Raw genomic sequence first — 728,160 nt, 5'->3', positions numbered from 1 at the left:
ATCGACCCCACAATACGAGTAGATTAAAAATAAAGGAGAGTAATTTTACCCCCAGATTATCAAGATCGCTAGCAAATGATCGAAGATCCAGTGTATAAGATCAAAGTTATTCACAATTAATCATGAGAATTACCCAAGATCGAGCTGATTACCCACAGAATTACTCTTATATAGAGCTCTTAGCTGACTAAAGCCTAGGTTATCCCCAATGTTTTTCACAATTTTTTGCCGCACGATAATGCTAAAACCAAGGGTTATTGTTAATAACTTTTAAGTATTAGATTAAGTTTCACTTAACTGTAATATTCGTTGCATAAACACGTGGAGTAGTAGTATGAAAAACTGGATAAAAGGCTTAATTTACGCAGTTGCACTAGTAGCAACTTTAGGACAAGCAGCATATGCTGCCACGGAAGTGAAAGTGGGCATGTCAGGTCGCTATTACCCGTTTACTTTTGTAGAGAAAGATAAACTGCAAGGGTTTGAAGTCGACATGTGGGATGAAATTGCACGTCGCAATGACTACGATGTGAAATACGTAACCTCTAGTTTCTCAGGCCTATTTGGCATGCTAGAAACAGGACATATCGATACCATTTCTAACCAAATTACTCCAACAGATGCACGTAAAGCTAAATACCTTTTCTCTGACGCTTATGTAGTGAATGGCGTGCAAATTACTGTACGTAAAGGTAATGACAGCATTAAAACCATCGATGACCTATCTGGTAAAACGGTTGCTGTTAACTTAGGTTCTAACTTTGAACAAATTTTACGTGAACACAATAAAGACAACTCAATCAATATCAAAACCTACGACACTGGTATTGAGCATGATGTAGCTCTAGGCCGTGCTGATGCATTTGTTATGGACCGTCTATCTGCTCTAGCACTGATCAAGAAAACAGGCTTACCACTACAACTTGCTGGTAAACCTTTTGAAACTATCGATAGTGCACTGCCATTCGCGAAAAACGAGAAAGGCACTAAATTGCAAAAAGAAGTAAATGAAGCTCTTACAGCAATGCGCAAAGACGGTACACTGGCTAAAATTTCAAACAAATGGTTCGATGCTGATATCACTAAATAATAGTGTAGCTATATAGATTCAGCTGAGCCGAATTTGGCTTATAGCCCACTATTTCATTAGAAATAGTGGGCTTTGCTTTTTACACAACAAGATGTAAAAACCGAGGTTTTAATAGCTATTTTTTTTAATAACTATGGGTTTAATAACTGAGGTTTAAGCATAGATTCTAAACATGGATTATAAACATGGGTTTTGATTTCAACTACATGCTGGAGTTATTGCCGATACTGTTTAAGTATTTGCACATAACACTAGAGATGGCGGTATTAGGTGGCATTTTTGCCCTGATTTTTGCGCTTATTCTGGCCAATATTCGAGTGTTTAAGATCCCAGTATTGGATCAGCTTAGTCAGCTCTATATTAGCTTTTTCCGTGGTACACCCCTTCTAGTACAACTATTTCTGCTGTATTACGGATTGCCACAAATATTCCCTATATTAGTGGGCATAGATGCTTTTACCGCCACTATCATCGGCTTAACTTTGCACTTTGCTGCCTATATGACGGAAAGTATCCGCGCCGCCATCATAGGTATTGATCGCAGCCAAATGGAAGCCTGTCGCTCTATCGGCATGACCACACGCCAAGCAATGCAACGCGTAATCTTGCCGCAAGCAACCCGAGTTGCATTGCCTTCTTTGATGAACTATTTCATCGATATGATCAAATCAACGTCACTGGCTTTCACACTTGGTGTGGCCGAAATAATGGCGAAGGCCCAAATGGAAGCTTCTTCAAGTTTCCGATTCTTTGAAGCATTCCTAGCGGTGGCTCTTATCTATTGGCTAGTGGTTATCATCCTAACTCGAGTGCAAATCTGGGCAGAACATAGATTGAATAAGGCGTATCAAAGATGATTAAGCTAAAGAACATACACAAACGCTTTGGCGACAGCGAAATTCTGAAAGGCATTGATATAGAGATCGAAAAAGGCGAGATTATCGTCGTGATTGGCTCTAGTGGTACAGGTAAATCTACCCTACTACGTTGTGTTAACTTCCTGGAATCTGCAGAGCAAGGCGAAATTAGCATAGATGATACCTATGTAAACTGCGCTAAGCACAGCAAAGCTGAAGAGCTCGCCTTGCGCCGTAAAACTGGCTTTGTATTCCAAAATTATGCGCTATTTGCTCATATGACTGCTCGTCAAAACATTGCTGAAGGGCTAATTACTGTCCGTGGCTGGAAAAAATCCCAAGCCTTACAGCGAGCGCAAGAGATTTTGGACGATATTGGTTTGGGTGACAAAGGCGATAGCTATCCGGCATCCCTTTCCGGTGGTCAACAGCAACGTGTGGGGATTGGTCGCGCAATGGCGTTTGAACCAGAACTGCTGCTGTTTGATGAACCTACCTCAGCACTCGATCCTGAATGGGTTGGCGAAGTGCTTAGCCTAATGAAAAAATTAGCGGCTCAACACCAAACAATGCTGGTGGTGACCCATGAAATGCAATTTGCTCGTGAAGTTGCAGATAGAGTGATCTTCATGGCCGATGGGCATATTATAGAGCAAGGAAAACCTGGGGATATCTTTGGTAACCCACAAGATCCTCGCTTAATAAAGTTCCTAAATAAAGTTGGGATCAAATAAGATCCTTGTGCTTTGATTTTTTACACGTATAATCCGTCGACCGGAATTTCTAGTCAGCTAGCTTTATTGACTGTCTATTTATAGATGTAAGATAAAGATAACTTGTCTTGGGGTTAAACCAATCATTGACTATTTTGAATACAGTGATTACAATTCCGCCTCTTTGTTGAGAGACGTCGGTATCCCTCTTATATATAAGAGAGATATATAGCCCACGTCGGGTTTAACAAGAACCTAAAAACTACTGATCAGTAAAGGTAATAACCATGTCTAAACGCACTTTTCAACCTTCAGTTCTAAAGCGTAAACGTACTCACGGTTTCCGTGCTCGTATGGCTACTAAGAACGGTCGTAAAGTAATTAATGCACGTCGTGCAAAAGGCCGTGCGCGCCTTTCAAAATAATTCGCGATTATTTTGACTACGTACGCGTTCAATCGGGAGTTACGTCTGTTAACTCCCGAGCATTATCAAAAAGTCTTCGAAAAAGCTCATAGAGCTGGTTCCCCTCATTTTACTATTATCGCTCGTAACAATTCTCTTTCTCATCCAAGACTCGGATTAGCTGTACCTAAAAAGCAAATAAAAACTGCTGTAGGTCGCAATCGATTTAAAAGGATAGCAAGGGAAAGTTTCCGTCTTAATCAACACAAACTTGCTAACAAAGATTTCGTTGTTATCGCAAAGAAAAGTGCCCAAGAATTAAGCAATGATGATATGTTTAAACTCTTCGATAAGTTATGGCAAAGACTTTCTCGCCCCTCGCGTGGATAGCGATAGGTCTAGTTAACCTATATCGATTTGGTATTAGTCCGTTTATCGGGCCACGCTGTCGTTTTACCCCAACCTGCTCCGAGTACGCAATATTGGCATTAAAAAGCCACGGATTTGTAAAAGGGTGTTGGTTATCGGGCAAACGTCTATTAAAATGCCACCCTTTAAATGATGGCGGATACGATCCTGTACCACCTAAAAACACAACAAACAGAGATAAATAACGATGGGTTCTCAACGTAATATTCTGTTTATCGCATTAGCTATGGTTTCATTTTTGCTATTTAAACAATGGCAAACACATACAACCCCTGTAGCTCCTGTGACTAATCAGGCACAATCTAGTACTGATAGTACTTTGCCAGCACCTTCATTCACGGATGAAATGGCAGATCCTGCTCCAGAAGCACACCACACGGCAAGCATTGTATCCGTTAAAACTGACGTACTTAATCTATCTATCGATTCTGTCGGTGGTGATGTAGTGTCCGCTAAGCTCAATGACTATGCTAAAGATTTCGGTTCAGAAGAACGTTTCGTTCTTTTGCACAAAGAAGGCAATAAACAATATATTGCACAGAGTGGTCTAATTGGTCCTCAAGGTATCGATTTAAGCAGCCAATCTCGCCCTCACTACAAAGTGAGCTCAGACAGCTTTACGCTAGCTGATGGCCAAGATGAATTGCGCATCCCAATGACTTTCTCTGCTAATGGCATTAACTACACCAAAACCTTCATCCTAAAACGCGGTAGCTATGCTATCGATGTTGTTTACGATGTAGAGAACAATTCTGGTGCTAATGCAACTGTAGGTATGTACGCACACCTTCGTCAAAACCTACAAGACGCTGGTGGCAGCTTAACAATGCCTACTTACCGTGGCGGCGCATACTCAACAGAGTCTACTCGCTACAAAAAGTACAGCTTCAAGAATATGGAAGAGCGTAACCTTCAACAAAACCTAAGCGAAGGCCAAGGTTGGGTTGCAATGCTTGAGCACTACTTCGCTTCAGCTTGGGTACCTCGTGATGCACAAGGTGCAACCCTATACACTCGTGTAGTGGGTAACCTAGGCGATATCGGTGTTCGTCTTCCAAACAAAACTATCGCAACAGGTCAAACTGGTGAAATAAAGTCAACTCTTTGGGTTGGTCCTAAACTTCAAAACCAAATGGCGGCTGTAGCACCACATCTTGAGCTAGTAGTTGACTACGGTTGGTTATGGTTCATCGCGAAACCACTACACTGGTTACTATCTATGATTCAAGGCGTAGTAGTTAACTGGGGTCTAGCAATCATGGTTCTGACTTTCATCGTTCGTGGTGCTATGTACCCACTAACAAAAGCTCAGTACACCTCTATGGCTAAAATGCGTATGCTACAGCCTAAGCTAGCGGCTATGCGTGAGCGTATTGGTGATGACCGTCAACGTATGAGCCAAGAAATGATGGCGCTGTACAAGAAAGAGAAAGTAAACCCACTGGGTGGCTGTCTACCTCTTGTTCTGCAAATGCCTATTTTCATCTCTCTATACTGGGCACTAATGGAGTCGGTTGAACTACGTCACTCTCCATTCTTTGGTTGGATTACTGACCTTTCGGCTCAAGACCCGTACTACATCCTGCCTCTATTGATGGGTGCAAGTATGTTTATGATTCAGAGAATGAGCCCAACAACAGTAACGGATCCACTACAGCAGAAGATCATGACCTTTATGCCGGTTATGTTTACTTTCTTCTTCCTATGGTTCCCATCTGGTCTAGTTCTATACTGGTTGGTATCTAACGTTGTTACGCTAATTCAGCAAACGTTGATCTACAAAGGTCTAGAGAAAAAAGGCTTACACTCTAAATAGAGCTTAAGCTAGCCAATATGAATAAGAGAAGGCGACCTTAGGGTCGCCTTTTTATTTTTTACTTGTTGTCGTTTAAGTATACAATTTACCTAATTATTTCAATTGAGACGAACATGACTAACGATACAATTGTGGCTCAAGCTACAGCGCCCGGACGTGGCGGAGTCGGCATTATTCGAGTTTCAGGCCCACAAGCTAAGCAAGTCGCTAAACTAGTTGCTGGCCGTGAGCTTCAGCCAAGAAGAGCAGAATACCTCCCTTTCGTCGACGATGAAGGCCGCCAACTGGATCAGGGCATCGCACTGTATTTCCCCAATCCTCACTCTTTTACTGGAGAAGATGTTTTAGAACTGCAAGGCCATGGTGGCCCAGTCGTTATGGATATGCTGATAAAACGCATCCTAAGCATTGCCAATATCCGCCCTGCTCGACCTGGTGAGTTCTCAGAGCGCGCTTTCCTCAACGATAAGATGGATTTAACGCAAGCTGAAGCCATTGCTGACCTTATTGATGCCAGTTCTGAAGAAGCGGCTAAATCTGCGCTACAGTCGCTACAGGGCGAATTTTCAAAACGAATTACCACCTTAGTAGAGTCATTGATTCATCTGCGTATTTATGTCGAAGCTGCCATTGATTTTCCAGAAGAAGAAATTGATTTTCTAGCCGATGGCAAAGTCAGCAATGACTTGCAAACTATCATCAATAACCTCGAAGCCGTGCGCGCCGAAGCTAACCAAGGCGCCATTATGCGTGAAGGCATGAAGGTAGTGATTGCCGGTCGTCCGAATGCGGGTAAATCTAGCCTACTGAATGCCTTGTCAGGCAAAGAGTCAGCCATTGTGACCGATATTGCCGGTACCACGCGAGATGTGCTTCGTGAGCATATCCACATCGATGGTATGCCACTGCATATCATAGATACCGCAGGTTTACGTGAAGCTTCTGACGAAGTTGAAAAAATCGGTATTGAGCGTGCTTGGGAAGAAATTCAACAAGCCGACCGCGTGCTGTTTATGGTGGATGGCACGACAACAGATGCGACAAATCCGTTGGATATCTGGCCTGATTTCGTGGATCGATTGCCGGATAACATGGGCATGACAGTGATCCGTAATAAAGTCGATCAAACCCAAGAAAACTTAGGCATCTGCCATGTTAACGATCCAACACTGATTCGCCTTAGCGCCAAGACAGGTGAAGGGGTTGATGCGCTGCGTACTCACCTAAAAGAGTGCATGGGCTTCTCTGGTAACACAGAGGGAGGCTTTATGGCACGTCGCAGACACTTAGATTCACTGGATAAGGCCGCAGAACACCTGTCGATTGGTCAACAGCAGTTAGAAGGCTATATGGCGGGTGAGATCTTGGCAGAAGAGCTAAGAATCACTCAGCAACATCTAAATGAGATCACTGGCGAGTTTAGCTCAGATGATCTTCTAGGTAGAATTTTCTCATCATTCTGTATAGGTAAATAACAATGTCGACAATTCATTTAATCACAGGTAGCACCTTAGGTGGCGCAGAATATGTTGCCGATCATCTTAGCGATTTACTGCAAGAATTGGGCAAAGATACCGAAATTCATAACCACCCAAACCTTAATGACATCGATCCTCAAGGCACTTGGTTAGTCGTCACTTCTACCCATGGAGCAGGCGACTACCCTGAAAACATTCAGCCTTTTATTGCGCAACTTCAAGATACACCACCCAATACTCAAGCGCTAAACTACAGCGTGATTGCCATTGGTGATTCAAGCTACGACACCTTTTGTGGTGCGGGATTACATTGCCATGAGCTACTAGAAGATATTGGCGCTACAGCATTAGCGGAGTGTCTAACCATAGATGTTCTGCGTCATCCGGTCCCAGAAGAAGCCGTTGAAGATTGGTTTGAAGACCATAAACACCTGTTCTAACCTTCTATTTCGTCTCAATATCTAAACAATAGCCAAGCCGCTGGTGCCCTAAAAAGCTCCGCGGCTTTTCTTTTTACCTTTCATTTGTTCATAAAAACAGCAGTTAAAAAATTATTTTCTGTGGATAACTACATAGGTATTCAGTGTTTAACCTATAGTTATCCCAATAACAACTTATAGTGATCCACTACCCTGTGAATAAGTAGCTATTTTGATCCCAGTTAATACAGAGTTAGATCCACTCAAGATCACAGAAAGTGATCCTCTTAAAGTTGTTGATCTTATTGATCAAATTCTACTTATCCACACTAGATCGCTTGCTTAATAATAGATCTAATAAAAGATCTATATAAAGATCTTATATATATTTAAGAGACTGTAAATTGTGTAAAACATTAAAAGCAATTTTCTAATGATCAGAAAGAAGGTAGAATACGCCTCCTTTTTGTTCACTCATTTCACGATAGCAATATTCGAGGTCAACTCATGTTTTATCACGAAAAATTTGATGTCATCATCGTTGGTGGTGGTCATGCTGGTACTGAAGCAGCCTTATCTGCAGCAAGAACAGGCCAAAAGACACTGTTGTTGACTCACAATATTGACACTTTAGGTCAGATGTCTTGCAATCCGGCCATTGGCGGTATTGGTAAAGGTCACCTTGTGAAAGAGGTTGATGCTATGGGTGGATTAATGGCACGCGCCATTGATCATGCAGGTATTCAATTTAGAACTCTAAACGCTTCCAAAGGTCCAGCTGTTCGCGCGACGAGAGCGCAGGCTGATCGTGCATTGTACAAAGCGTTTGTTCGTACAGAATTAGAAAACACTCCTAACTTAACTTTGTTTCAACAGTCGGTCGATGATCTGATCGTTGAGAATGATCAGGTCAGGGGTGTTATTACACAAATGGGGCTTAAATTCGAAGCCAAAGCAGTTGTGTTGACCGTTGGTACCTTCCTAGGCGGAAAGATCCATATCGGAATGGAAAGCGCGTCAGGTGGCCGTACAGGTGATCCTTCATCGATCGCTTTAGCGCACAGATTACGTGATCTTCCATTTAGAGTGGATCGACTAAAAACAGGGACTCCACCAAGAATTGACGCTCGCAGCGTTGATTTTAGTCAACTTGAAGTGCAACACGGTGATAATCCAACTCCGGTTTTCTCCTTCATTGGCAACCGTAATCAGCAACCACCTCAAGTGCCTTGTTATATCACCCATACCAATGAATCCACTCATGAAGTGATTCGTAATAACCTTGATCGAAGCCCTATGTACGCTGGGGTTATCGAAGGTATTGGTCCTAGATATTGTCCATCAATTGAAGACAAGGTGATGCGTTTTGCCGATAAAAACAGCCACCAAATCTTTATTGAACCTGAAGGACTGAGCACTCACGAACTGTATCCAAATGGCATTTCAACTAGCCTTCCTTTTGACGTTCAAGTACAGATTGTTCGCTCAATGAAAGGTTTTGAAAATGCACATATCGTGCGCCCAGGTTACGCCATTGAGTATGATTTCTTTGATCCTAGAGATTTAAAACACACTTACGAGACCAAGTTCATTAAAGGGCTTTTCCTAGCCGGTCAGATCAACGGTACTACTGGTTACGAAGAAGCGGCAGCACAAGGCTTGATGGCGGGTTTGAACGCCAGTTTGTTCTCTCAAGAAAAAGAAGGTTGGTCACCGCGTCGCGATCAAGCTTACATGGGCGTATTGATTGATGATTTATCAACCATGGGCACTAAAGAACCGTATCGTATGTTTACTTCGCGCGCAGAATATCGATTGCTACTACGCGAAGACAATGCCGATATCCGTTTGACCGAAAAAGCACACGAGCTGGGCTTAATTTCTGAACAACGTTGGGCACGCTTTAATCAAAAAATGGAAGGTATGGCCACGGAACGTCAACGACTAGCAGGTATATGGGTTAATCCAAAATCTGAAGGTGTGACTGAGCTTAACAAGCTACTAAAAACGCCGTTAACCAGAGAAGCAAGCGGTGAAGATCTTCTACGTAGACCTGAGCTAAATTATCAACAGCTGACTGAGCTAGATACCTTTGCTCCTGCTCTTGAGGATCAACAAGCCTCTGAGCAAGTGGAAATTCAGGTGAAATACGAAGGTTATATTCAGCGTCAGCAAGACGAAATAGCCAAATCTATGCGTCATGAAAATACTCTAATCCCTTATGAATTTGACTACGCTCAAGTTTCTGGACTGTCGAATGAAGTGGTTGCCAAGCTATCTGATATGAAACCAGAGACTATTGGTATCGCATCTCGCATCTCAGGAATCACACCTGCAGCCATATCTATTTTGCTAGTTTGTCTTAAAAAACAAGGGCTTTTGAAAAAAGGCGAGGAAATTGCAAAATGAGTTTACACCAACAATTAGAATTACTTGTTGCAAAAACAGAATTGTCAGTTTCACCAAAACAGATTGATCAGTTGGTCGGCTATGTGGAACTATTGAACAAATGGAACAAAGCCTACAACTTAACGTCAGTACGCAATCCTAGCGATATGTTAATTAAGCATATTATGGATAGTATTGTGGTGTCGCCCCATTTAGAGGGACAGCGATTTATTGATGTAGGTACAGGCCCAGGTTTACCTGGTGTTCCTTTGGCGATAATGAACCCCGATTGTGAGTTTTTCCTTCTAGATAGTCTTGGAAAGCGCATTCGCTTTATCAAGCAAGTGTTGCATGAACTTAAAATTGAGAACGTCACTCCTGTTCTTAGCCGAGTTGAAGAATTTCAACCTGAACAGAAGTTTGATGCTGTTTTAAGTAGAGCATTTGCTTCAATGACCGACATGGTGAATTGGTGTCGTCATTTGACCAAAGATGATTCTGGTGTGTTCGTGGCTCTAAAAGGCCAAGTCTCACAAGAAGAGGTAGCGCAACTTCCTGATTGGTGCAACGTGATCAGCGTCAAACCTTTGATAGTACCTGAGCTCGATGGTGAGCGACATCTTGTAATCTTACAAGACCAAGATTAGGGAAGAGTTTGAGCGTGGGAAAAATTATATCAATTGCCAATCAGAAAGGTGGTGTAGGCAAAACCACAACCTGCGTTAACTTAGCCGCTTCGATGGCAGCGACTAAGCGCAGTATTTTAGTGATCGATCTCGATCCTCAAGGCAACGCCACTATGGCAAGTGGTGTGGATAAGTACCAAGTAGAAACAACAGCTTATGATCTACTTGTGGAAGAAACTCCGTTTGCAGAGGTCGTGACTCACTCAAAAACAGGTGGATACGACCTGATTGCAGCCAACGGCGACGTAACGGCAGCAGAAATTAAATTGATGGAAGTGTTTGCTCGAGAAGTTAGGCTAAAAAATGCCCTCGCAAACGTACGTGATCAATATGACTTTATTTTTATTGATTGCCCACCATCACTTAACTTGCTGACAATCAACGCCATGGCAGCTTCTGATTCCGTATTAGTGCCAATGCAGTGTGAGTATTTTGCACTAGAAGGCTTGACCGCTTTGATGGATACCATCAGTAAGCTAGCGGCTGTAGTAAATGAAAATTTAAAAATAGAAGGCTTGTTGCGAACAATGTTTGACCCAAGAAACCGTCTTTCTAATGAGGTTTCGGATCAATTGAAGCAACACTTTGGCACTAAAGTTTATCGTACGGTGATTCCTAGAAATGTACGCTTAGCTGAAGCTCCAAGTCATGGCAAACCAGCAATGTATTATGATAAACATTCAGCTGGAGCTAAAGCTTATCTTGCCCTTGCGGGGGAGATATTGCGCCGTGAAGAAGTTACAGTATAAAAAATTTCTAAGGAACAAGATAAATGTCAAAGCGCGGTCTAGGTAAAGGATTGGATGCACTGTTATCGACAAGTGCGATAGCAAGAGAGAAAAACACTCCAACTCATGAGTCTGATGTAGTGAGTACATCGACGAGTGGAGACATGCAAGATATTGCTGTAGAGCGTTTACAGCCGGGTGTTTATCAGCCTCGAACAGAGATGAATGAAGACGCCCTAGATGAGTTGAGCGCATCAATTCGCTCTCAAGGCATCATTCAACCGATTGTTGTTCGCCAAGTCGACAACAATAAGTATGAAATTATCGCAGGTGAAAGACGTTGGCGTGCAGCCAAACAAGCGGGGCTAACTCAGGTTCCTTGTGTTGTTAAGCGTGTACAAGACAAAGCCGCTATTGCGATGGCCTTGATTGAAAACATTCAACGTGAAAATTTAAATGCCGTTGAAGAAGCGCATGCGTTAGAGAGTTTAAGAACTAAATTCGAGTTATCGCATCAACAAATAGCTGAAGTAATAGGAAAATCGCGAACAGCGGTAAGTAACCTGTTACGTTTGAATCAGTTAGAAGTAGAAGTTAAAAAGTTGGTTTCTGATGGATTATTGGATATGGGGCATGCCAGAGCTCTTTTAGCAATTGATGGGAAGCAACAAGTTGAGTTGGCGCAAAGCGCAGTTAAAAAACAACTTACAGTTAGACAAACGGAACAGCTGGTAAAAAAAATCCTTCAGCCGCCAACCAAAGAAGATAAAAAAGTCATCGATCAAGAGGCGGTTTCTTTGTCAGAAAAATTGTCAAAAACACTAGGAAATGAAGTTTCTTTGATTAGAAACAAAAGTGGTACAGCAAAATTGACGATTAGTATTGACGAGCCTCACAAATTAGAACTGTTAATCGCGAAGCTTGAACGCATCGTGTGATAATCGGTTCAGTTCAAATAGATCCATATTGTATGTATTTTTCGTGAATTTTCACATGCAATACATGAAGTTGGATACATAATTCGAAATTTTTGCTTGACTAATTTTGAGCAAAAGTTGTTTTTCGAGGAAATGAATACATGGTAACTGCGTTAGCTAGACCTGGGCGAGAGCTTGCAAAGCGTTTGCTTATGATCGAGTTTAGCGCGGTTATGTTAGTGGCAATCGGGATAAGCATAACTGTTAATCCTAGTTGGGGACTATCGGCACTTATTGGTGGTGGCATTTTTGTTGTTGCCAATGCGGTGTTTTCATTATTTGCGTTCCTGTATGCAGGCGCTAGAGCGGTCAAATTTGTCGCTTTTTCGTTTTATACAGGTGAAGCGCTTAAGATACTCCTAACTATAGTTTTGTTTACCCTTGCCTACGTGTATATGGAGTTGGAACTTGTTCCTCTCAAGCTAACCTATTTGCTGGTCTTACTTATAAATATGTTTGCGCCAGTGTTTTTTATTAACAAAAGAAAATAGGAAAAGTTATGGCTACGCCTGGTGAAGCGTTGACATCTTCCAGTTATATCGACCACCACTTACAACATCTATCTTTAGCTAAGTTAGGCGTTGTAGCTGAGGGTAGTTTCTGGAATGTGCATATCGATAGCCTGTTCTTTTCTGTGTTAACTGGTGTGTTATTCCTTTGGGTATTTCGCTCAGTAGCTAAGAAAGCAACAACTGGTGTACCAAGCCGATTGCAATGTGCTGTAGAAATGGTAGTGGAATTCGTTGGTGAGAACGTAAAAGACACTTTCCATGGACGCAACCCGTTGATTGCACCGTTGGCATTAACAATATTCGTGTGGATTATTTTAATGAACTTGATGGACCTTGTGCCTATCGACTTCTTACCTTATCCAGCACAGCTAGCCGGCATCCCTTATCTTAAAGTGGTTCCGACAGCTGACGTGAGTATTACGATGTCTATGGCACTCGGTGTTTTTGCTCTGATGATTTACTACAGCATCAAAGTTAAAGGCATCGGTGGCTTTGCTAAAGAATTAGCACTGCATCCTTTTAACCATCCACTCATGATTCCGTTCAACTTATTGTTGGAAACGGTATCCCTACTGGCAAAACCTATCTCTTTAGGTATGCGCTTGTTCGGTAACATGTTTGCAGGTGAGGTTGTGTTTATTCTTTGTGCTGCAATGCTCCCTTGGTACTTACAATGGGTAGGTTCTCTACCTTGGGCTATCTTCCATATTTTGGTTATTTTGATTCAAGCCTTTGTATTTATGATGCTAACGATCGTATATCTATCGATGGCTCATGAAGATAGTGATCACTAATTTTATAAACGTAAACTCTAAAATTTTTATTGGAGAATTTTCAAATGGAAACTGTTCTAAGTTTTTCTGCTGTTGCTGTAGCGATCATCGTTGGTCTGTGTTCAGTAGGTACTGCTATTGGCTTCGCTATCCTAGGTGGTAAATTCCTAGAAGGCGCTGCACGCCAACCAGAAATGGCCCCAATGCTGCAAGTTAAGATGTTCATCATCGCGGGTCTTCTAGATGCGATCCCAATGATCGGTATCGTAATCGCACTGCTATTCACATTTGCAAACCCATTTGTTGGTCAACTAGCAGGTTAATCAGTAGATCGTAGATCATTCATCTGAAACTTTGTTGATTAATTAAAAGGGGTAGCTGTTGTGGAAATGAACGCAACTCTGCTAGGTCAAGCAATCTCGTTTGCAATGTTTGTATGGTTCTGCATGAAGTATGTATGGCCACCAATCATTGAAGCGATCGAAGAACGTCAGAAGAAAATTGCTGACGGTCTATCTGCCGCTGAACGCGCAGAAAAGAACTTGAACCTGGCACAAGCCAACGCTTCTGAACAATTAAAAGAAGCGAAGCGCACAGCAACTGAGATCATCGATTCAGCGAACAAACGTAAAGCTCAAATTATTGATGAAGCACGCGAAGATGCACAGGCGGAACGCCAAAAAATCTTAGCGCAAGCTGAAGCAGAAGTTGAAGCTGACCGTAGCCGCGCTCGCGATGAACTGCGCAAACAAGTTGCTACTCTGGCTATTGCTGGTGCCGAGAAAATCTTGGAGCGCTCAATCGATAAAGATGCGCAACAAGATATTCTTGAAAACATTACTGCAAAACTTTAATACAAGGGGCGCTTATGTCGGATTTGGTAACAATCGCACGCCCCTATGCTAAAGCAGCATTCGATTTTGCGGTAGAAAAAGACACGTTAGACCAATGGGGTCAAATGTTGGCTTTTGCTGCCGAAGTAACGAAGCACAAAGAAATTTCTGATGTATTAGATGGCTCATTAACAGCCAACAAATTATCAGAACTGCTCATTGTGGTTTGTGGCGAACAACTTGATGAACATGGTCAAAACCTGCTTAAGGTGATGGCAAGTAACGGTCGATTAAAGGCGTTACCTTCTGTTCTAGCTGAGTTTTTAGCTCTTAGACGAGAGCACGACAAGCTTATTGATGTGGATGTTATTTCTGCTTCTGAGCTGTCGAAACAACAGCAAGACAACATGATTAGCAAGTTAGAGCAACGCTTTGACCGCAAAGTGAAGCTGAATTGCAGTATAGATGAGACCCTACTTGGTGGGGTTATTATTCGAGCCGGAGACCTAGTCATTGATAACTCAGCGCGAGGTCGTTTGAACCGCCTGAGCGATGCATTGCAGTCTTAATGGGGATTGGAGCATGCAACTTAATTCCACGGAAATTAGCGATCTAATTAAACAACGTATTGAATCTTTCAACGTTGTAAATGAAGCTCGCAACGAAGGTACTATCGTTTCGGTAAGCGATGGCATCATTCGTATCCACGGCCTTGCAGACGTTATGCAAGGTGAAATGATTGAATTACCGGGTGGCAAATACGCACTCGCACTTAACCTTGAGCGTGACTCGGTTGGTGCAGTAGTAATGGGCCCATATGCTGACCTACAGGAAGGCATGAAAGTTACAGGTACTGGTCGTATCCTTGAGGTTCCAGTAGGCCCTGAATTACTAGGTCGTGTTGTAAACACACTGGGTGAGCCTATTGATGGTAAAGGACCGATCAACGCTGCACTAACTTCTCCTGTAGAAGTTATCGCACCTGGCGTTATCGACCGTAAGTCGGTAGACCAACCTGTACAAACTGGTTATAAGTCAGTTGATTCCATGATCCCTATCGGTCGTGGTCAGCGTGAACTTATCATCGGTGACCGTCAGACTGGTAAAACAGCGTTGGCAATTGATGCCATCATTAACCAGAAAGATTCTGGTATTTTCTCAATTTATGTAGCAATCGGCCAGAAAGCTTCAACCATCGCAAACGTGGTTCGTAAGCTTGAAGAGCACGGTGCACTAGCCAACACAGTAGTTGTTGTTGCTTCTGCATCTGAATCTGCTGCACTGCAATACCTAGCGCCTTACGCGGGTTGTGCAATGGGTGAATACTTCCGCGACCGTGGCGAAGACGCATTGATCATCTACGATGATCTGTCTAAGCAAGCGGTAGCGTACCGTCAAATCTCTCTACTACTGAAACGTCCACCGGGCCGTGAAGCATTCCCTGGTGACGTATTCTATCTTCACTCTCGTCTACTAGAGCGTGCTGCTCGTGTAAACGAAGAGTATGTAGAGCGTTTCACCAAGGGTGAAGTAAAAGGTAAGACAGGTTCTTTGACCGCTCTTCCTATTATCGAAACCCAAGCAGGTGACGTATCAGCATTCGTACCTACAAACGTAATCTCGATTACTGATGGCCAGATCTTCCTTCAAACTGAACTATTCAACGCCGGCGTACGTCCAGCGGTTGACCCAGGTATCTCGGTATCTCGTGTAGGTGGTTCAGCGCAGACTAAGATCATCAAGAAATTGTCTGGTGGTATTCGTACAGCACTAGCTCAATACCGTGAACTAGCAGCATTTGCTCAGTTCTCTTCAGACCTTGATGACACGACTAAGAAGCAACTTGATCACGGTGCAAAAGTGACAGAACTGATGAAACAGAAGCAATACGCTCCTATGTCAGTGTTCTCACAAGCCCTTGTTATCTTTGCTGCTGAGCGTGGTTTCCTAGAAGATATTGAACTTAATAAGATTCTAGATTTTGAAGCCGCTCTACTGTCGTATGCTCATGGTCAGTTCGCTGATCTAGCGGAAGAGATCAACCAAACGGGTGCTTACAACGACGACATTGAAGCTCAGCTTCAAAAAATCGTCACTGATTTTAAAGCAACCCAAACCTGGTAATTGGTTGGTGACTTGAAAGAGTCACCTACTAACGGAGAGTAACGATGGCCGGCGCAAAAGAAATACGTAATAAAATCGGTAGTGTTAAAAGCACACAGAAGATTACGAAAGCAATGGAAATGGTAGCCGCTTCAAAAATGCGTCGCTCGCAAGATGCGATGGAAGCGTCCCGTCCATATGCAGAAACAATGCGTAAGGTGATCGGTCATTTGGCTAGCGGTAGCCTAGAGTACAAACATCCGTACCTAGAGGAACGCGAAGCCAAGCGTGTTGGTTACATCATAGTTTCTACTGACCGTGGTTTGTGTGGTGGCTTGAACATTAACTTGTTCAAAAAAGCCATTCTAGATATGCAAACTTGGCAGGAAAGTGGTGCTGAAATTGACTTAGCCGTTATCGGCTCAAAGGCAACAGCATTCTTTAACAACAGCGGCGCGAAAGTAGCAGCTCAAACTTCTGGTCTGGGTGATAACCCAAGTCTGGAAGATTTGATCGGTTCAGTACGCGTTATGTTGAAGAAATATGATGAAGGTGAGTTGGATCGCCTCTTCATAGTGTTCAATAAGTTTGTGAACACTATGGTTCAAGAACCAACGATCGATCAATTACTGCCTTTACCTAAATCAGACAGCGAAGAAATGCAGCGTGACCATCAGTGGGACTACATTTACGAGCCAGAGCCGAAACCTTTGCTAGATGCATTGCTGATTCGTTATATCGAATCTAGTGTGTATCAAGGCGTGGTTGAGAACCTAGCTTGTGAGCAGGCCGCTCGAATGGTGGCAATGAAAGCTGCAACGGATAACGCAAACAACCTGATCGAAGATTTACAGCTTGTGTATAACAAAGCTCGTCAGGCTGCGATTACCCAAGAGCTATCAGAAATTTGTTCTGGTGCCGCTGCGGTTTAGTTTTAGGACAACGAATTAGTTTAGAGGATTAACAATGGCTACAGGTAAGATCGTAGAGATCATCGGTGCGGTAGTCGACGTAGAGTTCCCACAAGGCGAAGTACCACGTGTATACGACGCACTTAACGTAGTTGACGCTCCAGAACGTTTAGTTCTTGAAGTTCAACAACAGTTAGGCGGTGGCGTAGTTCGTACTATCGTAATGGGTAGCTCAGACGGTTTACGTCGTGGACTAGATGTTATAAATACTGGTGCTCCAATTACAGTTCCAGTAGGTACTAAAACTCTTGGTCGTATCATGAACGTTCTTGGTGACGCGATTGATGAGTGTGGAGATATCGGTGCTGAAGAGCATTACGAAATTCACCGACCAGCACCTAGTTATGAAGACCAGTCAAACGCGACTGAACTTCTAGAAACTGGTGTTAAAGTTATCGACTTGGTTTGCCCATTCGCTAAGGGTGGTAAAATCGGTCTATTTGGTGGTGCAGGTGTAGGTAAGACCGTTAACATGATGGAACTTATCAACAACATCGCACTACAGCACTCTGGCCTATCCGTATTTGCGGGTGTAGGTGAGCGTACTCGTGAAGGTAACGATTTCTACTTTGAAATGCAGGAAGCGGGTGTTGTAAACATCGAAAAACCTGAAGAATCAAAAGTAGCAATGGTTTACGGTCAGATGAACGAGCCACCGGGTAACCGTCTGCGCGTTGCACTGACAGGTCTTACTATGGCGGAGCGTTTCCGTGATGAAGGCCGTGACGTACTGTTCTTCGTAGATAACATCTATCGTTATACCCTTGCGGGTACAGAGGTATCAGCACTTCTAGGTCGTATGCCATCTGCGGTAGGTTACCAGCCAACTCTTGCAGAAGAGATGGGTGTACTACAGGAGCGCATCACGTCTACGAAGACGGGTTCTATCACATCTGTACAGGCGGTATACGTACCTGCGGATGACTTGACGGATCCATCTCCAGCAACCACGTTTGCTCACTTGGATGCAACGGTTGTACTTAGCCGTAACATCGCTGCTATGGGTCTATACCCTGCGATTGACCCATTGGATTCTACATCTCGTATGCTTGATCCATTGGTTGTTGGTCAAGAGCACTACGATGTGGCTTCAGGCGTTCAAACTACGCTACAGCGCTATAAAGAGCTAAAAGATATCATCGCAATCCTAGGTATGGATGAGCTTTCTGAAGAAGATAAGCAAGTGGTATCTCGTGCGCGTAAGATTGAGAAGTTCCTTACTCAGCCTTACCACGTAGCGGAAGTATTTACGGGCGACCCAGGCGTTTACGTACCTCTTAAAGAGACTCTACGTGGATTTAAAGGCCTACTAGCTGGTGATTACGACGACATTCCAGAGCAAGCATTCATGTACTGCGGTAGCATTGATCAAGCTCTAGAGAACGCTAAGAAGCTATAAGTCTGATTAGGAGGCAATATGGCAGCAATAACCTTTCACCTTGACGTAGTTAGCGCAGAGAAAAAACTGTTTTCTGGGCGCGTAGAAACGTTCCAGGTGACCGGTAGCGAAGGTGAGCTTGGTATTTTCCACGGCCACACTCCGCTGTTGACCGCTATTACTCCTGGTATGGTTCGCATCGTGAAGCAACACGGCCACGAAGAGTTTATTTATGTCTCTGGTGGTATTGTTGAAGTTCAGCCTGGTACAGCAACTGTACTGGCTGATACAGCAATTCGTGGTGAAGATATCGATGCTTCTAAAGCAGAAGAAGCCAAACGCAAAGCTGAAGAGAGCATTCTTAATCAGCACGGCGACATGGACTTTGCTCAGGCAGCCAGTGAATTGGCTAAAGCGATTGCTCAAGTTAGAGTTGCAGAACTTACTAGAAAGCGTCGCTAATTTATTAGCCATAGCGTATCGAAAAAAGGTGGCCCTAGGGTCACCTTTTTGTTTTGTGCCAAATCTAGGATGTTTAGGTTAATATATAGCTAGGCGACTTATATCGCTAAGTGACTTCAGGATGCGACGATAGAATGCGTGTCATCCTGAGGTCACTTAGTGATGTAAACATGTAATACCAATCGTACTAAATAACTGGTCATTCTAGCTTGTTAAAATACTCGATAACGGCGTTAGAATTTTTGATTGTAGAATAACTACTTATCAAAAAATCCTGCCTTGTTCTCGAGCATTTTTCCTGCGCTATTTCTGACCACTTACTTAGTGTGATTGGTATAACTCAACGTTTAAAACAATAATAATTCACGATCAGTTTCAAGGAATAGGTGATGAACAATTTTAGTGCTGTGATTCTGGCTGCGGGCAAAGGCACTCGCATGTACTCTAAAAAGCCAAAAGTACTGCATACATTGGCCGGCAAACCAATGGCAAAGCATGTTATTGATACGTGTGTGGGTCTAGAAGCTAACAACATCCATTTGGTGTTTGGTCACGGCAGTGAGCAAATGAAAGCAACGCTAGCAAACGAGCCAGTAAACTGGGTTGAGCAGCGCGAGCAATTGGGTACAGGGCACGCAGTTGATCAAGCATCACCTCACTTTTCTGATGATGAAAAAGTATTGGTTCTTTACGGTGACGTACCTCTGATCACCAGTGAAACTGTATCGGCACTACTTGATGGTCAACCAGAAGGTGGCGTAGGGCTGCTAACGGTTGTTTTGGATAATCCTATGGGTTACGGCCGCATTGTGCGTGACAACGGCTCTGTAGTGGCTATCGTGGAACAAAAAGATGCCACAGAAGAGCAAAAAGCCATTTGTGAAATCAACACAGGTGTATTGGTTGCAGACGGTAAAGATTTAAAACGTTGGTTGTCTAACCTCAGCAATGATAATGCTCAAGGCGAATACTACTTAACGGATATTATTGCTGCTGCGCATAACGACGGTAAAAAAATTGAAGCAGTACATCCTGCTAGCGCCGTTGAAGTGGAAGGCGTAAATGATCGTCGTCAACTGGCTCGTCTAGAGCGTGCTTACCAGCAAATGCAGGCCGACAAACTGTTAGAGCAAGGCGTAATGCTTCGCGATCCTAGCCGTTTTGATCTACGCGGCTCTTTGCAATGCGGTATGGATGTTGAAATCGATGCTAACGTCATCATTGAAGGTAGTGTGACTATCGGTGATAACGTGACTATCGGTGCAGGCTGTGTGCTTAAAGATTGTGAAATTGATGACAATACCATCATCCGTCCATATTCAGTGATTGAAGATGCGACCGTTGGTGAAGAGTGTACTGTTGGGCCATTTACTCGTCTGCGCCCAGGTGCTGAACTGTGTAATGATGCTCACGTAGGTAACTTTGTGGAAGTGAAAAACGCCCGCATTGGTCAAGGTTCTAAAGCCAATCACTTAACTTATTTAGGTGATGCTGAAATTGGTGAGCGCACTAACATTGGCGCAGGTACCATTACTTGTAACTACGATGGTGCGAACAAATTTAAAACCAACATAGGTAATGATGTATTCGTGGGCTCTGACAGCCAGCTTATTGCTCCAGTGACTATTGCTGATGGTGCCACCATAGGTGCAGGCTCTACTGTAACTAAAAATGTCGGCGAAAATGAGCTGATCATTTCTCGCGCTAAAGAGCGTCGCATCGCTAACTGGCAGCGTCCGGTAAAGAAGAAAAAATAGACTGAGCGCCATCTAGATATAGACTCAAAAATAACCCCGCTAATTGCGGGGTTATTTTTTAATGGTTGGGTATCGCGTAGCGCCTTTCAAGCCAACGAACGCCTTGTGAGACCGCGAGTATCAACACCAAATACTCTAAAACTAGGAAGGTATAAATTTCTAGAGGTAAGTACTCATTAACCACCAGCTCATTGGCACGTCTAGTCAGGTCGCTTAAACCGATAACACTGACCAAAGAAGACATCTTCAATATGTAGACAAATTGATTGCCTAAAGGTGGCAGTATTTGACGTAGAGCTTGCGGAAATATCACCAAGCGCATGGTCTTCCAATAACTTAATCCTAATGAGTGCGCCGCTTCATGTTGCCCGCGATGAATCGCCTGAATCCCCCCTCTAAATACCTCTGCCATAAAGGCACTTTCAGCAATAGATAACGCAATCACTCCCGCCCAATAATGATCGAGAGAAATGTCCATTAAGGTGGGGAGACCATAGTAGACCCAAAGCAATAGCACCAGTACAGGAATAGAGCGTATGGACTCGACGTAGACTCTGTTAACGCCGCGTATATAGGGGTTTTCTGACAGCGCCGGAAGGGCAACAAAAAAGCCAATTAACATGGCAAAACACATACTAAGCAGCGAAACGCTAATGGTGGCACTAAAACCATCAATCAGAAATTTTACATTGGTTAGGCCTTGCTCCGTGGACGGATCAAGCACATACCATCCCCACTCATAGTCAGAACAACCAGTGAGAAAAACACAACAAAGTGACACAGTGAGAAGATTAAATTTCAAAATATGCCCATCCTTAAGCATACTGTTGAGTATAAACTGGTATGGTATCAGTACCACAAAGTAAACGTTACTGATTTTTAAAAGGATTTATGATGAAAAAGTTACTTTTAGCATTGGGGCTATCTCTTGTAACACTCTCTTCTGCCGTGGCAGAAACCAGTCGACTGCAAGAGATTTTAAGCAGTGGGGTATTAAGGGTCGGCACGACCGGTGACTGGAACCCTATGACCATGAAAAACCCAGCTGACAACAGCTACCGAGGTTTTGATATTGATGTCACCACCGAGCTTGCTAAAGATCTTGGGGTGAAAGTGGAATATGTAGCCACGGATTGGAAAACATTGGTCAACGGCATTACCGCTAACAAATACGATATAACAGGTAGTGCATCTCTTAATATGTCTCGCGCGAAAGTCGCCGGTTATAGCCAACCTTATTTTTACTTAGCCTTTGTGCCTGTAGTGCCGAAAAAAGATCTCGATAAATACTCTGATTGGGCTGACTTTAATCAGCCGGATATTAAAGTGGCCGCCACTCTTGGCACTGTGCAAGAAAAAATGGTGAAAGACTTCTTCCCACAAGCACAGCACATAGTGATTGAAGCGCCGGCAAGAGACTTTCAAGAGTTATTGGCGCGCAGAGCGAACGTATCGGTAACCTCAAACGTAGAAGCGGCAACGCTGGTGGAGAAGTTTAAACAACTTGCGATAGTGCCCGTTAAAGAGCCGAAAAATCCAACGCCAATCTCCATGTTACTGCCGCAAAAAGACCAAGTATGGATCAACTATGTGAATCATTGGGTTGAGCTAAAAACCACTCAAGGCTTCTTTGATAAAACAGCTAAGAAGTGGGGATTAACGAGCTTATAGAGCTTTTTACTTACTGTGTTCTAAAAGGTAAAACCTTACTTTAGGACGATAAGATCTCAAGCAAAAGGGAGCGAATATCGCTCCCTTTTCATTTTTAATATGACCTTTTAATACGGCTAAGCCGTCACTTCAATCTCTTTTGCTCTATCAACCACAGCGCCTTTATTTCTAGCTAGCCATAAGCCACCAGCAAGACCAAGTAAGCAAATCAGCATAGTCCAACCTGTCGCAATCAGTGCTTGTTGAGCAAACAGTGCCACCAGCATACTGGCAATACTGCTGATACAAATTTGAATGCTGTTTTGCAGCCCGGCAGCAGTTGCTGGGCTATGTTGAGCACTGGATAGGGCACGATTCACGACGATTGGATAAAGTGCGCCGTTGGCAATAGCCACAAAACAAAACGGCACTAGAACTGGCCATATTGAAGTTAAAGTGCTTTGACTGGCAATAAATACTGTCACTACCGCAAAGGTAAATAGCGTCAAAATAATGGAAAGCACTTTCCCATCACCATAACGTTCCACACTCTTTTTACCCACGTATCCACCCACCATAAAGGCGATAGTTTGTGGGATAAAACTCATGCCAATATCTTTTGCCGAATACCCCAGTTGCGCCATGATTTCTGGCATACCAGTTAAATAAGCAAAAAACACCGCTGACGTGACAGAGAAGATCAGCACATTACCGATAAAAATACGGTTTTTTACTAAACTGCCGAGATCGGCGCGCAAAGAAACGGTTTTGCTTGGCTTTGCTTCTGCTGGTTGCTTTACGGTGACAAAAAATAACATCGCACCAATAACCGCGAGCGTAGCAAAAATGCTTTCCCAGCCTAAAGTGGTGTTGAGCAGCACACCTAGTTGCGGTGCTAGCGCAGGGGATAAGGCAACTAAAGGCATGATAGAGGCAAAGATGCGCTGGCGTTGCTCTGCGTGGTAGCGCTGAATCACTATGGCTTGCCAGATTACGGTTGGGGCACAGACCCCGATGGCTTGAATAAATCGAAATGCCAGTAATTGCGATATGTTACTGCTCAAGGCAATCCCGACAGAGGCGAGGGTAAAAATAGCCAAGCCCAATGCCAGTGAACGTTTAAGACCAAATCGGTCTGATAGTATTCCCCATGCCAATTGACCCGTCGCAAGGCCGACCAGAAAGATACTTAATGACAAAGCGATAGGTTCAGGGCCAGTCGAAAAATCGGCTTGCAAGGTTTGAAATGCCGGTAGGTACATATCGGTTGCGATAAAGCCAAGCATTGAGAGTAGGGCGAGATACCCTAATTGTAATTTACTGATAGACATGAAAAGTTGCTTCAAAAATATGGATTGCGGGTATTCTAAATTGGCTTAACCAACAAATTAAACGCTAATATATGTAGTTATCTATCAAAAAATTTGAAAGCTAGAGTTTTAGGTTATGTTATCTCAGAAAAATTTTGAACTGCTGGATGTGGTGGCGAGATTAGGCAGTTTTTCCGCCGCCGCCGAACACTTACACAAAGTGCCGTCAGCAATTAGTTATTCAGTACGCCAGATAGAGCAAGAGTTAGATGTGATCCTATTTAGGCGCTTACCCAGAAGAGTTGAACTTACTCCTGCAGGAGAGATCTTTATTGAGCAGGTGCGATCTATGCTTCGTCAGATTGAAGAAGCGAAAGCACAAGCAAAACGTACTGCGCAAGGGTGGCAACAAACCTTAAGGATCACTTTAGATAACATCGTAAGGCTAGATAATTTACAGCACTTAATTGATGACTTTTACCGTCAGTTCGATTTTGCGGAGCTGCAAATCAATATGGAGGTTTTTAATGGTGCTTGGGAAGCCATAGCTCAAGAGCGTGCCGATATCGTGTTGGGAGCCACCTCTGCCATCCCTGTTAGCGGTGATTTTGGTATTAAAGACATGGGCAAGATGGAGTGGGTATTTGTGTGTGCCTCCGATCACCCGTTAGCAAGCAAAAGCCAATTACAGGTAGAAGATATCGCTTTATACCCAAGTGTCAGTCTTGATGATACGTCTAGGGTGCTTCCTAAGCGTCACCAGACGTTATTTACTAATCAAAGGCGTCTTCTTACTCCACATTGGCATACGGCGATACGTTGCATTAAAGGCGGTGTAGGCGTGGGGTTTGTTCCCGAGCATATTGCACACTCTTTGGTGAACGAAAAAACATTGGTGACTAGAGACATTGAGTTTCAGGCTCCGCCGAGTGAGTGTTGTATGGTATGGCGAAAAGACAGTAGCAATAAGCTTATTGAATGGATGCTAAATTATCTTGGTGACGAAGATAAACTGCATCGAGATTGGGTGAGCAGTGAATAAAAAGGCAGCCATTAGGCTGCCTTAGTGGATATTACTTTACGCTGTTAGCTAAGAAAGAAACGATAAGATGGGTTTTCAGACTCATCTTTATAGCCATAACCTAGCTCATCTAAGTGACGAGAAAAACGTTCAATATCACCTTCAGTTAATTCAAATCCACACAACACACGGCCGTAATCTGCGCCATGGTTACGGTAGTTGAATAGGCTGATATTCCAATGCGTACCTAGGGTGCTGAGGAAGTTAACCAAGGCTCCCGGATATTCAGGGAATTCAAAGCTGTACAAACGCTCTTTGATTGGTGTTTTTGGTTTTCCACCCACCATATAACGTATGTGCAGCTTAGCCATTTCATCATCAGAAAGATCAACCACAGGGTAGCCACCTTGTTGTAGATCGTTAATGATGCTGTCCAGTTCCGCTTGCCCTTCGTGCAAACGTACCCCGACAAAGATATTGGCTTGCTCATCATCGTTGTAGCGATAGTTAAACTCAGTCACCGCTCGACCGCCGATGATATTGCAAAATTCAAAGAAAGCGCCCGGACGCTCAGGGATAGTAACCGCTAGTAAACCTTCACGTTTTTCACCTAGCTCGCATCGTTCAGAGACGTAGCGTAGGCCGTGGAAGTTAGTGTTGGCTCCTGACAATATAGTGGATAGCTTCTTATCTTTTAGCTCATTTTGCTCAGCAAATTTTTTCAAACCCGCTAGCGCAAGTGCCCCCGATGGTTCAGCAATAGCGCGAGTATCTTCGAAGATATCTTTAACCGCTGCGCAGATTTCATCGCTAGACACTGTGATGTGCCCATCAATGTTTTCATTACATAGGCGGAAAGTTTCACTGCCAATCTGCTTCACCGCAACGCCATCAGCAAACATGCTCACTTGGTCAAGGGTGACAGGATGGCCCGCATCTAATGCCGCTTTCAAACAGGCTGAATCTTCAGGTTCTACCGCAATCACTTTAATGTTTGGCATCAGTTGTTTTACTAACACTGAAACACCTGCAGCTAAACCGCCGCCGCCCACAGGGACGAAAATATAGTCGAGATTGCCGTTTTGCTGAATCATCTCCATACCGATTGTGCCTTGTCCTGCGATCACTAATGGGTGATCGAAAGGAGGGACAAAGGTATAGCCATGCAGTTCAGAAAGTCGCTCAGCTTCTGCTTTCGCTTCGTCAAAATTGTTGCCGTGCAACACTACAGTACCGCCAAAGGCTCGCACAGCATCTACTTTGATGTCTGGGGTTGTCTTTGGCATTACTATGGTGGTACTAATGTCTAATTTTGTGCCAGAGAATGCCATGCCTTGGGCGTGGTTTCCTGCGGAGGCAGCAATCACGCCCGCTTGTTTTTGCTCTTCGGTTAGGTTGGCGACCATGTTGTAGGCGCCGCGCAATTTAAAAGAGTGTACAGGCTGACGATCTTCACGCTTAATTTGCACCTGATTATTCAGACGTTCAGACAAACGAGGCATAGTTTGCAACGGTGTTAGGGTGGCAACTTCGTATATCGGTGCGCGCAAGATTTGGCGCAGATACTCTGCGCCAGATTTGAGATTAGTAAGACTCATAGCCTTACTCCTCAAACTTAGATTTGTCTCTTACCGCTCCTTTGTCTGCACTGGTTGCCATACTTGCGTAGGCTTTTAGAGCAAACGAAACAGCACGCTCACGAGAAACTGGTTTCCAACCTAGTTGGTCTTGTTTAGCGCGACGCTCAGCAAGTTCAGCTTCAGATACCTGTAGTTCAATAGTACGGTTTGGAATGTCGATCGCAATTTGATCGCCAGAGTTTACCAAACCTATGATGCCGCCCGCTGCCGCTTCAGGAGAAGCGTGGCCGATAGACAAACCGGCTGTACCGCCAGAGAAGCGACCATCAGTCAGTAGCGCACACTCTTTGCCTAGTCCCATAGATTTTAGGTAAGTGGTCGGGTAAAGCATCTCTTGCATACCTGGGCCACCTTTAGGGCCTTCGTAGCGGATGATAACCACATCGCCCGATTTCACTTTGCCACCTAAGATGCCATCAACAGCGTCTTCTTGGCTTTCAAATACCACTGCAGGGCCAGTAAATTTAAGAATGCTTTCGTCTACGCCTGCCGTTTTAACGATACAGCCATCGAGCGCAATGTTACCTTTCAGAACGGCTAGACCGCCATCTTGGCTATAGGCATTTTCTTTACTGCGAATACAGCCTTCTTTACGATCGTCATCCAGTGTTTCCCAACGACAATCTTGTGAGAATGCTTTGGTAGTACGGATGCCAGCAGGGCCTGCGCGGAAGAAGTCTTTTACTTCTTGTGATTCAGTTTGCATCACATCGTAGTGCGCCAGTTGCTCTTCCATAGAAAGACCTAGCACAGTGCGAGATTGGTTGTTGAGCAAACCTGCGCGGTTAAGCTCACCTAAGATAGCCATTACACCACCAGCGCGGTGAACGTCTTCCATATGATATTTAGGTGTAGAAGGCGCTACTTTACATAGGTTAGGAACACGACGAGACATTTCGTCGATATCTTGCATCGTAAAGTCGACATCACCTTCTTGAGCCGCAGCGATAAGGTGAAGAACGGTGTTGGTTGAACCGCCCATCGCAATATCAAGTGCAATCGCATTTTCAAAGGCTTTTTTGGTGGCGATGTTACGTGGCAGAGCCGATTCGTCATCTTGCTCGTAGTAACGTTTAGTCAGTTCAACAATGCGTTTACCGGCATTGATAAACAGCGCTTCACGGTCTGCGTGAGTGGCAAGCATTGAACCGTTACCCGGCTGAGAAAGACCTAGAGCTTCGGTTAGACAGTTCATTGAGTTCGCGGTGAACATACCAGAACAAGAACCACATGTAGGACATGCGCTACGTTCTACTTGCTCGCTTTGCTCATCAGATACTGTTGGATCGGCACTTTGCATCATGGCATCAACAAGATCGAGTTTGATCAGTTGATCAGAAAGCTTAGTCTTACCCGCTTCCATTGGGCCACCAGAAACAAAGATCACTGGGATATTTAGGCGCATAGAGGCCATTAGCATTCCCGGAGTGATTTTGTCACAGTTTGAGATACAAACCATAGCGTCAGCACAGTGAGCGTTAACCATGTATTCTACCGAATCTGCGATAAGCTCACGCGATGGTAGAGAGTACAGCATGCCGCCGTGACCCATGGCAATACCATCATCAACTGCGATGGTGTTGAATTCTTTGGCGATACCGCCTGCTTTTTCGATTTCGCCAGCAACAAGTTGACCCATATCTTTCAGGTGAACGTGTCCTGGTACAAATTGAGTAAATGAGTTTACGACAGCGATAATAGGCTTACCGAAATCTTCGTCTTTTACTCCAGTTGCGCGCCATAGTGCGCGTGCGCCAGCCATGTTGCGGCCGTGAGTTGTAGTTGCACTGCGATAGATTGGCATAATGATTCCTTATTTCTCTGCGTCAGCTGGGTAAACGTAGTCTAACCAACCCCATTTATCTTCTGTTGTACCGTTGAATAGACCAAAATAGGTCTCTTGTAAGTCTTTAGTCACAGGACCGCGCTTACCTTCGCCTACTTGAATCTGATCAACCGAGCGTACTGGAACGATTTCTGCTGCAGTACCTGTCATGAATACTTCGTCAGCAAGGTATAGCGCTTCACGCGCAATGTTTGCTTCAACAATTTCGTAGCCTTTTTCGCGAGCCAATACCATGATTGAATCACGAGTGATGCCTGGCAAAATAGCCGCGGTTGCTGGTGGTGTAATGATTACGCCGTCTTTTACGACAAAAATGTTTTCACCCGCACCTTCTGATAGATAACCATCAACACTTAGCGCAATACCTTCATCATAGCCGTGACGACGTGCTTCACCGCCAACCAGTAATGAAGATAGGTAGTTACCGCCCGCTTTAGCTGCGGTAGGGATGGTATTTGGTGCTGCTCGGTTCCAGCTAGAAATCATCGCATCTACGCCATTTTCTAGCGCTTCTTCGCCCAAGTAAGAACCCCAAGGGAAAGCGGCAATGATAAGTTCCATTTCACTGTCAACTGGAGGGCAAACACCCAAACCTACGTTACCCACAAAACCTAGTGGACGAATGTAAGCGCTGTCCAGTTTGTTTACACGGATAGTTTCACGGGTTGCTTCCATAATTTCTTCCACAGAGTATGGAATTGGGAAACGGTAGATTTTTGCTGAATTTTTTAGACGTTTTGCATGCTCTGGATGGCGGAAAACAACAGGCCCTTTAGGGGTGTTATAACAACGCACACCTTCGAATACTGATGTGCCATAGTGCATTGCATGAGTGAGCACGTGTACGTTGGCGTCTGCCCACGGAACCATTTCACCGTTAAACCAAATATAATCTGCTGTCTTTGTAGCCATTGCTTGCTTTCCTTATGCGCTCACTTTGTGCTGTAAATTATTGTTAGGGAGTTCGTTGTTATCAATCTTGATGACGTCTACGCTAATTACATCCCACAATTTTTCAATTTGATTTGTTAAAAATGTGATAGGGCGTTCACTGTCAACGATGATTTCGACACTGGCGATTTTACTTTGATGGTTTTGTGTACCAGCTACCTGACGAACGATAAATCCACGATGACGAACCACACGTAAAACGCGCTCCATAAGCACTGGTTTATCATCGGCTTTAATATCTAATAAGTATCTTTCCATGGGTGCCTCTATTAGGTGTTCTCTAACATTTCTTCATTTGAGGCACCTGGTGGTACCAATGGCCATACGTTCTCTTCTTCATCGATGATAACGTGTAATAGATAAGCGGTTTTGCTCTCTAGCATCTCTTTTAATGCTGGCTCAACTTCTTCTTTCTTGGTGATGGTTTTACCCGGAATATCAAATGCTTTCGCTAGCATGATGAAATCAGGGTTATCATCGAGAATAGTTTCACTGTGGCGGCCATCGAAAAAGAGCGATTGCCATTGGCGCACCATACCTAAACGTTGGTTATTGATAAGCACCATTTTCACTGGGATTTGACGACGTTTAAGCGTTCCTAGCTCTTGTACGTTCATCATAAATGAGCCGTCACCCGAGATTAAGATAGATTGGTCGTCGGGTCTTGCGACTGCCGCACCCATAGCCGCAGGTAAGCCAAAGCCCATAGTGCCAAGACCTGCAGAAGAGATGAAGTTTTGAGGATCGCGAGGCTGTATGTGCTGCGCCGCCCACATTTGGTGCTGACCTACGTCAGTAGAAACAATAGAGCTGTCTGGCATCATATCGGACAACTGTTTCAACAGTAGTGGTGCGTAGATTAATTCACCTGGGTGGTTGTATTGCCATTTGAAGCCATTACGCAGGCTTTCACAGTGGTGAACCCAAGGTGTGATGTCATTTTCAATGTGCAGTTGTGGCAAAATCTCGTTGATGTCGCCACGTAGCGCTGAGTGCGCATGACGCAACTTATTAAATTCGGCTTTATCGATATCGATATGGATGATTTTGGCGTTTGGAGCAAAAGTATCTAGCTTGCCTGTTACTCGGTCATCAAAGCGAGCGCCCACAACGATAAGTAGGTCAGACTCTTGCACAATCAGGTTAGCCGCTTTAGTGCCGTGCATACCTAGCATGCCTAAGTAGTGCGGATCATGGCGTTCAATAGTGCCTAGACCTTTTAAGGTACTAACCGATGGCATTGGATTTTTCGCTAGAAACTCACGCGCCGTCGCTGTGGCTTTAGCAAGCTGAACACCACCACCCACATACAATACAGGTCGACGACTTTCACGTAATAGCGCTTGTGCTAATCGGTAGTCTTCTGGCTGAGGTACCGGCATCATTGGTTGTTGAAATGCAGGGATATCTAATTCTGGAGCGTCAGCAAGCTGAACATCTTTGGCAATATCAACGAGTACAGGACCGGGGCGACCTGCTTTCGCCACTTCAAAGGCTTCCGCTAGAGTTGGCGCGAGATCTTCGATATCGGTTACTAGGTAGCTGTGCTTGGTACAAGACAAAGACATGCCAATAACATCCATTTCTTGGAATGCGTCAGTACCGATATGAGAGCTTGCTACCTGTCCAGTAATTGCCACAACAGGCACAGAATCTAAGAACGCGTCAGCAAGACCAGTTACTAGGTTTGTAGCGCCGGGGCCAGAGGTTGCCATGCATACCGCAACGTCTTGAGTTGAACGAGACATGCCAATAGCAGCCATTGCGGCTCCTTGTTCATGTCGGCAAAGAATATGTTCAACGCCACCATCATATAATGCGTCATAGATAGGCATTATTGCTCCACCGGGATAGCCAAAAATGGTCTTAATTCCTTGTTGGCGAAGTGCTTCTACCACTAATTGTGCGCCCGTCATTGGTTATCTCCCTTTGATGAGGCAAGCTGCTGCTTGGTTGTGTTCTTAGTCTTACTGCACATCTTGTGCTCCATGTCCTGATTAGAATCTCTATGAGACCTATAAAACTAAAAAGCCCCCGAACTTTTCAGTGCGAGGGCTTGTGAATCTTGCTGTACTAGTTTGCGCCTACTCGCCCTCGCGCGGTGTGAATAATCACCACGATAATCAGGTTGACCAGAGTTAGTAGTCGAATGGTAGGTTGCATAATTCTCAAATAAAGTTGCACAGTCTTAATACTATTAGTGGTATCACAATTTCTTGCGATCTGACAAGGAAAAACTCATTCTTTTTTCATTTTCCTTCTTTTCGCTGGTTGCCTAAACCCTATATAGGGTTGTGTAACTGGGTGAAGTATGGGGTTAGCGATAGTACATAGTCGGGCAAGTTTAGGGGTGTTAGCTCCGCAAGTGACGGTTGAAGTTCACATTGGCCCAGGTATGCCGGGCTTTCATTTGGTGGGGTTAGCCGAAACCAGTGTTAAGGAGTCCAAAGACCGAGTAAGAAGTGCGATTATGAATTCACGCTTTTCTTTTCCGAGACACAAGATCACCGTTAACTTAGCCCCTGCCGATCTCCCCAAAGACGGTGGACGTTTTGATTTACCGATTGCTATAGGTATTTTGGTAGCCAGTGAGCAGATCCCTGTAGATAAAATTAATGACGTAGAGCTGGTGGGTGAATTAGCTCTCTCGGGTGAATTGCGCCCGGTCAGAGGCGTTATTTCTGCCGCTATTGCCAGCAAAAGAGAAAAGCGCATCTTGATTAGCCCTGCGCAAAACGCCAGTCAGGTACGTTTGGTTGATGAGCATAGTAATTTGTCGGCCAGCAGTTTATTACAGGTGAGTGGATTTTTAGCCTCGCAACTGGAATTAGATTTAGAGCTTGCTCCTGCGGTTGATACTCCGCCGACACCAACCAAAAATATGCAAGATGTCATCGGACAACAGCAAGGCAAAAGAGCGTTAGAAATTGCCGCTGCCGGACAACATAATTTAATTTTCATAGGCCCTCCCGGAACGGGGAAAACAATGTTGGCGGCTCGCTTACCCGATTTAATTCCGCCAATGAGTAAGCAAGAGGCTTTAGAGGTTGCAGCTGTCTCTTCATTGGTGGATCAGGATTTAGATGAAAATTCATGGCGTAAACGTCCCTTTCGCGCACCTCATCATTCTAGTTCTATGGCGGCCTTGGTTGGCGGTGGTTCATCGCCTAAGCCGGGCGAGATTTCATTGGCACATAATGGCGTGCTCTTTTTAGATGAATTGCCTGAATTTGAACGGCGCGTATTAGATGCACTGCGCGAACCTTTAGAAGCGGGTGAGATTGCCATTTCGCGAGCATCGGGCAAAACGTGTTTTCCTGCTCGTTTTCAGTTGATTGCCGCTTTAAATCCAAGCCCGTCTGGGCAGTATAAAGAAGGGCAGTTAGGGGCATCACCGCAGGTGATATTGAAATACCTAAGTCGAATCTCAGGCCCGTTTCTTGATCGCTTTGATATGTCGGTGGAAACCCCCTTGCTACCTTTGGGGACTTTAAGTGAAGGAGGTGATAGAGGTGACAGCACCGAGGTGTGCCTTGCAAGAGTCAGTCAAGCCAGAGAGATCATGTTGGCAAGAGCGGGTAAGCCCAACGCACGATTATCGAATCGAGAAATGGATCAATACTGTGTTTTGCTAAAGGAGGACGCAGAATTTTTAGAGTTTGCGATTACTCGCTTAGGGTTGTCGATACGTGCTTATCATCGAATTATCAGAGTGGCGCGCACCATTGCCGATTTAGCCTTGTCTGAAACAATAACCAGAGAGCATTTGAGCGAAGCATTAGGCTATCGAGCGATGGATCGTCTGCTGTTGTCTATTCATCGGCAAGTGGCAGGGTAAACCAGAAATAAGAAGGGGAGCTTTAAGCTCCCCTCTAATATTATTTAAGCGTTAATTATTTGAGAGTTAATAGATAATTAACTAGGTCAGACAGATCTTTGGTTGATTTTACTGAACCCATATCAACAAGGTACTTGTTGTTAACCACAATAGATGGCACACCTTTTAGGTTGCTATCTTTAAATTGTTTGTCAAAACGACGCGCCATTGAATCCACAGCGAACCCTTTAAATGCTGCATCAAATTTCTTCGCATCTACGCCTTCATCTAGGAAGATTTGACGCAATTCAGCTTCATCACGAGGCGCTGCATTGAGCTTGTGGATGCGGTTGAACATCACTGGAATCATTTTGTCTTCAACTTCTAGCACTAACATAGTGGCGTAAGCTTTGCTCATTGATAGACCCATGCTACCGCCCATAAAAGAAACATGAGATTTTTGGAATTTAGCATTGGTAGGCAGAGATGATTTTAGGTTTTTAATGATTGGCTCAAACTGGTAGCAGTGTGGGCAGTAGAAAGAGAAAAACTCATTAACTGTTGGAGAAGATGACGCTGGCAGATCAAGCACTGTATAGTTTTGACCTTCGGTGAACTGAGCTGCGTGAACAGACAATGTTAAAAACATGGTTGCCACTAAGGCAATCAACTTTTTCATTTGTAACTCCTTCAAAAATATTCTTCTGGATACTACCAGTTAGGTGTTAGAGACAATGCTGGCTCTTGTAGCGCAGACAGTTGCTCTTTTATTGCTAATACTTGACCTTCCCAGTATTTTGCATCATTAAACCATGGAAATGCTACAGGGAAAGCGGGATCTTGCCATCTTTTTGCAAGCCAAGACATATAGTGTATTAAACGTAGACCGCGCAAAGGCTCGATCAGTTTCAATTGATTGCTATCAAAATCACAAAATTCTTGATATCCCTCTAAGACAATATCAAGTTGCAGCAGTTTTTCCTGACGATCGCCACTGAGTAGCATCCATAAGTCTTGTACAGCAGGGCCATTTCTTGCGTCATCCAAATCCACAAACATGGGGCCATCGCGCCATAAGATATTGCCTGGGTGACAATCGCCGTGCAATCGGATAGGTGTGTAGTCTACTTGCCACTGCTGTTCAATGGCACTAATTAGCAGCTGCATATCGTGGAAAAAAGCCTTTTCAATATGCGCGGGAATAAACTCACTTTTCTGCAGTAGATCCCTAGATTGATAGAGGTACTCATCAAGTCCCATGGTTGGCCTATGCTGAAAAGCGGGTTGCCCTTGGCTAACTTTATGAATACGTCCTAAAAATCGTCCCACCATCTCCAGTTGATTATAGTTATCGACTTCAAACTGTCGACCACCGACACTTTCAAATAGAGTGAATAGATAACCTTTGTGCTGATGTAAGGTTTTGCCATTGATAATGACCGGAGGCGCAATAGGGATTTCATGGTCGAGTAAAGAGAGCGTGAAATCATGCTCTTCTTGGATTTGTAATTCGTTCCAACGTTGTGGTCGATAAAACTTCACCACGTAGCGTTTCTTTTCTTCGTCGACGAATTGATAAACTCGGTTTTCATAGCTATTTAATGCTAAAAAACCAGATTCGGCACGTATTCCAATACTCTCTAATGCATACCACATAAGGTCAGGCGTTAGAGAATCAAAGTTGAATAAAGAGTTCATTGTTAAATTGCCAGTGACGAAAAAGAGGGTTATCACGCAGTATAACCCTCTGATTGCATTAATTCTTGCTAAAGCTGTTTGATAAAGCGACTTTCCACATCGATAGTGAAACCCTCTTCGGCTTCTAGCGTAAATTCAATCTTAGTCACCGCAGAGCTTAATTGCTGAGGATCCATCCCCAGACTCATAGGTAAATTGAACACTTCTCCCGGAGAGACGTTGATTGTTTGTCTGCCATACCATTTAGCATCAGTTAACCCTGAAACCGTTAAGCGATAAGTTTGTGGTTGCTGGGTTTTATTGATGATTTTAAGGGTATAGGTGTTCTCTATCAGACCATTACTATTGGTTCTATAGAGTTGAGCGCGGTCTCGGATAATGGTGAGACCGGCGGGATCAACCGTCGATACTTGCTGCGAGAAGAAGCCCAGCATTAAAATCATCACTAGGCCATAACCGATGAGTTTCGGCCTCATGATCTTGGTGTGGGTGCCTTCCAGTTTGTGCTCTGTGGTGTAACTGATCAGCCCTTTGTCATAATTCATGCGTGCCATTGTATTGTCGCAAGCATCAATACAAGCGCCACAGTTGATGCATTCATATTGCAGACCGTCACGTATATCAATGCCTGTCGGGCATACTTGCACACATAAATTACAGTCTATGCAGTCACCTAAACCTAGTTCGCTAGGGTTTGCTTTACGTGCTCTAGGGCCTCGGTTTTCACCTCGTTTTTTGTCATAGCCGACGATAAAGGTGTCTTTATCAAACATGGCGGATTGGAAGCGAGCATAAGGACACATGTGAATGCAGACAATAGAGCGCATCCATCCTGCATTGGCATAGGTACAGACTGCAAAGAAAAGAACCCAGAAATAAGTCCAAGACGAAGCGTTTAAAGTAAAGAAGTTATACCAAAGCGCATGTACTGGAACAAAGTAGGCAACAAAAGTCATGCCTGTTAGTAGCGCGATACTCCACCAAGCCATGTGTTTAGCAGTTTTGCGCATCATTAGCGAGCGGGTAAGTGGCTGAGAATCCTGTTTTTTACGTTTGTTTGCAGCGCCTTCTAGCTTCTCTTCAAACCAGATATACATGAAGGTCCACACGGTTTGTGGGCACAAATAGCCACACCAAACTCGACCTAAAAAGGTGGTAATAAAAAACAGCCCAAACGCCGCAATCATAAATAGCAAAGCTAAAAGCGTGAGATCTTGCGGGTAAAGGGTAGTACCAAAAAAGTTGAATTGCTGCTGTCCTATATCCAATAGGATGGCTTGACGTTCGCCATAGGGAATCCAAGGGATAACGGCAAACAGTAACAACAAAACCCAAGCACCATAGCGACGTAATTTTTGAAATACGCCAGAGCTTGCTCTTACATAGATGCGATTACTTGGGTTAAACCTATCTCCTTGGCTTTTGTGCGCTTTTGGGTTGAACTCTTTGGGGGTAACGTCTTTGACGTTGATGCGATCCTTGCTCATTTCATATTCTCAACCAAAATCCTAGGCTCAGTATATCGGACAATATGAAAATGATTTGTTATATAAGTTACAGAATAAGCAGGATGTTTATTATTTGCGGTGAGGCTTAGGCAAGAGAGAAAAAAGAAGGGCCAGCAATATATTGCTGGCCCTTAATTGTTATGATGGGTATCAAGCTAGTCAATGATGCCACGAGCACGTAGAAGCGCTGTTTTAAAATCGTCTTCTTTGTCTTTCGCTAAACCAGGGATCTCTTCTTGTTGATCGCTATTACGCATCTTTAGATGGTAAATAAGAACATCATCACTTAGATCTTCTAGTTTGCCTTTGTAACCTGCTTCTTCTGCAAGCTTAAGTAGAAACTCGATCAAATTAAGATTTGGATCATTCTTCCACTCAGGGTGTAGTAGTTCAATTACTTCATTAACGCGATGGCATTTCATTGTCTTCTCCATAGAACTCGAGATGTGCGCTTAACTTAACAAAAAGAGTATCAAAAAGATAAGAAAAAAGCGTATTTGAATAGTTCAAATACGCTTTTAATATAGAGAATAAGATTGCAAAAAGTCAGTTTCATCAAAAATGAATGGAACTTAACTCTTTTTACTTTCTTCAGCTCTTTGTTTGTTTGATGGTACTGGCGCAAAATAATTTCTGCGATGTACCGCTCGACTGCTAGGTCGAGAAAACCTGACGGCTGTTGGAAACATACTTCACCAATGAGTCAGGCACATCCTTTGCCGTTAAAACAGATACTCAACGAGTATCATGTATATATCGTACCAGATAACTTTAGGTATAGAATCCGAAAACTTCTAATTTTCAATGCATAAAAGACTCATTATTGTTTTATTAAGCTCAAATTTTTAAAAAATGCCTTTGGTTAATCGGTGCTTTTTGAGCCAGTATAGGTAAAGTGGTTTCATATGAGGGATCAAAGCATGTCTTTTTTTAAGAAAACATTGGCCAGTTTAGGGATTGGCTCCGCAAAAGTTGATGCCGTTCTGCAACAAGAAACAATTGTTCCCGGAGATAAAGTCAGTGTCGTGATTCATGTTTATGGGGGAGCAACAGAGCAGCATATTGATCATATCGATATCAAACTGTGCTGTAGCTACATCTCTGAACAAGAACAGCGTCAGCCTCACACCGAGGGGCCAATTAAGCGTAAAGTGTCGCAAAACTATGTGTTGGATAAATGGGATTTACCCTATTCATTTACCATCCATCCAGCAGAAGAGCGTACTTTTGAAATAGAGCTTACCGCGCCATTAAATACCCCGCTCACCATAGGGGATTCAAAGGTATGGTTGGAAACCTCATTAGATATCGATCTGGCCATTGACCCAACGGATAAAGACATATTAACTGTCCGTCCCGATCCCGTTTTAGACGCTATCTTTTCTGAGTTGGAAGAGTTAGGACTGCGTATTCGCCAAGCGGAGTGCGAAGAAGCCAAAGGCTTTGAATTGCCTTTCGTACAAGAATTTGAGTTTGTACCTACCACTGGGCTATTTCACGGTACGTGGCGTGAAATTGAGATTATTGCGTATCGCGATCAGCAGCAGCTACAACTGTGGTTTGAAATTGACCGACGCAAGAAAGGTGTTAGCGGGCTTTTATCTAGCCTATTAGGTTCCTCTGATCTCAACTGCTATCTGTCTCTACCTAGCGATTTAACCCATCAGCAATGCGCTGAAAAAGTCACTCAATATCTGACTGATTTGTTTGAGGCCAAACGAGGTTAGCGTTTCCAGAAAGCCGGCAAGAACAATACAAAAATGGTCAGTATTTCAAGGCGACCTAATAACATACCAAAGCTAAGTAACCATTTGGCACCATCAGGTAACGGGGCAAAGTTGCCTGTTGGACCAATAATTGGCCCCATTCCCGGCCCAACATTGGCCACTGCTGTTATTGACCCAGTAAGACTGGTTACTGGGTCTAAATCCATCGCCGATAAGCCTGCTGCCACTAACAACACGGTCGCAAAGAAGGTGAGGGTAAAGGCGACAATCGAGCGAATGATATCGTCGTTGACGCGGCGGTTGTTGTATCGCTGAACAAACACCCCAGACGGATGAATCAGCTTCATCATCTGTATCTTTAATAGAGTAAAGGCAATTTGGAAGCGGAAGGTTTTGATTCCACCAGCCGTTGAGCCTGAGCATGCTCCCATCATCAGCAGGAAGGTAAAGAGTACGGTCGTTAAGGTGCCCCAAGAGGTAAAGTCATCCAGACCAAAGCCTGTTGTAGTCAATACCGAGACCACGTTAAACATCGAGACTCGCAGCGCATCATCCATTTGATAGCTATCATGAAAAACCAGCCAAGCAGCAATCATTAGGCTAGAAATCATAAACAGTTTAAAGAAACCGATAACCTGAGCATCTTTAGTTAAAGCGTATAAAGATTGCTTTCTATAGGCGGCAACAAACAACAGAAATGGTAGCCCGCCAAGAAACATAAAGAGGGTAGAAAACCATTGTGTCTCATGAGAGAAGTGATTCATTGAGCCGTCAGAAGTGGAATAGCCGCCAGTCGAAATGGTAGTAAAGGCGTGGTTGATGGCTTCAAATGGTGTCATACCGGTTGCCACATAACTGGCAAAACAGGCAAATGTCAGTCCTAGATAAACGACAACAATACTTTTGGCGACACTTTTGACTCGTGGTGAGCTTTTATCAGACCAGTCGGAAGATTCGGTCTGGAACAGACGCATCCCACCGACATTGAGCATAGGTAAGATAGCTACACCCATAACAATAAAGCCAACGCCACCTAACCATTGCAATAATGAACGCCATAGCAAAATGCTAGGGGACATAGTATCTAGCCCACTGAGCACGGTTGAGCCAGTGGTGGTTATTCCCGACATGGTCTCAAAGTAAGCGTCAGTAAAGCTAATGTGATTGATAAAGACAAACGGCAAGGCCGCAAAAACAGTACTCACAACCCATACTAAGGTGGTGACCAAGAACACATCTCGAACGTTGAGTTTAAACTGCTTCGTACGACCTAAAGTTAGGCAAATAAACGATACTACGTGGGTGATGGCGACTGCTTTAGCAAATTCAACAAAACCACTTCCAGGATTAAAAATCGCTAAAATTGTTGGCGGGTACATAAACAGTGCTAGCTTAGACAGCACTAACCCTAAAACAAATAGTATTGGACGTACATTTACCATATTCGGTGGACCTACAAGAAGAACGGGCTTGGTTGAAATAAGCTTTCAACATCAGGAACGTACTTTTTGTCGACCAAGAACATCACTACGTGATCGTCTTGTTCAATCATAGTTCTATCGTGCGCAATTAAGACCTCTTCGCCACGCACAATAGCGCCAATGGTGGTGCCCGGTGGTAACTTGAGATCGCCAATCGCACGTCCCACAACTTTTGAGGTGTTTTCATCACCGTGGGCGATAGCTTCGATAGCTTCGGCTGCGCCACGGCGTAATGAAGAAACGTTAACGATATCGGCACGACGCACATGAGTCAGTAGCGCAGAAATAGTGGCTTGCTGAGGAGAGATAGCTACATCAATATCGCCACCTTGCACCAACTCAACATAAGCGCCGCGCTGGATTAGCACCATCACCTTTCTAGCGTTAAGGCTCTTCGCCAGCATTGCAGACATGATGTTGGTTTCATCTTCGTTCGTTAGCGCGATGAACACATCCATCTCTTCGATGTTTTCTTCGTATAACAGTTCTTTATCAGCAGCATCACCACATAACACAATGGTGTTTTCTAGCACTTCAGAGAGCATTTCGGCGCGTTCAAGGTCGCGTTCAATCAGCTTGATGGAGTAGTTACGCTCCAAGCGTTTTGCTAGACCTGCACCAATATTACCGCCACCGACAATCATGATTTTGCGGTACTGCTTTTCAAGACGTTGTAATTCACTCATTACAGAGCGGATGTCATTACTGGCCGCCACAAAGAACACTTCATCATCGGCTTCGATAACTGTGGTGCCTTGCGGTCTGATAGCACGTCCCTGACGGAAAATAGCCGCTACACGAGTATCAATGTGAGGCATATGTTCACGCAGAGCAGAAATCGCATTGCCGACCAATGGGCCGCCATAAAATGCTTTTACTGCCACTAAGCTAACTTTCTCTTCTGCAAAACTAACCACTTGCAGTGCGCCAGGGTATTGAACTAAGCGTTCGATGTAGCCAGTGACTAACTCTTCTGGTGCAATAAGGTGATCAACAGGAATAGCTCCTGACTTAAATAGAGAGTCTTTTTCTTTTAAGTATTCAGGAGAGCGGATTCGAGCAATGCGGTTTGGGGTATTAAATAGGGTGAATGCAACTTGGCAAGCGGCCATGTTGATCTCATCAGAATTGGTTACCGCCACCAGCATATCGGCATCTTGAGCTCCGGCATCGCGTAACGTGTCAGGGTGACTTGCAGCACCATTGATTACACGAAGGTCATACTTATCTTGTAATTCGCGCAGACGACGATTATCGGTATCCACAATAGTGATATCGTTATTTTCGCCAACAAGATTTTCAGCAAGAGTACCTCCGACTTGTCCGGCACCCAAGATTATGATTTTCATCGATTATTTTCCTATACAGCAGGGCTTAGTTTAATTTAGCTCTTTTTTTGCAGAACCGCATAATAGAAGCCATCCATATTGTGCTCCCCAGGTAATATTTGTCTTCCTGGATTGCTTGGATCACTATCGATGAGTTCAACATCGTCTGTGCGAGCTAAGAATGCCTGTACTTGCTCTGTATTTTCAACCGGAGAAATTGAGCATGTAGCGTAAACTAAGGTTCCGCCTTTCTTCAGTTGTTGCCACATAGCATCTAAAATTTCGCTTTGTAGCTGAGCTAGCGCGGGAAGATCATCTGCGCGACGTAACCATTTGATGTCTGGGTGACGACGGATAACACCAATAGCAGAACAAGGTGCATCGAGCAAAATGCGGTCGAACTGCTCACCTGTCCACCATTGGTCAGGGTTACGTGCATCGGCACACATTACCTTGGCAGTGAGGTTTAAGCGTTCTAAGTTTTGATGCACTCGCTCTAGGCGTTGTGGGTCAGCATCAATGGCAACCACTTCACTATTGGTGGTGTTTTCTAGGATATGCGCGGTTTTACCACCGGGAGCGGCACAACAGTCTAAGATAAGCTCGCCATCTTGCGGTTGTAAGTATTCAAGAGCCAATTGCGCGGCAGCATCTTGCACCGATACCCAACCTTGCGCAAAACCCGGAAGCTGATTGACATCACAAGCTCGATGTAGACGTAGCGCATGACGTGCTTGAGGGTGAATGTCGGCTTCAATATCTTCTGCTTCAAGTAATTTCAAATACTCATCGCGAGTATGATGCTGAGCGTTTACACGTAGCCACATAGGTGCTTTGGTGTTGTTGGCTTCAACAATGGATTCCCAGTCATTTGGGTAAGAGGCTTTCAGCAACTTAAGTAGCCAGCTTGGGTGACCATATTTGCCTGCATCGTGCTTAACCGAGATTTCATCCAATCGTTGTTGGTTGCGCTGATAGTTACGTAATACCGCATTAACCAAACCTTTTAGCTTATGCCCTTTAAGTGATTGGCATGCTTCAACGGTTTCGGCAACGGCTGCATGGTCGGCAGTACGCATAAAACTAAGTTGGTAAATACCCACTAACATTAAGTGATGGAACACGCGTTGTTTGCCTTTCAGGGGCTTTTCCATCAGTTCATTGACTATGGTTTCTAATCTTGGCAAGTAGCGAAGACAGCCATAGCAAATCTCTTGTAGCAGAGCGTGGTCACGAGGTTTTAATTGGGATTGTGCGTTGGGTAAAGCGCTAGAGAGTGAATAGCCTTTGTCTACAACTTGAAACAGCACGGTTGCCGCAGCGGCGCGTACATTCATAGGTATTTCCTAACAAGAGTAAGGCTTGAAAAATTCAAGCCTTAGAAATAAGTGATTATGCTAATTGGGTTCCAACAGGGAACCAATCTGCTCGAGAATTGAGTACGTCGCCTACCGACATAGCTTTTTTCCCGGGCACTTGGATTTGTTCTAGGATTAAGCGGCCGTTTCCAGTTGCGATTTGAATACCGTTTTTATCAGCGCTGATGATGGTACCGACGGCTTCTGTACAGGCTTCAGAGTTCACGCGTGCTTGCCATACCTTGATGTTCTTATCCGCAATGCTGAAATAACTCATTGGCCAAGGATTAAATGCACGAATTTCACGCTCAAGCGCCACAGCATCTTTGCTCCAGTTCAGTAGCGCTTCTTCTTTGCTGAGTTTCTTGGCGTAATTCGACAGGTCATCATCTTGCTTCACCGCAACGGCTGTGCCTTGCGCTATGTTTGCTAAGCAATCAATGAGAGCAACAGGGCCAAGTTTTGCCAGTTTGTGGTACAAGGCGGCGCTAGTGTCTTCAGGTTCGATAGGTAAAGTCGCAATGTGCAGCATATCGCCCGTATCTAAACCGACATCCATTTGCATGATGGTCACGCCAGTTTCCGCATCGCCCGCCCAAATTGAACGTTGAATTGGGGCTGCGCCGCGCCAGCGAGGCAAAATAGAGCCGTGCACGTTGATGCAACCCAGTTTAGGTGTATCAAGTACTTGCTTAGGCAATAGTAGGCCATAAGCGACCACAACCATGATATCGGCGTTTAAGTCAGCCAATTGTTGTTTGGCTTCGTCTGACTTGAAGTTCTCTGGCTGAAAAACAGGAATATTGTGTTCAATAGCGAGGTTTTTAACTGGACTTGCAGTCAGTTTTTTACCACGGCCCGCAGGTTTGTCTGGGGTCGAGTAAACCGCAATAACCTCATGCTCCGAAGATAACAACGCCGCCAAATGGTCGGCGGCGAAATCTGGAGTCCCTGCAAATACGATCTTTAGTGCTTTGCTCAATGCAAACTCCTGAATAATTAGTTTCTTTCGTTGAAGCGCTTAATTTTTTCTAGCTTGTCTTTGATGCGTTTACGTTTCAGTGGAGAAAGGTAATCAACAAAGAGTTTACCGGCTAAGTGGTCCAACTCATGTTGTACACAGATGGCAAGTAAATCGTCTGCTTCAAAGGTAAATTCGTCGCCGTTACGGTCTTGTGCTTTTACCGATACTTCCGCGGCTCTAGGTACAAGAGCACGCGCACCGGGCACAGATAGACAGCCTTCTTCAATACCGTCTTCACCGCGCTTCTCGGTGATTTCTGGGTTGATCAATACCAAAGGCTCATCGCGATTCTCAGAAAGATCGATTACCACGATACGTTTATGAACATTAACTTGGGTAGAAGCTAAGCCAATACCTTCTTCTTCGTACATGGTTTCAATCATGTCGTCGATGTGTTTTTGGAGTTCAGGCGTAAAATCTTCGACTGGTTTTGCAACCGTACGAAGGCGATCATCAGGAAAGGTTAATACTTGTAATAAAGACATAATCACTCAAAAAAGTTGAACTGCGCCGAAAGAATCTCAGCTACTTGTGACAATTTTAGTCATTTTGGTCTTCAAATAACAGCACCAATATAAATCGATGAGAATAACGATGACAGAACAACAGATAATAGCTTGGTTAACCTTGTCGATGACGCCTCGTTTAAGTGGGGTTAAGCTGCAAAAAATCATTGAGTTTACCTCTCCGTTAGAGCTCATCAATTTATCTAAAAAAGAGTTATTCGACTTAAAATTTACCGATTTACAAGTTCGCCATTTAACAGACAAAGCCAACGCCAATGTTGAACGTTGCTTAAACTGGCTGAGCAAAGACGGTAACCACTTGCTGATCTGTGAAGATGACAGCGCTTATCCTCAGTTATTAAAAGAGATCCCATGTTATCCGCCATTGTTGTTTGTGCAGGGTGAGGTATCGGCTTTAAGTTCCAATCAGATTGGCGTTGTAGGCAGTCGCAATAGTAGCCAAGACGGTTTGTACATTACGCGTCAGTTTTCTGCGGAGTTAACGCAACTTGGGGTGACGATAACCAGTGGGCTTGCTTTAGGTGTCGATGGGCATGCTCATCAAGCGTGTCTTGATCATAAGGGGACGACAGTTGCGGTGTTAGGTAGTGGTTTTGACTACCTCTACCCAAAACAGCATCAGCGTTTAGCTGAACGCATTAAAGCGAGTGGCGCATTGGTGTCTGAGTTTCCTCCTTTTTATCCCCTTAGAGCGTATAACTTCCCTAGACGAAACCGAATTATTAGTGGTTTATCGGTAGGAGTGTTGGTCGTTGAAGCGGCGGCGAAAAGTGGTTCTCTGATTACGGCTCGATTTGCTTTAGAGCAAGGCAGGGATGTGTATGCCGTCCCAGGCTCTGTGCTCAATCCTAATGCGATGGGCTGTAATAACCTGATTCGAGATGGAGCGGTGCTAGTACGCAGTGCACAAGATATTATCCAAGAGATGAATGGCTTGATTGATTGGTCTCAGACCGAGCAACAAGGTTTGGGTTTTCATGCTCAATTGCCAGCAAAAAACAGCGAAAGATGCGCGTCAGAATCAGATTTAAATCAAGGTTTACTTAATCTATTGGGAGATAAGCCAACAGCGGTTGATTTTTTGGCACAAAGCACCCATTTACCCATTAATCAGGTTATGATGCAGTTATTAGAACTGGAGCTCAAAGGACTCGTGGCTTCAGTAGGTGGTGGTTATATTAGATTAAGGGGGAGCTGACTATGATGGATATTCTTATGTATCTATTTGAGACGTATATTCATAGCGAGAGCGATTTGAACGTCGACCAAGATGAGCTTGAGCAAGAACTCCTTCGCGCAGGTTTCCATCAAAATGAGATCTATAAAGCGTTAAACTGGCTTGAAGACCTTGCAGCTTTGCAAAGTGACGATTCAAGTCAAAATATAGCGACTAGCTCAGCGACTTCAATCCGAATTTATTCTGAGAAAGAGCAACAAAGAATAGACACTCGTTGCCGAGGATTCATTTTGTTCTTAGAACAAATTGAAGTGCTAAACCCAGAGCTTCGTGAAATGGTGATTGATCGCGTCATGGGGCTTGAAACTCGAGACTTACAGCTAGATGACCTGAAATGGATCATCTTAATGGTGCTGTTTAATGTTCCGGGCAATGAAAGTGCCTACAACACAATGGAAGAGTTACTTTACTCGACCGATCACGGCATTTTGCACTAAGTCATGCTAGATAAACGCTATGAGTAAAATTAATCATCAACTTTTTTCTGCGGAAGGGCATGCTTTAGAGCAATCATGTCCTAATTGCGGTCATCCTCTACAAATGCGTCATGGTAAGCATGGAGCGTTTTTGGGATGTAGCAATTATCCTAGTTGTGATTACATAAAATCATCACATCAGGCTTCAGGGCAGATTATTAAGCCATTGGGTGTACCTTGCCCTAATTGTGGTGATGAATTGGTACTTAGACAGGGCCGTTATGGCATGTTTATTGGTTGCTCTGCTTATCCCGATTGCCACTATATTGGCAGTTTAGATGAGCCAGAAGATCACAGTGTCGAATCCTTTGTTTGCCCAGAATGCCATAAAGGGCATTTGATTGAGCGTAAATCTCGATATGGGAAAGCATTTTATGCCTGTGATCAGTACCCGAAATGTCAGTTCTCGATCAACAGTGAGCCTAAGCAAGGTAAGTGCCAAGAGTGTGGTTTTGAATTGTTGATGGTGAAGAAAAGCGGAGATAAAAGCAGTGTGATATGCGCCAGTCGTAAGTGTCAGGCAAAACAGTGATTTAAGACTAAATAATAAAAAAGGAGGCGATTGCCTCCTTTTTGCCGTTTATAGGCTGTGTTTTCTATAGCCGGTTATTTTTGATGCAGTGCAGGGAAGGCACTTGCATCTAACCACTGTGCGATATCTTGTAATTGTTGTTGCAGATCCGCAGGGCTATTGCCACAAACATTAATGTGCCCCATCTTACGTCCAGGACGTTTATCCTTGCCGTACCAATGGATATGAGCTTGTTTCATGCTCAAAATCTCTTGTGCAAGAGTATCTTCACCCAGAATGTTAATCATAGCAGTAGGACGCAGTGCTTCAGTGCTACCTAGCGGTAGTCCACAAACGGCGCGCATATGATTTTCAAACTGACAGGTTTCAGCACCTTGCTGTGTCCAGTGACCAGAGTTGTGAACGCGAGGAGCAATTTCATTGACCATCAATTGCCCTTTAACATCGAAGAACTCCAATGCTAAAACACCCACATAATCTAAACACTCAGCAACGGCAGTAAACATTTGCTTCGCTTGAGCTTGCAGTTGTGGCTCGTCAATTGCGGTTGATAGGCTCAACACACCATCGGTATGCACGTTTTCTGCTAATGGGTAGACAGCGATTTCACCGTGTTGATTGCGAGCGCCAATTAAAGACACCTCACGATCAAAGGCAACAAATTCTTCAGCAATAATTGCCTGCGCTGCCGAAGAGGCAATGCACTGTTCCATTTCTGCCCAGATAGCATCAACTTGTGAGGCTTCTTTTAAACGCCATTGACCTTTGCCATCGTAACCGCCTAGAGTGCTTTTTAACACCATAGGTAAACCTACGTATTCAATGGCTTGTTCGAAATCTTGGCGAGTACGAATAAGCGCATATTTCGCGTTGGCAACGTTTGCTTTATCGAGCAGTGCTTTTTCAATGCGGCGATCGCCACCGGTTTTGATTGCAGTCGCACTTGGCAAGAGTTTGCCGCTCGCCTGACAAGCATCCAAAACAGGATGAGGAACATGCTCAAATTCAGCCGTAATCACATCAGCTTGCTCAATCGCAGCTGCCAGTCCACTACCTAGTTTGGTTTGAGTGATGGGCTCAACAATAGACTCACTGTTGACATCAAAAGCGATAGTTTTGATGTTCAGTGGAGCGGCGGCTAGAGCCATCATGCGCGCTAGTTGTCCAGCACCTAAAACTAAAACTTGCACAGTATTAATCCTCCGCTGGGTTCGGATTAGCCAGTACAGTGTCAGTTTGTTCTTTACGGAAAGCTTCTACTTTTTCCATTACTTCAGGAACGTGAGTACCGATAATTTGCGCCGCTAAGATACCAGAGTTTGCTGCACCTGCTTCACCAATTGCCAGAGTGCCTACCGCAATCCCTTTTGGCATTTGTACAATAGAAAGCAGTGAATCCATACCTTTTAAAGCGCGAGACTGAACAGGAACGCCAAGCACTGGAAGGCTAGTAAATGCCGCACACATACCAGGAAGGTGCGCCGCGCCGCCAGCGCCAGCAATAATAACTTTAATACCACGTTCTTTTGCACTAGAAGCATAGTCTGCTAGTAGTTGTGGAGTACGGTGAGCTGATACAACTTTAGTTTCGTAGCTAACACCGAATTGGTCGAGCATTTCAGCAGCTAACTTCATCGTTGGCCAATCTGATTTAGAACCCATAATAATACCGACTTGCATGTAACGACTCCTAATTTAACTAGTAGAGATTTAGATACTGATTTTGCGCGCATTATACGGTTATTTTTTGAATAGGAAAACGTTTGCGTCGCTTTGTTTTGCTGATTTAAAGGAAATGCTTACCAGTCACGAATAGAATTTGTAAACTAAGGCAAAAGATAGTGTAGAGAGGATACTCAAGGAATGATGCTAATTGAGCAAGCTGTCGGGGCGCTTCACCAAGGAAAGGTTATCGCTTACCCCACAGAAGCCGTGTTTGGTGTTGGGTGCGATCCCGATAATGAACAAGCCTTACAGGCGTTAATTGAACTAAAACAAAGAGACCCAGCAAAAGGGTTGATTTTAATTGCGGCTAGCTTTGAACAGCTACTGCCGTATGTAGATATAAGTGAACTTTCAACTGAACAGCTTGAAGTGGTATTCCAAAGTTGGCCGGGCCCTGTGACATGGGTTATGCCAGTGAGTAAGAAAGTACATCAGTTAGTGCATGGGCAGTTTGATAGTGTTGCGGTAAGGGTGACAGATCATCCTTTAGTGCAACAGTTATGCATTGAATTTGCCAAGCCAATTACCTCGACCAGTGCCAATTTATCGGGATTACCTCCCTGTTTAAGTGCCGAAGAGGTCGAGAGTCAACTTGGTAATGAAGATGTGTTTATTGTTAAAGGTGCGGTCGGTGACAGAAGTAAACCGTCAGAAATTAAAGACGCCAAAACATTACAAATATTAAGACAAGGGTAAACAATGACACAGGTTGATAAAGAAGCCGTAAAACGCTTTTTATTGCAATTGCAGGACAATATTTGTTCTGAATTGGAAAAAGCGGATGGGGATGCAACCTTTGTTGAAGATGCATGGCTACGAGAGCAGGGCGGTGGTGGCCGAACTCGAGTCTTGAAAAATGGCGCTGTTATCGAACAGGGTGGAGTAAACTTCTCACATGTATTCGGTGACAAAATGCCAGCCTCTGCGACGGCTAATCGTCCAGAGCTAGCGGGCAGAAAGTTTGAAGCTATGGGTGTTTCTTTGGTTATTCATCCAAAGAACCCTTATGTACCGACTTCTCACGCCAATGTACGTTTCTTTATTGCTGAGAAAGAAGGCTGTGAACCTATTTGGTGGTTTGGTGGTGGTTTTGACTTAACACCATTCTATCCATTTGCAGAAGATTGCCAGCACTGGCACAACACCGCCAAGCAATTGTGCGCACCATTTGGTGACACAGTGTATGCAGAACATAAAAAATGGTGTGATGAGTATTTCTATTTACCACATCGAAATGAAACTCGCGGTATTGGTGGCTTATTTTTTGATGACCTAAACGAATGGGGCTTTGAAAAATGCTTTGCCTACATCCAAGCGGTTGGAGAAGGGTACACCAAGGCTTACGTACCTATTATTGAAAAGCGTAAGAATACCCCGTTTACCGAACAACAGCGTCAATTCCAACTTTATCGACGCGGTCGCTATGTAGAGTTCAATCTAGTTTATGATCGAGGCACCTTATTTGGTTTGCAAAGTAATGGACGAACCGAATCCATATTAATGTCTATGCCACCTTTAGCGCGCTGGGAGTACAACTACCAAGTAGCAGAAGGTTCCCATGAAGATCGCCTATATAAAGAGTACTTAGTGCCTAGAGAGTGGTAACACTTTTTCTTCACGCTGTTCAGTGGTAGGTTCTTAGAAGGTCGTTTTATGATTAGTTTTTCAGTCAGGTAGGAAGATGAAGCAGTTAATTGATAAGTATGTCGTATTTGGAAACCCAATAAAGCAGAGTAAATCACCGTTTATTCATACTTTATTTGCCCGTCAGACTAACCAGAGTCTTACCTATTCAGCGCAACACGCTGAAGTGGGCGAGTTTACCCAAGCGGCCACAGAATTTTTTGCTCAAGGCGGTAAAGGTTGCAATATTACCGCTCCCTTCAAGCATGATGCCTACCAACTGGCAGATAGGCTGACCGAAAGAGCACAGCTTGCTGGCGCGGTGAATACACTGAAAAAGCTCGATGATGGCGAGATTATTGGTGATAACACTGATGGTGAAGGGCTAGTTCAAGATCTACTGCAATACCAAGTATTACTTAAAGGTGCCAAGATTCTGGTTATTGGTGCTGGTGGTGCAGTGCGCGGTGTCTTAAAGCCATTGCTTGACCAACAGCCTCTAGAGCTTGTGATAGCCAATAGAACATTGAGTAAGGCGCAGGCTCTAGCGGAGCAATTTAAGCCGTATGGTCCAATCAAGGCGCTGCCTATCGATGAAGTAGCAGAAAGCTTTGATGTTGTGATTAACTCAACGTCCGCAGGGCTAACGAAACAGCTACCTAAAATATCAGCCAAGATATTTTCCTCACAAACCGTCAGCTATGACATGGTTTACGGTGCAGGAACGACGGTTTTTAATCAGTGGGCAAAAGAACAAGGTGCGGCGAAAGCTTACGATGGTTTAGGCATGTTAGTTGGACAGGCCGCTGAGAGCTTTATGTTGTGGAGAGGGATTCGACCTGGGGCAAAACAAATCCTCAGAGAATTACGTAAAAACCTAGAGGGCTCGTAAATGAACCAATCTATTATCTTTACCGATCAACAAAGTTGGAATGCCAATAATAAGACAGTGACCTTTATTGGTCAGCAAGCGGGTAATCTTATTGAATGCATCGTCTCGGTTTCCTATTTGCAAAACCTATCACAACTGCCTATTGAAGATGAAAACGTGGCATTGCAGGTTTTTTCTGAATACCGCTTTGATTTGGAAGATCTGGCAGAAGAGCTGATTGAAGCAGAAGAGTTCAACCAGCTAGGACAAATCGAAATTAATTAATGTCGTGTACTTCGTTCAAGTAGTCGTTTTTATTTTGAACATAGTTATCGGCAGACTTCACTAAAAAAGCGGTTTCTTCTTCAGTTAAAGGTCGTATCTGTTTTACAGGGCGGCCTACATAGAGATAACCGCTTTCTAATACTTTATTCGGTGGAACTAAGCTTCCCGCGCCAATAAACACATCGTCCTCTATAACAGCACCATCTAAAATTGTGCTGCTCATTCCCACAAGCACTCTGTTTTTAATGGTGCATCCATGCAGCATCACCAAGTGACCTACAGTTACATCATCGCCAATCAATAGCGGATAGCCGTTTGGATTGCTTGGACTCTTGTGAGTAACATGCAATACAGAACCATCTTGAACATTGGTTCGTTCGCCAATATGGATATGATTAACATCACCACGAGCGGCAACATGTGGCCAAATGCTAGAATCCGCACCTATTTTTACATCACCGACAATAACGGAAGAGTCATCTATATAAGCATTGGGCTCAATTGACGGCTTAATGCCCTTGAAACTGCGTAAAGAACTCATAGTTAAACCTCACTAAAACTGTATCAATATTGTTATGAAACTATCAAAAAAAGACCTTTGTGGCTAATTGATGAGCATACGGCAATAAAAGGCGAAAATCTTCGAAAAAATGCTTGCCAACTTGATCTGTATCTCTATAATGCGCCCCACTGACACGGCAACAGCGACAACGCTTCGCAGTGATTCAGTCGGCAAATTAGCTGAACCATTTGAGTTTAACTTCTCTTAGAAAATAAATTCAAAAAAGTGTTTGACACTGTGGTTCAAAACGCTAGAATGGCCGTCCACTTGAGAGGTAAGCCTCGATAGTGTGCTCTTTAACAATTTAAACCTATCAATCTGTGTGGGCACTCGTTGATGATAATCGAAAAGATTTATCAATGAACTGAGTGACCAATACAATGATTTTTAATCATTGGCACAGTCAATTCATTATCGTTCTGTTGGAACGATAATAGCTTTAAAATTACATTAGTAGTTTTGAAGTCAGTATTCATTGAGCCGGTCGCCTTTACTTTAAGAGCGGCCAAAAAAACTTTAATTGAAGAGTTTGATCATGGCTCAGATTGAACGCTGGCGGCAGGCCTAACACATGCAAGTCGAGCGGAAACGACAACATTGACCCTTCGGGTGATTTGTTGGGCGTCGAGCGGCGGACGGGTGAGTAATGCCTGGGAAATTGCCCTGATGTGGGGGATAACTATTGGAAACGATAGCTAATACCGCATAACGTCTACGGACCAAAGAGGGGGACCTTCGGGCCTCTCGCTTCAGGATATGCCCAGGTGGGATTAGCTAGTTGGTGAGGTAATGGCTCACCAAGGCGACGATCCCTAGCTGGTCTGAGAGGATGATCAGCCACACTGGAACTGAGACACGGTCCAGACTCCTACGGGAGGCAGCAGTGGGGAATATTGCACAATGGGCGCAAGCCTGATGCAGCCATGCCGCGTGTATGAAGAAGGCCTTCGGGTTGTAAAGTACTTTCAGTCGTGAGGAAGGCAATATAGTTAATAGCTATATTGTTTGACGTTAGCGACAGAAGAAGCACCGGCTAACTCCGTGCCAGCAGCCGCGGTAATACGGAGGGTGCGAGCGTTAATCGGAATTACTGGGCGTAAAGCGCATGCAGGTGGTTTGTTAAGTCAGATGTGAAAGCCCGGGGCTCAACCTCGGAACCGCATTTGAAACTGGCAGGCTAGAGTACTGTAGAGGGGGGTAGAATTTCAGGTGTAGCGGTGAAATGCGTAGAGATCTGAAGGAATACCAGTGGCGAAGGCGGCCCCCTGGACAGATACTGACACTCAGATGCGAAAGCGTGGGGAGCAAACAGGATTAGATACCCTGGTAGTCCACGCCGTAAACGATGTCTACTTGGAGGTTGTGGCCTTGAGCCGTGGCTTTCGGAGCTAACGCGTTAAGTAGACCGCCTGGGGAGTACGGTCGCAAGATTAAAACTCAAATGAATTGACGGGGGCCCGCACAAGCGGTGGAGCATGTGGTTTAATTCGATGCAACGCGAAGAACCTTACCTACTCTTGACATCCAGAGAACTTTTCAGAGATGAATTGGTGCCTTCGGGAACTCTGAGACAGGTGCTGCATGGCTGTCGTCAGCTCGTGTTGTGAAATGTTGGGTTAAGTCCCGCAACGAGCGCAACCCTTATCCTTGTTTGCCAGCACGTAATGGTGGGAACTCCAGGGAGACTGCCGGTGATAAACCGGAGGAAGGTGGGGACGACGTCAAGTCATCATGGCCCTTACGAGTAGGGCTACACACGTGCTACAATGGCGCATACAGAGGGCGGCCAACCAGCGATGGTGAGCGAATCCCAAAAAGTGCGTCGTAGTCCGGATTGGAGTCTGCAACTCGACTCCATGAAGTCGGAATCGCTAGTAATCGTAGATCAGAATGCTACGGTGAATACGTTCCCGGGCCTTGTACACACCGCCCGTCACACCATGGGAGTGGGCTGCAAAAGAAGTGGGTAGTTTAACCTTCGGGAGGACGCTCACCACTTTGTGGTTCATGACTGGGGTGAAGTCGTAACAAGGTAGCCCTAGGGGAACCTGGGGCTGGATCACCTCCTTATACGATGATTACTCACGATGAGTGTCCACACAGATTGATATGGTTTAGAAAGTAAAGAGAGTATTTTACGAAATAGCTTTTAGCTGTTTTGTGAAAAATTGGGTCTGTAGCTCAGCTGGTTAGAGCGCTCGCCTGATAAGCGGGAGGTCGGTGGTTCAAGTCCACTCAGACCCACCAATTTTTCCTTATACTGCGTTAGATTCTTCGTTGTGTACTGATGTACACGGCCTCACAATCTGCCTTGTCTAAGAAAAAATACCAAGATGGGGCTATAGCTCAGCTGGGAGAGCGCCTGCCTTGCACGCAGGAGGTCTGCGGTTCGATCCCGCATAGCTCCACCATCTTTAAGTGTTCTTATTTCTTTTAAATAGAAAGTAGAATCTTTAAAAATGGTTTCGAAAGAAATTCATGCTCTTTAACAATTTGGAAAGCTGACGATAAGTAATGTGATTTCATTACTTATCAAATTTAAAAGTTCTCAAATCCTATATCTTTATGATGTAGGTACCAACACACATTCAAGTGTTCTTGGGAATAACATCATTGCCTGATGTTATTCAAATTTGAGTCCGGCAAAATCGATGTTTGCTTCTGCTTTTTAAAGCGGAAATAAACAATAGTTATCTCGCTCATAATAAAGAGATAACGCACCTTGGAAACGTCATACTACGTTGTAGCAAACGTATTGCGTTAAGCAAGACCCTTTGGGGTTGTATGGTTAAGTGACTAAGCGTACACGGTGGATGCCTTGGCAGTCAGAGGCGATGAAAGACGTAATAACTTGCGATAAGCCCAGATTAGGTAGTAATAACCATTTGAGTCTGGGATTTCTGAATGGGGAAACCCACGTGCATAAGCACGTATCATTAACTGAATACATAGGTTAATGAGGCAAACCCGGGGAACTGAAACATCTAAGTACCCGGAGGAAGAGAAATCAACCGAGATTCCGAAAGTAGCGGCGAGCGAAATTGGATTAGCCCTTAAGCTTTTAATGACACAGACGAAGGCTCTGGAAAGTGCCGCAATAAAGGGTGATAGCCCCGTAGTCGACATGTCGTTTTAAGTGAAATCGAGTAAGGCGGGACACGTGATATCCTGTTTGAACATGGGGGGACCATCCTCCAAGGCTAAATACTACTGACTGACCGATAGTGAACCAGTACCGTGAGGGAAAGGCGAAAAGAACCCCTGTGAGGGGAGTGAAATAGAACCTGAAACCGTGTACGTACAAGCAGTAGGAGCTCTTCGAGAGTGACTGCGTACCTTTTGTATAATGGGTCAGCGACTTAATTTTAGTAGCAAGGTTAACCGAATAGGGGAGCCGTAGGGAAACCGAGTCTTAACTGGGCGTCGAGTTGCTAGAATTAGACCCGAAACCAGGTGATCTAGCCATGGGCAGGTTGAAGGTTGAGTAACATCAACTGGAGGACCGAACCGACTAATGTTGAAAAATTAGCGGATGACTTGTGGCTAGGGGTGAAAGGCCAATCAAACCTGGAGATAGCTGGTTCTCCCCGAAAGCTATTTAGGTAGCGCCTCGGACGAATACCAATGGGGGTAGAGCACTGTTAAGGCTAGGGGGTCATCCCGACTTACCAACCCTTTGCAAACTCCGAATACCATTGAGTACTATCCGGGAGACACACGGCGGGTGCTAACGTCCGTCGTGGAGAGGGAAACAACCCAGACCGCCAGCTAAGGTCCCAAAGTATAGCTAAGTGGGAAACGATGTGGGAAGGCTTAGACAGCCAGGATGTTGGCTTAGAAGCAGCCATCATTTAAAGAAAGCGTAATAGCTCACTGGTCGAGTCGGCCTGCGCGGAAGATGTAACGGGGCTAAGCTATACACCGAAGCTGCGGCTGCATGCAATGCATGCGGGGTAGGGGAGCGTTCTGTAAGCCGTTGAAGGTGGTCTGTAAGGGCTGCTGGAGGTATCAGAAGTGCGAATGCTGACATGAGTAACGATAATGGGGGTGAAAAACCCCCACGCCGGAAGACCAAGGGTTCCTGTCCAACGTTAATCGGGGCAGGGTAAGTCGACCCCTAAGGCGAGGCCGAAAGGCGTAGTCGATGGGAAACGGGTTAATATTCCCGTACTTCTTATAATTGCGATGGGGGGACGGAGAAGGCTAGGTGGGCCTGGCGATGGTTGTCCAGGTTCAAGTATGTAGGCGGAAAGTTTAGGTAAATCCGGACTTTCTTAACGCTGAGATACGATGTCGAGCTGCTACGTGCAGTGAAGTCATTGATGCCATGCTTCCAGGAAAAGCCTCTAAGCTTCAGATTATAAGGAATCGTACTCCAAACCGACACAGGTGGTCGGGTAGAGAATACCAAGGCGCTTGAGAGAACTCGGGTGAAGGAACTAGGCAAAATGGTACCGTAACTTCGGGAGAAGGTACGCTCTTGGCGGTGAAGTCCCTTGCGGATGGAGCTACTAGGAGTCGCAGATACCAGGTGGCTGCAACTGTTTATTAAAAACACAGCACTGTGCAAAATCGTAAGATGACGTATACGGTGTGACGCCTGCCCGGTGCCGGAAGGTTAATTGATGGGGTTAGACTTAGGTCGAAGCTCTTGATCGAAGCCCCGGTAAACGGCGGCCGTAACTATAACGGTCCTAAGGTAGCGAAATTCCTTGTCGGGTAAGTTCCGACCTGCACGAATGGCGTAATGATGGCCACGCTGTCTCCACCCGAGACTCAGTGAAATTGAAATCGCTGTGAAGATGCAGTGTACCCGCGGCTAGACGGAAAGACCCCGTGAACCTTTACTACAGCTTGGCACTGAACATTGACCCTACATGTGTAGGATAGGTGGGAGCCTTTGAAACAAGCACGCCAGTGTTTGTGGAGGCAATCTTGAAATACCACCCTTGTATGCTTGATGTTCTAACGTAGGTCCCTAATCGGGATTGCGGACAGTGCCTGGTGGGTAGTTTGACTGGGGCGGTCTCCTCCCAAAGAGTAACGGAGGAGCACGAAGGTGGGCTAAACACGGTTGGACATCGTGTGGTTAGTGCAATGGCATAAGCCCGCTTGACTGCGAGAATGACAATTCGAGCAGGTGCGAAAGCAGGTCATAGTGATCCGGTGGTTCTGAATGGAAGGGCCATCGCTCAACGGATAAAAGGTACTCCGGGGATAACAGGCTGATACCGCCCAAGAGTTCATATCGACGGCGGTGTTTGGCACCTCGATGTCGGCTCATCACATCCTGGGGCTGAAGTCGGTCCCAAGGGTATGGCTGTTCGCCATTTAAAGTGGTACGCGAGCTGGGTTTAGAACGTCGTGAGACAGTTCGGTCCCTATCTGCCGTGGGCGTTGGAAGATTGAAGGGGGCTGCTCCTAGTACGAGAGGACCGGAGTGGACGAACCTCTGGTGTTCGGGTTGTCATGCCAATGGCATTGCCCGGTAGTTAAGTTCGGAATCGATAAGCGCTGAAAGCATCTAAGCGCGAAGCGAGCCCTGAGATGAGTCTTCCCTGGCACTTTAAGTGTCCTAAAGGGTTGTTCGAGACTAGAACGTTGATAGGCAGGGTGTGTAAGTGCTGTGAGGCATTGAGCTAACCTGTACTAATTGCCCGTGAGGCTTAACCATACAACACCCAAGGGGTTTTGTGGACTCAAAGTAAGAACTTTGAATGTGTGACATAACTTTTAAATAACAGTTTTCCGAATTATTTACCTCTAGCTTTTTAAAAGCTGGAAGTAAAAAAGAATTTGCTTGGCGACCATAGCATTGTGGACCCACCTGATTCCATGCCGAACTCAGAAGTGAAACACAATAGCGCCGATGGTAGTGTGGGGCTTCCCCATGTGAGAGTAGGACATCGCCAGGCTTTAATTAAGTTTTTAGATTTTATATCTAGAGACAAAAACTGGATAAGGCATTTATAAGACCTTGTTTAGTAACAAATTGGTGCGGAGTGGTAGTTCAGTTGGTTAGAATACCGGCCTGTCACGCCGGGGGTCGCGGGTTCGAGTCCCGTCCACTCCGCCACTTATTCTGATAACCTTGCTTTAGCAAGGTTTTTTCAGATTAAGAAACTGAAGAATTTAGGGGTGTAGCTCCAATTGGCAGAGCAGCGGATTCCAAATCCGCGTGTTGGGAGTTCGAATCTCTCCACCCCTGCCATAATTAAGGCCTTAGTCGAGAGACTGAGGCCTTTTTTCGTATCTGCATTTTGTTCACTTCTTTCTGTTGTAGGCACTCTTTCTGCCTATATACGAAAGCGAGGTTTTTTCAGATTGAGAAACTAAAGAATTCTAACGGTGTAGCTCCAATTGGCAGAGCAGCGGATTCCCCTAATCCCTGAAGACGGCGCGTGTTGGGAGTTCGAATCTCTCCACCCCTGCCATAATTAAGGCCTTAGTCGAGAGACTGAGGCCTTTTTTTGTATCTGGATTTTTGTCTCTCTCTTTTGAAGCAGCATGTTCTTTCCATTTATAGGACTGTCATACCAATTCCGTTAATTAACTTATCAAGTTTAACCAATCTCTAAAGCAGAGGGAGATGACTCTGCTTTTATCTTCACAAAACCGATTCCACGCTCTACATATTGTCTCTACAATATCGTCATAATTTTCGAAGCACCTATTTGCTACTTCATTTTGACGCAGCCAACTCCATACCTGTTCTATAGGGTTAAGTTCGGGAGAATAAGGTGGGATATGAATGATGGTAAGGTTCTCAAATTCATCTGCAAGATAGCTCTGGTGCCAACTCGCTTGATCCATGATCACAACAGCATGCTTGCCAGCTGGTGTGGCTTGAGAAATTAATCTGAGTTGCTCTTTCATTGCTTCCATATTGCTCAGGGGAACCACTATCGCTTCAGCTTCTCCTGTCGTGACACATACTGCTCCGAAAAGGTATGCATACTCAAACTGCTGTTGTTGTACTACTCTAGGACGCGTACCTTTCTCTGCCCATATTCGCGTTGTTGTATTGCGTTGACCAAATCTAGCCTCATCTTGAAACCATATTTGAACATCTTTTAAGGCGACATGGCCAGGGATCTTAAGGATCGTTTCGATTGGGAATTTTTTTAAAAGCTTCTTGAGCTTCAACTGACTGCTTAGGATGTTTGGAACGAGTAGTAATCCAACTCAAGCCTATGTCATGTAATAACTGATAGAGCGCCGACTTTTTATATGATGTACTGAAATTGCTTTCTATATAGAGCCCAATGTCTTTTGCTTGAAGGCGACCGCCACTCTCATTTACGGCATATTCGATAACATACTCTTTGAGTTGTGATTTTTGCTCGTCTGTTAGGCGATGAGGTCTACCAGTGTGTGGTTTCTCTTGAAGTCCTTCAAGACCATTGTCGAGATATGCTTTGACCCATTTATTGACGCTTACTCTGCTAACTTTAAGGTACTTAGCTATTTGAGTGCGACTTTTACCGTCAACAAAATGAGAAACGGCTAAATAACGCATTCTAAGTCGAGCGTTGGATGTGGAATTAATCAGACTCGGAAAATCATGCTTCATAAGGACTCCTTTAAGAGTCCATTATTAGATCATAAAATTAACGGAATTGGTATCACTATCTTGCCTCAAATGGAATTTAAGGATGTCTTTCCTTTAGTTACTATATTGATGCCTATTTATCTTTATGCCACTTCAGAGCCTCTTCTAGAGACTCTATATCCGTATTTGATCGTGTGTATGAACAATATTTTTCAAGATGCGAATTTCTCTTTCTTATTACGATTATTGACCTAATTGCTACTATTTTCTGCAATCTAAACTTTTACATTATATCGAGTGCATATGTTTGCTATGCTAATGATCTAGATCACATTAACGTCATATAAAGTGACGCATGTAACTTTTTAAATCTAACTAGTTTTCTTGGGAGATAAGTGGCAATGGGACAGTTTGCAACCCTAGGTTTTATCGCAATAGGTGGCGCTTTTGGTGCTTGTTCACGTTATTTAATATCTGAACTTTGCGTACTTCTTTTAGGCCGAGGTTTTCCTTATGGTACGTTAACCGTAAATATTGTTGGCTCATTTATAATGGGTACGCTTATTGCGTTATTTGAAAACGAAGTGATTGCTGTAGACCCATGGCGTCAAATCGTTGGGCTTGGCTTCCTTGGTGCCTTAACTACCTTCTCAACATTCTCTATGGATAATGTTCTTATGTTCCAACAAGGTGACTATTGGAAAGCGGGTCTAAATATTCTACTCAATGTTGTGTTTAGTATCTCTGCTGCAATGATCGGTTTTCATCTTGTGTTCAAAAACTGAGTAAGTTTGCTTTGTTCTTTTGATAGTTTCTATATAATGAATCTGCTTGTCGGAGTGCTGAAGTGTTAATCACAAGAAGCTGAGACCGTGAATACGGAATCCGTAGAACCTGATACAGGATAATACCTGCGAAGGAAACAAGGTGGTCAATTCTATTTAGGTATTAAGATTTTTAACTTAGTACCACCTGCCATCAATCTATCCGACAAGCTGTGTTTATTACAGAAGGATAGGGCGATGGAATCCCCACTTACTAGCTTTATACAATCCCCCAATGCTACTCCAGCTTTTCACGCAGCGGTTGACTCTGTTATTGAGTGCGCACGTGATGCTGGTTTTACAAACCTAATTACTGAATACAAGCAAGGCGATAACTTTGCTATTAGTCTAGCTGCCCCAGAGCAATCCTATAATTTAGTTGTAGATGACAGTGAATCATCACAACAATCTATTGCCATTTACGATCAAAATAACCAACACATCGCTTCTATCACAACTTTGTTTACACAAGGCAAAGACATTGTCCGCTTAGGCAATGGCACTCAGTTTGAATGGGACTATGTGTTAGCTGAGTACTCGACAACACGCGATAGTTACATTGCTTGGTTACTGGTTTCACTTTCTCTTGGATTTACGATTGAAGATTCTGCGCTAACTTCTCGTAGTGCACAGCATGTTTCATGTGAAACATGGCCATCGGATATCCGCTATTTTCCCCGCTTAAGAAACAATAATCTCGCGACAACAGTTCGTAAACAGACGCGATGCTTTGGTCTATATCCAGTAGTAGACAGCATAGAATTAGTGGAAGAGTTAGCTACTTGTGGTGTGGAAATTTTACAGCTCAGAATAAAAGACAAAGCAGCCAGTGACGTTTCTGATGATGTAAAACGTGCTATTCAAATAGGCAAAGAACGTGGTGTTGATATCGTTATCAATGATTACTGGGGACTTGCTTTAGAGCATGGAGCATCCTGTATTCATCTAGGCCAAGAGGACTTAGCTGAGCTAGAAGATAGCAGTCTATTGGATAGCGATATCGGTTTAGGTATCTCAACTCATGGCTATTTCGAGATTATTAATGCCTTGCAGTACAAACCTTCATACCTTGCATTGGGGCATATATTCCCAACCACCACCAAAGACATGCCTTCATCTCCGCAAGGACTAATCAAACTCAAACTATACCAAGCCCTTATTTCATCTATTGGTAAGCAAAGAGGATCACTCCTACCTAGTGTTGCGATTGGTGGTATTGATTTAGCGCGTGCGCCTAAGGTGATCGATACTGGTGTTTCGAGTGTGGCAGTGGTTAGGGCTGTAACATTAGCGGATGATAAGAAGAAAGCAGTCGATCAATTTCAAGTGTTGTTTAACTCTGAACACTCAGTGGATGGAGTGACCAATGCTCACTGATAAGGAATTTGTACGTTATCAACGGCAAATAATGTTGCCTGAGATCGGAGAGCAAGGACAGCAGTCACTACTAAACGCCAAGGCGCTCATTGTTGGTTGTGGTGGTTTAGGCAGTGCTGTGGCACTGCAACTGGCAGGTGCTGGGGTAGGTAAGCTAGTTCTTTGTGATGATGACAGCGTAGAAATTAGTAACTTGCACCGACAATTAAGCTATCGCGAATCCGACCTTGGTAGCTCAAAAGCTATCTCTCTAGCTAATCAAGTTCGCCAGCTAAATTCCTCAACCAATGTACGCAGTGTTAATCGACGTATGAGCTTAGACTCCTTGCTGTTAGAAGTTAGCATGGCTGATCTGGTTGTTGACTGCAGTGACAACTTTCCTACCCGACAAGATATCAATAAGGCCTGCTTTTCTAATACCACGCCGTTAGTTTCTGGTGCTGCTATAGGTTGGGATGGTCAGCTTGCGTATTTTGATTATCAAGGGGAGAAAGCACCTTGCTATCACTGCCTATATCCATTTACCGAATCTAACCAAGCAACCAAATGTAGTGAATCAGGTGTGATGGGACCAAACGTAAATATGATTGCGAGCTTGCAATCGATGCTTGCGATACGTGCGCTTATTGAACCTGAAACACTGAACGCGGCAGAGTTAATCGTCTTTCAAGGACGCACTATGACTCAACAGAAATTTGAAATTGCTAAAGATGACACCTGTGCCGTCTGCAATAAGGAAGTAATTGATGACTGATATTTCAATAACCATCAACGATAAGTCGATAACACTGGGTGCTGATAGTACCTTAGTCGACGTATTGGAAAACCAAGGATTGCCAACCCAAGGCTGTGCAATTGCTCTAAACAATAAAGTTGTTCCACAATCAAAATGGGACAGCATCAAGCTACAGAAGGGCGACACTCTTTCTGTATTTCGCGCGATAGCTGGAGGCTAATTATGTTGAAAATAGCAGATAAGACATTTAATTCACGACTGTTTACCGGCACGGGTAAGTACGCAAACAACCAATTAATGGCATCATCAATTACAGCTTCTGAATCCGAACTGGTGACTATGGCATTGAAGCGTGTAGACGTGTTCGACAAGCAAGATGATATTCTAGGTTCATTAAACAATATTGGCGTGAATTTATTACCCAATACTTCAGGCGCTAAGAATGCGCAAGATGCGATATTTGCCGCGCATTTAGCAAGAGAAGCCTTGCAAACGAACTGGCTTAAACTAGAGATTCATCCTGACCCTAAGTACTTGATGCCTGATCCAATCGAAACACTAAAAGCGGCAGAGCAGTTGGTGAAAGATGGCTTTGTAGTATTACCTTACTGTCATGCTGACCCTGTGTTATGCAAGCGCCTAGAAGAAGTAGGTTGCGCTGCTGTGATGCCACTTGGTGCTCCTATTGGCACCAATAAAGGATTGGCCTCAATTGATTTCTTAAAGATCATTATCGAACAAGCAAATGTTCCGGTGATTGTTGACGCAGGAATTGGCGCTCCATCTCATGCGGCGCAAGCAATGGAAATGGGCGCAGATGCCGTTTTGGTCAATACCGCGATGGCAACTGCTGGCGATCCGATTGCAATTGGTCGTGCTTTTAAGTTAGCGGTAGAAGCGGGTAGGATTGCTTACGAGTCTGGCTTAGGTGCACAACAAGTTAAAGCAATGGCATCGAGCCCTATGACTGCATTTCTTGATTCCTCATACGAGGCGAAACTATGAGTTTTGTCGACGTATTCAAATCGATAGATTGGAGTGAAAGCTACCTGTCTATTATGTCCAAAACCTCTACTGATGTAGAAAGAGCTTTGGCTAAAACGAAGTTAGATCTTGAAGACTTTAAAGCGCTCATTTCGCCTGCGGCAGAACCATACTTAGAAAACATGGCTCAGCTTTCTTACCAAAAAACGAGACAGCGTTTTGGCTCTACCATTGGTTTATATGTGCCTCTGTATCTTTCAAATCTTTGTTCTAATGATTGTACGTACTGCGGGTTCTCAATGAACAATCGCATTAAGCGTAAAACGCTGACTAAAGAAGAGATTGATTTAGAAGTTAATGTACTAAAAGCAATGAAATTCGACAGCGTACTTTTAGTCACTGGTGAGCATCAGAAAAAAGTCGGTATGGAATATTTCCGCCAAGCCGTGCCTCAGATAAAAGAACAATTTAATTATCTGGCCATGGAAGTGCAGCCTCTTGAACAAGGGCAATATGCTGAACTGAAAGGTCTTGGCTTGGATGCGGTCATGGTTTACCAAGAGACGTACAATCCATCCACGTATGCAGAGCATCACCTAAAAGGCTCAAAGACAGACTTTTACTATCGACTAGAAACTCCTGATAGATTGGCTAAAGCTGGAATAGATAAGATAGGTATTGGTGCATTAATTGGCTTAGATAACTGGCGAGTGGATAGCATGTTTGTTGCTTGTCATCTTGATTATCTAGAGAAGACATATTGGAAAACTCGCTATAGCATTTCACTGCCAAGGCTAAGACCTTGCGAGGGGGGTGTACAACCTAAGTCGATATTGAATGACAAACAGATGGTGCAATTGATTTGTGCTTATCGTCTATTCAACCAACATGTGGATATCTCTTTATCTACTCGTGAATCAGCTTCATTTAGAGACAACATCTTACCGCTAGGTGTTACTACTGTCTCGGCGGCATCTAAGACTCAGCCAGGTGGTTATGCAGTTGATATCGATGATCAAGAACTGGAGCAATTTGAAATATCAGATGAGCGAACAGCGTTAGAAGTTGAATCTGCAATTCGCAGTCGCGGTTTTGAACCGGTATGGAGAGATTGGACGTCGATTTATTCTGGTTAGTGTTTCACGTGAAACAGCAGATAAATAAAATAGCCCCTCAATAATTGGATAACCAACTATTGAGGGGCTTTGCTATTAGAGCTAGAGAGCTAGAGAGCTAGAGTTGCTTGTTGCAACCATTGCTTCACATCGCCATCAACTAGTGGTGATAAGTCATTCCACACTTTTTGATGATACTCATTAAGCCATTCAATCTCATGCGCGGTTAGAAGTGACTGGTCGATATTACGTTTATCGATCGGTGCACGAGTTAGGGATTCAAATCCAAGCACAGAGAAGTCGCCTTGAGTTTCGATTTCCACCACGATCTCTAGGTTTTCAATACGGATACCAAACTCATCAGTTCGGTAATATCCTGGTTCATTTGAAAGAACCATACCAACTTCTAATGGGATGTTATTGTAGTTTTTAGAGATGCCTTGCGGGCCTTCATGCACACTTAAAAAGTGTCCTACACCATGACCAGTACCATGGTCGTAATCAAAACCCTGCGCCCATAAATGTTGACGAGCAAGAATATCCAATTGATGACCACAAGTGCCTTTCGGGAATCGAGCTTCGGCTAAAGCAATGTGACCTTTAAGTACCAAGGTAAATTGTTTCTTCATTTCCGAAGTCGGTTGACCAATTGCAATAGTACGAGTGATGTCTGTGGTGCCGTCTGGGTATTGACCGCCTGAATCCACAAGATACATAGAGTTATCGTACACGACACTTGGAGCCGGTTCGTTGTTGTGGTTGTAGTGGCACATAGCAGCATTATTTGAAGCCGCTGAAATAGTATCAAAGCTAAGATCTGCTAGAGACTCATCTTCACGTCTAAAGGCTTCAAGTTGGTCTGCAATCTGTGCTTCATCGTGATATTGGCCTTTGGCATTTTCTGAATCAAACCAAGATAAGAACTTAACCATCGCCACACCATCGCGAACATGACAGTTTTTCATACCTAATGCTTCGACACTGTTTTTGGTCGCTTTAGGTAGTCGACAAGGATCTGCGATAGGCAGAACTTCTGCACCTACTTCATTCAGAACAATGCCAAACCATGCGTTGCTTGTTGCAGGATCTAGGATAACTTTTTTGCTATTCAAATTAGCCAAGCGTTCTTTTAGTTGGCTTGGTGAGAATAGAGTGACGCCTTCTCCAACATGCTGATTAAACTCAGCAGGCACACGCTCTTGATCAATGAAGAATTCAAGCTGGCCGTCGTTATGAATAATGGCGTGTGATAGCGCTGCTGGTAATCTTGATATGTCACTACCACGAATGTTGAGCAACCAACAGATTGAATCTAATGCTGTCAGTACGGCACTGTCAGCTTTGTTCTCTTTTAATAAAGCCGCAATGTTGGCGCGTTTTTCTTGGCTACCAACTCCGACCCATTCGTTACCCATTAGACGAAGAGCGGATAGGGCAACAGCAGGTCGGTCGCTCCAAAGCTCATCAACAGGATTGTTCTCAAAATAGATAAGGTCGTAATCTTCAGCTAATGCTTGTTTGGCTGCATTTAACCAACGGGCAGAATGCATTTTAGGGTCAATGCCTACTTTGCTACCCGCTTTTAAATTAGCTTGAATCCAAGCGATAGGAGGGGTTTGAATTAGGTGCTGATATGAAAATACGTCAGATGGAGTTTGCTTAGTTACCTGAACGGTGTAGCGTCCGTCAACAAAGATAGCGGCATCTTCAGTTGTAACAACAGCGGCCCCAGCAGAGCCCGTGAAACCTGTTAGCCAATGTAAACGTTCGTTGTGCTCTGGAATGTATTCACCTAAGAACTCATCTTCGTGGGGAACAATAAAAGCATCAAGCTTATTTGTGTTTAACCAGTTGCGGAAATCCGTAACACGGCTATTAATCTGAGATGGCATAATCTCTCCTCATCATTACTACCTAATATGCGCATGGCAATTAAGCTACCCTTTTTGATGCCGGTGTGCAATTTTATAGTGCACAACAAGCCTTTATGTAAGTAATGGCAAACGGTCTACATTTTTGGGGTTGTAGAGTCACTACGGATAGAATAATTGTGCTCTTGTTCTCAAGTCTTTTACCTATACTATTACTGTTCACCTAATTACTGTGATTGGGGTAACTGAAAACAGTTCTAGTTTCGGATAAAAAAGTATATTCTATGTACAGGAAAGTTTTTCGTCCTACCGTGAGTTTTGATTTCTTCAAAACCCGATAAACTCTTATTTAAGTGAAGTAATATGGCACTAACGACTTACGAAATGGCTCGCAGATTAGAGCAACTTGAAGAGTCTCCAGAAAAAGTAATGTATGGTAAATTACTGGTAGAGCTCGGCAATCAAAGTGAAGAAAGAATTAGAAGTGCAGCTAAGCAACTCCCATTAACCACTCTTAAAGATATCGTATATCAGTTTCAAAAAGTGATTGAATCAAGAAAGGGTGAGCAAGTGGAATTAATGGCTCAGCAATTATCTAAAGATGGAATCACTATTGAAGATCTGAAAGCTTTTTTAAATAAATAGTCTCCTCTAGGAAATGGCTACTTATTACTATTTAGCTTATTGCGATTAAAAAATGTTTTGCTAAGTATATGGTCTGCGGAGAATAATCCTGCTCCCCATATTACATTGATGAGAATCATTAGGCCCCAAAGCTGATGGTCATAAAAACCATTTGCCCAAAGGGCTGGGTAAGACACTACCGCCATGATATTAAATACAAATAAAATGGCAGCAAATAGTCGAGTGAATAATCCTAAAGCAAGAAGTACAGGGATAATAAGCTCAGTAGCCGTTCCTATATATGCTGCTATTTCCCATGGCAGTAATGGCACTTGATATTCGTATTCAAATAAAAATAAAGTGCTGTCCCAGGTGCTTATTTTAACTAAGCCTGAATTGAAAAATACCCACGCCACCCAAAGTCTACAGAACAATAGTAGTAACGGAACCGCTATGCGTTGTAAGTTGGATACTATATTTTGATAGGCTTGATATTGAGTTTGAATGCTACTGTTCATATCCATTCCTTGTATTGATTTTAGCGCTTGTAGGCATTAAAAACCCTGCAATGATACCTTCTTCCACCAAAGACGAAATATAAGGCAATAACGGCTCATCAATTTGTGAGAGTGGGCGTTGCGCTTCTATGGCTAAAAGAAGTTGATAGTTATCGGCGTTTAGAGCTTTGTAGTGGATCTGCCCATTGGGCTTAATAGAGATAAAACCAGATTGAGCTTGTTGTATCTCTAAACCATCAAATGAACGACGTTCAATGCCTGCCATGAGATCAAAGACAGCGATACTAGAATCAAAGCTAGCAACCCCAATATTGCTGGTTAGGCGAATATGCGGCTGTTGATCCTCTGCTAGGTTAGTAAGGGCAGATAAAGGCAAACAGTCGATGTGTTGTTGATTATCGACTCTGTTTTGTAGTTCATCACATAAGGCTTCAAAACGCGCCAGTTCAGTTAAGTAGGGTGCAATTTCTAACACTTTGGGAAATTGGCAAATGGTTTTATAAAACCCTTGTCCGTAATGAGACACATTTCCGCTCGTTGAGGGTGTGGTTAACACATGTTGTCTTGCCATCTGCTCAAAGCATTCCTCTCCAACCATGGCGAGTGTATTTGGGTAAACAGCTTTAAGTACATCGCTCAAACTGAGAATAACGTTGTTTCTATACACTTGCATACGTTGCTCTGCCGAGAAGTGGTCACTATGTATATCGCAATGTTCCGCAGCACCTTGGTAAATCAGTGACTGAGCGAAGTTGGCTTGTAGCGTGGCAAGAGAGATCATCACGCCACCTGCACATTGCTAATTTCATTTATGATGATGGACGCTTTTTGTGCCTCGGCGAGCAAAACCTGCGGCTCAGGGATATCTGTATCCCATTCAATTAAAGTAGGTATTGTTGGGTTGGTTTGATTCCAAGTACGGTATAAATCCCACACTTCTTTGCATACGTGCGTGCTGTGCGTATCAATCCATATTTTTTGATTTTGAATTTCTTTTACGGTGAACCCCGCAAGGTGTATCTCTTTTACTGCACTGTGTGTGATGGCGTTTAGGTAATGTTGTGCGTCAAAACCATGATTCAGTGACGAGACATAAATATTGTTTAGATCGAGCAGTAAATGGCAATCAGTACGGCGCTGAACTTCATTTAAAAACTCCCATTCCGAAATTGTTGAATGATTAAATCTTAGGTAACTGCTTGGGTTTTCGATTAGCAGGGGGCGTTGTAGGGCGTCTTGCACTTGCATCACATTACGTACAAAAACCTGCAAAGCTTCTTCGGTGTAAGGAAGCGGAAGTAAATCATTGAAATGCACACCGCCGTTTTCGCTCCAACTTAAATGATCGGACACCATTGTTGGTTGCAGTTCATCGACTAGGTCGACTAATGCTTGTAGGTGTGAAGAATCTGGTGTTTGTACTGAGCCTAGAGAGAGCCCAACACCATGGCATGAAATATCGTGTTGCTGACGTATGCTTCTTAGTTGTTTGCGCGCTAAAGAATTTACTTCAAAAAAATTTTCACTGTGCACTTCTAGCCAAGAGAGATGTCCTGGGTTCTGTTCAAAGAAATCCAAATGTGGATGACGTAACCCAACTCCGACAGCGCCATGAATATTATTATGCATCTCAGTAAACTCTATATCTGGGCGGGGGAAGAAGGGGTACGATACAGCGGTACCCCAGGAAACGAACGAGGATAGATTACGATGACGACATACTTCCGCCAGCTAACTTGTCACATAGTCCTTTTGGTACCACAACAAAGGCATCTTTTTGATGATCTTCTTTTGATGTTCCTGCACAAGAACTGGTTTTCGTTGCGCAGTCATTTTTCCCTGCTTTTGCCACTCCATAGCATTTCTCTTTTTCTGCTGCTACGGCGTGGGTTGCGGTAAGCATAGTGCCACCTAGAGCCAGTAAACCAGTAACTGCCGCTGTAACTGCAAGATTAGACTTTTTCATAATATCTTCCTCAATATGATCCTTAGTTGTGTAGGCAATCGGAGACAACTTGTTAATGGTATGTTGCGATTGCTGTTAAATAAGATGCGATGAATTAGGAATTTATTTCAAAAAAATTCAAGAAAGACCATTTTTTGTTCTAATGGATTGAAATATAAGAATAAGTTTTTTAGGTAAAAAGTGATGAAATTGCAGTGTACGGAAGTTAGAGATTGTGTCGCTTACGCTGTATACTGAGCATTAATGTATAAATAAACAGTAATAGATTGGAAAGGTACGATGGACGCATCATTATTACTCGATGGGCTAAACGACAAACAACGAGAGGCGGTAGCTGCCCCTTTAGGTAATCTATTGATCCTTGCTGGCGCAGGCAGTGGTAAAACTCGGGTATTGGTTCATCGTATTGCTTGGCTTATGTCGGTAGAGCAAGCCTCGCCATTTTCTGTTATGTCGGTAACTTTTACCAATAAAGCGGCGGCAGAAATGCGCGGTCGTATTGAAGAGTTAATGAGAGGCACAGCCTCTGGCATGTGGAATGGTACTTTCCATGGTATTTGCCATCGTATTCTTCGTGCTCATTATTTGGATGCGAGACTGCCAGAAGATTTCCAAATTTTAGATTCAGAAGATCAGCAACGTTTATTACGTCGTTTGATCAAAGCGCAAAACTTGGACGAAAAGCAGTGGCCAGCGAAGCAAGCGGCATGGTGGATCAACGGCAAAAAAGACGAAGGTTTAAGACCTTCGCATATTGATAGCTACCACGATCCAGTGACTAAAACTTGGTTACGTATCTATTCGGTTTATCAAGAAGCGTGTGACCGTGCTGGTTTGGTTGATTTTGCTGAGATTTTACTACGCTGCCACGAGTTACTGCGCGATAAACAACACATTCGCGAACATTATCAAGCTCGTTTTAAACATATTCTTGTGGACGAGTTTCAAGATACCAACAACATTCAATACGCTTGGCTTCGAATGATGGCAAGCCCTGAATGTAATGTCATGATCGTAGGTGATGATGACCAATCTATTTATGGCTGGCGCGGAGCGAAAATCGAAAATATTCAACGCTTCCTTAATGAATTTAAACAAGCGTCTACCGTTCGTCTTGAGCAAAATTATCGCTCGACCAAAAACATTCTAACGGCGGCAAACCACCTGATTGCCAATAACGTTGAACGTATGGGTAAAGAGCTGTGGACCGATGGCAGTGATGGCGAACTTATCTCGGTTTACTCCGCTTACAATGAATTAGATGAAGCGCGTTTTGCGGTCAATAAAATCAAAGAATGGCAAAGCACCGGCGGAATGTTAAAAGATTCAGCCATTTTGTACCGTAATAACGCCCAATCTCGTGTTATGGAAGAAGCCTTAATTCAAGCCGGTATGCCATATCGCATCTACGGCGGAATGCGCTTCTTCGAACGTCAAGAGATCAAGGATGCACTGGGTTATTTGCGTTTGATGTCCAATCGTAATGACGATGCTGCTTTTGAGCGTATCGTGAATACGCCAACGCGTGGCCTTGGTGAGAAAACCTTAGAGACCATTCGTTATGCCGCCAGAGATCGCGGCGCAACATTGTGGCAAGCCAGTACTCAGTTATTGGAAGAAAAGGTGTTTGCGGGCCGCGCAGCAGGGGCTTTAGGGCGCTTTGTTGAGCTAGTAAATGCGCTTGAAGACGACACGGCACCTATGGAGCTACACAAAAAGACAGACCACGTTATTAAAGCATCCGGTTTGTTTACTATGTATCAGCAAGAAAAAGGCGAAAAGGCACAAGCGCGCATAGAAAACTTGGAAGAATTGGTCACGGCAACGCGTCAATATGAGAAGCCTGAAGAAGCAGATGAGATGAGCGATCTTACTGCATTCTTGACTCACGCTGCTTTAGAGGCAGGTGAAGGGCAAGCCGATGAGTTTGACGATGCCGTACAGCTTATGACTTTACACAGTGCTAAAGGCTTGGAGTTTCCTCTGGTCTTTATGGTTGGCGTTGAAGAGGGAATGTTCCCGAGCCAAATGTCAGCAGAAGAAGCAGGGCGACTAGAAGAAGAGCGCAGGCTTTGTTATGTGGGAATGACCCGTGCAATGCAGAAACTTTATCTGACCTATGCTGAGATGCGTCGTCTATACGGACAAGATAAATACCATAAACCGTCTCGATTTATCAAAGAGTTGCCAGAAGCTTGTACCCAAGAAGTGCGCATGAAAGCTCAAGTAAGCCGACCAACCAATACCGGTCGATTTAGCCAAACCGTTAAGCAAGAAAGCTTCAATGAAACAGGCTTTGGTTTAGGACAAAGAGTCAAACACCCTAAGTTTGGGGAAGGCACCATTATCAACTTTGAAGGCAGTGGCGCGCAAAGTCGCGTTCAGGTTGCCTTTAATGGCGAAGGGATAAAGTGGCTGATTACTCAATACGCCAAATTAGAACAGCTGTAAAATTATTAAGCCCCAGCAACTTGCTGGGGCTTTTGCTATTAGGTGATGGCAAAATTTTTGATGACTTGCGACTGGTTCTTCACTTATAAAATTAGGTTTAAATAGGGCCTAGGAGTGAGCGATAAGTTGGATTTTTGGTCCGCTGAGGCCCTGTAAATATATCCTTGTAGTCTAAAAGTAATACCGTTTACTTAGATACATACACTGCAACACCTCTTAATCTAGTGTATGCATCTCCACGCTCTACGCTGATAGTATTGCCACTGGAATATAAACTCCCATCAGTACTTGTTGTAATTGCAGAACCATATGATGTTGTTGTATGCGGTGTATCGCGTTCATCTATAGCTGTTAGAATTATTCCGTTAGCTCCAATTTTTGCCGCTTCCTCTTTTAATCTTTGGATCGCTTCATTCATTAACGTGCTGCTTTTTTTAAAATCATGACCTGCGCTAGAGGATAAAATTCCAATTTCTTCGAAGTTTTTTGGTGCGACTCTATACAAATGAACTTTACTTGCCGGGATCGCGGGGCGTATATTACCTGTGACAATGGCGTTGCCATCCATGATGGTACAACCAGACATTATTGAAACGAAAAATAGTGTCACAAACGCTAATATAATTTTCATACTTTCCCCTAAAATTAAAATGCCACTTAATATTTTTATGATGCATGTATGTGCATATCCATGAGACCGTATATCAACAGTTTCTAGATACTCTATCAGATAAACGAGCATGGCAAGGCGCTGAACTAGGAGCTTTACGTCTCAGCTATCTAAGTGTTGGCAATAGTAATTTATTTATTAAAAGTTAGGTAGTTAGTTTGGCGTTGTTCTATCTTGCCTATCAATAACAATTAGTAAATGAGCAAGTAGTAAGTAAAGAAAATCAGCCAATCAGTTATGCTTTCAGATAGGTAGCAGGTAGCTTGCGGGGTAACAAATAGCACATAAAGAAAAACCCCGAGAGCTTGCGCTCTTCGGGGTCGTTGTCTTACTTGCAGCAATCCGGCTACTAAGTGTGCTCCCTGCATCAAATCCTTGATAGTGTGCTGTGATCCGTCAGCATATTCCTTTTCTCGCCATCCTAGCGGTGTCCATGTGACCCTATCCTGGTCTACTAACAATCCTCGTTAGTACTTCTCACTAAATCCTTTAGTGGTGTCCTTTACATCATCCTGATGTTCAGTCCTTTCCTCATCCAGAGGTGTCCATTGTCTTTCCTTAGTAGCAACCATCCTAGTTACTATTGCGTCCATTCAATGTTCAATTTGCTTTCCATGCCGACTATTCATCCTGAATAACCGAATCTTCATCCTGAAGAACACCTAATCCTTGGTGGTTTCCTTTTCCGTGTCAGCTTCCTTCCGACCCTTTTAATATTAAGCTTTTCTCTGATTTGCTCAATAGGGTCAAAGGCAATTAATTTCAGTCATAGATGCGCCTATAAATTAATTTCCTTTAAAATCAAAGTCTTGTGATTCTTGGTGTCTATTCCTGACAGATATTTGCTGTGATCACGTACATTCTTGTAAGAGATCTCGCACAAAAATATGGCGGATGTCGTTATTGTCTGACTAAAACAAATGCATAATTGTTCTATTTTCAATCACTTACTTAGCTTGATAGGGTGTGAATAACGGCTTCACCTATGATGGTACAGCCCAAAATAGTGAACAAAAGACAGCAAAGTAGATCTATATATTTTGCATATCGAGTTAGGGCTTGTTGTAAGCGCTGTGTTGATAAAGCCCAAGCAAGCAGTGCAAACCAGAAAAATGCCAAACTCCATAAGATAAACAGGGCGGCAAACTTACCTTGTAGCGACATGCTTTGTGGTACAAGTGTCGACATCAAACTGACAAAAAACACTAACGCTTTTGGATTGAGTAGGTTAGTCGTAAACCCGCGCGTAAATGCCTGTCTTCTGCTAGTGAGGGTAAAGTCTTTGTTTTTCTTTGAGCTAGTCGAGGTCGCTTTGCGTTGATTAAACAAGCTTTTTAAGCCACTTAAACCAAGATATGCGAGATAGCTTCCTCCTAACAACTGCACGATAAAAAACAGCTGTGGATGAGCATGTACGAGGTAGCTGATTCCAGTTAGGCTGAGAATCGAGTGAGTGAGAATCCCCATCGAAAGCCCAAACGCAATTAGCACTCCAGTTTGACGTCCATAACGAGTTGAGTTTTGCACAACCAGAGCAAAATCAGGGCCTGGACTCATAAGGGCAAGAAAGTGTATTCCTGCCAATGTCATAAGGACGTGTAGTTCATTCATTTTTTGCGTGCCATTGAATTTTTAATACCATCAAAACTAAAGATAACCAGTGCAATCCAAATGAACATGAAAGTAATAATTTTATTTATGCTTAAATGCTCATCATAAATAGTGATGGCTAAAATAAACATCAAGCTTGGTCCTATGTATTGGAAAAAGCCGAGCGTAGATAACTTGATTCGGGTCGCCGCGCCAGTAAAGCAAAGCAATGGGGCGGTAGTGACTAAGCCTGCCAGTATCAGCAAGGTGTTTAGACTCAAACTATTGTTTAGCAGGTTTGAGGTTTCGCTATTGGCAAAGAATACCCAATAGATAATGGTTAAGGGCACCAAGAACAAGGTTTCAATGAATAACCCAGTCTGAGCATCCAGATTTACTTTTTTTCTCAATAAACCATAAGCGCCAAAACTGCTGGCTAAAGCAAATGAGATATAAGGTATTGAACCAAAAGCAACCAACTCAATAGCGACACCTAAAAATGCCAGAGCGACTGCAATCCACTGTATCGCTCGTAAGCGTTCTTGTAAGAAGATCATACCAAGTAGGATATTGACCAGTGGGTTGATGTAATAGCCCAAGCTTGCTTCTAGCATATGGTTGCTATTGATAGCCCAAATAAATATCAGCCAATTCAAACCAATAAGAACAGAAGATGAGACTAAATAAATCAGTTTCTTTTTATTTTTTAATGCTTCACGGACGCAGTGCCAGCCTTGACCAAAGTGAATCAGTCCAGCAAGTAAAAAGAATGACCATATAATACGGTGCATCAGTATCTCAGAAGCAGGAACAACGGCTAATGCTTTGAAGTAAATGGGAGATATTCCCCACATGGTGTAAGCCATAATGGCAAATATCACACCTTGTCGAGTGCGTTGTTGAGCTTGGGGATCCATAAATTTCTCGGGATACTGACTGGAAAAGAGGGAAGTATAGAGAGCCTATAGACTCAGAGCCAGTAAAATGCGGTTTCCATCCTAGATCATCCCCATTACAATGAGCGCTCATTTCGACTAATCACCAACAGGTAATACATTCTACATGTCCACCCATCTACCTATGATTGAGGAATCTGATACTCAAGCAACACCTCAGCGCGTGCTAGAGGATGTATTTGGCTATCAAGAATTTCGTGATGGTCAACAAGAGGTAGTGGAGGCTGCACTGTCAGGTCGAGACTCGATGGTGATTATGCCAACCGGTGGTGGTAAGTCATTGTGTTACCAAGTGCCTATGCTGGTGGCTCCGGGAATGGGGCTGGTTATCTCTCCTCTTATCTCTTTGATGAAAGACCAAGTGGATCAGTTAAAAGCCAATGGTGTCGCGGCTGAGTGTATTAACTCTAGTATGAGTCGAGAAGACTTGCTGTCGGTGTATAACCGAATGCATCAAGGCAAAATTAAGCTGATTTACGTTTCGCCTGAGCGTGTGTTGATGCGTGATTTCATGGAGCGAATCCAGTATTTAGAAATCAATTTAATTGCCATTGATGAAGCACACTGTATCTCTCAATGGGGACATGACTTTAGACCTGAGTATGCCTCGTTGGGGCAGTTGAGACAGCAATTTAGCCATGTACCTTTTATGGCCCTCACGGCAACGGCTGACGATACTACTCGTCTCGATATTGATGCGCGATTACAACTCAATGACCCTTTGTTTTACTTGGGCAGTTTTGATAGACCCAATATTCGCTATACCTTGGTGGAAAAAGCAAAACCTGTTGCGCAGATCATTCGCTATTTGGCCACGCAAAAAGGGCAGTGCGGCATTATTTATTGCGGCAGTCGTAAAAAAGTAGAAATGCTCACCGAGAAGCTGTGCAATAACGGCATTCGCGCTATGGGATACCATGCCGGAATGGAGTCTGATGAACGTGCTTATGTTCAAGAAGCCTTTCAAAAAGACGATATTCAAATTGTAGTGGCAACAGTGGCGTTTGGTATGGGGATCAATAAACCCAATGTACGCTTTGTGGTGCATTTTGATATCCCAAGAAATATAGAGTCCTATTACCAAGAAACCGGCCGTGCAGGTCGTGATGGTTTGCCTGCTGAGGCAATGACGCTCTATGATCCATCTGATATTAACTGGCTACGCCGTATGCTGGATGAGAAAGAAGATGAGCAGCAAAAAAAAGTGGAGATGCACAAGCTAAATGCCATGAGTGCATTTGCTGAAGCACAAACCTGCCGTCGCCAAGTATTGCTGCATTATTTTGGTGAATATCGCGAAAAAGCGTGCGGTAACTGTGATATTTGTATCGACCCCCCTAAAACCTTTGATGGAACAGAAGCGGCGCAAAAAGCACTGTCTTGTGTATATCGAGTGAAACAATCTTTTGGCATGGGTTATGTCACTGAAGTATTGCGTGGCATGCAAAATATTCGCATTCGAGAAAATGGTCATGACAAAATCTCGACTTATGGTATCGGGCGTGAAAACAGCCATGATTACTGGGTGAGTATCATGCGTCAGTTAGTCCACAAAGGATTACTGACACAGAATATTGCTCGCAACTCTACCTTACAATTGACCGAAGAAGCGCGCCCATTACTGCGTGGCGAGATGACCTTAGAGTTGGCCGTACCAAGATTGGATCTCACCTTATCCTCTAAGTCAGATAAGGCGCCAACTAAGCACTATGATAAAAAGCTGTTTGCCAAATTGCGTAATCTTCGTAAGCGAGTGGCAGACGAAGAAGGATTACCACCTTATGTAGTGTTTAACGATGCTACCTTGATTGATATGGCGGATATTCTGCCAACTTCATACGGCGAAATGCTGGCGGTGAATGGTGTAGGGCAACGTAAACTTGATAAATACGCCGATAAATTTTTAGATTTGATTCAGGAGCATATTACAGGTGTCTAGTTTTTTCCTTCGTCATTTAGACCTAGAAAATGGACGACTATCACTGGTTGCTCCTTCTTTTGATCACGATGACTTTGCCGTTATAGGGCAAAAATTTGTCGACTTGATTGATGCTAGCGTTATCGAGAAACAGCAAGATGCGGATTTACATTCATGGTTGATCGACTTTGAAGGTTGTCAATTGATGCTTCGTGCCGAGCACTATAGTGAAGCTATGTGGCTAGAGAGCTTATCAGCGACAGAATCACAGCCAGAACTGCAGTTTTTGGCTAGCCTAGTGGCTAAAGGCATTTAATAGCACGTACTTAATAGCGGGTACTTAATAAAAATAGGGGCCTAGGTTTCACATGAAACCTGAACATTTATCAATCCGCTCTTTTATAAACTTAAGCCTCGTAAGCCAATAGCTGATAAGTCTTAGTATTGTTCATCTATTGCACAATTTTATTCGTTATGTATAATGCCGAGCCCGCCATTTGGCTGGGCATTAAAATTTGAGATGAAGCACATTGCTTCGAATGGGTTCCCTCGCCCCCATCTACTAAAAAGGTACAATATGAACCGTTTTGATCCGTCCCAACTGCGTAAAGCGCTATTCCTTTTAGCGTCCTTTCACTTAATTATCATTGCTTCTAGCAACTACCTTGTACAGCTGCCATTTACCGTATTTGGTTTCCATACCACTTGGGGTGCATTTACTTTTCCGTTTGTGTTTTTGGCTACTGATTTGACCGTGCGTATTTTTGGCGCACCAATGGCACGCAAGATCATTTTCTTAGTCATGCTTCCTTCGTTGTTAGTGTCGTATTTGTTGTCTGTTATCTTTTTTGAAGGGCAATTTCAAGGCGTGGCGCCGCTCGCTGAATTTAACTTGTTCGTTGCGCGAATCGCGATTGCTTCATTTATGGCTTACTTGCTAGGGCAAATACTAGATGTGCACGTATTTAATCGTCTACGTCAAATGAAGCAGTGGTGGATAGCGCCAACGTGCTCCACGCTATTTGGTAATGCATTGGATACATTGGCATTCTTTGGTATTGCGTTTTACAACAGCCCTGATGCGTTTATGGCGCAACATTGGCAGGAAATTGCGCTGGTCGATTACACCTTTAAGCTGATCATTAGCTTAGGCTTATTTGTTCCTATGTACGGCGTATTGTTGAATTATCTTATTCGCAAGCTTACCACTCGTTCAGAGCAGGGGCTTCCTGCTCAGGCATAAAGATACACTTAGAGCTACGTATTGATACAGAAAGCCCCAATAGTTGAGCAGTCAATTATTGGGGCTTTTAAGTATGTGCTGACTATCTAAATGGTTGTTATTAATGGGTTGAGCAGTAGTGTTGCCAAAGCTTATTCGCTTCCTGATCGGCCAGTTGTTTGTCTTTTAGTTTGTTAAATAGTAAGGCCGTTAACGAAGAAACCACATGATTGGCCATTTGTACTTTGTCGTTTTCTACTGTGCCCAGCGGGCAGTGGGTAGGCGTACTAATTGCTTCGTTATAAATCTCATTCCAATAGTGAGCATGTAAGCCCTCACTATCACTTGACCAAACAGTTTGACTTACCTTTGGGTTGTACTCAGATTCACCAGATACCCCTTTAAAAGACACTACAGAGCAATTTGAGTGACCAATATTGGTTTCGATTTCAGCGTGCAGTTCTTGAAATCCTGGGTGAAAACTTCCGCGAACACCGTATTTCGCACTACCAGGGTTAAGCCCCCTTACTACGGTATTCATCGGAGTGCGCAGACCGTAGCGCTTTTTCCAGTCCAGCATTTTTTCTGCTATCGGCGCAAAGTGAGCTAAGGGTAGGTAAGCAATATTGGATGATTCGATGAACGAGGCAGCCTGTGCCATATCTTGTGCTTGTTGAATATTAAGCTTCGCTAAATAGTATTGGCTATGGATACGGTCTGAGCCGATATCCAAATGTCCGTGAATAAGCACTTTATAGCCGGCTTCTGCCAAGATAGAAGCAGCAATTAGGTTCCATGGCAGTGCTTGCTGCTGTCCATTTGCATCCAGCTTGCTTTTTTTGCCTGCGTAACAAGGCCAGTCAATATCCACTTCTATTTTAGGTAGTCGCTGGTGGAAGGCTTTGGTGAATCCCGCAATTTCAGCGGCAGTTTCATTATTGACTCGAATGAGCATCATCAACATTGCCATTTGATCATCATCGATCTTACCGTCGAGGTATTGATCCATCACGGCGTAGGCCTGATCAAAAGAAAGCGGTTTACGACCTCTTTCTCCACGGCCAACACAACGGATACATTCTAAAATTATGCTCATTAACTAAGCTCTCCTTGCTTAAGTTTCTATAGAAAAGTTTAGCTCCTGTCCTATAGAAGTTGTCATGTAAAAAAGCCCAACTTATTGAGCTGGGCTGATTGAATTAAATTTGTTTGATTTGCAGGGGCCAGTTTTGGTCACTTTGCCGATGCGCTTCAATTTCGAGTTCTGCAACGGTCAATGGATTAAGCAAACACCAACTTGCCTCTATGCTTAAATCGAGGCTTTTCCCTTGTGCTTGCAGGCTAACATGAGGTTGCAGGTCAACGTTGCGTCTATGGGTTAGCAATACAGACAGTCTTAAAATTCGCAGGATGTTTTCAGCACTTTGTCGGCTGACCGCGTGTTGCTCAGGTAAAGATGACAGGGCATCCTTATAGCGAGCGGTAATTTCTGCTAATAGAGATTTTTGTGCTTGTGTATAGCCCGGTAGGTCAAGGTACTGCAACAGGTAGGCATTGTGTTTGCCGGCCTTTTTAAAATCGATAGTCAGACCGATTTCGTGTAATTGAGCTGCGGCTTTTAATAGGTCGATAGCGACAGGTTCAGCTAAGAAATTTGGCCCACACTGTTCAACCAGCTTTAGTGCGGTGTGTGAGACTTGCTGAGCGTAGTCTTGATCCAGTTGGAAGCGTTGCTGGACGCTCGCTAAGGTGCGCTGACGAATATCGTCTTGATGCAGCTCCTTAATCATTTCATACACCATACCTTCGCGTAATGCTCCGCCCGCGAGGGTCATGTCTTCTATTTCTAGTAGTTCAAAGATGGCTAACAAAATGGACAGTCCGCTAGGGAACACCAGTGCTCGCTCTAAGGTTAAACCTTCAATCTCAAGCTCTTCTAATGCGTTAGAACGCATGGCTTGTTTTTGCAAACGCTTGAGTTTGGAGTGAGTAATCACTTCGTCCATCCCTTGCGCTAGCATTATCTCTTGCAGTGCTTGAACTGTACCACTTGCTCCGACACACATATCCCAACCTAGTTGAGTATATTCATGTAATACCGGTGCTAAGGTTTGCTTCGCGGCCTCAATGGCACTGCGAAAGTTCTCAGCAGTAAGTTGTCTATCACTAAAGTGTTGCTCTAACCAAGTAACACAGCCCATTTGCAGGCTATGTAGCACTTTGGCATCAAAGCCTTCTCCGATAATAAGCTCGGTACTTGCGCCGCCAATATCGACAACAAGACGCTTTCCTTTACCACCGGAGGTATGAGCAACACCTTTATAGATAGTCGCCGCTTCTTCGTCTCCAGAGATGACTTGAATATTCTTACCTAGAATATGGTTCGCCTTCTCTAAAAACACATCAATATTCGTGGCAACACGTAATGTTGCTGTACCCACAATACGGATGTTCTGTTCAGGTATATCTTGTAAGCGTTCAGCAAACAGAGACAAACAGTCCCAACCTCTTTGCATTGCTTCTTGGCTTAATGCGTTATTGCTGTCTAATCCAGCAGCTAAACGAACTTTGCGTTTGATTTTTGCCATAGTTCGAACGCTTCCATGAACGTGTTTAACCACAAGCATGTGGAAGCTGTTCGAGCCAAGGTCAATGGCGGCATAAAGAGGAGATGAGTCTGTCATAACCAGATTAGCTATTCCCTGATGGTTTGTTGTAAGGTCGAGATGGTCGGTTACGTCGCTGATTGTTATTGCGACCTTGTGGTTTGCCACCTGGACGACGATTGCTTGACGAGTGACGTAAACGAATAGGTTTTGGTAACTCTTGAATTAGCGCTTCCGGATCATAGTCTGATGTCGGAATTGAATGACCAATGTATTCTTCAATCGCAGGTAGATTGATAGCGTATTCTTCACAAGCAAAGCTGATTGAATATCCGCTTTCTCCAGCACGACCTGTACGACCGATACGGTGAACATAATCTTCACTATCATCGGGTAGATCATAGTTGAATACGTGCGTCACAAGAGGAATATGCAGACCACGAGCTGCAACATCGGTTGCCACTAAGAAGTCTAATTCGCCAGCAGAGAACTGCTCTAAAATGCGCTCACGTTTTTTCTGAGGAATATCCCCAGTTAAAAGACCTACGCGATGCTCATCAGCAGCTAAATAACCCCATACTTGCTCACACTTATATTTAGTGTTGGCAAAAATGATGGCTTTTTCTGGCCAATCTTGCTCAATCAATGTCATTAGTAGAGCCATTTTATCTTCGTTAGAAGGTTGGAATAGCTCTTCTTCAATTCGCACGTTTGTTCGGCGCTCAGGCTCAACTTCTACATGCTCAGGATTATTCATGTGTTCAAACGCTAATTCTTGTACGCGATAAGACAGCGTGGCAGAGAAAAGCATGTTTAGACGATCTTTAGGCTCAGGCATACGACGGAACAAAAAGCGAATGTCCTTAATAAAGCCTAAATCAAACATTCGGTCAGCTTCGTCTAATACAACAGCTTGAATGTGATTTAGATTAAACGCCTTCTGTTTAAAGAAATCGATAATACGACCTGTAGTACCAATTAAGATATCAACACCCTGTTGAATCTCATGCAGCTGTTTATCGTAGCTTTCACCACCATAAGCAAGGGCCGCTTTCACACCTGTACTTGCAATCAAAGATTCAGCATCTCGATGGATCTGAATCGCCAATTCACGTGTTGGCGCCATAATAATGGCACGCGGTTGGTTCACTGCTCGAGACTCATCGGCAGGGTTTTTTAGTAGGTAATCAAAAGTAGCGGTTAGAAAGGCTAATGTTTTACCAGTACCCGTCTGAGCTTGTCCCGCAATGTCTTGGCCAGTGAGCAGTACTGGCAGCGCTAACGCTTGAATCGGAGTACAATACTCAAATCCTTTTGTTTGCAATCCAGCTATAATACTAGGGTGCAAATCGAAGTCGGCGAATTTTTGCTCTGTGATGTGTGTCTTTTTCATGAACATAGAATATCAGCTTACGCTTGCATTAAGAAAGGAAATCCATTCCAATAGGCAATCTAATTGCTGATGATCATCTAATCGGCAACAGAAAATTGATTTGGAGCTAAAGATGAGCGATAAGATTTTGCAGCTTTCTGACGATGGTTTTGAAAGTGATGTAATTAAAGCTGCAGGCCCTGTGCTGGTAGATTTTTGGGCAGAATGGTGTGGTCCTTGTAAAATGATTGCCCCTATTTTGAATGAAATATCTGAAGAGTACGCTGGTAAGCTTACCATTGGTAAACTGAATATCGATCACAACCCAGCAACGCCACCAAAATATGGTATCCGTGGTATTCCAACACTATTGTTGTTTAAAGACGGCAATGTGGCAGCTACCAAGGTAGGCGCGCTATCAAAAACTCAATTAAAAGAGTTCTTGGACGCAAATATCTAAAATAAAAACCTAAATTAACCGTGTATTTCTCAGTACACGGTTTTGTTTTTTCCATAAGCTAGACTACGCTTGTTTTTAGTGCTAGTTTATTGCACGTAAATCATACGATTTTTCATTTCTTGGTCGATCCTGAGACCAAATCTCTCTTAACTAACACATACAGATCTTATTTTGACTACTAAATCTAATACAAAGACCGTTACCAAATCGAATTCAAAATCGACCACTATGAACTTGACTGAGTTGAAGAAAAGACCTGTCTCGGATTTAGTGAAACTTGGTGAAAGCCTTGGTCTTGAAGACCTTGCTAGGTTGAGAAAACAGGACATCATTTTCGCTACGCTAAAAGCTCACGCTAAAAGCGGTGAAGATATCTTTGGCGATGGCGTCCTTGAAATTCTACAAGATGGATTTGGTTTTCTGCGTAGCTCAGATAGTTCATATCTAGCCGGCCCAGATGACATCTATGTATCCCCAAGTCAGATTCGACGTTTTAATTTACGTACAGGCGACAGCATCGCAGGAAAGATTCGTCCACCAAAAGATGGTGAACGTTACTTTGCACTGTTAAAAGTTAACTCTGTTAACCACGATAAGCCTGATAACGCACGTAATAAAATCTTATTTGAAAACCTGACTCCACTGCATGCTAATGAACGTATGACAATGGAAGTAGGTAACGGTGCGACAGAAGATATTACTGCTCGTATCTTAGACTTAGCCTCGCCAATCGGTAAAGGCCAACGTGGCTTAATCGTTGCTCCGCCAAAAGCGGGTAAGACAATGTTGCTACAAAACATTGCACAAAGCATTGCTCGCAACCACCCTGAGTGTGAGTTGATGGTTCTGCTAATTGATGAGCGTCCTGAAGAAGTAACTGAAATGCAACGCCTAGTTCAAGGTGAAGTAGTGGCTTCAACATTTGATGAACCAGAATCAAGACACGTACAAGTGGCTGAGATGATCATCGAAAAAGCAAAACGTCTTGTAGAGCACAAAAAAGACGTGGTTATCTTGCTTGATTCAATCACTCGTCTTGCTCGTGCATACAACACCGTGATTCCATCATCAGGTAAAGTACTGACTGGTGGTGTAGATGCCAATGCTCTACATCGTCCGAAGCGTTTCTTCGGTGCTGCTCGTAACGTTGAGGAAGGTGGAAGCCTGACTATCATCGCTACTGCACTTGTAGATACTGGTTCTAAAATGGATGAAGTTATTTACGAAGAATTTAAGGGTACCGGTAATATGGAGCTACACTTAAATCGTAAGATTGCAGAGAAGCGTGTTTTCCCAGCAATTGACTTCAATCGTTCAGGTACTCGTCGTGAAGAATTACTGACGAAACCAGATGAGTTACAGAAGATGTGGATTCTGCGTAAGATTGTTCATCCAATGGGTGAAATCGACGCAATGGAATTCTTAATTGATAAGTTAGCAATGACTAAAACAAACAATGAATTTTTTGATGCAATGAGACGCCAGTAACAAGGCATCTTAAAAACTGCATCTCAGTAATTCATAGTTTATTGAACTTATTGTTAAAAACGTCACCTAATTAGGTGACGTTTTTTTAATAATGGGCTTCTATGATTAAGGGTATAAAGCCAGGAAGGCGAATATAGATACAGGGAGTGAGAGTATGCATAAAAGGCTATTAGTAATATTGCTATCCGTCATGTTGAGTGCGTTAAGCATGGCGCAGGCAGTTGAGTTAACTCAACAACAAAAACAGCAAATGCTTGCCGATACTCAATCTCATCATGATGCTCAGCGTATTGTCGCGCTGGTACTTTCCGACCAATCAGACAAAGCCAATTTTGATCTGCTACGCATCAAACAACCCCAACAAGAAGTGGTGAGGTTTCTCTCCATCAAAACCATTGCCGAAACCCATCCGCAATATACTTCCGATCTTGCCGTTTTCGTCGATTCTCAGCGTAAAGTCCCATCCTCATTAACCTTAGTCGAACAAGGTGATGGATTCCGTTTTAGCACTCCAGCCTTTGCCTATCAGCAGCTAGCTCAACGTCTAATGGATGATTGGGATTTAAACGAACAAGAGATGAATTTCTACATCGCCGTTGAGAATGGAAAGCTGGATTTACGTGCATGGCTAACGGAAAATCCAGACCTGACGCCTCCCAGAGAAAGGCTACTAATTGAGAATGTAGTGAAGCTATCAGAAGATGGAATGAGTTTTCTGGCACAGCAAGTCACTACCAATAATGTGGTGTCTTGGTTACCGAGTACCGAAGTGATGGTGGCAATGGCCTCTGCCTCTCACAGCCCGGAGTTATACAATATCCTTTGGAAGATGAAGACCAATAGCGCCGTGAATCGCGAGTTAGAAAGACTTGGCGTGGATGGCAGTGAATTTTCGATACAGCAGTTAATTTTGGCCAGTAACAATCCTTCTCTGAATACTCGCAGTCTGCAATTGCTTGCGAAGTATGCGCCAACCTCACAACCGGCAGAAGATTTCTTAGTCTCTAAGATGAATAATCGAAATGATGCCAAAGTGATATCGACAAGTATCCAAGAATACGGATATAGCAGTTGGTTTAAGCAGTGGGTGATCGAGCACCCAGAACTCTTTAATCATTAAATTTGTTAGCTGAAGCCCGCGCGCTTTTTGTTATACTGCGGCAATCTTTCTAGGCTAAATGGACTGCTATGAGCTGCAAAGACTTGCGAGATTTTCTTGCTCTTTTGGAAAAAGAGGGGCAATTGAAACGCATTTCCCACCCTGTTGATCCCAACTATGAAATGACGGAAATTAGCGATCGCACCTTGCGAGCTGGTGGCCCTGCACTTCTATTTGAAAATCCCATTGGTTATGACATGCCAGTATTGACCAACCTATTTGGTACTTCCAAACGGGTGGCTTTGGGTATGGGGCGTCAAAAGGTCAGTGATCTGCGAGAAGTGGGAAAGCTATTAGCTTACCTTAAAGAGCCAGAGCCACCGAAAGGCTTCAAAGACGCTCTAGATAAACTGCCTGTTTTCAAACAAGTGCTCAATATGCCAGTCAAACGACTGCGTAAAGCTCGATGCCAAGAGATAGTGTGGCAGGGTGAAGACGTTGATTTGGATAAAATTCCAGTCATGAGTTGTTGGCCTGATGATGTCGCGCCTCTATTAACTTGGGGTTTAACCATTACTAAAGGCCCGAATCAGAAACGTCAAAACTTAGGCATTTATCGTCAGCAGAAATTGAGCAAAAACAAAGTCATCATGCGTTGGCTAGCTCATCGAGGCGGCGCACTCGATTTAAGAGATTGGGTTGAGGCCAACCCAGGAAAACCGTTTCCTGTCTCTGTGGCCTTTGGTGCCGATCCCGCCACGATTTTAGGTGCAGTGACGCCCGTGCCAGACTCATTATCTGAGTATGCTTTTGCCGGATTACTGCGTGGCAGTAAAACCGAAGTGACTAAGTCGATTAGCAATGATTTAGATGTTCCCGCAGGCGCTGAAATTGTTTTAGAAGGGTATATCGACCCGAATGAATTTGCTGATGAAGGCCCTTATGGTGACCATACCGGTTATTACAATGAGGTAGAAAGCCACAACGTATTTACTATTACGCATATCACTATGCGTAAAGATCCAATTTACCATAGTACCTATACTGGTCGTCCGCCGGATGAGCCTGCGGTATTAGGGGTGGCACTGAACGAAGTGTTTGTACCTATTCTGCAAAAGCAATTCCCTGAAATCGAAGATTTCTATCTGCCGCCAGAAGGCTGTTCTTATCGAATGGCGGTAGTGACCATGAAGAAGCAATATCCTGGGCACGCTAAGCGAGTCATGATGGGGGTTTGGTCTTTTCTGCGCCAGTTTATGTACACAAAATATGTATTAGTCTGCGATGCGAATGTAAATGCGAGAGATTGGGATCAAGTTATTGCGGCTATGACCGAGCATTTGCAACCCAAGCGTGACATAGTAATGATCGAGAATACGCCAATTGACTCCCTAGATTTTGCGTCGCCCGTCGTCGGATTAGGTTCAAAAATGGGATTGGATGCCACAATAAAATGGCCTGCTGAGCTAGTCATGTCTAATGACGAACCTTCAACATTTCCAGCATTGGAACCAGCCAAAGCGCAAGAGCTTTGCGAGCAATTTAAGGGTAAACATTCCTATGTTCTGGATTGCTACCTGCCGGCAGAAGCAGGCAATGGTGGAATGGCGATAATCTCCATAGACAAGAAAGAGCAAGGTCAAGGTGTGCAAGTGATTGAAGCTGCCTTAGCTGAGTTTTCCCAATATGCAGCAATCAAATTTGTCATTGTCTGTGATGACGATGTCAATATTCGTGATTGGAATGATGTGATTTGGGCGATAACAACTCGTATGGACCCTGCTCGTGATAGTCAGTTTATCGATGGCACTCAATCTCAGCTTGGCATTGACGCGACTAACAAGCTAGAAGGTGAAGCCAGCCGTGAGTGGGGGAGACCAATACACAAAGATAAGCAGTTGGTTGAGCGTATTGATAAGATTTGGGAAAAGCTCGATATATTATGACCTATAAGGTAGAGCTCTTACCGAGCGGAACCGTTTTTGAGGTGAATGAGCAGCAGACAATATTGGATGCCGCTCTTGCACAAAACATCGCATTTCCAAATCGTTGCCAAGTAGGTGCGTGTGGAATGTGCTTATGTCGTTTAAAGGCTGGTACTGTCGAGTACCAATTACAGCCCGTATTAACAGAGAAAGAGCAAGCCCTAGGTTGGGTATTTGCTTGTCAGGCGTTTGCCACTACAGATTTAGTACTTACTTTTGAAGAGTAAGAAATAGAGGGATATATGACCATTCGTTGTAAAGTAAAGTCGATTGAGGCGCTAGCCAGTAATACCTTTCGCGTATTGCTTCATCCAGAAACTCCAGTAGCGTTTAAAGCAGGCCAATACTTAATGGTCGTAATGGGAGAGAAAGATAAACGTCCTTTCTCTATTGCCAGTAGTCCGTGTCGCCATGAGGGAGAGTTAGAACTTCATATTGGTGCTGCAGAAGAAAACGCCTATGCCCTAGAAGTCGTTAAGAGAATGCAAGAAGCGCAAAGCCATGATGGCGATATTATTATCGATGCGCCACACGGTGATGCTTTCCTTCATCAAAGTGACAGAGCAATGCTATTGATAGCGGGTGGAACGGGCTTTAGTTATGTTCGTTCTATTCTTGATCACTGTATTAGCCAAGGGCTAGAAAACTCCATTCATCTATATTGGGGCGCAAGAGCAAAATCTCAGCTGTATGCTTTTGAAGAGCTAAGTGCCATTGACAGTGAATACGCCAATATTCACTTTGTGCCAGTGGTCGAAAATGATGAAGGGCTGTGGACTGGAAAAACCGGAAACGTACTGCAAGCTGTGATGGGCGACTTTTCTGATCTATCTCAACACGATATTTATATTGCAGGCCGTTTTGAAATGGCGGGTAGTGCAAGAGAGCAATTTATTTTTAATAAGAAAGCTAAGATAGAGCAAATCTACTCAGATGCGTTTGCCTTCATTTAAGTGCTCATAAAACGGGATTTACTTCCTATATAGTAAGAAACACCCACAAACAGCCTGCTTTTCGAGCAGGCTGTTTGTTTGTTGAGCATAAAAGAAAATGTATGAAAATAAATGAAGAAAAGCCTTGCCAATAAGCTGAGCATCTCTATAATGCGCCTCACTGACACGGTAGAGCGCACAACGCTTCGCAGTGAATCAGTAGGCTAACTAGCCGAACCCAATTGAATTTATCTTCTCTTTGAAAATTAAATTCAAAAAGTGTTTGACACTGAGGTTCAAATCGCTAGAATGGCCGTCCGCTTTGAGAGCTTCCTCACAAAAGGAAACATCGCAAAGCACGCTCTTTAACAATTTAAACCTATCAATCTGTGTGGGCACTCGTTGATGATAATCGAAAAGATTTATCAATGAACTGAGTGACCAATACAATGATTTTTAATCATTGGCACAGTCAATTCATTATCGTTCTGTTGGAACGATAATAGCTTTAAAATTACTTCTTTATTTATAAAGAAAGAGTTTTGAAGTCAGTATTCATTGAGCCGTTCTTAGGAACAAAAAAACTTTAATTGAAGAGTTTGATCATGGCTCAGATTGAACGCTGGCGGCAGGCCTAACACATGCAAGTCGAGCGGAAACGAGTTATCTGAACCTTCGGGGAACGATAACGGCGTCGAGCGGCGGACGGGTGAGTAATGCCTGGGAAATTGCCCTGATGTGGGGGATAACTATTGGAAACGATAGCTAATACCGCATAATGTCTACGGACCAAAGAGGGGGACCTTCGGGCCTCTCGCTTCAGGATATGCCCAGGTGGGATTAGCTAGTTGGTGAGGTAATGGCTCACCAAGGCGACGATCCCTAGCTGGTCTGAGAGGATGATCAGCCACACTGGAACTGAGACACGGTCCAGACTCCTACGGGAGGCAGCAGTGGGGAATATTGCACAATGGGCGCAAGCCTGATGCAGCCATGCCGCGTGTATGAAGAAGGCCTTCGGGTTGTAAAGTACTTTCAGTCGTGAGGAAGGCGTTGGAGTTAATAGCTTTATCGTTTGACGTTAGCGACAGAAGAAGCACCGGCTAACTCCGTGCCAGCAGCCGCGGTAATACGGAGGGTGCGAGCGTTAATCGGAATTACTGGGCGTAAAGCGCATGCAGGTGGTTTGTTAAGTCAGATGTGAAAGCCCGGGGCTCAACCTCGGAACCGCATTTGAAACTGGCAGGCTAGAGTACTGTAGAGGGGGGTAGAATTTCAGGTGTAGCGGTGAAATGCGTAGAGATCTGAAGGAATACCAGTGGCGAAGGCGGCCCCCTGGACAGATACTGACACTCAGATGCGAAAGCGTGGGGAGCAAACAGGATTAGATACCCTGGTAGTCCACGCCGTAAACGATGTCTACTTGGAGGTTGTGGCCTTGAGCCGTGGCTTTCGGAGCTAACGCGTTAAGTAGACCGCCTGGGGAGTACGGTCGCAAGATTAAAACTCAAATGAATTGACGGGGGCCCGCACAAGCGGTGGAGCATGTGGTTTAATTCGATGCAACGCGAAGAACCTTACCTACTCTTGACATCCAGAGAACTTTTCAGAGATGAATTGGTGCCTTCGGGAACTCTGAGACAGGTGCTGCATGGCTGTCGTCAGCTCGTGTTGTGAAATGTTGGGTTAAGTCCCGCAACGAGCGCAACCCTTATCCTTGTTTGCCAGCACGTAATGGTGGGAACTCCAGGGAGACTGCCGGTGATAAACCGGAGGAAGGTGGGGACGACGTCAAGTCATCATGGCCCTTACGAGTAGGGCTACACACGTGCTACAATGGCGCATACAGAGGGCGGCCAACCAGCGATGGTGAGCGAATCCCAAAAAGTGCGTCGTAGTCCGGATTGGAGTCTGCAACTCGACTCCATGAAGTCGGAATCGCTAGTAATCGTAGATCAGAATGCTACGGTGAATACGTTCCCGGGCCTTGTACACACCGCCCGTCACACCATGGGAGTGGGCTGCAAAAGAAGTGGGTAGTTTAACCTTCGGGAGGACGCTCACCACTTTGTGGTTCATGACTGGGGTGAAGTCGTAACAAGGTAGCCCTAGGGGAACCTGGGGCTGGATCACCTCCTTATACGATGATTATTCACGATGAGTGTCCACACAGATTGATATGGTTTAGAAAGTTAGAGCAGGAAACTTCCAGATGGGGCTATAGCTCAGCTGGGAGAGCGCCTCGCTGGCAGCGAGGAGGTCTGCGGTTCGATCCCGCATAGCTCCACCATCTTTAAGTATTTTTGTTCTCTTCTCTAGAAAGAATAGAGAATATTTAAAAATGGTTATTTTCCTTTTAGGAAATAAACATGCTCTTTAACAATTTGGAAAGCTGACGATAAGTGATTGATTTATTACTTATCAAATTTAAAAGTTCTCAAATCCTAGTGATTCTTTTTTATAAAAGAATGATTAGGTACCAACACACATTCAAGTGTTCTTGGGAATAACATCATTGCCTGATGTTATTCAAATTTGAGTCCGGCAAAATCGAATGTTATCTCGCTCATAATAAAGAGATAACGCACCTTGGAAACGTCATACTACGTTGTAGCAAACGTATTGCGTTAAGCAAGACCCTTTGGGGTTGTATGGTTAAGTGACTAAGCGTACACGGTGGATGCCTTGGCAGTCAGAGGCGATGAAAGACGTAATAACTTGCGATAAGCCCAGATTAGGTAGTAATAACCATTTGAGTCTGGGATTTCTGAATGGGGAAACCCACGTGCATAAGCACGTATCATTAACTGAATACATAGGTTAATGAGGCAAACCCGGGGAACTGAAACATCTAAGTACCCGGAGGAAGAGAAATCAACCGAGATTCCGAAAGTAGCGGCGAGCGAAATTGGATTAGCCCTTAAGCTTTTAATGACACAGACGAAGGCTCTGGAAAGTGCCGCAATAAAGGGTGATAGCCCCGTAGTCGACATGTCGTTTTGAGTGAAATCGAGTAAGGCGGGACACGTGATATCCTGTTTGAACATGGGGGGACCATCCTCCAAGGCTAAATACTACTGACTGACCGATAGTGAACCAGTACCGTGAGGGAAAGGCGAAAAGAACCCCTGTGAGGGGAGTGAAATAGAACCTGAAACCGTGTACGTACAAGCAGTAGGAGCTCTTCGAGAGTGACTGCGTACCTTTTGTATAATGGGTCAGCGACTTAATTTTAGTAGCAAGGTTAACCGAATAGGGGAGCCGTAGGGAAACCGAGTCTTAACTGGGCGTCGAGTTGCTAGAATTAGACCCGAAACCAGGTGATCTAGCCATGGGCAGGTTGAAGGTTGAGTAACATCAACTGGAGGACCGAACCGACTAATGTTGAAAAATTAGCGGATGACTTGTGGCTAGGGGTGAAAGGCCAATCAAACCTGGAGATAGCTGGTTCTCCCCGAAAGCTATTTAGGTAGCGCCTCGGACGAATACCAATGGGGGTAGAGCACTGTTAAGGCTAGGGGGTCATCCCGACTTACCAACCCTTTGCAAACTCCGAATACCATTGAGTACTATCCGGGAGACACACGGCGGGTGCTAACGTCCGTCGTGGAGAGGGAAACAACCCAGACCGCCAGCTAAGGTCCCAAAGTATAGCTAAGTGGGAAACGATGTGGGAAGGCTTAGACAGCCAGGATGTTGGCTTAGAAGCAGCCATCATTTAAAGAAAGCGTAATAGCTCACTGGTCGAGTCGGCCTGCGCGGAAGATGTAACGGGGCTAAGCTATACACCGAAGCTGCGGCTGCATACTTTTGTATGCGGGGTAGGGGAGCGTTCTGTAAGCGGTTGAAGGTGGTCTGTAAGGGCTGCTGGACGTATCAGAAGTGCGAATGCTGACATGAGTAACGATAATGGGGGTGAAAAACCCCCACGCCGGAAGACCAAGGGTTCCTGTCCAACGTTAATCGGAGCAGGGTAAGTCGACCCCTAAGGCGAGGCCGAAAGGCGTAGTCGATGGGAAACGGGTTAATATTCCCGTACTTCTTATAATTGCGATGGGGGGACGGAGAAGGCTAGGTGGGCCTGGCGATGGTTGTCCAGGTTCAAGTATGTAGGCGGAAAGTTTAGGTAAATCCGGACTTTCTCAACGCTGAGATACGATGTCGAGCTGCTACGTGCAGTGAAGTCATTGATGCCATGCTTCCAGGAAAAGCCTCTAAGCTTCAGATTATAAGGAATCGTACTCCAAACCGACACAGGTGGTCGGGTAGAGAATACCAAGGCGCTTGAGAGAACTCGGGTGAAGGAACTAGGCAAAATGGTACCGTAACTTCGGGAGAAGGTACGCTCTTGGCGGTGAAGTCCCTTGCGGATGGAGCTACTAGGAGTCGCAGATACCAGGTGGCTGCAACTGTTTATTAAAAACACAGCACTGTGCAAAATCGTAAGATGACGTATACGGTGTGACGCCTGCCCGGTGCCGGAAGGTTAATTGATGGGGTTAGACTTAGGTCGAAGCTCTTGATCGAAGCCCCGGTAAACGGCGGCCGTAACTATAACGGTCCTAAGGTAGCGAAATTCCTTGTCGGGTAAGTTCCGACCTGCACGAATGGCGTAATGATGGCCACGCTGTCTCCACCCGAGACTCAGTGAAATTGAAATCGCTGTGAAGATGCAGTGTACCCGCGGCTAGACGGAAAGACCCCGTGAACCTTTACTACAGCTTGGCACTGAACATTGACCCTACATGTGTAGGATAGGTGGGAGCCTTTGAAACAAGCACGCCAGTGTTTGTGGAGGCAATCTTGAAATACCACCCTTGTATGCTTGATGTTCTAACGTAGGTCCCTAATCGGGATTGCGGACAGTGCCTGGTGGGTAGTTTGACTGGGGCGGTCTCCTCCCAAAGAGTAACGGAGGAGCACGAAGGTGGGCTAAACACGGTTGGACATCGTGTGGTTAGTGCAATGGCATAAGCCCGCTTGACTGCGAGAATGACAATTCGAGCAGGTGCGAAAGCAGGTCATAGTGATCCGGTGGTTCTGAATGGAAGGGCCATCGCTCAACGGATAAAAGGTACTCCGGGGATAACAGGCTGATACCGCCCAAGAGTTCATATCGACGGCGGTGTTTGGCACCTCGATGTCGGCTCATCACATCCTGGGGCTGAAGTCGGTCCCAAGGGTATGGCTGTTCGCCATTTAAAGTGGTACGCGAGCTGGGTTTAGAACGTCGTGAGACAGTTCGGTCCCTATCTGCCGTGGGCGTTGGAAGATTGAAGGGGGCTGCTCCTAGTACGAGAGGACCGGAGTGGACGAACCTCTGGTGTTCGGGTTGTCATGCCAATGGCATTGCCCGGTAGCTAAGTTCGGAATCGATAAGCGCTGAAAGCATCTAAGCGCGAAGCGAGCCCTGAGATGAGTCTTCCCTGGCACTTTAAGTGTCCTAAAGGGTTGTTCGAGACTAGAACGTTGATAGGCAGGGTGTGTAAGTGCTGTGAGGCATTGAGCTAACCTGTACTAATTGCCCGTGAGGCTTAACCATACAACACCCAAGGGGTTTTGTGGACTCAAAGTAAGAACTTTGAATGTGTGACATAACTTTTAAGACAGCTTTCCGAATTTTAAAATTTTGCTTGGCGACCATAGCATTGTGGACCCACCTGATTCCATGCCGAACTCAGAAGTGAAACACAATAGCGCCGATGGTAGTGTGGGGCTTCCCCATGTGAGAGTAGGACATCGCCAGGCTTTAAATTTGAAGAACCCGCTTAATTAGCGGGTTTTTTCGTCTAATTTAGACGTTAAATTGCTGGTATGGCTCAGTTGGTAGAGCGCACCCTTGGTAAGGGTGAGGTCCCCAGTTCGACTCTGGGTACTAGCACCATTTTCTTTGTTTCACTTTTTTATAAAAGTGAAATCAAAAACCAAATTTGCTTGGCGACCATAGCATTGTGGACCCACCTGATTCCATGCCGAACTCAGAAGTGAAACACAATAGCGCCGATGGTAGTGTGGGGCTTCCCCATGTGAGAGTAGGACATCGCCAGGTTTGCATTCAAAAGCCTCGTCATTCGACGGGGCTTTGTCGTATCTGGCGTTTACAAAATAGCGTCTTGGTTTCAGCGTTTTCCTTTTGTTGTTTCCGGCTTCCTATTTGTTGTGATTGGTATTGCCACTATCGGTATGCTTCCTTTTCAATATTGACATTACCTACCCGAATATCAGGTATGTTTTGCTTTCATTAGGATTTGAAAGTCGCTTCAGATAAATTTGCTTCTCTTCTGATTAATACCAATCACACTAAGTAAGTGATCAGAGCTAGCGCAGGAAAAATGCTCGAGAACAAGGCAGAATTTTTTGATAAGTAGTTATTCTACAATCAAAAATTCTAACGCCGTTATCGAGTATTTTAACAAGCTAGAATGATCAGTTATTTAGTACGATTGGTATAAGAGAGGCTTTATGAATCGTTTTTGGCTATTTTGTTTGTACCTTGTTCCAACTATTGGTTTTGCTCAATCTGACTCGAATCAGTCTAAAGCGGTTGATATGGCCGATCCAACGGCTGTTTACTCAAGTGTTGGTGCGCATTTATATACTAATGGGGATTTAGATCTTTCGGCAGGGTTTGCATGGGGCAAGAACATGCTCGCCGTTGAGTCTAAGCAAGGGATGGATGCGCTTAACGTACGTTACGCTCATATGAACTTGTGGCAAGGTATTGGAGTTTACGCAGAATCGACACTACAACTTGAAAATGATTTTGGCACTTCTGCTAGCATTGGCGCGGTATCGACGCTACAAGTGGGTGACTCTTGGACTATTTATCCTATTGCAACGCTAGGGTCTATGGAGATCATTGAAGATAAGTGGATTGCGACCGGAACTGTTGGTGTGTATAACCGATTTAAGCTTGGCTCGGGTTTTTCTCTGGGTGTTGACCCGTTTTATACGCTTGGTGAGTCAGGTTATGAAAGCATGTATGTGGATACTTTCATTAGTTACCAATATAAAAACCATCAAATTCGATTGGGCTACAATGCATCAGAAAGCCAAGACAATAGAGTAAACAGCAATACAGGTTTCGTAGGCGAAGGTTATCTAGAGTACAAAATGGCTTTTTGATAGCAGTTTTAATTGGAAATATAGTTAGCTTCTGCCACGTTCCATAAAGCCTTGATTAGGGGGTTGTTAAGTTGAGACCGTTTACAGCAAACTCCTAATTTAAATGGTTTTACCGGTTCGACATCCAGTTTTTGAATACGATCTTTAACTGGACTGTTGTTAATCACCACATCAGGGGCAATACCAATACCGCAACCCAGTGCAACCATACTGACAATAGCCTCATGCCCTGATACCTGTGCGTAAATATTGGGTTTGATTTTGCTGCGTTTAAACCAAGAGTTGCATCTATCTCTAGCGGTACCTTCTGACGGTATGATGAAAGGGATTTTGTTCCAGTCTATAGGTTCGCTGAGCATACTCTCTACATTAGCAACTCCTTTAGGTGCGATAACCGAAAGAGATATTTCGCTGATATTTTCAAATATGACCCGTGACGATAGTTGATCACTTTCTGCAGAGATAGCGATATCGGCTTCATCGTTTAACACTTTTTCTATGGCTTGCGCGGGGTCGCCAGTACTGAGTTTGTATTCGATGAGTGGGTGCAGCAGTCTAAATTCCGATAACAGACGTGGCAGGTGACTATAGCTGGCGGTAACAGAACAAAATAAGCGTATCTCTCCTTTTAGCACATCCTTATTATCCAAATAATTGAGCGTAAAAGTCTGCCATTGATTCACGATATTGTGCGCAATAGGGAGCAGATCTTTGCCTGCCGTAGTCAGTTCAACACTGCGATTATCACGAATAAAAAGGATTTGTTGCACTTCTTGTTCGAGACGTTTTATCTGTCGACTTAATGTGGATGGACTCATGTGCATTGCCGAAGCTGTCTTGCTGAAGTTCTTACTTTCGGAAAGATGTAAAAAAATCTGTAGGCTTTTAACGTTCATTTAAGTAATCTTCTTGTTGCACAATTTGCAATGATTAGATGTAAATATATCACTTTGCGCAACTTTAATCCTGAATTAGTATGAACTTAATCGGCGCATAAAGCAGCCGGACTATGGATAGAATTTTTAAGGAGAGCCCTTCATGGCTAACTATTTCAACACGCTAAATCTACGTGAGCAATTGGACCAACTAGGCCGTTGCCGTTTTATGGATCGTTCTGAATTTGCTACAGAAGCTGATTACCTAAAAGGTAAGAAAGTGGTTATCGTAGGTTGTGGTGCTCAAGGTTTAAACCAAGGTTTAAACATGCGCGACTCTGGCCTAAATGTTTCTTACGCATTGCGTCAAGCTGCGATTGATGAGCAACGTCAATCGTTCAAAAATGCAAAAGAAAATGGTTTTGAAGTAGGTAGTTATGAAACGCTTATCCCACAAGCTGATCTTGTTGTTAACTTGACTCCAGACAAGCAACACAGCAACGTAGTTGAAACGGTAATGCCTCTAATGAAAGAAGGTGCTGCACTGGGTTACTCGCACGGCTTTAACGTTGTTGAAGAAGGCATGCAAATTCGTGAAGATATCACTGTAGTTATGGTTGCACCTAAGTGCCCAGGTACAGAAGTTCGTGAAGAATATAAGCGTGGCTTTGGTGTTCCGACACTGCTTGCTGTTCACCCAGAAAACGATCCTAAGGGTGAAGGCTGGGATATCGCTAAAGCTTGGGCTGCTGGTACTGGTGGTCACCGTGCAGGTTGTCTAGAGTCTTCTTTTGTTGCTGAAGTTAAATCTGACCTTATGGGCGAGCAAACTATCCTTTGTGGTATGTTGCAAGCAGGTTCTATCGTATGTTACGAGAAAATGATCGCTGACGGTATCGATGCAGGCTACGCAGGTAAGCTTCTTCAATACGGTTGGGAAACCATCACTGAAGCACTGAAGTTTGGTGGCATCACTCACATGATGGATCGCCTATCAAACCCAGCTAAGATCAAAGCTTTTGACCTTTCTGAAGAACTAAAAGACCTAATGCGTCCGCTATACAACAAGCATATGGATGACATTATCCAAGGTGAGTTCTCAGGCACTATGATGGCAGATTGGGCTAACGACGACGTTAACCTATTCAAATGGCGTGAAGAAACAGGTCAAACAGCGTTTGAAAACTACCCTGATTCTGACGTAGAAATCTCAGAGCAAGAATACTTCGACAACGGCATCCTTATGATTGCTATGGTTCGTGCTGGGGTTGAGCTTGCATTTGAAGCAATGACTGCATCAGGCATCATTGATGAGTCTGCTTACTACGAGTCTCTACATGAGCTTCCGTTGATTGCAAACACAGTGGCACGTAAGCGTCTATACGAAATGAACGTTGTTATCTCTGATACAGCTGAATACGGTAACTACCTATTTGCTAACGTAGCGACTCCGCTATTGCGCGAGAAGTTCATGCCTTCAGTAGCAACTGACGTAATTGGTAAAGGTCTAGGCGAAACGTCTAACTTCGCTGATAACCAACGTCTAATCGAAGTGAATGAAGCCATTCGTAACCACCCAGTTGAGTACGTAGGTGAAGAACTACGTGGCTACATGACAGACATGAAGCGTATCGCTGTTGGCGGTTAATCGCTCTTTATAAAAAACTGCGACAACGCAGTGGCTAGAAATTGAAAAGGCTTGGTATTTACATACCAAGCCTTTTTTATGTCCGTTAGAAACATTATACCAATCGTACTAAATAACTGGTCATTCTAGCTTGTTAAAATGCTCGATAACGGCGTTAGAATTTTTGATTGTAGAATAACTACTTATCGAAAAATTCTGCCTTGTTCTCGAGCATTTTTCCTACGCTAGTTCTGATCACTTACTTAGTGTGATTGGTATTATTTATCAGATAGCTTCTCTTCTAGCTCAGCCATTTTTTGTTCCATGGCATTAAGCTTTTGTCGGGTACGCAGTAGGACTTGAGTTTGAACTTCAAATTCTTCTCGGCTGATGACATCAAGTTTATTAAGCTGCGCTTGAATCACTTGGCGAACTTTTTGGTCAACATCAGTGCCTAGGTCTTTTACAGGCTGAGGCATAGACTCATGAATTTGCTTCGCTATTAACTCTAGCTTTTTTGGGTCAAACATGTGGGCATCTCTCTATAATCTTTTGCTATATTCTAAGCAATTCATAACCACTTGTCGCAAGCAAAATAGAGACCAACCTTTGCTTTTGGTATAAAAAAGGGCCCTTTACAGAGCCCCAGTCAGTGAGTTTACCAAGATTACTTTGATGGAATGCTTTCTGCTTCATCAAATTCTGGTAACGGTTTGTGCTGTGAAGCAATAAAGCTGTAAATCACAGGCAGCACAAATAGGGTAAACACGGTACCAATGGTTAAGCCCGCTACAATAACAATACCGATACTAAAGCGCTGTTGTGCACCTGCACCAGAGGCGTACATGAGGGGAGTTAAACCCGCAATCATTGCCGCTGTTGTCATTAGGATTGGTCTTAGTCGCACCTTAGCCGCCGCCATTACCGCATCGATACGGTTAAGTTGATTATGCAGTTGCTCTTCTTTAGCCACTTCACAAATCAATATACCGTGCTTGGTGATTAACCCGACTAAAGTAATGAGCCCCACCTGTGAGTAGATGTTCATTGTCGATAACCCCCAAGCCAATGCAATCAAAGCACCACTGATAGCCAAAGGTACGGATACCATAATCACTAGTGGATCGCGCAATGACTCAAACTGGATAGCCAATACTAAGAATATAATCGCAATCGCCAGTAAGAAGGTGGTGTATAGCGCACTACCTTCAGTGACAAACTGTCGTGCCTGACCCATATAGTCATGGTTATACCCGCTTGGGAGCTTCTCTGCTGCTGTCGCTTCAAACCAAGAGATTGCCTGACCCATAGTGACACCTGGCGCAGGAACAACCCCAACTGTTGCTGAGTTTAACTGGTTAAAGTGAGGCAGTGATCTTGGCTGAGGAATGACATCAATAGAGATTAAACTTCCTAGAGGAATAGAGTCTCCATTGGATGAACGAACATAGTAGTTATTCATTGATTCAGGGTTGAGACGGAATTTACGCTCTACCTGAGGAATCACTTCGTATGAACGGCCATATAGGTCAATTCGGTTCACATAGCCATCAGCCATCATGGTACTCAGCGTAACACCAATATCTTGCATAGTGACGCCATATGCTCCGGCTTTGTCTTTATCTATGTTGATCTTCATGGTGGCTGAGTCGTAGTTCAGATCCAGATCTGAGTAGACAAATTGTGGGTTCGCACTCACTTCAGCAAGGGTATTGGTCGCTATTTGGAATAGGCTCTCAAAACTATTTGGCGTAGTGATTACAAATTGAATCGGTAGACCAGAACCTGCGCCAGGCAGTTCTGGCATCTGGAAGGCAGTTACTGCCATTCCAGGGATGTTAGAGACTAAGCCTGATACTCGGTTAGTGATCTCAGCTTGGCTTGCCTCACGCTGGCTCCAAGGCTTCAATGATGCGATACCAAAAGCTTGGTTAGCATTCGGAATACCTGTAAAGATCTGCGCATACGCCACTTCAGGCTGCTCATCTAAGATCTTATTGACATCATTCATCGTGTTTTGCAGATAGTCGAGGTTCGAGTTAGAAGGACCTGTACCCATCATCATAACCACACCTTTATCTTCTGAAGGTGCAAGTTCACTAGGAATGAATTTGAAGAGCAGCGGCAAACTGGCCATGACAATTAATGCAAACACGATAACCACAGCGCGATGCTGCATAATGGAGCCTAGCGCTGAAGAGTAGCGTTCGCTTAGCGCGTCTAGTTTTTTGTGTACGTATGCCTCAAAGCGATTCGGTTGCTCATTTTGCTTTAAGATGGTCGAACACATCATAGGGCTAAGCGTTAGTGCGATGATCCCTGAAATGAATACCGCGCCGGCAAGGGTTAATGCAAACTCTTTAAATAGCGAGCCTGTAATGCCCCCCATTAAGGCGATAGGTGCGTATACCGCGCCCAGTGTCAGTGTCATTGCAATGACCGGTACAGCGATTTCTCGCGTTCCTATGATGGCTGCCCTAAAGGGCGTTTCTCCCAGCTTAATATGCCGATCCACGTTTTCGAGCACCACGATCGCATCATCGACCACCAACCCGATGGCAAGCACCATGGCGAGCAAGGTCATCAAGTTCCAAGAGAAGCCCAGCATCTGCATGAACATAGCTACACCCACTAAAGACAGTGGAATGGTGACGATAGGGATCAGTACAGCGCGATAAGAACCTAAGAACAAGGTAATGACCACTAGTACAATTAACGCCGCTTCAATGATGGTTTTAGCTACCTCATGAATGGATTCGTTAATCGCAACGGTTGAGTCATACATCACCTGCATGTTGATGTTCGATGGTAGGTTCTTTTGTAGCTGTGGTAATAGCTCTGATACGTCAGCAGCAATATTGATTGGGTTAGCGCTTGGTGCTCCGTTAATCGCGGTAACTACCGCTTCACGACCATTGGCGCTAGCGCGATAGATATCGTGGCTTTTTTCTCTGGTGACTTTCGCAATATCACTGAGTCGTACTACTTGACCATTGTCTTGCTTAACCACTAAGTTCTGCAGATCTTTAACATTGGATACTTGAGTATTGGCACTGCCATTGTATAAAACCAATGTGCCTGTTGCTTGACCGGCCGCCGATTGGAAGTTATTTGCATTTAAGACGTTCATTACGTCAGTGGCAGTCAGTTGTAAGCCGGCCATTTTCTCTGGATCTAACCATACTCGAAGCGCGTATTTAACCCCGCCGTACAGATCGATCTTAGAAACACCATTGACTGTGAACAGCTGTGGATTCACAACACGTTCTAAGTAGTCGGTGATCTGGCTTGAAGAGAGCTCATCACTGGTAAAGCCGATGTACATTACCGCAGTTGTCGAACCGGTCGACATAGTTACGGTTGGGTCTTCAGACTCTTTAGGTAGCTGAGAACGAACCGAGTTGGTCTTGGCCAGTATGTCGGCTAGGGCTGCATTGGGGTCGGTATTGAGCTTCATGGTGACAGTGATAGTGGAACTACCTAGCACTGATTGAGACGTCATAAAGTCAATATTGTCTGCTTGGGCAATGGCTTGCTCAAGGGGTTGGGTAATGAAGCCCTGAATAAGATCAGCACTGGCACCGTAATATCCAGTAGTGACAGTCACCACAGTGTTGGTCATTTCTGGATATTCGCGTACCTGCATCTTAAAGATGGCCTGTAACCCAAGCAAGGCTATCAAAAAGCTGATAGAGATGGCGAGGACTGGTCGCTTAATAAATATATCTGTAAATCGCATTGTTTATCCCTTACAACATCGGTAGTTCAGCTGGAGGATTTGTCGCGTCGCTTTCTACAATTTTCACTTTAGAATCATTGCTTAATCGAACTTGGCCTGAAGTTACAATCATTTCGCCAGGTTTCACACCGTCTAAAATGCGTACCTTATCTTGCGTACGTTCGCCCGCTTTAATCACTCGCTGGCTTACGCGGTGTGTTTCTTCATCAAGAACGAACACACTGTCTCCGTATAACGTGTAAGAGATTGCCACTTGCGGGATAACCACTTGTTCGGTCATTGTTGGCAGAACAATTTGTGCGCGTGCAAACATGCCCGATCGTAACATGCCCTGTGTGTTAGGGATTTCCGCTTGTACTTGTAGAAGACCGCTTTGGTAGTTAATAGCAGGCTCGATGGCAGAGATAGTGCCGTCAAAAATACGACCTGGGTATGAGTCCGCCTCAATACGAATAGATTGACCAATGTTGATACGTGAGATGTCATTTTGTGAAACGGTGAATCGCAGGCGCATTACGCTGATGTCTTCAAGTCGTGCAATTCGGCTGCCGGCTTGCATGTATTCGCCTAGATTAACCCCACGAATACCAATAACCCCAGAGAAGGGTGCATCCACATCACGACGGTTGATGGTCGCTTTGAGACCTGTGATATCGGCTTTTAAAGAAAGGTAAGATGCTTCTGCTTCATCATAATCCTCTTGAGAGATAGCCCCTTTCTTATATAGACCTTTGTAGCGCTTATATTTAGCAGCAGAGGCAGGCAGGCGCGCTTCAGCACTCTGTAAATTGGCTTTTTCTACATCAGAGTCAAGCAATACCAGAGAATCACCTTTGGAGACCTTCTGACCTGATACAAAGTTAATTTTAGTGACGATACCACTGGCTTCCGCCGTTAATGTAACGCCCTGCAAAGGTTCAATGAAGCCAATTACATCAATGCTTGGTGTCCAGTCATCAGCCGCTACTTTAATTACAGTCACTGGATATTCTGGTTCTGGGCGATTAGCCAAGTACTCCGCTATCTTCTGTTGCTTGAAGATGTTAAAGCCAATTACGCTACCAAATAAAACGATAGCAATAAGAAGCATGATTAGTGTCCACTTTTTCATGGGACGGTTCTCCAGTTATTTTGTTGTAATGGCTTCCCAGCTCGCGCGGATGGCCTGTTGATAGATGGTGTTGTCGATAGATTCAATACCTTGGAAGTGTTTGCGAGTTAAGCTCACGCAACTTTCCAAGCTAAGGGTATATAAAATAGGGTCGGGGAGATCTTTCAGCTCGCCAGATTCTCTTCCTTCATTAAAAACACTCAGTAGAGGATCAAAGAATTTCTTTTCTAAACTTCGAATTTCATTATTTAAAGTAGCAGGTAATGATTCGTACAAAACATGCGTTTGCAATAGTCGTAGATGAGACTCGCCTATACTCCATACGTTGCTACACATTGTTTTATATCTTTGTTCCAGTGTCTGATTTGGATCTACATTGTTTTGAATGATGTCAGCCACTTGTTTAGTGAGCCAAAGCCTTGCTTCGGTAATGATGTGGTTTTTATCCTTAAAATAGAGATAAACCGTACCGGTTGCGACATTGGCTTCGCTGGCTAATTTTTGTATGGAAAGGCCTTTGAAACCGTCTTGACCGAGTATAGCTACTGCTGCCTCTAAGATATCTTGACGCTTGGTTTTTGATGCCATTTTGTAGTAACCCTACCAGAAATGAATGAACGTTCATTCATTTTAATGGCCAAATATTGAAAAGCAACCATTTGTAAGCATAGGTAAGCATTTCAAAAAGGAAAATTCGATTGGAAATGAACATGCTGAGAAGTATCATTAGAGCCCTTTTTTGTATCTCGGTGACGTTATGAGGCTAAATCCACAGCAGGACCAAGCGGTAAAATTTGTGTCTGGGCCTTGCCTGGTATTAGCAGGAGCAGGTTCAGGTAAGACGCGCGTAATTACCAATAAGATTGCTTATCTTGTTCAGCAGTGCGGCTATAAGGCGCGTAATATCGCGGCGGTAACTTTTACCAATAAAGCTGCTCGCGAAATGAAAGAGCGAGTTGGGCAAACTTTAGGTAAAAATGAATCTAAAGGGCTGATGGTGTCTACTTTCCACACCCTAGGCCTGAACATCATTCGTCGAGAGTACAAAGCGCTAGGTCTAAAAGCAGGTTTTTCGTTATTTGACGATCAAGACCAACTTTCCATGCTTAAAGAGTTAACCGAAGATCTTTTGGAAGGAGATAAAGACTTACTGCGTCAGTTAGTGAGTACTATCTCCAACTGGAAAAACGACATGTTAACTCCTGCCCAAGCTAGAGCTTCAGCGCAAGGTGAGTTACACACATTATTTGCTGACTGTTTTGAGATGTATCAACGTCAAATGGTGGCTTACAACGCGCTAGATTTTGATGATCTAATTTTGATGCCTGTATTGCTATTAAAGCAAAATGAAGAGGTGCGAGAACGCTGGCGCGCGCGTATTCGTTATTTATTAGTCGATGAGTATCAAGATACCAACACCAGTCAATATGAACTGGTTAAATTGCTGGTGGGTGAACGCGGTCGCTTAACAGTGGTAGGTGATGATGATCAGTCTATTTATTCTTGGCGTGGGGCTAAACCGCAAAACTTAGTCTTACTTGGCGAAGATTACCCAAATCTAAAATTGGTTAAGCTTGAACAAAACTATCGTTCAACCAGCCGAATTTTGCGCTCAGCCAATATTTTGATTGCCAATAACCCTCACGTATATGAGAAAAAGCTTTTCTCAGAAATTCCTGATGGTGAAAAGCTTAAAGTGTTAATGGCAAAAAATGAAGACCATGAAGCCGAGCGTATCACGGGTGAGATCATTGCACATAAGTTTGTTAATCGAACTCACTATCGAGATTACGCCATCTTGTATCGTGGTAATCACCAATCACGATTAATCGAAAAGTCTTTAATGCAAAACCGTATTCCTTACCGAATTTCCGGAGGAACCTCTTTCTTTTCTAGAGCGGAAATTAAAGATGTGATGGCGTATTTACGAGTGTTAGTGAACCCTGACGACGACAATGCGTTTTTGCGTATTGTGAATACCCCACGCCGTGAGATTGGCCCGGTGACTTTAGAGAAGCTAGGCAGTTACGCCAATATGCGTGGTAAAAGCTTATTTGAAGCTTCCTTTGAACTTGGTTTAGAGCAAACCTTGTCCGGTAAAGGCTTAGAAAGCCTAAGACGTTTTACTGAGTGGTTGGTGCGAGTGGGTGATAACGCTGAGCGTGGCAATACCGTGGAAGCGGTACGCAGTTTAGTGCGTGATATTAACTACGAAGATTGGTTGTATGAAACCTCAGCCAGCCCAAAAGCGGCTGAAATGCGCATGAAAAACGTGTCCGATCTGTATAGTTGGATTGTGGCGGATCTGGAGGGGGACAACTATGACAAAGAAGAGAAAACCCTCAAAGAAGTGGTACAACGCTTAACACTGCGTGACATGATGGAACGTGGGGAAGACGATGCCGAAGCGGACCAAGTGCAACTAATGACCTTACATGCCTCTAAGGGCCTTGAGTTTCCGTACGTATACTTAATGGGAGCAGAAGAAGGCATATTGCCGCACCAAACCAGTATCGACGAAGAAAACGTAGATGAAGAGCGTCGCTTAATGTACGTGGGTATTACGCGAGCGCAAAAAGAGCTGAGTTTTACGGTATGTAAAGAGCGTCGTCAGTACGGAGAGTTAATCAAGCCAACTCAAAGCCGTTTCTTGGATGAATTGCCTTTTGATGATCTTGAGTGGGAAGTGAAAAAGAAAGAACAAACCAAAGAAGAGCGCATGCAAAAAGGGCAAGCACATATCGCAAACCTTAGAGCAATGTTTAAAAAATAAAAAAAGATGGCGCAAGCCATCTTTTTAACAAACTTCGCAACCTTATGTTAATCGCGTATATGATCAGTGATTAAAGGTTGGCAATCATATGGTCAATAGCGGCAACGATTTCTTCATCAGTACAATCCATACATGCCCCTCTTGCTGGCATCGCATTGAAACCATTGATCGCATGCTCAACCATAGTTTCTTTACCTTGCGCTATACGAGGACTCCAATCGGCAGCATCATTTATTTTAGGTGCACCGCCCACCCCAGAGCTATGACACGCTAGGCAGAAAGTGCCATAAACGGTAGCGCCATCACGAGGACCTGCCGCCACAACTTCAGCTTCTGGCTCGCTTCCAGCGATATAAACATTGCCGACAGGCTTAATACGCTCAGCAATTGCGTCATAATCAGCTTGATCCGATGAAGCAAAGCTAGCACCAGAAAAAACCAGCGCAACGGTAAATAAAGTAACAAGTTTACGAGACATATCCATTCATTCTCTTTTAATTCTTAGGTAAGCGCTAACCGGTTGACCATTCGTGTGCAGATCGCACAAAATGAAATCACCAACTGTTAAAGTGTTGTAAATGTTGGGTGATTATATATCTTATGAATGTTGCATTAAACTATATCTTTACGAGGGCGAGGGTTAAATCACATCTAAAAATAGCGACATAATGATCGTTTTCGTTGAAAAAAAGCACAAACACAAAAAAAACTGTAAAAAGTACTAGACGGCAAACTGTGATATCCGTATTATTCCACTCCGCCGATAGGGCATGCGCCCGTAGCTCAGCTGGATAGAGCGTTGGCCTCCGGAGCCAAAGGTCGAAGGTTCGAATCCTTTCGGGCGTACCATCCGGAAGCCTGTTTTTAGCAAACAGCGTATTGGCAAAAAAATAGTGGTGGCTATAGCTCAGTTGGTAGAGCCCTGGATTGTGATTCCGGTGGTCGCGAGTTCGAATCTCGTTAGCCACCCCATTATTCTGGTAACTTCGGTTTCCTATTTCGATGTTAAATCGGGATGAAATTAAGTCGGTGATAACATTACTTGATAGTGCATCCTGTCTTTGAGAATAGCGGGACTAGAGGTAAGCCTCTGGTAAACGAAATTTTCTAAAATTTGTCGGTGAATAGCGCAGCTTGGTAGCGCATCTGGTTTGGGACCAGAGGGTCGGGGGTTCGAATCCCTCTTCACCGACCACTACAAAGAATCATGGCGAAAGCGGTGATGATAAAAAATTGATGGTGGCTATAGCTCAGTTGGTAGAGCCCTGGATTGTGATTCCGGTGGTCGCGAGTTCGAATCTCGTTAGCCACCCCATCATTTGGTAACTTCGGTTCCCTATTTCAATTTAGATTGAAATGAAACTTGTCGGTGAATAGCGCAGCTTGGTAGCGCATCTGGTTTGGGACCAGAGGGTCGGGGGTTCGAATCCCTCTTCACCGACCACTATAACGAAGCCTCACTCGAAAGAGTGGGGCTTTTTTACGTCTGTAATTTGTGAAAAGCGACCTACTTCGGCTATTTCAAACAAAAAAACGCACTAAAAAGTGCGTTTTTGTATTCATGCTAAGTAGCGAGACTAGTCCATCATATGTTTGCGTCGAATATCCAATAACGCAAAAATACCAAAGATCAAAATTGACCATTTTTCCCACGAGCTGAGTTTCACTTTATCGCCAAATGCACCAAGGAAGATTGCAGACTGTAGACCGTGCATCATGAATAGGAAGGCGGTCATGATATAAAGCGCAATGGCCGCTTTGCCGGGAAACGGCTGAAAAAGATTATAGATAAGCACAAACCATACAAAGGCGATGGCCGCCTTTGCAAGTATCAAAAGGTATTTCATTCTTACTCTCTTATAAATAGTTGGAATCTAACCTGTCCCGCCACTTTTTCTCTGTGCATTGTCCAATTATCGGGTAATGCAGGCATTGCCAGTTCTTTTTCAGTTTCAATGTAAATTAAAGCCTGATCACTCAGCCAGCCATTGTTTTCTAGTTGTTCGATGGCTTCTAGCAGAAGGCCCTGACGAAAGGGAGGATCGATAAACACAATATCGTATGGCTTCCCTGGTTGTTTCAAGAAGTTTAATGAATTTTGATTTAATAGGGTGATGTTGGTCGCTTTCACCGCTTGCATGTTCTGTTGTAACTGCTGAAATGCTTTTACATTTAACTCAATAAGAGTCACTTCTTCGGCTTGTCTTGATGCGGCTTCAAAACCCAAGCCACCTGACCCTGCAAATAGGTCTAAGCAACGTGCATTGGGGATGTCACTGGCAATCCAATTGAATAAGGTTTCTTTCACTCTATCTGTGGTTGGGCGTAAACCTTCGGCGTCATGAACCGGTAATTTTCGGCCTCGCCAAAGCCCGCTAATGATGCGGATTGACCCTGAACCCTTATTATTTTGTGAAGAAGAGGAGCGTTGATGTTTTCTCATGCTATTTTTGGCCATGGAATAAGTGGTATCATACCCAATTAATTATTTTAAAATTGTACTCGTAAATACGAGATTAATCATCGCTAATTAAACGTACACTGCGCAATTGCATTGTATATACGCACGAATCATGAGTAATTGGGAAAGTCTTCGATGACGGATAAGAAAAAACGCGGCTTATTGTCTTGGCTTGGTTTTGGTGAAGAAGATCAAACAAAATCAGAGCAAAAAGAAACGGACGTTAACGAACAGCAGGAGCTGGATACTGAAGTTACTGAACAAGCAGTAACGCCGGTAGATGAGTCTGATAGTGAGGTTGTCGCACAAGAGGCGACCGAAGTAGAAGATACACCCGAGCAAGCCGAGACAGAAATCGAAGCGCAAGATGCAATTGAACCTGCACAAGAGCCAGAACCTACTGAGCTCGTAGCCGACGATGTGATTCAGCCAGAGGTGCAAGAGAAGCCGACAGAGAGCTTCTTTGCTCGTTTAAAACGTAGCCTTGCACGAACCAAAGCGAATATTGGTGCGGGTTTCTTTGGCCTGTTTAAAGGCAAGCAAATTGATGATGACCTATTTGAAGAATTAGAAGAGCAACTTCTGATTGCGGATGTTGGCATGGAAACGACCATGAAAATCATCGACAGCCTGACAGAGAAAGCCTCTAAGCAGCAGCTAAAAGATGGTGAAGCTTTATATGATCTTTTAAAAGAAGAGCTTGCTGAGATTTTGGCAAAAGTAGAGCAGCCTTTACATATTGATGAACAAAAAACACCGTATGTTATTTTAATGGTAGGCGTGAACGGCGTTGGTAAAACAACCACTATCGGTAAGCTTGCCAAGCAGTTCCAAGGGCAAGGCAAAAAAGTCATGCTGGCTGCAGGGGATACTTTCCGTGCGGCGGCGGTGGAGCAGTTGCAAGTATGGGGTCAACGCAATGACGTACCTGTTATTGCACAACATACTGGCGCAGACAGTGCTTCTGTTATCTACGATGCAATTGAAGCGGCTAAAGCTCGCGGCTATGACGTGGTGATTGCAGATACAGCAGGGCGTCTACAGAACAAAAGTAATCTTATGGAAGAACTGCGTAAGATTGTTCGCGTGATGAAGAAAATTGATGACAGTGCCCCGCATGAGATCATGCTGACTTTAGATGCGGGTACCGGTCAAAATGCGATGAGCCAAGCTAAACTGTTTAGTGATGTAGAACCGGTTACGGGTATTACGTTAACGAAACTGGATGGAACCGCGAAAGGTGGCGTTATCTTTGCGATTGCAGACAAGTTTAATATCCCAATTCGTTATATTGGTGTGGGTGAAGGTATTGAAGACTTGCGTCCATTTGAAACGCAAGATTTTATCGATGCATTGTTTAGTAGAGAAGATTAGAAGCCAAGCGCAAGGATGATTTTGTGATTAATTTTCAACAGGTGAGTAAGGCTTACCGTGGTGGCCATCAGGCATTGCAAAAAGTCGATTTTCACTTAAAAAAAGGCGAACTGGCTTTTCTTGGCGGTCACTCTGGCGCAGGTAAAAGTACTTTACTGAAACTTATTTGCGCGATGGAGCGACCTACCGACGGTAAGATTGCATTCAATGGGCATGACATTACCCGTATTGGGGATAAAGAGATCCCGCTATTAAGACGTAATATCGGAATTGTTTTCCAAGACCACCGCTTGTTAATGAACCGAACCGTTTATGACAACGTGGCATTGCCGATGCGCATAGAGTCTATTGCTGAAAATGAGATTAAACGTCGAGTCAGTGCCGCTCTTGATAAAACCGGTTTGCTTGAAAAAGCCCGCTGTTTACCTTCGCAACTTTCTGGTGGTGAGCAACAAAGGGTGGGGATTGCGCGTGCTGTAGTGAATAGACCCACTTTATTGCTTGCCGATGAGCCTACCGGGAACTTAGATCCTGAGCTATCTAATCGTATCTTCCGTTTATTTGAAGAGTTTAACCGTGCGGGTGTTTCTATTCTGATTGCGACGCATGATGTGGGCATGATGGAAATGCGCAAGCAATATCGCCGTTTTGAATTGAACCAAGGATTTTTGAGTGAGGCAGCAGGTTATGGCCAGTAAAGGTTCTGTAGAGAAAATAGGGTATTTTCGTTCACACTACATAGTGGCTAAAGATTCTTTACGCGAGATAATGGATCGTCCACTAGGTAACTTGTTTACTTTAGCGGTGATTGCGATTGTATTAGCTCTGCCTTCTAGCTTATATGTTGTGGCTAAGAATATTTTAGATGCCGCTCAAGAAGTTAGCCAACCAGCGGCGGTAAGTGCTTACTTACAAGAAGGGACATCCGAAGCTCGAATTATGCTTATCAAGGATAAGCTAGAGAGCGATGAGTCCGTTTCAGCGGTCGAGTACATTTCGTCTCAACAAGGCTTACAAGATTTAAGTTCACATGCAGGGTTTAATGACGCCATCAGTCTTTTGAATGACTACGCATTGCCAGCATTACTGGTTATTCATCCTGCGCAAGCGTCCAAGGCAACTCAACAACATATTCTGGAACTGGCGAAGTCGGTTGATGTGTTTACTGATGTACGTGTTGATCAAGATTGGTTGAAGCGTTTTGATGCTGTGAAAACACTAAGCAGTTCGTTGGCTATTGCTTTGGCGTGCATGATGTTAGTAGCGGTGATTTTAATTATCGGTAATACCATGCGTTTCAATGTATTGGCGAGAAAAGAAGAAATCCAAGTGATGAAGTTTCTTGGGGCAACCAATAGCTTTATCTTACGTCCATACCTCTATACCGGAATGTGGTTTGGTTTATTGGGCGCACTATTAGCTTGGTTAATTACTCTATCTTTATCACTGTTTTTGGGAAGTACGGTGCAGTCGGTGGCATCACTTTATGATAGTAGCTTTATTCTTAGCCCATTGGGTTTAGATGAATCCGTTATCCTTTTGTTAGTAGGAAGCTTTTTAGGTCTCTTTGCCGCTCAAGCTTCTGCGCGCCGTCATCTTTCTGAAATTGAACCTGTGTAGAATTTGCTGGTCATAATAGATAGAGGGGGGATAATGTGTATGTCTCAACTCACAGACTAAGACTTGCTCTAGTTTGAATTCTGTGCATAATGTTCAGTCCGTTATTCTTTTAGGCATGCCTAATTTAATAATGTTAAGTAGTAAAGTTCAATGAATGAGGAATTGAATGGCTAGTAAAGCGTTTTCAATGGCGTTGGTATCTCAAGATAGCCTAGATAGCTACATCCGCTCAGCAAACGGTTACCCTATGTTAACCGCAGAGCGAGAAAGAGAGCTTGCCGAACGTTTACATTACAATGGCGAAATTGAGGCAGCGAAAGAGCTGATTCTATCTCACTTGCGCTTTGTTGTTTATGTTGCCCGTGGTTACTCTGGTTATGGTCTTCCGCTTGCTGATTTAGTTCAGGAAGGGAATATCGGACTAATGAAAGCCGTTAAGCGATTCAATCCTGAAGTGGGCGTTCGTCTAGTTTCATTTGCAGTTCATTGGATTAAAGCTGAGATTCACGAGTACGTATTGCGTAACTGGCGTATTGTTAAAATCGCCACTACTAAAGCTCAACGTAAACTGTTCTTCAACCTGCGTAAAAATAAAAAACGTTTAGGTTGGTTTAACAATGGTGAAGTTGAGACAGTAGCGAATGAGTTAGGTGTGTCACCTTCCGAAGTTCGTGAAATGGAATCTCGCTTGGCTGCTCAAGATGCTACATTTGAGTTTTCAGCTGATGACGATACGGCGACGAACTTCAATCCAGTCGCACCTGCGTTGTATCTTGAAGATCAAGATTCAGACATTGCAGATTCTATTGAAGCGGATAACTGGGAAAGCCACACTAATGCACGTCTAGCGAGTGCTTTAGCCACTCTTGATGAGCGTAGTCAGCATATTGTGCGTGCTCGTTGGTTAGATGACCAAAAGCTCACCTTACAAGATCTGGCAGATACCTACAGTGTTTCGGCAGAACGTATTCGTCAGTTAGAAAAGAATGCGATGAAAAAGCTTAAATTGGCAGTTGGCGATTTGTAAGCAATATAAAATTTCTTTAAAGGCCAAGATCGAGAGATCTTGGCCTTTTTTATTAGGATCGGTTTTACCCTGTTATTTAGGCGGTTTTTCTGTGGATAACTCTGTGGGATAAATTTCGATAGCATGTCTTTAACTCAGTTAAAGCAAGGGTTATCATCGATATCTCTGGTGGGGATAGATAATTTTAAATCAACACATTATTAAGGATCAATACTAGATATTGTGGATCATCTTTGCTAAAAACACTTTATCAACGTAATCCACAGGTTTACCCACAGCTGGTGGTAAATTGATCATTATGCTCTTTGTATTAGGGATAAAATTCCTTATTGGCTTTGGATAGGATTTTTTAAGAGAAAACAAATAATGGAAGAAATACAACGAATCAGTGTTCATCAAGCACACCAGATGTTATCAGCACAGCAAGCAAAACTGGTTGATACTCGTGATATTCAAGCGTTTACTGTGGCGCATGCAGTAGATGCTTTTCATTTGACCAATCAGAGCATTGCTGAATTCATGAATTCGGTGGAGTTTGACGATCCTATCCTAGTGATGTGCTATCACGGTATTAGCAGTGTGGGGGTTGCTCAGTACTTACTTAACCAAGGTTTTGAGCAAGTATTTAGTATTGATGGTGGCTTTGAGGCTTGGCAGCGTCAACAACTGCCAATCGAGGTCCATGAATGATTCGTTTAATACAGATTAACAACCCGCGTATCGCTCAAGCCTTTATTGACTACATGGCCTCACAGCAGGTGACTCTTTCTCAAGTGGGAGAAGGGGATGGTCAGTTTGCGATTTGGCTGCATGATGAAGATGCGTTGCCAGAAGTGCAGCAAGAACTAGAACTGTTTTTAAAAGATCCTAACCATAAAAAATACCAAGCCGCATCTTGGCACATGGCTGAAACTCGCACCCAAAAGTTCAGTTATTCCACTCCTAGCTTTTTGCAGATGATTAAAGCCAAAGCTGGGCCAATGACTTTGCTGATTATGGCGATATCTATCCTAATTTATGGACTTCGTATTCTAGGGATGCAACAGCAAGTATTCTCTTGGCTACATTTCCCCGCGGTTAGCGAACAACAATGGCAGGTATGGCGTTATTTCTCGCATGCGCTACTGCATTTCTCTGTACTGCATATCACCTTTAACCTACTTTGGTGGTGGCAACTCGGTGGTGATATCGAGCAAAAATTAGGGCGAGCTCGTCTGACGAAAATTTTCTTATTCTCCGCACTCATCTCAGGTTGTGCTCAATACTGGATTGATGGTGCCAACTTTGGTGGCCTTAGTGGGGTTGTGTACGCCTTAGTCGGATATATTTGGGTTGTTTCGGTGCGCGCACCACAACTTGGGTTAGGCATACCTAAACCTATTCTTGGTTTTATGTTGGTATGGTTAGTGCTGGGTTTTGTGCAACCATTTATGGCTATAGCCAATACCGCACACCTCGCAGGTTTGGTTGCTGGCTGCGTATTAGGTGGCTTAGATAGCATAAATCGTACTAAGAGCACTTAAATGGTGATCTCTATTACCTTATTGGTATTGCGATTGGTACAATTGGCGCATTACATTAAGAGTGCGTCATTAGTTGGTAAAGAGTTACGAAGTTAGTATGACAAGCCCCATTAGCACATTTCAGCAGGCTTTGCGTGATATCAATTGGCAAAGCCCAAGCCAATTCCAATTTCCGGATACAAACGCTAAGCATTGGTTGTTAGAGGAAGACTCTCTTTCTCATCGCCTATCTCAATCTTGTGTTGATTTTAGTGTTGAGTTATTTACCAACAATAAAGTTCAAGCGCAGATGCTGTCAGCAAAAGAAGCGGAGATTTTAACTCGAGAAGTTTGCCTCCTTAGAGAAGTGATTTTGCGAGGTGATCGTCACGATTGGGTGTATGGGCGCACTTTGATACCAGAAAGCTCGCTGCTTTCTCACTCACACGATTTTGAAAAACAAGGTGAATTGCCTTTGGGCGTCACCGTCTTTGGTTCGCAAGGTGCGTATCGTGATGCTCTGCAAGTGGGAGAGATAGAGGTGGATGGGCAAGTATTGCTCGCGCGCCGTTCTCGGTTATGGATGAATGAAACACCGATGCTGGTAGCGGAACTCTTTTTACCAGAATCCCCAATTTATTTAAAAAGGAACACAGTTAATGCTCTCTAAAATAAGAGCCTATTATTTGCTTATGAGGATGGATCGACCTATAGGTAGCCTATTGCTTCTATGGCCAACATTATGGGCCTTGGCAATGGCTTCAGAGGGGAGACCTCAATGGGGGGTTCTTATTGTATTTTGTCTGGGTGTATTTTTAATGCGTTCAGCAGGGTGCGTGATTAATGATTTTGCCGATCGTGATTTTGATGGGCATGTGGAGCGTACTCAGTTTCGCCCGATACCGAGTGGGTTAGTGTCGGCAAAAGAAGCATTAGCGTTATTTGGCGTCTTGAGCATTATTTCATTTTCTCTGGTGCTGACCATGAATACACTCACCATCCAATTGTCATTTATTGGTGTCGCCTTAGCGGCGCTTTATCCGTTTATGAAGCGATTTACCCATTTGCCTCAGTTAGTGTTAGGGATTGCATTTAGTTGGGCGATTCCAATGGCGTGGGCGGCAGAGTCTGGACATATAGCGCCATTGGCGTGGTTATTGTTTGCGATTAACGTATTGTGGACCGTTGCCTACGATACTCAATATGCGATGGTTGATAGAGAAGACGACCTTAAAATAGGCATCAAATCGACCGCTATTTTGTTTGGCCGCTTTGATAAGCTAATTATCGGATTATTGCAGGCCACCACTATCGTTTTACTGCTGGTGGTAGGTGAGAGTGCGGGTCTAAGTGGAGCGTTTTATTGGGGCGTTCTCGTTGCTGCTAGTTTGTTTGTGTATCAGCAATGGCTGATTAAAACGCGCAGTCGTACGCAATGTTTCCAAGCTTTTCTTAATAATAACTACGTGGGCATAGCCGTTACGGCTGGCTTATTTATCTCTTATCTATAAAAAATCCCAGCTATTGATTCTGTGACTTGCAGAATCGATAGCTGGGATTGATATTTTGATGGGTTTTGGTTACTCCGCCTGAGCAATACCTTCTTTAATGGTCAGTTTTACTTCTGGCGAAAGTATCTCAAGTAAGCCTTGCGCTAGTTTCTTAGTTCGCTCAATGTCACACACCCCATCTTCATTAAGATAGTTCTGTTCTTTTAAGGTATTAAACAGCGCCGCAAACACGCCTTTATCAAAAAACTCTGGTGCATTAATGCCATGCAAGCGACCTAAACGCTGTGCAATATCTTGGCAACGTACTTCCAAGTCTTCTTGAGTTACTTCAGGTCTTGAGGCCAAAAGATTCAGCGCAATGCTGTAGCGTTGCAGAGTTTCTGAAATCGTTCTGGATAGCAGTTGTATAGTATGGATGTTGGACTGATTAAGATTAATCACATCGTCATCAATTTGAATAAGCTGCTGAGCCAACAACTCTTGCACCATTTGCTCAACTTTCTCTTCAAGCTGTTCGTTATCATAAGAAAGGAAGAATTCCTTTTTCAAGAACGGGTATAGAACCGAAATATTGTGCTGTAGTTTTGCCAGTGTGCAGTCAGGGAGTTGGATAATAAGCTGCGCAATCAATGAAGGAAGTGCCAGCATATGTATGATGTTGTTGCGATAGTAAGTCATCAATACAGACTGATGGCGATCTAAAGATACGATATCACCCATACTGTCTGAGTCGACAACAAACTTATCTAAAGAGATAGCGTGCGCGGCTAATTCTTCTGCTGTGCTATTTGGCACAGTCGAGTAGTCCGTGTATGGCGTGTTACGCAGGATATGTAAATAACAATCGATTTGATTGATTAAGCTTTCTTTGGTCAGTGCTCTTTGTCTTGACGCGAGTAGGGCTGTCGCGGATAAGCTCAAGGCGTTAGCTGCTGCGGCATCATTAATGTGCGTCATCATTTTTTCTGCAATGGCATTAACGGTTGGCGCCATCCAATCCGGTCTGATAGAGCTTGGTGCACCAATACTGTCTCGCCATTGTGGCACGTTTTCGTTGAGATAGTTATTGAGTGAGATAGGCTCACCAAAGTTGACATAGCCTTGGCCAAAGTTACGCAGTTTTCTAATCGTACGCAGCACCTGTCCGGCATTTTCTTTTTCTTTACGCTTACCGCGCAGTTCTTTTGCGTAAGTCGACACTTCCATTACATGTTCGTAGCCGATATACACAGGCACTAAAGTGACGGGACGATTTAGTCCTCGTAACATGGTTTGTACTGTCATCGCTAACATGCCGGTTTTGGCTTGCAGTAGACGACCTGTACGAGAGCGTCCGCCTTCACTAAAGTATTCAACCGAATACCCTTTCGCAAATAACTCGGCTAAGTATTCTCTAAAGATGGTCGAATAAAGCTTGTCGCCTTTGAAACTACGGCGAATGAAGAATGCGCCACCTCTTCTAAAGATAGGCCCAGCAGGGAAGAAATTTAGGTTTACACCGGCAGCAATATGCGGTGGTACCATGCCTTCGTAATAAAGGATGTAAGAGAGCAGCAGATAATCCATATGGCTTCGATGACACGGCACATAAACAATCTCGTGCCCATCTTGCGCTAATTTACGTACAGTCGAAGCATTATTAACATTGATGCCTTGATAGAGGCGGTTCCATAACCAAGTTAAAACGAAGTTACCTTGCTTGATCAGCGAGTAAGAGAACTTTGCTGCAATTTCATCTATTATTTTTAGTGCTTGTTGCTCTGCTTTTTCTACACTAATATTTTTTTCTGCGGCTTCGTCGGCAATGGCTTTATTTATCGCCTCAGATTTGATCAGACGCTTAAAGAGAACTTCTCTATTCGGTAGGTTTGGACCTGAAGCGGCTAATTTTTGACGAGAGAAGTGAATACGCGCTACACGAGCCAGTTTTTGCGCTATGGTTTCGTCGGAGCCATGTGAGTCAGCCATATAACGCATAGAGACCAATGGGCTAAAACGAATCATACAGTCTCGACCAGAAAACAATACCGCGAACATCTTCTTCCAAGAGGGAAGATTTTCTAAGTAGGGTTTTTCTTGGCCTTCTTTGCCTGGCTTGCGCCCCCACATAACTGTGGTCGGGATGAGTTGTACATCGAGTTCAGGTTGTTCTCTATGTAGTTTTAGCAGCTGAGTAAACAGGCTTTGCGAACCGAGTGAGTCGTGGGCATCTTGGCCTTGATCGTCCTCATCTAGAGAACTAAATACATAGCGTCGAAAACTTTGACCATGTAGCTCAAGTGGTCGCAGTGGATCGGGTAGCCCTAGTTGAATCGCGCGTCTGCGAATAGTCAGCAGATCGACATTAGATTCAAATGGCAAAACGTAGACAATAGGTTTGTCTATGTCTATGTTGAGATTATTAATAGGCGAAGGGGGTACGACGCTCCCTTTAACCAGTACTTTCAATGGAAAGCGCAAAGCTGATTGTGTCAGTGTATGACCAGAAGACATATTATTGATTGTCCCAATTTGTATTTGGCGTCCAAGACTCTTCAAGGCTCGGTTGTAACATAAGCGTCGCAAGAATAGCAGAACTGGTCGAACCTTTTAACCAGAATTGCGTCAATGTTAGGTTTATAACTGAAAAAGCACAAAGAGATAAAAGAATAGGTGAATAATGAAAGGTAATACAGGATTCAAACGCATTATTAAAGCGACGGGGTATTCGATACAGGGATTGCAGGCTGCTTTCAAACATGAGGCTGCTTTTCGTCAAGAAGTTATTCTCGCTATTCTACTGATCCCGGTGGCTTTTTTGGTGGATGTTGGTCACGTTGAGCGCATGTTGATGGTGTCGTCTCTATTTATTGTGTTGATTGCTGAGCTTATGAATTCGGCCATAGAAGCCGTAGTGGATCGTATTGGATCTGATTTTCATGAGTTAGCAGGACGTGCCAAGGATATTGGATCAGCAGCGGTATTTATTGCTTTAGGTCTAGTGTTATATATCTGGGTAGAGGCATTATTCTTTTAACTTAAATTTCAAGTTATTAGGGCTAGTTGGTTGATTATTTAACCATGCTGTATATACTCACAGTTAACTGTATAAAATAACAGGTGCCCTATGAGACCCTTAACCCAAAGACAGCAACAGGTATTCGATCTAATTAAAGCTAAGATTGAGGATACTGGTATGCCACCAACAAGAGCGGAAATCGCCCGCGCGCTGGGTTTTCGTTCAGCTAATGCTGCGGAAGAGCATCTTAAAGCACTGGCTAAGAAACAGGTGATTGAAATCATCCCTGGCGCTTCAAGAGGCATCCGTATTTTATTGCAAGATACCGCCAATGATGACGGTCTACCGCTGATCGGTAATGTCGCTGCTGGTGAGCCTATTTTAGCTCAAGAGCATATAGAATCTCATTACCAAGTTGATCCGCAAATGTTTAAGCCCAAAGCGGACTTTTTACTGCGCGTACACGGTGAAAGTATGAAAGACATCGGTATTATGGATGGCGATCTACTTGCAGTACATAAAACTCAAGATGTTCGCGATGGACAAGTTGTGGTGGCACGAGTAGACGAAGACGTCACCGTGAAAAGATTGGAGCGTAAAGGCGCGACCGTTTTACTGCACCCAGAAAATGAAGAGCTATCTCCAATTAAAGTGGATTTAACTCAGCAACATTTAGTGATTGAAGGTATTGCTGTCGGTATTATTCGTAATAGCACTTGGATGTAATCGCTACACTCCAATAGATGACAGTTCACTAAATATGCAGCGCCCCTGAATAGGAGCGCTGTTTTTTTTGCCCTAAGATTTACCAAGGAAGCCGTATGCAAAATCCAGTTATCCGTTCACTCATGGACTTAAGTCTGCACAAGAGGATTCTTGCGTTAGCCATTCCTATGGTGCTGTCCAACATTACGGTACCGTTATTGGGTTTAGTTGATACCGCTATTGTGGGGCATTTAGAACATTCATGGTATTTAGGTGGTGTGGCACTAGGCGGCACCATGATCAGTATGGTGTTTTGGTTATTTGGCTTTTTACGTATGTCGACGACAGGCTTATCGGCGCAAGCTAAAGGAGCGCAAGATCCTAGAAAATTAGCCCTTATCTTACTGCAAGGCATTTTCATGGCATTGTCATTTGCGGTGCTTTTTTTAATCTTACATCGTGGGATTATTGCCTTAGCTTTGGGCTTTAGTGATGCCAGTGAACAAGTACAGTTATACGCTTCGCAGTATTTTGCCATAAGGGCGTGGAGTGCTCCGGCGGCGATGGTGAATTTTGTATTGCTAGGTTGGCTATTGGGCAATCAAGATGCAAAGGCTCCAATGTGGATGGTAATTGCGACTAATGTGACCAACATAGTGCTGGATGTATTGTTTGTGGTGGTTTTAGATTTTGGTGTGTCCGGCGTGGCTTCTGCATCAGTGATTGCCGACTTTACAGGGACATTCGTCGGGCTTTATTTCTGCCGTAAAGCGTGGCAAAAGTCCGTGCAACTGAATCTACATCAGATATTGTCTTTGGGTGCTAGCAAACTATTTACTGGGATACTGCGTTTTATACGTTTAAATAGAGATATCTTTTTACGTTCACTGTTCTTGCAGGCAGTATTGGCGTTTATGACCTTCCAAGGGGCAAGTTTTGGTGATGATATAGTGGCTGCCAATGCGGTACTGATGAGCTTAGTATTGATGGTCTCTTACGCCATGGATGGTTTTGCCTATGCAATAGAAGCTATGGTCGGTAAAGCCATTGGCGCGAAAGATAAAGCCGAGCTGGCGCTTTCTATCTGGGGTTCCTTTATTTGGGGCTTTATTGTGTGTTGTGGCTTTGCACTATTATTTGGAGCTGGTGGCAGTCTTGTGGTGGCGTTAATCAGTGATATCGACAGTGTCAGAATCACCGCAGACGAATATTTACCATGGCTTGCTATTATGCCGTTGGTTTCAATGTGGTGTTATCTGTTTGATGGCATTTTTATTGGCGCAACTCGAGGTAAAGAGATGCGTAATAGCATGTTCTTGGCCGCGGTGACGTTCTTCATTCTCTACTTTAGTTTTGTGTCTTTGCAAAATCACAGCTTGTGGATTGCCATGCTCGGCTTTATGGCAATGAGGGGAGGAGTGCTTGGCTGGATATTTATCAAATTATGGAAAAAGGGGCAGTTTTTAACTTCTGCCCACACTTAATCTTGGATTACTGACTGATGTAACTCAATCAGAATAGGCGGTTTAAGCCATTTAATGCTGCGACTCGATATGCCTCGGCCATTGTCGGGTAGTTAAAGGTAGTATTGACGAAGTAGTCAATGCTATTGGCTTTACCGGGTTGCTCCATAATGGCTTGCCCAATGTGGATAATTTCGGCCGCTCTTTCTCCAAAACAATGGATGCCTAAGATCTCTCTACTTTCTCGATGGAATAGGATTTTTAAGCTACCAATGTCCTTGCCTGATATCTGTGCGCGAGCCAAGTGTTTAAATGAAGCTCGCCCTACTTCATAAGGGACTTTAGCTGCGGTTAGCTCTTGCTCTGTTTTACCTACAGAGCTGATTTCAGGAATGGTATAAATCCCCGTTGGGATATCTTCAATTAATCGCTGGGTCGATTGACCCTCTGCAATAGCCTGTGCTAAAAAACGCCCTTGATCATAGGCAGCACTTGCTAGGCTAGGGTAGCCAATCACATCACCTACCGCATAAATATGCTCGACTTCGGTTTGGTAGTTGCTGTTGATCTTTAGCTGACCTCGAGAGTCAGCGGCTAAGCCAGTAATTTCTAAATTAAGTGTATCGGTATTACCGGTTCGACCATTGGCATACAACAGGCAGTCGGCACGCATTTTTTTCCCTGACTCTAGATGAACGATGACCCCATCATCGGTTCCTTCTACTTTTTCAAAGGACTCACCGTTGCGAATAACAATGCCACTGTTACCAAAGTGATAAGACAGCGCATCAGAGATTTCTTTATCTAGGAAAGAGAGTAGTTGGTCACGCGTATTGATTAGATCGGTTTTTACACCTAAGCCACGGAATATAGAAGCATATTCACAACCAATTACGCCTGCACCATAGATAATAATATGTCTTGGCTGGTGGTGGAGTGACAGTATTGAGTCACTGTCATAAATTCGCTGGTGGCTAAAGTCAACGCTATCTGGATGATACGGACGTGAGCCAGTGGCTATGACAAAACGATTTGCGGAGTAATGTTCAGTTCGTCCATCTTCTAGCGTTACTTTTACCGTATTGGCATCAGAAAATTGCGCCGCACCAAAGATCAGGGTGCAGTGGTTACGGTCATAAAAGCCTTGTCGCAATGTTGTTTGCTTATCAACAACGGTTTTTGCGTGGCTGAGAATATCATCGAAACTGGCATCGAAACTGCGATTGTTCTTGCTAAATAGAGGGTTGTTATTGAATTCAGTAAAACGGCTTACAGCATGTCTGAGTGCTTTGGATGGAATTGTACCCCAGTGAGTGCATCCGCCTCCGACACTTTTTTCCTTTTCAATGATGGCAACATTAAACCCAGCTTTGGTCAGGCCCATCGCGGCACCTTCCCCTCCTGGACCACTACCGATCACGATTACATCAAAATGCGATAAAGAACTCACAGAAACCTCCTTGTTTTGTTAGTAGCATTCTAGACTCTTGTCGTTATAGGTAAATTAGTTAGTGGTGACTAAGTGGGCGGTCTCACAATAAAGATCACTTTGTGAGCGAGCAGAGTTTGCAAACTAAGAAGCAGTTATGCTTTATTGTGGTTAGGCTAAAATAGTTATGAATAAAGTATGGGCGTCAGAGCAGAGCAAAAACAAAAAACAAGACGAGCAATCATCGACTCAGCATTAGGACAATTATCCGCTGGGCGAAGCTTTTCTAGTATGAGTCTTCGAGAAGTATCAAGAGAAGCTGGGATTGCCCCAACGTCTTTTTATCGCCACTTTGATGATATGAACCAGCTAGGTTTAGTGATGGTTGATGAAGCAGGGCTGTTGTTACGCCAATTAATGCGTCGAGCCCGTGAGCGAATTCAAGCTGACTGTAGTGTGATTCAAACCTCCATCGAAACTTTTGTGGAGTTTATCGATACTAATCCAGATATTTTTAGATTGTTACTGCGAGAGCGTTCTGGAACTTCAGAGGAGTTTCGTTGTGCAGTGGCAAGAGAGATACAATTTTTTAGCACTGAGTTAGCGGATTACCTGAGTGCTCAACAATTGCCAAGAGAAATTGCGACATTACAAGCGGATGCCATTGTCACCTTAGTCTTTAACTCAGGGGCTGAGTTCTTGGATATAGTGGAAAAGAGCCAGCGAATGGCTCACCAGAAGAGGCTAGTTGAACAGGTTCGTATGATCTCACTTGGGGGGCATGCAATGAACCAGTTTCAGAATAATAAGAAAGAGAGGGATTCATGACTGATCAAAAAGTAAATACAACGTCGGATAAGAAGTCGCTTTTATTAGCTTTAGTGTGTGGAATGAGTGTCAGTTCATTATTCTCATCACTGTCTATAGAAGGTTATGCATTTTCGATTTTCTCACTAATTTGCTTAGTGTTAGCCACTCAATCTATCTATCAAAATTACCTTAATAACCCATTAAACGAAGATTTTCCTCTATTGGGTGTAGGCAGTTTTTTCGTCGGCTTCTTTGGCCATTCGGCATTTATTAAAGCCCAATATCCAGAGGCGGGTACTAACTTTTTCTCTATCGTAGTGACACTAGTGTTGTTGGTACTGATTGGTAGGAAGTTAGGTTACTTAGGCAAATAAACAAAAAAGAGCGGCGAGCCGCTCTTTTATCTACTTAGCCTTACTACTTAATCTATTAGGCTTTGCGCTCTAAAAATATGCCCATTTCCATATGATGAGTATATGGGAACTGATCAAATAACGCATAACGAGTGATGTTATGTGTCTCACCTAAGATTTCTAAATTATCTTTTAGCGTTTCAGGGTTACAAGAGATATAGAGGATACGCTCATAACCTTGAACCATTCTGCAAGTGCCTTCGTCCATACCTGAGCGTGGCGGATCAACAAAAATTGTGTTGCAGTCATAACTCTTGAGATCAACATTGGCTTGTTTTAGACGGCGGAATTCACGTTTGCCTTCCATTGCATCGGTAAAGTCTTCAGCTGACATGCGAATAATCTGTACATTATCAATCTCATTTGCGCGAATATTGAATTGTGCAGAATCAACTGATGGTTTAGCCAGTTCAGTCGCAAGTACGCGATTGAAGTTCTGCGCCAGCGCTAATGAGAAATTACCGTTGCCACAGTAAAGCTCTAATAAGTCACCGCTCGAATCTTTAGTACAGTCTACCGCCCATTCCAGCATTTTCTCTGCCACATGACCGTTTGGCTGGGTGAAACTATTTTCTACTTGCTGGTAGGTATAAGTTTTACCAAATACATTCAGCTTCTCGATAACATAGTCTCTGTCTAAGACAATCTTCATCTTTCTGGCGCGACCAATAAGATTTAAATTAAAGCCTTCATCATTAAGTCGCTGTTTCAGTGCTTTGGCATGTTGTTGCCATTCTTCATCAAGTTGCTTGTGGTAAAGCAAAGACACTAAAATCTCGCCACTTAGAGTAGAAAGAAAATCCACTTGGAAAAGCTTGTGGCGGAGTATGTCGTGTTCTTTGACGGCTTCTATTAATAGAGGCATCAAATCATTTATTAAGCGACTCGCGACAGGAAATTGGTCAACACGATATTTCTCACGTGTCTCTTGATTAAACATCACGTAGTACAGGTCTTCACCTTCGTGCCACACGCGGAACTCTGCACGCATTCGATAATGATCCTCATCAGAAGTAAATACTTCTAATGCGGGCATCGTATATTCGCTAAACATCTCTTGTAGACGTACTGTTTTATCATCGAGTTGTAGCTGATAAGACTCAGAGTTTACATTTGGGTTGGCCATTCACTTTTCCTGAATTGAAACAAGAGGCGCAGATTCTATACTCATCGGCATTGAGAGTATAGATTGTGTGCATGAGTTATTTTGATGTATATAACAGCTTACGTATAAAACTACGCTTATATTTTATTTTAATACAATGATTGATGGCTTAACTATGCGGTGTATTTTGCTAAAGTAGCTAACCACAACATTTGTTCAAACCTTATTAAGAGTGCCAATGTCTGAAACTAGAATCTTGATGTTTGACTCAGGGGTAGGTGGCATTTCGGTATTTAAAGATATCAAGGCTAGACTACCTTGGGTCAGCTGTACTTACGCATTTGATAATGAAGCCTATCCGTATGGGGAATTAGAGCCCAATCAATTGATACGACGTGTCGAATCCTATGTGAAGCACTTTGTAGAAACCCAAAACATTGCTTTGGTTGTGATTGCGTGCAATACCGCAAGCACCATAGTTTTAACCAAGTTAAGAGAAAAAATCACTATTCCTATTGTTGGAGTGGTTCCTGCAATCAAACCCGCATCTCAAAGATCAAGCAAAGGTGTGGGTCTTATTGCAACGCCAGCAACAGTGACCCGAGAGTATACGCATGAACTGATTCGACATTTTGCTTATGGTAAAGATGTCGTCATGTTAGGCACAACAAAATTAGTCGATATGGCTGAGCAAAAGCTGCGTGGTGTGCCGGTAGATCTCGATAGTTTAGAAAAAGTGCTACGACCCTTAAAAGGCTCAGTCGATGTTGCTGTACTTGGCTGTACACATTTCCCTCTATTAAGAGATGAGATATACCAAGTATTGGGAGAGGGGGTAGTACTTATCGATTCTGGAGATGCAATATCAAGAAGAGTTGAATTTCTACTACAAGATCGTTGCCTTTCCGGTAGTAGAAATGAAGTAAGCTATGATGTGTATTGCAGCACCGAACCTCATCACAAGTCGGCGCTACAATTATCATTTACTGAGTTAGGGTTTTCAGAGATTAAGATTCAGCCTCTGAAGGATGCTTAGGTTCATTGGCAATACGAACTTTGATCGTTCTTTGCATGTACTCATATTCATTGAGCTTAGCGATCATTGAGTCGGCATCATCATGCCCAACTTCAACAAAACCAAATCCACGGCGCTTTCCTGTTCGTTTGTCTTTCATCAAACGAACACTATAAACAGTGCCGTATTCCTCAAAAAGCTCCTTTACGTGAGATTCGCTCGCTTTATAAGAAAGGTTGCCAACGTATAAAGTAGTATTTTCAGTATTAGTCGTCGTTGTTACCTGCGCAGAAGAGGTAGGTTTAGAAGTGGTACTTGAAGCAGGCTTCTGCCACAAGATTAACGCAGTTACTACGACACCTATACCGAAAGCAATACTAGAGTCGATAGATAGGAAGGACACAAGTGCTGAGCCAGCTATTGCAAGGATGAAGACAATCAATAAAGATTTGTTTGAGTTCATAATTCTTTTATCACTATATATGGGTGAATTGATGGGTGTGAAATTCATTAACAAAACAGACACATAGATATTACGCATGCCACAATAATTTTTCCAATTTTATCCTCTAATAGTGTCTAATTTCGTCAAGTTGTGGCGGATTGTTTATTTTATAGTCATTTGAAATAAATCTTTAAAAAACCTCTTGCCAACGTGACGCAGATCTCTATAATGCGCCCCACTGACACGGCAACAGCGACAACGCTTCGCAGTGTTTCAGTAGGCTAAATTGCTGAATCATTTGAGTTTAACTTCTCTTAGAAAATAAATTCAAAAAAGTGTTTGACACTGAGATTCAAAAAGCTAGAATAGCCGTCCACTTGAGAGGCAAGCCTCAATAGTGTGCTCTTTAACAATTTAAACCTATCAATCTGTGTGGGCACTCGTTGATGATAATCGAAAAGATTTATCAATGAACTGAGTGACCAATTTGATACTTCGGTATCGAGCACAGTCAATTCATTATCGTTCTGTTGGAACGATAATAGCTTTAAAATTACTTCTTACTTTCGAGTAAGGAACAGTTTTGAAGTCAGTATTCATTGAGCCGTTCTTAGGAACAAAAAAACTTTAATTGAAGAGTTTGATCATGGCTCAGATTGAACGCTGGCGGCAGGCCTAACACATGCAAGTCGAGCGGAAACGACAACATTGACCCTTCGGGTGATTTGTTGGGCGTCGAGCGGCGGACGGGTGAGTAATGCCTGGGAAATTGCCCTGATGTGGGGGATAACTATTGGAAACGATAGCTAATACCGCATAACGTCTACGGACCAAAGAGGGGGACCTTCGGGCCTCTCGCTTCAGGATATGCCCAGGTGGGATTAGCTAGTTGGTGAGGTAATGGCTCACCAAGGCGACGATCCCTAGCTGGTCTGAGAGGATGATCAGCCACACTGGAACTGAGACACGGTCCAGACTCCTACGGGAGGCAGCAGTGGGGAATATTGCACAATGGGCGCAAGCCTGATGCAGCCATGCCGCGTGTATGAAGAAGGCCTTCGGGTTGTAAAGTACTTTCAGTCGTGAGGAAGGCAATATAGTTAATAGCTGTATTGTTTGACGTTAGCGACAGAAGAAGCACCGGCTAACTCCGTGCCAGCAGCCGCGGTAATACGGAGGGTGCGAGCGTTAATCGGAATTACTGGGCGTAAAGCGCATGCAGGTGGTTTGTTAAGTCAGATGTGAAAGCCCGGGGCTCAACCTCGGAACCGCATTTGAAACTGGCAGGCTAGAGTACTGTAGAGGGGGGTAGAATTTCAGGTGTAGCGGTGAAATGCGTAGAGATCTGAAGGAATACCAGTGGCGAAGGCGGCCCCCTGGACAGATACTGACACTCAGATGCGAAAGCGTGGGGAGCAAACAGGATTAGATACCCTGGTAGTCCACGCCGTAAACGATGTCTACTTGGAGGTTGTGGCCTTGAGCCGTGGCTTTCGGAGCTAACGCGTTAAGTAGACCGCCTGGGGAGTACGGTCGCAAGATTAAAACTCAAATGAATTGACGGGGGCCCGCACAAGCGGTGGAGCATGTGGTTTAATTCGATGCAACGCGAAGAACCTTACCTACTCTTGACATCCAGAGAACTTTTCAGAGATGAATTGGTGCCTTCGGGAACTCTGAGACAGGTGCTGCATGGCTGTCGTCAGCTCGTGTTGTGAAATGTTGGGTTAAGTCCCGCAACGAGCGCAACCCTTATCCTTGTTTGCCAGCACGTAATGGTGGGAACTCCAGGGAGACTGCCGGTGATAAACCGGAGGAAGGTGGGGACGACGTCAAGTCATCATGGCCCTTACGAGTAGGGCTACACACGTGCTACAATGGCGCATACAGAGGGCGGCCAACCAGCGATGGTGAGCGAATCCCAAAAAGTGCGTCGTAGTCCGGATTGGAGTCTGCAACTCGACTCCATGAAGTCGGAATCGCTAGTAATCGTAGATCAGAATGCTACGGTGAATACGTTCCCGGGCCTTGTACACACCGCCCGTCACACCATGGGAGTGGGCTGCAAAAGAAGTGGGTAGTTTAACCTTCGGGAGGACGCTCACCACTTTGTGGTTCATGACTGGGGTGAAGTCGTAACAAGGTAGCCCTAGGGGAACCTGGGGCTGGATCACCTCCTTATACGATGATTATTCACGATGAGTGTCCACACAGATTGATATGGTTTAGAAAGTAAAGAGATTCGAGATGTCCCCCAAGACATCTCAACAGTTTGTTTTCACTTTTTAAAAGTGAAAGTAAACCTAGTGTCCCGTTCGTCTAGAGGCCTAGGACACCGCCCTTTCACGGCGGTAACAGGGGTTCGACTCCCCTACGGGATACCATTGGGTCGTTAGCTCAGCTGGTAGAGCAGTTGACTTTTAATCAATTGGTCGCAGGTTCGAATCCTGCACGACCCACCATTTCCTTCCACAGGGAAGCTGTTTGATTTCACTTTTTAAAGTGAAAGTAAGTGGCAAATAATGTGGGCGATTAGCTCAGTTGGGAGAGCACCTCCCTTACAAGGAGGGGGTCACTGGTTCGAGCCCAGTATCGCCCACCATCTTTAAGCATACTTCTCTTAGAAATAGAGAGGTGAGTGTGTTTAAAAATGGTTCAATTATTTGAATCTCGTTCTTTAACAATTTGGAAAGCTGACGATAAGTAATTGATTTATTACTTATCAAATTTAAAAGTTCTCAAATCCTAGTGATTCTTTTTAAATAAAGAGTTGTTAGGTACCAACACACATTCAAGTGTTCTTGGGAATGTATTCTTGCCAGAATGCATTCAAATTTGAGTCCGGCAAAATCGAATGTTATCTCGCTCATAATAAAGAGATAACGCACCTTGGAAACGTCATACTACGTTGTAGCAAACGTATTGCGTTAAGCAAGACCCTTTGGGGTTGTATGGTTAAGTGACTAAGCGTACACGGTGGATGCCTTGGCAGTCAGAGGCGATGAAAGACGTAATAACTTGCGATAAGCCCAGATTAGGTAGTAATAACCATTTGAGTCTGGGATTTCTGAATGGGGAAACCCACGTACATAAGTACGTATCATTAACTGAATACATAGGTTAATGAGGCAAACCCGGGGAACTGAAACATCTAAGTACCCGGAGGAAGAGAAATCAACCGAGATTCCGAAAGTAGCGGCGAGCGAAATTGGATTAGCCCTTAAGCTTTTAATAACACAGACGAAGGCTCTGGAAAGTGCCGCAATAAAGGGTGATAGCCCCGTAGTCGACATGTCGTTTTAAGTGAAATCGAGTAAGGCGGGACACGTGATATCCTGTTTGAACATGGGGGGACCATCCTCCAAGGCTAAATACTACTGACTGACCGATAGTGAACCAGTACCGTGAGGGAAAGGCGAAAAGAACCCCTGTGAGGGGAGTGAAATAGAACCTGAAACCGTGTACGTACAAGCAGTAGGAGCTCTTCGAGAGTGACTGCGTACCTTTTGTATAATGGGTCAGCGACTTAATTTTAGTAGCAAGGTTAACCGAATAGGGGAGCCGTAGGGAAACCGAGTCTTAACTGGGCGTCGAGTTGCTAGAATTAGACCCGAAACCAGGTGATCTAGCCATGGGCAGGTTGAAGGTTGAGTAACATCAACTGGAGGACCGAACCGACTAATGTTGAAAAATTAGCGGATGACTTGTGGCTAGGGGTGAAAGGCCAATCAAACCTGGAGATAGCTGGTTCTCCCCGAAAGCTATTTAGGTAGCGCCTCGGACGAATACCAATGGGGGTAGAGCACTGTTAAGGCTAGGGGGTCATCCCGACTTACCAACCCTTTGCAAACTCCGAATACCATTGAGTACTATCCGGGAGACACACGGCGGGTGCTAACGTCCGTCGTGGAGAGGGAAACAACCCAGACCGCCAGCTAAGGTCCCAAAGTATAGCTAAGTGGGAAACGATGTGGGAAGGCTTAGACAGCCAGGATGTTGGCTTAGAAGCAGCCATCATTTAAAGAAAGCGTAATAGCTCACTGGTCGAGTCGGCCTGCGCGGAAGATGTAACGGGGCTAAGCTATACACCGAAGCTGCGGCTGCACACTTTGTGTGCGGGGTAGGGGAGCGTTCTGTAAGCCGTTGAAGGTGGTCTGTAAGGGCTGCTGGAGGTATCAGAAGTGCGAATGCTGACATGAGTAACGATAATGGGGGTGAAAAACCCCCACGCCGGAAGACCAAGGGTTCCTGTCCAACGTTAATCGGGGCAGGGTAAGTCGACCCCTAAGGCGAGGCCGAAAGGCGTAGTCGATGGGAAACGGGTTAATATTCCCGTACTTCTTATAATTGCGATGGGGGGACGGAGAAGGCTAGGTGGGCCTGGCGATGGTTGTCCAGGTTCAAGTATGTAGGCGGAAAGTTTAGGTAAATCCGGACTTTCTTAACGCTGAGATACGATGTCGAGCTGCTACGTGCAGTGAAGTCATTGATGCCATGCTTCCAGGAAAAGCCTCTAAGCTTCAGATTATAAGGAATCGTACTCCAAACCGACACAGGTGGTCGGGTAGAGAATACCAAGGCGCTTGAGAGAACTCGGGTGAAGGAACTAGGCAAAATGGTACCGTAACTTCGGGAGAAGGTACGCTCTTGGCGGTGAAGTCCCTTGCGGATGGAGCTACTAGGAGTCGCAGATACCAGGTGGCTGCAACTGTTTATTAAAAACACAGCACTGTGCAAAATCGTAAGATGACGTATACGGTGTGACGCCTGCCCGGTGCCGGAAGGTTAATTGATGGGGTTAGACTTAGGTCGAAGCTCTTGATCGAAGCCCCGGTAAACGGCGGCCGTAACTATAACGGTCCTAAGGTAGCGAAATTCCTTGTCGGGTAAGTTCCGACCTGCACGAATGGCGTAATGATGGCCACGCTGTCTCCACCCGAGACTCAGTGAAATTGAAATCGCTGTGAAGATGCAGTGTACCCGCGGCTAGACGGAAAGACCCCGTGAACCTTTACTACAGCTTGGCACTGAACATTGACCCTACATGTGTAGGATAGGTGGGAGCCTTTGAAACAAGCACGCCAGTGTTTGTGGAGGCAATCTTGAAATACCACCCTTGTATGCTTGATGTTCTAACGTAGGTCCCTAATCGGGATTGCGGACAGTGCCTGGTGGGTAGTTTGACTGGGGCGGTCTCCTCCCAAAGAGTAACGGAGGAGCACGAAGGTGGGCTAAACACGGTTGGACATCGTGTGGTTAGTGCAATGGCATAAGCCCGCTTGACTGCGAGAATGACAATTCGAGCAGGTGCGAAAGCAGGTCATAGTGATCCGGTGGTTCTGAATGGAAGGGCCATCGCTCAACGGATAAAAGGTACTCCGGGGATAACAGGCTGATACCGCCCAAGAGTTCATATCGACGGCGGTGTTTGGCACCTCGATGTCGGCTCATCACATCCTGGGGCTGAAGTCGGTCCCAAGGGTATGGCTGTTCGCCATTTAAAGTGGTACGCGAGCTGGGTTTAGAACGTCGTGAGACAGTTCGGTCCCTATCTGCCGTGGGCGTTGGAAGATTGAAGGGGGCTGCTCCTAGTACGAGAGGACCGGAGTGGACGAACCTCTGGTGTTCGGGTTGTCATGCCAATGGCATTGCCCGGTAGCTAAGTTCGGAATCGATAAGCGCTGAAAGCATCTAAGCGCGAAGCGAGCCCTGAGATGAGTCTTCCCTGGCACTTTAAGTGTCCTAAAGGGTTGTTCGAGACTAGAACGTTGATAGGCAGGGTGTGTAAGTGCTGTGAGGCATTGAGCTAACCTGTACTAATTGCCCGTGAGGCTTAACCATACAACACCCAAGGGGTTTTGTGGACTCGAAGTAAGAACTTTGAATGTGTGACAGAGACTTTTAAATACAGTTTTCCGAATTATTTACCTCTAGCTTGTTAAAAGCTGGAAGTAAAAAAGAATTTGCTTGGCGACCATAGCATTGTGGACCCACCTGATTCCATGCCGAACTCAGAAGTGAAACACAATAGCGCCGATGGTAGTGTGGGGCTTCCCCATGTGAGAGTAGGACATCGCCAGGCTTTAATTTCTACTTCTTTCTGATTGAAAGAAGTTACCATAAGGTTTTGAATTTAATTCAGAATTTTATGTTGACTTTCAAAGTAGAAAGCGTAATATACGCCTCCTGCTCACGTGTTACGACACGGAAAGCAACGCTCTTTAACAATTTAAACCTATCAATCTGTGTGGGCACTCGTTGATGATAATCGAAAAGATTTATCAATGAACTGAGTGACCAATACAATGATTTTTAATCATTGGCACAGTCAATTCATTATCGTTCTGTTGGAACGATAATAGCTTTAAAATTACATTAGTAGTTTTGAAGTCAGTATTCATTGAGCCGGTCGCCTTTACTTTAAGAGCGGCCAAAAAAACTTTAATTGAAGAGTTTGATCATGGCTCAGATTGAACGCTGGCGGCAGGCCTAACACATGCAAGTCGAGCGGAAACGAGTTATCTGAACCTTCGGGGAACGATAACGGCGTCGAGCGGCGGACGGGTGAGTAATGCCTGGGAAATTGCCCTGATGTGGGGGATAACTATTGGAAACGATAGCTAATACCGCATAACGTCTACGGACCAAAGAGGGGGACCTTCGGGCCTCTCGCTTCAGGATATGCCCAGGTGGGATTAGCTAGTTGGTGAGGTAATGGCTCACCAAGGCGACGATCCCTAGCTGGTCTGAGAGGATGATCAGCCACACTGGAACTGAGACACGGTCCAGACTCCTACGGGAGGCAGCAGTGGGGAATATTGCACAATGGGCGCAAGCCTGATGCAGCCATGCCGCGTGTATGAAGAAGGCCTTCGGGTTGTAAAGTACTTTCAGTCGTGAGGAAGGCAGTATAGTTAATAGCTGTATTGTTTGACGTTAGCGACAGAAGAAGCACCGGCTAACTCCGTGCCAGCAGCCGCGGTAATACGGAGGGTGCGAGCGTTAATCGGAATTACTGGGCGTAAAGCGCATGCAGGTGGTTTGTTAAGTCAGATGTGAAAGCCCGGGGCTCAACCTCGGAACCGCATTTGAAACTGGCAGGCTAGAGTACTGTAGAGGGGGGTAGAATTTCAGGTGTAGCGGTGAAATGCGTAGAGATCTGAAGGAATACCAGTGGCGAAGGCGGCCCCCTGGACAGATACTGACACTCAGATGCGAAAGCGTGGGGAGCAAACAGGATTAGATACCCTGGTAGTCCACGCCGTAAACGATGTCTACTTGGAGGTTGTGGCCTTGAGCCGTGGCTTTCGGAGCTAACGCGTTAAGTAGACCGCCTGGGGAGTACGGTCGCAAGATTAAAACTCAAATGAATTGACGGGGGCCCGCACAAGCGGTGGAGCATGTGGTTTAATTCGATGCAACGCGAAGAACCTTACCTACTCTTGACATCCAGAGAACTTTTCAGAGATGAATTGGTGCCTTCGGGAACTCTGAGACAGGTGCTGCATGGCTGTCGTCAGCTCGTGTTGTGAAATGTTGGGTTAAGTCCCGCAACGAGCGCAACCCTTATCCTTGTTTGCCAGCACGTAATGGTGGGAACTCCAGGGAGACTGCCGGTGATAAACCGGAGGAAGGTGGGGACGACGTCAAGTCATCATGGCCCTTACGAGTAGGGCTACACACGTGCTACAATGGCGCATACAGAGGGCGGCCAACCAGCGATGGTGAGCGAATCCCAAAAAGTGCGTCGTAGTCCGGATTGGAGTCTGCAACTCGACTCCATGAAGTCGGAATCGCTAGTAATCGTAGATCAGAATGCTACGGTGAATACGTTCCCGGGCCTTGTACACACCGCCCGTCACACCATGGGAGTGGGCTGCAAAAGAAGTGGGTAGTTTAACCTTCGGGAGGACGCTCACCACTTTGTGGTTCATGACTGGGGTGAAGTCGTAACAAGGTAGCCCTAGGGGAACCTGGGGCTGGATCACCTCCTTATACGATGATTATTCACGATGAGTGTCCACACAGATTGATATGGTTTAGAAAGTAAGAGAGTATTTTACGAAACAACTTTTAGTTGTTTTGTGAAAAATTGGGTCTGTAGCTCAGCTGGTTAGAGCGCTCGCCTGATAAGCGGGAGGTCGGTGGTTCAAGTCCACTCAGACCCACCAATTTTTCCTTATACTGCGTTAGATTCTTCGTTGTGTACTGATGTACACGGCCTCACAATCTGCCTTGTCTAAGAAAAAATACCAAGATGGGGCTATAGCTCAGCTGGGAGAGCGCCTGCCTTGCACGCAGGAGGTCTGCGGTTCGATCCCGCATAGCTCCACCATCTTTAAGCGTATTTGCTTAAGTACTCTTAAAAATGGTTATATTCCTTTTAGGAAATAAACATGCTCTTTAACAATTTGGAAAGCTGACGATAAGTAATGTCCAGTTTTATACTGAGAAAGCATTATTTATCAAATTTAAAAGTTCTCAAATCCTAATAATTTATTGTTAGGTACCAACACACATTCAAGTGTTCTTGGGAATGTATTCTTGCCAGAATGCATTCAAATTTGAGTCCGGCAAAATCGAATGTTATCTCGCTCATAATAAAGAGATAACGCACCTTGGAAACGTCATACTACGTTGTAGCAAACGTATTGCGTTAAGCAAGACCCTTTGGGGTTGTATGGTTAAGTGACTAAGCGTACACGGTGGATGCCTTGGCAGTCAGAGGCGATGAAAGACGTAATAACTTGCGATAAGCCCAGATTAGGTAGTAATAACCATTTGAGTCTGGGATTTCTGAATGGGGAAACCCACGTACATAAGTACGTATCATTAACTGAATACATAGGTTAATGAGGCAAACCCGGGGAACTGAAACATCTAAGTACCCGGAGGAAGAGAAATCAACCGAGATTCCGAAAGTAGCGGCGAGCGAAATTGGATTAGCCCTTAAGCTTTTAATAACACAGACGAAGGCTCTGGAAAGTGCCGCAATAAAGGGTGATAGCCCCGTAGTCGACATGTCGTTTTAAGTGAAATCGAGTAAGGCGGGACACGTGATATCCTGTTTGAACATGGGGGGACCATCCTCCAAGGCTAAATACTACTGACTGACCGATAGTGAACCAGTACCGTGAGGGAAAGGCGAAAAGAACCCCTGTGAGGGGAGTGAAATAGAACCTGAAACCGTGTACGTACAAGCAGTAGGAGCTCTTCGAGAGTGACTGCGTACCTTTTGTATAATGGGTCAGCGACTTAATTTTAGTAGCAAGGTTAACCGAATAGGGGAGCCGTAGGGAAACCGAGTCTTAACTGGGCGTCGAGTTGCTAGAATTAGACCCGAAACCAGGTGATCTAGCCATGGGCAGGTTGAAGGTTGAGTAACATCAACTGGAGGACCGAACCGACTAATGTTGAAAAATTAGCGGATGACTTGTGGCTAGGGGTGAAAGGCCAATCAAACCTGGAGATAGCTGGTTCTCCCCGAAAGCTATTTAGGTAGCGCCTCGGACGAATACCAATGGGGGTAGAGCACTGTTAAGGCTAGGGGGTCATCCCGACTTACCAACCCTTTGCAAACTCCGAATACCATTGAGTACTATCCGGGAGACACACGGCGGGTGCTAACGTCCGTCGTGGAGAGGGAAACAACCCAGACCGCCAGCTAAGGTCCCAAAGTATAGCTAAGTGGGAAACGATGTGGGAAGGCTTAGACAGCCAGGATGTTGGCTTAGAAGCAGCCATCATTTAAAGAAAGCGTAATAGCTCACTGGTCGAGTCGGCCTGCGCGGAAGATGTAACGGGGCTAAGCTATACACCGAAGCTGCGGCTGCACACTTTGTGTGCGGGGTAGGGGAGCGTTCTGTAAGCCGTTGAAGGTGGTCTGTAAGGGCTGCTGGAGGTATCAGAAGTGCGAATGCTGACATGAGTAACGATAATGGGGGTGAAAAACCCCCACGCCGGAAGACCAAGGGTTCCTGTCCAACGTTAATCGGGGCAGGGTAAGTCGACCCCTAAGGCGAGGCCGAAAGGCGTAGTCGATGGGAAACGGGTTAATATTCCCGTACTTCTTATAATTGCGATGGGGGGACGGAGAAGGCTAGGTGGGCCTGGCGATGGTTGTCCAGGTTCAAGTATGTAGGCGGAAAGTTTAGGTAAATCCGGACTTTCTTAACGCTGAGATACGATGTCGAGCTGCTACGTGCAGTGAAGTCATTGATGCCATGCTTCCAGGAAAAGCCTCTAAGCTTCAGATTATAAGGAATCGTACTCCAAACCGACACAGGTGGTCGGGTAGAGAATACCAAGGCGCTTGAGAGAACTCGGGTGAAGGAACTAGGCAAAATGGTACCGTAACTTCGGGAGAAGGTACGCTCTTGGCGGTGAAGTCCCTTGCGGATGGAGCTACTAGGAGTCGCAGATACCAGGTGGCTGCAACTGTTTATTAAAAACACAGCACTGTGCAAAATCGTAAGATGACGTATACGGTGTGACGCCTGCCCGGTGCCGGAAGGTTAATTGATGGGGTTAGACTTAGGTCGAAGCTCTTGATCGAAGCCCCGGTAAACGGCGGCCGTAACTATAACGGTCCTAAGGTAGCGAAATTCCTTGTCGGGTAAGTTCCGACCTGCACGAATGGCGTAATGATGGCCACGCTGTCTCCACCCGAGACTCAGTGAAATTGAAATCGCTGTGAAGATGCAGTGTACCCGCGGCTAGACGGAAAGACCCCGTGAACCTTTACTACAGCTTGGCACTGAACATTGACCCTACATGTGTAGGATAGGTGGGAGCCTTTGAAACAAGCACGCCAGTGTTTGTGGAGGCAATCTTGAAATACCACCCTTGTATGCTTGATGTTCTAACGTAGGTCCCTAATCGGGATTGCGGACAGTGCCTGGTGGGTAGTTTGACTGGGGCGGTCTCCTCCCAAAGAGTAACGGAGGAGCACGAAGGTGGGCTAAACACGGTTGGACATCGTGTGGTTAGTGCAATGGCATAAGCCCGCTTGACTGCGAGAATGACAATTCGAGCAGGTGCGAAAGCAGGTCATAGTGATCCGGTGGTTCTGAATGGAAGGGCCATCGCTCAACGGATAAAAGGTACTCCGGGGATAACAGGCTGATACCGCCCAAGAGTTCATATCGACGGCGGTGTTTGGCACCTCGATGTCGGCTCATCACATCCTGGGGCTGAAGTCGGTCCCAAGGGTATGGCTGTTCGCCATTTAAAGTGGTACGCGAGCTGGGTTTAGAACGTCGTGAGACAGTTCGGTCCCTATCTGCCGTGGGCGTTGGAAGATTGAAGGGGGCTGCTCCTAGTACGAGAGGACCGGAGTGGACGAACCTCTGGTGTTCGGGTTGTCATGCCAATGGCATTGCCCGGTAGCTAAGTTCGGAATCGATAAGCGCTGAAAGCATCTAAGCGCGAAGCGAGCCCTGAGATGAGTCTTCCCTGGCACTTTAAGTGTCCTAAAGGGTTGTTCGAGACTAGAACGTTGATAGGCAGGGTGTGTAAGTGCTGCGAGGCATTGAGCTAACCTGTACTAATTGCCCGTGAGGCTTAACCATACAACACCCAAGGGGTTTTGTGGACTCGAAGAAAGAACTTTGAATGTGTGACATAACTTTTAAATAACAGTTTTCCGAATTATTTACCTCTAGCTTTTTAAAGCTGGAAGTAAAAAAGAATTTGCTTGGCGACCATAGCATTGTGGACCCACCTGATTCCATGCCGAACTCAGAAGTGAAACACAATAGCGCCGATGGTAGTGTGGGGCTTCCCCATGTGAGAGTAGGACATCGCCAGGCTTTAAATTACATCGAATTGAAGCATCCAGATAAGACTTCAATGAGATAACAAATTGGTGCGGAGTGGTAGTTCAGTTGGTTAGAATACCGGCCTGTCACGCCGGGGGTCGCGGGTTCGAGTCCCGTCCACTCCGCCACTTATTTTAGAGAACCTCGCTTTGCGGGGTTTTTCTGAATCTGAACCTTAATAAAAATTAGGTTTAGATCACAGTTTTAGGGGTGTAGCTCCAATTGGCAGAGCAGCGGATTCCAAATCCGCGTGTTGGGAGTTCGAATCTCTCCACCCCTGCCATAATTAAGGCCTTAGTCGAAAGACTGAGGCCTTTTTTTGTACCTATCAATTTGGTTTGAAAGCAATATATTCTGGCCAATAATACCAATTCCGTTAATTTTATGATCTAATAATGGACTCTTAAAGGAGTCCTTATGAAGCATGATTTTCCGAGTCTGATTAATTCCACATCCAACGCTCGACTTAGAATGCGTTATTTAGCCGTTTCTCATTTTGTTGACGGTAAAAGTCGCACTCAAATAGCTAAGTACCTTAAAGTTAGCAGAGTAAGCGTCAATAAATGGGTCAAAGCATATCTCGACAATGGTCTTGAAGGACTTCAAGAGAAACCACACACTGGTAGACCTCATCGCCTAACAGACGAGCAAAAATCACAACTCAAAGAGTATGTTATCGAATATGCCGTAAATGAGAGTGGCGGTCGCCTTCAAGCAAAAGACATTGGGCTCTATATAGAAAGCAATTTCAGTACATCATATAAAAAGTCGGCGCTCTATCAGTTATTACATGACATAGGCTTGAGTTGGATTACTACTCGTTCCAAACATCCTAAGCAGTCAGTTGAAGCTCAAGAAGCTTTTAAAAAAATTCCCAATCGAAACGATCCTTAAGATCCCTGGCCATGTCGCCTTAAAAGATGTTCAAATATGGTTTCAAGATGAGGCTAGATTTGGTCAACGCAATACAACAACGCGAATATGGGCAGAGAAAGGTACGCGTCCTAGAGTAGTACAACAACAGCAGTTTGAGTATGCATACCTTTTCGGAGCAGTATGTGTCACGACAGGAGAAGCTGAAGCGATAGTGGTTCCCCTGAGCAATATGGAAGCAATGAAAGAGCAACTCAGATTAATTTCTCAAGCCACACCAGATGGCAAGCATGCTGTTGTGATCATGGATCAAGCGAGTTGGCACCAGAGCTATCTTGCAGATGAATTTGAGAACCTTACCATCATTCATATCCCACCTTATTCTCCCGAACTTAACCCTATAGAACAGGTATGGAGTTGGCTGCGTCAAAATGAAGTAGCAAATAGGTGCTTCGAAAATTATGACGATATTGTAGAGACAATATGTAGAGCGTGGAATCGGTTTTGTGAAGATAAAAGCAGAGTCATCTCCCTCTGCTTTAGAGATTGGTTAAACTTGATAAGTTAATTAACGGAATTGGTATAAAAAGCCCTCATACAAAGATGAGGGCTGATAAATGAAAAGGTTGGTAGTAGAGACTACAGAAGCTGTTTAAGCACTCTGTCAGCCTTTATACGGGTGACTTTTCGTAATAGCTTTTGCACAGGTTCAGGATAGTGTTCAATCTTCTCTATGTGCTTATAGCTACCGATACGTTGGGTATCTTTAAGAATGTTCTCAAACTCTTGTTCAAACTGAGTAGTTAGATAACCATTAGGATCTCTAACCAATAGAGCGTTCTCTAAGTCCAGTTTCCAAGCTCTTGGGTTTAAGTTACTCCCAGTAATCAACATGTTCTTCTTATCGACCCACATGCCTTTCAGGTGGTAGCTGTTTGCTTGGTCTTTCCATAATAGGATGTCTAGCTTACGACATGCGATATTGGCTTCATTCGCTTTTAAGAAGCGACGCAGGTTCATCTCATATAGATAGGGTAGACCCCCTACAGTTTTAAATTCTTCTTCTGGATCGATAAAGAAATCATTGGCTGTTTTATCGCCGACGATAATCGAAATCTTAACACCGCGTCGCAATGCTTTTTTAAGCTCTCTAGCAACACTTTTTGGGAAGTTGAAGTAAGGTGTGCAAATTTGAATTTCTTCTTTGGCATCTTTGACCAGTTGTATGATCGCCATATTAAGAAGGTTTCTGCGTTTGCCTACACCAACAATCGGCGTAATGGCGATTTTATCTGCATCGATCTCCGCGCTTTCAAATTGATAGTTTGTTACCGCCAAACTTGCTCTAAGTTGGCGAATAGCTCCTTTCAATGACTTAGTCGACGGTCGTTGCTGCTGTGTTAAAGAGTTCACCGCAGGATTTTTAACGAGAGCATCAGTAATGTATGTAGCCATAGCATCGGCAATTGCTGGACTATAAATCTGATGGTATCGGTCGAAGCGGTATCGGTCTTGATGATGAAGGTAGATATTATTGATACTGGCGCCACTGTACAAAATGGTATCGTCGAAGATGAAGCCTTTTAGGTGGAGAACACCAAACACTTCTTTTCCTCGAACAGGTACACCATATACAGGTACAACATGTGAATGTGACTCAGCCATTCTGGTGTACATAGCGGCATTACCATCTGATGATTCTGCACCAATTAAACCGCGCTGGGCTCGATGCCAATCAACGCAGATTTGGATATCTAAACCAGGATTAGCTTGCTTTGCTTTGTAGATCTCACCAAAGACCTCTCGCCCAGCTTCATCGTCCTCAAGATATAAGGCTGCGATGTAGATACGCTTTTTGGCTGTTTTAATAAGCTTTAGTAGCTGTGCTTTGAACTCTTTTGCCGAATAAAGTGTTCTAAAGTCTTTTGGATCAACGGGAACTGCTTTTAGTCCATCGATGACATTCTTAGCTAAAACCATTATGAGTATTAGGTCCTATAAAGGGCTGATCTAGCCAACCATTTTATCAAATTTGAAGCTTGACTGCCTAGATGAATTGATAAAACAATTACCGATAAAGCACTTATCCGCAATATTGCATGATAATTAGTGGTTTTCCTGCCTGAGTGTAGCGCAAATATAGCTTTTGTAGGGTCGAAGGAAGCACTTCGAGATCTATGCATCTAAAACCGTGTGCACTATACATTGCTTGCAAATGTTGATAAGCAAAACAGTATACGCTGTCATTTAGGATATCCGTTTTACAGTGTTGCAATAGACGCGATGCAATGCCTTGCTGCCTTGCTTCAGGTATGACCATCATTCCAGTGAGCAACTGCCACTTATCGATAGTTCTAAATCTCACCACTCCAACAATACTAGAGTTGCTTTCAGCCACGAGAATTTGCTCTCCACCTTTGATTTTCGCGGACGGGTAATGAGACTTATAGAGCTTCTTTAAGATAGGGAGTCGAATAGGCTCCAAATATTTGATGGTTAGACTGTTCATTAATTAACTGCGCAAAGGACCTTGTTCCAGTATTATAAAGGCAAGCTGTCAATATTACCCTTTAGAAACCCTAATTGGGAATGGAACAATTAACACTATGATGCACGTTACCCCTCAAGCTGAACTGTCTTCCTACCATACCTTTTCAATTAAAGCCCACTGTGACTTTCTTGTAGAAGCAAACTCGCTAGACGATCTTATCCAAATATACACTCACGCCGAATGGAAAGATCTGCCTAAGTTACCTCTTGGTACGGGCAGTAATATGTTATTTACCGAACATTTCTCTGGTGTGGCTATTTTGAACCGTCTAAAGGGGAGAGAAGTAAAGGAAGATGAGCAACACTTCCTACTTGAAGTCGCTGCGGGAGAAGATTGGCCAAGCTTGGTTGAATGGGCTGTGGATAAAGGCATGTTTGGTTTAGAGAACTTAGCATTGATTCCCGGATGTGTAGGAACGGCTCCTATCCAAAATATTGGCGCTTATGGTATTGAGTTTAAAGATGTTTGTGATTTTGTCGAATATCTTGATTTAGAGTCATTAACCCTAAAACGCCTATCTGGTAGCGAGTGCCACTTTGCTTATAGAGACTCTATCTTTAAGCAGCAATTATCCGGCAAAGCCTTGATTACTAAGGTAGGGCTTAAACTCTCTAAAGTATGGACGCCGAAAACTGCCTATGGGGCTCTACAACAACTTATAGAAGGTGAGCCTTCTGCAAGAAAGATCTTTGATGCAGTTTGCCAAGTTCGTCGCTCTAAGCTTCCTGACCCTAAGGTGATGGGAAATGCGGGGAGCTTTTTCAAAAACCCCATCATTCCGACTGCGCAATTTACTGAGCTGAAGAAGCACTACCCTAATATCGTAGGTTATCCAGCAGGAGAGCAAATGAAGGTCGCTGCAGGTTGGCTCATCGATAATGCTGGATTGAAGGGTTATACCCATGGCGGGGCGCGCGTGCATGCTCAGCAAGCTTTAGTCATCGTTAATTTTAACCAAGCGGTCGCGGCGGATGTACTGGCGGTAGCATGGCATGTAAGAGAAACCATTCTTCAGAAATACCAAATTGAGTTAGAGCACGAAGTACGCTTTATGGGAAGTAAGCAAGAAACCAACTTAGTCAGCATATTTCAAGGTACAAGCAATGAAAGACTTTAGCTTTAAACTCAAGCTAATTGATGCGCTGAGCTCTGGAGTATTTCTCTCGGGTGAGCAATTGGGTGAGAAGTTTGGTGTATCGAGAGCGGCAATAGCTCGACATATAAAAACCATCCAAGATTTAGGTATTGATGTATATAGCGTGAAAGGCAAAGGCTATCGATTAGAGCAGCCTTTAGATTTACTTGATCAACAAGCATTACAACATCGTTTGAGTACACCAATTGAGGTGGTTCCCGTAATTGATTCGACGAATCAACATATGTTAGGTCAAGCTGATTTGCCGTCAGGCAGTGTATGTGTGGCGGAATATCAAACACAGGGTCGTGGACGTAGAGGGCGCGAGTGGGTTTCTCCGTTTGGCTCTAATATCTACTATTCAATGTACTGGCGCTTGGAAGCAGGTTTGCCTGCCGCTATGGGTATTAGTCTAGTGATTGGACTGGCTTTAGTGGATGCTCTTGAGCAATTGGGTGTCGAAGGTCTAAAGCTGAAATGGCCGAATGATGTGTACCACAATAACAAAAAGTTAGCTGGAATCTTAGTTGAGCTGTCAGGGCAGGCTGGAGATGCAGCAAACTTAGTGATTGGCATTGGTTTGAATGTGTCGATGCCTGAGCATGTCCAAGGCATCGATCAACCTTGGACTAGCGTCAAAGAAATTTCTACCGCTCAGCCGATTGCGCGTAATGACATAGTAGTCACTATGACAGAGACTCTGCGCAATGCGATTACCATCTATGAGCAAAAAGGATTGAAGCCTTTTTTGAGTCAGTGGAATCACTATGACAACTTCCTAGACCAACCTATTAAACTACTTATGGGTAATAGGCAGGTCGTTGGAGTATGTAAAGGAATCAACGAGCAAGGCGCTTTGTTACTCGATACAGGTACTGATATCGAATCCTTTATTGGTGGTGAAATATCAGTAAGATCAGCTTCTTAGAAGAATTTGATTCACTTTATGATCGAGCGCTTTTTTCAGAATAAGGTTCGCTCTCATTTTGGTTGGCAAAATGTTTGCAATGAGGTTTTTCCCATTAATCTCACACCAAATAGAATGAGCCTTAGCTACCGCTTCTTCTTTGGTAAGTTTGGTGTAATGACCAAAGTAAGAGTTAGTCTCTTTAAACGCGCCATAGCGGAACTTGAGAAAGCGATTAATATACCACTCTTCAATTAATGAACTGTCGGCATCTACATAGATAGAAAAGTCGAGAAAGTCTGATACAAACACTCGATGTGATTGATCAGGATAATCCATTCCCGATTGCAGAACATTAAGGCCTTCTAAAATTAGAATGTCAGGTCTATCTACCACCTCAACTTCATCGGTAATGTCGTAAGTAAGGTGAGAGTAAATCGGTGCTTTGACCTTTTCTTTACCCGCTTTTACGTCAGAGACAAAATCAACCAGCCTTTGAATATCATAGGATTCAGGAAAGCCTTTGCGATCCATGATGCCTTTATCTTGCAGCACCTTATTTGGATAGAGAAAACCGTCAGTAGTAATCAGTGCAACTTTCGGATGATCACCCCAACGAGAGAGTAGGGCTTGCATCACACGTGCTGTGGTGCTTTTACCCACAGCAACACTACCGGCAATTCCTACAATAAATGGGCTATGGCTATCTTCTCGATGCAGAAAAGTATCCAGTACTCTCTGGCGTCGTTGTTGCGAGCCTGCATGTAGGTTAATTAATCGAGACAAAGGAAGGTAGATCTCTTCCACTTCAGTGGTATCAAGGTTCTCATTGATACCACGTAGCTCTTCGATATCAGAATCATTTAACACCATAGGTACAGAAGCTTTTAGCTTAGACCATTGTTGTCGATTGAATTTCATATGTGGAGTCATCGGGATACTTCCTTTTGTGCGTCGCATCAACATACATGAAGAGATAAATATTTCAATTGTGACAAGGAAAAGGAGTGATGATTTAGCGGAAACATGATGAAAAATCAGCCTTGGCTCAATGTAAAAGCAAAAAGTATCATATTTTTGCATTTTCTTATTGCAAGGTTCGAAATCATCCCATAGAATGCGCTCCACTTATGTGCCGACTTAGCTCAGTAGGTAGAGCAACTGACTTGTAATCAGTAGGTCACCAGTTCGATTCCGGTAGTCGGCACCACTTTCTTTATGAAAGCAAAATTTGGTGGGGTTCCCGAGTGGCCAAAGGGATCAGACTGTAAATCTGACGGCACTGCCTTCGATGGTTCGAATCCATCTCCCACCACCATTTTCTTAAGGAAATAGCTCACAGAGTTACGTGTTGCGGGCATCGTATAATGGCTATTACCTCAGCCTTCCAAGCTGATGATGCGGGTTCGATTCCCGCTGCCCGCTCCAACCTATTCGTGTGCTGATATAGCTCAGTTGGTAGAGCGCACCCTTGGTAAGGGTGAGGTCGGCGGTTCAAATCCGCCTATCAGCACCAGCTCTCAAGCAATTATTTCCTTTTGATATATACTTTACATCCAATTTATTTGGTTGCGTGGTCTACAAAGCCACTTTATAAACCGTACCTAGAGGAACACGCTCGTGTCTAAAGAAAAATTTGAACGTACGAAACCGCACGTAAACGTTGGTACTATCGGCCACGTTGACCACGGTAAAACAACTCTAACAGCTGCTATCTGTACTACTTTGTCAAAAGTATACGGTGGTGAAGCTAAAGATTTCGCATCTATCGATAACGCTCCTGAAGAGCGTGAGCGCGGTATCACAATCGCTACTTCTCACGTAGAGTACGATACTCCTGAACGTCACTACGCACACGTAGACTGTCCTGGACACGCCGATTATGTTAAAAACATGATCACTGGTGCTGCTCAAATGGACGGCGGTATCCTAGTTGTTGCTGCTACAGATGGCCCTATGCCACAAACTCGTGAGCACATCCTACTTGGTCGTCAGGTTGGTATCCCTTACATCATCGTATTCATGAACAAATGTGACATGGTTGATGACGAAGAGCTACTTGAACTAGTAGAAATGGAAGTTCGTGAACTTCTTTCTGAGTACGAATACCCAGGAGATGATCTTCCAGTAATCCAAGGTTCTGCACTTGGCGCACTAAACGGCGAGAAGCAGTGGGAAGACAAGATCGTTGAGCTTGCAGAAGCACTAGATTCTTACATTCCACTTCCAGAGCGTGCTGTTGACCAACCGTTCCTACTACCAATTGAAGATGTATTCTCAATTCAAGGTCGTGGTACTGTTGTTACTGGTCGTATCGAGCGCGGTATCCTACGCGTAGGTGACGAAGTAGAAATCGTTGGTATCAAAGAAACTACTCTTACTACTTGTACTGGTGTTGAAATGTTCCGTAAACTGCTTGACGAAGGTCGTGCTGGTGAGAACGTTGGTGCACTACTACGTGGTACTAAGCGTGATGACGTTGAACGTGGCCAAGTACTTGCTGCTAAAGGTTCAATCAACCCACACACTAAATTTGAGTCAGAAGTATACGTTCTTTCAAAAGATGAAGGCGGCCGTCATACTCCTTTCTTCAAAGGTTACCGTCCACAGTTCTACTTCCGTACAACTGACGTAACAGGCGATATCACTCTACCTGAAGGCGTAGAAATGGTAATGCCAGGTGACAACGTTCAAATGACTGTTGAGCTAATCGCTCCAATCGCAATGGACGAAGGTCTACGCTTCGCAATCCGTGAAGGTGGCCGTACCGTTGGTGCTGGTGTTGTTGCTAAGATTTTCGATTAATAATTGACGAAATCTAAACAAAAGGGCATCATTTGATGCCCTTTTTCTGCGCTATTGTTTATGATGGGAAGGTAAATTGTTTTTTTTGTCATTGAACAAGCAAAGAATTTTAAGAATTTTCTTTTCTATTGTGGGTTTTGTAGCCTGTATTAGAAAGATAGTTCTAAAGGAATATGCTGATTTACAGCATAAATGAATAGGCCCTGCAACAGCGGGGTTATTGTCGTCTATAGTAAGACTTGTCACAGGTTAGTTTATGAAAGCAAATGCAGAAACTCCTGATAGCTCAAGTGCAGCAGACATCTTCAAGTGGATTGTCGTTTTTGCTCTGCTAGCCGCTGCTGTTGTAGGTAATCATCTATATGGTGAAATGTCTGTAGTGATTCGCGCTGCGAGTGTTGTTGCATTAATTGCAGGCGCTCTTGGTGTGGCAGCTACAACCACCAAAGGTAAAACAGCGATCGTCTTTGCTCGCGAATCTCGTATGGAGATCCGCAAAGTTGTTTGGCCAACTCGCCAAGAAACTATGCAAACGACTTTGATCGTATTGGCTGTAAGTATTGTTACGGCTCTAGCGCTTTGGGGCATCGACGGAATTATGGTTCGTCTTGTTTCTCTAGCGACTGGAGTGTGAGGGTTTAATTCATGAGTGAAGCACCAAAGAAACGTTGGTATGTAGTTCAGGCTTTTTCTGGTTTTGAAGGTCGCGTAGCTACTTCCCTTCGTGAACATATCCGAATGCATGATATGGAAGACTTGTTTGGCGATGTACTAGTTCCAACTGAAGAAGTTGTTGAAATGCGTGCAGGTCAGCGTCGTAAAAGCGAACGTAAATTCTTCCCAGGCTATGTGCTTGTTCAAATGATCATGAACGATGAATCATGGCACCTTGTGCGTAGCGTTCCACGCGTTATGGGCTTTATTGGTGGAACTTCAGATAAACCTGCACCTATCACTGACAAAGAAGCTGACGCTATCTTGAATCGTCTTGAGCAAGCTAGTGAAGCTCCTCGTCCTCGTACTATGTACGAAGCGGGTGAGGTTGTTCGTGTTAATGACGGTCCTTTTGCTGACTTCAACGGTACTGTTGAAGAAGTGGATTATGAGAAGAGTCGCCTAAAAGTGTCAGTATCGATTTTCGGTCGTGCGACACCAGTAGAACTCGAATTTGGTCAAGTTGAAAAAGTTGACTAAAAAATAGGCTTTAGGGCTTGTTTGAGGCGTGAATTGTATCTATAATTCGCGCCTCTTTACTTCTTTATGTGAAGTAAAGCGTTTTAATACAACGGGGAGCTGGCCGAATGGCAGCGTTACTACCCAAAATTAGGAAATATCATGGCTAAGAAAGTTGAAGCTTATATCAAACTGCAAGTTGCAGCAGGTATGGCAAACCCGTCGCCACCGGTTGGTCCTGCTCTAGGTCAACACGGTGTGAACATCATGGAATTCTGTAAAGCGTTTAACGCAAAAACAGAATCTGTTGAGAAAGGTCTACCAATCCCAGTTGTTATCTCTGTATACAACGACCGTTCTTTCACGTTCGAAACTAAGACTCCACCTGCAGCAGTTCTTCTGCTTAAAGCAGCTGGCATCAAGTCTGGTTCTGGTCGTCCGAACACTGAGAAAGTTGGTACTGTAACTGACGCTCAAGTTCAAGAGATTGCAGAAACTAAAGCTGCAGACATGACTGGCGCTGACATCGAAGCGATGAAGCGTTCTATCGCGGGTACTGCTCGTTCAATGGGCCTAGTGGTAGAGGGTTAAGACAATGGCAAAACTTACTAAGCGTATGCGCGTTATTCGCGAAAAAGTTGACGTTACTAAAGAGTACGAAATCAACGAAGCAGTTGCTCTTCTTAAAGAACTAGCAACAGCTAAATTCAATGAAAGTGTTGACGTTGCTGTTAACCTTGGCATTGACGCTCGTAAATCTGATCAGAACGTACGTGGTGCAACTGTACTACCTCACGGTACTGGTCGTGAAATCCGCGTTGCTGTGTTCACTCAAGGTGCAAACGCAGAAGCTGCTAAAGAAGCTGGTGCTGACATCGTTGGTATGGAAGACCTAGCTGAGCAAGTTAAAAAGGGCGAAATGAACTTTGACGTTGTTGTTGCTTCTCCAGATGCAATGCGCGTTGTTGGTCAACTAGGTACTATCCTAGGTCCACGCGGTCTAATGCCAAACCCTAAAGTTGGTACTGTAACTCCTAACGTTGCTCAAGCGGTTAAGAACGCTAAAGCAGGTCAGGTTCGTTACCGTAACGACAAAAACGGCATCATCCACACTACTATCGGTAAAGCATCTTTCGAAGCATCTGAGCTTCAAGAGAACTTAGAAGCACTTCTAATTGCTCTTAAGAAAGCTAAGCCGTCTTCAGCGAAGGGTGCCTTCCTGAAGAAAATTAGCATCTCTACTACAATGGGTGCTGGTGTTGCTGTTGATCAGGCTAGCCTGAACACTCAAGCAAGCTAATCTTGCTTAGGCGCGAAATTAGTGTATAATCTCGCGCCTAATATTTGTGGTTGGGGCTAACTCAAACATTTCGATGTAAGAGTAAGTCTCCGTCCAAGACCGTAGGCGTCACGGGCTTTTTTTAGCGATGTGACTTAATAGTAAACCTACGTAGATGGTGCCCGATCTGACAGAAAGCAAACTTGCAAAAGATTGCCTTTCTTCTGGGACTGCACCGTTTTTACTCTCACCAATTTTGGTGAGTGGTGTAACGACAACCAGGAGTAAATCCAAAATGGCTTTAAACCTTCAAGACAAAAAAGCAATTGTTGCTGAAGTCAACGAAGCTGCCAGTGGTGCACTTTCTGCAGTTGTAGCTGATTCTCGTGGCGTTACTGTTGGCGCGATGACTTCTCTACGTAAACAAGCTCGTGAAGCTGGTGTTTACATGAGAGTTGTTCGTAACACTCTAGCACGCCGTGCAGTAGAAGGTACTGATTACGAGTGTCTATCTGACACTTTTACCGGTCCTACTCTAGTTGCATTCTCTAATGAGCACCCAGGTGCTGCAGCGCGTCTTTTCAAAGACTTCGCTAAAGAGAACAAAGATTTCGAGATCAAAGCTGCTGCATTTGAAGGCGCGGTTACTGACGCAGATGTACTAGCGACTCTACCAACTTACGACGAAGCTATCGCACGCCTAATGATGTGCATGAAAGAAGCTTCTGCAGGCAAGCTGGTACGTACTATCGCTGCACTACGCGATCAAAAAGAAGAAGCAGCGGCTTAAGCCTTGCTTTTTACTGGTTGCAAAATAAACTTATTGTTGACTTAAAAGAGAATTGTTATGTCTATTACTAACGAGCAAATCCTAGACGCAGTTGCAGAAATGTCTGTAATGCAAGTTGTTGAGCTTATCGAAGCTATGGAAGAAAAATTCGGCGTATCTGCTGCAGCTGCAGTAGTTGCTGGTGGCGCAGCTGGCGGCGACGCTGCTGAAGAGCAAACTGAATTTGACGTAATCCTAACTGCAGTTGGCGGAAACAAAGTTTCTGTAATCAAAGCAGTACGTGGCGCGACAGGTCTTGGCCTGAAAGAAGCTAAAGGTCTAGTTGATGGTGCTCCTGCACCGCTTAAAGAAGCTGTTTCTAAAGAAGAAGCAGAAGCTCTTAAAGCTACTCTAGAAGAAGCTGGTGCTTCTGTTGAAGTTAAGTAATTATTACTTGATTTCTTAGCCGAATGGCTAATGGCTGGTGGTTTATTAACCACCGGCCTTTTTGCGCTGTAGGGTTCTGGCGTTTTTTCACTGTTTCGTCGCCTTAATCCGAGCAAAACCAATACTCTATTTCCTTTGAGTATTGTTACTTTAAACAGTCGTTAGTCTCTGTCTTTTATTTTGTGCAAATAATCGACAGTTGGGTCACTTATCAGCGAGCTGAGGAACCCCATGGTTTACTCTTATACCGAGAAAAAGCGCATCCGTAAGGATTTTGGTACTCGTCCACAAGTATTGGACGTTCCATACCTGCTATCGATCCAGCTTGATTCTTTCGATAAATTCATCGAACAGGATCCTGAAGGACAATACGGTCTAGAAGCTGCTTTTCGTTCTGTTTTTCCAATTCAGAGCTACAACGGCAATTCTGAGCTGCAATACGTTAGCTACCGTCTTGGTGAACCAGTATTTGATGTTAAAGAATGTCAAATCCGAGGTGTCACTTATTCAAAACCGCTGCGCGTTAAGCTGCGTCTAGTTGTCTTCGACAAAGACGCACCAGCTGGTACTGTAAAAGATATTAAAGAACAAGAAGTCTACATGGGTGAGATTCCACTCATGACTGACAATGGTACCTTCGTGATCAATGGTACCGAGAGGGTTATCGTATCCCAGCTTCACAGAAGCCCTGGTGTATTCTTCGACAGCGATAAGGGTAAGACTCACTCTTCTGGTAAAGTTCTATATAACGCACGCGTTATTCCTTACCGTGGTTCATGGTTAGACTTTGAATTCGATCCAAAAGATAACCTGTTTGTCCGTATTGACCGTCGTCGTAAACTTCCTGCGTCTATTATCCTACGTGCGTTGGGTAAATCGACTGAAGAGATCCTAGATCTGTTCTTCGAAAAAGTACGTTTTGAAGTTCAAAACCAAACTCTAATGATGGAGTTGGTACCAGAGCGTCTACGTGGCGAAACTGCTTCTTTTGATATTGAAGCAAATGGTAAAACTTACATTGAAGCTGGCCGTCGTGTTACAGCTCGTCATATCCGCAATCTTGAAAAAGATGGCGTTGAGTACATCGAAGTACCTGTTGAGTACATCGTTGGTAAAGTAGCTTCTAAAGACTACATTGACGAGAACACTGGCGAAATCGTTGTAGGCGCGAACCAAGAGTTCAGCCTAGAAAGCCTAGCGAACCTAGCGCAAGCGGGTCACTCTAAACTTGAAGTTCTGTTCACGAACGACCTAGATCACGGTCCATTCATGTCAGATACACTTCGTAGTGATAGTACAACTGACCGTCTATCTGCATTGGTAGAAATCTACCGCATGATGCGCCCTGGCGAGCCACCAACGAAAGAAGCAGCTGAATCTTTATTCGCAAGCTTGTTCTTCTCTGAAGAACGTTACGACCTATCAACGGTAGGCCGTATGAAGTTCAACAGCTCTATCATGCGTGAAGACGCAGGTGAGCAAGGTATCCTTGACGAAACCGATATCATTGAAGTGATGAAGAAACTCATCTCTATCCGTAATGGTAAAGGCGAAGTTGATGATATTGACCACCTTGGTAACCGTCGTATTCGCTCTGTAGGCGAAATGGCAGAAAACCAATTCCGTGTTGGTCTTGTTCGTGTTGAGCGTGCTGTTAAAGAACGTTTAAGCCTTGGTGACCTTGATGCAATCATGCCTCAAGACCTAATCAACGCTAAGCCAATTTCTGCGGCAGTGAAAGAGTTCTTTGGCTCTTCACAGTTGTCTCAGTTTATGGATCACAACCCGCTTTCAGAAGTTACTCATAAACGTCGTATCTCAGCGTTAGGTCCTGGTGGTCTAACTCGTGAGCGTGCTGGCTTTGAGGTTCGTGACGTTCACGTTACGCACTACGGTCGCCTATGTCCGATCGAAACTCCTGAAGGTCCAAACATCGGTCTAATTAACTCACTATCTGCTTACGCACGTTGTAATGAGTTTGGTTTCCTAGAAACCCCTTACCGTCGCGTTGTTGACGGTGTAGTAACCGAAGATGTTGATTACCTATCTGCTATCGAAGAAGGTCAATACGTTATCGCTCAGGCGAACACCGTACTGACTGAAGACAACCTATTTGCTGACGAACTGATCACAGCCCGCTTGAAGGGTGAATCAGGTCTGCACCCACGTGAAAACGTGAGTTACATGGATGTCGCGACGAACCAGGTAGTATCTATCGCTGCATCTCTAATCCCATTCCTAGAGCACGATGATGCAAACCGTGCATTGATGGGTGCGAACATGCAACGTCAGGCAGTTCCTACACTTAAGGCTGATAAGCCTCTAGTAGGTACTGGTGTTGAACGCAACATTGCGGTTGACTCTGGTGTTACAGCGGTAGCGAAACGTGGCGGTATGGTTCAGTCCGTAGACGCATCACGTATCGTTGTTAAGGTTAATGAAAATGAATTGGTTCCTGGCGAAGCCGGCATCGATATCTATAACCTAACTAAATACACGCGTTCTAACCAAAACACTTGTATTAACCAACGTCCAACCGTGCTACCTGGCGAACCAGTAGCGAAAGGTGACGTTCTAGCAGATGGTCCTTCTACCGACCTTGGCGAATTGGCTCTTGGCCAAAACATGCGTATCGCATTCATGCCTTGGAATGGTTATAACTTTGAGGATTCAATCCTAGTTTCTGAGCGTGTAGTACAAGAAGATCGCTTTACTACTATCCACATCCAAGAACTTTCTTGTGTGGCGCGTGATACTAAGCTTGGTTCTGAAGAAATCACTGCTGATATTCCAAACGTAGGTGAAGCTGCTCTATCTAAACTAGATGAGTCAGGTATCGTTTACATTGGTGCTGAAGTTAAGGGTGGCGACATCCTAGTTGGTAAAGTGACGCCTAAGGGTGAAACGCAGCTAACTCCAGAAGAGAAACTACTACGTGCAATCTTCGGTGAAAAAGCATCTGACGTTAAAGATACTTCACTGCGTGTACCTAACTCTGTTTCAGGTACCATCATTGACGTTCAAGTCTTCACTCGCGATGGCGTAGAGAAAGACAAGCGTGCTCTAGAAATTGAGCAAATGCAGCTTAAAGAAGCGAAGAAAGACCTTACTGAAGAATTCCAGATTCTTGAGGGTGGCCTTCTAAACCGTGTTCGTGCTGTATTGATTGCTGGTGGTTACTCAGAAGCGAAACTGGACACTATTAACCGCAAACAGTGGTTAGAACTAAATCTTGAAGATGACGCACTGCAATCTCAACTTGAGCAACTTGCAGAGCAATACGACGAGCTAAAAGCAGATTTCGATAAGAAATTTGAAACTAAGCGTCGTAAGATCACTCAAGGTGATGATCTAGCACCTGGCGTTCTTAAGATCGTTAAAGTTTACCTAGCGGTTAGACGTCGTATCCAGCCTGGTGACAAGATGGCGGGTCGTCACGGTAACAAGGGTGTAATCTCTAAGATCAACCCTGTTGAAGACATGCCTTACGATGAGAAAGGTCAACCGGTCGATATCGTTCTGAACCCACTGGGTGTACCATCACGTATGAACATCGGTCAGATCCTTGAAGTTCACTTGGGTCTAGCGGCTAAAGGTATCGGTGACAAGATCAACCAAATGGTTAAAGAGCAGCAGGAACTGGCTAAGTTCCGTGAGTTCTTACAGAAGGTTTATGATCTTGGTGATACTCGTCAAAACGTAGATATTGCTGAACTATCGGACGATCAAGTTCGTACGCTAGTGAAGAACCTACGTGGCGGTCTACCAATTGCGACTCCAGTATTCGACGGTGCTTCTGAGAAGAACATCAAGAAACTACTGAAACTAGGCGATCTACCAGAATCTGGTCAGCTTACCTTGTTTGATGGTCGTACTGGTGATGCGTTTGAGCGTCCTGTAACTGTCGGTTACATGTACATGCTGAAACTGAACCACTTGGTTGATGACAAGATGCACGCACGTTCTACTGGCTCTTACAGCCTTGTAACTCAGCAACCACTTGGTGGTAAAGCTCAGTTCGGTGGTCAGCGTTTCGGTGAGATGGAAGTATGGGCACTAGAAGCATACGGTGCTGCTTACACTCTACAAGAAATGCTAACCGTTAAGTCGGATGACGTGAATGGCCGTACTAAGATGTATAAAAACATCGTAGATGGTAACCACTCGATGGAACCAGGCATGCCGGAATCATTCAACGTATTGTTGAAAGAAATCCGCTCGCTAGGTATTAACATCGAGCTAGAAGACGAAGAGTAATTCTTTTCTTATAAAGAAAAGTGATTACTTGGTAAGAGGGCGCTCCTCGAGCGCCTTTTAACTCCTTGCAGGAGCTGACAGTGAAAGATTTACTAAACTTTCTTAAAGCACAACACAAGACTGAAGAATTTGATGCTATCAAAATCGGTCTTTCTTCACCGGACATGATTCGTTCATGGTCTTTTGGTGAAGTTAAAAAGCCAGAGACGATCAACTATCGTACGTTCAAACCTGAACGTGATGGTTTGTTCTGTGCGCGTATTTTTGGCCCAGTCAAAGATTACGAATGTCTATGTGGCAAATACAAGCGTCTGAAGCACCGCGGTGTTATCTGTGAGAAGTGTGGCGTAGAAGTTACACAAACTAAAGTTCGTCGTGACCGCATGGGCCACATCGAGCTGGCGTCGCCTGTAGCTCATATTTGGTTCCTAAAATCACTACCGTCTCGTATCGGTCTACTAATGGATATCCCACTGCGTGATATCGAGCGTGTTCTTTACTTCGAAATGTACGTAGTAACAGAACCGGGTATGACAGATCTAGAAAAAGGTCAGATGCTTACTGAAGAAGAGTATCTAGACAAGCTAGAAGAGTGGGGTGATGAGTTCACTGCTAAGATGGGTGCAGAAGCGATCAAAGATCTGCTTTCTACCATGGATCTTGTGCAAGAAGCTGAACTAATGCGCGAAGAGCTAGAAACGACTAACTCTGAAACTAAGCGTAAAAAAGTTACGAAGCGCTTGAAGCTAGTTGAAGCATTTGTTTCTTCGGGTAACAACCCAGAATGGATGATTCTAACTGTACTTCCAGTACTTCCACCAGATCTACGTCCACTAGTTCCACTAGATGGCGGTCGTTTTGCGACTTCAGATCTGAACGACCTATACCGTCGTGTTATCAACCGTAACAACCGTTTGAAGCGTCTACTAGAGCTATCAGCTCCGGACATCATCGTACGTAACGAAAAACGTATGCTGCAAGAGTCTGTTGATGCCCTTCTAGATAACGGTCGTCGCGGTCGTGCTATCACAGGTTCTAACAAACGTCCTCTTAAATCTCTTGCTGATATGATCAAGGGTAAACAAGGTCGTTTCCGTCAGAACTTGCTTGGTAAGCGTGTAGACTACTCTGGCCGTTCTGTAATCACAGTAGGTCCATACCTTCGTCTGCACCAATGTGGTCTTCCTAAGAAGATGGCACTTGAGCTATTCAAACCATTCATCTACAGCAAGCTTGAGCTTCGTGGTCTAGCGACAACGATCAAAGCGGCTAAGAAAATGGTAGAGCGCGAAGAAGCAGTTGTTTGGGATATCCTAGACGAAGTTATTCGTGAACACCCAGTACTATTGAACCGTGCACCTACACTTCACCGTCTAGGTATCCAAGCGTTCGAACCTGTACTAATCGAAGGTAAAGCGATTCAGCTTCACCCACTAGTGTGTGCGGCATATAACGCCGACTTCGATGGTGACCAGATGGCGGTACACGTACCTCTAACTCTGGAAGCTCAGCTAGAAGCACGTACACTGATGATGTCGACAAACAACATTCTGTCGCCAGCGTCAGGTGATCCTATCATCGTACCTTCTCAGGACGTTGTATTGGGTCTTTACTACATGACACGTGACAAGATCAACGTGAAAGGTGAAGGCATGTACCTTGCTGGCCCTGAAGAGGCTGAAAAGGCATACCGCACTAAGACCGCTGAATTGCACGCACGTGTTAAAGTTCGTCTTACTGAAACCATCAAAGATGATGAAGGTAATCTGACTACCGAAACTAAGCTATTTGATACGACAGTTGGTCGTGCAATGCTTTGGCAGATCGTTCCAGCGGGCCTACCGTTTGAACTAGTAAACCAAAAACTAGGTAAGAAACAGATTTCTAAACTTCTTGATGAGGCTTACCGTAACCTTGGCCTGAAAGACACTGTAGTCTTCGCTGACCAAATCATGTACACAGGTTTTGCATACGCTGCACTATCTGGCGTATCTGTTGGTATCGATGACATGGTGGTTCCTCAAGCTAAGTACGATGAGATTGAGTCAGCTGAAGAAGAAGTACGCGAAATCCAAGAGCAATACCAATCTGGTTTGGTAACTGCGGGTGAGCGTTACAACAAAGTTATCGATATCTGGGCGTCTACCAACGACCGTGTTGCGAAAGCAATGATGGATAACCTATCTTCAGAAACTGTGATTAACCGTGATGGTGAAGAAGAACAACAAGAGTCTTTCAACAGCATCTACATGATGGCCGACTCCGGTGCTCGTGGTTCTGCAGCGCAGATTCGTCAGCTAGCCGGTATGCGTGGTCTGATGGCTCGTCCAGATGGTTCAATCATCGAGACGCCAATCACAGCGAACTTTAAAGAAGGTCTAAACGTACTTCAGTACTTTATCTCAACGCACGGTGCTCGTAAGGGTCTTGCGGATACAGCACTGAAAACAGCGAACTCCGGTTACCTAACGCGTCGTCTAGTAGACGTTGCACAGGACGTGGTAGTTCACGAACACGATTGTGGCACCCATGAAGGTGTTGAAATGATGCCTCATATCGAGGGTGGTGACGTTAAAGTTCCACTTTCTGAATTGGCTCTAGGTCGTGTTGTTGCTGAAGACGTTCTAAAACCAGGTACTGAAGAAGTACTGATCCCACGTAATACTCTAATTGATGAGAAGTGGTGTCAGGTAATGGACGAGAACTCTGTAGACCGAATGAAAGTTCGCTCAGTAGTTACTTGTGACGCTGACTTTGGTTGTTGTGCATTGTGTTACGGTCGTGACCTAGCACGTGGTCACCTAGTGAACCAAGGTGAAGCAGTTGGTGTTATCGCTGCTCAGTCTATCGGTGAACCTGGTACACAGCTTACAATGCGTACGTTCCACATCGGTGGTGCTGCTTCGACAGCGGCTGCTGAGAACAGCATTCAAACTAAGAACGACGGTACTCCTTTCCTTCATAACGTTAAGTTCGTTGTGAACAAAGAAGGCAAACTAGTTGTGACTTCTCGTGCGTCTGAACTAACCATCGTTGATGCGTTAGGTCGTACGAAAGAGAAACACAAACTGCCTTACGGTACAGTTCTTAACATCAAAGAAAGCGATATCGAGTCTGCTACATTAGAGTCTGGATACGTAGTTGCTAACTGGGAAGCGCATACACTGCCAATCATCACTGAAGTGGCAGGTCGCATCCAGTACGTTGACATGATTGATGGCGTAACAGTTGCTCGTCACACTGATGACCTTACCGGTCTATCTTCAAGTGAAGTAACTGATGCTGCAGCACGTCCTGCTGCAGGTAAAGACATGCGTCCAGCTATCAAACTTGTTGATGACAAAGGTAACGATGTAATGATCCCTGGTACTGATATGCCAGCTCAATACTTCCTACCGGGTAAAGCGATTGTAAACATCGAAGATGGCGCTGAAGTTGGCGTTGGTGACACTCTTGCACGTATCCCTCAGAAATCTGGCGGAAACAAAGATATCACCGGTGGTCTACCACGCGTAGCCGACCTATTCGAAGCACGTAAGCCGAAAGAGCCTGCGATTCTTGCTGAGCACACAGGTACTGTGTCATTTGGTAAAGAAACGAAAGGCAAACGTCGCCTAGTAATCACTCGTGAAGGTGGAGACACTTACGAAGAGATGATTCCTAAGCATCGTCAGCTTAACGTATTCGAAGGTGAGAAGGTTGAACGTGGTGACGTAATCGCTGATGGTCCTGAGACTCCACATGACATCCTACGTTTACGTGGTATTCATGCTATGACTCAGTACATCGCTAACGAAGTACAAGAAGTTTACCGTCTACAAGGCGTTAAGATTAACGATAAGCACATTGAGACTATCGTTCGTCAAATGCTACGTAAGTGTACTATTACGCACACTGGTGACTCTGAGTTCCTACCTGGCGAGCAAGTGGAATACTCACAAGTTAAGATTGCTAACCGTGCCCTAGAAGCAGAAGGCAAAGAGCCAGCTGGCTTTGAGCGTGAGCTACTAGGTATCACTAAAGCATCTCTAGCAACTGAGTCGTTCATCTCTGCGGCATCGTTCCAGGAGACAACTCGCGTACTAACAGAAGCTGCGGTTTCTGGTAAGCGTGATGAGCTACGTGGTCTGAAAGAAAACGTAATCGTGGGTCGTCTGATCCCAGCGGGTACGGGTTTTGCTTACCACCAAGATCGTCAAGCTAAGCGTGAAGAGCAAGCGGGTCCATCTGCTGAACAAGCAACGGATAACCTAGCTGCACTATTGAACGCAGGTTTCTCTGACGAGTAATCAGGCTTTCTAGTGAATAGCAAAAAGGCACCTTAGGGTGCCTTTTTTAATGCCTGAAATTCAGAAGCTATAGTAGTAAACGAGAAATATAAAAATGCCACGCTAACAAGAAGAGTGAGCAAGTATGTATGATAGGGTATTAAGCTCGTAGGAAACCTAGGAGGCCACGAGCATCCTAGGCTTTATAAAGGCAATGCTTTAAGTGCTAAGCGCCGGGTGGGATCGCCAGGCTATCTGCAATTAATTTGATTAACAGGTCTTCTACTTCAAACCTAAGTTCTAGCACTTCACCAACCTTAGACATGTCACTTTCAAAGTCATGTAGGTTGTCATCACTAATTTCGGCGTATTTATCCGTGAAGCTCAGCAAAGGTTCGGTAGTGAGTACAATCTTAGCGTAGGTGTGGCTAATTTCCTCAGTGGACTGAAAGCCCGTTGAGCTCCACTTATCCATTACCATGTCATAGATCTTAAAGTGACCTTCTGATATGTAATCGACGAGATGTTGAGAAAACTCGTGAAGTTCTTCTTTAGATGGCAGAGTGACGACATTGGACGCAACTGAAGCCGGCTGTAATGCGGCCAGTTTTACGTATCTTACTAGTAACGCTTGTCGTGTTTCTAGCCAATGGTCAATGACCTCACTTGAGCCACCCCATTCTTCTTGTACTTGTCTGAATTTCTTTAGCATGACCATGTCCTCATGATCCTTTACCGGTCAGGTAAAGCTCTCGAATACAACGAGAGGGTTCCATATTAATAGCGAAATTATGTTTTACACCAATAGCTTTCAATCAATTCATTGTGCGACTGGTATAGATTTAGATTGCCAGTAAAATGGTAGAACTGCAAGTAAAGAGATGATGAGATGTTAAAAAAAAGTAAACATCAAATGACAGCTTATTGGCTGGTGGTCAATGGTAGTGATGTCTGGATACAAGATGCGCAGGTGCCTTTTGGCAGTGCGCAGTCACTGGGTCATGGCCTAGAACAAGCCATTGATGGTGCAATAAATATAGGCACTTATGCAGGGCATCCTGTCTATTGGCTAAATGATTGTGATATCGAAACTGAATTGCCAATGGTATCACTGCGTGCGCTACTAGACCTACCAGAGCCCTTGTTCCTATTGGTGAGTAAAGCGGTGCAATATGGGCATATGACACAAACCAAACGTTTTTGTGGATGCTGTGGCGGTAGAAATAGTCTCAATCACAACCAACTGGCTATGCAGTGTCAGCAATGCCGTACTCTTCATTATCCACGTATTTTCCCATGCATTATCGTTGCAGTGCGTAAAGATCAACAAATCCTGTTGGCACAACATCCAAGACACAAAGGCAACATGTATACCGTGATTGCAGGCTTTCTGGAAGTTGGCGAAACGTTAGAGCAATGCGTGGCGCGTGAAGTGAAAGAAGAAACCGGTATTGATGTACAAAATATTCAATATTTTGGCAGTCAGCCGTGGGCGTTTCCAAGCAGTATGATGATGGGCTTTATCGCCGACTATCAAAGTGGTGAAATTAAGCCGGATTACAATGAGCTCAGTGATGCTAAGTGGTGTGATTACGATAACTTACCTGAGGTGGCGCCGAGTGGCACAATTGCCCGAGCACTTATCGAAGCAACCGTAAATGCGATAGCGCATGACAATGGCTAACCTTCAGATTTTAGTACGTATAACTTGATCAACAGCGCAATCCTTAATTACTGCTCATAAGTTAAAAGTGGTAACATAACGCTTTCGTAGTTAGGGACTAAGTAAGGCCTAGAAATGACTGAACTAAAAAATGATCGTTACCTGCGAGCTTTATTGAAGCAGCCGGTTGATTACACGCCAGTATGGATGATGCGTCAAGCAGGTCGTTACCTGCCAGAATATCGAGCAACAAGATCAGTTGCTGGTGATTTCATGTCCCTGTGCAAGAATGCCGAGTTGGCTTCAGAAGTAACATTACAACCTCTACGTCGATTTCCTTTGGATGCGGCGATTCTGTTTTCAGATATTTTGACCATTCCTGATGCAATGGGCTTGGGTTTGTATTTTGAAACAGGGGAAGGCCCGAAGTTTGAGCGTCCAATTACTTGTAAGGCTGATGTCGACAAGATTGGTCTGCCTGATCCTGAGGGTGAACTGCAATACGTAATGAATGCAGTTCGACAAATTCGCAAAGATCTACAAGGTGAAGTGCCGCTTATCGGTTTCTCTGGTAGCCCTTGGACTCTGGCGACTTATATGGTTGAAGGTGGAAGCTCAAAAGCGTTCACTAAGATCAAGAAAATGATGTATGCAGAGCCTGCGACACTGCACCTATTGCTAGATAAGTTAGCGGATAGTGTCATTGAGTATCTAAACGCACAAATCAAAGCGGGTGCACAATCAGTGATGGTGTTTGATACGTGGGGCGGTGTTCTAACTCCTCGTGATTACAATGAGTTCTCACTGCGTTACATGCATAAAATTGTCGATGGTCTTATTCGTGAGAATGAAGGTCGCCGTGTTCCAGTGACGTTATTTACTAAAAATGGCGGAATGTGGTTAGAGTCAATTGCCGCGACAGGTTGTGACGCGGTTGGGCTAGATTGGACGATTAATATTGCGGATGCGAAGAAACGTATCGGTGATAAAGTTGCCCTGCAAGGCAATATGGACCCATCTATCTTATACGCTCAGCCAGAGCGAATTCGTCAGGAAGTGGGTACTATTCTTGAAGGATTTGGTGAAGGCACTGGTCATGTATTTAACCTTGGCCACGGTATTCACTTAGATGTGCCACCTGAAAATGCGGGTGTCTTTGTTGAAGCGGTACACGATTTATCTAAGCCGTATCACAAATAAAAATCACTAGAATAAAATAAGGGTCGGAACGTGCAAAAGCAGGTTCCGACCCTTTTTGTTTCTATCGCTTGTGAATAACGAATGATTTTTCAAGCAATGGCTAGCGACAACAATAGCCACAACCCACAACAAGGCTTATTTGTATAAAAGCCCTCTTGCTTGGCTTTCATCTTTAGGCGTCTTAAAGCGTTTATGCAGCCACATCCATTGTTCTAGTTTGCGTAAAATGGTCACTTCTATCGCTTTGTTCATGTAGGCTGCACCAGCTTCTACATCGTCCATAGGGAAGTTTTCGTGGATAGGGTCATCAAAGTACAACTCCCACTTCCCATCGCTGTCACGATAGCCTGTCATGGGAATTATCGCGCAATCTGTAGCTCTGGCAAGGATATTGGCACCGGTTACTGTACAAGCCTCTTTTACCGCAAAGAAGGGCACAAATACTGCCTTTTTACGGCCATAGTCATGATCGCCTAAGTAAAAAAGACGTTCGCCGGTTTTTAAGGTACGAATCATCTCTTTTAAATTCTTACGATCAATCACCTTGTTGCCGTTATGAGTGCGTCCCCAATACTGGATTAAGTTATAAGCAGGATTAGAATGAGGACGATATACGCCATGACCGGGGTAGCCCAAAACAGCAAAAGCACGCGCACTGACTTCTAAGTTAAGAGCGTGGGGGTGACAAACCAACACTCCTTTTTTCTGTTTTGCGTACTCGATAATCGCTTCGGCATTATGCACTTTAATGTGTCGTTTCAGTCGCCAAGTGGGCCAAAACCAGGTAATGCCTGTTTCAAATAGAGCAAAGCCAGTGTTTTTGAAGTTTTCGATAACAATGCGGTCAATTTCACTTTGAGGCATATCAGGAAAGGCTAACTGCAGGTTTCGTTTAGCGACTTTTACGCGGCTTTTAGCAAATGGCATTGCCATTCGACCTAAAGTTCGTCCTAGAGGAAGCAACAGAGCAAATGGCAGTACATTCACCACTAAGGCCAATAACCCAAAACCGAACCAAACTCCCCAGTACATTGGATGTAGCAATTTCATGCTAAACGTGGGGCTATCGTATTTACTCATAGGATCCTAAATAGAGGTGAGATGCAAGCTGATTAGACTAGCGAGTAGGTCACGAAATGACCGAGAATATAAGAGGCTCTTTCTTAAGAGCCTCTTATATCGTGATAGTAAAATCTAGCTTAACACTTTTAGGATATGTAACCGTATAAGTATTGTGGAATATATTACCTAAATGCCACTATTTGTAGCGAATACCTCTAGGTACGCTTTCATCTTGCATGGTTTTGTAACGCTTATGCACCCACATCCACTGATCAACTTTGCGCAATATAACTTCTTCATAAGCCTTATTCATCAAAATTGCTCCCGCTTTTGCATCACCTTTTGGAAATTGCTGGTGGATGGAGTCAGCAAGATTTAGCTCATATTGCCCCTTTTCATAGCGGAAACCTGTCACTGGAATCATGGCACAATCAGTGGCATTAAACAGCAGGTTAGCTCCAGTAGTCGTACAAGCATCTTGCACCGCAAAGAAAGGCACAAACACGGACTTGTTGCGACCGTAATCATGGTCTCCTAAGTAAAATAGGCGTTCGCCACGTTTGAGGGTGCGAATCATCTCTTTTACATTTTTACGATCGATCAGCTTGTTGCCATTATGGGTTCGACCCCAGTACTGCACCAAATCATAAGCCGGATTATTATTCGGGCGATAAACACCACTGCCGGGATAACCGAGTGCGGCAAAAGCTCTAGCGCTAATTTCTAGATTAAGAGTATGAGGGTGGCAGAGCAGAACGCCTTTACCTTCATTTTCAAAATCAATTGCTTGCTGCAAGTTTACGGTACGGATATGACGTTTTAGACGCCACGTAGGCCAAAACCAAGTCATGCCCATTTCCATAAAGGCAAGACCAGTATTTTTTATGTTTTCTTCTACTAAAGGGGTGATCTCTTCAGCGGATTTTTCTGGAAAGGCGAGCTCTAAATTGCGTTTAGCCACTTTCACTCGGCTCTTTGCCAGTTTCATGCCTAATTTACCTAACCCGTGGCCTGTCTTGAGCAAGACAAAATAAGGCATTAGGTTTACAAATAAAGCAAGAACACCAAAACTAAACCAAACTACCCAATATCTTGGATGCAGCAGTTTGATTGAAAACTTAGGTGGGGCATATTTATCCATATTCTTTCCAACAGATTAAGCAAGTTGCTGATTTAGCATGCTCCAATATTCATCAAAATCAGCGGATGGTTTGATAACAAAGTCACTACGAACAAAACGGTTTAAGCGACCCTCTACATAGCTTAGTACAATTGATGCCAGTACTTTCTCATCAGTGGCAAAACCTTTACCTTCGCGAAGCACTCGCTCACGTAAAATCTGCTTTATCTGACTTTCAATTTTGCTAAATAGTTGATTGATACGATCTCTAAGTCGCTCATTCTCAAACATTAGTGCATGACCTGAAAGGATGCGAGAAAGCCCTTTGTTATGCTCTGTAAATAACAAAATAAAGCGAAGCACTTCATGCAAACGAACCATGGTATCTTTTTCTTGATCCATAATTTGGTTGATGCGAGAGAGAACGGATTGCTCAATAAACTCAATCAAGCCTTCAAACATGCGGGCTTTACTAGGGAAGTGGCGATAAAGAGCGGCCTCTGAGACACCCACTTGTTGAGCTAATTTAGCCGTAGTAATTCTGGACGTTCCATCACTGGATTCCAGCATCAAAGCAAGAGCTTGCAAAATCTCGTCACGACGATTTGAACTACGTTTGCCTGTCATTTATTACGTCCTTTTTTTGTTTGTTCTTTGGCTGTAGAAATTGGTTTCAGTTAGTTTTTACCGGAGTGACCAAAACCACCTTCACCTCGTTCTGAGGCATTAAAATCATCCACAAGGTTGAACTTAGCTTGTACTACAGGCACAAACACTAATTGTGCAATACGGTCGCCCGGCTCAATAGTGAAGGTATCTTGTCCACGATTCCACACAGAAACCATCAACTGTCCTTGGTAGTCAGAGTCAATAAGACCGACTAGGTTACCCAATACAATACCGTGCTTATGTCCAAGACCTGAGCGAGGAAGAATCGTAGCGGCTAAGCCAGTATCTCCAATGTGGATCGCAAGACCGGTTGGTACTAAGTGGGTTTGTCCTGGGGTGACAATTAATGCTTCATCTAGGCAAGCTCGAAGATCTAAGCCAGCAGAGCCTTCTGTCGCATACTGAGGTAATGGGAATTGCTTACCAATACGTGAATCTAGGATTTTTAAATCAATTTCTTTCATGACGTTATGCTTATTGGGTGAGTTCATTAATTTGTTCTAAGATGCCTTTAGCCAGTATTTGCTTACTGGCTAGAGAGAAGTGTTGCTGTCCGTTCGCCCAGTAAAGGCTGAGGACATTATCGTTAGAATTAAAGCCAATACCAGTTTGCGAAACATCGTTTGCACAGATTAGATCTAGATTTTTTCTCGCAAGCTTATCCATCGCGTACTTTTCTACATCTTGTGTTTCGGCAGCAAAACCAACAGTAAAAGGTCTGTTTTCAGGCAAGCTTGCTACGGTGGCAATAATATCTGGGTTTTTTACCATGCGGATCATCAACTCATCTGTGCCGGCGACTTTTTTCATTTTCTGTTCAGCTACTTCTGCCGCGCGGTAATCAGCAACGGCTGCGCAACCGATAAAAATATCGTGCTCAGTAGCGTGTTGAACCGCGGCTTGATGCATTTGCTGAGCACTTAACACATCAATGCGTTTGACATTGCTTGGCGTAGGTAAGTTAACAGGGCCACTAATTAGTGTGACTTCAGCGCCTAGCTTTGCCGCTTGTTCAGCTAAAGCAAAGCCCATTTTCCCAGAGCTATGGTTTGAGATGAATCGAACTGGGTCAATAGCTTCTTGGGTTGGGCCTGCGGTGATGGCAATTTTTTTACCTTGCAGAATTTTTGGTTGAAAATGAGTAATGCATAAATCAACTAACTGCATGGGTTCTAACATTCGGCCTGCGCCGACATCGCCACACGCTTGCTCACCAGAGGCTGGGCCCCAAATTAACATTCCACGACGGCGTAAAGTGGCGATATTCTCTTGAGTCGCAAGGTTGCTGTACATTTGCTGATTCATTGCCGGAGACACAGCAACAGGCGCGTCAGTGGCAAGCACAAAGGTACTTAAAAGGTCGTTACCCATACCCGCTGCCATACGTGCGATAAGGTCGGCAGTTGCGGGAGCAAGTAGCACCAGATCGGCCCATTTGGCGATTTCGATATGCCCCATAGAGGCTTCTGCTGCGGGGTCTAATAAGCTTTCAGCTACAGGATGTCCTGATACTGCTTGCATGGTTAGTGGGGTAATAAATTCCTTAGCTGCTTTCGTCATTACAACTTTGACTTGAGCGCCTCGTTCAGATAAGCGTCGAGTCAATTCAGCACATTTATACGCCGCGATACCACCACTGATACCGAGAACTATTTTTTTACCTTCAAGAGGTTGCATGCTCATTTTCTCAATTAAATTAATAAGGTAACCATACCATATATTGTACTGGAGTTAGAGTTTGACAAGTAGACGGATGGGCTGCGACTTAGATGCCAAATTTGTACTTTATATAGGTCAGTATGTTCATTCTGCGTCAATACTACATTTTTGCAGATGATCAGCAAGGAGTAGGGATGACATTAAAAGATTTGCCTAAGGAATCTCTTCCCCGAGAAAAACTCATAAATCAAGGGCCGGACTCGTTAACCGATGCCGAATTGTTGGCAATTTTTTTGCGTACCGGTTGCCAAGGAATGAATGTTTTAGAGTTGGCTGACTACCTATTGAAATCGTTTGGTTCATTGCGCCATTTGTTAACCGCGCCGGAAGAGCTATTTTGTCAGCATAAGGGATTAGGGCAGGCAAAATACGTGCAATTGCAAGCGTTTATAGAGATGACGCAACGCTATTTAGCCGAGACTTTAGAGAAAGGCGATGCCTTAACCAGCCCTCAGCAGACCAAGTTATTTTTATTGAGTCTATTACGAGATAAACAAAGGGAAGTGTTTTACGTGCTGTTTTTAGATAATCAGCATCGGGTTATTGACCATGAGTCGCTGTTTGAAGGGACTATCGATGCCGCTAATGTCTACCCTAGAGAAGTAGTGAAACGTTCATTACAGCACAATGCTTGCGCGATTATTTTAGCTCACAATCACCCCTCTGGAGTGGCAGAACCTAGCCAAGCTGACCGGCGCATTACTCGACGCCTTATCGATGCATTAGCGCTGGTGGATATTCGAATATTAGATCACTTTGTGGTTGGCGATGGTGAAGTGGTGTCGTTTGCTGAACGAGGCTGGATGTAAGTAGTTACTATGCTTGGTGCAGTAGAGTGGATGTAAGCAATTACTTACGTTGCATCTCTGCCCACCAACTAGCGTCAGCAATAATTTGCCCGGCATCATCTAAGGGTGGATATGGTAAGTTTTTACGTTTAGCCACTTTTGCCAATACCGGATGACCGCGCTCAAAAAGTGTTTTGTGAATCACTTGCTCTGGCAGTTTTAGTGGTGGGTTGTTGTACATATCTTTGTTGTGACGCTGACGCTGCGCTTCAAACAAAATTAAAGCACTAGCCACAGAAACGTTTAGAGATTGCACCATTCCTACCATAGGAATGACAATATCTTGGTCGGCCATTTCTATCGCAATATCACTGGTGCCGTGTTTCTCACCACCTAATACAATGGCTGTGGGCTTGGTGTAATCCACTTCTCGAAAATCGACCGCGCTATCAGAGAGGTTAGTGACCAGTATTTGCATACCTTGCGCTTTTAAACTCTGATAAGCCTCTTCAGTGCTACGGTGAGTTTCAACTTCCACCCAGTTTCTTGCACCTGCTGAGGTATGACCTAAGGTTTGCATTTTTTCATCCGGCCATACCGCATGAATTTTGTGCAAACCTGCCGCATCTGCAGTGCGAACCACTGCAGATACGTTATTAGGCTTGTGGACTTGCTCTAAACAAAGAGTCAGATCAACCTGACGTGAATTTAGAACAGCAACGATTTTTTGATAACGCTCTGGACTCATTTTTACCTGCGGCGACGACGGACTCTTAATACCTGTGGCATTACACGAATCTTCTTCATGATGCCCGCAAGGTCAACCCTGTTCTTGGTTGTTAAAGAGAGAGTGACCATATATAAACGGCCGTCTTTTTCTTCTGTTGAGATGCCGTGGATATTTGACCCAGTGCGAGAAATAACATTGGTTAATCCTGCTAGTGCACCTTGGGTGTTTTGCATATCAATTTGCAGAGCGGTGATAAACTCTTGCTCGTGGCTGTCAGCCCATTCAACCGCCATGTATTTATCAGGTTCTTTCTGATAACCACGGATGTTTGGACAAGCTTCTCTATGAATAACTAGACCTCTACCTGGAGAGACGTGCGCTAAAATGTGATCCCCAGGAATTGGGTGACAACAGTTTGCGTAAGTCAGAAGAATACCGTCAGCACCTTTGATTGAGAGTTTTTTCTCTGAACGAGGCTCTACAGAACTGGTCTCTGTGAGAGAGTCTGCATCACCAAGCAATCGACGTGCCGCGATAATACTCATTAGCTCACCAAGGCCAATAGCCGCTAACATATCGTCAACGCTATCTAGTTTAAGATCGCTAAGGACTTGAGTGACGTTTTCTGGGTAAATGGTTTCAATCGAGTGACGACCCAAAGCGTGATTAAGCAGTCTGCGCCCCAAGGCGACAGAGTCTTCTCGGCGCATGGTTTTAAGAACTTGACGGATCTTAGTGCGCGCGCGTGAAGTGACCACATAGTTCAACCAAGCGGCGTTAGGTCTGGCACCCGGCGCACTAATGATTTCTATGGTTTGCCCACTCTTCAGAGCTTTACTTAAAGGATATGGATTTCTGTCAACACGAGTACCGACACAGGTATTACCGACATCAGTATGTACCGCGTAGGCAAAATCGACCGCAGTTGCGCCAACAGGAAGCTCTACGATACGACCTTTTGGTGTAAATACGTAGATTTCGTCAGGGAACAGATCGGATTTAACGTTTTCGATAAATTCGAATGAGTTACCTGCGCTTTGTTGTAGCTCAAGTAAACTTTGCATCCAGCGCTGTGCTTTGACTTGCGCTGTTGTACCAGAGCGTTGACCGTTGCTCTTATAAGACCAATGTGCCGCGACACCCTTGTCAGCCATTTGATCCATATCTTCAGTACGAATTTGTACTTCAACAGGAACACCATGTGGGCCAACCATAGAGGTGTGCAGTGACTGATAGCCATTGGCTTTTGGTACCGCAATATAGTCTTTCATCTTGCCCGGGCGTGGTTTGTACAAGCTGTGTGCTTGTCCTAATACGCGATAGCAAGTATCTACATCATCAACGATGACTCGGAACGCGTAAATATCCATAATGGTATGGAAACGCTGTTCTTTGGTCTTCATTTTGTTGTAGATGGAATAGAGGTTTTTCTCGCGACCTAGAACCCTAAACTTGATTCCGCACTCTTCCATACGTCCCTCAATTTCTGAGTGGATACGTTGGATCATCTCTTTACGGTTACCACGAGCGGTTTTCACCACTTCTTTCAATACGCGATAACGGTTTGGATAGAGGGCTTCAAAGCCAAGCTCTTCGAGCTCAGTTTTAATGTTGTGGATACCCAGACGGTGAGCAAGAGGTGAGTAGATCTCTAGAGTTTCTCGAGCAATGCGACGACGTTTATCAGGACGAAGTGCTCCCAGAGTGCGCATGTTGTGCGTACGGTCAGAGAGTTTAATCAAGATAACGCGAATATCCTGAACCATAGCCAGCACCATTTTACGGAAGTTTTCCGCTTGGGCTTCTTTACGGTCTCGGAATTTCAGCTTGTCGAGTTTAGAAACGCCATCCACTAACTCAGCAACAGCAGTGCCAAAGAGGTTTTCAAGTTCTTCTTTGGTGACTTCTGTATCTTCAATGACATCATGAAGTAGAGCAGCTTGTAGGGTTTCAAGATCAAGGCGCATTTCAGCGAGGATTCTTGCAACAGCCACTGGGTGGATGATGTAAGGTTCACCGCTAGAGCGAGTCTGCCCTTCGTGGGCATCTTTTGCTACCGAGTAAGAATGTCGTAGAGCCTCAATTTGAGGCTCTGATAGATATTCTTTGGCAACATCTTTAAGGCTATCAAATAGATACAAATTACGGGCCTAAAAGGTTACGAAATGTTGTGCAGATTAGCGAGTGTGAGCGATGCTGCTTACGGCTGCTAGTTCTGCTGCTTCCTGCTCTTGTTGTTCTTGACGATCTTTAGCGTCCAAGATTTCCTTAGTAATCAAACCTTCTTCGATTTCACGAAGAGCGATTACTGTTTGCTTATCGTTCTCTTCTGGCACTAGGGCATCTTTGCCGCCAGTTTGCATTTGACGTGCGCGACGAGCAGAAATTAGAACAAGGTCGAAACGGTTACCAACTTTTTCAACAGCATCTTGTACAGTTACGCGTGCCATGAGGACTCCAATTACTAAATTACATTTTAAATGACGGGAAATTATACAGCTTTCTAGATTACTCTGCTAGTAAAGCTGATAGCATTCCACTGTATTTTGCTGTTTGTTTGTCTTGTTTAAGGCGTTCTGCTCGCAGAATAGCCCTAAAATCCATCAAAGCAGCGTCAAAATCATCATTAACTATGATGTAGTCATATTCATCATAGTGTGACATTTCTGATTTCGCCTCACTCATTCGTTTGGCGATAATTTCTGAGCTATCTTGACCACGCACATTTAGGCGACGCTCCAACTCACCATTTGATGGTGGCAGGATGAAAACGCTCTTCGCGTGTGGCATTTGCTTGCGAATCTGACGCGCACCTTGCCAATCAATATCTAAGAATACATCAATGCCGCGTTTTAGATTTTCTTCAATCCAAATGCGAGATGTACCATAGTAATTGCCAAAGACTTCAGCGTGTTCTAAGAAAACACCATCTTCGATTAAGGTTTCAAATTCATTTCGCTCTACAAAATGATAATGAATGCCATCTTCCTCACCCGGGCGCATAGTACGCGTAGTATGAGACACAGAAACCTTCATTGCGTATACCGGATTTTTTTCCAGCATAGCTGATATCAGGCTAGATTTTCCCGCTCCGCTAGGTGCAGAAACGATATAAAGGGTGCCTTTTCCCATTCGTAGAGCTCCGAGATAGTGATTAACAATGTTATTGCGCATGATAGCACTAGGATTGATGTAGACATAACCCTAGAAAAATGGTTGCGAAGGATAGCATGGAAATTCGTTAGGATATAGGGGGTCAGGTCTTGAAATTTGCAGGCTAGATAAAATCTAGCCTGCAAATTTCAAGACCTGACCCCGCAACTGCGATTAGATGTTGCGGACAGCTCGAACGTAGTTTTTGATGCGGATGACGTCGCCTTGCGGGCCAAAACCGTTTGGATAATCTTTAGCATCGCCTTGTTTGGGTTCAGCTCGTTGGGCACCTGCGCCATGCACATCGAGCAATTTTCTTTGGCTAGATTTTGGTCGCTTCATGTACCCAAGACACTCACCAAAGCAAAAGTACGCCGCTTGTGATTGAGCTTTACGACCGGTTTTTTGGTGAGTGGTGCTACTCCAAAAAGCAGGATAATTGTCATTTCCTTGTTCATCTTTGATGGTGGAGATAGCGAATACTGGGTCAATGGCGGCTGAGCCCGTTGCTTTAGGGGATCGGCTATAATCTACAATGGTTTGTAGCTCTTTAATATTAGGTAGACGCCAATCGTTATGACCTAAATATTGGTCTTTATTTAGCTTCGCGACCCATTGTTTAGCATCATCCCAATCCAATCCCATTTGGCTGTCTTGTTTCGACCACATCAACTGAGTGGCTGAATCGCTAATGGTGCCGTTATTGTTATCTGTAAAATGATTTTTGCTGTAATCAGTGTTGCCTCGCACTAAGCGCACAGTAAATTGGTTGTCTTTTTTAGTGCGCGGTTGCACTAATGGGTATCCTTTAATACGCCCATCAGCAAAGTTAACCCCAAATACGGCTTTGTCTTTACCCATCACTTTACCCGAGTAAATAGAGGTCGACAGGTATTGTGAATCAATCACGCGCTTGCCATTGGTGCCGTAGGCAAAATCAAATACGTCAGTATCAATGAAAGGTTTTGAACCATTAGGAACCTTATACATATCGCGATTGCTGGCATCAACGCCGGTAAATAAAATTAATGAATACAGCTCTTTGATATTCGGCACGCGCCAGTCGTTATGCCCGCCGATCTTCGCTGATTTAGCGTATTTTATCGCTTCGTCAAAGCTCATCACTTGATAGTCTTTTTGCCACATTAAACCAGTGGTTTTATCGGTGATGGTATTGTCATTATTATTCTGATATTGCCCTTGTTCTATCGATACTACGGGATAGTTAGATGTGCTAGCGTTGGCAACAGATAGCATTGCAGAACAACAGGTTATGGTAACGGCGATATTTCGAAGTAGGTAAGACATAAGAATCCTTATTGCTTAAATTTTTATTATGAGCTTCTATTTCTTTTGCGCTGTATTGGCGCAATCTAAAGGCATAAGGTCAGTGCTAAAAATGACTTCACCTTGGTATTTCCTATTGATGATCTCTAAGCTGGCTTTTTCATTTATCTCACCACGTTTAAAGTGGGTATATACAAGTTTATCGACATTGGCTTGAGCGGCGATTTGGCTCGACTCTCTGATGTTTAAATGCGCGTGAGTTTTTGATTTACCCGATGTTCTTTTCGGGGCTTTTTTATTCTTACCGTTGTTCATGATCATGCCGCCAGAATCCATAATTAGGCAGTTTGCATCTTTGGCAAATTCTGCAAACCCAGGGCCTGAGCTTAGGTCGCCACTGATCACGACTGACTGGTCTTTATAGTCAAAGCGAAAGGCTAGGGTTTCTATGGTATGAGGTACCGAAAGGGTGGATATTTTTATGCCATTAAACGTAAAAGAATCACTGCCTTTTAGTTCATTGACCGTAAGGTGTTTTTCTCGTTGTTTTAATGTGCGATTGGTTTTACCAAGGCGATAGTTTAGGTCTTCCGCATATAGGCTTAGATTGCTATCGACATAAGCTTTGGTCTGCTTTGGACCTGCAATCAGAGTTTCCCCTCGCCCGAGTAATACTCGGCTAAGCAATACCGAAAAATCCGCATTGTGGTCTAAATGATGATGAGTAAAAAGCAATGCATCTAGCTTACGAGTATTAACGCCAAGCTTATTGAGATTACGGTTAACACCATCTCCCATATCCACCAAAATTTTAGTGTCACCTTGAGTGATGAGCACCCCGGCACTGACCCGCTCTGGATTGTAGTCAGGAGACCCCGAACCAATAATGGTAGTGTTCATTGTCGATGCTTGCACATAAGGTACGCTGGCAAAACAGCATGTCGCTACAAGCATTAATTGTTTGTAAGAAAAGGGCATTAACACCTCTAAATCAATCGGTTAAATTCACTGCGTTAGAGTGACAATAGCAATCGATCTCATTTAACGATATTAGCTTTACCTGAATTTACAGAACACTGGGGGTCAGGTCTTGAAATTTGCATATCGGTTTTTAGAGGTAAGTAAATCGAAGTGGATCAACTGCAAATTTCAAGACCTGACCCCAGGATATGTTTGCTTACATTTGGCTTCGATATAGCCGAAATAAAAACATCAAGGCCAAGGTCTCATTGAGCGAAGGTTGTAAGACTCACTCACTCTAGCTCTTTATATTATTGAGCAAATTAAACAGGTATCTCAATGGACCAAAAACTGCAAAGCAAGCTATCCATTAGCTTATTATCGCTACGAATTACTGTCTTTATTGTATTTTTCTTTTGGGGTTTAGATAAGATTATTGTGCCCGAACACGCCGTTAGGGTGATGTCAGGCTTTTATGGTTTGCATGTCTCTATCAATACAATGATTGTGATAGGCATTGCACAAATGTTGTTTTTAGCGGCATTCTTACTTGGAAAGTGGAAAACAGTCACCTACGGAGCGGTTTTTGTCCTGCATGGCGCTTCTACTTTGTCATCATTAACTAAGTATTTTGACCCATTCAATAACTTATTATTCTTCACCGCATGGCCAATGCTAGCCGCTTGTTTTGTGCTTTTCCTACTACGCGACTACGACACTTACAGCATAGATAAAAAATAAATCCTAGGGGGCAGCATAAGGGGTCAGGTCTTGAAATTTGCACGCAAGAGGACTTGCGTGCAAATTTCAAGACCTGACCCCCAAATAGCCAAAAGTTGGAATCCAGATCTAACAATATCAAACCTGCAATTATTCCTCGCTTCATACACTGACTAGCAAATCATTGGATTGTGTTGGGTAGGGTATGAGAAAACTGTTTGGATTATTGGTTGTTTTTTTCCTATTAGAGTATTCAGACAAGCGTGCATATGCTGTTGAAATATCAGTATTAACTGAATGTCAGGGCGCGCTGTCTTGTAACGGCCCTAATGAGCCTAATATTCCAGACAACGATGATGATGACAGCAATAATAATGGAGGCGACCTTGATGATGACTTTGCCCCTGATCCTGTTGATGTAGATAGAGCGGCCATTGAATCCGCAATTTCTGGCATTACCAGCACTACTATTGACGTTGCAGGTGCTGCTGGATTGGAGGCAGACAGAAATGCGGATGCAGCCGATACTCAAACTGCAGATACACAAAGCGATAATGAACAACAGCAACAACAAGCCAGTGAAGCGAGCGCAGAAGGGGATGAAAGTGATTGTCCTGTTGAATTGTACTCTGGGTGCAAAATAACGCGTGAGATTGACTATGCCCATCCGGTATTTTCTTTAGTTAGACAGCATCGTATCAGCCAAGGGTCTGCATGGTCGCTAGGTGCGGGTTGGCATTCCTCCTTAGATAGCCGAATTATTTGGGGTGTGGATGTTGATATACAGCCCTTAATTGAATTAAACCAAGCTTCAGTCAATCAGTATCAAACGATTATCGATGGCATTGACCAAGGCATTGATAAATTAAGCAACTCTTTCACAGGTCGCCTTGCTTACAATGAAGAGCAAGTACAGCAGCGATTATCAGCGGCCATTTCTGAACTACAGGCGCAGCGAGCAATTTATATTGCGAGTAGAGATCAGATTCAAACAAAGATTAATGAGTTAACAAGCCAGCATCAACAATCAAATTATTATCGAGAACGTAACCGCTACGTAGTGGATACAGCTTATCCAATTGAGTATGAGATTGGGCTACATAAGTTAAAATGGGTCGCTCCCAATGGCAGTAGAAAGCTGTTTAGTGTTGAGCCTTCCACGTCAAACATTACGCCAATTATGGGACACAATACCCACTTAGAAATTGATGAAAACGGGTTTTTTATTGTCTCTACTCCCAAGGGTGTAACCTATCAATACAACTACCAAGGCTTCTTAGTCAAAGTAAATCAAAATGATGGGCGTAGCGTGACTATTTATCGAGATAGTCAGCAACAGCCAATACGTATGGTTGATGGGTTGGGGCGAGCTCTTTCTTTTACTTATACCGATGGTCGCTTAACGGAAATTACCGATCAAGAAGAGCGAACGCATAGCTATACGTATCTATCTGGGAAACTGAGTGATGTTGTGCAATTTAATGGCGCTAAACATCATTACCAATACGCTTATCAAGACAATCCCTTAGCCCTAACTCTGAAATCCGATGGTGAAGGTAATAGCGCATTTTATCTTTATCGCCAGCAAGATAACAAAACGGTAGTTGATACTCAGATAGATCCTTCCGGTAACCAGTTTAGCTATGAATATGATTTCCCAAATCGAACCACCACAGTGTTAAACCGAAACAATACCCGAACCCGTTATCAGTACAACGCACACAATCAGATTTTATCTAAGGTGTATGAATCTGACGGAAGTGAAATTCACAAGGTTTACGATGATAAAGGTAACCTGATAGTTGAATATGATGAATTGGGGCACACCACTCTCTACAGTTATGACTTGCACGGCCGCGTGATATCGACAACCGACCCAATGGGACGTAGTACAGATATAGAGAGGGATGCAGCGGGCAGAATACTGTCAACGATTAATAATATTGGCGATGAAACGCAGTTTGTTTATGACAACACTGGCCGAGTAGAAAGCATTGAATTAGCGGATGGCTCGGTGGTGGAAGAGCATTGGCTTGATAACGTGTTGATTCGACGCATCGATGAAGTGGGTAATTACACTGAATATCAGTATGACGATTTAGGATACCCAATTCGCATTGAGCAATTTGCTCCTCAAACGCCGCTAGAGCAAAGATACATTCGAGAAACACAATTTGACAAAATAGGCCGAATAATAAAAGTTGCTGAAGGATCTCGCGCTCTTCCCCAACAGCAGTGGCGCGTTACACATTATGAATACCACAGTGACGATGGGCGAGATTTAGACTCACCGACACGCATCATTGACCCGTTAGGCCGCGAGTCAATCATGCAGTACGACTCCAACGGTTTGCTCACTTACCAACAAGACTTTTCCGGTGTTAAAACCTACCTGACTTACACGCCAAGAAATAAAATTTCCACCAAGAAAGTGCTCATGCCTTCCTTAACTGGCGAGACCGAATACGTTACTCAGTACCACTATGATTCAGAAAATAACTTAGTGTCGGTGACGCTCCCGCATGGCGCAGTATGGCAATATCAATATGATTCACGCAATAGGTTAATTCACTCTTCTATTAATGGAACAGAGGTCAGTAAATCATATACCTATGACGCATCAGGTAATCGCATTGCGGAAACCGATAGCTTAGGAAGCACCACTCACTTCCAGTATTACCCTGACAGCCAATTGCAATCCACAACTAACCCAATTGGGAATGTAGTTGAGCATTACTATGATGATGCGGGGAGACAATATGCCACTTACGATCATGAGCGAGCGGCGTATGTAAAGCAATATGGATATAACGAACTCGGGCACATCATTGAAAGTAGTGATGGCAATGGAAATGCTACATATTTTACGCCAAATGCGTTAGGGCTTGCTCTATCAGTATCAATGCCGAATAGCACTCAAGAGCGCATTCGACATGATTATAATTGGCAAGGTCTCTCAACTTCGTATAGCGACGCCAGTGGTGGCGAATATCTGTTTGAATACAACGTGTTCGGTCAGGTTGTTTTAATTACCGACTCTGAGGGAGGTGTTGAGCGATTTCAATATGATGGGTTAGGGCGTAAAACCTTACACATCAATAAATCAGGGCTGCAAACTCAGTGGCAATACGATCAGCAAGCGAGTCAGCTGGTGGTCACACAAATTCAATCCGACACAGACAAAAGCATTATGTTGCTTGGTAACCATCGCCAAAGTAACAAAGTCTACGATTTGCTTGGACGCTTAATTGAATACAAGGATGCGGCTGAGCAACGTTGGCAGTTTGAATACAATCAGCAGGGGTTACTGTCATCCATTATCTATCCAGATAGCAGTCAGATATTGAGGCATTACAATCTTGCAGGATTGATGACCGCTGAAATAGTCACAACCCAAGGACAGCAATCTAGAGAAAGTTACTTTACCTACGATGGTGAAGGACGATTGTCGACTGAGCAACTGCCTTATTATCGCCTTGGTAGCGCTAATACATACCGTTATAACGACTTAGGATTATTAAGTTCAATGACGATGCCTGACGGCGCTTCTTATCAGTTTTATTATGATATGGCAGGCAGGAAAGTATCCGAAGTGAATCCCCTTGGACATCAACAGTCTTGGGAGTATGACGCCAATGATAATGTAGTGAGTTATACCGATGGTGACGACTATCGTTGGCATTACACCTATAACGCTGATAACCAAATTGTTCAAGTTATTGACCCCGAAAACGGGCATCACGCATCAACTGAATATGCATACGATGCAATGGGGCGACTCACATCGAGTAGTAATCAACTCGGCCATACTCAGCATAGGTTATTAGATTCATTAGGTCGCTTGATTGGCGCCAAAGATGCGGCTGGCAATATGACTCATATTCGCTTAGATAATGCCGGTAGGCCAATGATTATCTCCAACCGTCTAGGTGAAGAAACTCAGCAACAATATGATGCTTTTGATCAATTGATCTCTCAAACTAATCCGTTAGGTCACACAACCCATTTTGAATACGATGTACTTGGGCGGAAATCCCATCAAACAAACGCACTCAATGCCGGTGAGCGCTGGGGATACAATTTCCGTAATCAGGTGACGGATTATTCCAACCAACTCAATCAGACAACCCGTTATCAATATGATGGGTTCGGCAATATCTCTGAGATCAAACAGGCAAATAATAGTGTCACTCGATATGCGTTCAATGCCGCAAATAAGTTAGCAAGCATCACTTCGGCAGCAGGGACTCAGCAGTCATTTAGCTATGACGATATGGCAAGGCTAACCACCTTTACCAATGAACTGGGTGAGCAGTGGCGTTATGACTATGATTTAGCTGGCCAAGTAACACATGCTTATCAACCGGAACAAAATACCGATATCCAGTTTCAATATGATCAGCGAGGTCATGTTACTGAACGTCAATACGCCCATCAAGGGCAGTGGCATAGTGAGGTATTGAACTACGATGGACTAGGACGTCTTGCCAATATTGATGGCCCTGAGTTAGCAGAAAATTATCACTATGATCCTGCGGGGAGATTAATTCAGGTTGATAATCGCAAGCTAGGGCAAAGTTTTAACTATGAATACAATGTACTTGGAGAAAGAACCTATAGCCAAGTTAGTGATGATGAAGGTGTTTATTATCATCGTGATGCAGAGGGGAAAATAGTAAAGCTTGAACGCAATACGGCTGACGGCAATCTTGCTTTTGAGCTTAGTTACGATGCAAGCGGTCAACTTCAACAGATCGATTACCCAAACCGAAGTCGCCGAAGCTTAGAATATGATGCAGTCGGTCGAATTGTCAGTATTGTTATCGAACAGCAAGAATATAAAGGTAATCGCTGGCGAGACACTTGGAACACCATCGAGGTACTTAATTATCAATACGACGGCGCGGGTAATGTCACTGCACAAAATAGGAAGACTGAACATGGTGATAGCGATCAATGGGCTTATTTTGAATACGACCAAGTCAATCGAATCGTCAGTGCCGATTATCCTAATCAAGACGACATCGAATTTAGCTGGGATGATGTAGGGAATCTTACGCAAAAACAAACCAAAACAACCACGTATACATACAGTTATAACCAAGCCAATCAGCTAGTCGAGATGCAAGGGCATAGACTACCGGGTTTCTCTTGTGACGATAATAGCTGTGAAAATGATGACTCAAGCGACTCTCATAACTTTGTTTATCAATACGATGCCAATGGCAACCTAGCGAGTGTTAGTAATGGCAATGAAGTGCAGAGCTATCAGCATGATCCGCTAAACCGAATGACTGAAGTGATAAACCCCGATGGTTCAAGTGTTCAGTATGGATATGATGTGAGATCTCGTCGAGTGAAGACGGTGCGCACGGCCCAAACTGCCATCAAACAAAATGGTAACTCTAATCAGTCAGCTCAACTCAATCAAACCACTTTATATAGTCATTATGATGGCCGCCAAGAGCAAGGCCAGTGGCAAGATAACGATGCAGGGTTTACGCCATTTAGGTCTCTGACTTTATTACCTGATTCAAGTCTCCCCTATGGCAAAGTGCTGCATCAATCCCTATATGATTCAACATCAAGCCTAGTGCAAGCGAGTGGCACTAAGGGGGCAGATCCCCGTCACCTTTACAATCATCATGATCGCTTAGGTAGCACTATTCACGTGTTAGACAGCACTGGCACTTCCGCTATGCGACTAGGCTACAGTCCATTTGGTCAAACCTATCGTAAGCACAATGATAAAACCTTTTGGAAAGCCAATGCGGGTGTTAATGCGAACAAGCAGTTAGGTCAACTAATGCCATATCAATACACAGGCAAGTACACCGAAAGCAGCACAGGACTAGTCAACCTAGACGCCCGCTGGTACAACCCGCACAGCAGTCGTTTTATTCAGCCAGACTACTGGAGCTTAAAGGACACATATCTCCCCACCGAAATTCAACATGAGCTAATAAAGGCAACCAGCCTTAATACCGACATGCTGCTACGTGATCCTAACCAACAAATGTCCTATGGTTATGGGAGTGGTAATCCTTTTTTCTGGGTGGATCCGTTTGGGTTGGCGGTATTAGTTCTATCAGGGGAATCTTCGCTTGGAGCTGGTACTTTGGTTTCACATAGCACTGGGTTAGCCGTAGGGATAGTTGATGGTGATCTTAAGGTAGTTTCTTATCATAAAGTTAATATTGAAATAGCATCATCGTTAGAAGCAACAACAGGCCTTTCTATTGAGTTAGTTACTGGTACGAATGAACCTGCCGATTTATCAGGGATATCAATTGATGGGAGTATTAATGTGGGTGTAAAAACAGTTCTTGGTGGTGTAGGAAGTAGTGTGGATATAGATGCATTTGGAGACTTAACGTTTGGCATTGGGATTAAATTTGGTCCTGGTTTGTCTGGACCAGCGAATGTATCGTCCTCCTATTCGAAAACAATAATTGGTCAAGACTTAACCGAAGTTGATTTTTTTGATAGAGCAGTGGCGTCATTTAATAAAGCATTCGAAAAGACATTTATTAGGAGTGAACTATGTTACTAAAAAAAAGCACCATTTTGTTTTATGTCTTATTTTCACCATTTGTATTTGCCTCTAATTCAGTAAAAGAGGTCGTGAATGATAGAGTGAGTTACTACTTCACTCATTCAGCCGAAAAGACAGCGGAGTATTGGGCTCCATTCAGTGATGCTCCAGCTCCTGTTGTTGATGCTCTGAAGCGGTATGAGTCTCGATATGGAAAACCAATCTCTTACGATACTATAGCAATAGAGGAGGTAACCCCTAGAGTTTCTATTGCCTTTGTGGCGGTTAATTATGAGAAAGGAGTAACTTTTCTTCGACTGCAAGTATATTTGGATAGCAACAATAAGTGGTCTTTGATGTTTGTTAGTCTTAATCCTGAACCATTTGGATTAGTTCCAAATATAATTACTTTTAGTAAGAGATTTAGTGAGACTAAGCCTATTAATTAGATTCATACTTGCTTTTTTATTCTCTGGGTTGTGTAAACTGATGACTCAATACATAAAAGGTCTCATATCGCTCATATGATATTAGTGATATGAGTCTTAAGTAGATATGATTAACTTTAATAAAGGATAGTTTTATAAAAATGAAGTTCACTGTAATTTATTTAAGTTCTAATAAGTTGCTATTGGTAAGGCTTACCCTCTTATTTGGTCTTTTATTCTTTAGTTATCAATTATATTGCTCAATAGTTACGGGGATTACACCTAATATAGATAAGTATGAAGCATGGAGTTTAGGTTATATAGGGTTTGTATTTAAATACTCTTCGTTTGTTTTTGTGTCTTGTTATTTTCTAATATTTGGATTTAGGCATAAATAACTATTTACTTTTTTAAGGGTATTTATTTGAAGATAAAGAAGCTTTATTTAACGCCTAAAGTTGCTTTTATGCAGAGAGCATTTTTTATTGTGCTTGTAGTCTGGTGTTCATACGCCTCTATAGATCTTTGGATAAATGACTTTGAACAACCTCAAATTGTTAGAGGTAGAATTGAGATTGATTTCTACAGCTATATTTCGAGGTACATATGTTTAGCTGTAGTTGGTGTTTATATGCTCTTGTTTGTTATTCGTGTCAAGAAGTAACATATAATTTATTTGTAGTGTTTAGTAAATCTGTAGGATCTTCAGTATGTTGTTAAACAGGTTTTTATTTATGCTCTTGTTATTTGGATTTTCAGGGAACGGACAAGCTGATGACTCAATAGAAAATTATATCAATAGACAAATGGATAACTTCGTTGGAGTTTCTCTACTCCAAGCAAGTGAAAAGGTTTTTGGAAGTGCACCTCCTGAATTTAATCAATATATAAAAGGTCTAGAGGATACTTTTGGCAGGTATGAAGAACACAGCATTTTATTGATTAAAAAGATCTCTAATCGCTCAAACTACATATACGTTGAGATGAACTTAGAGAAAGGCGCTGCGTATTTAAAGCTACTAGTTTATAAGGAGAAGAATGCACAATGGAGGATTAACTTAGCAACAGTAGATAAAGTTCCTGAAAATGTAATTAATGATCTTGATTTGTTGAATTGTAAATGATTTTTCTATTACTACTAAAGGTTATTTTGACGATATGAAACTTACTGTAATTTATGTATCAGCTAATAAATTGGTGTTAATTAGCATATTGTTAGTTTTAACAATATGCTTTATTGCTTCTCAGTTATATGAATTAATTGTTACTGGTGAAACCTTGGATCGAAGTAAATATAAGGCTTGGGGAATGCCATATATAGCTTCTTTTATTCAATATATAGTCTTTATTATCATGAGTTGTTATTTCTTGTTTTATGGTTATAAATGTAAGTGATAATGCTTCTATTTTTTGTCTTACACAGATGAAATTTATTAATATGGGTATGTGAATGAAGTCATAAGTGTATAGGTTTATAATCGACTGGTTATTGAAAGGGTATAGTGTTTTATTCTTCGCTTTGTAGATACTATTTTTAATAAGAAAAAGTAAATATTACTTCGTTAGGTTAAATATAGGATTAATATGTCATTAAGAGTAATTACATTATTGTTCATCATAAATTTTTCGCCTTTCACCCTCGCTTCTGATTCTGTAAAAGAATTAGTGAATGATAAAGTGAGTTATTACTTCACTCATTCAGCTGAAAAGACAGCTAAGTATTGGTCTCCATTCAGCGATGCACCTGCACCTGTTATTGATGCTCTGAAACGCTATGAATCACGATACGGAAAGCCAACCTCTTACGATACGATAGCAATAGAGGAGGTAACCCCTAGAATTTCTATTGCCTTTGTAGCGGTTAATTATGAGAAAGGAGCAACCTTTCTTCGGCTACAACTATATTTAGATAACAATAATAAGTGGTCTTTGATGTTTGTCAGTCTAAACCCTGAACCGTTTGGATTAATTCCAAACGTGATTACTTTTAGTAAGAGATTTAGTCACTAGGGGTCAGGTCTTGAAATTTGCACGCAAGTTCCCTTGCGTGCAAATTTCAAGACCTGACCCCGCTTTAGCAATTACTCAATATTCTGAATCTGCTCACGCATCTGCTCAATCAACACCTTGAGTTCAACACCAGAAGCGGTGATATCTGTGCTAATCGATTTAGATGCTAGCGTGTTCGACTCACGGTTGAATTCTTGCATCATGAAGTCTAGACGGCGGCCTACTGCACCACCTTTTTTCATAATGCTGGTGGTTTCTTTTACGTGAGAGTCTAGGCGGTCTAGTTCTTCTGCAACGTCAGATTTTTGTGCTAGAACGATAAGTTCTTGCTCAACGCGAGATGAGTCTAGTTCGATAGAGGCTTCTTCAAATTTGTTTAGTAGACGGTCACGTTGCCATTGTAGGATTTCTGGCATGCGAGCGCGCACTTTAACCACTTCGTCGGTGATGGCGGTTAAGCGTTGGTCGATTAACGCTTTCATGTTTTCGCCTTCACTTGCGCGAGCGTCAAGGAAGTCAGCGATGGCACCTTCAAAGCCCGCTAACAAATCTTTGTTTACGCTGTCCATGTCTTGCTCTGGTGTTTCCATCACGCCTTGCCATTGCATAACTTGGAATGGGTTGATGCGGTTGTCTTCACCGGTCATTTCCATTACTTGTTTAGCGGCATTGATGACTTGTTGTGCTAGGTCTTCATTGATGCTTAGCTCACCTTTAGCGCTTGGGTTTGCTTCGAAGCGTAGGTGACATTCCACCTTACCGCGAGCTAAACGCTTACGAAAGCGGTCGCGAAGGATAGGCTCAAGGCCACGGAACTGCTCAGGTAAACGGAAATAGGTTTCTAAATAACGTTGGTTCACAGAACGGATTTCCCATACTGCGTTACCCCAATCGCCTTTCACTTCTTTACGCGCGTAAGCGGTCATGCTGTAGATCATTGAATTACCTTTATTCATCACATCGGTGTGCGTCTATATTGCGGGCAATCTTAGCACAAAACCTAGCGACTCCCTAAAGTCGCATCCTGTTTCATGATGCTATATAATCTCGATCAATTTCATACCCAATAATTTAGGTGACTTTCAATGCGTCCAAACGATCGTGCAGTAGATCAGGTTCGTCCTATTAAAATGACTCGCAACTACACCGCTTATGCAGAAGGTTCTGTATTGGTGGAGTTTGGCAATACCAAGGTATTGTGTAATGCCTCTGTTGAAGAGAATGTACCTCGTTGGTTGAAAGGCAAAGGTAAAGGTTGGGTAACTGCGGAATACGGCATGTTACCTCGCGCAACTCACACTCGTAACCGTCGTGAAGCAGCCAGTGGCAAGCAAGGCGGCCGCACTATGGAAATCCAACGTCTGATTGCTCGCAGCCTACGTGCTGTGGTTGATCTAGAAGCGATGGGCGAAATCATGGTCACAGTAGATTGTGATGTAATCCAAGCTGACGGCGGTACACGTACTGCATCAATTTCTGGTGCTAGCGTGGCTATGGCAGATGCGTTCCAAAAATTGGTTGCAGCAGGCAAGCTAAAAGCGAACCCTATGAAAGGCCATGTATCAGCGGTATCTGTGGGTATTGTTGAAGGTGAGGGTCGTTGTGACCTTGAGTATGTTGAAGATTCAGCAGCTGACACTGACATGAACGTCGTTATGACCGAAGAAGGTAAAATGATTGAAGTTCAAGGCACAGCCGAAGGCGAACCGTTCTCGCATGAAGAATTGATGGAATTATTGGCTCTGGCTCAAAAGGGCATTGCAGATATCATCGAAGTGCAAAAAGCGGCACTGGCAGAATAGTTTTTGAAATAGCTCCTAGCGGGGCTATTTTTTTATCTCCATTTGGAGATGTGTTCATTAATACCAATCACACTAAGTAAGTGATCATTTTAACAAGCTATAATGACCAGTTATTTAGTACGATTGGTAGAAGTATAGAAATATTTAGACCCTAATAAGAGAGAAAAGAATGAAAGCATACCAGCGTGAATTTATTGAGTTTGCACTTGAGAAACAAGTTCTTAAGTTTGGAGAGTTTACTCTAAAATCGGGTCGCACTAGCCCATATTTCTTTAACGCTGGCCTGTTTAACACTGGCCGTGATTTGGCGCGTTTAGGCCGTTTTTACGCCGCTGCATTAGCTGATTCTGGCATTGACTACGATGTGCTATTTGGCCCTGCGTACAAAGGCATCCCAATTGCTACTACCACTGCGGTAGCACTAGCGGATCATCACGATACAGATAAGCCATATTGCTTTAACCGTAAAGAAGCTAAAGATCACGGCGAAGGTGGCAACCTTGTCGGTAGCCCACTAGAAGGTCGCATTATGCTGGTGGACGATGTGATCACCGCAGGTACTGCTATCCGTGAATCTATGGAAATCATCCAAGCCAACGGCGCTGATCTGGCTGGTGTATTAGTTGCCATTGATCGTCAAGAAAAAGGCAAAGGCGAGCTTTCAGCTATCCAAGAAGTTGAGCGTGATTTTAACTGTTCAATCATCTCTATCGTTAGCCTAACTGACCTTATTACCTTCCTAGAAGAGAAGGGTGATAATGCTGAGCAACTTGAATCAGTAAAAGCTTACCGTGCTCAATACGGTGTATAAGTCTTTGCTTAAAAGCGCACAGTAATAAAGCAATAAGATATAATGAAAAACGCCACAATCGTGGCGTTTTTTCGTTTTAGTAACCCTTATTAAAATCAACCATAGCCAGCAAAGGTTTACCTTCGAGCCAACGCTGATAATTGTCTTTAAACAGCCCCATTACCTGGGATGGAAAACTGTGCGCCGCGTTGTGCGGAGTCACGGTAACTTTTGGGTTTTGCCAATAAGGGCATTGCTGAGAAATAGGTTCGTTTACAAACACATCTAAAAAGGCATGTTCTAGATGGCCTTCCTCTAAAGCGCTGAGTAACCCTTGCGCGTCAATGACATCTCCACGGCCAACGTTAAATAGCAAAGCTTGTTTGCAGTGGCTTAAACTCTCTTTGTTGAGCACTTGTTTGGTTTGCGCTGTTTTTGGCAATACTGATACCACGATATCCGCCAAGCTCAAGGCGTGATGCAATTCTGCAATTGGCAGTATTTGATCAAACTGTCCCTCGCTTGGTGTTCTCCCGCTAGAGTTCACCCCAATAGTGGTTAAGCCAAAGGCTTTGGCGGCTACTGAAAGATGCGTACCGATAGAGCCTGTACCTAATATCACCAATGTTTTCTCGTTTAAGCACACATAAGGGTGAGGTTGCCACAACTGCTGTTTTTGTTGTTGTTGGTAAATATCAAAGTGGCGAAAATGGGCGATAGAGTAACCCAGTACGTATTCACTAATCGGTTGGCCGAATATGCCTTTCACGTTAGTTAACAGGTAGTCGTCACGTGGCGGTTGCTGAGTGAGGGGGTCGACACCGGCGTAGATGGATTGCACCCATTCTAGCTTGGGACACTGGTCAATGACCTTAGCCGCCATAGGTGGGGAGGCCAATAGAATGCTGGCTAATGAAAGATCTTCGGTGATTTCCAATTGTGGTAAATCAGCATTTTTGAGTAATTCTAGATACTCAGACTTGTTCTTAGACAAGACATAAAGGTATTGAGTAGCAGTTTTCATCGAAAGCCAGTCCCTGTTTCTTTGTTATTTGGGTGTTATCAAGTACACTTTTGCTGTTTTCCCACAATTGTGAGTCGTTATGTTACAGAATCCTCTTCAGGTTCGTATTGAGAAACTAGAACCTTGGCAACAAATCACTTTTATGGTCAGTTTGTGTGAACGTATGTACCCAAACTATGCCATGTTTTGTCAAACAACGGAATTTGCCGAGGCACGAATCTACCGAGATATTCTCGATAGCATTTGGGAATTGCTTACCGTAAAGAGTGCCAAAGTAAACTTTGAGCGCCAATTAGAGAAGCTTGAAGAACTGGTCCCTAACGCGGATGAGTTTGAGTTTTACGGTGTTTATCCTGCTATCGATGCTTGTATGGGGCTTGCTGAGCTCATTCATGCGCTATTAGATCGTGACTTGCTACCCGAAGCGGTACAAAACATCAGTCAGCAGTCTGTGATGACAGTGGCCGATCTTGAAGTGGCGCAAGGCAGTGACGAAATTACTAACGACAATCAAAAACAAAATGAAGCCGTTTGTGAAGAGTGGGATGTGCAGTGGGCCATTGCGCGTCCATTGCGTGAATGCACGGAACGCAATATTGAATTGATCAAAGATTTACGCGCTGAACTGCGTGATGATGGCATCAGTAATATCGGTGTACAGCTTTAAGCTGACTGTTCAAAAGTATCCAACAAAAACGGGAGCCTAATCAGGCTCCCGTTTTTATTATTGGGTTTATTATTTATCGGTCGAATCAGAGTGTGCTGAGTTGGGCTGCTCTTTGTTTTGATCTGGATTTGGTTCTTCGTCATCATTGTTGATGATCACGCCATGTTTTTTGGTCCATTGCTCCCAGCGGTCGTGAGCCGCTTGCTGCATGTCGCGGTTTTTATCGGCCTCATCGACAATTTCTTGTCCCAATAAAAACTCAAAGATATCTTCCAAGGTCACAATACCTTGCACTGTGCCGTACTCATCAACCACTAGCGCAATGTGCAGCCTTTGCGCCAACATATTGGCGAAGACTTTAGGTAAGGTGCTGTTATTCAAAAACACATGAATAGGGCGCATTACATTACCCAAAAGTTCAGTGCCTTTATTTTGCTGTTGTAGTTTGAATAACTCTAAGCGATGCACAAAGCCACAAATGTTGTCCTTTTGCTCCACATACACCAAAGGTCGGGAAAATGGCGTTTCTTGGTGCTTGTCTAAAAACTCATTAATAGAAAGAGCGGCATTAACACGAAACACTACCGGTCTTGGGGTCATGGCTTTGGTCACGGACACATTTGGCAGGTTAAGTAAGTTGTTTAGAATGCGAGTTTCGTCTTCACCAAACTCATCCGACTCTTCTGCCAAAATTGCCATTGCGGACATTTCTTCACGTAGCTTAGGTTCAACATTGCCACGCGACAGACGTTTTGTGATTTGCTCAGAAAACCAGACGAAGGGTCTTAGACCCCAAACCATCCAATTTAAAATATTTGCCGAGATAGGGGCTAGTTGACGCCAGTAAGTTGCGCCTATGGTTTTTGGCACAATCTCAGAGAGCACTAAAATACCCAAAGTCAGTACCGCTGAAAAAACACCAAGCCATTCACTGCCAAACACGATGGAGGCTTGAGCACCTGCACTCGCCGCACCTATGGTGTGCGCAATTGTATTTAGGGTAAGAATAGAAGCAAGTGGGCGATCGATATCGGATTTTAGTTTGGTTAATCGGTTCGCGGCCGGGTGACCTTGTTGTCTCAATTGCGCAATGTAGCTTGGCGAAATACTCAGCAGAACAGCCTCTAACACTGAGCAGATGAATGAAACGCCAATGGCGATAGAAACATAAATTGTAAGAAGTAACATAGAACCTTAAGTGATTATTTATTAAACAAGTTGATTATGCGGTGGTTCGCTATTATCAACAATGGATAGTTTGTAAGTAGGTGCTAAGTGTTGAAAATACAAGCATCGAGCCAAATGATGGTGGTGAATTTGTGAGTTGAATTGCAGAATGAGTCAAAAAGTGTTCGCTTGAACCTAAAGATCGCCTGCAACCCTTTGCCAGATGGAGCCTTTATGATTTAGAGTGGCTTTGTTCTCAAACATTTTAGAAGGGAAACCCTAATGAACAAGACCCAATTAATCGATGCAATTGCAGAAAAAGCAGATTTGTCAAAAGCTCAAGCAAAAGCAGCTCTTGAAGCGACTTTAGAAGGCGTAACTGGTGCTCTTAAAGAAGGCGACCAAGTTCAACTAATTGGTTTTGGTACATTTAAAGTATCTCATCGTAACGCACGCACTGGTCGTAACCCTAAGACTGGTGAAGAGATTCAAATTGCAGCGGCAAATGTTCCTGCATTTACAGCAGGGAAAGCACTGAAAGATTCAGTTAATTAATGTAAAATACGCCGAGTGTCATCGCTCGGCGTATTTTTTATGAAACACCTCATTACTTCTGCTTTAGCTATTTTAACCCTAGCGGGTTGCTCTTCTGCTACAACTCCATTGCGTCAAGCAAGTTCACTTACTGAATATTCAGGCGGTTATGCTGACGATTCAAAAACAGCTCTGTACTGGTTAACTCAACGCGTCAATTCTCCAGAGACCAGCTCAGATAGTGTGACTTTCAAAGATAAGACTTGGTACAAAAGTCATTATGTTTGGGGCGATAATAATCTCCAAGAAATTATCCGCACCGGTGAAAGACTCACCAGCACAGACAAACTTGTTCCTTATCAAATGACATTGCGCTTTAGTGGCAATGGCGAGGCGGTATATCAGCGCTTACGTCTTAATGGCAAAGTCATCCCGATGGATAAAACCCAAATCGATGAAGTGAAACAACAAGCCAACGATTTGGTCAGCACCAGCAAGGTGCAACAAAAACAAGGGGTCGAGTTGATTCAAGGTTACTGGGAGCGCGGAGTCTTTATGACTTGTGAAGGCCGTGCATTCAATAATATTGAACTGAAAGAAAAATTACCTACGGTAGTGATTGATCGCTTAAAAGATGAAGAAAACTTTGCCGCCTTTGTCGGTGAGTATCAGAGCAAAAAAATCGTAGTCGATAAATTGCTGATATTGAAACACGGCAATGTAGATTGTATTGAGAAGCCTAACTTAGAAAGTTAGCCGTCAGCGTCGCGAATTTTCGAGTACGCTTGATTGCAAAGCATCATTTATTAAAAAAGCCACTTCAATGAAGTGGCTTTTGTCGTTTTAGCGTAGCGAGACTATTTTTGCTGTTCGCGAGCAATCGCGCGGTAGCCAATATCGTTGCGATGGAACATGCCATCCCAAGACACTTGTTTAGTCAGCTCGTAAGCGCGCTGTTGAGCTTCAGAAACGCTGTTACCTAGCGCTGTAGCACAAAGTACGCGTCCGCCGTTAGTCACTACATCGCCAGCTTCGTTGTTTGCCGTACCTGCATGGAAGATCTTTTGACCTTCAACTTCAGTGCTAGGTAGAGAAATCACATCGCCTTTCGCGTAGTCAGCAGGGTATCCGCCAGCGGCAAGAACCACACCGATAGACGCGCGAGGGTCCCATTTAGATTCGGCTTCATCCAGTTTCTCGTCAATTGCCATTAGGCAAAGTTCAACAAGATCCGATTCCATACGCATCATGATAGGTTGAGTTTCTGGGTCACCAAAGCGGCAGTTGTACTCGATTACTTTAGGTGTACCGTCAGCATCAATCATTAGACCTGCGTATAGGAAACCTGTATAAGGAGCGCCTTCTGCATCCATACCGCGCACGGTAGGGTAGATGACTTCTTCAAGAATGCGGTTGTGGATTTCTGGAGTGACTACTGGCGCTGGAGAGTAAGCACCCATACCGCCAGTGTTAGGACCTGTGTCCTTGTCACCCACACGTTTGTGGTCTTGGCTAGTAGCCATAGGCAGTACGCTAGAGCCATCTACCATAACGATGAAGCTTGCTTCTTCGCCTTCTAGGAACTCTTCGATAACAACGCGGCTACCGGCATCACCAAAGGCATTACCTGCTAGCATGTCTTTGATTGCGTCTTCAGCTTCGGTAAGAGTCATCGCTACGATAACACCTTTACCTGCTGCAAGGCCGTCAGCTTTCACTACGATTGGTGCGCCTTGCTCACGTACGTAAGCTAGTGCTGGTTCAATTTCAGTGAAGTTAGCGTAAGAACCCGTAGGGATCTTATGGCGAGCTAGGAAATCTTTAGTGAATGCTTTTGAACCTTCAAGCTGAGCTGCCGCTTGAGTTGGGCCAAAGATAGGAAGACCGGCTTCGCGGAAGGCATCAACCACACCGATAACCAATGGTGCTTCTGGGCCAACGATAGTTAGCTCGATACTTTTTTCTTTGGCAAAAGCCACTAAAGCTGCGATATCTTCAACGCCAATGTTTACGTTTTCAAGTTTTGGTTCTAGCGCTGTACCAGCATTACCTGGTGCAACAAAAACTGTTTCAACATTTGGGTTTTGCGCGGCTTTCCAGCCTAGAGCGTGCTCACGACCGCCAGCACCGATGATTAATACGTTCATGTTTAATCCTCAACTTTTAAATTCTTAAAAGCCTCTCAAATCTGAGAGGCTAATTTTAATTACATTGCTAATCGTCTAGAAAACTCAGAACAATTAGTGACGGAAGTGACGCATACCAGTGAAGATCATCGCCATGCCGTGTTCGTCAGCAGCATCGATAACTTCTTGGTCACGCATAGAGCCACCCGGTTGGATAACACATTTAATGCCTGCTTCTGCCGCCGCGTCGATACCGTCGCGGAATGGGAAGAATGCATCCGATGCCATTACGCAACCTTCAACTTGTAGACCTTCGTCTGCGGCTTTAATGCCTGCAATTTTCGCAGAGTAAACGCGGCTCATTTGGCCTGCGCCGACACCGATAGTCATGTCACCTTTCGAGTAAACAATCGCGTTAGATTTCACGTATTTTGCTACTTTCCAGCAGAACAGTGCATCTTTTAGTTCTTCAGCCGCTGGCTGGCGTTTTGATACTACTTTAAGGTCAGCTTCAGACACCATGCCTTGGTCGCGGTCTTGCACCAACAAACCACCGTTAACGCGTTTCACGTCAAAGCCAGTTGTCTTAGTTGTCCACTCACCACACTCTAGAAGGCGTAGGTTTTTCTTCGCCGCTACGATGGCTACTGCTTCAGCAGAAACAGAAGGTGCAATGATTACTTCAACAAATTGACGCTCAGTGATTGCGGTTGCAGTCGCGGCATCAAGTTCGCGGTTGAAGGCGATGATGCCACCAAATGCGGATGTTGGGTCTGTTTTGAATGCACGGTCATAAGCTTCTAGGATGTTTTCGCCTAGTGCTACACCACAAGGGTTAGCGTGCTTAACAATTACACATGCAGGTTGGTCGAACTCTTTCACACACTCAAGCGCAGCATCTGTATCTGCAATGTTGTTGTAAGAAAGGGCTTTACCTTGAATTTGACGCGCTGTAGAAACAGAGGCTTCTTCAGGGTTTGCTTCAACATAGAATGCGGCTGCTTGGTGGCTGTTCTCACCGTAGCGCATGTCTTGTTTTTTCTCGAACTGTTGGTTGAACGTACGAGGGAATTTAGACTCTTGGTCACCTTCTTTGTTCTCACCGTAAGATGGAACCATAGTGCCGAAGTAGTTTGCGATCATGCCGTCGTAAGAAGCCGTGTGCTCAAAGGCTGCGATAGCTAGGTCGAAACGAGTTTCTAGAGTAAGAGACTTGTCGTTTGCGTCCATTTCAGTAATCACGCGCTCGTAATCGTGAGCGTTTACTACGATAGTCACGTCTTTGTGGTTTTTAGCCGCAGAACGAACCATTGTTGGACCACCGATATCGATGTTCTCAACAGCGTCAGCCAGAGTACAACCTTCTTTTGCTACTGTTTCAGCAAATGGGTATAGGTTAACAACAACCATATCGATAGGGTTGATACCATGTTTTTCCATGATGTCATCATCTTGGCCACGACGACCTAGTACACCACCGTGTACTTTAGGGTGAAGGGTCTTAACACGACCGTCCATCATTTCTGGGAAGCCAGTATAGTCAGACACTTCAGTCACAGCTAGGCCTTGCTCAGCAAGCAGGCGAGCGGTGCCACCAGTTGAAAGAAGTTCAACATTGCGTTTAGCTAGGGCTTTAGCAAATTCTACGATGCCAGTTTTATCAGATACGCTGATAAGAGCGCGGCGAATTGGGCGAGCGTTACTCATGCTTCCATATTCCTCAAGTACTTAAATGTATCCGCTATCGACAGAGTAAAAAGAAGCTCTGAATCATAATTTTGATTACAGGGTGCATCTTCATAAGCACTGCTGATTTTGGAATCAAGTTGGATGAAAAGATGTTTGTTAAAGTCGAGTCTGGATGAAGACTGTTAAACCACTTTGACAAAAACCTTTCGCGAGTAAAAATTCATCAATTTGAATGGCGCGTATTTTATCGAATAATTTACTAAAAAGCTCGCGCAATCGTTTGGCATTTGCATTTTATTGTCAAAAAACTGTCTCTTTGCCGTTATTGGTGCTCAGAGTGAAGAAAAAATAAATTAAACATTATTGCAAATTATGATGCACTCTTTTCTTGACCTTGGAGTTACATCTAAGGTTTATACTTATAGAGTTAATCGGAAATTTGGTGAGTATAGGGATGTATAAAATAGGCGAACTGGCAAAGTTATTTGATATCAAGCCAGACACATTACGCTTTTATGAAAAGCACGGCATTTTAAAGCCGAGCTCGCGCAATGCCAGTGGCTATCGAGTCTATACCGAGTTGGATGCCAATAGACTGGGCTTTATCATACGCGCTAAGAAAATTGGTTTCACCTTAACCGAAATAGCCGATTTGCTCTCTATTCAAATTGATCGTGATAGCTACAGTTGCCATGAAGCAAAAGACATAGTGGATCTCAAACTGGCTAACGTAGAAGAGAAGATTAAAGAGCTGCAAGTCTTTCAAAGCTCACTAAGTAAGTTGAGCGCATCTTGTTGTGGTGGCGACGAGCCAGCCACTCACTGTTGTATCTTAGAGGCGCTAGACAGCGCTGATTGTGATGTAAATGAGGAAGCGAAGTGAGTTTATTAAATAACTTTATTGATTTGTTTATCGAGTCCGGCTTTTGGATGCTATTGGGCTTATTGGTGGCAGGTCTGTTAAAAGAGTGGGTTCCTACTGATTTGCTGGCTAAGCATTTAGGGGGCAAGGGGGCGAAGACGACAATTAAAGCGGCGTTTATTGGCGCACCTTTACCGCTTTGTTCGTGTGGCGTGATTCCTGCCGCTCTTGGCTTACGTCGTAGCGGTGCATCGAAAAGCGCAACCACTTCATTTTTAGTGGCGACTCCTGAAACGGGCATTGATTCTGTGTCGGTTTCTTACGCTTTATTGGGGCCATTTATGGCAATCATTCGCCCTATCGCCGCCATTTGCAGTGCGATTGTGGCGGGGCTATTGGTAGGTAAAGAAGATCAGCATGCTGATAAAGTAAAACCAACCTTGAGTGCAAGCTATTTAAAGCCTGTGGCAAATAAAGGTGCGGGCTTTGCGGTGAATGCGATAAAGCCAAAAGCTGCGAAAGTATCGACCTCTAGCACATCATCATGTTGTTCTGCTAAATCTGAACAAGCAAAACCTGAGCCTGCAGTATCGTCTTGTTGCTCTACAACGCAAACATCGTGTTGCTCTTCTAAACCTAAGCCAGTAGAGCCTAAACCCGCCACATCATCTTGTTGTTCGACACAGCAAAGCGCTTGCTGTTCTAAGTCGCCAGCGTCTTCATCGGCATTGGGTAAATTGAAATCAGGAATGAGCTTTGCGGCCACCGACTTAGTTAAAGACATCAGCACTTGGCTATTAATCGGTTTGTTTTTTGCGGCATTAATTGAAACTTATATAGAAACTGATTTTCTAGCACAGTGGGGCGGCACCATTTGGAGCATGCTGTTGATGGTGGTTATTAGTGTGCCTATGTATATTTGCGCCACAGCATCCACACCTATTGCCGCAGGTCTACTGATGTCAGGTATCAGTCCTGGCGCGGTACTGGTGTTTATGTTGGCAGGGCCTGCAACCAATATTGCGACATTAGGTGTGGTCGGAAAAGAGCTAGGTAAGCGTTCTTTATTTGCCTACGTGGTCGGCGTCGTGGGAACTGCGATAGTGTTTGGTTTGGCTACGGACTATCTGGTTTCAGCATATGGATTTTCTGTGCAACCGCTAAGTGCTGGTGAACATGAAGTGCTACCGCATTGGTTAAGCATTTCATCAGCGGTGGTGTTAGCGCTATTGATGTTGCGTCATTACTTAAACAAAGCTAAAAGTACGTTGTTGAATCGCTCTCTAGCACATTAATTTATTTATCCTCGTCAATAAGGTCTGCACATACATGCAGACCTTTTTTATGCTTGGTGATTTATGCTGGCAGTCGTATCAAGATTGATTAAGATACTGACTCAAATAATGAGGATGAATTTTGCAAGCACATAAGTACACCTTATACGGTATTGCCGCCATTTTGTTGTGGAGCTGTGTTATTGGCATTGCCCGTAAGGTGGCAGAGTTGCTAGGGCCTATTGGCGGCGCGGCCAGTATCTACACTGTGGCGACGCTAGTGTTGATTTGCGTAGTAGGAAGCCCACAGCTAAAAACCTTATCAAAACGGTATGTGCTGGTGGCGGGTGGTTTATTTACCGCGTATGAAGTGTGCTTGTCTTTAGCGATAGGGATGGCAAATAGCCGACAACAAGCGCTAGATATGGCCGTAATTAATTACTTATGGCCTGCATTAACGGTTTTGATTGCAGTAATAAGCAGCAGTAAGAAAACCAACTCTTGGGTGTACCCTAGTGTGGCGCTGGCATTTATTGGCGTGGCATGGGCGATAACGGGTGATCAATCTTTATCGGTTTCGCAACTGGCGCAGAATGTACAAAGCAATCCTGCCACTTATGCGATGGCTTTGATTGGCGCTTTCTTATGGGCTATTTATTGCAACATTACGAAACGACTGTCGCAGGGTAAAAACGCGATTACCTTATTTTTTGCTATGACGGCAAGTGTGTTATGGATTCGCTATGCACTTTCTAGTGAGCCAGCATTGTCGTTTAATCTTGAATCGACCTTTTACTTATTGCTCGCTGCGGTCATCATGGCTAGCGGTTACGGTTTGTGGAACAGCGGCATAATGCAGGGCAACATGTTGTTGCTTGCCACTTTGTCGTACTTTACCCCGATTTTCTCGACCTTGTTTTCCTCGATCATTCTCGGGGTCGCGTTATCGGCGAGCTTTTGGCAAGGGGTAGTGATGGTGGTTATTGGCTCTTTGATTTGTTGGCGAGTGACCCAATAAATTTTATTGAATCAAGCGACTTAATTTATCCATATCTAAGTGCTCTTCTAAAATATCCGCTAAGCGTTCTAGTTGCTGTTCTCGAATGAGGTTAATGTCTAGGGTTTGGGCTTGTTTTAACCCGGCCCATTTCAGCAGTAATTGACAGGCTTGTGGCGAATCAAATATGCCGTGTACATAGGTGGCTAAAATGCGCTGATCAGCGGTGAGCATTCCATCTGTGATTCCAGACTCAAAGCTAATCGGAGCAAGCTTTGTGAGTAAGTTTGAGTTGTCTCGTTGTATGGTTTCACCACAGTGGATTTCATAGCCTTGGAAAGGCACCTTATCAGCACCAATTTGTAATTCGCCCTGAACTTGGGATAATGTTTTATCGGCTTTTAGCTGAGTGTAGGCGGGCAATAATCCTAAACCTTGTGAACAGCCCGCGATATCTTCGATACCGTCGGGATCATCAATTTCTTGTCCTAGCATTTGATAACCACCACAAATCCCCATGACTTTGCCGCCGTAGCGTAAATGACGGTTGATGGCTTCATCCCAGCCTTGCTCTTTCATAAAGGCTAAATCGGCACGGACATTTTTACTGCCCGGAACAATAATCAGATCGGTGCCTTGAATCGCTTGTTCGATATCATCGTTTAAAGTGATATAGCGGAAGTTGACTTGAGGATGTAAGCGTAACGGATCAAAGTCGGTGTGATTGCTGATGCGAGGGAAGACCAACACAAGCACGTTAAGTGTGTTGCTATTGTGGAGATCTGTTTGATTAATTTCGTCATCAATCAAGGCATCTTCGGCATCTAGATGCAAATCGTGTAAATAGGGCAACACGCCTAATACTGGTTTTTGAGTATACTCTTCAAGCCAATCAAGGCCTGATTGCAATAAGCTAATATCACCTCTGAATCGATTGATTACGAAGCCTTTTACTCGGGCTTGTTCAGATTCACTCAATAGCGCAATGGTGCCTACAAGGTGGGCAAATACGCCGCCTTTATCAATGTCGGCAATGATGATGACGGGGCAATCCGCTTTTTCGGCAAAGCCCATGTTGGCGATGTCGCCTTGACGTAAATTAATCTCGGCAGGGCTACCAGCACCCTCAATTAACACCATGTCATATTGCTGTTGTAGGCGTGCATAAGAATCCATGACAGCCGCCATGGCTTTGGATTTGTAATCCTCACTTTCAGGGCCGAAAAAAGATTTGGCTTCTAAAGTGGTTAGCGCCTTTCCTTGGATTATTACCTGTGAACCAGTGTCGGAACTGGGTTTGAGCAGCACCGGATTAAAGTCGGTATGCAGAGGCAAATGGCAAGCAATGGCCTGTAACGCTTGTGCGCGACCTATTTCGCCACCGTCGATGGTGACGGCGCTATTTAACGCCATGTTTTGTGGTTTAAAAGGAGCAACATTGTAGTTTAAACGAGTAAATAGACGGCACAGACCTGCCACTAAGGTACTTTTACCTGCATCTGAGGTTGTGCCTTGCACCATCAAAGAACCGCGAATCCGCGGTGTATTTTTAGCGGAATGTAATTTACTCATTAGGTTTTCTTATTGTCCTTTTAGTGTCATTGGAATGCCTGCTACAACTAAGGTGACTTCATCGGCAATCGCCGCCACCGCTTGATTTAACCAGCCCGCTTCATCGACAAATTCACGACTTAGTTCGCCCATAGGAACTATCCCTGAGCCTACTTCATTACTGATTAATATGACATTGCTTTGTAGCTTAGGTAACACTTCCAATAGACGTTGTTTTTGCTCTTGCCAGTGGCTACTTAGGCTTGGATAAGCTGAGTCATGTGAAGTGTGTACTAGAGGGGCTGACAATGGCGGTTCGACAAAATCGATTTGCTCTGCATCACGACAGAGATGCTGAGTGAGGTATAAGGTTAAGCAATCGATGAAGATGGTTTGATTGGGTTTATCAAGAGTGAGTAGGGATTCTGCTACATATAGCGGCTGTTCAATCAGTTGCCAATTTACTGGTGGGCTAGCTTGATGGGTTGTTTGGCTGGCTGTTTGATTAGCTACTTGACGGGCATGGCTACGATCAAGTTGATGCCGTTTAATTCGCTCTCGCATTTCTTGGTCAAAGGCAAGGGCAGTGGCTAAGTAAATACACTCTTGTCCCTCGGCTGAAAACTCGGCAACCCTAGCCTCACCGTAGCGGCTTTTACCGCTACGTGCACCACCGATAACTAATTGAATCATTAACTAAATCCGACGCTTAAAATGATGATGTAGCAGATAATTTCAGTTATCTGTTGTGTTGCACCGAGCGTGTCACCAGTGTAACCACCAATTTGTCGTTTGAAGAATAGGCAAAGAGCGTATCGAACACAAAATAAACTGATGACTAAAGTCAGCGCGAGCATGCCGTGAAAGCCAAATAAGGCTAAACAGCCTGTAAACAGTAGAATGTATAGATCTTTTGGTTGTTGCTCATTGGCTAAGGGTTTTACTTTACTGGCATCGGTATCTTGTACGTATTTTTCACTGAAAATCATACTAGATGCGACAACGCGACTTAATACATGGCTACAAACCAATATGCTACATACTGCCGCAGGCCCAAATACCGAAAGCTCAACCAGCAATTGCCATTTTAAAAATAGGCCTAGCATGAGTGTTAAAGCGCCATAAGTGCCAAGACGAGAGTCTTTCATGATAGAGAGTTTTTTCTCTACGCTCCAACCGCCACCTAAACCATCTGCGGTGTCAGCCAAGCCATCTTCATGAAAACACCCGGTAAGTAATGCGCTAGCGATCATGGCAAGGATAATCGCCACTGATGCCGGTAAGCTAAGTTGGGCTAAATAAAACACCAAGGCACTTACGCCACCCACTAACACACCGACCGCGCCAAAATAACGACTGGCACGGTTTAAGTGATCTTCGCCGTAGTCAACCCAATGCGGTACTGGAACTCGAGTGAAAAAACTGACGGCGACCAGTAGTAGATTTAGCTGGCGATATTTATTTGAGATTACCGACATTCGGGTTCCTTTTTCTGAACTGATTTACAGCAGCTTATATAGACATAAGCTGCACATTAACGGCGTTGAGCAATACAAGATTGCAGTATGCTCAACATAATGTAAGCCTAAAACTGACAGCAAATGCAGGGGTGCTTGCTGTCGTTTAGTCTTTTTTATGGGTGTAACTTTTAGCTGACGCTCTTTAGGTGATGTTGCTAACTCCTGCATCACCAAAGCTAGCCATATCATTATAAAAATTAGTCGCCGCTTGAATTAATGGTAACGCTAATGCGCCACCTGTGCCTTCACCCAGTCTTAAATCTAGGTGTAGCAGAGGCGTTGCCTGTAAATGCGCTAGCATTAACTTATGGCCGCTTTCATTCGATTGGTGAGCAAAAATAAGATAGTCACGAACTTCTGGGTATAACTCAACAGCAACTAATGCCGCCGAAGTAGCAATAAAGCCATCTACGACAACCAACATTTTTCTTTCTGCGGCGGCGAGGATTGCTCCAGTCATTTGTACAATTTCGAACCCGCCAACATGCGCTAAAACCTGCATAGGAGAGGTTAATTGCTGACGGTGCAACGTGAGTGCTTCATTAAGCAGTTTGGTTTTTAGCTGTAAGGTTTTATCGTCGATTCCAGTGCCGCGTCCAACACATTGGCTCACTTCTATATCTAACAGTGCCGACATTATTGCCGCAGCTGACGAGGTATTACCGATCCCCATTTCGCCTAGCGCAATTAAATTACAACCTGATTGATGATGGCGCTGAACCACCTCAGTCGCGTAGCTAAAGCCTTGTTCAACTTGGGTAAGGCTCATTGCTGGCGCAAGATGAATAGGAGCGGTACCTGCACCTAAGCGTTGTTCTGTCACCCCAGTAGGATCGGCAAGCGGCTCTAAAATACCGCAATCAATCACTTCCAGATTAAAACCTACCTGACGACTAAATACATTGATGGCCGCGCCACCCGCGACAAAGTTGTACACCATCTGCGTGGTGACAGCGCTTGGTGCGATAGACACACCATATTCAGCAATACCATGGTCGGCAGCAAAGACCAACATGGCTGGCTTGGTGATGGTGAGTCTAGCAAGGCTATCTTTACCAACGGCTTGCACTCTGGCGATTTGCACGGCAAGTGTTTCTAGTTGCCCTAGAGCGCCTAATGGTTTGGTTTTTTGATCAATGATGTGGCTAATTTGTTCGTCTAACGCGTGGTTAACCGGGTCTACAGAAAACATTGCAACTCCTATGCTATGACTCATGTATTTATAATTGAGGTTATCTGACCTGATGTTGTCATTGGTAAGTATTAACCTGAGTAAGGTCTATTCAGTAATCAGAAACTACTGATAACAGCAAACCATACTGGCAGGTTATCCTTTACTATTCAATGTGTTACTAGTTAATGCGTCACTACTCAATGAATGGCAATGCAAAGTGTAATAAATTATAAATACCCATTTATGATGCCAAGGATTATTTCGCCTATTGTCAGCTTAATGCGAGTAATTAGGATATTCATAGCTTTGGCCAATGCATGCAGAATTGATAGGCTTGCAACTGCTGTTGCACCGCCTCTAGTGATGTTGCTGTTGGGCTTTTAGTATTTGATGTTTGCTCAGGTGTAGAAAAGTAGATATCAACTTCCAGTAGTGCGGCATAAGGTAAGGTTAACTGACTAAAAAGGCCGTTATTTTGCTGAGCTTTTAATATATGCCCTAGAATGACCTTGATGACTCCGCCGTGAGTCACCATTAGCACAGACGCTGTGGCATCCTCTGAGGTTGTTGTTTGGTTGGCATGACTTTCTAACAGTTGAGATAACTCGTTTAATACTCTTAATTCGAAGTCAGCTAAAGTCTCGCCGTTGGGAGGGCTATTTTTTGTCTGCCAAGGATCACGCCAAAAGGCATCCATTTTTTCCGCCGAGTGCTGATAAAGCTCATCAAAGGTTTTGCCATCCCAGTCGCCAAAGTCCATCTCCGCAAAACCGTTAAGAGTACTCATCACTAGCTTGTTCTCTACAGCGGTTTTATTGCTCCAAAGAGCGCATCGTTGCAAAGGTGAGCTGACGATCTCAGAAGGCAATTGAGGAATAGCAGAAAACGCCTTATCCATCTGTGCTTGCCCTGCTTGAGTGAGCAACACATCCACTTGTCCCCTTAAAATGTTGCCACCTTCACATTGACCATGACGTAACATCCACAACTTTAGCTGCTTCATTGCAATCTACCTTGAGCTATTCATATTCACTTTTTTATTCTCTGTAATCTATTCAACAGGGGAAACAGCAGAAAGTCACTAACATTCCTTAAGATACGCGTACATACGTACAAGCTTTTTGACCCTTTAAGCTCAATAACTATAAAAGTGAAATAATAAGCGATCATTTGTGGTGTTTTAGGTGAGGTATTAAACAGAAAGTGGATTGTGACAGGTGTACTAGCTTTTTGTTTATATAAACCCAATAACTATATAAATGGAATGATGGTAGATCATTTTTGCAAGGTTGGAGTGGGGATATAAAAAAAGGCTCACCAAATTTGGTAAGCCTTAGGATTCTAGCGACTAAAACTAAAACTAAAACTAATGCTTAGTTCATGCCGTATTTTTTAAGTTTCTTACGAAGTGTACCACGGTTGATACCCATCATAGATGCAGCGCGAGTTTGGTTGCCGCGAGTGTATTGCATGATCATGTCTAGTAGTGGTTGTTCAACCTCAGCTAGCACTAGCTCATAAAGGTCGTCTACATCCTGACCATTTAATTGTGCAAGATAGTTTTTAACTGAAACTTTTACTGAGTCGCGAAGTGGTTTTTGCGCGATTTGGTCTTGAGCTGTTACTGTAGTAACTGTTAGTGCTTCAGAAGTCAGGTTTTGTTCGAACATATTCAATCTAGCTCTTCTCGTAATTATAATGCAACCATATCCCTATCAATGATAGGAATTGAAATACTCTTCTAATGCGTCTAATTGCGCAGGGGCAACTTCGATAGCATTGAAGACACGGCGAAACTCACGTGCTTGCTCGTGCTCTTTTAGGTACCAACCCACATGCTTTCTTGCAATGCGCGGACCTAAGAACTCACCATAAAATTGATGAAGCTCGTGAACATGACCAAGCATGATGTCTTTTACTTCCTGCATAGGAGGCTCGGGCATCGTGGTGCCGTTTTCTAAATAATGTTGGATTTCTTGAAAAATCCACGGACGACCCTGGGCGGGACGACCAATCATCAAGGCGTCTGCACCGGTAAACTCCAGTACATGCTTTGCTTTTTCGGGGCTATCTATATCGCCATTGGCAATTACAGGTATCGAAATAGCTTGCTTAACCGCTTTGATGCTCTCGTATTCGGCCTCTCCTTTGTACATACAAGTTCGCGTTCTACCATGTAGAGCGAGAGCCTGTATGCCGCAGTCTTCGGCTATTTTAGCGATTTCGACACAGTTCTTATGCTCTGTATCCCAACCGGTTCTGGTTTTTAATGTCACAGGGACATTTACCGCATCTACTACCGCTTTCAGAATTTGTTCAACAAGCTCTGGATGCTTTAGTAGCGCTGAACCCGCTAGTTTCTTGTTCACTTTTTTAGCTGGGCAACCCATGTTGATATCGATGATTTGCGCACCGCTCTCTACATTAAATTGCGCAGCTTCTGCCATTAATTGTGGATCTGATCCTGCAATCTGTACTGAGCGAATGCCCGATTCGGCTTCATGTACTCTTCGTTGCAGTGATTTTGATGTATTCCATGTCTTAGGGTTGGCGAGCATCATTTCACTGACAGCCATACCAGCACCGTATCGAAGACACAACTCTCGAAAGGGTCTGTCTGTAACGCCAGCCATAGGTGCTACAATCAAATTATTCTTAAGTTCGTATTTACCGATTTTCAAATCATGGTCACATTATTAACAGCAAGGGCGCGCATTTTACGCATTTTTTGCGCGCGTGAAAAGCCTAATATTTGAGCATTTCAAAAAATATTTGCGAACTTGGCTGTTTTTTGCACAAATTTTGATGTGACTCAACTAGAGTGCTTTTTTCCAGAGATGCGACACCACTCTTGCATCTCTACAATAGGGTCTACATTAAACTGGTCACGATAGTAATTTGCGACATCTTCTGCCTGTGTATCGAGCACGCCAGACATAGCAAGTTCGCCATTTTCTTTAACCAGTGCTTTGATTACAGCGGATAGGTCACGCAATGGGCCGGCTAAAATATTAGCCACAACAACGTCGGCAATCAGGCCTTCAGGTTGGTTTTGCGGTAGGTATAGTTCCAGTTGCTCCTTTACGCCGTTGCGCTCAGCATTAGCGGTAGATGCAAGGATCGCTTGTGGATCGATGTCGATCCCGATCACTTTTTTCGCGCCTAGCTTGATCGCTGCGATCGCTAGAATGCCTGAACCACAACCAAAATCGACCACAGTTTTTCCTGTAAGGTCTAACCCTTCTAGCCACTCTAAACAAAGTGAAGTGGTTGGGTGTGTACCGGTGCCAAAGGCTAAACCTGGGTCAAGCATAACATTGACGGCATCTGGCTCAGGGATTTCACGCCAGCTAGGGCATACCCATAAACGCTCACCAAATTTCATTGGGTGGAAGTTATCCATCCACTCGCGTTCCCAGTCTTTATCTTCAAGCTGCTCTACTTTGTGCGCAAAACCTTGCTCAAGAAGCTGGCTTGCTTCGATTTGCTGTAAAATCCACTGTGTGTCCGCTTCTGCGTCATATAGGGCTAGGATGTCTGTTTCACCCCATAGGCGTGTTTCACCCGGTAGTGGCTCAAATACAGGCGTATCTTTAGCATCTAGGAAGGTAACGGAAAGGGCACCAGTTTGTTCCATCAACATATCACCGATTTGCTCGGCATTTTTGTCAGTGGCGTTAAGTTTGATTTGAATCCAAGGCATGGAGTTCACTCTGCGTATTGATAATTGGCGTGGATTTTAGCAGTAAATTTAACCAACTTCATCTATACAAAGAAAAAGGGTGTTAGCCAACATAGTTGGCTAACACCCTCAATTACGCTAAGTATTTAGTTAATACTTATTGCAGACCAAGCTTCTTCTCAAGATAGTGGATGTTTGCACCACCATGTTGGAAGTTCTCGTCATTCATGATGTCGAGTTGTAGAGGCACGTTAGTTTTAATGCCTTCAATGATCATTTCGCTGAGTGCGTTTTTCATGCGTGCGATAGCAACATCACGGTTCTCACCAAAGGTGATCAGTTTACCAATCATTGAATCGTAATGAGGTGGCACTGTGTAACCTGAGTAGATGTGAGATTCCCAACGAACACCCATACCACCTGGAGCATGGAAACGTTCGATTTTGCCTGGGCAAGGTAGGAAACGCTCTGGATCTTCAGCATTGATACGACATTCAACAGCATGGCCGCGAATTTTGATGTCATCTTGGGTGAATGATAGAGGCTGACCTGCAGCAACACGAAGTTGCTCTTTAATTAGGTCAACGCCAGTTACCATTTCAGTTACTGGGTGCTCTACCTGAATACGGGTGTTCATTTCAATGAAGTAGAACTCGCCGTTTTCGTATAGGAACTCAAAAGTACCTGCACCGCGGTAGTTGATTTCAAGACAAGCACGAGTACAACGCTCACCGATGTACTTACGCATATCGTCAGTGATACCTGGTGCTGGTGCTTCTTCGACTACTTTTTGGTGACGACGTTGCATTGAACAGTCACGTTCGCCTAAGTGGATTGCGCCACCTTGGCCATCAGCAATAACTTGAACTTCAACGTGACGAGGGTTTTCTAGGTATTTCTCCATGTAAACCATATCGTTGTTGAAAGCAGCTTTTGCTTCTGCGCGAGTCATAGCGATAGCTTCTACTAGTTCACCTTCAGAGCGAACTACACGCATACCACGACCGCCGCCGCCGCCAGATGCTTTGATGATAACAGGGAAGCCAATGCGCTTAGCATGAGCTTTGTTTGTTGCATCGTTGTCATCAAGAGGGCCGTCAGAACCAGGAACACAAGGTACGCCCGCTTTTTTCATTGCGTTGATAGCAGCAACTTTGTCACCCATGATGCGGATGGTTTCAGCTTTAGGACCCACAAAAATGAAGCCTGATTTTTCTACTTGTTCTGCAAAATCTGCATTTTCAGAAAGGAAACCATAGCCTGGGTGGATCGCTACAGCACCAGAAACTTCTGCTGCTGAAATGATACGTGGGATATTTAGGTAGCTGTCGATACCGCGAGCAGGACCGATACAGATTGACTCATCAGCAAGTAGAACGTGTTTAAGATCACGGTCAGCTGTTGAGTGAACGGCTACGGTTTTAATACCTAGCTCTTTACATGCGCGAAGAATACGAAGCGCAATTTCGCCTCGGTTCGCGATGACTAATTTGTCTAGCATAATGTCGACCTCTATTATTCGATAACGATCAGAGCTTGGTCGAATTCTACCGGAGCACCATCTTCAACAAGAATTGCAGTAACTACGCCAGATTTATCGGCTTCAATTTGGTTCATCATTTTCATTGCTTCAACGATACAGATAGTGTCGCCAGCAGAAATAGATTGGCCTACTTCTACAAATGATTTTGTATCTGGACCAGGAGCACGGTAGAAAGTACCTACCATTGGAGAAAGAACTTTATGACCAGCATCTACAGGAGCTGCAGGCGCTTCAGCAACAGGTGCTGCCGCAGGAGCTACTGCTGCAGGAGCTGGCGCTGCTACAGGTGCAGGTGCTGCTGCATATTGGATTGGTGCAACAGGTGCATTGCCGTGACGGCTGATGCGTACTGATTCTTCACCTTCAGAAATCTCAAGTTCTGCAATTCCAGACTCTTCTACTAGTTCGATTAACTTCTTTATTTTGCGAATGTCCATGATTCTTCTCTTGTCTTGTGTGTGGCCTCTCGCTGTCGTCGAGATGGCTTAGATTTATTTTGCCTGCAGGTGTTGTTTCGCTGCCGACAATGCGAAGTTGTATCCTTGTGCCCCGAGTCCACATATCACTCCAACCGCTTTATCGGATAGATAGGAGTGATGACGAAATGGTTCTCTGGCATGTACGTTGGATAGGTGTATTTCGATAAACGGAATATTGACACCGAGTAGTGCATCTCTTAGAGCAACACTGGTGTGGGTAAATGCGGCTGGGTTGATGATAATGAAATCGATCTCTCCCATGGCATTATGGATAGCGTCGATGAGTTCGTATTCACGATTAGACTGAACGTGTGTCAGTTCTATTCCTGCTTGATCGGCTTGTTGCTGCAGATCATGGATAATATCGTTTAATGTCGCATAACCATAAACTTCTGGCTCTCGTTTGCCGAGTAGGTTTAAGTTTGGACCGTTTAGGAGTAGAACACGTGATTTTGTAGTCATCTTGTCGCTATCTTCCGTTAATGTGAGTTATTCACTGTTGCCTTTAATTATTTTACGAATCCTGAATAATTTCCAGTCAGAATTATGTCAAAAGGCAAATTAGCGCATGATTATAGCTAATTCAGCGAAATTAACAGCAAATTACTGGTCTAATCACATATAAGTGATTGAAAGTTAGTCTAGTCGCGCCAGTATTTAATTATGCAGAATGCCGATTAAGTAATCATAGGTTAACTAATTAATTTTATTATGGTTAATTTGTAACCGTCTTTAAACAAAAAAGCCGTCACGATGTGACGGCTATTTGCTTTGCTATCGGTGGTTAAACCAGTTCACCTTTCTCGGAGATCAATTTTTCTACCACGCTTGGGTCGGCCAGTGTTGAGGTATCACCAAGATTGCTGGTATCTCCGGTAGCAATTTTGCGCAAAATTCGGCGCATGATCTTACCGGAACGGGTTTTGGGTAGCGAATCTGTCCAGTGCAAAGTATCAGGAACGGCAATAGGGCCAATTTCTTTTCTTACCCATTCTTTCACTTCTTTGTGCAGTTCAGCACTTGGGTATTCATCGGCATTGAGAGTGATGTAAGCGTAAATGGCTTGGCCTTTAATATCGTGTGGAACTCCCACAATAGCGGCTTCGGCAATTTTATCGTGCGCGACTAATGCAGATTCTAGTTCGGCGGTACCCATGCGGTGACCAGATACATTCAGTACATCATCCACACGCCCTGTTATCCAGTAGTAACCGTCTTCATCTCGTCGTGCGCCATCTCCGGTAAAGTACATGCCTTGGAAGGTAGAGAAATAGGTTTGTTCAAAACGGTCATGATCGCCATACACGGTACGCATTTGTCCCGGCCATGAATCCAGTATCACCAAGTTGCCTGACGCTTCACCTTCAATCAGATTCCCCATATTATCCACCAGCGCAGGTTGTACGCCAAAGAATGGACGAGTGGCAGAGCCCGGTTTTAGGTCTGTTGCCCCAGGAAGTGGTGAGATGAGGATTCCACCGGTTTCGGTTTGCCACCAAGTATCCACAATTGGCGATTTTGCATCACCGATAGTGTTGTAATACCACTCCCACGCTTCTGGGTTAATTGGTTCACCCACTGAGCCCATAATGCGCAAACTGTCGCGGCTGGTACCTTGAATGGCTTCATCACCTTTTGCCATTAGCGCGCGAATAGCGGTCGGCGCTGTATAGAGCAGCGTGACTTGGTGCTTATCAACCACTTCACTCATGCGACTAGTGTTGGGGTAATTCGGGACACCTTCAAATAAGATGGTGGTCGCGCCATTGGCAAGAGGGCCATACACTAGGTATGAGTGACCGGTTATCCAGCCTACATCTGCGGTACACCAGAATATGTCATCCGGCTGGTAATCAAAGATGTATTTAAAGGTCATGGTGGCATACACAAGGTAGCCGCCAGTAGTGTGCAGTACCCCTTTCGGTTTGCCCGTTGAACCAGAGGTATACAGGATAAATAGGGGATCTTCGGCGTTCATTTCTTCAGGAGGACAATCAGCGTCTACATTGGCGATAGCGTCATGCCACCAAACATCCACATCGGCATTCCAAGCCACATCCGCGCCAGTGCGCTGAAAAACAATCACTTTGTTTATGGTAGTGACATTGGGGTTACTCAATGCTTGGTCTACGTTTTTCTTGAGTGGCACTGCGCGTCCGCCACGCACGCCTTCATCGGCGGTAATCACGACTTTTGCATCTGAATCGTCAATACGTCCTGCCAGTGCTTCAGGTGAGAAACCACCAAACACTACAGTATGCACCGCGCCAATGCGGGTACATGCCAGCATCGCGACGGCGGCTTCGGGAACCATCGGCATATACAGGCAGACCACATCGCCTTTTTTTACGCCTTCGGCTTTTAGTGCATTAGAAAATAAACACACTTGTTGGTGCAGTTCATTAAAGGTGAGGGTTTTATCGTCGGCGGGATCATCGCCTTCCCAAATAATCGCTACTTCGTCGCCGCGCGTCGCAAGGTGACGGTCAATACAGTTGGCCGATACGTTCAAGGTGCCATCTTCAAACCATTTGATACCTACATGCCCAGTGTCAAAAGAGGTTTCTTTGACCTTAGTGAAGGGCTTAATCCAGTCGACAATTTTGCCATGCTCCGCCCAAAATGCTTCTGGGTTACTGACGGACTGTTGATACATGCTCAAGTAGGTATCGTTGTCTGCATGGGTGACAGATTTTATGTTCTGTTTTACTGGATAGATGTGGGTTTCACTCATTGCTGATCTCCTTGTGAATACGGCTATTTTTTTACACGCTGGCTTAACCGCTGTTTCGCTATCTGACGATTGGTATAAGTAATAGATATCACTTTCTATCACCTAGGCTATTTCCACAATTAGACTTTAGGATGAGATGGGCGTTATCACCGTGAAAATTAACCGTTATTTTGTAAGTTGAGAGGCTGATCTTTACTTGATATGAGGCATGTTGAGACTGGGCAGATCACCTTTGGTGAGGCGCACAAAAACCAAGGCGGCGGTGATCGCATCTTGCAGTGCGTTGTGATGATCTCGTATAGGTAATTCTAAATGACGGCAAATGGCTTCAAGGCTTAGGTCGAAGTAGGCGTTTTGCAGATGTCTTTCGAGCTTTTGTTGGTAGATGTGGCTAACTTCAATAATGTTGTTGGGCAATGGAAAGCCAAAATGCTTTTTAAACGCGATATCCAAAATGCGTTTATCGTAACGAATGTGATAGCCCACAATAGGACGCTGACCGATAAAATCGAGCAACTGCTGTAGCGCTTCTTTCTCATCTAAGCCATCACCAAGGTCTTGGTGGCGTATTTGATGCACCTTTATTGAACTTTCGTCTAATGACTGCGGGGCTTTGAGTTTGATGTGCAAAGGGGCGCTTGTGATAACCCGATTATCAATAATTTTGGTGGCGGCAATAGTGACAAGCTCCGCTCGGGTTGGCTCTAAGCTGGTGGTCTCACAATCAATGGACACGTATTCGTTATTGTCACTATCGCTGTGTGCAAATAATGACTGAAAAGGGGAGCCTTGCAGTTTCCAATGCCAATATTGTTTCAGTAAGCAGTTCATAATTAATCCCTTATCTGATAGTGATAGCTAAGGAATTGCTTAAATTTTTTCACCACATGCAAGCTGTGCCTGAGCAGGTCTCGCTCGGTTCTATCTAAGGTGCTGAGGTCGAGGTTATTTGACGCATCTTGATGTGCCAGTTGTTGGGCTAGGCGCAGTTTACAAAAGAGTTTTAAGGCTTCACTGAGGTTATCGGCAGTGTCACTTTCAAGGCAACCAAGTTGATGCAGAGCTTGGATTCGGTCAAAGGTATTACGCTGACGAATATCATGCTCTAACGCTAGCGCTCGAATGCCATGCACTATAGAAAAAATGCCACCTTGTTTGATGTCTAAGCCATCTTTGCGCGCTTTTACTTTGCCAAATAGAGTTAGTGGCACTGAGAATTGCAGTGCAGGCCTGATAAAGTCCGATAGGGTGAGCATTCGCCCTTTTAGGCTGGTATGTAAGGCGTCTAAAACTGGGTCAACAAGCTGTTTATTGCCAGCTACAGGCAGAGCATCGGAGAATATGGCAAGTTGCATTACCGAGTCTGCATTACTCATGGCTATCCATTGCGTTACTTTGTGTTGCCATTGACTCTGGGTTGCCACCCAAAGCGGGTTATTCACCATGACTTGACCGGGGCACAGTGGGTAGCCAAGTTGCAATAAGGTTTCGGTGAGTTCGTTCATCACCGACTGGCACTGCGGCCACTCATAACCATCTTCTATAATCAGAGCATTGTCTTGATCGGTTTTTAGCACTTGTTCACCGCGCCCCTCAGAGCCTAATACCAGTAGACAGCAGTGCGGCTGAACTTCTTTGGGCACAACTAGCTGAAAGGCTTTCTCAATAATCTGTTCATTGAGTACCGAAATAAGCTCCATGATGAATCGAGTGCGTATGCCATTTACCAATAAGCTTTTTACAAAGTCATTTTGGCGTTGTGAGGTTTGCGCCAGCTCTGCGATGCTTTTTGCTCGGGCAATACTCAGGCTTAAAACGTGAGAGTGCGAAGAGAATGAGCTGAGTATTTGGGTCAAATCCAACATGCCAACCGCTTGTTTGTCTTTGACCACCATCACTCGCTTCATTTTGTGGCGAGTCATGGTGAGCATAGCGTTAAATACAAAGTCCCCTTGCTTGATTTCATAAACGGGGAAGGTCGAGATATCCGCCACAGGCGTGCTCATCGTTAGCTGTTGCAACACTAACGAATGCAGCAGATTGGTGCGGGTGACTATGGCATACGGAGAAGCGTTAGGTGCTTGCTGTAATCGGGGATCGTCTGCAGCAAGTTCAACTAATGCGGCATCAATATCATCATTATTGAGCAGTACAGTTGCCTGTTGGATGCTGGTGTCTGGCGTTAAAATTAATGGAGGATGATAGATAGATTCATCCACTTTAGTCAGAATAAATTCGGCAAGGTTTTGCTGTTTTTTGGCTTCAGTAATGAGTTGTTGGCGCTTAGATAAACGGCTATCAAAATAGTCAGCAAAGGATTGGTTATTGTTGAACAGCTCAAGAAAAACTTCACTGGGCAGTAGGTAACACAATACATCTTCTAGGGCGACGTATTGGTGGCGAACTTTTCCCTCAAACAGTGAGCGCACATCAAAAAGATCATCGTGCCCGTAGTGAGCAAACACTTCGCTTTGCTGCCTTTCTTCTACAGCACCTTTAATTAACACATATAAGTGGGTGCTGGATTGCCCGCTGTCTATCAAAATATCGCCAACGCGAAAGTAGGCAATGTCTAACGAAGCCTTCAACTGCTTTATTTGCTGCGAGTTGAGGCGGTCAAAAGGGGGATGTTGGGTATTAAATTTCTCAGGCATGCAGACTTCATCCTTTAGCGACAAACCTTAATAGTGACTAGTGTGCCAAATTCTCCAATAAGCTCCAGACGACTTTGGTCTAATAGGGATTGGCCAAATAGGGAAAAGGTGAAATAACAGTTATCCCTTTTTATTCCACAAGGTTCACTTCATAATTGCGCCCTAAATCAGTTTATTGTTGGATTATGAATGTTGAAGCCATCACCTTATGCGTGGATTTCCCAGTATTTCTTGGGGTTCTTTTTTGCCTATGGCGTGTATCTGCCGTTTTGGGCGTTATGGTTTAAAGACCAAGGTATCTCTGCATCTGATATTGGCTTGTTGCTCGGTATTGCTTTTGCTACGCGTTGTGTTGCCAACCTAGTGATTACGCCTCGTATCCATAAGGTTGAGCATTTAATTCCGACCTTGCGCGTATTGAGTTTGGCCTCGCTGGCATTTATTGCCTTCCACTTTTTTACTGGTGGCAGTTTTTGGCTCATGGCGGTGGCGACCATTTTGTTTAACTTGTGTTGCGGGCCGATAGTGCCGCTGTCTGATGCAATGGCAAATCACTATGCACGCTTAAAAATGCTCGACTATGGTCGAACTCGTCTATGGGGTTCGATTGCCTTTATTGTCGGTTCGACGGTGGTAGGTTTTTTGGTGGCGCACTTTGGCGTGGATTTCATTGTGTATACCGCTTTAGCCGGGATCGCATTTTCTATTCTAGTGTCGATGCGCAATCCTACGCCGATGCCAGTGACACAAGGTAATACTGAATCGAAGCGACCAAAACTGAGCCAGTTATTGCGTGAATGGCCAGTGATTAAGTTTATTGCTTTGATTGCGCTGATTCAGGGCAGTCATGCTGCCTACTATGGATTTAGCTCTATTCACTGGAAAGAAGCCGGCTACACCGCTGATATTATTGGTTATCTATGGAGCTTAGGTGTGATTGCCGAAGTGGCGATTTTTGCCTTTAGTAATCGCTGGTTTGGTAAGTGGTCACTGCGCACTCTGTTTTTAGTCGCTTCTGCCGGTGTGATCGTGCGTTGGGGCTTAACCGCTTCGACCACTATGTTGTTTGCGCTAGTGCTAATACAACTACTTCACGGCATCACTTTTGCTTTGGCGCATATTGCCGCTATTCGCTATATCCAAAACTCGCCAGCAAACAAAATGGTGGCACTGCAAGCGCTATACAATGCCATTCCGCTTGGGGTGGTAATGGCTGCCATGACCGCCTTGAGTGGTTGGGGTTACGAGCTATGGGGGGCGAATGTATTTTGGGCGATGTCGGCGATGGGGATTCTGGCGATGTTCATCAAACTGGATGCGCCAGCGAGTAATATTGAAGAAGTGAGTATTGAACCACAAAAACAGGCTAACTAACTGAACTATAAAGCGATCCTTGACTAGTCTTATAGCAATAAATCTACTTGCCGATGTTGTCGGTACTTTTCAATGCAGTGGATTTGCGAGTGAGATGAACGTTGATACGAGTTAAGGATGACTTATGCAAGGATGGGTGATTGTCCCCGCATCACTGCTTTATTTGGTGTTGCTCTTTTTGATCGCATGGTATGGGGATAAGCGACCACAATGGCTAGCCAATTGGCGTCCGTGGATTTATAGCCTGTCGATTGCGGTTTACTGCACCTCTTGGACCTTTTTTGGTACGGTAGGCCAAGCCGCCAACAACCCTTGGGCATTCCTGCCTGTTTATCTTGCTCCTATCATCGTCTTTGTGTTTTTCTGGCGCGTATTAGCGCGCATGATTTTGGTGGCAAAGCGAGAGCACATCAACTCCATCGCCGATTTTATCGCGGCTCGTTATGGAAAAGCACAAGGCTTAGCGGTCTTTGTCACCTTGATCTCAGTAGTCGGTATCTTGCCTTACATCGCCTTGCAGATGCGCGGCATTATGATGGGCATTGAGCTGGCGGTACCTGAAGTATTGGGCGAAGCGGGCGCAGACAAATATCATGTTTCTTGGTTAATGGTGATTGCATTAGCCGCGTTTACGGCCTTGTTTGGTACGCGCCATATTGATAACACTGAGCATCACCGCGGCATGATGATGGCGATTGCGTTTGAGTCTATCGTCAAGCTAGTGGCTTTTTTGTTTGTCGGTTTGTTTGTGGTGTTGGTGGTACTGCAACGCACAGATATTCAATTGTGGGAGGTGGCAAAGCAAACCTACGCCGCCCCCAATATACCTACCTTATTGATTCACACCTTACTGACTATGATGGCGATTTTTTGTTTACCTAGACAGTTTCATACCATGGTGGTGGAAAACGAAAGAGCGCACGATTTACACACTGCGCGCCGCGTATTTCCGGCTTATTTAGGTTTGATGGGCTTGTTTGTATTGCCGATTGCGTGGGTCGGTTCCAGTTTATTGCCGGGCAGTTCAGCCGACAGCTATGTGATTAGTCTTCCCCTTGCCATGGGTGCGGATGGGGTGGCGTTACTGGCGTTTATTGGTGGTGTATCGGCGGCCAGTGGCATGGTGATTGTCTCGACTATTGCGTTAGCAATCATGGTGTCCAATGATTTAGTTATGCCACTGCTATTGCGCAGAATGAAACTGTCGCAACATAACTTCCGTCATTTCTCTGGGCGTCTCTTAGTGATTCGCCGCATCTTGATTGTGCTACTGATTGTTGGGGCGTGGTTCTTTTATCAGGTGCTCGATAGCATTGGCAGTTTGTCGGCGATTGGCTTTCTCTCTTTTGCCGCCGTGACTCAATTTGCCCCAGCATTGCTCGGGGGTATGTATTGGCGTCACGGCAATCGCAATGGCGTGTATGTGGGCTTAGTGGTGGGCTTTGTATTGTGGCTAGTAACGCTGATGAGCCAAACCGGTATTTTGGCCGGAGATGCACAAACCAATATCCTAATTTGGATTATTTCCCCGCCAGAGTTATTGGCAGATTTGCAGATCAAAAACTCAGATTGGGGCATGTTGCTCAGCATTAGCGCCAATAGCGCCTGCTATGTACTGGTCTCGATATTAACCCGTTCAAACATTAGTGAGCGCTTACAATCGGCGGCTTTTGTCGGCTCGCCACTTCCTGAATCAGATAATACCAGCCTTTACCAAAGCCGAGTCACAGTGGCAGAGCTTGAGCTGGTGGCATCCAAGTTTGTTGGCAGGCAAAGAGTACGCAGTGCCTTTAATCAATTTTGGAGTCAGCAAGAACAAGTGCTGATGCCAAATCAATACGCGCCTTCAACCTTGATTCGACATACCGAGCGAGTATTGGCAGGCGTATTTGGTGCCTCTTCGGCAAAGTTAGTACTCACTTCTGCTTTGCAGGGTAAAAACATGCAGTTGGAAGAAGTGGCTACCATAGTGGATGAAGCCTCCGAGCTGTACGATTTTAGCCGCAGCTTATTGCAAGGGGCGATTGAACACATAGAACAAGGTATTGCGGTAGTAGATAAACAGCTTAGGCTGGTGGCTTGGAATCAGCGCTATATTGAGCTGTTTGATTTTCCGGTGGGCTTGATTCAGGTGGGTAGACCAATTGCCGATATTATTCGCCATAACGCCGAACAAGGGCTTTGTGGCCCCGGTGATCCGGAGGTTCATGTGCAGCGCCGAATTGAGCATTTACAGCGCGGCAGTCACCATACCTCTTCTCGTCAAAGAGCCGATGGACGAGTGATTGAAGTACAAGGCAATCCGATGCCAAGTGGCGGCTTTGCGATGAGCTTTAGCGATATTACTGTGTATCGTCAGGCGGAGCAGGCGTTAAAAGATGCCAACGTGACTCTTGAGGAAAGAGTGCAAGAGCGAACCTATGAGTTAGAGCAATTAAACCGTCAGTTGACGATTGCCACGCAACGCTCTGAGCAAGAGTCACAATCTAAATCTCGCTTTTTGGCGGCGGTGAGTCATGACTTGATGCAACCGTTAAATGCGGCGCGACTGTTTACCTCCTCGTTATCAGAAATAGCCAAAGACGATGAAACTCAGCGCGTGGCTCGGCACATTGAAAGCGCCATGGAAGCAGCGGAAGAGCTGATCAGTGATTTATTGGATATCTCACGCTTAGAGTCGGGCAAGTTACCGACCAAAGTGCAGGCTTTTGCTTTGAGCGAAATGCTATTAAATCTGGACGCCGAATTTGGCGTGATTGCAGAAGAGCAAGGCATCAATTTTAGAACCATTCCTACCCAACAATTTGTTGAGTCTGATCCTAAGTTACTGCGTCGAGTGCTACAAAACTTCTTAACCAATGCCTTTCGTTATAGTCCGCAAGGTAAAGTGCTATTGGGCGTACGACGAGAAGGGGACTCTCTTTCTATTCAGGTATGGGACAACGGTGTTGGGGTGGAAGAAGACAAACAACAACTGATATTTGAAGAGTTTACCCGCACCAATCAAATTCGTTCAGACAAAGGCTTGGGCTTAGGGCTTGCCATCTCGAAAGGGATAGCGCAGTTATTGGGGCATCGCATCTCATTGCGCTCTTGGCCGAGCAAAGGAAGTGTATTTTCGGTGACCGTCCCTCTAGCAGAAAAAGCGCTGTTATCCACGCCCTCATCCACACCTATTGCGCCAATAGTGACCCCTTTAAGTGGTTTGCGTGTGTTATGTGTTGATGATGAAACCTCGATATTGGAAGGCATGGAAAACCTATTGCAGCGTTGGGGCTGTGATGTCAGGTTAGCCACTGATTTGCAGTTAAGCTTGCTTAGATTGGAGCATGATTGGCAACCGGATGTGATTTTATCAGATTATCGATTAGAAGATGGCAAGACTGGATTACAAGTGCTGCAACGTTTTCGTCAGTTATTTGGCGGCAGTTTTCATGGGGTGATCATCAGTGCTGATCGCACCCCAGATATTATTGAACAAGTGAAAAATGAAGGCTTTGATTTTCTGGCAAAACCGGTCAAGCCATTAAAACTTCGAACCCTTTTGAATAACGCAGAGCGTTATTTGTCTTCGGTAAACAGCGTCTCATAAACCACGAAGGTGGTGTCGGTTTCACCGAAGTAATAGGTGTTGTCGGCTTGAGCGACTACGCGCAACTGTTTAGTGTCGAGATCACTTGCAGGCAATGAGACGGCCCAGTTGCGCTTATCTGCACTGGTGGCGGTCATGTTTACTGGCTTCGCATCGCCGTTTTCGTCCAGTGAGACTTTGATGCCTTGCAGAGGGAATTTCGCTTTTAGAGTGAGATCTAAGGTATTTTCAGTGAGCTTTTCTGAACGAAATTGAATCTTGAATTCACCGTTTTCAAAGTCACATAGACCACTGGTGTAACGGCAATTTGATTTGCTGATGAGCTTGTAGCTTTCGCCTTGTTTGGCGGCGTGAGGTTTCTCACTGACGGCCATATCGATGCCAAAATAGGTAATTACAGCCAAGATGGGTGCAACTATTAAAGCAACGATAAAGTGTTTGTTTTTGAACATTTTTGCATCCTAGCGTCAATGTAAAAGAGTTGGTATAAAGTATAGGGACAGCATTGCATATCCATCTTCTTACCATACTCGACTTATGCTATTAAAAAAGCCCCCTAAGGGGCTTTTGTGGACTAGATTGGATAGAATCTATTAATGGTCTTGAGCGGAGCCAGCTCCTGCTGGTACGCGTACATGCTCAACAAGATCTTTAACTTCTTGCGGCGTTTCAGCGGTGACTTTAGACACAGCAAATGCCACGATAAAGTTAAACAGCGCACCAATCGCACCAAACGCATTAGGTTCAATACCTAGGAACCAGTTACTTCCCCAGCTTTGTAAGTAGGTCCAATCCGCGACAAACAAGATGCCTTTGTGTTGGAATACATAGAACAAAGTAATACTGATACCTGCGATCATCCCTGCAATCGCGCCTTCTTTGTTGATGCCTTTACTAAAGATACCCATCATCAAGGCCGGGAAGATGGAGGAGGCGGCGAGACCAAAGGCGAGCGCCACCGTCCCCGCAGCAAAGCCCGGTGGGTTGAGTCCCAGATACCCCGCGACCCCAATTGCCACCGCCATGGCTATCCGACTGGAAAGTAACTCTTTTTTCTCCGATATGTTGGGGTTTATGACCCCTTTGATTAAGTCATGGGATATGGCGGAGGAGATGGCCAGTAGTAACCCCGCTGCGGTAGAAAGTGCCGCCGCTAGTCCACCCGCTGCCACTAAGGCAATTACCCAGTTTGGTAGTTTAGCGATCTCAGGGTTCGCCAATACCATGATGTCTCTATCTACTTTTAGCTCATTAGTTTCCGCACTCGAAGTGTACTGAATTTGCCCATCAGCGTTCTTATCATCAAACCCGAGTAGGCCGGTTGTTTCCCAGTTTTTAAACCATGCTGGACGTTCGTCATACACCAGATGTTGTCCTGATGCAGGATTAACCGTGTCCATTAGATTCAAGCGAGCCATCGCTGCAACAGCAGGTGCTGTAGTGTAAAGGATCGCGATAAAGACCAGTGCCCAACCTGCTGAGGTTCGAGCATCACGTACTTTAGGTACAGTGAAGAAACGAATAATTACGTGTGGCAGACCTGCGGTACCTATCATCAGTGACATGGTGTACACGAACATATTGAGCGTATCTCCCCGCACATGGGTCGTATATTCACTAAAGCCGAGTTCGGTCACCACTTGGTCAAGCCTATCCAATAGATAGACATCGGTTCCAGTCATGGTGCTCCCTAAGCCAATTTGCGGAAGGGCGTGACCTGTCAGTTGAAGTGAAATAAATACTGCTGGAATAGTGTATGCAAGAATGAGGACGCAGTATTGAGCGATCTGGGTGTAAGTAATCCCTTTCATACCACCCATAACGGCGTAGATGAATACGATACACATACCTATGCCAAGCCCAGTGGAGTAATCCACTTCAAGGAAACGACCAAATGCAACGCCAACGCCTTTCATCTGACCGATTACATAAGTAACCGAGGCAATGATAAGACAGGCAACCGCCACTACTCGCGCTGTTTTAGAGTAGAAGCGTTCGCCAACAAATTCTGGAACGGTAAACTTACCAAACTTACGTAAGTAAGGTGCGAGCAGTAGTGCTAGCAGTACATAACCGCCGGTCCAACCCATCAGGAATACCGAGCCGCCATAACCCATAAAGGCAATCAGACCTGCCATTGAGATAAACGAAGCTGCTGACATCCAGTCGGCAGCGGTTGCCATACCATTGGCAATCGGGTGTACGCCGCCACCGGCTACATAGAACTCTTTAGTGGTACCTGCGCGAGCCCATATTGCGATACCTATGTAGAGCAAGAAAGTTGCCCCGACCACTAGGTAGGTAATTGTCTTAAGATCCATCTTTATTGCTCCCTATTCTTCTACGTTAAATTCGCGGTCAATTCGACGCATCTTCCACGCATAGTAGAAAATAATGCCCAAGAAACAGTAGATGGAACCTTGCTGTGCAAACCAGAATCCGAGTTTGTAACCACCAAGTTGGAATTGATTGAGTTCGTCTACAAATAAAATACCGCAGCCAAATGACACAACAAACCAGATCACCATTAGGCTGATCATGAGTCGAACATTCTTGCTCCAGTAGGCTTTGGCTCGTTCTTCATTTTCAAACGCCATTGCCGTCTCCTTACGTTCGTTTGTTAATAAAATGTTTCAAACATACGATAGCAGTGGGAGGTTAATAACTCATTTGAACTTTGGTCTTGAGTGAGTGAGATGGAAAATTCATTAAAATCAGTGGTTTATTGTGGTGTGCTGATAAAGTGTGAACTGGGGTTTGCTGGATATTAGCCAAAGGTCTAATAAGGGCAGAGATCAGGAAACGGATTTATTTCCTAATCAAAGGGATAGAAACAGCTTAGGATTCAATATCAGATTGCTGTAATAAGATCACTGCTTGGGTGCGATTGGTGACCCCTAATTTGCGGAAAATTGCCGTCATGTGGGCTTTGATTGTGGCAACGGATACATCCAGTTCGTAGGCAATTTGTTTATTGAGCAGACCGTCAGCAAGCATTGCCAATACTTTGTATTGTTGTGGGGTGAGTGAAGCCAATTTATCGGTAATGTCGCTATAGCGTTCTGCTTGTTTGGCTAATTCAGCAGGAAAAAATTGGTCGCCATTTAATACTTGGTTGAGAGCACTGATTAGGCTGCGCATATCGGTAGACTTGGGGATAAAACCAAAGGCGCCGTGGCTTTTAACTTGGCTCACTACCGAAGGTTCTTCACTGGCAGAGATAACCACCACCGCGATGTCTGGAAATTCACTGCGCAATTGCATTAAACCAGACATGCCATTCGCCCCCGGCATTTTTAGGTCTAACAGAATCAGATCCACATCGTCTTGTTTACGCAGTAAATCGAGCAGGCTATTCAGAGAGTCCGCTTCCAGTAGGTTTGCACCACTAATAGCCATGTGTACCGACTGAAATAATGCATTTCGGAAGAGGGGATGATCGTCAGCAATAACAATCGTGTAAGTGGCATCCATATCACTTGTACTCATGTATAAAATGGGAATCTAAGTGATTATTGATAGTTTTATATTGATGAACAAGAATCGGTCACTAAAACTCTGGCTCAGCTCTATATTTATTTGCGCTAGAAGTAACAACGCCCACTTAATGAGTCAGTGGGCGTCTCTTTTTGAGTGGCTAATCCGTTTATAGATTAAAGCGTTTATAGATTAAAACGTTTATAGATTAAACCGCTGCAGATGACTGAGGAAAGGTTCAGCCTTAACAAAACCGGTTAACCTAGCCGCCGGTAAATGCTGACCTTGCGCATCCCAAAACTCGATAGTCGGCAGACCTAACACGCGCATATGTTTTAATAGCTCGATGTCTTGCGGCTGATTTTTGGTGACGTCCGCTTGTAGCAGTACAAATCCGCTGAGCTTTTGTTCCACATTCGCCTCATGGAAAGTGTATTTCTCAAACTCTTTACAAGCCACGCACCAATCCGCGTAGAAGTCGAATAATACGGGCTTACCTGCCAGTTTCGCTTTGGCTAACTCTTGTTGCAGGTCTTGAACTGTGGTGACGCGAATAAACTCAATTTGCGATTGTGGCGCTTCGACTTGGCTATCTAGTCCTAGCAGTTTGTTCCAAACCGGTTGTGCTGAGCCAACTAAGCCAAGTACCGCAACAATACCGATAAGGCTTTGCTTCCAACTGCCAAACGGCAGATGATTTTTAGAATGATACAGCCAAGCAAAGAAGCTAATACCTAAAATAGACCAAAGTGCTGTGATCCATTGCTCGGCTAAGATTCGCTCTAAGAAAAATAGAGGTGCAGCCAATAGTACAAAGCCAAATAGCACTTTAACTTTATCCATCCATAGGCCCGCTTTTGGTAAGAAGCGGTTGCCAAATACCGCCAGACCAATCAGAGGTATGCCCATACCTAATGCCAGCGCATACAAGGTGATGGCTCCGGTGAACAAATCGCCCGTTTGTGCCACATACAATAGCGCGCCAGAAAGAGGGGCCGTGGTGCAAGGTGAGCACACTAAACCGGATATTACGCCCATTGCAAATGCGCCCAACCAACGTCCGCCGGTTTGTTTATTGCTGATTTCGTTGAGCTTGGTTTGCAGGCTACTTGGCAATTGCAGGTTGTATAAGCCGAACATAGATAACGACAGCAATACAAACAGCACGCTAATGGTGATCAGCACTGCTGGGTGTTGCAACGCCGCCTGAAACTGCATGCCTGCCGAGGCGACAACAAGCCCGAGCAAGGTGTAAGTCAGCGCCATCCCTTGCACGTAAATGAAAGACAGTGACAGTGCTCTAGCAGGAGACAGTTTGCCGTTGCCTAATACGATACTGGTTAAAATTGGATACATTGGCAGTACGCATGGTGTAAATGCCAAGCCAATGCCGAGCACCAAGAAGATAAGTGGTGTCCAGATTGAGTCGCCAAGCATTGCCGCCATATCACTTTCGCTTTTTGGCTGTCTCTCTTGAGGGGCGCTCTGTGATGTGATTGCGGTATTCGTAGTCACCTTAGAAGAGTCGATCTTCGCTACATTATCGATAGCTTGCAGACCGATGACTTTAGTTTCTGGCGGGTAGCAAAAACCGGCTTTGGCACAGCCTTGATATTGCACTATGAGCTGTGAGTGTTCGCCTTGCCCAGTAATAGGCACAGTGATGGTGACAGGTTCTGTGTAGATATTGACTAAGCCAAAAAATTCATCTTGGTATGGCGTGCCGTCTCGCAGTGATAGCTCACCTAAGGTGGCATTTTCTGCACTGACATTAAATCGAGATTGATACAGGTAGTAGCCATCGGTGACTTGCCAAGTTAACTGAACTTGATCGCCTTGCTGAATAAAATCAAACGGAAACGCTTGATCAACCCGCACAAAGCTAGGTTGCCCAAAGCTGGCTTGATCGAAGTTATTAGCAGGTGCAGGGCTTGATGGCGAGTTTGATTCGCTATTGAAGGCTGCCAAGGTTGTCTGCGAGAAACAAAGTAACAAAAGTGAGATAAAAACAGCGCGCATAGTATTTGTATCAATTAGGTTCAGATAACTAGTAGACCCGATAGTAGCCGATTAAGTTTCGTTCGCCTACTGACTATCATGAGCTTGTTATTTTTCTGCGCTGTTTGGCAGGCTTTTACCATTTACTGAGTAGGACAAAAGAAAAAGGGGCACTTAAATGTACCCCAAAATAATCTCGATTGAGAGGTTAGATAAACAAGCTACCAAACATAAAGCCTAGCGCAACTGAGGTTGAGATTGTCGCAACGCCTGGAATAAAGAATGGGTGGTTGAAGACATACTTACCAATGCGTGTTGAGCCGGTGTCATCCATTTCTACTGCGGCTAACAGTGTTGGATAAGTCGGCAATACAAACAGTGCACTTACCGCCGCAAAAGAGGCCACTGCCGTAAGTGGCGCGACACCAATAGCCAATGCCGCTGGCATTAACGCCATTGTGGTTGCCCCTTGTGAATACAGCAACATAGACGCAAAAAACAGGATTAGCGCTAACATCCAAGGGTGGTCGGACAGGAGTGCACTAGAGAACTCTTTAATGTCATTCACGTGTGCATTCACAAAGGTTGAGCCAAGCCAAGCAACACCCAATACACAAACACAAGCGGTCATACCTGAGCGGAAGGTGGCTGCCGCAGGAATCAATGCTGCATCAATTTTAGAGGTCAGTACGATGACGGCCGCCGCGCCTAGCATTACTGCCATAATGGCTTCGTTACGACCAATGGCCGGATTTTCAATTAAGCCGACTGAGCCAGAAATTGCCGCTGCGTATGATACAACCAGCACGATAGCACCTAAGAAGATATAGGTAGCACGTTTTGCTGTTGGTAGAATTTCACGTTTATGTTCTGCGGTATTGAGCTTAATCAGTCCTTGCTCAAGACGCTCTTGATACACAGGGTCGTCTTTCAGCGGGCAACCAATAAAGTTTGCCACAAATGCACCCACCATACAGGCAATAAAAGTAGTTGGTATGCAAATGGCGAGCAAGGTTAAATAGCTAACGCCTTGAGGCTCTAGCATAGTAGAAAAAGCCACTACAGCAGCAGAGATAGGTGAAGCTGTGATAGCAATTTGAGAGGCGACAACGGCAATTGAAAGAGGTCTAGAAGGGCGTATGCCTTGGCCTTTTGCTACTTCAGCAATAACAGGGAGCGTGGAAAATGCAGTGTGTCCAGTACCTGCCATAAGGGTCATTAGGAAGGTAACGATAGGAGCATAAAACGTAATGCGCTCTGGATTTTTGCGTAAAAAGTTTTCTGCAATTTGTACTAACCAGTCCATACCACCGGCAACTTGCATGGCGGCAATGGCGGTAATCACCGACATGATAATTAAAATAACGTCGATAGGGATGTAGCTTTGGCTAGTGGGAACACCCAGTCCGATAGACAGAGCGATGACACCTAAGCCACCGGCAAGGCCAATTCCTATTCCTCCAATTCTGGCACCAAGGTATATAAATACCAAGACGACCAGAAGTTCTACTATTAGCATACTTGTTTTCCTTTGAGTGAGTTGATTTTAAGAAAGAAAAGCTCAAAGTCGGAACTTTGAGCTCTAGAAATTTTTATTAGAATTGTGGTAAGTATAGAAGTGAGTTTTCTCTAGACAAGAATGTACTCACCTCTATTCACGTTGCATGATTGCTCGATATTAATCGAAGCGTTTTGCTCGATACTGTGGCGTCATTAGGTTCTCTACAGAGAAAATATCTTCCAATTCAGCTTCGGTAAGCAGTCCGCGCTCTAGTACAACCTCACGGACGTTCTTGCCTGTTTCAGCACAGATTTTGCCGACAATATCCCCTTCATGGTGCCCAATGTATGGGTTTAGATAGGTCACAATACCGATTGAATTAAATACGTGGCTTTCACACACTTCTTTATTCACGGTAATGCCGTCAATACATTTGTCGCGTAGGTTCACGCAAGCATTGCTAAGAATATCTAAAGACTCAAACATGCTTTGTGCGATAACAGGTTCCATCACGTTAAGTTGTAGCTGACCGCCTTCGGCTGCAAAAGAGATGGTGTTGTCGTTACCTAATACTTTAAAGCAAACTTGGTTAACCACTTCTGGCACTACTGGGTTTACTTTGGCTGGCATAATTGAAGAACCCGCTTGAAGTTCAGGTAAGTTGATTTCATTTAGACCTGCGCGAGGGCCAGATGATAGTAAGCGTAGGTCGTTACAAATCTTCGATAGTTTTACTGCTAGGCGTTTAAGTGCGCCGTGCATCATTACGTAAGCACCACAGTCAGAGGTTGCTTCAATTAAGTCTTCAGCAGGTACACACTCTAGGCCAGTAACATCAGCCAATGCTTGTACCGCTAGCTCTTGATAGCCTTCAGCGGCATTTAAGCCAGTGCCGATAGCGGTTGCGCCTAAGTTTACTTCTAGCAATAATTTTGCCGTGTACTGTAGGTTACGAATCTCTTCTGAAAGCGTTACCGACCAAGCTCTAAATTCTTGTCCGACTGTCATAGGCACAGCGTCTTGTAGCTGGGTACGACCCATTTTTAAAATGCTGTTGAATTCGGTGCTTTTCGCGTCAAATGCCCCTTTAAGGTACTCAATAGAGGTAATGAGCTTGATAACACTGTTGTACACTGCAATACGGAAGCCCGTAGGGTATGAACAGTTGGTGGATTGGCTTTTATTGACGTCATCATTTGGGTTGATGATATCGTATTGGCCTTTTTCTTTGCCCATCAATTCCAGCGCTAGGTTAGCAATAACTTCGTTGGCATTCATGTTGACCGAAGTGCCGGCACCGCCTTGGAAAACATCGGAAGGGAATTGATCCATACAGCGCCCTGTATCAAGAATTACATCACAGGCTTTAATGATATATTCCGCTACGTCGGGTTTAAGCACACTAAGTTGATGGTTGGCGATAGCTGCCGCTTTTTTAGTCATGACCATACCGCGAACAAATTCAGGTACATCAGAGATGGTCATACTAGAAATATTAAAGTTTTCAATCGCACGTAAAGTATGGATGCCATAATAAGCCTCGGCAGGAACATGACGTTGGCCAAGGAGATCTTCTTCTATACGAGTTGCTGACTGAGTAGGAGTTGTCGTCATAGCATGGACCTTTATTTTTCTTAGTGATATTGAATGTTTGATAGCGCGATTAGGGTGCGCTGAACAATAAGTGATGAGTCCATTCGGCAGTTTTTTTGGTGTAAAAATCAGACTAGATTTTGTGAAGCTCAATAATACTAAACTGTGCCTAAAAAACTCATGAATGGATCACTTTTGGCACCTAAAAATAGACAAGTTTATTAGAGATTGTAACTGAATTGCTCTAGGAGTGAGGTGACTCACACATGAGATGGACTAAGCGTTATATAACAATTGAGCTTGCACCCTTTTTGAGCTTAAACTGAGCACCTAATTTTGAGGAGGATACGTGTTTCCTATTTTATTGTTGTTATTTATATTGGTGCCAATAGTTGAGATTGGCCTATTTATTCAAGTAGGTGGATTTCTTGGTGTTTGGACGACAATATGCCTTGTCATCTTTACCGCTTTGATTGGTGCTTCTTTGGTGCGAAGTCAAGGTATTGCGACTTTGCTTTCGGTGCAATCTCGTCTACAACAAGGTGAATTACCTGCTCAGCAAATCGTTGAAGGTGTGATGTTAGCGGTCGCAGGTGTGCTTTTACTGACGCCTGGATTTATGACTGATACTTTAGGGATGATTGTTCTATTACCTAAGCCAAGAGCCATTATTGCCAAGCAATTGATGAAAAGAGTGCAAGTTAATGGCATGCATTCTGGTTTTCATACTAACGCCGGACAGGGCAATCCATTTCAAAACCAAGATAAAGGTGACGGAAATGTGTTTGAAGGCGAGTTTGAGAAAAAAGACGACCAAGATAAAGATCGTCTAAATTAATGCTTTTTAAGGAGGCGCTGTTTATTCAGCGCCACCAAAGTCCATTTGACGCCATGCTTCAAAAGCAATAATGGCGACCGCATTGGATAAGTTGAGTGAACGACTATCCGCCATCATTGGAATACGAATGCGTTGTTCCATTGGCATAGACTCAATTAGCTCAGCAGGAAGTCCGCGAGTTTCGGGTCCAAATAACAGTACATCCCCCGCTTGATACTGAGGGTCGATATGATGACCTGTGGTTTTAGTCGTACAGGCAAAAATTCGGTAATCCCCATCTCTTTCATTTAAGAAGTCGATAAAAGCTTGATAGTTCTTGTGGCGAGTAACGCGTGCAAGATCGTGGTAATCAAGGCCTGCACGTCTCACTTTCTTCTCTTCTAAATCAAAACCTAAAGGTTCAATCAGGTGCAAGTTGGCACCACAATTGGCACTCAGTCGAATGATGTTACCTGTGTTAGGCGCAATTTCTGGTTCGTATAAAGCGATATCAAACATAAGTGGTCACGTAGTTAAAATATATAGGGGCAGTATATACCCAAATAGGCTCTGGGTGCACCGCCTCCAATCGTCACTTAATTTGCTGCGCTGTTATGCTTGAATAGGCAAGTGTACTGTCATTTTTAGTCCACCTAAGGTTGAGCCTTTACTGGCTTTAATCATACCGTTGTGTTGCAAAATGGCATTCTCGGTGATTGCCAAGCCTAAGCCCGTGCCACCGCTGTCTCTGTCTCGCGCGGTAGAGACGCGATAGAAGGGACGGAATATGCTTTCTAGCTCATCGTCTGGCACGCCGGGGCCGTCATCTTCGACGACAAAGATCACTTGGTCAGCGGTCACCGAAAACAATACACTGACTTGCGAGTGACCATAACGAATCGCGTTCCGCACTATGTTTTCAAAGGCGCTGGTTAATAGCTTTTTATTACCAACTAAAAACACGTCTGGTACTGCTTCAAAGGTTAAGTCAATTTGGTTTTGTTCTGCTTCAAATTGAGCATCGGATAAAATATCGTCCCACAGTGAAGGCGCATCAATGCGAATACGGTTGTGGTGACTGTCAATTTGCATGCGGGATAAGTCCAATAGATCTTTGATCATTTGTTCTAATCTTTCCGCTTCTGTCTCAATGCGTTCTAGTTCTTTTGATGTACCTTGTTTTCTGGTTGCCAGTGCGTTTGCCATGCGTAGGCGCGTTAATGGTGAACGTAATTCATGTGAGATATCCGAAAGTAACTTTTGTTGACCGGAGACCATTTGGTTGATGGATAGCACCATCTGATTAAAGCTGGCCCCTGTTTGTTTAAATTCGTTGGTGCCTTGTTCAAGGCTAGGATCAACTTCAAATTCACCGCGTGTGACACGTTTTGCTGCATCTTCTAGTCGACGAGCGGGGCGACTTAAACTCCATGCACTGAGTAACAGTAGCGGGGTGCTGATGATCATAATAAATAGCATCAGCTTAAACGGTGCATCTAACAGTAGATACAAAAGGGGAGGCGATCGTTTAGCGGTAAAGCCGGCGTAGATTCGATAATTTTCACCATTTACAAAAATAGGGAAAGGCCCTGCCACCATATAGCGACCAAATAGTTTTTGACTGGGTTCTTGGGCGTTGCTGTATTCTGCTGCCATGGCTTGCAGAGCTTGACGTTTAGCGCCGTGTTCTCTGCTGATTAAACTCCCCTCAGAGTTGACCAGATACAAGCGAAAATCTTTACTACCAAAACGGCGACGTTCTAATGTTTTCAGAGCGCGAGAAGGGCTAGAACTGTGGTTTAATTCTAGCTCCACGGTATTTACTAGATGAGTGATTTTATGCAGCGCAGAGCTATTGATGGAGTGCGATTTACGTGGGTCGAGTTTTTGTAAGCCAAGCACTGCCAGTAGCACCATTAAAATGGTGAACCAAAAAATGGCAAAGATGCGTCCATAAAAGCTGTTGAACTTAGGCAGCTTCATTTGCTGGTCTCGACAAAAAGATAGCCTTTGCCGCGCAGTGTTTTGATGCGCGGTTTACCATCTTCTCTTTCAGGCAGTTTTTTACGTAAATTTGATACGTGCATATCCACCGCTCTATCAAATGCAGCAAGGCGTTTGCCGAGCACTTCGACACTGATGCTCTCTTTGGTGAGCACGCTCCCTGGATGACGCAAGAAGAGCTCTAACAATGCAAATTCAGTGCTAGTGAGATCAAGTAACCTATCTTGGCAGTAAGCTTCTTGAGCGCCAATATTTAGCTCAATATCGTTAGTGGTTGTGTTGTTGGTTTGCGGGGATTGATTACCTTGAGTGCGACGTAAAATTGCTCTGATTCGCGCCAATAACTCTCGGTCACTAAATGGTTTTGGCAAAAAGTCATCAGCGCCAAGTTCTAACCCTATCACTCGATCAACTTCTTCCCCTTTGGCGGTCAGAAATAAAACCGGCGTTTGCCATTTTTCACGCAGGTGTTTGAGCATCTCCATGCCACTCATTTTAGGCATCATGATATCAAGCAGTATTAAATCAATGCTGTCATTGATAGCCGCTAGTCCTTCTAAGCCATTGTTGGCTTGGGAAACCGTAAACCCTTCATAGGTCAATATATCTTCCAACAGAGCGGTTAGTTCGGTGTCGTCATCGACTAGTAAAATGTGTGGCATAAAATTCAATCTCACTCTGCTGGATATCTGTTGATGCTTAGATTGTACGAGTATTGTAAAGGAGGGGGGAAGTGATTTACTTATCTTTACGTTTTGCATACCGCACTTTACAAACAGACTATTATTCTAAAGTCATCTACTAAAAACAGTAGTGAATAATTTTAATTATCGAGGTATATCTCATGACAATGAATAAAAAATGGTTAGCAGTAGCAATGATGGTTCCTTTGGCATTTGGTAGCACTGCTGTACTGGCTAACGGCAAAAAAGGCGGCGATAAAGGCGCTAAAGAGTGTAGCGGTCAAATGCACGGTAAAAACGAATTTCGTGGACTTAATTTAACCGATGCACAAAAAACAGAACTAAAAACCATTCGTGATGAAGTGCGTGCCTCGAAAAAAGCTCAAGGTGAGAGCAAGCGTCAGCAAATGAAAGCGATGAAAGATCAAGAGCAACAATTGGTTCTTGCCGCTGATTTTGATGAAGCAAAAGCCAAAGAGCTAGCCTCTTCAATGGTGGCTGAGCGTACGGCCATGAAAGTAGAAAAAATGCGCACTACGCATCGCATGATGAGTGTTCTTACTGCTGAGCAAAAGCAACAGCTGGTAGAGAAGAGAGCCGAAAAAGCACAAAAATGTGAGCAAAAAATGCAGAAGAAAATGGAAAAGAAAATGGCTAAAAAAGACAACCAATAAGCTAATGATGAGATAGCCTAGATTTTCTTTGAAGTTTCGTACTTCTGCCAATAAAAACGTAGCCGTTATAGGCTGCGTTTTTTGTTGGTAGTGTTCGCTTTAGTGGTTGCAGGATCGCGGCGATAAGGCACGCAGCTACGCCTATTTTCTGGGGTTAAACCTAAGCTCTCACACCACCTATCATATTGTTTTATTAGATTAAGTAGCCACTTTTTCATTCTCTTTTCCTTCCACTTATCCTCTATCTGGGATTACATCGATGTTATATTTCGGTGTATACTTTGTGCAAATTTACTGCAATAAAGATTATGAACCCACGATATAAGAAATTAGTTACGATTGCTGCGTGGTCTGCCACATTGGTTGCAACTTTGCTCTTGGTAGTAAAGATAGCGATTTGGTGGGTAACAGGCTCGGTGAGTTTATTAGCCTCAGTGGTCGATTCATTACTGGATATTGCCGCTTCTTCAATCAATTTAGTGGTACTCAAGTACGCCCTGCAACCGGCGGATGATGAGTATACTTTTGGTCATGGTAAGGCTGAATCATTAGCCGCGCTTGCACAATCTATGTTTATTTCTGGCTCGGCATTCTTCTTGATATTGAGCGGTTTTGAACGTTTTTTCCGTCCAGAAGCACTCAACCAACCTGAACTGGGTATTTATGTCAGCTTGTTTGCCATGCTGATTACCTTTGGTCTGGTAACTTTCCAAAAATATGTCGTTCGTCAAACGGGTAGCCAAGCCATCGCCGCAGATTCCCTGCATTATCAAACTGACCTTTATATGAATGGCGCAATTTTAGTGGCATTGATATTGAGCATGTATGGATTTACTCAAGCGGATGCCATCTTTGCGATAGGTATTGGCGTATTCATCTTAGTGAGTGCGTTTAAGATGATTGTTGAGGCTGTGCAGTCTTTATTAGACCGTCAATTACCGGATTCTGAGTTAATTGAGATTGAAGAAATCGCCAGTTCAGTAGATAGGGTATACGGCATTCATGACTTGAGAACTCGTCAGTCTGGGCCGACTCGTTTTATACAGTTACATCTCGAACTTGATGATCAGCTTCCTTTAATAGATGCTCATAACATAGCGGATGAAGTTGAAGATAAACTAAAGCAACATTTTGAGGGGTGTGATGTGCTGATTCATCAAGATCCACTTTCTGTGATTGCTAAATACGAGAGGCAGGACAAATAACCATATCGGACTGCAACGAATTGTTTATGAGATTTAGTTAAAATTCGCTATCTTGAAGGGTGAAAGTTAAGTTTTCGGATTCTGATTTGAATCAACCTTAACTTTGCAGGAAACTGTAATACTCTAATTAAGAGAAAGATTTGTAGTTTTGCTCAATACAGCCAGAAGGGGGCTTGAGTGAGACTGATAGAATTCTTGCCGATGACAAGGCACTTAAAATTAAAATATAAATTAGATCTATCCCAATAATGAGGGGCAACATGATTAAAAAAATTGGTGTACTAACAAGTGGTGGTGACGCACCAGGTATGAATGCTGCGGTACGAGGGGTTGTACGTACAGCGTTGTCAAAAGGTGTTGAGGTTTATGGCATCTACGATGGCTACCAAGGCTTGTATGAAAACCGCATCGAAAAATTAGATCGTTCGAGTGTATCGGATGTGATCAATAAAGGCGGTACATTCCTAGGTTCAGCTCGTTTTCCGGAGTTTAAAGACGAAGAAGTGCGTGCTAAAGCTATCGAAAACCTAAAAGAACATGGTATCGAGGCACTAGTGGTTGTTGGTGGTGATGGCTCTTACATGGGGGCGAAGAAGCTGACTGAAATGGGTTACCCATGTATCGGTCTGCCGGGCACTATCGATAATGATATTGCTGGTACAGACTACACTATTGGTTACTTAACGGCGCTTAATACCGTTATTGATGCGATTGACCGCCTACGTGATACTTCATCTTCTCACCAACGTATCTCTATCGTTGAGATCATGGGTCGCCATTGTGGTGATTTGACTCTAATGTCTGCTATTGCGGGTGGTTGTGAATACATCATCACTCCTGAGCGTCAATGGAGCAAAGAAGAGCTGATTGCTAATATTGAAGAAGGCATCAAAAAAGGCAAGAAGCATGCAATCATTGCTTTGACTGAATTGATGTTTGATGCCAATGATTTGGCAAAAGATATTGAAGCAGCGACTGGACGTGAGACTCGTGCTACGGTTCTTGGTCATATCCAACGTGGCGGTCGTCCTACTGCATTTGACCGTATCTTGGCCTCTCGCATGGGTAACTACGCTGTACACCTTCTTCTAGAAGGTCATGGTGGACGTTGTGTGGGTATCCAAAAAGAAGAGTTGGTTCATCACGACATTATCGATGCAATTGAAAATATGCGTCGTCCAGTGCGTAATGATCTTTACATGGTTGCGGATGAGCTTTTCTAAGCAAGCCACATAGAAATTATTCAGTGAAAAACGCTGCCTTTGGTAGCGTTTTTTTTGTTTTGTATAGCACCAAAACGAAAAAGGCCAGCCGAAGCTGACCTTTGTACTTTTGTCAATTAAGACTGCCAATCAAGACAGTCCATTAAGACGATTATTGTGCTTTAGCAACTGCGGCTGCTTTAGCGATAGCGGCAAAGCTTTTCGCATCAAGTGCAGCGCCACCAACTAGAGCACCATCGATGTCTGGTTGAGCAAAGTAAGCTGCAGCATTATCTGGTTTCACAGAACCGCCGTATTGAATCACGATGTTCTTAGCGACATCTGCGTTCTTTTCAGCGATGTGAGCACGGATAGAAGCGTGGATGCGCTGTGCATCATCAGCTGTTGCTGCTTTACCTGTGCCGATAGCCCAGATTGGTTCATAAGCAATGATTGCACCGTTAAGTGCTTCTGCGCCTAGTAGGTTGATAACAGCGTCAATTTGACGTGCACATACAGATTCAGTTTCGCCTGCTTCGTTTTGAGCTTCAGTCTCACCGATACATAGTACAGGAGTTAAGCCATTTTCTTTTAGGAAAGCGAATTTTTGTGCTACGAACTCGTCTGACTCTTTGTGGTATTCACGACGCTCTGAGTGACCAATGATGATGTGAGTTGCCCCAAACTCTTTTAGCATCGCTGGTGAAGTGTCGCCTGTGAAAGCACCTTGGTTATTAATATCTGTGTTTTGTGCACCAAGGATGATTGCACTACCTGCGTCCGTTAAAGTACGTTCTGCAAGGTCAATGAATAGCGCTGGCGGAGCCACTGCTACATCAACACCTGTTACGCCTTCAAGTTCAGCATTCAAGCCAGTTAGTAGATCTACTACCATTTCTTTGGAACCGTTTAGTTTCCAGTTTCCCATAACTACAGGATGACGCATAAAATACTCCCTTCTAAATTAGTAAAAAATATACGCTGTGGATCAATATAACAGATAAAAGTCTATAGATCATGGAAGCAATGATTTCTTATTCAGCTCAGTTTGTAAGCAAAAAGTGTGAGGTGATCTCATTGGCAAAAATAAAGGGAAATTGACTGCCGTAGGCGGCGTTTAGTGTATGGTTTATACCTCATCAGGATGAGGTTTTATTTCAAGGAAGTGTTTGTTATGCCTAATTTAGTTATGGAGTACAGCGATGCTCTAGAAGGGCGATTGAATATTCATAGTGTGCTGCAAGACATGCATCAAATTATGATTGATAGTGAATTGTTTGAGTGTAATTCAATTCGTTCTCGCACCTTACGAACGCATCTATGGTTGATTGGTGAGAGTGAAGATCAACATAACTTTATCCATGTTAGCATCGAACTCATTGAAGGGCGTAGCATAGAGCAGAAAAAAGCATTGTCTGAGAGCATTTTTCAATTGCTAGTAGAACAAGCCAGTTGGGTAGGCAGTTTGAGTGTCAATATCCGTGAGATGGACCAAGAGTGCTTTCACAGACAATGTAATCTTTAGGAATGAGCAATGGACTATAAATTTTTATTATTTTCATTTGATGGACGCATAGGGCGAAAGCAGTTTTGGATTTGGAACATTAGTTACTATTTATTCCTGTCTGCGGTTGGCTCTATGTTAGCGCATATATCTCCGGGGATGGCGCTGTATGCGATTCCAGTTTTATCACTGATCTTGTTTTATCCAGATTTGGCGATAACCGCTAAACGTTGGCACGATCGCAACAAATCAAACCGCTTTTTATTGCTGAGTATCCCATTGATTATTGGCCGCTTATTAGTGCCATTTTCTGCGCAGGCCGAAACCGGTGATGGTGTTTCTCGAATCTTGTCACTGATTGCTCTGATATGTGGGGTTTGGATTTTGGTGGAATGTGGCTTGTTAAAGGGCAGTGATGGTAAGAATGATTACGGGGAAGCTTACCAGTAATAAAAAACGCAGCCGAGGCTGCGTTTTTTGCTAGTAGGTGTGAGTTATAGGATATGACCTTTAACTTCGTCGTCTTTACGCTCAAGGTAATGAATAGACTTGATGCGACGGATTGTACGACAACGGCCTCTAATCAATAGCGTTTCTGTAGTAGCGATATTGCCTTGACGAGTAATGCCTTCTAGCAAGTCACCTTTGGTGATACCTGTAGCAGCAAAAAGTACATTGTCACTGCTTGCCATATCAGACAAAGCCAATACCACGTTAGCTTCAACGCCCATTTCAGCGCAACGTTTTAACTCTTCTTCACCGTGAGCGCGAGTTTCTGCATCATCGCCTTTTACTTCATGACGAGGAAGAAGGCGACCTTGCATGTCACCGTCTAGAGCGCGGATAACCGCAGCTGAAACAACACCTTCTGGTGCGCCGCCAATGCAGTACATCATGTCCACTTCACTGTCTGGCATACAGGTTAAAATAGAAGCCGCTACATCGCCGTCTGGCACAGCGAATACACGCACGCCCATCTCTTGCATCTCTTTAATCACTTTATCGTGACGAGGTTTTGCCAGTGTAATCACAGTTAGCTCATGCAGAGATTTACCTAGTGCTTTTGCTACATTAACTAGGTTTTCAGCAAGTGGTTTAGTCAGGTCAATGTGACCTTTTGCGCCAGGGCCGACAACCAGTTTTTCCATGTACATATCAGGTGCTTTAAGGAAGCTGCCTTTTTCACCTGCCGCAAGTACTGCTAAGGCATTGGATTGCCCCATAGCCGTCATGCGAGTTCCCTCTATAGGATCAACTGCGATATCAACAGCATCACCACCAACACCGACCATCTCGCCAATGTACAGCATAGGTGCGTCATCGATTTCACCTTCACCAATAACAATTTCACCGCTAATTTCAGTTTTGTTCAGTAGGGTACGCATAACTTCAACAGCCGCACCATCTGCCGCGTTTTTGTCTCCGCGTCCAAGCCACTTATAACCAGCTAGAGCTGCGCCTTCTGTTACACGAGAAAATGCTATTGCTAAATCGCGTTTCATATCGACTCCAATTGAGGGGGGTTCACATAAAGGGTTCAAAAAATCGCCGAGATTCTATCATATCTTTACGTAAACGTTTGCGTGATTTGCTCAAGTTTATTCCCCTTCTTGAATATTTATCGATTTTGTTTCGTCGACAGCGAGAAGAATGATGAGGAATGGTTTGTGATTGTCAAAATTTGATTAGAATCGTGTTTTTTTTGTCCATTTAAACCAGAATTAAATTTTTAGGTGTGTTTATATACATGCGTGTGGGTAGAATGGTTGAGAAGTCAGTCTTTATATATGGATAACGAATTAGGTAGGCCAACATGTCTTTAGAAGTGTTAGAAAAACTAGAAGCCAAAGTGCAGACAGCGGTAGATACAATTACTCTGTTACAAATGGAAGTTGAAGAACTGAAAGAGCAGAAGCAAAGCCTTGCTAATGAAGCTGAGCAACTACGCAACGAGAAAGTTGAAACTGAACAGCGTGCACAACAAGTTCAAGCTGAGCATGATGCGTGGCAAGAACGCATTCGCAGCATGCTAGGCAAAATGGAAGAAGTAGAATAAGTTTTACTTTTCCAATTGCTAAAGACAGAAACGCCAGCTTTAAGCTGGCGTTTCTGTCTTTAGTGTTTCAACCAATAGCGCGGGTTTTGGGTTTTACTATTGCGCCTTAATTCAAAGTAAAGGGAAGGAGTCGAACGTCCACCCGTGTCTCCGGCCAGAGCTATGGTCTCTCCAGCCGTAACCTTATCACCTTCTTTCTTGGTCAATACTTGGTTGTACCCATAGAGCGTCATGTCGCCTTTACCGTGGTCAAGTAGTAGCACTAGGCCGTAACCACGTAAGTAATCCGCAAATACCACAGTACCCGGATAAACCGCTTTTACTGGCTGTTCATATTGGGCGCTAATCACTACGCCTTTCCAATACACTTGGCCGCTTTGTCGAGTGCCGTAGCTGTGTAGAACTTTGCCTTTGATTGGCCAAGGTAGATGACCTTTGCGTCGTGCTAAACCATCCATAGGAACAGAATTACGCTTAGCCGCTTTGGCTATTTCGGCTTTAAGTCTAGCTTCGTTGCGTTTTAGCTCATTGAGGTAGGCGTGATCGCCTGCGATACCGCGCTTAATTTTTGCTACCGTGTTTTTTCTGTTGGCTTGTGAAGTGCGCAGTTTCTTAAGTTGTTGGGTTTGTTTGCTTAGCAGGGCTTCGATTTGTTGTTGTTCGGCCACTAACTGTTGGTTTTTTTGTTCCAACTGAGCGTTGGTTTTTTGTAGTTCAGTGATGGTTGCGGTGCGCTGCTTTGCCAGATGTTGGTAATACTGGCTGATGCGGTCTTTTTCTTCCGGGCTTTCATGGCTAAGAAAGCTCTCGATTTTAGCACTGGTGTGCATCATGTAGTAAGACTTAACCAGCTTTTGTAGCGCTTCAGCTTGTGACTGAGTTTTATCTAATAATTCTTGATGCTGTTTATCATAAACTTTCAGGTTGGCTTCTGAGCGTTTTAATGATGAACGAGTCTGGGTCAGGCTCTTACTTGCATTGGCAATTGAGAGTTCGTCAGTTTTTAAGCGTTTTTGCAGTTTATCCAGTTCTTTCTGTTGATGAGAAAGGCTTTTTTGTTGACGAGTAATCTCACCTTTAACCCCTTTTAATTCTTCAGGGTTGGCATTTGCGTTTGGCGAGAAAAACAGCGAAGACGACAGGTATAACAAAACGCCAGCGCATAGCACACTGGCGTTTAATTTTTTCGAAAATGGTACTTTCTGAGGAATGAGATTCATCCTAAATCTTTAACTTGGCTTTCTTTGCTACAGTGTACACTGTAGCAAAGCGTTCTTAGCAAAGATTATTTCAGATTTACAAGAACCTGACCAGACATCTCTGCTGGGATTTCGATGTCAGATAGCTCAAGCATAGTTGGTGCTAGATCTGAAAGCTTACCGTTTTCTTTGAATTCTAGGTCTTTGTTACCAACGTAGATCAAAGGAACAGGAAGGTTAGTGTGTGCAGTGTGGATACCACCTGTTTCAGGGTTAACCATCATTTCTGCGTTACCGTGGTCAGCTGTAATTAGCAATTGACCATCTACTTCATTGATTGCTTCAACTACGCGACCGATACACTCATCTAGAGCTTCACTTGCTTTAACTGCGGCATCGTAAACGCCAGTGTGACCAACCATGTCACAGTTAGGGTAGTTACAAACAATCGCATCGTATTTGCCAGATTTAATCGCAGCTACAAGCTTGTCAGTCAATTCTAGCGAGCTCATTTCAGGCTGTAGGTCGTAAGTTGCCACTTTTGGAGAAGCAACAAGTTGACGCTCTTCACCTGCAAACTCGTTTTCAATGCCGCCATTGAAGAAGAAAGTAACGTGCGCGTATTTTTCTGTTTCAGAGATACGTAGCTGAGTTTTACCTTCTTTAGATAACCACTCACCGTAAGTGTTTTCTAGAGATGCTGGTGGGAATGCACATAGTAGAGGGATGTCTGCTGCGTATTGAGTCAGCATAACAAAGTCTACTTCTGGGAATACGTTACGTTCGAAGTTATCGAATGAAGGTACGAAAGTACGAGTAATTTCACGAGCACGGTCAGCACGGTAGTTCATGAAGATAACCGCATCGCCATCAACGATAGCGGCTGATTCTTCTGTTGCTGTTTTGATTTCAGTTGGTTTAACAAATTCATCGTTTTCATCACGAGAATAAGCGGCTTCAAGACCCGCGACAGCGTTATCGAACGTAAAGTCAGATTTAGCTTCAGTTAATAGGTCATAAGCTTGTTGAACGCGATCCCAGTTGTTATCACGATCCATTGCGTAGTAACGGCCTACAAGAGAGGCGATACGACCTTTACCTAGTTTAGTAAATAGAGCTTGGAAGCGTTGTAGTGAACCTTCAGCAGAGCGAGGTGGAGTATCGCGTCCGTCTAGGAAACAGTGTAGGTAGATTTTTTCTGCGCCACGTTCTGCTGCCATTTCAACAGCGGCATAGATGTGGTCTTCATGGCTGTGAACGCCACCTGGAGACATTAGGCCTAGAATGTGAACAGCGTTACCAGACTTGATAGCTTTATCCATTGCGTTAACTAGAGTTTCATTTTGTTGGAACTCTTTGTCAGCAATTGACTTAGTAATACGAGTTAGATCTTGGTAAACCACGCGACCAGCACCAATGTTGGTGTGACCTACTTCAGAGTTACCCATTTGACCATCAGGTAGGCCAACGTCAATGCCAGAAGCAGAGATAAGCGTATTTGGCTGAGTAGCAATTAGGTTGTCTAGGATTGGTGTGTTTGCATTTGCGATAGCGTTATCGGCTTTATCTTTGCGGTATCCGTAACCGTCAAGGATCACTAGAGCCATAGGCTTCTTAGCTGACATAGTTTGACCTCGTTGTTTAATTTTAAATAACTTTAACTCACGTGATTTTACTACAGATTACCTCAATTGAAGCACTTAAAGGTTAAATAAATTTTTCAATGCTGGCTTCTAATGGGTGAATCCGGATGATTTTTATACAGCAAGAGTAATTAAATTTCAAAGAAGGTGTGAATTTACGATCAATTTGGTTGCGCTCAGGTTTCATTTATAAAACTAAGCAGTGAATAGTGCTGTATTCGTGATCTATGTTTCCTTTTTAAAAAGCAATCACCCTAGGCTCAATCTCGCATCCTACGTTTGTAATGGTATACTGCCTGCTAAATTTTTCGGTTTATGAATTAAAAAGAGTATCTGACGATGCAAGAAATTTTCGATTTTGCTCACCAGAACATGATTCTGTGTGTTGTTTGGGTTGGTATTATTGTCGCCCTAGTGATGAATATCTTCAAATCTTCCACCGCTGGATATACTGAAGTTGATACTCAGGCGATGACCATGCTAATTAACCGTGAAAACGGTGTAGTAGTGGACGTTCGTACTAATGATGAGTTCAAAAAAGGTCATATTACTGACTCAGTTCACATTTTACCTTCTGAAATCAAAGAAGGTACCTTAGGTTCGCTTGAAAACAGAAAAAGCGACCCAATCATTGTTGTATGTAAGACAGGTCAAACTGCAATTGAGAATGCCAACGTGCTAGCTAAAGCTGGCTTTGAAAAAGTATTCGTGTTGAAACATGGCTTATCTTCTTGGAGTGATGCAAATCTACCTTTAGTGCGTGCTAAAAAAGAACCACGTAAGAAGAAAAAGCAAAAAGCTCTAGCTGAATAAAAATAATCATTGGGCACGACAATTGTGCCCCAATACCAAGATATACAAATTAAGGATTCAAAAATGTCTGAAGCAGCAGCGACTCAAGCACCACAACAGAACTTCACTATTCAACGTGTCTTCTTGAAAGATCTTTCTTTCGAAGCGCCAAACTCTCCAGCAATGTTTCAAAAAGAATGGCAACCAGATGTAAACCTAGACCTAGACACTAAAAGTGCTCAACTAGGCGAAGGCGTTTACGAAGTTGTTCTTCGTCTAACAGTAACTGTTAAAAATGCTGACGAAACGGCTTTCCTATGTGAAGTTCAACAAGGTGGTATTTTCACAGCTGAAGATATGGAACCAGGTCAACTTGCACATTGCCTAGGTGCATTCTGCCCGAACATCTTGTTCCCATACGCTCGCGAAACTATTTCAAGCCTAGTTGTTAAGGGTACATTCCCTCAACTAAACCTTGCTCCTGTAAACTTTGATGCGTTGTTCATGAACTACCTACAAAGCCAACAGCAACAAGAAGAACAGCCTCAAGCTGACGCATAATTAGAGTTTAATTTAATCTTTTTGATTAAATTCACTTGAAAATATCAATGCACACCGCATCTAATCATTTGATACGGTGTGCATTTTTTATTTACACTATCTTTTAAAATTCAGTAGATTTTAATCTCAAGGGTCTATAGCCCTTTCACAACAAATTATGGATTTGAATATGGCAGCATCAAATTGTGAGTTTCAAGGCACATCAATGACAGTGATTGGCGCCGGTTCTTATGGCACTTCATTGGCTATCTCGCTCGCTCGTAATGGCGCAGAAGTCGTTATTTGGGGTCATGAACGTGAACACATGCAGAAGCTACAAGCGGATAGAATGAACAAAGAGTTCTTACCGGATGTGCCTTTTCCTGATTCACTGATTGTGGAATGTGATTTAGAAAAAGCCGTTGCCGCTAGTCGAGATCTACTGGTTGTCGTACCAAGCCATGTTTTTGGCATTGTACTAGATAGCTTAAAGCCACACTTAAAAGCAGATTCACGCATCTGCTGGGCAACGAAAGGCTTAGAGCCAGAAACAGGCCGTCTATTAAAAGATGTTGCGCAAGAGAAACTCGGTGATCAGTATCCATTGGCGGTATTGTCTGGTCCAACATTTGCCAAAGAGTTGGCTATGGGGTTACCGACTGCGATTGCCGTGGCGTCTTCCGAGCCACAATTTGCCACTGAACTACAAAATAAAATTCACTGCAGTAAGTCTTTTCGCGTGTATGCCAATGATGATTTCATCGGTATGCAATTGGGTGGCGCGGTGAAAAATGTCATTGCCATTGGCGCAGGTATGTCTGATGGTATTGGTTTTGGTGCCAACGCTCGTACCGCATTGATTACTCGTGGCCTTGCTGAAATGACTCGCTTAGGCGTAGCATTAGGCGCAAAACCTGAAACCTTTATGGGTATGGCAGGTCTGGGTGATTTAGTGCTAACGTGTACTGATAATCAATCGCGCAATCGCCGCTTTGGATTGGCGTTGGGTAAAGGTCAGGACGTAGACACAGCACAACAAGAAATTGGGCAAGTGGTTGAAGGCTACCGCAACACCAAAGAAGTATGGCTACTGGCCAACCGTGAAGGCATCGAAATGCCAATCGTGGAGCAAATTTACCAAGTGCTTTATCAAGGTAAAGATGCCAATGCTGCCGCGCAGGACTTGTTAGCCCGCGATAAAAAAGCAGAACGATAAGAATATTAGTAAAAAAGGATAGTTGAGATGGATGAGTGTGAAGCTAACGATGTATGGCAATGCATTGTCAATGAGGCTCGTAAACAAGCAGAGCAAGAGCCTATGCTGGCTAGCTTCTATCATGCGACCATTATTAATCACGATAGCTTTGCGGCGGCATTGAGTTACATTCTTGCCAATAAGTTAAAGACCGCCAGTATGCCTGCTATGGGTGTGCGAGACGTGATTGAAGAAGCATTAACCGCAGACCCAAGTATTACCGATTCTGCAGCCAGTGACATTTGTGCCACGGTTAACCGAGACCCTGCGGTTGCGATGTACTCAGCCCCTTTGCTGTACTTAAAGGGCTATCATGCTTTGCAAGGCTATCGCATTGCTAACTGGCTTTGGAAACAAGGCCGAGTGGCGTTAGCTACTTATTTGCAAAACCAAATCTCAGTGGCCTGTCAGGTTGATATTCATCCAGCGGCTAAAATTGGTAAAGGCATCATGCTCGACCATGCTACAGGGATTGTTATTGGCGAAACGGCCGTAGTCGAAAACGACGTGTCTATTTTGCAAGATGTCACGCTAGGCGGTACTGGTAAAGAGAGTGGCGATCGTCACCCTAAAATCCGTGAAGGCGTTATGATTGGCGCGGGTGCTAAAGTGCTGGGCAATATCGAAGTGGGAGAGGGCGCGAAAATCGGCTCATGTTCTGTGGTATTGCAAAACGTGGCTCCGCACACCACTGTGGCGGGGGTTCCGGCTAAAATTACCGGCAAACCGAAATCGGATAAGCCTGCGGAAGATATGGACCAAAACTTTAATGGTCGCTCACAGAACTTTATTCATGGTGACGGAATCTAGTGGTTTCTTAGCGACTCGGTAAGCCGTTATTTAGCAATAAGCTCAACCTTGTGTTGAGCTTATTTCGTTTAAGGTATTTCGACGCAGAATAGAAGCGTACAAGTAGCCTGCTATCCCTCCTAACACATTGCCGACCGCAACCCCAATAAACAATCCTTGAATATCTAGCCACTGGCTACCTAGCCATGCGCAAGGCAAGGTAAATACAAACAAGCGCAAACAGCTCCAGATAAATGCCGACATAGGTTTGTGCAAAGCATTCAAGCTACTGATGAGTAGCATCACCACACCTTGAAATCCGTAGCTAAGTGGTACGCAAACTAGATATAACCAAAGCAAGTGACGTACGCTCTCTTCTTGGCTGAATAAGCTAGCAAAAGGTGTGCTCAGTGGCACCATTACAATAAAGACCAACAGCTGAAATAGAATAGAGAAGCGCATGCACATAAACAGTGCTTTGAAGCTTCGTTGTGGGTTATTTGCGCCAAGGTTTTGCGACATAAAGGGTGTTAAAACCGAGGTCAGCGCCATGAGTACGATTAATAATAAAGACTCAATCCTTTGTGCTGCGCCATAGGCGGCAACCGCCGCTGTACCGTGACTGGCCAGTATCATCATTAAAATAGCCGCGCTGATCGGATTAAGCGCATTTGATAACGCGGCCGGAGTGCCGATTTTAAGAATGTTTTTCCAGTCACTGAGCAGTTGTTTTGGCTTGGGCTTAGCCAGTAATTTAACGCGCACGACCAGAATATAAAACGAGGCTAGCATAGCGACAAACCAACTGATCCCGGTCGCAATTGCCGCCCCTTGAATGCCAAGCTCAGGAAATGGGCCAATTCCGAAAATAAGAAATGGGTCTAATACGCCATTGATCACCCCTGCGGTAATCATAATTTTGGCGGGGGTTTTGGTGTCTCCACAGGCTCGAATAGCGGCGTTGCCACTCATCGGAATGACCAATAATGGAATTGCTAGATACCACACCGCCATATATTGATCGATAAGAGGCAATAGCTTCGTTTCAGCGCCAAGACGAGTAAACAAAGGCTCGATAGTGTGCAGGCCAATGAGTGAGGTGATGCTAATTATGAGCACCGCCAACAAAATACCGTGACTGGAAAATCGCGCCGCTTGCTCTGGTTGCTTTTGCCCTAAGAAGCGCCCCACATGAGTGGATAGCCCCATGCCAATGCCCATAGTGATGCAGTTCATGGCAAAGGTGACAGGGAAGGTAAAACTGATCGCGGCTAACGCATCGGTGCCAAGTAGCGAGATAAAGAAAGTATCCACCAGATTGAACATCAAAATAGCGACGATACCCAACACCATAGGCAACGTCATTTGACGCAATACTTGGTCGATGGGGGCGGTTAATAGTCCGTGTTTATCGTGCATTTAGATTCTGCTGGTTTGGTTGGAAGCATAGAATAACCTGTAAGCGTGCTTTCAACCAGAGGGGCAAACAAAGCACTTAAGTAATCAAAGTGCACATTAATATGAAGTTTTTGTAAAAAACTCAGCTTTTACCCTTGGGATCATCCGGATTGCCCCCAACATATTCTTCACTAGCCAAGAAACGGCATTTTATCATTTGTTAGAAATACAATTTAGGAGAATCAATCGATGAATATTCGTCCATTACATGATCGAGTTATCGTTGAGCGTCAAGAAGTTGAATCAAAATCTGCTGGCGGCATCGTTTTAACTGGTTCTGCTGCTGAGAAATCTACTCGCGGTAAAATCCTTGCTGTCGGTAAAGGTCGCATCCTAGAGAACGGCACAGTGCAACCTCTAGACGTTCAAGTTGGTGACACAGTAATCTTCGCTGAAGGCTACGGCACTAAAACTGAAAAGATTGATGGCAAAGAAGTGCTAATCATGTCTGAAAACGACATCATGGCAATTGTTGAATAAGTAACCATTATCTGAATCAACAACTAAAAAATAGAATCGAATTTAGAAAGGAATATAAAAATGGCTGCTAAAGACGTTAAATTTGGTAATGACGCACGAATCAAAATGCTAGAAGGTGTCAACGTTCTAGCTGACGCAGTAAAAGTTACATTAGGTCCTAAAGGCCGTAACGTAGTATTAGACAAATCTTTTGGTGCACCAACAATCACTAAAGATGGTGTATCTGTAGCGCGTGAAATTGAGCTTGAAGACAAGTTCCAAAACATGGGCGCGCAAATGGTTAAAGAAGTGGCCTCTCAAGCAAATGATGCTGCGGGTGACGGAACAACCACTGCTACTGTACTAGCACAATCTATCATCACTGAAGGTCTTAAAGCGGTAGCTGCGGGTATGAACCCAATGGATCTTAAGCGTGGTATCGACAAAGCGGTTATCGCGGCTGTTGAAGAGCTTAAAGGTTTATCTCAACCATGTGCTGATACTAAAGCTATCGCGCAAGTGGGTACTATCTCTGCAAACTCTGATGCGACTGTAGGTAACATCATTGCTGAAGCAATGGAAAAAGTAGGCCGTGACGGCGTTATCACTGTTGAAGAAGGTCAGGCTCTACAAGATGAGCTAGACGTAGTTGAAGGTATGCAGTTTGACCGCGGCTACCTATCTCCTTACTTCGTGAACAACCAAGAAGCAGGCAGTGTTGACCTAGACAGCCCATTCATCCTTCTTATCGATAAGAAAGTATCAAACATCCGTGAGCTACTTCCTACTTTAGAAGCAGTTGCTAAAGCATCTCGTCCACTGCTGATCATTGCAGAAGACGTTGAAGGTGAAGCACTAGCTACTCTAGTTGTGAACAACATGCGTGGCATCGTTAAAGTTGCAGCTGTTAAAGCACCGGGCTTTGGTGATCGTCGTAAGTCAATGCTACAAGACATCGCTATCCTAACTGGCGGTACTGTGATTTCTGAAGAAATCGGTCTAGACCTTGAGAAAGTGACTCTAGAAGACCTAGGTCAAGCGAAACGCGTGACAGTAACCAAAGAAAACTCAACCATCATCGATGGTGCGGGTGATGAAGTGGCTATCAACGGTCGCGTTACGCAAATTCGTCAACAAGTTGAAGACGCAACGTCTGACTACGACAAAGAAAAACTTCAAGAGCGCGTTGCAAAACTTGCTGGCGGTGTTGCAGTAATCAAAGTTGGCGCAGCCACTGAAATTGAAATGAAAGAGAAAAAAGACCGCGTAGAAGATGCTCTACAAGCCACTCGCGCCGCGGTTGAAGAAGGTGTTGTTGCAGGTGGTGGTGTTGCACTAATCCGCGCTGCTTCAAAACTAACTGCTCTAACTGGCGACAACGAAGAGCAAAACGTCGGTATCCGCGTAGCTCTACGTGCAATGGAATCTCCAATTCGTCAAATCACTACTAACGCAGGTGACGAAGAGTCTGTAGTTGCTAACAACGTTAAAGCAGGCGAAGGTAGCTACGGCTACAACGCAGCCACTGGCGAATACGGCGACATGCTAGAGATGGGTATCCTTGACCCAACTAAAGTAACTCGTAGCGCACTTCAGTTCGCAGCCTCTGTAGCCGGTCTTATGATCACTACCGAAGCGATGGTAACTGACAAGCCACAAGGCGATGCTCCTGCAATGCCTGATATGGGCGGCATGGGTGGAATGGGCGGCATGCCTGGCATGATGTAATGCTAAAGCATTGCATTAGCTTTCCATTCTTGTAATCCAAGAGAGCTAAATCGCACATAAAACGTCACTCATTTGAGTGGCGTTTTTTTATGGTAGTAATATCTGCAAAATCAGTTCCACTAGTCTTCTTTGCCAATATCTTGCACACTAAGTTCATCTGAACAGTTAGAGAAAAAAGATGCACATACAGAAATTGAAGTACAAGGATGGCATGGCGGAGTTGTCTATTGCTGATTGGCAAATTGAAGCGGGCCAGCATTGGGGGATATTTTCTTCACAAAGTCAGTGTTCAGCGCTAATTGTTCAGTTGTTAAGTGGTGAACTCGAAGCGAACTCAGGTGAGGTATTGGATAGCCCGCAACGTATCGCGTGTGTCTCTTTGCTTCATCAGCAACGCTTATTAGAAGAAGAGATCGCAAAAGACGAAACTGACTTTCAAGACAGCATTGATTACGGTTCAACGGTTGAACAACTGATCTTAAACATGGGTTGTACCCAAGCCGAGCTGGAAGAGGTGATTGAGAAAACCGATCTGGGTGAATTGCGTCAGCGTCCTTTCCGTCAACTTTCTACGGGCGAAACACGTCGCGCTATGCTTGCTCGCGCTTTAGTGACCAAGCCGCAACTATTGATTCTGGATGAACCTTATACAGGGTTAGATACTGCGCACCGACTGGCTCTAAGTCAGCTACTTAACGTGTGTGCCGAGCAGATGCAACTGATCGTAATTACCTCTCGTGAAGATGAACTGCCAACTTGTATCAGCCATGTCGCTTTGTTTGACCATCACTCTTTGACCCAAACCATGACCTTAGAAGAGTGGCACAACCATCCTATCAAGCAACACATCAAGAAACTGTCACAACAAAAGAGTGGCGGTGTGTTTGAGCTTCTTGAGTCTTACCATGAGCAAAAGCAGCTGCTCGATCCCTTAATTGATATGCAAAACGTCAAAGTGGAATATCTGGATGGGGTCATTTTCAAAGACTTTACTTGGCAAGCTAAAATAGGTCAGCACTGGCAAATCCGTGGGCCAAATGGCTGTGGTAAAAGCACCTTACTAGGCTTGATCATGGGTGACCATCCGCAGTGCTACAGCAATGACATTTCTGTGCTAGGTATGAAGCGCGGTTCTGGCGAAAGCATTTGGGATATCAAGAAGCAAATCGGTATAGTGTCGTCAGCACTGCATTTGCAGTATCGTGTGAATTGCAGTGCGTTAGACGTATTACTGTCGGGTTTCTTTGATAGCATCGGTTTGTATGAAAAGCCGAGTAAGAAACAGATTCAACTTGCCCAGCAATGGTTAAAAGTGCTGGAAATGAGCGAGTTTGAGAAAATTGGCTTTAAGAGTTTAGATTACGGACAGCAGCGACTATTACTGATTGGCCGCGCCTTAATTAAGCAACCTGCATTACTGGTGCTAGATGAACCGTACCAAGGGCTTGATTACATTAACCGCAAGTTGGTGTTCTTTGTGCTAAACCGTATTGCCAAAACCAACATGAGCCAACTGCTGTACGTGACCCACTACGCAGAAGATGCCCTAGAAGCCATCGACCACTTCATTGACTTTGAACCTGTCGCCGAAGGCCATCAACTGGTGATTGGTTAATTGTTATTGCAAATGCTAGTAAGAGAAGATCTTTTTGTATTAACTTAGTTGTTCTGTTGGTATAAAAAAGCCTCCAAAATGGAGGCTTTTTTGAAACTTAATCTATCAAGCGGTCTTACACTTGTGAGCAGTTTTGTAAGTTAATTGTGGGTTGTTACTTTCAAGCTCAGATAGTGAATCCCAAGTTAAGCCAAATCTTTCTGATGGTGATTTGCCATTTTTATACATGTTAGAAAGGATCTCATTCACTTTCTGTTTGGTAACTTGAATTTCTTTCATGGTTTTACCTCGCTTACAGCGGTAGACAACTAGACGTTATCTCTAATTGGCTGTGTATTATATACACAATTCTAGCAGACTCAAGTATCAATGAAACTCACATATGCATCGGTCCCTAGGTAGTCAGCTGAGTACTGCCACCCTGAGCTCTCGTAGTAATGTCTTACCCCCTCAACAGGACCAACAAGTACAAGTTTATTAATTCTTGCTTGTCCTAATACATTAAGTAATAACCCATATGCAGTAAAAGCGTCAACAATTACAGGTAAAAAATTTGACTTCAGGTCAACTCCGGCATCACTTCTTTTTTCAATAAAATTTATTTCTATGGCTGTACTTTCTTTGTTTACACACCCTAAAACATAACCAACACAATAGTAGCCATTAGATGTATTTCCATAATAGGCTATACAAGATAATTGATGCTCTGGATTACTTACAGGGGTCTTAAAGGGTTGTTTTAGATTATTAAAATCCCAACATAGAAGTCCTTTTTCTTTGAGATTTTGAATATCTTCATTGGTCTTTCCGCTCGGTAGAGCTAAAGAAATGTCATCGGGCAACCGTCTGTTAGCTTCTTTACAAGCTTTACTAAATGCCATTATTTTGAGTTCGTCAGACGATAACATTGGTATCCTTTATCGAGTTACACAATAAGATATTTTAGGAATATGGGGATTTAGCTATTAAATTTCAATATCTAACTTCATAATTGTTAAGGAGGTTACGAAATTTTGTTAATTTGAAAATGCTCGTTTGATGATTATTAATGTGTTCTTTGGTGCTACTTCAATTCAAAATGAATATCCAAATAGAGAATTAGCTCATATTGATGAATACGAGTTTATTATTTTATAGATTAAAGGCTATAAACCTGTGCTCTAGCTCAAACTTTACTGGCTATTTTTCCCGCAAACGAGTACCTTTGCGCGGTTAAAAATATTCAACGCATAAGGGTCTGATTTGATTTCCACAGCTAACATCACTCAACAATTTGGCGCTAAGCCTTTATTTGAAAATATCTCGGTTAAATTTGGCGAGGGCAATCGCTACGGTCTGATCGGTGCAAATGGTTGTGGTAAGTCCACTTTCATGAAGATCTTGAGCGGCGAACTTGAGCCTTCTGGTGGTAATGTTAGTTACGATCCTAATGAACGCGTGGCTAAGCTAAATCAGGACCAGTTTGCCTACGAAGAATTTACTGTAATCGATACCGTTGTTATGGGTTACAAAGAGCTTTGGGCAGTAAAGCAAGAGCGTGACCGTATCTACTCATTAGCAGAAATGAGTGAAGAAGATGGCATGAAAGTGGCTGACCTTGAGGTTGAGTTCGCGGAAATGGACGGTTACATGGCGGAAGCGAAAGCGGGCGAATTATTGCTTGCGGTCGGTATTCCAGAAGAGCAGCATTACGGCCTGATGAGCGAAGTCGCTCCAGGTTGGAAATTGCGTGTGCTATTGGCACAGGTGCTATTTGCTGACCCGCATATCATGCTACTTGATGAACCTACCAACAACTTGGATATGGACACTATCTGTTGGTTGGAAGAGACGTTGAACCAACGTAACTGCACTATGATTATCATCTCGCATGACCGTCACTTCTTAAACTCAGTATGTACTCACATGGCTGACTTAGACTACGGTGAGTTGCGTCTATACCCTGGCAACTACGACGAATACATGACCGCAGCGACTCAAGCTCGTGAGCGTCTGTTGTCTGATAACGCTAAGAAAAAAGCGCAAATTGCTGAACTGCAAACTTTCGTTTCTCGCTTCTCTGCAAACGCTTCGAAAGCGAAACAAGCCACTTCTCGTGCTAAGCAGATTGATAAGATCCAACTGGATGAAGTGAAAGCATCAAGCCGTCAAAACCCATTCATTCGTTTTGAGCAATCTAAAGAGTTGTTCCGTAATGCCTTGGTGATTGAAAACCTAACGCAAGGTTTTGAAGACGACTTATATGCTGACTTTAATGCCATTTTTGAAGTGGGCGAGCGTGTTGCGATCATCGGTGAAAACGGCGTGGGTAAAACAACGCTGCTGAACACATTAGCCGGTTCAATCGCTCCTCGCGGCGGTGAGTACAAGTGGTCTGAAAACTCAAACATTGGTTACTACGCTCAAGATCATGCACATGACTTTGAAGAAGATTTGAAAGTGTTTGACTGGATGGCGCAATGGCGTCAAGAAGGCGACGATGAGCAAGTGGTACGTAGCTTCTTAGGCCGTATGTTGTTTGGTCAAGACGATATCAAGAAGCCCGTTAAGGTGCTGTCTGGTGGTGAGCAAGGTCGTATGCTGTTAGGCAAGATCATGATGCACAAGCCAAACATCTTATTGATGGATGAACCTACTAACCACATGGATATGGAATCTATCGAATCGCTAAACTTGGCACTTGAGAACTACAAGGGCACTTTGTTCTTCGTTTCTCACGACCGTGTATTTGTAGATTCGTTGGCAACTCGTATTCTTGAAATTAAAGACGGTAAGATCAATGACTTCCGTGGTACCTATGCTGAGTTCTTGAAAAACCGTGGTATTGAGAGCTAAGTAAAGCCAAGCCTAATTCCGTTTTTTGATTGATGACAGCCCTTGCAATTGCAGGGGCTTTTTTATGGATAAATACATGAAATAATTATATTTCATATGCAATTAGTTTATTTTGTTTTATGCTTTATTGGTGACGGTTTGAGACCCAAGCCAAATAGAGTTGTAATCAATAAGATGGATTTTAAAATGAAAAAACGACTATTAGCAGTAACAGCGACACTTGCCCTTGCTTCACCTTTTGCTATGGCTGAAAGTGCGCCGGTAATGTTCTCTTCTCTAAATGGCTTTAATGCGCCAAATGTAGACTCTGTAGGCGGTGTACGTCTGTCTGTATTACACGGTCAAGTTCGTGAAGTTAAAGGGTTAGACATCTCAGTGTTAGGTATGTCTGAGCGCGATAACATGACAGGGGTTAACTTAAGCTTTTTCTTTGGTGGTTCTAAGGTTAATAAACAAATGACCGGTGCGGCATTGGGTCTATTTAACTGGAACCCAGGTAATACAACAGGTGCTAACGTGAGTGCGGTTAACATTACCAACAATGTAAAAGGTCTAAACTTGGGTGTGGCTAACATCTCTAAAGGTAAAACTATTGCTGATGTAGCTGTGGTGAGCCTTTCTAAAGAATCTAACTTCCAGCTAGGTATCTTCAACAAAACAGAAAAAATTGATGGCGTACAGATTGGTCTAATTAACTGTGCTGACAATGGCTTCTTTAAATGTTTCCCTATCGTGAACTTTGCTAAGTAATCGACGTTACAGCATTTTATACACCTTATTATTGAACCTCGACGAGACAGCGTCTCGCCGAGGTTTTTTCTATTCTAAATGCAGATCTAACAGCGTTTTGCTGGCTCTACCACCAATCTCTCGGGTAAGCGAAGGCACCAGATAGCCAGAAACTTCTTTCATTAAGTTTGCGATTAACTGTCGAGCTTGGTCATCGCTGATATGAAAATGTGCTGCGCCTTGTACTTTATCTAATACGTGCATGTAGTAAGGTAAAATTCCGGCATCAAAAAGCTTCTCGCTGAGGGCTTTTAGCACAGACACTTCATCATTCACGCCCTTTAACATAACGCCTTGATTGAGCAAGGTTACCTGACTTTGTTTTAGCTTAAACATAGCCGCTGCCAACTCAGCATTGATCTCATTCGGATGATTAATATGAGTCACTAATACCGTATTTAAAGAGCTTTCTTGTAGCATGCGACAAAGTGAGTCAGTAATTCGGTCAGGAATCACCACAGGCAATCGAGAGTGAATACGCAAAGTGCGTACATGTTCAATTTGCTGTAATTGAGTGATGAACCATTGCAGTTCATGATCTTTAGCCATTAAAGGGTCGCCACCAGAGAGGATCACTTCGTTTACTTCTGGATGCTGGGCAATATAGTCTAAGCTGTTTTGCCAAATAGACTTACTGCCTTTGTTATCTGCGTATGGGAAATGACGACGGAAACAGTAGCGGCAATTAATAGCGCAACTGCCTTTAAACACCAATAGCACACGGCTTTTGTATTTGTGTAGAAGACTGGGTTGTTCGTTGTCTTGTTCTTGTAGGGGATCTTTGCTGTACCCAGCCACTTCATTAAATTCTGCATCGACAGGCAAAACTTGTAGCAAAAGAGGGTCGTTGATATTGCCTTTTTCCATTCTCTCAACAAAGCTTACAGGCACTCGTTGTGCGAAAAGTTTGCGAGCTGACAAGCTATTTGCACAATCTTGAGGGTCAATATTAAGCATTGAGAGTAGTTCGGCAGGATCGGAGATCCCATTAGCCAATTGTTGCAACCAGTTTTTTTCAACAGATACAGGTTTTTGGGTTATTATATGCGACATTAAAACTTACTCTAAGAATAAAAAGAGGAAAAAATGGCTACTGTAAGTACCAATGAATTCAAGGGCGGTTTAAAGTTCATGCTCGATAACGAGCCATGTTCAATTCTAGAAAACGAATATGTAAAACCGGGTAAAGGCCAAGCATTTAACCGTGTTAAAGTTCGTAAACTACTATCAGGCAAGGTTCTAGAGAAAACATTTAAGTCTGGTGAATCTGTTGAGCTTGCTGACGTTCTAGATATCGACCTAGATTATCTATATTCAGACGGCGAATTCTACCACTTTATGAACAACGAAACATTCGAGCAAATTGCTGCTGATGTTAAAGCTGTTGGTGATAACGCTAAATGGCTCGTTGAAAACAACACTTGTATGATCACTCTTTGGAACGGTAACCCGATTGTAGTTACTCCACCAAACTTTGTTGAGCTTGAAGTTGTTGAAACAGATCCAGGTCTGAAAGGTGATACTCAAGGTACAGGCGGTAAGCCAGCAACACTATCAACAGGCGCTGTTGTTCGTGTTCCTTTATTCATCCAGATTGGTGAAATTGTTAAGTGTGATACTCGCTCTGGCGAATACGTTGGACGTGTAAAATAATCCACTAACAAGCAAACATTAAAAAGGCCGCTGTTTTCACAGCGGCCTTTTGTTTGTCTCAAATTTAGTGCTACACCATGAAGACAAATACCACAGCTAAGCCACTAAAGAACGCCGCAATGAAGTAAGCCGCTACTTTACCTGCAACACCTGTGTGCAGTTTAAGGTCGTGCATACCGTGGTGTACACGGTGCATTGCATGCCACATAGGAAGCGCAATAGTTGCGATAACAAACAATGCCCCTATGATGGTTTTTACAAACGCAGACACTCGCTCGTAGCTCATAGCATCAGCATCGATAATACCAAGTGGTACAAGAATACCAAGCACAAAAATCGTTACTGGGGTGATCATGGCAAACCATGAACCACCGGCACCAAACAGCCCCCACCATACGGGTTCGTCAGAACGCTTTGGATGTTTATTGATCACATTCGACTCCTTATACAATGACGAGAACAATTAGAGAAATAAAGGCCACAACAGCCCACTGTGCTAGTACGATAGCTTTTCCATCGATAGGCTTCCCTTTGAAGCGCATCGGCATTACCTGCGGCATCATATTGAAGAAGGTAAATGCGTGAAATAAGCTGCCTAGCAACGCCAAAATATTAATAATAATGACGATAGGGTTGCTCATAAACTCTAACCAACCAGCCCAAGCCTCTGGTCCTTTAACCAGTGCGCCTAAACCAATAGTGATGAATAGAGTAAATAGAATTAACGGCAAAACCGTTGCTTCTCGCACCATATAAAAACGATAGAAAGGATGGTTCTTCCACCACGTACGCTTCATATCACGTACGTAAGGTTTACGATTACTCATTACGCATCCTCCGGTTTCAGCATAGCAATCACAAAGTCTTTTGAAGATTCAATCTTGCCTTGGTTTACCGCGCCTGCAGGATCAACACTCTTCGGACATACCACAGAGCAGTAACCAACAAATGTACAGCCCCAAGCACCGTTGTCACCGTTGATAAGTTCCATACGTTCTTGTTTACCGTTGTCACGGCTATCTAGGTTGTAGCGATGCGCTAGGGTTAGCGCCGCAGGGCCTAAGAAGTCAGGGTTTAAACCAAACTGAGGACATGCTGCGTAGCAAAGACCACAGTTGATACAAGCGGCAAACTGCTTATAACGTGCCATTTGCTCTGGAGTTTGCAGGTTAGTGCCATCCTCTGGAGTGCGGTCATTACCAATGATGTAAGGCTTGATAGCTTCTAGGCGCTCAATAAATGGCGTCATATCTACAATCAAATCTTTTTCGATTGGGAAGTTTGCTAGCGGTTCAATAGTGAGCCCATTTGGGTAATCACGTAGGAAAGTTTTGCAGGCAAGTTTTGGTACATTATCCACCATGATGCCACATGAACCACAGATCGCCATTCGGCAAGACCAGCGATAGGCTAGGTCTTTGTCTAGGTGGTCTTTGATGTAACCAATCGCGTCTAGTACAGACATGGTATCGTCAAACGGCACTTCAAAGGACTGCATGTACGGTTCTGCGTCTTTCTCTGGGTCGTAACGCAGAATATCTACTTTTTGAATTCGAGTTGGCATTATTGTTGCTCCTTCTCGTTATCCGCAGCTTTTTTCTCTGCTGCTTTTTCTTCTGCAGCAGCCGCTTCAGCTGCCTCACCGTACAGGCGAGCTTTAGGTTGAGATTTGGTGATTTTAACAGGGCTGTAGTCGATGCTTGGCGCGTTGTGAGGTGCGTAGAATGCAAGTGAGTGCTTCAAGAAGTTCTCATCATCACGCTCTGTACAACCTTCATCAAGACGTTGGTGAGCACCGCGAGACTCCTTACGCAGCAATGCTGAGTGAGCCATAGCCTCTGCAACTTCTAGGCCGTAACCCACTTCGATAGCGTACAGTAGGTCAGTGTTGAACACTCTGCCTTTGTCTTTGATGCTAATTTTCTTATAGCGTTCTTTTAGCTCAGTCAGCTTATCAATGGTCTCTTGCATGAGATCTTCACTGCGGTAGATACCACAGCCAGCTTCCATAGTGTTGCCCATTTCAGTACGAATCGTTGCCCAGTTTTCGTCGCCTTCTTGATCCAGTAGAGCTTGAATGCGCGCTTCAACCAACTCAACTTGAGAGTTAATTGCGTCGTCGTCCCAACCTTCAAATTCAGTGGCACGTTTTACTGCGTGTTCACCCGCTACACGACCAAACACTACAAACTCAGCCAAAGAGTTAGAGCCTAAGCGGTTTGCACCGTGTAGACCAACAGAAGCACATTCACCAACCGCGAATAGACCTTTGATGCGTGTTTCACAAGTTTGGTTGGTTTCAATACCACCCATGGTGTAGTGAACAGTAGGGCGGATAGGGATAGGCTCTTTTGCTGGGTCAACGTTGACATACGCTTTAGCCAGTTCACAGATGAAAGGCAGGCGCTCATGTAGATACTCTTCACCTAAATGGCGAAGGTCTAGATGCACAACATCACCTAGTGGGTGCTTGATGGTATTGCCTTTTTGTTGCTCGTGCCAGAATGCTTGCGATACTTTATCGCGCGGGCCAAGCTCCATGTGTTTGTTTTTCGGTTGGCCAACCGGAGTTTCTGGTCCCATACCGTAGTCTTGTAGGTAACGGTAGCCATCTTTGTTGACGATAATACCGCCTTCACCACGACAACCTTCAGTCATCAAGATACCCGTACCCGGTAAACCTGTTGGGTGATACTGAACAAATTCCATGTCACGAAGAGGTACACCGTGGCGATAAGCCATTGCCATGCCGTCACCTGTTACGATGCCGCCATTGGTGTTGGTGTGGTACACACGACCTGCGCCACCGGTTGCAAGCACAACTGATTTTGCTTTGATGGTGACTAATTCACCTTCAGCCATATGAATGGCAATTAAACCTTGAACTTCGTTATCTACAACCAGAAGGTCAACCACAAAGTACTCATCAAAACGTTTGATCTGTGGATATTTAATCGAAGTTTGGAAAAGAGTATGCAGCATGTGGAAGCCGGTCTTATCAGCGGCAAACCAAGTGCGTTCAACTTTCATACCACCGAAGCGACGAACGTTAATTTCGCCGTTTTCTTTGCGGCTCCACGGACAACCCCATTGCTCCATTTGGATCATTTCACGGGTTGCGTTTTCGACAAAGTATTCAACTACGTCTTGTTCACAAAGCCAGTCACCACCACCAACAGTATCATTGAAATGGTTGTCTAAGCTGTCTTCTTCTTTGACTACGGCCGCAGATCCACCCTCAGCCGCTACAGTGTGCGAGCGCATTGGGTAAACTTTGGAAATCAATGCAACTTCCAATTCAGGGTTCGCTTCTGCTGCTGCGATAGCAGTTCGAAGACCGGCACCCCCTGCGCCGATGACCGCGATATCTGTGTGTAATACTTTCACAGTTATCCTCCAGAGTGTAGGCAGTTTTACCTGCTTGTGATTATCGAAATATTAAAAATGCTATCAGCTATTTTAAAGGATACGAGACGTGAAAAAATTGATTTATCTAGTTATTTGGCAATAGTAGAACACAAAAACCCTAAAAAGAGTGGGGTATGTGATCATTATCATGCGAAAATAGGAACTGATTCGATGAATAAAATCCCATTTACCGCAAAGGGCGTGATATGACTATTTCCAATTGGCAGCCTTCCGCTAGCATTCAGTCTTTAAAAAGAAGAGCAGAAATCGTAGCTAAAATCAGACAATTCTTTGCTCAGCGAAGTGTGTTGGAGGTGGATACACCGGCTATGAGTCATGCCACAGTTACTGACATTCACCTGCATACCTTTCAAACTGAATTTGTTGGCCCTGGGTATGCTGATGGTAAAAAGCTGTACTTTATGACCAGTCCAGAGTTTCATATGAAACGTCTACTGGCTGCTGGGAGCGGTTGTATTTATCAAATAGCGAAGGCTTTTCGCAACGAAGAGGCTGGCCGCTATCACAATCCTGAATTTACTCTTTTAGAGTGGTATCGAGTGGGATTTGATCATCATGATCTGATGGATGAAATGGAGCAACTGTTGCAGTTGGTTTTAGGGTGCAATAAAGCCAATCGCATGACCTACCAACAAGCCTTTCTTTCGGTGCTTAATGTCTGCCCACTCGAAGCGAGTATGCCTGAGTTAAAAACGGTCGCAGCTTCGTTGGGGTTAGCCGATATAGCCGAGAAAGAATCGGACAGAGATACTTTGCTACAGCTGTTATTTAGTGTGGGAGTAGAAGAGAAAATAGGGCAACAAGCGCCGGCTTTTGTTTATGACTTCCCTGCTTCACAAGCCGCACTGGCGAAAATTAATGCTGGTGATAAGCGAGTGGCTGATCGCTTTGAGGTATATTTTAAAGGCATAGAGTTAGCTAATGGCTTCCATGAACTGGATAACCCTGAAGAGCAATTGCGCCGCTTTGAAGATGACAATACGAAACGTCAGCAAATGGGGTTAGCGCCGCAACCGATCGATTATCATCTGATTGAAGCACTGCGTCATGGCTTGCCACAGTGCTCGGGGGTTGCGTTAGGCATAGATAGATTGATTATGCTGGCGTGTCAGCAACAGCATATCAACGATATTACCGCGTTTACCTTTTCTCGTGCGTAACCTTCTCTAACAGCCCATTTAACTGACAATCAAGCCAGTACCGACAACGGCTAAAATCGCGCCATACCATGCGTAGCGATTTGGTCGTTGTTTGGTGATAAACCACAACAGCGGCAGTATCATAATAGGGGTGGTGGAAGAGAGTAGCGCAACCATACCTACATTACCTTCTTGCAACGCATACAAGATTAAGGTCATTCCGACCGCCATCGCCAAAAAGCCATTTAATGCCGTAATAGCAAAAATCTTCAAGTTAATACGATGGACGGCTTTTGCTTGTTTGGCTCCGCAAGCTAAAAATAGGGAGTGAGCAACAAAAGCGGTAATCATACGAATCGCTGAGGCGGCGACAGGGTCAATATCGGTTTGCATGACAGGTTTAGCAATAATGCCACCTAGGGCTTGGCACAGCGCAGCCAACAGACCAATGCCAATGCTGATGTTCATTTTGCCTTGCAAGGCTTCCCAATCATGTTGCTCAGTTTGCTTACGCCCAAAAAAGATGGCGATCACCACCCCAGAAAATACCAAAATAGCGCCGAGCAGTTCTAGCCCCTGCCATTTTTCGTTAAACAGCCAGTAGCCGATCACCGCAGAGAAAACTGCATGACAAGAGAAGAGTAATCCAGCGCGTCTTGGCCCCATACGGTTCATACAGGCAAACAGTGCGGTATCACCAATAAAGATACCAATCAGCCCTGAGAGGGCCATAGGCGTGACATGTACACTGCTTACAGTGCTCCATCCACCGGTGATGAACGCCATTGCGGTAAGCATGACGGCGGTACAACCCATTCGCCAGCGGCTATAGGCAAAAGGCCCTAAGTGGCGAGCAGGTTTAACAGATATAAGGCTAGATATTGCCCATAAGAAGGCCGCAGCAAGGGCCAACCATTCGTATCCCATGGTCATTATTGAAGTTGCTTAAAAGGTAGCATCAATATGCCCCATATTGTGTCGATTAGAAACCCTTGTCTTTATTGCGCTTTTATCGTGCCTTTATTGCATTAGGGCCAAAAAGGGCGTTGAGTCGTTTCAGTGCAGAAGCAGGCAACGGCTTTACTCGGTGTATCACAGAAAATACCATCCACTCCCATGTTGTGCAGGCGTTGCCAATCTTGCGGACGATTAACGGTGTACACAAACACTTTTAAACCGCGATTTTTGGCGTCTTGCACCATTTCGCTATCCACCACATCGAGATCGACATTGATGCTATAGGCATTTAACTGTTGGGCAAATTGACATAAGCCAATCGGCTTGTTGGCGGTTAGGGCCGCTATTTTAGTGGTAGGACGTAGACGGTTTAACTCGGCTAACCAATGATGATTGAACGAGGACACAAGCAACTGTTCATTGCTGAACTGACAGTGGGTAATGGCGTAGTCTAAATGCTCCAGCAAAAGCGCCATATCATCCATGCCTTTGAGTTCGATATTTAAGGCGCAGCGACCTGATAAGGCTTGCAGGGTTTCCTTGAGCGTGGGGATGTGTTCACCTTGCCCTGCATCGAGCTGTTGGAGCTTCTCTAGCGAAAACCAGCTGAGTGGGCCTGAACCATTGGTGGTGCGGTTGACCCAGCTATCATGAATAACTAATAACTCACTGTGATGCTGGTGGACATCCAATTCAATGGCGGTAGCTCCGCCTGCCAATGCTTGTTCAAAGGCAAGCAAAGTGTTTTCTGGGTGAGTTTCTCTCGCCCCTCGGTGCGCAATCACCAGCATGGTTTTTCCTTTTTAAGTAAGCAAGAACATAGCAATATACACCAGAGCCAAACCTACAATGCCCAAAATAACCCCAGTTTTAGCCATATCTTTGCTTTCAATTAAGCCCGTTGAATACGCTAGTGAGTTAGGAGGCGTGGACACAGGTAAAATCATACCCAGTGATGCAGAGAAGGCGACGACCACTAACAGCCCTTGTAAACCACCTACTGCCACTAGGCTTGGCATAGAGGCGCCAATGGCGGCTGCAATCGGCATCAATAAGTTAGCGGTTGCGGTGTTGGACATAAAGTTCGCCATCAGCCAGCAAATAATCGATAAGGTGATGACCACTGCCACTGGAGATAGGCTCTGATAATCAATCGAATGCGCTAAAGCACTGGCTAGCCCTGTTTTATCCAAGGCCAAACCAATGGCGATACCACCGGCAACTAACCAAAGTACATCCCAGTTGATCTGCTTAATTTCAGTTTTGCCCATAATTCCGGTTAAGGTAAAGACCGCCAATGGAATAACGGATACAACGTAGGTATTCATGCCGTGCAGTTTAGTGGTCATCCAAAGAATGATGGTCAGGGCAAAGGTAATGTAGACCACAATCGCTTTCCATGATTTTAGGAATGTACCTTCTAAAGAGAGCACCATTTTTTCTTCAGATGAAGGGAACAGTTTTTGCAAAAGTACCCATGCAATCGCCAGTTGCACAATGACAAACGGTAAACCAAATAGCATCCAACTTAAAAAGTCGATGCTGTTTTCCCCAGTCAGATATTGCAAAGCAATGGCGTTTGGCGGTGTACCAATGGGCGTTGCAATACCACCGGTGTTAGCCGCAATAGGGATACACAATACCAGCGCTTTAATTCCAAGATCGCCGGGTTTGGCTGAGGCAACAATTGGCCCAAGTAGCGCCAGCATCATCACAGTGGTGGCGGTGTTTGACATAAACATCGAGAACACAGCGGTAATCAACATTAAACCTAGCATGATGTACTTAGGCTTGGTGCCAAAGGGTTTTAATAGAACTCGCGCTAAGTTGTTATCGAGCTGATATTTGGATGCTGCAATTGCCAACGCAAAACCACCCATAAATAGAATGATGATCGGTGATGAGAATGAGCCTAAAATATCGGTGTAGGGAATCAGCGTGCCAAAGGCTTCATTGGCGTGATCGACCCTTAAAACGGTCAGCCCTTTATCGGATAAGAAAATCAGCTCAAGGGTAATAATTAAGATTGAAGTCGCAAACACAGGGACAGGCTCAAGTACCCACAGCAATGCAGACATCACAAAGATGGCAAGTAGGCGTTGCTGCACCACAGTGATATCTTGGATTGGGATCCAAGCACTTGGCATAGCTAGTATGAGAATAGGTATTAAGAGGCAAAAACCTATTTTAGCTATTTGATTTGAGTTTTCTTTGTTCATCCCATCACTTCCTTTTTATGCGAAGTTGCAGATTATCGAAAACTTGTTGCAAGTGTTTGGCTTTCTCACACCTTTTCAACTAATAATGCTGTTTATTTGTAAGTAATTTGCTTTTAATCAAAAAAAAGCAGCTCGATTTTCTCGAACTGCTTTCTTGTGGGATAAAGTTTAAGAAGTTTAGCGCTTAGGCTAGTTCTTCATCCTCTATCTCGAAATTTGTGTCTAACTCTTCTTGTGACAAGATGATGCCAGTGTTGTCGGCGTAGATATAGTCTTCAGGTAAGAAGCTCACACCACCAAAGTTAACCGGTACATCCACTTCACCGACATCCGTTTGGCTTGCACCAACAGGGATAGAAGCCAGTGCTTGGATACCAATATTCATGTCTTCCAGTTCGTCTACTTCACGAACGGAACCGTACACTACAATGCCTTCCCATTCGTTTTCTTCTGCAAGAGAGGCAATTTCAGCATCAATTAATGCACGTCGCAGGGAACCACCGCCGTCGATAAGTAATACTCTACCTTGCCCGCCTTGATCGAGAACTTCGCGTATCAGTCCATTGTCTTCAAAGCATTTTATGGTGGTGACTTGACCGGCAAATGACGCACTACCACCAAAATTGCTAAACATTGGTTCTACGACATCAACCTGATCTAAGTAAACATCACACAGGGCTGAAGTATTGTATTCCATAATCGGTGTCACCTTCTAAGTTAGTATTCCCAAACTAGAGTATATCTTGCAATGGCAATTGATAATTGACGCAAGTTAACCTTTTTACTAAACAATGATAGCCAAAGAAAATAATACATTGGCTACTAATGCCAGTTTTACCACTCCAGCCATCAATGGGGCAATAGCTAAACTGTCTTTCGCACGATTGAGTGCGCGTAAATGCAATGCACTCGGTATTAAAATAGCAACCGTAAGCAATAAGCTCAATGGGTTACAGTGACTGTTTAGTACAAAGGCAAAATAGGACAGCCAAGCTAAAGAGATTAATAGTGCGTGATATAGCTTAGCTTTACCTAAACCTAAACGAACCGCCACGGTTGTTTTGCCGTGTGTTTGGTCGTTATCAAGATCGCGCATATTGTTGATGTTGAGAACGGCTACTGCTAGTAATCCGGTGGCTGTGGCGGGTAGCAATAAATCAGCGGTGATACTGAGTGCGTGTAGGTAATAGGTTCCGCCCACTCCCAGTAGCCCAAAAAAGACATAAACGGCTAAATCACCCAGCCCCATATACCCGTAAGGTCGTTTACCTACGGTATAAGCAATGGCGCAGAATATAGCTAAAACGCCTAAGCCAAGGAAGATACCTATATCTACTATGGTGGTTAATGATGATAGAATTAGCGCCAATCCTGAGAGTAAACTCAGGAGCGAACACACAATCATTGCTATCTTCATTTGCGTAGGACTTATCTCGCCCGACTGTATCGCTCTAGTAGGCCCCAATCTATCTTGATTATCAGTTCCTTGTTGAGAGTCACCATAATCATTGGCAAGGTTTGATAAAATTTGCAATAGAGTCGCGGTCAGCAAAGCAAGCAGACTGACGCTCCATGAAAAATGCTGATGGGTATAGGCCAAGCAACTTCCGGTTACGATGGAAGTTAGAGCCAGGGGTAATGTTTTAGGTCGAGCGGCTGATAACCAATGAGAAGCAGACAAAGTAATATAGCTTTTTACGTTAAAATGACAGTGATTGAGTATAGCAAATCTATTTTCCATTTGATCAAATTACAATGGCCTAAGTAAGGTATTGAGAAGCAAAATGAAAACAAAGCAAAGAATTGTGTATGGAGCGCTAGAATTATTCAACCAACATGGTGAGCGCAACATCACGACCAATCATATCTCAGAACACCTTGGAATTAGTCCCGGCAATCTTTATTACCATTACTCAAACAAACAAGAGATTATCCGCGCCATCTTCAAAGACTACACTTCAGAGTTACTGGATAGATTCCGCCCTTATGAAAGCCAAGAGCAAAGCTTAGTGCTGTTGAAGCATTATGTGAATTCCACCTTTTCCTTGATGTGGAAATACCGGTTTTTCTATGCCAACCTTGCCGATATCGTCAGTCGAGATGCACAGCTACACAGTGCCTACTGCCAAGTTCAAGAGAAGTTGCGTATCAACTTAGTGGCGATTGTAGAGTCTTTTCGTGCGCTGAACCTGATTGTGGTTGAACCGGATAACATGCCTCGTTTTGTGACTAATTTGCACTTTATTGCTAATGGTTGGCTAGGTTATCAATCGGCGATGAATGCCAATCAAAAGGTGACTGAGTCGATGATTATGCAAGGAATGTTGCAGATATTGGCTATGGTAAAGCCTGTGGCAACTCAATTGGGTCGAGAGCAGTTACTGCTGCTTGAAGAAGGGTTACAAATGACCTGTACAGCCGAAGCTGAGTAATACCAATCGTACTAAATAACTGGTCATTTTAACTGCGCTAGTTCTGATCACTTACTTAGTGTGATTGGCATAAAACAAAAAAGGAGCGCAAGCTCCTTTTTTAATGTCTTCATACAAAGGTTAGATTAGCGCTTGTGAGCGTAGGCGGTACCTAAGCGAGTGGTGGCTTCTCGTTGCATGCTTGAGTCAAACTCGATGGCATCTTTCGGGAACAAATTAATCACCGTAGAGCCCAATTTAAAGCGACCCATTTCTTCGCCTTTCTTGAAGTGAATGGCTTTTTCACCTTCGGTTGGGTAATCCCAACGATATACCGTATTACCACGTGGCGGTGTGACGGTTCCAGCCCAAGTCAGTTCGATACTACCCACAATAGTGGCACCGACTAATACCTGCGCCATAGGGCCAAATTCAGTATCGAAAATACACACCACACGTTCATTTCGTGCAAATAGATTTTCGACGTTTTCGGCGGTTAATGGATTCACTGAGAACAGATCACCCGGTACATAGATCATTTGTTTCAATGTGCCGTCGCATGGCATGTGCACGCGGTGGTAGTCACTTGGTGAAAGGTACAAGGTAGCAAAACTGCCGTCCGCAAAAGCCTCGGCTAATTGATGATCGCCACCTAGCAGTTCACGAGCAGAATAGTCGTGGTTTTTAGCTTGAATCAATTTGCCATCTTCAATCGGGCCGAATTGACTTACGCAAGCGTCAGCAGGGTGGGTAATGACACTCTCGCCTTCAGCGATAGGTCTTAGTCCCGGCTTTAATTCACGCACGAAAAAGTCGTTAAAAGTGGCGAAGTGAGCAGGATCTGAGTGCAATGCCTCATCCATGTTAATTTTGTATTGCTTGATGAAGCCACGAATAATCGACGTGGTTACTACGCCAAGTTTCGCAGATGCTAGCTTTCCAACTAGGCGGGTAAGGCCATGTTGTGGCATCCAGTATTGGGCACCGACTTTGATTTTATCAATCACAATAAGGTCCATTATTCCTAAATTGGGGCAGAATGTTACTTAAACTAAGGCTATTTGTCTAAGTAAACTACTGATCCAGTTTCTTATTTTTTGAGTATTGGCGGTTAGCTTTATTTTCCACCATGCTTTCAATAATTCGTTGGTAATTTTCAAAGCGATTAGGATGTATTTTACCATCGCTAATGGCTTGTTGTAGCGCACAACCGGGGTCATCGGCATGTTTACAGTCGCGGAATTTACATAAGCCTAAAAACTCTCGAAACTCCACAAACGCAGTGGTCACTTCATCGGCTTCAAGATGCCACAGGCCAAACTCACGCACTCCTGGGGAATCAATTAAATCACCGCCAGCAGGGAAGTGGTACAAACGCGCTGCGGTCGTCGTGTGTTGACCTAGGCCAGAGTTACTTGAAATAAGACCTTCTTCAACGTCTAATTCAGGCATTAATGCATTGACTAAGCTCGACTTACCTACACCGGATTGCCCAACAAAAATGTTAATTTTACCTGCCAATTCAGCTTCTAACGCTTCAATACCTTCTTTTGTTTCCTTGCTGACCAACAATACTTTATAGCCAATATCACTATAAATTTTTAATTGTTCTTTCAGGATAGGTAATTGTTCATCAGTGGCTAAATCAATTTTATTGAGCACTAATAACGGCGCAATGCTTAACGTCTCAGAGGCCACTAAATAACGGTCGATAATAGACAGTGACAACTCAGGCAGTACCGATGATACGATCACCATCTGCTCAACGTTGGCTGCGACAGGTTTTAAGCCATCGTAGTAGTCAGGTCTGGTGAGCATAGAGGTTCTGGGCTCTACCGCTTCAACAACGCCAGAAATACCGGCCATAGACTCTAATCCGATGCGCCAAAGCACGCGATCACCAGAGACTAAACTTTCGATACCACGACGTAAGTTACAGCGATGAATTTCACCTGTCTCAGTGTCCTCAATATCAGCATGTTGCCCAAATCGAGTGATGACCAAGCCTTTTTTGGTTTCACCGAGCATTTGCTCATCCCATTGAACAGAGTTGTCTTGTTGCAGTCGCTTTTTCTGATTTCCGCGTACACGACGTACTTGTCCTTTGGTTAGCTTTTTCTTTTTAGCCATGTATTCTTTAGTGTCCGGTTGGCTTTCTATAATTGACGGGTATGATATACCTAATTGACCTCAAGATGCGAGATTAAGCAGTATCTGCTCACAATTAAGCGAATCTATTTTTTGCATTTCAGTAAGACTACTGAGGTTTCCTTTACCACAATAATAGGCAATTTAATCCATGGTGTTGAACGATAAAAATTTGATTTGGGTTGATCTTGAAATGACAGGGCTTGATCCTGAAACTCATAAAGTCATCGAGATCGCCTCTATCGTAACGGATAGTGAACTCAATATTTTAGCTGAAGGGCCAGTGATTGCCATTCATCAGTCTGATGCAGAACTGGCGAAAATGGACGATTGGTGCACCAATACCCACACCAACAGTGGTTTAGTTGAACGCGTTAAAAACAGCGATATCAACGAAGATCAAGCTGTAGCGTTGACGATTGAATTCCTAGAACAATGGGTACCCAAAGGCGCGTCACCGATTTGTGGTAACAGCATTGGGCAAGACCGACGCTTCTTATACAAACACATGCCAGAGCTAGAGCAGTACTTCCACTATCGTTATGTGGATGTCAGCACCTTAAAAGAACTGACTCGTCGCTGGAAACCCGAAGTTTTAGAGGGCTTTACGAAACAAGGCGTGCACCTTGCGTTGGATGATATTCGTGAGTCTATAGCAGAGCTTCGTTACTACAGAAAGACAATCATGAATATCTAGTGTGATTATTTTTTGCGCACTTAAAGCAAAAGTACAAAGAAAAGTAAAATTAAGGCTTGCATCACAGAAATAACCTCTTATAATTCGCACCCCTAAACGAATTAAACACGTTTACGAAGCGACACTAGCTCAGTTGGTAGAGCGCAACCTTGCCAAGGTTGAGGTCACGAGTTCGAACCTCGTGTGTCGCTCCAAATTTCTCTTCTCTTTTAAGAGAGTGAAAGTAAGTCTTCATCGTACTTAACGGTGACACAATACGGACGCGGGGTGGAGCAGCTTGGTAGCTCGTCGGGCTCATAACCCGAAGGTCGTTGGTTCAAATCCAGCCCCCGCAACCAAATTTAGACAATTTGATGGTTTGTTTATAGCAATCAGATAGTCACGGAATGCGACACTAGCTCAGTTGGTAGAGCGCAACCTTGCCAAGGTTGAGGTCACGAGTTCGAACCTCGTGTGTCGCTCCAAATTTTCTTATCTTGCTTATTAAGCAGAGAGTAGAAGGCAGTTTTCATCGTACTCAACGGTGACACAATACGGACGCGGGGTGGAGCAGCTTGGTAGCTCGTCGGGCTCATAACCCGAAGGTCGTTGGTTCAAATCCAGCCCCCGCAACCAAATTTAGACAATTTGATAGTTTCATAACATCAGATAGTCACGGAATGCGACACTAGCTCAGTTGGTAGAGCGCAACCTTGCCAAGGTTGAGGTCACGAGTTCGAACCTCGTGTGTCGCTCCAAATTTTCTCTTCTCTTGCTTGTTAAGCAGAGAGTAGAAGGCAGTTTTCATCGTACTCAACGATGACACAATACGGACGCGGGGTGGAGCAGCTTGGTAGCTCGTCGGGCTCATAACCCGAAGGTCGTTGGTTCAAATCCAGCCCCCGCAACCAAATTTAGACAATTTGATAGTTTCATAACATCAGATAGTCACGGAATGCGACACTAGCTCAGTTGGTAGAGCGCAACCTTGCCAAGGTTGAGGTCACGAGTTCGAACCTCGTGTGTCGCTCCAAACTCTCTTCAAAGTTTCCATTGTACTTAACGATGGCACAATATGGACGCGGGGTGGAGCAGCTTGGTAGCTCGTCGGGCTCATAACCCGAAGGTCGTTGGTTCAAATCCAGCCCCCGCAACCAAATTCAGACAATTTGATGGTTTATTTACAACAATCAGATAGTCACGGAATGCGACACTAGCTCAGTTGGTAGAGCGCAACCTTGCCAAGGTTGAGGTCACGAGTTCGAACCTCGTGTGTCGCTCCAAATTCCCTCTTCTCCTTATCTTTTTAAATAATTGAGTAGAGATATAGTCTTTATCGTACTTTAACGGTAATACAATACGGACGCGGGGTGGAGCAGCTTGGTAGCTCGTCGGGCTCATAACCCGAAGGTCGTTGGTTCAAATCCAGCCCCCGCAACCAATTTAGACACTTAAAACCATGTGTAATTTAAGGTCTATACCTGCTCTATAACACTACGTTAGCCTTCCTTGTTATTACTTCCTTATAAAACGTTAGTATTTACAGTGTTTATCACATTCAATTAAGAATTAACGCACAGACTTATCCACAAAAACCAATCTGTGGATAACTTGGTTGATAAAAATATTACACACACTTTTTTTAAGATCTTTTGTCAAGATCTAATCTTGAAAGTATCTAATCCTAGCTAGCGGCTATTGGTTTAAGTTATTGAAATAAAACGATAAAGCTCAGTATATGTCGATCTATGCAATATAGAAATTCGATCTTTAATGTTGTTTTATTTGATCTTTATCATATTTCGTGTCTGTGTTTAACTTTAGACATTGCTTAAACGAGGCTTGCTTTATTTTCTTTTTCCACATTAGTCACCGACTTATGACATTTCGCTAAGTTTGCACCTTATTCTGTTTTTATAAGGGAGTATTTGCGTAGGTTTATGGGGATTTATTCTGAGGGATAGGGCTTAGCCAATATCTCATGCCTGTAGGGGATTATAGGCTGGCATCAATCTCTACTATTTAAGCATCTCGTGGTAGCCCTTTTTGTACTATTCTAATCAGTCGCTGTTGTTTTTTGGATGTGAACTCACTTTGTGAATTGAGGCGTTCAATCGCGTAGTTGATATGATGATCAAGCACGTCACCCATACCTAATTTACTTTCCAATGCTGAGATGGTTTCGGCAGAATAATTGCCGTTTCCCATAGCGATGGATAAATTTCTTAGCCATTGCAGGTAGCCAATACGACGAATAGCCGAGCCTTCAAAGTTTTTTAAGAATTCCGCCTCACTCCATGCAAATAAAGACAGCAGGTTGCTATCTTCGATACTTTCTCGGCGATGGAAATCAGTTTGCTCAGTAATGCTGGCAAATCGGTTAAACGGGCAGACTAACTGGCAGTCATCACAGCCGTAAATTCTGTTTCCCATGGCATCGGATAGTTCGCTATCAATAATGCCGTCATACTCGATAGTCAGATACGAGATGCATCGTCTAGCATCAACAGTGCCTTCTTCGACAATAGCGCCTGTTGGGCAACTGGTAATGCAGGAGCGGCATTTGCCACATTGATTCTCTACCGGTTCATCAATGGGTAGAGGCAAACCAATCAGCAGTTCCCCAAGGAAGAACCAAGATCCTGTATCATCGTTTAACAGTAGCGAGTGTTTTCCTGTCCAGCCTAATCCGGCTTTTTCGGCCAATGGCCGCTCCATTACAGGGGCAGAATCCACAAAGGGGCGGTAATTGAGTTCACCAAGTTCTTGTTCAATTTTTTGAGCCAAGTTCTTTAGTTTATTTCTCATTAGCTTGTGATAATCTCGACCTAAAGCATAGCGGCTGATATAAGCCTCTGTAGAGTCACTGAGATTGCTAGCAAAGCGAGCTTCAGGAGGAAGGTAATCCAATCGCACACTGATCACTCGAAGAGTGCCAGGGTGTAATCTGTCAGGATATAGACGTTTATCTACATTACGCTCCATCCATTCCATATTGCCGTTATAACCCTTCTCCAACCATTGAGTTAAAGCTTGTTCACTTTTAGACAGATCAAGATCGGTAATCCCGACTTTTTGAAAGCCGAGCTCATTGCCCCAAAGTTTGATTTGTTCTGCTAAATGGTGAAGATTCATGGATGACGTCAATTAAAGGAATATCCCTCTATTTTAGCGAATAAAAGGGCTAACAGGTAACACCGACAGTGCATCCTTTGTCGTTATAAATGGAATTTATTTGTTCATCGTCTCTCAAACAGGCGGGTTTACTCGACAAAACGCGCTCAGTAGAGATAATTAGAGCATTATTTATAAAATTAACCGAAGACTAACCTTTTATGACCCAGAAGCATTTCTCTCTTCAAGATGAGCACGATACGGTAAAACTTGGGGCAAAACTCTCAGCCCTATGCTCTGAGCAGACTACCATTTACTTACATGGCGACCTTGGTGCAGGTAAAACTACATTTAGCCGTGGGTTTATTCAGTCTATGGGTCATCAAGGAAATGTAAAAAGCCCGACTTATACACTGGTTGAGCCGTATGATTTACAACAATGGCAAGTGTATCACTTTGATCTTTACCGCCTAGCCGATCCTGAAGAGCTAGAATTTATGGGGATTCGTGATTATTTTACGCCTGATGCTATCTGTTTGGTTGAATGGCCAGAAAAAGGTGCAGGTCTACTGCCTGAGGCTGATTTGGAACTTGATATTCGCTATCAAGGTACAGGACGAGTAGCGACTGTTACTGCAAACAGTGAAAACGGATTAACACTGATGAAAAAGCTGGAGCTAAATTGATTAAGAATTCAGTATGGGCGTTTACGTTGCTCTTTATTTCCTCTTTGTTTGCCACAGTGCAAGCCAATGAAATTAAAGACATTCGTATCTCGACGACCAGTAAGGAAACAAAAGCGGTTATTGATCTCACTAAAGCCGCTGATTACAGCTTTTTTACCCTAGGCAGCCCTGAACGCATTGTGGTGGATATCAAAAACGCCACTAATAGTGCCAAACTACCTAAGTCGGTTACTAAAAGTCCTCTGTTGAGCAAGGTAAGAGTCAGCTCTCCTCCAAATAAAAAGACCGTGCGCTTGGTGTTTGAGTTGAAAGGTAAAGTCTCGCCAAATGTGTTTAAGTTAAAACCGGGCAGTGGTTTTGGACACAGGTTAGTGGTGGATATACCATTAAATGGTCAACAGATAGCATTACAATCAACAGCCAAACCTAAACCTGTTGTTGTAACTAAAGCTAGTATTCCGTATCGCAAAGAAGTCTTGATTGTTATCGATCCGGGTCATGGTGGTAAAGATCCTGGCTCTATTGGTCCCAGCAAAAAATACGAAAAGCACGTGACTTTAAGTATTGCGAAGAAGCTAGCCGCGCAATTAAATGCTGTGCCCGGTATCAGAACAAAATTAACCCGTACTGGTAACTACTATGTGCCACTCGATCAGCGTGTGGCGATTGCCGATAAATATAAAGCGCACTTATTTATCTCTATTCATGCGGATGCTTTCACTTCACCACGCCCGAGAGGCGCATCGGTTTTCTTCTTAAACGACCGTCGTAGAAATACGGAAATTTCCCGCTGGGTAGAAAATCAAGAACGTCAGTCACGCAAGCTAGGTGGCACATCGACGGTGACTAACCCAGATAGAATCGTAAACCATACCTTATTGGATTTGCAATTTACTATATCGAAACGCGAAGGTGAAAAACTAGCGACTGAGATTTTGGGGGAGCTGAAAAAGGTCGCTCGACTGCATAAAGATAAACCAAGTGAAGCGAGTTTGGCGGTATTACGTTCGCCACAAATTCCATCGGTTTTGGTTGAAACTGGTTTTATTTCTAATCCAGCTGAAGAGAAACTGCTGTTCCAACGTTCATACCAAGATAAGTTAGCCAGTTCGATAACTCGTGCGGTAGTGACTTACTTAAAAGAGAACCCGCCAGAGGGTACTGGCTTTGATAAGTCCGTTCCTCATCATCACGGGGAGTATGTTGTTCAGCGTGGTGACTTCTTATCTAAGATTGCGAAAAATCACAATGTTTCAGTCAGCGCCATTAAAGCGGCTAATAATCTGAAAAGTGATACGGTAAAAGTAGGGCAAAAGCTCACTATTCCGGGAGCAAAAACGACGCCGACAACGCGCTTAAATACGGTTGAAACTAAATCTATTACCCACGTGGTGAGGTCCGGAGAGTACCTAGGCAAGATCGCCAAGCAGTACAAGGTTTCTGTGGCGGCCATTCAGCGTGAGAACAAATTAAAATCCAGCAAAGTACATGTTGGGCAAAAGCTGAAAATAACAGTGGCAGTGAAAGATGCTCCGATTCGTAAGCATAAAGTTCAGCGAGGTGAGTTCTTAGGTAAGATTGCCTCTAAATATGGTGTATCGGTCAGTAGCATTCGCAGTGCTAACAAACTCCGCTCTGATGAACTTGCCATTGGGCAAGTGCTGATTATTCCAAACCGATGAGTGAAATAAAAATCCTGCCAGCACGACTGGCAAACCAAATAGCCGCAGGAGAGGTGGTTGAAAGACCCGCTTCTGTGGTGAAAGAGCTAGTCGAAAACAGCATAGATGCTGGTGCCACTCGTATTGATATCGATATTGAGAAAGGCGGCAGTAAGCTAATTCGTATTCGAGACAATGGCAAGGGCATCATTAAAGATGAACTGCAATTGGCTTTAAGCCGACATGCCACCTCAAAGATCACTAGCCTAGATGACCTTGAAGCAATCATGAGCTTAGGGTTTCGCGGAGAAGCACTTGCCAGTATTAGCTCGGTATCTCGCTTAACGTTAACTTCGCGCACAGCAACGCAAGAACAGGCTTGGTCAGCGTATTCTGAAGGGCGTGATATGCAGGTCAAACTGCAACCGACCGCGCATCCTATTGGCACTTCGGTTGAAGTGTTAGATCTGTTTTTTAATACCCCTGCCAGACGCAAATTTCTGCGTACCGAAAAAACAGAATTTACCCATATTGAAGATCTATTAAAGCGCATCGCGTTAAGCTGTTTTCATGTCACGATCAACCTTAGACATAATGGCAAGCTGGTTAAACAATACCGCGCGGCCAAAACCGATCGTCAAATAGAACAACGCGTGCAGTCAGTGTGCGGCAAGAATTTTGCCGATAACATGCTTAAAGTAGAACTGCAGCACCAAGATTTAAAACTGTATGGTTGGATAACCACGCCATTGGCAGCTCGCTCACAAGGTGATTTACAATATTGCTACGTCAATGGACGTATGATGCGCGATAAGTTAATCAACCATGCTATTCGTCAAAGCTACGAGCACACTTTAAGACCCGATCAATATGCCGCTTATGTGCTGTTTATCGAGATAGACGCCTATCAGGTGGATGTGAATGTACATCCGGCTAAACATGAAGTGCGTTTCCATCAAGGGCGTGTGGTGCATGATTTTATCTACCAAGCTTTGGTGGATGCATTAGCTCAATCACAGCAGTTGGTTTCACAAGAAAGACGTGAGAGCGCTTATGCTACTCCTCATCCGGTTGTGGACAGCGATGAAATCCAGCCTGCTAGTACCTCTGGTGCTAGCGCTACAGAAGCAAGCCTTTCACAAAATGAAGCGCAAGCAATACAGCAGTCTCCGGCTTATCCAAATAAAGCACCGCAACCAAATTCTGGCTCTGGCTCAAGTTACAATGCTGGAGTGAATGGGCAGAGTGCGACTAAGAGAAGCGCTCCGCGACCTGAAAAATCGCAAGTCAGTGAAAGAGAGGCCAGAGTTTATCAACAGCTGATGACGGTAGATAAAGCCGACTCATCTCAATCTGATTTAGCGACGCAAAGCGTCACTCAAAGTGCCAGTATTGCATCATCAAAGATGGCAAGTGAGCCGAACACTGTCGGCACGGCTAGCCTTGCGCTGCCTAAATCGGTGACGCAACTTGGCAAAGCACTGACGGTTGTCAACGAACGCTACTTACTCATTAATACCAATGCAGGCTGCGCCTTGTTGTCATTGGCCAGAGCTGAAATTTTGAAACTGCGTGCTCAGTTGTCCGTAGAACAAAGACAACTCGTAAAACAGCCCCTATTGATACCGCTGGCATTAAAAGTCAGCAGTGAAGATATTGAGCAGTTAAAACAGATTCAACCTATGCTACAACGCTTTGCTATCCAGCTGATGTTTAAAGCGGGATCAAAAGTGATGATCATGGCGGTTCCTCAACCTTTAAGACAACACAATTTACAGCAACTTTTTTCTCAATTACTGACTCAGTTAAGCCGTGGCCAAGCCATGTCGTTTGAACAATTAAGCTTATGGCTTGCTTCTCAAGTGGCAGAGCAAAATAAGGTCTACACTTTATCTGAAGCTGTGCAGTTATTGTCCGATCTAGAAGGTGCATCATTGCAAGGTCTAGACTTACAAGATACTCAACTTATTCAATTAGTGGATTTTTCCACACCAATTAAAGCGCTATTACATGAATGATAAATTGCCTTTGGCTATATTTTTAATGGGCCCAACGGCTTCAGGGAAAACTGAATTGGCGATTCGTTTACGTCGCCGCTTTCCTATTGAGCTGATCAGTGTCGACTCAGCCCTAGTGTACAAAGGGATGGACATAGGCACAGCAAAGCCTTCAGCCGAAGAGCAGGCAGCCGCACCACATCGTCTGATTGATATTATCGACCCTTCACAAGCGTATTCTGCGGCAGATTTTCGCCGTGATGCCTTACAGCTCATGCAAGAGATCACCGCACAAGGCAAAATTCCTATGTTGGTCGGTGGAACTATGTTGTATTACAAAGCTCTATTAGAAGGGCTTTCGCCATTGCCGGCGGCAGACCAAGCCATTCGCGCTCAAATTGAGCAACAAGCGCAAGAGAAAGGTTGGCAAGCCTTACATGATGAACTCAGAGAGATTGATCCTGTATCGGCGGAGCGTATTCACCCCAATGATCCACAGCGTTTATCACGCGCATTAGAAGTGTATCGAATTACCGGAAAGTCTTTAACTGAGCTGACTCAGCAAAAAGGCGAGCCAATTCCATACAATGTGAAGCAGTTTGCAATAGCGCCTCAAGAGCGTTCTGAATTGCACCGTAGAATCGAACTTCGCTATGAAAACATGGTGCAAGCAGGCTTTGAAGACGAAGTGAGAGCCTTGCATCAACGCACTGATTTACATGCAGAACTTCCCGCAATTCGTTGCGTGGGCTATCGTCAAATGTGGGGATACCTTGAAGGTGAATACAGTTTTGATGAAGCAATATTTAAGGGGATTTGTGCCACTAGACAGCTAGCGAAACGCCAAATTACTTGGCTTCGTAGTTGGGATGACTTAACTTGGCTTGATAGTCTAAATATCGATCAAGGAGTAGAAACTATCGCAAATGTCATAGCATCTAATTGAATTTGCTGTGTATAATATGATCGTTTTGCATAAACAATACCTCTACACGGAATGTAGTAATTTTTGAGGTATTGCATGGTTTAGCTAGGATGCGCAAGCAGTACAATTTTTCTACTGTCACTTGCTAAATAATTACAACAACATACTAATAAGGAAAATAACAATGGCAAAGGGGCAATCTTTACAAGACCCGTTTTTAAACGCACTGCGTCGTGAGCGAGTGCCGGTTTCTATTTATCTTGTCAATGGCATTAAGCTTCAGGGTCAAATTGAGTCTTTTGATCAATTCGTGATCCTTCTTAAAAATACCGTTAATCAAATGGTATATAAGCATGCTATTTCGACAGTAGTTCCTGCTCGTGCAGTAGCTCATCACAGTGGTAATGAACGTGCAGATCGCACTCAAGAGAAATCAGAAGACTAATTGAATACGTTACTTAATTATCAAAAAAGTTGTGTAAGGAGCTTATCGCTTGTTTGACCGGTATGAATCAGGTGAACAGGCGATACTTGTTCATATAAACTTTACACAAGAAGGGGAGTGGGAAGACTTAGCCGAATTTGAAATGTTGGTGTCTTCTGCAGGAGTAAACAACCTGCAAACAGTAACAGGCAGTCGCCAAGCCCCTCATGCTAAATATTATGTGGGCGAAGGTAAGGCTCAAGAAATTGCTGATCTTGTTCAGCTACTTGATGCCGAGATCATTATCTTCAACCATTCTCTTTCTCCTGCTCAGGAACGAAACCTCGAACAATTGTGTAAATGTCGCGTATTAGACCGTACTGGTTTGATCTTAGATATTTTTGCTCAACGCGCTAGAACCCATGAGGGTAAGCTGCAAGTTGAATTGGCACAATTGCGTCACCTTTCTACCCGATTAATTCGTGGTTGGACTCACTTAGAGAGACAAAAGGGCGGTATTGGCTTAAGAGGGCCGGGTGAAACCCAGCTTGAAACCGACCGACGTTTACTCCGAGATAGAATCAAAGCCATCCTACGTCGTTTAGAAAAGGTAGCGAAGCAACGAGAGCAAGGTCGCAGAGCGAGAAAGCGTGCCGAAATTCCAACTGTCTCTTTGGTAGGATATACCAATGCGGGCAAATCCACTTTATTTAACCGGATCACCGAAGCCAGCGTTTATGCTGCTGATCAGCTATTTGCTACTTTGGACCCGACTCTACGTAAAATAGAGTTAGAAGATGTGGGTTTGGCGATTTTAGCGGATACGGTCGGATTTATTCGTCATCTTCCGCATGATTTAGTCGCGGCTTTTAAAGCCACTTTGCAAGAAACCCAAGAAGCTGACATTTTGTTACATGTTATAGATGCCAGCGACGAGCGTTTCAGAGAGAATACCCAAGCTGTCGATATCGTCTTAGAAGAGATCGATGCGCATGAAATCCCTGTTTTGCTTGTGATGAACAAAATAGACAACATGGAACAGCAATCTCCTCGTATTGAATATAACGAAGAGGGCGTACCGACCACCGTATGGGTTTCAGCGATGGAAGGCTTGGGTTTAGATCTACTGTTTCAAGCATTAACTGAGCGTTTAGCCAGTCAAATGGTCGAATATAGTTTGCGCATTCCGCCTTTACATCAAGGGCGTTTACGCAGTGTATTTTTCAATATGAAATCTATTCGACAAGAGGCATATGATTCAGAAGGCAACTTATTGATCGATATTCGTATGCAACAAGCCGATTGGGCTAGATTGCAAAAGAGAGAAGAAGCGCAGTTGGATGACTTTATAGTCATCTAAAAGACTGTTACTTTATAACGTCATATCTAGTGATGGAGATTTCTAATGGCGTGGAACGAGCCTGGAAATAATAATGGAAATAATGGCCGCGATAATGACCCTTGGGGTAATAATGATCGTGGCAAACAGCAATCCGGTGGTCGCAATCAAGGGCCGCCAGATTTAGATGAAGTGTTTAATAAGCTGAGTCAAAAGCTGGGTGGTAAATTTGGTAAGCGTGGTGGCGGTTCATCTTCTACCGGTGGCGGTGCAGTGGGTTTTGGACTGATTGCATTAGTGGCCGTTGTCATTTGGGTTGGTTCTGGCTTCTACACCGTTGGTGAAGCAGAGCGAGGCGTAGTGCTTCGTTTAGGTAAATACGATCGCATCGTTGATCCTGGTCTAAACTGGCGTCCACGCTTTATTGATGAAGTAACCACCGTTAACGTTGAAGCCATTCGTGCACTACAAGCTTCGGGCTTGATGCTAACGAAAGATGAGAACGTAGTAACCGTTGGTATGGGTGTTCAATACCGAGTATCAGACCCATATAAATACTTGTTCCGCGTAACGAACGCTGATGACAGCTTACGTCAAGCTACTGATTCTGCACTACGTGCGGTAATTGGTGATTCATTGATGGACAGCATCTTGACCAGTGGTCGTCAACAAATTCGTCAAAGCACTCAAGAAACCCTAAACAGTATCATTGATAACTATGATATGGGTATTCAAATTGTTGACGTGAACTTCCAGTCAGCACGTCCACCAGAGCAAGTTAAAGATTCATTTGATGATGCTATTGCGGCGCGTGAGGATGAAGAGCGTTTCATTCGTGAAGCTGAAGCTTACAAGAACGAAATCTTGCCTAAAGCAACTGGTCGTGCAGAGCGTTTGAAGAAAGAAGCTCTTGGTTACAGCGAGCGTGTGGTAAACGAAGCATTCGGTCAAGTGGCTCAGTTTGAAAAACTACTACCTGAATATCAGGCTGCGCCAGAAGTCACTCGTAATCGTATGTATTTAGATACAATGGAAGAAGTGTACTCAAATACATCGAAAGTACTGATTGATTCTGACTCTAGTGGCAACCTACTTTACCTACCGATTGATAAATTGGCAGGCCAAGAAAGTTCAGCAACTAAACGTTCAAGTAAGTCATCGTCAACCTACGACAAGATCGAGTTAGATGCAGATAAAGCGAAAACAACTGCACCAGCGACTAACTCTCGTACAACAACGACTACTCGTGAAGGGAGATACTAGGAATGCGTAAGTTAATGATCCCAGTATTGGTGGTTGCACTAGCACTGATGCTAATGTCGGTATTCGTGGTCCCTGAAGGTGAGCGCGGTATCGTTGTTCGATTTGGTCGTATCTTAAAAGATAACAATGATATTTCTCGTATCTATGAGCCAGGTCTGCACTTCAAAATGCCTTTGTTTGACAACGTTAAGCGTCTAGACGCACGTATTCAAACTATGGATGGCCGTTCTGACCGTTTCGTAACGTCAGAGAAAAAAGACGTTATCATTGATTCATACGTGAAATGGCGTATCGAAGACTTTGGTCAATACTACCTAGCAACAGGTGGCGGTAACGCACTGACGGCACAGGCGCTTTTAGAGCGTAAAGTGACTGACGTGCTTCGTGCTGAAATCGGTTCTCGTGAAATCAAACAGATTGTATCGGGTCCTCGTAACAAAGCCGTGTTACCTGACGAGTCAGAGCTAGACGATACAGTTTCTGAAGCAGCACGTGCTGCGGTAGAAATTGATGGTGAGCGTGACAAGATCATGTCTGTAGTACTTGACGATACTCGTCAAAGTGCGATGGATGATTTAGGTGTTCGCGTGGTTGATTTCCGAATGAAGAAAATCAACCTACCGGATGAAATCTCTGAATCTATCTACCGTCGTATGCGTGCTGAGCGTGAATCGGTTGCACGTAAGCACCGTTCTCAAGGTCGTGAGAAGGCTGAGATTATCCGTGCTCAAGCTGAGCTAGAAGTGGCAACAGTTCTTGCTGAAGCTGACCGTACTGCTCGTGTTACTCGTGGTGATGCAGACGCTAAAGCCGCTAAGATCTACTCTGATACTTACAGTAAAGATCCTGAGTTCTATAGCTTTGTTCGTTCATTGCATGCGTATGAGAAATCTTTCTCTGAGAAAGGGGACATCATGGTTCTTGATCCTAAGAGTGACTTCTTCCGCTTCATGAATGATTCAAACGGCGCACCAAAGAAGTAAACTAGATTAAGTATTACAAAGGCTCCTGTTTAGGAGCCTTTTTTGTTGATAGAGGAATAGGCGTGATGTCGCAAGGAATTTGGATAGCCATTGGCTTAGTATTGGTTTTAGAAGGCTTAGGTCCACTGTTAGCGCCTAACGCATGGCGAAAAATGATGGTGCAAATGAGCCAACAGCCAGATAACCAGTTACGCAGATTGGGCGGTTGCTTAGTGGTGGCTGGGGCAGTGATTACTTTTATGTTGTTGTAAAGGCGAGCAACTTAGGGTTTTACACTGAACTTAATTTGAATATCTCTAATTATTTTATAGCGAGTGCTTAAAAAATGACTGCAAATTTAATTTTTCGGTGCTAAAATCCTTTTTTAACTAGCAATCAGAATCGGAAAGATGGGAAATAACGTAGTTGTTTTAGGCACCCAATGGGGTGACGAAGGTAAAGGTAAAATCGTTGACCTTTTAACTGAAGATGCAAAGTATGTGGTGCGCTATCAAGGCGGTCACAATGCAGGCCACACTCTAGTTATTGACGGTGAAAAAACCGTTTTACACTTAATTCCATCAGGCATCTTACGCGATAATGTTAAATGCATTATTGGTAACGGTGTTGTACTTTCTCCGGAAGCCCTTCTAAATGAAATGAAGCCTCTTGAAGAGCGCGGAATTCCAGTACGCGAGCGTCTATTCATTTCAGAAGCGTGTCCGCTAATTCTTCCTTACCACATCGCTATTGACCAAGCTCGTGAGCTTGCTCTTGGTAAAAAAGCTATCGGTACTACCGGTCGTGGTATTGGTCCAGCATACGAAGATAAAGTTGCTCGTCGCGGTCTGCGCGTTGGCGACCTATTCGATAAAGCAGCATTCGCTGAGAAACTAAAAGTAATTATGGAATTCCATAATTTCCAATTAGAACATTTCTACAAAACAGACACAGTAAGCTACGAAGAAGTGCTTGAGCAAGCGATGAGCTATGCAGACCTTCTAACGTCTCTTGTTATCGATGTGACTGATGAGCTAGATGCTGCTCGTAAACGTGGTGATAAAATCATGTTTGAAGGTGCGCAAGGTACTCTTCTAGACATCGACCACGGTACTTACCCGTACGTAACTTCTTCAAACACTACTGCTGGTGGCGTAGCCGCTGGTTCTGGTTTTGGTCCACGTCATATCGGTTACATTCTAGGTATTGCAAAAGCTTACTGTACTCGTGTTGGTTCAGGTCCATTCCCAACAGAATTGTACGATGGTCTAGAAAAACAAGATCCTATCGGTAAACACCTAGGTGAAGTGGGTAACGAGTTTGGCGCAACCACTGGACGCTTACGTCGTACTGGTTGGTTTGATGCTGTTGCAATGCGTCGTGCTGTACAAATCAACTCAATCTCAGGTTTCTGTCTAACTAAACTAGACGTACTTGATGGTCTTGAAGAGCTAAAAATCTGTACTGGCTACAAGATGAAAGACGGCTCTGTACTAGAAGTTTCTCCAATGGCTGCTGAAGCATTTGAAGAAGCAACACCTATCTACGAAACCGTACCTGGTTGGTCTGAAAACACCTTTGGTGCTACATCTCTTGAGCAATTGCCACAAGCAGCTCTAGATTACATCAAACGTATTGAAGAACTAACAGGCGTGCCTATCGACATCATCTCGACTGGCCCTGATCGTAACGAGACTATGATTAAGGTTCACCCATTTAACTAATCATTAAATGATTGACTTTAAATAAAAAAACCGGCTTTCGCCGGTTTTTTTGTGATTGGTATAATGGATTAAAGCACTTTATGCGGACCGAAACACTCGTAGTGAAGCTGGTCTTTATCAAAGCCAAGTTTAACCAACTGTTCTGCTGCAAATTGCATGAAAGGAACAGGACCACAGAAATACACTTCTGCATTGCTTGGTAGTTGTTGTTGGTTTAGCTGAGACAGATCAATCAAGCCTTCAAATTGGAAATCTTCTGCTTGTTTATCACTTTCTAGTGGTGAGCGGTACCAAGTGAACTGCTGTAGGTTGCTGTGCTTGTTACACAGTTCAGTGACGTGATCTTTAAAGGCGTGTTGTTCGCCATTTTCAGCCGCGTGTAACCAAGTCACTGCTTTATCAGAACCTTGCAGTGCTTCTAGCATAGATAGCATAGGAGTAAGGCCAACACCGGCAGAAACCAGTACCACAGGTTTATCTGATTGGGCTTGTAAGAAGAAGTCACCCGCCGGTGGCGCGACTTTAATGATGTCACCTTGTTGTAGGTCATCATGTAAGAAGTTAGACACTCGGCCTTCGCCATCACGTTTTACTGAGATACGGTAAGTTTTACCATTTGGCGCAGCAGAAAGGCTGTATTGACGAATTTCTTGGTTTTCAAATTTCTCAGTATTGATGTAAATACCTAGGTATTGTCCAGGATTGAAATCCATTACCGCTTTGCCATCAGTAGGCTGTAGTACAAAGCTAGTAATAACTGAACTCTCTTGCGTTTTTTTGATAACTTCGAAATCTCTCAGTCCACGCCAACCGCCAGTGTGTTGCTCGTTATCAACATAAATTTCTTCTTCACGTTGAATAAAGATATTCGCTAATACACCGTACGCTTCACCCCATGCATCTAGCACTTCTTGACCAGGAGAGAAAAGTTCATCAATCGTTGCTAGCAGGTGGCCACCAACAATGCTGTATTGTTCCGCCGTGATCATAAAGCTAGTGTGTTTTTGCGCGATTTTTTCTACTACAGGTAATAGAGCGCCGAGATTATCAATATTAGCAGCGTAACCACAAATGGCATTGAATAGCGCTTCTCTTTGATCGCCATTGCGTTGGTTGCTCATGTTAAATACATCTTTTAACTCTGGGTTGTGAGCAAACATACGGTCATAGAAATGAGCGGTTAATTTAGGGCCAGTTTCTGCTAGAAGAGGAGCAGTGGCTTTAACTGTATCGATCGTCTTTTGTTCCAACATCTTAGTATTCCATTTTTAAAGGTGTATTTCATATTCATGTTTAGTGTTCTATAAAATGTATATTAAAGTCAACAAAAGAATTACACTGGGAGGTTGATACGGAGTACCACTATGCAAATTACTAGCTTTACTGACTATGCGATACGAACACTTATTTATTTGGCCGCCCTTAAAAAGGATGAACTTACTAATATCACTCAAGTGAGTGAGGTATTCGATATTTCACGTAACCACATGGTTAAAATCGTGAATAAGCTAGGGCAGAAGGGGTTTATTGAAACGATTCGTGGTAAGAATGGTGGCATTAGACTCAACAAGCCAGCTAATGAGATAAATATTGGTGATGTCATTCGTGAACTAGAACCGATGAAAGTGATCAATTGTGCTCCCGAATTTTGTCATATCACTCCGGCTTGTCGCCTTAAAAGTTACCTGCACAAAGCCAAAGAGGCTTTTTTAGCGGAGTTGGATAAATGCTATCTAGACGACTTAGTTGATAATAATTCCGATTTGATGATTCTTTTGTCTAAAGGATAGACCTAGAATCGAGTTATTTTACTAATTGTTAAAGCATTTTTTCCTTGTAGGGCATTACTAGAATATACTTTACTTAATTATTCTATTTAATGAGCACGCCCATGTCCGATTCTAAATCTCTTGACCCCCATGCAGATCGAGAGGCTAAAAATTACGAGAACCCAGTACCAAGCAGAGAGTTTCTTTTAAGCTTTCTCGAGAGTGCGGGGGTGCCAATGAATCGCAACGATCTATTCACTGCCCTTGAACTGGCAGGTGAAGATCAATATGAAGGCTTACGTCGCCGATTAAACGCCATGTTGCGTGATGGTCAGTTAGTCTTTACTCGCCGTCAATGCTACGCCCTTCCTGATAAACTCGAAATGATCAAAGGTTATGTCATCGGTCATAAAGATGGCTATGGTTGGGTGCGTCCTGAAGGCGTTATCGGTAAAGAGCAGGACTTAGTTCTACCATTTCATCAAATGCGTAGCATCATCCACGGTGACTATGTACTAGCGCAACAATCAGGCACGGATAAACGTGGCCGCAAAGAAGCCAGAATAGTTCGCGTACTTGAAGAACGAGCAATGAAAATTGTTGGACGTTTCTTCCTTGAGTTTGGTCATGCTTACGTTGTCGCGGATGATTCGAGAATCCATCACGATATTCTTATTCCTAAAGAGCACCGAATGGGCGCTCGAATGGGGAACGTGGTCGTAATTGAAGTCACTGACCGTGGCAATCGTTCTCGCGGAATGACAGGTAAAGTGGTTGAAGTGTTAGGTGAAAACCTAGCGCCGGGCATGGAAACTCAAATCGCCATCCGTACTCATCAAATTCCTAATGAATGGCCAGAAGAAGTCACCAAGCAAATAACCTCTCTTGCAGAAGAAGTGCCAGAAGAAGCGAAAAAAGGTCGTGTCGATCTTAGAGAGTTACCATTAGTGACCATTGATGGCGAAGATGCGCGTGACTTTGATGATGCGGTTTATTGTGAAAAGAAAAAAAGCGGTGGCTGGCGCTTATGGGTCGCTATTGCCGATGTGAGTTACTACGTGCGCCCAGATTCTGCGTTAGATAAAGAAGCGATTAATCGTGGTAACTCAGTGTACTTCCCATCTCAGGTAGTGCCTATGCTACCTGAAGTGTTGTCGAATGGATTATGTTCGCTTAATCCACAAGTCGACCGTTTGTGTATGGTGTGTGAGATGACCGTATCTGAAAGCGGCAAGCTTTCTGGCTACAAGCATTATGAAGCGGTAATGAACTCCCATGCGCGTTTAACCTACAACAAGGTTAACGATATTCTCAATGGCGACCAAGAGTTAAATCAACGCTATGAGACGCTAGTGCCGCATCTACAAGAACTGCATAACATGTATCGTATTCTTAAACAGTCGCGTGACCTGCGTGGTGCGATTGAGTTTGAAACGGTCGAAACCAAATTCATCTTTAATGCCGATAGAAAAATTGACCGCATTGAACCTGTGATTCGTAACGATGCGCACAAACTGATTGAAGAGTGCATGATCTTAGCAAATATCGCCTCGGCCTCTTTAGTGGAAAAACTCAAAGAGCCAGCTTTATACCGAGTGCATGAAACTCCGGGCGAACAACGTTTAGTGGGCTTCAAAGACTTCCTGAGTGAGCTTGGTTTAACCCTTAACGGCGGTTTAGAACCATCCCCGACTGATTATGCCGAACTGATGCACATCGTTACTCAGCGTCCGGATAAAGAGCTTATTCAGACAATGCTACTACGCTCGATGAAACAAGCTGTGTATAATCCAGACAACGCTGGTCACTTTGGCTTGGCTCTGAAGCGTTACGCACACTTTACCTCACCGATTCGTCGCTATCCTGATTTGCTATTGCACCGTGCAATTAAGTATCTCATTGCTAAGAAAGAAGGGCGCAATACCGACCGTTGGACACCAACGGGGGGTTACCATTACTCGTTTGATGATATGGATGTGTTTGGTGAGCAATGTTCAATGACCGAGCGTCGCGCTGATGATGCGACTCGTGATGTGACTGATTGGCTCAAATGTGAGTACATGCAAGATCACGTCGGTGAAGAGTTGGATGGTGTGATTGCCAATGTGACAGGTTTTGGGTTCTTTGTCAGATTAACCGATCTGCACATTGACGGCTTGGTGCACATATCAACATTAGCCAATGACTATTATCGCTATGATGCGATCAGTCAGCGTTTAGTGGGTGAGAGCTCAGGGCAAATTTATCGCCTTGGTGACACGGTAAAAGTGAAAGTATTAGCGGTTAATTTGAACGACAAGCAAATTGACTTTGAAATGGTGGGTAGCCAACGCACTCCAAGAGGCAAAGGTAAAACCGCCAAGAAGCGTTTAGTTGAAGATGCCAAGCGTTTCGATAACAAGAAAAAACAAGGCTCGTCAGAGGGAAGACGCTCTAGACGTGCCAAAGCTAAGGTTGAACCAACCGTTCGCCCTGATGGCAGTAAGGACAGTGCGCCTGCTTCTAAAAAGCCAAAATCAAACAAAGCGAAGAAAAACAAAGCACGCGGCAAGAAGAACACAGCTCGTGGCCCTAAGAAATAAGAGAAGCAATTAAATGAGTAACGAATATATTTATGGCATCCATGCAGTGAAAGCTGTGTTGGAGAAAGATCCTGTACGTTTTATTGAAGTATTTGTTTTAAAGGGGCGTCAGGACGACCGTTTGTTACCTTTAATCAATCTATTGCAATCTTACGGTGTTTCTATCCAACAAATGGGTCGCAAAGCACTGGATGACAAAGCAAAAGGTGCAAACCATCAAGGCATTATTGGGCGTGTTAAAGCGGCTAAAGCCTTGAATGAAAATGACCTAGATACCATTTTGGCTGCTGAGCAAAATCCATTACTGTTGATTTTGGATGGCGTAACCGATCCGCACAACCTTGGCGCATGTCTACGTAATGCAGACGCTGCTGGTGTTGCGGCTGTGATTGTACCAAAAGACAAGTCTGCACCATTAACCGCAACAGTAAGTAAAGTGGCATGTGGGGCGGCAGAGACAGTACCTTTGATTCGCGTGACTAACCTTGCGCGCACTATGCGTCACCTACAAGAGCAAAACGTATGGATTGTTGGTACTGCAGGCGAAGCCACTCATGATGTTTATCAAAGCAAGCTAACTGGTCCACTTGCCATTGTAATGGGCGCAGAAGGGGACGGCATGCGCCGTTTAACCCGTGAAACTTGTGATGATTTAATCAAGATCCCAATGGCCGGCTCTGTTTCTAGCTTGAACGTATCGGTTGCCTCTGGGGTATGTTTGTTTGAAGCAGTAAGACAGCGTCTAAGCTAATTTTTCTGCCAATAGCATTGAATAAGATAGGAGCTTCGGCTCCTATTTTTGTGTTGGTAAATGGCAGGCTATTGCCATTTTTATACCTGTAATTTTTATTTTCATCATTTGCATATAACTTCTTTAAAATACAAAGAGTTATGAATCTAAGTGCTTGGAATAAAGGCAAAATAGTTGAGCTGAGAAACTATCTTCTACCGAAAGGGCGTTTTTGCTTGATCTTATTGAGCGGTTTCTGTACTATTTGCCGTCCTTAAAACTCGGTCATTTATCTTTAGTTCCTTGCTTCCTCTGGACGACCGGGCCACTCGTGGAAGCTAATAATCCGTAAGGAGCAACACATGCGTCATTACGAAATCGTATTCATGGTGCACCCTGATCAAAGCGAGCAAGTTGCTGGCATGATCGAGCGTTACACTGGTTCTATCAACGAAGCTGGCGGTACTGTACACCGTCTAGAAGACTGGGGTCGTCGTCAACTGGCTTACCCAATCAACAAGCTTCACAAAGCTCACTACGTTCTTATGAACGTTGAAGCTGATCAAGCTGTGATCGACGAGCTAGAAACTGCTTTCCGTTTTAACGATGCAGTTCTACGCAACATGATCATGCGCACTAAAGGCGCTGTGACTGAGCAATCAATCATGCTTAAGCAAAAAGAAGAGCGTGCAGAGCGTGCTCCTCGTCGCGAAGAGCGTACTGAAGCTAAGCCAGAAGCATCTGCTGAGTAATTGATTGTATGACCAATCGAATGGATTTAAGCGGCATTGTTGCTAAAGATCCTATTCGAACACGAAGCCCCTCAGGGATTTTACATTGCCAATTTTGGCTTGAGCATCGCTCAAATGTAATGGAAGCCGAGCTTCCGAGACAGGTTTACTGTCGAATGCCAGTAGTGGTGAGTGGTAAAAGGTCACACACATTAACTCAAGAACTAGTTAAAGGCAGTTCAATCAAGGTAAGTGGCTTTGTCGCTTATCAAACAAGCCGAAACGGTTTGGGAAAATTGGTTTTACATGCCGAAGATATCACTCAAATTTAAGATCAGGAGATAGCCCATGGCTCGTTTCTTCCGTCGTCGTAAATTCTGCCGTTTTACTGCAGAAGGCGTACAAGAGATTGATTACAAAGACGTAGCAACTCTTAAAAACTACATCACTGAAGCTGGTAAAATTGTACCTAGCCGTATCACTGGTACAAGCGCTAAATACCAACGTCAACTAGCTCGTGCAATCAAGCGTTCTCGCTACCTAGCACTACTTCCGTACACTGATAAGCATCAGTAATCGGTCGGTTTATTAAGAATAGAGGATTAAATAATGCAAGTTATTCTACTTGATAAAATCGGTAACCTAGGTGCACTTGGCGATACAGTTAACGTTAAATCTGGTTACGCTCGTAACTACCTTATTCCTCAAAATAAGGCAGTAATGGCTACTAAAGCAAACGTTGAAATGTTTGAAGCACGTCGTGCTGAACTTGAAGCTAAAGTTGCTGAGCACCTAGCTGCAGCTGAAGCACGTGCTGAGAAAGTTAACTCTCTAGAAGCAGTTGTTATTGCTTCTAAAGCTGGTGACGAAGGCAAACTATTCGGTTCTATCGGTACTCGTGACATCGCTGACGCAGTTACTGCTGCTGGCGTTGAAGTTGCTAAGAGCGAAGTTCGTCTTCCAGAAGGCGCACTACGTAACACTGGTGAGTTCGAAGTAAGCGTTCAACTTCACTCTGAAGTTTTCGCTACTGTGAAACTACAAGTTGTTGCTGCAGAGTAATTTTTTACTCTGAAGATGACTTTAAAACACCGGCCTTGGTCGGTGTTTTTTTATGTCCAAAATTTGCCAAGCGTTAGAATAAGAACAGTAAGTTAACGGAAAACACCGAATCAGTATGGCTCAGTCCATCCGGCACTTTGTTGTGGTATTGGCGGTTGTGTACCAGTTTTAATGCAATATCTTCAGTAATTTCATTAATCACTGAAATCTCAGTATCGGTTCGGGTATTACTTTCCCCGGCAACGACAGTGACATTAGTTCCTACCGACAAAGACTTAATCGGTTTCCAAACCAAAGATAAATTTCCTCGGATAATTGCTTCCTGCACCGTCTCTTTCATGATGATGTCGTCATCATCAATCTCATCTAAATTAGGTTCTTGGTATCGATAACCCGGCCCCAATTCTCCTTCGATTAGTAGATGCTTAGTATTGGTTATCTGATAACCCAAACCTACCGACACGGTATAGTCTGTAAAATAGGCACTGTATTTGGAATCATAGCCATTGAAGTTAGAGTAAGCGTAGCTCTTAGGGCCGAGCTTATAATCCCCTTGCAGATCATAAGTGGATTGTCGTTTGTCTTCTGCGCCATCTTTATACAGTAAGTAATACTTCCATTCCCCAGTGAGACGATAGCGATTTTTAATGTATTCACCGCTAAGACGTGCATTAAGAGATTCTGAGTCAGAATTACCAGAGTGGGCTTGATAGCCAAATTCGACTTCACTTTTGAAGGGGGAAGGGCTTTCGATATCGGTATCAGTTAGCTCTTCCGCATGGGGTGCTGAGCACAGCAGTGATCCCAGACAAAATAGCAATTTCTTTGACACTAAATACCTCAAACTAAAATGTTGCTGATGAATTGTACTTAAACCTGCTAAAAATACGTCAAGATGAGGTAAACAATAATAGATGTTTATGCACTTTATATCCTAATGATATCTTTCTTAAAGTTGCAAATATTCGTGTCTATTTTTATGACCTCATCTATTAAAAATAATTTTCTAAACAGATCATGTTTAGCATTGGTATAATGCAAATAATAGCAAGTCACTGAGCACATCCATGGCAGATCAACGAACGAATAAAAAACAAGATACCCAAGTCGACGCAATTAAGGCTCCACCACATTCATTAGAAGCTGAGCAGTCGGTTATTGGTGGATTGCTGCTGGATAACGAGCGTTGGGATACGGTTGCCGAAAAAGTAATGGCAATTGATTTCTACAGTCGACCTCACCGATTGATTTTTGAAGCAGTGAAAACTCTGCTTGAAGATAGTCAGCCATTGGATTTAATTACCCTATCGGAATTTCTTGAGCGCCGTGAACAGCTTGAAGATGTCGGTGGCTTTGCCTACTTAGCTGATCTGGTGAAAAACACCCCTAGTGCGGCCAACATTAATGCTTATGCAGAGATTGTTGCCGAAAGAGCGGTGGTGCGAAACCTAATTGGGGTTGCCAACGAGATTGCCGATGCAGGCTACGATCCTCAAGGGCGTTCATCTAGTGATCTGGTGGATTTTGCCGAGAGCAAAGTGTTTGCCATTGCTGAAGAGCGTTCAAACGAGAAAGACGGCCCACAAAACGTCGACAATATTCTTGAGAAAACCTTAGAGCGCATCGAGCTTTTATACAAAACCCCACAAGATGGGGTAACCGGTGTGAACTCTGGTTTTAATGACCTCAATAAGAAAACCGCAGGTCTGCAACCTTCTGATCTGATTATCGTGGCAGCTCGTCCGTCCATGGGTAAAACTACCTTTGCCATGAACTTGTGTGAAAATGCGGCCATGGATTCGGATAAGCCGGTATTGATTTTCTCCCTGGAGATGCCTTCAGAACAAATCATGATGAGAATGTTGGCGTCATTGTCTCGCGTTGACCAAACCAAAATTCGTACCGGTCAGTTAGATGACGAAGATTGGGCACGAATTTCATCGACCATGGGTATTCTTATGCAGAAGAAGAACATGTTCATCGATGATAGCTCTGGTCTAACACCGACAGAGCTTCGCTCGCGCGCACGTCGTATTGCGCGTGACAATGGTGGCCTAAGCCTCATCATGGTCGATTACCTGCAGTTGATGCGTGTTCCGGGTATGCAAGACAACCGTACTTTAGAAATTTCAGAGATTTCACGCTCATTAAAAGCACTAGCAAAAGAGCTTAACGTTCCAGTAGTTGCACTTTCACAGCTTAACCGTTCCTTGGAGCAACGTGCCGATAAACGCCCGATCAACTCGGATCTGCGTGAATCAGGTGCGATCGAGCAGGATGCTGATTTGATCATGTTCATCTATCGTGATGAGGTTTATAACCCAGACAGTGCCATGAAAGGGACAGCCGAGATTATTATTGGTAAGCAACGTAATGGCCCAATCGGTTCCGTGCGTTTAACTTTCCAAGGGCAGTATTCTCGCTTTGACAACTATGCAGGCCCTGCATTTGATTATGATGATGAGTAGGAAATATCATGGGTAAATTAAAGGCCGCAGTTGCGTCGATAAACACAGACGCATTACGTCATAATATTCAAAGATTACATGAACAAGCACCGAACAGCCGTTTGTTAGCGGTCGTAAAAGCTAACGGTTATGGTCACGGCTTACTTGAAGTCGCTAAAAATGCCGAAGGTGCGGATGCCTTTGGCGTTGCTCGCATAGAAGAAGCCCTGCAACTTCGCTCTGGCGGTATTGTTAAGCCCGTTTTATTACTCGAAGGGTTTTACTCTGAAAGTGATTTGCCCATTTTAGTGACCAACAACATCCAAACTGTGGTGCATTGTGAAGAGCAGTTGATTGCGTTAGAGCAAGCTGAGTTAGAAAACCCAGTAGTTGTTTGGCTAAAAATGGACACTGGTATGCATCGCTTAGGCGTGCGACCAGAACAATACGACGAATACATTCAGCGCTTACACAACTGCAAAAACGTTGCCCATCCGTTGCGTTATATCAGCCACTTTGGCTGTGCTGATGAACCGGATAATCCAATTACTTCCCAGCAAATCGAGCTTTTCCAAGCGACCACTTCAAAATGTGAAGGTGAGCGTTCAATCGCAGCTTCAGCGGGCATTTTGTCTCGTAGCGATAGCCATTTTGAGTGGGTACGTCCGGGAATTATCATGTATGGCGTATCGCCATTTGATGATAACGATGCACAGCAAATGGGTTATCGTCCAGTGATGACCTTGAGCTCACACCTAATTGCGGTCAATGATCTTAAAGCGGGTGAAAGTGTTGGTTACGGCGCTAATTGGGTAAGCAAGCGCGATACTAAAATTGGTGTTATCGCTGTTGGTTACGGTGATGGCTATCCTCGCACTGCGCCAAATGGGACTCCCGTTTGGATTAATGGCCGTAAAGTGCCAATTGCTGGGCGAGTATCAATGGATATGTTAACCGTCGATTTAGGGCCAGATGCTCAAGATGAAGTAGGTGACTTGGCAGTGCTCTGGGGTGAGTCCTTGCCAGTTGAAGAAGTCGCCAGATACGTTGGCACAATTAGCTATGAATTAGTGACCAAACTGACTTCTCGTGTGATACCTGTTTACATTAAAGATGCTATTTAGCCTATTAAATGACGAGGCAACTCTTCTATAATCGAAAAAAGCGATCGAATGAAACGCTTGGATGTTATCGACAAGAAATCCAAGCTAGCAACAATCAAATATTAAAAGAATTATTGGGATGACACTGCTGTGTCGTTATCAAAGTCGGTATCAGGGGAGCTCAATAAGCGGATAACTAGCGTTACTCTTATTGGGCAGAACTTAAAATTAAAATAATGGGAATTTATAATGTTGAAGAACATCAATCCAACACATACTGATGCATGGAAAGCTTTAACCGCTCACTTTGAATCAGCACAAGATATCGAAATGAAAGATCTGTTTGCTACAGATTCTAAGCGTTTTGAAAATTACTCAAAGAGTTTTGGTGACGACATCTTAGTTGATTACTCGAAGAACCTAGTGAACGACGAGACTATGCAGCACCTGTTTGATCTTGCAAAACAAACAGAGCTTAAATCAGCAATCGACGCCATGTTCTCGGGTGAGACCATCAACAAAACAGAAGGTCGTTCAGTTCTTCATACTGCACTTCGTAACCGTAGTAACACACCTGTTGTTGTCGGCGGCGAAGATGTAATGCCAGCCGTGAATGCGGTTTTAGACAAAATTAAATCATTCACTGATCGCGTGATTGGCGGTGAGTGGAAAGGCTACACAGGTAAAGCGATTACCGATATTGTTAACATCGGCATCGGTGGTTCTGATCTAGGCCCATACATGGTGACAGAAGCACTTTCACCATATAAAAATCATCTAAACCTACACTTTGTTTCTAACGTTGACGGCACTCATATTGCTGAAACACTGAAAAAAGTGAACCCAGAAACAACGCTGTTCTTAGTGGCATCTAAAACCTTTACTACACAAGAAACCATGACCAATGCACACAGTGCACGTGATTGGTTCCTAGCGGATGCTAAAGATGAAGCGCACGTCGCTAAACACTTTGCCGCGCTATCAACCAATGGTCAGGCAGTGTCTGAGTTTGGTATTGATACTGACAACATGTTTGAGTTCTGGGACTGGGTTGGTGGTCGTTACTCACTATGGTCAGCAATCGGTTTGTCTATTGCATTAGGTGTAGGTTACGACAACTTCATTGAGCTACTAACCGGCGCTCATGAAATGGATAACCACTTCAAATCGACAGAGCTAGAGAACAACATCCCAACTATCTTGGCTTTGATTGGTATTTGGTATAACAACTTCCACGGTTCAGAATCAGAAACGATTCTTCCGTACGATCAGTACATGCACCGCTTTGCCGCTTACTTCCAGCAAGGCAACATGGAATCTAACGGTAAATACACAGACCGCAACGGCGATGCAGTGGATTACCAAACCGGTCCTATTATCTGGGGCGAACCAGGTACTAACGGTCAGCACGCGTTTTACCAGTTGATCCACCAAGGCACTAAGCTGATTCCTTGTGATTTTATTGCTCCTGCAAACAGCCATAACCCAACGGGCGATCATCATCAGAAATTGATGTCTAACTTCTTTGCTCAAACAGAAGCGCTAGCATTTGGTAAGTCTCGCGAAGTTGTAGAAGCTGAGTTGGTTGCCGCCGGTAAGTCAGCGGAAGAAATTGCAGAGCTAGCACCATTTAAAGTGTTTGAAGGCAACCGCCCAACAAACTCTATTCTAGTGAAACAAATTACGCCACGCACTTTAGGTAACCTGATTGCGATGTACGAACATAAGATCTTTGTACAAGGTGTTATCTGGAATATCTTTACCTTTGATCAGTGGGGCGTAGAACTAGGCAAGCAACTGGCAAGCCAAATCTTACCTGAGCTAGCAGACGGTACAGAAGTTGATTCACACGATAGCTCTACTAACGGTCTAATCAACGCATTTAAACAACTGCGTGCTTAAATTCTAGAAGATTAAACAAATAGCGGGCATTGGTTCGCAAATAAAGGTCAGCCTAGTGCTGTAATGCCGATCAGTTAAGAAATTTTTCAGATCATTTGACCGATCCTTAAATTGCTTCAAAATCCGATATTAGGAAACTAATATCGGATTTTTTTATGTCTCTAGAATGCCAACTAGCCACTACCTTTAAGTCATGTAATACCTTCCATCACTTTGATAGATACTCTGATATTCTTAGTCCAGAGCTTATTCAGCAAAGCTTTGAGAAAGCAGGTGTAGCAACGGTTCGAAGACGACGGTTACCTCTGGAGGCCGTGCTTTGGTCTGTTGTTGGTATGAGCCTTTTTCGTCAGCAATCAGTTTGGGACATAGCTAACCAACTCGATATTGTCCTACCAGACAAACAGCGCTTTGTTGCTCCAAGTGCTGTCGTTCAAGCAAGGCAGCGGCTTGGCGAAGAAGGGGTTAAACAAGTATTTAAGACGATGGCAGCTCAAAGCTACAAAACTTCTAGGTTTGAAAAATGGTGTGGATTAAATTTGCTTGCCGTTGACGGCGTTGTTTGGAGAACGACAGATACTCCCGAAAATCATCAAGAGTTTAAAGCCCAACGTAATGGTGGAGTAGAAAATATCTACCCTAAGATCCGAATGGTTTGCTTGATGGAACTGACAAGCCATCAATTAGTTGATAGTACTTTTTCAGACTATCGCACCAATGAAATGCGCCTTGCGGAAGAGCTTATTGAGCAAACTCCAGATCACTCCCTGACAATTTTCGATAAAGGGTACTACTCTACAGGGCTGCTTCATAAATGGAATAAAACAGGGCAAGAAAGGCATTGGATGCTTCCTGTTAGGAAAGACTTTCAATGCGAAGTTGTTCATAGATACAACAGAAATGACGCTATTGTGGCAATTAAAACAACGCCTCAGGCAAGGAAAAAGTTTGACGAACTTCCGGAATTCATTGAAGCGAGGTTAGTGTCTAAGACTATCAAAGGTAAAAAATATCAGGTGCTTACCTCAATGCGGGATGGACTAAGATTTCCAAGTGAAGAGATTGTTGAGCTCTATCGATACCGCTGGGAAATAGAGCTAGGGTATAGGGAAATGAAACAAACGCTGCTCGACAGCGAATATACATTGCGTAGCAAGCGTCCAGACATGGTTAAACAAGAGCTATGGGGGATTTTGTTGGCTTACAATCTGATAAGACAGGTCATGACAAAAGCATCAGAGCGACTAGATAGCATCTGGCCAAATCAATTGAGTTTTACAAGTAGCGCAATGGCGGTCACTCAATATTTTGCCGCACTGCCATTGACTAGCCCAGGTAATTTACCTAAGCATTACAAACAGTTACTTCAACAAATATCGTTGTTTATGTTGCCCGCACGACGGGAAGATAGGCGTTACCCACGCTGGGTGAAACTGAAACCAAAGAAATATGCTACAAATAGAAAAAATGCCAGTCGGCTTAACTGACTGGCATTACAGCCTAGTGCTGGCCTTTTTGTTGCCTATCTTTTAAGGAAATAGTAAGTCGTTAATTGCATTCCGAATCCAAAAGAGTAATATAGCCTTTTAGATGGCTAGAAGTCCCATATGGAAATACGGAGTAACAATGAAAGGTTTTAAACGAGTAGTGAGTTTGGCATTTATCTCAGCATTGGCTTTAGGGCTAATAGCGTGTGGTAAAGAAGAAGCAAAAACCATCAAAATTGGCGCAACCGTTGGGCCGCACGCTCAAGTGGTTGAAGCCGTAGCCAAAGAAGCTGCCAAGCAAGGCATCAATATAGAAGTAGTACAATTCTCTGATTATGTGACGCCAAATGCCGCACTCGACGATGGCAGTATTGATTTAAACAGCTACCAGCACCAACCTTTCTTAGACAATTACAACCAAGGGCATGATTCTCATCTTGTATCTATTGGCCGCTCAATACTGATGCGCATGGGTATCTACTCCAACAAATTTACCTCTATTGAAGATCTGCCAAATAAAGCCCGCGTTGCGATTCCAAACGATCCAACCAATGGCGGTCGTGGTTTACTATTATTTGCTGACGCAAAGCTAATTACATTAAAACCGGGAGTAGGCTCTAAAGCCACATTAAAAGATATTATCGACAACCCTAAACAGCTAGAGTTTGTTGAAGTGGACGCCGCGCAACTGCCTCGCTCTTTAGATGATGTAGATGCCGCCGCTATCACCATGAACTACGTGATGTCTTCAGGCTTAGACCCTAAAAAACAAGGCATCTATTTAGAAGCCAAAGATGCACCACTTGCGGTTATGGTTATCGCCGCTCGCGAAGATCAAAAAGACAATCCTACCTATCAGAAAGTAGTGAAAATCTTCCAATCACAAGCCACTCGTGATTTCTTAGCGAAAACCTTCAAAGGTACGATAGAACCAGCGTTCTAACCTGTATTAGCAACAATATAGAACAACAAGATTTAAGCCCACTGAGAGCATATCGAGGTGGGCTTTGTTGTATATAGATAAAGACTATTATTGATGGCGGTTCAACCAAACCGCATGTTTAGCACGGCTTTTTTCATCTAGCGGAAATTAGTACATAAAGTAACGGTCTATCTTCAGTGCCTGACTTTTTCACGATTGCACATGTGATACTTTTATCGATCATTAGCGTGCGCAGAGTAGGGCAGAGTAAACGGTTAATATACCCTATTTTCTTACCTCTATATTCGACACAAATGGCTTGAGGGTCTTTCTTGTTACAGTCTTCACGAATTAATGTAACATTTGAACCGAGATCGATTTCAGCGACTTCGTCGTATGTTTTATAATATCGAGTACCCGCCAATTCAGTTACATAATCAAATGGTACTTCTGCTTCTGATAAGTCTGGAACCAAGTCAAAACCGTCGCTAGGTAGCTGAATGCCTGTATGGCTAATCAATTGGAAATCATCACCAGAAAAATCGGTCGGCAAATTATGCTGCTGTAAATACTTAGAAAAATCTCTTCGTGATTTTGGTGGTAATCTTTTTCTAAAGCTTTCCAGTACTTCATTGGTGAATATGTCATTTGAGAGCTTAAAAGCTGGGTAACCTTTAAACCCTAGAGATATAGCTTTATCATAATCAGAGGTATTGACCAAGTATGTAAAAGAGTATGAATCATATGTAATTTTATTTATCACACCAACAAAGTATCGGTGATTTCTTTCGTTGTCCGATTGCCAAGTTAAAAAAAGTGTATTGATATCAATAAAGTTATTAATAGTTGTCATGATTCTAAAATATCTCTCAAAATGTCATATCTTGTTGTTATTATTCGTTTTATCCAAGCAAATCGCTCAGCAGTAAATGGTGTAGGATTATCTACTTGAGTTAATTCTTCTATTTCTGTGAGCATACACTTTAAATCAATTGTAGTTAATGCATTTAACATTCTTTTTTCTAATTCTTTATTGCCAGCGATGAAAGCAACAAGCTCAAAAAGTATGAAACGGTCGTGTGTATTTTCTCGATTTTTTCTTAAATGATGCAGCCCTTTATTAAGGTATCGGTGAAATGTGTCATCATTCCAAGTTGCAATTTTATCTGTAAACCTTTCATGACCTAAGCCTGTACCATTGTCATATAAGGGAGATAAGCGACCTCCGTCTTTATCAAATATGAACCCCCAATTCTCTTGGTGTCTATCTGTATTGCCTATTAAGGCATCAAATAAAGCCATGTCAGAAAGCCAATTCCAATAGTCAGGAGCGATTACCTTATGCTGTGCAAATATCTTAAGTAAAAGTATTGTGTCATTAAGGTTGTGGTGCTTACCTGACTTTGTGTCAAATTCTGGGAAGATTTGTTTGAAATAATCACCTGCATGTATAAGTTTCTCGACTTCATCTGATTTATTACCATTGTCAGGTTGATACATCCATTCAATCAAAACACCAGGAACGATTTCTTCATCTATTTTTGTTATAGCGGGCAAAGCTACAGGAACATCTACTTTTAGATGTTTTCCAACTATGTATGCGACTATTTCTGCCCAAAATTGGTCTGGATAGGATCTTATAGATTCCTTGAATAGGTATGGAGTACCTGATTTTATTGGTTTTTGGGATTTTTCTGGAGCCCATAACATTTGTTTATCACGAGCCCCGATTGGAAATATTCCGGAGTGTTCATCTTGAGCCCAATCTTTGACATTTATAGTTTTCATTATTTATCGTGTTGTTTAGGAAGAAACTGTAGCGTATATAAAGTCCATAGTGTATTAAGGTTTATACGTCCTGTCATCAGTGTAGCTTACTCTCATTAAGGGACTATCGTTACATTATGGTACTTTTTACAAGGAGGTTTTCTGTTACGAGCCAATACGCTTTGTGTTCTAGGGGGAGTTTTCCGATAGCAAATTACTATCTTCACTAGTTCTGATATGGTTTAATATGCTTAATTTCAAGGTATTTATTCAGTTGGTATGATATTGCGTTTTAAGGGGGCATTCCTAAGAGTGTCGAATTTAACTGTAGATGGTCATACAGTTAGCTTCCTATCGCTACCTTTTAAAATACTGAATGTATCTTCAAATATTTGGGATCAGCATGAATGTAAAAACAGGACTTTCTTTTTATTGCTGTTTTTCGGTAACTTATCGTGAGAGATGTTACTTTAGATGATTTACGGGTTCTACGATACTGTATCAGTTTGCTTATTCTTAGTTGTTCACATTTAACTTTTAATATTTCGCAGTCTCTCAATAATTGAATGCAATAGCACTTTTTTATGTCCATAACGACCAAATAAGTATTTGTCATTCATATATAAAACTATGATAGGTCTAATTCCGTATGATTTAGGGGGATTTAGATCATTTGCGTTAATATCGTTGGTACACTTTTACCATAGCTGTTAGCTAATGTTTTCTTTTTGAACGTCTTGCTTTCAGGGTGTACTATGCATCCATCTTTCTTAATGAACACGGTTGCCTTATAGCGCAGTTCGTCACTAGCTAGTGTTCTATGCTCTATATTAAAATATGTCATATCATCCCCTTTTGTTAAGGAGATCTATAACAAGTATTGAGGGTATTTTAAGGTAAACCGAAGTAAAACGAATTGGTAATAGAATCAATGGTAAATACTACTAACTCAATGATTACAAGTAAATACGTAAGCTCTCGTTTATCTGTCGCCCCAATGCTCGATTGGACAGATCGCCATTGTCGTTACTTCCATCGACTACTGTCGCAGAACACTCTGTTATATACCGAGATGGTGACCACTGGTGCCATTATTCATGGTAAAGGTGATTTCTTGCGTTTTAGTGAGCAAGAACATCCGATTGCATTGCAGCTTGGTGGTTCTAATGCCAAAGATCTTGCTCATTGTGCCAAGCTTGCTGAAGAGCGTGGTTATGATGAAGTGAACTTAAACGTAGGTTGTCCTTCTGACCGAGTGCAGAACGGTCGTTTTGGTGCATGTCTAATGGCCGATCCACAGCTGGTGGCAGATTGCGTGGCAGAGATGAGGTCTGTGGTTGATATTCCTGTGACAGTGAAAACTCGTATTGGTATCGATGAGCAAGACTCGTATGAGTTTTTGACAGACTTTATATCAACGGTAAACGAGAAGGGCGGTTGTGAGCATTTTACTATCCATGCTCGTAAAGCATGGCTGAGTGGTTTAAGTCCTAAAGAAAACCGTGAAATCCCACCTTTGGATTATCCGCGCGCTTATCAGATCAAGAAAGACTTTCCACATCTTGATATCGCGGTAAACGGTGGTGTAAAAACATTAGATGAAACACTAGAGCACCTAAAGCATCTTGATGGGGTGATGATTGGCCGTGAAGCCTACCAAAACCCATATTTATTGGCTGAGGTTGATCAGCTGATCTTTGGTCAAGATAAACCGATTATCAAACGTAGCGAAGTAGTTGAGTTGATGTATCCGTATATTGAGCAACAACTATCGGAAGGTGCGTACTTGGGGCATATTACTCGCCATATGTTAGGTTTGTTCCAAAGTATGCCGGGTGCACGTCAATGGCGTCGTTATATCAGTGAAAACGCGCACAAACCAGGTTCGGGTATCGAAGTGGTTGAAGCTGCACTGGCTAAAATACCGAAAGAGTTAGGTGTGTAGAATTAACCAATAACTGGTTGTTTTTACCAAGTTTCGTTTTATAGAAAAGCCATCATGTTATGTGATGGCTTTTTTTGTTTATTTATCAAGTGGTTATATTTTTCGCTGTTTTGGCAAGGTACTTGCTCTATAGTAACTAGAGGGGATCTTGGAACAAGTTTTTGATCTCAAATGAATTTTTGGAGAGTAACCATGTTTGAGCTACTGATGCTAGTGATGTTCTTCGGTGTATTTTTCTTTGTTGGCTTAACATTCTTTGGCTTCTTTATGGCATTTCTTGCGGTCTTTACCTTTAGCGTGATCGTAGGCTTGCTAGGAGCGGCATTTAATTTTCTGCCTTATCTGGTGGTTGGATTAATTGTTTATTGGCTAATTAAGCGTAACAGAGCTTGTTCATAAGCTTGCTTATTGATTTATCTAAAGTTTACCTATGCTACTATCTGCTAATAAAGTAACGATTTTGGTTTTCTTAGAGGTAGATAATGAGCAAATGGACTTTGATTGCGGCAATAGGAACTGCTGCATTGGGCGCTTCTTGGTCGGTACAAGCAAAAGTGATTGAACCCGGTGTTCATGGCAAAGTTACCGCCGATATGTTCTGGGGCAGCACTAAAATTCGAGAAACCCGCTTTGCTGATGATGAATTACCAGTGTTGTCTGCACAAATTGAGCATGATGTTCCCTACCTTCCTAATTTCAGAATTCGTTATACAGGGCTAGATACCGACTTTCTTGCCCATGATAAGTTTGACTACACCTTTTACTACCGCCCGTTACGAACTGAAAATCTTGAATTTGATGCTGGATTTACTTTAACGGATTACCGAGACAGTCGGTTTTACGATCCTGAAACCAATACCACTATTGATTTTGATAGCGTGATATTCAGTTGGTTCGCAAATGCCTTAATCCAAGTGCCAAATAGTAACTTTGCTGTTATTGGCGAATTTGATTTTGGTGAGACCGATGAGTTGAAGTCGGCGGATTTAACCGGTGCTATTCAATACACTGTGGCATTTGACTCTGCCGACATAGTATTACGCGGTGGGTACCGAGTACTCGATTACACCTTTAAAGAAGTGGATAAGAAAGCCTACGGTTTTGTGGATGGCTGGTTTGCCGGTGTGCAAGTCGCTTTTTAAGCGTGTTATTTGATCGATATATAAACCAGTCTCTTATAAAAGGCTGGTTTTTTTATGCTCTTTTGTTTTCTAATTGATAGCTCTTCTCAATTCGCATTTTTAGCAGTTTGGTCCATTCTTAATAGAAGAAAACAGGAGCAAGCTTTTATATGACAATCAATGAACTTCGTGTGTTATATCGCTCTGAGCGCTTGGTGGAAGCTATTGTGGAACAAGCAGACCTAGACGGGCAGTGGGTTGTAGAGTTTCGAGACAGCCACGGCGGTATGCTTGCGCTTACTGATCCGCAAGGCGAACAACGCTATTACAACGACTTAGATTCAGCCTCAAAAAGTGCAATGGCAGTGGGTTTTAGCCAAGTAAGAATTGAATCCCTATAGGCGAAATGGTTTTTTCATTCCTTTTTATTATTAAACATACCCCTTTATTCTTTATTGCTATTACAAATAGTAGGTAATCTAGTGGTCATGTAATATACAGGGAAAACGTGACCATGTTGCTCAAGGATCTTTCCGGCTTTGCTTCCCCACTTAGTGATAATCAAGCAAACCAATTAAAACAAGCTGCCTCCGAACTATCGCCACAACAGTTGGCTTGGGTTAGTGGCTATTTCTACGGTATTAGTCAAAATCATGCTGTTGCTTCTGTTCCAGAGACGCAAGTTGCAGTAGGAACGCCTTCACAGTTGACGATCATCTTTGCTTCTCAAACTGGGAATGCCAAAGGTGTCGCTAAACAACTGCATGCCAAAGTAGTGGCAGAAGGTTTCGAAGCTAAACTTTATGATGCGGCTGATTACAAACTTAAGAACCTGAAAAACGAAACGCATTTAATTGTCGTTGCCTCTACCAATGGTGAAGGTGAAGTTCCTGACAATGCGATAGAGTTTTATGACTACCTCAATTCTAAAAAAGCGCCAAAACTGGACAAACTGCAATACGCGGTTGTCGGGCTTGGTGACTCTAGCTACGAATTCTTCTGCCAAACAGGTAAGGATTTTGATGCTGCTCTGAGTAAGTTAGGGGCAACGCCTTTCCTAGAACGAATCGACTGTGATGTGGATTACGAATCACCTGTGGCGAACTGGCAGTCTCAAGCTCTGAGCACTATCGGTGAGCTATTTAAAGAATCTAATGTAGAAGTGAGTAACGGCGTTGTTCAATTGCCACTTTCTAACAGTGCTTCTGAATACACTAAGCAATCGCCATATACCGCGACCTTACTGACCAACCAAAAAATTACTGGCCGCGATTCAACGAAAGACGTTCGTCATATCGAAATTGATTTAGAAGAATCAGGCATTACCTATCAACCGGGTGATGCGTTAGGGGTTTGGTATAAAAATGATGCACAGCTGGTGGATTCAATTATTGCCGCAGTTGGTTTAGATAAAGATGAGTCTATCGAGGTAGACGGTAGGCCAACTTCATTACAGCAAGCGCTGATTGAACAGTTTGAAGTGACTTCATCTAATCCGCAATTTATTACTCAATACGCCGAGAAGTCAGCGAGCAAGAAACTGCTTAAGCTTGTGGAAGACAAAAACAAGCTAAGAGAATACGCCGCTAAAACTCAGATCATTGACGTTATTTCAGAGAAGAAAGCCAAGCTAACCGCAACTGAGCTGACTTCTATGTTGCGACGTTTAACTCCTCGCTTATATTCAATCTCATCAGCTCAATCTGAAGTGGATGAAGAGGTACACCTAACTGTTGGTGTGGTGGAGTATGAAACAAATAAAGGTCAAAGAATCGGTGGCGCTTCTGGTTTCCTATCTAATGGACTAGAAGAGGGTGAAGAAGTAAAAGTATTCATCGAACACAACAATAACTTCAAACTTCCAACCGATGATAATGCGCCCGTTATTATGATTGGCCCAGGAACGGGTATTGCACCGTTTAGAAGTTTCTTACAAGAGCGTGACTCTAGAGAAGCAGAAGGTAAAAACTGGTTAGTATTCGGTGATCGCACTTTTGCTCAAGACTTCTTATACCAAGTTGAATTCCAACGTTACCTAAAAGAAGGCTTATTGAGCCAGTTGGATGTCGCCTTTAGCCGTGACGGTGCCAATAAAGTCTATGTGCAAGACAAGCTAAAACAAAATGCACAGCAAGTATGGCAATGGCTGCAAGATGGCGCTTACCTCTATGTATGTGGTGACGCAGAAAGAATGGCTAAAGATGTACAAGCAACCTTACTTGAAATTGCACAACAGCAAGGTGGGTTAGACGCAGAAAGTGCAGAAGAATGGCTAAAAGACCTTCGTAAACAGAAAAGATACCAAAGGGACGTGTACTAATGGAAAAGCAAGTAGTGTTGGGCGACGAGTTGGGCCCACTTTCTGACAATGAAAGATTAAAACGAGAAAGTAACTTTTTGCGCGGTACCATTACCAACGACCTCAAAAATGAGATTACAGGTGGGTTCGACGCGGACAATTTTCAGTTAATCCGTTTTCACGGCATGTATCAGCAAGATGATAGAGATATCCGCAATGAGCGTGCTAAGCAAAAATTGGAACCACTGCATAATGTGATGTTGCGTGCGCGTATGCCTGGGGGAGTGATTACTCCTAAGCAATGGCTCGCTATCGACAAGTTTGCAACTGAAAGTTCGCTCTATGGCAGCATCCGTCTTACTACGCGTCAAACATTCCAGTTTCATGGAGTATTGAAGCCAAACATTAAGTTGATGCACCAAACTCTAAATTCAATTGGTATTGATTCTATTGCCACCGCGGGTGACGTAAACCGTAACGTGCTATGTAGTAGTAATCCTGTTGAGTCTGAATTGCATCAGCAAGCGTATGAGTGGGCCACTAAGATCAGTGAGCACCTACTACCAAAAACCAGAGCTTATGCTGAAATATGGTTAGACGGTGAGAAGCTTGAGACTACAGACGAAGAACCAATCTTAGGTAGCAACTATCTGCCCCGTAAATTTAAAACAACAGTCGTTGTACCGCCAGACAACGATGTTGATTTGCACGCGAACGATCTTAACTTTGTCGCAGTAGCAAAAGACGGCAAGTTAGTTGGCTTTAATGTATTAGTGGGTGGTGGCCTGGCCATGACTCATGGTGATAACTCAACTTACCCACGTAAAGCGGATGAGTTTGGTTATATCTCTCTAGAGAACACATTAGATATTGCCGCTGCCGTAGTCACTACTCAACGTGACTGGGGTAATCGCTCAAATCGTAAAAATGCAAAAACCAAGTACACATTAGATCGCGTTGGCATCGATGTGTTCAAACAAGAAGTTGAGAAACGTTCAGGCGTAAGCTTTGAGCCGATCAAACCTTATCAACTGACTAACCGTGGCGATAAGTTTGGTTGGTTAGAAGGTATAGACGGTAAGCATCACTTAACGCTGTTTATTGAAAACGGCCGCTTATTAGATTACCCAGGTAAACCACTGAAAACAGGTGTTGCTGAGATTGCTAAAATCCACACTGGCGATTTACGTATGACAGCAAATCAGAACCTCATCGTGGCAGGTGTACCGTTAAAAGATAAACAGAAGATTGAAAAGATAGCGTTCGAGCATGGCTTGCTTGATCCAACAACTTCTAAACAGCGTCAAGATTCAATGGCCTGTGTAGCGTACCCAACCTGTCCGCTAGCAATGGCAGAAGCAGAACGCTTCCTTCCTCAATTTGTGACTGATGTTGAAGGCATCTTGAAACAGCATTCAATCAGTGATGACGAAAGCATTATCTTGCGAGTAACGGGTTGTCCTAATGGCTGTGGCCGAGCAATGCTGGCTGAAATCGGTTTAGTCGGTAAAGCACCAGACAGATATAACTTGTACCTTGGCGGTAATAAAGCGGGTACACGAGTACCTAAGCTATATAAAGAGAACATCAGTTCCGCACAAATTCTACAAGACATCGATTCGCTGGTGGAACGATGGGCTGCAGAGCGTTTAGCTGATGAAGCGTTTGGGGACTTTGTCATTCGTGATGGTATCGTAAAAGAAGTCATAGTATCGAAGAGGGATTTCCATGCTTGAACTGACACAGAAATTAAACTTAAAAGAGATAGTGAACCTAAATAAGGTGCAGCAAACTCTTGAGTTGGCAAAACTGAATGCTGATCTAGAAGATCTTTCAGCTGAACAAAGAATTGCTTGGGCGCTAGAAAACTTACAAGGAAGCTTCGCTCTTTCTTCAAGTTTTGGCGCACAAGCGGCCGTGATGCTGCACTTGGTTTCTAGACAGCAACCGAATATCCCTGTGATTTTGACTGATACCGGTTATCTATTTCCAGAAACGTATCAGTTTATTGATGAGCTGACGGAATTATTGAGCCTAAACCTAAAGGTATATAGCAGCCCATTAAGTTCTGCATGGCAAGAAGCTCGATTTGGTCAACTATGGACTAAAGGTGTAGAGGGGATAACCCAATACAACAAACTTAATAAAGTAGAACCAATGCATAGAGCACTATCAGAGTTGAAAGTGGGCACTTGGTTTTCTGGCCTAAGAAGAAGTCAGTCCGATTCACGTGGTGGATTGCCAGTACTGTCTATCCAAAATGGCGTATTTAAGTTTTTACCGATTGTTAATTGGACGAGTGAACAAGTAAATAGCTATATAGAAGAGCATCAATTACCTCAGCATCCGCTTAAAGCTCAGGGATATGTCTCTATTGGTGATGTGCATACTACTGAAAAATACCAAGAAGGCATGAAAGAACAAGATACTCGCTTCTTTGGTTTGAAGAGAGAATGTGGTTTGCATGAAGATAATAGTGAATCTGACGGCTCAGGGATCTAATTCCTCTTTATATTAAGTAAATTCAAAAACCGCCAAATTAGGCGGTTTTTTTCGTTTTAAGGATAAGTCTGTGGATAACCTGTACCTAAGTGGGGGGTAAAAATAGATAAATAAGCGTTTCACTCAAAAAATGAACGAAAGGCTTTTTTTATTAAATTTATTGAAAAAAAGCCTTGCCAACAAGCTGAGCATCTCTATAATGCGCCTCACTGACACGGCAGAGCACACAACGCTTCGCAGTAATTCAGTAGGCTAACTAGCCGAACCATTTGAGTTTAACTTCTCTTAGAAAATAAATTCAAAAAAGTGTTTGACACTGAGGTTCAAATCGCTAGAATGGCCGTCCGCTTTGAGAGCTTCCTCACAAAAGGAAACGTCGCAAAGCACGCTCTTTAACAATTTAAACCTATCAATCTGTGTGGGCACTCGTTGATGATAATCGAAAAGATTTATCAATGAACTGAGTGACCAATACAATGATTTTTAATCATTGGCACAGTCAATTCATTATCGTTCTGTTGGAACGATAATAGCTTTAAAATTACATAGTAGTTTTGAAGTCAGTATTCATTGAGCCGGTCGCAAGACCAAAAAAACTTTAATTGAAGAGTTTGATCATGGCTCAGATTGAACGCTGGCGGCAGGCCTAACACATGCAAGTCGAGCGGAAACGAGTTATCTGAACCTTCGGGGAACGATAACGGCGTCGAGCGGCGGACGGGTGAGTAATGCCTGGGAAATTGCCCTGATGTGGGGGATAACTATTGGAAACGATAGCTAATACCGCATAATGTCTACGGACCAAAGAGGGGGACCTTCGGGCCTCTCGCTTCAGGATATGCCCAGGTGGGATTAGCTAGTTGGTGAGGTAATGGCTCACCAAGGCGACGATCCCTAGCTGGTCTGAGAGGATGATCAGCCACACTGGAACTGAGACACGGTCCAGACTCCTACGGGAGGCAGCAGTGGGGAATATTGCACAATGGGCGCAAGCCTGATGCAGCCATGCCGCGTGTATGAAGAAGGCCTTCGGGTTGTAAAGTACTTTCAGTCGTGAGGAAGGCAGTATAGTTAATAGCTGTATTGTTTGACGTTAGCGACAGAAGAAGCACCGGCTAACTCCGTGCCAGCAGCCGCGGTAATACGGAGGGTGCGAGCGTTAATCGGAATTACTGGGCGTAAAGCGCATGCAGGTGGTTTGTTAAGTCAGATGTGAAAGCCCGGGGCTCAACCTCGGAACCGCATTTGAAACTGGCAGGCTAGAGTACTGTAGAGGGGGGTAGAATTTCAGGTGTAGCGGTGAAATGCGTAGAGATCTGAAGGAATACCAGTGGCGAAGGCGGCCCCCTGGACAGATACTGACACTCAGATGCGAAAGCGTGGGGAGCAAACAGGATTAGATACCCTGGTAGTCCACGCCGTAAACGATGTCTACTTGGAGGTTGTGGCCTTGAGCCGTGGCTTTCGGAGCTAACGCGTTAAGTAGACCGCCTGGGGAGTACGGTCGCAAGATTAAAACTCAAATGAATTGACGGGGGCCCGCACAAGCGGTGGAGCATGTGGTTTAATTCGATGCAACGCGAAGAACCTTACCTACTCTTGACATCCAGAGAACTTTTCAGAGATGAATTGGTGCCTTCGGGAACTCTGAGACAGGTGCTGCATGGCTGTCGTCAGCTCGTGTTGTGAAATGTTGGGTTAAGTCCCGCAACGAGCGCAACCCTTATCCTTGTTTGCCAGCACGTAATGGTGGGAACTCCAGGGAGACTGCCGGTGATAAACCGGAGGAAGGTGGGGACGACGTCAAGTCATCATGGCCCTTACGAGTAGGGCTACACACGTGCTACAATGGCGCATACAGAGGGCGGCCAACCAGCGATGGTGAGCGAATCCCAAAAAGTGCGTCGTAGTCCGGATTGGAGTCTGCAACTCGACTCCATGAAGTCGGAATCGCTAGTAATCGTAGATCAGAATGCTACGGTGAATACGTTCCCGGGCCTTGTACACACCGCCCGTCACACCATGGGAGTGGGCTGCAAAAGAAGTGGGTAGTTTAACCTTCGGGAGGACGCTCACCACTTTGTGGTTCATGACTGGGGTGAAGTCGTAACAAGGTAGCCCTAGGGGAACCTGGGGCTGGATCACCTCCTTATACGATGATTATTCACGATGAGTGTCCACACAGATTGATACGGTTTAGAAAGTTGAGAGTTATTCCTATGTCCCGTTCGTCTAGAGGCCTAGGACACCGCCCTTTCACGGCGGTAACAGGGGTTCGACTCCCCTACGGGATACCATCTTTAAGCGCATTTCTTCTTAAACGAAGAGTTAAGTGTTTTTAAAAATGGTTTCACTGTCTTTATAGATAGTAAATTCATGCTCTTTAACAATTTGGAAAGCTGACGATAAGTAATGTCCAGTTTTATACTGAGAAAGCATTACTTATCAAATTTAAAAGTTCTCAAATCCTAATGATTTAATCATTAGGTACCAACACACATTCAAGTGTTCTTGGGAATAACATCATTGCCTGATGTTATTCAAATTTGAGTCCGGCAAAATCGAATGTTATCTCGCTCATAATAAAGAGATAACGCACCTTGGAAACGTCATACTACGTTGTAGCAAACGTATTGCGTTAAGCAAGACCCTTTGGGGTTGTATGGTTAAGTGACTAAGCGTACACGGTGGATGCCTTGGCAGTCAGAGGCGATGAAAGACGTAATAACTTGCGATAAGCCCAGATTAGGTAGTAATAACCATTTGAGTCTGGGATTTCTGAATGGGGAAACCCACGTGCATAAGCACGTATCATTAACTGAATACATAGGTTAATGAGGCAAACCCGGGGAACTGAAACATCTAAGTACCCGGAGGAAGAGAAATCAACCGAGATTCCGAAAGTAGCGGCGAGCGAAATTGGATTAGCCCTTAAGCTTTTAATGACACAGACGAAGGCTCTGGAAAGTGCCGCAATAAAGGGTGATAGCCCCGTAGTCGACATGTCGTTTTAAGTGAAATCGAGTAAGGCGGGACACGTGATATCCTGTTTGAACATGGGGGGACCATCCTCCAAGGCTAAATACTACTGACTGACCGATAGTGAACCAGTACCGTGAGGGAAAGGCGAAAAGAACCCCTGTGAGGGGAGTGAAATAGAACCTGAAACCGTGTACGTACAAGCAGTAGGAGCGCCTTAGAGCGTGACTGCGTACCTTTTGTATAATGGGTCAGCGACTTAATTTTAGTAGCAAGGTTAACCGATTAGGGGAGCCGTAGGGAAACCGAGTCTTAACTGGGCGTCGAGTTGCTAGAATTAGACCCGAAACCAGGTGATCTAGCCATGGGCAGGTTGAAGGTTGAGTAACATCAACTGGAGGACCGAACCGACTAATGTTGAAAAATTAGCGGATGACTTGTGGCTAGGGGTGAAAGGCCAATCAAACCTGGAGATAGCTGGTTCTCCCCGAAAGCTATTTAGGTAGCGCCTCGGACGAATACCAATGGGGGTAGAGCACTGTTAAGGCTAGGGGGTCATCCCGACTTACCAACCCTTTGCAAACTCCGAATACCATTGAGTACTATCCGGGAGACACACGGCGGGTGCTAACGTCCGTCGTGGAGAGGGAAACAACCCAGACCGCCAGCTAAGGTCCCAAAGTATAGCTAAGTGGGAAACGATGTGGGAAGGCTTAGACAGCCAGGATGTTGGCTTAGAAGCAGCCATCATTTAAAGAAAGCGTAATAGCTCACTGGTCGAGTCGGCCTGCGCGGAAGATGTAACGGGGCTAAGCTATACACCGAAGCTGCGGCTGCACACTTTGTGTGCGGGGTAGGGGAGCGTTCTGTAAGCCGTTGAAGGTGGTCTGTAAGGGCTGCTGGAGGTATCAGAAGTGCGAATGCTGACATGAGTAACGATAATGGGGGTGAAAAACCCCCACGCCGGAAGACCAAGGGTTCCTGTCCAACGTTAATCGGGGCAGGGTAAGTCGACCCCTAAGGCGAGGCCGAAAGGCGTAGTCGATGGGAAACGGGTTAATATTCCCGTACTTCTTATAATTGCGATGGGGGGACGGAGAAGGCTAGGTGGGCCTGGCGATGGTTGTCCAGGTTCAAGTATGTAGGCGGAAAGTTTAGGTAAATCCGGACTTTCTTAACGCTGAGATACGATGTCGAGCTGCTACGTGCAGTGAAGTCATTGATGCCATGCTTCCAGGAAAAGCCTCTAAGCTTCAGATTATAAGGAATCGTACTCCAAACCGACACAGGTGGTCGGGTAGAGAATACCAAGGCGCTTGAGAGAACTCGGGTGAAGGAACTAGGCAAAATGGTACCGTAACTTCGGGAGAAGGTACGCTCTTGGCGGTGAAGTCCCTTGCGGATGGAGCTACTAGGAGTCGCAGATACCAGGTGGCTGCAACTGTTTATTAAAAACACAGCACTGTGCAAAATCGTAAGATGACGTATACGGTGTGACGCCTGCCCGGTGCCGGAAGGTTAATTGATGGGGTTAGACTTAGGTCGAAGCTCTTGATCGAAGCCCCGGTAAACGGCGGCCGTAACTATAACGGTCCTAAGGTAGCGAAATTCCTTGTCGGGTAAGTTCCGACCTGCACGAATGGCGTAATGATGGCCACGCTGTCTCCACCCGAGACTCAGTGAAATTGAAATCGCTGTGAAGATGCAGTGTACCCGCGGCTAGACGGAAAGACCCCGTGAACCTTTACTACAGCTTGGCACTGAACATTGACCCTACATGTGTAGGATAGGTGGGAGCCTTTGAAACAAGCACGCCAGTGTTTGTGGAGGCAATCTTGAAATACCACCCTTGTATGCTTGATGTTCTAACGTAGGTCCCTAATCGGGATTGCGGACAGTGCCTGGTGGGTAGTTTGACTGGGGCGGTCTCCTCCCAAAGAGTAACGGAGGAGCACGAAGGTGGGCTAAACACGGTTGGACATCGTGTGGTTAGTGCAATGGCATAAGCCCGCTTGACTGCGAGAATGACAATTCGAGCAGGTGCGAAAGCAGGTCATAGTGATCCGGTGGTTCTGAATGGAAGGGCCATCGCTCAACGGATAAAAGGTACTCCGGGGATAACAGGCTGATACCGCCCAAGAGTTCATATCGACGGCGGTGTTTGGCACCTCGATGTCGGCTCATCACATCCTGGGGCTGAAGTCGGTCCCAAGGGTATGGCTGTTCGCCATTTAAAGTGGTACGCGAGCTGGGTTTAGAACGTCGTGAGACAGTTCGGTCCCTATCTGCCGTGGGCGTTGGAAGATTGAAGGGGGCTGCTCCTAGTACGAGAGGACCGGAGTGGACGAACCTCTGGTGTTCGGGTTGTCATGCCAATGGCATTGCCCGGTAGCTAAGTTCGGAATCGATAAGCGCTGAAAGCATCTAAGCGCGAAGCGAGCCCTGAGATGAGTCTTCCCTGGCACTTTAAGTGTCCTAAAGGGTTGTTCGAGACTAGAACGTTGATAGGCAGGGTGTGTAAGTGCTGTGAGGCATTGAGCTAACCTGTACTAATTGCCCGTGAGGCTTAACCATACAACACCCAAGGGGTTTTGTGGACTCAAAGTAGAACTTTGAATGTGTGACATAACTTTTAATATAGCTTTCCGAATTTTAAAATTTTGCTTGGCGACCATAGCATTGTGGACCCACCTGATTCCATGCCGAACTCAGAAGTGAAACACAATAGCGCCGATGGTAGTGTGGGGCTTCCCCATGTGAGAGTAGGACATCGCCAGGCTTTAATTTCTACTTCTTTCTGTTTGAAAGAAGTTACCATAAGGTTTTGAATTTAATTCAGAATTTTATGTTGACTTTCAAAGTAGAAAGCGTAATATACGCCTCCTGCTCACGTGTTACGACACGGAAAGCAACGCTCTTTAACAATTTAAACCTATCAATCTGTGTGGGCACTCGTTGATGATAATCGAAAAGATTTATCAATGAACTGAGTGACCAATACAATGATGTTTAATCATTGGCACAGTCAATTCATTATCGTTCTGTTGGAACGATAATAGCTTTAAAATTACTTCTTACTTTCGAGTAAGGAACAGTTTTGAAGTCAGTATTCATTGAGCCGTTCTTAGGAACAAAAAAACTTTAATTGAAGAGTTTGATCATGGCTCAGATTGAACGCTGGCGGCAGGCCTAACACATGCAAGTCGAGCGGAAACGAGTTGTCTGAACCTTCGGGGAACGATAACGGCGTCGAGCGGCGGACGGGTGAGTAATGCCTGGGAAATTGCCCTGATGTGGGGGATAACTATTGGAAACGATAGCTAATACCGCATAACGTCTACGGACCAAAGAGGGGGACCTTCGGGCCTCTCGCTTCAGGATATGCCCAGGTGGGATTAGCTAGTTGGTGAGGTAATGGCTCACCAAGGCGACGATCCCTAGCTGGTCTGAGAGGATGATCAGCCACACTGGAACTGAGACACGGTCCAGACTCCTACGGGAGGCAGCAGTGGGGAATATTGCACAATGGGCGCAAGCCTGATGCAGCCATGCCGCGTGTATGAAGAAGGCCTTCGGGTTGTAAAGTACTTTCAGTCGTGAGGAAGGCAATATAGTTAATAGCTGTATTGTTTGACGTTAGCGACAGAAGAAGCACCGGCTAACTCCGTGCCAGCAGCCGCGGTAATACGGAGGGTGCGAGCGTTAATCGGAATTACTGGGCGTAAAGCGCATGCAGGTGGTTTGTTAAGTCAGATGTGAAAGCCCGGGGCTCAACCTCGGAACCGCATTTGAAACTGGCAGGCTAGAGTACTGTAGAGGGGGGTAGAATTTCAGGTGTAGCGGTGAAATGCGTAGAGATCTGAAGGAATACCAGTGGCGAAGGCGGCCCCCTGGACAGATACTGACACTCAGATGCGAAAGCGTGGGGAGCAAACAGGATTAGATACCCTGGTAGTCCACGCCGTAAACGATGTCTACTTGGAGGTTGTGGCCTTGAGCCGTGGCTTTCGGAGCTAACGCGTTAAGTAGACCGCCTGGGGAGTACGGTCGCAAGATTAAAACTCAAATGAATTGACGGGGGCCCGCACAAGCGGTGGAGCATGTGGTTTAATTCGATGCAACGCGAAGAACCTTACCTACTCTTGACATCCAGAGAACTTTTCAGAGATGAATTGGTGCCTTCGGGAACTCTGAGACAGGTGCTGCATGGCTGTCGTCAGCTCGTGTTGTGAAATGTTGGGTTAAGTCCCGCAACGAGCGCAACCCTTATCCTTGTTTGCCAGCGAGTAATGTCGGGAACTCCAGGGAGACTGCCGGTGATAAACCGGAGGAAGGTGGGGACGACGTCAAGTCATCATGGCCCTTACGAGTAGGGCTACACACGTGCTACAATGGCGCATACAGAGGGCAGCCAACCAGCGATGGTGAGCGAATCCCAAAAAGTGCGTCGTAGTCCGGATTGGAGTCTGCAACTCGACTCCATGAAGTCGGAATCGCTAGTAATCGTAGATCAGAATGCTACGGTGAATACGTTCCCGGGCCTTGTACACACCGCCCGTCACACCATGGGAGTGGGCTGCAAAAGAAGTGGGTAGTTTAACCTTCGGGAGGACGCTCACCACTTTGTGGTTCATGACTGGGGTGAAGTCGTAACAAGGTAGCCCTAGGGGAACCTGGGGCTGGATCACCTCCTTATACGATGATTATTCACGATGAGTGTCCACACAGATTGATGGTTTATTTTAGTTAAAGTACTAGAGCTTTAATTAATGACTTCGGTTATTGATTAAAGCTTTTTGCTTTATGCTCTTTAACAATTTGGAAAGCTGACGATAAATGATGTGATTTCATCATTTATCAAATTTAAAAGTTCTCAAATCCTAACAATTTATTGTTAGGTACCAACACACATTCAAGTGTTCTTGGGAATGTATTCTTGCCAGAATACATTCAAATTTGAGTCCGGCAAAATCGATGTTTGCTTCTGCTTTTTAAAGCGGAAATAAACAATAGTTATCTCGCTCATAATAAAGAGATAACGCACCTTGGAAACGTCATACTACGTTGTAGCAAACGTATTGCGTTAAGCAAGACCCTTTGGGGTTGTATGGTTAAGTGACTAAGCGTACACGGTGGATGCCTTGGCAGTCAGAGGCGATGAAAGACGTAATAACTTGCGATAAGCCCAGATTAGGTAGTAATAACCATTTGAGTCTGGGATTTCTGAATGGGGAAACCCACGTACATAAGTACGTATCATTAACTGAATACATAGGTTAATGAGGCAAACCCGGGGAACTGAAACATCTAAGTACCCGGAGGAAGAGAAATCAACCGAGATTCCGAAAGTAGCGGCGAGCGAAATTGGATTAGCCCTTAAGCTTTTAATGACACAGACGAAGGCTCTGGAAAGTGCCGCAATAAAGGGTGATAGCCCCGTAGTCGACATGTCATTTTGAGTGAAATCGAGTAAGGCGGGACACGTGATATCCTGTTTGAACATGGGGGGACCATCCTCCAAGGCTAAATACTACTGACTGACCGATAGTGAACCAGTACCGTGAGGGAAAGGCGAAAAGAACCCCTGTGAGGGGAGTGAAATAGAACCTGAAACCGTGTACGTACAAGCAGTAGGAGCTCTTCGAGAGTGACTGCGTACCTTTTGTATAATGGGTCAGCGACTTAATTTTAGTAGCAAGGTTAACCGAATAGGGGAGCCGTAGGGAAACCGAGTCTTAACTGGGCGTCGAGTTGCTAGAATTAGACCCGAAACCAGGTGATCTAGCCATGGGCAGGTTGAAGGTTGAGTAACATCAACTGGAGGACCGAACCGACTAATGTTGAAAAATTAGCGGATGACTTGTGGCTAGGGGTGAAAGGCCAATCAAACCTGGAGATAGCTGGTTCTCCCCGAAAGCTATTTAGGTAGCGCCTCGGACGAATACCAATGGGGGTAGAGCACTGTTAAGGCTAGGGGGTCATCCCGACTTACCAACCCTTTGCAAACTCCGAATACCATTGAGTACTATCCGGGAGACACACGGCGGGTGCTAACGTCCGTCGTGGAGAGGGAAACAACCCAGACCGCCAGCTAAGGTCCCAAAGTATAGCTAAGTGGGAAACGATGTGGGAAGGCTTAGACAGCCAGGATGTTGGCTTAGAAGCAGCCATCATTTAAAGAAAGCGTAATAGCTCACTGGTCGAGTCGGCCTGCGCGGAAGATGTAACGGGGCTAAGCTATACACCGAAGCTGCGGCTGCACACTTTGTGTGCGGGGTAGGGGAGCGTTCTGTAAGCGGTTGAAGGTGGTCTGTAAGGGCTGCTGGACGTATCAGAAGTGCGAATGCTGACATGAGTAACGATAATGGGGGTGAAAAACCCCCACGCCGGAAGACCAAGGGTTCCTGTCCAACGTTAATCGGGGCAGGGTAAGTCGACCCCTAAGGCGAGGCCGAAAGGCGTAGTCGATGGGAAACGGGTTAATATTCCCGTACTTCTTATAATTGCGATGGGGGGACGGAGAAGGCTAGGTGGGCCTGGCGATGGTTGTCCAGGTTCAAGTATGTAGGCGGAAAGTTTAGGTAAATCCGGACTTTCTTAACGCTGAGATACGATGTCGAGCTGCTACGTGCAGTGAAGTCATTGATGCCATGCTTCCAGGAAAAGCCTCTAAGCTTCAGATTATAAGGAATCGTACTCCAAACCGACACAGGTGGTCGGGTAGAGAATACCAAGGCGCTTGAGAGAACTCGGGTGAAGGAACTAGGCAAAATGGTACCGTAACTTCGGGAGAAGGTACGCTCTTGGCGGTGAAGTCCCTTGCGGATGGAGCTACTAGGAGTCGCAGATACCAGGTGGCTGCAACTGTTTATTAAAAACACAGCACTGTGCAAAATCGTAAGATGACGTATACGGTGTGACGCCTGCCCGGTGCCGGAAGGTTAATTGATGGGGTTAGACTTAGGTCGAAGCTCTTGATCGAAGCCCCGGTAAACGGCGGCCGTAACTATAACGGTCCTAAGGTAGCGAAATTCCTTGTCGGGTAAGTTCCGACCTGCACGAATGGCGTAATGATGGCCACGCTGTCTCCACCCGAGACTCAGTGAAATTGAAATCGCTGTGAAGATGCAGTGTACCCGCGGCTAGACGGAAAGACCCCGTGAACCTTTACTACAGCTTGGCACTGAACATTGACCCTACATGTGTAGGATAGGTGGGAGCCTTTGAAACAAGCACGCCAGTGTTTGTGGAGGCAATCTTGAAATACCACCCTTGTATGCTTGATGTTCTAACGTAGGTCCCTAATCGGGATTGCGGACAGTGCCTGGTGGGTAGTTTGACTGGGGCGGTCTCCTCCCAAAGAGTAACGGAGGAGCACGAAGGTGGGCTAAACACGGTTGGACATCGTGTGGTTAGTGCAATGGCATAAGCCCGCTTGACTGCGAGAATGACAATTCGAGCAGGTGCGAAAGCAGGTCATAGTGATCCGGTGGTTCTGAATGGAAGGGCCATCGCTCAACGGATAAAAGGTACTCCGGGGATAACAGGCTGATACCGCCCAAGAGTTCATATCGACGGCGGTGTTTGGCACCTCGATGTCGGCTCATCACATCCTGGGGCTGAAGTCGGTCCCAAGGGTATGGCTGTTCGCCATTTAAAGTGGTACGCGAGCTGGGTTTAGAACGTCGTGAGACAGTTCGGTCCCTATCTGCCGTGGGCGTTGGAAGATTGAAGGGGGCTGCTCCTAGTACGAGAGGACCGGAGTGGACGAACCTCTGGTGTTCGGGTTGTCATGCCAATGGCATTGCCCGGTAGCTAAGTTCGGAATCGATAAGCGCTGAAAGCATCTAAGCGCGAAGCGAGCCCTGAGATGAGTCTTCCCTGGCACTTTAAGTGTCCTAAAGGGTTGTTCGAGACTAGAACGTTGATAGGCAGGGTGTGTAAGTGCTGCGAGGCATTGAGCTAACCTGTACTAATTGCCCGTGAGGCTTAACCATACAACACCCAAGGGGTTTTGTGGACTCAAAGTAAGAACTTTGAATGTGTGACATATAACTTTTAAATACAGTTTTCCGAATTATTTACCTCTAGCTTTTTAAAAGCTGGAAGTAAAAAAGAATTTGCTTGGCGACCATAGCATTGTGGACCCACCTGATTCCATGCCGAACTCAGAAGTGAAACACAATAGCGCCGATGGTAGTGTGGGGCTTCCCCATGTGAGAGTAGGACATCGCCAGGCTTTAATTTCTACTTCTTTCTGAATGAAAGAAGTTACCATAAGGTTTTGAATTTAATTCAGAATTTTATGTTGACTTTCAAAGTAGAAAGCGTAATATACGCCTCCTGCTCACGTGTTACGACACGGAAAGCAACGCTCTTTAACAATTTAAACCTATCAATCTGTGTGGGCACTCGTTGATGATAATCGAAAAGATTTATCAATGAACTGAGTGACCAATACAATGATTTTTAATCATTGGCACAGTCAATTCATTATCATTCTGTTGGAATGATAATAGCTTTAAAATTACATTAGTAGTTTTGAAGTCAGTATTCATTGAGCCGTTCTTAGGAACAAAAAACTTTAATTGAAGAGTTTGATCATGGCTCAGATTGAACGCTGGCGGCAGGCCTAACACATGCAAGTCGAGCGGAAACGACAACATTGACCCTTCGGGTGATTTGTTGGGCGTCGAGCGGCGGACGGGTGAGTAATGCCTGGGAAATTGCCCTGATGTGGGGGATAACTATTGGAAACGATAGCTAATACCGCATAATGTCTACGGACCAAAGAGGGGGACCTTCGGGCCTCTCGCTTCAGGATATGCCCAGGTGGGATTAGCTAGTTGGTGAGGTAATGGCTCACCAAGGCGACGATCCCTAGCTGGTCTGAGAGGATGATCAGCCACACTGGAACTGAGACACGGTCCAGACTCCTACGGGAGGCAGCAGTGGGGAATATTGCACAATGGGCGCAAGCCTGATGCAGCCATGCCGCGTGTATGAAGAAGGCCTTCGGGTTGTAAAGTACTTTCAGTCGTGAGGAAGGCAATACAGTTAATAGCTGTGTTGTTTGACGTTAGCGACAGAAGAAGCACCGGCTAACTCCGTGCCAGCAGCCGCGGTAATACGGAGGGTGCGAGCGTTAATCGGAATTACTGGGCGTAAAGCGCATGCAGGTGGTTTGTTAAGTCAGATGTGAAAGCCCGGGGCTCAACCTCGGAACCGCATTTGAAACTGGCAGGCTAGAGTACTGTAGAGGGGGGTAGAATTTCAGGTGTAGCGGTGAAATGCGTAGAGATCTGAAGGAATACCAGTGGCGAAGGCGGCCCCCTGGACAGATACTGACACTCAGATGCGAAAGCGTGGGGAGCAAACAGGATTAGATACCCTGGTAGTCCACGCCGTAAACGATGTCTACTTGGAGGTTGTGGCCTTGAGCCGTGGCTTTCGGAGCTAACGCGTTAAGTAGACCGCCTGGGGAGTACGGTCGCAAGATTAAAACTCAAATGAATTGACGGGGGCCCGCACAAGCGGTGGAGCATGTGGTTTAATTCGATGCAACGCGAAGAACCTTACCTACTCTTGACATCCAGAGAACTTTTCAGAGATGAATTGGTGCCTTCGGGAACTCTGAGACAGGTGCTGCATGGCTGTCGTCAGCTCGTGTTGTGAAATGTTGGGTTAAGTCCCGCAACGAGCGCAACCCTTATCCTTGTTTGCCAGCACGTAATGGTGGGAACTCCAGGGAGACTGCCGGTGATAAACCGGAGGAAGGTGGGGACGACGTCAAGTCATCATGGCCCTTACGAGTAGGGCTACACACGTGCTACAATGGCGCATACAGAGGGCGGCCAACCAGCGATGGTGAGCGAATCCCAAAAAGTGCGTCGTAGTCCGGATTGGAGTCTGCAACTCGACTCCATGAAGTCGGAATCGCTAGTAATCGTAGATCAGAATGCTACGGTGAATACGTTCCCGGGCCTTGTACACACCGCCCGTCACACCATGGGAGTGGGCTGCAAAAGAAGTGGGTAGTTTAACCTTCGGGAGGACGCTCACCACTTTGTGGTTCATGACTGGGGTGAAGTCGTAACAAGGTAGCCCTAGGGGAACCTGGGGCTGGATCACCTCCTTATACGATGATTACTCACGATGAGTGTCCACACAGATTGATATGGTTTAGAAAGTAAGAGAGTATTTTACGAAACAGCTTTTAGTTGTTTTGTGAAAAATTGGGTCTGTAGCTCAGCTGGTTAGAGCGCTCGCCTGATAAGCGGGAGGTCGGTGGTTCAAGTCCACTCAGACCCACCAATTTTTCCTTATACTGCGTTAGATTCTTCGTTGTGTACTGATGTACACGGCCTCACAATCTGCCTTGTCTAAGAAAAAATACCAAGATGGGGCTATAGCTCAGCTGGGAGAGCGCCTGCCTTGCACGCAGGAGGTCTGCGGTTCGATCCCGCATAGCTCCACCATCTTTAAGTGTTCTTGAAAGTAGAATCTTTAAAAATGGTATTTCCGTTTAGGAAATAATCATGCTCTTTAACAATTTGGAAAGCTGACGATAAGTAATTGATTTATTACTTATCAAATTTAAAAGTTCTCAAATTCTATATCTTTATGATGTAGGTACCAACACACATTCAAGTGTTCTTGGGAATAACATCATTGCCTGATGTTATTCAAATTTGAGTCCGGCAAAATCGAATGTTATCTCGCTCATAATAAAGAGATAACGCACCTTGGAAACGTCATACTACGTTGTAGCAAACGTATTGCGTTAAGCAAGACCCTTTGGGGTTGTATGGTTAAGTGACTAAGCGTACACGGTGGATGCCTTGGCAGTCAGAGGCGATGAAAGACGTAATAACTTGCGATAAGCCCAGATTAGGTAGTAATAACCATTTGAGTCTGGGATTTCTGAATGGGGAAACCCACGTGCATAAGCACGTATCATTAACTGAATACATAGGTTAATGAGGCAAACCCGGGGAACTGAAACATCTAAGTACCCGGAGGAAGAGAAATCAACCGAGATTCCGAAAGTAGCGGCGAGCGAAATTGGATTAGCCCTTAAGCTTTTAATGACACAGACGAAGGCTCTGGAAAGTGCCGCAATAAAGGGTGATAGCCCCGTAGTCGACATGTCGTTTTGAGTGAAATCGAGTAAGGCGGGACACGTGATATCCTGTTTGAACATGGGGGGACCATCCTCCAAGGCTAAATACTACTGACTGACCGATAGTGAACCAGTACCGTGAGGGAAAGGCGAAAAGAACCCCTGTGAGGGGAGTGAAATAGAACCTGAAACCGTGTACGTACAAGCAGTAGGAGCTCTTCGAGAGTGACTGCGTACCTTTTGTATAATGGGTCAGCGACTTAATTTTAGTAGCAAGGTTAACCGAATAGGGGAGCCGTAGGGAAACCGAGTCTTAACTGGGCGTCGAGTTGCTAGAATTAGACCCGAAACCAGGTGATCTAGCCATGGGCAGGTTGAAGGTTGAGTAACATCAACTGGAGGACCGAACCGACTAATGTTGAAAAATTAGCGGATGACTTGTGGCTAGGGGTGAAAGGCCAATCAAACCTGGAGATAGCTGGTTCTCCCCGAAAGCTATTTAGGTAGCGCCTCGGACGAATACCAATGGGGGTAGAGCACTGTTAAGGCTAGGGGGTCATCCCGACTTACCAACCCTTTGCAAACTCCGAATACCATTGAGTACTATCCGGGAGACACACGGCGGGTGCTAACGTCCGTCGTGGAGAGGGAAACAACCCAGACCGCCAGCTAAGGTCCCAAAGTATAGCTAAGTGGGAAACGATGTGGGAAGGCTTAGACAGCCAGGATGTTGGCTTAGAAGCAGCCATCATTTAAAGAAAGCGTAATAGCTCACTGGTCGAGTCGGCCTGCGCGGAAGATGTAACGGGGCTAAGCTATACACCGAAGCTGCGGCTGCACACTTTGTGTGCGGGGTAGGGGAGCGTTCTGTAAGCGGTTGAAGGTGGTCTGTAAGGGCTGCTGGACGTATCAGAAGTGCGAATGCTGACATGAGTAACGATAATGGGGGTGAAAAACCCCCACGCCGGAAGACCAAGGGTTCCTGTCCAACGTTAATCGGGGCAGGGTAAGTCGACCCCTAAGGCGAGGCCGAAAGGCGTAGTCGATGGGAAACGGGTTAATATTCCCGTACTTCTTATAATTGCGATGGGGGGACGGAGAAGGCTAGGTGGGCCTGGCGATGGTTGTCCAGGTTCAAGTATGTAGGCGGAAAGTTTAGGTAAATCCGGACTTTCTTAACGCTGAGATACGATGTCGAGCTGCTACGTGCAGTGAAGTCATTGATGCCATGCTTCCAGGAAAAGCCTCTAAGCTTCAGATTATAAGGAATCGTACTCCAAACCGACACAGGTGGTCGGGTAGAGAATACCAAGGCGCTTGAGAGAACTCGGGTGAAGGAACTAGGCAAAATGGTACCGTAACTTCGGGAGAAGGTACGCTCTTGGCGGTGAAGTCCCTTGCGGATGGAGCTACTAGGAGTCGCAGATACCAGGTGGCTGCAACTGTTTATTAAAAACACAGCACTGTGCAAAATCGTAAGATGACGTATACGGTGTGACGCCTGCCCGGTGCCGGAAGGTTAATTGATGGGGTTAGACTTAGGTCGAAGCTCTTGATCGAAGCCCCGGTAAACGGCGGCCGTAACTATAACGGTCCTAAGGTAGCGAAATTCCTTGTCGGGTAAGTTCCGACCTGCACGAATGGCGTAATGATGGCCACGCTGTCTCCACCCGAGACTCAGTGAAATTGAAATCGCTGTGAAGATGCAGTGTACCCGCGGCTAGACGGAAAGACCCCGTGAACCTTTACTACAGCTTGGCACTGAACATTGACCCTACATGTGTAGGATAGGTGGGAGCCTTTGAAACAAGCACGCCAGTGTTTGTGGAGGCAATCTTGAAATACCACCCTTGTATGCTTGATGTTCTAACGTAGGTCCCTAATCGGGATTGCGGACAGTGCCTGGTGGGTAGTTTGACTGGGGCGGTCTCCTCCCAAAGAGTAACGGAGGAGCACGAAGGTGGGCTAAACACGGTTGGACATCGTGTGGTTAGTGCAATGGCATAAGCCCGCTTGACTGCGAGAATGACAATTCGAGCAGGTGCGAAAGCAGGTCATAGTGATCCGGTGGTTCTGAATGGAAGGGCCATCGCTCAACGGATAAAAGGTACTCCGGGGATAACAGGCTGATACCGCCCAAGAGTTCATATCGACGGCGGTGTTTGGCACCTCGATGTCGGCTCATCACATCCTGGGGCTGAAGTCGGTCCCAAGGGTATGGCTGTTCGCCATTTAAAGTGGTACGCGAGCTGGGTTTAGAACGTCGTGAGACAGTTCGGTCCCTATCTGCCGTGGGCGTTGGAAGATTGAAGGGGGCTGCTCCTAGTACGAGAGGACCGGAGTGGACGAACCTCTGGTGTTCGGGTTGTCATGCCAATGGCATTGCCCGGTAGCTAAGTTCGGAATCGATAAGCGCTGAAAGCATCTAAGCGCGAAGCGAGCCCTGAGATGAGTCTTCCCTGGCACTTTAAGTGTCCTAAAGGGTTGTTCGAGACTAGAACGTTGATAGGCAGGGTGTGTAAGTGCTGTGAGGCATTGAGCTAACCTGTACTAATTGCCCGTGAGGCTTAACCATACAACACCCAAGGGGTTTTGTGGACTCGAAGTAAGAACTTTGAATGTGTGACAGAGACTTTTAAATACAGCTTTCTAGATTATTTTACCTTTAGCTTTTTTAAAAAGCTGAAAGTAAAGCAAAATTTGCTTGGCGACCATAGCATTGTGGACCCACCTGATTCCATGCCGAACTCAGAAGTGAAACACAATAGCGCCGATGGTAGTGTGGGGCTTCCCCATGTGAGAGTAGGACATCGCCAGGCTTTAATTAAGTTTTTAGATTTTATATCTAGAGACAAAAACTGGATAAGGCATTTATAAGACCTTGTTTAGTAACAAATTGGTGCGGAGTGGTAGTTCAGTTGGTTAGAATACCGGCCTGTCACGCCGGGGGTCGCGGGTTCGAGTCCCGTCCACTCCGCCACTAATAAGAAGCCCTAGCAGAAATGCTAGGGCTTTTTTTCGTCTATAGTATTTCATCAACTCTTCTCTTTGATGGTATTCTTTAATCATAATTAAGAAGAAATAAATGGTTATCTAAATCGATGAAAAAGTTATTTATATTAGTCGTCCTTTTATTTTCTATTTGTTCTTTAGTTGCCTTTGCTAGTTTGTTTGGCTTACTCACTTATAAAGATAAAGGCTATGACTGGCAGTGGCTTGGTTTCCCTCTTATAAATAGCGGTGTACAGATAGCCCGTACCAGTGACACTCATCAATTACTGTTGCGTAAAGTCTATTTATTTCCCTCCACAGAGGTCTCTGTGTATACCACTATGAACAATAAGTTGGTATTGCATCTCGCAAGCTTCCAGACTTGTTCTGACTCGAAACAAGGGCAGCTACAACTGAATCAAAAGCCAATTCAAACCATTACGTTTAACTGTAAAGATCGTAATGAGATGATCTTTAGCGTAGTAACTTCTCATTTGAACAATGCGATCATTGATTTTGATGGGCAAAAATTAAGCATTGATTTTGCTGAGTGGAATATTGCTGATATTAAAAAAGATCAATTTAAACAACTACATTCGCAGTACTTTGAACAGCTCGGGCAACCTTCTGAGTATCAGTGGTCACGTGATTAACACTTAGATTGCATATTCGTACTCGACACCTCCTCTATATTGCAGTAGTCTAAATGTAGAAACGTATAGACGTCTAGATGCTTAGAGGAGTTAAGTTTTGCCTATTCGAGTTCCCGATCAATTACCTGCAACAGATATACTCAGAGGCGAAAGCATCTTTGTCATGTCAGAAACTCGTGCATCGACGCAAATGATTCGTCCATTGCGCGTACTGATCTTAAATCTGATGCCAAAGAAAATAGAGACTGAAACCCAGTTTTTACGTCTACTATCGAATAGCCCACTGCAGGTTGATATTGAATTACTTCGTATCGATAACAGACCGAGTAGAAACACTCCAACAGAGCATTTAGATAACTTCTATCGACAATTTGAAGCGGTTAAAGAGCGCAACTTCGATGGGCTTATCATCACTGGCGCGCCATTAGGTTTAGTTCAGTTTGAGGATGTATTCTACTGGGATCACCTCAAAACCATCATGTCTTGGGCAAAAGAGCACGTTACTTCAACCTTGTATGTGTGCTGGGCTGCACAAGCAGGATTAAAGCTGCTCTATGACTTACCTAAAAGAACACGTAAAGAAAAGCTATCAGGCGTATACAGCCATGAGACGCACAATGCTTACCATCCACTATTAAGAGGCTTTGATGATTGCTTCTTAGCACCTCACTCTCGTTATGCTGACTTTTCATCTGATTATCTAGCAGAGAATACAGACTTAGACATTCTAGCCACCTCTAAAGAAGCTGGAGTCTATTTAGCAGCAACGCAAGACAAGCGTAATGTATTTGTGACGGGACATCCTGAGTATGAGTCACACACGCTGCATACTGAGTATGTTCGAGATTGTGGCGAAGGCATGGAGCCACAAATCCCAGTAAATTACTATCCTGATGATGATCCTAGCAATGACCCACATGCTACTTGGCGTAGTCACGGACATTTATTATTTAGTAACTGGCTTAATTACTGTGTGTACCAGCAGACGCCTTATGATTTGGATAAGTTCTCAGAGAAGAACTTTACTATCGACGAATAGATATAGGCTTAGTTAAAAACAAAAAGGCATACCTTTGAGTGGTATGCCTTTTGTCTATTTGATGGGAAAATTATTTACTTTCGTTTTCTTGTGTAGCGGCAGGCTCTAAACGTTTAGCCTTTTCGATCAATGGTGTAATCGTCATCCCTTGTACTAGAATCGAGAACATCACAGCCGCATAGGTCATCACGATAATGATCTCTTTTACGTCGATATTTTTCTCAGGGATTACCATAATCCCTGCGGGTATTGATAGTGCCATTGCCAGTGCCAACCCACCTCTTAAACCGCCCCAAGTGAGAATTTTCACAGACATAGGGTTGTAGTCTCTAAAACGACTAAAGCAGGTATAAGAGAGCTTAATGCTGATGTAGCGTACTAATAACACCAGTGGTACAGCTACAATCATCATGATCCAATCTTCTTTATGGAACTCAAACAGCAACATCGACATACCGATAAGCAGGAAGAGCACCCCATTTAAAAACTCATCAATCAATTCCCAGAAGTGGTCTAAGTGACGATGACTCTCTTCGGTAAAACCGGATTTACGAGTCCAGTTACCAATGATAATTCCCGATACCACCATAGACAGCGGGCCGGATACTCCCAGTGATTCAGCCAATGCATATCCAGCGGACGGTATGATTAGAGTCAGTAGTAGTTCCATTGAATGGTCATCGGTTAAGCTGATGAGCTTATGGAATACAAGGCCTAAAACAAAACCGTAGGCAATACCACCAATCGCTTCTTGGAGGAATAGAACCGAAACAGAACTAAACGTAGGGGTGTCGCTACCAAAAGCAATACTAAAAATAGTGACAAATATGACTAAGCCAAAGCCATCATTAAACAGTGATTCGCCTTCTATTTGCGTAGAAATACGCGTCGGGGCTTGTAACTTCTTTACGATGGCTAATACCGCAATTGGATCGGTTGGCGAGATCAGTGCGCCAAAGAGCAAACAATAAATCAGGTCAAAGTTAAAACCGATTAAAGCAAAGATAGCGTGTAAAGAAAATCCAATCGCAAAAGTGGAAAACAATGTAGCGGCTAACGCTAGAAACGAAATTTCCCATTTTTGATCTTTTAAATGATTAAGTTGAATACCTAAACCGCCAGCGAAGAGCAGAAAGCCAAGGATTCCTTTTAGCAGGAAGTCTTCGAAATTAATCGATGCGATAGTTTCTCGGGCTACGTGGGATAACTTAAACCATCCAGCTTGACCTGCAATGATAAGCGCCAACGAAAGCAACATCGCCCCAGCGGTAATGGCTATCGTGGTTTGCATCTTCCCAATTTTGCTGTTTATAAATGCGATAAATACCGCGCCAGCAGCTAAAAAAGATAGCGTATGGTAGGCGTCCATTCCTTTCTCCTAAGTTTCGCAAGTCCCAACACTGTGAGACAAATTAATAGTGATATCAAATAAAACTCATCTTACTAGTGCATCATAGCGTTAATATGCATACTTTAGACGTCTAGAAATCTAATTTTTCTGTGATAGGATGTTATTAATAAGTTAGTAATAGCACGTCTGAGCAGGATGCAGTATGAGAGAACAGATAGAAGCCCAATTAAAGAAGCATATTCTTTTGATCGATGGTGGCATGGGCACCATGATCCAAAACCTGAAACTAGAAGAAGAAGACTATCGGGGTGAACGCTTTGCCGATTGGCATTGCGATTTAAAAGGAAATAATGACTTACTTGTTCTGTCTCAGCCGCAGTTGATTAAGCAGATCCACAGTGATTATTTAGAAGCCGGCGCGGATATTCTAGAAACGAACACCTTCAACTCAACCACCATTGCGATGGCGGATTACGATATGGAGGAGTTGAGTGAAGAAATTAACTATGTGGCGGCAAAACTGGCTCGTGAAGCAGCAGACGAATGGACGAAAAAGACGCCTCATCGACCTAGGTATGTAGCGGGTGTTTTAGGTCCAACTAACCGAACTTGTTCTATCTCTCCAGATGTTAACGATCCAGGCTTTCGTAATGTGAGCTTTGATGAGTTGGTTATCGCTTATAAAGAATCTACTTTAGCGTTAATCAAAGGTGGCTCAGACCTTATTCTTATCGAAACCGTCTTCGATACTCTCAATGCCAAAGCGTGTGCCTTTGCTGTTGAAACTGTATTTGATGAAATCGGCCAGACATTGCCTGTGATGATCTCAGGGACTATTACCGATGCCTCAGGTCGTACCCTTTCAGGACAAACAACGGAAGCGTTTTATAACTCTCTACGTCATGTAAACCCGATTTCTTTTGGTTTGAACTGTGCATTAGGCCCAGATGAGCTTCGCCCGTATGTGGAAGAGCTGTCTCGCATTTCAGAAACTTTTGTATCGGTTCACCCGAATGCCGGTCTACCGAATGCCTTTGGTGAGTACGATCTTTCTGCTGAAGATATGGCAGAGCACATTCAAGAATGGGCTGATTCAGGATTTCTAAACCTTGTTGGTGGCTGTTGTGGTACTACGCCAGAGCACATTAGAGCTATGGCAGACGCCGTAGAAAAAGCGGCTCCTCGCGCACTGCCTGATATCAAACCTGCTTGTCGCTTATCTGGTTTAGAACCGCTCTCTATAGAAAAAGAATCACTGTTTATGAACGTTGGTGAACGAACCAACGTTACCGGTTCCGCTCGCTTCAAACGTCTAATAAGAGAAGAGCTTTATGAAGAAGCGTTAGATGTTGCTCGTCAGCAGGTAGAAAACGGCGCTCAGATCATCGATATCAATATGGATGAAGGGATGCTTGATGCTGAAGCCTGTATGGTTCGCTTCTTGAATCTTTGTGCGTCAGAACCCGAAATTTCTAAAGTGCCTATCATGGTCGACTCCTCTAAGTGGGAGGTTATCGAAGCCGGTCTAAAATGTATTCAAGGCAAGGGGATTGTGAACTCAATCTCTATGAAGGAAGGCAAAGAAAAATTTGTTGCTCAAGCTAAGCTGATTCGTCGTTATGGCGCAGCGGTTATCGTGATGGCTTTCGATGAAGTAGGCCAAGCCGATACACGCGAGCGTAAAGTCGAGATTTGTACTAATGCCTACAATATTTTGGTTGATGAAGTTGGCTTCCCTGCTGAAGACATCATTTTTGACCCCAATATCTTTGCGGTAGCAACCGGCATTGATGAGCACAATAACTATGCGGTCGACTTTATCGAAGCGGTCGCCGATATTAAGCGTACGCTTCCGCATGCGATGATTTCGGGAGGGGTGTCTAACGTTTCCTTCTCTTTCCGTGGTAACAACTACGTGCGTGAAGCCATCCATGCGGTTTTCCTATACCACTGTTTCAAGAACGGTATGGATATGGGTATCGTAAACGCAGGTCAGCTAGAGGTTTACGATAACGTTCCAGATAAACTGCGTGAAGCGGTAGAAGACGTTGTTCTTAACCGTCGTCCAGATGGTACTGAACGATTGCTTGATATTGCGGATGAATACCGTGAAAACGGTGTTGGACCTAAAGATGATGGTACGGCGCTAGAATGGCGTGGCTGGCCAGTTGAAAAACGCCTTGAACATGCGCTGGTTAAAGGCATCACTGAATTTATTATTGAAGACACAGAAGAGGCGCGAGTTAAAGCCAGTAAACCACTAGAGGTGATTGAAGGCCCTCTAATGGATGGCATGAACGTCGTCGGTGACTTGTTTGGTGAGGGTAAGATGTTCTTACCTCAGGTTGTAAAATCTGCTCGTGTAATGAAGCAAGCTGTTGGTCACTTAGAACCGTTTATCGATGCACTCAAAGAAGTCGGTCAAACCAACGGTAAAATACTATTAGCCACCGTTAAAGGTGACGTGCACGATATTGGTAAAAACATTGTTGGCGTAGTACTGCAGTGTAATAACTACGAGATCATCGATCTTGGGGTAATGGTGCCTTGTGATAAAATCTTGAAGGTCGCCAAAGAAGAAAACGTTGATATTATCGGTCTCTCTGGGCTTATCACGCCATCATTAGATGAGATGGTATACGTAGCCAAAGAGATGGAGCGCCAAGGGTTTAAACTGCCGCTACTGATTGGTGGCGCAACCACCTCTAAAGCGCATACCGCGGTGAAGATTGAACAAAACTATTCTGAGCCTGTGGTATACGTGAACAACGCTTCTCGTGCGGTGGGTGTCTGTTCTGCATTATTGTCTGATCAGCTGAAACCAGCATTTATTGAAAAATTGGATTTGGATTACGAACGTGTTCGTGACCAACATGCGAGAAAGCGTCCTAAGACAGCGCCAACCACAATCGCAAAAGCGCGTGAAAATAAGGTCGATATTGATTGGTCGTCTTATGTTCCTCCTGCGCCTAAGCAGTTAGAGCCTGTCATCCTTAAAGATATGAGCGTGTCGGTGTTACGTGAATATATCGACTGGACTCCTTTCTTTATGACTTGGACATTGATGGGTAAATACCCTGCCATTCTCGATCATGAAGAAGTAGGTGAAGAAGCTCGTCGTTTGTTTAAAGATGCCAATGATCTATTAGATAGAGTGGAGCGAGAAGGTCTGCTAAAAGCCAATGGTATTTGTCAATTATTCCCTGCCAATAGCGTGGGTGATGATATTGAAGTTTATACCGATGAGTCTCGTACTACAGTGGCTAAAACCTTGTGTCACCTTCGTCAGCAAACCAAAAAACCGAAAGGATTTAACTACTGTTTGAGTGACTATATTGCTCCGAAAGAGAGTGGGGTAAAAGACTGGGTTGGTGCGTTTGCTGTGACCGGTGGCATTGGTGAGCGTGAACTGGCGGATAACTATAAAGCTGCGGGTGATGATTATAATGCCATCATGATTCAAGCTGTGGCCGACCGTTTAGCAGAAGCATTTGCAGAATATCTACACCAAGAAGTGCGTACTAAAATTTGGGGATACAGCCCTGATGAGCAATTGAGTAACGATGATCTTATTCGTGAAAAGTATCAAGGCATTCGTCCTGCACCGGGTTATCCTGCATGTCCTGAACATACAGAGAAAGGCCCTCTGTGGGATTTAATGCAGGTTGAAGAGCGTATTGGTATGTCGCTCACGACCAGCTACGCCATGTGGCCGGGTGCTTCTGTTTCAGGTTGGTATTTCTCTCATCCTGACAGTCGTTTCTTTGCGATTGCGCAGATCCAAGAAGATCAAGCCAAAGACTATGCCGAGCGTAAAGGTTGGGAGTGGTTAGAAGCTGAGAAGTGGTTAGGTCCAAACCTGAACAACTAGCAAGTAAACAACAAAAATGGGGCTAAAGAGCCCCATTTTTTATAGTTCGTTATTCGCTTAACTAGCTTTCAAGCATTAGCCTTCAAACAGCTCTCTATGTAAGTGCTGCACTGCGTTACGTGCATAAGACTCATGCAGCAAGAAACACAGGTTATGGCAACTTGCGCCGTAACAGATCATACGTAGATTGTAATCTTCCAGCGTACCAAAAATTTGCTTCGCCGCACCTTTAGCTTGTCCCATCTCGTTACCAATAAGTGCCACAAGACTCAGATTATGTTCAACCACCACAGAACAGAGTTTTTCCAGTTCTTGTTGAGCCGCTGGTGGCAGTTTAGGTGAGCCGCCTTGAGTGTTGGTATGATCGAGAGTCAATGACACACTGATCTCTGAAGTGGTAATAAGATCAACCGAGACTTTATGTTGCGCCAGTATGGTAAATACTTTGGCTAAGAAGCCACTGGCTTGGAACATATTTAGGCTTTTTAAAGTGATCATGGTTTGATTACCACGCAGTGTCACCGCTCTAAATAGTGGTGCGCTTTCGACTTCTTGCTTAACCCAAGTTCCGCCTAGCTGAGGCTCTTTGGAAGAACCTACGAACACAGGAATCTTGTGTCTCAATGCAGGTACTAGAGTGGATGGGTGTAAGATCTTAGCACCAAAATTGGCCATTTCTGACGCTTCAGCAAAACTGATTTCTTTAATTGGATGCGCTTGCGGCGCAATACGTGGGTCAGTGGTATAAATGCCAGGTACGTCAGTCCAAATTTCCAGTCCAGAGGCTGAAATAGCTTCAGCAATAAGAGCAGCACTATAGTCACTGCCGCCACGGCCTAGAGTTGTAGTTTTATTATTAAGGTCTGAACCAATAAAGCCTTGAGTTACAACAATCGACTCTTTGCAAAGTGGCGCGAGGTGCGTTTGTACGGCAATACTAATTTCATCCAGTAGAGGTTCAGCGTTACCAAATACCGATGTGGTTTTCATTACCGTACGGATATCAAAGCGTTGTGCATTGTGGCCTTTTTCGCACATTAACTGACACAGGATATGCGTCGACATTAGCTCGCCACAAGAGACCAATTGGTCGGTGAGTTGTTCACTCGGTTCATTCACCGCTCTTTCAGCACACTGAGAAATCTTGGTCAGTATTTCATTGATTTCATTGTTGATTTTTTCTGGGTGTTTTAACTGATTGATAATTGAGAAGTGAATATCAACTAACGTTTGTAGAAGTTGTTCGCGTTTGGTTTGTTCTGTAACACCATTCGCAAGCTCAACTAAAATATTGGTTACGCCAGAGCAGGCGCTAATTACAACCAGTTTAGTTTGAGGGTTGTTTTCTACAATAGTCACACATCGGCTCATCGCCTCGAAGTTTGCCACACTGGTGCCACCAAATTTAGCAACGTTAATTGCGCTCACTGTATCTCTCCATTAGTCCTTTAGAATGTGCAAATACCCATACTGAGTTAACAGTATGAGATTCAAATGCGTTTTATTAATCACACATTTGATAATAAGAGCTTGCCCTGAGGTATTTATCTCTTCTCTTCATTGAACTGGTTTGTATAAATTATGTCAATATCTTAATCCCGATCTTGGCTTTTTTACCTACCGCATACTTCTGAGCTTTGCTTATTGACGCTGGTTTTTTATGCAATAAGCTGTTTATTCTCATTTAAAATTAAGGCTTTACTATGCGCAGCTTCAATCCTCCTAAACGAACTCTACTTGGCCCTGGTCCTTCAGATATTTACCCTCAAGTATTACAAGCATTGTCGCGTCCAACTATTGGACATTTAGATCCTTTGTTTATCGGCATGATGGATGAGCTTAAATCGCTACTAAAATATGCCTTCCAAACCGAAAATGAATTTACCATCGCGATTTCGGCGCCGGGCAGTGCAGGGATGGAAGCGTGTTTTGTCAACCTTGTTGAACCGGGAGAGAAGGTGATTGTTTGCCGCAATGGTGTGTTTGGCGAACGAATGCGACAAAATGTAGAGCGTTGTGGTGGTATTGCGGTTGTGGTGGACGATGAATGGGGCGCACCGGTATCAGCGACTAAATTGGCAAGCGCTGTTGCTGAACACCCTGACGCGGTAGCGGTTGCGTTTGTGCACGCCGAAACATCAACCGGTGCTCTGAGTGACGCGCAAGCATTGTCAAAAATAGCCAAAGAGAAAGACATGCTGGTGATTGTTGATGCCGTCACTTCGCTAGGCGGCGTACCACTATTAGTTGACGAATGGCAGTTGGATGCAGTGTATTCAGGGAGCCAGAAATGCTTATCTTGTACTCCGGGATTGTCCCCTTTGACCTTTTCAGAAAAAGCGCTAGCAAAAATTGAATCGAGAACTCACCCAGTACAAAGCTGGTTCTTAGATCAAAGTTTAGTGCTAGGGTATTGGAGTGGCGCAGGTAAACGTGCGTACCACCATACAGCGCCAGTGAATAGCTTGTACGCGCTGCATGAATCCTTATTGTTATTAAAAGAGGAAGGGTTACAGCAAGCGTGGCAACGTCATGCCGATGCTCATCAAATATTAAAACAAGGGTTATCTGAGCTGGGTATTCGATTTGTAGTGGATGAGCAATATCGATTGCCACAATTAAACGCAATTTATATTCCAGAAGGTGTTGATGATGGCGCTGTGCGTCAACGCCTATTGAATGAGTACAATCTGGAAATTGGCGCGGGGCTTGGAGACTTAGCAGGAAAAGCATGGCGCATCGGTTTGATGGGCTATGGCGCCCGCAAGGAAAATGTCGCACTTTGCTTGCAGGCACTTAAAGAGGTGTTATAACCACGAGAGCTAAACCACCAGTGAGGGATTACTCGTCGCTGGTGGTAGGTTGCGCCTTACTCACCTTAATTCTCTGTAACGATACAGTGCTAAAGTCCACCTTAGGGAATAAAAACTCCGCTTCACTGCGAATTGCATTCGCCATCTGCTGTTGGTCTAGAGCTAAATACGCCAGTATTAAGTTTTTGTATAGCGCAGGGCGTGGCTTGTCTTTTATAAACGGGAGTGACCAATCAACATAGGCTTGAATATGTTGCTTTTGATCGGTGGCAATGCCGATGTTTAACAAGGTGCTGTTAATATCCCATTCGTAACGATCTTTCCATGCTATTGGGTTTGTCACCCTATCTAAGATATCTGGATTTTTAGGCTTAGAATGTTCAAATTGAGTCAGAACATAATTGGTCTGTAGCGCTGTCACCATGTAGACGCAGGTTAATATAGGTAATATCAAACTGGCACTGCGTAGGAACATTTTACTCATGCGGCCAAAGCTTTGTGGACGATAACGTGCAGTACGTTGATCGACCCAATACAGCAGAACAATAAATGATACCCAGTGGATAGCAGAGTGATAGAAGGGGTATTCTAATTGCGTATGTAGCACTATCGGTATGAAGAGTGCCAAGATGCCAACGCGAGTGCCATGCCTGACCATATACAAGCGGTATAGCACAAACCCCATTGCCAGAAATATCCCGACTAAAGGTATTATGCCTCCTTCAATTCCCCACATCAGTAGTTCATTGTGCGGATGGTCCATCGAAGGTAAACCAGCAGGATAGTCAGGGTTTATTTGGTGCTGTCTTGCGGTATAGACAATATAAGCCGATTCAAATTTTCCGTAGCCATAACCTGAAATAGGGCGTTCGATAATCATATCAATCCCCTGCGGGAAGGTATAAGCACGTGCACTTTCTAGGTCGGCTTTTTGGCTGATTAATGACTGACTGCTGCCCGTGAAGGTCAAGCCGACACCAATAGCGAGTCCAATCAAAACCGCAGCAGACCAAATGATGGCTCGTGAGCGCAAGGCAAAGCGATACAGATAAGGCGAGACCATAGCAACCGCAATGATAGCGCCTAGCCAACCGGTTCTAGAAGCTAGCACCACCAATAAAGGGATTGTCAGTAGCGGAATGGCATACAAGAAGGAGATTTTTTGTCGCCACTTTAAGTATTTGTCGTGAGGCTGTCTTGCGAGTAAGTACCCAGAAAGCACCAGTCCTGTGGCTAAGAAGCTAGCCATGACATTAGGTTGCTGAAAGATGCCATAAGGACGATTTCTAAGTGTGTCGTATCCAAATGGATTACCCGGTGACAGTAATGTGTATTGCACCCAACCAAATAGCGCTTCAATGGCGACCGAAAATAAAATAAACCACAGTAGTCGCTGCTTTTCTTCATTACTAAATCTAAATTGCTGAAAAGATAGGAACAGAAAAAAGCCGGCCCATAATCCGATTAACCTTGGCAGTACAATCTCAACATTGGCATTGGGTAATAGTACGGGCAAGGTCATCAACAAACAGCTGATAAACAGAGCCACGGTCATTTTTGAGTATTTGATGGCGCGATTATTGGCGGTTTGATACATGGCAATACCAAGTGCAATACTCAAAAACGCCCACACTGGAGGATTAAAAGATAGCGCTAATCCTGCTCCCCCAGGGTTGGGGGAGAAGAAGTGGGTCGCGATGAGGAAGATAATCCCCATAAACAGCAGAAAACGCCTGTTAAACGGTACTTTAGGAGTCTTTTTTTCAAGTAATGTACCTGTAGTTAACAGGGTTGCCATTGGTTGCGTCCTTTGTTGTTATTTAAGCATAGGCTTTAAAAAGTGAGCGGTATGTGAGCCTTTTACTTTCGCTACTTGCTCTGGTGTACCGGTTGCGACAATTTCACCACCACCTTGTCCCCCTTCAGGGCCAAGATCGACAATCCAGTCTGCGGTTTTTATCACATCAAGGTTGTGTTCGATAACCACTACTGTATTACCGTGATCGCGCAGGCGATGTAAAACAGTAAGTAACTGTTGTATATCATGAAAGTGCAATCCTGTGGTAGGTTCATCCAAAATATACAAGGTTTTTCCAGTATCACGCTTAGATAATTCACGGGCTAATTTCACACGTTGTGCTTCACCACCTGATAGCGTTGTTGCCGCTTGCCCTAAACGAATATACGAAAGCCCCACATCAATTAAAGTTTTTAGCTTTCTGGCGATGACAGGCACAGGTTCAAAGAAAGCATGTGCATCTTCCACCGTCATATTCAGCACTTCATCGATGGACTTACCTTTGTATTTAACTTCTAAGGTTTCACGATTGTAGCGTTTGCCTTTACAAGAGTCACAAGGTACATAAACGTCTGGCAGGAAGTGCATTTCAACTTTGATTACACCATCGCCTTGACACGCTTCACAGCGGCCACCTCGTACGTTAAAGCTAAATCTACCCGGCTTATAACCGCGAGAACGAGACTCTTGAGTGCCAGCAAACAACTCACGAATCGGTGTAAATATTCCGGTGTAAGTGGCAGGGTTTGATCTTGGGGTGCGACCGATAGGGCTTTGGTCAATATCGATCACTTTATCAAAATGCTGTAAGCCATCTACCGTATCATAAGCGCTTGGATTGCTGGTGGTTGCGCCGTTGAGTTCTCTATGCGCAATCTTAAAGAAGGTGTCATTAATTAAGGTTGATTTACCTGAACCTGATACCCCAGTGACACAAGTAAACAATCCACAAGGAATAGTCAGATCAACGGTTTTTAAATTGTTACCTGACGCGCCTTTTAGCACGATTAATTTTTCTTTATCGACAGGAGTTCGCTTTTTCGGAATCGCGATTTCTTTGGTGCCGTTTAGGTATTGTCCGGTCAGTGAGTCAGGGTTGTTGATGATATCGTCATAAGTCCCTTCTGCAACAACGTGTCCGCCATGTACCCCTGCGCCGGGGCCTATATCAATAATATGGTCTGCAGTTCGAATGGCATCTTCGTCATGCTCTACCACAAGCACGGTGTTGCCAAGATCACGCAAATGGGTGAGGGTGCCAAGTAAGCGTTCATTATCTCTTTGGTGCAGGCCAATGGAAGGCTCATCTAATACATACATTACACCGACTAAACCTGCACCAATTTGGCTAGCCAAACGGATACGCTGCGCTTCACCACCAGATAGGGTTTCAGCACTGCGAGAGAGGTTGAGGTAGTTAAGGCCAACGTTAACCAAAAAGCTTAAGCGATCGTTGATCTCTTTCATGATCTTATCGGCTATTTGCGCTTTTTGCCCTTCGAGATTCATGTTTTTAAAGAAGTCTAATGCTTCGCTAATGCTCATCTCGACAATGCTAGGCAATGGCGTATCGTCTACAAATACGTTACGCGCTTCTTGTCGTAATCGAGTGCCATCACAGCTGGTGCAAGAGCGAGTCGAGATATACTTGGCAAGATCTTCACGTACAGAATTGGATTCAGTATCGTGATAGCGACGCTCTAATGTATTTAGAATGCCTTCAAATGGATGAGTTTTAACTCGAATATCACCACGATCATTGATGTATTTAAATTCGATCTCGGTGCGTCCCGAGCCTTTTAATATGATCTCTCTGATCTTCTTCGGCAGAGATTTAAAAGGCGCATACAAGTCAAAATCATAATGTTCTGCCAATGCACCTAGCATCTGGAAGTAATAATAGTTCTTTTGATCCCAGCCTTTGATTGCTCCCTCGGCAATACTTAGATTGTCATCTAAAACCACTCGGCTTTCATCAAAATATTGCTGTACCCCAAGCCCGTCACAAGTATGACAAGCCCCTGCAGGGTTGTTGAAAGAGAACAGTCTTGGCTCTAATTCTTGCATGCTATAACCACAGCGTGGACAAGCAAAGTTAGCAGAGAAAATGATCTCTTCTTGGTCACTTTTATCCATAGAGGCGACGACGGCAATCCCGCCAGAGAGCTCTAAAGTGGTCTCAAAGGATTCAGCAAGGCGCTGCTGAAGATCGCTGCGCACTTTGAAGCGATCGACGACGACTTCAATGGTGTGTTTTTTATGTAATTCTAACGTCGGTGGATCGGAAAGATCGCAAATATCACCATCAATACGCGCACGAATAAAGCCTTGTGAAGCGAGGTTTTGGAAGGTTTTAACGTGTTCCCCTTTGCGCTCTTTAACAATCGGAGCCAGCAACATCATTTTTGAGCCTTCTGGCAACTCAAGCACTTTGTCGACCATTTGAGTAATGGTTTGAGCAGATAGAGGCTCTTTATGCTCAGGACAACGAGGTTCGCCAACTCGGGCATACAATAAACGAAGGTAATCATACACTTCGGTAATGGTACCCACTGTTGAACGGGGGTTATGAGAGGTTGATTTTTGTTCTATTGAAATAGCAGGTGACAGACCTTCAATATGGTCAACATCTGGCTTTTCCATCAAAGATAAAAATTGGCGGGCATAGGCTGACAAAGACTCAACATAGCGACGTTGACCCTCGGCGTATAAAGTATCAAAAGCCAAAGATGACTTACCAGAACCGGATAGGCCGGTGATAACCGTCAGTTTATCTCTTGGAATAGTGAGGTTGATGTTTTTAAGGTTGTGAGTTCTAGCACCACGAACGTCGATAGTATCCATCTAATCCTGCTCAATTACATAATCATCTGCCAAGTATTACATAGCTTTAAACGACTGCAAATAAATACTGGATAAAAAAACAGTGACACTAGGTCACTGTTTTTAAGATTGAGAGTGGCTATCGTTTTACTTGATAGGTTCTTTTAATGTCGATTTTTTGCCAAGTTCAGTGGCTTTTTTATCTTTTAGATAGATGTTTTCAAAGCAGTAATTAGTGGCTTCGATGTAGCCTTCTACGCTACCGCAATCAAAACGAGTGCCTTTAAATTTGTAGGCAAGCACACAACCGGCTTTAGCTTGTTTAAGCAGGGCATCAGTGATTTGAATTTCACCGCCTTTGCCTGGTTCTGTTTCTTCAATAAGATCAAAGATATCAGGGGTTAAAATATAACGACCAATGATAGCTAGATTGCTTGGCGCTGTTCCTGCTTCTGGTTTTTCTACCATGTCATCAACGCGGATGATGTCGTCTTTGATTACTTCACCTTTGATCACACCATACTTGTGTGTTTCATCTTCAGGCACTTCTTGCACAGCCACAATAGAGCAGCGGAACTGCTTATAAAGCGCGGCCATTTGCGCTAGAACGCCTTGTTCTTCATTGACACACAAGTCATCAGCAAGAACAACTGCAAAAGGTTCATCACCGACTAGTTCACGCCCCGTTAGAATGGCGTGACCTAAGCCTTTCATTTCGCGTTGGCGAATGTAGGTAAAGTTAGCTGACTCAATGACATTACGAATGTCTACGAGTAATGCTTCTTTATTAGTGCCTTGAATTTGATGTTCAAGTTCATAGTTCTTATCAAAGTGATCCATGATTGAGTGTTTGCCACGACCGGTCACAATACACATTGCATCCATACCTGCTTGAATGGCTTCTTCAACACCGTATTCAATAAGAGGTTTATTAACGACAGGCATCATTTCTTTTGGCATTGATTTGGTCGCGGGTAGGAAGCGAGTCCCGTAACCTGCTGCAGGAAAAAGGCATTTTTTAATCATGAGGGGTAACCTAACTGAGTCATTATAATTAAATAGTTTTGCCTAACTCTATCATTAGAATTAGGCGATATAAAATACACTTAGGTTAAATCTGCAATTTTATTGCTTTATGGCAGAAAATGATGAGCCCATAGAACCGCTTCTTCTCTGTTTTTCACCTTAATTTTGCGAAAGATCTTATATAAATGAGACTTTATCGTGTGCTCACTAATGAATAATTGTTCAGCCAGCCCAAAGTTGGATTTACCTATTCTTAGTGCTTCCAGAACTTCCATTTCTCGTCGCGTTAAGTCAATGGTGTGCGGCGGAGCATAGCGAACCAACACGGATTGATAATAAGAAATCAACTGCTCGTTGACGGCTCTACTTAGCCATGACTGACCTTGGCTCAGCGTTTGCAACCCCAGCACAATGTCATCAAAGGATTGTTGTTTATAGAAAATACCGCGCAAACGACCGTATTTAAGTAAGTCTGTCGTTTTCAGTTGTAGTGGCGCTTGAGTAATGACCATATTGATGTGCTTCCCAGGTGTACTTGGGTTTTCAAAGTCCAAAGGGTCAAATGTGGGGTCATTGTAATCCACTAAAATAACGGGTGTTAAACTGGGCTTATAGTGCATATGCCACTCTTCGAGAGGGTACAGGGTTAGCTTTGATTTCTCTTGTAATTGTTGAATTACCTCGTCACTAAACCCGCTGCTCTCATGCAAAAAAAGCTGAGAATTTATTCCATCAAAATACATACTTTTTCTCCCTGTTAACTACGGTCAGTTTCTTTTAAATCTTTCCAATTTGAGAAACATGACACTAACTTTTTGCGATTATATTCAATAAAAAGCCCTGTTTCATGTTCTTTGTTGCATAAAATTGCGTAATAAGCCGAAAAAAATGCAAACAACTGTTTCTGCTTTTGTATAGATGTTATCTATTGGTCTGCCTCTCTATTACACTTTCTAGTGATTTAAGTAGTCCGTTATGCGTGTTATGCTTGGCGTATTAGCGCAAATAAAAAGTAAATGGAGTGATACATGGCTAGCCGTGGCGTCAACAAAGTAATTATTATGGGTAACTTAGGGCAGGATCCTGAGGTTCGTTTCGCCGCAAATGGCAATGCAATTGCAAACATCACAATTGCGACTTCAGAAACTTGGCGTGATAAAGCCAGTGGCGAACAACGTGAAAAAACAGAATGGCATCGTGTTGTTTTGTTTGGTAAAACCGCTGAGATTGCTGGTGAGTACTTGAAAAAAGGTTCACAAGTTTATATCGAAGGCCAATTGCAAACACGTAAGTGGCAGGACCAATCAGGTCAAGATCGCTACACAACAGAAGTAGTAGTGCAGTGGCCAACAGGTCAAATGCAACTGCTAGGTTCTCGTCAAGGTGGTGGCCAAGGTCAAAACCAAGGCGGTCAATACGGCGGTCAGCAACAAGGTCAACAGCAAGGTCAACAGCAAGGTGGATGGGGTCAGCCTCAACAACCTCAAGTTCACCAACCTGCACAGCAACAACCGCAACAGCAGAAGCCACAACAGGCTCCTCAGCAGTATAATGAGCCACCAATGGATTTTGACGACGACATTCCGTTTTAGAGATCAGGCTTTATATACAAAACTAGAGTTTTGAATACAGAAAACCCAGCACAGATGCTGGGTTTTTTTATTGCTTGATAAAGGAGTCAATCAATATGGATAGTAATCATCATATTATTGCAAAATTCAAGACCTGACCCCTTAACTTTATCAAACATCTCCTATGCTTAAATATTTAGGAGGAGTGATAGAGATGAAATGGATAGGCATACTTTTTTTAATTGTATTTTCAACAGCTTCCTTTGCGAATACTGAGAGTTTTATACGCTTTGAGTATCAAGGCATTACTCAGTACGGAAAACTAGAGAATAATAAGGTTTACCCTATTGTGGGTGATATTTTTACTCGATATAAAACCTCAGAAAACGCTCTACCGATAGCCAAAATTAATATGAAATTACCAACGACCCCAGAGAAAGTTTTTGCGGTAGGGATGAATTTCGCCAGTCATCTTAGTTCACCATCCTCTGCACCTCCGCCATTATTCTTAAAATTACCTTCTTCTTTGATTCTTTCTGGTGAGCCTGTATTCGCTCCCAAAGGGGCAACTAATCTGCATTTTGAAGGGGAGTTGGTGCTTATTATTGGAAAAACAGCGAAAAATGTTTCGATAGATGAAGCTAAAAATTATATCTGGGGCGTGACAGTAGGAAACGATTTAACTGAGCGTAGTTGGCAAGGTCAAGACCTACAATGGATGCGGGCGAAAGCGAGTGATGGGTTTGGTCCAATAGCTGCAACTATGACTCGAGGTGTCAATTTCAACGATGTACTGCTAACTACTCGTTTAAATGGGAAGGTAGTACAACAAGAGAGCACCAAAAATATGATTCATAGTCCAGAGAAGGTAGTGAGTTATTTGAGTCAATATTTCACTTTAAAACCGGGAGACCTTATTTTTATGGGAACACCAGGCAGAACCAAAGCATTAAATAATAAGGATGTCGTTTCTGTTTCTATAGAAGGGGTGGGTGAGGTAGAAAACCCGATATTGTTTGCTTATTGAGGTTATCGCTTATCGCTAAAAGCTCTCAACTTCGAGATAAATTAGCGGTAACGCTGCTTTTTATGGTGTTTAATTAAGTCCATACGAATTGAATATGGTTCACCCAATGAAAATTGTTATTGCCCCTGATTCATTTAAAGAGTCGCTATCGGCTAAAGAGGTGTGTCAGTGTATTGAGCTTGGTTTTAAGGAAGTCTTTCCGACAGCGCAATATTGCCACCTTCCTCTTGCCGATGGTGGAGAGGGGACGGTTGAGGTGTTAATCGATGCACTGCAAGGAGAGGTTAGGCACTCTTGGGTAAGTGATCCTCTTGGCCGACAAGTGTGTGCTAAATGGGCACTGTTAGAGCAAGGCAAAACCGCTTTGATTGAAGTGGCTTCCGCATCTGGGCTAGATCTTATTACGCCTGAAGAAAGAAACCCAGCCGTGACAAGTACTTATGGTACCGGTGAGATCATAAAAGAAGCACTGGATCTGGGCGTATCTAAAATCTTGCTAGGGTTAGGTGGTAGTGCGACCAACGATGCTGGCGCTGGAATTATTCATGCGTTAGGCGGTAAATTATTGGACGCCGAAGGTCAGTTGCTACCTGCTGGTGGCTTGGCCTTATCAAAGGTACACACGATTGATTTATCAAGCGTGCATGCACGTTGTAAGCAAGTGCCGATTATTCTAGCTTGTGATGTGAGTAACCCTTTGGTGGGGGATAAAGGGGCAAGTTATGTATTTGCTCCACAGAAAGGAGCGGATTCGTTATTAGTGGAATCTCTAGATGAGGCCATATTTCATTTTTCGACCAAGAGTTTTAATTTAACGGGGATTAAGCACTTTAATTCTTCAGGTTTCGGCGCTGCAGGTGGCGTTCCTATGGGGCTCTCATTGCTATTTCCTATGTTGACCCTTAAACAAGGAATAGAGGTTGTTTTAGATTTATTAGATGCCGATAAAATACTTGAAAACGCCGATCTAGTAATAACCGGCGAAGGGAAAATGGATAATCAAACCCTTAGTGGAAAAGCCCCTTTTGGCATTGCAAATAGAGCCGAAAATAAAGGTATTCCTGTTATTGGAATAGCAGGTTCTCTTGGTCATGAAATAGATGAGCTTTATAGCAGTTTTAACTGTATTTTTGGCACTATCCCATCACCACAAACACTTTCTCAAGTGCTAGAAAAAGCTGATGAAAACCTTATTCGCTCCTCGCGAAATATTGCGGCGTTACTGAAACTTGGACAGCAAATTTAAACTAAGTTTTAGCTTTTGAAAATTAAGTTATGATCTCCAATATATAAGAAAGTCCTCATGTAAGGTTTAGTACATATTATGGCTAAACCTTTTGATTTAACTAAATATTATTAATGCAAAATTCAAGACCTGACCCCCTAATTACCCCTACAAAGTGTGAGCGAGCTAGCTCAAATTAATAACCCTAAATTTCATATTAACTGTGATGCGTATCCTACTTTGAATTGTTCTGTAATTTTCAATGTTGATAAAAAGTAAATTTACGTTACTTTTAGTTTCAACAGAAATGATTTGTATTATAAGAATATAACAATCATATATCTGTTATATAGGGATTGAAGATGAATTATCAGGGGTCTTCATTAGCTAATAATCTTTAGGGATATCATTAATTATGATGCTTAAGACAAAACAGAAATATATTACTGCAGTTGTCGCTGCAGCCTTGTCGGTCGGGGTTCTGCCGGCTGTACATGCGGCAACAGTCTTCATTGAAAATGCCAGTTTTGAAAGCAGTTTTGACGGTTGGTCTGATACCGACCCTTCAGCAATTTCAGGGGATGCTCGCACAGGTTCGCGTTCAGCGAAAATTACTGGCTCAGCAGGTAAAGTTGAGCAAGTGTTAACGGTTGAACCAAATACTACTTATTTATTAAGTGCTTATGTTAAAGGTTTGGGTGAGATTGGCGCTGTTGTTGATGGTCAAACATACAGCAATACTGGGGGTGGGGATGACTTCCAGCAGGTTAGCCTTTCGTTCAATTCTGGCTCTGCAACGTCAGTAACTATCTTTGGTGGCTATGGTGGGGATGAAGGTCGCCTAGATGACTTTACCCTAGAAAGCACGGAAGATGGTGGTGACTCTGGTACAACTCCAGACCCAGATCCGGACACTGATGATGGCTCTGACAGTGACTCTGGCGATGGCGATTCTGGTAGCGTAGGCGGTACTTGTAGCGTAGATAATAGTGGTCAATTAAGCATTGTTAGTGCTTATGATGATGGCACGAATGATGGTCATGGACCTGAAAACACGTACGATAATAATACAACAGATGAGTCTCGTTGGTCTTCTAACGGCATCGGAAAAGCCATTACATTTGACTTAGGCTCTCAAGCTTCAGTTACTGATTTAGCGATTCAATGGTACAAAGGTAACGCTCGTAGCTCTTATTTTGATGTGGAAACATCAACAGATAACAGTAACTGGACAACCGTACTTTCTGGTGGCATTTCATCAGGTGCAGATTCTGGTTTCGAAGATATTGATGTAGCAGACACCGAAGCTCGTTATGTTCGTATTATCGGCTCTGGTAACTCTGCAGGTTCTGAGTGGAACAGCATCATTGAAACGCAAGTTTATGGCTGTGACGGTAGTGAATCAGATTCTGGTTCTGACAGCGGTTCTGGCGATTCTGATTCAGGCTCGGGTGACTCAGATGCAGATTCTGGCTCAGGTGATTCAGGTTCAGGTGACTCTGGTTCAGGCGGTGAGATTGTCGGTAGCTGTAATATTGATATGTCGATTTGGGGTTACACCACCGGTGATGGTGTATCAATGAATGATGTTGAAGATATTCAAGACCTTGTGGATAACAAAACTCTTGGCTCTAACGGCGCTGAAGAAATTATCTTTAATGATGGTTGTGTAACCTTCACTGTTAAAAACGACGCAGCAAGTTCAGGTGGCTCTAGCTACCCTCGTTCAGAACTGCGCGAGCTAATGGCAAGATACTCAGACGGCGGTGACGCTAATGTTAAAGGCATCACTAAAAACAACTGGGTAACAAGTGAAGCATCATCTTCTAACCAGTCAGATGCTGGTGGTGTTGACGGCAACATGAAAGCTACGCTAGTGGTAAACCAAGTTTCTGTGGATGCAACAAGCGAAGATCAAATTGGTCGTATCATTGTAGGTCAGATTCATGGTGAAGATCATGAACCAGTGAAGATCTACTACCGTAAACTACCTGAGCACGACAAAGGCTCTGTATTCTTTACTGTAGATGACTCTAGCGGTGACCCAGGTGACCGTATCAACATTATCGGTTTTACTGATAAAAACGATACAGATCAAGACGCAAGTGGTGACCCAGTTGAACCTGAAAATGGTATCGCACTAGGTGATGAGTGGAGCTATGAAATTGACCTAACTGGCGACCAACTAAAAGTGACAGTTTGGCATGACGGCTACACTTACACGACAGCGGATTCAATCGCTTACACCAAAACACGTTCTAAGCAAACCATCCGTAACTCAAGTGATACAGACGCAATCACAATCTCTGACTTCTATGCTTCAGATTATATGTACTTTAAAGCAGGCCTATATAATCAGAACAGAACAGGTACAGAATACCCTGATTACGCATCTGTAACCTTCACTGTAATTGACGTTACTCATGACTAGTTAAAATAAAGACAACCGTCTTTTTATAGCCAACGCCTCTTTATTGTTTAATACAGTAAAGGGGCGTTTTAGTTTTTAGTGATTTTCTTTGAAGCTGATTTAATGGCGGATTACCGTAAATTTAGCTGCCCACGTTTTCCATCTATCAAAACATACTCAATAATTAATAAATCAGTCATGAGAATTAAACGCTATCAGGATTAAATCGTGACCTTCTTTTCTAAAATAAGTCTAATAAGAGTAGTGTTACTATGATTCGTTTTAAAACTGGGTTTGTCTTTCTTTCCATTTCTTTAATTGCAGCCTGTGATAGTGAGAGTCTTGATATTGAAGCTCCAACAGAGGCAAATATTCAACTTGGCCCTCGTCCTGCTTATTTGGTTGACCAACTGGCAGAGGGAGAGCTAAAGGATAGCTTAACAAGTTGTCTAAATAACCAATCTAATTTTGAAAAGAGTGAGCTTTCTATCGGGCACCGCGGCGCACCATTAATGTTCCCTGAACATACTAAAGAAAGCTACGTTGCCGCTGCGCGCATGGGTGCTGGCGTACTGGAATGTGACGTAGCCTTTACTAGCGACGCTGAATTAGTGTGCCGTCATTCCCACTCAGATCTACACACTACCACCAATGTACTAGCAACTGAACTGGCAGATAAATGTTCAATCCCATTTACACCAGCCGATGAGCTTAACGGCGTTAAAGCACAGGCAGAGTGTCGCACTTCTGATTTTACCCTGGCTGAATTTAAGTCACTGCAAGGCAAAATGGACGCATATAATCCAAACGCGACCACAGTTGCTGAATATATGGATGCGACGCCAAGCTACCGTACTGATCTTTATGCCGGTACTGGTACTCTGATGACGCATAAAGAAAGTATCGCTTTGTTTAAAGAACTTGGCGTAAAAATGACTCCAGAGCTAAAAACGCCGGATGCACAAGACTTAGCCGCAGCTGGGCTAACTCAAGAAGAGTTTGCTCAAAAAATGATCCAAGAATATATCGATGCGGGCGTTGCACCTAGTGACGTTTACCCGCAGTCATTCTTAATCGACGATGTTGAATACTGGGTAGCCAACACCCCAGAATTTGGAGAGCAGGGCGTATACCTGACTTTCTCTCTAAACAACGTCCCAACTCCAGCTGAAATCGTAGAAAAAGGCATCAATATCATCGCCCCTATTTATCCGCTACTAGTAACAAAATCGGGTGATGAAGTCATCGCAACCGATTATGCGAACGAGATTAAAGAGTCAGGACTAGACATCATTACATGGACTATCGAGCGTCAATACACCGACTACAATGAACTAGAAGTTGTTAACGTACTAAAGAATGATATTAATGCGATTGGCATATTCAGCGACTGGCCTGCAACCGTAACGTTTGTTGATAACTGTACTGAGTAAGAGTGCATTAGTTAATAAAATAGGCTGAATAAAATGTGTGAACTAGCAGCGGTTGTTGCTGGTTTTTAGACGTAAAAAAGGCGTAGTAGGTAATAATCCACTACGCCTTTCTTTAATTTGGTGGCCCTCGCAAACCTGAATTAATCTCTTAACATATTGATCTTGTTGGGTGTTATTTGTTTTGATTTTATCAGTTGGTACATCTGGTGGTACATTGTGAAAAAGTCACTTTAATACAAAATCCAAAAATGGACTTTGTTCAATTAATAATCATCAATTTATGGAGTATTAATAGCGCCCACTAGCGGGTTGTTGTTTCTGAATTTCTCTTATTTGCAATTAACATCCATTTTTGGATTTTGTTCAATTTATACTCCTCAATTTGTGGAGCATTAATGACATCGCTACTAGCAGGTTGTTGTTTCTGAATTCCTCTTATTTGCAATTAACGTCCATTTTATGGCTTTTAAAGTATCTCGGTAGATAACAGGGGGAATGATCTGGTTTTGCGAAAGGATCTTTGTACATGTGGGAAAGTTAACTGTCTGTTTTGCATGCGGCCAAATAGGCGATATATAAACAACAACCCCCCGTCAGAAATTCTCATAAATAGCGAAATCCTGCGAGGCCGTATACCCGTGGTGAGAACGCCAGGGAGGACCCGCGGATGAAATCTCGCTATACGTTAGAATTCATTAAGTTCGTTACCATCACCTTTATCGCCACCTTCACCTATGAATCGGGATTGGGCATTAGGAGCTAATCCAAGCAAACTATCAGTGCGGGTCAGTTGCTTAGCTACGTCATTTCGAACACTCACGGCCGGGCACTTCTTTAGCTCTCAGTCTTCCGTCTCTGTGTAGAAGCCGTAGTTACTAATATCTTCATCAACTTGAATCATCCAGAGATCACATCGCAATACGCCATCAGGATGGAGGTATCCTCTCAACTCAAAGTACTACGCTCGAGCATTACCTTTCTTTGCGACTCCCATAACGATACCGCCGACACATCACGCAGCTCACCAAGAGATAGAGCACGGGTTACTCACACCTGCTAACTTATTTATCTTTTGTCCTACATTAGGAGAACTAACGCTAGATCTCACAAAACCTCCCAAAAAAAAATCCTTATTTATTGCACATAAAAATTTCCCTGGGGGGGCGGTACTGACGGGGGAGGCTGTAGAGATTTAACCTCCCCCTCTCTCTAACCTTCGTCAGGACTACGTTTAAAGGCGGTAGCACTGACCCAATCAAAGGGGGTGACCCTGCCGGCGCTACCTAGAAAAGCAGTGAAAAAAGTCATTTTTAACGGCCTTTTTCGCTATTTCTTTAATGTTTTAGAATTGATTTGTTTCAAAATAAGCCCAGTTTTACCTGGGCTTGATCGTATTTAGCTAAAGGAAAGCTGGTTTACGCCGCAGCTGGCGGTTGGATACCGGTGATCTGACAGATAGCTTTTGGCTGAGCTACGGCCACATCACCGCGTAAATGGGCGATAAATGCGTACTGCATTTGATCGGCGTACTTCTCACGTAATATCTCTACTCGCAAGTTAGAACGAATACCCATTAACACCTTGCTAAAGTCACCGGCCATGATTTGGCTTTCATTTGTGCCGACGCCTTCATTAACTGGGAATTGATTTGTCGATAGGAGTGGTAGTGCACTAATAATTTCAGGCTTACGAATAGGCTGGCCAGTCGTATCGACCAAACCACCAAACGCATACTTAGAACGTGGAGCCATTACCGCGGCGGTATGGCTCAAACTGTTAGACTCCTCTAGCATCTGTAATGCATTAAGGATAGGAGTGTAACTCGTTAATGGTCCGTCTAAAGGATGCTTAAGTATTCCTGTAGTATTAGCAATGCCGCGTGGTGTATTTTCTTCACCTTCACCAAAGAAGATTGCTCGGTCGAACTCTTGCGCCATCGCGCCCGCAAGGCATAAACCTAACGCCTCATCGAGGTTAATAGAGTCTTCCAGCAACTCACGCGGTACGCGAACCATTACGGCTAGACTGTGAGCATTCAATTCTACGCCTGAAAATGTAGGCTCTGACTCCTTCACATTGTCATTCATTGCGCGCCAACCAGGAGTAGGATCGCTCTCAATCTTGGCAATCTTAGTCTTATCTGTGTTTAGAATGACCGTTTGTACGCCGGCATTAATAGCCTGGGTCTGATTACGCATCATATCGATAAGTTGACGTAGTGTATGAGTCGGGACAGTAATACCACCTGCCGAATCACTACCGCCTAGGGCGCGTTCTTCAGCCTCGTTACGTGAGCCGTACATCATGGCGCGCATCATAGCACCTGGTGATATGTGCTCACGCTGTTCCACTTGAGGCGTTGAAGGATTAAAGAAACGCTTTTCCTTACCTAAGACCTCTATCGGGTTACCGTTTTGATCCTGGTAAGGTGTTGCGGTGCGACCTTCGGGTGAAAAACTTGAATCACCATTATCAAGTGCATCTTCATCCATTAATAAAAGGCGCTCTTCTCGCTCAATCTTCGCGTCAAAGTCATTTAATTTAGATTCAAGATCTTCCCACTGGCGGCGCTCTTCTTCTGTTGGAGATCGATCACCAATCTTAGTGTGAATGCTGCGCATTTGTTTAGCTAAGTTGTTTCGCGCCTGCTTCATTTCATACAACTTTTTCATAATTTGTACTTTCTCCCATTAATAAAAAAGCAATTATTCAGCGACCATTTCGCCGCAGTCATCACCTAGGTTGGCCAGCTCCGCCGATGCAATACGGAATAGCGCCGGTGACACTTCAACGCTAACTGCTACAAAACCACCTTCTGGGTAGCTAATAGGGAACGCATTACCATATTGAAAGTCTTCGGATTTCTCACCATCAATGCCAATCAAAGCCGACGTGTCACCGATGCTTAAATAGTCCACTTTTGCTAACTGTTCAGGGTGATCGAGCAACTCAGAAAGGCGATTTAAAAAACCAGGGAACGCAGCCACACGAGCCGCCCAATTAACACGATCGGTTAACGTACCAGGTAAGCAAATTGCAATAAGGATAATCGCGGCTTCTTGGTTGCTCATGTTTACTAGGTTCTTGCCTAGCGATTTAGTAAGCAGACCGGCTTTAACTAGAGCGCGTCGCGTCTGCTCAATGTGGGAAGGTTTGATTTTGTGGCCAATAGCCTCAGTCAGTGCAATGCAAAAGTTTCGGTTAGTGATTTTGGTCATCTGTCTTCGCCCTTTGGTTTCCATTAGTTTAGAAATCAAGCTTAGGGACACGACAAACCTTTGTCAACTATACATTCTGTGGAATAGATAAAATATCTTCCTCTAAGGAAGATTGAATGATGAAACTTATCACTTTACTGATTAACTCTTTATGCAACCGACATCGATGTCGGTCACATAGTCTCTTACGATTCAATAGACCCAGTTCTGGACGCAGTTAACTCAGGGTCTAAAATTCAGTTGTGGATGCAGCTTCTATGGTCAAAATAGATACGCTCAAAACTGAACATATCTACAAGCATTTAGACCGGGAGAAGTGTAATTCACCTGCACTAAAGGATATTAACTAGGCAAGACAACTTAGCTCAGTCAATGTTTGGTTATACAATCCTTGTTTCTTAGATCGGGTGAATTCGAGTTCTCCCGACTTAAAGAAACTTCTTTTAACCATCCAACGCTAGCCCAGTTAAGCTCATTACCCGAATCAGAACCACCAGCGCTAAAACCAGAGTGAGGATTGTTTTCTTTCGAGGTAGAGTCCCCCAGTTCTGGAGGTAAACTACTACGATCCCTGCGCAGTCTTTGTATTTTAAGTTCAGTAGCTTTAATCACTGACGGATCCAGTCCAAGCTTTTTAGCTCGAGTTAAGTACTCAATCTCTCCGTTGATTTCGATGTCAATACTTGAACACTTCGGCTTGGTACTCTCTGTGGGTCTTACTGGCTTGATGGTTGGGATCTTGTTGTGCTCTTTGGTAAGCCATCTTGTTATGAATCCGAACATTTCAGATTTATTCTTTCGCTTGCTCAGGTTCTCATCGCACCAGGACTTCATTCGACGTAGCTCGCTAACAACATCCAAATTTGGATACGTCCCTTTCAGCTCATCAAGTTTACTCTGAGTGATAGGGAATGGGTTTTCATCCTGATTTGTAGAAATAAATAAAATTGGCGGAGCTTGAGACGAGAGTGTGCTCGAGGCCCTCTCTTTCTTTTGTATATTTGTATTTTGTAAAGATGTCTTTTGTGTAGCTCGATTTTGATACGCCCCGCGCTTCGTTTTTGATACGCCCTGCGCTTCGCTTTTGATACGGATATCGCATTGATTAGGTGTATCGTTTTTGATACGCGTATCGTTTTTGATACGGGTGGTTCCTTTGTTTGTTTGCCATTTGTCAGTAGTATTTATTCCATAATGTGGTTGCGTTTCTCCACCACAATCTCTTGCAGGCATTGTTCTTTTAAACAAGATCCCCTTCTTAACTAGACTGCAGCGAGCTCTCCTAGCATTACTCTCTTGGAGGCATGTTTTATTGGCTATTTGGGTTGCACTAACCCAATCAGACTCTTTATGAAAGCCAATGGTTTTCTCATAGACAACAAAAAACACTTTGCTTTCAGATTTATTAAGGTCAGCACATTGAAGCGCTTTGCATAGTTCGTTAGGGAACTTACTCCACCCGGTCGCTGTTTCTTGCTGTAAATCGCTTTCATCGGGAATAGGTAGGAAGATCTGATTAATTACACCCATGCTTGAGCCTCCATACCAGCCACAGTGATATGTAAAGTCGAACCATCGGAAAACTCAGTTATGAGCCCGTCAATAGCTGTCCCGTAAGGGAAACACTTTAGGAAGGTGCAGGGCTTGTCTACGCTATGCAGGGCGCAAAACTCAGCAATAGCCTTGCCTTGCTCCGCTACGTTCTCCGGTGTGTATTGGTTAGTTACCGTGCCTTGGTACTCATTTTTCAGAAATAGGGCGAATTCATGAGCGTTACACATAGTGCTGCCCTCCCATAGCTGGGGACTGACGCACGAACACTAAAGGCATTCCATCAAGTTGTTTACGTGCTAGTGGCTCAGATTGAGCCACTACCGATACAGTGCGAACTCGCTTAAGGTTGGATAGCTTTTGACGCTTACGGGCAACCAAGAACGTGTAAATCATGGTTTTAGGTGTAGCTTGGGTAGGGGTGGTAGTCATATGACCGTCTCCTTGCGTTGGTTTTAACCACCACCGAAGAGGTTCCAATCTCGAACTGGTGGTGGACTGAAAGAGGTTGGAACTACCGTACGCAAGGAAACGGCCGACCGAAGTCGCCTCAATCAGCCCACCATAATTTTGATACAACTCCGCTAGGGAATTATAAAGATGTGCGCTAATTTTACGCATAAAAAAACCAGCTAAGTGCTGGCGTCTATGCGCCTTGCTGTTAAACGGGGTTCCAATCCCGACTAAAGATTTTGCTTTAGTGTTAATAAATCTATCACCTAGGCTTTCTTTAGGCAAGCCTAACCCCTGCGGATTTTCCGCATAATTCAAAATATTCATAGATTAGACCTATTGCTGGTGGATGTTTCTTGAGTACGGGGGAGTGGGTTCTAGAGGGGTAACACTGTAATTACCATCCCAGTCCTTACGCATTGGCAAGAAATCATCCAGGTACAACTTATACAGAAGACCTGCGCCTACTTCGGTGATAAAGCAACACGATCTGTGCTTCCCTGGCTTATATTCGAACGACCTTACTTTGAAGTGAACGTTATAATAAAAATCAGGCTCGTATCCATTATTAAGATTAATGAGCACCCTTAATTTAGCCAAAGCCCTCTGTACTTTCTGGGTGTTGACGCCATTCAGTTGCCTACAGAACTCAGGGATCGTTAAGTTAGTTGTAAGTTCTGCGGCTACACCGCAAGGGCTCAAGTTGGATCTCTTATAATACTTGGGGCGGTTTCGTGTTAATGACTCATTAGTCATTAGGCCACCTTATCACGTTGTGAGATTTGGCTATTAACCCATTGGTTAACCTCAGACTCTACAAAGGCAATACTACGGCCACCAAGTGACACGCTTTTAGGGAATAAGCCTCTATTCATGCGGTCGTAAACAGAGCTTTTTGACAGGCCTGTAATACGCAATACCTCAGGCATACGTACTAGGCGTTGTTGGGTGGCTTGTTGGTTCATAGTGTCCTCGTCTATGTAGTCTTAGATAGTCTTAAACGACAAAGGACACGTTACTATACTGTATGAATAAACATGAGAAAATTAACTTAACTTTCTAGAAAGTTAGTATTTCATTCGTTGGTTTTAGGCTGACCAATCCAATTAGCAAGTGTTTTTCCTGTGGGGGTGGCAATAGGTTGCAAACCTTTGTCTGTAAGGTACCTATTTAGAGTTTGTTCCTTCTGTGCCTCACTTGCATCATACAGCTTGTCTCTGAGCTCAGGTACCAGATCTAATAGGCGGCGAATTAGCTCTGTTTGCCTGGGCTCTGTTCTTGGTTTTCTTGCTGGCGTGTTAGGTGTGTGAGTGGGTTGGTCATCGATTAGGTCTAGCTCCTTACCCTCGTTAATTGCTTCAATGATTCGTTTTAAATCTTCATAGACGATCACTAGGTCTTTAACTCGGATTTCATACGGGTAGACAAGGGCTGGCACGTACGCTCCAGGCGATGACGGTGCGCCTAATTGGGCTAGCTGTACGCACTCGATAACGGAATCAATATCTTCAAACCAAATCGACCCCATAATTGGAGTGATACGCCAGATACCGTCCGCCGAATGATAAGATTCTCCGTCAACGTTTTTTCCTAGATAAATCATTTTGGAATACTTTGTACTTAAGGCGCTGTTAGCGAATCCTTTCGGGGGATCTTTAATTTCTAAATCTTTGGTTAAGCCGTCCCATATTGCAGGCTCTTTGATTTCAATCGCTGGGGTAATAAGCCCCTGATCGAGCCAATGTATAAGATCCTCCACTTCTACACAAAGCATTTTAGACGCACGCTCAAATGAGCAATACTGTAGTGGAATCAATTCTCGTCTATTCATATTTCACGCTCTCTTAGTGCGAACTCTAAAGGGTAGTGTTGCCAGCTAGTAGAGTGCCAGCGTTCGGGAGCTACCCTAGGCAACACAAAGTTAATTCGGTTGGTGCTGGTGGTTGTTATCCAACAATCCGCAAGCTCCTGGTACCAGTGACGGACACTGAGCCGTAACTCGCTTTCTCTATATGGTTACTCCACCATTCCATTAGCTTACGGCGCCTTTCTAGGTACTCAGCTCTGTTATAAGCACGCCTCACCTCGTTCTTGTCGATATGTGCTAATGCAGACTCGATAATGTCAGGGTCAAATCCTTGTTCATTTAGTGTGGTTGAAGCTAAAGATCTCAGGCCGTGAGCCACCAGCTCACCTTCAAAGCCCATGCGCTTTAGTGCCATATTGGCCGTTTGAGTGTTTGTATGAGTGTTTGGGTTTCTATGCCCAGGGAAAACATGGTTCCTATTGCCACTAATAGGGCGCATTAGCTCAAGTATTTGCATTGCTTGCGGGGTAAGCGGTACCTTGTGTGGGATCTTCATTTTCATTATGTCTGCAGGTATTTCCCAAATACCATTTACAGTATCAATATGGTCCCACTCTACAGTTGATGCCTCTTTAGGCCTGATCATAGTGTGTAGCTGCCACTCAATTAAGCATCGAGTTGTTCTTGTTATATTGGCTCTATTGAGGGTCTGCATTAGCTCAGGTAGGCGCTCAGGCTTAATGGTTGGCATGTGTTTGCGTTTGGGGGCAGGGAACATTTTAGTGACATCAGCAAGGTAATTGACTTCGATATAGCCACCAGCAACAGCAAGGCGCATGATCTCGTTGATGATGCGACATAAGCGCTTAACTGTTTCTAGGTTTCCTTTTGCCTTTACCGGCTCAAGAATATTAATTATGTGCTTAGGCTTTATGTTTTCTACCGGGGTGTTCTTTAGCAGGGGAAGTATGTGCTTCTCAAGAGCTCTGTAATTAGCATTAGCTGTTTCTGGGTTTACCTGTTGGCGCTTGAGTGTAAGCCACTTATCAGCAATTACACCAAAAGTGCTTTCAGTCGCTTCTCGTTTTGCCTCGCTTTGTTCGTCCCTATGCGCTTTAGGATCGATGCCTTGCGAAAGCAATACCTTTGCCTCTTGCATTTTTCGCCTGGCATCAGCTAGAGATACCTCAGGGTAGGAACCCAAACCAAAATTAGTTCTTCTCTTGGTAACCGGCTGCGTATATTTCAGTACCCATAGCTTCGAGCCACTAGGGCGAACCCTTAATTGCAGACCGCCACCATCAGAGAGTGTGTACTCTTTTTCAGATTTTTTTGCTTGTTTTACTTGAGTGTTGGTTAGATTAGATGTGGTTCTGGCCATGAAATCCCCTCAATTGTACCAACGATTTTTAACATTCGAGGTTGTTGGTACATTTAATGGTACATTAAAAACCGGTTCTTTCAAGACGCCTTCGACAAGCTTGGAATTTAGATAACAGATAAACCGTTGAATTGATTGGACTCAGAAAACAAAAAAGACCGCGACGGATGTCAACGGTCTTGAATATGGTGGCCCCTCGCAGACTTGAACTGCGGACCAATCGATTATGAGTCGACTGCTCTAACCACTGAGCTAAGGGGCCTTTGTAGGGTGAAGATTATATGAGATGGACAGGGGAGTGTCTAGGTGAAGTCGCTAGAATAGGGAGTAATAATGTACAGTTTTTGTGCTATCAAACCGATAAATACAAAAAAGGTGAGCTAGTGCTCACCTTTTGTACATAAAGACTAATTGTTTACTCGTCTAGGAAGCTGCGCAGTGTTTCTGAGCGGCTTGGGTGACGCAGTTTACGTAGTGCTTTTGCTTCGATCTGACGGATACGTTCACGAGTAACGTCGAACTGTTTGCCCACTTCTTCTAGAGTGTGGTCAGTGTTCATGTCGATACCAAAGCGCATGCGCAGTACTTTAGCTTCACGAGGTGTTAGGCCTGCTAGTACGTCTTTAGTTGCAAACTTAAGGCTAGTTGCCGTTGCTGAGTCTAAAGGTAGTTCTAGAGTCGTATCCTCGATGAAATCACCTAGATGCGAATCTTCGTCATCACCGATTGGTGTCTCCATTGAGATTGGCTCTTTAGCAATTTTAAGTACTTTACGAATCTTGTCTTCTGGCATTTGCATGCGTTCTGCCAATTCTTCTGGCAGTGGCTCACGGCCCATCTCTTGAAGCATTTGACGAGAGATACGGTTCAATTTGTTGATGGTTTCAATCATGTGCACAGGGATACGAATAGTACGCGCCTGGTCAGCGATAGAACGTGTAATTGCCTGACGAATCCACCATGTCGCATAAGTTGAGAATTTGTAACCACGACGGTATTCAAATTTATCAACGGCTTTCATTAGACCGATGTTACCTTCTTGGATAAGATCCAAGAACTGTAGACCACGGTTGGTGTATTTCTTCGCGATAGAGATAACCAGACGTAAGTTCGCTTCTACCATCTCTTTTTTCGCACGGCGAGCTTTTGCTTCACCGATAGACATACGACGGCTGATGTCTTTAATAGACTGAACCGTTAGAGAGGTTTCTTGTTCAATGCTTTTCAGCTTTTGAATAGAGCGACGGATGTCTTCTTCGTTACGACGAATCTTTTCTTTATAAGGTGCTGTTGAAGACAATACATTGTCTACCCAAGCATCGCTTGATTCGTTGCCAGTGAAAGTTTTAACAAATTCTTTCTTAGGCATGCCACCGTATTCTACGGTTTGACGCATGATTAAGCGCTCTTGTGTGCGAACTCGCTCCATTGAGGTGCGAAGCTGAGTCACAAGGTGATCAAACTGTTTTGGCGTTAGACGGAATTCGCGGAATACATCATTAACCTTAGCAGTTGCTACTTTAAAGGCTTTGCTGTCGCGGCCTTCGCTGTTAGAAACTAGCTGTAGGTTTTGGTATGTGTTACGAAGATTGGTGAACTTCTCTAGAGCTAGCTCTGGATCGATACCTGTATCTTCTTCTTCCTCGTCTTCGTCATCTTCAGCATCGTCAGCGTCTGATTCTTCAAGATCGGTTTTAGCCAGCTCTGAACCAACGTGAGTTGCTGTTGGCGCTGTTGTACCGTCATCATCAGGGTCAACAAAACCTGAAATAATGTCTGTTAGGCGAAGTTCTTCAGCTTGAACTTTATCGAACTGCTCTAAAACATACGGTATTGTGCCAGGAAATTCTGCAACTGATGCTTGAACTTGGTTGATGCCATCTTCGATACGCTTAGCGATATCAATCTCGCCTTCACGAGTTAGAAGCTCAACAGTACCCATTTCACGCATGTACATGCGTACTGGATCTGTTGTTCGGCCAATTTCACTTTCAACGGTGCTTAAAGCGGCAACAGCTGCTTCAGCTGCATCCTCATCGACTTCTGTGCTTTCATCATTGATCGTGTCATCATCGATCTCAGTGGCGTTTTCTACCACTTTGATACCCATGTCGTTGATCATCTGAATGATATCTTCGACTTGTTCTGAATCTACGATTTCAGGCGGTAGATGGTCGTTAACTTCGGCATAAGTTAGATAGCCTTGCTCTTTGCCTTTAAGAACAAGCGCTTTAAGCTGTGACTGCCTATTTTGATCCATAGATGGTATCCAAATTCTGGTCTGGTGAAGGAACTAGTTTGCGAAATGCAGACCGCTAATTATAGCAAACTTTTTTACATTACAAGCGTTCAGGGTCTCATGCTTTTAAATCTAGCATTAAAGCCAGCAGCTCCCTTTTTTCTTCGACTGATAAGCCGACACTTCTTTCTTTCGCTTGTAGGGTTTCAATTTGCCGTTCAATACACTGGTAAATTACTTTATCCAGTGAATCACAAAATATATCGTCATGATTGTCTTCTTCCTTATAAGTTGGGAGATCCCAGCTTGCCAGAAGTGACAATATGCGTTCTTCTTTTTGATTTCGCCAGTGCTCTAATAACTGGCCAGTGGTGATATGGGGATGATTTATACACTTATCAACCACATCGAGTAATAAACTTAGCCCAGGTAGGTTAGTTTGACTAACTGAATCTAGGTTTGGTATTAACTCTACGTAATGCGGGTTCTGTAGCAATAATGCTATGACAACACGCATTGGCGTTCTTTCTATCTTCTTATGCGGCGCTGGACGCGCAGATTGCTCGTCTGTTTTGGCGATCAATTGTTGCAGTTGACGCTCATCGACTAAACCTAGTTTTCGTCCAAGTAACTCACGCAGATACATACGCAGTGTACCGCCCGGTACTTTACTAATCAGAGGGATAGCTAAAGTGCTTAACTTAGCCATGCCTTCTTTACTGCTGGTATCCACTTGCTGCATTAAGGTTTGAAACATAAATTCTGATAGCGTCGTCGCACTGCGAACTTGCTCTTCAAAAGCCTGTTTACCGTGTTGGCGGATATAGGTATCAGGGTCTTCGCCATCGGGTAAAAACATAAACTTAAGCTGACGCCCGTCGTTTAAATAAGGCAGGGCATTTTCCATTGCTCGCCATGCTGCATCACGACCGGCTCTATCCCCGTCATAACAACAAATAATATTGCTGGTTTGACGAAATAGCATTTGCAGGTGATCGCCAGTGGTGGAGGTGCCAAGTGAGGCCACCGCATAATCCACCCCAAACTGCGCCAAGGCCACTACATCCATATACCCTTCAACCACCAGAATTTGTTCTGGCGAGCGATGAGTTTGTAGCACTTCATATAAACCATAAAGCTCTTTGCCTTTATGGAATATGGGCGTTTCCGGTGAGTTGAGATATTTTGGCGTACCGTCACCTAAGACGCGTCCACCAAAACCAATCACTCGACCACGACGGTCACGAATAGGGAACATGACTCGACCACGGAAGCGGTCGTATCTATTACCTTTGTCGTTTTCAATGAGCATGCCAGCACTGACTAACGCATCTTGTGCCTGTTTTTGCTGACCAAATTGTTTTCGTACCGAATCCCATTCATCCGCTACGAAACCAATCTCGAATTTTTGTGCTATTTCTCCGCTGAGCCCTCGGTTTTTTAAGTACTCAATCGCGGTTTTTCCGGCGCTCGTTTTTAATTGCGAACGGTAGAAGTTAGCGATGCTGCCCAATAAATCATATAGGCTGCGTTTCTGTTCAGTATTGGCGGTCGGGCCTTGGCTACTAAAGCCACCTTGACGCTGTTCTCTTGGGACTTCTAAGCCGAGATGAGCGGCAAGCTCTTCAATGGCTTCGACAAACTCAAGGCGTTCGTATTCCATCATGAAATCGATGGCATTCCCGTGAACACCACAACCAAAGCAATGATAAAACTGCTTTTCTTGGCTAACACTGAAAGAGGGGGTTTTCTCGTTATGGAATGGGCAGCAAGCACCGTAGTTCTTGCCTTGTTTCTTTAGTTTTACTCGCGCGTCAACGATATCGACAATATCCAGTCGAGCAAGTAGGTCATCAATGAAGGTACGTGGTATGTGTCCAGCCATAGATCCTAAAGAAAGTTCGTTTGTGCGAGATACAAACAAGCCGTGCATTCAATGAATAGCACGGCTTGCTTTAATTTTTATTGGGGATTTAAGCCAGTTTAGAACGAACTAAACCACTTACTTTACCCATATCTGCGCGCCCTTGAATTTGTGGTTTGAGAACGCCCATTACTTTACCCATGTCTTGCATGCCCGCAGCACCAGATTCGGTAATTGCACTATCAACTAATGCAGCCACTTCTTCTTCGCTCAGCGGTTGAGGCATAAATTCCTCAAGTACTGTAATTTCAGCTTTCTCAATGTCCGCAAGATCTTGACGACCGGCAGATTCATATTGAGCGACAGAATCGCGACGTTGTTTAACCATTTTAGTCAGCACACCGATGATATCGTCGTCGGTCAGAGTAATCCTCTCGTCGACTTCACGTTGCTTAATTGCTGATAGGGCTAAACGAATAGTGCCAAGGCGCGGTTTGTCCTTGGCTTTCATCGCAGATTTTTGCTCTTCTTTGAGTTTATCAATAAGAGCCATTACTAATTCCTAATAATATCGGGGATTAGTAAAGACGAACGCGACGTGCGTTTTCACGAGCTAGCTTCTTAGCGTGACGCTTTTGAGCAGCTGCTTTAGCGCGTTTACGAACTGTAGTTGGTTTCTCATAGTGCTCACGACGACGCACTTCAGAAAGAATACCTGCTTTTTCGCAAGAGCGCTTAAAGCGACGTAGAGCTACGTCGAACGGTTCGTTTTCACGTACTTTAACTACTGGCATATGCCTTTCACCTCAGGGGTTATTCGTTAATACTGGGTTCCACTTTCTGGGCAAGTTAACTTGCAAGGGGAATAACCAGTTTGATCAAAAATGGTGCGGAATTTTAATCCGAACTGATAGTGTTTGTAAAGCACTTTATTGCGGAGAAAACGATCAATCATTTGTTTGAACAATTAGGACAAGGTAAACTTGCCACACATTAAAGAAGTCGCGAGAAATGTATGCGTATTTTAGGTATTGAAACCTCCTGTGATGAGACAGGAGTTGCTATTTATGATGATGAGAAAGGTTTGCTTTCACATCAACTATATAGCCAAGTAAAGCTCCACGCTGATTATGGTGGTGTTGTTCCAGAACTCGCTTCTCGCGATCACGTGAAAAAAACCATTCCATTGGTAAAAGAAGCATTAAAAGAAGCCAACTTAACCTCTGCGGATATTGATGGCATCGCTTATACCGCAGGCCCAGGCCTAGTGGGCGCTTTGTTAGTTGGTGCGACTATTGGCCGTAGTATTGCGTATGCGTGGGATGTTCCTGCGGTGCCAGTGCACCATATGGAAGGGCATTTGCTGGCGCCTATGTTAGAAGATAATCCGCCGCCGTTTCCTTTTATTGCTTTGCTCGTTTCTGGCGGTCACACAATGATCGTAGAAGTGAAAGCCATTGGTGAATATCAAATTCTTGGCGAATCAATTGATGATGCCGCAGGTGAAGCCTTTGATAAAACGGCTAAACTGATGGGACTGGATTACCCAGGTGGTCCGCTGTTATCTCGTTTAGCGGAAAAAGGAACGCCGGGTCGCTTTAAGTTCCCTCGTCCTATGACAGACCGTCCGGGGCTAGATATGAGCTTTTCCGGTTTAAAAACTTTTGCGGCCAATACTATCTCTGGCAATGACAACGATGAGCAAACTCGCGCTGATATTGCGTATGCCTTCCAAGAAGCGGTGTGTGCGACGTTAGTAATTAAATGTAAACGTGCACTACAGCAAACAGGCATGAAGCGCATTGTGATTGCCGGTGGCGTAAGTGCTAACAAACAATTGCGCCTTGAACTTGAAGCCTTGGCGAAGAAAGTGGGCGGTGAAGTGTACTACCCAAGAACCGAGTTTTGTACCGATAACGGCGCTATGATTGCTTATGCGGGTATGCAACGTTTGAAAAATGGTGAAACATCAGGCTTAGGCGTTAAAGCTCAGCCTCGCTGGCCTATCGACCAACTAGAGCCGATTGCCTAGTTATTTTGCTTAGTTATTTCTTTCGTTAAATAACATCGATATGAAGCCGACCTAACTAGGTCGGTTTTTTTATGAATTGAATTTGAGTCAGTTGATGAGGGGGAAGGAACGGCTATCGGCGTAATTACAGCTTTTTAGAGCCCACCTTCGGCTCTTCTCCAGAAAACAGGCGTTTAATATTGTCTTGATGTCGCCAGATAATAAGACAGCACAGCATTGCCACCGGCAAGGTGTATTGCGGTTTGATCATCCAAGTGTATAGCGGAGCCACTAAAGCGGTCACTAGAGCCGCCAGTGAAGAGTAGCGCGAGACCACAGCGGTAATTAACCATGTTCCCATTAATAAGCCAGTTAAATCAAAACCAATCGGCGCTATCGCACCTACTGCGGTTGCCACCCCTTTACCGCCTTTGAAGTGAAAAAAGATAGGGTAAATGTGGCCAATACAGGCCGAAATACCAATCAAACCTAACATCACAGGATCAAGATCGAGGTAGTAGGCTGACCAAACAGGGATGGTCCCTTTTGCCATATCACACAGCAGAACTAACACCGCAGGTAGCTTTCCTCCAATGCGCAGGACATTGGTGGCACCGGGGTTATTTGAGCCTGTTGAACGAGGGTCTGGAAGTCGAAATACCCGACAAATGAGAACGGCACTCGACACTGAGCCTAATAAATAGGCCAAGATGATCATGAGTAAAGCCGTTGCTGTCATAGATATCCTTTACACTTTGTAGCTAATATCGATTGAATCGGGATTATAGTTGGGTAATCAATGTAGTATATTACGTTTTTTTATACTTTTAGCTTATCCGACCTCAATCTATGTATTTGAACTTGTTTTGCAAGAATTTACTACTTAAAGAGGCAAGAAAAGGATCGAAATAATGAATCAAGACCGAGTTTTTATCGAACAGCTCGAGGTAATTACCACTATTGGGGTGTATGACTGGGAGCAAGAGATCAAGCAAAAACTAGTGCTTGATATAGAAATGGCTCACGATAACCAAGCTGCTGGGCACAGTGATAATGTTGAAGATGCATTAGATTACTTCTCTGTCAGCCAAGCGGTTCTTGCGCATATTGAGGGTGGCCGATTTTTGCTTGTCGAACGAGTAGCAGAAGAAATCGCCAGCCTGATTATGGATAAATTTAACGTTCCTTGGATTCGCATCAAACTTCGTAAGCCTGGCGCTGTGCCACAAGCTGCTAGTGTTGGCGTAGTCATTGAACGAGGCTCGTTGTGACCCAAACCTATTTAGGTATTGGGACCAACATTGAACGAGATAAGCATGCTCGCGCCGCGATCATCGAGTTACAACGTTTAGGCAGTAATCTGCAAGTCTCAACGATTTACAGTTGCCCAGCAACGGGATTTGATGGCGCTGAGTTTTATAATTTTGTGGTTGGCCTAGATACGGACTTAGCTTTGCCTGAATTTTGTCATCGTTTGCGAGCGCTAGAGCTGGCTTATGGTCGTCCACTCAATGCCCAAAAGAAACAAGATCGTACATTAGATATTGATATTCTTTTATTTGGTGATGTGCAAAGTGCGCAAGCGCCGCAAATACCAAGAAAGGATATTTTTAAGTTCAATTTTGTGCTGCAACCTTTGTATGAGCTGTGTCCCGAACTGATTGTTCCTGGGGACGGTCGTTGCATTCGTCAAATTTGGCAGCAAGAATTTGTATCTATCGGTGGTATGTCGAACCTCACGGCTACTTCTCTACATTTAAGAGATGATGATTAATGAGCTATTTAGAAGCTTTTGCATTGGCCTTAATTCAGGGCCTAACTGAATTTTTACCTATATCGAGCTCTGCTCACCTGATTTTACCTTCGGCTGTATTAGGTTGGGAAGATCAAGGCTTGGCGTTTGATGTTGCGGTACACGTGGGCACCTTGCTCGCGGTTGTGATTTATTTTAGACATGAAGTGGTGACTCTTTTACGTGCATTTTTTGGCTCCGTGTTTAAGCAGCAACACAACAAAGAGTCCAAACTGGCGTGGATGATCATTTTAGCGACCATTCCAGCCGGTTTAGCTGGGCTGTTTTTAAACGATCTGATTGAGTTGTATTTGCGCAGTGCTTGGGTGATTGCCTGTACGACGATCATTTTTGGTTTATTGCTGTGGCATGCAGATAAAACATCAGCGTTAACTAAAGATGAGTATCAAGCCACTTGGAAGAAGACGTTAATTATTGGTATTGCTCAAGCAATGGCAATGATTCCGGGCACATCACGCTCTGGGGCCACTATTACTGCGGCGCTTTATCTCGGCTTTACTCGTGAGGCGGCAGCGCGTTTTTCGTTTTTAATGTCTATTCCAATCATCACCTTAGCCGGTGGTTACTTAGGCACTAAGCTGGCTCTTAGCCCAGAGCCGATGCATTTAGGTTTGCTATCTACGGGAATTTTAGTCTCGTTTGTGAGTGCTTATATTTGTATCCATTACTTCCTGAAATTGATCTCTAGCATGGGAATGACGCCATTTGTCATCTACCGCTTGCTATTGGGCGCAGGCTTATTTGCTTTCTTGCTGACTCAGTAATCGATAACTACAAAATGAAAGGCCTCTAAGAGTAAATCTTAGAGGCCTTTTTTATGCCGATTTTTTTACAACCAATGCCAGCTTTGTTTTACTTGTTCAATCGCCTCAGTGCGGCGTTTGTTAAGCTCTTCTCTGATATCTTTGCCCGCAAAACCATCTTTAATCACTTGTTGTACATTCACCGCTAATGCCGCTTGATAGGTTGCGACAAAGTAATCTCGTTGCGGGTAGGGGGTAGATTCATGCCCTAATCGCCCTTGAGTGTCAGCTTGGCAGGTAATTAACACTTGCTCTAGTACGTTTGGTTTACGCCATACATCAAAGCTGTCTAGCACGCGCAAAACGGTTGCGGCTTTTAGCTCTTGCGCTCGATGAATATTGGAGTGCTGCTTGCATACATGCAGTGCCAACTCTTTGTATTGGTTGGGCACGCGCAGGCGCTTGCTGAGGGATTCGATAATTTTGAGGCCAGTATGACAATGCATTTTATGGCTTGGCCACTCTTGTTGTGGAGTGACGCCTTTGCCGAGATCGTGCATTTGCGCGGCAAAGCGTATTTCGGGCACTTTGCTTAACTGCGCCGATCGCTTGGCGACCATTAAGGTGTGGATTCCGGTATCAATCTCAGGATGCCATTTTTCGGTTTGGGGCACGCCAAACAAACGGCTGATTTCGGGCATGACGACAGCGAGTGCGCCACACTCTTGTAGCACTTCGATAAACACTTGCGGATCTTGGGTTAATAACGATTTGTGCCACTCTTGCCAAACACGCTCAGCGGTGAGGGTTTGTAGCTCACCTGAATCGACAATCTCGCGCATTAGGTTAAGGGTTTCTTGTGCCACGCTAAAGCCTAGGTGATGCAATTTAGCGGCGAAACGCGCTACACGCAATACACGCAAAGGGTCTTCCACAAAAGCGCGCGAAACATGTCGCAGGCACTTGTTTTGGATATCTTGCTGACCGCCATAAGGATCATACAGGGTGCCAGATTCATCTTGCGCAATGGCATTGATAGTGAGATCGCGGCGTATCAGATCTTCTTCTAAAGTGACATCTTGCGCAAAGTAACAATCAAACCCAGTGTAACCGCTTCCTGATTTACGTTCGGTGCGAGCCAGCGCGTATTCTTCATGCGTTTTAGGATGCAGAAAAACAGGGAAATCTTTGCCGACGGTTTGATAGCCAAGATCCAACAATGTTTGCGGCGTCGCGCCCACCACAACCCAGTCTCGGTCGTAGTTTTCTATATTGAGCAGTTTATCTCTAACTGCACCACCTACTAGATAGGTTTGCACAATGAAGTCTCTCTTTTTGTATTGTGGATGAAAGTGATGGCAATTATATGTCGCTATTCTTTGCACTACCTAACACTACGATTAGTCGATGAAAGGATTGCTTTACTTTCTTTCATTCAATGGTAGCTTGACTCAAATGAGAAAAGAAGTATGTATAGAAGTTCTAAATGTATAAGGATTTTTTTGGTTTTGTAGAAGAACCATTTTCAATTGTTCCCAGTTCTAAGTATTTATTCTTAAGTGCGCGCCATCGCGAGGCTCTGTCACATTTACAAATTGGCCTCAATAGTGGGGGCGGTTTTGCCATGCTGACCGGTGAGGTTGGTACAGGTAAGACGACGGTTTCCAAAGCGATGTTAGCTAACTTAGAAGGGAATTGGGTAGCAGGACTTATACTGAATCCTACTTTTTCTGAAGTTGAATTACTGGAAGCGATTTGTGACGAGTTTTCACTTTCCTATACGCAACCATCCAGCTTAAAACAGCTCTCGCAAGCCATTTATCATTACCTTTTAGATAATCATAAAAAAGGTATTCAAACCTTACTCTTAATTGATGAAGCTCAGCATCTTTCTGCGCAAGTGCTAGAGCAGCTTCGTCTGCTGACTAATTTAGAAACTGACAGCCGTAAGTTACTTAAAGTGTTGCTGGTGGGTCAACCTGAGCTGCAACATAAGCTACAAACAATCGAACTGCGCCAATTAGCCCAACGCATCACTGGTCGTTATCATCTGCTGCCTTTAGTGGAAAAAGATATCGCCGATTATATTGGATTTCGTTTGCGAGTGGCCGGTGGTCGGGAAGATATTTTTTCTGACAGAGCGGTGCAATTTATTGCATCGCAGTCACAAGGTATTCCGCGCTTAATCAACCTTATTTGCGACAAAGCCTTGTATTACGCCATGTTGAGTCAGCAACACAGCGTTGACCGAAATATCGCTAAAAGAGCTTGTCATGATGTATTGGCCTATCAAGCCCCGACAGGGAATAAAGTACAAGTTAGTACTCACTCAAGCCGCTCTCATCATTGGTTATCTCCGGCGTTACTATCGCTAGCTATTGCCGGGGTGACTTACCTTGGTTTGACTTCTTGGCATCAGTGGCAACAACTGCAAACCCAGTTCAATGAACAACAAGCTCACACTCAGCAATTGCAACAGCAAATGGCTGACAAGCAGAGCATAGCCAACCAAGAGCAGCAGCATTTTGCGCAATTGATTGAGCAGAGCCGCTCCCCAATGGGCGCTATGCAGGCCTTGTATCACCTATGGGGCTATGATGCTTCAATTGTGGATTCTGATTGTGAGTATGGCACTACGCCACCTTTCCACTGCTTCCAAAGCAAAGCATCGCTGTCGAGCATTGTCGCATCGAATCGCCCTGTGGTGATTACGTTGTATGATGATCAGCACCCCTATTTTGCTATCTTGCAAGGTGTGACTAACGATAGAGTGACTCTGTTATTGGCAGGGGAGCGAGTGCAGTTGCCTGTAACTTGGCTAGACCAACATTGGAAAGGGCAGTTTAGGTATCTTTGGTATAGCGAGATACTGGAAACAGTGAAATTAAATAGCAGTGGTGAACAGGTACAAATACTGGATAAACTGCTGGCGAAAGCACTGAATGCAACACCTTTAGATACATCCACTTTTAATGATGAATTGAAGAAAAGGGTATCAACCTTTCAGGCTTGGCAAGGCCTAGATGCTGATGGCATCGCCGGAAACCAAACATTACGTCAACTCGATAGACTCACCAGTGATAACGCACCCAAGTTACTGAGTGCGACAGCACAGCCAACCGCGCCAAGTGCGCAAGCTGATAGCGAGGAGAATCAGTAATGTCAGAGGTATTAAAAGCACTTGAGCAATCTCAGAAACAATTTGAACAGGCATCAATACCAACGAGTGGACAGGCTAACCCATCCTCTAGACCACAAGCGGGTAATGGTAAAGTGAAGCTGATGGTCGCAATTGCTGTGGGTTTAGGTGTGGGTGTAGCAGCGCACAGTTTACTGGCTGGCTCTGCAACCACGCGTAGCATTGAGGCGATGCTAAGCCCTGCGCTGAATAGTGTGTTAGTTGCCGAACAAGCGCCTATCGCTAAGGTGCAGCCTATAACCCCAAGCTTAGATATTGTGTATTTGCCCGCAACTCCGGCGAAACCTTTGCTACCTTTACCAAAAATTGTGTCGGTTGCGGATATTGAAGAGACTCAGCCGGTGACAGATACAAGGGTGGTGAGCTCATCTGCAACACCTGCTCCTGCTACATCTAAGGCTGAAACAAAGAGTGAACCGACTACTGCGACAAGCAAAGCGGCAAACAATACAACAAGCAATACAACAAGCAAAGAGCCCAAGAAAACGACACCGCAAGCGGCTGATGATGAGTGGGATCTATCTAATCTCGATTTATCGCAACTCTCTCCAGAGTTGGCAGGGCGAGTGACTCACGCTTTAGATACGCCATCGTCATTAGATGAGCAAGGTGAGCGAAATAGCTTGGACCATATTAAGGTTAATGAGCTAGATAAAAATGTAGACCGATATAAAGGTCGACTACCTGCGCTTAATTTACAAACCCATATGTACGCCAGTAATCCAAAACATCGTTTGGTGAAGATCAACGGTAAAGAGTTACAAGAGGGCGATATGATTAACGATCAGACTAAACTGGTTGTGATTTCGCCGCGCTTTATTGTGGTTGAATTTGGCGGAGAGAAAATCCAAATACCAGCTTTATATGATTGGCACGGTTAGTCGTTATTAGGGGCGCTATTTAGCGTCGACACAAACAAAAAGACATAAAAAAAGCTGCCTCTGGCAGCTTTTTTTGATTTTGCTATTTCGCGAGTATTACGCCCAGCCGTTTGGAGACTTCTTACGACGAGGAATAACATGTGGAAGCAGTAGACCAAAGATCAAGCCTAGACCTGCAACACCACCACCGTACATGAAGTAGCGCAATAGAAGGTCTTCTTTTTGCGTATCAATGCGAGCTCTTAGCTCACGCACTTCAGTTTGGGCAGAAAGCAGTTGGTCACTGACTTTTTTGTAGTTAGTTTCCATTTCAGCAATTTGTGCGTTGCGTGACTCTAGAGAACGAACCAAGCCTTCTTGTTCTTTGTCGGCTTTCTCATTAAAGCTAGCAAGTTTTGCTTTAACTTGAACCAGTTCTTTTTCAAGGCGAGGCATACGAGTCACCATACCTTCAGTTTTAGTCACGTATTTAGATTCAACCCAGCCTTTACGACCACGTTGGTCAACGACCTCTGTATAGCCACTCTTTTTGTTGGTTTGGACTAAAGTCACTTTTGTGCCTGCATCAACACTACCGATAATTCGGTACTGAGCACTAGGACCTGAGTGCATATAAGTAAATAGGTTATCGGAGATGTAGATCGTTTGAGCCCATGCGGCTGGTGCAGATAGCACTGCAGCAAAAGCGATCAAAAAAAGTTTTTTCACTGTATGTCCTTCAAAAAATCAGATTCAGGTGAGGAACGCATTCCATCATTGTCTAAATAGTAAGTAGATTATAGATTGCCTGCAACTAAAAGAGGGGCCAAAGCCCCCCTCTATAACGTCATATTGTCAAAATATGACAGACATTTGACATTTTGCTTAGGTGAAAATCACCAACATGATCTCATAGAAGATAATCGCAAGCAGTGCACCCGCAGGAAGAGTCACTACCCAAGAGACAACAATGTTACGAACAACACCTAGATTCAGTGCGGCAATACCACGTGCAAAACCTACCCCTAAAACAGCACCCACAAGTGTTTGGGTAGTTGAAATAGGTAGACCTGTACCAGAAGCCAGAACAACGGTACTTGCGGTTGCAAGCTGCGCCGCAAAGCCACGGCTTGGGGTTAATTCTGTAATGCCAGTACCAACCGTCGACATAACTTTGTGGCCCATAGTCGCTAGACCAACCACGATACCGACACCACCAAGAGGAAGAATCCACCAAGCGATTTGAGTTTTCTCAGCGATGTGACCCATATTACTAATAGTGGCAACGATAGCCGATAGTGGACCAATGGCGTTTGCAACATCGTTAGAGCCGTGAGCAAATGCCATCGCACATGCGGTAATTACCATTAGCGTACTAAAGACTTGCTCAACACCTGTAAAGCTGTGCTCGTGGTTTTTGCTATCAAGTTTGAAACGTTTTTGGATATAAAGATAACCAATTACCATCACTAATAGTGACAGTAAGATAGACCAAATCCATGCTTCAGTGGTGGATAGGTATAAACCCACGTGTTTAAGGCCTTTCTTAATCGTTACTAGTGAAATCACAATAGTAGTTAAGAACATATAGCCCGGAACATAACGTTTGGCGTTTTCTAAGGGATTATCTGTATTAAATATAAACTTCTGCGCACTGACAAAAATAATATAAGCAAATAACCCCGATATAAACGGCGTAATAACCCAGCTGCCTACAATATTTTGTACTGAGGTCCAATCCACAGCATCAGAACCCACAGAAACAGTGGCAAAACCTATGATGGCACCAATGATTGAGTGAGTAGTAGATACCGGCCAACCCATATAAGAGGCAACCAGTAACCAAGTACCCGCAGCCAGTAGGGCTGACATCATACCGAATACCAGTAGGTCGGGTGTATTAGCGAATAGAGTTGTATCAATAACACCTTTACGAATAGTGTCAGTAACTTCACCACCTGCAAGGTAAGCCCCTGCAAATTCAAAAATCATCGCGATAACAATCGCTTGTTTTACGGTTAATGCTTTAGAACCTACAGAGGTACCCATAGCATTAGCAACATCGTTGGCACCGATACCGATAGCCATCATAAAACCGAATACGGCCGCACAGATAAGAAGTATAGTGCCGTAGTTAGCTAGAATATCCATTAAATATCCTTTGATATTAATAAGTTGAAATGAGGTGGAGAGTGATTAGCTACGCGCTATCATCAGCTCTAGACGAGCACAAACGCGCTGTGCTTGGTCCGCAATGCCTCCAACCCACTCGAGGATTTTATACAAGAACATCACATCAATTGGATTATATTGATCTTCAATTTCTCTGAGGCTTCGACGTAATTCAATTTGCATTTGGTCAGTATCATCTTCTATTCTATCGAGTTCATCGATCATAGATTCAACCAATTCTGCTTCACGTCCTTTGAAGCCCGTTTCTAGCAATTCATCTAGCCCATTAATTACCCGGTACATTTGTCCGACAGCATCTAAGCAACGTTTTACATATGCTAAGAAGTCTTCGTGCAAAGCTTCAGGTATAAGTAGATTTCGGCCTAGAACACGGCCACAGATATCTTTAGCAATATTTGCTACTTTATCTTGTTGAGTTAATAATTCCAGCAGATCACCTCTATCAAAAGCCATAAATAGGCCTGTTGGTAGATGCAAACGAATCTGACGTTTGAGAGTGTCAGCTTCTTTTTCTAGCGTAGAAATTTGTTGACGGTATTCTGCCGCCTTTTCCCAGTTGTTAGCATTTGACGCAGCAAAAAAGTCAGGCAAAAGTGATGCACACTCTTGGACTTTTGCTCCGTGCTGCTGCAACGGTTTTATTGGCGATTTTGCGAATAAACCAATGATGGTATTTACTGGCATATTTGTATTGTCATGTGATTGTCATGCTGGGGTGTAACTATAATAGGTTTTTTTAGTATTAAAAGGGTTTATGTGATTTAAAATTGCACAAAAGGCATTTTTTTTGTGATTTAGATCAGCTGAATGTCACTTGCTGATAAACAAAATTCGATTTAATCTGCTAAAGACGGTCGATTATGAGTGATTTATGGAAACTGAAATAGAGCTGAAATTTTTTGTTTCACCACAATTCTCTGAAGTTTTGAAAGAGAAAATCCCACACAACAAAATTCTTCAACACAACAGTCGTGAGCTGGGAAACATTTATTTTGATACCCCAGACAACTGGCTACGAGAGCACGATATAGGCATGCGCATTCGTCGCTTTGATGATGTCTATGTGCAAACGGTAAAAACCTCAGGCCGAGTTGTGGCCGGTTTACACCAACGCCCAGAATATAATGCAGAGCATACCAGTAATGATCCTGATCTTAGCTTGCACCCTGAGAGCATTTGGCCAGAAGGGCGCACAGTCGAAGAGTTAGCATCACAACTGCAACCTTTATTTGCTACTAACTTTACTCGCGAGCTTTGGCTGGTGGGTATGCCTGACGGTAGCCAAGTAGAAGTGGCATTTGATCAGGGTGAAGTGCTTGCTGGAGAGAAGCGTTCTACTATTTGCGAAGTTGAGTTGGAACTAAAGTCTGGTCAAACAGATGCTTTATTTACCTTAGCAAGGCAATTATGTGAAGACGGAGGCATGCGTCTTGGCAATTTAAGTAAAGCCGCTAGAGGCTACCGACTTGCACAAGGCTTTACCGGTAGCAAAGCCAAACCGCTGGGTTTGGTGGATGTTGCTTTGCAAGATAGCGTAGAAGAGTGCTTTATTAAGTCATTGGAGCATGCATTGTCTCATTGGCTTTATCATGAGCAAGCCTACGTTGAATCCCCTTCAATGGACTGCTTAAACGAGATCTGCTATTCGCTGAGTTTTGTAAGACAAACCTTAGCGGTATTTGGCGGAATTGTCCCGCGCCGCGCCAGTGCTATTCTACGACAAGAATTAAAATGGCTAGAGCAAGAACTGATTTGGGTGCAAGCCGCCGACTACCTTGACGATCTTACCGAAGACAAAGGGCATGCACTGCGCAAGCTTGATACGCAAAAGACGCTAGTTAAACAGCTAAAAAGAGTACGCGCTGAATTATCGACAGAAGAAGAAGTGTTACAACTACTAGAGTCTGCTCGATATACCGGTGTTATTCTCGATCTTAGTCGTTGGGTACTGACGAAAGGATGGCAGCCTTTCTTAGATGCCAAAGCGCGTAAGAAAATGTCTGGAAACTTGGTGTCGTTTGCCCAAGACCAACTGGATCGCACTTGGGCGGAAATGGTCAGTGCATTCCCTATTGAGCAAACCCTGACATCGAAAGACTATATAGAAGAGCATTACCACCTGAAACGGTGCCTATTTTCTGGGATCTGTTTTGCTGCGTTGTTTGATCAAGAGTCTCGCCAAGCGTTTCGTTTGCCGTGGGCTGATTTAGCACAAGGGATTGACGATCTGTTGATGCTTGATCCTGTGTTGCAATTGGTTGATCAATTGCAAGGAGAAGAGCAAGATCAACTGCAACGTTGGTTAGAGCGCCAGCAAGCTTCTATTTTATATGCCATGGAACAAACCAGAGCTATGTGTATGGAAGCAAGACCTTACTGGAAAGGCTAGCAGATAGAGTATCTATCATTGCACGTCTTATTTCAGAGATTGAGCGCTTGCCCTTGGGTGAGCGCTTTTTTATGCTCTATACATGCCCCTCATATCCTGAACGCAAGAATGGACTTTTATGCATCCTAATTCAGAACAAGCCACAGTCGCTCGAACTGAGCAACTTATTAGCAAGTTTCCTTTTATTACAGATCAATGGTCACAGCAACATCTCGATGAGTTAAATCGAGTGGTCAATTTCAGCTCGTTTATTTTTAATCGACTGCTTTGTGATGAAGCCTTGTTATTGAAGCTTCCTGATATGTTGCAAAGCGAGCAGCGTTGCTGCAACTATCGAACAGACTTGCATGCGTTATTAGCGACTTGCCAAGATGAGACTAAGGTCATGAAGGTACTAAGAGACTTTCGTAACCACGAAATCATCACTATTGCATGGCGAGATATTGTGGCGAGTTGGTCGGTAGAGCAAAGCCTTGCGCACGTTTCTATGCTGGCTGAAGCGATGATCTTTGAAAGCTACGCATGGCACTATGCGGACTGCAGTAAATTGTGGGGCACACCGAAAGGTTCAGATGGCGCCGATCAGCCAATGCTAGTGATTGGTATGGGTAAACTGGGCGGTGGCGAATTAAATTTCTCTTCCGATATCGACCTTATCTTTACCTATCCAGAAAACGGCGAGACTGAAGGCGCAAGACGTCCGATTGCCAATGCGCAATTTTTTACCCGCTTGGGTCAGCGTTTAATTAAATCATTGGATCAAAATACGCTGGATGGTTTTTGCTATCGAGTCGACATGCGTTTACGTCCGTTTGGCGAAAGTGGTCCACTGGTGATGAGCTTTGCCGCACTGGAAGATTATTACCAAGAGCAAGGGCGTGATTGGGAACGTTATGCGATGGTCAAAGCTCGGGTGATGGGACGAGAAATGTACCCTCAATACCAAGAGCTTCGCCAGATGTTGCGCCCATTTGTATTTCGCCGTTACATCGACTTTAGTGCTATTCAATCATTGCGCCGTATGAAAGCCATGATCCGCAGTGAAGTGCGCCGTCGAGGACTGACCAATAATATTAAGTTGGGCCCCGGTGGTATTCGTGAGATTGAGTTTATCGCGCAAGTTTTCCAATTGATTCGTGGCGGGCGTGAGCCAAGCCTGCGTGGCCGAGGTTTACTGGAAACCTTACAAGCCATTAAACAGCAACAGCTATTAGAGCCGGCTGATGTTGACGGCATGATGGAGGCTTATCGCTTCTTACGTCGCCTAGAAAACCTGCTGCAAGCAATGGAAGATAAGCAAACCCAAACCTTGCCAGATGATGAAGACAATCAGCACAAACTGGCTGTGGTGATGGGCTTTGAGCAGTATCCAGAGCTACAAGCTCAATTAAGTCAGCATATGGCGAATGTACACAGTGTCTTTGAAGAGTTAATTGGTGATGAAGAAGAGCATGGCCACAGCATAGATGCGGTGTATATGGAATTGTGGAGCTTGGCAAAAGATCCCGAGCAAGTGCTGACAATTTTGCATGAGCTGTCTCTAGATGTGAAAGAGAAGGAGCTTTCTGAACTTTCCAATAGCTTGTGTCACTTTAAATCGGAGCTGGCTAAGAAAACGTTAGGCCCACGAGGTCGAGAGGTGATTAGGCACTTAATGCCTAAGTTGCTGTACACCGTATTATCTCATCCTGAAGGTGAGTTTGGCTTAGAGCGAGTGCTGACGGTACTGGCAAAAATTGTCACTCGTACTACTTATCTCGAACTGCTCGATGAGCACCCTGCTGCATTAGAGCAACTGGTAAGGTTGTGTACAGCCAGCCCTATGATCACTGAGCTATTAGGTCGTTACCCTATCTTGCTCGATGAACTGCTTGATCCGCAGCAGTTATATAAACCGGTTGAGCTAAGCAGTTACAAATCTGAATTACGAGATTATCTGGCACGTATCCCAGAAGAGGATATGGAGCAACAAATGGAAGCTCTGCGTCAGTTTAAGCAAACCTGCATCTTGCGTATTGCCGCTGCTGATATCGCAGGTGTACTGCCTGTAATGCAAGTGAGTGACCACTTAACTTATTTAGCCGAAGCTATTGTTGAGCAAGTCATCAACCAAGCATGGCGTCAAATGGCGGCAAAATATGGTGAACCAAACCATTTAGAAGGCAGAGAAGGTCGTGGCTTTGCGGTATTAGGTTACGGCAAAGTCGGTGGTTGGGAGCTAGGTTATAACTCAGATCTGGATATTGTGTTTGTGCATGATTGTCCTATATCAGCCTATACCGATGGTGAGAAATCCATTGATGGTCGACAGTTTTATCTGCGTCTGGCGCAGAGAATTACCCATTTATTCTCTACTCGCACCGCCTCAGGCATCCTTTACGAAATTGATACACGCTTAAGACCTTCTGGCGCCTCAGGGTTAATGGTGAGCCCGATTGATTCTTATGAAGAATATCAACTGACAGAAGCATGGACTTGGGAGCATCAAGCGCTAGTACGTGCTCGCCCTATATACGGAGATGCTCTGCTGGTGGATGCCTTTGCTAAGGTGAGAAACAAAGTGTTGTGTCTTGCTCGCGAACAGCAACCGCTGTGCAGTGAAGTGGTTAAAATGCGCGAGAAAATGCGCGATCACTTAGGCGGGAAAAAGAAAGATCGATTTATGCTCAAGCAAGATCCTGGTGGCATCACTGACATTGAGTTTTTGACTCAATATTGGGTGCTTAACTATGCGCATCAATACACTAGCCTGACAAAATGGTCTGATAATGTCCGTATCCTCGACAGCCTTGTGGAAGTGGATTTACTTTCAGCTGAGCAAGCTAAAGCATTAGCCGAAGCGTACACCGCGATGCGAAATGAAATCCATAGACGAAACTTACTCAATTTAGACGCCAATGTGGCGCAAGATAAGTTCGTTGAGCAACGTAAATTTGTCAGTGAAATGTGGTGTCAGTGGATGATAGATGGGCAAGTGAGTAACGAACAATGTTAAATTGCTCAAACGCTTAGCATTACTTTGATATATCTTTAGCTATGCTAGAATTGACAGTGAAAATTAAAAGCAAAAATTATTATGTGGAGTCGTTATGAAACCAATCTTGCCTGATTATAGCGAGGCAGATGTCCTTATTGTCGGTGATGTGATGCTAGACCGTTATTGGTACGGTCCTACAGGTCGAATCTCCCCTGAAGCACCAGTGCCGGTCGTTAAGGTTGAAAATAACGAAGAGCGTCCAGGGGGCGCAGCCAACGTTGCAATGAATATTGCAGCTCTAGGAGGCGCTTCGCATTTGATCGGTTTAACTGGGGAAGATGAGCCTGCACGTATGCTGACTGAAAAGTTAAGCGCATTGAACGTACAGTGTGATTTTATTTCTCTGCCTGACTATCCAACCATCACCAAATTACGTGTGATGAGCCGAGGTCAGCAACTTATCCGTCTAGATTTTGAAGATAAATTTGAGAATATCGATTCTGAAAAAGTGCTTTCACGTCTCGATAACTCTTTGCAAAACAGCAAAGCCATTATCTTGTCTGATTATGCCAAAGGGGCGTTAGAGCACTCTAAAGCCATGATCGAAAAAGCCAGAAAAGCTGGTGTGCCGGTTTTTGTTGATCCTAAAGGCGCTGACTTTGAACGTTACCGCGGCGCAACGTTGTTAACGCCAAATATGTCTGAGTTTGAGTGTGTGGTTGGTCCGATTAAAGATGACCAACAACTGGCTGAAAAAGGCTTAGAACTGATTGAAAAGTTCGATCTTGAAGCTCTGCTGGTCACACGTAGTGAAAATGGCATGACGCTACTGCGTCGTGGATTAGACCCGTTCCATTTGCCAACTCAAGCGCAAGAAGTGTATGACGTGACTGGTGCCGGTGATACGGTAATTTCGGTATTGGCGGCGTCCGTTGCAGCGGGTAAACCGTTAGATGAAGCGTGTGCTCTTGCCAATGCAGCCGCTGGCGTTGTTGTCGGTAAACTAGGTACTTCAACGCTATCGACTATTGAGCTTGCCGAAGCAATGCACGGTTCACAAGACACTGATTTTGGTGTGATTGGAGAGCAAGCACTGATTGCGGCTGTGAAAAAGCTACAAGCGAAAGGTGAGCGCGTAGTAATGACCAACGGTTGTTTTGATATTTTACATGCAGGGCATGTGTCTTATCTTAACCATGCGGCAGGTCTTGGCGATCGTTTAATTGTTGCGGTAAATACCGATGACTCGGTTAAACGTTTAAAAGGCCCTGCAAGACCAGTTAACCCAACGGATCGCCGTATGGCGGTTTTAGCGGGCTTAGGCGCGGTAGATTGGGTGGTTCCATTCTCTGAAGATACTCCACAAAGATTAATCTCTGAAGTATTGCCTGATTTGCTGGTTAAAGGTGGTGATTACAAGCCGGAAGAAATTGCAGGCGGAGAAGAAGTGATTGCCGCTGGTGGCCGAGTCGAAGTGCTTAACTTTGAAAATGGTTGCTCAACAACAGAAATTATCGAAGCGATTAAAGGCGGTAAAGAGTAATTCTTTTGCCTGACTAACTTGCCTTGTTTTATACCGGTGAGAATGGATAACAAAAGGGAGCCTAGTTGGCTCCCTTCTTTATTTAAACAGCTTGTCTTTTGTAGCGATTAGAGACTATTTACGAACTGCGATAGCTTCGATTTCAATGCCAACATCTTTTGGAAGACGCGCTACTTCAACACATGAACGAGCAGGGTAGTTTGCTACGTTGTGCTCATCAAAGAATTTACCGTACGCTTCGTTAACCGTCGCGAAATCGTTAAGATCTTTTACGAATACCGTCATTTTAACAATATCAGTAACGCTCAAGCCTGAAGATTCTACAACCGCTTTTACGTTGGCTAGAGATTGCTTCGCTTGCTCAGCAATGTCAGATGGCACTTCGCCTGTTTCTGGGTTGACAGGGATCTGTCCAGAAGTCATTACCATGCCGCCTAGATCAACACCTTGTACGTATGGGCCGATTGCCGCAGGCGCATTTTCAGTATGAAGAACTTTAGTCATTGTTATTCCAATTCCATCTTAATTTAGTTGTATAAAGTCTATTTATAACTCAGTGACCACTTCACGTGAATACACTTTTTCACAGTATTTACATTTTAAGCGAATACGGTCTTTCTTTTCGATGACGCTAAAGTGGCTTTCTACCGGTTCACCGTGAGTAATGCAGTTGCTGTTAGGACACGCAAATACACCTTTAACCGCCTTCGGTAGTTCAAGCTCTAGCTTTTTCACTACGCGGTAATCTTCAATTCGGTTCACGGTCGCGCAAGGTGCATACAGGGCTAACTTGCTGGCTTGCTCTTCGTTAATGAACACATTTTCAATTTTTAGAATATCTTTTGCGCCTAACGCTGATGAAGGCAGGTTAAGACCGATAGTGACACGTTCATTTGACTTATGCATAGCGAACAGCTTTAACACTTTAGTGCCAACGTGCGCAGGAATATGGTCGATTACAGTGCCGTCTTTGATCGCTTCAACTTGTAATTGAGTGGGTTTAGTCATGGTTAAATCTCCTCTATTACAGGGTTTGGTTTAGGACAAGAGCCAATAAGGCTTCACGAGCGTAGACGCCATTTTCTGCTTGAGAGAAATAGTAGGCATGCGGCGTTTTATCGACATCTACCGTGATTTCATCAACACGCGGCAATGGGTGCAGCACTTTTAGATTTTCACGAGCATTGGTAAGCAGTGACGCGGTTAGGATGTATGCTGATTTAATGTGTGCATATTCTGAATCATCGAAACGCTCTTTTTGTACGCGAGTCATGTACAAAATATCCAGCTCAGGAATCACGCTTTCCATATCCGTATGTAAGCTGTATTGGATACCTGCATCATCTAACTCTTCGCAGATGTAATCTGGCATCGCAAGCGCTTCAGGGGCGATGAAATAGAAGCGCACATTGTTAAATTTAGCCAATGCTTGCGTTAGTGAGTGCACGGTACGACCGTATTTAAGGTCACCCACAAATGCGATGTTGATGTTGTCTAAACGACCTTGAGTTTCGTAAATAGAGAATAAATCAAGCAAGGTTTGTGTTGGGTGTTGGTTTGAACCGTCACCCGCATTAATCACTGGCACACCATTAGAAAACTCAGACGCAAGTCGCGCAGCGCCTTCTTGTGGATGGCGCATAACAAAGGCATCAATATAGGTTGAGATAACCTGTACTGAGTCGGCCAATGTTTCCCCTTTTTTCGCTAGGGATGTATTACCTGCATTATCAAAACCAATCACACTACCGCCAATGCGTTGAATTGCGGTTTCAAAAGAGAGACGTGTTCGGGTTGATGGCTCAAAAAAGCAACTCGCAATCACCTTATTCTGTAGCAGTGTCGGCATAGGGTCTGATTTTAATCTTCCTGCCGTCTGAACAATCAGTTCAAGCTCTTCACGGTTTAGCTCAGGAATGGAGATGATGTGCTTTTTGAAAAGCGTGTTTTGCATGGTTTCTTCCCCTGGTCGTACATACAAAAAAGCCCCCCTAAAAAAGGGAGGCTATAGAATTCTAAATGAATAGGAGTTGAACACGGCGTTGGCTGTGTTTTGTCGTCATGTTTCGATTGCCACGGTGCAGCATACAATCCTCCTATTTATCGTGTGGGATTATACTCACTGCTGATGTTATCGCAAGTCTCAGGAGTAGAATTAGTGACCTAAAGTTGCGACCATTACAGCCTTAATAGTGTGCATGCGGTTTTCTGCTTCATCAAAAACAATCGAGTAGTCTGACTCAAAAACTTCGTCAGTCACTTCTAAACCTTGCATACCGTATTTTTCGGCAATCTCTTTACCCACAGTGGTTTGGTCATCATGAAAAGCCGGTAGGCAGTGCATGAATTTCACATGTGGATTGTCGGTAGCTTTGATGGTTGCCATATTCACTTGGTAAGGCTTCATGATGGCAATGCGCTCTTCCCATGCTTCTGCTGGCTCTCCCATAGAAACCCAAACATCGGTGTACAAGAAGTCACAACCTTTAACGCCAGCTGCAACATCTTCGGTAAGAGTGATGCTAGCACCCGTTGCTTGTGCAATTTGCTGACATTGCGCGACCAACTCTTCTTCTGGCCAGTATGCTTTAGGGGCGACCAATCGAATATCCATGCCCATTTTAGCCGCGCCAACCAGCAGAGAATTACCCATGTTGTTACGAGCATCGCCAAGGTAGGCAAAGCTGATTTGATGCAGTTGCTTGCCTCGCGCATGCTCTTGCATGGTCAGGAAGTCAGCCAGTATTTGAGTCGGGTGGAATTCATCAGTTAGACCATTCCAAACCGGTACGCCAGCATGCTCGCCTAGCTCTTCGACAATCGACTGACCAAAGCCGCGATACTCGATGCCATCGTACATGCGTCCTAGCACTCTGGCTGTGTCTTTCATGGACTCTTTATTACCAATCTGAGAGCCTGATGGGCCTAAGTATGATACTTGTGCGCCTTGGTCAAAAGCCGCCACTTCAAATGCGCAACGTGTTCTTGTTGATGATTTTTCAAAGATCAGCGCAATGTTTTTTCCCAGTAAACGCTTTTGCTCTGTGCCAGCATACTTTGCTTTTTTTAGTTCGGCGGCAAGGTCGAGCAAGAACTGAATTTCCTTTTGACTAAAGTCCAAAAGTTTTAGGAAATTTCTATTTCTTAGATTATAAGCCATAAGGATTCTCTCATTTGATTCTATTCTGATTTTATTGCATATAAATGCTATAAAATCAAATATCAATTCACTTTTATTGAGTTAAGTCTCTTTTGATTCGGTGACTGATACACGAGGTTTGATCGGTAATGTCTGCTTAATATATCAATTATCCCTAGCTGAAATATTGTCATGGCGCATTTTTGGGTGATTAGCTCAAGCAGGGAATCGGCTTCGTCTTGTCGAGATGACGTCTTAGGTATTGCTTATGCATCTATTGGCAGGCTATTTTGCCATTTATAGGCAGCATAAGGATAACGGGCAAGTAGCAGGCTTTATCTAAGGCTCTGATTTAAGAAATCTATCTTTAGATTGAGCCTAGATATGGTATTTCGTGTCGAACCGTGCCATATTTCGTCCGTATATAAATCCTTTATTTTTTACCTGTTCGGGAGCGCACCCATGTCACAAGTGGAAGAGTATCTATCAGTCGAAGAACTTATCGAATTTCAGAAAGAAGAGACGCGTGACATTATCGCCGCTCTGCTTGAAGACGGTAGTGAACCTGATGCTTTGTATGAAATTGAACATCACCTTTTTGCTGAGAATTTTGAAACTTTAGAAAAAGCGGTTGTGGAAGCTTTCAAAATGGGTTTTGAGGTTCTAGAAGCTGAAGAGTCAGAAGATGAAGAAGGCAACAAGCTATTGTGCTGCGATGCAACTATGACTTGTACTTTAGATCCTGAGCTGATTGATATGCAGGCTGAAAAGTTGATCAATCTTGCTGAAAAATACGACATTATTTACGATGGCTGGGGCACTTACTACGAAGGTGAAGACGCTCTACCGTTTGATGACGAAGACGACGAGGAAGAATAATCGTCCTGTTCTTTGTTTGAATACTGCTTCATAAAATAAAGCTCGCAATTGCGAGCTTTATTTTTTTGTGTCTGGCTTAATTCAGTGCTTAAGCATGGTTTAGTTATGCATGGCTTAGAGTAGCGCTAGGTTGCTTGGCAAAGTACTTTGTCCATACACGCTCATGGAAGTAGTAAGCACAGGTGTTAATTGATGGTTCAATCAGTGCTAGCAAACCACCGGCAAGTGCATCACCAGAAATTAGGTACACAACCGTAAACGCAACGCTAAAGTGTACCACTGCAAAGCTGGCAGTTTTGATGCGAGAAAATGCTTGTTTTGCTTTTAGGTATGGAACCGAATTCCATACTTTTTCGTGGAAGTAAAATGCCACAGTGTTTACGCTAGGTTCAATCATCGCTATCAAGCTACCGATAATCACATCACCTGTAATAATGTATGCCACACTGAACGCGATAAAGAAGTGTAGGGTTGCAAAGCTCATTGTTTTTTTCATGACCGATACCAAAGTTTGTTGTAAGTAATTTGTTTTGATGCAAACAGTATTGATAATTATTCTCATTTGGTCAATGTCTTTTTCACTATTGCTTTGATAGGTATTATCTATAGTGGTGCTTAGAGTGAGGTGTGTGCTTATTTTTGTTTTATTTTCAATAGGTTAGGTTGGTCTTTGTAAGGTGTGATCGGGTTAACAAATACAAAAAAAGGGCTGACTTTCGTCAACCCTTCTAAGTATTTACAGCTAATTATAGAGCGGCAATTGTTGCTTTTTGCTCTGCAAGTTTAGCTAATGTTTCTTTGTATCCATCTAGCTTTTCACGCTCTTTGGCAACCACGGCTTCTGGTGCTTTCGCTACAAAACCTTGGTTGTTTAGCTTGCCTTCGATACGCTTGATCTCGCCTTCAGTTTTCTTGATTTCGCCAGCTAAACGGTTTAGCTCAGCGTCTTTGTCAATCAGACCTGCCATTGGAATCATTAGCTCAGACTTGCCAACAAGTGAGGTTGCACAAGCTGGAGTCTCAGCGCCGTCTTCTAGCAAGGTAATGTTCTCAAGTTTTGCTAGAGACATTAGCACGGCTTTGTTCGCTTCTAGACGAGCGGCATCGTTATCGTCTGCCGATTTGATCATGACATCTAATGGCTTGCTAGGGGCGATGTCATATTCTGCACGTAGGTTACGAATGCTAGTGATGAACACTTTAACCCACTCGATATCATCAAGAGCTTGTTGGTTAAAGTTTGCTGCGTCGTACTGAGGTAGAGGCTGAGTCATGATGGTTTCGCCATCAACGCCTTCTACTAGAGGTTTCACGCTCTGCCAGATGGTTTCTGTGATGTATGGAAGCACAGGGTGAGCAAGACGTAGCGTCTTCTCAAGAACAGTGATCAGAGTACGACGAGTCGCGCGCTGTTGCGCTTCACTGCCTTTCCAAAGAACCGGTTTAGTCAGTTCTAAGTACCAGTCACAGAATTGGTTCCAGATGAATTCATACAGAGTATTGGCTGCCATATCTAGACGGTAAGTGTCTAGGTGAGCGTTAAACTCTTTAGCGGCTAATTCAAACTGAGATTCAATCCATTTGTCAGCGAGTGAGTATTCTAGCTCGGCATCAGCGGCAAAACCGCAATCTTGATCTTCTGTGTTCATTAGTACGTAACGGCTGGCGTTCCATAGTTTGTTACAGAAGTTGCGGTAACCTTCTAGGCGTTTCATGTCCCAGTTGATGTCACGACCAGTTGATGCCATTGCCGCTAGAGTAAAGCGCAATGCGTCCGTACCGTATGGTTCGATACCATCTTCGAAGGTTTTACGAGTGTTCTTCTCGATTTTCTTCGCCAGTTGCGGCTGCATCATGTTGCCAGTACGTTTAGTCACTAGTGACTCAAGATCAATACCATCGATCATATCGATAGGATCAAGTACGTTACCTTTCGACTTAGACATTTTATCGCCGTTTTCATCACGGATTAGACCCGTCATGTAAACCGTTTTAAATGGTACTTGTGGTTTGCCGTCTTCGTCTTTCACGAAGTGCATGGTCATCATGATCATACGAGCAACCCAGAAGAAGATAATATCAAAACCAGATACTAGAACTTCTGATGGGTGGAATGTTTTCAGTGCTTCTGTGTCTTCTGGCCAGCCTTGTGTACCAAACGTCCATAAAGCAGAAGAGAACCAAGTATCCAATACGTCGTTGTCTTGGTTAAGAACAACTACTGGAGCAAGGTTATGTTTCTCACGTACTTCTTCTTCACTGCGGCCAACATACACTTTGCCGTCGTTGTCATACCATGCTGGGATGCGATGGCCCCACCAAAGTTGACGAGAGATACACCAATCTTGAACGTCGCGCATCCAAGCAAAGTACATGTTTTCGTACTGCTTAGGTACAAATTGAATTTCGCCGTCTTCAACCGCTTTTACAGCAGGCTCCGCTAGAGGTGCTGTGCGCACATACCATTGGTCAGTCAGCATAGGTTCGATTACTACGCCACCACGGTCACCGTAAGGTACGGTTAGGTCGTGATCTTTGATTTCATCAAGCAGACCTAGCGCATCAAAATCAGCAACGATTTCTTTACGCGCCGCAAAACGTTCCATACCGTGATATTTCTCAGGTAGGTCAGTGGCGTATACATCGCTTTCTTCACCGTTAGTCGTGAATACTTCTGCTGCATTACGAATGTCAGCGTTGAAGGTTAGGATGTTGATCATTGGTAGGCTATGACGTTTACCAACTTCGTAATCGTTAAAGTCATGCGCTGGCGTGATTTTCACACAACCTGTGCCTTTTTCCATATCCGCGTGTTCATCACCTACGATAGGGATCAAGCGGTTAACGAGAGGCAATAGGATGTTTTTACCGATAAGATCTTTGTAACGAGGATCTTCTGGGTTTACCGCTACGCCAGTATCACCAAGCATGGTTTCTGGACGAGTGGTTGCCACTACGATGTAATCTTTACCGTCAGCGGTTTTTACGCCGTCAGCAAGAGGGTAGCGGAAGTGCCACATGTGGCCTTTTTTATCTTTGTTTTCTACTTCTAGATCAGAAATCGCAGTGTGCAGTTTTGGATCCCAGTTTACTAGGCGTTTGCCACGGTAAATAAGGTCTTCTTCGTACAAACGTACAAACACTTCTTGAGTGGCAGCTGATAGGCCGTCATCCATAGTAAAGCGCTCACGATCCCAATCCACAGATGCGCCAAGACGACGAAGCTGTTTAGTGATAGTACCGCCTGATTCGCCTTTCCACTCCCAGATTTTATCAATGAAAGCTTCACGGCCGTAATCGTGCTTAGTTTTGTTTTCTTCTGCGGCAATCTTGCGCTCAACAACCATTTGGGTTGCGATACCGGCGTGGTCGGTACCCACTTGCCAAAGGGTGTTTTTGCCCTTCATACGTTCAGCACGGATCAGCGTATCCATGATGGTATCTTGGAATGCATGTCCCATGTGTAAGCTACCTGTGACATTCGGCGGCGGGATCATGATGGAATATGATTCTTTCGTGGTGTCACCGTGTGGCTTAAAGTAGCCTTTTTCTTCCCAAGTCTGATACAGATCTTGTTCGATAGATTGTGGGTTATATGTCTTTTCCATAATACTCTTACATGGATAATTGGTTGATGGCAAACTGCATAAATTAAGGGTTTATTAACGATAAATTAATAAATGCTTTAGCTATGAAGTTTGGGTTATTTGTTCAGCTTTGTTTGTTCAGTTCTGCAATGGATACGGTTTGCATTTGATACCCTGCGTGACGATAGATTTTATATCTTTCTCGGGCAACATGCTTCGCTTTTTCATCACAAGGGACGAAGTCTACCACTTGAGAGACTATTCCCGCAAAGTTTGTGTCATCTTCCGCCAGATTAATGACGATATTGCGTGTTCTATGTAGTTCAGTTGTGCCAGTTCCTATTTCAACTTGAGTGCCATTAGCTGGCCCTTCGCCACTAAGATTATGTGCGATAAAATCAGCATTATCGAGTTGAAACAAAACATCATCCCACTGCTGTGCTTGCGGCTTATCTTGGGTATTGAGATAAATGCGCGCACCTTGCCGAGTAAAATGTCTAATTAGGTAGCAAACGTACTGTTGAAAACCTAGCTTAGAATCTACAGCGCTGTTAGGTTCGATGAGATAAAAAGTGGCGATAGACATGTTCTTTCTCAATAAAAGCGCCTCCCGAAGGAGGCGTAATATAGGTTAGGTTAATTGCCGTAGGCGATTAAGACTCTACCGCTTCTTGTCCGCTACGGTTAAGTAAGAACTGAACCAATAGTGAAACAGGGCGGCCTGTTGAGCCTTTAGCTTGACCTGATTTCCATGCTGTACCGGCGATATCTAGGTGAGCCCAGTTATACTTTTTGGTAAAGCGAGACAGGAAACAACCTGCGGTGATAGTACCTGCAGGGCGACCGCCAATATTTGCCATATCAGCAAATGGGCTGGCGATTTGTTCTTGGTACTCATCGGCCATTGGTAGACGCCAAGCGCGATCTCCCGATTGCTCAGAAGCGTTTACTAGCTCATGAGAAAGCGGGTTGTGATTTGATAGAACGCCACTGATATGGTGACCAAGTGCAATCACACACGCGCCAGTTAGCGTTGCCACATCGACTACACAATCGGGTTCAAAACGCTCAACGTAAGTTAGAGCATCACACAAAACTAGGCGACCTTCAGCATCGGTATTTAATACTTCTACTGTTTGTCCTGACATCGTCGTTAGAATGTCACCTGGGCGATAAGCATTGCTGCCTGGCATGTTTTCACAGCCAGCCAGAATCCCCACCACATTGATTGGCAGATTCAATTGTGCCAAGGCTTTCATAGTGCCGAACACACTTGCCGCGCCACACATGTCGTATTTCATTTCATCCATGCCATCGCCTGGTTTTAGTGAAATACCGCCTGAATCAAAGGTTAAGCCTTTACCAACAAGCACAATAGGTTTAGCGCTTGCGTCTGGATTGCCTTTATATTCAATCACAGACATCATGGATTCGTTGTGTGAACCACGGCCTACAGCAAGGTATGAAGTCATACCCAGTTTTTCCATCTCTTGCTCACCGATGATTTTAGTGGTGACTTTCTCATAGTCATCAGCCAAACGGCGCGCTTGAGAAGCAAGGTATGCTGGATTTGCCACATTCGGTGGCATGTTGCCTAGGTCTTTTGACGCTGAAACACCTGATGCAACCGCTAAACCATGATTGATCGCTTGTTCGCCAATGTTCAGTTCACGACGCGTTGGTACGTTGAACACTAACTTGCGTAATGGGCGACGTGTTTCTGGCTTATTGCTCTTAAATTGGTCGAAAGTGTACAGACCGTCGTTCGTTGCTTCTACAGCTTGACGCACTTTCCAATAAGTATCGCGACCTTTTACATGCAGTTCTGTTAGGAAACAGACCGCTTCCATTGAGCCCGTTTCGTTTAACGTGCTAATGGTCTTTTGGATGATTTCTTTGTATTGACGTTCACCAAGCTCTCGCTCTTTGCCACAACCTACTAGCAAAACGCGCTCAGAAAGCACACCAGGTACTTGATGTAACAACAACATCTGCCCTGGTTTACCCTCTAAATCGCCTCTGCGCAGTAGGGAGCTTAGGTATCCGTCACTGATTTTATCTAGTTGCTCTGCAACTGGTGAAAGACGACGTGGCTCGAACACCCCAACAACAATACAAGCACTGCGTTGCTTCTCTGGGCTACCACTTTTTACGCTGAACTCCATGCCTACTCCTACATCGTGAAGACAAACCACAATAAATGTTAGATAATGCCTGCTTAACTTGTTGAATCTTGGTCAAGAGCTATGTTTACTCAATGAGTATAAGCAAGTTAATTGATTATCGATTAGTCAGTAAATTTGAAAAATAAAAGGTTCATTCAGAAATTATAGCGATTCCTGTAAAAATACAAGTTTTGCATCCAAGCTTATAGGGACTTTAGCGTGATTATTGTTAGATATTTGATCCGCGAGACAATCAAGAGTCAGCTGGCCATCTTTTTCGTACTGTTTTTAATCTTTCTAAGCCAAAGGTTTATCAGTGTGTTGGCCGATGCCTCAAATGGCGACATTCCCGCCAGACTTATTATGACTGTAGTTGGTCTAAACATGCCCGCCATGGGCTTGTTGATGCTACCACTGAGTCTATATATAGGTATTTTACTTACTTTCGGACGTTTATATGCTGAAAGTGAGATTACAGTAATGAATGCAACTGGGATCGGAAATAAATTTCTGATTCAGGCTGCGTTGTACCTTGCACTTATCACTTCTGGTATTGCTGCATTCAACTCATTGTACTTTGCGCCTTGGTCTCAAGATAAAGAAGCGCAGATAATGGATAAGTTGGCCGCAGAGACTAGTGTAGAGTTATTGCAAAAAGGTCAATTCCAAAGCACGCCAGACGGCAGTGCGGTGGTCTTTATTGACGATTTAAAAGACAAAAAATTAACCAATGTATTTGTTGCGCAAACAGTGGGTGAAGGTTCAATTCGTCCAAGTGTGGCGTTTGCAGATTCTGGAGAAGCAAAAGAGTTATCTGATGGTCGTCAGATTTTAACTCTGTATAACGGTACCCGCTATGAAGGGATTCCGACTCAGCTGGATTATATGAAGACCAATTTTGATGAGTATGATGCACTCATCGGTCAGCGAGAAGTGAAACCTAAAGGTCGAGACTTTGAGGCAATTCCAACTATTCAGCTGTTTAATAACCCAGATCCAAAAGCGAAAGCAGAGCTACATTGGCGCATCAGCTTAATTATCTGTATTCCATTATTAACCTTGGTGGTTATCCCATTGTCTGCGGTAAACCCAAGGCAAGGGCGCTTTGCTAAAATGGGACCTGCCATCTTGTTTTATTTGGCATACTTTATGGCAATCAGTGCCGCGAAATCTGCGATAGAAGAGGGTAAAATCTCCGATGTTGTGGGGATGTGGCCAATGAACATAAGTTTGCTCGTGGTTGGCATTGTCTTAAACTCAATAGACAGTCTGCCAGTGCGACGTTGGAAAGATAAGATTCGCCAGAAGAGGGCTTCTTAAGTGTTTAAGATTCTAGATTTATACATAGGCAGAACTATCATTGCGACCTCTAGCATATGTTTAGTTACCCTAGTTGGCCTATCTGGCATTATCAAATATGTTGAGCAGTTACGAAAAGTAGGGCGCGGCACGTACGATCTGTTGCACGCACTGTATTTTGTTCTTCTGAGTGTGCCTCGTGATATCGAAATGTTCTTCCCTATGGCTGCGTTGCTAGGAGCCTTGATTGCTTTAGGCACATTAGCAACCAGTTCAGAGCTGACAGTTATGCAAGCGGCGGGCTATTCCAAAGTTAATATTGGTATGTCAGTGCTTAAAACCGCAGTGCCACTGATGTTGATGGTTATGCTATTGGGCGAATGGGGTGCACCACAAGCGCAAAAAATGGCACGAGACCTTCGTACCGCCTCTATTTCTGGGGGGCATATGGTATCCACTCGCTCAGGCGTTTGGGCAAAAGATGGTGATGACTTTATCTATATTGGCCGAGTGAATGACGACAAGCTTCAGGCGGTCAATATCTGGGAGTATGACCAGAATAAAGAGCTGATCAGAAGTATGTTTGCCAAAGATGCTAACTATATTGGCGATAAAACGTGGAAACTTAACCAAGTGACCACCACGCTTTACACCAACGAAACTCAGGTGAGTAAAGAGAAAGAAGCCAGTTTAAATTGGCAAACCACCTTAGTGCCAGAGCGGCTTGAGATAGTCACGGTTAAGCCCGAGGAGCTCTCTTTAACCGGCTTATACAGTTACGTCACCTATCTGAAAGACTCAGAACAAGATGCCTCACGCTATGATTTAGCCTTCTGGCGTAAGATCACTCAGCCATTGTCTATCGCTGTAATGATGATGTTGGCACTGTCGTTTGTCTTTGGCCCATTGCGTAGTGTTACTATGGGGGCAAGGATACTGTCTGGGGTCATTGCCGGCTTCACGTTTTATATTTCATCGGAGTTTTTTGGCCCGCTGAGCGTGGTGTATCAAGTGCCACCTATGTGGGGGGCCATCGCGCCAAGTATCGCCTTTATGTTAGTGGCGATTATCTTGTTGCGGCGTAAGTTGTAAGCTAGCGCAGAAGTTAAAACAGAAAAGGAAGGCATTGCGCCTTCCTTTTTTAATGAGGGTAACTCTAAGCGGGTATTATACTTTTGGCAGTACCACGACTTCGGTTTTTGCCCACACATCATGGAAACCACGTTTTTGGTTATCCAGTGGAACAGATAGGTTACTTAGACCAAACGCCGAAGTTGCAACGCGAATACAAGCCTGAGTGACACTGATGAGCGAACCATCGTTATTTTGTACTCGCAGTTTCCAAGCTCGCATCCCAATAGTCTGCCCAGCTCTTGTCCAGAAAAACACAAAAAAGCCAATCCAAACCGTCGCTAAGTACAAGGTAAACAACACACTCCACAGCGGATGACGAGTGAGGTAATCACTAGCATCAATATATTGACCATAGTCCATCATACCTGCCGCCACTAGAGCCTCAAAGATGGCGACAACAAGCCCAGCGGCCATCATTTCAATCGCGATAATGATAAATGCATCATAAAGCCAAGCACTTAAACGTCGCATCAAACCCGCTTTAGGTAAGGTATTTTGTGAGTTCATTTTCCTGATATTCTAATAATTGTATTTTGAAATTCAGAATAGCCATTTGCCCGCTCCGTGCAAAGCAGTACAGTGTAAAAAAGTGCGCTTCATGTTTAAAAAATACGCGAACGAATCATAATTACTATTTTTATCCTTGCGTGACGGGTTCGGTTACGTATAATGCGACACATACCTTCAAGGTATGCAGTGCCGGTGTGGTGAAATTGGTATACACGACGGATTCAAAATCCGTTGCCTTCGGGCGTGGCGGTTCAAGTCCGCCCACCGGTACCATTATTTAAATGATAAAGCCTCGACGAAAGTCGGGGCTTTGTTGTATCTAGCGTAATCAAATGTTTAGCTCTACTTCTTCGCATTATCTTCTGTGCTACTCTCTAGCGAAAACACTCTTCAACTATTTTCTTTGCATCGTATTTAGCCATGTTAGTTTTGTCACTAAGGGCAAATGTGGGCAAGTGTCGTTTTGATTTGCTGTAAAGAGTCAATTTGCAGCAAAATTGTTGTTAAATCAGCTTGATTTGATATCGAGCGTCAGGTTTTGTCTGTATACCGTTATATAGTATGTATTGAAGGTTTCCATTATAAATTTGAAGTATTTGGTCGTAACGCTATGAAAAAATTAATTTTACTAACTCTGTGTTTGTTTTATGCAGGCTCAGCTTTATCTGCTGAGAAACCCCATAAAGATTGGGTGATAGATACTGATGGCTCTGAGTATTTTTATGCGGCGACTCTAAACAAGAGTGGGCATGTGTTTGGTAAGTACTGTTACTTTGAATCCGAAAACTGCATGTATATCACTGGGGTTGATATCAAGTGTACCAATGGGAATAAGTATCCGGCACTTGTTAACTCTGATTCGGGTTCGATGAATACTATGCTGCATTGCGGAGGTCGGGTTGACGGTCAGAATGTGCTGATATTTGAAAACTTTGATGATATTGAAGCGACTGTTAAAAAAAGCAAGCAACTGGGTATCGCTATTCCTATGGAAAACGGCAAGTTTAAAGTGTCTCGCTTTAGTATGTCTGGTTCAACTTACAGCATAGATAAAATGACCAAAGAGGCAGAAAAGCATTTGGCTTTATCCAATGCTGATAGTGAACTTTTGTAGTTTATACCAATCGTACTTAATAACTGGTGCGAATCAATATTTATATGTGGATTTTGTATGCAATCAAAGTTATACATATGAAGTTAAATTGTTAATACGTATTAATGAACATGGATGTGTAGTAATGGAACAATCGGATGAAATCTCTCGGTTTTTAGATTTTTTGGCGGATGCAATTTTGATTGTGGATCAGTATTCCAATATTGTGTTTGCGAATAAGTCATGTGCTCGGTTATTTGGTTATGAAAGGGAGGTTTTACTGACCCTAAAACCGAACGACTTGATGCTACCGGATGCGACCAATCATCACGATGCCAAAGTGAGTCACTTTGTACTTAACCAATCACAAGCTAGAGCCATGATGTCTAGAAGCATTATGCCTTGTAGAAATGCCAATGGTGATGGGTTTAACGCCAGAATTTCTATAGCGAATATTGTGTTTAATGGTAAGAGGTGTGGAATCGCAACCTTGCAGGATTACTCAAGGGTTCAACAGCTGATAGATGAGCTAAAGGATGAAGCCAATACTGATGCGCTAACAGGTTTATTTAATAAGCGACACCTTGATAGTGTATTGTCTAATCAGTCATTAAGAGTGCTAGATTCTGGTTGTCTGGGAGTGGCCTATCTAGACTTAAATGGGTTTAAGTTAATCAATGACACCTATGGGCATGATATTGGTGATCAGCTTCTGGTTGAGATATCCACTCGTTTGACGGGGCGGTTGCGTAGTAGCGATATTTGTTTTCGAGTTGGTGGGGATGAATTCCTAATATTGTTTAATATCAATGACCACAACAACTATGAAAAAGAAGCCAAAGGCATTGCAAGCAAGCTACATCAATTAATCTCAGAGCCTGTGTCGGTAGATAAAGTTGATGCTGAACTCACGGTTGGGGTCAGTATTGGAATTGGTATTTATCCGCACGACGACCATGAATTATCAGCGTTAATAGAGAAAACAGATAGGGCGATGTATTTAGCCAAAAAGCAACAACTGCCGTATGTGTTTACCTCAACGTTAAGTTGATCAGCGTGAGCGAAAAAGTGGCTGTATGTTTTGATTGGGAGTTAAGCCCTACCATCAAAACCTACAGTTCAATAGCTTCTGCCTATCAAAATAATAATTATTACTGAATTCTTTTACTCTCGTTAGCCCTTTATCCTAGCCCTAGTTAAATTTAGGGAATGTATTGTGGATAAGAAAGCATTGGTTGTAGAGGGTGGGGCAATGCGTGGCATTTTTGCTGCGGGTGTACTTGACGCTTATTTAGATTGTGGGCATCAGCCTTTTGACTTTGCGATTGGCGTGTCGGCAGGGGCATCTAACTTACTGGGCTATCTGGCAAAGAAAAGACAGCGCAGTTATCAAGTGATTACCGAGCTTGCCACTTCTAAGCATTTTTATAGCGTGTCTCGTTTTGCAGTTGGCGGAAACTTGACGGACGTGAAATGGCTCAGCGATGCTTCGATGGAGCAATACCCAATTGAGCTCGATACTCTGTTTAATTCCATACCTCTTTACGCCGCTACCACCGACATTGAATCTGGACAGGCAAAATATTTTAGGGTCTCTAAAGAGAATATGTCTGGGGTCATTGAAGCGACCACGGCGCTGCCTATTGCCTATAAACATCCGCCTTGTTTTGCTGGTGGCTGTTTTACTGATGGCGCAGTGGCAGATTCTATCCCAGTAAAAGAAGCTTATCGTCGCGGTGCTCGAGATATCACTGTCATTCTTTCTCATCCACTTTCTTACAACATGCCAGAGTCTAGCTCTTATTGGCTGATGAAACGTTTATTACGCAACACGCCCAAAGTGGCTGAAACGCTCGCCACTAGAGCTAAACGCTACAATCAAGCTTTGCAGTTTATTCGTTTCCCACCCAGTGATGCGACGATTCGGGTGATTGCTCCGCCAGAGAATTTTCCAGTTAAACGCTTAACTCGTAAGAGAAAATTATTGGATATTGGTTATGCAATGGGGGTGGAAGCGGGTAGGCAGCATGTGGCTAATTTGAGGGGGAGAAGAGAGCGATTCTCAAGGGAGGAATGTACCGCTTGTTTTGCTGTGTGAAGCTGGCTTATCAGACTGAACCACCAGCAATCAATATTCTTTAAATCTGTATAGCACTACAAAATATGTAGTTGTTTCTAAAGACTAATCTTTGTTCTTGCTACCTAAATATGTAGCGTAACTGTAAGTAGCTCCAGCGAAACATAAAAGGATTGCCATCCAGATTGTTGTATCAAGATCCATATCGTCATTCTCAGTTTTAACTTTTGAAGCGACAATATTACCTTTTTTGTGACGAAGTTCAAATATTTATTTGTATGAGTAGTGGATTAAGACAAGATGTAAAAAAACCAGTCACACGGGGGTATGACTGGCTAATAAGATGTTCAGCGATTGTAGTTATTATTATTTTCTTTTGTTATTTCTTTTTGTTATCGCTTTCACAGTGATGAGCGTAGCGCATGGCAAACAAGTAGAACACCACACCAAAGAAGATGATTCCGCCCATCCAAACTTGTGTAAATCCATCTAGTCCCATTATTCTTCCCCTTTATCTTCGTTACTGATTAATCGTGCAATTACGGAAAAGACAATCACAATCCCCATAATTGTTCCAAACGCTGTTAGGAATAGTTCAGCTGCTAAGTTCATTAAACACGTTCCTCTTTTAAATTAACTTGGGCTTTTTTCGCCTCTTTATTTAGTTTTTGTTCTTTAAATAGAGCAGGTCGTGAGTGCTTCACTACGCTATTACCCACCACTGTGGTGACCAGAGCTACGATGGCTACGATATGTGCGTTCTCTAGCATAGATAAGCCTAAAGTATGTTTGATATCGGTGAATGACCATACTAGGTTGATAACCCACGAAGACATCACTACGGTTTGAGCAACCATCAAGTTACGCTTCCAGAACAATCCAGTGATGATGATGAAGAAGAAAGGTACTAACCATGCAAACAACCAAGTGATAGCTAGGATAACGTTAGGTTGTAAGAACAGAGTCATTGCCGCAGCAAGAGCACCAATAATCATGATTACTTTGCGGATGAGTTTCTTCTCTTTTTCTGGAGAAAGTCCACCTTCCACATTGGCACCGATAATGTCTTTTGCAAAAATCGTTGCCGGAGCAAGTGCTGACATTGCGAAAGTAGAGAGTAGAGCACCTAGGAAACCCGCTTGCAGAAGAATAACCAACCAAGTAGGTAGCAGTTCAACAATCAGGGTCGCACCCGCAAGTTTTGGACCAAGCTGTGCAAACTCAGGAATCGTTGCCGCTGCTAGGCCAACCAGAACTGGGAATACACCAAATAGACCGTTTACTGGAGCTGCAATCCATAGTGAGCGCTTGATAACTTTCTCATCTTTAGCTGACATTGCTGCCTGCATACCTTGTTGGTTTACTGACTGAGCAAATACAACAGAGAAGATAGCCGCTAGCGAGAAGCCTACCAGAATGTCTGGCGTTGCTAAGATAGACAGTTTGAACTCTTGATCGTGAGCTACGTAGTACTGCGTAACACCTTCCCAACCATTTGGTAGAACAAAGGCTAAGTAGATACCAGCAATGATAATTGAACCATACATGACTACCGCATTGATTAGGTTCACCCACATTGTTTGCTTGATGCCGCCCATAGTTACATAAGCTGTACCAATTATTGCCCCCAATACTGCAGACCAACCCAGAGACCAGCCTGACATTGCAGAGATACCTATACCCAGCGTTTGCGTCTCTAGAGTCACCAGACCAAAGACGACCATTGCGCCAACACAAGCTGTGTAAGTACGAAGTTGTTTGTTGTATAACTGGCCAATCAGCTCAGGAATAGTTGCACAACCAATACGGCGAATCCAACGTCCAGTACCTAAACAGATAACACAGATAAGAATGGTGTGAGCGAAACAGAACCATAGAGCGACCGCACCAAGTACGAAGGACATCTCCATGAGACCATAAACGTGGGCGGACCCAAGATAGGTGATTGCAAGGGTCACAGAGAACATTGCTATGTTCGCGTCACGGCCGCCAAGAGCCATGTCGGTGACTTCGTTAGTTTGAGATTCTTTCCATTTTAAATACCAACCGATACCGCCTATAACAATTGCATTATATATCAGTACCATGAGTAATATATTGCTCATCTTTGCCTCGAATATTATATGTAGGGTTGGTCTAATTAATTAACGGCCGTTATTTTAATTTCGACTTATTATTAAGAACTGAATAAATAATACGTGCTTTTTTAATATAAAAATAAGATGAGGCTCACTCTAACTAATAATTAAATTTGCACTGAAAGAAATAAATTTCCCATTAAAGGGATACGTTTTAAGTATTATTTTTAATAGTGATATTAATCAAATATTTTCACTTTTTCTCTATGATTTGATAATAAGTGTTCTTTAAATGCGTTTACTGTACTGGTCATAAAACGCTGTGGCGGATAGTAAAGATTTAAAAACCAATCATCGGTTTGGTAATCGGTTAATAGCTCAATTAAGTCGCCATTTCGGATGTGTTTTTTCACCAAAAATTCGGGTAGATAAGCCACACCACCACCGTTTACAGCGCCAGTCGCAATCATTTTAGCGTCGGACAACTCAATGGTTTTATTTACTGTGATAATGCGTGCTTCGTTGCCTTGTTTGAACACCCAGTTGTTCTTTCCGCTTAATGATTTTGAGTATAAACAGCGCAATTCAGTAAGGTCTTCAGGCACTAGAGGCTCGGCATTGAGTCGAATAAACTCTGGTGATGCTACCACGACAAAGCGTTCAGAAAGCAAGCTACGGCGTACTAAGTTGAGGTCACCTTCTTTAGAGATAGCCGAGCCTGCAATGGCAGAAATGATGAAGTCATTGTCTTTGTGCTGCTCTAAACCACGCGGTGAAATGGTCATCTGGATATTCACCATAGGGTTGTCCCTAACAAACTCAGATACTAATGGCAGGATGACATTTTCGGCATACACAGGGCTGCTACAAATGCGCACTGTACCGCGTTTTTCCTTAGTGAACTGGGTCAACTCATTCTTTAGGATCTGAATCTTAGAATTGATGTTTTTAAAGTTCTGATAAAGGTGATCACCCGCTTCAGTGATACGGTTAGCTTTGTCGTTGCGGCGATAAAGCGTCACACTCAACTCTGTTTCCAGGTCAGCCAGCCAGCGGGACCCTGTAGAAGTGGATATGTCCATAATCTCCGATGCTTTAGTCATCGAGCCGGCTTCAACTAAAACGGTAAAGAACATCATTTGAGCCACAAGTTGAGGATCTACGGGTTCATGAGAAGCTGGAAGTATGTTAGACGTATTATTCATAATATTGGCACAGAGTAATTTTTGATAAACTTACATCTATATAATAGAAATAACAAAAATATAAAGACATATTGTGATCGATCTATAATTTATATTAACCTGTAAGAATATATATATTTGTATGACAAATTGTTTAAATAAAAAAGGAGCCCATTAAGGGCTCCAAAGGTAGGTAAATCGTAGTTACTTGATTATTATAATAATTATATTTTATTCGTATGACTTCCAAGTAGGGAAGTTAGCTTTATTTAGTTTAAGAATTTGACGAGTTTCATCTGGAGTTGCAATTTCTAGGTCATTAAGTGCAAGCATTTGCTTAGTACGCTCTACAAACTCAACGTTAGATTTTGCCAACTGACCACGACGGAACAATACGTTATCTTCCATACCTACACGTAGGTGACCGCCAAGAGCGATAACTGCGTTGATCATTGGTAGGTGGTTACGACCGATACCCAGTGCACCCCAAGTAAAGTTTTGACCCCAGAAACGACGTACTTCATCTAGCATTTGTAGAAGAATGTGTACTTCAGCTGGAGAACCACCTGCTGCACCTAGTACAAACTGGAAGTGAGGTGCTGTGAATGGGTTTGGAATTTCTTCTGTGCCTTCTTCGCGCTTAGCATTTGCTTTGTTGATTTGGTCGCGGTAGAACTTAACGTTGTGAATCATACCAATATCGAAGATTTCGATTTCTGGTGTTACGTTGTGCTTAGGCATTTCAACCAATAGCTTGCTTAGGAAGCGAGGGCTGTTTTCAAAAATTACAGAGTGCATCCAGTTCATAGTACCCGCATCACAAGTTGCGATTTCTGGGTGTAGCTCTTGGAATGGAAGCATACGGATTTCGTCAGTCGCGCTTAGGTCGCCTGATGTAGTTAAGTTAAGAACGATGTCACACTCAGCTTCGCGAACATAACCTACTACTTCACGGAATTTTGCGATGTCCATTGATGAGTTAGTTTCGTCATCACGAACGTGGATGTGTGCAATTGAAGCACCAGCAGCATGACAAGCAATAATTTCGTCAGCTTGCTCACGAGGAGTCAAAGGAACAAATTCTGATTGTTCTTTTTTAGGGAAAGCGCCAGTACATGCAACAGTTAGGATACGTTTATTTGCTAGAGACATAATAGAACCTCTTATATTTAATAATGTATTGGGGAATTCCCCAGTATTTGTTTTATGTGCCCTGCAAATATTATTTAAGCAGGGCGACCTTAATTACTTTTAAATAACGTTATTAATAAATAAGTTATTTATACGTTTTCATTTTCAACGACTAATGCAACACCTTGACCGCCACCGATACATAAAGTTGCTAGGCCGTAACGTTGGTTACGTTTAGTAAGTTCATGAACCAGTGTGACTAAAATACGTGCGCCACTTGCGCCAATTGGGTGACCGATAGCAATTGCGCCGCCATTGACGTTGGTAATTGCTGGGTCTAGGTCTAACCCTTTCACTACAGAAAGTGCTTGAGATGCAAACGCTTCGTTTGCTTCAACTAGGTCTAAATCGCGAACTGAAATACCCGCTTTTTGCAGCGCTTTTTCAGAAGCAGGTACAGGTGCGTAACCCATAACTTCAGGATCAACACCGGCTGCGCCTTGTGAGCGAATAGTAACCATTGGTGTTAGGCCAAGTTCTTGCGCTTTGTCTTTGCTCATTAATACAATGGCAGCTGCGCCATCGTTTAGGCCAGATGCGTTTGCCGCAGTTACTGTGCCGTCTTTTTTGAAGGCTGGGCGAGGCTTGCTGATGGTCTCTAAAGTTGCGCCAAAGCGTGGGAATTCATCAGTATCGACGATAGTGTCACCGCGACGACTAGAGATAGTGTGTGGTGCAATTTCATCTTTAAATTTGCCTGCAGTAATTGCCGCTTCTGCGCGGTTTTGAGATTGAACTGCGTAAGCATCTTGCTCTTCACGAGAGATCTCGTATTTGCTTGCTAGGTTTTCTGCGGTGATGCCCATATGGAAGCCACCAAATGCATCAACCAAGCCATCGTTTAGCATGATGTCTGTGAGTTGAGAGTGTCCCATTTTCACGCCTGTGCGGTGTGAACCAAGGATGTGGGCTGCGTTTGACATTGATTCAGAGCCGCCTGCGACAACGATTTCAGCTTCACCGGTTTGAATTTGTAGAACCGCATCCATTACCGCTTTTAGACCTGAACCACATACCATAGAAACCACGTTTGCCGTTGCTTCATCAGGAATACCACTAAATTTAGCTACCTGGCGCGCTGGGTTTTGGCCTAGGCCTGCTGACAATACGTTACCAAAAATCAGGTTATCGACTTGCTCTGGTTTTACCTTGGCGTCGGCTAAAGCAGCTTTGACCGCTGTTACACCCAGATCGATAGGAGAGATGTTGGTGAAAGCACCTAAGTAGGCACCGATTGCAGTACGTTTTGCGCTTACAATTACTACGTCTTTCATGGGAATCCTTTTGTTTCTCACAGTGATCATTGCCACCGATGTTTATTATTCTTTATGACCGGGTATCTCACCGACCAAGGATATAAAATAATGTGTTGCTAAAACGCCATTAGTATCGATTCATTTATGTGGGTAATCCGTAGGGATAAAACCGATATCAATGGAAGCTATTGTGCTTAATAATTTGTTTAAATAAGCCGGAGCGTTTGCTCCGGCTTGGAGCTAATCAATTTCTTTGTTCAGTGTATGAACGGGTGATTAGTGGTCACCGTATGGGTATAGACGGTCAGGACAATCAACAACTTTGTCTGCGTCGATAACAGCCATTAGGCGAGTCATAGAACCATCACCACAGTAAAGGTTCAGTGGAGCACCAACGATATCGAAACGACGGCCTTTTACTTTCTCAACTTGGCCACCTACGTTTTCCCAACCTACTTTACCGTTACCCAGTAGCAGCTTGTGACAAGGTTCCCATGTACCGTTGCTTAGGCCTTTTTCTTCAACCATGCCGTACAATTCTTTGTAAGCTTCTTCGCCGTGAATTTCTTTGTACATGTCACGATCAAAGTGTGCGTATTCTGCTTCACCAAATTTCTCGATGAATTCTTTCTTCAGTGGGTAACCAGAGTAACCTTCAAGGTTCATTGATAGACGTCCCGCTGATTTTTCACCGATAGATGTGTGTAGAGGGTGGTCTAGTGCTTGTTGGTCTACGCCTAGTGCTTTGATGTCATGCTTCATACACCAGTGACCAACAGAAGCGCCAACGCCTGTTGCGTAGTGGTAGTACTGCTTGCTGTCATCCCAAAGTTTGCACATGCCAGTGTAGATAATGACGATCATGTCTTTTAGGTCAGCAAACTCTAGGCCTTCAACAGCTTCTACTGCTGCATCCATGTCTTCTGCTTTGATCAGAGACCACTGAGGTAGGTGTGAAAGGTCAAGACAAACTGCTTTACCACAGTAAGAGTCCAGTTCCATTTCGTGAGTGTAACGAGCACGACGGCCGTCAAACTCAGTTTCAATTACGTGGCGAGGAGAATCCGCGTGAGTACCACAGTGCATTGGCATTTTGAAGAATTGGGTTAGTACGCCTGATTTTGCTAGGCCGTGTGCACGAGTGATCTCAGGTTGTGGGAAGTAAGGCCACTGTGGAGATTGAGAACCAATTGGGTGCGACAGGTCGATGATTACTTTGCCTTCAAAAATAGATGTCATAATAGTTACCTTCAAATTTGTTAAATGGGCTTGCGCTTGTGACAAGCCCTTTACGTTATTTTTAATGCCGAGAGTTATGCTTCTTCTAGCTGCTTACGGCGGTACTTGGTTTGATCAATCAGATATTTAAATAGATTGGTTTTCGATTCTGCTGCTTGCTCTTGTGTCCATGTTTGGAAACCTTCGCCTGTTGCAAAACCGCTTTTGCCTGCTTCAACCAACTCTTTAAGCTTGCTGCTTGGCTCAGTACCAGAGTAAAGGTGCTCAAACATGTACTTATGAATGTTTAGGCTAAGCTCTGTTGAAACCATGTCTGCGTTTTCAAACGGTGCAAGTTGAGGAACGCGGAAACCAAATGAATTTTTAATACAGTCATCGATGGTTTTCGGGTCAGCAATGCCTTCGTCTAGCATGTAGAACGCTTCACGCCATAGGGCATGTTGTAGACGGTTTGCTAGGAAACCAGGAACGTCTTTCATGCATTTAGCCGGTGCTTTGCCACAATCTTCTAGCAAGTCGAATGACGCTTGGAAAACTTCTTCATCGGTGTCTTCTGTGCGGATAACTTCTACTAGAGGAATCAGTACCGCTGGGTTCCAGAAGTGCATGCCAATCACGCGCTCTTTCTTCTCAACCACTTCGGCAATTTCAGTGATAGATTTCACTGATGTGCCAGAAGCGAAGATGCAGTCTGGACGTGCGTACTGTTCCATCTCTTTGAACGTAGCGTGTTTGATGTCCATTACTTCAGGTACAGATTCAAAAATTAGATCCGCATTTTCGTACGCTTCAATAGCGTCAGCTGTAATGTTGATACGGTCTAAAATGTCTGATTTTCTGTGCTCTTCAAGTAGGCCTTCTTGGATGAACATATCAAGCTGGCTGCTCATATCTTCAACGGCGGTACACTTAGACACGTTACGCGTTTTAATAGTTACGTTACGACCACCCGAGGCGAAGATTTGCGCGATACCCACGCCCATCATGCCCGAGCCACCTACGATGGTGATGTTCTTAATATCTTGATGCTTCATAGTGCTTCCTTATCCCGCTGTACAGCCGCCATCAACATAAATGATTTGGCCGTTGATGAAGTTAGATGCTGGTGCAGACAGGAATAGAACCAAGCCAATCATGTCGTTTGTTTCTGCTACGCGACCCATTGGAAGACGAGCCAAGAACGGAGCGATACGTGCTGGGTCTTCACAAATCTCTTGAGTTAGTGGAGATTTAACTAGAGTAGGAGCAATCGCGTTCACATTGATGGTAAAGCCTTGTTTAGCGCCTTTTAGAGACCATTCAGTTGAAAGCTGCTTAGTTAGGCTATCTACTGCTGCTTTTGATGCTGCATATGCTGTGTAGCCATCTGGGTGACCACAGAAGCCGCGTACTGAAGAAGTGTTCACGATTTTGCCGTGGCCTTGCTTCATGAAGTACTGTCCAAATACCTGACAAGGAACAAGCGTACCCGTTACGTTTACGTTCATTACTTGGTTGAACTTATCTGTTGGCATTTCTTCAGCAGGAGCACGGAAAGCCATGCCTGCGTTATTGACTAGAATGTCGATGCGACCAAAGCGAGTATCGATTTCATCAACCAATTCTTGAACTTTTTGTGGGTTCGTTACATCAGAAGTAATTGCTACACACTCACCGCCAACTTCACGTACAGAAGCTACTGTTTCTTCTAGAGTTTGCATGTTACGTGCAGTGACTACGACTTTAGCGCCGTGCAATGCAAATGCTTGTGCGTAAGCTGCGCCAAGAGTGCCGTTACCGCCAGTAATTACCGCTACTTTGTCTTTAAGGTCAAAAATGTTTTGAGCAAATTCGTTGCTCCACGTTGAGGTCATTGCCATCTTTCTATGTCCTATTAAATTTGGTTTAGATGATTCTTAATTTTTTATTTAACGACTTAACAAGTAGAGAACGTCACCAGTGCCGAAGCAGTTTCATTGGTGCGGTTTTCTAGGCGTCGACCTTCGTTTGGTAGGAAGGCGATAGAGTCACCTTTTTTAATGACGTATTCTTTTTCATCGCCATCAATAACCACTAGCTCACCGCTAACTACGAAATACGTTTTTTCAAATTCAGCCGCTGGCATGCCTTCGTCGTACTGCCAATCTGCGCCGCCATTTGGTAGGAAATATGACAGTCCTTGCCAAAACTTAGTCACGCCAGTTTCAGCTTCGCCTTGCAGCTTCAAAGATACCGTGCCGTGGTGGCTTGGCGGGTTGTATGCACTCACTTCAGATAATTTAATTGCTTTCATTTTTATGCTCCGAATGTTACGACATTTGTAGGAATGATTAATTCTGTTGCCGTTTTTTGGATAACCTCTTCGATGCTGCTGTGAGGTGCCACTTCTTTTAGTAGTAAGCCTTCTGGCACTACTTCTATAACGGCTAAATCAGTAATAATTAGGTTTACTTGACCTTTTGCGGTAAGGGGTAATGTGCACTCATCTAAGATTTTGCTTTCACCGTGTTTGTTGCAGTGATCCATCATGATGATTACGCGCTTTGCACCACTTACTAGGTCCATTGCGCCGCCCATACCAGCGATAAGCTTTTTAGGGATCATGTAGTTGGCTAAGTTACCGTTGCGGTCAACTTCCATCGCACCGAGTACCGTTGCGTCTACATGTCCGCCACGAATAAGGGAGAACGAAAGGCTAGAATCAAAATAGGCTGCGCCTTCGATAGCGGTTTTAGGTGAACCACCTGCGTCAGTCAGTTCCCAATCTTCTTGGCCTTCTTCTGGCGATCCTGCGATGCCAACCATGCCATTTTCAGATTGAAAAACGATGTGCTTGTCTGGGTCAACAAAGCCAGCAACTAAAGTTGGCATACCAATTCCCAGGTTTACCAAGTCGCCAGTATTGAGCTCTTGAGCAACACGTTGTGCGACTAGGTTTCTCATTTGCTTTTTGTCCATGTCGATTACCCTACGATGTAGTCAATTAGTACAGATGGTGTAGTAAATGCATCCACGGAGTATTTACCCGCATCAACCACTTCTTCAGGCTCTACAAATACTAGGCTTGCAGCTGTTGCCATTACTGGATTGAAGTTTTTGGTCGTTTTGTTGTAGAGCGTGTTACCAAACACATCACAGGTTGATGCTTTAAGAAGAGAAACGTCAGCTTTGCGTGGCAGTTCAAGCAGGAACTCTTCGCCTTCAATTTCAATAACGCGTTTGCCTTCTTGAACTAGAGTACCAACACCAGTTTTAGTCAGAACGCCACCAAGGCCAGCACCAGCTGCACGAATCTGCTCAACCAATGTGCCTTGAGGAACCAACTCAACTTCCATCTCACCAGAGTTCATTTTGTCTCCAGCAATTCGGTTTAAGCCGATGTGAGAAGCGACAAGTTTACTAACTTGGCCAGTTTCAATTAGCTTGCCCACACCTTTACCTGGTAGGCCGGCGTCATTACAAATTACAGTTAGGTTTTTTACGCCACTTTCAACAATCGCATCAATCACCTTTTCTGGTGAACCGATTGTCATAAAACCACCAACCATCAAGGTCATGCCATCTTCAATTTTGGCCGCTGCTTGCAGTGGTGATAGAACGGGTTTTAATAACATTGCCTCATCTCACTTTCGCCTCTTTGGACGATTCTCGTTTCGTTGCAAATAAGATTACGCCTCCACCAAAATCAAATGAATGGCACTAATGAGAAGGGGCGTTTCATGGGTGCAAGGGATTATTAGAGCAAGATCAAACAACGCGAAATTGCGTGAACAGAGTCACTGATCTAGGTGCTAATTTCTTAAATATAAAAACCGCGATTTCATAAATAGGAATTAAATTTAAGCAAACTACTTTTGTGTGAATTAGCGCAGAGTTTTATTTCTCTGATAGGAGGCTAGGTGCGTATGGGAGGGAAATAAATTTTGTGAATAGTGGGGTAGGGAGCTTAGTGGTTGAATTTGTGGTGTTTTATTGGTCAGTTTGGGAGGGAAAAGTAGGCGGTTGGAGTAAATTGACGATCGTTTCTGACTAGATGTGGGGAATTTTATTTTTGATGAGCGCTGAATGGAAAAGCCTGAGCAGGCGTTATACGTTCGTTGTAAAGTAGAGTTAATTACAGTTGAAAATTCATTGGATGTAGAATCTCGTACCTATGACGGTTCCGTAGATGGATGCCAAAGTTACATCAGCTTATTGGATAACTTCTATTACAATAATCATCCAGCAGAAGACCCTAGAAAGGACTTAGCTACATATACCGACGATGACTTTGATCCAGACTTTGATTGGTAATTGCCTCCAGAAAGACTGTGGAAGTGACAATAAAGTCTGAACAATTCTAACAAGGTTTTGGACAAAAGTGAGTTAGTTATATTTCTAAATTAGGATATAACGAGTTAGCTGGTGTATGGGAAAGTAACGCCTGCTAAGCGGCAACAAATAGTTGGCTAAATTTAGCGAGAAACGAGCAAAAGACAACTGTTTTTTGTCCGTTTGAGCAACTTGTTAAGTTGCTCCATCAGTGAGCCAATTACTAAATAATCTAACTCCTAATGATCCCAAAACTGCTAAACCAAATAACGAAGTGATGTGTTCATTAGGATTGATGCCAACACTAAGTAACGAAATAGCATTGCCTAGCGCTATTAATATTAAAATACAGCCGACACCAGCCCAACTCGACTTTGTATTTGAGAACAATTTAGTTAATGCTATCAGTACGAGTGCAGCGCCATTAATCCAAAGTGCCCAATCTAAAACAACTTCTTTCAATACTTCCAATTTTACTACTCCATATATGTGTGCAACATTGCAACTTAACGTCGCATTAAGGTATGAGCAACGCTACCACAAAACTCAGCCTAACCGCCGTAAACACAAACCCTAACGATGGAATGATAAATGCCAAGCGTTGGGAATGATCTTCACCCGATAAAATGGACACCTATTTTCTAAAACCCCATCACAACTTCATATTCATGTGGGCTTCGATATCCTAAACTAGAATGCAGTCTATAACGGTTATAAAAATGCTGGATATAACCCGCTAGTTTATCTCTGAGCTGCTTCTCACTTTTAAACGTATTCTTTCTAATAATATCGCTTTTAAGCGTGTGAAAAAATGATTCGACCTCAGCGTTATCTGTGCAGTGACCAGGGCGATTCATACTCGGCACAATACCATTTCTTTTAAGAAGCGCTTGCACCTCATGGGAACGATACTCAGAGCCTCTATCTGTATGGAACAATAAACCACTAGACGGAGCACGGTTACGTACTGCCATCCTTAATGAACTCATAGTCAATGCTGTACTTTTTTGCTTACCAAGAGACCAACCCACCACTTTTCGTGAGTAAAGATCAATAATGACCGCAAGGTACATCCAACGATTACCTTGTCGAATATAAGTTAAATCGCCAGACCACTGTTGGTTCACCGCTGTTGGCTTAGGCGTATCTTTCTTAATATTCTTTATCGATTGATAAAAACGATGCAACTTGGCCATCTTCAAATAGATTCGATAGCTTCTTGCTCTGAGCCCATGCTCCTTCATTAATCGCGCAACACGTTTACGACTAACAGATATGCCATGCCTTCTCAGCTCAGCATGAACTCTTGGACTACCATATGTCTCACGACTCTTCGCAAATATCTTTTTGATTTCCATGAGTAAGTCCGATTCAGACTGACTATATTTACTAGGCGAACGCACCAGCCAAGCATAATAGCCAGATCTAGAAATCGATAAATGGCGACACATCATCACTATAGGAAACACTGATTTGTATTTCTTTATGAACCTGAATTTTGTCGATTTTCCTGGGCTACGAATCGTTGCCACTTTTTTAGCAGATCATTCTCTAACCTAAGCTGTTCGTTTTGACGCTCTAGTTCAGCAAGTCGATTGGACTCTACCTTTTGCTTGGGTATGTGTGGTTTTTTCTTTCGTTTATCTTCCATGATGATCCCTTCTCGATACTCCTTGCGCCATCTGGATAACATGAAAGGATGTATATCCAACGACTGAGCTACTCCCTTAACTGTAGCCCCATCTCGAAGAGAAAGTCGAACAGCTGTGACCTTAAATTCTGTTGGGTATTGTTGCGTCTTTTTACCTGATTTATAAGCTGGCATAACCACCTCCAATATTAATTGAAGGTGTCCACTAGATCGGGTCAACTACAGAATCACTCTTAAATGCTTTGTATGGATAATAAGCACTCCAATCGGGTAATGTGAGACCCTAGCTTTAGCTGCAACTAAAGCTTTTTATGTAGCAGTTCGTTTAAATGCTGGCTCCTCTATCGAGAGACCGATAACAAACATGAACGCTACATAGGACTCCAAGCATAAACCTCGAATAGTCGACTGGGTCTCGAACCCGTATTACGCAAGCATGAGTTAGCTTATTATGAATATTAAAATCAATCAAAGCATCAACGTTGGAGTTGATACCGGCAAAACACAATTAGATATCCACATCAGGCCATTAGACCTATTTTTCTCAGTAGAGAACAATGATAAAGGCATCAAGAAAGCACTCGAAACGATTAAAAGTCATAATCCTGAACGTATAGTTATTGAAGCAACAGGCCGACTAGAAATGCCTTTTGTTTTAGCATGTGTAGAGGCTCAACTACCTATTGTTAGAGCAAACCCTGTCCATATAAAACGATTCGCTGGTGCTATTGGCCGCAGAGCCAAAAATGATCGTTTAGATGCAGAGTTGATCGCTCACTATGGAGAAGCAATCAAACCAGCTCTTACTGTCATAAAACCCAAAAACATACGCTTAATGAGTGACTTAGTCATTCGCCGAAATCAGTTGCTATCTATGCAAACTATGGAAAAGAACCGAATACAGATACTTCCAGCTTCTCTCCATTCAACTATCAAACCGATGCTAACCACGATAAAAAATCAAATCACCAAGTTAGAAGAAAGACTAGTTAAGATCATTGAAGATAGCCCAGAGTATCAGGCAAAAAATACAATATTACAGAGCGTCCCAGGAATAGGAAACATTGCCGCAGCATCAATAATTAGTAACGTACCAGAGCTTGGCTACATCACAAATAAACAAGCGGCATCACTGATTGGCGTCGCTCCAATAACACGCGAAAGTGGGCGTTACAAGGGTAAGCGCGTGATCCAAGGCGGTCGAGCGCAAGTACGCACAGTGTTATATATGGCAATGATGTCAGCCATGCAATGTAACCCCGTATTCAAAGCAACTTATGCTCGACTTTTAGCTGCCGGAAAGCCTAAGAAAGTCGCAATAATCGCGTGTGTTCGAAAGATGGTTGTAACCCTTAACTCTATGCTGAGAGATGGCGCCATGTGGGATGAAAACACAGCCAAAAACTAATCATTGACGCCATAGTCGTTTGTTATAAGTATGTTACTCGGCCTCAAATTCAAGCAGATACGCAGGAACCGGTTTCTCAAGTGGGCTCAACCCATTTGTTTTATATGTGGGAAAATCTTCACGAATCAGAGTTTTTCCTACAAGCGTCAGCTTAAGGCCTGAAGCAAGTAACAGTTCCTTTTCATTTCCTAACTCACCATCTAAATCAAAAACGTAACTCTTTGTTCTCGGGTTTGTCATTCTGATAACTGCGAGATGAATTTCACCACGGTCAAATGCCTTACCATGCCAATCTCCATTTCGTACAGCAACCTGTGGACACAAACTAGTAGATAGAGGGCGATCAGTTACAAACACCTGTCCTACGCCGATTGGCAAATAACCTCCATGAAAAAGAAATTGGCCATCAGGTAATAGCCCACCAAATGAAGAAATATCTTCAGATACAAGCTCTAAATCACAACTCGGATAAAGGTGTTTATAAGCATAAATATGTTCAGGGTCTTCAGTCGGCATAGCTGCCAAATTGGCTTTAAATTCTGAAGATTCCCTTAGAAAGTCGTCAATATAAAACCCAAGTCGATTATTCGCAACTTCGTTTAACATAAACTCGCCTACATCTCGATGGTTTGACAACTTTGCTTTTAACGATAACTTTATAGAGTCAGGCATGGGTTGTCCCAGACCAATAGCCTCAAGCATCTCTTCATGCGTTGGGTTTCTTTCATTCCACTCTTCGTAAGGAGTTGAAAATGGATTCATCAATAAAAAATTCATCTTTGTGCCTCAAAATTTTACTACTGTAGACTTTTAAATACTCATAACGCCCAATTAAGGTGTGAAGCACGCGACCACGACACTCAATTAGACCACCGTAACCGCTGAACTAAACCCAAACCAAAAATGCCAAGCGTGCTGAATCACTATTAAATTGTTTGTATGGATAATAAGCACTCCAATCGGGTAATGTGAGACCCTAGCTTTAGCTGCAACTAAAGCTTTTTATGTAGCAGTTCGTTTAAATGCTGGCTCCTCTATCGAGAGACCGATAACAAACATGAACGCTACATAGGACTCCAAGCATAAACCTCGAATAGTCGACTGGGTCTCGAACCCGTATTACGCAAGCATGAGTTAGCTTATTATGAATATTAAAATCAATCAAAGCATCAACGTTGGAGTTGATACCGGCAAAACACAATTAGATATCCACATCAGGCCATTAGACCTATTTTTCTCAGTAGAGAACAATGATAAAGGCATCAAGAAAGCACTCGAAACGATTAAAAGTCATAATCCTGAACGTATAGTTATTGAAGCAACAGGCCGACTAGAAATGCCTTTTGTTTTAGCATGTGTAGAGGCTCAACTACCTATTGTTAGAGCAAACCCTGTCCATATAAAACGATTCGCTGGTGCTATTGGCCGCAGAGCCAAAAATGATCGTTTAGATGCAGAGTTGATCGCTCACTATGGAGAAGCAATCAAACCAGCTCTTACTGTCATAAAACCCAAAAACATACGCTTAATGAGTGACTTAGTCATTCGCCGAAATCAGTTGCTATCTATGCAAACTATGGAAAAGAACCGAATACAGATACTTCCAGCTTCTCTCCATTCAACTATCAAACCGATGCTAACCACGATAAAAAATCAAATCACCAAGTTAGAAGAAAGACTAGTTAAGATCATTGAAGATAGCCCAGAGTATCAGGCAAAAAATACAATATTACAGAGCGTCCCAGGAATAGGAAACATTGCCGCAGCATCAATAATTAGTAACGTACCAGAGCTTGGCTACATCACAAATAAACAAGCGGCATCACTGATTGGCGTCGCTCCAATAACACGCGAAAGTGGGCGTTACAAGGGTAAGCGCGTGATCCAAGGCGGTCGAGCGCAAGTACGCACAGTGTTATATATGGCAATGATGTCAGCCATGCAATGTAACCCCGTATTCAAAGCAACTTATGCTCGACTTTTAGCTGCCGGAAAGCCTAAGAAAGTCGCAATAATCGCGTGTGTTCGAAAGATGGTTGTAACCCTTAACTCTATGCTGAGAGATGGCGCCATGTGGGATGAAAACACAGCCAAAAACTAATCATTGACGCCATAGTCGTTTGTTAGGCTTTGGGTACGCTACTCATGTTCAGTCTGTTCAATTCGTTTTAATACTTTAGATAAACCAGGCCAAGGTATATCATTTTCTTTATTACCTGGTTTCTTATAGAATTCATCAAACTGCTTACGCTCTTTTGAAGTCATCTTTTTCAAGACTTCATTCATTTCTGGCTGAAGGCGGAATGTATGAATTTTCATACGCTCTCCTCTCACCGCATCATTGAAGTCTAAAAAATAATCATGGGATATTTCAAGCTTGCCAACTGGAAGCTTCCAATCGAGCACCTCAAAAGAGATTCCCACTTCGGGTACTGTTGATTTATGATGAATTATACAGTGCCTTATTTTCCGCAAGTCTCCCATTAAGGGACAAACAATTTTCTGTGCTTCAATACCAATTACATCAGCTATACGATGGCGGTATACTTCATCCCAAAGCGCATACATTGTGCACAGCAAAGATTTCCTAACTTCGTTCGTAAAGCCTCCTTTTTCTTTACACTTTTCTATACATTTAACTGTTTTAATCCTAGCGTGCATTTTAGGCTGACTATTTACATTAGAGCCTATCCAAGTTTGATGATCGCTAGCAACAGAAGACTTAGCTAATTTCTCACCTTGATCTCGAATACCTTGAGTAGCAAAAAACATACATACTACATATTCATCGAAAGTATCGATTAACTCACCCATAATAGATTGAACGGTTTCTCTATGTTGTGTACTCATTTTTATCAACTATTCCGATTAAAAGCCTAACATTGTTAATAACAGGCCCGCTCGTTTTTCTGCTTGCCTAACTTTCATTCAAACTATCATAACTCACTGAAACTTAACGCATATACTTCACATTTCGCATTCTGTCTTTACATAAAAACGAGCGTGCGTGTTATCACTTTTTAACAATGTGCGTTATCTTAGGAAGAAAAAAGGTAATCCTATAACTAACAATCACTTATTAAATTTGTTTTCGGCAAAACGAGACTGGGCTCTCGACAAAACAAGCCATTTCTCATAATCAAAAGGGATTCAAGCCCAATAAGCTGTATAAATTCACAAAAATTGTGATGCTAGACTGCTAAGCAAATTTGGCCACATAGTTGGATGTCTTGGCATAAGGCAAAGTATGTCAAATGCCAAGCAAAATGTTGTGCAGAAAAACTAACTTAAAACGCAAAGGGGCAAAGACGTGCTTGCTATAGTCGGTTCACATACATCTGCCGAGTGAACTAGCAGAGGAAAATAACAAACTTTATTGTAAATGATCAGACTTTATTGGAATCGAACAAACTATATTGTCTTCCGACACTAGTTACATAGGGCGATTATTGAGGACAACACGCAGGCACAAAAAAGGGGCTAGAAGCCCCTTACAGAATCGTTGGCGAATTATTGAGTCTTACTCAACCGTTACCGCTTTCGCTAGGTTACGTGGTTGGTCAACGTCAGTACCTTTGATTAATGCAATGTGGTACGACAGTAATTGCATTGGTACTGTGTAGAAGATTGGGGCAATGATCTCACTGACGTGAGGCATTTTGATGATCTTCATGTTTTCGTCGCCTTCAAAGCCGGCTTCTTCATCGGCAAAGACATACAGTAGACCGCCACGGGCACGTACTTCTTCAACGTTAGATTTTAGCTTCTCTAGTAGGTCGTTGTTTGGTGCAACTACGACTACAGGCATGTCAGCATCAATTAGCGCTAGAGGGCCGTGTTTTAGTTCGCCAGCGGCGTAGGCTTCTGCGTGAATGTAAGAGATCTCTTTCAGTTTTAGAGAGGCTTCCATTGCAATTGGGTAGTACTCACCGCGACCTAGGAATAGGGTGTGGTGTTTGTCTGCAAAATCAGGGGCTAGTGCTTCGATTTCTTTGTCGAAGGCTAACGCTTTTTCAATAGCAGTTGGTAGCTCGTGCAGTGCTTTAACAATTTCTGTTTCTTGCGCGTGATCTACGCGACCTTGCAAGCGACCAATAGAGACTACCATCATTAGCATTGCTGCAAGTTGGGTTGTGAATGCTTTGGTTGATGCTACACCAATTTCAGTTCCCGCGCGGGTCATGAAGGCGAAGTCTGATTCACGAACCAGTGATGAACCTGCCACGTTACAGATGGTCATTGCGGCCATGTAGCCTTTCTCTTTAGCTAGGCGTAGTGCGGCTAGCGTATCGGCTGTTTCACCTGATTGAGAAAGTGTGACTAGCAAGCTGTTAGGGCGAGTCACGAATTTGCGGTAGCGGAACTCAGAAGCAATTTCTACGTCACAGCTTACGCCAGCGATAGATTCAAACCAGTAGCGAGCGGCCATACCTGAGTTGTATGAAGTACCACAAGCAATGATTTGTACGTGCTCTACTTTGCTTAGGATTTCTTCTGCTTTTACGCCAATCGCGTTAGTGATAACAGAGTCAGCAGATAGACGACCTTCCATAGTGCTGATAAGCGCAGCAGGTTGCTCAAAGATCTCTTTTTGCATGAAGTGACGGTATTTACCTTTGTCACCGGCATCGTGTTCTGCGTTAGATTCGTGCTCTTCACGTTCAACTGCGTTGCCTTCCGCATCAAAGATAGACACTTCACGGCGAGTGATTTCGGCAATGTCACCCTCTTCAAGGTAGATAAAGCGACGAGTTACGTTAAGCAGTGCTAGCTGATCAGAGGCTAGGAAGTTTTCACCCACACCTAGACCAATAACAATTGGGCTACCAGAGCGAGCAACTACGATGCGGCTAGGATCTTTACGATCAACCGCTACTGTGCCGTATGCACCTTCAAGTTGTTTTGCGGTTTTTTGTAGGGCTTCAATCAATGAAGCCGAAGTTCTCAGTTCCCACTCAACTAGGTGAGCGATAACTTCAGTATCTGTTTGAGAAGTGAACACATAACCACGTCCAGTTAATAGTTCACGCAGTTCTTCGTGGTTTTCAATGATGCCGTTGTGTACAACTGCAATATCGCCAGACATGTGTGGGTGAGCATTTGCTTCACTTGGTTCACCGTGAGTTGCCCAACGTGTGTGTGCAATGCCTGTACCGCCCGCAACGTGCTGCTCGTTTACTGCATCAGCAAGTTCTTGAACCTTACCTAAGCGACGCACGCGAGTTAGGTTTGATTCGCTATCCACTACTGCAACACCGGCAGAGTCATAGCCACGGTATTCAAGACGGCGTAAACCTTCAACAAGGATTTCAGCCACATCACGTTGTGCTACTGCACCAACAATTCCACACATTTTGTATTCTCCAATTTGTCTTCTTTATATTGAGAGGAAGACCATAAGTACTAATTTAATTTTCTGCTCGTATGACACGAACAGATTTTGATTCGATAATTTCTTTATATTCGTCAGACAGGTTTTGATCGGTAATGACAATATCTATGTTGTCCCAAGCCAGCTCTAGGTTGGGGATACGTCGACCAATTTTGTCTGACTCGATCATCACGATCACTTGGCGCGACACTTCCGCCATGACTCGGCTTAAACCAATCAGTTCATTAAAGGTAGTAGTGCCTCGATCAAGATCCAGACCGTCAGCGCCAACAAACAGCTGATCAAAGTCGTACGATCTTAAAGCTGCTTCTGCTACTTGACCTTGAAATGAGTCTGAATGGGCATCCCATGTGCCGCCAGTCATCAGTAAGGTTGGCTCACTTTCTAATTCGTTCAGCGCATTCGCTGCCGTTAACGAATTAGTCATAACCACTAAACCTTTTTTGGTATTGAGCATAGAAATCAGAGCGCCAGTGGTGCTGCCGCTATCAATGACAATACGGTTGTGGTCACGGACAAGAGATACTGCCGTGGCAGCTAAAGAACGTTTCTCTTCCGAGACAAGAAGGCTAAGTTCTTCAACTACAGTTTCGCTAGGAATAGAGACAGCGCCACCGTATCGACGTACTAGTTGTCCACTTTGTTCTAAAGAGGCAAGGTCTTTACGAATAGTGACTTCTGACGTATCGAAGCGTTTTGCTAGCTCTTCAACGGTCACTTCTCCTTGTTGCTCAACTAAGGAGGCAATAGCACTGCGTCGAATTTGTGAGTTTCTCTTGGTCATGGGTGTCTGTGTTTCGTTTCGATTGTTTAATTGTTTCACATCGAAAGCTGTATGTCTATAAATCGAAACATAAACGAAACGGTTTATTTGTAAGCTAATGCATGTAGGGCATTACAGCTTGTGAATCGAAGTAGATAATTTTCATCGAGAATTATTAAGGCAATTCATCGCATAAACTTTCATTTTGAAGTCAATTTTGAAGAGGAAAAAAGTGGGTAATCTTGCCCGATTAGCGATTTTTTGTACGATCTAGGTCAAAAAATCTCTATTTTCTATTGGATAATATTCAGACTTATTTTACACTACAAAAAAACATTCAACCCTAATCGTTAGAAAGGTAGATTTATGAGACTGATTCCGTTAAGCAATGCTGAGAAAGTAGGTAAGTGGGCAGCGCGTCATATTGTTGAAAGCATCAATAAATTTCAACCAACTGCTGAACGACCATTTGTACTTGGTCTACCAACAGGTGGTACTCCATTAACTACATATAAAGCTCTTATCGATTTGTATAAAGCGGGTGACGTTAGCTTTAAACACGTAGTGACTTTTAACATGGATGAGTATGTAGGTATTGATCCTAATCACCCAGAATCTTACCGCTCTTTCATGTACAACAACTTCTTTAACCACGTTGATGTACAAGAAGAAAACATTAACCTACTTGACGGTTTAGCTGACGATATCGACGCTCATTGCGCTGCATACGAAGCTAAAATGAAGTCTTACGGCAAGATCAACTTGTTCATGGGCGGCGTAGGCATTGATGGCCACATCGCATTTAATGAGCCAGGTTCATCTCTATCTTCACGTACACGTATTAAGACGCTAACTGAAGATACTCGTATTGCTAACTCTCGCTTCTTTGATGGCGATATCTCGCAAGTACCTAAGTACGCACTTACTATCGGTGTTGCGACTTTGCTAGATGCTGAAGAAGTGATGATTCTTTCTTTAGGTCACAATAAAGCACAAGCACTACAAATGGCAGTAGAAGGTTCTATCAACCACATGTGGACTGTAACTGCACTACAACTGCACAATAAAGCTGTGATTGTTGCTGATGAACCAGCACAACAAGAGCTTAAAGTGAAAACAGTTAAATACTTTAATGAGCTAGAAGCTGAGAACATTAAAGGTCTATAATTAAACCGATTATAGAAAGCTAAAAAAACCACCGTAAGGTGGTTTTTTTGTTTTAGGAGGTGAGGTCATTCTCTTGGCATAGCTGAGCGACAATATCAGTGACCGCTAACACTAAAGTGGAGCGTACCCTTTGAAAGTGGCGGGTTAAAAACATATCTAATGTTGCCCCGTTCATACCTTCGAGGAGTGTGGCATCAAACTCTAATGGAGTAATGCCTTTAATGGCGTTAATTCTATTCAATTCAAATAAAACATCGACTTCAGTAAAGCTAACATCATCCCCTTGAATTTTTGCCCACTCTCTTAGGGTGACGAATATGTCGATATCGTCATACACTTCTTTAGAGATACTGCCTAACCCTAGCAATAGCTTGGTACGAACTTGAATTTCGCCAAGTGGGCCGTCGTTAGTCAGTAGTGGGTCCACCACAAATTTTACCGCATAGTCATCTTTGAAAAAGATGCTTTTTAGCAATGCATCAACAGTATCGTCTAATACATCGTAGGCGGTGAACAAGCACTCATGGGCACTTTCTGCTTCAGAAAGGGCTTCGAGTAACTCAGTTTCATTTTGTGGTGTTATGGGCATACAGTTCTTTATACTATGAGAAATAAACCTAAAAGGTGCTTCGTTTGAAGCACCTAATTTCGAAGGTCATTTAATGGCTAGATAAGCTTGCTCAGCAAGTTTAACAACTTCAGCATCAACAGCTAGCTCAGAGTAGTGAGCGAGTGTTTCAGCAAAACCTTTCTCGGCGAACATAGCTTGAAGCTCCACAGCTTGTGGATCATCATCATTCTTATAGTGGAATGCAGCTGCAATACCTTTCAGTAGATGTTCGTTGGGCAAGTTGTACTCTATAGTACCATTTAATGGCTTAATTAAACGGTCTTGAGGGCTCAATTTTCGAATTGGTTGACGGCCTACACGGTCAACTTCGTCACGAAGATAAGGGTTAGCAAAGCGACCTAGAATTTTTTCAATGTATGCGGCATGCGCTTGTGGGTCAAAGCTGTAACGGCGGATTAAAACTTCTCCACTTTCTTGCATCGCAGCTTTTACTTCAGAGCGAATAGCTTCATCTTCGATAGAATCTTTAATGGTTTCGTGACCCGCTAAAACACCTAAGTATGCGGTGATTAAGTGGCCTGTGTTTAGAGTAAATAGTTTACGCTCAACAAAAGCCATTAAGTTGTCAGTGCACTCCATTCCCGGAATATTTGGTACGTTACCTTTGAATTGGGTACGGTCAACAATCCACTCACTAAAGGTTTCTACAGTTACCGCTAATGGGTCTGTTTCACCTTCTTCTGCTGGTGGCACAATGCGATCGACCGCTGAATCTACAAAGCCAACAAATTGATCGGCTTGTGCTTTTACTTCATCACTAAGGTGGCCGTAAACTGCTGTTTTTAGCTGGCTAGTACCGCGCACCATATTTTCACAGGCGATGATATTAAGTGGCGCTGTGTTTCCTTGCGAGAAACGCAGTTCAATACCTTGCGCTATGGTTTTAGAGATGATGTTTAATACAGTAGGGCCAACGGCTGTGGTGACCATATCTGAGGCTGCAATACAATCCAGTACTTCAGGGCTAGTTGAATTTACAGCAGTGACGTTGGATACAGTTTCAACGACACAGTCTACACCGACTACTTTTACAGGATATTCATTGCGCTCGATTAGAGCATTTACCACGGTTTCATTGACGTCTGTAAACGTAACTGCGATACCTGCATCCGCTAACAGTTTACCGATAAAACCACGACCAATGTTACCTGCACCAAAATGTAGAGCTTTCATAACAATACCTAAACAATAGAGATTAAAAATAAAAAAGAGGCCAGTAGAAAACTAGGGGAACTGGCCTCGTCACTTACTTAGGAGCACGATTTAAGCATTACTTTCCGTTAAGAATATTAAGTACATCTTGAGAGTTAGATGTGGTCTTCAATAACTCAACTGCTTCGTCGTCATCAAGTGAATTCGTAATAGCGGTAATAACTTGGATATGTTCATCACCTTGAGCGGCGATACCAATAACCATCTTAGCAACGTCATCTTCGTCTTCGCCCCACTGAATACCTTCAGGGAATTGGCAGAATACGATACCCGTGTTTTGCACGTATTTTTTCGCTTCGATAGTACCGTGTGGTACCGCAATAGATTCGCCAAGATAGGTTGATACCAACTCTTCTCGCGCTAACATGCCATCAATATATTCAGGGCTTACGTGACCTAGTTTAACTAGTTGTTCACCGGCAAATTTAATGACATCTTCTTTTGTTTTAACTTGTAGCCCTAGGAAGATATGGTCTTCAGATAATTGCAAAGTGCCTTGCGATTTAGGTGCTTGAGTTGTGACTGGCGCTGAACCAGTGCCTTGTGCATCAACAAGTTGTTCTACAAGTTTGTCGTACACACCACCATCAAGGAAGTTAGATAGTGAAATGTGGTGAGCACTTGTTACCACTGAGCGAGCACGGTCAGTTAGATCTCGGTGCGTAACTACAATATCAACGTCTTGTGGAAGGTTGTTAATTGCCAAGTTGATAACCGAAATATCTAAACCTGCAGCTTCAACTTTTTTGCGTAGCAAACCTGCACCCATTGCGCTTGAACCCATACCTGCGTCACACGCTACGATGATGCTTTTTACAGCTGACATGTTTACAGAACCCGCTTCTTGACCTTTAGAAGACGCTTTCATGTCCTTCATTTGGTTAGCCGCTTTTTCTAGCGAGTCTTCACTGTCATCAGAATTTGCTTGAGTTTTCATTAGTAGCGAAGCTACTAGGAAAGACACAACCGCTGCAGCAACTACAGATAGGATTACGCCAACAAAGGAATCTTTAGGTGTCATGATAAGAACAGCAAAGATTGAACCCGGTGATGCTGGAGAAATAAGACCAGAGCTAAAGATTACGTTAGTGAATACACCTGTCATACCACCTGCGATTACAGCAAGCACTAGACGAGGGTTCATCAATACGTATGGGAAGTAGATTTCGTGGATACCACCGAAGAAGTGGATAATAGAAGCACCCGCTGCAGATTGTTTAGCATTACCTTTACCAAACACCATGTAAGCAAGCAGTAGACCAAGACCTGGGCCTGGGTTTGCTTCAATAAGGAAGAAGATTGAACGACCTAGTTCTTCTGATTGCTGAACACCAAGTGGTGTGAAGATACCGTGGTTAATCGCATTATTCAGGAACAAGATTTTTGCAGGTTCTACGAAAATAGAAGCCAGAGGAAGTAGGCCTGCGGTCACCATAATATCTACACCAGCAGCAAGGCCAGTAGAGAGAAGTTTTACAGCAGGGCCAACAACTAAGAAAGCTAGAATCGCACAAATCATACCGATGATGCCGGCAGAGAAGTTGTTCACTAGCATTTCAAAGCCACTTTTCACTTTACCGTGAACAGCTTCATCAAATCGCTTGATAGCTAAGCCACCGAGTGGACCAACAATCATTGCACCCATAAACATTGGGATATCAGTACCAACGATGACACCCATTGTAGTAATAGCACCTACAACTGCTCCGCGTTCACCGCCGACCATTTTACCACCGGTGTAACCAATCAATAGTGGTAGAAGGTATTTGATCATAGGACCAACCATCGCCGCTAACGTTTCGTTAGGAATCCAGCCAGTTGGAATGAATAGTGCAGTAATGAAACCCCAAGCAATGAATGCGCCAATGTTTGGCATAACCATGTTGGAGAGGAAACGACCAAAGTTTTGAACTTTAATCTTCGCTTCGGGAGATAGCATAGGTGACCTCGTTTATTATTTGAGCCAAATGGCACTGTTGTTTTGTTTAACGTTGAGAAAAATCTAACACAAAATTTTGAAAACGCATTACCAGCCCACAAAGCGTGACTTAAATCACATAAAGAATCAGATCAAACTTTTAACTTGGTGATCTGAGTCACAATAAATGCGTGTCAGTAAATTACACAGTAGTTTAGATGATATTGATTCTCAATTAAAGGTGATCTAGATAACGTTTTAGAGTTTAGTTGAATAAAATAATTAGTGATCTAGATCTCGTTTTTTAAAGTTTTACACAAATTAACAGCAACACTTGCTCGGATAATGGCTGTTTTTTGATTGCATAATGAACAACCAAGGCTGATTGAAATAAATTGTAATAAAATTACATAAATGATGTGATGGTATTCATATATGGATTGTTACGTGCTTGCTAGTAATTCGCTCATTCATGCTTTTGGATAGGGACTTCATGTTTCTGGGGAGAAACGGCATGCTTTTGAGTCGCAACGATACCTTTATCTAAACCTTTATCGGAGAGTGGAATACAAACCAGCAAAATTTGCTCTGTAACGCTTATTAACAGCGTGAAAGAATAAATAGATACCATTATATAGGCAGCATCGTGTCTTGAGCGCTTGCAGTGAGCTAGGTAGCGAGGGGAGGGGTTAGGTTAGCGCTTTATACTAATATGTCATTCTAGCGGCTTAAAAGAGCAGATAGCCGTATGACGACTTGAATGTTGAATTGAGATAAAAAGTGCCCGAGCAGGAAAGAGAGTGAGTTTATAAGGGAATGTGCTTATGAGAGAAGAGGATAAGTTTACAAGCGCTATAGCTTGAAAGTTATAGTGATAGAGACAAGATCGTGCAGATACAAAAAAGCCCCAGTCCGAAGACTAGGGCTTATAATGTGGCTCCCCTTGCAAGACTTGAACTTGCGACATACGGATTAACAGTCCGCCGTTCTACCAACTGAACTAAAGGGGAATTACTTTTAAAACTAAATAAATGGTGCCGACTACCGGAATCGAACTGGTGACCTACTGATTACAAGTCAGTTGCTCTACCTACTGAGCTAAGTCGGCGCCTGATCAACAGCTTTTGCTATTGACTATAATGTGGCTCCCCTTGCAAGACTTGAACTTGCGACATACGGATTAACAGTCCGCCGTTCTACCAACTGAACTAAAGGGGAATTACTTTTAAAACTAAATAAATGGTGCCGACTACCGGAGTCGAACTGGTGACCTACTGATTACAAGTCAGTTGCTCTACCTACTGAGCTAAGTCGGCACACTATATTCTTTTACTTCATTGACGTTCTTTGAACACCAACAATAAATTGTGGTGCCCGGAGGCGGAATCGAACCACCGACACGAGGATTTTCAATCCTCTGCTCTACCGACTGAGCTATCCGGGCGACGGGGGGTATTAAACGGTTTTTCGGTTTTAAGGTCAACAAAAAAATGCAAAAAATCTTCCACTTGGCGAAATTCTAGTCCGAAGTGTATGTTTTGTGTATAAAAGAGCGGTTTTTTCATCAATTAATTCGTCATTACGTTTTCTCTATTAGAGTGCTTGCATACCCTGTGTTGAAGATATGCGGCTAAATGTGTGACTTTTCACCCTCAGTATCGAGATCTAATTGAGTAATCACTAATTAACGGCTGGCTTTGCTGATTAGCTGACAATAGAGGGGGGATAAAATTCACGCTGCTGAATTGTTGTGCACTAGGTTTATTAGCCATTCTTGGTTTTAGAAGTGCCTTTAGCGAGCAAGCAAATAGGGGTAAGAGTAGAACGTATTGTTTTGCTGCTGTGATGAGGAATCATGTAGATACAAAAAAGCCCCAGTCCGAAGACTAGGGCTTATAATGTGGCTCCCCTTGCAAGACTTGAACTTGCGACATACGGATTAACAGTCCGCCGTTCTACCAACTGAACTAAAGGGGAATTATTTGAGCAACACTTATCGTGTTACGCACCAAATAATGGTGCCTCGAGGCGGAATCGAACCACCGACACGAGGATTTTCAATCCTCTGCTCTACCGACTGAGCTATCGAGGCAAAAGAATGGTGCCGACTACCGGAGTCGAACTGGTGACCTACTGATTACAAGTCAGTTGCTCTACCTACTGAGCTAAGTCGGCACACTATATTCTTATTGCTTCGTTGACGTTACATGAACACCAACAACAAATTGTGGTGCCCGGAGGCGGAATCGAACCACCGACACGAGGATTTTCAATCCTCTGCTCTACCGACTGAGCTATCCGGGCAACGGAGCGCTATTAAACGTATTTTTAAGGGATCCGTCAACTTGTTTTTCGGTTTTTTTTCAAAAACTGTGTTGTTTGCTTTTTATTTGAGCATATTGGTCAAATTATCTCTTACTTTGATTAAATTCCCGTTTGTACTTGGTCACTTTCTCTAAGTAGCGTCGAGACTCCGCATTCGGATGTTTATGGGTTAATGCCCAAAAAACTTGGCTCGGATTTAGCGAATTTATGTGTCTCATTGCATTGCTACGGCTATTTCGATCAAAAGTATTTAGCACTCCACCCGTACCGCCGTTGTAGGCAGAGATCATGGCATACTCTAAAGAGAGGAAGTTTTTCACGTCTTTAAGGTAGCGCGTTCTTAATATGTGGAAATAGGCCGTACCAACATCAATGTTGTTTTCAGGATTGAACAGATACTCAGGAGAAGGCATGCCTGATTTTTTCTTCACTAGCTTAAATACATCCGCGCCAGCGGTTTTCGGAACCACTTGCATCAAACCATAAGCATTAGCCCAACTTACCGCATATGGGTTAAAGCTACTCTCTGTTTTGATGATGGCATAAATCAGATCTTCAGGAATATCGTAACGCTGAGAGGCTTTTCTCACTATGCTGGCGTACTTATACGAACGAACATTGGAGTGACTGGACACCATAGGGATTTCAACATAATGCGCTATTTTGAAGTCCACTTTCTTGGTCTTCATTTTGTGCGCAATCAGGTAATCGGCAAATCTGTTGGCGCGCCAATTCCATTGAATCGCTTTATTATCTTGGTCGACAACTTGTTGATATAAAAAGGGTTCACCCTTTAATTTAATGTTGGATGAAGAGAATAGATCCACATGCGCAGGATCATCTGGCGTCAGCAACGTGGTAATAATCGCGGTTTTTAAGTGTGCTTTTGGATCGTCAGAGGCAATGGTTTCGATGACGATCTTGCCGGTTGAGAAGTTAACATCGGCGCGGCTGTCGTAGTTATCTATGTATTTAACATAGTTACTTTTACCCGCCACTTTGACTTGGTCTTTACCCCACTTCTTCTCGATATCCCCAGTGAAGCTATTCATTAAAGCATCTAGGGCATCGGTATCTTTTTCAAATTGTCCCGGCATTGGGGCTAGATTGTGCGCCGCAAATCGACTGGTTGGTTCGTAGTTTACGTCATAGATTTTTTCGACAAATTCACGACTACAACCGGCGAGTATGAGAGGAAGGGCGAAATAGAGCAGTTTTCTCATTGGTATCCAAAAGCTAAAAATAAAGGTCAAAAAAAGAGTGGCTAGCGCCACTCTATAGAATTACTCACTTGGTGGTGTGTAACCATCGATCACGACTTCTTTTCCTTCAAACAGGAAATTTACCATTTCTGTTTCAAGTAGTTTGCGATGTTCAGGATCCATCATATTTAATTTCTTTTCGTTAATTAGCATGGTTTGTTTGCTTTGCCACATAGCCCAAGCTTCTTTCGAAATACCATCAAATATACGTTTACCTAGTTCACCTGGGTAAAGTTGAAAATCTAGACCATCGGCATCTTTTTTTAGATGTTCGCAAAATACTGTGCGGCTCATGAGTGTTCCTTATGTTAGATCATACTTAAGGTTTGCTAACAGGTTCTTAACCGGTGCAGCCAGACCTAGTTTCTGTGGTTGAGACAAGTTATACCAAAGACCTTGGCTTTGTTCCATTATAAGGCTAGGTCGTTGCGATAGGTTTATTAGAACAGGTGTTATGTCTAAATGGTAATGGCTAAATGTATGTTTGAACGTAATCAATGTTTTAGCATTATCTATATCGCTTTGTGGGCAATTAAATGTCTGTAAAAAATAATCAATATCGGCACTGTTTTGCTCAGGAAAACAGTGTAATCCTCCCCAAATTCCAGACGATGGCCTCTGTTCAAGCCAAACTTCATCTTTATAGTGCAGAATTACAAACCACACTTGCTTGGTCGGTTTTTCCTTTTTCGGTTTTTTACCAGGGTAGTCCGTTGGCGTGTGTTGCTTATAGGCTACGCAATGCTCCGATACTGGACACAATGAACATTTAGGCTTGCTACGAGTACAAATCATAGCCCCCATATCCATCATAGCTTGGTTATATTCATCTACCCTTTGTTGTGGGGTATTTTCTATCGCCACTGCCCACAATTGGTTTTCGACCGCCTTTTTCCCCGGCCAACCGTCGATAGCATAACTGCGCGCAAGCACTCGCTTTACGTTTCCATCAAGAATAGCGTGTGGCAGTTTAAAGACCGAAGATAAAATGGCGCCTGCGGTCGAACGCCCAATGCCGGGTAGGGCATTAAGCTGTTCAATATCTAGGGGAAACTCTGCTTGGTATTGTGTGATCACTATTTGTGCACACTTATGTAAATTGCGCGCACGTGCGTAATAACCAAGGCCAGTCCATAGATGCAGCACTTCATCAATAGGGGCATTGGCAAGTGAAGTCACATCCGGAAACTGTTCGATGAAGCGCTCAAAATAGGGAATAACCGTGGCTACTTGAGTTTGTTGGAGCATGATTTCAGAGAGCCAAACTCTGTAAGCGGTTTTGTCATGCTGCCACGGCAGATATTTGCGTCCGTATTTTTGATACCAGTTGAGTATTTGATTTGCGAATGGTGTCACTGAGAGCCCATAAATTAGTCATCAAAGATCAGAAATTGCACCATAATAGTGTAAGGAAGTAAAACTGAGTTTGTGTGGAATAAACGCAACTTACGGCGAATATGCGTGGAAATTGGAATAATTTGCTATTGAAGTGGTTTATACACTTGCGTATTGAAGAATTCTTTGGATAATTCCCGCTTTGATTAATCGATGAGCAGGCAACAAACAGAATGAGCGAAGTAACGACTAACGAATACACCGAAGATGGCAAGCTGGTGAGAAAGATCCGCAGCTTTGTACGTCGAGAAGGTCGATTGACTAAAGGTCAGGAAACAGCTTTGAATGAATGCTGGCCAACAATGGGCATCGATTACCAGAACGAATTATTAGACTGGGCGCAAGTATTTGGCAATAACAACCCAGTAGTATTAGAGATTGGCTTTGGTATGGGCACCTCTCTAGTAGAAATGGCAAAAGCCTCTCCAGAGAAAAACTTCATCGGTATTGAAGTTCACCGTCCTGGCGTGGGTGCTTGCCTTGGTTTAGCGCGTGATGCAGGTGTGACTAACCTGCGCGTAATGTGTCACGATGCTGTAGAAGTGTTCGCTCACATGATTCCTGATAGTAGCTTGCATACGCTACAATTATTCTTCCCAGACCCTTGGCATAAAAAGCGTCACCATAAGCGTCGTATCGTTCAGCTTGATTTTGCCGAAATGGTACGTGCTAAACTTCAACTAGATTCTGGTGTTTTCCACATGGCAACTGACTGGGAAAACTACGCTGAGCATATGGTTGAAGTTATGAACCAAGCACCGGGTTTTGCTAACATTGCCACTGATGGCGATTATGTTCCTCGCCCTGACGAGCGTCCTTTAACTAAGTTTGAAGCGCGTGGTCATCGTTTAGGTCACGGCGTTTGGGACATTAAATACAAGCGCACAGTTTAGTCTCATGTAGTCCCGTTATATGTGGGGCGACTGATTCTCTATTCTAGGGGCTACCAATGTAGCTCCTTTTTTATTCTCAATAATTCAAATTAAGGTTTTTGGATGTTTCAATACGCTATCTTGGCCAACCCCGGTCACAATCGAATCTACTTTGATACCGCAGTAAAGATTGCTTGCTCTGAGCTAAAAGCAATCCTTTCTTCTATGGATATTGCAGTTGATGAGGTCACTGAAAAAGATATCGGTTTACCTGCGGCTTTGGTATTTGAAACAGAACAACAACTTGATGACGCACAGCTACAAAGGTTGTCCTCATCGTCTATCTATTACGCCATCTTCCAAGTAATGGATAGCGGTTTGTTGAAACCTTTGCAGCCACAAGCCTTTAATACTTTTCCTGAAAGCATGAGCCAAATACTCAGATATACAGGCAAAACCAATGAGCAGTTTACTCGCTTGATGGTTAACCTTGGTCTTAGTGCGGCTAAAACGGACAGCCAGCGTAAGTGTTTAATGGACCCAATGTGTGGCAAAGGCACGACTTTGTATGAAGGTTTGATTCAAGGTCTAGATGTGATGGGAGTAGAAATTAACGCTAAATGGGTTCAAGAGATCCAAACATTTATCGTTAAGTACATGAAAAATGGTCGTTATAAGCATAAAGTGACCAAAGAGAAACGCACAGGTGCTGGCGGTAAAAAAATTGCTGATGGTTTTGTCGTGAATGCAGCGGTGACCAAAGAAGCGTTTATTAAAGATCAAGGCCAATCACTGAAGCTGTATGCATCGGATACTCGCATTGTAAATCAAATCATCAAAAAGAATTCTTGTGATGTGATGGTGTCAGATCTTCCCTACGGCGTTCAGCACGGCAGTAAAAGTGCAAAAGATACAAAGATGGCTCGTAGCCCGTTAGAGCTTCTAGAAGAGGCGCTACCGGCTTGGAAGAGCGTATTAAAACCTAAGGGTTCAATTGTATTGTCGTTTAATGAATTTACTTTGAAATGGACTGAGCTCGCGGAGTTGTTCGCCAAGCAAGGTTTTGAGGTGCAAGATCAAGAACCTTATATCGGTTATCTGCACCGAGTGGACCAATCCATAAATCGAAATATATTTATTGCTGTTAAGCCTTAATTTTATACCAATCACACTAAGTAAGTGATCAGAGCTAGCGCAGGAAAAATGCTCGAGAACAAGGCAGAATTTTTCGATAAGTAGTTATTCTACAATCAAAAGTTCTAACGCCCTTATCGAGCATTTTAACAAGCTAGAATGACCAGTTATTTAGAACGACTGGTATTACTTCATTAGAAAGCCAACTTAGTGTTGGCTTTGTTGTCTATGAAAGAAGGTAAAAGATGAAACCAACCGTTCAACTATTACAAGACATTCTGACAGAGGTTGCTCCGTTAATAGGGCAAGGAAAAGTGGCGGATTATATTCCTGCGTTAGCTGAGGTCTCAAATAAAAAACTGGGCATTGCGGTGTACACCAACACAGGTGAAGTATTTAAAGCTGGAGATGCTGACGAGCCGTTTTCAATTCAGTCGATTTCTAAAGCACTGAGCTTAACCTTGGCAATGCAACTGTATGATCCGCAAGAGATATGGCAACGAGTAGGTAAAGAGCCTTCTGGGCAAGCTTTTAATTCCATGATTCAGCTTGAAATGGAGCAAGGTATTCCGCGTAATCCATTTATTAATGCTGGGGCGATTGTAGTATCAGACCTATTAAACTGCCGTCTATCTGCGCCGCGTCATTACCTGTTAGAGTTTGTCCGTCAGTTGTCTGGTGATGAACGCATTGTGTATGACAAAGTGGTGGCGGCATCAGAAATGCTGCACGGCGACCGTAACGCCGCTATCGCTTATTTGATGCGCTCGTTTGGTAATTTTCATAGTGAAGTTCACCCTGTATTGCACAATTACTTTTCGGCTTGCGCGTTAAAAATGAGTTGTGTTGATCTGGCTAAAACCTTTAGTTATTTGGCGAACAAAGGGTGTTTGGCTCCATCAGGTAAACGCATCATAACCGCCACCCAAACCAAGCAATTAAATGCCTTGCTGGCGACGTGTGGTTTGTATGATGGCGCAGGAGAGTTTGCTTATCGAGTTGGTATGCCGGGTAAATCTGGTGTTGGCGGTGGGATTATTGCGGTTGTGCCGGGTGAGATGAGTATCGCAGTTTGGTCTCCAGAGTTGGATGCTTCTGGGAACTCGCTAGCGGGAACTCGCGCTTTAGAGTTGTTATCTGAACGTATTGGCCGTTCGATATTTTAATAAAAAAGCCTCCTTATACTGAGCATAGAGAGGCTAAATAAAATAGTGCATTAGGGAGTGGGTTAGTCGGCGTCTTCGTCAGCCATGAAAGCTTCTAGCAAGTCATTTAAGAACAGCTTTCCTTTACGGGTGATCTGCCAATGAGTCTCTGTTTCAGTGACATAATCCATACCAATAGCCCAATCCATCGTCTCTTTCACTGCGCTCAGTGCTAAGCCTGTAGTATCAATAAAGTCTTGTTTTGGGCAAGCCTCTATCAAGCGAAAGCGATTCATAAAGAACTCAAACGGACGATCAATCTCCGCCACTTCGTGCTCATGATCTAAATAGGGTTTCACCATATTTTGATAAGCGGCTAAATAACCACGCGGGTGTTTTATTTTGGTGGTGCGCACGATGCGACCATCGCTAAAACTCACCTTACCATGTGAACCACAGCCAATACCTAAGTAGTCACCAAAGCGCCAATAATTGAGATTGTGCTGGCATTGATATCCGGGTTTGCTGTAGCCCGAGATTTCATATTGCACGTAACCGGCGTCGCTGAGCTTCTGATGTCCTTGTTCAAAGATATCCCACAAATCATCGTCATCCGGTAAGGTCGGAGTTTTGTAGTAGAACATGGTATTGGGCTCAATGGTGAGCTGATACCAAGACAGATGCGGAGGAGCAAGGTCAATCGCCTTTTCTAAATCAACCAGAGCTTGCGCTATGCTTTGATCTGGAAGGCCGTGCATAAGATCTAAATTAAAGCTATTTAGCCCAATTTGATGAGCTAACTTAGCAGCATTAACCGCTTCATCCTGACCATGAATACGCCCTAAACGTTCTAGCTTTTGTTGTTCAAAGCTCTGCACCCCAATCGACATGCGGGTGACGCCTGCTTCGACATATTGAGCAAAACGTGCCGCCTCAATAGTGCCGGGGTTGGCTTCCATGGTGACTTCTATACCGTCTTTAAAGGCGATGCGTTGTTCTACGCCTTGCAACAAGCGCGCAATCTCTTGCGGCGAGATTAAGCTAGGTGTGCCGCCGCCAATAAAGATAGAAGTGAGCTGTCGCTCTTGAATTGAATCTGCATATCTGGCGAGGTCTGCATCCAAATCTTCAAGCAGCGCATTGATATAAATATCTTCGGGGATATCTCCCTTTAAAGCGTGTGAGTTAAAGTCACAGTAAGGGCATTTTTGTACGCACCACGGAATATGGATATACAGTCCCAGTGATGGCGGTATTAACTGGCTCATAGAGCGTGTTTTAGCTTCTGGAATAATTCAGCCAGTGCTTTGCCACGATGTGATAGCTGCTTTTTACGTTCAGGTGTTAGTTGCGCTGAGGCGCAGTCATCTTCTGGTACGTAAAATACTGGGTCGTAGCCAAAACCATTTTCCCCTTGTGCTTGGGTTAGGATTTCGCCCTGCCAAACACCGTGACATACGATAGGAGTTGGATCTAGGTGGTGGCGCATATATACCAGTACGCAATGGAAACGTGCACTGCGCTGTGCTTGTGGTACACCATCAAGCTCTGCCAGTAGCTTAGTGAGGTTTTGTTGGTCTGTCGCGTCTTCACCAGCAAAGCGAGCAGAGTAAATACCCGGTGCACCTTTAAGAAAGTCGACTTCTAAACCTGAGTCATCGGCAATAGCTGGTAGGCCAGTTTCTTGCGCTGCGTGACGGGCTTTGATGATGGCGTTTTCAATAAAGGTAGTGCCAGTTTCTGCAACTTCAGAGACCTTGTATTCACTTTGCGCTTGTACTTCAAACCCAAACTCGGCTAACAAGGTGGCCATTTCGCGTACTTTGCCTTGGTTTCCGGTCGCTAGTACTAATTTATTTGCAGACAAAGGGATTACTCCTGAATATGGAAGGTTTGATTAAAACGAAGAATGCCACTGCCTTTCGTTCCTGCATCGGCTTTGATTTCAAAACGGAAGGTTTCATTTTCGGTGATAGGTAATTCGGCTAAATAATAGATAGCGTCACCTTGAGTGATCTCTTTAAATGTTAGTGTGCGGGTATTACCGATTAGGTTCTTCGCCGTTCCCGTTAGGGTAACTTGAGTCGGCTTTTTTCCTACACTGTAGAGATCCAGTGCGCTGATGTTGATCAGCGCGACATAAGGGTTTCTTTTGAGCTTTAGCTCACGAGCAATTTTAGGGGCAATAAATGTTGAATTGAACGCCGAGTAGTGCAGTTCAATATCCTTCATGCGTACAAATTGTCCTGCCCAACTTGGCACGGCAAAGCTTGCTAACAGTAAGCCACATAAGAATGCGCCGAATATCTTCTTCATTTATCGCCCTTTGAGAGAGTTGACTATTATAGTCCGTACCAAATTGGACCAAATAGGCTAGTCGTTAGATCGCCGATTAAGTAGTTGGCAAATTGTAGACCAAGAAACAGTACCAATACGCTCAGATCAAGCCCGCCCATGGCAGGAATAATACGGCGAATAGGCGCAAGCAAAGGCTCTGTTAGCTGGTGGAATACATATTCTACAGGGCTACGGCCTTGGCTTACCCAGCTTAAAATAGCGCGTAGTAGTAATACCCAAAATAGCAATTTACCCGCCGCTTTTACTAATGCCATCAAGCCAATGATTAATAAATCAGGGCTAAAGGCCATTGCGCCATTTGAAGCGATTAGCATCAGCAATACAAACTTCAATACACACAGTACATAAGCAAAGGTCAATGTTGCGAGATCGACACTGCCAATAGATGGAATGATGCTACGTAGTGGCTTTAATACCGGTTGCGTAGCTTTAACAATAAATTGAGAAAATGGGTTGTAGAAATCAGCTCGCGCCGCCTGCAACCAAATTCGAAGAATGACTATCATGATGTAGAGATCAAAAGCGGTAGTCACTAAAAACTGCATTGAATTCATTACAAATCCTTGATGGGTTAAAAAAGAGTTTCCATCTCTTCTGCACGAGTAACCGCAGCTTGCATCGCTTTAGAAACAGTGTCAGAGAGTTGATGTTGGTTAAATGTCGCAATCGCTTCTGCGGTAGTACCGCCTTTGGAAGTGACTTGCTGGCGCAAAACGGATAAATCTAAATTTGGATTGGCAACAACCATTTGTGCCGCTCCGAGTGCGGATTGTTGCACTAGCTGACGCGCAGTTTGTTCATCAAAACCTTGCGCTATTGCTTCTTTTTGCATTGCTTCCATAAATAGGAAGAAATACGCAGGAGAGCTACCAGCTGCCGCAATAATCGAGTTAATTTGTGCTTCACTATCAACCCAGCAAGTTTCGCCAACCGCTTGCATCAGCTCATTAGCAAAATCTTGGTCTGCTTGATTGATGGTTTCTGGCGCGTATAGGCCGCTCATGCCAAGACCAAGTAGAGAAGGTGTATTTGGCATCACTCGTACAAAATTGGCTTCTTTACCTAGCATGGTTTGTAGGCGAGGAATGGTAATTCCCGCCGCAATTGAGATTAACAGTTTGTTCTCAAGGTCGACATTGGCAAGCTCTGCCAACACTTCAGACATAATCTGCGGTTTGACTGATAGCACAATCACATCTGCCATAGTCGCTGCCAGTTGATTATCAGCGGTAGTCGAAATAGAAAAACGCTGGCTAACCTTGTCACGGCTTTGCTCTGATGGAGCGGTAGCGGTAATGGCTTGAGCTGGATAGCCACTATCAAGCAAACCTGCAATGATAGACTTTGCCATATTTCCAGAGCCAATAAACGCGATATTACGTACTGAATGTGCCAAACCTGTCTTCCTTCTTGTTTGTTCGAATACTATTGTTTGTTCGAATAATCTCGAGCACCAAAAATAGCGGTACCAATGCGAACCATTGTACTGCCAGCTTCGATAGCGGCTTCCATGTCACCACTCATGCCCATAGATAAAGTGTCTACCTGAGGATATTGGGATTTAATTTGATCAAACAAGCCTTTTAGTTGATTAAAGGCTTGCAGTTGTTCTTCATAACTCGCAACCGCTGCCGGTATAGACATCAGTCCGCGTAACGTCAGATTAGGTAGCGCATCGACAGCGGCAGCCAATTCCAGAGCTTCAGCTGCATTGATCCCAGATTTGCTTTCTTCGCCACTGGTGTTGACTTGCAGCAAGACTTGCAACGGATCACGACCGCTAGGTCTCTGATCGTTAAGGCGTTGTGCGATCTTGAGTCGATCAATAGAGTGAACCCAGTCGAAACTCTCACTAATAGGGCGTGTTTTATTTGACTGGATTGGCCCAATAAAGTGCCATTCTATATCGAAATCGTTATGATGTTCTTGAAAGTATTGAATTTTTTCAACACCTTCTTGTACGTAATTCTCACCAAACTGACGCTGACCTGCGTGACAAGCATCCAGCACCGCTTGAATAGGTTTGGTTTTACTTACTGCAAGAAGTTGCACTGAATCAGTTAGACGCCCAAACTTACGTTCAGAATCTTTAATTTGCTGATGAATGTGTTCTAAATTTGATTGGATTGTCTGCATAGTTTTGACTTAACAAGGAATTTTATGGATATCACCGAATTACTTCGCTTTAGTGTAAAGCATAATGCTTCAGATCTACATCTTTCATCGGGCTTACCTCCTATGGTGAGGATAGACGGCGATGTGCGACGTCTGGAGATGCCAGAGTTTAGCGAGACTGAAGTCCACGAACTTATTTTTGATATCATGGATGATGCCCAACGAAGTGAGTTTGAGTCAAATCTAGAGTTGGATTTTTCGATCGAGCTTGCAGGCGTCGGGCGATTTAGGGTTAATGCCTTTAATCAAAGTCGCGGCGCTTCAGCGGTGTTTAGAACCATCCCTACAGATATCCCTACGCTTGAACAGCTAGATTGCCCGCCTATCTTCGAAAACATCGTCAATTATGAAAAAGGCTTAGTCTTGGTCACCGGCCCGACAGGATCGGGTAAATCTACCACGCTCGCGGCGATGGTGGACTATATTAATCGTCATCACAATAAACATATCTTGACCATTGAAGATCCGATTGAATTTGTACACCAAAGTAATAAGTGTTTGATCAATCAGCGTGAAGTACATCGTGATACGCACAGCTTCAAAGCGGCGCTCCGCTCAGCACTGCGTGAAGATCCAGATGTGATTTTGGTGGGAGAGTTGCGCGACCAAGAGACCATTAGTTTAGCGCTAACGGCCGCTGAAACAGGGCACTTGGTATTTGGCACATTGCACACCAGTTCGGCAGCCAAAACCATAGATAGAATTATTGATGTGTTTCCTGCCGGAGATAAAAACATGGTGCGCTCTATGCTTTCTGAATCACTGCGAGCGGTGATTGCGCAGAAGCTATTAAAGAGAGTGGGCGGCGGTCGTATTGCTTGTCATGAAATCATGTTGGCTAACCCAGCAATTAGAAATCTAATTCGGGAAGATAAAGTGGCGCAGATGTATTCCATTATCCAAACGGGCGCGTCACACGGCATGAAAACGATGGAGCAAGCGGCAAATCAATTGATGCAACAAAATCAGGTCACTAGAGAAGAAGTTGAAACTAAAATTGAGATTCAAGTCGGTCTTGGTGGCGGTTTTTAATCGCAAAATAACGGCGAGGGCAGCAACATGGAATTGAAAGAGTTGTTAGGTGCAATGACACAGCACAAAGCGTCTGATCTTTACATTACAGTCGATGCACCTTGTATGTTTCGGGTCGATGGAGAGTTGCAACCGTTTGGTGAAAAGCTGCATCAATCGGGTGTAACGGCATTTTTAGACAGCATTATGGATAACGATAGGCGCAAAGAGTATCGAGCCTGTCGAGAAGCCAATTTTGCCATTGAAAGTGAATCGGGGCGTTTTCGTGTCAGCGCCTTTTTTCAGCGTGATTTACCCGGCGCGGTTATTCGACATATTGAGACAGAAATTCCGTCCTTTGAAGATCTTGGCTTACCCGATACCTTAAAAGATCTGGCTATGGTTAAGCGAGGTTTAGTGCTGGTGGTCGGAGCAACAGGCTCTGGTAAGTCGACAACGCTTGCCGCTATGGTGGGGCATAGAAATCAGCATCAACATGGGCATATTTTAACGGTAGAAGATCCGATTGAATTTGTGCATCAGCATCAGCAAAGCATAGTCACTCAGCGTGAAGTGGGTTTAGATACTGAAAGCTACGAAATCGCGCTGAAAAACTCGCTGCGACAAGCGCCCGATATGATAGTGATTGGCGAGATCCGCACCCCAGAAACCATGCGTTATGCGATGACTTTTGCGGAAACGGGGCACTTGTGTGTGGCAACCTTGCACGCAAATAATGCCAACCAAGCCTTAGAGCGGATTTTACATTTAGTCTCAAAAGATCAAAGAGAGCATTTTTTGTTGGATCTTTCGCTTAATTTAAAAGGGATTGTTGGCCAGCAACTGCTAAAAGCCAAAGATGGAAAAGGGCGTCATGTGGCATTGGAAATACTGCTTTCTACGCCAAGATCGTCCGATCTTATCCGACAAGGTGAGATTGCTGAAATAAAGAATTACATGAGTAAAACAAGGCAAGAGGGGATCTGCACTTTTGATCACTCTTTGTTTAACTTAGTGATGCAAGACAAGATCACTGCAGAAGAAGCGTTGCGCAGTGCAGATTCAGCCAACGATCTGCGTTTAATGCTTAAAAATCAGCAAGGGACTAAAGGTAGTAGTCCCTTAGATGACGTTAAGATTGATATGGGGTGAGCTTAAAGGGGCGGTGAATCACTCAGCCCATTGATTCTCAAACCAACTTTCTAAGATCACAACGGCAGATTGGCAGTCCACATTGCCTTTGCTTAGTGCTTTATAACCACCCATAGCAAACAGATCAGAGCGAGCTTCAGTGGTGGAGAGTCTTTCATCATGCAGCTCGACTTGCACGCCAAATCGACCATGTATTCTTTGGGCGAACTTTTTAGCTCTAGGAGTAATGGTTTTTAAGTCTTTACCATGCAAATCCGTCGGTAAGCCCACCACAACTAAGTCGGGTTTCCACTCTTGTATTTGAGTGCCAATGTCGTCCCAGTTTGGGATGCCATCTTTGGCTTTGAAGGCTTTTAGTGGGGTGGCGGTGCCAGTGATATCTTGTCCGATAGCACTGCCAATACTTTTAGTGCCATAATCAAACGCCATTATGGTTTTGCTCATGCATGTCCTGCTTGTGTTGATAATTGTGAGGCTTCGATGCCCAGAGATTGTACTGCGCTAGCCCAGCGGTCTTGTACTGGAGTACTGAAAATGATGTCAGGATCTGCTTCAATGGTTAACCAAGAATTCTCCGCTAACTCGCTTTCCAGTTGCCCAGCATCCCAACCCGAATACCCCAATGCCACTAGGTATTGAGTCGGCTCTTCTTCAGTACCTAATACCGATAAAATATCTTTTGAGGTGGTCATAGTGATGCCGTTGGTCATGACTAAGCTGGACTGATATTTATCTTTAGCCTGATGCAAAATAAAGCCGCGATCTTCGGAAACAGGGCCACCATTGTGTACAGGTTGTTTTAGGCTATCACCCGCTTGAATATGGGCTGATTTTAGCTCTATCTGCTTTAGCATGCCGCCAACAGTAATATCTATGGGAGCATTAATCATGATCCCCATCGCCCCATGTTCATTATGCTCGCAAATATAAATCACTGAGCGCTTGAAATGTGGGTCTTGCATCGATGGCATAGCCACCAAGAAATGATTGGTGAGATTCATGCATTCCCTCCTATAACAAGCCACCTCATTGAGGTGGCTATCAATGATGCCTGCATGACTGATTATTTGCCGATGCGACGCTCAATAGCATCCATCAATTTACCTGTAATCGAGATACCAAATTCGGTTTCGATTTCTACGATACAAGTAGGGCTAGTCACATTGATTTCGGTAACTTTATCGCCAATAACGTCTAAGCCAACAAAGATTAATCCTTTCTCTTTAAGTGTAGGACCGATTGCGTTCGCTATTGCAAAATCAGTGTCACTTAAAGGACGAGCTTCGCCACGGCCGCCAGCCGCTAGGTTGCCACGAGTCTCACCTTTGGCTGGAATACGAGCTAGGCAGTATGGCATTGGCTCACCGTCAACAATTAAGATGCGCTTGTCACCGTTGCTGATATCTGGCACAAATGCCTGCGCCATAGCGTAGTTTTGACCGTGATTAGTTAAGGTTTCGATAATAACAGAGACGTTAGGATCGCCTTCTTTAACGCGGAAGATTGACGCGCCGCCCATACCATCTAGAGGTTTTAGAATTACATCTCTGTGTTGCTCGTGGAAGGCTTTGATTTTGTCTGCTTTGCGAGTCACGATGGTGGTTGGTGTCATGTCTGCAAACCATGCTGTGTAGAGCTTTTCGTTACAATCACGTAGGCTTTGTGGCTTGTTGACAATCAAGGTGCCTTCAACTTCTGCGCGCTCAAGAATGTAAGTTGCGTAGATGAACTCAGTATCAAACGGAGGATCTTTACGCATTAACACAGCGTCAAGATCAGATAAGCGGATGGTTTGCTCTGAAAGGAACTCAAACCAATTGTCAGGGTTTTTCTCTACCTTTAGAGTTTTAGTATCAGCAACAGCTACACCTTGATCTAAATGCAGATCATTCATTTCCATATAGTGGATTTCATAACCACGTTTTTGCGCTTCTAAAAGCATGGCAAAGCTAGAGTCTTTTTTAATATTGATGGACGAAATAGGGTCCATCACTATGCCGATCTTAATCATTTATTTCTCCTAGCCAAGATCGCCAAAGCGAACTTGGAGTGCGGTTATGGCTGTTAGGGCCGCGGTTTCTGTTCTAAGAACGCGCGGGCCTAATAATGTTTGTTCAAAGTTATATTCTGTGGTCATGTCAATTTCTGACTCAGAAAGTCCACCCTCTGGGCCAATTAATAATTTCACTTCTGTAATTGGCTGAGGAAGGGTGTTGATAGAGTAGGGAGCTCTAGGGTGAAGATTGAGTTTCAACCCTTGATATTCTTCTTGGCACCACTGCTCTAGAGGCATGATAGGGCGGATGACGGGCACGGTATTTCGACCACTTTGCTCACAGGCGGCAATAGCGATTTTTTGCCACTGTTGCAGTTTTTTCTCGAAACGTTTTTGGTCTAGTTTCACGCCACAACGCTCAGAAATAAGTGGAGTGATCGTATTAACACCAAGCTCCACCGATTTTTGAATGGTGAATTCCATTTTGTCACCGCGAGAGACCACTTGCCCTAAGTGGATATCCAGTGGCGATTCTACATTGTGTTGTTTGGAATCTTGTATCTCAACCGCGACATTTTTCTTGGAGACCTCGGTAATGACAGCAGAATACTCAACATTGCTACCATCAAAAAGTGAAACCGCTTGGCCTACCTGCATTCGTAACACACGTCCAATGTGCCCTGCGGCATCATCGCATAGCTGAACGTGTGTGGCTGAAGATAAAGATTCAGGATGATATATCCTAGGAATGCGCATTAAAACTACACCTGTAACTAACTTAACAAAATAAATATGGTTGCTATGTTAGCAAATAACAAGAGGTGTCGCTTCGTCTGCGTGATAGGATTTATCTAATGTTTGCACTCTTGGTCAACAAATGGGTTTGAGTTACCTTGAATTTTATCGATCATTTGGTTGCGCTGACATTCCCAATCAGTCACCGCATAGGTTTTATTCCATGCTTGCATCAGTTTAATTTGCTGATCTGATATCTTGATAGGGTAGTGCTGTGCCATATATAGGTAGGTTCGAGCAATAGCGCCACGAGCACGTTTTGGTGGCATCACTTTGTCGTCTTTAAAGCTGACTTGCATATGGCATTGACCATAGCTTACTCCACGGTTGCCATTCCACTGAGTAAAAGAGTAGTTAGAGCGGTCGCCATTAACTTCGCCAATGGCAGGCACTAAGTTATGTAAATCCGCTTCCATCTCTTTATAAACAGGATCGCTTTTGGTGCAATTAGAGCGGCCGCCGTGTTGCCAACATTGTCGCTGATTACCCAGTTGCGCGGCAGGCACAATGTGCTCCCATTCAATGCGATTGGCACGACGTTCTTGTTTACGTACTTGATAGCCACAATCGGATAATTGCGGTTTGCCCTTTTTGCCTTGCCAATCTATTTTGCATCCACAATAGAAGGTTTGCGGATGTTGCTGATAGATACCAACAGCGAGTCGTTTAGATTGATAAAAAGAGTGTGGTTTCGCATGCACTGATAGCGAGACCAGCAGTAGGCTAATGATAGGGAGAATATAACGTTTCAAGAGTAATTACGGCTGTTGAGAAAAACAGCGCAGAGAATACAGCCACTTTGACGCTTTGACCAGATATTGTTCAGCCTAATCTCGCCTTGCAGGTATAGATTACTATTATGTTATTAACTGAGTTGCTTACCAGTAAATTTGAGTTCATTGCCACAGTTGCGACAAGAGTAGTGAGTCTCCCCTCGCAGCACTTTATTGTGACGACGTATCGATAAAGGATACTGGCGGCAAGGGCACTGATACTCAAACGTTTTGCCCTGCACCGAGCTCACATCCATAGAATGCGTACGATCTGGCTTGATACCAAATACTTTAGACATGACATATTGCCACTCTTTACCGTGCGGCCTAACTCGCCCAAACACTTGATGAGTGATTAAGTGAGCAACTTCATGAGGCAGAACGTGCTCAATAAACTCTTGTTGGTTTTCCGCCAGCAATACGCGATTCAGCTTTATGGTATTCAACTGCAAAAAGGCTTTTCCAGCCGCCTTACCACGCATATCAGTTTCAATCGTAGGAATTAAAAACTGTCGTTCAAAGTGAGCATTAGCCACTTTGATGAGTGCGCTGGTTTTTCTTAGCAGTTGGTATTGAATTGGCGTCATGCAGTGGCTTTGGCTATCGATTTAAAACGGCTACAACTTTAGCTTAATCTTTCTTTGGATACAAAGTCTGTGAGAGATGCTCTGGAGTTAATAACTTGGGGTAGAAGTGTAGGTAAAAATATGGGCGAGCATTAATGTTGGAAGGTGTAAAAATTGAGCATTTTTTTTGGTTGACTTGGTTCAGGTGGAGTAGGAGCGTTAAAATGTTGCTCTCCAGAACTTTCACTATTAGTTCTTTGTAATTTAGAAATGCCCCCTATCCGTGTTTGTGCACTATTTCCTATAACAAAATAATTGTTATTGTTATAGGAAATCCTTCAATATGCAACGAACTAAGTTATTAGGTGTTATTTACCGTAAGTTCACGTTGTGAGCTACTACTCATCTATAAAAACTATTTAATTGACAGTGATCTCAATTTAGGAATACGGATTAATCTAATTTTGATTAATCCGTATAATGGTACAGAAGAATCTAAGAAATTCCTATATTATTCTGTTTGTGACTTCCTATTGAACTGATTATAAATAATATTTGATTTTTTGAAACGTATATTGTCTACATATAATACCCAGTAAACTAGAGTGAAAGATGAAACTGAAACTGAAACTTAAAATGACGAAGATGAAATATTTATTATATATAATAAGTATAATTCCAATAACTATTCAAGCAGATGAAACTCTTATGCTAGATAAATTAAAGGATGTTTATAGTAACACTAATTTAGAATTTGGTAGTTATCGTACTAAAGAGCGATTAGATTATTATAGAAGCATATACTTTTCAGATTTTTGTAAGAGTAATTATGATCTTAATGCTATAGCACAAACTAAAATATCAACGACTATAGCACTGAAAAAGTATTTTACTTCAGGGTTTAATGATGTGTTGGGAAGCTATAATATTAACATTGAGGATTTTTTATCTTTAAACTCAATAGACAGCGAAAATATAAATATCACAGCTAATATATTACTTTATACTCTAAAAGAAATTAAAGGGTTAGATAACTGGAAGCAAAGCCTAAAATTATTTAATGTAGAGAAGTGGAAGTATGATGGTACAGGAAAATACTACAACATAACCAACGATATCCCTATAAAATACGATAACTCATGTATATCTGAAATGAGATATTGGCTAATAAGTTTTTGGAAAAGAAGATTGATTGCAGGGAATTTAACACTAACTGAGAGGTTGCTAAATATATATGTATTAAGTAGTAAATTTAATAATAAAATTTCAAATAATACAAATAATACAAATAATACAAATAATACAAATAATACAAATAATACAAATAATACAAATAATACAAATAATACAAATAATAAAATTATCACACTATATGATAGTGGAGTTCCTAAGTCATTAAATCATTACTCTAATGGAAAATTAGATGGCATGGCAATTAGTTGGTATAGTAATGGTTCAATTAAATATATAGTACCATACTCTAAAGGTGAAGAGCATGGATTAGCTAGATCGTGGTTTATAAATGGTGGCAGACAATCAGTTACAAAATATATCAATGGGAAAATTGTTAGCGATTGGAAATGGCGTGAAGGTAAAGATTCATTTAAGAAGGTAGATAAATCTGTCGAAAAATCATTTGACATAATCAAAGATTCTAATGGTTATCTTAAAAGACGGCAAAGTGACCAGTTTGGACCAGATTCAGTATTTTCATATTTTCTTAATATGTCACCTAATGGCGTATTTAATAGATACGATTACACCAGAGAATATATATTTATGGAAGATGTTGATTTTTTAGATAATAAATTAGTTGCGATAAGTGATGAAGCACGTGGTGACTGGATAGGATGTTGTGCTTCTCCAGATATAATACTCTATTTTGATACTACTATTTCAAGTAAAGCAGCAATAGATCGTATTCTAGAATTTTCTAATGATAAGCAATGTGTTTTATATGATAATTTAAATGAAGGTAAATTTAGACTGGCTAAAGATATAGGTGCAACAAAAGCTGTTTGGTGTAATTGGGAACCTATTTGATATTTATGCAAGAAATGCAACTATAAATACTATATATATTACGGTTTATTAGATAAAAACGGATGAACCATTAAAAATCAAATAGAATGTAAGTAGTTTCTATTTTAGTATGTAGTATTTTAATTTCTCATATATATGGTTAATAATGAAAAATGTTATTTTCTTTATAATTAAATGTTAATTTTTAATTGTATGGTTTTTATATAAGTATTTACTTAATTACTGGAAGTTTATGTTTAAAAAAATCGCTACATTATTTATATTGTCTCTGGTTTGTTTGCCGTATACAAATGCTGATATTAGAAAGGTTAATGCTGAATTAGCACTAAATGTAATAGATAGTTCAACCACTTCAATTATTACAATGCTAGAAACAAGAGATTGTAAAGTACTAAAACAAATGCAGTTTATTATTGCGAAAAAGACGTTTGATATTTATTTTCATTATTTTTATTTGGAGTCAGTATCAAATTATAAAGAATTAGAAGGATTATCTGAATTTTATATTAAAAATCTGGCTGAAGCTTATATGGCAACGATGTCACTCGCTGGTGGTCGTAGTCTTGAGCTTTGTTATGACCAAACTTTCTTCCATAAACCATTCATCGAAACAGATAAAAATGAAAATTTATGTGCTAAATATTTAAGTGATTTTCATGTTGAAAGTTCAATAACTAATTATATTACAACTGATCTTAAAAAACAAAGAGAGTTATTTGGTATTACTAAGCAGCAAATTGATAGTAAAGAGCACATGATTAAACACTATAAAAGTGAATCAAACAAAGGTATTAAAAAGACTATAAGTGCTTATAAATTACTAACTAAAAACTGCGATATAAATTCACCCACTATTAAGAGCACCTATTAATAGGTATTATTAATTTATCTATTAAAATCGGAGTAATTACCTTGATTAAATAACAGGTCTAGGACTTTCGTTTTGCTATCTAAAGGTGGCTTACTTTTAGTAATCCCCGTTTGCTGAGTCAGATGAATTCTCCCAACACATTTTTTACCAAAACCTACTGAGAGATCATTCAATCTTCATTGTTTACCAACAATTATTGATAAAAAATTGCCCACTAATAAATCGGTGGGCAATTGTCGTTTTGTACTCTTTTATCCCGCAAAAACGCTAACTCTTTTTCTGAATCGTCGCATGATAAGCGTGCCATGTGCCATAACCTAGAATGGGCATAGTGACTATCATTCCTATCCCGTAAGTAGCAAAGCCTATTAAAACACCCCCACAAATAATGGCCGCCCAAACGAGCATAGGGCCGGGGTTGTTTTTAACTGCATTAAAACTGGAAAAGATTGCGGTCATAATATCAACGCGTCTTTCTAGCATTAAAGGCATCGAGAAAACCGCAATGCTAAATACTACTGATGCCAAAATAAACCCTGTGATGGAACCGGTAATAAGGAAGGGTGCAAATTCGACGATACTGGCGCCTTCCACGGAAGGGTATAAAGCATGCAATAGTGAGGCTATTCTCATCCAAAATATCATGGCGACAACCAGCAGCACCGCAAAGCTCCATTGTGATGTGGAATTACGACCGATGGCTTTCATTGAATGCAGTAGGTTGGGTTGTTTGCCTCTTTCTCTTGCCCAACTGACATCGTATAACCCTAGCGCTAAAAACGGCCCAATAAGCATATAGATAATGAGTGCGGGCAGTATCACTAGGTGTGGATGGTTGCCTTGCAGGTAGATCAAGCCAACGATGCCTGCGGCGGCAACAGCAAAACAGGTGCCATAAAAGAGACTAATAACGGGGGAGCGGACGAAGTCATTTAAGCCTAAAGCTAACCATTGGAAAGGGTCGCTAATGCTGATCTTATTGCAGGGCAGTGTTTTTGCATATTCACTGTTTTTGATTTCAGATGCTTTATGAAAATCACTGTCATCGTATGTACGAGGCATGATAATCCTCCTGATTGAGTCCCGTAATATTGACTCTGAACATGGGATAACTGGTTGTTCGCACTAGAAATCCTACTAGAGTCGGCCTGCTGCTATTTTGATTCCTTTATGTAAAAGGTGATCTATTTAACATTTCGTTAACTTTCATAACTATCGTTGTGGATGTTAGGAATTACAAATTTTGCATGAAAAATAATCAGAAGGGGGTAGATGACAGGGGCAAATGGAGAGTAAAAAAAACCTCAGCACAAAGGCTGAGGTTGATATAAATAGATGTTTCTAGTCGATTATAGACCAGCAAAATCCTTAAGGATTGCTGCTTTGTCTGTCGCTTCCCAAGGGAATTCTTCACGACCAAAGTGACCGTAAGCCGCTGTTTTCTTGTAGATAGGTTGTAGCAAGTTCAGCATTTCTTGTAAGCCGTATGGGCGTAGGTCGAAGTTTTGACGAACAGCTTCAATGATGATTTCTTGGGCTACTTTTTCAGTGCCGAAGGTTTCAATCATGATTGATGTTGGATCAGCAACACCGATAGCGTAAGAAAGTTGGATTTCACAACGGTCAGCCATGCCAGCAGCAACGATGTTTTTCGCTACATAACGAGCTGCGTATGCCGCACTACGGTCAACTTTTGATGGATCTTTACCAGAGAACGCACCACCACCGTGACGAGCTGCACCGCCGTAGGTATCAACGATAATTTTACGACCAGTTAGACCACAGTCACCCATTGGGCCACCGATAACGAAACGACCGGTTGGGTTAATAAAGAATTTAGTTTCTTTGTTTAACCATTGCTCAGGAAGTACTGGTTTGATGATAGTTTCCATCACTGCTTCACGAAGCTCTTCTGTTGAAACGCTTTCGCTGTGCTGAGTTGATAAAACAACAGCATCGATGCCGACAATTTTACCTTGGTCATATTGGAAGGTAACTTGAGATTTTGCATCAGGACGCAACCAAGGTAGCGTGCCGTTTTTACGTACTTCAGCTTGTTTTTCAACTAAGCGGTGAGAGTAAGTGATTGGTGCAGGCATCAATACTTCAGTTTCGTTAGTCGCGTAACCAAACATAATACCTTGGTCGCCAGCGCCTTGGTCTTTAGGGTCAGCTTTATCAACACCTTGGTTGATATCTGGAGATTGCTTACCAATAGTATTTAGTACAGCACAAGAGTCAGCATCGAAGCCCATCTCAGAGTTTACATAACCGATTTCACGAACGGTTTGACGCGTTAGTTCTTCGATATCAACCCAAGCAGAGGTAGTCACTTCACCACCTACCATTACCATGCCAGTCTTTACGTAAGTTTCACATGCAACGCGAGCTTTCGGGTCTTGCTCGATGATTGCATCTAGAACCGCATCAGAGATTTGGTCTGCGATTTTATCTGGATGGCCTTCTGATACTGATTCAGAAGTAAACAGGTGCTTAGCCATGATGGGCTCCCTTATTCTGGTTTAAGAAAAGACGCATCATAGGCGTCTTTTGAATTGTACTTTAAGTAGGTGTTTCTACTTCTAGACGTCTATTCTAATTTTGAATAGACGAAATACAAGCTTTTTTACGATTTAAGTGAGTAAAATATTTGCGCTAGGTCACATTAGTTTTTACTAAATATCGTTAGATGTTAAATAAATCAATCTCTCATAGTTTGAATTTTGCACGGGAAACTGTTTGCAGTAACAGAGGCGCTTTGCGACAATAACACCGCCCAACATCCTCTGTTGGGAACAGGACTTATTTTTTATAAATTGCTTATGCATTCAGGAGCAGACATGTCTTCTCGTAAAGATCTAGCCAATGCAATTCGTGCTCTTAGCATGGATGGTGTTCAACAAGCTAACTCTGGTCACCCAGGCGCACCAATGGGGATGGCTGACATCGCTGAAGTACTTTGGCGTGATCATCTAAACCATAACCCACAAAACCCAGAGTGGGCTGATCGTGACCGTTTTATCCTTTCTAATGGTCATGGTTCAATGCTGATCTACTCTCTGCTTCATTTGAGTGGTTATGAGTTGTCTATTGATGATCTTAAAAACTTCCGTCAGTTGCACTCTAAAACTCCAGGTCACCCAGAATATGGATATGCACCCGGCGTTGAAACAACGACAGGCCCACTAGGCCAAGGTATTACTAACGCTGTTGGTATGGCAATGGCTGAAAAAGCACTTGCTGCTCAGTTTAATAAGCCAGGTCACGACATCGTTGACCACTTCACTTATGCGTTCATGGGTGATGGCTGTCTGATGGAAGGTATCTCACACGAGGCATGTTCTCTTGCGGGTACTTTAGGCCTTGGTAAGCTAGTTGCTTTCTGGGATGACAACGGTATCTCAATTGATGGTGAAGTTGAAGGTTGGTTCTCTGACGATACACCTAAGCGTTTTGAAGCTTACGGCTGGCACGTAATCCCTGCAGTAGACGGCCATGATAGCGAAGCAATTAATGCGGCTATTATCGCAGCTAAAGCGGATCCTCGCCCAACACTTATCTGTACTAAAACAGTGATTGGCTTTGGTTCTCCAAACAAAGCGGGTACGCACGACTGTCACGGTGCACCACTTGGTCAAGACGAAATCGTTGCGACTAAAGCGGCACTAGGTTGGGAATTCGGACCATTTGAAGTTCCTGCTGACATCTACGCACAATGGGATGCAAAAGCATCTGGCGCTGAGAAAGAAGCGGCTTGGAATGCTAAGTTTGACGCTTACGCGGCAGCATACCCTGCTGAAGCAGCTGAACTAAAACGTCGTGTAAATGGCGAACTTCCAGCTCAGTGGGAAGAGCAAGCAAACCAAATCATTGCTGATTTGCAAGCCAACCCTGCTAACATCGCATCTCGTAAAGCATCACAAAATGCACTAGAAGCGTTTGGTAAAATGCTTCCTGAATTCATGGGCGGTTCTGCTGACCTTGCGCCTTCTAACCTGACTATGTGGTCTGGTTCTAAGTCTCTTGAAGCATCAGACTTCTCTGGCAACTACATTCACTACGGTGTACGTGAATTTGGTATGACAGCTATCATGAACGGTATTGCTCTGCACGGTGGTTTCGTACCATACGGCGCAACTTTCCTAATGTTCATGGAATACGCACGTAACGCAATGCGTATGGCTGCTCTAATGAAAGTTCAGAACATCCAAGTTTATACTCATGACTCTATCGGTCTGGGTGAAGATGGCCCAACTCACCAACCGGTTGAGCAAGTAGCTTCTCTACGTCTAACTCCAAACATGAGCACATGGCGTCCATGTGACCAAGTTGAGTCAGCAGTAGCATGGAAACTGGCTATCGAACGTAAAGATGGCCCATCTGCGCTTATCTTCTCTCGTCAAAACCTTGCACAGCAAGAGCGTGATACGACTCAAGTAGCTGATATCGCAAAAGGCGGTTACGTACTGAAAGATTGCGCGGGTACTCCTGAGCTAATCATCATTGCAACAGGTTCTGAAGTTGAACTAGCAGTAGCAGCGCAAGCTGAACTCACTGCGGCAGGCAAAGCAGTACGCGTTGTTTCTATGCCTTCAACTGATGCATTTGATAAGCAAGACGAAGCTTACCGTGAGTCAGTACTTCCTTCATCAGTAACTAAACGTATTGCTGTAGAAGCCGGTATTGCTGACTTCTGGTACAAATATGTTGGCTTCGGTGGCAAGATCATCGGCATGACAACATTCGGCGAGTCTGCACCAGCAGGTGAGTTGTTCAAGATGTTCGGTTTCACTACTGAAAACGTAGTAAACACAGCTAAAGAGTTGTTAGCTTAATTAAAGTCTAGCAACCTCATAAAAAATGAAAGCCAGCAGTTTACTGCTGGCTTTTTTGTTTCAGTCGATGAAGTTTATAAATATGTTTTCTTTATGCTGATAATACCGCTTACAAATGCAGTACAAAAACTTTGAATACCACATGCTATTAGTGTTAATGACAGTACCATTGTTCTATTTATATAATGAGAATCAAGTTCACCAAAATCTACGGCAGCCCACTTATAGAAGCACCAAAAGCTGAGAGTTAAGCCAATAATAATGACCGAAAATGCAAAGAATGCGGCATTCTCTAAGGTGATTTTATTTAAAAGATTGTTGTATTTTGGGGATGGTAAGAAGTTTTGCTCAGTGGCATATTTTCTAACTATAGAACCTAAAGAAAGACACTGAACACTAATTAATAAACTTAATGCACCAGCATAAAAAGTCTTGTCTGCAAACTCAATATCACTAATGGTCATTGGGCCACCAAATAGACAGATTGTTGTAATCAATCCAAATAAAAATAACATTATTGCAGGGTATAGGAATAGCCATTTTGGTGTATACATCAATAGGAAACATAAATGGCGCCAACCGTCTCGCCATGTGTTTAAGTGAGGTGCTCGTGTTCTTCCATCTGGTGATAAAGTTGTAGGGACTTCATCTATGGATAATTGTGCAATAGAAGATCGAACAACCATTTCACTAGCAAATTCCATTCCAGTAGTATGTAAATTAAGAGCAAGTATAGATTCTCTATTGAATCCTCTTAAACCACAGTGAAAATCTCCACATGGGATCTTGAAAAATAACTTACCTAGAAAACTAAGTATTGGGTTTCCAATATATTTATGTAGTGGTGGCATAGCATTTGGAGATATTCCTCCTTTGAACCGATTACCCATAACTAATTCGTTGCCTGTACGTAGGCTGTCTATAAATCGATCTAATTGACTAAAGTCATAACTATCATCAGCATCCCCCATGATGATAAATTTCCCTGAAGCAGATTGAATACCGGCCATTAGGGCGGATCCATATCCTTTATTTTTGACATGTACCACTCGAACACTATTGTTTTCTGCAACCGCTATAGAACGATCAGTACTACCATTATCCGCAATTAATATCTCACCATTAATATTACTATCAACTAGATATTTTTTAGCTTTTACTATACAGGTCTCTAATGTCTCTTCTTCATTTAGACAAGGCATTAATATTGTTAGTTCTAGTTCTTCATTATTTATCATTATCTAGCGTCCTTTCTAAATATTTTTAAAACTCCAATTTAAATATAACGTAATCACTATTACTTTTATTATGTATTTCACTTATCCAAGAAGGAAGAGGTTTATTTTTTATTATGTTAATAAAGGAGTTTTTGTTTGAATTTTTTTCAATAACTTTTAGCTGAGCATCTCTATTTATTAAGATATAATCAATTCCTTTCAATAATAGATTTTTTCGCACTATCTCCAAATCAGATTCAATGAATGTGTCTATCATTATAGTGTTCCCTTTGATATTTCTATGGTAGGGAGCTGCAATGATTGAGTTTTCTGTTTTAGCTAGAATTTGTGCACCAGATTCAATACCTGAAAGGATCTTCGCATTAATTATGTTTTTTTCTTTTAGTAGGGTAGCTAAGTCCGTTTTATTCTTACCGTCGTCTATACTATTAATTGAATTTGATATTGGCTCTATTGACGTAAGAATTATCATAATCGTAAATGGTATACCAGCAATAAGAAATGGAACTTTAAACCATTCTTGACTTAGTGTACGGGTGAAATTTAGTAATACGTAAACCTGAAGAGGTGTACTTAATATAAAGCACAAATTGATTATTCTAATTTGCCAGAACATAGCAAGTATTAAATGAATAATTAAAATAGAGTAAAGAATATTGAGTTGTAGAACTTTTCTTTTAGAAAGAGGATAAAGAAGAGCAGGAATTAAATAAAGAAAGTAATTCTCTGTTGAAAAAAATCCATTGGATTTTATTAAACTCAACATTGATTGAACTTCGGATATTTGAGATAGCCAAAGGTTAAGCAAAAGAGAGGGGTAATTAGAATATGCGCCCTTAATTAATTCAGGATACAGGATAAGTATAGGGGTAAAACAAATTAAAAAAGTGCTCAAACCTATAGCTGTAATTAACACGAGGCTTCTTCGTTGTAGTTCAAATTTTGTTGATAAGAAAAGTGCAACTCCTCCACCCAAAAAGCAAAGGATAAAGGGTAAAGATATCGCATCATACTGAGCAATAAAAAACTCACTAGTAGGTCTGTTGATTAAACTAACGATTAAAGTAAATGCAAAGGTGTAGAAACAGAGCCTAGAAAAATAGTTGAGCCATTTATCTTCGCAGTAATAGCAGTAAAAGGTATACAGTGCTAAATATGCAACGAACAGGGTGATATTTTCTAATCCAGTCCATAATGAAAGTGCTATGACAAACGCTTGTAGCATTGCACGCCAACGATGTTTTATTTGCTCTATGTTGAGTGGCGTTAACAGTAAAAATAATGTCGCAAAGATAAGTTGCAGATTATGATGATCGATTGAGCCGGGTAGAAACTTAGTAATGGCGGGAGAGCCAAGTAAGAAAATCATCCCTATAAAACGGTACTCGCTCCCTAGATAACGATCGCACAACGCAAACATGCTTAAAGAGAAAATAAGCATATAAGCTAGAGGGGTAATGGTTATCGCTACCAAGGATGCGATGGATGTGCCAACTATTGGAGACAGTAGCAGCGTAACGCCAACTAAAGGTATATCAGGTACTCTCGACCAATGCATGATCACCCCATCTTCGGGGTTAAAGCGTGCCATAGGCTCTAAATACCAATTGCCGTACTTAATCCAATCGGTAAATTGGACATATCGCATATAGTCGTCGTTGTCTTTTAGATTTAGGTTGGAAATGCTGTCCCAATTTCGGGTAAACATAACGATAGAAATGACAAACCAGCATAGAACAATAAAAATCAGGTCTTTTTTGTTGTCATTAACCCAAGTTTTTAGCATTTAAAACGTCCTTTATTATTCCATTAATAAAGAGTGCATCAATACGCATATAAATTCAACGCATAACCAAATCCTATTCTATTAACTTCATCTCTGTATATAACTATGCGTTCTGATAGACTTAAAAATTATTACAATAATAATCAACCTAAGTTGGAGTTTCGGGATGTTAAAAGTCGCAATAAATGGTTTTGGCCGTATTGGTAGAAACGTATTAAGAGCGGTGTATGAAAATGGGTTGCAAGATCGGATCAAGATCGTTGCAGTCAATGAACTGGCTGAGCCGCATGCGATAGCGCATTTGCTTCAATATGATACGAGTCATGGACGCTTCCTCAACAAAGTCACGCATACTGAAGAGTATTTAAATATCCATCATACGAATGGGGATAAGGATAAAATCCGAATTTTACACCTTGATGAATTGGAGTTACTTCCTTGGGGTGAATTAGAGGTTGATATTGTTTTAGATTGTACGGGAGTGTACGGCTGTCGAGATGACGGGTTAAAACATATTGCCGCTGGTGCTGGTAAGGTATTATTTTCTCACCCTGGCTCTCATGATCTTGATAATACGATTATCTACGGTGTTAATCACGATAGCATACTGCCGGAACATCGAATTGTTTCTAACGGCTCTTGTACTACCAACTGTATCGTGCCGATTATTCAAGTGTTAGATGATGCTTATGGCATTCAACGTGGGACGATTACTACTATTCACTCATCAATGAATGATCAGCAAGTTATTGATGCGTACCATTCAGATTTACGTCGAACTCGTAGTGCAAGCCAATCCATCATTCCTGTTAACACTCAGTTACACAAAGGAATTGAACGTATTTTCCCTAAGTTTGAAAATAAATTTGAGGCGATATCAGTGAGAGTGCCGACTGTCAATGTTACTGCTATGGATCTGAGCGTTACGATAGATGCTAATGTGACAATTGATGATGTAAATCAAACTATTTTGCATGCATCTCAATGTAGATTACAATCAATAGTCGACTACACGGAAGCGCCTCTCGTCTCGATAGATTTTAATCACGACCCGCATAGTGCGATTGTCGATGGCTCGCAAACCCGTGTTAGTGATGGCCATTTAGTGAAGATGCTAGTGTGGTGTGATAACGAGTGGGGGTTTGCAAATCGGATGCTAGATACGGCTCTAGCGATGCACACGTCACATTTATTACATCGCGTGAAATAAATCCGTAGCTTTTTAGTTCAACCTCTTGAACTATAGAGTAAGAGACCCCATGTAGCATCACATTAGATAGATTTCGAACGCCTATGCCGACAACTTTGTGGGGATAGGCGGAAAGTTTTTAAATTAAAACCTAGAGGACTAACAATGTCTGTAATCAAGATGACTGACCTAGAACTAGCAGGTAAACGTGTATTTATCCGCGCTGACCTAAACGTTCCAGTAAAAGACGGTAAAGTAACTTCTGATGCTCGTATCCTTGCATCTCTTCCAACTATCAAGCGTTGCCTAGAAGCGGGCGCTAAAGTAATGGTTACTTCTCACCTAGGTCGTCCAACTGAAGGCGAGTACGCTGAAGAGTTCTCACTACAGCCTGTAGTAAACTACTTAAACGACGCACTAGATTGCGAAGTTAAACTAGCAAAAGACTACCTAGAAGGTCTTGAACTAAACGCTGGTGAACTTGTTGTTCTTGAGAACGTTCGCTTTAACAAAGGCGAAAAGAAAAACGAAGAAGAGCTTTCTAAGAAATACGCTGCACTATGTGACATTTTCGTAATGGATGCATTCGGTACAGCTCACCGTGCTCAAGCGTCTACTCACGGTGTAGGTACTTACGCTCCTGTTGCTTGTGCTGGCCCTCTTTTGGCTGCTGAGCTAGAAGCACTAGGTAAAGCAATGGATAACCCAGAGCGTCCTCTAGTAGCTATCGTTGGTGGTTCTAAAGTTTCTACTAAACTGACTGTTCTTGAGTCTCTATCTAAAGTTGCTGATCAACTTGTTGTGGGTGGCGGTATTGCAAATACATTTATCGCTGCGGAAGGCCACAACGTAGGTAAGTCTCTATACGAAGCTGACCTAGTTGAAACTGCTAAGAAACTAATGAAAGAGTGTGCAATTCCAGTTGCAACTGACGTTGCTTGTGCAAAAGCATTTGACGAAAACGCTGAAGCTGAAATCAAAAACGTTGCTGACGTTGCTGATGACGACATGATCTTCGACCTTGGTCCAGATTCAACAGCCGTTCTAGCTGACATCATTGCTAACGCAAAAACAATTCTTTGGAATGGCCCTGTTGGCGTATTCGAATTTAAAAACTTCGAAGCGGGTACAGCGGGTATTTCTAAAGCAATCGCTGAATCTGCAGGTTTCTCTGTAGCAGGTGGCGGTGACACATTAGCAGCTATCGACAAGTTCGGTATCAAAGCTGATGTTTCTTACATCTCAACAGGCGGCGGCGCTTTCCTTGAGTTTGTAGAAGGTAAAGTACTTCCAGCAGTTGCTATGCTAGAAGAACGAGCAAAAGCGTAATATTTTTTTGGCGAGGACCTTGTCCTCGCCTTTTTATTGTTTTGCTGCAATGCTTTGCGTTGTATGCAATCTTTTTTATACTTGCAAAAGTGCAATTTAATACTAAACGACAGAAAATAGGACTTATTCCATGTCTAAGATCTTCGATTTTGTAAAACCTGGTGTTATCTCTGGTGATGACGTTCAAAAAGTATTTGAAGTAGCAAAAGAAAATGGTTTTGCTCTTCCTGCTGTAAACGTTGTAAACACTGATTCTGTAAATGGTGTACTAGAAGCGGCTGCAAAAGTTAAAGCTCCTGTAGTTGTTCAATTCTCTAACGGTGGCGCTGGCTTCTTTGCTGGTAAAGGCGTTAAATTAGAAGGTCAAGGTGCACAAATCCTTGGCGGTATCGCTGGCGCTAAATATGTTCATGCTGTTGCAGAAACATACGGTGTTCCAGTTATTCTTCACACTGACCACGCAGCTAAGAAACTACTTCCTTGGATTGACGGTCTACTAGACGCTGGTGAAGAGTTCTTCGCTCAAACTGGTAAGCCTCTATTTTCTTCTCACATGATTGACCTTTCTGAAGAGTCTCTAGAAGAAAACATCGAAATCTGTTCTAAGTACCTAGCGCGCATGGCTAAAATGGGTATGACTCTAGAAATCGAACTAGGTTGTACTGGCGGTGAAGAAGATGGCGTTGATAACTCTGATATGGATGCATCTGAACTGTACACTTCTCCTGAAGATGTTGCTTACGCATACGAAAAACTGAGTGCTATCAGCCCTCGTTTCACTATCGCAGCATCTTTCGGTAACGTACACGGTGTTTACCAAGCGGGTAACGTAGTGCTTACTCCAACTATCCTACGTGACTCTCAAGCATACTGTTCAGAGAAATTTGGTATCGCACCAAATGCTCTTAACTTTGTATTCCACGGTGGTTCTGGTTCTTCTGAAGCAGAAATCAAAGAGTCTATCGGCTACGGTGTTATCAAAATGAACATCGATACTGATACTCAGTGGGCAACTTGGGACGGCATCCGTACTTACGAAGCTAAAAACCACGATTACCTACAAGGTCAAATCGGTAACCCAACGGGTGAAGCAGCGCCGAACAAGAAGTTCTACGATCCTCGCGTATGGCTACGTGCTGGTCAATCTTCAATGGTGACTCGTCTTGAGAAAGCCTTTGCTGATCTTAACGCGATTGACGTATTGTAATACGCCTGCAAGCTACTAATTAAATTAAAAAAACCCGCTATTTAGCGGGTTTTTTTTGTCTTGTGTACTATAGTTTTTAGGTGCAGTTTTTAAGGACAGTCTTTAATACCAATCACACTAAGTAAGTGTTCAGAGCTAGCGCAGGAAAAATGCTCGAGAACAAGGCAGGATTTTTCGATAAGTAGTTATTCTACAATCAAAAATTCTAACGCCGTTATCGAGCATTTTAACAAGCTAGAATGACCAGTTATTTAGTACGATTGGTATAAAGCCTTCAGAAGGTTATGTTTTGACAGAAGTCTGACTTATAACGGACATATGGAAGTATGATGCTGGTCACAGTTTATTTGTAACACTTTATTACGGAAGAGAAATTTACAATGTCACAAGAAACTCCCCAAATCCCAAACGTAGATGCCCTTCATGAAGGTATGCAAGATGCCCATCATTGGTTCGTAAATAATACAGACCTTCTGATCGGCTATGCGATGAATATCATTACCGCAGTTCTCATTCTATTTATTGGTAATATTATTACTAAGATGATTGCGAACAGTGTCTCTAAAATGCTTAAAAAGCGTGATTTAGACAAAGCCGTTATTGATTTTGTTCATGCAATGGTGCGTTACCTACTGTTTGTTATCGTATTGATTGCTGCTCTAGGTCGTCTAGGTGTTCAAACTGCTTCCGTAGTCGCTATTATTGGTGCTGCTGGTTTAGCGGTTGGTCTTGCTCTGCAAGGTTCATTGTCTAACTTTGCCGCTGGCGTACTTATCGTTGCATTCCGTCCGTTTAAATCTGGCGATTATGTTGAGATTGGTGGTGTTGCCGGTTCTGTTGACTCTATCCAAATTTTCCAAACGGTATTAACGACACCAGATAATAAAATGGTGGTAGTGCCGAATGGCAGTGTTATTGGCAGTCCAATCACTAACTACTCTCGCCATGAAACCCGTCGTATTGATTACGTGATAGGGGTTTCTTACAGTGCCGACTTGAAGAAAACTGAACAAGTTATTCGTCAGACACTGGAAGCTGAAGAGCGTCTACTAAAAGACAAAGGTATTCAGATTGGTGTGGTTGAGCTTGCTGATTCTTCAGTAAACTTTGTCGTTCGCCCTTGGTGTCGCACTGCTGACTATTGGGATGTGTATTTCGATATGCTTAAAGCGATTAAAATTGCTCTGGATGAAAACGGTATTGAAATCCCGTATCCACAAATGGATGTGCATCTAAATAAAATTGCTGAGTAAAGCAAACTCATTCAATACAAACGCGCCTTATGGCGCGTTTTTTGTATCTATTCTATATAACTAGTATCTGTTCTATATAAATAGATACTGACTATCAGAATGTCTGAATTATCAAAAGGGAAGGGTGTCAGATGAAGATGAATAATGGAATAAAGTGTGTTTTTTTAGGAACGCTATTGGCGATATGCTCGTTAGCTGTGCAGGCGCAAGCGGTAAATTTTCCGCACATAAACACCACTGGATATGGCGAAGTGCTTGCTGAGCCGGATATGGCAGAATTTAGTGTGCAAGTGGTAATGGTGCAAGAGAGCGCAGAGCAAGCAAAACAAAAAGCCGATCAAGTAGTGGATGATTTTTTACAACAACTGCAAGCATTAGGAGTGCCAAGAGAAGATATTAAAAGCGGTAATATTCAGTTATTGCCACAAATGCACTATCCGAAAAATGCTAAGCCAGAACAAAAAGGCTACCGCGCGGTACGAAAAGTCAAAGTCACCACCGATAACTTAGATATGCTGCCTAAGTTAATGGATACAGCGCTTAAATCGGGCGTGAATCGTATTGATAGAGTTCAGTTAGGGGTTAAAGATCCATCCAAGTATCAAGCCATTGCACGCAGTGAGGCAATTAAAGATGCTCAGTTAAAGGCTAAATCTGTTGCTGAAGGTTTTGCTAAAACTTTGGGTGATGTATGGCAAGTAAACTATCAAGCTGCGCAAGCGCGACCTATGTTATCTCGCACTATGGCGATGGATTCATCGGAGCGAGCGAATAGCTATCAAGACACTACGATAGTGATTAAAGACAGAGTTGAAGTGATTTATAAGCTTAAATAAACCAAGCTATAGGCAACACAAGCCAAGACTAAAAAGCCCTTACTGTCCTTTATTACATAGGCTCAGTAAGGGCTTTATTATTCTCTAATGTCTATTTTTTGATAAGACGATTAGTGAAGTAGACGAGCGCGGATAGTGCCGTCGATTTCTTTTAGTTTATCCAGTGCTTCTTGAGAGCGAGCCGCTTCTACATCAATCACAACATAACCAATGTGGCTATTCGTTTGTAGGTACTGACCTGCAATGTTGATGCCCGCACTAGCAAAGATGGTGTTAATTTGAGTTAGGATACCTGGGCGGTTTTCATGGATGTGTAGCAAGCGAGAAGTGCCTTTATGTTGTGGCAGAGATACCGCAGGGAAGTTCACACTTGATAGTGTTGAACCGTTGTCTGAGTATTTAGCCAGCTTACCAGCAACTTCAACGCCGATGTTCTCTTGTGCTTCTTGAGTAGAACCACCTACGTGCGGCGTTAGGATAACATTGTCGAACTTCATTAGTGGAGACTCAAATGCATCAGCATTTGTTTTTGGCTCTACAGGGAATACATCGACAGCGGCGCCTGATAGGTGTTTCGATTCTAGAGCATCACACAGCGCTGGGATATCAACTACAGTACCGCGAGCGGCGTTGATGAAGATAGCGCCTGGCTTCATTAGTGCAAACTGCTCTGCGCCCATCATATCTTTAGTATCTGCTGTTTCAGGGACATGCAAACTAATCACATCACACTTATTGAGCAGTTCAGCCATAGTTGAAACTTGGGTGGCATTACCTAAAGAAAGTTTATTTTCAATGTCGTAGAAGTAAACACGCATACCTAGGTTTTCAGCAATGATACTTAGCTGAGTACCAATGTGACCATAACCTATAATACCCAAACGCTTGCCACGTGCTTCGTTAGAGTGATCGGCACTTTTCTTCCAGATACCGCGGTGAGCTAATGCATTCTTCTCTGGAATGCCGCGCATTAATAGCAGAATTTGACCAAGAACCAACTCTGCCACACTACGAGTGTTTGAGAATGGTGCGTTAAATACAGGTACGCCTTTCACAGCCGCAGCTTTTAGGTCAACCTGATTGGTACCAATACAGAAACAACCGATAGCAACTAGCTTGTCTGCTGCCGCTAAAACGCGTTCATTCAGGTTTGTACGAGAGCGAATACCAATAAAGTGTACGTCTTTGATTGCTTCAATGAGCTCTTCTTCAGAAATAGAGCCTTTGTGGTATTGAATGTTGGAGTAACCCGCGGCCTCTAGCACTTCAACTGATGAAGGGTGAAGCCCCTCTAGAAGTAGTATTTTTATTTTATCTTTGTGCAAAGAGACTCTAGTCATTGTGGTTATTCCTTAACATTTAGTAAATTAATTTCGAAAAGCAAACGTTTTCCAAAGTAGGCTGTCTTTAAATTATCAAAAAAAGAACAGTTTGGGTAAGAAAATTACAATAAAAAAAAAGCAGAGGCTATTTTTAGCCTCTGCTTTCATTAATGTTCAATAAAATCAGTGTATTAACTTTATTGTTAAAGCCGAAATATATATATTATTACTCTTCGATCTTAGCGCCAGCAGGTGTGCCGGTAATCACTACGTCCGCACCACGATGCGCAAATAGACCAACAGTTACTACGCCCGGTAGTGCATTCACTTGATCTTCAAGTTGCTTGGCGTTGCTGATTTTTAAACTGTGCACATCTAGAATGATATTGCCGTTATCAGTAATAACGCCTTCACGGTAAACAGGGTCACCACCAAGTTTTACCAGTTCACGAGCAACATATGAGCGAGCCATAGGAATCACTTCCACAGGAAGAGGGAAGTTACCTAGAACATCAACCGCTTTAGTGCCGTCAACAATACAGATGAATTTTTCAGAAATAGCCGCAACAATTTTTTCTCTAGTTAGCGCTGCGCCGCCGCCTTTGATCATTTCTTTATTAGCGTTAATTTCATCAGCGCCATCAACATAGACATCCAGTGAAGCTACGTCGTTACAATCAAATACTTTAATACCTAATTTTTCTAGCTTCTCAGTTGATGCGATAGAGCTAGACACAGCCCCTTTGATTTTATCGCTCATTGTACCCAAGGCATCAATAAAATGGTTTACGGTCGAGCCTGTTCCTACACCGACAATTGCGCCAGCTTCAACGTATTTAAGTGCTGCCCAACCAGCTTCTTTTTTCATTTCATCTTGGGTCATTCTAGTTCTCCAGATCGAGAGTAAAGGGATCAGCAAGAGTATATACTCATCTGTGAAATATTTGAATCAAGTGCTTACGATGAAAGTGACCAATTCCAAGTCTTGCTGGGAGTGACAATTTTATTGAGCGGCACATCCCACTCTTCGATAGGGAGCTCGGCAAGCTGCTGGCAGTCATGGGCAATACCAATCGCTTTTGGACCATTGCCGTCAATAAAAGGTGCTAACGTTCGGTCGTAGTATCCGCCGCCCATACCTAGACGATGCCCATGTACATCAAAGGCAACCAGTGGCGTGAATATCACATCAAGTTCAGCGACAGGAATAATATTGCTCACAGATAGCTTAGGTTCGAAAATACCGTATTTATTGGCTATGAGTTCAGTGGTGGGGGTGAGTCTAAGGAAAAGCAAATGGCCTTTTGCAAAAGGGTGCAACACAGGAACATAAGTATTGATGTTGTTTTCCCAGCACCATTGAATGGCTAATTCGGGATTGATTTCGCCATCATTCGCCAAATACAGCGCAATATGTTTAGCCTGAGTAAGCTCGGGAAGTTGTTTAAATTGCTCAATTAATTGCAAGGAAGCAAAAGTTTGTTGAGACGTTGTGAGTGCACTGCGAAGCGTGCGAATGTGCTTACGTATCTCGTTACGAGTTGCGGGTAATTGCATGAGGGACCCCAGAGTGCCGTTGCGGATTTTGGCCCTTGAACCAGCTGGTTCAAGGCGGATCAGCAATGAGGACCGTAGGCTTCTCGATACGAGTCGAGCTTGCTCAATAGCCATCAAGTACTAACCCTTAAGGGTTGCTTATCGGCTCAGGGACATAAATCCAGCTGACGCACACCCCAGGGTAATTTTAATTCTGCCGTCCAGTTGGCTACTTTTTTACTCTTTCGTTAGAGCTTTGTCTAGCTTGTCATCCAGAAACTCAAGGCGCTGCGCGATATCTTGTTGAATTTCGCTACTTGCCTCTTGTTCTAACAATTCATAGCAAATATTTAGAGCTGCTATGGTAATGAGTTTCTCGGTATTAGCGACTTTTGTTTTGTCCGCCATATCCTTAATACGTTGATCAAGGTTAAGTGCAGCCTGTCGTAATGCATCTTCTTTGCCGACAGGGCAATTTACTCGAGTGATCTTACCTAAAATTTCAACTTCAACTGCTTGACTGCTCATGCTAGATAACTCATTGCTGCTCCAAAAGTCTGTGCATCCCATGCACATACAGGCAAGAAACTATAGAAAAACCCCCACCAAGATTCAAGCTTTTCCGAACATGAGCATCAGGTTATGGTGCTAACTAGTCAGAAACAAAGCAATTTGCTCATTTGATCTACATTCTTGATATAGAAGCATAGTAGTATTTGAACAGAACTGACTAGTTTGCATGCTGATTTGCATCTGTAATGAGTTCCAGTCAAATGATAAGATAATGCGATTAATCCCTAATAGGAATTGTACCTCATGAGTCAGATCTCTTTACCTAATTACCTCACCGTTGCTGATGAACTAAAGACAGCAGAAATTGCAATTACTCCTGCTGAAATGCATGGTCTTCTAATTGGCATGTTAAGCGGTGGATTAAGCAACGATAGCGAAGCATGGCAATCCCTATTATTTGACTACACCAATGATGGAATGGGTTGGCCGATGGCGTGTCTAGCGATTGCTGAACAAAGCCTTAAACTGGCTCGTGCTGAATTGGCGGATGATAATTTTGAGCTAAGCACATTGCTACCTGAAGACCAAGATATTCAGGTGTACGCACAAGCAATGGCGGAGTGGGTAAGTCACTTTGTCTCGGGGCTTGGCTTAATTGATGCACAGATGAATAAGGCTAGTGCTCAAACCAAAGAAGCCCTGCAAGACCTGCTAGAAATTGCAAAACTTGAAGTGGATGCAGAAGATGATCAAGAAGAACAAGCCGCGCTTTTAGAGCAAGTTCTTGAACATGTTAAAGTGTGCGTACTGACTATTCACACTGAATTAGGTCGCAAACCGGCAAAACCAGAGTCTAAGACTGTTCATTAATTGAGTTTAGTGAGTTAAGTAAGAAGGAAGCTTTCTATTGCAGTACGATGTGATTGTTATTGGTGGCGCAATGAGCGGGGCGACACTCGCGCTAGCGTTAAGCCGTACCGCCAATAAAAAAGTGGCTGTAGTAGAAGCGTTCTCTGAGTCACTACAGCACCCCGGATTCGATTCTAGAGCGATAGCCCTATCTTTGGGAAGTATCGAGCTGTTACGTCGTTATGGGCTGTGGCAAGCACTCTCTAGTGATGCCACGCCGATTAATCGTATCGATGTGTCAGATCGTGGACACTTCGCACAAACCGGTTTTAATGCCAAGCAGTTGGATAAGCCCTTGTTAGGCGCAGTGGTTGAGCTTGCTAATGTTGGCGCGGTATACCGAGAGCAATTACAGCTTGATGCGAACATAGACGTTTTTTGTCCAGATGCCATTGTCGATATCGTGCAACAACAGCAGCATATTGAGGCGGTATTGGAATCTGGTACTCGTTTATGCGGGCAATTAGTGGTGGCGGCGGATGGCGCAAATTCTAAAGTTGCAGAGCTGATTAAAAACCCTAAATCACTCGATGATTTCGAGCAGCATGCGCTGATTACCAATATAGAGCTAGATAAAGCGCACAACAATCAAGCTTATGAGCGATTTACTTCCCATGGTCCAGTCGCATTATTGCCTATGACAGGTAAGCGTATGTCACTGGTGTGGTGTATGAAAGAGCCGATGCTGCAACAGGCTCTGTCTTGGAGTAAAGCGCAATTCTTAGATGAATTACAGCAAGAATTTGGTTGGCGTTTAGGGCGGTTTGATAAAGTGGGCGCATTAGCCAGTTATCCCTTACAACTGCATAAGCGTGAACGTTTAATTCATCATCGCATAGCCTTTGTCGGCAATGCGGCGCAAACCTTGCACCCTATTGCAGGGCAAGGGTTTAATCTGGGCATTCGTGATGTGGCAGGCTTGGTTGATGTATTGGCTCAGCATACCGATTGTGGCGATTATTCCTGTTTAGCCCAATTTAGAGATAACCGAGAAGCGGATCGCGAGGCAACTTGTGACATGACCTCAGCATTGGTCAGAATATTTTCAAATGATTGGTTACCTATGGTGGTAGCTAGAAACCTAGGGCTTGCTATCTTCGACATAGCCCCCTGTATACAAGGCCCGGTCAAGAACCGTAGTCTAGGACTGGTGTAGAACATACAATGATTAAAAATGTAGACTTAGTGATTGTCGGTGGTGGCATGGTCGGGCTAACCCTAGCCTTGGCACTCAAAGAGACGGACATTCGAATTGCGATTATTGAAAGCAATGCACCGACTGAAGTGAGTGAACAGCCTGCATCAAGAGTCTCAGCGCTGAGCCGAGCCAGTGAAAAAATACTGCACAAATTAGGTGCTTGGCCAGAGATCTTAAATAACCGCTATACCCCTTACACTGCTATGCAAGTCTGGGAAAAAGACGCTTTCTCTAGCATTGATTTTTCAGCCGCTGATCTTTTTGAAGATAACCTTGGGCATATTGTTGAGAATCAAATTATTCAACACGCCTTACTTGAGCAAGTCAAAACGCTAGATAATGTCACCTTATTCCATGCCAATCTTTGCACTAATTTAGCGGTTGGCGAAAGAGAAGCTTGGCTCACCTTAGATAATGGACAAAACCTGACCGCCAAACTTGTGGTGGCTGCCGATGGCGCAAACTCTTGGGTTCGTCAGCAACAAGACTTCCCATTAACTGAGTGGGATTATGAGCATACCGCCATAGTCAGCAATGTCGAGATGGAAGAGCCGCATCAACATGTGGCAAGACAGGTGTTTACTCCCTCTGGGCCATTAGCCTTCTTACCGCTACATGAGCCTAATTTATGCTCTATAGTGTGGTCGCAAAACACCGATAGAGCACAGCAACTGATGCAAGCGACCGAAGAAGAGTTTTGCAAACAGTTGGCGGTCGATTTTGATATGCGTTTAGGTAAGGTAAAGCAGCTTAGTGGTCGCACGGCGATACCTTTAAAAATGCGCTACGCTCGTGATTTTGCGAAACAGCGAGTGGCGTTAATCGGTGATGCTGCGCATACCATTCACCCATTAGCAGGGCAGGGCGTGAACTTAGGTTTACTGGATGCCGCAACGTTAGCTGAAGAAATAGAAAAATATTGGAACAAGGGCAAAGATATTGGTGAATACGCCAATTTGCGTCATTTTGAGCGTTGGAGAAAAGCCGAAGCGGTCAAAATGATCTCTAGTATGCAAGGCTTCAAAGAGTTGTTTGCTGGAGATGATCCTTTAAAGAAACTGTTTCGTGGTGTAGGCATGAGCCTAGTCGGGACCTTGCCCGGAATGAAAAATGAAGTGATACGTCACGCCCTTGGCCTAAAAGGCGACCTGCCAAAACTGGCTAAATAAAAGTGTGTGACTAACTAATAAAAAAGGAGGCAATTGCCTCCTTATTTTAGCCAACTAAATATAGCAAGCTCTAAGCCTTTTCACCTCAGTGTTCACTTCAGTTACTGCTTTGAAGTGACGCTCTTCGGCGTGATGTGGGAGGATTAACTTCCCATTATCAAACTCAAACTTACCAATACCGTAAATGAAAATTCTTCCCTTGAATAACCTACTTACGTGTTTTGCAATCATGCTTGGAACATAACGCTTGAACAGTCTCATTTCTGATACCTTTATAATTTTAATTTATTCTTTGCCTCCATGGCGGGGCACATTATAAATAGTTTGTTCTACAAAATTGTGATGCAACTAGATTAATAAACAGAACACCTAGGTTTCTTGACGTTTTTATCTGGTTTTGTGGTCTTGGTTGAATTTTAATAGTGACCACTTCCCCATCGCTAGTTATACGTGCTGATAAAATATACTATCAGTGCGCTTACATTCATATAGACAGCGTGTTGTTAGAAAAAGTTCTATCACTATGGGTAAATATAGTCGATAAGGATGTAAGAGGAGGTAACAGAGTCAGGTATGAAGGGTGTTTGTTTATAAAAAGTAGAAAACCTAGCTCTTGAGAACTAGGTTTCAGTGTAAGGTTTTTGTGAGCTTTTATGGGGTAAATTACGTTTTTATTCGTCTAAATCGTATGGCAACTCAACTAAGTGCCAGAATGCGTCACTATCGCCTGCCAGTTTAAAGCGAGTATCAAACTCAATATCTTTGTTCAGTACGATCAGAGCCAGAGCATCCCCATTTTCATTACAATATTGAGCAATAGCTTCACCCGCTCCGCGCCAATTGTCGCCGACGGCACGTTCAAACGTGAATGGAGTGGTTGCATTTCCCTTGCCTTGGATTAAGCGCATTACCTTTTTATTAGTACCGCGATATTTGGCGCGGGCTACCGTCTCTTGTCCGGTATAGCAGCCTTTTTCAAAGCTAATACCACCTAATGCTTGTAGGTTTAGCATTTGAGGAATATGGGTGTTCTGTTGAGCCGCGGTAAGGCGAGGAAGTCCTGCTCTTACATCAAAGTAGTCCCAATAATTCGGTTGTACTTTTTCTGCATCGGTTAATTTTTCAGTTAGCGCAGCAACGGCACTTTCATCTACTAGTAATAGCCAGCGCATAGCGTCAATTTTTACTGCGCTACCAAAACCAAGCTCTCGTACATCCCCAGTGTTTTCACTTATTGAGTCTATGAAGGCTTCGGCTTGCTCACCAAGTATGCCAAGGCTAACTTGTTGCGAGTTGATTTCAATATCAACCTTAGAGAATACCGAGTACTTTTTGATTTCTTGAAGTGCGGTCTCTATACCTGACTTGTGTTGCCATAAAGCGTAACCACCCTTGTGGTGAAATAAGCGAAATAGACTCCACATTTTACCTTTTGCATCACAATGGGCGCCTAAAGTAGCTTCTGTCGCCTCTAATTGCACAACATCGCACGTCACTTGGCCTTGCAGGTAAGACTTACTTTCTTCCCCTATTGCAGTGATCGATTGCCAGTCAGCCAATTCAGTCCATGCTAAAGGTGGGGTGTTTAAAGATACAGAAGGTTGCGCGCTCATAGTGGTTCCTTGAACTCAGTCGTTTTGTCTATGGTAATCAGAATTTGGCTTGATGTCTAAGGGCGGAATTTTAGTTAAGAGACTATTTTCAATAATATTCAGTAATAAAACCAATCGAGTCATTCACTTATTACCCTAGCTTGTTTTCAGCATTTTTCCTTGGTTATTTCTGAATACTAAATTACTGTGATTGATCTAATAGTTACCTTGGTTGAGTGCTGTTACACTCAAATCAAGGGAATGAGTTTAATTTGAGGTAAAGCATGTATACACCTGAACAAAAGGCGCGTATTAAATGGGCGTGTCGTCGAGGCATGTTAGAACTGGATGTCGTGATTATGCCGTTCTTTGAAGAGTGTTTTGACGAGCTAACCGAGCAAGAAAAGAAAGACTTTGTAGCGCTGCTTGAGTGTGATGATCCAGATTTGTTTACTTGGGTTATGGGGCATGGACGCAGTGAAAACTTAGCGCTAGCCGCTATGGTCGACAAAGTTGTGGCACACAATTTAAGTAAAGTACGCTCGTAATTTATCTTATTGAAAAATAAACAGAACAAAAAGAAAGGCGCTCAATATCATTTAGCATTGAGCGCCTTTTTAGTTTTCGGTTACATATAGCCTAGTTAGGGTATGTTCTATTGGAATGGTGAGGCACCAAAATAGTCGGTTTAGCTTCTTCAAGCATCTCTGGGTAATCAAGCGTGTAGTGTAAGCCACGGCTCTCTTTACGCTCCATTGCACAGCGCACCATAAGATCCGCCACTTGCAGCAAGTTACGTAACTCAAGCAGGTTATTTGATACGCGGAAGTTGCTGTAGTAATCGTGCACTTCTTGTTGTAGCAGTTGAATGCGGTGTAGGGCACGCTCTAATCGTTTATCAGTACGTACAATGCCCATGTAATCCCACATAAACAGTCTTAGTTCATGCCAGTTGTGCTGTAGAACAACTTCTTCGTCAGAGTTATTTACCTGACTTTCATCCCAACAAGGTAGGTTGCCGGGCATTTGTGCATCATCCAGTTGCTCAAGAATGCTTTCAGCGGCAGACCAAGCGTATACCACACACTCTAGCAATGAGTTAGATGCCATGCGGTTTGCACCGTGTAGTCCGGTGTAGCTCACTTCTCCAATTGCATATAGTTGTTCCACATCGGTTTGCCCTTGAGGGTTTACCATTACGCCGCCACAGGTGTAGTGCGCTGCAGGAACAATTGGGATTTGCTCTTTAGTCATATCTAAACCTAGGTCTTGCAGACGTAGGTGGATAGTCGGGAAGTGTTTAGTAATAAATTCAGCTGATTTATGACTGATGTCCAAGTACATACAGTCTGCACCTAAACGTTTCATTTCATAGTCAATGGCGCGAGCAACGATATCGCGTGGCGCAAGTTCTTCGCGCGGGTCGAAATCGGGCATAAAGCGAGTGCCGTCAGGACGACGCAGATATGCACCTTCACCACGAAGTGCTTCAGTCAGCAAAAAGTTACGTGCTTCTGGGTGGAATAGACACGTTGGGTGGAATTGGTTGAACTCAAGGTTAGCCACACGACAACCTGCGCGCCATGCCATAGCGATACCGTCACCCGATGATACGTCTGGGTTACTGGTGTATTGGTACACTTTTGATGCGCCACCTGTGGCAAGTACGACAAATTTTGCGGCAATTGTTTCTACATGCTCTGAGTCGCGGTTCCATACATAAGCACCGACCACTTTGCTTGAGTCACCACCGGTTTTATCTTCGGTGATAAGGTCAACAGCATTATGGCGTTCTAGCACAGTAATGTTAGGGTGGTTTAGCACGTTCTCTTGCAAAGAAGTTTGCATTGCCATGCCTGTTGCATCTGCGGCATGCAGAATGCGGCGGTGACTATGACCACCTTCACGAGTTAAGTGATAACGAGGCTGCTCGCCACTTTTTTGTGACTCTTCTTGGTCAAAAGGCACGCCGCCATCAATAAGCCATTGCACACATTTTTTGGCGTTTTCAGCAATAAACTGAACTTTGTCTTTTTCACATAAGCCAGCGCCTGCAATCAGCGTGTCTTCTACATGTGACTCTACAGTATCTGATTCATCAAATACCGCGGCGATACCGCCTTGTGCGTAAAAGGTAGCCCCTTCTCGGCTTAGACTTTTACTTAACACAATAACTTTAGATTTTTTTGCGACACGAAGGGCTAGCGAAAGTCCTGCGGCACCACTACCGATAACCAATACATCACATTGATGCTGAGCGATTGAATTCATTGATATATTTTATCCTATTTCGATTAGGCTCTATCGCCTTCCATTAACCACTCGTCGAACACTTTATATCTTATAGTTTTGACGTGTTCTTAACCCAGACGAGGACTAGGGTGCTACTATTCGACTACTAGTTGTCGCGCAAAGCAATGCGTTGTATCAAGTTTTTAATCTTAGACTTAAGTTCGTTTCTAGTGGCCATCAAGCGTCTAGTACATCACATTTTGGACCAAGTTATAAAAAAAACATAACCAAAATGAACTTTTGTGTCTCGATTGAGTCACAATAGTGCTCTAGTAATCGATGGTGTCAATAATACATTATGCATTGATAAAACTCATATCTGAGAAGATGAGAGCTGAACATAGGAGTAAAAGCTCGAATGAACGAGCAGTTGACCGATCAGGTATTGATTGAGCGGATTCAAAATGGAGACAAGCAAGCCTTTAATCTTTTGGTGGTTAAATACCAAAATAAGGTGTGTAACTTGATCTCTAGGTATGTGAACAACCAAAGTGATGTCGCTGATGTAGCCCAAGAAGCCTTTATTAAGGCGTATCGTGCTATCCCTAACTTTAGGGGAGAAAGTGCCTTTTATACTTGGTTGTATCGTATTGCGGTCAATACCGCAAAAAATCACCTTGTTGCGTTAGGGCGCAGACCGCCTGCAACGGATGTGGATGCTGAAGACGCTGAATATATAGAAACTGGTAATGCGCTAAAAGAAATTTCGAACCCTGAAAACTTAGCGTTGTCCAATGAATTGAAAGAGGTAGTTTTCAATGCAATTGAAGCACTGCCCGAAGATCTAAAAACAGCAATGACGTTGCGAGAACTTGATGGTTTGAGCTATGAAGACATAGCCGCCGTTATGGAGTGTCCAGTGGGCACAGTTCGTTCGCGAATATTTAGAGCTCGAGAAGCGGTAGAGAAAAAAATGCAACCGCTTCTTCAGCGTTAGAAAATAATCACAATGGTGAATGTAATGTCTAACAAAGAGAAAATCTCAGCATTGATGGATGGAGAGTCGGTAGACTTGAGTTTGATCTCTGAGGTAGAACACGAGAAGGATGCTCAACAAACGTGGCAAAATTACCATCTCATTGGTGATGTTATGCGTGGTGATGCAAAACAAGGCGCAGACTGGGATATTGCTAGCAAAGTCGCACTTGCCCTTGAAGATGAGCCAGCTCACTCAAGCAATGTGCATCCAATGCTAGAAGAACAACCAACGCCAGCGACAGTTAAAAAAGGCCTTCCTCAATGGCTCACCCAATTTGGTCAGGTAGCCGTGGCTGCTTGCGTTTCTTTTGCGGTTATTGTGGGAGTTCAGCAGTACGGCGGTAGCGTAGACGGTAATGCGTCACAAGCGCCTGAAACACTGCCTGTGCTACAAACTATTCCTATTGCAGGTAGTGCAGAGCCTGTGAGCTTAACTCGTGACTCAGTGCGAGCTAAGTCAGAGTCTAGCAACATTTCAGCGAAAGATGAGCAACTTGCCGAGCAACGTCGCCGTATCAATACAGTATTGCAAGACTATGAGCTACAGCTTCGCCTAAACCATAGCGAAACGAGCTCTGACGTAGAAACGGAAATCAAATGAAGAAATTTCTGGCCAGTGTGTGCGCGCTGCTCAGCTTAACAGCCTCTCCTTTAGCCTTAGCTGATGAGAACTCAGCTGAGGCCCTAATCTACAAAATGAGTACTGCAACTGAGACTCTCAACTACGAGATGTCCTATGTGCTGATTCGAAAGAGTAGTATTGAGCCTTTGGTGTATCGCCAAGCAAATGACAATGACACTCGATTTGCTCAGCTGTTGTATTTAAGTGGACCCGTGCGCGAAGTGATTCGTCGTGGTGGAGAGATCAGTTACATCGAGCCCGGCATTGACCCTTTTACCATCGCATCCGATAAAATGGTTGCGCCGTTAATGCCTATGCTTAGCATTAACCCAGACAAGCTAAAACTCTATTACGATTTTGTCAAAGTTGGACGTGCACGCGAAGCGGGCGCTCCAAGTGAAGTAGTTCGCGTGGTGCCAAAAGATGGACAGCGTTACTCTTACATTATGTGGATTGATGAAAGAACAGCGCTGCCTTTGCGTGCTGATCTTATTGATCGTGACGGCGAAATCATCGAGCAATACAGAACCGTGTCTTATTCTATTTCTGATCACTTGATTCCAATTATGAAGGGGCTTGAAAAAGCAACTTTACCGGATGTGGTTACTTTGCCAGATGGCAGTGTGGATGAGATCTCATGGAATGCCGAGTGGATGCCAAAAGGCTTTGTAAGTAAAAAAATGCAAAGTCATCCATTATTTGGTTCAGATCGCATTGTTGAAAGCCAAATATATTCCGATGGATTATTTCAATTTTCTATTTATGTCGCCCCAGAAGATGACCAATCATTGAAGCGTCAATTGGTGCGACAAGGCAGACGTACGCTACAAAGTGCTATTATGAACAAACATGAAGTCATAGTAGTCGGAGATATTCCTCCACGTACGGCGCAGCGTATATTACAATCGGTGACTTTCCACTAGCTAGGTGTAAAGACCATGATGAATGCATTAGCTCAGGTGACCAAAGTGACACAAGTGTCATCACCTGAAACCGATGAAGCGGTATTTAAAGTCGATCTGACCTGTGAGCAACAGACCAGTTGTAGTGGCTGTGCCTCTAAATCAAGCTGTGCCACAGGGCAGGTGACCAAAGCCATAGGCAATAAAGAGCATGCTTGGTCAGTGACTACCTCAACCGTCGTCGCCAAAGGCGATATTGTTGAAATAGGCTTGCCAGAAAAAGCCCTACTGTCAGCGGCAGCCTTAGTGTATCTAGTGCCTTTGCTGTTCCTGTTCCTTGGCGCTCTAGTCGGCACCGAAATCTCTAATGTGATGTTAGATGGTCATGAATGGCTGAGCATAGTGCTTGGCGTAGGCTTTGCGTGTATAGGTGGGGCAGTAGTAAAAGCTAAATTAAAGCGTACTAATCACCAATCTGAGCAGCAAGTCACCTTAATTCGCACCTTAGGTCAGCCACTAGAAGTAAAATGAAGATAGCGACAAGCGCCGAAATTCGGTAGAATCTGCCAATCTGAGCCAAATGATGAGTGTAAACATCATTTCCCCTTTCAATTTTGTATGAGTCTAACCACACCTTACTATGAAGAACATTCGTAACTTTTCGATTATTGCCCACATTGACCACGGTAAATCCACCCTATCAGATCGTTTAATACAAGTCTGTGGGGGTCTTAGCTCTCGTGAAATGGAGGCGCAAGTTCTTGATTCTATGGATCTTGAAAGAGAACGCGGTATCACCATTAAATCTCAAAGTGTGACCTTAGACTACGTAGCAAATGATGGGGAAACCTATCAATTGAACTTCATCGATACTCCAGGACACGTAGACTTCTCATACGAAGTATCTCGTTCACTTGCTGCTTGTGAAGGCGCATTGCTGGTGGTTGATGCAGGTCAGGGTGTTGAAGCGCAAACTTTGGCTAACTGTTATACCGCTATTGAAATGGATCTAGAGGTTGTGCCAATCCTTAACAAGATTGACCTTCCGGCTGCTGATCCTGAGCGTGTTTCAGAAGAAATTGAAGAGATCGTTGGTATCGATGCTTTAGAAGCTGTGCGCTGTTCGGCGAAAACAGGTCTTGGCGTTGATGAAGTGTTGGAAGAAATCGTGAAAGCGATCCCAGCACCAGAAGGTGATCCTGACGGCCCATTACAGGCGTTGATCATCGATTCATGGTTTGATAACTACCTTGGCGTTGTTTCACTTGTGCGTATCAAAAACGGCAAGCTAAAGAAAAACGACAAAATTAAAGTGATGAGCACAGGCCAAGTATGGGGTGTGGATCGTCTAGGTATCTTTACTCCTAAACGTATTGATACAGATGGGTTAAATACTGGCGAAGTAGGCTGGGTTGTCTGTGGTATCAAGGATATTCTTGGTGCACCAGTAGGCGATACTTTAACTCACGCTAAAGGCGGCTGTGAAACTGCACTGCCAGGTTTCCAAAAAGTGAAGCCTCAGGTATACGCAGGTCTATTCCCTGTATCATCAGATGATTACGAAAACTTCCGTGATGCGCTAGGCAAATTGAGCCTAAACGATGCGTCACTGTTTTATGAGCCAGAAAGCTCAGCTGCACTAGGTTTTGGTTTCCGCTGTGGTTTCTTGGGTATGCTTCACATGGAAGTTATTCAAGAGCGTCTAGAGCGTGAATATGACCTTGACCTAATCACTACAGCACCAACTGTAGTGTATGAAGTTGAGAAAACTAACGGCGAAGTTTTATATGTAGATAGCCCAGCTAAACTACCTGCAGTTAACGATTTAGAAGCTATCCGTGAACCAATCGCACGTTGTAATATCTTAGTGCCATCGGATTACCTAGGTAACGTTATTACGCTTTGTGTTGAAAAACGCGGTATTCAGGTGGATATGGTTTATCACGGTAACCAAGTCGCATTGACTTACGACCTGCCTATGGCAGAAGTTGTTTTGGACTTCTTTGATCGTCTAAAATCCACTTCTCGTGGTTATGCATCATTGGATTACAACTTTCATCGCTACGAAGAATCAAGCATGGTTCGCGTAGATGTATTGCTCAATGGTGATACAGTAGATGCATTGGCAATTATCACGCACAAAGATAACTCTCAAACTCGTGGTCGCCAGTTGGTTGAGAAAATGAAAGAGTTCATTCCTCGCCAAATGTTTGATATTGCAATTCAAGCCGCGATTGGTAACCACATTATTGCTCGCTCTACCGTTAAGCAGTTACGTAAAAACGTAATAGCAAAATGTTATGGTGGTGATGTGAGTCGTAAGAAGAAACTATTGAAGAAGCAGAAAGAAGGTAAAAAGCGTATGAAGCAAATCGGTAACGTTGAGCTTCCGCAAGAGGCTTTCCTTGCTATTCTTCATGTCGGCAAAGATTAACCATTCAAAAATGGTTAGATAATAATTGCAAAGTGAAAGAGTTATTGGCTCTTTCACTTTCGTTGTTTTAGAAACATATAAATTTTAAGGGATTTCAATGGCTAATACGTTTTCACTAATCCTAGTCATAGTGACTTTGGTTACTGGTATTGTCTACGCTTTAGAGAAGCTAGTTTGGGCGAAGAAACGAGCAGCCAAGGTGGCGGACGTTGAAGCGCAAACCAATGGTTTGGATGAAGAAACGAAAGCAAAAGTAGAAAATCAACCGTGGTGGGTAGAAAACAGTGTTTCTATCTTCCCAGTGATTGCCTTTGTATTGATTTTGCGTTCGTTTATTTATGAACCGTTTCAAATCCCTTCAGGTTCTATGATGCCAACGTTGCTAGTGGGTGATTTCATCGTAGTAGAGAAGTTCTCTTACGGTTTGAAAGATCCGGTATGGCGCACACAGTTGGTCGAAACAGGTAAGCCTGAGCGCGGTGATATTGCGGTATTTAAATTCCCACCGCAACCGAGCATTGACTACATTAAACGAGTAATTGGCTTGCCGGGCGATACTATTCGCTATACTCAAGAGAAGAAACTTTGTATTAAACCAAGTGGTGAGAAGCAGTGTAAACCAGTGCCTCTAACTAACTATACGGAAAGCGAGTTTGTACAAAATAATGTCCCATTGATTCGTCTAGACGAAACAATGGGTGAACATCAGCACCAAGTATTGGTGAACCCTCTACGCCAAGATAACGTATCTGCGTATCAGCCTAGACCTGGTGTTCGTGAGTGGATTGTGCCAGAAGGGCATTATTTCATGATGGGTGACAACCGTGATAACAGCGCTGATAGCCGTTATTGGGGCTTTGTGCCAGAAGCCAATTTAGTTGGCAAAGCAGTTGGTATTTGGATGAGTTTTGAGTTTGATCGTGACAACGACAGCTTCTTACCTTCATGGATTCCAACCGGTATTCGTTTGAACCGCATTGGCGGTATAGAGTAATCAGAGAGTATGAATTCTCAATTAAACAGATTAGAAAAATGCATTGGTTATAAGTTTAACGACATTAATAACCTACACTTGGCGCTGACACACCGCAGCGCCAATGGCAAACATAATGAGCGACTAGAATTTCTGGGCGATTCAATTTTAAGTTTTGTCATCACTGATGATTTGTACCATCGTTTTCCTAAGGTAAACGAAGGTGATATGAGTCGAATGCGCGCAACCTTAGTAAGAGGAAAAACTCTGGCTGAATTAGCACGTGAATTCGAACTCGGAGACTACTTAAAATTAGGTCCAGGTGAATTGAAAAGTGGCGGTTTCCGTCGTGATTCAATTCTAGCGGATGCGGTAGAAGCGATTATCGGTTCTGTATACCTAGACAGTGGTACAGAAACGGTACGTGCAATGGTCTTAGGATGGTATATGAGCCGTCTTGAAGCGATTGAACCTGGCGTATCACAAAAAGATCCTAAGACACGTCTACAGGAATTCTTGCAGGGGCGTCGTAAGCCTCTACCGACTTATGAAGTGATCAAGATAAAAGGTGAGGCTCATAACCAAGAGTTCACTGTTGATTGTATTGTTTCGGGTATTGAAAAGCCTTTCACTGGCAAGGGAACAAGTCGCCGTAAAGCTGAGCAAGCGGCTGCCGAACTTGCGTTGGAGAAACTAACAAATGTCTAATCACGATCAACCAGAAGACCAAGCAGACGATCAAGGCATTGATCTAGATGCATATTTTGCCTCGAACAATCAGAGCGAAGCTACCTCAACGGAAAATCAACACTGTGGTTTTATTGCCATTGTGGGTCGACCAAACGTAGGTAAATCAACGCTGCTGAACCATATTCTTGGGCAAAAGATTTCAATCACGTCACGTAAACCACAAACCACGCGTCACCGCATTATGGGTGTGGATACCGACGGTGATTATCAAGCGATTTTCGTTGATACCCCAGGGTTACACATCGAAGAAAAGCGTGCGATCAACCGTTTGATGAACCGTGCAGCAAACAGTTCTTTAAGTGATGTTAACTTGGTTTTCTTCTTGGTTGATGGCACTCACTGGACTGCTGATGATGAAATGGTGCTGAATAAATTAAAAGCTGCTAATTTCCCAGTTGTGTTGTGTGTGAACAAAGTTGATAAGGTTCAAGACCGCAACCTTGTGATGCAACACATGCAAGAAATGACGGAAAAAATGGACTTTGTTGATATCGTTCCTATTTCTGCCAAGCTAGGTAAGAACACAGATGTACTGCGTAAGCACGTGCGTGATTTCTTACCTAAAGCAACGCATCACTTCCCTGAAGAGTATGTCACAGACCGTTCACAGCGCTTTATGGCATCTGAAATCGTGCGTGAGAAACTCATGCGTTTCACCGGTGATGAACTGCCTTATTCAGTAACAGTTGAAGTGGAACGTTTTGACTACAACCCTGATAACGACGGTTTCCATATCAATGCCCTTATCTTAGTTGAGAGAAGTGGTCAGAAGAAAATGGTGATCGGCAAGGGTGGCGAGAAAATCAAAACCATCGGCCGTGAAGCTCGACTGGATATGGAAGAGTTGTTTGGTCGCAAGGTCTACCTTGAAACTTGGGTTAAAGTTAAGTCGGGTTGGGCTGATGATGAGCGAGCACTTCGTTCATTAGGCTATATGGACGACCTATAAAAACACATCCTAAAACTCCACCGCCTTGGTGGAGTTTTTTATAGTATCTATTTTATGTCGGTAATTGACGGATTTCAGCGCTGTTTTGTATTACATCGCCGTCCCTATACAGAATCGAGTTTGATCTTAGATGTTTTCTCTGAAGAGTTTGGTCGAGTCACGATCCTCAGTAAGGGAGGCAGAAGCAAGCGCTCACCTTTAAAAGGCGCATTGCAGTCATTTACGCCACTTTTGCTTAAGTGGTCTGGCGGTGGATCAATGAAAACACTGCGACAGGCTGAGCCTATTAGCCTCGGATTACCTTTGAGCGGAGTCAGCCTTTACTCTGCTATGTATATCAACGAAATTCTCGCCCGTGTTATCGCCCAAGAAGTGCCGTATCCAGAACTGTTTATTGATTACCTGCACGCCTTAACTGAACTGGCGCAAGCGGATAATCCTGAGCCAGCGCTGCGCCGTTTTGAATTAGCCCTGCTCAATGCACTCGGCTATGGGGTGGATTTTCTACATTGCACAGGTACTGGGATGCCTATCGATCCGCAGATGACTTACCGCTATCGAGAACAGCAAGGATTCATTGCTTCGGTGCGAAAAGATAACCTCACTTTTAAGGGTGAAGATCTGATTGCGTTAAGTGAAAGACGTTTTATCTCAAAATCACAACTGAGTTCGGCAAAGCGCTTTACACGTATAGCCTTAAAGCCTTATCTTGGCGGAAAACCAATAAAAAGTCGGGAGTTGTTTATGCCCCGAACACGGAGTATCAAAAAATGAATCCAATCTTACTTGGGGTCAACATTGACCATATCGCGACCCTACGAAATGCTCGTGGAACTAAATACCCAGATCCTGTGCATGCAGCTGATATTGCTGAGCGCGCTGGAGCGGATGGCATTACCGTTCACTTAAGAGAAGACCGCCGTCACATCAAAGACAGAGACGTACGCATACTGGCAGAAACTCTGCAAACGCGCATGAATTTAGAAATGGCAGTGACCGATGAAATGGTTGAAATTGCCTTAAAAACAAAGCCTGAGTTTGTTTGTCTTGTGCCTGAAAAACGTGAAGAACTGACCACAGAAGGCGGACTAGATGTTGTCGGTCAGCTAGAGAAAATTACAGCGGCAACCAAAACATTGAGCGACGCTGGAATTAAAGTCTCTTTGTTTATCGATCCAAACCAAGCGCAAATTGATGCCTCTAAAGCGGCAGGTGCTCCTTTCATTGAGCTGCACACTGGTCATTACGCTGATGCAGAAACAGAAGAAGAGCAACACAAAGAGCTGGCTGTGATCGCTAAAGCTGCTACTTACGCATCTGCGCAAGGCATCATTGTGAATGCGGGCCACGGCCTGACTTACCACAACGTCGCCGCAGTCGCTGCTTTACCAGAAATCTATGAGCTTAATATTGGTCACTCAATTATCGGCCGCGCTGCATTTGAAGGCTTAGAAAAAGCCGTTTCAGATATGAAAGCGATTATGGATCAGGCTCGTAAATAATGGCGATTGTTGGCTTAGGTACGGATATTGCTGAGATTGAGCGCGTTGAAAAAGCACTTAATCGAACAGGGCTACCTTTTGCGCAACGCATTTTAACTGAGTCAGAAATGGCTCAGTTTGAAAAGCTTAATTTAAAGGCTAAGTTTCTGGCTAAACGTTTTGCCGCTAAAGAAGCCGCTTCAAAAGCGTTAGGTACAGGTATTGCGCAAGGCGTTTCGTTTCAAGACTTTACGGTCAGTAACGATGAGCTAGGTAAGCCACAATTGCTCCTGTCAGGTAAAGCATTGCAAATATCTAAGCAATTAGGGGCAACCCATGTACACCTTTCTATATCCGATGAAAGGCACTATGCAGTCGCCACCGTCATTCTTGAAAGTGATACCAATTGCACTAAATAACAGATCATTCTAGCGCACTTACTTAGTGTGATTAATGGTATTCATTCTAAAGGTACAAATTCGCGGTAGTTTGTACCTTTTCCATTTCATCTTGCAACTCTAAAAGCTCTGGCTCCACATCATCAATAGAGTCTCCTGAACGCAGCATTTGCTCTAATTGAGCACAGGCTTTTTTCAGTTTAGGCACGCCACAATAACTGCAACTGCCATGCAACTTATGAATGTGATGAATAAGCTCATCTTTTGATGACAACTGCTCATCAATGGCTTGCTCGACAACCTGATTGACCTCTGGAATATAGTCGACCAGCATTTGTAGCATCTCTTTGGCTAACTCTTCTTTCCCTGCTGGCTGAGCTAATGCGGCGCGCCAATCGATAATGACATCACTACTGGAAGGTTTAGATGCAATTAGAGGCGGAATCATAGGCTCTGGCACTTCGATGGAGTGTCCACCCCAGTGATTAAGCAGTTTTAAAAGTACCGGCTCTTCAATCGGTTTGGTGAGGTAATCATCCATGCCAGCTTTTAGTAATCGGTCTCTCTCGCCACTCATTGCGTGCGCGGTGACAGCAATAATTGGCGTATCTTTATTGCTGGCGGTTTTCTTAATCGCTTGGCAAGCGGCTACACCGTCAATGCCCGGCATTTGAATATCCATCAGAATCAAATCAAATTGATGATGGGTGGCTTCATCAACCGCAGACTGTCCATCGGAGCAGGTGACAACAGACTCAACATGCTCATTGAGCAGGGCACAAATGAGTTTTAGGTTGGCTGGGTTATCATCAACGGCCATGACTTTTAATGGCAATTTATCTAACAAGATAGGCTCAGGTTTGTCATACACAGATAAATCATCATCTTGATTTCTCAGCATAGCTTGTATGATCTTAGTGCGGGTCAGAGGCTTGATAATACACGACACCGCATGTTGTTCGATCAAGGTTTCAGACAGCGCAAGTTGGTTACTTGGCAGACCAATAATGACGTTAGGGCAGACCGCTTTAGCTTGGCTGATAAAGTCGATAAGCTCAGTTTCACTGATGATCTCGTTGACTGGAACGTTATAGAACATGTAATCGTGAGGGGTGATGGTTTCTGGTAAAGCTGAGCGATATTGCGTAGCGATGTTTTCTTGAGTCAGCATTTGCTGCAACACATTTGCCGCTTGTAAATTCTGCTCTATTAGCAGTACTTCTTTACCTCGGATAGAAGAAAGATCGGTCTGCTCCATAGGTAAATCGGTAGCATTGAGTCGAATGGTAAACCAGAAGGTTGAGCCTTGGTGTAGACGACTGGTTAAACTGATTTCTCCGCCCATTTGGCGCACCAGTTTTTGGGTGATTACTAGCCCCAAACCGGTACCGCCATAGCGTCTAGAGATGCTAGCATCGGCTTGGCTAAAGGCTTGGAATAACTGAGCTTGCTGGCGCTCAGAGATACCAATACCGGTATCTTTCACCATAAATTGAATTTCAACTTGCTCTTCTTTTTGGGTGCGTAATTCAATGCTGACATCAATGTTGCCGCGCTCAGTAAACTTGATCGCATTGCCCACTAAGTTAGTCAGTACTTGCTGAATACGCAGTGAGTCACCAACAACGCCTGCTGGGATCTTAGGATCAACTTTAAGAGTTAACTCTAAGCCTTTTTCATGAGCACTTGGCGCTTGCAGGTTAACCACTTCTTCCAGTGATTCTTGGAAATCAAACGGAATGTTTTCCAATAGTAACTTACTGGCTTCGAGTTTAGAGAAGTCCAAAATATCATTGATGATACTCAGAAGATTATTTGCCGAACGTTCAATGGTTTGTAAATAATCCGTCTGGCTATGAGAAAGATTGGTTTTGAGCATTTGGCGGGTAAAGCCAATCACACCATTTAGTGGCGTTCTAAGCTCGTGCGACATATTGGCAAGGAATTCAGATTTAACTCTTGCGGCTTCTTGAGCCCGTTTTTTCGCAATATCTAATTCAACGTTCTGAATTTCTAACTGTTCTAAGGTCTCTCTAAGATCAGAGGTTGCCTGATCAATGCTGTGCTGCATCTCTATATGGTATTCCGACAACGACATTGCCATTGAGTTGATACCATTTTTCAGCGAGTTGAGCTCACCGTGCATCTTGCCTTCAATCCGCACATCCAATTGTCCGCGCCGGATGCGGTCAACACTGTTTTTCAGGTGGGTGATTGGCGCGGTAATATCTTGCATTAACCGATAAGCAAAGAAGGCGGAAAGCCCGACCCCTAAAAACATCACCACTAATGCCACCACAATTTCTTGATACTGCTGTAAGCGTAAACTGGAGAGATCGAGCTCAATAGCAATATAACCGAGAATTTGGTCACTTTGTTTGGCATCTGCTTGCGGGGCGACAAACTGCGCTTCTGCAATAATCGGGGTTCGGATAATTAAGCGGGTGTCGATAAGCTCGACCGTACTGTGCAGCGGAATAGGTTCGGACTTCTTAAACATCAAACTTTGAAAGTTAGGATGAAAATTTGAAGTCACAAATAGTTCGTGATGCGCATCGAATACTGCGATACTTCGCACTACATCGGAACGTTTTCTATGGCTGTAGCTTATTAATTGTCGCACCGCTTCGCGATTTTGCTGCAACATGGCAAATTCACTGGCAATGGCCAATGGTTCTACAATATTTGTACCCGCAGTAATGAGCTGTGCCTCTAGGTCGTTATATCGATTAGAGGTGAAAAATAGGCTCAGTAACATACCGACAATCAGCGTCGGTGCAAGAGTGAGTGTTATTACGCGGGCACGAAGTCCATATCTGGTCATGTTTTATTAATGCGTCGGATGTGAAAAAATAAGCCGTGACAGGCTTTCAAATTTTGTAAACTTGAACCTAAGTCTAAATCATTGAAATTAAAATTGCTTCCTAAGAACAGAGTCAGGCTAAAAATGTAGCGAAAAGCTTGATGTATGACCGTTAAAATTACTAGGCACCTTTATGGCTAACTTTTATAAACCGCAAAAAAACACCAATCGCACTCAAAAACACCTAAGTCTAATGATTGAAAAATATGACAATCAAGGTGCTGGTATGGCGTATAGCCAAGGAAAGCCTGTATTCATTCCCGGAACTATGGTCGGCGAACAAGTGGTGTGCCAACCCATAGAAACCAAATCAAAATTCATCCGCGCTAAGATGATTAAGCTGTTAAAAAGCAGCGATGAACGAATCGAAGCTTTTTGCCCTAAGTTTTCTCAATGTGGCGGTTGCTCTCTACAGCATATGCCCTATGCCCAACAACTGACGGTAAAACAGCAAGCCTTTAGTAAAATGATGTCGAAAGTCGCGCCAGAGCAAACGTTAGAAGCCCCTATTATTGCGCAGGACACCCATTATCGTCGCCGAGCTCGCATCAGTCTGTTATGGGATATCAAAAAGAATAGATTGCAGTTTGGATTTAGGGAAGGTCAAAGCAATAACATTGTGTCAGTCGAGACTTGCCCTGTGATTGCAAAGCCTCTGGCTGAAATTATGCCTTTGATTAAGCCAGTGCTAGAAAAAATTTCACAGCCTAAAATACTGGGGCATTTAGAGTTGGTGCAAGCTGATAACGGCAGTGTGCTTTTACTGCGTACTAGTGCTGAGTTGCGAGCGAAAGACCGTCAGTTGCTCGTGCAATTTGCTGAACAAAAACAGCTGACCTTATATCTACATCAAGGAAACAGTCAGCCTGAAAAATTGTGTGGCGAGTCGCCAGTATGTGAAGAGTCTGGTGTTACGTTAGATTTCTTGCCAACTGACTTTATTCAAGTTAATCGCTCAGTCAACCAACAAATGGTCGCACAAGCCATTGAATGGTTAGATGTGCAAGACAGTGACCGAGTGTTAGATCTTTTCAGTGGTATTGGTAATTTCACTTTTGCGTTAAGCAAAAAGGCATCATCTGTGGTCGGCATCGAAGGGGTCGATGAGATGGTCTCTCGCGCCAACAATAATGCTCAATCACTGGGTATTCACAATGCACACTTTTATCAAGCTGACCTTGCTGAACTAACGGGCGCAGAAGTTTGGGCGAAAGAAAGCTTTGATAAAATCTTGCTTGATCCAGCAAGAGCGGGCGCGGCGGGTGTGGTTGAACAACTGTCGCAGTTTGGCGCCACGCAAATAGTGTATGTCTCTTGTAACCCAGCCACCTTAGCTCGTGACAGTGAATCTTTGCTAAAACAAGGCTACAAAATAGTGAAAATGAAGGTGTTAGATATGTTTCCACATACCGGGCACCTTGAATCTATGGTGTTATTTGAGAAATAGCGCAAATTTCTGGGTTTTGCTAAACAGCTCAATCCTGCAAAGGGTATACTGTGGTATCAATGATAGTAAGAGTAAACGCAGAGTAATTTAGGGAAGAGGTATGGTTGCGGTTCGCAGTGCGCACATAAAAAAGGATGAAGAATTTAAACTCGATTCTTGGATCGAGAGCCTACAGCAGGGGCAAAAAACAGAGAATAAACTGCGCAAGCTCTATATTGATTGTGAAGAGATGTTGGCTACCCATGAGCAAAAGGAATTATTGCTGTGGCGTGGACGAGAGATGATAGAAATCCTTATCACCTTATCAATGGATAGAGCTACGTTGTTGGCGGCTCAGTTGTTCCCTGTGGTATCTAGTGGTTTGTTTGATACCGAAGAGCTTAAAGAGCGCTACGGACAAGAAATTATCAAGCTTATCGAAGGTGTGGAAGAGATGGCCGCTATCGGTCAACTTAACGCATCTTTAGAAAACAGCAGCGCTTCTTCTCAAGTTGATAACGTCAGACGTATGCTCTTAGCTATGGTTGATGACTTCCGCTGTGTGGTCATCAAGTTGGCTGAGCGTATCTGTAATCTACGTGAAGTCAAAAATGCACCCGATGAGGTGCGCCAAGCGGTCGCCAAAGAGTGCGCCAATATCTATGCGCCTCTAGCTAACCGTCTCGGTATTGGTCAGCTAAAGTGGGAAATCGAAGATTATGCTTTCCGCTATCAAAACCCAACCACATACAAGAAAATCGCCAAACAACTGGCTGAGCGTCGCATAGACCGCGAACACTATATTGAAGAGTTTGTCGCTTCATTAAAAGATGAGATGAAACGGACTAACATCAAGGCAGAAGTCAGCGGTCGTCCTAAGCATATCTTTAGTATTTGGCGCAAAATGCAGAAGAAAAAGCTCGCCTTTGATGAGCTTTTTGATGTTCGAGCTGTGCGCATCATTGCCGATGAATTACAAGATTGCTACGGCTCATTAGGGATTGTTCATACCAAATATAAACACCTGCCAAGTGAGTTTGATGATTACGTAGCAAACCCTAAGCCTAATGGTTATCAATCCATTCATACCGTGGTTCTTGGCCCTGGAGGCAAGACCATTGAGGTGCAAATTCGTACCAAGCAGATGCATGAAGAGTCTGAGCTTGGCGTGGCGGCGCACTGGAAGTACAAAGAAGGCGCATCTGGCGGGCGCAGTGGCTACGATGAGAAAATTACTTGGCTACGTAAGCTACTGGATTGGCAAGAAGAGATGTCCGATTCTGGCGAAATGCTGGATGAACTGCGCTCGCAAGTCTTTGACGATCGCGTGTATGCCTTTACCCCGCGCGGTGATGTGGTCGATTTGCCTATGGGAGCAACGCCACTAGATTTTGCTTACCACATTCACTCTGAAGTTGGGCACCGTTGTATTGGTACCAAAGTTGGTGGTCGCATTGTGCCGTTTACCCATAAGCTAGAAATGGGCGATCAGGTCGAGATCATCACGCAAAAAGAACCCAACCCTTCTCGTGATTGGTTAAACCCTTCACTGGGCTTTGTACATTCAGGTCGTGCGCGCGCCAAAATCAACGCATGGTTTAGAAAACTAGGCCGTGAGAAAAACGTTGTTGCAGGCAAAGAGATCCTTGAGCATGAGCTGTCTAAAATTGGCGCAAATTTAAAAGATGCGGATGCATCTACGCTGAAGCGCTTTAACGTCAATTCAGTCGATGAGCTTTATGCGGGTATTGGTAGTGGTGATTTGCGTATCAACCAAGTCATCAATCACATCAATGCAGTGGTCAATAAACCGACCGCGGAAGAAGAAGACAAACAAGCACTGGCTAAGTTAAAAAGCCCAGACTCCACTATGCCCGTTGCGAGCAAGCCTCACAAAGACGCAGTAGTGGTGGAAGGGGTAGACAACTTAATGACTCACTTGGCGCGCTGTTGTCAGCCGATTCCAGGCGATCGCATCAGTGGTTATATTACCCAAGGTCGCGGCATTTCAGTGCATCGCAGTGATTGTGAACAATTAAACGAGCTTAGATTGCATGCCGCAGAGCGTATTATCGATACGGTGTGGGGGAGTGGTTTTGTGGGGTCGTTTATACTGACCTTGCGAGTGGAAGCCCTTGAGCGTACGGGTCTGTTAAAGGACATTACTACGCTTATTACCAATGAGAAGCTCAAGGTCGCCAGCATGCGCTCTCGCACGGATTACAAACGTCAATTAGCCATCATGGATTTGGATATTCAAGTCAGTAATATTGAAATCAGCTCCCGCGTGCAATCACGTATCGAGCAAATCAAAGACGTGATATCTGTTAAGCGTCTTGGCTAACTTATTTGTATCAAATCGTAAATTTACTAAGCCCCTTATTAGGGGCTTTTTTATCAATAAATTGGAACTCCCATGTCATCTGAAACCGCAAACACTTCGGCAAACTCCATTCAACAACTGCTTACAATCATGGCTACGCTACGAGACCCAAAGCAGGGCTGTCCGTGGGATATTAAGCAAGATTTCGATAGCATAGTGCCGCACACCATCGAAGAAACTTACGAAGTCGTGGATGCTATTCACAACAAAGACTGGAATAATCTAAAAGAAGAGTTAGGCGATCTACTGTTTCAAGTGATCTTCTATTCGCAAATGGCTAAAGAGCAACAGCTATTTGATTTTGGCGATGTGGTTGATGTACTCAATGAAAAACTAGTGCGCCGTCATCCGCATGTCTTTTCTGGTGCCAAATTTGCTAACGAACAAGAAATTAATGACAACTGGGAAGCGGAAAAAGCGAAAGAAAAAGCCCAGCTAGGCAATGTTGAAAAAAGTATTCTAGACTCTGTACCAAAGTCTTTGCCGGCATTAAGTCGCGCCAATAAAATCCAAAAACGATGTGCTAAACACGGTTTTGATTGGGATAGTATTGGGCCGGTGGTGGATAAAGTGCATGAAGAAGTACAAGAAGTTTTAGATGAAGCACTGCAAGTCACGGTTGAACAAAACAAAGTGGAAGATGAGCTAGGCGATCTGTTATTTGCTACCGTCAACCTTGTTAGACACTTGAATTGCAACCCAGAAGTTGCGCTGGCTAAAGCCAATAATAAGTTTGAACGTCGCTTTAAAGCCGTAGAGCAAAAAGTGCGCGAACAAGGTAAATTATTGGACGAGTGTGATCTAGAATATTTAGATTCGCTGTGGGACTTAGTGAAGCTAGATGAACGGAAGTAAAATCGCCGAAACAGGCTGATTTGATTTGAAGCAAAAAATTAAAAAAAGGCTTGTGATAAGTTTCACGTTGTGGCGATAAAGGGCTTCTGGTATATTTACATCCCGTCTAGAAGATATCCATTTCCCTCATTCAACCAATTTCAGGTTAAACATGACGACAAATTACATTTTTGTTACTGGCGGGGTTGTTTCCTCACTCGGTAAAGGTATTGCAGCAGCATCATTGGCTGCTATTTTAGAAGCTCGTGGTCTTAAAGTGACCATGATGAAGCTTGACCCTTACATCAACGTTGATCCGGGTACTATGAGCCCGACTCAGCATGGTGAAGTGTTTGTCACGGAAGATGGCGCTGAAACTGACCTTGACCTTGGTCACTACGAAAGATTCATTCGTACCAAGATGACCAAGCGCAACAACTTTACTGCAGGTCGTGTTTACTCAGACGTACTAGCAGCTGAACGTCGCGGTGATTACTTAGGTGCGACTATTCAGGTTATCCCTCACATTACTAATGCGATAAAAGACCGCGTAATCGTAGGCTCTAAAGGCCACGACGTGGCTATCGTTGAAGTGGGTGGCACAGTCGGTGATATTGAGTCTCTACCATTTATGGAAGCGATTCGTCAGCTAGCGGTTGAATTAGGCCGTGAGCGTGCGATGTTCATGCACTTGACTCTAGTTCCTTACCTAGCCGCTGCGGGTGAAGTGAAAACCAAACCAACTCAGCACTCAGTTAAAGAGTTGCTATCAATTGGTATTCAACCAGATATTCTTGTTTGCCGTAGTGACCGTATGGTTCCTGCAAACGAGCGTAAGAAAATTGCTTTGTTCTGTAACGTACAAGAAAAAGCAGTTATCTCAATGAAAGATGTAGATTCAATCTACAAGATCCCACAACTTATCAAATCTCAAGGTCTAGATGATCTTGTTTGTACTCGTTTTGGTATTGAAGCTCCAGAAGCTGATTTGTCTGAATGGGAACAAGTTATCTATGAAGAAGCTAACCCAACGGGTGAAGTGACCATTGGTATGGTGGGTAAATACATCGAATTACCAGACGCTTATAAGTCAGTTAACGAAGCATTAAAACATGCAGGGTTGAAAAACCGTCTTAACGTCCATATTAAGTATGTAGATTCACAAGATGTTGAAAGCAAAGGTACTGAAGTACTGGCTGGTCTTGACGCAATTCTTGTTCCTGGTGGTTTCGGCGATCGTGGTGTTGAAGGTAAGATTCGCGCGGCACAATATGCACGTGAAAATGAAATCCCATACCTTGGTATTTGTTTAGGTATGCAAGTGGCACTGATTGAGTTTGCACGAAACGTTGCTAACCTTGCAGATGCACATTCAACAGAATTTAATAAAGACACTAAAAATCCTGTGGTAGGCTTGATTACTGAATGGGTTGATAGCGAAGGTAAAGTGGAAGAGCGTACTGAAACTTCTGACCTTGGTGGTACAATGCGTCTTGGTTCACAGCTATGTCACCTAGAGAAAGGGACTAAAGCATACGAGCTATACGGTAGCGCTGAAATTCATGAGCGTCATCGTCACCGTTACGAAGTGAACAACAATTTACGTCCGTTGATTGAGAAAGCTGGTCTTAAAGTATCAGGTTTATCAGCAGACAAAAAACTGGTGGAAGTAGTAGAAAACCCTGCGCACCCTTGGTTCGTAGCGGCACAATTCCACCCAGAATTCACATCGACTCCTCGCGATGGTCACCCATTGTTTGCAGGTTTCGTTAAAGCAGCTGGTCAATACCATCGCGGTGAATTCGAAAAGTAAGAAAGGATGCAAGGGGTGTTGAGCGGATTTTTATAGCACCCCTTAAAAATTGACATTTTTTTGATTATAAGAGGAAACATTTAATGTCTAAGATCGTTAAAGTTCTAGGTCGTGAAATTATCGACTCACGTGGTAACCCAACAGTAGAAGCTGAAGTACACCTTGAAGGCGGTTTCGTAGGTATGGCTGCTGCTCCATCTGGCGCATCTACTGGTTCTCGTGAAGCTCTTGAGTTACGTGACGGCGACAAGTCTCGTTTCCTAGGTAAAGGCGTACTTAAAGCTCTTTCTGCTGTAAATGGCGACATTGCTAATGCTCTAATCGGCAAAGACGCAAAAGACCAAGCTGCTATTGACCAAGTAATGATCGACCTAGATGGAACTGAAAACAAATCTAAGTTCGGTGCTAACGCTATCCTTGCTGTATCTCTAGCGAACGCTAAAGCAGCTGCAGCTGCAAAAGGCATGCCTTTGTTCGAGCACATCGCTGAACTAAACGGCACTCCTGGCGTATTCTCTATGCCTCTACCAATGATGAACATCATCAACGGTGGCGAGCACGCTGATAACAACGTTGATATCCAAGAGTTCATGATTCAACCTGTTGGCGCTAAAACTCTTAAAGAAGCACTACGCATCGGTGCTGAAGTATTCCACAACCTAGCTAAAGTACTTAAAGCTAAAGGCCTTAACACTGCAGTTGGTGATGAAGGTGGTTTCGCTCCAAACCTTGAGTCTAACGCTGCTGCTCTAGCTGCAATCAAAGAAGCTGTAGAAGCTGCTGGTTACGAGCTAGGTAAAGACGTTACTCTTGCTATGGACTGTGCTGCTTCTGAGTTCTTCGACAAAGAAACTGGCAAGTACGACATGAAAGGCGAAGGCAAAATCTTCACTTCTGAAGAATTTAACTTCTACCTACAAGACCTTGCTAACCAATACCCAATCGTTTCTATCGAAGATGGTCTTGACGAGTCTGATTGGGCTGGCTTCAAGCACCAAACAGAACTTCTTGGTGACAAGCTACAACTAGTTGGTGACGATCTATTCGTTACAAACACTAAGATCCTTGAGCGCGGTATCAAAGAAGGTATCACTAACTCAATCCTAATCAAGTTCAACCAAATCGGTTCACTTACAGAGACTCTAGCTGCAATCAAGATGGCTAAAGATGCTGGTTTCACAGCAGTTATCTCTCACCGTTCTGGCGAAACTGAAGATGCAACTATCGCTGATCTAGCGGTAGGTACTGCTGCAGGCCAAATCAAAACTGGTTCTATGAGCCGTTCTGACCGTGTTGCTAAGTACAACCAACTTATCCGTATCGAAGAAGCACTAGGTGAACGTGCTCCTTTCAACGGTCTTAAAGAAGTTAAAGGCCAATAATTTACTGACTTATTGCGGTAACTGAGTCATCAGATTATTGCAATAACAATGTTGAATTATTTGCATATACTTTTAAACACCTCGCGTTAGCGGGGTGTTTTTTTTTGTATTTTTCGCATCATTGGCGTATTTTTCTCGTCATTAACCCAGATGCGTGTCGTCTATTAGCTGAATATGTTATAAATATTAATTGGCTGAGGATAATGCCAATCCAAATACGCTGTTGAGTATGTTTGCCCGTTTAAGGCGAATAATAACGTATCTGGATAAGCATAATTGGTTTCAACCCTTGGCGATTAAGTAAGGATTTTGTCGTGCGTTTATTTTCTATATTGTTATTTTGCTTATTATTGCTGATGCAGGTTACGCTGTGGACTGGCAAAAATGGTGTGAATGATTATCGCCAAGTAAAAGATGAAGTAGCGATACAAAGCTCTGTGAACGCAGAATTACGTAAGCGTAATGATGAAATGTTTGTTGAAATTGACGACCTTAAACAAGGGCTTGATGCTATTGAAGAACGAGCGCGTCATGAACTTGGCATGGTTAAAAAAGGTGAAACCTTTTATCGAATCATCGATACCGATTAACTCCACAAGCGGTTTTCAACTTGAATAAATATATAGCTATTGTCCCCGCTGCCGGAGTCGGTAGTCGGATGCAGGCGAATAAGCCAAAACAGTATCTCATGCTGCATGGGAAAGCTATCCTAGAACACACGGTAGAAAAGTTATTATCACATCCTCAAATCTCCGAGGTGGTAGTGGCGATTAGTGAAAACGATGGATACTTTTCTGACACCTCTCTAGCACGTCATCCTTTAGTCACTCGCGTTGCCGGTGGTAAAGAGCGCAGTGACTCGGTATTAAGTGCGCTCAATTATCTTACTGAGCAAGGTTATCAAGATTGGGTATTGGTGCATGATGCGGCCAGACCGAACGTGTGCTTGGACAATATCACCTCATTAATCGAACAAGGCACGCAGCATAGCGTTGGCGCTATTTTAGCTGCCCGAGTGCGCGATACCATGAAGCGCTCATCGAGCAGCAATGAAATTGATTCTACGGTTGAGCGTGCGCATCTGTGGCATGCGTTAACACCGCAAATGTTCCGTACGCCAGAGCTACAAAGCGCATTACAATCGGCTTTGCACAATCACCATCCGGTCACGGATGAAGCGTCTTGTATGGAGCTGATAGGACGCTCTCCGTTGTTGGTAGAGGGACGTTCGGACAACCTTAAAGTGACTCAACCTGAAGATTTAGCATTGGCTGAATTTTATTTAACAGTGGCGACAACCCAGGAGTAATTATGATCCGAATTGGACATGGTTTTGATGTACATAAATTTGGCGGTGAAGGCCCAATCATTATTGGTGGGATCTCAGTTCCGTATGAGCAAGGGCTTCTGGCTCACTCTGATGGTGATGTCGTTTTACATGCGGTCAGTGATGCACTACTAGGGGCTATTGCCGCAGGCGATATTGGCTACCACTTCCCTGATACTGATGATAAATGGAAGGGCGCGAACAGCCGTGAACTGTTAAAAGAAGTGTATCGCCTAGTGAAAGAGCAAGGCTATGTGCTGGGCAACCTAGACGTAACCATTATGGCGCAAGCGCCTAAAATGGCGCCTCATATTCAAGCTATGCGCAATGCCATTGCCGAAGATCTACAAACAGAAATCGGCAATGTGAATGTGAAAGCCACCACAACAGAGCGTCTGGGCTTTACCGGTCGCAAAGAAGGAATTGCAGTAGAAGCTGTTGTTCTGATCCAACACCCTAATAATTAGAGGCGCACTCCATCTTATGAGTGACATATTATCAAACTTGGCTTACCTACACGGCAAGCCACAAGCAAAAGCAAAATTAAAAGCAAAAGCTGAGCACTTTGTGGTTAAAGAAGATCTCGGTTTTGAGTTAGCAGGCAGTGGTGAGCACTTAATGCTACGAGTACGCAAAACCGGTGAGAACACCAGCTTTGTGGCGAACGAACTGGCCAAATTCTGTGGCGTAAAATCAAAAGATGTAAGCTGGGCTGGATTGAAAGATCGTCACGCTGTTACTGAGCAGTGGCTAAGTGTGCATCTGCCTAAAAGCGATGATCTTAACTTTGCTTTGTTTACCCAAATGCACCCAAGCATCGAAATTTTACAGACCACCAGACACAATAAAAAACTGCGTCCAGGCGATCTAAAAGGCAACTCATTTGAACTTACCCTGAGTGAAGTGACCGATGTAGACGCGGTAGAAGCACGTCTACAAGCCATTTCTGAGCAAGGTGTGCCTAATTATTTTGGCGCACAACGTTTTGGCAATAACGGCAATAACCTCGATGAAGCTCGTCGCTGGGGCCGTGATAACGTGCGTACTCGCAATCAAAACAAACGCAGTTTGTACCTTTCTACAGCTCGTTCATGGATTTTTAACCAAATCGTATCGGCACGTATAGAACAGCAGTGCTTTGATAGCGCAGTTCTCGGTGATGTATTGCTCTCTTCTACAGGCACTGTGTTGCTGGATGAAGCGACACTTGCCAATGCACCAAGCCTTGGCGCAATAACGGCCGCTTTAGCAGGTGATAATGCCTTGCCAACGGCAAACAAAGCGCTAGAGATAGAACAAGTTGCAGTAGATGCCGAACCTGATTTGATGGCTTTGATTCGAGGCAACCGCATGCGTCATGATCGCCGAATCATCAAGCTGATCCCAGAGCAATTAACTTGGTCTAGTGAAGACGATCAAGTTGTGATTAAGTTCTGGTTAGACTCTGGCTGCTTTGCTACTTCTATTATGCGAGAGGTCGTTGAAGAGATCCCGTTTGAACGTTCGTTTGACTAAGGGATTGCATGAAAATTTTATTAAGTAATGATGATGGCGTGCATGCCCAAGGCCTTCGAGTGCTTGCCGAAGAGCTAAAGCAGATTGCCGATATCGTCATTGTTGCACCCGATAGAAACCGTAGCGGTGCATCCAACTCATTGACGCTAGAAAATCCGCTACGAGTGGATGAGATAGAGCCGAATGTTTTTTCGGTGCAGGGCACGCCGACAGATTGTGTGCATTTTGCGTTAAATGAATTAATGAAAGATGATTACCCAGATCTTGTATTAAGTGGCATCAACCACGGTGCGAATCTGGGGGATGATGTATTGTATTCAGGTACTGTGGCAGCCGCTATGGAAGGACACTTTTTAGGTGTCCAATCAATTGCAATATCGCTGGTGGGTAACACACATTTTAAAACTGCAGCTAAGATTGCACGTCAGTTAGTGGAGCAACATCTTAGCAAGCCGATCCCGACCAATCGTTTACTGAATGTGAATGTACCTGATGTGGCATGGGACGCTATTACTGAGACTGAAGTGACTCGACTGGGCGCAAGACATCATGCTGAAACTATGATCAAACAGCTCGATCCTAGAGGCAAGCAAGTGTATTGGTTAGGGCCTCCGGGAAAAGAGCAAGATGCCGGTATGGGAACCGACTTTTATGCTATTGAGCATAAACACGTTTCTATAACCCCTTTGCAAGTTGATCTGACAGCGCATGAATCGCTACTTAGCATGGACAAATGGCTAAAAGAATAGAATGGGACATTATCAAGCACAGCGCTTATCTGAACAGCTACAACAGTTAGGTATTCAGGACGTGACAATTTTAAAGGCTATCGCGAATTTACCGCGAGAGTCTTTTTTGTCTGAGGCAATGCGTCATCAGGCTTATGATAATAATGCTTTACCAATTGGTAATGGGCAGACCATCTCTCAGCCGTATATTGTCGCAAAAATGACAGAGTTACTTGAACTTGAGTACCACTCTAAGGTCTTAGAAGTGGGAACCGGTTCTGGTTATCAAACGGCCGTACTGGCACAGTTAGTTGAGCGAGTGCATACCATTGAAAGAATTAAGACTTTACAGTGGGATGCCAAGCGCAGATTAGCTAAGCTTGATATCTATAACGTGTCATCAAAATATGGTGATGGTTGGAAAGGTTGGAGTGCCCATGCTCCCTTTGACGCTATTATCGTGACTGCCGCCGCCGCTGAACTGCCACAAGCATTAGTGGATCAGTTAGCCATAGGGGGGCGCTTGATCATACCCATTGGCGAAACGGATCAGAAACTGCTTAAAATTGTCAAACAAGAGTCGGGTATTCGCTCTGAAATTATTGAAAACGTTAGGTTTGTACCTTTAGTTCAGGGAGAACTGGCTTAGGTTTATGGAAAGGTTATTACGCTCAGTCATTGCTGCTTTAATGATTATTTCGCTGGTGGGCTGTGCGCCTAGCGGGCAAACAAATAATCATCGTGGTTATAAACAAGCTGATCGAGGTAGTTATCGTGGTAGTTATTACACGGTAAAAAAAGGCGATACGCTGTATTACATTGCCTACGTAACGGATAGGAATGTTAACGGTCTGATTCGGTTTAATAATCTAGAAGCCCCCTATACTCTGCGAATCGGGCAGAGGATCCGCCTGTGGTATCCAGAAACTCCAGCTTATACTTCAAGTAAATCCATTGCCGTGGCGAGCACTCCTAGCAGCCACACTCATAAGACTTCCAGTGCAAAGCAAAAAAGTGCGCCTGCAAAGGTTGATAAGCACTCAACAAAAGAGTATGTTAGCTCTAAACAAGGTGTTAACAGTGCTGTAACATCGGCTGCATCAGCAAACCAAAAAATTGCGTCTTGGAAATGGCCAACAAAAGGACGAGTAATTAACAAGTTCTCTGCTGGCGAAACAGGAAACAAAGGGATTGATATTGCGGGGCAGCGTGGACAAGCTGTTATATCAACTGCCAAAGGTAGTGTTGTGTATTCTGGTAATGCGTTACGTGGTTATGGAAACCTGATTATCGTGAAACACAATGACAACTATCTTAGTGCCTATGCTCACAACGATAAGTTGCTAGTCCATGAGGGACAGCAAGTTACCGCAGGGCAAAAAATTGCCACTATGGGCAGTTCAGGTACCAATGGCGTTAAGTTGCACTTTGAGATTAGGTATCAAGGAAAATCCGTTAACCCGGAGAGATATTTACCCTGACAGATAGCATTTGAAAATGCACGTTTGTTGAGCCATTGGAGGCATTATGAGTATGGATAACACAGCAGCAAAAGTGGATGACTTAGTTGAAGATAAAGCCAATGACGAGCTAGGAGCTGGCATCGTCGAAGCGGTTGAACAAACCCTTGCCAAGGAAGAGTTTGACGTTTCAGCAAAGAATTTAGATGCAACCCAACTGTATCTTGGTGAGATTGGTTTCTCGCCTCTTCTCACAGCCGAAGAAGAAGTGCTCTATGCACGACGCTCTTTGCGCGGTGATGAAGCCGCTCGTAAACGTATGATTGAAAGTAACCTGCGTTTGGTTGTGAAAATTTCCCGTCGTTACAGTAACCGTGGATTGGCTCTACTTGATCTTATCGAAGAGGGTAACCTTGGTCTGATTCGTGCGGTAGAGAAGTTTGATCCTGAGCGTGGCTTCCGTTTCTCTACTTACGCTACATGGTGGATTCGTCAAACTATCGAACGCGCTTTGATGAACCAAACTCGTACTATTCGTCTGCCTATTCACGTAGTTAAAGAGCTTAATATTTATCTGCGTACCGCTCGTGAGCTTTCGCAAAAGCTAGACCACGAACCGACTGCAGAAGAAATCGCCCAGAAACTGGATAAGCCGGTAGACGATGTCAGCAAAATGCTGCGTTTGAACGAACGTGTGAGTTCAGTAGATACGCCAATTGGCGGTGATGGCGATAAAGCATTGCTCGATATCATTCCAGATATCAACAACTCAGATCCTGAAGTCTCTACCCAAGATGATGACATCAAACACTCTTTAATTGATTGGTTAGATGAACTGAACCCGAAACAAAAAGAAGTGCTGGCACGTCGTTTTGGCTTATTGGGTTACGAACCATCGACTCTAGAGGAAGTAGGGCGTGAAATTAGCCTGACTCGTGAGCGAGTTCGTCAGATCCAAGTAGAAGGTCTACGCCGATTAAGAGAGATTCTATTGAAGCAAGGTCTGAACATGGAATCGCTATTTAACTTTGATAGCGAATAATTGATAGCGAATAAGCAATAGCATAACGATTGAAAAAGAAGAGCCTGATTTCGTAAGAAGTCAGGCTCTTTTGTGTTTCTAGTCTAGAGATAGCTTGTCGAATAATACCAATCACTTACTTAGTGTGATTGGTACAAAGCGCTATAACATTTTTTTCAAACGATACAGCTCTTCAAGCGCTTGTCGTGGCGTAAGATCATCAGGATCAATATTGCCTAATGCCAACTCTACATCACTAGGTTCTGGGATCAAACTGAGTTGATTTGCCACTTCGACCGTCGATGCGACATTGCTTTGCGGCTGAGTGCTGAGCTGTTCCAGTATGCTTAACTTTTGGCGTGCATTTTTGATCACCGCTTTAGGTACGCCGGCAAGTCCTGCAACAGCCAAACCATAAGACTTACTGGCGGCGCCTTCTTGGACGGCATGCATAAAGGCAATATCATCGCCATGTTCAACCGCATCAAGGTGTACGTTTGCTAGTCCCTGTAGCTGAGCCGGTAATTCAGTAAGCTCAAAGTAGTGGGTGGCAAATAAGGTCAGCGCGCTAATTTGAATAGCTAGCCACTCCGCACTTGCCCAAGCTAAAGATAAGCCGTCATAGGTGCTGGTGCCGCGCCCAATTTCATCCATCAGAACTAAACTGCGATTGGTGGCATTGTGTAAAATATTGGCGGTTTCTGTCATCTCAACCATAAAGGTAGAACGACCAGAGGCCAGATCGTCAGAAGCACCAATACGGGTAAAGATGCGATCAAGAAGCCCAATTTCTGCCGATTGTGCCGGAACGTAAGCGCCAATATGTGCCAGTAGTGCAATTAACGCGGTTTGACGCATATAGGTCGATTTACCTCCCATGTTAGGACCAGTAATAATCAACATTTTACGTTGCGGGTTCAGCTCGACTGGGTTGGCAATAAATGGGTCTTCTAACACTTGTTCCACAACAGGGTGTCTGCCATTGGTAATAGCAATCCCAATATTGTCATGAATACTTGGGCGGCAATACTCTAAGGTATCGGCTCGCTCTGCTAAGTTTTGCAATACATCCATTTCTGATAGTGCAGCCGACAGTAATTGCAGTTGGCTTAAATGTGGCAATATCAGATCAAATAGCTCTTCCCATAAACCTTTCTCGATGGCCAATGCTTTGGATTTTGAGTTAAGGACTTTATCTTCGTGCTCCTTTAGCTCAGGGATAATATAGCGCTCAGCATTTTTTAAGGTTTGGCGACGAATGTAATGCGGCGGAACTAAATGGCTTTGCCCTTTACTCACTTGAATATAGAAGCCGTGTACTGCGTTGTAGCCAACTTTTAAAGTATCAATGCCGTGTCTTTCACGCTCATCCGCTTCTAGCTTTTCTAGGTATTCGGTTGCGCCATTGGCAAGATCGCGCCATTGATCTAACTCTTCGTTGTAACCTTCCGCTAATACGCCACCATCCCGAATGACCACTGGCGGATTTTCTTTAATGGCGCGCTCTAACAGTTCGCACAAGCTTTCAATAGACTTTGAGTCTGTGGCGAGAGTTTGCAAGTGTGAGTTTTGCAGGGTTTGCAAGGTCACTTCTAATTCAGGAAGTGTTTGCAAGGCTGAGCGAAGGCGAGCCAGATCTCTTGGTCTAGCTGAGCGCAATGCAAGCCTTGCGACAATACGTTCAATATCGCCGATTTGTTTTAGGATCTGATTTAGATCCGGATACAAAGCCTGTTCTTTTAGCTCAGTAATGGAATCTAAGCGGTTGTTTAATACGGTCAACTCACGAGTTGGTTGATGTAACCAACGCTTAAACATGCGGCTACCCATCGCTGTTGCCGTATGATCAAGAACCTCTGCCAGAGTGTTATCCACGCCACCGGCTAAATTGGTGGTGATTTCCAAGTTACGGCGAGTTGCGGCATCTAAAATAACCGAGTTGTCTTGTCTTTCGATAGTAATAGAGCGTATATGTGGCAAAGCGGTGCGCTGAGTATCTTTAACGTACTGGATTAAACATCCTGCCGCACACAGCGCTACTTCGGATTTTTCAACGCCAAAACCAATAAGATCTTTGGTGCCAAATTGAATGTTTAACTGCTGTTTGGCAGTTTGCAGTTCAAATTCCCACTCTGGTCTACGGCGATTGCCATGACGACCTTCCATGATGTGCACTGGAACAAACTCTTCGGGGAATAACAGCTCTTTTGGGCTAGTGCGTTGCAACTCGGCAAGCATAGCTTCTTCTGTTTCAGGTTCGCTCAATAAGAAGCGTCCAGAGGTAATATCTAAAGTGGCGTAGCCAAATTTACCGTTGTGCTGATAAATGGCCGCAATGAGGTTATCTACGCGCTCGCTCAACAAGGCCTCATCGGTGACCGTGCCGGGGGTGATAATGCGCACTACCTTTCGCTCAACTGGCCCTTTGGAAGTCGCAGGGTCGCCAATTTGCTCGCATATGGCGACAGACTCACCCAATTGCACCAGTTTTGCGAGATAGCCTTCAACCGCGTGAAAAGGGACGCCTGCCATCGGAATGGGTTCGCCAGCAGACGCGCCGCGTTTGGTCAAAGAGATATCTAACAGTTGTGAGGCGCGTTTGGCATCATCATAAAATAATTCATAGAAATCACCCATGCGGTAAAAAAGCAAGATCTCAGGATTCTCTGCTTTAAGCTTATGATACTGCTGCATCATTGGAGTGTGTTTTGGCTTAGATTTTACCGACATAATAGCTTCTGTTGCTTTCCATTAATTCTCTAGGGGCTTAGGATAAATGAATCTTAAATGAGTGGTAAAGTGAATTAAGCAAATGTCTGACACAACATTGGATAAATTGAGCCTTAGAGTAGGGGAATTACTCAAAAAACAAGGTTATATGATGGCAACAGCAGAATCTTGCACTGGCGGCGGCGTAGCGCAAGCCGTTACTGAGATAGCTGGCAGTTCGCAATGGTTCGACCGAGCTTTTGTGACTTACAGTAATGAAGCCAAAGTTGAGATGTTAGCTGTGAAAGAATGCTCCCTTGAGCAATTTGGAGCAGTAAGTACTGAGGTCGCCGCAGAAATGGCACTTGGCGCTGTGCAACATTCAAGAGCGCAAATTGCGGTTTCTATCACAGGCATTGCTGGTCCCGGTGGCGGTACACAAGATAAGCCCGTTGGCACCGTGTGTTTTGGCTTGGCAGTAGGAAGCAAGCTTATACAGGCACAACGCTGTTTATTTACGGGTGATCGCACGCAAGTAAGAAATCAGTCTGTTTGTCATGCTCTTCAACTTATTGAAAAACATATAGAAACCAACTAATTTCACTTAAATGCTAAAAAAAACGCTTTTTCATCTAGACACTGTATGAATTAACAGTAATAATTGATTCATCAGACAGAAAGACCCTATTCCATGGAGCATAAAATGGACGATAATAAACAAAAAGCGCTCGCAGCGGCACTTGGTCAAATTGAAAAGCAATTCGGTAAAGGCTCTATCATGCGCCTTGGTGATAACCGCACCATGGACGTGGAAACTATCTCTACAGGTTCACTAGCATTAGATATCGCACTGGGTGCGGGTGGCCTACCTATGGGACGTATCGTAGAAGTTTACGGCCCAGAATCTTCAGGTAAAACAACTCTAACTCTTGAGCTTATTGCCGCGGCGCAACGTGAAGGCAAAACTTGTGCATTCATCGATGCCGAGCACGCTCTTGACCCTATCTACGCACAAAAATTGGGCGTAAATATCGATTCTCTATTAGTTTCGCAACCAGATACTGGTGAACAAGCTCTTGAGATTTGTGATGCTCTAGCACGCTCTGGTGCTATTGACGTCTTGGTTGTCGATTCTGTTGCTGCACTAACACCAAAAGCTGAAATTGAAGGCGAAATGGGTGATAGCCACATGGGTCTGCAAGCACGTATGCTTTCTCAAGCAATGCGTAAGCTAACCGGTAACCTAAAACAGTCTAACTGTATGTGTATCTTCATTAACCAAATTCGTATGAAAATTGGTGTAATGTTTGGTAATCCAGAAACTACTACTGGTGGTAACGCACTTAAGTTTTACGCTTCTGTTCGTCTAGATATTCGTCGTACTGGCGCAATCAAAGATGGCGATGAGATTGTGGGTAACGAAACTCGCATTAAAGTAGTTAAAAACAAAATTGCAGCACCATTTAAGCAAGCTGAAACCCAGATCATGTACGGTCAAGGCTTTAACCGTGAAGGTGAGCTGATCGACTTAGGCGTTAAGCATAAGCTAATCGAAAAAGCGGGTGCTTGGTATAGCTACAATGGCGATAAGATTGGTCAAGGTAAAGCGAACGCGGGTAAATTCCTACGTGAAAACCCAGAAGCAGCAACGGCTATCGATGCTAAACTTCGTGAAATGCTTCTAACAGTGGCTACTGCTGAAGAAGAAACTGAAGCGACCGAAGCCGAATAATCTCTTTCCCAATTATGCTCCTAATTACTGAGCCTTACTGTTAAGGCTCAGTAATTACCGCCTTATTTCCAATTTATCCATTTTCTCTTTCGCACTGAATTTTCCGAGGTGTGTATGTATTCTCGATCCCTAAATAATTCTGCTAAAAAAGAAGCATTACGCTTTTTGAGTCTTCGTGATCATGGACGTTATGAGTTGCAACAAAAGTTGCTCAACAAAGGCTTTGGTTTAAATGATATTGATGAAGCCATTGTTTTTTGTCATGAACATCATTATTTGGATGATTTGCGCTACGCAAAAGATCAAGTAAAGCTACAAGCAAGTAAAGGCCATGGCGAGCATCGTATTCGCCAAGAATTACAAGCGAAGCGAGTTGGTAGTGATGTTATTAACCAAGCGCTGCGAGAGGAGCCTCAAGATTGGTTTGAACTGGCTAAGTTGTCGGTAGAGAAGCATTTGAATGATGCTTTAACGGCGGATAGTCAAGAATATGCTCGGCAGGTACGCTCGCTACAATTTCTAGGGTTTAGCCTTGAACAGATCCAATACGCACTCTCTTCTGCATCACTTTCTAGCAATTAATTGAAAATAACTCTTATTTTGCCCGCTAAATTTAAGGCAATAAGCGTGATTTTTTACAAAATAATCGGCATTTGTGGTCAATTAAGACAGAAAACTAGTCGTTCTCTCTTGCTTGTTTTACAATGTGGCAAAAATCTAACTTGAACACTTCAGGAATAGCCACATGTACATGAGTACCGCCGAGATTCGTAGTGCCTTTTTAAAGTTCTTTGAGAGTAAAGGGCACCAGATAGTAGAGAGTTCTTCTCTTGTACCTCACAACGATCCTACTTTGCTGTTTACTAACGCAGGTATGAACCAGTTTAAAGATTGTTTCTTAGGAGCCGAGAAACGTAATTATACTCGTGCCACTACGGCGCAACGTTGTGTACGTGCTGGTGGTAAGCATAATGATTTAGAAAACGTTGGTTTTACTGCTCGTCACCATACCTTTTTTGAAATGCTAGGTAACTTCTCTTTTGGTGATTACTTCAAGCATGATGCTATCGGTTTTGCTTGGGAGTTTTTGACTGAAGTTCTACAACTTCCACAAGAAAAACTGCTAGTAACGGTTTATGAAACCGATGACGAAGCCTTTGATATCTGGAACAAAGAGATGGGCATCCCAGCGGATCGTATTGTTCGCATTGGTGATAAAAAAGGCGGTAAAGCCTATGAGTCTGATAACTTCTGGACTATGGGTGATACTGGTCCTTGTGGTCCTTGTACAGAAATTTTCTACGATCACGGTGAACACATCTGGGGCGGCCGTCCGGGCACTCCTGAAGAAGATGGCGACCGTTTCATTGAGATCTGGAACAACGTGTTCATGCAGTTCAACCGTCACGCTGACGGCACTATGGAACCACTGCCAAAACCATCTGTAGATACAGGTATGGGCATTGAACGTATCTCTGCCATCATGCAGGGCGTGCATTCAAACTATGAAATCGACGTTTTCCAAACGCTGATCAAAGCCTCTGCTGAAGTTGTGGGTTGTGACGATCTGTCTAACCAATCTTTGCGCGTAATTGCCGACCACATCCGTTCATGTTCTTACCTTATCGTTGACGGTGTTATGCCTTCAAATGAAGGTCGTGGTTATGTGCTACGCCGTATTATCCGTCGCGCAGTGCGTCACGGTAACAAAGTTGGTGCGAAAGATGTATTCTTCCATAAATTAGTCGGCGTACTGGCTGAGGTAATGGGCGAAGCAGGTACTGAGCTTAAAGCACAACAAGCACTTGTTGAAAAAATTCTACGCATTGAAGAAGAAAACTTCGGTCGTACTCTAGAGCGCGGTATGAACATTCTTAATGATGCTCTAGACGCTCTTAAGTCTGAAAACAAATCTACGCTAGATGGTGAGACAGTATTTAAACTGTACGACACTTACGGCTTCCCAGCTGATTTAACCAATGATGTTGCACGTGAACGTGATTTCGATATCGATGAAGCAGGTTTTGAAAAAGCGATGGAAGAGCAGCGTCAGCGCGCTCGTGAAGCAGGCCATTTTGGTACTGACTACAACGCAACGATTAAAACAGAAGCGACTTCTGACTTTAGTGGTTACACCGCCACACAAGGTCACAGCACAGTGACAGAAATTTTTGTTGAAGGTGAAGCGTCAGAGTCACTTTCAGCAGGCGACAAAGCAATCATCATCTTGAGCGAAACGCCGTTCTACGCAGAGTCAGGCGGTCAATGTGGTGATACTGGTTTATTGAAAACTGAACTAGGTAGCTTCCAAGTTGAAGATACTCAAAAGCTAGGCAATGCCATTGCACACCAAGGCGTGTTAGCCGAAGGCGTATTGAGCACAGGTGACAGTGTTGAAACTGTTGTGGATGCTGAGCGTCGTTTAGCGACCTCTTTAAACCACTCTGCAACGCACTTATTGCATGCTGCACTTCGTCAAGTATTAGGCACGCACGTTGCGCAAAAAGGCTCATTAGTTAAGCCTGAAGGTCTACGTTTTGACTTCTCTCATCTTGAAGCTGTGACGGCGGATGAGTTGCGCACTGTTGAGCGTCTAGTTAACCAGCAAATCAGAAAAAACAACGATGTAGTGACAGAAGTAACAGACATTGAATCGGCTAAACAAAAAGGCGCGATGGCGTTGTTTGGCGAGAAGTACGATGATGAAGTTCGCGTACTTTCAATGGGTGACTTCTCTGTTGAATTGTGTGGTGGTATTCACGCAGCGCATACGGGTGACATTGGTTTGTTCCGCATCACTTCTGAAGGTGGTATTGCTGCCGGTATTCGTCGTATTGAAGCGGTAACGGGTGAAGCTGCACTGGATTCTATTGAAGCCGAGCAATTAAGCCACGCTCAAAAAGTGTCAGACATGCAAGCTAAAGCCAAACAGCTTGATAAAGAAATTCAGCAGCTGAAAGAGAAAATAGCCGTTGCTGAAAGCGCTAACATTATGGGTAAGGTTCAAGAGATTAAGGGTACTAAGGTATTAATTGCCGCACTCGAAGGTGCAGACAATAAGAACCTACGTAACATGGTTGATGACGCTAAGAATCGTGTTGGCACAGGTATTATCCTTATCGCGAACATCGATAATAACAAAGTTAGCTTGATTGCTGGTGTAACCAAAGATCTGATTGGCAAAGTGAAAGCGGGCGAGTTGGTGAATATGGTCGCGCAACAAGTTGGCGGTAAAGGCGGCGGTCGTCCTGATATGGCACAAGCTGGTGGTACCGATGTTGCTGCACTTCCAGAGGCGTTAAAATCAGTGCATAGCTGGCTTGAAGAGCGTCTTTAATTACAGCAGGTAAATATTGAGCCGTTAAGGCTCAATAACGCAAATCGAAACCAGGCATTTTAAATCTAAAGTGCTTGGTTTTATTGTTTTTAATTGTCCAATGTACGCGTATGTACAACGAACAACATATTGTTTAGGAAGGTGGAAAGTTAGTGAAAAACCGATTAATCGTACAGAAGTTCGGTGGAACATCTGTTGGTTCAGTTGAGCGCATCCAAGTCGTTGCCGAGCAAGTCATTAAAACTAAACAACAAGGTAAACAAGTTGTGGTGGTGGTATCGGCTATGTCTGGTGAAACGAATCGCTTGCAAAGTTTAGCCAGTGAAGTGGATAGCGTGCCTAATGCTAGAGAGCTTGATGTACTGTTGTCCGCAGGCGAGCAGGTAACAGTTGCCTTGTTAGCGATGACTTTGCATAAGTTAGGCTACAAAGCGACATCATTGACAGGTTGGCAAGCGGGGATTATTACCGACGATAGACACAATCAAGCAACGATTAAGTCTATTGATAATGATAAGTTCAACGCCTTACTTGCTGATGATCAGATTGTCATAGTGGCAGGCTTTCAAGGCATGAATCAAAACGGTGATGTGACGACTCTCGGACGAGGTGGCTCAGATACCAGTGCGGTTACTTTGGCAGGTCTTCTTGGCGCGGATGAATGCCAAATTTTCACTGACGTAGACGGTGTTTATAGTTGTGACCCTAGAGTGGTCGATACCGCTATTAAACTCGAAAGTATTGATTTTAGCGACATGCAAGCTATGGCTAAACATGGCGCTAAGGTATTACACCTTCCTTGTGTAGAGTTCGCGGATAGATATAACTTAGATATTCGCGTGCTATCGTCGTTCTCACCTTTACAGGGGACGTTGGTGACGCGTTTGCCAAGCAGTGCTGCTGTGTGCGGATTGGCGTTGCAACGAGACGTTTATCGGGTGGATTTAGCACCTTTGAAAGCAGATGCTATTGCTGCGCAGTGCCAACTATTGGGAATTACATTACATTGGCATGTGGGCTCTATAGTCGCTGTAGACAGCAATGATGTGTCTAAATTACTGCAGATGCTACAAGAAGATATAATTGACGTTGCCCCAGTTAGCACGCTGACCGTGGTAGGTTCAGAGCTTGATAAGCTGTATCAGAATGTACAAACGCAACTATTAGAGAATGATATCAAAGTTCTTGATAGTTTTAGGTGTGATAGGGTAGTGAAATTGCTACTATTACCAGAACATCTGGATCGAGCCGCTAATTTTATACATGCTCATTATATTGAGCTGTCTCATTATGTTGCTAAAGACAAAAAAGAGCTTATATTGTAATAAGTTCTTTACCAAGTTGTTATTTTTGTTGAATAATGGATCTCAAATGAATTTGAGTGACAGCAAGGAGCTATCAAATGCTAATTTTGACTCGCCGCGTTGGCGAAACCCTAATGATAGGGGATGAGGTTACTGTGACCGTATTAGGTGTTAAAGGTAACCAAGTACGTATCGGTGTAAATGCACCAAAAGAAGTTTCTGTGCATCGTGAAGAAATCTATATGCGTATCCAGGCAGAAAAAGGAAATGGAAACGTTGCGACAGGCAACTACTAAGTTTTTCTATAAAGGCTAACCTAAGGGTTAGTCTTTCTGTTTTGAGGGGATAATAAACACATATAACTGACAATTTTGAACGGTTTGGTTGAAAGTTGTTCTGTTGACTGATTTTTCTGTCATTTTACTAATAAAATGTTTGACATATTTTTGGTAAATCGTAATATGTGCCTCCGCAAGACGGTGAGGTGGCCGAGTGGCCGAAGGCGCTCCCCTGCTAAGGGAGTATACGGTTTGTAGCCGTATCGAGGGTTCGAATCCCTCCCTCACCGCCATTCTTGCGAACTCTCTTAATCGAGAACAATGCGCGTCCTTAGCTCAGCTGGATAGAGTACCTGGCTACGAACCAGGCGGTCGGAGGTTCGAATCCTCCAGGACGCGCCATATCGTTTATTCGATATAAAATATAATGCGGTGAGGTGGCCGAGTGGCCGAAGGCGCTCCCCTGCTAAGGGAGTATACGGTTTGTAGCCGTATCGAGGGTTCGAATCCCTCCCTCACCGCCATTTATTGACCGTTTGGTCAATTTTTTTGTTTCTCATTTTGGAAAGTGTGATAGACTTCGCACCCTTCTTGAAAGAGAACATTCTTGAAAAAGAAAATTGTACAACAAGCATTGTACAAAATATTGTGCGTCCTTAGCTCAGCTGGATAGAGTACCTGGCTACGAACCAGGCGGTCGGAGGTTCGAATCCTCCAGGACGCGCCACTATTACAACGAATGGTTGATAGAAATATTAACGGTTCTATAAAGTCTTCTGCAAAGAAGCATTGCGCGTCCTTAGCTCAGCTGGATAGAGTACCTGGCTACGAACCAGGCGGTCGGAGGTTCGAATCCTCCAGGACGCGCCACTACAACGAAGTGTTGATAGCGATATCAGCAATTCTATAAAGTCTTCTACAAAGAAGCATTGCGCGTCCTTAGCTCAGCTGGATAGAGTACCTGGCTACGAACCAGGCGGTCGGAGGTTCGAATCCTCCAGGACGCGCCACTACAACGAAATGTTGATATCTATATCAGCAATTCTATAAAGTCTTCTGCAAAGAAGCATTGCGCGTCCTTAGCTCAGCTGGATAGAGTACCTGGCTACGAACCAGGCGGTCGGAGGTTCGAATCCTCCAGGACGCGCCACTACAACGAAATGTTGATATCTATATCAGCAATTCTATAAAGTCTTCTGTAAAGAAGCATTGCGCGTCCTTAGCTCAGCTGGATAGAGTACCTGGCTACGAACCAGGCGGTCGGAGGTTCGAATCCTCCAGGACGCGCCACTTTTTAAAACCTCGCTTCGGCGGGGTTTTTTTATATCTTAATATTCACATTTCCCACAAAAAATTAACATTTAATGTTGCCTTTTTGCCGTTTTTGATAAGTTTTTGGCAGATCTGCGCATTTCTTGTTCCTTTCAGATATTTTATGTGCAATTGTTCCTGTGCAATTATATGCGTAAAGAAAATTGACAAACTCTTATCAATCTAGATAATCAGATGCTTGGTGTGAATGCATCACTTTGTCAGGATGACAACTAAGGGAATAAATATTATGGATAACATCACAGGTTTGCTGTCTGAAGCAGCCTCAATTATGGCTATTGGTATGGCCATGGTTTTTCTTTTTCTTACATTACTGGTATTTGTTGTTCGCTTAATGTCGAAACTCCTTCCGACTGAACAACCGACTGCGCCTGTACGCCCCAAGAATACAAAACAAGTTAAGACTGCTGATTCGACAGCTCAGAACGATCCAAAAATTGTGGCCGCTATTTCGGCCGCTGTGCATCGTCATCGCTCGACTGTAGCTCAATAGAATATAAAAATTAAAAGGAGTTAATTAAAATGACTAAACCGCTAGCTATAACTGATGTGGTCTTGCGAGACGCACATCAATCTTTGTTTGCCACTCGTATGCGTATAGAAGACATGCTACCTATCGCTGCTGAGTTAGATAAAGTGGGTTACTGGTCTTTGGAAACTTGGGGTGGAGCGACATTTGATTCGTGCATTCGTTTTTTAGGTGAAGATCCGTGGGAGCGTCTGCGTGAACTTAAAAAAGCCATGCCTAATACCCCAATGCAAATGCTACTTCGTGGTCAAAACCTTTTAGGATACCGCCACTATGGCGATGACGTGGTAGAAAAATTTGTAGAGCGTGCTCATTTGAACGGTATGGATGTATTTCGTATCTTTGATGCGATGAACGACGTACGTAACTTTGAAACCGCAGTCAAATCAGTGGTCGATGTTGGCGCGCATGCGCAAGGGACACTTTCGTATACCACTAGCCCTGTACATAATTTAGAGACGTGGGTTGATTTAGCTAAGAAACTGGAAGATTTAGGCTGTCACTCTTTATGTATCAAAGACATGTCTGGGTTGCTTAAACCGTATGAAGCCGAAGAGCTTATCACGCGCATTAAAGCGTCTTGTGATGTGCCTCTTGCTTTGCATTGTCATGCCACTACTGGATTAAGCACTGCCACAGCAGTGAAAGCGGTAGAAGCAGGCGTAGATATTCTAGATACCGCCATTTCATCTATGAGTTGCACTTACGGGCATACGCCAACAGAAACTGTTGTTGCTATGCTAGAAGGCACTGAGCGCGACACTAACCTGAAACTTGATCAAATCGAACCTATCGCCGCTTACTTCCGCGAAGTACGTAAAAAGTACGCCAAGTTTGAAGGCCAGCTTAAAGGTGTGGATTCACGCATCTTAATTGCTCAAGTACCAGGCGGAATGCTGACTAATATGGAAGGCCAGCTTAAAGAGCAGGGCGCAGCCGATCGTTTAGATGAAGTATTGCAAGAGATCCCTCGTGTACGTAAAGATCTTGGCTATATCCCTTTAGTTACACCAACTTCGCAAATTGTGGGTACGCAAGCGGTGATTAATGTCCTCACTGGTGAGCGCTACAAGAGCATCACTAAAGAAACCGCTGGTGTCCTAAAAGGTGAATACGGTAAAGCACCTGCTGAGCTTAACAGCGAGCTACAGTTAAAAGTCCTTGATGGTGCCGAGCCTGTAACGTGTCGCCCAGCGGATCTGATTGATGATGAATTTGCGGGCCTTACTCTAGAGCTACAAAAGAAAGCGAAAGAGGAAAGCATCTCACTTGCAGAAGATATTGAAGATGACGTACTGACTTATGCGCTATTCCCGCAAGTAGGTCTTAAGTTCCTGAAAAATCGTCATAATCCTGCGATGTTTGAACCAGCGCCTGGCACAGAAGCCGCAGAAGAAAAAGCGCCTGCAGTCGTAGCAACAAGCACCAATACGGCAATTGAAGCGTATAGCGTTAAAGTTGACGGACAAGTGTATAACGTAGAAGTTGGCCCTCAAGGAGAGCTTACCTCTATAGCTCCAGCTGCTGCACAACAAGCCCCAGCGGCTGCTCCTGCACCTCAAACCGATGCCGAAGATATTCCAGCGCCTTTAGCGGGTAATATCTTTAAAGTGAATGTAAGCAGTGGTGAAGTTGTGGAAGAGGGCGATGTACTGCTTATCCTAGAAGCGATGAAAATGGAAACTGAAGTGCGCGCAGCAAGAGGCGGCGTAGTACAAGGTTTACATGTTAAAGAAGGAGATGCTGTCTCTGTTGGTTCACCGTTACTTAGCCTAGCGTAAGGAAACAACATGGATGGTTTAATTATTCTCTGGCAAGAGACGGGCATCGCTAACTTTGAATTTGGCCAAATCTGTATGATCTTGGTCGGTTGTGGTCTGCTATTTCTTGCCATTCGTAAGGGATTTGAGCCCCTATTATTACTGCCAATTGGTTTTGGTGCAGTATTGGCAAACATTCCAAATACCGGCTTTACCGAGCCGGGTGGTCTGCTGTATTACGTCTATGAAGTGGGGATCTCGACGGGGATCTTCCCATTACTTATCTTCATGGGCGTAGGCGCAATGACCGATTTTGGTGCCTTGATCGCTAACCCTAAAACACTTTGGTTAGGCGCGGCGGCTCAGTTTGGTATTTTTGCGACTTTGTTTGGCGCAATCTTACTTAACTATGTACCGGGCATGGAATTTAGTTTGGCAGACGCATCATCTATCGCCATCATCGGTGGTGCGGATGGGCCAACCGCCATCTTCTTAGCCAGTCGGTTATCACCCGAACTGCTAGGCGCAATTGCGGTTTCAGCGTATAGCTATATGGCGTTGGTACCGATTATCCAGCCACCAATCATGAAAGCCTTGACCACCCCAGAAGAGCGTAAGATCAAGATGGGTCAATTACGTCATGTTGGTAAAGCAGAGAAAGTCTGTTTTCCTCTGGGCGTATTGCTAATGGCCATACTCTTTTTACCATCAGCCTCTCCGTTAGTGGGAATGTTCTGTTTAGGTAACTTAATGCGTGAAGCCGGTGTGGTGGATCGTCTTAGCAAAACCGCTCAGAACGAGTTGATCAACATTGTAACTATCTTCTTAGGTTTAGGCGTAGGCTCTAAACTGCAAGCGGATAAATTCTTAAATGTTGAAACACTAGGTATTCTTGGCTTAGGCGCAGTAGCCTTTAGTATTGGTACAGCAGGTGGCGTTCTAATGGCGAAACTGCTGAATAAGGTATCTAAAGAAGACATTAACCCATTAATTGGCGCAGCAGGCGTTTCCGCCGTCCCAATGGCCGCACGAGTGGTGAATAAGGTAGGTCTAGATGCCAACCCACAAAACTTCTTGTTAATGCACGCAATGGGGCCAAACGTAGCGGGTGTACTTGGCTCTGCCGTTGCTGCGGGTATTTTGCTGGCGCTAGTGGGTTAATAAAAGTACAAGTCTAAAAAGTTAATGCCAAGCTATTGTACTTTGCTATAAACATAGGTTGGTACAGAAATCAAAACGCCTTAATAGAGTGTCTATTAAGGCGTTTTTCTGGAGTTAACATTTGTTCTGAGAGTTATTTTAATATGACTTTTAAACTCATAATTGGACACCGTAAACACAGAACTCAACACGACAAATAAAAATGGCAAGCGTTGAGAGTCACTCTTAAATGGTTATGCACATTTTCATTTACGCTTCATATACTTTTCCAATGAATTGATTGAAAAAACCTTTATTTGTGCTAGTCATTGTAATATGGATTGATTCGTCATCTTTTATGAATGGAATGACATTACCATTTTCATCTGCAAATCCCGGTTTGTTTAAGGGATAAAATAAAGCAATTCGATATTCCACTTCATGACTAAAACTTGACGGTTTATAGAAGACAAGATCTACAGCATCAGAGGTGGATGGTAGTAAATACTTGTCGTAATACATTATGTCTCGACCAATAACAGACATACCTTGAAATTTTTGAGTAAACAAGTCCCTAAGAAATTCTTCAAATTCGGTGACATTAACTTCAATACAAACATCGGCTTTGAATTTCTCGTAGAGTTCAGAACTGTCTTTTCTATTACTAAAGCATAAACAAAAACAATGTTGTGTATTAATGCGTACTTGAGGGTCACCAACCAAATCTTCAGGGTTAATGACGTGGTCATTAATTTTTAAAGTGCCCTCATTCTTATTAATAAGAAACCGTTTAGACATTTCTTCGTCTTTCATCATCTCATTTTCCATTCGAGAATAATGAGACAAATCACTAAATCTGAACCCAACATTTCCTTGCAGAAGAGGTCCCAAGTAACATTTTTTACCGTACAAATATTTTATCACTGACTATTCCGAACTTTGGGTTTGCATATCAATGCCTTACTAATGGGGGCATAAATGCTTGGCTAAAATTAGCGACGAATGAGTACAAGCCAGCGTTTTGCGTCCTTTTGAGTAACTTGTTATAACTCAATTAAGCTCATATTGAACAAATCTATTCCACTCATTAATTGCATTGTTTGCTGCTTGTTGATGAGTTTTAACGGCTCTATTTTGTTCGCTTATAAAGTTTTGAATGCACCGCTTGTACCTCTGCACGTCATTATTAAAACTATCTAGTTGCCATTGTGATGTGAACTCATAGGGCTTTATCGGTTTAGAACAAGAAGGGCTAGGTGTAAATATGTCCGCTAAAACAGGAATAGAAACCACCAAAACGATAAGACCTGCAAAAAATACTTTTTTGTTTGATTTCACTAGAATCTCCACTTTGAGTTATAACACTCTTAATAACAGGCTAGCTCATTTTTACGCTAGCCCAACTTGCAAACAACCCACCATAAATTACTGAAAAACAAAGAATATATATCAAATATTTCACTTCATCGTCACATAAAAACGAGCCGGCATGTTATCACTTAAAGATAACAAACAAGGCATCGGTCCTTCACTTCCACAACCCTTGGTAAAAGTACCTGAACGCATTTAAACAAATTGAACATAAGAAAAATTAGAGCTTATATTGAGTAGATACTCGAACTGAATAAATATTCAAAATTATTTCGGGGCACAAACGAGTTAGCCAGCCAGCCGTTCTAGGAGACCAACGCCACCTGTTTTGCTCTGAGTACAACCAAATAACACCGCAAAACAATGATCTTCAATATGATAATCGGTACTATGTCACACGACTTCTTTTAAATTAGACAACAATATTATGCCGCTTAGGCTCATGACGTATCAGGTGTTACCGATGTCTGTATTTCCCGTTGAGGACATCATTTAGTGGATGCCATATTTGCTCAATTAGATACCTTGCTTGCAGGCTCTACTCTCACTTTATTATTTATTACCGGATTTTTAAGTGCCACGCTTTTACCTGGAGGCTCTGAAGCTGCGTTGCTTGGCGCACTCAGTCAGCATCAACACCCAGTCTCAGACATTATAATTGTGGCGACTTTAGGCAATACCTTGGGAGGATTAACCAACTATTGGATTGGTTTGTGGATCCCGAATCGAACTCAAGGAGCAAAGCATGGTCATAAGGCTATAGCTTGGTTACATAAATATGGATATTGGACGTTATTATTTAGCTGGGCACCAATTATTGGTGATACATTATGTTTAACAGCTGGATGGCTTCGGATGCGCTTTTTACCCTGTCTGCTGCTGATCACTTTTGGAAAACTGGTTCGTTATGTAACGCTAGTTTGGTTATTTACTAGTTTAAGTAATCTATAAGGAATATTAATGATTTTACCTCATTTCAATTTGTCATTGTCGAAGTATAAGTTAGTAGGAGCGCTCACTGCTGTAGCGCTACTTTCTGCCTGTAGCTCTCAAGATAAACCTGCAGAATTGAAATCGAGCGATTTAGGCATTCAATTGGTGGAGCAAGTTGATGCGACTCCGGGCACAGCCTCAATTGCCTACGCAAAATATAAGCTAGAAAACGGTTTAACCTTAATTTTAGCCCCTGATCATTCCGACCCTTTAGTGCACGTTGATGTGACTTATCATGTGGGCTCTGCAAGAGAAGAAATCGGTAAATCGGGTTTTGCGCATTTCTTTGAACATATGATGTTCCAAGGCTCTAAGCATGTTGCTGATCAAGAGCATTTTAAACTGATTACTCAAGCTGGTGGCTCGCTAAATGGGACAACCAATAGCGATCGCACCAACTACTTTGAAACCGTACCGTCCAATCAATTAGAAAAAATTCTGTGGTTAGAATCTGATCGTATGGGATTCTTGCTAGAGGCCGTCTCTCAACATAAATTTGAAATACAACGCTCCACAGTGAAAAACGAGCGTGCACAAAATTATGAAAACCGCCCTTATGGTTTAATGTGGGAGAAAATGGGTGAGGCCATGTATCCAGAAGGCCACCCATATTCATGGCAAACAATTGGTTATGTTGAAGATCTCGACAAAGTTGATGTGAACGATCTCAAAGCCTTTTTCTTGCGTTGGTATGGCCCGAATAACGCGGTACTGACCATAGGCGGGGATTTCGATACTCAGCAAGTGCTGCAATGGGTAGAAAAATACTTTGCTTCTATTCCAAAAGGGCCAGAAGTGAAAGCTGCGCCAAAACAGCCGGCGGTACTTAACGAAGATCGTTATATCACCCTAGAAGATCGCATACAGCAACCTATGCTCGTGATTGGCTGGCCTACCACTTATCTTGGCGAGCAACATAATGCGGATCTTGATGTATTAGCCACGGTATTAGGCAGTGGTAGAAACAGTATTCTGTATCAAAAATTAGTCAAGACAGGCAAAGCTTTAGATGCTGGTGCTTTCCATCGCTGTGAAGAACTGTCGTGTAATTTTTATGTGTACGTTATGGCTGATTCACGCAAGCGCGCCGACCTGACCCCTTTGTATGATGAAGTGTATGACATCATTGAAGGTATGCAGACTTCGGATATCGACCCTGATGTATTACAACAAGTGTTAGGCATCGCCGAGTCGAGCTCCATTTTTGCTTTGCAAAGTGTGCACGGCAAAGTGGCGCAACTGGCTGCAAACGAAACCTTCTATCAGCAGCCAGATCGTTTGCAAATCGAGTTAGATCGTTTGCACCAAGTCACGCCGGATTCTATCTATAAAGCTTATCAAAGGTTTATTCATAATAAGCACAAAGTGACCTTATCTGTTGTGCCGAAAGGTAAACTGCAATTGGCGGCGAAAGAGGCAACGTTTGTTACGCCACCAAGAACATTACCTGAGCATCAAAAAATTACCGACAGTGATTTAGAGTATCGTTTTGTGCATGACGATTTTGATCGCTCGGTGATGCCGCAAGTTCAATCAGCGGTTACAGGCACCATGCCAGAGCTTTATTCATTCCATCTGCAAAATGATATCGAAGTGCTGGGCAGTAAAACCTCAGAAACGCCAACGGTGATGATGCAGATCAGAATGCCAGCGGGTAATCGTTATGCGCCGCGAGGTAAAGAAGGGTTAGCCAGTTTGACCGCTTCTATGGTGGCAGAGGGAAGCACTTTATTAAGCAGTGAGGCGCTTCAAGCTGAGCTGGATAAATTGGGCAGTTCGGCATCATTGAGTGCTGGTCAATATGCGACAACCTTGACCGTTTCAAGTTTAAGTAAGAACTTTACCGCGACTATGGCACTGGTAGAAAAAGCCTTTTTCCAACCTTTATTTAGTAAAGAAGACTTTGCTCGCGTAAAACGTCAGATGCTAGAAGGTGTGGTGTATGAACATCAAACCCCAAGCTGGTTGGCTTCTCAGGCGACCAGAGAAGTGCTGTATGGCAATAGCATTTATGCTCGTTCTTCATCCGGTACTATGCCGTCGGTGAAAAGCCTGACTTTGCAAGATGTGAAGAATTTCCATAATAAGTTCTATACGCCTAAAGGGACGCAAATCTTAGTGGTTGGCGATATCTCTGAGTCACAAGTGAAGAAAGAGCTTCGCAGCTTACAACAGTGGCAGGGGGAAGTGATTCCTATGCTACGTCATCACAAGTTGACCAAACCAGCGCCACAAAAACTGTATGTGGTTGATAAGCCGGGCGCACCGCAATCTGTTGTGCGCTTAGTACGACGTGGACTGCCTTTTGATGCCACCGGCGAGAGCTATTTGGCGCAATTAGCCAACTTTAATTTAGGTGGCAACTTTAACAGTCGCATCAATCAAAACTTGCGTGAAGATAAAGGCTACACCTATGGTGCAAGCAGTTATGTCACTGGTAATAGAGAGTTAGGTGCCTTTGTGGTCAGCGCTCAAGTGAGAGCGGACGTTACCGCTCCTGCTATTGAGGAGATCATTAAAGAGATGGACAAGGCCTCAAAAGAGGGCTTTACTGATAAAGAAATTGAGTTCATGCGTTTAGCCGTGGGGCAACAAGATGCTCTTAAGTATGAAACCCCTGAGCAAAAAGCCTATTTATTAAGCTCAATACTGACTTACAATTTGGATCATGACTATTTAGCCACTCGCAATAGCATAGTTGCAGATGTTTCTAAACAAACACTTAACGAGGTTGCGAGTAAGTGGTTTAAGCCTGCTGACTATCAAATTATTGTGGTTGGCGATGCTAAACAGTTAATGCCTCAGCTTAAGACGCTAAATTTCCCGATTCAAACACTTGAAATTGAGCCTTAATTGACCCATCTATAAAGCAGTTGTATGTCCAGCATTTATTCATTAGATGCTGGACTGTCTATTGAGAGAGTACTCTCTAAATATATAAGTGATCTTGTTTTGACTATTTTTTCTCAGCGCCTGAAGCAGGTAACTGCTAACAAGCAGGTATTTAAACAGTATGGACGTGGAGTGGAGCGAGAGACGCTACGCTATAACCCCGATGGGCAAATCGCAATTACTCCGCATCCAGAGAGTTTAGGGTCTCCCTTAACTCATCAATGGATCACGACAGATTTCTCAGAATCTTTGATGGAGTTTATCACTCCTGTCTCGCACGATATTCCAGAGCTGCTAGCTCAATTGCAGGATATTCATCACTACGCACACAGTAAACTAGACGGTCAGCAACTTTGGCCATTGTCTATGCCTTGTGCGGTACAAAATGAAGATGATATTGAGCTTGCCCAATACGGCACCTCTAATCCAGGACGAATGAAAACCTTGTACCGTCAAGGTCTAAAGCATCGTTATGGTAGCTTGATGCAAATCATCTCTGGCGTGCACTTTAATTTCTCTTTCCCAGAAAGCTTCTGGGATAGCTTATATGGCGAGCAAGACCAAGCCGCTCGCCAAGCATCGAAATCAGAGGCTTACTTTGGCCTGATTCGAAACTACTATCGTTTTGGTTGGTTAATCCCATACTTCTTCGGTGCGTCACCAGCCATTTGCAATACCTTTGTCAAAGGGCGTGAAACCAATCTTCCTTTTGAAGAGTTGGATGACACTTTATATCTTCCACATGCCACCTCTTTACGTTTAAGCGATTTGGGCTACACCAATAGCGAGCAAAGCGATCTAAAAATCAGCTTTAATAGCGTTGAAGAGTATCTGCAAGGTTTAAATAGAGCCATTCGCACACCATCAGAAGCGTTTTCTAAGATTGGTCTTGAAGAAGACGGGCACCTTAAACAGCTGAACAGCAATGTTCTGCAAATTGAAAACGAGCTGTACGCACCAATTCGACCTAAGCGTGTGGCGAAAAGCGGTGAAAAACCGTCTGAAGCGCTAGAGCGTGGCGGTGTTGAATATATCGAAGTTCGTGCACTGGATGTGAATCCATTTAGCTCTGTTGGTATCAGTGAGCGTCAAATACGTTTCTTAGATATCTTCATTACTTGGTGTGCACTGAGTGAGTCTGCGCCTATGGATGACTGTGAGTTGACCTGTTGGCAGCGTAACTGGAATTCTGTAATTACCGAAGGTCGTCGTAAGGGCGTGTATTTAACCATAGGTTGTGATGGTGAGAAGTTAACCTTGCAACAGTGGGTACACAGCATCTTTGATCAATTTGAAATGATCGCCAAAGAGATGGATGCAGCACATGGTACTAACGATTACCAAGATGTATTAACTGAACTGCGTGAATGGATTGATGAGCCAGAGCTGACACTATCGGGCAAAATGCTGGAAAAAGTGAAACAATATGGCGGTAACAATCAATTTGGTATGCAGTTAGGCGACAGCTATCAAGAGCAATATCGTCAACATAACTACGGTGCTTATTCGAAAGAGATCATGGATCAAGAAGTGACTGATTCACTCAATAAGCAACATCAAATCGAAGCTGCCGATGCGGTAGATTTTGAACAATACTTAAAAGATTACTTTGCGTATCTGAAATAACCTTGGAGAGCCGATATGCCTTTACTAGATAGTTTTACCGTTGACCACACTAAAATGAATGCACCAGCTGTACGTGTGGCTAAAACAATGCAGACTCCAAGCGGTGATACGATTACTGTCTTCGATCTTCGTTTTACTCAGCCAAACAAAGACATTTTGTCTGAGACGGGTATCCATACTCTTGAACACCTTTACGCAGGCTTTATGCGTAACCACTTAAACGGTGCGGCTGTGGAGATCATTGATATTTCTCCAATGGGTTGCCGTACTGGTTTCTACATGAGCCTAATTGGTACACCATCAGAGTCAGAAGTGGCAACTGCTTGGATTGCATCTATGCACGATGTACTTAAAGTAGAAGGTCAAAACAAAATTCCTGAGCTGAACGAATACCAATGTGGTACAGCGGCAATGCACTCTCTAGAAGAAGCAAAAGCCATTGCTAGCGCTATCTTAGAAGCGGGTGTATCTGTGAATAAGAATGACGAATTAGCACTGCCAGAAGAGATGCTACAAACACTAAAAGTGTGATTGGGTAATACTCGTGAAAAAGGCTCCGATTAAGGAGCCTTTTTTATGTCTGTTAGCTGATAGGTATTACTGTATCGGATGCACTTTAACCATTTTGATTTTGTTTTCCGAAAAGTCGATCACTTCCATATTGTGCTCTGCAATCATGATACTGATGTTGGTTTCAGGAAGGTCTTGCAGGTGCTCTAAAATCAAACCATTAAGCGTTCGCGGACCATCGGTAGGTAAGCTCCACTGCAAACCTTTGTTGATGTCCCTGATGTTGGCACTGCCCTCTATGAGATAGCAACCATCCGCTTGCGGGGTGATCTCTTCGGCTAAGCTCGGCGCCATAGAAGTGGTAAACTCGCCCACAATCTCTTCTAGAATATCTTCGAGCGTGACTAGGCCAATAATGTCGCCATATTCATCCACCACTAAACCGATGCGTTCATTGTTACGTTGAAATTTTATCAACTGCACATTCAGTGGTGTACCTTCTGGAATAAAGTAAATTTCGTCGGCAGACTTTAGCAGTGTCTGTTTATTAAATTCATTCTTCTCTAGCATTAAGCGATAGGCTTCACGTAAGCGAACCATACCTACCACTTCATCAATTTGGTCACGATACAGCACCACACGCGCATGCGGAGAGTGGGTTAACTGGCGAACGATGGATTTCCAGTCGTCATTGACATCGATACCTGTGATTTCGTTACGTGGCACCATGATGCCGTCTACGGTCACATGCTCTAAATCTAAAATAGACACCAACATATCTTGGTGACGACTTGGGATAAGGCTTCCTGCTTCGTTGACCACGGTTCTTAATTCTTCTGAGCTAAGATGATCAGCTTTATTGTTTAAGCTTTTGATGCCGAGTAAACGCAGAAAGCCATTGGTAATAAAGTTAACCAGAATAACCAGTGGCGCAAGTACCTTCATCAGCACTCTTAACAGCAGGCTACTGGCATAAGAGACGCGCTCAGGATAGATAGCGGCAAGAGTTTTAGGAGTCACTTCGGCAAAGACCAGTACCACTAAGGTCAATACACCGGTTGCAATAGCCACACCTAGATCGCCGTATAAGCGCATACCTATGATGGTAGCGATGGCTGACGCCAAAATGTTGACGAGGTTGTTTCCGATAAGGATAAGACCAATAAGGCGATCTGGACGGTCAAGTAGCTTCTCAACGCGCTTTGCCCCTTTATGCCCTTGATTAGAGAGATGCTTTAATCGATAACGGTTAAGAGACATCATTCCTGTTTCTGAGCCTGAGAAATAGCCGGAGATAACGATAAGACATGCAAGGAGAGTGAATAATAACTCCGTTGATATGTTGTCCAAGTGCAAAGAATCCTTTTGTTATGGTCTTTTCAATTAATGAATGAGTTATGAGCCAGTGTCAATAAAACTAAGATTGCAGGTTAGGTCAATATGATTTCGCGCACGAAACGACTGCCAAAGTAGGCCAGTGTTAGAATAAAAGCACCAATAATTGAGAACCAAGAAACCTTTTTACCGCGCCAACCTAGTTTATAATGCCCCCAAAGCAGAGTATTAAAAACTAGCCAAGCAATAAAAGAGAGCAGGGCTTTGTGCGTTTTGCCGCTACTGAAGAAGTCGTCGACAAACATAGGGCCACTGATCAAAGTGAGGGTAAGTAGGCTATTACCAATCAGAATGATATTGAAAAGCTGACGCTCCACCTTCATTAATGGAGGTAGGTTAGGATTTAATGCCTGACAGGTTTTTTGCTTTAATTTGTAATCTAGCCAAGCCAACTGCATAGCATACAGCGCGGCAATCATGAGTGTAGCGTAGGCAAATAGCGCCAGAATAATATGAATAACTAAACCCGGAGAGTGTTCAAAATGAGTAATGAACGTACCTGGGATAAACTCAGCAGCGATAAGACTTAAACATGAAAAGCCAAACGCAATAGGCAGTAAGAACCACAAGCGGATCTTAAACATTGCCAAGGTTAAAGCACACGAAATAATAAAGCTAACTAGTGAAGCAACATTGAGAATACTCATATTTTGCCCTGATGAGGCAAAGATAGTCTCGATGAGAGTTGAAAAGTGTAGGATCAAAGCAATCGAGGTTATGCTTAAAACAACTTTTTTATTTATCTCAGACTGACGTAACAGCCCGGGAAGGATAAGAAAGGTTGCCGCTAAGTATAAAAGCACGGCTAAAATAACAACTACAAAGTTCATATATTGTCGATACTAGTATTTAGAGTTAAAAGAAAATTATACACCTAATACCACATTACTGGCTATGTACTTCTTTTGCATGGTTTTGTAAATAGTGCCTCTGGGTTATACTTTACCTAATGAATCGCAATTTCACGCGAAGAGAGCAAGATGTTTGATAACTTAAGTGAACGTTTATCCAAGACGCTGAAGAACATCAGCGGTAAAGGTCGTCTGACCGAAGACAATATAAAAGAGACGCTACGTGAAGTGCGCATGGCACTTCTTGAGGCGGATGTAGCCCTTCCTGTTGTACGTGAATTTATTAAACGCGTGAAAGAGGGAGCTGTGGGTGTTGAGGTTTCTAAATCTCTCACTCCGGGTCAAGAATTCATTAAGATTGTTCAGTCTGAATTAGAAGCTGTGATGGGGGAGTCCAACGAAGGGCTTAACCTAGCAGCGCAACCGCCAGCGGTAGTATTGATGGCAGGTCTACAAGGTGCGGGTAAAACCACCAGTGTAGGTAAACTGTCTAAGCTTCTATCTGAACGTGATAAGAAAAAAGTATTGGTTGTTTCTGTCGATGTTTACCGCCCTGCGGCGATCAAACAGTTAGAAACATTGGCCGCTGATGTGGGTGTGGATTTCTTCCCATCTAGTGCTGACCAAAAGCCTATCGATATTGCTAATGCGGCGATTGACCACGCGAAGAAGAAATTCTACGACGTACTCTTGGTCGATACCGCCGGTCGTTTAGCGGTCGATGAAGAAATGATGGCTGAGATTCAGCAGCTGCATACTGCAATCAACCCTGTTGAAACCTTATTCGTGGTTGATGCCATGACAGGTCAAGATGCGGCGAACACAGCCAAAGCCTTTGGCGATGCTCTACCACTAACCGGTGTGATTCTAACTAAGGTTGATGGTGATGCACGTGGTGGTGCGGCGCTTTCTGTTAAACAGATTACCGGTAAGCCAATCAAGTTCTTGGGTGTGGGTGAAAAAACCGACGCACTAGAAGCTTTCCACCCAGATCGTATTGCTTCACGTATCTTAGGTATGGGCGACGTACTGTCTCTTATCGAAGATCTACAGCGCAACGTTGATACTGAAAAAGCTCAAAAAATGGCGAAGAAGTTCAAGGAGAAGAAAGGTTTCGACCTTGAAGATTTCCGTGAACAGCTTGGTCAAATGCAAAACATGGGCGGTATGGCGAGCATGATGGGCAAATTGCCTGGCATGAGTAACCTACCTGACAATGTAAAAGACAAAGTCGACGACAAAATGTTCAAGCAGATGGAAGCGATCATCAGCTCAATGACCATGAAAGAGCGTCTACGCCCAGAGCTTATTAAAGGCTCACGTAAAAAACGTATCGCGGCAGGTTCTGGTACTCAAGTACAAGACGTTAACCGCTTGCTTAAGCAATTCACCCAGATGCAGAAAATGATGAAAAAAATGCAGAAAGGTGGCATGCGCGGCATGATGCGCAACATGCAAGGCATGATGGGCGGCATGGGTGGCGGCGGTATGGGCGGAATGGGTGGACCATTTGGCCGATAAGCCATGAACTATTTGCTTATAGTCTCGCAAGGCTCCAATTTATTGGGGCCTTTGCTTTTTTTAGCCTCTATTTTTTAAACTGTTAACTGGGTCACATTCAATTAGTTGGCTAAAAAATAGCTAAACCCCTTGCAAAGACTGGGAATAAGAGTAAAATTCCCGAGCTTCATTTTGGCACGAGACCCCACACAACTCTGTTAAGAGTCGTTTGGGGTTAATTTTATTATTGAGAAAGCAAAGAGGACGACATGGTTACCATTCGTTTGGCACGTCACGGCGCTAAAAAGCGTCCATTTTATCAAATCGTAGTAGCGGACAGCCGTCGCGCAGCTACTGGTCGTTTCATCGAGAAAGTAGGTTTCTTCAACCCTACTGCTCAAGGTCAAGAAGAAGGTCTACGTTTAGACCTAGACCGTGTGAACCATTGGGTTTCACAAGGCGCTACAGTTTCTGACCGCGTAGCTAAGCTAGTTAAAGACGCTCAAAAAGCGGCTTAATCAGCAAATATCTTGATGTAAGGAAAAGAATGAATGAGTGAACAAAACGAGAAAATTGTTGTAGGAAAGCTCGGCGCTACTTATGGCATTCGTGGTTGGCTTAAAGTTCATTCCTTTACAGACGATGCTGAAAACATCTTCAATTATAGCCCTTGGTTTTTGAACCAAAAGGGGACATGGGTAGAGCACAAAGTAGAAAGCTGGAAGCGTCATAACAAAGGTTATGTGTGTAAGCTGGAAGGTCTTGATGTACGTGAAGACGCGCATCTATTGACTAACTTTGAAATCTCGGTAGCCCCATCTTCATTACCGGAACTGTCAGAAGAAGAATTCTACTGGCGTGAATTGTTTGGAATGAAGGTTGTAACCACAAAAGGTTACGACCTAGGCGAAGTCTCAGACATGCTTGAGACGGGTTCAAACGATGTTTTAGTAGTGAAAGCTAATTTGAAAGATGCTTTTGGCCAAAAGGAACGATTAATTCCGTTCCTTGAAGAGCAAGTGATCATCAAAGTTGATCGCGAAGCTCAACGGATCGAAGTTGACTGGGATCCTGCCTTTTAAATCAAAATTAGAGAGTGAACTATGTGGGTTGGCATAATAAGCCTGTTTCCAGAGATGTTCCGCTCTGTCACTGATTTTGGTGTAACAGGTCAAGCGGTAAAAAAAGGTCTTTTGTCGGTAGAAACGTGGAATCCCCGCGATTTTACTCATGACAAACATCGCACTGTTGATGATAGACCTTACGGGGGCGGCCCTGGCATGTTGATGATGGTACAGCCTTTGCGCGATGCTATTAACACAGCCAAACAAGCAGCACCCGGCAAGACGAAGGTTATCTATCTTAGCCCTCAAGGTCGCAAGCTCGACCAGCAAGGCGTAGAAGAGTTGGCAACAAGCGAGAACTTGCTTCTTATTTGTGGTCGCTATGAAGGGGTAGATGAGCGCATCATTCAATCCGAAGTTGACGAAGAATGGTCAATTGGTGATTTTGTGATGACAGGTGGTGAACTACCAGCCATGACCTTAATCGACTCTGTATCTCGGTTTATTCCGGGTGTATTAGGAGATTTTGCGTCAGCAGAGGAAGATTCCTTTGCTAATGGGTTACTGGATTGTCCCCACTATACGCGTCCTGAAGTGTTAGACGGAGAAGAAGTACCTGCGGTACTGAAATCTGGAAATCATAAGGACATTCGTCGCTGGCGATTAAAACAATCGTTAGGCCGTACTTGGCTAAGAAGGCCAGAGATGCTGGAAAACCTAGCTCTGACTGACGAACAGGAAAATTTACTAGCCGAGTTCGTGATTGAGCGAAAGCGCACGAGCAAAGACAGCAAGTAACCTATTAAATATAGATTCAGTTTATTCTAGGGTATAGAAACATGAGTAATATCATCAACGCTCTTGAGCAAGAGCAAATGAAACAAGACCTACCTACATTCGCACCTGGTGACACTGTAGTAGTTCAAGTTAAAGTTAAAGAAGGCGACCGTGAGCGTCTACAGGCATTCGAAGGCGTTGTAATCGCTATTCGTAACCGTGGTCTACACTCTGCATTCACAGTTCGTAAAATCTCGAACGGTGAAGGTGTTGAGCGTACATTCCAAACTCACTCTCCAATGGTTGATAGCATTGAAGTTAAACGCCGTGGTGCAGTACGTCGTGCCAAGTTGTACTACCTACGTGAGCGTTCTGGTAAGTCAGCTCGTATTAAAGAGAAACTTGCTAAGAAGTAATGCACAACCTGCATTTCTCATAAAGTTAAACGGGAGCCAGTTGGCTCCCGTTTTTTTATCTGTCGTTTTTTATCTGTTTACTTGTATCAGCTATCAGCTTAGTACTGATCTTCTGACCAACCGTCACTGTCTGACATATCAGGTGCGCCGGCAATGGCGTTCTCTTCATCTGCCCAAGTTCCAAAGTCGATCATTTGACACTTCTTGCTACAGAAAGGGCGATGTGGGCTCTGTTCTCCCCACTCAACATCTACACCACAGGTTGGGCAAGGTACGATGGTAATTTTGCTCATGTTTCATTCTCTCGGTTTATGTGTACCCATTGGGTTATTTTAGCGTATTGGCTTTGCAGTATCCAAAACTGGCTACGCCAGTAAGGGGAATTACTAACTGCAAATGGCCAATTCAAACTCAATATCTTGGGTACTGGCTTGTCCAGTATCAAAGTGAATGAACTTTATCGCAAAACGGTTCTTATGTCCCGAAACCATAGGGTATACCCCATGATCATGATTAAAATGAATCCTTAATATATTGGCTTCATGGGCATCACTTTGATAAAAGCCACTGCGCGCAATTTGTGAGGTAAATTGTGCTGAGCTTCTAGTTAGGTTTAACCATTGTTGCAGAGCATGATTTAGTGGCGCCAAAGAGGTCAACCATTGATGAGCATCTGCCATACGTTTTTCTAACGGCTGGTGGAGCCAATAGTGCAATGCGGGTAAGTCAAAGCAACAGGCGCCGCCGGGTAAGTTAAAGCGCTGTCGAATAGAGGACAAGAAACTGTCTTCTTTTAGCTCTGTACCAAATCGTTGCGCCTGCATCACCTCAGTGTGCACCAAAGCGATTTCATTGAGTAAACCTTGCAGACGTTGCTGATCGACACCGGGTACATTTAGCCAGTTGCTATAGGTTAATTTGAGTTTATCGAGATCTTTTAGAATTTCTGGTTTGAGCTGAATCTGTTCAAATATATCTAAAAGATCAAACAGTGAACGAAACAGAACTTGATAATGTTGTGTATCTGAAAAAGTGGCACAGTGTTGCATCTGACGTAGAAGGCTTTCAATACGCAGGTAAGTTCTGGTTTTCTCATTCAGAGGATGTTCATATTTTTGAATGGTCATATATTGCATCCTGCTTTAGACATAATAGGTATTGTCACGAAATCATTTGCATAACGCCAGATATTTACGATGTAACTGAGCAATTTTTTCAGTTAGCAATTCGCTACAGCCATCATTGCTAATAATATCGTCAGCAATGGCTAATCTTTGCTCTCTGCTCGCTTGTGCTTTTAATATCGCTTGCACCTGCTCTTTAGACACACCATCCCTGGCTAAGGTGCGCTGTATTTGTGTTTCTGGTGATACATCAACGACTAATACTTTATCAGCCATGCTCTGCAAATTGTTTTCTGCCATCAGTGGAATCACTAATAAACAGTAAGCAGATGTTGATTGTTGCAGTTGCTGCTGCATTCTTTGTCGTATCATTGGGTGAAGGAGTTGGTCGATCCAGGCTTTATTTTTAGGATCGGCAAAAACCAATTCACGCAGTTTTACTCGATTGAGCGTGCCATCACTATGGATGATGTCACCACCAAATTGAGTAATTATAGCCTGTAGACCGTCACTGCCGGGTTCAACCACTTCTCTTGCCACAAGGTCAGCATCTACGATATCGATGTGGTAATTGTCATGAAAATGATTGGCGACGGTTGTTTTTCCGCTACCTATACCACCTGTGATACCTATGACTAATCCCATGACTCAATCCTTCTAGTAAATCGTTATTAATAAGCTGGGATGTAATGGCTTAGATACCAAGCCACAATATCATTACCCACAATCAAATAGACCCAACCGGCAATTGCCAGATACGGACCAAAAGGAAAGGCTTTCTCGATGCCTTGTTTTTTAAGGCGCAGCTGAATAATGCCAAAAATCAGCCCAACTAGAGACGACAACAAAATGATCAAAGGCAGTGATTGCCAACCTAACCACGCTCCTAGCGCGGCTAACAGTTTAAAGTCGCCATAACCCATACCTTCCTTGCCAGTGAGCAGTTTAAACAGCCAGTAGACACTCCATAGAGACAGGTAGCCTGCCATAGCACCAATAATGGCATCAGGTAGTGGGATAGGGCTGATACCGAGTACAGACAGCGCAATACCTGCCCACATTAAAGGTAAGGTCAGGCTGTCAGGCAGCAGCATAGTATCAAGGTCAATAAAGGTGGCGCAGATCAATACCCAAGTAAACCCAAGTAATGCGACCGCGTATAAACTCGGAGAAAAATACAGAGAAATGGTTAAGCATAATGCGCCAGATAACAGCTCAATCAGAGGGTAACGCGCACTGATTTTAGTGCTACAAGCACGGCAACGACCTTTAAGGCACAGCCAGCCCAATACTGGAATATTGTCTTTAGCTTTTATTGGAGTGTTGCATTTAGGGCAATGTGAGCCGGGTAGGCTGATATTAAACACCCCTTCAGGGACTTTTAATTTAAGCTCAGGATAGGCTTCAGCAAACTCTTTCTGCCATTCTCTTTCCATCATGATAGGAAGTCGATGGATCACTACATTGAGAAAGCTACCAATAATCAAACCAAGAATGGTCACCAATATCGGGAACAGCATTGGGAAGTACGTAAAATAATAATCGAGCATGGTCGGCTCACAATAAAAAATTCTATAGGTATGTTATCGCAACTTTGGACACTTGTTTATCCTTATCATAGAGATAAAGCTAACCAACCGCGTTCATAAGGCTAAAAATAGGCAAATACATAGATAACACCAACCCGCCGACTAAGCTGCCAAGAAAAACAATCATTAACGGCTCAATCAGCTGACCTATCTTGTTGGTGGACTCATTAAGTTGCTCTTCAAACAGTCTAGCCAGTTTTTCGGTCATAAACGCCAGTCTGCCTGTTAGCTCGCCAATATTAAGCATTTTTAACATTAAGGGAGGAACAATAGATACCGAGGACAGAGCCAAGCTAAAACTGCTTCCTGCGCGGATTTGATGATGAATACCACTGAGTTTGTGTTTAAGAAAAGGGTTGTGTATGGCGCCTATGGCATTGTCTAAACAGGATAAAAGAGGCAGTCCGGCTTGAATGCCATTGCACAATAACAGATTAAAACGAGCCAATTCTCCGACTAAAATGCACGGCCCAAGTATGGGGAGCTTTAAAAGCAATTGAGCGCATTGACGGCGCACTGCTGGGCTTTTGCGTATTAGGATGTGCACACTCATACCAACCACCGCAGTGGCAATAAGGATTGTGCCAATATGCGCTTGAAACCACTGCGAAGCATCTAAGGTAAATTGCGTTAAAGCTGGAAGCTCCGCACCAAAGCTTCGAAATAGACTGGAGAATTGTGGAACCACGAAGATCATCATAATGATCATGACAATGCAGGCGACTATCAGCACCGATAGAGGGTAAATCAGTGCCGATTTGATCTGTTTTATCAGCTGGTGGTTTTTCTCTCTATGTTCGGCGCAGTAGTTCAGTGCTTGCGCGAGATCGCCATTACTCTCTCCAATATGAACAAACTGCAAATACAGAGCATCAAAGTGAGTAAAGCCTTGCATGGCGGTGGATAGCGAATGTCCTTGCTGAACCTGAAAAGTCAGCTCTTCGAGCAATGCGCTTAGCCCTTGTCGAGAATTAGATTGGCTGAGCTCTTGCATTGCCAAGCTGATAGGAAGCCCTGCATCTAGCATGATTGCCAGTTGCTGTGTGAAGGTGGTGATCTGGCGATCATTGACGCTGTGTTTGATACTGCTAAAGAAGGGCATAGGTTTGGCGATACTTTTTTGTAAATGAATTCCTTTACGCTTAATTTCTCTTTGTAATTGCTCGGCAGAGTATGCCAATTGACTGCCTGTGGTTTTTTGCCCGCATGAGTTCACCCCTAGCCAGTAATAAAGACGAAGTTTACCCATGCCCTAATACTCTTTGCAGCTCTTGTGTTGTAGTGAGGCCTTGCTTGAGCAGTTGCGTTGCGCAGGCTTTGAGATCTTGCTGTGAAACCAAGTTCGCTGTTATTTGCTGCGCATTGAAGCTTGGCTGGGTGACTTGTTGCAATAGCTCACGATTGATTGGCAGCAGTTCAAAAATACCGACTCGGCCCTTGTATCCCTGATTACATTGAAAACAGCCGCTGTTTTCAGCAAACTTGGCACAATACGGACAGCTTTTACGCAATAACCTTTGTGCAATCACTAGCCGTAAACTGCTTTGCAAATCGGGGGGATGAATGCCTAATTGATAAAGGCGGTCTAACGCGCTAAAGGCTGAGTTGGTATGCAGTGTCGAGAGCACTAGATGCCCGGTTTGCGCTGCTTGTATCGCCATTTCAGCTGTTTCTTGATCGCGAATTTCACCAAGCATAATCACGTCAGGATCTTGCCGAAGCAGCGAGCGTAAACATTTGGCAAAGGTGAGGGCGATATTGGCGTTCACTTGTATCTGATTAAAGCCCGCTAAGTGGATCTCGACCGGATCTTCAACCGTACAAATATTGATGTTGTCATTGGCAATATTATTGAGACAAGAATAAAGAGTGATCGTTTTACCACTGCCAGTAGGGCCGGTGACTAATATCAGCCCTTGCGGTTGATGCAATTCTTGTTCAAGTAAAGCGTGCTGTGCTTGGTTCATTCCTAACTGATTTAATGTTGGCAGTGCTTGAGTATTGTTGGCTAACCTCATCACCAGTTTCTCGCCCCATAATGTCGGCAGTGTGGCGACGCGCAGTTCGATAGATTGTTCCTCAGAAAGGGAATAATGCATTCGCCCGTCTTGCGGTAAACGTTGCTCTGCAATATCTAGCTCAGCATTGATCTTTATCTGGCTTATGAGCGCTTTTATTTCACGATTGGATAGCGTCATGACGCTAATCAGTAGCCCATCACAACGCATCCGTATCCGAGCTTGCTCTTTATCCGGTTCAATATGAATATCGGAAGCATTGCGCTGTAAGCTGATTTGCATGACCTCAAATAGCAAGCTCGCGTGTTCGTTTGAGTTATGATGATCTTTTAGCTCACTATGTACTTTTTGCTGTAGAAATTGGAATTGCTCAAGGTCGGTCAGTATCAGTTGTGTTGGAAGGTTATGATGAAATTGCAATTCTAATGCGAGCGTTTTTAGGCAAGGATCGTAGCTGAGTAATTGTAAGCCGTGTTTGCTTAATGCAATGGGAATGAGCGGCTGAGTTAGGGTGATAGGCTCTAGTTTAAGCTCAATGATAATCGCCATCACTTTTGTGAGTTCAAATTGCTGTGTAGGTTGAGGCTCGTAATGTAACTGATGCTGATTAGCTAAAAATTTGCTGATATCGGCCTGAGAGTGACCGCTAACCTGAGAAACTCTATACAGTAATTGTTCAGTGGAAAGAGCTTCTCGCTCCAACAATACCTCAGCTTGTTTTGCTGTTAGTAAAGTTGGAGAGAGTATGTGGATTAAAGGATGACTCACTGGCAACCTTTTGGCGCATCAACGCCACTAGCGCCACTAACAGTACAGCTCCAACCGTTGCTTTCATCTCGACTAAACGAAACTGACGCACCATCTAATGAACTTTTAGTGCTATCAAAAGTAAATTGTAAGGCATTCGTTGCAATACTGATTTCTCCTAAACTTCCTGCGGCACTGGAAACGGCGTTGATGTCACCAAGGGAAGAGGGGAACGCTCCGTTGTCTAGATAGTACAGCTCGGTTTTGGTGAGCAAACCTCTTAAGGTTGCAGTGGCAGAGGCGAGCTCTGACTTCTTCACATAATCCTGATACATAGGAACGCCAATAGCGGAGAGTACGCCAATGATGGCGACCACTATCATCAGTTCAATTAAGGTAAATCCTTTTTGTTTGTTGTTCATATTCACTTCTGTGCCTCGACAAATAATTGCTGGTGGCTGTAAAACTAGAAGCTATTAGTAGGAATAAAAGAGCGCACAGCAGGGCTTGGCAACCGTCTCGCAATTCTATGTTGAGGGCATGCAAAGCAGCGTATGAAAAAATGAGAGCTGGGTAGGAGTAGGGCAGTCGTGAGTTAATACCAATCACACTAAGTAAGTGATCAGAACTAGCGCAGGAAAAATGCTCGAGAACAAGGCAGAATTTTTCGATAAGTAGTTATTCTACAATCAAAAAATCTAACGCCGTTATCGAGCATTTTAACAAGCTAGAATGACCAGTTATTTAGTACGATTGGTATAATACTGCGCAATAAAAAAGGCCAGCAACGCTGACCTTATACAGAATGATTTCTTTTGAAATTATTTGAAACGCATCGATAGGTCCATGCACTTCAGGTGCTTAGTCAGCGCACCGACCGAGATGTAATCAACGCCTGTTTCCGCAATTGAGCGAATAGTCTCTAGGGTCACGTTACCTGAGTTTTCCAGTACCGCTTGACCTTGGTTGATTGCTACCGCTTCTCTCATCATATCTAACGTAAAGTTATCTAACATAATAATGTCAGCGCCGGCTTCAATAGCCGCTTGCATTTCTGCAATGCTTTCGGTTTCCACTTCCACCGGTTTACCCGGCGATAGCTCTTTCGCCGTTGAGATAGCTTGCTTAATGCCACCACAGGCAATGATGTGGTTTTCCTTAATCAAGTAAGCGTCAAACACACCGATGCGATGGTTAAAACCGCCACCACAAGCGACAGCATATTTAAGAGCACTGCGCAGGCATGGGATGGTTTTACGAGTATCGAGCAGTTTACACCCAGTACCTTCAATCTTGCTGACGTATTCCGCAACTACGGTGGCACAGCCAGATAGGGTTTGGATGAAGTTCATCGCATTACGCTCGCCAGTAAGCAGGGTGCGAGCTGGGCCACTTAAGGTACATAGCGTTTGGTTTGGCTGAACGGCGTCGCCATCTTCTACGTGCCAGTCAATCGAGACTTGTCCGCCAAGTTGCTTAAAGACTTCATCAGCCCACATTTTTCCACAAAAGACGCCATGTTCACGAGTAATGATGGTGGCGACACCTTGTGTATCAGCCGCAATAAGATTAGCGGTAATATCCACCGCTGCATCTAAAGTACCGCCAAGATCTTCTCTTAGGGTTTCTTCTACTGCGCGAGCGACTTCATGAGGTAATTGTTGCTTTAGGTACGCTAAACGAGCACCGCTGTCGTGGGTATTTTTCATATCCAAAACTTTCACTATGTTGTTTAAAACCAATTTGTGCTGAATGATACTCTTGCTTGAATTATAATTCAGCAACAATTGATCTAGGATAATAAAAATGTCCACTTCATCATGGTATTCGAACGCGAAAGTTGTGCCTTCTCCCTATTGCGACGATAGGCCAGACCTTCGAGACATTTCACTGCTTGTCATACATAATATTTCCCTGCCTCCTGGGGAGTTCTCGCAAAACAATATCGAAGCTTTTTTTCAAGGAAGGTTAAGTGCTGATGCGCATCCCTTTTTTGAAAGGATCAGTCAGATGCGAGTTTCTGCACATTGCCTTATAAAAAGAGACGGAGAAATTGTCCAGTTTGTCCCGTTTGAAAAAAGGGCATGGCATGCGGGCGTGTCCTCTTTTGCGGGCAGAGAGCGTTGTAATGATTTTTCTATTGGTATTGAACTTGAAGGGACAGATTTTATTGCATATACCGATGCGCAATACCAAGCGTTAGCGGAAGTAACAAGGTATTTACTCGAGCAATATCCGAAGTTAACACCGTTGCGTATTACCGGGCATCAATATATCGCGCCATTACGCAAAACTGACCCCGGATTGTCATTTCATTGGTCAAAATTTAATAAGTTGATTGCAAAATAATATATGTTTGATAAATTTGTCATACAAATAGAGTTTGTAGCGTTAAACTCGAAGATGACATCTTAAGTAACAATATATTCACATATCAGGGTTGAATTAGCGGTTTTATGTTATCGCTATTGTCATTCCATGATTTAAATCAAGTTTTCCTAGACAGGAAAGAAATTGATATGTTAAGTTTCGCTTCAAGTTAAAATTGGTAATACCAATTTACAACGTGCAGGACGCAGAGAATTAAATGCCAAAAGTTTCCTTTCGAAGTATTCGCCAACCTAAACTATCTGATGTGATAGAAAAAGAGTTGGAAACATTAATTTTGGACGGAATTTTATCTCCTGGGAAAAAACTACCTTCGGAGAGAGAACTGGCGAAGCAGTTTGATGTTTCAAGACCTTCAGTAAGAGAAGCAATTCAGCGGCTAGAAGCTAAAGGATTACTGACTCGACGCCAAGGTGGCGGAACTTTTGTCTGTGAAAGCTTGTCTTCTAATTTGGCTGATCCGTTATTTAATCTGTTGGCGAGTCATTCTGATACGCAAAGAGATTTATTAGAAACGCGTCATGCTTTAGAAGGTATCTCAGCGTATTTTGCGGCATTACGAGGAACGGTTGAAGACTTTCAACGTATCACTGAATGTCAAAAATTGCTGAATATTCCAGTAAATGGCGACGATATAGAAAGTGAAGCTAAAGCAATCATGGAGTTTTTGATTGCCATTTCAGAGGCTTCACACAATGTAGTGCTATTGCATATTGTTCGTAGTCTTGCACCATTATTACAAGAGAACGTGTCACAAAACTTGATGCTTTTGCACGGTCGTGACGACGCTATACAAAAGCTAAATGAGTACCGAGAAGAGATAGTAGACGCTATCACTTCCAGACAACCACAACGAGCTCGCGAGTTGTGTGAAGTTCATTTGGCCTTTATCGATGAAACATTGTCGGATTTGACCGAAGAGCAAGATAGACGAGCTCTGTCATTACGTCGAATTCAACAGAACAAATAGTAAGCTTTTGCTTAGGGTATGTGACCCTAGTAGTTGACCTAACTTAATAAAAGGATAGTTCGCAATGTCTGATAAGAAGCATGACGTTGATGCTCTGGAAACTCAAGATTGGCTAGAGGCTCTTGAGTCAGTAGTACGTGAAGAAGGTGTAGAGCGTGCACAATTCTTACTAGAACAAGTTCTAGATAAGGCGCGTTTAGACGGTGTTGATATGCCAACTGGCATTAACACTAACTACATTAATACCATTCCAGCAGCGCAAGAACCAGCTTACCCTGGTGACATTACGCTAGAGCGTCGTATTCGCTCAATCATTCGCTGGAACGCAATTATGATTGTATTGCGTGCTTCTAAGAAAGACTTAGACCTTGGTGGCCACATGGCTTCTTACCAGTCTGCAGCTGCTTTCTACGAAGTTTGTTTCAACCATTTCTTCCGTGCTCCAAATGAGACGGACGGTGGCGACTTAGTTTATTATCAAGGTCATATTTCTCCAGGAATCTACTCTCGCGCATTCGTTGAGGGTCGTCTAACTGAAGAGCAACTAGATAACTTCCGTCAAGAAGTTGATGGTAAAGGTATCCCTTCATACCCACACCCTAAGTTGATGCCTGAATTCTGGCAGTTCCCAACAGTATCTATGGGCCTAGGTCCAATCTCTGCAATCTATCAAGCACGTTTCCTTAAGTACCTAGAAGGCCGTGGCCTGAAAGAAACTTCAGCGCAACGCGTATACGCGTTCCTAGGTGATGGCGAGATGGATGAGCCAGAATCACGCGGTGCAATCTCATTTGCTGCTCGTGAAAAACTGGACAACCTATGTTTCCTAATCAACTGTAACCTACAGCGTCTAGACGGCCCTGTAATGGGTAACGGTAGCATCATCCAAGAACTTGAAGGTCTATTTAAAGGCGCAGGTTGGAACGTTGTTAAAGTTATCTGGGGTAGCAACTGGGATTCTCTACTTGCAAAAGACACCACAGGCAAGCTTCTTCAACTTATGAACGAAACTGTTGACGGTGACTACCAAACATTCAAATCTAAAGATGGCGCATACGTACGTGAGCACTTCTTTGGTAAATACCCTGAAACAGCAGCACTTGTTGCTGATATGACTGATGACGAAATCTTCGCTCTTAAGCGTGGTGGTCATGATTCATCTAAACTGTTTGCTGCATTTAACAATGCAAAAGAAACAGGCGGCAAGCCAACGGTAATCCTAGCTAAAACTGTTAAAGGTTACGGCATGGGTGATGCAGCTGAAGGTAAAAACATTGCACACGGCGTGAAGAAAATGGACATGACTCATGTTCAACACCTACGTGATCGTCTAGGCCTACAAGACATTCTTTCTGATGAAAAAGTAAGTGAACTACCTTACTTGAAACTAGAAGAAGGTACGCCTGAGTACGAATACATGCACGCTCGTCGTAACGCTCTACACGGTTACACTCCTCAGCGTCTAACTAAATTCACTCAAGAATTCAAAGTTCCTGAGCTAGAAGAGTTTGCTCCGCTACTTGGCGCGCAGAAACGTGAAATCTCGACTACAATGGCTTATGTTCGTACTTTGAATATTTTGTTGAAAAACAAAAATATCGGTAAGAACATCGTACCTATCATCTGTGACGAAGCTCGTACATTTGGTATGGAAGGTCTATTCCGTCAGATCGGTATCTACAACCCGCATGGTCAGGAATACACTCCTGAAGATAAGGGCATTGTTTCTTACTACAAAGAAGCAACTTCTGGTCAAGTTCTACAAGAAGGTATCAACGAATTAGGTTCAATGGCGTCTTGGGTTGCTGCTGCAACTTCATACAGCACTAACAACCTGCCAATGATTCCGTTCTACATCTACTACTCAATGTTTGGTTTCCAACGTATTGGTGACATGGCATGGCTAGCAGGTGACCAACAAGCTCGTGGCTTCCTACTAGGTGCTACAGCTGGCCGTACAACATTGAACGGTGAAGGTCTACAGCACGAAGATGGTCATTCGCACATCCAAGCGAACACTATCCCTAACTGTGTGACTTACGACCCAACGTTTGCTTACGAGCTAGCAGTAATCATGCAAGACGGTATCCGTCGCATGTACGGTCCTGAGCAAGAAAGTATTTACTACTACCTAACAGTAATGAACGAAAACTACGCAATGCCAGCAATGCCAGAAGGCGCTGAAGAAGGCATTCGTAAAGGTATTTACAAGCTTCAATCTCACGAAGGTAGCAAAGGTAAAGTTCAGCTATTGAGCTCTGGTACTATCATGAATGAAGTACGTAAAGCAGCTGAAATCCTAAGCGAAGAGTACGGCGTAGCATCTGACGTATTCTCTGTAACTTCTTTCAACGAACTGACTCGTGATGGTCAAAATGTTGAGCGTTACAACATGCTTCACCCTGAAGCTGAAGATCAAGTACCTTACATCACTACTGTTCTGGGTAATGAGCCAGCAATCGCGGCAACAGATTACATGAAGAACTACGCTGAGCAAGTACGTGCTTACGTTCCTGCTGAGTCATATAAAGTACTGGGTACTGACGGCTTTGGTCGTTCAGATAGCCGTGAAAATCTACGTCGTCACTTTGAAGTTAACGCAGGCTACGTTGTCGTTGCGGCGCTAACTGAACTGGCTAAACGTGGTGATGTTGAGAAATCTGTAGTTGCAGAAGCAATTGCTAAATTCAACATCGATACAGAAAAAACTAACCCGCAATTTGCATAAGACTTCCATTGAGTAAGGGAAATAAACAATGACAATCGAAATTAATGTACCTGACATTGGTGCTGATGAGGTTGAAGTAACTGAGATTCTAGTTAACGTTGGTGACAAGGTTGAGGAAGAACAGTCACTAATCACTGTTGAGGGCGACAAGGCTTCAATGGAAGTTCCTGCGTCTCAAGCGGGTATTGTTAAAGAAATCAAAGTAGCTGAAGGTGATTCAGTTTCTACAGGTTCTTTAATTATGATTTTTGAAGAAGAGTCTGGTGCTGCTGCAGCACCAGTTGCTCCAGCAGTTGAAGCGGCTCCAGTAGCTGCTCCTGCGGGCGCTTCTGAACTAAAAGAAGTTCACGTTCCAGATATCGGTGGCGACGAAGTAGAAGTTACTGAAATTATGGTGGCAGTTGGCGATACAGTAGAAGAAGAGCAATCACTTCTTACTGTTGAAGGCGACAAAGCTTCTATGGAAGTACCAGCTCCATTTGCAGGTACAGTTAAAGAAATCAAAGTAGCATCTGGCGACGCTGTTTCTACTGGTTCTCTTATCATGGTATTTGAAACTGGCGCTAGCGCTCCAGCAGCTCCTGTTGCTGCTGCACCTGCGGCCGCGCCAGTTGCGACTGCTTCTGCAGTACAAGACGTTAATGTACCTGATATCGGCGGTGACGAAGTTGAAGTGACTGAAATCATGGTTGCGGTTGGCGATACAGTAGAAGAAGAGCAATCTCTAATTACTGTTGAAGGTGACAAGGCTTCTATGGAAGTACCTGCACCATTTGCCGGCACAGTTAAAGAAATCAAAGTTGCTGAAGGCGATTCAGTTTCTACTGGTTCTTTAATCATGGTATTTGAAACAGCAGGCGGCGCAGTTGTTGCAGCTCCTGTTGCTCAAGCAACGGCACCAGCAGCAGCTCCTGCTCCAGCGCCAGCTGCGGCACCTAAAGCGGCAGCCGCTCCACAAGCTAACGATTTCCAAGAAAATCATGAGTACACTCATGCTTCTCCAGTGGTTCGTCGTCTTGCTCGTGAGTTTGGTGTTAACCTTTCTAAAGTTAAAGGTACTGGCCGTAAGAACCGCATCCTAAAAGAAGACGTACAGTCTTTCGTTAAAGATGCGCTTAAACGTCTTGAGTCTGGTGCAGCAGCATCTGGCAAAGGCGACGGCAGTGCACTTGGCCTACTACCTTGGCCGAAAGTGGACTTTAGCAAATTTGGTGACACTGAAGTTAAGAAGCTTTCTAAGATTAAGAAAATTTCTGGCGCTAACCTGCACCGTAACTGGGTAATGATCCCGCACGTTACACAGTGGGATAATGCTGATATCACTGAGCTTGAGAAGTTCCGTAAAGAGCAGAACGCATTTGAAGCTAAGAAAGATTCTGGCATCAAGATCACGCCTCTAGTGTTTATCTTGAAAGCAGTAGCGAAAGCACTTGAAGAGTTCCCATCGTTTAACTCATCTCTTTCTGAAGACGGCGAAAGCATTATTCTGAAGAAATACGTAAACGTAGGTATCGCGGTAGATACGCCAAATGGCCTAGTGGTTCCTGTCTTTAAAGACGTGAACAAGAAAGGTATTTACGAGCTATCAGCAGAACTTGCAGCGATTTCTAAGAAAGCTCGTGCAGGTAAACTGACAGCAGGTGATATGCAAGGTGGCTGTTTCACTATCTCTAGCCTAGGTGGCATTGGTGGTACAGCATTTACTCCTATCGTAAATGCTCCTGAAGTCGGTATCCTTGGTGTGTCTAAGTCTGAGATTAAGCCAGTATGGAATGGCAGCGAGTTTACTCCTCGTCTAATGCTTCCACTGTCTCTATCTTATGATCACCGTGTGATTGATGGTGCAGAAGGTGCGCGTTTCATTACCTTCTTGAACCAGTGCATGAGCGATATTCGTCGCCTTGTAATGTAATCATAGAGAGCAGCTCATAAGAGCTGCTCTTTCTCACTCACAGTAAAGGGAATCCCCTTGTTTTATGTGAGTGATTTTTATCGAAATTTTTTAACAAAATTCGACGAAATCTAAGATAATAGACGTCGAATTGTTGTATAGCTCACAGCCTAAATGGAATTAGTTTTCTCTTAGTTTACAAATTTGTAAACTGGAGTGACGCAAAACCCAATTAGCCTGTTAGGGATAATGACTACAAGAGGTCAAAATGAGCAAAGAAATTAAAGCCCAAGTTGTAGTACTTGGTTCAGGTCCTGCTGGATACTCTGCTGCTTTCCGTTGTGCAGATTTAGGTCTTGAAACGGTACTGGTTGAACGCTATAGCACCCTAGGTGGTGTTTGTCTAAACGTGGGTTGTATCCCATCGAAAGCACTTCTTCACGTATCTAAAGTAATTGAAGAAGCAAAAGCAATGGCTGAGCACGGTGTTGTATTTGGCGAACCAACTACAGACATCAGCAAAATCCGTATCTGGAAAGAAAAAGTTGTTGATCAGCTAACTGGCGGCCTTAACGGCATGGCTAAAATGCGTAAAGTAACAGTAGTGAATGGTTACGGTAAATTTACTGGCCCTAACACTATTCAAGTTGAAGGCGAAGAGTCGACAACGGTGACTTTTGATAACGCAATCATTGCGGCGGGTTCTCGCCCAATCAAACTGCCGTTCATTCCACATGAAGACCCACGTATTTGGGATTCTACGGATGCACTTGAGCTTAAAGAAGTACCTGAGAAACTGCTTATCATGGGTGGTGGTATCATCGGTCTAGAAATGGGTACGGTTTACCACTCTCTAGGTTCTAAAGTTGAAGTTGTAGAGATGTTTGACCAAGTTATCCCTGCTGCGGATAAAGACATCGTTAAAGTCTTCACTAAGCGCATTAAAGACAAGTTCAAGCTAATGCTTGAAACTAAAGTAACTGCAGTTGAAGCGAAAGAAGACGGTATCTACGTTTCAATGGAAGGCAAAAAAGCACCAGCAGAAGCTGAGCGTTACGATGCTGTTCTTGTGGCTATCGGTCGTGTACCAAACGGCGCACTTATCGACGCTGAAAAAGCGGGTATTGAAGTAGATGAGCGTGGTTTCATCAACGTTGATAAGCAAATGCGTACTAACGTACCGCACATTCACGCTATTGGTGATGTGGTTGGTCAACCTATGCTTGCGCACAAAGGTGTGCATGAAGGTCACGTAGCGGCAGAGGTTATCTCTGGTAAGAAACACTACTTTGACCCTAAAGTGATTCCTTCAATTGCTTACACAGAGCCAGAAGTGGCATGGGTAGGTAAGACTGAGAAAGAAGCAAAAGCTGAAGGTATTAACTACGAAGTTTCTACTTTCCCTTGGGCTGCTTCTGGTCGTGCAATCGCATCAGATTGTGCTGATGGTATGACTAAGATGATCTTTGATAAAGATACTCATCGCGTAATCGGTGGTGCTATTGTTGGTACTAACGGTGGTGAACTTCTTGGTGAAATCGGTCTTGCTATCGAGATGGGTTGTGATGCGGAAGATATCGCATTGACTATCCATGCTCACCCAACACTACACGAATCTGTAGGCTTGGCTGCTGAAGTATTTGAAGGCTCTATTACTGACCTTCCAAACAAGAAAGCAGTGAAGAAGAAGTAATTTCTTATTTGCTGAACAATTAGTTTGAAAATAAAACCCAGCTTTTTAGCTGGGTTTTTTTTGTATAGAGAAAACCCCCAGCTAGGCTGGGGGTTCAGTAAAGCTTACAGCTATGAGTCAGTTATAAAACCCCTTTCAATTTGATAAAAATACCTTGTGGTCTGGCAACTACAAGAGTTGAATTAAAATTGAAAGGGGGTCCCAATGGGGGACGAAAAGAGCTTAGCGCACACGCGCTGGAATTGTAAATATCATATAGTTTTTGCACCAAAATATAGAAGACAGGTGTTCTATGGTGAAAAAAGGAGAGCCGTAGGTGAAATATTACGAAAGCTGTGTGAATGGAAAAATGTAAATATCATTGAAGCAGAATGTTGTGTGGATCATATCCATATGCTTTTAGAAATACCGCCTAAGATGAGTGTTTCAGTGTTTCAGTGTTTATGGGGTATTTGAAAGGTAAAAGTAGTTTGATGTTGTATGAGCGGTTTGGCAATTTGAAATTTAAATATAGAAACCGAGAGTTTTGGTGCCGTGGATATTATGTAGATACGGTTGGAAAAAATACTAGCAAGATCAAAAGTTACATAAAGCACCAATTAGAACAGGATAAGATGGGGGATCAGTTATCGCTCCCGTATCCAGGTAGCCCGTTTACGGGCCGTAAGTAAGAATCTTTATGCACATGTCAGATCATTATGCGCCTGCTAGGGCGCTGCCAGCATGAAAGCCTTATAGGCGCATATGAAAAACCTCCGGCTATGCCGGAGGATTATTTTTTTCGGTTTCAAACATTGTTTGTTACAATGCTCGCCCATTTTAAGCTCAACGACTTTTTTGAGCCCACCTTGCCATTCAAACGCAAAATTTTGCGACAGTATGGTAGTGGGTGGCTATAGTTGATGCGAGTCCAGTAAACGAGAGAACAGTATGAAACATACCGTAGAAGTGATGATCTCTGAACAAGAGGTTCAAGAACGAGTACAACAACTTGGCGCTCAAATTAATGAGCACTATAAAGACAGTAAAGAATTGGTTCTAGTGGGACTTCTACGTGGTTCATTTGTCTTTATGGCAGACTTATCTCGCGCTGTCACAGTAAATCACAGCGTCGACTTTATGACAGCTTCTAGCTATGGCAATAGCATGGAAAGTTCTCGTGACGTACGTATCCTTAAAGATCTCGATGATGACATTAAGGGCAAAGATGTTTTGCTCGTAGAAGACATCATTGATACGGGCAATACGCTAAGTAAAGTGTGTGAAATCTTGTCGATTCGTGAGCCAAACTCTATTCAAATCGCAACGTTATTAGATAAGCCTTCTCGACGTGAAGTGCACGTTGATGTGAAGTGGATTGGTTTTGAAATTCCAGATGAATTTGTAGTGGGTGTTGGCATCGATTACGCACAAAAATACCGTAATCTTCCGTACATTGGTAAAGTTATCCCGTTATAAAAACAGAGATTAAAAGCTCGGTTATTGACCTAGTTGTTGACTTAGTTATTGACTTAGTTATTGAATAGGATCGAAACAAATACTCGACATGAATCATGCGAGTATTTGTTTCTTTAAAGCGTTAGAACTTAATTTTAGTCTAGATCTTGGCCTAGTATTTTTGCCATCGCTTTCGGGAAGTTTTCCTCTAAGCTTTCATGGCTAGAACAGCGCACACCAAGATCTTCCAGTTTGCCGTCACTGATACCGTAAACAACGCCATGAATTTCAACTTCCTGTCCTCGCTCCCATGCCGATTGCATGATGGTTGAGTTGGCTAAGTTGTACACTTGCCCAGCTACGTTGATTTCACATAACTTATCAGTTCGGACTTCTGGAGGCAGTTGGTCGAGCATATCGCGATGCTTTAGGTATAGGTCGCGAATGTGCAGTAACCAGTTGTTAATTAAACCCAGTTTAGGGTTTTCAATTGAAGCGTTTACACCGCCACAGCCATAGTGACCACAGATAATAATGTGTTTTACTTTGAGAACGTCTACCGCATATTGCACTACAGATAAGCAATTTAAATCCGTGTGTATTACTTGGTTAGCTACGTTGCGGTGAACAAACAGTTCTCCTGAGAATAGGCCGGTAAGACGTTCTGCCGGAACTCGGCTGTCAGAGCAGCCAATCCATAGAAAATCGGGGCTTTGTCCTTGTGCTAAGGTTGAAAAATACTCGGGTTGGTCGTCTTTAAGTGTTTGTGACCACTTGGAATTGTTTTCAAACAAAAGTTTAATTTCTGGCATGTTAAGTCCTTTTTTGTATATTCAGTTACTATACCTAAAATATTGGCAAATCAAATCGGATTTGTGACAAATAAACATTGAGAAATTCACATCATATGTATGCATTAGAAATAGATAATCTACGTAAAACTTACAAAGGTGGCTTTGAAGCACTCAAGGGAGTCTCTCTTCGTGTGCAACAAGGTGATTTTTATGCTCTGCTTGGGCCAAATGGCGCAGGTAAGTCTACGACGATCGGTATTATTTCATCACTGGTGAATAAAACATCAGGGGATGTCTCTGTATTTGGTCATAATTTAAGTCAAGATTTAGAGTTAGCCAAGCAGTATTTAGGCTTAGTTCCGCAAGAATTTAATTTCAACATGTTTGAGACCGTAGAGCAGATAGTTATGCAGCAAGCAGGCTACTACGGCGTCTCTAGAAGCGAAGCAAAAGAAAGGGCACAGAAGTACCTAACTCAGCTTGATCTATGGGAGAAACGCCATGAGAGAGCCCGTAGTCTATCTGGCGGCATGAAGCGCAGATTGATGATTGTGCGTGCGTTAATGCATGAACCAAAGCTACTGATCCTTGATGAACCCACTGCTGGAGTTGATATTGAACTGCGACGTTCCATGTGGGAGTTCTTGCAAAAGATCAATAAAGAAGGCATCACCATTATCCTGACGACTCACTATCTTGAAGAAGCTGAAATGCTGTGTCGCAATATCGGTATTATTAATCGCGGTGAGTTGATTGAAGATACCAGTATGAAAAGCCTATTGAACAAACTGCAGGTAGAAACCTTTATTCTCGATCTAGAGGAAGGGGCGCAACCTGGAATACTAGAAGGTGTCGAGAATCAAAATCTAGTCAATGGTTCGCTTGAAATAGAATTAAAGAAAGAAGAAGGGCTTAACCATGTATTTTCTCAGTTGAGTGATGCAGGTATCAAAGTGCTTTCAATGCGCAATAAGGCTAATCGTTTAGAAGAACTGTTTGTCACTATCGTTCGAGATCAAACTAAGGAACAACAATAATGTACGCGGTATATTGGACAGCATTTAAAAGCTTGCTAAGAAAAGAGATCAACCGATTCACCCGTATTTGGGTGCAAACATTAGTCCCGCCAGCAATTACTATGACTCTCTATTTTATCATTTTCGGCAATCTAATCGGTTCTCGAATTGGTCAAATGAACGGCTTTAGCTACATGGAATATATCGTACCAGGCCTTATTATGATGAGTGTAATTACCAACTCTTATTCTAATGTGGCTTCTTCATTCTTTAGTGCTAAATTCCAAAAAAACATTGAAGAACTATTGGTAGCCCCTGTACCTACCTATGTCATCATCGCAGGTTTTGTTATGGGCGGCGTAGTGCGAGGCTTGTTGGTGGGCAGTATAGTGACGTTAGTGTCCCTATTTTTTGTTGATCTGAATGTGCATCATTGGGGTCTTATCATTGCCACCGTATTTTTGACCTCAGTAGTGTTCTCTCTGGGCGGTTTAATCAATGCTGTTTTTGCCGGTACATTTGATGATATTTCAATTATCCCGACCTTTATATTGACGCCTCTTACCTACCTTGGCGGTGTCTTTTATTCAATTAATCTACTCCCCGATTTTTGGCAAGCAGTCTCAAAGATCAACCCAATTGTGTATATGGTAAATGCTTTCCGTTATGGCTTCTTAGGGGTGTCAGATGTGGGGATTGTAAGCTCATTTACAGTGCTGATTATTTTCGTGGCTGTGCTTTTTGCCATTGCTTATCGATTGGTAGATAAAGGCATTGGCTTAAGAAGCTAACTAAGTAGTAAGTAACCGTAATATAAACAAAAAATGGCAGTATTGACTGCCATTTTTAATGCGGTATTTTTATGAAATATCGATGATTTAAGCTCAATCTTACCTTCCTTATGTAATAACAAAACTTTCAAATGTTGCAATGATCTGCATGGTATCTTTTAGCTCAATCATTCGCAGCTCTTCAGGAATATTCCTTTCGATATAACGCAAAAATTTCTTGTCATATGTGGCGTAAAATTCCATGTATTCTGCGGCTGATTCAGGCGTGGTTTTTGCAATAACTAGTTGACCAGAAGTGGGGAGCTTTTTATGGTCAAAATAAAGGTATCCAGCATGGTTGATCCTACCTATTGGTTGGCTTTGCCAAATGGCAAAAATGCTTGGTTTATTACCTGTTGGGCACATAAAGCGCGGAATAGTATCACTTTGTGAAACCTTCAATAGCAGATCTTCAATATTTTGCTCAGTGATATCGTTGAGCAAAAGTAGCGGCGCACCTGAGCGTCTTTGGTGGTTTATTTCATCGTCATGATTTATTGGACCCTCTCCAGTCAAAAGCCACTCAACACGACATTTTAGATGCTTACTGAGAAGCAATGCACTATCAGCCATGATTGATTTTTCTGGATGTCGCAAAATATTAGTGATTACGACACGACTTACCCCCGACGCTTTTGACAGCGCTAAGTTAGATGGAATGTTTAAATCATGCATTCGTTTTTCAATGTTCTTAGCAAGAACGGATTGTTTAGATTGCATATGTTTTCCTACAAATTTCGAGTGTAGTGTTCAGTACATATCCTCGCGTATTCTATGCCGTTTTCAAATAAAAAATGTGACGTCTAGCATGTTTTTAATAGTGGGGTGTGTGGTGAAATTACCACCCATTTTTGGTAATTAACACTTAACTTATTGATTTAAGAAGGTAATCCTATAAACACCAAAAATGGTAAGTATGTGTGCAGTTATTGACAGTGAATAATAAATTTAAAGGCATATATTAATCCTCATGGTGAATCGTTCGATAACAAGTGTGTACCGTTCGTTTTCTTTATTGTTTTTGTCTGTGCTCATGTAGAGCGTAGAAAGGTGTAAGAAGATGAGAAAATTAACTTTAGTGGCTGCAGCCGTATCTGCAATTATTTCAACTGGTGTATTGGCAAATGACTCTGTTCAAGGCAATCAAGTTGGGGATCAATCAAGTTCAATCACTGTTTTATCACACAGTAAAAAAATCAACGCTGTACAAACTACTCCACAAGTTAGTACTTATTTGACTGCTACACGAAAATCAAAAATGCAGCAACCGACTCCAGTACCACAAGTTACACCGCAAACTATTGCCCAGACTGCTAATTTACGTTCAGAAAAAAATGAGGATAATATTCAAGCGCATGCAGATATGATTGATCAGAACAATGCGGGTATAAATACAGTTGCAAGTGCGGTTCAAGCGCATGCAGATATGATTGATCAGAACAATGCGGGTATAAATACAGTTGCAAGTGCGGTTCAAGCGCATGCAGATATGATTGATCAGAACAACGCGGGTATAAATACAGTTGCAAGTGCGGTTCAAGCGCATGCAGGTATGATTGATCAGAACAATGCAGACATTAATACAGTTGCAAGTGCGGTTCAAGCACATGCAGATATGATTGACCAGAACAATGCAGATATAAATACAGTCGCAAGTGCGGTTCAAGCGCATGCAGATATGATTGATCAGAATAATGCAGATATTTATACAGTCGCAGGTGCGGTTCAAGCACATGCAGATATGATTGATCAGAACAATGCAGATATAAATACAGTCGCAAGTGCGGTTCAAGCGCATGCAGATATGATTGATCAGAATAATGCAGATATAAATACAGTCGCAAGTGCGGTTCAAGCACATGCAGATATGATTGATCAGAACAATGCAGATATAAATACAGTCGCAAGTGCGGTTCAAGCGCATGCAGATATGATTGATCAGAATAATGCAGATATAAATACGGTAGCAAGTGCGGTTCAAGCACATGCAGATATGATTGATCAGAATAATGCAGATATAAATACGGTAGCAACCACGGTTCAAGCACATGCAGATATGATTGACCAGAACAGCGCAGATATAAATACGGTCGCAACTGCGGTTCAAGCACATGCAGATATGATTGATCAGAACAATGCAGATATAAATACAGTAGCAACTGTAGTCCAATCACATAGTGATATGATTGATCAAAACAGTAATGATATTCAAAAAGTAGCTTCTACAGTTAATGATGATCACCAAACAATGCTACAAAATACAGGTTTAGCACATAATGCAGAAGTTAAAGCTGAAGCAAATGCCCAAACCATCGATGAAACTCAACAAGTTGTTCATCAGAATACTCAAGTAGCTCAAACAGCAAGCGTACGTTCAGTACATAATGCACAAGGTATTGTTGGTAACTCGCAAGCAATTGCTTCAAATGGCCATAGTATTGCTACAAATGCCCAAGTAATAGATGAAAACACACAATTAGCTCATTCAGTAGATGTACGTTCGACTCATAATGCGCAAGGTATTATTGGTAACTCACAAGCTATTGTTTCAAATGGACATAGTATAGTAGCCAATACACAAGCTATTGATACTAATACTCAAGGTATAGAAACCAATACCAAAGCAATTGATTCAAATACTCAATTAGTTAAAACAGTAGATGCTCGTTCAACAACGAATACACAACATATTACTGCCAATACACAAACTATTGCTGCGACACAAAAAGTGGTTCATTCAAACACTCAATTAGCTCAAGCAGTGGACGCTCGTTCAACAACGAACGCACAGCACATTACAGCTAATACACAAACTATTACTAGTAACACGCACCACATTACTAGCAACACATCACGTATAGATAGCAATGCATACGCCATTGACCAAAATACACAAAGTATTGAACAAAACAGCCAAGACATTAAAGGCTTACGTGCTGATTTAGAACAACAAGCTAAAATTATGGACGGTGCAATGGCGCAAGGTATTGCAGCAAGTTCATTAGTTATGCCTTACAACGTTGGTAAAATTAGTACAACTGTTGCGCTAGGTCACTCTGGTGATGCAAATGCGATTGCTGGTGGTGTTGGTATCCGCTTTACTGAAAACTTCACTGCTCGTTCTAATCTTGCATACGATACTGGTTCTGAACAAGTTTCAATCGGTGCTGGTGTTGGCTACGAATGGTAATCAATATTTACCGTCACTTTAGATAAAACAGAAGGATAGCTCAGAAGAGCTATCCTTCTGTTTTATCTGTATAAAGTATAGTGATAAATAGCGCCAGGAATCCCTTTTAATTATCGTGTTGTCAATCTTATTTGGAAAAACACCGTCTTAAATGTGATGCTTTTCACGGACTGCCGGTGATTATTATTATCTTTGCTTCAAAAAAGTATTTACTCAGCAGTGGCATTATTGATTTAATAGAAATCTATCTATACAAAAAGACAACAACATGACACACGAGACTGTCCTAAATTCTGTGTAATTGCCTAAACTAAGCCTTAAAGGCTAAGGATAGGCAATATGAATAAGAAAGAACTTGAAGCTTTCGCTAAGGAAGCTGCTAAAGGAATTAAAACTCCTGAAGACTTAACTGAGTTCAGCCAAATGCTGAAGAAAATAACGGTTGAGGCTGCTCTCAATGCAGAGATGGATGCGCACCTTGGCTACGAAAAACATAAGCCCTCTAAGTCTAATAATTACCGCAATGGCAAGAGCAGTAAACGCGTAAAAACCGAAGATGGAGAGTTTGAACTTGATACTCCTCGGGATCGCCTTGGCTCGTTTGAACCTAAACTGGTCAAAAAACACCAATCACGATTTACCTCTATGGATGACAAAATCTTGTGGCTCTATGCCCAAGGAATGAGTACTCGCGATATCGTCAATGCTTTCGATGAATGGTATGGCGCAGATATATCACCTAGCCTCGTATCACGAGTGACAAATGCGGTAATAGAAGAAATAGTTGAGTGGCAATCTAGGCCACTTGACGCCATTTATCCCATCGTTTATCTCGATTGTATTGTGGTCAAGATCCGCCAAGACAAACGTATTATCAATAAGTCGGTCTTCCTCGCTCTAGGTATTAACACTGATGGTCAGAAAGAACTCATGGGCATGTGGATAGCAGAAAACGAGGGCGCTAAATTTTGGTTGAGTGTTTTAACTGAGCTCAATCAACGTGGTGTTGAAGACATTCTTATTGCTTGTGTGGATGGATTAAAGGGGTTTCCCGATGCCATCAACACGGTTTTCCCCCAAACGCATATTCAGCTGTGTATCGTCCATATGGTACGAAACTCATTAAAGTATGTGTCATGGAAAGATTATAAGGCCGTCACAGCTGACCTAAAGCGTGTGTATCGCTCAGCTACAGAAGATGAGGCTTTACTTGAGCTAGAGCGCTTTGGCGAAGCCTGGGATAGTCAATATCCACAAATCTCCAAGTCCTGGCGCAATCATTGGCAGAACCTCAACACGCTGTTCAACTACCCTGAAGATATTCGTAGAGCTATCTACACAACTAATGCTATTGAATCTCTCAACAGCGTGATACGTAAAGCACTAAAAAAACGAAAGATCTTCCCAAACGATGAGGCTGCAACAAAAATGGTATACCTAGCGATCAAAGACGCCAGCAAGAAATGGACGATGCCCATTCAAAACTGGCGTCAGGCTATGAGTCGGTTTATTATCGAGTTCGAGGAACGTCTCGAAAAGCACATTAACTAAATGGCAATTACACAGAATCTGTTACAGCCTCTGACACACACAACTTCTAGCGATGAGTCGGTAGTATCAACTCAAAGCACTCCTTTACAGAAGCTTTCAATTGCAGCCGTTGCGATTATTAGCTTTGTTGCCATTGTTTTCCCTAGTTATCTTCCGGTGAATTCAGTCCTACTTTCTATTAGTTTAATGATTGCAATGTGTTTGCTGCGTTTGCCTGTGCCTATAGCGTTAATCGCAGGGGCGATTGTTGGCGGTTTACACAGTGGATTAGATGTTCATGAATCGATTGGTGCGATTAATGATAATTTATCTGAAGGCGCGCAAGTCGGGATGACCTACGTAATGATCGGTGCCTTTGCGGTTGCATTAGCACGCAGTGGTCTTTTGGATATGTTGGCGGATAAGATGAGCGGCGCAGTTTCTCGTGGCGTGAAATCAAGCTCGTTAAAGTGGGGACTATTTTCAATATTCATAGTGGCATCAATCATGTCGCAAAACGCAGTTCCTGTTCATATTGCGTTTATTCCCGTCATGATCCCGCCACTTCTTACTGTTTTTAACCATCTTAAAATTGACCGTCGAGCTGTAGCTTGTATCATCGCTTGTTCTATTAGTGTCAGTTACTTATTACTGCCAACAGGTTTTGGTGCGATTTATCTGTTTGAAATTCTGTTACCGAATATCAATTCATCAGGTGCAGACTATGGGTTGGTTGTGCAAGCAGGACAAGTACCAAAGGCGATGTTCTTGCCTGTAATGGGTATTGTCGCCGGTATGCTAGTCGCAGTATTCATCACTTACCGAAAACCTCGTGAGTATGATGATGAACTGACTAATAAGATGGTGTTTCGCTCTGAAGCGACAAAACTAAAATTTAAAGAATTGATGTTTGTGATTGCCGCTGTTGCGGTCGCTTTGATTTGTCAGATCGAATTTGATTCTTTGCTATTAGGCGCAATGATAGGTTTTGTCTTATTAAGCTTCTCAGGGATCTTCACTTGGCAACAACAAGATGACGTGTTCACTGAAGGTATGCGTATGATGGTGCAAATCGCCGTTATTATTACCATTGCTTCAGGGTTTGCTGGGGTGTTGAATGCGACGGGTGAGATACCATCACTCGTAGAAGCCACTAAAGCTCTGATTGGTGACAACAAAGCCGTTGGCGCATTATTGATGCTACTGGTAGGCTTGTTTATTACTATTGGTTTTGGTGACTCTTTTGCCAGTGTGCCTATTCTTGCTCCTATTTACGTACCATTGGCACTATCGTTAGGCTTTTCGCCAGCCGCGACTATTGCCTTACTGGGTGCATCAGCAGCACTCGGTGATGCAGGCTCGCCAGCGTCAACTATCTCTCTTGGGGTGACATCGGGTTTAAATGCCGATGGACAGCATGACCATATTCGAGATTCGGTGATACCAACCTTCTGTCATGCCAACTTTGGTATGGTGTTATTTGCTTGGATCGCCGCTTTGGTTCTATAGAGAACCCGTAAGTCGTTAAATAAAACAAGGGCCGCTTCATATGAAGCGGCCCTTGTTTTATATAGCTTTATCGCTTACTTATTTTAGCGTTACAACCACATTATCAATCAGTCGCACTTGACCTAAGAAAGCGGCGATTAAAATGACCGCTTCTTTAGTGTCGGCATTGACCTCGCCAAGGGTTCGAGCGTCGCAAATAAACAGCTCATCTGGCTTCATTTCCGCATCCACAATCGCAGCTTCACCAAATTGGATCGCTGATTTAACGTCTAGTGGGTTAGCCAGTAAATGATCGGCCATTTTGTGCATGGCTTGGGCAAGGCGCGGAGCAATAGCTCGCTCTTGTTCAGTTAAGCGATTATTACGAGAGCTCATCGCCAGACCATTTTCTTCGCGTACGATAGGCACTGGAATAATGTCGATATCCATTGCCAAATCTTCAACCATTTGGCGAATAACTGCTACTTGTTGGAAATCTTTTTCACCAAAGCAGGCAATGTCAGGTTGAACCAAATTAAATAGCTTGGACACAATCGTGGTTACGCCACGGAAATGCCCCGGACGCGATGCGCCTTCTAGCATGTCGGAAAGTACCGGCACTTCCACAAAGGTGTGCTTGTCTAGCCCTTGAGGGTAGATGATCTCGGGTGTTGGAGTGAACACTAAAGCGGTGCCTTGTTCTTCCAGTAATGCCAGATCTTGCTGTAGCGTTCTTGGATAGTTTTGCAAATCTTCTGGATTGCCAAACTGCAATGGATTAACAAAGATGCTGACCACAACCACGTCTGCGACTTGCTGCGCTTTGCGCACCAATGTGAGATGACCTTGGTGCAGGTTACCCATGGTTGGAACAAAGCCGATAGTTTTTCCTGCTTGTTTAAACGCACGAATTTGCTGACGAAGTTCAGCGGTGTTATTAACAGTTAACATGTTCAGCTCCTAAGCAATGGTATGATCAGGCCCAGGGAAGGCACCCGATTCTACATCGGTAATATACTTAGTGACCGCCGAACGCATATCGCCGGTTTCTGCTAGGAAGTTTTTAGAGAATTTAGGCATGTAGTTGGCAGCAATACCGAACATATCGTGCATAACCAAAATTTGACCATCGGTTACGTTGCCTGCGCCAATACCGATAACCGGTACATTCAGCGCTTGGGTGATGCGTTCAGCCAATGCCGAAGGAACACACTCAAGTAAAATGATTTGTGCGCCAGCCGCTTGTAGCTCTAGTGCATCTTTAACCATTTGATCCGCTTGTTCTTGATCGCGACCTTGCACTTTAAATCCGCCAAAAATATTGACCGATTGTGGCGTTAAACCTAAGTGAGCACAGACTGGCACGGCGCGCTCAGTCAGCATGCGCACGGTAGGAGCAAGCCAAGAACCACCTTCTAGTTTCACCATGTTTGCGCCAGCTTGCATCAGCTTACCTGCTTCTAAACACGCTTGCTCAGGGGTGGCATAGCTCATGAATGGCATATCAGACATAAGCAAACTATTTGGGCTACCTGCACGTACACAGCGCGTATGGTAAGCAATATCTTCAACAGTAACAGGAAGTGTGTCAGCTTTACCTTGCAGTACCATTCCTAAAGAGTCACCAACGAGGAGTACGGGCATCTCTTGTTGTTCAAATAGTTGAGCAAAACTTGCATCATAAGCCGTTGAAGAAGCAAATTTATGCCCTTCTTCTTTTAGCTTCATTAGCGTATTAATGGTTACTTTTTTCATTTCTATGCCTTTTTCTGGAAGTTGGGGCTTAACCCCACACTTGCAAACCGTTTCTATCGACTGATTCTACGAGTTTGTTGAGTGCACTTCCGTCTGGAAGTATTAAGTTTGATTCTATTTCTTGCAGAGGATAAAGAACGAATTCTCTAACCTTCATACCATAGTGAGGTACGACTAAGCGAGGGAGGTTAATGACTTCATCACCGTAGAGGATAATATCGAGGTCGAGTGTTCTCGGCCCCCAACGTTCTTCTTTGCGCACGCGCCCTTGTTCGTTTTCGATCTTTTGTGTGTTATCCAAAAGTTCGATAGGGGATAAGTCAGTTTCAATCTTAACTACAGCATTAATGTAGTCAGGTTGATTCTGGGGCCCCATAGGCGTGCTGCTGTACAGTGATGATGCTTTTATCACGCGGCTGTTGGGCAGTGACTCCAAGCTTTTAATCGCTTGTTGAGCTTGTGCTATTGGGTCACCTAGGTTGCTGCCTACGGCAATATACGCAGTAATCATTAACTGGATTTCTTTGGTTTTTTCTTAGCAGGACGACGACGGCGACCACTACCAGAGCGGTTACCTGAAGCGCCAAGATCCGTCACCATAGCTTGACGCATGTTGCGACCTGAATGTTGGAACGTATGCCACCATTGCGCCAGTTTTTGAGTGTCGCCTTGTTCTACTTGACCGCGCATCTCTAAGAAGTCAAAGCCGGCTCTAAACTTGTTTAATTCGAGTAGGCGGAAAGCGCGCTTACCTGAGCGTCTTTCAAGGCGTGACTGTAATTGCCACACTTCTCTAATGGTGGCGGTATGACGACGTGGGATAGCGGTACTACGCACTTGTTCATCAAGAATGTAGTTGCCTGCGGTCATCATGGCATCGTAATGGCTCATGCCTTGCTGATTCATCAATCGTTCAGCGTAGGCTTCGACTGGATACCACAACATAGCGGCAAACATGAAGGCAGGGTTAACTCGCTTGCCTTCAGCAATGCGCTGATCGGTCGACTCTAAAACCAAATCAATCATTTGTTCTGTTTTAGAGTTTTCTTCTTCGGTAAACAGTTCAGCCACTTGCGGGAATAAATGCTCAAATAGACCAAATTCACGCAATAAATCGTAAGTGTCCAGTCCGTGACCTGATTGCAGAAGTTTTAGCGATTCTTCGTACAAACGCGCCGCTGGAATGCCTTGCAGTAAAGGCGATAAGTAGTTGATTGGGTCAGCGGTTTCAAAGCTGATGTCCATGTCCAGTTTTGAGGCAAATCTTACCGCGCGAAGCATGCGCACTGGGTCTTCGCGATAGCGAACCTCTGCATCACCAATTAAACGCACCATGCCTTCATTGAGGTCACGCATGCCGTTGGCATAGTCATGGATAGAAAAGTCTGCGATGTTGTAATACATGGCATTGATAGTGAAATCACGGCGTTCTGCATCTTCATCAATAGAGCCATACACATTGTCACGCAATAACATCCCTTCTTCTGATTGAACAGAAGTTTGCTTTTCTGGCTGTTGGTGATGGCCTCTAAAGGTGGCAACTTCAATAATGTCGCGACCAAAGATGATGTGAGCAAGTCGAAAACGTCGTCCGATTAAACGGCAGTTGCGAAACAGTAGCTTAATCTGCTCTGGGGTAGCATTAGTGGCAATATCGAAATCTTTTGGTATTTTTCCAAGAAGAAGATCACGAACACCGCCCCCTACTAAAAATGCATCGTATCCAGCTTTTTGTAATCGATACAATACCTTGAGTGCATTCTCGCTGATATGCTCTCTAGAAATATTGTGCTGGTCTCTTGGGTAAACGTTAAGGTCTATTTTCCCAACTGAGTTAGTGGTATCGAAATCAGATGTCATCGAGTTTGTCAGTTTCTTTTTTAGTAGGAACAAGAAGGCAATACATCATATTGCACTCCATAAGAATTTGGTTTGAATGAGCTTCAAATCCGCGCATATAATAGCCTAGCTGATGCGATTTGAGAACAAGGTTGTGACTTGAGTCTCTTTTGGCAGTTGCTCAAGATGCCAATGTTTGACTCCCCAAGCAAGAATTTCATCAATATCTGCTGTTTCTATCTGTTTTGGCAACGTAAAACCAAGAAAGCGCATCGCGCAAATTAAGGTAGGGATTGGGTTAGATAAGCTAATGCCTTGGGCGTGGTTTTGTTTAGATAATTTAGCGCCGTTTTCAGTCACTGCCAGTGGCAGATGTAAATACTGCACAGGCTTAGCATCCAGTAATTGATAAAGACTGATTTGTCGCCCTGTAGGCTCAATCAAGTCAGCGCCGCGCACCACTTCTGTCACTCCCTGTTCGATATCATCAATTACCACCGCCAAATTGTAGGCAAATAACCCGTCACGACGTTTGATTATGAAATCTTCCGCAGCAATTGCGGCTGGAATATCGATTTTACCTTGTTTTAGGTCGACAAATTCAGTGACTGGAGCGTCTATTTTGATGCGGATAGAACAGTTGTCTGCGGTGAGGTTTTTATCTCGGCACTGCCCTTGGTAGTAGTTACCGGCGGCTTTTATTTGTTTGCGGGTGCATTGGCAGTAGTAGGCTTGCTGTTTACTCAGCCATTGCTCAATTTGCTGTTGATACAATGAGTGTCGGTGACTTTGATAGACAACCTCACCATCCCAATATAAATGATAGGCTTCTAATGTTTCTAGGATGAGTTTAGCCGCGCCCGGCATTTCTCTAGGAGGGTCTAGGTCTTCCATGCGCACCAGCCAGTCACCGCCTTGAGATTTGGCTTGAAAGTAACTGCCTAATGCCGCTACCAAAGAACCAAAATGCAGTGGGCCAGAAGGGGAGGGTGCAAATCGTCCAACGTATTTCATACAAACTTTTTACCGCAAAAAGGGAGCCAAGGCTCCCTTTGTACCAATCGTAGCAACTAACTTATCATCCTAGCGGGTTAAAAGGCTATGTCTGATGCTGTCATTACCGTGATTGGCATTAGTTTAAAACTGTAATGCTCAATTAGCCTTGCATTTGCTTTTCTTTTAGCTCAGCAAGGGTCTTACAATCGATACATAGATCCGCTGTTGGGCGAGCTTCAAGGCGACGAATGCCAATCTCAACACCACATGAATCACAGAAGCCGAATTCGTCTTCTTTAATCTTGTTCAGCGTTTTCTCAATTTTTTTGATCAAACGACGCTCACGGTCACGGTTACGGTTACGTAACTCTAAGCTGAATTCTTCTTCCTGTGATGCACGGTCAACAGGATCAGGGAAGTTAGCTGCTTCGTCTTGCATGTGTACAACGGTACGTTCTACATCAGTACGCAATTGGTCGCGCCAAGCTCCTAAAATTTTTGTAAAGTGAGCCATTTGTTCTGGTGACATGTACTCTTCACCAGCAATTTCTTTGTACGGCTCGACGCCTGCTATGGCTAGAATGCCTAGCGCTTTTTTCTTAGATTCTGGCATACCGCATCTCCTAGTAACCTTATCGAACCACAAGTGGTCTAATTTTAAGGCGGGTATCTATAGCAAAAAGTCTCTGACTAAGCAATAAAGTCTGTAAGTTACATGTTTAAATATACGTATAAATGTGAACAGTTCGTCACTTTAACTCCCAAGATACGGTAAGTTACGTGAGATTTGCACACATTCAACGGACAGGTCTGCTTTGTAACAAATTACTTCTACACCGGCCTGTTGAGCTTGTTTTAGTAAAACTGAATATTGGCCATCTATATGGAGTGCCGGTGACACTTTTTCAATGCCTGAATGCAAAACAATGAATAAAAGTACCGCTCTTTTTCCCGATTGTTGAACTTCTATCAATTCTCGGAGGTGTTTTTGGCCGCGAGTAGTGACTGCGTCAGGGAACTGCCCAAGTTGTTGTTGCTCATCAGAAAGTAAAGTCACGCTTTTGACTTCCACGTAGCAATCTGCTTTGTTTTCGTCACGCAATAGAATATCAATACGGCTATTCTCAGAACCGTATTTTTGTTCAGTTTTGAGATCTTTATAGCCTGACAGCTCACAAATAACCCCATTGTTAATCGCTTCAACCGCCAAAGTGTTGGCGCGAATAGTATTTACGCAAATACGGTGGCCTGCTTTAGTCTCGCTAAGCTCCCAGCTATTCGGGTATTTACGTTTAGGATTATCCGAGGTGGAGAACCACACTTTACTGCCAGGCTCAGCGCACCCGGTCATCGCGCCGGTATTGGCGCAGTGGATGGTGATTTCAGAACCATCATCTAAGGTGAGGTCTGCAAGAAAACGCTTATAGCGTTTGATCAAAGTTCCGCTTTGTAAGGGAGGAGAAAATTCCATTTCTAAATCATTTGGGTAGAATTAAAGAAAGGACACATCATGGCATAGGCCCATCTCTTGACTCAAGTACTATCCAATCTGCCGATTAACGCTATCTTAGATGACATCATTGCCTCTTTGCAGCAGCATTCTCAGCTGATTATTCAAGCGCCGCCGGGGGCGGGTAAATCGACCTTTTTACCATTGCAGTTGCTGTTAAACTCCAGTTGCAGTGGCAAAATCATCATGCTTGAACCAAGGCGATTAGCGGCAAAAAGTATCGCAAGTTTTATTGCCAAGCAATTGGCAGAACCGGTGGGTCAAAGGGTTGGATATCGGGTTCGTGGTGAGAGCAAGTGCAGCAATGCCACTCGGCTAGAGATCGTCACGGAAGGCGTATTAACTCGCATGATCCAGTCAGATCCCGAATTAACTGGGGTTGATATACTCCTTTTTGATGAGTTTCACGAAAGAAGCATTCATGCCGATTTGGGATTAGCGTTAGCGCTAGAAGTTCAGCAAGTGTTCAACGAACAACTCAAAATAGTGGTGATGTCAGCGACGCTGGATCAATCTAGCTTACACTCGATTATCCCTGATGCCACGCTGCATACCTCTGAAGGACGAGGCTTTCCGATAGAGCAGCGCTACGCCCCAGCCAAAGCCAATCAAAATCTGATTGCGTTAATTTGTCAGCAAACCCAAAAAGCATTGCATGAAGAGCAAGGCTCTATTTTGGTGTTTTTACCCAGCATAGGTTTGATCAATGCGTGTTTAGAGGCGTTAACTGATGAGTGTTCTGGTGATGAACAGGTCAAAGTTATGGCATTGCATGGCGGTTTAGATTTTTCAGCTCAGCAGCAAGCGATTCAAGCAAGCCCGCAAGGGCAAAGAAAAGTGGTCTTAACCACTAACATAGCAGAAACCTCGCTAACCATTGAAGGCGTGAGAATTGTTATCGACAGTGGCTTAGAAAATCGCGCCAGTTTCGATTTAAATAGCGGTGTTACTCGCCTTGAACAAAAGTGGGTATCGCAGTCATCGGCGGTGCAAAGAGCAGGGCGTGCAGGGCGTACAGAGCCAGGTATTTGCATTCGTCTTTACTCTGAATCTCAGTTTAAACAAAACCCGTCACATACGGTTCCTGAAATTATGCGCAGCGATCTTTCCTCTTTAATGTTAGAGGCGGCGCAGTGGGGGAGCTGTGATGTAAGCAGTATGCAGTTTGTCCAGCAACCGCCCACAGCGGCGGTGAGTGTGGCGTGCGCGCTATTGCAGAGTTTAACCTTGCTTACTCCTGACTTAACCCTGACTCAGCAAGGCAAGCGCGCACTACAATTGGGCTTAGAACCTCGCCTTAGTGCTATGTTACTGCGAGTACCCAGTGAACTGTTGGATACGGCATTAGCCAGTGCGGTAGTGCTCGAAGAGCCAATGCGTAATAGTGATGATATTGGCTTTCAAGTAGCGCTGTTAGTGGAGCGTAAACACCCCAAGCAGGGCCTATTAAAAAGGCGAGCGGATACTTTAGCTAAACGCATGCACAGCTCCTTTACTTTGTCAGCGGTGAAAAGTGCGCAAATAGGTGTCTGTTTAAGTTTGGCGTATCCAGACCGAATCGCCAAGCAACGCAGTGCCAATGGCTCTCAATATCAGTTAACCTCTGGGCATGGCGCATTTGTCGATGACAGCAGTCGTTTATCAGGTGATGAGTATCTAGTGGCGGCTTTGCTACAAAAAGGGCGACAATCGTCCAGTAGAATATTGGCTGGCGCACATGTGAGTCGCGCTGAGCTTGAAGCATTGCATACCTTTGAGCAGAAAAAGGTGTTGCAGTGGAGTGATGAAAAGCAATCTCTAATTGCTGAGCAGCAACTTACCTTGGGGCAATTAGTGGTGCAAAGAAAGCCGATGGCGACAGCGGATCTTTCCCCTGAACTGTTGGCAAGTGGCATGCTCGATTACGTGGCAAAAAAAGGTTTATCCGTTTTGCCGTGGAGCAAAGAGTCGATACTGCTGCGCAGTCGAGTCAACTGTGCCAAGCAATGGTTACCTGAGATGTCATGGCCTGATTGGAGTGACTCAGGGCTACTTAATTCGCTGACGCAATGGTTGTTGCCTTACCTTAGCGGTATTCGCTCGGTTAAGGGCTTACAGGCGCTGAATATGCTGGATATTCTCAATGCCACATTGGGTTGGCCATTGAATCAAAAGATAGATACATTGTTGCCCAGAAGTATCAAAGTGCCTTCTGGATCATCAAAAACACTGCAATACAGTGCAGATCAACCGCCAAAATTATCGGTTAAACTGCAAGAAATGTTTGGTGAGCCACAATCACCGACCGTAGCGGAAGGGAGAGTGAAGGTAACTCTTGAGTTATTGTCACCGGCGCAAAGACCACTGCAAGTGACTCAAGATCTTGCGGGCTTTTGGCAAGGAGCATACAAAGAGGTGCAAAAGGAAATGAAGGGTCGCTACCCTAAACATCCTTGGCCTGATGATCCTGCGTCACACCAAGCCACCAGTAAAACCAAACGTCATTTAAAATAAAAATGGAATCATAGCGTGCCAGAAAAACGGACTCCGCCAAAAACTCGTCAAACTAAAAAAACAGTGGCTAAGAAAAAGCCGCTGAAAAAATCCATCTCCTCAAAACGTGCGGCAAAACCGAAACATTCTCGATCGTGGAAGAAAACGTTATGGGGCATAACATGGAAATCCAGCCTAGCGGGATTTGCGGTATTGGCGTTTGTGATGGTGTATTTAAACACGATTGTCGAGCGACGCTTTGAAGGGCAGTTATTTGATTTGCCTACCGTAGTGTATGCGCGCATCTTAAACCTTGCTCCCGACGCTAAAATCACCCATTCACAGATGCTAAAAGAGCTCGATGTTCTGCATTATCGTAAGGTTCGCTCACCTAAGTTTCCTGGGGAATACTCGGCTTCTAGCACTAAAATCGAGCTGATCCGTCGTCCGTTTGAATTCCAAGATGGACCAGAGCCAGAGCGCCATGTCATGTTGTACTTCAACAACACTGGTGTGACAAAAATTGAATCTTTGGAGAAAAAGGGTCAATTAGGCTTTTTGCGCTTAGAGCCGAAAATGCTTGGCATGTTAGAGAAAAACGTCACCGAACAAAGATTGTTTGTCAAAAGACAAGATTATCCAGAGTTTTTGGTGGATGCGTTGGTGACCACCGAAGATCGTGACTTTTATCATCATGATGGCGTTTCTCCCACCGCAATTGCTCGTGCATTTATCGTGAACTTAAAAGCGGGTCGAGCAGTGCAAGGGGGCAGCACCTTAACTCAACAATTGAGTAAAAACCTCTTTTTAACCAGAGAGAAAACCCTGTGGCGTAAAGTTCGAGAAGCCTTGATTGCGATCATCATTGATCATCGCTACGACAAAGATCGAATTTTAGAAGCCTACCTTAATGAAGTTTATCTAGGACAAAGCGCAGGTCAGGCCATCCATGGCTTTGGCTTAGCAGCACGTTTTTACTTTGGGCAACCGATTCAAGAGTTGCGTATTGATCAAATGGCGATGCTGGTGGGCTTAGTGAAAGGGCCGTCGTATTACAACCCAATACGTCATCCGCAACGAGCAAAACAGCGTCGCGATCTGATTTTGAAGCTTTTGTTTGAGCAAAGCTATCTTAACGCTGAGCAGTATCAACAAGCGATCAGCCGTGATTTGGATCTGCAAAAAACGCCGCGTATTGCTAGCCGTCAGCCGGCCTATTTCCAGCAGTTAAAAAATGAATTGCAAAAAAATGTAGGCAGTGATTTTGAGCAACATATGGGATTGCGTCTATTTACTACTTTAGATCCTGTATCTCAGTCGATGCTGGAAAAAGCAGTGCGAGAAACCTTACCTAGACTAGAAAAAGGCAAACCTTCGCAACTGGAAGCGGCTGCAATAGCGGTAGATAGAAAAACCGGTGAAATCCGCGCTATGGTCGGAGGCCGACGAACTGGCTATGACGGTTTTAATCGGGTATTAAATGCTTCACGTCAAATTGGCTCTTTGGTTAAGCCTGCCATCTATTTAGATGCTTTAATGCAACCGGATAAATATCAACTAGCCACCACCTTAATTGATGAGCCTATTTCATTAAAAGGCAACAAAGGCAGTACTTGGACACCGAGAAACTTCGATAGAAAATTCAGAGGTAAAGTGCCGTTTTATCGCTCTTTAGCACATTCACTAAATGTACCTACGGTGCGATTGGGGATGAGCTTAGGCATTAAAAATGTGCAACACACTATTGAAAAACTGGGTGTTGATGAAGGTGAGATTCGACCATTGCCGTCCATGTTTTTAGGTGCATTTACTTTAACGCCATATCAAGTGGCGCAAATGTATCAATCACTGACTAACTCAGGTAAAAAAGTGCCCTTAACAGCGCTGCGAGTAGTGAAAAACCAAGACGATGAAGTCCTGTATCAATCATTGCCTCGCGCTCGACAAGTGGTGCCAGAGCAAGCCGCTTGGCTAGCAACCTATGCAATGAAAAAAGTAGTCAGCGAAGGTTCTGGTCGTTATCTAACCAATCATTTCTCTCGCTTTGCTTTAGCCGGCAAAACGGGTACCAGTAATGACGGTCGTGACAGTTGGTTTGTTGGCGTAGACGGACGAGAAGTGGTGACCTTATGGGTGGGCAGAGACGATAACAAAGAAGCGCATTTAACGGGTTCATCTGGCGCATTGCGAGTTTATGATGACTACTTGAAGCAACGTGAACCAGAAGTGCTTAGCTTGCCTTGGCCGGAAGGTATTCGTACTTTAGGTTATCGTAAACTTGAGGACGGCAGCCTTACTGTAGACTGTAATAGCCAATTTAAATTACCGGTCTGGGATGCCAGCGGTGAAGCTTTAAGTGAGTGCGAATCTAATGCAAAGCCTTGGTTTAAAAAAATATTACCTTGGTAGTGGCAATGAAAAGTCGAAAAGTATGTTAGATTTGTAGATATTCTCGTAAATGGATTTATAGGATTTTCAATTGCAGCGTAATGCATTATTGGTTGGCATAATTGTATTCTTCACATTTGCAGTTAGTGCTAGCCCCGCTTCGGCGACAGAGATCAATCAAGCTACGTCTAAATCGCGACCAACGATTGGACTGGTCTTAGCTGGGGGCGGGGCAAAAGGCGCCGCTCATATTGGTGTCTTAAAAGCCTTAGAAGAAATGCGAGTTCCGGTAGATATTATTACTGGTACTAGCATGGGGTCGTACGTTGGCGGGTTATACGCTACGGGACAAAGTGCTGATCAAATTCAATCTTACTTAACCTCAATAGATTGGAATTTAGGTTATCGCGATCAAGTGGATCGCGCTGACCGACGCATTCGCGATAAGGCCTATGACGATCAATACCAAATCAATGCCGATTTAGGCATAGGTTGGGGAAAGATAAAAACCCCAAAAGGCGTAGTGCAAGGGCAAGGAATGCTGCGCATTTTACGTGAAACCTCTCGTTCTCCTCTCAAAGTAGACAGTTTTGATGAGTTTGCTATTCGTTATCGTGCGGTAGCGACAGATATCGTTAATCTTAAACAAGTGGTGTTAGATAAAGGCTACTTAGTCGATGCCATGATGGCATCCATGTCGGTGCCGGGTGCATTGCCACCTTATGAGCTTGATGGTCAATTTTTAGTTGATGGTGGCGTGGTGAATAACATGCCCGTTGATTTAGCCCAGAAAATGGGGGCGGATTACATCATCGCGGTCGATATCTCTTCTGATTATAAAACTAAAGAACAATTGGCGAGTTTCCTAGATGTTGGCGGGCAGCTTTCGAATTATTTGGTCAAACGCGGCACTATCGATCAAGGCAAACTGCTTTCAGACAAAGATGTACTGTTAACGCCAGAGATAGGAGAAATAGGCACCACGGATTTTAGTGCCATGCCTGAAGCCTATCAACGTGGCTACGAAGATGCGATGAAGCATAAAGCCGAGCTGCAAAAATTTGCGTTATCAGAAGAAGATTACGCCGCTTACAAGCAACAAAAAGAGCGCAAGGCACAGCAAATCATATTTGGTGATGATGTGCCGATTGATAAGATTGAAATGGTGAACCAAACCCATTTCAATTCAGAAGTACTGTATAACCGCCTTGCTATCGACCCTGAACATCCCCCTACATCCGAAGATATTGAAGATGCGGTTTCACGCCTGTACGCGTTAGATCGCTTTGAAAAAATCACCTATAAATACGAACAGCAAGATCTAGAAAATACCTTAGTGATCGATGTCGATGAAAAAGATTGGGGTCCTAACTACTTAAACTTTCGTTTCTTCCTAGAAGATGATTTTACAACCACCAGTCAATATGCCATTGGCGCTTCCGCCAACTTTACCGACCTTGGTTGGGAAGGGGGCGAGATGAGAACCAGCGCTGAGTTGGGTACCGACAAGTTAATTGCCGCCGATCTATATACGCCTTTCTTTTCCAATCAGGTGCTATACAACACCGTATTGGTGCAATATTCTGACGAAAACCGCAACGTGGCTATTGCCAATGTACAAGGTGGTGAGATCACCGACTTATCAGAAGTCACTAACTATATCCCTGTGACTTACTCTGAATTTAAAGCCGATGCTAGCATTGGCTTGCAGCCAGCATTATGGAACCAGTTATCAGTCGGACTACGTTATACAACTGGTAGAGCGAAACTGTCGACCTTCTCATCCGCCGGAGATATTTCATACGATCGTAAAGGTGTTTATGTACAGTATGTCGCAGACACCTTAGATAACTCCAGTTTGCCGACCAAAGGCTCTTACTTATTTATGGAGTACTTAACCTCATTTGATAAGGTCGATAATGAGGATTCAAGTTACGATGAAGAGCGGGTGGATGAATATAAGGTTCGCTGGCTATCGGCGGTCACTTTCCATCAAAAACATACCTTTGTTGGTAATGCTGAATTAGGTTTGTTTGATTCGGTTAATAATGTCGCTCCTATTGATCCCTATGATCTTGGTGGCTTCCAACACCTATCTGGTATTCCGCGCAATAGCTTGATAGGTCAAAACAAAGCGTTTGCCATGCTCGTATATCGTTATCGCTGGTTTGAAAATGACTTTGGTATGTTCCAGTCACCTATTTATGTGGGTTTATCTGCGGAATATGGCGGAGTCTGGTCAGGTTCAAAACACAGTATTAAGAATGCGCCGTTATTTGTCGCAGGCTCGGCTTATATTGGTATTGATTCTCCGATCGGCCCAGTGTTGTTGGGGTACGGTCAGACAGAAGATGGCATGGGCGCCGCTTATCTCTCGATAGGTAATGCTTATAAGTAATACCAGTGACTTAGTGTGATTGGTATAAAACCTGTGAATGTAGAGTCATTCATTGAGTGAACTGAATAATCAGTTTAAATGTAAGGTTGTAAATCTAGCCTAACGATTTGCTTAGGTTTACAGTTTTTTCTAGGATTTCCCCGTACTTTCATCCTAAGTTGCTATGTTGGTCAAAATGGTGAGATTTTAATTTGTTGTTAAATTTGATATTCTCGCTACACCATTTTGGCGCTTGTTTACTGTAATGCTTACCGCTTACAGCAATGTTACAACCATAGGACGAAGTGTCTAATCAAAGGATGTCTGTAGTTTCTGCTACAGACCACAACCAGAGGAATGAAGTTGTGCTTGAAGCTTATCGCAATCATATAGCTGAGCGTGCTGAACAGGGAGTGGTTCCAAAGCCCCTCGATGCAGAACAAGTCGCTGCACTTGTTGAATTACTAAAGAACCCACCTCAAGGTGAAGATACCTTCATCTTAGATCTCTTAGAAAATCGTATTCCACCAGGTGTTGATGAAGCTGCCTACGTTAAAGCGAGCTTCTTAACTGCAGTCACTAAAGGTGACGTTGAATCACCGCTAGTTTCAAAACAAAAAGCGGCCGAACTGCTTGGCACTATGCTAGGTGGTTACAACATTGAACCTCTTATTAGCCTGTTAGATGACGCAGAACTTGCGCCTATCGCAACCAAAGCTCTTTCGCACACTTTGCTGATGTTTGATGCTTTCTATGATGTAGAAGAGAAAGCCAAAGCGGGCAATGAATATGCCAAGCAAGTAGTGCAGTCTTGGGCTGACGCTGAATGGTTCTTGTCAAAACCTGAACTGCAAGAAAAAGTCACTTTGACTGTGTTTAAAGTCACAGGTGAAACCAATACCGATGATCTTTCTCCGGCGCCAGATGCTTGGTCTCGTCCTGATATCCCAGTGCACGCTTTAGCGATGCTAAAAAATGAGCGTGAAGGCATTAATCCTGATAACGCAGGCACAGTTGGTCCGATTGGACAAATTGAAGCGTTGAAAGAGAAAGGTCACCAGCTAGTTTATGTGGGTGATGTTGTCGGTACTGGTTCTTCTCGTAAATCCGCGACTAACTCAGTGTTGTGGTTTATGGGAGATGACATCCCTTACGTGCCAAACAAGCGCGCAGGTGGCTATGTACTTGGTGGTAAAATCGCACCTATCTTCTTTAATACCATGGAAGATGCCGGCGCATTACCAATCGAAGTGGATGTCACTAAATTGAATATGGGTGACGTTATCGATGTTTATCCATACCAAGGTAAAGTGTGTGACCATGCAAGCGGCGAAGTGATTGCTGAGTTTGGTCTAAAAACAGACGTGCTTATTGATGAAGTTCGTGCTGGTGGTCGTATTCCTTTGATTGTAGGTCGTGGCCTAACCGACAAAGCGCGTACTTCACTAGGGCTTGAGCCATCAGAGGTGTTCCGTAAGCCAGGCGAAATCGCAGATACTGGCAAAGGGTATACTTTAGCGCAGAAGATGGTTGGTAAAGCATGTGGCGTTGCGGGCATTCGTCCGGGAACGTACTGTGAGCCGAAGATGACGACAGTAGGCTCGCAAGATACTACCGGTCCTATGACTCGTGATGAGCTAAAAGATCTAGCGTGTTTAGGCTTCTCTGCTGACTTAGTAATGCAGTCTTTCTGTCATACATCAGCGTATCCAAAACCTGTTGATGTGACTACGCACCATACACTGCCTGATTTTATTATGAATCGTGGCGGCGTTTCACTGCGTCCGGGTGATGGTGTTATCCACTCATGGTTAAACCGCATGCTTTTGCCTGATACAGTAGGTACAGGTGGCGACTCCCATACTCGTTTCCCTCTGGGTATTTCTTTCCCAGCAGGTTCTGGTTTGGTGGCGTTTGCGGCGGCAACAGGCGTAATGCCACTGGATATGCCAGAGTCTATTTTGGTGCGCTTTAAAGGGGAGATGAAATCGGGTATCACATTACGTGATTTGGTCCATGCCATCCCTTACTACGGCATTAAGCAAGGCTTATTGACGGTAGAAAAAGCGGGTAAAGTGAATGAATTCTCAGGTCGCGTACTTGAAATTGAAGGTGTTGAGCACCTTTCTGTAGAGCAAGCCTTTGAGCTTTCAGATGCGTCAGCTGAGCGAAGCGCGGCAGGTTGTACTGTTAAGTTGTCTCGCGAGTCTATCGAAGAGTACCTAAACTCTAACATCACCATGCTCAAGTGGATGATCGCTGAAGGTTATGGGGATCTACGCACCATTGAACGTCGTATTAAGTCGATGCAAGAGTGGCTAGATAATCCAGAGCTAATGGAAGCGGATAAAGACGCTGAATACACGCACGTTATCGAGATTGATCTTGCTGAAATTGATGAACCAATTTTGTGCGCACCGAACGATCCTGATGATGCTCGTCCGCTATCTGAAGTACAAGGTACTGATATCGATGAAGTCTTTATCGGATCGTGCATGACCAATATCGGGCATTTCCGCGCCGCAGGTAAATTGCTAGATAAGTTTAACGGGCAGCTAGAAACTCGCCTATGGGTGGCTCCGCCAACGAAGATGGATCGCGATCAACTGACAGAAGAAGGCTACTACGGCATCTTCGGACGTGCAGGGGTACGTATCGAAACTCCGGGCTGTTCGCTATGTATGGGTAACCAAGCACGTGTTGCCGACAAAGCGACCGTCATGTCTACCTCAACACGTAACTTCCCGAACCGTCTTGGTACGGGTGCCAATGTGTATCTAGCATCAGCTGAATTAGCCGCAGTAGGGGCCATTTTAGGACGCATTCCAACTAAAGCTGAGTACTTAGAGTATTCTTCTCAAATTGATGCGACAGCTGCCGATACCTACCGCTACTTGAACTTCCACCGTATGGCGCAATACACAGAAAAAGCCGATACCGTGATCTTTCAAGAACCGGCTTAATCGTTAACACGATTACTCACAATAACCGCTGCTAGTCAGCGGTTTTTTTATGCCTGTTAAACTCCATTATATTCGACAAGCCATTGTTTATAATACCAATCACACTAAGTAAGTGATCAGAACTAGCGCAGGAAAAAAGCTCGAGAACAAGGCAGAATTTTTCGATAAGTAGTTATTCTACAATCAAAAATTCTAACGCCGTTATCGAGCATTTTAACAAGCTAGAATGACCAGTTATTTAGTACGATTGGTATAAGTAGACATAGATTTCAAAGGGGGAATGACGGTAGAATTGCCCGCATTATACCAATCACACTAAGTAAGTGATCAGAACTAGCGCAGGAAAAATGCTCGAGAACAAGGCAGAATTTTTCGATAAGTAGTTATTCTACAATCAAAAATTTTAACGCCGTTATCGAGCATTTTAACAAGCTAGAATGACCAGTTATTTAGTACGATTGGTATCACTGCTAGAGAGCACTTATGGTTCAAGTACTTTAAGCATCTTATTTAGAACAATATTATTGAGGTCGATGATGGAATTTGAATTTAAACGTGCATTTGGTGAGTACTCAATAAAAACCAGTATGGGACATGAGATCGTCGGTCGTTGGTTACAAGAAGAAATCGGACGTGATGCAGACAAACTGCAACAGGTATTTGCCTTAATTGAACAAGCCACTCACAACCAAAGTGAAGTGCTGCTTTTGTCTGGTACTGAGATCAGTATGAGCATTGAAGCAGGTGAAGTTACAGTGCAAGAAAATGTGTTGCAGCAGCAAACCGAGCAAGAATTTGAACCGGATATGGATTTTTATAATTGCGAAAGCTCTGCGGCGTGTGGATTAGAAGATTTTTCTACGCTTATTCATCAATGGCAACGTTTTCTGACCACTGGAAGATAGGCATCTGCCTCTTGTTGCACTTTTTTGTGGCATTTGTTAATAACTTGAGCTTTTTTGGTGAGCCTTATGCACCAAAGTAGTGCGCTAAAATTACCCCTAAACTCTCCATATTAGTTATTTCCTTTTAATTCAATAGTTTAAAAAGTTGGCACGCCCTTTGTATAAGTAAAGTATCAGCACAAATGTTAATGCAGATATGACTTACGCAGAGGGAAAGCGATGAAACTTATTAATGCAATTATTAAACCGTTCAAATTGGATGATGTCCGTGAAGCCCTATCTGATGTGGGCATTGAAGGTATGACTGTTTCTGAGGTGAAAGGATTTGGTCGTCAGAAAGGACACACTGAGCTATATCGTGGCGCAGAGTATCAAGTCGATTTTTTACCAAAAGTGAAACTGGAAATTGCCACACAAGCTGAGAACGTTGATCGTGTTATTGAAGCGGTGACAAAAGCAGCACACACAGGCAAAATTGGTGATGGTAAGATTTTTGTTTACGACTTATCACACGCAGTACGTATTCGTACAGGCGAAATGGATTCAGAAGCCCTTTAAGACTAACGGACGAGAGAACTTATTATGGAACTTACAGCGACAGTAACGGAGTTACGTTACGCACTAGATACATTTTTCTTTTTAATTTCAGGTGCTTTGGTCATGTGGATGGCCGCAGGTTTTGCCATGCTTGAAGCGGGTTTAGTTCGCTCAAAAAACACCACCGAAATTTTGACTAAAAACTTCGTGCTTTATGCGATAGCTTGTACGATGTTTTTGCTAGTTGGCTACAACATCATGTACGTAGATAATGGTGCTGGTGGCTGGTTACCTTCATTTGGTAGCTTGATCGGTAGTCAGGCTGAGGGTGCAGATCACTCTCTAGAATCTGATTTCTTCTTCCAAGTTGTGTTTGTTGCTACGTCAATGTCAGTAGTGTCAGGTGCGGTAGCGGAACGAATGAAACTGTGGTCTTTCTTAATCTTTAGTGTGGTTCTTACAGGCTTCATCTACCCAATCGAAGGTTACTGGACTTGGGGTGGTGGTTTCCTTTCTGAAGCAGGCTTTAGTGACTTTGCTGGCTCAGGTATTGTACACATGGCAGGTGCTGCTGCAGCACTATCCGCTGTTATCTTGCTAGGTGCTCGTAAAGGTAAGTTTGGTAAAAACGGCTCTGTTCACCCAATTCCGGGTTCAAACATGCCACTAGCAACATTAGGTACCTTTATCCTATGGTTCGGTTGGTTTGGTTTCAACGGCGGTTCTCAGTTGATGCTGTCTGACTTTGAAAATGCGACAGCAGTAGGTCAAATCTTCCTTAACACCAATGCCGCTGCCGCTGCCGGTGCAATTGCTGCGCTACTTGTGTGTAAGACCACTTGGGGTAAAGCTGATTTAACTATGATTCTAAACGGCGCGTTAGCAGGTCTAGTTGCTATCACAGCAGACCCACTATCACCTTCACCACTAGCATCAGTGGCTATCGGTGCAGTTGCAGGCGTAGTGGTTGTATTTAGTATCGTTGGCTTTGATAAAATCAAGATTGATGATCCAGTAGGTGCTATCTCTGTACACGGTGTGTGTGGTTTCTTTGGCTTGATGGTTGTTCCTCTAAGCAATGCAGATGCAACGTTTGGCGCTCAGCTACTAGGTGCTGCTGTAATCTTCGGCTGGGTATTCTTAGCAAGTATGCTTGTATGGGCTATCTTGAAAGCAACTATGGGTATCCGAGTAACTGAAGAAGAAGAGCTTGAAGGTATGGACGTACATGATTGTGGTATCGGCGCATACCCTGAGTTCATGACAGTTAAATAATCTTTACTCTCCATTTAGTAATAGAAGGCCTGCTTGTTAGCGGGCCTTTTTCGTTTCAAGATCTTATGGGATGGTTGCGGTATTGAGGAAATAGAACGCAGATAACTGGCTGTATTTGCTAGCAGGTTTTCCAGAGAAATGACTTTCGTTTTGAGTTTTGATTGATGTTTGTCATGTTTCGTTACAGGAAAGTTGAAAAAATGAGATGTAGATCAGAATGTGCGATTGATTGCGGAAAGTTATTGCATATAATGGTCGTATTGATAACCATTCTCAATTTCACTTAAAGGACTTGTAATGAAAAAACTACTTATGTTGACTGCTGCTGTTAGTAGTGTATTTGCACCAATCGCATCAGCGACAGAAGAGGTTAACGTATATTCATATCGTCAGCCGTTTTTAGTTGAACCTATGTTTGACGAATTTACTAAGCAAACAGGAATTGCGGTTAACGTTAAGTTCTCTAAAACCGGTATTGCAGAGAAGTTAGCACAAGAGGGTGAATACAGCCCGGCAGACGTCGTATTGACGACTGATATCAGCCGTTTGGTTGAACTAAGCAATAAAAAAGTAGTTCAAGCTGTTGATAGTAAAGTGATTGACGCGAATGTTCCTGCGCAATACCGCGACAGTGAAAATGAGTGGTTTTCTCTCACATTGCGTACTCGTAACGTCTATTCGTCTCGAGATCGCGTAGGTAAACTAGGCTCTGACTTTGATTATAAAGATTTGGTCAACCCTGAGTATAAAGGCAAGATTTGTACTCGTAGCGGTAAGCACCCTTACAACGTTTCTTTAGTGGCTTCTATGGTCGCTCACTATGGCGAAGCGGAAGCAAAAACATGGCTTGAAGGTGTAAAGGCTAACCTTGCTCGTAAGCCACAAGGTAATGACCGCGCTCAAGTTAAAGCAATCAAAGAAGGTCTATGTGACGTTGCTCTAGGCAACAGCTACTACCTAGGCAAAATGGTAAACAACCCTAAGCAAGTGAGCTGGGCTGAATCTGTTTACATTAACTTCCCTGGTCAAGAAGCCAATGGCACTCATGTAAACGTCAGTGGCATGGCAATGGCTAAGCATGCGCCAAACCAGGCTAACGCTCTGAAGTTAATGGAATTTTTAACAGGTGATAAAGCGCAACAAATGTATGCAGAAATCAACTATGAATACCCAGTGAAAGAGGGCGTGAAGCGTTCTGAGCTTGTGGCTTCATGGGGTGATTTTAAAGCAGATAAACTGCCTTTAGAAAAGATTGCTGAAAATCATGCTATTGCTGTGAAGTTGCTTGATGAAACTAAGTTCGACCTGTAATACACTGCAAGAAAACACATATAAACTTTAAGGTTTAATGTAAAGGCGTCTTTAAGACGCCTTTTCAAGTTATTTGATGAAAGAAAACTACTCCCTATTTAGAACCAGTAGTGCGCTGTTAGCCGCGCTACTGGTTTTGCCAATTTTAGCTATTTTTTATACCAGCCTCGGTGGTGACAACGATCTGTTTGCACACCTGTTTGATACGGTATTGCCTACCTATATCTCTAATACTTTCTGGCTTGTATTTGGTGTGATGTTGCTGTCTTTGTTGATAGGGATCCCGAGTGCATGGTTAATGGCAATGTGTCGCTTACCATCAGAAGGCATTTTGCAATGGGCGATGGTACTGCCATTGGCAATGCCCGGTTATATTGTGGGATATGTGTTTACCGATTGGTTTGATTTTGCTGGGCCACTGCAAGTCTTTTTACGCGATGTAACGGGTTGGGGCCCTGGTGATTACTGGTTCCCCGATATGCGCACTTTAGGGGGCGCGATATGGGTGCTTTCCTTAGTGCTTTACCCTTATGTGTATTTGCTATGTCGTGCAGCTTTTATGGAGCAAAGCGTTAGCATTTTGCAGTCAGCAAGGCTTTTAAAGTGCTCACCAATGCAGAGCTTTTGGCGAATCTCGTTACCGATTATTCGCCCGTCAATTGCGGTCGGTTTATCGCTGGTGGCAATGGAGGCGATTGGTGATTTTGGTACCGTGAGCTATTTTGCCGTCAATACTTTGACTACCGCGGTCTACGATACATGGCTCGGGTATTCCAACTTGGGGGCAGCGGCGAAAATTTCAGCCATTATGTTGCTGGTGATTATTTTATTGATCAGTGGCGAGCGCTTTAGTCGTCGCAAGCAAAAGCTCTTTCAGAGTCAGTTTAATAGTCATGAAAACTTTCGTTACCAACTGACGGGTTGGAAGAAGTGGGCGGCGGTGACTTGGTGTTGGTCGATAGTGGCAGTGGCGTTTATTTTCCCGTTGTTACAGCTTTGTCTGTACGCCTATCACTACTTCTTGGAAAGTTGGACAAGTCAATTTTATCAGTACGCCATTAACAGTTTAAAAGTGTCGATACTTGCGGCCTTGATTGCTTTGATTATTGCGGTAGTTCTTAATTTTTATAGCCGTTTATCGGCCACAACCAGCAGTAATCTATTTGTGCGTTTGGCCTCTATGGGGTACGCCGTGCCGGGGACAGTACTTGCTATAGGCGTAATGCTACCCGTGTTAAGTGCCGATCATTTGGTGAATGACATTGCCAAAGCGATGGATTGGGGTAGGCCGGGGCTTGTTTTCTCCGGTTCAATATTTGCGATTGTATTTGCTTTTGTGGTGCGTTTTTCAGCGGTGGCGATTGGCACAATTGAAAGCAGCATGAGTAAGGTATCGCCTTCTTTAGATATGGCGGCGCGCACTATGGGGTGCACTAGCTCGCAAATGCTCAAAAGAGTACACATTCCATTAATGAAACGTGGCGCATTAATTGCCTTTTTATTAGTGTTTATTGAATCGATGAAAGAGTTGAATGCCGCCATATTACTGCGCCCATTCAACTTTGAAACACTCGCTACCTATGTGTACAACTTTGCCTCGGACGAACAACTGGAAATCGCAGCTATGCCTGCGGTGTTGTTAGTTTTGGTTGGCCTTATTCCGTTAATTATTATCAATCGTTCTTTGGAGCAACCCCACTGATGAGCCGTACTCTAGCCATTAAAGATCTTACCTGTAAATACGACAATCAAGTGGTGCTTGAATCACTGTCCTTGACGGTAAAGCAAGGTGAGATTGTTTGTCTGTTGGGAGCCAGTGGTTGTGGCAAAACCACGTTGCTTAAAGCTATTTCAGGGTTACTTCCGCTAACGAGAGGCTTTATTGAACTCAATGGCACTGTGATTGATGACGGTGAGCACTGGGTGCCACCCGAGCAGCGTAATATCGGAATGATCTTTCAAGATTACGCTCTATTTCCGCACCTAACGGTGGCGCAAAATATCAGCTTTGGAATTAAAGAACTGTCGCAAGAGGTGCAAAAAGAGCGCATTGAAGAAATGCTGACTATGGTACATCTGCAGAACTTGGGTGATCGTTATCCGCACCAGTTATCGGGTGGTCAGCAACAGCGTGTTGCAATTGCTCGCTCTCTTGCTTACAAGCCAGATCTATTGTTGCTTGATGAACCTTTTTCTAACATAGATACCCAAGTTCGCCACAAGTTGATCGCGCAGATCCGCAGTATCTTTAAACAAGCGGGGGTGACGGCTATTTTTGTGACTCACAGCCGAGAAGAGGCGTTTGCTTTTGCCGATAAAATGGCGGTGATGAACAAAGGCGTGATTGAGCAATTTGGCAGTGCTAGCGACCTTTACCACACCCCATCAAGTCGTTTTGTGGCTGATTTCTTAGGTGGTGGCAGTTACTTACAGGGCACAAAGATAGAGCAAGGGATGTATCAAACGGCTTTGGGAGTGGTGAAGGCAACTTGCAAACAGCAAAACAGTGATGAAGCCGCCATGATTTTATTTCGTCCGCAACATCTGCAATTAACCGCGAATACGGCGGGAGAAACCGTGGTATTGGAACAGCAGTTTATGGGTGACCATTTCCGTTATGTTGTGGATGTAAAAGGGCACCGATTGCTGTCTAGCTCGATTGAGCAGTTAGATGTCGGTAGCCGAGTTGATGTGCAGCTCACATCAACTCAACTACTGGCTTTTTAAAGCTTTAGTACCAAGGGTTACGGTAGTGGATTCCTCGTTGGTCAAGCTGTTCTAAATCAGACTTGAGGCGAGATAAAAAGTCAGTCCAATCTTTATTGCTAGCATCAGTCCAGCACACTTCTGCAATGGCTTGCAGGCGAGGATGCACCATATATTGTAGCTTTTGCGGGTTATTAACCAACTCACACCATAGCGCCGCTTGAATGCCCCATACCTTTTTCTGGATCGGATCATCGGCGGCAATTTGTTGCAGGGGTTGATAGTGGTAGGCGTGTTTGAGCGGGGTTATATTCGCCCAGTAAAAGCCCGATTCGCTCGCATCAAATTCTTGAGCCATATCCAGATAGGTGTACTGTCCCGGCTGTAATACCACATCAAATCCTTTACGTGCGCACTCGATAGCCGCTTGCTCACTTTGCCAAGAATAGATCACGGTTTGCTGGCTGACTTTATCGCCATGTTGCGCTTCTTCCCAACCCAACATACGTTTGCCGTAACTGTTGAGTTTATTCTCTACATAGCGCAGTAAATGCCCTTGCAGATCTTTGGCTTCGGTATAACCGTGTTCTTTCATCAGTGCCTGACATTTGTCACTTTGCGTCCATACACCTTCTGGCACTTCATCCGCTCCAATGTGTACATAAGGAGCAGGAAATAACTCTACAACTTCGGCAATAACCTTATCTAAGAACTCATAAGTGCCTTCTAGGGCAGGTGATAGCACGTTATCAGTGTAGTGTTGTACGCTGCGATAGATGGATGCGTCATCCTTGTCTAATAACAAGTGCGGCAAAGACTTTATCGCCGCTCGGCAGTGACCGGGAATATCAATTTCGGGCACCACAATGATTCCGCGACGCTGAGCAAACGCCACCACTTCTTTGATCTGTTGTTGCGTATAAAAGCCGCCGTATTTGGACTCAATATGTCTAAATTGCGGAGCAAGAGGTAAGTCTTTACCACGCCATGCGCCAATATCGGTTAACTCAGGGAAGGCTTTGATTTCGATTCGCCAACCTTCATCATCGGTCAGGTGCCAATGGAAATGATTGTATTTGTAGCGAGCTAATTGGTCGATGATGAGTTTAATTTGCTCTATCTGATGAAAGTGACGAGAGCAGTCAAGCATCATGCCGCGATAAGGATATGCTGGGCTATCAGAGATTTTTACGCAACAGAGTGATGTTTCATCTTTAAATAGCTGCAATAGAGACGCAACCGCATGCGTAAAGCCTTGTGCATCACTGGCACTGACGATCAGGCTTGTGGCTGAGATATCCAGTTGATAGGCGGATGCGGATAAGCAACTCATAGATTTAAACTGGATTCGAGCGCCTTGCTGGGTCATTTTTAGCTTTAGTTGCGGTGCGCTTTCACAAAACCATAGGGCTGCCTCTTTGGCGATTGGGCTTTCTACATGCAATTCTTCGCCTATTACAAACTCAAATGTCCCTTGCATAGGGTCAAGATTGTTCGGTTTAGGAATGATAGCAATATCGGCCTTTTCTACGGGCTCTAAGCCGTGGGAAACCGATTTGGCCGCAGGTAACTGTAATGGGGTTACGGCGACCGAATAGCGCTCAGAGGATTGAATAAATGCTTCAAGAATACCGTCACATTGCAGTTGCAATGGTGGCGTTGGCATTTCAAATTCGGTGTTAAAGGTTTGATTACTTTCTAAAGCAGGCAGTGCGCTCAAGGTGCAAAAACTGCCGGTTTGTGAAAGTTGCCCTACCGTACAGCTGCTACTGTCTAAGAAACGAGTCATTGAAAAATGCAGCGTCCAGTCAGTCAGTTGTGCCTTAGAGTTATTGACTACAGATAACGCAAAACGGGTACGCTCCTCGCTTTCATTGACTACTTTTAGGTCAAGGCGAAATAGGCTCATGGTGAGTCTCCTGATAATTCATCGTTTGTTTGATAGGCTACCGCTAATAAAAACCATGCGCTGTGAGGTAGCCATTGTTCTGCCCAACGCCAGTTTTGTTGTAAGTCATCAGCGTGTGCGGTTGGGTTAAAAGCAATGCCTTGCGGGTGATTAAAGCCAGCGGTTACGCCGTTGCAAATCCCCCCCTTAGCGTTGTAAAAACCTAAGTGTGGTAAATAGTTAGGGTTGTTATCGCCATGCCCGTCGAGCATGCACATATTGTAAGGGTTTAATCCTATAATCCAGTTTAAGCAAGATTGAGCATAGCTTTGCAGTGGCTTTAAAAATGACGCTGATACATAGGGTATTGCTCTATATGCCATGGCTGACAAAGAGGCGAGGCGGGCATTTTCCCCTTGCCACCAATAGCCCGATTCGTTGTCTTGTGCCATAAAAAAGGCGTCGCGCTTTTCTCCGCCGAGGTCTTTTACATATTGCCTTGGGTAGGCATAAGGATTGCGAGTTGCATGGGTGATCTTTAATTCAAAGGACAGCGCCACCTCAATGCTGGAGGTGATCTTTTCTATAAAAACAGAATCGGTTTCGATATCTAAAAAACAGCACAGGGCTATGACAGGCAATCCGGCATCAGAGGGATGAAAATAGGGGCGTTCACCCTGCGCGGTAGCAGACCAAAAATGTGACCAGTTTTGGTCGCTCTGCTGACGCAAAGTTAAGCGCAGTGCCCAGTCGCGACTTTCATCTAAGTAGCGTTGATCTTGGGTAGTTTTGTACAGCTCAACGCTGGCTAATAAAGCGCAATATTCATCAATGATATTTTCCTTACCATCATTTAAATAAGCTTTGTTGAGCTCTTTTAAATGCCAATAGCCTTTTTGCGCAGCCTGTTGATAGTGATGAGCACTGTACTCGCCATTTTGTTGAAGCCGAGCCGTACTAGCAAGGGCGGCAATGGCGATGCCTGCACCTTGCCTAAATCCAGCTTGATAGGTGACGAGCTTTTTACCGGTTTGAGTTTTATAGGCACACAGCTCCCTTTTTTCAGGATCTTTGCTCCATTGATCAAATACCGTGGTGTAGAAAAAGCCTTGGTCAGCTTGCATGCGCACTAAAAAATCTGCGCCAAATAGCGCCTCATCAATAAGGCGAGTGCGAGTAAACGGCGCACAATTATCCCGCGCGTTGAGCACTTCTAGACTAGAGAGTAAGTTCCATACCAGCATTGGGGTTTGCTGCGGATTTAAATAATTGGCGTAGCATAAATGGCTCAAGTATTTGCTGACGTCTCCTGATGCGTCATACCAGCCGCCACGGACATCACGCAGAGCATCGCTACCAAATATGCGCACGTTTTTATCGGCGTGATCAAACATACCCGTGCAACGTTGCGACTTAAAATAATGCAGCAGATCGGAAAAGGTGCGCTGATACAAAAGCTGGGGCTGAATATCAAAGGGTAAAGATTCAACGTGTTCAAAGCGCGCCACAAAGCGACCCTGTAAATTCAGTTTGCTAAAGTCAAAAGGGTAGCTCCAACCTATGTCCCACTGCTCAACAAGTTGGCCGGGTTGTAAAGGGACTCGCGCTACTTCTTGCTTTGTTTGCATCTCGATAATAATGACATCAGCGGTATCGACTTTTTGTAAACAGAGGGGGGAAGGTGCAAGCAGAACACCGACTTTATGCGCAGTCGCTGAGTAGCCAATTTGATTGATTAACAACTGCATACGTCGCTATCCCTTGCCTAAAAAGTGTGATTGGTATAAGCAGAGCGCTTTAAATAAAAGGAGCCTCCTGTTAAGGAGGCTAAAAAAGGAAGGTCACTGTTAACTTTCGTGCAAATAGCAACGAACAAAGTGGTTCTCGGACAGTTGCGTGACCTTAGGGAGTTGCTCTTTACATTTATCAGTCACTTGTTGGCATCGACCTGCAAATGGGCATCCAAAAGATTCTGGCGTCCATAAAGGAATTTCCCCTTTATTGCCCGCAAGCTTGGTATGGATGGATTTTGCTGGATCAGGCACAGCAGAGACTAATAATTGGGTATATGGATGCTGTGGGTTAGCGATAATCTCATCGGTATCTCCCCACTCCACCATATGCCCTACGTACATGACGGCAATGTCTTCAGCAATATAACGAGCGGTGGCAATATCGTGCGTGATGTATAACAGAGACATTTGTTTTTCAAATTTCATCTCTTCCATCAAGTTCAAAACACCGGCGCGTATTGATACATCCAGCATCGAGGTTGGCTCATCAGCCAACACCACCTCAGCACCGACAGCAATGTTTCTTGCCAAATTGACACGTTGACGCTGTCCACCAGATAACTGATGGGGGAACTTAGCCGCGGTTTCTTTTGGCGGAATCAGTCCCACTTGCTCTAAAAGATCGTGTACTCGCTCTTCGAGTTCTTTTTTATTGCCCGGAGTGACTTTTTTATGGATCAACAGTGGCCTAGCAATGTGGTGAAAGATATTATGGGTTGGGTTTAATGAACCAAACGGGTCTTGCCATACCATCTGCACGCCTTCACGGTAGTGCATCAAATCGTTTTTCTTTTTGATGGTTTGAATATCGCGTCCACGGTATTCGATACAGCCGTCGGTCGGCGGGTACATTTTCGCTATCATTTTAGCGGTAGTGGATTTACCTGAACCCGATTCACCCACCACAGATAAGCCGCGACTTTTGTACATTTTGAACGATACGTCGTTAATGGCGCGCATCATTGGGTTTTTCAGTGCATTACTACTCACAGGAAAGTCTTTAACTAGATTTTTGCCTTCAATGAGTAATTCGCCAGTTGGTTTGCTCATGTTACTTCTCCGAATACGTCTTGTTAGCGTTAGCTGACTTTTTGCTGTGCAATGGGTTCACCAAATAAATGACAGTTAGAAAAACGTTGTGCTTCGATTTGGCGCAACTGAGTTTCTGTTTGTCTACACATTGGTGTCACTTGAGAGCAGCGAGCTTGAAAGCGGCATCCTTGTGGAATTTCTAATAAATTCAATGGATTGCCCGGTATTCCCGTTAACTTGGTTTTTGGCCCTGTTAACGGTGGGAAAGAACTGCCCAAACCTTGCGTGTAAGGATGGAAAGGGTTTTCCAGTATTTGTTTAGCTGGCGCTACTTCAATCAGTTCGCCTGAATACATAATTCCGATGCGATCGGAGAACTCAACCATCAAGGATAAATCGTGGGTGATGAATAAAATCGAAAATCCAAACTCTTCTTTTAGGGCGTAGATTTTTTGTAGTATTTCACGTTGCACCACCACATCCAGCGCCGTAGTAGGCTCATCCATGATGATCATTTTCGGGTTGAGCGCTAGCGCTATCGCAATTACCAAGCGTTGACGCATACCGCCAGAGAACTGGTGCGGATAGTCACTCAGACGGCTAGGGTGAATGTCGACAATTTCCAACAAACCTTCAGCGCGTTTTAGTGCCTGTTTGCGGCTCATTGTTGTGTGGTGCATAAGCACGTCACAAAACTGCTCAGAGATTGGCAATACTGGGTTTAGGGCATTCATAGCACTTTGGAATACCATCGACATTTCATTCCAGCGAAACGCCTGCATGCTTTTGTCGCTGTATTGCAGAATATCTTCACCGTTAAAGATGACTTCTCCGCCAGTGATAAATGCAGGTGGCTTATGTAAGCGCATCAGTGAAAATGCTACGGTGGATTTACCACAGCCAGACTCACCGGCAAGGCCAAATACTTCACCCGGAGCAATGTCAAAGCTCACGTTGTTACACGCGCGAACATCACCGGCATCAGTAATGTAATCTACACACAGATTACGAACAGAAATTAGTGGATTACTCATGATTGTTCTCCGTGTACTACTTGACGGTTTGCGAGTTCTTCTGGTTGAGGTTTACGTGCATTTTTATCTTGCGTGGCAAGCTTCTTCCAGCGACGCATTCCTTTGTGAGAGCGAAGTTGCGGGTTAGCAATTTCATCAACCGCAAAGTTAAGCAGTGCCAGTCCTGTGACCAATAAGGTTAAGGCCATACAAGGGGCTAATAGCTCCCACCATGCACCGATAAGCATTGAAGATGAGGTTTGTACGTTGTACAGCATGATGCCCCAACTAATGGTGTTTGGATCGCCCATACCTAAGAAGGAAATTGTCGCTTCCATCATTACCGCGTACATGACTGAGCCGATGAAACTCGCACCTACAATGGAGATTAAGTTAGGTAAAATTTCCACAAAGATAATTCTAAATGAAGACTCACCCAGCACTTCTGCCGCTTTTACGAACTCTTTTTCACGTAGTGCGAGAGTTTGCGAACGCACCACCCTCGCTCCCCAAGCCCAGGAGGTGAAACCGATTATGAGGGCAATGGTTAGAGGCCCCGCTTCTCCGATAAAGGCCGCTACCACAAACAGTAATGGATACTGAGGGATGACCAACATTATGTTCATGGCCGCGGTGAGAAATTCATCCACTTTGCCACCAAAGTAACCGGCAGAAACCCCGATAATAGTGGCTAAGAAACACACGGTTATTCCCGCGCCAAAGCCAACGGCCAACGATACGCGTGCACCATAGGCAATTTGCGCCCAGACATCACGGCCCATACGAGTTGTGCCAAGGGTATGCTCTGCATCTTTTGACATGCGTAAGGTACGCTTGTCATCAGCAAGGTTGGTTGCAATCCAACCATCAGGGTTATTTTGCGCCGCTTTTACTATCATGCCTGGATACTCGTGCGGATTACCGGTACGTTTATCGGGTGCATGTTGGGTAATGAGAGGCGCCGCCAGTGCGATAAATAAGAAAGTGCTTAATATCACCACTCCGATCATCGCCACCGTATTGCCACGAACTAGCTTTAATATATTTTTCATCTTATTTACCTCCCTTACGTAGGCGAGGATCTAACAGCACATACAGCATGTCTGCGAGTAGGTTAAAGAACAGCATGAATAAGGTCATGATTAACAATTGCCCTTGCAGTACTTGGTAGTCACGAGAGGTAATTGCGTTAAATAGGACCGTCCCTAGTCCTGGGTAATTAAATATGATTTCGATGATAAGCTGGCCACCGATAGCCATACCTAAAGACATTGAAAGTGCGGTAACACTTGGCAATAGTGCGTTGCGTGCCGCGTAGTTAAATACCACTCTGTTTTCGCTCAGGCCTTTGCCTTTTGCCATAGTGATATAGTCTTCAGAAAGTAAATTGATCATGTTGTTACGCATGTTTACTAGGAATCCGCCAATCTGCACCAGAGAGGCACAAGCCAGAGGTAACACCGCGTGGTAGGCGACGTTTTTGATGAACTCCCAGCTAGTCCAATCCGGAGTGACACCGGCGGTATAAGCGTAACCCGTTGGGAACCACTTCAGGCCAATAGCGAAGATAAACATCGCGAGCATGGCAATAACCACCTGTGGTACTGCTTGAACAATAAGCATGCCCGGAGTGATAAAGGTGTCGTATTTGCTACCGCGTTTCCATGCGGCAAAAATGCCAAGAATGGAACCGATAGAAAACGAAAGAATAACGGCGGTTCCGGCTAGGAATAAAGACCAGCCAAAAGCACCACCAAGTAATTCATTCACACTTAACGGATAAAATTTAATAGAGGTTCCTAGCTCCCAGCTAAGAATGCTCTTCATATAAGTGAAGTATTGAACCCAAAGCGGACCATCAACGAAACCAAGCAGTTGACGCATTGCTTCGATACGTTCTGGAGTCACTTGGGCTGTTGCGTTAGCGAACATCATGGTAACGGGGTCACCGGGCATTGCTCGCGGAATAATAAAATTGATAGTAGCGGCCACTAACAGCGCTATAAAGTAGAACGACAAACGTCTTAGAAAATATCCCATACCTACACCTTAACTATTCGATTTATTGTCCATATATCGAATAAAATCCACCCGTTGAGTGAAAGAATCCCTAACGCAATCGCGTCATAATTATTGTTAACTTTAAAGGGTAATATTGGCGCACCCGAAGGTGCGCCTTTAGAGGTCAATTACTTGACAGGTTTTAGGTCAAGTACGTGGAGTAAGCGCTCAGGGATACCGGCCCAAATGTTTGGACGACCTTGTGCGTTATCTTGAGTCCACCAACCCGTGAATCGAGTTGTGTTGTACTGATAGTTGCTTGCACCAGATAGAACAGGAATCGTTACTTGGTTCTCAGCAATGATGCGCTGAATGCCGTGTGCGATTTCTAGCTGCTTGTTCTTATCCGCCGTTTTGTAGAAGCTGTTCAGTAGGTTATCTAGCTCAGCATTCTTGTAGAAGTGCATTGCAAAGCGAGGCATGCCGCTACCTTCTTGCAGTGCTGAGTTATAAGCACTGTTCCAGTACAAGTGTGGATCTGCACCGTGGAAGTAGTTGGTGTAAGCCACGTCGTATGTTGCATCTAGCATTGCTTGGTTGTATACCGCAAACTCAGGAGTACGAGCGCGAGACTTGATGCCCACTTCGTTTAGCTGCTCAACCGCAAGCTGTACTGTGTTGTTGAAGTCAGTCCAACCATTTGGCGATTGGATTAACAATTCAAATGACTTACCTGATGGAGTTTCAACAAAACCATCGCCATCTGTGTCTTTGAAGCCAGATTCTTTTAGAAGTTTCTTCGCTTCTTCTGGGTTGTAAGTATTGAATTTTTGATACTTCTTATGCACGTTCTCGTCAGACCATGCTTCAAATGCGTAGCCAAGACCTGAACCGAAGTCATTGATAGTACCGGCACCGTAGAATGCGATATCGATGATAGTTTGACGGTCGATAGCCATACCCATTGCACGACGGAAGTTCACATCAGTTAATGCTTCATTCTTAGCTGGATCTGGGTTTTTAAAGTTAACTACCAGTGATTGAGTGCCTGCTGGCGGGTACCAGTAACCGTGATTAGGGTTCACAGCTTTGTAGGTACGGTCGATGTCAGGGATAAACGCCGAAGTCCAATCTAGCTCAGAGTTAACGATTTTGCTTAGCAACTGGTCGTTGTTAGCAATTTGTGGAACACGTAGACAATCTACATCTAGGTTGTCTGCATCCCAGTAATTAGGGTTCGCACACTGGATGTAAAGTTGCGGGGTAAAGGTATCAATTTCAGTGAACGGTCCAGAACCAACAGGGTTTTCGTTGGTGAAAGAAGTAGGATCTTTCACTTTAGACCAGATATGTTTAGGTACTACAGGAACTTTAGAGATTTCGTATGGCACATTTGAGTTACCTTCCGTAAGAACGAAACGTACTTCATGGTCGTTTACTTTTTCTACTTTGCTTACCCACTTGTTGATACCTGTTTGGTCCAACGCGGTATTGTTCTTAATTAGTTCGAAAGAGAAAACAACATCATCTGCTGAGAATGCTTTACCATCTGACCATTTTACGCCCTTGCGGATATCAAATGTGACGCTTTTTAGATCATCTGACATAGCAAAGTTTTCAGCTAGACGCATAACAGGGGTGTTACCGTGCATCTCATTGAAAACAACTAGAGGCTCATAGATGAAGTCAGTGGTAGTACGAAGATTCGTAGCTAGATAAGGGTTGAAGTTGCGGACCATTGTTGGGTAAAAATCCGGTACGATAGTCAGTTCCGATCTTGCGATTGCTGGAGCTGATATTGCGGTGGCCGCTGTTGCGATTACTACTGTAGCAAGAGCTGTTTTTTTTATATTAGCAAGCATGTTATATCCTTTGTCTCTGTTTGCTTATTATTATTAAGTAACCAAGTTGATTACTTAGGTTACGGCTTTTACAGTGCCATCCAATGACTCTATCTTTTTACTTATAGGGTGCGATGTATCTCTGAGAACCATTGGTTACAGCTAGAATTATCTTTCAAAGTAAAATCGTCAATTTACATTCCCGTCAAAAACGTTAAAACCGCACTGATTGCTGTTAAAAACGTTAAAATAATTATATTTTCAACATATTGCATATTGATGCTATTTCTTTGAAATTGTCTTTTTTGCCATCTTATGTGAGTGCTTACTATCTTCTTATCTTATGTATTAAAGAGTGGTTGCTGATTTTGTTAGTTGGTGTGACTTTACGAGGAAATGAAAGTACGACTTTATTTTTTGGTTAAAAATACAGCGTACAGTTTGTTGTGAGTGTGCTCGCATATTCAAGCAAAAGAGCAGTTACAAACGACTTTTAACAGTGAATTGGTCTGATTTTGCTAAGAGATTGGTTCTTTTTTCAGCGTATAAAAAAAGAACCAATCGCTTATTGAGGGGGCAATATTGTCGTTGAGGTTATTGCGAAACGATATGTTGTAGTTGCTCTCGCAGCTCTAGCAATTGCGCTCGTTGCGCATTGTCGTTATCGCTATTGGCTAGGATAAAGTCTAATGAATTGAGTACCGTGCGCCAGCGAGGCGTTTTAGGTAAGGTTTCAACTCTTAGGTATTTATCCAAGGTGCGAGTTTGCAGGGTGCTTCTGTCTAAATACACTCGCCACAAGCCACTTTGTTCAGCAAAAGTAAACTTGCTATTGCCTTGATGGCTGTCCCAATACTCCAATGCACTCGACATGCAATCCACCAGCAGTTGACGCATATTTTCCTGTTTGCTTTCTTTGTCATAGTGCATCATTTTCACTAAGCCAGAGAACTCATCTCCAAGCTCTTTGAGCTGTTCTAGCTGGGATTTATCTCCGGCAAAGGCGTAATTGGCTAGCGCATCTAATGCGACCTCTAGGTTGTTGATTCTTTGGTTTGCTTCATCTGGGCTAAAGTTAAAGATGATCATACCGCGAAGCCCTGTTTCTAGGGGCAGAGTAAAGATATCACTGGCGATGACTTGCTTGGTTCCACCGACGAATAAATCAATATTAACGCTGCGATGTGGCTGATCAAATTGCAGATATTTTGGCGCAATAAACTCTTCTATTTGCGAACGTTTTATCTGTTCACTAGAGCGTTTAAATAGGTCTATGGCGGTTTTATTGGCAAAGGTTATCTTATGGCTTTCATTGATGCAGATAATCGCCTCTGGGGTGCTTTCTAATTGCTCGAGCAATTTCGCTTGGGTTTCCAGTAGCAAGGACTCAACTTTTTCCCTTTGCATTAATTCCGCGTTTAAGGATTCATTCTCTTGCTTACGCTCCTCAGAAAGGCTGGCATCAATGTGTACTTGAATACGAGCAGACAACTCTTGTTTATTAAAAGGTTTGACCAAGTAGTCGTTAGCGCCACATTCAAAGCCTTTGATCTTATCCTCATTTTGCCCAAGCGCGGTGAGCATAATGATCGGAAGCTCATTATAGGAATACAGCTCGCGTAAGTACTTACACACCTCAAATCCACTGAGCTCTGGCATCATGATATCGAGTAATAAAATATCAGGTTTTTCTTGCGCGATGATATCGAGCACCTGTCGCCCATTGGTAGCGCTAATTACGCTATAGCCTTCAATGCGTAAAAAGCTTTCCAACACTTTTAAATTAACCGGCTCATCATCGGCAATTAACACTCGTTTCCCGTTGCTGTTATTGAGCTGAGGCTGTGAAGGCTCTTCAAATAATATATCTTCACGGGTGTAGTGTACGACCTCGCGATTACTATCAAAGGCTTGTAGTTGTTCTTCATTGGCCAGCGGAAGGCGCATGGTAAAAGTGGTACCCAGCATAGGCTGACTGCTAACGCTAAGCTCGCCATGCATGATTTCTATTAACTGCTTACTGATGGATAAACCTAATCCAGTGCCTTGATGATAGCTCGCTGAATGTCCTTGAATTAGAGGTTCAAAAATATGCTCAAGATCGTCTTTATCAATGCCGTGTCCAGTATCGATCACTTGCACTTTTAAGTAGTCACCATTGGGCTCGGCGGTCAAAATGATTTTGCCCTCGTTGGTAAACTTCATCGCGTTACCCACGAGGTTATATAAGATTTGCTCTAACCTTTGCGGATCGGCACTGACCATAGGTAGATCATCATCAATTTGATTGATAATTCGCACCGGTTTTTTATCAATTAAATGCTTAGAGAGCTCAATCACCAATTGTGATGTTAAAGCCAGAGATACCGCCATCGACTCAAGCTTTAATTGTCCGTACTGCATTTTGTGATAATCCAAAAGATCATCCACTAAGTTCGACAGTCTATGTCCACTATTGATGATAATTTCTAACTGATAGCGCTGCGCCGCAGGAATGCTGCCATGAGCTTCACCTATGATGGCTTGCGCAACCCCAATCATGCCATGTAAAGGGGTGCGTAATTCGTGAGATGTAGTGGCAAGAAACTCATCTTTTAATTTATCAGCTCTTTGTAGCTCTTTGTTTTGAATAGCAATGGTTTCTAAGTTGTAGGCGAGCTCTTTGTTTTGTTGATGGATAAGATCAATCTTTTCTCGAATCGAACGCTGCATGCGCTCAAAGCTAATCGCCAGACGACCTATTTCATCTTCATGCTCTGTTCCTTCAACGTGCTCGTTAAGATCACCAGTGGAGATGCGCTCTGCGGTCCATGCCAATTTGAGTAACGGACGAGTAATGAAATTCGATAGGTAGTGCGAGCAAACAACAATACCGACGGTTACGCTCAGCACTATCAGTAAAAAGATAGAGTAGAGTTTATTGACCCGAGAAAAGGCGATGTTTTCTGGTGTCTCCGCAATAACCGCCCACTTTAAATCGTGAATATAGAGAGGCGAGTAAGCGGCAATCATGCTTTGGCCTTTAGTATTGGCATAGGTTTCAACTTGACTGATCCCTTGCAGTGCCTTGGTGGTGATAAAACTGCTTTTCTCTACGTTTTTAGCTGTGGTTTGAGTCAATAATTTTTGCGACTCATCAAGCAATAAGATGTTGGGATAATCGCTGCTGGTATTGTCAATCAGATGCGTTAAAGAGGAGAGAGGCAAGCGGAAAAACGCATAGCTGTGCAGGTATCCCTGTTGCACGATAGGCGCGGCAAACCAAGCCACTTTTTTATTCTCTTTGCTGTTGGAGTCTTTGGCAAAATCGCTCATAAGTACAATATCATTATACTTATCGAAGGTATTTTTATTGGTTTCTACGTAACTCTTTAAGCGTTGAAATAGCACGCCTAAGTTGCTGTTTTTATAAGGGCCAGTATTTAAATTGGTGGAATAGTAATTATGTTTTTGTACTGAATAGGCGACATTACCATCGAGATCCACTAAGGCAAGATCGTCGAAATCAGAACGCTGTAACAGACTTTGATAGGTTGAGTGGTAGCGAGTATGTAACAGCTGGTAGCGTCTTACACTAAGGTAATTGCTGTTCTCTTTGGCGGTTTGCGCATTGACCTTATCTCCAGAGCCGGGAATGTATTGTTGCTGACCAATTAGCCGAGATTTCTCAATATCAGGGCCAAGGCGTCTAAAAGAATCAATCAATCCGTAAAAACGACCACCACTGGCATAAGCAAGTTCGGAATGAACAAAACCAATGACTTCAGAGTCTAGGTTTTTTACGTAGGCGGTTACTTGAGTGGTGGTGCCATCCCTCATCGAAGTTAAATAGGTTTTGCTCTGCTCTTGAAGATCTTCAATATGGGATTGAAGAAAAAAGAAGGCAATGAGCAGCATTGGAGGAAGACTAACCAACAAAAAGGCACCCATTAAGGTACTTTTCAGTCGTTTAAACTTTGGTCGAGAGCGATGTTTTGACATAAGGTACGGATTCAGGCCCTGATAATAAGATCACCATTGCTGAAATGTACTAGCCAAATAAAGTGAGGCAAGCAAACGCTTAAAAAAGCGTGTTGCCTCACACAGTTTTATTTATTTCGTTGCGTGATAGATTGCGAACTTATTGGTTTTATTAATGGTGTCGCAGTTGCCGAACGCATTTTCAATAATTGGCGGGTATTTCAAAAAACTATTAGCAACAATCAGTAACTTACCTGTGTTGGTAAGATGCTTGGGCGCATCTTTTAGCAGGGTTTCTGTGGCGCTGTAACTGGTATCTAGCCCCGAATGAAAAGGGGGATTACTGATAATGAATTGATAGTCAGTGCTGACTTGTGAGTAGACATCGGTGGCAAATACTTTGCCTTTAACACCATTGGCTTCTAGTGTGCGCTTACTTGATTCCACAGCAAATGCGCTCACATCGCACATTTCTAATTCGATGCTTGGATTTTGCAGTGCCATTGCCGCGCCGATAATGCCTGCGCCGCAGCCAAAGTCTAATACTTTGCCGCTAAGTTTTGGTAAGTTGGCTAGCAGTAGTTTAGTGCCTAAATCAAATTCACCATGGCTAAATACGCCCGGTAAACTTTGCACTTCTAAAGATAGCCCAGCTAATTCCACTGGATAAGACTTGAAGTAACTGTCGACATTAAAGTGTTGTGGCGGTGTTTGGCTGACTCCGGCATAAAAAGAGCAGCGTCTGGCTGAGTCATACTTAGTCATAGGGCCAAAGTTGGCGAACATTTTTTCAATGCTCTTTACTCCAGAGCGGTTTTCGCCGACCACGATTACTTCTGTTTCTGGTGCGAGTTTGCTGAGCATCATATCCAATAGATATTGCGCTTCGCTTTTGGCTTTTGGCCAGTACAGTAATAGTAAATTAGCATCGTTAGCATTCTTAAATTCAATGCCAAACTGACTGTCTACGCCAATACCTTGCATCTGCTGATGGTAGCCATAGTGGGTGGTAAATACGGTGACCGATTCCGCATGTTGCAGCAGTTGTTTTGGAAACTGATCTTCAGCTTCACCTGCGATAACGATGCGTTTACCTGCAAAGTAAGCAAGTTGACGTTCGGCGATTTGACTTGGGGCGGTGTAGACACTCATATTTTACTCTTACTAGTTGTTATCTTGCTTATCAAGGAAGTCGTTAAACTCCTCTTCATACATGGTGAACAGTACCATAGTAATGGCGAAGATCAGCGGGCCGTAGATTAAACCAATTAAGCCGAAAACATGCAAACCGCCAAGCAAAGAAAAGAAGATCATTAAGGTATTCATGCCAGCGCTGCCCTGCATCAGCAGCGGACGCAAGATATTGTCGATAGAGCCAACCACAGCCACAGACCAGATCAATAGGAATATTGCCCAGCCAGTATCGCCAATTAATAGCAAATACAAACAAGCTGGAATCCAAATCAGCGCGGTGCCGATGACAGGCACAAACGAGGCAAAGCCCATCATGGTACCCCAAAATAGGCCGGGGAAGCCTACAAGCCACATGGCAAACCCGCCTGCTACACCTTGCGCTATTGCGGTAAGAAATGACCCCATGACTGCTGATTTAGAAACTTTCTCTATTTCATCAAGCAATCGGTCTTCTTGAGAGCGTGATAGCGGAATGATATGACGCATGGCAGAGATGATTCGCTCATGATCGCGAAGCAAGAAAAACAGCACAAATAGCATCAAACCAAAGTTCATCAAAAAGCTAGTGGCACTGCCGACCACAGAAGCGCTAATACCAACCAAGTGCGTACCAAAGGAACTGGCAAGTTCGGCAACCTTTTGCGCAATTTCAGCAGGGTCTAAGGTATCAAAGGGTAGGTAGCTATTGGCAAAATTAAACATTTTGACGATAAAGGGTTGCGCGAGCAGATCTTGTACGCCGCCGTCTGATACCCAGTGGTACACCCCTTGAGAAAAGGAAGAACCTTGTTGGATGATGGCGGTAAAAACCAATAGTAGTGGAATAACAATAATGACGGTAAGAATCACACACGACAAAAGCGCCGTGGTATTTCTCATAGTGGGCATCTTATTGTCTAGACGTTCATGGATAGGGAACATCAATAGCGAAATGATAAACGCCATTACAATGGAATTTACATACGGTCTTATCAAGACAAAACAAGCATATGCAAAAAACAGCAATGCGATAATTAACAGCCATTGGCTGGAGGTAAGCTGAATTCTTCTAGGCACGTTAAACCGACTACTTATTAGTGTTTGTGAAGATAAATCATAGCGTTATGCAACTTGAATCGCTACAAATAAAAAAGGAGCCTTGCGGCTCCTGTCAAATAAAACAGTAGAAGTGTTAAGCGGCTAGAGCGGCAAAACAGCGATCAGCAGCGGCTAATGTTTGTTCAATATCTTCATCAGTATGCGAAAGTGACGTAAAGCTTGCTTCAAAAGCAGAAGGGGCAAGGTATACACCTTCTTCAAGCATTAAGTGGAAGAAACGCTTAAATTGCTCAACGTCGCACTTCGCCACTTCTTCATAGCAAGTCACTTGTGCTTGGTCAGTAAAGAAGAAACCAAACATGCCACCCACTTGGCTAACCAGTAGCGGAATGCCGTGCTTGTCCGCTTTAGCTTTAAAGCCTGCGGCTAATTTTGCAGTGATTTCGTTAAGACGCTCTGCATTGCCCGCTTGTGAAAGCTGAGTCAAACATGCGTAGCCCGCGGCCATAGCAATTGGGTTACCTGACAGCGTACCTGCTTGGTAGACAGGGCCGGTTGGCGCAATATGCTGCATGACATCTTTACGGCCACCAAAAGCGCCGACAGGCATGCCACCACCAATGACTTTACCTAGAGTGGTTAAGTCAGGTTTTACCTTGTAGTGAGCTTGTGCACAGCCCAGTGCGACGCGAAAGCCGGTCATGACTTCATCAAAAATCAGTAGTGCGCCGTTTTGGTCACAGATATCACGCAGACCTTGTAGGAAACCATCAACCGGTGGAATGCAGTTCATGTTGCCAGCTACTGGCTCAACAATGATGCAAGAAATTTGCTCAGGGTTAGCATCAAACAGTGCTTGTACTGATTCAAGGTTATTAAAAGTGGCCGTTAAAGTGTGCTTTGCAAAATCTTCTGGTACGCCAGGAGAGCTTGGTTGTCCAAGAGTCAGAGCGCCAGAACCTGCTTTTACCAATAGGCTATCAGCATGACCGTGGTAGCAACCTTCAAATTTCATGATTTTGTCACGGCCAGTGTAGCCACGAGCGAGACGAATTGCGCTCATGGTCGCTTCAGTGCCTGAGCTCACCATACGCAGTTGTTCCATAGAAGGAACTAGTGATGAAACCAGCTTAGCCATGTTGATTTCAAGCTCGGTTGGCGCGCCAAAACTTAGACCACGTTGCGCTGCTTCAACAACCGCATCACGGATAGCGCTGTTGTTGTGACCTAAAATCATTGGTCCCCAAGAGCCCACATAATCGATATACGATTTATCGTCAGCGTCATAAATGCGGCATCCATCCGCTCTTTCAATGAACAGGGGAGAACCGCCTACACCGTTGAAAGCTCGTACTGGAGAGTTTACGCCACCGGGAATAATGGCTTGGGCTTGTTGATAGAGTGCTTCTGACTTGCTCATTTAGAGAATCCTTGCTTTTCGAATAGCATTTTGAGAATGACTGCATTGTAATAAATATTGCTGACAAGTCTAACGCTTGTGTCGCACTATTAGGTTAAGTACAAAGATTACAATACTTGAACACTTTGCTCAGGTATTACATAATCAGCAGATCAAAACCGCTATTTTTAGCGGCTACATCGAATAAAGAGAGGTCTCGGTGAGCGAATTAAATGTCCCTTTGAATTTTTCTGACGCAGCAGCAGCTCGCGTTAAAGTATTGATTACAGAGGAAGAAAACCCAGAACTTAAACTACGAGTGTACATCACTGGTGGTGGTTGTAGCGGTTTTCAATACGGCTTTACCTTCGATGAAAAGGTAAATGAAGGCGATGCCATTATTGTTAAAGATGAAGTGACTTTAGTGGTCGATCCTATGTCTTTACAGTATCTAATTGGCGGTACGGTTGATTATACCGAAGGTTTAGAAGGTGCACGCTTCTTCATCAACAACCCTAATGCCACAACAACTTGTGGTTGTGGAGCTTCATTTAGCGTGTGATCCCTCCCTCAGTAATGACAGGCAATTATCGGTACACTGATCTTTAGCAAAGGTGTGCCGTAAAACAATGTGGCAAGGTCGCCCGTTGGTAATTAAAAGGATTTAATTATGCCGTTACAAAGGACCAGGCAGCTGTTTGCTCAGTATCCTTGGATTATCTCACTTATTCTGATTATTGCTTTGGGCGCTTGGCTTTTAGTCGGTGTGCTTGGTGATAAACCATCTAGCGTAACACCCCCTGAATCTTCTTCTGCAAATACCACTAATACTTCAACAAGTAATAAGCAATCTGTGCCACTGGCAAAAGTGGTGGTGTCTCACTTTAAAGCAGAACCCATCGCCAAAAAAATAGATCTGTATGGACGCACTGCGCCCAATCGTGATGTTGAGTTAAGCGCAGAGTTGGCAGGCAAAATTGACCAGTTAAAAGTGCGCAAAGGTGAAGTGGTCAAGCGTGGTCAAATTATTGCGACCATAGATAAAGGGGATCTAGATATCCAGTTGGAGCGCGCTACTGCGCTATTACGGGTAAAACAAAAAGAGCTCAATGCTGCTACTACCTTAAAAAAACGCGGTTTACAGAACGAAGTTGCTTTTACTACCGCAGAAGCTGAATTAGCCAATGCCAAGGCAAGCGTCGCCAACGTGAAATTAGGGCTTAAAAACAGTATTATTCGCGCCCCGTTTGCCGGGGTTATTGATCGTTTACACGTTGAACTCGGTGATTATGTAGCGCGAGGGGATCAAGTAGCGCACCTTATCGATCTTGATAAGTTAGTGATTGAAGCCGACCTTAGTGAGCGTCATATTCAGCAGGTTAAGCAGGGCAGCCGTGCTTACATCACTTTGCTTGGCGGTGAGAAAATTGAAGGCATATTACGTTATGTTTCTCGCAACTCATCAGTGACGACTAATACTTTTCCTATCGAAATAGAAATTGCCAATAAAGCACAGCGACTCCCCTCTGGCGTGAGCGCAGAAGTGGAGCTAAAGCTTGCAACCAAAATGGCCGTCAAGGTAACGCCTGCCATGCTGGCGTTAAATGAAAAGGGTGAGCTAGGGGTGAAAACCCTGCAACAGGATCACATTCGTTTTGTTGGCATCCAAATAGTCAAAGCCGAAAAAGAAGGGGTTTGGCTAAGTGGTTTGGGCGATAGCGTTGATATCGTCACCAAAGGACAAGGTTTTGTGCGCGATGGCGATCCTGTTATCGCCATCAAAGAATAGAGGGTAGAGTATGCTTGCCATTATTGATGCCGCTCTATCTCGTAGCCGCACGGTGCTCACCTTGCTAGTGATGCTGATCATTGCCGGTGTATACACCTATATTACCATCCCCAAAGAATCCAGCCCCGATATCACCATTCCTATTATTTATGTGTCCGTTGGTCATCAAGGTATTTCCCCCCTTGATGCCGAGCGGATGTTAGTGCGCCCAATAGAGCAAGAACTGCGCTCGATTGAGGGCGTGAAAAAGATGACTTCGGTAGCGTCTGAAGGGCATGGCTCGGTCACGTTAGAGTTTGTGGCGGGGAGTGATTTAGACAAAGCCATGACTGATGTGCGCGAAGCGGTGGATTTGGTGAAATCAAAACTGCCAGATGACAGTGACGATCCAACCGTTAATGAAGTCACCTTAGCCAGCGAACAGCCGATTTTATCGGTAGCACTGTACGGCACGGTTCCTGAGCGAACCATAGTGCAAATTGGCCGCCAAATTCAAGATAAGCTAGAGAGCTTCAAGCAAATACTGGAAGTGGATATTGCTGGCGATAGAGAAGACATTGTGGAAGTGATTGTCGATCCTTTGCTGATGGAGAGTTACGGATTAGATCAAGGGGATATCTATAATCTGATTGCTGCCAGTAACCGAGTTGTAGCGGCAGGCTTTGTCGATACAGGCTATGGGCGTTTTTCTGTAAAAGTGCCCTCGGTATTCTCCTCTTTGAAAGATGTACTCGAACTGCCGGTTAAGGTCGATGGTAAGCAAGTGGTCACTTTTGGTGATGTAGCTTCGGTGCGCCGCTCTTTTCGCGACCCAGAAAGCTTTGCGCGCTTAGAAGGGGAAAGCGCAGTTGTTTTAGACGTTAAAAAGCGGGCGGGCGAGAACATTATCCAGTCGGTTGATATTGTCAAAGCAGTATTAGCCGAAGCGCAGAAAATGCCAGATTGGCCAAGTAATCTATTGGTCAAATACACCTATGATGGCTCTAAAGACGTCGATCAGATGTTGACGGATCTGCAAAATAATGTGCTATCAGCCATTATTTTGGTGGTGATCGTCATTATCGCTATTTTAGGCGTGCGCACCGCATTGTTGGTGGGGATATCTATTCCCGGCTCTTTTCTTACCGGCTTATTGGTGCTGTCGGTGTTTGGTTTAACCGTCAATATCGTGGTGCTGTTTTCTTTGATCATGGCCGTTGGCATGTTGGTCGATGGCGCTATTGTGGTGACGGAATTTGCTGACCGAAAAATGCAAGAAGGTGCGCCTCGCAAAGAAGCGTATCGTGACGCCGCCAAACGCATGGCATGGCCGATCACCGCCTCTACAGCGACCACTTTAGCCGCCTTTGCGCCCCTGTTATTTTGGCCTGATACCACAGGCGAGTTTATGAAATACTTGCCGTTAACCTTGATTGCTACTTTGAGTGCATCTTTGGTGATGGCGTTAGTATTTGTACCTGTGTTGGGCAGTTTAATCGGCAAACCTCAATACATGAATACGCACACTCAAACGCGCATGCAGCAGCTACATGACGGAGATTTCTCTAAAGCCACCGGCATGACTAAGCTGTATTTTAATACGCTCTCATTAGCCATTAAGCACCCTATTAAAGTGTTACTGAGCGCGATTTTGTTAGCGGGTGCTGTGGGCGTGGCATACAACAAAGCCGGTCTAGGCGCCGAGTTTTTCCCTGAAGTCGACCCGCCGTATTTTAATATTAAAGTGCGCTCGCATGGCGATCTGTCGATCGTGGAAAAAGATCACATCATGCGCGATATCGAAAAAGAGATTATTGGTCATCCCGAGCTAGAAAGTGTTTATACCCGCACCGGAGGCAAAGATGAGATTGGTACTATTCAGATTACCCCTGTGGATTGGCAAGATCGCCGCTCGGTAAAAGAGATCATCGAGCAACTAAGGCAAAAAACCGATCAATTTGCTGGGGTTGAAATTGAGTATAAATTCCCTGATGCAGGGCCTCCGGTGGAAAACGATCTGGTTATCGAAGTGACCTCTCGCGATCCTAGCGCATTAGATGCAGCTGCCAAACAAATTCGCTTATGGGCAGATGCAAATGAAGCGCTGACCAATGTCAGTGATAATTCCAGTAAAGAAGGCATCGATTGGACAATAGATGTCAATCGCGCTAATGCGGCGCGTTTTGGCGCGGATGCGTCATTGGTCGGAAATACGGTGCAGTTTGTAACTAATGGATTGAAAATAGGTGATTATCTGCCTGATGACACCGATGATGAAGTCGATATTTTGGTGCGCTATCCAGAAGACAAAAGAGATATTGGGCGCTTTGATGAGTTAAGAGTGAAAACGGCGCTAGGGCTTATTCCGATCACTAACTTTGCTCAAGTAAAACCTGAGCCTAAACAAGACACCATTAACCGTTTAGATGGCAAGCGCATAGTGAACGTGGTCGCTGATATGAGGGAAGGCTATAATCTAGCGATTGAGTTGCCTGCTATTTCGCAAGCGCTACAAGCCTTAAATCTGCCAGCTAATATCGAAATTAGCATTAAAGGACAAAACGAAGAGCAGAAAAATTCCTCCAACTTTTTGCAGTCTGCCTTTTTAGCGGCACTGGCGGTAATGGCGCTGATTTTAATTACCCAGTTTAATAGCTTTTATCAGGCGTTTTTAATTCTCAGTGCAGTACTGTTTTCAACGGTAGGGGTGTTTGCCGGACTGCTGATCTTCCAGCGGCCGTTTGGCATTGTCATGTCAGGCATAGGGGTGATTGCGCTAGCTGGGATTGTGGTGAACAACAATATTGTATTGATTGATACCTTTAACCAGTTGCGCAGAAGAGGTTTATCTAAAGAAGAAGCCATTTTACGTACTGGCGTACAGCGTTTGCGTCCGGTCATGTTAACCACTGTAACCACTATCTTGGGCTTAATGCCAATGGTGCTGCAGACCAACGTTGATCTGATTAATCAAAAAATAGAGATAGGCGCACCTAGCACTCAATGGTGGACACAACTGGCGACCGCTATCGCAGGAGGCTTGGCATTTGCCACTGTATTAACCTTAGTGCTCACGCCGTGCTTGCTGATGTTTGGTCGGAAAGTGGTTGAGGAAAAGAGTGTATAAACTGTTCAATACACTCAATAAAGTAAGGGGCGAGTAAATTCGCCCCTTATCTGCCATCTTATTACTTGTTTGACTTTATTATTGGGTTAGCAACACCCTATAGCGTTCTAATTCGCCTAGTCGTTTTTCAGCTAACTGCATAAATGCTTTCTTCTTTTCACCTGTGAGCGATTTAGCTTCGGGCAGTTTTACTGTACGAGGGTTTTTATGTACGTGATTAACCAAGAACTCATAATGTAAGTGAGGCCCAGTCACTCGTCCTGTGCCGCCTAGTGTGCCTATGGTTTGGCCTTGTTTGACTCTCTGACCGCCTTTTACGCGACGCTTTTGTAAGTGCAGATATTTAGTAATGTAGATATTGCTGTGCTTAATAAATACATAATTACCATTAAATTTGTTGTAGCCAGATTTAAGCACAACCCCGTCACCTGCGGCATAAATTGGCGTGCCTACTGGAGCGGCGTAATCCGTGCCTCGGTGTGCTTTTACTTTGCCGGTGACAGGGTGGCGTCGGTTCGGGTTAAAGTTAGACGTTACGCGGCGAAAATCCACCGGAGAGCGAAGAAAGGCTTTTTTCATCGCGCGGCCTTTATCGTCGTAATAATTGCCACTTTTCGGGTCCAGAATTGCCTTAAAGGTTTGTCCTTGGTTGGTAAACTGCGCCGCTAAAATACGTCCATACCCGACAAACTCACCTTCTACAATATTCTCTTCAAACAGCACTTTAAAGTTATCGTTAGGACGAATATCTAACGCAAAATCAATATCCCAGCCAAAGATCCCGGCAATACTCATGATTTGATTAGGAGTGAGCTTGGCGCTAATGGCGGCATTCCAAAAGCTAGAGCTGATATTGGCTTGTGCGTAATTGAGCTGAACATTAATGTCTTTTTTATCTGTGACGGCTTTAAATTTGTCACCACTTTTGACGGCTTTAAATGTTTCGTACGGGCTGATCTTACGTTGCAGTTGAATGAGGTTGTTTTGTTGGTCATAGCCAAACACAAGCTCATCATTGGGACGAAGCCGTGATAACTGCTTATTGATCGCGGGATCACTGGTGACCATGTTGTGCAATAGGCTAGGGGAGAGACCGAGCCGACTAAACAGTACCGAGGCACTTTCTCCGGAGCGAACTTTATGGGTTTCCCAGCGCATGATCACCATCGGCTTTTTCTCCTCAATAGGAGAGAGCGCTTTGGCATTTATTTCTAATGGGTATTGGCGACCAACTTGGTAATTATTTTCTTGTTTGTAAAGTTGACTTGGGTGCGGCAATAAGAATAAAGCCACCACAATGAGGGCACTAAAACCGCAGATTAACGCTTGATGTAAGAAGGGTAGACGATGAAAAATGGTCAGCATATCCCGATTCATTAAATAATCAGTAAAAAATGGTCTTTGATCAGTCTAACTGCTTTCAAAACTAATGGCTATTCAAGTACACTGTCGAGATATATTTTTTCCTGATTTTGTGGGAGCAAACCAATATGGCAAATTTTGAAGCTGCTTTAGCTGAAATTAAGCGCGGCGCAGAAGAGCTAATACCAGAAGCTGAACTGATCGCGAAGCTAAAAGAAGGCCGTCCTTTACGTATTAAACTGGGCGCGGATCCAACAGCACCAGATATCCATCTTGGGCATACTGTTATTCTAAACAAATTGCGCACATTCCAAGACCTTGGACACGATGTTACATTTTTAATCGGTGATTTCACCGGTATGGTTGGTGACCCAACAGGTAAAAATGCGACTCGTCCTCCATTGACTCGTGAAGACGTTCTGCGTAATGCTGAAACATATAAAGAGCAAGTGTTCAAAATTTTGGACCCAGCAAAAACCAAAATTGCATTTAACTCTGAGTGGTTAGGTGAATTGGGCGCGGAAGGTATGTTACGTCTAGCGGCTAACCAAACGGTTGCTCGTATGCTAGAGCGTGATGACTTTAAAAAGCGTTATGCGGGTGGACAACCTATCGCAATTCACGAATTCATGTACCCATTGCTGCAAGGTTATGACTCTGTTGCTATGGAAACAGACGTTGAGCTTGGTGGTACGGATCAGAAGTTCAACCTTTTGATGGGACGCGAACTGCAAAAAGCACACGGTCAAAAACCACAAGCTGTATTGACTATGCCTCTTCTTGTTGGTCTTGATGGCGAGAAGAAAATGTCTAAGTCGGCACACAACTACATTGGTGTGAGCGACGCTCCAAGCGATATGTTCGGTAAGATCATGTCAATCTCTGATGTGCTTATGTGGAGCTACTACGAACTACTTTCTTTCCGTCCTTTGGCTGAAATTGAGCAATTCAAAGCCGACATTGAAAACGGCAAAAACCCACGTGATGTGAAGATCCTGCTTGCTAAGGAAATTATTGCCCGTTTCCATTCACAAGCGGATGCCGATGCAGCTGAGCAAGAGTTCATCAACCGTTTCCAAAAAGGTCAAATCCCAGACGAAATGCCTGAGTTTGAATTTGAAGTGGGTCGCCCTGTAAGCAACCTACTTAAAGAAGCGGGTCTATGTGCTTCATCTTCTGAAGCGATGCGCATGGTTAAGCAAGGCGCAGTTAAAATGGACGGCGAAAAGGTTGCGGATAGCAAACTAGTACCTCAAGTTGGTACTTACGTATTCCAAGTCGGTAAGCGTAAATTTGCTCGACTAACCTTCAAGTAAGCTAACTTGTAAACTTCTGTTAATAGGCGCCTTTTTGGCGCCTATTTTTATTTTAGCAACTTGTGAACACGGTCTGATTTTTGTATATTAGCCGCCACTGGGCACCCCAGTAATTATTGGAGAACTTTATGAACACTACCGACCATCCTCCTAGTATGCAGGGAGAAAAATAGCCACTGTCGGTATGTACGTTTCACGTCTCTACCTCAGCGGTAGAGAGCCTTTCTCCAAGCACTTTGCTAAGTACTTTCTGAATTCTCTTATTCTTTTTTCTCCTGACACTCTAGCCTAAAATTTCACAGAAATAGCTTTGCTGTTCTGCAGTGAACTGTACGTGTAATTTCGATGGTCGTTACCCCATTTGTATCTATTTTTAGCTGTTATTAACGGCAGTAATCATGCTGACGAGCTTGCTTAAAAATAGATGTCGACACAGCTAATCGGGAGATTCGCCATGACGGTAATGAATACAGCTTTAACTCACGATGAAACTCTATTTTCGAGTGAGGAAATTTATGCAGCGACCAATGCATTTTTAAAATACGAAGAAAAACAGCAGATTAAGTTACTGCAAGTCATGCCTATTGAAGAGGCGGTCGCAGTACTGCATCAATGCTCTGTGGCTTTTGTTCAGCATATTATTGCGGAACTGGAAGTGATTGGAGAAGATGTCAGAGCGCGTCATTTTGCCCATCAGCTTGGCTTTATTCGCTCTGAAGCCGAGCCAAACAAAGGCTATTTATCTACGGGCGTACTGGCGCACGTGCAGCAGCGCATTGGCTGGATAATAGGTTTAGCCTTGATGGGAATTGTCTCTGGGCTGATTATTGCCAGCTATGAAGATACCCTTAGTCAGTTGGTTTTATTGGCTATTTATATGCCGGTGATTGCGGCCGCAGGAGGCAATACAGGCACTCAAGCGGCTACCTTAGTGATACGAGCATTAGCAACCGGTGAGCTTAAAAAACGTCAATGGTTATCGGTGCTGTGGAAAGAAAGTCGCGTTGCTTTGTGCATTGGCGTGGTGATCGCGCTAGTGATTGTCGGGCGCATTTTATGGTTCAGTGATGGCATTTCTACAGGAGGCTATGATGTAAACATGATAGCGTTTGCCATCGCGATTGCGCTTTTTATTCAGATTGTATTCTCGACTATTTTAGGTGGCGTACTGCCTATTATTGCCCGAGCTTTTAAGTTAGATCCTGCGGTACTGGTGAGTCCAGTGCTGGCCTCTATTGTGGATATTACTGGGATGTGGGTTTACTTTAGCGTGGTCAATTACTTCTTAGGTATTAGCTGAATTGAAACAGCCAAATTAATGACAGCAAAAGGGGCTAATCATTTAGCCCCTTTTGCTGTTTTAACCTAGTTGTAACCCAGTTTTTAAGTAGCAGGTATTAAGCGCTGTTATTCAGTCACTAGCGAATGATAAAACGCTTTTTCAAAGCGTGTTATAGCGGGTTTAACCCCTTTAATTGCCGGCTCTGGGTGATAGTTACTGACATACTGTACAAAGGTATATTTGATATGCCCTTGTTCGTCATAGGTGTAACCGACCATGTTATGACTGCCAAATAAAGAGCCACTTTTGCCTTTGATATGTCCTTTAATCGGTGCATCTTGCATGCTTGGTCGGTATTTTAATGTACCGTCCATACCGGATGTAGGGAGTAGAGCAATCATATGCAGTTGCTGGTCATGGTTTTTGATAAACTGCATCACTTGCATCATCACTCTTGGCGATATTCGGTTGTTTCTTGAAAGGCCAGAGCCATCTTCTAAAACCGAATTGCCCAAATCAATATTGGCCTGTTTTTTCAGGATCTCACGAATAGCGGAAGTGCCACTATTGAAGCTTCCGTGTTCGCCATAATAATCAGCGCCTAGCTGTTTAGTAATATTGTCCGCATAAAGGTTATTAGATTTGTGCAGCATCAATTGCAGCATGTCATCTAATGGATCTGATTTGTGTTCGGCAACCAATACCGCATCATCACTGGCGGTTTGCAGTTTGATCTTACCTTCCAGTTGAGTGCCTTGCTGAGCAAAGATAGCCGCAATGGTTTTCTTCAAATAAAGGCTAGGTGATTGCACCGCAAATTTTAGTGGCAGTAATTTATCTCTATAGGTTAAACAGCCACTCAGTGTGTAGCTGTTATTGGGCTCAGTGGAGAGGTTTAAATCACAGTAGCTGGTTCGTTTTTCTTCTTTGGTGACTGCTTTTACCGTGGTTTTGACGGTAATAGGTTGATATTGAGGAACAAAAATGGAGGTATTGCCATTTTTAAGTGTTTTTAATGATGCTTGTACGCAGTTACCTTCCAGACTTAATGCTGAAGCAGGCGCTGCATAACACACACCTAATACATCCCAAGGCCAGCCAACACCGCGATCATAGCCATCAAATATCGACCCATCCAGATACAAATCACCACTAATGGTTTTGTTCTTTAAATGACTCAGTAATTGCTCAAGATCTTGACGGGTTAAACTAGGATCGCCAGAAAAGCGCAAGCTGTAATCATTTCCTTGCTTATAAAGCTTGGTAGAAAACTGATACCCGTCTGGCCAGTGCAGTTTAGCCGCGAGTGCGGTGACTAACTTTAAGGTACTGGCGGGAGGTAATAGCTGATCGGCATTGGTGCTTGATTGTACTTCATTCCCTTGCATGACAATGACGCTAGAAAGATGTCCTGTTGGCAGAACATCATAAGGCGTTGAGATTGAAGCTGATGCCGCGAAAGTGACTCCGGCGAGTATTAGGGTGGTGAGCGCGCGCATAGAATCCTTACTGACGGCATTAGGCTGTTTGCAAAACAGTATAAACAAAAACACCCGCCAAAAGGCAGGTGTTTTGTATAATTATAGCAATCTAAGTAAGTATTTGTTGTGGCTAATGGCCTTGCCTAAATAGCATTCATTATTAAGCAGACAATTTTTCGCCGCAACTTATACCAACCTATGCCCTAATGTCTGTCAAACTGGCGCGCTTACAAATAGCGATTACAGGTAGTAACGAACACCAATGTTCCACATATCATTTTCTTTGTATGTGTCGATGTCAGAACCTAGGTCAACTTGGTAGCCGGCAAAGCCAACGAATGTTGGAGTGAAGTTGTATTCAGCTTGGAACGCCATTTGGCTATATACTGTGCCGTCTACGACGCTCTTATCGTTGCTTTCTACCGCTTCGTAGTTAATCGATAGGTTTAAGCTGTTAGCAAATGCATAAGCGGCAATGAATTCAATACCGTTCGAGTCATCTAGAACATCACCGGTGTTTGCGCCAGTGTTGTAGTTAGCTGTGCCGTGCATGTATTCGTTCATAGTGTAAACACCAGCAACGTATAGGCCGTTACCGTATGAACCGTATTTAGCGGAAAGTGCGTGTGAAGTCGCTTCTTCTTTGCTTGCTAAACCGTCAGTACGATCACCTGCGCTGTATGCGTAGCCCAGCATGAAGTCTTGGAAGTTCACACCGACAGTCACTTGACCACGAGAGTCAAAACCAGTCGTTGCATTGTCCTGCCAACCTAGGCCACCGAAGATAGAAAGGTTGTCACCCAGTTCAATATCGTTGCGGTAAGAAAGCATGTTTTCTGCACGGCCTGTACCTAGCGCACCGTGGTTGTCGTATAGGAAGTCATTGGCAAATGCGATTGGCATATCTGCAATACCCGCCACATCATAGTATGGAGACCATTGTGTACCAGCTACAGCACGACCTAAATCATCGTGAGAAACGCCAATGTAGCCTAAACGAGTTGTAAATGAGTTCGCGCCACCATTTAGGTAATTTAGCGACCATTCGCCTTTAGCGTCAGCGGTAAAGCCATTGCCTAGGTCTTGAGTTGCGTTGAAGTTGATACGTGGAGAGTTTGCAATGATGTCAGTAGAACCGCTTTGGTAAGCATTTGTATCTGAATTGTATACATCCCCTGTGTTGCCAAGAGCACTAACAGATACGTGACCACCGATAGAGAAAGTAGAACCATCTTGGTTGTATAATTCAACAGCTGTTGCTTGAGTTCCGAATGCGCCTGCAGCAACGGCTAGAGCAATAATTTTTTTGTTCATTTCTAAGTCCTAGAATGTATTTATCCGATAAAAAAGGTTTGATAAACCTCAACTCCCTAAAACAAACCCCTGATAAATTTCCGCGCTAAGTTATTGTAATTCGCGATATTTTTTATCTATCAAGGTTTGTCATCGAGTTAGGATTCTGACTTAGAAGAAGAATTGGGTGATAGTAAAATGATATAAATTAGTGGAACTTTTAATAGCAAAATAGAGTCTCAAAATTACAGTTTCAATGAAATCAGTAGCTTATTGCCATTGTGCAATCCGATTCATATTATTTGTTTTTACTTTAATTTATATTTATCTAATTGAATCGCTTCGTTTTTTACTTTTTTATTCGTGATATGCATCACACTCCCTATAGTTATTGCTAAATCGAATAAAGATGAAAAAAAACCGATCTTTCTGTACAATTAGCCCATCACTATTCGTTTTTTACTTATTGAGCTTATGCTTGATAGGTTTTTGCTGTCCTAAAATTAGTGGACAAAGAGGTTTGATATGGAAAAAGTGCCAATGACTGTTCGTGGCGAACAGCAACTAAAAACAGAACTAGAAAGACTATTGAAATTGCGTCCGCAAATTTCAGTAGCGATTGCTGAAGCTCGTGAACTGGGTGACCTTAAAGAAAACGCTGAATATCATGCCGCTCGTGAAGAGCAGGGTATTTGTGAAGCGCAGATTCGTGATATCGAATATAAACTGTCAGTAGCTCAAGTGATTGACGTAACTAAAATGGATAACACAGGCAAAGTTATTTTTGGTACTACAGTGACTTTGATCGACGTTGATACAGAAGAAGAGTTTAAATATCAAATCGTTGGTGAAGATGAAGCCGATATCAAATTAGGCCGTATTTCAGTAACGTCACCTATTGCCCGCGGTTTGATTGGTAAAATGGAAGGTGATGATGTGGCTATTAGCACCCCAGGCGGCGTAAAAGATTACGAAATTGACCAAGTAGAGTATATTTAATAGAGATTGGTTAGTGATAGCAAAAAGGCTGCGTAAGCAGCCTTTTTTAGTACGATGAATCGAAACAGCCTACTTACGAGGGATTTCGATTTTACGTTGTTCTGATTGGCGGTATATAACTAGTGTTTTACCAATAGTTTGTACTTTCTCTGCGCCGGTTTCACGAATGATAGCGTCAATAATAAGGTTTTTGGTGTCACGGTCTTCCGAGGCAACTTTAACCTTGATCAATTCATGATGATCCAGTGCAATTTCAATCTCCGCTAGAACAGCCTCAGTAAGTCCATTTGCGCCCATCAACACAACCGGTTTTAGGTCGTGTGCTAAGCCTTTAAGATGCTGCTTTTGTTTGGTGCTTAAGTTCATATCGCGGCCAATTTCTTTTATGTAAGGGTTGAAAAATCCTATTTTAACGTCATATAGGTCTCAAGACTATACTTTATCCATTAAACGGGAATATTAGGCAAATTGCCTACTCCAACCACTTTGGAAGTTGAATGAGTAAACAAAAGCATTCGGCCAGTTCGGGTCGATGGTTGAAAGAGCATTTTGATGATAAATACGCTAACGAAGCGAGAAAAAAAGGCTATCGTTCGCGTGCTTATTTCAAAATGGAAGAAATCCACACTAAAGATAAGCTGTTTAATGCAGGTATGACGGTTGTGGATTTGGGAGCCGCCCCTGGTGGTTGGTCTCAATACGCCGCAAAAATAGTTGGTGACAATGGACAAATAATTGCCTGTGACTTGTTGCCAATGGACCCTATTGCTGGTGTAAGCTTCTTACAGGGTGATTTTAGGGAGGACAGTGTTCTTGAGGCGTTACTAGATCGCATTCAGCCTAACATGGTGGATGTGGTGATGTCCGACATGGCACCTAACATCGCAGGTAACAATTCTGTTGATCAACCAAGGGCAATGTATTTGGTTGAATTAGCTCTTGATATGTGTCGACAAGTTCTAGCTACAAATGGTAGTTTTGTTGTTAAAGTGTTTCAGGGCGAAGGTTTTGACCAGTACGTAAAAGATGTACGTGATATGTTCAAAACTGTAAAAGTTCGAAAACCTGACTCTTCTCGAGCTCGTTCTCGTGAAGTGTTTATTGTAGCAACCGGTTACAAAGGCTAGTCTAACTTCTAGCTTGAGAAAGAGTTACATTCTGGCTACAGCACCTAAACTGTAGTAATCTACTTTTAATTACAATTAGTTATCGAGAGGCTTACACCTTGAGTGACATGGCAAAAAATCTAATTCTGTGGCTAGTGATAGCTGTAGTGCTAATGTCCGTTTTCCAGAGCTTTGGCCCAGGAGACAGTGACGGGAAATCAGTGGATTACACCACTTTTGTACAGGAAGTTGGCCAAGGCCAGATTCGTGAAGCTAAAATTAACGATAAAGAAATCGTTTTTTATCGCAGCGATAACTCACGTAACGTGACTTATATGCCTGTGTATGACAGCAAGCTTCTTGATGACTTGATCAATAAAAACGTGAAAGTGTCAGGTACACCACCAGAAGAGCAAAGCCTTCTTGGTACTATCTTCATTTCATGGTTCCCAATGATTCTGCTGATTGGTGTGTGGATATTCTTCATGCGTCAAATGCAAGGCGGTGGCGGTAAAGGCGCAATGTCTTTCGGTAAATCAAAAGCTCGTATGATGAGTGAAGAGCAAATCAAAACGCTTTTCTCTGATGTTGCGGGTTGTGATGAAGCTAAAGAAGACGTTAAAGAGCTGGTTGATTACCTACGTGACCCAAGCCGATTCCAAAAATTGGGTGGTAAGATCCCAACAGGCGTATTGTTGGTCGGTCCTCCGGGTACAGGTAAAACATTGCTTGCTAAGGCGATTGCCGGTGAAGCAAAAGTACCATTCTTTACTATTTCAGGTTCTGACTTTGTTGAAATGTTCGTTGGTGTGGGTGCATCTCGTGTACGTGACATGTTCGAACAAGCGAAGAAAGCCGCTCCTTGTATCATCTTTATCGATGAAATCGATGCTGTAGGTCGCCAACGTGGCGCAGGTGTAGGTGGTGGTCATGATGAGCGTGAGCAAACCTTGAACCAAATGTTGGTAGAGATGGATGGTTTTGAAGGTAACGAAGGTATTATCGTCGTTGCTGCAACTAACCGTCCAGACGTACTTGACCCTGCATTGCTACGTCCAGGTCGTTTCGACCGTCAGGTTGTCGTAGGACTTCCAGATGTACGTGGTCGTGAACAGATTCTTAAAGTTCATATGCGTAAAGTGCCGCTAGCCAGTGACGTTGAACCTTCACTTATCGCTCGTGGTACACCAGGTTTCTCTGGTGCAGACCTAGCGAACCTTGTTAACGAAGCAGCATTGTTTGCCGCGCGCGGTAACAAGCGCAACGTTTCAATGGTTGAGTTTGAACAAGCGAAAGACAAGATCATGATGGGTGCAGAGCGCCGCTCTATGGTAATGACCGACGACATTAAAGAGTCAACGGCATACCACGAAGCAGGCCACGCAATCATTGGTCGCTTGGTTCCTGAGCACGATCCTGTGTACAAGGTTTCGATTATTCCACGTGGCCGTGCGCTAGGTGTGACTATGTACTTACCTGAACAAGATCGCGTGAGCATGAACCGTCGTCATCTAGAGTCGATGATTTCAAGCCTATACGGTGGTCGTCTTGCTGAAGAGCTAATCTACGGTAAAGAACGCGTATCAACAGGTGCTTCAAACGATATCGAACGTGCAACTGATATTGCTCGTAAAATGGTTACTCAGTGGGGCTTCTCTGAAAAACTGGGTCCTCTTCTTTATGCTGAAGAAGAAGGTGAAGTTTTCTTAGGCCGTAGCGTAACTCAGACTAAACACATGTCTGATGATACCGCTAAGCTTATCGATGATGAGATTCGTCAAATCATTGACCGCAACTACGCTCGTGCTCGCCAAATTCTAGAAGAGAATATGGATATCATGCATTCGATGAAAGATGCTCTGATGAAGTACGAAACTATAGATGCGGGTCAGATTGACGACCTAATGGAACGCCGAACTGATATTCGTGAGCCAGCCGGTTGGGGTGAACAACCTACCGCTGCTGTTAAAGAAGAGCCAAAGGCCGAAGCGCAAGCTAAGCCAGAACAGGCTGAAGAATCTAAAACAGAGCCAACTGAAAAAGACTCAGAATAAGCATTTAGCTAATTAAACCCCGAGACTTCTCGGGGTTTTTCTGTTTTAGCCCCTTCACAAAATCGTGTTAAATTTCAAACCTTGTTAGTGCCATGATTCTTAGTAACGGAAACAAACAACTCAACCTTGCCACACCTCAAGTGATGGGCATACTCAATGTCACTCCAGACTCTTTTTCTGACGGTGGCAAATACAATCAAATCGAAGACGCTCTTACCCAAGCTAGAAAAATGATCGCCGCAGGTGCTAGCATTATCGATATTGGTGGTGAATCAACTCGTCCCAACGCTCCAGAAGTGTCCCTTGCGCAAGAGTTGCAACGTGTTATCCCAGTGATTAAAGCGTTACGAGCAGAATCGGATGTGTGGATATCCATTGATACCAGCAAAGCGGAAGTAATGCTGCAAGCCGCTGATGCTGGCGCTGATTTGATTAATGATGTTAGAGCACTGCAAGAGCCGGGAGCGTTAGAGGCTGCCGCCAAATCTGGTTTGCCGATTTGCTTAATGCATATGCAGGGGCAACCCAAAACCATGCAGCTTAATCCCCAATATGATGATTTACTTTCTGAAGTGTCTCAGTTTTTAGATGAGCGTATTTTGGCATGTGAAAAAGTGGGCATAAGTCGTGACAAATTGATCCTTGATCCAGGATTTGGGTTTGGTAAAACTTTACAGAATAACTACCATCTATTAGAGCGACTTCACGAGTTTCACCGCTTTAATATGCCAATATTGGCGGGGATGTCTAGAAAGTCTATGGTATTTAAACTGCTAGATAAAGCACCAGCAGATTGTGTGTCTGGCAGTGTCGCGTGCGCGGTTATTGCAGCACAAAAAGGCGCGCAAATTATTAGAGTTCACGATGTCGCAGAAACGGTTGATGCCGTGCGCGTGGTAAACTTTATGAATTCATTAAAATAATAACTAGGAATGAACAATGTCTAAAAGACGTTATTTTGGTACTGATGGTATTCGCGGAAAAGTTGGGCAATACCCAATCACTCCTGATTTTGTATTAAAACTGGGCTGGGCTGCTGGCCGCGTGCTAGCAAAACAAGGCACGAAAAAAGTCATTATTGGTAAAGATACGCGCATCTCTGGTTACATGCTTGAATCTGCTCTTGAAGCGGGTTTAGCGGCCGCAGGTCTTAAAGCGACCTTGACTGGCCCAATGCCAACCCCTGCCGTGGCATATTTAACGCAGACTTTCCGCGCTGAAGCCGGCATCGTAATTTCCGCTTCGCATAACCCATACTATGACAACGGTATTAAGTTCTTCTCATCAGAAGGCACAAAACTTCCTGATGATATCGAGCTTGCTATTGAAGCTGAGCTGGATAAAGACATCGAGTGTGTTGAGTCTGCATTGCTTGGTAAAGCGGCGCGCATGACAGATGCCGCGGGTCGTTATATCGAATTTTGTAAAAGTACTTTCCCAAGTGCAGCAAACCTCTCTAGCTTAAAGATCGTGGTGGATTGTGCACATGGCGCCACCTATCACATCGCTCCTAATGTATTTAAAGAGCTAGGCGCTGAGCTTGTATTGATGGGCTGTGAGCCAAACGGTCTTAACATCAACGAAGAAGTTGGTGCTACTGATGTTCGCGCACTACAAGCTAAAGTGGTTGAAGAGAAAGCGGATCTTGGTCTGGCTTTTGATGGTGACGGTGACCGCATCATTATGGTCGATCACAAAGGCAATAAAGTGGATGGCGACCAAATCGCTTACATCATTGCTCGTGATGCACTGCGTCGCGGTGAGCTAAAAGGTGGTGTAGTGGGAACACTAATGACTAACCTTGGTATGGAAAATGGTCTTAAGCAATTAGGCATTCCATTCTCTCGCGCAGCAGTCGGCGACCGTTATGTCATGGAGCAGTTGAAAGAAAAAGGCTGGAGCATTGGCGCTGAAAACTCAGGCCACGTTATTCTATTAGATAAAGTGACTACTGGTGATGCAATTGTAGCAGCACTGCAAGTATTGGCTTCTATTGTAGATAGCGGAATGAACTTGTTTGACTTGTCACAAGGCATGACTCTTTACCCGCAAGAGCTTGTCAACGTACGTTTCTCTGGTGAATCAGATCCAATGCAACTTGAAGTGGTGCTAGATTCAGTCGCACAAGCTGAGCAAGAGCTAGGTGACAAAGGTCGAGTATTACTGCGTAAGTCAGGTACTGAGCCATTGATTCGAGTTATGGTGGAAGGTGAAGATGGTGAGCTTGTATTAAACCTTGCTAACCGTATTGCTGATACTGTTCGCGAAAATTGCTAATATTAAATCTTAAATAAAAAAACGGCCATCAGATGATGGCCGTTTTTTTATGTTTTTTGTATTCGCAGAGGCGATTACTTCAACATACCTTCGTTTGCGTTTTCACGGATATGACGAAGAATGTTTTTAACGCCGCGAGCACTAGAGCCAACAATGTTGCCAGACTTCATGTAATCAGTACCGCCAGCAAAGTCAGTAAGAATCACGCCAGCTTCACGAGCGATAAGGTCGCCAGCAGCAAGATCCCAAGGCTTAAGGCCAAGTTCAAAGTAACCATCAACACGGTTAGCTGCAAGGTAACATAGGTCAAGAGCAGGAGAACCGGTGCGACGGAAGTCAGCTACTTCGGTAAATAGAGAGCTCATGATTTTAAAGTAAGATTCAGAGTGTTGTTTTTGCTTGAATGGGAAGCCAGTAGCAAGCACAGTACCTTGAAGATCTTTAAGTTGTTTTACGCGGATGCGAGAGTTGTTTAGCTGAGCGCCAGCACCGCGTTGTGCAGTGAATAGCTCGTTAAGCATTGGGTCATAAACACAAGCAACTTCTGTTTTACCATTGATGCGAACAGCAATAGATACAGCGAAGTGTGGGATACCCTTAACGAAGTTATTGGTGCCATCCAGTGGGTCAATGATCCATTGAACTGCGTCATCTTTACCAGTAGTCAAACCAGACTCTTCAGCAACAATGCTGTGGTCAGGGTAAGAAGACTTGATGGTATCGATAATCACATGTTCTGCGTCTTTATTGATGTTAGTCATAAAGTCATTTTCGCCTTTTAGCGAGACTTCAATCTTGTCAGCAGTTTCTAGAGATTTCGCAATATGATTGCCAGCTTTTCGCGCAGCGCGAATAGCGATATTTAGCATAGGATGCATAGTTATACCCAACGGATGTTAAAGAACGAAAGCGGTGCGGAGTATAAGCAAGTTCTTGGCAAAAGGGAAGTGGTTATTTTTTGTTCGTGTGTTTTTTTTGCGCCACTATGGGTATGTGATAACATGCTTCGGTTCTAATAAACAGAGGTAAGCTTGATGTTACAAAACGTCAAAGTGGTGTTGGTGGGAACCTCTCACCCAGGAAATATCGGCTCAGCAGCAAGAGCAATGAAAGTGATGGGACTCAAGCAACTGGTGTTGGTTGATCCTCAATGTGAAATAGACGATCAAACCATGGCGTTAGCCGCCGGCGCGGATGATGTGGTGAACAATGCTCAGATCTTTTCCACTATGCAAGAAGCTGTCGCAGACTGCGCCCTTGTCGTAGGTTCTAGTGCGCGTTCTCGTACCTTAAACTGGCCTATGCTTGAACCGCGTGAGTGTGGTGTTAAGTTTGTACAAGAAGGAACTTATTCACAAGTTGCATTAGTGTTTGGCCGTGAAAGAACGGGCCTGACGAACGATGAATTACAGCTTTGCCAATACCATGTCGCAATCCCTGCTAACCCAGAGTACAGCTCATTAAACTTAGCAATGGCGGTGCAAACCCTTTGTTATGAAGTGCGTATGGCCTTTCTTGAAAGTGACAAAGCTCAGTACCCAGAGAGTGAGCCTGCTGTTTATTCAAGACACAATGAGCTAGAAATGTTCTATCAACACCTTGAAAATGTCCTTGTTGATACCCAGTTTATTGAAAAGGATAAACCAAATCAGGTAATGAGTAAGCTGAGAAGACTGTTTAGTCGTGCTCGTCCTGAAGCCCAAGAAATCAACATTTTACGTGGCGTACTGACCGCAGTACAAAAGGAAATATCGCACAAAAAATAACCGCATTAAGTTTGGGGATAAATACTTGAGTAAATTGGTCAAATAAATACTTGACCGTTTTTGTCGGGTATGGGAGACTTTCCCTATCAAACGTAATCGGAAAGAGTGTGATATGAAGCTTACATCGAAAGGAAGATATGCCGTAACCGCCATGCTTGATGTAGCATTGCATTCTCAGTGTGGCCCAGTACCACTGGCCGATATATCGGAGCGCCAAGGTATATCTCTCTCTTATTTGGAGCAGTTGTTTTCAAAGCTGCGTAAAGCAGGTTTAGTAGCAAGTGTTCGAGGTCCTGGTGGCGGTTATAATTTGGGCAAAGAAGCGCAATTTATCGCTATTGGCACTATTATCTCAGCGGTTGATGAGTCTGTAGAAGCGACTCGTTGTAACGGTAAAGCTAGTTGTCAGGGAGGCGTACGTTGTCTTACTCATACCCTGTGGCGAGATTTGAGTTCTCGAATTAGCGATTTTTTAAACAACATCACCTTAGGTGAGTTGATGCAAGATAATGAAGTTTTAGAAATTTCAGGTCGCCAAGACATGGATTTAGCGTCAAATCATGGATTTAGCTCTAGATCAATTGCAGAAGCCATCGGCATCAATGTCCGCTCATAGAGCAAACAGTTTTACTTGGAGTAAATAATGAAACTGCCAATTTATTTAGACTACTCAGCAACTTGCCCAGTCGATGAACGTGTTGCGAAGAAGATGTTCCAGCATATGACGATGGATGGTAACTTCGGTAACCCTGCCTCTCGTTCACATCGATATGGATGGCAAGCAGAAGAAGCGGTCGACACGGCGCGTGAGAATATCGCAGATTTATTGAATGCAGATCCTCGTGAAATCGTATTTACATCTGGTGCAACCGAGTCTGATAACCTTGCGATTAAAGGTGCTGCGCATTTCTATTCTAAGAAAGGCAAGCACATTATTACTTGTAAAACAGAACATAAAGCAGTTTTAGATACATGCCGCCAATTAGAGCGTGAAGGCTTTGAGGTGACTTACCTGCAGCCAGAACCTAATGGCCTAATTGATCTAAACAAGCTAAAAGATGCCATTCGCGAAGACACCATTCTTGTTTCTATCATGCATGTAAACAACGAAATTGGCGTTATTCAAGACATCACTTCAATTGGTGAAATGTGTCGCGAACGCAAAATTACTTTCCACGTAGATGCCGCGCAATCAGCGGGTAAACTGCCTATCGACGTTCAAGAAATGAAAGTGGATCTTATCTCTCTTTCAGCACATAAAGTCTACGGTCCGAAAGGGATTGGCGCACTTTATGTTCGTCGTAAACCACGTATTCGCCTAGAAGCGCAAATGCACGGTGGCGGTCATGAGCGTGGTTTCCGTTCTGGCACATTACCGACTCATCAAATTGTCGGTATGGGTGAAGCATTCCGTATCGCTAAGCTAGAAATGGAACAAGATTACCAACACGCACTAACGCTACGTAACCGTTTGATGGATAAAATCAAAGGTCTTGAAGCCGTGACTGTGAATGGTGATCTTGAGCAACGTGTACCAAACAACTTGAACGTAAGCTTTGCTTTTGTTGAAGGTGAGTCTCTGCTTATGTCATTAAAAGACTTAGCGGTTTCTTCAGGTTCTGCATGTACTTCGGCAAGCCTTGAACCTTCATACGTACTTCGTGCTTTAGGTTTAAATGACGAACTTGCACACAGTTCTGTACGCTTCTCCTTTGGTCGTTACACCACTGAAGAAGAAATCGACCACGCTGCTGAGCAGATTTGCACAGCGGTAACTAAATTACGCGACATATCTCCACTTTGGGATATGTACAAGGAAGGCATTGATTTGGACACTGTAGAGTGGGCACATCACTAATTCCAAGGAAGTAGAGGATTAGAGGACAATATTATGGCTTACAGTGAAAAAGTAATAGACCACTACGAAAACCCACGCAACGTTGGTTCTTTTGATAAAGAAGATCCAAACGTAGGTAGCGGTATGGTAGGTGCACCCGCGTGTGGTGACGTAATGAAACTGCAGATCAAAGTGACCCCAGAGGGCATTATTGAAGATGCAAAATTCAAAACTTACGGTTGTGGTAGTGCCATTGCTTCAAGTTCACTTGTTACTGAGTGGGTAAAAGGCAAAACGGTAGACGAAGCGGCTGCAATTAAAAACTCTGAAATTGCTGACGAGTTAGAGCTGCCACCTGTTAAGGTGCACTGTTCTATCCTTGCAGAAGATGCGATTAAAGCAGCAGTATCAGATTACAAGAAAAAACATCAAGAGTAATAATTAGAGGGGGAGTTCCCCCTCATTGGCAATAAAGGTTGTAGTATGGCCATCACAATGACAGAAACTGCGGCAGAGCGCGTTAGAGCTTTTCTAGACAGCCGAGGCAAAGGTTTCGGCTTACGTTTAGGTATAAAGACTACCGGCTGTTCAGGTATGGCGTATGTGCTTGAATTCGTAGACGAAGTAAACGAAGAAGACAGTGTCTTCGATCACGAAGGCGTGAAAGTTGTAATCGATGCCAAGAGCCTTGTATACCTTGATGGTACAGAGTTAGATTACGTAAAAGAAGGTCTTAACGAAGGATTTGAATTCAACAATCCAAACGCTAAGAGTGAATGTGGTTGCGGCGAGAGCTTCAACGTTTAACTAGCGAGTTAAGGCTTGGGCTCGTCATTAGATGGGCCCTCTCTCTTTAAGATATCGAGAGTCTCATTATGAACCACTTCGAACTATTTGGGCTACCGACACAATTTACAGTGGATGGTGGCCTTCTTTCTTCTCAATTTAGAGAATTACAGCGTCGTTTTCATCCCGATAAATTTGCTACCGCTTCCGAACGAGATCGACTCATGGCCGTTCAGAAAGCAGCGACCATCAATGACGCTTATCAAACCCTAAAAAGCCCCATCTCTCGCGCAGAATATATCTTGGCCGAAAACCAACATGATATTCGTGCCGAGCAACAAACCATGCAAGACCCTCTATTTTTAATGCAACAAATGGAATTAAGGGAAGAGCTTGAAGAGATCGGTGACAGTGATAGCGCTGAAGATCGGTTGTTTGATTTTGCAGAGAAAGTCTCCAAAATGCACAAACAGCAATTGCAGGTTGTTGAGCAGCAATTGAATAATGAAGATTGGGTTGCAGCTGCAGATAGCGTAAGAAAGCTCAAGTTTATCGCTAAATTATTAGTAGAAATCGAACGATTAGAAGAAAGACTACTCGGTTAGTCGTACAAATTATAGGAATGTCATGCCATTACTTCAGATAGCAGAGCCGGGCCAAAGTTCTGCACCACACGAACACAAGCTTGCGGCAGGTATTGACCTTGGTACCACCAATTCACTGGTAGCTTCAATGCGCAGTGGTCAAGCTAGCCCGTTATTAGACTCTGAAGGTCGCGCTATATTGCCTTCAGCGGTGCATTACCAAGCTGATAGTGTCAGTGTTGGTTATCCAGCTATCGATGCTGCTGAAAGTGATCCGCAAAACACCATTATTTCAGTAAAGCGTCTGCTTGGTCGCTCTGTGGCTGATATCAAACAGCGCTACCCAAATTTACCGTATTCAATTGTGGATAGTGAGAATGGTTTACCTATCTTACAAACCAACAATGGCAGTAAAAACCCTATCGAAGTTTCGGCTGATATTCTGCGTAGCTTAGGGCGACGCGCCGAGAAAACATTAGGTGGCGATTTAACCGGAGTAGTCATTACCGTTCCGGCCTATTTTGATGACGCGCAACGTGCAGGCACTAAAGATGCCGCTAAACTGGCGGGCTTAAATGTCTTACGTCTACTGAATGAACCTACTGCCGCGGCGATTGCTTACGGCTTAGATTCTGCCCAAGAAGGTGTGATTGCGGTTTATGATTTAGGTGGCGGCACCTTTGATATTTCTATCTTGCGCTTATCGAAAGGCGTATTTGAAGTGCTTTCTACTGGCGGTGATTCTGCTCTCGGTGGTGATGACTTTGATCATCTCCTTGCCGAGCACATTCAAAATGAAATGGGATTAGACGCGCCAACTGCGGAACAAACCCGTATTTTGCTCAATGCTGCGGCGCGCACCAAAATTGCACTGTCGGATAGCGAACAAACTCAAGTTTCGGTACTTGATTGGCAAGGCGTGATCAGCCGAGAAACTTTCGACGATCTGATTCGTTCGCTAGTGAAGAAAACCCTGATGTCTTGTCGCCGCGCGATTAAAGACGCCGAAGTTAGCACCGATGAAGTGCTTGAAGTGGTTATGGTCGGCGGTTCAACTCGTACTCCTTTAGTGCGTTCAATGGTAGGTGATTTCTTTGATAGAGAGCCACTCACTAGCATTAATCCAGACGAAGTAGTCGCAATCGGCGCAGCCATTCAAGCGGATATTCTAGCAGGTAATAAACCTGACTCAGACATGCTGTTACTTGACGTTATTCCACTTTCTCTTGGCATTGAAACCATGGGTGGCTTAGTGGAAAAAATCATTCCGCGTAACACCACTATTCCGGTTGCTAGAGCACAAGAATTTACCACATTCAAAGATGGTCAAACGGCCATGACAGTGCACACCGTACAAGGTGAGCGCGAGATGGTTGATGATTGCCGCTCGTTAGCTAAGTTTGCCTTAAAAGGCATTCCACCAATGGCGGCAGGTGCGGCGCATATTCGAGTCACTTACCAAGTGGATGCGGATGGTTTACTGTCTGTTACTGCGATGGAAAAAAGCACGGGTGTGCAATCAGAGATCCAAGTTAAGCCTTCTTACGGCTTGAGCGATACTGAAGTCACCAAGATGCTGAAAGATTCAATGGCGTTTGCCAAAGAAGACATGCACGCTAGAGCGTTAGCTGAGCAGCGCGTAGAAGCGGATCGTGTTATTGAAGGTCTGATTGCGGCGCTGCAAGCGGACGGTGATGAGTTATTGAGTGAGCAAGAGCGCACTCAGCTACTTAGCGTTATTGAAGATTTGATCGCATTGCGTAATAGTGACAACGCCGATGCAATCGAAGATGGAATTAAGAAGACGGATAAAGCAAGCCAAGAGTTTGCATCTCGTCGTATGGATAAATCGATTCGCCAGGCGTTATCTGGCCAGTCAGTAGATGATATATAGAGATAAAGTACTATGCCTAAGATTGTAGTTTTACCCCATGATGATCTCTGTCCAGAAGGCGCTGTTTTTGAGGCTAATTCAGGTGAGACAGTATTAGATGTAGCTTTGAAAAATGGCATCGGCATCGAGCATGCTTGTGAGAAGTCTTGTGCTTGCACCACATGTCATGTGATTGTACGTGAAGGTTTTGATTCTCTTGAAGAGAGTGAAGAGCTAGAAGACGATATGTTAGATAAAGCGTGGGGCCTTGAGCCAGAGTCTCGCTTAGGTTGCCAAGCCGTAGTTGCAGATGAAGATCTTGTGGTTGAGATCCCTCGTTATACATTGAATCACGCTTCAGAAGATCACTAATCAATTTCATAGATAAAGGAGTGCGTCATGAAATGGACAGACAGCCGTGATATTGCTATTGAGTTAGTCGAACAGTTTCCAGAATTGGACCCTAAAACGGTACGCTTTACAGACTTACATCAATGGATATTAGATCTAGAAGAGTTTGATGATGAACCAAATCATTCGAATGAAAAAATTCTAGAAGCCATCATCCTTTGCTGGCTAGATGAAGCAGATTAACGGTCTACTTAACATTTATTTAATAAAAATCGGGCCTTTGCGCCCGATTTTTATGTTTTTGGCATTGAGCCTAGGCATAATAGGCTCCATAAGTAAGTTATCAGGCAGGGCTTGCTAGGAAGGGGATCTTACTTTTCATGGCATAGCAGAGTTTCCTCTGTCAGAGGAACTAGGATTCCTGTATCTTGAAAATATATAAGTAAAATATAGGGCAAGGAGAGGTCATGTCGACAGCAATGCAAGTATCATTATCTACAGATAAAGCAGCACCTCAATGGGGCGAAAACGCCGTTCTTTCTCACACAGAGCAAGGTTGCTTAGTCCATATTGGCCAAACTCTTGATTACAGCGCAATTCAAAAAGCAGCGCGTAAGTTAGATGGGCAAGGTATTAAAGAAGTGAGCCTAGTAGGCGAGCTTTGGGATCTAGAAGCTATCTGGTCTTTTGCACAAAGTTTCCGTAATCCAAAACGTAACAACACACTAGAGTGGCAACCACTGGCTGAAGCGGATGAAAAAGAGCTTCAAGACCGTATTAAAGTGGCTAACTGGACTCGTGACATCATCAACAAGAGTGCAGAAGAAGTGGCACCTCGTCAGCTTGCAACTATGGCTGGTGAACTGATTAAATCAGTAGCCGAAGAAGGTCAGGTAACTTATCGCATTGTTAAAGACAAAGATCTACTAACAGGCGGTTGGGAAGGTATCTACGCCGTGGGACGCGGCTCTGCGCGCACCTCAGCAATGCTACAACTGGACTTTAACCCTACGGGTAACCCAGATGCTCCTGTAATGGCGTGTCTAGTGGGTAAAGGTATCACCTTTGATTCAGGTGGCTACAGCTTAAAACCTTCTCAATTCATGACTGCAATGAAGTCTGACATGGGTGGCGCGGCAACCATTACCGGTGGTCTAGCCTTAGCAATTCTTCGCGGCTTAAACAAACGCGTGAAATTGATCCTGTGTTGTGCAGAGAATATGATCTCTGGACGTGCGATTAAACTAGGTGACGTAATCACCTACAAAAATGGCAAAACAGTAGAAGTGATGAACACCGATGCTGAAGGGCGTCTAGTGTTGGCTGATGGCCTTATCTACGCAAGCGAACAGCACCCTGAATTGATCATTGATTGTGCAACATTAACTGGCGCGGCAAAAAATGCACTAGGTAATGACTTCCACGCACTGCTTAGCTTTGACAACGCACTATCAGAGCAAGCATTAGCTTGCGCAGCGGAAGAAAAAGAAGGTCTATGGCCTCTACCGCTAGCGGATTTCCATCGTGGTATGTTGCCGTCTAACTTTGCGGATCTTTCAAATATCAGTAGTGGTGACTATTCTCCGGGCGCATCCACAGCGGCGGCGTTCTTATCCTACTTTGTGGAAGATTACAAAACAGGTTGGTTGCACTTTGATTGTGCCGGGGCATATCGCAAGTCTGCCTCAGACAAGTGGGCTGCTGGAGGTACAGGAATGGGAGTTCGTACACTAGCAAACCTTCTAAACAATCAGTAATTAGAAATTAAGGTCCCTTTGGGGCCTTTTTTTATAGAAACAAAACAACTGTCTTAGACGGTTCAAGAGCTATAAGGAATATAAATGGCCATTGAAAGAACATTTTCTATCGTGAAACCGGATGCGGTAAAACGCAATATCATCGGAACTATTTATCAGCGAATTGAACAAGCAGGCCTGCGTGTTGTAGCCGCAAAAATGCTACATCTTAGCGATGAGCAAGCAGGTGGGTTTTATGCCGAACATGCTGAAAAGGAGTTCTTCTCAGAGCTTAAAGAGTTTATGACCTCTGGTCCTATTATGGTGCAAGTGCTTGAAGGTGAAGACGCAATTGCTCGTTATCGTGAGTTGATGGGCAAAACCAACCCTGAGCAAGCCGCTTGTGGCACCATTCGTGCTGACCATGCGCTTAGCATGCGTTACAACTCGGTACACGGCTCAGATAGCCCAATCTCTGCCGCTCGTGAAATTGAGTTTTTCTTCCCTGCTTCAGAAATCCATCCTAGAACCTAAGGCTAAAACAGCGACTAGGCCCTAGTTTATTAGGGCCTAGCCTTTAAAACTCCATTTTTCGCTTTCTTCTACTTCGCTCACATAATTGTTGTTGCGGTTGCACAAACACTGTACAATCTGCGCCCCGAGATTTGATGTTCGTTGTTGAGAGGCTCCATGACTAAAGCTAAAGTTAATCTGCTTGATTTTGATCGCCAAGGACTCCGTCAGTACTTCGCTGATGAGTTAGGTGAAAAAGCATTCCGCGCAGAGCAGGTAATGAAGTGGATATACCACTTTGGTTATGATGACTTTGAAAAAATGACCAACTTAAATAAGAAGTTGCGTGAAAAACTACAACGTCTTACCGAGATCCGTGCTCCGCAGGTATCTGATGCGCAATACTCTAGCGATGGCACCATCAAGTGGGCTATGCGCGTAGGCGATCAAGACGTAGAGACGGTCTATATCCCTGATGGTGATAGAGCTACCTTGTGTGTTTCTTCTCAAGTAGGTTGTGCACTAGAATGTAAATTCTGTTCAACCGGTCAGCAAGGCTTTAACCGTAACTTGCGCGTATCTGAGATTGCAGGTCAAATTTGGCGCGCTGCGCGTGAGATTGGTATCGAAAAAGAGACTGGCCGTCGTCCTATTACCAACGTGGTAATGATGGGTATGGGTGAACCACTACTGAATATGAATAACCTGATGCCGTCTTTGAACATCATGTTAGATGATTTAGGTTTTGGCTTATCTAAACGCCGCGTTACCGTGTCTACTTCTGGCGTGGTTTCTGGTCTTGATCAAATGACAGGTAATATCGATGTAGCACTGGCAATTTCATTGCACGCGCCAACCAACGAATTACGTAGCCAGATCATGCCAATCAATGATCGTTGGAACATTGAAGAATTCTTAGAGTCGGTACGTCGTTATATTGCGACCTCAAATGCTAACCGTGGCAAAGTGACGGTTGAGTATATCTTGTTGGATCATGTGAATGATGACATGGAGCATGCGAGACAACTCGCAGAATTGCTAAAAGACACCCCAGCAAAGATCAATTTAATACCTTTTAATCCATATCCTGGTTCACCTTATAAGAAGCCAAGTAATTCACGCATCGATCGTTTTATGAAAACCTTGATGCAATACGATTACACGGTAACTGTACGTAAGACTCGTGGCGATGATATTGATGCGGCATGTGGTCAATTAGTCGGTGATGTTATTGACCGAACTAAACGTACTCAACGAAACACTGGGGAAGCCATTCCTGTTAAAACTCTATAACAGATATTAAACCAGTTGATTACATGGCGTGAGGTTCCCCGATAATACTTGCCGGGGAACCTTATGTTTAAAGGATTGGTCACACTTTTTTTACTCAGTCTTACTTTCGGTTGTGTTACAGTTGATAGCGAGGCTGGAACCGCGAAATTTAACCCCCTCAAAGCTGCGGATGCTCGTATAGAGCTGGGTATAAACTACCTTGCCCTTGGGTACAATGTCAGAGCAAAGCAAAATCTTGACTTGGCATACCGTTATGCACCCAATTATGTACGCGCTTCCTCTGCAATAGCCTATTATTACCAACAAGTGTCAGAGCCTAATGTTGCTGATATTTGGTACCAAAAAGCATTAGCCAAATCACCGTATGATGGTGCTGTGCTAAATGATTACGGCGTATTTTTATGTCGACAGAAAAAATACAGATCCGCTCAAAAGCAGTTTAAACAAGCGATTCAGCAAACCCGTTACGAGTATGTTGCCGCAAGCTACGAAAATGCAGGTATCTGTGCAATAATGCAGGGCGATTTTAGGCTGGCTGAAACTTATTTTAATAAGTCTTTAGAGTATGAGCCGTCACGCTTCCGAAGTCATATTGAACTGGCCAAATTGTCGGTTCACTTCGGCGCATTTAGCGAAGCTCGACAAAGATTGCAATCTATCCACTCAAGGTTTGGTCCAAGAGTCGAAGTGCAACAATTACAAGATGAACTCGATCGTAAATCATCTATGAATAATTGATTGTCGATCCTTAATTTAACTTCCTATTTAGAATGAAGTAATCAAAATAATGAACACAGACTCAAACAACGTAGAAGAACAGCATTCTGATTCAAACGATGGCAACACGAGCACTGTCATGATTGGTGATATTTTACGTGCTAAGCGAGAATCATTAGGAATCAGCCAGAAAGAGATCGCTGATCGTTTAAGATTGAGATTAGCCATTATACAAGGCATTGAGAGTAACGACTTTCAAGAAGGGCAAGTACATACATTTACCCGTGGCTACGTTCGTTCGTATGCACGTGCGGTAGGCGCTGATGAAAAAGCCATTGTCGAATTGCTTGATAGTTCGCTGTTAGCTCAGCCTCATGAAGAAAGCATGCAGAGCTTTTCTCAGCAAACCAAGAAAAAGAAGCATGATAATAATATTATGAAGCTCACTTGGGGTATCTTTACTATCATCATAGGTATCTCAGTGGTTTGGTGGTGGCAAAGCGAAAAAAATGCCGACACTATTGTCAGTGACACTACGACAACACAAGTTACCGAAACCGTTGATAGCGAAGTCTCCGAGGCAAATGTTGAACCTGAGCTTGTAGCAGAACCGCAGCCTGTAACTGAAGAAACTGCATTACCAAGTGACGGTAACGCCGAGGCTCAAGTGGCGACTAATACAGATAACGATACCGTGCTAGTGGCGACAGTGCCAAAGCATGAATCAACCACAGAGACTGCCACAAAAGCGATTGAGAATGCGCCTAAAATAGCGATGAGCTTTACTGCAGATTGTTGGATTCAAATTCAAGATGTGCATGGTAAAACCCTATGGACTGGCGTAAAAAAAGAAGGACAGAAACTTGAGTTGGACGGTGAAGGTCCTTTCAAATTCGTACTTGGCGCCCCAGAGGTGGTTTCACTTTCAATTTCGGGTGAACCTATCGACCTTTCTAGGTATACTGCGGGCAAAGTAGCACGTTTCACTGCAGAGTAATTATGCATCAAGAATCACCAATAAAGCGTCGCCCTTCGACACGAATCTATGTCGGCGGCGTACCCATTGGCGATGGGGCTCCCATCGCTGTACAGTCGATGACGAACACCCGTACCACGGATGTTGCAGCCACGGTTGCGCAAATCAATGCTTTAGAGAAAGTAGGCGCTGATTTGGTGCGCGTTTCTGTTCCAACAATGGATGCCGCAGAAGCGTTTAAAATCATTAAGCAACAAGTCAAAGTCCCACTGATCGCGGACATTCATTTTGATTACCGAATCGCCTTAAAAGTGGCGGAGTACGGGGTAGACTGTCTACGCATCAACCCAGGTAATATCGGCAATGAAAATCGAATTCGCTCGGTAGTCGATTGCGCGCGCGATATGAATATCCCTATTCGTATTGGCGTAAACGGTGGTTCTTTAGAGAAAGAAATTCAAGAAAAGTATGGCGAGCCAACAGCCGAAGCGCTGGTTGAATCCGCTATGCGTCATGTGGATATTTTAGATCGCCTTAACTTTGATCAGTTTAAAGTGAGCGTAAAAGCATCGGATGTTTTTCTGGCGGTAGATTCTTATCGACTGCTTGCCACTAAGATTGATCAACCTTTGCACTTAGGTATTACCGAAGCTGGTGGCGCACGCGCTGGGTCGGTGAAATCAGCGGTAGGTTTAGGCATGCTTCTTTCTGAAGGCATTGGTGATACATTGCGTGTGTCACTGGCGGCTGATCCAGTTGAAGAAGTAAAAGTGGGTTTTGATATTCTTAAATCGCTACGCATTCGTTCTCGTGGCATTAACTTTATTGCTTGTCCTACATGTTCACGCCAAGAATTTGATGTGATCAATACGGTCAATACACTAGAGCAGCGACTAGAAGACATCATTACACCTATGGATGTGTCCATTATTGGTTGTGTAGTGAATGGTCCTGGTGAAGCTGAGGTCTCTCATATGGGGATCGCCGGTGGCAATAGAAAGAGTGCTTATTATCTTGATGGCAAGCGCCAGAAAGAACGTTTTGATAACGATAATGTCATCGATCAGCTTGAAGCTAAGATCCGCGCTAAAGCGAGTCAACTCGATCCGCAAAATCGCATCGATGTGAACAATATTCAAAAATAAATGTTTCAGGGCGCACGCCCTGACAATATACGGTATTTAATAGTGGCAAAAACAATCCAAGCAATTCGAGGCATGAATGACTGCCTTCCTACTCAATCGCCTCTTTGGCAGAAATTAGAGTCGACAGTTAAGCGTGTGGTCAGCGCATACGGTTACAATGAAGTGCGTATGCCAATCGTCGAAATGACGAACTTATTTAGTCGTGCTATCGGTGAAGTTACCGATGTGGTTGAAAAGGAAATGTACACCTTTGAAGACCGTAACGGCGATAGCCTATCACTACGTCCAGAAGGTACCGCAGGTTGCGTACGCTCTGGTATCGAAAATGGTTTGCTGTACAACCAAGAACAACGTTTATGGTACATGGGACCTATGTTCCGTCACGAACGTCCACAAAAAGGCCGTTACCGTCAGTTCCATCAATGTGGTGTGGAAGTGTTTGGTCTTGATGGCCCTGATGTTGATGCTGAATTGATCATGATGACGGCGCGTTTATGGCGTGAGTTAGGTATCGACAAACACGTACGTTTAGAGCTGAACTCGATTGGTTCTCTAGAAGCGCGTGCTAATTACCGCACTGCATTGATTGAATATCTAGAACAGCACATTGATGTTTTAGATGATGACTGCAAACGTCGCATGTACACCAACCCATTGCGTGTTTTAGATAGCAAAAACGCTGATGTTCAGGCGATTTTAGGTGAGGCTCCACGCCTAGCTGACTACTTAGACCCTGAATCTAAAGCACATTTTGCTGGTTTATGTGAACTTCTCGATGCGGCTGGTATCGAATATCAAGTTAATCAACGCTTAGTGCGTGGTTTAGATTACTATAACCGCACCGTATTCGAGTGGATCACTGAAAGCCTTGGCTCTCAAGGTACAGTATGTGGTGGCGGTCGCTACGACGGACTGGTTGAGCAGTTAGGTGGTAAACCAACTAAAGCGGTTGGTTTTGCTATGGGCTTAGAGCGTCTAGTGCTAATGCTAGAAACGTTAGAGCTTGCTGATGTTCGTCGCTCTGTAGACGCTTATGTCGTGACAGCAGGCGAAGGCACTATGCTAGCGGGAATGAAACTTGCTGAAGAGTTGCGTGAGCAATTACCTGAGCTGCGTGTTATGAATCACTTCGGCGGTGGCAATTTCAAAAAACAATTTAAACGAGCTGACAAAGTCGGTGCTGCAGTTGCGCTAGTGCTGGGCGAAAACGAAGTGTCAGAGAATAATGTCGTAATAAAGGATCTCATCGGCGGTGAACAAATCACTATCGCGCAAGCAGATCTGGTAAACAAACTAAAAGAATTCATTTAAGAGGATCCGTCGTGGAATTGTACGATAGCGAAGAACAACAAGTTGAAGCCATCAAGGATTGGTGGAGAGAAAACGGTAAAGCAGTCGTTTTAGGTGTAGTAATTGGCCTAGGTGGTTTATTTGGCTGGCGTTACTACCAAGATTCAATCGTCACAGGTCAAGAAGGCGCAGCGGCTGAGTACGCAGAAACTATTCAAGCACTGAACACTAAAGGTTTAGAAGCTTCTGATGACATTCAAGCCTTTATCAATGCTCACTCTGACCGTGAATACGCGGTACTGGCTGCATTACAACTTGCACAAGCTCAAGTAGCTCAAGCGGATTACAAGTCTGCTTTGACTCAACTTGAGTGGGCAAAAGCCAATACTAAAGACGAAGCTCTTACGCCGGTTATCGCTTTGCGTGCTGTGCGTGTTAAAGCTGAGCTAGGTGAACTGGATGCAGCTATTGCTGAACTAGACACGCTAAAAGCAGCTGGTTGGGAAGGTCGTATTGCTGAGCTAAAAGGCGATTTATTGCTTCGTAATGGTGATAGTGAAGGTGCATACACAGCATATTCTGCAGCACAACAAGCCACAGATGCTAGCCAAACTATCCAGTTCAAACTTGATGATTTAGCCAAATAGGATCGCTTAGCATGCTAACTAACAAGTGGCTTCGTCGCATACTTCTCACTACATTTACTGTAGCGTTAGTCGGGTGTGCTAGCGAAGAAGACACCATTATTATGGCGCCAGTACCAGTTGTAGAAAGTCAATTTACGCCTTCTGTAGTCTGGTCTACCTCAGTGGGTGATGGTGTTGGACAATACTTTTCAAAGCTGACGCCAGCTTACGCTTATGACAAAGTGTTTGTGGCGAGCCGTGATGGTGATGTGGCAGCGTTTGATGCCACCTCCGGTGATAAAGTGTGGTCTGTCGACTTAGAAAAAGATGTCCCAGCTCGTTTGGCCGGTGGCATTAAAGCCTCTTACGGACAGCTTTTCATTGGTTCTGAAAACGGCGAAGTGATTTCGTTAGATGCAGCCACCGGTGAAGAGAAGTGGCGAGTAGAGGTGGATGGCGAAGTCTTATCAGTGCCAGAAACTGACTCAAACCTTGTGCTTGTGCATACTACTCGTGGCGCTCTAGTCGCACTAGATGAAGAAACCGGTAACGAAAAGTGGACTGTGAGTACCGAAGTACCCACTCTAACTTTACGCGGAACCAGTTCTCCGGTTGCGGTTTCTGGTGGTGTATTCTGGGGTACGTCTAATGGTCGTTTAGCGGCGGCACTAGTGGATCGCGGTCAAATGATCTGGCAGCAACCAGTTGGTACACCAAAAGGTGCTACTGAGATTGATCGCTTAGTTGACTCTGATGCTCAGCCACTCGTTATCGGCGGTATGTTATATACTATTGGTATTAACGGTCAGCTGATTGCTATCGATCTTCGTTCTGGCTCTGCGGCATGGAAACGCAACTATTCTTCTGCACAAAATATGGCGACCGATGGTCGTAATATTTACCTAGTGACAGATAAAGATCATATTGTTGCGGTCGATGCTCGAAGTGGTACAGAGCTTTGGGAAAACCGTCAGCTTGAATATCGTTTGTTGACTGGACCTGCGGTTATCGATCGTAAATTAGTGCTTGGAGATAGCGAAGGTTATCTATACTGGCTAGATCGTAATACTGGTGAGTTCATCTCTCAACAGATGGAAGATGATAGCGGATTTGCCGTCGCACCTTTAGAGGTGGAAGATGGTTTTGTTATCACAACACGCAACGGTGACGTTAAAATGATGAAGATCAATTAGATCTCCAGACGTTCCCATAACGTGATATAATTCGCAATTGGCTCTTGACTGGAAACAGTTAAGAGCCGTTTTGTTATTAATTTTAGTGTAGTTATAGGTCATACCCATTCCGATAAATATGTGATCGTACTTGCCGATTACATCGATACCTTGTGTTATGTATTAAGGTGCAAACCATTGCTTGCTGTGCAGTAATTGTTTGCTATCGGGTTTGATGAACACTGACTTATCGGAATTGGTATAAGCATATATTTACCAATAATACCAATCACACTAAGTAAGTGATCAGAGCTAGCGTAGGAAAAATGCTCGAGAACAAGGCAGAATTTTTTGATAAGTAGTTATTCTACAATCAAAAATTCTAACGCCGTTATCGAGTATTTTAACAAGCTAGAATGATCAGTTATTTAGTACGATTGGTATAACTACACAACGCTTTTACTTTGAGGTCATTATGGTTCCAGTTGTTGCGCTTGTTGGACGTCCTAACGTAGGGAAATCCACATTATTCAATCGCTTAACTCGTACTAGAGATGCGTTAGTTGCAGACTTTCCAGGTCTGACACGTGATAGAAAATACGGTCGAGCTAAGCTTGGCGAGCATGAATTTATTGTTATTGATACCGGCGGTATTGATGGCACAGAAGAAGGTGTGGAAACCAAAATGGCAGAGCAGTCGCTAGCGGCGATTGACGAAGCTGATGTGGTTCTGTTTATGGTTGATGGCCGAGCTGGCTTAACCGTTGCTGATGAAGCGATTGCTAAACACCTACGTAAGATTGAAAAGCCAGCGATGCTGGTGGTGAATAAAGTTGATGGTATCGATGCTGACGCGGCGAGTGCTGAATTTTGGCAGTTAGGCGTTGAAGATATGTATCAAATCGCCGCGGCGCACGGTCGTGGTGTGACGGCATTGATTGATCGCGCTTTAGACCCATTCGTTGAAGCCCTGCTAAAAGAGCAAGGCGAAATCGAAGACCTTACAGGCTTTGAAGACGAAGAAGAGCAGCTAGAGTACACCGAAGAAGAAGCAGAAGAAGAATTTAAACGTCTGCAAGATCAGCCTATCAAACTGGCGATTATCGGTCGTCCAAACGTAGGTAAATCGACACTGACTAACCGTATTTTAGGTGAAGAACGTGTTGTGGTTTACGATATGCCAGGTACGACACGTGATTCAATTTATATCCCAATGCAAAGGGATGAGCGTGAATACGTATTGATTGATACTGCGGGTGTTCGTCGCCGTCGTCGTATCAATGAAACGGTAGAAAAATTCTCAGTAGTAAAAACGCTGAAAGCGGTTGAAGATGCCAACGTTGTATTATTAGTTATCGATGCTCGTGAAAATATTTCGGATCAGGATCTGAGCTTACTTGGCTTTGCATTGAACGCTGGTCGTTCTATCGTGATTGCCGTGAACAAGTGGGATGGTCTTGATACTGACGTTAAAGAACGCGTTAAGAAAGAGCTTGATCGCCGCCTTGGTTTCGTTGATTTCGCGCGTATCCACTTTATTTCTGCATTGCATGGTACCGGTGTAGGTAACTTGTTCGAATCTGTACAAGAAGCGTATAAATCGGCGACAACCCGTGTCGGCACTTCGGTACTGACTCGCATTATGAAAATGGCAACCGACGATCACCAACCACCATTGGTTAGAGGCCGTCGTGTGAAGCTTAAATACGCTCACGCAGGCGGATATAACCCACCTATCGTTGTTATACACGGTAATCAGGTTAATGAGCTTCCTGCGTCATACAAGCGTTTCTTGATGAACTACTACCGCCGCTCTCTAGAGATCATGGGTACACCAATTCGTATTCAGTTCCAAAGCAGTGAAAACCCATTTGAGGGTAAATCTAGCAAGATGACAATCTCGCAAGAGCGTAAGAAAAAACGTTTGTCACAAATGCTGAAAGGCCGCAGTAGCAAAAAGTAACAGTTACGCTTTATCATTTTTAAAGCCGCTTCGATCGCCGAAGCGGCTTTTTTTTACCCTAAAAAGAGGACAATTACACAAAATCGATATGGGAGATCTTTTTATTTTATTCTTAAAATACCATTCAAAATACAGAGGGTAGAATAATAATCTTCTGTAAATTGAAAAACAGCATATGTAACTTATGCTTTCGGTGTGTGGTTATATAAATGTTCTTTTTACGGTAGAAGGCTGATCACGAGCAATAAAGTAGAAGATCAAACAAAGATCATGTTAAAGCTGTAATGCGGCGGTTTTGATAGAAGAATAAGCAACAATGAACATAAATTGATGGCTATGTAATCAAACTCATTTTATCTGTGCAAGCTATGTGAAACTATAGGTTATTTTTAAGATAAATTAATGGCTTTGATGAGTAGCATCATTAAACAGTGGAGAGTAGCGAATGACACAAAACATTTGCCCTGAGTGTAATCAAGAACTGCAATGGGATGGTCAGTATTATTGTGCAGACTGTCAGGCGCACTATAAAAAGTTAGCCTTTTGCCCTGATTGCGATGCGGAGTTGGAAAAACTGCAAGCCTGTGGCGCAGCCAGTTACTTTTGTAATGCCGCTTGCAACGAGCTCAAGTCAAAGTCTCGAGCTCGTGTTGAGTTTACGAGAGTAGAAAATAGTTAAGATTGCGCCGCGTTTATTGATTGCACGCTTGACGTTACTTCACCATCAGCAAAACGAGTGACTAAGGTATCACCTTGTTTGAGTTGCGTTGCTTGCGTAACCACTTGGTTATTTTTGGTTGAGATAGAGTAACCACGGCGCATAGTGGCTAAAGGGCTTACCGCGTCTAGTTTTTCTGTCAACAGCTCAAACTGGTGCCTATCTTGACGAACTTGGTTTTGAATAGCCTTATTTAATCGCTGTTCTAAGTAAATTAGATTTTGCTGCTGCTTGGCAATTTTGTTGGCAGGCGCATGCATTTCAAGACGCATCTGCAAACGAGAAATGCGCTGTTTTATGGCGCTGATTTGTGCAAGCATTGCGCGTTTTAATTGCGCCTCTTTTTCATCTAACTGCTGACTTTGTTTTTGCAATTGATGCTTAGGGTGCAGTTTTTCTAATCGGTGCTCTTGAATCAAGATTTGCTGCTGCTGCTGCGTCAGATAGCGGCTCATGGCATTCATCAACTGCTTTTTTTTGGCAAGCAGACCTTGCAGCTTAAAGCTCTGATCTCGGCTAACTAATTCAGCGGCGGCCGATGGCGTTGCGGCGCGCATATCTGCCACAAAATCTGCAATCGTCACATCCACTTCATGACCCACGGCACTGATTATTGGAATTTGGCTAGAGGCAATGGTTCGCGCCACTATCTCGTTGTTAAAACACCAAAGATCTTCCAATGAACCACCACCACGGCCGACAATCAATACATCACATTCATTGCGCTCATTGGCTAGACCAATCGTCTGGGCAATGCTAATGGAAGCACTTTCCCCTTGCACCATAGTTGGGTAGATGATCACCGGTAGGCTAGGATCGCGTCTTTTCAATACTTGTAGAATATCGTGTAAAGCAGCTCCAGTAGAGGAGGTGACGATACCAATGCATTTTGGGTGTTCTGGTAATGGCAGTTTATTCGACTGGGCAAACAGGCCTTCAGCGGCCAATTGCATTTTCAGCGCTTCAAACTGCTGCTGCAGACGACCATCGCCTTCAGGCTGCATAGATTCAATGATCAGTTGATAATCACCGCGCGGTTCATACAGTGATAAGCGCGCTTTGACTAAAACTTGCTTGCCGTTTTCAGGGCGGAAAGTCACACGACGATTATTACCACGGAACATGGCGCACTTTACTTGAGCACGAGAATCTTTAAGAGTCAGATACCAATGTCCAGACACTGGAGATGAAAAATTGGAAATTTCACCAATAAGCCAAACCACTCCCATTTCATTTTCTAGGAGTAAGCGCACTTCAGCATTGAGGCGTGAAACAGTAAAAATATTATTGGATTGCGGGGAGGGCAAATTGACGCTCTTCAGACATGGGTATGGAAGATAGCTCCAATATAATACACAGCAATAGGTAAAAGGCAAATTAAATTTCAAAAAATGAGTAGCAAAACGATTGCGCTCTGCGTATAATCCATCCGCAATATCAATTCCAACTATTTAATACAGCCCGTATAAATGATTGGTTTCCTTACTTTACCACCTCTATTGTGAGATATTGCAAATGTTACGTATTGCCAAAGAAGCGCTGACCTTCGACGACGTCCTACTGGTTCCAGCTCACTCCACCGTTCTCCCAAATACAGCGGATCTTCGCACCCGCTTGACGAAGAATATCAATCTAAATATCCCAATGATTTCTGCATCTATGGATACAGTTACAGAAGCTCGCTTGGCTATCGCATTAGCTCAAGAAGGCGGAATTGGTTTTATTCACAAAAACATGCCTATTGCTTTGCAAGCCGAAATGGTTCGCCAAGTTAAAATCTTTGAAGCGGGTATCGTTTCTGATCCTGTTACTGTTCGTCCAGAGCAAACCATTGATCAAGTGCTTAAGCTTACTGAAAAACACGGTTTTGCCGGTTTCCCTGTAGTGACTGACAGCCAAGAGCTTGTGGGCATCATTACTGGTCGTGACATTCGCTTTGTGACTGACATGAGCAAAACAGTGTCTGAAGTGATGACTCCTAAAGAGCGTCTAGCAACAGTAACTGAAGGTGCATCTCCTGAAGAAGTTCAAGAGAAAATGCACGAAGCTCGCGTTGAGAAAGTATTAGTTGTGAACAACGAGTTCAAACTACGCGGCATGATCACTGCAAAAGATTTCCATAAAGCAGAACGTAAACCAAACGCTTGTAAAGATGAGCGTGGCCGTCTACGTGTAGGCGCAGCAGTTGGCGCTGGTGCTGGTAACGAAGAACGTGTAGCCGCTCTTGTAGAAGCTGGCGTTGACGTTCTACTTATCGACTCTTCTCACGGTCACTCTGAAGGCGTACTAAACCGCATTCGTGAAACTCGCGCCGCTTACCCTGATCTAGAAATTATCGGTGGTAACGTAGCGACTGGCGCAGGCGCTCGTGCTCTAATCGACGCAGGTGTTAGTGCAGTTAAAGTGGGCATCGGCCCAGGTTCAATCTGTACTACTCGTATCGTTACCGGTGTTGGTGTTCCTCAAGTGACTGCAGTGGCAGACGCGGCGGAAGTTGCTGCAGAATTTGATATTCCAGTTATTGCTGACGGTGGTATCCGTTTCTCTGGTGATATCTGTAAAGCTATCGTAGCGGGCGCATCTTGTGTGATGGTAGGTTCTATGTTCGCGGGTACTGAAGAAGCACCGGGTGAAGTTATTCTTTACCAAGGTCGTTCATACAAGTCTTACCGTGGTATGGGTTCTCTTGCAGCTATGTCTCAAGGCTCATCTGACCGTTATTTCCAAACAGATAACGCAGCAGACAAACTTGTTCCTGAAGGTATCGAAGGTCGCATCGCTTATAAAGGTCGCCTAAAAGAAATCGTTCACCAACAAATGGGCGGTTTGCGTTCTAGCATGGGTCTAACTGGCTCTGCAACTATCGAAGATATGCGTACTAAAGCTGAGTTTGTTCGTATTTCTGGCGCTGGTCTGAATGAATCACACGTACACGACGTGCAGATCACCAAGGAAGCTCCAAACTACCGCCTAGGTTAATTTTGCGTCGATGAATCCCTTGAGTTCAAGGGATTCAACTTAGCAAAAACCAACCTAACTGCCTCTATTTATAGGGGTAACAGATTATTTAAAGTTTTGGAGGCCATTTGCCTCCATCCATCTAATACTATTGAGATTTCTAAATGACAAAGAATATCCACGACCAACGTATTTTGATCCTAGATTTTGGTTCTCAGTACACTCAACTTGTCGCGCGTCGCGTTCGTGAAATTGGTGTTTACTGTGAGCTATGGAGCTGGGATGTAGAAGAAGCGGATATCCGTGAATTTAATCCTGACGGCATCATCCTTTCTGGTGGTCCAGAAAGTGTAACCGAAGCAAACTCTCCTCGCGCTCCTCAATATGTTTTTGATTCTGGTGTTCCTGTATTGGGCGTATGTTACGGCATGCAAACAATGGCTGAACAACTTGGTGGCAAGGTTGCAGGTTCTAACGAACGTGAGTTCGGCTATGCACAGGTTAAAGTTGTTGAAGAATCCTCTCTATTCCAAGGTATTGAAGACGCTATTGCTGAAGACGGCAACGCACTGTTAGATGTGTGGATGAGTCACGGTGATAAAGTAGTCGAAATTCCTTCTGACTTTACTAAGATTGCCGAAACAGAAACTTGTCCGTTTGCTGCTATGGCAAATGAAGAGAAGAAATACTACGGTGTTCAATTCCACCCAGAAGTAACGCATACTCGCCAAGGCGCACGTATGTTAGAAAACTTCGTTATCAACATCTGTGGTTGTGAAAAACTGTGGACATCACAATCAATCATCGATGATGCTATTGCTCGTATTAAAGAGCAAGTGGGTGATGATGAAGTGATTCTAGGCCTTTCTGGCGGTGTTGATTCTTCTGTTGTGGCGATGCTAGTTCACCGTGCTATCGGCGACAAACTGACTTGTGTATTCGTTGATAACGGCCTGCTTCGTTTGAACGAAGGCGAGCAAGTGATGGATATGTTTGGCGATCACTTCGGACTAAACATCATCAAAGTAGAAGCGGAAGATCGTTTCTTAGAAGCACTGAAAGGTCAATCTGATCCAGAGCAAAAACGTAAGACTATCGGTCACGTATTTGTTGATGTATTTGATGAAGAATCGAAGAAGCTGAAAAATGCTAAATGGCTAGCGCAAGGTACTATCTACCCTGACGTTATCGAATCTGCGGCTTCTAAAACAGGTAAAGCGCACGTGATTAAGTCGCACCATAACGTAGGCGGTTTGCCTGACGATATGGAAATGGGCTTAGTTGAACCATTGCGTGAACTGTTTAAAGATGAAGTACGTAAGATTGGTTTAGAACTAGGTCTGCCATACAACATGCTTTACCGTCACCCATTCCCAGGTCCTGGTCTAGGTGTTCGCGTTCTTGGCGAAATCAAAAAAGAATACTGTGATTTGCTACGTCGCGCCGATGCTATCTTTATTGAAGAGCTGCATAACGCCGATCTTTACCACAAAGTATCGCAAGCCTTTACGGTATTCCTACCAGTACGCTCAGTTGGCGTAATGGGCGATGGCCGTAAATACGATTGGGTTGTATCGCTACGTGCTGTAGAAACCATCGACTTTATGACCGCGCATTGGGCACATCTGCCATACGACTTCCTAGGTAAGGTTTCAAACCGCATTATCAACGAAGTAGACAGTATTTCACGTGTTGTTTACGATATTTCAGGTAAACCACCTGCAACTATCGAATGGGAATAAGCCTGCGCTTTTTCTAGTTTTAGATAATCAGTGATACAAAAACCCGTGAGCCATCAGTCTTACGGGTTTTTTTATTGTGACGCAAAATTAGGACATATAGCGGTAGGCGTGCGAAAATAAACGCAATTAGATTAATCGGTAAATAGAAGTATTAGAAATGGCAAAACTGACCCTTCAAGAACAAATGCTAAAAGCTGGCTTAGTGAATGAGAAAAAGCTAAAGAAAGCCAAGAAAGGCGCTAAGAAGTCTCGCGTACAATCACGAGAAGCAAAGGCCGCTGCAGAAGAAAACCGTTTAGCTCAACAAGAGCGTGACAAAAAGATCAACCAAGAGCGTGAACAGCAGCGTTTGGCTAAAGAGCTAAAAGCGCAAGTGAAACAGTTGATTGATATGAACCGCATTGATACCTCAAAAGGTGAGATCAAGTACAACTTTACTGACGGTACTTTAGTGAAATCTCTGTACGTTGAGGAGTTAAATCGCACTCAGCTTATCAAAGGTATTTTGAGTATTGCTCGTGACGGCGAAAGCTATGCGGTGATCCCAACGGTTGTGGCAGAAAAAATCGCTACCCGAGTGCCAGAGGCGATTGTTGAAACCATCAAGCCTGAAGAAGAAACGCCAGATGAAGACGATCCGTACAAAGACTTTGTCGTACCAGATGATTTAATGTGGTAATTGATTTTATATCATCAGTAAGTGGGTAGCGTAATGCTGCCCATTTTTATATCAAACTCACAAATAAGGCATTTTTCTATACACTTTTGATCACAGGCGGATTGTGATTGATATTATTTGACCACTTAGACAGGAATAGGGAAAGAAAATCTGTCTGTGTAAGGTCTAGTTAATATACCTAAGATATAAATCGGTATTTACTTACGTATTATCGGTCATCGTTAAAGGCTTTAGCCAAGGAAACTAACGGAAAATCACTATGAATAAATTACTCACGGCAATGCTTACGTTATGTGCAACGTTTGGGGTGGGTGCTAAAACACTTGATTGGAATAGCATAGAGAAAACCGCGCAAGGGCAAACTGTCTACTTTCATGCATGGGGCGGAAGTCAGGAAATAAACCGCTATATTCAGTGGGCTGATAAACAGCTTCAGCAGCGCTATGGTGTGACTTTAAAGCACGTTAAAGTCTCTGATATTGCAGAAAGTACTCCTCGTCTTATTGCGGAAAAAGCCGTAGCAAAGAGTGAAGGTGGCAGTATTGATCTGGTGTGGATCAATGGTGAAAATTTCAAATCAATGAAAGAGAACCAACTGTTGTTTGGCCCTTTCACCGAAGATTTACCAAACTGGAAATACGTCGATAAATCCCTGCCTGTGACGGTGGATTTTTCTGAACCTACCGAGGGCTTAGAAGCGCCTTGGGGAGTAGGGCAACTGGTGTTCATTTACGATCAAAAGCAATTGAGTACTCCACCCACTTCATTTGCACAAATGCTTACATATGCCAAAGCGCATCCAAATCGCTTAAGTTACCCAAAGCCTCCTGAGTTTCATGGTTCGAGCTTTTTAAAAGCGTTATTAATTGAGCTTTCAGATAATGATCCTGCTTTATCTAAACCTGTCACCGATAAAGAATTTGCAAGGTTAAGCCCATTACTATGGAACTACCTCGATGAGTTCCATCCGCTCGCGTGGCGCAGTGGTAAGCAATTCCCGGCTGGCACAGCTGAAATGATCCGTTTATTAGATGATGGACAGCTAGATGTTGCGCTGACCTTTAATCCTAATGCAGTCTATTCTGCGCAAGCGGCAGGTAATCTTGAGCCTAGCACTAAGCCTTACGCAATGAGTCGTGGCGCTTTGTCTAATATTCACTTTTTAGCCATACCTTGGAACGCCTCTGCTACAGAAGGGGCTTTGGTTGCGATTAACTTTTTATTAAGCCCTGAAGCGCAATCACGCAAAGGTGATTTGGATGTATGGGGCGACCCATCAGTGTTAGAGCGTCAATATTTACAAGGCAGCGCGCAAAACTCCGAGAAATTTGACTCTATTGATGAGCCTCACCCAAGTTGGCAAGTGATGCTAGAAAAAGAGTGGCTTAAACGCTACGGGCAATAATTTAATATGCTTCGATTTTTTTACGCATTGGTTGTCGTGGTATGCGTATTGCCCACAGTGCCGGGCATGCTGGGTGTCGTCTCATCATCACTCAGCTATATTCCTCCTTTAGGTATGAGCTCCGTTTCTTTAACCGGTTTTGAGCAGGTTTTTGCGTGGAATGGTGTCTGGCGCTCCATTGCTTTGACTTTATTTTCTGCCATTGTGAGTAGCTATCTTGCCTGCTTGATTAGCTTTGCGGTGCTACAGCGCAGTTGGAATACGCGCTGGTGGAAAAAAATAGAGCTATCGTTATCGCCATTGCTGTCTATTCCGCATGTGGCGTTTGCGATTGGTTTTGCTTTTTTGTTTGATCCTACAGGTCTAGGGGTGCGTTTGGTGCATAGCCTATTTGGGCATGACTTAAACCAAGCGTCGGCGCATGAATTAGCGCTGTTAATTCACGACCCTTATGCTCTGGGGCTAGTAATTATGCTGGCCTTTAAAGAAGTGCCTTTTCTGCTGTTAATGAGCATTCCGGTTTTAAAGCAATTAAATATCGAAAAGACTGAGAAAATCAGCGCATCGATGGGCTATAACCGCACTCAGATGTGGTGGAAAACCTTATTTGTACAATGGTTGGTTAAGCTGCGCTTTCCTATGTTAGCAGTATTAGCTTATAGCTTGTCGGTGGTGGATGTGGCTTTGATTGTAGGGCCAACCAATCCGCCTACGTTTGCGGTATTAGTATGGCAGTGGTTTAACGACCCCGATCTATCACTACTGCCTAGAGCATCGGCAGGGGCAATCGTACTATTTATGCTTGCCTCTTTGATTATCATTTTTGCCAGAGTAGTGGAGTGGAGTATCTGCAAGTGGGCCAGAGCGTGGCAAGTCTCTGGCAGGCAAGGTGCATCACTGCCGGGCAAGAGTTTGTTTACCTCTATGCTTTTGCTAACGGGGATTATGTTGCCGCTGATGATGCTGTGGAGTGTTGCGCACCGCTGGCGTTTTCCCGATCTTTTACCTAGCCGTTATTCCCTTAGATTTTGGGAATACGAATGGTCGGGCATTATCAGCACCATACAACAAAGCCTAAGTTTAGCCTTGGTTTCTGGCACGATTGCGGTGCTACTGGCGCTTATCGCTCATGAATATCGAATACGATATCGCTGGCAAATTCCGGGCTACATTATTGCGATACCTATGCTGATTCCACAGCTTTCGGTGTTATTTGGCTTACAGGTAAGCACCTTATTTATTGATGGTGATCATCATTGGTTGTGGGTTTGCTGGGCACATCTGTTTTTTGCTTTTCCTTTTGTCTATTTGTCATTAGATGGTCCTTGGCGCAGTTATAACGAGGCTATGACCAGAGTGGCATTGAGTCTTGGTAAAACGCCGCTGAGTGTGTTTATGACCGTCAAACTGCCGCTTCTGCTGCCTGCTATTTTATTTGCTTGGGCGGTGGCCATCAGTGTCAGCTTATCTCAATATCTGCCTACGCTGGTGTTAGGGGCAGGGCGAATTTCTACTTTAACCACCGAAGCGGTGGCGCTATCCAGTGGCTTTGATCGTCGCGTGACCGGTATATACGGGTTATGGCAAGCATTGTTACCACTGATTTTTTTCTTTATCGCCATATTGGGCAGTCGACTCCACAATCGATGTTTACGTCCACCGATCGCTTTGCTGCAAAATAAAGGGGCTTTGATCAAATGAGTCTGTGTCTTAAAAATCTTACCGTACATAAATCTGATGGTAGTACGCTATTCACTAAGTTGAATATGAATATTCACGCTGGTGAAGTGGTTTCGTTAATGGGGCCAAGTGGATGCGGAAAGTCTACTTTGTTGGATATTATTGCGGGGCATTTATCTTCTGAGTTCACCTATCAAGGTGAAGTGCTGTTAAACCAGCGCCGCTTAGACTCTATTGCAGCACATAAGCGTAAGGTTGGGATCTTATTTCAAGACGATCTGTTATTTCCGCACTTAAATATCTGGGAAAACCTAGCGTTTGCTTTACCTAATTCAGTGAAAGGCGCGCAAAGAAAGCAGCAAGCCATTGGCGCGTTGCAGCAAATCTCGTTGAGTCAACTGGCCGATTCGTACCCAGAGCAAATTTCTGGCGGACAAAGGGCAAGGGTGAGTCTGACCCGAATGTTGCTAGCTAAGCCTGAGGTAGCATTATTGGATGAGCCATTCAGTAAACTTGATAAGCAACTTCGTGCACAATTTCGTGATTGGGTATTTGAACAATTAAAGCGCGCCAATATCCCTGCATTAATGGTGACCCATGATGAACAAGACATTCCGAGCAATAGCGTGACACTGAATTGGCCATGGGAGAGTACTCATGCTGGATAGTTATAGTATCAAGGTGATCAAATGGCCTTTAACTCAAGGGGCTAAGCTTGTTAATCACTTTGGGGTGACAGCAAATCAAATCACAGTCTTTGGCTTTGTATTAGGCTGTTTGGCGTTGCCTATGCTGGCACTAGAGCAATACAAGATTGCGTTGCTGTTTATCGTGCTAAATCGCATTTGTGATGGTTTAGATGGTGCATTGGCTAGAATACAAGGTATTACGGACGCCGGTGGCTTTTTAGATATCAGTTTAGATTTTTTGTTTTACTCCTTAGTGCCGTTTGGTTTTGTACTCGCTAACCCTGATATCAATGGTATTGCGGGTGCTTTTTTGATCTTCTCTTTTATTGGCACTGGGAGCAGTTTCTTAGCGTTTGCGGTTATGGCGGGCAAACGCGGCATTGATAATCCAGTTTATAAGCATAAATCTTTGTATTACATGAGTGGGCTAACCGAAGGCACGGAAACCATTGCCTGCTTTATCGTCATGTGTTTATTCCCTGAGTATTTTGCTGAGTTGGCTTTTGTATTTGGCAGTCTGTGTTGGTTTACTACTGCAACTCGTATTTATTCTGGTTTCCATACTTTGCAAGACTTTTAATCTGCTGGGTTACTGAGTTTAAAAAAACCGTAACCCAACACTCTTTCTACTTTGTGATACTGCACGCCTGTGCAACCTTGTGCACTCCATCAGTTTTCCTAACACTGATCTTCAAAACTACTAGATATTATTTCCACTTCGACTCTCTTAATCTGAATGGGCTTTCACGAAAAGCACTCAATTAAACGGGTGATGTTATTCACCTACAGAGAAGGAGGAAACTATGCCGATAAAACGCCCATTCCCAGAATTGGTTGATGTCAGCTCGTCAGTGACGAAGCCGAGTCTAACCATGCAAGCTGCGGACTATGGGCACAAAAAAGTACTTAAACCTTTTAAGCAGTCATTTGTATTAGCGGTATTTGCCGGTGCGTTTATCGCATTAGCCTTTGTCTTCTACATTACAGTGACCACGGGCTCTTATAACAATGGTTGGGGCTTAACCCGCTTTATCGGTGGTGTGGCTTTTAGCCTTGGCTTAATGCTGGTGGTTATCTGCGGTGGGGAGCTCTTTACTAGCACAGTGTTGAGTTCTGTCGCTTGGGCACAAAAAAGGGTCACTACAAAGCAGTTATTACTCTGCTGGGCTCGTGTTTATGCGGGGAACTTTGTGGGCGCTATGCTCACCCTTACCTTCATTATGATGGCAAAAATGCACATCCTTGATCATGGTAATTGGGGGCTGAATGCACTGAGCATTGCCACTCATAAGTTAGAGCACTCTTGGTGGCAAGCATTCTCGTTAGGGGTAATGTGTAACCTATTGGTATGCCTTGGTATTTGGATGAGTTTTAGTAGCAAAGAGAGTGCAGGCAAAGCGTTTTTGGTGCTGCTTCCTGTTGCTATGTTTGTGAGCTCAGGCTTTGAACACAGCATTGCCAATATGTTTATGGTGCCACTAGGAATTGCGATTAAGGCAACTGCAGATACGCAACTGCTCAATACAGCACTAACAGCCGGTATTCATCTAGAGCTGTTAACGATAAAACAATTTATTACTGCAAATCTAATCCCAGTCACTCTGGGGAACATTTTCGGGGGAGCGGCTCTGGTTGGGCTGGCTTATTGGAGCATAGAGCCAAAACAAAGCTCAACCGCGTCAATTTACCCGATAAAAAACACAGACATTAATTTTTCATCTTTAAATTCATTGGAGCATGCCATGTTAGAACAAATGAAACGTTTACGAGTTGCTGATCTAGCCTCTGACAACCAGATCACTTTCGCAGAAGACTTAAACTGCCAAGTTGCACTAAAGCTATTAATCGATAACGAGCAAGCAGGAGCAGCAGTATTAAGTGCAGATCATCAAGTGCAGGGATTCATTTCACAGCAAGATCTACTTCGAGGAATGTGGGGACAAGATTTTGACCCAGAGATAGAAATGCCAGTTAAAGACTACATGCAATCACCTGTTTGCACCTTGACGCCAGAGCAAAGCATTCTTTCTGCTCTTGAGCCAATGATTGTCGATCAAGATGTGCTTTACCCTGTTAACCAAGGAGGTTTCTACATGGGCGGAGAAGTACTGTCATTTAAAGAGCGTTTAGCAAAAGCGGCAAGTAAAATGCCAAGTGCTTATCCAGTGGTCTTTAATGGTCAGTACGTTGGACTGCTGAATCGTGATGCGATTGCGCAGTGGGTGGCAAATTACAATCAGCCACAAACGCAACAAAAGAAGGATCTGTCAGTCGCTTAATTCTGAGCGATGACATTAGGGCCTGTGAAGCCCTATTTAAAAAAACACAACTAAGTTTTTAGGTCACGCAGGGGTCCAATCTTTGCGTGGCTTGAAAGATTTACCTTTAGTTAATCTTCTCGCCTCAGAAAGTAAACACTCCCTTAGTGGTGACTCACCACTGTCATTACGCCAAATAAAAGAAATTTCTCGCTGCATGTTCAATTGTGGCGTCGGCAGTACCACCAATTGGTTATTTTCCAGCTCAGGTAAAATATCCAGATAAGGCACGCACCCTAAATAGCTGCCATTGGCTACTAGCGATTTAATGACCCGAATACTCTCATACTCTTTCCATACTTTTATGTTGTCGATATAGCCATGTATCGCACCATCAAAAATACGGCGAGTGCCAGCTCCCGGCTCTCTTAATATCCATTTTGCTTGCTCTAGCTGTGCAAGAGTCACTTGCTTGTATTGTGCGAAGGGGTGATTAGGCGATGATACAATCACCAAGTCATCATCTAGCCAGTGCTCTTGTTGCAGACGACTATCGGTATTGCGACCTTCAATGATACCCAGATCACAATCGTAGTTGAGCAGTGATTCTATGACGTTCTCAGTATTCTCAATGTTCAATTTTATGCGCATTTCTGGGAAGTCGTTATCAATTTTACTGATGAGTGAGGGCACTAAATGTTTAGCCGCTGTCTGGCTTGAACATAGGCTTAACGTACCACTGATCAGGTGTTGGTCATGCAGGCCAAATTCAATTTGTTGTGCTTCTTGTAATAAGTGCTTGGCTCTAGGTCGTAACCAATGTCCCCAATGGCTGAGCACTAAGCGATTGCCTTGGCGGTTGAATAAAGGGCGATCAAGCACCGATTCCAATTGAGAGAGAGACATGCTTACAGCAGACTGTGTCATAGACAGTTTTTTAGCCGCAATACTCACGCTTTCATAACTTGCTACGGCATCAAATACCGCAATTTGCTTTAAAGAAAATTTAAACATGCAACCCCCATTATTGAAAACTAAGTATCAATTTTACTGATGTTTAGATTTTGCGCTACTTGAAAGGTTAGTTCAATATTTATTCTATTGATATCAAAGGTTAAGTGTAACCACTTGCATATTTTTAGAGATTACTCATAAAGAGAAGCAAAAATCACTTAGAGTAAGTGTTGTGGTTTTTTTGATTAGTTTGTATATTAATCGCCATTCGACGATAGGGAAGAGATAAGCATGACAGATTGCCAAGTAAAAAAATGCCAAGCACCAAGCATCTCTATCGAGGATGAGAAGCAAGAGCAGGAGTTGGCAACACTGGCAAAAGCGATATCGCACCCAGCGCGAATTAGAATTTTAAGAGTACTTCTAGAGTTAGAACAGCAAGGCGGATGTTTGAATGGTGTTTTAGTCGGGCAACTTGGTTTGGCGCAATCTACTGTATCTGAGCATTTGCGTATATTACGTCAAGCAGGGTTGGTGCGCAGTGAACCTCAACCTCCTAAGGTCTGTTACCGCATCGAAATGCCCGCAATGCAAAGAATACAGCATTTACTTGATAGTTTATTTTAACCAGTAGAACAGTGGATCTATTTTACTTTATAGAGATAGACTACACTTAATTCAATCGTTATTCGACGATTGACGAACGTAAATTAACAAACGTAAGTTAACGAATAGCAATTCATAAACACAGAGAGTGATCGGTTATGAGCAAAGAAATAGCGGGTGCAACACCCAAGCTAGGTTTTTTAGACAGATATCTAACCCTATGGATATTTTTAGCTATGGCTGTTGGCGTAGCAATTGGCGCGTTATTTCCTCAAGTAGCGGAAATTAATGAAAGTATGTCTATCGGCAGTACCAATGTTCTATTGGCAATTGGTTTGATTTTAATGATGTACCCACCGTTAGCTAAAGTGGACTACAGTCTGCTTGGTAAAGTCACGCAAGATAAGACCGCGATTAAACTGTCATTGATCATGAATTGGTTGGTTGGCCCTATCTTAATGTTTGCTTTAGCGCTGATATTTTTAGGTGATCACCCTGGCTACATGGTCGGTATTATCCTGATTGGTTTAGCCCGTTGTATTGCAATGGTATTGGTGTGGAATGACATCGGTGGTGGAAACAAAGAATATGGTGCAGCTTTGGTTGCATTAAATAGTGCATTCCAAATTGTCACTTACAGCTTCATGGCATGGCTCTTTATCACAGTGTTGCCTCCGGTATTTGGTTACACTGGAATGATAGTGAATATCTCTATGGCTGATATTGCACAAAGCGTGTTCATCTATCTTGGTATTCCATTTTTAGCTGGTTTCTTAGGGCGTAAAATCCTTATTTCGACTAAGGGTGAGCAGTGGTACAACGATGTGTACATTCCTCGCATTTCGCCGATTACTCTTATTGCATTATTGGCTACAATTGTTCTAATGTTTAGCCTTAAAGGTGAGATGATTCTTGAACTGCCTATGCATGTGGTTCGTATTGCAATCCCTTTGACTATTTATTTTGTCACTATGTTTTTTGTTAGCTTTTATGTCGGTAAGCGTCTAGGCATTCCATATGACAAAAATGCCTCAATTGCTTATACCGCAACGGGCAATAACTTTGAATTAGCGATTGCGGTGTCGATTGCCGTGTTTGGTATCAATTCTGATCAAGCATTTGCTGGCGTCATTGGTCCACTGATTGAAGTGCCTGTATTAATTGCATTGGTTAATGTTGCACTGCGTATGAAAGCAAAATACGCAATAAAAATCGCTTAATTGTGAATAGATAAAGCCAGTTATTGACTGGCTTTATCTTTCTTTCATTGTCAATAATTCACTTTAGGCAATGACTTTTCTCTAAAGTCATAAAAACACAATTCCTCCAAGTTCAAATACCGCTAATAAATGTCGACTTACTCACACTTTTTACTCTGTGATGAGTGTGACTAATGTCATATAAAAATCTACATGCTTGCTTAAAAATCCGATCTCTTAGACTCTTTCAGAGCAAGGTGGGTGATCTAGGTAGCATTTGCCTCCGTCGCCAATATCAGCCGATCAAGTCATACAATATAGTTAACTCATCAGTCAGGTTTGTGTCTATTACAGAGGTTAGGCGATGAAAACTCATGCAGAGATAGCAAAAGATGCTATTGAACTAGTAACACCAGCAATTGAACGTTTATTTGAACGAACTAATCGTAAAGAGTTGCACATTGTAGTGATGGACCCACGAGTAAAACCTTGGGAATCTTCATTTGAAGAAGCAATTTTAGTTGAGTCTTCACTGGGCAACCCAGAACAGTGGACCATCCCTTTTGATGAGTTTGCTCGCAAAAAAGCAAAACAAGCATGGCGCAACTCCCGCGCTAACATGACTAATCAAACTCTACACACCGCATCACTCAACGAAGATGACTTACTGTTCTATGGCTCTTTTGTCTATGGCGACGTAGTTGTAGGTTGCAGTGGCGTTGAGCAATGGTACGACATGCTAATCAGTGGTTGGATTGCAGTAGCAATTGAGCAACTGTGCATGGCTGAGTATCAAAATAATAAAATCAATAACCCTACTCAAATTACTCGAAATTAAACAATTTCATATTCAAACATTGAAACAAAAGGAATTATCATGAATAAACTTCTTAAATCACTTCTTGTTGCCGCTGGCATCATGGTATCCGCAACGGCGGTTGCCGCTGATTACCCGAGCAAAAATATTCGTCTAGTTGTTCCTTTTGGAGCGGGTGGCGGTACTGATGCTGTAGGTCGTACTCTTGCGAATTCAGCAAAAGACATTCTTGGTCAGAACATTGCAGTAATGAACCGTACCGGTGGCGCTGGCGCTGTAGGTATGAGCTTCGGCGCTCAGCAACGTCCAGACGGTTACACGCTTACTGTTGTTACGCGTGAAATTGCTTCTCTACCGCAAATGGGCCTAATGCAGCACGATGCGAGTGACTTTAAACTGATTCGTATGGTTAACCTTGATCCTGCGGTAGTGCTAGTTTCTGCAGACAGCCCATACAACACGATCAACGACCTTATTGCAGAAGCAAAGAAAGGCGATGGCGTAGTTAAGTTTGCTTCAACAGCAGCGCCAAACTTCTACCTAATGGCTCTAGAAAAAGACCAAGGCATCAAACTAAACGCAATTCCTTACAACGGTGCATCTGAAGCGATTCCTGCGGTACTAGGTAAGCACACTGACGTAACTATGGTTACTCCGGGTGAAGCTATTGCTCAGCTACGTTCAGGCCAACTTAAAGCACTAGGTGTTATGTCTGAAGAGCGCATCGCTTTCTTGCCAGAAGTTCCAACTCTTAAAGAGCAAGGCGTTGATGTAGTAACAGGTACATGGCGTGGTATTGGCGCTCCTAAAAATACGCCAGATGCTGTTATCGAAACTCTAGGTAAAGCATTTGACCAAGCAATGGCATCTCCTGAATTTAAAGAGTTCATGCAAAAAGGTGCGATGACTATCCACAACATGAATGCAGAAGAGTTCACAGCTTTTGTTGAGCAAGACACTAAAAATCTTGGTGCATTGATCAACTAATTCCACTTCTAATTTCACTTGGGAGCTCTGCCTAAGAGCTCCCCATTTCCTTAAAGTCTAGCTTTAACGGGTAGCATTATGATTAATAGAAATGTTGTCTTCCCCTCCCTAATCATTGCCCTAAGCGCAGTTATTTTGGTTTTTATCGGTCAGTTCGCAGAGCCTCGCTTTCAAGATGCGAGTGTCGATGCAAAGTTTTTCCCTACCGCAATTGCGATTGCACAAATTCTTATTTGTATTGCACTTTTGGTGCAGCACAAACTTAAATCTATCGCTGTTGAAAAACAGCCTGCCATTTTCTCTAAAATGGCGGTATTTGGCGTGGCATTCTTAATTGGATACGCCTTTTTAATTAGCTTGATTGGCTACCTATTGGCGAGTTTGGTCGCTTTTACCGTGTACCTTGTGTTGTTCAAAGTGAAAAAGCCGCTGTATTACGTTGTCGCTTGGGCATTTGTGTTTGGTGTTTATTACTTATTTGGTGAGGTGTTCTACATAGCGCTTCCTGAAGGTCTATTTTATTAAGGAGGCGGTATGATTGAACATTTATTGAATGGCTTACTGACCGCGTTCAGCCCAGCCGTTTTACCTATTCTTATTTTTGGTGTGGTAGGGGGAATTGTACTTGGTGCTTTGCCAGGACTTACCGCGACCATGGGTGTGGCAATCTTATTGCCTTTTACATTTGGTATGGAACCAACCGCTGCACTAGTCATGCTGATCGGCGTGTACATAGGTGGTATATATGGCGGTTCAATAGCGGCCATTTTATTAAAAACGCCGGGTACTCCCGCCTCCGCCGCCACTGTCCTTGATGGGCATACCTTAGCGGCCAAAGGGCAGGCAGCAAGAGCGTTAAGTATCTCTGCTATCGCCTCTTTTGTCGGCGGACTGATCAGTACCATAGTATTAATCGCGATTGCTCCTTTATTGGCAAACTTTGCGCTGCGCTTTAATGCCCCTGAATACTTTGCGTTGGCGTTATTTGGTTTAACCATCATTGCGAGTGTGTCCGCGCAAAACATTTTGAAAGGACTGCTAGCCGGTACCATTGGTCTGCTTGTGTCAACGGTTGGTCTAGATCCAATCAGTAGTGTGCCTAGATTTACCTTTGGCGTGATGGATCTTTATAGCGGCATCAATGTTATCCCTGTGCTTATTGGTTTATTTGCTTTATCTGAAGCGATTAACCAAATCGAACGAATCCTGAAAGAGAAGCAAGCCAAAGTGGCCAAGTTTGACCACAAACTGCTAAGTAAAAAAGATCTTAAAGAGATGATGCCTACCGCAATTAAAAGTGGCTTGATGGGAACCTCTATTGGCTCTGTTCCCGGCGCCGGCGCGGATATCTCAGCCTTTGTGTGTTACAACGAAGCTAAGCGATCTTCTAAGAATCCAGAAGAATTTGGTAAAGGATCGGTACGCGGTTTGGCAGCAGCAGAAGCAGGCAACAATGGTGTTACGGGCGGCTCGCTAGTGCCTTTGCTCACTTTAGGCGTTCCAGGAGATGCGGTGGCTGCGGTATTACTTGGTGCATTGATTGTGCAAGGATTAACTCCGGGACCACTGCTGTTTGCACAAAACCCTGAAGTTGTGTACGGCGTATTTAGCTCAATGCTGGTGGCAAATATTGTCATGCTGATTGTAGGTCTTATCGGTATTCGCTTCTTCTGTCGCATTATTGAAGTGCCTAAGATGCTGATGATTCCTATCATCATATTCTTATCTGTCGTGGGTGCTTACGCCATCAACAACTCTATGTTTGATGTAGGCATTGCGATTAGCTTTGGTATTTTAGGTTTTGTTTTAGGTAAGCTAGATATCCCATCGTCGCCTATACTATTAGCGATTATCTTAGGACCAATGGCAGAGACAAACCTACGTAAGGCGTTGTTGATGTACGATAACTCATGGTCCTTCTTATATGAGAGACCAATAGCACTAGCCTTTATCTTGCTAGCGGTGTTCTCGGTGTACTCGACAATGAAGATGAAAAAGAAAAAACAAATGCAGGTTGATACTGATTAAGTGAGCTTTTTATATTTTTGTTGTCGATAACCGAAAAGTAAGATTGTAGATAATTCAGACGCAATTGTTTCAAATCGTGATCTTTGCATCTATATTGTAATACTATATTAATGTATTGTTTTAGCATGTTTATTGCTGGCCACCAGAATTTTCTCGTGGCCAGCTATGCTATAAATAAAAATCTTAGAGGTTAAAATGCATACAAAAAATAAGATTGCTGCTGTTGTTGTTTCAGCGCTTGTCGCTGGCCTAGCAGGTTGTTCTACAGCTTCTTCTCCTGATACTGCATCAGCCACACCGGCTAACCAAGATCCGCAACTTGCGGCTCAATACAACTTGGACGTAACCAAAGCTCCTGCTGAGAACTTTGACCTATCTAAGTTTAAACTAAACCTGCCTATGGATGACGATAAGGCTGAACGCGCTGGCAAAGTAATGGAAATTTACAAGTCAATGCTAAACAACAAAGAGAAGCCTTTCTCTCAAGCGCAGTGGTTCTACACTGACCAAACTACAGGTGCAATGGTGTTCAAAGCTCCTAACAAAGCAATGACAACACCTAACTCTAAGAATGCTCGTAGTGAACTTCGTGCAATGCTATCTGACGATTACTCATCACCTAAGAACAACTTCACTGTTGCGTCTACTAAAGATGCAGAAAAATACGGTGCGATTGGCGGTCACATGAGCGCAACTCTTGCGGTTGATTGGGTAAGTACAAGCGGTAACTACAAAAAAGGTGGCGCATTCGCGACCGTTATCGGCCAAATCCACGGCTCTAAAAACGAACCTCTAAAAATCGTATACCGTAAACTACCTGAGCACGAATACGGCTCTGTTTACTGGAACTACGAAACAAACGCTAAAGGTGACGAATATAAATTCCGTCACGACATCAGCACAGACGTATTTGGTCAAAACGGCCTACGTCAAGGTTCAGCAGAACCAGTTGATGGCATCAAACTTGGTGATATCTTCTCTTACGACGTAAACGTTAAAGGTGACATCATGCACCTAACATTTACTAAAAACCCAGGTCAGCCAAACCAAGAAGTTAAAGAGTTTGACGTTAACCTAGCTAAAGGTCACCTAAAAGGCGACAAATACGACCAAGGTTATGCAAATGACTGGATGTACTTTAAAGCAGGTAACTACAACCAATGTAATACTGGTTCAGCAGGTTGTTCAAACAACGGCCTTGAAGCAGGCGATTACGCTCAAGTTAGCTTCTACAAGCTAAACCTAGACCAATAATATTGGTTTAGTGGCGTTATTGAGTAATGCCAACCAAACAAGTCAAGATGTCTGGTGGGGGCTAGCCATCTTGATTAACTGTGAGGGTTAGGGGATTAAGTAAGTTATAGGATTAACGCTTGATTTCCCTCGCGGTTTTTTTCAGAGCTTGCTATATGCAAGCTCTTTTTTTTGCCTGTACTTTTTGTCAGTAAATAACTAATCACGATCAATGGCAAAGGCAGACCAAGCTTGACGCGTTGGCATCACCTCAACTCGGTTTATATTGATGTGATCGGGTAGTGAGGCAATATAGAACATCTGCTCAGCAATATCTTCTGCGCTTAATGGGGTAGTGCTTTGGTATAGATTATCTGAAGCACTTTGATCGCCCTTAGTACGCACTAAAGTAAACTCAGTTTCAGCGATGCCTGGAGATAGGTCTGTGACACGCACGCCCGTTCCTTGCAGGTCACATCTTAGGTTGTAACTGAACTGTTTAACAAAAGCCTTACTTGCGCCGTAAACATGGCTTCCTGGATAAGGCCATTGACCGGCTATTGAGCCAACATTGATAATGCTTGCCCCTGCACCCGTCTTGATGAGAGTAGGCAATAATGCGTGTGTGACATTCACCAATCCCGTAACGTTGGTATCGATCATCGTATGCCAATCGGACAGTTCAACTTCTGCCGCGCCTTGTGGCGCAAGCGCAAGCCCAGCATTATTGAGTAATGCCGTCACAGCTGAAAACTCATCGGGTAACGTATCGACCGCTTGCTTTACCGCCTCTGCATCACGCACATCCAGTTGTATTATATGTACCGGTACGCAGAGCTCTTCTTTTAAATCTAAGAGTCGCTCTAAGCGGCGACCGGACAGCACCAATGACCAACCTTCTTTGGCGAATCGGTGTGCGGCTGCCTTGCCAAAGCCTGAGGTGGCACCTGTGATAAATGCGATCTTTTTCATGCTGAATTCCTTTTTAAAATAAAATAGTGAGTAGCGCTAATAGCATTAAAATAGGCGCTATGGTTTTTCTGGGTGATGGATTTGGGTACTGACGAAACAGCTTCTTACCCACAAGGTTGCCAATCATGGCAGCAGGAAAGAGCAGCAAGCTAAACTGTATAGAGTGAGTAGAGATAGCGCCCACGTACAGCAATCCCATTAATGACGCCGTTGAGCTGAAGATAAAAAATACAATAGCCGTTGCCCTTAACTCGCGGGCGTTAAGGGATAGATTTAACAGGTATAACACTAGAGGCGGGCCACCGGCAGAGGCTGTAGTCATACTAAAACCTGAGATAGCACCAGCTAATAAAGCATAACGTTGGTTTAACCAGTTCATTTTCAAATTAAGCATGATCAATGCACCTGCAAGCAAAGATAAGCCGGCGATCATCATTTTTAATTGATAGGCTGACACCTGCGTAATAAATAGCAAGGAAAGTGGTATTGCCCCTAGCATTCCTACAATCAGCAAAACCAGCAGTCGCTTGTTTATTTCTTGTTTCACTCCGCGAAGTAGTCCTAAGCTACTCAATAAATCTAAGCTCAAAGCAATGGCAATAGAGTCAAAGGGGGAGTAAATAAAGCTAAGACACAAGGCGGCAATAATGGCAAAACCAAAGCCGCAGTACCCTCTGACAATACCTGCAAAGAAGACTAATACTGCTGCTAACCCCATGCTCATTCACCTGTCATTTGTTTATTTCATCAATGTAATCAGGCATTGGGTTTCGCCATAGAGCCAGTTGTAAAGATTGTTTGAGGCAGAGCTTTGTTGTTGCCTGACCCAAGGCTTTTTTTAAACTGCCCCTACGCCTTTCGTATCACTTATCGCCAAAATATTGGGACACAACAAGTACAACGACATGGTCTAGGTATCGCACAGGAGAATGAATATGGATGGCTTTGGTACAGAGGGTTCAAATCAGTACGTCGTAGAATTAGACAAGAATGTCTTCCACTCTTGGTCAGTACAAGAGTCAGCGCCACCGATTGCAATCGCAGGTGCTCAGGGGTGTACCTTATGGGACTTTGAGGGCAAGCAATATCTCGATTTCAGCAGTCAGTTGGTGAATACCAATATTGGTCATCAGCATCCTAAGGTCATTGATGCGATTAAAGCGCAGGCAGAAACCTTAGTCACTATTGCTCCCGCTACGGCTAATATTACCCGTGGTGAGGCGGCTAAGCGTATTTTAGACAGAGCGCCGAGCAACTTTAAAAAGGTGTTTTTTACTAATGCAGGCGCAGATGCCAATGAAAATGCTATCCGTATGGCAAGACAGTTCACTGGTCGTGATAAGGTGTTGTCAGCCTATCGTTCCTACCATGGTAATACGGGGAGCGCGATTGCCGCGACTGGGGATTTTCGCCGAGTACCCAATGAATACAGCCGTGGGCATGTGCATTTTTTTAATCCCTACTTATATCGCACCGAGTTTAACGCGCATACCGAAGCGCAAGAGTGTGAACGCGCTCTGCAACATCTAAAACGTGTTATTGAGTGCGAAGGCCCGCACGCCATTGCCGCGATTATCCTTGAAACCATTCCGGGAACAGCGGGCTTTTTGTTACCACCAGAAGGTTACTTGCAAGGGGTTAGAGAGCTTGCAACCGAGCATGGTATTCAGCTTATTTTTGATGAAGTCATGGTTGGGTTTGGTCGAACAGGCCGCTGGTTTGCCTTTGAACACTTTAATGTAGCTCCTGATTTAATCACCTTTGCTAAGGGGGTGAACTCTGGTTATGTACCCGCCGGTGGTGTGATAGTCAGCGAAGCAATATCGGAATACTTTAAAAGTAATTTCTTTATGGGGGGCCTTACTTATTCTGGGCATCCATTGGCTATGTCAGCGATCGTGGCCACTTTAGATGCAATGGAAGAAGAGGGCATTGTTCGCTATGCCGATGAGATTGGAAATAAGGTGTTAGGGCCCGCATTAATTGAGCTAATGGAGCAACATCAGAGCATTGGTGATATTCGTGGTAAAGGCATGTTTTGGGCATTAGAGCTGGTGGAAGATAGAGCGACTCGTGAGCCGTTGAGCAACAGTAAGATTGCTTCTCTAAAAGCGAATATGACGGAAAAAGGGCTATTGACCTTTATTGTGAATAATCGAATTCATGTTGCTCCGCCGTTGATCATTAAGCCAAATGAGATTGCGCAAGGTGTTGCTATCATTAGCCAAGCTCTGGCTGAGCTTGATTAAACGCTTATTAGAGATTAACGCCTATCTTAAAAACGCCAAGACATCTGTCTTGGTGTTATTATTTTATCGCTATTGATACCGCTATTAAGGTGCGTTAATTGCGTATCACTTTAGCCAACTGTTCAATTCCGGGAGTAATGAGCGCTTTATCTATGGCATGAAACCCGAGCCTAAAAAAGGTATTGGTTTCGGGGTGAGACTGCTTGTGGTCCATAAAGTGCGAATACCCCGTCTCTATGAGTACGCCACCGGATAAGGCGCGAGATGCGAGGCGCTGACTACTCATTTGGTTTGGCGTTTCTAACCACAATGCGTTGCTGTAGTGATTTTTAGCCAGCCGAGCACAATCCGGAAGATAGTGCTCAACGGCGTCATTAATGGTTTGCCAGCGCTGACGTGTGTTCTCTTTGAAGCGACGAAGAAAACTGTCGTAATAGCCTTGCGAGATAAAATGCGCCATTTCCATTTGCACTCGACTTGGTGGGTGTCGATACATTAAACGTCGTAATGTACGCAGTTCGTAGATCAGCTCTTCAGGAGCAACAATATAGCCAAGGCGTAACCCCGGAGCGAGTACCTTAGAGAAGCTGCTGACATAAATGACTCTATTGTCTTTATCATGGGCTTTAAGCGCGGGTAAAGGTGCCCATTCAGAATTACTGTCAGAGTCATAATCGTCTTCAATAATGATGGCGTCGTTTTTTCGTGCTTGTTGCAATAATTCATTGCGACGCTGTTTGCTCATGGTCACTCCTGTAGGAGCTTGATGGCTAGGAGTGACATAAAAGTAGTCACACATAGCGGAGAGTTGATTGAGCACTAAGCCTTCTTCATCAACGGTATGCGGGTGGAGCTGCGCTCCAGAAAGGCCAAAAATATTGTTTGCTTCTTTGTAGCCGGGGTTCTCAACGCCAACTCGAGAACCTTTGTCCATCAGTAATTGAGAGACTAAATACAAGGCATTTTGTGAGCCTATTGTGATCAGAATCTCATCACTTTTAGCATGAATTCCCCGTTGCGGAAGAACACGAGTGCGAATTTGTTCAACAAGCAACTCCACATCTTTATCTACCTTGTCACACAACCAGCCATGATCGTTAGGATCGGCAATCACTTTGCGTGTCGATTCACGCCATTGCGCTAAGGGAAAATCGTTGATACTGGGCTGACCGTAAATAAATGGGTATTGATAACAGCTCCAATGTGAAGGCTTTACAATACGTGGAAATCGGTCGGTGGATATTTTTAGTTTACTGGCCCAGTTTGGTGCACTTACTGGATTATCTGCTTCATAATGATCCAACTCATCTTCTACTTCCTGTTGTCTAAATCTATATTTTTCAGACAGATAGTAACCACTTCTTGGCTTACTGATCAGGTAACCATCATCCGCTAATCCCTCGTACACCAATGACACAGTATTGCGAGATACTTTCAATTGACTGGAGAGCTTGCGACAGGAGGGGAGAGCCTCATCGACCGAGAAGATACCTTCAAGTATGGCCTTAACTAAATATTCACGAACTTGTTCTTGCAGGCTTCTTTTACTATCAAATTCAATGAAACAGCTGTAATTGATCGCCATAGAGTCAATCTCCCTATATTGGTTACTCATGGTATTACGTTAGTCGTTGCAATAAATGAGCCAATCTACCTCTTTGGTATTATTCGGCTGTTTTAACATGCTGTCCCAAGCGGTTTTGATAATTGGATCTAACCCATCAAGCTGTCTCATCTCTAAAGTGAAGGTGTCCACAAAATACAGCAAGGAAAGAATGATGAGACAAGGAATGACAAAATGGCTAGCGATTGCAGTCACAACAATGACTTTAGGTATGTCTAGCTTAGCCATCGCGGATGAAATGCCATCATTTGCCAGTGCAGGGTTAAAAGTGGCTACCGAGGATAACTACTCTCCCTTTAATTTTATTGCGCAAGGCAAAGCAACCGGCATTAACAAAGACCTACTGGACGAGCTTCGTAACTACTCTCAGTTTGAGGTGAAGCAAGATATTTTACCTTGGACAGGATTGCTTGCCTCTGTGTCCGCCGGTCAGTATGACTTGGCATTGACCGGGGCGATTATCACTGATGCTCGCCTAAAAGTTTTTGATTTTACGCCACCGATTGCGTCAGCACAGCACTACTTTATAGCAAGAGCTAAGGATGACAGTACTAGTACAATCAGTGATTTAGACGGTAAAACTCTAGGTCTACAAGCGGGCAGTGCATTACTTGAAAGATTGCCTGAGCTAAAGGCCATGCTTGAGTCTCAAGGTAAAAAACTCGGAAAAGTGGTTGAGTATCAATCTTACCCTGAAGCGTATGCTGACCTTGCCAATGGCCGTTTGGACTATGTCATAAATAGCGTGGTCTCAGTCAATGAAGTGGTTAAAGCCAAATCGAAGATCTTTAAGAAAGGTGAGGCTGTTTCAGGCCCAGGTTTTGTCAGCTGGCCTGTGCCTAAGGGCCACCCAGAACTGTTGGCGTATCTGAGTGAGTTTTTTGCTCACCTTAAACAGACTGGCCGTTTGGCTGAACTGCAGGAGAAATGGTTTGGAGAGTCTTTTGATGACTTACCGACAGAGGCGATTGTGTCAGTTGAGCAGTACCGCAAGCTAACGGCGGTGCACTAATTCCCCATTATCTTCGTTGTAGCGACCTTGGCTGAGAGATTTCTGACACTGTGTTGGCCTTGGTCCTACTTTTTATATCCGTTTAATGAGTCAAGCAGACAAGTAGGTGTATATGGATTACTACGCATGGATGCAATTGTTTCATGGGGCATGGACAACGGCATGGATATCAATGGTTTCTATTGCTTTAGGGGTTGTCATCGGGCTTGTGATTGCTCTGTTGAGAATGGCTAAACTGCCTATCATTGATCAAGTGCTCGGGGTGTATGTCAGCTGGGCAAGAGCAACGCCTTTAGTGACTTTAGCTTTGTTTATTTTTCTCTCTTTCCCTTCTTTTGGCATTAACTTAGATAAACATTTTTCAGCCATTTTATGTTTAACCCTGAATACCGCGGCATTTAATGCAGAGATTTGGAGAAATGCCTTCATCAATTTTTCTAACGGTCAAAAAGAGGCGGCGGAAGCTTTGGGTATGCAGCGCCTAACCTATTTTCGACGCATTATGTTTCCGCAAATGGTGATTATGAGTCTTCCTGCTCTGGTTAATGAAATGTCTTTTTTGATCAAGGGAAGCCCAGCCATTGCTGTCATTGGCGTGGTTGATTTAACGCGAGTGACCAACCGAATTGCCGCTGTGACCTATGAGCCTTTGCTGCCTATCTTGTGTGCTGGCGTACTGTATATGCTGATCATCGGTATGTTGATTAAGGCGCAGCAGATTGCGGAACGTAAAGCTGACTATTTAACCAGCTAAGACCACCACATTAAGGAGTCATTATGAGTGAATGGGAAATCATCTGGCAGCAAAAGGAGATATTTATCTCTGGGTTTGGCAACACTTTTCTGCTGTTCATCATTGCATCACTGGTGAGCTTTGGCTTAGGAATGGTATTGCTGTATGTATTAGAAAATGGCGCAAAGGGATTAAAAGCTGGGGTGGTGTTAGCCATCAATATTATGCGTACATTGCCTTTTTTGATTTTGGCGTATTTGTTGTACTACGGCTTACCGCAAGTGGGCATTCGTATGGATGCATTTACCGCAGGGGTTATTTCACTAAGCCTTTATCACGGTACGTATTTCTGCGAAATTTTTCGCGGTATTCGCAAGGGGTTAGATTCAGGATACATCGAGGCCGCGCAAGCGTGCGGATTTTCTAAGTTTAAAATATTCACTCGTGTTGTCGTTCCGAATGTGTTGTTTAAATCTGTGCCTTTGATAGCGAATCAGTTGATTATTTGCCTCAAAGATACCGCCTTTTTGTGCATTATCACGGTAGGGGAAATCACCGCTGCGGCCAATAGTATTCAATCTACTTATTTCATCCCGCTGAATGCGTTTATTGTCGCCATCGCTTTGTATTGGCTGATCAGTATCGTCATTGAACAGCTATCTAAAATTACGCTAAATAAAGTTCAGGAAAGAGGGCTAAGTCATGCTTAATCAGAATAGAGAAACCCCATCAGTTGAATCGTATGAAGAGGCGGCCTCTGTTGTTGAGTTGCCTGTTAAGTCAACTGAGCCTGCAATAGCGGCGGAAGATATTGTGAAGGTGTTTAACCTATCAAAGCAATTCGATGGCATTGAGGTGTTAAGAGACATCAATTTAACCATTAAGAAAGGTGAGGTTGTCAGTATTTTAGGTTCTTCGGGCTCAGGAAAATCCACATTGCTACGCTGCATGAACTGGCTTGAGCAGCCCGAGAGAGGCACCATTCATGTTGCAGAAGAGCGCGTAGGCATTAATCCTAAAACCAATAAGCCTCTGAAGTATCGCGAATTAGCGAAAATGCGAGAGCGCATTGGAATGGTGTTTCAAGGCTTTAACCTTTGGCCACATTTAACCGTACTAAAAAACGTGATGGAAGCTTTATTACACGTTAAGAAAATGTCCAAGCCAGAGGCGGAAGCGATAGCAAAAGTGCAGTTAGAAAAAGTAGGCATGTCACACAAATTGGATAGTTACCCCAGCATGCTTTCTGGCGGTCAGAAACAGCGCGTTGCTATTGCTCGGGCGCTGGCAATGGAGCCAGAGGTTTTACTGTTTGATGAGCCAACCTCAGCGCTGGATCCTGAGCTGGTGGATGAGGTGCTATTGGTTATGCAGAAGTTATCAAAAGAGGGATACACCATGGTGGTGGTGACTCATGAGATGGAGTTCGCGAGAAATGTATCTAACCAAGTGGTGTTTCTAGAAAAAGGGATATTAATAGAAAAAAGCCCGCCTCAGAAATTCTTTACCGATCCTGACTCGCCAAGGGTAAGACAGTTTTTGAAGCTGGATTGATACCAATCGTACTAAATAACTGCTCATTCTAGCTTGTTAAAATACTCGATAACGGCGTTAGAATTTTTGATTGTAGAATAACTACTTATCGAAAAATTCTGCCTTGTTCTCGAGCATTTTTCCTGCGCTATTTCTGATCACTTAATTAGTGTGATTGGTATGAGTTTTATTGTTTAGGAAAAGAAAAGAATAAGAACAAAAAAAGGCCTTCCACGGTAGGTGCGTGAAAGGCCAAAGTGGGGAGTTAAATATTGCTAGGAAGGAGTTTTACAATATTACTTACCATTTAGTTTCAAGGCAGAGAAGGTCACACTGTTGTAGTCGCCATTTTGTCTGTCGATAGTGATGTCACCAGTACCTGCACAGCCAGGGCCCCAAACAGGGTGTTTTTCTTGTACGCTACATTGACCGTATGCACCGGCTTTGAAGTAGAAATCATCTTCAGCATAACCTGTTGCATGGTCTTTCTTATCAATACCTTTGCTTAGGTCGATATCGTAAGTCACTGTATCGTGTCTTGCTGTATTGAAAGTTAGGTGCATCATAGTGCCTTCAACTTTCACCGCGTAGCTAAATTCTTCACCAAGTGCGATACCTGCTTTACCAGGTGCTGCGGTGTTTTCCCAAGTGTTACCCCATACTGGGTATGAGATGTCTTGGCGATTTGGATCGTTTTTCGCTAGGTTACGCTCGTAGTTCCAGAATACTGAACCGTATTTTTGACCAGGGAATTTTTTGTAGAAAATTTTCAATGGTTCGTTGCCGTGACCATATCCAGTACCTGCTTTGATCAGGTCATTGTGTTTCTTAGCGTGAATTTGGCCTACAACAACAGAGAATGCTGGGTATTTTTCTGGGTATTTAGCGTGAATAGAAACATGGTTAACTTTCAATGTTGCTTCTAACGTTCCGCCAACAGCGCTGTATTGATCTGCTTGAGGGTGGCTAGATAGAGCCCACTGGTTTAGTTTTGAATCCGTCAGAATGTTATCGAAGTTAGCACCACGAGGCATTTGACGCAGTTCAGAACGAGCATTCTTAGAGTTTTTAGTAGTAATAGCTTTGTTTTGTACTTCAAAAACTAGGTTGCCGTCTTTATCAAGATGAAAGAAATCGTCGTGTGAGTAGCTAAGCATTGCTACGCCTTCAATTTCATCTACTTTGCCATCTTTGTTGATATCAGAAGGAATGGTGATTTTCCAGTTGGTCATATCAAACTTGTCAGCAGGCACTGGGTGAGAAACCCCATTGCTATTGATGTTGGCAAAAGCAGGTACTGCAAATAAAAGCGAACCAGCTATAACGAGACTCTTTTTCATAATGTAACCCCATGTATGTATTATTGTCATACATAATAGTTAGGTGGATTTAAAAAAAAAGCCTCTAAGTTAGGATATGTTTGTTTGATCACAAATTAAAATATATTGATTATTCGATCTTGATAATTGAACAATTAAGGTTATTGAGAGCAGAAAATTGTCCCTGTTACGCTACTTGTTCAAGCAAACAAAATGAATGTGAATGTACATTAGATAATGGCATTTTATGTGATCTAGATCGATTGGGGATCGGGGCTACTATTGATTAATAGGTATGAGTAATTAGTGGTGATTAGTGCTTACGCTATGAAACTAAAGGTATTTCTTAGCGGGATATTGAAGTGAGTTTTTGAACAGAGTAATTCACAGTAGAATTTTACTAAGGTGATATTAATATTGCTCAATACAGTAAAATATAATTTAGATTGAAGTTGTATTTAGAGAGTGAATTAAATTCATTGTTTGAATAGATAGTGGTAAATAAAAATAGCGATTGAGCTCAATCGCTATTTTAGACTTGTACAACTATTACTCTTTGAAGACGTAATATATGGTTGCCATAGTACCAAAAACCAGTGCTAAACCTGTCGGTATGGCGAGAATTGCGATGGCTTCGTGAGCTGCGGATTTGCCAATCATTGGTGTGACAAAAGCCATTAATGTCCATACAAAGACGCCGTAACCTGATGCACCTAAGCCTGTCACTGTACTCACAACTTTTTTCTTTTTATCTGAGATGTTGCAAAAGCCTAGAGCTAAGATCGTCACTAGTGAGGCTGTACCCATTGCAGCAGAGTGTAGGTGAGCACGCTTAATGTAATCTTTGGCTTTAGAAAATGCAGTATCTTGATCTTTCACATTAGAGAAGTTATCGGCATGTACGACATAAACTTGTTCGTGAAAATAATCTTTCATACTACTATTTGCTGCACCAAATATACAACCTAGTCCATAACCAAACAATATTGTTAATAGACTCAACAAGACACCAATTTTTATCGGTTTTATATTCATATTTTTTACCCCTGCGAATGTTTATTTATTAACAATATTAACATTGTTAAAATTGAGCATAGCTTACGCAACTTTACTTTTCGAATTCAGGCGTAGTTTTCTTTTTTTATCATAGGGTTATTATGAAATATGAATTCTAGAATATATTTTATCTATTCTAGATAGCGAGTGATGTTTGTATCTGTTTGTTAATAAAGAAAATTATATGTTCATCTGTCCTTAATAGTAAAAAGTTAAGGTTATAACTTAGGTTAAATTGGAGTAAGATTTTGTTTATAAGCAATATCTATTTCAGCAAATAAGGATAATTATCAATGAGATTTATTGAGTACAAAGTGGTTCATATTGTAGAGGGTGGTTGTGGCACTATTTTGTTAGGCTCAAGCGGTTTACCTATGCAAAAAATTGAGGCAGAACTTAATAAATACGCACAAGATGGTTGGCAGTTAGTGTTTCAAGTTATTGAACATAAACGCTTTTGGTTATTTTGGTCACGAGAAGCTGCCATCATTACTTTAGGGCGCTAATATTGCTTAAGATTATCTCTTTAGCATTGATTAAGCGTTATCAAGCAGGCGGTGGCTCTCGGCGATATTTTAATACTGAGTGCAATTTTGAGCCGACCTGCTCTGAATATACGAAGCAATGTATTCAAAAGTATGGGGCTCTAAAGGGCTGGCAGTTAGGTTTGGCTCGGATTAAACGCTGTAGCCAACCTGATTTAGTCGAAAAAATCGTGGATAAGGTACCTTGATGCATTTTTATGATTCATTGGAGAAGGTTGAGCATAAAGAAGAGCAACTGCGTTTACTGGTTGCTCAACTGTCTGATCGCCATCGAAAATCTTATTTTCAGCAGCAATCTAAACAACTTAAAGATCCCGATACCTATGCCTGTTTAAATTGGTTTTTCCTATTTGGCATTCATCATTGCTACCTAAAAAGGTATTGGCTTTTTGTCGCTGAATTACTGGGGTCTATTTTGGCACTAGTGGGGTTTATGCTTGGAGAAAGTTGGGGTATTTGGTTTTTTATCGCTCTGTTTTTGTTCGAGCTACCACAGCTGTTTTTTTCGCAAAGAATCGCCAGAAACTACAACTATCAAGTGTCCTATCAAATTTATACTGATTTGCAGCTAGGAAAGTAAAGGCAATTTGTGCAAGTGCATAAATTGCCTAAGCTCGTATTTAATGAAAGATAGCTTTTAAGCAAGTATCTGGGTTGAGTTCAAATAACCAAGGCAATTGAGCATGGCTACAAGCCTCATTTAAACGTCTTTGAGCTGTAATGATGTTTTTTCTCCAGTTGTCATCATGCGCCCACATTTCTATTACTAATGGTACGTAACATTCCGTTTCTTTAAGGGTGTTAAAAATAGCATTAAAGTTCACCTCACCCTCACCAATAATGAGATCTCTGAACTGTCCTTGGTAGTCAGAGGTGACTTTATACGTATCTTTTAAGTGGATCTGGGTGATATGAGGTTTACTTAATTTCAGCTCAGTGACAATGTCATAGTTCCAGCCAGAAATGTTGCCCACATCTGGGTAGGCGGTAAAGTATGGTGAATTGATTTCTCTATTTAATACTTCAAATTTACTCAAAGAGTTTAGATAGTCAGTATCCATGATCTCTACAGCCAACATGACCCCAGCGCGCTCAGCAAGTTGGGCACAAAGCTTCATGCCTTCGATAAAACGTTGATGAGTCTCTTGATTTGCGGGCTCATAATAGACATCGTAACCGGCAAGCTGAATAGTGCGAATACCCAACTTGTAAGCCAAGGTAATGGCTTTTTGCATGTGGATTACCGCTTGCTCTCTAATATCTGGATCAGCTGAGCCAAACGGGAACTTTCGGTGAGCACTTAAACACATAGATTGCAGAGGAATCTGGTGTTTTTCACAAAGCCTTCTTAGCGTGTAGATCTCCTCATCAGTCCAATCAAGTCGACTGCGACGTTCATCGGATTCATCAATCGAAATCTCTAAAAAATCAAATGCGAGCTGTTTGGTTGTGATGAGCTTTTCTTCCCAACCCATAGTATTAGGCAGTGCTTTTTCATATAGCCCTACACGATGACGTGATAAGTTTGTATACATATCGACACCTAATTCCAGTAGCGATTAATTTGGGCTGTTAATGCCTCTGCTGTTTGCTTGCCTTTGTCACCGGCAAGAGCGCGTCCTGCAATAAAGGTTTTGGCTTTGATGCCTTCAAATAAGTACAAGTCTTCTGGGACTATGCCGCCAGTAATTGATAGCTCGATACCTAACTCTGACAGGGCGCGCATTTTGACTAAGTCTTCTTCGGTCCAACCGACACCTGCAAGCTCAGCATCTCTAGAGCGATGATAAATGGCTTGTGAAATACCTAAATCAACCCAAGATTGCGCATCTTGCATGGTCCAGTTTCCATAAATTTCAATTTGGATTTCACCGTCAAATTTATCGGCCACTTTTTTACATGCATCAATTGTCGCGATATGAGCCGCTGCGGAAACGGTGATCCAGTCAGCGCCAGCTTCAAAGGCCATCTGCGCTAAAATCGCTCCGCCATCGGTTGTTTTCATATCACAGACCAGAATGTGATTGGGATGATTTTTACGTAATGTGGATACCGCGTTCATCCCTTCAGCAAAAGCGAGAATCGTTCCAACTTCAATTACATCGACAAAGCTTTCCACGTTATTAGCTACTTCTATAGCCGCGGCTAGGTTGGTTTGATCTAGGGCGATTTGAATCATTGGTTTAGTCATGGGTTATCCTTTTAATTGTTCACGTAATAGATGGGCTAAACCATCGCAATTGTTGTCTGTTGGGCACACTTTCTGTGCGTAAGATTTGACGAGGTCATCAGCATTTTGCATTGCAACGCCTAATCCTGCGTATTCGAGCATGGAGATATCATTGTGATTGTCACCGACTGCGATGACTTGTGAGGCTTGATAACCTAATCGCTCGACATACTCAGCTAGACGTAGGCCTTTGTTGTTTCCTGTGGCAGAAAAATCAATTCGATTTGCCCATGAACGCTCCCCATTAAAGTTGGCTTTTATCCATGAGTGTTGCATGAGGATATCAATGGATTGCTGATCGCCTTCGACGACGAACTTCCAGATATATTGGGTCTTATTCGCGGCTTCAATAAATGAATTAACTCGATAAATTTTGGGGCGATGCGCTTCAGGGGCGGTTTCTGCCCAGCTTTCCAATGCCAACATGTATTCAAATGGGTTGTAGTTGGAATAGGTCATAGCATCGGTAATGTACATGACCATTTTCAGTTGAAACTCTTCCGCTAAATCAATAAACGTTAATGCATTAAAATGGCTGATGGCATTTTGCTGCAGTATGGCTTCATTGTGATAGTCATAAATATAGGTGCCATTGCAGCAGATGATTGGAGTACCTAGCCCGAGCTCATAATAGTAAGGTCTGGCGGCGGTATGATGTCGTCCTGTCACTATGACCACATGATAATCGCGCTTTAAATCCGCAATGGCTTGTTTTACTTTGGGGTGGATGGTGTGCTTATCGGTCAGCACTGTACCATCAAGATCTAACGCTAACACTTTATACATAAAATTGGCTCTCATATATGGCGTTAACCCTTATTGGTTAATGCCTCTCCTGTCCGTAATAAGCATTTTCGCCATGCTTACGTAAGTAGTGTTTATCGGACAGTTCAGGTTGCAGTTTGATGCCACTATTGAGCGCTCTGGTGGCAAGCGCCATGGCGGATATTTCTTCTAGTACTACCGCATTGTGCACTGCATCTTTAGCATTTTTCCCCCAAGAAAATGGTGCATGCCCAGCAACAATGGCGCTAGGGACAGCCATAGGATCAATGCGGCGTTGAGAAAACTCTTCCACGATGACAAGGCCAGTATTTCTTTCATATTCCTGAGCAATTTCGGTGTTAGATAGACGACGAGTGCAGGGGATATCACCGTAAAAATAGTCAGCATGAGTGGTACCAAGTGCTGGAATATCTATACCTGCTTGCGCCCAAATTGTCGCACTGCGCGAATGAGTGTGCACAACGCCACCAACGTTGGGAAAGGCTTTATAGATTTCTATATGCGTGGCAGTGTCGCTAGAGGGGTTTAACTCTCCTTCAATGATTGCGCCACCTAGATCAACCACCACAATGTGGTTGATCGTCATATCATCGTATTCCACTCCCGATGGCTTAATCGCAATCACGCCCAGTTGGCGGTCAATTTCAGAAACATTGCCCCAAGTAAAAGTGACCAAGCCATATTTTGGCAGTTGCAAATTGGCTTCTAGAACACGCTGTTTGAGATCGTGATATATAGAAGGTGTATGACATACTGGCATGTTATCTCCTTAAGCGGCTTCGCCTTCTACAGCGGCAAGTGCAGCATCAATTAATTGCGCAACATCGTTGGCCGTTTTACAGGCTCTAAGCAAAGAAAAATCTTCATCAAATTCAATCAGATTTGCGATTTGCATGGTGCCTTCAATATGTTCTTCGGAGTCTTTGCCAGCCAAAGTAACCAGCACATCAATAGGCTCATCTACACCATCAAAAAACACCGGAGTTTCTAAGACGGTTAATGCAAAGCCAGTTTTTATTACGCCATCTTCAGGGCGAGAGTGGGAGAGAGCAAAAGCATCATGAATGCAGATGTATGGGCCTTCTTCGGCAACGGCGCTGACGATGGCATCGTAATAACGCTCTTCAACAACATTGGCTTTAACTAAAACATCGGTACCCAATTTAATGGCTTGCTTCCAATCGTCTGCTTTTGCATTGAGTAGGATAGAGTGGTTGTGGATTAGAGATTCTTTTAAGTTCATAGTCTTACCCATCTTTTCATTTATTTTTATAGCTCAGCGGGCGTATCCCACTGAGCGGTTGTTATTTAGATTTTTAGTGACTACTTATGAAAATTATTTTTGATTAATGAAACCAGTTCATCACCAAAGGTTTTCACCATAATCATATTCTTCACTGCAAGTTGTTGTTTGCCTTCTGGTAGCCCAGTAATTTTTTCAGCTAGAGCAACAGAGGTAACAATGATGTCGAATGAAGAAAGGTGAGATTTATAATCAGTAATAGCGCTATTAAAGGTGGTGCTTGGAACGCCTTGCTTATCTAAATACTCTTTGATTTTCTTGGAACACATCATTGACGAGCCTTGACCTGAACCACAGCAGACTAAGATGCGAACCGGTGCTTGGTTTTCAGTGCTTACAGTTGATGTTTGGCTTGCTTGTGTTGATGCTTGTTGCACAGGCAGTTCAACTTCGATGCCTTCTGGGGTAACTGCTGTCATGGTTTGAGTTTCCATTTCAGCGTCTTCTTCAGCGCGTAGCTGTTTTGATGCAAAGTACATATAGACACCAGCAAGAGCTAAAATAAGGAAGAAGAATAGACCTGAACCTGACAGACCTTGCATCACAGGAGGGAAGACTAATGCCCAATCGGCCATGCCCATCCAGCCATTAAACTCAGTACCTGATTGAGCAAAGATATGGATTGCCCAAGCCGAACCAACGACTTCGATAATACCCATCACAAAACAGATCTTCATAACCGCTTTCCAACCGCCAAAGTGGTTTGCGAACACACCTATGGTGGCGTTAGAGAAGAACATTGGGATGAAGCCTGGGATAATCATGATTGGTGCATCAAAGGCAAGCATTGCGAGTACAGCTGTAAATTGACCTACCGCGCCCCACATGAAACCGAATACCATCGCATTTGGTGAGTAGGCATAAATCGCCGCACAATCAATCGCCAGTACCGCATTTGGGATCAGTCTTTGTGAAATACCGTTGAAGGCTTCAGAAAGCTCGGCAACAAACATACGTACGCCAGTAACGATAACTTGGATAGCAACGGCGAACTTAAGACCGGTTTCAAAAATGTAGATTAGCCAATGTGTTTTGCCTGCCATGTCTTGCAGGTTATCAAGGCCAAAAGAAAGAAGAATAATGCCGAAGAAGCCCGTCATTACAAGGGTAGTAGCGGCGATACTGTCGTGGAAAATATGCAGCCATTTCGGCAGCTTTATATGATCAACACTGTCATTTTTGTCGCCTAGTTTTGGTGCAACTTTCACCGCAATCCACGATGCAAACTGCTGTTGGTGACCAATGGAAAAACCAGCCCCGCCAGTGACTTCTTGGGTAGGTTTGAACATGATGTTTGCCGAGATACCCCAATATAGCGCCATTAAAATAGCGGAATATATGATGGTCTCCCACATGCTAGTGCCTAGTACGAAGTAAAATACCGCAATCAAACCCGCTTGTTGGAACATGATGTGTCCCGTTAGCATGATAGTTCGAATACCGGTTATACGACGAAACGCAACCAGAAGGATATTGAGTCCTAACGCCAGTAATACAGCGTATCCAACCCAAGAGTAGTTATCCCCCATGGTTTCCATGGTTGCCATCATGGTTGTATACGGGTCTATCACTGAACCAGTAAGGCCGTGAATTTCACTCATCTTCGCAATGACAGGTTTAAAACCTGCAACCAGCGTGCCTGCACCCACTTGTACAATCATGAAGCCGACAATGGTTTTTATTGAACCCGAGATGACCGTTGTGGCATCCCGTTTGAGAAGTATATATCCCAGACAAGTCACTAACCCGAGCAACAATGGTGCTTTGGTCATTACCTGACTGTAAAAAATATAGAAAATATCGTAAATGAACTCCATATCTTTACCCCTAATAATATTTGTTGTTTTTATGGTTTGTAGGATTTAGTTACTATTTTTTTGCTCACGAGTCAGACTTTAACAATCAAAAGTAATCATGCAATGCTCGATTGTGATTACTTTGACGTGAATCAATTATTCTTGTTAGCAAAGCTCATAAACGAGATTATGATCACTGGAAAACAGTAAAATCCATTAAAATCAATACCTTATGATTGTTTGTGATTTAAACCTCGTTTTTTAACCTCTAATTGAGATCCATTTGCAAGAGCATTGACAATCACTTCTATGATTACTAGAATCATAAATAATCAAAGTAAGTCATCAAATCATCATTAAGATGAATCGAGCGTTTAAGATGAATGAAGTTCAAAGGCACAATGGGATTTTGTCGCTATTGGAAGATAAGCAGACAATCAGTGTTTCCAATATCATTGATAACTTTAATGTTTCTCCTGCGACAGCAAGGCGAGATATTTCAAAGCTGGATGAGATCGGCAAGCTAAAGAAAGTGCGTAACGGTGCTGAGCGTATTGAGAGTTTCAAAAGCAAATGGTCACCTTTAAATATCAACAGCACTGAGTTTTATGAAGAGAAAGCATTGATCGCGAAAGCGGCAGCGGCGTTATGTCAACCAGGCGATAGTGTGGTTGTGAACTGTGGTTCTACGGCTTTCTTACTGGGTCAGCAATTGTGTAGCGATGACGTGCAAATTGTAACCAATTATTTTCCATTGGTGAGTTACTTAATCAACGAAGATCATGATGATTTGATTATTTTGGGCGGCCAATATAACAAAGCCAAAGGGATCTTTTTAAATCCGGCACCTAACTCACTGAGCGGTTATGCGGGCAACTGGATGTTTACTTCTGGTAAGGGATTGACGGAAGCTGGCTTGTATAAAGCAGACATGTTGACAGCGGTTGCTGAGCAGCAGATGTTGCAACAAATTGATAAATTAGTCGTTGTGGTAGACAGTTCCAAAATAGGCCAAAGAACAGGAATGTTATTTTGTTCAGTCACACAAATAGACATTATCGTGACGGGGAAAAATGCCGATCCTGACGTTATTCGAGCAATTGAAAAGCAAGGTACAAAAGTTATTTTAGTTTAATCAGAACTAATATTGAATTTTAAATAGCTTAATACATAAATATTATTAAATAAGCAAAGTGTCTTAATCTCTAATTAAGACACCTAGCACCCTACATAAAATAAAAATTAAGAAATAGAAGGTATAATATATGAGCAACGTAAATGAAATTACTCGCGAGTCATGGATTCTAAATACATTTCCAGAGTGGGGCACTTGGTTGAATGAAGAGATCGAGCAAACGGTTGTGCAACCAAATACTTTCTCTATGTGGTGGTTAGGGTGTACCGGTATCTGGCTAAAATCTGAAGGTGGCGCAAACCTATCAATGGATTTTTGGTGTGGTACGGGTAAAAAAACTCAGCAAGTACAAAAAATGAAAAACCAGCATCAGATGATGCGTATGGGCGGAGTTGAAGCGTTGCAACCTAACTTGCGTACAGCGATTTTTCCTCTAGACCCGTTTGCGATTAAAGAGATTGATGCAGTGATGGCCTCTCATGATCATGGTGATCATATTGATATTAATGTCGCGGCGGCTGTTTTACAAAACTGCGAAGATCACGTTAAATTCATCGGCCCTAAAGCGTGTGTTGATTTATGGATGAAGTGGGGAGTGCCTGAAGATCGCTGCGTGATTGCGCGTGTTGGCGACGAAATTAGCATTAAAGACGTCACAATTAAAGTATTAGATGCGTTCGATCGTACAGCGTTAGTAACGCTTCCAGAAGGGACATCGTCTTTAGATAAGAGCATTTTAGATGGTATGGATGACCGCGCAGTGAACTACTTAGTTGAAACAACCGGTGGCTCTGTTTACCACTCTGGTGATTCTCATTACTCTAACTATTACGCGAAGCATGGTAATGATTATAAAATTGATGTGGCGTTACTTTCTTACGGTGAAAACCCAAGAGGGGTGACAGATAAAATGACCTCTTCTGATATTTTGCGTGCGGCTGAGTCTTTAAATTGTGAAGTTGTTGTGCCATTCCACCATGATATTTGGGCAAACTTCCAAAATGATCCGCGCGAAATTGAGATGCTATGGAATATGAAAAAAGAGCGTCTGCAATATGGGTTTGCACCTTTCTTCTGGCAGGTAGGTGGTCGCTATACGTACCCAACCGATAAAGGCCGTATGCATTACCAACACTTTAGAGGCTTTGCTGATATATTTAAAAATGATCCAGAATTGCCGTACCGTGCATTTTTATAGAAATACAAACAATAAGTAAAAATAAAAGGAGCCTAGGCTCCTTTTATTTTGTCTAGTAAATAGAGTGAACATAACGCTCACTCTATTTGTACTATTTCGCTTCTATTTGTTTGGCTTTTATTGATCTTATCATTCTAAGAATTAAGACAAAGAACAGTGGTGCAAAATAGATAACCAAGAAGGTTGCCGCCATTACGCCGCCCATTACCGAGGTGCCGATAGCATTTCGGGCATTGGCCCCTGCGCCGGTACTGATCGCCAGTGGCAATACACCTAAGCCAAATGCCAGCGAGGTCATGATGATTGGGCGCAATCGCATTTCACACGCTTGTACGGTTGCATCTAGCAAGTTAACGCCTTTTTCATACAATTCTTTGGCAAACTCTACGATTAAGATGGCATTTTTAGCGGTCAAACCTATGGTGGTCAATACCCCTACCTGGAAGTAGACGTCATTCTCAAGGCCACGTAAGGTAATGGCACACAGTGCGCCAAGTATGCCCAATGGCACGATAAGAATAATCGCAATCGGGATTGTCCAGCTTTCATAAAGCGCGGCCAAACATAGGAATACCATTAAGATAGAGATGCCATATAAGATAGGAGCTTGGTTACCCGCTTCTTTCTCTTGGTATGACATGCCTGTCCAGCTCACTTGAACTTGGTCTGACAGTTCCGCTGCAAGGCGTTCAATTTCATCCATCGCTTCTCCTGAGCTGTAACCAGGAGCGGCTTCACCTAAGATTTCGATAGCAGAGTTACCGTTGTAACGAGTTAACTGCGGTGAACCTTGTCCCCAATGGGTTGTACTAAAGGCTGAAATTGGCACCATTTCGCCTTGGTTATTTCGTACAAACCATAAATCGAGATCTTCTGGAGTCATGCGATATTGAGCGTCAGCTTGAATGTAAACTTTTTTCGAGCGACCGCGGTCTATAAAGTCATTTACATAAGAGGAAGCCCAAGCAATAGACAGTGATTGGTTAATATCAGAGATAGAAATGCCCAGCACTTTTGCTTTTTCGTAATCAATATCTAAGAACAGTTGCGCAGTATCTTCTAATCCGTTTGGTCGGATGTTTTGTAAAATCGGACTTTGCGCCATTTTACCTAATAGTTGATTACGCATGGCAATCAGCTCGTTGTGACTTAAAGAACCGACGTTTTCTAGGTAGAAGTCAAAACCTGTTGATTGACCTAATTCCCTGATAGCTGGACTACCAAAGGCAAATACTTTCGCATCTTTGTAACCAGAGAAATGGCCCATGAATCGCTGCAGTACAGCATCAAGACTGGTATCTGGTGTGGTCCTTTCGCTCCAATCTTTAAGGCTAATGATCCCCATACCTGCGTTTTGACCTTTACCAGAGAAGTTAAAGCCTGCCACGGTAAATACATGACTTACAGTGTTTGCTTCTTCTTGTTCAAGGTAATCTTTAACGTCTAACATCACTTTTTGGGTTTGGGCTAGCGTTGTACCTGTTGGGGCTTGCACCATGACAACAAAGTCACCTTGGTCTTCATTGGGTAAGAAAGAGCTAGGTAAGGAATGGTACATGTACGCCATACCGCCGACTAAAACGATGTATATCAAAATAAAGCGGGCAGGGCGCAGCAGTACATGATTAATTGAACCACGGTACTTCGATGACAACTTGTCATAGAAGCGGTTGAAAGCGCCAAAGAATTTGAGTTTTGACTCACTTTTGGTTGGTTTAAGTAGCGTTGCACAAAGTACTGGCGTTAAGACCAGCGCCACGATGACCGAAAGCACCATTGCTGACACTATGGTTAAGGAGAACTGCTTATAAATTACCCCGGTTGAGCCAGACATAAAGGCCATTGGGATGAATACTACCGACAGCACCATAGTGATACCAATCAGAGCACTGGTGATCTGATCCATAGACTTTTTGGTGGCTTCTAATGGCGATAAGTTCTCTTCATGTATGATTCGTTCTACGTTTTCTACTACAACGATGGCATCATCAACCAGTAAGCCGATGGCGAGCACTAAACCAAACATGGTTAAGGTATTGATAGAGAAGCCAAGTGCAGACATGATAGCAAAGGTGCCAAGTAGCACGACTGGTACTGCAATGGTTGGGATTAAGGTTGCGCGAAGGTTTTGTAAAAACAGCAGCATGACCAAAAATACAAGGCCTACAGCTTCAAATAGCGTTTTTACTACTTCACTAATCGACAGACGGATAAACGAGTTGCTGTCCATTGACTTAACCATAGCTAAGCCTTCAGGAAAGCCTTTTTCTAGTTGCGCTAGTTTTGCATCAACCGCCGCTTGTGTATCTAACGAGTTTGCCCCCGTTGCTAGCGTAATCGCAATACCAGATGCTTCTAACCCTTGATAGCTAGGGATCATAGATGAATCTTCACTGGCAAGCTCTACACGAGCCACATCTTTAAGTTTTATCTGTGAGCCATCTGCGTCAACTTTAATAAGGATGTCTTTAAACTGGTCAACAGTTGTCAATAAGCTCTGAGCGGTAATAGTGGCATTGATTAGCTGTGAGTCAATCGCGGGAGTTCCCCCGAGTTGACCTACAGTTACTTGGCTATTTTGTACTGATACTGCGCTAGAAATATCGACAGGGGTTAGGCTGTAGCTATTTAGTTTGGCAGGATCAAGCCAGATACGCATAGCGTAAGAAGGACCAAATACAGTCACACTGCCCACGCCACTTACGCGACTAAGTACATCTTTGAGGCTAGTATTGGCGTAGTCTTGAATATCCGCCGCGCTCATACTGCCATCAGGAGAGTAAAGGTTGGTCACTGACATAAAGCCAGAAGTACTCTTTGTTACTTTTGTACCTTGGTTTTGCACCGCAGTTGGCAAGCGGTTGGTCGCTTGTTGTAAACTGTTTTGCACTTGTACTTGAGCGGTGTCAGGGTCGGTATCGGCACTAAAGGTCAAGGTAATGCTAGCGTTACCAGCAGAGTCACTGGTGGATGACATATACAGCAAGTTATCAAGGCCTGTCATACTTTGCTCAATAACTTGCGTCACACTGTCTTCAATCGCTTTAGCGGATGCGCCCGGGTAGGAGGCTGAAATCGTCACCGCTGGTGGCGCAATACTTGGGTATTGTGCAACCGGTAATGTGACAATTGAAATGATACCCGTGAGCATAATGACAATGGCAATTACCCAAGCAAAAATAGGCCTTTGAATAAAAAATCTAGAAAGAGACATGACTTACTCCTCTACTGCTGGTGCAGACTGAGGCGCAGGTGCAGACTGAGAATCCGACGCTGATTGCGCGTCATCGGAGCCACTATCGATAACCACGGCAATGTCATTTTTTATGTTGCTTAGGTTGCTGATTACAACTTTCTCACCGGCAACCAGGCCTTCTTCAACAATCCAACCGTTATCGACTTCATCACCTAACACGACTGATTTTTTAACGGTTTTATTGTTTTGGTCAACAGTAAAGATAAAAGGCTGACCTGATTGACTTCTTACCACAACAGATTGCGGTACAACTAAGTAATCACGCGCTTCTGGTAGGGCAATGTGAGCACGTACATACATGCCATCTAACAGGCGGTTTTGTGGGTTTGCCACAATCGCACGTAAGGTAACAGTACCGGTTGAGTTAGACACTTTTGTGCTAGAGAACTCTAAATACGCTGTTTGATCGTAAGTAGTGCCGTCTTCTAAAATGATTGAGATAGGGATATTTTTTGGTTTTTTATCTAACTCTGCAAACGTTTGTTTGATCTTAGAAAGTGCCAGCGAAGATTGCTGCATATCAATATAAACGTTTGATGTTTGAATAATCGTCGTCAGATAAGAGGCTTGTTGAGCCGTAAGTAGTGAACCTTCCGAAACTTGAGATAAGCCCACTTGACCTGAGATAGGTGCTTTAATTTGAGTATAAGAGAGCTCTAGGTTGGCATAATCAAGATCAGCTTGGCGAATAGCCACTTCAGCTTTAGCTTCTTGATAAGCGGCATCGGCATCATCATAATTTTGCTGACTGGTCAGTTTTTTCTTTAATAACTGAGCATAACGGTCGGCCGTTTTCTTACTCGATGCTTCACTCGCCAATGCTTTAGTTAGCTGAGCTTGAGCACTTTTTACCGTTGATTGGTAAGTTGATGGGTCTATCTGATACAGCACATCACCAGCCTGCACTTGGCTGCCTTCTTTATAAAGGCGGCTTTGTAAAATGCCAGTTACTTGAGGTCGTACTTCAGCTTGCTTTAACGCAGTAACACGGCCCGGTAATTCACGAGTCAAACGCAATGTAGTCGGCGTTAAGGTCAACACATCCACATGTAAAGGGCCCTGTGGCGGTCTGTGATCTCGACCTTGCTCCCCACAACCAAGCAAAAGAACAGAGAGTAGTAAGCACCAAGAAACTCTTAGCGATTTAGATAAAGACATATAGATAGCACCTTTCAATGATAGATATAACCCAAGTATAAAAATAGCATAGCAATTCAATGGTTAAGTGTGGGTTAAGGGGGCGGAAATCTCAAAAAATAGGGGGAGTCTGTCTTTTTTGAACAGGAATAAAAAAACACCGCTATTTTAGAGGGCGGTGCTTTCCGTTTATAGTTTAATGCTTGTCGACATTGGTGGCTTCTTATAGGACGTCTTGCATAAATGCCTTGATAGGTTCTGGTAATAAATCTTGTGGGTGATCTCCTCCTAATGTAGCAAGGCCACTCTGCCCGTCAATAATGCCCGTTTTTACTTCGGTATGGGTTTTTAAGTCAATAATCGTTATTTTTAATTTCACTTTATCAGGGATACCAGACCATTCCGTCGCACGATCTTCCCAGTGTAAAATGGTTGGGTAAATAAGGAAGTCATAGTTATTTTCGGTGGCGTACTGAATAGTATCTTTATAAGAACTATACGCCGTTGCGGTGTCTATATGGTTTAGCTTAGTGAGCAGCTCAGCTTGAATGACTTGGTTTACCATCTGACCTGAACCTTGATAGTGTTTGCTACCATATATGCCATCTTTTGACTGTGCAATGTACACAGAGTCTCCTGACTTCAGCTTAATATTGGTATTTAATGCCATTAATTCAAGATTGTGAGAGTCAGCGCAACCCCATAAAAAAGGAAGGAGCAACAAGGAAAATAGTAATGCCTTTAATTTCATATAAAATCCTATTTAGATTAATTTACCCTGATTTCAGTTTACCATTTTTGCTAATGTTACAAAGTGACTTGGCTATAGTATGTGAAAGGGGTTAGCTCTAAGCTTGCCAGAGCTTTCTTGCAATAAATAATTTAAATTAGGGTTGATTTTTCTCGCTATTTTTTCTTTGAAAATACTCTACTAAATATTTTACAAAGTGTGTTAATTGAGTCGGTAAATATTTTGATTGTGGATACTGCGCGATAATCTCGCCTTGGTAATTACCACTGATACGCCAGTCACTTAATAAAGGCACAACCTCACCAGAATGAATATATTGCTGAATAGAAAATTCAGGGAAAATAGAAATACCTAGACCACGTAAGACTGCTTCTCTTCGAATTTCACTATGATTGACATGAAACGTTCCCTCCACATTAATAGAACAAGTTTGGTTCGACGAAGTTAACTTCCAATTGCGATCTTTAAGATCTTCACCAAGGCATAAGCAATTATGTTTCAGTAGATGCTGTGGGGATAGAGGTTCACCATATTGAGTAATATACGCTGGGCTAGCACACATAATTAATCGGCATTCTGCTAAAACTTTTCCCACCATTGCTTCAATGGGAGTATCAGTAATATGAATCAGTAAATCAATATCATCACGAATTAAATCAATAGGTTGGTCTGTGACATTGAGTTGAAAATCCACATTAGGGTGCAGTGTCATAAAATCTAGGATGGCAGGCATTAAAACTTGTTTAGCAAGCGCTTTTGGCGCGGCAACTTTCAAAGCTCCACTAATCTTTGCATTGTCTGATTTAACTGCATTTGTCACAAGCTTTGCACTTTTCATTATGTCACGGCATATATGATAAATTTCCTCGCCTTTATGGGTTAAGCGCATTTTTCTGGTGGTGCGATGCAATAACTTTTGCTCTAGAGCATTTTCAAGTCGAGTGACAGAGCGGCTCACAGATGAAGGTGCTACTCCTAAAGACTTAGCGGTACTGGAGAAACTTTCAGACTCAGCAACATGAACAAAAATAGCCATTTCTGGCAGCAAAGAAATCATCTGATTTATGTTCAAAACGCAAAATTCCTTTGCACATTCAATGGATTGTTCTTCTGAGGTTAGTTTCGGATACTGATACCGTCAATAGATAAAGGAAGATGAGGAATGCTAGTCAAATCACTTCGAGAACAGCGAAATACCATATCATTTACTGAGCCAATGTTACTTCTAGTTGCGATTTTCTGGGGAACCAGTTACGGGCTAACTAAGGAGGCATTAGCTTATTCTAGCGTTTTAGTTTTTATCATATTACGTTTTTTATTGACCTTTCTGGTGATGCTACCCGTTGTGATAAGGGACTTTAAGCAAGATCTTAATAGAGATTGGAAAGTCGCTATCCCCACAGGCTTGGTTTTATCTGCGATCTTCTTTTGCGAAGTTTTTGGTGTATCACAGACATCAGCATCTAATGCCGCTTTTTTGATTAGCTTATCGGTGATCTTTACGACGTTTGCAGAACTATTAATCAACAAGAAAAAGGTGTCGTTACTTTTATGGGGGATGAGTTTTGCTAGTGTGTTGGGTGTTTTCTTGCTTACCTATCAACCCCGTAATACATATAACTTAAATGTCGGTGATTACTTTATTTTAGGTGCGGCAGTATTGAGGGCAATAATGGTTACGACAACTAAATGCTTAATCGAGGGTAAATCAATCACCACAAGTACGCTTACTTCCTTACAGTCATTAACGGTCGCTTTAGTCACATTGTTAGTAGCAAGTATCTATTTACCTGTGAATCAACTGATTCTGCCTGAACAGCCAAAATTTTGGTTGATTCTGCTTTATTTGGTGTTGTGCTGCACGCTGTTTGCATTTTTCGTACAGAACTACGCTGTCCGCCGAACCTCGCCGACACGTGTTTCTTTATTGATGGGGAGTGAGCCATTATTCGGAGCAGCATTCGCGATGCTCTGGCTTGACGAATCTTTGAGTGTAATACAATTGTTTGGAGGACTGATTATCCTAATTTGTGTGTTGATGACTTCGATAAAGATAAAATCCTAGAATTAAGGTTGGAAATTGGTCAAAATATCGCAATTCAACGTCAGCAACATCTAGTCCAATTAGCTTCGGATAAGAACATCATGGCACCTGATCTATCTGTTCCAATTCCACCAACTTGTGCCTCCATATAGCATGATGCAATAAAGTATGGTTAATTCTCTATCGGAACCTTAAGGTGATCGTTCAAGTATTGTGTGTAATACAAAGGCATTACAACATTGTCTTGCTCTAGTGCATTGGAGCCTTGTGTTCCTGTTAACTTGATTGTCTTGTGTGGCTTACACTTCGTTATATAGGATTGCAGTGACCTAGCACGAGTCCTTTTGCCGCTCTTTACTTCTATAGGAATTATACGACCAACCTCATCGGCAATGACAAACTCAATCTCAGCTCTAGCATCCCCCCATGAAAAAGTCGGTTCGTAGCCTAGTGCTGCAAGTTCTTGTTGAACAAAGTTTTCAGCAACGTAGCCTTTGTATTCGTACCCCTGTTGCTTTATTTCACGGTAACTTGTCGTGAGCATGTGATTAAGTAGTCCTACATCAAATAGAAACAGCTTTATAGCATTCTCTTTTTGATAGGCTGATAAGGGCGATCTAGGTTGCCCATCTATAGGGTAATTCTTCAAGGTTAGCCTGCATTTATGTAGCCATGTAATGGCACTTTCGTATTCAGCATATCGAGATTTACGCTGATGGACGCCTTTAAACTTGAAACGTTTTACTGAATCATCAAATACTGACGATAACTGTGAAGGAATGTTTCTGAATACGGACTCTATAAGTGTGGCATCGACTTTATCCGAGTATTTGCCAAAGTCTCGTAAGTAACCTTGAATTAAGTTGCTGTGAACGTCTGAAACAAGCTCCGTTCGTTCAATGATACTCCTGTCTGAATGAGTAAACCACGCATCAACAGCTTCGGGCATTCCACCCACAAAGTAATAATCAGTAAGCAGATCGAATAGCTTTGTATGCGCAACTTCAGAGTTCATTTGCTGCTCAAATGCTTTAATGAGTGGCTTTTCTTCACTTGCCCATAGAAACTCTTTAAACGTTAATGGTCTTAAGTTGTGTTGTTCAACCTTACCGACAGGAAAGGATGTAAGTAAGCCAATGTTAGAGCCACTTGCAGCGATATAAGCTTGGGGTGCTTTTTCGGCAAAATACTTCAAGGCAGTGACCGCTTTTGGACACTCACCTATCTCATCGAGGATCAGTAGATCAGTAGCGAGGTTAAATACCTCTCCCGTTAATAGTTCAATATTGGTAATGATATCGTCAGGATTTAGAGAGTTAGAAAATGCTTCTCTGAATTGCGGCTCTTCTAAGAAATCAATTCTTATCACCTTGTTAAAATTTTGACCTAGTAGTTCCTGTAACAGATAAGTTTTACCCGTCTGTCTGGCACCATCGATCAAGAGTGGCTTTCTTGATGGTTTATTTTTCCAGCTCAGCAGTTTGTCTAAGATTGATCGCTTCATACCATATTGCCCGTATTTTTGGTTACGCTTAATCTCACTCTACCATATTAATGCGCTTATTTGTGTTTCTATACCACACTTTTATGCGCATAAAAGTGTGGTAATGATTCTTTTGTATGCGCATTAAAATGTTGATTTTTGATTTTATACACTTGGGAAATTACGATATTACCAATCTTCTTCATCAAGAATGCCGTTGCTCTCATTTTTTGTTTGAATCTCTCAACAGCGTGATACGTAAAGCACTAAAAAAGCGGAAGATCTTCCCAAACGATGAGGCTGCAACGAAAATGGTATACCTAGCGATCAAAGACGCCAGCAAGAAATGGACGATGCCCATTCAAAACTGGCGTCAGGGTATGAGTCGGTTTATTATCGAGTTCGAGGAACGTCTCGAAAAGCACATTAACTAAATGGCAATTACACAGAATCTGTTACAGCCTCGGTAATTTGGTTAGCTTTAATTTCGATATGCTTTCCTATTAGAATTAAAGCCAACCGAACTGGTTGTATCTTTTTTCTGAAAATCTAATGATTTTTTCTCGCTTGATAAAAGCAGCATATATCATTGTTAAAAATTTATCTGTGTAACTAAAACCACTCACTAAATAGGTTTTTCACCTTTAATGTAACGGATCGTACTCATAATGGTCTATTGAATAATAACATCAAAATTTAAGCTTTGTTTATATCTCAACATTTAGTCGTCATGGCTGCTAAGTGCTAAATTTAGTAGGTTAGTCGATACAGGTACTAGCCCTACTTTTAGTCCAAACGGCTTGAATACTTTATCGAGAATATCAGTTTTGAAAGTACCTCGATCATTCTCAATCTCAGATATAGTTTTTCTGGAAACCCCAACCATTTTGGCAAAAGTATCTTGTTTGACACCTAACACGTTTATCCTAAGCTCCTTGAGAGCTAATCCTTGTGTTAGTTCGTTCATAAGCAACGATCTAATAACTCTATTTATCTTATATTTTCTTTCTGATACTGATATTGGTTGTACGTTTTTAGGCGTACGCTTTGCCACTTTTTCAATCTGACCAATCGAGGTTTGAGCATGCTCTTTTGGTATTGTAATTGCCGTACTTAAGTGTTCTTTATTCAAACGAAGTCGGGAGATTGCATCATGCACAGATTCTGCCGAAGTGTTTAGAGAAAGCCGATCTAATCGGTTTAAACTGTCAGTGTTAGAACTCATATCAGCCCCCATTTACCAAGTTTTGCCGCAATGAAATCCATACCTATACCAGGCATATCCAAAATCTGCTTTGGTGTTCCTCTTTCTTCTAACCTTTCTTTTAAAGTAAGACAGTTTTGTGCAAGCGCTTTAAGTTCTTTTAATAGAGTCTCTTTAGGAACTAAATCTGACAGTGAAGTCGCGATACCGTCAAAATCATACTCACCTCCTACCTCTAAAGGTGATTCCCACTTGGTAGCTCTAGGTATTCCTTCTGGGTCTGCTTTCATTGGAGCAAAATCATAGACTGGAGCAAGTTTTATATAACCTTCTTTTTTGATGAAAGAAGTATTTCTACCATGGTTATCGCTATTGCCAAATATGATATTGAGTAAGTCCCTTTTTACCCATTCAATAACAAATTCTTGGATGTTAAATTGATAGCCTTGTTCAGTAACCATATGACTATTTATAATTTTATCAATCAGTTGTCTAATAGTATCCTCATGGTCAAGAAGGCTACCTGGTCCTTTATTTAAAATTGAGTAAACCGACTCCATGGCATAGCGCTGCATGTGTTGCTTATCATCTACATAGATATCAAATCTTGGTAACCAGAGAGAAGGGTAATTTTCGCCTTCTTCTAATCGCATCGATTCTATTGGAATAGTATCGATTCCCATGCTTGTTAACTCATGATAGTAACAATATTCAGCTCGTAAAATATTGCTGTCAGTTTTCCCTCTAGATCCTCGCGGATACTTTACTAGATAATATAAATCTTGATTAGTAACGTCATCTTGATAACTGTCAATCCAGATTTGCCCTTTTGGGGAGTAACGCAGTAGTAGTTTTGGAGCTTCACCTCCTGCACCAGTAGCCCCTCCAGCTGCAGCTCCCCTTTCTTGTGCGTAATCTAAAAAATCACTAGCTCTATCGATTACATCATTAAGGGTAAAGGACAGTGAATCTGATTTTTCAGTCCGCTTTGGTAGTGATTCCTTTATTCTCAAATTACCAACTGGAGAGATAGTTCCATACTTCAAAAGGATGAAATCTTGCTGGTCAATAGCTAGATCTCCAATATCCAGTTGCTTGACCCAGTAACGTCTACTCGCTCCACTCGGTATTATGTCATCGAGAAACCTCAGCCACCCTGAGCGCCCTTTATCGTCAAAGAAGAAATTAACAGGGTGATTAAGTGAAACGGCATGGTTGTCATCTTTCTCGAAGTTTTCTATAGCATATTCGTTTAGGTAATGAACTTCTGTGGTTATGAAGTTGCCTTCATTACTTTTAGGGAAGGTAACACAAGCTATATCAGTCCATTGCTCTAGTATGTAAGCTTGTATAGTGAGTGATTCCATAGCTATCTCCAGATCTTTATGTGCACTATTTTACTCATAAAGGTGCTGAATTTCAAATTGTGTAACTTTAATTACTCACAAATCTAAATTTTAGAGGTTTTTGTAACCTAAAGTAATCATTACTACTTTAGTTATGAGGAAGGGTGATGATTTGAATAGGTTTTGAAGATTTTCGAACTGATTTTTGTATCAGAAAGGGAGGAGGTAGCTCTAGGGTAATCCCCCAAAGAAATTAGCAATGAGTAGAGGGGAATACAATGGGGAACAAAGGGAGCGGGGCTCGGTGGGATTGGATTAGTTGAATTAGGGTTGTAATACTATGTAAAACAAGGCTTTAGATACAAAAACGGGACATCCTGAGATGTCCCGTTCCAATCGATTGGTGGGCTGGCGGGAGTTGAACCCGCGTCCGAAAACTGTCATTTTGTCAGGCATTTATGGCTGACTTAGGGGAAGCGGTGTCTCACTTTTACTGTATGTGGGACACCAACTGTGACACTTTTAAAACGAAATAGTGTGTATTACGCACAGAGTAAACTACAAAGTTCATTAGTCGAGAACCGTTCGGTTCGGACTTCTCTCAAAACAAAATGTAAACGAAAAGCCAGTTATCTATCGGCTTTGATAGATAACGAGGTTCATCATTATTTTTCCTCAGATGAAGCCCTAGATGCAGTTCTTGCAGTTGAGAAGATCAAGAGCATTCATACCTCTACTCGTGATGGTAAAACGTTATCAGGTCGTTCAAAGCGCAAAGCCAGAACGGTTCGGTTCAAACTATCTAAATGTATTGATGAATGGTTGGTTCAAAAAAGACTGGAAAGGGTATGGACTAACAAAAGTGAAGAAGATGCTCTTCGAAAGATCCAGCTACTTTATACATGGATACCCAAGGCATCTGATCTTGAAAGTTATCATTCCTCAGACCTTAGGCAGTTAGCTAACAAGATAAAAAACGCCCTTTTATCAAAAGGTTTAGCAGCAGCGACAGTGAATAAACATCTTCAGTTGTACGGGTATATCTGGAAATGGCTAGTTCGTCACAGTTATTCACCTATCAACCCGTTCGAAAGGATGTCTCTCAAGGCCTCCAGGAGAGCGCAAGAGCAGCGTGTAGCACAAGCCTTAGTTGTTCTAAATAAGTCACGAGAAGCCAGTTTTGGTGCTATCCGTGGGATGCAAAAAAGAGAATACTATCAATGGCTAGCGCTCATTGGTATGTATTCAGGTATGAGGTTGAATGAGGTGTGTCAGTTGTATCTTAATGACATCCACCTGCATGAAAATATTTGGTGTTTTAAGGTGACTGATGAGCGAGAGGATCAGAGAGTCAAAACACCTAGTTCGGTTCGTTATGTTCCTATCCACCCAAAGATACTTGAGGCAGATTTGCTTGAGTACACCGATGATCTAAAAGCTCAAGGGTATGAGCGCTTGATGCCTGAGCTGTCATTTTCCAGAGATGGATACGGTAAAAATGCATCTCGGTGGTTCAATGAACGCTTTCTGCAAACTGCTTTGTGTAATGAGCTTAGAGGCTGCAAGGCTGTGGTAAGACCCCACTTCCCTAGACACTTAATAGTTATATAATTCAACAAACTATGAGGTGTTGTCACCAGTATCAGATGAACTAACCAACGACGTTATGAAAGCTGTATTGAAAGGTATCAATAGTATGATGCTAGATATTCTTGCTGCTATGGCATCAAAGGATTATGAAGACCGTCGTCGTCGCCAAGCTGAGGGTATTTCGCAGCACAAGGACAAGTTTAAAGGTAAGCAACAAACTCAGGAGACCGTGGATAAATGCTTGAAAGCCAACAAGCTGATAGATGAAAACAAGCTATCTCAAATAGAAGCGTGCAAACTGGCGGGAGTATCTATCTCCACATGGCGTAGGTTCAACAAGGGAGTGAAATGATGAACCCTTTAGGCGTGCTAAATTAAGTGATCAACAAACAGCTAGGGTTTAATGACAACAAGCTACTTGATCTCAGCTATTCACCTAGTAATGATGAGACTAGGCGGCAGGAACCATCACAAACTGAGCTTCAAGTTCATGAAGCAACTCAAAAGTGTCGATGTACTCAACTCTAAAATGTTCACAAACGTTAGGAATAAGGATCTTGCGTTTAATATTGCGGTCAAGCTTCTCGTGCGTCACTATTTTTGCGCCAGTAGTCATTGCTTTAGCGATAAGCCATGGATCTGCACCTCGAAGAAACTCAGCTTGTGCGCCATTTTTCATTTGAGTTAGTGTCATAACATGCTGGACTACTTGCGTATATGCTATTTGCGTTGGTTGATCATCATTAGCAATGAATAAATGCGGGTTATCTTTCGCCCACTGAGCTAGTTCGTCATTACCATTTGTTAACTCATCCTTTATAAAACCGATGCTCGCTACACCTGCTTGTGCATTAGACTGTAAGATCCATTGCCAATAGCCAGGACATATTGACATCGAGTAGTAACGGTTTTTAGCTTCGATAAAGGTGTTTGCATCCAGCAGGTAATTCATAGAGCTAGTTTTCTCGCATATGTTTTTATATTGTTTGGCTTAATGCCGAGTAGGTTGCTAGCGTCTCTAAGCAACATTCTACCGCTCAATGCTTCTGCTACAACTGCACTAGAGAGAAGCTTACTATTCTTAGCTCCAGCATTTATATTAAAGTCACCCTTTCCGCCTTTTTGGTTTCTAAAAGCGTTAAGTTCTGCTCGGTAGTACTTCCAATAGGTTTCAGCATCAATAACTCGACAGTCTAATGCTCGTTTGGCTGCTGCAAGCTTACTAACATGCAACTGACGATTTATTTCTGTTAAGTTTGTAACCAGACCTAGCTCAGGGTTCCAAATACGGTGAAAAGCTTCTTGTGGTACTAGAAACTCTCCTGCAACTGCATTACAGAACTTTTCTTCTTCAGCATGGGAATGCTCTAAGTCGGATATACCACTACTGCCTATCCATAGATGTGCTAGCTCGTGAATGAGGGTAAAAAGTCTAGCAGTGGGTGCGTCAGAGCTATTGATGAAAATAACAGGGGCAATATCATCGCTAATAGCGAAACCTCTAAACTCAGAGACTTGAAGCTTACGATGAGTGTTATTCCCTACGATGCCACTTCTCATAACTAATATACGAGCTTGCTCGGCACCTTTGATAAGCGTTCGATGATATTCTTCCCAGCTTCCTTTTTGTGGTAGAGGAACACCAAGTGTATCTCGGATATCTTGGGCTACATCAAACACAGAGTCATTGACGTTATATTTGCCAATAAAAGGTAAGCGGGGTTCTTCAAGCTTGATAAGGTAGTCTCTATACCATTCCTGTTTTAACATGACCTGTTTGATGATCTCTTTCATATCGACAGAGACTTCATCAACATGTCTATTCGCTACAGTTCGTAGATCTGGTATAGGAAGTTCCTCTTGAGGTGGTTCAGGTAAGAACAGGTAACCAAAAGGGATACTAGTGATGTTAGCTATGTTTTGAGCTTGCTTGAAAGTGGGTCTAGACTCGCCAGATTCCCATTCAATGACTTTCTTAACGTTCTTGACGTTTAGTTTTCGAGCAAGGGAATCCTCACTCAGACCAGCACGATGTCTAGCCCAAGTAACTATCCTTGGATTTATTAAAGCTTGCTCTGCCATTTTCTTTTCAACTAGTTAGCTACCACACATAAATTATACAACGCATTATACAAATAGACTTGTATTTGAATAGAGTTGATCGTGAAAAACTGAGCATTACGCACGTAATAGCATGTTTTTGGGATGCAAACTCTGCAAATATGGACGGTAATAAGGGAGGAGGTGTGACACCAAGTGTGACACTTGCACATACAAAAACGGTGCCATACAATAGCCTAAACTATTGATATGACACCGTTTCCAATCGATTGGTGGAGCTGGCGGGAGTTGAACCCGCGTCCGAAAATCATTCATCATTGGTACTACATGCTTAGTCGATCTTTAAATTCACCAAGTACCTGCGAACCGACACGCTAGTAAATGACTATCCTGAATTATAATTCGCCGTTCATCTCTCAGGCGGGAGAATCCGGGCTAGCTCTTTTGGGTTTGATCTCTTATTGGTCCCCGTCTTAAAAGCGGAAGCTAGGGTAAGAGAGCTCTCAGCAGGTTATTAAGCTGCTAGTGCGTAGTTTTCGTCGTTTGCGACTATTTTTTTGCGGCTTTTTACGTGGCCAACCGCCCCACGACATGCACCTCAGACTTCAGAATTCCCGTCGAATCCTAGATCAGCCCCTAGTGTTCTTGCATAGTACCAGAAAAGACTAGCCTGTCTAGCACCATGCTGACTGTATGCTCAATATTAGCGCAGTTTACTCTTCATAACTCGTGCTTTATCGCGCGCCCAGTCTTTATCTTTTAGATCTGTTCGTTTGTCGTGTAGCTTTTTACCTTTAGCTACGCCGATTTTGATTTTAACCCACGAGCGTGACCAGTACAGAGAGAGTGCTGTTAGGGTCATGCCGTCTCGGTTAATGCTACCGAAAAGGTTGTCTAGCTCTTTACGCGAAAGCAGAAGCTTACGGATACGAGTAGGGTTAGCTACTATGTGAGTAGACGCTTGGTTTAGCGGGATAATGCTCATACCACTAATGAAGGCTTCGCCATCTTTTAAATAGACGTAGCTTTCGGCGATATTTGCTTTACCTTGACGTAGAGATTTTACCTCCCAACCTTGGAGCTCTAAGCCAGCTTCAAGCTCGTCTGCGATAAAGTACTCGTGACGGGCTTTTTTATTTAGCGCAATAGTATTACTAGTCGCTTTGGTTTTTGATTTTTTCTTTGCCATAATAGGCTCATTATACGTATTGCCTTATTATAGGGAAATTCTTTTTACTCGGTTTTGAGTAAAGGTCTGAAAAATTAGTGATTTAGTAGTTGAGGAGTAGTTATGCCGCAGGTGACCCGTTCAGCATTGGTATCGTTTAGCGCTGAGCAGATGTTTAATTTGGTCAATGATGTCGCGCGCTATCCTGAATTTTTGCCTGGATGTTCCGGTTCTAAAGTCCATGAGGCTGATGAAAATAAGATGGTGGCGTCTGTTGATGTTGCAAAAGCAGGCATTAGCAAAACCTTTACCACTCATAATGTGTTGCATGCTGGCCGTCGTATTGAAATGAATTTAGTGGATGGCCCGTTCAAACGTTTACAAGGTGATTGGTTCTTTACCCCTTTAGATGAAGGCGCCTGTAAGATTGAACTTAAATTAGAATTTGAGTTCTCAAGTCGCATGATTGAGATGGCGTTTGGTAAAATATTTAATGAGTTAACATCTAATATGGTTAGCGCTTTTACTCAAAGAGCTAAGCAAATATACCCGTGTTATGAGTATTGATTTTATATGATTCATGTAGAAGTAGTTTATGCGTTACCAGATGATCAACGCGTTGTGTCGTTGGTGGTAAACAAAGAATTAACGGTTGAGCAGATTATTGAACGCTCAGGCTTATTAACTTTGTTTCCTGAGATTGATCTTAGCGTGAATAAGGTCGGCGTTTTTAGTCGAAACATTAAGCTTGATGCTGTGGTGAGAGATAAAGATCGTATTGAAATCTACCGCCCATTGCTTGCCGATCCAAAAGAGATTAGGCGCAAGCGAGCGCAACAGGCTGCAGAAAAAGCCGCCAAGTAAAATTAGCGATAAAAAGCAGAAGGGGGAGCATTATGCTCCCCCTTCTTTGTATTTGATATGACGACTATTGAATCGCTTGGTTAAAGTTAGCACCAGGGCTAAAGTCACCTTCAATACGTTCTAAGCGATCATCAGCACCGAAGAAAACAAACAGGTTTTTCTGTATTGGTTCTTCATGTCCTTTAGTGAAGTGATAGATGTAGTACCATTTGTTTGGTTTACCATTTTCTATCAACATAGAAGAGCCGAGTACATAGCGAACTTGCTCTTTAGACATGCCTACACGCAGTTTATCCACAGCAGATTGTTCGACAAAGTTGCCTTGGCTAATATCGATTCGATACACCAATTTCTCTAATATAGAACAGCCCGTTAGCATTGAAAGCGCTAGTGGGACTGCGATTAACCATTTTTTAAACTGCATATAATCAGGTCTTTAACTTCTAAATAAAACTTGGCAGATAATAAACAAGCTAAGCCTGCTTGTATAGGGAAACAGCCATGAGAGTGGGGATTGTCCATTATTGAGCACGCAAAACATGACATTCCCCAAGTTTTCATGATTATTGACCACCAATATTTAGATGAGTTCCCTTTACGCCGCCATTAACTCTTTGGCATTGGCCAGTGTTGTGGATGTGATTTCGCTACCACCTAATAATCGAGCAAGCTCTTCTACACGCTGCTCTGTATTTAGGGTGAACATTTGAGTTTCGGTAGTGCCTGCTTTGGTTTTCTTTGCCACAAACATTTGTTGGTGTCCGCTACCTGCCACTTGAGGTAGGTGAGTGACACAAAGGATCTGGGTACTTTCACCCAGTTTTCTGAGCATTTGACCAACAACGGCGGCAGTCGGTCCACTAATCCCTACATCAACTTCATCAAAAATTAAACTTGGCGTTTCAACTTTTTGCGCCGTAATCACTTGAATGGCTAAAGAGATGCGCGACAACTCACCACCCGATGCCACCTTACCTAACGGCTGTAATGGTTGACCGGGATTTGCCGAGACTAAATACTCGACATCATCGATGCCAAGAGGGGAGGTATAGGTAACATCACTATTGATACAAATATCAAATTGCGCTTTTTCCATGCTTAATTGATGCATGCTTTGCGAGATGAGTTTATTGAGCTCTTTGGCATAACGCTTGCGTGAAGTGCTCAGTTTTTCAGAGCTTTTAAGGTATTTCGCATGACTGTTGTCTACATCTGATTGCAGCTGTGCAATACGTTCATCAGAGCAATCTAGCATGGCGATTTGCTTGGCTAAATCTTGATGATGCTGATAAAGATCTTCTGGCAACACTAAGTGCTTCTTAGCTAGAGACATGACTAGTGAATAACGGTCTTCGACCATTTTCATGCGCATAGGGTCCATATCTATAGAGTCGAGGTAGTTTCTAAGTTCACTGGATGCTTCTTCTATTTGAATTAAAGCTTCGTTTAGCATTTGATTGACGCCACTGAGGTTATTATCTAGCTCACTCAGCTGCTGGGTTTGATTCATAGCGCTGTGTAGCAAAGTGCTGGCATTGGTTTCTTCGTTGTCAGTGATAAGCTCTAGGCTTAATTGACTAAGAGAGACAAGCTCACCACAGTTAGACAGTTTCTTGTGTTCGTCTTCTAGCTCAGAAAATTCATTTTTAGATAGGGCTAACTCATCAAGTTCATTGATTTGATATTCAAGCAGCTGTTTTTGTGCCAGATTCTGTTGACCATTTTTGATCGTTTGTTTGAGCGTGTTATCCGCTTGACGCCATGCTTGGTAATGCGCTTGAACACGCTGCATTAGGTGTTGGTGACCGGCATACTGGTCTAGAAGATTCAGTTGGTATTCTTTTTTCAACAGCTGATGATGGGCATGCTGTCCATGTATGCTAACTAGTGTTTGCCCTAAGCTTTTTAGTTGAGATACAGGAACAGGATTACCGTTAATGAAAGCCCGTGAGCGCCCATCTTTGCTAATTACTCGGCGCAGGATACATTCACCACCATCGGCAAGTTTATTGTCTTCTAACCAACGCTGAGCACTTAGATTGTTTTCAACCATAAAACTGGCGCACAGATCGACTTTGTCTTCTCCTTGACGCACCATGCAACAATCGGAACGACTGCCTAAACAAAGGCTTAGAGCATCGATAGCGATAGACTTACCGGCGCCTGTTTCACCAGTGATGGTTGTCATACCGGATTGAAGTTCAATTTGTAGTGATTTTACGATAGCAAAATTATTAACACTTAGATGAGCAAGCATACGGAAATCCATTGACTGAAACACTGTATATAGGAACAGTATATACTGGTTTTACATACAGTAAAGTCAGGTGGTGAATTTTTTTGCTAATTTTTGCTGTTAATTAAAAAAGTTTGCTCGACCAGCCTAATTTTTCTCGTAAAACATGGTAGTAGCTATAATCTTTAGGATGAATCAATTGCAGTACATTATCGCTACGATAAATATGAATTTCATCGCCTGGTTCTACAGGTAAAGATACCTGACCGTCACAGCTGACTTCTTGTGTACCTCGATTATCCGGTGCTAACACCAGTTTAATTTGGCGGTTTCCATCCACAACTAATGGTCGGCTCGATAACGTGTGTGGGAACATAGGCACTAAAGAAATCGTGTTCAAACTTGGGGATAAAATAGGGCCGCCGCCAGAGAGTGAGTAGGCGGTAGAGCCAGTGGGCGTAGAAATAATCAAACCATCGGAGCGCTGGGTAAAGGCAAATGAATCATCAATATAAACTTCAAATTCAATCATATGCGCAACTTGCCCAGGGTGAAGCACTGCTTCATTTAAGGCTGAGTTTTGGCCTTTGATTAAGCCGTGGCGATGAATTTCTGTTTCTAATAGAAATCGCTGCTCTTTTATATATTGGCCGGCCAACACTTCTTCAAGAGGGCCTTTAAAGTCCTCTGGGTCTAAATCGGTAAGAAAGCCAAGGTTGCCTTTGTTGACGCCAATGACGGAAATATCAAATCGAGAAAGCACGCGAGCCGCTCCCAACATGTTACCGTCACCACCGACTACGATAGCTAAATCGGCGTTTTTGCCTATTTGCATTAAGTTGCAAAATACGGCGTCGTCGATCTCAGGCATAAGATCTTGAAGTCGATCATCAATCAGGATTTGATAACCTTTCTCAGCAAGCCAATGGTAGAGCTCATTATGAGTCTGGGTGGCGCTGATGTCGCGAGGTTTACCTAAAATAGCGATTGTAGAGAACTGGTTACTCATTTTAGTCCCAAAATAATTGGTTAGGCTTGATTCAGAAACGATGATCCCCATAATAAAGGCAAGTTGAATTTAGATGCTAATTTTTATGGGGGCATTTCTGTGAAAATAATAGCACTTTCAGAAATTAGCGTACCCATGTCGGAGAAATCATGAGCGATAAAGAAAATAAGATTAACGAAGAAGAGCTAGAGCAAGCGGTGAACGAAGCGGAAAAAGTTGCAGAAGACGCAACTGAAGAAGCACAAATTATCGGTGATGACGGTGATCTTGACGGGTATTTTGAGACAGCCGAAGAGATTGAAGAATCTAAAGTTGCTCAGTTAGAAGCGGCTTTACTGCAAACTGAAACGCGTTTGAAAGAGCAGCAAGATAGCGTTATTCGCGCTAAAGCTGAAGTTGAGAACATGCGTCGTCGTACAGAGCAAGAGATGTCTAAAGCTCGTAAATTTGCGATCAACAAGTTTGCAGAAGAATTATTGCCAGTAATTGATAACCTAGAGCGCGCTATTGAAGCGGCAGATGCTGAGCACGAAGTGATTAAGCCAGTACTTGAAGGTATCGAGATGACGCATAAATCATTTATTGATGTTGTGTCTAAAAACGGCCTAAAAGAAATTAATCCTGTAGGTGAAGCGTTTAACCCTGAACTGCATAACGCAGTGTCTATGGTTGAAAGCCCAGATCACGACAGCAACATGGTTACTGTTGTTCTACAAAAAGGTTATGAGCTTAATGGTCGCGTAGTTCGTCCAGCTATGGTTATGGTTGCTAAGTAATCACTTCGATAGATTAAACTCAATAAGAGAGGCTGTTTCAGCCTCTTTTTTTGTTTTTTTTTGCATGAAGTCTTGAAACATAGAATCGAGACCCTATCTATGGTGCAGAGCAATTAATCATAAGCTAACTGCTTTTAAAAAATTTTAGGCTTGGGGTTGAAACCAAGCCAATCATCCCCATTTATGGGGTATAAAGAAACAGATAATTAAATTCTTGGAGATAGCCTGATGGGTAAAATCATTGGTATTGACTTAGGTACAACTAACTCATGCGTTTCAGTTCTAGACGGTGACGCACCACGCGTAATCGAAAATGCAGAAGGCGAGCGTACAACCGCTTCTGTTATTGCTTACACAGACGGCGAAACTTTGGTTGGTCAGCCTGCTAAACGTCAAGCGGTAACAAACCCAGAGAACACGCTATTTGCAATCAAGCGTCTTATCGGTCGTCGTTTTGAAGATGAAGAAGTTCAGCGTGATATCGAAATCATGCCTTACAAAATTGTTAAGGCTGACAACGGTGATGCATGGGTAGAAGCAAGAGGCCAAAAAATGGCTGCTCCTCAAGTATCTGCTGAAATCTTGAAAAAAATGAAGAAAACTGCAGAAGACTTCCTTGGTGAAGAAGTAACTGGCGCTGTTGTTACAGTTCCTGCTTACTTCAACGATGCACAGCGTCAAGCAACTAAAGATGCGGGTCGTATTGCAGGTCTTGATGTTAAACGTATCATCAACGAACCAACTGCAGCGGCTCTAGCTTACGGCCTAGACAAGTCAGGCGGCGATCGCACTATCGCAGTTTATGACCTTGGTGGTGGTACTTTTGATATCTCTATCATCGAGATTGACGAAGTTGAAGGTGAAAAAACCTTTGAAGTTCTAGCAACTAACGGTGACACACACCTTGGTGGTGAAGATTTTGATACTCGTATGATCAACTACTTGGTTGACGAGTTCAAAAAAGAACAAGGTATCGACCTTAAACACGATCCTCTAGCGATGCAACGTGTTAAAGAAGCAGCAGAAAAAGCGAAAATTGAGCTTTCTTCTACTACTCAAACTGACGTAAACCTACCTTACGTTACCGCTGATGCGACTGGTCCTAAGCACATGAACGTTAAAGTGACTCGTGCAAAACTAGAAGCACTAGTTGAAGACCTAGTACAACGTTCTCTTGAGCCTCTAAAAGTTGCTCTAGCGGATGCTGATTTATCTGTAGGCGACATCACTGATGTTATCCTAGTAGGTGGTCAAACTCGTATGCCTATGGTTCAAGCTAAGGTAACTGAGTTCTTCGGTAAAGAGCCACGTAAAGACGTTAACCCTGATGAAGCAGTAGCAATGGGTGCTGCAGTTCAAGGTGGTGTACTTGCGGGTGACGTTACTGACGTACTTCTACTTGACGTAACTCCATTGTCTCTAGGTATCGAGACTATGGGTGGCGTAATGACTAAGCTAGTTGAGAAAAACACCACTATCCCAACTAAAGCGAACCAAGTTTTCTCTACAGCAGAAGACAACCAGAATGCGGTAACTATCCACGTTCTTCAAGGTGAGCGTAAGCAAGCGTCTTACAATAAATCTCTAGGTCAATTTAACCTAGAAGGTATCCAAGCTGCACCACGCGGTATGCCTCAAATCGAAGTAACATTCGACCTTGATGCGGATGGTATCTTGCACGTATCAGCGAAAGACAAACAAACTGGTAAAGAGCAAAAAATTACTATCCAAGCGTCTGGTGGCCTAAGCGACGACGATATCGAAAAAATGGTACAAGAAGCAGAAGCTAACAAAGAAGCGGACAAAAAGTTCGAAGAGTTAGTAACTACTCGTAACCAAGCTGACCAATTGATCCACGGTACTCGTAAGCAAATCGAAGAAGCGGGTGACGCTCTTCCAGCTGACGAGAAAACTAAGATCGAAGCAGCAATCACTGAGCTAGAAGAAGTTAAGTCTGGCGATGACAAAGAAGCTATCGACGCTAAAGTTCAAGCGCTTATGACAGCAGCTCAAAAGCTAATGGAAATCGCTCAACAGCAAGCTCAAGCTCAACAAGGTGCTGATGCAGGCCAAGAGCAAGCTAAAGACGACGACGTAGTTGATGCTGAATTTGAAGAAGTGAAAGACGAGAAGAAATAATTCTTCCCGATTAAAGAGGTCGATGCTTGATTAACGATAGATAATTAAATAGCGATCTCTTTAGTAAAGTTTCCCACTCGGGAATACTTGCTCTTCAATATTGAACTTGGGCGTTTAGGGAAACCTTAACGCCCTTCTGTTTGTAAAAGCGTTGTCGCTATAGATGATAGTTTTAGAACCTAGAACCTAGAACCTAGAACCTAGAACCTAGAACCTAGAACCTAGAACCGCCATCTATATCGATATAAACACTAAACGGTCTCTCCGTTTACAGTAAACAAATTGGTGACGAAACACATGTCTAAACGTGATCTTTATGAAGTACTTGGCGTAGCCCGAGATGCTTCTGAGCGTGATATCAAAAAAGCTTATAAACGTCTTGCGATGAAATACCACCCGGATAGAAACCACGGTGATGAAGCATCAGCAGAGAAGTTTAAAGAAGTGAAAGAAGCGTATGAGATTCTAACAGACTCTCAAAAACGCGCAGCTTACGATCAATACGGTCATGCCGCTTTTGAACAAGGTGGCATGGGCGGCGGCGGCGGCTTTGGCGGCGGCGGTAGCGGTGACTTCGGCGATATCTTTGGTGATGTGTTTGGCGATATCTTTGGTGGCGGCCGTCGTGGCGGTGGTCAACAACGCGCGCAACGTGGTGCTGACTTACGTTACAACATGGAGCTGACTTTAGAAGAAGCGGTTCGTGGTTGTTCGAAAGAAATTGAAGTTCCTACATTAGTCGGTTGTGACGTGTGTGATGGCACTGGTGCTAAGAAAGGTTCTTCTGCGCAAACTTGTGGCACTTGTCATGGTCACGGCCAAGTACAAATGCGTCAAGGCTTCTTTGCGGTTCAGCAAGCGTGTCCAACCTGTCATGGTAAAGGCAAGATCATTAAAGATCCTTGTAACTCATGTCATGGTGAAGGTCGCAAGCACAAAACTAAATCACTTAACGTTAAGATCCCAGCCGGTGTTGATACTGGCGATCGCATTCGTCTTTCTGGCGAAGGTGAAGCGGGAGAGCACGGCGCTCCAACCGGTGACTTATATGTACAAGTACATGTTAAAGAGCACCACATCTTTGAGCGTGACGGCAGCAACTTGTACTGTGAAGTCCCTGTTAGCTTTACTATGGCCGCTCTGGGTGGCGAAGTTGAAGTCCCAACCTTAGATGGTCGAGTAAGCCTAAAAGTACCGGCGGAAACACAAACGGGTCGTATGTTCCGTATGCGTGGTAAAGGTGTGAAAGGCGTACGTGGCGGCCCACAAGGTGACTTGATTGTGAAGCTAGTGGTGGAAACGCCAGTGAAGCTAAATGCTCGTCAAAAAGAACTGCTTAAAGAGTTTGAAGAGTCTTGTGGCGGTGATGCTGCCAACAAGCATAAACCTAAATCTAAAGGTTTCTTCGATGGCGTTAAGAAATTCTTTGACGACCTGACTAGCTAATTAAAAGCAATAGCTCGCAGTAAACAAGCTTGCAGTAAAAAGCGTACAAACAAAGGCCAACCTAGTGTTGGCTTTTTTGTGCCTAAAAATCGACTATAAAAGTATGACGGCTTGCGAGTTCCCTCCAAAGGCGTTCGTTGCATCAATAATTGCCAAGGGTTTTGCACTACGCTTGGCAGATGAAAACAACATCTTACGGTTTCTCAATATTAGAGGTTTTAGTGTGTTGCTTTGTGCTCGGCATAGTAGGGCAATGGACTGTATCTTCGATTGCCGAGCAACTCGCACAGCAAAAAATAAAAGCCGCCGCCGCTCAAGTGCATGGACTATTAACCAGCGCCAGTGATAGTGCGTATGGCATGAAAAAAGATCTGTGGCTGCATACCGCCTCGTCTAACTCGCAGCAATTATTTGCGCTACACACAGATAGTAGCGAGCGTAATCCAGAGTCATTGTTCAATGGCGCAATTCATCCGCAGACTCTTGCTGGCATCTTTATTACCACAACTTTTAGCACGCTTCGTTTTAGTGGCGTCACTGGCAGACCTTACGGTAATGGTAATATCAGTATTGGGCTCAATGACGAACCACGAGTTAAAGTTATCTTCCACGATATCACTGGGCGAATGCGTATCTGCGCGATTGAGGAGCGTGCCTATGGTTATCCCGCGTGTTAATTCTGCATGTTCTCCCCGCACTGTAACTTATCGTTGTCAGCAGGGGCTGTCGGTACTTGAACTCGTATTGAGCCTAGGTTTATCAAGCGTGTTGTTGGTTGCAGTGTGCACCTTACTTGTTCATCAACAACAATTACTAGCCCAACAAATTAAGCACACGCAACGCTTTATAGAAAGCCACTATCTTGCCAGTTATTTACGCGGTGAAGTTCGTCGTTCGGGTTATCAGCAGTTGGCATCGACCTATATCGAAGCATCCAAACTGGGGCTGGGTTACCAAGATGAACAAGGAGGTTATCGCCGAATACTGATTTGGCGCGACGCTGCGCAATACAAACTCAAATACTGCGCAGATTCTACTGACGTACCGCAACCTATCACGCAAACCTGCTCAGAAAACATCAATTACTCAATGCTAAATGACAAACTTCTCTCTTTCAGACAGTTGGACGTTTCAGGCTTAGGCTCCGCTGAACACTTGGTTGATATTGAATACGGCATTGCCATTAAAGGCGAGTCGCCAGTAACTCATCAGGTGTTGGTTGCTTCACGCAATATTAAATTCTCAACTGATGAGTAAGGCAATGCACTCGAATAAGGGTTATGTGTTGTTAACTGTTTTAAGTTTGTTGTTTGTATTAGGCTTTTTGGCGCTGGATAACGCTCGCTATCTTGCTAATGCATTAAGTGGGCAGTCTTACATGTATCAAAGACGAGCTAGTTTGGATTGGGAGTTGGAATCCATGCTCAATTGTCAGGCTATGCATTTAAGCGTGATCCAACACTTACCTAGCAACGAATGTGATAATGAGGCTGAAGTGCAGGTTGTAATTGAGCCACAACAAGCTGCCAACCAATATAAAATTGAAGCGCATAAAGAGAGCATTGCCACCAGTGCTGTCATTCAATTTGGCGATATGGAGCAAGACTACGCCGTGATAAGTAACCTCGCTCTTGATAGTGCATTTACCGCAACCTCGAGCTTAGTTGAGCCATCGGCATTACTGTCATTTTATGCTTATGACGATATTGCATCATTACAGCAGCGGTGGGGGAGCACGCTGCAAGTGACATCAAAACAAACCTGCGGCAGTGAGCTGCTGACTTATTTAACCCAAACCGCCAGTACAGATATCGTGATTGAAGGTAGCTGCGCTATCAATCTTATGCAGTGGCAACAAATTATGGCTAGATCTCAGCAAACTCCGCTCAACTTACTGTTTGTCGGTGACTCTATTGAGCTGATGGTTTCGGGTACATTGCGCGGAATATTGGCTATTTGGCAGCAAACAGAGTCTACACAAGCCGTGGTTATGCAAGGGACGTTAAGCATTGATGGAGGATTACAACTGCATCTTGCTGAGCCTATGGATACAAGCCAAGCCGAATTGCTAGTGCTTGAAAATACGCACAGCTTGCAGGAAGCCAGAGTTAAGTTTGCTAAGCGAAGTTGGCTTCAAGGAAGTTGGCGTGATTTCTAATTCAGTACCCAAAGCGCAAACCGGCTTTAGTTTATTAGAGGTGCTTACCGCCAGCGCCTTGGTTTCGCTGTTGTCTGTGTTACTGATCGAAGGCGGGGTATTTATACAGCGAGAAGTCAAATTTGCTGAGCAAAGTTTACAAGTATTAAATGTTGTTGAGAACAGGCTAGAGCGACACCGATTAGAAGTGCTAACAGGTGAAAGCATAGCGTTTGAGAATGATCTCGCCAGTAGCACTCTACAAATAGCAGAACTTCAAATATCCAGTCAGAAAAAATATGCAGTTTCATCGCTAGGAATATCGGGTACGCATATTACAGTTTCAGCCAGTTGGACTGATCCATGGCGTCGTCAGCAGAGCTTATCCTTATCTACTTGGGTCGCATTCAAATAATAGGAATGTGTGTTTTTTGTTAACGATGAATTTTCTTTATGAGATAAAACTCATAAGCGAGATGAATGCAAGTAAATAAAAAGTTGCGATGCTGTTTTTGTTTATTTGTGTCTGTGTTTTTATTTGTGTCGTAGTTGTTTTTAATATGCAAAACTTCTGCTAAGTAGCACATTTTGCAAACTTAGATTCTGTTTTTGTCTGACTAATTGGTTAGAATGCCCGCCTTAATAAAAATAAGACCTATATTTAACGGTTTTACATTTCTGTAACCTGATACGGTGGTAATCCAATGAGCAACCAATTAGCTGATGCAGCTACACCTAAACAAGGTGGTATGGATCGCTTCTTAAACCTGATTGAAAAAGCAGGTAATAAGATCCCTGATCCCGCAATTTTATTCTTTTGGGCATTAATTATAGTTTGGGTATCTTCAGCCTTACTATCGCATGTTTCTTTTGACTTAGTTAACCCACGCACTGGCAATCCTCTTGAAATTACTAACCTTTTAACCGGTGATGCGTTAGCCAGTTTCTTAGCTAATATGGTCACAACCTTTACCGGTTTTGCGCCGCTAGGTATCGTTTTAGTAGCAATGCTGGGTGTAGGTGTTGCTGACTCTTCAGGCTTTATTACTACCGGCCTGAAAAAAATGCTGAGCTTTACGCCAGCAAAACTGTTAACGCCAATGCTAATCCTAGTGGCTATTGTGTCTCACACAGCCGCAGATGCAGGTTATGTATTAGTTATCCCATTAGGCGGTATCATTTTCCATGCGGCAGGTCGTCATCCATTGGCGGGTATTGCAGCAGCGTTTGCGGGCGTATCAGGGGGGTTCTCTGCTAACTTTATTCCCTCTGGTATCGACCCGCTACTGGCTGGTTTCACGCAGACAGCAGCAAACGTATTAGACCCTGAGTATATTGTTAACCCACTGGCAAACATCTACTTTACTGGTCTATCTTCGGTATTGATTATCGCGATTGGTTGGTTCGTGACTGAGCGCATTATTGAGCCGCGCCTAAACGCTACAACGAATGTTGATGAAGATGCAGAAGAAGCACCTGATTTGGGTTCTATGACAGAGCTTGAATCAAAAGCCTTCAAATACGCTGGCTGGTCAATGATGGTAGGTATTGCACTGTTAGTGTTTGCTATCATGCCTGAGAACTCTGCGTTACGTTCCCCAGAAGGTGAAATTACTGCGTTCTCTGCGCCTATCATGCAGTCGATTGTGCCACTGATCTTTATCCTATTTATCATTCCGGGCATCGTTTATGGCCGCGTAGTAGGTAAGTTCTCTAGCAGTAATGATGTGATTAAGTCGATGTCTGACACCATGAACACTATGGGTGCTTACATGGTGATGTCATTCTTCTGTGCGCAGTTCCTAGTGGCGTTTGGTCAATCTAACATTGGTACTATGCTTGCGCTATATGGCGCGGAAGGCCTAAAAGCGATGAACCTTCCAGGTGAAGCGACAGTTGTGGGTATGATTTTGCTTACTGCAATGGTGAACTTACTGGTAGGTTCTGCATCGGCGAAATGGGCATTGATTGGTCCTATCCTTGTACCTATGTTGATGGCGGTAGGGATTTCTCCTGAGCTATCTCAAGCGGCGTACCGTGTGGGTGATTCAGTATCGAATATCATCTCACCATTGATGGTGTTCTTCCCACTAGTGGTGGTGTACTGTCAGCGATATGTGAAGAATACGGGTATTGGTACGCTTGCGTCACTAATGATGCCATTCTCCATTGCCATGCTGATTGGTTGGACAATATTCTTGCTTGCTTACTGGGCACTGGGTATTCCGCTAGGTATTCAAGCACCTTACACTTACACAATGTAAGCGTTGCGATAAGCTGATTCTAAAAATAAAACCCGCTATGTTGCATAGCGGGTTTTTTATGTTTAAACCAAAGGGCTGGTTGCTACAAATGTTTGGCGTGGAAACTCAAGTGATCATCGATAAAGCTAGAAATGAAAAAGTAGCTATGGTCATAACCCGCTTGCATGCGCAGTTCAAAGTCGATGTCTTGCTGTGCGGCGACATCGATAAGGTGATTAGGCTTGAGTTGCTCTTCTAAAAAGCCATCCGCATCACCTTGGTCTATCAAGATAGGTAAACGACTGCCGTGTTTGGCGAGCAGTTTACATGCATCATATTCGGCCCATGTACTTTGGTCATTCCCCAGATAATGAGAAAATGCTTTGATGCCCCACGGGCATTCTGTTGGGTTTGTGATAGGGCTAAACGCCGAAATCGACTGATATTGATGTGGGTTTTTTAAGCCGATAGTCAATGCGCCATGACCGCCCATGCTGTGCCCTGCGAGTGATTGTTTATCGGTGACAGGGAAGTGCTCTGCAATGAGTGCTGGCAGTTCATCAACAATATAGGAATACATCTGATAGTGTTTATCCCAAGGCGCTTGAGTGGCATTGAGATAAAAGCCTGCGCCTAAACCTAAGTCATAGGCCTGCTCAGCATCATCTGCAACAGTTTCGCCTCTGGGGCTAGTATCGGGCGCAACAATAGCAATACCGAGTTCTGCGGCTTTACGAAACGCGCCTGCTTTTTGCATAAAGTTTTCATCGTTACAGGTTAACCCTGATAGCCAATACAATACGGGCACTGCGTGTTGCTGTGCTTGCGGCGGCAAAAAAATGGCAAAGGTCATTTGGGTGTTAGTTGAGTGTGCTTGATGGGTGTATCGCTGGTGGAGTCCACCAAACACGGTATTTTGACTGAGAAGTTGGATGGACATAGTGTTTCCTGTAGTAATATTGCTTTCTGATAATAAGAAAAGGCGCTGCGATTAATGAATAATGTACAGCGCCAAAAAGAAAGACCTATTTATCAAAATGTATCACAGTGCGGATACTTTCACCTTTGTGCATCAACTCAAAAGCTTCATTAATATCTTCTAAACCCATGGTGTGGGTAATGAAGTCTTGCAGGCCAAATTCACCCGCCATATAACGTTCAACAATTTCTGGTAATTCAGAGCGGCCTTTTACTCCGCCAAAGGCACTGCCGCGCCATACTCGACCTGTGACTAACTGGAATGGGCGAGTGGAGATTTCTTGTCCTGCACCTGCTACGCCAATAATCACAGATTCTCCCCAACCTTTATGACAACACTCGAGTGCAGAGCGCATTACATCGACATTGCCGATACATTCAAATGAATACTCCACGCCGCCATCGGTCATCTCAACAATCACATCTTGGATAGGTTTATCGAAATTTTTAGGGTTGATGCAATCAGTCGCGCCAAGCTGTTTAGCCAGCTGAAATTTACTTTCATTGATATCAACGCCAATGATGTGCTTTGCCCCTGCCATTTTTGCGCCAATAATGGCGGAAAGGCCGATGCCACCTAGACCAAAGATTGCGACGTTGTCGCCTTTTTCAACTTTGGCGGTATTGAGCACCGCGCCCATACCTGTAGTGACGCCGCAACCTAACAAACAGACCTCTTCAAGGGGCGCTTCTTTGTTGACCTTAGCCAGTGAAATTTCAGGTAATACGGTAAATTCAGAGAAAGTTGAGCATCCCATATAGTGATAAATAGGTTGCCCATCTTTGTAAAAGCGAGTGGTGCCATCAGGCATTAGACCTTTACCTTGTGTTTCTCGAACCGCTTGGCAAAGGTTAGTTTTTCCTGATTTACAGAACTTACATTCGCCACATTCTGCGGTATACAGCGGAATAACGTGATCGCCAACCGCAACGCTAGTCACCCCTTCACCGACCATTTCTACTATGCCGCCACCTTCATGCCCCAAAATTGATGGGAAGATACCCTCAGGATCTTCGCCTGATAAGGTAAAGGCATCGGTATGACAGACGCCAGTGGCGATGATCTTAACCAGAACTTCGCCTTTCCTAGGTAGCATAACATCCACTTCTTCCATTTTTAGTGGCTGGTTTGGCCCCCATGCAACAGCGGCGCGTGATTTGATAAATTGGTCAGTGGTCGTTTGGGTCATGGTGGTTTCCTATTGGCGAACGTATGAATTAAAACTTTAGACTATGAGGATGATTATATTGTTTCTTTTGAGGTGATAAACTAGCCTTTATGTAAATTACTTTTACGCAGGTGTAATAATGTCGCAATGGGAAGGCATTGAAGAGTTTGTTGCAGTGGTTGATAGTGAAAGTTTTACCAAAGCGGCGCAAACGCTAGATACATCCGTGGCGCAAGTGAGCCGCAAGTTGTCTACTTTAGAAGCTCGCTTAGGGGTAAAGCTAGTGCAAAGAACGACTCGCCGCGTTTCTGTAACCGAAGTGGGCTTAGGTTATGCTCAGCATTGCCGTATGCTGCTGGATGGGCTTGCTGAAGCGGAAAGAGAAGTGACTCAAGTGCATTCTCAGCCCATAGGACGTCTGCGAATTACCGCCCCAACAACTTACGGGGAAAGCGTGATAGCGCCGATGCTGATGCAATTTGCCACCCGTTATCCGCAGTTAGAATTAGACTTACAACTGAGTAATAAGCGCTTGGATCTGATCGCTGACAAATTTGATATCGCGATACGCATTGGTACGCTTCCTGATTCATCATTGATTGCTAAAAAGCTGACCGAGCGACAACAATATGTGTGCGCTTCAGCTGGGTTTATTGCTCAATATGGAGAGCCGACATCCCCTGCGCAACTGGCAGACTATCCTTGCTTGTTGGGCTCATCATCAACGTGGCGTTTTACGGATAATAGCCAACCACTAAATCTGACGATGAAAGGGCGATTTCGATGTAATAGTGGTAATGTGCTCACCCAAGCGGTATTGCAAGGTAATGGCATTGTGCAATTGCCTGATTTCTATGTTGACCGTTATTTGCAGGATCATAGCTTGCTTGAGCTACTAAAGGGTTATCGCGCAGAAAAAGAGACCATTTGGGCGCTATATCCGCAAAATAGGCATTTATCACCCAAAGTAAAACTCGCCATAGAGTTTTTCAGTGAACAACTGGCGCAAGGCCGTATAGAGAGTGAGTAACACAGTGAATGAAGTAGAAGTTGCTAAGTTTTCCGAGCAAGATAAGCAATTTATGCGCCGAGCGATTGCGCTGGCACACAATGCCGAAAATGAAGGTGAAGTTCCGGTTGGCGCTGTATTGGTTCAAGACAATCAAATAATTGCCGAAGGATGGAACCGCTGTATTGGCGCACACGATGCCACCGCACATGCTGAGATTCAAGTATTAAGGAAAGCCGGTGAGTCGCTACAAAACTACCGCCTATTAGACACCACCTTATACGTAACCCTAGAGCCTTGCCCTATGTGTGCAGGCGCATTATTGCATGGCAGAGTAAAGCGCATTGTGTTTGGCGCACCTGATTTGAAAGCGGGCGCAGCGGGCACAGTGTTAGATCTGTTTTCTAGCCAAGCGGCGTATCATTTTGCAGAGGTTGAATCGGGGTTATTAGAGCAAGAGTGTCGAGAGCAACTACAAGCGTTTTTTAAACGACGTCGCAAGGAACAAAAAGAGTTAAAGCGTTTACAAAAAGAGGCGCAACAGAAGGTGGGGGATTAGGCAAACATTTCGCTATTTGGGTGCCAAATGTTTGCGCGCGGGTATGACTAGATAGCTAACGTTACGTAAGAACGATTTCGCCAAAGAAGCTTCTTCTTATTATTGGCTCGCATACGCTTACGACGGTTAGCTGAAACAGTGCCACTTGATAATTTCTTTGACAGTTTTCTTTTCAGTTTCAACGAACAATCTCCTATGAAATTTATGGCAGCAAACGTTTGAATCACTCACATTGTTGTCGCTTGCTGTACTCATATATAGAGCATGATTGTTACCGTAATATGAAATCAAACAAAGGAAACATCTCTCAAATAAAGCAAGCCCTTGCATATTTACATTTAAAATGTGAGCTATATCAATCGTTTGAATGCGATTACTATTTTGTATCGCTGTCTATTACAGTTTTTGCTGCCGAATGTGTCATGTTTGGCGCCTCAATTACCGTTAGGTCATCTGTGCCTGTTTCCACTTGCTTATGATCACGCTGGTCAATATGGCCAATGATGCTTTGGTAGTATCGGCGAATACTTTCTACGTAATTAAGGGCTTCATCGCCACGGGCATAGCCGTAACGGGTGTATTCGTAGTAGCCTTTTTTGCGCAGTTTAGGCAGGCGAGTTTTAACATCACTCCACAGATCGGGATTGGCTCCTTGAGCTTTAGCAATGCGTCGGGCATCCATTACGTGACCGTATCCGACATTATAAGAAGCCAGTGCAAACCAGATTTTTTCATGTTGGTTGATGCTGTCGGGAATGCGATTGACGATTTTTCTCAGATATTCAACGCCGCCACGAATCGATTGCTCTGGATCTAGACGGTCTTTTACCCCCACGCTTTTTGCAGTAGGTAGAGTCAGCATCATCATACCTCGTACTCCCGTTGGAGACTTAGCTTTAGGGTTCCAGTGAGATTCTTGATAGGCGAGCGCGGCCACTAAACGCCAATCAAACTCACCAGCGTATTTTTGAAATAGTGATTCCCATTTTGGCAGCTTGCTGTCCAGTGCGCGGACAAAGGCGCGAGTATCCACATAATCAAAGTCGTCGATGTGGCCAAAGTACTTTTCTTCAATAAGACGCAACTGACCGTCTTGGTGAATGTTGCCAAAAAACTCGATAACTAAGGCATATAGACTCTCATCAACCCCGCGCGGTAAGTACCATGATGTCGGCTGATCTTCGGTAAGCTCAAAAGCTAAGGCGATGTTTGGGTAGATGCGCTGCGCAAGTGACAGTTCGATAGAGTCGACCACAGTAAATAAACGTTCACCTGTGGAAACTTGTTTTAGCAGATCGTTAGTATCGTAACTATCGGTGATAGTGTATTTCAGGTCGGGGTGCGTTTTGGCTAAATCCAACAAGGTTTGCTGAAAGTGTGAGCCTTTAACCACAGTAATGGATTCGCCACTGTCGATAAGCTGTTTTAGATTGCGCGGACGCCAAGTGCCTTTTTTATACACCACTTGCTGACTGACGTAGTAGTAAGCAGGCCCGGCACGAAATGTTTTCACTCTATTGGGCGCTTGAGTGAGTCCGGCTGCCACAATATCTATTTCGCCATTTTGCAGAGCAGGGAATAGCTCAGATAGGCGATAAGCGGGTTTGATTTCCAGACGCACACCCAATTGATTGGCAAAAGCAGAGGCAAGGTCGTACTCCATACCTGTTGGACCGTCGGGGCCAATGTAATAGGAAAGCTGATTGTTTAGCGTGCCGACACGTAATACGCCACGTTCTTGGATTTTTTGTAGCTCAGTTTGCGTATCGGTATCGTATTGACAGCCCGCAACAGAAAGCAAGGTCACTACGGCGATAGCCAATGTACAAAATTTCGTTAACCATTGAGTTAACACAGACGTGCGCATAGTGTTTTGTCGCTCCAACAATCGAGGGTAATCGTTTTAATTATACGCCTTTATATCAAACCCACTATCAAGGGGGAAGTGAAACAGTATTAACAAGTACTTAACGCCAGTTTCATTTTTTATGAGGCGTAATTTATCTTCAACTAAGGCTTTGACGCAAAAATTTGCGCAAACGGTTGCTTTTTGTGTTACTTCACAAAAAGATTTGCTTTATAATACGCCCGAAACAGCAGAGGCAATACTGAAGTAAAAATAATAAGAAATCATAACCTATTGTTTTTACTTGAATATTATCTTTAATCCATCATCAAGAGACCTAAGCACATGAGAATTTTGCGTGGCTCCCCAGCTCTTTCTGAGTTTCGTGTACAAAAATTACTAGAACTTTGTCGTGAACAAGGCCTACCTGTTACAGGTATTTATGCTGAGTTTATGCACTTCGCAGACGTAAGTGCAGAACTTGACGCCTCAGAGACAGATAAGCTAGAAAAACTGCTTACCTATGGTCCAACGATCGAAGAGCATGAACCTCAAGGGACTTTATTCCTTGTTACTCCACGCCCTGGCACCATCTCCCCATGGTCATCTAAATCGACTGATATTGCCCACAATTGTGGTCTAGACACAGTGAAGCGTCTAGAACGTGGTACAGCTTACTACGTTGAGACATCAGTAGCGTTAGATGAAGCACAAATCAAAGCAGTGAAAGCATTGATTCATGACCGCATGATGGAAGTGGTCTTTAATGAGATGGAACAAGCTTCAGCATTATTTACGGTTGCAGAACCTGCGCCACACACTGTGGTTGACTTGCTTACTGGTGGCCGTAAAGCCCTTGAAGAAGCAAACATCACCCTAGGTCTTGCACTAGCTGAAGACGAAATTGATTACCTAGTTGAAAACTTCAATAAACTAGGCCGTAATCCAAACGACATCGAGCTGATGATGTTTGCTCAAGCAAACTCAGAGCATTGTCGTCATAAGATCTTTAACGCAGATTGGACAATCGATGGCGTCGCGCAAGACAAGTCATTGTTCAAAATGATCAAAAACACCATGGAAGTGACTCCTGACCACGTATTGTCTGCTTATAAAGATAACGCTGCAGTTATGGAAGGCTCTAAAGTGGGTCGTTTCTTCCCAGATCCAGAAACTCGTCAATACTCTTACAACCATGAAGATGCACACATCTTAATGAAGGTTGAGACTCATAACCACCCAACCGCTATTTCTCCTTGGCCGGGTGCTTCTACCGGTTCTGGCGGCGAAATTCGTGATGAAGGCGCAACCGGTATTGGTGGTAAACCAAAAGCAGGTTTAGTGGGCTTTACCACATCTAACCTACGCATTCCTGGTTTTGAACAGCCTTGGGAAACGGACTTTGGTAAACCAGGTCGCATCGTAACAGCGTTGGATATTATGACTGAAGGCCCACTAGGTGGCGCAGCATTTAACAACGAATTTGGTCGTCCAAACCTATTGGGTTACTTCCGTACTTATGAAGAAAAAGTGACTTCTCACGCCGGTGAAGAAATCCGTGGTTACCACAAGCCGATTATGTTGGCAGGTGGCATGGGTAATATCCGTGACGAGCATGTGCAAAAACGTGAAATCCCAGTGGGCGCAAAACTGATTGTTCTTGGCGGACCTGCAATGAACATTGGTCTTGGCGGCGGCGCGGCCTCTTCTATGGCTTCAGGTCAATCGGCAGAAGATCTTGATTTTGCTTCAGTACAACGTGAAAACCCAGAGATGGAACGTCGTTGTCAGGAAGTAATTGACCGCTGTTGGCAGTTAGGTGAAGAAAACCCAATCGCCTTTATCCACGATGTGGGTGCTGGCGGTATCTCAAACGCACTTCCTGAGCTTGTGGATGACGGTGAGCGTGGCGGTAAATTCCAGCTACGTGACGTGCCAAACGATGAGCCGGGCATGAGCCCACTTGAAATTTGGTGTAACGAATCTCAAGAACGTTACGTAATGGCGGTTGCTGATGAAAACATGGCAACGTTCGACGCTATTTGTAAGCGTGAGCGTGCACCGTACGCTGTAGTAGGTATTGCAACTGAAGAGCGTGAACTAACGCTAGAAGATACTCATTTTGATAACACGCCAATCGATATGCCGATGGATGTGTTGCTTGGCAAAACACCTAAGATGTTCCGTGATGCGAAAACACTAAAAGTCGATAGCCCTGCTATCAACCGTGACGGTGTTGAGCTAAACGAAGCCATTGATCGCGTATTGCGTTTGCCAACGGTTGCTGAGAAAACCTTCCTTATCACCATCGGTGACCGCAGTGTAACGGGTCTTGTGGCTCGTGACCAAATGGTAGGTCCTTGGCAGGTTCCAGTCGCTAACTGTGCGGTAACAGCGGCAAGTTACGATACTTACCACGGCGAATCTATGTCTATCGGTGAGCGTACTCCGGTTGCTCTGTTAGACTTTGGCGCATCTGCACGTTTGGCGGTAGGTGAGTCTCTTACTAACATCGCAGGTACTGATATCGGCGATATTAAACGCATTAAGCTTTCGGCTAACTGGATGTCTCCAGCAGGTCACCCTGGTGAAGACGCGGGTCTTTACGAAGCGGTTAAAGCGGTAGGCGAAGAGCTATGTCCTGCACTGGGTCTAACTATCCCTGTGGGTAAAGATTCAATGTCAATGAAGACTAAGTGGAATGAAAACGGCGAAGACAAAGAAGTGACTTCTCCTCTTTCACTAGTAATTACGGCATTTGGTCGTGTTGAAGATGTTCGCAAGACTGTGACTCCTCAGCTACGCACTGATAAAGGCGAATCAAGCCTAGTATTGGTTGACCTTGGTAACGGTAAAAACCGTCTAGGCGCAACAGCGCTAGCACAAGTGTACAAACAACTGGGTGACAAGCCAGCTGACGTTGACAATGCAGAGCAGCTAAAAGGCTTCTTCGATGCAATGCAGACTTTGGTTCGTGATGACAAGCTAGTGGCTTACCACGATAAAGGCGACGGCGGTTTATTTGTTACGCTTGCAGAGATGGCATTTGCCGGTCACTGTGGTGTGAAAGCAGATATCTCTGAGCTTGGCGAAGACGTTCTAGCAGCACTATTTAACGAAGAGTTAGGCGCAGTTGTTCAAGTTAACAATAGCGACCTAGACTTTGTGCGCACTGTATTGGCAAGCAACGGCCTAGAAGCATGTTCTCATGTTATCGGCACAGTTGAAGCAACCGATAAAGTAGAAATCTACGCTCACGGCGCAGCAGTTGTTGACCGTTCACGTACTGAACTACGTACTATTTGGGCTGAAACTACGCATAAGATGCAAGCACTGCGTGATAACCCTGTGTGTGCTGACCAAGAATTTGCAGCTAAGAAAGACAACTCAGACCCAGGTCTAAATGTTGATCTGACTTTTGACGTAAATGAAGACATCGCAGCGCCTTACATTGCTACTGGCGTTAAACCTAAGATGGCTATCTTGCGTGAGCAAGGCGTGAATTCTCACGTAGAAATGGCAGCTGCTTTTGACCGTGCTGGTTTCGATTCTGTGGATATCCACATGAGCGACATCTTAACCGGTCAAGCGGTACTTGAAGAATACCAAGGCTTAGTAGCTTGTGGTGGCTTCTCTTACGGTGACGTACTGGGCGCAGGTGAAGGTTGGGCTAAGTCTGTATTGTTCAATGCGCAAGCTCGTGACCAATTCGCTGGCTTCTTCAACCGTCAAGACACTTTCTCTCTAGGTGTATGTAACGGTTGTCAGATGCTATCCAATCTTAAAGAGTTGATTCCGGGTGCTGACTTATGGCCGCGCTTTGTACGCAACGAATCTGAGCGTTTTGAAGCTCGCTTTAGCTTGGTTGAAGTGCAAAAATCTGATTCTGTATTCTTTGATGGTATGGCAGGCTCTCGCATGCCAATCGCTGTTTCTCACGGTGAAGGCCGCGTAGAAGTGAAAGACTCAGCTCACCTGAATGCGATTGAGAACTCTGGTACGGTTGCGCTTCGTTACGTTGATAACAACGGCAACGCGACTCAACAATACCCGAACAACCCGAACGGTTCACCAAACGCAATCACAGGTCTAACAACCGCAGATGGCCGTGTGACTATCATGATGCCTCACCCAGAGCGTGTATTTAGAACTGTGGCAAACTCTTGGGCTCCTGAGTCTTGGGGTGAAGATTCTGCTTGGATGCGCATGTTCCGTAATGTTCGTAAGAACATCGGCTAATAGTTATTCCATAGCAACATTATTTAATAAGCGACCTTAACGGTCGCTTTTTTTATAAATGCGATCTGGTGACGAAATGTGGGTGAAAATGTAAATATTATTTAGTTTTCAATGGAAAAGGTTCAGGAGTGAACTACCTTAATAGAGCTAATTAATTTTTCTATGCTCTATAAGGGATTGTTTGTATGAGAAAATTTTGTTTGAAAGCCATTGGCGCCGCTGTGTTAGCCGCATCATTAACTGGTTGTATTGGTAGCAACGCAGTAACAGGTTACGTGATGAAGTTTAACCTTGAAGTAGTGGATAACCGTTACGCTCGTGGTGGTGTGAACATGCTACTTGCGCCTGTGTATGCTTTGTCAGTGGCTGCCGATACATTGATCTTCAACTCTATCGAATTCTGGGCAGGCAAAAACCCGCTAAATGGCAAACCGCATATCTTCGACTCAAAAGTTGAAACCATGTACAACATGAACGATGATCTTGACCCATCACTCACCGAAGCGCCATTAGATCCAATTAGTATGCGTCAGGTTGAATCATCGACGTTTGAAGCGATTGATGCCAATACAGTGCAAATGAATGTCACTTATAATAATGGTGACAAAGCGCTTATTGAAGGTGTACGTGACGGTGACAAAGTTAGCTATTACTACAATGGTGACTTGGTCGCAGAAACGACACTCGCACAACTGCAAGAACTAGCCGCAACTAAAGCTTAGTGTTAGCTATAGAACAGAAAAAGCCGAGCATTGCTCGGCTTTTGTCGTTTAAGAAGCAGTTAATTGCTATTACAGCGCTAACTAGCCTTTATTTGGAATGTGTTTGAGTAGATTGACCATTTGTTCCCAGTAAAGATCAACGGTATCAATTTTTACTTTTTCATCCGGTGAGTGAGGGAAGCGGATAGTCGGGCCAAACGATAGCATATCCATATTCGGGTAAGGCTTTTTGAATAGGCCACACTCTAAACCGGCATGGATAACCATAATGTTAGGGATGTGTCCGTATACTTGCTGATACATATCGCGGAATACTGCCATAATTTCTGAATCTGCATCCGGTTTCCAGCCAGGGTAAGCGCCAGAGAAAGTCACTTTTGCGCCAGCCAAAGTTGCCACTGAAGTGAGCATGCTTTCGACTTGGCGACGACCTGAATCAATCAAAGAACGGATCAAGCACAGCGCAGTCACTTTATCTTGCTCGGTAGTAATCACGCCAAGGTTTAGCGAGGTTTCAACCACACCTTCAATCGCATCACTCATGCGGATCACACCATTCGGGCACGCATTTAGCGCAGCAATTAACGCTTGCTGGCTTTGCTCAGAGAATACACCGAACTGCGCTTCTACATCTTCAATGAAAGTTGCGATAGTGGTTTCAATGGCACCTAACTCAGCGGTTAAGGTCTCGGTATATTCGGCAAGTGCTGCTTCTAATTTGCCTATGTTTTGCGTTGCCACGGCGAGAGTGACAGAGCCTTCACGAGGAATAGCGTTGCGCAGGCTACCACCATTGAAATCAATCAATTTTAGGTCAAGTTGTAAAGCGTGATCGGCAAGGAAGCGAGCCAATAGTTTGTTGGCATTGCCACGACCTGTGTGAATATCACAACCAGAGTGACCGCCTTTTAAGCCTTTTAAAATCAGCTTTTTCGCGACAAAGCCTTCCGGAATTGCTTCACGTTGCACGTCAAATTCAAGGCTAGAGTCAATACCGCCAGCACAGCCCATGTAGACTTCGCCTTCTTGCTCTGAATCGGTATTTAGTAGGATGTCGCCTTCTAGCCAACCTTCTTGAAGGGCAAACGCACCAGTCATACCGGCTTCTTCATCAATAGTCAGCAGTACTTCAATTGGGCCATGCTCAATATCTGTTGCGGCTAGCACAGCAAGGCAGGATGCCATGCCAATACCGTTATCAGCGCCAAGGGTAGTGCCCGTTGCTGTTACCCATTCGCCATCAATATAAGGAAGGATAGGATCAAGGGTAAAGTCGTGCTCGGTATCCTCGTTTTTTTGCGGAACCATATCGAGGTGCGCTTGTAGTACAACCCCTTTTTTGTTTTCCATGCCTGCGGTGGCAGGTTTTTTGATAAACAGATTACCAGCGCTATCAGATTTTACCGCCAAATCTTGTGCTTTTGCCCACTCTACAATGTGGTCAGAAAGTGCTTGCTCATGTTTTGATGGGTGAGGGATAGAGCAAATCTTATCGAAAAATGGCCAGATCGGGTTTTGCGTTTGCGCAGTGATCTGGCTAAGAAATGTAGACATGGTGATACTCCTTCATGCTTAAAAGTACGGTCTCTACAGACGGTACATTGACTGGCATTGATATAGCTCAGTTTAATGGGGTTAGGATATCACTCACTGCTAGGGTTGCACAGGCAAAGAAAGGTTTGTGATGTCAGCTTATAGTGAGTTGTTAATTAATTGCAATCAATGTGTATTTAGTTAATTTATTTTACTGGTGAAATTAAATTACAGAAACAAGCTCGTAAATTGCACTAAATGGAAAAATTGACGCTTTTGAATAAATATACTTGTAATTAAATTACAGTATTGGTATTATCTTTCCTGTCGATACAGACCACCCTTCTGTGAGTCACCCCACTCATTATTTGGTCTGTACCAATGCTAAATTAAAGCGCAAACTTGTTGTTTTTCAACTGGTTAGCCTTGAGATTATAGATGTGTAACTTTTGGACTTGTCGGTCGAGATTATTATGTATCTACAGTTTCAACCCTGTAATAGGGTTTTTAAGCATGTGATTGAACTTCGGTTCACCCCTGATATATTGGAAATTAATTACTGATTTCATAAGCCGTCCATCTGGAACGGCTTTTTTTTCGTCTGTCGTTTCTGTTTTTTAATGGAAGTCTTAGTTATTTCAAATTGTAAATCATACACTTTAGTTGCTCAGAGAGCTTTCCGAGAGCGAGTAGGGGGTTTTTATGTGCTACATGCTTAAATGCTAACGGTTTCAGAGCTGAAAACTTTTAAGCTGAATAAAAAACACTCAATGTAAGTTCGTGTATTTAATCAAAATATATTTATTGATATCAATAATTTACCTTGGTGAGTTGCAAAGGGGATAGACGCAGAATGAGTGTTGAGTAAAGAAATAGACCAATCAGTATGGTATTTCGTCATGTTACTCTCTATAATTCACGCCAATTTATTTACGCAAACGTTTACTTTTATATATTTTTAGGAATTGATAATGCTGGAGAAGCTATTCAAACTACGTGAACATGGTACAACGGTTCGCACGGAAATCATTGCAGGTATCACTACCTTCCTGACAATGGCTTACATCATTTTTGTTAACCCAACTATGTTGTCAGCAACAGGTATGGATCATGGTGCTGTCTTTGTTGCAACCTGTTTGGCTGCGGCAATTGGCTGTTTTGTGATGGGTTTATACGCTAACTATCCAATTGCTCAAGCACCGGGTATGGGGCTAAATGCCTTCTTTACCTATGGTGTTGTGCTAGGAATGGGTTACACGTGGCAAGTGGCACTGGCAGCAGTATTTATGTCAGGTATCTTGTTTGTTCTATTGAGCCTATGTCGCATTCGTGAATGGATCATTAACTCAATTCCTATGTCACTGCGTACTGGTATTTCTGCTGGTATCGGTCTTTTCCTTGCATTTATCGGTCTTAAAAATGCCGGTATCGTCGTTGATAATCCAGCAACATTGGTTTCTTTAGGTGATATCACAGGTCTACACGCTATCTTAGCGGCAGTTGGCTTCTTTATTACCATTGCACTTGTTCATCGTGGAACAAGCGGCGCGGTTATGATTGCTATCCTTTGTGTCACTGTTTTAGGCATGATTTTCGGTGACGTTCAATATCACGGTATTATGGCACCACCACCAAGCCTAGCGCCTACTTTCATGCAACTTGATTTTGCTGGCGTATTTGAAGTGGGCATGATCTCGGTTGTGTTTGCATTCTTGTTTGTGGATTTATTCGATACCGCTGGTACGCTGGTCGGTGTGGCAACTAAAGCTAACTTGATTAAAGAAGATGGCAAACTGCCTCGTCTAAACAAAGCGTTACTTGCTGATTCAACAGCAACTTCTGTTGGTGCTTTGCTTGGTACATCAAATACAACGTCATACGTTGAGTCTACTGCGGGTGTTGCTGCGGGTGGTCGTACGGGTTTAACTGCTGTTACCGTTGGCGTACTTTTCCTATTGGCTTTGCTGTTTTCTCCATTAGCTAGTATGATTCCGACCTATGCGACAGCCGGCGCACTGTTTTATGTTGCGATCTTAATGCTATCTGGTCTGGTTAACATCGACTGGAGTGACATTACAGAAGCGGCTCCTGTTGTAGTCACTTGCTTGCTAATGCCACTAACATTCTCTATTGCAGAGGGCATTACATTAGGCTTTATTTCTTACGCTGCAATAAAATTGTTAAGCGGTAAAGGGCGCGATGTATCCGTAAGTGTGTGGATTATGTCAGCTATCTTTATACTAAAATATGCTTTTGCCGGTTAATTAGTCTTAAATAGGTTTACCCGTTATGCCAAAAAAACACATCATTACTTGGGATGAAATGCAGACCAACTGTCGCGAACTTGCTGCGCGTCAAATGCCTGCTGAACAATGGAAAGGAATTTGGGGTGTTAGCCGTGGTGGTTTAGTCCCTGCTGCTATCCTTGCTCGCGAATTAGGTATTCGTTATGTGGATACTATTTGTATCTCAAGTTACGACCATGATCACCAACGTGATATGAGCGTTCTCAAAGCTCCTGAGGGTGATGGTGAAGGCTTCCTTATCGTTGAAGATTTAGTGGATAGCGGTGACACAGCACGTAAATTACGTGAAATGTACCCTAAAGCTAAACTGATTGCGGTTTGTGCAAAACCTTCTGGCGCTGATCTATTAGATGACTATGTTGTCGATATTGAGCAGGAAACCTGGATTGAGCAACCATGGGACATGCAGCTAACGTTTGTTGAACCTATCAATCGCAAACGCAAGTAGTTAAGGTTATTGAGCTTTTGCTTAATGCCTTAAAATAAAATTTATGCAAAATGCCTCTATTTAGAGGCATTTTTTGTTTATGCTTAGTGATAAGTTCAACATGTAGACACCCCTTTATGAATGATGACAACAATAAGAACCTTTCTGAAAAACTGTTTACCAAACATCTAAAAGCCAAAGAAACATCCTGCTTGACTCAATATATGCCAAGCAGTTTAAGCCTGCTTGAAGATAAGCCTGCGCAATCTTGGTATCGCAACCTGCGCCGCTTACAATGGATTTGGCAAGGTGCCGATCCTATTGAGCAGGAGCAAGTATTAGCTCGCATCTCTTCGTCAACACACTCTCGTTCTAAAGATGAATGGCTAGATACTGTGACGGGGTTTCGTTCGGGAAACTGGGCCTATGAGTGGACTCAGGCCGGCATGGAACATCAGCGTCACGCCAATGAATTAAAAGGGGATGAAGCAGCTCTTGCTCTGTACAAAGCCAGTTTGTACTTTAGCATTGCCGCTTATCCGCACATCAAAGGTGACAACCTTGCCTCACAAGCTCAAGTGCTGGCGAATAAAGCCTACGATGAAGCATCACGTTTAAGTAAATACGTGTTCAAGCAAATCAATGTACCCTACAAAGGCAAAACTATTCAGGCGAATTTGCACTTGCCACACACTGAGCGTCCATTGCCCGTTGTAATCGTGTGCGCCGGCCTTGATAGCGTACAAACCGACATGTGGAAACTCTTCTTAGAGCACCTTGCGCCAAATGAGTTTGCGATGCTGACCATAGATATGCCATCGATAGGTAAAAGCAGTAAATGGACATTATCGGAAGATTCAAGTTGTTTGCATAAAGCGGTATTAGATCATCTACCCCAAGTCCCTTTTATTGATCACTGGAATGTCGGGTTACTGGGTTTCCGCTTTGGTGGTAATGCATTGGTTAGGTTGAGCTTTTTAGAGCAAAGCCGCATTAAGGCCTGTGTCACTATCGGTGCCCCAGTGCATGATATTTTTGCTTCTCCCGATAAAGTGGCGAGTATGCCTAAGATGTATTTGGATGTTCTAGGCTCGCGACTGGGTAAATCTCCGCTGGATATTCAAAGCTTAGCTGGGCAAATGTCGGCATGGTCTTTAAAAACACAAGGCTTACTCGCTTCAAGACGCACTAGCGTGCCTTTGTTAGCTATCTCTTTAGATGGCGATCCTATTGCTCCTCACAGCGATAACAAGTTGATCTCAATGTCGAGTAAAGTGGGACAAGCGGTAAAAGTTCCGTCGAAGAATTTAAGTCAAGGTTATCAAAAATCGTTAGATTTAGCGGTTGACTGGTTGTTAAATGAATTAAAGTCGTGACAGCAATGTTAATTTAATGGCACTATAACTCCTACTTATGTAACTGATGAGCAACAATAAAACGTATCGCACTCTGCTATTGCGAACGAAAAATAATAAAAAATGGAGTTATTATGCTAGGGAAGCAACCAACTTATCATCGTATGATCGCCAAGCTAAAAGCGATCGGTCCGTATTTACGTGAATCAGAATGTCAGCCAAATTTGTTTTTGTTTGATTGCCTGTCCGTTTGCGTCGATGATAAAAAGTCACCTGAATGTCGTGAATTTTGGGGCTGGTGGATGGAGCTTGAAAAACAAGATGATGCATCAACTTGTATCGCCCATTTTCATCATGGCAAATACAACGCCTCAGGCACATGGGTAGATGAGAAACTGCCAGCGGCTGTGGAAGCGGAAGTGAAACGGACTCAGTCGGTTTTTCAAAGCAAAATTCAAGCTCAGCTGAGCGAACAATTTGCATTTGAGTTTGAGCTGCATGAGGATTCTGAAGCGGTTGCTTAATGAAAATTTGAGAATAAAGGCACCTTAGGGTGCCTTTTTGCTTTTTTGCTTGTGAAACTGTGCTTAGCTTGTTAAAAAAGAAGCTCCTTTATCAATATGAATGAGTAACAAATGCAAGCTAAGACAGTTGTTGTAAAACTAGGCACTAGTGTAATAACTGGCGGGTCTCAATATCTTAATCGCGCTCACATGGTCGAATTAGTTCGCCAATGCGCTGAATTGAAACAACGTGGTTATCATTTAGTGTTGGTATCTTCTGGTGCAATTGCCGCAGGTCGAGAACAATTGGGTCACCCCAGTTTGCCTAAGTCAATGGCCACCAAACAACTGCTAGCTGCTGTCGGTCAGTCACATCTAATCCAAGTATGGGAATCTCTCTTCTCTATCTATAATTTGAAGATAGGGCAGATGTTATTGACTCGTGCCGATCTTGAAGACAGAGAGCGTTTCTTAAATGCCCGCGACACGATTAATACGCTGGTTGAACACAATATTATCCCTATCGTGAATGAAAATGATGCGGTTGCCACGACCGAAATCAAAGTCGGAGACAACGACAACCTCTCGGCATTGGTGGGCATTTTATGTGGCGCTGATACTTTGGTTCTGCTGACCGATCAGCCGGGTTTATTTACCGCCGATCCTCGAAGCAACCCTGACGCAAAACTGATTCGTGAAGTCTCTACCATTGATGAAACCTTGATTAAAATTGCCGGTGGCAGTGGCACAACTTTGGGTACTGGCGGTATGGCTACCAAACTGCAAGCAGCCGACATTGCCAGACGTTCTGGGATTGAAGTTATTATTGCTGCCGGCAGTGCTGATAACGTGATTTTAGAGAGTGTTTCTGCTTCTCCGTGCGGTACGCGCTTCCTGCCGTTACCTGAATCTTTAGAAAACAGAAAACGTTGGATATTGGCAGGCCCTGCCGCCTCCGGTGACATTGTCATTGATGATGGCGCAGTGAATGCGTTGCAACGTAAAGGCAGTAGCTTGCTGGCAAAAGGGGTGACTGAGGTTAACGGCGAATTTGCGCGTGGTGAAGTTGCGCGTATTGTGAATCAATCAGGCACTCTCATTGCCAAAGGATTAGTTAAATATTCCAGTGAAGATATGATTCAAATTCAAGGTATGCACAGCAAAGAAATTGGTGAGGTTCTCGGGCATGATTATGGCTCAGAGATCATCCACCGTGACGATTTAGTCATGATGCAAGATTAACGGCTGACCAGCCAAGATAAAATTATAGAGGACAATATTTTGGATTTAATTCAACTAGGCCAGCGCGCAAAACAAGCATCATTTGCTCTTGCTACCACCACTACCGCCACTAAAAATAATGCATTAGCGGTCATGGCGGATGAGCTAGAAAAGCAATCAAAAACCATTCTTGAAGCCAATGCTATCGATATTCAAGCTGCTCGCGATGCTGGCATGAGCGAAGCGCTGCTAGATCGTTTGCTGCTCAATGAAGATCGCCTAAAAGCGATTGCGAACGACGTGCGTAATGTCATTACTTTAAATGATCCGATTGGCAGTGAATTAGACAGTCGCGTACTGGAAAATGGCCTTTCACTATCACGTCGCCGCGTTCCGCTAGGCGTGGTCGGTGTGATTTATGAAGCGCGACCTAATGTTACTATTGATATTGCTTCATTGTGCCTTAAAACAGGTAATGCCAGCATTTTGCGAGGTGGACGCGAGACGTTCCATTCCAATATGGCGCTGGTAAAAGTGATTCAAACTGCGCTAGAGCAAACGGGATTGCCGATTGCGTCGGTTCAATACATTGAAAAGCCCGATCGTGAATTGGTCTCTCAACTGTTAAAGTTGGATGAATACGTGGATATGATCATTCCGCGCGGTGGTGCAGGCTTACATAAAATGTGTAAAGAGAACAGCACCATTCCAGTGATTATTGGCGGCTTTGGTATTTCTCATATTTTTGTGGATGAAAGCGCTGATATTGAACGCTCAGTGACGGTCGTAGAAAACTCAAAAGTACAACGTCCATCGGCGTGTAACTCACTAGATACTTTATTGGTGCACAAAGCTGTAGCCGAAACGTTTTTAAGTAAATTGGCGGCATCATTAAAAGACAAAGTCGAATTTGTTGCCCACGACTCTGCATTGCCGTATCTAACTCATGCAAGCAAAGTAAGAGAAGCGGCCGAAGGTGACTTTGACACCGAATGGTTGGCGTTTGTGCTAGGGGTTAAAGTGGTTGATGATGTAGAGGGCGCAATTCAACATATGCGCGATCACAACGCCAGTCACTCTGATGCCATTATGACTAATGATCTCAACAATGCTGAATGCTTTATCAATACAGCAGGATCGGCAGCGGTGTATGTGAATGCCTCAACGCGATTCACCGATGGTGCTCAGTTTGGTTTAGGCGCAGAAGTAGCAGTGTCTACGCAAAAACTGCATGCCCGTGGCCCAATGGGGCTTGAAGAGCTCACCAGTTATAAATGGGTGGGTAAAGGTAACTATTTACCAAGACCTTAGAGGCTAAGTCGTTGTCCTTGTTCTGGCTAACCGATTGATACTTTAAAGAGTTATTTGCAATAAAAGTAATGGGGGCTCTATCACAGAGCCCTTTTTTCATTTCTATGCTTTATAGCATCTTTCTCGAATCAGTGCGGTAAATCCGTTACACTGGTTATAGCGAATGGCTTTGTAATGCAGAAGCCTAATTTAATGTACTTTACTACAAAGTACCTTTCCCTTTTTATCACACTTATGGAGCTTGTATGCACTGCCCATTTTGTTCAGAAAATGAGACTAAAGTCATCGACTCTCGATTGGTTGCTGACGGGCATCAAGTACGTCGTCGTCGTCAATGTATCGCGTGTAATGAACGCTTTACCACCTTTGAAACCGCAGAGTTAGTGATGCCAAAGGTGATTAAATCTAATGGCAACCGTGAACCTTTTAACGAAGATAAACTGGCTAATGGCTTACATCGTGCGTTAGAGAAACGACCCGTTAGCGCTGATGCAGTTGAGTTGTCCATGAGTATTATCAAATCAAAACTGCGCGCAACCGGAGAGCGAGAAGTCTCTAGCGATATGATAGGTAATCTAGTGATGGATCAACTAAAAGAGCTCGATAAGGTAGCTTATATCCGTTTTGCTTCTGTGTATCGCAGTTTTGAAGACATCAAAGAATTTGGCGAAGAGATCGCTAGACTAGAAGATTAAAGCGCAATGAACTTTTCGGTATTTGAGCATCAGATGATGGCAAAGGCGATTAAATTGGCTGAAAAAGGCCGATTTACTACGCACCCTAATCCTAATGTTGGCTGTGTGATCACACAAGGCGAGACCATTGTTGGGCAAGGCTATCATATTCGTGCTGGTGGTCCTCATGCGGAGGTGCATGCCTTAGCCATGGCAGGCGATAAAGCCAAAGGTGCTACTGCGTATGTCACTTTAGAACCATGCTCCCATTATGGACGCACGCCACCTTGCGCTAAAGGCTTGATTGATGCCGGTGTTGCGCGCGTTATTTGCGCTATGCAAGACCCTAACCCCGAAGTGTCGGGCAATGGCATTGCCATGTTAAAAGAGGCGGGAGTTGAGGTGCAAGTTGGGCTTTTAGAAGCCGAAGCTGAGCGTATTAATCGACCTTTTTTGAAAAAAATGCGTAGCGGCATGCCATGGGTACAATTAAAAATGGCCGCCAGTTTAGACGGTAAAACGGCATTGCAAAATGGCAACAGCCAATGGATTACCAGTAGCTTGGCGCGCGCTGATGTACAGCTATACCGAGCGCAAGCCGGCGCTATCCTTTCAACCTCTAAAACTGTGATCGACGATAACGCCTCGCTAAATGTTCGTTGGGAAGATCTTGCTGAAGAGGTGCGTTCTATTTATCCAGATACTGAGCCTTCTGATGCGGATAATTCAGATCAAAAACTGCGACAGCCACTTCGAGTGATTTTAGATCGTCAGCAGCAACTCACCCAAGATTTGCGTTTGTTTAACAGCGCAGGTGAAGTGCTGGTGATCTCCGGGCAACAGCAAACCACAGCAGATTCAACAATTGATTTGCCACAACTACTTGCAAACTTAGCTTCGCAACACAATATCAACCATATCTGGGTTGAAGCCGGCGCCACATTGGCGGCCAGTTTTATCGAGCAAGGCTTAGTCGATGAGCTTATCGTCTATTTAGCGCCTAAAATTATGGGTACTGATGGTCGTGGTTTGGTCAACCTATTGGGGTTAACCGAAATGGATCAGGCGATAGAGTTAAATATTGAACAACTCACTCAAGTAGGGCCCGATATTAAGTTGGTCGCTACGTTTAAATCATCAAGATAGAGTAGGAATTACTATGTTTACCGGTATTGTCGAAGCTGTTGGCACACTGAGAGCCATTACCAATCAGGGCGAAGATATTTCTATTACCGTAGATACTGGGCTTTTGGATATGTCCGACGTGCAGTTAGGTGACAGCATTGCAACTAACGGTATCTGTTTGACGGTGGTTCGTTTTGATCAGCGCTCGTTTACCGCCGATCTTTCGGTTGAAACACTGACCAAAACAGGTTTTAGCCAGTATCAAGTTGGCGACAGGGTAAACCTAGAAAAAGCCATGCTTCCTACTACTCGTTTTGGCGGACATATTGTTTCAGGGCATGTCGATGGTATTGGGACTATTGTTGAAAGAGTTCCGGTCGGTCGCGCTGTGGAATATTGGGTTGAATTACCCTCTGAATTAGAGCGCTATGTCGCTCAAAAAGGCTCAATTACGGTGGACGGTATTAGTTTAACCGTCAACGATCTGCGTAAGAATGGCTTTAAACTGACTATCGTTCCTCACACGAGTGAGCAAACTATTATTGATGAGTTTGCGGTAGGAAGAAAAGTAAACCTTGAGGTTGATGTACTTGCTCGTTATATGGAGCGATTGCTTGGAGTAGGTTCAGAGCAGCAGCAACAGACCTCTAATATCACCATGGAATTTTTACAACAAAACGGATTTGCATAGGCGTCATTGACGCGTGTGACAGACTCTTATAACAGGAAATAAAAGATGCCTATCAGTTCCCCACAAGAAATTATTGAAGATATTCGCTTAGGTAAAATGGTTATCCTAATGGATGATGAGGATCGTGAAAACGAAGGCGACCTTATCATGGCTGCGGAGCACATTACTCCAGAGGCGATTAATTTTATGGCGACCTACGGACGCGGTCTTATTTGTCTTACTATGACTCAAGAGCGCTGTGCTCGCCTAGGTCTTCCACCTATGGTTCAAGACAATAACGCTCAATATTCAACCGCATTTACGGTATCTATTGAAGCCGCTGAAGGTGTGACTACTGGTATTTCGGCTGCGGATCGCGCAGTAACGGTACAAGCGGCAGTGGCAGCTGATGCTAAAGCGGCGGATCTAGTGCAACCAGGTCATATTTTCCCTCTATCAGCACAAGACGGCGGTGTATTGACTCGCGCAGGGCACACAGAAGCCGGTTGTGATTTGGCTCGTCTAGCAGGCTGTGAGCCAGCATCTGTTATCGTTGAAATTTTAAAAGATGACGGTGAAATGGCGCGTCGTCCTGATCTGGAAATTTTCGCTGAGAAGCATGGCGTTAAGCTAGGCACGATTGCAGATTTGATTGAGTATCGTAACAATACCGAAACGACCATTGAGCGTGTTGCTGAGTGCAAAATGCCAACCGAGTTTGGTGATTTCGACATGGTGACTTACCGCGATACTATCGATAACCAAATTCACTATGCACTGCGTAAAGGTGACATTTCCGAAGAAGCTTGCTTGGTGCGTGTACACTTACAAGATACCTTTACCGATCTTCTTAACTCCAACCGTAATTCAGACAGAAGCTGGTCTTTGGACAAAGCAATGAAACGTATCGGTGACGAAGGTGGGGTATTGGTTGTACTGGGTAACGAAGAAACCACTGAGCAACTGATCTACAAATTAAAAGCCTTTGAACAGCAAGATAAAGGCGAAGCGCCTGCAATGGCTAAGAAGCAGGGCACATCACGCCGAGTGGGTGTGGGTTCTCAGATTCTTGCCGATATGGGCGTAAGCAAGATGAAATTAATGTCATCAAGCAACAAGCGTTACCACTCTTTGTCTGGCTTTGGCTTAGACGTTGTAGAGTATGTGTGTGAATAACATTTAACATGGACGGGTCGCCAATTTGACCCGTTTAATCAATAACTAGAGAATTTGCTGAAATGAGATTAGATCCTAGTCACATAATTGTGCTAGAATCCGGCGATTCTCACTCATGAGATAGTTGAAGGAAAACTTATGAAAGTCATCGAAGGTGGATTTCCAGCACCCAACGCTAAGATTGCGATCGTTATTTCGCGTTTTAACAGCTTTATCAACGAAAGCTTGTTGTCTGGTGCTATCGATACCTTAAAGCGCCATGGACAGGTTGCAGAAGAAAACATAACAGTAGTACGTTGCCCTGGTGCGGTAGAATTACCCCTAGTTGCTCAACGTGTTGCTCGTACCGAGAAATACGATGCTATCGTTTCTCTAGGTTCAGTTATCCGTGGTGGAACACCACATTTTGACTATGTTTGTAGTGAGTGTAATAAAGGTCTTGCGCAAGTGTCACTGGAGTACAGTCTACCAGTTGCATTTGGTGTATTGACCGTTGATACCATAGATCAAGCTATCGAGCGTGCTGGAACCAAAGCAGGTAACAAAGGTGCTGAAGCTGCACTAAGCGCGCTTGAAATGATCAACGTTCTTTCTGAAATCGATTCCTAATGGGGGCCAGTGTGAAACCAGCCGCACGTCGTAATGCACGTCAATTTGCTCTACAAGCTATTTATTCTTGGCAGATCACTAAAGAGAATATCGCAACTGTAGAAGAACAGTTTTTGTCCGCAGGGAAGTACGGGGAAGAAGAAACCCAAGCTGATGAGCCGGCACTGAACGAACAAGAAACAGATGTAGCATACTTCCGTGACCTGTTAACTGGTGTTGCACTGTCTCACCAAGAGCTTGACAGCAAACTACGTCCATTCCTTTCTCGTCCTATGCAGGACTTGGATATGATGGAGTTAGCACTTCTTCGTCTAGCCGTTTATGAGATGACTCGTCGTGAAGACGTACCTCATAAAGTTGTAATTAATGAAGCGATTGAATTAGCGAAAGTATTTGCTGCTGAAGACAGCTATAAGTTCGTGAATGGTGTGCTTGATAAAGCGGCACCAACACTGTGTAAAAACAGAAAATAGTCGAAATAGACTATTGAAAACTCTATAGTGAAAAGGTCAGCATCTGCTGGCCTTTTTTTGTATAACTTAAAGGAAAAGACGTGGCTGGAGAGTTTGACCTTATCAGTAAGTATTTTGCCAATCAGCAACTCAAACGCAGTGATGTGGCGCTCTCCCAAGGGGATGATTGTGCTTTATTACAGGCACCTGAAAATACTCATATTGCAGTAAGTACAGATTCTTTGATTGCGGGCACGCATTTTCTTGAACACGCCAACCCGCAATGGGTAGGACATAAAGCCTTAGCTTCCAATATTAGCGATCTTGCCGCTATGGGCGCAGAGCCGGCTTGGGTGTCGATGGCTATCACTCTACCCTCAGCAGACGAAACTTGGCTTGAGGGCTTTTGTGAGGGCTTCTTTGAGCTAGCTAACGCACATGATCTACAATTAATTGGTGGCGATACAACTCGTGGTCCACTGGGCATCACCTTAACGGTACAGGGCTTTATTCCGCAAGGGTTAGCACTGCTACGTTCTGGCGCAAAAGTGGGGGATAAAATCTTGGTCAGTGGCTATCTTGGTGACAGTCATGCCGGTCTTGACGTGATTTTAGATCCCAGCAAGCGAGAGCGTGCCCATGCTAGCGAGTTGGAACGTCGTCACTACTGCGCAAGCTCTAGAGTCGCTTTAGGTATGCTGTTGCGAGGAAAAGCAAGTAGCTGCATTGATATCTCTGATGGGCTTGTGTCTGATATACAGCACATCATGCAACGCTCTAATGTCGGCGCGCAGATACACTGTGATAAACTGCCGCTGTCAGCTGAGCTTATCGAATATACCCAAGATAAGCGCCTCGCCCAGCAATACGCACTAAAAAGCGGTGAAGAATATGAGCTTTGCTTTACCTTGCCACAACATCTGCTAGAGTCTGTGCGTCAGTCTGCCCAGCTGCATAATGTGATGATTACTGAAATTGGAGAGATCACTGACTCCAATACCTTACACTTATTTGATAACGGACAAGCATTAGAGGATGATGTGGCTGGCTTTGACCACTTTCGTTCTTGAACCTATTTGATATAACCACTTAGAGATACTCTCAATGAGCAACCCCCTTGATAAAATTTCGCTAGACAACCCATGGCATCTATTAGCAACTGGTTTTGGCAGTGGACTGTCACCAATCATTCCAGGCACTATGGGTACCTTAGCTTCTATTCCTCTTTATCTCGCTTTAGTGCAACTGCCTTTAAGCGCTTACTGGGTGATCGTGATTATCAGTTGCATTGTGGGGATCAAAATTTGTGGTGTGACGTCAAAAGATATGGGCGTGCACGATCACGGCTCAATCGTATGGGATGAATTTGCCGGCTTTTGGATCACCATGAGCGTGGTGCCTTTGCTAGGTATTGCGGCCAATGATTGGAAGTGGTTGATTGCCGGTTTTGTGTTGTTCCGCGCTTTTGACATGATCAAGCCTTGGCCAATTAGCTATTTAGATAAACAAGTGCATGGCGGTTTTGGCATCATGGTGGATGATATTCTGGCAGGTGTGATGGCGGGTATTTGTTTGGCTATCTTAGGTTTTGTAGCAGGCTGGATTTAAAGGTTAATTTCTTGAATTACTAGTAGTCCTAGAGCCGATGGCTCTAGGACTAAAACACGCTTATTTTGCTAAATACTGTTCAATGCTCTCTTGAATGCCTTGCGCATCCAAACCTAGCTCTTGATGCATCTCTTGCTGAGTCCCTTGCGCGACAAAACTATCTGGCAAGCCAAGGTTTAATACAGGTTTAAGCTGCTTCTGACTCATCAAAAACTCAACTACGCCACTACCAGCGCCGCCTGCTACCACGTTTTCTTCAATCGTCACTAACACGTCATGCTTATCCGCAAGTTCAAGAATTAATGCTTCATCCAGAGGCTTCACAAAGCGCATATCGGCCACTGTGGCATCAAGATGCTCTGCGGCTTGCATTGCGTTGTCGAGGAAAGTACCAAAGCTTAAAATAGCCACTTTGCCGTTACCGTGACGAACGGTGCGACCTTTGCCTATTTCAAGGGCGGTAAATTTCGATTGAATCTCAGCGCCGATACCATTACCACGAGGGTAACGAACCGCAGCAGGTCCAGTATGTTGATGACCTGTGTAGAGCATTTGACGACATTCGTTTTCATCACTTGGCGCCATAATGGTCATATTAGGAATACAACGCATAAAGCTAAGGTCGAACGCACCTTGGTGAGTTTGACCATCAGCGCCAACCAACCCTGCGCGGTCGATAGCAAATAACACAGGCAAATCCATGATAGCCACATCGTGAATCAGTTGGTCGTAGCCACGCTGTAAAAAGGTCGAGTAGATTGCCACAATCGGTTTGTTGCCAGAAATAGCCAAGCCTGTCGCGAGAGTAACCGCGTGCTGCTCGGCAATAGCCACATCAAAATATTGTTCAGGGAACTGTTTAGAAAAACGCACCATACCAGAGCCTTCACGCATGGCAGGTGTGATTGCCATTAGTTTAGGGTCATTGGCCGCCATATCACATAAGAAGTCACCAAATACTTTAGAAAAGCTTGGTTTGCCCCCTTTGCTTTTTGGCAGTGAGCTTTCGGCGGGATCAAACTTAGGTACGCCATGATAACCAATAGGATCTTTTTCAGCCGGCTCGTAGCCTTTGCCTTTTTTGGTCATTATATGCAGAAATTGCGGCCCTTTTAGGTGGCGCATATTCTTTAACGTTTTAACCAGCTCAAGCACATCGTGACCATCAACTGGCCCAATGTAATTAAAGCCTAGCTCTTCAAACATGGTGCCAGGGACAACCATGCCTTTTAGGTGTTCTTCGGTGCGTCGCACTAATTCTTTAATCGGCGGAACGCCAGATAAGACCTTTTTGCCCCCTTCTCGAATGGAGGTGTAAAGGCTACCTGATAGTACTTGCGCAAGGTGATTATTGAGTGCGCCTACGTTCTCTGAAATAGACATTTCGTTGTCGTTGAGCACCACTAACATGTCAGGATGAATATCTCCGGCGTGGTTCATGGCTTCAAACGCCATACCAGCGGTAATTGCACCATCACCGATAACGCTGACTACTTTGCGGTTCTTAGCTTCTTTTTGCGCGCCAATGGCAATGCCTAATGCTGCACTAATTGAGGTAGATGAGTGCCCTACAGAAAGGACGTCATATTCACTTTCATCGCGCCAAGGAAATGGGTGTAGCCCATCTTTTTGGCGAATCGTCGACATTTGTTCACGACGACCCGTTAAGATTTTGTGCGGATAAGCTTGATGCCCTACATCCCACAACAGTTGATCAAAAGGGGTTTGGTAGACGTAGTGCAAAGCCACGGTCAGCTCAACAGTACCTAAGCCAGAGGCAAGGTGGCCACTAGATTGGCTAACGCTGTTTAATAGATAGGTTCGTAATTCGTCACAAAGTGTTGGCAGCGTCTCTTTAGGCAGAGAGCGCAACTCATCAGGCGTGTTGGCTAATGCCAATGTAGGGTATTTTGATATATCAAGTGTCATAAGTATTCGCGCTGATAAGTTAATAAGTTAGTTTTTGCGTTCGATCACGTAGCGAGCAAACTGCTCTAGGAGATCGGTGTTGTACGGAATGCTCTCTAATTCTAACAAAGCTTCTTTTAACAACAGGGCTGCTTTTTGTTGCGCCCCTTCCAGTCCGAGAAGAGATGGGTAGGTCGACTTATTTAAGGCTATATCTGAGCCTTGTGGCTTACCTAGAGTTTGAGTATCGCTAGTAATATCCAATATGTCATCTTGAACTTGGAAAGCGAGCCCGATCTTTTCTGCAAATTTATTAAGGCGTGGAAGCTGTTCAATACCTGCTTCACCTGCCGCTAAAGCACCAAGTTGAATCGCTGATTTTATCAAAGCTCCGGTTTTGTTGCGATGAATAACCTTCAATTCTTTAAGGGAAACTTGGCTATTCTCTGCTTCAAGATCCAAAGATTGACCTAAACACATGCCAGATGCGCCAGAGGCACTGGCTAAACTTTGCACCATTTTTATGCGATGGCTCTCAGCCTGCGGGGCAAGAGTCCCTTCCGCTAAAATAGTAAAAGCGAGTGTTTGTAAGGCATCACCAGCAAGAATCGCGGTGGCTTCATCAAATTCAATATGGCAAGTGGCTTGTCCGCGACGTAATTCATCGTCGTCCATCGCAGGCAAATCGTCATGAATGAGTGAATAGGCATGAATGCACTCAATCGCCGATGCCGGCGTATCCAAAGAGGGATTATCGATACCAAACACAGCGCCAGTAGCGTAGACCAAAAAAGGTCTGGCGCGTTTGCCTCCCAGTAGGAGTCCATAGCGCATCGCTTTAATTAGGCTGTTATCTTGCGCCTGCAATGAGTTTAACCAAGTTTCTAATTGTTGGTTATTGCGGGTTTGATATTGTTCGAGCTGTTGTTTAAAAAGAGTCATCGCCAGATTCAAGTTTGAAATCCTGAGGAGTTGCTTCTACTTGATTTTCCATCAAAATTGAAACGCGTTGTTCTGCTTGGTCTAATTTAGATTGTCCTGCACGAGCAAGAGCAATGCCTCGTTCGAAATTTTTCAGTGCAGAATCAAGTTCTAGATCACCTTGTTCAAGCTGATTTACTATGTTGTCGAGCTCTTTAAGAGACTCTTCAAAACTCATATTTTCTGGTTTTTTGGTCGCCATGGTCATTCTTTTCTACACTAGGATCTGGGAAAGGTAACTCAGCCAAGGGTTATGGTCAATTTTAGCAGTTAAAAATCCTGCTTTATCACTAACTTTAGTTCATTTGTTGCTAGATAAATGAACAGCCTATCATATTGTTTTATTTTTACTCGGCTATAAATAGTATATAATTCGTCGCCCTCAATTGTGTACGCTGTGCCAATTGGCAAAATAATTTAGGCTAGACTCGAGTCATTGACTAATCAGAAGTGAAATTATCTATGAAGTTTATCGTAAAACCACATCCAGAAATTTTTGTAAAAAGCGAATCAGTAAGGAAGCGCTTTACACGTATTTTGGAGTGCAATCTAAGGATTATCATCCAACGTCGCACAGAATCAGTGGCGGTATTCAATCGTAGAGATCATATTGAGGTTTCTGCTGAGAGCGATGAGTTTTACCCACAAGTGCTCGAGATTTTGACTCGCACTCCAGGTATTCATCACTCTTTAGAAGTTAAGCAAACAGACTTTACTGATATGCATAACATCTACGAGCAAGTACTTGAGCTAAGCGCAAGCCGAATTGAAGGTAAAACTTTCTCTGTTCGTGCTAAGCGTCGCGGTAAGCATGACTTTAGCTCAATAGAGTTAGAGCGTTATGTTGGCGGTGGTTTAAACCAAGCGGTTGCCAGTGCCAAGGTTAAGCTAACTCGCCCTGAAGTGACGGTTAACATCGAAGTGGCGGGTGACAAACTAAACCAAGTATTGGCGCGTCATAAAGGCCTTGGCGGTTTCCCTCTAGGAACGCAAGAAGATGTACTGAGCTTGATCTCTGGTGGATTCGACTCTGGTGTGTCTAGCTATCTGCACATCAAACGTGGTTCTAAAACGCATTTCTGTTTCTTTAATTTGGGCGGTCCTGCGCACGAAATCGGCGTTAAGCAAGTAGCTCACTACCTGTGGAACAAATACGGTTCTTCGGCAAAAGTGAAGTTCATTGCGGTTGATTTTGAACCTGTGGTAGCGGAAATCCTAGAAAACGTTGAAGACGGACAAATGGGCGTTATCCTAAAACGCATGTTTATGCGTGCTGGTGGCATGATTGCCGATCGTTTTAAAATTGAAGCTTTGGTTACTGGTGAAGCACTAGGTCAAGTATCTAGCCAAACCCTGACTAACTTACGTCATATTGATGGCGTGACCGATTCTTTAATTTTACGTCCGCTAATTAACTGGGATAAAGAAGACATCATCGACTTGTCTCGCATTATCGGTACCGAAGATTTTGCCAAAGTAATGCCAGAATACTGTGGCGTTATTTCTCGTCGTCCAACTGTGAAAGCAGTGAAAAGCAAGCTAGAAGCTGAAGAAGAGAAATTTGATTTCTCTGTACTTGAAAAAGTGGTCAGCGAAGCGCGCGTTATGGATATCAGAGATATTGAAAAAGAGAGTCTAGAGCAAGCGCCAGAAGTGGAACAAGTGAACGCTGTTCAAGAGCAGGCTGTTGTACTTGATATCCGCAGTCCTGACGAAGAAGAAGACAAACCTCTAGAAATTGACAATGTCGATATTCAACACATTCCTTTCTATAAGTTAGCCACTAAGTTTGGCGATTTAGATCAATCGAAAACTTACTTGTTATATTGTGATCGAGGCGTAATGAGCCGTTTGCAAGCATTGTATCTGCAAGAGCAAGGCTTTAATAACGTGAAGGTGTATCGCCCTTAATTAAAGGGATGGAACATTGTAGGGTCGGAGTCAGCCAACTAGCTGGCTTCGGCCTTATTTTTTGCACACATAAAAAAACACCGCTCAAAAGAGCGGTGTTAAAATGACAGACAAGTTCATTAAATAGATTTTGCTTTGGGGTATATCCAAAGCAGTGGTAGAGACTACCGTGCTCAAAGTGAGCTCACAAACACAACATTGCGAATCGGATCCATGCCAAAGGCATGCCGTTTAGACCCTATCGCTTGGGACGCAATATAGATTTTCTCTGGCTGTTGAGCAACGGACAATTTATAATGTTTCACATAAGAAAAACTAATGCTAGATAAGAGTGCATGGCAAGACGATTACCCCCATTAAAATCATTGAAGGTTTTTGAAGCTGCTGCTAGGCATTTAAGCTTTACTCGCGCGGCTGAAGAACTGTTTGTAACCCAAGCTGCAGTGAGTCATCAGGTTAAAGCACTGGAAGAGTTTTTAGGGCTAAAGCTGTTTAGAAGACGCAATCGCTCTTTGTTACTCACAGAGGAAGGGCAGAGCTACTTTTTAGATATTAAAGATATCTTTACCTCATTATCTGAGGCGACCGATAAAGTATTGGAGCGCAGTGAGAAAGGTTCTTTGACCATTAGCTTGCAACCGAGTTTTGCAATTCAATGGCTAGTACCTCGATTGGCAGACTTTAATGCCCAAGAGCCCGATATCGACGTGCGAATCAAAGCGGTGGATATGGATGAAGGCTCGTTAACTGACGACGTTGACGTGGCGATTTATTATGGCCGAGGCAACTGGCCGGGATTACGCGCCGACAAGCTTTATCAAGAGTATTTAGTTCCGGTGTGCGCGCCTAGTTTATTGGATGGTCATAAGCCACTGAATTCATTAAGCGATCTTAGTTCGCATGTGTTGCTACATGATACTTCACGTAAAGATTGGAAGCAGTTCGTTAGAGAGCATCAGTTAAATACGATTAACGTTAACTACGGGCCTATATTTAGCCATTCGACCATGGTGTTGCAAGCTGCGGTTCATGGGCAGGGCATTGCGTTAGGCAATAACGTATTGGCACAGCCGGATATTGAAGCGGGGCGCTTAATCAGCCCATTTGATGAGGTGTTAGTCAGCAAAAATGCGTTTTACGTGGTTTGCCATGAGAAGCAAGCTGATGTGGGGCGTATTGCGACATTTAGAGACTGGATGCTCAGCATTGCGGCCAGTGAAGGCGATCCTTCTATTGGTTCACACTAATTTATTTTGACGCATATGCGTCGCGCGTTGAAGTAATTCAGCGCATGAAAACGAGGTTTAACTTGAAACAGGTTATTTTGTATTGTCGTGCAGGTTTTGAAAAAGATTGTGCTGGTGAGATTCAAGATAAGGCAAACAACATTGAAGTGTTTGGCTTTCCACGTGTAAAACGTAACAGTGGTTATGTTTTATTTGAATGTTATACAGAAGGCGATGCCAATCGTCTGGTTCGTGAGATTGATTTTAAAACATTGATTTTTGCTCGCCAAATGTTTGCTGTAGCAGCAAGCTTGGAAGAACTGCCTGAATCCGATCGCATTTCACCTATCTTAGATGCGCTGGCGCAACAGCAAGGTGTGCCAACTTGTGGTGACCTGCGAGTAGAAACGCCTGATACCAATGAAGCGAAAGAGCTATTGAAGTTCTGTCGTAAGTTTACCGTGCCATTGCGTCAAGCGATGCGTGGTAAAGGGCTGCTGTACAAAAAAGACAACTTGAAGAAGCCGGTAATGCACTTGTGCTTTGTTGAACCGGGTAAGTGTTACGTTGGGTACTCTTATCCAAACAATAACTCTCAGTTCTTTATGGGCATTCCTCGTTTGAAATTCCCAGCGGATGCACCAAGTCGCTCAACACTGAAACTTGAAGAGGCGTTTCATGTCTTTATCCCTAAAAATGAATGGGATGAAAGATTGGCTTCTGGCATGTGGGCGGTGGATTTGGGTGCTTGTCCTGGCGGTTGGACTTATCAGCTAGTGAAGCGTTCTATGTTTGTCCATGCCATTGATAACGGCATGATGGCGCAAAGCTTAATGGATACCGGTCAGGTGAAACACCATCAAGCGGATGGCTTTAAGTTTGAGCCACCACGTAAAAACGTCACTTGGCTGGTGTGTGACATGATTGAAAAACCGTCTCGCGTCGCGCAATTAATGGGTGAGTGGATTATTCAAGGTTGGTGTAAAGAAGCGATCTTCAACTTAAAACTGCCAATGAAAGGCCGTTATGATGAAGTATTGGGTGATATTGAAAACTTGAAAGTGTTCTTAAAAGAAAATGGCATCAAGTTTACCCTGCAAGCTAAGCACCTATATCATGACCGTGAAGAGATCACGGTACATGTGCAATCGCATACCAATTTAGGTTGGTAATCGATTTAGGTTAGTAATCAATTTAGCGGTATAAACGATAAAATCGTAGACCTGCTGTATGGGCAGTGTCTACGGTTTAGTCCAGCGTAAATCTTGTAAGTTAAAGCCTAGCTCTAGGTCTGTTTTTAACGAAGCCAATTCTCGGCATAACAGCGCATGCTGTTCATTTCCTGCTATTTTCTTTTTGTACTTTTCTGGCAGTTCGTCATCCGCAAAGGCTTGCTCTAAGGTCTCGTGATTAGCCAAAATTTCCCGCGCCGCTTTAGGGCCAATGCCAGCAATGCCACTTAAACCTGTACCACTAATGCCAGTCAGTCCCCAGTAGTCACTTAACTGTGCCACCTTAACTGCAAATTCTTTTTCGACAAAAGCTTGATCGAGCCAGCGATGCTGGAAGTAATCGCGGATGCGCAGCGAAGGGGATAACAGTTGGCAATAGCCTTTATCGGTAGAAATTATCGTGACTTGATGTTGTTGGTTTGCCACTTTAACCGCTAGGGTTGCAACTAAGTCATCAGCTTCATCACCATCGGAGAGTAAAGAGTCAATCCCCAACTCCCACCATGCTTGTTGAATGGCATCTAAGCCTAAAGCCAACGGCTCTGGCATAGGTTTACGATTTTGCTTGTATTCAGGAAAGCGCTCTTCTCGCCAGCCACGCACCTGCTGGTGGTGATCAAATACCGCAATGATATGAGTGGGCTCTGTTTCGCTTAGGATGCGTTTGAGCGTGCGAGAGGTGGTGTCTATTGTCCGTTGGATATCCGTTTCATCAGGTTGTGCTGAGTGTACTCTGCGAATGAGGTTCAGTGCATCAATGATAACCAGGTGTATAGACATAAAATCAGTAAAAAAATAGGGCCGTAGCCCTATTGTATCGAAAACTGCCTTAACTGTTTAATGTTAAATAACCCAGAAGGAGTTAGTCCGAGGTTTGCACTTGATAACAAGGGGTATATTTTGAACCGGGCAGCTTCATGCGCTGCTGTTTGACAAAATCACCAAGTAAGGTATCCATCTTCTTCATTAGCTCTTTATCGCCATCGATAATAAACGGCCCTTTCTTTTCAATCTCTAGGATGCCTTCTGCTTTAACGTTGCCCGCAACAATTCCAGAAAAAGCTTTACGTAGATTGGCGGCTAAACTTTCAGGCGCTTGATCCATATGCAGATCGAGGTTGTGCATGTTTTCATGAGTTGGATCAAAAGGCATTTGAAACTCTGGCTCAATGTGTAAAGACCAGTTGTAGCTATATGCATCTTCGTTTTGTTTGCGATGCTGTTTTACTTTTGGCATGGCACTTTTAACGATGCGCGCTGCTTTGGCTGGATCATCAATCACTATCTCGTAATATTTTTGCGCTTCTTCACCCAAGGTATCGTGGATAAACTGATCAATAGAGCGGAAGTAATCTTCACTCTCTTTAGGGCCAGTTAATACGATAGGCAGCGGCTGATCTCTGTTTTTAGGGTGCATCATGATCCCTAACGCATACAGCAGCTCTTCGGCTGTGCCCGGGCCTCCAGGGAAAATTACGATGCCGTGCGCAATACGTATAAAGGCTTCCAGACGTTTTTCAATATCCGGCATAATGATCAGCTGGTTTACGATTGGGTTTGGCGGCTCAGCGGCAATAATTGATGGTTCCGTTAAGCCAATATAACGAGTTTGTTTGTGTCTTTGCTTTGCATGACCAATGGCGGCGCCTTTCATTGGCCCTTCCATTGCCCCCGGCCCGCAACCGGTGCAAATATCCAGCTCTCTTAAACCCAGTTCATGCCCTACAAGGCGAGTGTATTGATATTCGGTTTCGTTAATTGAGTGTCCACCCCAGCACACAATTAGGTTGGGTTCGATACCGGGAATTAACACTTTGGCGTTACGTAAGATGCCGAATACCAAGTTGGTAACATGTACGGGGTTGGCAAGATCTAAGCTGGTGTTTTGCGCCATATTCATGTGCACAAACACGATGTCACGCAGCACCGAAAATAAGTGCTCTTGAATCCCTTTGATGATGGTGCCATCGACAAAAGCTTCTTCTGGAGCATTGTTGAGCTCTAATTTAATGCCGCGCTCACGGCGCAATACGTTGACGTCAAATGACTGATATTGTTCCAGTAATTTTTTACTATCGTCAGTATGACTACCAGAATTAAGCACAGCTAGAGTACAGTTTCGATACAGGGTATATAGCTCGCTAGAAGCGGTTTTTTTGAGACGCTCAACTTCGAGTTGAGAAAGAAGATCCATACTTCCGACAGGGTTAATCGTTGTTATCATAACGGCTCCTTATGCATGGTACTGACCTCTACCACATGGCTTTGATATAGCTGATGCTTTTATGCAGTAGCGATACTTTTATGTAGCATGATTTCGCAATGTAGCTTAGGTCAGCGACGAGCTTACAAAGAAAGCTCCCAATTAATACGTAGTCACATGGGCATTGGTTTCAAATATTGACACGCAACCTAATCTTTATACTAGATACCTTACGCACAATAGCAATGATAAAGACTAATAGAATGAATCATTTAGATTGATTTCTATTCATCTTCGCTTTGTTCATGCTTAGGTAATTCACTCAATACAGTGGCAAGGTTTTCTTCGGAGCCAGAGGTGTGCACCTTAATCATGCCTTTTTGAATAGCGTTAAGGCTAGAGCGGCGCATGTCATCTTGGGCAAAGCAGGCCGCTGGCGCTAAAGGTATCGCTACAAAAGAGACCCATTGGCTTTGCTGCTCGTATCTAACTAAAGTATTGCTGATGTCTGAGGCCAGTAATAATAGATCAATCAGATCTTCATCATTGATGGCGGTGTAAGCGCGGGGCAAAAACGGATAGTCGGCAATACTGATGCTAAATACTCGATCTACTGCAAAGTCACTTTCAAAGCTATCAATAATATTTTTAAATTGCTCAAACAGTCGTTTAGGTTGATGCAGTTTTTCAGGGTTTGGTTCAATGTATAAAAATGAACGGTCGGATAGGTGGTACAGACGTGCTTCTTCTGGAATCAAACTCGCAATGTGCTCACCAAAGGCTTTTTCTTCGTTACGCCCCGCTTTATAGCCATGCTTAGTGTAAATATCCGACAGCATAGGTATATCAATCAAAGCAAACTTTAAGCGATCATTTAGTGGTTCGTCTATTAGCTGTCCAAAACGCCATTGTTCGTAATTGGTGGTTGAGCGGTTTAAAGAATCGGGCAGTTTTCTGCTTAACATTCTCATGTTTCTTAAACCGGAACGAGGGTGGGTATACAGCTCTTTATTGAGTTCAGTAATCAACTTATGTTTACGACTTAATCGACGCGAATTAAAGACAAATAAGAAGAATAAAACGATACACGAGACAGCCAAAGCCAAAGTTAATGTCTTGGTTTGATTAAACTCTGTGTTCAAGTTATTAAATTCATGCACTTGATCTTGATAGTGTAACGACTGCTCGATAGAGGTAATTTGGTTAAGAAAGCTCTGGCTTAATTGATCTTCTTTATCTTGCAGATTTATTGCTGTTAGTCGGTTGTACTCTTCAAGGTAATTTAATGAATCTTTGGTGTTACCTGTTGATTTAGTAATTTGATGAAGCAGTGACAGTGTTTGCAGTTGAATATCACTGTTATCAAGTGCTTTCGCTTGTTGTAAGGCGTATTTAGCTTGATGTTCTGCTTGTTCAGGGTGTTTTTGCAGAAAATCTAGCTTGGCGGTTAATAATATGGCCCTGACTTTAGGGACTTTAATATCCGTATATTCAAGTAGATCACTTGCGCGATTGAGATAGCGTTTTGCCAAAGTGAAATTGTATAAATTGAGATAAGTTTCAGTCAGTTTTAATCGCAGATCAATGATTTTGCTGATGTCTTTTTCGGCAAGTTCTAAGTCCAGCACATTAAAGTAATGCACCAGTGCAAGGTTATAGCGTCCCTGAATAAAATACACGTCTGCCAGTTTTTGTAATACGGTGGCAAACATAGGGGATTTTTCATAGTGACCATAATAACTGGCGGCCTGAGAAAGGTGCTCTTGGGCTTTATCATAAATTTGGCACTGCAAATATAGGTCGGCCAATAGGTGATTAGCACGGGCAATATATTGAGCGTCATCTTTGCCAATAGCGACCCAGTAGCTTTCTATCAGCTCTTTTAATGCCAAGTTAAAATGGTGGGCTTTTAGGTAGTGTTTACCTAAACGCAAACTCGCCTCTAGACGATCTTCATAAGTGCCATGGTTTTGCGCATAGTCTTTGGCAAAAAGATAGCTGGTTTCTGCTTGCTCGTTTTTACCTAAATCTGAGTATATTTTGGCGTGAGCAAGGCTTAGCCAGTATTCCAGTCGCAGTTTTTCTTCATGTTTAATATGTAAAGAGTTGAGCTTTTCTTCAACCCTCTTTAATGGCTCTTCAACTTTGCGTAAATCGCCAGTCATTTTCCACAAAAGGCTGACTCGCAATATCTTGGACTCAATTTCTGGAACGAATAAATGCTTGGTGGTCGAGATGGCAATACTTTGATCTAAGCTAGTCAGAGAAGAGCGGTAATTTCCCAGAATATAATCAGCAATACCTATGGTTTGATAGGCATGGATTTGATTACTTGCTTTGGCCAGTGGCGTGACTTTTCGTTCTACGCCATTGGTTGAGAAGTTCTCTTCATAGTTTGGATTATTGAGTTCACTCAGGAACATCTTTGCTTTGTTTTTTGATTGCAAAGGAGTGACTTTCACCAATCGTCGAGCATCGAGCAGAGTCTTTGGTGTGTAAATGCTCGATTCATGTGCTGTGACCGGGACTGAAAACGCCAGTACCGTAAATACAACTAATGAAAGCGGAATAAACCTGAGTAAACGAAGCATGTTTTATTGCCTCGCTAAGCGCAAAGTGTTGTCAGGTAAAGAATCTGCATTATGCAAACTGGTACGGAAAGGATTGATATCTAATCCACCGCGACGAGTATAGCGAGCATAAACCGACAGTTCTTCAGGTTGGCACAGCAGTGTAATATCCGTGAAAATACGCTCAACACACTGTTCGTGAAATTCATTGTGTTCTCTGAAAGAGACAATGTAACGCAGCAGGGCTTCGCGGTTGATTTTTTTGCCGGTGTAACGAATTTCAACGCTACCCCAATCCGGTTGGTTAGTGATCAGGCAGTTAGATTTTAGAAGGTGGCTGTGTAAAGTCTCTGTCACTAACTCGTCGCTTACGCTGTCTTTTAAGTAATCGGCGCTAAATTCATAGGCTGTGATGGTAATGTCTTGCTCATCAATACAAGTGCCTTGCATATCGACAATCGGCTGTTGCTTGAAGTCTTGAACTTTACTCAAAGTGACAGAAACATCACCGCCAGCGCAGGCTGACAGATCTTTGATTAATAGCGCCTGAACGTCATCCCAATGCGCAAATTGGGTTTGGTTGTAGCTATTGAGATAGAGCTTAAAAGATTTGGATTCAATGAGGTTTGGCGTGTTTGCCGGAATCACCACATGTCCAACAGCTACTTGCGGTAAGCCATTGTTATTTAACCAAGACAGTTCGTAAAGAGTCCAAATGTCTTGCCCTTTGAACGGCAGTGTATCGCCAAGCTTCAGGTCATCTCGGTTCAAACTTCTTGGTACGGCTTGCAATAGTTTAGGGTCATAGGACGACGAATATTGCGTTTTTTGTCCAAGAGTTAGGCCGGCTAGTTCTTTTGCGTCTGAATATTTGCTCATTTTACACTGCGTTATAGAGTAGAATGTTGGGAATTTTACTGAATAGATACTTAGATGTCATCAACGGAACGCTTGTAGGGTTACTTATGTCAAATTCAATCGCTAGTACACTTAGCTCAATTCATCAACAATATCTAAAAACGTTTGAGCAAGAGCACGGTACTTTGCCCGCTAGTGCTGAGTTAGTCGGGGTAGCTTCTCCTTGTATTGAAGAAACAAAATCAGGGGAAGTGGTGTACTGGAAACCCGTACTGCGAGACCCGCAAGCCGACCTTAGTAATGTAGAGCAGGGCATTGAGTTGCTGCTTCATCCAAGTATTGCTGAGTTTTATGGCAGTTATTACAGCGCCGATCTTGAGATGAGTTGGCAAGGTAAACCTTTGACGCTGCTGCAAGTTTGGAGTGATGAAGATTATGTGCGTCTGCAAGAAAATATCTTAGGGCATCTAGTGACTCAGCGCCGTTTAAAAATTAAACCCACCATCTTTATTGCCGCCATTGACTCCGATCTGGATGTTATCTCTATCTGTAACCTGACCGGAAATGTGGTTTTGGAAACGTTAGGTACTAGCAAACGAGAAGTGCTGGCTGACAATCTTGTGGAGTTTTTGTCAGCATTGGACGTAGAGGTTTAGTATGTTCGTGTGTGAAATGCAGTTTGAGTGCTTTGAAAACACCACGATCACCGCAGTAGAAAAATCCATAAATGGCTTAATGGAAGCGTTGCGCTTTAATGGACAAGTGCTAGGTCGAGAATTTCCATTAGCTATGGACGACGCCAGTTTTAGCCTGCGCTGTGTCTGCCCTGAAGAGGACAGTTTGCACCCTAGAAATCATTCGGATTTTGTGCGTTTTTCACTGGCTAAACTTTCTGAAGCGGGCGTGTTAACGCCGAAGATCCGCGTACTAGGGCAAGATCTTAACTCAGAGCAAACAGCGCCAGATGAACAGCCAAGCTGGCAAATTTTGTACACCACTTATGTGCATACCTGTTCTCCGCTACGCAGTGGCGACTCTTTTATGCCCATACCGCTGTACCGTAATCCTCCGACGCTAAATGGCGACCATAAATCCATAGTAAAATGGCAAACAGAATGGCAAGCCTGCGATGAATTGCAAATGGCGGGTGGCTGTAAGGCCGAATTTGCCGCTTTGCGTGAGCTTACCTCTATCGACAGTGATATTTATCGTCGTGGTTGGGATTTGCGCGGCCGCATTGAATACATTACCAAGATCCCAACCTACTACTATCTATATCGAGTAGGTGGAGAAAACTTACAGCAAGAGCAGCAACGAAAATGCCCTAAATGTGGTGGTGAATGGCGCTTAGATGAGCCTTTGCATGACATGTTTCATTTTAAATGCGACCAATGCCGTTTGCTGTCTAATATTTCATGGGATCACCTTAAGTAGCTAGCTTTATTCGGCTGTACTTTAGGTGGACTTTCTGAACAAATTTTGTGGAAAAAGAATGATCTCGAAAAACCAAATTAAACTTCTGCGCGCGTTAGGGCAAAAGAAACAACGTAAAGCTCATGGCTTGTTTTTAGTGCAAGGTGAGAAAAACGTGTTGGAGCTGTGTAATAGCCAGTTAGTCGTCAAAACCGTATTTGCGACCTCGGAGTTTTTACAGGCAAACGGTCAAGCTTTGCAAAACTTTGACTGCGTAGAAGCTTCTCTTGATGATTTAACTAAAGCCAGCACTTTGGTCAGCAACAATGCCGCCATTGCGGTGGTGGAGATCCCAACCGTTGCAACGCCAGTCGCACAAGGTTTGATGATCGCTTTAGATGGTGTTTCCGATCCGGGTAACTTAGGCACGATTATTCGCGTTGCGGATTGGTATGGCATTAAGCACATTATCGCCAGTACCGATTGCGCCGATCCATACAACCCTAAAACCATCAGTGCCACTATGGGCAGTTTTGGGCGTGTATTCGTTAGTCAGTTAGATTTGCCGAGCTATTTAGAGCAAGCACCAATTCCTGTGTATGGCGCGTTTTTGGAAGGGGAAAGTACCCATCAAAAAGCGTTCAGCAGTGAGGGGATTTTACTGATGGGCAGTGAGTCGCATGGCGTGCGTGAGGCCGCTGCAAAGTTTGTCACTGATAAAGTGACCATTCCTGCGTTTGGTCAGGCAGAGTCTCTGAATGTTGCCATGGCAACGGGGATTATTTTGGATAATATTCGCCGTCAGCACAGTAAATAGTTGCTATATAGCAAGTCGCTAATCCAAATAAATAGAGCCGTCAGTGGCTCTATTTTTCTAGCATGTCCAATTTATCGGGCACACCATTCCATTTTTCAGCTTCAGGCAGTGCCGGCTTAACTTCTGTGATGTTAGGCCAAACTTCGGCAAGTTCTTCGTTTAACGCAATGAACACTTCTTGGTCTGGCGTTAATTCATCTTCTTGAAAGATAGCTTGCGCGTCACACTCAGGTACGCACAATCCACAGTCGATGCATTCAATAGGACTTATCACCATAAAGTTAGGCCCTTCATAAAATGCGTCCGCAGGGCATACCGCCACGCAGTCAGTATATTTACACTGTATACAGTTATCGGTTACGACAAACGCCATGATGAGCTCTCTATGTTCTATTTTTCTGAGGGGCGATGATACGGATACCGTTACAAAAAACAATATTTGTCGCTGAAAATATCCATATCTCACCTTTGGCTATATTGCTCAGTTTAGCACTGATAGGGCAAAGTAAATTCTGGCAAGGGACGGGGAATAAATATGACAGCACCTTCAAGTTGGCGTAAAATTCCTGCCATTGTGAGCTGGGCGTACAATTATTCACCGCTTGTTACGACAACTGAATAGCTAAAACCTAGCTAAGACACCGACTACGAGACATCACTATGATACGTTTAACCGAAATTAAACTTCCTTTAGATCATAAGGAAGAGGCGATTCAGGCAGCCATTACTAAAAAGCTTGGCATTACCGCAGCAGAAGTTCTTTCCTTTAATGTATTTAAACGTGGCTACGATGCTCGTAAAAAATCTAAGATTTTATTGATTTACACACTGGATGTAGAAGTGGCAAACGAGGCTGAACTGTTAGAAGCCTTTGCTAGTGATCCGCACGTAAAAGTGACTCCTGATATGGAGTACAAGTTTGTTGCGAAAGCGCCACAGAATTTGACCGAGCGTCCCGTAGTGATTGGCTTTGGTCCTTGTGGTTTGTTTGCTGGACTGGTATTGGCACAAATGGGCTTTAAGCCAATCATTGTTGAGCGTGGTAAAGAAGTGCGTGAACGCACCAAAGATACTTTTGGTTTTTGGCGTAAGCGTAATCTTAACCCTGAATCTAACGTACAGTTTGGTGAAGGCGGCGCAGGTACATTCTCTGACGGTAAGTTATACAGTCAAATCAAAGACCCTAAGTTTTATAGTCGTAAAGTAATTAATGAATTTGTCGATGCGGGCGCTCCTGCCGAAATCAAATTCGTTAGCAAGCCACACATTGGCACCTTCAAGTTAGTGACTATGATTGAAAAAATGCGCGCTAAAATTATCGAACTGGGCGGCGAAATCCGCTTTAGCACGCGCGTGGATGATTTGCACATCGAAGATGGTCAACTGACGGGCGTTACCCTGTCTAATGGCGAAGAGATCAAATCTCGTCATGTTGTGTTGGCGGTTGGACACAGTGCGCGTGATACGTTTGAAATGCTGCATGAGCGCGGTGTATACATGGAAGCCAAACCATTTTCCGTGGGTTTTCGCATCGAACATAAGCAATCCATGATTGATGAAGCTCGCTTTGGTAAAAATGCGGGTAATCCAATTTTGGGCGCGGCGGATTATAAACTAGTCCATCACTGTAAAAATGGTCGCACGGTATACAGCTTCTGTATGTGTCCAGGTGGCACTGTGGTTGCAGCAACCTCAGAAGAAGGGCGCGTAGTGACTAATGGCATGAGTCAATACTCTCGCGCCGAGCGTAACGCAAACAGCGCTATTGTGGTGGGCATTTCACCTGAGCAAGATTACCCAGGTGATGCACTGGCCGGTATTCGTTTACAACGTGAGTTGGAGTCAGGCGCCTTTAAACTGGGCGGCGAAACTTACGATGCGCCCGCGCAGAAAATTGGCGACTTCTTAAAAGGTTCAGATCCAACAGCGATTGGCAATGTTGAACCGTCATTCACGCCGGGCATCAAGCTAACGGACATTTCTAAAGCGCTGCCTGATTACGCAATCGAAGCGATTCGTGAAGCGATCCCAGCTTTTGATAAGAAAATTAAAGGCTTTGCTAGCGCCGATGGTTTGTTGACTGGCGTAGAAACACGCACCTCATCACCGCTTAGCATTAAGCGTGATAAAGACTATCAAAGCGTTAATCTAAAAGGCTTCTATCCTGCGGGTGAAGGAGCTGGTTATGCGGGCGGTATTTTGTCTGCCGGCATCGACGGTATTAAAGTCGCAGAAGCGTTAGCACTGTCTATGGTTGGGAAAGCGCAAGGTTAATTCCTGCGTTTATAGTAAGAGAGAATAGTCGCAAGGCTCAAGCATTGTGCATTCCTGTTACTGGTTATTATGTCATCAGATAAAAAGGCTAGAGCAAAAATATGCTCTAGCCTTTTTGGTTTTTATGAAGAACAGTAGTAATTTTAGTCAAAGCTGTAAGCCTCAAGTTTGCCTGTGTCTTTTTCTGCTTTAGCTGTGATAGCTTGTTTTACTAATTCATAAGGCAAGTCTGGATTATCTTCCATCATCTTTCCGATCTTTGCCCAATGCTCAATTTGCTTAGAGGTTGTTCGGTTTAGAGCTTTTGCCATGATCGCCGCTTTATCGATGAGCTCTTGATCAATTCGTACACTTATTGTTGCCATAATTTAGCCTCATAGTGGTTCTAATATGGAATTGTTGTTGATAGCTACAAATGTAGCAAGTTGCTACATCTGTAAGTGGCTATCTCTAGGTACTACTATCTGCAAAAAATGAGAGTTATTTCGGAGCACGTGCAAGAATTTTATCTAACGCATTGGCAAAGTCGCGTCTATCTGTTTGGGACAATGCGCTAGGGCCACCGGTTTGTACGCCTGATGAGCGCATGGTATCCATAAAGTCACGCACGTTAAGGCGTGCTTTAATATTGTCTTTGGTAAATAGCTCACCGCGACTGCTAAGGGCTTGTCCGCCTTTGCTAATGACTTCATCAGCTAAGGGAATGTCAGAGGTGATTACTAGATCATTAGCTTCAATGCGCAGAGCAATTTCGTCATCGGCGATATCAAAGCCTTGGCTTACCTGAACAAAACGAATGGTGTTTCGTTGCGGAAGCGGGATCGGGTGGTTGGCAACGAAAATACACTCAATACCGGTGCGCTCTGAGGCGCGAATTAAGGTTTCTCGAATCACTTTTGGACAGGCATCGGCATCAACCCAAATCTTCATTACTGCTGTCCTTTTTCTAGGGCTTCTATGCGACGAGTTAGCGCCGCTATTTGCTGTTCAAGGGCTTCGATTTTGCCGTCGGCGCTGCGACTGTCATCAGCCACTTCAATCTTAGGTACGCGCTTGCTGCTCTTCCAATTTTTAATCGCGCTAATCAGAGCGGGCATAGGAATTTTGCTTGCTAGGCGCGCTTTGACGAGCGCTAAAGTCGGCTCTTTGCCTTCTGCTTCTAGGGATAGGAACACTTGGTTGAGTTCGTCTGTCACTTCTTTGGTTGGCATAGTCTATTTTTTTCGTTGAAGGTTTAGGTTCATCCTATCGAAATCGGTATCACGAGTACACTGTCTCGATACGTAATATCTCAATGAGCACTATACAGATAAGAAAGATAAATCTAAGAGACTGGATGCCAGTCTTTTAGATTTAGTTGTGAGGGGGAAGCTGCAAAATTAAATGCGATAAGGCTGGGTATAGAAGTGCGCTAATCGCATGCCATGCATGGTCAGTTCACCTTGATAGCAATCGTCGCCTAAAGCTGAAAACTCAAAGCAAAACACCGTATGCCAACCTAGTTTGCCATCGGGGTAACGAACTCGATGGCTACCCGAAGAGATACTGACAATTTGCAATTCGAGTTGCTTACAGTGACGTGAAATCGCGACTTTCGCCAGTTCGGCTTGTCGTCTATGTTGCCAGAACAGAGTCAGTAATATGGCACATCCAAGTATCGCCAGCAGGTGCTCCATTTAGCTTCGCCCTTTTGCGCTTTTTTGTAAGTGAATAAGAGCATCGGCTAATTTTTTAGACGGTGCTTGATGTAGCATCGGCAAAATGACCATGCGCAGTTTTGGCTGCATTACCAAATCAGCAAACAACTGGTTAAACAGCTCTTGATTATTGGTTTCTGCCAAGCGTATTAAAAACTGTTCAGCCAATGCGCTGTCTTGCAGTGGGCTCCAACAGCGACCTGCTATTGCAATCAACACTTCTTGGTGGCTGAACTTACTTTCCGACAGTATTGCCGTCACCAGTGACGATAGTTTGTTGCCTTTGTCTCCGGCAAGTGCGCGTGCTAAAGCTGACAGTAAAAATAAATCCCCTTGTGGGTTATTAAGCTGCTCTAAAGCTAAGTCGTACAATCTAGCCGCTAGTGAGTCGCTAATATCGCAGTGCTCTAATGCGCCTAATAGCGCGTACAGTGGTTGAGTGGGTAGGTGAGGTAAGCTTTTCTTCACCATCAGCTCATTACCAGACTCTTTTAAGCGTGCACAAATATCGGTAATGCCTTGCAGTCCAACTGTTTGCCAGTTGCTCCAACCTAAATCGCCTTTAAAG

The 728,160-nt window shown here is 43.7% G+C and carries 622 protein-coding genes, 55 tRNA genes, 22 rRNA genes, 2 other RNA genes, 1 pseudogene and 1 riboswitch (1 of these 703 only partly in view); of the genes and pseudogenes, 417 read left to right on the top strand and 285 right to left on the bottom strand.

The genetic code is table 11. The annotated features are described in order from the left end of the window. Positions 1 to 334 precede the first annotated feature (334 nt). The 23 genes from OCU38_RS12825 to glmU all read left to right on the top strand — a co-directional run bounded on the left by OCU38_RS12825 (position 335) and on the right by glmU (position 20,774). Positions 335 to 1,090: an amino acid ABC transporter substrate-binding protein gene (locus tag OCU38_RS12825; protein WP_261823307.1), complete on the top strand. Its 756-nt coding sequence runs from the start codon at positions 335 to 337 to the stop codon at positions 1,088 to 1,090. Positions 1,091 to 1,275: 185 nt separating this feature from the next. Next, complete coding sequence (locus tag OCU38_RS12820; protein ID WP_261823306.1) at positions 1,276 to 1,947, top strand: amino acid ABC transporter permease; 672 nt, start codon at positions 1,276 to 1,278, stop codon at positions 1,945 to 1,947. Continuing rightward, positions 1,944 to 2,681 (top strand): amino acid ABC transporter ATP-binding protein, encoded by a 738-nt coding sequence (locus tag OCU38_RS12815; protein WP_261823305.1) that lies wholly within the window; start codon positions 1,944 to 1,946, stop codon positions 2,679 to 2,681. Before OCU38_RS12820 ends, OCU38_RS12815 begins: the two co-directional genes overlap by 4 nt. 266 nt (positions 2,682 to 2,947) lie before the next feature. Then, complete coding sequence (rpmH, locus tag OCU38_RS12810) at positions 2,948 to 3,085, top strand: 50S ribosomal protein L34 (RefSeq protein ID WP_004400210.1); 138 nt, start codon at positions 2,948 to 2,950, stop codon at positions 3,083 to 3,085. Positions 3,086 to 3,130: 45 nt separating this feature from the next. Further along, entirely contained in the window at positions 3,131 to 3,454 is a 324-nt protein-coding gene (rnpA, locus tag OCU38_RS12805; protein ID WP_240432763.1) for a ribonuclease P protein component, read from the top strand. After that, positions 3,421 to 3,678, top strand: a complete 258-nt coding sequence (yidD, locus tag OCU38_RS12800) for a membrane protein insertion efficiency factor YidD (RefSeq protein ID WP_152822783.1) — start codon at positions 3,421 to 3,423, stop codon at positions 3,676 to 3,678. The genes rnpA and yidD (OCU38_RS12800) overlap by 34 nt, the downstream gene beginning before the upstream one ends. 2 nt (positions 3,679 to 3,680) lie before the next feature. Then, a complete protein-coding gene (yidC, locus tag OCU38_RS12795) occupies positions 3,681 to 5,309 on the top strand; it encodes a membrane protein insertase YidC (protein ID WP_152822785.1) in 1,629 nt (542 codons plus the stop codon). Between the two features lie 113 nt (positions 5,310 to 5,422). After that, positions 5,423 to 6,784 (top strand): tRNA uridine-5-carboxymethylaminomethyl(34) synthesis GTPase MnmE, encoded by a 1,362-nt coding sequence (gene mnmE / locus OCU38_RS12790; protein ID WP_261823304.1) that lies wholly within the window; start codon positions 5,423 to 5,425, stop codon positions 6,782 to 6,784. Between the two features lie 2 nt (positions 6,785 to 6,786). Continuing rightward, positions 6,787 to 7,227 carry an FMN-binding protein MioC gene (gene mioC / locus OCU38_RS12785; protein ID WP_261823303.1) on the top strand — a complete coding sequence of 147 codons (441 nt, stop codon included), beginning with the start codon at positions 6,787 to 6,789 and terminating at the stop codon, positions 7,225 to 7,227. Between the two features lie 486 nt (positions 7,228 to 7,713). Beyond that, a complete protein-coding gene (gene mnmG, locus OCU38_RS12780) occupies positions 7,714 to 9,615 on the top strand; it encodes a tRNA uridine-5-carboxymethylaminomethyl(34) synthesis enzyme MnmG (RefSeq protein ID WP_261823302.1) in 1,902 nt (633 codons plus the stop codon). Further along, the gene (gene rsmG / locus OCU38_RS12775; protein ID WP_261823301.1) at positions 9,612 to 10,241 is read left to right on the top strand and encodes a 16S rRNA (guanine(527)-N(7))-methyltransferase RsmG; all 630 of its coding nucleotides are present in this window, start codon (positions 9,612 to 9,614) and stop codon (positions 10,239 to 10,241) included. The genes mnmG and rsmG overlap by 4 nt, the downstream gene beginning before the upstream one ends. A gap of 14 nt (positions 10,242 to 10,255) precedes the next feature. Then, positions 10,256 to 11,029 (top strand): ParA family protein, encoded by a 774-nt coding sequence (locus tag OCU38_RS12770; RefSeq protein ID WP_023404904.1) that lies wholly within the window; start codon positions 10,256 to 10,258, stop codon positions 11,027 to 11,029. 23 nt (positions 11,030 to 11,052) lie between these two features. Further along, positions 11,053 to 11,946 (top strand): ParB/RepB/Spo0J family partition protein, encoded by an 894-nt coding sequence (locus OCU38_RS12765; protein ID WP_261823300.1) that lies wholly within the window; start codon positions 11,053 to 11,055, stop codon positions 11,944 to 11,946. 140 nt (positions 11,947 to 12,086) lie between these two features. Further along, a complete protein-coding gene (locus OCU38_RS12760) occupies positions 12,087 to 12,476 on the top strand; it encodes a F0F1 ATP synthase subunit I (RefSeq protein WP_261823299.1) in 390 nt (129 codons plus the stop codon). A gap of 8 nt (positions 12,477 to 12,484) precedes the next feature. Continuing rightward, on the top strand, positions 12,485 to 13,291 hold the full coding sequence (gene atpB, locus OCU38_RS12755) for a F0F1 ATP synthase subunit A (RefSeq protein ID WP_023404901.1): 807 nt from the start codon (positions 12,485 to 12,487) through the stop codon (positions 13,289 to 13,291). A gap of 44 nt (positions 13,292 to 13,335) precedes the next feature. After that, positions 13,336 to 13,593 carry a F0F1 ATP synthase subunit C gene (gene atpE / locus OCU38_RS12750; protein WP_017029793.1) on the top strand — a complete coding sequence of 86 codons (258 nt, stop codon included), beginning with the start codon at positions 13,336 to 13,338 and terminating at the stop codon, positions 13,591 to 13,593. 60 nt (positions 13,594 to 13,653) lie between these two features. Further along, complete coding sequence (gene atpF / locus OCU38_RS12745; protein WP_023404900.1) at positions 13,654 to 14,124, top strand: F0F1 ATP synthase subunit B; 471 nt, start codon at positions 13,654 to 13,656, stop codon at positions 14,122 to 14,124. Positions 14,125 to 14,138: 14 nt separating this feature from the next. Continuing rightward, entirely contained in the window at positions 14,139 to 14,672 is a 534-nt protein-coding gene (gene atpH, locus OCU38_RS12740) for a F0F1 ATP synthase subunit delta (protein ID WP_023404899.1), read from the top strand. Positions 14,673 to 14,685: 13 nt separating this feature from the next. Continuing rightward, on the top strand, positions 14,686 to 16,227 hold the full coding sequence (gene atpA, locus OCU38_RS12735) for a F0F1 ATP synthase subunit alpha (protein WP_261823298.1): 1,542 nt from the start codon (positions 14,686 to 14,688) through the stop codon (positions 16,225 to 16,227). Positions 16,228 to 16,271: 44 nt separating this feature from the next. Beyond that, positions 16,272 to 17,138, top strand: coding sequence for a F0F1 ATP synthase subunit gamma (atpG, locus tag OCU38_RS12730; protein WP_023404897.1), 867 nt, complete (start codon positions 16,272 to 16,274; stop codon positions 17,136 to 17,138). A 34-nt stretch (positions 17,139 to 17,172) separates the two neighbouring features. Continuing rightward, on the top strand, positions 17,173 to 18,576 hold the full coding sequence (gene atpD / locus OCU38_RS12725) for a F0F1 ATP synthase subunit beta (RefSeq protein WP_021714808.1): 1,404 nt from the start codon (positions 17,173 to 17,175) through the stop codon (positions 18,574 to 18,576). A gap of 18 nt (positions 18,577 to 18,594) precedes the next feature. Further along, positions 18,595 to 19,017, top strand: a complete 423-nt coding sequence (locus tag OCU38_RS12720; protein ID WP_021714809.1) for a F0F1 ATP synthase subunit epsilon — start codon at positions 18,595 to 18,597, stop codon at positions 19,015 to 19,017. 389 nt (positions 19,018 to 19,406) lie between these two features. Beyond that, positions 19,407 to 20,774: a bifunctional UDP-N-acetylglucosamine diphosphorylase/glucosamine-1-phosphate N-acetyltransferase GlmU gene (gene glmU, locus OCU38_RS12715; RefSeq protein WP_261823297.1), complete on the top strand. Its 1,368-nt coding sequence runs from the start codon at positions 19,407 to 19,409 to the stop codon at positions 20,772 to 20,774. Positions 20,775 to 20,832: 58 nt separating this feature from the next. On the opposite strand, the gene OCU38_RS12710 is transcribed toward glmU, so the two are convergent. Further along, the gene (locus OCU38_RS12710) at positions 20,833 to 21,597 is read right to left on the bottom strand and encodes an amino acid ABC transporter permease (protein WP_390625261.1); all 765 of its coding nucleotides are present in this window, start codon (positions 21,595 to 21,597) and stop codon (positions 20,833 to 20,835) included. 71 nt (positions 21,598 to 21,668) lie between these two features. On the opposite strand from OCU38_RS12710, the gene OCU38_RS12705 reads away from it, so the two are divergent. Further along, on the top strand, positions 21,669 to 22,445 hold the full coding sequence (locus tag OCU38_RS12705; RefSeq protein WP_021714812.1) for a transporter substrate-binding domain-containing protein: 777 nt from the start codon (positions 21,669 to 21,671) through the stop codon (positions 22,443 to 22,445). 116 nt (positions 22,446 to 22,561) lie between these two features. On the opposite strand, the gene punC is transcribed toward OCU38_RS12705, so the two are convergent. Further along, entirely contained in the window at positions 22,562 to 23,755 is a 1,194-nt protein-coding gene (gene punC, locus OCU38_RS12700) for a purine nucleoside transporter PunC (RefSeq protein WP_261823295.1), read from the bottom strand. A gap of 115 nt (positions 23,756 to 23,870) precedes the next feature. Here punC and punR point away from each other — a divergent pair, with 115 nt between their 5' ends. Next, positions 23,871 to 24,776 carry a DNA-binding transcriptional activator PunR gene (gene punR, locus OCU38_RS12695; RefSeq protein WP_261823294.1) on the top strand — a complete coding sequence of 302 codons (906 nt, stop codon included), beginning with the start codon at positions 23,871 to 23,873 and terminating at the stop codon, positions 24,774 to 24,776. Between the two features lie 44 nt (positions 24,777 to 24,820). On the opposite strand, the gene ilvA is transcribed toward punR, so the two are convergent. Genes ilvA through ilvG form a run of 5 tightly spaced genes read right to left on the bottom strand, consistent with a single transcriptional unit; the run spans position 24,821 to position 31,108 of the window. Further along, positions 24,821 to 26,353, bottom strand: coding sequence for a threonine ammonia-lyase, biosynthetic (gene ilvA, locus OCU38_RS12690; RefSeq protein WP_261823293.1), 1,533 nt, complete (start codon positions 26,351 to 26,353; stop codon positions 24,821 to 24,823). A gap of 4 nt (positions 26,354 to 26,357) precedes the next feature. Further along, on the bottom strand, positions 26,358 to 28,199 hold the full coding sequence (gene ilvD, locus OCU38_RS12685) for a dihydroxy-acid dehydratase (protein ID WP_023405260.1): 1,842 nt from the start codon (positions 28,197 to 28,199) through the stop codon (positions 26,358 to 26,360). A 9-nt stretch (positions 28,200 to 28,208) separates the two neighbouring features. Beyond that, positions 28,209 to 29,153, bottom strand: coding sequence for a branched-chain-amino-acid transaminase (locus tag OCU38_RS12680; protein WP_023405259.1), 945 nt, complete (start codon positions 29,151 to 29,153; stop codon positions 28,209 to 28,211). A gap of 12 nt (positions 29,154 to 29,165) precedes the next feature. Further along, a complete protein-coding gene (gene ilvM, locus OCU38_RS12675) occupies positions 29,166 to 29,450 on the bottom strand; it encodes an acetolactate synthase 2 small subunit (RefSeq protein ID WP_023405258.1) in 285 nt (94 codons plus the stop codon). 11 nt (positions 29,451 to 29,461) lie between these two features. Continuing rightward, complete coding sequence (gene ilvG / locus OCU38_RS12670; protein ID WP_261823292.1) at positions 29,462 to 31,108, bottom strand: acetolactate synthase 2 catalytic subunit; 1,647 nt, start codon at positions 31,106 to 31,108, stop codon at positions 29,462 to 29,464. A gap of 395 nt (positions 31,109 to 31,503) precedes the next feature. On the opposite strand from ilvG, the gene OCU38_RS12665 reads away from it, so the two are divergent. Further along, positions 31,504 to 33,030: a YifB family Mg chelatase-like AAA ATPase gene (locus tag OCU38_RS12665; RefSeq protein WP_261823291.1), complete on the top strand. Its 1,527-nt coding sequence runs from the start codon at positions 31,504 to 31,506 to the stop codon at positions 33,028 to 33,030. 55 nt (positions 33,031 to 33,085) lie between these two features. On the opposite strand, the gene OCU38_RS12660 is transcribed toward OCU38_RS12665, so the two are convergent. The 4 genes from OCU38_RS12660 to OCU38_RS12645 form a co-directional block, all read right to left on the bottom strand. Beyond that, entirely contained in the window at positions 33,086 to 33,688 is a 603-nt protein-coding gene (locus tag OCU38_RS12660; RefSeq protein WP_261823290.1) for a DsbA family protein, read from the bottom strand. A gap of 32 nt (positions 33,689 to 33,720) precedes the next feature. Further along, positions 33,721 to 34,707 (bottom strand): serine/threonine protein kinase, encoded by a 987-nt coding sequence (locus OCU38_RS12655; RefSeq protein ID WP_261823289.1) that lies wholly within the window; start codon positions 34,705 to 34,707, stop codon positions 33,721 to 33,723. A 68-nt stretch (positions 34,708 to 34,775) separates the two neighbouring features. Further along, positions 34,776 to 36,194: a cytochrome c oxidase accessory protein CcoG gene (ccoG, locus tag OCU38_RS12650; RefSeq protein WP_261823288.1), complete on the bottom strand. Its 1,419-nt coding sequence runs from the start codon at positions 36,192 to 36,194 to the stop codon at positions 34,776 to 34,778. 176 nt (positions 36,195 to 36,370) lie between these two features. Next, positions 36,371 to 36,649, bottom strand: coding sequence for a YihD family protein (locus OCU38_RS12645; protein WP_261823287.1), 279 nt, complete (start codon positions 36,647 to 36,649; stop codon positions 36,371 to 36,373). A 486-nt stretch (positions 36,650 to 37,135) separates the two neighbouring features. Between OCU38_RS12645 and OCU38_RS12640 the strand changes: the two genes are divergently transcribed. After that, positions 37,136 to 37,942 (top strand): sporulation protein, encoded by an 807-nt coding sequence (locus OCU38_RS12640; RefSeq protein WP_261823286.1) that lies wholly within the window; start codon positions 37,136 to 37,138, stop codon positions 37,940 to 37,942. Here OCU38_RS12640 and OCU38_RS12635 read toward each other — a convergent pair. The 5 genes from OCU38_RS12635 to def are packed head-to-tail and all read right to left on the bottom strand — an operon-like array spanning position 37,939 to position 43,618. Next, the gene (locus tag OCU38_RS12635) at positions 37,939 to 39,384 is read right to left on the bottom strand and encodes a TrkH family potassium uptake protein (RefSeq protein ID WP_261823285.1); all 1,446 of its coding nucleotides are present in this window, start codon (positions 39,382 to 39,384) and stop codon (positions 37,939 to 37,941) included. The genes OCU38_RS12640 and OCU38_RS12635 overlap by 4 nt on opposite strands. A gap of 11 nt (positions 39,385 to 39,395) precedes the next feature. Further along, complete coding sequence (gene trkA, locus OCU38_RS12630) at positions 39,396 to 40,772, bottom strand: Trk system potassium transporter TrkA (protein ID WP_023405249.1); 1,377 nt, start codon at positions 40,770 to 40,772, stop codon at positions 39,396 to 39,398. 35 nt (positions 40,773 to 40,807) lie between these two features. Further along, positions 40,808 to 42,088, bottom strand: a complete 1,281-nt coding sequence (gene rsmB / locus OCU38_RS12625) for a 16S rRNA (cytosine(967)-C(5))-methyltransferase RsmB (protein WP_261823284.1) — start codon at positions 42,086 to 42,088, stop codon at positions 40,808 to 40,810. A 55-nt stretch (positions 42,089 to 42,143) separates the two neighbouring features. Beyond that, positions 42,144 to 43,091: a methionyl-tRNA formyltransferase gene (fmt, locus tag OCU38_RS12620; protein ID WP_261823283.1), complete on the bottom strand. Its 948-nt coding sequence runs from the start codon at positions 43,089 to 43,091 to the stop codon at positions 42,144 to 42,146. Between the two features lie 17 nt (positions 43,092 to 43,108). Then, positions 43,109 to 43,618: a peptide deformylase gene (gene def / locus OCU38_RS12615; protein ID WP_023405246.1), complete on the bottom strand. Its 510-nt coding sequence runs from the start codon at positions 43,616 to 43,618 to the stop codon at positions 43,109 to 43,111. A gap of 109 nt (positions 43,619 to 43,727) precedes the next feature. On the opposite strand from def, the gene dprA reads away from it, so the two are divergent. From dprA to OCU38_RS12600, 3 genes are read left to right on the top strand one after another with little or no spacing between them, the layout of a single operon-like run. Continuing rightward, positions 43,728 to 44,858, top strand: coding sequence for a DNA-processing protein DprA (gene dprA, locus OCU38_RS12610; RefSeq protein ID WP_261823282.1), 1,131 nt, complete (start codon positions 43,728 to 43,730; stop codon positions 44,856 to 44,858). A 2-nt stretch (positions 44,859 to 44,860) separates the two neighbouring features. Then, a complete protein-coding gene (locus tag OCU38_RS12605) occupies positions 44,861 to 45,334 on the top strand; it encodes a DUF494 family protein (RefSeq protein WP_021714832.1) in 474 nt (157 codons plus the stop codon). A 19-nt stretch (positions 45,335 to 45,353) separates the two neighbouring features. After that, positions 45,354 to 45,905: a DNA topoisomerase family protein gene (locus tag OCU38_RS12600; RefSeq protein WP_261823281.1), complete on the top strand. Its 552-nt coding sequence runs from the start codon at positions 45,354 to 45,356 to the stop codon at positions 45,903 to 45,905. A 74-nt stretch (positions 45,906 to 45,979) separates the two neighbouring features. Here the strand turns inward: OCU38_RS12600 and OCU38_RS12595 are convergent, their stop codons facing one another. Both OCU38_RS12595 and purE read right to left on the bottom strand, forming a co-directional pair. Then, entirely contained in the window at positions 45,980 to 47,095 is a 1,116-nt protein-coding gene (locus OCU38_RS12595; RefSeq protein ID WP_021714833.1) for a 5-(carboxyamino)imidazole ribonucleotide synthase, read from the bottom strand. Positions 47,096 to 47,099: 4 nt separating this feature from the next. After that, positions 47,100 to 47,585 carry a 5-(carboxyamino)imidazole ribonucleotide mutase gene (gene purE, locus OCU38_RS12590; RefSeq protein WP_023405243.1) on the bottom strand — a complete coding sequence of 162 codons (486 nt, stop codon included), beginning with the start codon at positions 47,583 to 47,585 and terminating at the stop codon, positions 47,100 to 47,102. 183 nt (positions 47,586 to 47,768) lie between these two features. On the opposite strand from purE, the gene OCU38_RS12585 reads away from it, so the two are divergent. The 4 genes from OCU38_RS12585 (at position 47,769) to OCU38_RS12570 (ending at position 50,409) form a co-directional block, all read left to right on the top strand. Next, the gene (locus OCU38_RS12585) at positions 47,769 to 48,326 is read left to right on the top strand and encodes an L-threonylcarbamoyladenylate synthase (protein ID WP_261823280.1); all 558 of its coding nucleotides are present in this window, start codon (positions 47,769 to 47,771) and stop codon (positions 48,324 to 48,326) included. A gap of 3 nt (positions 48,327 to 48,329) precedes the next feature. After that, complete coding sequence (gene hemF, locus OCU38_RS12580) at positions 48,330 to 49,235, top strand: oxygen-dependent coproporphyrinogen oxidase (protein WP_261823279.1); 906 nt, start codon at positions 48,330 to 48,332, stop codon at positions 49,233 to 49,235. Positions 49,236 to 49,311: 76 nt separating this feature from the next. Then, positions 49,312 to 50,145: a shikimate dehydrogenase gene (gene aroE, locus OCU38_RS12575; protein WP_261823278.1), complete on the top strand. Its 834-nt coding sequence runs from the start codon at positions 49,312 to 49,314 to the stop codon at positions 50,143 to 50,145. Next, positions 50,146 to 50,409 carry a DUF1488 family protein gene (locus tag OCU38_RS12570; RefSeq protein WP_023405239.1) on the top strand — a complete coding sequence of 88 codons (264 nt, stop codon included), beginning with the start codon at positions 50,146 to 50,148 and terminating at the stop codon, positions 50,407 to 50,409. On the opposite strand, the gene OCU38_RS12565 is transcribed toward OCU38_RS12570, so the two are convergent. Continuing rightward, positions 50,402 to 50,950, bottom strand: coding sequence for a gamma carbonic anhydrase family protein (locus OCU38_RS12565; protein ID WP_261823277.1), 549 nt, complete (start codon positions 50,948 to 50,950; stop codon positions 50,402 to 50,404). The genes OCU38_RS12570 and OCU38_RS12565 overlap by 8 nt on opposite strands. Before the next feature lie 538 nt (positions 50,951 to 51,488). Between OCU38_RS12565 and OCU38_RS12560 the strand changes: the two genes are divergently transcribed. The 7 genes from OCU38_RS12560 to OCU38_RS12530 all read left to right on the top strand — a co-directional run bounded on the left by OCU38_RS12560 (position 51,489) and on the right by OCU38_RS12530 (position 57,182). Continuing rightward, a 16S ribosomal RNA gene (locus OCU38_RS12560) occupies positions 51,489 to 53,041 on the top strand. 100 nt (positions 53,042 to 53,141) lie between these two features. After that, positions 53,142 to 53,218 (top strand) — tRNA-Ile (locus tag OCU38_RS12555). A gap of 88 nt (positions 53,219 to 53,306) precedes the next feature. Then, a tRNA-Ala gene (locus OCU38_RS12550) sits at positions 53,307 to 53,382 on the top strand. A 375-nt stretch (positions 53,383 to 53,757) separates the two neighbouring features. Further along, positions 53,758 to 56,645 (top strand): 23S ribosomal RNA (locus tag OCU38_RS12545). A 125-nt stretch (positions 56,646 to 56,770) separates the two neighbouring features. Next, positions 56,771 to 56,886: ribosomal RNA gene (gene rrf / locus OCU38_RS12540) — 5S ribosomal RNA — on the top strand. The 16S, 23S and 5S rRNA genes sit together here with 4 tRNA genes alongside, the layout of an rRNA operon. Positions 56,887 to 56,970: 84 nt before the next feature. Then, a tRNA-Asp gene (locus OCU38_RS12535) sits at positions 56,971 to 57,047 on the top strand. Between the two features lie 58 nt (positions 57,048 to 57,105). Next, positions 57,106 to 57,182, top strand: a tRNA-Trp gene (locus tag OCU38_RS12530). 338 nt (positions 57,183 to 57,520) lie between these two features. On the opposite strand, the gene OCU38_RS12525 is transcribed toward OCU38_RS12530, so the two are convergent. Beyond that, positions 57,521 to 58,544, bottom strand: a protein-coding gene (locus tag OCU38_RS12525) for an IS630 family transposase (RefSeq protein ID WP_261823276.1) whose coding sequence is annotated in 2 segments (ribosomal slippage) — positions 57,521 to 58,091 and positions 58,090 to 58,544 — 1,026 coding nt in all. Because the reading frame shifts where the segments join, the coding sequence is not laid out codon by codon here. Positions 58,545 to 58,924: 380 nt separating this feature from the next. Here OCU38_RS12525 and crcB point away from each other — a divergent pair. The 6 genes from crcB to thiH all read left to right on the top strand — a co-directional run bounded on the left by crcB (position 58,925) and on the right by thiH (position 63,580). Next, positions 58,925 to 59,308, top strand: a complete 384-nt coding sequence (gene crcB, locus OCU38_RS12520) for a fluoride efflux transporter CrcB (RefSeq protein WP_021715120.1) — start codon at positions 58,925 to 58,927, stop codon at positions 59,306 to 59,308. 40 nt (positions 59,309 to 59,348) lie between these two features. After that, a riboswitch (TPP riboswitch) is annotated at positions 59,349 to 59,462 on the top strand. Positions 59,463 to 59,545: 83 nt separating this feature from the next. Further along, positions 59,546 to 60,724, top strand: a complete 1,179-nt coding sequence (locus OCU38_RS12515; protein ID WP_261823275.1) for a thiamine phosphate synthase — start codon at positions 59,546 to 59,548, stop codon at positions 60,722 to 60,724. Next, positions 60,714 to 61,478: a HesA/MoeB/ThiF family protein gene (locus OCU38_RS12510; protein ID WP_261823274.1), complete on the top strand. Its 765-nt coding sequence runs from the start codon at positions 60,714 to 60,716 to the stop codon at positions 61,476 to 61,478. Before OCU38_RS12515 ends, OCU38_RS12510 begins: the two co-directional genes overlap by 11 nt. Beyond that, a complete protein-coding gene (gene thiS, locus OCU38_RS12505; protein WP_261823273.1) occupies positions 61,471 to 61,680 on the top strand; it encodes a sulfur carrier protein ThiS in 210 nt (69 codons plus the stop codon). Before OCU38_RS12510 ends, thiS begins: the two co-directional genes overlap by 8 nt. A gap of 2 nt (positions 61,681 to 61,682) precedes the next feature. Next, positions 61,683 to 62,465 (top strand): thiazole synthase, encoded by a 783-nt coding sequence (locus tag OCU38_RS12500; RefSeq protein ID WP_261823272.1) that lies wholly within the window; start codon positions 61,683 to 61,685, stop codon positions 62,463 to 62,465. Next, positions 62,462 to 63,580: a 2-iminoacetate synthase ThiH gene (gene thiH / locus OCU38_RS12495; RefSeq protein WP_261823271.1), complete on the top strand. Its 1,119-nt coding sequence runs from the start codon at positions 62,462 to 62,464 to the stop codon at positions 63,578 to 63,580. Before OCU38_RS12500 ends, thiH begins: the two co-directional genes overlap by 4 nt. A gap of 89 nt (positions 63,581 to 63,669) precedes the next feature. On the opposite strand, the gene OCU38_RS12490 is transcribed toward thiH, so the two are convergent. Beyond that, positions 63,670 to 65,451 (bottom strand): aminopeptidase P family protein, encoded by a 1,782-nt coding sequence (locus OCU38_RS12490; protein WP_261823270.1) that lies wholly within the window; start codon positions 65,449 to 65,451, stop codon positions 63,670 to 63,672. A 342-nt stretch (positions 65,452 to 65,793) separates the two neighbouring features. Here OCU38_RS12490 and tsrA point away from each other — a divergent pair, with 342 nt between their 5' ends. Continuing rightward, positions 65,794 to 66,075 carry an H-NS-like global regulator TsrA gene (tsrA, locus tag OCU38_RS12485; RefSeq protein WP_023405360.1) on the top strand — a complete coding sequence of 94 codons (282 nt, stop codon included), beginning with the start codon at positions 65,794 to 65,796 and terminating at the stop codon, positions 66,073 to 66,075. Positions 66,076 to 66,092: 17 nt separating this feature from the next. Here tsrA and OCU38_RS12480 read toward each other — a convergent pair whose 3' ends face one another. From OCU38_RS12480 to OCU38_RS12465, 4 genes are all read right to left on the bottom strand, one after another. After that, positions 66,093 to 66,572 carry a DoxX family protein gene (locus tag OCU38_RS12480; RefSeq protein WP_390625226.1) on the bottom strand — a complete coding sequence of 160 codons (480 nt, stop codon included), beginning with the start codon at positions 66,570 to 66,572 and terminating at the stop codon, positions 66,093 to 66,095. Then, positions 66,562 to 67,353, bottom strand: coding sequence for an HvfC/BufC N-terminal domain-containing protein (locus tag OCU38_RS12475; protein WP_261823268.1), 792 nt, complete (start codon positions 67,351 to 67,353; stop codon positions 66,562 to 66,564). The genes OCU38_RS12480 and OCU38_RS12475 overlap by 11 nt, the downstream gene beginning before the upstream one ends. Then, positions 67,353 to 68,201, bottom strand: coding sequence for an MNIO family bufferin maturase (gene bufB / locus OCU38_RS12470; RefSeq protein ID WP_261823267.1), 849 nt, complete (start codon positions 68,199 to 68,201; stop codon positions 67,353 to 67,355). The genes OCU38_RS12475 and bufB overlap by 1 nt, the downstream gene beginning before the upstream one ends. A gap of 76 nt (positions 68,202 to 68,277) precedes the next feature. Next, entirely contained in the window at positions 68,278 to 68,538 is a 261-nt protein-coding gene (locus tag OCU38_RS12465; protein WP_021715109.1) for a BufA1 family periplasmic bufferin-type metallophore, read from the bottom strand. Positions 68,539 to 68,817: 279 nt separating this feature from the next. Between OCU38_RS12465 and uvrD the strand changes: the two genes are divergently transcribed. Continuing rightward, positions 68,818 to 70,989 carry a DNA helicase II gene (gene uvrD, locus OCU38_RS12460; protein ID WP_261823266.1) on the top strand — a complete coding sequence of 724 codons (2,172 nt, stop codon included), beginning with the start codon at positions 68,818 to 68,820 and terminating at the stop codon, positions 70,987 to 70,989. Positions 70,990 to 71,176: 187 nt separating this feature from the next. Here the strand turns inward: uvrD and OCU38_RS12455 are convergent, their stop codons facing one another. The 3 genes from OCU38_RS12455 to rarD all read right to left on the bottom strand — a co-directional run bounded on the left by OCU38_RS12455 (position 71,177) and on the right by rarD (position 74,166). Then, a complete protein-coding gene (locus tag OCU38_RS12455; RefSeq protein ID WP_261823265.1) occupies positions 71,177 to 71,620 on the bottom strand; it encodes a hypothetical protein in 444 nt (147 codons plus the stop codon). 990 nt (positions 71,621 to 72,610) lie between these two features. Beyond that, a complete protein-coding gene (locus OCU38_RS12450) occupies positions 72,611 to 73,270 on the bottom strand; it encodes a LysE family translocator (protein ID WP_261823264.1) in 660 nt (219 codons plus the stop codon). Beyond that, the gene (gene rarD, locus OCU38_RS12445; RefSeq protein WP_261823263.1) at positions 73,267 to 74,166 is read right to left on the bottom strand and encodes an EamA family transporter RarD; all 900 of its coding nucleotides are present in this window, start codon (positions 74,164 to 74,166) and stop codon (positions 73,267 to 73,269) included. Before rarD ends, OCU38_RS12450 begins: the two co-directional genes overlap by 4 nt. A 163-nt stretch (positions 74,167 to 74,329) precedes the next feature. Between rarD and recQ the strand changes: the two genes are divergently transcribed. The 3 genes from recQ to OCU38_RS12430 all read left to right on the top strand — a co-directional run bounded on the left by recQ (position 74,330) and on the right by OCU38_RS12430 (position 77,366). Continuing rightward, a complete protein-coding gene (gene recQ / locus OCU38_RS12440; protein WP_261824289.1) occupies positions 74,330 to 76,144 on the top strand; it encodes an ATP-dependent DNA helicase RecQ in 1,815 nt (604 codons plus the stop codon). Next, positions 76,128 to 76,439 (top strand): DUF3630 family protein, encoded by a 312-nt coding sequence (locus OCU38_RS12435; RefSeq protein ID WP_373277913.1) that lies wholly within the window; start codon positions 76,128 to 76,130, stop codon positions 76,437 to 76,439. The genes recQ and OCU38_RS12435 overlap by 17 nt, the downstream gene beginning before the upstream one ends. A 261-nt stretch (positions 76,440 to 76,700) precedes the next feature. Then, positions 76,701 to 77,366, top strand: coding sequence for a 7-cyano-7-deazaguanine/7-aminomethyl-7-deazaguanine transporter (locus tag OCU38_RS12430; protein ID WP_021715102.1), 666 nt, complete (start codon positions 76,701 to 76,703; stop codon positions 77,364 to 77,366). Between the two features lie 100 nt (positions 77,367 to 77,466). On the opposite strand, the gene OCU38_RS12425 is transcribed toward OCU38_RS12430, so the two are convergent. From OCU38_RS12425 to rhlB, 3 genes are all read right to left on the bottom strand, one after another. Continuing rightward, positions 77,467 to 78,441 carry a glycosyl transferase family protein gene (locus OCU38_RS12425; RefSeq protein WP_261823262.1) on the bottom strand — a complete coding sequence of 325 codons (975 nt, stop codon included), beginning with the start codon at positions 78,439 to 78,441 and terminating at the stop codon, positions 77,467 to 77,469. Between the two features lie 103 nt (positions 78,442 to 78,544). Further along, complete coding sequence (gene gppA, locus OCU38_RS12420; protein ID WP_261823261.1) at positions 78,545 to 80,029, bottom strand: guanosine-5'-triphosphate,3'-diphosphate diphosphatase; 1,485 nt, start codon at positions 80,027 to 80,029, stop codon at positions 78,545 to 78,547. Between the two features lie 7 nt (positions 80,030 to 80,036). Beyond that, positions 80,037 to 81,344, bottom strand: a complete 1,308-nt coding sequence (rhlB, locus tag OCU38_RS12415; RefSeq protein ID WP_261824288.1) for an ATP-dependent RNA helicase RhlB — start codon at positions 81,342 to 81,344, stop codon at positions 80,037 to 80,039. A 112-nt stretch (positions 81,345 to 81,456) separates the two neighbouring features. On the opposite strand from rhlB, the gene trxA reads away from it, so the two are divergent. The 13 genes from trxA (at position 81,457) to OCU38_RS12350 (ending at position 94,412) form a co-directional block, all read left to right on the top strand. Then, positions 81,457 to 81,783: a thioredoxin TrxA gene (trxA, locus tag OCU38_RS12410; protein ID WP_017027074.1), complete on the top strand. Its 327-nt coding sequence runs from the start codon at positions 81,457 to 81,459 to the stop codon at positions 81,781 to 81,783. A 228-nt stretch (positions 81,784 to 82,011) separates the two neighbouring features. Next, entirely contained in the window at positions 82,012 to 83,271 is a 1,260-nt protein-coding gene (rho, locus tag OCU38_RS12405; protein WP_261823260.1) for a transcription termination factor Rho, read from the top strand. A gap of 154 nt (positions 83,272 to 83,425) precedes the next feature. Then, positions 83,426 to 84,391 (top strand): hypothetical protein, encoded by a 966-nt coding sequence (locus OCU38_RS12400; RefSeq protein WP_261823259.1) that lies wholly within the window; start codon positions 83,426 to 83,428, stop codon positions 84,389 to 84,391. Between the two features lie 68 nt (positions 84,392 to 84,459). After that, a complete protein-coding gene (gene ubiD, locus OCU38_RS12395) occupies positions 84,460 to 86,316 on the top strand; it encodes a 4-hydroxy-3-polyprenylbenzoate decarboxylase (RefSeq protein WP_261823258.1) in 1,857 nt (618 codons plus the stop codon). Continuing rightward, on the top strand, positions 86,313 to 86,582 hold the full coding sequence (locus tag OCU38_RS12390) for a 2Fe-2S iron-sulfur cluster-binding protein (protein ID WP_261823257.1): 270 nt from the start codon (positions 86,313 to 86,315) through the stop codon (positions 86,580 to 86,582). The genes ubiD and OCU38_RS12390 overlap by 4 nt, the downstream gene beginning before the upstream one ends. 15 nt (positions 86,583 to 86,597) lie before the next feature. Further along, positions 86,598 to 87,308, top strand: coding sequence for an NAD(P)H-flavin reductase (gene fre / locus OCU38_RS12385; protein ID WP_261823256.1), 711 nt, complete (start codon positions 86,598 to 86,600; stop codon positions 87,306 to 87,308). Positions 87,309 to 87,874: 566 nt separating this feature from the next. Continuing rightward, positions 87,875 to 89,427: ribosomal RNA gene (locus OCU38_RS12380) — 16S ribosomal RNA — on the top strand. Positions 89,428 to 89,501: 74 nt separating this feature from the next. After that, positions 89,502 to 89,577, top strand: a tRNA-Ala gene (locus OCU38_RS12375). Positions 89,578 to 89,940: 363 nt separating this feature from the next. Next, positions 89,941 to 92,829: ribosomal RNA gene (locus tag OCU38_RS12370) — 23S ribosomal RNA — on the top strand. A 90-nt stretch (positions 92,830 to 92,919) separates the two neighbouring features. Beyond that, positions 92,920 to 93,035, top strand: a 5S ribosomal RNA gene (rrf, locus tag OCU38_RS12365). A 60-nt stretch (positions 93,036 to 93,095) separates the two neighbouring features. After that, a tRNA-Thr gene (locus OCU38_RS12360) sits at positions 93,096 to 93,171 on the top strand. A gap of 49 nt (positions 93,172 to 93,220) precedes the next feature. Beyond that, positions 93,221 to 93,336, top strand: a 5S ribosomal RNA gene (rrf, locus tag OCU38_RS12355). Between the two features lie 413 nt (positions 93,337 to 93,749). Continuing rightward, positions 93,750 to 94,412, top strand: coding sequence for a hypothetical protein (locus OCU38_RS12350; RefSeq protein ID WP_261823255.1), 663 nt, complete (start codon positions 93,750 to 93,752; stop codon positions 94,410 to 94,412). A gap of 8 nt (positions 94,413 to 94,420) precedes the next feature. Here OCU38_RS12350 and ilvY read toward each other — a convergent pair whose 3' ends face one another. Beyond that, positions 94,421 to 95,308: an HTH-type transcriptional activator IlvY gene (gene ilvY / locus OCU38_RS12345; RefSeq protein WP_261823254.1), complete on the bottom strand. Its 888-nt coding sequence runs from the start codon at positions 95,306 to 95,308 to the stop codon at positions 94,421 to 94,423. Positions 95,309 to 95,450: 142 nt separating this feature from the next. Here ilvY and ilvC point away from each other — a divergent pair, with 142 nt between their 5' ends. Further along, positions 95,451 to 96,935, top strand: coding sequence for a ketol-acid reductoisomerase (ilvC, locus tag OCU38_RS12340; protein ID WP_261823253.1), 1,485 nt, complete (start codon positions 95,451 to 95,453; stop codon positions 96,933 to 96,935). A 257-nt stretch (positions 96,936 to 97,192) separates the two neighbouring features. Here ilvC and ubiK read toward each other — a convergent pair whose 3' ends face one another. The 4 genes from ubiK to OCU38_RS12320 form a co-directional block, all read right to left on the bottom strand. Next, a complete protein-coding gene (gene ubiK / locus OCU38_RS12335; RefSeq protein WP_023405269.1) occupies positions 97,193 to 97,444 on the bottom strand; it encodes a ubiquinone biosynthesis accessory factor UbiK in 252 nt (83 codons plus the stop codon). Positions 97,445 to 97,581: 137 nt separating this feature from the next. Then, complete coding sequence (locus OCU38_RS12330; protein WP_261823252.1) at positions 97,582 to 100,653, bottom strand: multidrug efflux RND transporter permease subunit; 3,072 nt, start codon at positions 100,651 to 100,653, stop codon at positions 97,582 to 97,584. A gap of 10 nt (positions 100,654 to 100,663) precedes the next feature. Then, entirely contained in the window at positions 100,664 to 101,764 is a 1,101-nt protein-coding gene (locus OCU38_RS12325; protein ID WP_261823251.1) for an efflux RND transporter periplasmic adaptor subunit, read from the bottom strand. Positions 101,765 to 101,779: 15 nt separating this feature from the next. Next, positions 101,780 to 102,352, bottom strand: a complete 573-nt coding sequence (locus tag OCU38_RS12320; RefSeq protein ID WP_261823250.1) for a TetR/AcrR family transcriptional regulator — start codon at positions 102,350 to 102,352, stop codon at positions 101,780 to 101,782. A 169-nt stretch (positions 102,353 to 102,521) separates the two neighbouring features. Here OCU38_RS12320 and rep point away from each other — a divergent pair, with 169 nt between their 5' ends. Then, on the top strand, positions 102,522 to 104,537 hold the full coding sequence (gene rep, locus OCU38_RS12315) for a DNA helicase Rep (RefSeq protein ID WP_023405273.1): 2,016 nt from the start codon (positions 102,522 to 102,524) through the stop codon (positions 104,535 to 104,537). Positions 104,538 to 104,607: 70 nt separating this feature from the next. Here the strand turns inward: rep and OCU38_RS12310 are convergent, their stop codons facing one another. Then, positions 104,608 to 105,021 carry a c-type cytochrome gene (locus OCU38_RS12310; RefSeq protein ID WP_261823249.1) on the bottom strand — a complete coding sequence of 138 codons (414 nt, stop codon included), beginning with the start codon at positions 105,019 to 105,021 and terminating at the stop codon, positions 104,608 to 104,610. Between the two features lie 288 nt (positions 105,022 to 105,309). On the opposite strand from OCU38_RS12310, the gene OCU38_RS12305 reads away from it, so the two are divergent. The 5 genes from OCU38_RS12305 to OCU38_RS12285 all read left to right on the top strand — a co-directional run bounded on the left by OCU38_RS12305 (position 105,310) and on the right by OCU38_RS12285 (position 105,981). Beyond that, positions 105,310 to 105,386, top strand: a tRNA-Arg gene (locus OCU38_RS12305). A 47-nt stretch (positions 105,387 to 105,433) separates the two neighbouring features. After that, positions 105,434 to 105,509: transfer RNA gene (locus tag OCU38_RS12300), tRNA-His, on the top strand. A 146-nt stretch (positions 105,510 to 105,655) separates the two neighbouring features. Then, a tRNA-Pro gene (locus tag OCU38_RS12295) sits at positions 105,656 to 105,732 on the top strand. 44 nt (positions 105,733 to 105,776) lie between these two features. Then, positions 105,777 to 105,852, top strand: a tRNA-His gene (locus OCU38_RS12290). A 52-nt stretch (positions 105,853 to 105,904) separates the two neighbouring features. Then, positions 105,905 to 105,981: transfer RNA gene (locus OCU38_RS12285), tRNA-Pro, on the top strand. Between the two features lie 133 nt (positions 105,982 to 106,114). Here OCU38_RS12285 and OCU38_RS12280 read toward each other — a convergent pair. Then, on the bottom strand, positions 106,115 to 106,384 hold the full coding sequence (locus OCU38_RS12280) for a DUF1145 domain-containing protein (protein WP_023405275.1): 270 nt from the start codon (positions 106,382 to 106,384) through the stop codon (positions 106,115 to 106,117). Positions 106,385 to 106,386: 2 nt separating this feature from the next. Continuing rightward, a complete protein-coding gene (gene rsmD, locus OCU38_RS12275) occupies positions 106,387 to 106,980 on the bottom strand; it encodes a 16S rRNA (guanine(966)-N(2))-methyltransferase RsmD (RefSeq protein WP_172972847.1) in 594 nt (197 codons plus the stop codon). A 153-nt stretch (positions 106,981 to 107,133) separates the two neighbouring features. Between rsmD and ftsY the strand changes: the two genes are divergently transcribed. The 8 genes from ftsY (at position 107,134) to ubiA (ending at position 114,032) form a co-directional block, all read left to right on the top strand. Then, positions 107,134 to 108,372 carry a signal recognition particle-docking protein FtsY gene (gene ftsY / locus OCU38_RS12270; protein WP_261823248.1) on the top strand — a complete coding sequence of 413 codons (1,239 nt, stop codon included), beginning with the start codon at positions 107,134 to 107,136 and terminating at the stop codon, positions 108,370 to 108,372. A 23-nt stretch (positions 108,373 to 108,395) separates the two neighbouring features. Beyond that, the gene (gene ftsE, locus OCU38_RS12265) at positions 108,396 to 109,070 is read left to right on the top strand and encodes a cell division ATP-binding protein FtsE (RefSeq protein WP_023405278.1); all 675 of its coding nucleotides are present in this window, start codon (positions 108,396 to 108,398) and stop codon (positions 109,068 to 109,070) included. Further along, a complete protein-coding gene (gene ftsX / locus OCU38_RS12260; protein ID WP_261823247.1) occupies positions 109,060 to 109,992 on the top strand; it encodes a permease-like cell division protein FtsX in 933 nt (310 codons plus the stop codon). Before ftsE ends, ftsX begins: the two co-directional genes overlap by 11 nt. Positions 109,993 to 110,158: 166 nt before the next feature. After that, the gene (rpoH, locus tag OCU38_RS12255) at positions 110,159 to 111,019 is read left to right on the top strand and encodes an RNA polymerase sigma factor RpoH (protein ID WP_023405280.1); all 861 of its coding nucleotides are present in this window, start codon (positions 110,159 to 110,161) and stop codon (positions 111,017 to 111,019) included. Positions 111,020 to 111,385: 366 nt separating this feature from the next. Further along, complete coding sequence (glpE, locus tag OCU38_RS12250; protein ID WP_261823246.1) at positions 111,386 to 111,709, top strand: thiosulfate sulfurtransferase GlpE; 324 nt, start codon at positions 111,386 to 111,388, stop codon at positions 111,707 to 111,709. Further along, entirely contained in the window at positions 111,706 to 112,542 is an 837-nt protein-coding gene (gene glpG / locus OCU38_RS12245) for a rhomboid family intramembrane serine protease GlpG (RefSeq protein ID WP_261823245.1), read from the top strand. The genes glpE and glpG overlap by 4 nt, the downstream gene beginning before the upstream one ends. Positions 112,543 to 112,639: 97 nt before the next feature. After that, positions 112,640 to 113,191, top strand: coding sequence for a chorismate lyase (locus OCU38_RS12240; RefSeq protein ID WP_261823244.1), 552 nt, complete (start codon positions 112,640 to 112,642; stop codon positions 113,189 to 113,191). After that, positions 113,181 to 114,032, top strand: coding sequence for a 4-hydroxybenzoate octaprenyltransferase (gene ubiA, locus OCU38_RS12235; RefSeq protein WP_261823243.1), 852 nt, complete (start codon positions 113,181 to 113,183; stop codon positions 114,030 to 114,032). Before OCU38_RS12240 ends, ubiA begins: the two co-directional genes overlap by 11 nt. A gap of 69 nt (positions 114,033 to 114,101) precedes the next feature. Here the strand turns inward: ubiA and plsB are convergent, their stop codons facing one another. Continuing rightward, on the bottom strand, positions 114,102 to 116,525 hold the full coding sequence (gene plsB / locus OCU38_RS12230; RefSeq protein ID WP_261823242.1) for a glycerol-3-phosphate 1-O-acyltransferase PlsB: 2,424 nt from the start codon (positions 116,523 to 116,525) through the stop codon (positions 114,102 to 114,104). Positions 116,526 to 116,691: 166 nt separating this feature from the next. Here plsB and OCU38_RS12225 point away from each other — a divergent pair, with 166 nt between their 5' ends. The 3 genes from OCU38_RS12225 (at position 116,692) to dinF (ending at position 119,219) form a co-directional block, all read left to right on the top strand. Then, positions 116,692 to 117,048, top strand: a complete 357-nt coding sequence (locus OCU38_RS12225; protein WP_261823241.1) for a diacylglycerol kinase — start codon at positions 116,692 to 116,694, stop codon at positions 117,046 to 117,048. A gap of 90 nt (positions 117,049 to 117,138) precedes the next feature. Then, entirely contained in the window at positions 117,139 to 117,756 is a 618-nt protein-coding gene (gene lexA / locus OCU38_RS12220; protein WP_261823240.1) for a transcriptional repressor LexA, read from the top strand. Positions 117,757 to 117,851: 95 nt separating this feature from the next. Next, the gene (gene dinF / locus OCU38_RS12215; protein WP_261823239.1) at positions 117,852 to 119,219 is read left to right on the top strand and encodes an MATE family efflux transporter DinF; all 1,368 of its coding nucleotides are present in this window, start codon (positions 117,852 to 117,854) and stop codon (positions 119,217 to 119,219) included. Between the two features lie 28 nt (positions 119,220 to 119,247). On the opposite strand, the gene sthA is transcribed toward dinF, so the two are convergent. After that, positions 119,248 to 120,648 (bottom strand): Si-specific NAD(P)(+) transhydrogenase, encoded by a 1,401-nt coding sequence (gene sthA / locus OCU38_RS12210; protein WP_261823238.1) that lies wholly within the window; start codon positions 120,646 to 120,648, stop codon positions 119,248 to 119,250. A gap of 177 nt (positions 120,649 to 120,825) precedes the next feature. On the opposite strand from sthA, the gene fabR reads away from it, so the two are divergent. Both fabR and OCU38_RS12200 read left to right on the top strand, forming a co-directional pair. Next, on the top strand, positions 120,826 to 121,455 hold the full coding sequence (fabR, locus tag OCU38_RS12205) for an HTH-type transcriptional repressor FabR (RefSeq protein ID WP_261823237.1): 630 nt from the start codon (positions 120,826 to 120,828) through the stop codon (positions 121,453 to 121,455). Beyond that, a complete protein-coding gene (locus OCU38_RS12200; RefSeq protein WP_023405291.1) occupies positions 121,452 to 121,811 on the top strand; it encodes a YijD family membrane protein in 360 nt (119 codons plus the stop codon). The genes fabR and OCU38_RS12200 overlap by 4 nt, the downstream gene beginning before the upstream one ends. Before the next feature lie 55 nt (positions 121,812 to 121,866). Here the strand turns inward: OCU38_RS12200 and trmA are convergent, their stop codons facing one another. Then, on the bottom strand, positions 121,867 to 122,976 hold the full coding sequence (gene trmA / locus OCU38_RS12195; protein ID WP_261823236.1) for a tRNA (uridine(54)-C5)-methyltransferase TrmA: 1,110 nt from the start codon (positions 122,974 to 122,976) through the stop codon (positions 121,867 to 121,869). Between the two features lie 217 nt (positions 122,977 to 123,193). On the opposite strand from trmA, the gene murI reads away from it, so the two are divergent. Further along, positions 123,194 to 123,991 (top strand): glutamate racemase, encoded by a 798-nt coding sequence (murI, locus tag OCU38_RS12190; RefSeq protein WP_261823235.1) that lies wholly within the window; start codon positions 123,194 to 123,196, stop codon positions 123,989 to 123,991. Here the strand turns inward: murI and OCU38_RS12185 are convergent. After that, the gene (locus OCU38_RS12185) at positions 123,963 to 124,433 is read right to left on the bottom strand and encodes an RNA recognition motif domain-containing protein (RefSeq protein ID WP_261823234.1); all 471 of its coding nucleotides are present in this window, start codon (positions 124,431 to 124,433) and stop codon (positions 123,963 to 123,965) included. The genes murI and OCU38_RS12185 overlap by 29 nt on opposite strands. Positions 124,434 to 125,043: 610 nt before the next feature. Between OCU38_RS12185 and OCU38_RS12180 the strand changes: the two genes are divergently transcribed. The 14 genes from OCU38_RS12180 (at position 125,044) to OCU38_RS12115 (ending at position 137,675) form a co-directional block, all read left to right on the top strand. After that, a 16S ribosomal RNA gene (locus OCU38_RS12180) occupies positions 125,044 to 126,596 on the top strand. Positions 126,597 to 126,723: 127 nt separating this feature from the next. Continuing rightward, a tRNA-Glu gene (locus OCU38_RS12175) sits at positions 126,724 to 126,799 on the top strand. Positions 126,800 to 126,801: 2 nt separating this feature from the next. Further along, positions 126,802 to 126,877: transfer RNA gene (locus OCU38_RS12170), tRNA-Lys, on the top strand. Positions 126,878 to 126,941: 64 nt separating this feature from the next. Next, positions 126,942 to 127,017, top strand: a tRNA-Val gene (locus OCU38_RS12165). Between the two features lie 351 nt (positions 127,018 to 127,368). Next, positions 127,369 to 130,256, top strand: a 23S ribosomal RNA gene (locus OCU38_RS12160). A 125-nt stretch (positions 130,257 to 130,381) separates the two neighbouring features. Further along, positions 130,382 to 130,497 (top strand): 5S ribosomal RNA (rrf, locus tag OCU38_RS12155). Between the two features lie 360 nt (positions 130,498 to 130,857). Continuing rightward, positions 130,858 to 132,410: ribosomal RNA gene (locus tag OCU38_RS12150) — 16S ribosomal RNA — on the top strand. Between the two features lie 99 nt (positions 132,411 to 132,509). Further along, positions 132,510 to 132,586 (top strand) — tRNA-Ile (locus tag OCU38_RS12145). An 88-nt stretch (positions 132,587 to 132,674) separates the two neighbouring features. Beyond that, positions 132,675 to 132,750, top strand: a tRNA-Ala gene (locus OCU38_RS12140). A 347-nt stretch (positions 132,751 to 133,097) separates the two neighbouring features. Beyond that, positions 133,098 to 135,985: ribosomal RNA gene (locus tag OCU38_RS12135) — 23S ribosomal RNA — on the top strand. Between the two features lie 124 nt (positions 135,986 to 136,109). After that, positions 136,110 to 136,225, top strand: a 5S ribosomal RNA gene (gene rrf / locus OCU38_RS12130). 60 nt (positions 136,226 to 136,285) lie between these two features. Further along, positions 136,286 to 136,362: transfer RNA gene (locus OCU38_RS12125), tRNA-Asp, on the top strand. A 78-nt stretch (positions 136,363 to 136,440) separates the two neighbouring features. Next, positions 136,441 to 136,517 (top strand) — tRNA-Trp (locus tag OCU38_RS12120). 134 nt (positions 136,518 to 136,651) lie between these two features. Beyond that, positions 136,652 to 137,675, top strand: a protein-coding gene (locus OCU38_RS12115; RefSeq protein ID WP_261823233.1) for an IS630 family transposase whose coding sequence is annotated in 2 segments (ribosomal slippage) — positions 136,652 to 137,106 and positions 137,105 to 137,675 — 1,026 coding nt in all. Because the reading frame shifts where the segments join, the coding sequence is not laid out codon by codon here. Between the two features lie 71 nt (positions 137,676 to 137,746). On the opposite strand, the gene pssA is transcribed toward OCU38_RS12115, so the two are convergent. Together pssA and OCU38_RS12105 are read right to left on the bottom strand one after the other, a co-directional pair. Next, complete coding sequence (gene pssA, locus OCU38_RS12110; RefSeq protein WP_261823232.1) at positions 137,747 to 139,087, bottom strand: CDP-diacylglycerol--serine O-phosphatidyltransferase; 1,341 nt, start codon at positions 139,085 to 139,087, stop codon at positions 137,747 to 137,749. Positions 139,088 to 139,190: 103 nt separating this feature from the next. Beyond that, a complete protein-coding gene (locus OCU38_RS12105; protein ID WP_261823231.1) occupies positions 139,191 to 139,616 on the bottom strand; it encodes a GNAT family N-acetyltransferase in 426 nt (141 codons plus the stop codon). 97 nt (positions 139,617 to 139,713) lie between these two features. On the opposite strand from OCU38_RS12105, the gene murB reads away from it, so the two are divergent. After that, on the top strand, positions 139,714 to 140,775 hold the full coding sequence (gene murB, locus OCU38_RS12100; protein ID WP_261823230.1) for a UDP-N-acetylmuramate dehydrogenase: 1,062 nt from the start codon (positions 139,714 to 139,716) through the stop codon (positions 140,773 to 140,775). Beyond that, positions 140,762 to 141,721 carry a bifunctional biotin--[acetyl-CoA-carboxylase] ligase/biotin operon repressor BirA gene (gene birA, locus OCU38_RS12095; RefSeq protein WP_261823229.1) on the top strand — a complete coding sequence of 320 codons (960 nt, stop codon included), beginning with the start codon at positions 140,762 to 140,764 and terminating at the stop codon, positions 141,719 to 141,721. The genes murB and birA overlap by 14 nt, the downstream gene beginning before the upstream one ends. On the opposite strand, the gene coaA is transcribed toward birA, so the two are convergent. Then, a complete protein-coding gene (gene coaA, locus OCU38_RS12090) occupies positions 141,710 to 142,633 on the bottom strand; it encodes a type I pantothenate kinase (RefSeq protein ID WP_261823228.1) in 924 nt (307 codons plus the stop codon). The two genes, birA and coaA, sit on opposite strands and share 12 nt — an antisense overlap. Positions 142,634 to 142,834: 201 nt before the next feature. Between coaA and OCU38_RS12085 the strand changes: the two genes are divergently transcribed. The 13 genes from OCU38_RS12085 (at position 142,835) to rpoC (ending at position 156,719) form a co-directional block, all read left to right on the top strand. After that, positions 142,835 to 142,910: transfer RNA gene (locus OCU38_RS12085), tRNA-Thr, on the top strand. Between the two features lie 23 nt (positions 142,911 to 142,933). Then, a tRNA-Tyr gene (locus tag OCU38_RS12080) sits at positions 142,934 to 143,018 on the top strand. Between the two features lie 35 nt (positions 143,019 to 143,053). After that, a tRNA-Gly gene (locus OCU38_RS12075) sits at positions 143,054 to 143,128 on the top strand. 12 nt (positions 143,129 to 143,140) lie between these two features. After that, positions 143,141 to 143,216, top strand: a tRNA-Thr gene (locus OCU38_RS12070). A 104-nt stretch (positions 143,217 to 143,320) separates the two neighbouring features. Further along, positions 143,321 to 144,505, top strand: coding sequence for an elongation factor Tu (tuf, locus tag OCU38_RS12065; RefSeq protein WP_023404590.1), 1,185 nt, complete (start codon positions 143,321 to 143,323; stop codon positions 144,503 to 144,505). A 256-nt stretch (positions 144,506 to 144,761) separates the two neighbouring features. After that, entirely contained in the window at positions 144,762 to 145,139 is a 378-nt protein-coding gene (gene secE / locus OCU38_RS12060) for a preprotein translocase subunit SecE (protein WP_261823227.1), read from the top strand. Between the two features lie 11 nt (positions 145,140 to 145,150). Beyond that, entirely contained in the window at positions 145,151 to 145,699 is a 549-nt protein-coding gene (gene nusG / locus OCU38_RS12055) for a transcription termination/antitermination protein NusG (RefSeq protein WP_261823226.1), read from the top strand. A 141-nt stretch (positions 145,700 to 145,840) separates the two neighbouring features. Continuing rightward, positions 145,841 to 146,269 carry a 50S ribosomal protein L11 gene (gene rplK / locus OCU38_RS12050; RefSeq protein ID WP_021714674.1) on the top strand — a complete coding sequence of 143 codons (429 nt, stop codon included), beginning with the start codon at positions 145,841 to 145,843 and terminating at the stop codon, positions 146,267 to 146,269. 4 nt (positions 146,270 to 146,273) lie between these two features. Next, positions 146,274 to 146,978, top strand: coding sequence for a 50S ribosomal protein L1 (rplA, locus tag OCU38_RS12045; RefSeq protein ID WP_261823225.1), 705 nt, complete (start codon positions 146,274 to 146,276; stop codon positions 146,976 to 146,978). A gap of 274 nt (positions 146,979 to 147,252) precedes the next feature. Further along, complete coding sequence (rplJ, locus tag OCU38_RS12040; RefSeq protein WP_021714676.1) at positions 147,253 to 147,747, top strand: 50S ribosomal protein L10; 495 nt, start codon at positions 147,253 to 147,255, stop codon at positions 147,745 to 147,747. 57 nt (positions 147,748 to 147,804) lie between these two features. After that, positions 147,805 to 148,173: a 50S ribosomal protein L7/L12 gene (gene rplL / locus OCU38_RS12035; protein WP_021714677.1), complete on the top strand. Its 369-nt coding sequence runs from the start codon at positions 147,805 to 147,807 to the stop codon at positions 148,171 to 148,173. A gap of 231 nt (positions 148,174 to 148,404) precedes the next feature. Then, positions 148,405 to 152,430 carry a DNA-directed RNA polymerase subunit beta gene (gene rpoB / locus OCU38_RS12030; protein ID WP_261823224.1) on the top strand — a complete coding sequence of 1,342 codons (4,026 nt, stop codon included), beginning with the start codon at positions 148,405 to 148,407 and terminating at the stop codon, positions 152,428 to 152,430. 80 nt (positions 152,431 to 152,510) lie between these two features. Beyond that, the gene (rpoC, locus tag OCU38_RS12025; protein WP_261823223.1) at positions 152,511 to 156,719 is read left to right on the top strand and encodes a DNA-directed RNA polymerase subunit beta'; all 4,209 of its coding nucleotides are present in this window, start codon (positions 152,511 to 152,513) and stop codon (positions 156,717 to 156,719) included. A 205-nt stretch (positions 156,720 to 156,924) separates the two neighbouring features. Here the strand turns inward: rpoC and rsd are convergent, their stop codons facing one another. Beyond that, complete coding sequence (rsd, locus tag OCU38_RS12020) at positions 156,925 to 157,416, bottom strand: sigma D regulator (RefSeq protein WP_261823222.1); 492 nt, start codon at positions 157,414 to 157,416, stop codon at positions 156,925 to 156,927. A 171-nt stretch (positions 157,417 to 157,587) separates the two neighbouring features. Here rsd and nudC point away from each other — a divergent pair, with 171 nt between their 5' ends. Further along, positions 157,588 to 158,382 (top strand): NAD(+) diphosphatase, encoded by a 795-nt coding sequence (gene nudC, locus OCU38_RS12015; protein WP_261823221.1) that lies wholly within the window; start codon positions 157,588 to 157,590, stop codon positions 158,380 to 158,382. Positions 158,383 to 158,496: 114 nt separating this feature from the next. Beyond that, a complete protein-coding gene (hemE, locus tag OCU38_RS12010) occupies positions 158,497 to 159,561 on the top strand; it encodes a uroporphyrinogen decarboxylase (RefSeq protein WP_021714669.1) in 1,065 nt (354 codons plus the stop codon). Positions 159,562 to 159,696: 135 nt separating this feature from the next. On the opposite strand, the gene lpxL (OCU38_RS12005) is transcribed toward hemE, so the two are convergent. The 5 genes from lpxL (OCU38_RS12005) to coaBC all read right to left on the bottom strand — a co-directional run bounded on the left by lpxL (OCU38_RS12005) (position 159,697) and on the right by coaBC (position 164,089). Further along, a complete protein-coding gene (lpxL, locus tag OCU38_RS12005) occupies positions 159,697 to 160,641 on the bottom strand; it encodes an LpxL/LpxP family Kdo(2)-lipid IV(A) lauroyl/palmitoleoyl acyltransferase (protein WP_261823220.1) in 945 nt (314 codons plus the stop codon). A gap of 178 nt (positions 160,642 to 160,819) precedes the next feature. After that, on the bottom strand, positions 160,820 to 161,764 hold the full coding sequence (gene lpxL / locus OCU38_RS12000) for an LpxL/LpxP family Kdo(2)-lipid IV(A) lauroyl/palmitoleoyl acyltransferase (RefSeq protein WP_261823219.1): 945 nt from the start codon (positions 161,762 to 161,764) through the stop codon (positions 160,820 to 160,822). Between the two features lie 15 nt (positions 161,765 to 161,779). Continuing rightward, positions 161,780 to 162,370: a nucleoid occlusion factor SlmA gene (slmA, locus tag OCU38_RS11995; protein ID WP_023404601.1), complete on the bottom strand. Its 591-nt coding sequence runs from the start codon at positions 162,368 to 162,370 to the stop codon at positions 161,780 to 161,782. A 50-nt stretch (positions 162,371 to 162,420) separates the two neighbouring features. Next, entirely contained in the window at positions 162,421 to 162,876 is a 456-nt protein-coding gene (gene dut, locus OCU38_RS11990) for a dUTP diphosphatase (RefSeq protein ID WP_152822249.1), read from the bottom strand. Between the two features lie 10 nt (positions 162,877 to 162,886). After that, entirely contained in the window at positions 162,887 to 164,089 is a 1,203-nt protein-coding gene (coaBC, locus tag OCU38_RS11985) for a bifunctional phosphopantothenoylcysteine decarboxylase/phosphopantothenate--cysteine ligase CoaBC (protein ID WP_261824287.1), read from the bottom strand. A 176-nt stretch (positions 164,090 to 164,265) separates the two neighbouring features. Between coaBC and radC the strand changes: the two genes are divergently transcribed. Then, complete coding sequence (radC, locus tag OCU38_RS11980) at positions 164,266 to 164,940, top strand: RadC family protein (protein WP_261823218.1); 675 nt, start codon at positions 164,266 to 164,268, stop codon at positions 164,938 to 164,940. 40 nt (positions 164,941 to 164,980) lie between these two features. Here radC and trmH read toward each other — a convergent pair whose 3' ends face one another. From trmH to OCU38_RS11950, 6 genes are all read right to left on the bottom strand, one after another. Continuing rightward, positions 164,981 to 165,667: a tRNA (guanosine(18)-2'-O)-methyltransferase TrmH gene (gene trmH / locus OCU38_RS11975; protein ID WP_261823217.1), complete on the bottom strand. Its 687-nt coding sequence runs from the start codon at positions 165,665 to 165,667 to the stop codon at positions 164,981 to 164,983. 2 nt (positions 165,668 to 165,669) lie between these two features. Beyond that, positions 165,670 to 167,790: a bifunctional GTP diphosphokinase/guanosine-3',5'-bis pyrophosphate 3'-pyrophosphohydrolase gene (gene spoT / locus OCU38_RS11970; RefSeq protein WP_152822255.1), complete on the bottom strand. Its 2,121-nt coding sequence runs from the start codon at positions 167,788 to 167,790 to the stop codon at positions 165,670 to 165,672. Between the two features lie 36 nt (positions 167,791 to 167,826). After that, complete coding sequence (rpoZ, locus tag OCU38_RS11965; protein WP_017027279.1) at positions 167,827 to 168,099, bottom strand: DNA-directed RNA polymerase subunit omega; 273 nt, start codon at positions 168,097 to 168,099, stop codon at positions 167,827 to 167,829. Positions 168,100 to 168,157: 58 nt separating this feature from the next. Then, positions 168,158 to 168,781: a guanylate kinase gene (gene gmk, locus OCU38_RS11960; protein ID WP_152822257.1), complete on the bottom strand. Its 624-nt coding sequence runs from the start codon at positions 168,779 to 168,781 to the stop codon at positions 168,158 to 168,160. A gap of 195 nt (positions 168,782 to 168,976) precedes the next feature. Beyond that, positions 168,977 to 170,110, bottom strand: a complete 1,134-nt coding sequence (locus OCU38_RS11955; RefSeq protein ID WP_261823216.1) for an Lcl C-terminal domain-containing protein — start codon at positions 170,108 to 170,110, stop codon at positions 168,977 to 168,979. A gap of 36 nt (positions 170,111 to 170,146) precedes the next feature. Continuing rightward, complete coding sequence (locus OCU38_RS11950; RefSeq protein WP_261823215.1) at positions 170,147 to 170,989, bottom strand: MBL fold metallo-hydrolase; 843 nt, start codon at positions 170,987 to 170,989, stop codon at positions 170,147 to 170,149. Positions 170,990 to 171,388: 399 nt separating this feature from the next. Between OCU38_RS11950 and OCU38_RS11945 the strand changes: the two genes are divergently transcribed. The 5 genes from OCU38_RS11945 to OCU38_RS11925 all read left to right on the top strand — a co-directional run bounded on the left by OCU38_RS11945 (position 171,389) and on the right by OCU38_RS11925 (position 180,742). Then, positions 171,389 to 171,790, top strand: a complete 402-nt coding sequence (locus OCU38_RS11945) for a hypothetical protein (RefSeq protein ID WP_152822263.1) — start codon at positions 171,389 to 171,391, stop codon at positions 171,788 to 171,790. Positions 171,791 to 171,974: 184 nt separating this feature from the next. After that, positions 171,975 to 178,322, top strand: coding sequence for an RHS repeat-associated core domain-containing protein (locus OCU38_RS11940; RefSeq protein WP_261823214.1), 6,348 nt, complete (start codon positions 171,975 to 171,977; stop codon positions 178,320 to 178,322). Further along, positions 178,313 to 178,753, top strand: a complete 441-nt coding sequence (locus OCU38_RS11935) for a hypothetical protein (protein ID WP_261823213.1) — start codon at positions 178,313 to 178,315, stop codon at positions 178,751 to 178,753. The genes OCU38_RS11940 and OCU38_RS11935 overlap by 10 nt, the downstream gene beginning before the upstream one ends. 689 nt (positions 178,754 to 179,442) lie before the next feature. Continuing rightward, positions 179,443 to 179,856 (top strand): hypothetical protein, encoded by a 414-nt coding sequence (locus OCU38_RS11930; RefSeq protein WP_261823212.1) that lies wholly within the window; start codon positions 179,443 to 179,445, stop codon positions 179,854 to 179,856. Positions 179,857 to 180,316: 460 nt separating this feature from the next. Then, on the top strand, positions 180,317 to 180,742 hold the full coding sequence (locus tag OCU38_RS11925; RefSeq protein ID WP_261823211.1) for a hypothetical protein: 426 nt from the start codon (positions 180,317 to 180,319) through the stop codon (positions 180,740 to 180,742). A gap of 71 nt (positions 180,743 to 180,813) precedes the next feature. On the opposite strand, the gene OCU38_RS11920 is transcribed toward OCU38_RS11925, so the two are convergent. Further along, positions 180,814 to 181,680 (bottom strand): YicC/YloC family endoribonuclease, encoded by an 867-nt coding sequence (locus tag OCU38_RS11920; RefSeq protein ID WP_261823210.1) that lies wholly within the window; start codon positions 181,678 to 181,680, stop codon positions 180,814 to 180,816. A gap of 147 nt (positions 181,681 to 181,827) precedes the next feature. On the opposite strand from OCU38_RS11920, the gene rph reads away from it, so the two are divergent. Beyond that, positions 181,828 to 182,544, top strand: coding sequence for a ribonuclease PH (gene rph, locus OCU38_RS11915; RefSeq protein WP_023404626.1), 717 nt, complete (start codon positions 181,828 to 181,830; stop codon positions 182,542 to 182,544). Between the two features lie 169 nt (positions 182,545 to 182,713). Then, the gene (gene pyrE, locus OCU38_RS11910) at positions 182,714 to 183,355 is read left to right on the top strand and encodes an orotate phosphoribosyltransferase (RefSeq protein ID WP_261823209.1); all 642 of its coding nucleotides are present in this window, start codon (positions 182,714 to 182,716) and stop codon (positions 183,353 to 183,355) included. A gap of 76 nt (positions 183,356 to 183,431) precedes the next feature. Here pyrE and OCU38_RS11905 read toward each other — a convergent pair whose 3' ends face one another. Continuing rightward, the gene (locus tag OCU38_RS11905; RefSeq protein ID WP_261823208.1) at positions 183,432 to 184,358 is read right to left on the bottom strand and encodes a D-2-hydroxyacid dehydrogenase; all 927 of its coding nucleotides are present in this window, start codon (positions 184,356 to 184,358) and stop codon (positions 183,432 to 183,434) included. Between the two features lie 79 nt (positions 184,359 to 184,437). Between OCU38_RS11905 and OCU38_RS11900 the strand changes: the two genes are divergently transcribed. After that, positions 184,438 to 185,025 (top strand): YjaG family protein, encoded by a 588-nt coding sequence (locus tag OCU38_RS11900; protein WP_023405464.1) that lies wholly within the window; start codon positions 184,438 to 184,440, stop codon positions 185,023 to 185,025. Positions 185,026 to 185,094: 69 nt separating this feature from the next. On the opposite strand, the gene OCU38_RS11895 is transcribed toward OCU38_RS11900, so the two are convergent. Further along, positions 185,095 to 186,213 (bottom strand): CNNM domain-containing protein, encoded by a 1,119-nt coding sequence (locus OCU38_RS11895; RefSeq protein ID WP_261823207.1) that lies wholly within the window; start codon positions 186,211 to 186,213, stop codon positions 185,095 to 185,097. Positions 186,214 to 186,474: 261 nt separating this feature from the next. Here OCU38_RS11895 and OCU38_RS11890 point away from each other — a divergent pair, with 261 nt between their 5' ends. Further along, positions 186,475 to 186,747, top strand: a complete 273-nt coding sequence (locus OCU38_RS11890; protein WP_021714637.1) for an HU family DNA-binding protein — start codon at positions 186,475 to 186,477, stop codon at positions 186,745 to 186,747. A gap of 39 nt (positions 186,748 to 186,786) precedes the next feature. Further along, positions 186,787 to 187,482: a DUF1481 domain-containing protein gene (locus tag OCU38_RS11885; RefSeq protein WP_152822284.1), complete on the top strand. Its 696-nt coding sequence runs from the start codon at positions 186,787 to 186,789 to the stop codon at positions 187,480 to 187,482. Between the two features lie 101 nt (positions 187,483 to 187,583). Here the strand turns inward: OCU38_RS11885 and purD are convergent, their stop codons facing one another. Together purD and purH are read right to left on the bottom strand one after the other, a co-directional pair. Next, the gene (purD, locus tag OCU38_RS11880) at positions 187,584 to 188,873 is read right to left on the bottom strand and encodes a phosphoribosylamine--glycine ligase (RefSeq protein WP_021714635.1); all 1,290 of its coding nucleotides are present in this window, start codon (positions 188,871 to 188,873) and stop codon (positions 187,584 to 187,586) included. Between the two features lie 93 nt (positions 188,874 to 188,966). Then, entirely contained in the window at positions 188,967 to 190,559 is a 1,593-nt protein-coding gene (gene purH / locus OCU38_RS11875; RefSeq protein ID WP_261823206.1) for a bifunctional phosphoribosylaminoimidazolecarboxamide formyltransferase/IMP cyclohydrolase, read from the bottom strand. Between the two features lie 436 nt (positions 190,560 to 190,995). Here purH and zntR point away from each other — a divergent pair, with 436 nt between their 5' ends. From zntR to yddG, 3 genes are all read left to right on the top strand, one after another. Then, positions 190,996 to 191,424 carry a Zn(2+)-responsive transcriptional regulator gene (gene zntR, locus OCU38_RS11870; protein ID WP_261823205.1) on the top strand — a complete coding sequence of 143 codons (429 nt, stop codon included), beginning with the start codon at positions 190,996 to 190,998 and terminating at the stop codon, positions 191,422 to 191,424. Then, positions 191,421 to 192,698, top strand: a complete 1,278-nt coding sequence (locus tag OCU38_RS11865; RefSeq protein WP_261823204.1) for an SO_0444 family Cu/Zn efflux transporter — start codon at positions 191,421 to 191,423, stop codon at positions 192,696 to 192,698. The genes zntR and OCU38_RS11865 overlap by 4 nt, the downstream gene beginning before the upstream one ends. Before the next feature lie 118 nt (positions 192,699 to 192,816). Further along, a complete protein-coding gene (gene yddG, locus OCU38_RS11860) occupies positions 192,817 to 193,695 on the top strand; it encodes an aromatic amino acid DMT transporter YddG (protein WP_261824286.1) in 879 nt (292 codons plus the stop codon). Between the two features lie 3 nt (positions 193,696 to 193,698). Here the strand turns inward: yddG and OCU38_RS11855 are convergent, their stop codons facing one another. The 14 genes from OCU38_RS11855 to OCU38_RS11790 all read right to left on the bottom strand — a co-directional run bounded on the left by OCU38_RS11855 (position 193,699) and on the right by OCU38_RS11790 (position 209,011). Beyond that, positions 193,699 to 195,246 (bottom strand): cobyric acid synthase, encoded by a 1,548-nt coding sequence (locus OCU38_RS11855; protein ID WP_261823203.1) that lies wholly within the window; start codon positions 195,244 to 195,246, stop codon positions 193,699 to 193,701. 9 nt (positions 195,247 to 195,255) lie between these two features. Then, a complete protein-coding gene (locus OCU38_RS11850) occupies positions 195,256 to 195,918 on the bottom strand; it encodes a bifunctional adenosylcobinamide kinase/adenosylcobinamide-phosphate guanylyltransferase (RefSeq protein ID WP_261823202.1) in 663 nt (220 codons plus the stop codon). Further along, on the bottom strand, positions 195,918 to 196,703 hold the full coding sequence (locus OCU38_RS11845) for an adenosylcobinamide-GDP ribazoletransferase (RefSeq protein WP_023405473.1): 786 nt from the start codon (positions 196,701 to 196,703) through the stop codon (positions 195,918 to 195,920). Before OCU38_RS11845 ends, OCU38_RS11850 begins: the two co-directional genes overlap by 1 nt. A 184-nt stretch (positions 196,704 to 196,887) precedes the next feature. Beyond that, the gene (gene cobT, locus OCU38_RS11840) at positions 196,888 to 197,937 is read right to left on the bottom strand and encodes a nicotinate-nucleotide--dimethylbenzimidazole phosphoribosyltransferase (RefSeq protein ID WP_261823201.1); all 1,050 of its coding nucleotides are present in this window, start codon (positions 197,935 to 197,937) and stop codon (positions 196,888 to 196,890) included. Positions 197,938 to 198,217: 280 nt separating this feature from the next. Continuing rightward, positions 198,218 to 198,922, bottom strand: coding sequence for a histidine phosphatase family protein (locus OCU38_RS11835; protein WP_261823200.1), 705 nt, complete (start codon positions 198,920 to 198,922; stop codon positions 198,218 to 198,220). A gap of 370 nt (positions 198,923 to 199,292) precedes the next feature. Next, complete coding sequence (gene fis / locus OCU38_RS11830; RefSeq protein WP_017027299.1) at positions 199,293 to 199,589, bottom strand: DNA-binding transcriptional regulator Fis; 297 nt, start codon at positions 199,587 to 199,589, stop codon at positions 199,293 to 199,295. A 45-nt stretch (positions 199,590 to 199,634) separates the two neighbouring features. Next, positions 199,635 to 200,600 carry a tRNA dihydrouridine synthase DusB gene (gene dusB, locus OCU38_RS11825; protein ID WP_152822311.1) on the bottom strand — a complete coding sequence of 322 codons (966 nt, stop codon included), beginning with the start codon at positions 200,598 to 200,600 and terminating at the stop codon, positions 199,635 to 199,637. Between the two features lie 131 nt (positions 200,601 to 200,731). Beyond that, positions 200,732 to 201,622 (bottom strand): 50S ribosomal protein L11 methyltransferase, encoded by an 891-nt coding sequence (gene prmA, locus OCU38_RS11820; protein WP_261823199.1) that lies wholly within the window; start codon positions 201,620 to 201,622, stop codon positions 200,732 to 200,734. Between the two features lie 136 nt (positions 201,623 to 201,758). Further along, on the bottom strand, positions 201,759 to 203,102 hold the full coding sequence (gene accC, locus OCU38_RS11815; protein ID WP_261823198.1) for an acetyl-CoA carboxylase biotin carboxylase subunit: 1,344 nt from the start codon (positions 203,100 to 203,102) through the stop codon (positions 201,759 to 201,761). Between the two features lie 14 nt (positions 203,103 to 203,116). Further along, positions 203,117 to 203,581 (bottom strand): acetyl-CoA carboxylase biotin carboxyl carrier protein, encoded by a 465-nt coding sequence (gene accB, locus OCU38_RS11810; protein WP_261823197.1) that lies wholly within the window; start codon positions 203,579 to 203,581, stop codon positions 203,117 to 203,119. 54 nt (positions 203,582 to 203,635) lie between these two features. Beyond that, positions 203,636 to 204,085 carry a type II 3-dehydroquinate dehydratase gene (gene aroQ, locus OCU38_RS11805; protein WP_152822315.1) on the bottom strand — a complete coding sequence of 150 codons (450 nt, stop codon included), beginning with the start codon at positions 204,083 to 204,085 and terminating at the stop codon, positions 203,636 to 203,638. A 322-nt stretch (positions 204,086 to 204,407) separates the two neighbouring features. Beyond that, complete coding sequence (gene acs, locus OCU38_RS11800) at positions 204,408 to 206,357, bottom strand: acetate--CoA ligase (protein WP_261823196.1); 1,950 nt, start codon at positions 206,355 to 206,357, stop codon at positions 204,408 to 204,410. A gap of 192 nt (positions 206,358 to 206,549) precedes the next feature. Next, positions 206,550 to 207,188, bottom strand: a complete 639-nt coding sequence (locus tag OCU38_RS11795) for a 3'-5' exonuclease (protein ID WP_023404453.1) — start codon at positions 207,186 to 207,188, stop codon at positions 206,550 to 206,552. A 2-nt stretch (positions 207,189 to 207,190) separates the two neighbouring features. Further along, a complete protein-coding gene (locus tag OCU38_RS11790) occupies positions 207,191 to 209,011 on the bottom strand; it encodes a DUF294 nucleotidyltransferase-like domain-containing protein (protein WP_261823195.1) in 1,821 nt (606 codons plus the stop codon). Between the two features lie 189 nt (positions 209,012 to 209,200). Here OCU38_RS11790 and OCU38_RS11785 point away from each other — a divergent pair, with 189 nt between their 5' ends. Both OCU38_RS11785 and OCU38_RS11780 read left to right on the top strand, forming a co-directional pair. Further along, complete coding sequence (locus tag OCU38_RS11785; protein WP_261823194.1) at positions 209,201 to 210,385, top strand: 3-phenylpropionate MFS transporter; 1,185 nt, start codon at positions 209,201 to 209,203, stop codon at positions 210,383 to 210,385. A gap of 124 nt (positions 210,386 to 210,509) precedes the next feature. Further along, entirely contained in the window at positions 210,510 to 213,977 is a 3,468-nt protein-coding gene (locus OCU38_RS11780; protein WP_261823193.1) for a PAS domain-containing hybrid sensor histidine kinase/response regulator, read from the top strand. Here the strand turns inward: OCU38_RS11780 and OCU38_RS11775 are convergent. From OCU38_RS11775 to aspA, 7 genes are all read right to left on the bottom strand, one after another. After that, positions 213,947 to 214,429 carry a hypothetical protein gene (locus OCU38_RS11775; RefSeq protein WP_261823192.1) on the bottom strand — a complete coding sequence of 161 codons (483 nt, stop codon included), beginning with the start codon at positions 214,427 to 214,429 and terminating at the stop codon, positions 213,947 to 213,949. The genes OCU38_RS11780 and OCU38_RS11775 overlap by 31 nt on opposite strands. Positions 214,430 to 214,570: 141 nt before the next feature. Next, on the bottom strand, positions 214,571 to 216,298 hold the full coding sequence (locus OCU38_RS11770; protein ID WP_021714614.1) for a sodium:solute symporter family protein: 1,728 nt from the start codon (positions 216,296 to 216,298) through the stop codon (positions 214,571 to 214,573). A 12-nt stretch (positions 216,299 to 216,310) separates the two neighbouring features. Beyond that, on the bottom strand, positions 216,311 to 216,574 hold the full coding sequence (locus OCU38_RS11765) for a DUF4212 domain-containing protein (RefSeq protein ID WP_021714613.1): 264 nt from the start codon (positions 216,572 to 216,574) through the stop codon (positions 216,311 to 216,313). A gap of 241 nt (positions 216,575 to 216,815) precedes the next feature. Next, a complete protein-coding gene (locus OCU38_RS11760) occupies positions 216,816 to 217,451 on the bottom strand; it encodes a response regulator transcription factor (RefSeq protein ID WP_021714612.1) in 636 nt (211 codons plus the stop codon). Positions 217,452 to 217,655: 204 nt separating this feature from the next. Beyond that, on the bottom strand, positions 217,656 to 219,473 hold the full coding sequence (locus OCU38_RS11755) for a protein-disulfide reductase DsbD (RefSeq protein WP_261823191.1): 1,818 nt from the start codon (positions 219,471 to 219,473) through the stop codon (positions 217,656 to 217,658). A gap of 187 nt (positions 219,474 to 219,660) precedes the next feature. Beyond that, positions 219,661 to 220,971, bottom strand: a complete 1,311-nt coding sequence (locus OCU38_RS11750) for an anaerobic C4-dicarboxylate transporter (RefSeq protein WP_261823190.1) — start codon at positions 220,969 to 220,971, stop codon at positions 219,661 to 219,663. Between the two features lie 159 nt (positions 220,972 to 221,130). After that, the gene (gene aspA / locus OCU38_RS11745; protein ID WP_261823189.1) at positions 221,131 to 222,567 is read right to left on the bottom strand and encodes an aspartate ammonia-lyase; all 1,437 of its coding nucleotides are present in this window, start codon (positions 222,565 to 222,567) and stop codon (positions 221,131 to 221,133) included. A gap of 328 nt (positions 222,568 to 222,895) precedes the next feature. Here aspA and OCU38_RS11740 point away from each other — a divergent pair, with 328 nt between their 5' ends. Then, the gene (locus OCU38_RS11740; RefSeq protein ID WP_261823188.1) at positions 222,896 to 223,384 is read left to right on the top strand and encodes an FxsA family protein; all 489 of its coding nucleotides are present in this window, start codon (positions 222,896 to 222,898) and stop codon (positions 223,382 to 223,384) included. A gap of 21 nt (positions 223,385 to 223,405) precedes the next feature. Here OCU38_RS11740 and OCU38_RS11735 read toward each other — a convergent pair whose 3' ends face one another. The 3 genes from OCU38_RS11735 to OCU38_RS11725 all read right to left on the bottom strand — a co-directional run bounded on the left by OCU38_RS11735 (position 223,406) and on the right by OCU38_RS11725 (position 226,029). Further along, positions 223,406 to 223,882 carry a tRNA (cytidine(34)-2'-O)-methyltransferase gene (locus OCU38_RS11735; protein ID WP_152822330.1) on the bottom strand — a complete coding sequence of 159 codons (477 nt, stop codon included), beginning with the start codon at positions 223,880 to 223,882 and terminating at the stop codon, positions 223,406 to 223,408. A gap of 93 nt (positions 223,883 to 223,975) precedes the next feature. After that, positions 223,976 to 225,346, bottom strand: a complete 1,371-nt coding sequence (gene cpxA, locus OCU38_RS11730; protein WP_261823187.1) for an envelope stress sensor histidine kinase CpxA — start codon at positions 225,344 to 225,346, stop codon at positions 223,976 to 223,978. Beyond that, positions 225,343 to 226,029, bottom strand: a complete 687-nt coding sequence (locus tag OCU38_RS11725; RefSeq protein ID WP_261823186.1) for a response regulator — start codon at positions 226,027 to 226,029, stop codon at positions 225,343 to 225,345. Before OCU38_RS11725 ends, cpxA begins: the two co-directional genes overlap by 4 nt. A 182-nt stretch (positions 226,030 to 226,211) precedes the next feature. Here OCU38_RS11725 and OCU38_RS11720 point away from each other — a divergent pair, with 182 nt between their 5' ends. Beyond that, on the top strand, positions 226,212 to 226,724 hold the full coding sequence (locus OCU38_RS11720) for a Spy/CpxP family protein refolding chaperone (protein ID WP_261823185.1): 513 nt from the start codon (positions 226,212 to 226,214) through the stop codon (positions 226,722 to 226,724). 65 nt (positions 226,725 to 226,789) lie between these two features. Here the strand turns inward: OCU38_RS11720 and OCU38_RS11715 are convergent, their stop codons facing one another. Then, complete coding sequence (locus OCU38_RS11715; protein WP_261823184.1) at positions 226,790 to 226,942, bottom strand: DUF5363 domain-containing protein; 153 nt, start codon at positions 226,940 to 226,942, stop codon at positions 226,790 to 226,792. Positions 226,943 to 227,032: 90 nt separating this feature from the next. Between OCU38_RS11715 and fieF the strand changes: the two genes are divergently transcribed. Both fieF and pfkA read left to right on the top strand, forming a co-directional pair. Then, positions 227,033 to 227,929 (top strand): CDF family cation-efflux transporter FieF, encoded by an 897-nt coding sequence (gene fieF, locus OCU38_RS11710; RefSeq protein WP_261823183.1) that lies wholly within the window; start codon positions 227,033 to 227,035, stop codon positions 227,927 to 227,929. Between the two features lie 260 nt (positions 227,930 to 228,189). Next, on the top strand, positions 228,190 to 229,152 hold the full coding sequence (gene pfkA, locus OCU38_RS11705; RefSeq protein ID WP_152822347.1) for a 6-phosphofructokinase: 963 nt from the start codon (positions 228,190 to 228,192) through the stop codon (positions 229,150 to 229,152). Positions 229,153 to 229,303: 151 nt separating this feature from the next. Here the strand turns inward: pfkA and tpiA are convergent, their stop codons facing one another. Beyond that, the gene (tpiA, locus tag OCU38_RS11700) at positions 229,304 to 230,077 is read right to left on the bottom strand and encodes a triose-phosphate isomerase (protein ID WP_152822350.1); all 774 of its coding nucleotides are present in this window, start codon (positions 230,075 to 230,077) and stop codon (positions 229,304 to 229,306) included. 228 nt (positions 230,078 to 230,305) lie between these two features. Here tpiA and OCU38_RS11695 point away from each other — a divergent pair, with 228 nt between their 5' ends. Together OCU38_RS11695 and OCU38_RS11690 are read left to right on the top strand one after the other, a co-directional pair. Next, positions 230,306 to 230,656 (top strand): 5-carboxymethyl-2-hydroxymuconate Delta-isomerase, encoded by a 351-nt coding sequence (locus OCU38_RS11695; RefSeq protein ID WP_261823182.1) that lies wholly within the window; start codon positions 230,306 to 230,308, stop codon positions 230,654 to 230,656. A 9-nt stretch (positions 230,657 to 230,665) separates the two neighbouring features. After that, positions 230,666 to 231,085, top strand: coding sequence for a DUF805 domain-containing protein (locus OCU38_RS11690; RefSeq protein WP_261823181.1), 420 nt, complete (start codon positions 230,666 to 230,668; stop codon positions 231,083 to 231,085). 44 nt (positions 231,086 to 231,129) lie between these two features. On the opposite strand, the gene glpX is transcribed toward OCU38_RS11690, so the two are convergent. Continuing rightward, positions 231,130 to 232,137: a class II fructose-bisphosphatase gene (glpX, locus tag OCU38_RS11685; RefSeq protein ID WP_261823180.1), complete on the bottom strand. Its 1,008-nt coding sequence runs from the start codon at positions 232,135 to 232,137 to the stop codon at positions 231,130 to 231,132. 311 nt (positions 232,138 to 232,448) lie between these two features. On the opposite strand from glpX, the gene zapB reads away from it, so the two are divergent. After that, positions 232,449 to 232,691 carry a cell division protein ZapB gene (zapB, locus tag OCU38_RS11680; protein ID WP_021714597.1) on the top strand — a complete coding sequence of 81 codons (243 nt, stop codon included), beginning with the start codon at positions 232,449 to 232,451 and terminating at the stop codon, positions 232,689 to 232,691. Positions 232,692 to 232,750: 59 nt separating this feature from the next. Here the strand turns inward: zapB and OCU38_RS11675 are convergent, their stop codons facing one another. Together OCU38_RS11675 and gpmM are read right to left on the bottom strand one after the other, a co-directional pair. Next, positions 232,751 to 233,911, bottom strand: coding sequence for a murein hydrolase activator EnvC family protein (locus OCU38_RS11675; RefSeq protein ID WP_261823179.1), 1,161 nt, complete (start codon positions 233,909 to 233,911; stop codon positions 232,751 to 232,753). 65 nt (positions 233,912 to 233,976) lie between these two features. Then, on the bottom strand, positions 233,977 to 235,515 hold the full coding sequence (gpmM, locus tag OCU38_RS11670; RefSeq protein WP_261823178.1) for a 2,3-bisphosphoglycerate-independent phosphoglycerate mutase: 1,539 nt from the start codon (positions 235,513 to 235,515) through the stop codon (positions 233,977 to 233,979). Between the two features lie 357 nt (positions 235,516 to 235,872). On the opposite strand from gpmM, the gene OCU38_RS11665 reads away from it, so the two are divergent. The 4 genes from OCU38_RS11665 (at position 235,873) to cysE (ending at position 238,930) form a co-directional block, all read left to right on the top strand. After that, positions 235,873 to 236,346 (top strand): rhodanese-like domain-containing protein, encoded by a 474-nt coding sequence (locus OCU38_RS11665; RefSeq protein ID WP_261823177.1) that lies wholly within the window; start codon positions 235,873 to 235,875, stop codon positions 236,344 to 236,346. A gap of 63 nt (positions 236,347 to 236,409) precedes the next feature. Next, the gene (gene secB, locus OCU38_RS11660; RefSeq protein ID WP_261823176.1) at positions 236,410 to 236,886 is read left to right on the top strand and encodes a protein-export chaperone SecB; all 477 of its coding nucleotides are present in this window, start codon (positions 236,410 to 236,412) and stop codon (positions 236,884 to 236,886) included. Between the two features lie 169 nt (positions 236,887 to 237,055). After that, a complete protein-coding gene (gene gpsA, locus OCU38_RS11655; RefSeq protein WP_315972557.1) occupies positions 237,056 to 238,081 on the top strand; it encodes an NAD(P)H-dependent glycerol-3-phosphate dehydrogenase in 1,026 nt (341 codons plus the stop codon). A 27-nt stretch (positions 238,082 to 238,108) separates the two neighbouring features. Next, positions 238,109 to 238,930 (top strand): serine O-acetyltransferase, encoded by an 822-nt coding sequence (gene cysE / locus OCU38_RS11650; RefSeq protein WP_261823175.1) that lies wholly within the window; start codon positions 238,109 to 238,111, stop codon positions 238,928 to 238,930. A 42-nt stretch (positions 238,931 to 238,972) separates the two neighbouring features. Here cysE and OCU38_RS11645 read toward each other — a convergent pair whose 3' ends face one another. Continuing rightward, entirely contained in the window at positions 238,973 to 240,328 is a 1,356-nt protein-coding gene (locus OCU38_RS11645; protein WP_261823174.1) for an MATE family efflux transporter, read from the bottom strand. Between the two features lie 228 nt (positions 240,329 to 240,556). Between OCU38_RS11645 and OCU38_RS11640 the strand changes: the two genes are divergently transcribed. The 3 genes from OCU38_RS11640 to OCU38_RS11630 all read left to right on the top strand — a co-directional run bounded on the left by OCU38_RS11640 (position 240,557) and on the right by OCU38_RS11630 (position 244,169). Next, positions 240,557 to 240,847, top strand: coding sequence for a co-chaperone GroES (locus tag OCU38_RS11640; protein ID WP_021714589.1), 291 nt, complete (start codon positions 240,557 to 240,559; stop codon positions 240,845 to 240,847). A gap of 60 nt (positions 240,848 to 240,907) precedes the next feature. Continuing rightward, complete coding sequence (gene groL / locus OCU38_RS11635) at positions 240,908 to 242,554, top strand: chaperonin GroEL (RefSeq protein ID WP_261823173.1); 1,647 nt, start codon at positions 240,908 to 240,910, stop codon at positions 242,552 to 242,554. Positions 242,555 to 242,732: 178 nt separating this feature from the next. Further along, the gene (locus OCU38_RS11630; RefSeq protein ID WP_261823172.1) at positions 242,733 to 244,169 is read left to right on the top strand and encodes an ATP-binding cassette domain-containing protein; all 1,437 of its coding nucleotides are present in this window, start codon (positions 242,733 to 242,735) and stop codon (positions 244,167 to 244,169) included. Between the two features lie 105 nt (positions 244,170 to 244,274). Here OCU38_RS11630 and OCU38_RS11625 read toward each other — a convergent pair whose 3' ends face one another. Together OCU38_RS11625 and OCU38_RS11620 are read right to left on the bottom strand one after the other, a co-directional pair. Further along, positions 244,275 to 244,448, bottom strand: a complete 174-nt coding sequence (locus OCU38_RS11625) for a hypothetical protein (RefSeq protein ID WP_261823171.1) — start codon at positions 244,446 to 244,448, stop codon at positions 244,275 to 244,277. Between the two features lie 80 nt (positions 244,449 to 244,528). Continuing rightward, the gene (locus tag OCU38_RS11620; protein ID WP_261823170.1) at positions 244,529 to 245,077 is read right to left on the bottom strand and encodes a hypothetical protein; all 549 of its coding nucleotides are present in this window, start codon (positions 245,075 to 245,077) and stop codon (positions 244,529 to 244,531) included. A gap of 334 nt (positions 245,078 to 245,411) precedes the next feature. On the opposite strand from OCU38_RS11620, the gene OCU38_RS11615 reads away from it, so the two are divergent. Together OCU38_RS11615 and OCU38_RS11610 are read left to right on the top strand one after the other, a co-directional pair. Then, positions 245,412 to 247,004, top strand: a complete 1,593-nt coding sequence (locus OCU38_RS11615; RefSeq protein ID WP_261823169.1) for an ABC-F family ATPase — start codon at positions 245,412 to 245,414, stop codon at positions 247,002 to 247,004. A 186-nt stretch (positions 247,005 to 247,190) separates the two neighbouring features. Further along, positions 247,191 to 247,754 (top strand): VC2662 family protein, encoded by a 564-nt coding sequence (locus OCU38_RS11610; RefSeq protein WP_261823168.1) that lies wholly within the window; start codon positions 247,191 to 247,193, stop codon positions 247,752 to 247,754. 69 nt (positions 247,755 to 247,823) lie between these two features. Here the strand turns inward: OCU38_RS11610 and epmB are convergent, their stop codons facing one another. Beyond that, complete coding sequence (gene epmB, locus OCU38_RS11605; RefSeq protein WP_261823167.1) at positions 247,824 to 248,846, bottom strand: EF-P beta-lysylation protein EpmB; 1,023 nt, start codon at positions 248,844 to 248,846, stop codon at positions 247,824 to 247,826. A gap of 33 nt (positions 248,847 to 248,879) precedes the next feature. On the opposite strand from epmB, the gene efp reads away from it, so the two are divergent. Next, positions 248,880 to 249,446, top strand: a complete 567-nt coding sequence (gene efp, locus OCU38_RS11600) for an elongation factor P (RefSeq protein WP_261823166.1) — start codon at positions 248,880 to 248,882, stop codon at positions 249,444 to 249,446. Between the two features lie 70 nt (positions 249,447 to 249,516). Here the strand turns inward: efp and frdD are convergent, their stop codons facing one another. Genes frdD through frdA form a run of 4 tightly spaced genes read right to left on the bottom strand, consistent with a single transcriptional unit; the run spans position 249,517 to position 252,833 of the window. Further along, complete coding sequence (frdD, locus tag OCU38_RS11595) at positions 249,517 to 249,879, bottom strand: fumarate reductase subunit FrdD (RefSeq protein WP_261823165.1); 363 nt, start codon at positions 249,877 to 249,879, stop codon at positions 249,517 to 249,519. Between the two features lie 10 nt (positions 249,880 to 249,889). After that, positions 249,890 to 250,273 carry a fumarate reductase subunit FrdC gene (gene frdC / locus OCU38_RS11590; protein WP_261823164.1) on the bottom strand — a complete coding sequence of 128 codons (384 nt, stop codon included), beginning with the start codon at positions 250,271 to 250,273 and terminating at the stop codon, positions 249,890 to 249,892. Next, positions 250,273 to 251,013, bottom strand: a complete 741-nt coding sequence (locus OCU38_RS11585) for a succinate dehydrogenase/fumarate reductase iron-sulfur subunit (protein WP_315972565.1) — start codon at positions 251,011 to 251,013, stop codon at positions 250,273 to 250,275. Before OCU38_RS11585 ends, frdC begins: the two co-directional genes overlap by 1 nt. Beyond that, positions 251,010 to 252,833: a fumarate reductase (quinol) flavoprotein subunit gene (frdA, locus tag OCU38_RS11580; RefSeq protein ID WP_261823162.1), complete on the bottom strand. Its 1,824-nt coding sequence runs from the start codon at positions 252,831 to 252,833 to the stop codon at positions 251,010 to 251,012. Before frdA ends, OCU38_RS11585 begins: the two co-directional genes overlap by 4 nt. Before the next feature lie 227 nt (positions 252,834 to 253,060). Between frdA and epmA the strand changes: the two genes are divergently transcribed. Next, a complete protein-coding gene (epmA, locus tag OCU38_RS11575; RefSeq protein ID WP_261823161.1) occupies positions 253,061 to 254,035 on the top strand; it encodes an elongation factor P--(R)-beta-lysine ligase in 975 nt (324 codons plus the stop codon). 18 nt (positions 254,036 to 254,053) lie between these two features. Here epmA and OCU38_RS11570 read toward each other — a convergent pair whose 3' ends face one another. From OCU38_RS11570 to OCU38_RS11550, 5 genes are all read right to left on the bottom strand, one after another. Then, the gene (locus OCU38_RS11570) at positions 254,054 to 254,941 is read right to left on the bottom strand and encodes a DMT family transporter (protein ID WP_261824284.1); all 888 of its coding nucleotides are present in this window, start codon (positions 254,939 to 254,941) and stop codon (positions 254,054 to 254,056) included. A gap of 101 nt (positions 254,942 to 255,042) precedes the next feature. After that, positions 255,043 to 255,762 carry a glycerophosphodiester phosphodiesterase gene (locus tag OCU38_RS11565; protein WP_261823160.1) on the bottom strand — a complete coding sequence of 240 codons (720 nt, stop codon included), beginning with the start codon at positions 255,760 to 255,762 and terminating at the stop codon, positions 255,043 to 255,045. Positions 255,763 to 255,774: 12 nt separating this feature from the next. Continuing rightward, positions 255,775 to 257,190: an SLC13 family permease gene (locus OCU38_RS11560; protein WP_261823159.1), complete on the bottom strand. Its 1,416-nt coding sequence runs from the start codon at positions 257,188 to 257,190 to the stop codon at positions 255,775 to 255,777. A 184-nt stretch (positions 257,191 to 257,374) separates the two neighbouring features. Further along, positions 257,375 to 257,887 (bottom strand): ribonuclease E activity regulator RraA, encoded by a 513-nt coding sequence (gene rraA / locus OCU38_RS11555; protein ID WP_261823158.1) that lies wholly within the window; start codon positions 257,885 to 257,887, stop codon positions 257,375 to 257,377. An 87-nt stretch (positions 257,888 to 257,974) separates the two neighbouring features. Next, entirely contained in the window at positions 257,975 to 258,877 is a 903-nt protein-coding gene (locus tag OCU38_RS11550; RefSeq protein ID WP_390625260.1) for a 1,4-dihydroxy-2-naphthoate polyprenyltransferase, read from the bottom strand. Positions 258,878 to 258,974: 97 nt separating this feature from the next. On the opposite strand from OCU38_RS11550, the gene OCU38_RS11545 reads away from it, so the two are divergent. Further along, positions 258,975 to 259,622, top strand: coding sequence for a TetR/AcrR family transcriptional regulator (locus tag OCU38_RS11545; RefSeq protein ID WP_261823156.1), 648 nt, complete (start codon positions 258,975 to 258,977; stop codon positions 259,620 to 259,622). A 125-nt stretch (positions 259,623 to 259,747) separates the two neighbouring features. On the opposite strand, the gene asd is transcribed toward OCU38_RS11545, so the two are convergent. Together asd and rsgA are read right to left on the bottom strand one after the other, a co-directional pair. After that, on the bottom strand, positions 259,748 to 260,605 hold the full coding sequence (gene asd / locus OCU38_RS11540) for an archaetidylserine decarboxylase (protein ID WP_261824283.1): 858 nt from the start codon (positions 260,603 to 260,605) through the stop codon (positions 259,748 to 259,750). A 70-nt stretch (positions 260,606 to 260,675) separates the two neighbouring features. Next, positions 260,676 to 261,731 (bottom strand): small ribosomal subunit biogenesis GTPase RsgA, encoded by a 1,056-nt coding sequence (gene rsgA, locus OCU38_RS11535; RefSeq protein ID WP_261823155.1) that lies wholly within the window; start codon positions 261,729 to 261,731, stop codon positions 260,676 to 260,678. Between the two features lie 169 nt (positions 261,732 to 261,900). On the opposite strand from rsgA, the gene orn reads away from it, so the two are divergent. From orn to OCU38_RS11480, 11 genes are all read left to right on the top strand, one after another. Next, entirely contained in the window at positions 261,901 to 262,446 is a 546-nt protein-coding gene (gene orn, locus OCU38_RS11530) for an oligoribonuclease (RefSeq protein ID WP_261823154.1), read from the top strand. 118 nt (positions 262,447 to 262,564) lie between these two features. Then, positions 262,565 to 262,640 (top strand) — tRNA-Gly (locus tag OCU38_RS11525). Positions 262,641 to 262,707: 67 nt separating this feature from the next. Further along, positions 262,708 to 262,784 (top strand) — tRNA-Met (locus OCU38_RS11520). A 50-nt stretch (positions 262,785 to 262,834) separates the two neighbouring features. Continuing rightward, a tRNA-Gly gene (locus OCU38_RS11515) sits at positions 262,835 to 262,910 on the top strand. Between the two features lie 74 nt (positions 262,911 to 262,984). After that, a tRNA-Met gene (locus OCU38_RS11510) sits at positions 262,985 to 263,061 on the top strand. A 46-nt stretch (positions 263,062 to 263,107) separates the two neighbouring features. Further along, positions 263,108 to 263,183 (top strand) — tRNA-Gly (locus OCU38_RS11505). 76 nt (positions 263,184 to 263,259) lie between these two features. Further along, positions 263,260 to 263,336, top strand: a tRNA-Met gene (locus tag OCU38_RS11500). Positions 263,337 to 263,382: 46 nt separating this feature from the next. Further along, positions 263,383 to 263,458: transfer RNA gene (locus tag OCU38_RS11495), tRNA-Gly, on the top strand. A 47-nt stretch (positions 263,459 to 263,505) separates the two neighbouring features. Next, positions 263,506 to 263,582: transfer RNA gene (locus OCU38_RS11490), tRNA-Met, on the top strand. Between the two features lie 50 nt (positions 263,583 to 263,632). Next, positions 263,633 to 263,708: transfer RNA gene (locus OCU38_RS11485), tRNA-Gly, on the top strand. 81 nt (positions 263,709 to 263,789) lie between these two features. Beyond that, positions 263,790 to 263,866, top strand: a tRNA-Met gene (locus OCU38_RS11480). A gap of 581 nt (positions 263,867 to 264,447) precedes the next feature. On the opposite strand, the gene queG is transcribed toward OCU38_RS11480, so the two are convergent. Beyond that, on the bottom strand, positions 264,448 to 265,560 hold the full coding sequence (queG, locus tag OCU38_RS11475) for a tRNA epoxyqueuosine(34) reductase QueG (protein WP_261823153.1): 1,113 nt from the start codon (positions 265,558 to 265,560) through the stop codon (positions 264,448 to 264,450). Between the two features lie 200 nt (positions 265,561 to 265,760). On the opposite strand from queG, the gene tsaE reads away from it, so the two are divergent. From tsaE to OCU38_RS11425, 10 genes are all read left to right on the top strand, one after another. Further along, a complete protein-coding gene (gene tsaE / locus OCU38_RS11470; RefSeq protein ID WP_261823152.1) occupies positions 265,761 to 266,225 on the top strand; it encodes a tRNA (adenosine(37)-N6)-threonylcarbamoyltransferase complex ATPase subunit type 1 TsaE in 465 nt (154 codons plus the stop codon). Next, the gene (locus tag OCU38_RS11465) at positions 266,222 to 267,907 is read left to right on the top strand and encodes an N-acetylmuramoyl-L-alanine amidase (RefSeq protein ID WP_261823151.1); all 1,686 of its coding nucleotides are present in this window, start codon (positions 266,222 to 266,224) and stop codon (positions 267,905 to 267,907) included. Before tsaE ends, OCU38_RS11465 begins: the two co-directional genes overlap by 4 nt. Then, positions 267,904 to 269,904, top strand: coding sequence for a DNA mismatch repair endonuclease MutL (gene mutL, locus OCU38_RS11460; protein ID WP_261823150.1), 2,001 nt, complete (start codon positions 267,904 to 267,906; stop codon positions 269,902 to 269,904). The genes OCU38_RS11465 and mutL overlap by 4 nt, the downstream gene beginning before the upstream one ends. Beyond that, positions 269,897 to 270,829: a tRNA (adenosine(37)-N6)-dimethylallyltransferase MiaA gene (gene miaA / locus OCU38_RS11455; protein ID WP_261823149.1), complete on the top strand. Its 933-nt coding sequence runs from the start codon at positions 269,897 to 269,899 to the stop codon at positions 270,827 to 270,829. Before mutL ends, miaA begins: the two co-directional genes overlap by 8 nt. A 163-nt stretch (positions 270,830 to 270,992) precedes the next feature. Further along, positions 270,993 to 271,253, top strand: a complete 261-nt coding sequence (hfq, locus tag OCU38_RS11450) for an RNA chaperone Hfq (RefSeq protein WP_021715018.1) — start codon at positions 270,993 to 270,995, stop codon at positions 271,251 to 271,253. Positions 271,254 to 271,302: 49 nt separating this feature from the next. Beyond that, positions 271,303 to 272,592 carry a ribosome rescue GTPase HflX gene (gene hflX / locus OCU38_RS11445; protein ID WP_261823148.1) on the top strand — a complete coding sequence of 430 codons (1,290 nt, stop codon included), beginning with the start codon at positions 271,303 to 271,305 and terminating at the stop codon, positions 272,590 to 272,592. 45 nt (positions 272,593 to 272,637) lie between these two features. Next, positions 272,638 to 273,834 carry an FtsH protease activity modulator HflK gene (gene hflK, locus OCU38_RS11440; RefSeq protein WP_261823147.1) on the top strand — a complete coding sequence of 399 codons (1,197 nt, stop codon included), beginning with the start codon at positions 272,638 to 272,640 and terminating at the stop codon, positions 273,832 to 273,834. 2 nt (positions 273,835 to 273,836) lie between these two features. Continuing rightward, a complete protein-coding gene (gene hflC / locus OCU38_RS11435) occupies positions 273,837 to 274,817 on the top strand; it encodes a protease modulator HflC (protein WP_023405195.1) in 981 nt (326 codons plus the stop codon). A 65-nt stretch (positions 274,818 to 274,882) separates the two neighbouring features. Continuing rightward, positions 274,883 to 275,068: a DUF2065 domain-containing protein gene (locus OCU38_RS11430; protein WP_261823146.1), complete on the top strand. Its 186-nt coding sequence runs from the start codon at positions 274,883 to 274,885 to the stop codon at positions 275,066 to 275,068. Between the two features lie 138 nt (positions 275,069 to 275,206). Beyond that, positions 275,207 to 276,520: an adenylosuccinate synthase gene (locus OCU38_RS11425; RefSeq protein ID WP_021715023.1), complete on the top strand. Its 1,314-nt coding sequence runs from the start codon at positions 275,207 to 275,209 to the stop codon at positions 276,518 to 276,520. Between the two features lie 68 nt (positions 276,521 to 276,588). On the opposite strand, the gene hmpA is transcribed toward OCU38_RS11425, so the two are convergent. Continuing rightward, positions 276,589 to 277,773, bottom strand: a complete 1,185-nt coding sequence (hmpA, locus tag OCU38_RS11420; RefSeq protein WP_261823145.1) for an NO-inducible flavohemoprotein — start codon at positions 277,771 to 277,773, stop codon at positions 276,589 to 276,591. A gap of 111 nt (positions 277,774 to 277,884) precedes the next feature. On the opposite strand from hmpA, the gene nsrR reads away from it, so the two are divergent. From nsrR to rplI, 7 genes are all read left to right on the top strand, one after another. Then, the gene (gene nsrR / locus OCU38_RS11415) at positions 277,885 to 278,310 is read left to right on the top strand and encodes a nitric oxide-sensing transcriptional repressor NsrR (protein WP_023405199.1); all 426 of its coding nucleotides are present in this window, start codon (positions 277,885 to 277,887) and stop codon (positions 278,308 to 278,310) included. A 101-nt stretch (positions 278,311 to 278,411) separates the two neighbouring features. Continuing rightward, positions 278,412 to 280,871: a ribonuclease R gene (gene rnr / locus OCU38_RS11410; protein ID WP_261823144.1), complete on the top strand. Its 2,460-nt coding sequence runs from the start codon at positions 278,412 to 278,414 to the stop codon at positions 280,869 to 280,871. A gap of 13 nt (positions 280,872 to 280,884) precedes the next feature. Continuing rightward, a complete protein-coding gene (rlmB, locus tag OCU38_RS11405) occupies positions 280,885 to 281,622 on the top strand; it encodes a 23S rRNA (guanosine(2251)-2'-O)-methyltransferase RlmB (protein WP_023405201.1) in 738 nt (245 codons plus the stop codon). A 341-nt stretch (positions 281,623 to 281,963) separates the two neighbouring features. Continuing rightward, positions 281,964 to 282,353 carry a 30S ribosomal protein S6 gene (gene rpsF, locus OCU38_RS11400; RefSeq protein WP_021715029.1) on the top strand — a complete coding sequence of 130 codons (390 nt, stop codon included), beginning with the start codon at positions 281,964 to 281,966 and terminating at the stop codon, positions 282,351 to 282,353. An 8-nt stretch (positions 282,354 to 282,361) separates the two neighbouring features. Continuing rightward, entirely contained in the window at positions 282,362 to 282,664 is a 303-nt protein-coding gene (priB, locus tag OCU38_RS11395; protein WP_021715030.1) for a primosomal replication protein N, read from the top strand. Positions 282,665 to 282,680: 16 nt separating this feature from the next. Continuing rightward, positions 282,681 to 282,908, top strand: a complete 228-nt coding sequence (gene rpsR / locus OCU38_RS11390) for a 30S ribosomal protein S18 (protein WP_000090472.1) — start codon at positions 282,681 to 282,683, stop codon at positions 282,906 to 282,908. Positions 282,909 to 282,941: 33 nt separating this feature from the next. Further along, complete coding sequence (rplI, locus tag OCU38_RS11385) at positions 282,942 to 283,394, top strand: 50S ribosomal protein L9 (RefSeq protein ID WP_023405202.1); 453 nt, start codon at positions 282,942 to 282,944, stop codon at positions 283,392 to 283,394. Between the two features lie 73 nt (positions 283,395 to 283,467). On the opposite strand, the gene OCU38_RS11380 is transcribed toward rplI, so the two are convergent. Next, positions 283,468 to 284,190, bottom strand: coding sequence for a DUF481 domain-containing protein (locus OCU38_RS11380; RefSeq protein WP_261824282.1), 723 nt, complete (start codon positions 284,188 to 284,190; stop codon positions 283,468 to 283,470). A gap of 271 nt (positions 284,191 to 284,461) precedes the next feature. On the opposite strand from OCU38_RS11380, the gene OCU38_RS11375 reads away from it, so the two are divergent. The 5 genes from OCU38_RS11375 (at position 284,462) to OCU38_RS11355 (ending at position 291,276) form a co-directional block, all read left to right on the top strand. Continuing rightward, on the top strand, positions 284,462 to 285,862 hold the full coding sequence (locus tag OCU38_RS11375) for a replicative DNA helicase (protein WP_261823143.1): 1,401 nt from the start codon (positions 284,462 to 284,464) through the stop codon (positions 285,860 to 285,862). Positions 285,863 to 285,870: 8 nt separating this feature from the next. Then, on the top strand, positions 285,871 to 286,965 hold the full coding sequence (alr, locus tag OCU38_RS11370) for an alanine racemase (protein WP_261823142.1): 1,095 nt from the start codon (positions 285,871 to 285,873) through the stop codon (positions 286,963 to 286,965). Positions 286,966 to 287,193: 228 nt separating this feature from the next. Then, complete coding sequence (gene pgi / locus OCU38_RS11365) at positions 287,194 to 288,846, top strand: glucose-6-phosphate isomerase (RefSeq protein WP_261823141.1); 1,653 nt, start codon at positions 287,194 to 287,196, stop codon at positions 288,844 to 288,846. A gap of 155 nt (positions 288,847 to 289,001) precedes the next feature. Then, positions 289,002 to 290,333 carry an IS4 family transposase gene (locus OCU38_RS11360; protein WP_261823140.1) on the top strand — a complete coding sequence of 444 codons (1,332 nt, stop codon included), beginning with the start codon at positions 289,002 to 289,004 and terminating at the stop codon, positions 290,331 to 290,333. 139 nt (positions 290,334 to 290,472) lie between these two features. Next, positions 290,473 to 291,276 carry a MetQ/NlpA family ABC transporter substrate-binding protein gene (locus OCU38_RS11355; RefSeq protein ID WP_261823139.1) on the top strand — a complete coding sequence of 268 codons (804 nt, stop codon included), beginning with the start codon at positions 290,473 to 290,475 and terminating at the stop codon, positions 291,274 to 291,276. Between the two features lie 133 nt (positions 291,277 to 291,409). Here OCU38_RS11355 and OCU38_RS11350 read toward each other — a convergent pair whose 3' ends face one another. Beyond that, positions 291,410 to 292,108 carry an HIRAN domain-containing protein gene (locus tag OCU38_RS11350; protein WP_261823138.1) on the bottom strand — a complete coding sequence of 233 codons (699 nt, stop codon included), beginning with the start codon at positions 292,106 to 292,108 and terminating at the stop codon, positions 291,410 to 291,412. Continuing rightward, positions 292,105 to 293,043: a HipA domain-containing protein gene (locus OCU38_RS11345; RefSeq protein ID WP_261823137.1), complete on the bottom strand. Its 939-nt coding sequence runs from the start codon at positions 293,041 to 293,043 to the stop codon at positions 292,105 to 292,107. The genes OCU38_RS11350 and OCU38_RS11345 overlap by 4 nt, the downstream gene beginning before the upstream one ends. 910 nt (positions 293,044 to 293,953) lie before the next feature. On the opposite strand from OCU38_RS11345, the gene dusA reads away from it, so the two are divergent. The 22 genes from dusA (at position 293,954) to metA (ending at position 319,673) form a co-directional block, all read left to right on the top strand. After that, entirely contained in the window at positions 293,954 to 294,967 is a 1,014-nt protein-coding gene (gene dusA, locus OCU38_RS11340) for a tRNA dihydrouridine(20/20a) synthase DusA (RefSeq protein WP_261823136.1), read from the top strand. 192 nt (positions 294,968 to 295,159) lie between these two features. Next, positions 295,160 to 295,366, top strand: coding sequence for an envelope stress response protein PspG (locus OCU38_RS11335; RefSeq protein ID WP_023405208.1), 207 nt, complete (start codon positions 295,160 to 295,162; stop codon positions 295,364 to 295,366). An 83-nt stretch (positions 295,367 to 295,449) separates the two neighbouring features. Next, positions 295,450 to 296,109: a TIGR04219 family outer membrane beta-barrel protein gene (locus OCU38_RS11330; RefSeq protein WP_023405209.1), complete on the top strand. Its 660-nt coding sequence runs from the start codon at positions 295,450 to 295,452 to the stop codon at positions 296,107 to 296,109. 149 nt (positions 296,110 to 296,258) lie between these two features. Further along, positions 296,259 to 296,489, top strand: coding sequence for a hypothetical protein (locus OCU38_RS11325; protein ID WP_023405210.1), 231 nt, complete (start codon positions 296,259 to 296,261; stop codon positions 296,487 to 296,489). A 113-nt stretch (positions 296,490 to 296,602) separates the two neighbouring features. Continuing rightward, positions 296,603 to 298,408 (top strand): assimilatory sulfite reductase (NADPH) flavoprotein subunit, encoded by a 1,806-nt coding sequence (locus OCU38_RS11320; RefSeq protein WP_261823135.1) that lies wholly within the window; start codon positions 296,603 to 296,605, stop codon positions 298,406 to 298,408. Further along, a complete protein-coding gene (gene cysI / locus OCU38_RS11315; RefSeq protein ID WP_261823134.1) occupies positions 298,408 to 300,123 on the top strand; it encodes an assimilatory sulfite reductase (NADPH) hemoprotein subunit in 1,716 nt (571 codons plus the stop codon). The genes OCU38_RS11320 and cysI overlap by 1 nt, the downstream gene beginning before the upstream one ends. Further along, on the top strand, positions 300,116 to 300,889 hold the full coding sequence (locus OCU38_RS11310) for a phosphoadenylyl-sulfate reductase (protein ID WP_261823133.1): 774 nt from the start codon (positions 300,116 to 300,118) through the stop codon (positions 300,887 to 300,889). The genes cysI and OCU38_RS11310 overlap by 8 nt, the downstream gene beginning before the upstream one ends. Before the next feature lie 599 nt (positions 300,890 to 301,488). Beyond that, positions 301,489 to 303,041 (top strand): 16S ribosomal RNA (locus OCU38_RS11305). Between the two features lie 69 nt (positions 303,042 to 303,110). Next, positions 303,111 to 303,186 (top strand) — tRNA-Glu (locus OCU38_RS11300). A gap of 367 nt (positions 303,187 to 303,553) precedes the next feature. Further along, positions 303,554 to 306,442, top strand: a 23S ribosomal RNA gene (locus tag OCU38_RS11295). Positions 306,443 to 306,531: 89 nt separating this feature from the next. Further along, a 5S ribosomal RNA gene (rrf, locus tag OCU38_RS11290) occupies positions 306,532 to 306,647 on the top strand. A 363-nt stretch (positions 306,648 to 307,010) separates the two neighbouring features. After that, positions 307,011 to 308,563: ribosomal RNA gene (locus tag OCU38_RS11285) — 16S ribosomal RNA — on the top strand. Positions 308,564 to 308,977: 414 nt separating this feature from the next. Then, positions 308,978 to 311,865: ribosomal RNA gene (locus OCU38_RS11280) — 23S ribosomal RNA — on the top strand. Positions 311,866 to 311,991: 126 nt separating this feature from the next. Continuing rightward, a 5S ribosomal RNA gene (gene rrf / locus OCU38_RS11275) occupies positions 311,992 to 312,107 on the top strand. A gap of 346 nt (positions 312,108 to 312,453) precedes the next feature. Further along, positions 312,454 to 314,006 (top strand): 16S ribosomal RNA (locus OCU38_RS11270). 99 nt (positions 314,007 to 314,105) lie between these two features. Further along, positions 314,106 to 314,182: transfer RNA gene (locus OCU38_RS11265), tRNA-Ile, on the top strand. A gap of 88 nt (positions 314,183 to 314,270) precedes the next feature. Then, positions 314,271 to 314,346, top strand: a tRNA-Ala gene (locus OCU38_RS11260). A gap of 331 nt (positions 314,347 to 314,677) precedes the next feature. Then, positions 314,678 to 317,565, top strand: a 23S ribosomal RNA gene (locus tag OCU38_RS11255). Positions 317,566 to 317,693: 128 nt separating this feature from the next. After that, positions 317,694 to 317,809, top strand: a 5S ribosomal RNA gene (rrf, locus tag OCU38_RS11250). Between the two features lie 84 nt (positions 317,810 to 317,893). Continuing rightward, positions 317,894 to 317,970: transfer RNA gene (locus OCU38_RS11245), tRNA-Asp, on the top strand. A gap of 121 nt (positions 317,971 to 318,091) precedes the next feature. Continuing rightward, the gene (locus tag OCU38_RS11240) at positions 318,092 to 318,634 is read left to right on the top strand and encodes a hypothetical protein (RefSeq protein WP_261823132.1); all 543 of its coding nucleotides are present in this window, start codon (positions 318,092 to 318,094) and stop codon (positions 318,632 to 318,634) included. 97 nt (positions 318,635 to 318,731) lie between these two features. After that, on the top strand, positions 318,732 to 319,673 hold the full coding sequence (metA, locus tag OCU38_RS11235) for a homoserine O-acetyltransferase MetA (protein WP_261823131.1): 942 nt from the start codon (positions 318,732 to 318,734) through the stop codon (positions 319,671 to 319,673). Between the two features lie 70 nt (positions 319,674 to 319,743). Here metA and OCU38_RS11230 read toward each other — a convergent pair whose 3' ends face one another. Continuing rightward, the gene (locus tag OCU38_RS11230; RefSeq protein WP_261823130.1) at positions 319,744 to 321,042 is read right to left on the bottom strand and encodes a cation:proton antiporter; all 1,299 of its coding nucleotides are present in this window, start codon (positions 321,040 to 321,042) and stop codon (positions 319,744 to 319,746) included. Between the two features lie 184 nt (positions 321,043 to 321,226). Here OCU38_RS11230 and metH point away from each other — a divergent pair, with 184 nt between their 5' ends. Further along, positions 321,227 to 324,895 (top strand): methionine synthase, encoded by a 3,669-nt coding sequence (gene metH, locus OCU38_RS11225; protein ID WP_261823129.1) that lies wholly within the window; start codon positions 321,227 to 321,229, stop codon positions 324,893 to 324,895. Between the two features lie 75 nt (positions 324,896 to 324,970). Here metH and lysC read toward each other — a convergent pair whose 3' ends face one another. Continuing rightward, positions 324,971 to 326,323 carry a lysine-sensitive aspartokinase 3 gene (gene lysC / locus OCU38_RS11220; RefSeq protein WP_261823128.1) on the bottom strand — a complete coding sequence of 451 codons (1,353 nt, stop codon included), beginning with the start codon at positions 326,321 to 326,323 and terminating at the stop codon, positions 324,971 to 324,973. Between the two features lie 275 nt (positions 326,324 to 326,598). Between lysC and OCU38_RS11215 the strand changes: the two genes are divergently transcribed. Then, complete coding sequence (locus OCU38_RS11215) at positions 326,599 to 327,708, top strand: pyridoxal-phosphate-dependent aminotransferase family protein (protein ID WP_261823127.1); 1,110 nt, start codon at positions 326,599 to 326,601, stop codon at positions 327,706 to 327,708. A 28-nt stretch (positions 327,709 to 327,736) separates the two neighbouring features. Here the strand turns inward: OCU38_RS11215 and OCU38_RS11210 are convergent, their stop codons facing one another. The 4 genes from OCU38_RS11210 to OCU38_RS11195 form a co-directional block, all read right to left on the bottom strand. Continuing rightward, the gene (locus OCU38_RS11210; RefSeq protein WP_261823126.1) at positions 327,737 to 329,506 is read right to left on the bottom strand and encodes a PglL family O-oligosaccharyltransferase; all 1,770 of its coding nucleotides are present in this window, start codon (positions 329,504 to 329,506) and stop codon (positions 327,737 to 327,739) included. 18 nt (positions 329,507 to 329,524) lie between these two features. Continuing rightward, positions 329,525 to 332,350, bottom strand: coding sequence for an excinuclease ABC subunit UvrA (gene uvrA, locus OCU38_RS11205; RefSeq protein ID WP_261823125.1), 2,826 nt, complete (start codon positions 332,348 to 332,350; stop codon positions 329,525 to 329,527). A gap of 126 nt (positions 332,351 to 332,476) precedes the next feature. After that, a complete protein-coding gene (gene galU, locus OCU38_RS11200) occupies positions 332,477 to 333,355 on the bottom strand; it encodes a UTP--glucose-1-phosphate uridylyltransferase GalU (RefSeq protein ID WP_261823124.1) in 879 nt (292 codons plus the stop codon). A 107-nt stretch (positions 333,356 to 333,462) separates the two neighbouring features. Continuing rightward, positions 333,463 to 334,098: a LuxR C-terminal-related transcriptional regulator gene (locus OCU38_RS11195; RefSeq protein ID WP_261823123.1), complete on the bottom strand. Its 636-nt coding sequence runs from the start codon at positions 334,096 to 334,098 to the stop codon at positions 333,463 to 333,465. Between the two features lie 285 nt (positions 334,099 to 334,383). Here OCU38_RS11195 and OCU38_RS11190 point away from each other — a divergent pair, with 285 nt between their 5' ends. The 5 genes from OCU38_RS11190 (at position 334,384) to OCU38_RS11170 (ending at position 341,021) form a co-directional block, all read left to right on the top strand. After that, entirely contained in the window at positions 334,384 to 334,947 is a 564-nt protein-coding gene (locus OCU38_RS11190; protein ID WP_261823122.1) for a single-stranded DNA-binding protein, read from the top strand. A gap of 193 nt (positions 334,948 to 335,140) precedes the next feature. Continuing rightward, entirely contained in the window at positions 335,141 to 335,953 is an 813-nt protein-coding gene (locus OCU38_RS11185) for a fumarylacetoacetate hydrolase family protein (RefSeq protein WP_261823121.1), read from the top strand. A 106-nt stretch (positions 335,954 to 336,059) separates the two neighbouring features. Continuing rightward, the gene (locus tag OCU38_RS11180; RefSeq protein WP_261823120.1) at positions 336,060 to 337,199 is read left to right on the top strand and encodes a glycerate kinase; all 1,140 of its coding nucleotides are present in this window, start codon (positions 336,060 to 336,062) and stop codon (positions 337,197 to 337,199) included. 394 nt (positions 337,200 to 337,593) lie between these two features. Next, complete coding sequence (locus OCU38_RS11175; protein ID WP_261823119.1) at positions 337,594 to 339,609, top strand: polysaccharide lyase family 7 protein; 2,016 nt, start codon at positions 337,594 to 337,596, stop codon at positions 339,607 to 339,609. Positions 339,610 to 339,860: 251 nt separating this feature from the next. After that, entirely contained in the window at positions 339,861 to 341,021 is a 1,161-nt protein-coding gene (locus tag OCU38_RS11170; RefSeq protein ID WP_261823118.1) for a glycerophosphodiester phosphodiesterase family protein, read from the top strand. Between the two features lie 685 nt (positions 341,022 to 341,706). Here the strand turns inward: OCU38_RS11170 and OCU38_RS11165 are convergent. The 14 genes from OCU38_RS11165 to rpsU form a co-directional block, all read right to left on the bottom strand. Further along, positions 341,707 to 341,841, bottom strand: a complete 135-nt coding sequence (locus OCU38_RS11165; RefSeq protein WP_261823117.1) for a hypothetical protein — start codon at positions 341,839 to 341,841, stop codon at positions 341,707 to 341,709. Between the two features lie 595 nt (positions 341,842 to 342,436). After that, the gene (locus OCU38_RS11160) at positions 342,437 to 343,693 is read right to left on the bottom strand and encodes a phage major capsid protein (RefSeq protein WP_261823116.1); all 1,257 of its coding nucleotides are present in this window, start codon (positions 343,691 to 343,693) and stop codon (positions 342,437 to 342,439) included. 33 nt (positions 343,694 to 343,726) lie between these two features. Beyond that, positions 343,727 to 344,239, bottom strand: a complete 513-nt coding sequence (locus OCU38_RS11155; protein WP_261823115.1) for a hypothetical protein — start codon at positions 344,237 to 344,239, stop codon at positions 343,727 to 343,729. A gap of 369 nt (positions 344,240 to 344,608) precedes the next feature. Continuing rightward, entirely contained in the window at positions 344,609 to 345,769 is a 1,161-nt protein-coding gene (locus OCU38_RS11150) for a replication protein (protein WP_261823114.1), read from the bottom strand. Then, complete coding sequence (locus OCU38_RS11145) at positions 345,760 to 346,020, bottom strand: hypothetical protein (RefSeq protein WP_261823113.1); 261 nt, start codon at positions 346,018 to 346,020, stop codon at positions 345,760 to 345,762. The genes OCU38_RS11150 and OCU38_RS11145 overlap by 10 nt, the downstream gene beginning before the upstream one ends. Beyond that, positions 346,013 to 346,570 (bottom strand): ash family protein, encoded by a 558-nt coding sequence (locus OCU38_RS11140; protein ID WP_261823112.1) that lies wholly within the window; start codon positions 346,568 to 346,570, stop codon positions 346,013 to 346,015. The genes OCU38_RS11145 and OCU38_RS11140 overlap by 8 nt, the downstream gene beginning before the upstream one ends. 428 nt (positions 346,571 to 346,998) lie before the next feature. Further along, the gene (locus tag OCU38_RS11135) at positions 346,999 to 347,208 is read right to left on the bottom strand and encodes a helix-turn-helix transcriptional regulator (RefSeq protein ID WP_261823111.1); all 210 of its coding nucleotides are present in this window, start codon (positions 347,206 to 347,208) and stop codon (positions 346,999 to 347,001) included. 110 nt (positions 347,209 to 347,318) lie between these two features. Further along, positions 347,319 to 348,074, bottom strand: coding sequence for a hypothetical protein (locus tag OCU38_RS11130; protein WP_261823110.1), 756 nt, complete (start codon positions 348,072 to 348,074; stop codon positions 347,319 to 347,321). A 115-nt stretch (positions 348,075 to 348,189) separates the two neighbouring features. Next, entirely contained in the window at positions 348,190 to 349,431 is a 1,242-nt protein-coding gene (locus OCU38_RS11125) for an integrase domain-containing protein (protein ID WP_261823109.1), read from the bottom strand. A 186-nt stretch (positions 349,432 to 349,617) separates the two neighbouring features. Beyond that, positions 349,618 to 349,693, bottom strand: a tRNA-Ile gene (locus OCU38_RS11120). A 153-nt stretch (positions 349,694 to 349,846) separates the two neighbouring features. Further along, the gene (gene rpoD, locus OCU38_RS11115) at positions 349,847 to 351,691 is read right to left on the bottom strand and encodes an RNA polymerase sigma factor RpoD (protein WP_021714336.1); all 1,845 of its coding nucleotides are present in this window, start codon (positions 351,689 to 351,691) and stop codon (positions 349,847 to 349,849) included. 97 nt (positions 351,692 to 351,788) lie between these two features. Then, positions 351,789 to 353,555 (bottom strand): DNA primase, encoded by a 1,767-nt coding sequence (gene dnaG / locus OCU38_RS11110; protein ID WP_021714337.1) that lies wholly within the window; start codon positions 353,553 to 353,555, stop codon positions 351,789 to 351,791. Positions 353,556 to 353,643: 88 nt separating this feature from the next. Further along, positions 353,644 to 354,087, bottom strand: a complete 444-nt coding sequence (locus OCU38_RS11105) for a GatB/YqeY domain-containing protein (protein WP_023404114.1) — start codon at positions 354,085 to 354,087, stop codon at positions 353,644 to 353,646. Positions 354,088 to 354,112: 25 nt separating this feature from the next. Then, positions 354,113 to 354,328 carry a 30S ribosomal protein S21 gene (rpsU, locus tag OCU38_RS11100; protein WP_001145625.1) on the bottom strand — a complete coding sequence of 72 codons (216 nt, stop codon included), beginning with the start codon at positions 354,326 to 354,328 and terminating at the stop codon, positions 354,113 to 354,115. A gap of 221 nt (positions 354,329 to 354,549) precedes the next feature. On the opposite strand from rpsU, the gene tsaD reads away from it, so the two are divergent. Beyond that, positions 354,550 to 355,566 carry a tRNA (adenosine(37)-N6)-threonylcarbamoyltransferase complex transferase subunit TsaD gene (gene tsaD / locus OCU38_RS11095; RefSeq protein WP_261823108.1) on the top strand — a complete coding sequence of 339 codons (1,017 nt, stop codon included), beginning with the start codon at positions 354,550 to 354,552 and terminating at the stop codon, positions 355,564 to 355,566. Positions 355,567 to 355,690: 124 nt separating this feature from the next. Here the strand turns inward: tsaD and plsY are convergent, their stop codons facing one another. After that, on the bottom strand, positions 355,691 to 356,284 hold the full coding sequence (gene plsY, locus OCU38_RS11090; protein WP_261823107.1) for a glycerol-3-phosphate 1-O-acyltransferase PlsY: 594 nt from the start codon (positions 356,282 to 356,284) through the stop codon (positions 355,691 to 355,693). 172 nt (positions 356,285 to 356,456) lie between these two features. On the opposite strand from plsY, the gene folB reads away from it, so the two are divergent. The 3 genes from folB to OCU38_RS11075 are packed head-to-tail and all read left to right on the top strand — an operon-like array spanning position 356,457 to position 358,122. After that, on the top strand, positions 356,457 to 356,816 hold the full coding sequence (gene folB, locus OCU38_RS11085; RefSeq protein ID WP_023404117.1) for a dihydroneopterin aldolase: 360 nt from the start codon (positions 356,457 to 356,459) through the stop codon (positions 356,814 to 356,816). Beyond that, positions 356,813 to 357,319 carry a 2-amino-4-hydroxy-6-hydroxymethyldihydropteridine diphosphokinase gene (gene folK, locus OCU38_RS11080; RefSeq protein WP_261823106.1) on the top strand — a complete coding sequence of 169 codons (507 nt, stop codon included), beginning with the start codon at positions 356,813 to 356,815 and terminating at the stop codon, positions 357,317 to 357,319. Before folB ends, folK (OCU38_RS11080) begins: the two co-directional genes overlap by 4 nt. Next, a complete protein-coding gene (locus OCU38_RS11075) occupies positions 357,319 to 358,122 on the top strand; it encodes an undecaprenyl-diphosphate phosphatase (protein WP_261823105.1) in 804 nt (267 codons plus the stop codon). The genes folK (OCU38_RS11080) and OCU38_RS11075 overlap by 1 nt, the downstream gene beginning before the upstream one ends. Before the next feature lie 65 nt (positions 358,123 to 358,187). On the opposite strand, the gene OCU38_RS11070 is transcribed toward OCU38_RS11075, so the two are convergent. After that, a complete protein-coding gene (locus OCU38_RS11070) occupies positions 358,188 to 359,420 on the bottom strand; it encodes a multifunctional CCA addition/repair protein (RefSeq protein WP_261823104.1) in 1,233 nt (410 codons plus the stop codon). 167 nt (positions 359,421 to 359,587) lie between these two features. Here OCU38_RS11070 and OCU38_RS11065 point away from each other — a divergent pair, with 167 nt between their 5' ends. Next, entirely contained in the window at positions 359,588 to 361,261 is a 1,674-nt protein-coding gene (locus OCU38_RS11065; RefSeq protein WP_261823103.1) for an ExeA family protein, read from the top strand. Beyond that, entirely contained in the window at positions 361,261 to 362,181 is a 921-nt protein-coding gene (locus OCU38_RS11060; protein WP_261823102.1) for a general secretion pathway protein GspB, read from the top strand. Before OCU38_RS11065 ends, OCU38_RS11060 begins: the two co-directional genes overlap by 1 nt. 96 nt (positions 362,182 to 362,277) lie before the next feature. Here OCU38_RS11060 and OCU38_RS11055 read toward each other — a convergent pair whose 3' ends face one another. From OCU38_RS11055 to OCU38_RS11045, 3 genes are all read right to left on the bottom strand, one after another. Further along, positions 362,278 to 362,889 (bottom strand): TIGR04211 family SH3 domain-containing protein, encoded by a 612-nt coding sequence (locus OCU38_RS11055; protein ID WP_261823101.1) that lies wholly within the window; start codon positions 362,887 to 362,889, stop codon positions 362,278 to 362,280. Positions 362,890 to 363,045: 156 nt separating this feature from the next. Further along, positions 363,046 to 364,311, bottom strand: coding sequence for an inorganic phosphate transporter (locus OCU38_RS11050; protein WP_152822859.1), 1,266 nt, complete (start codon positions 364,309 to 364,311; stop codon positions 363,046 to 363,048). Positions 364,312 to 364,356: 45 nt separating this feature from the next. Next, entirely contained in the window at positions 364,357 to 365,037 is a 681-nt protein-coding gene (locus OCU38_RS11045; RefSeq protein ID WP_023404125.1) for a TIGR00153 family protein, read from the bottom strand. 187 nt (positions 365,038 to 365,224) lie between these two features. On the opposite strand from OCU38_RS11045, the gene OCU38_RS11040 reads away from it, so the two are divergent. The 3 genes from OCU38_RS11040 to hldE all read left to right on the top strand — a co-directional run bounded on the left by OCU38_RS11040 (position 365,225) and on the right by hldE (position 371,262). Further along, a complete protein-coding gene (locus OCU38_RS11040; RefSeq protein ID WP_261823100.1) occupies positions 365,225 to 366,742 on the top strand; it encodes a CYTH and CHAD domain-containing protein in 1,518 nt (505 codons plus the stop codon). A 118-nt stretch (positions 366,743 to 366,860) separates the two neighbouring features. Beyond that, a complete protein-coding gene (glnE, locus tag OCU38_RS11035; protein ID WP_261823099.1) occupies positions 366,861 to 369,737 on the top strand; it encodes a bifunctional [glutamate--ammonia ligase]-adenylyl-L-tyrosine phosphorylase/[glutamate--ammonia-ligase] adenylyltransferase in 2,877 nt (958 codons plus the stop codon). A 94-nt stretch (positions 369,738 to 369,831) separates the two neighbouring features. After that, the gene (gene hldE, locus OCU38_RS11030) at positions 369,832 to 371,262 is read left to right on the top strand and encodes a bifunctional D-glycero-beta-D-manno-heptose-7-phosphate kinase/D-glycero-beta-D-manno-heptose 1-phosphate adenylyltransferase HldE (RefSeq protein WP_152822866.1); all 1,431 of its coding nucleotides are present in this window, start codon (positions 369,832 to 369,834) and stop codon (positions 371,260 to 371,262) included. A 114-nt stretch (positions 371,263 to 371,376) separates the two neighbouring features. Here hldE and OCU38_RS11025 read toward each other — a convergent pair whose 3' ends face one another. From OCU38_RS11025 to argF, 4 genes are all read right to left on the bottom strand, one after another. Continuing rightward, a complete protein-coding gene (locus OCU38_RS11025) occupies positions 371,377 to 371,766 on the bottom strand; it encodes a RidA family protein (RefSeq protein WP_023404129.1) in 390 nt (129 codons plus the stop codon). A gap of 42 nt (positions 371,767 to 371,808) precedes the next feature. Next, positions 371,809 to 372,270: an aspartate carbamoyltransferase regulatory subunit gene (gene pyrI / locus OCU38_RS11020; RefSeq protein ID WP_023404130.1), complete on the bottom strand. Its 462-nt coding sequence runs from the start codon at positions 372,268 to 372,270 to the stop codon at positions 371,809 to 371,811. Positions 372,271 to 372,286: 16 nt separating this feature from the next. Continuing rightward, entirely contained in the window at positions 372,287 to 373,216 is a 930-nt protein-coding gene (pyrB, locus tag OCU38_RS11015; protein WP_039970573.1) for an aspartate carbamoyltransferase, read from the bottom strand. Between the two features lie 201 nt (positions 373,217 to 373,417). After that, positions 373,418 to 374,422, bottom strand: coding sequence for an ornithine carbamoyltransferase (gene argF / locus OCU38_RS11010; protein WP_261823098.1), 1,005 nt, complete (start codon positions 374,420 to 374,422; stop codon positions 373,418 to 373,420). Positions 374,423 to 374,863: 441 nt separating this feature from the next. On the opposite strand from argF, the gene rraB reads away from it, so the two are divergent. Further along, complete coding sequence (rraB, locus tag OCU38_RS11005) at positions 374,864 to 375,280, top strand: ribonuclease E inhibitor RraB (protein ID WP_021712385.1); 417 nt, start codon at positions 374,864 to 374,866, stop codon at positions 375,278 to 375,280. 103 nt (positions 375,281 to 375,383) lie between these two features. Here rraB and OCU38_RS11000 read toward each other — a convergent pair whose 3' ends face one another. From OCU38_RS11000 to pepA, 4 genes are all read right to left on the bottom strand, one after another. Further along, positions 375,384 to 375,776 carry a DUF2061 domain-containing protein gene (locus tag OCU38_RS11000; RefSeq protein WP_261823097.1) on the bottom strand — a complete coding sequence of 131 codons (393 nt, stop codon included), beginning with the start codon at positions 375,774 to 375,776 and terminating at the stop codon, positions 375,384 to 375,386. Between the two features lie 250 nt (positions 375,777 to 376,026). Beyond that, entirely contained in the window at positions 376,027 to 378,888 is a 2,862-nt protein-coding gene (locus OCU38_RS10995) for a valine--tRNA ligase (protein WP_261823096.1), read from the bottom strand. 103 nt (positions 378,889 to 378,991) lie between these two features. Beyond that, complete coding sequence (locus OCU38_RS10990; protein ID WP_261824281.1) at positions 378,992 to 379,453, bottom strand: DNA polymerase III subunit chi; 462 nt, start codon at positions 379,451 to 379,453, stop codon at positions 378,992 to 378,994. A 67-nt stretch (positions 379,454 to 379,520) separates the two neighbouring features. Continuing rightward, complete coding sequence (pepA, locus tag OCU38_RS10985) at positions 379,521 to 381,032, bottom strand: leucyl aminopeptidase (RefSeq protein WP_152819405.1); 1,512 nt, start codon at positions 381,030 to 381,032, stop codon at positions 379,521 to 379,523. A gap of 219 nt (positions 381,033 to 381,251) precedes the next feature. Here pepA and lptF point away from each other — a divergent pair, with 219 nt between their 5' ends. After that, positions 381,252 to 382,352, top strand: a complete 1,101-nt coding sequence (gene lptF / locus OCU38_RS10980; protein WP_261823095.1) for an LPS export ABC transporter permease LptF — start codon at positions 381,252 to 381,254, stop codon at positions 382,350 to 382,352. Then, complete coding sequence (gene lptG / locus OCU38_RS10975) at positions 382,353 to 383,423, top strand: LPS export ABC transporter permease LptG (RefSeq protein WP_261823094.1); 1,071 nt, start codon at positions 382,353 to 382,355, stop codon at positions 383,421 to 383,423. Between the two features lie 75 nt (positions 383,424 to 383,498). On the opposite strand, the gene OCU38_RS10970 is transcribed toward lptG, so the two are convergent. Continuing rightward, a complete protein-coding gene (locus OCU38_RS10970; protein ID WP_261823093.1) occupies positions 383,499 to 383,972 on the bottom strand; it encodes an RDD family protein in 474 nt (157 codons plus the stop codon). A 191-nt stretch (positions 383,973 to 384,163) separates the two neighbouring features. On the opposite strand from OCU38_RS10970, the gene OCU38_RS10965 reads away from it, so the two are divergent. The 4 genes from OCU38_RS10965 (at position 384,164) to OCU38_RS10950 (ending at position 387,166) form a co-directional block, all read left to right on the top strand. Next, positions 384,164 to 384,248, top strand: a tRNA-Leu gene (locus tag OCU38_RS10965). Positions 384,249 to 384,585: 337 nt separating this feature from the next. After that, complete coding sequence (locus OCU38_RS10960) at positions 384,586 to 385,089, top strand: hypothetical protein (protein WP_261823092.1); 504 nt, start codon at positions 384,586 to 384,588, stop codon at positions 385,087 to 385,089. Positions 385,090 to 385,213: 124 nt separating this feature from the next. After that, positions 385,214 to 386,119 carry a sensor domain-containing diguanylate cyclase gene (locus tag OCU38_RS10955; RefSeq protein WP_261823091.1) on the top strand — a complete coding sequence of 302 codons (906 nt, stop codon included), beginning with the start codon at positions 385,214 to 385,216 and terminating at the stop codon, positions 386,117 to 386,119. A gap of 165 nt (positions 386,120 to 386,284) precedes the next feature. Next, a complete protein-coding gene (locus OCU38_RS10950) occupies positions 386,285 to 387,166 on the top strand; it encodes a patatin-like phospholipase family protein (RefSeq protein ID WP_261823090.1) in 882 nt (293 codons plus the stop codon). 590 nt (positions 387,167 to 387,756) lie between these two features. On the opposite strand, the gene OCU38_RS10945 is transcribed toward OCU38_RS10950, so the two are convergent. The 10 genes from OCU38_RS10945 to OCU38_RS10900 all read right to left on the bottom strand — a co-directional run bounded on the left by OCU38_RS10945 (position 387,757) and on the right by OCU38_RS10900 (position 397,686). Then, complete coding sequence (locus OCU38_RS10945) at positions 387,757 to 389,250, bottom strand: sodium:solute symporter family protein (RefSeq protein WP_261823089.1); 1,494 nt, start codon at positions 389,248 to 389,250, stop codon at positions 387,757 to 387,759. Positions 389,251 to 389,462: 212 nt separating this feature from the next. After that, complete coding sequence (locus OCU38_RS10940; protein ID WP_261823088.1) at positions 389,463 to 390,428, bottom strand: LysR family transcriptional regulator; 966 nt, start codon at positions 390,426 to 390,428, stop codon at positions 389,463 to 389,465. 210 nt (positions 390,429 to 390,638) lie between these two features. After that, entirely contained in the window at positions 390,639 to 391,559 is a 921-nt protein-coding gene (locus OCU38_RS10935) for a BKACE family enzyme (protein ID WP_261823087.1), read from the bottom strand. Positions 391,560 to 391,687: 128 nt separating this feature from the next. Then, positions 391,688 to 392,872 carry an acetyl-CoA C-acetyltransferase gene (locus tag OCU38_RS10930; protein WP_261823086.1) on the bottom strand — a complete coding sequence of 395 codons (1,185 nt, stop codon included), beginning with the start codon at positions 392,870 to 392,872 and terminating at the stop codon, positions 391,688 to 391,690. 258 nt (positions 392,873 to 393,130) lie between these two features. Then, positions 393,131 to 394,093: a cyclase family protein gene (locus OCU38_RS10925; RefSeq protein ID WP_261823085.1), complete on the bottom strand. Its 963-nt coding sequence runs from the start codon at positions 394,091 to 394,093 to the stop codon at positions 393,131 to 393,133. Positions 394,094 to 394,167: 74 nt separating this feature from the next. After that, on the bottom strand, positions 394,168 to 395,127 hold the full coding sequence (locus tag OCU38_RS10920; protein WP_261823084.1) for a 3-hydroxyacyl-CoA dehydrogenase family protein: 960 nt from the start codon (positions 395,125 to 395,127) through the stop codon (positions 394,168 to 394,170). Between the two features lie 9 nt (positions 395,128 to 395,136). Continuing rightward, positions 395,137 to 395,952, bottom strand: coding sequence for an SDR family NAD(P)-dependent oxidoreductase (locus tag OCU38_RS10915; RefSeq protein WP_261823083.1), 816 nt, complete (start codon positions 395,950 to 395,952; stop codon positions 395,137 to 395,139). A gap of 56 nt (positions 395,953 to 396,008) precedes the next feature. Then, the gene (locus tag OCU38_RS10910; RefSeq protein ID WP_023404151.1) at positions 396,009 to 396,365 is read right to left on the bottom strand and encodes a cupin domain-containing protein; all 357 of its coding nucleotides are present in this window, start codon (positions 396,363 to 396,365) and stop codon (positions 396,009 to 396,011) included. A 2-nt stretch (positions 396,366 to 396,367) separates the two neighbouring features. Continuing rightward, on the bottom strand, positions 396,368 to 397,030 hold the full coding sequence (locus OCU38_RS10905) for a 3-oxoacid CoA-transferase subunit B (protein WP_261823082.1): 663 nt from the start codon (positions 397,028 to 397,030) through the stop codon (positions 396,368 to 396,370). A gap of 5 nt (positions 397,031 to 397,035) precedes the next feature. Further along, positions 397,036 to 397,686, bottom strand: coding sequence for a CoA transferase subunit A (locus tag OCU38_RS10900; RefSeq protein WP_261823081.1), 651 nt, complete (start codon positions 397,684 to 397,686; stop codon positions 397,036 to 397,038). Between the two features lie 451 nt (positions 397,687 to 398,137). Between OCU38_RS10900 and OCU38_RS10895 the strand changes: the two genes are divergently transcribed. Continuing rightward, complete coding sequence (locus OCU38_RS10895; protein ID WP_261823080.1) at positions 398,138 to 398,365, top strand: hypothetical protein; 228 nt, start codon at positions 398,138 to 398,140, stop codon at positions 398,363 to 398,365. A gap of 213 nt (positions 398,366 to 398,578) precedes the next feature. Here OCU38_RS10895 and OCU38_RS10890 read toward each other — a convergent pair whose 3' ends face one another. Together OCU38_RS10890 and OCU38_RS10885 are read right to left on the bottom strand one after the other, a co-directional pair. Further along, entirely contained in the window at positions 398,579 to 398,854 is a 276-nt protein-coding gene (locus tag OCU38_RS10890; RefSeq protein ID WP_261823079.1) for a hypothetical protein, read from the bottom strand. 170 nt (positions 398,855 to 399,024) lie between these two features. After that, positions 399,025 to 400,208 (bottom strand): IS3 family transposase gene (locus OCU38_RS10885; protein WP_261823078.1). Its coding sequence is split into 2 segments (ribosomal slippage): positions 399,025 to 399,923 and positions 399,923 to 400,208, totalling 1,185 coding nucleotides; the frame shifts between segments, so codons are not numbered across the junction. Positions 400,209 to 400,485: 277 nt separating this feature from the next. On the opposite strand from OCU38_RS10885, the gene OCU38_RS10880 reads away from it, so the two are divergent. Beyond that, positions 400,486 to 401,442, top strand: coding sequence for an IS110 family RNA-guided transposase (locus OCU38_RS10880; protein WP_261823076.1), 957 nt, complete (start codon positions 400,486 to 400,488; stop codon positions 401,440 to 401,442). Positions 401,443 to 401,475: 33 nt separating this feature from the next. Here OCU38_RS10880 and OCU38_RS10875 read toward each other — a convergent pair whose 3' ends face one another. Continuing rightward, entirely contained in the window at positions 401,476 to 402,219 is a 744-nt protein-coding gene (locus OCU38_RS10875) for a hypothetical protein (RefSeq protein ID WP_261823077.1), read from the bottom strand. A 367-nt stretch (positions 402,220 to 402,586) separates the two neighbouring features. Here OCU38_RS10875 and OCU38_RS10870 point away from each other — a divergent pair, with 367 nt between their 5' ends. Continuing rightward, positions 402,587 to 403,543, top strand: a complete 957-nt coding sequence (locus tag OCU38_RS10870) for an IS110 family RNA-guided transposase (protein WP_261823076.1) — start codon at positions 402,587 to 402,589, stop codon at positions 403,541 to 403,543. 38 nt (positions 403,544 to 403,581) lie between these two features. Here the strand turns inward: OCU38_RS10870 and OCU38_RS10865 are convergent, their stop codons facing one another. The 3 genes from OCU38_RS10865 to OCU38_RS10855 form a co-directional block, all read right to left on the bottom strand. Beyond that, the gene (locus OCU38_RS10865; protein WP_261823075.1) at positions 403,582 to 404,292 is read right to left on the bottom strand and encodes a hypothetical protein; all 711 of its coding nucleotides are present in this window, start codon (positions 404,290 to 404,292) and stop codon (positions 403,582 to 403,584) included. A 670-nt stretch (positions 404,293 to 404,962) separates the two neighbouring features. Next, positions 404,963 to 406,795, bottom strand: a complete 1,833-nt coding sequence (glmS, locus tag OCU38_RS10860) for a glutamine--fructose-6-phosphate transaminase (isomerizing) (protein ID WP_261823074.1) — start codon at positions 406,793 to 406,795, stop codon at positions 404,963 to 404,965. A 55-nt stretch (positions 406,796 to 406,850) separates the two neighbouring features. After that, complete coding sequence (locus tag OCU38_RS10855; RefSeq protein WP_261823073.1) at positions 406,851 to 407,618, bottom strand: DeoR/GlpR family DNA-binding transcription regulator; 768 nt, start codon at positions 407,616 to 407,618, stop codon at positions 406,851 to 406,853. 345 nt (positions 407,619 to 407,963) lie between these two features. Between OCU38_RS10855 and nagB the strand changes: the two genes are divergently transcribed. After that, entirely contained in the window at positions 407,964 to 408,764 is an 801-nt protein-coding gene (nagB, locus tag OCU38_RS10850; protein ID WP_261823072.1) for a glucosamine-6-phosphate deaminase, read from the top strand. A gap of 52 nt (positions 408,765 to 408,816) precedes the next feature. On the opposite strand, the gene OCU38_RS10845 is transcribed toward nagB, so the two are convergent. From OCU38_RS10845 to mutY, 15 genes are all read right to left on the bottom strand, one after another. After that, on the bottom strand, positions 408,817 to 409,353 hold the full coding sequence (locus tag OCU38_RS10845; RefSeq protein ID WP_261823071.1) for an MltR family transcriptional regulator: 537 nt from the start codon (positions 409,351 to 409,353) through the stop codon (positions 408,817 to 408,819). A 66-nt stretch (positions 409,354 to 409,419) separates the two neighbouring features. Then, positions 409,420 to 410,568 (bottom strand): mannitol-1-phosphate 5-dehydrogenase, encoded by a 1,149-nt coding sequence (locus tag OCU38_RS10840; RefSeq protein ID WP_261823070.1) that lies wholly within the window; start codon positions 410,566 to 410,568, stop codon positions 409,420 to 409,422. Positions 410,569 to 410,665: 97 nt separating this feature from the next. Beyond that, the gene (locus OCU38_RS10835) at positions 410,666 to 412,546 is read right to left on the bottom strand and encodes a PTS mannitol transporter subunit IICBA (protein ID WP_261823069.1); all 1,881 of its coding nucleotides are present in this window, start codon (positions 412,544 to 412,546) and stop codon (positions 410,666 to 410,668) included. Positions 412,547 to 413,459: 913 nt separating this feature from the next. Continuing rightward, positions 413,460 to 413,535 (bottom strand) — tRNA-Asn (locus OCU38_RS10830). A 22-nt stretch (positions 413,536 to 413,557) separates the two neighbouring features. After that, positions 413,558 to 413,633 (bottom strand) — tRNA-Thr (locus tag OCU38_RS10825). A 34-nt stretch (positions 413,634 to 413,667) separates the two neighbouring features. Then, positions 413,668 to 413,743 (bottom strand) — tRNA-Asn (locus OCU38_RS10820). Between the two features lie 22 nt (positions 413,744 to 413,765). Then, positions 413,766 to 413,841 (bottom strand) — tRNA-Thr (locus OCU38_RS10815). Between the two features lie 52 nt (positions 413,842 to 413,893). Beyond that, positions 413,894 to 413,969: transfer RNA gene (locus OCU38_RS10810), tRNA-Phe, on the bottom strand. Positions 413,970 to 414,426: 457 nt separating this feature from the next. Beyond that, positions 414,427 to 414,502: transfer RNA gene (locus tag OCU38_RS10805), tRNA-Asn, on the bottom strand. A 39-nt stretch (positions 414,503 to 414,541) separates the two neighbouring features. Next, positions 414,542 to 414,617 (bottom strand) — tRNA-Phe (locus tag OCU38_RS10800). Positions 414,618 to 414,624: 7 nt separating this feature from the next. Then, positions 414,625 to 414,700, bottom strand: a tRNA-Thr gene (locus OCU38_RS10795). Positions 414,701 to 414,753: 53 nt separating this feature from the next. Then, positions 414,754 to 414,829: transfer RNA gene (locus OCU38_RS10790), tRNA-Phe, on the bottom strand. 104 nt (positions 414,830 to 414,933) lie between these two features. Continuing rightward, positions 414,934 to 416,073 carry a membrane-bound lytic murein transglycosylase MltC gene (gene mltC, locus OCU38_RS10785; protein WP_261823068.1) on the bottom strand — a complete coding sequence of 380 codons (1,140 nt, stop codon included), beginning with the start codon at positions 416,071 to 416,073 and terminating at the stop codon, positions 414,934 to 414,936. Between the two features lie 60 nt (positions 416,074 to 416,133). After that, entirely contained in the window at positions 416,134 to 416,406 is a 273-nt protein-coding gene (locus tag OCU38_RS10780) for an oxidative damage protection protein (RefSeq protein ID WP_021712335.1), read from the bottom strand. A 9-nt stretch (positions 416,407 to 416,415) separates the two neighbouring features. After that, positions 416,416 to 417,468, bottom strand: coding sequence for an A/G-specific adenine glycosylase (gene mutY / locus OCU38_RS10775; RefSeq protein WP_261823067.1), 1,053 nt, complete (start codon positions 417,466 to 417,468; stop codon positions 416,416 to 416,418). 212 nt (positions 417,469 to 417,680) lie between these two features. Between mutY and trmB the strand changes: the two genes are divergently transcribed. The 3 genes from trmB to glsB all read left to right on the top strand — a co-directional run bounded on the left by trmB (position 417,681) and on the right by glsB (position 420,679). Next, positions 417,681 to 418,400, top strand: a complete 720-nt coding sequence (trmB, locus tag OCU38_RS10770; protein ID WP_261823066.1) for a tRNA (guanosine(46)-N7)-methyltransferase TrmB — start codon at positions 417,681 to 417,683, stop codon at positions 418,398 to 418,400. Positions 418,401 to 418,502: 102 nt separating this feature from the next. Beyond that, positions 418,503 to 419,534 carry a TRM11 family SAM-dependent methyltransferase gene (locus tag OCU38_RS10765; protein ID WP_261823065.1) on the top strand — a complete coding sequence of 344 codons (1,032 nt, stop codon included), beginning with the start codon at positions 418,503 to 418,505 and terminating at the stop codon, positions 419,532 to 419,534. A gap of 224 nt (positions 419,535 to 419,758) precedes the next feature. Further along, the gene (glsB, locus tag OCU38_RS10760; RefSeq protein ID WP_023405065.1) at positions 419,759 to 420,679 is read left to right on the top strand and encodes a glutaminase B; all 921 of its coding nucleotides are present in this window, start codon (positions 419,759 to 419,761) and stop codon (positions 420,677 to 420,679) included. Positions 420,680 to 420,741: 62 nt separating this feature from the next. Here glsB and hemW read toward each other — a convergent pair whose 3' ends face one another. Genes hemW through OCU38_RS10730 form a run of 6 tightly spaced genes read right to left on the bottom strand, consistent with a single transcriptional unit; the run spans position 420,742 to position 425,152 of the window. After that, entirely contained in the window at positions 420,742 to 421,926 is a 1,185-nt protein-coding gene (gene hemW, locus OCU38_RS10755; RefSeq protein ID WP_261823064.1) for a radical SAM family heme chaperone HemW, read from the bottom strand. Then, entirely contained in the window at positions 421,923 to 422,525 is a 603-nt protein-coding gene (locus tag OCU38_RS10750) for an XTP/dITP diphosphatase (protein WP_023405067.1), read from the bottom strand. Before OCU38_RS10750 ends, hemW begins: the two co-directional genes overlap by 4 nt. Before the next feature lie 5 nt (positions 422,526 to 422,530). Continuing rightward, positions 422,531 to 422,974 carry a DUF4426 domain-containing protein gene (locus OCU38_RS10745; RefSeq protein WP_261823063.1) on the bottom strand — a complete coding sequence of 148 codons (444 nt, stop codon included), beginning with the start codon at positions 422,972 to 422,974 and terminating at the stop codon, positions 422,531 to 422,533. A gap of 26 nt (positions 422,975 to 423,000) precedes the next feature. Next, entirely contained in the window at positions 423,001 to 423,570 is a 570-nt protein-coding gene (locus tag OCU38_RS10740; protein ID WP_152819416.1) for a YggT family protein, read from the bottom strand. A gap of 17 nt (positions 423,571 to 423,587) precedes the next feature. Further along, positions 423,588 to 424,412, bottom strand: coding sequence for a pyrroline-5-carboxylate reductase (gene proC / locus OCU38_RS10735; protein ID WP_261823062.1), 825 nt, complete (start codon positions 424,410 to 424,412; stop codon positions 423,588 to 423,590). 29 nt (positions 424,413 to 424,441) lie between these two features. Beyond that, positions 424,442 to 425,152: a YggS family pyridoxal phosphate-dependent enzyme gene (locus OCU38_RS10730; RefSeq protein WP_023405071.1), complete on the bottom strand. Its 711-nt coding sequence runs from the start codon at positions 425,150 to 425,152 to the stop codon at positions 424,442 to 424,444. A 24-nt stretch (positions 425,153 to 425,176) separates the two neighbouring features. Between OCU38_RS10730 and OCU38_RS10725 the strand changes: the two genes are divergently transcribed. Both OCU38_RS10725 and OCU38_RS10720 read left to right on the top strand, forming a co-directional pair. Then, the gene (locus OCU38_RS10725; protein ID WP_152819419.1) at positions 425,177 to 426,223 is read left to right on the top strand and encodes a type IV pilus twitching motility protein PilT; all 1,047 of its coding nucleotides are present in this window, start codon (positions 425,177 to 425,179) and stop codon (positions 426,221 to 426,223) included. A gap of 27 nt (positions 426,224 to 426,250) precedes the next feature. Beyond that, positions 426,251 to 427,354, top strand: coding sequence for a PilT/PilU family type 4a pilus ATPase (locus tag OCU38_RS10720; RefSeq protein ID WP_023405073.1), 1,104 nt, complete (start codon positions 426,251 to 426,253; stop codon positions 427,352 to 427,354). 18 nt (positions 427,355 to 427,372) lie between these two features. Here the strand turns inward: OCU38_RS10720 and ruvX are convergent, their stop codons facing one another. The 6 genes from ruvX to OCU38_RS10690 all read right to left on the bottom strand — a co-directional run bounded on the left by ruvX (position 427,373) and on the right by OCU38_RS10690 (position 431,505). Then, the gene (gene ruvX / locus OCU38_RS10715) at positions 427,373 to 427,798 is read right to left on the bottom strand and encodes a Holliday junction resolvase RuvX (protein ID WP_023405074.1); all 426 of its coding nucleotides are present in this window, start codon (positions 427,796 to 427,798) and stop codon (positions 427,373 to 427,375) included. Beyond that, entirely contained in the window at positions 427,795 to 428,355 is a 561-nt protein-coding gene (locus OCU38_RS10710; protein ID WP_023405075.1) for a YqgE/AlgH family protein, read from the bottom strand. The genes ruvX and OCU38_RS10710 overlap by 4 nt, the downstream gene beginning before the upstream one ends. Before the next feature lie 62 nt (positions 428,356 to 428,417). After that, positions 428,418 to 429,365, bottom strand: a complete 948-nt coding sequence (gene gshB, locus OCU38_RS10705) for a glutathione synthase (RefSeq protein ID WP_023405076.1) — start codon at positions 429,363 to 429,365, stop codon at positions 428,418 to 428,420. Positions 429,366 to 429,374: 9 nt separating this feature from the next. Continuing rightward, complete coding sequence (gene rsmE / locus OCU38_RS10700) at positions 429,375 to 430,106, bottom strand: 16S rRNA (uracil(1498)-N(3))-methyltransferase (protein ID WP_152819421.1); 732 nt, start codon at positions 430,104 to 430,106, stop codon at positions 429,375 to 429,377. A 95-nt stretch (positions 430,107 to 430,201) separates the two neighbouring features. Further along, complete coding sequence (locus OCU38_RS10695) at positions 430,202 to 430,897, bottom strand: endonuclease (protein ID WP_152819422.1); 696 nt, start codon at positions 430,895 to 430,897, stop codon at positions 430,202 to 430,204. A 113-nt stretch (positions 430,898 to 431,010) separates the two neighbouring features. Then, the gene (locus tag OCU38_RS10690) at positions 431,011 to 431,505 is read right to left on the bottom strand and encodes a SprT family zinc-dependent metalloprotease (protein WP_261823061.1); all 495 of its coding nucleotides are present in this window, start codon (positions 431,503 to 431,505) and stop codon (positions 431,011 to 431,013) included. Between the two features lie 591 nt (positions 431,506 to 432,096). Between OCU38_RS10690 and OCU38_RS10685 the strand changes: the two genes are divergently transcribed. Both OCU38_RS10685 and OCU38_RS10680 read left to right on the top strand, forming a co-directional pair. Then, entirely contained in the window at positions 432,097 to 433,527 is a 1,431-nt protein-coding gene (locus OCU38_RS10685; RefSeq protein ID WP_261823060.1) for a toxin-antitoxin system YwqK family antitoxin, read from the top strand. A 232-nt stretch (positions 433,528 to 433,759) separates the two neighbouring features. Then, entirely contained in the window at positions 433,760 to 434,398 is a 639-nt protein-coding gene (locus tag OCU38_RS10680) for a hypothetical protein (protein ID WP_261823059.1), read from the top strand. A 267-nt stretch (positions 434,399 to 434,665) separates the two neighbouring features. Here the strand turns inward: OCU38_RS10680 and OCU38_RS10675 are convergent, their stop codons facing one another. Then, positions 434,666 to 435,460, bottom strand: a complete 795-nt coding sequence (locus tag OCU38_RS10675) for a DUF2189 domain-containing protein (RefSeq protein WP_261823058.1) — start codon at positions 435,458 to 435,460, stop codon at positions 434,666 to 434,668. A gap of 287 nt (positions 435,461 to 435,747) precedes the next feature. Further along, positions 435,748 to 436,899 carry a methionine adenosyltransferase gene (metK, locus tag OCU38_RS10670; RefSeq protein ID WP_021712314.1) on the bottom strand — a complete coding sequence of 384 codons (1,152 nt, stop codon included), beginning with the start codon at positions 436,897 to 436,899 and terminating at the stop codon, positions 435,748 to 435,750. 339 nt (positions 436,900 to 437,238) lie between these two features. On the opposite strand from metK, the gene tkt reads away from it, so the two are divergent. After that, positions 437,239 to 439,233: a transketolase gene (tkt, locus tag OCU38_RS10665; RefSeq protein WP_261823057.1), complete on the top strand. Its 1,995-nt coding sequence runs from the start codon at positions 437,239 to 437,241 to the stop codon at positions 439,231 to 439,233. Positions 439,234 to 439,307: 74 nt separating this feature from the next. On the opposite strand, the gene OCU38_RS10660 is transcribed toward tkt, so the two are convergent. Continuing rightward, positions 439,308 to 440,471 carry a glycosyltransferase family 2 protein gene (locus tag OCU38_RS10660; RefSeq protein WP_261823056.1) on the bottom strand — a complete coding sequence of 388 codons (1,164 nt, stop codon included), beginning with the start codon at positions 440,469 to 440,471 and terminating at the stop codon, positions 439,308 to 439,310. 25 nt (positions 440,472 to 440,496) lie between these two features. After that, positions 440,497 to 442,257 carry a hypothetical protein gene (locus OCU38_RS10655; protein ID WP_261823055.1) on the bottom strand — a complete coding sequence of 587 codons (1,761 nt, stop codon included), beginning with the start codon at positions 442,255 to 442,257 and terminating at the stop codon, positions 440,497 to 440,499. 166 nt (positions 442,258 to 442,423) lie between these two features. Between OCU38_RS10655 and epd the strand changes: the two genes are divergently transcribed. The 5 genes from epd (at position 442,424) to OCU38_RS10630 (ending at position 448,071) form a co-directional block, all read left to right on the top strand. Next, positions 442,424 to 443,467, top strand: a complete 1,044-nt coding sequence (gene epd / locus OCU38_RS10650) for an erythrose-4-phosphate dehydrogenase (RefSeq protein WP_261823054.1) — start codon at positions 442,424 to 442,426, stop codon at positions 443,465 to 443,467. 144 nt (positions 443,468 to 443,611) lie between these two features. Continuing rightward, positions 443,612 to 444,775, top strand: coding sequence for a phosphoglycerate kinase (locus OCU38_RS10645; protein WP_152819431.1), 1,164 nt, complete (start codon positions 443,612 to 443,614; stop codon positions 444,773 to 444,775). A 130-nt stretch (positions 444,776 to 444,905) separates the two neighbouring features. Further along, positions 444,906 to 445,982 carry a class II fructose-bisphosphate aldolase gene (fbaA, locus tag OCU38_RS10640; RefSeq protein ID WP_152819432.1) on the top strand — a complete coding sequence of 359 codons (1,077 nt, stop codon included), beginning with the start codon at positions 444,906 to 444,908 and terminating at the stop codon, positions 445,980 to 445,982. Positions 445,983 to 446,413: 431 nt separating this feature from the next. Further along, positions 446,414 to 447,235, top strand: a complete 822-nt coding sequence (mscS, locus tag OCU38_RS10635; protein ID WP_261824280.1) for a small-conductance mechanosensitive channel MscS — start codon at positions 446,414 to 446,416, stop codon at positions 447,233 to 447,235. Positions 447,236 to 447,366: 131 nt separating this feature from the next. Then, positions 447,367 to 448,071 carry an oxidative stress defense protein gene (locus OCU38_RS10630; protein WP_261823053.1) on the top strand — a complete coding sequence of 235 codons (705 nt, stop codon included), beginning with the start codon at positions 447,367 to 447,369 and terminating at the stop codon, positions 448,069 to 448,071. A gap of 110 nt (positions 448,072 to 448,181) precedes the next feature. Here OCU38_RS10630 and serA read toward each other — a convergent pair whose 3' ends face one another. The 5 genes from serA to zapA form a co-directional block, all read right to left on the bottom strand. Then, on the bottom strand, positions 448,182 to 449,411 hold the full coding sequence (gene serA, locus OCU38_RS10625) for a phosphoglycerate dehydrogenase (RefSeq protein ID WP_261823052.1): 1,230 nt from the start codon (positions 449,409 to 449,411) through the stop codon (positions 448,182 to 448,184). A gap of 208 nt (positions 449,412 to 449,619) precedes the next feature. After that, complete coding sequence (gene rpiA / locus OCU38_RS10620; protein WP_261823051.1) at positions 449,620 to 450,276, bottom strand: ribose-5-phosphate isomerase RpiA; 657 nt, start codon at positions 450,274 to 450,276, stop codon at positions 449,620 to 449,622. A 74-nt stretch (positions 450,277 to 450,350) separates the two neighbouring features. Continuing rightward, positions 450,351 to 450,950 carry a 5-formyltetrahydrofolate cyclo-ligase gene (locus OCU38_RS10615; RefSeq protein ID WP_261823050.1) on the bottom strand — a complete coding sequence of 200 codons (600 nt, stop codon included), beginning with the start codon at positions 450,948 to 450,950 and terminating at the stop codon, positions 450,351 to 450,353. A gap of 1 nt (position 450,951) precedes the next feature. Then, positions 450,952 to 451,136: non-coding RNA, 6S RNA (ssrS, locus tag OCU38_RS10610), on the bottom strand. 30 nt (positions 451,137 to 451,166) lie between these two features. Next, positions 451,167 to 451,457 carry a cell division protein ZapA gene (gene zapA, locus OCU38_RS10605; protein WP_023405094.1) on the bottom strand — a complete coding sequence of 97 codons (291 nt, stop codon included), beginning with the start codon at positions 451,455 to 451,457 and terminating at the stop codon, positions 451,167 to 451,169. A gap of 288 nt (positions 451,458 to 451,745) precedes the next feature. On the opposite strand from zapA, the gene OCU38_RS10600 reads away from it, so the two are divergent. From OCU38_RS10600 to OCU38_RS10590, 3 genes are read left to right on the top strand one after another with little or no spacing between them, the layout of a single operon-like run. Then, entirely contained in the window at positions 451,746 to 452,312 is a 567-nt protein-coding gene (locus OCU38_RS10600; protein WP_261823049.1) for a YecA/YgfB family protein, read from the top strand. 37 nt (positions 452,313 to 452,349) lie between these two features. Continuing rightward, positions 452,350 to 453,507, top strand: coding sequence for a 2-octaprenyl-6-methoxyphenyl hydroxylase (gene ubiH / locus OCU38_RS10595; RefSeq protein WP_261823048.1), 1,158 nt, complete (start codon positions 452,350 to 452,352; stop codon positions 453,505 to 453,507). Positions 453,508 to 453,515: 8 nt separating this feature from the next. Next, the gene (locus OCU38_RS10590) at positions 453,516 to 454,718 is read left to right on the top strand and encodes an FAD-dependent 2-octaprenylphenol hydroxylase (protein WP_261823047.1); all 1,203 of its coding nucleotides are present in this window, start codon (positions 453,516 to 453,518) and stop codon (positions 454,716 to 454,718) included. A 54-nt stretch (positions 454,719 to 454,772) separates the two neighbouring features. On the opposite strand, the gene OCU38_RS10585 is transcribed toward OCU38_RS10590, so the two are convergent. Then, complete coding sequence (locus OCU38_RS10585) at positions 454,773 to 454,979, bottom strand: DUF1107 domain-containing protein (protein ID WP_021712297.1); 207 nt, start codon at positions 454,977 to 454,979, stop codon at positions 454,773 to 454,775. Positions 454,980 to 455,389: 410 nt separating this feature from the next. Further along, on the bottom strand, positions 455,390 to 456,331 hold the full coding sequence (gene ygfZ, locus OCU38_RS10580; protein WP_261823046.1) for a tRNA-modifying protein YgfZ: 942 nt from the start codon (positions 456,329 to 456,331) through the stop codon (positions 455,390 to 455,392). Positions 456,332 to 456,594: 263 nt separating this feature from the next. Between ygfZ and OCU38_RS10575 the strand changes: the two genes are divergently transcribed. Continuing rightward, positions 456,595 to 456,858 (top strand): FAD assembly factor SdhE, encoded by a 264-nt coding sequence (locus OCU38_RS10575; RefSeq protein WP_261823045.1) that lies wholly within the window; start codon positions 456,595 to 456,597, stop codon positions 456,856 to 456,858. A gap of 91 nt (positions 456,859 to 456,949) precedes the next feature. Here the strand turns inward: OCU38_RS10575 and nadB are convergent, their stop codons facing one another. After that, positions 456,950 to 458,581: an L-aspartate oxidase gene (gene nadB, locus OCU38_RS10570; protein WP_023404995.1), complete on the bottom strand. Its 1,632-nt coding sequence runs from the start codon at positions 458,579 to 458,581 to the stop codon at positions 456,950 to 456,952. A gap of 379 nt (positions 458,582 to 458,960) precedes the next feature. Here nadB and rpoE point away from each other — a divergent pair, with 379 nt between their 5' ends. The 11 genes from rpoE (at position 458,961) to acpS (ending at position 468,110) form a co-directional block, all read left to right on the top strand. Next, positions 458,961 to 459,539 carry an RNA polymerase sigma factor RpoE gene (gene rpoE, locus OCU38_RS10565; RefSeq protein ID WP_023404996.1) on the top strand — a complete coding sequence of 193 codons (579 nt, stop codon included), beginning with the start codon at positions 458,961 to 458,963 and terminating at the stop codon, positions 459,537 to 459,539. A 24-nt stretch (positions 459,540 to 459,563) separates the two neighbouring features. After that, positions 459,564 to 460,181: an RseA family anti-sigma factor gene (locus OCU38_RS10560; protein WP_261823044.1), complete on the top strand. Its 618-nt coding sequence runs from the start codon at positions 459,564 to 459,566 to the stop codon at positions 460,179 to 460,181. After that, on the top strand, positions 460,178 to 461,125 hold the full coding sequence (gene rseB, locus OCU38_RS10555) for a sigma-E factor regulatory protein RseB (RefSeq protein WP_261823043.1): 948 nt from the start codon (positions 460,178 to 460,180) through the stop codon (positions 461,123 to 461,125). The genes OCU38_RS10560 and rseB overlap by 4 nt, the downstream gene beginning before the upstream one ends. A gap of 15 nt (positions 461,126 to 461,140) precedes the next feature. Beyond that, positions 461,141 to 461,635 carry a SoxR reducing system RseC family protein gene (locus tag OCU38_RS10550; protein WP_261823042.1) on the top strand — a complete coding sequence of 165 codons (495 nt, stop codon included), beginning with the start codon at positions 461,141 to 461,143 and terminating at the stop codon, positions 461,633 to 461,635. 109 nt (positions 461,636 to 461,744) lie between these two features. Further along, complete coding sequence (lepA, locus tag OCU38_RS10545; protein WP_261823041.1) at positions 461,745 to 463,538, top strand: translation elongation factor 4; 1,794 nt, start codon at positions 461,745 to 461,747, stop codon at positions 463,536 to 463,538. Positions 463,539 to 463,635: 97 nt separating this feature from the next. After that, positions 463,636 to 464,532, top strand: a complete 897-nt coding sequence (gene lepB, locus OCU38_RS10540) for a signal peptidase I (protein ID WP_152819441.1) — start codon at positions 463,636 to 463,638, stop codon at positions 464,530 to 464,532. A 9-nt stretch (positions 464,533 to 464,541) separates the two neighbouring features. Continuing rightward, complete coding sequence (gene rnc, locus OCU38_RS10535) at positions 464,542 to 465,219, top strand: ribonuclease III (RefSeq protein WP_261823040.1); 678 nt, start codon at positions 464,542 to 464,544, stop codon at positions 465,217 to 465,219. After that, positions 465,212 to 466,210 (top strand): GTPase Era, encoded by a 999-nt coding sequence (gene era / locus OCU38_RS10530; protein ID WP_261823039.1) that lies wholly within the window; start codon positions 465,212 to 465,214, stop codon positions 466,208 to 466,210. The genes rnc and era overlap by 8 nt, the downstream gene beginning before the upstream one ends. Before the next feature lie 54 nt (positions 466,211 to 466,264). Then, the gene (recO, locus tag OCU38_RS10525; RefSeq protein WP_261823038.1) at positions 466,265 to 466,984 is read left to right on the top strand and encodes a DNA repair protein RecO; all 720 of its coding nucleotides are present in this window, start codon (positions 466,265 to 466,267) and stop codon (positions 466,982 to 466,984) included. Continuing rightward, positions 466,981 to 467,712 carry a pyridoxine 5'-phosphate synthase gene (gene pdxJ / locus OCU38_RS10520; protein ID WP_261823037.1) on the top strand — a complete coding sequence of 244 codons (732 nt, stop codon included), beginning with the start codon at positions 466,981 to 466,983 and terminating at the stop codon, positions 467,710 to 467,712. Before recO ends, pdxJ begins: the two co-directional genes overlap by 4 nt. Continuing rightward, positions 467,712 to 468,110 (top strand): holo-ACP synthase, encoded by a 399-nt coding sequence (gene acpS / locus OCU38_RS10515; protein ID WP_261823036.1) that lies wholly within the window; start codon positions 467,712 to 467,714, stop codon positions 468,108 to 468,110. Before pdxJ ends, acpS begins: the two co-directional genes overlap by 1 nt. A 46-nt stretch (positions 468,111 to 468,156) precedes the next feature. Here acpS and barA read toward each other — a convergent pair whose 3' ends face one another. Next, the gene (gene barA, locus OCU38_RS10510; protein WP_261823035.1) at positions 468,157 to 470,913 is read right to left on the bottom strand and encodes a two-component sensor histidine kinase BarA; all 2,757 of its coding nucleotides are present in this window, start codon (positions 470,911 to 470,913) and stop codon (positions 468,157 to 468,159) included. 172 nt (positions 470,914 to 471,085) lie between these two features. Between barA and rlmD the strand changes: the two genes are divergently transcribed. The 13 genes from rlmD to rpoS all read left to right on the top strand — a co-directional run bounded on the left by rlmD (position 471,086) and on the right by rpoS (position 484,862). Then, entirely contained in the window at positions 471,086 to 472,399 is a 1,314-nt protein-coding gene (rlmD, locus tag OCU38_RS10505) for a 23S rRNA (uracil(1939)-C(5))-methyltransferase RlmD (RefSeq protein WP_261823034.1), read from the top strand. Positions 472,400 to 472,499: 100 nt separating this feature from the next. Beyond that, on the top strand, positions 472,500 to 474,722 hold the full coding sequence (gene relA, locus OCU38_RS10500) for a GTP diphosphokinase (protein ID WP_152819445.1): 2,223 nt from the start codon (positions 472,500 to 472,502) through the stop codon (positions 474,720 to 474,722). A 72-nt stretch (positions 474,723 to 474,794) separates the two neighbouring features. Continuing rightward, the gene (gene mazG / locus OCU38_RS10495; protein ID WP_261823033.1) at positions 474,795 to 475,616 is read left to right on the top strand and encodes a nucleoside triphosphate pyrophosphohydrolase; all 822 of its coding nucleotides are present in this window, start codon (positions 474,795 to 474,797) and stop codon (positions 475,614 to 475,616) included. A gap of 151 nt (positions 475,617 to 475,767) precedes the next feature. After that, positions 475,768 to 477,408 (top strand): CTP synthase, encoded by a 1,641-nt coding sequence (locus OCU38_RS10490; protein WP_261823032.1) that lies wholly within the window; start codon positions 475,768 to 475,770, stop codon positions 477,406 to 477,408. 83 nt (positions 477,409 to 477,491) lie between these two features. Next, positions 477,492 to 478,790 (top strand): phosphopyruvate hydratase, encoded by a 1,299-nt coding sequence (gene eno, locus OCU38_RS10485; RefSeq protein WP_261823031.1) that lies wholly within the window; start codon positions 477,492 to 477,494, stop codon positions 478,788 to 478,790. 314 nt (positions 478,791 to 479,104) lie between these two features. Further along, the gene (ftsB, locus tag OCU38_RS10480) at positions 479,105 to 479,380 is read left to right on the top strand and encodes a cell division protein FtsB (protein WP_261823030.1); all 276 of its coding nucleotides are present in this window, start codon (positions 479,105 to 479,107) and stop codon (positions 479,378 to 479,380) included. A 20-nt stretch (positions 479,381 to 479,400) separates the two neighbouring features. After that, positions 479,401 to 480,099 carry a 2-C-methyl-D-erythritol 4-phosphate cytidylyltransferase gene (gene ispD / locus OCU38_RS10475; protein WP_261823029.1) on the top strand — a complete coding sequence of 233 codons (699 nt, stop codon included), beginning with the start codon at positions 479,401 to 479,403 and terminating at the stop codon, positions 480,097 to 480,099. A 2-nt stretch (positions 480,100 to 480,101) separates the two neighbouring features. Further along, a complete protein-coding gene (ispF, locus tag OCU38_RS10470) occupies positions 480,102 to 480,584 on the top strand; it encodes a 2-C-methyl-D-erythritol 2,4-cyclodiphosphate synthase (RefSeq protein ID WP_021712274.1) in 483 nt (160 codons plus the stop codon). A gap of 16 nt (positions 480,585 to 480,600) precedes the next feature. Further along, positions 480,601 to 481,632: a tRNA pseudouridine(13) synthase TruD gene (gene truD, locus OCU38_RS10465; RefSeq protein WP_261823028.1), complete on the top strand. Its 1,032-nt coding sequence runs from the start codon at positions 480,601 to 480,603 to the stop codon at positions 481,630 to 481,632. Between the two features lie 8 nt (positions 481,633 to 481,640). Then, positions 481,641 to 482,381 (top strand): 5'/3'-nucleotidase SurE, encoded by a 741-nt coding sequence (gene surE / locus OCU38_RS10460; protein WP_261823027.1) that lies wholly within the window; start codon positions 481,641 to 481,643, stop codon positions 482,379 to 482,381. A 1-nt stretch (position 482,382) separates the two neighbouring features. Continuing rightward, a complete protein-coding gene (locus OCU38_RS10455; RefSeq protein ID WP_261823026.1) occupies positions 482,383 to 483,009 on the top strand; it encodes a protein-L-isoaspartate(D-aspartate) O-methyltransferase in 627 nt (208 codons plus the stop codon). Between the two features lie 4 nt (positions 483,010 to 483,013). Further along, complete coding sequence (locus tag OCU38_RS10450) at positions 483,014 to 483,841, top strand: peptidoglycan DD-metalloendopeptidase family protein (protein ID WP_261823025.1); 828 nt, start codon at positions 483,014 to 483,016, stop codon at positions 483,839 to 483,841. Positions 483,842 to 483,887: 46 nt separating this feature from the next. Beyond that, positions 483,888 to 484,862 (top strand): RNA polymerase sigma factor RpoS, encoded by a 975-nt coding sequence (gene rpoS / locus OCU38_RS10445; protein WP_261823024.1) that lies wholly within the window; start codon positions 483,888 to 483,890, stop codon positions 484,860 to 484,862. Between the two features lie 141 nt (positions 484,863 to 485,003). Here the strand turns inward: rpoS and mutS are convergent, their stop codons facing one another. Beyond that, positions 485,004 to 487,571: a DNA mismatch repair protein MutS gene (gene mutS / locus OCU38_RS10440; RefSeq protein ID WP_261823023.1), complete on the bottom strand. Its 2,568-nt coding sequence runs from the start codon at positions 487,569 to 487,571 to the stop codon at positions 485,004 to 485,006. Between the two features lie 82 nt (positions 487,572 to 487,653). On the opposite strand from mutS, the gene pncC reads away from it, so the two are divergent. The 17 genes from pncC to OCU38_RS10355 all read left to right on the top strand — a co-directional run bounded on the left by pncC (position 487,654) and on the right by OCU38_RS10355 (position 498,983). After that, entirely contained in the window at positions 487,654 to 488,148 is a 495-nt protein-coding gene (gene pncC / locus OCU38_RS10435) for a nicotinamide-nucleotide amidase (protein ID WP_261823022.1), read from the top strand. Between the two features lie 93 nt (positions 488,149 to 488,241). Beyond that, a complete protein-coding gene (gene recA, locus OCU38_RS10430; RefSeq protein ID WP_174371941.1) occupies positions 488,242 to 489,282 on the top strand; it encodes a recombinase RecA in 1,041 nt (346 codons plus the stop codon). Positions 489,283 to 489,396: 114 nt separating this feature from the next. Beyond that, the gene (recX, locus tag OCU38_RS10425) at positions 489,397 to 489,864 is read left to right on the top strand and encodes a recombination regulator RecX (RefSeq protein WP_261823021.1); all 468 of its coding nucleotides are present in this window, start codon (positions 489,397 to 489,399) and stop codon (positions 489,862 to 489,864) included. A gap of 163 nt (positions 489,865 to 490,027) precedes the next feature. Next, positions 490,028 to 492,619 (top strand): alanine--tRNA ligase, encoded by a 2,592-nt coding sequence (alaS, locus tag OCU38_RS10420; protein WP_261823020.1) that lies wholly within the window; start codon positions 490,028 to 490,030, stop codon positions 492,617 to 492,619. A gap of 152 nt (positions 492,620 to 492,771) precedes the next feature. After that, positions 492,772 to 493,944 carry an aspartate kinase gene (locus OCU38_RS10415; protein WP_261823019.1) on the top strand — a complete coding sequence of 391 codons (1,173 nt, stop codon included), beginning with the start codon at positions 492,772 to 492,774 and terminating at the stop codon, positions 493,942 to 493,944. A 77-nt stretch (positions 493,945 to 494,021) separates the two neighbouring features. Next, a complete protein-coding gene (csrA, locus tag OCU38_RS10410; RefSeq protein ID WP_021712262.1) occupies positions 494,022 to 494,219 on the top strand; it encodes a carbon storage regulator CsrA in 198 nt (65 codons plus the stop codon). A gap of 182 nt (positions 494,220 to 494,401) precedes the next feature. Then, positions 494,402 to 494,494 (top strand) — tRNA-Ser (locus OCU38_RS10405). A 32-nt stretch (positions 494,495 to 494,526) separates the two neighbouring features. After that, positions 494,527 to 494,603: transfer RNA gene (locus OCU38_RS10400), tRNA-Arg, on the top strand. Positions 494,604 to 494,632: 29 nt separating this feature from the next. Continuing rightward, positions 494,633 to 494,725 (top strand) — tRNA-Ser (locus OCU38_RS10395). Between the two features lie 126 nt (positions 494,726 to 494,851). After that, positions 494,852 to 494,928 (top strand) — tRNA-Arg (locus OCU38_RS10390). Positions 494,929 to 494,994: 66 nt separating this feature from the next. Next, positions 494,995 to 495,071, top strand: a tRNA-Arg gene (locus OCU38_RS10385). A 63-nt stretch (positions 495,072 to 495,134) separates the two neighbouring features. Then, positions 495,135 to 495,211 (top strand) — tRNA-Arg (locus OCU38_RS10380). A 63-nt stretch (positions 495,212 to 495,274) separates the two neighbouring features. Next, positions 495,275 to 495,351 (top strand) — tRNA-Arg (locus OCU38_RS10375). Positions 495,352 to 495,414: 63 nt separating this feature from the next. Continuing rightward, positions 495,415 to 495,491, top strand: a tRNA-Arg gene (locus OCU38_RS10370). Positions 495,492 to 495,762: 271 nt separating this feature from the next. Then, positions 495,763 to 496,026 (top strand): oxaloacetate decarboxylase subunit gamma, encoded by a 264-nt coding sequence (locus OCU38_RS10365; protein ID WP_023405660.1) that lies wholly within the window; start codon positions 495,763 to 495,765, stop codon positions 496,024 to 496,026. A gap of 29 nt (positions 496,027 to 496,055) precedes the next feature. Then, complete coding sequence (gene oadA / locus OCU38_RS10360) at positions 496,056 to 497,843, top strand: sodium-extruding oxaloacetate decarboxylase subunit alpha (protein WP_261823018.1); 1,788 nt, start codon at positions 496,056 to 496,058, stop codon at positions 497,841 to 497,843. A 9-nt stretch (positions 497,844 to 497,852) separates the two neighbouring features. After that, on the top strand, positions 497,853 to 498,983 hold the full coding sequence (locus tag OCU38_RS10355) for a sodium ion-translocating decarboxylase subunit beta (RefSeq protein WP_261823017.1): 1,131 nt from the start codon (positions 497,853 to 497,855) through the stop codon (positions 498,981 to 498,983). 249 nt (positions 498,984 to 499,232) lie between these two features. Here OCU38_RS10355 and OCU38_RS10350 read toward each other — a convergent pair whose 3' ends face one another. Both OCU38_RS10350 and OCU38_RS10345 read right to left on the bottom strand, forming a co-directional pair. Next, positions 499,233 to 499,778, bottom strand: a complete 546-nt coding sequence (locus OCU38_RS10350; protein ID WP_261823016.1) for a hypothetical protein — start codon at positions 499,776 to 499,778, stop codon at positions 499,233 to 499,235. A gap of 234 nt (positions 499,779 to 500,012) precedes the next feature. Continuing rightward, complete coding sequence (locus OCU38_RS10345) at positions 500,013 to 500,300, bottom strand: hypothetical protein (RefSeq protein WP_261823015.1); 288 nt, start codon at positions 500,298 to 500,300, stop codon at positions 500,013 to 500,015. Positions 500,301 to 500,828: 528 nt separating this feature from the next. Here OCU38_RS10345 and OCU38_RS10340 point away from each other — a divergent pair. The 4 genes from OCU38_RS10340 to luxS all read left to right on the top strand — a co-directional run bounded on the left by OCU38_RS10340 (position 500,829) and on the right by luxS (position 506,375). Then, on the top strand, positions 500,829 to 501,284 hold the full coding sequence (locus tag OCU38_RS10340) for a YqaA family protein (protein WP_261823014.1): 456 nt from the start codon (positions 500,829 to 500,831) through the stop codon (positions 501,282 to 501,284). A gap of 9 nt (positions 501,285 to 501,293) precedes the next feature. Further along, a complete protein-coding gene (locus OCU38_RS10335) occupies positions 501,294 to 504,179 on the top strand; it encodes a M16 family metallopeptidase (RefSeq protein ID WP_261823013.1) in 2,886 nt (961 codons plus the stop codon). A gap of 99 nt (positions 504,180 to 504,278) precedes the next feature. Next, positions 504,279 to 505,844 (top strand): glutamate--cysteine ligase, encoded by a 1,566-nt coding sequence (gene gshA, locus OCU38_RS10330; protein ID WP_261824279.1) that lies wholly within the window; start codon positions 504,279 to 504,281, stop codon positions 505,842 to 505,844. 15 nt (positions 505,845 to 505,859) lie between these two features. Beyond that, positions 505,860 to 506,375, top strand: a complete 516-nt coding sequence (luxS, locus tag OCU38_RS10325; RefSeq protein ID WP_261823012.1) for an S-ribosylhomocysteine lyase — start codon at positions 505,860 to 505,862, stop codon at positions 506,373 to 506,375. 66 nt (positions 506,376 to 506,441) lie between these two features. Here the strand turns inward: luxS and OCU38_RS10320 are convergent, their stop codons facing one another. Next, positions 506,442 to 507,704, bottom strand: coding sequence for an HlyC/CorC family transporter (locus OCU38_RS10320; RefSeq protein ID WP_261823011.1), 1,263 nt, complete (start codon positions 507,702 to 507,704; stop codon positions 506,442 to 506,444). 80 nt (positions 507,705 to 507,784) lie between these two features. After that, a complete protein-coding gene (locus tag OCU38_RS10315; RefSeq protein ID WP_261823010.1) occupies positions 507,785 to 508,579 on the bottom strand; it encodes a cytochrome C assembly family protein in 795 nt (264 codons plus the stop codon). 150 nt (positions 508,580 to 508,729) lie between these two features. Between OCU38_RS10315 and ffh the strand changes: the two genes are divergently transcribed. From ffh to rplS, 5 genes are all read left to right on the top strand, one after another. Further along, the gene (gene ffh, locus OCU38_RS10310) at positions 508,730 to 510,121 is read left to right on the top strand and encodes a signal recognition particle protein (RefSeq protein WP_261823009.1); all 1,392 of its coding nucleotides are present in this window, start codon (positions 508,730 to 508,732) and stop codon (positions 510,119 to 510,121) included. 248 nt (positions 510,122 to 510,369) lie between these two features. Beyond that, positions 510,370 to 510,618, top strand: a complete 249-nt coding sequence (gene rpsP, locus OCU38_RS10305; protein ID WP_017027436.1) for a 30S ribosomal protein S16 — start codon at positions 510,370 to 510,372, stop codon at positions 510,616 to 510,618. Between the two features lie 33 nt (positions 510,619 to 510,651). Beyond that, positions 510,652 to 511,182, top strand: coding sequence for a ribosome maturation factor RimM (gene rimM / locus OCU38_RS10300; protein ID WP_021712251.1), 531 nt, complete (start codon positions 510,652 to 510,654; stop codon positions 511,180 to 511,182). Between the two features lie 21 nt (positions 511,183 to 511,203). Further along, a complete protein-coding gene (trmD, locus tag OCU38_RS10295; protein ID WP_021712250.1) occupies positions 511,204 to 511,962 on the top strand; it encodes a tRNA (guanosine(37)-N1)-methyltransferase TrmD in 759 nt (252 codons plus the stop codon). A 41-nt stretch (positions 511,963 to 512,003) separates the two neighbouring features. Further along, positions 512,004 to 512,357, top strand: coding sequence for a 50S ribosomal protein L19 (gene rplS, locus OCU38_RS10290; RefSeq protein WP_021712249.1), 354 nt, complete (start codon positions 512,004 to 512,006; stop codon positions 512,355 to 512,357). 98 nt (positions 512,358 to 512,455) lie between these two features. Here rplS and yacG read toward each other — a convergent pair whose 3' ends face one another. The 8 genes from yacG to nadC form a co-directional block, all read right to left on the bottom strand. After that, positions 512,456 to 512,650 (bottom strand): DNA gyrase inhibitor YacG, encoded by a 195-nt coding sequence (gene yacG / locus OCU38_RS10285; RefSeq protein WP_152819457.1) that lies wholly within the window; start codon positions 512,648 to 512,650, stop codon positions 512,456 to 512,458. A 93-nt stretch (positions 512,651 to 512,743) separates the two neighbouring features. Next, positions 512,744 to 513,484 carry a cell division protein ZapD gene (zapD, locus tag OCU38_RS10280; RefSeq protein WP_261823008.1) on the bottom strand — a complete coding sequence of 247 codons (741 nt, stop codon included), beginning with the start codon at positions 513,482 to 513,484 and terminating at the stop codon, positions 512,744 to 512,746. Positions 513,485 to 513,526: 42 nt separating this feature from the next. Next, positions 513,527 to 514,126, bottom strand: coding sequence for a dephospho-CoA kinase (coaE, locus tag OCU38_RS10275; protein WP_261823007.1), 600 nt, complete (start codon positions 514,124 to 514,126; stop codon positions 513,527 to 513,529). Positions 514,127 to 514,152: 26 nt separating this feature from the next. Then, on the bottom strand, positions 514,153 to 515,031 hold the full coding sequence (locus tag OCU38_RS10270; RefSeq protein ID WP_261823006.1) for a prepilin peptidase: 879 nt from the start codon (positions 515,029 to 515,031) through the stop codon (positions 514,153 to 514,155). Positions 515,032 to 515,110: 79 nt separating this feature from the next. Beyond that, positions 515,111 to 516,319: a type II secretion system F family protein gene (locus OCU38_RS10265; protein WP_261823005.1), complete on the bottom strand. Its 1,209-nt coding sequence runs from the start codon at positions 516,317 to 516,319 to the stop codon at positions 515,111 to 515,113. After that, positions 516,312 to 517,856: a GspE/PulE family protein gene (locus OCU38_RS10260; RefSeq protein ID WP_261823004.1), complete on the bottom strand. Its 1,545-nt coding sequence runs from the start codon at positions 517,854 to 517,856 to the stop codon at positions 516,312 to 516,314. The genes OCU38_RS10265 and OCU38_RS10260 overlap by 8 nt, the downstream gene beginning before the upstream one ends. Next, positions 517,853 to 518,257, bottom strand: coding sequence for a pilin (locus OCU38_RS10255; protein ID WP_261823003.1), 405 nt, complete (start codon positions 518,255 to 518,257; stop codon positions 517,853 to 517,855). The genes OCU38_RS10260 and OCU38_RS10255 overlap by 4 nt, the downstream gene beginning before the upstream one ends. A 399-nt stretch (positions 518,258 to 518,656) precedes the next feature. After that, the gene (gene nadC / locus OCU38_RS10250) at positions 518,657 to 519,544 is read right to left on the bottom strand and encodes a carboxylating nicotinate-nucleotide diphosphorylase (protein WP_261823002.1); all 888 of its coding nucleotides are present in this window, start codon (positions 519,542 to 519,544) and stop codon (positions 518,657 to 518,659) included. Between the two features lie 97 nt (positions 519,545 to 519,641). Between nadC and ampD the strand changes: the two genes are divergently transcribed. The 7 genes and pseudogenes from ampD (at position 519,642) to hpt (ending at position 528,963) form a co-directional block, all read left to right on the top strand. Further along, complete coding sequence (gene ampD / locus OCU38_RS10245) at positions 519,642 to 520,184, top strand: 1,6-anhydro-N-acetylmuramyl-L-alanine amidase AmpD (protein ID WP_261823001.1); 543 nt, start codon at positions 519,642 to 519,644, stop codon at positions 520,182 to 520,184. Between the two features lie 238 nt (positions 520,185 to 520,422). Beyond that, positions 520,423 to 521,193 (top strand): pyruvate dehydrogenase complex transcriptional repressor PdhR, encoded by a 771-nt coding sequence (pdhR, locus tag OCU38_RS10240; RefSeq protein ID WP_261823000.1) that lies wholly within the window; start codon positions 520,423 to 520,425, stop codon positions 521,191 to 521,193. Between the two features lie 64 nt (positions 521,194 to 521,257). Next, positions 521,258 to 523,921, top strand: coding sequence for a pyruvate dehydrogenase (acetyl-transferring), homodimeric type (gene aceE / locus OCU38_RS10235; protein ID WP_261822999.1), 2,664 nt, complete (start codon positions 521,258 to 521,260; stop codon positions 523,919 to 523,921). Between the two features lie 28 nt (positions 523,922 to 523,949). Beyond that, positions 523,950 to 525,833, top strand: a complete 1,884-nt coding sequence (gene aceF, locus OCU38_RS10230) for a pyruvate dehydrogenase complex dihydrolipoyllysine-residue acetyltransferase (RefSeq protein ID WP_261822998.1) — start codon at positions 523,950 to 523,952, stop codon at positions 525,831 to 525,833. Positions 525,834 to 526,080: 247 nt separating this feature from the next. After that, a complete protein-coding gene (gene lpdA, locus OCU38_RS10225; RefSeq protein ID WP_261822997.1) occupies positions 526,081 to 527,505 on the top strand; it encodes a dihydrolipoyl dehydrogenase in 1,425 nt (474 codons plus the stop codon). 204 nt (positions 527,506 to 527,709) lie between these two features. Continuing rightward, positions 527,710 to 528,176 (top strand): annotated as a pseudogene (gene tnpA / locus OCU38_RS10220) (IS200/IS605 family transposase). 259 nt (positions 528,177 to 528,435) lie between these two features. Continuing rightward, complete coding sequence (gene hpt, locus OCU38_RS10215; RefSeq protein WP_261822996.1) at positions 528,436 to 528,963, top strand: hypoxanthine phosphoribosyltransferase; 528 nt, start codon at positions 528,436 to 528,438, stop codon at positions 528,961 to 528,963. A gap of 134 nt (positions 528,964 to 529,097) precedes the next feature. Here the strand turns inward: hpt and can are convergent, their stop codons facing one another. Further along, complete coding sequence (gene can, locus OCU38_RS10210) at positions 529,098 to 529,754, bottom strand: carbonate dehydratase (protein WP_261822995.1); 657 nt, start codon at positions 529,752 to 529,754, stop codon at positions 529,098 to 529,100. Positions 529,755 to 529,849: 95 nt separating this feature from the next. Between can and OCU38_RS10205 the strand changes: the two genes are divergently transcribed. Both OCU38_RS10205 and OCU38_RS10200 read left to right on the top strand, forming a co-directional pair. Next, a complete protein-coding gene (locus OCU38_RS10205; RefSeq protein WP_023405434.1) occupies positions 529,850 to 530,773 on the top strand; it encodes an ABC transporter ATP-binding protein in 924 nt (307 codons plus the stop codon). Beyond that, entirely contained in the window at positions 530,773 to 531,543 is a 771-nt protein-coding gene (locus OCU38_RS10200; protein ID WP_119006001.1) for an ABC transporter permease, read from the top strand. Before OCU38_RS10205 ends, OCU38_RS10200 begins: the two co-directional genes overlap by 1 nt. Positions 531,544 to 531,651: 108 nt before the next feature. Here the strand turns inward: OCU38_RS10200 and OCU38_RS10195 are convergent, their stop codons facing one another. Then, a complete protein-coding gene (locus tag OCU38_RS10195; RefSeq protein ID WP_261822994.1) occupies positions 531,652 to 532,302 on the bottom strand; it encodes a hypothetical protein in 651 nt (216 codons plus the stop codon). Positions 532,303 to 532,642: 340 nt separating this feature from the next. Between OCU38_RS10195 and OCU38_RS10190 the strand changes: the two genes are divergently transcribed. From OCU38_RS10190 to OCU38_RS10180, 3 genes are all read left to right on the top strand, one after another. Then, the gene (locus tag OCU38_RS10190) at positions 532,643 to 534,772 is read left to right on the top strand and encodes a YadA-like family protein (RefSeq protein WP_261822993.1); all 2,130 of its coding nucleotides are present in this window, start codon (positions 532,643 to 532,645) and stop codon (positions 534,770 to 534,772) included. Positions 534,773 to 535,111: 339 nt separating this feature from the next. After that, positions 535,112 to 536,323 (top strand): IS256 family transposase, encoded by a 1,212-nt coding sequence (locus OCU38_RS10185; protein WP_261822543.1) that lies wholly within the window; start codon positions 535,112 to 535,114, stop codon positions 536,321 to 536,323. Continuing rightward, positions 536,324 to 537,811: a Na+/H+ antiporter family protein gene (locus OCU38_RS10180; RefSeq protein WP_261822992.1), complete on the top strand. Its 1,488-nt coding sequence runs from the start codon at positions 536,324 to 536,326 to the stop codon at positions 537,809 to 537,811. 78 nt (positions 537,812 to 537,889) lie between these two features. Here OCU38_RS10180 and panC read toward each other — a convergent pair whose 3' ends face one another. The 7 genes from panC to sfsA all read right to left on the bottom strand — a co-directional run bounded on the left by panC (position 537,890) and on the right by sfsA (position 543,851). Next, positions 537,890 to 538,741, bottom strand: coding sequence for a pantoate--beta-alanine ligase (panC, locus tag OCU38_RS10175; protein WP_261822991.1), 852 nt, complete (start codon positions 538,739 to 538,741; stop codon positions 537,890 to 537,892). Between the two features lie 9 nt (positions 538,742 to 538,750). Further along, positions 538,751 to 539,545 carry a 3-methyl-2-oxobutanoate hydroxymethyltransferase gene (gene panB / locus OCU38_RS10170; protein WP_261822990.1) on the bottom strand — a complete coding sequence of 265 codons (795 nt, stop codon included), beginning with the start codon at positions 539,543 to 539,545 and terminating at the stop codon, positions 538,751 to 538,753. A 28-nt stretch (positions 539,546 to 539,573) separates the two neighbouring features. Further along, the gene (gene folK / locus OCU38_RS10165; protein WP_261822989.1) at positions 539,574 to 540,056 is read right to left on the bottom strand and encodes a 2-amino-4-hydroxy-6-hydroxymethyldihydropteridine diphosphokinase; all 483 of its coding nucleotides are present in this window, start codon (positions 540,054 to 540,056) and stop codon (positions 539,574 to 539,576) included. Next, complete coding sequence (gene pcnB, locus OCU38_RS10160; RefSeq protein ID WP_040889896.1) at positions 540,056 to 541,405, bottom strand: polynucleotide adenylyltransferase PcnB; 1,350 nt, start codon at positions 541,403 to 541,405, stop codon at positions 540,056 to 540,058. The genes folK (OCU38_RS10165) and pcnB overlap by 1 nt, the downstream gene beginning before the upstream one ends. Before the next feature lie 105 nt (positions 541,406 to 541,510). Continuing rightward, on the bottom strand, positions 541,511 to 542,398 hold the full coding sequence (gene gluQRS / locus OCU38_RS10155; protein ID WP_261822988.1) for a tRNA glutamyl-Q(34) synthetase GluQRS: 888 nt from the start codon (positions 542,396 to 542,398) through the stop codon (positions 541,511 to 541,513). 142 nt (positions 542,399 to 542,540) lie between these two features. Beyond that, positions 542,541 to 542,993 carry an RNA polymerase-binding protein DksA gene (dksA, locus tag OCU38_RS10150; protein WP_261822987.1) on the bottom strand — a complete coding sequence of 151 codons (453 nt, stop codon included), beginning with the start codon at positions 542,991 to 542,993 and terminating at the stop codon, positions 542,541 to 542,543. A 141-nt stretch (positions 542,994 to 543,134) separates the two neighbouring features. Continuing rightward, positions 543,135 to 543,851: a DNA/RNA nuclease SfsA gene (sfsA, locus tag OCU38_RS10145; RefSeq protein WP_261822986.1), complete on the bottom strand. Its 717-nt coding sequence runs from the start codon at positions 543,849 to 543,851 to the stop codon at positions 543,135 to 543,137. Positions 543,852 to 543,908: 57 nt separating this feature from the next. Here sfsA and hrpB point away from each other — a divergent pair, with 57 nt between their 5' ends. The 10 genes from hrpB (at position 543,909) to OCU38_RS10095 (ending at position 560,845) form a co-directional block, all read left to right on the top strand. Then, complete coding sequence (gene hrpB / locus OCU38_RS10140) at positions 543,909 to 546,383, top strand: ATP-dependent helicase HrpB (RefSeq protein ID WP_261822985.1); 2,475 nt, start codon at positions 543,909 to 543,911, stop codon at positions 546,381 to 546,383. Between the two features lie 15 nt (positions 546,384 to 546,398). Beyond that, positions 546,399 to 548,771, top strand: coding sequence for a penicillin-binding protein 1B (gene mrcB, locus OCU38_RS10135; RefSeq protein ID WP_261822984.1), 2,373 nt, complete (start codon positions 546,399 to 546,401; stop codon positions 548,769 to 548,771). 70 nt (positions 548,772 to 548,841) lie between these two features. Further along, positions 548,842 to 551,148, top strand: coding sequence for a patatin-like phospholipase family protein (locus tag OCU38_RS10130; protein ID WP_261822983.1), 2,307 nt, complete (start codon positions 548,842 to 548,844; stop codon positions 551,146 to 551,148). 344 nt (positions 551,149 to 551,492) lie between these two features. Beyond that, on the top strand, positions 551,493 to 554,090 hold the full coding sequence (acnB, locus tag OCU38_RS10125; RefSeq protein WP_261824278.1) for a bifunctional aconitate hydratase 2/2-methylisocitrate dehydratase: 2,598 nt from the start codon (positions 551,493 to 551,495) through the stop codon (positions 554,088 to 554,090). Positions 554,091 to 554,626: 536 nt separating this feature from the next. Continuing rightward, positions 554,627 to 554,995: a YacL family protein gene (locus OCU38_RS10120; RefSeq protein WP_261824277.1), complete on the top strand. Its 369-nt coding sequence runs from the start codon at positions 554,627 to 554,629 to the stop codon at positions 554,993 to 554,995. A gap of 219 nt (positions 554,996 to 555,214) precedes the next feature. After that, positions 555,215 to 555,553 carry a P-II family nitrogen regulator gene (gene glnK / locus OCU38_RS10115; RefSeq protein ID WP_261822982.1) on the top strand — a complete coding sequence of 113 codons (339 nt, stop codon included), beginning with the start codon at positions 555,215 to 555,217 and terminating at the stop codon, positions 555,551 to 555,553. Between the two features lie 24 nt (positions 555,554 to 555,577). Further along, on the top strand, positions 555,578 to 556,807 hold the full coding sequence (locus OCU38_RS10110; RefSeq protein WP_261822981.1) for an ammonium transporter: 1,230 nt from the start codon (positions 555,578 to 555,580) through the stop codon (positions 556,805 to 556,807). Positions 556,808 to 557,104: 297 nt separating this feature from the next. After that, positions 557,105 to 558,118, top strand: a complete 1,014-nt coding sequence (locus OCU38_RS10105; RefSeq protein ID WP_261822980.1) for a Fe(3+) ABC transporter substrate-binding protein — start codon at positions 557,105 to 557,107, stop codon at positions 558,116 to 558,118. 76 nt (positions 558,119 to 558,194) lie between these two features. After that, entirely contained in the window at positions 558,195 to 559,820 is a 1,626-nt protein-coding gene (locus OCU38_RS10100; protein WP_261822979.1) for an ABC transporter permease, read from the top strand. Then, positions 559,820 to 560,845 carry an ABC transporter ATP-binding protein gene (locus OCU38_RS10095; protein WP_261822978.1) on the top strand — a complete coding sequence of 342 codons (1,026 nt, stop codon included), beginning with the start codon at positions 559,820 to 559,822 and terminating at the stop codon, positions 560,843 to 560,845. Before OCU38_RS10100 ends, OCU38_RS10095 begins: the two co-directional genes overlap by 1 nt. Before the next feature lie 4 nt (positions 560,846 to 560,849). Here OCU38_RS10095 and OCU38_RS10090 read toward each other — a convergent pair whose 3' ends face one another. The 11 genes from OCU38_RS10090 to hemL all read right to left on the bottom strand — a co-directional run bounded on the left by OCU38_RS10090 (position 560,850) and on the right by hemL (position 578,004). Further along, complete coding sequence (locus OCU38_RS10090) at positions 560,850 to 562,733, bottom strand: beta-N-acetylhexosaminidase (protein ID WP_261822977.1); 1,884 nt, start codon at positions 562,731 to 562,733, stop codon at positions 560,850 to 560,852. Further along, positions 562,730 to 564,460 carry a glycoside hydrolase family 9 protein gene (locus OCU38_RS10085; protein ID WP_261822976.1) on the bottom strand — a complete coding sequence of 577 codons (1,731 nt, stop codon included), beginning with the start codon at positions 564,458 to 564,460 and terminating at the stop codon, positions 562,730 to 562,732. The genes OCU38_RS10090 and OCU38_RS10085 overlap by 4 nt, the downstream gene beginning before the upstream one ends. A gap of 99 nt (positions 564,461 to 564,559) precedes the next feature. Then, on the bottom strand, positions 564,560 to 565,555 hold the full coding sequence (locus tag OCU38_RS10080) for an ABC transporter ATP-binding protein (protein WP_261822975.1): 996 nt from the start codon (positions 565,553 to 565,555) through the stop codon (positions 564,560 to 564,562). 29 nt (positions 565,556 to 565,584) lie between these two features. Continuing rightward, positions 565,585 to 566,571 (bottom strand): ABC transporter ATP-binding protein, encoded by a 987-nt coding sequence (locus OCU38_RS10075; protein WP_023405296.1) that lies wholly within the window; start codon positions 566,569 to 566,571, stop codon positions 565,585 to 565,587. Further along, positions 566,568 to 567,602 carry an ABC transporter permease gene (locus tag OCU38_RS10070; RefSeq protein ID WP_261822974.1) on the bottom strand — a complete coding sequence of 345 codons (1,035 nt, stop codon included), beginning with the start codon at positions 567,600 to 567,602 and terminating at the stop codon, positions 566,568 to 566,570. The genes OCU38_RS10075 and OCU38_RS10070 overlap by 4 nt, the downstream gene beginning before the upstream one ends. 1 nt (position 567,603) lies before the next feature. Further along, positions 567,604 to 568,590, bottom strand: coding sequence for an ABC transporter permease (locus tag OCU38_RS10065; RefSeq protein WP_021712206.1), 987 nt, complete (start codon positions 568,588 to 568,590; stop codon positions 567,604 to 567,606). 149 nt (positions 568,591 to 568,739) lie between these two features. Beyond that, positions 568,740 to 570,413, bottom strand: coding sequence for an ABC transporter substrate-binding protein (locus OCU38_RS10060; RefSeq protein WP_261822973.1), 1,674 nt, complete (start codon positions 570,411 to 570,413; stop codon positions 568,740 to 568,742). A gap of 573 nt (positions 570,414 to 570,986) precedes the next feature. Then, positions 570,987 to 574,373 (bottom strand): hybrid sensor histidine kinase/response regulator, encoded by a 3,387-nt coding sequence (locus OCU38_RS10055; protein ID WP_261822972.1) that lies wholly within the window; start codon positions 574,371 to 574,373, stop codon positions 570,987 to 570,989. A gap of 111 nt (positions 574,374 to 574,484) precedes the next feature. Further along, positions 574,485 to 575,504, bottom strand: coding sequence for a 16S rRNA (guanine(1207)-N(2))-methyltransferase RsmC (rsmC, locus tag OCU38_RS10050; RefSeq protein ID WP_261822971.1), 1,020 nt, complete (start codon positions 575,502 to 575,504; stop codon positions 574,485 to 574,487). A gap of 12 nt (positions 575,505 to 575,516) precedes the next feature. Continuing rightward, the gene (locus tag OCU38_RS10045) at positions 575,517 to 576,602 is read right to left on the bottom strand and encodes an AI-2E family transporter (protein ID WP_261822970.1); all 1,086 of its coding nucleotides are present in this window, start codon (positions 576,600 to 576,602) and stop codon (positions 575,517 to 575,519) included. Positions 576,603 to 576,717: 115 nt separating this feature from the next. Then, the gene (gene hemL / locus OCU38_RS10040; RefSeq protein WP_261822969.1) at positions 576,718 to 578,004 is read right to left on the bottom strand and encodes a glutamate-1-semialdehyde 2,1-aminomutase; all 1,287 of its coding nucleotides are present in this window, start codon (positions 578,002 to 578,004) and stop codon (positions 576,718 to 576,720) included. A 199-nt stretch (positions 578,005 to 578,203) separates the two neighbouring features. On the opposite strand from hemL, the gene erpA reads away from it, so the two are divergent. The 3 genes from erpA (at position 578,204) to OCU38_RS10025 (ending at position 582,878) form a co-directional block, all read left to right on the top strand. Then, positions 578,204 to 578,545 (top strand): iron-sulfur cluster insertion protein ErpA, encoded by a 342-nt coding sequence (erpA, locus tag OCU38_RS10035; protein ID WP_023405304.1) that lies wholly within the window; start codon positions 578,204 to 578,206, stop codon positions 578,543 to 578,545. Between the two features lie 108 nt (positions 578,546 to 578,653). Further along, a complete protein-coding gene (locus OCU38_RS10030) occupies positions 578,654 to 579,772 on the top strand; it encodes an efflux RND transporter periplasmic adaptor subunit (RefSeq protein ID WP_261822968.1) in 1,119 nt (372 codons plus the stop codon). A 10-nt stretch (positions 579,773 to 579,782) separates the two neighbouring features. Further along, on the top strand, positions 579,783 to 582,878 hold the full coding sequence (locus OCU38_RS10025; RefSeq protein WP_261822967.1) for an efflux RND transporter permease subunit: 3,096 nt from the start codon (positions 579,783 to 579,785) through the stop codon (positions 582,876 to 582,878). Between the two features lie 78 nt (positions 582,879 to 582,956). On the opposite strand, the gene OCU38_RS10020 is transcribed toward OCU38_RS10025, so the two are convergent. Continuing rightward, complete coding sequence (locus OCU38_RS10020; RefSeq protein ID WP_152819487.1) at positions 582,957 to 584,243, bottom strand: peptidoglycan DD-metalloendopeptidase family protein; 1,287 nt, start codon at positions 584,241 to 584,243, stop codon at positions 582,957 to 582,959. Between the two features lie 125 nt (positions 584,244 to 584,368). On the opposite strand from OCU38_RS10020, the gene tyrS reads away from it, so the two are divergent. Together tyrS and OCU38_RS10010 are read left to right on the top strand one after the other, a co-directional pair. Next, on the top strand, positions 584,369 to 585,556 hold the full coding sequence (gene tyrS, locus OCU38_RS10015) for a tyrosine--tRNA ligase (RefSeq protein ID WP_152819488.1): 1,188 nt from the start codon (positions 584,369 to 584,371) through the stop codon (positions 585,554 to 585,556). 454 nt (positions 585,557 to 586,010) lie between these two features. Continuing rightward, positions 586,011 to 586,856, top strand: a complete 846-nt coding sequence (locus OCU38_RS10010; protein ID WP_152819489.1) for a magnesium transporter — start codon at positions 586,011 to 586,013, stop codon at positions 586,854 to 586,856. A 107-nt stretch (positions 586,857 to 586,963) separates the two neighbouring features. Here OCU38_RS10010 and dacB read toward each other — a convergent pair whose 3' ends face one another. Both dacB and OCU38_RS10000 read right to left on the bottom strand, forming a co-directional pair. After that, positions 586,964 to 588,337 carry a serine-type D-Ala-D-Ala carboxypeptidase gene (gene dacB / locus OCU38_RS10005; protein WP_261822966.1) on the bottom strand — a complete coding sequence of 458 codons (1,374 nt, stop codon included), beginning with the start codon at positions 588,335 to 588,337 and terminating at the stop codon, positions 586,964 to 586,966. 222 nt (positions 588,338 to 588,559) lie between these two features. Continuing rightward, positions 588,560 to 589,633 carry a porin gene (locus tag OCU38_RS10000; RefSeq protein WP_152819491.1) on the bottom strand — a complete coding sequence of 358 codons (1,074 nt, stop codon included), beginning with the start codon at positions 589,631 to 589,633 and terminating at the stop codon, positions 588,560 to 588,562. A 504-nt stretch (positions 589,634 to 590,137) separates the two neighbouring features. Here OCU38_RS10000 and greA point away from each other — a divergent pair. Then, positions 590,138 to 590,611: a transcription elongation factor GreA gene (gene greA / locus OCU38_RS09995; protein WP_023405312.1), complete on the top strand. Its 474-nt coding sequence runs from the start codon at positions 590,138 to 590,140 to the stop codon at positions 590,609 to 590,611. A gap of 69 nt (positions 590,612 to 590,680) precedes the next feature. On the opposite strand, the gene yhbY is transcribed toward greA, so the two are convergent. Next, a complete protein-coding gene (gene yhbY, locus OCU38_RS09990) occupies positions 590,681 to 590,977 on the bottom strand; it encodes a ribosome assembly RNA-binding protein YhbY (RefSeq protein WP_023405313.1) in 297 nt (98 codons plus the stop codon). Between the two features lie 131 nt (positions 590,978 to 591,108). Between yhbY and rlmE the strand changes: the two genes are divergently transcribed. From rlmE to glmM, 4 genes are all read left to right on the top strand, one after another. Next, a complete protein-coding gene (rlmE, locus tag OCU38_RS09985; RefSeq protein ID WP_152819492.1) occupies positions 591,109 to 591,738 on the top strand; it encodes a 23S rRNA (uridine(2552)-2'-O)-methyltransferase RlmE in 630 nt (209 codons plus the stop codon). A 107-nt stretch (positions 591,739 to 591,845) separates the two neighbouring features. Beyond that, positions 591,846 to 593,771 carry an ATP-dependent zinc metalloprotease FtsH gene (gene ftsH, locus OCU38_RS09980; RefSeq protein WP_152819493.1) on the top strand — a complete coding sequence of 642 codons (1,926 nt, stop codon included), beginning with the start codon at positions 591,846 to 591,848 and terminating at the stop codon, positions 593,769 to 593,771. A gap of 92 nt (positions 593,772 to 593,863) precedes the next feature. After that, positions 593,864 to 594,694 carry a dihydropteroate synthase gene (folP, locus tag OCU38_RS09975; protein ID WP_261822965.1) on the top strand — a complete coding sequence of 277 codons (831 nt, stop codon included), beginning with the start codon at positions 593,864 to 593,866 and terminating at the stop codon, positions 594,692 to 594,694. A gap of 16 nt (positions 594,695 to 594,710) precedes the next feature. Next, positions 594,711 to 596,048 (top strand): phosphoglucosamine mutase, encoded by a 1,338-nt coding sequence (gene glmM, locus OCU38_RS09970; RefSeq protein ID WP_261822964.1) that lies wholly within the window; start codon positions 594,711 to 594,713, stop codon positions 596,046 to 596,048. A gap of 74 nt (positions 596,049 to 596,122) precedes the next feature. Here glmM and suhB read toward each other — a convergent pair whose 3' ends face one another. Continuing rightward, entirely contained in the window at positions 596,123 to 596,926 is an 804-nt protein-coding gene (gene suhB, locus OCU38_RS09965; protein WP_261822963.1) for an inositol-1-monophosphatase, read from the bottom strand. A 156-nt stretch (positions 596,927 to 597,082) separates the two neighbouring features. Between suhB and trmJ the strand changes: the two genes are divergently transcribed. The 20 genes from trmJ (at position 597,083) to OCU38_RS09865 (ending at position 615,355) form a co-directional block, all read left to right on the top strand. After that, the gene (gene trmJ / locus OCU38_RS09960; RefSeq protein WP_261822962.1) at positions 597,083 to 597,814 is read left to right on the top strand and encodes a tRNA (cytosine(32)/uridine(32)-2'-O)-methyltransferase TrmJ; all 732 of its coding nucleotides are present in this window, start codon (positions 597,083 to 597,085) and stop codon (positions 597,812 to 597,814) included. A gap of 112 nt (positions 597,815 to 597,926) precedes the next feature. Further along, positions 597,927 to 598,430 (top strand): Fe-S cluster assembly transcriptional regulator IscR, encoded by a 504-nt coding sequence (iscR, locus tag OCU38_RS09955; protein ID WP_023405582.1) that lies wholly within the window; start codon positions 597,927 to 597,929, stop codon positions 598,428 to 598,430. Positions 598,431 to 598,457: 27 nt separating this feature from the next. After that, on the top strand, positions 598,458 to 599,672 hold the full coding sequence (locus tag OCU38_RS09950; protein WP_261822961.1) for an IscS subfamily cysteine desulfurase: 1,215 nt from the start codon (positions 598,458 to 598,460) through the stop codon (positions 599,670 to 599,672). 33 nt (positions 599,673 to 599,705) lie between these two features. Further along, positions 599,706 to 600,089, top strand: a complete 384-nt coding sequence (gene iscU, locus OCU38_RS09945) for a Fe-S cluster assembly scaffold IscU (protein ID WP_023405584.1) — start codon at positions 599,706 to 599,708, stop codon at positions 600,087 to 600,089. Between the two features lie 45 nt (positions 600,090 to 600,134). Continuing rightward, complete coding sequence (iscA, locus tag OCU38_RS09940) at positions 600,135 to 600,458, top strand: iron-sulfur cluster assembly protein IscA (RefSeq protein ID WP_261822960.1); 324 nt, start codon at positions 600,135 to 600,137, stop codon at positions 600,456 to 600,458. Between the two features lie 68 nt (positions 600,459 to 600,526). After that, a complete protein-coding gene (gene hscB / locus OCU38_RS09935; protein WP_261822959.1) occupies positions 600,527 to 601,042 on the top strand; it encodes a co-chaperone HscB in 516 nt (171 codons plus the stop codon). Positions 601,043 to 601,064: 22 nt separating this feature from the next. Next, the gene (gene hscA, locus OCU38_RS09930; RefSeq protein WP_261822958.1) at positions 601,065 to 602,915 is read left to right on the top strand and encodes a Fe-S protein assembly chaperone HscA; all 1,851 of its coding nucleotides are present in this window, start codon (positions 601,065 to 601,067) and stop codon (positions 602,913 to 602,915) included. Between the two features lie 12 nt (positions 602,916 to 602,927). Continuing rightward, positions 602,928 to 603,266 (top strand): ISC system 2Fe-2S type ferredoxin, encoded by a 339-nt coding sequence (gene fdx, locus OCU38_RS09925; protein ID WP_023405588.1) that lies wholly within the window; start codon positions 602,928 to 602,930, stop codon positions 603,264 to 603,266. Between the two features lie 27 nt (positions 603,267 to 603,293). After that, positions 603,294 to 603,488, top strand: coding sequence for a Fe-S cluster assembly protein IscX (iscX, locus tag OCU38_RS09920; RefSeq protein ID WP_261822957.1), 195 nt, complete (start codon positions 603,294 to 603,296; stop codon positions 603,486 to 603,488). 224 nt (positions 603,489 to 603,712) lie between these two features. Continuing rightward, on the top strand, positions 603,713 to 605,002 hold the full coding sequence (gene pepB / locus OCU38_RS09915) for an aminopeptidase PepB (RefSeq protein ID WP_261822956.1): 1,290 nt from the start codon (positions 603,713 to 603,715) through the stop codon (positions 605,000 to 605,002). Between the two features lie 84 nt (positions 605,003 to 605,086). Next, complete coding sequence (ndk, locus tag OCU38_RS09910) at positions 605,087 to 605,515, top strand: nucleoside-diphosphate kinase (protein ID WP_261822955.1); 429 nt, start codon at positions 605,087 to 605,089, stop codon at positions 605,513 to 605,515. A gap of 156 nt (positions 605,516 to 605,671) precedes the next feature. Then, a complete protein-coding gene (locus tag OCU38_RS09905) occupies positions 605,672 to 606,787 on the top strand; it encodes a bifunctional tRNA (adenosine(37)-C2)-methyltransferase TrmG/ribosomal RNA large subunit methyltransferase RlmN (RefSeq protein ID WP_023405592.1) in 1,116 nt (371 codons plus the stop codon). Between the two features lie 63 nt (positions 606,788 to 606,850). Continuing rightward, positions 606,851 to 607,525: a type IV pilus biogenesis/stability protein PilW gene (pilW, locus tag OCU38_RS09900; RefSeq protein ID WP_261822954.1), complete on the top strand. Its 675-nt coding sequence runs from the start codon at positions 606,851 to 606,853 to the stop codon at positions 607,523 to 607,525. A gap of 49 nt (positions 607,526 to 607,574) precedes the next feature. Further along, positions 607,575 to 608,501, top strand: coding sequence for a RodZ domain-containing protein (locus tag OCU38_RS09895; RefSeq protein WP_261822953.1), 927 nt, complete (start codon positions 607,575 to 607,577; stop codon positions 608,499 to 608,501). Between the two features lie 2 nt (positions 608,502 to 608,503). Next, positions 608,504 to 609,625, top strand: coding sequence for a flavodoxin-dependent (E)-4-hydroxy-3-methylbut-2-enyl-diphosphate synthase (gene ispG, locus OCU38_RS09890; RefSeq protein ID WP_023405595.1), 1,122 nt, complete (start codon positions 608,504 to 608,506; stop codon positions 609,623 to 609,625). Positions 609,626 to 609,667: 42 nt separating this feature from the next. Beyond that, a complete protein-coding gene (gene hisS / locus OCU38_RS09885; protein WP_261822952.1) occupies positions 609,668 to 610,936 on the top strand; it encodes a histidine--tRNA ligase in 1,269 nt (422 codons plus the stop codon). Positions 610,937 to 610,947: 11 nt separating this feature from the next. Then, entirely contained in the window at positions 610,948 to 611,562 is a 615-nt protein-coding gene (locus OCU38_RS09880; protein WP_261822951.1) for a YfgM family protein, read from the top strand. A gap of 11 nt (positions 611,563 to 611,573) precedes the next feature. Continuing rightward, positions 611,574 to 612,734, top strand: coding sequence for an outer membrane protein assembly factor BamB (gene bamB, locus OCU38_RS09875; protein ID WP_152819505.1), 1,161 nt, complete (start codon positions 611,574 to 611,576; stop codon positions 612,732 to 612,734). 454 nt (positions 612,735 to 613,188) lie between these two features. Then, the gene (gene der, locus OCU38_RS09870; RefSeq protein WP_261822950.1) at positions 613,189 to 614,676 is read left to right on the top strand and encodes a ribosome biogenesis GTPase Der; all 1,488 of its coding nucleotides are present in this window, start codon (positions 613,189 to 613,191) and stop codon (positions 614,674 to 614,676) included. A gap of 445 nt (positions 614,677 to 615,121) precedes the next feature. Further along, entirely contained in the window at positions 615,122 to 615,355 is a 234-nt protein-coding gene (locus OCU38_RS09865) for a zinc ribbon domain-containing protein (RefSeq protein ID WP_261822949.1), read from the top strand. Here OCU38_RS09865 and xseA read toward each other — a convergent pair. Further along, positions 615,352 to 616,701, bottom strand: coding sequence for an exodeoxyribonuclease VII large subunit (gene xseA, locus OCU38_RS09860; RefSeq protein ID WP_390625223.1), 1,350 nt, complete (start codon positions 616,699 to 616,701; stop codon positions 615,352 to 615,354). The two genes, OCU38_RS09865 and xseA, sit on opposite strands and share 4 nt — an antisense overlap. Before the next feature lie 208 nt (positions 616,702 to 616,909). On the opposite strand from xseA, the gene guaB reads away from it, so the two are divergent. The 8 genes from guaB (at position 616,910) to focA (ending at position 626,826) form a co-directional block, all read left to right on the top strand. Next, positions 616,910 to 618,373, top strand: coding sequence for an IMP dehydrogenase (guaB, locus tag OCU38_RS09855; protein ID WP_023403786.1), 1,464 nt, complete (start codon positions 616,910 to 616,912; stop codon positions 618,371 to 618,373). 143 nt (positions 618,374 to 618,516) lie between these two features. Then, complete coding sequence (gene guaA, locus OCU38_RS09850) at positions 618,517 to 620,094, top strand: glutamine-hydrolyzing GMP synthase (protein WP_021712163.1); 1,578 nt, start codon at positions 618,517 to 618,519, stop codon at positions 620,092 to 620,094. A gap of 157 nt (positions 620,095 to 620,251) precedes the next feature. Next, entirely contained in the window at positions 620,252 to 620,773 is a 522-nt protein-coding gene (locus tag OCU38_RS09845; protein ID WP_023403788.1) for a DUF2058 domain-containing protein, read from the top strand. A 259-nt stretch (positions 620,774 to 621,032) separates the two neighbouring features. After that, a complete protein-coding gene (locus OCU38_RS09840; RefSeq protein WP_261822948.1) occupies positions 621,033 to 622,178 on the top strand; it encodes an ABC transporter substrate-binding protein in 1,146 nt (381 codons plus the stop codon). A 6-nt stretch (positions 622,179 to 622,184) separates the two neighbouring features. After that, entirely contained in the window at positions 622,185 to 623,879 is a 1,695-nt protein-coding gene (locus OCU38_RS09835) for an ABC transporter permease (RefSeq protein WP_261822947.1), read from the top strand. After that, positions 623,876 to 624,526, top strand: coding sequence for an ATP-binding cassette domain-containing protein (locus OCU38_RS09830; RefSeq protein ID WP_261822946.1), 651 nt, complete (start codon positions 623,876 to 623,878; stop codon positions 624,524 to 624,526). Before OCU38_RS09835 ends, OCU38_RS09830 begins: the two co-directional genes overlap by 4 nt. Next, positions 624,516 to 625,127: a CDP-alcohol phosphatidyltransferase family protein gene (locus OCU38_RS09825; protein WP_261822945.1), complete on the top strand. Its 612-nt coding sequence runs from the start codon at positions 624,516 to 624,518 to the stop codon at positions 625,125 to 625,127. Before OCU38_RS09830 ends, OCU38_RS09825 begins: the two co-directional genes overlap by 11 nt. A 223-nt stretch (positions 625,128 to 625,350) precedes the next feature. Further along, positions 625,351 to 626,826, top strand: coding sequence for a formate transporter FocA (gene focA / locus OCU38_RS09820; RefSeq protein ID WP_261822944.1), 1,476 nt, complete (start codon positions 625,351 to 625,353; stop codon positions 626,824 to 626,826). A 63-nt stretch (positions 626,827 to 626,889) separates the two neighbouring features. Here focA and OCU38_RS09815 read toward each other — a convergent pair whose 3' ends face one another. Further along, entirely contained in the window at positions 626,890 to 627,819 is a 930-nt protein-coding gene (locus OCU38_RS09815; protein ID WP_023403794.1) for a LysR family transcriptional regulator, read from the bottom strand. A gap of 231 nt (positions 627,820 to 628,050) precedes the next feature. Between OCU38_RS09815 and OCU38_RS09810 the strand changes: the two genes are divergently transcribed. The 7 genes from OCU38_RS09810 (at position 628,051) to OCU38_RS09780 (ending at position 634,650) form a co-directional block, all read left to right on the top strand. Continuing rightward, complete coding sequence (locus OCU38_RS09810) at positions 628,051 to 628,386, top strand: ArsR/SmtB family transcription factor (RefSeq protein WP_261822943.1); 336 nt, start codon at positions 628,051 to 628,053, stop codon at positions 628,384 to 628,386. A 137-nt stretch (positions 628,387 to 628,523) separates the two neighbouring features. Continuing rightward, positions 628,524 to 629,585: an ACR3 family arsenite efflux transporter gene (gene arsB / locus OCU38_RS09805; protein WP_152819515.1), complete on the top strand. Its 1,062-nt coding sequence runs from the start codon at positions 628,524 to 628,526 to the stop codon at positions 629,583 to 629,585. A gap of 343 nt (positions 629,586 to 629,928) precedes the next feature. Further along, positions 629,929 to 630,402, top strand: a complete 474-nt coding sequence (locus OCU38_RS09800) for a hypothetical protein (protein ID WP_023403797.1) — start codon at positions 629,929 to 629,931, stop codon at positions 630,400 to 630,402. A 39-nt stretch (positions 630,403 to 630,441) separates the two neighbouring features. Continuing rightward, positions 630,442 to 631,368, top strand: coding sequence for a tripartite tricarboxylate transporter substrate binding protein (locus OCU38_RS09795; RefSeq protein ID WP_023403798.1), 927 nt, complete (start codon positions 630,442 to 630,444; stop codon positions 631,366 to 631,368). A 78-nt stretch (positions 631,369 to 631,446) separates the two neighbouring features. Further along, complete coding sequence (locus OCU38_RS09790; protein ID WP_261822942.1) at positions 631,447 to 631,893, top strand: tripartite tricarboxylate transporter TctB family protein; 447 nt, start codon at positions 631,447 to 631,449, stop codon at positions 631,891 to 631,893. A 9-nt stretch (positions 631,894 to 631,902) separates the two neighbouring features. Continuing rightward, positions 631,903 to 633,396 carry a tripartite tricarboxylate transporter permease gene (locus OCU38_RS09785; protein ID WP_023403800.1) on the top strand — a complete coding sequence of 498 codons (1,494 nt, stop codon included), beginning with the start codon at positions 631,903 to 631,905 and terminating at the stop codon, positions 633,394 to 633,396. 195 nt (positions 633,397 to 633,591) lie between these two features. Continuing rightward, a complete protein-coding gene (locus OCU38_RS09780; RefSeq protein WP_152819517.1) occupies positions 633,592 to 634,650 on the top strand; it encodes a polysaccharide lyase family 7 protein in 1,059 nt (352 codons plus the stop codon). A 198-nt stretch (positions 634,651 to 634,848) separates the two neighbouring features. Here the strand turns inward: OCU38_RS09780 and OCU38_RS09775 are convergent, their stop codons facing one another. Both OCU38_RS09775 and OCU38_RS09770 read right to left on the bottom strand, forming a co-directional pair. Then, positions 634,849 to 635,601, bottom strand: a complete 753-nt coding sequence (locus tag OCU38_RS09775) for an SDR family NAD(P)-dependent oxidoreductase (protein WP_261822941.1) — start codon at positions 635,599 to 635,601, stop codon at positions 634,849 to 634,851. Positions 635,602 to 635,614: 13 nt separating this feature from the next. Then, entirely contained in the window at positions 635,615 to 636,319 is a 705-nt protein-coding gene (locus tag OCU38_RS09770) for a sulfite exporter TauE/SafE family protein (RefSeq protein ID WP_261822940.1), read from the bottom strand. A gap of 217 nt (positions 636,320 to 636,536) precedes the next feature. Here OCU38_RS09770 and OCU38_RS09765 point away from each other — a divergent pair, with 217 nt between their 5' ends. Continuing rightward, positions 636,537 to 637,850 carry an aspartate aminotransferase family protein gene (locus tag OCU38_RS09765; protein ID WP_261822939.1) on the top strand — a complete coding sequence of 438 codons (1,314 nt, stop codon included), beginning with the start codon at positions 636,537 to 636,539 and terminating at the stop codon, positions 637,848 to 637,850. Between the two features lie 94 nt (positions 637,851 to 637,944). Here the strand turns inward: OCU38_RS09765 and pdxR are convergent, their stop codons facing one another. Further along, positions 637,945 to 639,435: a MocR-like pyridoxine biosynthesis transcription factor PdxR gene (gene pdxR, locus OCU38_RS09760; protein WP_261822938.1), complete on the bottom strand. Its 1,491-nt coding sequence runs from the start codon at positions 639,433 to 639,435 to the stop codon at positions 637,945 to 637,947. A gap of 205 nt (positions 639,436 to 639,640) precedes the next feature. On the opposite strand from pdxR, the gene OCU38_RS09755 reads away from it, so the two are divergent. The 4 genes from OCU38_RS09755 (at position 639,641) to OCU38_RS09740 (ending at position 642,773) form a co-directional block, all read left to right on the top strand. Next, on the top strand, positions 639,641 to 640,486 hold the full coding sequence (locus OCU38_RS09755) for a transporter substrate-binding domain-containing protein (protein ID WP_390625222.1): 846 nt from the start codon (positions 639,641 to 639,643) through the stop codon (positions 640,484 to 640,486). Between the two features lie 112 nt (positions 640,487 to 640,598). Continuing rightward, positions 640,599 to 641,240: an amino acid ABC transporter permease gene (locus OCU38_RS09750; RefSeq protein WP_152819522.1), complete on the top strand. Its 642-nt coding sequence runs from the start codon at positions 640,599 to 640,601 to the stop codon at positions 641,238 to 641,240. Positions 641,241 to 641,263: 23 nt separating this feature from the next. Next, complete coding sequence (locus OCU38_RS09745; protein ID WP_261822937.1) at positions 641,264 to 641,929, top strand: amino acid ABC transporter permease; 666 nt, start codon at positions 641,264 to 641,266, stop codon at positions 641,927 to 641,929. Then, positions 641,922 to 642,773, top strand: coding sequence for an amino acid ABC transporter ATP-binding protein (locus tag OCU38_RS09740; RefSeq protein ID WP_315972556.1), 852 nt, complete (start codon positions 641,922 to 641,924; stop codon positions 642,771 to 642,773). The genes OCU38_RS09745 and OCU38_RS09740 overlap by 8 nt, the downstream gene beginning before the upstream one ends. Before the next feature lie 275 nt (positions 642,774 to 643,048). On the opposite strand, the gene OCU38_RS09735 is transcribed toward OCU38_RS09740, so the two are convergent. Together OCU38_RS09735 and OCU38_RS09730 are read right to left on the bottom strand one after the other, a co-directional pair. After that, positions 643,049 to 644,092, bottom strand: coding sequence for a polysaccharide lyase family 7 protein (locus OCU38_RS09735; RefSeq protein ID WP_261822936.1), 1,044 nt, complete (start codon positions 644,090 to 644,092; stop codon positions 643,049 to 643,051). 528 nt (positions 644,093 to 644,620) lie between these two features. Next, positions 644,621 to 645,007 (bottom strand): hypothetical protein, encoded by a 387-nt coding sequence (locus tag OCU38_RS09730; protein WP_240432728.1) that lies wholly within the window; start codon positions 645,005 to 645,007, stop codon positions 644,621 to 644,623. Positions 645,008 to 645,420: 413 nt separating this feature from the next. Here OCU38_RS09730 and OCU38_RS09725 point away from each other — a divergent pair, with 413 nt between their 5' ends. From OCU38_RS09725 to OCU38_RS09715, 3 genes are read left to right on the top strand one after another with little or no spacing between them, the layout of a single operon-like run. Then, positions 645,421 to 645,633 (top strand): DUF4177 domain-containing protein, encoded by a 213-nt coding sequence (locus OCU38_RS09725; RefSeq protein ID WP_261822935.1) that lies wholly within the window; start codon positions 645,421 to 645,423, stop codon positions 645,631 to 645,633. Then, positions 645,585 to 645,860, top strand: a complete 276-nt coding sequence (yidD, locus tag OCU38_RS09720; RefSeq protein ID WP_315972555.1) for a membrane protein insertion efficiency factor YidD — start codon at positions 645,585 to 645,587, stop codon at positions 645,858 to 645,860. The genes OCU38_RS09725 and yidD (OCU38_RS09720) overlap by 49 nt, the downstream gene beginning before the upstream one ends. Further along, positions 645,860 to 646,252 carry a hypothetical protein gene (locus OCU38_RS09715; RefSeq protein WP_261822934.1) on the top strand — a complete coding sequence of 131 codons (393 nt, stop codon included), beginning with the start codon at positions 645,860 to 645,862 and terminating at the stop codon, positions 646,250 to 646,252. The genes yidD (OCU38_RS09720) and OCU38_RS09715 overlap by 1 nt, the downstream gene beginning before the upstream one ends. 40 nt (positions 646,253 to 646,292) lie before the next feature. Here OCU38_RS09715 and OCU38_RS09710 read toward each other — a convergent pair whose 3' ends face one another. The 6 genes from OCU38_RS09710 to OCU38_RS09685 all read right to left on the bottom strand — a co-directional run bounded on the left by OCU38_RS09710 (position 646,293) and on the right by OCU38_RS09685 (position 651,808). Further along, the gene (locus OCU38_RS09710) at positions 646,293 to 647,207 is read right to left on the bottom strand and encodes an L-ribulose-5-phosphate 3-epimerase (RefSeq protein ID WP_261822933.1); all 915 of its coding nucleotides are present in this window, start codon (positions 647,205 to 647,207) and stop codon (positions 646,293 to 646,295) included. An 8-nt stretch (positions 647,208 to 647,215) separates the two neighbouring features. Beyond that, entirely contained in the window at positions 647,216 to 647,863 is a 648-nt protein-coding gene (locus OCU38_RS09705) for a 3-keto-L-gulonate-6-phosphate decarboxylase UlaD (protein WP_261822932.1), read from the bottom strand. Positions 647,864 to 647,866: 3 nt separating this feature from the next. After that, the gene (locus OCU38_RS09700) at positions 647,867 to 648,688 is read right to left on the bottom strand and encodes a Cof-type HAD-IIB family hydrolase (protein ID WP_261822931.1); all 822 of its coding nucleotides are present in this window, start codon (positions 648,686 to 648,688) and stop codon (positions 647,867 to 647,869) included. A gap of 37 nt (positions 648,689 to 648,725) precedes the next feature. Next, entirely contained in the window at positions 648,726 to 649,424 is a 699-nt protein-coding gene (locus tag OCU38_RS09695; RefSeq protein WP_261824272.1) for an L-ribulose-5-phosphate 4-epimerase, read from the bottom strand. 33 nt (positions 649,425 to 649,457) lie between these two features. Further along, the gene (locus OCU38_RS09690) at positions 649,458 to 649,931 is read right to left on the bottom strand and encodes a PTS sugar transporter subunit IIA (RefSeq protein WP_261822930.1); all 474 of its coding nucleotides are present in this window, start codon (positions 649,929 to 649,931) and stop codon (positions 649,458 to 649,460) included. A gap of 80 nt (positions 649,932 to 650,011) precedes the next feature. Further along, positions 650,012 to 651,808, bottom strand: coding sequence for a PTS ascorbate-specific subunit IIBC (locus OCU38_RS09685; RefSeq protein WP_261822929.1), 1,797 nt, complete (start codon positions 651,806 to 651,808; stop codon positions 650,012 to 650,014). A gap of 358 nt (positions 651,809 to 652,166) precedes the next feature. Between OCU38_RS09685 and ulaR the strand changes: the two genes are divergently transcribed. Then, positions 652,167 to 652,922 carry an HTH-type transcriptional regulator UlaR gene (gene ulaR, locus OCU38_RS09680; RefSeq protein ID WP_261822928.1) on the top strand — a complete coding sequence of 252 codons (756 nt, stop codon included), beginning with the start codon at positions 652,167 to 652,169 and terminating at the stop codon, positions 652,920 to 652,922. A gap of 130 nt (positions 652,923 to 653,052) precedes the next feature. Then, positions 653,053 to 654,120: an L-ascorbate 6-phosphate lactonase gene (gene ulaG / locus OCU38_RS09675; protein WP_152819533.1), complete on the top strand. Its 1,068-nt coding sequence runs from the start codon at positions 653,053 to 653,055 to the stop codon at positions 654,118 to 654,120. A gap of 91 nt (positions 654,121 to 654,211) precedes the next feature. Here the strand turns inward: ulaG and OCU38_RS09670 are convergent, their stop codons facing one another. The 4 genes from OCU38_RS09670 to OCU38_RS09655 all read right to left on the bottom strand — a co-directional run bounded on the left by OCU38_RS09670 (position 654,212) and on the right by OCU38_RS09655 (position 660,336). Next, positions 654,212 to 657,334 carry an efflux RND transporter permease subunit gene (locus OCU38_RS09670; protein WP_261822927.1) on the bottom strand — a complete coding sequence of 1,041 codons (3,123 nt, stop codon included), beginning with the start codon at positions 657,332 to 657,334 and terminating at the stop codon, positions 654,212 to 654,214. A gap of 3 nt (positions 657,335 to 657,337) precedes the next feature. Next, positions 657,338 to 658,534, bottom strand: coding sequence for an efflux RND transporter periplasmic adaptor subunit (locus OCU38_RS09665; RefSeq protein WP_261822926.1), 1,197 nt, complete (start codon positions 658,532 to 658,534; stop codon positions 657,338 to 657,340). Positions 658,535 to 658,736: 202 nt separating this feature from the next. Beyond that, positions 658,737 to 659,183 carry a DUF4823 domain-containing protein gene (locus OCU38_RS09660; protein ID WP_261824271.1) on the bottom strand — a complete coding sequence of 149 codons (447 nt, stop codon included), beginning with the start codon at positions 659,181 to 659,183 and terminating at the stop codon, positions 658,737 to 658,739. 217 nt (positions 659,184 to 659,400) lie between these two features. After that, positions 659,401 to 660,336: a LysR family transcriptional regulator gene (locus OCU38_RS09655; RefSeq protein WP_261822925.1), complete on the bottom strand. Its 936-nt coding sequence runs from the start codon at positions 660,334 to 660,336 to the stop codon at positions 659,401 to 659,403. A 90-nt stretch (positions 660,337 to 660,426) separates the two neighbouring features. On the opposite strand from OCU38_RS09655, the gene OCU38_RS09650 reads away from it, so the two are divergent. Further along, a complete protein-coding gene (locus OCU38_RS09650; protein ID WP_261822924.1) occupies positions 660,427 to 661,329 on the top strand; it encodes a DMT family transporter in 903 nt (300 codons plus the stop codon). Between the two features lie 151 nt (positions 661,330 to 661,480). On the opposite strand, the gene OCU38_RS09645 is transcribed toward OCU38_RS09650, so the two are convergent. Further along, complete coding sequence (locus OCU38_RS09645) at positions 661,481 to 662,812, bottom strand: ATP-binding protein (RefSeq protein WP_261822923.1); 1,332 nt, start codon at positions 662,810 to 662,812, stop codon at positions 661,481 to 661,483. Between the two features lie 116 nt (positions 662,813 to 662,928). Here OCU38_RS09645 and OCU38_RS09640 point away from each other — a divergent pair, with 116 nt between their 5' ends. After that, positions 662,929 to 663,225: a transposase gene (locus tag OCU38_RS09640; RefSeq protein WP_315972554.1), complete on the top strand. Its 297-nt coding sequence runs from the start codon at positions 662,929 to 662,931 to the stop codon at positions 663,223 to 663,225. Positions 663,226 to 663,512: 287 nt separating this feature from the next. Here OCU38_RS09640 and OCU38_RS09635 read toward each other — a convergent pair whose 3' ends face one another. Both OCU38_RS09635 and OCU38_RS09630 read right to left on the bottom strand, forming a co-directional pair. Continuing rightward, positions 663,513 to 664,016, bottom strand: a complete 504-nt coding sequence (locus OCU38_RS09635) for a helix-turn-helix transcriptional regulator (RefSeq protein WP_261822922.1) — start codon at positions 664,014 to 664,016, stop codon at positions 663,513 to 663,515. Next, positions 664,013 to 665,362, bottom strand: coding sequence for a type II toxin-antitoxin system HipA family toxin (locus tag OCU38_RS09630; RefSeq protein WP_261822921.1), 1,350 nt, complete (start codon positions 665,360 to 665,362; stop codon positions 664,013 to 664,015). The genes OCU38_RS09635 and OCU38_RS09630 overlap by 4 nt, the downstream gene beginning before the upstream one ends. A gap of 492 nt (positions 665,363 to 665,854) precedes the next feature. Between OCU38_RS09630 and OCU38_RS09625 the strand changes: the two genes are divergently transcribed. Further along, positions 665,855 to 666,952 (top strand): site-specific integrase, encoded by a 1,098-nt coding sequence (locus tag OCU38_RS09625; RefSeq protein ID WP_261822920.1) that lies wholly within the window; start codon positions 665,855 to 665,857, stop codon positions 666,950 to 666,952. 85 nt (positions 666,953 to 667,037) lie between these two features. Beyond that, entirely contained in the window at positions 667,038 to 667,283 is a 246-nt protein-coding gene (locus OCU38_RS09620; RefSeq protein ID WP_261822919.1) for a hypothetical protein, read from the top strand. A 99-nt stretch (positions 667,284 to 667,382) separates the two neighbouring features. On the opposite strand, the gene OCU38_RS09615 is transcribed toward OCU38_RS09620, so the two are convergent. From OCU38_RS09615 to smpB, 4 genes are all read right to left on the bottom strand, one after another. Then, positions 667,383 to 667,883 carry a DUF4411 family protein gene (locus OCU38_RS09615; RefSeq protein ID WP_261822918.1) on the bottom strand — a complete coding sequence of 167 codons (501 nt, stop codon included), beginning with the start codon at positions 667,881 to 667,883 and terminating at the stop codon, positions 667,383 to 667,385. After that, the gene (locus OCU38_RS09610) at positions 667,880 to 669,013 is read right to left on the bottom strand and encodes an XRE family transcriptional regulator (protein WP_261822917.1); all 1,134 of its coding nucleotides are present in this window, start codon (positions 669,011 to 669,013) and stop codon (positions 667,880 to 667,882) included. The genes OCU38_RS09615 and OCU38_RS09610 overlap by 4 nt, the downstream gene beginning before the upstream one ends. A 249-nt stretch (positions 669,014 to 669,262) precedes the next feature. After that, positions 669,263 to 669,629: a transfer-messenger RNA gene (gene ssrA / locus OCU38_RS09605) on the bottom strand. A 66-nt stretch (positions 669,630 to 669,695) separates the two neighbouring features. Then, positions 669,696 to 670,181: an SsrA-binding protein SmpB gene (smpB, locus tag OCU38_RS09600; RefSeq protein ID WP_021712131.1), complete on the bottom strand. Its 486-nt coding sequence runs from the start codon at positions 670,179 to 670,181 to the stop codon at positions 669,696 to 669,698. 102 nt (positions 670,182 to 670,283) lie between these two features. Here smpB and OCU38_RS09595 point away from each other — a divergent pair, with 102 nt between their 5' ends. Further along, positions 670,284 to 670,727 carry an SRPBCC family protein gene (locus OCU38_RS09595; RefSeq protein ID WP_261822916.1) on the top strand — a complete coding sequence of 148 codons (444 nt, stop codon included), beginning with the start codon at positions 670,284 to 670,286 and terminating at the stop codon, positions 670,725 to 670,727. A gap of 6 nt (positions 670,728 to 670,733) precedes the next feature. Continuing rightward, the gene (locus OCU38_RS09590) at positions 670,734 to 671,024 is read left to right on the top strand and encodes an RnfH family protein (RefSeq protein ID WP_261822915.1); all 291 of its coding nucleotides are present in this window, start codon (positions 670,734 to 670,736) and stop codon (positions 671,022 to 671,024) included. A gap of 64 nt (positions 671,025 to 671,088) precedes the next feature. Here the strand turns inward: OCU38_RS09590 and OCU38_RS09585 are convergent, their stop codons facing one another. The 3 genes from OCU38_RS09585 to nadK all read right to left on the bottom strand — a co-directional run bounded on the left by OCU38_RS09585 (position 671,089) and on the right by nadK (position 674,269). Further along, positions 671,089 to 671,448 carry an outer membrane protein assembly factor BamE gene (locus tag OCU38_RS09585; RefSeq protein WP_023403834.1) on the bottom strand — a complete coding sequence of 120 codons (360 nt, stop codon included), beginning with the start codon at positions 671,446 to 671,448 and terminating at the stop codon, positions 671,089 to 671,091. A gap of 171 nt (positions 671,449 to 671,619) precedes the next feature. Beyond that, positions 671,620 to 673,281: a DNA repair protein RecN gene (recN, locus tag OCU38_RS09580; RefSeq protein ID WP_261822914.1), complete on the bottom strand. Its 1,662-nt coding sequence runs from the start codon at positions 673,279 to 673,281 to the stop codon at positions 671,620 to 671,622. 103 nt (positions 673,282 to 673,384) lie between these two features. Beyond that, a complete protein-coding gene (gene nadK / locus OCU38_RS09575; protein ID WP_261822913.1) occupies positions 673,385 to 674,269 on the bottom strand; it encodes an NAD(+) kinase in 885 nt (294 codons plus the stop codon). Positions 674,270 to 674,418: 149 nt separating this feature from the next. Here nadK and grpE point away from each other — a divergent pair, with 149 nt between their 5' ends. The 8 genes from grpE (at position 674,419) to OCU38_RS09535 (ending at position 683,031) form a co-directional block, all read left to right on the top strand. Continuing rightward, complete coding sequence (grpE, locus tag OCU38_RS09570) at positions 674,419 to 675,045, top strand: nucleotide exchange factor GrpE (RefSeq protein ID WP_261822912.1); 627 nt, start codon at positions 674,419 to 674,421, stop codon at positions 675,043 to 675,045. Between the two features lie 228 nt (positions 675,046 to 675,273). Further along, complete coding sequence (dnaK, locus tag OCU38_RS09565) at positions 675,274 to 677,184, top strand: molecular chaperone DnaK (protein WP_261822911.1); 1,911 nt, start codon at positions 675,274 to 675,276, stop codon at positions 677,182 to 677,184. 297 nt (positions 677,185 to 677,481) lie between these two features. Beyond that, the gene (gene dnaJ, locus OCU38_RS09560) at positions 677,482 to 678,630 is read left to right on the top strand and encodes a molecular chaperone DnaJ (protein WP_023403839.1); all 1,149 of its coding nucleotides are present in this window, start codon (positions 677,482 to 677,484) and stop codon (positions 678,628 to 678,630) included. A gap of 179 nt (positions 678,631 to 678,809) precedes the next feature. Further along, positions 678,810 to 679,307 (top strand): hypothetical protein, encoded by a 498-nt coding sequence (locus OCU38_RS09555; RefSeq protein ID WP_261822910.1) that lies wholly within the window; start codon positions 678,810 to 678,812, stop codon positions 679,305 to 679,307. Continuing rightward, complete coding sequence (locus tag OCU38_RS09550) at positions 679,288 to 679,887, top strand: hypothetical protein (RefSeq protein WP_261822909.1); 600 nt, start codon at positions 679,288 to 679,290, stop codon at positions 679,885 to 679,887. Before OCU38_RS09555 ends, OCU38_RS09550 begins: the two co-directional genes overlap by 20 nt. 4 nt (positions 679,888 to 679,891) lie before the next feature. Further along, complete coding sequence (locus OCU38_RS09545; RefSeq protein WP_261822908.1) at positions 679,892 to 680,788, top strand: hypothetical protein; 897 nt, start codon at positions 679,892 to 679,894, stop codon at positions 680,786 to 680,788. Further along, a complete protein-coding gene (locus tag OCU38_RS09540; RefSeq protein ID WP_261822907.1) occupies positions 680,778 to 681,182 on the top strand; it encodes a prepilin-type N-terminal cleavage/methylation domain-containing protein in 405 nt (134 codons plus the stop codon). Before OCU38_RS09545 ends, OCU38_RS09540 begins: the two co-directional genes overlap by 11 nt. Before the next feature lie 289 nt (positions 681,183 to 681,471). Further along, positions 681,472 to 683,031, top strand: coding sequence for an AbgT family transporter (locus OCU38_RS09535; protein ID WP_261822906.1), 1,560 nt, complete (start codon positions 681,472 to 681,474; stop codon positions 683,029 to 683,031). Between the two features lie 82 nt (positions 683,032 to 683,113). Here the strand turns inward: OCU38_RS09535 and fghA are convergent, their stop codons facing one another. Beyond that, a complete protein-coding gene (gene fghA, locus OCU38_RS09530) occupies positions 683,114 to 683,950 on the bottom strand; it encodes an S-formylglutathione hydrolase (protein ID WP_261822905.1) in 837 nt (278 codons plus the stop codon). Between the two features lie 85 nt (positions 683,951 to 684,035). Then, positions 684,036 to 685,178 (bottom strand): S-(hydroxymethyl)glutathione dehydrogenase/class III alcohol dehydrogenase, encoded by a 1,143-nt coding sequence (locus OCU38_RS09525; RefSeq protein ID WP_261822904.1) that lies wholly within the window; start codon positions 685,176 to 685,178, stop codon positions 684,036 to 684,038. 118 nt (positions 685,179 to 685,296) lie between these two features. Between OCU38_RS09525 and OCU38_RS09520 the strand changes: the two genes are divergently transcribed. Beyond that, on the top strand, positions 685,297 to 686,187 hold the full coding sequence (locus tag OCU38_RS09520) for a LysR family transcriptional regulator (RefSeq protein WP_261822903.1): 891 nt from the start codon (positions 685,297 to 685,299) through the stop codon (positions 686,185 to 686,187). After that, a complete protein-coding gene (gene tadA, locus OCU38_RS09515) occupies positions 686,180 to 686,725 on the top strand; it encodes a tRNA adenosine(34) deaminase TadA (protein ID WP_390625221.1) in 546 nt (181 codons plus the stop codon). Before OCU38_RS09520 ends, tadA begins: the two co-directional genes overlap by 8 nt. A 47-nt stretch (positions 686,726 to 686,772) precedes the next feature. Here the strand turns inward: tadA and OCU38_RS09510 are convergent, their stop codons facing one another. Next, a complete protein-coding gene (locus OCU38_RS09510; protein WP_261824290.1) occupies positions 686,773 to 686,907 on the bottom strand; it encodes a hypothetical protein in 135 nt (44 codons plus the stop codon). Between the two features lie 194 nt (positions 686,908 to 687,101). Beyond that, complete coding sequence (gene mltF, locus OCU38_RS09505; protein WP_261822902.1) at positions 687,102 to 688,592, bottom strand: membrane-bound lytic murein transglycosylase MltF; 1,491 nt, start codon at positions 688,590 to 688,592, stop codon at positions 687,102 to 687,104. 324 nt (positions 688,593 to 688,916) lie between these two features. On the opposite strand from mltF, the gene purL reads away from it, so the two are divergent. Further along, complete coding sequence (purL, locus tag OCU38_RS09500) at positions 688,917 to 692,810, top strand: phosphoribosylformylglycinamidine synthase (protein WP_261822901.1); 3,894 nt, start codon at positions 688,917 to 688,919, stop codon at positions 692,808 to 692,810. A 185-nt stretch (positions 692,811 to 692,995) separates the two neighbouring features. Beyond that, on the top strand, positions 692,996 to 693,532 hold the full coding sequence (locus OCU38_RS09495; RefSeq protein WP_152819551.1) for a DUF3332 family protein: 537 nt from the start codon (positions 692,996 to 692,998) through the stop codon (positions 693,530 to 693,532). A gap of 81 nt (positions 693,533 to 693,613) precedes the next feature. Here the strand turns inward: OCU38_RS09495 and OCU38_RS09490 are convergent, their stop codons facing one another. Further along, complete coding sequence (locus OCU38_RS09490) at positions 693,614 to 695,086, bottom strand: aminoacyl-histidine dipeptidase (RefSeq protein ID WP_261822900.1); 1,473 nt, start codon at positions 695,084 to 695,086, stop codon at positions 693,614 to 693,616. 950 nt (positions 695,087 to 696,036) lie between these two features. Here OCU38_RS09490 and OCU38_RS09485 point away from each other — a divergent pair. The 14 genes from OCU38_RS09485 to pgpA all read left to right on the top strand — a co-directional run bounded on the left by OCU38_RS09485 (position 696,037) and on the right by pgpA (position 708,502). Then, on the top strand, positions 696,037 to 697,329 hold the full coding sequence (locus OCU38_RS09485) for an NCS2 family permease (protein ID WP_152819553.1): 1,293 nt from the start codon (positions 696,037 to 696,039) through the stop codon (positions 697,327 to 697,329). Between the two features lie 25 nt (positions 697,330 to 697,354). Then, positions 697,355 to 697,819, top strand: a complete 465-nt coding sequence (gene gpt / locus OCU38_RS09480) for a xanthine phosphoribosyltransferase (protein ID WP_023403855.1) — start codon at positions 697,355 to 697,357, stop codon at positions 697,817 to 697,819. 116 nt (positions 697,820 to 697,935) lie between these two features. Then, positions 697,936 to 699,174 carry an esterase FrsA gene (gene frsA / locus OCU38_RS09475; protein ID WP_152819554.1) on the top strand — a complete coding sequence of 413 codons (1,239 nt, stop codon included), beginning with the start codon at positions 697,936 to 697,938 and terminating at the stop codon, positions 699,172 to 699,174. A gap of 113 nt (positions 699,175 to 699,287) precedes the next feature. Next, positions 699,288 to 699,677, top strand: a complete 390-nt coding sequence (gene crl, locus OCU38_RS09470) for a sigma factor-binding protein Crl (protein WP_152819555.1) — start codon at positions 699,288 to 699,290, stop codon at positions 699,675 to 699,677. 111 nt (positions 699,678 to 699,788) lie between these two features. Next, positions 699,789 to 700,898 carry a glutamate 5-kinase gene (gene proB / locus OCU38_RS09465; protein ID WP_152819556.1) on the top strand — a complete coding sequence of 370 codons (1,110 nt, stop codon included), beginning with the start codon at positions 699,789 to 699,791 and terminating at the stop codon, positions 700,896 to 700,898. A gap of 39 nt (positions 700,899 to 700,937) precedes the next feature. Then, a complete protein-coding gene (locus OCU38_RS09460) occupies positions 700,938 to 702,188 on the top strand; it encodes a glutamate-5-semialdehyde dehydrogenase (RefSeq protein ID WP_261822899.1) in 1,251 nt (416 codons plus the stop codon). A 245-nt stretch (positions 702,189 to 702,433) separates the two neighbouring features. Next, positions 702,434 to 702,883 (top strand): transcriptional regulator NrdR, encoded by a 450-nt coding sequence (gene nrdR, locus OCU38_RS09455; protein ID WP_152819558.1) that lies wholly within the window; start codon positions 702,434 to 702,436, stop codon positions 702,881 to 702,883. A gap of 6 nt (positions 702,884 to 702,889) precedes the next feature. Continuing rightward, positions 702,890 to 704,008 (top strand): bifunctional diaminohydroxyphosphoribosylaminopyrimidine deaminase/5-amino-6-(5-phosphoribosylamino)uracil reductase RibD, encoded by a 1,119-nt coding sequence (ribD, locus tag OCU38_RS09450; protein ID WP_261822898.1) that lies wholly within the window; start codon positions 702,890 to 702,892, stop codon positions 704,006 to 704,008. A 13-nt stretch (positions 704,009 to 704,021) separates the two neighbouring features. Further along, positions 704,022 to 704,678, top strand: coding sequence for a riboflavin synthase (locus OCU38_RS09445; protein ID WP_261822897.1), 657 nt, complete (start codon positions 704,022 to 704,024; stop codon positions 704,676 to 704,678). Positions 704,679 to 704,723: 45 nt separating this feature from the next. Beyond that, positions 704,724 to 705,833 (top strand): bifunctional 3,4-dihydroxy-2-butanone-4-phosphate synthase/GTP cyclohydrolase II, encoded by a 1,110-nt coding sequence (ribBA, locus tag OCU38_RS09440; RefSeq protein ID WP_261822896.1) that lies wholly within the window; start codon positions 704,724 to 704,726, stop codon positions 705,831 to 705,833. 138 nt (positions 705,834 to 705,971) lie between these two features. Continuing rightward, on the top strand, positions 705,972 to 706,442 hold the full coding sequence (gene ribH / locus OCU38_RS09435; protein WP_021712096.1) for a 6,7-dimethyl-8-ribityllumazine synthase: 471 nt from the start codon (positions 705,972 to 705,974) through the stop codon (positions 706,440 to 706,442). Further along, positions 706,442 to 706,915, top strand: coding sequence for a transcription antitermination factor NusB (nusB, locus tag OCU38_RS09430; RefSeq protein ID WP_021712095.1), 474 nt, complete (start codon positions 706,442 to 706,444; stop codon positions 706,913 to 706,915). The genes ribH and nusB overlap by 1 nt, the downstream gene beginning before the upstream one ends. Positions 706,916 to 706,995: 80 nt before the next feature. After that, entirely contained in the window at positions 706,996 to 707,964 is a 969-nt protein-coding gene (thiL, locus tag OCU38_RS09425) for a thiamine-phosphate kinase (protein WP_261822895.1), read from the top strand. Between the two features lie 34 nt (positions 707,965 to 707,998). Then, positions 707,999 to 708,502: a phosphatidylglycerophosphatase A gene (pgpA, locus tag OCU38_RS09420; RefSeq protein ID WP_261822894.1), complete on the top strand. Its 504-nt coding sequence runs from the start codon at positions 707,999 to 708,001 to the stop codon at positions 708,500 to 708,502. 60 nt (positions 708,503 to 708,562) lie between these two features. Here pgpA and dxs read toward each other — a convergent pair whose 3' ends face one another. Genes dxs through xseB form a run of 3 tightly spaced genes read right to left on the bottom strand, consistent with a single transcriptional unit; the run spans position 708,563 to position 711,593 of the window. After that, on the bottom strand, positions 708,563 to 710,431 hold the full coding sequence (gene dxs / locus OCU38_RS09415) for a 1-deoxy-D-xylulose-5-phosphate synthase (RefSeq protein ID WP_261822893.1): 1,869 nt from the start codon (positions 710,429 to 710,431) through the stop codon (positions 708,563 to 708,565). Positions 710,432 to 710,458: 27 nt separating this feature from the next. Continuing rightward, the gene (gene ispA / locus OCU38_RS09410; RefSeq protein ID WP_261822892.1) at positions 710,459 to 711,352 is read right to left on the bottom strand and encodes a (2E,6E)-farnesyl diphosphate synthase; all 894 of its coding nucleotides are present in this window, start codon (positions 711,350 to 711,352) and stop codon (positions 710,459 to 710,461) included. Beyond that, positions 711,339 to 711,593, bottom strand: a complete 255-nt coding sequence (gene xseB / locus OCU38_RS09405; RefSeq protein ID WP_261822891.1) for an exodeoxyribonuclease VII small subunit — start codon at positions 711,591 to 711,593, stop codon at positions 711,339 to 711,341. The genes ispA and xseB overlap by 14 nt, the downstream gene beginning before the upstream one ends. Before the next feature lie 260 nt (positions 711,594 to 711,853). On the opposite strand from xseB, the gene thiI reads away from it, so the two are divergent. The 3 genes from thiI to rlmM all read left to right on the top strand — a co-directional run bounded on the left by thiI (position 711,854) and on the right by rlmM (position 715,700). Next, on the top strand, positions 711,854 to 713,302 hold the full coding sequence (thiI, locus tag OCU38_RS09400; protein ID WP_261822890.1) for a tRNA uracil 4-sulfurtransferase ThiI: 1,449 nt from the start codon (positions 711,854 to 711,856) through the stop codon (positions 713,300 to 713,302). Between the two features lie 335 nt (positions 713,303 to 713,637). Continuing rightward, positions 713,638 to 714,549, top strand: coding sequence for a transcriptional regulator GcvA (locus OCU38_RS09395; protein ID WP_261822889.1), 912 nt, complete (start codon positions 713,638 to 713,640; stop codon positions 714,547 to 714,549). A gap of 62 nt (positions 714,550 to 714,611) precedes the next feature. Further along, positions 714,612 to 715,700 (top strand): 23S rRNA (cytidine(2498)-2'-O)-methyltransferase RlmM, encoded by a 1,089-nt coding sequence (rlmM, locus tag OCU38_RS09390; protein WP_261822888.1) that lies wholly within the window; start codon positions 714,612 to 714,614, stop codon positions 715,698 to 715,700. A 69-nt stretch (positions 715,701 to 715,769) separates the two neighbouring features. Here rlmM and xni read toward each other — a convergent pair whose 3' ends face one another. The 4 genes from xni to queF form a co-directional block, all read right to left on the bottom strand. Beyond that, the gene (xni, locus tag OCU38_RS09385) at positions 715,770 to 716,540 is read right to left on the bottom strand and encodes a flap endonuclease Xni (protein WP_261822887.1); all 771 of its coding nucleotides are present in this window, start codon (positions 716,538 to 716,540) and stop codon (positions 715,770 to 715,772) included. Positions 716,541 to 716,622: 82 nt separating this feature from the next. Continuing rightward, on the bottom strand, positions 716,623 to 717,984 hold the full coding sequence (ppnN, locus tag OCU38_RS09380; RefSeq protein WP_261822886.1) for a nucleotide 5'-monophosphate nucleosidase PpnN: 1,362 nt from the start codon (positions 717,982 to 717,984) through the stop codon (positions 716,623 to 716,625). 263 nt (positions 717,985 to 718,247) lie between these two features. Further along, positions 718,248 to 720,554 (bottom strand): tetratricopeptide repeat protein, encoded by a 2,307-nt coding sequence (locus OCU38_RS09375; RefSeq protein ID WP_261822885.1) that lies wholly within the window; start codon positions 720,552 to 720,554, stop codon positions 718,248 to 718,250. 3 nt (positions 720,555 to 720,557) lie between these two features. Further along, entirely contained in the window at positions 720,558 to 721,412 is an 855-nt protein-coding gene (queF, locus tag OCU38_RS09370) for an NADPH-dependent 7-cyano-7-deazaguanine reductase QueF (protein ID WP_261822884.1), read from the bottom strand. Between the two features lie 86 nt (positions 721,413 to 721,498). On the opposite strand from queF, the gene syd reads away from it, so the two are divergent. From syd to OCU38_RS09355, 3 genes are read left to right on the top strand one after another with little or no spacing between them, the layout of a single operon-like run. Then, entirely contained in the window at positions 721,499 to 722,047 is a 549-nt protein-coding gene (gene syd, locus OCU38_RS09365; RefSeq protein WP_261822883.1) for a SecY-interacting protein, read from the top strand. Between the two features lies 1 nt (position 722,048). After that, positions 722,049 to 722,825, top strand: a complete 777-nt coding sequence (locus OCU38_RS09360) for a Zn-ribbon-containing protein (RefSeq protein ID WP_023403359.1) — start codon at positions 722,049 to 722,051, stop codon at positions 722,823 to 722,825. A gap of 58 nt (positions 722,826 to 722,883) precedes the next feature. Then, positions 722,884 to 723,621 (top strand): RNA methyltransferase, encoded by a 738-nt coding sequence (locus OCU38_RS09355; RefSeq protein ID WP_261822882.1) that lies wholly within the window; start codon positions 722,884 to 722,886, stop codon positions 723,619 to 723,621. A gap of 49 nt (positions 723,622 to 723,670) precedes the next feature. Here the strand turns inward: OCU38_RS09355 and fdxA are convergent, their stop codons facing one another. Then, entirely contained in the window at positions 723,671 to 723,994 is a 324-nt protein-coding gene (gene fdxA / locus OCU38_RS09350; RefSeq protein WP_023403361.1) for a ferredoxin FdxA, read from the bottom strand. Positions 723,995 to 724,281: 287 nt separating this feature from the next. On the opposite strand from fdxA, the gene OCU38_RS09345 reads away from it, so the two are divergent. Continuing rightward, a complete protein-coding gene (locus tag OCU38_RS09345) occupies positions 724,282 to 725,895 on the top strand; it encodes an NAD(P)/FAD-dependent oxidoreductase (protein ID WP_261822881.1) in 1,614 nt (537 codons plus the stop codon). Positions 725,896 to 726,038: 143 nt separating this feature from the next. Here the strand turns inward: OCU38_RS09345 and OCU38_RS09340 are convergent, their stop codons facing one another. The 5 genes from OCU38_RS09340 to OCU38_RS09320 form a co-directional block, all read right to left on the bottom strand. Then, entirely contained in the window at positions 726,039 to 726,260 is a 222-nt protein-coding gene (locus OCU38_RS09340; protein ID WP_021712077.1) for a TA system antitoxin ParD family protein, read from the bottom strand. A 115-nt stretch (positions 726,261 to 726,375) separates the two neighbouring features. Continuing rightward, the gene (locus OCU38_RS09335) at positions 726,376 to 726,825 is read right to left on the bottom strand and encodes a YaiI/YqxD family protein (protein WP_023403363.1); all 450 of its coding nucleotides are present in this window, start codon (positions 726,823 to 726,825) and stop codon (positions 726,376 to 726,378) included. Further along, entirely contained in the window at positions 726,825 to 727,106 is a 282-nt protein-coding gene (locus tag OCU38_RS09330; RefSeq protein WP_261822880.1) for a hypothetical protein, read from the bottom strand. The genes OCU38_RS09335 and OCU38_RS09330 overlap by 1 nt, the downstream gene beginning before the upstream one ends. Before the next feature lie 168 nt (positions 727,107 to 727,274). After that, positions 727,275 to 727,571, bottom strand: a complete 297-nt coding sequence (locus tag OCU38_RS09325) for a DUF3301 domain-containing protein (RefSeq protein ID WP_261822879.1) — start codon at positions 727,569 to 727,571, stop codon at positions 727,275 to 727,277. Further along, positions 727,572 to 728,160, bottom strand: partial view of a DUF3549 family protein gene (locus OCU38_RS09320; RefSeq protein WP_261822878.1) — the 3' portion only. 455 nt of this gene lie beyond the right edge of the window; only the last 589 of its 1,044 coding nucleotides appear in the window; its start codon lies beyond the right edge, outside the window; its stop codon occupies positions 727,572 to 727,574.

The organism is Vibrio neonatus (assembly GCF_024346975.1).
In the GTDB taxonomy this organism is placed as follows: Bacteria; Pseudomonadota; Gammaproteobacteria; order Enterobacterales; family Vibrionaceae; genus Vibrio; species Vibrio neonatus.
This window is presented reverse-complemented; position numbering and strand designations above follow the sequence as displayed.

Excerpts from the sequence above, each read along its gene's own strand:
- OCU38_RS09395 (WP_261822889.1), top strand. The coding sequence starts at position 713,638 with ATGGCAAGACGATTACCCCCATTAAAATCATTGAAGGTTTTTGAAGCT.
- OCU38_RS10350 (WP_261823016.1), bottom strand. The coding sequence starts at position 499,778 with ATGATGAAAGACGAAGAAATGTCTAAACGGTTTCTTATTAATAAGAAT.
- OCU38_RS11180 (WP_261823120.1), top strand. The coding sequence starts at position 336,060 with ATGAAAATTGTTATTGCCCCTGATTCATTTAAAGAGTCGCTATCGGCT.
- OCU38_RS12815 (WP_261823305.1), top strand. The coding sequence starts at position 1,944 with ATGATTAAGCTAAAGAACATACACAAACGCTTTGGCGACAGCGAAATT.
- OCU38_RS10685 (WP_261823060.1), top strand. The coding sequence starts at position 432,097 with ATGAAACTGAAACTGAAACTTAAAATGACGAAGATGAAATATTTATTA.
- OCU38_RS10765 (WP_261823065.1), top strand. The coding sequence starts at position 418,503 with ATGTTTCAATACGCTATCTTGGCCAACCCCGGTCACAATCGAATCTAC.
- OCU38_RS11920 (WP_261823210.1), bottom strand. The coding sequence starts at position 181,680 with ATGATCTACAGCATGACCGCTTACGCGCGTAAAGAAGTGAAAGGCGAT.
- ubiK (WP_023405269.1), bottom strand. The coding sequence starts at position 97,444 with ATGTTTGACCCAAAAAAGCTAGAGTTAATAGCGAAGCAAATTCATGAG.
- OCU38_RS12640 (WP_261823286.1), top strand. The coding sequence starts at position 37,136 with ATGTCTTTTTTTAAGAAAACATTGGCCAGTTTAGGGATTGGCTCCGCA.
- OCU38_RS09665 (WP_261822926.1), bottom strand. The coding sequence starts at position 658,534 with ATGTCTTTATCTAAATCGCTAAGAGTTTCTTGGTGCTTACTACTCTCT.
- OCU38_RS09615 (WP_261822918.1), bottom strand. The coding sequence starts at position 667,883 with ATGAATTACCTGCTGGATGCAAACACCTTTATCGAAGCTAAAAACCGT.
- OCU38_RS10195 (WP_261822994.1), bottom strand. The coding sequence starts at position 532,302 with ATGCAATCTAAACAATCCGTTCTTGCTAAGAACATTGAAAAACGAATG.
- lepA (WP_261823041.1), top strand. The coding sequence starts at position 461,745 with ATGAAGAACATTCGTAACTTTTCGATTATTGCCCACATTGACCACGGT.
- pyrB (WP_039970573.1), bottom strand. The coding sequence starts at position 373,216 with ATGCAAAACACGCTTTTCAAAAAGCACATCATCTCCATTCCTGAGCTA.
- OCU38_RS10585 (WP_021712297.1), bottom strand. The coding sequence starts at position 454,979 with ATGAGACTGTTCAAGCGTTATGTTCCAAGCATGATTGCAAAACACGTA.
- glmS (WP_261823074.1), bottom strand. The coding sequence starts at position 406,795 with ATGTGTGGAATTGTTGGTGCAGTAGCACAACGTGATGTGGCTGAAATC.
- folK (WP_261822989.1), bottom strand. The coding sequence starts at position 540,056 with ATGATTACTGCGTATATTGCCGTAGGCAGCAACCTAGGTGACCCAATA.
- iscR (WP_023405582.1), top strand. The coding sequence starts at position 597,927 with ATGAAGCTTACATCGAAAGGAAGATATGCCGTAACCGCCATGCTTGAT.
- trxA (WP_017027074.1), top strand. The coding sequence starts at position 81,457 with ATGAGCGATAAGATTTTGCAGCTTTCTGACGATGGTTTTGAAAGTGAT.
- pcnB (WP_040889896.1), bottom strand. The coding sequence starts at position 541,405 with ATGACATCTGATTTCGATACCACTAACTCAGTTGGGAAAATAGACCTT.
- groL (WP_261823173.1), top strand. The coding sequence starts at position 240,908 with ATGGCTGCTAAAGACGTTAAATTTGGTAATGACGCACGAATCAAAATG.
- OCU38_RS11560 (WP_261823159.1), bottom strand. The coding sequence starts at position 257,190 with ATGAACAAAGAAAACTCAAATCAAATAGCTAAAATAGGTTTTTGCCTC.
- OCU38_RS09485 (WP_152819553.1), top strand. The coding sequence starts at position 696,037 with ATGCTGGAGAAGCTATTCAAACTACGTGAACATGGTACAACGGTTCGC.
- mutS (WP_261823023.1), bottom strand. The coding sequence starts at position 487,571 with ATGTCGGTAAAATCTAAGCCAAAACACACTCCAATGATGCAGCAGTAT.
- pgpA (WP_261822894.1), top strand. The coding sequence starts at position 707,999 with ATGAGCAACCCCCTTGATAAAATTTCGCTAGACAACCCATGGCATCTA.
- gpt (WP_023403855.1), top strand. The coding sequence starts at position 697,355 with ATGCCAAAAAAACACATCATTACTTGGGATGAAATGCAGACCAACTGT.
- hemL (WP_261822969.1), bottom strand. The coding sequence starts at position 578,004 with ATGAGCAAGTCAGAAGCACTCTATCAACAAGCCCAAGCCATTATTCCC.
- OCU38_RS12320 (WP_261823250.1), bottom strand. The coding sequence starts at position 102,352 with ATGGCATCAAAAACCAAGCGTCAAGATATCTTAGAGGCAGCAGTAGCT.
- OCU38_RS11885 (WP_152822284.1), top strand. The coding sequence starts at position 186,787 with ATGAAACACCTCATTACTTCTGCTTTAGCTATTTTAACCCTAGCGGGT.
- OCU38_RS10200 (WP_119006001.1), top strand. The coding sequence starts at position 530,773 with ATGTACGCGGTATATTGGACAGCATTTAAAAGCTTGCTAAGAAAAGAG.
- rnc (WP_261823040.1), top strand. The coding sequence starts at position 464,542 with ATGAATTCTCAATTAAACAGATTAGAAAAATGCATTGGTTATAAGTTT.
- dxs (WP_261822893.1), bottom strand. The coding sequence starts at position 710,431 with ATGACACTTGATATATCAAAATACCCTACATTGGCATTAGCCAACACG.
- OCU38_RS11925 (WP_261823211.1), top strand. The coding sequence starts at position 180,317 with ATGTCATTAAGAGTAATTACATTATTGTTCATCATAAATTTTTCGCCT.
- OCU38_RS10845 (WP_261823071.1), bottom strand. The coding sequence starts at position 409,353 with ATGCCCATAACACCACAAAATGAAACTGAGTTACTCGAAGCCCTTTCT.
- pncC (WP_261823022.1), top strand. The coding sequence starts at position 487,654 with ATGTCTGACACAACATTGGATAAATTGAGCCTTAGAGTAGGGGAATTA.
- OCU38_RS12455 (WP_261823265.1), bottom strand. The coding sequence starts at position 71,620 with ATGAAAATTATATTAGCGTTTGTGACACTATTTTTCGTTTCAATAATG.
- OCU38_RS11040 (WP_261823100.1), top strand. The coding sequence starts at position 365,225 with ATGGAAACTGAAATAGAGCTGAAATTTTTTGTTTCACCACAATTCTCT.
- OCU38_RS10870 (WP_261823076.1), top strand. The coding sequence starts at position 402,587 with ATGAATATTAAAATCAATCAAAGCATCAACGTTGGAGTTGATACCGGC.
- suhB (WP_261822963.1), bottom strand. The coding sequence starts at position 596,926 with ATGCATCCTATGCTAAATATCGCTATTCGCGCTGCGCGAAAAGCTGGC.
- OCU38_RS10095 (WP_261822978.1), top strand. The coding sequence starts at position 559,820 with ATGAGCCGTACTCTAGCCATTAAAGATCTTACCTGTAAATACGACAAT.
- hldE (WP_152822866.1), top strand. The coding sequence starts at position 369,832 with ATGAAACCAATCTTGCCTGATTATAGCGAGGCAGATGTCCTTATTGTC.
- OCU38_RS12635 (WP_261823285.1), bottom strand. The coding sequence starts at position 39,384 with ATGGTAAATGTACGTCCAATACTATTTGTTTTAGGGTTAGTGCTGTCT.
- yidC (WP_152822785.1), top strand. The coding sequence starts at position 3,681 with ATGGGTTCTCAACGTAATATTCTGTTTATCGCATTAGCTATGGTTTCA.
- OCU38_RS11900 (WP_023405464.1), top strand. The coding sequence starts at position 184,438 with ATGTTACAGAATCCTCTTCAGGTTCGTATTGAGAAACTAGAACCTTGG.
- lpxL (WP_261823219.1), bottom strand. The coding sequence starts at position 161,764 with ATGGATAAATATGCCCCACCTAAGTTTTCAATCAAACTGCTGCATCCA.
- tsrA (WP_023405360.1), top strand. The coding sequence starts at position 65,794 with ATGGCACTAACGACTTACGAAATGGCTCGCAGATTAGAGCAACTTGAA.
- OCU38_RS11770 (WP_021714614.1), bottom strand. The coding sequence starts at position 216,298 with ATGGATCTTAAGACAATTACCTACCTAGTGGTCGGGGCAACTTTCTTG.
- nusB (WP_021712095.1), top strand. The coding sequence starts at position 706,442 with ATGGGGGCCAGTGTGAAACCAGCCGCACGTCGTAATGCACGTCAATTT.
- OCU38_RS10450 (WP_261823025.1), top strand. The coding sequence starts at position 483,014 with ATGGAAAGGTTATTACGCTCAGTCATTGCTGCTTTAATGATTATTTCG.
- OCU38_RS10865 (WP_261823075.1), bottom strand. The coding sequence starts at position 404,292 with ATGAGTACACAACATAGAGAAACCGTTCAATCTATTATGGGTGAGTTA.
- OCU38_RS11190 (WP_261823122.1), top strand. The coding sequence starts at position 334,384 with ATGGCTAGCCGTGGCGTCAACAAAGTAATTATTATGGGTAACTTAGGG.
- OCU38_RS11105 (WP_023404114.1), bottom strand. The coding sequence starts at position 354,087 with ATGGCTCTTATTGATAAACTCAAAGAAGAGCAAAAATCTGCGATGAAA.
- dnaJ (WP_023403839.1), top strand. The coding sequence starts at position 677,482 with ATGTCTAAACGTGATCTTTATGAAGTACTTGGCGTAGCCCGAGATGCT.
- cysI (WP_261823134.1), top strand. The coding sequence starts at position 298,408 with ATGGAAAAGCAAGTAGTGTTGGGCGACGAGTTGGGCCCACTTTCTGAC.
- acs (WP_261823196.1), bottom strand. The coding sequence starts at position 206,357 with ATGAGTGAAACCCACATCTATCCAGTAAAACAGAACATAAAATCTGTC.
- dusA (WP_261823136.1), top strand. The coding sequence starts at position 293,954 with ATGGTAAATACTACTAACTCAATGATTACAAGTAAATACGTAAGCTCT.
- murB (WP_261823230.1), top strand. The coding sequence starts at position 139,714 with ATGATGCACGTTACCCCTCAAGCTGAACTGTCTTCCTACCATACCTTT.
- OCU38_RS12655 (WP_261823289.1), bottom strand. The coding sequence starts at position 34,707 with ATGAACTCTTTATTCAACTTTGATTCTCTAACGCCTGACCTTATGTGG.
- der (WP_261822950.1), top strand. The coding sequence starts at position 613,189 with ATGGTTCCAGTTGTTGCGCTTGTTGGACGTCCTAACGTAGGGAAATCC.
- OCU38_RS12465 (WP_021715109.1), bottom strand. The coding sequence starts at position 68,538 with ATGAAAAAGTCTAATCTTGCAGTTACAGCGGCAGTTACTGGTTTACTG.
- pdhR (WP_261823000.1), top strand. The coding sequence starts at position 520,423 with ATGCCAAAAGTTTCCTTTCGAAGTATTCGCCAACCTAAACTATCTGAT.
- OCU38_RS09525 (WP_261822904.1), bottom strand. The coding sequence starts at position 685,178 with ATGACCCAAACGACCACTGACCAATTTATCAAATCACGCGCCGCTGTT.
- OCU38_RS09495 (WP_152819551.1), top strand. The coding sequence starts at position 692,996 with ATGAGAAAATTTTGTTTGAAAGCCATTGGCGCCGCTGTGTTAGCCGCA.
- OCU38_RS11775 (WP_261823192.1), bottom strand. The coding sequence starts at position 214,429 with ATGTTCAAAAACAAACACTTTATCGTTGCTTTAATAGTTGCACCCATC.
- uvrD (WP_261823266.1), top strand. The coding sequence starts at position 68,818 with ATGGACGCATCATTATTACTCGATGGGCTAAACGACAAACAACGAGAG.
- OCU38_RS11890 (WP_021714637.1), top strand. The coding sequence starts at position 186,475 with ATGAACAAGACCCAATTAATCGATGCAATTGCAGAAAAAGCAGATTTG.
- OCU38_RS12400 (WP_261823259.1), top strand. The coding sequence starts at position 83,426 with ATGCATAAAAGGCTATTAGTAATATTGCTATCCGTCATGTTGAGTGCG.
- OCU38_RS12820 (WP_261823306.1), top strand. The coding sequence starts at position 1,276 with ATGGGTTTTGATTTCAACTACATGCTGGAGTTATTGCCGATACTGTTT.
- efp (WP_261823166.1), top strand. The coding sequence starts at position 248,880 with ATGGCTACTGTAAGTACCAATGAATTCAAGGGCGGTTTAAAGTTCATG.
- OCU38_RS10085 (WP_261822976.1), bottom strand. The coding sequence starts at position 564,460 with ATGCAGTTGTTAATCAATCAAATTGGCTACTCAGCGACTGCGCATAAA.
- OCU38_RS09725 (WP_261822935.1), top strand. The coding sequence starts at position 645,421 with ATGAGATTTATTGAGTACAAAGTGGTTCATATTGTAGAGGGTGGTTGT.
- ispF (WP_021712274.1), top strand. The coding sequence starts at position 480,102 with ATGATCCGAATTGGACATGGTTTTGATGTACATAAATTTGGCGGTGAA.
- barA (WP_261823035.1), bottom strand. The coding sequence starts at position 470,913 with ATGACCAGATATGGACTTCGTGCCCGCGTAATAACACTCACTCTTGCA.
- OCU38_RS11125 (WP_261823109.1), bottom strand. The coding sequence starts at position 349,431 with ATGGCCAGAACCACATCTAATCTAACCAACACTCAAGTAAAACAAGCA.
- rplI (WP_023405202.1), top strand. The coding sequence starts at position 282,942 with ATGCAAGTTATTCTACTTGATAAAATCGGTAACCTAGGTGCACTTGGC.
- OCU38_RS09950 (WP_261822961.1), top strand. The coding sequence starts at position 598,458 with ATGAAACTGCCAATTTATTTAGACTACTCAGCAACTTGCCCAGTCGAT.
- OCU38_RS12515 (WP_261823275.1), top strand. The coding sequence starts at position 59,546 with ATGGAATCCCCACTTACTAGCTTTATACAATCCCCCAATGCTACTCCA.
- OCU38_RS12330 (WP_261823252.1), bottom strand. The coding sequence starts at position 100,653 with ATGCGATTTACAGATATATTTATTAAGCGACCAGTCCTCGCCATCTCT.
- fdxA (WP_023403361.1), bottom strand. The coding sequence starts at position 723,994 with ATGGCGTTTGTCGTAACCGATAACTGTATACAGTGTAAATATACTGAC.
- ubiD (WP_261823258.1), top strand. The coding sequence starts at position 84,460 with ATGAGCTGCAAAGACTTGCGAGATTTTCTTGCTCTTTTGGAAAAAGAG.
- OCU38_RS10030 (WP_261822968.1), top strand. The coding sequence starts at position 578,654 with ATGCCGTTACAAAGGACCAGGCAGCTGTTTGCTCAGTATCCTTGGATT.
- ygfZ (WP_261823046.1), bottom strand. The coding sequence starts at position 456,331 with ATGAGCGCGCAACCTTCTGTATCTTTAAACACCCCACCTTTAGCATGG.
- slmA (WP_023404601.1), bottom strand. The coding sequence starts at position 162,370 with ATGACAGGCAAACGTAGTTCAAATCGTCGTGACGAGATTTTGCAAGCT.
- fis (WP_017027299.1), bottom strand. The coding sequence starts at position 199,589 with ATGTTCGAACAAAACCTGACTTCTGAAGCACTAACAGTTACTACAGTA.
- pgi (WP_261823141.1), top strand. The coding sequence starts at position 287,194 with ATGTTGAAGAACATCAATCCAACACATACTGATGCATGGAAAGCTTTA.
- ftsY (WP_261823248.1), top strand. The coding sequence starts at position 107,134 with ATGACGGATAAGAAAAAACGCGGCTTATTGTCTTGGCTTGGTTTTGGT.
- ruvX (WP_023405074.1), bottom strand. The coding sequence starts at position 427,798 with ATGAGCAAAACCATAATGGCGTTTGATTATGGCACTAAAAGTATTGGC.
- ulaR (WP_261822928.1), top strand. The coding sequence starts at position 652,167 with ATGAATGAAGTTCAAAGGCACAATGGGATTTTGTCGCTATTGGAAGAT.
- orn (WP_261823154.1), top strand. The coding sequence starts at position 261,901 with ATGGTGTTGAACGATAAAAATTTGATTTGGGTTGATCTTGAAATGACA.
- greA (WP_023405312.1), top strand. The coding sequence starts at position 590,138 with ATGGAAAAAGTGCCAATGACTGTTCGTGGCGAACAGCAACTAAAAACA.
- OCU38_RS11170 (WP_261823118.1), top strand. The coding sequence starts at position 339,861 with ATGATTCGTTTTAAAACTGGGTTTGTCTTTCTTTCCATTTCTTTAATT.
- OCU38_RS11565 (WP_261823160.1), bottom strand. The coding sequence starts at position 255,762 with ATGCTGGTGATTGCGCACCGAGGGGCGAGAGAAACTCACCCAGAAAAC.
- hscB (WP_261822959.1), top strand. The coding sequence starts at position 600,527 with ATGAACCACTTCGAACTATTTGGGCTACCGACACAATTTACAGTGGAT.
- purD (WP_021714635.1), bottom strand. The coding sequence starts at position 188,873 with ATGAACGTATTAATCATCGGTGCTGGCGGTCGTGAGCACGCTCTAGGC.
- zapA (WP_023405094.1), bottom strand. The coding sequence starts at position 451,457 with ATGAGCAGTCAAGCAGTTGAAGTTGAAATTTTAGGTAAGATCACTCGA.
- OCU38_RS12185 (WP_261823234.1), bottom strand. The coding sequence starts at position 124,433 with ATGAACTCAAACAAATCTTTATTGATTGTCTTCATCCTTGCAATAGCT.
- priB (WP_021715030.1), top strand. The coding sequence starts at position 282,362 with ATGACCAATCGAATGGATTTAAGCGGCATTGTTGCTAAAGATCCTATT.
- OCU38_RS11345 (WP_261823137.1), bottom strand. The coding sequence starts at position 293,043 with ATGAAAACTATAAATGTCAAAGATTGGGCTCAAGATGAACACTCCGGA.
- folP (WP_261822965.1), top strand. The coding sequence starts at position 593,864 with ATGATTCTTAGTAACGGAAACAAACAACTCAACCTTGCCACACCTCAA.
- OCU38_RS10995 (WP_261823096.1), bottom strand. The coding sequence starts at position 378,888 with ATGGAAAAGACATATAACCCACAATCTATCGAACAAGATCTGTATCAG.
- proB (WP_152819556.1), top strand. The coding sequence starts at position 699,789 with ATGCAAGCTAAGACAGTTGTTGTAAAACTAGGCACTAGTGTAATAACT.
- OCU38_RS10560 (WP_261823044.1), top strand. The coding sequence starts at position 459,564 with ATGTCTAACAAAGAGAAAATCTCAGCATTGATGGATGGAGAGTCGGTA.
- OCU38_RS11375 (WP_261823143.1), top strand. The coding sequence starts at position 284,462 with ATGGCAGATCAACGAACGAATAAAAAACAAGATACCCAAGTCGACGCA.
- OCU38_RS10680 (WP_261823059.1), top strand. The coding sequence starts at position 433,760 with ATGTTTAAAAAAATCGCTACATTATTTATATTGTCTCTGGTTTGTTTG.
- rsmD (WP_172972847.1), bottom strand. The coding sequence starts at position 106,980 with ATGAGAAAACATCAACGCTCCTCTTCTTCACAAAATAATAAGGGTTCA.
- rsmB (WP_261823284.1), bottom strand. The coding sequence starts at position 42,088 with ATGAATGTACGCGCCGCTGCGGCAACCGTGCTGTTTCAAGTTGTAGAC.
- OCU38_RS12200 (WP_023405291.1), top strand. The coding sequence starts at position 121,452 with ATGACTGATCAAAAAGTAAATACAACGTCGGATAAGAAGTCGCTTTTA.
- OCU38_RS12510 (WP_261823274.1), top strand. The coding sequence starts at position 60,714 with ATGCTCACTGATAAGGAATTTGTACGTTATCAACGGCAAATAATGTTG.
- thiH (WP_261823271.1), top strand. The coding sequence starts at position 62,462 with ATGAGTTTTGTCGACGTATTCAAATCGATAGATTGGAGTGAAAGCTAC.
- OCU38_RS10490 (WP_261823032.1), top strand. The coding sequence starts at position 475,768 with ATGACGACAAATTACATTTTTGTTACTGGCGGGGTTGTTTCCTCACTC.
- OCU38_RS11855 (WP_261823203.1), bottom strand. The coding sequence starts at position 195,246 with ATGAGTAAATTACATTCCGCTAAAAATACACCGCGGATTCGCGGTTCT.
- fieF (WP_261823183.1), top strand. The coding sequence starts at position 227,033 with ATGAACCCACGATATAAGAAATTAGTTACGATTGCTGCGTGGTCTGCC.
- rhlB (WP_261824288.1), bottom strand. The coding sequence starts at position 81,344 with ATGAAAAAGACACACATCACAGAGCAAAAATTCGCCGACTTCGATTTG.
- dksA (WP_261822987.1), bottom strand. The coding sequence starts at position 542,993 with ATGCCAGAATCTAAGAAAAAAGCGCTAGGCATTCTAGCCATAGCAGGC.
- fre (WP_261823256.1), top strand. The coding sequence starts at position 86,598 with ATGACCATTCGTTGTAAAGTAAAGTCGATTGAGGCGCTAGCCAGTAAT.
- OCU38_RS11630 (WP_261823172.1), top strand. The coding sequence starts at position 242,733 with ATGCACATACAGAAATTGAAGTACAAGGATGGCATGGCGGAGTTGTCT.
- OCU38_RS11765 (WP_021714613.1), bottom strand. The coding sequence starts at position 216,574 with ATGGCGTTTGAAAATGAAGAACGAGCCAAAGCCTACTGGAGCAAGAAT.
- coaBC (WP_261824287.1), bottom strand. The coding sequence starts at position 164,089 with ATGCAACCTCTTGAAGGTAAAAAAATAGTTCTCGGTATCAGTGGTGGT.
- OCU38_RS11850 (WP_261823202.1), bottom strand. The coding sequence starts at position 195,918 with ATGATTCAATTAGTTATCGGTGGTGCACGTAGCGGTAAAAGCCGCTAC.
- crl (WP_152819555.1), top strand. The coding sequence starts at position 699,288 with ATGCTAGGGAAGCAACCAACTTATCATCGTATGATCGCCAAGCTAAAA.
- OCU38_RS12585 (WP_261823280.1), top strand. The coding sequence starts at position 47,769 with ATGATGCTAATTGAGCAAGCTGTCGGGGCGCTTCACCAAGGAAAGGTT.
- OCU38_RS09585 (WP_023403834.1), bottom strand. The coding sequence starts at position 671,448 with ATGCAGTTTAAAAAATGGTTAATCGCAGTCCCACTAGCGCTTTCAATG.
- pepB (WP_261822956.1), top strand. The coding sequence starts at position 603,713 with ATGTCGACAGCAATGCAAGTATCATTATCTACAGATAAAGCAGCACCT.
- OCU38_RS11625 (WP_261823171.1), bottom strand. The coding sequence starts at position 244,448 with ATGAAAGAAATTCAAGTTACCAAACAGAAAGTGAATGAGATCCTTTCT.
- OCU38_RS09690 (WP_261822930.1), bottom strand. The coding sequence starts at position 649,931 with ATGAACTTAAAAGAATCTCTAATCCACAACCACTCTATCCTACTCAAT.
- rpsR (WP_000090472.1), top strand. The coding sequence starts at position 282,681 with ATGGCTCGTTTCTTCCGTCGTCGTAAATTCTGCCGTTTTACTGCAGAA.
- OCU38_RS10205 (WP_023405434.1), top strand. The coding sequence starts at position 529,850 with ATGTATGCATTAGAAATAGATAATCTACGTAAAACTTACAAAGGTGGC.
- OCU38_RS11355 (WP_261823139.1), top strand. The coding sequence starts at position 290,473 with ATGAAAGGTTTTAAACGAGTAGTGAGTTTGGCATTTATCTCAGCATTG.
- nrdR (WP_152819558.1), top strand. The coding sequence starts at position 702,434 with ATGCACTGCCCATTTTGTTCAGAAAATGAGACTAAAGTCATCGACTCT.
- mltC (WP_261823068.1), bottom strand. The coding sequence starts at position 416,073 with ATGAGAAAACTGCTCTATTTCGCCCTTCCTCTCATACTCGCCGGTTGT.
- epmB (WP_261823167.1), bottom strand. The coding sequence starts at position 248,846 with ATGTCGCATATAATAACCCAAAAACCTGTATCTGTTGAAAAAAACTGG.
- OCU38_RS12480 (WP_390625226.1), bottom strand. The coding sequence starts at position 66,572 with ATGAACAGTAGCATTCAAACTCAATATCAAGCCTATCAAAATATAGTA.
- metK (WP_021712314.1), bottom strand. The coding sequence starts at position 436,899 with ATGGCTAAGCACCTGTTTACTTCTGAATCAGTATCAGAAGGCCATCCA.
- nusG (WP_261823226.1), top strand. The coding sequence starts at position 145,151 with ATGAGTGAAGCACCAAAGAAACGTTGGTATGTAGTTCAGGCTTTTTCT.
- OCU38_RS10990 (WP_261824281.1), bottom strand. The coding sequence starts at position 379,453 with ATGTCTATCGCCACTTTTTATCTCATCGAACCTAACAGCGCTGTAGAT.
- OCU38_RS11215 (WP_261823127.1), top strand. The coding sequence starts at position 326,599 with ATGCGCAGCTTCAATCCTCCTAAACGAACTCTACTTGGCCCTGGTCCT.
- secE (WP_261823227.1), top strand. The coding sequence starts at position 144,762 with ATGAAAGCAAATGCAGAAACTCCTGATAGCTCAAGTGCAGCAGACATC.
- rsmG (WP_261823301.1), top strand. The coding sequence starts at position 9,612 with ATGAGTTTACACCAACAATTAGAATTACTTGTTGCAAAAACAGAATTG.
- rnr (WP_261823144.1), top strand. The coding sequence starts at position 278,412 with ATGTCCGATTCTAAATCTCTTGACCCCCATGCAGATCGAGAGGCTAAA.
- truD (WP_261823028.1), top strand. The coding sequence starts at position 480,601 with ATGAGTGACATATTATCAAACTTGGCTTACCTACACGGCAAGCCACAA.
- ppnN (WP_261822886.1), bottom strand. The coding sequence starts at position 717,984 with ATGATAACAACGATTAACCCTGTCGGAAGTATGGATCTTCTTTCTCAA.
- OCU38_RS10365 (WP_023405660.1), top strand. The coding sequence starts at position 495,763 with ATGGATAACATCACAGGTTTGCTGTCTGAAGCAGCCTCAATTATGGCT.
- tpiA (WP_152822350.1), bottom strand. The coding sequence starts at position 230,077 with ATGCGTCATCCTGTAGTTATGGGAAACTGGAAACTAAACGGTTCCAAA.
- OCU38_RS10960 (WP_261823092.1), top strand. The coding sequence starts at position 384,586 with ATGAAAAAATTAATTTTACTAACTCTGTGTTTGTTTTATGCAGGCTCA.
- cobT (WP_261823201.1), bottom strand. The coding sequence starts at position 197,937 with ATGTTTTCTGTAGACCCGGTTAACCACGCGTTAGACGAACAAATTAGC.
- OCU38_RS10675 (WP_261823058.1), bottom strand. The coding sequence starts at position 435,460 with ATGCCTCGTACATACGATGACAGTGATTTTCATAAAGCATCTGAAATC.
- grpE (WP_261822912.1), top strand. The coding sequence starts at position 674,419 with ATGAGCGATAAAGAAAATAAGATTAACGAAGAAGAGCTAGAGCAAGCG.
- OCU38_RS11940 (WP_261823214.1), top strand. The coding sequence starts at position 171,975 with ATGAGAAAACTGTTTGGATTATTGGTTGTTTTTTTCCTATTAGAGTAT.
- bufB (WP_261823267.1), bottom strand. The coding sequence starts at position 68,201 with ATGCATAATAATATTCATGGCGCTGTCGGAGTTGGGTTACGTCATCCA.
- rlmB (WP_023405201.1), top strand. The coding sequence starts at position 280,885 with ATGAGTAACGAATATATTTATGGCATCCATGCAGTGAAAGCTGTGTTG.
- OCU38_RS09630 (WP_261822921.1), bottom strand. The coding sequence starts at position 665,362 with ATGGAATCACTCACTATACAAGCTTACATACTAGAGCAATGGACTGAT.
- OCU38_RS09610 (WP_261822917.1), bottom strand. The coding sequence starts at position 669,013 with ATGGCAGAGCAAGCTTTAATAAATCCAAGGATAGTTACTTGGGCTAGA.
- hfq (WP_021715018.1), top strand. The coding sequence starts at position 270,993 with ATGGCAAAGGGGCAATCTTTACAAGACCCGTTTTTAAACGCACTGCGT.
- OCU38_RS10270 (WP_261823006.1), bottom strand. The coding sequence starts at position 515,031 with ATGCTCGATTATTATTTTACGTACTTCCCAATGCTGTTCCCGATATTG.
- OCU38_RS12390 (WP_261823257.1), top strand. The coding sequence starts at position 86,313 with ATGACCTATAAGGTAGAGCTCTTACCGAGCGGAACCGTTTTTGAGGTG.
- OCU38_RS11725 (WP_261823186.1), bottom strand. The coding sequence starts at position 226,029 with ATGCCACACATTTTACTAGTCGATGACGACACCGAACTAACCGCTCTG.
- OCU38_RS09810 (WP_261822943.1), top strand. The coding sequence starts at position 628,051 with ATGACAGATTGCCAAGTAAAAAAATGCCAAGCACCAAGCATCTCTATC.
- trmJ (WP_261822962.1), top strand. The coding sequence starts at position 597,083 with ATGTTACAAAACGTCAAAGTGGTGTTGGTGGGAACCTCTCACCCAGGA.
- alr (WP_261823142.1), top strand. The coding sequence starts at position 285,871 with ATGGGTAAATTAAAGGCCGCAGTTGCGTCGATAAACACAGACGCATTA.
- OCU38_RS10835 (WP_261823069.1), bottom strand. The coding sequence starts at position 412,546 with ATGCTATCTCCCGAAGCGAAGATTAAAGTTCAAAACTTTGGTCGTTTC.
- OCU38_RS11130 (WP_261823110.1), bottom strand. The coding sequence starts at position 348,074 with ATGAATAGACGAGAATTGATTCCACTACAGTATTGCTCATTTGAGCGT.
- OCU38_RS09740 (WP_315972556.1), top strand. The coding sequence starts at position 641,922 with ATGCTTAATCAGAATAGAGAAACCCCATCAGTTGAATCGTATGAAGAG.
- recN (WP_261822914.1), bottom strand. The coding sequence starts at position 673,281 with ATGCTTGCTCATCTAAGTGTTAATAATTTTGCTATCGTAAAATCACTA.
- OCU38_RS09535 (WP_261822906.1), top strand. The coding sequence starts at position 681,472 with ATGAGCAACCAATTAGCTGATGCAGCTACACCTAAACAAGGTGGTATG.
- OCU38_RS10025 (WP_261822967.1), top strand. The coding sequence starts at position 579,783 with ATGCTTGCCATTATTGATGCCGCTCTATCTCGTAGCCGCACGGTGCTC.
- rplA (WP_261823225.1), top strand. The coding sequence starts at position 146,274 with ATGGCAAAACTTACTAAGCGTATGCGCGTTATTCGCGAAAAAGTTGAC.
- uvrA (WP_261823125.1), bottom strand. The coding sequence starts at position 332,350 with ATGGATACTATCGACGTTCGTGGTGCTAGAACTCACAACCTTAAAAAC.
- thiI (WP_261822890.1), top strand. The coding sequence starts at position 711,854 with ATGAAGTTTATCGTAAAACCACATCCAGAAATTTTTGTAAAAAGCGAA.
- acpS (WP_261823036.1), top strand. The coding sequence starts at position 467,712 with ATGGCGATTGTTGGCTTAGGTACGGATATTGCTGAGATTGAGCGCGTT.
- OCU38_RS09705 (WP_261822932.1), bottom strand. The coding sequence starts at position 647,863 with ATGACTAAACCAATGATTCAAATCGCCCTAGATCAAACCAACCTAGCC.
- OCU38_RS11570 (WP_261824284.1), bottom strand. The coding sequence starts at position 254,941 with ATGGGATACGAATGGTTGGCCCTTGCTGCGGCCTTCTTATGGGCAATA.
- OCU38_RS09780 (WP_152819517.1), top strand. The coding sequence starts at position 633,592 with ATGCATACAAAAAATAAGATTGCTGCTGTTGTTGTTTCAGCGCTTGTC.
- yhbY (WP_023405313.1), bottom strand. The coding sequence starts at position 590,977 with ATGAACTTAAGCACCAAACAAAAGCAGCATCTTAAAGGCTTAGCACAC.
- OCU38_RS12450 (WP_261823264.1), bottom strand. The coding sequence starts at position 73,270 with ATGAATGAACTACACGTCCTTATGACATTGGCAGGAATACACTTTCTT.
- radC (WP_261823218.1), top strand. The coding sequence starts at position 164,266 with ATGACATTAAAAGATTTGCCTAAGGAATCTCTTCCCCGAGAAAAACTC.
- OCU38_RS11930 (WP_261823212.1), top strand. The coding sequence starts at position 179,443 with ATGTTGTTAAACAGGTTTTTATTTATGCTCTTGTTATTTGGATTTTCA.
- OCU38_RS10880 (WP_261823076.1), top strand. The coding sequence starts at position 400,486 with ATGAATATTAAAATCAATCAAAGCATCAACGTTGGAGTTGATACCGGC.
- OCU38_RS10020 (WP_152819487.1), bottom strand. The coding sequence starts at position 584,243 with ATGCTGACCATTTTTCATCGTCTACCCTTCTTACATCAAGCGTTAATC.
- OCU38_RS10920 (WP_261823084.1), bottom strand. The coding sequence starts at position 395,127 with ATGAAGCATCAAGATATTAAGAACATCACCATCGTAGGTGGCTCGGGC.
- OCU38_RS12310 (WP_261823249.1), bottom strand. The coding sequence starts at position 105,021 with ATGGATATGTCTCGTAAACTTGTTACTTTATTTACCGTTGCGCTGGTT.
- rpoE (WP_023404996.1), top strand. The coding sequence starts at position 458,961 with ATGAACGAGCAGTTGACCGATCAGGTATTGATTGAGCGGATTCAAAAT.
- gshB (WP_023405076.1), bottom strand. The coding sequence starts at position 429,365 with ATGATTAAGATCGGCATAGTGATGGACCCTATTTCGTCCATCAATATT.
- OCU38_RS11240 (WP_261823132.1), top strand. The coding sequence starts at position 318,092 with ATGAAAAAGTTATTTATATTAGTCGTCCTTTTATTTTCTATTTGTTCT.
- OCU38_RS11155 (WP_261823115.1), bottom strand. The coding sequence starts at position 344,239 with ATGACCAAAATCACTAACCGAAACTTTTGCATTGCACTGACTGAGGCT.
- OCU38_RS11160 (WP_261823116.1), bottom strand. The coding sequence starts at position 343,693 with ATGAAAAAGTTGTATGAAATGAAGCAGGCGCGAAACAACTTAGCTAAA.
- OCU38_RS11230 (WP_261823130.1), bottom strand. The coding sequence starts at position 321,042 with ATGGACGCCTACCATACGCTATCTTTTTTAGCTGCTGGCGCGGTATTT.
- dut (WP_152822249.1), bottom strand. The coding sequence starts at position 162,876 with ATGAAAGAAATTGATTTAAAAATCCTAGATTCACGTATTGGTAAGCAA.
- aroE (WP_261823278.1), top strand. The coding sequence starts at position 49,312 with ATGAAGCAGTTAATTGATAAGTATGTCGTATTTGGAAACCCAATAAAG.
- relA (WP_152819445.1), top strand. The coding sequence starts at position 472,500 with ATGGTTGCGGTTCGCAGTGCGCACATAAAAAAGGATGAAGAATTTAAA.
- OCU38_RS10945 (WP_261823089.1), bottom strand. The coding sequence starts at position 389,250 with ATGAGCAATATATTACTCATGGTACTGATATATAATGCAATTGTTATA.
- trkA (WP_023405249.1), bottom strand. The coding sequence starts at position 40,772 with ATGAAAATCATAATCTTGGGTGCCGGACAAGTCGGAGGTACTCTTGCT.
- OCU38_RS11140 (WP_261823112.1), bottom strand. The coding sequence starts at position 346,570 with ATGAATATTTTGAATTATGCGGAAAATCCGCAGGGGTTAGGCTTGCCT.
- OCU38_RS12605 (WP_021714832.1), top strand. The coding sequence starts at position 44,861 with ATGATGGATATTCTTATGTATCTATTTGAGACGTATATTCATAGCGAG.
- OCU38_RS11325 (WP_023405210.1), top strand. The coding sequence starts at position 296,259 with ATGACAATCAATGAACTTCGTGTGTTATATCGCTCTGAGCGCTTGGTG.
- OCU38_RS09660 (WP_261824271.1), bottom strand. The coding sequence starts at position 659,183 with ATGGCATTAAATACCAATATTAAGCTGAAGTCAGGAGACTCTGTGTAC.
- rraA (WP_261823158.1), bottom strand. The coding sequence starts at position 257,887 with ATGGAATACAATACTTCAGCCCTGTGTGATGTTTACTTAGATCAGGTT.
- OCU38_RS10740 (WP_152819416.1), bottom strand. The coding sequence starts at position 423,570 with ATGAATTCAATGCAGTTTTTAGTGACTACCGCTTTTGATCTCTACATC.
- OCU38_RS11695 (WP_261823182.1), top strand. The coding sequence starts at position 230,306 with ATGCCTAATTTAGTTATGGAGTACAGCGATGCTCTAGAAGGGCGATTG.
- glsB (WP_023405065.1), top strand. The coding sequence starts at position 419,759 with ATGAAACCAACCGTTCAACTATTACAAGACATTCTGACAGAGGTTGCT.
- ispA (WP_261822892.1), bottom strand. The coding sequence starts at position 711,352 with ATGACTCTTTTTAAACAACAGCTCGAACAATATCAAACCCGCAATAAC.
- atpD (WP_021714808.1), top strand. The coding sequence starts at position 17,173 with ATGGCTACAGGTAAGATCGTAGAGATCATCGGTGCGGTAGTCGACGTA.
- OCU38_RS12760 (WP_261823299.1), top strand. The coding sequence starts at position 12,087 with ATGGTAACTGCGTTAGCTAGACCTGGGCGAGAGCTTGCAAAGCGTTTG.
- xni (WP_261822887.1), bottom strand. The coding sequence starts at position 716,540 with ATGTCTATACACCTGGTTATCATTGATGCACTGAACCTCATTCGCAGA.
- trmD (WP_021712250.1), top strand. The coding sequence starts at position 511,204 with ATGTGGGTTGGCATAATAAGCCTGTTTCCAGAGATGTTCCGCTCTGTC.
- OCU38_RS12680 (WP_023405259.1), bottom strand. The coding sequence starts at position 29,153 with ATGGCTACAAAGACAGCAGATTATATTTGGTTTAACGGTGAAATGGTT.
- glmU (WP_261823297.1), top strand. The coding sequence starts at position 19,407 with ATGAACAATTTTAGTGCTGTGATTCTGGCTGCGGGCAAAGGCACTCGC.
- rlmD (WP_261823034.1), top strand. The coding sequence starts at position 471,086 with ATGGCTAACTTTTATAAACCGCAAAAAAACACCAATCGCACTCAAAAA.
- OCU38_RS10935 (WP_261823087.1), bottom strand. The coding sequence starts at position 391,559 with ATGTCTCTAGCAAATAAACGTATCCTAACTGTTGCATGTACTGGCGCT.
- mutL (WP_261823150.1), top strand. The coding sequence starts at position 267,904 with ATGAGTGAAATAAAAATCCTGCCAGCACGACTGGCAAACCAAATAGCC.
- OCU38_RS11025 (WP_023404129.1), bottom strand. The coding sequence starts at position 371,766 with ATGACTAAAGTTCTTCATACTGAAAATGCGCCTGCGGCAATCGGCCCA.
- rep (WP_023405273.1), top strand. The coding sequence starts at position 102,522 with ATGAGGCTAAATCCACAGCAGGACCAAGCGGTAAAATTTGTGTCTGGG.
- OCU38_RS09895 (WP_261822953.1), top strand. The coding sequence starts at position 607,575 with ATGAACACAGACTCAAACAACGTAGAAGAACAGCATTCTGATTCAAAC.
- miaA (WP_261823149.1), top strand. The coding sequence starts at position 269,897 with ATGAATGATAAATTGCCTTTGGCTATATTTTTAATGGGCCCAACGGCT.
- glpE (WP_261823246.1), top strand. The coding sequence starts at position 111,386 with ATGGAAGAAATACAACGAATCAGTGTTCATCAAGCACACCAGATGTTA.
- nadC (WP_261823002.1), bottom strand. The coding sequence starts at position 519,544 with ATGAAAAATACCCACGACAGCGGTGCTCGTTTAGCGTACCTAAAGCAA.
- OCU38_RS10355 (WP_261823017.1), top strand. The coding sequence starts at position 497,853 with ATGGATGGTTTAATTATTCTCTGGCAAGAGACGGGCATCGCTAACTTT.
- OCU38_RS11430 (WP_261823146.1), top strand. The coding sequence starts at position 274,883 with ATGTCGCAAGGAATTTGGATAGCCATTGGCTTAGTATTGGTTTTAGAA.
- OCU38_RS10010 (WP_152819489.1), top strand. The coding sequence starts at position 586,011 with ATGACGGTAATGAATACAGCTTTAACTCACGATGAAACTCTATTTTCG.
- rph (WP_023404626.1), top strand. The coding sequence starts at position 181,828 with ATGCGTCCAAACGATCGTGCAGTAGATCAGGTTCGTCCTATTAAAATG.
- recO (WP_261823038.1), top strand. The coding sequence starts at position 466,265 with ATGTCGGTAATTGACGGATTTCAGCGCTGTTTTGTATTACATCGCCGT.
- OCU38_RS11760 (WP_021714612.1), bottom strand. The coding sequence starts at position 217,451 with ATGGATGCCACTTACACGATTGTTATTGCTGACGATCATCCCCTCTTC.
- OCU38_RS09735 (WP_261822936.1), bottom strand. The coding sequence starts at position 644,092 with ATGAAAAAGAGTCTCGTTATAGCTGGTTCGCTTTTATTTGCAGTACCT.
- nudC (WP_261823221.1), top strand. The coding sequence starts at position 157,588 with ATGTTAAAAAAAAGTAAACATCAAATGACAGCTTATTGGCTGGTGGTC.
- rpoZ (WP_017027279.1), bottom strand. The coding sequence starts at position 168,099 with ATGGCACGCGTAACTGTACAAGATGCTGTTGAAAAAGTTGGTAACCGT.
- yidD (WP_152822783.1), top strand. The coding sequence starts at position 3,421 with ATGGCAAAGACTTTCTCGCCCCTCGCGTGGATAGCGATAGGTCTAGTT.
- hflK (WP_261823147.1), top strand. The coding sequence starts at position 272,638 with ATGGCGTGGAACGAGCCTGGAAATAATAATGGAAATAATGGCCGCGAT.
- queF (WP_261822884.1), bottom strand. The coding sequence starts at position 721,412 with ATGAGCAAATATTCAGACGCAAAAGAACTAGCCGGCCTAACTCTTGGA.
- hflC (WP_023405195.1), top strand. The coding sequence starts at position 273,837 with ATGCGTAAGTTAATGATCCCAGTATTGGTGGTTGCACTAGCACTGATG.
- rplL (WP_021714677.1), top strand. The coding sequence starts at position 147,805 with ATGTCTATTACTAACGAGCAAATCCTAGACGCAGTTGCAGAAATGTCT.
- cpxA (WP_261823187.1), bottom strand. The coding sequence starts at position 225,346 with ATGAAGCTGCCTAAGTTCAACAGCTTTTATGGACGCATCTTTGCCATT.
- thiS (WP_261823273.1), top strand. The coding sequence starts at position 61,471 with ATGACTGATATTTCAATAACCATCAACGATAAGTCGATAACACTGGGT.
- trmH (WP_261823217.1), bottom strand. The coding sequence starts at position 165,667 with ATGAGTCCAGAGCGTTATCAAAAAATCGTTGCTGTTCTAAATTCACGT.
- pyrE (WP_261823209.1), top strand. The coding sequence starts at position 182,714 with ATGAAAGCATACCAGCGTGAATTTATTGAGTTTGCACTTGAGAAACAA.
- OCU38_RS09595 (WP_261822916.1), top strand. The coding sequence starts at position 670,284 with ATGCCGCAGGTGACCCGTTCAGCATTGGTATCGTTTAGCGCTGAGCAG.
- epd (WP_261823054.1), top strand. The coding sequence starts at position 442,424 with ATGTTAAAAGTCGCAATAAATGGTTTTGGCCGTATTGGTAGAAACGTA.
- ribD (WP_261822898.1), top strand. The coding sequence starts at position 702,890 with ATGAACTTTTCGGTATTTGAGCATCAGATGATGGCAAAGGCGATTAAA.
- dprA (WP_261823282.1), top strand. The coding sequence starts at position 43,728 with ATGACAGAACAACAGATAATAGCTTGGTTAACCTTGTCGATGACGCCT.
- OCU38_RS10925 (WP_261823085.1), bottom strand. The coding sequence starts at position 394,093 with ATGACATCTATTTTTGAAGGCAAAGTAATCATCGACCTGTCGCACCCA.
- panB (WP_261822990.1), bottom strand. The coding sequence starts at position 539,545 with ATGAAAAAAGTAACCATTAATACGCTAATGAAGCTAAAAGAAGAAGGG.
- OCU38_RS09340 (WP_021712077.1), bottom strand. The coding sequence starts at position 726,260 with ATGGCAACAATAAGTGTACGAATTGATCAAGAGCTCATCGATAAAGCG.
- guaA (WP_021712163.1), top strand. The coding sequence starts at position 618,517 with ATGACAAAGAATATCCACGACCAACGTATTTTGATCCTAGATTTTGGT.
- OCU38_RS09790 (WP_261822942.1), top strand. The coding sequence starts at position 631,447 with ATGATTAATAGAAATGTTGTCTTCCCCTCCCTAATCATTGCCCTAAGC.
- fghA (WP_261822905.1), bottom strand. The coding sequence starts at position 683,950 with ATGTCCATCCAACTTCTCAGTCAAAATACCGTGTTTGGTGGACTCCAC.
- OCU38_RS09785 (WP_023403800.1), top strand. The coding sequence starts at position 631,903 with ATGATTGAACATTTATTGAATGGCTTACTGACCGCGTTCAGCCCAGCC.
- ribBA (WP_261822896.1), top strand. The coding sequence starts at position 704,724 with ATGCCTATCAGTTCCCCACAAGAAATTATTGAAGATATTCGCTTAGGT.
- galU (WP_261823124.1), bottom strand. The coding sequence starts at position 333,355 with ATGATTAAAAAATGCCTTTTTCCTGCAGCAGGTTACGGGACTCGCTTC.
- yacG (WP_152819457.1), bottom strand. The coding sequence starts at position 512,650 with ATGAGCAAAATTACCATCGTACCTTGCCCAACCTGTGGTGTAGATGTT.
- OCU38_RS10185 (WP_261822543.1), top strand. The coding sequence starts at position 535,112 with ATGAATAAGAAAGAACTTGAAGCTTTCGCTAAGGAAGCTGCTAAAGGA.
- OCU38_RS09700 (WP_261822931.1), bottom strand. The coding sequence starts at position 648,688 with ATGTATAAAGTGTTAGCGTTAGATCTTGATGGTACAGTGCTGACCGAT.
- OCU38_RS09750 (WP_152819522.1), top strand. The coding sequence starts at position 640,599 with ATGGATTACTACGCATGGATGCAATTGTTTCATGGGGCATGGACAACG.
- OCU38_RS12425 (WP_261823262.1), bottom strand. The coding sequence starts at position 78,441 with ATGAGCATAATTTTAGAATGTATCCGTTGTGTTGGCCGTGGAGAAAGA.
- fabR (WP_261823237.1), top strand. The coding sequence starts at position 120,826 with ATGGGCGTCAGAGCAGAGCAAAAACAAAAAACAAGACGAGCAATCATC.
- OCU38_RS11735 (WP_152822330.1), bottom strand. The coding sequence starts at position 223,882 with ATGTTTGATATCGCTTTATACGAACCAGAAATTGCGCCTAACACAGGT.
- guaB (WP_023403786.1), top strand. The coding sequence starts at position 616,910 with ATGTTACGTATTGCCAAAGAAGCGCTGACCTTCGACGACGTCCTACTG.
- rplJ (WP_021714676.1), top strand. The coding sequence starts at position 147,253 with ATGGCTTTAAACCTTCAAGACAAAAAAGCAATTGTTGCTGAAGTCAAC.
- atpA (WP_261823298.1), top strand. The coding sequence starts at position 14,686 with ATGCAACTTAATTCCACGGAAATTAGCGATCTAATTAAACAACGTATT.
- purH (WP_261823206.1), bottom strand. The coding sequence starts at position 190,559 with ATGAGTAACGCTCGCCCAATTCGCCGCGCTCTTATCAGCGTATCTGAT.
- OCU38_RS11895 (WP_261823207.1), bottom strand. The coding sequence starts at position 186,213 with ATGTTACTTCTTACAATTTATGTTTCTATCGCCATTGGCGTTTCATTC.
- hpt (WP_261822996.1), top strand. The coding sequence starts at position 528,436 with ATGAAACATACCGTAGAAGTGATGATCTCTGAACAAGAGGTTCAAGAA.
- OCU38_RS11645 (WP_261823174.1), bottom strand. The coding sequence starts at position 240,328 with ATGCACGATAAACACGGACTATTAACCGCCCCCATCGACCAAGTATTG.
- OCU38_RS11210 (WP_261823126.1), bottom strand. The coding sequence starts at position 329,506 with ATGGCAACCCTGTTAACTACAGGTACATTACTTGAAAAAAAGACTCCT.
- rpoH (WP_023405280.1), top strand. The coding sequence starts at position 110,159 with ATGGCTAGTAAAGCGTTTTCAATGGCGTTGGTATCTCAAGATAGCCTA.
- ffh (WP_261823009.1), top strand. The coding sequence starts at position 508,730 with ATGTTTGATAACTTAAGTGAACGTTTATCCAAGACGCTGAAGAACATC.
- frdC (WP_261823164.1), bottom strand. The coding sequence starts at position 250,273 with ATGAGTAATCGTAAACCTTACGTACGTGATATGAAGCGTACGTGGTGG.
- OCU38_RS12500 (WP_261823272.1), top strand. The coding sequence starts at position 61,683 with ATGTTGAAAATAGCAGATAAGACATTTAATTCACGACTGTTTACCGGC.
- OCU38_RS12660 (WP_261823290.1), bottom strand. The coding sequence starts at position 33,688 with ATGAAAAAGTTGATTGCCTTAGTGGCAACCATGTTTTTAACATTGTCT.
- lpxL (WP_261823220.1), bottom strand. The coding sequence starts at position 160,641 with ATGAGTAAATACGATAGCCCCACGTTTAGCATGAAATTGCTACATCCA.
- OCU38_RS10075 (WP_023405296.1), bottom strand. The coding sequence starts at position 566,571 with ATGAGTAATCCACTAATTTCTGTTCGTAATCTGTGTGTAGATTACATT.
- OCU38_RS11360 (WP_261823140.1), top strand. The coding sequence starts at position 289,002 with ATGTCTCTAGAATGCCAACTAGCCACTACCTTTAAGTCATGTAATACC.
- glpX (WP_261823180.1), bottom strand. The coding sequence starts at position 232,137 with ATGAAACGCGATTTAGCAATAGCATTTTCTCGTGTAACAGAAGGCGCA.
- pdxR (WP_261822938.1), bottom strand. The coding sequence starts at position 639,435 with ATGGCGATCAATTACAGCTGTTTCATTGAATTTGATAGTAAAAGAAGC.
- crcB (WP_021715120.1), top strand. The coding sequence starts at position 58,925 with ATGGGACAGTTTGCAACCCTAGGTTTTATCGCAATAGGTGGCGCTTTT.
- OCU38_RS09645 (WP_261822923.1), bottom strand. The coding sequence starts at position 662,812 with ATGAAGCGATCAATCTTAGACAAACTGCTGAGCTGGAAAAATAAACCA.
- OCU38_RS10940 (WP_261823088.1), bottom strand. The coding sequence starts at position 390,428 with ATGAATAATACGTCTAACATACTTCCAGCTTCTCATGAACCCGTAGAT.
- ribH (WP_021712096.1), top strand. The coding sequence starts at position 705,972 with ATGAAAGTCATCGAAGGTGGATTTCCAGCACCCAACGCTAAGATTGCG.
- OCU38_RS10690 (WP_261823061.1), bottom strand. The coding sequence starts at position 431,505 with ATGACGCCAATTCAATACCAACTGCTAAGAAAAACCAGCGCACTCATC.
- lpdA (WP_261822997.1), top strand. The coding sequence starts at position 526,081 with ATGAGCAAAGAAATTAAAGCCCAAGTTGTAGTACTTGGTTCAGGTCCT.
- ndk (WP_261822955.1), top strand. The coding sequence starts at position 605,087 with ATGGCCATTGAAAGAACATTTTCTATCGTGAAACCGGATGCGGTAAAA.
- OCU38_RS12565 (WP_261823277.1), bottom strand. The coding sequence starts at position 50,950 with ATGAGTTCTTTACGCAGTTTCAAGGGCATTAAGCCGTCAATTGAGCCC.
- OCU38_RS10645 (WP_152819431.1), top strand. The coding sequence starts at position 443,612 with ATGTCTGTAATCAAGATGACTGACCTAGAACTAGCAGGTAAACGTGTA.
- OCU38_RS10630 (WP_261823053.1), top strand. The coding sequence starts at position 447,367 with ATGAAGATGAATAATGGAATAAAGTGTGTTTTTTTAGGAACGCTATTG.
- OCU38_RS10100 (WP_261822979.1), top strand. The coding sequence starts at position 558,195 with ATGAAAGAAAACTACTCCCTATTTAGAACCAGTAGTGCGCTGTTAGCC.
- zapD (WP_261823008.1), bottom strand. The coding sequence starts at position 513,484 with ATGACCATTCAAAAATATGAACATCCTCTGAATGAGAAAACCAGAACT.
- OCU38_RS09325 (WP_261822879.1), bottom strand. The coding sequence starts at position 727,571 with ATGGAGCACCTGCTGGCGATACTTGGATGTGCCATATTACTGACTCTG.
- dacB (WP_261822966.1), bottom strand. The coding sequence starts at position 588,337 with ATGCGCGCGCTCACCACCCTAATACTCGCCGGAGTCACTTTCGCGGCA.
- ilvY (WP_261823254.1), bottom strand. The coding sequence starts at position 95,308 with ATGAACGTTAAAAGCCTACAGATTTTTTTACATCTTTCCGAAAGTAAG.
- dnaK (WP_261822911.1), top strand. The coding sequence starts at position 675,274 with ATGGGTAAAATCATTGGTATTGACTTAGGTACAACTAACTCATGCGTT.
- OCU38_RS09825 (WP_261822945.1), top strand. The coding sequence starts at position 624,516 with ATGCTGGATAGTTATAGTATCAAGGTGATCAAATGGCCTTTAACTCAA.
- OCU38_RS09715 (WP_261822934.1), top strand. The coding sequence starts at position 645,860 with ATGCATTTTTATGATTCATTGGAGAAGGTTGAGCATAAAGAAGAGCAA.
- OCU38_RS09650 (WP_261822924.1), top strand. The coding sequence starts at position 660,427 with ATGCTAGTCAAATCACTTCGAGAACAGCGAAATACCATATCATTTACT.
- dinF (WP_261823239.1), top strand. The coding sequence starts at position 117,852 with ATGCAAAATCCAGTTATCCGTTCACTCATGGACTTAAGTCTGCACAAG.
- dnaG (WP_021714337.1), bottom strand. The coding sequence starts at position 353,555 with ATGGCTGGACACATACCACGTACCTTCATTGATGACCTACTTGCTCGA.
- OCU38_RS09670 (WP_261822927.1), bottom strand. The coding sequence starts at position 657,334 with ATGTCTCTTTCTAGATTTTTTATTCAAAGGCCTATTTTTGCTTGGGTA.
- OCU38_RS10090 (WP_261822977.1), bottom strand. The coding sequence starts at position 562,733 with ATGAGCCTATTTCGCCTTGACCTAAAAGTAGTCAATGAAAGCGAGGAG.
- iscX (WP_261822957.1), top strand. The coding sequence starts at position 603,294 with ATGAAATGGACAGACAGCCGTGATATTGCTATTGAGTTAGTCGAACAG.
- focA (WP_261822944.1), top strand. The coding sequence starts at position 625,351 with ATGCCGATAAAACGCCCATTCCCAGAATTGGTTGATGTCAGCTCGTCA.
- OCU38_RS09775 (WP_261822941.1), bottom strand. The coding sequence starts at position 635,601 with ATGAAAAAGATCGCATTTATCACAGGTGCCACCTCAGGCTTTGGCAAG.
- tkt (WP_261823057.1), top strand. The coding sequence starts at position 437,239 with ATGTCTTCTCGTAAAGATCTAGCCAATGCAATTCGTGCTCTTAGCATG.
- OCU38_RS09770 (WP_261822940.1), bottom strand. The coding sequence starts at position 636,319 with ATGGGGTTAGCAGCAGTATTAGTCTTCTTTGCAGGTATTGTCAGAGGG.
- atpB (WP_023404901.1), top strand. The coding sequence starts at position 12,485 with ATGGCTACGCCTGGTGAAGCGTTGACATCTTCCAGTTATATCGACCAC.
- rraB (WP_021712385.1), top strand. The coding sequence starts at position 374,864 with ATGTCACAAGTGGAAGAGTATCTATCAGTCGAAGAACTTATCGAATTT.
- can (WP_261822995.1), bottom strand. The coding sequence starts at position 529,754 with ATGCCAGAAATTAAACTTTTGTTTGAAAACAATTCCAAGTGGTCACAA.
- OCU38_RS10930 (WP_261823086.1), bottom strand. The coding sequence starts at position 392,872 with ATGAAAGACGTAGTAATTGTAAGCGCAAAACGTACTGCAATCGGTGCC.
- OCU38_RS11075 (WP_261823105.1), top strand. The coding sequence starts at position 357,319 with ATGAGCTATTTAGAAGCTTTTGCATTGGCCTTAATTCAGGGCCTAACT.
- OCU38_RS11145 (WP_261823113.1), bottom strand. The coding sequence starts at position 346,020 with ATGTGTAACGCTCATGAATTCGCCCTATTTCTGAAAAATGAGTACCAA.
- rpoD (WP_021714336.1), bottom strand. The coding sequence starts at position 351,691 with ATGGATCAAAATAGGCAGTCACAGCTTAAAGCGCTTGTTCTTAAAGGC.
- OCU38_RS11690 (WP_261823181.1), top strand. The coding sequence starts at position 230,666 with ATGGACTATAAATTTTTATTATTTTCATTTGATGGACGCATAGGGCGA.
- OCU38_RS12705 (WP_021714812.1), top strand. The coding sequence starts at position 21,669 with ATGAAAAAGTTACTTTTAGCATTGGGGCTATCTCTTGTAACACTCTCT.
- OCU38_RS10335 (WP_261823013.1), top strand. The coding sequence starts at position 501,294 with ATGATTTTACCTCATTTCAATTTGTCATTGTCGAAGTATAAGTTAGTA.
- OCU38_RS09590 (WP_261822915.1), top strand. The coding sequence starts at position 670,734 with ATGATTCATGTAGAAGTAGTTTATGCGTTACCAGATGATCAACGCGTT.
- OCU38_RS10710 (WP_023405075.1), bottom strand. The coding sequence starts at position 428,355 with ATGAATCTCACCAATCATTTCTTGGTGGCTATGCCATCGATGCAAGAC.
- OCU38_RS09335 (WP_023403363.1), bottom strand. The coding sequence starts at position 726,825 with ATGAAGATTTGGGTTGATGCCGATGCCTGTCCAAAAGTGATTCGAGAA.
- OCU38_RS11425 (WP_021715023.1), top strand. The coding sequence starts at position 275,207 with ATGGGAAATAACGTAGTTGTTTTAGGCACCCAATGGGGTGACGAAGGT.
- aceE (WP_261822999.1), top strand. The coding sequence starts at position 521,258 with ATGTCTGATAAGAAGCATGACGTTGATGCTCTGGAAACTCAAGATTGG.
- ispG (WP_023405595.1), top strand. The coding sequence starts at position 608,504 with ATGCATCAAGAATCACCAATAAAGCGTCGCCCTTCGACACGAATCTAT.
- rpoS (WP_261823024.1), top strand. The coding sequence starts at position 483,888 with ATGAGTATGGATAACACAGCAGCAAAAGTGGATGACTTAGTTGAAGAT.
- OCU38_RS11720 (WP_261823185.1), top strand. The coding sequence starts at position 226,212 with ATGACAATGAATAAAAAATGGTTAGCAGTAGCAATGATGGTTCCTTTG.
- pilW (WP_261822954.1), top strand. The coding sequence starts at position 606,851 with ATGTTTAAAGGATTGGTCACACTTTTTTTACTCAGTCTTACTTTCGGT.
- OCU38_RS10105 (WP_261822980.1), top strand. The coding sequence starts at position 557,105 with ATGAAAAAACTACTTATGTTGACTGCTGCTGTTAGTAGTGTATTTGCA.
- aroQ (WP_152822315.1), bottom strand. The coding sequence starts at position 204,085 with ATGACTACAAAATCACGTGTTCTACTCCTAAACGGTCCAAACTTAAAC.
- ilvD (WP_023405260.1), bottom strand. The coding sequence starts at position 28,199 with ATGCCAATCTATCGCAGTGCAACTACAACTCACGGCCGCAACATGGCT.
- OCU38_RS10255 (WP_261823003.1), bottom strand. The coding sequence starts at position 518,257 with ATGAACAACAAACAAAAAGGATTTACCTTAATTGAACTGATGATAGTG.
- ftsX (WP_261823247.1), top strand. The coding sequence starts at position 109,060 with ATGGCCAGTAAAGGTTCTGTAGAGAAAATAGGGTATTTTCGTTCACAC.
- rsmE (WP_152819421.1), bottom strand. The coding sequence starts at position 430,106 with ATGCGCATTCCTAGGATATATCATCCTGAATCTTTATCTTCAGCCACA.
- OCU38_RS12710 (WP_390625261.1), bottom strand. The coding sequence starts at position 21,597 with ATGCTTAAGGATGGGCATATTTTGAAATTTAATCTTCTCACTGTGTCA.
- OCU38_RS09375 (WP_261822885.1), bottom strand. The coding sequence starts at position 720,554 with ATGCTTCGTTTACTCAGGTTTATTCCGCTTTCATTAGTTGTATTTACG.
- rplS (WP_021712249.1), top strand. The coding sequence starts at position 512,004 with ATGAGTAATATCATCAACGCTCTTGAGCAAGAGCAAATGAAACAAGAC.
- mltF (WP_261822902.1), bottom strand. The coding sequence starts at position 688,592 with ATGCGCACGTCTGTGTTAACTCAATGGTTAACGAAATTTTGTACATTG.
- rpsP (WP_017027436.1), top strand. The coding sequence starts at position 510,370 with ATGGTTACCATTCGTTTGGCACGTCACGGCGCTAAAAAGCGTCCATTT.
- OCU38_RS10910 (WP_023404151.1), bottom strand. The coding sequence starts at position 396,365 with ATGAAAGCAATTAAATTATCTGAAGTGAGTGCATACAACCCGCCAAGC.
- recX (WP_261823021.1), top strand. The coding sequence starts at position 489,397 with ATGTATTCTCGATCCCTAAATAATTCTGCTAAAAAAGAAGCATTACGC.
- murI (WP_261823235.1), top strand. The coding sequence starts at position 123,194 with ATGTCTGAAACTAGAATCTTGATGTTTGACTCAGGGGTAGGTGGCATT.
- aceF (WP_261822998.1), top strand. The coding sequence starts at position 523,950 with ATGACAATCGAAATTAATGTACCTGACATTGGTGCTGATGAGGTTGAA.
- OCU38_RS10600 (WP_261823049.1), top strand. The coding sequence starts at position 451,746 with ATGAGTCAGATCTCTTTACCTAATTACCTCACCGTTGCTGATGAACTA.
- atpH (WP_023404899.1), top strand. The coding sequence starts at position 14,139 with ATGTCGGATTTGGTAACAATCGCACGCCCCTATGCTAAAGCAGCATTC.
- purE (WP_023405243.1), bottom strand. The coding sequence starts at position 47,585 with ATGCAAGTCGGTATTATTATGGGTTCTAAATCAGATTGGCCAACGATG.
- rsmC (WP_261822971.1), bottom strand. The coding sequence starts at position 575,504 with ATGAGTGTCTACACCGCCCCAAGTCAAATCGCCGAACGTCAACTTGCT.
- OCU38_RS12280 (WP_023405275.1), bottom strand. The coding sequence starts at position 106,384 with ATGAAATACCTTTTGATACTTGCAAAGGCGGCCATCGCCTTTGTATGG.
- pepA (WP_152819405.1), bottom strand. The coding sequence starts at position 381,032 with ATGGAGTTCAGCGTAAAAAGTGGTAGCCCAGAGAAGCAACGCAGTGCT.
- OCU38_RS11610 (WP_261823168.1), top strand. The coding sequence starts at position 247,191 with ATGAAAAAACGACTATTAGCAGTAACAGCGACACTTGCCCTTGCTTCA.
- OCU38_RS11175 (WP_261823119.1), top strand. The coding sequence starts at position 337,594 with ATGATGCTTAAGACAAAACAGAAATATATTACTGCAGTTGTCGCTGCA.
- OCU38_RS11665 (WP_261823177.1), top strand. The coding sequence starts at position 235,873 with ATGCAAGAAATTTTCGATTTTGCTCACCAGAACATGATTCTGTGTGTT.
- hmpA (WP_261823145.1), bottom strand. The coding sequence starts at position 277,773 with ATGTTGGAACAAAAGACGATCGATACAGTTAAAGCCACTGCTCCTCTT.
- pssA (WP_261823232.1), bottom strand. The coding sequence starts at position 139,087 with ATGGTTTTAGCTAAGAATGTCATCGATGGACTAAAAGCAGTTCCCGTT.
- punR (WP_261823294.1), top strand. The coding sequence starts at position 23,871 with ATGTTATCTCAGAAAAATTTTGAACTGCTGGATGTGGTGGCGAGATTA.
- gluQRS (WP_261822988.1), bottom strand. The coding sequence starts at position 542,398 with ATGAAATACGTTGGACGATTTGCACCCTCCCCTTCTGGCCCACTGCAT.
- OCU38_RS09745 (WP_261822937.1), top strand. The coding sequence starts at position 641,264 with ATGAGTGAATGGGAAATCATCTGGCAGCAAAAGGAGATATTTATCTCT.
- OCU38_RS11790 (WP_261823195.1), bottom strand. The coding sequence starts at position 209,011 with ATGCCTGAGAAATTTAATACCCAACATCCCCCTTTTGACCGCCTCAAC.
- OCU38_RS10575 (WP_261823045.1), top strand. The coding sequence starts at position 456,595 with ATGTATACACCTGAACAAAAGGCGCGTATTAAATGGGCGTGTCGTCGA.
- pdxJ (WP_261823037.1), top strand. The coding sequence starts at position 466,981 with ATGAATCCAATCTTACTTGGGGTCAACATTGACCATATCGCGACCCTA.
- OCU38_RS12665 (WP_261823291.1), top strand. The coding sequence starts at position 31,504 with ATGGGGTTAGCGATAGTACATAGTCGGGCAAGTTTAGGGGTGTTAGCT.
- OCU38_RS11330 (WP_023405209.1), top strand. The coding sequence starts at position 295,450 with ATGAGCAAATGGACTTTGATTGCGGCAATAGGAACTGCTGCATTGGGC.
- gpmM (WP_261823178.1), bottom strand. The coding sequence starts at position 235,515 with ATGTCAGCTAAGAAGCCTATGGCTCTAGTGATCCTTGACGGTTACGGA.
- OCU38_RS10055 (WP_261822972.1), bottom strand. The coding sequence starts at position 574,373 with ATGTCAAAACATCGCTCTCGACCAAAGTTTAAACGACTGAAAAGTACC.
- purL (WP_261822901.1), top strand. The coding sequence starts at position 688,917 with ATGAGAATTTTGCGTGGCTCCCCAGCTCTTTCTGAGTTTCGTGTACAA.
- OCU38_RS10190 (WP_261822993.1), top strand. The coding sequence starts at position 532,643 with ATGAGAAAATTAACTTTAGTGGCTGCAGCCGTATCTGCAATTATTTCA.
- OCU38_RS09360 (WP_023403359.1), top strand. The coding sequence starts at position 722,049 with ATGTTCGTGTGTGAAATGCAGTTTGAGTGCTTTGAAAACACCACGATC.
- argF (WP_261823098.1), bottom strand. The coding sequence starts at position 374,422 with ATGGCTTATAATCTAAGAAATAGAAATTTCCTAAAACTTTTGGACTTT.
- OCU38_RS09520 (WP_261822903.1), top strand. The coding sequence starts at position 685,297 with ATGTCGCAATGGGAAGGCATTGAAGAGTTTGTTGCAGTGGTTGATAGT.
- gpsA (WP_315972557.1), top strand. The coding sequence starts at position 237,056 with ATGGCAGCATCAAATTGTGAGTTTCAAGGCACATCAATGACAGTGATT.
- OCU38_RS10725 (WP_152819419.1), top strand. The coding sequence starts at position 425,177 with ATGGATATCACCGAATTACTTCGCTTTAGTGTAAAGCATAATGCTTCA.
- ulaG (WP_152819533.1), top strand. The coding sequence starts at position 653,053 with ATGAGCAACGTAAATGAAATTACTCGCGAGTCATGGATTCTAAATACA.
- OCU38_RS10180 (WP_261822992.1), top strand. The coding sequence starts at position 536,324 with ATGGCAATTACACAGAATCTGTTACAGCCTCTGACACACACAACTTCT.
- rpsF (WP_021715029.1), top strand. The coding sequence starts at position 281,964 with ATGCGTCATTACGAAATCGTATTCATGGTGCACCCTGATCAAAGCGAG.
- OCU38_RS10655 (WP_261823055.1), bottom strand. The coding sequence starts at position 442,257 with ATGCTAAAAACTTGGGTTAATGACAACAAAAAAGACCTGATTTTTATT.
- hemF (WP_261823279.1), top strand. The coding sequence starts at position 48,330 with ATGACACAGGTTGATAAAGAAGCCGTAAAACGCTTTTTATTGCAATTG.
- OCU38_RS09795 (WP_023403798.1), top strand. The coding sequence starts at position 630,442 with ATGAATAAACTTCTTAAATCACTTCTTGTTGCCGCTGGCATCATGGTA.
- OCU38_RS11795 (WP_023404453.1), bottom strand. The coding sequence starts at position 207,188 with ATGAACTGCTTACTGAAACAATATTGGCATTGGAAACTGCAAGGCTCC.
- pyrI (WP_023404130.1), bottom strand. The coding sequence starts at position 372,270 with ATGACTAAACCCACTCAATTACAAGTTGAAGCGATCAAAGACGGCACT.
- OCU38_RS11715 (WP_261823184.1), bottom strand. The coding sequence starts at position 226,942 with ATGAAAAAGTGGCTACTTAATCTAATAAAACAATATGATAGGTGGTGT.
- tsaD (WP_261823108.1), top strand. The coding sequence starts at position 354,550 with ATGCGTATTTTAGGTATTGAAACCTCCTGTGATGAGACAGGAGTTGCT.
- ccoG (WP_261823288.1), bottom strand. The coding sequence starts at position 36,194 with ATGAGCAAGGATCGCATCAACGTCAAAGACGTTACCCCCAAAGAGTTC.
- OCU38_RS10895 (WP_261823080.1), top strand. The coding sequence starts at position 398,138 with ATGGAAAAGCCTGAGCAGGCGTTATACGTTCGTTGTAAAGTAGAGTTA.
- OCU38_RS10840 (WP_261823070.1), bottom strand. The coding sequence starts at position 410,568 with ATGAAAGCTCTACATTTTGGTGCAGGTAACATTGGTCGTGGTTTTATC.
- OCU38_RS11000 (WP_261823097.1), bottom strand. The coding sequence starts at position 375,776 with ATGAAAAAAACAATGAGCTTTGCAACCCTACACTTCTTTATCGCGTTC.
- metH (WP_261823129.1), top strand. The coding sequence starts at position 321,227 with ATGAGAGAACAGATAGAAGCCCAATTAAAGAAGCATATTCTTTTGATC.
- OCU38_RS09840 (WP_261822948.1), top strand. The coding sequence starts at position 621,033 with ATGAATAAATTACTCACGGCAATGCTTACGTTATGTGCAACGTTTGGG.
- OCU38_RS10065 (WP_021712206.1), bottom strand. The coding sequence starts at position 568,590 with ATGGGATATTTTCTAAGACGTTTGTCGTTCTACTTTATAGCGCTGTTA.
- ampD (WP_261823001.1), top strand. The coding sequence starts at position 519,642 with ATGTCCACTTCATCATGGTATTCGAACGCGAAAGTTGTGCCTTCTCCC.
- OCU38_RS11335 (WP_023405208.1), top strand. The coding sequence starts at position 295,160 with ATGTTTGAGCTACTGATGCTAGTGATGTTCTTCGGTGTATTTTTCTTT.
- OCU38_RS09620 (WP_261822919.1), top strand. The coding sequence starts at position 667,038 with ATGATGCTAGATATTCTTGCTGCTATGGCATCAAAGGATTATGAAGAC.
- OCU38_RS10080 (WP_261822975.1), bottom strand. The coding sequence starts at position 565,555 with ATGAGCAAACCAACTGGCGAATTACTCATTGAAGGCAAAAATCTAGTT.
- OCU38_RS11835 (WP_261823200.1), bottom strand. The coding sequence starts at position 198,922 with ATGAAGCAGCTAAAGTTGTGGATGTTACGTCATGGTCAATGTGAAGGT.
- OCU38_RS10730 (WP_023405071.1), bottom strand. The coding sequence starts at position 425,152 with ATGCAGACAATCCAATCAAATTTAGAACACATTCATCAGCAAATTAAA.
- OCU38_RS12825 (WP_261823307.1), top strand. The coding sequence starts at position 335 with ATGAAAAACTGGATAAAAGGCTTAATTTACGCAGTTGCACTAGTAGCA.
- glmM (WP_261822964.1), top strand. The coding sequence starts at position 594,711 with ATGTCTAAAAGACGTTATTTTGGTACTGATGGTATTCGCGGAAAAGTT.
- oadA (WP_261823018.1), top strand. The coding sequence starts at position 496,056 with ATGACTAAACCGCTAGCTATAACTGATGTGGTCTTGCGAGACGCACAT.
- OCU38_RS10265 (WP_261823005.1), bottom strand. The coding sequence starts at position 516,319 with ATGGGTAAACTTCGTCTTTATTACTGGCTAGGGGTGAACTCATGCGGG.
- rsgA (WP_261823155.1), bottom strand. The coding sequence starts at position 261,731 with ATGGCTAAAAAGAAAAAGCTAACCAAAGGACAAGTACGTCGTGTACGC.
- hscA (WP_261822958.1), top strand. The coding sequence starts at position 601,065 with ATGCCATTACTTCAGATAGCAGAGCCGGGCCAAAGTTCTGCACCACAC.
- OCU38_RS12350 (WP_261823255.1), top strand. The coding sequence starts at position 93,750 with ATGAATCGTTTTTGGCTATTTTGTTTGTACCTTGTTCCAACTATTGGT.
- OCU38_RS10590 (WP_261823047.1), top strand. The coding sequence starts at position 453,516 with ATGATTAAAAATGTAGACTTAGTGATTGTCGGTGGTGGCATGGTCGGG.
- OCU38_RS10070 (WP_261822974.1), bottom strand. The coding sequence starts at position 567,602 with ATGAAAAATATATTAAAGCTAGTTCGTGGCAATACGGTGGCGATGATC.
- OCU38_RS11195 (WP_261823123.1), bottom strand. The coding sequence starts at position 334,098 with ATGTATTTTGATGGAATAAATTCTCAGCTTTTTTTGCATGAGAGCAGC.
- rlmE (WP_152819492.1), top strand. The coding sequence starts at position 591,109 with ATGAGTAAACAAAAGCATTCGGCCAGTTCGGGTCGATGGTTGAAAGAG.
- OCU38_RS12325 (WP_261823251.1), bottom strand. The coding sequence starts at position 101,764 with ATGAAAAAGTGGACACTAATCATGCTTCTTATTGCTATCGTTTTATTT.
- recA (WP_174371941.1), top strand. The coding sequence starts at position 488,242 with ATGGAGCATAAAATGGACGATAATAAACAAAAAGCGCTCGCAGCGGCA.
- OCU38_RS10315 (WP_261823010.1), bottom strand. The coding sequence starts at position 508,579 with ATGAACTTTGTAGTTGTTATTTTAGCCGTGCTTTTATACTTAGCGGCA.
- ilvM (WP_023405258.1), bottom strand. The coding sequence starts at position 29,450 with ATGGAAAGATACTTATTAGATATTAAAGCCGATGATAAACCAGTGCTT.
- recQ (WP_261824289.1), top strand. The coding sequence starts at position 74,330 with ATGATTGAGGAATCTGATACTCAAGCAACACCTCAGCGCGTGCTAGAG.
- accC (WP_261823198.1), bottom strand. The coding sequence starts at position 203,102 with ATGCTAGACAAATTAGTCATCGCGAACCGAGGCGAAATTGCGCTTCGT.
- OCU38_RS09730 (WP_240432728.1), bottom strand. The coding sequence starts at position 645,007 with ATGAAAGATTATTTTCACGAACAAGTTTATGTCGTACATGCCGATAAC.
- nadK (WP_261822913.1), bottom strand. The coding sequence starts at position 674,269 with ATGAGTAACCAGTTCTCTACAATCGCTATTTTAGGTAAACCTCGCGAC.
- OCU38_RS10550 (WP_261823042.1), top strand. The coding sequence starts at position 461,141 with ATGATGAATGCATTAGCTCAGGTGACCAAAGTGACACAAGTGTCATCA.
- frsA (WP_152819554.1), top strand. The coding sequence starts at position 697,936 with ATGAATGATGACAACAATAAGAACCTTTCTGAAAAACTGTTTACCAAA.
- OCU38_RS09635 (WP_261822922.1), bottom strand. The coding sequence starts at position 664,016 with ATGAGTTCTAACACTGACAGTTTAAACCGATTAGATCGGCTTTCTCTA.
- OCU38_RS12570 (WP_023405239.1), top strand. The coding sequence starts at position 50,146 with ATGAACCAATCTATTATCTTTACCGATCAACAAAGTTGGAATGCCAAT.
- def (WP_023405246.1), bottom strand. The coding sequence starts at position 43,618 with ATGTCTTTATTACAAGTATTAACCTTTCCTGATGATCGCCTTCGTACG.
- nadB (WP_023404995.1), bottom strand. The coding sequence starts at position 458,581 with ATGAATTCAATCGCTCAGCATCAATGTGATGTATTGGTTATCGGTAGT.
- lepB (WP_152819441.1), top strand. The coding sequence starts at position 463,636 with ATGGCTAATACGTTTTCACTAATCCTAGTCATAGTGACTTTGGTTACT.
- birA (WP_261823229.1), top strand. The coding sequence starts at position 140,762 with ATGAAAGACTTTAGCTTTAAACTCAAGCTAATTGATGCGCTGAGCTCT.
- OCU38_RS11750 (WP_261823190.1), bottom strand. The coding sequence starts at position 220,971 with ATGCTAATAGTAGAACTTCTGGTCGTCTTGGTATTTATATACCTTGGT.
- mscS (WP_261824280.1), top strand. The coding sequence starts at position 446,414 with ATGCAAGATGCCCATCATTGGTTCGTAAATAATACAGACCTTCTGATC.
- OCU38_RS10720 (WP_023405073.1), top strand. The coding sequence starts at position 426,251 with ATGGAATTGAAAGAGTTGTTAGGTGCAATGACACAGCACAAAGCGTCT.
- nsrR (WP_023405199.1), top strand. The coding sequence starts at position 277,885 with ATGCAAATTACTAGCTTTACTGACTATGCGATACGAACACTTATTTAT.
- OCU38_RS09490 (WP_261822900.1), bottom strand. The coding sequence starts at position 695,086 with ATGTCTACATTTCTTAGCCAGATCACTGCGCAAACGCAAAACCCGATC.
- OCU38_RS09800 (WP_023403797.1), top strand. The coding sequence starts at position 629,929 with ATGAAAACTCATGCAGAGATAGCAAAAGATGCTATTGAACTAGTAACA.
- syd (WP_261822883.1), top strand. The coding sequence starts at position 721,499 with ATGTCAAATTCAATCGCTAGTACACTTAGCTCAATTCATCAACAATAT.
- OCU38_RS09845 (WP_023403788.1), top strand. The coding sequence starts at position 620,252 with ATGGCAAAACTGACCCTTCAAGAACAAATGCTAAAAGCTGGCTTAGTG.
- OCU38_RS11640 (WP_021714589.1), top strand. The coding sequence starts at position 240,557 with ATGAATATTCGTCCATTACATGATCGAGTTATCGTTGAGCGTCAAGAA.
- OCU38_RS12490 (WP_261823270.1), bottom strand. The coding sequence starts at position 65,451 with ATGCCATCTCAGATTAATAGCCGTGTTACGGATTTCCGCAACTGGTTA.
- OCU38_RS11905 (WP_261823208.1), bottom strand. The coding sequence starts at position 184,358 with ATGAAAACTGCTACTCAATACCTTTATGTCTTGTCTAAGAACAAGTCT.
- secB (WP_261823176.1), top strand. The coding sequence starts at position 236,410 with ATGTCTGAAGCAGCAGCGACTCAAGCACCACAACAGAACTTCACTATT.
- OCU38_RS12240 (WP_261823244.1), top strand. The coding sequence starts at position 112,640 with ATGACAAGCCCCATTAGCACATTTCAGCAGGCTTTGCGTGATATCAAT.
- OCU38_RS12225 (WP_261823241.1), top strand. The coding sequence starts at position 116,692 with ATGAAAGGTAATACAGGATTCAAACGCATTATTAAAGCGACGGGGTAT.
- OCU38_RS09345 (WP_261822881.1), top strand. The coding sequence starts at position 724,282 with ATGATACGTTTAACCGAAATTAAACTTCCTTTAGATCATAAGGAAGAG.
- cysE (WP_261823175.1), top strand. The coding sequence starts at position 238,109 with ATGGATGAGTGTGAAGCTAACGATGTATGGCAATGCATTGTCAATGAG.
- OCU38_RS09865 (WP_261822949.1), top strand. The coding sequence starts at position 615,122 with ATGACACAAAACATTTGCCCTGAGTGTAATCAAGAACTGCAATGGGAT.
- OCU38_RS12720 (WP_021714809.1), top strand. The coding sequence starts at position 18,595 with ATGGCAGCAATAACCTTTCACCTTGACGTAGTTAGCGCAGAGAAAAAA.
- OCU38_RS10780 (WP_021712335.1), bottom strand. The coding sequence starts at position 416,406 with ATGAGCCGCACAGTATTTTGCGAACATCTAAAAAAAGATGCCGATGGT.
- OCU38_RS10455 (WP_261823026.1), top strand. The coding sequence starts at position 482,383 with ATGGGACATTATCAAGCACAGCGCTTATCTGAACAGCTACAACAGTTA.
- ilvG (WP_261823292.1), bottom strand. The coding sequence starts at position 31,108 with ATGACGGGCGCACAATTAGTGGTAGAAGCACTTCGCCAACAAGGAATT.
- epmA (WP_261823161.1), top strand. The coding sequence starts at position 253,061 with ATGACTATTTCCAATTGGCAGCCTTCCGCTAGCATTCAGTCTTTAAAA.
- OCU38_RS11065 (WP_261823103.1), top strand. The coding sequence starts at position 359,588 with ATGTATAAGGATTTTTTTGGTTTTGTAGAAGAACCATTTTCAATTGTT.
- rpiA (WP_261823051.1), bottom strand. The coding sequence starts at position 450,276 with ATGACCCAAGATGAAATGAAAAAAGAAGCTGGTTGGGCAGCACTTAAA.
- OCU38_RS09355 (WP_261822882.1), top strand. The coding sequence starts at position 722,884 with ATGATCTCGAAAAACCAAATTAAACTTCTGCGCGCGTTAGGGCAAAAG.
- sfsA (WP_261822986.1), bottom strand. The coding sequence starts at position 543,851 with ATGGAATTTTCTCCTCCCTTACAAAGCGGAACTTTGATCAAACGCTAT.
- OCU38_RS09545 (WP_261822908.1), top strand. The coding sequence starts at position 679,892 with ATGCACTCGAATAAGGGTTATGTGTTGTTAACTGTTTTAAGTTTGTTG.
- OCU38_RS10000 (WP_152819491.1), bottom strand. The coding sequence starts at position 589,633 with ATGAACAAAAAAATTATTGCTCTAGCCGTTGCTGCAGGCGCATTCGGA.
- OCU38_RS12105 (WP_261823231.1), bottom strand. The coding sequence starts at position 139,616 with ATGAACAGTCTAACCATCAAATATTTGGAGCCTATTCGACTCCCTATC.
- plsY (WP_261823107.1), bottom strand. The coding sequence starts at position 356,284 with ATGACAGCAACGGCTTTACTCATGATCATCTTGGCCTATTTATTAGGC.
- OCU38_RS10745 (WP_261823063.1), bottom strand. The coding sequence starts at position 422,974 with ATGAAGAAGATATTCGGCGCATTCTTATGTGGCTTACTGTTAGCAAGC.
- OCU38_RS11545 (WP_261823156.1), top strand. The coding sequence starts at position 258,975 with ATGAAAACAAAGCAAAGAATTGTGTATGGAGCGCTAGAATTATTCAAC.
- pfkA (WP_152822347.1), top strand. The coding sequence starts at position 228,190 with ATGATTAAAAAAATTGGTGTACTAACAAGTGGTGGTGACGCACCAGGT.
- atpE (WP_017029793.1), top strand. The coding sequence starts at position 13,336 with ATGGAAACTGTTCTAAGTTTTTCTGCTGTTGCTGTAGCGATCATCGTT.
- OCU38_RS09755 (WP_390625222.1), top strand. The coding sequence starts at position 639,641 with ATGACAAAATGGCTAGCGATTGCAGTCACAACAATGACTTTAGGTATG.
- ubiA (WP_261823243.1), top strand. The coding sequence starts at position 113,181 with ATGCTCTCTAAAATAAGAGCCTATTATTTGCTTATGAGGATGGATCGA.
- punC (WP_261823295.1), bottom strand. The coding sequence starts at position 23,755 with ATGTCTATCAGTAAATTACAATTAGGGTATCTCGCCCTACTCTCAATG.
- rpmH (WP_004400210.1), top strand. The coding sequence starts at position 2,948 with ATGTCTAAACGCACTTTTCAACCTTCAGTTCTAAAGCGTAAACGTACT.
- OCU38_RS11320 (WP_261823135.1), top strand. The coding sequence starts at position 296,603 with ATGTTGCTCAAGGATCTTTCCGGCTTTGCTTCCCCACTTAGTGATAAT.
- accB (WP_261823197.1), bottom strand. The coding sequence starts at position 203,581 with ATGGACATTCGCAAAATAAAGAAGTTAATCGAACTAGTAGAAGAGTCT.
- OCU38_RS09685 (WP_261822929.1), bottom strand. The coding sequence starts at position 651,808 with ATGGAGTTCATTTACGATATTTTCTATATTTTTTACAGTCAGGTAATG.
- luxS (WP_261823012.1), top strand. The coding sequence starts at position 505,860 with ATGCCTTTACTAGATAGTTTTACCGTTGACCACACTAAAATGAATGCA.
- glnK (WP_261822982.1), top strand. The coding sequence starts at position 555,215 with ATGAAACTTATTAATGCAATTATTAAACCGTTCAAATTGGATGATGTC.
- OCU38_RS09835 (WP_261822947.1), top strand. The coding sequence starts at position 622,185 with ATGCTTCGATTTTTTTACGCATTGGTTGTCGTGGTATGCGTATTGCCC.
- hemW (WP_261823064.1), bottom strand. The coding sequence starts at position 421,926 with ATGAGCCAGTTAATACCGCCATCACTGGGACTGTATATCCATATTCCG.
- OCU38_RS11135 (WP_261823111.1), bottom strand. The coding sequence starts at position 347,208 with ATGAACCAACAAGCCACCCAACAACGCCTAGTACGTATGCCTGAGGTA.
- OCU38_RS10110 (WP_261822981.1), top strand. The coding sequence starts at position 555,578 with ATGGAACTTACAGCGACAGTAACGGAGTTACGTTACGCACTAGATACA.
- OCU38_RS11955 (WP_261823216.1), bottom strand. The coding sequence starts at position 170,110 with ATGTCTTACCTACTTCGAAATATCGCCGTTACCATAACCTGTTGTTCT.
- ilvC (WP_261823253.1), top strand. The coding sequence starts at position 95,451 with ATGGCTAACTATTTCAACACGCTAAATCTACGTGAGCAATTGGACCAA.
- OCU38_RS11935 (WP_261823213.1), top strand. The coding sequence starts at position 178,313 with ATGTTACTAAAAAAAAGCACCATTTTGTTTTATGTCTTATTTTCACCA.
- OCU38_RS10855 (WP_261823073.1), bottom strand. The coding sequence starts at position 407,618 with ATGACCAAGAGAAACTCACAAATTCGACGCAGTGCTATTGCCTCCTTA.
- OCU38_RS11045 (WP_023404125.1), bottom strand. The coding sequence starts at position 365,037 with ATGCCAGTAAATACCATCATTGGTTTATTCGCAAAATCGCCAATAAAA.
- iscA (WP_261822960.1), top strand. The coding sequence starts at position 600,135 with ATGGCCATCACAATGACAGAAACTGCGGCAGAGCGCGTTAGAGCTTTT.
- OCU38_RS09815 (WP_023403794.1), bottom strand. The coding sequence starts at position 627,819 with ATGTTTAAATTTTCTTTAAAGCAAATTGCGGTATTTGATGCCGTAGCA.
- rseB (WP_261823043.1), top strand. The coding sequence starts at position 460,178 with ATGAAGAAATTTCTGGCCAGTGTGTGCGCGCTGCTCAGCTTAACAGCC.
- OCU38_RS11785 (WP_261823194.1), top strand. The coding sequence starts at position 209,201 with ATGTTGAAGCCATCACCTTATGCGTGGATTTCCCAGTATTTCTTGGGG.
- OCU38_RS10905 (WP_261823082.1), bottom strand. The coding sequence starts at position 397,030 with ATGGACAAAAAGCAAATGAGAAACCTAGTCGCACAACGTGTTGCTCAA.
- queG (WP_261823153.1), bottom strand. The coding sequence starts at position 265,560 with ATGAATCTTCACCATTTAGCAGAACAAATCAAACTTTGGGGCAATGAG.
- OCU38_RS11620 (WP_261823170.1), bottom strand. The coding sequence starts at position 245,077 with ATGTTATCGTCTGACGAACTCAAAATAATGGCATTTAGTAAAGCTTGT.
- hemE (WP_021714669.1), top strand. The coding sequence starts at position 158,497 with ATGACTGAACTAAAAAATGATCGTTACCTGCGAGCTTTATTGAAGCAG.
- OCU38_RS10615 (WP_261823050.1), bottom strand. The coding sequence starts at position 450,950 with ATGCAATTACCCGCAACTCGTAACGAGATACGTAAGCACATTCGCACG.
- rimM (WP_021712251.1), top strand. The coding sequence starts at position 510,652 with ATGAGTGAACAAAACGAGAAAATTGTTGTAGGAAAGCTCGGCGCTACT.
- xseB (WP_261822891.1), bottom strand. The coding sequence starts at position 711,593 with ATGGCGACCAAAAAACCAGAAAATATGAGTTTTGAAGAGTCTCTTAAA.
- rpoB (WP_261823224.1), top strand. The coding sequence starts at position 148,405 with ATGGTTTACTCTTATACCGAGAAAAAGCGCATCCGTAAGGATTTTGGT.
- alaS (WP_261823020.1), top strand. The coding sequence starts at position 490,028 with ATGTACATGAGTACCGCCGAGATTCGTAGTGCCTTTTTAAAGTTCTTT.
- OCU38_RS10955 (WP_261823091.1), top strand. The coding sequence starts at position 385,214 with ATGGAACAATCGGATGAAATCTCTCGGTTTTTAGATTTTTTGGCGGAT.
- mnmG (WP_261823302.1), top strand. The coding sequence starts at position 7,714 with ATGTTTTATCACGAAAAATTTGATGTCATCATCGTTGGTGGTGGTCAT.
- rho (WP_261823260.1), top strand. The coding sequence starts at position 82,012 with ATGAACTTGACTGAGTTGAAGAAAAGACCTGTCTCGGATTTAGTGAAA.
- nagB (WP_261823072.1), top strand. The coding sequence starts at position 407,964 with ATGAGACTGATTCCGTTAAGCAATGCTGAGAAAGTAGGTAAGTGGGCA.
- OCU38_RS12645 (WP_261823287.1), bottom strand. The coding sequence starts at position 36,649 with ATGGAGAAGACAATGAAATGCCATCGCGTTAATGAAGTAATTGAACTA.
- OCU38_RS10915 (WP_261823083.1), bottom strand. The coding sequence starts at position 395,952 with ATGGCAATGACCTCAACGTGGAGCAACGAATTTGCTCAAAACATTTTT.
- rsd (WP_261823222.1), bottom strand. The coding sequence starts at position 157,416 with ATGGTCATGCTAAAGAAATTCAGACAAGTACAAGAAGAATGGGGTGGC.
- fdx (WP_023405588.1), top strand. The coding sequence starts at position 602,928 with ATGCCTAAGATTGTAGTTTTACCCCATGATGATCTCTGTCCAGAAGGC.
- panC (WP_261822991.1), bottom strand. The coding sequence starts at position 538,741 with ATGTTAACTGTTAATAACACCGCTGAACTTCGTCAGCAAATTCGTGCG.
- OCU38_RS10120 (WP_261824277.1), top strand. The coding sequence starts at position 554,627 with ATGGAATTTGAATTTAAACGTGCATTTGGTGAGTACTCAATAAAAACC.
- mioC (WP_261823303.1), top strand. The coding sequence starts at position 6,787 with ATGTCGACAATTCATTTAATCACAGGTAGCACCTTAGGTGGCGCAGAA.
- ilvA (WP_261823293.1), bottom strand. The coding sequence starts at position 26,353 with ATGAGTCTTACTAATCTCAAATCTGGCGCAGAGTATCTGCGCCAAATC.
- OCU38_RS12475 (WP_261823268.1), bottom strand. The coding sequence starts at position 67,353 with ATGATCTCTCTTGCCACGCTACAAGCCAACTTCGCTCAGTCACTGATT.
- OCU38_RS11350 (WP_261823138.1), bottom strand. The coding sequence starts at position 292,108 with ATGACAACTATTAATAACTTTATTGATATCAATACACTTTTTTTAACT.
- trmA (WP_261823236.1), bottom strand. The coding sequence starts at position 122,976 with ATGGCCAACCCAAATGTAAACTCTGAGTCTTATCAGCTACAACTCGAT.
- OCU38_RS09555 (WP_261822910.1), top strand. The coding sequence starts at position 678,810 with ATGAAAACAACATCTTACGGTTTCTCAATATTAGAGGTTTTAGTGTGT.
- folB (WP_023404117.1), top strand. The coding sequence starts at position 356,457 with ATGAATCAAGACCGAGTTTTTATCGAACAGCTCGAGGTAATTACCACT.
- mazG (WP_261823033.1), top strand. The coding sequence starts at position 474,795 with ATGTCATCTGAAACCGCAAACACTTCGGCAAACTCCATTCAACAACTG.
- OCU38_RS10660 (WP_261823056.1), bottom strand. The coding sequence starts at position 440,471 with ATGATAAATAATGAAGAACTAGAACTAACAATATTAATGCCTTGTCTA.
- OCU38_RS10900 (WP_261823081.1), bottom strand. The coding sequence starts at position 397,686 with ATGTTATTAAAACCCGTTCTATCACCACTGCAAGCAGCGGCCAAAATT.
- iscU (WP_023405584.1), top strand. The coding sequence starts at position 599,706 with ATGGCTTACAGTGAAAAAGTAATAGACCACTACGAAAACCCACGCAAC.
- tyrS (WP_152819488.1), top strand. The coding sequence starts at position 584,369 with ATGGCAAATTTTGAAGCTGCTTTAGCTGAAATTAAGCGCGGCGCAGAA.
- OCU38_RS09830 (WP_261822946.1), top strand. The coding sequence starts at position 623,876 with ATGAGTCTGTGTCTTAAAAATCTTACCGTACATAAATCTGATGGTAGT.
- OCU38_RS11780 (WP_261823193.1), top strand. The coding sequence starts at position 210,510 with ATGCAAGGATGGGTGATTGTCCCCGCATCACTGCTTTATTTGGTGTTG.
- arsB (WP_152819515.1), top strand. The coding sequence starts at position 628,524 with ATGAGCAAAGAAATAGCGGGTGCAACACCCAAGCTAGGTTTTTTAGAC.
- gppA (WP_261823261.1), bottom strand. The coding sequence starts at position 80,029 with ATGACAGACTCATCTCCTCTTTATGCCGCCATTGACCTTGGCTCGAAC.
- eno (WP_261823031.1), top strand. The coding sequence starts at position 477,492 with ATGTCTAAGATCGTTAAAGTTCTAGGTCGTGAAATTATCGACTCACGT.
- OCU38_RS11950 (WP_261823215.1), bottom strand. The coding sequence starts at position 170,989 with ATGAACACTACCATTATTGGTTCGGGGTCTCCTGACTACAATCCAGAG.
- OCU38_RS11050 (WP_152822859.1), bottom strand. The coding sequence starts at position 364,311 with ATGGATATTCTAGCTAACTACGGCACTATACTTCTTATCTGTGCGGCC.
- zapB (WP_021714597.1), top strand. The coding sequence starts at position 232,449 with ATGTCTTTAGAAGTGTTAGAAAAACTAGAAGCCAAAGTGCAGACAGCG.
- OCU38_RS11945 (WP_152822263.1), top strand. The coding sequence starts at position 171,389 with ATGGACCAAAAACTGCAAAGCAAGCTATCCATTAGCTTATTATCGCTA.
- OCU38_RS11060 (WP_261823102.1), top strand. The coding sequence starts at position 361,261 with ATGTCAGAGGTATTAAAAGCACTTGAGCAATCTCAGAAACAATTTGAA.
- serA (WP_261823052.1), bottom strand. The coding sequence starts at position 449,411 with ATGACTAGAGTCTCTTTGCACAAAGATAAAATAAAAATACTACTTCTA.
- OCU38_RS09445 (WP_261822897.1), top strand. The coding sequence starts at position 704,022 with ATGTTTACCGGTATTGTCGAAGCTGTTGGCACACTGAGAGCCATTACC.
- zntR (WP_261823205.1), top strand. The coding sequence starts at position 190,996 with ATGTATAAAATAGGCGAACTGGCAAAGTTATTTGATATCAAGCCAGAC.
- glnE (WP_261823099.1), top strand. The coding sequence starts at position 366,861 with ATGCATCCTAATTCAGAACAAGCCACAGTCGCTCGAACTGAGCAACTT.
- OCU38_RS09640 (WP_315972554.1), top strand. The coding sequence starts at position 662,929 with ATGCGCATTAAAATGTTGATTTTTGATTTTATACACTTGGGAAATTAC.
- aspA (WP_261823189.1), bottom strand. The coding sequence starts at position 222,567 with ATGACGACAACTCCTACTCAGTCAGCAACTCGTATAGAAGAAGATCTC.
- coaE (WP_261823007.1), bottom strand. The coding sequence starts at position 514,126 with ATGGGATTAGTCATAGGTATCACAGGTGGTATAGGTAGCGGAAAAACA.
- era (WP_261823039.1), top strand. The coding sequence starts at position 465,212 with ATGTCTAATCACGATCAACCAGAAGACCAAGCAGACGATCAAGGCATT.
- mnmE (WP_261823304.1), top strand. The coding sequence starts at position 5,423 with ATGACTAACGATACAATTGTGGCTCAAGCTACAGCGCCCGGACGTGGC.
- OCU38_RS11150 (WP_261823114.1), bottom strand. The coding sequence starts at position 345,769 with ATGGGTGTAATTAATCAGATCTTCCTACCTATTCCCGATGAAAGCGAT.
- gmk (WP_152822257.1), bottom strand. The coding sequence starts at position 168,781 with ATGGGAAAAGGCACCCTTTATATCGTTTCTGCACCTAGCGGAGCGGGA.
- OCU38_RS09710 (WP_261822933.1), bottom strand. The coding sequence starts at position 647,207 with ATGTATACAAACTTATCACGTCATCGTGTAGGGCTATATGAAAAAGCA.
- coaA (WP_261823228.1), bottom strand. The coding sequence starts at position 142,633 with ATGACTCCACATATGAAATTCAATCGACAACAATGGTCTAAGCTAAAA.
- OCU38_RS12600 (WP_261823281.1), top strand. The coding sequence starts at position 45,354 with ATGAGTAAAATTAATCATCAACTTTTTTCTGCGGAAGGGCATGCTTTA.
- fbaA (WP_152819432.1), top strand. The coding sequence starts at position 444,906 with ATGTCTAAGATCTTCGATTTTGTAAAACCTGGTGTTATCTCTGGTGAT.
- rarD (WP_261823263.1), bottom strand. The coding sequence starts at position 74,166 with ATGGATCCCCAAGCTCAACAACGCACTCGACAAGGTGTGATATTTGCC.
- ftsH (WP_152819493.1), top strand. The coding sequence starts at position 591,846 with ATGGCAAAAAATCTAATTCTGTGGCTAGTGATAGCTGTAGTGCTAATG.
- OCU38_RS11845 (WP_023405473.1), bottom strand. The coding sequence starts at position 196,703 with ATGTCGGTAATCTCAAATAAATATCGCCAGCTAAATCTACTACTGGTC.
- atpG (WP_023404897.1), top strand. The coding sequence starts at position 16,272 with ATGGCCGGCGCAAAAGAAATACGTAATAAAATCGGTAGTGTTAAAAGC.
- tsaE (WP_261823152.1), top strand. The coding sequence starts at position 265,761 with ATGACCCAGAAGCATTTCTCTCTTCAAGATGAGCACGATACGGTAAAA.
- OCU38_RS09330 (WP_261822880.1), bottom strand. The coding sequence starts at position 727,106 with ATGCCAACCAAAGAAGTGACAGACGAACTCAACCAAGTGTTCCTATCC.
- OCU38_RS10875 (WP_261823077.1), bottom strand. The coding sequence starts at position 402,219 with ATGAATTTTTTATTGATGAATCCATTTTCAACTCCTTACGAAGAGTGG.
- OCU38_RS10060 (WP_261822973.1), bottom strand. The coding sequence starts at position 570,413 with ATGCTTGCTAATATAAAAAAAACAGCTCTTGCTACAGTAGTAATCGCA.
- plsB (WP_261823242.1), bottom strand. The coding sequence starts at position 116,525 with ATGTCTTCTGGTCATACACTGACACAATCAGCTTTGCGCTTTCCATTG.
- trmB (WP_261823066.1), top strand. The coding sequence starts at position 417,681 with ATGAGCGAAGTAACGACTAACGAATACACCGAAGATGGCAAGCTGGTG.
- rpsU (WP_001145625.1), bottom strand. The coding sequence starts at position 354,328 with ATGCCAGTAGTTAAAGTACGTGAAAACGAACCGTTCGACGTAGCTCTA.
- OCU38_RS09765 (WP_261822939.1), top strand. The coding sequence starts at position 636,537 with ATGGATGGCTTTGGTACAGAGGGTTCAAATCAGTACGTCGTAGAATTA.
- OCU38_RS09905 (WP_023405592.1), top strand. The coding sequence starts at position 605,672 with ATGACTAAAGCTAAAGTTAATCTGCTTGATTTTGATCGCCAAGGACTC.
- OCU38_RS12765 (WP_261823300.1), top strand. The coding sequence starts at position 11,053 with ATGTCAAAGCGCGGTCTAGGTAAAGGATTGGATGCACTGTTATCGACA.
- OCU38_RS09550 (WP_261822909.1), top strand. The coding sequence starts at position 679,288 with ATGGTTATCCCGCGTGTTAATTCTGCATGTTCTCCCCGCACTGTAACT.
- prmA (WP_261823199.1), bottom strand. The coding sequence starts at position 201,622 with ATGCCTTGGATTCAAATCAAACTTAACGCCACTGACAAAAATGCCGAG.
- OCU38_RS11675 (WP_261823179.1), bottom strand. The coding sequence starts at position 233,911 with ATGAATCTCATTCCTCAGAAAGTACCATTTTCGAAAAAATTAAACGCC.
- lexA (WP_261823240.1), top strand. The coding sequence starts at position 117,139 with ATGAGACCCTTAACCCAAAGACAGCAACAGGTATTCGATCTAATTAAA.
- OCU38_RS11310 (WP_261823133.1), top strand. The coding sequence starts at position 300,116 with ATGCTTGAACTGACACAGAAATTAAACTTAAAAGAGATAGTGAACCTA.
- smpB (WP_021712131.1), bottom strand. The coding sequence starts at position 670,181 with ATGGCAAAGAAAAAATCAAAAACCAAAGCGACTAGTAATACTATTGCG.
- glpG (WP_261823245.1), top strand. The coding sequence starts at position 111,706 with ATGATTCGTTTAATACAGATTAACAACCCGCGTATCGCTCAAGCCTTT.
- surE (WP_261823027.1), top strand. The coding sequence starts at position 481,641 with ATGAAAATTTTATTAAGTAATGATGATGGCGTGCATGCCCAAGGCCTT.
- OCU38_RS11185 (WP_261823121.1), top strand. The coding sequence starts at position 335,141 with ATGAAATGGATAGGCATACTTTTTTTAATTGTATTTTCAACAGCTTCC.
- OCU38_RS10970 (WP_261823093.1), bottom strand. The coding sequence starts at position 383,972 with ATGAACTCACAAAATACCTTACCTAAAGCGGGTTTGATGCGACGTTTA.
- bamB (WP_152819505.1), top strand. The coding sequence starts at position 611,574 with ATGCTAACTAACAAGTGGCTTCGTCGCATACTTCTCACTACATTTACT.
- OCU38_RS11755 (WP_261823191.1), bottom strand. The coding sequence starts at position 219,473 with ATGCGCGCTGTTTTTATCTCACTTTTGTTACTTTGTTTCTCGCAGACA.
- OCU38_RS12430 (WP_021715102.1), top strand. The coding sequence starts at position 76,701 with ATGAACCGTTTTGATCCGTCCCAACTGCGTAAAGCGCTATTCCTTTTA.
- csrA (WP_021712262.1), top strand. The coding sequence starts at position 494,022 with ATGCTAATTTTGACTCGCCGCGTTGGCGAAACCCTAATGATAGGGGAT.
- rplK (WP_021714674.1), top strand. The coding sequence starts at position 145,841 with ATGGCTAAGAAAGTTGAAGCTTATATCAAACTGCAAGTTGCAGCAGGT.